859 protein-coding genes, 9 tRNA genes, 1 other RNA gene, 2 pseudogenes and 2 riboswitches (1 of these 873 only partly in view) are annotated in these 892057 nt (G+C 68.0%); of the genes and pseudogenes, 470 read left to right on the top strand and 401 right to left on the bottom strand.

From position 1 onward, the window contains the following. Window positions 1-94 precede the first annotated feature (94 nt). The 3 genes from OCH7691_RS04190 (at window position 95) to OCH7691_RS04200 (ending at window position 3891) form a co-directional block, all read left to right on the top strand. Window positions 95-2101, top strand: a complete 2007-nt coding sequence (locus tag OCH7691_RS04190) for an ethylmalonyl-CoA mutase (RefSeq protein ID WP_085882134.1) — start codon at window positions 95-97, stop codon at window positions 2099-2101. 184 nt (window positions 2102-2285) lie between these two features. Then, window positions 2286-3404: a 2'-deoxycytidine 5'-triphosphate deaminase gene (locus OCH7691_RS04195; RefSeq protein ID WP_085882135.1), complete on the top strand. Its 1119-nt coding sequence runs from the start codon at window positions 2286-2288 to the stop codon at window positions 3402-3404. A 163-nt stretch (window positions 3405-3567) separates the two neighbouring features. Then, entirely contained in the window at window positions 3568-3891 is a 324-nt protein-coding gene (locus OCH7691_RS04200; protein WP_085882136.1) for an ACT-like domain-containing protein, read from the top strand. Here OCH7691_RS04200 and gluQRS read toward each other — a convergent pair. Further along, on the bottom strand, window positions 3888-4745 hold the full coding sequence (gene gluQRS / locus OCH7691_RS04205) for a tRNA glutamyl-Q(34) synthetase GluQRS (protein WP_085882137.1): 858 nt from the start codon (window positions 4743-4745) through the stop codon (window positions 3888-3890). The two genes, OCH7691_RS04200 and gluQRS, sit on opposite strands and share 4 nt — an antisense overlap. Window positions 4746-4861: 116 nt before the next feature. Here gluQRS and OCH7691_RS04210 point away from each other — a divergent pair, with 116 nt between their 5' ends. From OCH7691_RS04210 to OCH7691_RS04225, 4 genes are all read left to right on the top strand, one after another. After that, on the top strand, window positions 4862-6163 hold the full coding sequence (locus tag OCH7691_RS04210) for a S41 family peptidase (protein ID WP_085882138.1): 1302 nt from the start codon (window positions 4862-4864) through the stop codon (window positions 6161-6163). Beyond that, window positions 6160-6774, top strand: a complete 615-nt coding sequence (locus OCH7691_RS04215) for a DNA-3-methyladenine glycosylase family protein (RefSeq protein WP_217807787.1) — start codon at window positions 6160-6162, stop codon at window positions 6772-6774. The genes OCH7691_RS04210 and OCH7691_RS04215 overlap by 4 nt, the downstream gene beginning before the upstream one ends. Before the next feature lie 163 nt (window positions 6775-6937). Next, complete coding sequence (locus OCH7691_RS04220) at window positions 6938-7483, top strand: HNH endonuclease (protein ID WP_085882139.1); 546 nt, start codon at window positions 6938-6940, stop codon at window positions 7481-7483. Window positions 7484-7646: 163 nt separating this feature from the next. After that, window positions 7647-8378 carry a hypothetical protein gene (locus OCH7691_RS04225; RefSeq protein ID WP_085882140.1) on the top strand — a complete coding sequence of 244 codons (732 nt, stop codon included), beginning with the start codon at window positions 7647-7649 and terminating at the stop codon, window positions 8376-8378. Between the two features lie 12 nt (window positions 8379-8390). On the opposite strand, the gene OCH7691_RS04230 is transcribed toward OCH7691_RS04225, so the two are convergent. The 4 genes from OCH7691_RS04230 to OCH7691_RS04245 all read right to left on the bottom strand — a co-directional run bounded on the left by OCH7691_RS04230 (window position 8391) and on the right by OCH7691_RS04245 (window position 10745). Continuing rightward, complete coding sequence (locus OCH7691_RS04230; RefSeq protein ID WP_085882141.1) at window positions 8391-8990, bottom strand: demethoxyubiquinone hydroxylase family protein; 600 nt, start codon at window positions 8988-8990, stop codon at window positions 8391-8393. Further along, window positions 8987-9496, bottom strand: a complete 510-nt coding sequence (locus OCH7691_RS04235) for a disulfide bond formation protein B (protein WP_085883492.1) — start codon at window positions 9494-9496, stop codon at window positions 8987-8989. Before OCH7691_RS04235 ends, OCH7691_RS04230 begins: the two co-directional genes overlap by 4 nt. 68 nt (window positions 9497-9564) lie before the next feature. Then, window positions 9565-10146, bottom strand: a complete 582-nt coding sequence (locus OCH7691_RS04240) for a YqaA family protein (RefSeq protein WP_085883493.1) — start codon at window positions 10144-10146, stop codon at window positions 9565-9567. A 137-nt stretch (window positions 10147-10283) separates the two neighbouring features. Beyond that, the gene (locus OCH7691_RS04245) at window positions 10284-10745 is read right to left on the bottom strand and encodes an Hsp20 family protein (RefSeq protein ID WP_085883494.1); all 462 of its coding nucleotides are present in this window, start codon (window positions 10743-10745) and stop codon (window positions 10284-10286) included. Window positions 10746-10957: 212 nt separating this feature from the next. On the opposite strand from OCH7691_RS04245, the gene OCH7691_RS04250 reads away from it, so the two are divergent. Then, a tRNA-Leu gene (locus OCH7691_RS04250) sits at window positions 10958-11044 on the top strand. Between the two features lie 48 nt (window positions 11045-11092). Here OCH7691_RS04250 and OCH7691_RS04255 read toward each other — a convergent pair. Further along, window positions 11093-12010 carry a LysR family transcriptional regulator gene (locus OCH7691_RS04255; protein ID WP_085882142.1) on the bottom strand — a complete coding sequence of 306 codons (918 nt, stop codon included), beginning with the start codon at window positions 12008-12010 and terminating at the stop codon, window positions 11093-11095. A 120-nt stretch (window positions 12011-12130) separates the two neighbouring features. Here OCH7691_RS04255 and OCH7691_RS04260 point away from each other — a divergent pair, with 120 nt between their 5' ends. Together OCH7691_RS04260 and OCH7691_RS04265 are read left to right on the top strand one after the other, a co-directional pair. Next, complete coding sequence (locus OCH7691_RS04260; protein ID WP_085882143.1) at window positions 12131-12673, top strand: carboxymuconolactone decarboxylase family protein; 543 nt, start codon at window positions 12131-12133, stop codon at window positions 12671-12673. Between the two features lie 106 nt (window positions 12674-12779). Continuing rightward, the gene (locus tag OCH7691_RS04265; protein ID WP_085882144.1) at window positions 12780-13250 is read left to right on the top strand and encodes a nuclear transport factor 2 family protein; all 471 of its coding nucleotides are present in this window, start codon (window positions 12780-12782) and stop codon (window positions 13248-13250) included. A gap of 27 nt (window positions 13251-13277) precedes the next feature. On the opposite strand, the gene purU is transcribed toward OCH7691_RS04265, so the two are convergent. The 3 genes from purU to OCH7691_RS04280 all read right to left on the bottom strand — a co-directional run bounded on the left by purU (window position 13278) and on the right by OCH7691_RS04280 (window position 15128). Then, on the bottom strand, window positions 13278-14162 hold the full coding sequence (gene purU / locus OCH7691_RS04270; protein ID WP_085882145.1) for a formyltetrahydrofolate deformylase: 885 nt from the start codon (window positions 14160-14162) through the stop codon (window positions 13278-13280). Window positions 14163-14328: 166 nt separating this feature from the next. Continuing rightward, entirely contained in the window at window positions 14329-14697 is a 369-nt protein-coding gene (locus OCH7691_RS04275; protein ID WP_085882146.1) for a DUF488 domain-containing protein, read from the bottom strand. After that, complete coding sequence (locus OCH7691_RS04280; protein ID WP_085882147.1) at window positions 14694-15128, bottom strand: RrF2 family transcriptional regulator; 435 nt, start codon at window positions 15126-15128, stop codon at window positions 14694-14696. Before OCH7691_RS04280 ends, OCH7691_RS04275 begins: the two co-directional genes overlap by 4 nt. Before the next feature lie 79 nt (window positions 15129-15207). Here OCH7691_RS04280 and OCH7691_RS04285 point away from each other — a divergent pair, with 79 nt between their 5' ends. From OCH7691_RS04285 to OCH7691_RS04300, 4 genes are all read left to right on the top strand, one after another. After that, on the top strand, window positions 15208-15705 hold the full coding sequence (locus tag OCH7691_RS04285; protein ID WP_085882148.1) for a group III truncated hemoglobin: 498 nt from the start codon (window positions 15208-15210) through the stop codon (window positions 15703-15705). Next, window positions 15702-16406, top strand: coding sequence for a 5-formyltetrahydrofolate cyclo-ligase (locus OCH7691_RS04290; RefSeq protein ID WP_085882149.1), 705 nt, complete (start codon window positions 15702-15704; stop codon window positions 16404-16406). The genes OCH7691_RS04285 and OCH7691_RS04290 overlap by 4 nt, the downstream gene beginning before the upstream one ends. Further along, complete coding sequence (locus tag OCH7691_RS04295; RefSeq protein ID WP_085882150.1) at window positions 16403-17110, top strand: MOSC domain-containing protein; 708 nt, start codon at window positions 16403-16405, stop codon at window positions 17108-17110. Before OCH7691_RS04290 ends, OCH7691_RS04295 begins: the two co-directional genes overlap by 4 nt. A 242-nt stretch (window positions 17111-17352) precedes the next feature. Next, complete coding sequence (locus OCH7691_RS04300) at window positions 17353-17808, top strand: MarR family winged helix-turn-helix transcriptional regulator (protein WP_085882151.1); 456 nt, start codon at window positions 17353-17355, stop codon at window positions 17806-17808. Window positions 17809-17875: 67 nt separating this feature from the next. Here the strand turns inward: OCH7691_RS04300 and OCH7691_RS04305 are convergent, their stop codons facing one another. The 10 genes from OCH7691_RS04305 to OCH7691_RS04350 all read right to left on the bottom strand — a co-directional run bounded on the left by OCH7691_RS04305 (window position 17876) and on the right by OCH7691_RS04350 (window position 26371). Continuing rightward, window positions 17876-19081, bottom strand: coding sequence for an amidohydrolase family protein (locus OCH7691_RS04305; protein WP_085882152.1), 1206 nt, complete (start codon window positions 19079-19081; stop codon window positions 17876-17878). Beyond that, on the bottom strand, window positions 19078-19662 hold the full coding sequence (locus OCH7691_RS04310; protein ID WP_085882153.1) for an amino acid synthesis family protein: 585 nt from the start codon (window positions 19660-19662) through the stop codon (window positions 19078-19080). Before OCH7691_RS04310 ends, OCH7691_RS04305 begins: the two co-directional genes overlap by 4 nt. A gap of 50 nt (window positions 19663-19712) precedes the next feature. After that, window positions 19713-20297 carry an amino acid synthesis family protein gene (locus OCH7691_RS04315; protein ID WP_085882154.1) on the bottom strand — a complete coding sequence of 195 codons (585 nt, stop codon included), beginning with the start codon at window positions 20295-20297 and terminating at the stop codon, window positions 19713-19715. Window positions 20298-20400: 103 nt separating this feature from the next. Beyond that, complete coding sequence (locus tag OCH7691_RS04320; RefSeq protein ID WP_085882155.1) at window positions 20401-21381, bottom strand: branched-chain amino acid ABC transporter permease; 981 nt, start codon at window positions 21379-21381, stop codon at window positions 20401-20403. Further along, window positions 21382-22239 carry an urea ABC transporter permease subunit UrtB gene (gene urtB, locus OCH7691_RS04325; RefSeq protein ID WP_085882156.1) on the bottom strand — a complete coding sequence of 286 codons (858 nt, stop codon included), beginning with the start codon at window positions 22237-22239 and terminating at the stop codon, window positions 21382-21384. A 5-nt stretch (window positions 22240-22244) separates the two neighbouring features. Beyond that, the gene (locus tag OCH7691_RS04330) at window positions 22245-22946 is read right to left on the bottom strand and encodes an ABC transporter ATP-binding protein (RefSeq protein WP_085882157.1); all 702 of its coding nucleotides are present in this window, start codon (window positions 22944-22946) and stop codon (window positions 22245-22247) included. After that, complete coding sequence (locus OCH7691_RS04335) at window positions 22940-23680, bottom strand: ABC transporter ATP-binding protein (RefSeq protein ID WP_217807788.1); 741 nt, start codon at window positions 23678-23680, stop codon at window positions 22940-22942. The genes OCH7691_RS04330 and OCH7691_RS04335 overlap by 7 nt, the downstream gene beginning before the upstream one ends. Before the next feature lie 47 nt (window positions 23681-23727). After that, the gene (locus OCH7691_RS04340; protein WP_217807789.1) at window positions 23728-24918 is read right to left on the bottom strand and encodes a substrate-binding protein; all 1191 of its coding nucleotides are present in this window, start codon (window positions 24916-24918) and stop codon (window positions 23728-23730) included. Between the two features lie 47 nt (window positions 24919-24965). Further along, a complete protein-coding gene (locus tag OCH7691_RS04345) occupies window positions 24966-25733 on the bottom strand; it encodes an SDR family NAD(P)-dependent oxidoreductase (RefSeq protein ID WP_085882159.1) in 768 nt (255 codons plus the stop codon). Further along, window positions 25730-26371, bottom strand: coding sequence for a cysteine hydrolase family protein (locus OCH7691_RS04350; protein ID WP_085882160.1), 642 nt, complete (start codon window positions 26369-26371; stop codon window positions 25730-25732). Before OCH7691_RS04350 ends, OCH7691_RS04345 begins: the two co-directional genes overlap by 4 nt. Before the next feature lie 389 nt (window positions 26372-26760). Here OCH7691_RS04350 and OCH7691_RS04355 point away from each other — a divergent pair, with 389 nt between their 5' ends. Beyond that, complete coding sequence (locus tag OCH7691_RS04355) at window positions 26761-29220, top strand: spermidine synthase family protein (RefSeq protein ID WP_139839507.1); 2460 nt, start codon at window positions 26761-26763, stop codon at window positions 29218-29220. Window positions 29221-29233: 13 nt separating this feature from the next. Here OCH7691_RS04355 and OCH7691_RS04360 read toward each other — a convergent pair whose 3' ends face one another. Next, complete coding sequence (locus tag OCH7691_RS04360) at window positions 29234-29947, bottom strand: HAD family hydrolase (protein WP_085882162.1); 714 nt, start codon at window positions 29945-29947, stop codon at window positions 29234-29236. Window positions 29948-30073: 126 nt separating this feature from the next. Between OCH7691_RS04360 and OCH7691_RS04365 the strand changes: the two genes are divergently transcribed. Then, window positions 30074-32326 (top strand): hypothetical protein, encoded by a 2253-nt coding sequence (locus OCH7691_RS04365; RefSeq protein ID WP_217807790.1) that lies wholly within the window; start codon window positions 30074-30076, stop codon window positions 32324-32326. Continuing rightward, window positions 32323-33342: a D-alanine--D-alanine ligase family protein gene (locus tag OCH7691_RS04370; RefSeq protein WP_085882163.1), complete on the top strand. Its 1020-nt coding sequence runs from the start codon at window positions 32323-32325 to the stop codon at window positions 33340-33342. Before OCH7691_RS04365 ends, OCH7691_RS04370 begins: the two co-directional genes overlap by 4 nt. A gap of 3 nt (window positions 33343-33345) precedes the next feature. Here OCH7691_RS04370 and OCH7691_RS04375 read toward each other — a convergent pair whose 3' ends face one another. Further along, a complete protein-coding gene (locus OCH7691_RS04375) occupies window positions 33346-35385 on the bottom strand; it encodes a CocE/NonD family hydrolase (RefSeq protein WP_085882164.1) in 2040 nt (679 codons plus the stop codon). Continuing rightward, window positions 35378-36343, bottom strand: a complete 966-nt coding sequence (locus tag OCH7691_RS04380) for an ATP-grasp domain-containing protein (protein WP_085882165.1) — start codon at window positions 36341-36343, stop codon at window positions 35378-35380. The genes OCH7691_RS04375 and OCH7691_RS04380 overlap by 8 nt, the downstream gene beginning before the upstream one ends. A 208-nt stretch (window positions 36344-36551) precedes the next feature. Here OCH7691_RS04380 and OCH7691_RS04385 point away from each other — a divergent pair, with 208 nt between their 5' ends. Further along, entirely contained in the window at window positions 36552-37574 is a 1023-nt protein-coding gene (locus tag OCH7691_RS04385) for a glycosyltransferase family 2 protein (RefSeq protein ID WP_085882166.1), read from the top strand. A 16-nt stretch (window positions 37575-37590) separates the two neighbouring features. After that, the gene (locus OCH7691_RS04390) at window positions 37591-39228 is read left to right on the top strand and encodes a glycosyltransferase family protein (protein ID WP_139839508.1); all 1638 of its coding nucleotides are present in this window, start codon (window positions 37591-37593) and stop codon (window positions 39226-39228) included. 137 nt (window positions 39229-39365) lie between these two features. On the opposite strand, the gene OCH7691_RS04395 is transcribed toward OCH7691_RS04390, so the two are convergent. The 8 genes from OCH7691_RS04395 to glpD all read right to left on the bottom strand — a co-directional run bounded on the left by OCH7691_RS04395 (window position 39366) and on the right by glpD (window position 48019). After that, on the bottom strand, window positions 39366-40229 hold the full coding sequence (locus tag OCH7691_RS04395) for a pirin family protein (RefSeq protein ID WP_370853105.1): 864 nt from the start codon (window positions 40227-40229) through the stop codon (window positions 39366-39368). 201 nt (window positions 40230-40430) lie between these two features. After that, entirely contained in the window at window positions 40431-42116 is a 1686-nt protein-coding gene (locus OCH7691_RS04400) for an ABC transporter substrate-binding protein (protein ID WP_139839509.1), read from the bottom strand. Between the two features lie 209 nt (window positions 42117-42325). Then, window positions 42326-42604, bottom strand: a complete 279-nt coding sequence (locus tag OCH7691_RS04405; protein ID WP_085882170.1) for a DUF2160 domain-containing protein — start codon at window positions 42602-42604, stop codon at window positions 42326-42328. A 13-nt stretch (window positions 42605-42617) separates the two neighbouring features. Next, window positions 42618-43421: a carbohydrate ABC transporter permease gene (locus tag OCH7691_RS04410; RefSeq protein ID WP_085882171.1), complete on the bottom strand. Its 804-nt coding sequence runs from the start codon at window positions 43419-43421 to the stop codon at window positions 42618-42620. Then, window positions 43418-44290: a carbohydrate ABC transporter permease gene (locus OCH7691_RS04415; RefSeq protein ID WP_085882172.1), complete on the bottom strand. Its 873-nt coding sequence runs from the start codon at window positions 44288-44290 to the stop codon at window positions 43418-43420. The genes OCH7691_RS04410 and OCH7691_RS04415 overlap by 4 nt, the downstream gene beginning before the upstream one ends. Continuing rightward, window positions 44287-45381, bottom strand: a complete 1095-nt coding sequence (locus OCH7691_RS04420) for an ABC transporter ATP-binding protein (protein ID WP_085882173.1) — start codon at window positions 45379-45381, stop codon at window positions 44287-44289. The genes OCH7691_RS04415 and OCH7691_RS04420 overlap by 4 nt, the downstream gene beginning before the upstream one ends. An 11-nt stretch (window positions 45382-45392) precedes the next feature. Next, window positions 45393-46472 (bottom strand): ABC transporter ATP-binding protein, encoded by a 1080-nt coding sequence (locus OCH7691_RS04425; protein WP_085882174.1) that lies wholly within the window; start codon window positions 46470-46472, stop codon window positions 45393-45395. After that, window positions 46469-48019 carry a glycerol-3-phosphate dehydrogenase gene (glpD, locus tag OCH7691_RS04430; RefSeq protein WP_217807792.1) on the bottom strand — a complete coding sequence of 517 codons (1551 nt, stop codon included), beginning with the start codon at window positions 48017-48019 and terminating at the stop codon, window positions 46469-46471. Before glpD ends, OCH7691_RS04425 begins: the two co-directional genes overlap by 4 nt. Window positions 48020-48404: 385 nt before the next feature. On the opposite strand from glpD, the gene OCH7691_RS04435 reads away from it, so the two are divergent. Further along, complete coding sequence (locus OCH7691_RS04435; protein WP_085882176.1) at window positions 48405-49169, top strand: N-formylglutamate amidohydrolase; 765 nt, start codon at window positions 48405-48407, stop codon at window positions 49167-49169. 166 nt (window positions 49170-49335) lie between these two features. Then, entirely contained in the window at window positions 49336-51102 is a 1767-nt protein-coding gene (locus tag OCH7691_RS04440; RefSeq protein ID WP_085882177.1) for an adenylate/guanylate cyclase domain-containing protein, read from the top strand. Window positions 51103-51114: 12 nt separating this feature from the next. On the opposite strand, the gene OCH7691_RS04445 is transcribed toward OCH7691_RS04440, so the two are convergent. Together OCH7691_RS04445 and OCH7691_RS04450 are read right to left on the bottom strand one after the other, a co-directional pair. Then, window positions 51115-51300 carry a hypothetical protein gene (locus OCH7691_RS04445; protein WP_085882178.1) on the bottom strand — a complete coding sequence of 62 codons (186 nt, stop codon included), beginning with the start codon at window positions 51298-51300 and terminating at the stop codon, window positions 51115-51117. A 93-nt stretch (window positions 51301-51393) separates the two neighbouring features. Next, on the bottom strand, window positions 51394-52257 hold the full coding sequence (locus OCH7691_RS04450; RefSeq protein WP_085883497.1) for an MBL fold metallo-hydrolase: 864 nt from the start codon (window positions 52255-52257) through the stop codon (window positions 51394-51396). Window positions 52258-52361: 104 nt separating this feature from the next. On the opposite strand from OCH7691_RS04450, the gene OCH7691_RS04455 reads away from it, so the two are divergent. From OCH7691_RS04455 to OCH7691_RS04470, 4 genes are all read left to right on the top strand, one after another. Continuing rightward, a complete protein-coding gene (locus tag OCH7691_RS04455) occupies window positions 52362-52664 on the top strand; it encodes an ArsR/SmtB family transcription factor (RefSeq protein WP_217807793.1) in 303 nt (100 codons plus the stop codon). Window positions 52665-52674: 10 nt separating this feature from the next. Then, on the top strand, window positions 52675-53247 hold the full coding sequence (locus OCH7691_RS04460) for a rhodanese-like domain-containing protein (protein ID WP_085882179.1): 573 nt from the start codon (window positions 52675-52677) through the stop codon (window positions 53245-53247). A gap of 22 nt (window positions 53248-53269) precedes the next feature. Further along, window positions 53270-55069: a SulP family inorganic anion transporter gene (locus OCH7691_RS04465; RefSeq protein WP_085882180.1), complete on the top strand. Its 1800-nt coding sequence runs from the start codon at window positions 53270-53272 to the stop codon at window positions 55067-55069. A gap of 109 nt (window positions 55070-55178) precedes the next feature. Then, window positions 55179-56393 carry an MFS transporter gene (locus tag OCH7691_RS04470; protein WP_085882181.1) on the top strand — a complete coding sequence of 405 codons (1215 nt, stop codon included), beginning with the start codon at window positions 55179-55181 and terminating at the stop codon, window positions 56391-56393. Between the two features lie 12 nt (window positions 56394-56405). Here OCH7691_RS04470 and OCH7691_RS04475 read toward each other — a convergent pair whose 3' ends face one another. Beyond that, window positions 56406-57446, bottom strand: a complete 1041-nt coding sequence (locus tag OCH7691_RS04475; RefSeq protein ID WP_176244909.1) for a S1C family serine protease — start codon at window positions 57444-57446, stop codon at window positions 56406-56408. A 91-nt stretch (window positions 57447-57537) separates the two neighbouring features. Next, complete coding sequence (locus OCH7691_RS04480; RefSeq protein ID WP_085882183.1) at window positions 57538-59349, bottom strand: B12-binding domain-containing radical SAM protein; 1812 nt, start codon at window positions 59347-59349, stop codon at window positions 57538-57540. Window positions 59350-59533: 184 nt separating this feature from the next. Between OCH7691_RS04480 and OCH7691_RS04485 the strand changes: the two genes are divergently transcribed. From OCH7691_RS04485 to OCH7691_RS04495, 3 genes are all read left to right on the top strand, one after another. Next, on the top strand, window positions 59534-60247 hold the full coding sequence (locus tag OCH7691_RS04485) for an amphi-Trp domain-containing protein (protein ID WP_139839510.1): 714 nt from the start codon (window positions 59534-59536) through the stop codon (window positions 60245-60247). 17 nt (window positions 60248-60264) lie between these two features. Then, window positions 60265-61194 (top strand): endonuclease/exonuclease/phosphatase family protein, encoded by a 930-nt coding sequence (locus tag OCH7691_RS04490; protein WP_085882185.1) that lies wholly within the window; start codon window positions 60265-60267, stop codon window positions 61192-61194. 96 nt (window positions 61195-61290) lie between these two features. After that, window positions 61291-61803, top strand: coding sequence for a GyrI-like domain-containing protein (locus OCH7691_RS04495; RefSeq protein WP_085882186.1), 513 nt, complete (start codon window positions 61291-61293; stop codon window positions 61801-61803). A 32-nt stretch (window positions 61804-61835) separates the two neighbouring features. On the opposite strand, the gene OCH7691_RS04500 is transcribed toward OCH7691_RS04495, so the two are convergent. Further along, window positions 61836-62243, bottom strand: a complete 408-nt coding sequence (locus OCH7691_RS04500; RefSeq protein ID WP_085882187.1) for a nuclear transport factor 2 family protein — start codon at window positions 62241-62243, stop codon at window positions 61836-61838. A 10-nt stretch (window positions 62244-62253) separates the two neighbouring features. Further along, complete coding sequence (locus OCH7691_RS04505; RefSeq protein ID WP_085882188.1) at window positions 62254-62673, bottom strand: VOC family protein; 420 nt, start codon at window positions 62671-62673, stop codon at window positions 62254-62256. A 110-nt stretch (window positions 62674-62783) separates the two neighbouring features. Between OCH7691_RS04505 and OCH7691_RS04510 the strand changes: the two genes are divergently transcribed. Then, complete coding sequence (locus tag OCH7691_RS04510; RefSeq protein WP_217807794.1) at window positions 62784-63209, top strand: VOC family protein; 426 nt, start codon at window positions 62784-62786, stop codon at window positions 63207-63209. Between the two features lies 1 nt (window position 63210). On the opposite strand, the gene chrA is transcribed toward OCH7691_RS04510, so the two are convergent. The 11 genes from chrA to OCH7691_RS04565 all read right to left on the bottom strand — a co-directional run bounded on the left by chrA (window position 63211) and on the right by OCH7691_RS04565 (window position 75958). Further along, a complete protein-coding gene (gene chrA, locus OCH7691_RS04515) occupies window positions 63211-64566 on the bottom strand; it encodes a chromate efflux transporter (RefSeq protein WP_085882189.1) in 1356 nt (451 codons plus the stop codon). Further along, window positions 64563-65378, bottom strand: coding sequence for a chromate resistance protein ChrB domain-containing protein (locus tag OCH7691_RS04520; RefSeq protein WP_085882190.1), 816 nt, complete (start codon window positions 65376-65378; stop codon window positions 64563-64565). The genes chrA and OCH7691_RS04520 overlap by 4 nt, the downstream gene beginning before the upstream one ends. A 124-nt stretch (window positions 65379-65502) precedes the next feature. After that, complete coding sequence (locus OCH7691_RS04525; protein WP_085882191.1) at window positions 65503-67212, bottom strand: SulP family inorganic anion transporter; 1710 nt, start codon at window positions 67210-67212, stop codon at window positions 65503-65505. A 147-nt stretch (window positions 67213-67359) separates the two neighbouring features. Further along, the gene (locus OCH7691_RS04530) at window positions 67360-68184 is read right to left on the bottom strand and encodes a sugar phosphate isomerase/epimerase family protein (RefSeq protein ID WP_085883500.1); all 825 of its coding nucleotides are present in this window, start codon (window positions 68182-68184) and stop codon (window positions 67360-67362) included. 2 nt (window positions 68185-68186) lie between these two features. Then, window positions 68187-69359 (bottom strand): dihydrodipicolinate synthase family protein, encoded by a 1173-nt coding sequence (locus OCH7691_RS04535; RefSeq protein ID WP_085883501.1) that lies wholly within the window; start codon window positions 69357-69359, stop codon window positions 68187-68189. 2 nt (window positions 69360-69361) lie between these two features. Beyond that, the gene (locus OCH7691_RS04540) at window positions 69362-70513 is read right to left on the bottom strand and encodes a Gfo/Idh/MocA family protein (protein WP_085882192.1); all 1152 of its coding nucleotides are present in this window, start codon (window positions 70511-70513) and stop codon (window positions 69362-69364) included. A 17-nt stretch (window positions 70514-70530) separates the two neighbouring features. Beyond that, entirely contained in the window at window positions 70531-71961 is a 1431-nt protein-coding gene (locus OCH7691_RS04545) for an enolase C-terminal domain-like protein (RefSeq protein WP_085882193.1), read from the bottom strand. Continuing rightward, on the bottom strand, window positions 71958-72788 hold the full coding sequence (locus OCH7691_RS04550; protein WP_085882194.1) for a sugar phosphate isomerase/epimerase family protein: 831 nt from the start codon (window positions 72786-72788) through the stop codon (window positions 71958-71960). Before OCH7691_RS04550 ends, OCH7691_RS04545 begins: the two co-directional genes overlap by 4 nt. A gap of 16 nt (window positions 72789-72804) precedes the next feature. Beyond that, on the bottom strand, window positions 72805-74328 hold the full coding sequence (locus tag OCH7691_RS04555) for a tripartite tricarboxylate transporter permease (RefSeq protein ID WP_085882195.1): 1524 nt from the start codon (window positions 74326-74328) through the stop codon (window positions 72805-72807). Window positions 74329-74340: 12 nt separating this feature from the next. Then, complete coding sequence (locus OCH7691_RS04560; protein ID WP_085882196.1) at window positions 74341-74850, bottom strand: tripartite tricarboxylate transporter TctB family protein; 510 nt, start codon at window positions 74848-74850, stop codon at window positions 74341-74343. 91 nt (window positions 74851-74941) lie between these two features. Further along, window positions 74942-75958 (bottom strand): Bug family tripartite tricarboxylate transporter substrate binding protein, encoded by a 1017-nt coding sequence (locus tag OCH7691_RS04565; RefSeq protein WP_085882197.1) that lies wholly within the window; start codon window positions 75956-75958, stop codon window positions 74942-74944. Between the two features lie 220 nt (window positions 75959-76178). Here OCH7691_RS04565 and OCH7691_RS04570 point away from each other — a divergent pair, with 220 nt between their 5' ends. The 4 genes from OCH7691_RS04570 to OCH7691_RS04585 all read left to right on the top strand — a co-directional run bounded on the left by OCH7691_RS04570 (window position 76179) and on the right by OCH7691_RS04585 (window position 79998). After that, entirely contained in the window at window positions 76179-76997 is an 819-nt protein-coding gene (locus OCH7691_RS04570; protein WP_085882198.1) for an ABC transporter permease, read from the top strand. Between the two features lie 44 nt (window positions 76998-77041). Then, window positions 77042-78040 carry an ABC transporter substrate-binding protein gene (locus OCH7691_RS04575; protein ID WP_085882199.1) on the top strand — a complete coding sequence of 333 codons (999 nt, stop codon included), beginning with the start codon at window positions 77042-77044 and terminating at the stop codon, window positions 78038-78040. Window positions 78041-78119: 79 nt separating this feature from the next. Beyond that, window positions 78120-79157, top strand: coding sequence for an NAD-dependent epimerase/dehydratase family protein (locus OCH7691_RS04580; protein WP_370853106.1), 1038 nt, complete (start codon window positions 78120-78122; stop codon window positions 79155-79157). Next, entirely contained in the window at window positions 79147-79998 is an 852-nt protein-coding gene (locus tag OCH7691_RS04585; RefSeq protein ID WP_139839512.1) for a GNAT family N-acetyltransferase, read from the top strand. Before OCH7691_RS04580 ends, OCH7691_RS04585 begins: the two co-directional genes overlap by 11 nt. A gap of 9 nt (window positions 79999-80007) precedes the next feature. Here the strand turns inward: OCH7691_RS04585 and OCH7691_RS04590 are convergent, their stop codons facing one another. Next, window positions 80008-80865, bottom strand: coding sequence for a hypothetical protein (locus tag OCH7691_RS04590; protein ID WP_085882202.1), 858 nt, complete (start codon window positions 80863-80865; stop codon window positions 80008-80010). A 200-nt stretch (window positions 80866-81065) separates the two neighbouring features. Next, window positions 81066-82061 (bottom strand): ABC transporter substrate-binding protein, encoded by a 996-nt coding sequence (locus OCH7691_RS04595; RefSeq protein ID WP_085882203.1) that lies wholly within the window; start codon window positions 82059-82061, stop codon window positions 81066-81068. 171 nt (window positions 82062-82232) lie between these two features. On the opposite strand from OCH7691_RS04595, the gene OCH7691_RS04600 reads away from it, so the two are divergent. From OCH7691_RS04600 to OCH7691_RS04620, 5 genes are all read left to right on the top strand, one after another. Further along, window positions 82233-82901 (top strand): TetR/AcrR family transcriptional regulator, encoded by a 669-nt coding sequence (locus OCH7691_RS04600; RefSeq protein ID WP_085882204.1) that lies wholly within the window; start codon window positions 82233-82235, stop codon window positions 82899-82901. A gap of 186 nt (window positions 82902-83087) precedes the next feature. Beyond that, window positions 83088-84107, top strand: coding sequence for a dihydrodipicolinate synthase family protein (locus tag OCH7691_RS04605; RefSeq protein ID WP_085883502.1), 1020 nt, complete (start codon window positions 83088-83090; stop codon window positions 84105-84107). Further along, entirely contained in the window at window positions 84104-84847 is a 744-nt protein-coding gene (locus tag OCH7691_RS04610) for a phytanoyl-CoA dioxygenase family protein (RefSeq protein WP_085882205.1), read from the top strand. Before OCH7691_RS04605 ends, OCH7691_RS04610 begins: the two co-directional genes overlap by 4 nt. A 25-nt stretch (window positions 84848-84872) precedes the next feature. Further along, window positions 84873-85646 carry an ABC transporter permease gene (locus OCH7691_RS04615; protein ID WP_085882206.1) on the top strand — a complete coding sequence of 258 codons (774 nt, stop codon included), beginning with the start codon at window positions 84873-84875 and terminating at the stop codon, window positions 85644-85646. Then, on the top strand, window positions 85643-86410 hold the full coding sequence (locus OCH7691_RS04620) for an ABC transporter ATP-binding protein (protein ID WP_085882207.1): 768 nt from the start codon (window positions 85643-85645) through the stop codon (window positions 86408-86410). The genes OCH7691_RS04615 and OCH7691_RS04620 overlap by 4 nt, the downstream gene beginning before the upstream one ends. Before the next feature lie 10 nt (window positions 86411-86420). Here the strand turns inward: OCH7691_RS04620 and OCH7691_RS04625 are convergent, their stop codons facing one another. Further along, window positions 86421-87290 carry a LysR family transcriptional regulator gene (locus tag OCH7691_RS04625; protein WP_085882208.1) on the bottom strand — a complete coding sequence of 290 codons (870 nt, stop codon included), beginning with the start codon at window positions 87288-87290 and terminating at the stop codon, window positions 86421-86423. A gap of 455 nt (window positions 87291-87745) precedes the next feature. After that, the gene (locus tag OCH7691_RS04630; RefSeq protein WP_085882209.1) at window positions 87746-88777 is read right to left on the bottom strand and encodes a cobalamin-independent methionine synthase II family protein; all 1032 of its coding nucleotides are present in this window, start codon (window positions 88775-88777) and stop codon (window positions 87746-87748) included. A gap of 159 nt (window positions 88778-88936) precedes the next feature. Between OCH7691_RS04630 and OCH7691_RS04635 the strand changes: the two genes are divergently transcribed. Both OCH7691_RS04635 and OCH7691_RS04640 read left to right on the top strand, forming a co-directional pair. After that, on the top strand, window positions 88937-90112 hold the full coding sequence (locus tag OCH7691_RS04635) for a pyridoxal phosphate-dependent aminotransferase (RefSeq protein WP_085882210.1): 1176 nt from the start codon (window positions 88937-88939) through the stop codon (window positions 90110-90112). Window positions 90113-90206: 94 nt separating this feature from the next. Beyond that, on the top strand, window positions 90207-91238 hold the full coding sequence (locus OCH7691_RS04640) for an NAD(P)/FAD-dependent oxidoreductase (RefSeq protein WP_085882211.1): 1032 nt from the start codon (window positions 90207-90209) through the stop codon (window positions 91236-91238). Between the two features lie 26 nt (window positions 91239-91264). Here OCH7691_RS04640 and OCH7691_RS04645 read toward each other — a convergent pair whose 3' ends face one another. Beyond that, window positions 91265-91831, bottom strand: coding sequence for a glutathione peroxidase (locus tag OCH7691_RS04645; protein ID WP_085883503.1), 567 nt, complete (start codon window positions 91829-91831; stop codon window positions 91265-91267). Between the two features lie 162 nt (window positions 91832-91993). On the opposite strand from OCH7691_RS04645, the gene OCH7691_RS04650 reads away from it, so the two are divergent. Beyond that, a complete protein-coding gene (locus tag OCH7691_RS04650; RefSeq protein ID WP_085882212.1) occupies window positions 91994-92899 on the top strand; it encodes a sigma-70 family RNA polymerase sigma factor in 906 nt (301 codons plus the stop codon). Here the strand turns inward: OCH7691_RS04650 and OCH7691_RS04655 are convergent. The 5 genes from OCH7691_RS04655 to OCH7691_RS04675 form a co-directional block, all read right to left on the bottom strand. Then, window positions 92859-93401 carry a hypothetical protein gene (locus tag OCH7691_RS04655; RefSeq protein WP_085882213.1) on the bottom strand — a complete coding sequence of 181 codons (543 nt, stop codon included), beginning with the start codon at window positions 93399-93401 and terminating at the stop codon, window positions 92859-92861. The genes OCH7691_RS04650 and OCH7691_RS04655 overlap by 41 nt on opposite strands. Before the next feature lie 89 nt (window positions 93402-93490). Beyond that, window positions 93491-95578 (bottom strand): HD-GYP domain-containing protein, encoded by a 2088-nt coding sequence (locus tag OCH7691_RS04660; RefSeq protein ID WP_176244910.1) that lies wholly within the window; start codon window positions 95576-95578, stop codon window positions 93491-93493. After that, a complete protein-coding gene (locus OCH7691_RS04665) occupies window positions 95575-96318 on the bottom strand; it encodes a transglutaminase-like cysteine peptidase (RefSeq protein ID WP_085882215.1) in 744 nt (247 codons plus the stop codon). Before OCH7691_RS04665 ends, OCH7691_RS04660 begins: the two co-directional genes overlap by 4 nt. After that, window positions 96315-97640 carry an HlyD family type I secretion periplasmic adaptor subunit gene (locus OCH7691_RS04670; RefSeq protein WP_085882216.1) on the bottom strand — a complete coding sequence of 442 codons (1326 nt, stop codon included), beginning with the start codon at window positions 97638-97640 and terminating at the stop codon, window positions 96315-96317. Before OCH7691_RS04670 ends, OCH7691_RS04665 begins: the two co-directional genes overlap by 4 nt. Further along, complete coding sequence (locus OCH7691_RS04675; protein WP_217807797.1) at window positions 97627-100077, bottom strand: type I secretion system permease/ATPase; 2451 nt, start codon at window positions 100075-100077, stop codon at window positions 97627-97629. Before OCH7691_RS04675 ends, OCH7691_RS04670 begins: the two co-directional genes overlap by 14 nt. 381 nt (window positions 100078-100458) lie before the next feature. Here OCH7691_RS04675 and OCH7691_RS04680 point away from each other — a divergent pair, with 381 nt between their 5' ends. Beyond that, window positions 100459-101814: a TolC family outer membrane protein gene (locus tag OCH7691_RS04680; protein WP_085882218.1), complete on the top strand. Its 1356-nt coding sequence runs from the start codon at window positions 100459-100461 to the stop codon at window positions 101812-101814. 28 nt (window positions 101815-101842) lie between these two features. Here OCH7691_RS04680 and OCH7691_RS04685 read toward each other — a convergent pair whose 3' ends face one another. Then, complete coding sequence (locus OCH7691_RS04685; protein WP_176244911.1) at window positions 101843-102529, bottom strand: transglutaminase-like cysteine peptidase; 687 nt, start codon at window positions 102527-102529, stop codon at window positions 101843-101845. 163 nt (window positions 102530-102692) lie between these two features. On the opposite strand from OCH7691_RS04685, the gene OCH7691_RS04690 reads away from it, so the two are divergent. After that, window positions 102693-104846, top strand: coding sequence for an HD domain-containing phosphohydrolase (locus OCH7691_RS04690; protein WP_085882220.1), 2154 nt, complete (start codon window positions 102693-102695; stop codon window positions 104844-104846). A 51-nt stretch (window positions 104847-104897) separates the two neighbouring features. Here OCH7691_RS04690 and OCH7691_RS04695 read toward each other — a convergent pair whose 3' ends face one another. Further along, the gene (locus OCH7691_RS04695; protein WP_085882221.1) at window positions 104898-105977 is read right to left on the bottom strand and encodes a helix-turn-helix transcriptional regulator; all 1080 of its coding nucleotides are present in this window, start codon (window positions 105975-105977) and stop codon (window positions 104898-104900) included. 191 nt (window positions 105978-106168) lie between these two features. On the opposite strand from OCH7691_RS04695, the gene OCH7691_RS04700 reads away from it, so the two are divergent. The 3 genes from OCH7691_RS04700 to OCH7691_RS04710 all read left to right on the top strand — a co-directional run bounded on the left by OCH7691_RS04700 (window position 106169) and on the right by OCH7691_RS04710 (window position 108316). Beyond that, window positions 106169-106810: a TetR/AcrR family transcriptional regulator gene (locus tag OCH7691_RS04700; protein WP_139839514.1), complete on the top strand. Its 642-nt coding sequence runs from the start codon at window positions 106169-106171 to the stop codon at window positions 106808-106810. Beyond that, entirely contained in the window at window positions 106807-107607 is an 801-nt protein-coding gene (locus tag OCH7691_RS04705; RefSeq protein ID WP_085882223.1) for a DUF427 domain-containing protein, read from the top strand. The genes OCH7691_RS04700 and OCH7691_RS04705 overlap by 4 nt, the downstream gene beginning before the upstream one ends. Window positions 107608-107698: 91 nt before the next feature. Next, window positions 107699-108316 carry a carbonic anhydrase gene (locus OCH7691_RS04710; RefSeq protein WP_370853107.1) on the top strand — a complete coding sequence of 206 codons (618 nt, stop codon included), beginning with the start codon at window positions 107699-107701 and terminating at the stop codon, window positions 108314-108316. A gap of 70 nt (window positions 108317-108386) precedes the next feature. Here the strand turns inward: OCH7691_RS04710 and pcaF are convergent, their stop codons facing one another. Further along, window positions 108387-109595 carry a 3-oxoadipyl-CoA thiolase gene (gene pcaF / locus OCH7691_RS04715; protein ID WP_085882225.1) on the bottom strand — a complete coding sequence of 403 codons (1209 nt, stop codon included), beginning with the start codon at window positions 109593-109595 and terminating at the stop codon, window positions 108387-108389. Window positions 109596-109756: 161 nt separating this feature from the next. Between pcaF and OCH7691_RS04720 the strand changes: the two genes are divergently transcribed. Then, window positions 109757-111397: a cation:proton antiporter gene (locus OCH7691_RS04720; protein ID WP_085882226.1), complete on the top strand. Its 1641-nt coding sequence runs from the start codon at window positions 109757-109759 to the stop codon at window positions 111395-111397. A 25-nt stretch (window positions 111398-111422) separates the two neighbouring features. On the opposite strand, the gene OCH7691_RS04725 is transcribed toward OCH7691_RS04720, so the two are convergent. Together OCH7691_RS04725 and argS are read right to left on the bottom strand one after the other, a co-directional pair. Further along, window positions 111423-111602 carry a hypothetical protein gene (locus OCH7691_RS04725; protein WP_085882227.1) on the bottom strand — a complete coding sequence of 60 codons (180 nt, stop codon included), beginning with the start codon at window positions 111600-111602 and terminating at the stop codon, window positions 111423-111425. A gap of 107 nt (window positions 111603-111709) precedes the next feature. Continuing rightward, on the bottom strand, window positions 111710-113485 hold the full coding sequence (gene argS / locus OCH7691_RS04730; RefSeq protein WP_085882228.1) for an arginine--tRNA ligase: 1776 nt from the start codon (window positions 113483-113485) through the stop codon (window positions 111710-111712). 300 nt (window positions 113486-113785) lie between these two features. On the opposite strand from argS, the gene groES reads away from it, so the two are divergent. Both groES and groL read left to right on the top strand, forming a co-directional pair. Next, a complete protein-coding gene (groES, locus tag OCH7691_RS04735) occupies window positions 113786-114073 on the top strand; it encodes a co-chaperone GroES (RefSeq protein ID WP_085882229.1) in 288 nt (95 codons plus the stop codon). Window positions 114074-114135: 62 nt separating this feature from the next. Further along, on the top strand, window positions 114136-115779 hold the full coding sequence (gene groL / locus OCH7691_RS04740) for a chaperonin GroEL (protein ID WP_085882230.1): 1644 nt from the start codon (window positions 114136-114138) through the stop codon (window positions 115777-115779). 108 nt (window positions 115780-115887) lie between these two features. On the opposite strand, the gene OCH7691_RS04745 is transcribed toward groL, so the two are convergent. Next, window positions 115888-116526, bottom strand: a complete 639-nt coding sequence (locus OCH7691_RS04745; RefSeq protein WP_085882231.1) for a bactofilin family protein — start codon at window positions 116524-116526, stop codon at window positions 115888-115890. 266 nt (window positions 116527-116792) lie between these two features. Between OCH7691_RS04745 and OCH7691_RS04750 the strand changes: the two genes are divergently transcribed. Continuing rightward, window positions 116793-116981 carry a DUF2842 domain-containing protein gene (locus OCH7691_RS04750; protein ID WP_085882232.1) on the top strand — a complete coding sequence of 63 codons (189 nt, stop codon included), beginning with the start codon at window positions 116793-116795 and terminating at the stop codon, window positions 116979-116981. A gap of 39 nt (window positions 116982-117020) precedes the next feature. Here the strand turns inward: OCH7691_RS04750 and OCH7691_RS04755 are convergent, their stop codons facing one another. From OCH7691_RS04755 to OCH7691_RS04785, 7 genes are all read right to left on the bottom strand, one after another. Then, window positions 117021-117530, bottom strand: a complete 510-nt coding sequence (locus OCH7691_RS04755) for an NUDIX hydrolase (protein WP_217807799.1) — start codon at window positions 117528-117530, stop codon at window positions 117021-117023. After that, complete coding sequence (locus OCH7691_RS04760; protein WP_085882233.1) at window positions 117494-119839, bottom strand: xanthine dehydrogenase family protein molybdopterin-binding subunit; 2346 nt, start codon at window positions 119837-119839, stop codon at window positions 117494-117496. The genes OCH7691_RS04755 and OCH7691_RS04760 overlap by 37 nt, the downstream gene beginning before the upstream one ends. 104 nt (window positions 119840-119943) lie before the next feature. Next, complete coding sequence (locus tag OCH7691_RS04765) at window positions 119944-121146, bottom strand: CaiB/BaiF CoA transferase family protein (RefSeq protein WP_085882234.1); 1203 nt, start codon at window positions 121144-121146, stop codon at window positions 119944-119946. A gap of 27 nt (window positions 121147-121173) precedes the next feature. Next, window positions 121174-121923: a CoA-transferase gene (locus OCH7691_RS04770; RefSeq protein WP_085882235.1), complete on the bottom strand. Its 750-nt coding sequence runs from the start codon at window positions 121921-121923 to the stop codon at window positions 121174-121176. Next, entirely contained in the window at window positions 121920-122747 is an 828-nt protein-coding gene (locus OCH7691_RS04775) for a CoA transferase subunit A (RefSeq protein WP_085882236.1), read from the bottom strand. The genes OCH7691_RS04770 and OCH7691_RS04775 overlap by 4 nt, the downstream gene beginning before the upstream one ends. Before the next feature lie 52 nt (window positions 122748-122799). Continuing rightward, the gene (locus OCH7691_RS04780) at window positions 122800-124035 is read right to left on the bottom strand and encodes an MFS transporter (protein ID WP_085882237.1); all 1236 of its coding nucleotides are present in this window, start codon (window positions 124033-124035) and stop codon (window positions 122800-122802) included. 78 nt (window positions 124036-124113) lie between these two features. Beyond that, window positions 124114-125211 (bottom strand): lipid A deacylase LpxR family protein, encoded by a 1098-nt coding sequence (locus OCH7691_RS04785; RefSeq protein ID WP_217807800.1) that lies wholly within the window; start codon window positions 125209-125211, stop codon window positions 124114-124116. Between the two features lie 199 nt (window positions 125212-125410). Here OCH7691_RS04785 and OCH7691_RS04790 point away from each other — a divergent pair, with 199 nt between their 5' ends. Beyond that, on the top strand, window positions 125411-126220 hold the full coding sequence (locus OCH7691_RS04790) for an enoyl-CoA hydratase/isomerase family protein (RefSeq protein ID WP_085883505.1): 810 nt from the start codon (window positions 125411-125413) through the stop codon (window positions 126218-126220). Window positions 126221-126233: 13 nt separating this feature from the next. Here the strand turns inward: OCH7691_RS04790 and OCH7691_RS04795 are convergent, their stop codons facing one another. The 6 genes from OCH7691_RS04795 to OCH7691_RS04820 form a co-directional block, all read right to left on the bottom strand. Then, window positions 126234-126995, bottom strand: a complete 762-nt coding sequence (locus OCH7691_RS04795; RefSeq protein WP_176244912.1) for a TIGR02186 family protein — start codon at window positions 126993-126995, stop codon at window positions 126234-126236. Between the two features lie 2 nt (window positions 126996-126997). Then, window positions 126998-127918, bottom strand: coding sequence for a sulfite exporter TauE/SafE family protein (locus tag OCH7691_RS04800; RefSeq protein ID WP_085882240.1), 921 nt, complete (start codon window positions 127916-127918; stop codon window positions 126998-127000). A 201-nt stretch (window positions 127919-128119) separates the two neighbouring features. Beyond that, window positions 128120-129439: a TRAP transporter large permease gene (locus OCH7691_RS04805; RefSeq protein ID WP_085882241.1), complete on the bottom strand. Its 1320-nt coding sequence runs from the start codon at window positions 129437-129439 to the stop codon at window positions 128120-128122. 13 nt (window positions 129440-129452) lie between these two features. Further along, a complete protein-coding gene (locus tag OCH7691_RS04810; RefSeq protein ID WP_085882242.1) occupies window positions 129453-129962 on the bottom strand; it encodes a TRAP transporter small permease in 510 nt (169 codons plus the stop codon). 31 nt (window positions 129963-129993) lie between these two features. Then, window positions 129994-131025 (bottom strand): TRAP transporter substrate-binding protein, encoded by a 1032-nt coding sequence (locus OCH7691_RS04815; RefSeq protein WP_217807801.1) that lies wholly within the window; start codon window positions 131023-131025, stop codon window positions 129994-129996. Between the two features lie 96 nt (window positions 131026-131121). Then, complete coding sequence (locus OCH7691_RS04820) at window positions 131122-131523, bottom strand: Mpo1-like protein (RefSeq protein WP_085882243.1); 402 nt, start codon at window positions 131521-131523, stop codon at window positions 131122-131124. Window positions 131524-131723: 200 nt separating this feature from the next. Between OCH7691_RS04820 and OCH7691_RS04825 the strand changes: the two genes are divergently transcribed. From OCH7691_RS04825 to OCH7691_RS04855, 7 genes are all read left to right on the top strand, one after another. Beyond that, window positions 131724-132170, top strand: a complete 447-nt coding sequence (locus OCH7691_RS04825; RefSeq protein WP_085882244.1) for a MerR family transcriptional regulator — start codon at window positions 131724-131726, stop codon at window positions 132168-132170. A 93-nt stretch (window positions 132171-132263) separates the two neighbouring features. Beyond that, entirely contained in the window at window positions 132264-133400 is a 1137-nt protein-coding gene (locus tag OCH7691_RS04830; protein WP_085882245.1) for a thiolase family protein, read from the top strand. Further along, the gene (locus OCH7691_RS04835; protein ID WP_176244913.1) at window positions 133400-135733 is read left to right on the top strand and encodes a 3-hydroxyacyl-CoA dehydrogenase/enoyl-CoA hydratase family protein; all 2334 of its coding nucleotides are present in this window, start codon (window positions 133400-133402) and stop codon (window positions 135731-135733) included. The genes OCH7691_RS04830 and OCH7691_RS04835 overlap by 1 nt, the downstream gene beginning before the upstream one ends. 16 nt (window positions 135734-135749) lie before the next feature. After that, window positions 135750-137540: an acyl-CoA dehydrogenase C-terminal domain-containing protein gene (locus OCH7691_RS04840; protein WP_085882246.1), complete on the top strand. Its 1791-nt coding sequence runs from the start codon at window positions 135750-135752 to the stop codon at window positions 137538-137540. Between the two features lie 58 nt (window positions 137541-137598). Next, the gene (locus OCH7691_RS04845; protein ID WP_085882247.1) at window positions 137599-138735 is read left to right on the top strand and encodes an acyl-CoA dehydrogenase family protein; all 1137 of its coding nucleotides are present in this window, start codon (window positions 137599-137601) and stop codon (window positions 138733-138735) included. A gap of 99 nt (window positions 138736-138834) precedes the next feature. Beyond that, window positions 138835-140043, top strand: a complete 1209-nt coding sequence (locus OCH7691_RS04850) for an acetyl-CoA C-acetyltransferase (protein ID WP_085882248.1) — start codon at window positions 138835-138837, stop codon at window positions 140041-140043. Window positions 140044-140122: 79 nt separating this feature from the next. Further along, window positions 140123-142252 (top strand): 3-hydroxyacyl-CoA dehydrogenase NAD-binding domain-containing protein, encoded by a 2130-nt coding sequence (locus OCH7691_RS04855; protein WP_085882249.1) that lies wholly within the window; start codon window positions 140123-140125, stop codon window positions 142250-142252. Window positions 142253-142340: 88 nt separating this feature from the next. On the opposite strand, the gene OCH7691_RS04860 is transcribed toward OCH7691_RS04855, so the two are convergent. Continuing rightward, window positions 142341-142553, bottom strand: a complete 213-nt coding sequence (locus OCH7691_RS04860; RefSeq protein WP_085883508.1) for a dodecin family protein — start codon at window positions 142551-142553, stop codon at window positions 142341-142343. 192 nt (window positions 142554-142745) lie between these two features. On the opposite strand from OCH7691_RS04860, the gene OCH7691_RS04865 reads away from it, so the two are divergent. Then, entirely contained in the window at window positions 142746-143330 is a 585-nt protein-coding gene (locus OCH7691_RS04865) for an NADPH-dependent FMN reductase (RefSeq protein ID WP_085882250.1), read from the top strand. A 343-nt stretch (window positions 143331-143673) separates the two neighbouring features. After that, window positions 143674-144501 carry a PEP-CTERM sorting domain-containing protein gene (locus OCH7691_RS04870; protein WP_085882251.1) on the top strand — a complete coding sequence of 276 codons (828 nt, stop codon included), beginning with the start codon at window positions 143674-143676 and terminating at the stop codon, window positions 144499-144501. Between the two features lie 49 nt (window positions 144502-144550). Here OCH7691_RS04870 and OCH7691_RS04875 read toward each other — a convergent pair whose 3' ends face one another. From OCH7691_RS04875 to OCH7691_RS04900, 6 genes are all read right to left on the bottom strand, one after another. Beyond that, on the bottom strand, window positions 144551-145741 hold the full coding sequence (locus OCH7691_RS04875) for a CaiB/BaiF CoA transferase family protein (RefSeq protein ID WP_085882252.1): 1191 nt from the start codon (window positions 145739-145741) through the stop codon (window positions 144551-144553). A gap of 154 nt (window positions 145742-145895) precedes the next feature. Further along, complete coding sequence (locus tag OCH7691_RS04880) at window positions 145896-146201, bottom strand: HigA family addiction module antitoxin (RefSeq protein ID WP_085882253.1); 306 nt, start codon at window positions 146199-146201, stop codon at window positions 145896-145898. A 102-nt stretch (window positions 146202-146303) separates the two neighbouring features. Beyond that, window positions 146304-148295 (bottom strand): acetyl/propionyl/methylcrotonyl-CoA carboxylase subunit alpha, encoded by a 1992-nt coding sequence (locus tag OCH7691_RS04885; RefSeq protein WP_085882254.1) that lies wholly within the window; start codon window positions 148293-148295, stop codon window positions 146304-146306. An 11-nt stretch (window positions 148296-148306) separates the two neighbouring features. Next, window positions 148307-149491, bottom strand: coding sequence for an acyl-CoA dehydrogenase family protein (locus tag OCH7691_RS04890; protein WP_085882255.1), 1185 nt, complete (start codon window positions 149489-149491; stop codon window positions 148307-148309). Window positions 149492-149507: 16 nt separating this feature from the next. Next, window positions 149508-151127, bottom strand: a complete 1620-nt coding sequence (locus tag OCH7691_RS04895; RefSeq protein ID WP_085882256.1) for an acyl-CoA carboxylase subunit beta — start codon at window positions 151125-151127, stop codon at window positions 149508-149510. Window positions 151128-151140: 13 nt separating this feature from the next. Continuing rightward, a complete protein-coding gene (locus tag OCH7691_RS04900) occupies window positions 151141-152007 on the bottom strand; it encodes an SDR family oxidoreductase (protein WP_085882257.1) in 867 nt (288 codons plus the stop codon). Window positions 152008-152189: 182 nt separating this feature from the next. On the opposite strand from OCH7691_RS04900, the gene OCH7691_RS04905 reads away from it, so the two are divergent. Beyond that, complete coding sequence (locus OCH7691_RS04905; protein ID WP_085882258.1) at window positions 152190-152492, top strand: SCP2 sterol-binding domain-containing protein; 303 nt, start codon at window positions 152190-152192, stop codon at window positions 152490-152492. 37 nt (window positions 152493-152529) lie between these two features. On the opposite strand, the gene OCH7691_RS04910 is transcribed toward OCH7691_RS04905, so the two are convergent. Then, on the bottom strand, window positions 152530-153924 hold the full coding sequence (locus OCH7691_RS04910) for a chloride channel protein (RefSeq protein WP_176244914.1): 1395 nt from the start codon (window positions 153922-153924) through the stop codon (window positions 152530-152532). A 646-nt stretch (window positions 153925-154570) separates the two neighbouring features. Between OCH7691_RS04910 and OCH7691_RS04915 the strand changes: the two genes are divergently transcribed. From OCH7691_RS04915 to OCH7691_RS04925, 3 genes are all read left to right on the top strand, one after another. Continuing rightward, window positions 154571-157351: a FecR family protein gene (locus tag OCH7691_RS04915; RefSeq protein ID WP_085882259.1), complete on the top strand. Its 2781-nt coding sequence runs from the start codon at window positions 154571-154573 to the stop codon at window positions 157349-157351. A gap of 99 nt (window positions 157352-157450) precedes the next feature. Next, the gene (locus OCH7691_RS04920) at window positions 157451-158818 is read left to right on the top strand and encodes a tetratricopeptide repeat protein (protein ID WP_085882260.1); all 1368 of its coding nucleotides are present in this window, start codon (window positions 157451-157453) and stop codon (window positions 158816-158818) included. A gap of 25 nt (window positions 158819-158843) precedes the next feature. Next, window positions 158844-161546, top strand: coding sequence for a FecR domain-containing protein (locus OCH7691_RS04925; protein WP_085882261.1), 2703 nt, complete (start codon window positions 158844-158846; stop codon window positions 161544-161546). Between the two features lie 48 nt (window positions 161547-161594). On the opposite strand, the gene OCH7691_RS04930 is transcribed toward OCH7691_RS04925, so the two are convergent. The 4 genes from OCH7691_RS04930 to OCH7691_RS04945 form a co-directional block, all read right to left on the bottom strand. After that, entirely contained in the window at window positions 161595-163310 is a 1716-nt protein-coding gene (locus OCH7691_RS04930) for a long-chain-fatty-acid--CoA ligase (RefSeq protein WP_085882262.1), read from the bottom strand. Window positions 163311-163438: 128 nt separating this feature from the next. Further along, on the bottom strand, window positions 163439-164389 hold the full coding sequence (locus tag OCH7691_RS04935; protein WP_085882263.1) for a threonine ammonia-lyase: 951 nt from the start codon (window positions 164387-164389) through the stop codon (window positions 163439-163441). Between the two features lie 45 nt (window positions 164390-164434). Further along, window positions 164435-165286, bottom strand: coding sequence for a MaoC/PaaZ C-terminal domain-containing protein (locus tag OCH7691_RS04940; protein ID WP_085882264.1), 852 nt, complete (start codon window positions 165284-165286; stop codon window positions 164435-164437). Between the two features lie 33 nt (window positions 165287-165319). Further along, window positions 165320-166459: a succinylglutamate desuccinylase/aspartoacylase family protein gene (locus OCH7691_RS04945; RefSeq protein WP_217807802.1), complete on the bottom strand. Its 1140-nt coding sequence runs from the start codon at window positions 166457-166459 to the stop codon at window positions 165320-165322. Window positions 166460-166591: 132 nt separating this feature from the next. On the opposite strand from OCH7691_RS04945, the gene OCH7691_RS04950 reads away from it, so the two are divergent. Then, window positions 166592-167440 carry a crotonase/enoyl-CoA hydratase family protein gene (locus OCH7691_RS04950; protein ID WP_176244915.1) on the top strand — a complete coding sequence of 283 codons (849 nt, stop codon included), beginning with the start codon at window positions 166592-166594 and terminating at the stop codon, window positions 167438-167440. 12 nt (window positions 167441-167452) lie between these two features. Here the strand turns inward: OCH7691_RS04950 and OCH7691_RS04955 are convergent, their stop codons facing one another. The 5 genes from OCH7691_RS04955 to OCH7691_RS23160 all read right to left on the bottom strand — a co-directional run bounded on the left by OCH7691_RS04955 (window position 167453) and on the right by OCH7691_RS23160 (window position 170950). Next, window positions 167453-167872: a PaaI family thioesterase gene (locus tag OCH7691_RS04955; RefSeq protein ID WP_085882266.1), complete on the bottom strand. Its 420-nt coding sequence runs from the start codon at window positions 167870-167872 to the stop codon at window positions 167453-167455. Window positions 167873-167929: 57 nt separating this feature from the next. Next, entirely contained in the window at window positions 167930-168823 is an 894-nt protein-coding gene (locus tag OCH7691_RS04960; RefSeq protein WP_085882267.1) for a haloalkane dehalogenase, read from the bottom strand. A gap of 104 nt (window positions 168824-168927) precedes the next feature. Next, window positions 168928-169098 (bottom strand): YegP family protein, encoded by a 171-nt coding sequence (locus OCH7691_RS04965; protein WP_085883511.1) that lies wholly within the window; start codon window positions 169096-169098, stop codon window positions 168928-168930. Window positions 169099-169220: 122 nt separating this feature from the next. Then, window positions 169221-170006: a delta-class carbonic anhydrase gene (locus OCH7691_RS04970; protein ID WP_085883512.1), complete on the bottom strand. Its 786-nt coding sequence runs from the start codon at window positions 170004-170006 to the stop codon at window positions 169221-169223. A 134-nt stretch (window positions 170007-170140) separates the two neighbouring features. After that, window positions 170141-170950, bottom strand: coding sequence for a phytanoyl-CoA dioxygenase family protein (locus OCH7691_RS23160; protein WP_176244917.1), 810 nt, complete (start codon window positions 170948-170950; stop codon window positions 170141-170143). Between the two features lie 150 nt (window positions 170951-171100). Here OCH7691_RS23160 and OCH7691_RS23165 point away from each other — a divergent pair, with 150 nt between their 5' ends. The 5 genes from OCH7691_RS23165 (at window position 171101) to OCH7691_RS04995 (ending at window position 176204) form a co-directional block, all read left to right on the top strand. Further along, a complete protein-coding gene (locus tag OCH7691_RS23165; RefSeq protein WP_176244918.1) occupies window positions 171101-171676 on the top strand; it encodes a cysteine dioxygenase family protein in 576 nt (191 codons plus the stop codon). Continuing rightward, a complete protein-coding gene (locus OCH7691_RS04980) occupies window positions 171673-173262 on the top strand; it encodes a rhodanese-like domain-containing protein (protein ID WP_085882269.1) in 1590 nt (529 codons plus the stop codon). The genes OCH7691_RS23165 and OCH7691_RS04980 overlap by 4 nt, the downstream gene beginning before the upstream one ends. Before the next feature lie 42 nt (window positions 173263-173304). After that, window positions 173305-173694: a Rid family detoxifying hydrolase gene (locus OCH7691_RS04985; protein ID WP_217807804.1), complete on the top strand. Its 390-nt coding sequence runs from the start codon at window positions 173305-173307 to the stop codon at window positions 173692-173694. Between the two features lie 143 nt (window positions 173695-173837). After that, the gene (locus OCH7691_RS04990; protein ID WP_085882270.1) at window positions 173838-175037 is read left to right on the top strand and encodes an acyl-CoA dehydrogenase family protein; all 1200 of its coding nucleotides are present in this window, start codon (window positions 173838-173840) and stop codon (window positions 175035-175037) included. A 33-nt stretch (window positions 175038-175070) separates the two neighbouring features. Beyond that, window positions 175071-176204, top strand: coding sequence for an acyl-CoA dehydrogenase family protein (locus tag OCH7691_RS04995; protein WP_085882271.1), 1134 nt, complete (start codon window positions 175071-175073; stop codon window positions 176202-176204). A 13-nt stretch (window positions 176205-176217) separates the two neighbouring features. On the opposite strand, the gene OCH7691_RS05000 is transcribed toward OCH7691_RS04995, so the two are convergent. Together OCH7691_RS05000 and OCH7691_RS05005 are read right to left on the bottom strand one after the other, a co-directional pair. After that, window positions 176218-177639 (bottom strand): phosphatase PAP2 family protein, encoded by a 1422-nt coding sequence (locus OCH7691_RS05000; RefSeq protein WP_085882272.1) that lies wholly within the window; start codon window positions 177637-177639, stop codon window positions 176218-176220. A 126-nt stretch (window positions 177640-177765) separates the two neighbouring features. Then, a complete protein-coding gene (locus tag OCH7691_RS05005) occupies window positions 177766-178119 on the bottom strand; it encodes a flagellar basal body rod C-terminal domain-containing protein (RefSeq protein WP_085882273.1) in 354 nt (117 codons plus the stop codon). Between the two features lie 253 nt (window positions 178120-178372). Here OCH7691_RS05005 and OCH7691_RS05010 point away from each other — a divergent pair, with 253 nt between their 5' ends. Both OCH7691_RS05010 and OCH7691_RS05015 read left to right on the top strand, forming a co-directional pair. Beyond that, window positions 178373-179293 carry an alpha/beta fold hydrolase gene (locus OCH7691_RS05010; protein ID WP_085882274.1) on the top strand — a complete coding sequence of 307 codons (921 nt, stop codon included), beginning with the start codon at window positions 178373-178375 and terminating at the stop codon, window positions 179291-179293. Window positions 179294-179355: 62 nt separating this feature from the next. After that, on the top strand, window positions 179356-179874 hold the full coding sequence (locus OCH7691_RS05015; RefSeq protein WP_085882275.1) for an EF-hand domain-containing protein: 519 nt from the start codon (window positions 179356-179358) through the stop codon (window positions 179872-179874). A 30-nt stretch (window positions 179875-179904) separates the two neighbouring features. Here OCH7691_RS05015 and OCH7691_RS05020 read toward each other — a convergent pair whose 3' ends face one another. Then, window positions 179905-180741, bottom strand: coding sequence for a phytanoyl-CoA dioxygenase family protein (locus OCH7691_RS05020; RefSeq protein ID WP_176244919.1), 837 nt, complete (start codon window positions 180739-180741; stop codon window positions 179905-179907). Between the two features lie 117 nt (window positions 180742-180858). Between OCH7691_RS05020 and OCH7691_RS05025 the strand changes: the two genes are divergently transcribed. The 3 genes from OCH7691_RS05025 (at window position 180859) to OCH7691_RS05035 (ending at window position 184071) form a co-directional block, all read left to right on the top strand. Next, window positions 180859-181860 carry a ligase-associated DNA damage response exonuclease gene (locus OCH7691_RS05025; protein ID WP_085882277.1) on the top strand — a complete coding sequence of 334 codons (1002 nt, stop codon included), beginning with the start codon at window positions 180859-180861 and terminating at the stop codon, window positions 181858-181860. Further along, window positions 181857-183455: a cisplatin damage response ATP-dependent DNA ligase gene (locus OCH7691_RS05030; protein ID WP_176244920.1), complete on the top strand. Its 1599-nt coding sequence runs from the start codon at window positions 181857-181859 to the stop codon at window positions 183453-183455. Before OCH7691_RS05025 ends, OCH7691_RS05030 begins: the two co-directional genes overlap by 4 nt. 67 nt (window positions 183456-183522) lie before the next feature. Next, the gene (locus tag OCH7691_RS05035; protein WP_176244921.1) at window positions 183523-184071 is read left to right on the top strand and encodes a CC0125/CC1285 family lipoprotein; all 549 of its coding nucleotides are present in this window, start codon (window positions 183523-183525) and stop codon (window positions 184069-184071) included. A 13-nt stretch (window positions 184072-184084) separates the two neighbouring features. On the opposite strand, the gene msrA is transcribed toward OCH7691_RS05035, so the two are convergent. After that, a complete protein-coding gene (gene msrA / locus OCH7691_RS05040; RefSeq protein ID WP_085882280.1) occupies window positions 184085-184558 on the bottom strand; it encodes a peptide-methionine (S)-S-oxide reductase MsrA in 474 nt (157 codons plus the stop codon). A 275-nt stretch (window positions 184559-184833) separates the two neighbouring features. Here msrA and OCH7691_RS05045 point away from each other — a divergent pair, with 275 nt between their 5' ends. Then, window positions 184834-185421: a TetR/AcrR family transcriptional regulator gene (locus tag OCH7691_RS05045; RefSeq protein WP_085882281.1), complete on the top strand. Its 588-nt coding sequence runs from the start codon at window positions 184834-184836 to the stop codon at window positions 185419-185421. A gap of 58 nt (window positions 185422-185479) precedes the next feature. Here the strand turns inward: OCH7691_RS05045 and OCH7691_RS05050 are convergent, their stop codons facing one another. Next, the gene (locus OCH7691_RS05050; RefSeq protein ID WP_085882282.1) at window positions 185480-186196 is read right to left on the bottom strand and encodes a hypothetical protein; all 717 of its coding nucleotides are present in this window, start codon (window positions 186194-186196) and stop codon (window positions 185480-185482) included. A 511-nt stretch (window positions 186197-186707) separates the two neighbouring features. After that, window positions 186708-188042: an aspartate aminotransferase family protein gene (locus tag OCH7691_RS05055; protein ID WP_085882283.1), complete on the bottom strand. Its 1335-nt coding sequence runs from the start codon at window positions 188040-188042 to the stop codon at window positions 186708-186710. Window positions 188043-188198: 156 nt separating this feature from the next. Here OCH7691_RS05055 and OCH7691_RS05060 point away from each other — a divergent pair, with 156 nt between their 5' ends. Beyond that, on the top strand, window positions 188199-189620 hold the full coding sequence (locus OCH7691_RS05060) for a dicarboxylate/amino acid:cation symporter (RefSeq protein ID WP_139839515.1): 1422 nt from the start codon (window positions 188199-188201) through the stop codon (window positions 189618-189620). Window positions 189621-189640: 20 nt separating this feature from the next. Here the strand turns inward: OCH7691_RS05060 and OCH7691_RS05065 are convergent, their stop codons facing one another. Further along, entirely contained in the window at window positions 189641-190528 is an 888-nt protein-coding gene (locus OCH7691_RS05065) for a dienelactone hydrolase family protein (RefSeq protein WP_085882285.1), read from the bottom strand. A gap of 67 nt (window positions 190529-190595) precedes the next feature. Here OCH7691_RS05065 and OCH7691_RS05070 point away from each other — a divergent pair, with 67 nt between their 5' ends. The 5 genes from OCH7691_RS05070 (at window position 190596) to OCH7691_RS05090 (ending at window position 198450) form a co-directional block, all read left to right on the top strand. After that, entirely contained in the window at window positions 190596-191954 is a 1359-nt protein-coding gene (locus OCH7691_RS05070; protein ID WP_176244923.1) for an SH3 domain-containing protein, read from the top strand. Between the two features lie 357 nt (window positions 191955-192311). Then, on the top strand, window positions 192312-193700 hold the full coding sequence (locus OCH7691_RS05075) for a polysaccharide deacetylase family protein (protein WP_139839516.1): 1389 nt from the start codon (window positions 192312-192314) through the stop codon (window positions 193698-193700). Continuing rightward, window positions 193697-195301, top strand: a complete 1605-nt coding sequence (locus OCH7691_RS05080; protein WP_085882288.1) for a hypothetical protein — start codon at window positions 193697-193699, stop codon at window positions 195299-195301. Before OCH7691_RS05075 ends, OCH7691_RS05080 begins: the two co-directional genes overlap by 4 nt. An 88-nt stretch (window positions 195302-195389) precedes the next feature. Further along, window positions 195390-197459 (top strand): hypothetical protein, encoded by a 2070-nt coding sequence (locus OCH7691_RS05085; protein ID WP_085882289.1) that lies wholly within the window; start codon window positions 195390-195392, stop codon window positions 197457-197459. A 28-nt stretch (window positions 197460-197487) separates the two neighbouring features. After that, the gene (locus tag OCH7691_RS05090) at window positions 197488-198450 is read left to right on the top strand and encodes a lysylphosphatidylglycerol synthase transmembrane domain-containing protein (protein WP_085882290.1); all 963 of its coding nucleotides are present in this window, start codon (window positions 197488-197490) and stop codon (window positions 198448-198450) included. Here the strand turns inward: OCH7691_RS05090 and OCH7691_RS05095 are convergent. Continuing rightward, window positions 198416-199195: a class I SAM-dependent methyltransferase gene (locus OCH7691_RS05095; protein ID WP_085882291.1), complete on the bottom strand. Its 780-nt coding sequence runs from the start codon at window positions 199193-199195 to the stop codon at window positions 198416-198418. The genes OCH7691_RS05090 and OCH7691_RS05095 overlap by 35 nt on opposite strands. Next, the gene (locus tag OCH7691_RS05100; protein ID WP_085882292.1) at window positions 199192-199803 is read right to left on the bottom strand and encodes a GNAT family N-acetyltransferase; all 612 of its coding nucleotides are present in this window, start codon (window positions 199801-199803) and stop codon (window positions 199192-199194) included. Before OCH7691_RS05100 ends, OCH7691_RS05095 begins: the two co-directional genes overlap by 4 nt. Before the next feature lie 236 nt (window positions 199804-200039). Here OCH7691_RS05100 and OCH7691_RS05105 point away from each other — a divergent pair, with 236 nt between their 5' ends. Beyond that, window positions 200040-200900 (top strand): class I SAM-dependent methyltransferase, encoded by an 861-nt coding sequence (locus OCH7691_RS05105; protein WP_176244924.1) that lies wholly within the window; start codon window positions 200040-200042, stop codon window positions 200898-200900. A gap of 16 nt (window positions 200901-200916) precedes the next feature. Here OCH7691_RS05105 and OCH7691_RS05110 read toward each other — a convergent pair whose 3' ends face one another. The 5 genes from OCH7691_RS05110 to OCH7691_RS05135 all read right to left on the bottom strand — a co-directional run bounded on the left by OCH7691_RS05110 (window position 200917) and on the right by OCH7691_RS05135 (window position 205780). Next, window positions 200917-203451, bottom strand: coding sequence for a caspase family protein (locus OCH7691_RS05110; protein WP_085882294.1), 2535 nt, complete (start codon window positions 203449-203451; stop codon window positions 200917-200919). Window positions 203452-203564: 113 nt separating this feature from the next. Beyond that, window positions 203565-203897, bottom strand: coding sequence for a hypothetical protein (locus OCH7691_RS23170; RefSeq protein WP_176244864.1), 333 nt, complete (start codon window positions 203895-203897; stop codon window positions 203565-203567). A 197-nt stretch (window positions 203898-204094) separates the two neighbouring features. Beyond that, window positions 204095-204523, bottom strand: coding sequence for a c-type cytochrome (locus tag OCH7691_RS05125; RefSeq protein WP_176244925.1), 429 nt, complete (start codon window positions 204521-204523; stop codon window positions 204095-204097). Window positions 204524-204674: 151 nt separating this feature from the next. Next, the gene (locus tag OCH7691_RS05130; RefSeq protein ID WP_085882298.1) at window positions 204675-205232 is read right to left on the bottom strand and encodes an RT0821/Lpp0805 family surface protein; all 558 of its coding nucleotides are present in this window, start codon (window positions 205230-205232) and stop codon (window positions 204675-204677) included. Then, on the bottom strand, window positions 205229-205780 hold the full coding sequence (locus OCH7691_RS05135; protein WP_176244926.1) for an RNA polymerase sigma factor: 552 nt from the start codon (window positions 205778-205780) through the stop codon (window positions 205229-205231). The genes OCH7691_RS05130 and OCH7691_RS05135 overlap by 4 nt, the downstream gene beginning before the upstream one ends. Window positions 205781-206015: 235 nt before the next feature. Between OCH7691_RS05135 and OCH7691_RS23175 the strand changes: the two genes are divergently transcribed. The 3 genes from OCH7691_RS23175 to OCH7691_RS05150 are packed head-to-tail and all read left to right on the top strand — an operon-like array spanning window position 206016 to window position 208242. Continuing rightward, window positions 206016-207170 (top strand): Hint domain-containing protein, encoded by a 1155-nt coding sequence (locus OCH7691_RS23175; protein WP_085882300.1) that lies wholly within the window; start codon window positions 206016-206018, stop codon window positions 207168-207170. A gap of 3 nt (window positions 207171-207173) precedes the next feature. After that, window positions 207174-207569 (top strand): RT0821/Lpp0805 family surface protein, encoded by a 396-nt coding sequence (locus OCH7691_RS05145; protein ID WP_085882301.1) that lies wholly within the window; start codon window positions 207174-207176, stop codon window positions 207567-207569. Window position 207570: 1 nt separating this feature from the next. Next, the gene (locus OCH7691_RS05150) at window positions 207571-208242 is read left to right on the top strand and encodes a Fe2+-dependent dioxygenase (protein ID WP_085882302.1); all 672 of its coding nucleotides are present in this window, start codon (window positions 207571-207573) and stop codon (window positions 208240-208242) included. Between the two features lie 9 nt (window positions 208243-208251). Here OCH7691_RS05150 and OCH7691_RS05155 read toward each other — a convergent pair whose 3' ends face one another. The 6 genes from OCH7691_RS05155 to OCH7691_RS05180 form a co-directional block, all read right to left on the bottom strand. Further along, the gene (locus OCH7691_RS05155; protein ID WP_085882303.1) at window positions 208252-208533 is read right to left on the bottom strand and encodes a TMEM165/GDT1 family protein; all 282 of its coding nucleotides are present in this window, start codon (window positions 208531-208533) and stop codon (window positions 208252-208254) included. Between the two features lie 81 nt (window positions 208534-208614). After that, window positions 208615-209124 carry a PAS domain-containing protein gene (locus tag OCH7691_RS05160; protein ID WP_176244927.1) on the bottom strand — a complete coding sequence of 170 codons (510 nt, stop codon included), beginning with the start codon at window positions 209122-209124 and terminating at the stop codon, window positions 208615-208617. 99 nt (window positions 209125-209223) lie between these two features. After that, on the bottom strand, window positions 209224-210441 hold the full coding sequence (locus OCH7691_RS05165) for a CaiB/BaiF CoA transferase family protein (protein ID WP_085882305.1): 1218 nt from the start codon (window positions 210439-210441) through the stop codon (window positions 209224-209226). A 16-nt stretch (window positions 210442-210457) separates the two neighbouring features. Continuing rightward, on the bottom strand, window positions 210458-211531 hold the full coding sequence (locus OCH7691_RS05170; protein WP_176244928.1) for an acyl-CoA dehydrogenase family protein: 1074 nt from the start codon (window positions 211529-211531) through the stop codon (window positions 210458-210460). After that, a complete protein-coding gene (locus OCH7691_RS05175) occupies window positions 211528-212676 on the bottom strand; it encodes an acyl-CoA dehydrogenase family protein (protein ID WP_217807806.1) in 1149 nt (382 codons plus the stop codon). Before OCH7691_RS05175 ends, OCH7691_RS05170 begins: the two co-directional genes overlap by 4 nt. 159 nt (window positions 212677-212835) lie before the next feature. Further along, window positions 212836-214206: a sensor histidine kinase gene (locus OCH7691_RS05180; protein WP_085882308.1), complete on the bottom strand. Its 1371-nt coding sequence runs from the start codon at window positions 214204-214206 to the stop codon at window positions 212836-212838. A gap of 498 nt (window positions 214207-214704) precedes the next feature. Here OCH7691_RS05180 and cqsA point away from each other — a divergent pair, with 498 nt between their 5' ends. Beyond that, window positions 214705-215967, top strand: a complete 1263-nt coding sequence (gene cqsA, locus OCH7691_RS05185) for an alpha-hydroxyketone-type quorum-sensing autoinducer synthase (protein ID WP_139839517.1) — start codon at window positions 214705-214707, stop codon at window positions 215965-215967. Between the two features lie 62 nt (window positions 215968-216029). On the opposite strand, the gene OCH7691_RS05190 is transcribed toward cqsA, so the two are convergent. Next, window positions 216030-216644: a 2-hydroxychromene-2-carboxylate isomerase gene (locus OCH7691_RS05190; RefSeq protein WP_217807807.1), complete on the bottom strand. Its 615-nt coding sequence runs from the start codon at window positions 216642-216644 to the stop codon at window positions 216030-216032. A 182-nt stretch (window positions 216645-216826) separates the two neighbouring features. Between OCH7691_RS05190 and kynA the strand changes: the two genes are divergently transcribed. From kynA to bfr, 6 genes are all read left to right on the top strand, one after another. Then, entirely contained in the window at window positions 216827-217672 is an 846-nt protein-coding gene (gene kynA / locus OCH7691_RS05195; RefSeq protein ID WP_085882311.1) for a tryptophan 2,3-dioxygenase, read from the top strand. Window positions 217673-217740: 68 nt separating this feature from the next. After that, window positions 217741-218346, top strand: coding sequence for a TetR/AcrR family transcriptional regulator (locus OCH7691_RS05200; RefSeq protein WP_085882312.1), 606 nt, complete (start codon window positions 217741-217743; stop codon window positions 218344-218346). Window positions 218347-218476: 130 nt separating this feature from the next. Further along, a complete protein-coding gene (locus OCH7691_RS05205) occupies window positions 218477-219298 on the top strand; it encodes an alpha/beta fold hydrolase (protein WP_085882313.1) in 822 nt (273 codons plus the stop codon). A gap of 90 nt (window positions 219299-219388) precedes the next feature. After that, entirely contained in the window at window positions 219389-219814 is a 426-nt protein-coding gene (locus OCH7691_RS05210) for an HIT family protein (protein WP_245826477.1), read from the top strand. 104 nt (window positions 219815-219918) lie between these two features. Next, the gene (locus tag OCH7691_RS05215; protein ID WP_085882314.1) at window positions 219919-221517 is read left to right on the top strand and encodes an FAD-binding oxidoreductase; all 1599 of its coding nucleotides are present in this window, start codon (window positions 219919-219921) and stop codon (window positions 221515-221517) included. 106 nt (window positions 221518-221623) lie between these two features. Further along, window positions 221624-222103 carry a bacterioferritin gene (gene bfr, locus OCH7691_RS05220; RefSeq protein ID WP_085882315.1) on the top strand — a complete coding sequence of 160 codons (480 nt, stop codon included), beginning with the start codon at window positions 221624-221626 and terminating at the stop codon, window positions 222101-222103. A gap of 28 nt (window positions 222104-222131) precedes the next feature. Here the strand turns inward: bfr and OCH7691_RS23180 are convergent, their stop codons facing one another. Next, entirely contained in the window at window positions 222132-222305 is a 174-nt protein-coding gene (locus OCH7691_RS23180; RefSeq protein ID WP_176244929.1) for a hypothetical protein, read from the bottom strand. Between the two features lie 11 nt (window positions 222306-222316). Next, a complete protein-coding gene (locus tag OCH7691_RS05225) occupies window positions 222317-222556 on the bottom strand; it encodes a (2Fe-2S)-binding protein (RefSeq protein WP_176244930.1) in 240 nt (79 codons plus the stop codon). A 246-nt stretch (window positions 222557-222802) separates the two neighbouring features. On the opposite strand from OCH7691_RS05225, the gene OCH7691_RS05230 reads away from it, so the two are divergent. Continuing rightward, complete coding sequence (locus tag OCH7691_RS05230; protein ID WP_085882317.1) at window positions 222803-223393, top strand: hypothetical protein; 591 nt, start codon at window positions 222803-222805, stop codon at window positions 223391-223393. A gap of 22 nt (window positions 223394-223415) precedes the next feature. Here the strand turns inward: OCH7691_RS05230 and OCH7691_RS05235 are convergent, their stop codons facing one another. Together OCH7691_RS05235 and OCH7691_RS05240 are read right to left on the bottom strand one after the other, a co-directional pair. Next, entirely contained in the window at window positions 223416-225041 is a 1626-nt protein-coding gene (locus tag OCH7691_RS05235; protein ID WP_085882318.1) for an SMP-30/gluconolactonase/LRE family protein, read from the bottom strand. A gap of 164 nt (window positions 225042-225205) precedes the next feature. After that, the gene (locus OCH7691_RS05240) at window positions 225206-226189 is read right to left on the bottom strand and encodes an MBL fold metallo-hydrolase (protein ID WP_085882319.1); all 984 of its coding nucleotides are present in this window, start codon (window positions 226187-226189) and stop codon (window positions 225206-225208) included. A gap of 255 nt (window positions 226190-226444) precedes the next feature. Between OCH7691_RS05240 and OCH7691_RS05245 the strand changes: the two genes are divergently transcribed. From OCH7691_RS05245 to OCH7691_RS22845, 4 genes are all read left to right on the top strand, one after another. Then, entirely contained in the window at window positions 226445-227596 is a 1152-nt protein-coding gene (locus OCH7691_RS05245) for a cobalamin-independent methionine synthase II family protein (RefSeq protein ID WP_085882320.1), read from the top strand. 379 nt (window positions 227597-227975) lie between these two features. Further along, window positions 227976-228425, top strand: coding sequence for a hypothetical protein (locus tag OCH7691_RS22835; protein WP_139839519.1), 450 nt, complete (start codon window positions 227976-227978; stop codon window positions 228423-228425). A 146-nt stretch (window positions 228426-228571) separates the two neighbouring features. Further along, complete coding sequence (locus OCH7691_RS22840) at window positions 228572-229384, top strand: hypothetical protein (RefSeq protein WP_139839520.1); 813 nt, start codon at window positions 228572-228574, stop codon at window positions 229382-229384. Window positions 229385-229386: 2 nt separating this feature from the next. After that, entirely contained in the window at window positions 229387-229968 is a 582-nt protein-coding gene (locus OCH7691_RS22845) for a hypothetical protein (RefSeq protein ID WP_139839521.1), read from the top strand. A 99-nt stretch (window positions 229969-230067) separates the two neighbouring features. On the opposite strand, the gene OCH7691_RS05250 is transcribed toward OCH7691_RS22845, so the two are convergent. Continuing rightward, window positions 230068-230952 (bottom strand): IS1595 family transposase, encoded by an 885-nt coding sequence (locus OCH7691_RS05250; protein ID WP_085882321.1) that lies wholly within the window; start codon window positions 230950-230952, stop codon window positions 230068-230070. 278 nt (window positions 230953-231230) lie between these two features. Continuing rightward, window positions 231231-231713, bottom strand: a complete 483-nt coding sequence (locus OCH7691_RS05255; protein WP_085882322.1) for an Lrp/AsnC family transcriptional regulator — start codon at window positions 231711-231713, stop codon at window positions 231231-231233. Window positions 231714-231883: 170 nt separating this feature from the next. Between OCH7691_RS05255 and OCH7691_RS05260 the strand changes: the two genes are divergently transcribed. Beyond that, the gene (locus tag OCH7691_RS05260; protein ID WP_085882323.1) at window positions 231884-235357 is read left to right on the top strand and encodes an indolepyruvate ferredoxin oxidoreductase family protein; all 3474 of its coding nucleotides are present in this window, start codon (window positions 231884-231886) and stop codon (window positions 235355-235357) included. A gap of 21 nt (window positions 235358-235378) precedes the next feature. Here the strand turns inward: OCH7691_RS05260 and OCH7691_RS05265 are convergent, their stop codons facing one another. From OCH7691_RS05265 to OCH7691_RS05275, 3 genes are all read right to left on the bottom strand, one after another. Further along, window positions 235379-236284 (bottom strand): LOG family protein, encoded by a 906-nt coding sequence (locus OCH7691_RS05265; protein WP_085882324.1) that lies wholly within the window; start codon window positions 236282-236284, stop codon window positions 235379-235381. A 96-nt stretch (window positions 236285-236380) separates the two neighbouring features. Beyond that, window positions 236381-237244, bottom strand: a complete 864-nt coding sequence (locus OCH7691_RS05270) for a MaoC/PaaZ C-terminal domain-containing protein (RefSeq protein ID WP_085882325.1) — start codon at window positions 237242-237244, stop codon at window positions 236381-236383. A gap of 10 nt (window positions 237245-237254) precedes the next feature. Then, the gene (locus tag OCH7691_RS05275; protein ID WP_085883515.1) at window positions 237255-238154 is read right to left on the bottom strand and encodes an SDR family oxidoreductase; all 900 of its coding nucleotides are present in this window, start codon (window positions 238152-238154) and stop codon (window positions 237255-237257) included. 269 nt (window positions 238155-238423) lie between these two features. Here OCH7691_RS05275 and OCH7691_RS05280 point away from each other — a divergent pair, with 269 nt between their 5' ends. After that, the gene (locus OCH7691_RS05280; RefSeq protein ID WP_085882326.1) at window positions 238424-238876 is read left to right on the top strand and encodes an STAS/SEC14 domain-containing protein; all 453 of its coding nucleotides are present in this window, start codon (window positions 238424-238426) and stop codon (window positions 238874-238876) included. Here the strand turns inward: OCH7691_RS05280 and OCH7691_RS05285 are convergent. The 4 genes from OCH7691_RS05285 to OCH7691_RS05300 are packed head-to-tail and all read right to left on the bottom strand — an operon-like array spanning window position 238873 to window position 242927. Further along, a complete protein-coding gene (locus OCH7691_RS05285; RefSeq protein WP_085882327.1) occupies window positions 238873-239340 on the bottom strand; it encodes a YaiI/YqxD family protein in 468 nt (155 codons plus the stop codon). The two genes, OCH7691_RS05280 and OCH7691_RS05285, sit on opposite strands and share 4 nt — an antisense overlap. Window positions 239341-239350: 10 nt before the next feature. After that, window positions 239351-240112, bottom strand: coding sequence for an SDR family oxidoreductase (locus OCH7691_RS05290; protein ID WP_085882328.1), 762 nt, complete (start codon window positions 240110-240112; stop codon window positions 239351-239353). A gap of 38 nt (window positions 240113-240150) precedes the next feature. Beyond that, complete coding sequence (locus OCH7691_RS05295; RefSeq protein WP_085882329.1) at window positions 240151-241833, bottom strand: glycosyltransferase family 39 protein; 1683 nt, start codon at window positions 241831-241833, stop codon at window positions 240151-240153. Further along, complete coding sequence (locus OCH7691_RS05300; RefSeq protein ID WP_085883516.1) at window positions 241785-242927, bottom strand: glycosyltransferase family 2 protein; 1143 nt, start codon at window positions 242925-242927, stop codon at window positions 241785-241787. Before OCH7691_RS05300 ends, OCH7691_RS05295 begins: the two co-directional genes overlap by 49 nt. Window positions 242928-243076: 149 nt before the next feature. On the opposite strand from OCH7691_RS05300, the gene OCH7691_RS05305 reads away from it, so the two are divergent. Beyond that, window positions 243077-244030 (top strand): alpha/beta hydrolase, encoded by a 954-nt coding sequence (locus tag OCH7691_RS05305; RefSeq protein ID WP_085882330.1) that lies wholly within the window; start codon window positions 243077-243079, stop codon window positions 244028-244030. On the opposite strand, the gene OCH7691_RS05310 is transcribed toward OCH7691_RS05305, so the two are convergent. Continuing rightward, complete coding sequence (locus tag OCH7691_RS05310) at window positions 244027-244368, bottom strand: antibiotic biosynthesis monooxygenase family protein (protein WP_085882331.1); 342 nt, start codon at window positions 244366-244368, stop codon at window positions 244027-244029. The genes OCH7691_RS05305 and OCH7691_RS05310 overlap by 4 nt on opposite strands. 221 nt (window positions 244369-244589) lie before the next feature. Between OCH7691_RS05310 and OCH7691_RS05315 the strand changes: the two genes are divergently transcribed. Next, window positions 244590-245936, top strand: coding sequence for a mechanosensitive ion channel family protein (locus OCH7691_RS05315; protein WP_085882332.1), 1347 nt, complete (start codon window positions 244590-244592; stop codon window positions 245934-245936). Window positions 245937-245997: 61 nt separating this feature from the next. On the opposite strand, the gene OCH7691_RS05320 is transcribed toward OCH7691_RS05315, so the two are convergent. From OCH7691_RS05320 to OCH7691_RS05345, 6 genes are all read right to left on the bottom strand, one after another. Continuing rightward, on the bottom strand, window positions 245998-246630 hold the full coding sequence (locus OCH7691_RS05320; RefSeq protein WP_085882333.1) for a PEP-CTERM sorting domain-containing protein: 633 nt from the start codon (window positions 246628-246630) through the stop codon (window positions 245998-246000). Between the two features lie 191 nt (window positions 246631-246821). Next, window positions 246822-247808, bottom strand: a complete 987-nt coding sequence (locus OCH7691_RS05325) for a 2OG-Fe(II) oxygenase family protein (RefSeq protein ID WP_085882334.1) — start codon at window positions 247806-247808, stop codon at window positions 246822-246824. 167 nt (window positions 247809-247975) lie between these two features. Beyond that, entirely contained in the window at window positions 247976-248668 is a 693-nt protein-coding gene (locus OCH7691_RS05330) for a PepSY domain-containing protein (RefSeq protein WP_139839523.1), read from the bottom strand. A gap of 168 nt (window positions 248669-248836) precedes the next feature. Beyond that, entirely contained in the window at window positions 248837-249358 is a 522-nt protein-coding gene (locus OCH7691_RS05335) for a copper chaperone PCu(A)C (protein WP_085882336.1), read from the bottom strand. A 128-nt stretch (window positions 249359-249486) separates the two neighbouring features. Continuing rightward, window positions 249487-249981: a hypothetical protein gene (locus OCH7691_RS05340; protein ID WP_085882337.1), complete on the bottom strand. Its 495-nt coding sequence runs from the start codon at window positions 249979-249981 to the stop codon at window positions 249487-249489. Then, a complete protein-coding gene (locus tag OCH7691_RS05345) occupies window positions 249981-250484 on the bottom strand; it encodes a MarR family winged helix-turn-helix transcriptional regulator (RefSeq protein WP_217807810.1) in 504 nt (167 codons plus the stop codon). Before OCH7691_RS05345 ends, OCH7691_RS05340 begins: the two co-directional genes overlap by 1 nt. Before the next feature lie 44 nt (window positions 250485-250528). Between OCH7691_RS05345 and OCH7691_RS05350 the strand changes: the two genes are divergently transcribed. Further along, window positions 250529-251020 carry a PaaI family thioesterase gene (locus OCH7691_RS05350; RefSeq protein ID WP_139839525.1) on the top strand — a complete coding sequence of 164 codons (492 nt, stop codon included), beginning with the start codon at window positions 250529-250531 and terminating at the stop codon, window positions 251018-251020. Window positions 251021-251081: 61 nt separating this feature from the next. Here OCH7691_RS05350 and OCH7691_RS05355 read toward each other — a convergent pair whose 3' ends face one another. Genes OCH7691_RS05355 through OCH7691_RS05365 form a run of 3 tightly spaced genes read right to left on the bottom strand, consistent with a single transcriptional unit; the run spans window position 251082 to window position 253674 of the window. Continuing rightward, entirely contained in the window at window positions 251082-251825 is a 744-nt protein-coding gene (locus tag OCH7691_RS05355) for an acetoacetate decarboxylase (RefSeq protein WP_085882339.1), read from the bottom strand. 15 nt (window positions 251826-251840) lie between these two features. Then, window positions 251841-252881, bottom strand: a complete 1041-nt coding sequence (locus OCH7691_RS05360) for a patatin-like phospholipase family protein (protein ID WP_085882340.1) — start codon at window positions 252879-252881, stop codon at window positions 251841-251843. A 10-nt stretch (window positions 252882-252891) separates the two neighbouring features. Then, window positions 252892-253674, bottom strand: coding sequence for a 3-hydroxybutyrate dehydrogenase (locus OCH7691_RS05365; protein ID WP_085882341.1), 783 nt, complete (start codon window positions 253672-253674; stop codon window positions 252892-252894). A gap of 442 nt (window positions 253675-254116) precedes the next feature. Here OCH7691_RS05365 and OCH7691_RS05370 point away from each other — a divergent pair, with 442 nt between their 5' ends. Beyond that, window positions 254117-254905 carry an SDR family NAD(P)-dependent oxidoreductase gene (locus OCH7691_RS05370; RefSeq protein ID WP_217807811.1) on the top strand — a complete coding sequence of 263 codons (789 nt, stop codon included), beginning with the start codon at window positions 254117-254119 and terminating at the stop codon, window positions 254903-254905. Window positions 254906-254924: 19 nt separating this feature from the next. Here OCH7691_RS05370 and OCH7691_RS05375 read toward each other — a convergent pair whose 3' ends face one another. The 3 genes from OCH7691_RS05375 to OCH7691_RS05385 all read right to left on the bottom strand — a co-directional run bounded on the left by OCH7691_RS05375 (window position 254925) and on the right by OCH7691_RS05385 (window position 258589). Continuing rightward, window positions 254925-255779 (bottom strand): universal stress protein, encoded by an 855-nt coding sequence (locus tag OCH7691_RS05375; RefSeq protein ID WP_085882342.1) that lies wholly within the window; start codon window positions 255777-255779, stop codon window positions 254925-254927. A 10-nt stretch (window positions 255780-255789) separates the two neighbouring features. Next, a complete protein-coding gene (locus tag OCH7691_RS05380) occupies window positions 255790-257274 on the bottom strand; it encodes a SulP family inorganic anion transporter (protein WP_085882343.1) in 1485 nt (494 codons plus the stop codon). A 220-nt stretch (window positions 257275-257494) separates the two neighbouring features. Further along, window positions 257495-258589, bottom strand: coding sequence for a hypothetical protein (locus OCH7691_RS05385; protein WP_085882344.1), 1095 nt, complete (start codon window positions 258587-258589; stop codon window positions 257495-257497). Window positions 258590-258941: 352 nt separating this feature from the next. On the opposite strand from OCH7691_RS05385, the gene OCH7691_RS05390 reads away from it, so the two are divergent. Together OCH7691_RS05390 and OCH7691_RS05395 are read left to right on the top strand one after the other, a co-directional pair. Next, on the top strand, window positions 258942-259409 hold the full coding sequence (locus tag OCH7691_RS05390; protein WP_217807812.1) for an excalibur calcium-binding domain-containing protein: 468 nt from the start codon (window positions 258942-258944) through the stop codon (window positions 259407-259409). Between the two features lie 105 nt (window positions 259410-259514). Then, window positions 259515-259967 carry a host attachment family protein gene (locus tag OCH7691_RS05395; RefSeq protein ID WP_085882346.1) on the top strand — a complete coding sequence of 151 codons (453 nt, stop codon included), beginning with the start codon at window positions 259515-259517 and terminating at the stop codon, window positions 259965-259967. A 27-nt stretch (window positions 259968-259994) separates the two neighbouring features. Here OCH7691_RS05395 and OCH7691_RS05400 read toward each other — a convergent pair whose 3' ends face one another. Then, window positions 259995-261173: an alpha/beta hydrolase family protein gene (locus OCH7691_RS05400; protein ID WP_085882347.1), complete on the bottom strand. Its 1179-nt coding sequence runs from the start codon at window positions 261171-261173 to the stop codon at window positions 259995-259997. A 187-nt stretch (window positions 261174-261360) separates the two neighbouring features. On the opposite strand from OCH7691_RS05400, the gene OCH7691_RS05405 reads away from it, so the two are divergent. Together OCH7691_RS05405 and OCH7691_RS05410 are read left to right on the top strand one after the other, a co-directional pair. Continuing rightward, the gene (locus OCH7691_RS05405; protein WP_176244931.1) at window positions 261361-262854 is read left to right on the top strand and encodes a glycosyltransferase family protein; all 1494 of its coding nucleotides are present in this window, start codon (window positions 261361-261363) and stop codon (window positions 262852-262854) included. A 277-nt stretch (window positions 262855-263131) separates the two neighbouring features. Then, window positions 263132-263689 (top strand): hypothetical protein, encoded by a 558-nt coding sequence (locus OCH7691_RS05410; RefSeq protein WP_085882349.1) that lies wholly within the window; start codon window positions 263132-263134, stop codon window positions 263687-263689. A gap of 62 nt (window positions 263690-263751) precedes the next feature. On the opposite strand, the gene OCH7691_RS05415 is transcribed toward OCH7691_RS05410, so the two are convergent. From OCH7691_RS05415 to OCH7691_RS05440, 6 genes are all read right to left on the bottom strand, one after another. Beyond that, a complete protein-coding gene (locus tag OCH7691_RS05415) occupies window positions 263752-265080 on the bottom strand; it encodes an NAD(P)H-dependent oxidoreductase (protein WP_085882350.1) in 1329 nt (442 codons plus the stop codon). Window positions 265081-265093: 13 nt separating this feature from the next. After that, window positions 265094-265894, bottom strand: coding sequence for a phytanoyl-CoA dioxygenase family protein (locus tag OCH7691_RS05420; protein ID WP_085882351.1), 801 nt, complete (start codon window positions 265892-265894; stop codon window positions 265094-265096). A gap of 61 nt (window positions 265895-265955) precedes the next feature. After that, window positions 265956-266612 (bottom strand): GntR family transcriptional regulator, encoded by a 657-nt coding sequence (locus OCH7691_RS05425; protein WP_176244932.1) that lies wholly within the window; start codon window positions 266610-266612, stop codon window positions 265956-265958. 164 nt (window positions 266613-266776) lie between these two features. Beyond that, window positions 266777-268378: an HAL/PAL/TAL family ammonia-lyase gene (locus tag OCH7691_RS05430; RefSeq protein WP_085882353.1), complete on the bottom strand. Its 1602-nt coding sequence runs from the start codon at window positions 268376-268378 to the stop codon at window positions 266777-266779. After that, window positions 268375-269379 carry an ornithine cyclodeaminase family protein gene (locus OCH7691_RS05435; RefSeq protein ID WP_085882354.1) on the bottom strand — a complete coding sequence of 335 codons (1005 nt, stop codon included), beginning with the start codon at window positions 269377-269379 and terminating at the stop codon, window positions 268375-268377. Before OCH7691_RS05435 ends, OCH7691_RS05430 begins: the two co-directional genes overlap by 4 nt. Window positions 269380-269455: 76 nt before the next feature. Next, on the bottom strand, window positions 269456-271189 hold the full coding sequence (locus OCH7691_RS05440) for an adenylate/guanylate cyclase domain-containing protein (RefSeq protein WP_085882355.1): 1734 nt from the start codon (window positions 271187-271189) through the stop codon (window positions 269456-269458). A 296-nt stretch (window positions 271190-271485) separates the two neighbouring features. Here OCH7691_RS05440 and katG point away from each other — a divergent pair, with 296 nt between their 5' ends. Next, window positions 271486-273654, top strand: a complete 2169-nt coding sequence (katG, locus tag OCH7691_RS05445; RefSeq protein ID WP_085882356.1) for a catalase/peroxidase HPI — start codon at window positions 271486-271488, stop codon at window positions 273652-273654. A 320-nt stretch (window positions 273655-273974) separates the two neighbouring features. Here katG and OCH7691_RS05450 read toward each other — a convergent pair whose 3' ends face one another. The 3 genes from OCH7691_RS05450 to OCH7691_RS05460 all read right to left on the bottom strand — a co-directional run bounded on the left by OCH7691_RS05450 (window position 273975) and on the right by OCH7691_RS05460 (window position 277294). Then, the gene (locus tag OCH7691_RS05450) at window positions 273975-275495 is read right to left on the bottom strand and encodes an AlbA family DNA-binding domain-containing protein (RefSeq protein ID WP_085882357.1); all 1521 of its coding nucleotides are present in this window, start codon (window positions 275493-275495) and stop codon (window positions 273975-273977) included. A 683-nt stretch (window positions 275496-276178) separates the two neighbouring features. Beyond that, a tRNA-Phe gene (locus tag OCH7691_RS05455) sits at window positions 276179-276254 on the bottom strand. A 188-nt stretch (window positions 276255-276442) separates the two neighbouring features. Further along, window positions 276443-277294, bottom strand: a complete 852-nt coding sequence (locus OCH7691_RS05460) for an HAD family acid phosphatase (RefSeq protein ID WP_085882358.1) — start codon at window positions 277292-277294, stop codon at window positions 276443-276445. A 182-nt stretch (window positions 277295-277476) separates the two neighbouring features. On the opposite strand from OCH7691_RS05460, the gene OCH7691_RS05465 reads away from it, so the two are divergent. From OCH7691_RS05465 to OCH7691_RS05485, 5 genes are all read left to right on the top strand, one after another. After that, window positions 277477-278877, top strand: a complete 1401-nt coding sequence (locus tag OCH7691_RS05465; RefSeq protein WP_085882359.1) for an FAD-binding oxidoreductase — start codon at window positions 277477-277479, stop codon at window positions 278875-278877. Window positions 278878-278924: 47 nt separating this feature from the next. Further along, window positions 278925-279647 carry an HAD family hydrolase gene (locus OCH7691_RS05470; RefSeq protein WP_085882360.1) on the top strand — a complete coding sequence of 241 codons (723 nt, stop codon included), beginning with the start codon at window positions 278925-278927 and terminating at the stop codon, window positions 279645-279647. A 53-nt stretch (window positions 279648-279700) separates the two neighbouring features. Further along, on the top strand, window positions 279701-280465 hold the full coding sequence (locus tag OCH7691_RS05475; RefSeq protein WP_085882361.1) for an SDR family oxidoreductase: 765 nt from the start codon (window positions 279701-279703) through the stop codon (window positions 280463-280465). A gap of 321 nt (window positions 280466-280786) precedes the next feature. Next, the gene (locus OCH7691_RS05480; RefSeq protein ID WP_085882362.1) at window positions 280787-281218 is read left to right on the top strand and encodes an FKBP-type peptidyl-prolyl cis-trans isomerase; all 432 of its coding nucleotides are present in this window, start codon (window positions 280787-280789) and stop codon (window positions 281216-281218) included. Between the two features lie 174 nt (window positions 281219-281392). Next, window positions 281393-282175 (top strand): adenylate/guanylate cyclase domain-containing protein, encoded by a 783-nt coding sequence (locus OCH7691_RS05485; protein ID WP_176244933.1) that lies wholly within the window; start codon window positions 281393-281395, stop codon window positions 282173-282175. A 9-nt stretch (window positions 282176-282184) separates the two neighbouring features. Here the strand turns inward: OCH7691_RS05485 and OCH7691_RS05490 are convergent, their stop codons facing one another. Continuing rightward, a complete protein-coding gene (locus OCH7691_RS05490; RefSeq protein ID WP_085882364.1) occupies window positions 282185-283258 on the bottom strand; it encodes a fatty acid desaturase in 1074 nt (357 codons plus the stop codon). A gap of 108 nt (window positions 283259-283366) precedes the next feature. Continuing rightward, a complete protein-coding gene (locus OCH7691_RS05495) occupies window positions 283367-283579 on the bottom strand; it encodes a cold-shock protein (RefSeq protein WP_085882365.1) in 213 nt (70 codons plus the stop codon). Between the two features lie 383 nt (window positions 283580-283962). Here OCH7691_RS05495 and OCH7691_RS23815 point away from each other — a divergent pair. Further along, a pseudogene (locus OCH7691_RS23815) lies at window positions 283963-284103 on the top strand (winged helix-turn-helix transcriptional regulator); the annotation flags it as partial. A gap of 18 nt (window positions 284104-284121) precedes the next feature. On the opposite strand, the gene OCH7691_RS05500 reads toward OCH7691_RS23815, so the two are convergent. The 13 genes from OCH7691_RS05500 to OCH7691_RS05555 all read right to left on the bottom strand — a co-directional run bounded on the left by OCH7691_RS05500 (window position 284122) and on the right by OCH7691_RS05555 (window position 294120). Then, window positions 284122-284532 (bottom strand): VOC family protein, encoded by a 411-nt coding sequence (locus tag OCH7691_RS05500; RefSeq protein ID WP_085882366.1) that lies wholly within the window; start codon window positions 284530-284532, stop codon window positions 284122-284124. A 25-nt stretch (window positions 284533-284557) separates the two neighbouring features. Further along, window positions 284558-284758, bottom strand: a complete 201-nt coding sequence (locus tag OCH7691_RS05505; RefSeq protein ID WP_085883519.1) for a DNA gyrase inhibitor YacG — start codon at window positions 284756-284758, stop codon at window positions 284558-284560. Window positions 284759-284773: 15 nt separating this feature from the next. Beyond that, window positions 284774-286192: a ribonuclease E/G gene (locus tag OCH7691_RS05510; RefSeq protein WP_085882367.1), complete on the bottom strand. Its 1419-nt coding sequence runs from the start codon at window positions 286190-286192 to the stop codon at window positions 284774-284776. Next, window positions 286182-286814, bottom strand: coding sequence for a Maf family protein (locus OCH7691_RS05515; protein ID WP_085882368.1), 633 nt, complete (start codon window positions 286812-286814; stop codon window positions 286182-286184). Before OCH7691_RS05515 ends, OCH7691_RS05510 begins: the two co-directional genes overlap by 11 nt. Window positions 286815-286829: 15 nt before the next feature. After that, complete coding sequence (infA, locus tag OCH7691_RS05520; RefSeq protein WP_085882369.1) at window positions 286830-287048, bottom strand: translation initiation factor IF-1; 219 nt, start codon at window positions 287046-287048, stop codon at window positions 286830-286832. Between the two features lie 82 nt (window positions 287049-287130). Next, window positions 287131-287571 (bottom strand): arsenate-mycothiol transferase ArsC, encoded by a 441-nt coding sequence (locus tag OCH7691_RS05525; RefSeq protein ID WP_085882370.1) that lies wholly within the window; start codon window positions 287569-287571, stop codon window positions 287131-287133. A gap of 2 nt (window positions 287572-287573) precedes the next feature. Further along, window positions 287574-288059: a UPF0262 family protein gene (locus tag OCH7691_RS05530; RefSeq protein WP_085882371.1), complete on the bottom strand. Its 486-nt coding sequence runs from the start codon at window positions 288057-288059 to the stop codon at window positions 287574-287576. Then, on the bottom strand, window positions 288056-289366 hold the full coding sequence (gene hisD, locus OCH7691_RS05535; protein ID WP_085882372.1) for a histidinol dehydrogenase: 1311 nt from the start codon (window positions 289364-289366) through the stop codon (window positions 288056-288058). Before hisD ends, OCH7691_RS05530 begins: the two co-directional genes overlap by 4 nt. Then, window positions 289359-290021 (bottom strand): ATP phosphoribosyltransferase, encoded by a 663-nt coding sequence (hisG, locus tag OCH7691_RS05540; RefSeq protein ID WP_085883520.1) that lies wholly within the window; start codon window positions 290019-290021, stop codon window positions 289359-289361. Before hisG ends, hisD begins: the two co-directional genes overlap by 8 nt. 56 nt (window positions 290022-290077) lie before the next feature. Then, entirely contained in the window at window positions 290078-290548 is a 471-nt protein-coding gene (locus OCH7691_RS05545) for a DUF2948 family protein (RefSeq protein ID WP_085882373.1), read from the bottom strand. A 37-nt stretch (window positions 290549-290585) separates the two neighbouring features. Then, window positions 290586-291863, bottom strand: coding sequence for a UDP-N-acetylglucosamine 1-carboxyvinyltransferase (gene murA / locus OCH7691_RS05550; RefSeq protein WP_085882374.1), 1278 nt, complete (start codon window positions 291861-291863; stop codon window positions 290586-290588). 132 nt (window positions 291864-291995) lie between these two features. Then, on the bottom strand, window positions 291996-292184 hold the full coding sequence (locus tag OCH7691_RS22855; RefSeq protein ID WP_139839529.1) for a hypothetical protein: 189 nt from the start codon (window positions 292182-292184) through the stop codon (window positions 291996-291998). 76 nt (window positions 292185-292260) lie between these two features. Continuing rightward, the gene (locus tag OCH7691_RS05555) at window positions 292261-294120 is read right to left on the bottom strand and encodes a PQQ-dependent sugar dehydrogenase (RefSeq protein WP_139839531.1); all 1860 of its coding nucleotides are present in this window, start codon (window positions 294118-294120) and stop codon (window positions 292261-292263) included. 179 nt (window positions 294121-294299) lie between these two features. On the opposite strand from OCH7691_RS05555, the gene OCH7691_RS05560 reads away from it, so the two are divergent. The 3 genes from OCH7691_RS05560 (at window position 294300) to OCH7691_RS05570 (ending at window position 295940) form a co-directional block, all read left to right on the top strand. Continuing rightward, window positions 294300-294374 (top strand) — tRNA-Thr (locus OCH7691_RS05560). Window positions 294375-294672: 298 nt separating this feature from the next. Continuing rightward, window positions 294673-295467, top strand: coding sequence for a class I SAM-dependent methyltransferase (locus OCH7691_RS05565; RefSeq protein WP_176244934.1), 795 nt, complete (start codon window positions 294673-294675; stop codon window positions 295465-295467). Between the two features lie 263 nt (window positions 295468-295730). After that, the gene (locus OCH7691_RS05570) at window positions 295731-295940 is read left to right on the top strand and encodes a cold-shock protein (RefSeq protein ID WP_085882377.1); all 210 of its coding nucleotides are present in this window, start codon (window positions 295731-295733) and stop codon (window positions 295938-295940) included. Between the two features lie 102 nt (window positions 295941-296042). On the opposite strand, the gene OCH7691_RS23485 is transcribed toward OCH7691_RS05570, so the two are convergent. After that, the gene (locus tag OCH7691_RS23485) at window positions 296043-296537 is read right to left on the bottom strand and encodes a peptidoglycan-binding domain-containing protein (protein WP_085882378.1); all 495 of its coding nucleotides are present in this window, start codon (window positions 296535-296537) and stop codon (window positions 296043-296045) included. Window positions 296538-296744: 207 nt separating this feature from the next. Here OCH7691_RS23485 and OCH7691_RS05580 point away from each other — a divergent pair, with 207 nt between their 5' ends. Next, entirely contained in the window at window positions 296745-297959 is a 1215-nt protein-coding gene (locus OCH7691_RS05580; protein WP_085882379.1) for a serine hydrolase domain-containing protein, read from the top strand. Between the two features lie 14 nt (window positions 297960-297973). Here OCH7691_RS05580 and OCH7691_RS05585 read toward each other — a convergent pair whose 3' ends face one another. From OCH7691_RS05585 to OCH7691_RS05595, 3 genes are all read right to left on the bottom strand, one after another. Further along, complete coding sequence (locus OCH7691_RS05585; protein WP_139839533.1) at window positions 297974-298795, bottom strand: hypothetical protein; 822 nt, start codon at window positions 298793-298795, stop codon at window positions 297974-297976. Between the two features lie 104 nt (window positions 298796-298899). Beyond that, window positions 298900-299631: a hypothetical protein gene (locus OCH7691_RS05590; protein WP_085882381.1), complete on the bottom strand. Its 732-nt coding sequence runs from the start codon at window positions 299629-299631 to the stop codon at window positions 298900-298902. A 111-nt stretch (window positions 299632-299742) separates the two neighbouring features. Next, the gene (locus tag OCH7691_RS05595; RefSeq protein ID WP_085882382.1) at window positions 299743-300876 is read right to left on the bottom strand and encodes a hypothetical protein; all 1134 of its coding nucleotides are present in this window, start codon (window positions 300874-300876) and stop codon (window positions 299743-299745) included. 287 nt (window positions 300877-301163) lie between these two features. Between OCH7691_RS05595 and speD the strand changes: the two genes are divergently transcribed. The 7 genes from speD (at window position 301164) to OCH7691_RS05630 (ending at window position 306196) form a co-directional block, all read left to right on the top strand. Next, window positions 301164-301658, top strand: a complete 495-nt coding sequence (gene speD / locus OCH7691_RS23625; protein ID WP_085882383.1) for an adenosylmethionine decarboxylase — start codon at window positions 301164-301166, stop codon at window positions 301656-301658. Further along, window positions 301655-302500 carry a polyamine aminopropyltransferase gene (speE, locus tag OCH7691_RS05605; RefSeq protein ID WP_085882384.1) on the top strand — a complete coding sequence of 282 codons (846 nt, stop codon included), beginning with the start codon at window positions 301655-301657 and terminating at the stop codon, window positions 302498-302500. The genes speD and speE overlap by 4 nt, the downstream gene beginning before the upstream one ends. 64 nt (window positions 302501-302564) lie before the next feature. Then, window positions 302565-303530 carry an adenylate/guanylate cyclase domain-containing protein gene (locus tag OCH7691_RS05610; RefSeq protein ID WP_085882385.1) on the top strand — a complete coding sequence of 322 codons (966 nt, stop codon included), beginning with the start codon at window positions 302565-302567 and terminating at the stop codon, window positions 303528-303530. A 106-nt stretch (window positions 303531-303636) separates the two neighbouring features. Beyond that, on the top strand, window positions 303637-304044 hold the full coding sequence (locus OCH7691_RS05615) for a GFA family protein (protein WP_085882386.1): 408 nt from the start codon (window positions 303637-303639) through the stop codon (window positions 304042-304044). 106 nt (window positions 304045-304150) lie between these two features. Then, window positions 304151-304984 (top strand): PGN_0703 family putative restriction endonuclease, encoded by an 834-nt coding sequence (locus OCH7691_RS05620; RefSeq protein WP_085882387.1) that lies wholly within the window; start codon window positions 304151-304153, stop codon window positions 304982-304984. Window positions 304985-305012: 28 nt separating this feature from the next. Continuing rightward, window positions 305013-305261: a DUF6868 family protein gene (locus tag OCH7691_RS05625; protein WP_085882388.1), complete on the top strand. Its 249-nt coding sequence runs from the start codon at window positions 305013-305015 to the stop codon at window positions 305259-305261. 44 nt (window positions 305262-305305) lie between these two features. Continuing rightward, window positions 305306-306196, top strand: a complete 891-nt coding sequence (locus OCH7691_RS05630; RefSeq protein WP_085882389.1) for an alpha/beta fold hydrolase — start codon at window positions 305306-305308, stop codon at window positions 306194-306196. Between the two features lie 108 nt (window positions 306197-306304). Here the strand turns inward: OCH7691_RS05630 and OCH7691_RS05635 are convergent, their stop codons facing one another. From OCH7691_RS05635 to OCH7691_RS05680, 10 genes are read right to left on the bottom strand one after another with little or no spacing between them, the layout of a single operon-like run. Continuing rightward, on the bottom strand, window positions 306305-306604 hold the full coding sequence (locus OCH7691_RS05635; RefSeq protein ID WP_085882390.1) for a hypothetical protein: 300 nt from the start codon (window positions 306602-306604) through the stop codon (window positions 306305-306307). Next, window positions 306604-306801: a hypothetical protein gene (locus tag OCH7691_RS05640; RefSeq protein ID WP_085882391.1), complete on the bottom strand. Its 198-nt coding sequence runs from the start codon at window positions 306799-306801 to the stop codon at window positions 306604-306606. Before OCH7691_RS05640 ends, OCH7691_RS05635 begins: the two co-directional genes overlap by 1 nt. A 30-nt stretch (window positions 306802-306831) precedes the next feature. After that, on the bottom strand, window positions 306832-307131 hold the full coding sequence (locus OCH7691_RS05645) for a hypothetical protein (protein WP_085882392.1): 300 nt from the start codon (window positions 307129-307131) through the stop codon (window positions 306832-306834). Then, window positions 307115-307396 carry a hypothetical protein gene (locus OCH7691_RS05650; protein ID WP_085882393.1) on the bottom strand — a complete coding sequence of 94 codons (282 nt, stop codon included), beginning with the start codon at window positions 307394-307396 and terminating at the stop codon, window positions 307115-307117. Before OCH7691_RS05650 ends, OCH7691_RS05645 begins: the two co-directional genes overlap by 17 nt. Next, window positions 307393-307701, bottom strand: coding sequence for a hypothetical protein (locus tag OCH7691_RS05655; protein WP_085882394.1), 309 nt, complete (start codon window positions 307699-307701; stop codon window positions 307393-307395). Before OCH7691_RS05655 ends, OCH7691_RS05650 begins: the two co-directional genes overlap by 4 nt. Window positions 307702-307759: 58 nt before the next feature. Continuing rightward, on the bottom strand, window positions 307760-308524 hold the full coding sequence (locus OCH7691_RS05660; RefSeq protein WP_085882395.1) for a hypothetical protein: 765 nt from the start codon (window positions 308522-308524) through the stop codon (window positions 307760-307762). Continuing rightward, window positions 308521-310098 (bottom strand): hypothetical protein, encoded by a 1578-nt coding sequence (locus tag OCH7691_RS05665; protein ID WP_085882396.1) that lies wholly within the window; start codon window positions 310096-310098, stop codon window positions 308521-308523. Before OCH7691_RS05665 ends, OCH7691_RS05660 begins: the two co-directional genes overlap by 4 nt. A gap of 4 nt (window positions 310099-310102) precedes the next feature. Then, window positions 310103-310768, bottom strand: a complete 666-nt coding sequence (locus OCH7691_RS05670) for a hypothetical protein (protein ID WP_085882397.1) — start codon at window positions 310766-310768, stop codon at window positions 310103-310105. A gap of 1 nt (window position 310769) precedes the next feature. Further along, window positions 310770-311807, bottom strand: a complete 1038-nt coding sequence (locus OCH7691_RS05675) for a hypothetical protein (protein WP_085882398.1) — start codon at window positions 311805-311807, stop codon at window positions 310770-310772. Continuing rightward, window positions 311807-314680 (bottom strand): hypothetical protein, encoded by a 2874-nt coding sequence (locus OCH7691_RS05680; protein ID WP_085882399.1) that lies wholly within the window; start codon window positions 314678-314680, stop codon window positions 311807-311809. Before OCH7691_RS05680 ends, OCH7691_RS05675 begins: the two co-directional genes overlap by 1 nt. Before the next feature lie 129 nt (window positions 314681-314809). Between OCH7691_RS05680 and OCH7691_RS05685 the strand changes: the two genes are divergently transcribed. After that, a complete protein-coding gene (locus tag OCH7691_RS05685) occupies window positions 314810-315352 on the top strand; it encodes a hypothetical protein (protein ID WP_085882400.1) in 543 nt (180 codons plus the stop codon). 17 nt (window positions 315353-315369) lie between these two features. On the opposite strand, the gene OCH7691_RS23860 is transcribed toward OCH7691_RS05685, so the two are convergent. From OCH7691_RS23860 to OCH7691_RS05770, 18 genes are all read right to left on the bottom strand, one after another. Further along, window positions 315370-315810, bottom strand: coding sequence for a phage tail assembly chaperone (locus tag OCH7691_RS23860; RefSeq protein WP_442417839.1), 441 nt, complete (start codon window positions 315808-315810; stop codon window positions 315370-315372). Continuing rightward, window positions 315705-316142 carry a hypothetical protein gene (locus tag OCH7691_RS05690; RefSeq protein WP_085882401.1) on the bottom strand — a complete coding sequence of 146 codons (438 nt, stop codon included), beginning with the start codon at window positions 316140-316142 and terminating at the stop codon, window positions 315705-315707. The genes OCH7691_RS23860 and OCH7691_RS05690 overlap by 106 nt, the downstream gene beginning before the upstream one ends. Next, window positions 316142-317047, bottom strand: a complete 906-nt coding sequence (locus tag OCH7691_RS05695; RefSeq protein ID WP_139839534.1) for a phage tail tube protein — start codon at window positions 317045-317047, stop codon at window positions 316142-316144. Before OCH7691_RS05695 ends, OCH7691_RS05690 begins: the two co-directional genes overlap by 1 nt. 41 nt (window positions 317048-317088) lie before the next feature. Next, window positions 317089-317499: a phage tail terminator-like protein gene (locus OCH7691_RS23205; protein WP_085882403.1), complete on the bottom strand. Its 411-nt coding sequence runs from the start codon at window positions 317497-317499 to the stop codon at window positions 317089-317091. Continuing rightward, the gene (locus OCH7691_RS23210) at window positions 317496-317891 is read right to left on the bottom strand and encodes a hypothetical protein (protein ID WP_085882404.1); all 396 of its coding nucleotides are present in this window, start codon (window positions 317889-317891) and stop codon (window positions 317496-317498) included. Before OCH7691_RS23210 ends, OCH7691_RS23205 begins: the two co-directional genes overlap by 4 nt. Beyond that, window positions 317891-318268: a head-tail joining protein gene (locus OCH7691_RS05710; RefSeq protein ID WP_085882405.1), complete on the bottom strand. Its 378-nt coding sequence runs from the start codon at window positions 318266-318268 to the stop codon at window positions 317891-317893. Before OCH7691_RS05710 ends, OCH7691_RS23210 begins: the two co-directional genes overlap by 1 nt. Window positions 318269-318272: 4 nt before the next feature. Then, window positions 318273-318755: a DnaT-like ssDNA-binding protein gene (locus tag OCH7691_RS05715; protein ID WP_085882406.1), complete on the bottom strand. Its 483-nt coding sequence runs from the start codon at window positions 318753-318755 to the stop codon at window positions 318273-318275. Window positions 318756-318758: 3 nt separating this feature from the next. Beyond that, entirely contained in the window at window positions 318759-319031 is a 273-nt protein-coding gene (locus OCH7691_RS05720; protein WP_085882407.1) for a hypothetical protein, read from the bottom strand. Beyond that, window positions 319028-319384, bottom strand: coding sequence for a hypothetical protein (locus OCH7691_RS05725; protein ID WP_085882408.1), 357 nt, complete (start codon window positions 319382-319384; stop codon window positions 319028-319030). Before OCH7691_RS05725 ends, OCH7691_RS05720 begins: the two co-directional genes overlap by 4 nt. Then, window positions 319384-319794 carry a hypothetical protein gene (locus OCH7691_RS05730; RefSeq protein ID WP_085882409.1) on the bottom strand — a complete coding sequence of 137 codons (411 nt, stop codon included), beginning with the start codon at window positions 319792-319794 and terminating at the stop codon, window positions 319384-319386. The genes OCH7691_RS05725 and OCH7691_RS05730 overlap by 1 nt, the downstream gene beginning before the upstream one ends. Before the next feature lie 12 nt (window positions 319795-319806). Further along, window positions 319807-321477, bottom strand: a complete 1671-nt coding sequence (locus OCH7691_RS05735) for a hypothetical protein (RefSeq protein WP_085882410.1) — start codon at window positions 321475-321477, stop codon at window positions 319807-319809. After that, window positions 321458-321928 carry a hypothetical protein gene (locus OCH7691_RS05740; RefSeq protein WP_085882411.1) on the bottom strand — a complete coding sequence of 157 codons (471 nt, stop codon included), beginning with the start codon at window positions 321926-321928 and terminating at the stop codon, window positions 321458-321460. Before OCH7691_RS05740 ends, OCH7691_RS05735 begins: the two co-directional genes overlap by 20 nt. Window positions 321929-321936: 8 nt before the next feature. Then, window positions 321937-323055, bottom strand: coding sequence for a P22 phage major capsid protein family protein (locus OCH7691_RS05745; protein ID WP_085882412.1), 1119 nt, complete (start codon window positions 323053-323055; stop codon window positions 321937-321939). A gap of 75 nt (window positions 323056-323130) precedes the next feature. Beyond that, the gene (locus tag OCH7691_RS22865; protein ID WP_139839536.1) at window positions 323131-323712 is read right to left on the bottom strand and encodes a hypothetical protein; all 582 of its coding nucleotides are present in this window, start codon (window positions 323710-323712) and stop codon (window positions 323131-323133) included. A 34-nt stretch (window positions 323713-323746) separates the two neighbouring features. After that, window positions 323747-324796 (bottom strand): DUF4055 domain-containing protein, encoded by a 1050-nt coding sequence (locus OCH7691_RS05755; protein ID WP_085882414.1) that lies wholly within the window; start codon window positions 324794-324796, stop codon window positions 323747-323749. 21 nt (window positions 324797-324817) lie between these two features. After that, a complete protein-coding gene (gene terL / locus OCH7691_RS05760; RefSeq protein ID WP_085882415.1) occupies window positions 324818-326167 on the bottom strand; it encodes a phage terminase large subunit in 1350 nt (449 codons plus the stop codon). Then, window positions 326154-326612: a terminase small subunit-like protein gene (locus OCH7691_RS05765; RefSeq protein WP_085882416.1), complete on the bottom strand. Its 459-nt coding sequence runs from the start codon at window positions 326610-326612 to the stop codon at window positions 326154-326156. Before OCH7691_RS05765 ends, terL begins: the two co-directional genes overlap by 14 nt. A gap of 155 nt (window positions 326613-326767) precedes the next feature. Beyond that, on the bottom strand, window positions 326768-327337 hold the full coding sequence (locus tag OCH7691_RS05770) for a hypothetical protein (protein WP_139839537.1): 570 nt from the start codon (window positions 327335-327337) through the stop codon (window positions 326768-326770). Between the two features lie 560 nt (window positions 327338-327897). On the opposite strand from OCH7691_RS05770, the gene OCH7691_RS05775 reads away from it, so the two are divergent. Together OCH7691_RS05775 and OCH7691_RS05780 are read left to right on the top strand one after the other, a co-directional pair. Then, on the top strand, window positions 327898-328596 hold the full coding sequence (locus OCH7691_RS05775) for a LexA family transcriptional regulator (RefSeq protein ID WP_085882418.1): 699 nt from the start codon (window positions 327898-327900) through the stop codon (window positions 328594-328596). A gap of 97 nt (window positions 328597-328693) precedes the next feature. Beyond that, window positions 328694-328909, top strand: coding sequence for a hypothetical protein (locus tag OCH7691_RS05780; protein ID WP_085882419.1), 216 nt, complete (start codon window positions 328694-328696; stop codon window positions 328907-328909). A gap of 18 nt (window positions 328910-328927) precedes the next feature. Here OCH7691_RS05780 and OCH7691_RS05785 read toward each other — a convergent pair. Continuing rightward, window positions 328928-329994: pseudogene (locus OCH7691_RS05785) on the bottom strand (alcohol dehydrogenase family protein). 310 nt (window positions 329995-330304) lie between these two features. On the opposite strand from OCH7691_RS05785, the gene OCH7691_RS05790 reads away from it, so the two are divergent. The 6 genes from OCH7691_RS05790 to OCH7691_RS05815 all read left to right on the top strand — a co-directional run bounded on the left by OCH7691_RS05790 (window position 330305) and on the right by OCH7691_RS05815 (window position 334823). Next, window positions 330305-330571, top strand: coding sequence for a hypothetical protein (locus tag OCH7691_RS05790; protein ID WP_085882420.1), 267 nt, complete (start codon window positions 330305-330307; stop codon window positions 330569-330571). Window positions 330572-330682: 111 nt separating this feature from the next. Then, on the top strand, window positions 330683-331162 hold the full coding sequence (locus tag OCH7691_RS05795; protein WP_085882421.1) for a J domain-containing protein: 480 nt from the start codon (window positions 330683-330685) through the stop codon (window positions 331160-331162). Between the two features lie 167 nt (window positions 331163-331329). Beyond that, window positions 331330-332523: a multidrug effflux MFS transporter gene (locus tag OCH7691_RS05800; protein WP_176244936.1), complete on the top strand. Its 1194-nt coding sequence runs from the start codon at window positions 331330-331332 to the stop codon at window positions 332521-332523. Then, window positions 332523-333950, top strand: a complete 1428-nt coding sequence (locus OCH7691_RS05805; RefSeq protein WP_085882423.1) for an amidase — start codon at window positions 332523-332525, stop codon at window positions 333948-333950. The genes OCH7691_RS05800 and OCH7691_RS05805 overlap by 1 nt, the downstream gene beginning before the upstream one ends. A gap of 7 nt (window positions 333951-333957) precedes the next feature. Continuing rightward, the gene (locus OCH7691_RS05810; RefSeq protein ID WP_217807819.1) at window positions 333958-334518 is read left to right on the top strand and encodes a DinB family protein; all 561 of its coding nucleotides are present in this window, start codon (window positions 333958-333960) and stop codon (window positions 334516-334518) included. A 74-nt stretch (window positions 334519-334592) separates the two neighbouring features. Further along, on the top strand, window positions 334593-334823 hold the full coding sequence (locus tag OCH7691_RS05815) for a hypothetical protein (protein ID WP_139839538.1): 231 nt from the start codon (window positions 334593-334595) through the stop codon (window positions 334821-334823). Between the two features lie 3 nt (window positions 334824-334826). Here the strand turns inward: OCH7691_RS05815 and OCH7691_RS05820 are convergent, their stop codons facing one another. After that, window positions 334827-335507 (bottom strand): hypothetical protein, encoded by a 681-nt coding sequence (locus tag OCH7691_RS05820; RefSeq protein WP_085882425.1) that lies wholly within the window; start codon window positions 335505-335507, stop codon window positions 334827-334829. A 111-nt stretch (window positions 335508-335618) separates the two neighbouring features. Between OCH7691_RS05820 and OCH7691_RS05825 the strand changes: the two genes are divergently transcribed. Continuing rightward, entirely contained in the window at window positions 335619-337295 is a 1677-nt protein-coding gene (locus OCH7691_RS05825) for a thiamine pyrophosphate-binding protein (protein ID WP_085883522.1), read from the top strand. On the opposite strand, the gene OCH7691_RS05830 is transcribed toward OCH7691_RS05825, so the two are convergent. Both OCH7691_RS05830 and OCH7691_RS05835 read right to left on the bottom strand, forming a co-directional pair. Further along, window positions 337255-338313, bottom strand: coding sequence for a glycosyltransferase family 4 protein (locus OCH7691_RS05830; RefSeq protein WP_085882426.1), 1059 nt, complete (start codon window positions 338311-338313; stop codon window positions 337255-337257). The genes OCH7691_RS05825 and OCH7691_RS05830 overlap by 41 nt on opposite strands. Next, the gene (locus tag OCH7691_RS05835; protein WP_085882427.1) at window positions 338295-339137 is read right to left on the bottom strand and encodes a UDP-2,3-diacylglucosamine diphosphatase; all 843 of its coding nucleotides are present in this window, start codon (window positions 339135-339137) and stop codon (window positions 338295-338297) included. The genes OCH7691_RS05830 and OCH7691_RS05835 overlap by 19 nt, the downstream gene beginning before the upstream one ends. 149 nt (window positions 339138-339286) lie before the next feature. Here OCH7691_RS05835 and OCH7691_RS05840 point away from each other — a divergent pair, with 149 nt between their 5' ends. Next, window positions 339287-340207 carry a diacylglycerol/lipid kinase family protein gene (locus tag OCH7691_RS05840; protein WP_139839539.1) on the top strand — a complete coding sequence of 307 codons (921 nt, stop codon included), beginning with the start codon at window positions 339287-339289 and terminating at the stop codon, window positions 340205-340207. A gap of 53 nt (window positions 340208-340260) precedes the next feature. On the opposite strand, the gene OCH7691_RS05845 is transcribed toward OCH7691_RS05840, so the two are convergent. From OCH7691_RS05845 to OCH7691_RS05860, 4 genes are all read right to left on the bottom strand, one after another. Further along, window positions 340261-340608 (bottom strand): hypothetical protein, encoded by a 348-nt coding sequence (locus OCH7691_RS05845; RefSeq protein ID WP_085882429.1) that lies wholly within the window; start codon window positions 340606-340608, stop codon window positions 340261-340263. A gap of 463 nt (window positions 340609-341071) precedes the next feature. Next, entirely contained in the window at window positions 341072-342088 is a 1017-nt protein-coding gene (locus OCH7691_RS05850; RefSeq protein WP_085882430.1) for a 2-oxoacid:ferredoxin oxidoreductase subunit beta, read from the bottom strand. A gap of 21 nt (window positions 342089-342109) precedes the next feature. Further along, window positions 342110-343981: a 2-oxoacid:acceptor oxidoreductase subunit alpha gene (locus tag OCH7691_RS05855; protein WP_085882431.1), complete on the bottom strand. Its 1872-nt coding sequence runs from the start codon at window positions 343979-343981 to the stop codon at window positions 342110-342112. A 293-nt stretch (window positions 343982-344274) separates the two neighbouring features. Then, window positions 344275-344886: a TetR/AcrR family transcriptional regulator gene (locus OCH7691_RS05860; RefSeq protein ID WP_217807821.1), complete on the bottom strand. Its 612-nt coding sequence runs from the start codon at window positions 344884-344886 to the stop codon at window positions 344275-344277. Window positions 344887-344960: 74 nt separating this feature from the next. Here OCH7691_RS05860 and OCH7691_RS05865 point away from each other — a divergent pair, with 74 nt between their 5' ends. Next, window positions 344961-346196: a cytochrome P450 gene (locus OCH7691_RS05865; RefSeq protein ID WP_085882432.1), complete on the top strand. Its 1236-nt coding sequence runs from the start codon at window positions 344961-344963 to the stop codon at window positions 346194-346196. Between the two features lie 18 nt (window positions 346197-346214). Here OCH7691_RS05865 and OCH7691_RS05870 read toward each other — a convergent pair whose 3' ends face one another. Further along, the gene (locus OCH7691_RS05870) at window positions 346215-347114 is read right to left on the bottom strand and encodes a LysR family transcriptional regulator (protein ID WP_085882433.1); all 900 of its coding nucleotides are present in this window, start codon (window positions 347112-347114) and stop codon (window positions 346215-346217) included. A 183-nt stretch (window positions 347115-347297) separates the two neighbouring features. On the opposite strand from OCH7691_RS05870, the gene OCH7691_RS05875 reads away from it, so the two are divergent. The 3 genes from OCH7691_RS05875 (at window position 347298) to OCH7691_RS05885 (ending at window position 350094) form a co-directional block, all read left to right on the top strand. Then, window positions 347298-347798 carry a hypothetical protein gene (locus tag OCH7691_RS05875; RefSeq protein WP_217807822.1) on the top strand — a complete coding sequence of 167 codons (501 nt, stop codon included), beginning with the start codon at window positions 347298-347300 and terminating at the stop codon, window positions 347796-347798. Between the two features lie 86 nt (window positions 347799-347884). Further along, on the top strand, window positions 347885-349312 hold the full coding sequence (locus OCH7691_RS05880) for a dihydrolipoyl dehydrogenase family protein (RefSeq protein WP_085882434.1): 1428 nt from the start codon (window positions 347885-347887) through the stop codon (window positions 349310-349312). A 29-nt stretch (window positions 349313-349341) separates the two neighbouring features. Continuing rightward, window positions 349342-350094, top strand: a complete 753-nt coding sequence (locus OCH7691_RS05885; RefSeq protein ID WP_085882435.1) for a TVP38/TMEM64 family protein — start codon at window positions 349342-349344, stop codon at window positions 350092-350094. Between the two features lie 60 nt (window positions 350095-350154). On the opposite strand, the gene OCH7691_RS05890 is transcribed toward OCH7691_RS05885, so the two are convergent. Beyond that, the gene (locus OCH7691_RS05890) at window positions 350155-350637 is read right to left on the bottom strand and encodes a YHS domain-containing (seleno)protein (protein WP_085882436.1); all 483 of its coding nucleotides are present in this window, start codon (window positions 350635-350637) and stop codon (window positions 350155-350157) included. A 106-nt stretch (window positions 350638-350743) separates the two neighbouring features. Beyond that, window positions 350744-352447, bottom strand: coding sequence for a caspase family protein (locus tag OCH7691_RS05895; RefSeq protein ID WP_085882437.1), 1704 nt, complete (start codon window positions 352445-352447; stop codon window positions 350744-350746). 233 nt (window positions 352448-352680) lie between these two features. On the opposite strand from OCH7691_RS05895, the gene OCH7691_RS05900 reads away from it, so the two are divergent. Next, window positions 352681-353832: an acyl-CoA dehydrogenase family protein gene (locus OCH7691_RS05900; protein ID WP_085882438.1), complete on the top strand. Its 1152-nt coding sequence runs from the start codon at window positions 352681-352683 to the stop codon at window positions 353830-353832. Between the two features lie 110 nt (window positions 353833-353942). Beyond that, entirely contained in the window at window positions 353943-354713 is a 771-nt protein-coding gene (locus OCH7691_RS05905) for a class II aldolase/adducin family protein (protein ID WP_085882439.1), read from the top strand. Window positions 354714-354730: 17 nt separating this feature from the next. Here the strand turns inward: OCH7691_RS05905 and OCH7691_RS05910 are convergent, their stop codons facing one another. Then, window positions 354731-355966, bottom strand: a complete 1236-nt coding sequence (locus OCH7691_RS05910) for an MFS transporter (protein WP_176244937.1) — start codon at window positions 355964-355966, stop codon at window positions 354731-354733. Between the two features lie 224 nt (window positions 355967-356190). Here OCH7691_RS05910 and OCH7691_RS05915 point away from each other — a divergent pair, with 224 nt between their 5' ends. Both OCH7691_RS05915 and OCH7691_RS05920 read left to right on the top strand, forming a co-directional pair. Next, the gene (locus tag OCH7691_RS05915; RefSeq protein WP_085882441.1) at window positions 356191-357198 is read left to right on the top strand and encodes a cyclase family protein; all 1008 of its coding nucleotides are present in this window, start codon (window positions 356191-356193) and stop codon (window positions 357196-357198) included. Window positions 357199-357290: 92 nt separating this feature from the next. Then, on the top strand, window positions 357291-358148 hold the full coding sequence (locus OCH7691_RS05920; protein ID WP_085882442.1) for a NifU family protein: 858 nt from the start codon (window positions 357291-357293) through the stop codon (window positions 358146-358148). Between the two features lie 25 nt (window positions 358149-358173). Here the strand turns inward: OCH7691_RS05920 and OCH7691_RS05925 are convergent, their stop codons facing one another. Continuing rightward, window positions 358174-358398 carry a hypothetical protein gene (locus tag OCH7691_RS05925; RefSeq protein ID WP_085882443.1) on the bottom strand — a complete coding sequence of 75 codons (225 nt, stop codon included), beginning with the start codon at window positions 358396-358398 and terminating at the stop codon, window positions 358174-358176. 213 nt (window positions 358399-358611) lie between these two features. Here OCH7691_RS05925 and OCH7691_RS05930 point away from each other — a divergent pair, with 213 nt between their 5' ends. Further along, the gene (locus OCH7691_RS05930; RefSeq protein WP_176244938.1) at window positions 358612-359268 is read left to right on the top strand and encodes an MlaC/ttg2D family ABC transporter substrate-binding protein; all 657 of its coding nucleotides are present in this window, start codon (window positions 358612-358614) and stop codon (window positions 359266-359268) included. Between the two features lie 16 nt (window positions 359269-359284). On the opposite strand, the gene OCH7691_RS05935 is transcribed toward OCH7691_RS05930, so the two are convergent. After that, a complete protein-coding gene (locus OCH7691_RS05935) occupies window positions 359285-359758 on the bottom strand; it encodes an OsmC family protein (RefSeq protein WP_085883525.1) in 474 nt (157 codons plus the stop codon). A 189-nt stretch (window positions 359759-359947) separates the two neighbouring features. Between OCH7691_RS05935 and OCH7691_RS05940 the strand changes: the two genes are divergently transcribed. Further along, on the top strand, window positions 359948-360586 hold the full coding sequence (locus OCH7691_RS05940) for a CDP-alcohol phosphatidyltransferase family protein (protein WP_085882445.1): 639 nt from the start codon (window positions 359948-359950) through the stop codon (window positions 360584-360586). On the opposite strand, the gene OCH7691_RS05945 is transcribed toward OCH7691_RS05940, so the two are convergent. From OCH7691_RS05945 to OCH7691_RS05965, 5 genes are all read right to left on the bottom strand, one after another. Further along, complete coding sequence (locus tag OCH7691_RS05945; protein WP_085882446.1) at window positions 360587-361873, bottom strand: TRAP transporter large permease; 1287 nt, start codon at window positions 361871-361873, stop codon at window positions 360587-360589. Beyond that, complete coding sequence (locus OCH7691_RS05950) at window positions 361870-362403, bottom strand: TRAP transporter small permease (protein ID WP_085882447.1); 534 nt, start codon at window positions 362401-362403, stop codon at window positions 361870-361872. The genes OCH7691_RS05945 and OCH7691_RS05950 overlap by 4 nt, the downstream gene beginning before the upstream one ends. Then, complete coding sequence (gene dctP / locus OCH7691_RS05955; RefSeq protein WP_085882448.1) at window positions 362404-363390, bottom strand: TRAP transporter substrate-binding protein DctP; 987 nt, start codon at window positions 363388-363390, stop codon at window positions 362404-362406. A gap of 61 nt (window positions 363391-363451) precedes the next feature. Next, on the bottom strand, window positions 363452-364396 hold the full coding sequence (locus OCH7691_RS05960) for a hydroxymethylglutaryl-CoA lyase (RefSeq protein WP_085882449.1): 945 nt from the start codon (window positions 364394-364396) through the stop codon (window positions 363452-363454). After that, window positions 364393-365577 carry a CaiB/BaiF CoA transferase family protein gene (locus OCH7691_RS05965; protein WP_085882450.1) on the bottom strand — a complete coding sequence of 395 codons (1185 nt, stop codon included), beginning with the start codon at window positions 365575-365577 and terminating at the stop codon, window positions 364393-364395. Before OCH7691_RS05965 ends, OCH7691_RS05960 begins: the two co-directional genes overlap by 4 nt. 99 nt (window positions 365578-365676) lie before the next feature. Here OCH7691_RS05965 and OCH7691_RS05970 point away from each other — a divergent pair, with 99 nt between their 5' ends. Next, complete coding sequence (locus OCH7691_RS05970; protein WP_176244939.1) at window positions 365677-366606, top strand: LysR family transcriptional regulator; 930 nt, start codon at window positions 365677-365679, stop codon at window positions 366604-366606. Window positions 366607-366624: 18 nt separating this feature from the next. Here OCH7691_RS05970 and OCH7691_RS05975 read toward each other — a convergent pair whose 3' ends face one another. From OCH7691_RS05975 to OCH7691_RS05990, 4 genes are read right to left on the bottom strand one after another with little or no spacing between them, the layout of a single operon-like run. Next, window positions 366625-367179: a hypothetical protein gene (locus OCH7691_RS05975; protein WP_085882452.1), complete on the bottom strand. Its 555-nt coding sequence runs from the start codon at window positions 367177-367179 to the stop codon at window positions 366625-366627. After that, window positions 367176-367565: an RNA-binding S4 domain-containing protein gene (locus OCH7691_RS05980; RefSeq protein ID WP_085882453.1), complete on the bottom strand. Its 390-nt coding sequence runs from the start codon at window positions 367563-367565 to the stop codon at window positions 367176-367178. Before OCH7691_RS05980 ends, OCH7691_RS05975 begins: the two co-directional genes overlap by 4 nt. After that, window positions 367562-370120: a helicase-related protein gene (locus tag OCH7691_RS05985; protein ID WP_085882454.1), complete on the bottom strand. Its 2559-nt coding sequence runs from the start codon at window positions 370118-370120 to the stop codon at window positions 367562-367564. Before OCH7691_RS05985 ends, OCH7691_RS05980 begins: the two co-directional genes overlap by 4 nt. 48 nt (window positions 370121-370168) lie before the next feature. Beyond that, entirely contained in the window at window positions 370169-371167 is a 999-nt protein-coding gene (locus OCH7691_RS05990; protein ID WP_217807823.1) for a proline racemase family protein, read from the bottom strand. Window positions 371168-371401: 234 nt separating this feature from the next. Between OCH7691_RS05990 and rpmB the strand changes: the two genes are divergently transcribed. Then, window positions 371402-371698 carry a 50S ribosomal protein L28 gene (gene rpmB / locus OCH7691_RS05995; protein WP_085883527.1) on the top strand — a complete coding sequence of 99 codons (297 nt, stop codon included), beginning with the start codon at window positions 371402-371404 and terminating at the stop codon, window positions 371696-371698. An 84-nt stretch (window positions 371699-371782) separates the two neighbouring features. Here rpmB and OCH7691_RS06000 read toward each other — a convergent pair whose 3' ends face one another. Next, window positions 371783-372757: an esterase-like activity of phytase family protein gene (locus OCH7691_RS06000; RefSeq protein ID WP_085882455.1), complete on the bottom strand. Its 975-nt coding sequence runs from the start codon at window positions 372755-372757 to the stop codon at window positions 371783-371785. Window positions 372758-372905: 148 nt separating this feature from the next. On the opposite strand from OCH7691_RS06000, the gene OCH7691_RS06005 reads away from it, so the two are divergent. Further along, complete coding sequence (locus OCH7691_RS06005; protein WP_217807824.1) at window positions 372906-373664, top strand: dienelactone hydrolase family protein; 759 nt, start codon at window positions 372906-372908, stop codon at window positions 373662-373664. Window positions 373665-374174: 510 nt separating this feature from the next. Continuing rightward, window positions 374175-374837 carry a cell wall hydrolase gene (locus OCH7691_RS06010; RefSeq protein ID WP_176244940.1) on the top strand — a complete coding sequence of 221 codons (663 nt, stop codon included), beginning with the start codon at window positions 374175-374177 and terminating at the stop codon, window positions 374835-374837. Between the two features lie 81 nt (window positions 374838-374918). Here OCH7691_RS06010 and cobT read toward each other — a convergent pair whose 3' ends face one another. The 4 genes from cobT to OCH7691_RS06030 all read right to left on the bottom strand — a co-directional run bounded on the left by cobT (window position 374919) and on the right by OCH7691_RS06030 (window position 378977). Beyond that, window positions 374919-376853 (bottom strand): cobaltochelatase subunit CobT, encoded by a 1935-nt coding sequence (gene cobT, locus OCH7691_RS06015; RefSeq protein ID WP_442417840.1) that lies wholly within the window; start codon window positions 376851-376853, stop codon window positions 374919-374921. Next, window positions 376850-377848, bottom strand: a complete 999-nt coding sequence (gene cobS / locus OCH7691_RS06020) for a cobaltochelatase subunit CobS (RefSeq protein WP_085882458.1) — start codon at window positions 377846-377848, stop codon at window positions 376850-376852. The genes cobT and cobS overlap by 4 nt, the downstream gene beginning before the upstream one ends. 49 nt (window positions 377849-377897) lie before the next feature. After that, complete coding sequence (locus OCH7691_RS23750; protein ID WP_139839541.1) at window positions 377898-378386, bottom strand: J domain-containing protein; 489 nt, start codon at window positions 378384-378386, stop codon at window positions 377898-377900. A 162-nt stretch (window positions 378387-378548) separates the two neighbouring features. Continuing rightward, complete coding sequence (locus tag OCH7691_RS06030; protein WP_085882460.1) at window positions 378549-378977, bottom strand: helix-turn-helix domain-containing protein; 429 nt, start codon at window positions 378975-378977, stop codon at window positions 378549-378551. Between the two features lie 210 nt (window positions 378978-379187). Here OCH7691_RS06030 and OCH7691_RS06035 point away from each other — a divergent pair, with 210 nt between their 5' ends. Together OCH7691_RS06035 and OCH7691_RS06040 are read left to right on the top strand one after the other, a co-directional pair. Then, window positions 379188-379463, top strand: coding sequence for a BolA family protein (locus tag OCH7691_RS06035; protein WP_085883529.1), 276 nt, complete (start codon window positions 379188-379190; stop codon window positions 379461-379463). Window positions 379464-379728: 265 nt separating this feature from the next. Continuing rightward, window positions 379729-380073, top strand: coding sequence for a ribbon-helix-helix domain-containing protein (locus OCH7691_RS06040; RefSeq protein ID WP_176244942.1), 345 nt, complete (start codon window positions 379729-379731; stop codon window positions 380071-380073). A gap of 3 nt (window positions 380074-380076) precedes the next feature. Here OCH7691_RS06040 and OCH7691_RS06045 read toward each other — a convergent pair whose 3' ends face one another. From OCH7691_RS06045 to OCH7691_RS06060, 4 genes are read right to left on the bottom strand one after another with little or no spacing between them, the layout of a single operon-like run. Beyond that, the gene (locus OCH7691_RS06045) at window positions 380077-380952 is read right to left on the bottom strand and encodes an AEC family transporter (RefSeq protein WP_085882462.1); all 876 of its coding nucleotides are present in this window, start codon (window positions 380950-380952) and stop codon (window positions 380077-380079) included. Further along, window positions 380952-382217, bottom strand: a complete 1266-nt coding sequence (locus tag OCH7691_RS06050) for an HlyC/CorC family transporter (protein ID WP_217807826.1) — start codon at window positions 382215-382217, stop codon at window positions 380952-380954. The genes OCH7691_RS06045 and OCH7691_RS06050 overlap by 1 nt, the downstream gene beginning before the upstream one ends. Window positions 382218-382230: 13 nt before the next feature. Further along, entirely contained in the window at window positions 382231-383388 is a 1158-nt protein-coding gene (aroB, locus tag OCH7691_RS06055) for a 3-dehydroquinate synthase (RefSeq protein WP_085883530.1), read from the bottom strand. Between the two features lie 26 nt (window positions 383389-383414). Next, a complete protein-coding gene (locus OCH7691_RS06060; protein ID WP_085882464.1) occupies window positions 383415-383984 on the bottom strand; it encodes a shikimate kinase in 570 nt (189 codons plus the stop codon). A 362-nt stretch (window positions 383985-384346) separates the two neighbouring features. Here OCH7691_RS06060 and OCH7691_RS23490 point away from each other — a divergent pair, with 362 nt between their 5' ends. From OCH7691_RS23490 to OCH7691_RS06080, 5 genes are all read left to right on the top strand, one after another. Continuing rightward, window positions 384347-386173 (top strand): hypothetical protein, encoded by a 1827-nt coding sequence (locus OCH7691_RS23490; RefSeq protein ID WP_217807828.1) that lies wholly within the window; start codon window positions 384347-384349, stop codon window positions 386171-386173. A 5-nt stretch (window positions 386174-386178) separates the two neighbouring features. Then, window positions 386179-387081, top strand: coding sequence for a site-specific tyrosine recombinase XerD (gene xerD, locus OCH7691_RS06065; RefSeq protein WP_217807829.1), 903 nt, complete (start codon window positions 386179-386181; stop codon window positions 387079-387081). 86 nt (window positions 387082-387167) lie between these two features. Beyond that, window positions 387168-388148, top strand: coding sequence for an HpcH/HpaI aldolase/citrate lyase family protein (locus OCH7691_RS06070; protein ID WP_085882465.1), 981 nt, complete (start codon window positions 387168-387170; stop codon window positions 388146-388148). Window positions 388149-388176: 28 nt separating this feature from the next. Continuing rightward, complete coding sequence (locus OCH7691_RS06075; protein WP_085882466.1) at window positions 388177-389130, top strand: acetyl-CoA carboxylase carboxyltransferase subunit alpha; 954 nt, start codon at window positions 388177-388179, stop codon at window positions 389128-389130. A gap of 227 nt (window positions 389131-389357) precedes the next feature. Further along, on the top strand, window positions 389358-391178 hold the full coding sequence (locus OCH7691_RS06080; RefSeq protein ID WP_085883532.1) for a PEP-CTERM sorting domain-containing protein: 1821 nt from the start codon (window positions 389358-389360) through the stop codon (window positions 391176-391178). A gap of 84 nt (window positions 391179-391262) precedes the next feature. On the opposite strand, the gene OCH7691_RS06085 is transcribed toward OCH7691_RS06080, so the two are convergent. Together OCH7691_RS06085 and OCH7691_RS06090 are read right to left on the bottom strand one after the other, a co-directional pair. Next, complete coding sequence (locus OCH7691_RS06085; RefSeq protein WP_085882467.1) at window positions 391263-391739, bottom strand: MAPEG family protein; 477 nt, start codon at window positions 391737-391739, stop codon at window positions 391263-391265. After that, on the bottom strand, window positions 391727-392491 hold the full coding sequence (locus tag OCH7691_RS06090; RefSeq protein ID WP_217807830.1) for an HAD family hydrolase: 765 nt from the start codon (window positions 392489-392491) through the stop codon (window positions 391727-391729). The genes OCH7691_RS06085 and OCH7691_RS06090 overlap by 13 nt, the downstream gene beginning before the upstream one ends. Before the next feature lie 106 nt (window positions 392492-392597). Here OCH7691_RS06090 and betB point away from each other — a divergent pair, with 106 nt between their 5' ends. From betB to OCH7691_RS06105, 3 genes are all read left to right on the top strand, one after another. Continuing rightward, entirely contained in the window at window positions 392598-394061 is a 1464-nt protein-coding gene (gene betB / locus OCH7691_RS06095; protein ID WP_085882469.1) for a betaine-aldehyde dehydrogenase, read from the top strand. A gap of 130 nt (window positions 394062-394191) precedes the next feature. Next, window positions 394192-395460 carry an EAL domain-containing protein gene (locus tag OCH7691_RS06100; RefSeq protein ID WP_176244943.1) on the top strand — a complete coding sequence of 423 codons (1269 nt, stop codon included), beginning with the start codon at window positions 394192-394194 and terminating at the stop codon, window positions 395458-395460. A gap of 57 nt (window positions 395461-395517) precedes the next feature. Then, window positions 395518-396408, top strand: coding sequence for a TIGR01459 family HAD-type hydrolase (locus tag OCH7691_RS06105; RefSeq protein ID WP_085882471.1), 891 nt, complete (start codon window positions 395518-395520; stop codon window positions 396406-396408). Here the strand turns inward: OCH7691_RS06105 and OCH7691_RS06110 are convergent. Together OCH7691_RS06110 and kynU are read right to left on the bottom strand one after the other, a co-directional pair. Further along, a complete protein-coding gene (locus OCH7691_RS06110) occupies window positions 396386-397204 on the bottom strand; it encodes an HAD-IIB family hydrolase (protein ID WP_085882472.1) in 819 nt (272 codons plus the stop codon). The two genes, OCH7691_RS06105 and OCH7691_RS06110, sit on opposite strands and share 23 nt — an antisense overlap. Then, entirely contained in the window at window positions 397201-398439 is a 1239-nt protein-coding gene (gene kynU, locus OCH7691_RS06115) for a kynureninase (protein WP_085882473.1), read from the bottom strand. Before kynU ends, OCH7691_RS06110 begins: the two co-directional genes overlap by 4 nt. A 229-nt stretch (window positions 398440-398668) precedes the next feature. Here kynU and OCH7691_RS06120 point away from each other — a divergent pair, with 229 nt between their 5' ends. The 11 genes from OCH7691_RS06120 to OCH7691_RS06170 all read left to right on the top strand — a co-directional run bounded on the left by OCH7691_RS06120 (window position 398669) and on the right by OCH7691_RS06170 (window position 412966). Next, a complete protein-coding gene (locus OCH7691_RS06120) occupies window positions 398669-399112 on the top strand; it encodes a MaoC family dehydratase (protein ID WP_085882474.1) in 444 nt (147 codons plus the stop codon). 39 nt (window positions 399113-399151) lie between these two features. Further along, a complete protein-coding gene (locus OCH7691_RS06125; protein ID WP_085882475.1) occupies window positions 399152-400150 on the top strand; it encodes a bifunctional riboflavin kinase/FAD synthetase in 999 nt (332 codons plus the stop codon). A gap of 222 nt (window positions 400151-400372) precedes the next feature. Beyond that, window positions 400373-403189 carry an isoleucine--tRNA ligase gene (gene ileS / locus OCH7691_RS06130; protein ID WP_085883533.1) on the top strand — a complete coding sequence of 939 codons (2817 nt, stop codon included), beginning with the start codon at window positions 400373-400375 and terminating at the stop codon, window positions 403187-403189. Between the two features lie 6 nt (window positions 403190-403195). After that, on the top strand, window positions 403196-403687 hold the full coding sequence (gene lspA, locus OCH7691_RS06135; RefSeq protein ID WP_085882476.1) for a signal peptidase II: 492 nt from the start codon (window positions 403196-403198) through the stop codon (window positions 403685-403687). Window position 403688: 1 nt separating this feature from the next. Next, a complete protein-coding gene (gene lspA, locus OCH7691_RS06140; RefSeq protein WP_085882477.1) occupies window positions 403689-404198 on the top strand; it encodes a signal peptidase II in 510 nt (169 codons plus the stop codon). Window positions 404199-404201: 3 nt separating this feature from the next. Beyond that, window positions 404202-404792 (top strand): DUF3035 domain-containing protein, encoded by a 591-nt coding sequence (locus tag OCH7691_RS06145; protein WP_085882478.1) that lies wholly within the window; start codon window positions 404202-404204, stop codon window positions 404790-404792. Window positions 404793-404917: 125 nt separating this feature from the next. Beyond that, the gene (locus OCH7691_RS06150; protein ID WP_085882479.1) at window positions 404918-406279 is read left to right on the top strand and encodes a M16 family metallopeptidase; all 1362 of its coding nucleotides are present in this window, start codon (window positions 404918-404920) and stop codon (window positions 406277-406279) included. Beyond that, entirely contained in the window at window positions 406276-407655 is a 1380-nt protein-coding gene (locus tag OCH7691_RS06155; RefSeq protein ID WP_217807831.1) for a M16 family metallopeptidase, read from the top strand. The genes OCH7691_RS06150 and OCH7691_RS06155 overlap by 4 nt, the downstream gene beginning before the upstream one ends. A gap of 67 nt (window positions 407656-407722) precedes the next feature. After that, entirely contained in the window at window positions 407723-409012 is a 1290-nt protein-coding gene (locus OCH7691_RS06160) for a phosphoglucose isomerase-related protein (protein WP_085882481.1), read from the top strand. Beyond that, entirely contained in the window at window positions 409009-410844 is a 1836-nt protein-coding gene (gene mutL, locus OCH7691_RS06165) for a DNA mismatch repair endonuclease MutL (protein WP_085882482.1), read from the top strand. Before OCH7691_RS06160 ends, mutL begins: the two co-directional genes overlap by 4 nt. A 286-nt stretch (window positions 410845-411130) precedes the next feature. After that, complete coding sequence (locus OCH7691_RS06170) at window positions 411131-412966, top strand: potassium/proton antiporter (protein ID WP_085882483.1); 1836 nt, start codon at window positions 411131-411133, stop codon at window positions 412964-412966. A gap of 181 nt (window positions 412967-413147) precedes the next feature. On the opposite strand, the gene OCH7691_RS06175 is transcribed toward OCH7691_RS06170, so the two are convergent. The 4 genes from OCH7691_RS06175 to OCH7691_RS06190 all read right to left on the bottom strand — a co-directional run bounded on the left by OCH7691_RS06175 (window position 413148) and on the right by OCH7691_RS06190 (window position 416453). Further along, window positions 413148-413879 carry a PhoH family protein gene (locus tag OCH7691_RS06175; protein WP_085882484.1) on the bottom strand — a complete coding sequence of 244 codons (732 nt, stop codon included), beginning with the start codon at window positions 413877-413879 and terminating at the stop codon, window positions 413148-413150. Between the two features lie 274 nt (window positions 413880-414153). Continuing rightward, entirely contained in the window at window positions 414154-414732 is a 579-nt protein-coding gene (gene rsmD / locus OCH7691_RS06180) for a 16S rRNA (guanine(966)-N(2))-methyltransferase RsmD (RefSeq protein WP_085882485.1), read from the bottom strand. A 10-nt stretch (window positions 414733-414742) separates the two neighbouring features. Continuing rightward, window positions 414743-415735, bottom strand: a complete 993-nt coding sequence (locus OCH7691_RS06185) for a pseudouridine synthase (RefSeq protein ID WP_085882486.1) — start codon at window positions 415733-415735, stop codon at window positions 414743-414745. A 4-nt stretch (window positions 415736-415739) separates the two neighbouring features. Beyond that, window positions 415740-416453: a gamma-glutamyl-gamma-aminobutyrate hydrolase family protein gene (locus tag OCH7691_RS06190; protein WP_085882487.1), complete on the bottom strand. Its 714-nt coding sequence runs from the start codon at window positions 416451-416453 to the stop codon at window positions 415740-415742. Window positions 416454-416562: 109 nt separating this feature from the next. On the opposite strand from OCH7691_RS06190, the gene OCH7691_RS06195 reads away from it, so the two are divergent. From OCH7691_RS06195 to OCH7691_RS06205, 3 genes are all read left to right on the top strand, one after another. Then, window positions 416563-417021 carry a nucleoside deaminase gene (locus OCH7691_RS06195; protein ID WP_217807832.1) on the top strand — a complete coding sequence of 153 codons (459 nt, stop codon included), beginning with the start codon at window positions 416563-416565 and terminating at the stop codon, window positions 417019-417021. Window positions 417022-417075: 54 nt separating this feature from the next. Continuing rightward, window positions 417076-418278: an acyl-CoA dehydrogenase family protein gene (locus OCH7691_RS06200; RefSeq protein ID WP_085882488.1), complete on the top strand. Its 1203-nt coding sequence runs from the start codon at window positions 417076-417078 to the stop codon at window positions 418276-418278. Between the two features lie 86 nt (window positions 418279-418364). Continuing rightward, on the top strand, window positions 418365-419453 hold the full coding sequence (locus tag OCH7691_RS06205) for a M14 family metallopeptidase (protein WP_085882489.1): 1089 nt from the start codon (window positions 418365-418367) through the stop codon (window positions 419451-419453). A 45-nt stretch (window positions 419454-419498) separates the two neighbouring features. On the opposite strand, the gene OCH7691_RS06210 is transcribed toward OCH7691_RS06205, so the two are convergent. From OCH7691_RS06210 to purD, 3 genes are read right to left on the bottom strand one after another with little or no spacing between them, the layout of a single operon-like run. Beyond that, window positions 419499-420554: a phosphotransferase gene (locus tag OCH7691_RS06210; protein WP_139839543.1), complete on the bottom strand. Its 1056-nt coding sequence runs from the start codon at window positions 420552-420554 to the stop codon at window positions 419499-419501. Then, a complete protein-coding gene (locus tag OCH7691_RS06215; protein ID WP_085882491.1) occupies window positions 420551-421624 on the bottom strand; it encodes a phosphotransferase in 1074 nt (357 codons plus the stop codon). Before OCH7691_RS06215 ends, OCH7691_RS06210 begins: the two co-directional genes overlap by 4 nt. Window positions 421625-421678: 54 nt before the next feature. Then, window positions 421679-422959, bottom strand: coding sequence for a phosphoribosylamine--glycine ligase (gene purD / locus OCH7691_RS06220; protein ID WP_085882492.1), 1281 nt, complete (start codon window positions 422957-422959; stop codon window positions 421679-421681). A 98-nt stretch (window positions 422960-423057) separates the two neighbouring features. On the opposite strand from purD, the gene xseA reads away from it, so the two are divergent. The 3 genes from xseA to OCH7691_RS06235 are packed head-to-tail and all read left to right on the top strand — an operon-like array spanning window position 423058 to window position 425552. Beyond that, the gene (gene xseA, locus OCH7691_RS06225) at window positions 423058-424530 is read left to right on the top strand and encodes an exodeoxyribonuclease VII large subunit (protein ID WP_139839545.1); all 1473 of its coding nucleotides are present in this window, start codon (window positions 423058-423060) and stop codon (window positions 424528-424530) included. Continuing rightward, on the top strand, window positions 424531-424722 hold the full coding sequence (locus tag OCH7691_RS06230) for a DUF2093 domain-containing protein (RefSeq protein ID WP_085882493.1): 192 nt from the start codon (window positions 424531-424533) through the stop codon (window positions 424720-424722). A gap of 2 nt (window positions 424723-424724) precedes the next feature. Continuing rightward, window positions 424725-425552 (top strand): M23 family metallopeptidase, encoded by an 828-nt coding sequence (locus tag OCH7691_RS06235; protein ID WP_085882494.1) that lies wholly within the window; start codon window positions 424725-424727, stop codon window positions 425550-425552. Here the strand turns inward: OCH7691_RS06235 and OCH7691_RS06240 are convergent. From OCH7691_RS06240 to OCH7691_RS06250, 3 genes are all read right to left on the bottom strand, one after another. Then, window positions 425536-426336, bottom strand: coding sequence for a 3'(2'),5'-bisphosphate nucleotidase CysQ (locus OCH7691_RS06240; RefSeq protein ID WP_085882495.1), 801 nt, complete (start codon window positions 426334-426336; stop codon window positions 425536-425538). The two genes, OCH7691_RS06235 and OCH7691_RS06240, sit on opposite strands and share 17 nt — an antisense overlap. Then, window positions 426333-427688, bottom strand: coding sequence for a TldD/PmbA family protein (locus OCH7691_RS06245; protein WP_176244944.1), 1356 nt, complete (start codon window positions 427686-427688; stop codon window positions 426333-426335). The genes OCH7691_RS06240 and OCH7691_RS06245 overlap by 4 nt, the downstream gene beginning before the upstream one ends. Before the next feature lie 119 nt (window positions 427689-427807). Next, window positions 427808-428107, bottom strand: coding sequence for a hypothetical protein (locus OCH7691_RS06250; RefSeq protein ID WP_085882497.1), 300 nt, complete (start codon window positions 428105-428107; stop codon window positions 427808-427810). A 240-nt stretch (window positions 428108-428347) separates the two neighbouring features. Here OCH7691_RS06250 and OCH7691_RS06255 point away from each other — a divergent pair, with 240 nt between their 5' ends. Next, window positions 428348-428587, top strand: a complete 240-nt coding sequence (locus tag OCH7691_RS06255; protein WP_139839550.1) for a hypothetical protein — start codon at window positions 428348-428350, stop codon at window positions 428585-428587. Here the strand turns inward: OCH7691_RS06255 and OCH7691_RS06260 are convergent. The 5 genes from OCH7691_RS06260 to ubiA all read right to left on the bottom strand — a co-directional run bounded on the left by OCH7691_RS06260 (window position 428584) and on the right by ubiA (window position 434401). Beyond that, window positions 428584-429432, bottom strand: a complete 849-nt coding sequence (locus OCH7691_RS06260) for a formate/nitrite transporter family protein (protein WP_085882499.1) — start codon at window positions 429430-429432, stop codon at window positions 428584-428586. The genes OCH7691_RS06255 and OCH7691_RS06260 overlap by 4 nt on opposite strands. Before the next feature lie 85 nt (window positions 429433-429517). After that, on the bottom strand, window positions 429518-430504 hold the full coding sequence (locus OCH7691_RS06265; protein ID WP_085882500.1) for an NAD-dependent epimerase/dehydratase family protein: 987 nt from the start codon (window positions 430502-430504) through the stop codon (window positions 429518-429520). Between the two features lie 17 nt (window positions 430505-430521). Next, on the bottom strand, window positions 430522-431877 hold the full coding sequence (locus OCH7691_RS06270) for an adenylate/guanylate cyclase domain-containing protein (RefSeq protein ID WP_085882501.1): 1356 nt from the start codon (window positions 431875-431877) through the stop codon (window positions 430522-430524). A 72-nt stretch (window positions 431878-431949) separates the two neighbouring features. Then, complete coding sequence (locus OCH7691_RS06275) at window positions 431950-433458, bottom strand: UbiD family decarboxylase (protein ID WP_085882502.1); 1509 nt, start codon at window positions 433456-433458, stop codon at window positions 431950-431952. A 16-nt stretch (window positions 433459-433474) separates the two neighbouring features. Then, window positions 433475-434401, bottom strand: a complete 927-nt coding sequence (gene ubiA / locus OCH7691_RS06280) for a 4-hydroxybenzoate octaprenyltransferase (protein ID WP_085882503.1) — start codon at window positions 434399-434401, stop codon at window positions 433475-433477. A 49-nt stretch (window positions 434402-434450) separates the two neighbouring features. Between ubiA and OCH7691_RS06285 the strand changes: the two genes are divergently transcribed. After that, a complete protein-coding gene (locus tag OCH7691_RS06285) occupies window positions 434451-435194 on the top strand; it encodes a 16S rRNA (uracil(1498)-N(3))-methyltransferase (protein ID WP_085882504.1) in 744 nt (247 codons plus the stop codon). Between the two features lie 191 nt (window positions 435195-435385). Beyond that, window positions 435386-436753, top strand: a complete 1368-nt coding sequence (locus OCH7691_RS06290; protein WP_085882505.1) for a glutamate--cysteine ligase — start codon at window positions 435386-435388, stop codon at window positions 436751-436753. Window positions 436754-436763: 10 nt separating this feature from the next. On the opposite strand, the gene OCH7691_RS06295 is transcribed toward OCH7691_RS06290, so the two are convergent. Together OCH7691_RS06295 and tldD are read right to left on the bottom strand one after the other, a co-directional pair. Next, entirely contained in the window at window positions 436764-438083 is a 1320-nt protein-coding gene (locus OCH7691_RS06295; protein WP_085882506.1) for a hypothetical protein, read from the bottom strand. Between the two features lie 11 nt (window positions 438084-438094). Next, entirely contained in the window at window positions 438095-439528 is a 1434-nt protein-coding gene (gene tldD, locus OCH7691_RS06300; RefSeq protein ID WP_085883536.1) for a metalloprotease TldD, read from the bottom strand. A 398-nt stretch (window positions 439529-439926) separates the two neighbouring features. Between tldD and coxB the strand changes: the two genes are divergently transcribed. The 12 genes from coxB (at window position 439927) to OCH7691_RS06355 (ending at window position 451011) form a co-directional block, all read left to right on the top strand. Next, window positions 439927-440781, top strand: a complete 855-nt coding sequence (gene coxB / locus OCH7691_RS06305) for a cytochrome c oxidase subunit II (RefSeq protein WP_085882507.1) — start codon at window positions 439927-439929, stop codon at window positions 440779-440781. A gap of 20 nt (window positions 440782-440801) precedes the next feature. After that, window positions 440802-442412: a cytochrome c oxidase subunit I gene (gene ctaD / locus OCH7691_RS06310; RefSeq protein WP_085882508.1), complete on the top strand. Its 1611-nt coding sequence runs from the start codon at window positions 440802-440804 to the stop codon at window positions 442410-442412. A gap of 26 nt (window positions 442413-442438) precedes the next feature. Next, on the top strand, window positions 442439-443362 hold the full coding sequence (cyoE, locus tag OCH7691_RS06315) for a heme o synthase (RefSeq protein WP_176244945.1): 924 nt from the start codon (window positions 442439-442441) through the stop codon (window positions 443360-443362). 1 nt (window position 443363) lies between these two features. After that, window positions 443364-443486, top strand: coding sequence for a cytochrome c oxidase system small membrane protein (locus OCH7691_RS23755; RefSeq protein ID WP_281251891.1), 123 nt, complete (start codon window positions 443364-443366; stop codon window positions 443484-443486). After that, a complete protein-coding gene (locus OCH7691_RS06320; protein ID WP_085882510.1) occupies window positions 443483-444085 on the top strand; it encodes a cytochrome c oxidase assembly protein in 603 nt (200 codons plus the stop codon). Before OCH7691_RS23755 ends, OCH7691_RS06320 begins: the two co-directional genes overlap by 4 nt. A 74-nt stretch (window positions 444086-444159) precedes the next feature. Beyond that, complete coding sequence (locus tag OCH7691_RS06325) at window positions 444160-444972, top strand: cytochrome c oxidase subunit 3 (protein ID WP_085882511.1); 813 nt, start codon at window positions 444160-444162, stop codon at window positions 444970-444972. Further along, window positions 444972-445343: a DUF983 domain-containing protein gene (locus OCH7691_RS06330; RefSeq protein WP_085883537.1), complete on the top strand. Its 372-nt coding sequence runs from the start codon at window positions 444972-444974 to the stop codon at window positions 445341-445343. Before OCH7691_RS06325 ends, OCH7691_RS06330 begins: the two co-directional genes overlap by 1 nt. Before the next feature lie 4 nt (window positions 445344-445347). After that, complete coding sequence (locus OCH7691_RS06335; protein WP_085882512.1) at window positions 445348-446061, top strand: SURF1 family protein; 714 nt, start codon at window positions 445348-445350, stop codon at window positions 446059-446061. Continuing rightward, window positions 446058-447548, top strand: coding sequence for a carboxypeptidase M32 (locus OCH7691_RS06340; protein WP_176245008.1), 1491 nt, complete (start codon window positions 446058-446060; stop codon window positions 447546-447548). The genes OCH7691_RS06335 and OCH7691_RS06340 overlap by 4 nt, the downstream gene beginning before the upstream one ends. 141 nt (window positions 447549-447689) lie before the next feature. Then, window positions 447690-449096: a threonine synthase gene (gene thrC / locus OCH7691_RS06345; protein ID WP_085882514.1), complete on the top strand. Its 1407-nt coding sequence runs from the start codon at window positions 447690-447692 to the stop codon at window positions 449094-449096. 11 nt (window positions 449097-449107) lie between these two features. Continuing rightward, a complete protein-coding gene (locus OCH7691_RS06350) occupies window positions 449108-450382 on the top strand; it encodes a M16 family metallopeptidase (RefSeq protein ID WP_085882515.1) in 1275 nt (424 codons plus the stop codon). A 38-nt stretch (window positions 450383-450420) separates the two neighbouring features. Continuing rightward, window positions 450421-451011, top strand: a complete 591-nt coding sequence (locus OCH7691_RS06355; RefSeq protein ID WP_281251892.1) for a GNAT family N-acetyltransferase — start codon at window positions 450421-450423, stop codon at window positions 451009-451011. A gap of 17 nt (window positions 451012-451028) precedes the next feature. Here OCH7691_RS06355 and OCH7691_RS06360 read toward each other — a convergent pair whose 3' ends face one another. Further along, entirely contained in the window at window positions 451029-451592 is a 564-nt protein-coding gene (locus OCH7691_RS06360; RefSeq protein WP_085882516.1) for a YqgE/AlgH family protein, read from the bottom strand. Window positions 451593-451762: 170 nt separating this feature from the next. On the opposite strand from OCH7691_RS06360, the gene OCH7691_RS06365 reads away from it, so the two are divergent. From OCH7691_RS06365 to OCH7691_RS06375, 3 genes are all read left to right on the top strand, one after another. After that, on the top strand, window positions 451763-452617 hold the full coding sequence (locus tag OCH7691_RS06365; RefSeq protein ID WP_139839551.1) for a protein-disulfide reductase DsbD domain-containing protein: 855 nt from the start codon (window positions 451763-451765) through the stop codon (window positions 452615-452617). Between the two features lie 141 nt (window positions 452618-452758). Next, window positions 452759-453244 (top strand): peroxiredoxin, encoded by a 486-nt coding sequence (locus OCH7691_RS06370; RefSeq protein WP_085882518.1) that lies wholly within the window; start codon window positions 452759-452761, stop codon window positions 453242-453244. Between the two features lie 137 nt (window positions 453245-453381). Next, window positions 453382-454218: an isocitrate lyase/PEP mutase family protein gene (locus tag OCH7691_RS06375; RefSeq protein ID WP_085882519.1), complete on the top strand. Its 837-nt coding sequence runs from the start codon at window positions 453382-453384 to the stop codon at window positions 454216-454218. Between the two features lie 16 nt (window positions 454219-454234). Here OCH7691_RS06375 and rnhA read toward each other — a convergent pair whose 3' ends face one another. Genes rnhA through ispH form a run of 3 tightly spaced genes read right to left on the bottom strand, consistent with a single transcriptional unit; the run spans window position 454235 to window position 456635 of the window. Beyond that, on the bottom strand, window positions 454235-454678 hold the full coding sequence (gene rnhA, locus OCH7691_RS06380; RefSeq protein ID WP_085882520.1) for a ribonuclease HI: 444 nt from the start codon (window positions 454676-454678) through the stop codon (window positions 454235-454237). Continuing rightward, window positions 454675-455640 carry a homoserine kinase gene (locus OCH7691_RS06385; protein WP_085882521.1) on the bottom strand — a complete coding sequence of 322 codons (966 nt, stop codon included), beginning with the start codon at window positions 455638-455640 and terminating at the stop codon, window positions 454675-454677. Before OCH7691_RS06385 ends, rnhA begins: the two co-directional genes overlap by 4 nt. Window positions 455641-455678: 38 nt before the next feature. Continuing rightward, window positions 455679-456635 carry a 4-hydroxy-3-methylbut-2-enyl diphosphate reductase gene (gene ispH / locus OCH7691_RS06390; protein WP_217807833.1) on the bottom strand — a complete coding sequence of 319 codons (957 nt, stop codon included), beginning with the start codon at window positions 456633-456635 and terminating at the stop codon, window positions 455679-455681. 171 nt (window positions 456636-456806) lie between these two features. Between ispH and OCH7691_RS06395 the strand changes: the two genes are divergently transcribed. Together OCH7691_RS06395 and OCH7691_RS06400 are read left to right on the top strand one after the other, a co-directional pair. Continuing rightward, entirely contained in the window at window positions 456807-457046 is a 240-nt protein-coding gene (locus OCH7691_RS06395; RefSeq protein ID WP_085882522.1) for a CDGSH iron-sulfur domain-containing protein, read from the top strand. Between the two features lie 10 nt (window positions 457047-457056). Beyond that, window positions 457057-457599, top strand: coding sequence for a hypothetical protein (locus OCH7691_RS06400; RefSeq protein ID WP_085882523.1), 543 nt, complete (start codon window positions 457057-457059; stop codon window positions 457597-457599). 26 nt (window positions 457600-457625) lie between these two features. On the opposite strand, the gene OCH7691_RS06405 is transcribed toward OCH7691_RS06400, so the two are convergent. Continuing rightward, window positions 457626-458171, bottom strand: a complete 546-nt coding sequence (locus OCH7691_RS06405) for an Mpo1 family 2-hydroxy fatty acid dioxygenase (RefSeq protein WP_176244946.1) — start codon at window positions 458169-458171, stop codon at window positions 457626-457628. Window positions 458172-458335: 164 nt separating this feature from the next. Next, window positions 458336-458425: riboswitch (glycine riboswitch) on the top strand. Further along, window positions 458426-458536: riboswitch (glycine riboswitch) on the top strand. Between the two features lie 58 nt (window positions 458537-458594). Here OCH7691_RS06405 and gcvT point away from each other — a divergent pair. From gcvT to OCH7691_RS06440, 7 genes are all read left to right on the top strand, one after another. Then, entirely contained in the window at window positions 458595-459710 is a 1116-nt protein-coding gene (gene gcvT / locus OCH7691_RS06410) for a glycine cleavage system aminomethyltransferase GcvT (protein ID WP_085882525.1), read from the top strand. A gap of 46 nt (window positions 459711-459756) precedes the next feature. After that, a complete protein-coding gene (gcvH, locus tag OCH7691_RS06415; RefSeq protein ID WP_085882526.1) occupies window positions 459757-460134 on the top strand; it encodes a glycine cleavage system protein GcvH in 378 nt (125 codons plus the stop codon). Next, window positions 460134-461480, top strand: coding sequence for an aminomethyl-transferring glycine dehydrogenase subunit GcvPA (gene gcvPA / locus OCH7691_RS06420; protein WP_085882527.1), 1347 nt, complete (start codon window positions 460134-460136; stop codon window positions 461478-461480). Before gcvH ends, gcvPA begins: the two co-directional genes overlap by 1 nt. Next, the gene (gcvPB, locus tag OCH7691_RS06425; RefSeq protein WP_085882528.1) at window positions 461480-463036 is read left to right on the top strand and encodes an aminomethyl-transferring glycine dehydrogenase subunit GcvPB; all 1557 of its coding nucleotides are present in this window, start codon (window positions 461480-461482) and stop codon (window positions 463034-463036) included. Before gcvPA ends, gcvPB begins: the two co-directional genes overlap by 1 nt. A gap of 99 nt (window positions 463037-463135) precedes the next feature. Beyond that, a complete protein-coding gene (locus OCH7691_RS22870) occupies window positions 463136-463483 on the top strand; it encodes a hypothetical protein (RefSeq protein ID WP_139839553.1) in 348 nt (115 codons plus the stop codon). Between the two features lie 5 nt (window positions 463484-463488). Continuing rightward, window positions 463489-464034, top strand: coding sequence for a helix-turn-helix domain-containing protein (locus tag OCH7691_RS06435; protein ID WP_085882530.1), 546 nt, complete (start codon window positions 463489-463491; stop codon window positions 464032-464034). After that, the gene (locus OCH7691_RS06440; protein WP_085882531.1) at window positions 464035-464319 is read left to right on the top strand and encodes a hypothetical protein; all 285 of its coding nucleotides are present in this window, start codon (window positions 464035-464037) and stop codon (window positions 464317-464319) included. Window positions 464320-464386: 67 nt separating this feature from the next. On the opposite strand, the gene OCH7691_RS06445 is transcribed toward OCH7691_RS06440, so the two are convergent. From OCH7691_RS06445 to OCH7691_RS06465, 5 genes are all read right to left on the bottom strand, one after another. Then, window positions 464387-464872 (bottom strand): F0F1 ATP synthase subunit B family protein, encoded by a 486-nt coding sequence (locus OCH7691_RS06445; protein WP_085882532.1) that lies wholly within the window; start codon window positions 464870-464872, stop codon window positions 464387-464389. After that, window positions 464872-465363, bottom strand: a complete 492-nt coding sequence (locus OCH7691_RS06450; RefSeq protein ID WP_085882533.1) for a F0F1 ATP synthase subunit B family protein — start codon at window positions 465361-465363, stop codon at window positions 464872-464874. Before OCH7691_RS06450 ends, OCH7691_RS06445 begins: the two co-directional genes overlap by 1 nt. Window positions 465364-465529: 166 nt before the next feature. Next, window positions 465530-465757: a F0F1 ATP synthase subunit C gene (locus OCH7691_RS06455; protein WP_085882534.1), complete on the bottom strand. Its 228-nt coding sequence runs from the start codon at window positions 465755-465757 to the stop codon at window positions 465530-465532. Between the two features lie 72 nt (window positions 465758-465829). Continuing rightward, the gene (locus OCH7691_RS06460; RefSeq protein WP_085882535.1) at window positions 465830-466567 is read right to left on the bottom strand and encodes a F0F1 ATP synthase subunit A; all 738 of its coding nucleotides are present in this window, start codon (window positions 466565-466567) and stop codon (window positions 465830-465832) included. 62 nt (window positions 466568-466629) lie between these two features. Further along, window positions 466630-466956, bottom strand: a complete 327-nt coding sequence (locus tag OCH7691_RS06465; RefSeq protein ID WP_085882536.1) for an AtpZ/AtpI family protein — start codon at window positions 466954-466956, stop codon at window positions 466630-466632. A 391-nt stretch (window positions 466957-467347) separates the two neighbouring features. Between OCH7691_RS06465 and OCH7691_RS06470 the strand changes: the two genes are divergently transcribed. Beyond that, on the top strand, window positions 467348-470077 hold the full coding sequence (locus tag OCH7691_RS06470; protein WP_085882537.1) for a DUF2339 domain-containing protein: 2730 nt from the start codon (window positions 467348-467350) through the stop codon (window positions 470075-470077). A 13-nt stretch (window positions 470078-470090) separates the two neighbouring features. Here OCH7691_RS06470 and smc read toward each other — a convergent pair whose 3' ends face one another. The 3 genes from smc to OCH7691_RS06485 all read right to left on the bottom strand — a co-directional run bounded on the left by smc (window position 470091) and on the right by OCH7691_RS06485 (window position 474945). Beyond that, a complete protein-coding gene (gene smc, locus OCH7691_RS06475) occupies window positions 470091-473552 on the bottom strand; it encodes a chromosome segregation protein SMC (protein WP_085882538.1) in 3462 nt (1153 codons plus the stop codon). Between the two features lie 16 nt (window positions 473553-473568). Continuing rightward, a complete protein-coding gene (locus tag OCH7691_RS06480) occupies window positions 473569-474162 on the bottom strand; it encodes a DsbA family protein (protein WP_176244947.1) in 594 nt (197 codons plus the stop codon). A gap of 156 nt (window positions 474163-474318) precedes the next feature. Beyond that, window positions 474319-474945, bottom strand: a complete 627-nt coding sequence (locus tag OCH7691_RS06485; RefSeq protein ID WP_085882540.1) for a DUF721 domain-containing protein — start codon at window positions 474943-474945, stop codon at window positions 474319-474321. On the opposite strand from OCH7691_RS06485, the gene mutY reads away from it, so the two are divergent. Further along, a complete protein-coding gene (gene mutY / locus OCH7691_RS06490; protein WP_085882541.1) occupies window positions 474944-476044 on the top strand; it encodes an A/G-specific adenine glycosylase in 1101 nt (366 codons plus the stop codon). The two genes, OCH7691_RS06485 and mutY, sit on opposite strands and share 2 nt — an antisense overlap. On the opposite strand, the gene OCH7691_RS06495 is transcribed toward mutY, so the two are convergent. The 3 genes from OCH7691_RS06495 to rnhB all read right to left on the bottom strand — a co-directional run bounded on the left by OCH7691_RS06495 (window position 476041) and on the right by rnhB (window position 478308). Then, window positions 476041-476466, bottom strand: coding sequence for an EF-hand domain-containing protein (locus OCH7691_RS06495; RefSeq protein ID WP_085882542.1), 426 nt, complete (start codon window positions 476464-476466; stop codon window positions 476041-476043). The genes mutY and OCH7691_RS06495 overlap by 4 nt on opposite strands. A gap of 17 nt (window positions 476467-476483) precedes the next feature. Further along, window positions 476484-477569 carry a site-specific DNA-methyltransferase gene (locus OCH7691_RS06500; protein WP_085882543.1) on the bottom strand — a complete coding sequence of 362 codons (1086 nt, stop codon included), beginning with the start codon at window positions 477567-477569 and terminating at the stop codon, window positions 476484-476486. An 85-nt stretch (window positions 477570-477654) separates the two neighbouring features. Beyond that, the gene (gene rnhB, locus OCH7691_RS06505) at window positions 477655-478308 is read right to left on the bottom strand and encodes a ribonuclease HII (protein WP_085883540.1); all 654 of its coding nucleotides are present in this window, start codon (window positions 478306-478308) and stop codon (window positions 477655-477657) included. Between the two features lie 88 nt (window positions 478309-478396). Between rnhB and OCH7691_RS06510 the strand changes: the two genes are divergently transcribed. Continuing rightward, the gene (locus tag OCH7691_RS06510) at window positions 478397-479200 is read left to right on the top strand and encodes a crotonase/enoyl-CoA hydratase family protein (protein WP_085882544.1); all 804 of its coding nucleotides are present in this window, start codon (window positions 478397-478399) and stop codon (window positions 479198-479200) included. A 12-nt stretch (window positions 479201-479212) separates the two neighbouring features. On the opposite strand, the gene OCH7691_RS06515 is transcribed toward OCH7691_RS06510, so the two are convergent. From OCH7691_RS06515 to OCH7691_RS06535, 5 genes are all read right to left on the bottom strand, one after another. Continuing rightward, window positions 479213-479926 carry a DUF6338 family protein gene (locus tag OCH7691_RS06515; protein WP_085882545.1) on the bottom strand — a complete coding sequence of 238 codons (714 nt, stop codon included), beginning with the start codon at window positions 479924-479926 and terminating at the stop codon, window positions 479213-479215. Between the two features lie 4 nt (window positions 479927-479930). Continuing rightward, window positions 479931-480296: a hypothetical protein gene (locus OCH7691_RS06520; protein WP_139839554.1), complete on the bottom strand. Its 366-nt coding sequence runs from the start codon at window positions 480294-480296 to the stop codon at window positions 479931-479933. Window positions 480297-480384: 88 nt separating this feature from the next. Beyond that, window positions 480385-481479, bottom strand: coding sequence for a PA0069 family radical SAM protein (locus OCH7691_RS06525; protein WP_085882547.1), 1095 nt, complete (start codon window positions 481477-481479; stop codon window positions 480385-480387). An 87-nt stretch (window positions 481480-481566) separates the two neighbouring features. Continuing rightward, window positions 481567-482121, bottom strand: a complete 555-nt coding sequence (locus OCH7691_RS06530) for a hypothetical protein (protein ID WP_085882548.1) — start codon at window positions 482119-482121, stop codon at window positions 481567-481569. 26 nt (window positions 482122-482147) lie between these two features. Then, window positions 482148-482918: a hypothetical protein gene (locus OCH7691_RS06535; RefSeq protein WP_139839555.1), complete on the bottom strand. Its 771-nt coding sequence runs from the start codon at window positions 482916-482918 to the stop codon at window positions 482148-482150. A 232-nt stretch (window positions 482919-483150) separates the two neighbouring features. Between OCH7691_RS06535 and OCH7691_RS06545 the strand changes: the two genes are divergently transcribed. After that, window positions 483151-484437 carry an MFS transporter gene (locus OCH7691_RS06545; protein WP_217807834.1) on the top strand — a complete coding sequence of 429 codons (1287 nt, stop codon included), beginning with the start codon at window positions 483151-483153 and terminating at the stop codon, window positions 484435-484437. A 13-nt stretch (window positions 484438-484450) separates the two neighbouring features. Here OCH7691_RS06545 and moaB read toward each other — a convergent pair whose 3' ends face one another. Genes moaB through OCH7691_RS06560 form a run of 3 tightly spaced genes read right to left on the bottom strand, consistent with a single transcriptional unit; the run spans window position 484451 to window position 487726 of the window. Beyond that, the gene (gene moaB / locus OCH7691_RS06550; RefSeq protein WP_085882552.1) at window positions 484451-484993 is read right to left on the bottom strand and encodes a molybdenum cofactor biosynthesis protein B; all 543 of its coding nucleotides are present in this window, start codon (window positions 484991-484993) and stop codon (window positions 484451-484453) included. After that, window positions 484980-486809, bottom strand: coding sequence for a lytic transglycosylase domain-containing protein (locus OCH7691_RS06555; protein ID WP_085882553.1), 1830 nt, complete (start codon window positions 486807-486809; stop codon window positions 484980-484982). Before OCH7691_RS06555 ends, moaB begins: the two co-directional genes overlap by 14 nt. 56 nt (window positions 486810-486865) lie before the next feature. Next, window positions 486866-487726 carry a uracil-DNA glycosylase gene (locus tag OCH7691_RS06560; RefSeq protein WP_085882554.1) on the bottom strand — a complete coding sequence of 287 codons (861 nt, stop codon included), beginning with the start codon at window positions 487724-487726 and terminating at the stop codon, window positions 486866-486868. Window positions 487727-487963: 237 nt separating this feature from the next. On the opposite strand from OCH7691_RS06560, the gene OCH7691_RS06565 reads away from it, so the two are divergent. The 7 genes from OCH7691_RS06565 to OCH7691_RS06605 all read left to right on the top strand — a co-directional run bounded on the left by OCH7691_RS06565 (window position 487964) and on the right by OCH7691_RS06605 (window position 498649). Continuing rightward, window positions 487964-489613 (top strand): electron transfer flavoprotein-ubiquinone oxidoreductase, encoded by a 1650-nt coding sequence (locus OCH7691_RS06565; protein ID WP_085883541.1) that lies wholly within the window; start codon window positions 487964-487966, stop codon window positions 489611-489613. A 134-nt stretch (window positions 489614-489747) separates the two neighbouring features. Next, a complete protein-coding gene (locus OCH7691_RS06570; protein ID WP_085882555.1) occupies window positions 489748-491532 on the top strand; it encodes a tetratricopeptide repeat protein in 1785 nt (594 codons plus the stop codon). Then, the gene (locus tag OCH7691_RS06575) at window positions 491504-492412 is read left to right on the top strand and encodes a 4-(cytidine 5'-diphospho)-2-C-methyl-D-erythritol kinase (protein ID WP_085882556.1); all 909 of its coding nucleotides are present in this window, start codon (window positions 491504-491506) and stop codon (window positions 492410-492412) included. Before OCH7691_RS06570 ends, OCH7691_RS06575 begins: the two co-directional genes overlap by 29 nt. Continuing rightward, window positions 492409-493242, top strand: a complete 834-nt coding sequence (locus tag OCH7691_RS06580; protein WP_085882557.1) for a dienelactone hydrolase family protein — start codon at window positions 492409-492411, stop codon at window positions 493240-493242. Before OCH7691_RS06575 ends, OCH7691_RS06580 begins: the two co-directional genes overlap by 4 nt. 69 nt (window positions 493243-493311) lie before the next feature. Then, complete coding sequence (locus OCH7691_RS06585) at window positions 493312-494520, top strand: COG1361 family protein (RefSeq protein ID WP_085882558.1); 1209 nt, start codon at window positions 493312-493314, stop codon at window positions 494518-494520. Window positions 494521-494702: 182 nt separating this feature from the next. Then, window positions 494703-496988, top strand: a complete 2286-nt coding sequence (locus tag OCH7691_RS22875) for a M10 family metallopeptidase (protein ID WP_139839558.1) — start codon at window positions 494703-494705, stop codon at window positions 496986-496988. A 179-nt stretch (window positions 496989-497167) separates the two neighbouring features. After that, window positions 497168-498649, top strand: coding sequence for a hypothetical protein (locus OCH7691_RS06605; RefSeq protein ID WP_085882559.1), 1482 nt, complete (start codon window positions 497168-497170; stop codon window positions 498647-498649). Window positions 498650-498727: 78 nt separating this feature from the next. On the opposite strand, the gene cysC is transcribed toward OCH7691_RS06605, so the two are convergent. Both cysC and cysD read right to left on the bottom strand, forming a co-directional pair. Further along, the gene (cysC, locus tag OCH7691_RS06610; protein WP_085882560.1) at window positions 498728-500635 is read right to left on the bottom strand and encodes an adenylyl-sulfate kinase; all 1908 of its coding nucleotides are present in this window, start codon (window positions 500633-500635) and stop codon (window positions 498728-498730) included. Beyond that, entirely contained in the window at window positions 500635-501429 is a 795-nt protein-coding gene (gene cysD, locus OCH7691_RS06615) for a sulfate adenylyltransferase subunit CysD (protein WP_085882561.1), read from the bottom strand. Before cysD ends, cysC begins: the two co-directional genes overlap by 1 nt. 209 nt (window positions 501430-501638) lie before the next feature. Between cysD and OCH7691_RS06620 the strand changes: the two genes are divergently transcribed. From OCH7691_RS06620 to OCH7691_RS06640, 5 genes are all read left to right on the top strand, one after another. After that, window positions 501639-501713 (top strand) — tRNA-Gln (locus OCH7691_RS06620). A gap of 201 nt (window positions 501714-501914) precedes the next feature. Continuing rightward, on the top strand, window positions 501915-502577 hold the full coding sequence (locus tag OCH7691_RS06625) for a hypothetical protein (RefSeq protein WP_139839559.1): 663 nt from the start codon (window positions 501915-501917) through the stop codon (window positions 502575-502577). A gap of 349 nt (window positions 502578-502926) precedes the next feature. Then, window positions 502927-503190 carry a hypothetical protein gene (locus OCH7691_RS06630; protein WP_085882563.1) on the top strand — a complete coding sequence of 88 codons (264 nt, stop codon included), beginning with the start codon at window positions 502927-502929 and terminating at the stop codon, window positions 503188-503190. Between the two features lie 108 nt (window positions 503191-503298). Further along, window positions 503299-503526, top strand: coding sequence for a F0F1 ATP synthase subunit C (locus OCH7691_RS06635; RefSeq protein WP_085882564.1), 228 nt, complete (start codon window positions 503299-503301; stop codon window positions 503524-503526). 19 nt (window positions 503527-503545) lie between these two features. After that, entirely contained in the window at window positions 503546-503905 is a 360-nt protein-coding gene (locus OCH7691_RS06640; protein ID WP_085882565.1) for a hypothetical protein, read from the top strand. A gap of 22 nt (window positions 503906-503927) precedes the next feature. Here the strand turns inward: OCH7691_RS06640 and OCH7691_RS06645 are convergent, their stop codons facing one another. Both OCH7691_RS06645 and OCH7691_RS06650 read right to left on the bottom strand, forming a co-directional pair. After that, on the bottom strand, window positions 503928-504662 hold the full coding sequence (locus tag OCH7691_RS06645; RefSeq protein ID WP_085883544.1) for a TerC family protein: 735 nt from the start codon (window positions 504660-504662) through the stop codon (window positions 503928-503930). A gap of 118 nt (window positions 504663-504780) precedes the next feature. Then, window positions 504781-505440, bottom strand: coding sequence for a gamma-glutamylcyclotransferase (locus OCH7691_RS06650; RefSeq protein ID WP_085882566.1), 660 nt, complete (start codon window positions 505438-505440; stop codon window positions 504781-504783). Between the two features lie 189 nt (window positions 505441-505629). On the opposite strand from OCH7691_RS06650, the gene OCH7691_RS06655 reads away from it, so the two are divergent. From OCH7691_RS06655 to OCH7691_RS06670, 4 genes are all read left to right on the top strand, one after another. Then, window positions 505630-505986 (top strand): ArsR/SmtB family transcription factor, encoded by a 357-nt coding sequence (locus OCH7691_RS06655; RefSeq protein WP_085882567.1) that lies wholly within the window; start codon window positions 505630-505632, stop codon window positions 505984-505986. Next, window positions 505970-506467 (top strand): SRPBCC family protein, encoded by a 498-nt coding sequence (locus tag OCH7691_RS06660; protein ID WP_085882568.1) that lies wholly within the window; start codon window positions 505970-505972, stop codon window positions 506465-506467. Before OCH7691_RS06655 ends, OCH7691_RS06660 begins: the two co-directional genes overlap by 17 nt. Next, complete coding sequence (locus OCH7691_RS06665) at window positions 506464-506940, top strand: SRPBCC family protein (RefSeq protein WP_085882569.1); 477 nt, start codon at window positions 506464-506466, stop codon at window positions 506938-506940. Before OCH7691_RS06660 ends, OCH7691_RS06665 begins: the two co-directional genes overlap by 4 nt. 71 nt (window positions 506941-507011) lie before the next feature. Further along, the gene (locus OCH7691_RS06670; protein WP_085882570.1) at window positions 507012-507545 is read left to right on the top strand and encodes a DUF1499 domain-containing protein; all 534 of its coding nucleotides are present in this window, start codon (window positions 507012-507014) and stop codon (window positions 507543-507545) included. A 16-nt stretch (window positions 507546-507561) separates the two neighbouring features. Here OCH7691_RS06670 and OCH7691_RS06675 read toward each other — a convergent pair whose 3' ends face one another. Both OCH7691_RS06675 and OCH7691_RS06680 read right to left on the bottom strand, forming a co-directional pair. Beyond that, window positions 507562-508191 carry a hypothetical protein gene (locus OCH7691_RS06675; RefSeq protein ID WP_085882571.1) on the bottom strand — a complete coding sequence of 210 codons (630 nt, stop codon included), beginning with the start codon at window positions 508189-508191 and terminating at the stop codon, window positions 507562-507564. Between the two features lie 77 nt (window positions 508192-508268). After that, complete coding sequence (locus OCH7691_RS06680; RefSeq protein WP_085882572.1) at window positions 508269-509474, bottom strand: acyl-CoA dehydrogenase family protein; 1206 nt, start codon at window positions 509472-509474, stop codon at window positions 508269-508271. 121 nt (window positions 509475-509595) lie between these two features. Here OCH7691_RS06680 and OCH7691_RS06685 point away from each other — a divergent pair, with 121 nt between their 5' ends. Further along, entirely contained in the window at window positions 509596-510006 is a 411-nt protein-coding gene (locus OCH7691_RS06685) for a rhodanese-like domain-containing protein (protein WP_139839560.1), read from the top strand. Window positions 510007-510226: 220 nt separating this feature from the next. Beyond that, on the top strand, window positions 510227-511408 hold the full coding sequence (locus OCH7691_RS06690; protein WP_085882573.1) for a glycosyltransferase: 1182 nt from the start codon (window positions 510227-510229) through the stop codon (window positions 511406-511408). A 13-nt stretch (window positions 511409-511421) separates the two neighbouring features. Here the strand turns inward: OCH7691_RS06690 and OCH7691_RS06695 are convergent, their stop codons facing one another. After that, complete coding sequence (locus tag OCH7691_RS06695) at window positions 511422-512861, bottom strand: flippase (RefSeq protein ID WP_085882574.1); 1440 nt, start codon at window positions 512859-512861, stop codon at window positions 511422-511424. Window positions 512862-513024: 163 nt separating this feature from the next. After that, entirely contained in the window at window positions 513025-514014 is a 990-nt protein-coding gene (locus OCH7691_RS06700; RefSeq protein WP_085883546.1) for a glutathione S-transferase family protein, read from the bottom strand. 168 nt (window positions 514015-514182) lie between these two features. On the opposite strand from OCH7691_RS06700, the gene OCH7691_RS06705 reads away from it, so the two are divergent. Beyond that, window positions 514183-515100, top strand: a complete 918-nt coding sequence (locus OCH7691_RS06705) for a LysR family transcriptional regulator (RefSeq protein WP_085882575.1) — start codon at window positions 514183-514185, stop codon at window positions 515098-515100. A gap of 52 nt (window positions 515101-515152) precedes the next feature. After that, complete coding sequence (locus OCH7691_RS06710; RefSeq protein WP_085882576.1) at window positions 515153-515914, top strand: DUF1194 domain-containing protein; 762 nt, start codon at window positions 515153-515155, stop codon at window positions 515912-515914. Between the two features lie 15 nt (window positions 515915-515929). On the opposite strand, the gene OCH7691_RS06715 is transcribed toward OCH7691_RS06710, so the two are convergent. The 4 genes from OCH7691_RS06715 to OCH7691_RS06730 are packed head-to-tail and all read right to left on the bottom strand — an operon-like array spanning window position 515930 to window position 518625. Then, complete coding sequence (locus tag OCH7691_RS06715) at window positions 515930-517174, bottom strand: CCA tRNA nucleotidyltransferase (protein WP_085882577.1); 1245 nt, start codon at window positions 517172-517174, stop codon at window positions 515930-515932. Further along, window positions 517171-517437 carry a DUF6111 family protein gene (locus OCH7691_RS06720; protein WP_085882578.1) on the bottom strand — a complete coding sequence of 89 codons (267 nt, stop codon included), beginning with the start codon at window positions 517435-517437 and terminating at the stop codon, window positions 517171-517173. Before OCH7691_RS06720 ends, OCH7691_RS06715 begins: the two co-directional genes overlap by 4 nt. Continuing rightward, complete coding sequence (locus OCH7691_RS06725) at window positions 517437-518057, bottom strand: CoA pyrophosphatase (protein WP_085882579.1); 621 nt, start codon at window positions 518055-518057, stop codon at window positions 517437-517439. Before OCH7691_RS06725 ends, OCH7691_RS06720 begins: the two co-directional genes overlap by 1 nt. 7 nt (window positions 518058-518064) lie before the next feature. Beyond that, complete coding sequence (locus tag OCH7691_RS06730; RefSeq protein WP_085883547.1) at window positions 518065-518625, bottom strand: DUF1285 domain-containing protein; 561 nt, start codon at window positions 518623-518625, stop codon at window positions 518065-518067. A 91-nt stretch (window positions 518626-518716) separates the two neighbouring features. On the opposite strand from OCH7691_RS06730, the gene OCH7691_RS06735 reads away from it, so the two are divergent. From OCH7691_RS06735 to OCH7691_RS06750, 4 genes are read left to right on the top strand one after another with little or no spacing between them, the layout of a single operon-like run. Beyond that, entirely contained in the window at window positions 518717-519715 is a 999-nt protein-coding gene (locus tag OCH7691_RS06735; RefSeq protein ID WP_085882580.1) for an AAA family ATPase, read from the top strand. An 11-nt stretch (window positions 519716-519726) separates the two neighbouring features. Further along, on the top strand, window positions 519727-520632 hold the full coding sequence (locus OCH7691_RS06740; protein WP_085882581.1) for a DUF58 domain-containing protein: 906 nt from the start codon (window positions 519727-519729) through the stop codon (window positions 520630-520632). A 46-nt stretch (window positions 520633-520678) separates the two neighbouring features. Beyond that, window positions 520679-523399, top strand: coding sequence for a DUF4159 domain-containing protein (locus OCH7691_RS06745; protein WP_085882582.1), 2721 nt, complete (start codon window positions 520679-520681; stop codon window positions 523397-523399). Window positions 523400-523404: 5 nt separating this feature from the next. Continuing rightward, window positions 523405-525471 carry a hypothetical protein gene (locus OCH7691_RS06750; protein ID WP_085883548.1) on the top strand — a complete coding sequence of 689 codons (2067 nt, stop codon included), beginning with the start codon at window positions 523405-523407 and terminating at the stop codon, window positions 525469-525471. A gap of 6 nt (window positions 525472-525477) precedes the next feature. Here the strand turns inward: OCH7691_RS06750 and OCH7691_RS06755 are convergent, their stop codons facing one another. Further along, on the bottom strand, window positions 525478-526098 hold the full coding sequence (locus tag OCH7691_RS06755) for a GNAT family N-acetyltransferase (protein ID WP_085882583.1): 621 nt from the start codon (window positions 526096-526098) through the stop codon (window positions 525478-525480). 242 nt (window positions 526099-526340) lie between these two features. Next, the gene (locus tag OCH7691_RS06760; protein ID WP_085882584.1) at window positions 526341-527189 is read right to left on the bottom strand and encodes a hypothetical protein; all 849 of its coding nucleotides are present in this window, start codon (window positions 527187-527189) and stop codon (window positions 526341-526343) included. A 248-nt stretch (window positions 527190-527437) separates the two neighbouring features. Between OCH7691_RS06760 and OCH7691_RS06765 the strand changes: the two genes are divergently transcribed. Together OCH7691_RS06765 and OCH7691_RS06770 are read left to right on the top strand one after the other, a co-directional pair. Then, the gene (locus tag OCH7691_RS06765; RefSeq protein WP_085882585.1) at window positions 527438-528046 is read left to right on the top strand and encodes a flavin reductase family protein; all 609 of its coding nucleotides are present in this window, start codon (window positions 527438-527440) and stop codon (window positions 528044-528046) included. 145 nt (window positions 528047-528191) lie between these two features. After that, window positions 528192-528803 (top strand): flavin reductase family protein, encoded by a 612-nt coding sequence (locus OCH7691_RS06770; RefSeq protein ID WP_085882586.1) that lies wholly within the window; start codon window positions 528192-528194, stop codon window positions 528801-528803. A 14-nt stretch (window positions 528804-528817) separates the two neighbouring features. Here OCH7691_RS06770 and OCH7691_RS06775 read toward each other — a convergent pair whose 3' ends face one another. Then, window positions 528818-529714, bottom strand: a complete 897-nt coding sequence (locus OCH7691_RS06775; RefSeq protein ID WP_139839561.1) for a hypothetical protein — start codon at window positions 529712-529714, stop codon at window positions 528818-528820. Between the two features lie 4 nt (window positions 529715-529718). Then, the gene (locus tag OCH7691_RS06780) at window positions 529719-530615 is read right to left on the bottom strand and encodes an SDR family oxidoreductase (protein ID WP_085882588.1); all 897 of its coding nucleotides are present in this window, start codon (window positions 530613-530615) and stop codon (window positions 529719-529721) included. Between the two features lie 132 nt (window positions 530616-530747). On the opposite strand from OCH7691_RS06780, the gene OCH7691_RS06785 reads away from it, so the two are divergent. Next, complete coding sequence (locus OCH7691_RS06785; RefSeq protein ID WP_085882589.1) at window positions 530748-531575, top strand: transglutaminase domain-containing protein; 828 nt, start codon at window positions 530748-530750, stop codon at window positions 531573-531575. Here the strand turns inward: OCH7691_RS06785 and OCH7691_RS06790 are convergent. From OCH7691_RS06790 to OCH7691_RS06800, 3 genes are all read right to left on the bottom strand, one after another. After that, entirely contained in the window at window positions 531572-532069 is a 498-nt protein-coding gene (locus tag OCH7691_RS06790; protein ID WP_085882590.1) for a DUF6306 domain-containing protein, read from the bottom strand. The two genes, OCH7691_RS06785 and OCH7691_RS06790, sit on opposite strands and share 4 nt — an antisense overlap. 16 nt (window positions 532070-532085) lie before the next feature. Beyond that, entirely contained in the window at window positions 532086-533354 is a 1269-nt protein-coding gene (locus OCH7691_RS06795) for a thiolase family protein (protein ID WP_217807836.1), read from the bottom strand. An 83-nt stretch (window positions 533355-533437) separates the two neighbouring features. Further along, window positions 533438-534886, bottom strand: a complete 1449-nt coding sequence (locus OCH7691_RS06800; RefSeq protein ID WP_085882591.1) for an aromatic amino acid lyase — start codon at window positions 534884-534886, stop codon at window positions 533438-533440. A gap of 136 nt (window positions 534887-535022) precedes the next feature. Here OCH7691_RS06800 and OCH7691_RS06805 point away from each other — a divergent pair, with 136 nt between their 5' ends. The 4 genes from OCH7691_RS06805 to OCH7691_RS06820 all read left to right on the top strand — a co-directional run bounded on the left by OCH7691_RS06805 (window position 535023) and on the right by OCH7691_RS06820 (window position 537991). Further along, entirely contained in the window at window positions 535023-535319 is a 297-nt protein-coding gene (locus tag OCH7691_RS06805) for a hypothetical protein (RefSeq protein ID WP_085882592.1), read from the top strand. 24 nt (window positions 535320-535343) lie between these two features. Next, window positions 535344-535781 carry a YqaA family protein gene (locus OCH7691_RS06810; RefSeq protein WP_085882593.1) on the top strand — a complete coding sequence of 146 codons (438 nt, stop codon included), beginning with the start codon at window positions 535344-535346 and terminating at the stop codon, window positions 535779-535781. 65 nt (window positions 535782-535846) lie between these two features. Then, entirely contained in the window at window positions 535847-536806 is a 960-nt protein-coding gene (locus tag OCH7691_RS06815) for a D-2-hydroxyacid dehydrogenase (RefSeq protein WP_139839562.1), read from the top strand. Window positions 536807-536908: 102 nt separating this feature from the next. Continuing rightward, window positions 536909-537991, top strand: a complete 1083-nt coding sequence (locus OCH7691_RS06820) for a bifunctional transcriptional activator/DNA repair enzyme AdaA (protein WP_085882595.1) — start codon at window positions 536909-536911, stop codon at window positions 537989-537991. Here OCH7691_RS06820 and OCH7691_RS06825 read toward each other — a convergent pair. The 3 genes from OCH7691_RS06825 to OCH7691_RS06835 form a co-directional block, all read right to left on the bottom strand. Continuing rightward, window positions 537988-538563 (bottom strand): transglycosylase SLT domain-containing protein, encoded by a 576-nt coding sequence (locus OCH7691_RS06825; RefSeq protein WP_176244948.1) that lies wholly within the window; start codon window positions 538561-538563, stop codon window positions 537988-537990. The genes OCH7691_RS06820 and OCH7691_RS06825 overlap by 4 nt on opposite strands. Before the next feature lie 485 nt (window positions 538564-539048). Continuing rightward, window positions 539049-539603 carry a GNAT family N-acetyltransferase gene (locus OCH7691_RS06830; protein ID WP_085882597.1) on the bottom strand — a complete coding sequence of 185 codons (555 nt, stop codon included), beginning with the start codon at window positions 539601-539603 and terminating at the stop codon, window positions 539049-539051. A 14-nt stretch (window positions 539604-539617) separates the two neighbouring features. Beyond that, window positions 539618-540541, bottom strand: coding sequence for an N-formylglutamate amidohydrolase (locus tag OCH7691_RS06835; RefSeq protein WP_085882598.1), 924 nt, complete (start codon window positions 540539-540541; stop codon window positions 539618-539620). A gap of 221 nt (window positions 540542-540762) precedes the next feature. Here OCH7691_RS06835 and OCH7691_RS06840 point away from each other — a divergent pair, with 221 nt between their 5' ends. Further along, the gene (locus OCH7691_RS06840; RefSeq protein ID WP_085882599.1) at window positions 540763-541146 is read left to right on the top strand and encodes a response regulator; all 384 of its coding nucleotides are present in this window, start codon (window positions 540763-540765) and stop codon (window positions 541144-541146) included. 65 nt (window positions 541147-541211) lie between these two features. Continuing rightward, a tRNA-Val gene (locus tag OCH7691_RS06845) sits at window positions 541212-541288 on the top strand. A 44-nt stretch (window positions 541289-541332) separates the two neighbouring features. On the opposite strand, the gene OCH7691_RS06850 is transcribed toward OCH7691_RS06845, so the two are convergent. Together OCH7691_RS06850 and OCH7691_RS06855 are read right to left on the bottom strand one after the other, a co-directional pair. Continuing rightward, window positions 541333-542040 carry a B3/B4 domain-containing protein gene (locus OCH7691_RS06850; RefSeq protein WP_085882600.1) on the bottom strand — a complete coding sequence of 236 codons (708 nt, stop codon included), beginning with the start codon at window positions 542038-542040 and terminating at the stop codon, window positions 541333-541335. Window positions 542041-542114: 74 nt separating this feature from the next. After that, entirely contained in the window at window positions 542115-543005 is an 891-nt protein-coding gene (locus OCH7691_RS06855) for an EamA family transporter (RefSeq protein ID WP_085882601.1), read from the bottom strand. Window positions 543006-543087: 82 nt separating this feature from the next. Between OCH7691_RS06855 and OCH7691_RS06860 the strand changes: the two genes are divergently transcribed. Further along, on the top strand, window positions 543088-543579 hold the full coding sequence (locus OCH7691_RS06860; RefSeq protein ID WP_085882602.1) for a MarR family winged helix-turn-helix transcriptional regulator: 492 nt from the start codon (window positions 543088-543090) through the stop codon (window positions 543577-543579). A gap of 104 nt (window positions 543580-543683) precedes the next feature. Beyond that, complete coding sequence (locus tag OCH7691_RS06865; protein WP_085882603.1) at window positions 543684-545285, top strand: class I adenylate-forming enzyme family protein; 1602 nt, start codon at window positions 543684-543686, stop codon at window positions 545283-545285. Between the two features lie 11 nt (window positions 545286-545296). Here OCH7691_RS06865 and OCH7691_RS06870 read toward each other — a convergent pair whose 3' ends face one another. Then, window positions 545297-546271: a cation diffusion facilitator family transporter gene (locus OCH7691_RS06870; RefSeq protein ID WP_085882604.1), complete on the bottom strand. Its 975-nt coding sequence runs from the start codon at window positions 546269-546271 to the stop codon at window positions 545297-545299. Between the two features lie 51 nt (window positions 546272-546322). Further along, complete coding sequence (locus OCH7691_RS06875) at window positions 546323-547264, bottom strand: DMT family transporter (RefSeq protein WP_085882605.1); 942 nt, start codon at window positions 547262-547264, stop codon at window positions 546323-546325. A 238-nt stretch (window positions 547265-547502) separates the two neighbouring features. On the opposite strand from OCH7691_RS06875, the gene OCH7691_RS06880 reads away from it, so the two are divergent. The 6 genes from OCH7691_RS06880 to OCH7691_RS06905 all read left to right on the top strand — a co-directional run bounded on the left by OCH7691_RS06880 (window position 547503) and on the right by OCH7691_RS06905 (window position 553574). Then, a complete protein-coding gene (locus OCH7691_RS06880) occupies window positions 547503-548465 on the top strand; it encodes an SAM-dependent methyltransferase (protein WP_139839563.1) in 963 nt (320 codons plus the stop codon). Window positions 548466-548556: 91 nt separating this feature from the next. After that, on the top strand, window positions 548557-548682 hold the full coding sequence (ykgO, locus tag OCH7691_RS06885; RefSeq protein WP_085882607.1) for a type B 50S ribosomal protein L36: 126 nt from the start codon (window positions 548557-548559) through the stop codon (window positions 548680-548682). A gap of 243 nt (window positions 548683-548925) precedes the next feature. Continuing rightward, window positions 548926-550413 (top strand): FAD-linked oxidase C-terminal domain-containing protein, encoded by a 1488-nt coding sequence (locus OCH7691_RS06890; protein WP_085882608.1) that lies wholly within the window; start codon window positions 548926-548928, stop codon window positions 550411-550413. Next, complete coding sequence (glcE, locus tag OCH7691_RS06895) at window positions 550413-551639, top strand: glycolate oxidase subunit GlcE (protein WP_085882609.1); 1227 nt, start codon at window positions 550413-550415, stop codon at window positions 551637-551639. Before OCH7691_RS06890 ends, glcE begins: the two co-directional genes overlap by 1 nt. 1 nt (window position 551640) lies before the next feature. Beyond that, window positions 551641-552930: a glycolate oxidase subunit GlcF gene (gene glcF / locus OCH7691_RS06900; protein ID WP_085882610.1), complete on the top strand. Its 1290-nt coding sequence runs from the start codon at window positions 551641-551643 to the stop codon at window positions 552928-552930. Window positions 552931-553016: 86 nt separating this feature from the next. Further along, entirely contained in the window at window positions 553017-553574 is a 558-nt protein-coding gene (locus tag OCH7691_RS06905; RefSeq protein WP_085882611.1) for a tetratricopeptide repeat protein, read from the top strand. A gap of 18 nt (window positions 553575-553592) precedes the next feature. On the opposite strand, the gene pyk is transcribed toward OCH7691_RS06905, so the two are convergent. From pyk to OCH7691_RS06925, 4 genes are all read right to left on the bottom strand, one after another. Continuing rightward, a complete protein-coding gene (pyk, locus tag OCH7691_RS06910; RefSeq protein ID WP_085882612.1) occupies window positions 553593-555011 on the bottom strand; it encodes a pyruvate kinase in 1419 nt (472 codons plus the stop codon). Window positions 555012-555026: 15 nt separating this feature from the next. Further along, window positions 555027-556286: a glycerate kinase type-2 family protein gene (locus OCH7691_RS06915; protein ID WP_085882613.1), complete on the bottom strand. Its 1260-nt coding sequence runs from the start codon at window positions 556284-556286 to the stop codon at window positions 555027-555029. 90 nt (window positions 556287-556376) lie between these two features. Then, window positions 556377-558125 (bottom strand): monovalent cation:proton antiporter-2 (CPA2) family protein, encoded by a 1749-nt coding sequence (locus OCH7691_RS06920; RefSeq protein ID WP_085882614.1) that lies wholly within the window; start codon window positions 558123-558125, stop codon window positions 556377-556379. A gap of 31 nt (window positions 558126-558156) precedes the next feature. Further along, window positions 558157-559071: a DMT family transporter gene (locus OCH7691_RS06925; RefSeq protein WP_176244949.1), complete on the bottom strand. Its 915-nt coding sequence runs from the start codon at window positions 559069-559071 to the stop codon at window positions 558157-558159. Between the two features lie 91 nt (window positions 559072-559162). Between OCH7691_RS06925 and OCH7691_RS06930 the strand changes: the two genes are divergently transcribed. From OCH7691_RS06930 to OCH7691_RS06955, 6 genes are all read left to right on the top strand, one after another. Next, window positions 559163-559936: an N-formylglutamate amidohydrolase gene (locus tag OCH7691_RS06930; RefSeq protein WP_217807837.1), complete on the top strand. Its 774-nt coding sequence runs from the start codon at window positions 559163-559165 to the stop codon at window positions 559934-559936. After that, complete coding sequence (locus OCH7691_RS06935) at window positions 559920-561068, top strand: carboxylate-amine ligase (RefSeq protein ID WP_139839564.1); 1149 nt, start codon at window positions 559920-559922, stop codon at window positions 561066-561068. The genes OCH7691_RS06930 and OCH7691_RS06935 overlap by 17 nt, the downstream gene beginning before the upstream one ends. Before the next feature lie 154 nt (window positions 561069-561222). Then, entirely contained in the window at window positions 561223-561522 is a 300-nt protein-coding gene (locus OCH7691_RS06940) for a DUF1244 domain-containing protein (RefSeq protein ID WP_085882617.1), read from the top strand. A gap of 121 nt (window positions 561523-561643) precedes the next feature. Continuing rightward, window positions 561644-563056 (top strand): CsgG/HfaB family protein, encoded by a 1413-nt coding sequence (locus tag OCH7691_RS23215; protein ID WP_176244950.1) that lies wholly within the window; start codon window positions 561644-561646, stop codon window positions 563054-563056. 130 nt (window positions 563057-563186) lie between these two features. Continuing rightward, window positions 563187-563468: a DUF2312 domain-containing protein gene (locus OCH7691_RS06950; RefSeq protein ID WP_085882618.1), complete on the top strand. Its 282-nt coding sequence runs from the start codon at window positions 563187-563189 to the stop codon at window positions 563466-563468. Window positions 563469-563574: 106 nt separating this feature from the next. Next, a complete protein-coding gene (locus tag OCH7691_RS06955; RefSeq protein WP_085882619.1) occupies window positions 563575-563871 on the top strand; it encodes a hypothetical protein in 297 nt (98 codons plus the stop codon). A gap of 16 nt (window positions 563872-563887) precedes the next feature. On the opposite strand, the gene OCH7691_RS06960 is transcribed toward OCH7691_RS06955, so the two are convergent. The 3 genes from OCH7691_RS06960 to OCH7691_RS06970 form a co-directional block, all read right to left on the bottom strand. Then, entirely contained in the window at window positions 563888-565300 is a 1413-nt protein-coding gene (locus tag OCH7691_RS06960; RefSeq protein ID WP_085882620.1) for an MATE family efflux transporter, read from the bottom strand. A 397-nt stretch (window positions 565301-565697) separates the two neighbouring features. Further along, window positions 565698-566372: an SDR family NAD(P)-dependent oxidoreductase gene (locus tag OCH7691_RS06965; protein ID WP_085882621.1), complete on the bottom strand. Its 675-nt coding sequence runs from the start codon at window positions 566370-566372 to the stop codon at window positions 565698-565700. A 35-nt stretch (window positions 566373-566407) separates the two neighbouring features. Then, the gene (locus tag OCH7691_RS06970) at window positions 566408-569914 is read right to left on the bottom strand and encodes an indolepyruvate ferredoxin oxidoreductase family protein (RefSeq protein WP_085882622.1); all 3507 of its coding nucleotides are present in this window, start codon (window positions 569912-569914) and stop codon (window positions 566408-566410) included. A gap of 256 nt (window positions 569915-570170) precedes the next feature. Here OCH7691_RS06970 and OCH7691_RS06975 point away from each other — a divergent pair, with 256 nt between their 5' ends. The 6 genes from OCH7691_RS06975 (at window position 570171) to OCH7691_RS07000 (ending at window position 577717) form a co-directional block, all read left to right on the top strand. Next, complete coding sequence (locus OCH7691_RS06975; RefSeq protein ID WP_176244951.1) at window positions 570171-572468, top strand: PAS domain-containing protein; 2298 nt, start codon at window positions 570171-570173, stop codon at window positions 572466-572468. Between the two features lie 84 nt (window positions 572469-572552). Beyond that, window positions 572553-573530 (top strand): NAD-dependent epimerase/dehydratase family protein, encoded by a 978-nt coding sequence (locus OCH7691_RS06980; protein WP_085882624.1) that lies wholly within the window; start codon window positions 572553-572555, stop codon window positions 573528-573530. Between the two features lie 3 nt (window positions 573531-573533). Beyond that, window positions 573534-574037: a PaaI family thioesterase gene (locus OCH7691_RS06985; RefSeq protein ID WP_085882625.1), complete on the top strand. Its 504-nt coding sequence runs from the start codon at window positions 573534-573536 to the stop codon at window positions 574035-574037. Continuing rightward, complete coding sequence (locus tag OCH7691_RS06990) at window positions 574034-574486, top strand: PaaI family thioesterase (RefSeq protein ID WP_085882626.1); 453 nt, start codon at window positions 574034-574036, stop codon at window positions 574484-574486. Before OCH7691_RS06985 ends, OCH7691_RS06990 begins: the two co-directional genes overlap by 4 nt. Window positions 574487-574579: 93 nt before the next feature. Next, entirely contained in the window at window positions 574580-576358 is a 1779-nt protein-coding gene (locus tag OCH7691_RS06995) for a M3 family oligoendopeptidase (RefSeq protein WP_085882627.1), read from the top strand. A 6-nt stretch (window positions 576359-576364) separates the two neighbouring features. Then, complete coding sequence (locus tag OCH7691_RS07000; protein ID WP_085882628.1) at window positions 576365-577717, top strand: ABC1 kinase family protein; 1353 nt, start codon at window positions 576365-576367, stop codon at window positions 577715-577717. A gap of 7 nt (window positions 577718-577724) precedes the next feature. On the opposite strand, the gene OCH7691_RS07005 is transcribed toward OCH7691_RS07000, so the two are convergent. From OCH7691_RS07005 to gbd, 3 genes are all read right to left on the bottom strand, one after another. Next, window positions 577725-579131, bottom strand: a complete 1407-nt coding sequence (locus tag OCH7691_RS07005; protein ID WP_176244952.1) for an MFS transporter — start codon at window positions 579129-579131, stop codon at window positions 577725-577727. Window positions 579132-579335: 204 nt separating this feature from the next. Then, complete coding sequence (locus tag OCH7691_RS07010; RefSeq protein WP_085882630.1) at window positions 579336-579908, bottom strand: PEP-CTERM sorting domain-containing protein; 573 nt, start codon at window positions 579906-579908, stop codon at window positions 579336-579338. A gap of 203 nt (window positions 579909-580111) precedes the next feature. Next, window positions 580112-581245 (bottom strand): 4-hydroxybutyrate dehydrogenase, encoded by a 1134-nt coding sequence (gbd, locus tag OCH7691_RS07015; protein ID WP_085882631.1) that lies wholly within the window; start codon window positions 581243-581245, stop codon window positions 580112-580114. 184 nt (window positions 581246-581429) lie between these two features. On the opposite strand from gbd, the gene OCH7691_RS07020 reads away from it, so the two are divergent. The 6 genes from OCH7691_RS07020 to OCH7691_RS07045 all read left to right on the top strand — a co-directional run bounded on the left by OCH7691_RS07020 (window position 581430) and on the right by OCH7691_RS07045 (window position 587616). Then, on the top strand, window positions 581430-581558 hold the full coding sequence (locus tag OCH7691_RS07020) for an aa3-type cytochrome c oxidase subunit IV (RefSeq protein ID WP_085882632.1): 129 nt from the start codon (window positions 581430-581432) through the stop codon (window positions 581556-581558). A gap of 103 nt (window positions 581559-581661) precedes the next feature. After that, window positions 581662-582816, top strand: coding sequence for a Re/Si-specific NAD(P)(+) transhydrogenase subunit alpha (locus OCH7691_RS07025; protein ID WP_085882633.1), 1155 nt, complete (start codon window positions 581662-581664; stop codon window positions 582814-582816). Beyond that, window positions 582732-583109, top strand: a complete 378-nt coding sequence (locus OCH7691_RS23635; protein WP_370853109.1) for an NAD(P) transhydrogenase subunit alpha part 2 — start codon at window positions 582732-582734, stop codon at window positions 583107-583109. The genes OCH7691_RS07025 and OCH7691_RS23635 overlap by 85 nt, the downstream gene beginning before the upstream one ends. Window positions 583110-583122: 13 nt before the next feature. Then, a complete protein-coding gene (locus OCH7691_RS07035) occupies window positions 583123-584514 on the top strand; it encodes an NAD(P)(+) transhydrogenase (Re/Si-specific) subunit beta (RefSeq protein ID WP_085882635.1) in 1392 nt (463 codons plus the stop codon). Window positions 584515-584874: 360 nt separating this feature from the next. Continuing rightward, complete coding sequence (locus OCH7691_RS07040) at window positions 584875-585693, top strand: PEP-CTERM sorting domain-containing protein (RefSeq protein ID WP_085882636.1); 819 nt, start codon at window positions 584875-584877, stop codon at window positions 585691-585693. 141 nt (window positions 585694-585834) lie between these two features. After that, entirely contained in the window at window positions 585835-587616 is a 1782-nt protein-coding gene (locus OCH7691_RS07045) for a Na/Pi cotransporter family protein (RefSeq protein ID WP_139839566.1), read from the top strand. A gap of 118 nt (window positions 587617-587734) precedes the next feature. Here the strand turns inward: OCH7691_RS07045 and rpsU are convergent, their stop codons facing one another. Then, window positions 587735-587941, bottom strand: a complete 207-nt coding sequence (gene rpsU / locus OCH7691_RS07050) for a 30S ribosomal protein S21 (RefSeq protein ID WP_085882638.1) — start codon at window positions 587939-587941, stop codon at window positions 587735-587737. Between the two features lie 168 nt (window positions 587942-588109). Between rpsU and def the strand changes: the two genes are divergently transcribed. The 3 genes from def to OCH7691_RS07065 are packed head-to-tail and all read left to right on the top strand — an operon-like array spanning window position 588110 to window position 590103. After that, window positions 588110-588691, top strand: a complete 582-nt coding sequence (gene def, locus OCH7691_RS07055; RefSeq protein WP_085882639.1) for a peptide deformylase — start codon at window positions 588110-588112, stop codon at window positions 588689-588691. 3 nt (window positions 588692-588694) lie between these two features. Continuing rightward, window positions 588695-589366 carry a COQ9 family protein gene (locus OCH7691_RS07060; RefSeq protein ID WP_085882640.1) on the top strand — a complete coding sequence of 224 codons (672 nt, stop codon included), beginning with the start codon at window positions 588695-588697 and terminating at the stop codon, window positions 589364-589366. After that, a complete protein-coding gene (locus tag OCH7691_RS07065) occupies window positions 589363-590103 on the top strand; it encodes an SDR family oxidoreductase (RefSeq protein ID WP_085882641.1) in 741 nt (246 codons plus the stop codon). The genes OCH7691_RS07060 and OCH7691_RS07065 overlap by 4 nt, the downstream gene beginning before the upstream one ends. A 12-nt stretch (window positions 590104-590115) precedes the next feature. On the opposite strand, the gene OCH7691_RS07070 is transcribed toward OCH7691_RS07065, so the two are convergent. Further along, window positions 590116-591222, bottom strand: coding sequence for a 5-(carboxyamino)imidazole ribonucleotide synthase (locus OCH7691_RS07070; protein ID WP_085882642.1), 1107 nt, complete (start codon window positions 591220-591222; stop codon window positions 590116-590118). Further along, a complete protein-coding gene (gene purE / locus OCH7691_RS07075) occupies window positions 591219-591725 on the bottom strand; it encodes a 5-(carboxyamino)imidazole ribonucleotide mutase (protein WP_085882643.1) in 507 nt (168 codons plus the stop codon). Before purE ends, OCH7691_RS07070 begins: the two co-directional genes overlap by 4 nt. A 206-nt stretch (window positions 591726-591931) precedes the next feature. Here purE and OCH7691_RS07080 point away from each other — a divergent pair, with 206 nt between their 5' ends. Next, a complete protein-coding gene (locus OCH7691_RS07080; RefSeq protein WP_085882644.1) occupies window positions 591932-592678 on the top strand; it encodes a GGDEF domain-containing protein in 747 nt (248 codons plus the stop codon). Between the two features lie 78 nt (window positions 592679-592756). Here OCH7691_RS07080 and OCH7691_RS07085 read toward each other — a convergent pair whose 3' ends face one another. Next, complete coding sequence (locus OCH7691_RS07085) at window positions 592757-592966, bottom strand: YdcH family protein (RefSeq protein ID WP_085882645.1); 210 nt, start codon at window positions 592964-592966, stop codon at window positions 592757-592759. Window positions 592967-593232: 266 nt separating this feature from the next. Here OCH7691_RS07085 and OCH7691_RS07090 point away from each other — a divergent pair, with 266 nt between their 5' ends. Then, window positions 593233-593790, top strand: a complete 558-nt coding sequence (locus tag OCH7691_RS07090; protein ID WP_176244953.1) for a TIGR02444 family protein — start codon at window positions 593233-593235, stop codon at window positions 593788-593790. Here OCH7691_RS07090 and OCH7691_RS07095 read toward each other — a convergent pair. Next, window positions 593787-594371, bottom strand: a complete 585-nt coding sequence (locus tag OCH7691_RS07095; RefSeq protein WP_085882647.1) for a UbiX family flavin prenyltransferase — start codon at window positions 594369-594371, stop codon at window positions 593787-593789. The genes OCH7691_RS07090 and OCH7691_RS07095 overlap by 4 nt on opposite strands. Window positions 594372-594539: 168 nt before the next feature. On the opposite strand from OCH7691_RS07095, the gene OCH7691_RS07100 reads away from it, so the two are divergent. Beyond that, the gene (locus OCH7691_RS07100; protein ID WP_085882648.1) at window positions 594540-594713 is read left to right on the top strand and encodes a DUF465 domain-containing protein; all 174 of its coding nucleotides are present in this window, start codon (window positions 594540-594542) and stop codon (window positions 594711-594713) included. Window positions 594714-594756: 43 nt separating this feature from the next. On the opposite strand, the gene OCH7691_RS07105 is transcribed toward OCH7691_RS07100, so the two are convergent. From OCH7691_RS07105 to OCH7691_RS07115, 3 genes are all read right to left on the bottom strand, one after another. After that, window positions 594757-596184 (bottom strand): FAD-binding oxidoreductase, encoded by a 1428-nt coding sequence (locus OCH7691_RS07105; protein ID WP_217807839.1) that lies wholly within the window; start codon window positions 596182-596184, stop codon window positions 594757-594759. A 55-nt stretch (window positions 596185-596239) separates the two neighbouring features. Further along, the gene (locus OCH7691_RS07110) at window positions 596240-597193 is read right to left on the bottom strand and encodes an L-threonylcarbamoyladenylate synthase (protein ID WP_085882649.1); all 954 of its coding nucleotides are present in this window, start codon (window positions 597191-597193) and stop codon (window positions 596240-596242) included. Window positions 597194-597254: 61 nt separating this feature from the next. Beyond that, window positions 597255-598178, bottom strand: a complete 924-nt coding sequence (locus tag OCH7691_RS07115; protein ID WP_085882650.1) for a DUF3108 domain-containing protein — start codon at window positions 598176-598178, stop codon at window positions 597255-597257. A gap of 138 nt (window positions 598179-598316) precedes the next feature. On the opposite strand from OCH7691_RS07115, the gene OCH7691_RS07120 reads away from it, so the two are divergent. The 4 genes from OCH7691_RS07120 to OCH7691_RS07135 all read left to right on the top strand — a co-directional run bounded on the left by OCH7691_RS07120 (window position 598317) and on the right by OCH7691_RS07135 (window position 603036). Continuing rightward, window positions 598317-600116: an acyl-CoA dehydrogenase C-terminal domain-containing protein gene (locus OCH7691_RS07120; protein ID WP_085882651.1), complete on the top strand. Its 1800-nt coding sequence runs from the start codon at window positions 598317-598319 to the stop codon at window positions 600114-600116. A gap of 124 nt (window positions 600117-600240) precedes the next feature. Next, the gene (locus OCH7691_RS07125; protein ID WP_176244954.1) at window positions 600241-601311 is read left to right on the top strand and encodes an MBL fold metallo-hydrolase; all 1071 of its coding nucleotides are present in this window, start codon (window positions 600241-600243) and stop codon (window positions 601309-601311) included. A gap of 35 nt (window positions 601312-601346) precedes the next feature. Beyond that, on the top strand, window positions 601347-602144 hold the full coding sequence (locus OCH7691_RS07130; RefSeq protein WP_085882653.1) for an enoyl-CoA hydratase: 798 nt from the start codon (window positions 601347-601349) through the stop codon (window positions 602142-602144). Window positions 602145-602211: 67 nt separating this feature from the next. After that, entirely contained in the window at window positions 602212-603036 is an 825-nt protein-coding gene (locus OCH7691_RS07135; protein WP_085883552.1) for an SDR family oxidoreductase, read from the top strand. Window positions 603037-603042: 6 nt separating this feature from the next. Here the strand turns inward: OCH7691_RS07135 and OCH7691_RS07140 are convergent, their stop codons facing one another. The 6 genes from OCH7691_RS07140 to pdxH all read right to left on the bottom strand — a co-directional run bounded on the left by OCH7691_RS07140 (window position 603043) and on the right by pdxH (window position 609871). After that, window positions 603043-604314, bottom strand: a complete 1272-nt coding sequence (locus tag OCH7691_RS07140; RefSeq protein ID WP_085882654.1) for a PDC sensor domain-containing protein — start codon at window positions 604312-604314, stop codon at window positions 603043-603045. Window positions 604315-604447: 133 nt separating this feature from the next. Next, entirely contained in the window at window positions 604448-605659 is a 1212-nt protein-coding gene (gene hemA / locus OCH7691_RS07145) for a 5-aminolevulinate synthase (RefSeq protein WP_085882655.1), read from the bottom strand. Window positions 605660-605777: 118 nt separating this feature from the next. After that, window positions 605778-606620 (bottom strand): universal stress protein, encoded by an 843-nt coding sequence (locus OCH7691_RS07150; RefSeq protein WP_085882656.1) that lies wholly within the window; start codon window positions 606618-606620, stop codon window positions 605778-605780. Window positions 606621-606703: 83 nt separating this feature from the next. Continuing rightward, window positions 606704-608305: a bifunctional aminoglycoside phosphotransferase/ATP-binding protein gene (locus OCH7691_RS07155; protein ID WP_085882657.1), complete on the bottom strand. Its 1602-nt coding sequence runs from the start codon at window positions 608303-608305 to the stop codon at window positions 606704-606706. Between the two features lie 8 nt (window positions 608306-608313). Next, entirely contained in the window at window positions 608314-609246 is a 933-nt protein-coding gene (locus tag OCH7691_RS07160) for a cation diffusion facilitator family transporter (protein ID WP_139839568.1), read from the bottom strand. A 13-nt stretch (window positions 609247-609259) separates the two neighbouring features. Beyond that, a complete protein-coding gene (gene pdxH / locus OCH7691_RS07165) occupies window positions 609260-609871 on the bottom strand; it encodes a pyridoxamine 5'-phosphate oxidase (protein ID WP_085882658.1) in 612 nt (203 codons plus the stop codon). Window positions 609872-610108: 237 nt separating this feature from the next. Here pdxH and OCH7691_RS07170 point away from each other — a divergent pair, with 237 nt between their 5' ends. From OCH7691_RS07170 to ccoS, 15 genes are all read left to right on the top strand, one after another. Then, window positions 610109-610579: an RT0821/Lpp0805 family surface protein gene (locus OCH7691_RS07170; RefSeq protein ID WP_085882659.1), complete on the top strand. Its 471-nt coding sequence runs from the start codon at window positions 610109-610111 to the stop codon at window positions 610577-610579. Window positions 610580-610648: 69 nt separating this feature from the next. Beyond that, window positions 610649-612106: an SEL1-like repeat protein gene (locus OCH7691_RS07175; protein WP_085882660.1), complete on the top strand. Its 1458-nt coding sequence runs from the start codon at window positions 610649-610651 to the stop codon at window positions 612104-612106. Between the two features lie 40 nt (window positions 612107-612146). After that, on the top strand, window positions 612147-613067 hold the full coding sequence (locus OCH7691_RS07180) for a DnaJ C-terminal domain-containing protein (protein WP_085882661.1): 921 nt from the start codon (window positions 612147-612149) through the stop codon (window positions 613065-613067). A 148-nt stretch (window positions 613068-613215) separates the two neighbouring features. Next, the gene (gene fabI, locus OCH7691_RS07185) at window positions 613216-614028 is read left to right on the top strand and encodes an enoyl-ACP reductase FabI (protein WP_085882662.1); all 813 of its coding nucleotides are present in this window, start codon (window positions 613216-613218) and stop codon (window positions 614026-614028) included. Window positions 614029-614044: 16 nt separating this feature from the next. Then, window positions 614045-615121, top strand: coding sequence for a chorismate synthase (gene aroC, locus OCH7691_RS07190; RefSeq protein WP_085882663.1), 1077 nt, complete (start codon window positions 614045-614047; stop codon window positions 615119-615121). Between the two features lie 163 nt (window positions 615122-615284). Further along, on the top strand, window positions 615285-617681 hold the full coding sequence (locus OCH7691_RS07195) for a PAS domain-containing hybrid sensor histidine kinase/response regulator (protein ID WP_085882664.1): 2397 nt from the start codon (window positions 615285-615287) through the stop codon (window positions 617679-617681). A gap of 71 nt (window positions 617682-617752) precedes the next feature. After that, complete coding sequence (locus OCH7691_RS07200) at window positions 617753-618388, top strand: TIGR02466 family protein (RefSeq protein WP_085882665.1); 636 nt, start codon at window positions 617753-617755, stop codon at window positions 618386-618388. A gap of 223 nt (window positions 618389-618611) precedes the next feature. Beyond that, window positions 618612-620255, top strand: a complete 1644-nt coding sequence (gene ccoN / locus OCH7691_RS07205) for a cytochrome-c oxidase, cbb3-type subunit I (RefSeq protein ID WP_139839569.1) — start codon at window positions 618612-618614, stop codon at window positions 620253-620255. Window positions 620256-620260: 5 nt separating this feature from the next. Continuing rightward, window positions 620261-620998 carry a cytochrome-c oxidase, cbb3-type subunit II gene (gene ccoO, locus OCH7691_RS07210; protein ID WP_085882667.1) on the top strand — a complete coding sequence of 246 codons (738 nt, stop codon included), beginning with the start codon at window positions 620261-620263 and terminating at the stop codon, window positions 620996-620998. Continuing rightward, window positions 620995-621168, top strand: a complete 174-nt coding sequence (locus tag OCH7691_RS23220) for a cbb3-type cytochrome c oxidase subunit 3 (protein WP_217807841.1) — start codon at window positions 620995-620997, stop codon at window positions 621166-621168. Before ccoO ends, OCH7691_RS23220 begins: the two co-directional genes overlap by 4 nt. Continuing rightward, window positions 621159-622040 (top strand): cytochrome-c oxidase, cbb3-type subunit III, encoded by an 882-nt coding sequence (gene ccoP, locus OCH7691_RS07215; protein WP_176244955.1) that lies wholly within the window; start codon window positions 621159-621161, stop codon window positions 622038-622040. Before OCH7691_RS23220 ends, ccoP begins: the two co-directional genes overlap by 10 nt. Further along, window positions 622037-622246 carry a hypothetical protein gene (locus tag OCH7691_RS07220; RefSeq protein ID WP_085882669.1) on the top strand — a complete coding sequence of 70 codons (210 nt, stop codon included), beginning with the start codon at window positions 622037-622039 and terminating at the stop codon, window positions 622244-622246. The genes ccoP and OCH7691_RS07220 overlap by 4 nt, the downstream gene beginning before the upstream one ends. A gap of 37 nt (window positions 622247-622283) precedes the next feature. Further along, on the top strand, window positions 622284-623117 hold the full coding sequence (locus OCH7691_RS07225; protein ID WP_085882670.1) for a DUF2189 domain-containing protein: 834 nt from the start codon (window positions 622284-622286) through the stop codon (window positions 623115-623117). Then, entirely contained in the window at window positions 623114-625417 is a 2304-nt protein-coding gene (locus OCH7691_RS07230) for a heavy metal translocating P-type ATPase (protein WP_085882671.1), read from the top strand. Before OCH7691_RS07225 ends, OCH7691_RS07230 begins: the two co-directional genes overlap by 4 nt. Beyond that, a complete protein-coding gene (gene ccoS, locus OCH7691_RS07235) occupies window positions 625414-625569 on the top strand; it encodes a cbb3-type cytochrome oxidase assembly protein CcoS (protein WP_085882672.1) in 156 nt (51 codons plus the stop codon). Before OCH7691_RS07230 ends, ccoS begins: the two co-directional genes overlap by 4 nt. Window positions 625570-625596: 27 nt before the next feature. Here ccoS and dusA read toward each other — a convergent pair whose 3' ends face one another. Beyond that, window positions 625597-626589, bottom strand: a complete 993-nt coding sequence (gene dusA, locus OCH7691_RS07240) for a tRNA dihydrouridine(20/20a) synthase DusA (RefSeq protein WP_085882673.1) — start codon at window positions 626587-626589, stop codon at window positions 625597-625599. A 138-nt stretch (window positions 626590-626727) separates the two neighbouring features. Between dusA and OCH7691_RS07245 the strand changes: the two genes are divergently transcribed. After that, window positions 626728-627747: an SMP-30/gluconolactonase/LRE family protein gene (locus OCH7691_RS07245; RefSeq protein ID WP_085882674.1), complete on the top strand. Its 1020-nt coding sequence runs from the start codon at window positions 626728-626730 to the stop codon at window positions 627745-627747. A 168-nt stretch (window positions 627748-627915) separates the two neighbouring features. Continuing rightward, a complete protein-coding gene (locus OCH7691_RS07250; protein ID WP_085882675.1) occupies window positions 627916-628989 on the top strand; it encodes an NAD(P)H-dependent flavin oxidoreductase in 1074 nt (357 codons plus the stop codon). Between the two features lie 17 nt (window positions 628990-629006). Here OCH7691_RS07250 and OCH7691_RS07255 read toward each other — a convergent pair whose 3' ends face one another. From OCH7691_RS07255 to OCH7691_RS07280, 6 genes are all read right to left on the bottom strand, one after another. Next, window positions 629007-629750, bottom strand: a complete 744-nt coding sequence (locus OCH7691_RS07255; protein ID WP_085882676.1) for an ATP-binding cassette domain-containing protein — start codon at window positions 629748-629750, stop codon at window positions 629007-629009. Window positions 629751-629814: 64 nt separating this feature from the next. After that, a complete protein-coding gene (locus OCH7691_RS07260; protein WP_085882677.1) occupies window positions 629815-630759 on the bottom strand; it encodes a sugar ABC transporter substrate-binding protein in 945 nt (314 codons plus the stop codon). 48 nt (window positions 630760-630807) lie between these two features. After that, window positions 630808-631749 carry an ABC transporter permease gene (locus tag OCH7691_RS07265; protein WP_085882678.1) on the bottom strand — a complete coding sequence of 314 codons (942 nt, stop codon included), beginning with the start codon at window positions 631747-631749 and terminating at the stop codon, window positions 630808-630810. 61 nt (window positions 631750-631810) lie between these two features. Next, window positions 631811-633331 (bottom strand): xylulokinase, encoded by a 1521-nt coding sequence (locus OCH7691_RS07270; protein WP_085882679.1) that lies wholly within the window; start codon window positions 633329-633331, stop codon window positions 631811-631813. 181 nt (window positions 633332-633512) lie between these two features. Next, entirely contained in the window at window positions 633513-633899 is a 387-nt protein-coding gene (locus OCH7691_RS07275; RefSeq protein ID WP_085882680.1) for a VOC family protein, read from the bottom strand. Between the two features lie 251 nt (window positions 633900-634150). Then, window positions 634151-635725 carry an alkaline phosphatase family protein gene (locus OCH7691_RS07280; RefSeq protein ID WP_085882681.1) on the bottom strand — a complete coding sequence of 525 codons (1575 nt, stop codon included), beginning with the start codon at window positions 635723-635725 and terminating at the stop codon, window positions 634151-634153. Window positions 635726-635919: 194 nt separating this feature from the next. Between OCH7691_RS07280 and metG the strand changes: the two genes are divergently transcribed. From metG to OCH7691_RS07300, 4 genes are all read left to right on the top strand, one after another. Then, window positions 635920-637611 carry a methionine--tRNA ligase gene (metG, locus tag OCH7691_RS07285; protein ID WP_085882682.1) on the top strand — a complete coding sequence of 564 codons (1692 nt, stop codon included), beginning with the start codon at window positions 635920-635922 and terminating at the stop codon, window positions 637609-637611. Between the two features lie 279 nt (window positions 637612-637890). After that, complete coding sequence (locus OCH7691_RS07290) at window positions 637891-639702, top strand: hypothetical protein (RefSeq protein WP_085882683.1); 1812 nt, start codon at window positions 637891-637893, stop codon at window positions 639700-639702. A gap of 97 nt (window positions 639703-639799) precedes the next feature. Further along, on the top strand, window positions 639800-640369 hold the full coding sequence (locus OCH7691_RS07295) for a TadE/TadG family type IV pilus assembly protein (RefSeq protein ID WP_085882684.1): 570 nt from the start codon (window positions 639800-639802) through the stop codon (window positions 640367-640369). Continuing rightward, on the top strand, window positions 640366-640938 hold the full coding sequence (locus OCH7691_RS07300; RefSeq protein ID WP_085882685.1) for a TadE/TadG family type IV pilus assembly protein: 573 nt from the start codon (window positions 640366-640368) through the stop codon (window positions 640936-640938). The genes OCH7691_RS07295 and OCH7691_RS07300 overlap by 4 nt, the downstream gene beginning before the upstream one ends. Before the next feature lie 86 nt (window positions 640939-641024). On the opposite strand, the gene OCH7691_RS07305 is transcribed toward OCH7691_RS07300, so the two are convergent. After that, a complete protein-coding gene (locus OCH7691_RS07305) occupies window positions 641025-642641 on the bottom strand; it encodes a TadE/TadG family type IV pilus assembly protein (protein ID WP_085882686.1) in 1617 nt (538 codons plus the stop codon). Window positions 642642-642998: 357 nt separating this feature from the next. On the opposite strand from OCH7691_RS07305, the gene OCH7691_RS07310 reads away from it, so the two are divergent. The 9 genes from OCH7691_RS07310 to OCH7691_RS07350 all read left to right on the top strand — a co-directional run bounded on the left by OCH7691_RS07310 (window position 642999) and on the right by OCH7691_RS07350 (window position 651953). Further along, on the top strand, window positions 642999-643202 hold the full coding sequence (locus OCH7691_RS07310; protein ID WP_085882687.1) for a Flp family type IVb pilin: 204 nt from the start codon (window positions 642999-643001) through the stop codon (window positions 643200-643202). A gap of 112 nt (window positions 643203-643314) precedes the next feature. Beyond that, window positions 643315-643836 (top strand): A24 family peptidase, encoded by a 522-nt coding sequence (locus OCH7691_RS07315; RefSeq protein ID WP_085882688.1) that lies wholly within the window; start codon window positions 643315-643317, stop codon window positions 643834-643836. A gap of 14 nt (window positions 643837-643850) precedes the next feature. Continuing rightward, complete coding sequence (cpaB, locus tag OCH7691_RS07320) at window positions 643851-644804, top strand: Flp pilus assembly protein CpaB (RefSeq protein ID WP_085882689.1); 954 nt, start codon at window positions 643851-643853, stop codon at window positions 644802-644804. Then, window positions 644804-646204: a type II and III secretion system protein family protein gene (locus tag OCH7691_RS07325; RefSeq protein ID WP_085882690.1), complete on the top strand. Its 1401-nt coding sequence runs from the start codon at window positions 644804-644806 to the stop codon at window positions 646202-646204. Before cpaB ends, OCH7691_RS07325 begins: the two co-directional genes overlap by 1 nt. A gap of 4 nt (window positions 646205-646208) precedes the next feature. Further along, window positions 646209-646946, top strand: a complete 738-nt coding sequence (locus tag OCH7691_RS07330) for a CpaD family pilus assembly protein (RefSeq protein WP_085882691.1) — start codon at window positions 646209-646211, stop codon at window positions 646944-646946. A gap of 20 nt (window positions 646947-646966) precedes the next feature. Then, a complete protein-coding gene (locus OCH7691_RS07335; protein WP_085882692.1) occupies window positions 646967-648235 on the top strand; it encodes a CpaE/TadZ family protein in 1269 nt (422 codons plus the stop codon). After that, on the top strand, window positions 648235-649962 hold the full coding sequence (locus tag OCH7691_RS07340) for a TadA family conjugal transfer-associated ATPase (RefSeq protein ID WP_217807842.1): 1728 nt from the start codon (window positions 648235-648237) through the stop codon (window positions 649960-649962). The genes OCH7691_RS07335 and OCH7691_RS07340 overlap by 1 nt, the downstream gene beginning before the upstream one ends. Then, window positions 649962-650957 (top strand): type II secretion system F family protein, encoded by a 996-nt coding sequence (locus tag OCH7691_RS07345; RefSeq protein ID WP_085882693.1) that lies wholly within the window; start codon window positions 649962-649964, stop codon window positions 650955-650957. Before OCH7691_RS07340 ends, OCH7691_RS07345 begins: the two co-directional genes overlap by 1 nt. 15 nt (window positions 650958-650972) lie before the next feature. Continuing rightward, entirely contained in the window at window positions 650973-651953 is a 981-nt protein-coding gene (locus OCH7691_RS07350) for a type II secretion system F family protein (protein ID WP_085882694.1), read from the top strand. Between the two features lie 132 nt (window positions 651954-652085). Here OCH7691_RS07350 and OCH7691_RS07355 read toward each other — a convergent pair whose 3' ends face one another. The 3 genes from OCH7691_RS07355 to OCH7691_RS07365 all read right to left on the bottom strand — a co-directional run bounded on the left by OCH7691_RS07355 (window position 652086) and on the right by OCH7691_RS07365 (window position 655725). Continuing rightward, window positions 652086-653924, bottom strand: coding sequence for an SPOR domain-containing protein (locus OCH7691_RS07355; protein WP_176244956.1), 1839 nt, complete (start codon window positions 653922-653924; stop codon window positions 652086-652088). A 1-nt stretch (window position 653925) separates the two neighbouring features. Further along, window positions 653926-655221 carry an SPOR domain-containing protein gene (locus tag OCH7691_RS07360; RefSeq protein ID WP_176244957.1) on the bottom strand — a complete coding sequence of 432 codons (1296 nt, stop codon included), beginning with the start codon at window positions 655219-655221 and terminating at the stop codon, window positions 653926-653928. A 132-nt stretch (window positions 655222-655353) separates the two neighbouring features. Beyond that, the gene (locus OCH7691_RS07365) at window positions 655354-655725 is read right to left on the bottom strand and encodes a hypothetical protein (RefSeq protein ID WP_085882697.1); all 372 of its coding nucleotides are present in this window, start codon (window positions 655723-655725) and stop codon (window positions 655354-655356) included. A gap of 117 nt (window positions 655726-655842) precedes the next feature. Between OCH7691_RS07365 and OCH7691_RS07370 the strand changes: the two genes are divergently transcribed. The 12 genes from OCH7691_RS07370 to phoB all read left to right on the top strand — a co-directional run bounded on the left by OCH7691_RS07370 (window position 655843) and on the right by phoB (window position 670818). Further along, window positions 655843-658986, top strand: coding sequence for a PAS domain S-box protein (locus tag OCH7691_RS07370; RefSeq protein WP_085882698.1), 3144 nt, complete (start codon window positions 655843-655845; stop codon window positions 658984-658986). 133 nt (window positions 658987-659119) lie between these two features. After that, window positions 659120-660061, top strand: coding sequence for a choline ABC transporter substrate-binding protein (locus OCH7691_RS07375; protein WP_085883555.1), 942 nt, complete (start codon window positions 659120-659122; stop codon window positions 660059-660061). Window positions 660062-660178: 117 nt separating this feature from the next. Then, the gene (choW, locus tag OCH7691_RS07380; RefSeq protein WP_085882699.1) at window positions 660179-661027 is read left to right on the top strand and encodes a choline ABC transporter permease subunit; all 849 of its coding nucleotides are present in this window, start codon (window positions 660179-660181) and stop codon (window positions 661025-661027) included. 2 nt (window positions 661028-661029) lie between these two features. Continuing rightward, on the top strand, window positions 661030-662265 hold the full coding sequence (choV, locus tag OCH7691_RS07385; RefSeq protein ID WP_085882700.1) for a choline ABC transporter ATP-binding protein: 1236 nt from the start codon (window positions 661030-661032) through the stop codon (window positions 662263-662265). After that, a complete protein-coding gene (locus OCH7691_RS07390) occupies window positions 662255-663007 on the top strand; it encodes an SIR2 family NAD-dependent protein deacylase (protein WP_085882701.1) in 753 nt (250 codons plus the stop codon). The genes choV and OCH7691_RS07390 overlap by 11 nt, the downstream gene beginning before the upstream one ends. Window positions 663008-663134: 127 nt before the next feature. After that, window positions 663135-664499 carry a sensor histidine kinase gene (locus tag OCH7691_RS07395; protein WP_085882702.1) on the top strand — a complete coding sequence of 455 codons (1365 nt, stop codon included), beginning with the start codon at window positions 663135-663137 and terminating at the stop codon, window positions 664497-664499. A 190-nt stretch (window positions 664500-664689) separates the two neighbouring features. After that, window positions 664690-665715, top strand: coding sequence for a PstS family phosphate ABC transporter substrate-binding protein (locus OCH7691_RS07400; RefSeq protein WP_085882703.1), 1026 nt, complete (start codon window positions 664690-664692; stop codon window positions 665713-665715). 136 nt (window positions 665716-665851) lie between these two features. Then, window positions 665852-667234, top strand: a complete 1383-nt coding sequence (gene pstC / locus OCH7691_RS07405; RefSeq protein ID WP_085882704.1) for a phosphate ABC transporter permease subunit PstC — start codon at window positions 665852-665854, stop codon at window positions 667232-667234. Next, on the top strand, window positions 667227-668552 hold the full coding sequence (gene pstA / locus OCH7691_RS07410) for a phosphate ABC transporter permease PstA (RefSeq protein ID WP_085882705.1): 1326 nt from the start codon (window positions 667227-667229) through the stop codon (window positions 668550-668552). The genes pstC and pstA overlap by 8 nt, the downstream gene beginning before the upstream one ends. A 10-nt stretch (window positions 668553-668562) precedes the next feature. Continuing rightward, entirely contained in the window at window positions 668563-669369 is an 807-nt protein-coding gene (pstB, locus tag OCH7691_RS07415; RefSeq protein WP_085882706.1) for a phosphate ABC transporter ATP-binding protein PstB, read from the top strand. A 16-nt stretch (window positions 669370-669385) separates the two neighbouring features. Then, the gene (gene phoU / locus OCH7691_RS07420) at window positions 669386-670120 is read left to right on the top strand and encodes a phosphate signaling complex protein PhoU (RefSeq protein WP_085882707.1); all 735 of its coding nucleotides are present in this window, start codon (window positions 669386-669388) and stop codon (window positions 670118-670120) included. Then, window positions 670117-670818, top strand: a complete 702-nt coding sequence (gene phoB / locus OCH7691_RS07425) for a phosphate regulon transcriptional regulator PhoB (RefSeq protein ID WP_085882708.1) — start codon at window positions 670117-670119, stop codon at window positions 670816-670818. The genes phoU and phoB overlap by 4 nt, the downstream gene beginning before the upstream one ends. A 4-nt stretch (window positions 670819-670822) precedes the next feature. Here the strand turns inward: phoB and OCH7691_RS07430 are convergent, their stop codons facing one another. From OCH7691_RS07430 to OCH7691_RS07440, 3 genes are read right to left on the bottom strand one after another with little or no spacing between them, the layout of a single operon-like run. Further along, window positions 670823-671266, bottom strand: coding sequence for a GNAT family acetyltransferase (locus OCH7691_RS07430; RefSeq protein WP_217807843.1), 444 nt, complete (start codon window positions 671264-671266; stop codon window positions 670823-670825). A 23-nt stretch (window positions 671267-671289) separates the two neighbouring features. Next, complete coding sequence (locus OCH7691_RS07435) at window positions 671290-671901, bottom strand: MlaC/ttg2D family ABC transporter substrate-binding protein (RefSeq protein WP_085882709.1); 612 nt, start codon at window positions 671899-671901, stop codon at window positions 671290-671292. A gap of 8 nt (window positions 671902-671909) precedes the next feature. Then, on the bottom strand, window positions 671910-672743 hold the full coding sequence (locus tag OCH7691_RS07440) for an MlaA family lipoprotein (protein ID WP_085882710.1): 834 nt from the start codon (window positions 672741-672743) through the stop codon (window positions 671910-671912). 593 nt (window positions 672744-673336) lie between these two features. Here OCH7691_RS07440 and OCH7691_RS07445 point away from each other — a divergent pair. Together OCH7691_RS07445 and metF are read left to right on the top strand one after the other, a co-directional pair. After that, on the top strand, window positions 673337-674296 hold the full coding sequence (locus OCH7691_RS07445; protein WP_085882711.1) for an ArsR/SmtB family transcription factor: 960 nt from the start codon (window positions 673337-673339) through the stop codon (window positions 674294-674296). A gap of 6 nt (window positions 674297-674302) precedes the next feature. Further along, window positions 674303-675244: a methylenetetrahydrofolate reductase [NAD(P)H] gene (gene metF, locus OCH7691_RS07450; protein ID WP_085882712.1), complete on the top strand. Its 942-nt coding sequence runs from the start codon at window positions 674303-674305 to the stop codon at window positions 675242-675244. Window positions 675245-675273: 29 nt separating this feature from the next. Here metF and OCH7691_RS07455 read toward each other — a convergent pair whose 3' ends face one another. The 3 genes from OCH7691_RS07455 to OCH7691_RS07465 form a co-directional block, all read right to left on the bottom strand. Then, a complete protein-coding gene (locus tag OCH7691_RS07455) occupies window positions 675274-675771 on the bottom strand; it encodes a hypothetical protein (protein WP_139839572.1) in 498 nt (165 codons plus the stop codon). Window positions 675772-675901: 130 nt separating this feature from the next. Then, window positions 675902-676603: an SDR family oxidoreductase gene (locus OCH7691_RS07460; RefSeq protein ID WP_085882714.1), complete on the bottom strand. Its 702-nt coding sequence runs from the start codon at window positions 676601-676603 to the stop codon at window positions 675902-675904. A 45-nt stretch (window positions 676604-676648) separates the two neighbouring features. Continuing rightward, entirely contained in the window at window positions 676649-677614 is a 966-nt protein-coding gene (locus tag OCH7691_RS07465) for a hypothetical protein (protein ID WP_085882715.1), read from the bottom strand. 208 nt (window positions 677615-677822) lie between these two features. Between OCH7691_RS07465 and OCH7691_RS07470 the strand changes: the two genes are divergently transcribed. Continuing rightward, the gene (locus tag OCH7691_RS07470; RefSeq protein WP_085882716.1) at window positions 677823-678890 is read left to right on the top strand and encodes a fatty acid desaturase family protein; all 1068 of its coding nucleotides are present in this window, start codon (window positions 677823-677825) and stop codon (window positions 678888-678890) included. Here OCH7691_RS07470 and OCH7691_RS07475 read toward each other — a convergent pair. After that, complete coding sequence (locus OCH7691_RS07475; protein ID WP_085882717.1) at window positions 678887-679960, bottom strand: porin; 1074 nt, start codon at window positions 679958-679960, stop codon at window positions 678887-678889. The two genes, OCH7691_RS07470 and OCH7691_RS07475, sit on opposite strands and share 4 nt — an antisense overlap. Window positions 679961-680142: 182 nt before the next feature. Continuing rightward, on the bottom strand, window positions 680143-683772 hold the full coding sequence (locus OCH7691_RS07480) for a hydantoinase B/oxoprolinase family protein (protein ID WP_217807844.1): 3630 nt from the start codon (window positions 683770-683772) through the stop codon (window positions 680143-680145). 351 nt (window positions 683773-684123) lie between these two features. On the opposite strand from OCH7691_RS07480, the gene OCH7691_RS07485 reads away from it, so the two are divergent. The 4 genes from OCH7691_RS07485 (at window position 684124) to rnpB (ending at window position 686956) form a co-directional block, all read left to right on the top strand. Next, the gene (locus tag OCH7691_RS07485) at window positions 684124-684876 is read left to right on the top strand and encodes a TerB family tellurite resistance protein (RefSeq protein WP_085882719.1); all 753 of its coding nucleotides are present in this window, start codon (window positions 684124-684126) and stop codon (window positions 684874-684876) included. Window positions 684877-684901: 25 nt separating this feature from the next. Then, on the top strand, window positions 684902-685777 hold the full coding sequence (locus OCH7691_RS07490) for a DMT family transporter (protein ID WP_085882720.1): 876 nt from the start codon (window positions 684902-684904) through the stop codon (window positions 685775-685777). A 2-nt stretch (window positions 685778-685779) separates the two neighbouring features. Then, entirely contained in the window at window positions 685780-686529 is a 750-nt protein-coding gene (locus tag OCH7691_RS07495) for an N-acetylmuramoyl-L-alanine amidase (protein WP_085882721.1), read from the top strand. A gap of 34 nt (window positions 686530-686563) precedes the next feature. After that, window positions 686564-686956: RNase P RNA component class A (gene rnpB / locus OCH7691_RS07500), an RNA gene on the top strand. A 64-nt stretch (window positions 686957-687020) separates the two neighbouring features. Here the strand turns inward: rnpB and OCH7691_RS07505 are convergent. After that, window positions 687021-687815 (bottom strand): hypothetical protein, encoded by a 795-nt coding sequence (locus OCH7691_RS07505; protein WP_085882722.1) that lies wholly within the window; start codon window positions 687813-687815, stop codon window positions 687021-687023. Window positions 687816-688080: 265 nt separating this feature from the next. Between OCH7691_RS07505 and OCH7691_RS07510 the strand changes: the two genes are divergently transcribed. From OCH7691_RS07510 to lpxC, 17 genes are all read left to right on the top strand, one after another. Continuing rightward, window positions 688081-688545 carry a division/cell wall cluster transcriptional repressor MraZ gene (locus OCH7691_RS07510; protein ID WP_176244958.1) on the top strand — a complete coding sequence of 155 codons (465 nt, stop codon included), beginning with the start codon at window positions 688081-688083 and terminating at the stop codon, window positions 688543-688545. Further along, window positions 688542-689513: a 16S rRNA (cytosine(1402)-N(4))-methyltransferase RsmH gene (gene rsmH / locus OCH7691_RS07515; protein ID WP_085882724.1), complete on the top strand. Its 972-nt coding sequence runs from the start codon at window positions 688542-688544 to the stop codon at window positions 689511-689513. Before OCH7691_RS07510 ends, rsmH begins: the two co-directional genes overlap by 4 nt. Then, entirely contained in the window at window positions 689510-689932 is a 423-nt protein-coding gene (gene ftsL, locus OCH7691_RS07520; protein WP_085882725.1) for a cell division protein FtsL, read from the top strand. The genes rsmH and ftsL overlap by 4 nt, the downstream gene beginning before the upstream one ends. Beyond that, window positions 689932-691728, top strand: a complete 1797-nt coding sequence (locus OCH7691_RS07525; protein WP_217807845.1) for a peptidoglycan D,D-transpeptidase FtsI family protein — start codon at window positions 689932-689934, stop codon at window positions 691726-691728. The genes ftsL and OCH7691_RS07525 overlap by 1 nt, the downstream gene beginning before the upstream one ends. Continuing rightward, window positions 691715-693172, top strand: a complete 1458-nt coding sequence (locus tag OCH7691_RS07530; RefSeq protein ID WP_085882726.1) for a UDP-N-acetylmuramoyl-L-alanyl-D-glutamate--2,6-diaminopimelate ligase — start codon at window positions 691715-691717, stop codon at window positions 693170-693172. Before OCH7691_RS07525 ends, OCH7691_RS07530 begins: the two co-directional genes overlap by 14 nt. Continuing rightward, the gene (locus tag OCH7691_RS07535; protein ID WP_085882727.1) at window positions 693169-694593 is read left to right on the top strand and encodes a UDP-N-acetylmuramoylalanyl-D-glutamyl-2,6-diaminopimelate--D-alanyl-D-alanine ligase; all 1425 of its coding nucleotides are present in this window, start codon (window positions 693169-693171) and stop codon (window positions 694591-694593) included. Before OCH7691_RS07530 ends, OCH7691_RS07535 begins: the two co-directional genes overlap by 4 nt. A gap of 9 nt (window positions 694594-694602) precedes the next feature. Beyond that, window positions 694603-695691: a phospho-N-acetylmuramoyl-pentapeptide-transferase gene (mraY, locus tag OCH7691_RS07540; RefSeq protein ID WP_085882728.1), complete on the top strand. Its 1089-nt coding sequence runs from the start codon at window positions 694603-694605 to the stop codon at window positions 695689-695691. A 5-nt stretch (window positions 695692-695696) separates the two neighbouring features. Beyond that, window positions 695697-697097, top strand: a complete 1401-nt coding sequence (gene murD / locus OCH7691_RS07545) for a UDP-N-acetylmuramoyl-L-alanine--D-glutamate ligase (protein ID WP_085882729.1) — start codon at window positions 695697-695699, stop codon at window positions 697095-697097. Continuing rightward, on the top strand, window positions 697094-698218 hold the full coding sequence (gene ftsW / locus OCH7691_RS07550; protein WP_085882730.1) for a putative lipid II flippase FtsW: 1125 nt from the start codon (window positions 697094-697096) through the stop codon (window positions 698216-698218). The genes murD and ftsW overlap by 4 nt, the downstream gene beginning before the upstream one ends. Next, window positions 698215-699369: an undecaprenyldiphospho-muramoylpentapeptide beta-N-acetylglucosaminyltransferase gene (gene murG / locus OCH7691_RS07555; RefSeq protein ID WP_085882731.1), complete on the top strand. Its 1155-nt coding sequence runs from the start codon at window positions 698215-698217 to the stop codon at window positions 699367-699369. The genes ftsW and murG overlap by 4 nt, the downstream gene beginning before the upstream one ends. Beyond that, the gene (gene murC, locus OCH7691_RS07560; RefSeq protein WP_085882732.1) at window positions 699366-700790 is read left to right on the top strand and encodes a UDP-N-acetylmuramate--L-alanine ligase; all 1425 of its coding nucleotides are present in this window, start codon (window positions 699366-699368) and stop codon (window positions 700788-700790) included. The genes murG and murC overlap by 4 nt, the downstream gene beginning before the upstream one ends. Next, entirely contained in the window at window positions 700787-701728 is a 942-nt protein-coding gene (gene murB, locus OCH7691_RS07565) for a UDP-N-acetylmuramate dehydrogenase (protein WP_085882733.1), read from the top strand. Before murC ends, murB begins: the two co-directional genes overlap by 4 nt. Continuing rightward, on the top strand, window positions 701725-702636 hold the full coding sequence (locus OCH7691_RS07570) for a D-alanine--D-alanine ligase (protein WP_085882734.1): 912 nt from the start codon (window positions 701725-701727) through the stop codon (window positions 702634-702636). Before murB ends, OCH7691_RS07570 begins: the two co-directional genes overlap by 4 nt. Then, on the top strand, window positions 702624-703661 hold the full coding sequence (locus tag OCH7691_RS07575) for a cell division protein FtsQ/DivIB (RefSeq protein WP_139839575.1): 1038 nt from the start codon (window positions 702624-702626) through the stop codon (window positions 703659-703661). The genes OCH7691_RS07570 and OCH7691_RS07575 overlap by 13 nt, the downstream gene beginning before the upstream one ends. 47 nt (window positions 703662-703708) lie before the next feature. Next, window positions 703709-704953 carry a cell division protein FtsA gene (gene ftsA, locus OCH7691_RS07580; protein WP_085882736.1) on the top strand — a complete coding sequence of 415 codons (1245 nt, stop codon included), beginning with the start codon at window positions 703709-703711 and terminating at the stop codon, window positions 704951-704953. Between the two features lie 63 nt (window positions 704954-705016). Then, window positions 705017-706687 (top strand): cell division protein FtsZ, encoded by a 1671-nt coding sequence (gene ftsZ, locus OCH7691_RS07585; RefSeq protein ID WP_085882737.1) that lies wholly within the window; start codon window positions 705017-705019, stop codon window positions 706685-706687. Window positions 706688-707021: 334 nt separating this feature from the next. Further along, the gene (lpxC, locus tag OCH7691_RS07590; RefSeq protein ID WP_085882738.1) at window positions 707022-707963 is read left to right on the top strand and encodes a UDP-3-O-acyl-N-acetylglucosamine deacetylase; all 942 of its coding nucleotides are present in this window, start codon (window positions 707022-707024) and stop codon (window positions 707961-707963) included. Between the two features lie 54 nt (window positions 707964-708017). Here lpxC and OCH7691_RS07595 read toward each other — a convergent pair whose 3' ends face one another. Further along, window positions 708018-708404, bottom strand: a complete 387-nt coding sequence (locus OCH7691_RS07595) for a helix-turn-helix domain-containing protein (RefSeq protein WP_085882739.1) — start codon at window positions 708402-708404, stop codon at window positions 708018-708020. 293 nt (window positions 708405-708697) lie between these two features. On the opposite strand from OCH7691_RS07595, the gene OCH7691_RS07600 reads away from it, so the two are divergent. From OCH7691_RS07600 to ligA, 3 genes are read left to right on the top strand one after another with little or no spacing between them, the layout of a single operon-like run. Further along, complete coding sequence (locus OCH7691_RS07600; protein WP_085882740.1) at window positions 708698-709534, top strand: outer membrane protein assembly factor BamD; 837 nt, start codon at window positions 708698-708700, stop codon at window positions 709532-709534. A 13-nt stretch (window positions 709535-709547) separates the two neighbouring features. Continuing rightward, window positions 709548-711224, top strand: coding sequence for a DNA repair protein RecN (recN, locus tag OCH7691_RS07605; RefSeq protein ID WP_085882741.1), 1677 nt, complete (start codon window positions 709548-709550; stop codon window positions 711222-711224). Between the two features lie 31 nt (window positions 711225-711255). Continuing rightward, window positions 711256-713337, top strand: a complete 2082-nt coding sequence (gene ligA / locus OCH7691_RS07610) for an NAD-dependent DNA ligase LigA (RefSeq protein WP_085882742.1) — start codon at window positions 711256-711258, stop codon at window positions 713335-713337. Between the two features lie 7 nt (window positions 713338-713344). On the opposite strand, the gene OCH7691_RS07615 is transcribed toward ligA, so the two are convergent. Next, a complete protein-coding gene (locus OCH7691_RS07615; RefSeq protein ID WP_217807849.1) occupies window positions 713345-714091 on the bottom strand; it encodes a sulfite exporter TauE/SafE family protein in 747 nt (248 codons plus the stop codon). Window positions 714092-714095: 4 nt separating this feature from the next. Next, window positions 714096-716120, bottom strand: coding sequence for an aminopeptidase P family protein (locus tag OCH7691_RS07620; protein WP_085882743.1), 2025 nt, complete (start codon window positions 716118-716120; stop codon window positions 714096-714098). Window positions 716121-716425: 305 nt separating this feature from the next. Between OCH7691_RS07620 and OCH7691_RS22880 the strand changes: the two genes are divergently transcribed. Next, window positions 716426-716776, top strand: a complete 351-nt coding sequence (locus OCH7691_RS22880; protein ID WP_217807850.1) for a DUF1127 domain-containing protein — start codon at window positions 716426-716428, stop codon at window positions 716774-716776. 18 nt (window positions 716777-716794) lie between these two features. On the opposite strand, the gene OCH7691_RS07630 is transcribed toward OCH7691_RS22880, so the two are convergent. From OCH7691_RS07630 to otnI, 4 genes are all read right to left on the bottom strand, one after another. Then, window positions 716795-717661 (bottom strand): 50S ribosomal protein L11 methyltransferase, encoded by an 867-nt coding sequence (locus OCH7691_RS07630; protein WP_085882745.1) that lies wholly within the window; start codon window positions 717659-717661, stop codon window positions 716795-716797. Continuing rightward, on the bottom strand, window positions 717639-719942 hold the full coding sequence (locus OCH7691_RS07635; protein ID WP_085882746.1) for an ATP-dependent helicase: 2304 nt from the start codon (window positions 719940-719942) through the stop codon (window positions 717639-717641). The genes OCH7691_RS07630 and OCH7691_RS07635 overlap by 23 nt, the downstream gene beginning before the upstream one ends. A 79-nt stretch (window positions 719943-720021) precedes the next feature. Then, window positions 720022-721800 (bottom strand): chloride channel protein, encoded by a 1779-nt coding sequence (locus tag OCH7691_RS07640; protein WP_085882747.1) that lies wholly within the window; start codon window positions 721798-721800, stop codon window positions 720022-720024. A gap of 140 nt (window positions 721801-721940) precedes the next feature. Continuing rightward, window positions 721941-722726: a 2-oxo-tetronate isomerase gene (gene otnI / locus OCH7691_RS07645; protein WP_085882748.1), complete on the bottom strand. Its 786-nt coding sequence runs from the start codon at window positions 722724-722726 to the stop codon at window positions 721941-721943. A 159-nt stretch (window positions 722727-722885) separates the two neighbouring features. On the opposite strand from otnI, the gene OCH7691_RS07650 reads away from it, so the two are divergent. The 4 genes from OCH7691_RS07650 to OCH7691_RS07665 are packed head-to-tail and all read left to right on the top strand — an operon-like array spanning window position 722886 to window position 726494. Continuing rightward, window positions 722886-724031 (top strand): MlaE family lipid ABC transporter permease subunit, encoded by a 1146-nt coding sequence (locus OCH7691_RS07650; RefSeq protein WP_176244959.1) that lies wholly within the window; start codon window positions 722886-722888, stop codon window positions 724029-724031. A 4-nt stretch (window positions 724032-724035) separates the two neighbouring features. Then, on the top strand, window positions 724036-724824 hold the full coding sequence (locus tag OCH7691_RS07655) for an ABC transporter ATP-binding protein (protein ID WP_085882750.1): 789 nt from the start codon (window positions 724036-724038) through the stop codon (window positions 724822-724824). Window positions 724825-724827: 3 nt separating this feature from the next. Next, a complete protein-coding gene (locus tag OCH7691_RS07660; protein ID WP_085882751.1) occupies window positions 724828-725835 on the top strand; it encodes an MlaD family protein in 1008 nt (335 codons plus the stop codon). Between the two features lie 17 nt (window positions 725836-725852). Continuing rightward, window positions 725853-726494 carry an ABC-type transport auxiliary lipoprotein family protein gene (locus OCH7691_RS07665; protein WP_085883559.1) on the top strand — a complete coding sequence of 214 codons (642 nt, stop codon included), beginning with the start codon at window positions 725853-725855 and terminating at the stop codon, window positions 726492-726494. A gap of 19 nt (window positions 726495-726513) precedes the next feature. On the opposite strand, the gene OCH7691_RS07670 is transcribed toward OCH7691_RS07665, so the two are convergent. The 6 genes from OCH7691_RS07670 to OCH7691_RS07695 form a co-directional block, all read right to left on the bottom strand. After that, the gene (locus tag OCH7691_RS07670) at window positions 726514-727188 is read right to left on the bottom strand and encodes a glutathione S-transferase (RefSeq protein ID WP_085882752.1); all 675 of its coding nucleotides are present in this window, start codon (window positions 727186-727188) and stop codon (window positions 726514-726516) included. A 108-nt stretch (window positions 727189-727296) separates the two neighbouring features. Then, window positions 727297-727797, bottom strand: coding sequence for a xanthine phosphoribosyltransferase (gpt, locus tag OCH7691_RS07675; protein ID WP_085882753.1), 501 nt, complete (start codon window positions 727795-727797; stop codon window positions 727297-727299). Window positions 727798-727827: 30 nt separating this feature from the next. Then, window positions 727828-728295: an acyl-CoA thioesterase gene (locus OCH7691_RS07680; RefSeq protein WP_176244960.1), complete on the bottom strand. Its 468-nt coding sequence runs from the start codon at window positions 728293-728295 to the stop codon at window positions 727828-727830. A gap of 10 nt (window positions 728296-728305) precedes the next feature. Then, window positions 728306-729724 carry a benzoyl-CoA 2,3-epoxidase subunit BoxB gene (gene boxB, locus OCH7691_RS07685; RefSeq protein ID WP_085882755.1) on the bottom strand — a complete coding sequence of 473 codons (1419 nt, stop codon included), beginning with the start codon at window positions 729722-729724 and terminating at the stop codon, window positions 728306-728308. A 3-nt stretch (window positions 729725-729727) separates the two neighbouring features. After that, the gene (gene boxC / locus OCH7691_RS07690; RefSeq protein ID WP_217807851.1) at window positions 729728-731377 is read right to left on the bottom strand and encodes a 2,3-epoxybenzoyl-CoA dihydrolase; all 1650 of its coding nucleotides are present in this window, start codon (window positions 731375-731377) and stop codon (window positions 729728-729730) included. A gap of 140 nt (window positions 731378-731517) precedes the next feature. Further along, window positions 731518-732174: a hypothetical protein gene (locus OCH7691_RS07695; RefSeq protein WP_085882757.1), complete on the bottom strand. Its 657-nt coding sequence runs from the start codon at window positions 732172-732174 to the stop codon at window positions 731518-731520. Between the two features lie 153 nt (window positions 732175-732327). On the opposite strand from OCH7691_RS07695, the gene OCH7691_RS07700 reads away from it, so the two are divergent. Beyond that, the gene (locus OCH7691_RS07700; protein ID WP_085882758.1) at window positions 732328-732714 is read left to right on the top strand and encodes a PilZ domain-containing protein; all 387 of its coding nucleotides are present in this window, start codon (window positions 732328-732330) and stop codon (window positions 732712-732714) included. Window positions 732715-732738: 24 nt separating this feature from the next. On the opposite strand, the gene OCH7691_RS07705 is transcribed toward OCH7691_RS07700, so the two are convergent. Next, window positions 732739-733686, bottom strand: coding sequence for a helix-turn-helix transcriptional regulator (locus tag OCH7691_RS07705; protein WP_085882759.1), 948 nt, complete (start codon window positions 733684-733686; stop codon window positions 732739-732741). 87 nt (window positions 733687-733773) lie between these two features. On the opposite strand from OCH7691_RS07705, the gene OCH7691_RS07710 reads away from it, so the two are divergent. The 9 genes from OCH7691_RS07710 to OCH7691_RS07750 all read left to right on the top strand — a co-directional run bounded on the left by OCH7691_RS07710 (window position 733774) and on the right by OCH7691_RS07750 (window position 740576). Next, entirely contained in the window at window positions 733774-734256 is a 483-nt protein-coding gene (locus OCH7691_RS07710) for a flavodoxin domain-containing protein (RefSeq protein ID WP_176244961.1), read from the top strand. A gap of 71 nt (window positions 734257-734327) precedes the next feature. After that, window positions 734328-735920 (top strand): benzoate-CoA ligase family protein, encoded by a 1593-nt coding sequence (locus OCH7691_RS07715; RefSeq protein WP_085882761.1) that lies wholly within the window; start codon window positions 734328-734330, stop codon window positions 735918-735920. Window positions 735921-735931: 11 nt separating this feature from the next. After that, complete coding sequence (locus tag OCH7691_RS07720) at window positions 735932-736714, top strand: alpha/beta fold hydrolase (RefSeq protein ID WP_217807852.1); 783 nt, start codon at window positions 735932-735934, stop codon at window positions 736712-736714. Window positions 736715-736769: 55 nt separating this feature from the next. After that, complete coding sequence (locus OCH7691_RS07725) at window positions 736770-737090, top strand: hypothetical protein (protein WP_217807853.1); 321 nt, start codon at window positions 736770-736772, stop codon at window positions 737088-737090. A gap of 84 nt (window positions 737091-737174) precedes the next feature. After that, window positions 737175-737681, top strand: a complete 507-nt coding sequence (locus OCH7691_RS07730) for a GNAT family N-acetyltransferase (protein ID WP_085882764.1) — start codon at window positions 737175-737177, stop codon at window positions 737679-737681. Window positions 737682-737734: 53 nt separating this feature from the next. Further along, window positions 737735-738319: a TetR/AcrR family transcriptional regulator gene (locus OCH7691_RS07735; RefSeq protein ID WP_085882765.1), complete on the top strand. Its 585-nt coding sequence runs from the start codon at window positions 737735-737737 to the stop codon at window positions 738317-738319. Window positions 738320-738387: 68 nt separating this feature from the next. After that, window positions 738388-739122 (top strand): DUF4396 domain-containing protein, encoded by a 735-nt coding sequence (locus tag OCH7691_RS07740; protein ID WP_085882766.1) that lies wholly within the window; start codon window positions 738388-738390, stop codon window positions 739120-739122. A gap of 184 nt (window positions 739123-739306) precedes the next feature. Beyond that, window positions 739307-739744, top strand: a complete 438-nt coding sequence (locus OCH7691_RS07745; RefSeq protein ID WP_085882767.1) for an NUDIX hydrolase — start codon at window positions 739307-739309, stop codon at window positions 739742-739744. A 139-nt stretch (window positions 739745-739883) separates the two neighbouring features. After that, window positions 739884-740576 (top strand): NnrU family protein, encoded by a 693-nt coding sequence (locus OCH7691_RS07750; protein WP_085882768.1) that lies wholly within the window; start codon window positions 739884-739886, stop codon window positions 740574-740576. Between the two features lie 61 nt (window positions 740577-740637). Here OCH7691_RS07750 and OCH7691_RS07755 read toward each other — a convergent pair whose 3' ends face one another. Together OCH7691_RS07755 and OCH7691_RS07760 are read right to left on the bottom strand one after the other, a co-directional pair. After that, a complete protein-coding gene (locus tag OCH7691_RS07755) occupies window positions 740638-744042 on the bottom strand; it encodes a PAS domain S-box protein (RefSeq protein WP_176244962.1) in 3405 nt (1134 codons plus the stop codon). Window positions 744043-744202: 160 nt separating this feature from the next. After that, entirely contained in the window at window positions 744203-745957 is a 1755-nt protein-coding gene (locus tag OCH7691_RS07760; protein ID WP_176244963.1) for a PAS domain S-box protein, read from the bottom strand. A 457-nt stretch (window positions 745958-746414) separates the two neighbouring features. Here OCH7691_RS07760 and OCH7691_RS07765 point away from each other — a divergent pair, with 457 nt between their 5' ends. Both OCH7691_RS07765 and OCH7691_RS07770 read left to right on the top strand, forming a co-directional pair. Beyond that, window positions 746415-748094, top strand: a complete 1680-nt coding sequence (locus tag OCH7691_RS07765) for a hypothetical protein (RefSeq protein WP_139839578.1) — start codon at window positions 746415-746417, stop codon at window positions 748092-748094. A 25-nt stretch (window positions 748095-748119) separates the two neighbouring features. Next, window positions 748120-748965, top strand: coding sequence for a hypothetical protein (locus OCH7691_RS07770; RefSeq protein WP_085882772.1), 846 nt, complete (start codon window positions 748120-748122; stop codon window positions 748963-748965). A 13-nt stretch (window positions 748966-748978) separates the two neighbouring features. Here the strand turns inward: OCH7691_RS07770 and pseC are convergent, their stop codons facing one another. Genes pseC through OCH7691_RS07830 form a run of 12 tightly spaced genes read right to left on the bottom strand, consistent with a single transcriptional unit; the run spans window position 748979 to window position 761852 of the window. Further along, on the bottom strand, window positions 748979-750193 hold the full coding sequence (pseC, locus tag OCH7691_RS07775) for a UDP-4-amino-4,6-dideoxy-N-acetyl-beta-L-altrosamine transaminase (RefSeq protein ID WP_085882773.1): 1215 nt from the start codon (window positions 750191-750193) through the stop codon (window positions 748979-748981). A 4-nt stretch (window positions 750194-750197) separates the two neighbouring features. Next, entirely contained in the window at window positions 750198-751223 is a 1026-nt protein-coding gene (gene pseB / locus OCH7691_RS07780; protein ID WP_217807920.1) for a UDP-N-acetylglucosamine 4,6-dehydratase (inverting), read from the bottom strand. A 46-nt stretch (window positions 751224-751269) separates the two neighbouring features. Further along, the gene (locus OCH7691_RS07785; protein ID WP_139839579.1) at window positions 751270-753237 is read right to left on the bottom strand and encodes a polysaccharide deacetylase family protein; all 1968 of its coding nucleotides are present in this window, start codon (window positions 753235-753237) and stop codon (window positions 751270-751272) included. 2 nt (window positions 753238-753239) lie between these two features. Further along, the gene (locus tag OCH7691_RS07790) at window positions 753240-754184 is read right to left on the bottom strand and encodes a methionyl-tRNA formyltransferase (RefSeq protein WP_085882776.1); all 945 of its coding nucleotides are present in this window, start codon (window positions 754182-754184) and stop codon (window positions 753240-753242) included. Further along, window positions 754181-754858, bottom strand: coding sequence for a PIG-L deacetylase family protein (locus tag OCH7691_RS07795; protein ID WP_085882777.1), 678 nt, complete (start codon window positions 754856-754858; stop codon window positions 754181-754183). Before OCH7691_RS07795 ends, OCH7691_RS07790 begins: the two co-directional genes overlap by 4 nt. Continuing rightward, a complete protein-coding gene (locus tag OCH7691_RS07800; protein WP_085882778.1) occupies window positions 754855-756078 on the bottom strand; it encodes an ATP-grasp domain-containing protein in 1224 nt (407 codons plus the stop codon). The genes OCH7691_RS07795 and OCH7691_RS07800 overlap by 4 nt, the downstream gene beginning before the upstream one ends. Continuing rightward, window positions 756075-756827, bottom strand: a complete 753-nt coding sequence (locus tag OCH7691_RS07805) for a 3-oxoacyl-ACP reductase family protein (RefSeq protein WP_085882779.1) — start codon at window positions 756825-756827, stop codon at window positions 756075-756077. The genes OCH7691_RS07800 and OCH7691_RS07805 overlap by 4 nt, the downstream gene beginning before the upstream one ends. A gap of 3 nt (window positions 756828-756830) precedes the next feature. Further along, on the bottom strand, window positions 756831-757802 hold the full coding sequence (locus OCH7691_RS07810; RefSeq protein ID WP_085883560.1) for a transketolase family protein: 972 nt from the start codon (window positions 757800-757802) through the stop codon (window positions 756831-756833). 1 nt (window position 757803) lies between these two features. Further along, window positions 757804-758661 carry a transketolase gene (locus tag OCH7691_RS07815; RefSeq protein ID WP_085882780.1) on the bottom strand — a complete coding sequence of 286 codons (858 nt, stop codon included), beginning with the start codon at window positions 758659-758661 and terminating at the stop codon, window positions 757804-757806. Further along, window positions 758658-759809 (bottom strand): iron-containing alcohol dehydrogenase family protein, encoded by a 1152-nt coding sequence (locus tag OCH7691_RS07820; RefSeq protein WP_085882781.1) that lies wholly within the window; start codon window positions 759807-759809, stop codon window positions 758658-758660. Before OCH7691_RS07820 ends, OCH7691_RS07815 begins: the two co-directional genes overlap by 4 nt. Beyond that, complete coding sequence (locus OCH7691_RS07825) at window positions 759806-760930, bottom strand: FkbM family methyltransferase (RefSeq protein WP_217807855.1); 1125 nt, start codon at window positions 760928-760930, stop codon at window positions 759806-759808. The genes OCH7691_RS07820 and OCH7691_RS07825 overlap by 4 nt, the downstream gene beginning before the upstream one ends. A gap of 4 nt (window positions 760931-760934) precedes the next feature. Further along, the gene (locus tag OCH7691_RS07830) at window positions 760935-761852 is read right to left on the bottom strand and encodes a class I SAM-dependent methyltransferase (protein ID WP_085882783.1); all 918 of its coding nucleotides are present in this window, start codon (window positions 761850-761852) and stop codon (window positions 760935-760937) included. Between the two features lie 132 nt (window positions 761853-761984). Between OCH7691_RS07830 and OCH7691_RS07835 the strand changes: the two genes are divergently transcribed. Both OCH7691_RS07835 and OCH7691_RS07840 read left to right on the top strand, forming a co-directional pair. Beyond that, on the top strand, window positions 761985-762848 hold the full coding sequence (locus OCH7691_RS07835) for an N-acetylneuraminate synthase family protein (RefSeq protein ID WP_085882784.1): 864 nt from the start codon (window positions 761985-761987) through the stop codon (window positions 762846-762848). After that, complete coding sequence (locus OCH7691_RS07840) at window positions 762845-764614, top strand: cytidylyltransferase domain-containing protein (RefSeq protein WP_085882785.1); 1770 nt, start codon at window positions 762845-762847, stop codon at window positions 764612-764614. The genes OCH7691_RS07835 and OCH7691_RS07840 overlap by 4 nt, the downstream gene beginning before the upstream one ends. Here OCH7691_RS07840 and OCH7691_RS07845 read toward each other — a convergent pair. Then, window positions 764592-766190 (bottom strand): tetratricopeptide repeat protein, encoded by a 1599-nt coding sequence (locus OCH7691_RS07845; RefSeq protein ID WP_085882786.1) that lies wholly within the window; start codon window positions 766188-766190, stop codon window positions 764592-764594. The two genes, OCH7691_RS07840 and OCH7691_RS07845, sit on opposite strands and share 23 nt — an antisense overlap. 187 nt (window positions 766191-766377) lie before the next feature. Here OCH7691_RS07845 and OCH7691_RS07850 point away from each other — a divergent pair, with 187 nt between their 5' ends. The 5 genes from OCH7691_RS07850 to OCH7691_RS07870 all read left to right on the top strand — a co-directional run bounded on the left by OCH7691_RS07850 (window position 766378) and on the right by OCH7691_RS07870 (window position 771757). After that, window positions 766378-768867, top strand: a complete 2490-nt coding sequence (locus OCH7691_RS07850) for a PEP/pyruvate-binding domain-containing protein (RefSeq protein ID WP_176244964.1) — start codon at window positions 766378-766380, stop codon at window positions 768865-768867. Between the two features lie 4 nt (window positions 768868-768871). Continuing rightward, on the top strand, window positions 768872-769513 hold the full coding sequence (locus OCH7691_RS07855; RefSeq protein ID WP_085882788.1) for a gamma-glutamyl-gamma-aminobutyrate hydrolase family protein: 642 nt from the start codon (window positions 768872-768874) through the stop codon (window positions 769511-769513). Next, window positions 769510-770322 (top strand): phosphocholine cytidylyltransferase family protein, encoded by an 813-nt coding sequence (locus OCH7691_RS07860; protein ID WP_217807856.1) that lies wholly within the window; start codon window positions 769510-769512, stop codon window positions 770320-770322. The genes OCH7691_RS07855 and OCH7691_RS07860 overlap by 4 nt, the downstream gene beginning before the upstream one ends. Before the next feature lie 88 nt (window positions 770323-770410). Continuing rightward, entirely contained in the window at window positions 770411-771154 is a 744-nt protein-coding gene (locus OCH7691_RS07865) for a class I SAM-dependent methyltransferase (protein WP_217807857.1), read from the top strand. A gap of 51 nt (window positions 771155-771205) precedes the next feature. Beyond that, window positions 771206-771757 (top strand): adenylyl-sulfate kinase, encoded by a 552-nt coding sequence (locus OCH7691_RS07870; RefSeq protein ID WP_085882790.1) that lies wholly within the window; start codon window positions 771206-771208, stop codon window positions 771755-771757. Here OCH7691_RS07870 and OCH7691_RS07875 read toward each other — a convergent pair. Next, the gene (locus OCH7691_RS07875; RefSeq protein WP_085882791.1) at window positions 771754-772842 is read right to left on the bottom strand and encodes a hypothetical protein; all 1089 of its coding nucleotides are present in this window, start codon (window positions 772840-772842) and stop codon (window positions 771754-771756) included. The genes OCH7691_RS07870 and OCH7691_RS07875 overlap by 4 nt on opposite strands. Then, the gene (locus tag OCH7691_RS07880) at window positions 772839-773450 is read right to left on the bottom strand and encodes a DUF2937 family protein (RefSeq protein ID WP_085882792.1); all 612 of its coding nucleotides are present in this window, start codon (window positions 773448-773450) and stop codon (window positions 772839-772841) included. Before OCH7691_RS07880 ends, OCH7691_RS07875 begins: the two co-directional genes overlap by 4 nt. A gap of 163 nt (window positions 773451-773613) precedes the next feature. Here OCH7691_RS07880 and OCH7691_RS07885 point away from each other — a divergent pair, with 163 nt between their 5' ends. The 8 genes from OCH7691_RS07885 to OCH7691_RS07920 all read left to right on the top strand — a co-directional run bounded on the left by OCH7691_RS07885 (window position 773614) and on the right by OCH7691_RS07920 (window position 782374). Further along, complete coding sequence (locus OCH7691_RS07885; protein WP_139839581.1) at window positions 773614-774225, top strand: LysE family translocator; 612 nt, start codon at window positions 773614-773616, stop codon at window positions 774223-774225. A 165-nt stretch (window positions 774226-774390) separates the two neighbouring features. Then, window positions 774391-775968: an ABC transporter substrate-binding protein gene (locus OCH7691_RS07890; protein ID WP_085882794.1), complete on the top strand. Its 1578-nt coding sequence runs from the start codon at window positions 774391-774393 to the stop codon at window positions 775966-775968. Window positions 775969-776051: 83 nt separating this feature from the next. Continuing rightward, complete coding sequence (locus OCH7691_RS07895; protein ID WP_085882795.1) at window positions 776052-777035, top strand: ABC transporter permease; 984 nt, start codon at window positions 776052-776054, stop codon at window positions 777033-777035. 2 nt (window positions 777036-777037) lie between these two features. Further along, window positions 777038-777973 (top strand): ABC transporter permease, encoded by a 936-nt coding sequence (locus OCH7691_RS07900; RefSeq protein WP_085882796.1) that lies wholly within the window; start codon window positions 777038-777040, stop codon window positions 777971-777973. Between the two features lie 16 nt (window positions 777974-777989). After that, complete coding sequence (locus tag OCH7691_RS07905; RefSeq protein ID WP_085882797.1) at window positions 777990-779003, top strand: ABC transporter ATP-binding protein; 1014 nt, start codon at window positions 777990-777992, stop codon at window positions 779001-779003. 49 nt (window positions 779004-779052) lie between these two features. Next, complete coding sequence (locus OCH7691_RS07910; protein ID WP_085883562.1) at window positions 779053-780057, top strand: ABC transporter ATP-binding protein; 1005 nt, start codon at window positions 779053-779055, stop codon at window positions 780055-780057. Between the two features lie 180 nt (window positions 780058-780237). After that, entirely contained in the window at window positions 780238-781407 is a 1170-nt protein-coding gene (locus tag OCH7691_RS07915) for a M20 aminoacylase family protein (RefSeq protein ID WP_085882798.1), read from the top strand. 148 nt (window positions 781408-781555) lie between these two features. Beyond that, window positions 781556-782374: an MBL fold metallo-hydrolase gene (locus OCH7691_RS07920; RefSeq protein ID WP_217807858.1), complete on the top strand. Its 819-nt coding sequence runs from the start codon at window positions 781556-781558 to the stop codon at window positions 782372-782374. A gap of 27 nt (window positions 782375-782401) precedes the next feature. On the opposite strand, the gene OCH7691_RS07925 is transcribed toward OCH7691_RS07920, so the two are convergent. Further along, window positions 782402-782818, bottom strand: a complete 417-nt coding sequence (locus OCH7691_RS07925; protein ID WP_085882800.1) for a hypothetical protein — start codon at window positions 782816-782818, stop codon at window positions 782402-782404. A gap of 177 nt (window positions 782819-782995) precedes the next feature. Here OCH7691_RS07925 and OCH7691_RS07930 point away from each other — a divergent pair, with 177 nt between their 5' ends. Further along, window positions 782996-783589, top strand: a complete 594-nt coding sequence (locus OCH7691_RS07930) for a histidine phosphatase family protein (RefSeq protein ID WP_085882801.1) — start codon at window positions 782996-782998, stop codon at window positions 783587-783589. A gap of 12 nt (window positions 783590-783601) precedes the next feature. Here OCH7691_RS07930 and OCH7691_RS07935 read toward each other — a convergent pair whose 3' ends face one another. After that, window positions 783602-785119 (bottom strand): alkaline phosphatase family protein, encoded by a 1518-nt coding sequence (locus OCH7691_RS07935; RefSeq protein ID WP_217807859.1) that lies wholly within the window; start codon window positions 785117-785119, stop codon window positions 783602-783604. Window positions 785120-785226: 107 nt separating this feature from the next. Between OCH7691_RS07935 and OCH7691_RS07940 the strand changes: the two genes are divergently transcribed. The 14 genes from OCH7691_RS07940 (at window position 785227) to OCH7691_RS08010 (ending at window position 802878) form a co-directional block, all read left to right on the top strand. Further along, window positions 785227-785679, top strand: coding sequence for a MarR family winged helix-turn-helix transcriptional regulator (locus tag OCH7691_RS07940; RefSeq protein WP_085882803.1), 453 nt, complete (start codon window positions 785227-785229; stop codon window positions 785677-785679). A 63-nt stretch (window positions 785680-785742) separates the two neighbouring features. Next, complete coding sequence (locus OCH7691_RS07945) at window positions 785743-789144, top strand: FAD-dependent oxidoreductase (protein ID WP_085882804.1); 3402 nt, start codon at window positions 785743-785745, stop codon at window positions 789142-789144. A 97-nt stretch (window positions 789145-789241) separates the two neighbouring features. Further along, window positions 789242-790102 carry an FAD binding domain-containing protein gene (locus OCH7691_RS07950; protein WP_085882805.1) on the top strand — a complete coding sequence of 287 codons (861 nt, stop codon included), beginning with the start codon at window positions 789242-789244 and terminating at the stop codon, window positions 790100-790102. Further along, window positions 790099-792849, top strand: a complete 2751-nt coding sequence (locus tag OCH7691_RS07955; protein WP_139839582.1) for a molybdopterin-dependent oxidoreductase — start codon at window positions 790099-790101, stop codon at window positions 792847-792849. The genes OCH7691_RS07950 and OCH7691_RS07955 overlap by 4 nt, the downstream gene beginning before the upstream one ends. Further along, window positions 792842-794320, top strand: coding sequence for a 6-hydroxynicotinate reductase (locus OCH7691_RS07960; protein WP_085882806.1), 1479 nt, complete (start codon window positions 792842-792844; stop codon window positions 794318-794320). The genes OCH7691_RS07955 and OCH7691_RS07960 overlap by 8 nt, the downstream gene beginning before the upstream one ends. Then, on the top strand, window positions 794317-795192 hold the full coding sequence (locus OCH7691_RS07965) for a UPF0280 family protein (RefSeq protein ID WP_085882807.1): 876 nt from the start codon (window positions 794317-794319) through the stop codon (window positions 795190-795192). The genes OCH7691_RS07960 and OCH7691_RS07965 overlap by 4 nt, the downstream gene beginning before the upstream one ends. A 78-nt stretch (window positions 795193-795270) precedes the next feature. Continuing rightward, a complete protein-coding gene (locus OCH7691_RS07970) occupies window positions 795271-796485 on the top strand; it encodes an ABC transporter substrate-binding protein (protein WP_085882808.1) in 1215 nt (404 codons plus the stop codon). Between the two features lie 145 nt (window positions 796486-796630). Continuing rightward, the gene (locus OCH7691_RS07975) at window positions 796631-798472 is read left to right on the top strand and encodes an ABC transporter permease (protein ID WP_085882809.1); all 1842 of its coding nucleotides are present in this window, start codon (window positions 796631-796633) and stop codon (window positions 798470-798472) included. Continuing rightward, window positions 798469-799215, top strand: coding sequence for an ABC transporter ATP-binding protein (locus OCH7691_RS07980; protein ID WP_085882810.1), 747 nt, complete (start codon window positions 798469-798471; stop codon window positions 799213-799215). Before OCH7691_RS07975 ends, OCH7691_RS07980 begins: the two co-directional genes overlap by 4 nt. Beyond that, complete coding sequence (locus OCH7691_RS07985) at window positions 799193-799909, top strand: ABC transporter ATP-binding protein (protein WP_085882811.1); 717 nt, start codon at window positions 799193-799195, stop codon at window positions 799907-799909. Before OCH7691_RS07980 ends, OCH7691_RS07985 begins: the two co-directional genes overlap by 23 nt. Before the next feature lie 143 nt (window positions 799910-800052). Then, window positions 800053-800604: a response regulator gene (locus tag OCH7691_RS07990; protein ID WP_085882812.1), complete on the top strand. Its 552-nt coding sequence runs from the start codon at window positions 800053-800055 to the stop codon at window positions 800602-800604. Further along, window positions 800597-801145 (top strand): Hpt domain-containing protein, encoded by a 549-nt coding sequence (locus tag OCH7691_RS07995; protein WP_085882813.1) that lies wholly within the window; start codon window positions 800597-800599, stop codon window positions 801143-801145. The genes OCH7691_RS07990 and OCH7691_RS07995 overlap by 8 nt, the downstream gene beginning before the upstream one ends. A 98-nt stretch (window positions 801146-801243) precedes the next feature. Further along, complete coding sequence (locus OCH7691_RS08000) at window positions 801244-801978, top strand: isochorismatase family protein (RefSeq protein ID WP_085882814.1); 735 nt, start codon at window positions 801244-801246, stop codon at window positions 801976-801978. A gap of 303 nt (window positions 801979-802281) precedes the next feature. Continuing rightward, on the top strand, window positions 802282-802878 hold the full coding sequence (locus OCH7691_RS08010; RefSeq protein ID WP_176244965.1) for a helix-turn-helix transcriptional regulator: 597 nt from the start codon (window positions 802282-802284) through the stop codon (window positions 802876-802878). 142 nt (window positions 802879-803020) lie between these two features. Here OCH7691_RS08010 and OCH7691_RS08015 read toward each other — a convergent pair whose 3' ends face one another. Continuing rightward, window positions 803021-803668, bottom strand: coding sequence for a GntR family transcriptional regulator (locus OCH7691_RS08015; RefSeq protein WP_085882817.1), 648 nt, complete (start codon window positions 803666-803668; stop codon window positions 803021-803023). 108 nt (window positions 803669-803776) lie between these two features. On the opposite strand from OCH7691_RS08015, the gene OCH7691_RS08020 reads away from it, so the two are divergent. Together OCH7691_RS08020 and OCH7691_RS08025 are read left to right on the top strand one after the other, a co-directional pair. After that, on the top strand, window positions 803777-804937 hold the full coding sequence (locus tag OCH7691_RS08020) for a pyridoxal phosphate-dependent aminotransferase (protein WP_217807861.1): 1161 nt from the start codon (window positions 803777-803779) through the stop codon (window positions 804935-804937). Continuing rightward, complete coding sequence (locus OCH7691_RS08025) at window positions 804937-805965, top strand: dipeptidase (RefSeq protein ID WP_176244966.1); 1029 nt, start codon at window positions 804937-804939, stop codon at window positions 805963-805965. The genes OCH7691_RS08020 and OCH7691_RS08025 overlap by 1 nt, the downstream gene beginning before the upstream one ends. Window positions 805966-805989: 24 nt before the next feature. Here OCH7691_RS08025 and OCH7691_RS08030 read toward each other — a convergent pair whose 3' ends face one another. Then, the gene (locus tag OCH7691_RS08030) at window positions 805990-806295 is read right to left on the bottom strand and encodes a dehydroquinate synthase/iron-containing alcohol dehydrogenase family protein (protein WP_139839584.1); all 306 of its coding nucleotides are present in this window, start codon (window positions 806293-806295) and stop codon (window positions 805990-805992) included. A 179-nt stretch (window positions 806296-806474) separates the two neighbouring features. Between OCH7691_RS08030 and OCH7691_RS22885 the strand changes: the two genes are divergently transcribed. The 3 genes from OCH7691_RS22885 to OCH7691_RS08040 are packed head-to-tail and all read left to right on the top strand — an operon-like array spanning window position 806475 to window position 810089. Continuing rightward, a complete protein-coding gene (locus OCH7691_RS22885) occupies window positions 806475-807662 on the top strand; it encodes an ABC-three component system protein (RefSeq protein ID WP_139839585.1) in 1188 nt (395 codons plus the stop codon). Then, window positions 807655-808158: a three component ABC system middle component gene (locus OCH7691_RS22890; RefSeq protein ID WP_139839586.1), complete on the top strand. Its 504-nt coding sequence runs from the start codon at window positions 807655-807657 to the stop codon at window positions 808156-808158. Before OCH7691_RS22885 ends, OCH7691_RS22890 begins: the two co-directional genes overlap by 8 nt. Further along, window positions 808155-810089: a DUF3732 domain-containing protein gene (locus OCH7691_RS08040; RefSeq protein WP_085882821.1), complete on the top strand. Its 1935-nt coding sequence runs from the start codon at window positions 808155-808157 to the stop codon at window positions 810087-810089. Before OCH7691_RS22890 ends, OCH7691_RS08040 begins: the two co-directional genes overlap by 4 nt. A gap of 121 nt (window positions 810090-810210) precedes the next feature. Here the strand turns inward: OCH7691_RS08040 and OCH7691_RS08045 are convergent, their stop codons facing one another. After that, complete coding sequence (locus tag OCH7691_RS08045; protein WP_085882822.1) at window positions 810211-811389, bottom strand: iron-containing alcohol dehydrogenase; 1179 nt, start codon at window positions 811387-811389, stop codon at window positions 810211-810213. Window positions 811390-811511: 122 nt separating this feature from the next. Between OCH7691_RS08045 and OCH7691_RS08050 the strand changes: the two genes are divergently transcribed. From OCH7691_RS08050 to OCH7691_RS08080, 7 genes are all read left to right on the top strand, one after another. Beyond that, window positions 811512-812909, top strand: coding sequence for an adenylate/guanylate cyclase domain-containing protein (locus tag OCH7691_RS08050; protein WP_139839587.1), 1398 nt, complete (start codon window positions 811512-811514; stop codon window positions 812907-812909). Window positions 812910-812993: 84 nt separating this feature from the next. Then, window positions 812994-813743, top strand: a complete 750-nt coding sequence (locus tag OCH7691_RS08055) for an ImuA family protein (protein ID WP_085882824.1) — start codon at window positions 812994-812996, stop codon at window positions 813741-813743. Then, window positions 813652-815268 (top strand): Y-family DNA polymerase, encoded by a 1617-nt coding sequence (locus OCH7691_RS08060; protein WP_139839588.1) that lies wholly within the window; start codon window positions 813652-813654, stop codon window positions 815266-815268. The genes OCH7691_RS08055 and OCH7691_RS08060 overlap by 92 nt, the downstream gene beginning before the upstream one ends. Before the next feature lie 13 nt (window positions 815269-815281). Further along, window positions 815282-818443: an error-prone DNA polymerase gene (locus OCH7691_RS08065; protein WP_085882826.1), complete on the top strand. Its 3162-nt coding sequence runs from the start codon at window positions 815282-815284 to the stop codon at window positions 818441-818443. Between the two features lie 78 nt (window positions 818444-818521). Continuing rightward, the gene (locus OCH7691_RS08070; protein WP_085882827.1) at window positions 818522-819352 is read left to right on the top strand and encodes a class I SAM-dependent methyltransferase; all 831 of its coding nucleotides are present in this window, start codon (window positions 818522-818524) and stop codon (window positions 819350-819352) included. Next, complete coding sequence (locus tag OCH7691_RS08075) at window positions 819349-819894, top strand: paraquat-inducible protein A (RefSeq protein ID WP_085882828.1); 546 nt, start codon at window positions 819349-819351, stop codon at window positions 819892-819894. Before OCH7691_RS08070 ends, OCH7691_RS08075 begins: the two co-directional genes overlap by 4 nt. 2 nt (window positions 819895-819896) lie before the next feature. Then, window positions 819897-821192 (top strand): adenylate cyclase, encoded by a 1296-nt coding sequence (locus OCH7691_RS08080; RefSeq protein WP_085882829.1) that lies wholly within the window; start codon window positions 819897-819899, stop codon window positions 821190-821192. Window positions 821193-821200: 8 nt separating this feature from the next. On the opposite strand, the gene OCH7691_RS08085 is transcribed toward OCH7691_RS08080, so the two are convergent. The 5 genes from OCH7691_RS08085 to OCH7691_RS08105 all read right to left on the bottom strand — a co-directional run bounded on the left by OCH7691_RS08085 (window position 821201) and on the right by OCH7691_RS08105 (window position 826460). Beyond that, entirely contained in the window at window positions 821201-821893 is a 693-nt protein-coding gene (locus tag OCH7691_RS08085; protein ID WP_085882830.1) for a secretin GspD/PilQ domain-containing protein, read from the bottom strand. A gap of 74 nt (window positions 821894-821967) precedes the next feature. Next, window positions 821968-823098, bottom strand: a complete 1131-nt coding sequence (locus tag OCH7691_RS08090; protein ID WP_176244967.1) for a two-component system sensor histidine kinase NtrB — start codon at window positions 823096-823098, stop codon at window positions 821968-821970. Between the two features lie 76 nt (window positions 823099-823174). Next, window positions 823175-824353 carry a vWA domain-containing protein gene (locus OCH7691_RS08095; protein WP_085882832.1) on the bottom strand — a complete coding sequence of 393 codons (1179 nt, stop codon included), beginning with the start codon at window positions 824351-824353 and terminating at the stop codon, window positions 823175-823177. 37 nt (window positions 824354-824390) lie between these two features. Then, window positions 824391-825236, bottom strand: coding sequence for an AAA family ATPase (locus OCH7691_RS08100; RefSeq protein WP_085882833.1), 846 nt, complete (start codon window positions 825234-825236; stop codon window positions 824391-824393). A 138-nt stretch (window positions 825237-825374) separates the two neighbouring features. Continuing rightward, on the bottom strand, window positions 825375-826460 hold the full coding sequence (locus OCH7691_RS08105; protein WP_085882834.1) for a metal-dependent hydrolase: 1086 nt from the start codon (window positions 826458-826460) through the stop codon (window positions 825375-825377). A 130-nt stretch (window positions 826461-826590) separates the two neighbouring features. On the opposite strand from OCH7691_RS08105, the gene OCH7691_RS08110 reads away from it, so the two are divergent. After that, complete coding sequence (locus OCH7691_RS08110; protein WP_085882835.1) at window positions 826591-827127, top strand: ankyrin repeat domain-containing protein; 537 nt, start codon at window positions 826591-826593, stop codon at window positions 827125-827127. Here the strand turns inward: OCH7691_RS08110 and OCH7691_RS08115 are convergent. Then, window positions 827117-828130: an AraC family transcriptional regulator gene (locus tag OCH7691_RS08115; protein ID WP_085882836.1), complete on the bottom strand. Its 1014-nt coding sequence runs from the start codon at window positions 828128-828130 to the stop codon at window positions 827117-827119. The genes OCH7691_RS08110 and OCH7691_RS08115 overlap by 11 nt on opposite strands. A gap of 77 nt (window positions 828131-828207) precedes the next feature. Here OCH7691_RS08115 and OCH7691_RS08120 point away from each other — a divergent pair, with 77 nt between their 5' ends. After that, window positions 828208-828576, top strand: coding sequence for a DsrE family protein (locus OCH7691_RS08120; RefSeq protein WP_085882837.1), 369 nt, complete (start codon window positions 828208-828210; stop codon window positions 828574-828576). Here OCH7691_RS08120 and OCH7691_RS08125 read toward each other — a convergent pair. The 5 genes from OCH7691_RS08125 to OCH7691_RS08145 form a co-directional block, all read right to left on the bottom strand. Continuing rightward, on the bottom strand, window positions 828573-829499 hold the full coding sequence (locus OCH7691_RS08125; RefSeq protein WP_085882838.1) for a DMT family transporter: 927 nt from the start codon (window positions 829497-829499) through the stop codon (window positions 828573-828575). The two genes, OCH7691_RS08120 and OCH7691_RS08125, sit on opposite strands and share 4 nt — an antisense overlap. Then, a complete protein-coding gene (locus tag OCH7691_RS08130; RefSeq protein WP_085882839.1) occupies window positions 829496-829948 on the bottom strand; it encodes a GNAT family N-acetyltransferase in 453 nt (150 codons plus the stop codon). Before OCH7691_RS08130 ends, OCH7691_RS08125 begins: the two co-directional genes overlap by 4 nt. 97 nt (window positions 829949-830045) lie before the next feature. Next, the gene (locus tag OCH7691_RS08135; protein WP_085882840.1) at window positions 830046-830633 is read right to left on the bottom strand and encodes a LysM peptidoglycan-binding domain-containing protein; all 588 of its coding nucleotides are present in this window, start codon (window positions 830631-830633) and stop codon (window positions 830046-830048) included. Beyond that, entirely contained in the window at window positions 830617-830892 is a 276-nt protein-coding gene (locus tag OCH7691_RS08140) for a hypothetical protein (protein ID WP_139839589.1), read from the bottom strand. Before OCH7691_RS08140 ends, OCH7691_RS08135 begins: the two co-directional genes overlap by 17 nt. Before the next feature lie 89 nt (window positions 830893-830981). Beyond that, window positions 830982-832166 (bottom strand): DUF3095 family protein, encoded by a 1185-nt coding sequence (locus OCH7691_RS08145; protein WP_176244968.1) that lies wholly within the window; start codon window positions 832164-832166, stop codon window positions 830982-830984. A gap of 185 nt (window positions 832167-832351) precedes the next feature. Here OCH7691_RS08145 and OCH7691_RS08150 point away from each other — a divergent pair, with 185 nt between their 5' ends. The 6 genes from OCH7691_RS08150 (at window position 832352) to OCH7691_RS08175 (ending at window position 837046) form a co-directional block, all read left to right on the top strand. Beyond that, complete coding sequence (locus tag OCH7691_RS08150) at window positions 832352-833122, top strand: ABC transporter ATP-binding protein (RefSeq protein WP_085882843.1); 771 nt, start codon at window positions 832352-832354, stop codon at window positions 833120-833122. A gap of 69 nt (window positions 833123-833191) precedes the next feature. After that, complete coding sequence (locus OCH7691_RS08155) at window positions 833192-833989, top strand: ABC transporter substrate-binding protein (protein WP_085882844.1); 798 nt, start codon at window positions 833192-833194, stop codon at window positions 833987-833989. 100 nt (window positions 833990-834089) lie between these two features. Beyond that, a complete protein-coding gene (locus OCH7691_RS08160; RefSeq protein WP_085882845.1) occupies window positions 834090-834779 on the top strand; it encodes an ABC transporter permease in 690 nt (229 codons plus the stop codon). A gap of 3 nt (window positions 834780-834782) precedes the next feature. Continuing rightward, window positions 834783-835514: an ABC transporter permease gene (locus tag OCH7691_RS08165; RefSeq protein ID WP_085882846.1), complete on the top strand. Its 732-nt coding sequence runs from the start codon at window positions 834783-834785 to the stop codon at window positions 835512-835514. A gap of 43 nt (window positions 835515-835557) precedes the next feature. After that, window positions 835558-836217 (top strand): HupE/UreJ family protein, encoded by a 660-nt coding sequence (locus OCH7691_RS08170; RefSeq protein ID WP_085882847.1) that lies wholly within the window; start codon window positions 835558-835560, stop codon window positions 836215-836217. 31 nt (window positions 836218-836248) lie between these two features. Next, window positions 836249-837046, top strand: coding sequence for an enoyl-CoA hydratase/isomerase family protein (locus OCH7691_RS08175; protein WP_085882848.1), 798 nt, complete (start codon window positions 836249-836251; stop codon window positions 837044-837046). 18 nt (window positions 837047-837064) lie between these two features. Here the strand turns inward: OCH7691_RS08175 and lhpI are convergent, their stop codons facing one another. After that, window positions 837065-838738 (bottom strand): cis-3-hydroxy-L-proline dehydratase, encoded by a 1674-nt coding sequence (gene lhpI / locus OCH7691_RS08180; RefSeq protein WP_085882850.1) that lies wholly within the window; start codon window positions 838736-838738, stop codon window positions 837065-837067. Between the two features lie 268 nt (window positions 838739-839006). Between lhpI and OCH7691_RS08185 the strand changes: the two genes are divergently transcribed. Together OCH7691_RS08185 and OCH7691_RS08190 are read left to right on the top strand one after the other, a co-directional pair. Beyond that, the gene (locus OCH7691_RS08185; RefSeq protein WP_085882851.1) at window positions 839007-839855 is read left to right on the top strand and encodes a mechanosensitive ion channel family protein; all 849 of its coding nucleotides are present in this window, start codon (window positions 839007-839009) and stop codon (window positions 839853-839855) included. 117 nt (window positions 839856-839972) lie between these two features. Continuing rightward, complete coding sequence (locus OCH7691_RS08190; RefSeq protein WP_085882852.1) at window positions 839973-841145, top strand: ATP-binding protein; 1173 nt, start codon at window positions 839973-839975, stop codon at window positions 841143-841145. A gap of 21 nt (window positions 841146-841166) precedes the next feature. Here the strand turns inward: OCH7691_RS08190 and pdeM are convergent, their stop codons facing one another. Together pdeM and OCH7691_RS08200 are read right to left on the bottom strand one after the other, a co-directional pair. Beyond that, window positions 841167-841829, bottom strand: a complete 663-nt coding sequence (gene pdeM / locus OCH7691_RS08195; RefSeq protein ID WP_085882854.1) for a ligase-associated DNA damage response endonuclease PdeM — start codon at window positions 841827-841829, stop codon at window positions 841167-841169. A gap of 30 nt (window positions 841830-841859) precedes the next feature. Continuing rightward, entirely contained in the window at window positions 841860-844349 is a 2490-nt protein-coding gene (locus tag OCH7691_RS08200; RefSeq protein WP_085883565.1) for a ligase-associated DNA damage response DEXH box helicase, read from the bottom strand. Between the two features lie 99 nt (window positions 844350-844448). On the opposite strand from OCH7691_RS08200, the gene OCH7691_RS08205 reads away from it, so the two are divergent. Both OCH7691_RS08205 and OCH7691_RS08210 read left to right on the top strand, forming a co-directional pair. Then, entirely contained in the window at window positions 844449-845183 is a 735-nt protein-coding gene (locus tag OCH7691_RS08205; protein ID WP_085882855.1) for a 2OG-Fe(II) oxygenase, read from the top strand. A 150-nt stretch (window positions 845184-845333) separates the two neighbouring features. Beyond that, a complete protein-coding gene (locus OCH7691_RS08210; protein ID WP_085882856.1) occupies window positions 845334-846533 on the top strand; it encodes an MFS transporter in 1200 nt (399 codons plus the stop codon). 15 nt (window positions 846534-846548) lie between these two features. Here OCH7691_RS08210 and OCH7691_RS08215 read toward each other — a convergent pair whose 3' ends face one another. Together OCH7691_RS08215 and OCH7691_RS23225 are read right to left on the bottom strand one after the other, a co-directional pair. After that, window positions 846549-846992 carry a DMT family transporter gene (locus tag OCH7691_RS08215; protein WP_085882857.1) on the bottom strand — a complete coding sequence of 148 codons (444 nt, stop codon included), beginning with the start codon at window positions 846990-846992 and terminating at the stop codon, window positions 846549-846551. Between the two features lie 105 nt (window positions 846993-847097). Beyond that, on the bottom strand, window positions 847098-847679 hold the full coding sequence (locus OCH7691_RS23225) for a MarR family winged helix-turn-helix transcriptional regulator (RefSeq protein WP_085882859.1): 582 nt from the start codon (window positions 847677-847679) through the stop codon (window positions 847098-847100). A gap of 115 nt (window positions 847680-847794) precedes the next feature. Here OCH7691_RS23225 and OCH7691_RS08225 point away from each other — a divergent pair, with 115 nt between their 5' ends. Next, window positions 847795-848688 carry an RNA polymerase factor sigma-32 gene (locus tag OCH7691_RS08225; protein WP_085882861.1) on the top strand — a complete coding sequence of 298 codons (894 nt, stop codon included), beginning with the start codon at window positions 847795-847797 and terminating at the stop codon, window positions 848686-848688. Window positions 848689-848749: 61 nt separating this feature from the next. On the opposite strand, the gene OCH7691_RS08230 is transcribed toward OCH7691_RS08225, so the two are convergent. After that, window positions 848750-849421 carry an SOS response-associated peptidase gene (locus OCH7691_RS08230; protein ID WP_085882862.1) on the bottom strand — a complete coding sequence of 224 codons (672 nt, stop codon included), beginning with the start codon at window positions 849419-849421 and terminating at the stop codon, window positions 848750-848752. 309 nt (window positions 849422-849730) lie between these two features. Between OCH7691_RS08230 and OCH7691_RS08235 the strand changes: the two genes are divergently transcribed. Beyond that, the gene (locus tag OCH7691_RS08235; RefSeq protein WP_085882864.1) at window positions 849731-849979 is read left to right on the top strand and encodes a hypothetical protein; all 249 of its coding nucleotides are present in this window, start codon (window positions 849731-849733) and stop codon (window positions 849977-849979) included. Here OCH7691_RS08235 and OCH7691_RS08240 read toward each other — a convergent pair. Continuing rightward, complete coding sequence (locus OCH7691_RS08240) at window positions 849934-850674, bottom strand: cytochrome c biogenesis CcdA family protein (protein WP_085882865.1); 741 nt, start codon at window positions 850672-850674, stop codon at window positions 849934-849936. The genes OCH7691_RS08235 and OCH7691_RS08240 overlap by 46 nt on opposite strands. Before the next feature lie 146 nt (window positions 850675-850820). Here OCH7691_RS08240 and OCH7691_RS08245 point away from each other — a divergent pair, with 146 nt between their 5' ends. After that, on the top strand, window positions 850821-851795 hold the full coding sequence (locus tag OCH7691_RS08245) for an NADPH:quinone oxidoreductase family protein (RefSeq protein ID WP_085882867.1): 975 nt from the start codon (window positions 850821-850823) through the stop codon (window positions 851793-851795). 112 nt (window positions 851796-851907) lie between these two features. Here OCH7691_RS08245 and OCH7691_RS08250 read toward each other — a convergent pair whose 3' ends face one another. After that, window positions 851908-852234 (bottom strand): ArsR/SmtB family transcription factor, encoded by a 327-nt coding sequence (locus OCH7691_RS08250; protein WP_085882868.1) that lies wholly within the window; start codon window positions 852232-852234, stop codon window positions 851908-851910. A gap of 427 nt (window positions 852235-852661) precedes the next feature. Between OCH7691_RS08250 and OCH7691_RS08255 the strand changes: the two genes are divergently transcribed. Together OCH7691_RS08255 and OCH7691_RS08260 are read left to right on the top strand one after the other, a co-directional pair. After that, the gene (locus OCH7691_RS08255) at window positions 852662-853489 is read left to right on the top strand and encodes a phosphodiesterase (protein WP_217807863.1); all 828 of its coding nucleotides are present in this window, start codon (window positions 852662-852664) and stop codon (window positions 853487-853489) included. A gap of 297 nt (window positions 853490-853786) precedes the next feature. Next, complete coding sequence (locus tag OCH7691_RS08260) at window positions 853787-854404, top strand: PEP-CTERM sorting domain-containing protein (RefSeq protein ID WP_085882869.1); 618 nt, start codon at window positions 853787-853789, stop codon at window positions 854402-854404. 121 nt (window positions 854405-854525) lie between these two features. Here the strand turns inward: OCH7691_RS08260 and OCH7691_RS08265 are convergent. Together OCH7691_RS08265 and OCH7691_RS08270 are read right to left on the bottom strand one after the other, a co-directional pair. Continuing rightward, window positions 854526-854601: transfer RNA gene (locus OCH7691_RS08265), tRNA-Thr, on the bottom strand. A 75-nt stretch (window positions 854602-854676) separates the two neighbouring features. After that, window positions 854677-855648 carry a TrmH family RNA methyltransferase gene (locus tag OCH7691_RS08270; protein WP_085883567.1) on the bottom strand — a complete coding sequence of 324 codons (972 nt, stop codon included), beginning with the start codon at window positions 855646-855648 and terminating at the stop codon, window positions 854677-854679. Window positions 855649-855807: 159 nt separating this feature from the next. Between OCH7691_RS08270 and OCH7691_RS08275 the strand changes: the two genes are divergently transcribed. From OCH7691_RS08275 to OCH7691_RS08505, 47 genes are all read left to right on the top strand, one after another. Further along, a tRNA-Tyr gene (locus OCH7691_RS08275) sits at window positions 855808-855892 on the top strand. A gap of 97 nt (window positions 855893-855989) precedes the next feature. Then, a tRNA-Gly gene (locus OCH7691_RS08280) sits at window positions 855990-856063 on the top strand. Between the two features lie 146 nt (window positions 856064-856209). Next, window positions 856210-857400, top strand: a complete 1191-nt coding sequence (tuf, locus tag OCH7691_RS08285) for an elongation factor Tu (protein WP_085882870.1) — start codon at window positions 856210-856212, stop codon at window positions 857398-857400. Between the two features lie 145 nt (window positions 857401-857545). Then, window positions 857546-857621, top strand: a tRNA-Trp gene (locus OCH7691_RS08290). A 118-nt stretch (window positions 857622-857739) separates the two neighbouring features. Next, window positions 857740-857937, top strand: coding sequence for a preprotein translocase subunit SecE (secE, locus tag OCH7691_RS08295; RefSeq protein WP_085882871.1), 198 nt, complete (start codon window positions 857740-857742; stop codon window positions 857935-857937). A 4-nt stretch (window positions 857938-857941) separates the two neighbouring features. Beyond that, a complete protein-coding gene (gene nusG, locus OCH7691_RS08300; protein WP_085882872.1) occupies window positions 857942-858472 on the top strand; it encodes a transcription termination/antitermination protein NusG in 531 nt (176 codons plus the stop codon). Window positions 858473-858581: 109 nt separating this feature from the next. Then, on the top strand, window positions 858582-859010 hold the full coding sequence (rplK, locus tag OCH7691_RS08305) for a 50S ribosomal protein L11 (protein WP_085882873.1): 429 nt from the start codon (window positions 858582-858584) through the stop codon (window positions 859008-859010). A 4-nt stretch (window positions 859011-859014) separates the two neighbouring features. After that, window positions 859015-859713, top strand: a complete 699-nt coding sequence (gene rplA, locus OCH7691_RS08310; RefSeq protein ID WP_085882874.1) for a 50S ribosomal protein L1 — start codon at window positions 859015-859017, stop codon at window positions 859711-859713. A 287-nt stretch (window positions 859714-860000) separates the two neighbouring features. After that, on the top strand, window positions 860001-860519 hold the full coding sequence (gene rplJ, locus OCH7691_RS08315; protein WP_085882875.1) for a 50S ribosomal protein L10: 519 nt from the start codon (window positions 860001-860003) through the stop codon (window positions 860517-860519). Between the two features lie 43 nt (window positions 860520-860562). After that, on the top strand, window positions 860563-860946 hold the full coding sequence (rplL, locus tag OCH7691_RS08320) for a 50S ribosomal protein L7/L12 (RefSeq protein ID WP_085882877.1): 384 nt from the start codon (window positions 860563-860565) through the stop codon (window positions 860944-860946). 275 nt (window positions 860947-861221) lie between these two features. Further along, window positions 861222-865319, top strand: coding sequence for a DNA-directed RNA polymerase subunit beta (gene rpoB, locus OCH7691_RS08325; RefSeq protein WP_085883568.1), 4098 nt, complete (start codon window positions 861222-861224; stop codon window positions 865317-865319). Window positions 865320-865442: 123 nt separating this feature from the next. Beyond that, window positions 865443-869624: a DNA-directed RNA polymerase subunit beta' gene (gene rpoC, locus OCH7691_RS08330; protein ID WP_085882878.1), complete on the top strand. Its 4182-nt coding sequence runs from the start codon at window positions 865443-865445 to the stop codon at window positions 869622-869624. Window positions 869625-870096: 472 nt separating this feature from the next. After that, window positions 870097-870468 (top strand): 30S ribosomal protein S12, encoded by a 372-nt coding sequence (rpsL, locus tag OCH7691_RS08335; RefSeq protein ID WP_085882879.1) that lies wholly within the window; start codon window positions 870097-870099, stop codon window positions 870466-870468. A gap of 12 nt (window positions 870469-870480) precedes the next feature. Next, entirely contained in the window at window positions 870481-870951 is a 471-nt protein-coding gene (rpsG, locus tag OCH7691_RS08340; protein WP_085882880.1) for a 30S ribosomal protein S7, read from the top strand. A gap of 25 nt (window positions 870952-870976) precedes the next feature. Beyond that, entirely contained in the window at window positions 870977-873052 is a 2076-nt protein-coding gene (fusA, locus tag OCH7691_RS08345; protein ID WP_085882881.1) for an elongation factor G, read from the top strand. A 39-nt stretch (window positions 873053-873091) separates the two neighbouring features. Further along, window positions 873092-874282, top strand: a complete 1191-nt coding sequence (tuf, locus tag OCH7691_RS08350; RefSeq protein ID WP_085882870.1) for an elongation factor Tu — start codon at window positions 873092-873094, stop codon at window positions 874280-874282. A 51-nt stretch (window positions 874283-874333) separates the two neighbouring features. Then, on the top strand, window positions 874334-874651 hold the full coding sequence (gene rpsJ, locus OCH7691_RS08355; protein ID WP_085882882.1) for a 30S ribosomal protein S10: 318 nt from the start codon (window positions 874334-874336) through the stop codon (window positions 874649-874651). A 2-nt stretch (window positions 874652-874653) separates the two neighbouring features. Further along, on the top strand, window positions 874654-875412 hold the full coding sequence (rplC, locus tag OCH7691_RS08360) for a 50S ribosomal protein L3 (RefSeq protein WP_085882883.1): 759 nt from the start codon (window positions 874654-874656) through the stop codon (window positions 875410-875412). A 5-nt stretch (window positions 875413-875417) separates the two neighbouring features. Further along, entirely contained in the window at window positions 875418-876038 is a 621-nt protein-coding gene (gene rplD / locus OCH7691_RS08365) for a 50S ribosomal protein L4 (protein ID WP_085883569.1), read from the top strand. Continuing rightward, window positions 876035-876328, top strand: a complete 294-nt coding sequence (locus OCH7691_RS08370) for a 50S ribosomal protein L23 (protein WP_085882884.1) — start codon at window positions 876035-876037, stop codon at window positions 876326-876328. Before rplD ends, OCH7691_RS08370 begins: the two co-directional genes overlap by 4 nt. A gap of 2 nt (window positions 876329-876330) precedes the next feature. Beyond that, on the top strand, window positions 876331-877164 hold the full coding sequence (gene rplB, locus OCH7691_RS08375; RefSeq protein WP_085882885.1) for a 50S ribosomal protein L2: 834 nt from the start codon (window positions 876331-876333) through the stop codon (window positions 877162-877164). Between the two features lie 15 nt (window positions 877165-877179). Continuing rightward, window positions 877180-877458 carry a 30S ribosomal protein S19 gene (gene rpsS, locus OCH7691_RS08380; RefSeq protein WP_085882887.1) on the top strand — a complete coding sequence of 93 codons (279 nt, stop codon included), beginning with the start codon at window positions 877180-877182 and terminating at the stop codon, window positions 877456-877458. Window positions 877459-877460: 2 nt separating this feature from the next. After that, a complete protein-coding gene (rplV, locus tag OCH7691_RS08385; protein WP_085882888.1) occupies window positions 877461-877835 on the top strand; it encodes a 50S ribosomal protein L22 in 375 nt (124 codons plus the stop codon). A 3-nt stretch (window positions 877836-877838) separates the two neighbouring features. Beyond that, window positions 877839-878525 carry a 30S ribosomal protein S3 gene (gene rpsC, locus OCH7691_RS08390; RefSeq protein ID WP_085882889.1) on the top strand — a complete coding sequence of 229 codons (687 nt, stop codon included), beginning with the start codon at window positions 877839-877841 and terminating at the stop codon, window positions 878523-878525. 20 nt (window positions 878526-878545) lie between these two features. Then, window positions 878546-878956 (top strand): 50S ribosomal protein L16, encoded by a 411-nt coding sequence (rplP, locus tag OCH7691_RS08395; protein WP_085882891.1) that lies wholly within the window; start codon window positions 878546-878548, stop codon window positions 878954-878956. Between the two features lie 13 nt (window positions 878957-878969). Then, complete coding sequence (gene rpmC, locus OCH7691_RS08400; RefSeq protein WP_085882892.1) at window positions 878970-879161, top strand: 50S ribosomal protein L29; 192 nt, start codon at window positions 878970-878972, stop codon at window positions 879159-879161. A 9-nt stretch (window positions 879162-879170) separates the two neighbouring features. Next, window positions 879171-879407, top strand: coding sequence for a 30S ribosomal protein S17 (gene rpsQ, locus OCH7691_RS08405; RefSeq protein ID WP_085882894.1), 237 nt, complete (start codon window positions 879171-879173; stop codon window positions 879405-879407). Window positions 879408-879447: 40 nt separating this feature from the next. Continuing rightward, complete coding sequence (gene rplN / locus OCH7691_RS08410; protein ID WP_085882895.1) at window positions 879448-879816, top strand: 50S ribosomal protein L14; 369 nt, start codon at window positions 879448-879450, stop codon at window positions 879814-879816. Continuing rightward, window positions 879816-880139 (top strand): 50S ribosomal protein L24, encoded by a 324-nt coding sequence (rplX, locus tag OCH7691_RS08415; protein WP_085882896.1) that lies wholly within the window; start codon window positions 879816-879818, stop codon window positions 880137-880139. The genes rplN and rplX overlap by 1 nt, the downstream gene beginning before the upstream one ends. 10 nt (window positions 880140-880149) lie before the next feature. Next, the gene (gene rplE / locus OCH7691_RS08420; protein ID WP_085882897.1) at window positions 880150-880698 is read left to right on the top strand and encodes a 50S ribosomal protein L5; all 549 of its coding nucleotides are present in this window, start codon (window positions 880150-880152) and stop codon (window positions 880696-880698) included. A gap of 20 nt (window positions 880699-880718) precedes the next feature. Beyond that, window positions 880719-881024, top strand: coding sequence for a 30S ribosomal protein S14 (rpsN, locus tag OCH7691_RS08425; RefSeq protein ID WP_085882898.1), 306 nt, complete (start codon window positions 880719-880721; stop codon window positions 881022-881024). Between the two features lie 10 nt (window positions 881025-881034). Continuing rightward, the gene (gene rpsH, locus OCH7691_RS08430; protein WP_085882899.1) at window positions 881035-881433 is read left to right on the top strand and encodes a 30S ribosomal protein S8; all 399 of its coding nucleotides are present in this window, start codon (window positions 881035-881037) and stop codon (window positions 881431-881433) included. Window positions 881434-881441: 8 nt separating this feature from the next. Further along, window positions 881442-881975 carry a 50S ribosomal protein L6 gene (gene rplF / locus OCH7691_RS08435; protein ID WP_085882901.1) on the top strand — a complete coding sequence of 178 codons (534 nt, stop codon included), beginning with the start codon at window positions 881442-881444 and terminating at the stop codon, window positions 881973-881975. A gap of 10 nt (window positions 881976-881985) precedes the next feature. After that, window positions 881986-882348: a 50S ribosomal protein L18 gene (gene rplR, locus OCH7691_RS08440; protein ID WP_085882902.1), complete on the top strand. Its 363-nt coding sequence runs from the start codon at window positions 881986-881988 to the stop codon at window positions 882346-882348. An 18-nt stretch (window positions 882349-882366) separates the two neighbouring features. Beyond that, window positions 882367-882918 carry a 30S ribosomal protein S5 gene (gene rpsE, locus OCH7691_RS08445; protein ID WP_085882903.1) on the top strand — a complete coding sequence of 184 codons (552 nt, stop codon included), beginning with the start codon at window positions 882367-882369 and terminating at the stop codon, window positions 882916-882918. After that, window positions 882911-883117 carry a 50S ribosomal protein L30 gene (gene rpmD, locus OCH7691_RS08450; RefSeq protein WP_085882904.1) on the top strand — a complete coding sequence of 69 codons (207 nt, stop codon included), beginning with the start codon at window positions 882911-882913 and terminating at the stop codon, window positions 883115-883117. Before rpsE ends, rpmD begins: the two co-directional genes overlap by 8 nt. Window positions 883118-883152: 35 nt before the next feature. Further along, complete coding sequence (rplO, locus tag OCH7691_RS08455; RefSeq protein ID WP_085882905.1) at window positions 883153-883653, top strand: 50S ribosomal protein L15; 501 nt, start codon at window positions 883153-883155, stop codon at window positions 883651-883653. A gap of 41 nt (window positions 883654-883694) precedes the next feature. Then, window positions 883695-885041 (top strand): preprotein translocase subunit SecY, encoded by a 1347-nt coding sequence (gene secY / locus OCH7691_RS08460; protein ID WP_085882906.1) that lies wholly within the window; start codon window positions 883695-883697, stop codon window positions 885039-885041. Further along, the gene (locus tag OCH7691_RS08465; RefSeq protein WP_085882908.1) at window positions 885038-885688 is read left to right on the top strand and encodes an adenylate kinase; all 651 of its coding nucleotides are present in this window, start codon (window positions 885038-885040) and stop codon (window positions 885686-885688) included. Before secY ends, OCH7691_RS08465 begins: the two co-directional genes overlap by 4 nt. 98 nt (window positions 885689-885786) lie before the next feature. Then, on the top strand, window positions 885787-886155 hold the full coding sequence (rpsM, locus tag OCH7691_RS08470; protein ID WP_085882910.1) for a 30S ribosomal protein S13: 369 nt from the start codon (window positions 885787-885789) through the stop codon (window positions 886153-886155). Window positions 886156-886164: 9 nt separating this feature from the next. Then, the gene (gene rpsK, locus OCH7691_RS08475; RefSeq protein ID WP_085882911.1) at window positions 886165-886557 is read left to right on the top strand and encodes a 30S ribosomal protein S11; all 393 of its coding nucleotides are present in this window, start codon (window positions 886165-886167) and stop codon (window positions 886555-886557) included. 112 nt (window positions 886558-886669) lie between these two features. Continuing rightward, window positions 886670-887686: a DNA-directed RNA polymerase subunit alpha gene (locus tag OCH7691_RS08480; RefSeq protein ID WP_085883570.1), complete on the top strand. Its 1017-nt coding sequence runs from the start codon at window positions 886670-886672 to the stop codon at window positions 887684-887686. Window positions 887687-887726: 40 nt separating this feature from the next. Further along, a complete protein-coding gene (gene rplQ / locus OCH7691_RS08485; protein ID WP_085882912.1) occupies window positions 887727-888152 on the top strand; it encodes a 50S ribosomal protein L17 in 426 nt (141 codons plus the stop codon). Between the two features lie 138 nt (window positions 888153-888290). After that, complete coding sequence (locus tag OCH7691_RS08490) at window positions 888291-889700, top strand: DegQ family serine endoprotease (RefSeq protein WP_085882913.1); 1410 nt, start codon at window positions 888291-888293, stop codon at window positions 889698-889700. After that, on the top strand, window positions 889697-891001 hold the full coding sequence (locus OCH7691_RS08495; protein ID WP_085882914.1) for a replication-associated recombination protein A: 1305 nt from the start codon (window positions 889697-889699) through the stop codon (window positions 890999-891001). The genes OCH7691_RS08490 and OCH7691_RS08495 overlap by 4 nt, the downstream gene beginning before the upstream one ends. Beyond that, window positions 890998-891378, top strand: coding sequence for a fluoride efflux transporter CrcB (gene crcB / locus OCH7691_RS08500; RefSeq protein ID WP_085882915.1), 381 nt, complete (start codon window positions 890998-891000; stop codon window positions 891376-891378). Before OCH7691_RS08495 ends, crcB begins: the two co-directional genes overlap by 4 nt. Then, window positions 891378-892057, top strand: partial view of an RluA family pseudouridine synthase gene (locus tag OCH7691_RS08505; protein ID WP_085882916.1) — the 5' portion only. The gene runs 322 nt beyond the window's last position; 680 of the gene's 1002 nt are visible here — the first part of the coding sequence; its start codon is at window positions 891378-891380; its stop codon lies off the right edge, out of view. The genes crcB and OCH7691_RS08505 overlap by 1 nt, the downstream gene beginning before the upstream one ends.

The following is an 892057-nucleotide window of genomic DNA, read 5'->3' on the forward strand; positions in this document are numbered from 1 at the left end:
AGAGACATGATATTTCTTCCAGCGACCTTGCGCCGCAATATTGCGCCGTGACAGGGGTCAGTCGACGAAACGATGTTGTGCAGATGAGGTTCAGGTGAGCGGCAAGGCGGACAGGACGGAAACCCCGGTGAAGCGCGACAAACCGTGGCTGTTCCGGACATATTCGGGACATTCCTCGGCGCGCGCCTCGAACGAGCTGTACCGGACGAACCTGGCGCGCGGGCAGACCGGGCTGTCGGTGGCCTTCGACCTGCCGACCCAGACCGGTTACGATTCCGACCATCCGCTGGCGATCGGCGAGGTCGGCAAGGTCGGCGTGCCGATCGGCCACCTGGGCGACATGCGGGCGCTGCTCGACGGCATCCCGCTCGACCGCATGAACACCTCGATGACGATCAACGCGACGGCGCCCTGGCTGCTGGCGCTCTATATCGCGGTCGCCGACGAAACCGGCGCGGCGCGCGAATCGCTTACCGGCACGGTGCAGAACGACATCATCAAGGAGTATCTGAGCCGGGGCACCCACATCTTCCCGCCCGAGCCGTCGATGCGGCTGATCACCGACGTGATCTCGTTCACCGCCGGCGAGATGCCGAAATGGAACCCGACCAACATCTGCTCCTACCACCTGCAGGAGGCGGGCGCGACGCCAGTGCAGGAACTGGCCTATGCGCTGGCCAACGCGATCGCCGTGCTCGACGCGGTGCGGGCGACCGGGCGCTTCGACGATGACGCCTTCCCGCGTGTCGCCGGCCGGATTTCCTTCTTCGTCAATGCCGGCATCCGCTTCATCACCGAGATCTGCAAGATGCGCGCCTTCGGCGAGTTGTGGGACGAGATCCTCGAAACCCGCTACGGCGTCGAGGACCCGAAGTTCCGGCGCTTCCGTTACGGCGTGCAGGTCAACTCGCTCGGCCTGACCGAGCAGCAGCCGGAGAACAACGTCTATCGCATCCTGCTGGAGATGCTGGCGGTCACCCTGTCCAAGGACGCCCGGGCCCGCGCCGTGCAGCTGCCGGCGTGGAACGAGGCGCTCGGCCTGCCGCGCCCGTGGGACCAGCAATGGTCGCTGCGCCTGCAGCAGATCGTCGCCCACGAGACCGACCTGCTGGAATACGAGGACATTTTCCGCGGCTCCGAGGTGATCGCTGCCAAGGTCGAGAGCCTGAAGGCCGAGGCCAAGGCCGAACTCGACCGGATCCTCGGACTCGGCGGCGCCGTCGCGGCCGTCGAGACCGGCTACATGAAGGAAGCGCTCGTCCAGGCCAATGCCGAGCGGGTGCGCCGGGTGATGGACGGCTCGACCGTCGTGGTCGGCGTCAACCAGTTCACCGAAAGCGCACCGTCGCCGCTGCTGGATGCGGGCGACGGCGGCATCATGACCGTCGACCCGGCGGCGGAGAATGCCCAGATCGAGGGCCTCGCCGGCTGGCGGGCAGGCCGCGATCAGGGCGCCGTCGACGCGGCGCTGGCCGCGCTCGCCGAGGCGGCGAAGGGCGGCGCCAACATCATGCCGGTCTCGATCGAGGCGGCGAAGGCCGGCGTCACCACCGGCGAATGGGGCGAGACCCTGCGTCGGGTGTTCGGCGAGTATCGAGCGCCGACCGGCGTCGGCGCCACGGTCAGCCGGGTCGGCGGCGACCGCCTGACGGAAACCCGCAACCGGGTCGAGGCGGTCGCCCGGCGGCTTGGCCGGCCGCTCAAGATCCTGATCGGCAAGCCCGGCCTCGACGGTCATTCCAACGGCGCCGAGCAGATCGCCGTTGCCGCGCGCGACTGCGGCATGGAGGTGGTCTACGAGGGCATCCGCCTGACCCCGGACCAGATCGTCAACGCGGCGCTGGAGGAGGCGGTTCACCTGGTCGGCCTGTCGATCCTGTCGGGCAGTCACGTGAAGCTCGCCGAGGATGTCCTGAAGGGCCTGCGCGATCTCGGGCTCGGCGCAGTGCCGGTGATCGTCGGCGGCATCATCCCGCCCGAAGACGCGGCGCGCCTGAAGGCGGCGGGGATCGCCGCCGTATACACGCCGAAGGATTACGACCTGACCGCGATCATGGCCGATATCGCCGGGATCATCGACGCCCGGGGCGAGGCGGCCTGAGGATAACTTGCCCGCGGGCCGCCTGTGAGAATCGGGGAAAAGCCGGTGCGTGCTTATCCGCCAGCGGCTTGCCGGGCTCGCCACCGGGGATGGATCGGACGATGAATTGCCGCGCCGGGCAGGCTATGCTGGGGCCGCAGGACGCGGCCGCGCCGGCCGTGCCGCAACCCCCGACGATGCAGCCATGAACGACCAGACCACGCGTTATTCGACCGGCATCCTGCCGGCCCAGATGATCCGCCAGGCGATCGCCGCGGGCGAGCTTGCCAGCGACGACGCGGCCCTGCCGATCGACGAGGCGCAGGTTCAGCCGGCCAGCCTCGACCTGCGTCTCGGCCGGACCGCGCACCGGATCCGGGCGAGTTTCCTGCCGGGCCGCGAGACGACTGTTGAGAGCAAGATCGAGCGGCTGGAGATGCACCGCCTCGACCTCACCGGGGGCGCGGTGCTGGAACAGGGCTGCGTCTATGTCGTGCCGTTGCTCGAACGGCTGGCCCTGAAGAAGCGCATGTTCGCGACCGCCAATCCGAAGAGCTCGACCGGGCGGCTCGATGTCTTCGTCCGCATCCTTACCGACAACGGCGCCGAATTCGACCAGATCGCCGAGGGCTACCGGGGCCGGCTCTATGCCGAGATCACGCCGCGCACCTTCTCGATCCGGGTCCGCACCGGCTCGCGCCTGGCCCAGCTCAGGCTTCGCCGCGGCTCCCCGGTGTCGAGCGACGACGAACTGCGCCGCCTGCACCAGACGGTCGGCCTTGTCGATGCCGCCAGCGGCGAGCCGGTGATCAAGAACGGGCTCGCTTTTAGCGTCGATCTGGCCGGCGGTGAGGACGGCTTCGTCGGCTACAAGGCCCGCCATCATTGCCCGGTGATCGATGTCGACCGCCCGGCCCACTACGAGAAATGGGACTTCTGGGAGCCGGTGCGGGCCGACCGCAACCGCTCGATGATCCTGACCCCGGACGATTTCTACATCCTGGCCTCCCGCGAGGCCGTCTCGATCCCGGTCAATTACGCCGCCGAGATGCTCGCCTACGACACCCTGGTGGGTGAGTTCCGCGTCCATTACGCCGGCTTCTTCGATCCGGGATTCGGGCTCGCCTCGCTCGGCGCCTCGGGCACGCGCGCGGTGCTGGAGGTTCGCAGCCACGAGGTTCCGTTCCTGCTCGAGGACGGACAGATCGTCGGCCGGCTGGTCTTCGAACGCCTGATGGAGACCCCCGACAAGCTGTACGGCCAGGGCATCGGCTCCCACTACCAGCGCCAGGGCCTGCAACTCGGCAAGCAGTTCCGGCCCTGAGGGATCGCGCCCCACTTGACGTCCTGCCGCGCTTGGGCGTAGCTTTCCGCCATGACCGTGTTCGGACAAATGGAGCGAATTAGCGGCCCGGCCTCCTGAAGAGGCCGGGATAGGACACCCCTGTTCACCGCTCGCTCCACAATCCGTCACGGGATTCCCGCTCATGTCGCATACCGAACAGGCCCTCGAGGCCGACCGAACCGCGTTCGCGCCGCTTGAAACCGGCGCCGAGGCCGCTGCTTCACCCCGTCTCACCACCTTCCTGATCCGCGGCCAGTCCGAACCGGGCATGCTGCCGCGCCTGCTCGAGCTCTTCGCGCTGCGCAGCGTCGTGCCGACCCGGCTCGAGGCGAGCGCCGAGGTGGGTACGCTGGCGGTTCGCATCACCGTGCCCTGCCTCGGGCGGAACGAGATCGAGCATCTCCGGCTGCGCATGGCCGGCCAGGTCTCGGTCGAGACCGTCTGCATCGAGGGTGCCGGCGACTAGGCCTCGCCGGCCGCCATCCCGGCCATCGCGATCACCTCTTCCGGCGACCTGCCGGCCTCGCGCAGGGCGCGGATCGTCGGTGCGCCGTCGCGCTTGGCAAGCCGGCGGCCGGCCGCATCGGTGAGCAGCCGGTGATGGCAATAGTCGGGTGTCGGCAGACCGAGCAGCGCCTGCAGCAGGCGATGCACATGGGTCGCCTCGAACAGGTCCTCGCCCCGGATCACGCAGGTCACCCCCTGCAGCGCGTCGTCGACGGTGACCGCAAGGTGATAGCTTGTCGGGATCTCCTTGCGCGCCAGCACGACATCGCCGAACGGCGCAGGGTCAAGCGCCACGGGCCCGCGTCGCGCATCGGTCCAGCCGAGCGTGCGTCCGGCGATGGCGCGAAGCGCGCTGTCCATGTCGAGCCGTAGCGCGAAGGGTATGCCGGCGGCCTCGCGGGCCCGTCGTTCGCCGTCATCGAGACCGCGGCAGGTGCCGGGATAGCGCGGCCCGTCGGGCCCGTGCGGGGCGTTGCCGCTGGCGGCGATCTCGGCGGCGATTTCCTTGCGGGTGCAGAAGCAGGGATAGAGCAGGCCGGCGGCGTCGAGCCGGGCGAGGGCGGCAGCGTAGTCGTCCATATGCTTCGACTGGCGGCGCACCGGCTGCTCCCAGTCGAGGCCGAGCCAGGCGAGGTCTTCCTGGATGCCGGCGACGAACTCCGGGCGCGCCCGGCCGCCGTCGATATCCTCGATGCGGAGCAGGAAGCGGCCGCCCGCGCGCCGTGCCGCCTGCCAGGCGGCGAGCGCGGAATGGGCGTGACCGAGATGCAGGTAGCCGGTCGGGCTGGGGGCGAAGCGGGTGACGAAAGACATGATGAACTGATATAACGGCCCGGGAAACGTGGAGCCAGCGCGGCGCTCGACCGCGACGGGATCGTTGGCGACGCTGGCTTAAGGAATGTTTCATAGACCGGTTCTAGGCTCGCCTGATGCATCGACAATTCGGAACCCGGTGGCCCGCCCTGCTCTTCGCGGCCGTCCTGCTGGCCGCCTGCGCGTTGCCGTCGCTGCCGTTCCAGCTCGATCCGGTGGTCCATCTGGCGCTCGAGGATTACGATCGGGGCTACCGCCAGGCGATCGGGACGGCGCCGCCGGAGGATCATCTGGAGATGGTCGGCCAGGCGATGCAGAAGGTCGAGCGTCTCTATGTCGACGACGTCGATATCCCGGCGCTGTCCCAGGCCGCGCTGCGCGGCGTGATCGCCCTGCCGGAGGCCGACCGCGTCGATCCCGCGCTGACCACGGCCGCGATCAACGGCATGCTGGCGGAACTCGACCCCAATACGAGCTACCTGCCGCCGGAGGCCTATTCCGCCTACCTGGAGAGCATCGACGGCCACTACGAGGGCTTCGGCGTGCGCATCAGGATCGACGGCGACTATGTCACCATCGTCAATCCGATCGAGGGTTCGCCGGCCGCCGAAATCGGCCTCCTGGCGGACGACCGGATCACCCATATCGACGGCCGGGAGCTCATCGGCCTGACGTTGAGCGAGGCGGTGCGGCAGCTTCGCGGGCCCGTTGACAGCACCGCGGTGCTTGCCATCGAGCGGCCGAGCACAGCGGAGCGGTTCGAGGTCAGGCTGGCGCGACGCGCGATCGAAGTGGCCGCCGTCCATCATCGCATTGACGGCGACGTCGCCTATATCCAGCTCGCCCGCTTCAACCGCACCACGGTGCGCGGTCTCGACGCGGCCTTCGACGATATCGAACGGACGCTCGGCGCCCGTCTCTGCGGCATCGTCCTCGATATGCGCGACAATCCGGGCGGCCTGGTCAGTGCCGCCGTCGAGGTCGCCGACCGCTTCCTCGAACGCGGCGCGATCCTCGAGGTGCACGGCCGCGCCCAGTCCGGGCAGCGCCACCTGGCCGCCGCCGGCGACCGGGCCGATGGCAAGCCGGTTCTGGTGGTCATGAACCGCGAAAGCGCCTCGGCCGCGGAAATCGTTGCCGGTGCGCTCCGCTACCAGTCGCGCGCCCGGGTGGTTGGCGAGCGCAGCTTCGGCAAGGGCACGATGCAGGTTCTCCAGTCGCTCGACAACGGCGGCGGCATGCGGCTGACCACCGGTCGGTTTTCCGCCGGCGGCGGCCCGTCGTTCGACGGCAAGGGGATCGAGCCCGATATTCCCTTCATCGCCGATGCCCAGCAGGGCGACGATGCGTTCATCGGCCGGATCGAGGCAACGCTGCCCTGCCAGCCGCTGATCGCCGGCCGGCCGGCCGGGGAGTGAGCGACGACGCGCTGGCCGCGCTGGCGGCCGCGGACCCTGACCTTGCCCGCATCATGCCGGTCTCGACGCCGCTGCCCGACCGCAGCCGCCCGCCCGGGTTCGAGACGCTCGCCCGCATCATCGTGCAGCAGCAGGTCTCGCTCGCCAGCGCTGCGGCGATCTGGTCCCGCCTCGAGGCTGCGATCCGTCCGTTCGACGCGGAAACCCTGCTCGGCCATGACGAGACGGCCCTTCGCGCCCTCGGGCTGAGCCGCCAGAAGGCGCTTTACCTGAGTCATCTCTCGACCCTGGTGGCCGACGGCACGCTCGATCTCGACGCCCTGCACCGTCTCGACGACGAGGCGGCCCAGGCGGCCCTGGTCGCGGTCAAGGGAGTCGGCCGCTGGACCGCCGAGATCTACCTGATGTTCGCGCTCGGCCGCGAGGACATCTGGCCGGCAGGCGACATTGCCCTGCAGGAGGCGATCCGCATTGCCAAGGGTCTGGCAGAGCGACCGAAAGGCCGGGTGATGGACGATCTGGCGGAGCCCTGGCGGCCGCATCGGGCGGTCGCGGCGCGGCTGCTCTGGAGCTACTACCGCCACGTCAAGGGTCGGGCGGTCGCGCCGTAGACAAGCCGGAACCGGGACCGAGGTGCCGTCGCCTCAATATTCGGTATCGTCAAAAACTCTTCACACTCAATCTTGTAAATCGAATTGCGTTTTCATTGGCGCCGGTTAACAATCGTGGACGTTTTCGATCGCGACCCGCAGCACATGGGGAGATGACGCGAAAATGACACCGGAGAGTTGTCCGACCCTGGTGCTTAACGCGGACTACAGACCACTGAGCTACTTTCCGCTCTCGCTGTGGTCCTGGCAGGAAACCGTGAAGGCGACCTTTCAGGATCGCGTCGAGGTGATTTCGGAATATGACGCCGTCGTGCGCTCGCCGAGCTTCGAGATGCGGCTGCCAAGCGTCGTCTGCCTGAAACGCTATGTCCGGCCGGCGCCGCGCCCCGCCTTCACCCGGTTCAACCTGTTCCTCCGCGACATGTTCTCCTGCCAGTATTGCGGCGCCCGCGAGGAACTGACCTTCGACCATGTGTTGCCGCGGTCCAAGGGCGGCCGCACGTCCTGGGGTAATATCGTCACCGCCTGCGCGCCCTGCAACGTGCGGAAGGGCGGGCGGATGCCGCGCGAGGCCCGGATGATCCCGCGTCGGGAACCCTATATCCCGACCGTCGGCGAGCTGCAGAACAACGGCCGGGCATTTCCGCCGAACTACCTCCACGAAAGCTGGAACGATTATCTCTACTGGGATTCCGAGCTCGAGCCCTGAGCGGCCCGGCCCGCCCCCGCAAGTCTCTCCCGATATTTCTCCGTTCGTTGCCGCCGGTCCCGGGCCGGAAGCTCCCGGCCGGCGCAGAGCGGCCTTGATGGCGGCGCATTTCGCCACTATTCAGACGGGAGTCAGTCGGAAAAATCGCAAGCGATAGCTGGATATGGGTTACGAACTCGGCGTTTCGCGCCGCCGCAAACAGCAGGAACGCCGGCGCCGTGTGGTGTTGTTCATCGTCTATGTGGCGCTTCTGGGCGCCATCGGGGCCTACGGCTATTTCGAGGGTCAGGACGAGGCCGGTCGCCAGGTCGAGGCGATCTATGCCCAGGTTTCGGCGCTTGAGAAGGAAAACGAGGAGCTTCGGCAGCAGACCGAGGAGGCCGTAAGCCAGCATGGCGCGGCGCTGCTTGAGGCCCGCACTTGGCGGAGCCGCTACGAGAAGGACCTGCCCACCGGCGCCCGCCTCGAACTTCTTGAACTTTTGACCCAGCGGCTGGAGGACGGCGTCAGCCCGGCCCGTCTCACCGAAGTGCTCAAGCTGGCCGAGGAAAAGCGCAATTGCGATGCCGATCCGAGCGCCAAGCGCTTCGTCGTCTCGACCCCGATCTACGATGCCGGCCCGGCCGGCGCCGTCGCCTTCGATGACGGCGCGGTGGTGATCGCGGCGACCGGCGAACCGGCGAAGAACGAGGCCGGCCAGCCCGAGGGATGGTTCGATCCGCGGGAGGCGGTGACCGTCACCTTCACCTGGCGGGGCGGCGACGCGACGACGGTGAACGGGGTGTTGCCGCTGCACCATGCACAGGTGGTCGGCAATCGCGAATTCCGCTTCTCGATCACCTCGTCTCGGCGGGCCTTCGCCTCGGTCAGCCTGGAGACCTGCGCCTACCCCTGATCGCCGACGCGGTCAGATCCGTGTCGACAACCAGATCGCCAGCCGGGAGCCGGCCTTGATGGCGGTCGTCAGCGGCGCGTAGCCCGGCGCCTCGGCGGCGCCTTCGGCGCGCGCGATGTCGCGGTGCTCGATTTCCTCGGCGCGGAAACCGTCGATCGTTTCGCGGAGTTCCTTCTCGTCGTCGCCAAGGCTTTCCGCCTGTTTCCGGTAATGCTCGTCGATCACTTCCTCGACCGCCTCGGTGCAGGCCATCGCCGCTTCCTTGCCGAGCAGCGCGGTACCGGCGCCCAGCGCGAACCCGGCCAGATGCCAGAGCGGGCCAAGCGCCGTCGGGCGGACCCGGCGTTCGGCGATCAGGGTCTCGAAGGCGGCGAGGTGCACCGCTTCCTGGTCGCGCATGTGGCGGAGCGTCTCGCCGCACTCGCTCGCGCCCAGCACGGCGATCTGCCCGGCATAGATGCGCGCCGCGCCATATTCGCCGGCATGGTCGACCCGGATCATCCGGGCGACCTGTTCCTTCGGATCCGGGTCGCCGGGCTGCCGACCGGCGCCGGTGCGGGCGGCCGCGGGAATCTCGGCCGGTCGCCGGGTCCTGTCGTCCGTACCGGTCATAGCGTGCGCCGCCGTTCGACCTGCTTGCGGACGGCCTGGAAGGCCAATCCGGCAAGGGCCAGCGAGATCAGGCCATTCCAGGCGGCCATCGACAGGCCGAACAGGGACCAGGCGACCTCGTCGCAGCGCGCTATCGGCGTCGCCAGCAATTGCTGGCGCAGCGCGTCGAGCGACTGCGCCTCGCCCGGCGGCGCGGTGCAGCCTTCGAGGCCCTGCCACCATTGCTGCTCGACACCGACATGGAAGAGCGCGATCCCGGCGCCGACCAGCAGGATCAGTCCGGCGATCGCGGTCAGGGCCTGGCCGAGTTGCGGCCGCGAGGCCCAGAAGCCCCACGCGACGAGGCTGATGATGACCACCGCGACATGGGGCCAGCGCTGCCAGATGCAGAGCTTGCACGGAATGAGATCGAAAACCACTTGCGAGGCAAACGCGAAGAGGAGCATCGCCGCGCTGGCCGCCGCGAGGATCAGCGGCAGTCGGTCGAGCGGCGTTGTGCGATGCATGTTCATGCGACCTAGATAGGCCTAACCGGCGTGTTGGGCCAGCTTTTCGTGTGGTTTGCCGGGCGTCGTCACACCAGGTAGCGGACGGCGACGAAGCCGGCGAACAGCATCACGAAGAAGACGATGGTAAGCAACCCGAGGCGCTTCTCGATGAATTCCCGGATCGGTTCGCCGAAGCGCTTCAGCAGGGCCGCGACCAGGAAGAAACGCGCCGACCGGGTGAGCACGGAGGCGGTGAGGAAGATCACGAGATCGAGCTGGGTCACGCCGCTGGCGATCGTGATGACCTTGTAGGGGAAGGGCGTGAAGCCGAACAGGGCCACGATCCAGCCGCCATGATCGTTGTAGCCGGCCTGGAAGGCGGCGAACTTGTCGGCGAAACCGTAGAACTCGACGAGCGGCTGGCCGACCGTGCCCCAGAAGAAATAGCCGATCGCGTAACCGAAGAGGCCGCCGATCACCGAGGCGATCGAGCAGATCAGGGCGATCCGCCAGGCGCGGTCGGGCCGCGCGAGCACCATCGGGATCAGCATGACGTCGGGGGGCACCGGAAAGAACGAGCTTTCCGCGAAAGAGACTCCGGCCAGCGCCGTTTCGGCGTTCCGATGGCCCGCGAGGCTCATCGTCCAGTCATACAGCCGCCTCAGCATCATCCCTCCGGAACCCGGTCGCTACGCGCGGCGGACTATGCCGGAGGGCGGCGGCGCTGTCCACAGCGGCCGCCGGCACGACGAAAAAGGGAGCGCCGGTGAGGGCGCTCCCCGCTTCCGTTCGATACGACTGCCGGTCAGGCGGCCTTCTTCGAGGTAATCGCCTTGGGGCTGTCGCCGCGCTTGATCGCGATCGTCTTAGGCTTCATCGCCTCGGGGATCTCGCGCTTCAGCTCAACAACAAGCATGCCGTTGACGAGGCTCGCCTCGGTCACCTTGACATGATCCTCGAGCCGGAACCGGCGTTCGAAGCCGCGGCGGGCAATGCCCTTGTAGAGATAATTGCCCTCGGGCTCTTCCTGCTTGGTCTGGCCCTTGATGATCAGCAGGCCTTCCTGGACGGTGAGCTCGATATCGTCCTCGCCGAAGCCGGCGACGGCCATCGAGATCCGGTAATCGTCCTCGCCGAACTGCTCGATGTTGTAGGGCGGATAGCCATTGCCGCCATCGCTGTCGCGAAGCGCCATCTCGAGCAGGCGCGGCAGCCGGTCATAGCCGATCGTGGAACGGAAAAGGGGCGTGAAATCAAAGGTGCTCATGTCATCCTCCATTGAGCGATAACGTTGTTTCGGGACGGCCTCATTCGGCCCGTCCCCTCACACTTCTCCGAAGCGGACCCCGTACGGGCGTCCGCCTCGACCCCGATGTGGGAAATGCCGTTTCGCCCGTCAAGGGGGTGGCCGGGGCGGGCGAATCCGCACCGGCGGTCCTTGTTGACCGCCGGACCGGCTCGGTTATAGTGCGCGGCCGTGCCCCTGTGGCGGAATTGGTAGACGCGGCAGACTCAAAATCTGTTGCCGGCAACGGCGTGCTGGTTCGAGTCCGGCCAGGGGCACCATTCCCGACATCGCGATCCCGACAAGGCTTCCGGAGCGGCCCTCGGGCGCTAGCCGGTTGAATCGATCGCGGCGAGCGCCCGGCGCAGGCGCGGTGCGGCGAAATCGAGGAAATGGCGCATCTTGAGCGGCATCTGCCCGCGCGCGGCATGGACGAGATGGATCGGCGCGGGCGCGGGCTCGAAATCCTCCAGCACGATGCGGAGCAGGCCGGCCCGGACCGCCTCGGCCACCTGGTAATGGAGCAGCCGCGTCACGCCCGCGCCCCGTATCGCCGCCTCGGCGGCGGCTTCGGTTGTGGTGACCGACAGGCGCGGCGCGACCGGGATCTCCAGACGGCGGGGAGGCTCGGTCGAGCGGAAGCGCCAGACCGTGGAAAGCGACGCGACTTCCGCCGTCAGGCAGGGCAGTTCCGCGAGGTCGTCCGGGTGCCGCGGGTCGCCGTGGCCGGCAAGCAGGTCCGGGCTGGCGCAGATCACCGTGCGCACCGCGCCGACCCGTGTCGCGATTATCCCGCTGTCCGGCAGCTCGCCGATCCGGACCGCCATGTCGACGTTATCGTCGACAAGGTGGACGTTGCGGTCCGACAGCAGCAGACGGACGTTGATTTCGGGAAAAAGGGCCAGGAAGTCGGTGACCACCGGAAGAACATGCAGGCGGCCGAACTGGATAGGCGCGGTGAGTACGAGTTCGCCCTTCGGCGTAGTAAATTCACCCGCTGCCTCGCGTTCCGCGTCGTCGACCTGTTCGAGAATCCGGCGCGCGGCCGCGACGTAGCCGACCCCGGCGTCGGTCAGGCTGAGTTTCCGGGTCGTGCGGATCAGCAGACGCGTGCCGAGGCGGGCTTCGAGGTCGGAGATCTTCCGGCTGAGCGTCGGGACCGGGACCCGAAGCGCGCGGCCGGCGGCGGACAGGCTGCCTTTCTCGACAACCTCCAGCAGCATCGACATGGCTTCGAGCCGGTCCATTCAATCTTTCCAAAATCTGGTAAGATGACTTACGATATTGCCAGATTTTTCTGCCAGATGAAAATACCCATTCTTCTTCGTGACCGAGCCACACCGGCTCCCGCAGCGAAGGAGATTGCCATGTCACGCATCGACATCCCCACCCGCGACGATGCCCCCGAAGCGTCCCAGCCCATTCTCGACGCCGTTCACAAGCAACTCGGCGTCGTGCCGAACCTGTTCCGTCTGATCGCCCTCAGCCCGGCGGCGCTGGCCGGTTACACCGCCTTCCAGGGCGCTCTGGGCAAGGCGCTGGACGTCCGGACCCGTGAGCGGATCGCGCTCGCCGTCGCCCAGGCCAATGGCTGCGACTATTGCCTGTCGGCCCATACCTATCTCGGCCTCAACCTTGCGCGGCTGAGCCCGGTGGAAATCGCCCTCAACCGCAAGGGCGCGTCCGGGGACGCGAAGGCGAATGCCGCCGTGGCATTCGCCGTCAAGGTCGTCGCGCGCCGCGGCCACGTAAGCGAGGCGGACGTTGCCGCGGTCCGGGATGCCGGCTTCAGCGACGGACAGATCGTCGAGATCGTGGCGCTTGTCGCGGAGAACACCTTCACGAACTTCCTCAACGAAGTTGCCAAGACCGAGATCGATTTCCCGGCTGTTCGGGCCGAGGCGGCCTGACTCCGAGTGTGCCGAGGCACATCAGCCCCCTCCCGTGCCTCGGCTCATTCCGCCACATCAGCCGGCGCCGACAAGGTGCCGCTCAGCAATCAGAAGGAACCTGAAGATGAACCAGAGTCGCCCGCCCTTGCCGCCCTTCACCGTCCGGACCGCCGTCGAGAAGGTCCGGCAAGGCGAGGACGGCTGGAACGGCCGCGATCCCGAGAAGGTCGCGCTCGCCTACACGATCGACAGCACCTGGCGGAACCGCGCGGAGTTCGTGCAGGGCCGGGAGGCGATCATCGGCTTTCTCAGGCGCAAATGGGCGCGCGAGCTGGATTACCGGCTGATCAAGGAGATGTGGGCGTTTCACGAAAACCGGATCGCCGTCCGCTTTGCCTACGAATGGCACGACGACAGCGGCAACTGGTTCCGCTCCTACGGCAATGAGAACTGGGAGTTCGACGAGCACGGCCTGATGCGCAGGCGCCTCGCCTGCATCAACGACCTGCCGATCCGCGAAAGCGATCGCCTCTACCACTGGCCTCTCGGCCGGCGACCCGACGATCACCCGGGCCTCAGCGAACTGGGCCTGTAACCGTCGTGCCTGATCGGGCCTGTCGCCTCAGCCCATCCGTTTGGAGGCGTAGGCGCCCGGCCCGGCGGGGAAGACGACGGTCTTGTTGCCGTTCAGGAAGACCCGGCGGTGGATGTGGGCGTGGATCGCCCGCGCCAGCACCTGGCTTTCCACGTCGCGGCCGAGCGAGACATAGTCGGCGGCGGACTGGGCGTGGGTGACGCGCACGGTGTCCTGCTCGATGATCGGCCCCTCGTCGAGATCGGCGGTGACATAGTGCGCCGTCGCGCCGATCAGCTTCACGCCACGCTCGTAGGCCTGCTTGTAGGGATTGGCGCCCTTGAAGCTCGGCAGGAAGGAATGGTGGATGTTGATGATCCGCCCCGACATCCGCGTGCACATGTCGTCCGAGAGGACCTGCATGTAACGGGCGAGCACGATGAGTTCGGCCCCGATCTCCTCGACGACGGCCAGCTGACGGGCCTCGGCGGCGGCCTTGTTCTCCTTCGTCACGCGGATGTAGTGGAACGGGATGTCGTGGTTCACCACGACCTTCTGATAGTCCAGATGGTTCGAGATCACGGCAACGATGTCGATCGGGAGCGCGCCGATCCGCCAGCGATAGAGCAGGTCGTTCAGGCAGTGGCCGAAGCGCGAGACCATGAGCACGACCTTCATCCGCGCGGCCTCGTCGTGGAAGCTGTAGTCCATCGACAGCGGCGCCGCGACCGCGGCGAAGCCCGCATCGAGATCCTCGAGCGTCCGGCCTTGCTCGCTCAGAAAGCTGATGCGCATGAAGAAGCGGCCGGTCTCGCGGTCGTCGAACTGCGTGCTGTCCGAAATGTTGCAGCCCTCGCGGGCCAGGTAGCCCGATATCGCCGCGACCACGCCGCGTGTCGACAGACAGGTAACCGTCAGGGTGAAACTGTTCATTCCGCCACGCACATCCTCGTTCACCGTCGCCCGCGCCGAGCCAGGCAACGGGCCTCCCCTCCGGACGGTTGGCGCCGGCCGGTCGCGCTACGGAACTAGGCGATTGGCGCGGTTGCCGCAAGCAATGTGTGACGAAGGCTGGCGCGCGGCGGGTGACGGGGCGGGGCTAGAGCGCCTTCAGGACGTCCTTCAGCACAACGGCCTGGTTGTGCTCGGTATCCTTCGCGCCGAAGAGCAGGGTCATCCGCTTGCCGCCGCAGTCATCGAGCAGTTCCCGGAGCGTGTCGGTCTGCTCGTCCAGTTCCTCACGATAACGCTTCCGGAACTCGTCCCATCTCTCCGGATCGTGTCCGAACCATTTCCGAAGCTTCGAAGAGGGCGCGATTTCCTTCGCCCAGCGGTCGATATCGGCCTCTTCCTTCGAGACGCCGCGTGGCCAGACCCGGTCGACCAGGACACGGTAGCCGTCCCTCCGGGAGGCGCCGTCGTAAATCCGCTTGATCGCGATCTCGGGCTTCGATTTTCCACTGCTCATCCTGCCAGTTCCTCCAGCTTGTCGGTCCGTGCCGGATAGGCGCAATCGGCCAGCGTGCTGCGGTCGAGCTCGGCCAGGAAGATCTCGCGCGCGGCCGCGAGGCGGCCCTTCAGGCGGCAGTCAGGCGTCAGAACGCAGGCGCCGCCGTCGGCACGAAAACATTCGGCAAGCGCCTGGCGGTTCTCGAGCAGCCTGACGATCTCGCCGATCGAAATGCCTTCCGGCGCGCGGGCGAGCCGGAAACCACCGCCCGACCCGCGCTGGGTGACAACGATGCCGGCGGCGCCCAGTTCCCGGATGACCTTGGTCAGGTGATGCCGAGAGATGCCGAATTCCCGGGCAATCTCGTCGGTGGTGAACAGGCGCCCCGGCTCGCCGGCGAGGCGCATCAGCGCGCGCAGTCCGAAATCGGTGAAGGCGGTCAGGCGCATCCCGGTCCCCTGATTAGCTGTTGGCGCGGCCAGTATCGCATGATAAATACGCATATAGAATACTTATTCAGAGGCGGACATGACTCCTGCTGAGAAAAGGGCGGCGGTCGCGGCCGAGATCGTCGAACGGACGGGAATCGACGAGGTGATGATCGATCGTCTGGTGCGCGCCTTCTATGACAAGGTGCGCCAGGACCCGCTGATCGGGCCGGTCTTCGACGCGCGCATCGCCGAATGGGAGCCGCATCTGCAGACCATGTGCGAGTTCTGGTCGTCGGTGTCGCTGATGACCGGGCGCTATCATGGCCAGCCGATGGTCAAGCATATGCCGCTGCCGGTCGACGCCCGACATTTCGACCGCTGGCTCTCGCTGTTCGAGAAAACCGCCTTCGAGGTCTGTCCGCCGGAGGCGGCCGAGCATTTCCTGACAATTGCCCGTCGCATTGCGGCTAGTCTCGAACTCGGGATCGCGGGACATAACGGGGTGATGCTGATGATGGGCGAACGGCTGCACCGGGCGGACGCGGATGTCGTTCTGCCGGCCGTCCCCGGCGAAGCGACAGGAACGACGATATGAGTGTTGGCGACGACGACGAAGGTGCGGGGCAATTCGCGTCGCCGCCCTGTTTCATGCATGAGACCGATCCGGAATGGTCGGCACTCTCGGCTGCGGCCGGTTCCGGCCAGAGCGCCGACCTGAAACGCTGGCGGAAGGCGGAGCGGGAGCGGCTGATCGCCGAACGCATGGCGCTGACCGGCGATCTTCGCCGTCGTGCTGGCGATCGTCTCATGAACAATCTCGACAATGCCGTCGGCGAGGTCGAGGGCCTGACGGTGAGCACCTATTGGCCGTTTCGGGGCGAGCCGAACCTGCATCCGTTCATGAAGGATCTCGAGGATCGCGGCGCCCGCTGCGCGCTCCCGGTGGTTGTCGCAAAGGGCGAGCCGCTGATCTTCCGCCACTGGAAGACCGGAGACGCACTCGACCGCGGGGTGTGGAACATCCCGATCCCGAAGGAGACCGCCGAGGTCGTCATTCCGGATATCGTCATAGCGCCGGTCGTCGGCTATGACCGCGCCTGCTACCGATTGGGCTATGGCGGCGGATTCTACGACCGCACCCTCGCGGCGATGCGGAAACGGCCCCGCGTGATCGGGGTCGGCTTCCGGCTTTCCGCGATCCCCACGATCTATCCGCAATGGTATGACATACCGATGGACGCCGTGGTGACCGAGGTCGAGATCGTTTCGCCTGTGGTCCCGGACGAGGCGCCGTGACCCTCGCCGTTCGCGCCGTCCTTGTGGGCAAGGTCGCGCCGCTCGGCCGGCGCGGTGTGGCCAGCGGGATCTTCAAGCAGCCGGTCGGAGACAGCGTTCTCGTCACCCGCACGGGCCTTGCCGGCGACGCCCAGGGCGACACCGGCCGGCATGGCGGCCCGGAAAAGGCGGTGCATCACTATCCGTACGAGCATTACGCGCTCTGGCGGCGGGAGGCGCCCGGTCTTGCCGCGCTGCTCCCCCGCGAAGGCGCCTTCGGGGAGAATCTCTCGACCGAGGGACTGACCGAGGCGGATGTCTGCATCGGCGACGTCTACCGGCTCGGCACGGCGCTGGTCCAGCTTTCGCAGGGACGGCAGCCCTGCTGGCGGCTGAACGAGCGCTTCGGCGAACCGGCAATGGCGCGGCGTGTCCAGGAGACTGGCCGGACCGGCTGGTACTACCGGGTTCTGGAAGAAGGGCGGGTCAGGGCGGGCGACCGGATGACGCTCGTCGAACGTCCGGCAGAAGGCTGGACCCTGCAGCGGATCATGGACGTGCTCTATCGGGATACCCTGAACCGGGAGGTGCTGGCCCGGCTCGTTGATATGCCGTTGCTGGCCGAGTCCTGGCGAAACCTCGCCCGCCGCCGCCTGGAACAGCAGGCCGTCGAGGACTGGTCGCCCCGCCTCGAAACGCCCGCGGCCGCGCGCGCCGAGCCATGATCGTGAACCCAGTCCCGGCCGTCTCCATGGTCCGCCGCAGGGCCACTATGAAATTGACATCGGTTACGGGGTGACGCAAACAATGCGCGGGATGTCGCGCGCCCCGTGACGACGCCCGACAGGCGACCGGCTCACGTCATGGCCTTCGCCGGGATCCACCGGGCGATGCCGTTGCCTTCCGGCTTCGTCCCGCCGTCTGCACCGGCTGGTGCCGCCCTTCAACGACGCCAACGAGCTGCAGAATGCCCTATCGAGCCCGCCCCGTCCGTATCGAGCACCAGGACCCCGTCTATGTGCTGGAGGAACAGATCGGCCATCTGCTCCGCCGGGCCCATCAGCGCGCGACGGCGGTCTTCCAGAGCACGATCGGCGAGGACAACCTGACGCCGACGCAATATGCGGTGCTCAGCAAGCTCTATGCGCATGGCGAGTTGTCCCAGAATCATCTGGGGCGACTGACGGCGATGGATCCGGCGACGACGATGAACCTGATCCGCCGCTTGCGGGCGCGGGATCTCGTCGCCACCCGGCGCGATCCGGACGACGGCCGGCGGGTGCTGTTGCAGCTTACCGATAGCGGCGAAGACCTGTTCCTGCGTCACTACGGGAACGGCTTCGTGGTCAGCGAACGCATCCTCGAGCCGCTCGACGCGGCGGAACAGGCGACCCTGCTGGCGCTGCTCAAGAAACTCATCTGACCGCGACCCCTACGTACGACGTAACAGATGCCGTTCCGCCCCGATGTCCGGGATCGGCGACCGCCGGTCAGTGGCCGACGATTTCGGGGACCTTGTCGGCGGGCGGCGTGTGGCGAGAGCGCTGGCAGCGGACGATGCCGTCGATCATGACCATGCCGACGCCTGGCAGGTCGCCGATCGAGAGCGCCTCGAGAATATCCTTGCCGGCGGAATGCTGGGGCCGGTCGGCGAACACCAGGTCGGCGGGGCGGCCGGTTTCGATCAGCCCGACCTTGAGGTCCCGCATGCGCGCCGTGTTGCCGGTGGCGAAGCAGACGACCTGCTCGGCCGGGATCTCGCCCACGCTGGCGAGCAGGGCCATCGTGCGCAGGATGCCGAGCGGCTGCACGCCGGAGCCGGCCGGCGAGTCGGTGCCGAGGATGACGCGCTGCGGCTGGTCGAGTTCGTAGGCGGTGCGGACAGCGTAGAGGGCCGCTTTCTCGTTGCCGTTATGGACCACCTCGATACCGCGCGCGCAGCCCTCGCAGAGGCAGCGGATCTGGTCGAGCGGGAGAGCCGTGTGGCCGCCGTTGATATGGCCGATGACGTCCGGATCGGCTTCGAGGATGACATCCTTGTCGATATAGCCGGAACCTGGCACGGACGGGCCGCCGGTATGGATCGTCGACTGGATGCCGTGCTTGCGCGCCCAGGCGACCATCTGGCGGGCCTCGTCGCCGGCCTTGACGCTGCCGAGGCCGATTTCGCCAATCAGGCTTACGCCGGCGCCGGCGAGCTCGGCAAAGTCGGCTTCCTCCATCCCCTTTTCCAGGATTGGCGCCCCGGCGTGGACCTTCACGCCGCCGGGCCGGAAGGCCGAGAAGGCCCGCTGGGCGGTGATCGCCAGCGCCTTCAGGCCGACGATGTCCTTCGGTCGGCCCGGCAGGTGGACCTCGCCGGCCGAGATCATCGTGGTGACGCCGCCGTTCAGGAAGGACTCGATCCAGCCGAGCTGGTTCTGTCGCGGGGTCCAGTCGCCGAACACCGGATGGACGTGGCTGTCGATCAGCCCCGGCATGACCGCGCAGCCGTGGGCGTCGATCACCGACGTCGGGTTCGACTGGTCGACGTCCTTCGCGCGCCCGGCGGCGGCGATCAGCCCGTTCTCGACGACGATGGTGTCGGCGTCCATGACCGGGTTCTCGAAATCGCCCGAGAGCAGGATGCCGATGTTCCGGATGACGACTTTCTGGCCGTCCGCGGGGTTCTGGGCGTTGTCCGTTCCGTGGCTCATCTCAGACCGTCCTCTCCCTTGATCTCGTTCTTGGTCAGGCCGCCGACGCGCGGCAGCGGGCGGCCGCCGTCGGTCAGCACGATGGCGACGAGGATCTCGTCGCGGCGCGGCGCGTCGGAAACCGAGACGCACATCGCGTCGAAATGGGTCCGCACGTAAGCCGCGTCCTTGTGGCCGAGCGGTACGTCGATGGTCGCGCCGAGGCCGCCCATCTTCTTGGCCGAGGGAATGAGCGCCGGGCCGCCGCCGATCGCGGCGCGCAGCGGCTTGCCGATGCGCGGATGCAGGATCGCCGCCGCATGTTCCAGTTCGCCGTCGGCGCCGACGATCGCCGCCTTGCCGAAGCTCTCGATCACGCCATGGTCGCCGCCCAGCGCGGCAACCGCCTCCGCCGCCAGCAGCCCGCCCAGTTCCTCGCCGATCGCCATCAGCGGCTCGAGATCCTCGACATAGCGGCCGGCCAGCGGGTTCTCGACGATCGCGACCGCGGCCGCCCGGCGCACCGGCGGATCGACGGCCTTCCCGTTCTCGCGAAAAATCTTCTCGACTGAAACGACGATCTTCCGAATGACCGCTGACATGGCGTTCCTCGATTTCTGCTGTGGGGACCGATGGACGATACTAGCGAGGCTTATCGCAGCCCGTCATCGCCCTTGATTTCCGAAGTCTGCAGGCCACCGGCACGGGCATGGACGCGGGCCCCGATGGTCATCGCCAGGATGAAGACCGCCTCGTCCGGCCGCGGGCCGTCGGCAACGCCGACCTCGATCGCGTCGAAATGGCTGCGGACGTAGGCGGCGTTGACATGATGCACGGGAATGTCGATGCGCGTCCCGGCAACGCCGACCTTCTTGGTCGACGGCACGATGGCCTTGGTCCCGCCGAGCGCCTCGCGCATCGCGTAGCCGCCGGCCGGATGCCAGACCGCGCCATGCTCGACCTCGCCGGCGGTGCCGATGATCGCGCCCTTGCCATAGGCCTCGATCTCGTCCGGCCTGGCCTGCATCGCGGCGAGCAGCTTCTTCGCCATCGCCAGGCCATGCGGGTTCAATGCCTCGATCAGCGGCATGATGTCCTCGACATAGCGGCCGGCGTAGGGATTCTTGCAGACCATGGCGATCGCGCCGCGCCGGTGCGGCACCTTCCGGGGCTCTCCGCCCTCGTGGAAGATCTCGTCGAGCTGGATGGCGATACGTCGAATTTGAACCAGACTCATGTCCCGGCCCTCCCTTGGTTTTTTACGGTCCGACCCTCCCGGCCTGGCGGCGCCAGCCGGGGATTGCCGGGGAATTCAGGATGTCGCGGTGCCGGCCCGGCCGTCACCCGCCGCCCCGGAGGCCGCGCGGCAGACGCAGCCGGAATACCGGCGCCAGCAGCCCGCGCGGCAGCAGGACGACAGACAGGATAAAGAGTATTCCGAGCACGAGCAGCCAGTATTGCCCGAGGGCGTCGGAAAGGACATTCTCGACGGACTTCACGACCAGCGCCCCGAGGAAGGCGGCGAGCAGGACCTCCTTGCCGCCTAGCGCGACCCAGATCAGGACCTCGGTCGAGAGTGCGAAGCCGAGAATGGCCGGCGAGACGAAGGCGAACTGGATCGCGAAGAGCGCGCCGGCGAAGCCCGCGACGGCCGCCGCGACGGCGAAGCTCGCGGCCTTGTAGCGGGCGACGTCGTAGCCCATGAAGGCGGCCCGCATCTCGTTGTCGCGGATGCCGCGCAGCACGGTTCCGAACGGCGAGCGTTCGAGGCCGAGCAGCAGCAGGTAGACGACCAGCGCCGCGCCGAAGACGATGAGGAAGATCGGCAGCGGCTCGAAGATCTCGATCGCCCCGTCGCCGCTGCCGAACGTGAGCGGCGGGATGTCGAGCAGGCCGTTGAAGCCGCCGATGTAGTTCCAGTTGACCGCCAGCCGCTCGGCGATGACCGCCGCGGCCAGGGTGACAATGCCGAAATAGGGTCCGACCAGGCCGCGCCCCCGGAACAGCGCGAGCCCGAGCAGGAATGCCACCGTCCCGGGCAGCGCCAGCGCCAGCAGGAAGCCGACCAGGGCGCTTGCCGGGACACCCGGAAGCAGGCCCTTCGTGGTCAGCGCCATCGCGTAGGCGCCGAGGCCGAAGAACAGCGCCTGGCCGAAGCAGAGCAGGCCGCCCTGTCCCCAGATGAACGACAGGCTCATCGCGAAGATGCCGTAGATCATCAGTTGCGCGAGCAGGCCGAGGTTCCAGTCGTCGACGACGAGCGGGCAGAGGGCGAGGACGGCCCAGACGGCGACGGTCAGCGGGGAGGACGGACGGCGCATCTACTTCTTCTTCCATCCGGCAATGCCGTTCGGGAGGATCCGGATGACGACGATCGCGAGGCTGAACACGAGGATCTGGGCAATGACAGGCGTCCAGACGGCGGCGATCACGCTGTTCGAGGTGCCGATGACCGCGGCCCCCCAGATCGCCCCGACCGGGCTTGCCGCGCCGCCGACCAGGATCGACAGGAAGGCCGGGATCAGGAAGCCGACGCCCATTTGCGGATCGACGCTCATCAGCGGCGCCATGACGGCCCCCGCGAGGCCGGCGAGGCCCGAGCCGAAGGCGAAGGTGAGGCGGTCGATCCGCCGCGTGTTGACGCCAAGACAGCTCGCCATCTGGCGGTTGGCGATGACGCCGCGGGCGGTCAGGCCGAGCTTGGTCTTGTAGAGCACGAGGAAGGTCGCGGCCGTGACCGCGATCGCCATCGCCATCACGAACAGGCGGTAGGACGAGTAGGTGATGCCGAGAAACGCCACCGGTTCCGCGAACGGCGCGACGACCTGCTGCGAGGCCGGGCCGAAGATCACGATGATCGCCTGCTTCAGGGCCAGCGATATGCCCCACGTCGCGAGGATCGTGTCGAGGAAGCGGTGGTAGATATGGCGGATGATGAACTGTTCGATCAGCAGCCCGATGAAGGCGACGAGGCAGAAGGCGACGATCAGCACCAGCCAGAACGGCGCCCCGAGCGACTGCGTGTAGACGACGCTGTAGGCGCCGATCAGGAACAGTTCGCCATGGGCCAGGTTGATGACGTTCATCATGCCGAAGATGATGACCAGGCCGATGCAGACGAGCAGCAGGGCGAGGACATATCCGGTCGCGTCGAGGCCGATCAGGAATATCAGGCTCATGTCGGCTACACCGTCAGATAGCGGCTGACCAGGGTCGGGTCCGATCGAACCTCGTCGATCGACACGCCGGTCTTGATCAGCCCGTTTTCGATGAATCGCACGCTTGTCGCGAGGCGGAAGACGAGGTCGATATTCTGCTCGACCACGATCACGGTCAGCGCCTCCTCGGCGGCAATGCGCTTCAGGGTCATGGCGATATCCTGCACGATGGACGGCTGGATCCCTTCCGACGGCTCGTCGAGCAGTAGCAGTTGCGGCCGTCCGACGAGGGCGCGGGCAATCGCCAGCTGCTGCTGCTGCCCGCCGGACATGGTTCCGGCAAGCTGCGTCCGGCGCTCGGCGAGGATCGGGAAATAGTCGAATACGAAATCGACGCTATCCACCTTGAGCGGCTTGCCGATGACGCCCATCGCGAGATTCTCCGCGACCGTGAAATCGCCGAAGATCTCCCGCCCTTGCGGTACGTAGGCGATGCCAAGGTTGCTGATGCGGTAGGGCGGCAGGCCGCGGATCTCAGTGCCGTTGAAGGTGATCGAGCCGCGGACATGCGGCAGGCAGCCCATCAGGGCCTTGACGAAGGTCGTCTTGCCCATGCCGTTCCGCCCCATCAGGGCGACGGATTCGCCCTTTGCGACGTCGAAACGGAGCCCTTTCAGGACGTCGGCGCCGCGGCTGTAGCCGGCGCGAAGATCGCTGACGGTCAGCATGCGACCGGCTCCCCGAGATAGGCGCGGCGGATTTCCGGATCGTCCTTGATGTCGTCGTAGGCGCCTTCGGTCAGCACGGCGCCCTTCATCATGACGACGACCGGGCAATCGAGCTCGCGAACGAAGGCCATGTCGTGCTCGATGACGAGGATCGAGACCCCCAGGTTCGCCCGGATATCGCGGATCAGCGCGACGGTTGCCGCGGTCTCCGCCTCCGTCATGCCGGCGGTCGGCTCGTCGAGCAGCAGGAGCCGCGCGCTGGTCGTCACCAGCATCATGATCTCAAGCCGCTGCTTGATGCCGTGCGGCAGTTCGCTGGCCACGACGCCGGCATAGTCGCCGAGGCCGCTGTCGGCCAACAGCCGGTCATAATCCGAACGGTCGGGGCGTCGGCGCAGCATCGAGAGCGGCAGATAGGCACGTTTCGCGGCGGCGGCGGCGATCTCGATGTTCTCGGTCACCGTCATGTCGCCGAACACAGCCGGGACCTGGAATTTCCGGCCGACGCCGAGACGGCTGATGATCGGCGGGGTGAGCCCGGTAATATCCTCTCCGGCGAACTCCACGCGACCGGAAGTCGGCGGCAATGCGCCGGAGATGATATTGAACAGCGTGCTCTTGCCGCAGCCGTTCGGGCCGATGATGCATTTCACATCGCCGTCCGGAAGCTGCAGGTCGACTCCGTTCAGGGCCTGGATGCCGCCGAAATTCTTGGTGACGGCCTCAATCGACAAGATCGGCGACATCGCAGTCCTGAACCTTCGTTACGGTCGTGCGGGCGTCAGGCGCACTGGCTCGGCGCGGAGATCCGGCCGATATACTTCTGCTGGTTGAGCTTGCCGCCCTGGGCCTCGAAGATCAGCATGTTCAGATCCACATGCAGGTCTTCCGGACGCAGCGTGACCTCGCCGTTGCCGACGGTCAGGGTCTGACCGGGCAGCGCCGCCATGATCTTGTCCTTCTGGTCGGAATCGGCGCGCCTGATCGCCTCGATGAAGAACTTGGTGATGCCGTAATGTGAATCGACGTAGTAGCTCACCGTGACGTCGTCGCCGAACTTGGCCTTCTGGCGGGCGACGAAGTCGTGCGCTTCCGGCCGGTCCAGGGTCTGGATGAAATGCGAGCAGCCGATGATGCCGTTCGATTCCTCGTCGCTCAGGCCCGGCAGGTAATTCTCGTTGAAGCCCATGAAGGCGATCCGGCATTTCGACTTCATGCCGGCCGCCGTGAACTGCTTAACGAAGGTGATGCCGTCGGCGCCCGGAACCGTGAGCACGACGCACTTGGCCCCGGATTCCTCGATCTTGCGGATCGTGGTGGCGAAATCCTTCATGCCGAAGGGTGTGTATTCCTCACCGACGACGGTGCCGTTCGCCCCTTCGATCACCCGGCGAATCGCCTTGTTCATCTGCTGCGGCCAGACATAGTCGGCACCGAACAGGTAGAAGCTCTCGCCCACGGTCTCCTGCAGATAGGGCATCAGCGGATCGACGTAATGGGCGGGCAGGGCGCTGTAGCAGGAGATCGTCTTGCTGCACACGCCGCCTTCGTAATCGGTCGCGTAAAGCAGCGGCGTCTTGTAACGCTCGACCGTCGACTTGATCGCGTCGCGGGCGGCGCTGGTGACCGGGCCGATGATCGCGTGCACCTTGTCGCGCTGGATGAGCTGTGCGGCGCGTTCGACCGAGGTCTTGGGGTCGGTCCGGTTGTCGGCCTTGACGATCTCGATCTGCCGGCCGAGCACGCCGCCGGCGGCGTTCGCCTCGTCGACCGCCATGCCGATGCCCTGCGTGCCCTGCTGGCCGAAGAGCTCAAGGCCGCCCGAGAAGGGCAGCAGCACGCCGAGCTTGATGGTTTCCGCGGCGCGGGCCACGAACGGTGCGGCGACCGACATGACGGCGGCGCCACCGGCGACGCCGGCGGCGCTTGTCAGGACCCGGCGACGGGTGAACTTGCTGTTGAACGTTTTCAAGTGTGCCTCCTTGTTGTTGATTGCCGGCGATCCCCACGCCGGTTGGTTCAGACGATGGTGTAGCCACCGTCGGCGACGAGATTCTCTCCGGTTACGAAGCTGGCCTCGGGGCTCGCGAGAAAGAGCGCCGCCTGGGCGATCTCTTCGGCCGTTCCGAAGCGCTTCATGGGTTGCAGCGCAAGATAGCGGTCCAATGCCTCGGCCGGGTCGTCGGCCGTCGTCGCAACACCGCGGCGCAAGCCGGGCGTGTCGATCGTGCCGGGGCAGATCGCGTTGACCCGGATGCCGTGCTCCATCAGGCCGATCGCCGCTGCCCGGGTCAGCGAGGAGATCGCCCCCTTGGTCGCGTGATAAGCCGCGTAACCCGGCGAGCCGACGATGGCGAAGCTCGACGACGTGTTGACGATCGCCCCGCCGCGTCCCTGCGCGATCATCAGCCGGGCGGCCTCGCGGATGCCGACGAAGACGCTCTTAAGGTTGACCCGGATCGAGAGGTCGAAATCCTCGTCCGAGGTCTCGAGAATCGACCGGGTATTCTGTATCGCGGCATTGTTGAACAGGATGTCGAGGCCGCCGAAGGTGTCGACCGCCTGCTGCAAGGCGGACTTGATGTCGTCGGTGACGCCGACGTCGCAGGCCGCGAAGACGGCCTCGCCGCCGGCCGCTGCGATCTCCGCGACACGCGCCCGACCGGCGTCTGCGTCGATGTCGGCGACGACGACCTTCGCTCCTTCGCGGGCGAACAGGACGGCCGCCGCCGCGCCGATGCCGTTGCTGCCGCCGGTGATGACGGCGACCTTTGCGGCAAGTCTCATGTCTCGAGGTCCAGGATATCCAGCGGGCCTTTGCCGAGCAGATGCGCCGAGACGCTCTGCGCGGTCGAGACGACGCCGAAGTGGGTCGCGATGTCGTAGAGCGAGGATTCCTGCTCGCGCGGACCCGTCGCCGCGACGCAATCCTCCGGCACGACGCATTCGTAGCCCATGAAGAAGGCGTCATGGATGGTGGAGCGCACGCAGATATTGGTCACCACGCCCATGACGACCAGCGAACGGATCCGGAAATCGCGCAGCGTGACGTCGAGGTCGGTGTTGAAGAAGGCGGAGTAGCGCCGCTTGATGATCCTGATGTCGTCCGCCTGCGGCTCGAGATCGTCGATCACGCCCGAGCCCCATTCGCCCTCGATGCAATGCGGCGTGCGCTTGAGGAATTCGCGATCCTGGCGGGCATTGCCGCGATGCGCGTCTATGACGAAGACAATGGGCGCACCGGCCTCGCGTCCGGCCGCGATCACCTGGCGCTGCGGCCCGATCAGGCGCTCGTATCCGGGCAGCACCATGGCCCCGCCCGGCTTGCAGAAATCGTTGAGCATGTCGACCACGACGATCGCCGTCGTGGCCGGATCGAGCGTCACGGAAGCGGCGAGATTCTTGCTGGAAAAGACGTCGGACATGCGGACCCCCGGCTTCGAATTTTTATATGTGTACACATGATATTTTGGGGCGTCAATCGGTCCGGGAGTGCCTGCCCGGAGGTAATTCTCCTTATGTTTGTACAGCTTGCGACGAATAAGTTGTGAGCGGCCACGGGTCATCCCGTGCTGCCCGCCCCTGTTGTCCTCAGGGTCTGTTCCGCAAGGCCCCTCGTTCGCGCGGCGCCGCGCATCGAGATCGGAAGCGATAACACCGATTATTTACGATTTGAGGATCAGAGTTCCGGAAATATTTCGCGCAGGAAGTTGCATGCCACTATTCAGGCGGTGTGAGCGGTCTATATGCTTGCGAAGCGTTTTGGGAAACGCCCCGATTTCCGGGTGACGTCTTCAGGCGGAAAGTAAAGACAATGCGCCGTATCAGTTGTGGAATTTTTCTGATCGCGTTCGTCACGTTGGTGTCGGAACTGCTCCTGATCCGGGTGTTCGACGTCATCCTGACCGCGAATATCGGCTACATGATCATCACCTGCGCGATGTTCTCGCTGGGACTGGGCGGCATCTACCTCGTGCTGTTCCCGAATTTCCTGCAGGGCGAGCCGCGTAAGATCGCCGTGCAGGCCTCGATCGGCTATGCGCTCACGCTGGCGCTGTTTCTGCCGATCTGCAACGCCCTGCCGTTCGACTACGAGGATATCGCCGCCCATCCGGTGAAGCAGCTTCTGGCTTTTCTCGGGGTCTATCTGGCGCTGATGGCGCCGTTTTTCGCGGCTGGACTGATCTTCTCCAAGATCTTCAGCTTCCACGCGGACAAGATCGGCCGGCTCTATTTCTTCGACCTGGTCGGCGCCGGCGTCGGCTGTGTCGCCTTCGTGCCGTTCCTGCCGCTCATCGGCCCGGGCGGGCTGTTGATCGCGGCGGGCGGGATGGCGCTGCTCGCCGGCGCGATGTTCGCGACGACCCGGGTGACAACCGCAACCCTCGCGGTGGCCGGTCTCGCCCTCATGGCCGTGCCGGCGGTACATGCACCGGCGATCTACGACTTCGATTTCCATGTCGACAAGCGCGGCGTCCGCACGGCTGCAGACGAGGGTCGGATCGAGTTTTCCCGCTGGGACCCGATCTCGCGCATCGACGTCGTCAGGCCGAGCGAGGGCGACAGCGGCGATCTCGGACCGAACCGCTTCCATGTCGCCTATGACGGCGGCACCCAGAGCACGCATTTCTACAAGTTCGACGGGGACTATGATGCCCTGCGCCGCGGCCTCGAGGACGGCAGTGTCGATCCCGACCAGCAATTCTGGTTCCTCAGCGTCGCCGCCTCCCATTATCTCAAGCGGGACAGCGGCGCCGAGGTCCTGGTGATCGGCAGCGCGGGCGGGCAGGAAGCCAAGGCGGCGCTCACCTTCGGGGCCGCCTCGGTCGACGCCGTCGAGATGGTCGGCACGGTCACCGAACTGGCGAAGGGTCCCTATGCCGACTATATCGGCAACCTCTTCAACGACTCCCGTGTCCGGACCGTCCGCGGTGAGGGGAGGAGTTTCCTCCGGGCGCGCGAGAAGCGCTATGACATCATCCAGATCTTCTCGAACCACACCAGCTCCAGCATCGCCTCCGGGACGGGCGCGATGCAGACCACCTATCTGCAGACCGCCGGCGCCTATGTCGAATATTTCAGCCACCTGAAGCCGGACGGCGTGCTGCAGATCAACCACCACGTCTTCCCGCGCATGATCACGACCGCGGCGCTCGCCTGGAAGCGCATGGGACTGACCGATTTCCAGCGTCATGTCGCGATTTTCGAGCGCGAGGTCGAACTGGATGCCGTGCCGACGCTGCTGATCAAGATGACGCCCTGGACGGCGGAGGAGCTGGACGACCTGCAAGGCTTTCTCGCGAAGTCGCCGCAGCAGGTCCAGTTGATCGAGAACCCAACCCATCCGCAACGGAGCTTCCTGCCGGCTTCGTTCTACAGCGGCGACTATTCCGACGAGGGACTCGAGGATTCGCCGATCCGGCTCTATCCCTCCACCGACGACCGGCCGTTCTTCAACTATCTGCGGGCCAGCCTGGGTCATGTGGTCGAGGACAAGGCGCTGCATATCGACCGCAGCACGGCGGGCATCCAGAACAGCCAGCTCCGCCGCTTCGTGCCGACCGATATCATTCATCTGGTGGTGACGACGATCTCGGCCTTTGTCTTCGCCCTGATCTTCATTCTCCTGCCGATGCGTTTCGCCCCGGTGGCACAGGCGGTCGGCGAGGGACGGGCCAGCTTCATCGCCTATTTCGCCTGCCTCGGTTTCGGCTTCATCGTGCTCGAACTGACCCTCGTGCAGATCTTCATGGAACTGATCGGCCCGCCGCTGCACACCTTCTCGACGGTGCTGTTCTCGATGCTGCTGTTTTCCGGGATCGGCAGCCTTGCCGGCACCGGGCTCCGCGTCCAGATCGACGGGCGCTGGTGGCTTCCCTTCGCCGGCATCGCGGTTTGCGGCCTGCTGCTGGTACTGTTCTATGAACCGTTCATCCAGGCTGGCCTCGTCCTGCCGCTCACCGGCCGGATCCTGCTGACCGTGGCCGCAGTGGCGCCGCTTTCCTTCTTCCTCGGCATGCCGTTCCCGCTCGGCGTGTCGGCGCTCGCCGGCTTTCCGCGACGACTGGTCGCCTGGGCCTGGGCGATCAACGGCCTGTTCACGGTGATCGGCGGCATCGCGAGCGTGCTGCTGGCGCTTTATCTCGGCTTCGAGGTGACGATGACCATTGCCTTCTCGGCCTATCTCCTGGCCTGCTCGCAGGTCCTCCTGCTTCGCCGCGGCCATTTCCTCCGCCTGGCGCGCGGGCTGGGTGCGCAGGTCGCCGCGCAATAGGCGGGGCGGCCTGTCAGGCGGCGGTCAATCTGTCGAGAAGCGGCAGCAGTTCGTCGAGACGGTCGAGACGATGGAAGCGCGCCGCAGCGCGCGGCGGGTCGGCATGTTCGAGCGCCCAGGTCAGCTCGTGCGGGACATGGACCGCCCAGCTGCCGGCCTCGAGCGCCGGGATGACGTCGGACTTCAGTGAATTGCCGACCATCATCGCCCGTTCGGCGCCGTCGCCGTGGCGGGCGAAGATCCGCTCGTAGGTTTCGCGCCCCTTGTCGCTGACGATCTCGATCGCGTCGAACAGCTCGCCCAGTCCCGATTGCGCGAGTTTGCGTTCCTGGTCGAACAGGTCGCCCTTGGTGATCATCACCAGGCGAAAGCGGCCGGCGAGCGCCTGCAAGGTCGCCTCGACGCCCGGCAGGGTCTCGACCGGGTGGCGCAGCATGTCGCGCCCGGCATCGAGGATCTCGCCGATCACCCGTGTCGGCACCCGGCCTCCGGTGACCTCGAGCGCGGTCTCGATCATCGAGAGCGTGAAGCCCTTGATGCCGAATCCGTAGAGCGCCAGATTGCGCCGCTCGGCCGCGAGCAGCCGTTCCGCCAGATGCCCTGCCTCCGCATGATCGGCGAGCAGCAGGGTGAAGCGGTCCTCGGTCAGGCGGAAGAATTGCTCGTTGTGCCAGAGCGTGTCGTCGGCATCGAAGCCGATGGTCGAAAGCGGGGCGGCCGGGGCCATCGTGTCAGTCCTGCGGCATTGGATCGATCCGGACCCGGTCACGTCAGCAGAGACGACGCGCGGGAGCAACCGAAAATCGCGGCCGCGACCGTCAGTCCGCTTGCGCCGGACCGGATGCCGTGTCGTATGATCGCAGGCAAGTCGGCGTCGACCGATCCGGACGAGGGAGAGAGTGACTTGATCCTGCGCGCGGCATCCGAGAAGCGGCCCTACCATTTCGGCCCGTTCCCGCTCGAGGCGCTCGGCCGGGACCGCCGCATCATCGCTCGCGAGGAATCGGCCGCTCCGCCCGGCGCGGCTGCGGCTGCGGCGACGGCGAACGGCGATCCCGTTGCCGCGAAGGGGCCGTTCGGCCGGGCGCTAGCGCGCTACGCGAGCCTGTTCGCCGGTTTCGCCGACGGCCCGGTGGCGCCGGCGAAGGCCCCGGTTCCCGACGACATCGCGCGCCGCGCCGTCGACATCAAGGGCGGTGCCTATTTCCTCAACGCCTCCCAGGTCGGGATTTGCCGCATTCCGGATTCGGCCCGGTGCGCCGGCGGCGCGGCGGTAGCGGGCGACCACGCGGTCGTGATCCTGGTCGAACATGGCCGGCTGCCGGAGGCGGGCAATCCGGCGCGGGACTGGGTCGATGGCGAGGTCGCGGCGACGGCGGCGCTCCGCGCCTTCGAGATCGCCTGCTGCGTGGCCGGCCATATCCGTTACATGGGCTTTCCCGCCCGGGCGCACGGCGCGGCGGCCGCAACCGGCGACGACGAGGCGCTGGACTTCGAGCGTCTGGCAGTGCTTGCGGGGATCGCGATCCGCACGGGGCGCGGTATTGCCAACCCGTTTCTCGACGATCGCTTTTCGCTCGCCGTCGTCTCGACCGACTACGCGCTTGCCCTCGACGAGCCGCTCGACGAACAGGCTGACGGCGCCCGCGGCCTGCATTACTGGCTCGGCATCAACGGCGCGGAATCGGGCCGGGAGCGGAACCGCAGGGCGGGCCGGGCGAGCCATCTGAGCCGCTACCCGATGGAGCAGGTGAAGCGGGTCGATCGGCCGACGACGCTCATCCTCGACGACGAGGTGCCGCGCGTGCCTAAGCGGGCCGCCTTCTTCGAACGCGCGCTCAAGGGCGACCTGGGGCAGAAGGCGCAGGTGGAGCGCGCCCGTTTTGCGACCAAGCATCCCTTCGCCCAGGCGATGATCCCGCTGATCCGCAACATGGTGCCGCTGCAGGACGGTCCGGTCGCGGCGGAGGCCGGCGACCTCGACGACCCGGCGGCGAACAGCCGGGCGCTCAAGTCGCTCTCCTACTTCCTTGGCGCCGACCTGACCGGGATTTGCGAGATCCCCCGCTATGCCTGGTTTTCCCACAAGGAGGACGGCCGCCCGATCGAGCCCTACCACCGCTACGCGGTGGTCATGCTGATCGACCAGGAATACGACACCATGGAGGGGGCGAGCGGCGATGACTGGATATCCGGGGCCCAGTCGATGCGCGGCTACATGCGGGGCGCGGCGATCGCCGGCATCATGGCGGACACGCTGCGCGACCAGGGCATCCCGGCGCGCCCGCAGACCAACCTCGACAGCGACGTGCTGCATATCCCGCTGGTCCTCTGGGCCGGACTTGGCGAACTCAGCCGGATCGGCGAACTGGTGCTCAACCCCTTCGTCGGCCCGCGCTTCAAGTCGGTGGTGCTGACGACCGACCTGCCGCTCGAGGTCGACCGGCCGATCGATTTCGGGCTGCAGTATTTCTGCAATCACTGCATGAAATGCGCCCGCGAATGTCCCTGCGACGCGATCTTCTGGGGCGACAAGGTGATGTTCAACGGCTACGAGATGTGGAAGCCCGATGTCGAGCGCTGCACGCGCTACCGGGTCACCAACCCGAAAGGCTCGGCCTGCGGCCGCTGCATGAAGACCTGTCCGCTCAACAAGGTGATCTCGGCGGATGGCCCGCTGATCACCCAGGCCGCGAGCTGGCTCGGCGTCAACGCCATGTGGGCCAAGCCCGCCCTCGTGCCGCTTGCCGTGCGGGCCGACGACGCGCTCGGCCACGGCCGGCGCAATCCGCTGAAGCGCTGGTGGCTCGACCTGGAAATCGTCGACGGGGTCTGCGTCCGGCCGCGTGGCGTCAACGAACGCGACATCGAACCGGAACGGGAGGCCACGATGGACCCGGCGAAGCAGCGGATCGCCTATTACCATGCCGACGCCATGCCACCGCCGGATCATCCCGAACCCTGGCCGGTCGACCGCAAGGCGGCGTTGGCCGCAGGGGCGGAGCTCGAACGACCGGACGCGGCCGGACTGCGGCAGAGCCGGGGCGGCGCGACACCGGCGCATTACCGGCCGACGCCGCCCGTCGGCGCTGGCGGCGAACGATGATCCGCCGTCTCGCGGTCATCACCGGCGATCACGGCACGGCAGACCCGACCAAGCTCGGCGCCGCCTACGGGCTCGAGGATCTTGCCGCGCACGAGGCGATGGTCGCCGCGCTGGAGGGACTCGGGCGATTCGACGTGACCGTCTGCAACGACCATCGGGGCCTGTTCGAGCGGCTGGCCGCCGAACCGCCCGACCTGGTCGTCAATTTCTGCGACACGGGCGTCGGCAACTGGCCGACCCGCGAGCTCAACCTGCCGGCCTGGCTCGAACTGCACGACATCCCCTATACCGGCGCCACGCCGCAGGCGATGGTGCTCTGCTTCGACAAGCAGATCGTCCGCCTGGTTGCCGAAGCGCTTGGCGTCGAGGTCCCGCGCGAGACCTTCATCCTGGCCGGCGACCGGCTCGACAGCCTGCCGGATCTCTACCCGGCGCTGCTGAAGCCGAACGCCGCCGACGGCAGCGTCGGGATCACCAAGGACGCGGTGGTGCGTGACGAGGCCGCCGCGCGGCGCTATCTGGCCTTTCTCCGGAGCGAACTTCCCGGCCGCGACATCCTCTGGCAGGAATATCTGCCGGGACCGGAATACGGTCTCGGCCTGATCGGCAACCCGGACTACGGCTTGCGCGCGCTGCCGCCGCTCGAGGTCGATTTCTCGGGCTTGCCGGCGGGCCTGAACCCGATCCTGTCCTTCGAATCGAAGGTCGACCCGTCCTCGCCCTACTGGACCGAGATCCGGTTCCGCCGGGCCGCCCTCGACGGCGCCGCGACGGGCCGGCTCGAAGCCTCGGCGAAACGGCTGTTCCGGCGCTTCGGGCTGCAGGATTACGGCCGTTTCGATTTTCGCTGCGCCGCCGACGGCCGGCCGAAGCTGATGGAGATCAACCCCAATCCGGCCTGGGCCAACGACGGCAAGCTCGCCTTCATGGCGGGTTTCGCCGGGATCGACTATCCGCGCATGCTGGAAATGGTCATCGACGCGGCGATCCGCCGGGTCGGGCGCGCCCGCGCCTGACGCTCAGAGGCACTGGCGCGGGATCGCCACCGTCCAGTGGCGCGAGGCGAAGGGAACGTCGGCCTCGAAGGCCTCGAGATCGCCGGAAAACTGGAAGGCGTCGGCGGTCGCCGAGAGCCGGGTCCGGCATTCGACCCGGACCGACCAGCCGTTCCGCCGCAGGACCGCGGCCTGCGACAGCTCGGTCTGCGCCGACAACGGATCGTTCTCGATAATCCGGTAGCGCTTCATCATGGTGTAGCCGATATCGAGGTTGATTTCCTCGATCCGCGAAAGCGCCGCCCCGCCTAGCTCGCCGCCGTCGCCGCGGAGCGTATAGACCATTTCGCTGGTCGCGAGGTCGATCTCGATGGTCCGCCGCATCGGCAGGTGGCGGAGCTTCTTGTGCTGGCTGCCGGCAGCGGCGATCGGCGGCCCGAATTCGGGCAGCAGGGCGTCTTCCGCGCGCGGCGGTCGGACCGGCAGGTCGAGGAAGCCGGTCGCGACCCGGACATGCAGCGTGACGGCCTCCGGCGTCGGCCAGATCATCGGCCAGTAGTCGGTCGAGAGGCCGAGCCTGAGATGATGGCCGGCCGGCACCGTCTGGCCGAGCACGTCCAACGTCAGCCGCACCCGGTACCATTTGCCGGGGACCATAGGTTGCGGCGCGTCATGGCCGTCGCGATGGCAGAGATTGAGAATGCCGTAGGATATGCGCGAGGAGGCGCCATCCGGATGGACGTCGCAGAGCCGGGCGATGAGAAAGGCGACCGGCCGGTTCGCCATGATGTCGAGTTCGAGCACCGGCGCGCCGAGCAGTTCGATCGGATCGTCGAGGGCGTCGCTGTCGAAGACGAGCGAACCGCCGTCATCGGCGCGCTGGTCGCGGGCAGCCTCGCCGTCGGCGCCGAAACCGCACCATTCGCCGCCGCGCACGCCGAGGGTGTGCGGCGAGGAGAAGGCGATCTCGTCGACCGTGCCCGGCGTGTCGGCAAGGAAGCCCCAGTTGAGATAGAGCCGGCGTTGCTCGATCCGCGGGCTCGGCCATTCGCTTTCGGCGACCCAGTGCCCCGGCCAGGTTTCGTATTGCGGCTGCGGCGGGATGCTGTCCTGCATCCAGGCCCGGAAGACCGGCTCGTCCATGATCCCGGTGTCCCGGCCCTTCAGCCAGTGATCCCACCAGCGCACCGCTTCCTGCAGGTAGCCGATCGCCGGGCCTGGCACCGCGTCGTGCGGGAAGGCATGCGCCCAAGGGCCGATCAGGCCCTTGCGCGGACCGCTCAGGTTCTCCAGCAGGCGCGGTATCGCGTTGGTGTAGCCGTCGGCCCAGCCGCCGATCGCGTAAACCGGACAGCGGATCGCCGACCAGTCCTCGCAGACCGAGCCGTGGCGCCAGTATTCGTCGCGCGAGGAATGCCGCATCCAGACCATCGGCGAGGGCTCGACCGCCTCGATCCGGGCCTTCCACTGGTCGCGCCAGCCGGGCCCGGAGATGTCCGGGTCGGGCGGAAGCGCGTTGTAGAGCATGAGGATCGAGCCCCATTGCATGTTCTCGTTGAGCAGGCATCCACCCTTGTAATGGGCGTCGTCGCTGTAGCGGTCGTCGGCGGCGCAAAGCGTGATGATCGCCTTGAGCGCCGGCGGAGCGAGTGCGGCGACCTGCAGCGCGTTGAAGCCACCCCAGGAAATCCCGGTCATTCCGACGGCGCCCGAACACCAGGGCTGTTCCGCCAGCCACTCGATGATGGCGACCGCGTCGGCATGCTCGGCGGGCGAATATTCGTCGTGCAACACGCCCTCGGAATCGCCGCTGCCGCGCAGGTCGACCCGCAGGCTGGCATAGCCGGACATCGCGTAGTAGCGGTGCATCGGCTCGTCGCGAGAGCGCATGAAGTCGCGCTTGCGATAGGGCAGGAACTCGAGAATCGCCGGGACCGGCCTGCCCGCCGCGTCGCGCGGCCGCCACAGCCGCGCCGCGAGGCGGACACCGTCGGGCATCGGGATCCAGATATTCTCGATTTCCTCGATGCCCGACAGATCGGAAAGGTCGGCGATCTCAGTCATTGCCGACCGGCGCAGCGACGGCCTTCCGCCCGCGCCGCGGCCGCATATGCTGTGTCGACCAGAAGGAAAGTGCCAGCCGGTCGCGTGCCCGCATGCCGGTTTCCAGGTCCCAGCAATTGACGATCGCGAGGCGGAAGCCGCCCGGCGGCATGGCATGCCAGGCAGGCGGGCGGTCCTGATGGAAGGTCACCTGCACGCTGGTCACGCCGGGCATCGCGCGGATCTCGTCGAGGAGTTCGGCCGGCGGATGGCTGAATTCGACGTTATGGGCCCCGAACAGCACGACGCTGTAGCCGGTCCGCCGCTCGGAATCGTCGTAGATCCATTCGCCGGCTGCATAGAGATGGACCAGCGCCTCGACCCAGGGCCGTCCGCCATAGAGGTCGGGCCACTGGTCGGCGAAGCGAAGATGGGCCTCGATGATCCGGCTGCCGATGGTCTCGAAGTTGACCATGCCGGTATAGCCGCGAAGATTGCGGCCGAGCCACTCGCCGCAATAGGCCTCGATCTCGGGCCGGGGTTCGGCCAGCACGGTCCAGTAATCGAACATCCCGCCTTCGAGCGGCAGGCCGTAGGTATGGCGCCACCAGCGCGCTTCGCCGTCGACGACGGCGACGTCGGTCGAGACATGCTCGCCGTCGAGCAGTGGCATCCAGATATGGCCGGGCCGCTGGTTCGCCTTGTACTCGCGTTCGGTGCGGATCACCCGACTGCCGATTCCCATGCCGCGCATGTTGAAGACGGGTTTCGAGAAAACCGGGAAGGCGGGCGGCTCGATGCCGTGCGGCCCGCAGACGAAGCCCTGTGTCTCGGCGACCGAAAGCTTGTTGTAGACCCACTTGTAGGCGGGATACCAGGTCCAGGCGTCGCCATCCTCGGTCGGCACGCGGACATCGTCCGGACAGGGGACGCCCTCGAAATATTGCAGGCGCCAAGGATCGGCTTCGCAAATCGGCATGCCGTCGATCTTGCACCAATTCCGGTGCCGGGTGAAGCGTCTCGCGGCCGCCGGCCGGAAGCTGCAGTCGCCTGCTGCACCTGCCGCCGGCTTCTGCTAATATCGCCGAAACATAATCTGGTAAGCATTTGACGATACGGTCGCATTTGCCGATCAGCCAGTCCGCCATGCCGGCGCAGCAAGAGTCCAGACCAGAAGGCCTTTCCCGATGTCGAATACCGTCGCAACCGCATCCGTTGCCGCCGCTGCCGAGGGCGCGCCCGACTGGTCGGCCCTGCGCATTGCCGTGCTCGTCCCCTGCTACAACGAGGAGGCGGCGATCGAGGCCGTTGTGCGCGACTTCCGCAAGGCTCTGCCGACGGCGACGGTCTATGTCTACGACAACAATTCCAAGGATCGCACCGTCGAGATCGCCCGCGCCGCCGGCGCTGTGGTCCGCCAAGAAACCCGCCAGGGCAAGGGCTTCGTCGTCCGGCGCATGTTCGCCGACATCGAGGCCGACATCTACATCATGGTCGATGGCGACGACACCTATGAGGCCGCCGCGGCGCCGCGCCTGGTCGAGGCGCTGGCCAGTCGCGGGCTCGACATGGTCAACGGGGCCAGGCTCGAGACCGACGACGCGGCCTATCGCGCCGGCCACAAGTTCGGCAACTGGATGCTCTCGAAGATTGTCCGCACCGTATTCGGCGACGAGTTCCGCGACATGCTGTCGGGTTACCGGGTCTTCTCGCGCCGCTTCGTGAAATCCTTCCCGGTGATGTCGGCGGGCTTCGAGATCGAGACCGAGCTGACCATCCACGCGCTCGGCCTGGAAATGCCGTCGACCGAGGTGATGACGTCATTCTCCGACCGGCCGGCAGGTTCGGCGAGCAAGCTCAACACCTTCCGGGACGGGTTCCGCATCCTCTGGACGATCATGAAGCTGCTGAAGCAGGAGCGGCCGATGCAGCTGTTCAGCTGGAGCGCCTTCCTGCTCGCCCTGGTCTCGGTGATTCTGATCTACCCGATCGTCGTCACCTACCTGCAGACCGGCGTCGTGCCGCGATTCCCGACGGCCATCCTGTCGACGGGCCTGATGCTCGCCGCCTTCCTCTCGTTCGCCTGCGGGCTCATTCTCGATACCGTGACGCGCGGCCGGGAAGAGGCCAAGCGGATGCGCTACCTGGCGGAGCCGAGCGTGCTGACAACGCTCGAACGGCTGCGCGAGCGGCAGGCCGGCAATTCCTGAAGCGGGCCTGCAGAACGTGACCGAGACCGAACCCGGGGCTTCCGGAGAGATGCTGGCGACGCTGCTCCGGCCGTTGTCATGGATCGTGCCCGTCCTGACTTACCTGGCGATGATGGTGGTCCGCGACCTCTATGTCGTGGAGGGCATCAACCCGGATTTCATCAGCTATTACCAGAACGCGACCCACTGGCTGGCCGGCAACACCGGGCTCGCCGTGAGCGGCTACTGGGGCGTGATGTACAGCTGGATCATGGCGGTCGCGCTGCTCGTCACGCGGGATCCGATGACCGTCGGCTGGGGCGTGCTCGGCTTCACCGGCCTCTGTTTGATCCTCGCCGGCGAGATCTATCTCCGGATCGTCGGGGTCCGGCCGCGCTACCGCCTGCTGGCCGGCATCGCGCTTGCGCTGTTCTCCGCCTACTGGGCCTCGAACCAGCTGACGCCGGATCTCCTGCTCGGCAGTTTCGTGGTCTTCGGCGGCGGCCTCTACATCCTCGCCCTGCGGCGGCATTCGATCGCGATGGCGATCCTTGCCGGGCTGGTGCTGGGCGTCGCCTATCTCTGCAAGACCCCGGGACTGCTGTTCGCCTTCGGCATCATCGTCGGCTTCGCGATCATGGTGCTGGTGACCCGCGAGCGCGGCCTCGGCGCGGTGCTGAAGATCGCCCTGCCGGCGCTGCTCGCCATGGCCGTGGTCGCCGGTCCTTGGATCCTCGTGCTGTCAAACCATTACGGGCATTTCACCTGGACGACCGCGATCGAACGCAACCAGGGCCAGGCGATCGGGATCGAGCATCCGAACTTCACCGAGTTTCACAAGCCCAGGGACGGCCGGATCACGAGCTGGGAGGACCCGAGCGAGTTCGGCGGCACCGGCGGCATGATCGCGCCGGAGAAGAAGCCGGGCCTGGTGTCGGTGCTGGCCGAGAACGTCCTCTATGCCCATGGCGTGCTGACTTCTGGCGGCTGGTTCCTGCTCACCGTGGGGGCCCTGTTCGCGCTCTTGTTCCACGGGCCCGGGGGGCCACGGCTGCTGGCCGAGCCATGGCGTTTCGGAATCTTCGGGGCGGCGATCGTGCTGCTGCCCTACATGGTCTCCTACGCGGCGCAGGAACGCTATTACATGGCGGCCTATCCGTTCCTGCTCGGTGCCACCTTCGGCGCCGTGCAATGGGGCGAGAAGGCCGGCCTCCTGTCATGGCGCCTGTTCGGGTTCCTGCCGGCCTGGCTGCCGCGACTGCTGCTGACGCTGGTTGTCGCGGTGTTCCTCTGGGCGCCCGAACTGATCCGGGCCCGCGAGATCGGCACCCGGCCGGACGGCGCGCCGGCGCACGGCGCCTACCGGCAATCGGCTTCGCTCGCTCGCGCGCTCGACGGAATCGGTGCGGAGGGACCCTATGCGGAGATCGGCAACGTCAATCGGCTCAGCCTGAATGCCGCCTTCGCCACCGGCCGGCAATTCTACGGTGCGGAACTCGACGCCGACCATCTCGACCGGGCCCGGGCGCTGGGCGTCGGCGTGCTGATCGTCGATCCGGCCTTTGCCGGCCGGGTCGCCGCGGACCCCGCCTGGCGGGAGGTTTCCGGGCAACTGCCGGAACCCCTGCTTGCGATTCCGGCGGGCCATGCACGGATCTTCGTCCCGGCCGGCTGAGCCGTATCGCTGTTGCCCGGGATATGGAAAAAGTATTATGTATTTCGCATATTAATGCGAACAAAAAGGGTTGATAGCGGGAACATCCTGATTCGTTCCGCGAAACAGAGCCATATCCGGCCGGATCGGATATCGCCCTAGAAGCGGCCGGACTGGTAGTCGCGGATCGCTTGGTGGATCTCCGCCTCGGTGTTCATGACGAAGGGGCCGTACTTGACCACCGGCTCGCCGAGCGGCCGGCCGGCGACCAGGATCAGCCGCGCCGCCGTCGACCCGGCTGCCGCCACGGCGAACTCGGTGCCGTCGCCGAGCACCGCGAGCCGGCCTGCCGGAACCGTTTCCGCCCGCGCGCCATCGCCGATCCGGGCTGCCCCCTCGAAGACATAGGCGAAGGCCGAGTAACCGGCCGGGAGCGCGGTACGGAAGGCGGTGCCTGCCGGCAACGCGATGTCGAGGAACTGCGGATCGGTCGCCACAGAGCGCACCGCGCCCTCGACGCCGACATGGCGTCCGGCGACGACCTTCACGCGAACCCCGTCCGCCTGCTCGATCACGGGTATCGCCCTGGGGTCGATATCCTGGTAGCGCGGCGCCGTCATCTTGTCGCTCGCGGGCAGGTTGACCCAGAGCTGGAAGCCCCACATCAGGCCGTCGATCTGTTCGGGCATCTCCGAATGCACGATGCCGCGCCCGGCGGTCATCCATTGCACGCTGCCCGGGCCGAGCAGGCCGGTATTGCCCTGGTTGTCGCCGTGCCGCATGCGGCCGGCTAGCATGTAGGTGACGGTCTCGAAGCCGCGATGGGGATGGTCCGGGAAGCCGGCGATATAATCGGCGGCATCGTCGGAGCGGAACTCGTCGAGCATCAGGAAGGGGTCGAGGCCGGGCAGCTTCGACGTGCCGAGCAGCCGTTTCAGCTTCACGCCGGCGCCATCGCTGGTCGGGGTGCCGTCGACGGTCCCGATGACCTCGCGGGTTGCCGCTGCCGGTCGTTCGCTCACCCGTTGTCCGCTCATTGCCGCGCTCCGTCTCCAGGAATGTCGCCAGACTAGCATGTTGGGCGGGGCATCGCGCGGGGGAAGCCGGGGCCGGCGCGACGGTCTGTTGGCCATCGCGAAACAATGACCGGGACGGGCGGGAAAAGAGCGGGCGGCGATTGCTCGCCGCCCGAGTTGCTCAGGTCCGGTTGGTCGGTCCGGGCGCTATTTCACGCGCCCTTCCCGCCAGGCCTGCAGGAGCTTGTCGTAGTCCAGCGTCTCGCCCTGCGGCTTCTCGTTGGCGAGCTTCGCCTTGGGTGCGCCGGGCCGGGCCAGCCAGACGCTTTCGTCCTCTTCCTTGTTGAGCTTCGGACCGCATTCGCCCTGAACGCCGGAGCGCTCGATGCGGGCCATCACCTTGTCCATCTCGGCCGCGAGATTGTCCATGGCGGTATCCACGGTCACCTCGCCGGCCACCGCCTCGCCGATATTCTGCCACCAGAGCTGGGCCAGTTTCGGATAGTCGGGGACGTTGGTGCCGCTCGGCGTCCAGGCGACGCGGGCGGGGCTGCGATAGAACTCGACCAGCCCGCCGAGCCTGGGCGCCCGGTCGGTGAACGACTGGTCGTTGATGTCGCTGTCACGGATGATGGTGAGCCCGACATGGCTCTTCTTCAGCGAAACCGTCTTGGCGACCGTGAACTGGGCGTAGAGCCAGGCGGCCTTGCGCCGGTCCTCGGGCGTCGATTTCAGCAATGTCCAGGAGCCGGCGTCCTGATAGCCGAGCTTCTGGCCTTCCTCCCAGTAGGGGCCGTGCGGCGACGGCGCCATCCGCCACAGCAGGTTGCCGTCGGCGTCGACGGTATTGTTGCCCTCGCTCTGCGGCGCCACCATGCTGGCCGTGAACGCGGTGTACCAGAAGATCTGCTGGGCGACGTTGCCCTTCGAAAGACTCGGCAGCGACTGGTAGAAATCCATGCCGAGCGCGCCCGGAGGAGCATAGAGCCGGAGCCATTCCATGTATTTGCGAAGTGAATACTTGGCGGCAGGACCGTTGGTCGCGCCGCCGCGGCTGACGCTGGCGCCGACCGGGCGGCAGCCGTCAACGCGGATGCCCCATTCGTCCACCGGCTTGCCATTCGGCAGGCCCTTGTCGCCCGCACCGGCCATCGACAGCCAGGCATCGGTAAAGCGCCAGCCGAGATCCGGCGCCTTCTTGCCGTAGTCCATGTGGCCGTAGATCGCCTTGCCGTCGACCTCGCGAATATCCTTGGTGAAGAACTCCGCGATGTCCTCGTAGGCCGACCAGTTCACCGGCACGCCGAGCTCGTAGCCGTACTTGGCCTTGAACTTCGCCTTGATGTCGGGATTGGTGAACCAGTCGTAGCGGAACCAGTAGAGATTGGCGAACTGCTGGTCGGGAAGCTGGTACAGCTTGCCGTCCGGGCCGGTCGTGAACTCCTTGCCGATGAAATCGTCGATATCGAGTGTCGGCAGGGTGACGTCCTTGCCGGGACCGGCCATCCAGTCGGTGAGATTGACCACCGCGCCGTAGCGGAAATGCGTTCCGATCAGGTCGGAATCGTTGATATACGCGTCGTAGATATTGTCGCCGGATTGCAGCTGCGTCTGCAGCTTCTCGATCACGTCGCCTTCCTGGATCAGGTCATGTGTGACCTTGATCCCGGTGATCTCCTCGAACGCCTTGGTCAGCGTCTTGGATTCGTAGTCGTGGGTCGGGATCGTCTCCGAAACGACCTTGATCTCCATGCCCTTGAAGGGTTCTGCGGCCTTGATGAACCATTCCATTTCCTTCATCTGAGCATCCTTGCCCAGGGTCGAAGGCTGGAACTCGTTGTCAACCCAGCGTTTCGCGGCATCCATGTCCGCGAAGGCCGGCCCGGAACTCATACCGATCAATACGCAAAGCGAAAACGCGGTCGTTGTACATCCCGGCCAGAACCGCCCGGGCGTTCCTCTCGTTTCCCTTGTCATGATCCGTTCCTTTCTGTTGCGGCGGCGTCTTCGGCCGCCGTCTCGCGCCCCGGGGGGACGGTCCCTCCGGCGCGTTCGGGCACAGTCGCTATCGGTCCGTTTCGGTCTTTCTCCTCCTTTTCCCGTCAACCCCAGCGCATGACGATCGCCATCCAGGCGATCGAGACGGCAAGTGCTCCCCACAGGCTCCAGTCGGTCAGGCCGAGCCAGGCGAGGTGGATATAGGCGCTGCCCAGCAGGCCGATGAACAGCCGGTCGCCGCGCGTCGTCCGCAGGCGGAGGAAGCCGCGCCGCTCGATGCTCGGCCGGACGGCCTGCCAGACGGTCATGCCCGCGAGCAGCATCGCGATGGTGACGAAGAACAGCGCCGTCGGCAGCGTCCAGGCCATCCACTCGAGGCTCATGGCGCGACCCTCCTCAGACCCGGCCCAGGGCGAAGCCCTTGGCCATGTAGTTGCGGACGAACCAGATCACGAGCGCGCCCGGCACGATGGTCAGGATTCCGGCCGCCGCCAGCAGTCCCCAGTCGAGGCCGGTGGCGCTCACCGTGCGTGTCATGGTCGCGGCGATCGGCTTGGCGTCGGTCGTCGTCAGCGTCCGGGCGAGCAGCAGTTCGACCCAGGAGAACATGAAGCAGAAGAATGCCGTGACGCCGATCCCGGTGCGGATCATCGGCACGAACACGGTGACGAAGAAGCGCGGGAAGGAATAGCCGTCGACATAGGCGGTCTCGTCGATCTCGCGCGGGACACCGGACATGAACCCCTCGAGGATCCAGACCGCCAGCGGCACATTGAACAGGCAATGCGAGATCGCGACCGCGATGTGCGTGTCGATCAGGCCGAAGGTCGAGTAGAGCTGGAAGAAGGGCAGCAGGAACACTGCCGGCGGTGCCATCCGGTTGGTCAGCAGCCAGAAGAACATGTGCTTGTCGCCGAGAAAGCGGAAGCGCGAGAAGGCATAGGCGGCCGGCAGCGCGGTCGCCAGCGAGATCGCGGTATTGATACTGACATAGATGATCGAGTTGAGATATCCGGAGTACCAGGCCTCGTCGGTGAATATCTTGATGTAGTTGTCGAACGTGATGTTGAGCGGGATGAGGGCAAAGTTCTCCAGGATGTCGGCGTTGGTCCGCAACGACATGTTGAGCATCCAGTAGATCGGCAACAGGGTCAGCGTCAGGTAGATCAGCAACCCGATCGTGCTCTTCCGAATCCTCATGCCCGGTCTCCTGTGCCGACGCTCTGCAGTGCCTGGTAGAACAGCCAGCAGAACAGCAGGACGATCAGGAAATAGATCAGCGAGAAGGCGGCCGCCGGACCGAGGTCAAACTGCCCGACGGCGATCTTCACCAGGTGGATCGAGAGGAACGTGGTCGAATTGCCGGGTCCGCCGCCCGTCAGCACAAATGGTTCGGCGTAGATCAGGAACGAATCCATGAAGCGCAGCAGAACGGCGATCGTCAGCACGCCACGCATCTTCGGCAGCTGGATATAGCGGAAGATCGCCCAGGCGGAGGCGCCGTCGATCCGCGCCGCCTGGTAGTAGGCGTCGGGAATCGCGCGCAGACCGGCATAGGCGAGCAGGGCGACCAGCGGAGTCCAGTGCCAGACCTCCATCAGCATGACCGTGACCCAGGCATCCAGCGGCGATGCGGTATGGTCGAAGCCGAGGCCGAGCGCGTTCACGATCACCCCGAACAGGCCGATATCGGGTCGCGTGAAAATGATCCAGATCGTCCCGATGACGTTCCACGGGATGAGCAGGGGCAGGGCGATCAGGACCAGCGTCGCGGAGACGCCCCAGCCGCGCTTCGGCATGGTGAGCGCGATCATCACGCCGAGCGGGATCTCGATCAGCAGGACGAGGCCGGAAAACAGGAACTGGCGCCACAGTGCCTCCTGCAGGCGGCGGTCACCGAGCACGTCGATGAACCATTCCGCGCCGACGAAGACCCGGTTGCCGGGCCCGAAGATGTCCTGCACCGAATAGTTGACGACGGTCATCAATGGGATGATTGCCGACATCGCCACGATGACGAATACCGGCATCACCAGGAACCAGGCGCGATTGTCTTGGATCTTGTTCATGGGCTGGCCTCGATCAGCCGATCGTCGTGGTAGAGCAGCGTGCGCCCCGGCGGAAAGGCGAGCCAGGCGCGGTCTGCGGGAATCGGCGCCTCCTCGTCGAGCTTGATCTTGAGCGCCGTGTCGCCGAGCAGGGCGGTGACGATCCGGTAGTTTCCGAGATCCTCGACCGTGCGGATCGCGACCTCCACGCGCCCAGGCCCTTGCGCATCGTGCAGGGTCAGGAATTCCGGTCGGATGCCGAGCCGGAGCGCGCCGGACGGCGCCGTTCCGGCGGCTCCCTTGAGCGCGCCGGCTAGCGGAATCGCCGCCTCGCCGATTCGCGCCGTCTCGCCATCCAGCCGGCAGTCGATCAGGTTCATGCCCGGGCTGCCGATAAAATAGCCCACGAAGGTATGCTGCGGACGCTCGAACAGCGCCTGCGGGCTGCCGACCTGGAGGATCCGCCCCTCGTGCATGACGACGATGGTGTCGGCGAAGGTCAGGGCCTCGTTCTGGTCGTGCGTGACATAGACCAGGGTCAGCCTGTACTGCTCGTGGATCTCCTTCAGCTTGCGCCGCAGCTTCCACTTCATGTGCGGATCGATGACGGTCAGCGGCTCGTCGAACAGGATCGCCGCGACATCCGGGCGGACCAGCCCGCGGCCGAGCGAGATCTTCTGCTTGGCGTCGGCGGAGAGGTTGCGCGCTCGCCTGCCGATATCGTCGGCAAGATCCAGCATCCCGGCGACCTGACGCACCAGGCGGTCGATCTCCGGGCCCGGGAAGCCCCGGTTGCGCAGCGGGAAGGCCAGGTTGTCGTAAACCGTCATGGTGTCGTAGATGACCGGGAACTGGAAAACCTGGGCGATGTTGCGGGCCTCGGTCGGCAGCGCGGTCACGTCCTTGCCATCGAACAGGATGCGTCCCCGGGTCGGTATGATCAGCCCCGAGATCACGTTAAGGAGTGTCGTCTTGCCACAGCCTGATGGCCCGAGCAGGGCATAGGCGCCGCCGTCCCGCCAGTCGTGATCGAGGGTCTTCAGCGCCCAGTCCGCCTCGGCCGCTCCGCCCGAGTAGCTGTGCGCGATTCCGTCAAGTCGGACGTGGGCCATGCCGGTCTCCCTCAGCCGCCGCTCGGCGCTGCGGCGAGCCGGCCGGCGTCGTCGAAGGCATAAAGATGGCGCGGGTTGATGTAGAGCGTCACGGGCTGGCCGAGGGCCAGGCCGTGCACGCCTTCCTCCTGGGCGACCCAGGAGGTTTCCTCGTGTCGGGCATGGATGAAGGTCTCCGAGCCGTTGATCTCGGCAAGTTCCAGGACGCCGGGGATGGCCAGGTCGTCGTCGGCCCGGCGATCGATGAAAAGATGGCCGCAGCGGGCGCCGAAGATGTAGGGGCCGTCGGCAAGGGCAGCGAGATGGCGGCCGAGCGGCAGTTCGAGACTGGAGCCGAGGCGGGCCCGCCCGGCCGCCACCCGCCCGGCGATCATGTTCATCGGTGGGTCCGAGAAGACCTCGCCGACGCGCACCGTCGCCGGTCGCTTGTAGACCTCCGCCGTCGCGCCGCTCTGCAGGATCCGGCCGGCGTCCATGATCACCGTGCGGCCGCCGATCAGCAGCGCCTCGGTCGGTTCGGTGGTGGCATAGACGACGATCGAGGGCCTGCGGGCGAAGATCTCGCGAAGCTCGGCCCGCAGTTCCTCGCGCAGCTTGTAGTCGAGATTGACCAGCGGCTCGTCGAGCAGGAGCAAGTCGGCGTCCTTGACGAGGGCGCGGGCGAGCGCGGTGCGCTGCTGCTGGCCGCCGGAGAGTTCGGCAGGCAGCCTATCGAGCAGGGCGTCGATATGGAGCAGCGCCGCGACTTCGCGGATCCGCGAGTCGATTTCCTTCCGAGGCAGCCCGCCCCGGCGGAGCGGCGCGGCGATATTCTCGTAAACCGTGAAGGAGGGATAGTTGATGAACTGCTGGTAGACGATGGCAACGTTGCGCTTGCGGACCGACTTGCCGGTGACATCCGCGCCGTTCGCGAGAATGCGCCCGGTGCTTGGCCGGTCGAGGCCGGCGAGGATCCGTATCAGCGAGGTCTTGCCGGCGGTCGTGGGCCCGAGCAGAACATGCGGGGCGCCGGGGCCGAGGTCGAGGCTGATGTCCGACAGCCAGGTTTCGGCGCCGACGACCAGCGAGACATCGCTGAGCGAGATGGTCATCCGGGAGGCGCCTCCGCCCGCATCCGCGCCGCCGCTTGCGGTCGTCGGCTGGCCGCCATCCAGCGGTCGAGTTCGTTGGCGGTGGTCTCGGGACAATGCAACTTCATCTTCGACCGGCGCCACAGCACGTCTTCCGCCGTCCGGGCCCATTCATGGCGCATGAGGTACTCGACTTCCGCCTCGGTCAGGCCGCCACCGAAGTCCCGGCCGAGGTCGCGCGGCGAACCGGCATCGCCGATGATCTCGCGAATACGGGTGCCGTAGTTGCGCGCCAGTCGCCAGGACCGCGCTTCGCCGAGCCAGGGGAACTCGCGCCGGATCTCGCCCAGAAAGCCGTCGAAATCGGCGTCCGCGATGTCGCCGCCCGGCAGCGCCGCGGTATCGGTCCAGCCGGCCTTCGGGAAGGCGAGCAGGGGTGCCAGGTGTTCCATCGCCGATTCGGCGAGCCGGCGATAGGTGGTAAGCTTGCCGCCGAAGACGTTGAGGAGCGGCGCATCGGTCGTCGACGCGTCGTCGAGTTCGATCTTGTAGTCGCGGCTGACGGCCGCGGCGTCCGCGTCCTCCTCGCCGAACAGCGGCCTCACGCCGGCATAGCTCGCAACCACGTCGGCCGGGGTGATGGGCTTGCGGAAATACTCGTTCACCGCGTCGCAGAGATAGGCGATCTCGGCGGGCGAGGCGTCGACGGCGTCGAGTTCGCCCTGGTAATCCTCGTCGGTCGTGCCGATCAGCGTGAAGTCGCCCTCGTAGGGGACCGCGAAGATCACGCGGCCGTCCGGGTTCTGAAAGATGTAGGCGTTCTCGTGCTCGAACATGCGGGGTACGATCACGTGGCTGCCCTTGACCAGCCGGATGTGGACCGGCCGGTTCGATCCGATCTGCGCCTTCAGGACCCGAGCGACCCAGGGGCCGGCGGCGTTGACCAGGCCGCGGGCCCGGACATGGCTGACCTCGCCGGTTTCCCGGTCGCGGATCGTCAGGACCCAGAGCCCGGCCTCCCGCTGCGCGGTCACGCATTCGGTGCGCGTCAGGATGGTGGCGCCGCGTTCCTTCGCGTCGAGCGCGTTCAGCACCACCAGCCGGGAATCCTGGACCCAGCAATCGGAGTAGACGAAACCCCGGGTGAAGCCGTCCTTCAGGGGGGCGCCGGCGGGATGCGCGCGGAAGCGGATCGAGCGCGAGGCCGGCAGCAGCTTGCGGCCGCCCAGGTGATCGTAGAGAAAAAGCCCGAGGCGGATCATCCACGCCGGGCGGAGTCCCTTGTTGTGCGGCAGCACGAAGCGAAGCGGCCAGATGATGTGCGGCGCCGCCCGCAGCAGCACCTCGCGTTCCTCGAGCGCCTCGCGCACCAGCCGGAACTCGTAGTATTCCAGGTAGCGCAGTCCGCCGTGAATGAGCTTGGTGCTGGCCGATGAGGTCGCCGAGGCCAGGTCGTTCATCTCGCAGAGCATGACCGACAGGCCACGGCCGGCCGCGTCGCGGGCGATACCGGCGCCATTGATGCCGCCGCCGATGATGAAGAGATCGTAAGGTGCGGAATGTTCCACGCTGCCTCGTTCCCCGGCAGATCCGGGTGTCGGAATAAGCAAACGGTACGACGCCTCACCGACGCGGAGTCTCCATCCGCGGGCCGGAAAGACGCAAGAGAAAATTTTCATATGCGAACAAAAGCGCGGACACAAGGCGCAAAAAATATTCGTTTTGGTTCGTAATGGTTTCGTGTGCCTTGCCGAGAGGAAAACGAAAATCACCGGACTCCCAGCCAAAGAGGCGCGCCACGCGGGCGATTCGGTCGTTTCGCGCGGGTCCGGCCGGCCCACCGGACTGCGTGGTCCCGCAGACAGCGTCGCTTGACCGTCTCGGCCCGGCGCATGAGAATGCCGCCGCCGCGCTGATCGAACGTGGCCCGTCCGTCGGAAATGGAGAGTGCGAATGGCTGACGACCCGTTCCTGGCGGCCGACGAGAGCGCTGCGGTCAGCCTGATTGACGGTGCCCCCGGCTCGCCGTTCGTGCTGGCCTGCGACCATGCGGGGCGCAAGGTGCCGCGACGGCTGGCAGGCCTCGGCCTCGATCCCGACGTGCTGGCCGGGCATATCGGCTGGGATATCGGCGCCGAACCAGTCGCGCGCCTGATGGCGGAACGGCTCGGCGCGGCGCTCGTGATGCCGGCCTATTCCCGCCTGGTCATCGACTGCAACCGGCCGGTCGGCAATCCGGGCTCGATCGTCGAGGTCGCGGACGGCATGCCGGTGCCGGGCAATCGCGACCTCGAAGACCGCGCCCGCGCGGCGCGCGCGGAGGCGCTCTACCGCCCCTTTCACGCGGCGATTGAAACAGCGCTGGACCGGGCCGCCGGGCATGCCGAACGGGCGATTTTCGTCACGGTGCACAGCTTCACGCCGGCCCTGGCCCGCGACGGCAAGGCGCGGCCCTGGCATGTCGGCATCATCCACGGCGAGGACCGCCGACTTGCCGACCACCTGATCGCCGGCCTCGCGACCGACAGCGCGCTAGTTGTCGGCGACAACGAACCCTATTCACCGGCGGACAATGTCGACCACACGCTCGCCCGTCACGGCGCGGCAAGGGGCATTCCGCACGCGATGATCGAGATCCGGAACGACCAGCTCGGCGACCGGGACGGTCAGGCAGAATGGGCGGCCCGGCTGGCAGGCATCCTCGAAACGTGGCGGTAGCCGCATGCCTGCCCCGGCGTAGCGGGCCGCGACGACAGGTCGCCTTGCCGCGGACCGGCGGCTCGTCCAGACTTCGCCGGTCCGTTCGAGGCGCACTCTGAACAGGAGTCCTGTCGCCATTTCGAGAATCATTCCGCGCCGCGGCCTGCCGATCACTATCGTCCTCGTGGCGGCGATCGGCGGTCTCGTGGCCGCCGCCGCGGCTCTCGTCTTCCTGATGACCTACCATGTCGCCACGCTCAACACGACGGAGCTGGTGCGCGACAAGGCGGAACTGGTCATCGACCGGATCGAGCAACGGATCCGCGGCCATCTCGAACCGGCGACTGCCGGGCTCGGGTGGCTGAAGGCGGCGATCGAGGCGCGTGACATGGCGCCGCTCGACGATCCCGAGCTGCCGTTGATGCTGAGCGCCTCCCTTGCCGCGGCGCCGCAGATTTCCACGGTTGCGTTCATCTCCGACGACCTGCAGGTCATGCGGGCCTTTTCCGCGCGTTCGGGAAGGTCGGTTCGCCGTGACGACTGGAGCGACGATCCGGGTATTCGTCGTCAGGTCGAGGCCGCGCGCGATGGCCTGGCGGCCCGCTGGGGCCAGTTTTTCGTGGCCGAGCCGGTCGGCGAGACCTTTCTGAACCTGGTCGTACCCGTGCGGCGAGACGGCCGGTTCCAGGGCGCGCTGATCGCCGCGCTCTCGATCGCATCCTTTTCCGATTTTCTGGCAGCGCCCGAGGCGGGCCGGCGGGGCACGCCGTTCGTGCTGCGCGGCCGCGACTATGTGCTGGCCCATCCGGCACTCGTCCGCGGTCTCGCGGGCTTGAGCGACGCGCATCCTCTGCCGGGTGTGGCCGAGATCGGCGACCGGGCGCTCGCCGCGCTCTGGGACGATGACCGGCTCACCGGCGACGAGAACCGCCTCGCCAACGGCGTGACGGCCCGCGTCGTCGAGATCGACGGCCGGCCCGTCGTCTTCCTCTACAAGGCGATCGCCGATTTCGACGTGGAACCCTGGCTGATCGGAACCTATCTGCCGCTCGACGAGGCGGCGCCGCAGCTCGCGCGGCTGCGCTTCCTGCCATGGCTCGGCCTCGCCATCGTGTTGGCCGGCCTTGTCGTCGCGCTGCTCGTCGGCGGTGCGATCAGCCGCCCGATCGGACGGATCGCCGGCGCCGCCCGGCGCATCCGGGAACTCGACCTGGACGCGGTTCCATCGATCCCGCGAACCGCGTTCCGGGAACTGAACGAGGCCGGACGGGCGCTCGAGGAGATGGTCCGCGGTCTCCGCTCCTTCGCGATCTATGTCCCGAGGCAGCTCGTGCGCCGCTTGATGCGGCAGGGCGGGGCAATCGAATCCGAGCCCCGCGAGGTCACCGTGATCTTCACCGACATCGTCGGCTTCACCAACCTCGCCGAGGACATGCCGGCGGCCGATGTCGCCGCGCTCCTCAACCGGCATTTCGCGCTCATCGCCGATTGCGTCGAGGCCGAGGAGGGGACCATCGACAAGTATATCGGTGATGCGGTGATGGCCTTCTGGGGCGCGCCGGAACCGGTGCCGGACCACGCCGCCCGGGCCTGTCGCGCGGTGCGCCGAATCGCCGTCGCGCTTCGTGCCGACAATCTCGAACGGACTGCCGCCGGGCTGCCGCCGATCCATGTCCGGATCGGGATCCACAGCGGCATGGTCGTTGTCGGCAATATCGGCGCGCCGACGCGGATGAACTATACCGTGATCGGCGACGTGGTGAACGCGGCGGAACGGCTGGAAATGCTCTGCCGCGAATGCTGTGGGCCGGATGCCGACATCTTCGCCCTGACCAGTGCGGTGACCGCCGGTGCCGCCGCGGGCGCGGGCATTGCGAGCCGCTCGCTCGGCCGGCGCGCGCTGCGCGGCCGGCATGGCGACATGGAGATCTTCGCGCTCGATACCGACTGACGCGCGGTCGGGTCAGGCGGCGGCGTTCAGCGGCGGCAGTTCCGCCCCGTGGCAGACATTCCCGGGAACGCGCACGCAACTGCCGCGGCGGCACTCGGCGTGGGTCGCGTCCTTGCCCTCGCAATCGTCGGTGGTGGTCTGGCAACCGGCCGCGATCAGCAGGAACAGCAGGGCGGCAAGGCGGGCTGGGCTGGGCACGCTGACCCTCCGGGCGACGGGGATGACGATGCCATCATCGCGCCGGCAGGGGGCGGGCGGAAATCAATCCTTCTTGAAGGCCCGCTTTCGCCTTCAGAGCTGGTTCAGGGGGATCTTCAGATAGCTGACGCCGTTGTCTTCCGGCGGCGGAAATTCGCCGGCGCGCATGTTCACCTGGATCGACGGCAACAGCAGCATCGGGCAAGCCAGCGTCCTGTCGCGCTCGGTCCGCATGGCGACGAACGCATCTTCCGTGATGCCGTCGCGGATATGGATGTTGCGCGCCCGCTGCTCGCCGACCGTGGTCTCCCAGGCGAAGACATCGCGGCCCGGCGCCTTGTAGTCGTGACAGAGAAATAGGCGGGTTTCGGGGGGCAGCGCCAGGATACGCCGGATCGAGCGGTAAAGCGTGCGCGCATCGCCGCCGGGAAAGTCGCAACGCGCGCTGCCATAGTCCGGCATGAACATGGTGTCGCCAACGAAGGCGGCGTCGCCGGCCAGATAGGTGACGCAGGCGGGGGTATGGCCGGGCGTGTGCAGGACCCGCGCCTCGAGCGCGCCGATCCGGAAGGTCTCGTCATCCTCGAACAGGCGATCGAATTGCCGGCCATCGGCGGTGAAGCCGCTGTCGGTGTTGAATACGTCCTTGAAGACCGACTGAACCTCTGCAATGCGGCCGCCGATCGCCGTCCGGCCGCCCAGCGCCTTCTTGAGATAGGGCGCCGCGGTCAGATGATCGGCATGCACGTGAGTTTCCAGGATCCAGTCGACCGTGAGATCGTTCTCGCGCACGTGGGAAATGACCCGATCGGCCGCCTCGGTGCCCGTGCGGCCGGATTTCGGGTCGAAGTCGAGCGTCGAATCGATGATCGCCGCATGCCGAGCACCCGGCTCCTTCACGACATAGGTTACCGTGAATGTCGGCTCATGAAAGAAGGCCTGGACGTCAGGTTTCATGATCGCTTCCCCCTTCTGGGCGGGATGATAACCGAAGTGCATGTCGGGCAGGCAAGGCCGTTCGTCTCTTGACAAGTTATGCATATCTGCATAGATACGCAAGTATGCAGGTCGAGAAAATGTACGAGACCGCCGAAACGGTCAGCGAGTTGATGAAGGCGCTTTCCAGCCGGAACCGCCTGCTGATCCTGTGCCAGCTCGTGCAGGAGGAACTGTCGGTAGGCGAGCTTGCGTCCCGTCTCGACATGCGTGAGCCGGCGATGTCGCAACAGCTCGCCGTGCTCCGGCGGGACGGGCTGGTGAGCCGCCGCCGCGACGGACAGGTCGTCTACTACACGCTTGCCCGGCCGGACATCCGGCAACTGATGGAATTCCTCTACGAGACCTTCTGCGCCCCCAACGAGTGAAGAGGCCGATATGACCAGTGCCGCCATCCTCAAAGCCATCGACGCGCAAGCGCTCGACAACTTGCTCAAGAACGGAAAAGCCGTCCTGATCGATATCCGCGAGTCGGACGAATACATCCGCGAGCATATTCCGGGTTCGCGGCTGGTGCCGCTGTCCGCTTTCAACCCGGCGGATTTCCCGCGCGAGCATGAGAAGATCGGGGTCTTCCACTGCCACAGCGGCAATCGCACGCAACAGGCGGCGACCCAGATCCTGGCGACCGGATTCCGCGAAGTCTACTATCTTGACGGCGGCATCGAGGCCTGGAAGCGCGCCGGGCTGAGCCTCAACACCAATGCCAGGGCGCCGATCAGCATCATGCGCCAGGTGCAGATCTCGGCCGGCTCGCTGGTCGTCCTCGGCTGCCTGCTCGCCGTGCTGGTATCGCCCTGGTTCATGGCGCTGTCGGCCTTTGTCGGCGCCGGTCTCGTCTTCGCCGGTGCCACCGGCTTCTGCGGCATGGCGCAAGTACTCTCCGCCATGCCCTGGAACAGGGAGTTCCGCCGTTCGGCGACGATCAGCGAACGTCCCGCGAGCGCCTGAGCCGAAGCGGGAACCTGCCGGCATGTCCGGGCCGTCGCGACAATCGGCCGACCGGTCCGGACTCTCCCGGATCACCCGCCATGTTCCCGTACTGGCCTGGCTCGGCACGTATCGACGCGCCGACCTGCCGGGCGACCTGATCGCCGGCACCGTGGTCGCTATCATGCTGGTGCCGCAGGGCATGGCTTACGCCCTGCTGGCCGGCATGCCGCCCGAGGTCGGGCTCTACGCCAGCATCGCGCCGCCCCTGATTTACGCGCTGTTCGGTTCGAGCCGGACGTTGGCGGTCGGCCCGGTCGCCATTGCCTCGCTCATGACGGCGACGGCGATCGCCGGGCTCGGCGGCGCGGCGGCGGCCCTGCCGGGGCCGGTCCTGGCGTTGCTGCTTGCCGCGATGAGCGGGACGATCCTGCTCGCGATGGGCCTTTTCAGGCTCGGCTTCCTGACCAATTTCCTCTCCCATCCGGTGATTTCCGGATTCACCAGCGCGGCGGCGATCATCATCATCGTCAGCCAACTCAAGCAACTGCTGGGCCTCGATGTGCCGAAAAGCCACGGCTTCGTCGATGGCCTGCTCGGGACCGCCGCACATCTCGACAGCGTGAACGCGACGACGGCGGCGATCGGCGTCGGCGCGATCCTGATCCTCCTGTTCGCCCGGCGTCGGCTGGTGTCCCTTCTTGCCGGCCTGGGCCTGCCGCATGCTGTCGCCGCCGCCATCGGCAAGGGCGGTCCGATCATCGCAGCACTCGCCGGCCTCGGCGCCGTGGTTGCCTTCGATCTCGACAGGAATGCGGGGGTCCGGGTGGTCGGCGCGATTCCGGCCGGTCTGCCGGATTTCACCATGCCGGCGCTCGATCCGGTCCTGATCCGGGAGCTGTTGCCCGCGGCGCTGCTGATCGCCCTGATCGGCTTTCTGGAAAGCGTCTCGGTGGCACGCGCGCTCGCCGCCAAGCGCCGCCAGAAGATCGACCCGGACCAGGAACTGCTCGGCCTCGGCATGGCCAACCTCGGCGCCGCCTTTTCCGGCGGCTATCCCGTCGCCGGCGGCTTCGGGCGGTCGGTGGTGAATTTCTCCGCCGGCGCGAACACCCCGCTTGCCTCCATCGTCACGGCCGTGCTGGTCGCCCTGGTCGTCGGCTTCTTCACACCGGTCCTGCATCGCCTGCCGATCGCCGTGCTGGCCGCCATCATCGTGGTCGCCGTCGCCTCGCTGATCGACGTCCGAAGCCTGCTCCGCGCCTGGCGTTACAACCGCGCCGATGCGGCGGGGCTCGCGGTCACCTTCGCGGCCGTGCTCGCGGCCGGTATCGAGATCGGCATCGCCGCCGGTATCGCGCTGTCGCTGGCGCTCTATCTCTGGCGGACCAGCCGGCCGCACATGGCGGTCGTCGGGCGGCTCGGCGACAGCGAGCATTTCCGGAATGTCCTGCGTCACCCGGTACGGCTCTATCCGGGCGTCCAGTTCGTCCGGGTGGACGAAAGCCTGTACTTTGCCAATACCGCCTATCTGGAGGACCGCCTGCTCGCCGCCGCGGTCGAGGATCCGGAGATCGAGCATCTCGTGCTGATATGCAGTGCCGTCAACTTCATCGACGGCAGCGCGCTGGAGAGCCTGGAGCAACTCGTGCACCAGCTCCGCGAAATGGGGGTGACGCTGCATCTGGCCGAGGTGAAAGGTCCGGTCATGGACCGCCTCGAACGTGGCCGTTTCGTCGCCGACATGGCGCCCGGGCGGATTTTCCTCTCGACCCACGATGCGGCCGTCGCGCTCGCCGGCGGCGAGCGGCGCCCGGACGCCAGGGGTCTGACGGGGAAGTGATTTTCGGCTGAAGCTGTTTCGTCCTACTTGCAGGTAGACGCCGGATCGGCGAGTCTTCGCCTCCGGCGCCGAGAGCGGGCGGCGGAACTTTCCAGCGGGGACGGTACATATGCGCGCCGGGCGCGGCTTTTCGATCGGTTTCATCGCGCTCGCCGAGGTGGCGGCGCTCGGTCTCTGGTTCTCCGCCTCGGCGGTCGTTCCGGCACTGAAGGCGGAGGCCGGCATCGACAGCCACACGGCGTCGCTGTTCACCAGCGCCGTGCAGTTCGGCTTCGTCCTCGGCACGCTGGCCAGCGCCGCGCTCGGCCTTGCCGACCGTCTCGATCCGCGCCGCTTCTTCATGGCCGCGACACTGCTTGCCAGTGCCGCCAACGCGCTGATCCTGGTCCTCGACCCTTCTTCCCCCTGGGTGATCTTCCTCCGCCTGGTCACCGGTATCGCAATGGCCGGGATCTACCCGGTCGGCATGAAGCTCGCGACCACATGGGCCAGGGCAGGTGACATGGGGCTGATGGTCGGGCTGATCGTCGGCGCGCTGACGCTCGGTTCGGCCGTGCCGCATTTCCTGAACGGGCTCGGCGGGCTCGACTGGCGGCTGACGATCGCCGGCGCCTCGATCGTCGCGCTCGGCGGCGCGCTGGCGATTTCCGTCACCCGCATCGGCCCCAATTATGCCCGCTCGCCGAAGTTCAGGATGCGCTTCGCCCTGCATGGCTGGACCCGGCCTTCGCTGCGTCTCGCCAACCTCGGCTACCTCGGCCACATGTGGGAACTCTACGCCATGTGGGCGTGGATCGGCGTCTTTCTCGACGCGAGCTTCCGTCTCGGCTCGGGCGATCCGGAAACCGCCGGCGTCCGGGCCGCCTTCGCAACCTTCGCCACGATTGCCGCGGGCGGCGTCGGCTGCGTCATCGGCGGCGTCTTCGCCGATCGCTGGGGGCGGACCACCCTGACCATCGCCGCGATGGCGACGAGCGGCGCCTGCGCCATTGCCGCCGGCTTCCTGTTCGGCGGCAATCCCATTCTGCTGGTCGCGCTATGCCTTGTCTGGGGCGTTGCGATCGTTGCCGACTCGCCGCAATTCTCGGCCGCCGTCGCCGAGCTGTCGGAGAAGGAACTGGTCGGCACGATGCTGACCATGCAGACATCGCTCGGCTTCCTGCTGACGCTGGTCACGATCCAGCTCGTCCCGGTGCTGGTCGACCTGGTCGGCTGGCATTACGCCTTCGTCTTCCTGGCGCCGGGGCCGTTCCTCGGCGTGCTGGCGATGTGGCGGCTGCGCCGTCACCCGGATTCGGCGCGACTGGCCAACGGCCGGCGCTAGCCGACCCCAGGATCAGTTGCCGCGCCCGAACCGCAGCCAGTCGTAGCGGTCGCCGGTCGTCACGGGCAGGCTGAGCGGCGCGCCATCGCGTTCGAGGCCGAGTTCGATCACGGTGCCCGGCGGGCCCATCGCCCAGGCGGTGCGGAACAGTTCGGCCATGGCGCCGACCGGCATGCCGCCGACCGCGACCACCTTGTCGCCCGGGCGGATGCCTGCGCCCGCGGCCGGGCCGTCCGGCGTGACCGCGCTGACGACGACGCCGTCGTCGGTGTCGCGGGTGAACATGCCGAACCACGGGTGCGGTGGGGCCTCGACCCGCCCGCCGGCAAGCAGGTCGCCGAGGATCGGCTTCAGCAGGTCGATCGGCACGAACATGTTGCCCGGTTCGGGCGGCGGGCCCGGCCGGGCGTCGCCGACGATCAGCGAGCCGATTCCGACCAGCCGCCCCTGCGGGTCGACCAGGGCGGCGCCGCCCCAGTCTGCGTGGGGCGGGCTGGTGTAGATCGCGCTGTCGAGGAGATACTCCCAATAACCGGCGAACTCCCGTCGCGAGACGACCGTGCCGCCATGCGAGTTGCCCGGCCCGCCCGCGCCGATCACGGCGACCCGGCTGTCCTCGACGAGGTCGGCGGAGGAGCCCAGACGAAGCGGCTTGTTCCGGAGCGCGCCGAGGGCGCGGACGAGGCCGAAGCCGGTGTCGTAATCATAGGCGACGATTTCCGCCGGCAGGTGGCGCCCGCCGGCCTCGCTGATCAGCACCGTATCGGCCTCGAGGATCAGGTAACCGATCGTGAGGACGAGGCCGCTATCGTCGATAATGACGCCGTTGCCGCTGCGGAGCCTGCCGAGCGATGATGCGGTGCGGGCTTCCGCCGGGACCTCGGCGGTGACACGGACCACGGCGCCGAAGACCTGCGCGGCCGAGGTCTGTGCCGAATCCGTCACGGTCTCCTGCGCGCGGGCGGGGCTTTCTGCGCCCGGGGCGACGAGAAAGGCCAGGCCGGCCAGGGCGGCGGCAAGCAGGTTGAGGGGGAAGGACCGGTACGTGCCCATGGCGCCACCTCCTGCGATGACCGGGCGCGGCGGGACCGGGCCCGACCTGTTCAATCTAGCGAAATCGGATGCCTGGCGCCAGTGCGGACGGCTATTCCGCCGCGGTGGCGGTGGCGGCGTTGGCGCGCGCCTCTCCGGCCCGGGCCGAGGCTGCCCGGTTCGATCGCGCCTTGGCGACGGCGGCCTTGGCGGCATCGGTATGGTCGAACATCTCGAGCGATTCCTCGTCCGCCTCCTCGACCGGGCTCAGTGCCAGGTCGGTATAGCTCTGGCCGCGCTGTTCCCGCTTGATGCGCTGGCACAGCAGCCAGAGATCGGCGGCATAGAGCGCGAAGGGAACATAGGTGGTGAGTATCTCAACCAGCCGCCGTGGATAGAAGACGAGCGGGCTCTCGATCGGCAGCGTGCTGCGGCGCTCGGTGCGGATCTTGCGGCGGAAATAGCCGCCCTGCAGCGGATGCACCTTCTCGAACTTGATCGAGCCGTGGAATTGCAGCGCATGGGCCCAGATCCGCTCCGGCTTGTTGCCGGAGGCGATCATCCGCCGCATTAGGGTGACGATGTGATCGCGGGAATAGTAGATGTCCCAGGCGTTGTTGTAGATGCCCTGCCACTCGTCCTTGCTCATCAGCGAATGGCCGGTCGTGACATGCTCAAGATCGTAGATGTTCATGTCCGGATCCATCGGCACCGAGCGGAGCGTCAGGTTCTTGTGATCCTCCGAGCCCGGCAGCGGCGTCAGGCAGAAGAATTCCAGCACGTCGATCGGCAGCTCGCGCTTGATCACCTCGATGTCGTGGGCGATCCGCTCCGGCGTGTCGGCCGGGAACCCCAGGATATAGCCGGCATAGGTGATGATCTGGTGGTTCCGCCATTCCTGCAGCATCAGCCGGTACTCGGTGATCCGGTTCTGCCGCTTGTTCGCCGCCATCAGGTTGTCGGGATTGATGTTCTCCAGCCCGATGAAGACCCGGGCGACCCCGGCCCGCTTCGCCTTGGCGATGAAGTTGGGGATCTTGTGGCAGAGCGTGTCGACCTGGATGATAATCGAGAAGGGCTTGCCGAGCGCCTCGCGCAGGTCGCCGATGCGGTCGAAGATCGCTTCCCAGTTCCGGTTGCGGGCGAAATTGTCGTCGGTGATGAAGAAGCGGTTGATGCCCTGATCGACATTGGCGCGGATCAGCCGCTCGATGTCGTCGGCATCGCGGAAGCGGGACTTCCGGCCCTGCACGTTGATGATCGTGCAGAACGAGCACTGGAACGGGCAGCCCCGCCCGGCATCGAAGCTGGCGATCGAGCCGCCGTAGCGGCGCACCATCTGCTCCGGCAGGAAGGGGACCGGCTCCTCCTCGATGCCCGGAAGGTCGTTCATGTGGTTGTAGATCGGCTCCAGCCGGCCGGCCAGGGCGTCCTTGTAGAAGGCGGCGAGCCGGCCGCCCTCGCCTTCGCCGGCGAACAGCGTGATGCCGAGTTCCAGCGCCTCCTTCAGGTCGTCGGGCAGTTCCGGGAGCATGGCGAGGCAGCCGCTCGCATGGAAGCCGCCGATCGCGACCTGAAGGCCCTCGGCCCGGAACCGTCGGGCGAGATCGAGGGCGCGGGGAAACTGGTTCGACTGCACGCCCACCATGCAGACGATGCCGCCCCGCCCAGCGGCCTTGTGGCGCCGCACGATCTCGTCGACCGGGATGACCGTGTTGGTCTCGTCATAGGCGTTCAGCGCGACCTCGACATCCTCGCCGAGGGCGCCGCGCTCCATGATGTCGAGGGTGATGCCGTACAGGCAGGACAGCGAGTTGGACGGGATCCAGGCGCGCCGCCACTGGATGACGTAGCCGTCGTCGTCGTAGTGCGACGGCTTGATCATGTCGATGCAGAAGCTGTTGTCGCTGGCGCGCGGGCTCATGGGCAGTCCTTGGGCTCGGGGCTGAGACCGCCACCATACAATCGATCAGGAATATTGGAAATGCCCCGCGAGGGGCCGGGCCGTCGACAGGTGGCAAGACGGGTGACAGGATGCGTCGGGTCCGCGTATTCTCCGCCGCGAATCGACAGGCCGTATCGCCGGCCACCGCCATGAGACGATGACGATGACCGACAGGAAATCCAGGGGCGACAGCGGCCGCAAGGACGCGGAGCCGAAGGCCGAGGGGACGGAGGCGGAGAAACCCGCCAGCAAGTCCGGGCCCGCGGCGAAGAAACCGACGCGCAAGACCGCCCCGGCAAAGACCCCGCCGGCGACCGGCAAGACCGGGAAAACCGCTGGCGAATCGAAGCCGCCGGAGAAGCCCGCCGGGCCAGCGAGGAAAGCCCCGCCGTCGAAGAAGCCCGCCGTGCCGGCCCGCCCGGTCCCGGTCAAGGCCGCCGCGCCGCGCCGGCGTCTCGCCGCCGCAGCCGTGCCGTCGGCACGCACGACCGCGCCGCGCCGCCGCGCCGATCCCCGGCGGGTCACGGGAAAACCGACCGAGGTGGTGACGGTCACCGTTGCCCCGAAGAAGTCCGCGGACAAGCCCAAGAGCGCCAAGGCGGCGATGCCGATCGCGTTGCCGGCGCTCAAGGTCAAGCGCAAGGAGCGGATATCCCGCAGCGAGGCGGTCGGGCTGCTCGACGATATCCTGCAGGGACTCAAGGACGGGCGCATCTCGATCGAGATCGACGGCCGCCGGATCACCCTGGCGCCGCGTCAGGAGATCAAGCTCAAGCTGCGCGCCGAACGGAACGACAAGAAACAGGAAATCCGCCTCACGCTCGGCTGGTCGGCGCCGACCGACGACGACAACGATTTCGAAGGCGAATCGGAATAGCCGCGAAGGATCAGGCGATGGGCGGCGACGGCGGCGGATTCCTGTTCGCGAGCTACAATATCCATTTCGGAGTCGGCACGGACGGCCGTCACGATCTCGACCGTATCGCCGCGACTGTCGGCGATGCCGACATCATCGCCCTGCAGGAGGTGACCCGTTACTGGCCGGGGGCGGCGCCCGTCGACCAGTCGCAGATCCTCGCCGAGCGTCTCGGGCGCTATCATGCCTACGGTGCCGGTGTCGATGTCGATCTCGGCGAAACGGCCGAGGACGACCCGGCGGGCGGGGCGGCTCCCGACCCGGCCCATTGTCGCCGGCGGACCTTCGGCAACATGGTCCTCAGTCGCTGGCCGATCCGCACGACCCGCAACATCCTGTTGCCCAAGCGCCCGATCACCGGGATGTTCGATCTGCAGCGTTCGGCCCTGGAAACCGTGATCGACACGCCGTCCGGGCTGCTTCGGGTCTACAGCGTCCATCTCTCCCATGTCGCGCCGTCGCAGCGCATCGGCCAGGCGGAGGCACTGATGGCACTGGTCCGCCAGGCGCCGGAGGAGGGCGCGCCCTGGGACGGCATCAGCCCGGCCGAGTTCCGCAAGGCCGAGCCGTCGGTTCCGGTGCCGCCGCGCCGCGCCATCGTCATGGGCGACATGAACATGACGACCGATGAGCCGGCCTACGAACTGATCTGCGGCGGACTCTACCGGGGCCGCCGTCATGCCCATTACGACCAGTTGCACGATGCCTGGAGCCTCGCCGGCGGTGACGAGAAGGATCCGGCCGCCGGAGCGACCTTCACCGGCGGGACGGCCGGGCCGCGGCGCATCGACTACGCCTTCGTGACGCCGGAACTCCGGCGCGCGGTCACGGATGCCTGGGTCGATGGCCGGGCCGACGGATCGGATCACCAGCCGCTGTTCGTCCGCCTGGACCTCGACAGGACCTGACGGCGTCGTCGGTGCCAGTGGGCGTTCCGGCCGGATCCGGTCCGCGCTATCCTGACCGTGCCCGGCCCGTTGGCAGGCCGGAAAGGGGATCAGATCATGCTGACATTACCGACGGTCATCGAACGCGCCGCCCGCCCCTATGTGGCGATCCGCTCAACGGTGACGATGGACGACCTGGGGACGGTCGGGGCGGAGGCCCATGACGAGCTGTTCCGCTGGCTCGCCGAGCGCGGGATCGCCGGCGACGGACTGCCGTTCTTCAAGTACGACGTCGTCGACATGGCGCGCAGCCTGCAGATGGAATTCGGCATCGTCACGGCGGCGCCGGTCGAGGGCGACGGGCGGGTCGTCGCCGGGACCTTGCCGGCCGGGCAGTTTGCCAGTGTCGTCTATACCGGCTCTTATGCCGATCTCTACGACGTCAACGCGGCGCTGATCGGCTGGGCGCGGGAACGGGGCTTCACCTGGGATTCGCAGGCGACACCCGAGGGCGAGCGCTTCGCCTGCCGGCTCGAGATCTATCTCACCGACCCGGCCCTCGAGCCCGACCCGAACCTGTGGGAGACCGAGGTCGCGATCAAGATCGCCGAGGCGGACGGGGCGGGCTGACTGCAGGAGCCGCCCGTACCCGCCGGGTCCGTTCAGCCGGCGCCGGCGCGCGCCGCCATCGCCGCCTGGATGCGCGCCGCCATCGCTTCCTGCAACGCCTGGTGCGCGTTGGTCGGACGGATCATTACCTCGAAATCGACGATCCGCCCGTCGGCGCCCCAGCGGATCAGGTCGACGCCCTTCAACTGACGGTCGCCGATCCGGGCCGAGAATTCGAGGATGCAGTCGTCGCCCTGCACCATTTCCCGGTGGTAGACAAAATCCTCGAATATCTCGATGACGTTGGAAAGCAGGAGATGAACCATCTCCCGCCCTTCGCGGGGCTGCCAGTAGACCGGCGCGTGGAAGCGCACGTCTGGCGCCAGGATGTCGGCAAGCGCGGGCATGTCGCGTTCCTCGACGATCCTGTGCCAACGGGCGACGCGCGGGTCAGTCGTCATCGGGCGCGTCCTACCAGGCGCCTGTATTGGGCATCGACGACCAGGGTTCGGCCGGCGCCAGGGCCTTGCCCTTCTGCAACAGCTCGACCGAGATATTGTCCGGCGAACGGACGAAGGCCATGTGGCCGTCGCGCGGCGGCCGGTTGATCGTCACGCCGCCATCCATCAGCTTCTGGCAGGCAGCGTAGATATCGTCGACCTCGAAGGCGAGATGGCCGAAGTTTCGGCCGCCGTCATAGTCTTCCGTATCCCAGTTGTAGGTCAGTTCGACCTCGGCGTCCGGCGTCTCCGGGGCGGCGACGAAGACCAGCGTATAGCGGCCTTCCGGTCGTTCGAAGCGTCGGGTTTCGATCATCCCGAGCTTGTTGACGTAAAAATCGAGCGAGGCGTCGAGATCCTTGACGCGAACCATCGTGTGGAGGTAGCGCACGAAGCAGTCCCCTTTTCCGAGCAAGCGTTGTTGACTATCTCCTAAATAGCCGTTCGGCGGCCCCGGGCCAAGCAGCACCGGGTCGAATCGACAGTGCAGGAGCCGATGCCTTGACGATCGAATGCCCGTTCAAGCCTTCCCATATCGATCATATCGTCCTCCGGAGCGGCGACGTGCCCCGTCTTCTCGGATTCTATTGCGATCTGCTCGGATGCCATGTCGACCGGAGCGAGGAAAAGATCGGCCTGTTCCAGCTGCGTGCCGGCACCTCGCTGATCGACATCGTCGACGTCAACGGCGTGCTCGGCCGGGAGGGCGGCGCGGCGCCGGGCCGCGCGGGCCGCAACCTCGATCACTTCTGTCTCCGGGTCGAGCCCTTCGATGCCGACGTCATCCATCGCTTCCTCCGCGCCAACGGTGTCGAAACGGGCGAAACCAAGATCCGCTACGGCGCGGAAGGCGAGGGGCAGTCGATCTATATCGAGGATCCCGACGGCAACGTGGTCGAGCTGAAGGGGCCGCCCGGGCCGGCCTGACTCACCGAACGATATAGAAATAGGCGGCGCCGAGCAGCGCCGAGACCGCCAGCGTCGGCAGCATGCCGGCCTTGAAGCGCAGCATCGCGACCAGGGCGCCGATCGCGAGCACGAGCGCGCCCGGCTCGACCGTTTCCCAGACCGGCAGGAAGAGGCGGATTCCGGCCAGACGGATCTCGGACACCTCCGCGAACACCACATGCAGCGCGAACCAGACGGCGAGGTTGAGGATCACGCCGACGACGGCGGCGGTCAGCGTCGAGAGCGCGGCGGCGAGCCGGCGGTTGCGACCGAGACGCTCGATATAAGGCGCCCCGAGGAAGATCCAGAGGAAGCAGGGCATGAAGGTCACCCAGCTCGTCAGCAGCGCGCCGAGCGTACCGGCGACGAAGGGATCGAGCGCGCCGGGGGTGCGATAGGCCCCCATGAAGCCGACGAACTGCGTCACCAGGATGAGCGGCCCCGGGGTGGTTTCGGCCAGCCCGAGCCCGTCCAGCATCTCGCCGGGCATCAGCCAGCCGTGGATCTCGACCGCCTGCTGCGCGACGTAGGCGAGTACCGCATAGGCGCCGCCGAAGGTCACGACCGCCATCTTGGCGAAGAAGAATCCCTCCTGCGCGAAGACGTTCGAGGGGCCGAGCGTTCCGGCCAGCAATGCGACCGGGGCCAGCCAGAGCAGGCCGAATACCAGCGTGACGAGGATCGCGCGCCGAAGGTTCGGGCGGGTATGCGGTGGTGCCGCCGCCTCGTCCGCCGCGGCGTCCGCCGCCGTGCCGCCGTCCGCGGCGTCGAAATAGCCGGGCCGGAAGGTCGCCGCCAGGTAGCCGGCGACCGCCGCGCCGATCACGATCATCGGGAAGGGCAGGGCAAGGAAGAAGATCCCGACGAAGGCGAGACAGGCGACGACCAGCGCGAATCCGCTCCTGATCGCCCGGCGGCCGATCCTGACCACCGCCTCGATGACGACGGCAAGCACCGCCGCCTTGATGCCGAAGAACAGCGCCGCCACGATCGAGAACTGCCCGAACCCGGCATAGAGAATGGAAAGCGTCAGGATGACCGCCGCGCCGGGCAGCACGAACAGGGTTCCGGCGACCAACCCGCCGGCCGTGCGGTGCAGCAGCCAGCCGACATAGGTCGCGAGCTGCTGCGCCTCCGGTCCGGGCAGCAGCATGCAGTAGTTCAGCGCATGCAGGAAACGACGCTCGTCGATCCAGCGCCGCTCCTCGACCAGGATGCGATGCATGAGCGCGATCTGCCCCGCCGGGCCGCCGAAACTGAGCAACCCGATGCGGAGCCAGACCCGGAATGCCGCGCCGAAGCTGGGCGGTCCGTCGGCCGGGGGGCGGGGGGTCATCGGGCGATCTCCTTCGGCGGCCAGCCATGGCTTTCGGCCGGCACGTCGCGGCACCGGGCATAGAGCGCGTCATACAGCGTCAATCCGCGCTCCAGCATGACAAGATCGTCGCTTGTGAGCGCCGACAGGCCGACCGAGAGCGTGAGCAGACCGCTCGCCTCCGGCGCCAGGTCGAGCCGGCCGGTATCCGCCGCGCGGATGATCAGCGCGAGCTTCTCCAGAGCCGGTTCGCGGACCCGGTAGGCGGCGAGGAAGGCGTCGAAACTGCAGTTTTCGCCGTCATGGCTGAAGCGGCAATCGGGGATGTCGAAGGGGATGGCGTCGAGCTCGGTGGCGCATTCGCCGACCCAGTCCGGGGCGACGAAATGGAAGCGGGCATCGGGATCGACGAAGCGGCGGATGAACCAGGGGCAGGCGATACGGTCGATCTTCGGCCGTGCCCGCGTCACCCAGCGGGTCGCCGCGCAGTCGCCGCCCGGCAGGTCCGCCTTCGCCACCAGCGGCAATCCGGCCGCCCGCCAGCCCTCGATGCCGCCGTCCAGGGCGCGTGCGTCGAGACCGGCCGCGCGCAGCCGGCCGGCGGCGCTCTCGCTCACCTCGTGGCCATGCACGCAGTAAACCACGATTTCGCTGCCGGCGGCGAACGCGTCCGCCCAGCGATCGGCTTCCCGGTGATCGCGCCAGCGCGCGGCGGGCAGGCGGTCGGCGGCTCGCTCGTAGGCCTCGCGACGGCGCACGTCGATGATCGCCGGACAATCGGGGCGACCGATCCGGCTGCGTAAATCGGCTATGGGAAGCTGGCCCTGTACCATGGCTTAATCCTCCGTTCCGGAGCATTAAGCGGTGCTTGGGCACTGAGGCCTTGGGTGGCCGGGAGACCGCGACGTCCCGACCGGAGGATCATAGCCTCCTTCCGGTCCGGCCTCAAGCGGCCCGTCAGCCGACCAGGCCGACGGCGATCTCGCGCGCCTCGGCGAAAGAATCGGCGAAGCGCAGGTTCGGGTGACGGTCGTCGAAGCCCATCTTGCGCAGGATTTCCTTCGGCTGCGGGCGTACGCCGGCGACCAGCACGACCGTGCCGTCCGCCTTGCAGCGGCGCACGAACTCCGTCAGCACGCCGACCCCGGTGGCGTCGATCAGGGGCACGTCCCGGACGCGCAGGATGATCACCTTCGGCGCCGACGGCATCGCATCCTGCATGTCCAGCAGGCCTTTCGCGGCGCCGAAGAACAGCGGGCCGCGGAGCGACAGCATCTCCACCCCCTTCGGCAGCGTCTGGTGATCGAAGGTGACGCGCGGCTGCGCCGCGTCGTCGATGTCCTCCTGCAGGTAGTCGACGCCCTGCTGGATCGAGACGACCTTGCTCATCCGGTGCATGAACAGGATCGCCGCCAGCACCACGCCGACCTCGATCGCGACCGTGAGGTCGACCAGCACCGTCAGCGCGAAGGTGATGATCAGCACTAGCCGGTCGCCCGGCGGGGCCGACATCAGGTGCCGGAACTTGTCGATCTCGCTCATGTTCCAGGCGACGATCACGAGGACGGCGGCGAGGCTGGCAAGCGGGACATAGGCCGCGAGCGGGGCGAGCGCCAGCATGAACAGCAGCAGCGTGAGCGCGTGGATGATGCCGGCGAGCGGCGAGCGCGCGCCGGAGCGGATACTGGTCGCCGTGCGGGCGATCGCGCCGGTCGCCGGCAACCCGGCGAACAGCGCCGAGGCCACGTTCGCGACCCCCTGGGCGACCAGTTCGCAGTTCGAGCGGTGTCGCGCGCCAGTCATGCCGTCGGCGACCACGGCCGACAGCAGGCTCTCGACGCCGGCCAGGAAGGCGATCGTGAAGGCCGCCGGAATGACGTCGCGGATCTTGCCCAGGTCGAGTGCCGGCATCTCCGGAAACGGAATGGACGAGGGAATGCCGCCGAACCGCGAACCGATCGTCTCGACCGGCAGGCCGAGCAGCCCGACCGCGACCGAGGCGCCGACCACGGCGATCAGGAAGCCGGGCAGCTTCGGCGCCCGGCGGCGCAGCAGCACGATGACCAGCAGCGCGCTGCCGGCGACCGCCATGGCCGCCATGTCGGCGCTCGCCCGTGCCGCCCATAGGACCTCGATCTTGTCGATGAAATCGCCCGGGACCTGGCCGACGGTGAGCCCGAACAGGTCCTTGATCTGGCTGGAGAAGATGATCACGGCGATGCCGGCGGTGAAACCGGTGACGACCGGTTCGGGGATATACTTGATCCACGTACCGAGGCGGGCGAAGCCGGCGACGACCAGCATCAGCCCGGCCATCAGCGTGGCGAGCAGCAGTCCGTCGTAGCCATGCTGGGCGATGACATTGAAGACGACGACGACGAAGGCGCCGGTCGGGCCGCCGATCTGGAAGCGGCTGCCACCGAGCGCCGAAATCAGGAAACCGGCGACGATGGCGGTGACCAGACCCTTGTCGGGGGTCGTGCCGGAGGCAATGGCAAGCGCCATGGCGAGCGGCAGGGCGACGATGGCGACTGTCAGGCCCGCGATCAGGTCGCCACGAAAATGGGCGGGCGTGTAACCGCTGCCAAGTACGGTCACCAACTTCGGTATAAAAAGTCTGAAATAGGCCTTCGCCGAGTGGTTCGACGTACTACTCTTGTTGTTCATTCTATTTCGCAATTCCGGCCGCGGCGGGGAACAGGTGATGGACGATAGCCGAGTATCGCCGACCCGCTGCTATTGCCGCCAGTGTCGATTGGCCGGAATCCGTTCACCTGTCCGCGACGAACGGTCGCGGTGCCGGGCTTCGTCGCCTCAGACGGCGCTCAGGTAGCGGGTCTTCACCACCTCCATCACCTCGTCGGCATCGCGTTTCCACCAGTTTGCCTCGGAGAAGATCTCGACCTCGATCATGCCGTCGAAGCCGGTGTCCTCGACCCAGCGGCGGATCTGCGGGATCTCGATCACCCCGTCGCCCATCATGCCCCGGTCGAGCAGCAGGTCGCGGGTCGGCACCAGCCAGTCGCAGACATGGAAGGCGGCGATCCGCCCGGCAGAGCCGGCGGCGGCGATCTCGGTCCGGAGGTCCGGGTCCCACCAGACGTGATAGACATCGACAGCGACGGTCACGCCCTCGCCCAGCCGTTCCCAGATGCCGCGCGCCTGCGCCATCGTGTTCACGCAGGCCCGGTCGGCGGCATACATCGGGTGCAGCGGTTCGATGGCGAGCGGCATGCCGGCCGGGCGGGCGGCTTCCAGCAATGCCGCGATCCCGTCCTCGACCTGGGCCCGCGCGTCGGCGAGGTTCCGGGATCCCGCCGGCAGACCGCCAACCACCAGTACCAGGCATTCGGCGCCGATCGCGACGGCCTCGTCCAGGGCACGCAGGTTGTCCTCCGCGGCGGCCTTGCGGCCGGCGGCGTCGGCGGCGGGGAACATCCCGCCCCGGCAGAGCCCGCTGACCCTGAGACCCGCGTCGCGGATCTGCCTGGCCGCGACCTCGGTGCCGAGTTCGGCAAGCTTGTCGCGCCACGGCGCGATGCCGCCGAAGCCATGCCGGGCACAACCCTCGATGCACTGGGCGAGGTTCCACTGGGCGCGGACCGTCGCGGTATTGAGCGACAGCCGGGAGAGCGGCAGCGTCATTGCGCCGTCCCGACGCCGCGAACGGCCATGACGCGGGCCATGCGGGCGGCCGCCTCGTCCGGGTCACGGAACAGCCCGGCGCGGTCGGCGAGGCGGAAGATCTCCGCCAGATGCAGCGTCGAGCGCGTGCTTTCCTGGCCGCCGATCATGGTGAAGTGGTCCTGCAGCCCGTTCAGATAGGCCATGAAGACGACGCCGGTCTTGTAGAACCGGGTCGGTGCCTTGAAGATCAGCCGCGAGAGCGGCACCGTGGGCGCGAAGATCGCGTGATAGTCGTCCATGTCGCCGGCCGCAAGCGCGCCGAGCGCGGCGCTGGCCGCCGGGGCGATCGCGTCGAAGATGCCGAGCAGCGCTTCCGAATGGCCCTGCTCGTCGCCGGCGATCAGGTCGGCATAGTTGAAATCGTCGCCGGTATACATGCGGACGCCCTCGGGCAGGCGGCGGCGCATGGCGATCTCCTTCCTGTCGTCGAGCAGGGAGATCTTGATGCCGTCGATCTTCGCGGCATTCGTGGCGAGCATGGAGAGGCAGGTGTCCATCGCCGCGTCGTGGTCGTCGTGGCCCCAGTAGCCGGCAAGCGCCGGGTCGAACATCTCGCCGAGCCAGTGGATCACCACCGGTTCCGAGACCTGGCCGAGAATGCGGTCATAAACCCGGGCATAGTCGTCGGGGCCGCTGGCGCAGGCGGCGAGCGCCCGGCTCGCCATCAGGATGATGCGGCCGCCGGCCGCCTCGACCGCCTCGCACTGCATCTCGTAGGCGGCGATCACGTCGTCCACGGTCAGGCCGGGGGCTGGAACCAGGTGATCGGTACCGGCGCCCGACGCGATCAGCGCCCCGCCGCGCGCCCTGGCCTCGGCATTGGCGCGCCGGATCAGTTCCAGAGAGGTCGGCCAGTCGAGACCCATGCCGCGCTGGGCGGTGTCCATCGCCTCGGCGACACCGAAGCCCAGATCCCAGAGATGGTGCCGGAACTGCAGCGTCTTTTCCCAGTCGACGGCTGTGTCGAGCCAGGGATCGTTGTCGGCGAACGGGTCGGCGACGACATGGGCGGCGGCATAGGCGATGCGCGTGAAGGGCCGGGCCGGGCGGGCCGGGAAGCCCTTCGGCGCCTGCGTCCGGTAGCGTTCGACGCCGCCCGACGCGGTCGGCAGCTGAACCTCGGCCATGCTCATCCCTCCAGCGCGGGAATGTCGAGCCAGCGGCGTTCCTGCCAGCTCTTCAGGCCGAGCTCGGCGAGCTGCACGCCCTTGGCGCCCTCGAGCAGCGTGTATTTCCACTCCGCCTCGCCGAACAGGTGACGGATGAAAAGCTCCCACTGGGCGCGGAAGCCGTTCGGATAATCGAGATTGTCCGGGACCACCTGCCAGTCCTCGAAGAAGTCGTGGCCCTGCTTCTGGTCCGGGTTCCAGACCGGGCGCGGCGTGTTGACCCGGGCCTGGCTGCGGCAGTCGGTCAGGCCGGCGACCGCCGAGCCGTGCGTGCCGTCGACATGGAAGGTGACCAGGTCGTCGCGGCGCACCCGGGTGCACCAGCTCGAGTTGATTTGGGCGATGATGCCGCCTTCCAGCTCGAAGGTGGCATAGGCCGCGTCGTCCGCGGTCGCCTGGTAGGCCTGGCCGCGCTCGTCGACCCGCTCCGGGATATGGGTGGCGCCGAGGCAACTCACCGCCTTGACGTTGGCGAAGGTGTTGTCGAGCACGTAGCGCCAGTGGCAGAGCATGTCGAGGATGATGCCGCCGCCGTCTTCCAGGCGGTAGTTCCAGGACGGCCGCTGGGCCTCCTGCCAGTCACCCTCGAAGACCCAGTAGCCGAACTCGCCGCGAACCGACAGGATGCGCCCGAAGAAGCCGGAATCGCGCAGCATGCGGAGCTTCATCAGGCCGGGCAGGAACAGCTTGTCCTGCACGACGCCGTGCCGGATCCCGGCCTTCTCGGCGTAATGGTGGAGCGCCAGTGCCTCCTCGACCGTGGTCGCGGTCGGCTTCTCGCAATAGATGTCCTTGCCGGCGTCGATCGCCTGGCGGACCACCGTCGGGCGGAGCTGCGTCGAGGCGGAATCGAAGAACAGCGTGTCGTCCTTGTTGGCGAGCGCGGCCGCGAGGTCGGTCGACCAGCGGGTTACGCCATTCGCCCTGGCCAGGCGGGCCAGCTTGTCCTCGTCGCGGCCGACCAGGATCGGGTCGGGGACGATCCGCCGCCCGTCGCGCAGCAGTACGCCGCCGGCATCGCGGATCGCCGCGATCGAGCGGATCAGGTGCTGGTTGGTTCCCATGCGGCCGGTGACGCCGTGCATGATGACGCCAAGTCGTTGCTCTGCCATGTGACTGACTTTCCTTGCTACTGGTCGAGGGATACCGGCCGCATGGCCGAGAAATCGGGGGCGACGCCGGTCGCGAAGCCCGTGCAGTCGAGCGAACCGATGGCGATCGCGCCATCGCGGATGCGCAGCCTGACGGCGCCGTGGCTCCGCTCGTAGAGATCGCCGTGGGCGGCGAGGAAGCGGTCCTGCTCGGCGGCCGGCGCGATCGCCATGCCGTTCACGTAATGGTGGCCGTTGCGCTCGATATGGCCGACGCCGATCAGGGTGGCGAGCGCGAGATCCTGCTGCAGCGAGATGCCGGCCTGGATGGTCAGGTCCTCGGCCGACATGAAAAAGCGATCCCGGCCTTCCTCGGCATTCCACATCCGGCAGCGGGCGGCGTTCATCATCGCCTTGTAGAAGCCCTTGCAGCTTTTCGCCGAGATTCCCGAATAGCCGATCCGGCGCGCCTGGGCGAAGGCGTCCAGCGTGCCATCGGACTCGTCGATGATGACAGGCCGCTCGCGGTCGAGCAGGGCGACATCGCCCTCGAGCGCCCGGGCCCGGGCGATCGGCTGCTCGATGAACAGGATCGAGCGGCAGAGCCGTTCCAGCGCCGGACGCGCCTGCATCTCGCGCCACAGCGCGAGGATGCCCTCCGCATCGCCATATTGCTCGTTGCCGTCGAGGCTCGCCTTGTAGTCGTGCGGCAGCCGGTCGAGGACACCGGCGATCGCCTCCAGCCGGGCGATGTCGGCGGTGATGTCGCCGCCGACCTTGAGCTTGAAGTAGCGATGGCCATAAGCGGCGACGACTTCCTCGAGCGTCTCCGGCAGGCCGTCGTCGAGGCGGCTCTCCGGGTTCTGGTCGGCGGCGGTGATCGGATCGACCATGCCGACCGTGTGGCGGGCCTGGATCGTGGCCGCGGGGCGGACGTCGCGCAGGAAGGCGTCGAAGTCGAAGCCGGCGAATTCCGGCAGCAGGCGGGTCGGGACGATGCCGGGCAGGTTCGCCTGCATCGCCTTGTAGATCGATACGCCTTCCAGCCGGCAGACCGCGTCCAGCACGGCGCGGTCGACCTGGGCCGGTCCGAAGCCGGCGACGAGCGGATTGAGCCCGGCCGCGGCGCCTCGCGCGATCTGCTCCGGATAGACGGCGGCGAAATGGCCGAACGCGGTTTCCGGCCCCTCGACCGCCTGGTAGAGGCGGGCGGCGATCCGGATGGCGTCCTCGAGCTGGCGGAAATTGTCCTCGTTGCTGAGCTCGGGGTTCTTGTCGAACCATTTCGGCGCCAGCAGTTCGGCCGTCATGCCGGTGGCGCTGCGCCCGCGCTCGTCCTCGATGCGGACCCGGAGATGGGCGAGCGGTGCCGAACGCAGGGTGACGATGCCGAAGCGGAACGGCATGCGGAAGGTCGTGTCGCGTTCGGCGAGGGCGATCTCGCGGATGCGGAAGCGGGGGGAACTCATGACAGGGCCTCCAGGATGCCGCGCATGTAGCCGGCGCTGAACGCCGCCGTGGTCGCGCCATCGGGTTCGTAGACGAAGGGTTCGGCGGCGATCCAGCCGTCGTAGCGGTGCCGCTTCAGGGCCTCGACGACCGGGGCGAAAAGGTCGCCGCCCTGGCCGGGGCCGCGCCGGTTGCGGTCGTTGACCTGGACATGGGCGATCATGCCCGACGGCAGCCAGCGGTCGATCAGCTCGGCCGGGGTCTCCTCCTCGCCGAGCGAGGCGGCCGAGGTGTCGATCATCGTCCGCACGGCCGGGCTGTCGATCTCGTCGGCCATCCGGGCCGCCTCGGCGATCCGGTTGATGAAATTGGTCTCGCGCGGGGCCAGCGCCTCGATGCAGTAGGTGACGCCGCAGCGCTCGGCCTCGCCGGCGATCGCGGCGAAACTCTCTCGCGCCCGTTTCCAGGCCTCGACCGGGTCGTCGCCGTCGGCCAGCGAGCGCTGTGCCGGCGAGCCATGCACGAGAACGTCGCCGCCGAGCTCGGCGCAAAGCCGGACGAGGCCGGTCATGACCTCGACCGTGCGCGCCCGGACATCGGCGTCGACGCCGTTCAGCGACAGCCCGCGCGGGGTCACCAGCAGCCAGTGCAGGCCCGAGATCGCGACGCCGGCATCGGCGGCTTCGCGCTTGAGCGCCTTGGCCCTGCCCGCCTCCATCCTGTGCGGTTCGTCGTCGATGGTGAAGGGTGCGAGTTCGAGGCCGACATAGCCGAGCGATGCGGCGAGGTCGCATTGCGCCTTCCAGGGCAGGTCGCGCAGGACCTCGTTGCAGAGCGAAAGCTTCATCTCGGGCGGACTCCGGTCAGGAACTGAAGAAGCGTGGGGCGAGGCGGTGCGCGGCGCTGCGCGTCAGGCGGCGGACCGTCGCGCTGGAATAGAGAATGGTGATGAGGGCGGCAAGCCAGAGCACGAGGCTGATCGGCCGGGTCAGGAAGGGTTCCAGGCTGCCGTCGGACAGCACCAGACCGCGGCGCAGGCTCTTGTCGAGGATCGGCCCGAGGACGATGCCGAGGACCAGCGGCGCCATCGGGTATTTCATCTCGCGCAGCACGAAGCCAACGACGCCGAAGCCGATCATCACCCAGATGTCGAAATGCCGGCTCGCGATGGCGAAGGCGCCGACCGTGCAGAGCACGAAGATGATCGGCATCAGGCGCTGGCGCGCGACCTGAAGTATCAGCAGCATCGGCCTGGTGAGGACCAGTCCGAAGAACAGGATCGCGAGGCTCGCCATCAGGACCATCGCCACCACTTCGAAGACGAAGCTCGGGAACTCGATCATGATCAGCGGGCCGGGCCGGATGCCGTGGATGAAGAGCGCGGCCAGCAGCACGGCGGCCGGTGCCGAGCCCGGCACGGCGAGGGTGAGGACCGGGATGATCGCGCCCGGCACGGCGGCGCTGTTGCCGGTCTCGGCGGCGATCAGGCCCTCGACCGAGCCCTTGCCGAATTCCTGCTTCTCCTTGCTGCCCCGGCGCGCCGCGGCATAGGACACCCAGGCGCCCATGTCCTCGCCGACGCCGGGGACCAGTCCCATGACGGTGCCGATCAGGCCGGAGCGGACGATGGTGCGCTTGTAGCGGAACAGTTCGGAGAGCTTCGGGATGACCGAATCCTTGGCCGACTTGATGGCCTCGTAGGCCGGGTCCTTCATCACCCCGATGATCTCGGCGAAACCGAAGGTGCCGACCAGCGCCGGCAGCAGGGCGAAGCCGCCCGACAGCTCGAAGATGCCGAAGGTGAAGCGCTGGTAGGCGTGGATGCCCTCCTGCCCGACCATCGAGAGCAGGAGGCCGATGAAGCCGGCGATCCAGCCCTTCAGCGGGTCGTCGAGGGCAGTGAGCTGGCCGGAGATGATGACCCCGAAGATCGCCAGCCAGAAGAATTCGAAGGCCCCGAACTTGAGCGCGAACTCGGCCAGCAGCGGGGCGAAGATGGCGAGGCAGAACATCCCGATCATGGTGCCGATGACCGACCCCGTGGTGGCGATGCCCATCGCCTTGCCGGCGCGGCCGGAGCGGGCCAGCGGGAAGCCGTCGAGCGTCGTCGCGGCGTTGGCCGGCGTGCCGGGGATGTTGAGCAGGATGGCGCTGCGGCTGCCGCCGTAGATCGCGCCGACATACATGCAGATCAGGATCAGGATGGCGTCGCCGGCGGCCATCGAGAAGGTCAGCGTGGTCATCAGCGCCACGCCGAGCGTCGCGGTCAGCCCGGGCAGCATGCCCACGGTGATCCCGAGCAGGGTCGCCCAGAGCACGTGGAACAGCGTCCCGAAGGTCGCGAAGCCGGCGAGCGCCGCCCCGAAATAGACCAGTCCCTCAGGCATGTGCTGGGTCACTCACGGGATATTCACCAGGAAGACATTCTCGAAGACATAGGCGATCGCGAAGGCGGCGATCGCGGCAACGAGGGCGGCGCTTGTCACCCGCCACAGGCGTCGGCTCGCGAGGGCCGGATCCGTCCATTCGAAGATCTGGATGAAGACGAAGATGAACAGGAAGGTCGCGAGCCAGAAGGGCATCCGCCCGATCAGGCCGCCGGCATAGCCGATGGTGAGAAACAGGGTCAGCGCCGCCCGCCTGGAGCCCGCGCTGCCGAGCCCGCGGAGCGCCTCGCCCGGGGCCAGCCGCCAGCCGCCCTGCCGGCAGGAACGGACGAGCATGAGGGCGCCGAGCACGGCGATGATCGCCCCCAGAACGCCCGGCACGATCCCCGGTGCCGACCAGGGGTTGATGTTCATTTCCTCGAGCCGCGGCATGCGCCAGCTCTCGACCAGCGTGGCGACGCCAAGGGCGACGAAGACGATCGCCGATACGAAATCGGCCCTGACCATGCGGCTGTCTGTCATCTGGCTTCGTGTCGTTATCGCGGAACGCCGGGCGGCGCCTTCCCGTCACCGGGATGACGCCGCCCGCATGGCCCTTACTGGGCGGCCATTCTTATTCCGGCTTGGCGATGCCGAGTTCCTCGGGCGACATCTTGGTCCGCCCGGCGGCATGGAAGGACCAGGCGTCGGCCTGGATCTCCGGCATCACCCGCTTCTGCGCGGCGTCGCCGTAGACCGGCGTGAAGACGGCGCCCTTCTCGGCGGCATACTTCTTGAGCGCCGGGGAATTGGCGATCTCCTGCTCCCAGACCATGTCGAAGGTCTTGAGAACCTCCGCCGGGGCGTCCTTCGGGATGAAGATGCCGAACGAGGTCGCCACCGCCGGGACCTTCTTCAGCCACTCGGTGATCGGCGGAACCTCGCCGTAACCGTCGATGAGCACGGCCTGGTCGCCGACCACGGCGAGCGGGCGCAGGCGCTTGCCACGGACCATTTCGGCCTGCTCGGAGGCGAGCTGCGTGGTGACCTGGGTCTCGCCCGAGACCGTCGCGATCACCGCCGGGTTGCCGCCGTCGTAGCTCACGTGCTTGTAGGACAGGCCGAGCGGCTGGACGATCGCCTCGATCGCGACATGGCCGGACGAGCCGGCGCCGGCCGTGGCGACGCTGATTTCACCGGGATTGGCCTTCATCGCCTCGATCAGTTCGCCCATCGTCTGATAGGGGCTGTCGGGATTGACGCTGACCATCGGGACGTTGGTGACGTTGAGATAGAGCCGCCAGTCCTCGACCCAGGTGTCGAACATGCCGAGCAGCTTGTAGGTGCCGAGCTGCTTCGGCGCGCCGGCCGCCCAGGTGTAGCCGTCATGCGGGCCGTCCTGCACACCCTTCTTGCCGATCGAGCCGGACGCACCGGGCTGGTTGACGATGACGACCTTCTGGCCGAGCGCCTTTTCCAGCTCGCCGGCGGTCACGCGCGTCACCTGGTCGGTGGCGCCGCCGGCGCTCCAGGGAACGACGATCGTGATCGTCTTTTCGGGCTTCCAGGGATAGTCCCCGGCGACTGCCGAGGTGGCAAACGACGCGGCCATGGCCGTTGCGCCGAGCGCCAGTGCGAGAATGCGCTTCATTCCGATTCCTCCCGGTTCTGATTACCGCCTTGTTGGGTGCGGACTAGGATGCCTCGCCGCTTTTCGCCGAGTCAACGAGATTTGTAACCAACTGGTGACTTCCGCGCTTCGTGCATGCGATTTTGCTACTTGAGGTCGATTGACTCGGCGCGGAAGGTGGATCTATTGTCGAGTAAATAAACAGTTACTTAGAACGAGTTCACGGGAACGGAACGGCGCGATGGGGGAGCAAGCCGGAAGCGGCGGACGAACGACCGGATTCGCGGCGAAGCTGTGGTCGAGCGTGAGCTATTACGTGCCGAGCACGCTCGCGATCGTGGCCCTGATCCTGATCTGGCATTTCTCGGTCACGCTGTTCGAGATCAAGGAATATATCCTGCCGTCCCCGGGCGCGGCGGTCGCGACCTTCTTCGATCCGAAGTACCGCTGGGGCTACAACTTCCTCGTCACCTTCTACGAGATTGCCGGCGCCTTCGCGATCTCGACGGTGCTCGGGATCGCGCTGGCGGTGCTGATCGTCTGGAACTCGTTCCTGGAGCGGACGATCCTGCCGCTGCTGGTGCTCTTCAACACGCTGCCGAAGATCGCCCTGGCGCCGCTCTTCGTGATCTGGCTGGGCTACGGCATCTGGCCGAACATCGTGATCGCGGTGACGGTGAGCTTCTTCCCGGTCGTCGTGAACACCGCCGCCGGCCTCTCGAACGTGGACGAGGACCTGCTCGACCTGGTCCGGTCGCTGAAGGCCCGGAAATGGCAGATCTTCCTGAAGATCCGTTTCCCGAACGCGATGCCCTACATCTTCACGGCGCTGGAGCTCAACGCCACCCTGTCGGTGGTCGGCGCGGTGGTCGGTGAATTCGTGGCCTCCGAGGCCGGTCTCGGCGCGCTCATCATCGTCGGCGGCGTGACACTGTCGACACCCTCGATCTTCGCCGCGCTGATCCTGATCTCGGCGCTTGGCCTGCTGCTTTACTGGGCAGTGGTCGCGGTCGGCCGCTTCCTGATGCCGTGGGAACGGCGCGGCAACGCGAAGTCGTGAAAACCTGCCGGCATCGGCCGGCGCAACAAGAAGGGGAGACTCGAATGGGTGCGAAACGTATCGGTATTCTGGCGGCGGCGCTGACTGCGGCGGCGATGCTTGCCAGCCCCACGCAGGCCGCCGAGAAGGCGACGCTGCTGCTGAACTGGTTCCAGCTTCCGGATCATTCGCCGTTCTACCTGGCGCGCAAGCGCGGCTATTTCGAGGAAGAGGGGATCGATCTCGAGATCATCCGCGGTCACGGTTCCGGCGATACCGCGAAGAAGATCGATCTCGGCGAGGCCGAGTTCGGCATCTCCGACGCGCCGACCGTGCTGACCGCGATCTCCAAGGGCGCCGACCTGATGATCATCGGCATTCACTACGACAAGGCGGCCAACAACATCTTCTTCTTCAAGGATTCCGGGATCACCAAGGTCTCCGACCTGGCGGGCCGTAAGATCGCCGCGCCTCCGGGCGATTCCCATCGCTTCCTCTGGCCCTCGCTCGCCAAGGTCAACAATGTCGATCCCGATTCGGTGACCATGGTCAACATCAAGCCGGAGGGCAAGCAGGCGATCGTCGCCGGCGGCCAGGTGGACGGCGCCTTCGATCTCTACACCTCCTTCCCGATCTGGGAGAAAGTGCTCGGCGAGGGCAAGGTCGGCAACCTGCTGTTCGCCGACCACGGCGTCGCGCTCTACGGCCACGCCTATCTGGTCAACAAGAAACTGGTCGCCGAGAAGCCCGAACTGATCCGGGGATTCATGAAGGCGATGGCCAGGGGCTGGAGCGACGCGCTCAACGAACGTGAGGCGGCGATCGACGCCCTCATGGATTCGGTGCCCGGCGTCGATCGCGATGCCTACCTGGCGACCCTCGACCTGGTGCTTGATCTCTCGGTAACCGAACGCTCGCGGGAATACGGCCAGGCCTGGATTCTTCCGGAACTGATGCAGAACACCATCGACATCACGAAGGAAGGCGGCAACATGGAGAAGGATCTGACGGCCGCCGAGGTCTTCACCAACGACTTCAACGCCCAGATCAAGCCCGGCTCCTGACCGGACATCCATCCAGGACGACCCGGCGCCTCGGCGCCGGGTCACGGTTTGCAGTTTTCAAGACGAGAGTGCGATGAGCATGAGTGATTCCTGGCCGCTTCCCGACCGCTTCGCCGACGAGGAGGCGCTCGAGGAATTCATGACCCGCCCCGACCCGGCGACGATCGCCGATCTCGCGGACCTGACCGGCGACATCATGGTCCTGGGTGCCGGCGGCAAGATGGGCCCGACGCTCTGCCGCCTGGCCAAGCGGGCGGCGCCGGACAAGCGGGTGATCGCGGTCGCCCGCTTCTCGGATCCGAAGTCGAAGGCCGCGCTCGAGGCCGCCGGCGTCGAATGCTTTCCGTGCGACCTGCTCGACGCGGCCGCCGTCAAGGCGCTGCCGGACGCGGCCAACATCGTCTTCATGGCGGGCCGCAAGTTCGGCAGCCAGGGCGCCGAGGACCTGACCTGGGCGATGAACGTGCTGGTCCCGGCGATGGTTGCCGAGCGCTTCCGCAACAGCCGCATCGTCGCCTTCTCGACTGGCTGCGTCTATCCGTTCGTGCCGACCGACGGGTCCGGCGCCAGCGAAAGCGTGGCCCCCAATCCACCGTCCGGCGAATATGCCAATTCCTGCGTCGGGCGGGAGCGGATGTTCCAGTATTTCTCGGGCCTGCACGGCACCCCGGGGCGGCTGTTCCGGCTCAATTACGCGATCGACATGCGCTACGGCGTGCTGTTCGACATCGCCGTGAAAGTCCGCGACGAGGTGCCGATCGACGTCACGATGGGCCATGCGAACGTCATTTGGCAGGGCGATGCGAACGCCCGGGCGCTGCGCTCGCTGGTCCATTGCACGACGCCGACCAGTCCGATCAACGTCAGCGGTCCGGAGAACATGGTGATCCGCGATCTGGCGCTCGCCTTCGGCGAGAGGCTCGGCAAGCGGCCGACGATCACCGGGACCGAGGCAGGGACGGCGTGGCTGGTCGATACCGCGGCGTCCGAGGCCCTGTTCGGCGCGCCGCTGGTGCCGCTCGAACGGATGATCGACTGGACCGCCGACTGGGTCGGGCGCGGCATGGCCAATCTCGGGAAGCCGACCCATTTCGAAGTCCGTGACGGTGTCTACTGAGGATCTGACCCGGGTCGCCCTCGGCCAGGGTCATATCGGCGCGGCCCTGACGCTGTCCTGCGCGGCGCACTGGAACCAGAGCGCCTCCGACTGGCGGCTGATGATCGGCCAGGGCGGCGGCATCGGGCTGGAAGATGGCAACGGCACGCTTGTCGCCTCGGCCATAACGCTGCCCTATGCGCGCGACGTCGCCTGGATCAGCATGGTGCTCGTGCGTCAGGACTGGCAGCGCCGCGGTCTCGCGAGCGACCTGCTTGTCCAGTGTATCGAGGCGGTCGAAAGCCGCGGGCTGATCCCGGCGCTGGACGCCACGCCGGCCGGCGAGAAGGTCTACCTGCCGCTCGGCTTCGTGCCGATCTTCCGTTTCCAGCGCTACGAACTGGACCTCGGGAAGCCGGCAATGCCGCAGGGCAAGGGGGACCCGTCGCCCGACCCGGAGACGTTCGAAGCCCTCGCCGCGCTCGATGCCGAGGCAGCGGGCGCCGGACGGCCGGCGATCCTCGCCGACCTGGTCGCCCGGGCCCCGGGCGCGGTCTGTCGCCTCGATGCGCCGGAGCAGGGCTTCGTTCTGGCCCGTCCCGGCCGGAACGCCTGGCAGATCGGGCCGCTGGTCGCGGACAGCGTGGACGGCGCCCGGCGGCTGTTCGACAGGGCGCTGGCGCGGGCCGCGCAGCGGCGGGTCTTCATCGACGTGCCGGACGGCCAGGACGCCTTCCGCCGACATGTCGAGGCGGCGGGCTTCAGTCCCCAAAGACCCTTCACCCGCATGTACAAGGGCCGCGACCGGGCCTTCGGCCGGCCGGAACTGACCTTCGCCGTCGCCGGCCCGGAACTCGGCTAGCCGGGGCGCTTACGCGTTCGCTTCCTCGACCAGCCGGCGATAGGCGAAGGAGAGAAAGCCGATCGAGACCGCGTAATAGAGCAGCGAGAGCAGCGCGTTGGCGACGAAGTTGGTGGCCATGAAGCGGCCGCCGGTCATCGCTTCCTCCATGCAGGCCGTATTGCCGAAGCCGCAATCGCCGCCGACCGTCGAGAACAACGCCGTCGACCAGGCCCAGAGCCAGATCAGGTTGACGACGATCAGCGGCAGCAGGCCGAGGAACCACATGAAGAAGATCCGCCAGCTGTTGCCGCGGGCGTGTTGCCAGGCGTCGCGGAGGCCGAAATCCCGTCGGCCGATGGCGATCGCCGGGAAGATCAGCGAGAAGCGGAGATAGAGGAGGCACGCAGTCACCGCCAGGACCGATACGATGAGCATGGCGAGCGCGCCGCCTGCCGGCGAACCGCCTTGCGTCATCATGGCGATTGCGCCCGCTGGCAACATTGCGAGGAACAGGACGACGTAGAAGCCGATGAAATAGAGGACCGAAGCGACGAAGAAGCGGACGACGGTACCGTTCAGCGGCGCGCCGATCGGGCCGGCCGGCTGTTCGCCGAGCAGGATATGGCGGTGCCATGCGACGGCGATCGCCGACCACAGGAACCCCATGAGAATATAAAGCGGCAGGATGAAGAGGAACGTGCCGACCCCCGGCATCTGCGGGATTTCCGACCCGGACGGTTCGGGTCCGGTCAGTTCCGGCACGATCCAGGACAGTGTCGCCATCACCAGCAGCCAGAGCCAGCCGATCCGCACGAAGGTCCCGACATGGCGGAAAAAATGGCCGTAGCTGTCGACGACGGTCGCGATGACCGGCAATGGCTTCATGGTCCCCTCCACCTGTCACCCGATTGTTCGATGCCGAGGTCTGGTTGGCAAGCCACAATCCATAAAGGGTTGCGAAGGGTAGTGATGTTCGCGCCGCTGGGCGGGCACGAAAAAAGCCGGCCGCGGGACGCGCGGCCGGCTCGATTTCCAGGTGACTGCCGCGACGCCGCGCCCCTCAGGGCCGGCGCCGGGCAATCGCCTTACTGCGGCATCTTCACCGACATGTCGATGAATTCGTTGGTGTAGACGTCGTTGATGTCGAACGGCTTCTCGAGATTGAAATAAGCCTCGACCAGTTCGTAGTCGGCGTCCATCCGTTCCGGCTTGAAATAGCCGAGCGCGACGTTGCGCGAGGTCTCGTCGCTCATCAGTTCGGCGACCAGCAGCCAGTTCTGCTTCTCGTTCTCCGCCGTCAGGCCGGTATTGGCCTCGACCAGGGCCTCGACGCAGGGATCGGGATTGACCGCGCATTCGTGGAAGGCGTTCTGGGTCACCTTGACGAAGGCGGCGACCGCGTCCTTGTGTTCCTTCAGGAACTTGCCATTGACGATGATCGAGTTGCCGTACGGGTTGATGCCGTATTCCTTCCAGGGGAAGAAGCCCATGTCTTCGCCGAGCTCGCGCTGGAAGATGTGGTGGATGTTGTAGAACGAGGTGGTGGCGTCGATCGAGCCGGATTTCAGCGCCGACAGCTTGGCATTCGGCTGGACGTTCACCCAGGTCACCGAGTCCGGGTCCATGCCGACCGACTTGGCGAGCGCCGGCCACATCGTCCGGGCCGCGTCCCAGGCCGGGGTGCCGATCTTGCGGCCGGCGAGGTCCTTGACGTCCTTGATGCCCGAGCTTTTCAGCCAGTACATGCCGTAGGGCGAGTTGGCATAGACGTTGTAGACCGCGACAAGATCCGCGTCCTTGCCCTTGGCGACCAGCGCGGTGCCGAGGTCGGCGAGGCCGATCTCGTTCTTGCCGACGCCGACGAACTGGCTCGACTTCGATGAGCCCTTGCCCTGCTCGATATTGAGATCGATGCCGGCCTTCTCGTAGAGGCCGTTCTTCTGTGCCCAGTAATAGGGGGCGTGGTCGCCGCCGGCGATCCAGTTCAGGATGAAGTTGATCTCGGTGCCTGCCTGGGCGGGCGCCGCCATCATGCCACCTGCCGCGCATGCGGCGGCCAGCCATTTCACTACTTTCAACATCGGATGATCTCTCCCCGTTTGAGGGCTAACCGGTCGCGCAAGCTTGCCGCTTGGCCTATATTCCCGCAGCCGTGCCGCCATTTTGTTGTAACTTCCTAGTTACTAAACGATAATTGGACGCAAATCGGCTGTCAACGGCAGAGCCCCTCGTAGAACAAGACAGAGACGCCCATGTCAGAGCAGATCGGCGATGCGACCCGGACCGTCGTCCGGCGGGATCCGGAGCGGACGCGGGAGCTCATTCTGAACGCCGCGATCGGCGAGTTCTCCGCCAAGGGACTGGGCGGCGCCCGGGTCGACGAGATCGCCGAGCGATCCGGCGTCAACAAGCGGATGATCTACCATTATTTCGGCAACAAGGATGGCCTTTTCCTTGCCGTGCTGGAGACCGTCTACAAGCAGATTCGCGCCAGCGAGGCCGAACTCAACCTGAAGGGCCTGAGCCCGGAAGAGGGCATGCGCAAGCTGGCCGCCTTCACCTGGCAGCATTACCTGGAGAACCCCGAGTTCATCAGCCTGCTGAACTCCGAGAATCTCCACAAGGCGGTGCATCTCCGCCAGTCGACGCGTATCCGGGAGCTGCATTCGCCGCTGGTCGACACGATCAGCGACCTGCTCCGACGGGGCGAGGCGTCCGGGGCTTTCCGCAAGGGGGTGGATCCGGTCCAACTCTACATCTCGATCGCCAGCCTCGGCTATTTCTACCTTTCCAACATCCATACGCTGACCACCATCTTCGGCCGCAACCTGCGTGCGCGATCCGAGATGTCCGCCCGGCAGGAACATGTCGTCGAGGTTATCATGAGCTATCTCCGCCCCGGTTCGGCGACCGGCGACTGAGCCGGCGGGCCCGGCCGACAGGCGTCGTTCGGGATCCTCCAGCATCGATTGCAAGTCGCTCCGACGATGCTGCGCGTTGCCGCTTGACATCTCCCGTCCACAACTCATAAGTATCTGTCTGGTTACTTGACGAGGGAGGTGCGAGTGACGCGCGACCGGACACAGATCCCGGCGGACGTCAGGACGATGCTGCGGAACGGAACCGTGATTCCGGCTCACCCGCTGGCGTTGACCGCCGATCGCAAGCTGGACGAACGTCGGCAACGGGCACTCACCCGCTACTACATCGATTCCGGGGTGGGCGGGGTCGCCGTCGGCGTCCATACCACCCAGTTCGAGATCCGCGATATCGGGCTCTACGAGCCGGTGCTCCGGCTCGCCGCCGAGACCGCGTCCGCCTGGACCGACCGTCCGCTGGCGATGATCGCCGGGCTGGTCGGGCGCACGGAGCAGGCGATTCGGGAGGCCGAGACCGCGCGGGCGCTCGGCTATCATGCCGGCCTGCTCAGCCTCGCCATCTTCAAGACGGCCGACGAAGCCGAGATCATCGCCCATTGCAAGGCCGTCGCCGAGGTAATCCCGCTGGTCGGCTTCTACCTGCAGCCGGCGGTCGGCGGCCGGCAGCTGTCCTTCGAATTCTGGCGCGACTTTGCCGCTATCGAGAATGTCATCGCGATCAAGATCGCGCCGTTCAACCGTTATGCGACGCTCGACGTGGTGCGCGGCGTGGTCGCCGCCCGGGCCGAGGATCGGGTCACGCTCTATACCGGGAACGACGATCATATCGTCGGCGACCTGCTGACCCCGTTCCGGATCCGGCGCGACGGCGCGGAAGTCGAAATGCGCATCGTCGGCGGGCTGCTCGGCCACTGGTCGGTCTGGACCGGCGGCGCGGTGCGCCTGCATGCCCGCTGCCGGGCCGCGGTCGAGGCCGGCACGATCGATCCCGACCTGATGGCGCTCGACGCCGCGGTCACCGACATGAACAGCGCCGTCTTCGACGCCGCGAACGGTTTCAAGGGCGTGATCGCCGGCTGCCACGAGGTCCTGCGCCGGCAGGGCCTGATGGCCGGCATCTGGTGTCTCGATCCGGAGGAGGGGCTGAGCCCCGGCCAGGCGGAGGAGCTCACCCGTGTCGCGCGCGATTACCCTGACCTGACGGACGACGCGTTCGTCGCTGACAATTTGGGGAGGTGGCTCGAATGACGATGACTGAGCAACAGCTCGAAACCTACTGGCTCGATGGCCACGTGACGGTTCCGGACGTGTTCACGGCTGCCGAGATGGACGCCCTCGTCGCCGACATGATCGATTGGGGGAACGAGTTCCTCTCCGGTCTCGGCGAGCAGGAGAAGCGCTGGTACCTGGAAGATTCGCCGGCCGGACAGGCGGTTCTCCGCAAGCTCGACAACCCGGTTTTCTTCCGTCCCTCCTTCCGCGCGATCGCCGGCGACCCGCGCCTGACCTCGCTGGTCCGGCAGATCATCGGCGACGGGCTCTCGGTCCGCTTCAGCCAGATCTTCTGCAAGCCGCCCAGCATCGGCGGGCCGAAGCCCATGCACCAGGACAACTATTACTTCGGCTGCGACGATCGCGACGGCATGGTGACGGCCTGGCTCGCGCTCGACGACGCGACCATCGAGAACGGCTGCCTGCATTTCGCCGACGGCAGCAACAAGGGGCCGATCTATCCCCATGTCGCGCCCGAGGGGCGGGCTTTCGATCTCCAGCTCACGCCCGAGGACATCGCCAAGCAGACCATGACCCCGGCCCCGGTGCCGAAGGGCGGCATCTCCTTCCATCATGGCAATACCCTGCACCAGTCGGCCGACAACCGGTCGAACCGGTGGCGCCGTGCGGTGGCGATGCATTTCGTGAACGATTCCACTGTCTTCGCAACGCCGGCTTTGCCGTATGATGATAGTCTGATCGTCGCGATCGCCTGACGCCGGACAAGGGAGCGTAGTGTTGATGGAAAAGTTCGCCAACTGGCTGCGTCGCTACAGCCTCGCCATATTCATCCACGTCCTGGTGATTGCCCTCTGGCAATTCTGGGTGGTTCTCGGCGATGTGCCGTCCTATGTCGCGCCGACCCCGGTCGACACGGCCATGGCGATCTTTTCCAACTATGACTGGACGCGGAATACCCTGGTCACGGCGGCCGAGATCTTCGGCGGCTATTTCCTGGCGGTGATCTTCGGGGTCGGGCTGGCCCTGATCTTTTCCTGGTCGCGCATCCTGTCGTCGACCTTCATGCCGCTGATCGTCTCGGCCAACATGATCCCGAAGGTGGCGCTCGGCCCGATCATCATCGTCTGGTTCTCCTACGGCCTGTGGCCGAACATCATGATCGCCTTCTCGATCTGCTTCCTGCCGATCCTGCTGACCACGGAACGGGGCCTGAGCGAGGTCGAACCGGACCTGCTCGACCTCGTGCGCTCGCTCAAGGGATCGCGCTGGCAGATCTTCACCAAGATCCAGCTGCCCGGCTCGCTGCCCTACATCTTCTCCGGCATGAAGGTGGCGGTGGTCCTCGCGGTCGCCGGCGCCATCGTCGGCGAGTTCATCGCCTCCGAGGAGGGGCTCGGCTATCTCATGCTGCAGGTGCAGGTGACGCTCGATACGGCCGCGTCGTTCCTCGCCGTCTTTCTGATCACACTGGTTGGCGTGGCGCTTTATGCCATCGTGCTGATCCTCGAACGGTTGTTCGTGGTCGGCGACCGTCGCCTGGAGGGGAGCTATTGACGACTGACGCATTCATCCGGCTGGACGGGGTTCGCAAGTTCTATCGCAGCCGTGGACAGGAGTTCCTGGCCGTCTCCGACGTCAGCCTCGAGATCGAGGAGGGCGAACTGGTCTCGCTGGTCGGCCCGTCGGGCTGCGGCAAGACGACCGTGCTCAAGATCCTCGCCGGGCTGCATCCCCATGATGGCGGCACGGTCACGATCGGCGGCGGTTCGACGCCGTTCGACGCGACCCGGGACATCGGCATGGTGTTCCAGCAGTCGCTGCTGCTGAAATGGCGGCGGATCATCGATAATGTGCTCCTGCCGGCCGAGATCCTCGGCCTGCCGATGAGGCCGGCGCGCGACCGGGCGCGCGACCTGCTGGCCATGGTCGGCCTCGCGGGATTCGAGGAATCCTATCCTTACGAGCTTTCCGGTGGCATGCAGCAGCGCGCGGCGATCGCCCGTTCGCTGGTGCACGACCCGAAGCTGATCCTCATGGACGAGCCGTTCGGCGCGCTCGACGCGCTGACCCGCGAGAAGATGAACCTGGAGCTGCTGCGGATCTGGTCGGAAAGCCGCAAGACCATCATCTTCGTGACGCACGGCATCCAGGAGGCGGTCTTCCTCGCCTCGACCTGCGCCGTGCTGACCGCCGGCCCGGCCCGGATGGCCGATCATTTCGAGATCGACCTGCCCTATCCGCGAACGCTCAGCATGAAGACGAGCGAGAAATTCGGCGAATATACCCGGCGCATCTACGCCCTGCTGGGCATGGAATAGACGCCGCCTCTCACGCCTGCCCTTCGGAATCGGGCGCCGCGTCCTGCGCGACCCGGCGCAGTTCGTCGAGCGCGATATCGAGAAACTCGTTCGGCGCCGCGACCGGATAGACCATGTAGGCGGGATAGCTGAAGACCGGCGCCCGCTCGTTGACATGCAGGATCCCGGCGGCGATGCCCGGCGCGACCACCCGGCGCGGGAAATAGCCCGAACCGCCGAATGCGGTGAGGAACTGCAGGCTGAGTGCGCCGAGCCGGGAATTCAGCGTCGGCAGTTCCAGGTCCGGGAAGTTGAGCCGGTGGTCCCGCTGGAATTCCGGGCCCCAGTCGACGAAGACATAGCCGTCCCCCGGGCGGGGCGGCGCCGGGCTCTCGGTCGATGCCAGCACCAGTTCCTCCTCCAGCAGCGGCTCGACCACGAAGCCCGGACGGGCTTCCGGCGCGTAGATCACCGCGACATCGACCGTGCCGTCGATCAGCGCCTGCATCAGGTCCTTGGAGAACCCGTACTCGGCGCGCAGCGCCAGGGTCGGCTGGGCTTCGCGCAAGGCCGCGATCCAGGGGAAAAGCAGTCCTTGCCAGAGCGAGAAATGGCCGCCTATGGCGAGCGTCGCCTGCATCCCTTCGGGTAGGCCGACATCGTGGCGCGCCTGCTCCCAGAGCCGGACCATGGCCGCCGCGTGGCGGTAGAACTGGTTGCCCGCGGCGGTCATCTGCACGCCGGCCCGGCCGCGGTCGAGCAGGCTGCGGCCGAGCTGGCCCTCGAGCGCCCGGATCCGCGCGCTGACGGTCGACTGGGTGATGTGCAGACGCTCCGCTGCGGCAACGAAACTGCCGCTTGCGATGACCTCGAGGAAGGTTCTTGCCTGGGCGATGTCCATGGGCGGGCGCCTTTGTTTTCAATCGATATTTTCGATACAAGACCGTTAAAATATTAACTTGTCAAATTTATGGACGCGCACGACATTGATCTCCGTACAGCGAATTTCCGCTGTCAACCGGAGTAGACAAGATGAAACCGAGCAAGCCGTCTGCCCCCGCGAAGCCGCAGGGCAAACCGTCCGCCGCCAAGCCCGCCGCCGCGACCGGTAGCAAGCCCGCTTCCCCGAAGAAGTAGGTCGCCGGAACCGTCGCCGACCGTGTATCGACACGCGCTTCCCCGAAGAAGCACGGATCAAGCACCCCCCAGGGTTCGATGTCGATGCGAGCCTCGCACCCATGGTCGGCGACGAGGTTCCGTTCGGAGTGCCACTTCGGTGGCCACCGGCCTGTGCTACGGCCACGCCTCACCGGCGTGGCCGTATTCGTTCGGGGCGCCGTGGCCCGGCGTCGGGGTCTATTCGGCGGCGGCGCGCCGGGACCGACCCTCGTAGAGATCCCGTCCGGCGGACAGCGCCCGGATCTTGGCGTCGGCGATCGGCCGCTTCAGCATCCAGAAGCCGCAATCGGGATGGATGTAACGGACCCGGCCGGCCCCGAGGATGCTTTCGGCATGCTCGATGGCGCGGGCGATCTCGTCGGCGCTCTCGATGTCGTTCGCCTTGATGTCGACGACACCGAGGCCCATCCCGATTTTCGGCGACAGCTCGCGAAAGATCGCCAGTTCCTCGATCGGCCGGTGGGCGTTCTCCATCACGATATGGTCGGCATGCAGGCTGTTCAGATAGTCGATCAGCTTTGCCCAGGTGCCGTCCTGGATCGTCTGGCCGCCGTAATTGCCGAAGCAGAGATGCACCGCCGGCGTCGTCGGCACCGCGTCCAGCACCCGGTTGATCGCTTCCGCCGCCCATTCCCATTCTTCCGGATGACCGGGCAGGTTGGCCTCGTCGAGCTGGATGATGTCGGCCTCGACATGACGGACCTGCTCGGCCAGGACATCGGCAATCGCCAGGCAGAGTTCGGCGGTCGTCCCGTAGTGGCGGTCCATCAGCGTCTTGGCCAGCATGTGCGGGCCGGTCACGGTGAACTTGAGCGGCTTGCTGGCGATCGCGCGAGCTCGTGCCGCGGCACTCTGCAGGTCGAGCGAGCCGGCGCCGACCGGGCCGTCGACGATTCCCGGCGGTCGGGTGCGGAAGCGCATGCCGGCCTCGCCGCGGTAATCCTGCAGTTCGGCGAAGCTGAGCTCGGAGCGGATCCCGCTCATCGGCTTCACGAAATACTCGATCATCCCGTTGGTCTCGGGATGGTTGACGTCGAAGCGGTAAAGCTCCCCGTCGCAGACGACATCGATGCCGGCCTGTTCCTGGGTCATGATGACCACCCGGGTCGCGTCGACGAGCGCCTGCTCGGACGGCAATGACACCAGCCAGTCGGGCACCGGATAGGAGCCGACCACCGTGGTCTTGATGCGGGGTTCCGTGTCGCTCATCGCCGTCTCTCTTTTCCGGTTCGCGTATCTGTTTGGTTACAAAGCCTATCAACGCCGCGACGGGGCGGCAAGACGGCGCGTCGCTGGCGATTGCCCGTTTCCGCGTTGCATCCGCCCGGCTATTCTCCCGGCGATCGGATCGTATCAACGAGGCGCCTCATGCGCGGCATTCGCGACGTCATCGCCGGGATGGAAATCCAGAAGATCGGCGAAGTTTCCAAGCTCGCCCTGGACTATCCCGACACCATGCCGCTCTGGTTCGGCGAGTCCGACATGGCGACGCCCGAGTTCGTCCAGGCGGCGGCGATCGCGGCGATGCGGGCCGGCCACACGCGCTATGTCAACAAGCGCGGGCTGCCGGCGCTGAGGCACGCCATCGCCGCCTATAACGAGGCGCTGTTCGGCCGACCGGTCGCGCTCGAGCGGGTGACCGCGACCGCCTCGGCGATGACCGCGATCATGATTGCCATGCAGTGCCTGGTCGGCAACGGCGACAATGTGGTCATGGTCTCGCCGGTCTGGCCGAACGCGGTCCAGTGCGTCACCGCGATGGGCGGCGAGAGCCGCCATGTCCGGCTTCGCGACGGCGAGGGCGGCTGGCAGCTCGACCTCGACGAGCTGTTCGCGGCCTGCGATGAGCGGACCCGGGCCTTCTTCATCGCCTCGCCCGGCAATCCAACCGGCTGGGTGATGTCGCCGGAGGAGCAGCGCGCGATCCTCGATTTCTGCCGGGCGCGCGGCATCTGGCTGATCGCCGACGAGGTCTATAACCGGATCGTCTACGACGCGCCCCGAAACGGTTTCGCGCATGCCCCCTCGATGATGGAGATGATCGAGCCGGACGACCCGGTCTTCGTCGTCTACGGCTTCTCGAAGGCCTACGCGATGACCGGCTGGCGGCTCGGCTGGCTGGTTCACCCGCCGGCACTGGGGGCCGCGATCGGCGACCTGTCCGGGATCAACAACACCGGGGCCACCAGCTTCGTGCAGCATGCCGGCGTCGCCGCCCTCGGGACCGAGGGCGAGGCCTTCCTGGCGACGATGATCGAACGCTGCCGGGTCGGCCGCGAGATCGTCTTCCAGCGCCTCGCCGCCCTGCCGGGGGTCCGGATCAGCCGGCCGGAAGCGGCCTTCTACGCCTTCTTCGCCGTGGACGGCATCGACGACAGCCTCGCCTTCGCCCAGGACCTGGTGCGTCGCCACGGCGTCGGGCTCTCGCCGGGCTCGGCCTTCGGGCCGGGCAACGAAAGCTGCCTCCGGCTCTGCTTCGCCAATTCGGAGGCTGTCCTTTCCGACGCGCTGGATCGGCTGACAGCGGCGCTCGGGCGGGCCTGATCCGGCCGCATCGGGCGGACTCGCGCTTGTCATGTGCTGGTGCTAGGCTTCCCGGCGGAGGGGTGGAACGGCAGGTGCGTATCGAGTGTCGGATATGGCGGAAACACGGGTTGCGGTAATCGGCGCCGGGATGGCGGGGCTGGCCTGTGCGCGCCGGCTCTCCGAAAGCGGCGTCGCGGTCACGGTCTTCGAAGCCGAGGCGTTGCCCGGCGGGCGCATGCGCTGCCATGCCTGCGAGGCGTTGCTGGTCGATCACGGCGCGCAATATTTCACTGCCAGCGATCCGCGCTTCCGAAGCTGGCTCACCGAACAGCTTGGCGCCGGCCGCGTCACCCAGTGGCACGGGCGGATCGTCGTGCTGCGCGAGGGCGCGGCCGAGACCGCCGATTTCCGGATGCGCTATGTCGGCGTGCCGAACATGGAAAGTGCCATTTCCAGCCTTGCCGGGGGTATCGACCTGCGGCTGGGCAGCCCGGTCGCGTCGCTCCGCCGGGAGGCAGGCGAAACCGAACTGATCGACGCCGACGGTCGCTCCCTCGGACGCTTTCGCTCGGTCGCCGTCGCGGTGCCGGCACAACAGGCCGCGACGCTTCTCGCCGATATCGCCCCGGCGCTGGCAGGCGATGCCCGGCAGGCGCCGCTCTCACCCTGCTGGGCGGTGATGCTCGGCTTCCGCGATCGCCTGCGCGTCGGTTTCGAGGGCGCCTTCATCGAGGACGGCGTGCTGTCCTGGATCGCCCGCAACGACGCCAAGCCGGGACGGGACGGGACCGAGACCTGGCTGCTTCACGCCGCCGCCGGCTGGTCTGAGGAGCATCGCGACAAGCCCGAGGCCGAGGTCGCGGCGATCATGACCGACGCCTTCCTGCGTGCGATCGGGCGGCAAGACATCACGCCGGACGTCAGCCTGATCCATTTCTGGCCGTACGCCCAGCCGCTTGCGCCGCTCGGCAAGCCCTGTCTCTACGACCCCGTGCTCGGCATCGGCGCCTGCGGCGACTGGTGCCTCGGTTCCCGCGTGGAAAGCGCCTATATCTCCGGCCTGGAACTCGGCGACCGCCTGGTCGCGCTGAGCGAGCAGGACGCCGCCACGACCCGGCGCGCCGGGGCCGGCCAGAACGGTTGACCGCCGGCGGCTGACAAGAGGCCCGCTCAGCCCGGCAGCAACGCCTCGATCGCGCGGACCAGCGACGGGTCGTCCGGCTCGACGGCGGTCGCGAAGGCGCGCACCAGGCTCCCGTCGGGAGCGACCAGATACTTGTGGAAGTTCCAGCGCGGCGCCGCCTCGCCACCCAGTTCCGCCGCCGCCCAGCGATAGAACGGATGGGCCTCGCCGCCCCGAACGCGGCTTTTCCCGGCGAGCGGGAAATCGATCCCGTAGGTGGTTTCGCAGAAGGTCTTGATCGTGCCGGCGTCGCCCGGCTCCTGGCCGCCGAAGTCGTTCGACGGCACGCCGATGACGACCAGGCCGCGGTCGCGGAAGCGATCGTAGAGCGCCTGCAGGGCGCGGTACTGCGGGGTATAGCCGCAGAACGAGGCCGTGTTGACGATCAGCATGACCTTGCCCGCGAATTGCCCAAGTGGCAGCTCGCCGCCGTCAATCGCGGAAAAGTGATAGGCGTGGGCACCGTTCATGGTTTCGCCCCGCGCGCCCGGCCATGGCGCGAACAGGATCGCCAGAAACACGGCGGAAAGCGCGGCCTTGTGCCAATCCCTCATTTCTTCCTCCAACATCCTGCGGCCCTCGCCGGCCCCGTTTCGCGCGCCTGGCCGGCGGGCCGATACGTCCTATACGCGAATAATTCCTGCGTCGGGCGATCCAAGTGGTGATTTGCGATGTAATACTAAAGTGTAAAATACTGCGAGCGACAGGAGGCAACGATGGCAGCACGGGAAAGTCGGGAAACGGTCGCCGCGAACCAGCGCCTGATCCGCGAATCGATGAAAGTGCCACTGCTGAGCAGGGAACGCGAGGTCGAACTTGCCACCCGCTGGGTGGAACATCGCGACGAGATCGCCATGCGCGAGTTGATCCGCGCCCACATGCGCTTGGCAATATCGATTGCCCTTACCGGGCAGCGGTCGGGCCTGCCGCTCAGCGACCTGATCCAGCAGGGTCATCTCGGGCTGCTCCAGGCGGTCGAGAAGTTCGACCCCACGCTCGGCGTCCGCTTCTCGACCTACGCGACCTGGTGGATCCGGTCGGCCGTGCAGGATTTCGTGATGCGCAATACCTCGATCGTGCGCATCGGCACCAATTCTGCCCAGAAGGCGATGTTCTACCGGCTGCGCCGGCTGACCGCCCTCCATGCCGCCTCCAGCGAACCCGGCGACATGTCGGCCGCGGTCGACCTGATCGTCGAGGAGACGGGCGTCAGCCGAGCCGAGGTCGAACGCCTGCTAGTCCAGGTCACCTCGTCCAACCTGTCGCTCGATGCGCCGCGCGGCGAGGACGGCGAATTCGTGCTGTCGGACCTGATCGTCGACGAGCGACCGACCCCGGAAATGGCGGTTGGCGACAGCGTCGATCGCGGCGTCGGCAGTGCCTGGATCGCCGATGCGCTCGGTACTCTTCCGGCGCGCGAGCGATATATCGTGCGGCGCCGTCATCTCGACGACGAGCCGGCGACGCTTGCCAACCTGGGCAGCGATCTGGGGGTCAGCAAGGAACGGGTCCGGCAGTTGGAAAAGCGCGCCCTCGACCGGATCAAGGAGCAGCTCCGGAAGCGGCTTTCGGACTACGGGATCACCGACATCCACGACGCTTTCGGTCACCTGCACGCCTGACCGTCGGGTCTTCCGCCGCTGTCCCGGCGGCCGGCGCGGATTCGCGGAGCGGCACGATCCGGGCGGCCCGGGCGCCGTCGTCCGGCGGCTCGGGCCGGTCGCCCGGCATGCCCTGTATCAGGAAGGCGTCCTGGATCGCCAGCAGGCGGAACAGCAACCGCGGATCTGCCACTACGTCCCCCAGTCGGCCGGCCCCGCAGCGCGCCAGCAGCAGGCGATAGGCGACGCGCGCGGTCGGCGGCTGTTCGCCCTGGCCCAGGAACAGGCGAAAGGCCGGGTCGTCGATCAGGGCGGTGACGATCGCCCGGACCGTCGCGTCGAGGAAACTGGCGCGCAGAAGCGCATGGGGAAGGCGGCCGGCGCCGGCCCGCCGCGCCCGCTCGAGCAGGAGGAGTGTAAGGTCGAACGCCTCGTCGCCCTCGCGGCATGACGCTATGGCGTCACGGAGCATGGCATCGAGACGCGCCAGACGCGAGATCTCGGCTTCGGGATCTGCGAGCATGCGAAATCAGTAGCACAATTACAGGAAGAATGCACGTATATCGTGTATCGTCACTCGGATTGTCGCCGGGGTGGTGACGCCCCGCTGGCCTAGTGCGCGGTGTGGGAAACCGCCGACGATGCCTTGAGCGCGGCCTCGCGTCGCCATTCCGTGGAGAGCGCGATTCCCTCCGGACTGTCGAGGAAGTTCCGGAGCGCGGAAACAACGTCCGGATCGTACTTCTCGGGATGCATCTCGAAGATACGCAGCGCCTCTTCCGCGCTGATCGTTTCGCGGTAGGACCGCGGCGAGATCCGGGCGACGAAGACATCGACGGTACCGAGGATCCGCGCCGCCATGCAGATCCGCTCGCGCTTCATCCCCGCCGGATAGCCGGACCCGTCGAGTCGCTCGTTCATCTGGCCGACCGCGTCGACGATGTTCCGGTCGAAGTTCATTTTCTGCAGGGTCTGGGCGGCGCCGGAGACATGGGCACGGAGCTGGATGAGCTGACTCGGGCTCAGCCGGCTTTCGCTGAGCCGCAGGCTGGGCGGGACCGACAGCTTGCCGATCTGCGACAGGCTGGCGGCGAACTGCAGCATGGACACCGCCTCCGGCGTGAAGCCGAGCATGCGCGCGACGCCGCTGGCGAGATGGGTGACCCGTCCGCTGTGGCCGGCGAGATAGTGGTCGTTCTGCTCCATCGCGTGGGCGAGCACGGCGATGGTCTGGTACATCGCCTTTTCCTTGATCTGCTGGCGTTCCATTGTCGCGGTGACGTCACGGGCGACCGTGACGACGCCGATCGCCTTGTCGGCGCTGTCGCGCAGCGGCGTCTTCGAGATATGCAGATAGATGAAGCCGTCGCCGTCGGCGAGCTTGTGGTGCTGCTCCACCATGCCGTTTGTGGCCAGCGCGTTGCGGTCCGCCTGGTTCAGCCGGCGGGCGAACTCGGCGTCAAAGATGTCGCTGTCGGTGCGGCCGATGATGTCGGCGGCATTCCGGTCGAGCGCCTTGGCGAAGGCCGGATTGACGTAGAGATAGCGGCCGTCGATGTCCTTGACGCCGATGTGTTCGCTGATCGCGCTGTTGATCGCGTCGAGCAGGCGGCGCTGGTCCTGGATGCGGCCGGCGAGGCGACGGAACTGCTCGGCCAGCGCCCGGTTGGAGTCGCTCCGCTGCTTGTACCAGAAGCCGGCGATGGCGGCGGCCGCGGCAAGCAGCGCGAGGACGGTCAGGCTGCCGGCGAAATTCCGGAACTCGGCCAGCGGGGCGAGTGCCTTGCGGACCTCGTACTCGTGGCTCACGACCCAGTCGGTGTCGGCCAGGTGATAGCCGGCGGCGAAGACCGCGACGTCGTGGCCCGGGCCGCGACGGGCGGCGAACCGGGTGGCGAAGGCGGCATCCTCGTCGGTCGCGCGGAAATGCGGCTTGGACCAGGGCCGCACCTCGACCGCGCCTTCCGGCATGCGCTGGAAAAGGCGGGTCCGTTCACCGGCACGGGTTTGCGCGGTCGGCGACAGGAGTCGGCCAAGCGCCTGCGAGGCCGGCAGGGTGACGATCAGCGTCGCCGCGAAGCGTTCGGCGCCGTCGTTTGCGATCTGCGGCTCGTTCACCGGCATGACGAGATCGAGTTCGAGGCCGCTTTGTCCTTCGCGGAAGCGGGAGAAACTCGTCTTGCGCCGGGCCGCCACGGCGATCGCCGCGAGGCGCTGTTCGTCGCTGAGGCGCGGCGCATCGGCGCTGGCCAGCAAGGCGCGGCCGCTCGGGTCGGCGAGATAGGCGGCGGCGAGTCCGCTGTCACGGGCGAAGGCCGTGATGCTGGCCTGCATGTAGGGAAGCTGGCGGGCCAGCGCGTCTGGAAGCCCGTCGCGGTGCAGATCGGCCTCGGTGGCGAACAGCTGCACCGTCGGCGCATTGGCGAAGCGCCGCGCCAGTCCCTCCTGCGCTTCGAGCCAGGTCTTCAGCACCTCGGCGCGGGCGCCGACCACGAGTTCCGTATGCTGCTTGGTGGTCGCGACGATCATGTTCTTGCGGCTGTTCACCGCGTACCAGAGAACGGCGAAGGCGAAGACCGTGATCAGCAGGAAGCAGGTGATGGCGAGCGCCATGCTCCGGCGGGCGCCGACCGGGCGAAGACTGCCCGCCGGAGCATCCAGCATGACGCGGAGCGGACTGATGCTCTCGTTGCTGTTCATTGCGGCATACCTCCGCGATGTTCCGGTTCCGCCGCCGTCCCGGCACCGTCCCGAAGCGCGAGCCAGGGGGCCATGTGGGCCCAGCGGGTCTCCCCATTGAGCGAGATATGGGGCAGGTAGAAGCGCATGTCCGCGGCCTTCTGCAGATGATCGCTGCGCGAATCGAGAACCCATGTGCCCCGGGTCCTGACGATCAGGACGGCATGCGGGCGGTCGCGCAGCGTGTCCGTGACGATGACGATCCGGAGCTGGTGGTCGGCGAAGCCCAGTTCGCGCAACAGGACGTATTTGAGGACCGCCAGGTCGAGCGGGTCGCCGCCCTCGCGCAGGGTTTCCTTCGGCCCGGCCCAGCGCCCGTCGGGTTTGGCGAGGGGCGCGTCCGGGGCAGTGGCGAGGCTGTTCACGAACTGGTTGACGCCGGCCAGCTGCCGGCTGTTCGGCTGTCCTTCGAGCAGCATTTTCCTGGCCACCCAGCGCGCGACCGAGAAATTGCTGCAGTTCGTCTCGTCCCGGGCGCAGGCGTTCACCGCCATCCGGAAGGCCGGCAGTCCGGCCAGGATATGACGCCATTGCGGGAAGGCGCCGAGGTCGTGCGAGGGAAATTCCAGCGAACCGAACAATCCGGTCTCGACGGCCAGCGGCGCCTCGGCGGCACGGGTGACAGTGCCGGCCAGGCCACATGCCAGCAGCAGAGCCATGAGCGCCGCCAGTCCGTGGCGCTGTCGCCGATACCCGCTCATCGCTCCCTCAACGCATTGTCGCGCGCCTTCAGGATCGGCTTCAGCAGATAGTCCAGTATCGATTTCTTGCCGGTCAGGATGTCGACCGAGGCGACCATGCCCGGGATGATCGGCAGGCGCTGCTCGCCCCGCTGCAGGTAGGTCTTCTCGGTACGGACGGCGATCTTGTAGAAACTGTTGCCCTCGTCGTCGACGATTGTGTCGGCGCCGATCCTGTCGACCGTCCCTTCGAGACCGCCGTAAATCGAGTAATCGTAGGCGGTCAGCTTGACCGTCGCCTTCTGGCCGGGACGGATGAAGGCGATGTCGGCGGGCCGGACCTGCGCCTCGACCAGCAGGCCGTCCTCGATCGGCACGATCTCGACGATATCCTGGCCGGGCTGCACGACGCCACCGACCGTGCGGATCTTGAGCTGCTTGACGATGCCCTTGACCGGGGAGCGAACCTCGGTCCGGGTGACCCGGTCCTGGGACGCCGAGATGGTCGTGCCAAGTGCGGTGAACTCCGAGGTCCGGGCGTTGAGATCGCCGGTCGCCTGGCTCCGGAAACTCAGGATCTTTTCCTCGATCCGCTGGTTGGCCTCGCGGATCGCCGCCTGGGCGCGCGGAATGCCGAGCCGGGTTTCCGCCTCCTCGCCCTTCAGGTCGTTGTACTGGCGGCGCAGCTTCAGCATCTGCACCTTCGGCACGATCCCCTTGTCGGCGAGCGGCTGGTTGAGCTCGAGCTCTTCCTTCGCCAGCGCCATGCTTTCGCCGATCCGGTTGAGCCGGCTGTTCAGTTCGGTCACCTCCTGGCGACGCTGGTCGGCCTGGCGGCGGAGAATGGAAATCTGGCTCTGCAGTTCGGCCTGGCGGGCATCGTAGAGGGCGCGTTCGCGCACCGCGACCTCGCGGGCCTCGGCGAGCAGCTCCGGTGCGAACTCCAGCGGCCGGTCGTTGGCCTCGGCGGAAAGTCGGGCGATCTCGCCCATCAGCGTGTAGTAACGCGACTGCTTCTCGTCGAAATCGGCGGCTGCCGACTTGTCGTCGATGCGAACCAGCACCTGCCCTGCCTCGACCGCGTCGCCCTCGGCGACGAGGATGGCGTCGAGGATGCCGCCCTCGAGATTCTGCACGACCTGGACCTGGCTCGTCGGGATGACCCGCCCCGCGCCGCGCGTGAATTCGTCGATGATCGAGTTCGCGGCCCAGAAATAGGCGGCGACCATGAAGGCGGTGATGGCGAGCAGAAGCAACACCGAGGCCGGCCGCGGTCCCTGCAACCGGGCTGCCAGCACATCGGAGGCGTAATCGGCGTCTTCCCAGCGGTCAGCGGTCGCCATCGGGGCCTCCCTTCGGCGCCGGCGCGGCAGGTTTCGCGGCGGCCGGCCGGGCGACCTGGCCGCTCTGTTTCGTGGCGCCGATTCGCCGGGCATTGGCGAGGCCGAGGACCTCGTCGCGCGGCCCGTCGGCGACGATCTCGCCGTTGCCGATGACGATGACCCGGTCGACGAGTTGCAGCAGCGAGCTGCGGTGCGTGATCATCAGCAGGGTGCGGCTGCCGAGCGACTCGCGCATGCGCTGGATGAAGGCCTGTTCCGTCCGGTTGTCCATCATGCTGGTCGGCTCGTCGAGGATCAGGACCTTCGGATCGTTGAGCAGCGCGCGGGCAAGCGCCACCGCCTGGCGCTGGCCGCCCGAAAGCGTCACGCCGCGCTCGCCGATCACCATGTCGTAGCCCATCGGCTCGTGCCGGACGAAATCGTCGACGCCGGCAAGGCGGGCGGCGCGGAGGATCATCCGGTCGTCGGCCAGCGGATTGCCGAGCGCGATATTCTCGCGCATCGTGCCCTGGAACAGCACGACGTCCTGCATTAACGTGCCGATCGCCTGGCGCAGGTCGGCCGGGTCGATCTGGCGGATGTCGGTGCCGTCCAGCAGGATCGAGCCGTCGTCAGGGTCGTAGAGCCCGATCAGAAGCCGCGACAGCGTCGTCTTGCCCGAGCCGACCGGGCCGATGATGCCGACGCGTTCGCCGGGCCGGATCTCGAAGCTCATGTTCTTCAGCGACGCGATCTGGCTTTCCGGATAGCGGAACGAGACGTCCTCGAAGCGGACGCTGCCCCGGATGTCGGGGCGGTTCAGATGGTTCTTGCCCTGCGGGCGCTCGACCGGCAGCGCCATGATGTCGTTCAGGCCCTTGAGCGCGACCATCGACTGGTTGAGGCGGGCGAGCAGGCCGGCGACCTGGCCGAGCGGCGCCATCGCGCGCCCGGTCAGGATGGTACAGGCGATCAGCGCGCCGACCGTCATGTCGCCGGACATGATCCGGTAGACGCCGAAGACCACGACGGCGACCGTCACCGCCTGCATCACGGTCGAGGCGAAATTGACGCCGAAGCCGGCGACCGTGCGGGTTCGCACGGCTGTGCGCGCGGTGGCGCCGACGAAGCGTTCCCATTCGCGCTGCATGTGGCCTTCGACGCCGAGGCTCTTGACGGTGTCGAGGGCGTTGATCGTTTCGACCAGGATGCCGTGCTTGCGGCTCGCTTCCCTGTTCTGCTGACGCATCGCCCGGCGCATCGGCCATTGCAGGATCAGCCCGGCGCCGATGACCACCGGCACCGCGATCGCCGGGATTGCCGCGATCGGCCCGCCGAGCAGCCAGACAATGGCGAGGAACAGCCCGATGAATGGCAGATCGACGAGCGCCACCAGGGTCGCCGAGGTGAAGAAGTCGCGCAGCGACTCGTACTCTTTCAGGTAATGGGCGAACTCGCCGGCCGATTTCGGCCGCGCCTTGACCTTAAGGGCCAGTACCTGCTCGAAGAGCCGGCTGGAAAGCAGCACGTCGGCCCGCTTCCCGGCATTGTCGACGAAATAGGCGCGCAACGATTTCAGCAGGATGTCGAAGCCCAGGATCGTCGCCATCCCGGCGGCGAGGACCCAGAGCGTCTCGACCGCCTGGTTCGGTACGACCCGGTCGTACACGTTCATGACGAAGATCGGGCTGGCGAGCGCGAACAGGTTGATCAGCACCGCCGCCAGCGCGACCTGCATGTAGGATGGCCAGAACCGGCGCAGCGTGCCCCAGAACCAGGAACGCGGGTTCTGGCTCGCGGCCTCGGCTTCCGCGGCGCGGCGGAAGCGGTGTTCCGGCCGGACGAAAATCGCATAGCCCGCGTAGAGCGCCTTGACTGCCTTGAGCGGCAGGATCTCGCTGCCGTCGCCGGTCTCGGGCAGGATGATCTCCGCGCGGTCGCCGTCGAGACGGCGCAGCAGCACGCAGGCGGACCGGTTCTTGAGCAGCAGCACCGCCGGCAGCACCATGTCGGGTACCTGGTCGAGGCCGCGGCGGGAAATCCGCGCGCTCAGATCGAGGCGGCCGGCGGCGCGCAGGAAGGTGGCGGGCGTAAGCTTGCCGCCTTCGAGCGGCAGGCCGTTGGTCAGCGACGCGGCGCTGGGCGCCCCACCGAACAGGCGCGCAACGACGCGCAGGCAGCCGAGCAGCGGATCGGCGGGTTCCGCGGCGATCTCGGCGGCGCTGACGACCCAGTCGCTTTCGGCCTGCGCCGCGCTGCCCGCATCGTTGTGGTCGGCGGCTGCCGTGTCCTGCGCCGGCGCCGTGCCGTTGCGGCCACCCATGCCGAACAGTTCACGCACGCCGCGCGACCGGGCAGCCTCCGGTGTCGCCAGCGTGCCGAGACGCTGCCGATCGTTGTCGGCGGCCGCATCGCGTCTCGCCGCGGCTCCCTTCCCGTCTGGTGCCGTAAGCGTCACCCTGTGCAACCCCTCATGCCGTCGCCGCCATAACCGGTGTCCGGAAATGTTACCATCCGGGAACGTTTATGGCGCCCCGCCTCCTTATGAACGGTTAATTCCGGGGGGCCGATCATTGCGAACAAGTCGCGGCGGGGAACGCCGGTCGCGGGCCGCGCCGCGAAATCCATACTTTACGAGTAACCATATAAGGTTTTGAAAGTGAAAGCATTTCTTAAACCTTTCGAAATCATCCTCAGTTGTCTCGCGTGGGCAAAAATGTGATATGTTCCAGCGGCTCGCAATGATGCCTGTGCGGACGGGGGACCGTTGCTGTCCGCATTGTGTCTAATCAAGTTCGTAGCGCCCCGCTAACGCAGGATAGCGGGGCTGGAGATCCGGATGCATTCGCTGAAATCGTTGTCGACATCCATTGCCGTCGTCGCATTGGCCGGGCCTCTGGCCGTCGGGCTGTTCACCGGCGCCGCCGGCGCTGCGTCCCTGAAGGAGACCGTGCAGGCGGCGATCGGTACCTACCCGGAAATTTCCGAGGCGGCCTACAATCGCTACGCCACCGAACGCGAGCTCGATCAGGCGCGCGGCCTTTACCTGCCGAGTGTCGATCTCCAGGCCGGATACGGACCGGAATGGACGGACGACCAGAGCTTCGACAACAAGTGGCTGACGCGCAAGGAATCGCGCATCACGATCCGCGAAACCATCTTCGACGGCTATGGCCGCGAGGCCGAGGTCGAGCGCCAGCAGGCGCGCACCGACGCCGCCGCCCATCGTGTCCGGGAGCGGACCGAGGCGATCGGCCTCGACGTCGTCCAGGTCTATCTGAACGTGCTCCGCAACCGCGAGATCATCCGCCTGGCCGAGGAGAATGTGGAGGCCCACAACGCGACGCTCGGAACCGTTCGCGACCGCTTCGATGGCGGGCAGGGCGGCATCGGCGACGTGCAGCAGGCCGAAAGCCGGCTTTCGGCAGCCAATGCGGCACTGATCCAGGCGCAACGCGACCTCGACGAGGCGGAGATCATTTTCCGCCGGCTCGTGCAGCAGGTCCCGGCCGATCTCGAGGAGCCCGCAGCGCCGGTCGCGGCGCTGCCCCCCGATCCGGACGCGGCGGTCGAGCGGGCACAGACCGAGAGCCCCGACATCCAGCTCGCCGTTGCCGATGTCGATACCTCCCGCGCCGAGCTGCGGGCCTCGAAGGCAGGCTTCTATCCGAGCCTGAACGTCGAGGTCAGCGGTTCGATGAACGAGGACATCGACGGCGTCGAGGGGCATGACGCCGATTTCCAGGCGCTCCTCGTGATGCGCTACAACCTGTTCCGCGGTTTCATCGACCGCAACCGGCAGCGCGAGGCGGCGGCCCGCCTGTCGCAGACCCAGGCGCGGCTCAACCGGCTCCGTCTCGAGGTCGCCGAAGAGACCCGGCAGTCGTGGAGCGCATACCAGCGCGCCCTGGCGCGGGTCGAGGTGCTGGACGGCCAGACGCTTTCCAACAGCCAGGTTCTCTCGACCTATCGGCAGGAGTTCGATATCGGCCAGCGCGACCTGCTGGACCTGCTGGATTCCGAGAACGAACTGTTCCAGTCGCGGACCCGCCACGTCACCAGCCGCTACGCCGCGCTGTTCGCCCAGTTCCGTCTGCTTGCCAGCATGGGCGTGCTGATGGACGCGCTCGGCGTCGAGGTGCCGCAATCGACGGTGGCCAACGCGCGGAGCTCGACCTGGTCGCTGCCGGACTAGGCAGCGGCGCAGCCGCCAGCCGGCGGTCTCAGCCGGCCGGGCGGTAGCGCCACCAGCCGTTTTCGTTGACCGAGTAGATCGGCCGGTAGTGGCGGATCCGTCCGGCTTCCACGACCATCGAGATCTGGTTGTCGAGGACGTAGATCTTGTCGCCCTCCCGCACCGTCAGCACGGCATGCGGAATCCCGAGGTTGAGGTCCTGCAGGACGACGATCCGGAGGTCGTCCGCCGGCACGCCGATGGCGCGCAGCGAGAAATACTTGGCAATCGCATAATCCTCGCAATCGCCGAAGCGTCGGAAGAACTCGTCGGGCGAGGCCCAGTAATCCTTCACGCCCCAGTTGATCGGGTCGAGGATGTAGCGATAGCGGTTCATGAAATCGTTGACCGCCTCGAGCTGGCGCAGCCGCGGCTTCCCGGCGACGTCGCGGATCAGCGCCTGCCAGCGTTCGTAGTGGCAGCGGTTGAAGGTCGGGTCGTCGCAGCTTCCGGCCCTGTCCTTGCGGGCCTCGAAATAGCGCTCGATGGCGCCGGTCCAGCGCGGGAACGGCTTCAGCCCCTGATGCGCGGTGGCGCGGCTGCCGAACAGGATCGTCGTGTCGCCGGTGCCGGTCGCACCGGCGGCCGCGCCGACGGTTCCGACCGCCGTGCCGGCGGCGAGCAGGCCGGCGAATGCCAGCGCCCGGAGGCGGGCGGCTCCCCGCCCTCTCGCCATGTTGATCCCCTGTCGCCGCATTAAGTCACTCTTAACCCTGACAATGGCACCTTCCGGTCGATATGACCGATCGAAATCCCGCCCCGATGACCATGCGCCGCAACCGGTTAACGCAAGTTTATCGCCGCCTCGCCGGCTGCCCCATGCCTGTGCCGGGGCGCCGATGATCGGCGATCTCGCCGGCGCCGCCGGCCACACGCCGGCCCGCCTCGAGGGCCGCCTGCCGCTGATCGGCGGGCTGATCCTGATCGCGGCCGTCCTGGTCGGGGCCTTCTTCTCCTGGCGTTTCGTCGAATCCGAACGGGCCCGCGAGCTGCAGCAATGGCAGGTCCGCCTCGGCCTCGTTGCCGACAGTCGCGCCGCCGCGGTCGAGCAATGGCTCGACGACCGCCGCGGCACGCTCCGCGACCTGGTCGAGAATGCCTCCGTCCAGCTCTACCTGACCGAGCTCTCGCTCGCCCGCGACGGCGGCGGTCGGGCAGGTGGCGCGGGCGCCGAATCCGAGTATCTCGCCAACCTTCTCGAGGTCGTGGCCGAACGCGACGGCTATACCGCGCCGGTCGTCGGCCCGCGCGTCAACGCCAATGTCGCCCGCGTCGGCCAGGCCGGCCTCGGGCTCACCGACGCCGACGGCAACCTGCTGGTCGCGACCCGCGACATGCCGCCGATGACCACGGCGCTGCGCGAGGCGATGGCGCGGGCTGCGGGCGGCGAGGCGGCCTTCGTCGATATTCACGAGAATGCCGCCGGCAATCTTTCGCTGGGCTTCGTGCTGCCGGTCTTCGCCGTGCAGGAATCAGCGGCGGGCAGCCGCGTCGTCGGCTTTGCCGTCGGCCTTCGGCTGCTCGGCGACGGCTTCTTCCGGCTGCTCGACCAGCCCGGCGAGACCGCGGAAAGCGCCGAGACCTTCCTGGTCCGGAAGGACGGCGCGATGATCGTCTACCTGACGCCGCTGCGCGACGGGACGCCGGCGATGAAGCGACGGCTCGCCGCCGACAGCGCCGATCTCGCGGCCGCGCGGCTGGTCGCCGACAGGGGCGGCTTCACCCTGACCCGCCGCTACGACGGCACGCCGGTCCTGGCGACCGGCCGGGCGCTGGCCGGGGCGCCCTGGTATCTCGTCCGCATGATCGCCCGTGACGAGGCGCTGGCCGCGGTCGAGCAGCGTCTCGACACGATCCTGATCGTGCTGTTCGCCAGCATCATCGGCGTCGCCATCGCGATCTTCGCGGTCTGGCGCCATGGCAGTTCGGTGCGCGCCCACGCCATGGCCGGCGATTACCGGGCGATGGCCGAACGGCTCGAGGAATACAGCGACTTCCTGCGCATCGTCACCGACCGCCAGCCGACCGCCATTGCCGTGGTCGATGGCGAGGACCGCTTCACCTTCGCCAATGCCGGGGCCGCCGCCGGGGCCGGAATCGGCCAGGAAGACATGATCGGCATGCGGCTGCGCCAGGTCATCGGCCCGGTCATGGCCAGGGACATCGAGGAAACCAACGCTGCCGTGCGCGGCGACGGGCACGCACGCACGGTGACCCGACGGATCGCCGCCGAGGAGAACGACGACGGTTCCGGCGAGCGCATCGTCCTGCGCGAACACCGGCCGCTCGGCGAGAGCGCTCAGAAGCGCGGCCGGATCCTGATCGTCGAGCACGACATCACCGAACTGGTTGTCGAGCGCGAGCGGCGCGAGCAGGTCATGCGCGATCTTGTCTCGACACTGGTCACGCTGGTCGATCGCCGCGATCCCTTCTCGGCGGACCAGTCGCGCCGGGTGGTCGAGGTCGCCGCCGCGATCGCCACCGAACTCGAGGTCGACGAAACAACCGCGCAGACGATCGACATCGCGGCCCGCCTGATGAATCTCGGCAAGCTGCTGGTGCCGAGCAACCTGCTGACCAAGCTCGGTGCCCTGGACGACGACGAGAAGCAGCTGATCCGGGACAGCATCCTGCAGACCGGAGACCTGCTGGCCGGTCTCGACTTCCGTCTGCCGGTGGTGGAAACGCTTCGCGAAGTGCAGGAACACTGGGACGGGACCGGGTACCCGAACGGCCGGGAGGGCGAGCGGATCCTGATCGCCGCGCGAATCATCGCAGTCGCCAATGCCTTCGTCGGCATGGTAAGCCCGCGGGCCTATCGCTCGGGCATGGATTTCTCGACCGCTTGCGACGTGCTGTCGGCCAATGGCGGCCGACGCTTCGACCGCCGGGTCGTCAGTGCGCTTGTCTACGTGCTGGAAAACCGCGGCGGGCGCGAGCGCTGGGCCTATTTCTCCGAGCCGCCGAAGCTGATCGCCCACCTTCCGGAATAGGACTTGCCGGTTTGACGGCGCAGTTCCGCGTCGCTTCCGGGCGAGGTCCGCTCAGGTGGCGCCGGGCAGGGCAGCCGGGCCGGTCAGCACAAGCTTGATCAGCTCCGCCTGGCGGTTCGTATCGGTCTTGCGGAAGATCTGCCGGAGCTGGGAGCGTACGGTGTGCTGGCTCAGGCCGAGGTCGCCGGCGATCGTCTCCAGCGTCGCGCCGTTGGCCAACAGGGCGGTCAGCCGGGCTTCGGCCGGTGTCAGCCCATGGAGCCGGGCGAGCGCGTCGGTCGAGAGCGAAGGCGGTGCCGAGGGATCGGCAAGGAAGATCACGGCGCCGCCCTCGGCGCGCTCGTGCAGCGGGGCGACGAGGGCCGAGATCGCTCCCTCCGTCCGATGGCGCTGCAGCCCGATGGTGCAACCGAGTTCGGCATCGGCGACCCCGTCGAGGGTGGCGCGCACAAGCTGGTCGAAGGCATGGCGGTCGGCCGCGTGGCTGGCCCGGCAGATCCCGTCCCGGTCGATGGTCAGGCCGGTCGAGGCGTCGAGCAGCGCCCGCGCCCTTTCATTGGCAAGGCGAACCCGGCGCATCCGGTCGATGATGACGATCCCGAGCGGCAGGCGGTCGAGCAGCGCGGCGACCGGTGATTCCGGTGCGAGCGGCGGCAGGCCGGTGCGGGACAGCCGGCTGCGGTTGCGAACCACGGCGCTGATCAGCGTACGGGCCAGCAGTGCCTCGTCGATCCGGGGCGTGTCGAACACGTCCTCGAAGCCGTGCTCCAGCAGAGAATAGCGGACCGTCTCGTCGAGCCGCCGCGGGACATAGGCAATGACCGGCCGGGTGTCGCCCGCGCCGGCGGCGGCGACCATCGTGGCGAGATGCGACGCCTCGTAGCCGTCGATGTCGATGATCACGACGTCGGCCGGCGCCTCCGCCTGCAGTCGGCGGACCGAAACCGGATCGATTGCGGAGCCGGTGCGGAAGCTCGGCCGGCGGATCCGGCCGATGGCGCGCCGGAGCATGGCCAGGCGATCCCCATGGGCGCTGACCACGAGAATCGCGGCCTTGTCGATTTCAAGAATTCTCGGCTGCATCGCGAAGGCGGTCGGGATTGCGCCCGCCAATTGCCTGTCCAGCAGCATCCATACACTCCCCACGCCGTCCGCGACAAGCGCGTGACTCCGCCCCCGAAGCGGGGGCTCCTCCGTTCCTAACGGAATAACGCCGCAGATTTTAAGGAAATGTGAAGGCCGGTCACCGGGCGGCGATCTTTGCGCGCAGCGCCGACCGGGGGTATCGTGGCGAACCGGAAGTCGACAAGGAGCGGAGCCGAATGGCACGGCCTCGGAAATACGACGACGCGGATGTTCTGGACAGGGCGGTGGAGGTCTTCTGGCTGAAGGGCTTTGCCGCGACCTCGATCCAGGACCTGGTCGAAGCCACGGGGCTCAACCGCGGCAGCCTCTACAATGCCTATGGCGACAAGGCCGGCCTGTTCGCCGCGGCCATCGAACGCTATGGCAGCCTGTCGCCGCTGCGGGCGATGGTGAAGCACCAGAACGACGCACCGCCCCGGCAGTCGATCGAACGCCTGTTTCGCGATCTGGTGGCGATTGCCGGCGCCGATCGGGCCCATCGTGGCTGTCTGCTGACCAATACCGCGACCGAGCTCTGCGCCCTGGATCGTGACATGCAACAGCGCATCGCCGAGAATTTCGGTGACGCCGAGGATGCGCTTTGCCGGCTTGTCGAGCGGGGCCAGGCGGCCGGCGTCATCGCGGCCGGGAGGCCGCCGCGGGCGCTCGCCCGAGGCCTTCTGGCCACCATGCAGGGGCTCTGGGTGATGTCCAAGGTCGATCCCGAGCCGGAGCGGCTTCGCGACATCGCCGATGCCGGCCTGGCGATGCTCGACGCGCCGCCCTGCCGCAGGGTGGCCGCACCGGACGAACGAATGGAAGAGGAGCGTATATCATGAACGAGATGTCGAGCGGCACGGCGCCGGGCTTCGCGAAGCACCCGGGCTATGTGCTGGAGGTGCTGTCGACGCCGAAGCGCGTCCGCGTCGTTTTCGGCGGCGAGACGCTCGCCGACACGACCGCCGCGCTGATCGTTCGCGAGAGTGGTCACATGCCGGTCTACTATCTGCCGCGTGCCGATATCCGGCTCGACCTGCTGACCGCGACCGATCATTCCAGCTACTGCCCGTTCAAGGGCACCGCCGCCTACTGGTCGATCGCCGCCGGCGACAAGGTGGCGGAAAACGCGGTCTGGTCCTACCCGTCGCCCTACCGGGAAGCGGGGGCGCTGAAGGACCATATGGCGTTCTACTGGAACCGGGTCGATCACTGGTACGAGGAGGACGAGGAGGTCCTCAAGCATCCGCGCGATCCGAAGGTTCGCGTCGACGTCCTGTCGAGCCGCCGAGAGGTCTCGGTCCGGCTGGAGGGCGAGCTTGTCGCGAAGAGCAGTAATGCGCTTTTCGTGTTCGAAACCGGCATGCCCGTGCGCTATTATCTGCCCGCGGAAGACGTCCGGATGGACCTGCTGCGCCCGGTCGAGACCAGTTCGATCTGCCCGTACAAGGGCAAGGCGCGCTATTGGCAGGCGGAACTGGGCGGGAAGGTCTTCGACGATATCGCCTGGGCTTATCCCGACCCGTTCGACGAGGTTCGACGGATCCGCGACCGTATCGCCTTTTTCGACGAGCGGGTCGACGAGGTGTTCGTCGATGGAATCGCGCAGGCACGACCGAAAACGCAGTGGTCGGCCTGATCGATGCCGTTCACGCACGCACCGTCGGTGAAGGCGGGATGACAACCGATGAAGTGGGGAGTGAACTGAGTTGCGGAATGTTGCCGAACTTATGGATGGCTACCGGTCTTTCCTGAAAGAGCGCTATCCGGCCGACGCGGAACTGTACCGATCGCTCGCCGACAACGGACAGTCGCCTCAGACGATGGTCATTGCCTGTTGTGACAGCCGGTCCGACCCGGCGACAGTGTTCAACGCGGGCCCCGGCCAGATCTTCGTGGTCCGGAACGTCGCCAACCTGGTGCCCCCGTGGGAGCCCGGCGGCGAATTCCACGGCACCAGCGCGGCGATCGAATTCGCCGTCACGGTTCTCAAGGTCCGCAATATCGTGGTCATGGGCCATGCGCGCTGCGGCGGCATCTCGGCCTTCCTTGAAGGCCTGCTCAAGGATCAGCCGCCCGAGACCTTCGTCAGCAAGTGGATTTCTCTGCTCGAGCCGGCGCAGGCCGAACTTGACCGCCTCGGTTCCGACGCGAGCGCCGATGAGCGGCAGGAGGCGATGGAATATGCCGGCATCCGCCGTTCGCTCGACAACCTGCTGTCCTTTCCCTTCGTGAAGGAGCGCGTCGACACCGGCAAGCTCGAGCTGCACGGCGCCTATTTCGCCATCGCCACCGGCGTCCTGAAGTATCTCGACAAGAGCGACGGCAGGTTCTACCCGGCCGTCTGATGATCGCCGCCGCCGTGCGACAGGCGGGTCCGGTCGGACCCGCCCGCCGTTCGGCGGCGCGCGCCGGCGCCTACTTCACCCGTTCGATGATCATCGCGATGCCCTGGCCGACACCGATGCACATGGTGCAGAGCGCGTAGCGGCCGTCGATCGTCTCGAGCTGGTTCAACGCCGTGGCGACGAGGCGGGCGCCGGACATGCCGAGCGGATGGCCAAGCGCGATCGCCCCGCCGTTCGGGTTGACCGCCTCCTCGGTGTCGGAGAGGCCGAGATCGCGGGTCACCGCGAGGGCCTGCGCGGCGAAGGCCTCGTTGAGTTCGATCACGTCCATGTCGGTGATCGAAAGGCCGGCGAGTTCCAGCACCTTGCGGCTCGCCGGGGCAGGGCCCATGCCCATGATCCGGGGCGGCACGCCGGCGGTCGCCGTGGCGACGACGCGACCCCGCGGCGTCAGGCCATGGCGCTCGAGCGCCGCCTTCGAGGCGACGATCAACGCCGCGGCGCCGTCGTTGACGCCGGAGGCGTTGCCTGCCGTCACCGTGCCTTCGGCGCGGAACGGGGTGCGCAGGCGGGCGAGGCCCTCGAGCGTGGTGTCGGCGCGCGGATGCTCGTCCTGGCGCACGACGATCGGGTCGCCCTTGCGCTGCGGGATCGACACCTCGACGATCTCGCGATCGAAGAAGCCGTTCTTCTGGGCAGCGACGGCGCGCTGCTGGCTGCGCAGCGCGAAAGCGTCCTGGTCCTCGCGGCGAACCTGGAACTCGGCGGCGACATTCTCGGCCGTTTCCGGCATCGAGTCGGTACCGTATGCCTTGTCCATCAGCTTGTTGACGAAGCGCCAGCCGATCGTGGTGTCGTAGATCTCGGTGCTGCGGGAATAGGCGCTGTTCGACTTGGCCATGACGAAGGGCGCACGGGTCATGCTCTCGACCCCGCCGGCGATGACCAGCTGCTGCTCGCCCGTCTTGATGGCGCGTGCCGCGACGTTCACCGCATCGAGGCCGGAGCCGCAGAGCCGGTTGATGGTCGCGCCGGGGACCGAGTCGGGCAGCCCGGCCAGCAGCAGGGCCATGCGCGCGACATTGCGGTTGTCTTCGCCCGCCTGGTTGGCGCAGCCGTAGATCACGTCATCGACCGCCGCCCAGTCGACATCCTTGTTCCGCTCGATCAGCGCCTGGATCGGCCGGGCGCCCAGATCGTCGGTCCGGACCTCTGCCAGGGCACCGCCGTAGCGGCCGATCGGCGTGCGCACGGCATCGCAGATAAAGGCGTCGCTCATCTCGTTCTCATCTCCTCAGGAATATCTGTCGCGGCGGGCGCCGCTGACGCAACATTCCGTCTCCATAACATGCTGCAGACGCGTTGTCGCCTGTGTCCCCTGTTGCGCATGGCGCCCCGAAGCCCGACAATCGCAATCGACGCCGCCCCTCCGGAGCCGCCATGCATTTCCTGTCCGAGATCGCGCTCATCGCCCTGGTCGCATTGCTGCTCGGCCTGGTCATGACGCGAATGCGGCAGCCATCGCTGGTCGGCTATATCCTCGCCGGCGTCGTCCTCGGCATTTTCATGCCGCGGATATCAGAAAATCGGGAAGTGATCTCGCTGCTCGCCGAGCTCGGCGTGCTGATGCTGCTGTTCCTGATCGGCATGGAGCTTTCGCTGCGCTCCTTCATGCGGGTCTGGCGGGTCTCCGTGATCACCATGGTGCTCCAGGTTGCGCTCTCGCTTGCCGTGATGTGGCTGCTTTCCTATGCCCTCGGCTGGCCGGGCGAGCTGGCGATACTGCTCGGCTTTGCCATCGCGCTTTCCTCGACCGCGGTCGCGATCAAGATTCTCGAGGATGTCGGCGAGTTGCGGAGCGATGTCGGCCAGGTTGCCGTCGGCGTCCTCGTCGCCCAGGATCTGGCCGTCGTGCCGATGCTTCTGATCGTCAGCAGCCTCGGCGGGGGCGGTTCGGGAATCGTCGGATCGGCCGCGATGATCCTGCTCGCGGTCGGCCTGCTCGTTGCCTTGGTCGTCCTGCTGAGCCGGCGCCAGAGCGTCCGGCTGCCGTTCGGCGAATGGCTGGGCGACCACCACGACCTGACGCCGATGACCGGGCTCGCGCTCTGCTTCGGCGCGGCCGCGCTTTCTGGTGTCCTCGGCCTCACGCCCTCCTACGGTGCTTTCCTTGCCGGACTCGTGCTCGGCAACACGCGGGAGCGGAAGGGCATGATGGAGGCGATGATGCCGATCCAGGCGGTCCTGATGATGGTCTTCTTCCTGTCCGTCGGGCTGCTCGTCGACATTCCCTTCGTTATCGAGAATATCGGCACCGTGCTGCTCCTGCTGGCGATCGTGACGGTGGTCAAGACGGTCGCCAACGTCTGCATCCTGCGGCTGACCGGGGAGCCGTGGCCGCGCTCCTTCAAGGCTGGCACGGTGCTCGGCCAGATCGGCGAATTTTCCTTCGTGCTGATGGCGGCCGGAGCGACCGCCGGCATCGTCGACGATTACGCCCGCCGCCTGATGGTGTCGCTGATCGTCTTCTCGCTCGCGGTCTCGCCGCTATGGCTGCTGACCTCGCGCCGGCTGGAGGAGGTGCGCTGGCGGAGGATCGCCAATTTCCGGCATCTCTGGGCGCAACTCTATGGCCGGGAAACCCAGGCCGTGGTCTCGGTGTCAAGCCGGGCCGTCGCCTCCACGGCCCGCATCACGCTTGCCTTCCGGGGCCAGACCGGCCCGGCTGCGGACGACGATGACCGGGATCCGGCGGCGGACGAGGCCGTCATCATCGATGTCGACGCGGAAGCGGGCGCGGGCCGACCGGACGTCGCCGACGACGGCCCGGACGCGGCGATGCCGGTGGCGAAACCGGCGCCGAAGAAACGCAAACTGGTCCGGAAGCGGAAGCCCGCCGCCGCCGAGGCAGCTGTGCCCGCCCCGGTGCGGAAGCAGGTGAAGCGCAGCAAGCCGGCCCCGTCGGCGCAGGCGAAGAAGCCGGCGGCGGCCCTGCCGGCGGCAAGGACGACCTCCGAGCCGGAGAAGAAATCGGCGACGCCGGACAAGCCTGCGAGCGGCGAATTCGACGCCGACGACTAGTCAGTCGTCCGGTCACGAACCCGCGTTAACGACCGTCGTGGTCGTCGCCGTGATGGTTGCCGGCGATATCGTGATGGACGTTGCCCGGCCGTGTATCGCCGGGCGTCGACCGCTCGCGCCCCAGCGGGTCGCGGCCGGTCTGGCGCACCACGTCGCTGTAGGATCGAACCGGTCGATCCAGGTAGGGGCTGCCGGCGAGGGTCATCGGATTTTCCCGTTCATCATCACGAGACAACAACTGGGGCCCCAAACCGTTCCTCGCAAGGCGCATTCGCGGCCGCGGTGATACTGATCACAGGCTTTCCCGGGCGGCTACATCCGGTCCGGAATCTCGAGTCCGAGGATCGTCAGGGCGAGCGCGATCTGGGCCAGCGTCACCTCCGCGAGTCGGAGCCGGGCGCCGCGGCGGACGAGGTCCTGTTCGCTCAGGATATGGCAATCGTGATAGAAGCGATTGAAGGCCTGCGCGACATTGTAGACATGCTCGCAGAGGATATGCGGCTGGTAGCGTTCGTAGGCACCGCGAACGGCTTCCGGGAGGGCCGCGAGCGTCAGCATCAGGTCGCGTTCGGCATCGGTTTCCGGGGCCAGCCCACCGGCGGCGAAACCCTGGTCGGCCGCCTTGCGGAGCAGCGAACGCAGGCGCACGGCGGCATAGAGCAGGTACGGGCCGGTCCGGCCCTCGAAGCGGGTGAAGCGCTCCAGGTCGAAGACGTAGTTGGAATGACGCTGGTTCTGCAGGTCGGCGAACTTGATCGCGGCGATGCCGACGTTGCGCGCGATCGCGGCCCGCTCGGCTTCCGAGAGTTCCTGCGCCAGGCCGGCTTCCGAGAGCCGCTTGCCGGCCTCCTCGGTCGCCATGGCAATCAGTTCGGACAGCCGGACGACGCCGCCCGCGCGGGTCCGGAAGGGCTTGCCGTCGGTCCCGTTCACGGTGCCGAAGCCGACATGTTCGAGGGCGACGTCGTCGCGGACCAGGCCGGCGAGGCGGGCGGTGCGGAAGACCTGCTCGAAATGCAGGCTCTGGCGGCCGTCGACGACATAGACGATGGCATCCGGATCCTGGCGCTCGACGCGGTTGACGATGGTCGCGAGATCGGTGGTCGAATACATCACGCCGCCGTCGGACTTGAGCAGCACGAGCGGCGGCATCTCGGCCTTGTCGTCGGGGCGGGCGACACGGACGATCAGCGCCCCCTCGCTCGGCTCCGCGATCCCGGCATCGGTCATCCGCTGGATCATCGGATCGATCAGGTCGTGGACGCAGGCCTCTCCATCCCACAGGTCGAAGCGAACGCCAAGGGCCTCGAAATCGGCGCGCATCGCCTCGACCGAAACCGCCACCATGCGCTCCCACAGGGCGCGGTAGCCCGGCCGGCCGCGCTGCAGCTCGAAGGTCGCCTGGCGGGCCGCGGCAAGTGCCTCGTCATCCTCCTTGGTGCGCGCGGAAGCACGCGGGTAGAGCTCCTGGAGATCGTCGATCGAGACCGGCGAGGCATCCGGATAGGGGCCGTCATAGGCGGCGTCGAAATAGGGCAGCTCCGGCGCGTCGCGGGCGATTTCCGCGATCAGCATGCCCATCGGCAGACCCCAGTCGCCGAGATGGACATCGCTGGTCACGCGGTCGCCGACCTGGCGACAGAGCCGCTGCAGGCAGTCGCCGATGATCGAGGCGCGCAGATGGCCGACATGCATCGCCTTGGCGACATTCGGGCCGCCGAAATCGAGCACGACCGTGCGCGGCGCATGGCCGATGCGACAGCCGGTTGCCGGGTCGTCGAACAGGGCCGTCACGCGGTCCACCAGGAAATCGTCGGCGAGCGAGAAGTTCACGAAGCCCGGCCCGGCGATCGAGAGGTCGCGGAAGCGGCCGTCGCGGGCCAGCCGCTCGACCACCGCGTCGGCGATCTGGCGCGGCGGGCGCTTGGCGGACTTGGCGGCGGCGAGTGCCCCGTTGCATTGGAATTGCCCGAGCTCGGGTCGCTGCGACGGCGCCACCTGGCCGAAGGCGGGATCGAGGTCGAGAGCGCCGAAATGGGCGCCAACGAGGGCGGACAATTCGTCTCGGAGCGATTGATCGAGTGACATGGGGCGATTCGGGGTTGTTACCGGGGCACGGGCGACCGATATGCTGTCGGGCCGCGCCCTTACTTAGTCGATCCGGTCGCGGCGGCACAAGGGGCGCGAGGATTCGCGGCGCTCCCGCGCCAGCCGCGCGTCGACAACGGCGCACGCCGTGCCACCACGCGGTCGATTTCAGCCCTCGAATCCTTGACTCACACGCCGGGTGTGACTAAATGCGGCCCATTCTGGTTGTTAGCACTCGACCGTGTTGAGTGCTAACAGAGGGTCCATCCACCCGTAACCATCGAATTGGAGAGGGAAAGAATGAAATTCCGTCCGTTGCATGACCGTGTACTGGTCAAGCGCACCGATGCCGAGGAAAAGACCTCCGGCGGCATCATTATCCCCGATAGCGCGCAGGAAAAGCCGATGCAGGGCGAGGTCATCGCTGCTGGTTCCGGCGTCCGCAACGAAACCGGGAAGCTCACCCCGCTCGATGTGAAGAAGGGCGACCGCGTGCTCTTCGGCAAGTGGTCGGGGACCGAGGTCAAGATCGACGGCACCGAGCTGCTGATCATGAAGGAATCCGACATCATGGGTATCGTCGAGTAACGCTGCCGCACGGCAAGACGTAACTCCCCCCATCAAACAATTGTCATTGGAGAAGCAAGCAAATGGCTGCCAAAGACGTTAAATTCGGCCAGGACGCCCGCGCGCGCATGCTGAAAGGTGTCGACATTCTTGCCGACGCCGTGAAGGTGACGCTGGGTCCGAAGGGCCGCAACGTGGTGCTCGACAAGTCGTTCGGCGCGCCGCGCATCACCAAGGATGGCGTGACCGTCGCCAAGGAAATCGAACTCAAGGACAAGTTCGAGAACATGGGCGCGCAGATGGTGCGCGAGGTCGCCTCGAAGACCAACGACATCGCCGGCGACGGCACCACGACCGCGACCGTTCTCGCCCAGGCGATCGTCCGCGAGGGTCTGAAGGCGGTTGCCGCCGGCATGAACCCGATGGATCTCCGTCGCGGTGTCGACCAAGCGACCATCAAGGTCGTCGAGCAGCTCCGCAAGATCTCCAAGAAGGTTTCCGGCCCGGCCGAGATTGCCCAGGTCGGCACCATCTCGGCGAACGGCGAGAAGGAAATCGGCGAGATCATCTCGCGGGCCATGCAGAAGGTCGGCAACGAGGGCGTGATCACGGTCGAGGAGGCCAAGGGCCTCGAGACCGAGCTCGAAGTCGTCGAGGGCATGCAGTTCGACCGCGGCTACCTGTCGCCGTACTTCATCACCAACGGCGACAAGATGATCGCCGAGCTGGATAACCCCTACATCCTGCTGCACGAGAAGAAGCTGTCCGGCCTGCAGTCGATGCTGCCGCTTCTCGAGGCCGTGGTGCAGACCGGCAAGCCGCTGCTCATCATCGCCGAGGACGTCGAGGGCGAGGCCCTGGCCACGCTCGTCGTCAACCGTCTCCGTGGCGGCCTCAAGGTCGCGGCCGTCAAGGCCCCCGGCTTCGGCGATCGCCGCAAGGCCATGCTCGAGGACATCGCGATCCTGACCGGCGGTCAGGTGATTTCCGAAGACCTCGGCATCAAGCTCGAGAATGTCACGATCGACATGCTCGGCCGCGCCAAGGCGGTGACGATCACCAAGGAAGAGACCACGATCGTCGACGGTTCCGGCAAGAAGGCCGACATCAAGGGCCGTTGCCAGCAGATCCGTCGCCAGGCGGAAGAGACCACGTCCGACTATGACCGCGAGAAGCTGCAGGAGCGGCTGGCGAAGCTCGCCGGCGGCGTTGCGGTGATCAAGGTCGGCGGCGCCACCGAGGTCGAGGTGAAGGAGCGCAAGGACCGCGTCGATGACGCGCTTCACGCGACCCGCGCCGCGGTCGAGGAAGGCATCGTCCCGGGTGGCGGTGTCGCCCTGCTCTACGCGACCCGTGCGCTCAAGGATCTCAAGGGCGATAATGCCGACCAGCAGACGGGCATCGACATCGTTCGTCGCGCCCTGCAGGTCCCGGTTCGCCAGATCGCCGAGAACGCCGGCGTCGACGGCGCCGTGGTTGCCGGCAAGCTGCTTGAGCAGAAGGACGTCAATCGCGGCTTCAACGCCCAGACCGAAGAGTATGTGGACATGCTGAAGGCCGGGATCATCGATCCGGCCAAGGTCGTCCGCGCCGCGCTCGAGGATGCCTCCTCGGTCGCCGGTCTGCTGATCACCACCGAAGCGATGGTCGCCGAGCGTCCGGAGCCCAAGGAATCCGGCCCGGCCATGCCCGACATGGGCGGCATGGGCGGTGGCATGGGCTTCTAAGGAAGCCGATACCGCGTCGCAAGACAGGGAAAGGGCCGCGGATCACTCCGCGGCCCTTTTTCGTTGCCCGCCCGGCGCGACGTCCGCCCGGCGCCGGATCGGGTCGGCTCAGATCAGGTTGGCACCGGCCTGTTCGTCGCTGCCGTTCTCGGTCTTGCCCGAACCGCCACCCGACTGCTCGGCACGCTTCGAGGGACGGAGCGAGGCCTGCTCGTCCTTCGCGGTACTGCCATTGTCATCGGCCGCCTTCGAATCCTTCGCCGCCGTTTTCGACGCCGCCGCGCCGACCACCTCGACCTCGCCGGCGATCTGGCCGCCCGGCTCGATGGTGATCTCGCCGTAGCGGATCGTTCCGCGCACCCGGCCGGTGGAGCGGATCACGAGTTTCTGGCGCGCCGTCAGGCTGCCCTCGAACAGGCCGGAAATATCGGCAGTGTCGATCTCGACGGTGCCGTTGAAGATGCCGCTCTCGGCGATCTCGATGATCCGGCTGTCCATCGAGGCCTCGACGCGGCCCTCGACGATCAGCCTGTCGCAGGACGTGATCTCGCCTTTCAGATGGATGTCCGGCCCGACGATCAGCTTGCTGCCGGCAGCATCCGAGGCCTGCGGGGTGCTTTCCCCGGAAGCCGCCGAAGACCCGACGGGGGTCGGCGCCGCCACGCCGGGGCGACTGGGCACGCTTTCCCGCGGCCGCGCGGCCGGCACGTCGGGGTGATAGGGAGTGTTGCGTTGCGGCGTGACCATGCTATTTCCTTCCTTCTCGAGCCCTTGGGCTGACTCGGCATTGCGATGCGGCGGACGAGGTGTCAATGCAGCCGGTTTGGCCGTCGCCTTCTCGCCCTCGGGGGTTTTGCGTCGAAACATTGCGGACTCCGTGCTGCGGATGGCGATCAAAGAATCACATCCGACGAGAATATCCAAATGGTGGTGACTGAAATGGGCCAAATCTACGGCGATCATGTGGCGGTCCGGAAAAATTCCGCACTCGGGACAAGGGCTTGGTGGGCGCGATGACGGGCTTGAGAAAATTCGGCGCAGTCGTCCTGCTGGTCGTCGGCCTGACCGTCTATGCGCTTTTGGTGATGCGATTCGCGATCGACTGGCTGCCCGAGCACTGGGCGCTCCAGGGGCTCTTCTACGCGGTTGCCGGAATCGTCTGGATCTTCCCTGCCCGCCGGGTCATGCGCTGGATGATGTAGCCGCCCGCGCGTCTCGCTTTCGTTTCGCGTCGCCGACCCTCAGGGTCGGCTGGCCGTCGGCCGCATCGTCACAGATTGATCGATGATCCGGAGTGTTTCCGACCATTCGAGATAATGTGCCGCCTCGTCGCGGCGGATCCAGGCGACCGCGTCGGCGTCGCTGTCGGCCCGCGCCTCGCCGGAGACCCATTCGGCCACGAAATCGAGCAGCGTGTAGTGGTAGCGGACCCGGCCGTTCGCGTCCGGGACGATCGCATCGACGATATCGACGAGGCCGAGGATCCGGCATTCGACGCCGGTTTCCTCCCGGACCTCGCGAAGCGCCGCCTCGACGGTCGTCTCGCCGAGTTCCTGCAGCCCGCCCGGCAGGCTCCACTGGCCGGCCCTGGGCGGCTTGCCGCGCCGGACCAGAAGCAGCCGGTCGCCCTGCCAGAGCACGACGCCGACACCGATCATCGGCCGTGCCGGGTATTCGCGGCTTGCTTCCATGGCGAGCCTCGTCCGCCGCGCCCTCAGGCTGCGGCGCGTGCCGCCTGCATGGCCTGCCATACGACCTCCGCCGTCGCCGGCATGTCGATCCGCTCCACGCCAAGCTCGGCCAGCGCATCGAAGACGGCGTTCATCACCGCCGGCGGCCCGGCGATGGTGCCGGCCTCGCCGACCCCCTTCACGCCGAGCGGATTGGTCTTGCAGGGCACCTCGATCGTCGAGAAGTCGAACGGCGGCAGGTTGTCGGCCCGGGCGAGGCAATAGTCCATCAGCGAGCCGCTGAGCAACTGGCCGTTCTCGTCGTAGACGGTGTGTTCGAGCAGCGCCTGCCCGATGCCCTGGGCAACCCCGCCGATCACCTGTCCCTCGACGATCTGCGGGTTCAGGATGGTGCCGAAATCGTCGACCATGGCGTAGGAGACGACGGCGACGGTCCCGGTCGCCTCGTCGATCTCGACTTCGCAGACATGGCAGCCGTTCGGGAAGGTGAAGACCGGCACCGTATGGCTGCCCCTGGTATCGAGACCGTTGTCGCCGGTCTCCTCGTGGCCGTCGACCGCGCCGATCTCGCGCGCCCGGGCGGCCAGTTCGAGGATGCCGATGCGGCGGTCGGTGCCGACGATGCTGAATTCCCCGCTCTGATTGTCGAACTCGATGTCGTCGAGCGCGGTTTCGAGGACCTGCCCGGCGTAGAGCCGACCCTTCTCGATGATCCGGTCGCCGGCATTCAGGATCGCCGCGCCCTGGGTCGTCAGCGACCGCGAACCGCCGGTGCCGCCGCCGCTCGGGATGCGGTCGGTATCGCCCTCGATCACGCGGATCCGGTCGTGCGGCAGGCCGAGCTTCTCGGCCATGATCTGGGTATAGGCGGTGGCGTGGCCCTGGCCGCCGGACTGGGTGCCGACGAGCAGCGATACCGTGCCGTCGGTCTCGAAGCGGACATCGGCGCCTTCTGTCGGGTTGCCGCCGGTCGCCTCGATGAAATAGGAGATGCCGAAGCCGCGGCGCTTGCCCTGCTTCGCCGAGGCCGCCTTGCGGGCCGGGAAGCCGGCATAGTCCGCCTTCTCCAGGCAGGCATCGAAGAGCCGGCGGAACTCGCCGCTGTCATAGACCTCGCCGGCGCCGTTGGTGTAGGGCATCTCTTCCGGGCTCACGAAATTCCGCCGCCGGATCTCGACCGGGCCGATGCCGGTCTCGCGACCCGCCTTGTCGATCAGCCGCTCCATCATGTAGATCGCTTCCGGCCGGCCGGCCCCGCGATAAGCGTCGACCGGGACGGTGTTGGTGAAGACCCCCTTGACGTTGAAATGCAGGGCCGGGATCCGGTAGGCGCCGGTCAGCACCTTGGCAGTGGCCATCGACGGGATCAGCGGCCCGAAACTCGAATGATAGGCGCCGAGATCGGCCAGCGTGCGGACGCGCAGGCCGAGCGCCCGGTGGTCGCCATCAAGTGCGAGTTCGGCGACGGTCACGTGATCGCGGCCCTGGCTGTCCGAAAGGAAGCTCTCGGTCCGCTCGTTGACCCACTTGACCGGCCGGGCGAGCTTGCGGGCGGCGAAGGCTGTGCAAGCGGCCTCGCTGTAGTAGAACAGCTTCATGCCGAAGGCGCCGCCGACGTCCGGGGTGATGACGCGAACCCGGGACGGATCGATCTTCAGCAGCGAACCGGCAAGGAAGTTCTTCAGACCCCATCCGCCCTGGGTCGGCGCATAGACTGTCATCTTCTCCGCCGCCGCGTCCCAGTCGGCGTTGAGGCAGCGGGGCTCCATGCTGTTGACCACGAGGCGGTTGTTGACCAGTTCGATCCGCGTCACGTGCGCGGCCCGGGCGAAGGCCGCCTCCAGGGCGGCCTCGTCGCCGGCCGACCAGTCGAAACTGACGTTGCCCGGCGCCTCCGGGTGGAGCTGGACGGCGCCCGGCTCGATCGACCGGGCGGCTCCGACGGTGGCGTCGAGCTCGTCGTAATCGACCATGACCAGTTCCGCCGCGTCGCGGGCGGCATGGCGGTTCTCGGCGACCACGAAGGCGACCGCCTCGCCGACATGGCGGACAATGTCGCGGGCGAGTACCGGCCGCTTCGGATCGGCGCGGTTGCTGCCGTCCCGGTTCTTCAGCGGGATCATGCAGGGCAGCAGGTTGGCGTCGGATTTATCGAGATCGGCGGCGGTCAGGATGTCGACCACGCCCGGCAGGGCGCGGGCCTCCCCGATGTCGATCGAGGTGATCCGGGCGTGTGCGTAGGGCGAGCGCACGACGACGCCGTGGAGCTGGTTCGGCAGGTCGATATCGTCGGTATAGCGGCCGCCGCCCGACACGAGACGGTGATCCTCGACGCGGCGGATGGGCTGACTGGCGCCAAACTGTGTCATGCGGTCCGATCCTTGTGTTCGGGAGTGACGGCGCTGCCGCGCCGGTCACGGATTGTAGAAACTTTTGGTCGCTTCGCTCAAGCCGTTGCTAAGGCACGAACCGGTCAGAGCTTGCGCGGCTTCGCGACCACGATTCCATCCGCGATCAGCGCGTCGATCTCGCTCTCGGAATAACCCGCCTCCTTCAGGACATCCCGGTTGGAAGCGCCGAATTCGGGTGGCGTCAGGCGCACCGAGCCGGGTGTCCGGCCGAGCTTGACCGGTATCCCCGTGCCCCGATAGCCATCCTTCTCGACGACCATCTCGCGATGCAGGGTGTGAGGATGCTCGGCCATGTCGGGCACGCTGAGCGCCGCCCCGGCCGGCACCCCGGCCGCGAGCAGGGCCGCCGCGATCTCCTCGCCGTCGTGCCCGGCCATCAGGGTCTCGATCTCGGCGGTCAGGGCATCGCGGTTGCCGACCCGGTCGCTGTTCGAGAGGAAGCGCGGGTCGTTCGCCAGTTCGGGCTTGCCGAGCACCGCGCAAAGGCGCTGGAACTGGCGGTCGTTGCCGATGCCGAGAAAGACCGGACGGCCTTTCGTCCGGTAGAGGTCGTAGGGTGAGATGTTCGGATGCGCGTTGCCGGTCAGGCGCGGCGCCCGGCCCGACATGAAATAGTTCGGCGCATGCGGATGCTGGAGCGCGATCCCGGTATCGAACAGCGAGATGTCGATATGCTGGCCCTTGCCCGAGCGGGCCCGCTCCGTCACCGCCAGCAGGATGCCGATCGCCGCGTTCATGCCGGTGCCGAGATCGACCAGGGGAATGCCGAGACGGACCGGGCCGCTCTCCTCGGAGCCGTTCACCGAGATCAGCCCGGTCCAGGCCTGGACGACCGCATCGTAACCCGGAAGACCGCCGAACGGACCGTCCGTGCCGAAGCCGGTCACCGAGCAGTGGATCAGCTTCGGAAAGCGTTCCTTCAGGACCGTCTCGTAGCCGAGGCCCCAGCGTTCCATCGAGCCGGCCTTGAAATTCTCGAGCAGGATGTCGGCGTCCTCGAGCAGCTTCAGCAGGATATCGCGGCCGCGTTCGGTGCCGATGTCGAGGGCGAGCGATCGCTTGTTGCGGTTGACGCCGGAGAAATAGGCGCTGAGCCCGCTGTCGCTGAACGGCGGCCCCCATTGCCGGGTCTCGTCGCCCTGCGGCGGCTCGATCTTGATCACGTCGGCACCGTGGTCGGCGAGCATCTGCGAGCAGTAGGGACCGCCCAGCACGCGCGACAGGTCGATCACCTTGAAGCCCGCGAGGGCGCCTTGGCTGGTCATGTCGTGAACCTCGATTTCGGTAAGTCGCTATTCCGCCGCGCTGGCCGCCGGTGATCCGAAGACCCGTTCGGCGAAGCGCGGATAGGTTTCTGCCAGTTGCGCCGCGATCGGCCCGCGGATCAGCGCGAGAGTTGCCGGGTCGGGCGGTTCGGTCGTTTCCGGATCTGCCTCGTGCTCGAAGGCGAAGCCGGTATTCTCCTCGATGTCGCGGAGCGTGTAGCCCGGATGAACGCTGCGCAGCCGGAAGCCGGGCCGCGCGCGGTCGAAATCGAACAGTGCCATTCCGGTCAGCAGCGCCTTCGGCCCGCCGGGGCGGTTGACCTCCGGCCCGGAAATGCCGGGTGCCGAGACGAAATCGACCTTCGGCACGAAGACCCGCCGGCTGTGCTCCTCGCGGAACAGGATGACGTTCGGCACAAGATGATAGAGATAGGCCGAGCCGAACGAGCCGGGCCAGCGCACCTTGTTGTCGGGATAGTCGCCGATCCCGACGAGATTGATGTTGCCCTGCCCGTCGATCTGGCCGCCGCCGAGGAAGAAGGCGTCGATGCGTCCCTGGGCGGCGCAGTCGAACAGCTCGACCCCGCCCGAGGTAAAGCGGTTCTGCGCCTCCGAGCCCAGCAGGTTGACGGTCATCCGGCCGTCGCCCTGGGCGCGGCGGAGCATCGCGCCTGCCGCCGGGATCGGCGACGAGGCGCCGACCGCCACGTGCCGGCAGGGGCCGAGCAGGCGGGCGATCACCGCGATCAGCAGTTCCTCGGTCCGGATCTCGCTCATTCGGCGGCCATCGGCACGGCGCTGCCCTCATTGTCGAGCCAGACCCTGAACCCTTCCGCGCTGCGTGCCGCGGCGGCATAGGCGGAAAGCGCTGCCTCGTCCTCTTCGTAGGTCGACCAGAGGCGGAGCGGCCAGGCCCCGCGCGGTGCCTCGGCGATACCGTCGACGTAGAAACTCGGCAGCACGCCGGCGGTCCGCATCTCGTCGGCGAAGAAATCCTCGTCGACGATCCGTTCGACGGTGACCAGCGTGCGGACGGCCGCATGCGCCATGGTGATCAGCTCGCGCCGCCGGCCGATCCAGACATTGCCGGCGCGGTCGGCGAGCGGGGCGTGGAAGAGCGCGACGTCCGGGCGGATCGCCGGGACCAGAACGATCGGCGCCGGGGCCTCGGCGAAGGGGTCGTCAATGACCCGCCAGTCGGGCCGGATCGTCAGCAGGTCGCTGCCGAGGATGCCGCGGATCGGCATGAAGGGAAGGCCCTTCTCTGCCGCTTGCAACCCGGCATGAACGGCCGGGCAGGTCGCGTCCATCATGCGGATCGACCGTGTCTTGAGCGCCTCGGTGAAGCGGGGCGCCGGGCCGTATTCGCCGAGGGTGATGGCGGAGGTTTCCAGCGTGGCGACCGCGCCGGTGCCGATCAGGATGTCCGCCTGGATGCCGGAGGTGGGCACGCAGACGAGATGCAGATCGCGGACGCCGCGCCGGACGAGGGCACGGGTCGCGGCCATGGCGACACCGGAATAGTCGGTCGGGATCGCGAGCTTGGCGCCGTCCGGAATCGCCGCCGCGAGGGCATCAAGATCGATGAAGGGTTCGTTCATGAGCAGTCTCCGCCAGCCTTGCCGACACTATAACGTCTGTTTCCCGCCGCCGTCATCCGCCTCGCTTGAGTTCCGGAACCAGCCAGAACGGCATGCTGCCGAAGATGATCATGACGAAGGCGAAAACGAAGCCCGCCTCGTAGGCGTCGGTCCAGTCGTGCAGCAGGCCGCTGATCGTCGAGCCGATGGCGCCGCCGATGCCGCCGCCCATGCTGACGGCGCCGAAGATCGCGCCGATCGAGCGGCCACGGAACAGCCCGGCACAGATCGCCCCGACCACCGGGCCGCGCGAGCCGAGACTGAGCCCGAACAGCATGACGAACAATCCGAACAGGACATGAGACGGGACAAGGGCAAGCAGCCAGAGCAACGGGATCGCCGTCAGGGTCAGGCTGTAGGAGAGCGCGATCGCGCCGCGATTGCCGAGCTGCGAGGCGAGCCAGCCGAAGGACAGCATGCCGACCGGCATGAACAGGCCGTTGAAGCCGTAGATTGTCGCCGCCTCCTGGGCGCCGAAGCCGACCGAAACCAGATAGGCGATGATCTGGACGACGACCGCCGAGATCCCGGTCGAGGTGAACAGGAAGACCGAGAACAGCGCCCAGAATGGAAGCGTTCCCATCGCCCGGCGCAGCGTCCAGTTCACGGTGACCTTCACATCCGTTTCGACCGTGCTGACCGGCAGTTCGACGCCGCGGCCCAGCCGCCGCCAGGGCAGGATCAGCAGGATCGGGGCCAGCACCAGCATGAAGATGCCGATGCAGCGGTAGGCGAAGGACCAGCCGCCGTGATCGATGAGATACTGGGCGAGCGGCAGCATGATCAGCGCGCCGACGCCGAGCGACGAGAAGGCGACGCCGAGCGCCATCGGCAGCCGGTCGCGGAACCAGCGCGCCAGCAGGGCCGAATTGGGAACGTTGCCGAGCGAGATCGCGCCGACGCCGACCATCAGGCCCGAGCCGAGGTAGAAGACGGCGAGGCTCGACGCACTGCTCGACACCAGCATGCCGGCCCCGAGCGTCGCCAGCCCGCCGCAATAGAGCAGGCGCGGGCCGAGCCGGTCGAAAAGGTAGCCGGCGACCGGCGAGGCGAGCCCGGAAACCAGCAGCGACGAGGAATAGATCGAGGCGACCTCGGCGCGCTCCCAGCCGAACTCGAGGCTGAGCGGCAGCACGAAGACGGGGAAAGTCTCGATCGAACCGCGCCCGAGCATGCCGAGCAGGAAGCAGATCGCGAGAACGGTGAAGGCGGCGACGGGATCGCCACCGGACTTGGCGCGAGGGGCCATGATTCCCCGAGGAAGATGTCGATAGACCCTGATCGCTTACGCGATCCCCGTTACCGTGGCAAGCGCACGACGCCTGTATCAGAACTGGAAGGAGAGGCTGATGGCGCCGAACTCGTCGGCCGAATCCTGGCCTTCGAATTCGTGGCTTCGAAGGACGTAGGTATAGGCGAGCCGGGTCGAGCGCCAGGTAAAGGCGACGCCCAGCTGCAGGTCGGCGACCAGCGGGATCCGGTCGACGCTGCGGCTGTCCGTGAAGGTATTGCCGTCCAGGAAGATGTTGTGGGCGACCGCCCGGCCGTCGAAGCCGGCGAAGAAGTAGCCGCCGGGCCGGTCGCGGGCGATGAAATAGCCGGACCCGGGCAGCGACGGCTGGACCCGGGGCGGGCCGTAATCGTCGGGCAGGTTGTAGCCGACGCGGAAGGTGGCTCCCGCATTGCCATAGGTGAAGACATTGCCCAGCGCGCCGCCGAGATGCGGCGTGACGTCGAAGGCGAAGCCGAACAGTTCGCCGGAAACGAAGGCGCGCAGGCTGCGCTGGTAGGTGAGCTGAATGCCCGGTTCGGCGCGCAGCTGCTTGTCCCAGCCCTTCGGTTCGGGGGAACCGATTACCTCGTGGACGATTTTCTGGGCCTGCTCGGCAAGCGACGGGGAGCCGACGACGCCGACCTGCAGGCGAAGCTGGTCGAGTTGACTGCCGTTCTCGGAGATCAGCCCCACCGAACCATAGAGCCAGCCGGCGTAGGGCCGATCCTCGGCCGGCGGGTCGGCAAGGCTGATGTCGGCCGGGGTATACATGCTCTGGCCGAGCGAGAAACTGGCGCGGACCCGGCCGTCGCCCGGGAACAGCGGAAACAGGTTCGCCGCCTTGACGACCCAGTACGGGACATGCTGCGGGTTCGACGTCCAGCCGACCTGGATGCCGTTGGTATAGTCGCGATCGCGACCGTAGAAGAGGTCGTTTTCCAGCACGAAGGAAAAGGTGCCGCGTTCGCCCTCGGGCGCGGAATCGGCAGGCAGCGGCGCCCCGGCCGCGGTTTCCGCCGGCCCCGGTGCCGGCGGTCCGGCTGCCTCGCCGGCCGTCGCCCTAGGCGAACCGAGGGCGGTCAGGCCGGTCAGGGTGAGGAACAGCAGCGCCGTGGCGACGGCGCGCGTGGTGCAGGGCATGGTCGTGTTCACCGAGGTGGATAGTGTCCGGACGCTAGCTAGGCTAGTCCGTCGCCCCCGGCAAGTCATGTCACAGCATTGCCCCAGCCAAGGCGCGTTCGGATGGCCGGGGCAGCCCGCCGGACCGCGTTGACAGGTTCCGGGTGACGCGCAACAGTGCCCGCGCAACGAGAACGAACAACAGCACGATCCGATGGAGGAGAGCCGCCCGATGTCCGACCGTTATGCCGCCTATACCCGTCTCAAGTTCGATTATCCGGCGGACCGGGTCCTGCGGATCACCATGAACCGCCCCGAGCGCCTGAATGCGGCCGACGAGACCATGCATCGCGAACTGACCGAGGTCTGGCGCGACATCGACGGCGATCCGGACATCAACGCGGTCATCCTGACCGGCGCCGGTAAGGCCTTCTCCGCTGGCGGCGATTTCGAGATGGTGCAGAACATCGCCGACAATTTCGAGACCCGGGCACGGGTCTGGAAGGAGGCCCGGGATCTCGTCTACAACGTCATCAATTGCGGCAAGCCGATCGTCTCGGCGATGCGCGGGCCGGCGGTCGGCGCCGGGCTGGTGGCGGGTCTCCTGTCGGATATCTCGATCGTCGCGAAGAAGGCCCGGATCATCGACGGCCATACCCGCCTCGGTGTCGCCGCCGGCGACCATGCGGCGATCGTCTGGCCGCTGCTCTGCGGCATGGCAAAGGCGAAATACTACCTGCTGCTCTGCGACCCGGTGACGGGCGAGGAGGCGGAACGGATCGGCCTTGTCTCGCTTGCCGTCGAGGACGAGGAACTCGACGCCAAGGCGGTCGAGGTCGCGACCCGCCTGGCCGGCGGCGCGCAGAGCGCCATCCGCTGGACGAAATATGCGCTGAACAACTGGTACCGCATGGCGGGGCCGACCTTCGATACATCACTCGCGCTGGAATTCCTGGGCTTTACCGGCCCGGAGGTCCAGGAGGGGCTCGCCTCGCACCGGGAAAAGCGGAAGCCGAATTTCCCGCCGTCGACGCCGATCTGAAGCGGCGCGCGCCCTAGTCGCGGCGGAAGAACAGCGCCGCGGCCCAGCCGGAAAGCAGCGCCAGCAGGACCGCGATGAGGGCATAGAAGAACGGCTGATCGTGCGCGAAATCGAAGATCGTGCGGCCGACGCCGAATTTCTGGATGAGCAGCGAGGTCGTCTGCCCCTCGATGATGTCGCCGTCCCGGAACAGGTAGATCGAGGCGGTATAACTGCCGACCGGGACATTCGCCGGGATATGGATATTGGCCCGGAACAGGGTGCCGCCGAGGAAGCTCACGGTCGCCGTCTCGCGGCTGAACAGGCCGTCGCGCAGCCGGTTCCGGATCAGCGCCGTCTTGAACAGCGGCGCTTCCGGATCGCCCAGCCCTTTCTCCGGCGTGAAGCGGAGGTTCTCGCTGCCGACCTCGAGCCGTCGCGCCTGGCTGGCGCTCAGGATCTCGGCCAGCGGCGCGCTGGCGGCGACGGCATAGAATCCGGGCAGCGACTTGAAGGTGAAGGCGGTGCTGTTGACCCAGATCCCGGCGACCCGCTCCTTGCGCCGGACCACGACATCCTGGGCCGGGCCGCGCACGACGATCACGATATCCCCGCGCGGGGCGTCGGGCACCGTGTCGATGGCGCCGAATATCAGCAGGTCGGTGCCGGTGAAGCTGGAGGTCACCGACACGAGATGGGAGGAAATGTCGGTCAGCAGCGGCGCCGCGGCGCGGGCCGACGCCGCCGGCAGCGCCATCGCCAGCGTGAGCAGGAAGCAGGGGATCCAGTGCCGCATCGTCATTCGTCCCCGATGACGCTGATCGAATAGGCGTCCAGCGGCGTCGCGACCAGGTCGTAGGCCATCTTCCCGCAGACGATGACGACCATCAGCGCCAGCAGGCCGCGAACATATTCGCCGCGCAGCCGGCTGCTGAAGCGGGTCCCGAACTGGGCCCCGATGACCGCCCCGGCGAGCAGCAGGAGGGCCAGCATCGCATCGACCGTCTGGGTTGCCACCGCATGCAGGAAGGTCACGTTCGCCGAGACGAAGATGATCTGGAACAGCGACGTGCCGACGACGACGTTGGTCGGGACGCCGAGCAGGTAGATCATCGCCGGCACCATGATGAAGCCGCCGCCGACGCCCATGATCGCCGAGAGGATGCCGACGAGGAAGCCGATGCCGAGCGGCAGCATGGCGCTGATATAGAGCTTCGAGCGGCGAAACCGCATCTTGAATGGCAGGCCGTGCAGGAAGGTATGCTGGTGCAGCTTGCGCCGCTTCATCGTGCCGCGCTTCTGCTTGACCAGGGCGCCGACGCTCTCGAACAGCATCATGAAGCCGATGATGCCGAGGAAGAACACGTAGGAGAGCGAGATCAGCAGCTCGACCTGGCCGATCTTCTCCAGCAGGGTGAAGATGCCGGCGCCGACGAAGGAGCCGGCGATGCCGCCCGCGAGCAGCACAAGGCCCATCTTGAAGTCGACGTTGCCGCGCCGCCAGTGGGCGAACACGCCGGAAACGCTAGACGCGACGATCTGGTTGGCCTGGCTCGCCACCGCGACGGCCGGCGGCACGCCGATGAAGATCAGCAGCGGGGTCATCAGGAAACCGCCGCCGACCCCGAACATGCCGGACAGGAAACCGATTACCGCGCCCATGCCGAGCAGTAGAAAGACGTCGACCGTCATTTCGGCGATGGGGAGGTAAATAGGCATACGCGCACCCGGCTCTTTCGCTGAATGCCAAGAAACGGCACCGGCATGGCCGGGGTTCCGGCCGGCGGGCCGCCCTCACATGGCCGCCCGACCCGGATGTGCCGCGGTTCCGGATCCCGGATCCGCCGCTACCTCTGCCAAGTCGATAGAGACCCGGTATAGTCCATCCGTATGAGCCTTACAACCGCTGCCGTTCGCCGTTCAGCGACCCATCAGACCGGGCAGGTAAAGCGAGATCGCGGGCACGCCGACGAGCAGCGACAGGCGCACGATATCGGCGCACCAGAAGGGCATCACGCCGCGGAAGATGGTCCGCGTCGAAAGCTCCGGCAGGACGCCCTTGAGGACGAAAACGTTGAGCCCGACCGGCGGCGTGATGAGGCTGATCTCGGTGACCACGACGACGACGATGCCGAACCAGATGAGCACCGATTGCGGATCGAACGCGGTGCCGAAATCGAGACTGAGGACGAGCGGGTAGAAGACCGGCACGGTCAGCAGGATCATCGACAGGCTTTCCAGCACGCAGCCGAGCAGCAGGTAGACGATCACGATCATCGCGATCACCGCGTAGGCGGGCAGTTCCATCTCGTTGATCCAGCCGGTCAGATCGCTCGGCATGCCGGTCACGTTGATGAAATTGGCGAACATCAGCGCCCCGATCAGGATCGAGAAGATCATCGCGGTGGTCTCCGCGCTCTCCCTGAGGATCGTACGCAGCGATGCCCAGGTGAGCGTGCCGCGGAACAGCGCGAATAGGAAGGCGCCGCTCGCGCCGACCCCGGCCGCCTCGGTCGGGGTGAAAACGCCGCCGTAGATTCCCCCCATGACCAGCACGAACAGGACGAGCACGCCCCAGACCCCGCGCAGTGCCCGGAGACGGTCGCGCCAGCCGAGCCGGTCGCCCGGCGGTCCTGATTCCGGGTTGCGGAAGACCGTGTAGCGCACCGCGCCCATGTAACAGATCACGCCGACGATCCCGGGCAGGATGCCGGCCATGAACAGCTTGCCGATATCGCTTTCGGTCATCAGGCCGTAGAGCACCAGGATGACGCTCGGCGGGATCAGGATGCCGAGCGTGCCGCCGGCGGCGATCGAACCGGCGGCGAGGCTGTCGGAATAGCCGTACCGCCGCATCGACGGCATCGCCACCTTGGACATCGTCGCCGCAGTCGCCAGCGACGAACCGCAGATCGCGCTGAAGCCGCCGCAGGCGACGACCGTGGCCATCGCCAGCCCGCCGCGCCGATGGCCGAGAAAGGCATTCGAGGCGGTGTAGAGTTCGTCCGACAGCCCCGCGCGGGTGACGAAGTTGCCCATCAGGATGAATAGCGGCACGATCGACAGCGTGTAATGCAGGCCGGTCTCGTAGGTCACGTTGCGGACCATCGCCAGCGAGGCGTCCCAGCCGATCAGCACACCGAAACCGACGAACCCGGCCAGCCCCATCGCGAAGGCAATCGGCAGACGCAGGGCGATGAGCGCCAGCAGCGCGGCAAAGGCGATCAACGCATCGAACACGGCGGAACCCTGTCTAGCGGTTGCGGGGGAATAGGACGACGCCGGCGCGGATGACCAGGATCAGGGCGGTGGCGACAAGCGTGGCGGTCATGAAGGCGACGACCGGCCAGATCGGGATGTGCAGGATCGCTGTGACATCGCCATAGCCGACCGTTTCCCCGGTCTTGATGGCGAGCTGCCAGGCCAGCACGCCGGTCATCGCCGCGCAGGCCAGGTTGATCAGGGCCTCCTTGATCCGCGAGACCGCGTTCGGAATCAGGATCTCGAAGATATCGACGGCAATGTGACCGTCGGTGGCGCTGACCAGCGGAAGACCCGCGAAGATCAGCGTCGCCAGCATCAGCTCGGTGATCTCGAAGCCGCCTTCGACCGGGGTGTTGAAGAAATACCGGCCGATCACGTCGACGAAGGTCAGTACCATCATCGCGAACAGGATGACGGCCGCCAGTCCGCCGAGGATCCGGTTGAGCCAGATCTTCGCGGCGGGCCGGACGGCCGGTTGGACGGACCGGTCGGTCGTCATCCCATACTGCCCCTCTCGGACCGTCTGCGGCCTAGTTCGACGCCTCGAGCTTGGCGATCTCGGCGCGGAAGTCCTTCAGCACCATGTCGCCGTCGATGCCCTTCTCCTTGGCCGCCGCGATCCATGCGGCCTCCATCGGCGCGGCCTTCTCGGCGATGCCTTGGACCAGGGCTTCCGGCGCGTCGATGATCTCGACGCCGGCCGCCTCCATGTCGGCCTGGCCGGCCTTGTCGGCGCGATCCCAGGCCTGGCCGGCCATCTTGGCGAAATGCTCGCCCGAGACGCTCATGATCGCGTCCTGCTCGGCCTTCGTCAGGGCCTCGAACTTGGCCGGGTTCATGGCCAGGAAGAAGCTCACGTTGTAGAGCCCGCCCGGAACGACCGTGCCGTACTTGATGAAGCTCGCGAGCTTGAAGGACTTGATCGATTCCTTCGGGAAGAAGACGCCGTCGGCGACGCCGGTCGAGATCAGCTCGTAGGAGGCCGGCGCAGGCTTGAGCAGGGCGGTCGCGCCGAGCGCCGTCGTCAGGTCGTTGATCAGGCCGCCGCCGACGCGAATCTTCATGCCCGCCAGGTCGGCGAGGCTGGTGATCGGGCGCTGGGTATTGAACATCTGGCCCGGGCCGTGGGTCATCAGGGCAAGCAGTTTGACGCCCTCATGCTCGTTCGCCTTGGCGAGATGTTTCTCGAAGATCCGCCAGTAGGCGACCGAGATCGCCTCCGAGCTGTTGCCGAGGAATGGCACTTCGGCGGCCTGGGTCAGCAGGAATCGGCCGGGCTGGTAGCCGTGCACGCCGAACGTGACGTCGGCGATGCCGTCCTTGGCAAGGTCGAAATGGGCCGGCGCGGCGCCGAGCGCCTTCGGCAGGATGATGATGTTGACGCTGCCGTTGGTCGCCTTCTTCACCTCTTCGATCCAGGGCACCATCATGTCGGCCACGATCGGGTGTTTCGGCGGCAACCAGGACGACATCCTGAGCGTCGTCTCGGCGCTCGCGGCGCCGGCCGAGAATCCGAGGCCGATGGCGAGGGCCACGGCTACAGGTTTGATGTACTTCAACATTCGACGATACCTCCCCAGGTCGCTGCTGTTTTGCTTGCCACGCTTTGCGTGTATTGCCGGCAATATAACGTCTTCGCGCGATCGTTACCAAAGAAACTATTTGCCGGCACCCGCCGGCGCCCCGCCACGGGTATCTCCGGTCGAATCGTTGCCCGCGCCGTTGCCGCCCGGGCCGACGCCGGCCCGCCGGAGTTCCGGGCCGAGCCTGCCGACGAGGAAGAGCACGAACATCCGGAAGTCGCTGAACAGCGACCAGAACGGGTATCTGAAGGTCGCCGGACGGTTCTTCTCGATCAGGAAATGGGCGGCCCAGGCCGGGCCGTAGCCGGCAACCAGCGCCACCGCGATGAAGACCGGTTCGCGGCTCACGATCAGGGCGGCAAGCGCCAGCAATGCCAGCGACGATCCGACATAATGCAGCGCCCGCCCTTGCGGCCGTGAATGCTCCCGAAGATAGTAGGGCCAGAACTCGCTGTAAGTGGTGATCCGCTCCGTCATGGACGGCCCTCCCTCGAAATCGCGAAGTCCGCGCGTATCTTCATTTCTCTTGTTCGTTATCCGTATCGTGCGCGAGCTTTGGAGACAGATCAAGCGTCCGCCGGAGCCGGCGCCCGGCCCGCTGGCCGGGAGGCCGCAAGGTTGACGTTTACGTTAACGTCAACTATAGTCCCGGCAGCCGAATTGCGTGGGTGGAGACGATGGGACGGCGAATCAAGAAAGTCGACGCGGAAGCGCGCGAAACGTTCACGATCACCGAGCTGGCGGATGAATTCTCCATTACCGCCCGGGCCATCCGATTCTACGAGGACAAGGGCCTGCTGGAGCCGATGCGCTGCGGTCTCAACCGGGTTTACCGGCGCCGCGACCGGGCCCGGCTGCGGCTGATCCTGCGCGGCCGGCGGCTCGGCTTCACGCTCCGCGACATCAAGGAAATGCTCGATCTCTACGATCCTGCCGGCACGCCGACCCGGCAGGTGCAGGTGACGCTCGACAAAAGCCGGGAACAGCTCGTCAAGCTCGAGAAGCAGCGCCACGACATCGACGAGGCGATATCGGAGCTGCGGCAGGGAATCGCCGAATGCGAGGCCTATCTGGAGGGGCGGAAGCCCCGTGCCGCCGACGCGGCGCGTGCCCGCATCGCCTGATCGACCGCGCCGCGTAACCAGTTCTGGAACTGAACAGGCCGGCCGGACCGATGTCCGGCAGCGTGCCAACCGACAACAAGGGATGGTGGACCGATGAAAAACGTCGTCATTGCGGGATTTGCACGTTCTCCTTTCACGCTGGCCCGCAAGGGTGCGCTTGCCCGGGTGCGTCCTGACGAGATCGCCGGCCAGGTGGTCAAGGGGCTGCTCGAGCGGACCGGCGTCGACGCCGCCGACATCGAGGATGTCATCGTCGGTTGCGCCTTTCCGGAAGGCGAGCAGGGCCTGAACGTGGCGCGCATCATCGGCTTCCTCGCCGGTGTCCCGATCGGCGCGGCGGCGACCACGGTCAACCGCTTCTGCGGCTCCTCCATGCAGGCGATCCATCAGGCGGCCGGCGCCATCCAGATGAATGCCGGCGAGGTTTTCATCTGCGCCGGGGTCGAGAACATGACACGGGTGCCGATGGGTGGCTTCAACCCGATGCCCCATCCGGGCCTCTACAAGGAATATCCGGAAGCCTATGTCTCGATGGGCATCACGGCGGAGAATGTCGCGAAGAAGCACGGCATCTCGCGCAAGGAACAGGAAGAGATGGCGCTCGAGAGCCACCGTCGGGCAGCAAAGGCCCAGGCCGACGGCAAGTTCGACGACGAGATCGTCGCCATCGTCGACGGCAACCAGCGCATCGACCGGGACGGCTGCATCCGTGCCGACAGCACGCTGGAAGGCATGGCCGGCCTCGACCCGGCCTTCGACAAGGCCGGCACGGTGACTGCCGCGACCTCCTCGCCGCTCACCGACGGCGCCTCGGCGACTCTGGTCTGTTCCGAGGAATATGCCGATGCGCATGGCCTGAAGAAAATCGCCCGCATCCGCTCGATCGCGGTTGCCGGCTGCAAGCCGGACTTCATGGGCCTCGGTCCGGTCCCGGCGACCGAGAAGGCGCTGAAGCGGGCCGGCGTCAAGCTGGCCGACATCGACGTGATCGAGCTCAACGAGGCGTTCGCCGCGCAGGCGCTCGGCGTGCTGCGCGAGAGCGGCATGGACTTCGCGAAGACCAACATCGACGGCGGCGCCATCGCGCTCGGCCATCCGATGGGTGCGACCGGCGCCCGGATCACCGGCAAGGCCGCGCAGATCATGGTCCGGGAGGGCAAGGGCCTGTCGCTCGCCACCCAGTGCATCGGCGGCGGGCAGGGCATCGCCACCGTCATGGAGGCCTGCTGATGGCCATCGAGAAGGTCGCCGTCATCGGCTCCGGCGTGATGGGTGCGGCGATCGCCGCCCATTGCGCCAACGCGGGTTGCCAGGTGGTGCTGCTCGACATCGTGCCGAAGGGCGCGGAAAACCGGAACGCGCTCGCCGAGGGCGCTGTCCAGAAACTGCTGAAGACGAAGCCGGCGCCGCTCACCCACAGCCGCAACGCGCGCCGCATCGCGACCGGCAACCTCGATGACAATCTCGACCTGCTGGCCGACGTGGACTGGATCTGCGAGGCGATCATCGAGAACCCCGACATCAAGCAGAGCCTCTACGGCAAGCTCGAAGCGGTCCGCAAGGACGGCTCGATCATCACCTCGAACACCTCGACGATCCCGCTCGGCCGCCTCGCCAAGGGCATGCCGGACCGCTTCCAGGCGGATTTCGCGATCACCCATTTCTTCAATCCGCCACGCTACATGCGGCTGTTCGAACTGGTCGCCGGGCCGAAGACCCGTCCGGATGCGATTGCCGACCTGCGCGCCTTCGCCGATGTCAGGCTCGGCAAGGAAGTCGTCGACTGCAAGGACACGCCGGGCTTCATCGCCAACCGGATCGGCATCTACTGGTCCTGGATCGCGCTCTCCAAGGCGATCGACCTCGGCCTCAGCGTCGAGGAGGCGGACGCCATCGTCGGCAAGCCCATGGGCATTCCGAAGACCGGCATTTTCGGCCTCGCCGACCTGACGGGCATCGACCTCGCCCCGCATGTCAACGCCTCGATGCTGGCGCTGCTGCCGGCCGACGACGCCTTCTGCCAGGCCTATGACGCGAAACATCCGCTGGCCACGACGGTCGAGCGGATGATTGCCGAGGGCTATACCGGGCGGAAGGGCAAGGGCGGCTTTTACCGCCGGGTCGTCAAGGACGGCGCCAAGCGCACGGAAGTGCTCGACATCGCCAGCGGCGAATACCGGGCCGAACGGAAGCCCGACCTGGCGAGCGTCAAGGCGGCGCGGAAGGGTCTGCGCGCCCTCGTCGAGCATGATGACAAGGGCGGCGCCTATGCCTGGGCGGTGCTCTCGCACGTACTCTCCTATGCCGCCTCGCTGGTTGGCGAGATCGCCGACGATATCGTCTCGATCGATCTCGCGATGAAGACCGGCTACGCCTGGAAATACGGCCCGTTCGAGCAGATCGACCAGCTCGGCGCCAAATGGTTCGCGAACCGGCTCGCGGCCGAGGGCCGGCCGGTGCCGGCGATCCTGAAGAAGCTCGGCGGTGGCCGCTTCTACAAGGAGGAGGGTACCCGCGCGCTCTACTACGCGCTGGACGGCAGCTACCAGGACGTGCCGCGCCCCGAGGGCGCCTTCCTGCTCGCCGACTACAAGCGCGGCCGGAGCCCGGTCGCGGGCAATCGCAGCGCCTCGATCTGGGATATCGGCGACGGTGTCGCCTGTCTCGAGATCCACACCAAGATGAACAGTATCGACCCGGACGTGGTGGCGATGCTGAAGACCGCCTCGAAGATCGACAAGCAGGGCTTCAAGGCGCTGGTGATCCACACCGATGCCGACAACTTCTCCGTCGGCGCCAATGTCGGGATCGCGATCTTCGCCGCCAACGCCGCCATGTGGCCGCTGATCGAGGGTTCGATCTCGGAAGGCCAGAGCACCATGCTGGCGCTGAAATACGCCAAGTTCCCGGTGGTCGCGGCACCGGCCGGGATGGCGCTCGGCGGCGGCTGCGAGATCTGCCTCCATGCCGACGCGGTGCAGGCCCATGTGGAAAGCTACATGGGGCTGGTCGAGGTCGGCGTCGGGCTGCTGCCCGGCTGGGGCGGCTGCAAGGAACTGATCAGCCGGGCGCTCGCCAATCCGAAGCGTCCGGGCGGGACGATGCCGGCGATCTCGACGGTGTTCGAGGCGATCGCCACCGCCAAGGTCGCGACCAGCGCCGAGGAAGCCCGCGATCTGCTGATCCTGCGCCCGTCCGACCGCGTCACCATGAACCGCAAGCGGGTGCTTGCCGACGCCAAGGCCCGGGCGCTGGAACTGGCCGCCAACTACGCGCCGCCGGAACCGGTCGACATCGCGCTGCCCGGCCCGACCGGGCAGGCCGCCCTGTCGATGGCGGTCGAGGGCCTCGTCCACCAGGGCAAGGCGACCGCCTATGACGGCGTGGTCTCGGGCGAGGTCGCCCGGGTGATCACCGGCGGCGACACCGACATCACCGAAACGATAAGCGAAAAGGCGCTGATGAAGCTCGAACGCGACAGCTTCATGACGCTGATCCGCAACACGCAGACGCTGGACCGGATCGAGCACATGCTCACCACCGGCAAGCCGCTGCGCAACTAGTCAGGGAGCCAGCCAGATGCCGATCTACGAAGCCCCGGTCAAGGATATCCGGTTCGTCCTGAACGATCTCATCGGCGTGCAGAAATACGCCAATCTGCCGCATTTCTCCGAGGCCACGCCGGATGTCATCGACGCCATCCTGGAGGAGGGCGGCAAGTTCCTGAGCGAGGTCATCCAGCCGCTCAACCAGGTCGGCGACCACGAGGGTTGCACCTGGAAGGACGGCGAGGTGACCACGCCGACCGGGTTCAAGGACGCCTACAAGGCCTATTGCGAGGCCGGCTGGGGCACGTTGTCGTCCGATCCGGACTATGGCGGCCAGGGCCTGCCGCATTATCTCGGCATCGTCTTCGCCGAGATGATGTCCTCGGCCAACCTCGCCTTCGGCATGTATCCCGGGCTATCGCACGGCGCCTACGAGGCGCTTCGCCAGCACGGCACCGACGAGCAGAAGGCGATGTTCCTGCCGAAGCTGGTGTCCGGCGAATGGACCGGCACGATGAACCTGACGGAGCCCCATTGCGGTACCGACCTCGGGCTCATGCGGACCAAGGCCGAGCCGAACGACGACGGGACCTACCGGGTCAGCGGCACAAAGATCTTCATTTCCGCCGGCGAGCACGACCTGGCGGAAAACATCATCCACCTGGTGCTGGCGAAGATCCCGGGCGGCCCTGAGGGCATCAAGGGCGTCTCGCTGTTCCTGGTGCCGAAGTTCCGCATCGAGGCGGACGGCAGCCTCGGCGACCGGAACGGCGTCTCCTGCGGCTCCATCGAGGAGAAGATGGGGATCCACGGCAACTCGACCTGCGTGCTCAACTACGACAACGCCATCGGCTACCTGATCGGCGAACCCCACCGCGGCATGCGGGCGATGTTCACGATGATGAACGCGGCCCGCATCGGCGTCGGCATGCAGGGCCTCGGGATCGCCGAGGTCGCCTACCAGAACGCCGTCGTCTATGCGCGCGAGCGCATCCAGGGTCGTTCGATCTCGGGCGTCAAGGCGCCGGAACAGGCGGCCGACCCGATCATCGTGCATCCGGACGTGCGCCGCATGCTCCTGCAGATCCGGGCTTTCACCGAGGGCTCGCGGGCCTTCGCGCTGTGGGCCGGGGTCTCGCTCGACCTGGCGGAATCGGCGAGCGACGCGAGCGAACGCCGCGACGCCGAGGATTTCCTGGCGCTGGTGACGCCGGTGCTCAAGAGCTTCCTCACCGACGGCGGCTTCGAGGCCGCCAATCTCGCCATGCAATGCTACGGCGGGCACGGCTATATCCGCGAATGGGGGATGGAGCAGTTCGTCCGCGACGCCCGCATCACGCAGATCTACGAGGGCGCCAACGGCGTCCAGGCGCTCGACCTGGTGGGCCGCAAGCTGTCCGCCAACATGGGCCGCTCGCTGCGCCAGTTCTTCCATCCGGTCGACCGCTTCCTGCAGGAGAACATGGGCGACCCGGAGATGAAGGACGTGGTCATGCCGCTGGCCAAGGCCTTCGCCCATCTGCAGCAGGGCACGCTCTGGATCGCCGAGAACGGCCTGAAGAATCCGGACAACGCGGGGGCCGCCTCGAGCGACTATCTGAAACTGTTCGGCCTCGTCGCGCTCGGCTTCATGTGGGGCCGCACCGTCAAGGTCGCCCGCGAGAAGCTCGCCAACGGCGCCGACGATCCGCCCTTCCTCGAGACCAAGCTGGCGACGGCGCGCTTCTTCTTCGCCCGCATGCTGCCGGAAACCTCGTCGCTGGTCGCAAAGATCAATGCTGGCGCGGACAGCCTCATGGCGCTCGACGCGGAGGCATTCTGAGGCTATCGAAAATGCGCGCCGGTCGCGCCGGCGCCGAGTTCAGGGGGTAACGACACCGATGATCGAACGCACGATCTTCGCCGAGGAGCACAATCTTTTCCGTGAATCGGTCCACCGGTTCATGGAGGAGGAAATCGCGCCGCACCGGGAACGCTGGGAAGAGCAGGGCCAGATCGATCGCGAGGCCTGGCTGAAGGCGGGCGAGCAGGGCTTTCTCTGCCCGACCATGCCGGAACAGTACGGCGGTGCCGACGCGGACAAGCTCTACAGCGTGATCCTGATGGAGGAGCAGGCGCTGACCGGCGCCTCCGGCCCGGGCTTCGGGCTGCATTCGGAGATCGTCGCCCCCTACATCCTGCATTACGGCTCGGACGAGCAGAAGGAAACCTGGCTGCCGCGCATGGCCAAGGGCGAGGTGATCGGCGCCATCGCCATGACCGAGCCCGGCACCGGCTCGGACCTGCAGTCGGTCAAGACGACGGCGGTGAAGGACGGCAACGAGTTGGTCATCAACGGCGCCAAGACCTTCATCACCAACGGCTACATGTCGGATCTGGTGATCGTCGTCGCCAAGACCGACCCGAAGGCCGGCGCCAAGGGCGTCAGCCTGATCCTGGTCGAGGCCGACCGCGATGGCTTCACCAAGGGCCGCAAGCTGAAGAAGCTCGGCCTGAAGGCGCAGGATACCTCGGAGCTCTTCTTCGACAATGTCCGGGTGCCGATGACCAACATGCTCGGCGGCGAAGGGCAGGGCTTCTATTACTTGATGCAGGAACTGCCGTGGGAGCGCCTGCAGATCGCCATCACCGCGATCGCCACCTGCGAGCGCATCGTCGAGCAGACGATCGCCTATACCAAGGAGCGCAAGGCCTTCGGCCGCGAGATCGCGAGCTTCCAGAACACCCGTTTCAAGCTCGCCGAATGCAAGACCGAGACGCAGGTCGCCCGCGTCTTCGTCGATCGCTGCATCGACCTGCTTCTGCAGAAGAAGCTCGATGTCGAGACCGCGGCGATGGCGAAATACTGGTGCTCCGACCTGCAGTGCAAGGTCATCGACGAATGCCTGCAACTCCATGGCGGTTACGGCTTCATGTGGGAATACCCGGTTGCCCGGGCCTATGCGGACGCCCGCGTCCAGCGGATCTACGGCGGAACCAACGAGATCATGAAGGAACTGATCGGCCGCGGCCTCTGACGGCTCTTGCAGCGCCGGCGGGGCGCGCTACCTCGAGACTTGCGGGGCGGGCGCACGGCACGGGATCGGACCGGGCGGTCCGGACAAGGAGAAACGACGATGACCGACGCATTCATTTTCGACGCGGTACGGACCCCGCGCGGCAAGGGCAAGAAGGACGGCTCCCTGCACGAGGTGGCGCCGATCGAGCTGGCCGCGACCGCGCTCCGGGCGCTCCGCGACCGCAACAACCTGGACACCGCGGAAGTCGACGATGTCGTGCTCGGCTGCGTCGAGCCGGTCGGCGACCAGGGCTCCGACATCGCCCGCGTCGCGGTCCTCTTCGCGGACTATGACGAGAGCGTCTCCGGCGTCCAGATCAACCGCTTCTGCGCCTCCGGGCTGGAGGCCGTCAACATGGCCGCCGCCCAGGTCATGTCGGGGCAGTCGGACCTCTCGATCGGTGGCGGCGTGGAAAGCATGTCGCGGGTTCCGATGATGTCGTCGGGCGGTGCCTGGGCGTCGGATCCGGCGGTCGCCTTCCACACCTACTTCGCCCCGCAGGGCATCGGCGCCGACATGATCGCCACCAAGTGGGGCTACAGCCGCGACGACGTCGACGCCTACGCGGTGGAAAGCCAGAAGCGCGCCAAGGCGGCCTGGGACGCGAACCGTTTCTCCGCCTCGGTCGTCCCGGTGAAGGACCAGAACGGCCTGACCATCCTCGACCATGACGAGTTCCTGCGCCCCGAGACCACGATGCAGACGCTGGCCTCGCTCAATCCGTCCTTCATCATGCAGGGCGAGCAGCTCGGCTTTGACAGCGTCATCATGCAGCGCTACCCCGAGGTCGAGCGGCTGAACCATGTCCATCATGCCGGCAATTCCTCGGGCATCGTCGATGGCGCCGCCGCGGTGCTCGTCGGCAGCGAGGCGATCGGCAGGAAGCTCGACCTGAAGCCGCGCGCCCGCATCCGCTCCTTCGCCTCGATCGGCTCGGAGCCGTCGATCATGCTGACCGGCCCGTCCTACGCGGCCGAGAAGGCGCTCAAGCGGGCCGGCATGACCGCCGCCGACATCGATGTCTGGGAGCTCAACGAGGCCTTCGCCGCCGTCGTGCTCCGCTTCATGGAGGCGATGGGCGTCGATCATTCCGACATCAACGTGAACGGCGGCGCGATCGCCATGGGCCATCCGCTCGGCGCGACCGGGGCAATGATCCTCGGCACGGTTCTCGACGAACTGGAACGTTCCGGCAAGTCGACCGCGCTGGTCACGCTCTGCGTCGGCGCCGGCATGGGCACCGCGACCATCATCGAGCGCGTCTAGACAGGGACCGGACGGGGGGCGGGGCGGCGCGCGGGATTTCGCGCGGACACCCCCTCTCGCGGAGACAGGGGATATCAGGATGATCAACTATTCCGTCGATTCCGACGGCATCGCCACCATCAGCTGGGACATGCCGGGCCGTTCGATGAACGTGCTCAACGACCAGTCGCTTCCGGCCTTCATCGATGCCGTCGACAAGGCGATCGCCGACGATGCGGTCAAGGGTGTCGTCATCACCTCGGGCAAGGCCGACTTCATCGCCGGCGCCGACCTGGAGATGCTGCAGGGCTGGTCCGGCGCGGCCGACGCCTTCGCCTCGGTCATGAACACCAACCGCGCCTTCCGCCGCATGGAGACCTCGGGCAAGCCGTTCGCGGCCGCGATCAACGGCACCGCGCTCGGCGGCGGCTTCGAGATCTGCCTCGCCTGCCATTACCGGGTCGCGGCCGACAAGCCGAAGGCGCAGATCGGCCTGCCGGAATCCCAGGTCGGCCTGCTGCCGGGCGGCGGCGGCACCCAGCGCCTGCCGCGCCTGATCGGCATCCAGGCGGCGCTGCCGCTGATCCTCGAGGGCAAGCGGCTGAACCCGGCGGCCGCCGCCCAGGCCGGCCTCGTCCACAAGGTCGTCCCGGCGGAGGAGCTGATGGCCGAGGCCAGGCGCTGGATCCGGGAAGAGGGCGCGAAGGGCGCCGCCCAGCCGTGGGACAGCAAGAGCTTCAAGCTGCCCGGCGGGCCGGTGCAGAGCCCGAAGGGGATGCAGACCTTCGTCGCCGGCAATGCCATGCTGCGCCAGCGCACGATGGGCAACTACCCGGCGCTGAACAACATCATGAGCGCCGTCTATCACGGCTGCCAGGTCGACATCGACACCGGCCTCAAGATCGAGGCCCGGCAGTTCGTCGCCACCGTGCAGACGCCGGAAGCGAAGAACATGATCCGCTCGCTGTTCTTCGGCATGGGCGAGGCCAACAAGCTGGCCGACCGCCCGGCCGGGGTGCCGAAGCAGGCCTATTCCAGGGTCGGCATCCTCGGCGCCGGCATGATGGGCGCCGGCATTGCCTTTGTCACCGCGCTGGCCGGCATCGAGGTCGTGCTGATCGACACCGAACAGGCCGCGGCCGAACGCGGCAAGGCCTATTCGGAGGGACTTCTGAAGAAGCGCGTCGCCCAGGGCCGGATGGCGCAGGCGGAAGCCGACGCGGTGCTCGCCCGGATCACGCCGACCACCGACTATGCGCCGTTGAAAGGCGCCGAGATGGTGATCGAGGCGGTCTTCGAACGCCGCGACATCAAGGCCGAAGTGACGAGGAAGGCCGAGGCCGTGCTGGCCGCGGACGCGGTCTTCGCCTCCAACACCTCGACCTTGCCGATCACCGGCCTCGCCGAGGCGAGTGAGCGGCCGGCCAACTTCATCGGTCTGCATTTCTTCTCGCCGGTCGACAAGATGATGCTGGTCGAGATCATCATGGGCGAGAAGACCAGCGACGAGACGCTGGCGCGCGCCATGGATTACGTGAAGGCGATCCGCAAGACGCCGATCACCGTCAACGACAGCCGCGGCTTCTATACCTCGCGGGTCTTCGCGACCTATGTGGCAGAGGGCCTCGCCATGCTGGCCGAGGGCGTCGAGCCGGCGCTGATCGACAATGCCGGCCGGCTCGCCGGTATGCCGGTCGGGCCGCTGGCGCTTGCCGACGAGGTCTCGATCGAGCTGATCCACAAGATCGCCACCCAGTCGAAGGCTGACCTGGGCGACGCCTACCGCCCCTCGCCGGCCGATCCGGTGACCGCGCTGATGGTGGAAAAGCTCGGCCGCCTCGGCAAGAAGGCCGGCAAGGGTTTCTACGACTATCCGGAGGGCGCGAAGAAGCGGCTCTGGCCCGGCCTCGCCGATCACTTCCCGGTCGCCGACGCGCAGCCCGAGGTCGGCGAGGTGATCAAGCGGCTGATGTATGTGCAGTCGGTCGAGACCGCCCGCTGCATGGAGGAAAAGGTGGTCACCACCGCCCGCGATGCCGATGTCGGCTCGATCCTCGGCTGGGGCTTCGCGCCGTTCAAGGGCGGCACCGTCAGCCAGATCCATTCGCTCGGCCTCGATGCCTTCATCGCCGAATGCGACCGCCTCGCCCAGGCCCACGGCGCCCGCTTCGCGCCGCCGGCCCTGCTGCGCGACATGGCGGCGAAGGGCGAGACCTTCTACGCCGCCTGACCGTTCGTCACGACACGTGTTGCCCGCGCCCCGGCCCGACAAGCCGGGACGTTCTGCTTCGCTGCGCCGGTGGCGACTTTGCCGGCGTTCAGTCCTCGTTGTAGCGGAAGGAGAGCTTGAGCCGGGTCCGGAAGGCGCGGATCTTGCCGTTCTCGATCTGCAGGTCCTGCTCGACCACCTCGGCGATCCGCAGGTCGCGGAGCGAGGCGCCCGCCCGGGCGACCGCCAGTTCCGCCGCCTTCTCCCAGGATTCGCTGCTGCTGCCCACGAGTTCGATCACCTTGTAGACGCTGTCCGGCATGGTGGCCTCCGTTGCTTCCGGGGCGTGCTCGCCGCCGCCCGGTCGGACGGGGCCGGCGCACCGGAACATTAGAATAACATAAAGTGTCGGCGGCGGGGCTGCATCCTGCGTCCCGGTCGGCTATGACCAATAGAGGCATTCCCTTTCGCGAACGGGGCTTGGCCGCTGGACAACTGATCGGGGAAATGAGCGATGGCGACGACGGCGAAGATCCTGGCCTTTGCAGGCAGCGCGCGGGACGGCTCCTGGAACCGGAAACTGATCCGGATTGCCGTCGAGGGCGCGTCCGAGGCCGGCGCCGAGGTGACCCTGATCGAACTTCGCGACTTCCCGATGCCGCTCTATAACGGCGACCTGGAGGCGGCCGAGGGTCTGCCGGAGCATGCGACGCGGCTGCAGGCGCTCTTCGCCGCCCATGACGGCCTGCTGATCTCGGCGCCGGAATACAACAGCTCGGTCACGCCGCTGCTGAAGAACACGATCGACTGGGTATCGCGCCCGAACGGCGATGCCCCGAGCCTGAAATTCATTCGCGGCAAGACGGCGGGGCTGGTCTCGACGTCGACCGGGGCGCTCGGCGGTCTGCGCGGCTTGCGCCACCTGCGCGAGATCTTCGGCAATATCGGCGTCACGGTGATCCCGGACCAGACGGCGGTGCCCAGCGCGGCCAGCGCCTTCGACGAGAACGGCCGGCTCACGGACGCCCGAAAGGAAGCGACCGTGAAGGCAGTCGGCGCAAGGCTCGTGTCGGTGACGAAGGCGCTTGCCGGAGTCTGACCGACGGCCGCGCCCCGCTACCACTCGTCGGGCCGGGTCGTACTATGGATTGAAAAAATTTCACACTTGATCACGCATTGCGAGAGTATTCTGCCGTAAGATCGCCTGATCGACATCTTGTGTCGAATTGCCTCGCGGCGTTCACGGGAGCGACGGTGCCCGCGGAACGTCGGCATGGAACAACGCTTTTTTGTCAAGGAATCCGACAAATCCGGCGCCGGTGGTGGAGCGCGTCCAGCTATCTTTCTGAAAATGAATATATTTCATACTCGGCATATAACTTGCATTAACCCTCGCCGGTTTCGTTGCTTGTCGCAAAAAAGTGCGCACGGGAGGTGCAATCATGGCGAGAGTGAGTGGCGTTCTTGGCGGAGTGGCCGCCTTTATGCTGGCCGGTTTCATGGCGTCACCGGCGGGCGCGGTGCTGGTATCGGCGTCATCGGAAGTCTATGAGTCCGGCGCGTTGGTAGCCCAGCAGGGTATCCTGGCCGGGGCAATTGCATCCAGCTCCGCGGGGATAACCGGGATCGGACAGGCCAACGCGTATTCGCGGGCGGATGGACTGCTGAATACCAGCGCTGTCGCCGGCGAGGAGGAGGACGATGGCGGTATCGTTATCGCGTTCTTCGCTTTCCCGGTGCCGACGGAGGAGGCGGCCGCCGCAGGATTCGCGGCCTGGGGGAACAGCGTCACCAACAACACGACCACGCTAGTGAATTACAAGTATCTCTTCCATGTCCAGAATCCGTCGCTCGGCACTGGCGGCGGCGCCGGTGACTTTGCCGGCCTGTCGATCGATATCACCCTCAACGGCGGCTCGATCTGGACCGGCTACGCCCAGATGGACGAATGCACGCTTTCCTCGAGCAACTTCGGCGCGCCGGTCGGAACTTCCGGTTGCGAGGCCGACTTTGCCTCCTTCACGATCGGGCTCGATCTCGGGACCTATGCGCCCGGCGGAAGCTTCGATCTCGGCTACACGATGACCGCCTACGCGGAGACCGCCGACAAGACGCGGCCGGCCTTCGCGCGGATCGGCGATCCGATCAACCCGACCGGCGACCCGATACAGATCACCGAGACGGCGATCACGGTCCCGGAACCGGCGATGCTCGGGATTTTCGGCCTCGGTCTCGCCGGCCTCGGCCTGATGCGTCGCCGACGGCGCTGACCGGAAACCGGACGCGACCCCTCCGGATCGCGGAGGGGTCGTAACGGTTCTATTCTCCGCCCAGCACGCCGGCCTCGCGCAAGGCGGCGATCTCGTCCGCTGACAGCCCTGCTTCGCACAATATCTCGGGCCCGTGCTGGCCGAGCGCCGCACCGCCGAAGCGGATGCTCGCCGGGGTCTCCGAGAAGCGGGCCGGCGGGCGCGCCTGGCGGAGGGTCCCGGCCTGATCGTGCGGCGTTTCGACCAGCGTCTCCATCGCCACCACCTGCGGGTGGCCGACCATCTCGCCACGGGTCAGTACCGGCACGGCGGGCACATCCTCGGCTTCCAGCCGCGCGAGCCATTCGGCCGCGGTGCCTGTCCGGAGTGCTTCCTGGGTCAGGGCCAGGCGGGCGTCGATATTCTCCTGGCGGAGCGAGACCGTGCGGAAGCGCGGATCGTCGAGCCATTCCGGATGGCCTAGGGCGCGGCTGAGCCCCGCCCATTGCCGGTCAGACTGCACGGCAACGCTGATATAGCCGTCCTTCGTCTCGTAAATCAGGTCGATGAAGCTCTGGGCCTTCGCCTGGGCGAACTCCCGGCCGACGAAGGTCTGGCTGCCCATGTCCGACGACCACATGAAGGCGATCACCGAATCCAGCATCGAAAGCCGGACATGCTGGCCCTTGCCGGTCCGCGTGCGGGCGAAGAGTGCCGCCGTGATCGCCTGCGCCCCGGTGACCCCGGTCAGCTTGTCGGGCAGGATGGTGCGGACCAGCCGCGGCCGCTCGCCGTCCGAACCGGCCTGCACCGTGGTCAGCCCGGAGAGCGCCTGGACCAGCGGGTCGTAGACCGGCTTCGCCGCGTAGGGCCCGGCCTCGCCGAAGCCCGAGATCGAGACATAGACGATGTCGGGGGCGACCGCGCGCACCGCGTCCTCGCCGAGGCCCATGCGTTCGACCACGCCGGGGCGGAAATTCTGCACGAAGACGTCGGCGCCGCGGACGAGCCGGAGCAGCGCCTCGCGGCCGCGCGGGTCCTTCAGGTCGAGCGCGATCGACCGCTTGTTCCGGTTGTTGTTGAGGAAGGAGGCGGAGAAGCCGCCCGCGCGGTTGGAGACGGCGCGGGTATGGTCGCCGCCCCTCGGCGGCTCGACCTTGATGACGTCGGCGCCCTGGTCGGCCAGCATCATGGTGGCGAGCGGACCGGCGATCATCTGGGTCAGGTCGACGATGCGAACCCCTTCGAGCGGACCTGTCATGGCAGCGGTTTCTCCCCTGGGCGTTGGCGTGGCCGGACACAGATGCGCGCCCGGGCGGGAGGAGACAACCGCGGCTCGGCCGAAAGCGCTTTTGCGTGGAAAGGCCCCGGGCGATCGCCCGGGCGCAACCCTGCCGACGGCGCCGCCCGGTCTGTCAGGCCTTCTTGTTGCCCGGCGTGATCGAGGCGGCGATCTTCAGCCAGCTTTCCCGGCGCTCGACATCGAGGTCGTAGTCGGCCTGCAGATGCATCCAGTTCTTGGCCGCGATGCCGAAGAAGCGTTCGAGGCGGAGCGCGGTGTCGGCGGTGATCGCCCGCTTGCCGTTGACGATGGCGCTGATCCGGTTCGGCGGCACGTGGATGAGACGGGCCAGCCGATTGATGGAGATGCCGAGCGGGTCCATGAAGCTCGCCTTCAGGATCAATCCCGGATGGCTGACGCGGGTGTCCGTTTCGCTCATGACTTCAACTGTACGAGGGTCCGTGCCGCGATCAAGCGGAAAACGCGGCCCGGCCACGGAATCATGACGTGTTGCGTATCCTGTTGCGGGGTCGGCAGCCGTTCAGCGGTCGCCTTCGGCCGTGCCGGCCGGCTCGCTCGCGATCTCGACCAGCAGTTTCCGCGCCGCCACCTGGTCGCCGTCCGCGACATGGATTGCCGCGATCCGCCCGGCGGCGGGCGCCACGATCTCGTGCTCCATCTTCATCGCCTCGATGACCAGCAGGCACTGGCCGCGCCCGACCCGGTCGTCCGCTGCCGCGCGGACGGCGACGACGCGGCCGGTCATCGGCGCGAGAATGCGCCCGTCGGCGGCACTGTCGTGCTTGCGCGGCGGGGCGAGCAGGCGATTCTCGATGCTGAACTCGCGGCCGTCGCACGCGAGCAGCAGCGTCTTCCCGGCAAAGGCGTAGGCCGCGCGCCGGCGATGACCGTCGGCGTCGAAGCGGAGCTGTCCGTCGGCGTTCTCGAGAATCCGGATCGAGAGCGTCTGCTCGCCGATCGTCGCGACAGCGACGCCGTCGCGCGCCACCGTCATCGTGAAGGCATGCTCGGTCTCGCCCGCGCGGAGCCTGCAGGGCAGGGCGCGCGGCCCGGTCGAACCGAAGCCGGCGAAGCCGTCGCTGTCGGCGCCCCGGTTGCGGAACAGCAGCGCGGCAAGCGCCAGCGCCGCAGGCCCGGGCGGTGCCGCGCCAGCGGCCGGATCGGGCGCCGTCCAGTCGGTTCCGACGAAGGCGGTCGTCGCCTCGCCGGCGACGAACACGTCATGTTCCAGGCAGTCGAGGAGAAAGCCCCGGTTGGTCGTGAGGCCGAGGATCGCGCAGTCGCCGAGGGCGCGGACGAGACGCCGCCGCGCCTCGTCCCGGTCGCGGCCACGGGCGACGATCTTGGCGAGCATCGGGTCATACCAGGAGGACACCTCGAGGTCCCGGGCAAGGCCGTGATCGACCCGGATGCCGGGCCCCTCCGGCGGCGACCACAGGGCGACCCGCCCGGTCCCGGGGAGAAAATCGCGGGCCGGATCCTCGGCATAGAGCCGTGCCTCGATGGCATGGCCATCGAGCACAACCTCTTCCTGGGTGAGCGGCAGTTCCTCGCCGGCGGCGATGCGGCACTGCCAGTCGACGAGATCGAGGCCGGTGATCGCCTCGGTCACCGGATGCTCGACCTGCAGGCGGGTGTTCATCTCCATGAAGTAGAATGCGCCATCGCCGTCGAGTAGGAACTCGACCGTGCCGGCGCCCCGATAGGCGATGCTTTTCGCCGCCTTCACCGCCGCCTCGCCCATCGCCGCCCGGATCGCGGGCGTCACGGCGGGCGAGGGCGCCTCCTCGATCACCTTCTGGTGGCGGCGCTGCACCGAACAGTCCCGCTCGCCCAGGTGGATGACGTTGCCGTGCGCATCGCCGAAGACCTGCACCTCCACGTGGCGCGGCCGGGGAAGCGCCTTCTCGACGATCAGGGTGCCGTCGCCGAAGCCGTTCAGGGCCTCGGAGCGGGCGGCGCGGAGCGCCTGTTCGAACCCGCCGGGGCCGGCGACCAGCCGCATGCCACGGCCGCCGCCGCCGGCCGACGCCTTGATCATCACCGGGAAGCCGATCTCGCGCGCGGCGCGGACCAGGCGCGCGTCCGACTGGTCCTCGCCTTCGTAGCCGGGGATGCAGGGCACGCCCGCCGCGATCATCCGCCGCTTCGCCTCGGCCTTGTCGCCCATCGCGCGGATCGCCGCCGGGTCGGGGCCGATGAAGGTCAGGCCGGCGGCCTCGCAGGCTTCCGCGAAGGCGGCGTTCTCGGACAGGAAGCCGTAACCCGGATGGACCGCGTCGGCGCCGCTCCGGGCGGCTGCGGCGAGGATCGCCTCGGTCGAGAGATAGGAGGCGGCGACCTCCGGCGGGCCGATCCGGATCGCCTCGTCGGCCTGCGCGACATGGGGGGCGTCGGCGTCGGCGTCGGAATAGACGGCGACGGTGCGGTAACCCGCGGCGCGCGCCGAGCGCAGCACGCGGACCGCGATCTCGCCGCGATTGGCGACCAGGACCTTGCCGAAGCGGGCCATCCGGGGCCGGCCTATTCGGCCGCCTCGCGCCCACTGGCGGCCCGCCGGCCGGGCAACGTTCCCATATGTTTGGCGATGATGCCGAGCATGATCTCGTCGGCGCCGCCGCCGATCGAGGCGAGCCGCCCGTCGCGATAGAGCCGCGAGATCGGCGTCTCGTTCATGAAGCCCATGCCGCCGTAATATTGCAGGCAGCTGTCGGCGACCTCGCGGATCAGCCGGCCGGCCTTGAGCTTCACCATCGAGGCCCACTGGGTGACGTCCCCGCCGCCGACATAGGTCTCGACCGCCCGGTACAGCAGCGAACGCAGGAGCTCGATCTCGGTCTTGAGCTCGGCGAGACGGAAATGCACGACCTGGTTGTCGAGCACCGGCTGGCCGAAGACCTTGCGCTGGCGGGTATAGTCGATGGTCTCCTCGATCGCGCGTTCGAGGCTGAGCAGCAGCGAGGCGCCGGCCCACAGGCGCTCTTCCTGGAACTGCAGCATCTGGTAGACGAAGCCCTGGCCCTCGGCGCCGATCCGATAGCGCTGCGGGATGCGGACGTCCTCGATGAAGATCTGCGCCGTGTCCGACGACCACATGCCCATCTTGTCGAGCTTGCGGGCGACGGTGACGCCCCGGGCCGCCATCGGCATGATCATCAGCGATTTCGACTGGTGTACCGGGCCGTCCCCGGTATTGGCGAGCAGGCACATGAAGTCGGCCTGGGTGCCGTTGGTGGTCCACATCTTGCCGCCGTTGATGACGTAATCGTCGCCGTCCTTGCGCGCCGTGGTGCGGATCATCGCGACGTCCGAACCGGCGCCGACTTCCGACACGCCGAGGCAGGCGACCATCTCGCCGGCGATCGCCGGGGCGAGGAATTCGCGCTTCAGTTCGTCCGAGCCGAAGCGGGCGAGCGCCGGCGTCGCCATGTCGGTCTGCACGCCGACCGCCATCGGCACCCCGCCACAGGCAATATGGCCGAGCGCCTCGGCGACCGCCGTCGCGTAGGAATAGTCGAGCCCGAGGCCGCCATACTCGACCGGCTTGTTGACCCCTAGGAAGCCGAGCTTGCCCATCTTCCGGAATAGTTCGCGGGCGGGGAAGATGCCGGCCTTCTCCCATTCCTCGACATGCGGATTGACCTCGTCGTCGATGAACCGCTTCATCGAGCGCATGATCTCGTGGTGCTGTTCGCTGTAGATCGTCATCGGGATTCCTCCGGCCTCACATCCTGGCCACGCCGAACGTGTTGGCATTGAGTTGGCGCCGTTCCGCGTCGCGGCAAACGGCGAGGCAGTATCCGAGCACGGTGCGGCTGTTGCGCGGGTCGATGATGCCGTCGTCCCAGAGCCGGGCGGTGGCGTAGAGGGCGGTCGATTCGCCGTCCATGCGCTCGACGATCTTCGCCTCCATCGCCTCCAGAAAAGCCGGGTCCGCCTGCTGGCCGGCGCGCGCCATCTTCTCCTCGGTCACGATCGACATCACGCGGGCCGCCTGCTGGCCGCCCATCACCGCGATCCGGTTGTTGGGCCAGGCAAAGACGAAGCGCGGATCGTAGGCCCGTCCGCACATCCCGTAATGGCCGGCGCCGAAGGAGGCGCCGATATGCAGGGTGATCTGCGGCACGGTCGCGTTGGCGACCGCCTGGATCATCTTCGAGCCATGCTTGACGATCCCGCTCTGCTCGGCCTCGGTCCCGACCATGTAGCCGGTGGTGTTCTGCAGATAAACGATCGGCGTGCCGCTCTGGCACATCAGCTGGATGAACTGCGCCGCCTTGGCCGCGCCCCGGGCGTCGATCGGCCCGTTGTTGCCGATGATGGCGCAGGGTAGGCCATGGATCGCCGCCTGCAGGCAGACCGTCCCGGGCCCGTAGCCGGCCTTGAAATCGAGGAAGTCGGAGCCGTCGACGACCCGGGCAACGACCTCCCGGACGTCGTAGGGCTTGCGGTAATCGACCGGGACGAAGCCGAGCAGTTCCTCCGGATCGTAGCGCGGCTCGGCGAAGTCCGGGGCGTCTGCCGCCGCTTTTCCCGCGTCCCAGCCGAGCCGGCCGACGATCTCGCGGGCAAGGCGGATGCCGTCGGCGTCGTCCTCGGCGATGAAGTCGGCGACGCCGGAAACGGTGGCATGCATCTCCGCCCCGCCGAGTTCCTCGTCGCTCGCGATCTCGCCGGTCGCGGCCTTGAGCAGCGGCGGGCCGGCGAGGAAGACCTTGGCCTTGCCGCGCACCATGACGGTGTAGTCGGACAGCCCCGGCTGGTAGGCGCCGCCAGCGGTCGACGAGCCATGCACGACCGTGACCTGCGGGATGCCGGCCGCCGACAGCCGCGCCTGGCTGCAGAAGCCGCGGCCGCCGTCGACGAAGATCTCCGCCTGGTAGAGCAGGTTGGCGCCGCCCGATTCCACCAGGTTGACCACCGGCAGCTTGTTCAGACGCGCGATCTCCTGCGCGCGCAGGCTCTTGCGGAGGCCCATCGGCGCCACCGTCCCGCCCTTGATCGCGCTGTCGGAGGCAACGATCAGGCAGCGCGTGCCGGCGACCCGGCCGATCCCGGCGATCAGGCCGCCGCCGAAGACATTCTCCTTGCCGTCGTCGTCATGCATGGCGAGGCCGGCCAGCGTGGAGAATTCCAGGAACGGCGAATCCGGGTCGAGCAACAGGGCCAGCCGCTCGCGCGGCAGCAGTTTGCCGCGCTTCTCAAAGGTCGCCTTCTTGCCGTTCGAGATGTCGCGGACCTTCTGTTCGAGAGCGCGGAACCGGGCGATCCAGTCGAGCATCTCGGCGCGGTTCGCCCGAAAGGCCTCGCTGCCTGTATCGATCGTGCTCTCGAATTCCGCCATGCCGGGTTCCCGCCTAGTCTTCGCTCAATACCTGCGGCGTCGACGCCAGGTGGAAGCCGTCGAAGGCCGGCGCCGGCTCGCCTTTCGGCAGCGGGTAGTTGCCGCGCGCGTTCGGCGCCGCGCCGTCGACGCGCAGACAACTGCCGGAGATGAACGCCGCGCCGTCGGACAGCAGGAAGACGATGGCCGCGGCCACCTCTGATTCCGTACCGACCCGGCTGAGCGGGACAAGCGTCTTCAGGCGGCGGATCATCGGCCGGACTTCTGGCGGGTAGTTGTCGAGCCCGGAGGAGGCGATGTAACCGGGCGCGACGGCATTGACCCGGACCCCGGCATGCCCCCATTCGACCGCCGCCGTCTCGGTGAAATTGAGCATGCCCGCGCGCGCCGCGCCGGAATGTCCCATCGCCGGCATCGACCGCCACATGTCGGCGATGATGTTGACGATCGCGCCGCCATGGTCGGCCATCCAGCGGTTGTAGCATTCGCGGGCCATCAGGAAGCCGCCGGTGAGATTGGTCCGGACCACGGTTTCCCAGCCTTTCTGGCTGATCTTGGCGAGCGGGGCGGAGAACTGGCCGCCGGCATTGTTGACCAGCCCGTCGATGCGGCTGTGGCGCGCGAGGATCGCCGCCACCGTATCGCCGACCGGGCCTTCCTCGCGGATGTCGCAGGGATGGGCGGTGGCCCGCCCGCCGGCCTCGGCGATCTCGGCGACGACCGCGTCCAGTTTCGCCGGCTTGCGACCGACCAGGGCGACATGAGCGCCGAGCGCGGCAAGCTCGTGCGCGGTGCAGCGGCCGATACCGCTGCCGCCGCCGGTCACGATGATGCTGCGGCCCTCGAAAAGCCCGGGCCGAAAAATGCTGTCGTAGCGCATCGCCCCCTCGGTTCCGCCGCCCTTCTCACGGGGCGGCGATTGACAGAAAAGTACTTGACGTTTACGTTAACGTCAAGCTGACGCCGGATTGTGAGACGGTGTCCGGCGACCGACATTCTGCAGCGTATTACGGGTCGGCGGGTGCGCCATTCCCGAAAACACCAAGACAAGAAGGACAGGTCATGGCCACGCTCGAAGAAATTACCGCCGGCATGGCGGAACGCCTCGGCGACGAATCCGGTCTCGATGCGACGATCAAGTTCGATTTCGGCGATGACGGCATTGTCTTCGTCGACGGCGCCTCTTCGCCGAACAAGGTCAGCAACGAGGACCTCGATGCCGATTGCACGATCCGCATGAGCAAGGACGATTTCGAGAGCATGGTGGCCGGGGACCTCGACGCGACCACGGCCTTCATGATGGGCAAGCTGAAGATCGAAGGCAACATGGGCCTGGCGATGAAGCTGCAGGGCATCCTCGGCTGATACGGCCCCCGTACCTGGCGGCGCACCGGGTGCCGCGTCAGGCCCGGTCATCGGGCCGATTGCGGCGCGGTGGCCGTCCAGGACGGCCAGGCCCGGGCTGGTGGCGGCTCAGCCATTTGAGCAGGCCATAGGACAGGCGGAACTTTTCCTCGCCGAGCGTCAGGTCCGGCCTGCCCAGCATCCAGGACGATTTCGGATAGGCGACCGGCTGATCCGGATAGACGCTTCGGTGTCCGATGATCAGATAGGCGGCGATCGCCGCGCCGGCGCCATAGATCGTGCCGGCCATCCCGCCGAACAGCTCGATGCCCATCAGGATCGCTGCGATCGGGGTGTTCGAGGCGGCCGCGATCACCGACACCAGCCCGACCGCCGCGCCGAGCGCGGGGTCGACATCGAGCAGGTCGGCGACGGCGCTTCCGGCGATCGCGCCGATCACGAACTGCGGCGTCGCGATCCCGCCGTAGAAGCCCGAGCCAAGCGTGATCGCGACCAGCAGCGTCTTCCAGACGACGCCCAGGAACGGCATCGCCTCGCCGTCGAGCGCGCGGCTGACAAGCGGCAGGCTGAGCCCCAGATAGTCGGTCGGGATGACGATGATCAGCGCCGACAGCAGGACGCCGCCGAGAAACGGCATGAGCGGCGGCCAGATCGCGAAGCGCGTCCGAAGTCGCTCGAACATCTTGCGCGACAAGGTGAGCATGTCGACGAAGAACCAGGCCACGAGGCCGCAGACGATGCCGATGACGATCGTCTTGATGAACAGGATCTCGGAGAATTCCGGCAGTACGGGAATGAGGTAATAGGTGTAGGGGACACCCCACATCTTGCTGACCTCGAACGAGGTGACACCGGCGATGATCGCCGGAAACAGGAAGTCATGGCGGATACGGCCGATCGCCAGCACCTCGACGCCGTAGATCGCGCCGGCGATCGGCGTGCCGAACACGCTGGCGAAGCCGGCGCTGACCCCGCAGGCCACGATCCGCTTCTGCAGTTCGACATTCAGCCGCAGCATCCGCCCGATCGCCGAGGCCAGGCTGCCCCCGATATGCGAGCACGGCCCTTCCTTGCCGGCCGAACCACCGGAGGCGAGCGTTATGAGGGCGGCGAGCGGCTTTATCGCGACCGTCTTGAACGGCATTCGGCCGGATTGCTTGTGCACCGAGGTGATGACCGAGTCGGTCAGGCCGGCGGTATTCCACCGATAGCCGTAATAGAGCAGAAGCCCGTTCAGAATGCCGCCCAGCGGCAGCAGGAGCATCTGCACCCAAAGCGGAACGGATGCCGTCCGTTCGGTGAGGAAGAACAGGCCGTGCAGGAAAAGACTGGTCCCGCTTCCGACGAACGCGCCGGCGACGGTGGCCAGGAACAGCCATTGCAGGATGGTCGCCAGCATGACTGCCGGCTCGACGTAATTGATACGCGGCATTGCAGGAGAGTCTTTCTTCGAGCGTCCCTTTTTCGCGATCCGGACCAGGGCATGCCCGCCAGGGCGACGGCCTGCCGGTCCGGGCTCGATCTGGATCGACGTCCAGGTTCCTGTGAGGGTCGGCTTCGGGCGCCGGGGAACGGCGCCGGGGCCGTGCCGGGGCGCGGGAACGTCCGGCGCTGCTTCGGTGTATCACCACCTGCGCGGACTGCGAAACCCTCTCTTCAATCACTGCGTTGATGCCGGGCCATCGCATGGCGCGATCGGCGCGTTGCCGGCGCCGATCGCTATCCTGCCGAACGACACACGAACCGCGGAATCTTAACGATTTTTTAATCAGTAACGATTCGCCTCGCCCGACCGCCTGCGATAGTATGAGTACAAATAGATGTGTCATTTGAGGGGCAAGTGACACGCGACCGGGCGGTCCGTGGCTGGATTGCATGCTTGGTGAGGAACGTGTCGCGGGCCATCGGCTGGCAATGCCAGCGGCATGGGCTTCTTACCGGCATGTCCGATTTGGCCATGCGTGCAATTGCGCCTGACGTGTGTATGGCAGCAGCAGCTTTCCCCTCGAAGGTAATTGAAGACCGGTTTCAGGCCGTTCGGTTTCAGGCCGTTGTGGTCAGAGTGTAGGGAGCGTGCGATGTCTGTAAGGCTGGGTGACTTTTTGCGGGGCGTGTGCGCTCTCTTCGCGCTGTCGCTGACCTTCGCCGGCCCCCCTGCGCATGCCGAGGATGTCGGTGTCACGACCGCCGTCAACCCGAACGCCATGGGGCGGCCGCCGTCGCTGCCCGAACGCCTGCTCAACGCCGGCGTCACGATGGTCCGCAACGAGGCGGTCAATACCACCGAGGGCGGCCGGGCACAGCTTGTCTTCCTTGATGGCTCGGCGCTCACCGTCGGCCCCTCGTCCAATCTCGTCCTCGACGAATTCGTCTATGACTCGAAGGCCGATTCCGGCCGGATCCTGCTGAGCGCCACCAAGGGCGTGTTCCGGCTGGTCGGCGGGAAGATCAGCAAGAACACACCGATGCAGCTTCGCACCGGTACCGCGACGATCGGCATCCGCGGCGGCATCATCGTCGCCCGCATCGTCGAGGAAGGCCCGCTGTTCGCCAAGTTCTTCTTCGGCAACGCCATGACCGTCACCTCGGGTGGCGTCACCAAGACCGCGACCCGACCCGGCTCGACGATCGTCGTTCCCTATCCCGGCGCGGAACCGAACGACCCGGAAATACTCGACGACGATGTCGACCTGGTCATCGCGCTCGACGATCTCGAGGCGGATCGCGGCAGCAAGGGCCTGTCCCGGAATCTCGGGATCGATGCCGCCCTGATGACCAGCGGCCTGGTCGATACGAGCAAACTTCCGACCATCGTCGAGGCCTCCACCGGCGTGCCGACGGAGCCGTCGAGCCCGGTCGACGAAAGCAAGTTCCCCTCCGGCCCGGCCAATCTCGTTCCGGTGCCGATCGGCCCCACGCCGAACCTCGGCGAGGAGGTACAGCAGCCGCCGATCATCATCGTAAGCCCGCCGCCGCCGCCACCTCCGCCGCCTCCGCCGCCACCGCCTCCTCCGCCGCCACCGCCGCCGCCGCCGCCGGCCGGGCTGACGCTGCCCGGGACCTTCGCGGGTTCGTTCCGCGTCGTCACCAGCGTGGCGTTCAACAACGCGGTCGTGACCAACGGTGTGCTGCGGGGCGAGCTCGACGGCAACCCGGCGAACGGCCCGGAACTGCTGCCGATCGCCGACGGGCCGTTCATCATCCAGAACTTCGACCCGGCGCTTGGTACCGGCACGGTCAGCGGGAACGGGTTCCTGTCAGGCGGGCGTGACTTCTATTACTACAGCCTGACGTCCGATCTGGACGAATCGTCGATCCTCGCCTTCGGCGGCCGCCAGACCCCGGCGGCCAGTTTCCCGGTTGGCGGCGCGAGCCTCTACCAGACCCCGCTGAACGGGTTGTTCGGCGGCTTGTCCGCCGGTGGCGGCGCGAATCCCTTCCAGGCCCAGCAGAACGGTCCCGTCGGAGCGTTTCTGGGGGGCGCCGGCGACAGCGGCTATATCAACTGGAATGTCGGCGGCAATGCCGGCCAGCGCGCGGTCTCCTTCACCGGGGTGCAGATCTCCGGCCAGGGCGCGGGGCAGACGTCGTCGCTGACCGGGGTCGTCGGCCGGGTCCTGCTCGACAATGACGGTATCCCCTTCATTTCCGCTCGCCGTCATGCCTCGACCCGCTATGGCACGGACCGGCCGGTCACGACGATCACCGGCGGCGCGTCGAGCGTCGACGACGCCGACGGATTCGATTTCTTCGGCACCGGTGCGCCGAAGCTGTTCGCCTTCGACACGTCACGCACGGACGGCAGCGACAGCACGCTGTCCAGCGGCATGGTCGAGCGCACGCCGGGCCAGCCCGACACGGTCAGCGATCCGCTGACCATTCTCACCGCCAGCGGGACCAGGGCGGCGCAGCCGATCGCCGACCAGTCGCTCGCCGGTTTCTCGGTCGGCTTCGTCGACCGCAGCGACGGCAACGGCGCGGTATTCGACCGCCGGGCCTTCTCCAGCAATTCCGACAACCCGCTCTCGGATCCGGAACCGGGCAATTTCACCATTTCGATCAACGGCGCGGAAAACCGCGTTGAGGTCGATGTCTTCGGCAGTGACCGGCTGGCCAACGGCGGGCCGGAGCAGGTCCGCATGGAACTCCAGTTCGGCGACGAAACCACGACCGTTCCCGGCCAGCCCGGCGGTAACAGCGCCATCTTGGACGCGCGCAACTTCCAGGCGCTCGACGACACGAACGGCCAGCAGAGAATCAACTACCAGAACGCGACCGATGTCTCGGCCCTGCTGACCACCGTCGATGCCAGCAATGGCGCCGGCGGCCTGGCGGGGTCGCTCCCGGCCGGCGTGACGCTCTGCACCTGCGAGTATCTCCGTTGGGGCTACTGGTCGGCGACCTTCAAGCGGCCGGACGGTACCGAGCACAATATCCATCTCGCCAACTGGGTGGCCGGCGATCTCGCCAGCCATGTGCAGATCTCCGGGCTCTCGGGTGCCACGGCGACGATCTTCGACGGCCATGTCAGCGCGACGATCAAGGCGGGCAGCGGTGCCGGCCAGAAGGTCTACAACGCGATCGGCAACATGAACCTGAGCTACACCTTCGGCGCCACCCAGGCCGGCAACTGGACGATCAGCAATCTCGACGGCGCCAATTACACCGGTTCCGTCGCCGGTGTCTCCGGCAAGGCGCATCTGTTCGCCGGTACCGGCGCGGGCGCCGGCCGCAGCGCGATCATCAACGGCGCCTTCTATCGCGGCGGCGGCGATCCGGCCGCCGCGGCCGGTGGCACGGCGCATGTCACCGGCCCGGCCTATGAAGGAATCGGCACGTTTGCCGTTCAGAAGCAGTAGGTGCAGACTCTCGGCGCGGAGATTCTGCCGTTCCTGGCGACGGCAGGATTTTGTTAAACATATCGTTCTATCAATGACCTGTAGTTGCGAGCGGAAACGATGAACCTTAAAAACGTCGGCCGCACGGCCGCTCTCTCGGTCCTCCTGCTCGCAACGGCGATAGTGGCAAGTTCGGAACATGCCGTGGCGCAACAGGTCGAGACAGCACCCAGCGAGGAATTGAAGCGCGCGTTCGATCGCGCCTTCCAGGAGGTGATTGCCGACCCGACCGATCTCGACAAGGCCTTCGAGTTCGCCGCGATCGCGGTGCAGGTCGGCGACCTGGAAGCGGCCATCGCCACCCTCGAACGGATGCTGCTGCTCAATCCCGATCTGCCGCGCGTCCGCCTCGAACTCGGCGTTCTCTATTTCCGGCTCGGCTCCTACATCCTTGCCCGCCACTATTTCGAGCGCGCCCTCGAAGGCGACGACGTGCCGTCCGACGTCACGGAGCGGGTGAACAGCTATCTTGCCGAGATCGACCGCCGGACCGAACGCTCGCAGTTCGCCGGCACCGCCTTCTTCGGCTTCCGCTACCAGACGAACGCCAATGCCGGGCCTTCGGACCGCAACGTGAAGGCGGCCGGTTTCGACGCCACGCTCGACGACCAGTTTACCGAGCAAGCGGACGTGAATGCCTTCGCCGTCGGCAACTTCCGCCATACCTACGATTTCCGTACCCAGGACGGCTCCTTCATGGAGACCCTGGCGCTTGCCTATTTCTCGCGCCAGCGTGACGAGGACGCGGTCAACGTGTTCCTTCTCGAGGGTTCGACCGGGCCGCGCTTCCCGATCTTCGAGGAAGCCTTCGAGGGCAGCTCCTGGCGTCCGTTCGTGCAGGGCTCCTACGTCGACCTGGGCAACGAGAATTACTTCTACAGCTACGGCGCGGGGGTCGACGGTGTCCTGCAGCCGACCCCGGACCTGCAGTTCGACGGCACGCTCTCGGGCCTTGTGCGGCGTTACTGGGACCGCTCGCCCCGGCCGACGGCGCGCGACGAGAATGCCCAGGAAGTCACGGCGACGCTCGGCGTCCGGTATCGCCCGCTGCCCGACCTGGAAGTCGGCGGCTACAGCAGTTTCACCGTCGAGGACGCCGACGAGGACGAGCATTCGAACTGGGAAGGCGAAGTCGGGGCCAGCGCGACGCTGACCTACGATTCACCGCTCACGATGCTGTCCGGACGCTGGTCGTCCTCGCTCAGCGCCGCCTTCGCCGCCAGCAACTATTTCCGGCCGGATCCGGACGTCGATCCGACGACCCGGCGCCGGGACCGAGAGTATCGCCTGAACGTGACGACCGCCGTTCCGCTCAATGACGCGCTGTCGCTGGTCGTCACCGCCGGTGTGAGCCGGGTTAACTCGACCCTTCCGAATTTCGAGTACGACAACGAGTTTGTCACAATGGGGGCCGCCTGGCGGTTCTGACCGTGCGGGCGGCGTAGTAGGTGTAATGAAACTGAACCCTCTGCCGCTTGCCGTCTGTACCGCGCTTCTCTGCACCCTTGCCGTTCCGGCCCACGCCAACAGGGTCGGGGTCGCCGCCGCCGTCAATCCACAGGCGACCGGCACGCCGCCGACGCTCGAAACGCGCATCCTCGTACCGCGCGACGACATGACCCAGAACGAGCGGGTCCAGACCCAGGAGAACGGCCGCACGCAGCTGCTGTTCCTCGACGGCTCGGCGCTTACCGTCGGTCCGAACTCCGATATCGTGCTGGACGAGTTCGTCTACGATCCGGACGCGGGCAGCGGCAGGATCGTGCTCAGCGCCACCAAGGGGCTGTTTCGCCTGGTCGGCGGCAAGATCAGCAAGAAGACGCCGATGCTGATCAAGACACCGAGCGCGACCATCGGCATCCGCGGCGGGATCATGGTCGTTCGGGTCCGCGAAGACGGGACGATCACCTCGAAGTTCTTCTTCGGCGAAGAGATGTTTGTCGAATCGGGCGGCACGCGCCAGGTCGCCGTGCGCCCCAATTCGACCATCGATGTGACCGAGTTGGGGGGTATCCCGCAGGAGCCCCAGGTGGTGCCCGACGACATGCAGCTCCGGCTGTCGCTGGATGAGCTCGAGGCCGATCGCAACCGCGACGGAGAGGAGCCGGCCCCGCTGGTCGAAGTCGCGCTGGCCGGCAGCGGCATGCCGGCCCAGGGCTCCGAGTTGCCGCCTGAGGATCTTGCCGGCAACGCGCCGCCGGCCGAGGACAAGGCCGCCAACGGCGACGACGGATCGGCGACCGCGCCGCCGCCGGACCCGGCCCAGAGCGCCCAGCCGCAGGAAGGCCAGCAACAGATCGCGACCGGTTCGGTGAGCGGCGGGATCAGCGTGCCGGGGCCGTTTTCCGGCCGCGTCCGCACCGACCGTTCCGTCGATTTCTCCAATCCTCCGGCGGACCCGACCGGCGACGACCAGCCGTTCCAGAACGCCTTCGTCAAGAATGGCTTCCTGATCGGCGAGTTGGACGGCGAACTGGCCAACGGGCCCGAGCGTCTGCCGTTCAAGGCCGGCGAGTTCCCGATCGACAGTTTCGACGCGGCGGCCGATGGCGGGCTGATTTCCGGCAAGGGTTTCGTGTCCGCCGATTTCGACTTCTTCGTCTATGCGCTGATCGATCAGGACATCGAGCAGGACCATATCGCCGTGGTCGGCGGTGTTCCGACGCCGACAGCGAAGTTCCCGACGTCGGGCACGACCTACTACGAGGCCCGCCAGGATTTCCTGACCGGCTCGAACGTGCTCTTCCTGAACGACCAGAACGGCGGCGCGCTGATCACCAATCCGCCGGAGACGCGCGGCTTCATCGACTGGAAGATCGCCGGCAACAATGGCCAGCGGGCGCTCGGCCTCTCGACCTTCTTCATTTCCGGGCAGGGCGCCGGCCAGACCTCCGCGCTTTCGGGCATCGTCGGAGAGGTCCTTGCCGACGGCTCCGGCCGGCCGCATATCGCCGGCCGCCAGAAAGCCTCGGCGCGGCTGAACTCGACCGGCGATCCGATCTTCACCTTCGGGTCTGTTTCGTCGGCCGACGACGCGCTCGGCAACGACTTCTTCGGCAAGAACGGCCCGTCGCTGTTCGCGCTCGATTCCGCCGAAGTCAGCGTCACCGATGTCGAACTCGGACGCGGTATCGACACGCTGGTGTCGAACCAGTTTCCCGACCCGCCCTACGATCCGTTCACGGTCGTGCAGAAGACCACGGGACCGGCCCTCGGGCCGACCACCAACGCCTCATTGTCGGGCTTCAGCGCCGGCTTCTTCGAAAGCATCGATCCGAGTGGCAACCCGTTCCAGCGGCTTGCCTTCCTCTCCTCCGACCAGACCGCGACGGTGCCGGACCCGACCAATTTCACGATCGATGTCGGGGCGGCGGAGAACCGCGTCGAGGTGCATATCAATGCCAGCGACGGCTTCGTCATCGGCAGTGCCGGCTCGGTCTCGGTAAATCTCGTTCTCGGCGACACGGTCGGGGCATCGCCGGGCGCGCCGGGCGGCAACAGCGCGATCCTCGACGACCGGACCTTCCAGGCCCTCGACGATCCGACAAGCCCGCAGGCCGTGAACGGCAGCGGGATCATCGACGCCGGGCTCCGGACCGTCGATGCCGGCCGCGACGCGGGCAATTTCCGCAACGTGCTGCCGGGCGGCGTCGCCCTCTGCAGTTGCGAGTACCTGCGCTGGGGCTACTGGTCGGGCGCGCTGTCGGAATCGAGCAACACCCTGCACGGCGTCCACCTGGCGAACTGGGTCGCCGGAAAGCTCGCCACGAACGCCCAGATCCAGGGGCTCGCCGGTGGCGTCGCGACGATCTACGGCGGCCATGTCAGCGCGACGATCCGCAACGGCGCACCGGGCAACCAGAACGTCTATACGGCGGTCGGTTCAATGAACATGAACTACACCTTCGGCGGGACCCAGGCCGGGACCTGGACGATCGGCAATCTGGACGGCGCCAGCTATTCCGGCGCCGTGTCGAGCATCGGCGGCAGCCGCCAGGTCTTCCGGGGCACAGGCACCGGCGCCGGGCGAAGCGTGACCGTTCAGGGCGCGTTCTTCCAGGGCGGCGGGGTTCCGAACGCCGCCGCCGGCGGCACCGCGCACATCGCCGGCGCCAACTACGAAGGCGCCGGCGCCTTCGCGATGCAGAAGAACTGACCTTGCCGCCGGGGCGGCCGGGTGTCCGGCCGTCCCCCGGCGCGCGGTTCAGGCGCCGGCGGTCTTCTTTCCGGCCCGTTTCGCGCGCTCTTCCTCGACCAGCTCCTTCTTGGTCAGCTTGCCGACGATGGTCTTCGGCAGGGAATCGCGATACTCGACCTCGGCCGGCAGCTCGTGCTTGCCGAGCCGGTCCTTCAGCTTGCCGCGTAGCGTCTCGATGTCGAGTTCGCTGGCGCCGGCGGAAAGCTTGATGAAGGCCTTCGCCGCCTCGCCGCGATACTCGTCCGGGATGCCGATCACGGTCACCTCGTCGGCGATGCCGAGTTCGTAGATCGCCTCCTCGATCAGGCGCGGATACACGTTGAAGCCGCCCGAGGTGATCATGTCCTTGGTGCGGTCGACGATGTGCAGATAGCCGTCCTCGTCGAAGAAGCCGGTGTCGCCGGTCAGGAAGAAGCCGTCGGAGGTGAAGGCGGCGGCGGTTGCCTCAGGCTTGTTCCAGTAGCCCTTCATGACGTTCGGGCCGCGGATCGTGATCTCGCCGATCTCGCCCGTGGCCATGTCCTTCGTGTTGTCGGCGACATCGACGATCTTCATCTCGATGCCGGGCAGCGGCACGCCGCAGGCGCCCTTGACGATCTTCCCGGTATTCGGCGTCGAGGTGCCGGCCGGCGAGGTCTCGGTCATGCCCCAGCCCTCGAGCAGGCGGCAGCCGGTGACCTGCTGGAATCTCTCCTGCACCTCGACCGGCAACGGGGCCCCGCCGGAGGCGCAGAATTTCAGGCTGGACAAATCGAACTCGGCGATCTTCGGATGGCCGAGAATCGCCGAATACATGGTCGGCACGCCCGGGAACATGGTCGGCTTCTTCTTCACCAGGTCGGTCATGACCGCTTCGAGTTCGAAGCGCGGATGCAGGATCAGCCGAGCACCGCCGGCGATGCCGAGCGTCATGATGACGGTGAGCGCGTAGATGTGGAACAGCGGCAGGACGGCGAGCACCGTTTCCCGGCCTTCCTCGAGCAGCGGATTGGTGCCCTGGTTCATCGCCCGCAGCATCGTCTGCGCCGCCATCAGGTTGTAATGGGTCAGCATGGCGCCTTTCGGCAGCCCGGTCGTGCCGCCGGTATATTGCAGGACCGCGACCGCCTCCTTCGTGTCGGCGATCGGGTGCGGCGTGTAGCGGCCGTCATTGTCGAGCAGCTGCTTGAAGGTGAGATGCCGGTCGTCCGCCGGCACCTTGGCGATGTCCTTCGACTTGACCAGCGGATAAAGCAGGCTCTTCGGGAAGGGCAGCACCTCCGGCAGGTTGCCGACGATCAGCTTCTTCACCCGGGTCTTGCCCAGCATCCCGGCCATCTGCGGATAGAGCGCGTTCAGGTTGAGGGTCACGATGAAATCGGTGTGACTGTCCTCGATCTTGTGTTCGAGCGTCTTCGCGGCGTCGAGCGGCGAATAGTTCACGATCGTGCCGCCGGCCTTGAGGACGCCGAAGAAGGCGACGATGTAATGCGGCGAGTTGGGCAGGAAAAGCCCGACATGGACGCCCGGGCCTACGCCGAGTTTCTGGAAGCCCGCCGCCGCCTTGTCGATCATCGCGCCCATCTCGCGATAGCTGATCGTCTTGCCCATGAAGTCGGTGACGATGTTGTCCGGCCACTGGCGAACCGCGTCGTCGATCAGTGACTGCACCGGCTCGGTCGGCAGGTCGATCGCCCAGGTTACTCCCGGGACGTAAGCCTTCTCCCAGATCGGCGCTGTCATCCCTCGTTCTCCCTTGTTGCCGGGCTCGCGCGACGGATGCGCGGCCGAGTCTTTAAGTTCGTTCCCTCCGCCGATTTAGCCTCGCTTCAGGCATCCGGTCAATGGCACCGGCCGCACGATGGACTTGCCTAGCCGATGCCGTCGGTGCCGGCGCCGCAGACGATGGCGCAGGGAACCTCGCCGGCGGCAAGCGGGACGCGGCCGGTCATGAGCGCGGCGATCGGCGCGGCCGCGGACAGCTCGACGGCGATCCCGAGTTCGAACCAGAGCAGCCGGGCGGCGGCGCGCATCTCCTCGTCGCCGACCAGCACGATATCGTCGACCAGGTCCTCGACGATGCCGAAATTGAGCGGCTCGGACCGCCGTGGAGCCAGCGTGCCTGCGGCGGTATTGATCTCGGCCAGCGTGACGAGTTCACCGGCGGCGCGGCTCGCGTGCAGGGTCGGCGCGCCTTCCGCCTCGATCCCGATGACCCGGATGCCGGGTTTCAGCGCCTTGGCGGCAAGCGCCGAGCCCGAGATCAGCCCGCCACCGCCGACGGCGACCAGCAGCACGTCGATGTCGGGCCGCGCGGTCAAGGCCTCCAGCGCGACCGTGCCCTGGCCGGCGATCACCGCCGGGTCGGCGAAGGGATGGACGTAGGTCATGCCGCTGCGTTCCGCCTCGGCCAGCGCGGCCTCGTTGGCCTCGTCCCAGACCGCGCCCTCGACCACCACGTCGGCGCCCCAGTCGCGCAATTTCGCCGCCTTCGCCTCGGGCGTCGAGGTCGGCAGATAGATGCGCGCAGGCGTCCCCGCCGACGCCGCCGCATAGGCGACGCCGAGACCGTGGTTGCCGCCCGAGGCGGTGATCAGTCCGCGCGCGACCGCGGCAGGATCGAGCGAGCGGGCGACATTCATCGCCCCGCGTGCCTTGAAGGAACCGGTTGCCTGCAGGTTCTCGAGCTTGAGCAGCAGCCGTTCGGCGCCGCCGAAACGGGCACGGAGCGGCGCCGCGCCGAGCAGCGGGGTGGCGCGGACATGGCCGGCGATGCGATCCGCCGCTGCCCGGATTGTCGCGATATCGGGCCGTTCGACCATGGTTCGTCCTTGTCCGTTTCGAAGGGGGGCGGTCGGGCAGTGCGCTCAGCGAAGCGTCGCCCGGCCGTTGTTCAGGACCACGACGTCGCGCTCGACCACCCGGCTCCGGAACGAGACGGTCTTGCCGTCCCGCCACATCTCGGTGCGGATCGTCTCGCCGGGGAAGACCGGCGACGAGAAGCGCACATCGAATCCGTCGACCGCCGTCGGATCGTTGTCGCAATAGCGCCGGACAACCGCCCGGCAAGCCACGCCATAGGTACAGAGGCCATGCAGGATCGGCCGCGGGAAGCCGGCCCCGGCCGAGAAATCCGGGTCGCAATGCAGCGGGTTCCGGTCGCCCGACAGGCGATAGATCACTGCCTGGTCGGGGCGGGTCGGGATCGTCTCGGTCGTTTCCGGTTCGCCCTCGGGAACCTTGTGCGGCGCCGGCCCGGGCTCGTTCGGGCCGCCGAAGCCGCCGTCGCCACGCGCGAACACGGTCGAGGTGAGGGTGACCAGCGCCTCGCCCGAGGCGGCGTCGCGCAACAGGTTCTCGACCAGGATTACCGCCCCCCGGCCTTCGCCCTTGTCCTGGATCGCCTTGACCCGCGGGCTGGACAGAACCTCGCCGGCGGGCGGCAGGGCGCGATGCAGGCGGATCCGCTGTTCGCCGTGGACGGTCATCATCTTCTGGATGCCGGAATCGTGGAACCAGCGGTCGTCCCAGGCGAGCACGGTCGCCATGGTCGGCATCACGCGCAGCGCCTTCTCGTAGACGAAGGGCAGTTCGTCACGGTCCATCGGGTCGGTGCCGAAGCCGATCCCGATATTGTAGAGCATGACCTCGCGGTCGCCCCAGGCGAAGCGCCGGTCCGGCAGCTCGCGCGACATCATCAGCTCGTAATCGAGCGCCATGGCGATTCTCTCTCCCGTTCTTATGAAATTGTTTCAATCTTCCAGCAAGGTGCCGCGCCGGCTGGGCAGCGGCCGCTCGCCGCAGACCTTGCCGACGACGGCGCCCCGCCGGGCGAATTTCTGGACCAGCCGCGACAGGAGGAAGCCGTCGGTCTCGCTGACCACCGGCACGCGGGCCGCGTTCGGCCGGTCGGCCATCGGATCGACGATTTCGGCAATCAGCTCGCCGGCGGAAACCGCATCCCCGAGACGCTTGCGGTATACCACGATTCCCGGCACGGGGGCGTGCAGCAGCGCCGTCGCCTCCAGCGGTCGCGCCTCGGTCGCCAGTTCGGGCAGCGGCCCCGCCTCGTCGTCGATCAGCCCGCGGCGGGCGAGAAAGCGATAGAGATTGTCGGCGTCGCCCGCGGCGACCGCGTCGTCGACGTCGGCCTGGCCGCGATACTCGATCGTCGCCGAGAGCGCGCCCGGCGGGATCGGCCGCTCGCTGCCGAAATGCGCCGCCAGCCGATGCCAGGTGGCGCTGAAGATCTCGTCGAACGGATTGTCGCCGGCCTCGATCGCCAGCAGTGTCGCCGCCGAGCCGATCTGGGCGGCGAGATCGCGGCCGTCCGGCCAGAGATCGCTGCCGAGATAGAGATGCATGAGCGCCTCGAGATCGCAGTGGCAGTCGAGCACGATGTCGGCATCGATCGCCTGCCCCATCAGGATCTTCCGGAGCGCGGCGAGTTCGCCGGTCGCCGGAACCTCGTCCAGCGCCTGCGCCAGCGCCGCCCGCACGGCCTGCTTGTTGGCCTCCGGATCGGCGCCGAGCCGGCCCTCCAGGAGTTCGATCGCGCGGGGCGCGAGGCTGAAGAAGCCGCGGTTGAAATTGCCGCCGGACGCCGCCTCGTAGCGACCCAGGTGATTGCCGAGCAGAGCCTGCGACATGCCGATCGGATTGGCCGCCGGAACGACCACGATCTCGCCGCGGATCCGGCCGGCGGCGGCCCCGTCGAGCCGGTCCACGAGATGGCAGAGGGTCAGCATGCCGGGTGTCTCGTCGGCATGCAGCGAACCCTGCAGGTAGGCCTTGGGCCGGGCGCCGGCCTCGCCATAGCGGTGCAGGGTGAGTTCGCGCCGGGTGCCCGGCGTCGGCGAGGGAAGCGGGATGCGTTCGATGATCTTGCTCATGGCGGCTCAGTGTCCAGCCGGCGCCGCGTCTGTCAAGCGGCCCCGTCACGGTCGATGCTGTTCCCCCTGTTCGCGGCGCCGGGGATCGCTAGGATGGTGGGATCGCAGGACACAACACGGGGATGCGCGGCCATGGCCTATGAAACGATGACGCTGGACGTCGAGAACCATGTCGCCCGTGTCACGCTGTCGCGACCCGGGAAATTCAACACCATGATCATGGCCTTCTGGCAGGAGATGGTCGACGTCTTTGCCGAGATCGAACGCATGCCCGAGGTCCGGGCCGTGGTGATCGCCTCCACCGGCAAGCATTTCACCGCCGGCCTCGACCTCGGCGATTTCGCCGGCTTCATCGGCGCCGCGCAAGCCGGCGATCCGGGCCGGGTCCGCGAACAGCTCCGACTCTCGGTGCTGGAAATGCAGGAAAGCTTCAGCGTCATCGAGAAATGCCGGGTGCCGGTCCTGGTCGCCAGCCAGGGCGGCTGCATCGGTGGCGGTGTCGACCTGATCTCGGCCGCGGACATGCGCTATTGCACCGAGGATGCCTGGTTCTGCATCCAGGAGATCAATATCGGCATGACCGCTGATGTCGGCACCCTGCAGCGGCTGCCGCACCTGATTCCCTCCGGCCTGGTACGCGAGCTCGCCTACACCGGGCGTCGCATGCCGGCGGCCGAGGCCCATGCCGCCGGCCTCGTCAACGCCGTCTTCCCCGACCAGGAGACGATGCTGGCCGCGGTTCTCGAGATCGCCGGCGAGATCGCCAGCAAGGCGCCGCTGGCGGTTGTCGGCACCAAGGAAATGCTCAACTACACCCGCGATCATCCGGTCGCCGACGCGCTCAACTACATGGCCGTCTGGCAGAGCGGGATGCTGCTCTCCGGCGACCTGATGGAGGCGGCCTCGGCCAACATGCAGAAGCGCCCGCCCGTGTTCGACGATATCCTGCCGCCGCGCAAGGTCGTCCGCCGCGCCCCCTGACGGGAGTGCCGGTCAGCCTTTTTCGAGCAGCTTCCAGATCCCGTTCACGCTGAGGATCGTCCGCCCGTCGCAATGCAGGCGACCGCGCATGAAGATCATGCTGCGGCCCTGGCGCGTCGTTTCGACATCCGCCTCGATCCAGTCGCCGACCCGGCCGGACGATACGAAATCGGTCGACAGGCTCACCGTCGTGCAGCGCCGTTTGCCGACCGCGTGCCAGACCGCGGCGCCGATCGCCTCGTCGGCGAAGCTCATCAGCATGCCGCCATGGACCACGCCGTAGGTGTTGGCATGATGCGCCAGGGCGCGGAATCCGAAGACCACCCCGGTATCGCGCCGCCTGGCATAGAGCGGCCCGATCCGTTCGACAAAGGGGGATACTCGGGTCAGCGGTTCGTAGCCGGGCGGAACGTCCGGGGTCTCGTCACTCATGCGTCTTTTCTGCCTTCGGGTCTCGGAAAGGGATAGGGAAGAGGAAATCGGCCGCGTTCAGGACCAGGCCGCGAGCGCCGCCTTCGCCACCGGTTCGCCCCATTCCTGAAGGAAATGGCCGCCCTCGGCAACCTCCAGCGGCGGCGGGCAGCCGCGAATGCAGCGTCGCAGGTAGGCCATGCCCTTCGGTCCGAGCACCGGGTCCTGCATGCCGACCGCCAAGAAGGTCGATCCGGCCCATTCGTTCGTGAACCAGTCGCGCGCCGCCCGCGACAGGGCCGCCCCCTCGGCGTCCGGATTGTCGGGGACCATGTTCGGGAAGCGACGGACGCCAGCCTTGAAGGTGACGTCCGGATAGGGCGCGTCATAGGCGGCCCGTTCCGCCTCGTTCAGGTGCGGGCAGGAGCGGCCGAGCAGCTTGCCGACCGCCATGTCGGGATTGGCGTTGTTCCAGGCGCGCCAGGCGAGAAAGCCTTCGCCGAGCGGGACGTCGCCGGTTGCGAAGGCGGTGTTCATGACCAGCAGGCGGGTGAAGCGGTCGCTCATCGACGGCGGCAGGGTAAGGCCGATCAGTCCGCCCCAGTCCTGGCAGACCAGCGTGATGTTCCGGAGGTCGAGCCGCTCGATCAGCGCCACGATGGCGCCGCGATGGAAATCGAAGCCGTAGACCTCGTCCGCCACCGGCTTGTCGGAGCGGCCGAAGCCGAAGAAGTCCGGCGCGATGCTGCGATGGCCGGCGGCGCCGAAGACCGGGATCATCCTGCGGTAGAGATAGCTCCAGGTCGGCTGTCCGTGCAGGCAGAGGAACGTCTCGGCCGCGTCCGCCGGACCCTCGTCCAGGTAATGCAGCCGAAGCCCCTCGTAGCCGGGCAGGTCATCCACGTAATGCGGCCGGAAATCGTAGCCCGGCAGGCCCTCGAACCGCTCGTCCGGTGTCCTCTTCGCGCGCATTCCCTGTTCCCCCGGTCCCGGTTCTTGAACTCCCGGTCATAATGGAGCAGGGAACCGGCGGATGAAAGCCCGCCTGAACGCGCGGGGAGGGGCGGCGACCGCTTTCAGTCGCCCTGGTATCCGTTCCGTCGGGCGTTGGCGATGCAGTCGCCGCGATGCTCGTAGCCCTCGGTGGCGGCGCCGACGATGCGGCCGTTGCTTGCCGTCCGGCGCCAGCGCCAGCGTCCGGTCGCGTCCTTGTAGATTTCCCACTTGTCGTTGTCGCCCGCGGCCATTGTCGCCTCCTTCGCCGGTTGATAAGTGGCGATGGTGGCAACGGCGGGAACGGTCGTCAAAAACTCATGCGATGGTAGGGTCGCCGCCCGATCCGGGGCGATATGGCCGATCGGACTCCGTCCTAGCGAATGGGCGCGAGCAAGGCCGGCGAGGTCACGAGCTGGCGCACGCCGTGGGCATGGTTCTCGTTGAAGTCGTTGCCTTCGCACCACTTGTCGAGCGAGGCGATGTCGATCCTGGCGCAGGTCGGGCGGACGCTCCAGGTGACCTGCAGGGGCGAACATGTCTGCTCGGTGTACTTCGGCCCCGTGGTCGAGCCGAGGAAGGAGACCGGATCGCCGGTGCCGGCGGGCAGGGCGCGGGCCTGGTGCCGGCCGGCCGTGACGTTGCCGCCATAGGTGAAGTCGGCGAAGTTCAGGGCTTGCGGATCGTTGACCACCAGGAAGACCTGGGTTTCCACGCGAAGCTGCGGATTGGCGCATTTCTCGGAGAGGCAGGAACCGAGACCTTCGCCGGGCGTCACGTCGCAGGACGAGTGCACCCAATGGACCTCGACCGTATCGCCAGGCTTCACGCCGTGGCAGGCGCCCTCACCATTGAACGGATCCTCAAGCTCGGCGGCTGTGAGATCGGCCGTGCCGTTGCACCTGAAGCCGCCATGCTCGCCGTCGCCGGCGGAGATCGAGAAGCCCGGCCCCTTGTGCTCGGCATTGGTGTGGAAATGAATGTTGCAGAGATTCATCTCCGAGGCCGGCGGCGCGAAGGTGAAGGTGCGCGGGTTGGTGCCGGCCTTGGACGAGATGTCGCGCGGGGCCTGCGGGCCGTAGCCCTGACAGATCTCGGCCCCCGATGCGCCGGCCGCGAAGCCGACACTGGCGGCGAACGCGGCGATGATGACCTGGCGGATTCTCAACCGGGGGATCTCCTGCGCCAACTGGCTGCTCCGGGCATGACGCCGTACTGAAACCGGCATTTCGCGGCGTTTCCGACGATAGTCGGTCCGTTAGCATTCGGCAATGTTCGAGGGGTTCACGGGGGGCGTCAATCGCCCCGTCGCCAGACCAACGGCAAATCGGCGCAGTCCATGACGTCGCCGTGCGCCAGTCCCGGATCGCGGGTCGGGATCGCCACTTCGCCGGGCCGCAGGCAGTAACGGACGTCGTCGCCGGTCCAGCGGGTCGAGAGCACCCGCCGGCGCAGGCCCGAGCGGTTTCCCGGCGCGCCGTGCACGACCATCGCCTGGAAGACCAGGCAGTCGCCCGGTTCCATGGCGAAACTGACGATCCGGTGGCGTTCCCTCCCGGCCTCGATGTCGGGCAGTGGCGGCAGCCCCGTACCGGCATAGGGCGTGCCGTCGGCGAAATGGTAGGGGCTGAATTCCGGCCAGTCGTGCGAGCCCGCGACATATTCCAACGCGCTTTCCGGCGGCACCGGATCGAAGGGCAGCCAGATCGAGCAGACCTGCTGTCCGGCCACCGCCCAGTAGGGCTGGTCCTGGTGCCAGGGCGTACGCTCTGTCGTGCCGGGTTCCTTCACCAGCAACTGGTCGTAGAAGAAATTGACCCTGGCCGTGCCCATCAGCCGGCCGGCGATTTCCGCCGCGGGCGAGTCGTGGACGAAGGCGCGGAAGCCGGCGTGCCGCCGGGCCATGTCGAGGTCGCCGAAGAAGCGGCCGCCGCCCTTCGCGTAATCCTCCGCATGCGGGCCGGGCCGGGCGATCGCCTGATCGACCCAGCCGCGCATGAAATCGATCCAGTCGTCGTCGAACATGGCGCGCAAACAGACCACGCCGTCGCGCGCGTAGGCCGCACGGTCATCCGCGGTGATCGGGTTTCCCGGATGTCGGTTCATCGGTCGCCGCCTCCTTCCAGCACCGCAGAATGGCGGACAGGACCGCCCCCGGGCAATGGCCTTGGGATCTGTTGCCTCCCTGCCTCCGCGCCGGCTTGCCCGGGAGTGCGGGGCGAGGCTACTCTCTCCGCCAGAATGGAGGAGGGAACCATGGAACGGAAAGCTCAGCGCGACGCCGCGATCGCCGAGACCGTCGGCGTCATCAGGCGACTGCTGGAGACCGAGGGCGTGAACCGGGAAACCCTCGATGCGGTCAAGTCGGAGCTGCTCGTGCTGGCGGCCCGCCGGGCCCTGTTCCCGAAATCCGACTTCCCGCTGCCGGAGGATGGATCGGAGCGCGGTTCGCGGCTCTACCGCCTGCACGAGGATCCCGACCGCCGCTACGCGCTCTATGCCCAGGTGGCGACCATTGGCACCCGCTCGCCGGTGCATAACCACACGACATGGGCGGTCATCGTCGGGATCGAGGGGCAGGAACTCAACCGGTTCTATGAACGCACCGCCGACGGTGCCGAGCAGACCGGCAGCGGCATGGTCAAAGCCGGCGCGGGGGTGGCGTTGCTGCCCGACGATCTGCATTCGATCCATATCGACGGCGACGAAGGCGCCTTCAATTTTCACATGTATGGCCGGGCGATCGAGGAACTGCGCGAACGCGAATACTGGAGCGGCAAGGACAACGCATGGAAGATCTTCCCGGCGCATACGGATATCCGTCCGGCATGAGGACGATCGAGCCTGCCGCGCTGAAAGCGGCAATCGGAACGGGCGACGAGCTTGCCTTCCTCGATGTCCGGGAACATGGCCAGCACGCCGCCGGCCATCCCTTCTTCGCCCGGTCGCTGCCGCTCAGCCGGCTGGAATGGCGCGCGCCGGTGCTGCTGCCGCGGCGCTCGGTGCCGATCGTGCTGTTCGACAGCGGTGCCGCGGATGACGACATCGCCGCTCGCGCCGCGGTCGCGCTCGACCGGCTGGGCTACAGCGACATCCGGATTCTCGCCGGCGGCGCGGCCGGCTGGCAGGCGGCCGGCTACGAGCTGTTCTCCGGGGTCAACGTGCCGAGCAAGGCGTTCGGCGAGTTCGTCGAGAGCCGCGCGGAGACGCCCCGGATCAGTGCCCGCGAGCTGAACGAGGCGATCGCGGCGGGCGAGGATATCGTGATCCTCGACAGCCGCCCGTGGGAGGAATATCACCGCATGGCGATCCCCGGCGGGATCGACTGTCCGGGCGCCGAACTGGTGCTTCGCGGGGCCGCGTTGGCCCCCTCCGACACGACCCGGATCGTGGTCAATTGCGCCGGCCGGACGCGCAGCATCATCGGCGCCCAGTCGCTGATCGACGCCGGCCTGCCGAACCCCGTCATGGCGCTGGAGAACGGCACCATGGGCTGGCACCTGGCCGGCCTGGAGGTGGTGCGCGGCGCCGACCGCGTGGCGCCGCTGCCGGACGCGGCCGACCGCGCCGCCGCCCAGGCTCGTGCCGCGCGGGTCCGCGCCCGCTTCGGCGTGCCCCTGGTCGGACCCGAAATGCTGGCGGCCTGGCAGGCACAGGCGGAGGTCCGCAGCTTCTGTCTGCTCGATGTCCGCAGTCCCGATGAATTTCTCGCCGGCCACCTGGCGGGCTCGCGGAACGCACCTGGCGGCCAGCTGGTCCAGGCGACCGACGAATATGTCGGCACGCTGAACGGCCGGATCATGCTGGTCGACGACGACGGCGTGCGCGCCTCGATGACCGCCTCATGGCTGATCCGCCTGGGCTGGCCTGAGGTCGCGGTGCTCAAGGGCGGGCTCGACGGCGACCTGGTGCAGGGCCCGGTCCCGCCCGACATCGCGCCGCCGGAGGTCCCGGCGATCATGCCGGCGGCGCTTGCCGAGTGCATCGACGCCGGATCGCCGCTGACGGTCCTCGACGTCGGAACCTCGCTCGCCTACCGCAGGGGCCATGTCCCGGGCGCGCTCTGGACACCGCGTTCCCGCCTGGCCGGGGCGCTGGCCCATCTCGCGGCCGACGGCCCGGTCGTCGTGACGGCGGACGATCCGACGCTCGTCGCCTTTGCCGCCGCCGACCTGGCCGCCCTCGTCCCCGGTCGCGACATCCGCCGCCTGGACGGCGGAACGGCCGCCTTCGCCGCCATCCGGCCGCTCGAGACCGGCCTCGTGGCGCCGCTTTCGGAAACCGATGACGAATGGCGGAAACCGTACGACCAGCCCGGCGGGATCGAGGAGCGGATGCGGGAATATCTTGAATGGGAGGTCGGCCTGGTCGCCCAGATCGCCCGCGACGGCGATGCCCGGTTTCGCCATTTTGACTGACCGGCGCCGACCCGCCACTTCAGCGCAAGGAAAACGACGAGAATGACCGCCATGAAGATCCATCGCGTGCCGGACCTGCCGGACAGCCTGCCCTTCTGTTCCGCCGTCGAGGTCGACGGGCTGCTGCATTGCTCGGGCAATATCGGCAACCGCCCCGGCAGCCTGGAGGTCGTGCCGGGCGGCATCGCGGCCGAGACCCGGCAATGCATGGAGAATATCCGGAGCGTGCTGGAATATTGCGGCAGCTCGCTCGACAAGGTCATCAAGGTCACCGTCTTCATCGACGACATGGACGGCTTCTGGGCCATGAACGAGGTCTACCGGGAGTTCTTCACCACCCATCTGCCGGCCCGGTCCTGCGTTGCCGTCAAGGCGCTCGCGATCGGCGCCAAGGTCGAGATCGAGTGCATCGCGCTCGCCGCCGGACGCTGATCGGCGGGCGGTCGGGACAGGGCGCGGTGCCCGGACGACGGCGTCTTGCCAGCCATCCGTCCGCGGCCTAACCTTTCGCCACGATCCGCGAGGGCGCGGCCGTGCGTGGCGGCAAACGATGCCTGACGGACAAGGGAGTGACCATGGATCTTGCCTTCAGCAGCGAGGATCGCGCCTTCCGGGAAGAGGTTCTGGCCTTTGTCGAGGCCAACCTGCCGGGCGAGATCCGCGACCGTGTGGCGCGCGGGCTCGGTGTCGGCAAGGAAGCCCTGACCGCCTGGCAACGGACACTGCACGAGAAGGGCTGGGTGGCGCCCGCCTGGCCGAGGAACTACGGCGGCGCGGAATGGCCGCTCGTCCGACGCTACCTGTTCCAGCAGGTCATGGGCGAGGCCGCGGCCCCGGACATCCCGCCGTTCGGCGTCAACATGGTCGGACCGGTGATCTACACCTTCGGCAACGAGGCGCAGAAGGCCCGCTTCCTGCCGCGCGTCCTCTCGGGTGAGGACTGGTGGTGCCAGGGCTATTCCGAGCCGGGCTCCGGCTCCGACCTCGCCTCGCTCAGGACCCGGGCCGAGGACCAGGGCGATCACTACCTGGTCAACGGCCAGAAGATCTGGACCACCTACGCCCATCTCGCCGACTGGATCTTCTGCCTCGTCCGGACCGACGACAGCGGCAGGCCGCAGGAGGGCATTTCCTTCCTGCTGATCGACATGAAGACGCCGGGCATCACGGTGCGCCCGATCATCACCATCGATCACGGGCACTCGGTCAACGAGGTCTTTTTCGAGGATGTCCGGGTGCCCAAGGAGAACCTGGTGGGCGAGCCCGGCAAGGGCTGGACCTATGCCAAGTTCCTGCTGTCGAACGAGCGTACCGGGATCGCCCATGTCGCCAGCGCCAAACGCCAGGTGGCTCGCATCAAGTCGATCGCCGGGGCGGAGGAAATCGACGGCCGCCCGCTGATCGAGGATCGCGCGTTCCGCGCCCGGCTGGCCGCCGTCGAGGTCGATCTGATGGCGCTGGAATTCACCGAGCTCCGCCTGCTCTCGAAGGTCCAGGGCGGCGGCACGCTGGGCGCGGAATCCTCGCTGCTGAAGATCCGCGCGACCGAGATCCAGCAGTCGCTGACCGGCCTCCTGCTCGAGGCGCTCGGCAACTACGCCGCCCCCTTCGAGGCGGAATCGGAAGACGACGCCCGGCGCAACGAGCCGCCGATCGGCCCCGACTATCGCGACGGCGCACTGCAGCAGCACATTTACGGGCGCGCCGCGACGATCTATGGGGGAAGCAACGAAATTCAGCGCAACATCATCGCCAAGATGGTGCTGGGCCTCTAGAGGCATTTCTCAGCCGGAAGGGACGAGGGGAGTATGGACTTCGAATACTCCGAGGAGCAGACGCTCCTCAAGGACAGCCTGCGACGCTTCATCGACGGCCGTTACGACTTCGAGAGCCGGCGCAAGCTGCTGGCGAGCTCCGACGGCTTCAGCCGCGACAACTGGCGGCAGTTCGCGGAACTCGGCTGGCTCGGCGTCGCCTTTCCGGAAGACTCGGGCGGCTTCGCGGGGAGCCCGGTCGAGACCATGATCATCATGGAGGAGTTCGGCCGCGGCCTCGTCGTCGAACCCTATCTGGCGACCGTGGTGCTCGGCGGCGGCCTGGTGGAAATTGCCGGCAGCGCCGCCCAGAAATCCGAGATCCTCGAACCGATGATCGCCGGCGAGCTGATGCTTGCCTTCGGTCACAGCGAGCCGCAGGGGCGCTTCAACCTCGCCGACGTGCGGACGACCGCGGAGAAGGACGGCGACGGCTACCGGCTCTCGGGCAAGAAGATCGTCGTCTATCATGCCGGGGTGGCCGATCGGCTGATCGTCTCGGCGCGGACCTCGGGCGATGTCCGCGACAGTGACGGCATCACGCTGTTCCTGGTCGATCCCAGGGCCGACGGGGTCTCGATCCGGGATTATCGCACCGTGGACGGTTTCCGGGCCGGCGACATCACGCTGGAAGGCGTGAAGGTCGGCGCCGATGCAGTGCTCGGAACGGTCGGCGGCGCCCATCCGGCGATCGAGGCGGTCGTCGACCGGGCGATCTCGGCGCTCGCCGCCGAGGCGGTCGGGGCGATGGAGCGGGCCAACGAGATCACCAACGACTACCTCAAGAGCCGCAAGCAGTTCGGCGTCGCGATCGGCAAGTTCCAGGTCCTGCAGCATCGCATGGTCGACATGTACATGCATGCCGAGCAGGCCAAGTCGCTGTCCTGCATGCTGGCGATGAAGCTCGACGGACCGGATCGCGAACGCGCGCTGGCCGCGGCCGCGACCAAGGCCCGGGTCGGGCAGGCCGCGCGCTTCGTCGGTGAACAGGCCGTGCAACTGCACGGCGGCATGGGCATGACCGAGGAATATACCGTCGGCCATTACATGAAGCGGCTGACGATGATCGAGACCCTGTTCGGCAATGTCGATCATCACCTGAGGCGTTACGCGGCGCTCGCCGACTGAGCGCGGCCTCCGCTCAGAAGCGCAGGCTGACCGTGACGCCCCGGGCGTCGTCCCGGTAGAGCGGGGCTAGGCCGATGCCGTTGCGCTCGAGGAACGGGTTGTAGCGGGTCACCACCTTGGCGACGGCGTATCCCAGGGCGGCGCCGAAGGCGACGTCGGTCAGCCAGTGGCGGTCGTCGTTGATCCGGCTGAGCGCGGTGCCGGTCGCGGCGCTATAGGCGAGATAGGGCAGCCAGGGATTGTCCGGCCCGTAGATTTCCGAGAGCACGGTCGCGAACGAGAAGGCAAAGGCCGCGTGGCCGGAAATGAAGGAGGCGTTGAAATCGCCCTTCGACGGCCCCTCGAAATCGAAGGCGTCCTCGGCATCCGGCGGCCGGTTGCGGCCGACCGCGTATTTCACGCCATTGACCAGCAGGCCGGTCAGCACGGTGCTCTGCAGGGCCAGGAGCGCCGCCGACTTCTCGCGCCGGGCGTCGATCGCGCCGCTCGTATCGGCGACTTCGGCCAGCGCATAGGCGGCGAGCGAGCCGTAGAGGAAATAGTCGAACTCGCCGAGTTCGCGAAGATAGTCCGCAGCCTTGTCGGTATCGTCGTTCCGGACGTCGTCCTGCCAGAAATCCCGGATCGGCTCGTCGAGGAACAGCATCGCGCCGCCGGCAGCCACGACCAGCCCGGCGGTCAGCCAGTCCTCGCCGTCGAAATGCACCGGCGCCGACAGCACCCGGAACAGGTTCTTCGGATAGCCGAGCAGGTAGTCGGTATTGACCGCGTATATCCCGTCGATGTAGCGGGGCGCCGGCATTGCCGGCCCCTCGACGTCGCTCTCGACCGGGGCCGGCCCGGCGACCTCGGCCATGACCGTCGGCGCGCCGTAATATGACGGCGGCGATCCGACCGACCGGCGATAGGCATAGGGATCGCTGATCACGTAGGGGTCGTGCAGCAGCGCGGTTCGCGCGGGCTGGACCGTCTGGACGACAGGGGCGGCCGGCGCCGGCGGCCTGACCGGCTGGGTCTCGTTCCGTGTCTGCGGCTGATCGATCGCGCGGCGATAGGCATAGGGATCGCTGACCACATAGGGATCGTGCAGCGGAACCGCGACCGGATAGGCCGGCGCCTGCTGCGAGACGGCGTCCGGCGGGTAGCTGGCGGTTGGCGGGTAGGAGACGGGCGGGGCATAGGATACCGCGGGCGGCGCGCCGAGGTCGTTCGGATCGAAGACGATGACCGAGCTCCCCGCGTCCGACCAGCCTTGCGTGGTATAGGCCTTGCCACGCGCATCGAAGGCCGTGATCGGCACCTGTTCGGGAATGGCGTTCGCCGCGGGGCCCTGATTCTGCGCAAGGGCCGACGCCGACAGTCCGGCCGTCGCAACGGCGAGCACCGCGAGAATGCCGGCACCGCTCCAGCCTCCGCGACCGTATGACCCCACCATTGTTGTTACTCTTGCCCGGTTGCCGTCACTGTCTCGCGTGCGACGACACTTTATGGGCACGGGGCGGCACTGTCAGCCACTAAAGTCCGGGGAGGGAAAGGAGAGTCGTGGCGCCGGCCACGCCGCTCAGCTTTTCAGGTCGAGCAGGGTTTCGTCGATCTTCGACTGCGCGGCAAGCACGCTGGCATTCGCCTTGTAGGACGAGACGGCAACCATCTGGTCAACCGCTTCACGCACCGGATCGACATTCGGATAGGCCCGGAGGCCGGCGGCGGAAGTGCCATCCGGACCATAGATTAAGGGAGGATCCTGGAGACGGACTGAAGTCTGCACGCCGCCCCCGGCCGCCGGAGCCTGCTCGACGCGCCGCGGTCGGTAGACGTCGTCGGGCTCGTCGCCGACGCGCTCGACCGGTGCGCTGGTGTTGATGTTCGCGACATTGCCGGCCGAAACGGTCAGCCGCTGGGTTGCTGCCGCCATTCCGCTACGCGCTATGTCATAGACATTGTTCATGCCGCTACATTCACCGGATCGCCGGCAAATGTCAAGAAAATAATACAATAAAATCAACAGGTTAATACAATTTGACGCAAATTTTACGAATCCCTTCCGGACCTTGCGCGGGGCACGGCGCCGGCGGATCCGGCCGCCGCGGATCGACCCGCGCCGCCTTGCCAGTGCAACGGGCAGGGGCTAAGACGGGTCGCCTGACATTTTCGTGAACGGAGAGACGATGCGCCATAGCCCCTCCATGCTGCCGAAATGGCTGTCCATCGCGCCGGACTGGTTCCGCGCCGCCGTGTCGACGCCGCATGAGCAGCACTGGGTCACGGTCGATGGCCATCGGACGCACTATCTGACCTGGGGCGATCCGGACAAGCCGGGCCTGCTCCTGGTTCACGGCGGCCGTGCCCATGCCCGCTGGTGGAGCTTCATCGCGCCATATTTCGCTGCCGACTACCATGTCAGCGCGATCGACCTGGGCGGCATGGGCGACAGCGACTACCGGGAAAACTACACGCCCGACGGCTTCGCCGCCGAGATCCGCGCCGTCGCGGCTCGGACCGGCGCCGGCGGCCGCCCCGTCGTTGCCGGCCATTCCTTCGGCGGGTTCCTCTCGCTGGTCGCCGCGCACGCCGCGCCGGCCGAGTTCTCCGGCCTGGTGATCGTCGATTCGCCGATCCGGCCGCCGCATGCGCAGCGCAAGCGGGGCACCCAACGGGGTACCCGAAAAGTCGTCTACGAGAGCTTCGACGCGGCGCTGGCGCGCTTCCGGCTGATGCCGGAACAGCCCTGCGCGAACGATTATATCCTCGACTACATCGGGCGCCATTCGCTGAAGCGGGTCGAGGGAGGCTGGAGCTGGAAGTTCGACGGTACGCCGTTCAACGGCGAGGCCTTCACCAGGGAATTCTGGGTCAGCCTGACCGGGCGGATCGAGGCGCTCGAGATCCCGCTGGCCGTCCTGCATGGCGAGAAGAGCGCGCTCTTCACCGAGGAAGTACGCGCCCACATGAAGCCGCTGATGGCCGGACGCGGGCCGTTCGTCGAGCTTCCCGACGCCCATCACCATGTCATGCTCGACCAGCCGCTCGCGGTCGTCGCGGCGCTGCGAACCCAGCTTGCCAACTGGCGGACACCGCCGCGCGCCTGAGCGCCGGGTGCCGTGAGCCGCGCTCGCTTGAAGCGCGGGCCGGGCGAGCCTATCTTCCAGCCATGAAACGACACCTCGCGCGCCTCCTGCTGGCCGCCACCGCCTTTCCCGCCATCGCCGCCGCCGCGGCGACCGCCAACGATCCCGGCACCGCGGAAATCGACCGCTTCCTCGCCGCCAATCGCGAGTTCTGCCGCACCGCGCCCTCCGGCGACTGCGTCGATCGCGGCCTGGCCTTCGCCGATACCGACGGCGACGGAGCGATCTCGCTCGCCGAGACGCGCCGGCTCCGGGCCTTCGTCGGCAACTGGTATGCGGCGCGCAGCGAAAGCCTGCATCGCAAGGATCAGGCGACGATCGGGCTCAGTATCTGGGTCGCCGACTCGCTCGGCCTCGAACGGGTCATGCAGCTCTTCGACAGCGATGGTGACGGCCTCGTGACGCGAGCGGAACTGACCGCGGACGTCAAGCTCGACGAGCGACCGCTGCCGGAAGTGCTCGCCGATAGCGAGGCATTCGACCGGAAGGCGATGGAACGGCGGCTCGGCCCCTATGCGGCCTTGTTCAAGACGATCCGCTGAAGCGCCCGCCCAGGCGGCTGGCCCTTACGCCTACTCGAAGGCTTCGTAGAAGGGACCCGGGCGGCTCCCGAGTTCCTCGTAGTGGACAAGTTGCGGGGCGCCGAGCGGGCAGGGCTCGCCGTGCCGGAAGGCCCATTCGCCACGGTCGCAGTCGGTCGCCCGGACATAGCCGTTCAGGTAGAATCGCCGGTCGGTCGGGCTCCGGTTCGGGCCGGAGCCGTGCAGCATGTAGAGCCCCCAGAGCGCCAGGTCGCCGGGGGCGAGTTCCAGCGTCTCCAGCCGGGCCGGATCGAGGCCGGCGGGGGTCAGCTCCTCGGGCGCGAGCGTCCGCCGCATCACCGGCCCGTCGCCGGGGAGCGCGATCTCGCCCATCCGGTGGCTGCCCGGATAGACCTGCATCGCGCCGTTCTCCGGCCCGTGCGGATCGATGGCGAGGCCGCTCTGCACGTAGCTCGTCGCCGGGTTGCGGTAAGCCTCGCGCGGGCGCCGGAAGCCGATGTCCTGGTGCAGGCCGAACTCGGCCGCGGCGCCCGGCGGTTTCCAGTGCATCTGGTTGATGATCTGCTTGATGTCGCGGCCGAGCAGCGGCGCCATGATCTCGCCGATCCGCCGGTCGATGCGGAATCCGGCGAGCACGTCGTCGAAATAGGACGGCCATTGCACGAGACGGGGAATGACGCCGTTCACCGGGTCGCGGCCGAGCCGGAAATAGACATTGCCGTCGCGGTAGTTGGCGCCGTGCGCGAGGGCCTGCGCATGGACCCGGTCGAAGGCCTCCGCCAGGGCGGCGATCTCGGCCGCGGAGACGACGTTGCGGATCACGGCGAAGCCGCGTTCGCGATAGTCCCTCACATAATCGTCGGCCATGCGCGGATCGCTCCCTTTTCCGGGATGGTCGCCGCCAGACATTAAGACTTCGTGATATGCGCCGCCGTTGGCGGGCGGACAAGGCCGCCCTATCCTTGGGCGGACGAGGATCAAGCCATGCCAGCCGAACCGTTGCTAACCGTGACCCGGGCCGGGCTCTATGTGCCGGACGGCGATTTCCATATCGACCCGACGCGCATCGTGCCGCGGGCGGTGATCACGCATGGCCATGCCGACCACGCCCGCGCCGGCCACGGCGCCGTGCTGGCGACGGCCGAGACGCTGGCGATCATGGAGGCGCGGATGGGCCCGCGTTTCGCGGCCAGCCGGCAGGCGCTCCGCTACGGCGAAAGGGCGGCGCTGGGCGGCGTGTCGCTTCGCCTGCTCTCTGCCGGGCATGTCCTCGGCAGCGCCCAGGCGGTGATCGAGAAGGGGGGCGTCCGGGCGATCGTCACCGGCGATTTCAAGCGCCGGGCCGATCCGGCGGCAGCGCCCTTCGAGCTTGTCGAGGCGGATCACCTGGTGACCGAGGCGACCTTCGGCCTGCCGGTCTTCCGCCACCCGCCGGCCGAGGGCGAGGTGGCAAAGCTGCTGCAATCGCTCCGGCTGTTCCCCGCGCGCCCGCACCTGGTCGGGGCCTACTCGCTCGGCAAGGCGCAGCGCCTGATCCTGCTGTTGCGCGCGGCCGGTTACGACCTGCCGATCTATTGCCATGACGCGGTGCTGAAGATCGTCGATGTCTATCGCCGCTTCGGGTACGACTTCGGTTCCTTGCGGTCGCTCGCCGGGGCGACGCCGGAGGCTTTCGCCGGGGCTGTCGCGATCGGCCCGCCTGAACGCCTCGCGCCTGCGCTCGACGGCCGCACGGCGCCGCCGGTGACCGTCTTCGCCTCGGGCTGGCTCGGCCTCCGGGCCCGTGCCCGGCGGAGCAACGTGATGCTGCCGCTGGTGATTTCCGATCACGCCGACTGGGACGAACTGACCCGGACGATCGACGAGGTCGCGCCGGCCCGCCTATGGGTCATGCACGGTGCGGAGGCGGCGCTCGTCCATCATGCCCGGCTGCGCGGGATCGAGGCCGGGCCGCTGCCGCCGGCGATCGACGCGGCGGTCCCGTGAACGCCTTCGCGGAACTGGCCGAACGGCTCGCCGACGGGCCCGAACGGGAGGCGACGATCCGCCGCCTGCGGGATTACCTGGCGACGACACCGGACCCGGAGCGGGGCTTCGCGCTGGCATTGCTCGCCGGCGCCGTGCGTCCGCCCGCGCTGGCCCCCGCCCGCCTCCGGGATCTGCTCACGGCGCGGGTCGACCCGGTGCTGCTCGGCCTGTCGGAGGATTATGTCGGCGATCTCGCGGAAACCGTCGCCCTGCTTTGGCCCGGGCCGTCAACCGCGGAAGCTGCGACAGGCGGGCCGCCGGGGCCGGCCGAGATCGTCGCGGGGCTCGCCGAATGCGGGGCCGGCGACCTGCCGGAGCTGCTGGCAGGCTGGCTCGATCGCGCCGACCCGGTGACCCGGCGGGTCTTGCTGCGGCTGGCCGGTGGACGGACGCGCCGGCGCGCACTCGTGCCGGCACGCCTTGTGCGCGCGGCGCTGGCCCGCTTCGGCGGCGTCAGCGAAACCCGGATCGAGGAACTGTGGCATGGCCTCTCGCCGCCCTATGCGGGGCTGTTCGCCTGGCTCGAGGGCGAGGCCGGGCCGCCGCGCAGCAACTTCGCCGCCCCCTATCGTCCGGTGATGGAGCCGCTGCCGCTCGAGGCGGCTCCGTCGGCCGCACTGGACCCGGCGCTGTTTGCCGCCGAATGGCAGTGGGACGGGCTCGGCGTGCAGCTCGTCGTCCATGGCGGCGACGCCCGGCTTTACGACCGTGCGGGCGACGACATTTCCGCCGCCTTTCCGGACCTGCTGGCGGCTGCGGACGGCGCAGGCACCCTGGACGGCGAATTGACGATCCGGACGGACGGTGTGATCGGGCCCCGCGACGCGCTGCGGCGGCGGCTCGGGCGGAAGACCGTCACCGCCAGGACGGTCGCCGAGCTCCCGGCGACGATCCGCGCCTATGATCTGCTGTTCGACGGCGACGAGGATCTCCGCCCGCTGCCCTTCCGGGACCGGCGCGCCCGCCTGGAAGACTGGCTCGCCCGGCACGGCGGCGCCGACGGCCGCCTCACGCTCTCGCCGCTGCTCGCCTTCGCGGACCGGGGCGCGCTCGACCGCCTTCGACAGGCCCCGCCGGCCGGTACCCGGGGGCTGGTCTGCAAGCGGCTCGACAGCACCTACGAACCCGGACACTCCCCGGCCTGGCTTTGCTGGCGACGGGCGCGCCGTCGCATCGATGCGGTGCTGATGTATGCCCGGCGGGGGCAGGGGGCGCTGTCGACGGTCCATGCGGACCTGACCGTCGGCGTCTGGCGGGACGGTGCGCTGGTCCCGATCGGCGCCGTCCCGGTCGCCCCGGACGCGGCGGATCTCGACGCGATCGACGGCTTCGTGCGGGAGAATGTCATCGCCCGCTTTGGCCCGGTCCGGGAAGTCGTGCATGAGGGGGACAGGGGGCTCGTTCTCGAACTCGCCTTCGACGGTGTCGAGCGGGCCGCCCGTCGCCGCGCCGGGCTGCAGCTCCGCGGCGCCAGCGTGGTCGGCATTCGGCCCGGGCGCCGACCGGACGAGGCGGCACGGCTCGCCGCGCTCGAGGACCTGCTGACCTCGTGACCGGGGTCACGTTGAAAGCCGGGCCGCCGATGCGCATCTCTGTTCCATGACAGATGCCGATCGAACCTTGCGGGGGAGCGTCCCGCGTGCCTGGCGCGCCGCGATGGCCGGCGGCCTGTTGCTGCTGCTCGCCGCCTGCGGCCATCCGACCGCCTACCAGCCGGAAGCCGACGGCTATGGCTATGGCGAGCAACAGATCGCCGAGGACCGCTTCCGGGTCAGCTTCTCCGGCAACAGCCTGACCGATCGCGTTACGGTGGAGAACTACCTGCTCTACCGGGCGGCCGAGGTGACGCTCAATTCCGGCAACGAGTATTTCGTCATCGTCACCAAGGAAACCGAGAAGGAAACGCGCGAATACAACACCTTCGGCGGTTATCCCCGGTTCGGTTACTACGGCTATGGCTGCTGCCCGTCACGGTCGGGCATCGGCGTCGGCTTCTCGACCGGCTTTCCGTACGGCGGCTCGACCCAGCGGACGAGCAAGTACACCGTCTATGCCGACATCCGGGTCATTCCGGGACCGATCCCGCCGAGCGACGAGAACGCGCTGCGCGCCATCGACGTGATCGGCCGCCTCGGCAATTCGATCGTTCGCGAGTATCCCGAGAGCTGACGCCGGCGAGATCCTAGAAGGAGCGTCGCCCGGCCGCGATCCCGTGCTTCTCGAAATATTGCTGATGCGTCGTGTCGGCGACCCAGAAGGCGCTTGCCATCTCGATCGAGGTGGCGATCTCGCCGTGTCGACCGGACGCCTGCAGTCGGGCCCGCGACGCCTCCGCCGCCTTGCGCTGATCCTGGTCCTTGCAGAAGATCACCGAGCGGTATTGCGGTCCAATATCGGGGCCCTGCCGGTTCTTCTGGCTGGGATCGTGACAATTCCAGAAGATGTCGAGCAGCGCGTCATAGCTGATTTCGTCCGGATCATAGTCGATCCGCACGACTTCCGCATGGCCGGTTCGTCCGCTACAGACATCGGAATAGCTCGGATGCGAGGTCGAGCCGCCGCAGAAGCCGACCGTAGTCCCCTGCACGCCCTCGATGCTCCGAAAAGCCGCTTCGACACCCCAGAAGCAACCACCACCAAAAATCGCTATCGTCATATCGCACCTCGACACGCCACGCTTCGCACGCAGGGCAACCGGACAGACATCACTGATTCGACACTAGGCGAGGGGATTCTGCTCCGCAATGGCGAAATTGCCATTTCGTGATATCTATATTGCAGATTTTTGGCGATCACCATCTGGTTACTTAATGACGTCGATCGCCATCCGTGGAATATTATTCGACAATTGCGTCGCGATCCCGTGGACACACGGAGCCGGTCGTAACCGGTGTGACGCGTTTGTCGCCACGTCGACAGGGCGGACGAGCAATGACAGGGAAAAGCGGCAAGAAAGCCGAGACGCGCGGCGCGCTCCTCGACGCGGCGGAAGCCGCGCTGATCGACGGAAAAGGTGACTGCGAGATCAGCGATGTGGCCCGTCGGGCCGGTGTCTCGATCGGCCTGAGCTATCACTACTACGATTCCAAGGACGCGCTGGTCGCGGCGGTGGTCGAGCGTTTCTACCGGCGGCTGGACGAAGCGGCGATGGCGATCAATCCCCTGCCGGCAGGGGAATGGGCGAGCCGAGAAGCCCGCCGCGTCAGACTTGTCGTGGAATTCCTCTTCGGCGCGCCGCTCGCCCCCTTCGTTCTCGGCGGCCTTGCCGGCGGCCCGCTTGTACAGGCGGCCGAGATCGAGGCCCGCGGTCGCTATGCCGCGCTCGCATCGGAGAATTTCAGCCGCGCCCGCCGGGTCGGGCTGATCGGCGCGGAAACGCCCGACCGGCTGCTCGCCGTGCAGGCGATGGGCGGGCTCTGGGCGGTCATCGAGGCCGCATTGCGGGAGCGCAAGAGACCATCGACGCAAACCGTGGCCGAGGCGATCTGGGCCAACATGGCGGCGATGCTGCGGCTCTGAACGGCGCGGCGGGTGCCGCCGGCGCGGCCACCGTGCAGGGAGCCGAAGCGGCGCCGCGTCAGATGTCGTCGACGGTCTGCGCGGCCGGCAGCACGATGCCGGCACAGTCGACGACCTCTTCCATGTCGCGGGCAAAGGCGAGCATGCGGAAGCGGACCGAATTGATCATGACCGCTGCGTCGCGGCGGCGGCGCGTGTCATCGCTCCGCTCGTACTCCGGCATGTTGTCGAAGATCGCCTGGCCGGCGTGGCGCGCGATGGCGTCGGTGCTGTCGGGCGGCATATCGGCGGCCGCGGCAAGGCGGTCGACGAAGGCCCTGTGCCGGGCTGCCCGGTCGGCGCGCTCGACGGGCAGGGGATAACTGTCGAGACCGTTCCGATGCACGGTCCGGAGCCAGTCGAGCAGGCCCCGCCTGGGTCGTCCCTGGGCGACCCGCAATTCCCGCTCGGCAATCAGAAGGATATCGGCGAGGCAAACCGCGTAGGCCTCCCACCGGGTCGACTCGAGCCGCGCGCGGAACTCCGCGTCGCCGAGCGAAGGCGGCGCCCTGAAGCCGGCGCGGGCGCGGAAATAACTGCGCACCGAACTCTGCGCCACCCGGGCCGCGGTAGCGATCAGGTAGTCGGCCAGTTCGTCGGCGCTGGCGATCCGAGGGCGCGGCAGCAGAATCCGTTTCAGGCCACCGGTGACCCCGCCGAAACCGGCGAGGTAGCCGTAATTCTCCCACAATGCGCCCTGCATTGCCTCGAGCGCCCTTTTCGGTGCGGCAGGCATGGCTCTCGTTTCCTTGTGACGCAGGCGGTTCCAGCTGCGTTCTGACGCTGGTGACCCGTCGCCCTCATGGCCGGACGGGCGCTGAGCTTCCCTTGCAGTCTAATATGCCGCCGGGCGGAGGGCACAGCAATATTGTGCCTTCCGCAAGGGAATCGGCGGTCGCGGGCGCGGCGACAGCACCGAACAGGAATGTCGCGCGGCTTCACAATTTCTTCACAATCGTCCGATATAACTGCTCACTGAATAGTGAATGGCGCTTCGGCGTACCGAGGCACGGGACTTGACCTCCCCCCCCGCCTGGCCCTGCTTCGGATCTGCCGCAAATCGATCCTTGCGATCCGCCGATCCCGCTGTTCATGCGCCGCGTAGCTTTAGGGCGCATTGGTCCGGTCGTCCCGTCAGCGCGTTGCGTATGGGCCGGCGGGCGGCCGGACCGCCTTTCTCTTCTCCGGATCTCTACAACTTTCCGCGGGCGCCGCAAGGCGCTCGCGGGTCTTTTTCGCGGAACCACTCAGGCCGCGGCATCCGCGAGCGCGCCGTCGACGGCGCGGCCGAGCTTGTCGACCAGTTCCGCGACCTCGGTCTCGCGGATGATGAAGGGCGGCGCGATCAGGACATGATCGCCGTTGCGCCCGTCGATCGTGCCGCTGCCGGGATAGCAGACCAGTCCCTCGTCCATCGCCCGGGCGCGGATCCGCGTCGCCAGCCGGGCCGACGGATCGAATGTCGCCTTGCTCGCCCGGTCCGCAACCAGCTCGATCGCCCGGAACAGACCGCGCCCGCGGATATCGCCGACATGCTGATGATTGCCGAAACGCTCGTGCAGGGCCGCGTCCAGTGTGTCACCCTGGCGGCGGACATTCTCGATCAGTCCGTCCCCCTCGATCACCTTCTGCACCGCGAGCGCACCGGCGCAGGCGGCGGCGTGCGCCATGTAGGTGTGGCCGTGCTGGAAGAAACCGGAGCCGTCGCGGATCGCGCCATAGATCTTTTCCGACGCGAACATCGCCCCGATAGGCTGGTAGCCGGCGCCGAGCCCCTTGGCGGTATAGAGGATGTCCGGGATGACGTCGTCCTGTTCGCAGGCGAAGAGCGTGCCGGTCCGGCCCATGCCGCACATCACCTCGTCGAGGATCAGCAGCACCCCGTGACGGTCGCAGACCTCGCGGATCGCCTTGAAATAGCCGAGCACCGGGGCGACCGCGCCGGCCGTCGCGCCGACCACCGGTTCGGCGACGAAGGCGAGCACGGTTTCGGGGCCGAGTCGCTCGATTTCCGCGTCGAGTTCGGCGGCAAGGCGCGCGACATAATCGGCGTCGCTCTCGCCCGGGCCCTGGTCGCGATAGGGATAGCAGGGCGAGACGTGGGCGACGTCGATCAGCATCTCCGCGTAGGGAACGCGGCGCGCCATGTTGCCGCCGACCGAGAGCGCGCCCACCGTGTTGCCGTGATAGGACTGGCGCCGGGCAATGAAGCGGCAGCGCTTCGGCTGGCCGATCTCCAGCATGTATTGCCGGGCGAGCTTGAGCGAGGCTTCCGCCGCCTCCGAGCCGCCGGAAATGAAATAGACATGATTGAGCGTGCCGGGCGAGCGGTCGGCGAGGAAGGTCGCCAGTTCCTCTGCCGGCTCGTTGGTGAAGAAGCCGGTGTGGGCGAAGGCGAGCGAGCCGACCTGCTTCTGGATCGCCTCGATCACCGCCGGATGGCCATGTCCGAGGCAGGACACGGCGGCGCCGCCGGAGCCGTCGAGATAGCGCTTGCCCGTTGAATCGATCAGGTAGACGCCCTCGCCACCGACGGCGACGGGCAGGCTGCCGTGGCAGCTCCGGTGGAAGACGTTGCTCATCTGGATTCCTCCTGAACGACGCCAGCCGGATCCAACTCCCTGCGGGCGTTTGTCTCAGATCAAGGTAGGTCGCCTTCGAAACCCCGACAATACGGGAGTTGTGAAGGGACGGTGCATCATTCCGCATGGCCGCCCCGGATTCAGACGGACAGTTTGGTGGGCAGAAATATCCTGCCGCGACCAATGCCGAACGAGGGACACTGGATGGTCAACGTTGCCCCCGAACTGGTGCAGGGCGGTGCGCGCCTGCAGTTGTTGCGTGGCCGGCTGTGGATCTGGGTGCGCGGACGGCTCTGGCTGCAGGTCGTCGCCGGGCTCGTTCTTGGCGTTGCCGTGGGTGTCCTGCTGGGTCCCGGCCTCGCGTTGGTGCCGCGCGATCTGGCGGCGATCATCGGCGAATGGCTGGCGGTGCCCGGTGCGATCTTCCTCGGGCTGATCGCGATGGTCCTGGTGCCGCTGGTACTGGTCTCGATCATCCAGGGGCTGACGGGCACACCCGACTCGGCGGCGCTGCGCCAGACCGGGTTCCGGTTTGCAATCTTCGTCGTCGCCACCACGGCGCTCGCCGCCATCGTCGGCATCTGGCTCGCTGTCGAGTTGCGGCCCGGTAGTTATGTGGACCTGGGCGCGATCGCGACTGACGGAACGGTTTCGCCGGGGAGTGCCGGCACGGTCCCGAGACGAGCCCCGGAACTGATCGCCAACCTGATCCCGAGCAACCCAGCAAAAGCGATCACCGAGCACGACATGCTGGCGATCGTCGTCCTCGCGGTGCTCACCGGCATCGCCTGCCGCCAGGCAAACCCGGCCCGCGTTGGCAGCTTCCTGCGATTTCTCGATGGCCTGCTCGAGGTCGCGATGACGATCGTCCGCTGGGCGATGTTCCTCGCCCCCTGGGCAGTCTTCGGGCTCATGGCCAGGCTGGTCTCGCAGGTCGGCATCGCGACCGTCGCCGGAATGGCGGTCTATGTCCTGGCGGTGCTGGCCGGGCTGATCCTGCTGCTGGCCCTCTATCTGGTCCTCGTCGCGATCATGGCCCGGCAGTCTCCCTGGACTTTTCTCAAGGCCATCGGTTCGGTGCAACTGCTTGCCTTCTCGACCTCGTCCTCGGCGGCGGTGATGCCGGTCTCGATGCAGACCGCGGTCGCCGGTCTCGGCGTGCCGCAGAACCTTGCCGGTGTCGTCATCCCGCTAGGCGCCACCGTCAACATGGCGGGCACCGCGCTCTATCAGGCGGTCGCCGTTGTTTTTCTCGCACAGATGTCGGGGGTCGCGCTCAGCCCCGCCGAATACGGGGTGATCGTCGCGACGCTGGTGGTCTCGTCGATCGGGGCGCCGGGGACCCCTGGTGTCAGTATCGTGATACTCGCCAATATTGTCGGCGACTTCGGAATTCCGAGCGCCGGGCTGGTGCTAATACTGGGCGTCGACCGGATCCTCGACATGGCGCGGACGGTCGTGAATGTCACCGGCGACCTTGCAGCCTGTGTCGTGCTGAGCGCGCTCCAGTCACCGGCCGCCGATGAAGACCGGGCGGACAGGCAACCGGAGGCGGGCGAAGAATCGCCGGGGTCCTGAGCCCGGCATCTTCGCGACCGTCAGTGGCCGTCGAGAAAGGTGCGGATCGCCTTGCGTGCCCGTTCCGCGTTGGCCAGGTCGGGCGAGTTCAGGATCGCGTGCCCGTTGCCCGGCAGGATGATCGATTCCGCGTCGGCCCGGCCATCGAAGACCTGCCCGCAATGTTCGCCGGGTTTGGCGGCATACCAGGGATCGCGGTCGCCGAGAATGGCCAGCAGCGGCGTATCGCGCGGCGCGCCGATGCCGTCATAGGGGCCGATGCCGCGGCAGTGCCAGCCGGTGATGACGCGACCGGACAGGCCGTTGCCCTCGTAGCGGGCGACCGCCATGCCGCCCTCGCTGAATCCATAGGCGAAGATCCGGTCATGATCGATCCAGGAGAGGCTGTGCAGCGCCTGGATCCCATAGGCCAGTTCCTGCAGCCGGTAGTCGTGCGATTCCGGTGCGCGCGAGGTCGCGAAGTCGGCGGTCGCACAGTTCGAACGCCGGCCCGCGCGGGCGAAGCTGTCGGGAATGAAGGTCGCGTAGCCCCATTCCATGAACAGGATGCGCGCGGCCTCTTCTTCGCCGCCGATCCCGTCGCAGCCGTGCATGAACAGTACCGCCGGCAGCCTCACCGTTTCGGGCATTTCCTGAACGGCGCGCTGGACGAAGGAATCGCGCCAGCGCCCGAAGATCGGCAGACGTCGTCCGCCAACCGGGGGAACGGCGATCAGCGCCGCCGTCCAGGCCGTCGACGGACCGTTGTCGGTCGCGCCCGCCGGTGCCGCCGGAGCGATCAGGACGAACCCGAGAAGCAGCAGGACAGCGCACCGCCATCGCCGGGAAAACGGGGCCCGCGAAAGGTCTCCATCAGGTCTCCGGGCTGTGATCGCAGTTACAGGCGGGTGGATCATGACTGGGCGCATCCGACATTAGTGATATACTTACTATACGTTGGCTGTAGGCATAATGAGCAAGGGACGGGCATCACAAATGAGTGCGACATTTCTGAGGGCAAGCTTCGGCGGCGCGACTGTCCTGATCGGGACCGCGATGCTGGTTCAGCCTGCCATGGCCCAGATGACCGCACCGATGGTCGGTGACCAATGGTCGTTCGAATGTCGGTCGAATGACGGGTCCAGTTTCCAGGAGACGTACCGCGTCGAGCGCAAGGACGGCGACAATATCCGTGTTGCCGTGGATTCGGCCGGGGCCAGCAACTGGTACGAGAAGCCCTTCTATCTGTTGCCGACCACGCTCGCCAGCGAAGAGAGCGCGTCCCGGCACAAGGGCACGATCAGCAGTCTCCCGTCCGAGTTCGAGGGGCTGAAGTCGCTCGACGTCGGCAGCCAGTTCAACGAATGGGTGGTCGAGCGGCGACCGAACGACCGGCTCAACTGGAGCTACAAGATCTCCGTCGTCGGCAAGGAGCTTTACTACAATCCCGGGCAAGGCGATCTGGAAGTCTACGCGATCGACGAGCAGCGCTATACCGGCCTCTATACCTCGAAGCTGCTGAGCTACTATTCGCCGAAGCTGCGCTTCCCGGTTTACTGGGAATATTCCGACAGCAACAACGCCGGAATCGAATGCAACCTGGTGACCGCGAGCCTGAGCGGACCGACCCCGATGGCGAGCACGCCGGCCACGCAATCGGTGCCGAATCCCTCGGAAACGCTGTACGCGACCGCGCTGGCGCTGGTTGCGTCGACGACCAGCAACATCCGCTCGGCGCCCAGCACCGCGTCGACGCGTCTCGGCTCGGTGACCGCCGGCGAGAATGTCGATGCACTGGCGGTGACCGAGGCGAACGGCGAACGCTGGTATCGCATCCGCACGCCTGACGGTCAGAGCGGTTATGTCTTCGCGCCGTTGCTCGCCCTTCGCGGCCAGACCGCGAGCGCGGCGCCGGTGATCGCGCCGGCCCCGGTCGCGCCGGCACCGGCAGCCGCGCCGACCCAGAGTGCCTCGGCGTCGCCCGCTCCGGCGGCGATGCCGGCGCCGACGGTGAGCGCGCTGCCCGACAGCGATCGCAGCGCGCGCCTCCTTGAACTCTACAAGTCCGGCCTGCTGACGCAGGAGGAATATACCGCCAAGCAGCGTGAGCTGCAGGGCGAGGTCGCGGTTGGCAGGCAGGCCGATGAGCTCAACGATATCAACCTGCGCTTCCGCCGGGGCGAACTCACGCCGGACAAGTTCATGCAGGCCCGGGCGAACGTCCTCGACACCATCAATCCCCGCGACATGAAGCCGAAGGAAGCCCTGACCCTGCTCGAACAGCTGCTCGAGGCGAAGCTGATCTCGCGGACCGAGTATGGCCGCAAGCGCCAGGCGATCATCGACGCGATCTGAGGTCGAACCCGCCTCCGGTCCGCGATCGTTCGCGATCGGCGGCGGACACCGGCGTGCCGCCGGCGCGGCTCCTGTCGCTCCGGCGCCGCGCCCGCGCGGAACCCGCCTCGCCGCATCCGCAAGCCACCCGGACCAGTCCCGTTTCCAGCCCGACTTCAGGTTCGCTGCCGGGCCGACACCGGGCGCGTGCCGATGCCTCGCGACGTCGGCGCAGTCAAGAAATCGTTAGTCCGGCAGTAAAGGTTTCCGTTATATCCTGATCGCACAAGGGGCGCCGGGGGACGCCCCGGGAGATGAGCGGCCCTGGTATGCCGCCCGGATTGCGGGCGGATACCGCAGGGATCGCGCAGGGTCTGGATGAACGAGCTTAGTGGCGTGATCGACATATTGCCGGCGGCAAAGCTGCACTATGCCGGGCAGATGCTCGGCTATTACGGTGTCGAGCTGTCGGCGCTGCCGCAATCGTTGCGCGCCGCCGATGTCGGTGAGCGCTGGCTGGTGCCGGACAATGGGCCGCCCGTCCTGCAGAACGTCATGCTGCCGGACTTCGCCGCCGACATCGCCATCGACGGCGCCCTGTTGATCCCGGCAAGCTGCATCGCCGATCCGACCGGCGGCTGGCACGGCGTCGACTGGTTCGCCGTCATCGCCTGGTACCTGCACGCGGTGCCCGAACGCGCGCACGAGGCGCGGCGCGGCCCGATCCATTCCTATGCCGCGAGGCTCGGCAACTGGGACAGCCGGCTCTGGGAGCATGCCTGGGCGAACCGGGCGGCGATGTTCCTGCGCCGCGCCGCCGCCCATCTCGCCGACCGCGACGAAACGGACCTGTTCGGTGCCTTTCCCGAGGCCCGGCTGGAACTCACCCACGATGTCGATGCGATCGCCAAGACCGGGGCGATCCGCCTGAAGCAGGCGGTCTTCTCGCTGGTCAATGTCGGACGTCATGTCGGGCGCCGGCGGCCCGGCGCCGCTCTGGTCTCGCTGTGGCGGGCCTTCCGCTTCCTGTGCTGGCCGTCCCGTGACTACTGGAATTTCGACCGCATCATGGCGGTCGAGAAGGCGGCCGGCCTGCGCAGCACGTTCCTCTTCTATGTCCGGGGCCGCCGCGCCCGCGGACGGGCGGCCCTGCGGCGGCGGCTGTTCGACCCCGGCTATGACGCCGGCGAGGTCGAGCTTGCCGGCGTCTACGAGGCGATCCGGAAGGGCGGCTGGTCGGTCGGTCTGCACCCGTCCTTCGATTCGTGGAACGCGCCGGTCGATATTCGCAGCCAGCGCCACATGCTGCAACGCGCCAGCGGCGTCCAGGTGCGCAGCTGCCGCCAGCACTGGTTGCGCTTCTCGTGGGAGCGAACCTGGCGGGCCCAGGTCGATGCCGGCCTCGAACTCGACTACACGCTCTGTTTCAACGAACGGCCGGGTTTCCGGATCAGCGCGGCGGTGACCTTCGACCCGCTGGACGAGGAAAGCGGATACCCCGTGGGCCTGCGCGCGACGCCGACGATCCTGATGGATTCCCATCTCTACGATTACGGCCTGATGGATGCGCGCGAGCGGCGGCGAACGATCGTCCGCCTGCTCGACGAGGTCCACGCGGTCGGCGGCGAGGCGGCGATCCTCTGGCATCCGCATGTGCTCAGCCGCGACTATGGCTGGGCCGACGGCTTCACCCAGCTGCTCGAGGAGATGGTCCGGATCGCGCGCCGCCCCCATCCGGTCAATGCCGCAAGGTTGCCGGCGCGGTGAGGGCGACGGCCGACGATCCCGCCGGCATCTATGCCCGCCGGATCGAGGAGCGGCTGCCGGGATTGCTCGCGGGCTTTGACGGCAATCCGGCGAGCGGCGCATCCGGGCTCGGCGACCGGCGCTACTGGGCGTGGAAGCTTTCCGATTTTGCCAACGCGACGCCGCAGGCGGCGGTCGGCGGCCTTGCCCGACTGCTCGCCGCCGGATTGCTGCCGGACGGGTTCGCCGAGGCGGCGATGCTTGCCCGGATCCGCGCGGCGATCGCCGCGACCAGGCGTATCGTCCGCCCGGACGGCTCGCTGGAGGAGGCCTTTCCGTACGAATCCTCCTACTGCGTCACCGCCCTTGTCGCGCACGAGTTCCTGGTCGCCCTCGACCTGCTCGGCGAGCGGCTGGCCGTGCGCGAGGCGGTGCTTGACATCGTCGCGCCGATGATCGGCCTGCTCCGGCGGGCGGACGAGGATCACGCGATGATCTCGAACCATCTGGCGACGGCGGCCGCGGCGCTCTACCGCTGGGAGGCGGCGACCGGCGACGGCAATACGGCGAAGGGCGAACAACTGCTCGGCCGGATCCTCGAGCGCCAGTCGCGGGAGGGCTGGTTCTCCGAATATGGCGGCGCCGATCCGGGCTACCAGACCCTCTGTACCGACTACCTGGCTGGTCTGCACCGCCTGCGGCCCGATCTTGGCCTGGCCGAACCGCTTGCCCGTTCGCTCCGGTTTCTCTGGCATTTCGCCCATCCGGACGGCTCGTTCGGCGGACTGTACGGCGCGCGCGCCACGCGCTTCCTCTATCCGGGCGGGATCGAGCTGATGGCCGGTGAGATCCCCGAGGCCGCCGCGCTCGCCGGTTTCGCCCGCGCCGGGATCGCCAGCCACCGCCATGTCGGGCTCGCGGCGATCGACGACGGCAACCTGGCGCCGATGTTCAACAGCTACGCACTTGCCGCCGTCACGGCCGCTGCGGCCCCGCTGCCGGGCGAGATCCCGACGCTCCCGGCCGAGACGGCGACCCCGTTCCGTGCGCGCTTCGACGAGGCCGGCCTGCTCGTCGACCGGGGGCCGGCCCATTACACGATCGTCTCCTGGAAGAAGGGCGGCGTCTGCCATCATCACAAGGGCATGGCGCCGGCCCACGTCAACGGCGGCGTGCTGGCCCGCGACCGGCGGGGGCGGCTGGTCTCGACGCAGGCCTATCGCGCCGACGGCACGATCGAGATCGACGGCGACGAGGCGGTCGTGCGGGCGCCCTTCACGCGGGTGCCGAACCGCCTGCCGACGCCGCTCGACTTCATCCTGCTCCGGCTCGCGGCGCTGACCGTGATGCGCGTGGCGCCGGTGCGTCGCTGGATCAAGCGGCGCCTCGTCCGGATGCTGATTTCCGGCGCGCGCGGGATCGGTGCCGTGAACGAGCGACGGCTCCGGCTCGGCCCAGATCTGACCGGCAGCGACCGCTGGCCGGACGGCGCCGGGTTGACGCCCGCGCCCGGTTCAGGCGGCCCGTTCAGCGCGATCCACATGGCCTCGCAGGGTTACTGGCAGGCCCAGGACGACGCCGGCGACGCGGCCCCGACCGACCCCGCCGTCACCGACCCTTGATGGGCCGGCGGGGTTCTGGTCTGTTGCTCGACCGGAATGGGCCTCCACGGGAGGTCCATCGCGATTCCGACCCGAGGCCAGGACACTGATGCGCGCCCACGAAACGGTCTTCCTTCCGGCGGTCGACGCGAACCGCGCGGGTGTCATCCGCGGCGCCTGGCTGAACGGGTTCGCCGAGCTTGCCCTGCCGCTCGCGTTCGCCGTCGCGATGATCCTTCAACGCCTCGGGATGCTGGATATCCTGCGCATCCGCGCGGGCTACAGCCCGGTCGATTACGTGACCTTCCGGCTTTGTCCGGAATGCTATGCCCGGGACTGGCCGCACCCGGCGATGCTCTACGACAAGTCGCTGCCGATGAACCTGCATGTGTGGCTGGAGCAGGCGGGATTGGTCAGCGCGGAGCAATTCCTGCCGTTCTATGTCGTATTGCAGGCGCTGGTGCTTGTCGGCGGCACGTGGATCCTGGCGCGCTCGCTCTTTCCGTCCCGCCTGCATGCGGTTGCCGGGCTTGCCGTCGTCACCTTCGGCCATGTCGCCGGGGCCAACCTGGCCGGGTTCGGCGACGGCCTGGCGCATTTCTCGCCGTATCTCTATTACAATTTCGCCCATGGCTTCGCGCTGGCGGGGCTCGGGTTCGTCCTGCGGCGGATGCCGCTCGCCGCCGCCCTGGCGCTTGCCGTGGCGATCCTCTCGCATGTGATGATCGGGCTCTACGCGGCCCTGTTCGCCGCGACCTTCCTGGCTGTCGCGCCTGTCCGGACGTGGCTCACGGCGCGCCACGCTGCAGGCGCGCTGATCGTCGCCGCGGCCGCGCTCTGGATGATCGTGCCGGAACTCGGCGCGCCGGCCGGCGACCCGATCGGGTCCGGGGAATGGTATCGGCGGATGCTGCTCTACACCGCGCATCTGTCGCCGGTCGAGACCGGGCTGTTCACCACGCGGCTCGGCCCGGTCGTGCTGCCCGTGCTGCTGCCGGTGATGCTCGCCGTCCTGATCGCGCTCGGCCGCTGGTCCGGCAGCGTGACGGAACGTTTCGTGCTCGCGGGCTGCCTCGCGCTCTCGGCGCTGACGGTGATCGGGCTCGCCTTGCCTTCCTTCACGCACGAGCCTTTCCTGCTGCGCCTGACATTGGCCCGAGCGAGCTATCTGGTCACCGTCATCGCCGTGCTGCTGGTCGCGGCCTGGCTTGCCGACCGGCTCTGCCGCGGCTCGGTTCTGCTGGCGGTCCCGGCAGCCTTCGCCTTGCTGGTCCTGCCGCTCACCCAGCCGGGTATCGCGGTGGTGCCCTGCCTCGCGGTTCTCTTGCTCGACAGCCTGCTCGACCCGGACTCCCCGAGGGCGGCCCGGCGATGGTTCGTGGCGGCGGTCGCCCTGCTGTTGCTTGTGGCGGCGCTGGTCGCCTGGTATTCAGGGATCCGGCCGGCCGGACTGGACCTGATGACCGGCGCGCTCAAGGGCACGATCGGCGGGATCGTTCCCCTGCTGCTGCTGAAGATCGCCGTGGTCGTGGCGGTGATCGCCCAGGGCCTTCGCCTCTTGGCCCGTTACTGGCCGGTGGCCGGGAATGTTGCCCCGGGGGCGGTGGTCCTGACCCTGCTCGTTGTCCTGATCGGGGTCGGCTGGTGGTCGGCCGACCTCCGCGCATCGCGACAGATCGCCCGGCACGGGGCAAGCGTCGCCGACAGTATGGCGGCGCAGCGCTGGCTCGCGGACCATACGCCGCGCGACAGCCTGTTCATCGCCCCGCCGGACGGGATGAATGGCTGGCGGGAGCTCTCGGCCCGGAGTTTCTTCGGCATGCCCCGCCACCTGATGCAGGGCTACAGCATCTACCGGTCGGACAAGGCGGTCCTGGCCGAGGGCGACCGGCGTCTCGCGGTCTTCGGCTTCGACGTGCGCGAAATCCCGTTGGCGGAGATTGCGGCGCGCGTGAGGGTCGATCCGACCTATTATCTCCGCGCGGTGAACGACGCGGCGCGGCGCGCCTACGACGGGATGACAGCCGAAGGATTTGCCCGGCTGCGGCGCGAGTACGGCGTCGACTATGCGGTCGTCCATGCCGGTCGCTGTCCGGATTGCGCGGGGCGCCTTCCGCGCTGCCATGCGGGACCGGTTTACGAAGTCTATGGCCTTGGCGGCCGTTGCGGCGACGATTGAGCGGAAACGCAAAGGGGCAATCGACTAGATGCGGGCAAGCTTCTGGAAGCTGCTGATCGGGTTCGCCGTCCTGGCCCTGCTCGTGGCCCTGCTGTCACGCGCCGAACTGGACGGTCTCGACTGGCGCCGCGTGGCGATCGGGGCCTTGCTTGCCCAGCCCTGCATCCTGTTCGGCAACCTCGTCCAGGCCTGGCGCCATCGCCTGCTCGTCGGGTCCGCGCAACTGCCGTTCCCGGTGGCGCTTAGGGCCGTCATCCTGGCCGCCGGGCTCAACCTCGTGCTGCCGGCGCGGATGTCGGAGCTGTTGAAAGTGACCTACGTGACCCGTCATACCGGGCTCGACGGGACGCTCGTCTTTTCCGCGCTGGTTGCCGAACGCATGTCGGACATCGTCTTCGTCCTGCTGCTCGTCGCCGCCCTGCCGGCGTCGCTGCTCCCGTCCGGTGACTGGCTCGTGCCGGCGCTCGTGGTGGCCGGGGCCTTCCTGCTGGTCGTCTTTCACCGGCGGATCGCAGGGGTCCTGACGCGACTGCCGGACGGGCGGATCCGGAACGCGTTGCTTTCCTTCGCCGGGCATTACGCCGCGCGGATGCGGTCGCCCCGCTTTCCGGTCGCCGTCCTGCTCGGGATCGTCGCGCTCGGCGGCGGTCTTGCCGCCTTCCACCTGTTTCTCGATCACGCGCTCGACGGGGCGCTGCCGCTGACCGGGTCGCTGGCCGTCTTTCTCGGCGGCATCCTGGGCGGGACGGTCGCGGTGCTGCCCGGCGCGGTCGGCAGCTATCACGCGGCAACGGCGCTGGTTCTCGCCGCCTACGGCGTCCCGGCGGGTGAGGCGCTCGCCCTCAGCGTCGTCCTGCATCTGCTGCAGTACATGCTGTTCCTCCCCCTTGCGCTGGCCATCGCCGCGTTCCAGCCGACCGGCCTCAAGGAGGCCCTGGCGGCCGCACGCGGCATGCTCAGGCGGCCGGCGGATCCCGCTTCTCGACAATGAAGCGGATGATCAGGTTGACGTCGGGCACTGGAACGGCGAGCGGCCAGAAGGACAGGTGGCGGGGCCGGAAGCGCCGATGCAGGCTGTTCATCACCTGGTCGGCGAAATTGGGATGCTCCCAGCAGATCACCTTGTCGTAGTCGAGGCCGACGCTTCGCCGGAATTCCCGCCGGGTGGTGAGGAACCGCCCGAGGCCCCAGGCGAGGCCGCCCTCGGCCGGAATCGCGCCGGCCAGCCGGCCGCCCGGCTTCAGGATCCGCTGCAGTTCCGCCAGGTAGCTGTCGAGCGGATGCAGGTGCTCCAGCGAGTAGAAGGACAGCACGATGTCCGCGCAGGCGTCGGGGAGCGGCAGGAGCGGGCTGTCGCCGGCGAGCAGGATGGATTTCGACGGAACGCCCTCTCGGGCGAGCGTCGCGGCCGACGCCGACAGCATTTCCTCGCGCCGGTCGAGCAGGACGAACCGGTCCGGCCGACCCTTCCAGTGCCGCATGTGATCGAGCTGGCCCGGGCCGATTTCAACGACGGTGGCGCCGGCAAGGTCGATTTCCCGCATGATCCGGTAGCCGGAATCGTTCACGAGACCGCCCCGGCGGTCGCGCTGGGTGCTTTCGTAGAGTTCGACGCTGTGACGTTCCCAGGTGAGCCAGTCCGGATCGTCGGCGATCGGGGTTCTGCCCCAGCGCTCGCGGTCTCCGAACAGCGGACGGGCGAGGACACCGGGCAGGTGGCGGGCAAGACATTTCACGTCAGCGATCCGGCGTTTTGAAGCGCAAGGATCGTGATCGAGATCGAACCGCGTGCTTCAATACCGATTCCACGGAACCCCAACTTCTTGTAGAAGCGGATCGCGTCCGGGCGTGCCGCGCGAACGATGACCGGGTATCGTGCGAGACGTTTGAGCCCGGCACGCGCGAGTTCCGCCCCGAGCCCGGCACCCTGCCGCTCCGGTGTGACCGCGATCGAGAAGAGCTCTGCCGTCATGTCGACGTTGATCGTTGTTCCGGGCGCCAGTTCCCGCCTCTCGCCCCGCAGGATGGCCAGGATGTCGAACAGATAGGATGGATGCCTTGCGAGGACTGCCGGCAGGTAGGGCAGCGTCGCGAGAGGCGATCCGGTGGCAAGGCGTTTTATTGCCGCCGATACGGGCGCGCAGACGATGAAGCCGGCAATAGCCCTATTGTCGTCTTCGGCGACGGTGACTTCGGCGATGTCGGGGCGGGAAAACACCCGCGGCCAGAAGTGTCGCTTGAGATACCTGACCCCGAGCATTGGAAGCAGGAAGTCCGGCATCGCTGCCCGATGAACGGATGCCAGTGCCGGAATATCGGCTGCTGAAGCCGCTCTGAAGTTCATTCGTCATTCCCGTTTCGCTTCGGAGACAGCTACTCTGCCTGCGGGCTTTTCCTACGCTCCGACCCGAAGTTAGGCAATCGATGCGTTCTGAAGAAGGGAAATGATGGTTCCCTTCACACCGCTTGCCGACTGCTATCTCGTTGTCGGCAGTAGCGCTTTGTGCGTTAACCTGCCTACCGGCGTTTGACGGTTCATGGCAACGGATGGCGGACTCGGAATTGACGACTGTTGACGAAATGAAACGGGCTCGCCCGAATTCCGCGAATTCCGGGCCGGGCATCGAGGATGTCCGGAACTTCTGGAACCGGAACCCGTTGTGGACCGGCGAAAGCGCGTTCGAGCCGGGCACGAGGGAATTCTTCGAGGAGCATCGGCAGGTCTATCGGGAGGATTGCTTCGCCGGCCGGATGGACGAGACGATCTTTCCGCCGGAGCCGGGAAAGCAGCGGGTGCTCGATCTTGGCTGCGGTGTCGGTTTCTGGCTGATCGAGTATTGGGAGCGCGGCTTCCGCTCGCTCTGCGGCGCCGACCTGTCGGCCCGGAGTCTCGAGGTCGCAACCCGCCGCTGCGCGCTGTATGGCGTCGAGGCCGAACTCGTGGAGCAGAACGCGGAGGCGCTCGACTTTGCCGATGGCGCCTTCACACACGTCAATTGCCAAGGCGTGATCCACCACACGCCGCATCCCGAACGGGCGATCGCCGAGATCCATCGGGTGCTCGCGCCGGGCGGAACGGCCTCGATCTCGGTCTATTACCGGAATGTCATCCTGAGGCACTACCGGCTCTTCCTGCCGCTGATCCGGCTGGTGCACCGGCTCGGCGGCGCGCTCAAGGGCCGGGGGCGAGAGACGATCTTCGCGCTCGATGACGCCGACAAGGTGGTCCGCTACTACGATGGCGCCGAGAACCCGATCGGTTACGCCTACACGGTCGGGATGCTGCGGACGCTGGTCCACCCGTTCGAGATCGAACGGGTCTATTTCCACTTCTTTCCGGCCCGCGCGCTGCCCTTCGCGCTGCCGAAATTCCTGCATCGGCTGCTCGACCGACGCCTGCCCTTCATGATCTACGCATCGCTCCGCAAGCCGACCGGGTGAGCGCGCCCACGCCGCCCTACTTGCGGACGAAGATGAAGTCGCCGCCGTCATGGCCGGCGAAGCGGATGTCGGAATATTCCGGCGTCTGCGGCGCGGCCAGCATCACCGGCCGGCGGATCGAGGTGAACAGGCTGGTGCCGTCGATGGCGCCGGTGTTTTCCTCCAGCGTGTCGAGCAGGGCCTTGGCGAAGACCGAATGGTTGCCGCCGCCGCCGCTGTCGAGGACCGGCTCGAGGCCGCCCGAGGTCATCACCAGGCGGGCCCGCTTGGACGCCATCTTCTTCAGGTAGCCGGGGCTCTGCAGGGTCGTCGTGACGGCCCGCGTCAGGGTGCCGGAATAGCAGCTGTCGACGATCAGCAGCGCGTGCTTGGCGCTCATCGCCTTCAGCGTGTCGGTGATCGTGATGTTGGAGATCCAGTTCACCTGGGTGTCCGGCGAGGCGTCGACCGGCAGCCAGTAGCCGCGCTCGGCCGAATAGTCGAGCACGCCATGCCCGGCATAGTAGAGCAGCAGGTTGTCGTCCTCGGTCAGCTTCTTCCGCAGGCCGTCGAGGGCGATGATGATGTCGGTCCGGGTCGCGTCGGTGAGCAGGATGATCTCGAAGCCGTATTCCTCCTCCAGCAGCTTGGCGATCGCCCTGGCGTCGCTGACCGCGGCCTTGAGTTTGGGGAAGCCGGTATAGGCATTGTTGCCGATGATCAGGGCGTAATACTTGCCGAAGGCGATGTCGGCGAATTCCGGCGGCAGGCCGACAGCCGGCTTGCCGACCGTGGTATCGGTGGCCTCGACGGCCGGGGCGGGCGTCGGCACCGAGGCCGGCTGGACCGCCGCCTGCTGGGCCGGGGCCGGTTGGGCGGGCGCCGGGGCCGGGGTCGCGACCGGCGCGGGCGCCGGCGGGGTGACCGTGCTGGCGGCTGCATTTCCATCGGCGGCGGCAGGGGCGTCGGCCTCGCGGGCGGCGACCTGGGTCGGTTCCGCCGGGATCAGGTAGGGCGCCGCGACATAGCCGATCTCGCTGCCGCCGAGGGTGATCATCAGCCAGTCCTCGCCGATCACCTTGCCGAGCACCATGACCTCCTCGCCTTCAGCGAGGCTGCCGATCCTGGCGCCGCCCGTGCCCGGGCGCTTGCGGATATTGACCGCGGTCCTGGCGATATAGCTGCCGATGCGCGGCTCGAAGGCAGGCATCGGGGCCTCGGCGGCGCTTTCGCTGGCCGCAGGCGCCGCAGGCGGCGCGGCGGGTTCGGCCGGTTTCGCCGCCGCCGGCTTGTCGGGCTCCGGCGGGCGGTAGCTGGAATCGACCGCGGCCGTCGTGGTCGGCGCGGCCGTCGCTGCCGGGGCGGCGGCGACGGCGGTCGCCGGCGCCGGAAGCGGCCCGGCCGGGCGGTAGTTCGGATCGATGATGCCGAGGCCGCTCGCGGCGACGCGGACGATCGATTCCTCCTGGGACAGGGATTTCCAGTTGCCGATCCGGGCATCGACCGCGGCGATCTCGGAGGCGGAAACCCGGTGGCGGACGCGGGCCACGCCGTTCAGTCCGGTTTCGCGCAGATCCTTGACCCGGGCGTTGCTTGCAAGCCGGTACCAGTAGAGCGCCTCGCGGAAATCGCGGTCGACGCCGGCACCGTTCTCGTACAGCCGGGCGAGGTTGATCTGGGCCAGCGCCCACCCCTGCTCGGCGCCGCGCTCGTACCAGCTCGCCGCCTTCTCCATGTCCTGGCGCACGCCGTCGCCCTGCTCGTAGGCCCAGCCGAGGTCGTTCTGGGCGCGCGCGGAACCGTGGCTGGCGGCGCGCAGCAGCCATTTCTGCGCTTCCTCGGGGTCGCGGCGAATGGTGTTGTCGCCGCGCTGGTAGATCAGCGCGGTCTTGTATTCGGCGAGCACGTTGGAGTTCTCGGCCAGCGGCTTCAGCCAGCGCAAGGCCTCCGACAGGTCGCGCTGCACGCCCCAGCCCTCGAGATACATGTCGGCGAGATGGATCTGCGATGACGCGTCGTTGATCTCGGCGCCGCGGCGATACCACTTGATCGCCTCGCCGTAATTGCCGAGGTCGAACTGGTAGGTCCCGCCGATATTGGCGAAGGCGGCGCCATAGCCCTTGTCGGCGGCCGCGAACAGATAGGGCAGCCCCTCGTCGCGGCGCTGGGCGCGCAGCAGCGAGCGGCCGAGCTGGAACTGGAAGCGGAGCACGTCTGGATACTCGGAAACCGCCTGTTCGCAGGCGCGAACGGCGGCCCGGGCGTCCATCAGGTCCCACTGAACGCCTGGCGCGACGCGCGATTCATCAGCAGGATGGGCGGCCAGGATATCGCATTGCAGGATCGGCGCGTCGGTCGCGGCGCCGGACTCGGCCGCGTCGAAGGCAAGGCCGGCAAAGGCGATGACGGTACATGCGAGCAGGGAGCGAAGCGTCCCCGGGCCTTGCCGCGCGCAAGCCGGCCGGTCGAGACCGGTCGTCATCCGGGCCGTTTCCCGTCCGGCGATATCGCCGGACGGATCCGGCGTGGCCGGGGCGCGGAAAGGCATCCGGCACCCGTGAAGCTGGGTCATCGCATGTCTCCGTCGTGAAAGCTCGCGTTCGTGCGGTCGCCTGTCAGCTGGCAACCGGCCGCGTCCGGGGAGCCCGGACGCGGGCAGTCGGGCCGGGGTCGGTCGGGAAGATCCTACCAGGATCCGCCGCCACCGCCGCCGCCGCCGCCACCGCCACCGCCACCGCCACCGCCACCGCCGCCACCGCCACCACCGCCACCTTCAAGACCGCTGCCGACACCGACACTGGTGCGCGAGCGCGGATTGGGCGAATAGGGCTGGGGTTTGACGACGCCCGTGGTGATGTTGATCTGCATGGCCAGCTGCGTCGGCGTGGCCGTTGTCGTCGCCGTGCGGGTCGCGTCGTCGCGTTCGGCCGGGGCACTCGCGAGGGCAGGTGACGTCACAATGGCTCCCGCCATCAGGCCGGCGGCCGCGAGTGTCGTCCAGCAGGTCGTTCGAGACATTTGCATTCTCCCTCAATAAGGATATGCGAATAAAATAACACTCCGATGCCCCGATTACACCTCGCTTCTCGATAATCGGTGATTGCCGTCACCCGTGGTCGCGTCGGCCGCCCGCATCCGGAAATGGCGCGGGCGCGAAGCGTTGCCGCTCCGCGCCCGTTTCCGCCGCTTCCGGTCACCCGGCCGCGAGGCCCGGTTCAGTCCTTCGGCGTCCGGTAGGTCTCGTGGCAACCGCCGCAGGTCTTGCCGACCGCGCCGAGCGCCGCGCCGATCTGGGCCTGATCGCCGCTCTTCACCGCGGCAACCAGCGCCGGGGTCGCCTCATTGAAGGCCTTGGCCTTCATTTCGAAGCCGGCCCAGTCGGACCAGATCTCGTCCTTGGCACGGCCGAATTTCGAGCCCTGCGGGAACAAGGCTGTGACGACCTTGCTCAGGCTGTGAATCTCGAGCGCATTCTCGATCAGGGCCGGGCTGTACTCGGCCTCGCCCTTCGCGACCTTGCCGATGGCGCCCATGTTCCCGGCGATGACCTTCATCACGTGCTGGCGGGGCGTGTCGTCTTCCGCAAGCGCCGAGCCGGCCGTCAGGGCCAGGGCGGCAACGGTTATCAACAGTCGGAACTTCATCGATAGCTCTCCTTCGCTTGCGTCCCCTGTTAGAGGATCATTGGTCCGATGCGGCAGTCGCGCGGCGTTGCGCGGTACCGGAGCATAATTCATCGACTTAAGCTAATGCGGCTGCTCGCGAATATTTGATCGACGGGCGGGCGCACCCGGATCAGCCCTCCCGGTCGCTCAACGTGAGGCGTTGAAGCCAGCGGCCGTCGTCCTGCCGGCAGGCGATGCCGCGCAGCTGGTCGGTGCCGCCGGGCCGGACCCAGTTCCGGGTGAATTCCCGGCACCACTGGCCGTTGCGGGCGCGATAGGTGCGCACCGGCGTGATCGTGCCGGAGGCGCCGGTCGCCGGGTTCTGCCATCGGACCGTCTGGCCGCTCAGGCGGGATTCGAGGGCCTCGTTCACCGCCCGTTCCATGGCGGCGGTATCGATCCGGCGACCCTCCTCCAGGGCAGCGATCCGCGCCTCCAGGTTCCTTTCGGCAAGCAGGTAGCCGGCCAGCGCGCCGCAGGCCAGCAACAGCACGGCCGCCGCGGCCCGGTAGACATGCGGCATGACGGCGGCGGTCCGGGGCGGACGCCGGCGTTCGGCGAACTGCGCCTCGATCCGTGCCCTGAGCGCCCGCTCGCCGGATTCGTCGAGGCCATCGTCGAGGGCCTGGTCAAGTTCCCCGTCGAGCGCCGCCCATTCGGCTTCCGTGCGGTTCGTCGGCGTTGTCATGGTCGTGCCTCCGCGTCTTGCGGCGAATTCGGTTCGGGGCGCTCGTCCAGCATGCCGCGAAGGGCCCGCCGGGCGCGCGAGATCCGGCTCATCACCGTGCCGATCGGCAACTCGAGGATGCCGGCGGTCTCGGCATAGCTGTGATTCCCGATCGCGACCAGCAGGAGGGCCACGCGCTGCTCGTCAGGCAGGCGCCCGAGCGCGGCGCGGAGCGACGCGAAGCGCGCACGGTCGTCGACGATCGTGCGGCCGTCGACCGCGCTCACCTGGTGCGGTTCGACCGCCTGCAGGTAGGCGGCATGCCGGCCGCGCGACCGCAGCTCGTTGCGAAAGGCGTTCTGGGCGATGCGGAACAGCCAGCTGTCGAGCCGGCTGCCCGGCTGCCACTGGGACCGCGCCCTCATCGCCTTCTCGAAGGTGATTTGCACCAGATCGTCTCCCTCGCTCGCCGAGCCGGTCAGCCCGTAGGCGAAGCGGCGCAGCCGCGGCAGCATCGCCAGCATGTCGTCGAGCAGCTTCCGTTCGGCGCTGTCATCAGTGTCGGTCACGTCCCTGGCAACCTTTCCCCGGATGGACATGTTGCCGCGCGCCGTGACAATGGACCACGCTGCATGAGGAGAACACCGGCCGGCCGGCATTATTCCCGGGGTCATCGGCGCGGCGATTAGTTTTCCCGGGCGGGAATAGCGCGCGTCCTCGGTTGTTGTCGAAGCGAGGGACCATTCCAGGCGGGTTCGGACGCATCAGCGACCGGCCGCGCGGCATCGACAGCAGAGGGTCAACATGGAACGAGCGAACAAACTGCGCATCCTGCGACTGATCGGCACGACGAGCGTGCTCGCGATGGCGTTCGCGACCAGCCCGATATCGATCGATTATCATCATGACGGCGGCATCGTGAAAGTCGCCCATGCCGACAGCAGCTGCTTCGTCGCGGGCACCCGCGTGCGCATGGCCGACGGCCGAAGCCTGCCGATCGAGAAGATCGCCATCGGCGAACTGGTGCTCGGCGCGGCCGGCCGCGTCAACCGGATCCGGGCGATCGAGCGGCCGAGGCTCGGCGATCGCAGGCTGTATGGCTTCAACGGCGGCGCGCCATTCGTGACCGCCGAACATCCCTTCCGGGGCGCGGACGGCTGGCGGGCAATCGACCCGGCCGCAACCGTGCGCGAGAACGCGCAACTTGCCGTGGACACGCTGGCGCCCGGCGACCGGCTGACGATGCTGGCGCTTCGCCAGGTCAGCGGGGCGGCCGGGAACCTGGCGCTGGCCCCGGAATTCCGCCTCCTCGAGGCGTTCGTCGCCGTGACCTCGATCGAGGCGCATGCGGCACCGCCCGAAACCCCGCTGTTCAACCTGCTGCTCGACGGTGACCACAGCTATTTCGCCAACGACTATCTCGTTCACAACAAGGGTGATGGCGACGGCGATGGTGATGGCGACGGTGACGGCGATGGTGATGGCGACGGTGACGGAGATGGGGATGGCGACGGCGGCTCCGGCGAAGGCGGCTCCGGGTCAGGCGGATCAGGCGAAGGCGGTTCTGGCTCGGGCGGCTCCGGCGAAGGCGGTTCTGGCTCGGGCGGCTCCGGCGAGGGTGGCTCTGGCTCGGGGGATTCCGGTGAAGGCGGCGAAGGCGGTGATGACGGCGGTTCCGGCGAATCGGGCGAATCCGGCGAATCCGGTGACGACGGCAGTTCCGGCAGTTCGGGAGAATCCGGCGAGAGCGGCGACGACAATTCCGGTGAATCCGGTGAAAGTGGCGACGACAGCGGCGACGATTCCGGCGAATCGGGCGAGAGCGGCGAAGACAGCGCCGATGATTCCGGCGAGAACGGACAGAATTCCGACGATGTCGCCGAGGGCCTCGGGCAGTCGGGCCCGGATCTCTCGTCGGAGGCCGAGGCAGCGGCGATCGGCAGCGGCTGGAGCAACTAGGAGATGAAAAACCTTGCCTTGCGGCCGGTTCGCCCGGGTCTTTTCTGGTTCGTTCTTCTCCTCGGTGGCTGCGCGGCCGGGGAGGAGACGCGAACCGCCCCGTCGCCGGCGCCGCCGGCCGGGTTCTACGTCGCTCTCGACCAGACGGATCGCGTGCTCGCCCGGGACAATCTCCAGACGGCGCTGGAAACCCGGTTGAGCGGCGTTTCGATGCCCTGGGTCAATCCGGCGAGCGGCAATGCCGGCGTCGTGACCCCGGTCCGCACCTTCAGGGTCGGCAACAAGTATTATTGCCGGGAGTTCCGTGAACAGGTCATCGTGGGGGGCGAGCCGAGCGAACGCAGGCGGACCGCCTGCCGGAACGAGGCCGGGAAATGGAGGCTCAGGGCGGAGCGCTGATGTGCTGATCGAGATTGCGGACCTGCTGGACCGGACCGCGTTGCGCGAGATCCGCGAGATCGCCGAGCGGGGCGATTTCGTCGACGGGGCGGTGACAGCGGGCTATCGCGCCAGGCGGGTCAAGAACAACAACCAGCTGAGCAAGAAGAGCGCGGCTGAAAGCGGGCTCGGCGCGCGCCTTGCCGGGGCACTGAACGGCAATGCGCAATTTCGCCGCTCAGTGCTGCCGAAACGCATCCTGCCACCGCTGATCAGCCGCTATGCCGAGGGCATGGCCTATGGCCCCCATGTCGACGACGCCCTGATGCAGAAGCCGAACGCGGTGCGGAGCGATGTCGCGGTCACCATCTTCCTGAACGATGCGCGCGACTACGACGGCGGCGAGCTGGTCATCGGCAGCCCGTTCGGCGAGCAATGGGTGAAACTGCCGGCCGGGGCGGCGGTCGCCTACCCGGCATCGACGTTGCACCGGGTGGCGCCGGTCGAGCGCGGCACCCGCCTGGTCGCCGTGACCTGGGTGCAGAGCTATGTCCGCGATCCCCAGCAGCGGGAGATCCTCCACGATCTCGACCGGGTCTGCCGGAAACTCGCCGACAGCCAGGGCGAGGCGGCCGAGACCGATCTTGCCTTCAAGAGCTACAGCAACCTGCTCAGGATGTGGTCGGAACCCTGAGGGCCGTCGTCAGGCGCCCTGAAAGTGACCGTAGATAGTCCAGCATCCGATCGCCACGAAACCGATCCCGGCGATGAGCTTGAGCGGGACGAATGCCATGTAGCGCGACAGCAACGTGCCGGCGGCGACCGCGAGTGCCGTCGAGGCGACGAGCGCAAGTGCCGCGGCGGTGAAGACGAGCAGGGGGTGAACCTGCCGGTCGGCGGCGAACAGCACCGTCGCCAACTGCGTCTTGTCGCCAAGCTCGGCGAGGAAGACGGTGAGGAAGATGGCGAGAAGATTGGCAAACATGGCGGGGTCCGGTCGTTGATTCCGCCGCTTGATAGCATCGCCCCGGTCCGGGCGACCAGTCCGGAAATACCGGGCCGCCGGTCAGCGCGAGGCGCGCGGCCGATGCAGGAAGTCGAGCGAAAGATTGTCGACCGCGGCACAGGTCACGATATGGCTGACCGTCGTTCCGTCCCTCGAAAGCGGGCAGGAGAGCGCGCGGACGATCATCGGCCGGTCCGGGTTTACTTCCATGGAATAGCGGTCAAAGACCGGCTGGCCGGCCTCCAGGACCCGGGCGAAGCGTGCCGTGGATGCGTCCCGGCCCTCCTGGCTGGCCACGTCATCGATATAGTCGCCGGCGGTTACCGCCTGCACCATCTCGATGCGGGAGCCGACGACACGGAAGCGGAACCGCCGGCAGCCATTCTCCGTGACGATCTCGACCAGCGTCAGGCTCGGTAAAGCTTCGGCGATCTTCTCGGGGCGGAAGTCCTGTCGGCGTGGAATCGCCTGATCGTCCCGAAGCGAGACCCAATAGCCCAGGAAGCGGACCAGTCGCTCGTCGGTCTCGCCGACGTCGTCAAGCCGATAGGGCGGTAACAATACGTCCATCGCAGTACGCTCTGACATCTACAGAAACACTGTTCTTCGTTCGGACGCGAAACAAGTCGCCCGATCTATCTGGTGCCGGAAGCGGGCCGGTGCGAGGTCTCAGGCACCTGTCGTGACGATTCCGCTCGCCGCCAGCCTGTCGATCTCGTCTTCGGCGAGGCCCGCCCCCGCCAGAACCTCGCGGGTGTGCTGACCGAGCCGCGGCGCCAGCCGGCGCACGGTGACGGGGCTGTCGGAAAACCGCAGCGGCGTCGGCGCGATCCGCATCGGCCCTTCGCTCGGGTGACGATGGTCCTCGAAGAAGCCGACGGCGGCGAGATGGTCGTCCTGCCAGAGCTCGTCGAGCGCGATCACCTTCATCGCCGGCACGTTGCTGCGGTCGCCGAAGGCTATCCATTCGGCGGTCGTCTTCGTCACCGCGATCGCCTCGACGAGACCGTAGAGCGCATCGACATGCTCGACCCGCGCCGACATCGACAGGAAGCGGGGGTCGCGGGCCAGTTCCGGGCGCCCGGCGAACTCGAAGAAGGCGCGCCAGTTGGCGTCGGAATAGGGGATCAGCGAGACATGGCCGTCCTTCGAGCGGAAGGGCTTGCGAAACGGGCTCATGATCCGCGCCCAGCCGAGCTTGCCGACCGGCGGGTCGTAGCAATGGCCGTTCATGTGTTCGAGCAGGTTGAAGGCGGCCATGGTCTCGAACATCGGCACCTCGATCGTCTGGCCGTGGCCGCTGCGTTCCCGGTGAAAGAGCGCGGCGACGACCGCGTTGACGATCGACAGCGCGGTCACCTTGTCGCACAGGATGCTCGGCATGTAGGCCGGTTCCGGGCCGAGCCGGCCGCCGAGCGCCGCCATGCCGGAGGCCGCCTGGATCAGGTCGTCATAGGCCGGCTTGTCACGGTAGGGGCCGCCCTCACCGAAGCCGCGGGCGCCGCAGCAGATGATCCGCGGATTGGCCTCGCGAAGCCGCTCGTAGGACAGCCCCATGCGGGCAAGCGGGCCGGGGCGCAGGTTGTGGATCAGCACGTCGGCCTGCGCGGCCAGGCGGAACAGGATCCCGCGACCGGCCGGCTGCTTGAGGTCGAGGGCGACGCTTCGCTTGTTGCGATTGGTGTTGAGGAACAGCGCCGCCATGCCGGGGCTCTTGGTCGGCTGCATATGCCGCATCGGGTCGCCGGCCGGGCTTTCGATCTTGATTACGTCGGCGCCCATGTCGCCCAGCATCTGGGTTGCGTAGGGGCCCATGATGACGGTCGTGAGGTCGAGGATCGTGACCCCGTCGAGTGCTCCGCCTGGAACCGCCGCCGCCTCGATCATGATCGCCTGTCTCCGTCTAGCCGAGATCGGTCAGCAGCGGCCACAGCCGGTCGGCGCCAGTCGTGGCCACGACCCGACCGATTTCCCGCTGCCACAGGCGTTCGTTGCCGAATTCCTCGCGCCACGACCAGAGCCGACGGGTGAGGAAATGCAGGCTGTGCTCGTGCGTGAAGCCCATCGCCCCGTGGACCTGGTGCGCGGCATCGGTGACCGGACGGACCGCCTCGCCGGCGCGTGCCTTGGCGATCGCCACGTCGAGGGCGAAATGCGGATCGTCGACGTCACGGGCGGCGGCGGCCTCCGCGGCCATGCTCGCGGCCGCGACGTGACCGGCGGCGACCGCCAGCATGTGCTGGACGGCCTGGAACTTCGCGATCGGCCGGCCGAACTGGACGCGGTCGTTGGCATATTCGATCGACATCTCCAGCACGCGCTGCAGGGCGCCGGCGATCTGCTGGGCGCGCATCAGGGCACCGATCTGCATCAGGGTTGGCCCGCGGTCGCTTTCCGGCCAGGGCCGGACCCGGTCTGCGGCGAGCGGCAGGTCGTCGAAGACCAGGCTGTCACGCGGCTCGTTGGCGAGGTTGCCGCCTCCGGTGATTGCCGTCTCGACCGGTTCGGCGACCGCCAGCATCGCCTCTCCCTCCAGCGTCCGCGCCGACAGCACCAGGCGGTCGGCAACCCCGCCCCACGGCACCCGCGCGGCCTCACCGCTCAGCCGCCAGCCCTGGCCGTCCGGCGTCAGCGTGAAGCAGTCGGCCGGGCGGACCGGGCCGAAGCCGAGCACGCCGGCAAGCGCGTCGCCGTCGACCCGCCGCCAGAGCCAGCCCGCCAGCATGGTTTCGGGAAGCGGGCCAGGGACCGCGTGGCGGCCGGCCAGCCGGGTCAGGGCGAGGATGTCGGCGAGTCCGAGATCGCTGCCGCCGTCGGCCTCGTCGAGGGCCGCGCGTGTCAGGCCGGCTTCCTCGAAGCGGGCCCACAGCGAGCGGTCGAGGCTGCCGCTGTCGGCTGCCGTCCAGGCGTCCGCATCGACCGTGTCGCCGAACAGCCGGTCGGTCTGTTCGAGAAGGATGTCGCGCATGTCGTTCATCGCAGGCCGAGCTCCCGGGCAATGATGCCGCGCAGGATCTCGCGGGTACCGCCACGGATCGTCCATGACGGCGCGTTCAGGGTGACCTGGGCGAGTGCTGCCGTATAGGGCTCGGCCGCATTCTGTTCCGGCTCGCGCGGGGCCAGCAGCCTGGCCTGCTCCGGCAGTTCGCGTTCGAACGTGGTGCCGAGATCCTTGACCAGCGCGGCCTGGGCGTTGGGCGCCTTGCCGTCGGCCAGCATGCCGGCGACCGAGACCGACATCCGCCGCAGGGTCACGACATTGGCGATCCAGCGGCCGATCTCCTCGGCGCCGGCGTCGTCCGGCTCCTCGCCGACCGCGCGGACCGCCTCGCGCAGCAGGTTGAACGGGCTCAGGATCCGGTCCGGCCCGCTGCGTTCGTAGGCCAGTTCGCCGGTGACCATCGACCAGCCCTCGCCGACCTTCCCGAGCACCATCTCGTCGGGCACGAAATAATCGTCGAAGACCTCCTCGCAGAATTCAGCCCGGCCGGTCAGGTCCCGGATCGGGCGGATCTCGACGCCGGGCTTCGAAAGGTCGACGATGAACTGGGTCAGCCCGCCATGGCGGTTCGGGCCGGCATCGCCGGTCCGGGCCAGCAGGTTGAGGTAGTTGACCTGCCCGGCATTGGTCGTCCAGATCTTGCGACCGTTGATCTTCCAGCCGCCGTCCACCTGCGTCGCGCGCGTCCGGACCGATGCGAGGTCGGAGCCCGAATCGGGTTCGCTCATGCCGATCCCGAAAAAGCAGCGGCCGGCAGCGATCTCGGGCAGGATCCGCGCCTTCACGGCCGGATGCGCGTGCGTGAGGATCTGCGGCCCGCTCTGGCGTTCGGCGATCCAGTGGGCCCCGACCGGGGCGCCGGCCGCGAGCATCTCCTCCATGATCACGTAGCGCTCCAGGTAGCTGCGTTCCTCGCCGCCATAGCTGCGCGGCCAGGTGACGCCGATCAGCCCCGCCTCGCCGCAGCGACGGCTGAAGCCGGCGTCGAAGCTGTTCCAGGACGCTTCTCCGGGCCGGTAGTGTCCGGCAGCCGCGGCGCGGGCGAGAAAATCGCGGACCCGCCGCCGCATGTCCTCCGCCGCCCCAGGCAGGGCGCGGGGTGTGAATTGCAGCCCGTTCAAACCGTTTACTCCGTTGCAATGCGTTTCTTGTTGTTGGCCGGAGGCACATTCGATCAGTCGGGACAGCCTTGGGCAAGCCCGTTGATGCGGATGGTCGTGACGGACAAGCTTCGCCGCGGCGCCGGAAAATCCGAGGTGAGGCCGGCCGGCGTCTCGGCGTCAGCTCAGGTGATGCGGGTCCGACGATGGGTCGCGCGGGGTGCGCGGAAAGGTCAGCGTGACCTTGGTGCCGCCGGCGACACGGCTCTCGATGGTCATGCTGCCGCCATGCAGTTCGGCCATCCGCTTGGTCAGCGGCAGGCCAAGGCCGATGCCGCCATGGCGGCGGCTTTCGGTCGAACCGACCTGTTCGAAAGGCTCGAGAATGCGGGCGAGATCCTGCGGCGGAACGCCGATACCGGTATCACTGACGAATACCTCGACGTCGCCATCGACCGATTCGCCGTAGGAGATCTGGATGGAGCCGCCCGCCGGTGTGAACTTGACCGAATTGGAAACCAGGTTGAGCAGCATCTGTTCCAGCATCTGCCGGTCGGCATGCAGGGAGACCGGCGAGGAGCGGGGGTCGAGATGGATCGTGCAGCCCTCGCTCGCCGCCACCGGCGCCATCATCCGCATGGTTTCCTCGCAGGCCTCGGCGAGGTCGAACTGGGTGACGTTCAGTTCCATCTTCCCCGCCTCGATCTTCGAGATATCGAGAATATCGCTGATGATTCGCAGGAGATGGCTGCCGCTGCTCTCGATGTCGGCGACATAGGTCTTGTAGCGGTCCTGACCGAGCGGGCCGAACATCTCGCGGCTCATGATCTGCGAGAAACCGATGATCGCATTCAGCGGGGTGCGGAGCTCGTGGCTCATGTTGGCGAGGAACTCGGTCTTCGCCAGGTTGGAACGCTCGGCATCGTCCTTGGCGCGCTTCAGGCGGCGCACGTTCGAATCGTAAAGGTCCACATAGAAGAGCGACATCACGGTGACGTAGATCGCGGCGGTCAGGATCGAGACCAGCCGCAGCCCCGGCGGCTCGCTCGGCATCAGGCCCGAGGGCGGCAGCACGCTTGGTCCCGTTGCCAGCGCGGCGATAACGACGAAGGCGATGTAGAGCGCTGCCAGTCCGTAATACTTTCGCGGGCCGTCGATGAAGAAGACGCAGACGATCGGCACCGTGACCGCCCACGGCAGGGCCGGCGAGGCAATCCCGCCATAATGATGGGTGACGAAGAAAATCACGACGATGAAATGCAGGATCGACGCCGTCGAGAGCAGCGAGATTCGCCCGGTGAGCCGGAGCAGCATCGGGTAGGCGGCGAGAAGAACGATCAGGATCGTGGCAAACCAGGCGACCACCGAGCCGTCGTAATAGATGAGGAACCCGCCGACCACGATACCGAGCGGTGGCCCGATCACATGGCTGATCAGGAACGTCCTGATTTTCGCGCGCGATTCGATGTCGACGGCCAGCGATGGCGGAATGAACCAGTCGAGAAAGTTGAATAACGCCTGCAGGGCCTTGTGGCGGAATCTGTCCGTCAACCGACTACTCCGGATCTTCCAATTGTCATGCGCCGAATCTTGGGCGCCGACACGGGAATACGCTTAGTCCATCGAATGTGTTCGCGGTTCTCCGGACTGTAAATACAGGCAATTAGATAACGAATCGTAGCAAATATGGTTAATAGATGGTAAAACTTTATAGTTAACGGATAGATTCGCCCTCGATTTTCCTCATCTGGTTGATAAGAATAGATAGAGTAAAACATGGTTAATTATTTATTAATGTGACGCCAAGCGGCGGTAATATTTTCGAATATTAAAGTCTTCGATGATTTTTATTTCAAACTCGCGCAGATTTATATTTAGATTTACAGATCACTGATTTCATGTATGTAATAAACGGCGTGGATCTTTATTGTCGGATGCTGTCCGATTGTGCTCTGGATAGCGTATGTCGGCGAGGATCCAGTGGGTTTCACTCGCTTCGGTCTATGCCGAACGGCTTAACTAGAGTCTCGTCGACAGGAGTAGTTTTTGATGTCCGTTATCCGTTTGTCCGCGTCCCGTCCCAGTACCGCCGCCGCTTCCTCCCCGGTTCTCGCCTCCCTCGAGAAGCGCATTGACGGATATTTCCACAACTATCCGGACGGTCACGTCACCTGCGGCCGGGCGCCGCGGGCAGGCGATATTGAACTCGCGAGCAACGACTATCTCGTGCTTGCCGGCGACCGCCGGATCGTCGAGGCGCAGTCGAAGGCGCTCCAGGCGAGTGAGGCCGGCCCCTACATGTCGGGCGTGTTCATCCAGTACCTGTCGACCCAGCGCACGCTGGAGCGTCGATTCGCGACGTTCTTCGGTTACGAGGACGCGGTCCTCTGTCAGTCCGGTTTCGTTGCCAACGAGGGGCTGATGCAGGCGATCGCCGGCCCCGATATCCCGGTTTACCTGGACATGTATGTCCATGCCTCGATGGAGCAGGGGGTGCGCGCCGCCGGTGCGCCGCTGCATCGCTTCCGCCACAACCGGCCGGAGCATCTGCGGCTGATGATCGGCCGGCATGGTCCGGGCGTCGTCGCCGTCGATTCGCTCTACAGCACGGGCGGCGATTTCTGCGACCTGGAAGGCCTGATCGCGGTCTGCGAGGAGACCGGCTCGATTCTCGTCGTCGACGAATCGCACGCGGTCGCCACCACCGGGGCCCGCGGCGAGGGCCTGGTTGCCTCGCGCGGTCTGCAGGACAAGGTGCCATTCATCACCTTCAGCCTGTCGAAGGGCTTCGTCGGCCGGGCCGGGCTGATCGCGGCAAGCTCGCGGTTCGTGGAATATTTCCGCTACGAATCGCGTCCGGCGATCTTCTCCTCGGCAATCCTGCCGTGGGAAGTGACGCGCTTTGCGAAGACCCTCGACATCATCGAGCGGGCGGGCCCGGTTCGCGAACGGCTGCACGCCAACGCGGCCTATCTGCGCGCGGGACTGGTCGCCGCCGGTTATGACATCGGCGAGAGCGTCAGCCAGATCATTCCGCTGGTCGCCGGCACGGAAGCGAATACCGCGCGGCTTGCCAAGGCGCTTGAGGATGAGGGCATCATCGGCTCGGTCTTCTGCGCGCCGGCAACGCCGAAGAACCGCGCGATGGTCCGGTTCTGCGTCAACCAGGCGCTCAACCAGGCGGCGCTCGACCGGGTGATCGAGGCCTGCGCGCGCGTTCGCGAGAATCTGTTCGATCCGAGCTGGCCCTGCTTCCGCGGCACCGAGGACCGGGTTGCGCCGCCGTCACAGGTGACGGCCGCCGCCGGCTGAGAGCGTCGGGAATTCACGGAACGGCCGGCAGCCTTGCCGGCCGTTCTTCGTTGAGGCGCCGGTCAGCGTGTCGCGAAGGGCTGCTTCAGGGCGCGCTCGACCATTTCCAGGCGGTCCTGGCCGTAGAACATGTCGCCGTCGACGAAGTAGGTCGGCGAGCCGAACACCGAGCGGCGCAGCGCCTCGTCGGTATTTGCCTGGTAGACCTGCTGAACGTCGGGCGCGAGCGCCCGGGCGAGCAGCGGTTCCGGGTCGAGCCCGGCGGCCCGGCCGATCTCGGCCAGGGTGTCGCGGTCGGCGAGATCACCGTCGTGGCGCCAGTGCCGTTCCAGCATGACATGGGCCAAGCGGTCGATATCCAGGCCCTGCTGCAGGCCGGCGATCAGCATGCCGTTCGCCATCGCCGGATCGTGATGGTGATGGGTCGGAAGGTCGCTGCAGGTCGGCGCGTTGCGGTATTCGCTCCAGCGCATGATCTCGCGGCCGAAGTAATAGTCGACATGCGCCTTGCTGCGCCTGGCGAGCGGCACCACGTCGATTTCCGAAACCAGCCGTCGCAGGTCGAACGGCCGATGGGCGATGCGGCGGCCGGACGCCTTCGCGATTTCCATCAGCCGCGCCGAGCCGAGATAGGCGAAGGCGGAATGTCCGGAATAGAAATACTCGATCTCGGCCATGCGGTTTTTCCCCGTCTTCGATGTCCCATGCCAGCGCATCTCGCGTGTTCCGGCATCACTTGTCAAACCCCGGCGCAGCGCCCCGCGTCGTCTCCGCCGTTGCCTGAAATCGCTTTCCAAGCGGCGGCCCTGTTGATACCACGCAGACAGGCCGGGCGCGGTCCCGGCGGCAGGAGCAGGCAATGACGACAGGCGACAGGGACGAGCGCGAACTGCCGGCAGGCACCCACACGGATTTCACCGAGGCGATGAGCTACGGAGACTATCTGGGATTGGGCGCGATCCTCAATGCCCAGAGGCCGTGCTCCGACGAGCACGACGAGCTGCTCTTCATCATCATCCACCAGGCGACCGAACTCTGGCTCAAGCTCGTCCTGCACGAACTCTACGGCGCGCGCCGCGAGATCGCCGGCGGCGGGCTCGGCCATGCCTTCAAGATGCTCGCCCGGGTCGCCCGCATCCAGAACCAGCTCATCCAGTCCTGGAGCGTGCTTTCGACGCTGACGCCCGCCGATTACCTTCGCTTCCGCGACAGCCTCGGGCATTCCTCCGGCCTGCAGTCCTTCCAGTACCGGGAGATCGAGTTCGTCCTCGGCAACAAGCGCGCCGCCTATCTGAAGCCGTTCGCGCACGATCCGGCGATCCACGCCCGGCTGTCCCGTGCGCTGGCCGAGCCGAGCCTTTACGACGCGGCAATCGAGTTGCTCGCGCGCCGTGGCTTCGCGATCTCCGACGCCCATCTGGCGCGCGACCGCTCCGCGCCCTACGAGCCCGACGCCAGCGTCGCCGCGGCCTGGGCCGAGGTCTATCGCAACACCGAGAAGCACTGGGATCTCTACGAGCTTGCCGAGAAGCTTGTCGATCTCGAGGATTCCTTCCAGCAATGGCGCTTCCGGCACCTGAAGACCGTGCTCCGCATCATCGGCAACAAGCGCGGCACCGGCGGCACGGCCGGCGTCGGTTACCTGGAAGGCGCGCTCCGCTTCAGTTTCTTTCCCGAGCTTTGGAACGTCCGCACCGACCTGTGAGTCGGACAACGCGCCCTCACGATACATTTTTCTTGAAAAAAGAACGATCGTTCGTTAAATGATTGGTCATGAGCAAGGGCGAGAAAACCAGGGCGCGGATTCTCGAGGCGGGCTTGAAGGTCGCCTGCCGGGACGGATTGGGCGGGCTCTCCATCGGGACGCTGGCGAACGATCTGGCGTTGTCCAAGAGCGGCCTGTTCGCCCATGTGGGCTCGAAGGAGGCGCTCGAGGAAGCGGTGCTGAAGGCCGCCTTCGATCGCTTCGTCGAACGGGTGATCGCGCCCGCGCTGGCCCGGCCGGGCGGCGTCGCCCGGTTGCGCGCGATCTTCGACAACTGGCTCGAGTGGACCGCGGCGCCGCCATTTCCCGGTGGCTGTCCGATCTTCGCCGCCCTGCATGAACTCGACGACCGGCCGGGTCCGGCCCGCGACCGGCTGATCGCCGCCCAGCGTGACTGGTACGGGACGCTGATCCGGCTCGCCAAGCGGGCGGTCGACGACGGCGATTTCCGGGCCGATCTCGATACCCGGCAGTTCACCTTCGACTTCCAGGCCATCGTCTTCGCCTTTGCCCACGCCCGGATCGTGCTGGCCGACCCGGCCGCGCCGGAACGCCTGGCGCGCGGTGGATTCGAGTCCCTGATGGCGGCCGCCCGGAACGCCCGGGGTATCTAGAACGCGGCAGGACTTTCCCCTTTCCCGGCGCCGGCAATGCCGCCCGGGCCGATCGAGGAGACAGACAGTGAACGCCATGACACCTCGCGTTGACAGTATTAAAAGCACGAACGTTCGACCGAAGCTGCCGATGGCGCTTCGGGCCGTTCGCGGCACGCTCCGGCTCGCCGGCTATCTCGCGCCGGCGGCGGCAGACGGTTGGGCGGCACGCGCCTTCATCACGCCCCGGCAGGCGCGGCGGTCCACGGGCGGGCGCGCTCTGGCGCGTCCGCCCCATTTCATCGAGGGCCCGGCCGGCCCGCTCGCGGTTTGGTCGGAAGGCGAGGGGCCGACGGTCCTGTTCGTCCATGGCTGGGAGCGCGATCACCACGACATGGCGGGCCTCGCCGGGGCCTTCGCCGCCGCGGGCTATCGCGCCGTCAGCTTCGACCTCACCGCGCACGGCCGCTCGGCAGGGAAACGCGCGCCGCTGCCGGTGCTCGCGAAGGGGATCGCCGCCGTCGCGTCGGCCGAGGGGCCGGTCGCCGGCATCGTCGCCCACTCGATCGGCGGCGCGGCGAGCGCCATCGCCATGAGCGAGGGCCTCGAGGTGCCGCGCATCGTGCTCGTCGGCGGCCCGAACTCGGCCGAGCATTTCGCCCGCGGCGCGGCCGCCCTGCTGGGACTCCGCCCGGCCCGCACCGAAGGCATGCTGCGGGCGCTGACGCCGATCGTCGGCCAGCCGATCGAGCGCTTCAAGGTCGACAGCGATGCCGCCCATATGCGCGCTGCCGCGCTCTTCCTGCACAGTGCCGATGACAGGGTCGTGCCGCTCGCCCATGCCCAGAAGAACGCCGCCGCCTGGCCCGGATCGGAGATACGCGTGTTCGACGGCCTGGGTCACAACCGGATCCTGCAGGATCCCGCGGTGATCGCCGCCGCGCTCGATTTCTTCCCGGCTCCGGGCGAATAGGCGGCGACCGGCGCGCATATCCTTTCCGGTTGCACGACGCCGCGCTTTCGCCGACCGTCGGATGGCATGACGGAACAGGGGAGGCGGCCGATGGCGCTGATCGACGGGTGTATTTTCTGCAGGATTATCCGGGGCGAGATCCCGGCCTTCAAGCTGATCGACGACGAGCAGGTCGTCGCCTTCATGGACATCAACCCGGCCAATCCGGGACATGCCCTGGTGATCCCGAAGTTCCACGCCCGCGACCTCTACGAGATGCCGGACGAATGGCTGGCCCCGGTGATTGCCGCGGCACGCCGTGTGGCCCGCGCGGTGACGGCGACGCTCGACCCGGACGGGCTCAACCTGCTGCAGGCGAACGGGCCGGGCGCGGCGCAGTCGGTGGAGCATTTCCACCTTCACGTCCTGCCGCGCAATCTCGGCGACGATCTCTCGCTCAACTGGGCCATCGTGCCGGGTGACATGGACGCCATCGCCTCCCTCGCCGAGAAGATCCGCGGGCACCTGTCGCCGTGAACGGCGTATCGGGTGGCTGTCGTGCGCGCGGCGGTTGACGGGCCGCCCCGGCGCCGGTCACCCTGTCGGTCGGGTTCCGGATCAACGGATGGCGGGGGAGAGCGATGAGCGCGCGCCAGGTCAAGTTCTGTGGTTGGGGCTACGAGGGCGAAGGGCTCGACGCGACCGAGGAAAAGCTGGTCCTCGGCACCGTCGCCGCCCGCTTCGGGGTCGACGGCTTCGAACGGAAGGCGGCACCGAAGCCTGACGACATCACGCTGCCGGCGCCGCGTGTCGCCGCGCCCGGGGATCTTGCCGGATTGGTTTCGGCGGATCATCGGGACCGGCTGTTGCATACCTACGGCCAGTCCTATCCGGACTACGTGCGGATGTTCGCCCGCGACTTCGCCCATGCGCCCGACCTCGTCGGTCATCCGGAAAGCGAGGAGGATGTCGCCGCGCTGATCGACTGGGCCGGCGGCGCCAACGTGGCGGTCATTCCGTTCGGTGGCGGTACCTCGGTGGTCGGCGGTGTCGAGCCGGCGGTCGGCGACGGATTCGCGGCCGTCATGAGCCTCGACCTGACCGGGCTCGACAGGGTGCTGGAGATCGACCGCGCGTCGCGCGCCGTTCGCGTCCAGGGCGGCATGCGGACGCCGGCGCTCGAGGCGGCGCTGAAGCCGCACGGGCTGACCCTCCGGCATTTTCCGCAGAGCTTCGAGATGGCGACCGTCGGCGGCATGATCGCGACCCGGTCGGGCGGCCATTTCGCCACGCTCTACACCCATATCGACGATTTCGTCGAGGCGACGCGAAGCGTCACCGGGGCCGGCATCATGGAGACCCGCCGGCTGCCGGGCTCCGGCGCCGGGCCCTCGCCCGACCGGCTGATGATCGGCTCGGAAGGCTCGCTCGGCGTGATCACCGAGGCCTGGCTCAGGCTCCAGGACCGGCCGACCCACCGGGCCTCCACGGCGATCCTGTTCGACGATTTCTTCGCCGCCGCCGAATGCGTCCGCCAGATCGCCCAGTCCGGCCTCTACCCGGCCAATACCCGGCTGCTCGACCAGAACGAGGCGCTGGTCAACGGCTTCGGCGACGGCCGGCGCAGCGTCGTCGTGCTCGGCTTCGAAAGCCACGATCACCCGGTCGACGCCTGGATGAACCGCGGACTGGAAATCTGCCGCGCCAACGGCGGCCATTACGATGCCGAGGCGGCCCGCGATCCGGAGGGGCACAAGCAGGGCGCGGCCGGCGCCTGGCGCAGCGCCTTCATCAAGATGCCGCACTTCCGCACCGCCCAGGTCGCCAACGCGATCATCTCGGACACCTTCGAGACGGCGATAACCTGGGACCGCTTCCGCGAGTTCCACGAGAATGTCATGGCCGCGACGACGCGGGCGCTGCACGACGCGACCGGGCGGGCCGGCATCGTCACCTGCCGCTTCACCCATGCCTACCCGGACGGCGCTGCGCCGTATTATTCCTTCCATGCGCTCGGCCGGCACGGGGCGCTGATGGAGCAATGGACCGAGATCAAGAAGCGCGCATCCGACGCGGTGATCGAGCATGGCGGCACCATCACCCATCACCATGCGGTCGGCCGCGATCACATGCCCTGGTATGCGCGCCAGCGGCCCGCCCTGTTCGGCGCCGCGCTGAAGGCGGTGAAGGGCACGCTCGACCCGCACGGGATCTTCAACCCCGGTGTCGTCGTTACCTGACCGGCGGGCCGGAACGCGGTTCATCGCCGCGGCCGGGTGGCCTATGGTGTTGCATGGCTGACATCGAGGTGGCCGGCGCGGCCGGCCGTCGGAAAGCGAGGAAGAGATGAAGGGCGACAGGAAGGTCGTTGCACTGCTGAACCGGGTGCTGAAGAACGAACTGACCGCCATCAACCAGTATTTCCTGCATTCGCGGATGCTGAAAAACTGGGGGATCGCGCGGCTCGCCGACTACGAGTACGGCGAATCGATCGACGAGATGAAACATGCCGACGCGCTCATCGAGCGGATCCTGTTCCTTGACGGCCTGCCGAACCTGCAGGATCTCGGAAAGATCATGATCGGCGAGAATGTCCGGGAGATCCTCGACTGCGACCTCAAGCTCGAGGTCGACGCGATCCCGGCGCTGCGCGAGGGCATCCAGCTTTGCGAGGCCGCCGGCGATTATGTCTCCCGCCACCTGCTCCGCGAGATCCTCTCCTCGGAAGAGGAGCATGTCGACTTCATCGAGACCCAGTTCGAGCTGATCGAGCGCATGGGGATGGAGAATTACATCCAGCTTCAGAGCCGGCCGGCGGACGGCTGAACCGATCGTCCCGGCCCGGCCCCGGTCCCTATCGGGCCGGGTGTGCGTCGTCGGCGGGCGCCGAGGCGTTGTCGCCTGTCATCGGCGCGCCGGTCCCGTTGGCGGGCGCGGCCGTCTTCGCGGGCGCCGGCCGGATCATCGATTGCGCGACCCGGGCCGCGGCCAGGATATCGGTGGGTTTGAGCGTCCGCCAGCTGTGCATGGCGACTTCCCTCAGTCCGCGCCCTGGGTGGCGAGCGCCGCTGTCAGGACCGGCTCGGTCGTCCCGGACTGCGCCTCGGCCTGTTCCCCGGCATGCATGCTGTCGACCAGGGCCTGCGCCATGGTCAGGCACTGACCGCAGCGCGGCCCGCCGCCGAGCGCGTGATAGACGCGCCGGGCGCAACGCAGGCCACCCGCCGCCGCGTCGCGGATCTCGCTGTCCCGATAACCGTTGCAGATACAGACATACATCGCAGTCTCCCGGCGCATTCCTTGGCGCATCGCAGGTCACGCAATGCAAAGGTGAGTGACATGCGAATGATTGTCAATAGCAGACATGCGCCGCCTCGCGCCCGCCGACCGGGCAGACAGGTAGCGGCATCAAGCAGGAGCGCCTCAAGATATGATTGCAAATGATAATCACTCGCAATAACCTTTCCCGACCAGCCGGCCGCCGGGGTGTTGCCCGGACGGCGCCAAGTGGGGAGGAATTGCCGAATGTCACGCACTACCGGCCGCGAGGACCGCGCCGATCCGGCCGAGATGGCCGACCTGGAACCGGTCGAACGCTTCATCGTCTGGTGTTTCCGCCGCTGGGTAATCGGCGCCCATGACCGCTCGACCGATCACTGGGGCATGGTCTGGAACGAACTGGCCGGCGGTCTCGGCGCGGCGGACGGGCGCGAGGCGCTGACGCAATTCTCCGGCATGATCCGGGCCCTGCAGGAGCATGCCCGCAAGACGATCCACCATCACGGACCCTGCTGTCCCTGCCTCGGCCCGGACGAGTTGCGCTTCATCCGCCTGATCGCCGCCTGCCAGCATCGCCGGCCGGGCGAGGCCCGGGCGCTTGCCGAATGGATGATCCTGCCGGATGGCGCGACGGCCCTGTTGCAGGCCGCGACCCGGCTCGGCCAGATACTCCGCGCCCACGACGTGATGCTGCCCGACCGCTACGTGCCAGGCCGGCATGTGGTCGGGGTCGTCCCGGGCGGTGGTTTGCGCGCGGTCGGGGATCCGCGCCGGGCCCGCGCCGTGGCCGAGTTCGCCGCACAGCCCGCGCCCGGCGCCCGGATCGTCCTGCACTGAGCCGCCGCCGGGGCGACGACCGCTACATCGACTTTTTCAGCCGGTAGATGGCGTTCTCGATGTCGGAGGCGAAATAGACGTCGCCGTTGGCGCCGACCGCGACACCGGTCGGGACCCCGCTCGGCGGCGTGCCCTCGGTCGCGGCAAGCCCGATCGGCAGGTTCTCGGCGATCACGGTGAGCGCGCCGCTCGCCGGATCGATGCGGACGATCCGCCTCAGTCCGACCTCGGCGACGACGATCGCGCCGTCCGGGGCAAGCGCGATCCCCTCCGGCAGCTTCAGGTCCTTCGCGATCACGGTCCTGGCGCCATCGGCAAGGCTCACCTTCGTGACCAGCCCGGCATAGGCCTCGGTGACATAGACCGAGCCCGCATCGGCCTGGACCAGCCCGACCGGGCCGACCAGGTCCTTGGCGATCACCGTCCGCGTGTCGCCATGGTCGCCCGAGACCCGGAGCAGGCTGCCGGTGCCGAGCTCGGCGACGACGAGGCTGCCGTCGTCCTGCAGCAAGGCATCGTGCGGCGCGGCGAACTTGTGCATCATCGCGAGGCTCTTGCCGCTGTTGCCGTCGAATTCCTGCACCGTGCCGGTGAACCAGCTGCCGAGCAGCACCTTGTCGCCGCTCGCCGAGACGCTGAACGGGTATTCCAGCGTGTCGCCGTGCATGCGCGCGATATCGCTGACCTTGCCGTCTGAGAGGTCGACCTTGCGATAGGCGAACAGGTCGGCGACATAGAGCACCTCGCGGTCGCCCTGCTTCACCAGCGCGATGTCGCCCGGCATGGCGAGCCGGCCCTCGACGACGGTCCGGGCCTTGCCCGATACCGTGTCGATCTCGTAGATGCCGTTGTTGGCCATGTTGGAGATGTACAGCCGGTCGCGGCTGTCGATCGCCAGGTTGTCGATCGAGGTCGCTACCTTCGCGACGACCGTCTTCGCGCCATCGACGGTATCGACGCGGACCACCTCGCCGGCCTTCGTGTCGACCACGTAGAGCTTTCCCTGGCTGTCGAAGTTCGCCGCCGCCGGGGTCTGGAAACCGTCCGCGACGACCTCCAGCGTGGCCGCGTCGACATCGACCCGCACCACCTGGCCCTTGAACCACAGCGGCCCGTAGAGCTTGCCGTCCGGGCCGAAGTCGAAGCCGTTGAGGCCGCCCATGCCCTCCATGATCTTGCGCGCCGGCGTCTCGCCCGTGCGGTCGATCTCGTAGAGCGCGTCGCCGAGGAAGACCTGGGTCGCGAACAGCCGGCCGTCAGGCGCGAAGGCGGTCGAGTTGATCCCGGGCAGCCCCTCGGCGAGCACGCGGATCTGGCCGTCCGGGCCCAGCGCGCGGATCTTGCCCTGCAGGAAGGAGGTCCAGACCAGGGTTCCGTCCGGGCCGAACTCCAGGTCGTCCGCCTGGCCTTCCGGGGCCGGGACATGGGTGGTGACGGCGCCGCTTCCGGTATCGACCGCATAGACCGACTCGCCGACGACGCTGCCGGCGAACAGGTGATCGGCCTTGTCGAAGGTGAGCCCGTGGACGCCGTGGAAGCTCGATCCCGGCACGACGATCTCGAGCGTGTAGCTGTCGGCCGCCGCCGCCTGGGCCGCGCCGAACAGAAGGGCCGCGGCCAGCGCCGCCGCCAGGTCATGCTGTCTCACGCCGTCTCTCCCCTGTGTTGTCGGTTCCCGCGTGCCGGTTGATCCGGCATCGCACATGACAAATATGGAATGAAGAGACTAGCCCGCGCACAACCCGGCGGCAATCGTCTGAACGGCGGCCGCTCCCGGCGGATCTGTTCCGCGATGCGTATTGTTGCCGGCGGTCAGCAGCCGGCGACGCAGGCCCCCCCGGCATCGAATTCCATCACCCGTCCGCTGAGCGGCAGGTGAACCGGCATCGTCGCCGCCTGCATGAAGGCCTCCGTCCGGCTGCCGGCACGGGCCTTGCCGCCCGATGTCGCCTCCTCGTTGGCGTGCGACGGGATGACCGCGGCCGGCTGCACCAGCTGGTTCACGACATAGGCCGCCTCGGTCGGGCCGGTGGTGAAGACGTCGCCGATGTTGATGACGGCGAGCTTCGCCTTGTAATGGCCGCGGACCACGAGATCCTGTTCCGCGGTGATCCCGGTGTCGCCCGAGAGATAGACCGCGAGCCCGTTGGAGAAGGTCAGGACGTAGCCGGTCGCCGGGCCGACATAGCCGTTCATGCCCGCCTCCTTCAGCGCCTCGCCCAGGCTACCGCCGATCATGTCGGGGGCGACCCCGTTCGAATGCACCGCCGGCACCGTGGTGATGGCGACCCCGCCGATCGTCCGGCTGGCGCCGAAGCGGACCAGCAGCGAATCCTTCGCGTCGCCGCCGGCCGCGGCGAGCTTGCCGGCCAGGAAGGACGGCATCTCGCTGCCGGTCACGATCTTCGCCCCCTTGGCGGCGGCGATCGCAACGCTGTTCGAATGCGGCAGGGCCGAGACCGAGATGTCCGGCTTGCCGCAGGCGCCCGCGTTGACCATCGGGATATGGCGGTCGCCCAGGTGGTCGCCGTGCATGTGGCTGATCAGCACCGCGTCGATCCGGCCGAGCCGGGGATCGCCGGGGCCGGCGACCGTGCGGCCGGCGTCATAGAGAATGCGAGTGCCGTCCGGATCCTCGAACACCATCGCCCGGTCGAGCACGCAGAATTCCCCGTCGATGGCGCCGAGCGGCGTCACCTTCACGTTCGCCGCATGTGTTGCGCCGGCCGTCATGGCCAGTCCGATGGCCGCCGCGGTCGCGGTGAAAAGGCCTGCCCTGCTTCTCTTTCCGATCATGTTACCGTCCCTGTCCTGCGGTTTCAGTCGTTCGTTGCGGCGCGCGGCCGGTTGCTGCCGCGCAAAAATGCTGCGCCCATGCTGCGCAGCATTCACCCGCGACGGCGCGATGTCCGGCCGCGCCGCATCTCCATTATCATTCACACATATGGCGCGTTTGTCCGGTAACAAGGTCGTGTGATCGGGGTCGAATTCCGCTTGCGGTAGCAGCCGCGCAGGATACCCTCGGATCCTGACAGGGGGGAGGGGCGGATTGTGCGCATTCTCACGACCCATGCCGGCAGCCTGCCGCGCCCGAAGGCGCTCGTGGCGCTTCACGTCGCGCGCAGCCGGGGCGAGGCGATCGACGAGGCCGCGTTCGATGCCGCGGGCGAGGCGGCGACCCTCGACATCGTCCGCCGCCAGCGCGAGGCCGGCGTCGACATCCCCTCCGACGGGGAGCAGCTCCGCGAGGCCTTTTTCCTCTATGTCCGGCGCCGGATGTCGGGCTTCGGCTCGGGCTGGATCCGGCCGGCCCAGCGCGAGCTTGCCGATTACCCGGAATTCGCCGCCGCCCGGGCCGCGGCGCTGAAGGGCAGGGAGGCGGTCGGCCTGTTCCAGCCGCCGATGGCGGTCGGTCCCGTGCGCCACATCGCGCCGGAGGAGAACCTGGCCGAGATCGCCGGCTTCCGCGCGGCGCTCGACGCGGCCGGGCCGGACGCCTTCGCCGACGCCTTCATCACCGCGCCGTCGCCCGGCATCGTCGCGAGCGCGATGAAGAACGCCTTCTACGCCAGCGACGCCGATTACCTGGAGGCGCTGGGCGAGGCGCTCCGTGTCGAATACGAGGCGGCCATCGCGCACGGCTTCATGTTGCAGATCGACGCGCCGGACCTGGCGCTGGAACGCCATGTGGGCTATGCCGACCGGCCGCTCGGCGAATTCGTCGCCTTCGTCCGCCAGGTGGTGGCGGTGATCAACCGGGCGCTCCGGAACGTGCCGCGCGACCGCGTGCGCCTGCATGCCTGCTGGGGCAACTACGAGAGCCCACACGACCGCGACGTGGCGTTGAAGGAGATCCTGCCGGCGATCCTCGAGGCCGATGTCGGCGCGATCATGCTGCCCTTCGGCAACCCGCGCCACCAGCACGAGATCAGGGTCTTCCGCGACCTGCCGCTGCATCCCGACCAGACGCTGATCGCCGGCGTCATCGACACCTGCAGCGCCTTCGTCGAGCATCCGGAAGTGGTCGCGGAACGGCTGGAACGCGCGGCGGAAGCGGTCGGCGACCCGGCCCGCATCCAGGCCGGCACCGATTGCGGCTTCGACACCTCGGCGGGGATGGGCCGGCTCACCGGCGACATCGTCTGGGCGAAGTTGCGGACACTCAGGGACGGCGCGGAGATCGCGAGTCGGCGGGTCGGATGAGGGGGCTGATCCCGGCCCTTGCATCTCGGGTCATTAACGGCGGTCATTGGTTTGCGACTTGATGAGTACGATGGCAGTGAACGCTAGTGTTGCTTCGGGCACCACCTGATTTGGATGTATTGCCCAACCATCAGGGTACCGGGCAACCTCACTGTTCGGTCTCCAACAACAATATGACTTTTATTGCGGTGACTGAATGAAACTCGCCATTCATTCGCACAAATGCACAAACTTCAATTTGATCCAATAGAAAGAGTTTTGATTTATTTAGTAGAGAGTCGCTGGTGCATGGGATCGGGCGGCTGCGGAGACCTCAGCTAAGGCGCCCCCTTGGATTTTATCGGCTACTAGTTAGGCATTCTCTATCGGAGATTTTAACATGATAGATCCAAATAACGACGAGCCAAAAAGGAAACTGAATTTATCCTTTAAGGAAGGTCTTGCAACATTCCATGGTGTGTGGGCGGCGGTCGATTTAATAACCGACTTCGCTATCTATCGTTTCCTAAGTGTTACTCCGGAGCAGGCCCACCTCATCACATCAGGAATGATGTATGGCCGTAAGGCCCAGTTACTCGCTGATCTCGTTGGTCGGAGCGATCACCCCAAACGGGACAAGATATTAGGTGCACTCAATTGGATTCGAGGTGGTGCCAAGCGAGATATTGTCACTCACGGATATCATAAACAAGATGAGAACAATATTACATTTGTTCAGAGATCATATAGTGGGGAATTCAAAGCAGTAGAGCATTCATTTACAAATCGAGAATTCCGCGCTCATGTATTGAAGTTAATCGAAAGGGGTGTATCCCCTCAGCATACGTAAGTCGGCATTGACCTGACGCGAGAATCCCGGATACCCTTCCCGTAAAACGGGAGGGGAAAATGGCGCGGTCAATACCATATATATTCTGTCGGTATCGCATGGCGGTTCAAGAACAGGCCCTAGACGTACATGGCCAGAGACAGTTTTTGAACGAAGAACAGGGCAATGGGCTGCCGCATGGGCGGCTTCGTGCGGACAGGCCGCAAGCAAATGCCCTGATCATGGAGCCGAATGAATTCGAGTCTGACGGCGAGATTTGTTTGACGTGGTCTGTTGGCATTCGAGCTGGTGTTCGTATTCAAACAGAGTACGACAGCCAAACCCGAACACGGACCCTTCAACTCGTAGCCGATCCACATATCAGGTTTGCACCGGTCTTGGCGTTACCGGAACGAGGCATCATGGCGATAGAAGATCGATCAGGCGATGAACAGATTTCCGCCCGGCAGGCTATAGGAGCCTTTCGGACTATCATGCAAACGGTCCACGACGGCGACGGTAGTTTCGAGGTTCACCACGGCGATCCGGAAGATATTGAGCGTTGGCTCGATGAGTGGGAACTCAAAGAATATTCGTATACGATCGCGCCACTTAACCCGATTTCGGCTTCGGCATTTGCGGAGAGGCGGTCTGAGGCCATGAAGCGCGAAAATGTATGGAAAGATGCCGGGAAAGTGTTGCCGCCAGAGGGGCAATCGATGCAACCGAATGGCGGCATAATTCAAGAAGCAAATGAACTTTCAGAGGTTGGCTATGGCCAGCGTGGTTTCAGGGGGCGCACTCCAGATGGTCATATTGCGCATGTTCCAAAACCACGGTTTCATGATGACAGGCACAAGAACCTTGCCGAGCAACAGAAGCCTCATTTCGTACGCGTAATGTTCGAGCCAGATAACGGACAGGACACCTTTTTAGGCGGTCAAGTGGCTAGCGCTCTGCGGCGTTTCTACGGGGGCTAGGTATGGACAGCCGCCCTAAATTTCTCACGGCATTCTTTAAGAACGTGAGTGAATCATACGATCGAAATGGCGTGCGCGCGATTGTCCCGTGGTGGCTTTTCCTGGGACTTGCCGTCGGCACCGTCGTGGCATGGTACATGCCAGAATCTTATTGGTGGGAGAAAAAGTGGGATATCGCAACAACGGTTTTCACGGGATTTCTTGCGTTTGATGGCCTGCTGCTTGCGTTGGGCTGGGGCGCATTCTCCAAAATATATGAAATTCTGAGTACCGGATGGTTCGCCGCATTTTTGCGGCGTCACGATCTTCTCGGTGATCATCTGTTTTTTGTTGACGCGGTTCATGCGATCTTGGTTTTGTCAGCCGTTTCGAGCGGCGCGGCTCTTGTGTCCGTACTCCTCCCGCTGCCGCTTTGGTCTGATCGCATCATTCTTGCAGTAGTTGTCGGTTTATCTCTGTGGTCGCTGACGAAGGCGCTATCTGCAATGAGCATGATGAATGACTTGATATGGGAACTTGCACATTCAGAACCAGATGACCGGGGTCATCTTCGCCCGGTGGATTCTGGCGAGCGTAGCCGATGATAACGCTTCGAAAAGCCCTGAAAGAAGGCAAGCTCAAGCAGTTCATCCGGGAACACGAGAAGGACGCTCCCGGTGACCTAGAGAAGCTTGAGAAGGTGATCAAGCGTCCCGCGTCGGATAGGTCGAAAGAAGCTCGGACAGCATCGTCTCGGAACGCTTCCGACGATTGAAGCGGTACTCGAATTCCTTGGCGTAGCGCTCAAGGTACTTCGCCGAAACGCTGGTGTGCGTGCCCTTGATCGAGCACTTGAGGTGCCGCCAGAAGTTCTCAATCGAATTGACGGTCACGCCCTCGTCTGAGACGTAGCGGCCTTCGCTGTGGTTCACGGTGTCGTGGTCGTAGCCGAGCGCTGACAGATTGTCGTAGGAGGCCAGTTCGTCGGTATCGACGTAGGAGCCCTTGCGGACGTTGGCTTCGATGATTGGCTGCAAGGTCGAGCGGCGGACGTTCGGGACCACCTTGACCATAACCGCGCCGTCACGCTGCAGCATGCCGAGGACAACGGTCTTGCCGGCTGCGCCGCGACCGCGCTTGCCCTTGCGGACGCCACCAACCATCGTCTCGTCAATCTCGACGGTATGGCCGACACCGCCAAGCGGGTCTTCTCCGTCGATCTCAGCCATGTGCTCGCGGATCTTGTGGCCCATGCGATGGGCCGTCTTGTACGTCACGCCGGTCTGGCGCTGGATTTCCTTGGCAGACACGCCATGCCGGGTCGTCGTGAACAGGAAGACGACATAGAACCAGAGCTGCAACGGGGTGCGAGACTTCTCAAAGATGGTCCCGACAGTCGGGTGCAGGTGATTGCCGCACCACTGGCAGGAGAACGCCCGTTCGGCCTCTATCGGATACCACTTGGCTTCACGTTCGCAACGGGGGCAGACATGGCCCTGGCCGAAGCGTACGTCGAACAGATGCTGAAGGCAGGCCGCATCATCGGGGAAGAGTTTGAAGAATTCACGGACTGTCGTCGGCTTGGGCATTGGATGTTCTCCTTATGCCCTATAGGTGGGAATTCATTCACCGTATGTCAAGGGGATACACCCCAATCGAAATGGCGCATCAGCTAGAAGATGGCCTCGATCTCGATTGGGATGATGTGCGCGAGTTTGGAAACGCTGCATTCAATCTCAATCGTAAGTCGAAGAACTCTCCTCGTAAATCAAGGCGCGGAAGATGATTGAGTTCCGCCGACTAATCATGATGGGCTTGCCAAATGGGCATTACCCCATAGAAAGCGATGCGATTAATCTTGTTATCGTCACCTTTCCCGGATCGCCTCCTCCCCCACCGGCAGGGCGCTGTCCCATTTGACCTCGCGCAGCGCGAAGTTGGAATGCACCCGGGCGACGCAGGGAAGCTGGAAGACAAAGTCGCGCAGGAAGCGGTCGTAGGCGGCGATTTCCGGCACGACGACGCGGAGCAGGTAATCGGCCTCGCCGGTGGTCGCGTAGCATTCGAGGATCTCCGGGTGGCGCCGGACCGCCGCGACGAAGGCCTCGGTCGTTTCCATCGTATGTCGCTCCAGGCTGATATGGGCGAAGACGCATTCGCCCTGGCCGACCTTCTTCGGGTCGAGCAGCGCGGTATAGCGGCGGATCACGCCCGTCTCCTCCAGCGCCTTGACCCGCCGCCAGCAGGCCGCCGCCGACAGCCCGGCGCGCTCGGCCAGCTGCTGGTTGGTGAGCCGGGAATTCTCCTGCAGGGCGGCGAGGATGCGCCGATCCGATTTCTCCAGAATCATGATTGCCGAATAATCCTTTCAGTATGCGGCGCATACTCGCGAAAAATATCCGAAATCCTATGTCCGGACGGATTGGATAGAAAGCCTTTTTCGCCGAGACCGGCCTAGACTCGTGTCCGTGACTGCCAACAGCGCCCGTGCGGGTCGCGGGCGGGAAGGACGGGACGGACATGGATATCGCCGAGCCGGAAGACCGCTGGGGCACCCTGCTGGACCGGGCCTACGGTCTCGACGACCGCTACCGGCGGGAGCACGGCCGGGTGTTCCTGACCGGCACCCAGGCGCTGGTCCGGCTGATGCTCATGCAGCGCGCGCTCGACCGCCGCGACGGGTTGGCCACGGCGGGTTTCGTCGCCGGCTATCGCGGCTCGCCGCTCGGCGGTGTCGACCAGGCGCTGTGGCAGGCGGCCGGGCATCTGAAGGATCATGACATCCGCTTCCTGCCAGCGCTGAACGAGGATCTCGCGGCGACCGCGGTGCTCGGCTCCCAGCAGGTCGAGGGCGCGCGGGGCGCGACGGCGGACGGCGTCTTCGCGCTCTGGTACGGCAAGGGACCGGGCGTCGACCGGGCCGGTGACGCGCTGAAGCACGGCAACGCCTTCGGTTCCTCGGCCCGTGGCGGCGTGCTCGCGGTCGCCGGCGACGACCATGGCTGCGTCTCCTCCTCGATGCCGCACCAGTCGGACGAGGCGATGATTGCCTTCGGCATGCCGGTGATCCACCCGGCCGATGTCGCCGACTATCTCGATTTCGGCCTCTGGGGCTTCGCCGCCTCGCGCTTCTCAGGCGCCTGGGTGGGCTTCAAGGCGATCTCCGAGACGGTTGAAAGCGCCGCGAGCGTGCCGCTGAAGCCGCTGCCCCGCTTCGCCCTGCCGGACGGTTACATGCCGCCCGCGGGCGGGCTCAACATCCGCTGGCCGGACCTGCCCGGCCCGCAGATCGAGGAACGGCTGTTTGCCAAGCGGGAGGCGCTGCTCGCCTTCGCCCGCGCCAATCCGCTCGACCGCGCGGTCTGGCGGCCGAAGCGGGCGCGCATCGGCATCGTCACCGTTGGCAAGGCGCACCAGGACGCGCTGGAGGCGCTCCGCCGGCTCGGCCTCGACCGGGCGGGCGCCGAGGCGGCCGGGATCGGGCTCTACAAGGTCGGGCTGGTCTGGCCGCTGGAAGGCCGCGGGCTGGCCGAGTTCGCCCGGGGCCTCGACACGCTGGTCGTGGTCGAGGAGAAGCGCGGGCTGGTCGAACGACAGGTGAAGGAGCTGTTCTACGGCCTGCCGGATGGCGAACGCCCGGCGGTGCTCGGCAAGCGGGACCGGGCCGGCAAGGCGCTGGTGCCCGAGGGTGGCGAGCTTCGCCCGCGGATGCTGGCGCGCCTGCTCGCGCCCGTGCTGGAGACCGCGCTGCCGGGCATCGCGCTCGATCGCTCCGCGCTTGCCGACGTCGCGCATGCCCGCCCGACCGGCGACGGGGCGAAGCGGCTGCCCTATTTCTGCCCGGGCTGCCCGCATTCGACCTCGACCAGGGTGCCGGAGGGTTCGGAGGCCTTTGCCGGCATCGGCTGCCATTTCATGGCGTCGTGGATGGACCGCTCGACCACCTCGCTGATCCAGATGGGCGGCGAGGGGGTCAACTGGGTCGGCAAGGCGCCGTTCACCGGCGACGGCCATGTCTTCCAGAATCTCGGCGACGGGACCTATTTCCATTCCGGCCTGCTGGCGATCCGCCAGGCGATCGCCGCCGGCGTCAACATCACCTACAAGATCCTCTACAACGACGCGGTCGCGATGACCGGCGGCCAGCCGGTCGACGGCACGCTCTCGGTGCCGGCGATCGCCGCCCAGGTCCGGGCCGAGGGCGTGACGCGGATCGCCCTGGTCGCGGCCGAGCCGGACAAGTACCGCGCCCGTGCCGGCCTGCCGGACGGCGTGACGATCCACCATCGCGACGACCTGGACGCCGTGCAGCGCGAACTGCGCGAGGTTCGGGGCACCTCCGTGCTGATCTACGACCAGGCCTGCGCGACCGAGCTCCGCCGCAAGCGGAAGCGCGGAACCGTGCCCGAGGCGCCGAAGCGGGCCTTCATCAACGAGGCGGTCTGCGAGGGCTGCGGCGACTGCACTGTGCAGTCCAACTGCCTCGCCGTGCAGCCGGTCGAGACCCCGCTCGGGCGCAAGCGGCAGATCGACCAGGCAGCCTGCAACGTCGATCTCTCCTGCCTCAAGGGCTTCTGCCCGAGCTTCGTCACCGTCGAGGGTGCGCGCCTGCGGAAACCCGCCGCAGCCGAGATCGACCCGGCGCTGTTCGCGGCGCTGCCCGTACCGGCGGCGCGCGGGCTCGACCGGCCGTGGGAAATCCTCGTTGCCGGGGTCGGCGGCACCGGCATCGTCACCATCGGGGCGCTGATCGCCATGGCCGCGCACCTGGAGGGCAAGGGCGCCCGCGTGCTCGACTTCACCGGCTTCGCCCAGAAGGGCGGCGCGGTGCTGAGCCACGTCCGCCTCGGCGCCGATCCGGCGGCGCTCCACCAGGCGCGGATCGACGAGGGCGCGGCCGACCTCGTCATCGCCGCCGACCTCGTGGTCGCCTCCGACCGGGCGGCGCTCGCCACCTGCCGGCCCGGCGCGACCCGGATCGTCGCGCATTCGGCCGAGATCCCGACCGCCGAGATGCTGCGCAACCCGACCGCCCGCGTCGACGTGGACGGCCGGCTGGCGGCGCTGGAGGCGGCGACCGGCAAGGGCCGCGTCAGCGCGGTCGCGGCCGGGCGCCTCGCCCACCGGCTGATGGGCGATCCGGTCTTCGCCAATGTCATGCTGCTCGGCCATGCCTTCCAGCAGGGGCTGGTGCCGGTTTCCGAGGCCGCGCTCGACCGCGCCATCGAACTGAACGGCGTCGCCACGGCCGACAATGCCCGGGCCTTCGCCTGGGGCCGGCTGATGGCGCACGACCCGGATGCCGTGCTTCGCGCCGCCGGGATCGAGGCGGCACCGGTCGCGGAGGACGCGGCGGCGATGATCGCCCGCCGGGCCGCGAGCCTCGCCGATTACCAGGATGCCGCCTATGCCGACCGCTATCGCGCCTTCATGGCCCGCGTCGCGGCGGCCGAGAAGGCCGAGCAGCCGGGCGGGGAGGCGCTGACGCGGGCCGTCGCGCAGGGTCTCTACCGGCTGATGGCCTACAAGGACGAGTACGAGGTCGCCCGCCTGATGACCGACGGCCGGCTCGAGGCGAGCCTGAGGGACCGCTTCGAGGACGATTACCGGCTCGCCTTCCACATGGCCCCGCCGCTGCTCTCGCGAAGGAGGGACGCCCTCGGCCGCCCGGCGAAGATGGCTTTCGGGCGCTGGTTGCTGCCGGCGATGACGCTGCTGGCGAAGGGCAGGCGCCTGCGCGGGACGGCGTTCGACCCCTTCGGGCGAAGCGCGGAACGGCGCATGGAGCGGGCGCTGATCGGCGAATACCGGGCGATCGTGGAAGGCCTGCTCGCCGACCTTTCGCCCGACAGCCATGCCCGGGCCGTCGAGATCGCCGGCCTCGCCGACGAGATCCGCGGCTACGGCCCGGTCAAGGAGGCGAATGTCGCCCGCGTCCGCGCCCGCTGGGCCGAACTGCTGACCGTCAACGCGGCACCGCGCCGGGCGGCCTGAGCCTTCGCCCGCGCTGGCCGGCTATTCCGTCGCGTGCTCGCGCCGGGCGCGGACGAAGGCGGCCTTGATCATCGCCCAGGCCTCCTCGGCGCTCTCGACGAAGCGGAACAGGTCGAGGTCCTTCGCGCCGATCACCTCGGCCTCGACCATGGCCTCGAAGTTGATCACCTTGCGCCAGTATTCCTCGCCGAACAGCAGCACCGGCATGGGGCGGATCTTGCCGGTCTGGATCAGGGTCAGGGTCTCGAACAGCTCGTCCATCGTGCCGAAGCCGCCGGGGAAGATCACCAGCGCCCGCGAACGCATCAGAAGATGCATCTTGCGGAGCGCGAAATAGTGGAACTGGAAGCAGAGGTCCGGGGTGATGTAGGGGTTCGGCGCCTGCTCGTGCGGCAGCACGATGTTGAGGCCGATGCTGTCGGCCCCGGCCTCGCTGGCGCCGCGGTTGGCCGCCTCCATGATGCCCGGGCCGCCGCCGGTGACGATGACGTGGTTGTGCGGGCCGGCTTCCGCCCCGGGCTCCGAGACCAGGCGGGCGAAGCGCCGCGCCTCCTCGTAGTAGCGGCTGAAGTCGAGCTGGCGGCGGGCGCTCGCCAGCGCCTCGTCGGCATCGGCGTCGCCGCTCTCGACGGCCTTCTCGGCCGCCGCCAGCGCCGCCTCGGCGGTTTCCCGGTCGGGCGTCCGGGCGCTGCCGAAGACGACGATGGTCGAGCGGATGTTGTGTTCCTGCAGGACCAGTTCGGGCTTCAGCAGCTCGAGCTGCAGGCGGACCGGTCGCAGCTCGTCGCGCATCATGAAGTCCATGTCGGCATAGGCGAGTTCGTAGCTCTTCGCCTCGGTCTGCCGGCTGCCCGCCCGGTGGCGGGCCCGCTTCATGTCCTCCGACGCGCTCGGGAAGGGTGCGTCGCGTTTCTCGTTGTCCGCCATCTCGGTCCGGTTCCTCGCCTTCTGCTGGTCCTGGGACCGGAGTGTAACGGCAAAGCCGCCGGAGGAGTATCCGGGTCGGGGCTGGATCGCGGCACGCTACCCGGCGATCTCGGCCCGGCCGTTGTTCAGCACCACGACGTCGCGCTCGACGACCCGGGCGCGGAAGGCGACGGCGCCGTCGCCCTCGTTCCAGATCTCGGTCCGGATCGTCTCGCCCGGATAGACCGGCGCGGAGAAGCGCAGTTCGAGGCTGCGGAATCGGCTCGCGTCATAGCCGCAGGCCTGCTTCAGGATCGCGTGCCCGGCGACGCCGAGGGTGCAGAGGCCGTGCAGGATCGGCCGCGCGAAGCCGGCGGCGCGGGCCACCGCCGGATCGGCATGCAGCGGGTTGAAATCGCCCGACAGCCGGTAGATCAGCGCCGCCTGCGGCAACGTCGGCAGTTCGACCGTCGCGTCCGGCGCCCGGTCGGGCAACGGATGGGGCTTCTTCGTCGGGCCGTCGGGGCCGCCGAAGCCGCCGTCGCCGCGCGCGAAGGTGGTCGAGGTGAGCGTCGCCAGCAGGTCGCCGGATGCCTTCTCGTAGACCTTGCGTTCGGAATAGAGCAGCGCGCCCTTGTCCGCGCCCCGGTCGACGATGCCGGTGAAGCGGGTCTCGCCGATCACCGTCGCCTCGGCCGGGATCGGCTTGTGGATCGCGATCCCCTGTTCGCCGTGCAGGATCTTCACCCAGTCGACGCCGAATTCCGGCCGTTTCAGGAAGAAGCCCGGATAGGCGAGCACGACCGCCATGGTCGGCAGCGCGGCCAGGCCGTCCTCGTAGGTGAAGCGGAGCTGGTCGGTGTCGAGCGGGTCCGAACCCAGCCCGACGCCGAGCGCGTAGAGAATGCTGTCACGGGCGCTGTAACGGTGTTCGAGCGGCTCGAACGGCCAGTTCATCAGCTTGTCGTAGTCGATCGCCATGGCTGCTTCCTCAGACCGGATCCCAGGAGAAGACGTCGGCCGAGCGCTCCAGCGGCGTCAGCGAACTGCGCACCGCCGGCGCGAAGCGGTCGGCGACGCTTTCCGGCGTCCAGCCCTCGGAGGTCTGCAGGTTGCGGACCGGGCGCGGTTGGCTCATCAGGCAGATCTCGTTGTTGCGGACGGCGAAGATCTGGCCGGTGATCTCCTTCGCCTCGTCGCTCAGGAGATAGATGCAGAGCGGCGCGATCTTCTCCGGCGTCATCGCCTGGATCTTGGCGACCCGCTCGCGCTCGGCCTCGGTGCCCATCGGGATGGTGCCGATCAGCCGGCTCCAGGCGAACGGCGAGACGCAGTTCGAGCGGACGTTGTAGCGCGACATGTCCAGCGCGATCGAGCGTGACAGGCCGGCGATGCCGAGCTTGGCGGCGGCGTAGTTGGCCTGGCCGTAATTGCCGATCAGGCCCGAGGTCGAGGTCATGTGCACCATCGCGCCGGAGCCCTGCTCGCGGAAATGGGTCGCCGCCGCCCGCGCGGTGTTGAAGCTGCCCTTCAGATGGACGGCGATGACGCTGTCGAACTCCTCCTCCGACATCTTGTGGAAGATGCGGTCGCGCAGGATCCCGGCATTGTTGACGAGGCCGTCGATGCGGCCGAACTCGCGGATCGCCGTCTCGACGATCGCGGCGCCGTCGGTCGCGACATTGCCGAAGTCGGCGACCGCCTCGCCGCCGTTGTCGCGGATTTCCCTAACCACCTCCAGGGCCGGGATCCGGTCGGCCCCGTCGCCGCCTTCCGAGCCGCCCAGGTCGTTGACCACGACCTTCGCGCCATAGGCCGCGGCCATCGTCGCGATGCCCTTGCCGATGCCCCGGCCGGCGCCGGTCACGACGACCACCTTGTCCTTCAGCATGGCGCGTTCGACCATCCGTTCCTCCCTCGTTGTGGCTTCTTTCCCGAGCCGACCAACCGTTTGTTTATCGACGCCCGGCGGCGCTGGCAACGATCCCGGCGATCGTGCGGGCCATTGTCACGATATCGCGAGGCCCCTGTACAGGGCGCCTGGAATCCCATATTGAGCCCGGCGCGGCAAAATCTGACCAGGTGGTCAGCAAACCGTGCCGCTCACCACCGGGCCATCGCCGGCCCGGTCCGTCAGTCCCGAAACACCGCCGGACCGCCATGCCATTTCGCTACCTGAGTGATGAATCCGAGGCTGCCTTCGTCTGCATCGGCGAAGGCCAGGTCAGCCAGGACGATATCCGCGCCTGCCGCGAGACGATCGACGCCGAACGGCGCGAGACCCCGGTTCATCTCGTGCTCGATCTGCGTGCCGTCGATCATCTGGCCGCCGATGCCGATACCGTGCGCGCCGTTGCCGAACGCACGTCGCTCGACGGCCTCCGCTCGGTTTCGGTGGTGGCCGGGGGGCTCGCCGTTTTCGGGCTTGGCCGCATGCTCATGACGCTCTGCGAAATGCGCCCGGACGCGAACGGCGACGAGGCCCCGGTGCCGGTGTCGGTGTTCCGCGACATGGCCGCCGCGAAGGACTGGATCGCGACCGTCGCGGGCCGGGTCGCTGGTTGCGGCGAGGGCCTGTCCCGGCCGGAAGGGGCCGGGTGGATCGAGCGTTAACGTCCGCGCTTCAGCTTCTGCAGCGCGTTCTCCAGCGCATTCAGGAAGCGGCTCCGGTCCGCCCTGGTGAAGCCCGCGCCGCCCGGCGTCAGCATGCCGGTTTCGCGCAGGTGGGCGTTCAGGTCGCGCATCGCCAGCGCCATGCCGATATTGCCCTCGGCAAAGGGTTTGCCGGTCGGCGAGATCACCGTCGCGCCGGCACTGACGCAGCGGGCGGCGAGCGGGATATCGGCGGTGACGACGAGCGCGCCCGGGCCCGCGCGCTCGGCGATCCAGTCGTCGGCGGCGTCCGGGTCGATCGGCACCGAATGCAGCTGGAACAGCGGGTTGTCCGGCACCCGGAGCCAGCTGTTCGAGACCACGTGTACCGGCAGCCGGTGCCGCTCGGCGATCCGGTAGATCTCGTTCTTCACCGGGCAGGCGTCGCCGTCGACATAGATCGCGATCTCGCCGTCGGCACTCACGGGCGCATCCTCAGCCGCGGCCGATCAGCGGCATCTTGGTCGCCATCACGGTCATGAACTGGACATTGGCGTCGAGCGGCAGCGAGGCCATGTAGAGCACCGCGCTCGCCACGTGGGCGACGTCCATCACCGGTTCCGCCTTGATCGAGAGGTCGGCCTGGGGCACGCCCTGCGGCATGCGCTCGGTCATCGGCGTGGCGGCATTGCCGATATCGATCTGGCCGCAGGCGATGTCGAACGGCCGGCCGTCCAGCGAGGTCGACTTGGTGAGCCCGGTCATCGCGTGCTTGGTCGCGGTATAGGGCGCCGAATAGGGCCGGGGCGAGGTCGCCGAGATCGAGCCGTTGTTGATGATCCGCCCGCCCATCGGGGTCTGCGCCTTCATCAGCCGGAAGGCAGCCTGGGTGCAGTAGAAGGCGCCCGACAGGTTGACGTCGACGACGCGGCGCCAGTCCTCCGGCTTGAGATCTTCCAGCGGCATCGGCGGCGTGCCGGAACCGGCGTTGTTGAACAGCAGGTCGAGCCGGCCGAACACCGCCCTGGTCTTCTCGAAAAGCGCCTGGACCGCCTCAGGATCGGTGACGTCCGTGGCGACGGCGAGCGCCCGTTCGCGCCCCTCGCCAGCCTCGGCCAGGGTCTCATCGAGCGCCGCCATGCGCCGCCCGGCAATGGCCACCCGGTAGCCCGCGCCGAGCAATGCCAGCGCCACGGCGCGGCCGACGCCGCTGCCGGCGCCGGTGACGATGGCGACCTTGTTGTCCTGCCTGTTCATGTCCTCTCCGCGATCAGGATGGCGAATCTGGCGCCACGTTACGGCGAGCGGACCGCCCCGTGAAGGTCAAAGCGCCTCACCTCGACGGTTTCCATGCGCCCGGCATGGCGTTCGACCGCTTCGAGCGCATAGCGCTTGCCCAGCGCGTCGCGGAGCTCGAGGCTGTGCTCGTAGTGCATCTGGCCGCTTGGCCCGTCGACGCGCATGTCGAGGACGAAAAGGAGCGTCCGGAAACGCGGCGCGAGCGCCTCGATCCGGGCCATCGCCTCGCTCACGGTGTCGGTCTCGTCCCAGATCTCCGCATAATCGATCGGGGTGAAGATCTCCGGGTGCGTCCAGCGGGTGAAGCCGCGATAGCTGGCCGGGCGGTTGCGCATGTAATAGCCGAAGGTCGGGCCGAGATAGTCCGGCGCCAGCACGATCAGGCTCTGCCGGAGCGTGACGTCGTCGAGCGAGGCGGCGAAGCTCCGGATGCCCGACTGGGCCATGCCGCGGGTCTGCTTCACATATTGCAGCCCGGGCCAGGCCAGCGCGAGCGCGCCGACGGCGGCGAGCGCCAGCAGACCCGGTGCCCGGACCGATACCGGCAGGGGCAGGCCGGCCAGCGCGCGCGTTCCCCGAACCGCGAAATAGGCGACGAGGATCGGCGCGAAGGGAAGCGTGTAGGCCCCCGAATGGCCGATCGTCGCGTCGGCGACCAGCGTGCCGAGGCCGCCCAGGTGAAGGGCCGCGAGCGCGACCTCGGCGGGCGCCGTCTCGGCGGGTGTCCGCCGCCGGAGTCGAAGCAGCAGGCGGAACGCCTCGCCGGCGAGCACGAGCAGCAGCAGTGCCGCCGCGACCCGCACCCAGTCCCCGGCCCAGGGCAGCATGTAGGCGAGATTGTCGAGCAGGAGCCGCGGCCGCGCGGCGAGATCGAGCGACTCGCTCCAGGGCAGGCCGGTCCGGTAATGGTCGAGAAAGATCGGGAACCAGGGCGCGAAGAGGAGGCAGATCGCGGCGCCGGCGATCGCCATGCGGCCGAGGTCGGGCGCGCCGATCCGGGCGAGCCGCAGCCCGACGGCGACGCCCGCCAGCACGGCAAGCAGGATCACGCCGGTATATTGCACGTACAGCAGCGCCGTGGCGGCGAGCGTGAACAGTGCCCAGCGGCCGGCGCTTCCGACGGTCGCGGCGCGGATGAAGGCGGCGACCGTGGCGATCACCAGCAGAGCCGAAAGACTGTAGGGCCGCGCCTCATGGGAATAGATGATCATTTCCGGCGCCGTTGCCGCCCAGAAGGCGGCGAGCAGTCCGCCCGCCGTCGCGACCCGGCCGGAGGCGCCCGCCCGGGCCAGGCAATAGAGCGCCGGCAGCAGCAAGAGGCCGAAGAGCGTCGCCGGTATCTTCATGGCGATCTCGCCCGCGCCGGCCAGTTCGATCCAGCCGCGCATCAGCAGGTAGAAGCCCGGCGGGTTGAGCTCGCTCCAGGCAACGGTCGCGAGCAGGTCGGAGAAGCCGCCGGCCATGGCGTCGAAATAGGTCGAGCCTTCGTCCCGCCAGAGGCCGATCCCGATCATGACCGCACGCGCGGCAAGCCCGCCGGCCAGGATCATCGCGAACAGGATGAACGGGCGGTCGAGCAGCAGGCGGCCGACCCTGGCGGCCGGTCGCGCCGTCCCGGTCGTCTCCGCGCTCAGCGTCTTGCCTTCCAGGTGTAGACGGAGGTCACCGCGTAGTTCCACACGGCACCGACCAGCACGCCCGCCAGGCCGGACCAGATCCACAGCGTGTCGAAATCCTCGAACAGGTAGACCGCGACGCCGATGTTGGCGATCGCACCGACGCTGCAGGCGAGGCAGAACGACAGCCAGCCGGTCAGCAGGCGCCAGCCCCTGAGCTGCCGGTCGCGATAGGTGAGCAGGTTGTTGAGCGCGAAATTGAAGGTCATCGCGACCAGCGTCGCGACCGTCTGGGCCAGCCCGAAGTTCTGCTCGAGGACCCGGAACAGGCCGTACAGCACCGCCATGTGAACGAACACGCCGAGCCCGCCGACGACGGAGAACATCACGAAGCGGGCCGGGATATAGGCGCCGAAGGTCTTCTCCACCAGCATCGCCAGATATTCGAAGGCGACCGCCGAGGACAGCTTGCTTTCCCCGGCATGCCGGGTGCGGAACTGGAAGCCCAGTTCGCGAACCCGGAGCGGCGTCTTCGCGGTCGACAGGATATCGAGCAGGATCTTGAAACCGATTCCCGAAAGCCCGGGGGCGAGAGCGAGCAGGATCGGGCGGCGCAGCATGAAGAAGCCGCTCATCGGGTCGCTGAGCGAAACCTTGGTCAGGCGCCGGGCAAGCCAGGTGGCGGCCCGCGAGATGAAGACCCGCTGGGAATCCCAGTCGCCGACGCCGCCGCCGTCGACATAGCGGGAGCCGACGACGATATCGACTGCCGGGTCGGCGAACTTGGCCATCATCCGCGGCAGCAGCGCCTCGTCATGCTGCAGGTCGCCGTCCATCACAGCGACCAGAGGCGCCGCCGTCGCCAGCATGCCCTCGATGCAGGCGGACGAAAGCCCGCGACGGCCGATTCGCTGCAGGCAGCGCACCCGCGAATCGGTCAGTCCGATCGCCCGGACCGCGTCGGCGGTGCCGTCGGTGCTGTCGTCATCGACGAAGATGACTTCCCAGCGCCGCCCGTCGAGACAGGCATCGAGGCGGCGGACCAGTTCTTCCACATTGCCCGCCTCGTTGAAGGTCGGAACGATGACCGCGAGTTCCAGCGCGGAATCAGGCGACAGCTCGCGGGCGCCGGGACGCGGATCGTTCCCGTCCGACATCCGCGAGGTCTTGGCCTCCATAGACAGCGCCTTTGTTGATTATTGGCTCGGCCGGTTGCATATCGGTCGGAACCCGTCATGCGGATGCATTTCGAGCGCTGATAATGCTAAGAATGCGATCGTTACGCAATCCGGAGGTAAATTGAGGAATGAGCGGCCTGGAAACCTGGGATCATTTCGTCGAGAGCAGCGTGCCGGGCTGCAACGTGCTGCTCAGGAATACCCGACGGACCGATGGTTCGAAGGGCACCGTTCTCTGCATTCATGGCGCGACCTATCCGTCGATCGTGACGTTCGACTATTCGATCGACGGCCGATCGTGGCTCGAGGTGCTGGCCGAGCAGGGCTACGATGCCTGGTGCATCGACCTGCCGGGCTATGGCGGCTCCGACCGCCCGCCAGCGATGCAGGCTCCGCCGGAAGCCAATCCGCCGATCGTCGATACGGCCGAGGCGGAGGCGACGGTGCTGCTCGCCATCGACTACATTCTCGCCGAACGCTTCATCTCGAAACTGTCGCTGATCGGCTATTCGTGGGGCAGCGCGATCGCCGGCGGCATCGCCACGAAGATTCCGCGGAGGATCTCGCGGCTGGTCATGCTCGGGGCGCTCTGGATCGGTGTCGAGGGGCGCGGCATCGCGGTCGGCGCGACGGGCGGCGCCTACCGGCTGACCAACGCCGAAGCCGCCGCCGCGCGCTGGCGCCTCGGGCTGACCAAGGCGCAGCAGGCGACCATCGCCCCGCCCGGCCATATCGAGGCCTGGGCCGATCGGGCCGTGGCCAGCGACCCGGCCTCGGTCGAAACCGATCCGCCGATCCTGCGTGCGCCCACCGGCGTGATCAAGGATGTCGCGGAATTCTGGCAGCAGGGCAAGCCGACCTACGACCCCGGGCTCATCGAGGCGCCGACCCTGATCGTCGTCGGCGAATGGGACCACGAGACAACGCCGGACCAGGGGCTGGCGGTCTTCGGGCGGCTCGAACGGGCGGCCGAACGCCGCTATCTGCTGATCGGCCGGGCGACCCATTCGCTGCCGATGGAGAACCAGCGCCATGCGCTCCATGCGAGCGTCGGCGCCTTTCTCGGCGAGGACACGGACTAGCCTTTCCCCGTCTCGCGCTGTTCCGGGACTTCCCGGGCGCGCCGCTCGTGGTGGCGGGAGCGGTCGTCGAACCGTTTCAGGATCCGGCGGGCCGCCACCGGTACGTAGGCGGCCTCGTAATCATGGCCGGCGAACGCCTTTACCGCATCGAGATCGCGGAACCACATGAGCGTGGTGAACTCGACCTCGTCGCCGTCGTCGCGGCGCAGGAGTTCGATTGCCTCGAAGCCGTCGACCCGTTTCGCGAAGATGCCCGGAAAGACCTCGCCCTTCAGTAGCGCCTCGTAGGCGTCGGCGTTCGCGGGCGTCGTCCAGCCCCGCCAGATGCGCACGATCATCGTGACCCTCCGTCGCGTTTCCAATGCCCCCCCCGGCCGCCGATGATAGGCGCGCCGGGGGGCGATGTCCCGGCTGAAGCGGCGTCGGGCCAGGCGCTTCCTGGGTCGGGCCGCCGGCGACGCGGGGCTGACCGGCGCGTGACTCCCCGTGCCGGTCGGCACGTCGCCCGAATTGCCTTCCGCCGCGATCGCATGCCTAATGGCGGCAGAGGAGGGCGCGCATGGACCGGGAGACCGATTTCCTGGCCGGCTTCGAGACCCTGCGGGCGCTGGTCTCGGAGTTTCTCGCCGCGGTGCTGCAACCCTGGACCGGCATCCAGTTCGCGGTGATCGCGGCAATCCTCGTACTCGGGCTGTTCGTCGGCGCTCGAATCGAACGGCGGCTGGAACCGCGGTTGCGCGAGATCCGCGGAAAGCCACGGCTGCTCCGCGTGCTGGCGATCCTGTTGCGCCGGATGCCCTGGTTCGCGACCACGATCCTGCTCTGGCTCACGGTCGCCGCGATGCGCGAGGTCACCTGGCCGAGCCGGAGTTATTTCATCACCGTCGCGGCGATGCTGGCGACCGCCTGGCTGGTCATCACCGTCGCCTCGCGGGTGATCCGCAACCGCCTTCTCGCCCGCGTCGTCGCCGCCATCGTCTGGGCGATCGTCGCGCTCGAGATCACCGGCTCGCTCGACGCCACGCTCCGCCTGCTCGACGCCGTCGGCTTCGATCTCGGCGAGGGCCGGATCAGCCTGCTGGCGGCGCTCAAGGCGACGGTGCTGTTCGGGCTCCTGTTCTGGGGCGCGGTCGCGCTCGGTCACCTGGTCGAGACCCTGCTCAACCGCAGTGCCGACCTGACGCCCCGCATCCAGGTCCTGCTGTCGAAAACGGTGAAGTCGCTGCTGCTGGTGCTTGCCGGGCTGACCGCGCTGACCACGCTCGGCATCGACCTGACCGCGCTCACCGTGTTCTCGGGCGCGGTCGGCGTCGGCGTCGGCTTCGGCCTGCAGAAGGTGGTCTCGAACTACATTTCCGGCATCATCATCCTGCTCGACAAGTCGATCAAGCCGGGCGACACCATCTCGCTCGGCGAGACCTTCGGCTGGATCCGCTCGCTGCAGGCGCGCTTCGTCTCGGTCGTGACCCGCGACGGCAAGGAATACCTGATCCCGAACGAGGACCTGATCACCGGCCAGGTGGTGAACTGGTCCTTCTCCGACACCCTGATCCGCCTCGACGTGGAATTCGGCGTGTCCTACGACAGCGATCCGCATGAGGTCACCCGCCTCGCCATCGAGGCGGCGAAGACGGTCGACCGGGTGCAGTCGAGCACCACGCCGGTCTGCTGGATGACCGGCTTCGGGGAATCGTCGCTCGACTTCGTGCTGCGCTTCTGGATCGCCGATCCGCAGCGCGGCCTGACCAATATCCGCGGCCAGGTACTGCTCGCCTGCTGGGATGCCTTCAAGGCGGCCGGCATTGCCATCCCCTTCCCGCACCGGGAAATCATCATGCGGACCCCGGTGGAGATCCGGCGGGCGCGGGACAATGGCGAAGACGGCGGCGTACCGCCGAAGGACTGAAGGCAGAAACGAAAACGGCGACCCCAAGGGTCGCCGTTCGCCGTTCGTGAGGCTCGTGCGATCAGCCGCGCTTGCGGCGGACCAGCCCGAGGCCGATGAGGCCGAGCCCGAACAGGCCGAGCGCGGCCGGCGCCGGGGTCTCGACCACGTCCGTCTCGTAGATGATGCTGTGGATGCCGACGGCGAATTCGTTATTCAATTCCCAGTCGAAGACCACGGCGTCGATGCCGCCGGTATCCTCGAAGCCGTAGAAGATCCAGTTGTTGATGCCGTCCGGCGGACCGAACTGGCTGGTGACGATGAAGCTGCCGTTGGTCGTGCCGCCAAGCTTGATGTTGACCGGCGAACTGTTGGACTGGTTGCCGCCGTAGTAGAAGCCGACCCGGGTCACCGGTGCGGCGAAGTTCAGGGTCAGGCGCAGGTCGAAGATGATGTTGCTGACACCCGGATTGGATGCCGGGCCCCAAACGGTTCCGTCGTTGACGACATTGTGGCCGACGATTGTCAGGTTGCCCGGGCTGAGCGGCGGCCCGCCCTGAACCGTGTCGGGACCGAAGGCGTCGATGCCGACCTGGCTGACGACAGCGCCCGCCTGGCCTGCGGCGAACAGCGGCGCGATCGCGATGGCGAGCGCCGCGAACAGCCGCCGCGGCGACCAGGTCGTGGAACCGGTGGAGAGCGTTGTCGTGATCATGCCGTGTCCCTATCTGTTTATTGATTATTGATTTCGCATCGGTCTTCTTATCTGCGAGGGAATGGTTACGCAGGAACCATGCCAAGGCATGATCTGTTGTTTTTCAATCACTTGGGCGGCGGCGGGAATTTTAAAAGTGATTCAAATGTAAAATATTCCGCGATTATGTAGCCATTTAATCGCGTCACCGGTTAGGCGTTGCGGCTTCGCGGTTCCGTTGCGTGGGTGCCGAACAGCCGCATCTTTTCGATCAGGTGATCGGCGTAGCGGATCGCCGGCGCAGGGCGGGCGCCCGGCATGGGGGCAATCAGTGCATCGAAGCGGGGTTCGAAGAAGAACGGCACCGATTGCCGGGGCAGCGCCTGGGCGCGAACCCGGTGCGGCGTCGCCCGCAACCGGCCGCCGCTCCAGAACTCCAGGCAGTCGCCGAAATTGACGTTGAGCGCGCCGTCGATATCCGGGGCGGCAAGCCGGCGCCCGTCGGGGGCCTGGGCCTCGAGCCCCCCGGGCTGCCAGAGCAGCGTCAGCACGCCGGAGTCACGATGCGCCGGCGTCGCCAGCAGGCCGCCGTCGGCTGCCCGGTAGCGGTCGTCGATAGCCGCCTCGGGCAGATCGGGCGGGAGCCCTTGCAGGAATCGGAGGGTCGACGAGCCGCCGCCGAAGAACGGTTCGAAATAGTCGCCGCCGAGGCCGAGGTGGCGGGCCAGCGAGGCCATCAGCAGATGACCGAAGGCTTCCATGTCGCGGTAATGGGCCTCGGCCTCCGCCCGCCAGCCGGGCAGCAGGGCGTCGGCCGGCCAGACGTTGTGCTCCATCAGCAGTGCCTCGATATCGTCGGCCGCCGCCGCCGGGCCGTCACCGCCGCCCATATCGAGGCCTTCCAGCAAGCAGGGCGCGCCGGGCCGGCGATAGGCGTAATAGCCGCGGTAGCGGTTGTCGTTTTCCGGCGCATGTTTCGAATTGGTCAGGCGGCGCTTCTCGGGCGCCGGCAAATCGAAGAGGCGCAGCAGCCGGGCCCGTCTGCCGGCCTCGGTCAGCGTCGCGACCGGTGCGCCGGTGATGACAAGGAAGCCGAGCGCCTCGGCCGCCCTGCCGAGTGCGGTGTCGGTGGCATCGCGCAGCGGCCCCGGCGGACCGGCGAGCGCGTCGACCCGGATGGTCTCGATCTGCTGTGGCACCGGTTCTCTCCCGGCAACGGCTCCAGACAGGAGCAGCCAATCATGCCCTGCCGCGTCCGTCAAATCCCGGGAAGGACATGCAAGAGCCCAAAAAGAAACGGCCGCGGGCGAACCCGCGGCCGTTCCGTCTGCCGGGCGCCCGAGGGGGCGCCGCGCGTGTTTGCGGATCAGTTGACCTTGGTCACGGCGCCGGTGCTGCCGTCGACCTTGATGTCCTGCCACTGGCCACCCATGCGGGCCTGCATCTCGTAGACGCCGCCCTTCTTCTCGACGTTCCGCACGTCGCTGTAGCCGAGCTTCGACAGCTCGCTCTTGAAGTAGGTCTCGCCCATCGCGCCCTGGCTCGGGGTAATCGCGCCTTCCGCCTTGATCGCGCTGGCGCCCGCGACCCGCATGACCTCGCCGTTGCGGGCGTCGATCTTCAGGGTATAGGGCTCGCCGCCCTTGCTGGCCTTGGCGTGGATGACGTCGCCGCTCTGCTCGATGCCGCTGACCTTCTCGTAGCCGAGGCGCTGCAGCTCGTCGCGGACCTTCTCGGCGCTCATCACGCCGCCGGTGGCAATCGCCTCGCCAGCTCCCACACGGGTGATCGAGGCATCCCGTTCATCGACCGAGAGCTTGACCCACTCGCCTTCCCACATGGCGTCGAAGCGGTAGATGTTACCGCTATGCTCGATGGTGCCGACATCCTTGAAGCCGAGTTCCTGGAGCCGTTCCGCGACCTCGCTGGCCCCGGTCGGCTTGTCGAGCGGATGGACGCTCTTCGGCATGTCCGCGGCGATTGCCGAGCCGGCCATGCCGACCCCGATCGCGATCGCGCTGGCCATGCCGAAGGTGCGGAGCTTGTGACTACCAAACATGTAATTCTCCCTTTCTGCTGGAGACTGTCCGGCGCCGCGGCACCCGTGACGGGGCCGCTGGCGGCGCGGCATTCCCCAACAGAACGCGCCGGCCGGTCGAGGGTTCCCTTTTCATTTTCCTGAATGACGGATTCCTCAGGCGCGGCCGGCGCCGGTCGGGCGGACGCGTCAGTCGGTCGTCTTCATGTTGCCGTGGTCGTGCTTCATCGACTTCATGTCGTGGCCCGTATCGCCGCCCGACGTGGTCGTCGGCTTCTCGAACCTGACCATGACCTCGACCTCGCCCGCCTTCTCGAAGCGCAACATGACGGGCAGCATCTCGCCGTCGGCCGGCAGCGCCTTGAGGCCGAACAGCATCAGGTGCAGGCCGCCCGGCTGCAGCGCCACTGTCTGGTGCATGTCGATGTCGACGACCTCGATCCGGCGCATGCGCATGACGCCGTTGTCGTTGATATGGGTGTGGATCTCGACCTTCTCGGCGGCCGGCGAGCGGGCGCCGACCAGGCGGTCGGCCGCGCCGTGATTGACGATCGTGAGGAAGGCGCCGGCCGGGCGGCTGGCGATGATGGCGCGGCCCCACGGATGCTCGATCATCAGGTCGCCGAGCTTGTAATCGTGCGCCGATGCGGCGCCGGCGAAGCTGGCGAGAAAGAGGGCGAGGAAAAGGGCGATGGAGAGCGGACGGATCATGGTCGGGTTTCCTTGACGGATTGCGGTTTCCGGCGGCAACGCGCGGCGCCTTCCGGAATGCCGCAGTGGCGGGCCGGGCGCGATTGGCGCCGGTCGGTCGGAATGGCTGGCCCCGGGGGGCGAAGGCGTCAGCCGCGGCCGGGGGGCGCCCGGGGCGGCGCCGGCAACGCCGTGTCGGCGGCCGGGCCGAGGCGGGGTGCCATGTCGGGGTGCGGCAGGGCGAGGGCCGGATAGCGGATCGCCTGCGCGGTCAGCGCGGCCGGGGACCCGGGCGCCGCAACGCCGGGCGCGAGGCAGAGGATGCAATGCCCGGGGGCCGGGCCCAGGTCGACGCCCAGATCGGCGCCGCCCGCCGGCTCGACGGGTTCACCGGTCGCGAGATCGATACGGACGAGCCCCTGGCCGGTGCAGATCAGTGCTGTCGTCGCGCCCTCGGTCGCGGACAGCGCGAAGGCAAGCGTCGGCAGCAGGCTTCCGAGCAGCAGGGCGAAGAGGGCGATCAGGGCGGTGATGGCGCGCGCATTGTCGGGTCGGCGGATCGACCGCCGGTCTCCATGCCGATATGCCCCCGGAGTTGCCATGCGCGGACCGTAGCGGAGCCCGTTCGACGGCGCCAGCCGCATTATGCCGCAGGGCCGTCCCCGTCCTCGGGATTCGGAATGTCCAGCGCAGGCCGGCCGGCGGCGCGGGCGAGCTGGCGGGCGAGGTCGACGTCGAGCACCTGTTCGAGTGCCGCGTGCGCGGCCTCCCAGACCGGGAGCGCCGCGCGCAGGCGGTCGGCGCCGGCGTCGGTCAGCCGGATAGCCCGCATGCGCCGGTCCACCTCGCTTCGCGCGTTCTCGACCAGCCCCTCGCGGGTCAGCACGGCGAGGTTGCGCGACAGGGTCGACTGGTCCAGCCGGCCGCGCCGGGCGAGCGAGCCGAGGCTGTCGTCGTCGCCGGTGGCGATCAGGATCAGCAGGCTGAACTGGCTGATCGAGAGGCCGGCCTCAGCCATCCGCGCATCGAGGAAGGCCGAGATCCGCCGGGCCGCGAAGCGGCTGTTCCAGCCGGCGCAGACGCCGCCGACCCGGGCCGCCGCCTTGCGCAGCGAACTTCGTTGTTGCCTTGTCTCGTCCATATTCATATGTATATACAAACATCGTCGATGGAGCAACAATGATGGACGCGATGATCAACGAAACGGCCGCGCAGGCCGTCAGCTACGGCACCCTTCAACTGAACGAGATCCGGGACCTGCCCGGACTGGAGGTGATGCGGCGGGTCGCCGACGGCCGCTTCCCCTCGGCGCCGATCTCGAAACTGATGAACTTCCACCTGGTCGAGGCCGATGACGGTATCGCGATATTCGAGGGGACGCCCGGGCCGGAGATGCTGAACCCGCTGGGCAGCGTGCATGGCGGCTGGGCCCTGACCCTGGTCGACAGCGCCACGGGATGCGCCGCCCATACCACGCTGGAGGCCGGTATCGGCTACACGACGGTCGAGACCAAGATGAACTTCGCCCGCCCGATCAGCCCGGAGACCGGGCTCGTGCGCTGCGAGGGCCGGGTCATCTCGCGCGGCCGCAAGATCATCACCGCCGACGCGATGCTGCGTGACCGGAACGGCAAGCTGCTCGCCCACGGCACCTCGACCCTGATCGTGCTCGGCCCGGTCTGACGGTCGGAACGGCAACGGGCGGAGCCGATGGCCCCGCCCGCGCAGGCGTTTCGAAGGGTGTCTATTTCAGGTAGTCGAGCAGCACCTCGCCGTAGGGCAGGGTCAGGTCGGCGACGAAATGGCGGCCGGTGACGATCCTGCGCACCGGCAGGTCGGCGACCGGGGCATTGACGTGCGGGATCAGGTGGAGCCGCGCCGGCCCCGACCAGGAGCCCTTCACCGTCACCTCGGTCAGGTTGTACTTCACCAGCTGGGCGATCGCCGGCTTGCCGTCGACGTCGGGGATCAGCTTCAGGTTGACCTGCATCTTGGTCATCGCCGCCGCCGTCTTGGCGAGATCGCGGGCATGGCTTTCCCACTTGTAGGCCATCGTGCCCATCGCGACCTGGACGCCGCTGTAGTCGAGCGTGCCGGTCAGCGTGTCGACTTGCACGGCCATCTTCGGATGGGCGTATTTCTTCGGGAAGCCCCAGATCTCGCGGCCCGCGGCGATCGGCGGATCGTCGTCCAGGTACATCTGGGCGACGAAGTTGCAGGGCGTGCCCTCATAGTGGCAGGGGATGACGACGCCGCTTTCGGTATAATCGCCGAAGCCGGATGAGTCCGGCATCTTGATCCACTCGTAGAAGACCTGGTTCGAGGCGTCCGGGACCAGCGGTTCCGGCACCGCCGCGCGGATCGCGTCAGGGTCGCTCTCGTAGATGATGATCATGTATTCGCGGTCGACGAAGCGGTAGGGGCCGAACGGGTAGCTCGGTCCGGCGGCCGGCATCGAGGGCAGGCCGAGGATCTGTTCGCGGTTCATTGCATGTCCTTCGGATCAGAGGAACTTGGCGGCAATGTCGGTGGAGGAGGCGACCCCCACCTTGTCGTAATGGTCGTTCAGGAAGGCTTCGCCCCGTTGCCGGCCGGTCTCCTTCAGAGACATCAGGAAATCCCAGTCGGCATTGAGCTTCGACGAGGCGCCGAGCTTGCCGAGCACATCCTCGGCATCGACGGTGTGGATCAGGACCTTGCGCAGCCGGCCGCCGCCGTCATAGCCGTCGTCGATCAGCTTGGTGACGAAGTCGATCACGCGGAGCTCGCGCATCAGGCTGGAATTGAAGCTCAGCGTATTGACCCGGTCGAGGATCGCCTGCGCCGTCTTCGGCACCTCCGGGATGGCGATCGGGTTGAGCTGGATGATCAGCACGTCGCGGCAGTCGGTATGGTAGAACAGCGGGTAGAGGGGTGGATTGCCCATGTAGCCGCCGTCCCAGTAGGCCTCGCCGTCGATCTCGACGGCCTGGAACATGAAGGGCAGGCAGGCCGAGGCCAGCACCGCGTCGATCGTCACGTCATGTTCGTCGAAGACCCGGATCTTGCCGGTCTTCACGTTCGAGGCGCAGATGAAGAGCTTCAGGTTCCGGCAGACATGCAACGCGTCGCAGTCGATGACCTCGTCCAGTACGTCGCGCAGAGGGTTGTAGTTGGTCGGGTTGAGCTGATACGGCGAGAGAATCCGGGACATTGCCTCGAAGGCCATGAACATCGGCGAGGAATCGAGATTGCCCGGCGTGCCGAACATCTTCTCCCAGGGCGAGGCCTGGAGCGGCGAATAGCGGGCCGCGTCCGAGATCTTCTTCCAGAAATCGTGCAGCGCCCGGCGTCCGCCCTCGGCGCCGCCGGTGGCGAGGCCGGAGGCCGTGACGGTGGCGTTCATCGCGCCCGCCGAGGTCCCGACGATGCCCTTGATGTCGAAGCAATTCTCCTCGAGCAGCCGGTCGATGACGCCCCAGGCGAAGGCGCCATGCGCGCCGCCGCCCTGGAGCGCCAGGTTGAGGGGCTTGAGCGTGCGCTTTGCCTTGTCGCTCTTGGCCATTCCCGCCGGCCTAGTGCGCGACCCAGCCGCCGTCGACCGGTATCGAGGTGCCGGTGATCGAGGCGGCTGCGTCGGACGAAAGGAATACGGCAAGCGCGCCCATTTCCGCGGTGGTGGCGAACTTCTTGTTCGGCTGGTTGGCCAGCAGCACGTTCCGGATCACGTCCTGTTCGGACATCTTGTGCGCCTTCATCTGGTCGGGCAGCTGCTTCTCGACCAGCGGCGTCCAGACGTAGCCCGGGCAGATCGCGTTGGCCGTGATGCCCATCTCGGCAACCTCCAGCGCGGTGACCTTGGTCAGGCCGACGATGCCGTGCTTGGCCGCGACATAGGCCGACTTGTAGGCCGAGGCGACGAGGCCGTGCGCCGAGGCGATGTTGATGATCCGGCCCCAGCCCTTCTTCTTCATGCCGGGCAGGGCCGCCTTCGTCGTATGGAAGGCAGAGGTCAGGTTGATCGCCAGCACCTGGTCCCATTTCTCTTCCGGGAACTCGTCGATCGGCGAGACATGCTGGATGCCGGCGTTGTTGATCAGGATGTCGACGCCGCCCCACTTCTTGACGACGTCGCCGATCATGCTGCGGATCTCGCCCGCCTCGGCCATGTCGGCGGCGCCGAACATGACCTCCGACCCGGTTTCGGCCGGGATGGTCTTCAGAAGCTCTTCCGCCTCGTCGTTCATCTTGCGGCCGTTCAGCACGACCTTGCAGCCGGCTTCCGCCAGCGCCCGCGCGCAACCGAGCCCGATCCCGCTCGTCGATCCGGTGACGACCGCGACTTTTCCCTTCAGCATGATGCCCCCTGCAAGCATTTTGCCGCCCACGCGGCGTGTCCCCGGTCATCTGCCGGGCGCGCAATCGACATCGGCGCACAGTGAAGGCCGTCGATTGTGCGTTGCAAAAATCTGCGCCTAATTCTGGGGAAATGCAAGATCAGTAATGCATCATGAAACAAGAGTATGACTGACACATAGGCGTCATGAAGGACGGCGCAGATTTCTATCGCAGCGCACAATCACGCTGTTCCGGGGAGACCGCCGATTGCAATTCGCAGCCGCCCCGGCGAGCGTCGACCGGCGAGGTCGCCGGTTCCGCCGACGGTCCAGCATTGAACGGGCGTTCCCGGCGTCATCTGTGCTATCTGACGATCCGGGGATCGCCGTTGCCGCCCGGGGTCGTCTGGATCGTCTGGTCGGGTGGCGAAGCCGCCTTGCAACCTGTTCAGGGGAAAGAGCCGTGTCCGAGCGTGCATTGTCGAACAAGATCGCCGTCGTTACCGGGGCCGGAAAGGGAATCGGCCGGGCCATCGCCGAGCGGCTGGCGGCCGACGGCGCCGACTGTTTCCTGCTTGCCCGTTCCGACGCGGCGCTGGCCGAGGTCGCGGGCGCGATCGAGGGGAAGGGCCGGGCCGCCGGATGGGCAGCCATCGACCTGGCGACGCTGGCCGGCTGCGAAGCGGCGGCGAAGGCGGCGCTCGACCGTTTCGGGCGGATCGACATCCTCGTCAACTGCGCCGGCGCGACGAGGGCCGGCGCCTTTCCCGAGCAGCCGGACGCGGACTGGATGGCCGGCTTCGATCTGAAGTTCCACGGCGCGGTGCGGCTCACCCGGCTGTTCTGGCCGGCCCTGAAAGAGGCCAGGGGAACGGTCGTCAACATCGGCGGCGGCGCCGCCTATACCCCCGGGCCGGGCTTCATGGTCGGCGGCGCGGTCAACGCGGCGCTCGCCCATTTCAGCAAGGCGCTGGCGACGCAGGGGATCAAGGACGACGTCAACGTCAATATCGTCCATCCGGGCATGACGGTCACCGATCGCATGCAGAAAATGATCGAGCAGCGGGCCGCCGCTTCAGGCACCACGGTGGAGGAGGAGCGGGCGCGCACCCTCGCGTCGTCGGGGATGCGCCGTCTCGGCCAGGCGGACGACGTGGCCAATGTCGTCGCCTTCCTCTGCGATCCCGCTGCCCGGCACATCCAAGGCGTGCAGATCGCCGTCGATGGCGGCGCGACAACCGGCCTCCACTGATCGCCGGCAGGCGGACGCCTCAGCGGAACAGCAGGACCGGGATCCGGCAGAGCTGGATCATCTGGGTCGTGGTCGAGCCGAGGATCAGGCTGCGGATCCGGGAATGGCCGTAGGCTCCCATGACCAGCAGGTCGATGCCGGAGGCCTCGACCGCCTCGGAGATCACTGTCTCGGGCTGCCCCGGGACCATTGCGGTCTCGGCCGCGTGGCCGCCGGCCTCGAGCATGGCGCGGGCATTGGCCAGACCGCGCGCGGTTTCCGGATTGTCCGGGCCGGCGCTCAGCAATGTACAGGCGAGCCCCGCGAACAGCGGGCTGCGGGCGACATGGTCGACCGCCTTCATGCTGCTGGTCCCGCCGTCATAGGCGATCAGCACGCGCGCGATCGGGCGGAAGGCGCGGGCGGCGACCAGCACCGGCCTGTGGCTGGCGCGGGCGACCCGTTCCAGGTTCGACCCGAGATGGCCCCTGGCGAAATCGGCCGCCTCGCCGCGCTTGCCGATCACCACCATGTCGGCGTCGGCTTCCAGCTCGGCGACCGTCTCGACGACGTCGCCGAAACGGAGCCGGGTCGTCACCGCGCAGCCGCCGGCCGACTCGATGCGGGCCTTGGCGTCCTCGAGGATCGCCCGGCCGCGGCGCTGGGAGAGCTTGGCGCGCTCCGCGTCCAGCGCCGTCAGTTCCTGCAGCAGCGCGGTTCGCGCGCCGAGCGCGATGCTGCCGCTCAGATCGGCGTCGGCGGCCGGTGCCTCGCGGCGTCCGAGGACATGGAGCAGTTCGACCGAGGCGCCGGTGCGGCCGGCGATCCAGGCGGCATGGTCGCAGACGCTGTGGGCGTAAAGCGAACCGTCGACGAGGGCGATCACGTGCGACATCGGCCTCTCCTCAATGCCCGATCAGCGCGTCTAGGGCGCCCGGCTTGTCGTGGACGGCGAGCTTGTCGACGATCGTCTCGCTGGCCCGGTTCAGGCCGATGATCTCGACTTCTGCGCCTTCGCGACGGAACTTGAGCACCACCATGTCGAGGGCGGCGACGCTGGAAATGTCCCAGATATGGGCGCGGCTGACATCGATGGTCACGGTCTCGAGCGCTTCCTTCCAGTCAAAGGCGGCGGTGAAGGCATCGGCCGAGGCGAAGAAGACCTGGCCCTCCACCACGTAGGTCCGCGCCGTGCCGTCGGCCGACAGCGTCGAGGTGACGCGGAAGATCTGGGCGATCTTCCAGGCGAAGAAGATGCCCGACAGCAGCACCCCGACGAGCACGCCGATCGCCAGATTGTGGGTGATGACGACGCAGGCGACGGTCGCCAGCATGACGATAGACGAACTGCGCGGATGATGCCGGAGATTCTTGATCGACGACCAGGAGAAGGTGCCGATCGAGACCATGATCATGATCGCGACCAGCGCCGCCATCGGGATCTGCTTGACCCAGTCGCCGACGACGACGATCAGGAACAGCAGGAAGACGCCGGCGCAGAAGCAGGACAGCCGGCCGCGGCCGCCCGACTTCACGTTGATGATCGACTGGCCGATCATGGCGCAGCCGGCCATGCCGCCGATAAAGCCGGTCAGCGTGTTGGCGAGACCCTGGCCGATACATTCCTGGTTCTTGTCGCTCGGCCGGTCGGTCAGTTCGTCGACGATGGTCGCCGTCATCAGCGATTCCAGTAGCCCGACCGCCGCCACCGCCGCCGAGTAGGGCAGGATGATCATGAACGTGTCGAGGGTCAGCGGGATCTGCGGCAGCAGGAAGACCGGCAAGGTCGAGGGCAGTTCGCCCATGTCGCCGACGGTCCGCACGTCGAGCCCGAAGGTGATCGCGACGGCGGTCAGCAGGACGATGCAGACCAGCGGCGAGGGTATCGTTCTGGTCAGCAGCGGGAAGAGATAGATGACGGCGAGCCCGGCGGCGACCATCACGTAGGTCAGCCAGGGGACGCCGATCAACTCGGGCAGCTGCGCCATCAGGATCAGGATCGCCAGCGCGTTGACGAAGCCGGTGATCACCGAACGCGAGACGAACCGCATCACGTAGCCGAGCCGGAGCAGCCCGGCGGCGATCTGCAGCAGCCCGGCGAGGACGGTCGCCGCCAGTAGGTATTGCAGCCCGTGGTCGCGCACCAGGGTGACCATCAGCACGGCGGTCGCCGCGGTCGCGGCCGAGATCATGCCCGGCCGGCCGCCGGTGATGGCGACGACGACGGCGATCGAGAAGGAGGCGTAGAGGCCGATCTTCGGATCGACGCCGGCGATGATCGAGAAGGCGATCGCCTCCGGGATCAGCGCGAGCGCGACCACGAGGCCGGCGAGGACGTCGCCGCGGATGTTGCCGAACCACTGGTCGCGGTAGGCGCGAAGGGAATGCATGGGCTTTCCTGGCTGCTGGTCGGGACCGCCCGAAGCCGCCGGAACGCGCGCTCGGGAGCATGTCGGGGGAGGCGCGGCCCGCGCGGCGGGACCGCCATCCGCGCGACCCTGAAGCCTGCCGGGCCGGCACGAAGGTCCCGTTCTTAGACGGTCGATTGCTGCATTGCAACATTGGCGGTGCGCCGGCAGGCGAATGACCCTCCCCCTGTCGCCGGGGCGCTCAGTCCAGCGGCGGCGGGGTGTCGAGATACCAGGCGGTGCCGTCGCCGTCCGGCGTCACCGCCCGGCACCAGGCGAGCATGTCGCCGGTCGCACCGGCGTCGCACCGGACCGCCGGGTCGGGCGGCGGATTGGCGATCACGAACCGGTAGACGCGGTCCCGGCTGTCGCTCAGGCTGATCGTGCAGGGATAGGCGACGGTCGCCACCTGGAAGCTCGGGAAGGCGGGATTGATTGCCCGGTCCGGGCGGTCGGTGCAGATCCCGTAGTCGGACCAGGCGGGTCTGCCGCTGCCGGGCTGGCCTAGGTTGACATGGATGAGGGCCTTCCTGTCGTAGGGCCTCGGGTTGACCAGGCCCTGCGGCCCGCCGACGACGACGATCAGCCCGTCGCCACTCTCGTTCATGTTGCCGACCGCGTCGTCGATCGAGAAGGCATAGGCGCTCATGCCGAGATAGCCGGCGTCGTGGATCAGCCCGACATAGGGGTTGAATGCCCCCGACGGCAGATATTGCAGGGCGAGATAGTGCCCGACCGCTGCCGGATAATCGACCCCGGGGGTCTCCTGCAGCGGATTGGCGGCGGCGCCGCCCGTGCAGTTCCGGTTGAACGGAACCCAGCCATGGACATGGCGGAGCAGGCTGTCCGCGGTCAGCGTGGCATGCGGCGCGCAGTCGAGCGTCAGATAGTGCGCGTAGTTCCGCCGGAACAGGTCGTCGACCGCGCGGATTGCGGGGCAGGGCTCGTCGTCGCCGGCCGCCGTCGTGCAGTGCGCGTAGAGGGCCCGCATGGCGTCGACGGTCGCGCCGGCCGCCGTCAGGTCCGGGCCGCCGACCAGGACATTGTAGGCGCCCGGGATGCGCGGTCCGGGATAGGGCGGGTCGCCACGGTAGGTCGGCCAACCCGGCCGGTCCGCGAGGAAGCGGGTCAGCACTGCGCGGAAACCGGTCAAGCCCTGCACGGTGCCGATGCGGCCCACGTCCGGATTGCCGAGCGGCGCCATCGCGACCGGCAGGTAGACCTGATCGACATAGGAAATGTCGTAATCGACGCGGCTCATGTCGACCCGGTAGGGCGGCCCGTCAGCGGTGACCACGTCGGCGAAGGTGAACTCGGCAAGCTGGCTCGGGTCGCTGACCGGGAGCCCGGCGGTCCCGGCATAGATGGCAAGGGGCGCGCAGGGTGATTCCGCCGGACAGGCGACCCCCGGATCAACCGGGCTGACCGGGTGGGCCCGGTCGGCGGCGAGCGCGCGGCCGGCCGACGGCGCGCTCTCAGGTGACGCTACCCAGCAGGGAAATGAATATCAAAAATACATTCCACGGTATGTCCGGCGTGACGGTCGCGTTAACGATTGCTTGAGATCCGCCTGCTCAAACTCTGCGTGTATGCATTGCGTTTCATGCAATCGAAAAAGGAGGCGCGGTCCGGTCATGGCGCACGGCGGAATGCGCAGACGGCCCGGCCGCCCCGGTGGCCGGGCGAAGTTTCTCTACCTGCCCGGGCGCCGTCGCCGGCTCGGGGACGAGGCGGTAGGGGAGCGCCGGGCGGCGGCTCTGAAGCGCCGCTTCGCCAGGACGAGCGCGCCCTGTTTCCGGGCGAGTAACGGGCGGCGCGAGCTGCGCGAATGGGGCCTCGCCCTGCTGATCGTTTCCCTCGCCGCCGCCGCTGCCCATGGCCTGTTCGTGGCCAGTCCCTGGCCGCCCGTGCTGACCCTCCGGCATGTCGCGGCCGCGCCGAATTGCGGCGCTGCGCGGCTTGCCGGCCTTGCCCCGGCACGACGCGGGGCGCCGGGTTACTACGCACGCCACGACGCCGACCATGATGGCATCGCCTGCGAACCCTGGGCCGGGGCGCGGTCGGATCGCTATCGGCCGAGGCGCCTGCACCATCGCATTCCCATGCCGTCGCACTAGCCCGCCAGGAAAACCGGCCGGCGCCCGGTGTCACCATGCAACCCGGGGCGGGTCTGGCGCGTTACGCTGGTCAGACCCAACACGAACCGAAGACGAGGTGACAGCATGACCGCGCTCAACATTCCCCACGACGCCTGGATCCTGATCGGCGATGGCGAGAAGGCGCTGGTCCTCCGGAACGAGGGCGACGAGGTCTATCCGAACCTGGAGATGATGCGGCTGTTCGAGCAGGACAATCCGCCGAGCCGGGAACAGGGCACCGACCGGCCCGGCCGGATGCCCGACCAGGGTGGCGTGGGCAGCCAGCACCGGAGCGGCATGGACGAGGTCGACTGGCACCGGCTCGCCAAGGACCGTTTCGCGAAGGAAATCGCCGAGCGGTTCTACCGCCTTGCCCATGCCGGCAAGTTCGCGCAGCTGATCGTCGTCGCGCCGCCCCATGTGCTCGGCGAGCTCCGCAAGAACTGGCACCAGGAAGTCTCCGACCGGATCGTCGCCGAGGTCGACAAGACGCTCACCAACCACCCGGTGGGCGAGATCGAGAAGGTGCTGACGTAAGGGCCCGGCCGTCCGCGCGGCCGTCGCTCAGTCGAAGAGCTGGCGCGCCCTCATCCAGTCGATCACCGTTCTCACCGCCTCGGCGCAATGCTCCGGCTGGTCCTGGTAATAGTGATTGGCGCCCCGGATGACGTGGAAGGTCTTGTCCGTGGCGCCGGTCGCGGCGTCGAAGAATTCCCGCGGATGGGGCTGCGGCACCGCGTCGTCGCCGGAATTCTCGAGCACCAGCAGCGGCACCCTGATATTCGGCGCATGCGCGATCGCGTCCGCGTTGGTGTCGTCGAACGACCATTGTGACAGCCAGGCGCGGAGCGTCGAGAAGCGGGCGAGGCCGGCCGGGCTCGAGTTCGACAGCTCCGGCGGGCCAAGGTAGGACTGGCCGGGGACCCGGTCGTTGGGCTCGATCGTCGGGTCGATGAAGCGCGGATCGGCGAGCGTGCGGTGGGTGACGATGGCGCGCTCGGCCTCCGATGCGCCCTTCTTCCGCAGGCTGTGCAGCAGTTCCTTCACATAGGCCGTGCGGCGGCGGATGCGGCGGATCTGCGCGGCCCGGAAATGTGCGATGTAATCGGCCGAATAGGGCGGCTGGTTGGGGTTCCGGGGATCGTAGATGTCGAGCTCCGGATCGCGGATCGACGGATCATTCTCGTCCAGCACCGAGGGGTCGATCATCGTCTTCAGCACCGTCGCGCGTGACAGGTGCGCGGCCTGGCAGACGAAACCGTCACCCGGCACGAAGCCGGAGAGATCGACCGGGTCGCCGGCCGGGGTTTCCGTCACCGTCGGGTTGACCGCCATCGACTGGTAGAAGGTGGTCAGCGAGCCGCCGCCGGACCAGCCGACCATGACGACCTTCTCGTAGCCCCAGACCTCCTTCGCGTGCCGCACGTAGGCGCCGAAGTCCCGGACCGCGTTTTCCATGATCAGCGGCGCGTCGTTCCGGTTGTAGCGGCTGCCGGCGAGCAGGACATGGGCGCCGGCCCGCACCATCGCCGCCGGCACCGGCAGGTTGTGCATGGTCGCGGCCGGATGCATGTACATCAGCAGCGTCTTCGAGGGCCGGCCGCGCGGCCGCCAGCGATAGCCGTCCAGCATGACGCGGCCAATCCCGCCGGAGAACCCGTAAACCTCCCGCAGGACCGTCTTCTCGCTGTAGCTCACGTGGACCGGCTCGCGGTCGATCTCGAATGTTTCCGGCTCGGGCACGACGCTTCCCCCTCGTTTCTTAGATTTCTAATTTCATGATTGTGCGCGATTCTGAGCCTTGCTGGCAAGCCTTCGCCGGCCTGCTATTATAACACGTGAACATGCACATAATTACAATTAGGGATTGATTGTCGGGATGCGACGTTGAATACTTTCATGTTCGATGGGGGGACTGACCGGACCGAAGATGAGGGGGGAATCCGAGCGTCGGGGATTCGTGTGGAGGGCGGAATGGATCGTCCTGCTCCTCCTGTCCGCGCTCGTCCTGCTGTTTCTTGCCTACCAGGTCTATGGCCTTCAGGCCGGCTATTCCTACTGGTTCGACGAGCTTTTCAGCGTCGTCGCCGGCAAGCTCCCGGTCGGCGAGGCCGTCGGGGTCTACATCAACGACCCCCACCCGCCCTTCTACCCGCTGCTTCTCACCGGTTGGATCGCGCTTTTCGGCGATTCGGAGGCGGCGACCCGGAGCCTCTCCGTCATCTTCGCCCTGGGCACGCTCTGGGTCCTTTCAATGACCGTGGCGCGTGTCGGCAGGCGGGTCGTCGCGATGATGCTGGTGATCGTGCTTTCGAACTGGCTCATCTGTCATTACGCGCAGGAGGCCCGGCCTTATGCCGCCCTCCTTTTCGTCTCGGCGATGGTGTTCGCTTTCGCGGTGAACGACCGGCGCGGCCCGCTGCTGCTCACGCTCGTACTACTCGGGCTGACCCACTATTTCGGCGCGCTGCAGGCATTCGCCTATCTCGCCTGGCTCGCCGCCTTCGAAAGTCGCACGCTGCGGAGCTGGCTCGGCCTGGCCGCGGCGGGCACGGCGATCCTCGTCTGGCCGGCGATCTTCCTCGTCGTCGGACGCGGCATGTCGCTTGTCGGCGGCAATTTCTGGATCGAGGCGACGCCGGCCGATGCGCTCCGGCAATCGGCGATGGCGTCGGCGCCGTGGCTCTGGGACGCCGTGGACCGCTTCGCGGGGCTCGTCGGGCTCGATGCCGGTGCCGGCGGCCTGCTGCTCAGGCTCGCCGCGGTGGCGGGAATCGGCATCCTCCTTCTGGTGCGGTTGAGGGGCGCCGGGGCGGGTGAGGGAATGCGGCGGAACGTGCTCCGCGCGGCCTTCGTCGCCCTCCTCACGACCCTTGGCGCCGCGGCGATCAACCTGCACACGCCCGTGAGCACGGACCGGAACTTCATCGTGATGGTCCCGTTGGCGTCCTACCTCCTCGCCGAAGCCATCGCCGCCGTCTGGCGGTCGCGCGCCGGCGCCGGGTTCGCCGTTGCCGGGCTTGCGGTCATCGCGCTGGTTGGCCAGCTGCAGATACGCGACGTGATGGCAGGACGGTTCCTGCCGCACCAGGATTGGCACTGGGTGGCGGACGCGGTGGTGGCCGAGGCCGGCCGCACCGGCGGCGGCACCTATTTCTATTCCAGGTGGGGAAGTGGATTCTATCACCGGCTTTCGGCCTATTACATGCCGGAAGGCCAGGAAGTCGGGATCGTCGAGATGGAGAAGCTCGGGCAGCTGGAGCCGGGCGCGATCGTCTTCTTCGGCAATCTCGTCGGCCATCTGGACGGCGCACGCTGCGTCACGGAACTGCAGCAGGCGCTGGATGCCCGCGGCATGCTCTACCGGGCCGAGTTCGCGAACCAGGCGGCGCGATGCAGCAACGGCTACGTCGTGCTCGAGTGATCGCGTTTACGCGCCCTATTCCGCTGCCGCCGCCTTCTCGCCGCCGAAACGGGCCTCCATCGCCCGGCGGATCTTCACCGCGTCGAGGCTCTCGTCGATCGTGACATCCTGCCAGCGGACCGGGTCGCCCTCGGCGATGTCGGCCCTGAGCCGGACGCCGTGGGCAAGCGTGACGCGCCGCGCTAGCCGCCCTGCCGAGCGTGCCTGCCATCCGGATAGAAAAGACCCAACCTATGCGGTAAAAATACTGCCAGTATATACATCACTGGGGCGTATCATGGACGACATCGGCGATTTCATCGACGCAATCAGGCGCGCGCTTGAAGGCGTTGCCAGAGACGCGCAACAGTCTGGTTCTGGTTTCGAGTGGACAAGCGAGGTGAAGCGCGCCGTCAGGGAAATTGTCGATCCGGCAGCACCATGTGACGGCGAGAATACCAGCGGATCACGCTACAGCGTCTATGGACACAAGCGTGAAAAGGCCGATTGCACCGGCGAGTGGCTGTTCGATCTTTGCTGGCTCGACTACGTCGCGGTTCCCGACGACGAAAAGTCGTGCAAAAAATATCTCCGCGCGATGCCGCTGGCCATGGAAAGCGAGTTCGGGGGGCCGGAAGAGGTATGCGACGACTTCGGGAAACTTCTTGTTGCCCGTGCCGCGCTGAAAGTCATGGTGTTTTCCGACAAGAACCAGGCCAATACCGGCAGCCGCTTTGGCGCGATGCGCCGACAGATAAAGGCGTTCGAAGGAATCGGCCCCGACGGCGAATATCTGCTCTGTTGCTGGTGCAACGACACGGAGGATTTTACTTTCGACCACGTTCCGGCCGCCTGATAGTGTGATCGAGCGCTCGGGGGAATCTTTCCGCCGGCTTATGCTCGAACGGTGATTGGCTCCTATTCCGCTGCCGCCGCCTTCTCACCGCCGAAACGGGCCTCCATCGCCCGGCGGATCTTCACCGCGTCGAGGCTCTCGTCGATCGTGACATCCTGCCAGCGGACCGGGTCGCCCCGGGCGATGTCGGCCCTGAGCCGGACGCCGTGGGCAAGTCCGATCGGCAGCCCGCCGAGCGCCAGCGAAGTCTTCGCCGGCATCAGCTTGCCCCAGACCGTGTGGCCGCCTTCGCCGTCCAGCATTTCGCCGGAACTCAGGGCACGCTTGGCGGTCGCCACCACGTCGCCCCGGAAGCCTTGCGTGGAGCCGGTCGGCTTGCCGAGCAGGGCGGCGGAGAGGATCGAGATGTTGAGTTCGAGCCCGATCAGGTGGAAGGGCTTGAACATCGCCGAATAGCGTCCCGACGCGTCGGTGTTCATGCCGTACTGGCGGAAGCAGCCGGCGGCATAGTCGTTCGGCGCCTCGATCACGACATAGACCCCCCAGCGGAGATCCTTGAAGACCGGCCGGCCGTCGCGCTCGAGCGAGGAGACGACCTCGACCTGGCCCCTGGCGGCGAGCTGGCCACCCTCCGACGCGGGACGTAACACGTGCGCCAGGTCGTCCGTCCCGGCCGGCGGGAAGGCGAGCCCGTCCGGCGGCGCGTCGAGCCCGGTGGCGTTGGCGATCGCCGCCATTTCCAGCGCCGACTTGGTGCCGTCGAGGAAGGAGTTGAACATCTGGCTGTTCATGCCGGCCGCCGCCGCCTGCTCGGCGGTCAGCCCGTAATGGTCCCAGACCGTGTCGGGCGTCGAGGCGTGGTAGGCGGGCAGGTACTTGGTGCCCTTGCCGGCGGCGACCACGTCGAAGCCGCAGGATCGCGCCCAGTCGACCAGTTCGGCGGTCAGTGCCGGCTGATCGCCGTAGGCCATGGAATAGACGACGCCGGCGCGGCGCGCCTCCTCCGCCAGCAGCGGCCCGGCGAGCACGTCGGCCTCGACATTGACCATGACGATATGGATGCCGTTCCGGATCGCCGCGCGGGCATGGCCGAGCCCGGCCACCGGGTTGCCGGTCGCCTCGACCGCAACGTCGATCGCACCGGAGGCGAGCATCGTCATCGCGTCGTCGGTGAAGCGGGTGCGGCCGATCTGCTCGTCGGACCAGCCGACCGTGCGGCAGGCGGCCTTCGCCCGGTCCGGCGCCAGATCGGCGATAATGGCGACCTCGAGCCCCGGCGTGCTCGGCACCTGGGCGAGGAACATGGAGCCGAACTTGCCGGCGCCGATCAGGCCGACGCGTACCGGTTTGCCGGCCGCCGCGCGGGCGAGGAGATCGGAATGGAGATACATGCGTCCGTCCTTGCTATTCCGCCGCCACCGCCTGCCCGGCGACGAGTTCGTCGAGGCAGTCGTCGGCGAGCGGCGTGATCGGCGTGAAGTCGCGGTGCGCGATCCACGGCTCGCGCCTGAAGGCGCGGATGTGGTTCTCCACCTCGCAGAGCGAGAGATAGACGATGGTGCGGCCGAACGGCGAGATGTTCGGCGGGCTCGCATGCACCAGCAGCGAGGAGAACATCAGCATCGAGCCGGCCGGGCCGGTCGGCGCGACGCAGCCGCCGCGCTCCGCGAGTTCGGTCACCGTCGCCCGGTCGAGCGTCCAGAGCGGGTAGGAGGTGGTCGCCAGGTCGTGCCCGGCGGCGACCACGCCCGCCTTGTGGCTGCCCGGGATAAAAAGCAGCGGGCCGTTCGCCGCGGTCACGTCGTCGAGGAAGACGGCGATGTTCATCGCGCGCGGCTCCGGCATCTCGTCGTCGCGTTTCCAGGTGCCGTAGTCCTGGTGCCACTGCCAGACGTCGCCGTCGAAGGCGGCCTTGGCGTTGACCTTGTACTGGTGCATGTAGACCTCGCCGCCGAGCAGCTGGCGAACCGGCTCGATCAGCCGCGGGTGGGCGCCGAGCCGGCGGAAGCCCTCGTTGTAGGTATGCGCCGCGAAGGCGGTCCGGGCGACGCCGGAGCTTTCCCGCCAGACCTCCTTCCGGTCGGTGGCGTAGACCGTCTCCGCTTCGCGCTTCAGCATTGCCGCCTCCGCCGGCGTGAACTTGCCCGGGAAGAAGAGATAGCCGTCCTCGTCGAAGCGCTTCAGTTCCGTCTCGTTCAGCCGCATCGGTCGTTCCTCCCGCGTCCGCGCCCGGTCGTCCCGCCGGGGCGATGGTCTTCGTCTGCCGTCAGTCCGACGTCAGCCGGCGATGGGTGGTCTCGCCCGCATGCTCGGCATGGCGGGTGGCCAGCGTGGCGGCCCCTGCCGCATCGCCCGCGATCACCGCGCCGGCGATCGCCGCATGTTCGTCCCAGATCGCTGCCCAGCCGTCCGCATCCTCCAGCACGACCCGCATGGAACGCGCCATGTGCGGCCAGAATCCCTCGGCCGTACCCGCGATCTCGGCATTGCCCGACAGGGCCTGCAGCGCCTGGTGAAAGGCGACGTCGGCCGCGACCAGCGCGCCGATGTCGCGTTTCGCAGCGGCCGCCCGGCCGTCGGCTATGAGCGTATCGAGTTGCCGCGCGCACCCGTCGCCGGCGTGACCGGCCGCGAGCCGGGCCGCGAGGCCGTCGAGCGCGCCGCGCACCTGGTAGAGCGCGAGCAGGCGGTCGGCGTCGATCGGCGCGACCATCTGGCCCTTGCGGCCACGATCGACGACCAGGCCCTCGCGCTTCAGCAGGATCAGGGCGTGACTGATCGGCTGGCGGCTGACGCCGAGCCGGCCGGCGAGATCTTCCTGGGTGAGCGGGGCGGAGGGGGCGAGATCGCCCGACATGATCGCCGCGCGGATCGCCGCGTGGGTCTGCATCGTCAGGTCGGGCTTCGCGTCGAGCGGGCGCATGGTGGCTCCGGCGGGCGATTGCGTGGAGTTCTGAATTCCGAATTCAGAATATCGGGACATGGCGCGACCGTCAATCGGTACGCCGGCCTACTCCATTGCCGGGCCCGCCGCAGCCTCGTCCGGACCGGAAAAGGGCACGATGGCCTTGAACGACTGCGCCTTGGTCATGTTTCCTCCCAGCCGCGCCCGGATATCGGCGAGGGGGTGTCGGCGAACAGGTCGTGGATCGCGGCGACGGTGTCCGCCCGCCAGAGCGCCGCATGGACGGCATCGGCGTCCGGGCCGGTTTCCCGGTCCCCGGTGAGCGTCGGGCAGGCGGCACGGACGATCCGGTGCAGCATCCCACCGGCCGCGCCCGCGCGTGCCGCCGCATCCTCCGCCCCGAACCGCAGGTCGGCGGCCTGGGCGGCGACGAGCGCCTCGATCGCGATCAGCCAGCGGGCCAGCGCCGTCTGTTCGTCGAGCTTGCGGATGGTGAGCGGCGATTGCGGCGCCACGTCCTCGACCGTGTCGGAGACGGCGAGCGCGTCGAGGCTCGCCGGCTCAGCCTTCAGCCTGATCTCCGCATGCAGCGCGGCGACGGTCTTCTGCATCGGCACGAGGCCGGCCGAGGCGCCGCCGACCGGGCTCAGATAATTCGGCAACCCGGTGAGACGCCCGGTCATCAGCTTGATCGTGCGCTGGGCCGAGGCGGTCGCCAGATGGGTCATGGCGATGGCGAGCGTGTCGAAGGCAAGCGCGATCGCCGGCGTGTGGAAGTTGGCCGTCGAATGGATCTCGCCCGCCCCCGCGCCGCCGCTGTCGTCGGGCAGCACCAGCGGATTGTCGGCGGTGGCGTTGAGCTCGACCTCGACCGCCGCCCGCGCCGCGTCGAAGGCGGCGAGCATCGTGCCGGTCACCGGCGCCAGCGTGCGAAACGACAGCGCGTCCTGCACCCGCGCCGTCGCGCTCTCCCGGGTGCCGCCTTTCAGCGCACGGCGGAACAGCGCCGCCGCCTCCCGCTGGCCGGCCGCCGGGCGGGCATCGGCGAAGCGTTCGTCGAAGATCCGCGGGTTGGCGCCGTAGCCCGCGCAGGCGAACGCGGCCGTGCTGACATGAAGGGCCAGCGTGTCGCGGAGCCGATCGAGCGCCAGCGCCGCCATGGCGACCGTCACCGCCGAGCCGTTGCCGATGGCGAGCCCGTCCTTCGGGCCGAGTCGCGCCGGTTCGAGGCCGGCCGCGGCGAGCGCCTCGGCGCCCGGCATCGCGCGTCCGCCATGCACCGCCAGGCCGCGGCCGATCATCACGTCAGCGATGGCCATCAGCAGGGCCAGGTCGCCGGCGCCGATCGAGCCCCGGCCCGGTACGACCGGCGTCACGTCGCGGGCCAGCATCTCGATCATCAGGTCATGGACATGCGGCGAGATCCCGGCGCCGCCCCTGGCCAGCGCCACGGTCCGGCAGAAAAGCGCGGCCCGCGCGGTCTCGACCGGCAGCGGCTCGCCGATGCCGACGACCCGGCCCCGGATCATCTGCTCCTGGAAGGCGGCCATTTCGCCCGGCGTGATACGGTGGCCGAGATTGCCGCCGAGCCCGGTGTTGAGGCCGTAAACCGGCGTCTCGCCGGCCGCATGGGCATCGACCACGGCGCGCGTGGCGGCCATGCGCGCGCGGATGTCGTCGGACAGCGTCAGGCGGAGCGGGGCGCGGGCGGCGCGAACCACGTCGGCGATGGTGAGCGGCGGCCCGTCGAGTGCGAGGCCCTGTTCGCGGACCGGAGCGCTCATGCGTAGCGCAGCCGGTGGCCGATGCCGGCGGCCGCGGCCTTGGCGAGAATGGCGTGGCCGAGCGCGATGTCGGAGAGCGACAACCCGCGATGCCAGAGCAGGATGGTCTCGTCGTCGCTTTCCCGCCCGGGCCTGAGCCCGGCGACGATCTGGCCGAGCTCGGCATGCAGCGTCGCCTCGGAGAGCTTGCCCGCCTCGACATGGGCGCGGAGCGCGCCGAACTTGCCGCCCTTGCACTGGCCCCAGTCGTCGACCACCAGCTTCGCCATGATGTCAGTCAGCGAAAGCTCGACCGCGCTCATCGTCCCGTAGGGGACGACCAGCGCCCCGGGCTTTATCCATTCGGTCTTCAGCATTGGCTCCGGCGCCGGCAGGCGGGAGGCCTCGACGACGATGTCGGCGCCCGCCACGCATGTCTCCCAGTCGTCGGTCGCCACGACCGTCTTGCCGAGGTCGCGGGAAAGCCGTTCGGCGAAGGGCACCCGGCTTTCCGGGCGGCGGGAATGGACGCGGATCTCGTCGAAATCGAACAGCGAATTCAGGAGCCGCACGTTCCAGTAGGCGGTGCCGCGCGCGCCGATATGGCCGAGCACCTTCGCGCCCTTCCGCGCCAGGTGTTTCGCGCCGACCGCGGTCACCGCGCCGGTCCGCATGTCGGTGATGCCGCTCGCATCCAGGATCGCCGTGGGCACGCCGGTGCGTGGATCGAACAGGTTGAGGATGCCGAACTCGGACGGGAAGCCGTGCTTGTAATTGTCGACGAAGTCGCCGACCACCTTGACGCCGGCGGCATCGATCCCGCCGCCGATCCAGCCGCGCAGCACGTTGAAATGGCCCTCGACCCCGGCGCGCGGCTCCAGGTGCATGCGCGGTTCTATGACCGTCTCGCCACGCCCCTGCATGGCGAGGCTGGCCTCGATCGCGGCGATGATCTCGCCATCGGTCAGCGCCGCCGCCTCGACATCGAAACGGTTCAGGTAGGTGAGATAGATCGGCTGCATGGAACCTCCTCGGGACGCGGCGGGCATGGTGGCGAGCGGACCGGGACGGCCCGGCGCGCCGCCCGGCCGTCGCCGGTCATTCCGCCGGCAACCCGAGCAGGGCGCACTGCGACACGTAATAGCCCATCAGGGTGTCGCTTATTCCCGGATACCACGTCTCGCGGAACCGTTTCACGGTGAAACTGGGGCACAGTTGCAGGACGCGCCGGGCGGCGTCCCGGGCTTCGTCGGCGAGGCCGGCGTCGCTGCAGACCGAGGCGAAGAGGAACCAGGTCCGGTAATCCGCGTTCTGCAGGCGCACCGCGCGGCGGCCGTTTTCGAGCGCCGCCTCCCGGTCGCCGCCCGAGCGCATGATCATCTGCCCCCGGATCGCCAGCACCAGCGGCATGAAGGGGTCGTTCGGGCTGAGCCGGATCGCCTGGTGCGAGGCCTCGATGCTCTCTGCGCATCGGTCGGCCCAGAAGCAGATCGCCGCCAGGGCATGATGGGCCATGCTGAAGTTGGGGTTGAGCGCGATGGCGTGCCGGGCCGCCGAGATCGCGTCCTCGTAGCGGCGCTCGTTACCGTACAGCCGGGCGAGGACGGCGTGGGACAGCGCGTCGGTGTCGTCCAGCCCGATCGCCGTGACCGCGTGGTCCCGCGCCTCGCGCAGCAGGTCGGCCCGGTCGGATGCGGAATCCGTGTGGCTCAGTTGTTCGAGCGCGAAGGAAAGGTAACTGTGCGCCTGCGCCAGGTTCGGATCCTGCGTCAGGGTCTGGCGAAAGAGGTCGATGCCGGCCGCGAGGCCGGCGGCGTCCAGCCTCCACATCTCCTGAAGGCCGCGCTGCATCAGGCCCCATGCGTCGAGACTGCCGGGCCGTTGCCGGGCCGCCAGCTTGCGCTCGAAACTGCCGATCTCGGGTCCGATCTTGCCGACGATCGTCTCGGTGATCTCGTCCTGGACGTCGAAAATGTCGCGCAGCTGCCGGTCGAATCGATCGGCCCAGATGTGGTTGCCGCTTTCGCCTTCGATCAGCTGCGCGGTGATCCGCACCCGTTCACCGGACTTGCGGACGCTGCCTTCCAGGATGTAGCGGACGCCGAGTTGCGCCGCCGCGGCCTTCACGTCGGTCGACTGTCCCTTGAAGGTGAAGCTGGTGTTCCTGGCGATGACGAAGAACGAGCGGTACTTCGACAGGCTGGTGATGATGTCCTCGGTGATGCCGTCGGAGAAATATTCCTGCTCCGGATCGCCGGACATGTTGTCGAAGGGCAGCACGGCGATCGACGGCTTGGCGGGGAGCGCGAGGCCGTTCGCGGCTTCGACAGCTTCGACGACATCGGCGACATCGGCGGCCGCCGGCCCGGCGGGCCAGCGCCACACGCCGACCGGGCGGGCGATGTTCTTCAGCGCGTGCATGTCGCCGCCGCCGAACTGCCCGGCGGCCTTCTTGTCCAGGCTGTGATGCACCATGTCCGAGATGAGCACCTGTCCGGGCTCCGCCAGGGCCTCCAGCCGGGCCGCGACGTTGATCCCGTCGCCGTAGATGTCGTCCTCCTGGATGGTGACATCGCCGATATGCACGCCGACGCGGAGCCGGATGATCCCGTGGCCCGCGAGTCCGGCCTGCAGATCGACCGCGCAGGCGACCGCGTTCGAAACGTCGGCGAACTCGACGATCCAGCCGTCGCCCATGCGCTTGATGATCCGGCCGTTGGCGCCGGCGATCCGGGGCTGGAGAATGTCCTGTCGCAAGGCGTTGAGCGCGGCAAGGGTATGCGTCTCGTCCTCGCCCATGAGGCGCGAGTAGTCGACCACATCGGCGGCCATGATGACGGCTAGGCGGCGTTCCAGGGCGTGCCACTCCTCTCGCGCGGGGGAGTATCGGTCGAATGCCGCGCAAAGGCCAGATATCCGTGAGGACGGGGCGGACCAATCCCGGTGCGTTGATCGCCATCAACGCGCCATGCTGCTTCTCGGGCATATTTGCTATATCTTAAGTATGATCCGCGAGAGCCGCCCGGCAGCGGGCGTCTTTCTTCATTGGAATGATTCCAGACTATTGACGCCCGACTCGCGGCGTTCTAGTTTGGAATTATTCCAAAACAGCGCGATGGAGCTTCGCCATGTCGAATGCAGATGGGACGAGCGCCGGCAAATGCCCGGTGATGCATGGCGGGAATACCGCCCGCAGCAGGAATGTCATGGCGTGGTGGCCGAACGCCCTCAACCTCGACATCCTGCACCAGCACGACGCCAAGACCGATCCGCTGGGCAGGGGCTACGACTATCGCGAGGAACTGAAGAAGCTCGATGTCGCGGCGCTCAAGAAGGACCTGCACGCGCTGATGACCGACAGCCAGGACTGGTGGCCGGCCGACTGGGGCCACTATGGCGGGCTCATGATCCGCATGGCCTGGCATGCCGCCGGATCCTACCGTCTCGCCGACGGCCGGGGCGGCGGCGGCACCGGCAACCAGCGCTTCGCCCCGCTCGATTCCTGGCCCGACAACGTCAGCCTCGACAAGGCCCGCCGCCTGCTCTGGCCGATCAAGAAGAAATACGGCCGGCGGATCAGCTGGGCCGACCTCATCATCCTCGCCGGCAACGTCGCCTATGAATCGATGGGCCTGAAGACCTACGGCTTCGGCTTCGGCCGCACCGACATATGGCATCCGGAAACCGACACCTACTGGGGCTCGGAGACGGAATGGCTCGCCAAGGACCGCTATGCGACCGCCGGCGACGAGGACTCGCTCGACAACCCGCTGGCCGCCGTGCAGATGGGCCTGATCTACGTCAATCCGGAAGGCGTCGACGGCAAGCCCGACCCGCTGAAGACGGCCCAGGCCGTGCGCGTGACCTTCGCCCGCATGGCGATGAACGACGAGGAGACGGCGGCGCTGACCGCCGGCGGCCACACCGTCGGCAAGTGCCACGGCAATGGCGACGCGGGCCGGCTCGGCCCGGAGCCGCAGGCGGCCGAGGTCGAGGACCAGGGCCTCGGCTGGAAGAACCCGGGCGGCAGGGGCGTCGGCCGCGACGCGATCACCAGCGGCCTCGAGGGCGCCTGGACGAGCCATCCGACGGTGTTCGACATGGGCTATTTCGACATGCTGCTCGACCATGAGTGGGAAATCCGCACGAGCCCCGCCGGCGCCCGGCAGTGGGAGCCGGTCGACATCCGCGAGGAAGACAAGCCCGTCGACGTCGAGGATCCCTCGATCCGCCGCATGCCGCTCATGACCGACGCCGACATGGCGATGAAGATGGACCCGACCTATCGCGCGATCATGGAGCGGTTCCGCGCCGACCCCGCCTATTTCCGGGACACCTTCGCGCGGGTCTGGTTCAAGCTCACCCACCGCGACATGGGGCCGAAGGCGCGCTACATCGGCCCCGAGGTCCCGGCCGAGGACCTGATCTGGCAGGACCCGGTGCCGGCCGGCCCAACCGGTTACGACGTCGGGGCGGTCAAGGCGAGGATCGCGGCCAGCGGCCTCTCGGTCGGCGACATGGTCGCGACCGCCTGGGACAGCGCGCGGACCTATCGCGGCTCGGACATGCGGGGCGGCGCCAACGGCGCGCGCATCCGCCTCGCGCCGCAGAAGGACTGGGCCGGCAACGAGCCCGCGCGCCTGGCCCGGGTGCTGGCCGTCCTCGAACCGATCGCGGCGGCGGGCGGTGCCAGCCTCGCCGACGTCATCGTGCTCGCCGGCAATGTCGGGATCGAGCAGGCGGCGCGGGCCGCCGGCGTCGAGATCGCCGTGCCCTTCGCGCCGGGCCGGGGCGACGCCACCGACGCGATGACCGACGCGGAGTCCTTCGAGCCGCTGGAACCGATCGCCGACGGCTATCGCAACTGGCTCAAGAAGGACTACGCCGTCAGCGCGGAGGAACTGATGCTCGACCGCACCCAGCTCATGGGCCTGACCGCGCCCGAGATGACCGTGCTGGTCGGCGGCATGCGCGTGCTCGGCACCAACCACGGCGGCACCGGGCACGGCGTGTTCACGGACCGGGAAGGGGCGCTGACCAACGACTTCTTCGTCAACCTGACGGACATGCGCTACGCCTGGACGCCGGCCGGCAACAACCTCTACGAGATCCGCGACCGCAAGACCGGCGCGGCCAGGTGGACGGCGACCCACATCGACCTCGTGTTCGGCTCGAACTCGATCCTCCGCGCCTATGCGGAGGTCTATGCCCAGGACGACAGCCGGGAGAAGTTCGTGCAGGACTTCGTCGCCGCATGGACCAAGGTCATGAATGCGGACCGCTTCGACCTCGCCTAGGCGCTGGACAGGTCACCGGGGCGGTGCGCCGGCCGAGGCGGCGTGCCGTCTTGGCGGGCCGCGACAGCGGACGCCGAGGTTATGTAGTCGTATTACAGGTGGGTCGCCGGCTCGCTGCCGGAAACGTTGCCTGCGACGCCCCGAGTACAACCACTCCGACGGGCCAAGGTCGAGGGCAAGCTAACAAATGCCATGTCAACTGTGTCAATGAGGCCAGAACCATTCACGCCGAAGATTCTCAGATCGGACAAGTAAATTGGCACTCCATACGCGGCGCACTGCTTGTTCTTGTTATCCTTAAGCGGGGCGGAGCTTAAACGTCAGTTATCTACTTGGGATAGTTCAATGAACTCAATCTCGTCAAGGCGACTGGCTGCGCGGTAAATCGCACCGCGCACAGCGCTATTACTACGATATGTGTTGAGTAATCCGTCTAGGATCTCTAGAAGCGGTTCGACATTTTCAAAGTCATTGGGAAGCCCTTGAATGGCTCTTGCGATCAACGTCGGCTGATATCGATCGGCCAGACCATCGATCTCACCGGCTTGGATTTCCTCGCCAACAGGTACGGCATTGCCACTCAATGCCGTGTAGGCGCGAAGTTCACCACGAAGCCGCTCAAGCGCTCGTTGTTTAGGGAGCAGGTAGACCGCTTCGGTAGCGTCAAGTATTTGAACCGCCTGTTCAACATTCTGACCACTTAGGTTGATGAAATAGAACAACGGTAGCCACTGACGTTGAACTTGAGCGGCAAGGCGTACGTACTCCATCGGAGTTCGTTCACGTTCATGGCGCAGGTAGGCCTTCACTGACATGTCAGCAGTCAGGGCGCGCTCTTCAATCCGCTCGCGAATCTGCCCATTTTGGTCAATGGCCCTTACGTCGCCGACAAGACGAAGCGTCGGCGAGCCTTCCCGTTCTAGAAACTCGCCTTCACGAATAAATTCAAGCTGGTCTGCCAATTCGCGATCAATGGTGATCTGAACATTGCCTGTATCGAGAGTTCCATCTTGAGTATCCACAATTAGTGCCTTGTCAGTTCCGATCGCTGATAGTCTCGCAGCACTTGACAAGAGCATTGTCTGGCTCGAGTGGTCGCGCTCCCTCAGCATGGCGAGTAGATCGCCGAATTTGATACGCGCAGATTGACCGGGATACCGAAACAAGATGCTACCATCCGAAAGTCCGTCGCCATCGCGACAAACGATCACCGGGGGAAGTGAGTACTTCTCGACGTGGATGACACCAATTCTCAGACCGCCCAAATTAATGGAGCATTTCGAAAATATGGGCGTTGGCGTGAGGAAGGATTTTACCTTATCGGCTATTGTCGAAACATCGGTGTTTTCAAAGGTATCGTCGGGAAGTCCCACAACCCGGCATTCATCATCTGTAACCCCAATGAAGACAAATCCCCCCCGATTATTGGCTAGACCTGCCACTGCTCTGACAATTGGAGTTAATCGCCTAGGATCGAAGGATTCCTTACATTCTTGCTCGGATGTCTCGCCATCGGCGAGATACCATTGGCCATCGGATCGGCGCTCGAACCGCCCGTGCGCACGATCGGCCAGAGTCCTCCGTTGTGTTGCAGTATTGTCCTCAACAACAACACCGACCTCTCTAGGCGTGAAAGTTATCAAGAAAGCATCTAATGCCGCGTCATTTGCCGTTGGGACATCGCGCCCGTAAGTGCCGCCTCTTATCTGGCTGATCCGGCCCGAATTCACCGGACGTTCCTGACGGTTGAAATAGAACTGAATGTCGCGATTGCGCTGCCCACGCGCCAGCATTGCCTTTATCAGTCCGATCTCCTCATCGGTGATGCTGCGTTGTGGCACTTGTTATGACCCAAGCATCTCTGGTGTTTAGATTGTTCTACGAGATATGAACAAACGCGTAGTCAATCGATGTCATCGTAGATCAATGTTCGAATATGTACAAAAACATTAGCGATGAATCTATTTATGAGTCGTTATCTTGTGTTTACTAAAATTCGTATCCTTATCATATTCATTTCAGCTAATTCGAATCTTTCCGAAGACGGAAATTGAAATTGACAGTTTTCTGATAAATATGACGTTTTCAGAAATATTACTTTCCATTATGGTTGAATGTTATCAAATGTGATAATAATATTGTGCGCCGTATTAGATATTTAAGTTTTTTCGAATTGGAATTTCGTATTTCTGATCTATTATTTTATAAACACTGAGCGTTATTCTCTACTGTGCGCTATTGCAGTTAATTTAGTTTCCTCGACAAATCTTAGAAAATTGGACGGCCGCTATTTCGGTGAGGGAAGATTATCATCTGATCAAGGCGGGGCGTGCCCCGTATTTCCGCTAAGGCCTTGACACACCGCTTCTTGCAATTGCCTCGCATGAGGCAGTCGATCACTGAGAGTCGATGCTTTTCTTAGAAACGCGACAGATTCATGCCAAAGTTTTAAGAGTGCGATCATTTTTGCCGAGCGGCATTGCGCTATATCGCGACCGGTCGGCAGGGTATGAATGGGAAAAAATGGTGCCCAGGGGCGGATTCGAACCACCGACACGCGGATTTTCAATCCGCTGCTCTACCAACTGAGCTACCTGGGCATCCGGGCGGCAACCGGCCCGAAATCGCGGGCCTCGGCGTTGGCGACGCCGCGTTATAGGCGAAAGCGCCGGCCCTGTCCATAGCCCGGCGCGGGCGAATTTCGCCGCCGCCGAGAGCGCGTCTCTCCGCAGGTCGCGCGCCCCCGGCTGGCCGTTATCACTGTCGCCGGCCGGTCGCCGGCCCGCCCTCACTGCGGCGGCGCGAAGGGCTCCAGCGCGTCCCGCTTCATGCGCCGCTTGTCGGTGTCGGGCAGCTTGTAGTCGAAGCCGAAGGGCGCCGCCTCCCAGCTCCCGTAGGAGGGGTTGGCGAGCATGATCCATTTCGTGCCCCACTTGTCGGCGTTCGCCTCGAACACCTTCTGGCGCTCGGCGATGGTGCCCTTGTATGCGTCGACGAAGTCGCCGAAATTGTCGCCGACCACGACCAGCACCCGATGGGTCGCGGCGACCACCGCGCGGCGCGAGCCCTTGGCCGAGCCCCAGCCCTCCTTCTCGCCCTTCATCAGCACCGTGTCGGTCTCGGTCGCGACCGGGTAGCCGAGCGCGGCGAGGTTCTTCCGCGTCGCCTCCTCCTGGTCGGCCGAGCGGTTGGTGACATAGAAGGCCGTCACCCCCTTCGAGGCCGCGTAGGCGATGAAATCGAGCGAGCCCGGCACCGGCTTCGAGGTCGCCGACTGCACGAAGGCGTCCCAGTTCTTCGGGAAGCCCTCGCCGCTGGTCACGGTGAGCGCCTGGTAGGCGAGGTTGTCGAGCACGGTCTCGTCGACGTCGAGGATGACCGCTGGCGGCAGCGCCTGGTAGCCGGCCTGCTGCTCGTCCACGGCGGTCCAGTCCCTGTCGGCGAGCGCCATGTCGAGGGCCGCCCGCGCCGCCATGTAGGCGGCGATCGCGTTGGCCTTGTATTCCACCGCGCTCTGCGCCCAGAGCGTGGCGTTCAGGTTGTCGTCGGCTTCCGGCTGGCTGAGCGCCGTGGCCGGAGCGGGCCCGAGCAGCGTCGCCGCGAGGGCGCCCGCCGCGAGGATGCTGGCGAAGTTCCGCATGGTGCCTTCCTGTCCTGGTTTCTGTTTTATGACCGCTTCATGACGGCGCGCGGCGCGGGTGCTGTCAAGCGGCTTTGCGCGTGGCGGGCAGCATCCTGCGGCCGGGCGGGCCGCCGGCCGGCGTGACGGGGCCGGGCGCTTGCACTAGTCTCGACGGATCGAAACGAGACGAAGCGGGAGGGATGGGCTTGTCGGGCAGCGATGCGGATTTCGCGGCCGCGCTTACGGCGGCGCTGGGCGCGGGACAGGTGCTGGAAGGCAGCGCCGTGGCCGAGCGCAATCCGGGCTTCGGCGCCAGCAACCTGCGGGCCGGCATCCTGGTCCGGCCGCGCGACACGGCCGGCGTCGCCGCCACGCTCCGCCTCTGTCACGAGGCCGGCCGCGCGGTCGTCGCCCAGGGCGGGCTGACCGGGCTCGCCGGCGGCGCCACGACCGGGCCCGGCGACGTGATCCTCTCGCTCGAACGGCTCGACCGGATCGAGGCGATCGACCCGGTCAACCGGACCATGACGGTCGGCGCCGGCTGTCACCTGCAGGTCGTGCAGGAGGCGGCCGAGGCGGCCGGCCTGATGTTCCCGCTCGACCTGCCGTCGCGCGGCTCCTGCACGGTCGGCGGCAATATCGCGACCAATGCCGGCGGCTGCCGGGTCTTCCGCTACGGCATGACGCGCGGGCTGGTGCTCGGGCTCGAGGCGGTGCTGGCCGACGGCACCGTGCTCTCCTCGCTCAACCGGGTGATCAAGAACAACGCGGGTTACGACCTGAAGCAGCTCTTCATCGGCACGGAAGGCACCCTCGGCATCGTCACCCGCGCCGTGCTGCGGCTGTTCGAGCTGCCGCGCGGCCAGGCGACGGCGCTCGCCGCGGTCGAGAGCTTCGAGCAGGTGGCGAGCCTGCTGAAGGCGGTCGATGGCGGGCTCGGCGGCGCGCTCTCGACCTTCGAGGTGATGTGGCGGAACTATTACGCGGTGACCGCCGAGGCGACCTGCGGCGCGAGCATGCCGTTACCGGCGAAGGCGCCCTTCGTGGTCCTGATCGAGGCCCTCGACCGCAGCGACGAGGCCGCGCGCGGCGCGCTCGAGGGCGCCCTCGGCCAGGCTTTCGAGGCCGGCCTGCTCGCGGATGCGGTGGTCGCCAAGTCGGCCGCCGAAAGCGAGGTCTTCTGGCGCATCCGGGACGACAGCCTGGTGCTGTTCGACCGCCACGAAACCGTGCTGCCCTTCGACATCAGCCTGCCGATCCCGGAGATGGCGGATTACGTGACGACGGTCGAGGCGACGCTTGCCCGCACGCTGCCCGACTACGCGACCTATACCTTCGGCCATATCGCCGACGGCAACCTGCATTTCGCGGTCTGCGGCAGGGCGATGGACCCGGCGACCCGGGAGACGGCCGAGCGGGCGGTCTACGCGCCGCTCGACGGGCGCGGCTCGGTCTCGGCCGAGCATGGCATCGGGCTCGACAAGAAGGGCTGGCTGCCGCTCTCGCGCAACCCGGAGGAGCTTGCGCTGATGCGCCGGCTGAAGGTGGCGCTCGACCCGAAGAACATTCTCAATCCGGGCAAGGTCGTCGACGCCGCCTGAGGCGCGGCCCGGCCCGGTTCACGACCGCACAGAAACGAGAGGACAGCATGACGACCGATGGCATCAGGGCGCTCACCTTCGATACAGGGGGCACCATCCTCGACTGGCACAGCGGCTATGTCGCGGCGCTGCGGAAGGCCGGCCAGGCGCACGGCCAGGACGCCGACTGGCACGCGGTCGCCAACGAGATCCGCGGCAATGTCCTCCGCCGCATGGTCAACCTGGGCGAGGCCGCGCCGCCGCCCTACAACTTCGACGGCGGCCACGAACTTGCCGTAGACGACGCGCTGGCGAAGCACGGCCTCGACGACTGGACGGCGGACGAGCGCGCCAGCCTCGGCGCGCCGACGACCCATCACCTGCGCTGCTGGCCGGACTTCCCGCCGGTCCTGCCGAAGCTCCGCCAGTCCTTCATCTGCGCCTCCTTCACGATCCTGAGTTACCGGCTGATCATCGATACCGCGCGCGCCAACGGACTGTCATGGGACGCGGTGCTCTCCTGCGAGGGGATCGGCAAGTACAAGCTGCTCCGCGAATCCTACCTGACGGCGGCCCGCTGGCTGCAGCTCGAACCGTCCGAATGCCTGATGGTCGCCTGCCACAATTTCGATCTGGACGCGGCGCGCGCCGCCGGTTTCCGCACCGCCTTCGTCCGCCGCCCGGACGAATGGGGGCCGTCCGGCCCGCCGGACCCGGAACCCAACCCGGCCTGCGACGTCATCGCCGACGATTTTCCGGGCCTGGCCCGGGCGCTGGGCGTGGCGCTCTGAGGCCGCATCGGCTACATCTTCGCCAGATAAGAAAAACCTGAGGCAGGACAGTAATGAAGATCGCCAACAAGAATGTCGTCATCACCGGGGCCGCGTCAGGCATCGGCCTGGAACTCGCCCACCGCTTCAAGCGCGAGGGCGCGCGCAGCATCACCGTCGCCGACCTCCAGGAAGGCCCGTTGCAGAAGGTCGCCCAGGATATCGGCGGCACCGCCGTGCCCTGCGACGTCTCGAAGGAAAGCGACATCCAGGCGGTCGTGAAGGCGGCCGAGGCGGCTTACGGGCCGATCGACATCTTCTGCTCGAACGCCGGCATCGCCCGCTACGGCTGGGAGGAATCGCCCGACGCCATCTGGGACATGAACTGGAAGATCCATGTCATGGCCCATGTCTATGCCGCCCGCGCCGTGGTCGGCGGCATGGTCGAGCGCGGCGAGGGTTACCTGGTCAATACCGCGTCGGCGGCCGGGCTGCTCTCCCAGGTCGACAGCGCCACCTACGCGGTGACCAAGCATGCGGCCGTCGCCTTCGCCGAGACGCTGGCGATCCGCTACGGCGACAAGGGCGTCCGGGTCTCGGTGCTCTGCCCGCAATCGGTCCGCACGGCGATGACCGCGGGGCACGAGAATCACGTCGCCGCCGTCGACGGCATGATCGAACCGGAGGTGCTGGCCGATTGCGTCGTCGAGACCATGGACCGTGAGGAATTCCTGATCCTGCCCCATCCGCAGGTGATCGAATACATGCGCCGCAAGACCGCCGACTACGACCGCTGGCTCAGCGGCATGCGCCGGCTGCGCGACCGCTTCCTCGGCTGACGGCGGCGGGGCGGGCCCGGTACCGGGTCCGCCACCCCTTCCCGAGGGCCGATCCGAGGCCGGCTTCGGCGGCCGGCGCGGTTGACTTGACCGGCCGCTCCTGTAGCCTTGGAGCCGACCTTCGCACAACCTCTCCTTGCAAGTGACGCACGGCCCGTCCGTATCGTGTCTCACCTTCCATTGATGTTTTGCCGGAGCTCTCGCCACGGCCCGGAGGATCTCCGGGCATCCAGATGGAGTCCGGGGACGGCCGGGGCTGAGCGCCCGTGATGGCCGTCCGGTCCGGACAACCGCGAACGACGAGAAGACGGAGCAGACGAGATGAAACAGGTTGAGACCGGCGACAAGGTTCGCGTCCACTATACTGGCACCCTCGACGACGGCACCCAGTTCGACAGCTCGGCGGGCCGCGACCCGCTGGAAGTCGAGATCGGTGTCGGCATGGTCATTCCCGGCTTCGAGCAGGCGATCCTCGGCATGAAGCCCGGCGAGACCAAGAGCGTCACGCTGGCGCCCGAGGAAGCCTATGGCCCGCACGTCCCGCAGCTCGTCCAGAAGGTCGAGCGCGAGCGCATCCCGCCGGAGATCGATCTCGAGATCGGCACCGCGCTCAGCACCGCCGACCAGCAGGGCAACCCGATCAACCTGGTCGTCGTCGAACTCGACGAGGCGACGGTGACGCTCGACGCCAATCACCCGCTCGCCGGCCGGGCGCTGACCTTCGAGCTGGAACTGGTCGAACTGGTCGCCTGATACCGTCGCGGGTCCGGTCGCACATGGCCGGGCCCGCGTCCGGGCCTTCCCGTTCGTCGCCGGCTATGGCAAAATGAAGCGTCGCGTACCGCGGCGTCCAGGGTTCCGGGTGTGCGACTTGCGGCCGCCAGGATGTCACCGACTCCGGTGGCGGCGGCCTCCTGGAGGCGGGCCATGGTTGAACCGGGTCCCGGCGATCGGGTCATCAACGTCGAATGGCAACAGGTCGTGATCAAGGGGCATCCGCCGCTCAAATGGATGCACCGCATCTTCTCGCGGCTGCCCGGCCCGCCACGCTGCAAGCTTTGCCATAATCCCTTCGGCGGCATCGGCGGCAAGCTCTGCGCCCTCATCAACATGCGCCCGTCGCGCAAGAATCCCGCGCTCTGCGTGCTTTGTTGCGAAGGACTTCCGCCGGGCGGCGCCGAGGTCGAGATCGCCGTGCTGTTCGCCGACATCCGCGATTCCACCGGGCTCGCCCACCGGCTCGGGCCGACCGCCTACGCGGAGACGCTCAACCGCTTCTACACCATCGCGACCGAGGTTCTGATCCCTCATGACGCGACGATCGACAAGCTGATCGGCGACGAGGTGATGGCGTTCTTCGTGCCCGGATTCGCCGGTCCCGACTTCAAGCGGGTGGCGGTCACCGCGGCGCGGGAGCTCCGGGAGGCGCTTGCCGGCGCGGGGCCGGAGGACGGCCGCCTGGCGGTCGGGATCGGGCTTGAGGCGGGGCCGGCCTATGTCGGCAATGTCGGCGCCGGCGGCTATGTCGATTTCACCGCGGTCGGCGATCCGGTCAACGCGGCGGCGCATATCCAGGCACTGGCGAGGTCGGGCGAGATCCTGCTCGGCGACGGAATCTACGCCGCCGTCGCCGATCGCTATCCGGACAGCCCGGCATTGACCGTGACCCTGAAGGGCCACGGACCGCTCACCGTCCACGCGCTCGGCTAGGACCCGTTCTCAGCCCTTGCGCAGGGTCCGGAAGGAGATCAGCCGCTGCCTGTTCTCGTCCCACAGCGCCAGCCGCATGCAATGCAGGCTGTCGCGGAGCGTGAGGCGGTTCAGCGATTTCAGCGCCGGGATGTCCTCCAGGCAGTCGCGCAAGCGGTAGTTCGGAATCCGGCAGGACAGGTGATGGATATGGTGCAGGCCGATATTGCCGGTGAACCAGCGAAGCAGGCGCGGCAGGTCGTAGTGACTGCTCGCCATCACGGCCGCCTCGTGGAAATCCCAGTTCTCGCGGTCCTGCCAGTAGGTCTGCTCGAACTGGTGCTGGACATAGAACAGCCAGACGCCGATCGCCGACGACAGCAGGATGATCGGTGCCTGCACCATCAGCACCTCGGTGAAACCGAAGGCGAGGCCCAGCGCCAGCAGCAGGCCGACGATCCCCAGGTTGGCGATCATCACGCCGCGAATGAGCTTCGGCTCGCGCCGGATCAGGTCGAGCGGCAGCCGGTACTTCACCACGAAGACATAGATCGGCCCGATGCCGAGAATGACCAGCGGATGCCGGTAGATCCGGTAGGCAAGGCGCCGCCAGGGCGACAACGCGCGATATTCCGCGACGGTCAGCAGTTCAAGGTCGCCGATGCCGCGGCCTTCCAGGTTGCCGCAGGTCGCATGATGGATGTTGTGCGCCCGGCGCCAGTATTCGTGCGGGGTGAGGGTGACGAAGCCGATCAGCGTGCCGGTCAGGTCGTTGAGCCATTTCGACTGGAAGAACGAGCGATGGCCGCAGTCGTGCTGGATGATGAACAGGCGGACGACCAGGCCGGCGGCAACCACGGACATCAGCAGGGTCAGCCAGTAATGGTCATGCACCGTCAGGATCATCGCCGTCCAGATCGCGGCCAGCGGAATGATCGTGCTGAGCAGTTGCAGGATACCCTGCGCCCGATCCGACTGGGCATGCCGCCGGGCAATTCGTGCCCAATCGCGGGTCCGCGCAACCGACCCTGACGTGCCGCGGTCCGCCGGACCCTCGCCGGCCGCCGCGGGGCTGAAAATCGTTTCGCTGGTTATGCTCGTCATCCTGTCTTGCCGATCATGCCGGCCTGCCGAATCTCCGGCGGCACGTTCATGGTGTTGCGGATCGCGCCGCCGGAACCGGAGTCCGGCGACGCGCCCGGTGGAGAAGTCTCAGGCGAGCTGCAGATTGGTCGCCTGCTTGCCGCGGCCGCGACGATCATCCTCGATCTCGAAGCTGACCTTGCTGCCCTCGTCGACCGAGGCAACGCCGGAGCGTTCGAGCGCGGAGATGTGGACGAAAACGTCGCCATCGCCGGTATCCGGGGTGATGAAGCCGAAGCCACGGGCCTGGTTGAAGAATTTAACGGTTCCATTGACTCGCATGTCTGGGTCCTTTCCCGATGTCATGTGCAAGCGCGTAGACCGCCGCGCCGGATGGCGTGACCGATCTGTGTCTCAGATTGTCGGGAAAAGGTCCTTTGGCCCGGGAACCATCGGATGCGATGGGTAGTTTCAATTCCACGGGCGTCTATGCTTTAGCCTGTTTTCTGAGGCTGAATCCGGCCCGAAGGCGGGATCCAGTAGCGCCGCTAACATAGGTGACACGGGGGCAAATGCAAGGATATTGCGCCCCCGTCAGGTTGCGCCGGGGCGGTCGAATCGGGAAAAATACAACGCCGTCAATCGCTTGCGAAAAAGCGCCGGGATCCGGGGCGACGGTGCCCGGCATCGGACACCGTCGCCCCGGCGATCGCCGCCGGCGTGCTATGCGCAGGCTGCGCCAGTTCGAAACCGAAGGGGTGATCGAGCGCCGCCGGACAAGCGGCCGCGGATTTGCCCATTACCTGACGGAAGCTGGGCAGGAATTCGTGCCGCTGGTGGAGGCGCTGGAAGTCTGGCGCCAGCGCTGGACCCGGCCCGCGCGGTCAGCCGCCCGGCGCGATGAACTCGAGGCGGATGCCGCCCGGAATGGCGCACATCATGTGCCGGGTGGCGCCGCCGCCGAGCGGCTCGGGCGCGAACTCGATGACCACGCCGGCGCTGTCCGCCAGCCTGCCGTGCAGGGTGTCGAGCGCCGCCGCGTCCTCGACTTTCAGCGCCAGGTGGTGGAGGCCGACATTGTTCCGGCGATCGAAGGGCACGGCGCTGGCCGGATCGGCGGCCTGCCAGAGCGTGATCATGGTTGAGCCGTCGGTGACGAAGACGGCCGGGTAGTCCGGCTTCTCGCCGACCTGGCGAAAGCCGAGCAAGTCGATGAAGAAGGCGCGCGCACCGGCGAGGTCCGGGACCGTCAGGCCGATATGGTGGGCGCCACGGGTCAGGGCGGCGTTGGTCATTCTGCGTTGGCTCCTCGTGCCGGGGTCATTCCTGTTCGTCCCGGTCGGTCACGGGCGGCGGCTCGCCGGGCGCTTCCTCGGTCGGGATCGCGTAGCGTCCGTCAAGCCAGCGGCCGAGGTCGAGATCCTTGCACCGGGGTGAACAGAAGGGCCGGTTGCCGGCCTCCGCCGGCTTTCCGCAGATCGGGCAGCGCGCCGGCTTTCTCGGTCCGCCGCCTTCAGGCATCGCGTTCATCGATCCTCATGTTTCCCAGTCGAGCCGTTCCTCGCCGCGGGCTAGCGTCGCGTCGGCGACGATTGCCAGCGGGCGGGCGATGGCGCGGGCGAGCGCCTCCGCATGTTTCTCCATATAGTGGGCCAGGGCCGGCGCGGCGACAAGACGGAGCTTTCCGCCAACCCGGTGACGGGCGTCGCGCAGAGCCTCCCGGGCCAGCTTCGAGGCGGCCGCCTCGAGCGACAGGCGCAGCCCGTCGGCCGCCGGTTCGAGCAACCGCTCGGCGAGGCTCGGCCCCTTACGGGCGCGGCTGAGCGCGACCAGCCCGAAGCGGTCCGGCTGTTCCAGCACGACTTCCGCCGGGTCGGCGCGGAAACCGGCCTCGAGCTTCGCCATGACCTGTTGCCAGTGGCGGCGGTCGCGCATGCCGACGAAATCGACGACAACGAGGCCGGCGATATTGCGAAGCCTTAGCGCACCGGGGATCGCCGCCGCGGCGCGCAGGTTGATCTCCAGCGCGGTGAGCTCGGCGTCGCTATTGCGGCCGCCCGGTCCGTTGACGTCGATCGCCGTCAGCGCCGTGGTCGTCTCGATCACCAGGTCGCCGCCGCCGGGCAGTGCCAGGCGGGGTTCCAGCGCCTCCTCGATCGCCGCGTCGACACCGTGTGCGAGGAACAGCGGCTCGCCGTCGCGATGCACCTGGAGGAGCGACAGGAGCGCCGGCCATTCGCGGGCGGCGAGCGCCCGGGCCTCGGCGAAGGCGGCATCGCCCTCGATGCGGATCGCTGCCAGCGTCGCCGGATCGGCGGCCCGCAGCGTCTGCAGGATCGGGTGCGGCGCGGCCGCCAGCAGGGTCGGGCCGCGGGCCGCGCGGACCTTCGCGGTGATCGCCTGCCAGCGCGCCAGGAGGCGGTCGAGGGCGGCGTCCAGTTCCGCCTCGTCGGCCTGGGCCGCGGCCGTCCGGATCGTCAGGCCGAGCCCGTCGCGGCGCGATGTCGTCGTTGCCGCCCAGGTCCGAAGGCGCGCCTTGGCGGCATCGTCGAGCCGCGCCGAGAGCGCCAGTTCGCGGGCCGCCGGGCGCAATACCAGGAGACGTTCGGTCAGTTCCGGGCGGGCGCTGACACGCGGCCCCTTGCCGCCATAGGCGGCGCGCTCGATCTCGACGACGAGCATCTCGCCTTCATGCAGCGGCGGCCCGGCATCGCCGTTCGCGCCCTTGCGGCGCGGCGCGTCGCGGAGCCGCATCAGCCCTTCGGCATCGTCGCCGAGGGCAAGAAAGGCGGCCTGCAGGGAGGGCTCGATCCGGGTCACGCGGGCGAGATGCAGCGCCCCCACGGCAAGTTCGCCGCCGCCGGGCATGATCTCGAACGAGACCGCGCGGCCCTTGACTAGGCTTGCGACCCGGGTCTCGAACGGACCCGCCTCGATCAGCAGTTCAGCGAGCATCGGCGGGAGCTGCCGCCTGCGCCTGCCAGAGCGGGTAGCCGAGCCCCGTGAGCAGACAGGCGGTTTCGTGAAGCGGCAATCCGACGACCGCGGAATAGGAGCCCTGGAGCGCCGAGACGAAGGCCGCCGCGAGACCCTGGATGGCATAGCCGCCGGCCTTGCCGTGCCATTCGCCGGAGGCGAGATAGCCGTCGATCTCGGCCCGGTCGAGGCGCTTGAAGGTGACCCGGCTGGCGACCACGCGGGTTGCCTCGCGGCCGTCCGGGGCGATCAGCGCGAGACCGGTGTAGACCCGGTGGGCGCGGCCCGACAGCAGGTTCAGGCAGTGCCGCGCCGAGGCCTCGTCCTCGGCCTTCGGCAGGATCCGCCGGCCGAGCGCCACAACGGTATCGGCGGCGAGCACGAAATGCCCCGCATGACGGGGGGCGACGGCCGCTGCCTTGCCGGATGCCAGCCGACCGGCGAGCAGGCGCGCGCTTTCGCCGGCGCGCGGCGTCTCGTCGATCTCGGCCGGATCGACGGCGGCGGGTTCCAGTCTGAGCTGTCTGAGAAGCTGGACGCGGCGCGGCGAGGCCGATGCAAGCGTCAGCGGCGGCGGCTCGAAGGGTTGGGAGATCCCCATGCCCGTGGCCACGGCCTACTTGTGGCGGAAGGTGATCCGCCCCTTGGTCAGGTCATAGGGAGTCATTTCCACGGTGACCTTGTCGCCGGCCAGCACGCGGATCCGGTTCTTGCGCATCTTGCCGGACGTATGTGCCAGCACCTCATGCTCGTTTTCGAGTATCACGCGAAACATCGCGTTCGGCAGGACCTCAGTCACTGTGCCGGGAAATTCGAGAAGTTCTTCCTTCGCCATAAACTCTTCCGTTCGGTTCGTTCGCGGAGGGAAAGATGCGCGAATAGCGGCAAAAATCAAGCTATTTGCGGGATTGAGCCGTTCAGACGACCGGATTCGGGCCGCTGTCGAAGCGTTCGGTGATCCGTTTCATGAGCTGGTCGCGGACCTCGCGATAGGCCTGGAGACGGGTTTCCCGGCTGCCCTCGATGATCGACGGATCGAGGGTCGGCCAGTATTCGACGTCGCAGGCCATGGTGCGCGTCAGTTCGACCGCGGAATGTTGCGCCTCCGGCGACAGCGAGATGATCAGGTCGTAGGAAGTGTCCTCCAGGTCGTCGAAGGATTTCGACCTGTGGCGGCTGACATCGATGCCGATCTCGTCCATCACCTGGATCACGAAGCCGTCGGTCGGGACCGGCCGAACGCCGGCCGAATCGACATAGACCTGCCGGCCGAACAGCATCTTCATGATTCCCTCGGCCATCGGCGAACGAACCGCATTCTGAGTGCAGGCGAACAGGACGCTGGCCGGCAGGGGCATATTCAGGCCCGGATATGCAATACGCAGACGAGGGTGAAGAGGCGGCGCGCGGTGTCGAAGTCGAGCTCGACCTTTTCCGCCAGCAGCTCGCGAAGCATCTCCGAACCCTCGTTGTGCAGTCCGCGCCGGCCCATGTCGATGGCCTCGATCTTCGACGGCGTCGCCGACTTGATGGCCTGGAAATAGCTTTCGCAGATCTTGAAGTAATCCTTCACGAGGCGCCGCATTGGCGTGATCGGCAGGCCGACCCGGGCCAGTTCCGCATCGGCCTCGTCGCGGATGTCAAAGACCAGCCGGTTGTCCTCGATCGCGAGGCGGAGCCGGAACGGCCCGCCGTCGACGCCGATCGGGGCGAAATGGTTCTCCTCCAGCAGGTCGAACATCGCGACCTTGCGCTCATGCTCGACATCGGGGCTGCGGCGAATGACCCCGGCCTCGTCGAGCTTGACGTCGACGATGCGCGAGCGGGATTCGCCCGGCCCGCTCACGCCGTCTTCTCCGCCGGCCGGTCGTTGAGCCGGATCGCGACCGAGCGGGCATGGGCGCCGAGGCCCTCGGCCTCGGCCAGCGCCACCGCCGCCGGGCCAATCGCCGCCAGGCTGGCCGGATCGCAACGCACGATCGAGGTCCGCTTCATGAAGTCGAGCACGGACAGGCCCGACGAGAAGCGGGCGCTGCGCGCGGTCGGCAGGACATGGTTCGAGCCGGCGACGTAATCGCCGATCGCCTCCGGCGTATGGCGGCCGAGGAAGATCGCGCCGGCGTGACGGATCCGCTCCGCCAGCGCCTCGCAATCGTCGACGGCGAGTTCCAGATGCTCGGGCGCGATACGGTCGACCAGGGCCGGTGCGTCCGCCAGGTCGTCGACCAGGATGATGGCGCCGTGCCGGGCGATGCTGTCGGCCGCGATCTCCCGCCGGGGCAGCATGGCCAGTTCGCGGGCGAGCGCCGCTTCGACCCGGTCGGCGAAGCCCGCGTCGTCGGTGATCAGGATCGATTGCGCGGCGCTGTCATGCTCGGCCTGCGACAGCAGGTCGACGGCGATCCAGGCCGGGTCGTTCTGCCCGTCGGCGACCACCAGGATCTCGCTCGGCCCGGCGATCATGTCGATGCCGACGGTGCCGAAGACCTGGCGCTTGGCGGCTGCCACCCAGGCATTGCCCGGGCCGACGATCTTGTCGACCGGGGCGATCGTCGCCGTGCCGTAGGCCAGCGCGGCCACCGCCTGGGCGCCGCCGATCCGGTAGATCTCGGTCGCACCGGCAAGCTGGGCTGCGGCGAGCACGAGCGGGTTGAGCCGGCCGTCCGGCGTCGGCACCACCATGACGACGCGCTCGACGCCGGCAATCCGCGCCGGGATCGCGTTCATCAGCACCGAGGAGGGATAGGCCGCCGTGCCGCCCGGCACGTAGATGCCGGCCGCCGCGACCGCCGACCAGCGCTGGCCGAGGGAGACCCCGTCCGCGTCGACGAAGCGGAAATCCTGCGGCAGCTGGCGGCTGTGATAGGCCTCGATCCGTTCCGCCGCGCGGGCCAGCGCGTCGCGCTGCGCGGCCGGCACGCGGGCCGCCGCCTCGGCGATCTCGTCGGCGCCGATGGCCAGCGTCCCGGCCGTCACGTCAAGCCGGTCGAAGCGTTTTGTGTAGTCGATCAGCGCCGCGTCGCCGCGCTCCCTGACGGCGGCGAGAATGCCCCGCACCGTCTGGTCGACATCCTCCGCGCTTTCCCGCTTCTCGCCGAGAAGCGCGGCGAAATCGGCCTCGAAACCGGGACGGCCGGCATGCAGCCTACGCATCGCCGATGACCTCCCGGAAACGTTCCAGCCAGCCGCCGAGCTGCTCCGGCCGGGTCTTCAGGGCCGCCCGGTTGACGATCAGCCGCGAGGTCACGTCGGCGATCTCCTCGACCTCGACCAGGCCGTTCGCCTTCAGCGTCGCGCCGCTCGACACCAGGTCGACGATGCGCCGGCAGAGCCCGAGGCTCGGCGCCAGCTCCATCGCGCCGTTCAGCTTGATGCATTCGGCCTGCACGCCGCGCGCCTCGAAATGGCGGCGCGTGATCGCCGGATACTTGGTGGCAACGCGGATATGGCTCCAGCGCCGGGGATCGTCGGAGCGGCTGAGCGAGGCCGGCTCCGCCACCACCAGCCGGCAATGGCCGATCCCGAGATCGAGCGGCGCGTAGAGTTCCGGATAGTCGAATTCCATCAGCACGTCGTTCCCGGCGACGCCGAGCTGGGCGGCGCCGAAAGCGACGAAGGTCGCGACATCGAACGAGCGGACGCGGATGATCGAAATGCCCGGATGGTTGGTGTCGAACTTGAGCTTGCGGGATTCCGGGTCGTCGAAGGCCGGCTCGGGCTCGATCCCGACGGCCCGGACGATCGGCATCACCTCCTTCAGGATGCGGCCCTTGGGGAGCGCGATGACGATCCGGTCGTCGCGATCCATGCCGGCCTCGGCGCCGCTGGCCGGCGCCCCGGCGTCGCGTGGTCGATCCATCTTCGTTACTCCGCCTTCAGGCCGTGATCGGGTTTGCGCGGCGTCGTCCAGGGCTTGCCCCGGTCGCTCAGTACCGCCTCGATACATTCCACGTCGAGCCGGACCAGCGCCCCGCCGGCGAAGACCAGCGTCACCTGCGCCGCCGGCGCGGTGGTCTGCTCGACGGCGATGGTCAGTAATTCCAGCACCGGTTCGGCCCCGCCGGGGGCGAAACCCTGGCGGCTGACCGAAAGCACGCCGTCGATGACAAGGCCGGACTGGATTCGTTCGAACATCGTCTTTGGCCGCCGGGCGCCGCGAACGGTCTCCCAGCGGAAACGGTTGAACAGGACCGCGAAGCGCCGTTCGCCCCGTCGCCAGGTCATGGCGTCGGGACGCGTCACCGCGCTTTCAAGCGCGGAGGCGACGATCGTGAGGTCGTCGGCGTCCTGCGCCATCAGCCGGAGCGGCGTGCCCTGGTCTTTCTCGTTCGCCATGCCTCGTCCCCGATCGGCCGGACCCGCGGTCCGGCGCCTATTCCCGCAGCCGCTCGATCTGCGCGCCGCATCTGGCCAGCTTCTCTTCCAGCCGTTCGTATCCGCGGTCAAGATGATAGACGCGATTGACGATCGTTTCGCCCTTCGCGGCGAGTGCCGCCAGAACAAGGCAGACGGAGGCGCGCAGATCGGTCGCCATGACCGGCGCGCCGGTCAGGCACGGCACGCCGCGCACCAGCGCCGAGGCGCCGTGCACGGTGATATTGGCGCCCATCCGCGTCAGTTCCGGTACATGCATGAAACGATTCTCGAAAATCGTCTCGGTGATCATCGCCGCCCCTTCCGCAGTGCACATCAGCGCCATCGTCTGCGCCTGCATATCGGTCGGGAAGCCCGGAAAGGGAAGGGTCATCACGTCGACGCCCCGGACCGGACCGTTCTGGCGCGCCACCGTCAGGTCGCCGCCGTCGCCGGTCATCTCGACGCGAGCCTCGTGCAGGATATCGGCGAGCGCGCCGACCAGTTCCAGGTCGGTCCCCTCGAGAACCAGCCGGCCGCCGGTGATCGCCGCCGCGATCGCGTAGGTGCCGGTCTCGATGCGGTCGGGCAGGACGCGGTGATTTGCGCCGTGCAGGCTGTCCCGGCCCTCGATCACCAGCCGTTCGGTGCCGGCCCCGTCGATCGACGCGCCCATGGCATTCAGGCAGCGCGCCAGGTCGGCGATCTCCGGCTCGCGGGCGGCGTTGTCGATCACCGTCGTGCCCCGCGCCAGGGCGGCGGCCATCATGAGGTTCTCGGTGGCGCCGACCGAGACCATCGGCATCAGGATCTTCGCGCCCCGTAGACCGTCGGGGGCGGTGCCGTTGACATAGCCGCCGGCGATCTCGAAGGCCGCGCCCATCTGCTCCAGCCCCTCCAGATGGAGGTTGATCGGCCGCGTGCCGATCGCACAGCCGCCGGGCAGCGAGACCCGGGCCCGGCCCTCGCGGGCAAGCAGCGGGCCGAGGACGAGCGCCGAAGCACGCATCTTGCGGACCAGGTCGTAGGGCGCCTCGGTCGAGGTGATGGTCGCCGCGCGCAGCGTGAGAACGCGCCCGCCCGCCCCGTCGCCCTCGTCCATCGCGGTCTCGACGCCGAGCCCGTTCAGCAGGCTCGCCAGTGTCCGGATGTCGGCGACGCCCGGCATGTTGCCGAGTGTCAGGGTGTCTTCCGTGAGCAGGGCCGCGCACATCAGCGGCAGCGCCGCGTTCTTAGCGCCGCCGATCCTGATCCGGCCTTCCAGCGGCGTGCCGCCGACGATTCTGATTCGGTCCATGAGTTCCGTTCCGTGACTGGCGCGGGCGTGAACCTGACGGGATTCCCGCCCGGCCGCGCCCGCTTTTATCGCAATCCGGTGGCCTTGAAAACCGCTGCCCGGTCCGGATCGCCGGACGGGACGGCGGTTGCCTCAGCCCCGGTCCTCGGGCTCGGGTGGACGATTCTTGATGACGGGGGCCGGCGCCGTGCCGCGTGCGCGGGCCTGTGCCTTGCGGCGATGCAGGTTGTCGCGCAGCTTCTCAGCCAGCCGGGACTCCCGGTCTGGGTCGCGACCATGGCCCTGGCCCCGGCCCGGATTGTTGCGGTCTTTAGCCGTCATCGTGGAGGCGGAGCCCCTTTCGGTTTCGTCACCCGCCGCCAGTCAAGCGCGGGTCCTGGGCGTCCAGGCGGCGGGATTATGGCCGATCGGGGGCAATCGCGGAAGCCCGGGCGCCGATCCGGGCCGGGCGCGACGCGGCCGGCATCTCGAGGTCCGAGGCGAGCCCTTCCAGAATGTCGACCAGCGCCTCGATCACCGCCGGGTCGGCGATTTCCGGGGCCGGCATCCGGGTGCCGGGTATCGTGCCCGCCGGGTCGGCGATATAGCGGGTGAGCGCCTCGCGCGTCCAGCGCCGGCCGTCGCCGGCGAGTGCCGGCGAATAGTCCGCGTAGCCGCCGCTTCCGGCCCGGGCCCCGGCGATCCGCGCCAGCGACGGCGCGTCCCGGTCGTCGCCGGGGGTCAGCGAATGGCATTCGACACAGCCTTCGATGGCCTGTCGGAGGGCCGCCGCCGGGCCGCCCTCGGCGGCGAGCCGTTCGAGCCGGGCCTCGACATAGGCCATGCCGGTGCCGCCGGCGGTCGGCGTGATCACGATGACCTGCTGATGGTCGGTCCAGAGCAGCAGGCGGCCGTCCGGATGCTGCAGCACGTGCCGGATGTGCTCGCCGATGCGAATTTCCTCGGCGAAGATCACCCGGTCTTCGGCGACGCGGATCCGGAACAGGCTCTCGGCGCGCAGGCTGGCGACCAGCAGATCGCCGTCCCATGCCGGATGAAAGCCTTCGATCCGGGCCAGCCCCGAGGGTGCGATCGCCGGCAGCCAGGCCAGCATCGGCCGTCGATGGCGGTCGTGGCGTCCCGGGCTGAGGGCCGTCGGCAGCGGCTGGGCGCTGTAAAGCGTGCTGTAGCTTTCCGTCGGCCAGCCGTAGTTGCCGCCCTCGACTTCGAGATTGAGCTCGTCGCCGGCCCGCATGCCATGTTCGACCGTCCAGACCCGCCCGGCCCGGTCGAGCGCGATCCCCTGCATGTTGCGATGGCCGCGGCTGATCTGCCGTCCGCGCCCGGTCGCGAGGTCGATGGCGATGACCTTGCCGTAATCGGCGTCCGGGTCCTGGGCGACCGGCGGCCGGCCCGCCGGGTCGGCGCCCGGGATCGTCAGCGGTCCGTAGCTGCCGTCCCAGCCATAATCGCCGCTCGCCAGATAGAGCGTGCCGGCGCCCGGGCCCGGCTCGGCATGGACCATCCGGCCGCCGGCAAGATGGCCCTCGATCGGCCGCCATGTCGATTTGAGCGGCAGGCAGGGCCGGGTGCTGAAGACCTCGGTCCAGTCGCCGGGCCCGGCCCGGACCGCGCGGATGTCGTCATCGGGCACGGCGAGCCGGGCGATCGTCGTCGTGTAGCAGGCGGCGGAGGCGTCGTAGCGCGTGAAGGAAACGAACAGGGCGCGCGCGCCGGGCGGCCCAACGGCGAGCAGGTCGTTGTAGCGGAAATAGCCGAGCGTCCGGGGCGGCAGGCGCACCGCCGGCCCGGTAACCGCGGCGGCGAAGGCCGCGTAGCCGTTCGGCGGCGCGGCGATATCGAGCGCGGCAACATCAAGCGTCGGGTCGACGGCGTAGAACCGGCCCTCGTGCGTCATCGCCAGGATATCGGCGCCCCAGGCGGCGAGCGCGCCGCCGGCGCCCGGCCGGTCGGGGCGCGGGATCGTCACCACCCGCCCGGCAAGCGGCGTGAAGATCGTCTCGTAGCTGCGCTCGCCCGCGATTCGCTCGTCGCGACCGAAGCCCGCGGCCGCGCCGGAAACATGGCTCGTGGTCGGATCGGTCGGCAGGGTGGCGACGAACATGCGGTGCCAGCCCTGGGCAACGGTCTTGCCGGCATTGTCGGCGAGGGTGAGCAGCGGCGCGTCGTAGAGCGCGATGACATAGGCGCCGACGAAGCCGGCGAGGGCGGCAAAGCCGATTGCAACCGCGATCGCTGCGATCCTGCCAATCCTCACGCGCGCCACGACATCCCCCGCCTGCGGTGGCCGTCAGTCGATCATCCTACGCCGCGACCCGGTTCCGGAACAGGGTCTTGCGCCGGCGGCGGCAGCGGTCGTTCGCGGGGGCGCCGCCATGGCGCTTGACAGGCGGTGCGGTTCAAGGGTATTCGCCGGGCACCCATGGAAGCCGGCAAGCCGCAGTAGCTCAGGGGTAGAGCACACCCTTGGTAAGGGTGGGGCCGGGAGTTCGAATCTCCCCTGCGGCACCAGCCTGGCCTTCGCCGGCTATCGCCCCCCGGCCGGCGACCAGCTCCAGCGACTCTCCGTTTCCAGAGACTTCCGATCTTTCGCGAGCGTGACATCCGGCTCGAACGCGCCTTTGCGTGAAGCGTGGCGCCCGCGTGGGTTGTTTTCTTCGGTCGCGCCTTTCCACGGCGAAGGGTTGCGGGGGACTGATACACGCTGTGCCCGCGAAGAATCCGCATCATAAACTGCGTATTGTTCAACGGAGAATTGTGTGTACTATTTTCTTACAACCAAGAGAAAAAAAGGATGATGGAGGGGGTTGTGAGCAAATACACGAATGCGCGAAGCGTACTGGGCCCTCTCTCGCTGCGGGAGAGGCTTCTGCTGGTCTTCTCGGTCGAACCGGCAGGCGCGAGCGGGAGCTATGTCGAGCCGGGCACCGACTGGGACGTCGAGGGGGCGCTGGACGAGCTCCGCCGGACCTTCCCCGACCTGGACGGCCTGGTGGCGGGAAAGCGGGTCCTCGATTACGGCTGCGGCGACGGCTACCAGTCGGTCGCCCTGCGGCTCGCGGGGGCCGAGGTCATGGGCGTCGATATCGAGCGGAAGCGGATCCGCCACGCCCGCGAGCTTGCCGGGAAGCACGGTCTCGACATCGAATTCGCCACGGTGACCAGGGGCGATTTCGATGTCGCGGTCTCGCAGAACGCCTTCGAGCACATGCCCGATCCGGAAGCCTCACTGGCCGAGATCTTCGAGATCCTGAAGCCCGGCGGCAAGCTGCTGCTCTGCTTCGGACCGCCCTGGTACGCGCCCTACGGTTCGCACATGTATTTCTTCACCCGCCTGCCCTGGGTGAACCTGCTGTTCCCCGAACGGGTCGTGATGCGCATCCGCTCGCTCTACCGGGCGGACGGGTTGCAGAGCTATGCACCGGAACTCAACCGCATGAGCATCCGTCGCTTCGAGCAGGTCGTGCGGCGCTCCCCGTTCGAGCTGAGCTGGCGCCGCTATCGCTGTTCCTGGGGGCTGCACTGGCTGGCCCGGGTCCCGATACTGCGTGAACTGCTGATCAACCGGGTCGAGGCGGTTCTGCAGAAACCGTGGCTGCTCTGACGAGCCGCCAAGGACCGCCGACGGCCGGTCGGGGCAGGGGTGGGGGCACTCCGTTGCCCGGATGCAACTATCGCGTAACTGCGCGCATCGGAAATACGTCCCCCCTTGCACTCGACCGTATTTTAACGCATTTTATGCAACGATATTCTGCTTCGGACTGCCGGCCTGCTAACACCTTCACTAGGTCAAACTGCTGCCGTTCCCAACGAAGTCAGAAGCGTCGCGCATGGTGTGCGGCGTGAATAAGCGATTGGAGGACTGGCATGGCGACCGGTACTGTCAAATGGTTCAATAGCACCAAGGGTTATGGCTTCATTCAGCCGGATGGCGGCGGCGCCGATGTGTTCGTGCACATCTCGGCCGTGGAGCGTGCGGGCCTTGGCACCCTCAATGAGGGCCAGAAGGTTTCCTACGACGTGAAGCTCGACCCGAAGCGGGGCAAGTCCTCCGCCGAGGAGCTGAAGGCGCTCTGAGCGACCTTCGACCGAGTTGAAGAAGGGGCGCGGGCCTGAGGCCGGCGCCCCTTTTTTCATGCCTGTTGCCCGATCGGTCGCGGCCTTCGGGAGGCCGCTCGATCAGCCGGCGCGATCGCGGATATGGCCGGCCAGTTCGGCGCTCGGCCGGCCGTCGACCAGCAGGCCGTTGTCGCGCTGATAGGCGCGGATCGATTCCGCCGTTGCCGGCCCCATCACCCCGTCGGCGCTGCCGACCGGATAGCCGAGGCGGAGCAGGCCGCCCTGGATCTCGCGCACCGTCGAGTCACCGCTCGCGCTCTGCGTTCCCCCGCCGCCCCGCTTCCAGGCCGGCTCGCCGAGATTGACGTCCTCCTTCGACGTGAAGGCCCCGGTCAGGCCGCCGGCGGCGGCGCCGATCGCGGCGCCCTGTAGCAGGCTGAGCCCGGTGACCGCCCCGACCACCGTGCCGGCCGCGGCGCCGATGCCGGCGCCGGAGATCGCCCGGTCATGTTGCGTGCTGCCGCAACCGGCAAGCACCAGCGCGAGGCCGGCGGCAAGCCCGGCAAGGCCGAGCCGTCGCGGACTTGCGACCGTCGCGATCGATTGATGGATCATGGCAACACTCCCTCGAACTGGCGGAACACGGTCATTCGACCATCCGTCGATATGGTGATTCTTTTGCCGGATGTCCCGTGTCAAAGGTGAGTCAAATTGTCGGCCCCCGGAACCGGGCGAAAGGCGGGCGCCTGGCTTGCGGGCGCGCGCCGCGCCCCCTAACGTGCGCTTTCTGGTTTGGCGTGGACAGATTGAAGAGAGGGCAATATGCCGGTCACGGCGGAAGCGGAAGAACTGGGGCTCGACGGCCGGCGGCTGGAGCGGATCGGCGACTGGATGGCGCGCTACGTGGAGGCGGGCAAGCTCGCTGGCGCGCTCACGCTTGTCGCCCGGCACGGCGAGATCGCCTACCTGGACGGGCGCGGCTTGCGCGACCGGGAGGCCGGCGCGGCGGTGACCGAGGATACCGTCTTCCGGATCTACTCGATGACCAAGCCGATCACCTCGGTCGCGGCGATGATGCTGTTCGAGGAGGGCTGCTTCCAGCTCGGCGATCCGCTGGCGCGCTACCTGCCGGAATTCGCCGACATGCGGGTCTGGACCGGCGGCAAGGGGGCGGCGATGAAGACCGAGCCCGCGCACCGACCGATCTGCATCCACGACCTGTTCGTCCACATGTCGGGGCTGACCTACGACTTCTTCGACGACACGCCGATCGATGCGCTCTATCGCGAGCAGGGAATCTCGCTGCCCGGTTCGACCGAGCCGCTGGCGACCGTGATCGAGCGCCTTGCCGGGCTGCCGCTGCTCTCGCAGCCGGGCGCGGAATGGAACTACAGCGTCGCCACCGACGTGCTCGGCCGCCTGGTCGAGGTCTGGTCCGGCCAGACGCTCGACCGCTTCTTCGCCGAACGGATCTTCGCGCCGCTCGGGATGACGGAAACCGGGTTCGTGGTGCCGGCCGGGCGGCTCGACCGCTTCGCCGCGCTCTATGGCCTGAAGGACGGCGCGCTCGACCTGCTGGAGGCGCCGGCGCGGAGCCGGTTCGCCCTCGAGGGGCGGGCGCTCTCGGGCGGCGGCGGGCTCTGCGGCACCATCGGCGACTATTTCCGCTTCGCCGAGATGCTGCGCGGCAAGGGCGCCTTTGACGGCGGGCGGCTGCTCTCGCCCAAGACCGTCGAATACATGACGCGCAACCATCTGGACGGCGATCTGGCGGCGAACGGCCAGTCGGTGTTCAGCGAGACCTCCTACGACGGGATCGGCTTCGGGCTCGGCTTCTCGGTCGTGCTCGATCCGGCGAAGGCGAAGGTCATGGCCTCGGTCGGCGAATATGCCTGGGGCGGGGCGGCGAGCACGGTCTTCTGGAACGACCCGGAGGAGGACGTGACGGTGATCTTCATGACCCAGCTGCTGCCGTCGTCGACCTGGCCGCTCCGGCCCGAACTGCGCGCGCTGGTCTACCAGGCACTCGACGACTAGGGCCGCACCGCGCGCTAGTCCTTCGCGGCGGTTTCCTCGACCACCTCGACCCGCTCGGCGACGCCCATGGTGCAGACATGGACGGTCACCGGGTTGACGATCTTCACGCCGCGTTCCTCGGTCTTGCAGTCGATCTCGGCCAGCTCGGGGATCGCGGCGGCGAAGGTTTCTTCGCCCGTCCCCATCCCCCGGGCGGTGAGCGCGGCCCGGGCCGCGGCCGCGTCGAAGGCGATCGGACTGAAGGCCTCGCCGTCCTTCTGCTCGAAATGGCCGACATAGGTGGTCTTGCCGGGGGCGAGGGTGAAGACCGGCTGGGCGCCTTCGAGCACGTGTTCCCGGCGGTGGGTGAATGCGCGGGCGGCGAAATAGCGCCCCGGCGCGAGCGCCACCGAGTGATAGACGAAATCGGTATCCTCGCCGCCGTCGATCAGCGTTTCGCGGGCCTCGTTCAGCGGCAGGCCGATGGCGCGGCCGAATTCGCCCTTGCTGGTGAAGACGACGCCGTTGCCGTCGGCACAGGCCGCCTGACTGACCACGTAGGCCTGCAACTCGTAAGCCGCCTCGGCGGCCGGTACGGTGCAGAGCACGACACCGCCGTTCCAGTTGCGGTCGAGGGCGATGAGCATCCGGGTGTCGCCAGCGTCGTCGGCCATTGCGGGTGGCGCCGACGCAGGTCCGGCCGCTGGCGGGGCATCGGCCGGGGCCGTCGCCTCGGCCTGGGCCTCGGGCTCCGACGGCGTGACGACGCCTTCCAGCCAGGCGCCGACGCCGTCGAGTTCTCCGGCGCAGCCGCCGAGCATGAGACATACCGCGAGGGCGGGCACGGGCAGACGCATCGGCGGAGCCTCCTCTATCCGGTCGGTTGAGCGACGGGCGGCGCTGCCCGATGCCTGCGTGCAGTCTGGCACCGATGCCGGATCGCGACAAGCGCCGCCGGCGCTCAGAAGCGGCCGGCGATCCTCTCCTGCATGTCCGGGATCGGCCGGGGCACGCCGATATCGCAGACGATGATGTTCTCGTTGAAGAACGGCGCCAGTCCCTGCGTTTCCTCCTTGCAGGTGACGTCCGAGATGTCCGGGCGGGATGCATGCATCGGCAGCGAACCGTCTTTCGGTGTCCGGGTCGCGAGCCCGGCCCTCGCCGCTTCAGGCATGAAGGCGAGCGGCCGCAGGCTGCCTTTCGGGCTTTGCGCGAAGTGACCGACATAGTTGATCCGGCCGGGCTTCAGGGTGAAGACCGGCGCGCTGCCGCTCATGATGACGACAGACCGGCGGCGGAATGTCCGCGCCGGGTAAAACCGGCCCGGATCGGTCTCGATGACGTAGTAGGTGAAGCCATATCTGCCTTCATGGACCTCGAACGATTCGCCCGGACGTATGGAGAAGCTCGAATGGTCCAATGCCACCGAACGGGGACTGAGGGTGAAGATCGCGCCGCCGCCGCACAGTTCGTCACCGGTCGCATTGACGCCGACCTCGAAATGCCGCCCTCCCTGTCCCGCTTCGCAGAAGGTGAGCGCCCCATGCCAGCGGTGGAGAACGGCGATCAGCATGTAGGTCTTGTCGGCCGCGAGGCTGAGCGGCTGGTCGGGCGGCAGTTCCGTGTTCGGCGTCGTGCAACCGGCGAGCGCCAGCAGCAGGGCCATGACGGCGAGGGCGGGAGGGAAACGCATCGCGGGGGCCTCCGGAACGGAACGCGGATCTGACGTCGGCGACCGCGGCCGGAGGCCCCATCGCCTGCATTCAGTCTGCCATCCGCAACCGCAGGCGGCAAGTCGCCCCGGTCAGCGTGTCGGGCGGCGGCGCAGCACGACGAGCGCGACGAGCGCCAGGATGAACAGGACGCCGAGCACGATCCGGTGCATCTCGAGCGTCGAGCGGTCGGCTTCGGCGGCGGCCAGCGAGGCTTCCATGACGCTGAGCCGGCCGAGCGCGTTCTTCAGCTCGGTATCGGCCTTGGCGGCGGCGGTCTGCGCCGTCTTAAGCTCCTTCGCCGCGGCGGTGCGGGCCTTCTCGAGCTCGGCCTGCCTGACCTCCAGCGCGGCGATCCGGCTCTCGGCCTCGGCAAGCTTGGCCTGCGTCTGCTCGGCCGACGTCGTGCGCTGGTCGAGCGAGGCGCGCAGCGAGCCGATCAGTTCGTCCTTGTTGGCGATCGCGCTTTTCAGCGTGTCGAGGCTCGCCGTGGCGGCCGTGAGCCGCTCCTGCAGGCCGTCGAGCAGGCCACCCTTCTCCTTCATCTGCGCCTGGAGCGAGCCGAGCAGGCTGTCCTTCTTCTCCAGTTCGCCGCGCATCCGGCCGAGCAGGCCGTCCTTCTCGGAAAGCTGCGATTGCAGGGTGCCGAGCAGGCCATCCTTCTGGCCAAGCTGTTCCTGCAGGTTGCCGATCAGCCCGTCCTTCTGGCCGAGCTGATCCTGCAGCCCGCCGATCAGGCTGTCCTTCTGGCCGAGCTGCTCCTGCAGTCCGCCGATCATGCTGTCCTTCTGGCCGAGCTGATCCTTCAGGCCGCCGATCAGGTCGTCCTTCTGGCCGAGCTGGTCCTGCAGCGCCGAGGCGTCGAGCGGCGATTTCCCGTCCGTGCCCGGCAGGGCGCCGGCGGGCAGGGCGGGTTTGTCCGGAAGGGCGGACGCGGCGGGCGTATCGGATGCCGTGGGCAGCGCGGGTTTTTCCGGCAGCGCGGGCGTGGCCGGGGCGGCGGGTGCGGCCGGTGCGGCAGGTGCCTTTTCCGGCGCGGCCGTATCGGATTTCTTCGTCGCCTCGTCGGTCAGCGACTTCAGCAGGTTGCCTTGCGCCTCCGCGCCCGCCGGCAAGGCGAGCCAGAACCCAGCGGCGACGGTTAGGGTCAGGATCCGGGCGACCGCCATTCGTATCATCTCCAGTTCAGGTTCCGCCGCGCGCATCGCCGGCCATGGCTCCGGCATCGATTATCCGGAAAAGCCCATGCTTGCACAATGACATGCTTGCCGACGACATCCGTGGCCCGTCCGAGCCGTCGCACGGCACGCGGAATCGTCGCCAACCCCTCGTCTCGCGAACGTCCGGTCTGCCGGTCCGGTTCCCGGCGCAGGAAGCGGAACGGTCGCGCCGACGGCCGGCGGTGCGTCGCGATCCCGGCCATGCGCAAAATTCACTTGCGTTCGCTTCACAAAACGACGATATGCGGCCCTCGTTTTATTTGGCGTGAGCCGTCTACTGGAAGGAGGAGACGATGGCGAAAGACATCTCTCTCTTCCGACTGGGGACAGACTCGGATTGCGTACCGAGCGAGACCCGAGCGGGAGAGTCCGTAGCAGCGGAAAATGTGATCCGCTTTCCGTTATCCGCGGACCGGCTGGATCATTTCATCCAGCGCGACGGGCAGACATATGCGGGTTCGCATCTGATCGTCGACCTGTGGGGCGCCTCGCGCCTCGACGAACTCGACCATATCGAGGAAACGCTGCGGGCCGCCGCCGATGCGGCGGGCGCGACGGTGCTGCATGTCCATCTGCATCACTTCACGCCGAACGGCGGCGTGTCCGGCGTCGTGGTGCTGGCGGAAAGCCACATCAGCATCCACACCTGGCCCGAATGCGACTATGCCGCGCTCGACGTCTTCATGTGCGGCGATGCCGAGCCGAAGCGGACGCTGCCGGTGCTGGAAGAGGCCTTCCGGCCGGAACGGGTCGAACTCGGCGATCACAAGCGCGGCGTCATCAAGTGACTGCCTGGTTCGAGGAGCGGCTCTATCCGGGGACCGTGCATCGGCTCCGGATGGATCGCATCCTGCACAGCGAGCAGACCGACGAGCAGGACCTGGTGATCTTCGAGAACGACCGCTACGGCCGCGTTCTCGCGCTCGACGGGATCGTCCAGACGACCGAGGCGGACGAGCCCTTCTATCACGAGATGCTGGTCCATGTGCCGCTGGTCGCCCATCCCCGCGCCCGCCGGGTGCTGGTGATCGGCGGCGGCGACGGCGGGGCGATTCGCCGCGCCCTGATGCACGACATCGAGGCGGTCACCCTGGTCGAGATCGACCCGGCCGTGATCGAGATGTCGAAGCGCTACCTGCCGAAGCTCTCGGGCGACGCCTTCGACGATCCGCGCCTCGAACTGGTGATCGCCGACGGCTGCCGCTATGTCGCCGAGACCGAGGCCCGCTTCGACGTGGTGATCATCGATTCGACCGATCCCGTCGGGCCGGGCCGGGTGCTCTTCACGGCCGAATTCTACCGGGACTGCAAGCGGGTGCTGAACCCGGGCGGCATCCTGGTGACCCAGAACGGCGTGCCCTTCATGCAGGCCGACGAGGTCCGCGACGGCTATCCGAAGCTGAAGGCGAGTTTCGCCGACGTCGCCTTCTACCTGACCGAGGTGCCGAGCTACCAGGGCGGTCACATGGCGCTCGGCTTCGCCACCGACGATCCGTCGCTGCGGCGCCAGACGGCCGAACAGCTCGCCGACCGGGCCGCGCCGCTCGCCGGGAAATGCGAATACTACGGACCCGCGGTGCACGCCGCCGCCTTCGCGCTCCCGCCCTTCATCGAACGATTGTTCGCCTGACGCGTTGTCGTTTACCCACCGGCGCGGGGCCGGCGCGGATTTGACCCCAGGGAAGGTCCAGGCATTGGAGCGACGGCTCGCCGCGATCCTGTTCGCCGACATTGTCGGCTACACCCGGCAGATGCAGGCCGACGAGGCGGCGACGCTCGCCCGCGTCCAGGCCTGCTGGGACAGGCTGGCCATCCCCCTGGTTCAGGCCCACAAGGGGCGCATCGTGAAGCGCCTCGGCGACGGCCTGCTGGTCGAGTTCGCCAGCGCCGTCAATGCGGTCGAATGCGCCGCCGCCTGGCAGGCGGCGATGGCCGCGCCGGAATGGACGGACGGCGGCGCGGGCGGTGAACCGCTCCGCTTCCGCATCGGCGTCAATGTCGGCGATATCGTGGTCGACGGCGACGACATCCTGGGCGACGGCGTCAATGTCGCCTCCCGGCTGGAGGGGCTGGCGGAGCCCGGCGGCATCGTCGTTTCGGGCAGCGCGCACGACCAGGTCGACGGCAAGATCGCCGCCCGCTTCGTGGCCCTCGGGCCGACGGAACTGAGGAATGTCGAGCACCCGGTCCGGGTCTTCCGGATGCTGCTGCCGGGCGAGGGCACGGCCGATCTGCCCCTCCGGGCTCCGGCCGACGCCGCATCGGCCGCCGCGGTCACGGCGAGCCGCGCCGCGCCGCGCTGGCGGATCGCCCTGCCGCTCGCGCTCGCCGGGATCATCGTGGTGCTGGCGCTGATGCTCTGGAAACCCTGGTCGGATGGCGATGCGGCCGCGCCTGCGGTCGTACGGAGCGGTCCCGCGACCGCCGAAGGCGCCGACCGCGCCGACCGTGCCCCTGTGGCGACGGAACCGGGCAGGACGGCGGAAGGCACCGGGGACAGCGCGAAGGACGGCGGGGCCGGGAAGGGCCTCGTCGGCTCGACCCTCGATAGCCTGAAAAAGATCGCGCCCGTGGGCGACGGTTCCTCGGCGCCGACCACCGACTGCGCCCCGAACGACGCGGGCCAGGGCGCCGCCGTCCAGCTCGACTGCAACCGCTAGGGCGGCCCCTCCGCCATATCGCCCGGTGACAGGTATGGCCACGGGGCGGTAAAAGAGCGAAGCCGTGCCCGAATTCACGGGCCGGTCGACCGGGCGGGAGGACGTAATGGATCACGTGGCCGAAGGCTCATGCCTCTGCGGCAGGGTTGCCTTCCGGATATCCGGGGCGTTCGAGCGTTTCTTCCTCTGCCATTGCAAGCGCTGCCGCAAGGGCACCGGGTCGGCCCATGCGGCGAACCTGTTCGCCCCGGCGGGGCGACTCGACTGGCTGTCGGGGGCGGATCTCGTGTCGACCTACCGGGTCGCGGACACGCGGCACCAGCGGAGCTTCTGTTCCGCCTGCGGCTCGGCCGTTCCCAACAAGCGGGCGAACGGCGCCGGGCTGGTCGTGCCCGCCGGCTGCCTCGACAGCGCGGTCGCGCTCCGACCGGATGCGCATATCTTCGACGCCGATCGTGCCGAGTGGGACGCGCATCTCGAGGACGTGCCGAGACTGCCCGGCCGGCCGGGCTGACGCGAACGCGCCGTCACGCCGATCATCCCTTGCCGCCGGCGCGGCGGTTTCCCTTCCCCATCAAGGGATCGGCGCATAAGCTGGTCCTGATGAACGGGAGGGTAGCATGTCCGAAAGAAACGCCGTGCGCGCTTGCAGGGTCGCGCTCGGCAACGGCCTAAGGGAATCTTCGCCGGATGCGGCGCTCGACGCCAGGGGCTATGTCGCCGACGCGGCGGAGAACCTGGTCGCCGGCTTCCGGCTCGACGACGTCCGGAAGGACCTGGAGAGCGGCAGCGGCAACGAACTCGAGAACAAGTTCCGCGCCGCCCATTCCTCCTCGGCGCTCGGGGTCAATGTCTTCGCGCCCTTCAAGGCGAGGCGGGTCGCTCCCCTTCTGCCGGGCGGCGACGGCGGCTTCTCCGGCTTGCGGTTCGAACGGAAATGCAGCGCCGGCGTGCGCGGCACCGCGCCCAATCTCGATGTCGTCGTGGAGGGCGCGCGTGCGGTCGTCGCCATTGAATCCAAGTGTCTCGAACCGCTCTCGCGGCACGATGCGAAGTTCGCCGATGCCTATCGCGACCGTATTCTGGACGCCCGCCGGGACGGCGCCTGGTTCCGCGAAATGATGGCGCTCCGCGCCGCGCCGCAGGCCTATCGCTGGCTCGATGCCGCGCAACTCGTCAAGCATGCCTTCGGCCTCGCGCACAGTTTTCCGGACCGGCCGGTGACGCTGCTCTACCTGTTCTGGGAGCCGGCGAACCCGGAAGCCTTCCGTGTCTTCGCCGAGCATCGCGCCGAGATCGGGCGTTTCGCCAGGGCGGTCGAAGGCGACGGGCAGGTGGCCTTCGCCGCGATGTCCTACCCGGAGCTCTGGCGCTCCTGGGTGGCCGCGGCCGCGCCCGACTGGCTGCCGGCGCATATCGGGCGCCTTCGGGCGCGTTACCTGCGCGCGGCCTGAGCGTCGCGCGGACAAGGAGTGGTAGCTCATGGATATCCGCCAGTGGCTCGCGTTCCTGAAATGGTGCACGATCCTCAACGGGGGGCTGCTCGCGGTCTCGGCAGTCGTGGCGATCGTCATCCCCGACTGGGCCGTGGCCATGCATTCCCGGCTGTTCGGGATCCCGCCGGAGGTGGTCGGCGGCGCCTTCTATGGCTTCGTCGCGTTGCTGAAGATCCTCTGGCTGTTCTTCAATCTGCTGCCCTGGCTGGCGCTCAGGATCGTCGTCCGCGGCTAGGGCGCGGCCAGCCCGTGGCGAAGTCGGAGGGGGGGTGCGTCGCGATGGACGTGAGGAGTGTGGGCGCCGGCGTGCTGTCGGTCGCCTACCGGGAATACGGCCCGGCCGGCGGCTGGCCCTGCATTCTCGGGCATGGCTTTCCCTATGACGTGGAGGCCTACGCCGAGGCGGCGCCGCTGCTGGCGGAGGCCGGGGCGCGGGTCATCGTGCCCTGGTTGCGCGGCTACGGCCCGACCCGGTTTCTCAAGCCAGACACGCCGCGTTCGGGCGAGCAGGCGGCCCTCGGCGCCGACCTCAGGGCGTTGATGGACGCGCTCGGGATCGAACGCGCGGTGCTCGGCGGCTATGACTGGGGCGGGCGGGCCGCCTGCGTCGTCGCGGCGCTCTGGCCGGAACGGGTGACGGCGCTGGTCTCCGGCAATTCCTACAACATCCAGGACATCGCCCGCGCCATGGAGCCGGCGGCGCCGGCGGCCGAGGCCGCCTACTGGTACCAGTATTACTTCCATTCGGAGCGCGGCCGCCGCGGGCTGGCGCAGGACCGGCGGGGCATTGCCCGGCTGCTCTGGCGGATGTGGTCGCCGACCTGGGCCTTCGACGAGGCGACTTTCGTGCGCAGCGCGGCGGCCTTCGACAACCCGGATTTCGTCGACGTCGTGATCCATTCCTACCGGCACCGCTACGGCCTCGTGCCGGGCGACCCGGCGGTCGCGGATATCGAGGCCGCGCTTAGCAGGCAGCCGCCGATCGCGGTGCCCGCGATCACCATCGACGGCGACGCGGACGGGGTGGGCGGCCTGACCACGCATCACGCGGCGATGTTCACCGGGCCGCACGAGCATCGCGTCTTCGCCGGCGCCGGCCACAACCTGCCCCAGGAACGCCCCGCCGATTGGGCGCGGGCGGTGCTGAACGCGCGAAAGCTGGCCGGCTAGTCGCCCGCTCCGTCGGCACGCTCCGGACATGCGAAAGCCCGCCCCGCCTTGCGGCGGGACGGGGCTGTCGGTCGGCATGCGGGGGACGTGCGGGGTGCGCGGGCGGGGCTATTCCCGCTGGATGACGATCCGCCGGCTGTTCAGCTCGCCGCATTTCTCGGCGAGGAATGCGCCGTCGAGCGGCGCGCGGGCGGCGTGCCGGACCAGCGCCGAATGGGGATAGAAGCAGAGCGCGTCGATATGGCGCGGGATGACCGCGTCGTTGACCTGGCGGATCTCCGCCACCCCCTCGTCCATGAGGGCGCCGGCGCCGGCGCAGCCGGAAAGCGCGAGCATCAGGGCCAGCGTGGGGAGGCCGGCGAGGCGGGCGAGACGCGCCGCCGCCCGTCCCGGATCATGGCGCGGCATCAATAATCGTCCGCGTTCCGGTTGTGGCCGACGTTGCCGGCCAGCAGGTTCAGGAAGCGGAGCGTGATGTCGAGCACCGCGTCGTCGCTCCGGCTCGGCGTCAGCGCGGTGATCGCCGTCGCCGCGGTCACGGTCGCGGTCAGCGCCGCGATCCAGGCGGGAAAGGCATCGATCAGCGAGACCAGCATGGCATGCATGGCGGGACTCCTCGTTTGATTGAATGGAATTCAGGAAAGCCTGCCGCTGCCGGCCCGCGCGTAGGCGTTGAGGCATTGCAGCGCGAGGATCAGCAGCCGCTCGCGGCCGAGCGGGATCTCGCCGTGGGCGTTCAGGACCAGGATGCCGGGCTGCTCGGCGATGCCGCTCTGGCGGACATAGGGATAGAGAACGTCGACGTCCTGCCGCGCCCGCATGCGGATTGCCGACTTGCGCGGTAGGCCGCGGCGCCGGGGCGCGTCGGCCGGAAGGGCATCGTCGTCGCCCTCGTCGAAGGCGGCGATGTCGCCGGGCTCACGTATCGCGGTCATGGCGTTCCTCCTCTGTCGGTTGCGGGATGGGGGTCGGGAAGTCGAGCCGGCCGAGCCGTTCCATCCGGGTCGCGGCGCGGATCTCCTGCTTCAGGTCGCGGACCGTCTCGGCGAGATAGCTGACCCGTTCCTCGACCCGGGCGACCGCCTCGCGGCCATCGGCGACCGAGACGCCGACCCAGCCGATCAGGCCGCAGAGCACGAAGCCGACGAGGGTCTGCAGGTGGCGCTCGAACGGGCCGTGGGCGCGCGCCGGTTCGCTCATGACGGTCCGTCCTGCGGCGCCCCGCCGGGCGCGGCGGGCGCGAGGCGGAGCCGGTTGCCGGCGGCAAGCCCGCAGAACGTGCCGTCCGGGCCTTCCATCACCAGGGTCCAGCTCCCGGTCCGGACATTGCCATAGAGCGCGACCACCCGGCCCTGCCCGCCGATGCCGGCGAACAGCGGCGTCTCACGCCAGCGGCTCTCGCGGATCGCCCGGTCCATGTCGCCCGGCGGCAGGCAGAAGCCCTCGGCGAGCGCCGGCAGCGGGGTCAGCGCCAGGCAGGCGAGCAGCAAAAGGAGACGGGTCATCGCGCCCTCCCGGTATGTCGAGTGAAATAATTTCAGCATTGTCCGGAGCGGTTGCGCCCTAGCGGCGTTCGGTGATCCGGTAGCGTTTCATCACGAGGTCGTGGCCGGCATGGACGAGCGGCGTCGCCTGCTCGATCTGCCCCCAGACGGCGCGGCGGGCGAGCAGGCTCGCATCCTCGTCGGCGATGGCGAGCACGTCGCCGGAGAGCCCGGCCACACGGTCGATCTCGAAGGCTGGGCCGAAGGCTTCCGCCTCGGAGAGCACGCCAAGCTCGAACTCGACGACGCGATAGCGGGCGCCGATGTCGGTATAGCTCTGGCCGCCCCGGCTCCGGGTCCGCCGGCTTTCGTCGGCCCATGTCCATTGCGCGCCGTAGGACGGGTTCCGCGCCGGCTTCCACGCCGGGCCAAGGACGATCCGCCCGATGTCGAAATAGCCGGCCAGCGGGGCGGCATCGGCGACCGCGATCTTCCAGTAGCGGTAGGTCTGGTCGGCCGCGAAGACCTGGTAGAGCGCGCCGTAGCCCGCCTCCATGCCGGTCAGTTCGTCGGCCGTGAAGTCCGGCGCGGCGACCGCCGGATCGGAAGCGTCCGCCGTCACCTGCACGGTCGCCGACGGCGAGAGGTTGGCGCCGAGGATGGCGAAGGCGCGGATCGCCGTCGCCGCGCCGAAATCCACGAGAACGTGGAAGGCATCCGTCCCGCTCGCCCGCCAGACCCGCGACAGGTGCGGATCGGCGCTGTTCGACCCGGGCAGGGTCGCGACCTCCCGGCTGTAGGTCTTCGCCGCGCTGTCGAAGGCGTTGTCGTGGAGCAGGATCATGCCAGGCACTCCAGGATGGTCTCGTTCCGCGCGCCGTCGAGCGTCAGCCCGATCACCCGCATGGTCCTGCCGCCGTCGAGCCCGTAGCGGCCATAGGTGACGCGCACGGTGTCGTTCAGCCGGAGCCGGTAGCCGAGCGCCTTGACGCGGACCTCGTAGATGAAGCGCGGCACGCCGAACAGGGCCAGCAGGCGGGCCGCCTCGGCCGCCGCGTCGGCCGCCCCGTCGTAGAGCGCCGGCACCAGCGGCGGTTCCGCCGCCAGCGGGCTTGCGGTGCGCACGCTCGCATCCTCCGCCGTCTGCACGCGGGTCTCTTCCGCCAGGAAGGCGCGGCGCTCGTCGGTCACCGCGCCGGCAAGGCCGGAGGTCTGCACTGTCCAGTTCCGCCGGTAGCCGACCCGCCAGCGCCAGACGATGGGGGCGAGTTCGTCCGGCAGGTCGCGGCGCGAGAGGGTGACGATCTCGGTCTCGCCGAAGGCCGCCACGTAGGAGCCGATGTTCGGCGCCTTGAGCACGCCGAGCGAGAAGCGCCGCTGCCGGTCGAAGGTGTAGAAGCCGCCGATCGTGCGGATGATGTCGTCAAGGATCGCCGGGATGGTCCGCGAATCCGGGATGTAGAGGCCGATGGCTGCGTCGTTGTCCGCCTCGACCGCGGTGAAGTCGTCGGGCACGAAATCGTCCGGATCGGTGAGCCCGCCATATTCGACCAGCAGGGCCCGGATGATCGCGCCGGCCGTCACCGGGGCCGATGCCGCGCCGAAGGTCTGGCCGGTGACGTCGCAGGTGATCTCCTGCGCCGGCGAGGCGGCGAGCGTGAATTCCCCGTTCGCGAGATCGAGCGTCGGGACCGATCCGCCGGTGAGCGCGACACCGCCGTCATAGACCGCCGGGATCGCCTCGACCGCGCCGTCGGCGACCTTGTAGACCAGCCCGGCGGCGTCGACCAGGCGGGGCGTCACGTTCCGGCAGATGCCGAGCGCCACCGGCAGCGGCTGGCCCTCGAGGTCGCCGGCCGTGTCGTCGAACAGCGTCTCCTGCAGTGGCCTGTCGAGCGCGATCACCTGGTCCTGGATGGCGAGCTCGACCTCGGTCTCGGTGAAGCGCCAGCCCTCGGCCCGGGCCGACAGGATGGTGCGGAAATCGTCGTAGGCGAAGCCGACGCCGCCGGCCCTGACCGTCACCTCGCGGCCGTCGACCGCCATGTCGGCAAGCCCGTCGAGGCCGCCGTCGAGGTTGATCAGCCGGATCGTGCCGAAGGAGGGCTCCGAGCGGCCGCCGAGCGCGCCGGCCTGGAACATCGATTGCGAGAAGCGGAACGGCGAGGCGAGCCGGCCCTCGTAATGGGTGTTCGCGACCGAGTCCGAAGGCCCGGAGGTGAAGCCCCGCATGGAGTAACGCAACGTCGTCGTCGCGCCGGCCGCGCGGTCCCAGGCGACGATCTCGACCAGGAATTCCAGCGCCGGGGCCGGGTCGGCGATCAGCTGCTCGAACAGCCCCGGCACGTAGAGATAGGCGAACTCCGCGTAGCCGCCCGAGGCGAGCGGCTGGGAGCCGGTCGGATGAAGGCCCAGCATCGGCTCAGGCCCCGAGCGCCCGGCCGGCCGCCGCGAGCTTCGCCTCGAGCGCCGCGAGACGGCGTTCGAGCGCGTCCTGCCGGGCGCCGTCCGTTCGTGCGGAGGCCACCGGTGGCGCGGGCGGCGCGGCGGGCTCGACCCGGCGCGAGCGCGTCACCCTGATGTCGCTGCTGTCCGGGTCGATCTTCAGCGTCTCGCCGGTCTGCGCGACGCTGGAGACGGCGCGGAGTGCCAGCACGATCCGCTTGTACGTCCCGCCTGCCGGGTAGACGAAGGAGCCGATCTCGGTCAGCACCTCGTGGTGGCGGTTGCCGAGGAACAGCGGGTCGGTCGCGGCGTTGGCCGAGCCGCTGACATTCGGCCCGCCGCCCTCGGAGATGTCGATGTATGCCCCGTCGCTGATGTCGCGGTTTTGCGCCAACACGAACTTCGCCGACACATTACAGGGGTGCCCGAGATCGTTGGTCACGCCGATTTGGCCCTCGATGTCGTAATGGTCGCCGGGCTGCGCCCCGGTGATCTTGACCGAGACGACGCCGACCCATTGCCCGGGCCCGACCGTCACCGGGATCGCCCCGACCAGCTCCGGCCGCTTCGTCGTCCGGAACTTGAAGGTCTCGTTGAACGGGCCGAAGCTCGCCTGCAGGTCCTCGTCCTTCGGGAAATCCATCTCAGGCCTCCCAGGTGATGCTGACGCGGCCGCCGGTGAAGGTGATGCCGGAGCCGCGCAAGGTGATGCGTTCGAGGATCCCCGAGGCGATCGCCTTCCGCCCGCCGGCCGAGAAGGCATGCGCCGTGCCCGCCATGCCGTGCGCCGCGCAGATCCAGCGCGCCTCGCCGGCGACCGGGGCGAGCAGGGTGACGACGCCGTTCAGGGTCTCCGCCGTGCCGCCGATCAGGAAGCCGTCGGTCGCGGTGTTGGAGAAGATCTCCGGGCCCGAGCCGTCGTGGCGCATCTTCGCCGCCGCCGAGACATAGCCGGTCGTGTCGACGCCGGCGGACGGGCCGATCTGCACGATCAGCCCGCCCCCGGTATAGGAGACGTCATAGAGGCCGATGGTGATCCGCCGGGCCCAGGACGGGATACTGGTGAACTGGATCGTCGAGGGGCTGCCCGAGATGACATTGGTCGTGCCGCCCGCCATCGGGGTGCGGGGCACGTGGTAGTCGAGCGCCTGCTTCGTGCCGAGCGGCGTCACCCAGCGCGCCGAACTGGCGCCCGCCTCCATCGTCGCCTGGTCGGCGATCGCCGCGCTGGTCTGGACGATCTTCGAGAAGCCGATGGTGCCGTCGGCGATCTTGGCGTTGGTGACCGCGCCCGCGGCGAGGTTGCCGGTGCCGATCTCGCCGGTCAGCGTGCCGCCCGTGATGTCGAGGCTGCCGGTCAGCGCGTTGGCGCCGCCGAGGTCGAACAGGAGCTGCCCGGGCGCGGTCGCGATCACGTCGCGGGTGCCGGCCGGCCAGTCGACCTTCGAGCCGCCGTTCGAGCTTTCAAGCACGGTGTCGCGGCCCAGCTGGTCCGGCGCGGTGAAAGTGCCGACGCCGATCTCGTAGTCCGGCCAGGCGATGATCATGTAGGCGACCGCCGCGCCGTCGGGCACCGCGGCCGCGAAGGTCAGGTAGTCGGTCGGCGCGCCGCCGAGCGTCAGCGTCCCGGTCCCGGTCGTCGTCGAGGTCTCCCGGACCCGGTTGTAAAAGCGGGTAGCCATCAGCCGGCACTCCTCTGCCTCGGGGCCTTGCGTTCGGCGGAATCGGCGATCCGGCCGAGGCCGTCATCGACCACCGCCGTGCCGCGCCGCATCTCGTCGATCTGGCTCGCGCCGACCCGGGCGACGGTCTCAGCGAGGCGGGCATTGTCGGCGCGGAGCGCCGCGATCTCTTCCCGCAAGGCCCGGATTTCCGAAGCCATCTCGTTGAAGGCACCGCCGCGATTGATTGCCGTGAGCGTGCCGACGCCGATATCGTTCACAGCCTCCGGCGTCATCACGAACTCGCCCGGTGTCACCCGCGCGATCACGCTGTCGGTCCCGCCGAAGCCCGGCACGAGCCCGCCGGTGGCAAAGCCGCGAAGGCTGTTCGGGTCGGTCCCGGCACTGGAGAACGCACCGCCCTGCGCGTTGAACAGGGTCGTGCCGCCGCTGGAGCCGTCGCGGATGATCGCCTGAAGGTCGCGGTGGCTCTGCACCAGTTCGTCGGTCGTCGGGATGTCGTCGGGGATGATGTCCTCGCGGGCTTTGGCGTCCCGCTTGGCCGCTGCCTCCGCCGCCTTCTCGTTCGCCGTCTGGTTCCGCGCGTTGATCTGGTCGAGGATGGCCGCGACCTGCTCCTGCACCTTCAGCGTCGCCTCGATCCCGGCGGAAAGGCTTTCGATGCCGACACCCATGCCGGAGAGTTCGGCCAGCTGGTCGCGGAGCAGCCCGGCGTTCGGGCCTTCCGGTTCACTGAGCGCCGCCGCCATGTCGACCAGCAACTGGTTCTGCGCGGCGATCTCATCAAGGAACGCCTGCTGGCTGTCCTTCGACGTGACCGACGAGGTCTGCAGTTCCTCCAGCACCGATTGAACGAGGTCGAAGTCGGACTGGAACGGGGCCGAGGAAGCATTGAAGGCCCGGCTGGCTTCAAGGAAGCTCTGGGCGATATCGGTGAAGCCCGCGAGCGCGTCCACGTCGCCGCCGCGTGCGAGCGCAAGCTGCGTGTCGAACTGGCTGCGCGCCTCCGCCAGCTTCTCGGCAGGGGTGAGCGGCGAGAGGTCGGAGAGCTTGAGCGAATCGGCGAATTCCGCCAGCCCCTCCCGGATGCCGTCAAGCGAGTTCCGGGCGCGCTCCACCTCCTGCGCCAGTGCCTGGTTGGCGAGGATCTCCTCGTTGATCAGGTCGATGGCCTCGCGGCGGGCCAGCTCGACCTCGGCCTCCAGCGGGGCCAGCCGGTCGCGGGCCGGGGCATCGGCGACGAAGCGGATCGGCGAAGCGGCCAGTTCCTCCAGCTGCTCCTTCGTGGCCTGCCGGAGAATGTTCAGGCGGTCGCGGGTCAGCGCCGCCTCGACCTTGACGAGGTCGATCCCGGCCTTCTTCGCGTCCGCGACCAGCTGCTCGAAGGCGGGCTCCAGCGCGTCGATCATGTCCATCAGGGTCGATTCCACCGGGTCGGCCACCTCGTCCTTGAACAGCGACTTGATCTGGAGGAGGCGAAGCCCCTCCTCGATCCCCTCGCGCAACAGCACCGCGATATCCGCGTCATCGACGCCGGAGATCAGCCCGTTCTCGACCGAGTCCACGATGATCCGCTTGAGCGCGTCGTCCAGTTCCCGGAACATCGGGGTTTTCTGGATCGCGTCGCCATTCTCGGAAACGAGGAAGCCGTCAGCCGGGTCAACGCCCTTGATCTGCGTGTCGAATGCCTTCTTGACCGCGTTGAAGCCGATCCGCGCGTCGAAGTCCGGGGCGAACGTCCCGCCGGTCGCATCGGCGAAGCCCTGCAGCACCGCGATCAGCTGCTGGCCGAACTGGTCGGCGACCTCCTGCGGGGCCTTGTCGCGGGTCTGCGCGTCGGTGACCAGAAGCCGCCCGTCCGGGCCGACACCGACCGAGGCGGCGGCGCGGGGGATGGGCTTGTTGCCGGCGACCGAGGAATAACCGAGGAAGGCGAGCGAGGCGATACCGGCCAAGGCTCCGGCACCGGCAAGGAGCGGTGCCGCACCGGCAAGGGGACCGGCCGCGCCGGTCACATAGCCGACATTCGACACGCCGCCGGGAACGGCCGCAACGCCGAGACCGCCAGCCGTAGACGACGCGAAGCCGCCGGCAAGAGAAGTCGCGGTCGCGGGCGCGAACAACCCGCCTGCACCGATTGCGCCGCTGATGTCGAAGGGCTTCGGCAGTATCCCGCCGATGGTTTTGGCGATGTCGAGCGCCCCCGCGTTGCCCGTGGTCCCGCCGCCGAACAGGCTGCCGAGCAAGCCGCCACCGCCGGCGATCTGGCCACCGATCCCGAGTGCGCTCCCGATCCCGCCGAGTACCGGCTGAATGACCATCGCCGCCGCGATCTGGGCAGCGGCCTTCTTCGCGAGATCGACCAGATTGTCGAAGAATTCGTCGAAGCCCTCATCGGCGTCGTCGAGCACGTTGTAAAAGGCGTCGGCCAGCGAGTCCTGGATGTTCCGGGCCAACTGGTCGTAGGCACGGGCAAGGGCTTCGGCGTCGCGCTGCTGGGCTCGGACCTCGGCGGTCAGGCGCTGCTGTTCGGCGGTGAGCGCGCGGATCGCGCGCGCCTCCTCCGGCAGAAGCTCGCGGCCGAGACGCCGGCGCAGGGCCGCCTCATGTTCCAGCATCGGCAGCAGGTCGCCCTGGCCCGCAAGCGTCAGGCGGAGCGCTGCGTTCTGCCGCTCCATCGCCGCCAGGTGACCGTCGAGCGCCTGCCTGGCGGCGGCGGTCTGTCGCGCCAGCGCCGCCTGCGCCGCCTCGGCCCGCGACATCACCGCCGCGGCGTGTTCGCCTTCCCGGCTCGCCGCGGCCATGGCGCGCGCGGTCTCGTCGATGCCGATCGCGCGGTACTCGATGCCGAGGGTCGCGATGTCCGTGATCATGCGGGCCTCGCAGAAAGTTGAATTGGGGGTTGCGGATGGTGGCCGCCTTACGATTTAAGAAGGCGGGCGGAGCGATTGCGGATGCCGGGCGGGGGCGCCGGCCGACCGCGGAACGAACCTGGTGGTGACATGACTTTCTGGACGCTTTCCCTGCGCCTCCTTGCGAGCCTGCTGGTGGTGCCTCTTTTCGTGCTGGCGGGCGCCTTCGCGTTTTCCGCCGTTCCGAACGTCGAACTGGCACCTGGCCTGACCGCCGTGCATGTGCTCTGGCTCTCGGCGCTGCCGGTTCTGGTGACCGGCGTCGCGCTGTTCGCGCTGGCCCGCGGCGTCGAGGCGATGGTCCGCATCGAACGGATCGCGCGCCGCTTCGAGGCCGGCGGACTGGCCCTTCCGGCAACCGCGCCCCGTGCCCCGGCGCCGGCGGAACCTGCGGTCGCACGGAAACCGGTGACGGCGGACAACGACGCCGAGCCCGGACGCGCCGGCCCGACACTCCGGCCGGCCCGCCTGCAGCGCGACGCGCCGGACGACCGGGATGCACGCGACCTTTCCGACGACCGGGATGACCGCGACGACCGGGTCGGACGGCCCCTGCGCACCGAGCGGCCGGAACGCAGCGCGCGGGTCGAGCGCGCCGAACCCCGGCTGATCATCGGCCGCGACGGCGGCTGAGACGCGCCTGGCGCGGCCTATTCCCGCGCCGCCAGCGAAAGCCAGAGCCGGTCGAGGGCGCGGATCGCCCTGACCTCGTGATCGCGGAGCGTGATGCCGGAAAGCGCCGCCCAGGCGGCGATTTCGCCGGCCGAAAGCGGTGCCGGTCCGAAGCCGGTTCCGCCGCGCCCGGCCGACAGATCGAGAAACCAGTCATAGACATGCGCGAGCGCGGCCGGCGGCGGCGCCTGGCCGAGTTCGTCCGGAAGCTGTCCGGTCTGCCGGGCGACCTGCTCCAGGTGGGCGCGCCGGCTCGCCCCGTTCTCCGCCCGTTGCAGCGCGAACTCGCCCTCGGCGAAGGCGAGCAGCGCCGCTAGTGCTCCCCCAGGAAATTGGCCCGCTCGCCGGCGAATTGGAGCGCCTGTTCGCGGATCCAGCTCTGCTCCCGGTAGAGCCGGCGGGCGTTCGCTTCCGTGCAGGCGAGCGCCTCGCCGCCATAGACGATACCCTGCCAGTCGCGTGTGCAATGGGCCAGCAGCTCGATATTCTCCTCCTCGATCTGGGCCGACTTGAGAACCGCGCGGCCGCGCCGCAGCCGGCGGTCCAGGTTGGCCCGCTGCATCGCCTTCCAGCGGCGGGAATCGGCGCCGCAGAGGGTGATCGTGATCGCCCGGCCGTCCTGCACGAGCGGTTCGTCGGTGACCGGATGGCGGAGCGTGAAGGAGGCGCCTTCCCCGGCCGCCGCCTCGATGTCGAGGCTCTGCAGGTCGAGCGGCGCCGGCAAGTCCGGACGGTCTGTTTCGCCGGTCATCAGGCGGCCGTCCGGGTGATCGTGACCTGCGACTGCTCGGCGGCGTCGTAGAGCGCGATGAAGGGCAGCGAGAGCGCCAGCGGACCGGCATTGTCGGCCGGGACCGAGCCGCCGGTATATTTCACGTTCTCGAAGGCGATCGCGTAGGAGCCGCCGGCGCCGGAGAGCGTCAGCGCGATCGCGCTCGGAGTCTCGTCGACGAATTTCGCGAGCAGGGTCTCGTCCTCGAAATAGGCGCTGAGCGTGCCGGTCAGGCGCGAGCGCCCGGGCGTGATCCGGGGCGTCGACGCGGAGCCGATGACGAAGGCCGGGTCGAGGCCGTTCTCCAGCGTGAAGTCGAGCCCGGTGACGATGGCGATGGCGCCGCCGCCCTCGGTCAGCGTGCCCTGGAAGCTGTCGAACGGCTCGTTCGCCGGCGCCGCCGTCACCGAGGCGTCGAGCGGGCTCGCGGCGAGGCTCATCTCCTTGCCGAGGATGCCGAAGGAGCCGGTGACGATCTGGTTCGGCCGGACCGAGAGCGAGAAGCTGCTGACCATCGAGCCGCTGTGCACCGCATATTGCCCGATGTCGGAGAAGCCGCGCTCGATGGTCAGGCTGCGCTCGGTCATGCCGGCCTTCAGCACGTCCGACGACCAGCTGCCGAAGAGTGCCGCCTCGAGCAGCGTGTCGAAGGCGCCGTAGGCGAATTCCACGCCGATCTCGCCGGTCACCCGGCGATTGCCGTGGCGCTGGAAGGCGATCTGGCGGTCGGCGCGGATCTCGTTCGATTCAAGACTGTCCTTGGCCAGCCCGAGCGAGCAGGCGGTGTGGCGCAGCTCCTGCATCGCCGGCGTCTCCGGCGTGACGCCGAAAGTCGCTTCGGCGACATAGGCAAGGGCGTGGCGTGAACCGGCAGCGAAAGCCATCGGCATTCTCCTTCACGGATGTTGCAACGGGAGCGGGCTGTTCAGGGCAGCGGGATGTCGGCCCGCCAGGCGATGTCCACGGGGATCTCGACCCAGTCCGGTTCGGCGATCGCCGGGCCGACCGAGACCTGTTCGACGGTGACGGACAGGCTCTCGAAGGCAAGTCGGTCGCCGCGCCGGAAATGGCCCTTCACGGCGTCGGCAAGGGCCAGCGCCGCGGGCCGCCCGGCATGGGCCGGGGCGAAGACGGAAACCCGGTAGAGACCGCGTTCGCGGTCGGCCGCCGCCGATCCGAGTCCGGCCTGCCGGGCGCCGGCGGGCAGATAATGCGGGCGCACCCAGTCGGTGCCGGGAAGCGGCGCGAAGGCCGCGCCGGGAAAGGCGATCCGCGAGGCCGGGTAGAGCGCGAGCAGCCGGGTCTCCAGCGCTGCCTCGATCCTGCGATGACTCATGTCCGATCCTCCGTCCCGGCGACGATGTCGGCGAATTCGATCACCGTCAGCCGGACCATCGCGGCCGGCGCGCGCGTGCCGCTGCCATGTTCCAGCGCGGCGATATAGGGCGTGCGATTGACGAGATGCAGGGTCTCCCCGGGTCCGGCGCGGTCGATGACATTCTGCCCGGCGGCCAGCGTCGCGGCGCCGTCCCGGTCCGGGCGGCCGCTCTCGCCGACCGGAACGCGGCCCCGGCCCACCAGCCAGTTGCCTCGGGCGCGGCCGCTCGCGACCGGCGTCCGGTCGACCAGGCGGGCAAGCAGGCCGCCCGCGACTTCTCCGTGGCGTCGGGCGATCCCGCCCAGGACCGTATTCTGAAATTGTTTCAGAGTCTGCGCGAAACCGGGCATCAGCCGCGCACCACAAGGCGGTAGAGCGCGCCGGCGCCCGCATCGGCCGGATCGACGAGGCGGATCGCGTAGGTGACGCCGCCGACGATCAGGCGGTCGCCGTTCCGCGGCGCCGTCACGGTCGATTCCAGCCAGGCGATGCGGTCGCCCGGCTCCAGCGTGAGATCGTGGTAGTAGCGGGCGCTCGCGGCGGCGGCGGAATCGAGGAGCACGCGCACCGGGCTGTCGCTCTCGCTCGCCGGCGCGCCCTCGCCCGGGACATGGCCGCCTTGTATGACGCGTCGCAGAATGGCAGCCGGCGCCAGGTCGTCGGCGCTGTCGAAGGCGCGCGCGATCGCCCGCCGCAGGCTCGCGGCGAGGCGTCCCGATCCGGTCATCGCGTCAGGCCCGGTCGAGGCCGCGCGGCACGGTCAGTCCGGCCAGCAGGCGCGAGACGAAGGGGAATTCGCGGCCGCGCTCGATCTCCGCATACTCGGTCTCGATCGGCCCGACCCGCTGGCGGCGGATCGCGCCTTCCGCCGCGGTTGCCGCCTCGACGCTGCCGCCTTCGGCCAGATGCAGCGCCAGTTCGAGGCAGGCCTCGCGAACCTGCACCGGCACGCCGGATAGCAGCCGTCCCTCGGTGTCGAAGGCGCCGGTGCGCGGCCATTTGAGCGCCTGGGTCGGCACCGCGACACAGCCGACGAAGGCGTAGCGGCCGTCGATATAGCGGGTCGCGCGGCGAAGCGCCAGCTCGCGCAGCTCCTCGGCGGCGGCCGCCCAGGCGCTGTTGCCGAGCTCGTCGTGATACTGGCTCGCCTCGGCGGTGGCGACATAGCTGTTGGCGGTCGCGAGGCCGGTGCCGTCTTCGGCGACGAAACTCATGTCTCAGGTCCTCCGGACGATCAGGCGACTGAAATGGCGGCCTTCCGGCGACGGTCGCACGGCGACGACACGCCAGTCGCGGCCCTGGAAGTTGCAGATCATGCCCGCCTCGAAATCGGCGGCGACACGCCGCACGGCAAGGAAATGGCTCGCCCCGTGCGCCCGTTTCTCGGCCTCGGGCAGTTCCCGCATGCTGGCCCAGTCGTCGCCCACGACCGCGCCGTCCTTGATGAAGGCGGTGCGGCTCCGGCGAGGATTGGCGATCGTGACGCTCATCGTTGTCTCACCGTCAGTTGCCAGGTGCGCTGCAGGGTGCGGCCGTCGGAATCGTCGATCGTGATCTCGACCCCGAAGGTCGCCCCTTCGCCGTCGAAGGCGGCGTCGAGCCGGTTCTCGGGCTCGACGCGGAGCCAGATCGTCACGTCGTCGTCGTTGCTGGCGGGCGGATGGGCCGCATCGTCGATCACCACGCCGGCGGTGACCGCCTCGGCCGACAGCGCGACCGTCGCCGAGGCGATGGTGGCGCCGCCGTTGGCGGCGTTCACCGTGCCCCACTGGGCGACATACTCCTTGAACTCGTGCGGATCGAGCGCGTCCGCCCAGGCGACGGCGTCGAGGGGAAGCGCCATCAGGTCGGATCCTTGTCACGGATCGCGAAGGCGGCGATGTCGACCGTGCCCGAGGTGGTGATCGCCTGGCTCGTCTTGGTCGTCACCGGGCCGAGCCTGGAATTGACGCTGTCGACCAGCGCGACATGGTCCCAGTCGCCGTTGACGTCGACGGTCAGGCCGGTCTGCGCGCCGACGGTCAGCATCCGGCCACCGCCGCCGCCGTCGTTGTCGGCGATCGTGTAGTCGCCGCCACCGGCGCCGGTGGCGAGATCGACGGTGCCGAGTCGCTTGCCGTCCGACACGCCCTTGTTGTTCGAGACGTGGCTGTAGGTCGAGGGCTCGCCCTCGCAAAGGACGAGCTTGTCGCAATTGTCGGCGATCGCCTCGAGCTTCGCGTCCTTGACCCAGTCGGGGGAAGATTTCGCCATGATGGTCTCCTCTCAGGCGGCCTGAGCGCCGCGTGATTGCTGGCCGGCGGCGGCCGTGCGGGCTTGCTGCGGGGCCTCCGCCTTGCGGCCGGGCGGTGTCGTGGCGGGCGCGGCGGGCCCGGCCCCGTCGATGGCGACGGCAATCGCCAGACCCGCCGGAAGTCCCTCGACCCGGACGCCGCCCGACGGGTCGTCGAACATGCAGGCGACTTGCGGGTCGTGCGGCGCGCCGCCGACGGTAACGGTGCCCGCGACGATGTCGGCATCCGTGCCGGGGCTGAGGTCGGTGGGCAGGCCGTCGAAGCCGACCGCGCCCTCGGCGGCCCCGATGGCGGCATCGGCGGCCAGATCGCCCGGAAGGCCGGCCGGGACGCGGAAAGCGCCGGACGGCTCGCCTATCGTCGGATCGACCGCGATGGCCTCGGGCGCTCCCGTTCCGCCCAGCGTGCCGCTGGTTGCGTCGATCGTCGGCGCCTCGGACACATCCTCGGGAATCCCGGGAAACGGCAGAAGCGCGCCTGCCGCCATGTCGAAGGCGACGACGCAGGGGGAATCGTCCGCGCTGCCGGAAACGGAGAATCCGGTCATGGCGACATCAACGTCGCCGGCGACCGCGAGTTCCCCGGGCGTGCCGGCGACCCGAAGGCTGGCGGAGACCGGATCGACGGCACAGTCGATGGCATGTCCGTCGGCGGCGCCGGATACGGCGATGCTCGCGCCGGGTTGATCCGCCTCGACAGGGACGGCGAGGTCCGCCGGTTCGCCTTCGACGCCGTCGCCGCCGGGCACATGGGCGCCGATCCAGGCGGGGGTCGTCTGCGCCGTCCCGAAGATGTCGGTCGCGGGCATGCCGATCGTCGTGCCGGCCTGCAGGTCGCCGGTGGCGGTTGCCCGGACGTCGTTTGCCGCGTTCTCGAACTGGTCCGCGAAGACGAGCGAGGTGAGCGAACTGGCGCCGGGCGCCGTCGCGTCGCCGGAGGCGTTGTAGTCGGTGCCCGCCGCCCAGGTGCCGGCGAAGTCCTGCTCGAAACCGAAGGCGACGCAGTTCTTCGCGACCGGCGTCCCGAACTGGCGGCGGATGCCGAGCCCGGCCGGGGCCAGGCCCGAGGGCCGCACGGCGGTGACGTTCGAGATCGAGCCGCCGGAGAAATAGACCGCCGAGCCGTTGCCGTCGTTGTCCAGGATGACGACCGAGCGCTGCATCACCCCGGCGCTGCCGCCGATATCGATCAGGGTCAGGTTGCCCTGGGTGCCGTAGACGATGCACTGGTCGATGCTGGTATGATTCAGCAGGTCCTTGATCACCCGGCCGTTGAAGCCGCCGGAATGGCCGATCATCAGCCGCGAGAGCGTGACGTAGTAGACGTCGATGTCGATGGTGTTCTGGTAGTTGGAAGACTTGTCGACATGGGCGAAGGCGGTATCCCAGTAAAGCGGCGTCGCGGGCCCGGCATCGACGAAGCTCTCGCCGGTTGCCGCCGTGATCCGGATCCGGTTGACCGCGCTTTCGTTGGTCCAGCCGTCGCCGTGGTAGATCCCGACTTCCTCGTCCAGCCCGCCGGGAAACGTCCAGATCTCGAAGTCGATCGGCCCGATGGAGGACAGGTCGCCCGCCTCGGTCGCGAGCGCGGTGTCGAGCGAGGTGTAATCCCCGCCGGACGGCTTAACGCTGACGGAGGGCACGGCCCGTCTCCATCCTGCGGCCCTGCCGGTCGAGTCCGTCCGAGACGGTGACCGCCCGGTCGAGCACCGCCCCGGTCATCAACCGGACGCCGTCGCCGGCATCCTCGGTTCGGGCGAGGTCGAGCCTCGCCTTTCTCCGGCTGTGCGTTTTCAGCTCGTCACCCGGGCCGGGCTCGACGTTCGGGATTTCCCGGCCGTTCCGCACCACGACATAGGCGGGTTCGGCGAGGCTACGGGCGTCCTCGAGGCTGAGATCGATGTCGGGCACGATGACGATCACGGTCTTGCCGTGCCAGTCCCCCGGCCGCCCGCCGCCGGCCCGCCAGGCGGCGAAGCTCTCCCGCCGGCCCCACTGGAAGCCCGTGGGCTCCGCCCGGAGGATCGATCCCCGGCGCAGCAGGGTCGGGTCCCGGTCGTCCGGGCCGGCGGCATAGACCAGCAGTTCAGGCATCGCCCGTGTTACCCGAGCACGCGGACGGCGAGGCGCGGATCCTGGCAACGGGCGCCGGCCAGCAGGTCGAGCGAGACGACGTCCGACTTGGCGTCCTTGTCGTAGTCGTAGACGACGCGGATACCGAGGCCGCGGAAGTTGACGTATTCCGCCATGCCGGCGCCCTTCGGCAGCGACAGGGGGACCACCGCCAGCATGAAGGCGTTCCGGTGGAAGGCGAGATTGGCGACATGGCTGGCGACCAGGCTGACCGAGGTGCCATGGTCGAGCGCCGGCAGCGCCGGGCTCATCGCGACACTGCTCCAGGCGCCGCTGCTGGCGGTCTTGTCGGCGGTGACCACGAAGCTGCCCTCGATGCCGTCGAAGCTCAGCAGGTCGCCCGCCTTGAGCGTCTGGCTGCCCGAACCGCCGTCGATATCGAGACTGGTCGCGCCGGCGGTGACCGCGCCGTTCACGGCGAGCGAGCCGGCGGCGGTGCCGCTCGCGTGGCTCTTCACGTTCTGGCTCATGAAATGGTCGAAGCCCATGAAGCGGCCCATCGAGGCGTCGCGGAGCGCCGAACCCTGGTCGCCACGCTTGTCCGCCTCGGCGAAGCTCGGGATCTGGAACATCGCTTCCTTGCCAGCCGGGTCGAGGACCAGCGCCCGGTTGGACAGCGGCACCCGGGCCTCGTTCAGGCGGCGGTCGATGGCGGCGAGGTCGGCGAGCGAGGCCGGCGGGCTGCCGGCGCTGCCGATGACCGCATGGGTCTCGACATACTTGGAGGCGACATAGGCGTCGACCGCCTCGGCGATGGCGAGGATCGCCGGCTGCAGGAGCTGGCCGGAGAAATCGGCGATGGAAAGCGACATTTCCCGGTCGGAGACCTTGAAGGAGACGTCGAAATGCTTCTCCAGGGTCACCGGGACGGAACTTTCGGTGGCGTCCTGGATGGTCAGCGTGGCGCCGTCATACTCATCGGCGACGAAGGTCGCGGGGCCGCGCACGGTGATCGTGTCGCCGACCCGGGCGCCGGTGAAATCGTCCTGGTGGCCGCGGAACACGAGGTTGCCGAAGACCATGTTGGATTCCAGCAGCATCAGCGCCTCGCGGGCGATGATCGAGGGGGAAAGGATCGAATTGGGCATCAGGCTGGCTCCTGCTCGGATGCGGGTGGGGTTCGTCGGTTCTGGCGGCGTGGAGAAGGGGGCGGCGGGCCCGGGCTATTGCAGACTGCCGTCGCGGCGGCGGCGGACATATTCCTCGGGCGCCAGGTCGCCGGCGGCGGCATAGCTGGTTGCCCGGCCGCCGGTACCGGCGGTGGCATCGGCACCGGCGGCGCCGGATCCGGCGCTCGCCGGCCACCAGTGCGGCGCCGTCTCCTTCTGCTGCTCGATCCACTGCGGAAGCGTCTGGCCGCGGCGCTGGGCCTCGGCATCGCGCGGGCGGACACCGCCGTCGCCGTCGGCCTCGAAGGCCTCGCGGGCGGCGCGCAGCACATCGGCGCGGGCCTCCGGGCGGATCCGGGCAACGCCGACCGCATCGCCGACGGCGCGCTCCAGCGCGTGGCCCGCGAGGGCCGCCTCGCGTTCGCGGAGCGCCTGGTCCATCGTCTCGGCGCGGGCCTGCAACTCGGCCAGGCGCTCGGTCAGAACGGGTTTCTCGGCCGCATCGGCGAGGCGGGCGCGAAGGGTCGCGAGCAGCGACGCGCCGCCTTCTTCCGTTGGCTCGTAAAGCGCGCGAAAGGGTTCGGGCACCGACGCGAGGTCGTCGACCTCGGCCGGAAAATCGAATTCCGGGGCCAAATTCTCTCTCCTTGATGGGACGGGCGGAGGGGCGTCAGCGGCGCGCGGCAGGGGCCGCGTCCGGGTCGGGCCGCCCGATGAGGGCGCTTTCCTCGTCGTGGCCGCGTTCGACCGGGACCAGTTCGTAGCGCTGGAAAAGTTCATGCCGGGTGCGGGAGGATATCGCTCCGGCGCTCCAGGCGTCGACGATCGCCCGGATCACGTCGGCCGAGGCGGCGCTGTCGACGAAGTCGAGGTTGGGGCGATAGCTGACCGCTTCCGGATCGGCGCCGATCCAGCGCGCGGCGTGGCGCAGCGCCTGTTCGATCCCGGCGGCAACGGTGCGGGCAATCGAGATCAGGGTCGCCGACTGGGCGGCATGGCGGAGCCGGAGCGCCTCGCCGGATTCCGCCGCCGCGTGATCGAGCAGCTGGGCGCCTGCCTGCATGGCGCGGGCGAAATCGTCCTCCTGTGCCTGGCGCTGGGCGGCGAGGCCGCTGCCCGAGACCTCGAGGAACTTGGCGTCGGCGCCCTGCGGCAGGTGCCAGATGGTCGAGGCGCCGATCGCCCGCGGCGCGTTCGGGTCGTCGCCGGCGACACCGACGACCACCGGGGTTGCCTGGCTGGTCATGAACAGCGACTGCTCGTAGTCGGCCGAACGGCGATAGAGCGAGAGCGCGGTCTGGGCGAGGCCGAGCAGCGGCACCTCGTCCGGGTCGGCGGTCAGGTCGCGGGCGCCGACAAAGACGAACGGCGCCTCGGTGAGCGCCCTGCCGCCACCGCTCAGCGGCAGTGGCGGCCCGGCCGGGACCGGCGGCGCATCCGGGCTCGGCCGGGTCCAGGTCTCGACGGCGACGCCGTCCGCCTGCCAGATCACCCGCCAGCGTTCGCTGCGCCGGGTCTCGAAGGGGTCGGCCGGATCGCGCCGGGTCTCGCCCTCGTCGAGGACCAGCATGTCGAGCGCGGTCGTGCCGTTCTCGCGTCGCTCGTGCCAGTTGATGATCGCCTCCGCCTTGACGACGTCCTCGCCGGCCATGCAGTCGCGCATCAGCCGCCATTTCGGGGCCGTGGCGAGATAGCGGTCGGCCTTGCTGTCTACGGGCATCGTTCCATCCCCATCGATCCGTTAATAGAGGCCCACGATCGGACCCTGGGCGGCCTGGGTCGCATCCACGAGCGTGGCGAAGGCGCCGGCCGCGGCGTCGACCTGGTCGTCATGGCCGAGCGGAAAGCTTTCCAGCTCGGTCAGCAGCGCCTCGTTCCAGGTGCCGCGGACGAGGGCGACGTTGCCGGCCTCGCACTGGGCCGAGAAGGGCGCGGCGCGGGCGAGCTTGGTGCCCTGTTCCGGCGCGATCCGAAGGACGTGGCCGGCGAGCAGCCGGGCGAAGGCGCGGGCCTGGGCCTTGCCCGCCTGGCCCGGGTCCTGGGGCAGCGACACGGTGACGGCGGGGCCGTCGGCCTGCGCGGTATTGCGGATCGCCTGCTCGACCTGGCCGGGGGTGCCGCGGAAGCGCTCGATATGCTCGACGAAGAAGCGGCCGTCGGCGCTCCGCGCCATGCGGCAGCCGACCGTCCAGTCCGGGTCCCGGCCTTCGCTGGCCAGCGTCGCGGCAAGATCCCAGTGGCGACAGCGCCGGGCCTCCGCCGGGGCGGCGTCGACGATCGGGAAATAGCCGCGCCGGAAATAATGTCCGCCGGCCGGCCGGACCTTCCAGTTGCCGCCGAGCAGGCGCTCGCGCTCCACAAGGTCGAGCGCGTTCAGGTTGGCGAGATAGCCCGGATCGGCGGCGAGCAGCACCGGATTGTCATGCACTGAGGCGGGGATGAAGGTGAGCGACTTCGGCTGACTGTCCGCATGCGCTGCCTTCAACCGTTCCCGGTCGTCGTCGAAGATCAGGTCGCGGCCAGAGCGGATCAGCCAGCGCAACCGGCCGGCCCGCTCGGCGATCGGCCGCCCGCTCCGCTGGTCGATCCACCAGTCGATCAGGCGCGCCACCCAGCTGTCGGCGTCCGGATTGCAGGTCGCCCGCACATAGGGGCGGACGCCGCAGGTCGAGCGGTTGCGCGAAAGCATGTAGAAGAACTGACTCTCGCTGAAATGGGTCAGCTCGTCGAAGCCGATCAGCGGCACCTGGGCGCCCTGCCAGTCGTACTTGCTGCGCTCGTGCTCGAGATGGGCGAAGCCGATCCTCGTGCCGGCCGGGAAGATCCATTCGAGCTGGCTTTCGCGCGGCCGTCCGCCGAGCGCGGCATAGAGCGTCGCCGCCTCGTCCCAGAGCCCGCCCTCGTTCCGGACCTGCTTGGCGTTGCGCCGGAAGATCACCGCGCCGAAACCCTTGCGCGCGATATGGCGGAGCGGCTCGAGGAGCAGGGCGAAGCTCTTGCCGCCGCCCGCGGCGCCGCCGTAGATCGCGATATCCGCCGGCGAGGAGAGGAAGGCTTCCTGCGGTCCGGGCAGGGCCCTAATCGCGCTCATTGTCGGGCAGGTAGAGGGTCACGCCGGCATCGCCGGCGCCGCCCCTGTCGTCGTCATTGGCATCCCCCTGCGCCTGGGTCGCATCGGCGCTGCGCCGGGCGATCAGCCATTTCCGCGTGTCGATGCGCAGTTTGGAGCGTTGCAGGTGCTCGGTGTTCGGCAGCGCGCCGCCCTTGGCGCCCAGGACATAGTCGTCGCCGCCGTCGTCGGCGATTTCGAGGATCTCGTCGGCGAGCCGTTCGGCGTCTGCCGCCCGTGCGCGGCGATAGGCGGCGGCGAACTCCGGCTTCTCGGCCAGCCAGCGCCAGATCGTCGAGCGCGCCGGCATCGCCGGATCGGCGGCAATCCGGCGGAGCGAGATCCCGTCGGCCAGGCGGGCGCAGATCTCGAGCGCGAGCCGACCGTTATAGCGGCCGGACGGGCGGCGCGTCGGTCTGTCGGTCATGGGTGCGGATCACGATTGCCGGTTGCGGGCCGGGTGGTGGGGGCAGGGCTGGAAGCCGTGCGCCGGGCATGAAAAAGCCCCGTCTCGACAGCCTGTCGCGGGGCGGAAGTTTGCATCATAAATTTCAACCATAATGATATACTCTGGCGAAAAAGTCAAGCATTGAATGTGACTTTCGTGCGAAAATGGCGCCCCAGCGTGTCCAGCCCGAGCAACAGGGCACGGGCCTCGGTCACGTCCGTATTGGTGGGGATCTTGGGAAAGAGCCAGCGGGGGCAATGCTGATAGATCACGGTCTCGTCGATGAGGGCCTTGACTTGTCTGCCGGTCGAGACGAGCTCCGCAGCGGCTTCGCGGAATTCGCGCTCGCGCGCTGCCCGCCAGTCGTCCGAGCTTGTCGGTTCCATGGCCTCGAGCGCGCCTGTCGGGATGCGCCGCGTGCCGCGCTCCAGGCGGTCGAAGGATTGCGCGGCGGTGCTGGCGCGGCCGATGGCGATGGAGAACAGCCAGGCATAGCGGCACCCGGCCTGATGCTGGGCATCGCTGATCGCGTCGTTGGCCAGCAGGATCCCCAGCGGATAACTGGTCAGGGCCGGATCGGCGCCCTGCGCAAGCCAGGCGCGCCGGCGCTGGTTCTCTACGGTTCCGCGATCTTCGGCCACAAGTGCGAGCCGGCCGTTGGGTTCGCGCAGACCGCTCTTTCGCGGTCGACCTCGTCGTGCCATCTCTTCCCCTCCGTTGTAGCGTTCCCCTTCGCCTCTCCCGCTTCCCGATTTTCTTGTTCCCGCCCCATTGCCTTCCCGGCCGCCCGGACCGTCCGTTCGACCCCGGCGCCGTTTCGACGAACGGCGCGCCGGGCAGCCGAAAAGACGGTGGGGCGGCGCGCCCGCTCCATGGCGGACGTCCGCCCCACCAGTTCGACGGGGAGGCTCGCCCTTCAGCTGCCGGGAGTTCCGGCAGGCTGCGCCGGCGAGGGGCGCAATGCTGTCGTCGCGATTGACGCTGCCGTTCGGTTCATCCCCCGAGTCCTTGATTCCCGACCAGGCCCGCGGCAGGCGCCGCGGAGCCGTCAGCGACGCCATGCGCTGCCGCCTCCGGTACCTGGCAGCCGGACGCGCTCGTCCGCGATGGCGGCTCGTTCGGGAAGGGCGTTGATTGTTCGGGGGTGCAGTTTGACAGCGTGAATATTAGACAGCATTATGCGGACAATACACCTAATTGTCAACGGTGAATTGACCGCAAACTGAAAGCGGCATGCACAGCCGCGAGAACAGGCAAGATCGCGATGGATTTCGACAAGCTGCAGCGATTGATCGAGCAGAAACTCCGTGCCAGCGGCAAGTCGCAGCGCCGGCTGTCCCAGGAGGCGGGGCTGCACCCGGACGCCGTCCGCAACGTCCTCCGCGGTCGCAAGCCGAGCTATGACCGGCTGGCCCGTATCCTGCGCGCGCTCGATATCGCGGTCGACACGATCGGCGAACCGATCGACCGGCCGCGCGCCGGGGAGTCAATCCAAAAAACCGAACGAAACCACGATAATACAACCTTAATAAATAATTCCTACCGTGCATTCTCGGCCAGAGGGGATGAATCCAGTGGTGTACCCGTCAGGGGCATCCAGGACGCGAAGGGCGGCGGACGTTTCATGTCGGAGAGGCAGTCATTCGAGATCGTCAATCGACCATCGCTGCTGCGCGGCGTCGAGCATTCCTACGCGGTCTATGTCTGTGACGACACCATGGTGCACCGCTTTCTCCCCGGGGAGATCGTTTTCGTCAATCCCTACAAGCCGTTGACCGATGGCTGCTTCGTGGTCATCCAGATGGCCGGGGAGGGGGCCGCCCGCTACCTGATCAAGCAGTATCTCGGCCGCAGCGGGGATGCCCTTCGCCTGCGCCAGCTGAGCCCGCTCGAAGACCTCGTCCTGTCGCGCGAGGCGATCGTCGCTGCGCATCGTATCGTGGCGTCCCAGGAGCACTCCTGACCTCACCCGTCAATTATGTGCGGTGGAAAAACCGCAAACCAGGCCCATATTGCCGGCAGCGCCGATGCTGGCCCGGGAGCAATGACAGGAGAGGTCCGTGCACAACCCCGATTCCGATGATCCGTCCGATCTGAACGCGCTGCAGGCACTGCGGGCGGAACTGCGGCAGGCGGCGATGGCCGTGCTGGAGCTGGGTCTGCGGCGTCCGGCCCTGCGGTCTGCCTGCCGCGAGATCGCGGCCGGACTTGCCGACCTGGACGGTGACTGCGTGGCGCCCGGGATCGCCGCGCGCGAGGCCAGTTGCCGCCGCTGAGCGAGCGTCCGGGGGTTCTCAGTCGGCGACCAGGATGCCGATCTTGCCGACATGCGATTTCGACAGGAAGACTTCCTGCGCCGCGCGCAGCTCGCGCAGCGGATAGGTTCCGGCCAGAACCGGCCGGATCTCGCCCGCCTCGATATAGCCGATCAGGTCGGTGAACACGCCCGACGGCTGGTAGGTACAACCGAACAGTGACAGGTCGCGCAGATAGAGCGTGCGCAGGTCGAGTTCGACGATGGGCCCGGCGATGGCGCCGGCGGTGACGTAGCGCCCGCCGTTGCGGAGCGCGCCGATCAGGTCATTCCAGCGGCGCCCGCCCACGAGGTCGAGCACCACGTCGAAGGTCCGTTCGGGAAAGTCGCCGTCGCGGACCAGGGTCTCGTCCGCGCCGAGCGCGCCGAGTGCGGCGGCCTTCGCGGGCGTGCTCAGGGCCGTGACCCGGGCGCCGCGCCGCTTCGCGAGCTGGATCGCCGCCGAGCCGACGCCGCCCGAGGCGCCGGTGACCAGTACCCGTTCGGCGCCGAGGCCGGCCCGCTGGGTCATGCCCTCGGCGGTGGAAAAGGCGCAGGGAAACGAGGCGAGTTCCACGTCGCTGAGCTCCGAGCGCACCGCGATCGCGTGTTCCGCCGCGACCGTGGTGTATTGCGCGAAGGCCCCGTCCCGTTCCGATCCGAAGGTGATCAGGCGCGGCCCGGAGCCGTCAGAGGCGACAGGCTGCATCGGCCGGACCAGCACGCGCTCGCCGATCCGCGCCGCGGCGACCCCTTCGCCGACCGCGACGACCTCGCCACAGCAATCCGCCCCCTGGACACGCGGGAAGGACAGCGGGGTGCCGGACCAGCCGCCGTCCCCATCGGCGTTCGTTCCGAAGCCGTCGGTCGCGCCGGAGGCCGTGTCGCCGCGCACGCTCTTGGAATACCAGCCGGTGCGGGTGTTCACGTCGGTGTTGTTCAGGGCCGCGGCGCCGACCCGGATCAGCAGTTCGCGCGGCACACCGGCAGGTTGTCGCGCCACGCCAGCTTGTCGAGCCCGCCATGCCCGGTGAGGACAATCCCGTTCATCGTTTCGGGAAGCGTCATCGCGGTCTCCTCCTCGGCAAGACGTCGTTCTGCACATGAATCCCGTCGGGACGGCATGGTTAGCGCGGGAGCCTGCTGCCGCCACATCGCCGGCGCCGGTTCGCCCTTCGGCCGGTTCGCGCGGAGCCCGCAAAGAGGCAAACTGCAGAAAAATCGAGCGTCGCTGTAGCCATTCCGTGTCAAGTTAATATACTTAATGAAGTTTGACGGTGCGTTGCCGACGGCGGAAATGGCGGGAACCCGCCGAATTCGATCTGGCACGGCTGTTGCTTGGACAACAGGCAGACTGTTCTGCCGGCCGGATTCGGGAATGATGCGTATTCGTCAGTCACAGGGATCTTTCAGCGCCGCGCGAGGCGAGATCGGCTCGCGTCCGGGACGCGGTCATCGCCTGCCGGCCGCCCGGCGGCGCCATCGGTCGGTCGGCCGCCGGCCGCGCCCCTGGCAATTCCCGGTCGGCCACAACTGGGCGGTGTGGGAGGATTTCCTCTCCCGTCATGCCGGCGACCTCTGGATGGAGCAGCTCTCGGGCGTCGTCATGCTGGGTCCGATGGACGGCGATCCGCAGCTCAACTGAGCGTCATCCCGCGGGTGGCCCATACCGCTCCGCCGTCCCCGCGGACCCGTTAACCGCGACTTAACGCCCGATCGTCGATGATAGGCCCCTGTCAGGGGCAAGGATCGAGCAGTGTACGGCGCGGAGAAACCGTTCAAGAAGACGATGGCGAAAGTCGAGTGCCAGGTGGTGCTCGCCGACGGTCGGAGCTTCGACGGCCATTTCTTCGCCGGCGCCCAGCAGCGCCTGAGCGACGTGCTGAACGACCAGCGGCCGTTCCTGCCGTTTGCAACCAGCGCGGGCGAGACCCTGCTGATCGCCAAGGCAGCGATCGCCACCGTCACGCCGCAGGAATCGGCGGCCGACGACAAGCCGGCCGCCTATCGCGGCGAGAATCCCTATCTGCTGCTGGCCGTCGACCCGAAGGCCGACCTGGCGACGATCAAGCGGGCCTACCACGACCGTATCCGGGAGCATCACCCCGACCGCCTGAACGGCTTCGGATTGCCGCAGGAATATGTCGACCTCGCCAACCAGAAGCTCTCGGCGATCAACAAGGCCTACAAGGCGATCGTCGCGGAGCGCCAGCACGAGCCCGAGACGGCGTACTGATCCGGTCCTGCCTTCATCACGCCTCTCCCGTCCTGGCCCTCATCCCGTCTCGCGACGGGCTGGGTTGCGAAGCCGACGGGTCGCAAGGCCGCTGCCGCCTGCTATAATGTCCGCGGATGACGCTCGTCCGATGCGTCGCCGGCACCCGTCTCCGCAGGACTGCTCCGATGTCGACCCGACGCATCCCGCCGCTCTACGTGCTCGTCCTCGCGACGATGACCGGGCCGCTGGCACTCAACATCATTGTCCCGTCGATGCCCGGCATGGCGCGCGAGTTCGATGTCGATTTCGAGACGATCCAGTTCACGCTGACCTTCTACCTGATCGGCGTCGCCTTCGGGCAGCTGATCTACGGCCCGCTGTCCGACCGCTTTGGCCGGCGGCCGCTGATCCTGATCGGCGCGGCGCTGTTCACGGCGGCGAGCCTGGTCACCGCCTTCGCCGACAGCGCCAACTGGGTGATCGTCGGGCGCATCGTGCAGGCGCTCGGCGCCTGTTCCGGCATGGTGCTGACGCGCGCCATCGTCCGCGACATCTACAGCCGCGAACGCTCGGCCAGCATGCTCGGCTACATCATGATGGCAATGGCGGTCGCGCCGGCGACGGCGCCCGCGATCGGCGGCTATATCGACGCCTGGGTCGGCTGGCGGGCAAGTTTCGTGCTGGTCGGCGGGCTCGGCCTGGTGGTCTTCGTCGCCTGCCTGACGCAGCTTTCCGAAACCAACCTGAAGCGTAACGAGACCCTCGACCTGCTCGGCCAGTTCCGGAGCTTCGGCAAGCTGCTGCGCTCGCCGGCCTATGTCGGCTATACCGGCTGCGCCGCCTTTACCGTGGGCGCCTTCTTCGCCTTCCTGTCGACCGGGCCCTATTACATCATCGAGGTGCTGGGCGCGGGGTCCGAGCAGTACGGCATCTGGTTCATCATCATCTCGGTCGGCTATATCGCCGGCAACCTGGTGGTCGGGCGCTTCTCGGTCCGCTACGGCGGCGACCGGGTGGTCTTCCTCGGCAGCGCCGCCTCGGTCGTGGGCGGGCTGGCGCTGATCTACGGCGCGGTCGTCGAGACGACGTCGCTGGCGGCGATCTTCCTGCCGATGTGCCTGGTGACCTTCGGCAACGGCTCCAGCCAGCCGATCGCCATCGCCGCGGCGATCAGCGAGGCGCCGCACATGGCGGGTGCCGCCTCGGGCCTCATCGGCTTCTCGCAGATGGTCGTCAGCCTGCTCGTCACCGTGACCATCGGGCAACTTCTCACCGACAGCGCCTGGCCGCTGGTGATCAGCGTTTCCGGCGCCGGCCTGCTTTCCTTCGGCTGCTATTTCTGGGCATATTCGGTGAACAGGAGAAACCGGGGGACGTGATGGGCGAGGGGTCGAATCCATTCCGTACGGCGGGCGCGCTGATCCGCGCCTACGCGGCCGGGGAGACGACGCCAGCGGCTGAACTGGAGATGGCGCTCGATCGCCTCGACCGCTTCGAGCCGACGCTGAACGCCTTCATGGTTGTCGCCCGCGACAGTGCCCGGATGGCCGCCGATTCCGCCACCGCGCGCTGGCGGGCGGGCACGCCGATGGGGCCGCTCGACGGCGTCCCGCTGACCATCAAGGACATCACCGACGTCGCCGGCTGGCCGACCCGCAAGGGCTCGGCGCTGACGCCCGAGACCCCGGCCGAGGCGGACAGCCCGGCAGTGGCCCGGCTGCGCGCCGCCGGCGCCGTCCTGTTCGGCAAGACCACGACGCCGGAATTCGGCTGGAAGGGCATGACCGACGGGCCGCTGTTCGGCACGACCTGCAATCCCTGGGACACGACGCGCACGCCGGGCGGCTCGTCGGGCGGCGCGGCGGCCGCGCTCGCCGCCGGGATTGGCGCCGCCGCCCATGGCACCGACGCGGGCGGCTCGCTCCGCATTCCGGGCAGCTATTGCGGCCTCGTCGGTTTCAAGCCGAGCTTCGGGCGGGTTCCCGACCTGCCCCATGACAGCCCCTTCGACAGCCTCGCGACGGCTGGCGCGATCACCCGCGACGTCGCCGACGCGGCGCTGCTGCTGGATATCCTCGCCGGCACCGACCGGCGCGACTGGCGCACGCTGCCGCGCGAGGCCGCGGATTTCAAAGCCTTCCCGGGGCCGGATGGTCTGAAGGGGATGAAGATCGCCTACGCGCCCGGTCTGGGCGGCGCCGAGCCGGTCGAGGCGGTCACCCAGCTCACCGACGCGGCGGTCGAACGGCTGGCCGACCTCGGCGCCGAGGTGAGCCATGTCGGGCCGGTCTTCGCGCCGCTGGAGCCGCGCTTCCGCGACCTCTGGCTGGCCGGCTTCGGCAGGATCATCGACGCGATCCCGTCCGAACGCCGCGACGAGCTCGACCCGCGCTTCCGCGCGGTCGCCGAGGCGGGCCTCGACATCGATCTCCGCGCCTTCTATCGCGGCTACGCGGAACAGGCCGCGCTCGCCGCCGAGCTTGCCGCCCTCCACGAGCGTTACGCGCTGCTGGTCACCCCGACCATGCCGACCCTGCCGCCGACCGCGGACACGCCCTATGCCAGCCCGGTCTTCGACCGCTGGCGCCATGCCACGCCCTACACGGTGCCGTTCAACCTGACCGGCCAGCCGGCGCTCTCGATGCCCTGCGGGGTCAGCCACGAGGGCCTGCCGGTCGGCCTGCAGATCGCCGGTCCGCGCTTCGCCGAGACCACGATCCTCGCCGCCGCCTCGGCGCTGGAGGCGGCGCTGGCGCTGCCCAGCCCCCACCCGGTGCTGCGGGCCGCTCTCGACCGGATCGGCTGAGAAGGTCATGCGGCCGGCCATGACGCTGGAAGGCATGTTCGCGGCGATGGCGCGGAACAACGCTTGGGCAAACCGGCGCCTGCACGAGGCCTGCCGTGGCCTTCCCGACGGCGCTTTCGGGGCCCCGCGCGGCGGTTTCTTCGGCTCGATCTCGCGGACCCTCAACCATATCCTGATCGTCGACTGGTATTATCTCGACCAGATGAGTGGCGAAGGCCTCGGCTACTGGCTGCGCCAGGACGAGGAGCCGTATCCCCTGCTCGACGACCTGATCGAGGCGCAGCGCGCAGCCGACCGCCGGCTGATCGCCTTCTGCGACGGCCTCGGCCTGGCCGACCTCGCCCGCACGGTGCCGATGGAACGGCCCGGCCGCAAGGCGCCGGACGAACGCATCGGCGACCTGCTCGCCCATCTCTTCCAGCACCAGGTCCATCATCGCGGTCAGGCGCACGGCCTGCTCTCCGATGCCGGGATCACGCCGCCGCAGCTCGACGAATTCTTCCTCGTCGACGACGGCCGGTTCCGTGGCGACGACATGGCCGCACTACGCGATCTCGGCCTCGACTGAATGGCGAACCTTGCCTCGACCGCCCGGCCGCGCGACAATCGGCGCGGGATCCGGCAGCGATGGAGGCCGGAGAGATGATTGCCAATCCGACGGGAACCCGGGCCGTGACGGTGCTGCTCGCACTGCTCGCGCTCACCCTTGGCGGCTGCGCCGAGCGGGACCGTTTCGTCGTCGGCGGGCCGGACGATCCGGTCGTCGGTTTCTGCTACCAGCGGCTCGCCCGCGTCGACTGCGCGACGACGCCGGAGCCCGGGCGCGTTCCCGTCGCGCTCATGTACCGCAGCATGCTGGCGCCGATCTACTGAGCCTCAGGCCGGTGGGTCGGCGAACCAGCGCATGTGATGGGCGGCTTCGGCCGGATCGTAGGCATGGGCAGGCCCGACCGGGCAGGCGAGGCGGGCGAGACAGCCCTGTTCCCGGCAGGCCGCGCCGTCGGCGCTCCGCACATGGGCGAGGCAGAGCCGGGTGTCGTAGCCCGCGTCCGAGATCGCGCCGGCCGGGCAGCTGGTCATGCAGGGCTTCTCCGCGCAACTCGCGCAGGGATGGGCCGCCGGGGGCGATTTCGGCAGCGCGACCGGCCCGGCGAACAGCAAGGCCGCCCGCCAGGCGTGCCAGAGGCCGTATTCGGGATGGATCAGGATCATCAGCGGCGAGGGCTTCAGCCCCTCGGCCAGTGCCGCCCAGCGCTGGAACGGCGCATGCGGCGGGCCGCCGAACGGATAGCGCGCCTCGGCCCCGTGCGCCGCGGCGATCGCGCCGACCACCCTCCGGGTCCAGCGGTCGAGCGGATGGTCGGCCAGTGCAGCTTCCGGCGCGGCCTCGAAATGCCGCCACATCGCGCGGCCGGCATTACCGACCAGCAGCAGCGTCCCGACCAGCCGCCCGTCGCCGAGCGTGAGGCCGTCGAGAGCGTCGGCGTCGAGCGCGCCGCGCAGGATGAGGCCATGTCCCGCCAGCCTGCGGGCGATATCGGTCGCTGTCGTTTCCATGGTGGGGAGGATAGTCCGGCCCGCAGCCCCTCGCCACATCCGCCGTCTCGCGCTATAGAGGGGGCCGGCAAGAACGGACCCTGACGGAGTGGCGTAATGGCGGCGGACGGCATGAAGACCGGTGGTGAACTGCTGGTCGATAATCTTCAACTGCACGGCGTCCAGCGCGCCTTCGGCGTGCCCGGTGAGAGCTATCTTGCGGTCCTCGACGCGCTTCACGACGCGCCCGCGATCGATTTCGTGATCTGCCGCCAGGAAGGCGGCGCGGCGATGATGGCCGAGGCCGACGGCAAGCTGACCGGCGAGCCCGGCATCTGCTTCGTCACGCGCGGCCCCGGCGCCACCAACGCCTCGTCCGGCGTCCATGTGGCGTTCCAGGACTCGACACCGATGATCCTGTTCATCGGCCAGGTGGCGCGCGAGACCCGCGACCGCGAAGCGTTCCAGGAAATCGACTATCGCCGCATGTTCGGCCAGATGGCGAAATGGGTGGCGGAGATCGACGATGCCGCCCGCATTCCCGAGTATCTCGCCCGCGCCTTCCGGACAGCGACGTCTGGCCGCCCCGGCCCGGTCGTGCTGGCCCTGCCGGAGGACATGCTGACCAACCGGGTTCCGGTGCCGTCCGGGCCGGCGATGCAGCCCTACCGGCGGGCGGAAACGGCGCCCGGCGGCGCGGCGATGGAGGCGCTGGCGGAGCGGCTGAAGACCGCGAAGCGGCCGTTCCTGATGCTCGGCGGCGGCACCTGGGACGCCGGGGCGGTGGCCGATATCCGGGCCTTCGCCGAGGCGCAGGCGCTGCCGGTCGGTACCAGCTTCCGCTGCCAGGACCTGTTCGACAACGAGCATCCGAACTATGCCGGCGATATCGGCATCGGCCCCAACCCGGCGCTCGCCGCGCGCGTTCGTGACGCCGACCTGCTGATCGTCGCCGGCGCAAGGCTCGGCGAGATGACGACCGGCGGCTACACCCTCCTAACCCCGCCGGTACCGAAGCAGACGCTGGTCCATATCCATCCGGGGGCGGAGGAACTCGGCCACGTCTACCAGCCGGCGCTCGCGATCCATGCCGACATGCGCGCCTTCGCCGCCGCCGCGCGCGCGCTGCCGGCCGCGAGTGGCGCCAATTCGCGGGCCGAGGCGGTGGCCGAGGCGCATCGCGACTATCTCGACTGGTCCAGCCCGGTGACCTCGGTCGGCCCGGTGCAGATGGCCGAGATCATCGCCGCGCTGGGCGCGGACCTGCCGAAGGACGCGATCTATACCAACGGCGCCGGCAATTACGCGAGCTGGCTGCACCGGTTCCATCGCTATCGCGAGTTCCGCACCGAGCTCGCGCCGACCAGCGGCTCAATGGGTTACGGTCTGCCGGCGGCGGTCGCCGCCAAGCGGCGTTATCCGGACCGCACCGTGGTCGCCTTCGCCGGTGACGGCTGCTTCATGATGACCGGGCAGGAATTCGCGACCGCCGCGCAATATGGCGTCGCCGTCATCGTCATCGTCGTCAACAACGGCATGTACGGTACGATCCGCATGCATCAGGAGCGGGAATACCCGGCGCGGGTCTTCGGCACCGAACTCCGCAATCCGGACTTCGCGGCGCTGGCCCGGGCTTACGGCGGCCATGGCGAGCGGGTCGAGCGGACCGGGGCTTTCGCCGATGCCTTCGCCCGCGCCAGGGCTTCGGGCCGGCCGGCGCTGATCGAGATCGCGCTCGATCCGGAGGCACTGACGCCGAAGGCGACGCTCAGCGAGATCCGCGCCGCCGCCCTTTCCAGCGCGTCCTGAAGGCGTCGCAGCGGATCTGTCCGCAGGCCGGCGCGAGGATGTCGAGGAAACTCTCTGCGACCGCGCGCCAGGAGAAGCCCAGCGCGAAGCGGCGACAGTCCTCCCGCGGGATTTGCAGCGCGCGGCGCGTGGCTTGCGCCAGGTCATCGTCCAGGCAGCCGATCGCGGCCTTGCCGATGACGTCCTTCGGGCCGGAGACCGGATAGGCGGCAACCGGCGTTCCCGCGGCCAGCGCCTCGAGCAGCACGAGGCCGAAGGTGTCGGTCCGGCTCGGGAACACGAACACGTCGGCCGAGGCATAGTGACGGGCGAGTTCGGCGCCGAATTTCGCGCCGGTGAAGATGACGTCCGGATAGCGCCGGCGGAAATGCCCGAGCATCGGCCCGTCGCCGACGACCACCTTCGAGCCCGCGAACGGCATGTCGAGGAACGCCTGGATATTCTTCTCCACCGCGACCCGCCCGACATTGATCGCGATCGGCCGGGGCAGGTCGAAGGCATCCGCCGGCGCCAGCCGGTAGAGTTCCGTATCGACGCCGCGGGAGACGATCCGGAGGTTGTCGAAACCCTGCGCGACGAGCACCTGGCGGACCGATTCCGTCGGCACCATGACATTGCTGGACGGCCCGTGGAACCAGCGCAGGAAGGCGTAGGACCAGGCCAGCGGGATCGGCGCGCGGGCGCGCAGATATTCCGGGAAGCGGGTATGGAAACCGGTCGTGAAATGCAGCCCCTCGCCAACGCAGTAGCGCCGCGCCGCGATGCCGAGCGGCCCCTCGGTGGCAATATGGATGAAGTCGGGATCGGCCGCGGCGATGCGGCGCCCGACGCCGCGCCTGCCGGTCAGGCTGAGCCTGATTTCCGGATAGGTCGGGCAGGGGAGGGTGCGGAAATCGGACGGGGTGATCCGGACGACGTCATGGCCCATCGCCACGAGTTCGTCGCCGATCGCCTGGAGGGTGCGAACGACGCCGTTGACCTGCGGATGCCAGGCATCCGTCACGAGGACGAGGCGCATACGGTCTCGATTGCACGGGTGGCGGGGGCGGCGGCATGCCGCGGCGGGATCGCCCGGATCGACTTCGGATGGCCGTCGGGCATCCATTGCAGGATCTCCAGCCGGCCGTCCAGATGCTCGACCATGGCCGTGCAGCTCTCGACCCAGTCGCCGTCGTTGCAATAGAGGATGCCGTCGATGTCGCGGATTTCGGCATGGTGGATATGGCCGCAGACGACACCGTCGACCTCGCGTTCGCGGGCGACCGCCGCCAGTGCCTCCTCGAACTCGGCGATATACTTGACCGCGTTCTTGACCTTGAGCTTCAGGTAGGCTGACAGCGACCAGTAGGGATAGCCCATGGCCCGCCGGATGCGATTGACCCAGCGATTGAGCACGAGCGCGAGGTTGTAGGCCCAGTCGCCGACAAAGGCGAGCCAGCGCGCATAGAGCACGACGACGTCGAACTGGTCGCCATGCAGGACCAGGAGCTTCCGGCCGTCGGCGGTCTCGTGGACGATATCGCGGGCGATCTCGATGCCGCCGAAGCTGACGCCGCGATAGCCGCGCGCGAACTCGTCGTGGTTGCCGGGAATGAAGATCACCCGGGTACCCTTGCGCGCCTTGCGCAGCAGCTTCTGCACGACGTCGTTGTGGGTTTGCGGCCAGTACCAGGAACGGCGCAGGCGCCAGCCGTCGATGATGTCGCCGACCAGGTAAAGCCGGCTGCTCTCGGTGATGCGGAGGAAGTCGAGCAGCCGCTCGGCCTGGCAGCCGCGGGTGCCGAGATGGATATCCGATATCCAGATCGAACGGTAACGGAACGGCGGAATCTGCGCGGTCATGAAATCGGGTTCTTGCCGTGGATCCGATGAAATTACTTGTTGTCTTGTACGTTCGACCACAAGATCAAGCAAATGAACTTATTGTTGCAATAAAGTATTTAACAGAACCGACATAATACTGTATCGCAAGTGTCATCGACGGATTGAATGTGAAGGAAACGCTTTTCTTTCATTGCGGGTTCCCGATGCCGACCCTGATCATCCACAATCCGACCGCCGGCCGGTCCCGTCGCCGGCGTCTCGATGCCTTCATCGACCGGCTCGGCCGGCTGGGGATGGCGACCAGCCTGCGGCAGACCGGCAAGGCCGGTGACGCGACGATCTTCGCCGCCGGGTCAACGGCGGGGACGGTGGTTGCCGCCGGCGGCGACGGCACCATGAACGAGGTCGCGAACGGCCTGGCGGGATCGGACGCCCGGCTCGCCTTCATGCCGCTCGGCACCGCCAACGTGCTGGCCTGGGAAATCGGCCTCGGGAGCAGTCCCGAACGGGCCGCCGCAGTGGTTGCCGGGGATGTGGAGATCAGCGTCCATGCGGGCCTCGCGAACGGCCGGCGCTTCCTGCTGATGGCCGGCATCGGCTTCGATGCCTGGACGGTGCGGGCGGTCGATCTCCGGCAAAAGCGGCTGCTCGGGCCGCTCGCCTACGTCATCGCCATGGTGCGGGTGCTCCGCCGCTTTCCCTTCCCGGATTACCGGGTCACGGTCGACGGCGTCGCGCATGCCGCCTGCTCGGTGATTGTCTGCCGGGGCCGCTGCTATGGCGGACCGTTCGTGCTGGCGCCGGCGGCCGGACTAGAAGCCGGGCTGCTGCAGGTCCTGCTGTTCGAACGCGGCGGGGTCGGTGCGGTGATCCGCTTCGGGCTGGCGCTGCTGACCGGCCGCATGGCGACGGCGAGCGGGGTCAGGATCATTGCCGGACGCGAGATCCGGATCGAGGGGCCGGCTGGCGATCCGGTGCAGCTCGACGGCGATCTGGCCGGCACCCTGCCGCTCGATATCGCTATCGACGAGCGCCCGCTCCGCCTCGCCGTGCCGGCGCAACGTCCCGCCGGTAACCGGCGCGGTTGACGGCCGTTCGCGGTGAGGGCGGGCGAGGCGAGGGCGCCGACGCGCCTTCTGTATCAGTCTGACTTCATGCCATTCACGGCGGCCGTCGCGCACGCATCGGCGACTTCCTGGCGATATTGTTCGGTCACGTTGTTGACCCAGCCCGCCTTGACGACGAAGTCGTCGCGGGACCAGGTGCTTTCCGCCTTCAGGAGTACGAGCTGGTCCGGCTGCTGTTCGGCGCTGGCGACGCAAAGCGGCATGAAGGCGGCGACGACTGCTGACGCCGCGCTGGCCTCCTGCATCTTCCCGGCCGTTGCACCCGTGACCCAGCCACCCCAGGCGAAGCCGATGGCGATCGCGGCAACCGCGCCACCAGCGGCGCCCCACGCGAGAGGTTTGATCGACTCTTTGATGTTCATCACGAAAATTCCTTCAAGTCCGGTTTCTGAATGAATGGTACGGGCGGTTGTTCGGGAGCGGCGCCGACCCTGGCTTGTCCTGTCGGATCGGCGGTCCGGAGCGGCAATATTGCCCGCATTGAGCCGGTCGCAGATATGCGACGGGCGTCGAAAGTAATGATTGAGATCCTATAAATTAATCTCGATCTACCGGATGACTATAATATAAATATTTACTCAATTCAACAGAAAGTAACAAATGACGATATCATGCAAAATATTTTGCGCTTCTCTGCGTGATTTTTCGAAACCATGCAGAGTCGATCTCCGAATACTATGTTGATATCCTGACCGTCGCCCGACCACGCCCGACGACGCGCGCGCCCCGTCTCGCCCATGGGGTTGACCCAGGGGCGATGGCGGAGAGGGCGCGGCCGGGCGGCAGCGAAAGTTCGGTAACGGATGGACGGCAGGCGGCGGGCGGTCAGACCTGCCAGGTATGGCCGCGCCGGAGCAGCTTGTTGATCGACAGCGGATCGGCCGCCGGGCCGGGCTTGAGCGATTCCTGCACGGCGCCGTCATAGGTCGCCGCCGGATTGCAGTAGATCACGCCCATGGCGACCGGGAACGGCGCCTCCATGACCGCAAGCAGGCCGGCCAGGGTGGCGTTGGTCTCGTCATGGACCTGCAGGTCGGCTTCGGTGATGCCGTCCTCGCCGAGCGTCACCATTTCGAGCGCGAAGGTCCGGGTGTTGAACCGCAGGCCCCGGTCGGCTTTCTCGCCGAAGATGAGCGGTTCGCCGTGACGCAGGTGGATCTGCGCGTTCGTGGCAACCTCCCGGTCGGTGATCGCGCCGAAGACGCCGTCGTTGTAGACGATGCAGTTCTGCAGTATCTCGACGAACGAGGTGCCCTTGTGGGCATGGGCGCGCTTGAACAGGTCTGGCAGGCGCTTCTGGTCCGTATCGACACCGCGGGCGACGAAGCGGGCGCCGGCGCCGAGCGCGAAGCGGGCCGGGGCGACCGGCATGTCGACCGAGCCGCCGGGGGTCGAGGGCGAGCGCGTGCCGACGCGCGAGGTCGGCGAATACTGCCCCTTGGTGAGGCCGTAGATCTCGTTGTTGAACAGCAGGAACTGCACGTCGACATTGCGGCGCAGGAGATGCAGCAGGTGGTTGCCGCCGATCGACAGCGCGTCGCCGTCACCGGAGATCACCCAGACGTCGAGCTCGGGATTGGCCAGCTTGATCCCGGTCGCGAAGGCCGGCGCCCGGCCGTGGATCGTGTGGAAGCCGTAAGTCGACATGTAGTAGGGGAAGCGCGCCGCGCAGCCGATGCCGGAAACGAAGACGAACTTCTCCTTCGGCACGCCGAGGTCGGGCAGCGTGCGCTGCACCGCCTTGAGGATCGCGTAATCGCCGCAACCCGGGCACCAGCGGACTTCCTGATCCGAGGCGAAATCCTTCGCCGTAAGCTGTTCGGTGGAGATGGGCACGTTCATGATGTGCTCCCGAAGACCGCGTTAAACGAGTGCCGAGATCGCGGATTCAAGCTCCGCGATCCGGAAGGGCTGGCCGGTGACCTTGTTGAGCGGCCGGGCCGGCAGGAGATACTCGCTGCGCAGCAGCGTGACCAGCTGGCCGTGGTTCATCTCGGGCACCAGCACGTTGTCGAAGCCGGCGAGCAGCGTGCCGAGATTGCGCGGCAGCGGCCAGATATGGCGCAGATGGATATGGCTGACCTCGACGCCCCGGTTCCGCATGTTGGAGACGGCGCGGCTGATCGGCCCGTAGGTCGAACCCCAGCCGACCACGGCGAGCTTGCCGGACTGCGGTCCGGCATCGACGGTCTGCTCGGGGATGTCGTTGGCGATGCCGGCGATCTTCGCGGCGCGCAGGTCGGTCATCCGCTGGTGATTGGCCGGATCGTAGGAGATATGGCCCGATTCCGATGCCTTTTCGATGCCGCCGATGCGGTGCTCGAGACCCGGCGTGCCGGGAACGGCCCAGTTGCGGGCGAGCGTCGTCTCGTTGCGGTGGAACGGCTGGAAGCCCTCCGGGTCGGTGCGAAACTCGACCGGGAACGGCGCGTAGTCGGCCATGTCGGGGACGGCCCAGGGCTCGGCCGCGTTGGCGATATAACCGTCGGTGAGCAGGATCACCGGGGTCATGTACTTGACCGCCAGGCGGGCCGCCTCGATCGCCGTCTCGAAGCAGTCGCTCGGCGAGCGCGAGGCGATCACGACCAGCGGGGAATCGGCGTTGCGGCCGAACACCGACTGGTAGAGGTCCGACTGCTCGGTCTTCGTCGGCATGCCGGTGGAGGGACCGGCGCGCTGCGAATTGACGATGACGAGCGGCAGCTCGGTGGAGATCGCCAGCCCGATCGCCTCGGTCTTGAGCGCGACGCCCGGACCGGAGGAGGAGGTGACGCCAAGTTCGCCGGCATAGGAGGCGCCGATCGCGGCGCAGACCGCGGCGATCTCGTCCTCGGCCTGGAAGGTGCCGACGCCGTAGTCCTTGAGACCGGCCAGGATATGCAGGATCGACGAGGCCGGGGTGATCGGATAGGAGCCGAAGAACAGCCGGAGCCCGGCCAGCGAGGAGCCGGCGACAAGACCCCAGGCAAGCGACTCCGCACCGGTGACCGTGCGGTAGAGGCCCGGATCCATCTTCGCGGGCGCGATCGAATAGGCGATGTCCTCGCCCAACTCGGCGGTCTCCGCATAGGCGTGGCCGGCATTGAGCGCGGCGGCATTGGCCTCGGCGATGTCCGGACGGCCGGCGAATTTCCGCGCCGCCCAGTCCAGGGTCGGGCCGCGATCGCGGTCGAACAGCCAGTAGACGAAACCGAGAACCCAGAAGTTCTTGCAGCGAAGCGCTTCCTTCTGGCTCAGCCCGAGCGGCTTCACCGCCTCGAGCGTCTGCTTGGAAACGTCGACCTCGATCACCCGGTAGGGCTTCAGCGTGCCGTCCTCGCGCGGATCGCCGTCATAACCCGCCTTCTTCAGGTTGCGGGCATTGAAGGTGCCGATATCGATGATGACCAGCCCGCCCTTCGGCAGGAAGCCGAGATTGACGTAGAGGGCCGCAGGGTTGAGCGCGACCAGGACGTCCGGCTGGTCGCCGGCGGTCTTGATGCCGCGGCTGCCGAAATTGATCTGGAAGGCCGAGACGCCGAAAGTCGTGCCCGTTGGCGCGCGGATTTCGGCCGGGAAATCCGGGAAGGTGGCGAGATCGTTGCCAGCCAGCGCCGTCGTGTCGGCGAAGCGCCCGCCGGTAAGCTGGATACCATCGCCCGAGTCGCCGGCGAAACGGACCACCACGGATTCGACGGCGTGGCGGTGGGGCTCGTTGGCACGGGGCTTGACCGGGGCAAGAACGGTTTCGTTCACGGCTTTTCTCTCACTTCATGGCCCAGACGGGCCGCACGAATGCCCGGGAATCTAGCCGATCCGGGCGCTGCTTCACAACAGGCAGCCGATGCCGTCGTCCAATTCACATACCAGATACGTTATTCAAAACATTCGGCTCTGTTGCGCTGTGTTATGTAGCGGCGGTTGGGCGTTGGTCAACTGCTAGATTGCGATTGCTGCACGGTCCGGAAAAAATCATTCGTACACGAACAATTTATCGCCATTCCGCAAAAGTCAATCGCCCGTCGCTGGCGATCACGTGATTGCCCGTTTCACGGGCGCAACTGGCGGACGAACGCACGCGCGATTCCGGCCGGGCTCAGGCCGCCCGGGCGGTACCATTTCGGCACCCAGTTGAGCGAGCCCAGAAGACCGAGCCGGAGCAGCCGGCGATCCTGTTCCGTGGGCAGGTCGAGATCGTCGATGAGGGCCTCGAACAGCGCCTCGTAGGCGTCGCGCTGGCGCACCAGTTCGCGGCGCAGCTTTTCGGGAAAGGTGCTGAAGTCGATGATCACGATGCGCGCCTCCGCCGCCTGCTGCAGCAACGCCTCGAGATGAGCCGCCGACGCCGCCTCGAGCCGCGCCCACGGTTCCTCGACCTCCGCCACCGCCTGTTCGGCGCGTTCGCGAATGGCCGCGACGCTGGCGCCATGGGCGGCGGCGAACAGGGCTTCCTTGGAGGGGAAGTGGTAGTAGAGCGAGCCGGGCAGCATGCCGACCTCGCGCGCGATGTCGCGCATCGAGGCGTCGCTGTATCCCTTGCTGCTGAACAGCCGCGCCGCCACCGCCATGATTTCCTCGCGCCGCCCGCCGCCGCGCCGCGCGGCTGAAGCCTCGGCGGTTCCGGTCGCCTGCTTCATGTCGGCCAAACGATTGTTTGGCATATTGCGTCCGCCATTGCTTTCTCCGTATTCTGGGCGCCAATACTGCCCTGTCACAGGATGCGAGGGAAGTCCGGATGCCGCTGCAGTTCATACCCGACGACCCGGCGACGCTCGCCGATCCGTTCCCGCTTTTCGCCCGGCTCCGTGACGAGGACCCGGCGCACTGGAGCGAGCGGCTCGACGGCTGGCTGCTCACCCGCTACGACGATTGCCGCCGCGCGACCCTCTCGCCGGACATGTCGGCCGACCGGCTGACGCCTTTCTTCGAGAACCAGCGCCGCGCCGATCCGGGCTCGATCACTGCGCTGATGCAGTATCTCAATCGCTGGATGGTGTTCCGCGACCCGCCGGACCACACCCGGCTGCGTCGCCTGTCGCACCGCGTCTTCACGCCGAGCGCGATCGCGACCGTCATGCCGAACATCGAGGCGATCGTCGCCGAGCTGATCGACGGCATCGTCGAGAAAGGCGAGGCCGACATCATCCGCGACCTCGCCTATCCGCTGCCGGCGACCGTGATCATGGACATGCTGGGGGTCCCGCGCGGCGATCTGGAACAGGTCAAGGTCTGGTCCGACGACATGGCGCTGTTCATCGGCAGCGCCAAGGCGGCCGCGAACAAGTATGCCCGCGCCGAGGACGGCGCCCGGCAGATGGCCGATTATTTCCGCGAGATCATCGCGCTGCGCCGCAAGGCACCCGAGGACGACGTGATCACCCTGCTGGTCGAGGCCAGCGACGGCCGCGACGTGCTGACCGAGGACGAGGTGATCGGGACCGCCATCCTGATGCTGTTCGCGGGCCACGAGACGACCACCAACCTGATCGGCAACGGTATCCTGCGCGGCCTCCAGCATCCGGACGAGTGGGCCCGCTTCAAGGCCGATCCAGGGCTGGACGAGAGCGCGATCGAGGAATTCCTGCGCTATGACGGGCCGAGCGGCGCCGTCGCCCGGGTCGTCGCCCGCGATCACGAGCTGCACGGCAAGACGCTGCGCAAGGGCGACCGGGTTTTCGCGATGGTCAACGCGGCGAACCGCGACCCGCGCCAGTTCGAAGATGCCGACCGGCTCGATGTCGGACGCGCCAACAACCGGCACCTGACCTTCGGGCACGGCATCCACTTCTGTCTCGGTGCGCCGCTGGCGCGTCTCGAGAGCCGGCTGGCGATCCGTGCCGCCGTCGACCGCCTGGCCGACATGGAACTGGTCGAGACCGACTATGAGTGGGTCGACTCGCTGATCCTGCGCGGCGTCAGGTCGCTGCCGGTCCGCTTCCGCCCCGGACAGCCGTCGCGCAAGGCCGCCTGACCGCCACCGGGTTGATCGTCACGCCGCCTGTCCGGGGGCGGTCATGCCCGGCCAGGGAAAGCGGCGGACCACGCGGACGGCGGCGGCGACCGTCGGCGAGTGGCGCCGGCCGGAGACGGTGACCAGCTTGATCGTGCGGCTGACCTCGGGTTCGACCAGCACCCGGGTGGCCAGGCCCGGCAGCATCGGCGTGAATTCCGGCATCAGCGAGCAGCCGGCCCCGGCGGCGATCATCGCCTGGATCCATTCCTCGCGTTCGCTCCGGTAAATGGTATCCACCTTGAAGGCGCGCTCGATGCCGTGCTCGTCGAAATGGTCGGAGAATTCGCAATTGCTCCGTTGCAGGTATGCCTCGCCGTCGAGGTCGCGGGACGCGACTGTCGTCTGGCCCTCGAAGCGGTGGCCGGGCGGGAAGGCGACCACGTAGCGTTCGTCGTAGAGTGGGATCGCCGCCAGCCGTTCGGGAATATGCGGCAGGCCGATCAGTGCGATTTCCAGCTCGCCCGCCATCATCTCGTCGACCAGGGCATGGCCCGGCGCCTCCTTGAGGGTCAGCGCCAGACCCGGGATCGTGCGGCGCAATTCCTCGAAGAAGGGGACAAGGCGAACCGGGCCGATCGTGCACATCACGCCGAGGCGGAGGCTCGGCGAGGCGGCGCTGCGGAAACTCTCGGCTTCGGTCTGTGCCGTCTCGATCGCTTCCATCACCTGCTCGATATGGGGTCGCACGCGCCGGCCGAGCTGGGTCAGGTGGGTATTCTTCCGCTCGCGGCTGAACAGGCGGCCGCCGAATTCCTCCTCCAGCTTCTTGATGGCCCGGGTGAGCGACGGCTGCGCGACATGGCAGCGCTCGGCGGCACGGGTGAAATTGAGCGTCTCGCAGACCATCAGGAAGTAGCGGGCCTGGTGGATTTCCATCGGATATTCATCTCTTCGAATATAGCGAGTGACTATCTCATGCGACGATATTAGCTGAAATTTCGCGCCTCGTGCAGTGAATGATGCACAGGAGCTATCGATTCAGGAGCCAATCGGTATTTCAGGTAAATCGCGGGAAAGCCTAGATCCGGAGCATCAGACAATGCCAACCGGAGAACGGACATGTTCAGGAAAGCCACCAGCACACAGCTTCTTCTTCTCGCCGGAATTGCCACCGTCGCCGCTTTCGCCGGCCCTCTCGCGCCGGCCGCCGCTGCCGAACCGACGATCGTCACCCTGACCCAGGTCGCATGCCAGTTCATCGAAAGCGAAGGGGGTCAGGATCGCGACTTCATGAGTGCCAGCAAGGCCGACTGCGAGACCATCAACGCGGCCTCCGGCGCCGAGCGGCTCGCCGCGGCCCGGCCGCTCACGCTGAAGGCCGGCCGCTATGTCTTCCGCGTCACGAACAGGGACGTGCCCTATGAACTCGGCTTCTGGCTGCGCTCCGAGGGATACAGCGCGGCCAACCCGCTGCATCGGCTGACCAAGGTTTCGGTCTCCGGCGGCGGTCTCCTCGAGGGCAGGACCGGTGACTACGAGGTCGAGCTCGAGCCGGGCGAATATGTCTATTCCTGTCCCCTCAACTCGACCCCGGACTATCGCCTGATCGTCGAGGGCTGAACGCCGCAAGCACCCCCGGGGCGTCCGGATCGCGGGGCCGGGATACCCGCGCCGCCTGATCCCTCGCCCCGGCGAAGGAGGATGTCATGAGCAGAACCACCAATGTCGATCTCTGCGTGATCGGTGCCGGCTCGGGCGGTCTGTCCGTCGCCGCCGGCGCCGCCCAGATGGGCGCCCGCGTCGTGCTGATCGAGAAGCACAAGATGGGCGGCGATTGCCTGAATTACGGCTGTGTGCCGTCGAAGGCGCTGCTGGCCGCGGCGCATGCCGCGGAAACGATCCGCCGGTCCGGGCGGTTCGGTGTCAACGGGCATGAGCCGGCAGTCGACTTCGCGGCCGTCAACCGTCACGTTCACGGTGTCATCGCCGGGATCGCCCCGCACGATTCGGTCGAACGTTTCGAGGGACTTGGCGTCGATGTGCGCCAGGGCGCCGGTCGCTTCGTCGGGCCGCGCGAGGTGATGGTCAACGACGAGACGATCCGAGCGAAGTTCACTGTCGTCGCCACCGGGTCGCGGGCCGCGATCCCCGAGATCGCCGGATTGCACGGCGTTCCCTACCTGACCAACGAAACGATCTTCGATCTCGCCACCGCGCCGGAACGGTTGATCGTCCTGGGCGGTGGCCCGATCGGCTGCGAACTGGCCCAGGCGCACCGTCGTCTCGGTGTTGCCGTCACCCTCGTCACCCGCCGTGGCGTATTGCCGAAGGACGACCCGGAATGCGGGAACGTGGTCGCCCGGACACTCGCGGCCGACGGTATCGAACTGGTCCAGCATGCCGAAACGATCTCGGTCGCGCGCTCGGGCAACGGCATCGCCGTCAAGGTCTGCCAGGGTGAGCAGATGCGCCGCCTGGAAGGCTCGCATCTGCTGGTCGCGACCGGTCGGCGGGCCAATGTCGAGGGCCTCGATCTCGACAAGGCAGGGATCGCGACATACCCGGCCGGGATCTCCGTCGATGAGCGCCTGCGCACGTCGAACCGGCGGGTCTTCGCCATCGGCGACGTCACCGGCGGGCCGCAGTTCACCCACATGGCCGGTCACCAGGCCGGCGTCGTGATCCGCAACACGCTGTTCCGGATGCCGGCGAAGGCCGAGAAGACGGCCGTGCCGTGGGTCACCTTCACCGACCCGGAACTGGCCCATGTCGGCCTCGGCGAGGCAGCGGCGCGGGAACGCCACGGCGATCGGGTGACGGTCGTCCGGGTGCCGTTCTCGGAAATCGACCGGGCCCGCGCCGAACGTCGGGACGAGGGCTTCGCCAAGGTCGTCATCGGCAAGGGCGGGCGCATTCTCGGCTGCACCATCGTCGGGGCGCATGCGGGCGAACTGCTTCTCCCCTGGGTCCTGGCGATCGGAAACAAGCTGAAGATCGGCGCGATGGCCGGTGTGATCGCGCCCTATCCGACCCTTGGCGACATCTCCAAGCGCGCCGCCGGCGCCTATTTCACCCCGACCCTGTTTTCGCCCCGCGTCAAGCGGGTCGTCCGCACCCTTCTCGCCTTCGCCTGAAGGCCGGATCCGAACAAAGGAGAGAGACCATGACCGTCACGATCCGGGAAACCGCACCCGCCGCGCCGTCGCGCGGCCGCGCCACACAGTTGAAACGCTGGGCCCCGGTCGCCGGGCTCGCCGCCGTCGGCGGACTCGTCGTCGCCTTCGACCTGCACCAGTATCTGAGTTTCTCCGCCTTGCAGGATCATAACGAGACCCTCCGCGCGCTGGTCGCCGGACACCGCGCCGCGGCCGTTCTTGGCTATATCGCGATCTATGCCGTGGCGACGGCGCTCTCGCTGCCCGGCGGGCTCGTGCTGACGGTCGCCGGGGGCTTCCTGTTCGGACCGGTCCAGGGCACCGCGATCACCGTGGTCGCGGCGACGATCGGCGCCAGCGCGATCTTCCTCGTTGCCCGTTCCGCGCTCGGCGATGCGCTTCGCCGCCGGGCCGGCGGGGCGATCGGACGGATGGCCGAAGGCTTTCGCGACAATGCGCTGAGCTACCTGCTGGTGCTTCGGCTTGTCCCGCTGTTCCCGTTCTTTCTGGTCAACCTGGTGCCGGCCTTCCTCGGCGTGCGCCTCGGCACCTACGTGCTCGGGACCTTCGTCGGGATCATCCCGGGGACCTTCGTCTACACCTCGGTCGGCACCGGCCTCGGCAGCGTCTTCGCCAGCGGCGCCGAGGTGAGCGTCGCCGGCGTCCTGACGCCGGAGGTCATCGTTGCGCTCGCCGGGCTGGCGCTGCTTTCGCTGCTGCCGGTCGTCTACAAGCGTCTGGCCCAGCGCAAGGCCACCTGATCACCGTCTGCCGGTGGTCGCGGTGCGTGAAGGCGGGGGCGGCCGGTTGGCCGCCCCCGTTCATTGCGTCAGCGTGGCGGAAATCGCCGGCCATTTGTCGTCGGCGTCGGCGATGTACCTGCTCCGCTGTTGTTCCCACCGGGCACGGATATTCTGCGAGTAGTTGAGGTAGAGCTTGCCGTCGACGACAGACCAGGCCTCGGGATCGATCTTCGCGGTATAGCCCTGGCTCACCGCGTAGGCGCAATAGCCGCCATATTGCGGGGCGTACTTCTCCGGTTCGGCGATGAACCTGTCGCGGTTGGCGGCGCTCGCGAAACGCCAGGTGGCCCCGCGCCATTCGGCGGTGAAGTCGCGGAGGCCCGCGACCGGCTTGCCCTCAGTGAAATAGGCAACCGGATCGGTCCCGTCGATCGCGGTGCCGAGCAGGGTCCGGTTGATCTGGCTCTCGGCCCGCGCCGGCGAAGCAAGGAGCGTGACGGCGACCAACAGCAGCGTCAGCAGGCTGCATGCCAGGCGTACCGGATCCAAGGCTCGGTTCATCGGGCATGTCCTCCGGTCAGGCGTGTCCTGGATCAAATGTCGTCCGCCCGGGCGTCGAGGCAATACCCGGGCTGATCAGGCCTTCGCGAAACGGTCCCGTGCGCGTTCAGTCGCCGAGCGGGCTGCGGATTTCCTCGAGCCGCCAGCGGGCGAGACCGCTGTAGGGGCCGTTCGGATATTTCTGCAGGTAGCGCTCGATCGCCGAACGGTCCTTGGTGTACTGGATTTCCTGCCACTCGGCCGCTTCGCTCGCGCCGCTCTCGTTGCGGATCGGCGTGCGGGAAAGGGCGTTCGCCGCGACCCACCCGGTATTGCCGTCGGGCAGCCTGACATGCAGCCAGCTGCCGTCCGACGTCCGCCCGATCACCGGCGCCAGCGAGCCGATATCCTGCAGGGTGCCGACGCGGCTGGAGAACAGCTCGGGCCGGGTCCACACGGTCGTGACCGATTTGACATAGAAGGTCTCGGACGGGCTGGCCACGGCCGGAACCGAGGGCGTGTAGGTCGGCGGTGGGGCGACCGAGGGGGCCGGCGGATAGATGGCCGCCATCTGCAGCGCGTCCCGGGCGGCGATCGAGGCGACCAGATCGGGGCGGCGGCTGTCGCCGGGCCGCACCAGATCCTCGATCCGCGGGCCGATCCCGCTCGACCCCTCCAGTTCGGCGGCCGGCTGGCTGGCTGGCTGGGCGGCCGGCTCGGTCGCCTCGGGGCGTGATGCGACGACCTGCAGCGCGTCAGCAACCGGTGCGGCGGCGGGTGCCTCGGCGGGCGCCGGCGCCGGGGTTTCGACTATGGCTGCCGGCGCGGCGGGCGCGGCCGTCTGCAGCGAGGCGATCTTGATGCGTGCCAGTTCGGCGAAAACGCCAGCGGGGAAGCGCGCCAGATAGGCGTTCAGCATGGCCTCGTTGCGGCTGTCCTTGACCGAGTTCCAGAAGGCCATGTCGAGAGCGAGCGACTGGTCGGGCGAGCTCGCGGCTGCGGCAGGCGCCGGCGGCGGCGGTGCGCCGTAGACGGCGACGCGCGGCACGAACAGGAAGTCGCCGCCCTGGTCGTTGGCGAAACGGATGTCGGCATAAAGCGGTGTCTGCGCGGAATTGGTGATCACCGGGCGGCGCAGGCGGCTGTAGAGCTGGTGGCCGTCGAGCACGTCGTCGTTCTTCTCGAGGGTTTCGAGGAGCGCGCGGGCGAATACCGAATGGCCGTCGCCGCCGCCGTCCGCCACCGGCTCGAGTCCGCCGGAGGTGAGCGCCTTGCGGGCCCGCTTGGTGGAAATGCGCCGGAGTTCCGCCTCGCGCTCGGCGCCGGTCGGAATGACGATCGGGGCGTCGCGGGTGAGCGTGCCGGAATAGCAGGAATCCGATACCACGAGGACATGCTTCGCGGACACCGCGCGCAGGGTCGCGGTCACTGTCGCGATGGAAACCCAGTTCGCCTGGCTGTCCTTCTCGGCGTCGATGGGCAGCCAGAAGCCCTGGTCGGCTGCTTCGTCGAGGACCCCATGGCCGGCGTAATAGACGAGCAGGTTGTCCTGCTCGGTCAGCCGTCCGCGCATCTCGTCGAGCGCGCGCACCAGTTCGTAGCGGCTGGGATTGAGCAGCAGGGTCGAGTTGAAGCCGTAACGACGCATCAGCAGGTCATGCACGGCGCTCGCGTCGTTGACCGCCGTTTTCAGGCGCGGCAGATCGCGATAATCGTTGATGCCGATGACGAGCGCCTCGTAGCGTCCGAACTCGATTTCGGCATAGGCCTTGTGCGCCGGGCCGCTCGCCAGAACGGCCACCAGCAGGGCTATGATGGCAATGAACCGCATGACTAACCCCCGTGATCTCAGACTAAACTATGCCGACTCATCGGGGAATCAAAGTGATACTGCGCACAGTCGGGCTGTGGGACCGGCATGACGGGGCATGTCCGTGATGCCGCGGGCGCGCCAACGGCGCGTTGCAGGCCGTTGCCGCTGTCCCTAGGATGGCTGCGCCGCCGGATCTGTTGAGGAGCCGGGTCTTCCGGCGACATGCCATCAGCTTTGGGAGTAAGTGAACAATGGCCCTGGATCAGGAAACCTTCGGGCAGCTTTGCGATACGGTGCGGCGGTTCGTGCGCGAGCGGCTGGTGCCCCTGGAGGAGCGCGTCGAGGAGGAAGACGACGTCCCGCCCGAGGTCATCCGGGAGATGGCCGACCTCGGCCTGTTCGGCATCTCGGTGCCGGAGAGCTACGGCGGCCTCGGGCTCAGCCTGAGCGAGGAGATCGAGGTCATCCGGGAGCTTTGCCAGACCTCGCTCGCCTTCCGTTCGGCGATCGGCACGAATGTCGGGATCGGCTCGCAGGGTCTCGTCATGGACGGGACCGAGGAGCAGCGGGCTCGCTACCTGCCGAAGATCGCGAGCGGCGAGATGGTGATTTCGTTCGCGCTGACCGAGCCGGAGGCGGGTTCGGACGCCGCCTCGCTGCGGACCAGCGCGCGCCGCGACGGCCACGAATATGTCCTGAACGGCAGCAAGCGCTACATCACCAACGCGACGCGCGCCGGGGCCTTCACCGTGATGGCGCGGACCGATCCGGATTCGAAGGGCGCGGGCGGCATTTCGGCGTTCATCGTCGAGGCCGGGACGCCCAGCCTCAGCGTCGGCAAGCCCGACCGCAAGATGGGCCAGCGCGGCACCAAGACCGCCGACGTGATCTTCGAGGATTGCCGGGTGCCGGCGGAGAACCTGATCGGTGGCCGCGAGGGCCAGGGGTTCTACATGGCGATGCGGGTTCTCGACCGCGGCCGGCTGCATCTCTCCTCGGTGGCGATCGGCCAGGCCGAGCGGATGTTGCGCGATACCGTGCGCTACGCGTCCGAGCGGCGCCAGTTCGGCCAGGCGATCGCGGATTTCCAGCTGATCCAGGGCCTGCTCGCCGATTGCCGGACCGAGTTGTTTGCCGCCAGCGCCATGGTTCGCGAGACCGCGCGCCGCTTCGATGGACAGCAGTCGATCACGCTTGACGCGGCCTGCTGCAAGTATTTCGCGACCGAGATGGTCGGACGCGTCGCCGATCGTTGCGTGCAGATTCACGGTGGTGCGGGATACATGGCCGAATATGCGATCGAACGGTTCTATCGCGACGTGCGCCTGCTTCGACTCTACGAGGGAACGTCGCAGGTGCAGCAACTCGTCATCGCGCGAAACCTGATGAAATCGATGGATTAGACTGCCCGTAACATGGCATTGATGACGAACGATCTGGCGGAATTCTGACAACCTGGCTCGGTGTCGGAAGCGGCAACGACAAGGCGCCAGCGCGGAAGGACGGAGCAAAGATGGAAGACGTTGTCTATCTGGAGGACGAGGGATTGCGGGCACAGGTGAGCGAGGACGAGTGGCGCGTCCGGGTCGACCTGGCCGCCTGCTATCGGCTCGTTGCCCATTTCGGCATGGGCGATTTGATCTTCACCCATATCTCGGCCCGCGTGCCCGGCGAGACCGACAGGTTCCTGATCAACCCCTATGGACTGATGTTCGACGAGATCACCGCGTCGAGCCTGGTCAAGGTCGATATGGACGGCGTGCCGCAGCACGAGACCGGCTACGGCGCCAATCCGGCCGGTGTCACGATACACGGCGCCATCGTCGGGGCCCGGCCGGATGTCGGCTGTGTCATCCACACCCATACCCGGGCCGGGATGGCGGTATCCGCCCAGGCGGACGGACTGCTGCCGATCACCCAGCATTCGCTGCGTTTCTACAACCGGATCGCCTATCACGACTACGAGGGGATCGCCGACGATCACGAGGAGCGCCAGCGCCTGGTCGCCGATCTCGGCGACCGCCATTCGATGATCCTCCGCAATCACGGCCTGCTGGTCGCAGGCCGCACGGTGCAGGAGGCGTTCAGCCTGATCTTCTACCTGGAGAAGTCCTGCCAGGCGCAGATCGACGCCCAGTCCGGCGGCGCGAAACTGACCCTGCCGTCTCCCGAGATGGCCGAACATACCGCCCGGCAGTACGATTCCTTCAACAATCCGGGCATGCGCGAATGGCCGGCGCTGATCCGGATGCTGCACCGGAACGGCCACCAGTTCGACACCTAGACTAGGGCGGCTGCCGGTTACGGGTCGCCGTCGTGCGGCCGGCGGTCGCCGACCGGCAGATAGGCGACGAGCCCGCAGGCGACAACGGCGGCCAGCATCCAGAAGACCAGCCGGTAGGCGTCTTCCGGGATCCGTCCGTCGCTCCCGGTATAAGGTCCCAGCACGAAGCCCGCCGCGACCTGCAGGGCCGCGACGCCGACCATCACCGCGATGTTGAGCGTGGTGATCCCGCGCCCGATCAGATACTCGGGATAGAGCGACCGGCCGTGCGCCATGATGACCACGCCGTACGAGCCGACGGCGCCGAGCACCGAGAAGGCGACCGCGATCTGCCAGACCGGAGCATGCGGCAATACCGCCAGCACGACGAACATCAGCAGCGTCGCCACCGCGCCGAAGACGATGATCCATTTTCGCGTGTTGAAGATCCGGTCGAGCCGGCCGTAGATCAGGTTGCCGACGATCATCGCGACGCCCATGGCGAGCAGCACGTTGCCGCGCGCCACCCCGTCGAGGTCGTGCACGTCGGCGAGATAGGGGCCGCCCCAGAGGCCGATGATGGTCAGCAGGCTGCCGTAGCAGACCAGGTTGATGGCGAAGACATGGCGGGTGTCGCGAAAGGCCCAGACATCGCGCAGGCCACGCAGGATCTCGCGCGCATTCTCGCGACGGCGGCTGTGGAAGGGATGTTCCGGCGGCGCGTCCCGGATGCTGGCATAGGCGAAGCCGGAAAAGACCAGCGTCGTCGCGCCGACGGCGAGGAAGACGCCGCGCCAGCCGAGCCAGTCGGCCGCGAAGGCGAGCGGCGTGGTCGCCATCAGGCCGCCGGCGCTGCCGCCCGCGATCACCAGCGAGGCCATGCCGGCATAGCGGTCGCTGGCGAACCAGCGGGCGATGACGAACAGCGACCCGGCCAGCAATCCGGCCGTGCCGACCCCCATCAGCACGCGGCCCACGGTCAGCCCGACCATGCCGTCGGCGCGCGCGAAGACCAGGCAGCCGGCGACGGCGAACAGCATCAGGCCCGACATCGTCCGCCGCGCGCCATAACGGTCCAGCAGGATGCCGGTCGGGATCTGGGTCAGGGCGAAGGTGATGAAGAAGGCGCCGGTCAGGATGCCGAGTGCCTCGGCGTCGAGCGAGAGTTCGCGGATGAAGTCGGGCGCGATCACCGCCACCGACGAGCGGAGAAACTGGCTGATGACATAGACGACGCAGAGGCTGACGATGATCATCGCCGCGCGCTTGTTCATGACTCCCGCCGCATGTGCATCCCCGTGCCTTGTGCAACTCTTCCGCCCTTCTAGCGCATCGATGCCGGCTTCGCCACGCGTCGCGTCCGCGATTCCGCCGGCCGCGCGGCGGGAAAGCGTTTTGCGGCCCGGGCACGACTGTCCGGATCTCACGGTGATTGTCGCCATGGCGCTCCTGCCCTAGCCTCGCCCTGGTACCGGCAGGAAAAAACGGGGAGCAGGGCATGGCACGGTGGAAGAGGCGGCCCGACGGGTCGAACTGGGGCGATTTCGGACCGGACGATCAGCGCGGGCGGCTCAACCTGATCGGCCCGGAACAGGTCCTGAAGGGGGTTCGGGAGGTTCGCGACGGGCGCTCCTTCTGTCTCAGCCTGCCGCTCGACTATCCGGGCGGCAACCTGCTGAACCCCAGGCGCCATCCGCCGGTGCTGAGACCGACCTCGCGCGGCAAGGCGGCGAACTTCAACTACGCGCTGTCGAGCGACGACGGCGAACTGGTCGACGTGATCAGCGACGACCTGGTGATCCTGCACACGCAATATTCGACGCAATGGGACGCGCTTTCCCATGTCGGGCAGGAATTCGACGCGGACGGCGACGGGGTGGCCGAGCGGGTCTATTACAACGGCTTCCGCGCCGGCGAACATGTCGTCGACGATGGCGAGGCGGGCTCGTCCGCCCGCCGGCTCGGGATCGAGAACATGGCGGTGACCGGGGTCCAGGGCCGGGCCGTCATGATCGACCTGTTCGCCGCCTTCGGCCGCGAGCGCAAGCTTGTCGGTTACAAGGACCTGATGGCGGTGATGACGGCCGACGGCGTCACCGTCGAGAAGGGCGACATGGTCTGCCTGCATACTGGCTACGCGGAACTGGTGCTCGAGATGGAACGGCGCCCGGAGCCGGACAAGCTGCATGGCGCCTGTCCGGTGCTGGACGGCCGCGACCCGGGAATCCTCGACTGGGTGAGCGAAAGCGGCCTCGCCGTGCTGATCGCCGACAATTACGCGGTCGAGGCCTATCCGGCGCGCGCCGCCGAGGGCCGGCACGCCTCGCTGCCGCTGCACGAACATTGCCTGTTCAAGCTCGGCATTCACTTGGGCGAGCTCTGGTATCTGAGCGCGCTGGCGCGCTATCTGCGCGACCGCAGCCGCTTCCGCTTCCTGCTGACGGCGCCGCCGCTGCGCCTGCCGGGCGCGGTCGGCTCGCCGGTCACGCCGGTCGCCACGGTATGACGTGCGGCGACGCAGTTGACGTGGCCGCCGTTATCGCCACTTTATGCAGCGCGATGCGCTTGACGCGATTTTTCTGATTTGGCGGGGCCCCCTTGTTCATCCAGGTAGAACAGACGACGACGGCGGACATGCTGCGTTTCCTCCCGGGCCGCAGCGTCCTCGGCTCGGGCCGGGTCCGCTTCGACGACGCGGCGCGCGCCGCGGCCGCCTCGCCGCTCGCCGCGCGCATCTTCGAACTGCCGGACGTCACCGCCGTGGTGCTGGAAAGCGACTCGCTGCTTGTCGGCAAGGCCGAGGGCGAGGGCACCGTCGAATGGCGCCAGCTCAAGCCGATGGTGCTGGCCGCGATCATGGACCATTACCTGACCGGGCTGCCGGTGGTGAACGGTTCGGCGCATTCCGCCGCGCCGGAGGCCGAGGCCGCGGAGCGTCCCGAGGTCGAGCAGGACATCATCGATCTGCTCGAGGCGCGGATCCGCCCCGGCATGGTGCGCAGCGGCGGGGATGTCTCGTTCGTCGCCTTCGAGCCGATGACCGGCACGGTACGCCTGCGGATCACCGCGAGCCGCTTCAGCGAGCCGCTGTTCGCCCTGCAGGTGCGCATCGAGAATACCCTGGTTCATCACATTCCCGAGGTCAGCCGCGTCGCCTGCGAACTGGCCGGCGACGACGCGGACGTCGCGGGCCCTGTCGCGGAGCGCATCCGGGCCCTGCTCGACCAGGAGATCAATCCGGCGATCGCCGCCCATGGCGGCTATATCAGCCTGGTCTCACTGGAGGAGGATGTCGCCTACCTGCGCATGGATGGCGGTTGCCAGGGCTGTGGCATGGCCGACGTGACCCTGCGGGAAGGCGTGGCCGCGCGCATCCGCGAGGCGGTGCCGGAAATCGCCGATGTTCGCGATGTCACCGATCACGGCCAGGGCGCCAATCCCTACTACCAGCCCTGATGCGGCCGATCCGGGCGAGCGGATCTCAGTCGCTGACGGGGATGACCGTGTTGATGACGTAGCCGCGGTCGCCCGGAAACATGCTTTCCGCCTTGCGCGACGCATGATCGAGATCCCGCGCCAGGATCTGGATGAAATGGCTTTTCGCCCAGTCGTCGATCAACTCCCGGTGATGACGTCCGCTCGCAACCAAACGGGCGACCTCGGCGTTGAATACTTGAGCTTCGAACTTTTTCAGTGTCTGTCTCATTGGATTCCTGCCTTTTTTCGCGGCAAGATTGATCCCAAAATGGTTACCACAACGTTTCGACCATGATCAAAATTCGATCGACAATGAATCTGCGGTCACAGACAGTGCCGCCGAGTTGACGCATTCTGTAACTTGAATATACCGGAGTGCATGACCGGTGCCGCGCGGAGGCGGCTACGGCGCCTGTCCGGCAGGCAACTTCAAGAGGTCAATATGAGCGAAGTATCCATGTCCGCCAGCAGCCGTTCCGTGGCCGGCGTCGGGGGCATCGCCCGGGCGGCGCGGATGCTGGGCGCGGCGCTGTTCATTCTGGTCGCCGGCCATGCGGCGGAAGCGCGTTCGGCGGACGACCAGGCCGCCGAGTTCGTCGCCGACCTTGGCCGCGAGGCGATCACGCTGCTGACCGAGCAGGAGCGCTCGACCGACGAGCGCCGCGCCGATTTCGATCGCATCCTGACCAGCTATTTCGATCTCGATTCGATCAGCCGCTTCGTGCTCGGCCGCCATTGGCGGGTCGCCACGGAGGCCCAGCGGGACGAGTTCCGGACGCTGTTCCGGCAGTTCGTCATCAAGGCCTACGCTGAACGGCTCAGCGCCTATTCGGGCGAGGAGTTCACCGTGAAGGGCGCCCGTGACGACAACGGGAAGGGCTATATCGTCGAAAGCCGGATCGAGCGCCAGAACGGCCCGCCGGTGCGCGTCGACTGGCGCCTGCGCGAGCGCGACGAGGGCCTCAGGATCGTCGACGTCGTCGTCGAGGGCGTCTCGATGGCGATTACCCAACGGGCCGATTTCAACGCCGCGATCGCGGCCGAGGGGGGCAAGGTCGACGGCCTGCTCAAGCGCCTGCGGGCGCAGACGTCCGGCTGAGGCCGGCCGGGCGCCCCTATCCCTCGACGATCTCCGGGTCGTTCCGAACCGGGAAATTGACCGAATTGGCGATGAAGCAGAGGTGGTGGGCGTCGCCGTGCAGCGCCTTCGCCTTGTCGTGGTCGGTGCCGGGGGCGACCGTCACGCGCGGGCGGAGGAGCACGTCGGCGAAGCGCAGCGCCCCGTCGAGCATCCGCATCGTGCCTTCGGCCTCGTCGCGATAACCCCGGACCTCGACATTCGCCCGGGCGCAGAGCGCCAGGTAGCTCAGCATGTGGCAGGCCGAAAGCGAGATCAGCAGCATGTCTTCCGGATTGTAGAGCGCCGGGTCGCCGCGGAAATGCGGATCGGCCGAGGCGCGGAAGTCCGGCTTGCCGTCCATCGCGACGCGATACTCCCGCGAATAGCTCCGGTAGTCGCGCACCGGGCCGGCCGCGCCGCCGCTCCAGTCGATCGTCGCGCGATATTCATGCACGTGGTCCCGAACCATCGTCGTCTCCTTCACGGAATGCGCCCCGCTTTCCTTTGCCCAGAAATGCGGAACAGGGCGATCCCGTCAAGGGCGACAGGCGCACAGATGCTTGTCGGCGTTGACGCACATGTCACGGCCCTTTGATCGCGGCACGCCGGATCATGCCGTATGCTGGTGCGGAAAGTCGGACTAGAGTCGGATTGCTTCATGCTGGATGCCACGCTGCGGCGGTTCGTCGATCCGCCGCTCAACCGTATCGGCGCCGGAATTGCCCGCGCCGGCGTTTCCGCGAACGCGGTCACGATCGCCGGATTCCTGATCGGCATGGCGGCGCTGCCGCTGCTCGCCGGGGGGCATTACCTGGCGGCCCTGCTGCTGATTCTGGTGAACCGGATCTTCGACGGACTCGACGGGGCGGTTGCCCGGCAGACCCGGCTCAGCGATTTCGGCGGTTACCTGGATATCGTCTTCGACTTCATCTTCTATTCGGCGGTCGCCTTCGGATTCGCCCTCGGCGACCCGGCGCATGCGCTTCCCGCCCTGTTCCTGGTGTGGAGCTTCGTAGGGACCGGCACGACCTTTCTCGCCTATGCGATCCTGGCCGAGCGCTACAGGATCACCACCGAGATCCGCGGCGCCAAGTCGCTCTACTACCTGGGCGGCCTGACCGAGGGCACCGAGACCATCGTCGCGATGGCGCTGTTCTGCCTGCTGCCGGAGCATTTCCCGCTGCTCGCGCTGATCTTCGGCGCCATGTGCTGGATCACCACCGCGACCCGGGTCGCAGCCGCCTGGATGACATTCGGCCGCAATCCGCCCCGGTTGCCGCGCGACGACGGCCGCTGATCAGCGGCCGAAGCCGGCGAGGTCGGGCAGCCAGGTGGCGATCTGGGGGAAGACCAGGACGATCCCGAGGCCGGCCAGCATCAGCACCGCGTAGGGCAGCGAGCCCTGGATCACCTGGCCCAGCGGGGCCTTGGCGATGCCCTTGATGACGAACAGGTTCATCCCGACCGGCGGGGTGATCAGCGCGAGTTCCAGGTTGATCATCAGCAGGATGCCGTACCAGATCGGGTCGATGCCAAGCTCCAGCATCACCGGGAAGACGATCGGCGTGGTGATCAGGATGATCGAAATCGTCTCCAGGAACATGCCGAGCACGAAGATCAGCGCCATCACGGCGAGCACGAAACCGAGCGGCGTCATGCCGGCGGCGGCGACCTGCTCGACCAGTTCGAGCGGCAGGCGGATGATCGTGACGGCGTGGCCGAAGACCGCGGCGCTGGCCAGGATCATGAACAGCATCGTCGTCGTCCGCACGGTTTCGTAGGCGGTCTCCCAGAGATCGCGCAGGCCGAAGTTGCGATAGATCACCGCGCCGACGAACAGCGCGTAGATCGAGCCGATCGCGGCCGCCTCGGAGGCGGTGAAGACGCCGAGATAGATCCCGCCGAGAACGAGCGGTGGCATGATCAGGGCCCAGATCGCCCGGCGCAGCGAGGACACCAGCGCCCTGGCGCCGGCGAAGGGCTGGCGCTCGATCTCCTTCCGGCGGGCAGCGTTGACCATTGACCAGACGGCGAACAGCAGCGCCATCATGATGCCGGGCAGCATGCCGGCGAGGAACAGCGCGCCAATCGAGGCCTCGGTGACGACGGCATAGAGAATGAGCGGCCCGGACGGGGGGATGAGGATGCCGAGCGTGCCGCCGGCGGCGAGCACGCCGTAGGCGTCCGGTGGCCGGTAGCGAAAGCGCAGCATCTGCGGGATGGCGCTGGAGCCGATGGTCAGCGCGGTGGCGACCGAGGAACCGGAAATCGCCGCGAAGATCGAGCACGACAGGATGGTCGCCACGCCGAGCCCGCCGCGCAGATGGCCGACCATGGCGTTCGCCGCGTCGTAGAGATCGTCGACCACCTTGGAGCGGATCATCACGTGCGCCATGAAGGCGAACATCGGGATCGCCGTCAGCAGCCCGTTGTTGAGCTTGGCGAAGACGGTGTCGGCGACCGAGTTGATATTGCCCTCGGTGAGCAGCATCACGACCATCGAGGCGAGGCCGAGGGCGGCGAAGATCGGCGCGCCGGTGAGCAGCAGCAGGATCAGCCCGCACAGGATCAGTGCCGTCATCATCGCCGGAACGTGTCCATGAACAGCGAGGCGAGGCGGCCGAGCGTGGCGGCGGCGAGCAGCACGGCGCCGGCCAGCAGCACCGATTGCGGGATCCACATCGGCATTTCCAGGTAGCCGGCCGAATACATCTCGAAGCCGTAGGAGAAGCGCACCATCAGCACGGCGCTGTAGATGATCGCGGCGGCGAACAGCAGGACGGCGATCATGCCCCAGATCGTCGCCAGCCGGCGGCCGCCGCCCTTCAGCCGGGCGGTCAGCAGGTCGACGCCGAAATGGTCACCCTTGAGCAGCGCGTCCCCCGCGCCCAGCATCACGATCGCGATCACCGCATAGCCGGCGAACTCGTCCGTCCCGGTGATCGGCGTGCCGAGCAGGTAGCGCATGATCACGCTGTAGCCGACGACGACCAGCGTCACGATGACGAGCAGGGTGGCCAGCGCCGCGCCGCCGAGTGCAAGCAGGCCCACAAGACGCTCGACCGGCGAGGGGGAGACCTCGTCCCCCTCGCCGGCACCAGGCAGTCCGGCCATTCAGTTGCCGATTTTCGCGACCAGCTCGAGCAGCTTGACGCCGTCCTCGCCGGTGGCATCGCCGAAGGACTTGTCGAAGGCCGGCACCATGACCGCCTTCCACGCCGCCATCTCGGCCTCGGTCTGCATGTGCACCTTCATGCCATGCTCGGCGAGCTGGGCCGGTGCGTCTGCGGCCGCTTCCTCGGAGGCGGCGACGGCCCATTCGGCGGCTTTCGCGCCGGCCTCGGCCAGCGCCTTCTTGGCCTTGTCGTCGAGCTTGTCATACCAGGCCGGGTTGACGTAGCCGTGGAAGAACACGCTGAACAGCGGCGTCACCGTCACGTGGTCCTGGACCTCGTAGTATTTCCGCGAATAGGCGGCCGAGACGTCGGTCATGCCGGCGTCGATCACTCCGGTCGAGAGCGCCTGGTAGACCTTCGAGCCGGACATCGCCGACGGGGCCGCGCCCATGGCCACGAGGCCGGCGTCGGCGACCGGGTTCAGGCCGCGGATCTTGACGCCCTTGAAGTCGTCCGGATTGATCAGGCCATGGCCCTTCGAGGTCATCGCCGACATCCGCGTGGTGAACAGCCAGACGACGTTGCGGACGCCCTTGCCGAGCAGCTTCTCCTCGAGGAAGTCCGCCGCCTCGGAGCCCGGCCAGGCGGCCAGCGTCTTCAGGTCCGTGACCGCGAAGGGCTTCAGCGTCACGTTCATCAGCGGCAGCGTCTTGCCCCATTGCGGGTTGATCGAGAAGGCGCATTCGATGTTGCCCTTGGCGACCGAGGCGATGTTCTCCTTCGCCTCCACGAGGCTGCTCGCGCCGAACACCTGGACGTCGATCTCGCCGCCCGACAGGCTTTCGACCTCGGCCGCCCACTGATCGATCACCTTGGCGATATGGTGCTGCGGCGGCAACTGATGGCTGCAGCGCATCTCCTCGGCGGCATTCGCCACCCCGGTGCCCAGCACCAGCGTCGCGGCAAGTACGGCTAGCTTCTTCATGATGTCTCTCCCTTGTGATTGAGCGTCTTCTTGGTTCGTCCGTTGGTCCGATAAGTTTCGGTCAGGCACCCGCCAGTTCCGCCGTCGGCAGTCCGGCGCGGGCCATCGCGCCATGGAGGGTTTCGCCCGGCATCGCGGCGGCGACGATCTCGCGCACCGCGATAAGCCGCTCGATATCAATTCCGGTCTCCAGCCCCTTCGTCTGGCAGAGGAAGGCAAGATCCTCCATGACGATGTTGCCGGTCGCCCGCGGCGCGAAGGGGCAGCCGCCGAGCCCGCCGATCGAGGCGTCGACGATGCGCGCGCCGGCGTCGATCGCGGCCGAGGCGTTGACGAGCCCGAGCCCGCGGGTGTCGTGCAGGTGGATGCCGAGCGGGATGTCGCCGACCAGCGACAGGCTGGCGGCGGTCAGCCGGGAGACCTGGTCCGGTCCGGCGAAGCCGACGGTGTCGGCCAGCGCGATCACGTCGGCGCCGGCCTCGGCGATCATCTCGACCAGGCGCAACACCGCGCCCGGCGCGACCTCGCCGGCGATCGAGCAGCCGAAGGCCATGGCGATGCCGACCGAAACCAGCGGCCGGTGGGCGGCGGCGTCGCGAAGGGCGCCGATCTCGCGCACCGTCGCCAGCGCCTCGGCCATCGTGCGGCGGGCGTTCCGGGTACTGTGCGCCTCGGTCGCGGAGACGACGCAGGCGATCTCCGGCACGCCGCTCGCGATCGCCGCCTCGGCGCCACGGACATTCATGGCGAGCGCGACGCCATGGGCGCCGGGCAGGGCGGCGGTCGCGGCGATCACCTGGCGGACGTCGGCGAATTGCGGGAACTTGGCCTCCGGCAGGAACGAGCCGACCTCGAAATGGCGGATGCCGGCGGCGTATTCGGCCTCGATCCAGGCGCTTTTCGCCGCCGTGTCGGGCCAGTTCTTCGCGAGTTGCAGGCCGTCGCGAAGACCGGCCTCGCGGAGCGTCACCCGGTCGGGCGGATAAATCGTCTCGACAGCGTTCATGGCCGGTTTCCCTGTGCGGCGACGGGCGCCGGGGTCGCGACGAGGGCCTCCTCGCAGCCGATCTCGCGCAGGATCGCCAGGCTGTCGGCGCCGGCGGCGCGAACCTCGGCTGCGGCGGCGAGCGGTTCGCCGTCGATGTCGAGCGGCAGGCCGGGGGCGCGGAACCGGCGGCCGTCCGGCATGGCCGAGGAGATCAGGCCGCCCGGCCGGTTCACGTGCGGGTCCGCATACATGTCGGCGGGGCGGGCGATCGGCGAGTGGGGCAGCCCGGCAGCCTCGAGCGCGGCCGAGAAGGCGCCCGCGTCGAGGGCGCGGATCGCCTCGGCGAACAGCGGCAGGGTGCGTTTTCGCGCATTGATCCGATCCATCGCCGTCTGCAGGCCGGGATCCTCCAGCAGCGCCTCTTGCCCGAGGATCCGGCAGAGTGCCGTCCAGTGCCCGGCGGTCACCGCGCCGACGAAGATCTGCGTGCCGTCGCGGGTCTCGAAGATATCATAGACCGGCCACGAGAAGTCACGCTCCGGCATCGGCGGCGCGATCGTTCCCTCGAGTTCGTATTGCAGCATGTGCTGGGCGACCAGCAACAGGCAGTTCTCGAACAGGCCGACGCGGATCTGGCGGCCCGCGCCGCTCTTCTGCCGGTCCATCAGCGCGGCGACGATGCCGAGCGCGCCGAACAGCCCGCCCATGATGTCGTTGGCCGACGAACCGACGCGCAGCGGCCGCCCGGTCGGCCCGGTCATGTAGGCGAGGCCGGTCATCATCTGCACGACCTCGTCCATCGCCGTGCGGTCCTTGTAGGGCCCGTTCAGGAAGCCCTTGTGCGAGACCGTGATGAGCGACGGATAGCGGGCGCGCAGCGCCTCGGGCGCGATCCCCATGCGTTCGAGCGAGGCATCGCGGAAATTCTCGATGAAGACGTCGGCGGTGGCGAGCAGGGCATGCAGCGCCTTCTGCCCGGTCTCGCTCTTGAGGTCGAGCTGCAGCGAGCGCTTGCCCCGGTTGAACAGCGGATAGAACCCGACGCCCATGCCCGTCAGTTCGCGCGTGCGGTCGCCTTCCGGCGGTTCGACCTTGATCACCTCGGCGCCCATCTGCGCCAGGATCATGCCGCAGGACGGGCCCATGATCATGTGGCTCATTTCGACGACGCGAATGCCGGACAGCGAGGAGAAGGTCATGACACCTCGAAAAGCTTCGGAGAGACCGATGTTAGTCCCGTCTCGTCGTTCGGAAAAATGCATATTTTTGATCGCTTCGTTCTGGTTTATGTATGGCAAATGGACATTCGCCAGCTCCGCTATTTCACCGCGATCTTCGAGCAGCGGAATCTCTCGCACGCCGCGAGCCTGTGCGGCGTGGCGCAGTCGGCCCTCAGCCATCACCTGGGGCAGCTCGAAAGCGAGCTCGGCGTCGCCCTGTTCCGCCGCCAGGCCCGGGGAATGGAGCCGACGGCCGCGGGCGTTCGCCTGCATGACCACGCCAAGCGCCTGCTCCGCGACCTGGCGCTGGCCGAGCAGGACCTGAAGTCCCATCGCGACGAGGTCGCCGGCGAGGTCGTCCTCGGCCTCAGCTTCTCGGCCATCGAGGGCGTCGCGGTGCCGCTGATGCGGGCGATGATCGCCGAATATCCGAAGGTCCGGCTGTCGCTCTTCGAGAGCCTGTCGATGACCGCCTTCGAGAATCTGCTGGGCGGCGCGGTCGACCTAGCGCTCGCCTACAACCCGCCGGTCGACCAGCGGGTGACGGCCTTGCCGCTGCTCGAGGAGGAGCTGTTCTGCATCGGCCATGCCGACCTGATCGGCGACAGCGGGGCGCCGATCAGCTTCGAGGATTTCGCCGCCCTGCCGCAGATCCTGCTCCATCTCGGTCTCGCCGCGCGGGCCCAGATCGACCGCCCGGCGCTGCTCCAGCAGCTGCGCGGCAGCGCCATCATGGAACTCAACTCGGTCAACGCGCTGCGCAAGGCGCTGGTCGAGGGGATCGGCTGCGTGATCGCGCCGCGCATCACGGTGCGCGACCTGCTGCGGACCGGCGTGCTGCAGGAACGTCCGATCGGCGGGCCGACCCTGACCCGGCGGCTGATGCTGCTGCGGCTGGCCGGCCGGCCGCCGACGATCCTGATCGAGGCGACCCAGGCCCTGCTGCGGCGGCTGATCCGGGCCGAGGTCGAGAGCGGCGCCTGGCATGCCCGCCTGATCGACGCCTGAGCGTCGCCGGGCCGGCGGCTACCTGCCGCCCCGATCCGGCGCGGTATTGGCCGCTCGCCGGTACCAGCTCGCCAGGTCGCGCTCGAGGATATGCCGGATCTCGGGCGAGAGCGCGTTGACCCAGTCGCGGAATCCGCGCTTCAGGTCGGCGGCGGAAAGCTCGGTATCGTGCGCGGCGACCAGCAGGTCGAGATATTCCTCGACGCTGTCGCAACCGACATCGTTGTCCTTCGGATCGAAGGCGGCGAGTTTCTCGCGAACGGGTTTCAGGCCGCGCACCGCATGCGCGACGATCTCCTCCTCCAGGTCGAAGCCGCCCCAGCCGAACCACCAGGCAGTGCTGCTCTCGGCCCCGAGGTCCCAGGCATAGTAGGCCTCCGCCTCGACGTCCCGGCCGGCAGCCCGGGCGGCGCGCTCCAGCGCCGCGGCGCTGCTCGTCACCGGCAGGCTGACCTCCGCGACCTTGAAATAGGCGATGCCGTCCTGTTCCCAGGTGCGGATCGCCCGGTCCGGATCGAACCGTCCGCCGTCGCGGACCTTGTCGCGCGGCGCGCCGCGCAATGGCTTCTTCATGTCGTCTCTCGTCCCTGCAGCCTGTCGATCGCCCGCCGTTCGGCCTTGGTCGGCCGGCCGGCGCCCGCATCCCGGCTCGGCACCTCCGGCATGGCATCGCTCGACGCCGCCTTCGGCGCGGGCGGCGCCAGATCCTCGTACAATGTCTGCGCCTCGGTGGCCGGCCCGCGCCGGCTGCCGAGCGCAACGATCTTCACGGTGCGAATATGCGGCCCTTGCGGGAAGGTCAAGACATCACCGGGGCGGACGCCGGTCGCCGACTTGGTCACCACCACGCGGTTGAGGCGGAGCTTGCGCCCCTCGACCATCTTCGCGGCGAGGCTCCGGCTCTTGAAGAAGCGGGCGAACCAGAGCCAGCGGTCGATGCGGAGCGCCTGCTCGCTCAATCGTCGCCTCCGCGCTGCAGCACGGCGAGCTCGGCGAAAGGCGAATCGGCGCGTGGCCTGGCCGGGCGCGTCGATGGCCGCCTCGCCGGGCGCTTGCCGTTACCGGAGGCGCCGCCGCTTCGCTTCTTCGCGGACGGCTGCCGCTTGCCGCGCTCGCGGGGGGGCTCGAAGCGTCCGTCATCGAGCACGCGGTAGCGGAGCGCCTTCAGGATGGCGGTGAAATCCTCCGCATCCGTGCCGGTGAGCGCCAGCATCTCCGGGCTCGGCGCGAAGGCGCCGTCGTGTCCGGCCCGGGCGAGCAGGCCGAGCAGGCGTTCGTGAATGTCGATGCGGAGCGCCATGCGTCCAAGCCGGTGAAAGCCCACGGCGCCGGCGAAGCCGTCCGGCCAGTCGCCGACTGCGCTCGCGGAGACCCGCCCGGGCAGGGGCGGGGCGGGGATCTCGGTGCGCTCGCCGGCGATCCGCCAGAGCGTGAGGCGGAGCGCCGTCGCCTCCGGCCGGAGCAGGGCCGGCATGAAGACATAGTCGCGGCCGAGCCGGATGCCGGCGCCGCGCAGCCGGCCGTAGTCGCTGTCGGCAAAGGCGCGGATCTGGGCGATCACGTCGCTTCGCGGCACGATCCCGAGACCTTCGCGCAGCTGGAAGGCAAGGCCGCGGGCCGCCCCGGTCAGCGTCGACCCGGCGAGCCGGGCGAGCGGGCGGAGGACCGTCTCGACGCGGTGCCCGAGCCAGCTCTGCAGACGCTCGCGAAGCTGGCGCCGGGCGGGTTCGCCGAGCAGTTCGTCGTCGGCAAGCCGGAGTTCCGGCCGCAACGCCTCGGCGCCCGCGTGAAGGCGGGCGATCGTCGCCTCCTGCCAGACGATCCGCCCCCGGAGGTCGAGGCTGAAGGCGTCGTCCGCTTCGCCCGTGAGCAGGGTCGCGCGGGCATCGAGCGCCTCGCGGGCGGCGGCGATCGCGGCGCGCCGGACACCGCGCGCCGAGGGGTCGCCGAGCGTTCCGTCGGGGCGGAAGGCCAGGCCCTCGATCTCGCCCACGTAATGGCCGCCGACCAGTATGCTGCCCGCGTCGTTGACCACGGCCGGCGGTTCGCTCTTGTCGCGAAGCTGGCGGGCGAGCACGGTGGTGCGCCGGTCGACGAACTGGTGCGTCAGGCGCTGGTGCAGGGCGTCGGAGAGCGTGTCCTCGATCTCGCGCGCCTTCTCCTGCCAGTGCCGCGGGTCGGCGGTCCATTCGCGGACATGGGAGATATAGGTCCAGGTACGGGTGTGCGCGATCCGCGTCGCCAGCGTGTCGATATCGCCGTCGGTGCGGCGCAGCGCGTCGAGTTGCGCCGCCACCCAGTCGCCGGGCAGGACGGCCGGCCCGCTCGTCAGGTGGCCGTAGATCCGGCGCAGGAGCGTGACATGCGCCTCGTGCATCGACTTCCGGAAGTCGGGGATCTGGCAGACCTGCCAGAGCAGGCGGATCTCGTTCTGCCGGCGGGCGATGTCGCGCACCGCCGGGTCATTGAGCAGGCTCTTCAGGCTGGCATGGTCCTCGGCCCAGCGCGGGCGGATGAGGAAGCGCTGTGGCGGCGCAACCTCGAGACTGCGCACGAGATCGCGGGTGGTCGCGAAGGAGAGCGCCGTGTTGCGCCAGTAAAGCTGCTTCAGCGGCTCGAACTGGTGATTGACGAGGATGTCGACGAGTTCCTCGTCGAGGTCTCCGACGTCGGTCGTGGTGCCGAAACTGCCGTCGTTCAGGTGCCGTCCGGCGCGGCCGGCGATCTGGCCGATCTCGGCCGGCGACAGGGGCCGGCGGCGCTGGCCGTCGAACTTGCTCAGATGGGCGAAGGCGACATGGTCGATATCCATGTTGAGGCCCATGCCGATGGCGTCGGTGGCGACGATGTAGTCGACCTCGCCGGACTGGAACAGCTCGACCTGGGCGTTCCGGGTGCGCGGCGACAGCGCCCCCATGACGACCGCGGCGCCGCCCTTCTGACGGCGCAGCAATTCGGCGATGGCATAGACATCGGCCGCCGAGAAGGCGACCGCGGCCGAGCGGCGCGGCAGGCGGGACAGCTTCTTCGGCCCCACGTAGGTCAGCTTCGAGAGTCTCGGCCGGCCCTGGATCTCCGCGTCCGGGACCAGACGTCTGAGCAGCGGCGCGATGGTGTCGGCGCCGAGCAGCATGGTTTCCTGGCGTCCGCGGGCATGCAGGATGCGGTCGGTGAAGACATGGCCCCGTTCCGGGTCGGCGGCGAGTTGGACCTCGTCGATGGCGACGAAATCGAAATCCCGGTCGAGCGGCATCGCCTCGACCGTGCAGACGAAATAGGCGGGCCGGGGCGGCACGATCTTCTCTTCCCCGGTGATCAGCGCCACCTGGGTCGGGCCGCGCCGGGCGACGATGCGGTCATAGACCTCGCGTGCGAGCAGGCGGAGCGGCAGCCCGATCACGCCTTCCGCATGGCCGAGCATGCGCTCGATCGCGTGATGCGTCTTGCCGGTATTGGTCGGCCCGAGCAGGGCGACGATCCGGCCGGGCCCGGCTACTCTCTGCGAACTGTCCATTCCGCCTCTGAAGATCGTCGCGGCGGGCCCGGAAGGCAAGATCCGAGGTCAGTCGAGGAGAAATCCGTCGCCGAGCGGATCGTCCGGTTCGACCACGAAGCGGGCTGTTCCCGAATGATGGGCCCGCCCGGCGACCCGGACGACGACGGCCCGGTGCGGCCCGGCCCGGGTCTCGCGCACCGCCTCGCCCTCGAAGATCGCGCCGGTGACGCTCCGGAAGCGGCGGACCTCGCCGAGCCCGATCTCGCGGCGGGCGAAGGCGAGGGCGATCCGTGCCGTGACCCCGGACCCGGTCGGCGAGCGGTCGACCTGGCGGCCGGCGAAGACGCAGATGTTGCAGCTCGGATCCGGCCCGGCGCCGTCGGTCCCGTCGGTCAGGATGGTGCCGTAGAGAAAGCCGAGATCCTCCTCGTCCGGATGGCGGAGCGGCAGCGCGGTGGCGGCCCGCGAAATCGTCTCGCCCGCATCGGTCAGCCGGGCAACCGGACTCGTTCCGATATCGAGACCGATCTCGCCAGCGGCGAGCACCGCGTAGAAGGCGCCGCCATAGCCGATGTCGAGCGTGACCGGGCCCCAGTCACGGGTCTCGACGAGCTTGCCGAGATGGGACGCGAAGGCCGGCACGCTCTCGAAGGAAACCGCGCCGGGGCGGCCGTTCTCCATCGCCACCTCGGTTCGGACCAGGCCGCAGGGGCACTGGATGGCGACCGCCGTTCGCTCGGTTCCGGCCTTCACCAGGCCGCGCTCGATGGCCCAGCGGGCGAGCGCGATGACCGCGTGCCCGCACATCGTCGAGTAACCCTCGTTATGGATGAAGAGCACAGCGAGATCGGCTTTCGGATGGTCCGGCGTCACCGGGATCGCGCCGTACATGTCGCGATGGCCGCGCGGCTCGTGCATCAGGAGCCGCCGGTAGCGGTCCAGATGGTCGCGGGTGTAGCGCCGCTTGTCGAGAATCGTCCGGCCCTCGATCGGCGGCAGCCCGCCGGTGACGATGCGGACCGGCTCGCCGCCCGTGTGCATCTCGTCGGTGGTGATCTCGATCATCGCGCCGCCCTCCGCATGGCGTTTCGCCCTCCCTTGCGCAATAATCGAGGGCCGGGACCGTGGCAAGGCCCGGCAGGGTTCGCCAGCCCGCCGCACGTCTCCTCTGGTGACCCCCGCGATGCGGCGGCATCGGGCCGGATAGGGCTTGACGGGCGGGGCCGAAGCGCCTAGAAGCACCTCTCGCATCGGGGCCTTCGGGTCCCGCGTCCCGTTTTTCTGCCTGTGATGGACATCATGGCCCGTAGCTGCGATCTGACCGGTAAAGGCGTTATGACTGGCAACAATGTCAGCCACGCCAACAATCGTTCCCGCCGTCGCTTCCTGCCGAACGTGCGCCGGATGAAGCTCAATTCCGATATTCTCGGGCGGATGATCTCGCTCAAGGTTTCGGCCCGTGCGCTTCGTTCCGTCGAGCACAACGGCGGTCTCGACCAGTTCCTCCTGAAAGCCAAGAACGAGCAGCTTTCGGACGGCGCCCTGAAGGTGAAGCGGGCGATCAAGAAGATTGTCGAGGCACGCGACGCGGCCTGACGCGCGCCGCTGCCAGCGACCGATACCAGACGCCGCCGGAACTTCCGGCGGCGTTTTCTTTTGTCCGCTCGCCGTTCGGAAAGCCTACAGACGATACAGGAACTTGATCAGCAGGGTGCGCTGCAGGATCGGTTTGAAGTTGTTGTCGCTCTGCACGTAGATCGCCACGACGCCCTTCTCGGCGGTCGCGGCGGCGGCGATCCCCTCGCAATTGTCGACCAGGGTCGGCGGCGCGAGGACGGCCAGTTCGCGACTGATCAGCCGTGCGTCCGGCTGCAGCGTGTCGGCGGTTATCAGCGAGATCCGGCAGCTCAGCCCGGCGGTGACGGAGAACTGCCGCTCCAGCAGGATCACGTCGCCGTTCGGCAGCGTCGTCAGGTCGGTCGGACGAAACTCGCCGGTTTCCGCCAGCGTGATCGGTGTCAGCGCCGCGCCGCCGCTGACCACCCAGCCGCGCAGGTCGTTGTACTGGTCGCGGGAATCCTCGGTGATGATCAGGAAGCGCCCGTCGGCAAGCGTGGTGAGCGCCTCCAGGCTGCCGTTGTTCGGCAACTCGCCAAAATCGCCCTCGTCCAGGTAGGGCCGGGGCAGGGCCCGGGTAAGATCGCCGGTCAGGTTGTAGGACCAGATGCGATGGTCGCGTTCGAAACCGACCATGAGCCGCCCGCCGCCGGCGACGGTGACCGACTCGGCGTCGCGGTAGCGGCCGCCGAGCGGTCGTCCCCGATCGTCCAGCATCGGCGCAAACTCCGCCTGCTCGAGGCCGACCAGCCGGCCGTCCCCTGTCTCCCGGAGCCGGGCGGTGAACCAGTAGCCGTGATCGGAGACCGCGACGATGCGCTCGCCGCCCTGCAGCATGGCGAGGCTGGAAAGCCCGCCGAAGCGATCGTCCGGTGAACGCAGCCAGAGCGCGCCCTTGAATTCGAGGGCGCCGACGCTCTGGCGCAGCGGGTTGCCTTCGTCGAGCGGCACCGAGGTCGTCGAGATCTCGATCGGGTCGGCGCTGGCGGAAGCGGCGGCGAGGAGAAGGGCCGCAAGCGCGGCGGAGACGATTCGCATGCAGGGGATTTACGATGGAACCGGTCCTGTCGCAAGATCTTCGCGGCCGTCCGATCACCGAGCCGTGATTTTGCCGGCTGCCGCCCCGCCGGTACCGTTCGGATCGCAGGGGCGATCGCATTTTCCGCATGGAATGATGGAGGGCACTATGTTCGAGCGTCGCAGTTTGCTGAAAGGCGCGGCAGGCCTGTCGTTGGCTGCCATTCTTGCCGACCCGTTGCTGGCCCGGGCCGCCGCCGGCGCCCTTGATGACGTCTCGCTGACGCTGCCCGACGGGCGGACCGTGACAGGCGCGCTGGCGCTGCCCGAGACGACGCCGGCCTCGGCCGTCATGCTGGTCCATGAATGGTGGGGCCTGAACGACCAGATCAAGTCGGTCGCGGCCGACCTTGCGCGCGAGGGATACGTGGCGCTCGCCATCGATCTGTACGGTGGCCAGGTCGCGACGACGCCCGACGCGGCCAAGACCTACATGACCGGGGTCAAGCCGGACGAGGCGACGGCGACCGTCGCCGGCTGGCTGCGCTGGCTCAAGGCGCACGAAAAGGCCGGCGGCAAGGTCGCCACCGTCGGCTGGTGTTTCGGCGGTGGCTGGGCGCTCAATGCCGCGCTCGCCGAACCGGTCGATGCGACGGTCGTCTATTACGGCAACGTCGCCAAGTCGGCCGAGGCGCTGGCGCCGCTCCAGGGGCCGGTGCTCGGCCATTTCGCGACCCGCGACGGCTGGATCAACAAGGAGATGGTCGATGGCTTCGAATCGGCCATGACGAAGGCGGGGAAAAGCTTCGAGACCCACTGGTACGAGGCGGATCACGCCTTCGCCAACCCGAGCGGCGGGCGTTACGATCAGGCGGACGCCGAACTTTCGTGGAAGCGCACGCTCGACTTCTACCGCAGCCATCTCTGAGCGGGACGGGGGCGCGGCCCGCACCCCGGCCGCGTCCCGCCCGCATTTCCCGGTGTGCCCGGGCCGCTTCCGAGCGACCTGACGACATCCCGCCGCGACCCCTTGTCGCGACGGAAAACTGCGTTGCGTCCGATGCGCCGACCGCTGCCGGAAAGTTGCCGCCGGCGATTGGCCGGTCGCCGCCATGTTGAATCCCGGAGGAGTGAACGAGTCTTGCCGATTCCCGGCAAATGTTAACTTTCCGGGCGCCCATGATCGAACGCGAATATTTAGGGATGTTGGGTCGATATTTATGACTAAGAAAGGATTAACCTTAAAGAACGATGGGATATGAGCCGTGTAATGGCTAACGTTTATGGTTAATAAAGTCTTCGGGCGCTTTGTACTGGCAGGTATGCGGGCGGTAATTCTTGACAATTGGTCGCCCGCCGTTAATTTCCGTTAAAGACGAATTAACTCTGTCAGGCGGATTCGAGCCGTTCCTTGAGGATTACAACAGGAATGACGAAGATGATACGGACAGTGGCGTTCGTGGCTTCCCGGTTCTGGCGAGGCTTCGTCGTCCGGCCGGCACAGCGGACGCTGTTCGGCGGCATGCTAGGCTGTGCACTGGTCGCGCTGGCATCGCCGGCGGCGCTCGCCGACGAGCGCGTGGCACCGAACGATCACGAGCTCGAATGCCTGGCCAAGAACATCTATTTCGAGGCCCGCGGCGAGGACGCGACGGGCAAGCTCGCCGTTGCCTACGTGGTGATGAACCGGGTCGCCGATTCGCGCTTCCCCGGCGAAGTCTGTGCGGTCGTCAAGCAGGGCGGCGAGCAGCGCCGGCATCGCTGCCAGTTCTCCTGGTGGTGCGACGGGCGCAGCGACGAGCCGAGCGACTGGATCGCCTGGGAAGAGGCGAAGGACATCGCGCTGACGGTACGCAAGCAGCGGGCGATCGACCCGACCGACGGCGCCCTCTGGTATCACGCGGAATATGTCCAGCCGAGCTGGCGCGACGGATTCGCCCGTGGCCGCAAGATCGGCCGGCACATATTCTACGTCCGCAAGGACGAGCCGCTGACGCACGCGCTCAAGGCCGGCTACCGCACCGCCTATTCGCTGCGCCGGCGCGCCGCGAAGGAGATCGAACGGGTCGAGCTGGCCCGCTATTTCCCGCGCTTCGACTGATCCTCTGGTCTGCCCGTCGAACGGCCGCCCAATGTGACCGCCGCCGGCAAGCGTGGCGCGGGCCGGTGACGGCCTGGCCGCTCAGCCCTGGCGGCGGGCGTCGCCTCGACGCGATGGCGCGGCGCCGAAACCGGGCACGCCCTCGCCACGTCGCACCGACGCCCTGGTTTCCTCGTCGAACAGGCCGGCGAGCTGTTCCATCATCACCCCGCCAAGCTGCTCGGCATCGATGATCGTCACCGCGCGGCGGTAATAGCGCGTCACGTCATGGCCGATGCCGATTGCGACCAGTTCGACCGGCGAGGCCTTCTCGATCCACTGGATGACCTTGCGCAGATGGGCATCCAGGTAGTTCCCCGGGTTGACCGACAGCGTCGAATCGTCGACCGGCGCGCCGTCCGAGATCACCATCAGGATGCGCCGCTGCTCGGGCCGGCCGATGATCCGCTGATGTGCCCAGAGCAACGCCTCGCCGTCGATGTTCTCCTTCAGCAGGCCCTCGCGCAGCATCAGGCCGAGCGAGCGCCGGGCGCGCCGCCAGGGAATGTCGGCCGGCTTGTAGATCACGTGGCGCAGGTCGTTCAGGCGGCCCGGATTGGCCGGCTTGCCGCTCGCCAGCCAGCGCTCGCGGGACTGTCCGCCCTTCCAGGCCCGTGTCGTGAAGCCGAGGATCTCGACCTTGACGGCGCAGCGTTCCAGGGTCCGGGCGAGGATATCGGCGCACATCGCGGCGACGCTGATCGGCCGACCGCGCATCGAGCCGGAATTGTCGATCAGCAGGGTCACCACGGTGTCGCGGAAGTCGGTGTCGCGTTCCTGCTTGAAGGAAAGCGGCAGCACCGGATTGGCGATCACACGCGCGAGCTTGCCGGCATCGAGGATGCCTTCCTCGAGATCGAAGTCCCAGCTCCGGTTCTGCTGCGCCATCAGCTTGCGCTGCAGCCGGTTGGCGAGCCGCGAGATGATCGCCTGCAGATGACTGAGCTGCTGGTCCAGGTGCATGCGCAAGCGGGCCAGTTCCTCGGCGTCGCAGAGATCGTCGGCGTTGACGACCTCGTCGAACTCGGTGGTGAAGGCGCGGTAGGCGGCCGGGTCCGGATAGTTCCGGAAATCGTCGGGATAGCGGCTCTCGCGGTCCTCGGCGGGCTGTTCGCTCGAGCCCTGCATCTCCTCGTCGCCCTCGGCCCCGGCCTCGCTGTCCTCGACCTGGCCCTCGCTGTCCTCGGCGCTGCTGTCCTCCTCGCCCTGGGCGGACTGCTGGCCGTCGTCGCCGTCGCCGCCGTCGCTCTGGCTCTCCTGCTGCTCGGCCTGGTCGTCGTCGCCGTCCTCCTCGTCCTCGGACAGTTCGTTGCTGTCCTCGTCGGAGAGTTCGAGATCGAAGAGCAGCCGGCGGGCGGCCCGGGCGAAGCGCTCCTGGTCGCCGACCCGTTCCGACAGGTCGTCGAGGTCCTGGCCGCCCTTGGACTCGATTTCCTCGCGCCAGAGATCGACCATCCTGACGGCGCTTTCGGGCACCGCCTCGCCGGACAGCTTCTCGCGCACCAGCAAGCCGATCACCTCGGCGAGCGGCGCCTCGGAGCGATCCTGCACCCGTTCGAAGCCGCGGGCCCGGCATTTCTCCTCGAGCGCGGCCCGCAGGTTGTTGCTGACGCCCTCCATGTTGCGGCAGCCGATCGCCTCGACACGGGCCTGTTCGATCGCCTCGAAGACGGCCCGGGCCGTCGAGCCCTTGGGCAGCAGCCGGTTGTGCACGCCGCTGTCATGATGGCGCTTGCGCAGCGACATGCTGTCGGCGAGGCCGCGGATCTGGTCGATCTCGTGGCTGGAGAGGTCCCGTCCGGGCGAGGGCAGGCGCGCCCGATCGCCCCGCAGGCCGGGGGTTTCCGGCCCGAAGGTGACCTGCAGTTCCTTGTCCCTGGACAGCGCCCGCATGGTCGCGGAAACGGCGCGACGGAACGGTTCGTTCGGGCTCTCGGATTTGCTGAACTTTGACAACGACGTGCTCGATCCGGTCAGTGGGTGCGGCCGGCGACGCTCGATTCCGGCAATTCCTTGCCGAAGCTGCGCTGGTAGTATTCGGCCACGATCGAACGCTCCATCTCGTCGCACTTGTTGAGGAAGGTGACCCGGAAGGAGAAGCCGATGTCGTGGAAGATCTTCGCGTTCTCGGCCCAGGTGAGCACCGTGCGCGGGCTCATGACGGTCGAGATGTCGCCGGCCATGAAGCCGGCGCGCGTCAGGTCGGCGCAGGCGATCATCGAGGCGATCGTCTTGCGGCCGGCATCGTCGTCATATTGCGGCAGCTTGGAGAGCATGATCTCCGCCTCGACCTCAGGCTCGAGGTAGTTGAGGGTCGCGACGATGTTCCAGCGGTCCATCTGGCCCTGGTTGAGCTGCTGGGTGCCGTGATAGAGACCGGTCGTGTCGCCGAGGCCGACGGTGTTGGAGGTCGCGAAGACCCGGAACGCCGGATGCGGGCGAAGCACGCGGTTCTGGTCGAGCAGGGTCAGCTTGCCCTCGACTTCGAGCACGCGCTGGATCACGAACATCACGTCCGGCCGGCCGGCGTCGTATTCGTCGAAGACGATGGCCATCGGCGACTGCAGCGCCCAGGGCAGCAGACCCTCGCGGAACTCGGTCACCTGGTAGCCGTCGCGCAGCACGATCGCGTCCTTGCCGACCAGGTCGATGCGGCTGATATGGCTGTCCAGGTTGACGCGGATGCAGGGCCAGTTGAGGCGCGCGGCGACCTGCTCGATATGCGTCGACTTGCCGGTGCCGTGATAGCCCTGGATCATGACCCGGCGGTTGTAGGCAAAGCCGGCGAGGATCGCGAGCGTGGTCTCGGGGTCGAAGACATAGGCCTCGTCGAGATCGGGCACATGCTCGGTTCGCTCGCTGAAGCCGGGAACCTTGAGGTCGCTATCGAGGCCGAAGGTCTGGCTGACTGAGACTTCGATATCCGGCAGGTTGATCGCGGAAACGGGAGCCTCGAGATTCGTCGTGGTCATGAATAGATGCCTGTCTGAGTGTCCAATATGCGTACGCGGCCCGTCGAGATCAGGAATAGCCTGCCGCACGCAGTACGCGATAGGCCTGAGTGATCGCCTTGAGCTGTTCTTCGGCCTCTTTGTCGCCGCCATTGGTGTCGGGATGGTAGCGCTTGGCAAGTTCCTTGTAGCGACGCTTGATCGTCGCGGCGGTCGTCGTTCCCGGGTCGAGCCCGAACAGTTCCAGCGCCCGCCGTTCCTCGGGGCCGACGAAGCGGCCGCCCGGTGTGGCGCGGGATGGATCGCGAAGACCGAGTTCCTCGGCGAAGCCGAACGGGTCGCCCCGGGTCGAGCCGTCGAGGCCGTTCTGGAGACCGAAGCGCCAGGTCGGCCGATGGCCGGTCAGATCGGCCCGGCGAAAGCGCTCGATCTCGTCCGGGCTCATGCCCGCGAAGAAATCCCAGCGTGCGTTGAAGGCCCGGGCATGTTCGCGACAGAACCAGTGATAGCCGGTCTCGCCGCTGCGGGTGCGGGGCGCGCGATGGGGGGCCGCAGCCATGCAGTCCGGATGCTCGCACATCCGCTCCGCGGTGCCTGTGTCGCGCTCAGGCCCGAAGCTGTTTCCGCCAACGCCGTTTCGCATCGGGGGAGTATGGTGCGTCGGTTGCCCGGAAACAAGATTGAGAGTGTCCGGATCGCGGCGCGATACCGCTGACCGGGGTCAGGACTCCTGCTGGTCCTCGCCGGCGAGCGCACGGGCCAGGTGGCTCAGCGCTTCCTGGTGACGTTGATTGGTGATGTGGGTGAAGTTGCGGGCCAGTTCGAGGCACATCCGCTGGCGCTGCGAGAAATTGCTGCGAACGGGATTGTCGATGCCTTCGAAGAAATAGGCGACCTGCACCTCGAGTGCGGCGGCGATGTTGTAGAGGCGACCGGCCGAAATGCGGTTGATCCCGCGCTCGTACTTGTGTGCCTGCTGGTAGGTCACGCCGATGCGCTCGGCGAGTTCCTGCTGTGTCAGCCCGAGCGTGATCCGGCGTTCCCGGATGCGGGTCCCGACGAAACGATCGATTTCGCCGGCGGAGGGCTTCTTCGACGAGTTCGGCTTGCGCGGCACGGGCGTGGCTCCGACAGCGGTGGGTAAGGCCATTGAATCCTCCGTTAACCATGGAGTCACTGATTCACGCTTGGCCCCCTCCCAATACGCAAACAACTCAGTGAGTATTCCCGCAGTCTATGTCGATGTATACGAAATGTATAGGCCTTTACGCGTGACGAGAGAAAAATGCTTGCCTCCCCGGCCTCGCGATGCAGAAAAGAGGCTCCGGCGATGGGTCCGGACAACAGGAGGATCGGCGACATGCGCGTGGCCAGTGCGATCGAAGAGAAGCTGAGCGCGGCTCTGGCGCCGGAGCGTCTTGTCATCGTCGACGATTCCGCCCGCCATGCGGGTCACGCCGGTGCCCGGCCCCAGGGCGAGAGCCATTTCACGGTGGAGATCGTCTCGGCGCGCTTCGAGGGGCTGAGCCGCGTCGCCCGGCAGCGGCTGGTCTACGAGGCGCTGGCCGAGGAGATGGCGAGCGACATCCATGCGCTCGCGATTCGCGCCCTGACGCCGGCCGAATCCACGGCCTGAGCGCCGTTCAGCCGATCCCGGCCGCGCGGCCCCGCAGTCCGGCCGGGCGATAGCCCCTCGATCACCCGTCCCTGTCGCCGATTTGCGACGGTTCTCCCCGCGGATTCCCGGCGGAAGGGTAATACGTGCATAAAATCTCTTTTCAGTGGTATTTTTATCTAGTTAAAATAGCGAATAACTAACAAAAGTAACGAACGGCTGCGCTTATGGTTGAATCGTGCGGCTTGGGCAGGCGTGAAGAATGTCACAGCCAAGGAGGCTCATCGTGCATCGGGACTACACACAGGGATCGCTCATAAACCGCAACATAACCGTTTACGAACCGCGCTCGCGGCGCAAGTTCCGCACCAGCATCCGGCTCGAGGAGAAGGAATGGTGCGCGCTGGAATACATCTGCCAGCGCCGGGACATCAGCATCAGCGAGTTCTGCCGCGAGGCCGACCAGGATCCGCTCCGGACGGAAAGCAGCCGCACCTCCCGGATCCGCATGGCGATCCTCGACTATTATGTCGGCGTCGCCTGGGAGGCGAGTACCGAGATCCACTATGCGGCCTCGGCGATGAAGCCGTCGGTCGGTACCCATGCGCTGGTCGCCGGACCGTCGGTCTGAGCGTCAGAGAACGAAGAGGAGGAGGAGCGGGAGCGTCGCGAAGGATATCGCCGTCGACATCAGGACGAGCGATGCCACCGCCTCGTGCTGGCGGCCGTAGCGGAGTGCGAACAGGTAGTTGAAGACCGCGACCGGCATCGAGCTCTGGACGATCACGACGCCCCGCGCCGCCCCCTCCAGCCCGAACAGGGCGCTGATCCCCCAGCCGACCAGGAAACCCATCACGAGCCTCAGGCAGGACAGGAGGAAGGTCGCGCGGAGGCTGTTCAGCCGCAGCTTGGCGAGGCTCACGCCGAGCGCCATCAGCATCAGCGGTATGGTCAGCTGGCCCAGCAGCGCGACGCAATTCTGCAGCCATTGCGGGACGTCGATCCGGAAATACATGGCTGCCGCGCCGAGCAGGACGGCATAGATCATCGGTGTCTTGAGGATCTGTCGCGGCGACATCGAGCCGGAGGCGAGGCCGATGCCCACGGTGAACTGCAGGATGGCGCTGGTCGCGAAATAGCCGATCGCCAGCGCCAGTCCCTCCTCGCCGAAGGCGAACAGGCAGAGCGGCAGGCCGACGTTACCGCAATTGGAGAACATCAGCGACGGCAGGAAGCTCGGCAGGTTCTGGCCGGTCAGCCTGAGCACGACCGTGCCGATGGTGATGAAGACCGCCATCGCGAGGACCGCCGCCAGGGCGATCTCGAACACCAGGCCTGGATTGAGCTCGAGCCCGGTCAGGGTCGAAAAGACCAGGCACGGCGTGCCGATCGTGGTCACCAGCGAGGTGATGGTCTCGGCATGGAACGGGCGCTCCTGGCGGGCCCAGACATAACCGATGCCCGCGGTGACGAAGACCGGGGCGATGATGGCGAAAAGCGTGCCCAGCATCAGGCGGGGCCGGCTTCGGTTCCGGCGGGCGTGACGCGTAGCGAGGTGATCTGGTTCCGCTGGCGCTTCAGGATTTCGAAGCGGAAGCCATAGAAGCTGAAGATCTGGCCGACGACCGGGATGATCTGTGCCTCGTGGATGACCAGGCCGGCCACGGTCGTCGCCTCGTCGTCCGGAAGTTTCCAGTCTAGCGCCCGGTTCAGGTCGCGGATGGCGGTGGTCCCGACGACGATGTAGCTGCCGTCCGGCTGGCGCTGGTACTCGGTCGCGGCGATGTCGTGCTCGTCCGATATCTCGCCGACGATCTCTTCCAGGATATCCTCGAGCGTGACCAGCCCCATCAGCGCGCCGTATTCGTCGACCACGAAGGCAAAGTGGCTGTGCCGTTCGAGGAAGGCATTGAGCTGCTCGCGCAAGGTCGTCGTCTCGGGCACGAACCAGGGCGCCGCGGCGATCGCCACGACATCCAGCGAATCGATCTCGACATCCGGATCGGAGAGCGCCCGCAGCAGGTTCTTCGCATGCAGGATGCCGACGATGTTCTCCGGCTCATCGCGCCACAGCGGGATCCGCGTGAACGGGCTGTCGAGCACCTGTCGGACGATCTCGCGCGTCGGCAGGGAAGCATCGACCATCATGATGTGCTTGCGATGGACCATGATCTCGGACAGGTCGATCTCGTCGAGCCCGAGGATCGAGTTGAGCATGTAGCGCTCTTCCTTGGCGACCCCGCCCTCGTGACTCTGCAGCGCGATGACGCCGCGCAGCTCGTCGGCGCCACCCTGGGCGACACTTGCCGCCCGGGCGCCGAGCATCTGCAGCGTCCCGGAAACCACCACATCGACGCCGTGAACGAGCGGCGAAAGTACCGTGATCACCGGGCGAATGACCGGCGCCACGGTGCGGGCGGTGCGGATCGGATGGCGCAGCGCGTAGGTTTTCGGCAGAACCTCGGCGAAGACCAGCACCAGCAGCGTCATGGCGACCGTCGCATAGGCGACGCCGGCCGCGCCGAACAGCGTTACCAGCAGGTTCGTGGCGATCGCCGAGGCCAGGATGTTGACCAGGTTGTTGCCGAGCAGGATGCCGCCGATCAGCCGCTCCTTCCGCTCGCGCAGTTGGTTGACGATCTGGGCGCGCCCGTCGCCTTGCTGTTCGAGCATGTGGAGCCGGGCGCGGGAGGCGGCGGTCAGCGCTGTCTCGCTGCCCGAGAAAAAGGCGGACAGCAGCAACAGGATGACGATAGCCAGGAACGACAGAATCACGGTTGGCGCTCCGTCAGCCGTCGAGCAGGTCGTCGAGGAAGGCGCGGACCGTTTCCGCCGCGACATCGTCGGTCTGGAACGCGTGGCCGATCCCGTTGGCGAGAATGAAGCCGATGCGCCCGTCGCGGGCTTTCTTGTCCTGGGTCATGTGACCGTAGAGCCGGGCGCCGTCGCAATCCGGGCCGAGCAGCCCGGCCGGCGAGGCCGGCAGGCCGACGGCGCGCAGATGGGCGGCGATCCGGTCGGCGTCGGCGGCCGGCGCCAGCCCGAGCCGGGCCGAGAGCGCGAAGGCGAGATGCAGGCCGACCGCGACCCCCTCGCCATGCAGCAGCCGGCCGTCGTAGCCGAGTTCGGCCTCGAGCGCGTGGCCGAATGTATGCCCGAGATTGAGCAGCGCCCGGCGGCCCGTCTCGCGTTCGTCGGCGGCGACGATCTCGGCCTTCATCTCGCAGCTTCGCGCGACCGCCCGGGCGAGCGCGTCCTGGTCGCCGTCCAGCATGTCGCGGCCCTGCTGCTCCAGCCAGCCGAAGAAGGCGGCGTCCCCGAGCAGGCCGTATTTCACGACCTCGGCATAGCCGGCCAGCAACTCGCGGCGCGGCAGGGTGGCGAGGACGGCGGTATCGGCGATCACCAGGTCCGGCTGGTGGAAGGCGCCGACCAGGTTCTTGCCGTGGCGGGTGTTGATGCCGGTCTTGCCGCCGACCGAACTGTCGACCTGGGCGAGCAGGGTAGTCGGGATCTGCGCGAAACGGATGCCGCGCTTGAGCGTCGCCGCGGCGAAACCGGCGAGATCGCCCACCACGCCGCCGCCGAAGGCGACGATCATGTCGTGGCGGTCGAGACGGTGATCGAGCAGATCCTCGCAGAGGCGGGCATAGCCGGCGAAACTCTTCGAGGCCTCGCCGGGCTCGAGCACGATCGCCTCGGCGGCGATCCCGGCCGCCGCCAGGCTCGCACGCAGGCTGTCCAGATGCGCGTCGGCGACGTTCCGGTCGGTCACGATCACGGTGCTCGGCCGGCCGAGCAGCGGGGCGAGCAGCCCGCCCGCCCGTGCGAGCAGGCCGGCGCCGATATGGATCCGGTAGGCGCGTGCGCCCAGGCCGACCTCGATCGCGGTCGCAGTCGCTTCCGGCGAACGGTCCGGTACGGCGGCGGGCCTGGCGTCCAGCATCTTGTTCATGACCTCTTCAGCGATCCTTATGCGGGGTCGAGGGCGGCGAGACGGGTGACGATATCCTCGATCACGATGTCGTGGGGATTGTCGCCGCTGTCGACGACCAGCCGTGCCTCTGCGTAGACCGGGTATCGTTTGTCCATCAGTTCGCCGAGAATTGTCGCCGGATCGCCGCGTTGCAGCAATGGTCGATTGTTGCGGCGCAGGCAACGTCCGACAAGGACCTCGAGACTGGCGCGCAGCCAGATCGAGATTCCCCTCTCCTCGATCCGCTGGCGGCTCTCCGGGTCCATGTAGGCGCCGCCGCCGGTCGCCAGCACCTTGCGCTCGCCATCGAGCAGGCGGGCGATGACGCGGCGTTCGCCATCCCGGAAATGCTCCTCGCCATAAGTCTCGAAGATGTCGGGAATGCTCAGGCCGGCGGCCCGCTCGATCTCGACGTCGGCGTCGGCGAACGGCAGGTGCAGGCGGTTCGCGAGGCGGCGGCCGATCGAGCTCTTGCCGGCGCCCATCAGCCCGACCAGCACGATCGTCCGGTCGGCAAGGGCGGGGCTCACGGCGGTGGCGGTATCAGATTTTTCCTGCGCGCTCATCCCGGGTCAGCGTCCGACCGCTCCGGTGTCGCAGGCGAATCCCGTGCAGGCAGGACGACGCGTTGCCGCGCCGCAGCATGGTTGAGACAGGATTTTCCTGCCAATATAGTGCCTTGGAGATGCCATATTCACAGATTAGCACGTCGCGGCGGGATCGGGATGCGCATATTCTGATCACCGCCGTCGCGGCGCGGTGCCGGCCGGCACCGTGAAACGCCCGGGACCTGACAAGTAGGGGCCAATGTCGAAATTTTCCCTCTTCCTGATCTTTCTCATCGCCGCAGCGATCGCGGGCGGCGGCGTCTTCCTGTCGCAATGGGACATACCGGCGCCGACGACACATGTCGAGAAAGTCATATCGAATGACCGGTTCAAAAATTAGCGCGCTTGGCCGCGGCACGGCAATCCTGGCGGTCGTGCTCGCCGTCTCGGGCCTCTCGACAGCGTCCGCACAGACGACCGGCCCGAGGCTGCTGCTGCCCCCGGCACGGGCGCCGGAAGCCCCGGCGGCTGGTGCCACGGCGCCGGCGCCAAGCGTGGTGCCCTACGGGACGGTGAGCGCCCCGGCCTCGGGCCCGGGCCTCCAGGTCGGCACGCTCGAGGCGGTCGCGCCGACCTCGGTCGGCCTGCTCGGCCCCGACGCCGGCGGCTTCGGCCTCGACATGTGGCAGGGCAGCGACCCCCGCCTCGTCCAGGCGCTGGTGCCGCGCCTGCCGGTCAACAGCCGCCTGCCGGCGGTACGCGCCCTCGCCGAACGCCTGTTGCTGTCGTCGGCCCGGGCACCCGCCGGGATGACGGATCCGCAGGCCCTGCTCGGCGCCCGCTACGAACGGATCGCGGCGGCCGGCGACTGGCGGGCGATCGGCGAACTGCTGAACCGGACGCCGCTGGAGGCGCGCGACGGGACGGTGGAACGGGCCGGTATCGCCGGGGTCTGGCTTGACGGCAACCTCGACGCCGCCTGCGCCCGCACCGGCGACGTGCTCCGGCGCGGCGCCGACAATTACTGGCTCCGGGCCCAGGCCTTCTGCCAGGCGGTCGAGGGCGAGCCCCTGAAGGCGTCGCTCTCGCTCGATCTGCTGCGCGAGGAGGGACTCGAGAACCCGGCCTATTTCCAGGCCATGAACGTGCTGCTGAACGGCCAGGGCGAGGCGCCGCAAAGCGCTGCCGGGCTCGATGCGATGGATGTCGCGATCCTGCGCGCCGCCGATCTGGGCTTCCCCGCCGATGCGCCCGAGACGGCGCCCGCGCCGATCCTGCCGGCGGTCGCGGCGAATGCCGCCGCATCGACCGAGGTCCGCATCGTCGCCGCCGAGCGCGCGGTCGCGCTCGGTACGCTGACGCCGGACGGCCTGGCGCGGATCTATCGCGGGATCGAGTTCTCGCCGGCCCAGCGCGACGCCGCCTTCCAGGCAAGCGACGAGGAACGCGGCCGGACCGCGGCGGCGCTGCTCTACCAGATCGCCGCCGACGACGGCGTGGCGGCGGCCCGGGCCGAAGCGCTGGCGCTGGCCTGGGATCTCGGCGCCCGGAACGGTATCCGCGACGTCGCCGTGCTGGTCAACCGGAAGGCCCTGATCGATCTTCCGGTCGCGCCCGAGTTCGTCTGGATGGCGCCAGCGGCGACCCGCGCGGCCCTGATCCTCGGCGATCCGCTGCTCGCCCGCGACTGGTTCGACCTGATCCGCCAGCAGGCGGCGGCCGATCCGGTCATGGCCGCGGCCGCCGAGCGGCTGATGCCCTTGATCGTGCTCGCCGGCGCGATGGAAGGCGGCGGCAGCTTCGACGTCCAGACCTACCGCGCCTGGCGGGAAGCCGGCGGTGCCCCGGGCGAGGACGGCCCCGGCGCGGACAGCGCGGTGCTGCTGCTCAGTCTCGTCGAGGCGGTCGGCCTAGCGCCGGCGCCGGAACTGTGGCGCGACGTGCTGGTCGAGGACGACGCGCCGGGCGACGTGGTCGACAGCGGCGTCGCCGCGCCGGCCCCGCATCTGCGCGCCCTCGACGATGCGGCGGCATCGGGGCGGATTGCCGAAACCGTGCTGCTGGCACTGACCGTTGCCGGCCCGGCCGGCCCCGAAACCGCCGATGCCGCGACGATCGGCCGGGCGGTCGCGGCGCTGGAACGGGTCGGGCTGGACGACGAGGCGCGCCGTATCGCCGTCGAGGCGGCACTGCTGCGCGGACTGTAGGGCCGGTGGCGGCGGCGCTCGACGGCTTCCTCGAGATGCTGGCCGCCGAACGGGGGCACGCGGGCAACACGCTGCTCGCCTATCGCCGCGATCTCGAGGATTTCGCCGCCTGGCAGGCGGGCCGCGGCGGGCCCGATATCGGCGCGGCGCCGGCCGACGCGCTGCGCGGCTACCTGGCCGGCATGGGCGCCGCCGGGATGGCGTCGGCGACGATCGCCCGGCGGCTTTCGGCGCTCCGGCAATATTACCGCTTCCTCTATGCCGAAGGCATTCGCGGTGACGATCCGAGCGCCGAGATCGACAGCCCGAAGCGCGGCCGGCGGCTGCCGAAGGCGATCGGCGAGGCCGAGGTCGACGCCCTGCTGGAAGCGGCCCGGGCGATCGAGGGCGCCGAGGGCGCGCGGCTCCGCTGCCTCCTGGAACTGCTCTACGCCACCGGGCTCCGGGTCAGCGAGCTTGTGACCCTGCCGTTCCCCCTGCTCCGCCGCGGCTCCCGCGTGCTGCTGGTCCGCGGCAAGGGCAACAAGGAGCGGATGGTCCCGCTTTCCGAGCCGGCGCTGGCCGCGCTCGAGGATTATCTGCCCCATCGCGAGCGCTTCCTCGCCGGGGCCGGGTCGCTGCGTTACCTGTTCCCGTCGCGCGGCGCGGACGGCCACCTGACCCGACAGCGGGTGCAGCAGCGCCTGAAGGCGCTGGCCGTGGCGGCGGGGATTCCGCCGGCGCGGATTTCCCCGCATGTGCTCCGGCATGCCTTTGCCACGCATCTGCTGAGCCACGGCGCCGATCTCCGCGCGGTGCAGAAGATGCTCGGCCATGCCGACATCTCGACCACCGAGATCTACACCCACGTCCTGGCCGAACGTCTGCAACGGCTGGTCCAGGATCATCACCCGCTGTCCGGGGGCTGAACGCCGCGCGATGTCCCCGGGTTGACAGCGAAGGCGGGCTCGCGCAACTTCGCGCGCGAAAACGCCTCAAGCGAAGGAAGATACCGATGAGCTTCAAGACCGTCGAGCCGGCGACGACACGCCTGAACCGTTGTGAACTGGCGGTTCCCGGCTCGAGCCCGCGGATGTTCGCGAAGGCGGCCGCCTCCGACGCCGACGTGGTCTTTCTCGATCTCGAGGATTCGGTATCGCCCGACGACAAGGCCGAGGCGCGCAAGAATGTCATCGGCGCGCTCCGGGATGTCGACTGGGGCGACAAGACGGTATCGGTCCGCATCAACGGCCTCGACACCCACTACATGTATCGCGACATCGTCGACGTGGTGGAGCAGGGCGGCGAGCGCCTCGACCTGATCATGATCCCGAAGGTCGGCACCGCCTCGGACGTATACGCGGTCGACATGCTGATCACCCAGATCGAGACAGCGATCGGGCGGAAGAAGCGCATCGGCCTCGAGATGATCATCGAGACCGCGCTCGGCATGCAGAATATCGGCGAGATCGCCGCCGCCAGCCCGCGCAACGAGAGCCTGCATTTCGGCGTCGCCGACTATTCCGCCTCGACCCGGGCGAGGACCACCGGCATCGGCGGCCCGAACCCGCTGTACGGCGTCCTGACCGACCCGGACGACGCGGGCCGGCGCGAGTATCACTGGGGCGACATGTGGCATTACGCGATCTCGCGGATGGTCGTCGCGGCGCGGGCCAACGGGCTCCGGCCGATCGACGGACCGTTCGGCGATTTCAGCGACGAGGCCGGTTTCCGGGCGCATGCCAACCGGGCCGCGATCCTCGGTTGCGAGGGCAAGTGGGCGATCCATCCGAAGCAGATCGGACCGACCAACGAGGTGATGACCCCGGCAGTGGCCGAAGTCGAGAAGGCGCGCCGGATCCTGGCGGCGATGGAGCAGGCGAAGCGGGATGGCCAGGGCGCGGTGGCGCTCGACGGCAAGCTCATCGACCTCGCCTCGATCCGCCAGGCGGAAGCGATGGTGGCGCAGGCGGAGGCGATCGCCGCCCGTGGCTGAGGGCGACGACAGGCAAGAACGGGCTGCTATGGATCATTTCCTGGAATTCGAGAAGCCGATCGCCGAGCTCGAGGGCAAGATCGGCGAATTGAGCCGCCTGATCGAGGCCGGCGACGACAATCTCGAACGTGAGCTCGAGCGGCTGCGCGCGCGCGCCGACCAGCTCATCCGGCAAACCTATGCCAAGCTCGATCCCTGGCAGAAGACCCAGGTTGCACGCCATACCGGGCGGCCGAAATTCGCCGAGTACGCCGATCGCCTGATCACCGACTTCACGCCGCTCGCCGGCGATCGCGGGTTCGCCGACGACAAGGCGATCATCGGCGGGCCCGGCCGTTTTCGCGGCCGCGCCGTCATGGTGATCGGAACGGAAAAGGGTTCGGGCACGGACGGCCGGCTCGAGCATAATTTCGGCATGGCCCGGCCGGAAGGCTATCGCAAGGCCCAGCGCCTGATGGACATGGCCGACAGGTTCAACCTGCCGGTGCTGACCTTCATCGACACGATGGGCGCCTATCCCGGCATCGGCGCCGAGGAACGCGGCCAGGCCCAGGCCATTGCCCGGACCATCGAGGTCAGCCTCGGCCTCGGCGTGCCGGTGATCGCGGCGGTCGTGGGCGAGGGCGGTTCGGGCGGCGCGGTGGCGCTGGCGACCGCCAACCGGGTGCTGATCTTCGAGCACGCGATCTATTCGGTGATCTCGCCGGAAGGCTGCGCCTCGATCCTCTGGCAGACCAACGACAAGGCCCGCGACGCGGCGATCGCGCTGAAACTGACGGCGCAGGACCTGGAGAAGCTCAAGGTCGTCGATGCGGTGGTGAAGGAACCCGTGGGCGGCGCCCATCGCGATCCGGAGACTGCCATCGACGCGCTCGGTGACGCCATCGACGCGGCGTTGAAGCCGCTGCTCGCCATGGATGCGGCCGCGCTGCGCCAGGATCGCCGCCAGAAGTTCCTCGAACTCGGCCGCAAGGGTCTCTGAGTTCCGGTCCGCTGTTCCGTACCGTGCCGAAATGGCGAACTGTCGGGAAAATTTCCAATCCGGCGTTGCCTTGCCGGCGATCCCGCTATGCGACAAATTCCAGATAGTTGTCTAATTAATTGATTTCAAATGGACTCGCGCGAAGGGTGAGTTCGGGCGCACTTTGGCGCGAATATTGCTGCATTCTCCGCATGACCGACTGGAAGGCATCATGCGAGGAACTGGAAATGAATTCAAAGCATCTCCCTTACAGCAAGCGGCGCAAGGCTCGCGCGCGTACCGCGACGGGCATTGTATCGGCGACGCTGGCCGCCGGTGTGTCGCTGCTGGCGATCAATGCGCATGCGACCGTGGTCACCGATGGCCTGGTGTTTCCGAACCTGGAGGTGACCCCGACCGGCACGAGCCAGATCAACGTCGGGTTTGCCAATAATCCGGGTGAGCTGGAGGTCAATGCCAGCACGGCCGGAAACGGCTTCACCGAGGTTACCGGCTCGGCCCTTCTGGTCGGAAACGGCAGTTCGGGCCCCGGCGCAACCGGCGAGGTCAGGATCATCGGCGACGGGACGTCCGGCTCCGCGAAGATCTCGATCAGTTCCGGTGTCGGCGCCCGCATAGGGTTCGGTGAGGCGGGCACCCTCGCGATCAGCCAGGGCGGCGTCCTGGAAGGCGTCGGCAGCGTTCATCTGGGCGAGAACGGGCTTTCCGGAACGAACGGCTCATCGATGACGACCGTCGACGGCGCCGGGTCGATCCTCCGCGTCACCAACGAGATCAACAGTGGCGCCCGCCTCTATGTCCCCTTCGAATCCGTCGACAGCGAACTGAATGTCACCAATGGCGGACGGGTCGAGGCGGTCGGCGGCGACATCGACAATTTCGAGCAGGGCGCCGTCTTCGTCGGCAATTTCGACGACCGCTCTGCCAATGTGGAGGTCAATGTCACCGGTCAGGGTTCGGTGATGGAGGCGACGCACGGCATCTTCGTGCAGCAGGGTTATGGCAGTGCGACCGTCAACATCACCGACGGCGGCGCGGTCAGCCAGCTTCAGGAGGGCTTCTTCTTCAACGGCATGGTCCAGCCCGGGATCGCGATCGATTCCTTCGAGGCCAATGGCGCGCAGGTCAACGTCAGCGGCGTTTCGGGCGGCGGTACCGCGTCGAGCCTGAACGCGGTCACCGATATCCAGCTCGGCGCCGATCGGGCGGTCTACGGATTCACCGCGAGCGGCGAGCCGCGCATTCTCTACGACGACAATACCATCCAGGAGGGGCAGCAGGTCAGGGACGTGAACGGCGAGCTGCTGTTCAACCAGAACGGCGATCCGGTGCTTGCCGTCAATACCGAACTGTTTCCCGGGTTCTTCCTCCTCCTGCCCGATACCTTCGGCAGCGACTTCCGGGTCAGGACCACGGGTCACCTGCTGGCCGAGAATGGCGGCGAGATCAATACGCTGGGTGACATCAACGTCTCGACCGACAGCGACGCGATGTCGGTCAGCGGCCAGCCCTCGACGCTGACCGTCCGCGATGGCGGCGTCGTCAACGCGCAGAACATCAACGTCAACAAGGACGGCCTGCTGAACGGCGGCAACGGCATCATCAACGCGAACGTGAATGTCAACGGCGGCACCGTCGCGCCGGGCAACTCGCCGGGCACGATGTTCATAAACGGCGACGTCAACCTGAATGACGGCTTCCTCGACCTCGAGATCGAGGCCGGCTTGCAGGACCTGATCGACATCGCCGGCGACCTGTTCATCGGCGAGGATTTCGTCATCAACCTGATCTTCGGCTTCGATCCGGTCGACGAGGTCTTCAACCTCGCGGATTTCTTCAGCGCCGATAACATCTTCAGCGACTTCAGCCTGAACAACCTGACGGTGGCCGGCCTCGGCAATGCCGCGAAGCTGACCATCATCGGCTTCGCCGGCGGCCAGGTCAGCATCGACAATACCGCCCAGGTGCCGGAGCCGGCCGCCCTGCTCATCTTCGGCGCCGGCCTTGCCGGTCTGATGGTGGTTCGGCGGCGTCGCAAGACGGCCTGAGCCGGACGGTTGCGATAACGCGCGATGCGGCGGTCCCGGTCCCGGTCCCGGGGCCGCCGTTTTCGTGTGTCCGGGCGCGCTCGCTCAGCCGGCGAGCGCAAGGATCGCGGCGACCAGCGCCCAGACGGTCATGACGATCAGGATGACCGAGCCGATGGTCCAGAGATTGGCGCGCAGGTCGTGGGTGCGGGCGGTGAGATAGGCGGCGAAATGGGCGAGCCGCGCGACGACGTAGCCGTACAGGAGGATCTGCGCGAGCAGCAGCGGCGGCGCGGCCAGCACGAAGAGGAACCCGGCGACCAGGAAGAAGGGGATGTTCTCCAGGTCGTTCATGTGGATGCGGCGGATCCGCTCGACCCGTTCGTTCGGCGCCAGCTGCGCCGGGTCCGGGTTCGGGTTGAGCTTGGTCTGCCGGAGATCCTCGGGCGCGCGGTAACCGCCTTTCTCCTGGATCATCCGCAGGACGGTAAGCCACGACATGCCGACCGCCTTCAGGATCATCAGGCAGGCGGCGATCACGTAGGTCGCGAACAGGGGATTCTGCAGGCTCAGCATGTCCATGGTGATGTCCGTCCTGTCGATGTTGCGGGCTCGATATCCGGCGCCGGCATGAGAAGTTGCTCCAGCCCGCCGATGTCGTCGAGCACGACGTCGGCGATCCGGGCGAGCGCCGCCGCCGTCATGGTCCCGGTCAGGACGCCGACGCAGAGACCGGCGCCGGCCGCCCGGCCCATCTCGTGGTCGTGCGCATTGTCGCCGATCATCGCCACCTCGCGCGGCTCGAGACCGACCGTGGCGCAGAAGGCGTGCACCATGCCCGGGCCGGGCTTGGTGCCGTGGCCGCTGTCGAAGCCGCAGATGAAATCGAACGCCGCGGGCGCGACATCGACCGCGGCGAGTGTCGCGATCGCCCCCTCGTGGCTGTCCGAGGTGGCGAGACCGAGCCGGTAGCCGCGGGCGCGGAAGCGGCCAAGCAGCCGGTTGAGGTCGGTGACCGCGCGGGCATGATCGATGCAGGCCTGCGCGAACAGACTGTCCAGCCGGGCGGCGAAATCGCCGAGCCGTGCCGCGTCCGAAATGCCGAGCGCCGGGGCCCAGCTGGCGGCGATTTCCGGGCTCGTGCCGCAGGCCAGGGTCGACGCCGGGTCGAGCCGGTCGCCGACGAGCCCGGAGCCGGCGAGCAGCCGTTCGGCAAGCGCGGCGTCGCCGTCCGCCACCGCCAGCGCCGCCGACCGGTATCCCGGGACCCAGGTGCTCATGTAGTCGATCAGCGTCCCGTCCTTGTCGAACAGGAGGCCGCGAATGGCGTCCACGATAAGCCGGTCCTCCGGAATTCCAGGGTCCGATCGGCCGGCGCGTTCGCGCTCGCCCCACCGGACGGCTATAGTCTCCGCCTGCCAGAATAGCCGAGGCCCGATCATGACCCAACTGCCGACGCAAAAGCTTTTCATCGGCGGCGCCTTCGTCGAGGCGCTCTCCGGCAAACGGTTCCGCTCGCTCAACCCGGCGACCAACGAACTCCTCTGCGAGGTCGAATCGGCCGGCGAGGCCGATGTCGAGCGTGCCGTCGCGGCGGCGGCCGAGGGCTTCCGTGTCTGGTCGACGACGGCGCCGGTCGAGCGCGGCCGGGTGCTGCGGCGCGCGGCCGACATCCTGCGCGAACGGAACGACGAGATCGCCCGGCTCGAGGTCATGGACTGCGGCAAGCCGATCAGCGAAAGCCTGACCGACGACGCGCTCTCGGCGGCCGATGCGATCGAGTTCTTTGCCGGCCTGGCGCCGGCGATCGCGGGCGAGCATTTCGACCTGCCCGGCGCGGTCGGCTTCACCCGGAGGGAGCCGCTCGGCGTCTGCCTCGGGATCGGCGCCTGGAACTATCCGATCCAGATCGCCGGCTGGAAATCGGCGCCGGCCCTGGCCGCCGGCAACGCCATGATCTTCAAGCCCTCCGAGATGACGCCGGTGAGCGCCGGTCTGCTGGCCGAGGTCTATCGCGACGCCGGGTTGCCGGCCGGGGTCTTCAACGTCGTTCATGGCGAGCGCGAGGCCGGCGCGCTGCTGGTTGCCCATCCGGGCATCGCCAAGGTCTCGCTGACCGGCTCCGACGTGACCGGGCGGCGGGTCATGGCGGATGCCGCGGCGACGCTCAAGCAGGTGACGATGGAACTCGGCGGCAAGTCGCCGCTGATCGTCTTCGATGACGCCGATCTGGATGCCGCGGTCGGCGGCGCGATGCTGGGGAACTTCTATACGCAGGGGGAGATCTGCACCAACGGCACCCGGGTCTTCGTGCAGCGCGGCGTCCATGACGCCTTCCTCGATAGGCTGGTGGAGCGGACCCGGAAGATCCGCATCGGCGATCCGCTCGACCCGGAAACGCAGATGGGGGCACTGATCAGCACCGAACACCTGGAACGGGTCGAGGGGCATGTGGCCCGGGGCATCGCCGAGGGGGCGCGGCTGGTGCTGGGCGGCCGGCGGCCTCAGGGACCGGGGCTGGAGCAGGGCAATTTCTACGAGCCGACGATCTTCGCCGACTGCCGCGACGACATGCGGATCGTCCGCGAGGAGATCTTCGGGCCGGTCATGTCGGTGCTGGTCTTCGACGACGAGGACGAGGCGGTGGCGCGCGCCAACGACACGAAGTTCGGCCTCGCCGCCGGCCTCTATACCCGCGACCTGGCACGCGCCCACCGGGTCGTCGCCCGGCTCGCCGCCGGGGTCTGCTGGGTCAATGCCTATAACCTGACCCCGGTCAACATGCCGTTCGGCGGCTACAAGCAGTCCGGCCTCGGCCGCGAGAACGGCATGGCCGCGCTCGCCCATTTCACCCAGATCAAGAGCGTCTACGTGGCGCTCGCCGATCCGGGTGCCCCGTTCTGAGCGGCGTCGTCCGGCGTTCGAACCGCAGGCGGTTGCGGCGCCGGTTACCATCCATTAACGCTATCGCAAGGTCTGGGCGTCCAGAATCGGGACGGCTCGCATGGCGATTTGGCGGAACGAACTGACCCGAATGTTCGCGCATCTACTCTGTATCCTGGCTTACGGCGTCGTTGCCGTCGCGCTGGCGGTTGGCCTGCCGGACTATGTCCCGGCGCTCGAGCCAGTGATGGCCTATGGCGCCGGCGCGCTCGCCTTCCTGCTGTTCGCGCTGCTGCACGGGGCGCTTGCCCGGCGTGCGGAACGGAACGCGCTCTACGGCGAACTCGACGAACTGCGCGTCAACCTGAGCGAGGCGGAATTCCGCCTCGAACGGCAGTCCGAACTGCTCGACAGCCTGGCCGGCGACATCGCCTCGCAGGAAGCCCTCGGCAAGGAACTGGTACTGATCCGGAACCTGCTCGGGCAACTCGGCCGCAACACGGCACAGACCGCCCCGCAAGCCGACCCGACCCCTGCCGGACCCGCCGCCCGTGGCCAGCACCCCGAGAACGACGAGACGGACGACGACGAGGCGGAGGTCGCCGGGCCGCCGGCCCCGAAGGTCGATCCGGAACTCTCGGAAAGCGACGTCCTCAACATCGTTCGCTGGGCGCTGAAGGAGAACCGCGTCGATCTCTACCTCCAGCCAGTGGTCAGCCTGCCGCAGCGGAAGATCCACTATTACGAGGCCTTTTCGCGGATCCGCGGGCCGCGCGGCCAGATCATCGAGCCGGGGCAGTATCTGAAGCTGGCGGCGGACGCCGGCCTGCTGCCGACGATCGACAACCTGCTGCTGTTCCGTTGCGTCCAGCTTGTCCGCCGCATCCGCCGCGGCCGCAATCGCGAACAGGGGCCGTCCTTCTTCGTCAACATCTCCTCCCATGCGCTGGCCGACGAGCAGTTCTTCCCGCAGTTCACGGAGTTCCTGGAACTGCACCGGGATCTCGCCCACAGCATGATCTTCGAACTCTCCCAGGCCGACCTGATCGCCAACCAGGAGACGGTCGGGCCGCATCTCCGGCGGCTCTTCGAACTCGGCTTCGCCTTCTCGATCGACCACGTGACGCGGCTCGACTTCGACTACAAGGCGCTCGCCGAACGTGGCTTCCAGTACATGAAGATCGACGCCGGCGCCCTGCTCGGCGAGGCGGACGGGGTGCGCAGCGATATCCAGATGGCCGATGTCCAGCAGGCGCTGGCGCGGGCCGGCATCCAGCTCATCGCCGGCAAGGTCGAGCACGAGGACACGGTGATCGGCCTGCTCGACGTCGATATCGCCTTCGGCCAGGGCTACCTGTTCGGCCGGCCGAAGCGGTCCCAGGACGACATCGACGAGGGACGGGCGGCGGCTGCCGGTTGACCGCGCGCGCGGCGGCAATTAAGCCGGGCCGTCCGCATCGTTCCGAAGGTTCCCGACATGACACTCCGCATCCTCGACGGTCTCTCGGCCATCGCCGGCGACTATGACGGTTTCGTGGTCGATCTCTGGGGGGTCGTCCACAACGGGGTCGAGGCGTACCGGGAAGCGGTCGATTGCATGCACCGCATGCGGGCCGGGGGCAAGCCGGTGCTGCTGCTCTCGAACGCGCCGCGACGCTCCGACCGGGTGACCCCGCGGCTCCGCGGGCTCGGCGTGCCGGACGATGCCTATGACGATATCCTGACCTCGGGCGATGCCACGCGTGACGCGCTGGCCAGCCGTGACGACGCCTGGCACGCGGCGCTCGGACGGCGTTTCTACCAGGTCGGGCCGGAGCGCGATTTCGGCCTGCTCGACGGTCTCGACTATGTCCGCGTCCACGATCTCGCCGACGCCGATTTCGTGCTGATGAGCGGCCTCGTGGACGACGACCGGGAAGGGCCCGAGGATTACCGCGGGCTGCTCGGCCAGGCGCTCGAGCGCGGCCTGCCGATGATCTGCGTCAATCCGGACGTCCTCGTCATGCGCGGCCCGAAATGGATCTATTGCGGCGGCGCCCTGGCCGAGCTCTATCGGGAGATGGGCGGCGACGTGACCTTCCACGGCAAGCCCTATTCGCGGGTCTATGCCGAGTGCGCCCGGCGCATGGAGCGGCTTCTCGGGCGTTCGGTCGCGCCGGCCCGTCTGCTTGCCATCGGTGACAACCTGAACACCGACATCAGGGGTGCCAATGCCTTCGGCCTCGCCTCGGTGCTGGTCGCCGACGGCTTCCACGGTTCGGAGTGGGGCGAGGCGCTGGTCAGGGCGCCGGATCCGGCGGCCCTGGAACAGCACATGGTCAGCGCCGGCGCCCGACCGGACGCGGTTATCGTCCGCCTGCGCTGGTAGCGCCGCGCGCAGACAACAGGGTCGCCACCAGCTCGGCGAAGCCGGCGCCGCCCGCGGACGGCGTAACATAGGCCGGCAGGGCGGCGATCCGGTCGGCGAAGGCGGCCACGTTGGCGACCCCGACCGCATGCGGGAAGGCGGCGAACATCGGCGCGTCGTTCGGTGAATCGCCGACGAAGACGATCTGCTCGGCGGCCGTCCGGATGTCGATGCCGAAGCATTCGCGGAGCATCCGGCCGCTCATGCCGAGCTTGTCATAGGCGCCGAACCAGCCGTTGACGTGGATCGAGCTGACCTTGGCCTCCGCGCCTTCGGCCTCGAAGGCGGCGACGATGGCGGCGATCGCCGCGTCGTCGAGCGGCCCGGTATCCTCGGCGAAATCGATCGCCAGGTCGGCGACCCGGAAGGGCTGGTCGGCGGCCACCCCGGCGCCCGGCACGGCGGCCGGGATCGTCTTCGCCAGCGCCTCCAGCTTCACCCTGTCCGCCGCCCGTTCGGCGTCGGACTTCCAGTAACGCCGGATCATCCGCCGGCCGGCAGGGTCGTAGCGGTAGAAGAAGGCGCCGTTCTCGCCGACAACCCCGTCGACCGGCCATATCCGGGCGATCAGGTCGCACCAGCCGGCCGGGCGGCCGGTCACCGGCACGACGATCAGCCCGGCGGCCTGTGCCGCCTCGAGCGCCGCGTAGGCGGTCGCCGGCAGCCGGCCACGCAGGGTCAGCGTGTCGTCGATGTCGCACAGCAGGCAGCGGATACCGGCCCGGGCGGCGGCCGGGAAGGCGGCGAGCGGCTTCATGTCACCGCCCCGCGCACGGCGAAGCGCGGCGCCCGGTAGCGGCCCTCCCGCAGGATCCGCTCAAGCGCGGCGACCGCGTCATGGATGTCGACATGGCGGGTATAGAGCGGCGTGAAGCCGAAGCGCATCAGGTCCGGTTCGCGGAAATCGCCGATGACGCCGGCCTCGATCAGCGCCTGGACGATCGCGTAGCCGTCGGGATGGCGGACCGAGACATGGCTGCCGCGCTCGGCATCGACGCGCGGCGTGACGATCTCCAGCCCGTAGGCGCGGTCGAGGCCGTCGACGAGGGCCATGAACTGCCGCGCCAGCGCCAGGCTTTTCTCGCGGACCCGGGCCGGATCGACATCCCGCCAGATGTCGAGCGCGTGGTCGAGGGCGGCGAGGCTCAGGATCGGCGGCGTGCCGCAGAGGAAGCGGGCGACCCCGGGCGCCGGCCGATAGGCGCGGTCGAAGGCGAACGGCGCGGCATGGCCCATCCAGCCGGTCAGCGGCGAGACGACGGCGTCCTGCAGGCGGCGATTGACATAGAGGAAGGCGGTCGCGCCGGGTCCGCCGTTCAGATACTTGTAGCTGCAGCCGACGGCGAAATCGGCGTCGGCGTCATCGAGCGCCACCGGCAGGGCGCCGGCGCTGTGCGCCAGGTCCCAGACGATCAGCGCGCCGGCGGCGTGCGCCGCCCGGGTGATCGCCGCCATGTCGTGCAGCCGGCCGCTTTTGAAATCGACATGGCTGAGCGCGACGACGGCGACGTTCCTGTCGAGTGCGGCGGGAATCTCGGCGACCGGGCAGAGGCGGAACTCGGCGCCGATCCCGGCCGCCGCGAGGCCCTGGGCCATGTAGAGATCGGTCGGGAAATTCTCCGGGTCCGACAGGATCACCGTGCGGCCCGGGCGGGCGGCAAGGGCCGCGGCCATCACCTTGAACAGGTTGATCGAGGTCGAATCCGCGGCGACCACCTGGCCCGGCGCGGCGCCGATCAGGGGCGCGATCTTCTCGCCGACGCGGACCGGCAGGTCGATCCAGCCGGCCCCGTTCCAACTCGTGATCAGGCCCCGGCCCCATTCCCCGGTGACGACCTCGGCAAGCCGTTCGGCGAGGCCCTCGGGCAGCGGCCCGAGACTGTTGCCGTCGAGATAGATCAGCCCGTCGGGGATCGCGAAGCGTTCGCGCGCGCCGGCCAGCGGATCCTCGCGGTCCAGGGCGAGAAAGCTCTCGCGGTCGGGAAGGGTCATTTCCGGCGCTCCGAACGGAAGGATTGCCGGAACCCTCGCCAATGCTCCGCCGTTTGACAAGGGGGAGTATCCCTCGCGCCGGCCGGTTAATCGGCGGTTAGCAGGTTGCGGCGACAATCGAGGTTGCTTGCAGGAGCGCGACTTTTCGCTATATTGCACTGCACAACGGCGGCCGGGCCTTGCTTTTCCCGTATCTGCCGCACCGTCGAAGGGAAGTGAGGCAAGGTAGATGTCGTTTCATGCGGAACTGCACGGTCACTATATCGAGGATCTCAACGTCGGGATGACGGAGATCTATTCGAAGACGGTCACCGATTCCGATATCGTCCTCTATTCCGGGGTCTCGGGCGACACCAATCCGCTTCACCTCGACGACGACTTCGCCAAGGAGACGATCTTCAAGGGGCGGATCGCGCACGGCATGCTGTCGGCCGGCCTGATCTCGGCGATCTTCGGCACCAAGCTGCCCGGCCCGGGGGCGATCTACGTCAGCCAGTCGCTGCGCTTCAAGGCGCCGGTCCGTTCCGGCGACACGGTCGTCGCGCGGGTCACGGTGACCGATGTCGCGGCCGAAAAGAAGCGCGTCACGTTCGAATGCAGTTGTCATGTCGGCACGCGGCTTGTACTTGAAGGCGATGCCGTCCTTATGGTGCCGAGCCGCGACGGGGCTTGAGCGTCCGATTTTCCCGGCCCGGGGGCTTGAACCGGAACAATGCGCATCCTGCGCCATCCGACCGACACACCTGACGAGCTGAAGCGTGGCGTCGCCGCGCTCGGCAATTTCGACGGCGTGCATCTCGGCCATCGCTACCTGATCGGTCGTGCGCGTGCCATCGCCACCGGGCGTGGCATGCCGCTCTCGGTGGTCACCTTCGAACCGCATCCCCGCGAATTCTTCCTCGGCGACCAGCCCAACTTCCGGCTGACGCCGCTGCGCGCCAAGGCCAGGCAGCTCGAGACGCTCGGCGTCGACCTGCTGGCAGCCCTGCATTTCGATCGCGGCTTCTCGGAACAAAGCCCGGAAACCTTCGTCCGCACGGTCCTTGTCGAGGGCCTGGACGTCCGGCATGTCGTGGTCGGCTACGATTTCGTCTTCGGGCACAAGCGGGCCGGCACCACCCAGGTCCTTACCGAGCTTGGCCATCGCTTCGGCTTCGGCGTCACCATCGTCGAGGCGGCCGGCCTCGACGGCGAGATCTATTCCTCGACCCGGGTCCGCAACCTGCTGGGCGAGGGCAGGCCCGACCGGGCGGCGGCGGTGCTCGGCCACTGGTGGGAGGTTTCCGGCCGGGTCGGGCACGGCGACGCGCGTGGCCGGACGATCGGCTTCCCGACCGCCAACCTGTCGCTCGACGGTTTCCTGCAGCCGGCGCTCGGCGTCTATGCCGTTCGCGTCGCGATCGAGGAGGAGGGCGCGCGCGCGCCGCTCAACTGGCATGACGGGGTCGCCAACCTCGGGCGGCGACCGACGGTCGACGGCGAGGATGTCCGTCTCGAGGCGCATCTGTTCGATTTCGACGGCGATCTCTACGACCGCCACCTGCGGGTTGCCTTCGTCGCCCGCCTGCGGCCGGAGCAGAAATTCTCCGGCCTTGAAGAGCTGACCGGGCAGATTGCCCGCGACTGCCTGGCGGCGCGCGAAATCCTCGCCGATCCGGCCTATGCCGCGAACCGGTTCGACAACGCGGAAGCGGACGCGGTCAACCGCTGAAACAGCCCGCGCTGGCCGCTCGACAGCCGCCCGGCGCCTTGTTACAAGACGGATGCTATGTGCATGGAAACGGCAGACGCGGCCCTTGTCGCCCTTCGAATTATCGGCCCGGCTCTCGACTGAGGGGGCCGGGACGGCGCCTGACGACGCGCCGCAGCCCGAATGCATGATCCGGGCATCGCACAGACCGACAATCCGATAGCCAACGACGGGCACATCCCGATGACCAAAGACTACAAGGCAACGCTGTTCCTGCCGCAGACCGATTTCCCGATGAAGGCGGGTCTGCCGCAACGGGAGCCGGAATTCCTCGCCCGCTGGTACGAGATGGATCTCTACCGCCGGCTGCGCGAGCAGGCGAAGGGGCGCGAGCAGTTCATCCTTCATGACGGCCCGCCCTACGCCAACGGCAACATCCACATGGGCACCGCGATGAACAAGGTCCTCAAGGACGTTGTCGTGCGGACCCAGCAGATGCTCGGCAAGGACAGCAACTATGTCCCCGGCTGGGACTGCCACGGCCTGCCGATCGAATGGAAGATCGAGGAGCAGTATCGCGCCGCCGGCAAGAACAAGGACGACGTGCCGGTCGTCGAGTTCCGCCAGGAATGCCGCCAGTTCGCGCTCCATTGGCTCGATGTCCAGCGCGAGGAGTTCAAGCGCCTCGGCGTGATCGGCGACTGGGACAATCCCTACATGCCGATCAGGCCAGACTCGGAAAAGGTGATCGTCGGCGAGCTGCTGAAGTTCCTGATGAACGGCGGCCTCTACCGGGGCGCCAAGCCGGTGATGTGGTCGGTGGTCGAGAAGACGGCGCTCGCCGAGGCAGAGATCGAGTATCACGACCATACCTCGACGACGATCCATGTCCGCTTCCCGGTGGTGAAGGGGCCGGCCCCGTTCGCCGGCAACTCGATCGTGATCTGGACGACGACGCCCTGGACCATGCCCGGCAACCGGGCGATCGCCTTCGGCCCGGAGCTCGACTATGTCGGCATCGAGGTCGCGGCAGTGAAGGAGGGCGCGCTTGCCCGGGTCGGCGAGACCCTGTTCGTCGCCGCCGCGCTGCGCGAAGCGGTCGAGGCCGAGGTCGGGATCATGGCCTCGAAGATCGTCTGGGAAGGTCCCGGCAGCGCCTTCGAGGGTGTCGTCTGCCATCATCCTTTCCACGGACACGGCTACGATTTCGACGTGCCGCTGCTGCCGGGCGAGCATGTCACGGTCGAGCAGGGCACCGGCTTCGTCCATACCGCGCCCGGCCATGGCGAGGAGGATTACGTCGTCGGCATGCAGTTCGGCCTGGAAGTGCCGGAAACGGTCGACGAGGGCGGCCTGTTCATGCCCCATGTGCCGCTCTTCGCCGGCCAGCATGTCTTCAAGGCGAACGGCCCGGTGGCCGACAAGCTGCAGGAATTCGGCGCGCTGCTGCATCGCGGCAAGCTGGTCCATTCCTATCCCCATTCCTGGCGCTCCAAGGCGCCGCTGATCTTCCGCAACACGCCGCAATGGTTCGTCTCGATGGAGACCAACGACCTGCGCAAGACGGCGCTGGCCGAGATCGACCGGGTCAAGTGGTATCCGCCGCAGGGCCGGAACCGAATCCATTCGATGATCGAGAACCGCCCGGACTGGGTGCTGAGCCGGCAACGCAGCTGGGGCGTGCCGCTGACACTGTTCCTTGGCCGCGAGAGCCGCGAGCCCTTGCGCGATCCAGCGGTCAACGAGCGGATCCTCGAGATCATCGGCGCCGAGGGCGCCGATGCCTGGTTCTCGTCGCCGCCGGAACGCTTCCTTGGACCGGACCACGATCCGGCGGACTGGGAGATGCTCACCGACACGGTCGATGTCTGGTTCGATTCGGGCACCTCGCACGCCTATGTGCTGGAGACCCGCGAGGACCTGAAGACGCCGGCCTCGCTTTACCTGGAAGGCTCGGACCAGCATCGCGGCTGGTTCCATTCCTCGCTGCTGGAATCCTGCGGGACGCGCGGCCGGGCGCCCTACGAGGCGGTGCTGACGCACGGCTTCGTGCTCGACGGCGACGGCCGCAAGATGTCGAAGTCGCTCGGCAACACCGTTCTCCCGCAGGAGGTGATCGGCCAGTTCGGCGCCGATATCCTGCGCCTCTGGGTGGTCGCCTCGGACTTCACCGAGGATCTCCGGATCAGCCCCGAAATCCTGAAGTCGCAGGTCGACAGCTATCGCCGGCTGCGCAACACGCTGCGCTTCATCCTCGGCAACCTGGCCCGGTTCGACGAGCGCGAACGGCTGCCGGCGGCGGAGATGCCCGAGCTCGAACGCTGGGTGCTGAGCCGCCTTGCCGCGCTCGACGCCCAGGTGCGCGAGGCCTGCGAACGCTTCGATTTCCACCAGATCTTCGTCTCGGTCTACACCTTCTGCACGATCGAGCTGTCGTCCTTCTATCTCGATATCCGGAAAGACGCGCTCTATTGCGACGCGGCGGACTCGGTCCGCCGACGGGCCGCGCGAACAGTGCTCGACACGCTGTTCGACAGCCTGACCGCATGGCTTGCGCCGATCCTCTGCTTCACCGCCGAGGAGGCCTGGCAGACGCGCGGTACCGGGCCCGAGGAAAGCGTCCATCTGCGGCTCTTCCCGGAACTGCCGGCGGAATGGCGGGACCCGGCCCTCGACGCCCGCTGGGAGCGGATCCGGCGGATGCGCCGGGTGGTCACCGGCGCGCTCGAGATCGAGCGCCGCGAGAAGCGGATCGGCGCCAGCCTGCAGGCCCACCCGGTCGTGCATCTCTCGGCCGGGGACGCGGCGATCGCGCGCAGCGTCGATTTCGCCGAGCTCTGCATCACCTCGGGCGTCAGCGTCAGCGAGGCGGCGGCGCCGGACGACGCCTTCCGCATCGAGGATGTGGACGATGTCGCGGTGGTGCCGGGGCTTGCCGAGGGCAGCAAATGCCAGCGCTGCTGGATGGTGCTGCCGGACGTCGGCACGATCGCCGGGCATGACGATCTCTGTGGCCGCTGCGCCAGCGCGGTCGAGGCGGCCGACACGGTCGCCGCCTGAGCCCGGATGCTCGGGCCGGCACTGACGCTGGCGAGCCTGGTCGCCGGGATCGACCAGGTGGTGAAGTACCTGGTGCTCAGGGCGCTGATCGGGACTCCGTCGGGCTTCACCCTGATCCCGGGGGTCGACATCGCGCTGGTCTGGAACCGGGGGCTGGTCTTCGCCTTCCTGGCTAGCCCCTCGGCGCTTGCGCGCTGGGCCTTCGTGCTGCTCGCGCTGGTGCTCGTCAGCGCACTCGTTGCCTGGCTCGTCTGGGTTCGGCGCCCGGGCCTCGGCCTGGCGCTCGGCCTGATCGTCGGCGGCGCGCTCGGGAACGTCGTCGACCGGGTTATATACGGCGCGGTCGTTGACTATATCGACCTGTACAGTGGCGAGAGCCACTGGCCGGCCTTCAACCTTGCCGACGTCGCAATCCTCTCCGGTGTCGGCTTCCTGATCATCGACAGCCTGCTGCTGCGGCCCCTCGGCCGCGCCGGCCGGGCCCAGCCGAGCGGATAGCATGCTGAGAAACGGGCTGAGAACCGGACTGCCGATCGCCCTTGTGACGCTGATTGCCGATCAGGTGACGAAATTCGAGATGCTGGCGATGCTCTCCGGCCCGGCCGGCCCGCGGGTCATGGTCGGCGGCCAGACGATCCGGGTGCTCGACAATTTCAACCTCGTGCTGGTCTGGAATTCCGGCGTTAGCTTCGGGCTCTTCGGTGGCGGACCGGAGACCACGCGTTGGATCCTGATCGCGCTTGCGCTGGCCCTCTGCCTCGGCCTCGGGGTCTGGCTCCGGCGGGCGGCGAGCCTGGCGGAGACCGTCGGCCTGGGGCTCGTGATCGGCGGTGCGCTCGGCAATGTCATCGACCGGGTCTACTGGGGCGCGGTCGTCGACTTCCTCGATTTCCACGCCTTCGGCTACCACTGGCCGGCATTCAATCTCGCCGATACGGTGATCTTCATCGGCGTCTTCTGCCTCATCGCGGACGGCTTGTTTAATCGCCCCGCTTCTTCTAAAAGGTAGGCCATGATGTTGCGGAAAAACCACATCGCGACGGTCGTCCTGAGCGGCCTTCTGGGTCTCGCGCTTTCGGGCTGCGACAGCACCAAGAGCTTGCTCGGACTTGAAAAATCCGCGCCGGACGAGTTCACGGTCGTCTCGAAGGCGCCGCTGACCCTGCCGCCGGACTACACCCTTCGTCCGCCGGCCCCCGGGTCGGCCCGGCCGAACGAGGTCAGCCCCCGCGACAAGGCCCGCCAGACCCTGACCGGTCGGCCGGCGATCGGCAACGCCACGGCGAGCAGCGATCGCGGCGCGAACCCGGCAGGCAATACCGGCGGCGAGCAGGCGTTGCTCGCCAATGCGCGCGCCGAGGAGGCGAATCCGCGCATCCGCGAGATCGTCAATGCCGAGACCGAGCAGCTGGCGATCAAGGACAGTTCGTTCGTCGACCGGCTGCTGTTCTGGCAGGAGAAGCAGGAGCCGGGCATGGTCATCAACGCCCGGGCCGAGCAGCAGCGCCTGCAGCAGAACGCCGCCGAGGGCAAGGCGGTGACCGAAGGCGAGACGATTTCGATCGAGCGTCGCGAGCGCGGTATCCTGGAAGGCATTTTCTAGGCCGCTCCGCGCCGCAGTCGCCCTGATCCCTGTTTGTCCGGGCGAGGCCGCACAGATGCGTGCGGCTACTTGTGCCGGCCCGGCAGGGGGCCATATTAGGGGTCATTCCACGCCCCGGAGGATCGATGCCTTCCTTGCAAGCCTACCGTCTGCGCGGCCCCGTCGCCGCCTTGCTCGCGCTCCTCGTCCTCGCCGCTTCCGTCTCCGCCGCCCGCGCCGCATTCCTGAAGCCGGAAAGCTTCTTCCTGGAGAACGGCATGCAGGTCGTTGTGGTGACCGACAGCCGGGCGCCGATCGTCACCCACATGGTCTGGTACCGGACCGGTTCGGCGGACGAGCCCAAGGCAAAGTCGGGGATCGCGCATTTCCTCGAACATCTCATGTTCAAGGGGACCGAGAAGCTGGCACCGGGCGAGTTCTCCAAGATCGTCGCCCAGAACGGCGGCCAGGACAACGCCTTCACCTCCTACGACTACACCGCCTATTTCCAGAATGTCGCGGCCGACAAGCTTGACCTGGTGATGGGGCTCGAGGCCGACCGGATGCGCAATCTCCGGCTCACCGAGGCGATCGTCGCGCCGGAGCTCAAGGTCGTGCTGGAGGAGCGCTCGCAGCGGACCGACAACAATCCGGCGGCGCTGCTCGGCGAGCAGATGAACGCCGCGCAGTATCTGAACCACCCCTACGGCATTCCGGTCATCGGCTGGCGCCACGAGGTCGAGAAGCTGACGACGGCGGACGCCATCGCCTTCTACAATCGCTATTACCAGCCGGCCAACGCCATCCTGGTGGTTGTCGGCGACGTCAGCGCCGACAAGGTGCGCGAGCTCGCCGAGAAGCATTACGGCGTCATCCCGGGCGGCGAGGTGCCGCCGCGCCTGCGCCCGCAGGAGCCGCCGCAGATCGCCGCCCGCCGGCTCGAATATGCCGATGCCCGGGTGCGCGAGCCGAGCTGGCAGCGGAGCTACCTGGCGCCGAGCTATACCGCCGGCGAAAGCCAGCACGCGCATGCCCTCGACGTGCTCGCCGAAATCCTCGGCGGCGGCACCAGCGGCCGGCTCTACAAGGAACTGGTGGTCAAGCAGGGGATCGCCGCCGGTGCCGGCGCCTGGTACAGCGGTGACAGCCGCGACCTCGGCCGCTTCGTCGTCTATGCCTCGCCGAACCGCGGCGGCAACCTGCCCGGGATCGAGGCGGCGGTCGATGTCGTGCTGCGTGACATCGTCGCCAACGGCGTCAACGAGGGCGAGCTGTCGCTGGCCAAGAACCAGCTCCGCTCCGACGCGATCTATGCCCGTGACAGCCTGTCGAGCACGGCGCGCCTGCTTGGTGCATCGCTCGCGGTCGGCCAGGATATCGACATGATCGTCAACTGGCCGGACGAGGTCGCCAAGGTCAGCGCCGAGCAGGTGCGGGCGGCGGCGCAATATGTACTCGATCCAAGGCAATCGGTGACGGCGCTGCTGCTGCCGAAGGAGGCATCGTGAGAAAGGCTCCCGCGATCATGTCCGCCTTGTCCCGCCTGACCCTGCTGGCCGGCCTTCTCGCCGTGTTCGTCGCGCTCTCCGTCGGGGTCCGCCCGGCGGACGCCGCGCCGGCGATCGAGGAGGTGACGAGCCCCGGCGGCATCAGGGCCTGGCTGGTCAACGAACCGTCGATCCCGGTCATCGCCGTCCGCGTTGCCTGGCGCGGCGGGAGCCGGCTCGATCCGGCCGACAAGCCCGGCGTCGCCAACCTGCTGTCCGGGCTGCTTGACGAGGGCGCCGGCGAGCTCGATTCGGAAGCCTTCCAGCACCGCCTGGCCGAGCTGGCGATCAAGCTCTCCTTCGATGCCGGCCGCGATGCCTTCGCCGCCGACCTGACGACCCTGTCGGAGAACCGCGACGAGGCCTTCCGGCTGCTCGCGCTCGCGCTCGAGAGCCCGCGGTTCGACGAGGAGCCGGTCGCCCGCATCCGTCGCCAGATCCTCTCCTCGCTGTCGCGCGCCGAAGCCGATCCGGGCACGCTCGCCGGCCGCGCTTGGATGGCGGCCGCCTTCCCGGGCCATCCCTACAGCCGGCCGAGCGACGGCACGCTCGCCTCGGTGCCGACCATCACGGTCGAGGATCTGCAGACCTGGCGACAGCGCTACCTCGCACTCGACAACATCGTCATCAGCGTCGTCGGCGATATCGACGCGAAGACGCTCGGCCCGCTGCTCGACAAGACCTTCGGCTCGCTGCCGGCGAAAACCTGGCCGACCGACGTGCCCGAGGTGGAGCCGGCCGGCGGCGGTCGTCTCGAGGTGATCCCGTTCGACAATCCGCAGAGCCAGGTGATCTTCGGACGCGAGGGCGTGAAACGCGACGATCCGGATTATTACGCTGCCTACGTGATGAACTACGTGCTCGGCGGCGGCGGTTTCGAATCGCGCCTCAACGAGGAAATCCGCGAGAAGCGCGGCCTCGTCTACTCGGTCTATTCCTACGTCAACCCGCTCGACTTCTCCTCGCTGCTGATGGGCGGCCTCGGCACCAGCAACGACCAGGTGGCGGAAGCGATCGAGCTGGTCCGCAAGGAGGTCGGGCGGCTGCGCGAGGACGGCGTCACCGAAGCCGAGCTGGCCGACGCGAAGACCTATATCAACGGCTCCTTCCCGCTCCGCCTGTCGTCGAATGCCTCGATCGCCCGCATCCTGGTCGCGATGCAGCTCGATCATCTTGGCATCGACTACCTTGAGAAGCGGGACGCGCTGATCGAGAAGGTCACGCTGGACGATGTCCGGCGGGTCGCCCGCCGGCTGCTCGATCCGAAGGACATGCTGATCGTCGTGGTCGGCAGCCCGCACGGCCTCGACGGCGCCGTCACCCGCAAGGACGGGTGATCGCCGTCTGGCCCGGGGCCGGCGCTTCTGCTACCGTCGCATCAGCGAATCCTCAATCGACAAGCCCATGCCCTACAGACAAGACCTGACACGTTGCTTCGCCGGCGCGATCGGCGGCAGCGGCCTCGATGAAGCGGCCTTCCGCAAGACCCTGGGCGAGGCGGAAGCCGCCGTCGGCTGGGTCGCGGACACGATGCGCGGCCACGCGCTGCCGCTCTTCGACCTGCCGTTCCAGCGCGACGACCTCAAGCTGCTCAACGACATCGCCGCCTACTGGCGGGAGGACTTCACCGATATCCTGATCCTCGGCACCGGGGGCTCGGCGCTTGGCGCCAAGACCCTTCAGGCGATCGCCGACGGCGACGGGCCGCAGATCCATTTCGGCGACAATCTCGACGGCCGCAGTTTCGCCTGGATCGTCGACGCGCTCGATCTCGAGACCACCGGCATCCTGACCGTCTCGAAGTCCGGCTCGACGCCCGAAACGCTCTCGCAGACCCTCGTCGTGCTCGGCGCGCTGGTCGAGGCGCTCGGCGAGGACGCGCCGGCCAAGCATGTGCTGGCGATCGCCGAGCCGGGCGACAGCCCGCTCCGGCGGCTCGCGGCGCGCTGGCAATTGCAGATCCTCGATCACGATCCGAACCTGGGCGGGCGCTACTCGGTGCTCTCGCTGGTCGGCCTGCTGCCGGCGCTGATTGCCGGCCTCGACGCGGCGCAGGTCCGCGAAGGGGCGGCCTTCGTGCTCGACGGGGTGATGGAGAACGGCATTTCCGCGGCACCTGTGGAAGGCGCCGCGCTTTCGGTGGCGCTCGCCCGCCGCGGCGATATCGCCCAGAGCGTCCTGCTGCCCTACGACGACCGGCTGTTCGAATTCACCTACTGGTATCGCCAGCTCTGGGCCGAGAGCATCGGCAAGCAGGGCTTCGGCACGACGCCGGTCAACGCGCTCGGCCCCGTTGACCAGCACAGCCAGCTTCAGCTCTGGCTCGACGGCCCGGCGGACAAGCTGTTCACCGTCGTCACCTGCGGTGACTGGGGCAGCGGTCCGATGATCGATCTCGGCCTCGCCGGCAACGACCCGGCGCTTGCCTACCTGGAAGGGCGCGGGATCGGCGACCTCGCCCGGGCCGAGGCGCGGGCGACCGTGCGGACCCTGGCGCGGCACGGCCGACCGGTGCGCGAGATCACCGTCGACGTCCTGGACGAACAGGCCTTCGGCGCGCTGTTCATGCATTACATGCTCGAGACGATCGTCGCCGCGCGGCTCTGGGGCGTCGATGCCTTCGACCAGCCGGCGGTCGAGGAAGGCAAGATCCTGGCGAAGAAATTCCTGACCGGGGAGGAGGCCGGGGCGTGACCATCCGGCGCCTGCCGGAAGGGCTGGTCAACCGGATCGCCGCCGGCGAAGTGATCGAGAGACCGGCCTCGGCGGTCAAGGAACTGGTCGAGAACGCGATCGACGCCGGCGCCCGGCGGATCGGCGTGACCCTTCGCGACGGCGGCCGCAGCCTGATCGCGGTCGCCGACGACGGTACCGGCATGACCGCCGATGAAATGGAACTTGCGGTCGAACGCCACGCCACCTCCAAGCTGCCCGACGACGACCTCGTGCGCATCGCCCATCTCGGCTTCCGTGGCGAGGCGCTGCCCTCGATCGGTTCGGTCAGCCGGCTCTCCATCACGTCCCGCACCGCCGACGCCGACAGCGGCTTCCGCCTCGACATCGCCGGCGGGGTCAAGCAGCCGGTCGCCCCCGCGGCGATGACCCGGGGCACAAGGGTCGAGGTGCGCGACCTGTTCTTCGCCACTCCGGCGCGGCTCAAGTTCCTCAAGAGCGAACGCGCCGAGCAGGCCCAGGCGCTCGCCGTGGTTCGCCGCCTGGCGCTCGCCTGCCCGGAGATCGGCTTCACCTTCGACGACGACCGGCGCACGGTGCTCCGCCTCGAGCCGGAGAACGGCGAACTGTTCGAGGCCCGGCTCGGCCGCGTCTCGGCAATCCTCGGCCGGGATTTCCGCGACAACGCGGTGCCGATCGACGCCGAACGCGAGGGCATCCGGCTGGCCGGCCATGCCGGGCTGCCGACGATGAACCGCGGCAACGCGGAAATGCAGTTCCTCTTCGTCAACGGCCGCCCGGTGCAGGACCGGCTGTTCACCGGCGCGATCCGCGCCGCCTACATGGACGTGCTGGCGCGCGACCGGCATCCGCTGCTGGCGCTCTTTCTCGAGATCCCGCCGGACATGGTCGACGTCAATGTTCATCCCGCCAAGTCCGAGGTCCGGTTCCGGGATTCCGGCATCGTGCGCGGGCTGATCATCGGCGCCGTCCGCCATGCTCTCGCGGAGGCCGGACACCGCGCCTCCTCGACGCTCACCGGTGCGGCGCTCGGCGCCTTCCAGGGCGGCGGCCGGCCGGCGCTGCCGCTCCGCGCCGCCTGGGGCGGCTATCGCCCGGGACCGGGTGCGTCGCCCGGCATGATGGAGGCGGCGGCCGATTACCAGGCGCCGCTCGCGGCCGGCGAGGGGCGCCTCGAAGGTACGCTCCGGCCCGAGGCCCCGGCAGCCCTCGCCGGGGGCGCGGCAATCGTACCCGAGACCGCCCCCGGAGATCATCCGCTCGGCGCCGCGCGGGCGCAGCTTCACGGGACCTACGTGATCGCCGAGACCGCCGACGGGATCGTCATCGTCGACCAGCATGCCGCCCACGAGCGGCTGGTGATGGAGAAGATGAAGGCGGCGCTCGGCGAGCGCGATGTGCCGCGCCAGATGCTGCTGCTGCCGGAGGTCGTGGAACTGGACGAGGCCTCGGTGCTGCGCCTTGCCGACAGGGCCGATGAGTTCGCCGAGCTCGGCCTCGTGCTGGAGCCCTTCGGGCCGGGCGCCATCGTCGTTCGCGAGACCCCGGCGCCGCTCGGCCAGTGCGACGTCAAGGGCCTGGCCCGCGATCTTGCCGATGAGCTGGCCGAGCTCGACCAGTCGGTGAGCCTGAAGGAACGGCTCGACGATGTCTGCGCGACCATGGCCTGCCACGGCTCGGTGCGCGCGGGGCGGCGCCTCAACCAGGCGGAGATGGATGCGCTCCTGCGCCAGATGGAGGTGACACCGCGCGCCGGCCAGTGCAACCACGGCCGGCCGACGTACGTCGCGCTCAGCCTTGCCGATATCGAGAGGCTGTTCGGCCGACGCTGAACGGGTCCGCTTCAAATTCCGGGCTCGGCCCCGTAGGATCGTGAACGATGTGTGTACCTGAATCCATGATCGCTTCTCCACATGTCCCGCCCGCCGGTCAGGATCGCAAGCATGTTCAGGATGTCAGCCCCGGGTTGTCGATGACGTTGCAGGCGTCGGCCGACGCCTCGCGCCCGTCGCATGCCCACAATGGAGAGGCGCCGCCAACGCCCCCTTCACGGCACGCCGACAGCGTCTTGCCGCCGTTCTCCCGCTGGCCCAGGCAGTCTTCCTCCGGGCCGCTCTGATGACCGAGGGAATCGCGCTTGTCGTGCTTATCGGGGCGGGCCTGGTCGTCATATCCGCCTTCACCAGCCTCATCGCCTTCCGGGTCGGCACGCCACTGCTTCTGATCTTTCTCGGGGTGGGCCTGCTTGCCGGCGAGGACGGGCCCGGCGGCATCCGGTTCGAGGACGCCGGCAGTGCGTATTTCATCGGCAGCGTGGCACTGGCGGTCATCCTGTTCGACAGCGGGATCACCACGCCCCGGCGGATGCTCCGCGTCGCCGCGGGGCCGGCGACCGTCCTTGCCACGGTCGGCGTGCTACTGACGGCCGTGGTCCTCGCGGTCCCCATCCATTTCCTTCTGGACCTTCCGTGGCTCGAGGCGCTTCTCCTCGGGGCGATCGTGGGATCGACGGACGCAGCGGCCGTCTTTTTCCTCCTGCGCGTCGGCGGCATCCAGATCCGCGAGCGCGTGCGCGCGACGCTCGAAGTGGAATCCGCGTCGAACGATCCGATGGCGATCTTTCTGACCGTGCTGCTGGTCGAGACGATCGCCGCCGGCACGACGACGGCACAGGACATCTCCTGGAACTTCCTGAGCACGTTGTCGGTCCAGTTCGGGCTTGGCGCTCTGTGCGGCGTCGTGTTCGGCTACCTGATAGTGCAGGGCCTGAACCGCGTCCGGCTGGAAACCGGGCTCTTCCCCATCGTCATCGTCGGGCTGGCGCTCTGCGTCTTCTCGATCACGTCACTTCTCGGCGGGAGCGGGTTTCTCGCCGCCTATATCGCCGGGCTGGTGATGGGCAACATGGAACTCAAGGGCGGCCTGGCGTTTCGCCGTTTTCAGGAAGGCCTGACCTGGCTTGCCCAGATCACCATGTTCCTCGTGCTCGGCCTGCTGGCGGCACCGTCCGAGTTCCCGGCGATCGCCTGGCAGTCGGTGGTGATCGGTCTCGCGCTGATGCTGGTGGCGCGGCCGATCGCGATATGGCTCTGCCTCATGCCGTTCGGCTTTCACCGCAACGAGGCCACCTTCATCGCCTGGGTCGGGCTCCGCGGAGCCGTCTCGATACTCCTCGCGATCCTCCCGCTCGTCGCCGGCTTCGGGTCGGGTCACACCCTCTTCAATGCCGCGTTCATCATCGTCCTGACATCGTTGCTGGTGCAGGGCTGGACACTCCGGCCGGTGGCCAAATGGCTGGGCGTCGTCGTTCCGCCCAAGACCGGGGCGGTCGACAAGATCGAGCTGGAACTGCCCGGCACCGCACGGCACGAACTGGTTGTCTACCGGATCGTTGCCGACAGTCCCGTCGTCCTCGGTGAACGGATCCCGCGATGGGCGCGCCCGTCGCTGATCGTCCGCGACGGACGGTCGATGCGCGTGCACGAGGCCGGCCGGCTGCAGCCCGGTGACAGTGTCTATATCTTCGCTCCGCCAAGGCTGACCGGTCTCCTTGACCGGCTGTTTGCCAGCAAGATCGAGCTGTCCGAAAGCGACCTGGATTACTTCGGCGAGTTCGAGATCGACGCCACGCAGTCTATCGGCAACCTGGCCGACGCATACGGCTTCGAGATCGTGCCGGACGAACGCGAGGTTTCGGTCGGGGATTTCCTCAGGAAACGCCTCGGAAACCCCATGGGGCGCGGCGACCGGCTGGTGGTCGGTCCCGTGGAACTGATCGTCCGCGATATCGATATCGACAATGATCGCATGTCGATCGGTCTTGCCGTCGAGCCGACCACGGCCTCCACGCCTCGCCTTCCGCTCTTCCAGAGTTTCCAGGAAATCTCCGTCGCGCTGCGGGCGTGGCTGAAACGTCGGTCATTCGGATCGACGGACAAGGAAACGAACGACTGAGCGACGGTCTATCGGCTGCCGGGAATGGCGTCTTGGCGTCGGTGGTCACGACCCGCCCGAGGCCGGTCAGCCCGCACCGAAGCCGCCGATCCTGCCCCTGGCCATCATGGTCCCGCGCATCGGCGCGACAGGTGGCGTGGCCGCCACCTGCCGCGCGATCTCCGGCGCCGGCCGGCGTCGTTCAGAGAACGCCGAGCATCTCGCCGACCAGCGGGTGGCGGACAACGTCGACATCCTTCAGCCGGACCACCGAGACATTGTCGAGCGGCTCGAGCCGGTTGGCGATGTCGGACAGGCCGGACAGCCCGTCGAGCAGGTCGGACTGGTCCGGATCGCCGGTCACCACCATGGTCGAGTTCCAGCCGAGCCGGGTCAGCAGCATCTTGAGCTGGCCGTAGGTGCAGTTCTGCGCCTCGTCGATGACGATATAGGCATTGTTGAGGGTGCGGCCGCGCATGAAGGCGACCGGGGCCAGTTCGATCGACCCGTCGGTCAGCATGGCCTTGAGCTGCTTGCCGCCGATCCGGTCGCTGAGCGCGTCATAGAGCGGCCGCAGGTAGGGCATCAGCTTCTCTTCCATGTCACCGGGAAGAAAGCCCAGGTTCTCGCCGGCCTCGACCGCCGGGCGTGACAGGATCAGGCGGTCGATCCGGCCCGCCTGCAGGGCCTCGACCGCCTTGGCGACGGCGAGGTAGGTCTTGCCGGTGCCGGCCGGGCCGAGCGCCAGCACGAGATTGCTGCGGTCGAGCGCTTCCAGCAGGGTTGCCTGACCGGCGCTGCGCGGTTTGAGCGTCCGGAGATAACGCTGGTCGCGGCGCTCGTCATCGAGCGGCGACCAGGAATGGCCCTCCGGGTAAAGAGAATGGACATTGCCTTCGACACCGTCCCTACGGCGCGGTGAACGCTTGGCCATGCGCGGCTCCTGTCATTGTGGATACAGACAAAAAAAGCCGCGCGCGGATGCGGCGGCTTTCGAGGGGGAGGGGCAGGTCGAACCTGCGGCAGCGAGCGACCCGACGAACGGGGTCTTTCGGGAAGGCCTGCAACTGCACTGCTGCCATTACACTCCGCCTCTCGTCGTCTCGCGCCGCAGTGCGGCAGAGACGAACCAAGGCTAGCGCGATGGCGATTCCGCGCCTAGCACTATTTTGTGCCGTCGCGAAAGTTTCACACTAGAACTTGTGAGGCTAGGCCGTCGCGGCGCCGCGATATCGCAACAGGTGCAGGCGTCCGCGGCCATAGGCGCGGCTCTCGATCGGCGAGAAATCCGCGATCTCGTCGAGCGCTTCGTCCTTCGCCGTCTCGACGACGGCAAGCGCGCCGGCAGCGAGCCAGTTGCCGGCGGCGAGCGCCGCCAGCGCCGGGCTGCTCAGGCCCTGTCCGTAGGGCGCGTCCATCAGCACGAGGTCGTGGGCGCGGCTCGCCGCACCGGGCTTTCGGGCGTCGCGCTGCAGGATCGCCGTCTCGCAACCCTCAAGGCCGGCCAGGTTGCGCCGGATCAGGGCGAGCGCGGTGCGGTCGTTCTCGATGAAAGTGACGCTCGCGGCGCCGCGCGACAGCGCCTCGATGCCAAGCGCGCCCGAGCCGGCGAAGACGTCGAGCACGGCGGCATCGGCGGGCAGCGGGCCGGACGGCCCCCGGAGCGCCCGGTTGTGGGCGAGAATGTTGAACAGCGCCTCGCGGGTCCGTTCGCCGGTCGGGCGGATGTCTAGGCCTTCCGGCGTGTCGAGCTTTCGGCCGCGATAACGGCCACCGACTATGCGCATGGGTGCGGCCTCACCGTCCCGGCCGCTTCGGCTTGGCCGGGCCACCCCTAGCGCCGCCCGTCGCGCCGCCGGCCGACCCCGTGGGGCGGACCGACAGGCGGCCGGTCGGCCGGGCCGCGGGCTTGCCGCGCTTGGCCGCCCAGGGCTTGTCGTCCATCGGGATGTCGTCGGCGGCCGCTTCCGGTTTGCGCCGCGGCCCCTTGTGCGGCGGCTTGCCCTTGTGCGGACGCCTCGCTTTCGGTTCTTCCCGGTGTTTCGCCTCGTTCGGCGAGCCGAGCCCGAGCTGGTCGCGAACGATCCGCCGCGGCACTTCCTCGACCAGGCCGGTCTCGAGGTCGCCGAGCTGGAAGGGTCCGTAGGAAATCCGGATCAGGCGCGCCACATGCAGGCCGAGATGCTGCATCACCTTGCGGATCTCGCGGTTCTTGCCCTCTCGGATCGTCACGCTCAGCCAGGCGTTGCTGCCCTGCTGGCGTTCCAGTGTCGCCTGGATGCCGCCGTAGCGGACGCCGTCGACGGTGACCCCCTTCTCGAGCGCCTTGAGCGCCGCCTCGTCCGGCATGCCATGCACCCGGACCCGATAGCGCCGGGCCCAGCCGGTCGCCGGCAGTTCCATCCGGCGGGCGAGCTCGCCATCGTTGGTGAGCAGCAGCAGGCCCTCCGACGTCAGGTCGAGGCGGCCGACGCTGATCACCCGCGGCATGTTGTCCGGCAGCTTCTCGAAGACCGTCGGCCGGCCCTGCGGGTCGCGGTTCGAGGTCACGAGTCCGTCCGGCTTGTGATAGCGCCAGATGCGCGGCGGTTCCGGCTCGGCGAGAGCCTGGCCGTCGATCGTAACCTTTGCCGACGGCCCGACATTGAGTGCCGGGCTGGCGATCACCTTGCCGTCGACCGAGACCCGGCCGTCGGCGATGAGCAGCTCGGCCTCGCGCCGCGAACAATGGCCGGCGCGGGCGATGCGCTTGGCGATGCGCTCGCCCTCCGGCGACGTTTCCTTGGTCATGGGATCAGGTCCTGGCGGCGGCGATCAGCGCGTCGAAGATCCGGCGATCGCCGTCGGATATGTGATACTCGGGATGCCACTGGACGCCGAGGCAGAAGCGGTAGCGGCGATCCTCGATGCCCTCGATCACGCCGTCGTCGGCGCGGGCATTGATGGTGACGTCGGGTCCGGCGGCTTTCGCCGCCTGGTGGTGGGCGCTGTTGACCGGCAGCCGGTCGGCGCCGACGATCTCGTGCAGCAGGGTGCCCGGCACCACCGAGACGTCGTGGCCCGGCTCGGTGCGCGGATTGGGCTGTTCGTGGGCGAGGCCGTCGGCGATCTCGTCGGGAATATGCTGGATCAGGGTGCCGCCGAGAATCACGTTGAGAAGCTGCTGGCCGCCACAGATTCCGAGCACCGGCTTGTCGGCGGCGAGGCAGGCCTCGGCGACCGCCCATTCGAAGCGCGTGCGGCGGTCCTTGGTCACGACCGTCGAATGACGCTCGTTGTCGCCGAACAATGCCGGGTCGACGTCGAAGGCGCCGCCGGTGATGATCAGGCCATCGATCAGCTCGCCATAGGCGGCGGCCGCGTCCGGCTCGTGCGGCAGTGCCAGCGGCAGGCCGCCGGCGCTGCTGACGACGTCGCAATAATTCTGGCGGACCGCGTACCAGGGCAGATTCGAATATCCCCCGGCGCTTTCCGAATCGAGCGTGATGCCGATGACTGGGCGTTTCATGGGCGCAATCTAGGGCCAGCCCGTGTCGAGAGCAACCGGCCGCCGCACGGCGAGCAGCTTTCCGTCGCCCGCGCTTGACGACCGACCGCCCGCGCCGCACTGTCTGGCCATGGATTTCACTGTGCCGGACTACATGCAGGAGGCCTTCGCGGCCGCCGAGATGGCCGGGCGCCGCGGCGAGGTGCCGATCGGCGCCGTCGTCGTGCACAGCGGCCTCCAGCGCATCGTCGGCCGCGCCGGCAATGAGGTCGAGGATCGTGGCGACGCCACCGCGCATGCGGAAATGCTGGCGATTCGCGGCGCCTCGCGGATGCTGGGCCAGAAATTCCTCAGCGAATGCGACCTCTACGTGACGCTCGAGCCCTGCCCGATGTGCGCCCAGGCGATCGCCTTCGCGCGCATCCGCCGGCTCTATTTCGCGGCCTTCGATCCGAAGGGCGGCGGCGTCGAGAACGGCCCCCGCATCTTCGAGCAGCCGACCTGCCACCACCGGCTGGAATGTTATGGCGGCATCCAGGAAATGCGCAGCGCTGAACTGCTGCGCGACTTTTTCGCGGCCAGGCGTTAGAAACGCCCGTGTCAACAATGTGAATAAGAGCCAGGGAACGAGGAACGAAAGAACATGGATTTCGACTTTTCGCCGAAGGTCAAGGAGCTCCAGGAGCGGGTATCCGCGTTCATGGACGAACATATCTATCCGAACGAGGAACGCTTCGACCGCGAGGTCGCCCAGGGCGACCGCTGGCAGCCGACCAAGCTCATTGAGGAACTGAAGCCGAAGGCCAAGGAAGCCGGGCTGTGGAACCTGTTCCTGCCGGAGAGCGAGCGCGGCGCCGGTCTGACCAACCTCGAATATGCGCCGCTCTGCGAGATCATGGGCCGGGTCAGCTGGGCGCCGGAGGTCTTCAACTGCTCCGCCCCCGACACCGGCAACATGGAAGTGCTGGAACGCTACGGCAAGCCGGAGCACAAGGAGAAGTGGCTGAAGCCGCTGCTCAATGGCGAGATCCGCTCCGCTTTCGCGATGACCGAGCCGGCCGTCGCCTCGTCGGACGCGACCAACATCGAGGCCTCGATCAAGCGCGACGGTGACGAATATGTCATCAACGGCCGCAAGTGGTGGACGTCCGGCATCGGCGATCCGCGCTGCAAGATCCTCATCTTCATGGGCAAGACCGACCCGAGCGCCCCGCGTCACGAGCAGCAGTCGATGATCCTGGTGCCGACCGATACCAAGGGCATCACCATCGAGCGCATGCTCCCGGTCTTCGGCTATGACGATGCGCCGCATGGCCATGGCGAGGTCAATTTCGAGAATGTCCGTGTCCCGGCCTCGAATCTCCTGCTCGGCGAAGGGCGCGGTTTCGAGATCGCCCAGGGGCGGCTTGGCCCGGGCCGCATTCACCACTGCATGCGGGTGATCGGCGTCGCCGAGCGCGCGCTGGAGCGGATGTGCAAGCGGGTGAAATCGCGTGTCGCCTTCGGCAAGCCGGTCGCCGAGCAGACCGTGACGCTGGAGCGGATCGCCGAGGCCCGCGCCTCGATCGACCAGGCCCGCCTGCTGACGCTCAAGGCGGCCTACATGATGGATACCGTGGGCAACAAGGAAGCGCGCATGGAAATCGCCATGATCAAGGTCGTGGCGCCGAACATGGCGCTGAAGGTCATCGACTGGGCCATCCAGGCGCATGGCGCCGGCGGCGTGACCACCGATTTCGGTCTTGCCCAGGCCTATGCCCACGCCCGGACGCTCCGGCTTGCCGACGGTCCGGACGAGGTGCACCGGAACCAGATCGGTCGTCTGGAACTCCGCAAGTACAACTGACCGATCGCGGCCGGGTGGGTCTCCCGCCCGGCCGCGACCCTTTCCGCAGTCCGATCCGCCGCGATCTCAGCCAAGGTCGAGAAGTCATGTCCGAATCCGCGTATTTCTCAGCAAGCTATTCCGAGGCCCGGGGCAAGTTTCTCGCTGCCGCCGAAGCGGCGGGCGCGAGGATCGAATCGGTCCAGCATCCGCTGAAGGGCCCGTCCGGCGAGGCGCTCTACAACGACGTCGCCGTGCTCCGCGAGCCGGGCGACAAGGCGGTCTTCTTCACCAATTCGGCGACACACGGGATCGAGGGCTATTGCGGCTCCGGCGCGCAGACGGCGTTCTTCTCCACTTCGCTGGTCAGGGACCGGCCGAAGGGCGTCGCCGTCGTCGTCAGCCACGCGATCAATCCGCACGGCTTCGCCCATGGCCAGCGGGTCAACGAGGACAATGTCGACCTCAACCGCAACTTCATCGACCATTCGGCCGGTCATCCCGACAATCCGCCCTACGCGGAAGTGCAGGGCCTGCTGGTGCCGGCCGACTGGGACGGCCCGTCGCGCGAGGCGGCGGACGGCGCCATCGCCCGGTTCATCGCCGACAGGGGCGAATGGGCCTTCCAGGCGGCGGTCACCCTCGGCCAGTACCAGCATCCGGAGGGGCTGTTCTATGGCGGCCTGAAGCCGGTCTGGTCGAACGCTCGCTTCCGCGACCTGGTGCGCCGGCACGTCGTCGGCTTCGAGCGTGTCGGGTTCATCGATTTCCATACCGGCCTCGGCCCGTCCGGCCATGGCGAGATCATCTCGGTCGGCTCGTCCGCCAGCGATCTCTACCGTCGCGCCCATGACTGGTACGGCGACCAGGTGCGGTCGAGCGACTCCGGCGGCGGCTCGGTCTCGGCGCCCGTCCAGGGGTCGATCATCGACGGCCTGGTGGAGGAGGGCGGCGATGCCGAGATCACGCCGGTCGCGCTCGAATACGGCACGGTGCCAGTGATGGAGGTGCTGAACTCGCTGCGCGGCGATGCCTGGCTGCATCTGTCCGACAGCAACCCCGATCGCCGGCTTGCCGACGCCATCCGGGCCGAGGTCAGGCGCGCCTTCTATACCGAAACAGACGCCTGGAAGACGGCGATCTGCGCCCGTGCCGACGAACTGACCCGCAAGGCCTATGCGGGGCTCGCCGGCTGAACCATCGCGGCCGCCCGGCTCCTGCCGGGCGGCGCTCTTACTGTCCTAGCGGCAGCGCGTCTCGACGATTGACCAGGCGGTCTCGGCGAGCGTCCGGGCGAGCGGGCCATAGCTGAGCGCGCGCTCGGAACTGGCATTGCCGTCGAGGCCGCGCTTGTAGACGCCCTGGGTGATCGAGGCGAGGCGGAACAGCGAGAAGGCAAGGCAGAAGCCGAAGTTCGCCTCGATATTGTCGCGCCCTGTGCGTTCCGCATAGGCCGCCAGGTAGTCGGCCTCGGAGGGGATGCCGCTGGTCGCGAAGTCGATCTTCGTCAGCCCGCCCTGGCGCGGATGCTCGTAGTGATAGAGCAGGCAGTTGTAGGCGACGTCGGCGAGCGGATGGCCGAGCGTCGAGAGCTCCCAGTCGAGCACCGCGACAACCTTCGCCTCGTCGGCATCGAAAATCATGTTCTCCAGCCGGAAGTCGCCGTGCACGATGCGCGTCTCGTCGTCGCCCGGGATATTCTCCGGCAGCCAGGCGAGCAGGCTTTCCATCGCCTCGATCCGTTCCGTCTCGGCACCGCGATACTGCTTGCCCCATCGGCCGATCTGGCGGGCGAAATAGTTGCCCGGCTTGCCGAAATCGCCGAGCCCGACAGCGGCGTAATCGACGCCGTGCAGGCGCGCCATCACCTCGTTCATGGCATCGTAGATCGCCGCCCGTTCGGCCGGGCTGTGGTCCGGCAGGCGGGGGTCGCGGAAGACCCGGCCCTCGACCAGCGACATGACGTAGAAGGCGGTGCCGACGACGCTCTCGTCCTGGCAGAGCAGCAGCGCCTCGGGCACCGGGACACCGGTGCCGGCCAGCGCCCGGATCACCTTGTATTCGCGTTCGACCGCGTGCGCCGACGGCAGCAGCTTGCCCGGCGGTTTCTTACGCAGCACGTAGCGCCGCGCCGGCGTCTCCAGCACGTAGGTCGGGTTCGACTGTCCGCCCTTGAACTGGCGCACGGTGAGCCGTCCGGCATAGCCCGGGAGATGGCTTTCGAGATAGCTGGCCAGAGCCGTCTCGTCGAGGCGATGGGCCTCGCGGACCGCCGAGGTCTCGTCGGCCGCGCTCACGGCTTGCCGCCGGTGAGCTTGAGCACTTCCTGCCAGGCGAGTTCGGCCAGCGGCCGGGCGCGGCGGCCCGATTCGAGCGCCTGCGCGCTTGCCGCCGTACCGGCGACGACGCGGCCCATGATGCCCTGCAGGATGCCGGCGAGGCGGAACATGTTGTAGGCCATGTAGAAGTCGAAATGCTCGATCCGCTCGCGCCCCGTGCGGCGGCAGTAGGCGGCGACATATTCCGCTTCGGTCGGGATGCCGAGCGCCTTGACGTCGACCCCGCCGAGGCCGCGGAAGACGTCCGGCCCGAGCCGCCAGATCATGCAGTGATAGGTGAAATCGGCGAGCGGATGGCCGAGCGTCGAGAGCTCCCAGTCGAGCACCGCGAGAACCTTCGGTTCGGTCGGATGCAGCACCATGTTGTCGAGCCGGTAGTCGCCATGCACGAGCGTCGTCTCGTCGCCCGGCGGGATGTTCTCGGGCAGCCAGGCGATGAGATTGTCCATCGCCTCGATGGTTTCCGTCTCGGAGGCCTTGTACTGCTTGCTCCAGCGGTTGATCTGGCGGGCTAGGTAATTGCCGGTCTTGCCGAAGTCGCCGAGCCCGACCGCCTGGTAGTCGACCTGGTGCAGCGCCGCCATGACGGCGTTCTCGGCGTCGAAGATCGCCGCCCGCTCGGCCGGGTCGATGCCCGGCAGCTGCGGGTCCCAGAGGATCCGGCCGGCGACGAAATCCATGACGTAGAAGGCGGTGCCGATGACGTCGCTGTCCTCCCAGAGCAGGTGCGCCTTCGGCACCGGGACGTCGGTGTCGGCCAGCGCCGAGATCACCCGGTATTCCCGGTCGACCGCATGCGCCGAGGGCAGCAGCTCGCCCGGCGGCTTTCGGCGCAGCACGTAGGCCCGCTTCGGGGTCACCAGCTTGTAGCTGGGATTGGACTGCCCGCCCTTGAACTGCTGGACCGTGAGCGGCCCCTCGAAGCCCGGAAGGCGCTTCGCGAGATAGGCTTCGAGGGCTTTCTCGTCGAAAGCGTGCTGGTCGCGCACCGCCATGGTGCCGCTGAATTCCTGCTGCGCGTCGGTCATCTCGTCCCTTCGATCCTCTCGCTCATTCTTCTTCGTTATGGTTGTTCCGGCCCCTCACGAGGCCGTTTCGCGTTCGATGGCCCGCCAGCCGATGTCGCGCCGGCAGAAGCCCTCCGGCCAGTCGACCCGGTCGACGGCGGCATAGGCGCGGTCGCGGGCGGCGCCGACCGTCGGTCCCGTCGCGGTGATGCCGAGCACCCGGCCGCCGGTGGCGACCAGCGCATCCCCGCGCCGCGCCGTGCCGGCGTGGAAGACCAGCACGCCGTCAAGCGCCGCGGCCCGGTCCAGCCTGCCGATCCGGGTGCCCTTCCGATAGTCGCCCGGATAGCCCTCGGCGGCGAGCACGACGACGAGCGCGGCCTCGTCCGACCAGTCGAGCGCGACCTGGCCGAGCCGGCCGTCGCAGGCCGCGATCAGGACGTCCAGCAGGTCGCTCTTCAGGCGCGGCAGCAGGACCTGGCATTCCGGATCGCCGAAACGGATGTTGTACTCGACCAGGCGTGGCCCGGTCGCGGTGATCATCAGCCCGGCATAGAGGATGCCGCGATAGGGCATGCCCTCGGCCTGCATCCCGGCGACGGTCGGGCGGACGATCTCGGCCATGACCTGTTCGACCAGCGCGTCCGTCATCACCGGGGCCGGCGAATAGGCGCCCATGCCGCCGGTATTCGGCCCCGTGTCGCCATCGCCGACCGCCTTGTGATCCTGCGCGGTGGCAAGCGGCAGCACCGCGTCGTCGCCGACGATGGCGAAGAAGCTGGCCTCTTCGCCGACCATGAATTCCTCGACCACCACTTCTTCGCCGGCGGCCCCGAAGCGGCCGCCGAGCATGGCGTCGATCGCCGCGTCGGCCTCGGCCAGGGTGGCGGCGACGGTGACCCCCTTGCCGGCGGCGAGGCCGTCCGTCTTGACCACGACCGGGGCGCCGAGCTCGGCGGCGAAGGCCTTGGCGGCGGCGGCCTCTCGGAACCGGCCATAGGCCGCCGTCGGGATGCCGTGGCGGGCGCACAGATCCTTCATGAAGCCCTTGGAGCCCTCGAGCGCGGCGGCGGCCCGCTCCGGGCCGAAAGCGCGGATCCCGGCGCCGCGCAGATGGTCGACGATGCCGGCGACCAGCGGCGCCTCCGGTCCGACCACGACCAGCCCGATATCGGCCTCGCGGCAGAAGGATTCGACGGCGGCGAAATCGAGGGGGTCGAGATCGCGGCATTCGGCGACCCCGGCGATGCCGCCGTTACCCGGCGCGCAAAAAAGTCGTTCGAGCCGCGGCGAGCGCGCCAGCGCCCAGCAGAGCGCGTGTTCCCTGCCGCCCGAACCGATGACAAGGACGTTCATGTGACCCCTTAACGCCGGCGGAATGCGAAACTGCCCTTACAGGGCAACCGGTTCCTTGTATCATAGGGTCCCCGTAACACAAGCAGCCCGCCAGACACGTGGTCCAGCCTCCAGACATCGGAACCGATGCCGGCGCCAACCCCGGCAACGTCCATGAATACAGCGTCTCCGAGATCAGCTCCCGGCTGAAACGGACGGTCGAGGACGCCTATGATCATGTCCGTGTGCGCGGCGAGCTGTCGGGATTCAAGCGGGCCGCCTCGGGCCATCTCTACATGGCGCTGAAGGACGACCAGGCGGTTCTCGACGCGGTCTGCTGGCGCGGCAACGCCGGCCGGCTCACCTTCCGTCCCGAGGACGGGCTCGAGGTCGTCTGCACCGGCAAGCTGACGACCTATCCCGGGCGCTCCAAGTACCAGCTCGTGGTCGAGCGGATGGAGCCCGCCGGCGTCGGCGCACTGATGGCGCTGCTCGAGCAACGCCGACAGAAGCTCGCCGCCGAGGGCCTGTTCGAGGAGGGGCGGAAGCGGCCGCTGCCTTACCTGCCGGCCGTCATCGGCGTCGTCACCTCGCCGACCGGGGCGGTCATCCGCGACATCCTGCATCGTCTTGCCGACCGCTTCCCGCGCCACGTCCTGGTCTGGCCGGTACAGGTCCAGGGCGATGCCGCCGCCGGCCAGGTCGCGACCGCGATCCGGGGCTTCAATCGTCTGGAGACAGGCGGCCGGGTGCCGCGCCCGGACGTGCTGATCGTCGCCCGCGGCGGCGGCTCGATCGAGGATCTCTGGGCCTTCAACGAGGAGGTCGTGGTCCGCGCCATCGCCGGAAGCGCGATCCCGGTGATTTCCGCCGTCGGCCACGAGACCGACACCACGCTTGCCGATCACGCCGCCGATCGCAGGGCCCCGACGCCGACCGCCGCGGCCGAGATGGCGGTCCCGGTGCGCTCCGAACTGCGCCTCCAGATCCAGTCCCTCGACGGCCGCATGCTCGGCGCGATGAGCCGGCGGATCGCCGCCGAGCGCCAGCGTCTCGACGGCTTCGGGCGCGGCCTGCGCGACCCGGAATCGACGATCGCAACCGCCCGCCAGCGTCTCGACGAACTCGATTCGCGGCTCCGCGTCGCGTTGCGCGGCCGCACCGAACGCGGCCGCCGCGATCTCGCCGCGATCGCCGGGCGACTCAGCCGGCCGCTGCTGCTGCAGCGCCTCGAACAGCGCCGCGAGAAACTGGCGCGCCTCGCCGCCGATCTGGACCGCGACATGCAACGGCGGCGCGACGACCGGAAGCGGGCGCTCGACCAGGTATCGCGCCTGCTCGAAAGCTTTTCCTACCGCAAGACGCTGGAGCGCGGCTTCGCGCTGGTTCGCGACGGCGGCGGGGCGCCGCTCAAGCGCCGCGCCGCGGCGCGTGCCGGCGAGCAGGTGACGATCGAGTTCCTGGACGGTACGGTGCCGGCCGCACTGCTCGACGGCGACGCGGGCGAGCCGGCGCGCAAGGCGAAGCCCGCCCGGCCACGAAAGACGGCCGTCGGCGGCGACTCGACACCGGAACAGGGGAGTTTGCTCTAGATGCTGCACGAAGGCGAAGCGAAGGTGCTGTTCGGCGACGGCGAGGCCGAGGTGATCGCGCGCGGCCGCTACGTCCGCTGCGCGGTGACCGGCAGGCATATCCCGATCGAGGAACTGCGCTACTGGAGCGTGCCGCGGCAGGAGGCCTATATCGACGCCGAGGCGGCGCTGAAGGCGACGCGGGGCCGCTGATCGTGCGCTTTCGCGACTGCCTGCTGGCGATCTGCCTCGTCGTCGCCGTGATCGCTCCGGCCCGGGCCGTGTCGGTCCTCGAACTCGACGGCGCGCTGACCCAGGGCGGGTTCGTCCTCGGGCAGACCGCGCCGGGCGCCTCGGTGACGCTCGGCGGCAAGGCGGTGCGGGTTGCCCCGGACGGTCGTTTCGTGATCGGCTTCGGCCGCGACCACGGTCCGTCTGCCGAACTTCGCGTGGCCCTGCCGGACGGCGGGGAGGAGGCGCGGACCCTGGCGATCGCGAAGCGTGACTACGAGATCCAGCGGATCGACGGCCTGCCGCCGTCCAAGGTGACGCCCTCCGAGGCGGCGCTGGAGCGGATCCGCCGGGAGAATGCCGAGATCGCCCGGGTGCGCACGCTCGACACGCCGGAGACCTGGTTCCTGGAGGGCTGGCAATGGCCGGTCGAGGGGCCGATCAGCGGTGTCTTCGGCAGCCAGCGAATCCTGAACGGCGAGCCGCGCCGGCCCCATTTCGGCGTCGATGTCGCCGTTCCGACCGGCACGCCGGTGGTCGCGCCGGCACCGGGACGGGTGGCGCTGGCCGAGCCGGACCTGTATTTCACCGGCGGCACGGTGATGATCGATCACGGTTATGGCATCACCACCGTCTATTCGCATCTGAGCGCGGTCGACGTCGCGGTCGGCGACATGCTCCGGCGCGGCGATCCGATCGGCAAGGTCGGCGCGACCGGACGGGCGACCGGCGCCCACCTGGACTGGCGGATCAACTGGTTCGGCGAGCGGCTGGACCCGGAACTGCTGCCCGGGCTCAAGCCCCTGCGTTGAAGCTCCGTTCGCGGAACAGTTCGAGCAGACGCTCGTGCAGGGCGCCGGCGCAGACCACGTCGGCATGGCGCGGTTCGGACTGGTTGTAGCGATAGGGCAGGCCGTCCGAGGTAGTCGAGGATCCGCCCGCCTCGGCGACGATGATGTCGGCGGCGGCGAGATCCCAGTCGCTCTTCGCGGTCATCGAGATCGTCGCGTCGTAGCGCCCGGAGGCGACCAGCGCCATCCGGTAGGCGATCGAGTTCACGTGATCGAATTTCGCGCCCGGGCTTTGGCCGAGCCAGTCGTTGTGCTCGAAGCTCCGGCGGCTCGCGAGCAGTTCGGCGCCCTTCAGCCGGCGCCGCCGGGTGACGCCGATCTTCTGGCCGTTGAGCCGGGCGCCGCCACCCTTCCAGGCCTCGAAGAATTCCTCGGTCACCGGGTTGAAGACCGCGCCGGCCAGCGGCGTGCCGTCGATGACCAACGCCGCGCAGATGGTGAATTCCGGCTTGCGCGCGACGAAGGAGCGGGTGCCGTCGATCGGATCGACGATCCAGACCCGCGACTTGCCGAGCCGGTCCGGGGTATCGGCGGTTTCCTCGGACATCCAGCCATAATCCGGCCGGGCGGCGGTAAGCCGGGCGTTGAGCAGCTTGTCGACGGCGATGTCGGCCTCCGAGACCGGGTCGCCCTCGCCCTTGGTCCAGGACTTGAAGCCCTTGTGGAAATAGTCGAGCGCCAGCGCGCCGGCCTCGCGGACCGATTCGACGATGAGCGCGTGATCGCGAAGCAGGTCGTCCGTCATGTGCCGGCGATCGTCATGCCGTCGATGCGGAGCGTCGGCGCATTGGTGCCGTAGCGGAATTCCAGGTCGTCGGCCGGCTCCATATGGCGGAACATGTCCTTCAGGTTGCCGGCGATGGTCAGTTCCGAGACGGGAAAGGCGATCTCGCCCTTCTCGATCCAGAACCCCGCGGCGCCGCGACTGTAGTCGCCGGTGATGCCGTTGACGCCGAAGCCGATCAGGCTGGTAACGTAGAAGCCGTCGTCGATCTCGGCGATCAGTTCGGCCGGCGGGCGGCTGCCGGCCGCCATGTAGAGGTTGGTCGCGCTCGGCCCGGGCGGCGAGGCGGTGCCGCGCGCCGCGCGGCCGTTGCTGACGAGGTCGAGCTGCCGGCCGGATGTCGAATCGAGCAGCCAGGTGGTGAGCCGGCCATCGACGATCAGGTCGAGCGCTTCCGCCGCAACGCCCTCGCCGTCGAACGGCTTGGAACGGAGCCCGCGCGGCCGGCGCGGATCGTCGCGCACGGTGATGCCGTCGGCGAAGACCTGCTCGCCCATCCGGTCGCGCAGGAAGCTGGTGCCGCGGGCGATTGCGCTGCCGGAAATCGCCCCGGCGAAATGGCCGAGCATGCTGCCCGAGACGCGCGGGTCGAAAACCACCGGGCGGGGGCCGCTTTTCACCTTGCGCGGGTTGAGGCGGCGGACGGCGCGCTCGCCGGCGCTGCGGCCGATGGCCGTCGGGCTGCCGAGGTCGGCGCGATGGCGCACCGAAGCATAGTCATAGTCGGTTTCCATCGCCGTGCCGCTGCCGGCGATCGCCGAGGCGCCGATCGAATGGCTGGTGCTGCCGTAGGCGCCGCGAAAGCCGGTCGAGGTGGCGAGCGCGATCAGTCCTTCGCCGTAGCTGGCACTGGCGCCTTCGGAGTTGCTGACGCCGTCGACGGCGAGCATCGCCTCCTCGGTCTCGCGGGCGGTCTCGACCAGGGCCTCGGTGCTCGGCCAGTCGTCGTCGGCAAGGTCGAGATCCGGCCATTCCCGGGCCAGCAGGGCCGGATCGGCAAGACCGCAGAAACGGTCCTCGGGCGCGCTCCGCGCCATCGCGACGGCACGCTCGACAAGTTCGTCAAGCGCCTCGCGGCGCGGGTCGTTCGAGGAGACGAAGGCCTGCTTGTGGCCGATGATGACGCGGAGGCCGATGTCGTGGTCCTCGGAGCGGGCGACATCCTCGGGCTTGCCGAGACGCCACGAAACGCCGAGCGAGGTGCTCTCGATGCGAACCGCGTCGGCGGCATCGCCGCCGCTCGCGCATGCCTTCTCGACCAGATAGCCGACAAGATCCACAGACGCCGCCTGTCGGGCGCGTTGTTCCTTCATAATCATCGTCTCGCGATTGCCCTGCCAGCGAAGCGCCGGTCACTGGGCCCGTTGGCCGAACTGTCATAGATATAGGGGACGATGACGCCGAAGGGCACCCCTTTTGGCCGGCCGTTGCCCTAGCCGTCGACGACGAAGCGCTTTTCCTTCGCCTGGTCGAGGAATTCGAGCGCCAGTCCGGTATCGGTCAGCCGCACGACGCGCGCCCTGTTGCCGAACACCGTGGCGATCGCGCCGACCGGCGGACGGGCCTCGGTGGTGACCAGGACGCCGCTTGTCGACATGTTGGCAAGTGTCGCGGCGTGAATCTCGCCGTTCTCGAGCACGAGCTTCGATTTCAGATGGCCACCCGATTTCAGCGCCGGGGTGACGCGCCGGCAGCGCCGCTGATCGAGTTCCTGTTTCTGGCTACTTGCCATGATGCATCCCGTACAAGGCGACTACCAAGGGCAGCACGCTATCTGCAAATGCCACTAAAGACAATTGCGTGAAACGCCCGTTGTGCCGCGGCTACATTGCGTTCTTACATTTGTTGACAGGGATTCGTTTAAGAATTCTAATTCCTTGCCGAGGGGCAAGGCATGGCGATCCGGAATCCCGTTTGGCGGATCGTCTGCAACGCACGGGGTGCGGCCATGGCACCGATGCACGGAGTCCTTTTGGCAGTCACAATTCTGGTCGCGTCGCTGTTCGCTCCGCCGGCGGCGGTCTCGACGCAGGATGGCGTCGAGACCGCCGCCGGTACCGCCGACGCGGTGCCGAGCCGCGTCTGGCACCGCTGCCTGCGCCACGGTCATTGCCGGAGCGATGGCAGCTGGCTGCAGCTGCCGGCACCGGCCGGTATCGCCATCGTTCTGCTCGCGGTAGCCGGTGTGGCCCGGCGCAAGGGCTGGTTCTAGCGCGTCGTCCGGGTGGACCCGCCCCGGCCGCGCAGATAGACGACCCAGTAGACCAGCGCGACCAGCAACGCGCCGCCGGCGATATTGCCGGCCGTCACGATCGCCAGGTTGGCCGTCGCGGCGCCGATCCCGACATTTGCGCCGGCCAGCATGCCGATCGGCAGCAGGTACATGTTCGCCACGGAATGTTCGAAGCCGAGCGCCACGAAGGCGCTGATCGGAAAGATGATCGCGGCGATCCTGCCGGCCACGTCGCGCGCCGCGAAGCAGAGCCAGACCGCGAGGCAGACCAGAGCGTTGCAGAGCAGGCCGCGGAAGAAAGCCTCGACCGGCCCGAGTGCCGCCTTGCCCTCGGCGATTCGGATTGCCGTTTCCGCGACGGCCCCGTCGCCCGCTGCCAGCCCGCCGGCGAGGTGGAGAAAGAGCGCCGCGCCGAGCGCGCCGGCGAAGTTTCCGGCATAGACGATGCCCCAGTTGCGCAGCATCTCCGCCGTCGTCACCCGGCGGTCGGCCCAGGCCATGGCGATCAGGTTGTTGCCGGTGAAAAGCTCGGCCCCGCCGACGATCACCAGCACGAGGCCGAGTGAGAAGGCGAGCCCGCCGAGCAGCCGGGTCGGGCCGAAGCCGATCGTCGAGCCGGTGATGACGACCGTGTAGAACATCGCCCCGAAGGCGATGAAGGCGCCGGCGAGGAGCGCCAGGGTGAACAGGGTCAGGGCCGGAAGCCTGGCCTTGACGATCCCCGATTCCGTCACCAGACGGGCCATCTCGGCCGGCTTGTGGGCATCGAGGCCCAGGGTCCCGTCGGCCGTCGCCGGTTGTCGCGCGCCGCTGTTATCCGCCATCCCGTCCGCTCCCGCCAGTTCCAACCTCATACTGGCGAAGCCCGGGGGCGGCGGCCTTGCGCTCGATCAAGCGGCGTCGCGGCTGTTACTCGGGCGCGATCAGCCCCTCGGCGCGCAGCCAGCGGATGCTGTCGTCGAGCATGACGTTGATCGACACCTTGCGGTAGCCGAGTTCGTTCGCTGCCTTGCTGGAGACGATGCGGGGATGGCCGAGGACCATCTCGGCCGCCTCCGGGGTGAAATCCGGCTCCTTGCCAGTGACCGACGCGCCGAGTGCCTTGGCACGGGCGACCAGCCGGACCATGACGCCGGAGAAGGTGCGCTTAGGCGTCTTCTTCCCGAGCATCCGGCCGATCGTCGTGACCACCTCGAGGAAGCTCGCGTCGGTCCCGCCGAGCAGGTAGTTGGCGCCGGCCCGGCCGCGCTGCGCGGCGGAAATGTGGGCGCGGGCTACCTCCTCGGCGTGGGCGAAGGACCCGGCGCCCGGCGGTACGCCCGGGAGCTTGCCGCTGTCGACCATGCGGATCATCCGGGCCCAGTTGTCCCGGTCGTAGCGGCCGATCACGTGGGCCGGGTTGAGCACCACGACCTCGAAGCCCGGCGCGTTGGCGGCCAGCGCCGCTTCCTCGGCCAGTGCTTTCGAGCGGCTGTAGTTGATCCAGGAATCCGCGCCGGTCTTGGTCGTCGTCTCGCTGATCGCGTCATGCTCGAGCCCGTAGACGTTCCAGGTCGAGGTATGGATGAAGCGCTTCGCCCCGGCGGCCCTGGCCGCGGCCAGCATGTTCTTCGTGCCGTCGACGTTCTCCGCCGTCTGGCGCTCGTTGTTGCGCGACCAGACCGAGGTGTTGGCCGCGACGTGGAAGACCGCGTCGACACCCTCCGGGATCGCCCGGGCAAGGCTGTCCGGCTCCAGCAGCGCGCCGCTGGCGAGCGTGACCGGATAGCCGTCCAGGGCCGAGATATCGGATTCCGGGCGGTGCAGCGCGGTCACCGACCAGCCCGCCTGGCAGAGCTGCTCGATCAGGTTCCGGCCGAGAAAACCGGTGCCGCCGGTGACGAATGCCTGTTTCATTCCGCTGTCACTGCCTTCTATCCTGACTGACGTCCCGCCCGGCGGATGCCCCAGAGCATTACCGGGTCTTCGCGACCTCTTATGGCATGCTTGCCGCCCGGCGTCAGATCGTCGTTGCCGCCGCCTTCCGTTTTGACCCGCCTGACCAGCGCGTCGCTGGCCAGCACGTCGTGGTCGAGTTCCCGGGTCATCCGCTCGATGCGGTTCGCGACATTGACCGTATCGCCGAGCACGGCGAGCTCCAGCCGGTTTTCGTCGCCGATGTCGCCGACCACGACCGGTCCGTAATGGATTCCGATGCCCGCCTCTACCGGCTGCGTACCGCGTGCCGCCCGCTCCTCGTTCCAGCGCCCGAGTTCCTCGCGCATCGCGATGGCCGTGCGAAGCGCGTTCGTGGCGTCATTGGGGCCAGGTTGCGGTGTGCCGAAAGTCGCCATCAATCCGTCGCCGGTGAATTTCTCCAAGGTCCCGTCGTGCGCGAACAGGATCGCCGAGAGCCGGGCATAGAACTCGCGGAGCAGCGCGATCAGCGCCGCCGAATCGAGGGTCTCGCTCAGGCGGGTGAAGTTGCGGATGTCGACGAACATGACCGCGACTTCCTGGGTCCGGGCTGTGGTCAGCGGCTGGTCGGAGTTCGCGAGTTCATCGACCAGGTTGGCGGAGAAGTAGCGGGCGAGATTGGTGCGTTCCCGTTCAGTCGCGGCGTGACGGTAGACCAGCCCGCGCGTGCGATGAACGAATAGTGCCAGGATCGCCGAGGTTAGAAGGTAGAGAATGATCGTCGTCACGGCGACGCTCAGGTTGATCCGGTAGGGATCGCCGACGAGCGCGATCTTCTCGCCGACCGTGTAGCTCGCCCACTGTTCGCTCGTGATCAGAGGCGGGCTGCTCGGCAGCATCTGGACGAAGACCACCGTCGCACTCCACAGGATCGCCGATACCGCACCCGTCCAGAGCACGACCCGCGGCGTGAAATAGAAGATCGAGCCGCAAATCAGCAGGAAGAAGTAGAGATTGACGCCGAAACTGAAATGGAGCTGGGCGGGCCAGTTCTCGACGCGGAAGGGATTGTCCGCGAAGGCGACGGCGAGCATCGCCAGTCCGTCGACGAGGGGCACCAGGCCAAGAACCCATTCCCGGTCGTAGCCGCGACTGAAGAGAAAGCGGACGACGTAGCCGATGATTCCGAAGACGGCCAGGAAGGGAAGGTAGAACAGTCCGGCAGGCAGGCCGTTGTCGAACATCACCCAGATGCCGATGACCAGGATGCCGGCGAGCCGGATATGTGCGGCCCGGCGGACGCTGTTGCGCTGTTCCCGACGAAAGGCGGCGTCGAGCCGCCGGTTGCCGTCGTCCTGTTCGAAAGCCGTCATGGCTCCCCGCGCCTGTGTCGTCCGCCGCCCCTACGCAGGCCGCCCGACGGCCGGGCACCATTGCCCAGGCGGCTATTTCCAGATCGGCCGACCGCTGCCCGGCAGGCCGAGGCGGGCCCATTTTTCCGTCACCGCCTCGATCACCCCGGCCTCCATGCGGATCTCGCGACCCCATTCCCGGTGCGTCTCGGGCGCCATCTTGTTGGTCGCGTCGAGGCCCATCTTGCCGCCGAGACCGGATTCCGGCGAGGCGAAGTCGAGATAGTCGATCGGCGTGTTCTCGATCAGCAGCGTATCACGGACCGGGTCCATGCGGGTCGAGATTGCCCACATGACGTCCTTCCAGTCGCGGGCATCGATATCGTCGTCCACGACGATCACGAACTTGGTGTAGATGAACTGCCGGAGATAGGACCAGACCGCCATCATGATGCGCCGGGCGTGCCCCGGATAGGCCTTGCGGATCGAGACGACGGCGATCCGGTAGCTGCAGCCCTCGGGCGGCAGCCAGAAATCGACGATCTCCGGGAACTGCTGCTGCAGCAGCGGGATGAAGACCTCGTTCAGCGCCTCGCCGAGCACGCTCGGCTCGTCCGGCGGGCGACCGGTGAAGGTCGAGAGGTAAATCGGATCTCGCCGCATGGTCACCGCGCTCACCGTGAAGACCGGGAACGGCTCGACCGCGTTGTAATAGCCGGTATGGTCGCCGTAGGGCCCCTCGTCACCGTAGTCCTCCAGGCTGACATGGCCTTCCAGCACGATCTCGGCCTCGGCCGGGACCTTGAGCGGCACCGTCTTGCAGTCGACCAGCTCGACCTTGCGGCCGCGCAGCAGGCCGGCGAACTGGTATTCCGAGAGCGTGTCCGGGACCGGCGTCACGGCAGCCAGGATGGTGCCGGGATCGGCGCCGATGACCACCGCCGCCGGCAGCGGCTCCCGCTTCTCGGCGCCCCAGCGGCGATGGTGCTGGGCGCCGCCTCGGTGGCGCAGCCAGCGCATCAGGGTGGTGTTCCGCCCGGTCACCTGCATCCGGTAGATGCCGAGGTTGAAATCGTCGCCGCGTCCCTTGCCCGGTCCCCTGGTCACGACCAGCGGCCAGGTGATCAGCGGCGCCGGCTCGCCCGGCCAGCAGCCCTGCACCGGCAGCGTCGACAGGTCGATCTCGTCGCCGGTCATGACGATCTGCTGGCAGGGCCCGTGGCCGACCGTCTTCGGCCGCATCGCCATCACCGTCTTCACCAGCGGCAGCATCTCCATCGCGGCGCGGAAGCCCTCGGGTGGTTCCGGCTGGCGCAGGAAGGCGAGCGTCTCGCCGATCTCGCGAAGCTGGTCGGGCCGGCGGTCCATGCCGAGCGCGACCCGCCCGACCGTGCCGAACAGGTTGACCAGCACCGGCATCGCCGATTTCGTGCCGTCGGCGCGGACGACATTCTCGAACAGCACCGCCGGGCCGCCCTCGGCGAGCAGCCGGGTCTGGATCTCGGTCATTTCCAGGTGGGTCGAGACCGGCTCGGAAACGCGGACCAGTTCGCCCTTCTCCTCGAGCGTGGTCAGGAAATCCCGGAGCGACGAATAGGGCATGGCGGGCGGGTCCAGGTCAGGCGGCGAGCTTGCCGGCGAGGAAGGCGGCGCAGAGCAGGGCGCCATAGAGATGGTTGGAGCGGAACTTGGCAAGGCAGTCGTCGCTCGAATGGATATCGACGCGGGCCCACTGCCAGGCGAGTTGCGCCGTGGCGAGGCCAAGGCCGATCCAGAACGGCCAGGCGAGTCCGGCCAGCGCGCCGGCGGCTCCGGCTCCGGCGGTCTGCAGGCCGTAGAAGAGGACCAGCCATGACCGTGTTGCCTCGCCGAGCCTGAGCGCGGTGGACTTGACGCCGATCAGCGCGTCGTCGTCCTTGTCCTGGTGCGCATAGATGGTGTCGTAGCCGAGCGTCCAGGCGATGCCGCCGAGGTAGAGCACGACCGGGGCCCAGCCGATCTCGCCCCGAACCGCCGCCCAGCCGAGCAGCGCCCCCCAGTTGAAGGCGAGCCCGAGAAAGGCCTGCGGCCAGTAGGTGAAGCGCTTGGCGAAGGGATAGATCGCGATCAGCGCCAGGCTGGCGACGCCGAGCAGGATGGCGAGCGGGTTGAAGCTGACGAGGATCGCGAAGCCGACGAGCGCCTGGGCGATCAGCCAGGCGACGGCGGCCCGCGCGCTCGTCTGGCCGCTCGGGATCGGGCGCAGCCGGGTCCGCGCGACCTGGCGGTCGATATCGCGGTCGACGATGTCGTTGAAGGTGCAGCCGGCCCCCCGCATCACCAGCGCGCCGATCCCGAACAGCAGGACCAGCATGAGGTCCGGGCCCTGTCCGGCCGGCGCGGCCAGGGTGATCGACCACCAGCAGGGCCAGAGCAGCAGCCAGGTGCCGATCGGCCGGTCGGCGCGCGAGAGCTTGAGGAATGGTCGCCAGCCTTGCGGCGCGAAACGGTCGACCCAGTTGTCGGGCCGGGCGTCGGCAATCGTTCGTGAAGCGGGCTCGTTCATGGGGTAGGGTCTATCGCCTCCGCCGAGACAGGACAAGCACGGGTACGACATGGCCAGATCGAACAGCGTTCGGCTCTACGTGGGCGACGAACTGACGCCGGGCAGGGCGCTCGCCCTCGACCGCGAGGCGGCGCATTATCTCGGCAACGTGATGCGCCGGACGGCCGGCGATCCGGTGCTGCTGTTCAACGGCCGGGACGGCGAATGGCGGGCCGAGATCGGCGAGGTGGGACGCAAGGCGGTGACGCTCCAGGTCCGCGAGCAGACCCGGCCGCAGAGCGTGCCGGCCGACCTCTGGCTGCTGTTCGCGGCGGTCAAGCGCGGGCCGACCGACCTGATCGTGCAGAAGGCGACCGAACTCGGCGTCTCGGAAATCCACATCGTCACGACCGAACGGAGCCAGAGCGAGCGGCTCCGGCCGGAGCGGCTGCACGTCATCGCCCGCGAGGCGGCCGAACAGAGTCGCCGGCTCGACCTGCCTGGGATCACGCCGCCGGAGAAGCTCGCCGACCTGCTCGATCGCTGGCCGGCGGAGCGGGCGCTGATCTTCTGTGACGAGGGCGGGACCGCGCCGGCCGCGCTCGACGGGATGGCGGCCGCCGCGCGGAAGGATTCCCCGGCGGCGGTGCTGATCGGTCCGGAAGGCGGTTTCTCCGAGGCCGAACGGGCGCGCATCGCTGCCCATCCCGCAGCGCTGTCGGTCTCTCTCGGGCCGCTGATCCTCAGGGCGGAAACGGCGGCGATCGCCGCGCTGGTCCTCTGGCAGGCGGCACGCGGCGACTGGCGCGCCTAGCCGGTCGGCGGCTTCGCCGGTCGACGGAATTCCGTTGCAAGTGTCGCTTCGCGCAACAATCCTTCCACCGGTCGAAGTGGAATGAGCGGTCAATTTGCCCTTGCGGCGAATTTGCCCATCTATTACCTCGGGATGCAGCCGGCGGCATCGACGCCAGAACCGCCAACTTGGACGGGAGTGATTGTAGCAGAATGTCCGGACCGGCAAGCGGGGCGAAGACCCCCATCGAAAGCGAGGCGCAACTCGTCGCGTTCCTCGAATCAGGGTGCAAGCCGGTCACGGCCTGGCGAATCGGCACCGAGCACGAGAAATTCGCCTTCGACGTCAAGACCCTGCGCGCGCTGCCCTACGACGGCCCGAACGGCATCCGGGCGATCCTGAACGGCATGACCCGGTTCGGCTGGGAACCCGTCTTCGAAGGCGAGAACGTGATCGCCCTGACCATGGACGGCGCCTCCGTTTCGCTGGAGCCGGGCGGCCAGTTCGAGCTGTCGGGCGCGCCGCTGGAAACCGTGCATCAGACCTGCAGCGAGGTGAACACCCATCTCGCCCAGGTGCGCGAGGTCGGCGACGAACTCGGCATCGGCTTCCTCGGCGTCGGCTTCCAGCCGAAATGGTCGCGCGACGAAACGCCGATCATGCCCAAGGGGCGCTACAACATCATGCGCGCCTACATGCCGAAGCGCGGCAATCTCGGCCTCGACATGATGCTCAGGTCCTGCACCGTGCAGGTCAACCTGGACTACGGGTCGGAAGCGGACATGGTGAAGAAGTTCCGCACCTCGCTGGCGCTCCAGCCGGTGGCGACGGCGATCTTCGCCAATTCGCCGTTCGTCGACGGCAAGCCGAGCGGCTACATGAGCTATCGCAGCCATATCTGGACCGATACCGACCCGGACCGCACCGGCATGCTGCCGTTCGTCTTCGAGGACGGCTTCGATTTCGAGCGCTACGTCCAGTACGCCCTCGACGTGCCGATGTATTTCGTCTACCGCGACGGCACCTATCTCGATGCTTCCGGCCAGTCGTTCCGCGACTTCCTGGCCGGGCGCCTGCCGGCCTTGCCCGGCGAGAAGCCGACGCTGGTCGACTGGGACAATCACCTGACAACGATCTTCCCCGAGGTCCGCCTCAAGCGCTTCCTGGAAATGCGCGGCGCCGACGGCGGACCGTGGCGCCGGCTCTGCGCGCTTCCGGCGTTGTGGACCGGGATCTTCTATGACCAGACCGCGCTCGACGCGGCCTGGGACCTGGTCAGGGACTGGAGCGCGGAGGAACGCCAGCGGGTCCGCGACGAGGTCCCGCGCCATGCCCTGATGACCCCGCTCGCCGACGGCCGCAAGCTGCTCGACGTCGCCAAGCAGATGCTCGAGATCTCGCGCGACGGCCTGAAGCGACGGGCGCGAATGAACTTCACCGGCGAGGACGAGGGGGTCTTCCTCGACGCGCTGTTCCAGATCGTCTGGGAGGGCCGCTGTCCGGCCCGCGAGATGCTCGCCCGCTACGAGGGGCCGTGGCAGAAGAGCGTCGACCCGATCTTCCGCGAATACGCCTTCTGAGGCCCGCCGCTCAACGGCTGAACGCGGCGGCGAGCGCTTCCGGATCGTAAAGCGAACCGGGCAGGGCTGTGGCGTGGGCCTCCGCGAAGGCCGCGATGTCGACGGACAATGCGTCCCGCAGGCGGCGCGCCGCCGGGAAATCGCGGGCCGTCGCCCGTTCCTCCAGCCGCCGGAGCCGCTCGGCCAGTTCGCCGAGCGCGGATTCGGCGGTCTTCTGGGCCTCGTTCGCGGCCGGCGCGCGGAAGCGTTCGGCGACGCGCCCCAGTTCGCCGCGGACCATGTCGGCGATCAGCCCGGTGAGATCGGCATCCTCGACCCGCATCGTCTCGTGCAACAGGCCGACGAAGCCCTCGATATCGGCCATGTCGGCGGCGAGCGTGATCGCCTGGCGTGGCCGGTCGACGGCGCCGATCGCCGCCAGGTAGGCGAGGATCGCGGCCTTCTCGGCTTGCCCGAGCGCGAGGTCCAGGGCGTCGGCGTGACGGTCGAGCAGGGTGGCGAGATCGGCGGCCGAGCCGTCCGCGAGATAGGGCGCCGTCCCGGCGAGCCCGCGCAGGCCCGGGGTGTCGCGGTAACCGCCGGTGCCGACATCGTGCGCCAGGCCGTCGCGAAAGCCGGCATCCGGAACATGGCAGGCGGCGCAGGCGCGCTCGAACGGTGCCGCGCCCGCCCGTGCCGCCGCGGGCGCCGCCCCGGTCAGCCGGCCGCGCGGGCCGAGCAGGGCATTCTCGGCCGGGGCCAGGGCCTGCAGATAGGCGGTCAGCGCGTCGAGCAGGGCGGGGCGCGGCTCGCGGCCCGAGAACTCGACGACGATGACATTGCGGACGAAGGCCCTGAGCGAGCCGAAGCGGCCGTCATGGCCGAAGGGGCCGCTCGCGGCGACGCCGCGCAGGCTCGGGATGTTGACCGGGTCGAAGCGGCCATTGTCGGCCCGGCCGTTCCAGAAGCGGTGGCTGACATCGACATTGCCCGGTCGGTCGTTGGTCGTCGCGAAGAAGAAGGCGGTGCCCGCGTCGCCGTTCGGATGGCAGGTCTGGCAGGACAGGTCGAGTTGCCGGGCCCGGCCGCCGAGCGTCGTGGGCGCGCGAAAGGCGAGCCGGCCGAACTCGGCGAGGAAGGAGAGGGGGGCGTCCTCGCCATGCAGCATCTCGCGCGGCGCCTCGGCCAGCGTGGCCTGGCCCAGATCGGCCGGCCCGAGCCAGCGCGACAGGGTCGGCAGCGTCCCGTCCGCGGCGATGGCGGCCCCGGCGGTCGATCCGCCGAGTGCCATGACCGCCGCCGCGAGGACCGGAATCCAGCGCGCCCGGCGCGTCGTCGGCCCCGACCGCATCGGCGGCCTGCTCAAGCCGCGGTGCCGCCGACCGTCAGGCCCTCGACCTTGAGGGTCGGCTGGCCGACGCCGACGGGAACGCTCTGGCCGCCCTTGCCGCAGGTTCCGACGCCGGGGTCGAGCGCCATGTCGTTGCCGACCGCGGTGACCTTCTTCAGTACCTCGTTGCCGGTGCCGATCAGCGTCGCGCCCTTGACCGGCTCGCGGATCTGGCCGTTCTCGATGCGGTAGGCCTCGGTGCAGGAGAAGACGAACTTGCCAGAGGTGATGTCGACCTGGCCGCCACCGAAATTGACCGCGTAGAGGCCGTTCTTCACCGAGGCGATGATCTCGCCCGGATCGCGGTCGCCGGCCATCATGTAGGTGTTGGTCATGCGCGGCATCGGCATGTGGCCGAAGCTTTCGCGGCGGCCGTTGCCGGTCGCCGCCATGCCCATCAGCCGGGCATTCATGCGGTCCTGCATGTAGCCCTTGAGGATACCGTCCTCGATCAGCACGGTGCGCCCGCTCGGCGTGCCCTCGTCGTCGACGGTCAGCGAGCCGCGGCGGTCCGGGATCGTGCCGTCGTCGACCACGGTGATGCCGCGGGCCGCGACCTGTTCGCCGAGCAAGCCGGAGAAGACCGATGTCTTCTTGCGGTTGAAGTCACCCTCGAGGCCGTGGCCGATCGCCTCGTGCAGCAGGATGCCGGGCCAGCCGGAGGCCAGCACCACGGTCTGCTCGCCGGCCGGCGCCGCCACCGACTCCAGGTTGACCAGCGCCTGGCGCAGCGCCTCGTCGACGGCGCGCTGCCAGTTCTGGGGCTGCATGTAGAAGCCGTAGCCGACCCGGCCGCCCTCGCCGTGGCTGCCGCTTTCCCGCCGATCGCCCTTGGCAACGACGACCGAGACGTTGAAGCGGACGAGCGGGCGGATGTCGCCGGCCCGCGCCCCGTCGGCACGAATGATCTCGACGGCCTGCCAGCTTCCGGCGAGCGAGGCGGAAACCTGGACGACGCGCGGATCCTTCGCCCGGCCGTAGGCGTCGACCGCTTCCAGCAGGGCGACCTTGTCGGCGAACGGGATCTCGTTCAGCGGATTGACGTCGGTGTAGAGCGTCCGGTTGGTTCCGACCGGCGCGATCGACATGGTCCCGCCGCTGCCCTGGCGGACCGCGCGCACGGTCTCGGCGGCCCGCCGCATCGCCGGGGCCGAGATGTCGGAGGCATGGGCATAGCCGGTCTGTTCGCCGGACACGGCGCGCAGGCCGAAGCCGCGCGCGGTGTCGAAGCTGGCGCTCTTCATCCGGCCGTCGTCGAAGGCGAAGCTCTCCGAAAGCCGGTGCTCCAGATAGAGCTCGCCATCGTCGGCGCCGGCCAGCGCCTCCGCGGCGATCCGCTCGGCGGTCGCCCGGTCGAGTTCCGAATCGCCGAAGAAGATTTCATCGCCGGTCGCAATATCGCTCATCTGCTCGCTCCGTCGGTCGCCGCTGGCCAACCGCGTCTGTCGTCAAAGGGGGTCGAGCCTTCAATATGGTCGCCCCTGTCCGGCAAGTCGAGCATTGCCGGCGATCGCCATGGGGACGGCGGCTTTCAGGCAATCGCGCAGCCGGCCGGCGCGACAATCCGCCGCAAGTCCGGTCCGAGTGTCCGCCCTATCATCTCGGGTATCGCAGGACGATCCGCAACCCCGGCGCAAAACGCGGACGATACGGACTTGTGAACGGCGTTTGGCCTGTTGTAGTTTCGCGCCGGCCGCGCCCCCCGGGCTGCGGCGGAGAGGTTCGGTTGGCATGGGCCGCTGACCGCGTGATACGATCGCATCGGCGCGGAATGGATGCCCTGGTCTGGGAGTGAGCAGATAGGATGCTTGTAACAAAGAAACTGGCGGCCCTGGTGGCGCCCCTCGTGGCGGTTCTGCTGTCCACGGCGTTGATGGCCATACCGTCGCTGGCGAACGCCGCTCCCCAGCCCTGGGAATTGAATTTCCAGCCGGCAAAGTCGCCGGTGATGCATGAAGTGGCGGCCTTCCACAACCTGCTGCTCGTGGTCATCACCCTGATCACCATCTTCGTGGTAGGCCTGCTGATCTACGCGTTGATCCGCTTCAATCGGAAAGCGAACCCGGTCCCCTCGAAGACCGCGCACAACACGCTGATCGAGATTCTCTGGACGGTGCTCCCGATCATGATCCTGGTGATCATCGCGGTGCCGTCCTTCAAGCTGCTGTATTTCGCCGATCGGGTCGAGAATCCCGAGATGACACTGAAGATCACCGGTTACCAGTGGTACTGGGGCTACGAGTATCCGGACGCGGACGGCCTGTCGTTCGACGCCATCATCGTCGCCGACGAGGATCTGAAGGAAGGCCAGCCGCGCCTGCTGACCACCGACAACGCGATCGTCCTGCCTGTCGATACCACTGTCCAGATCCTGGTGACCTCCGCCGACGTGCTTCATTCCTGGGCGATGCCGCCGCTCGGCGTGAAGCTCGACGCCGTGCCCGGCCGCCTGAACGAGACCTGGCTGAAGATCGATGAGCCGGGGATGTACTACGGTCAGTGCTCCGAGCTTTGTGGAACGGATCACGGCTTCATGCCGATCATGATCCGCGCGGTCAGCAAGGAAGAGTTCCAGGCTTGGCTGGTGAAGGCCAAGGAAGAATTTGCGATGCGTGACGATGGCAGGCCGCTCCGGCTCGCCGCCGTCGCCGCCGAGTAACGGTAGAGAGGACGACCGTCATGGCATACGGACAGGCTGGCGCGCACGACACCCACGATCATACGCCGACCGGCTGGAAGCGGTGGGTCTATTCCACCAACCACAAGGACATCGGTTCGATGTACCTGATCTTCGCGATCCTCGCGGGATTGCTGGGCGGGACCTTTTCGATCCTGATGCGGATGGAGCTGCATTCGCCGGGCAACGATTTCCTCGGCGGTGACCATCACCTGTTCAACGTTCTCGTCACCGGGCACGGCCTGATCATGATCTTCTTCGTGGTCATGCCGGCGCTGATCGGCGGCTTCGGCAACTGGTTCGTGCCGCTGATGATCGGCGCGCCCGACATGGCCTTCCCGCGGATGAACAACATCTCGTTCTGGCTGCTGCCGCCGGCGCTCGGGCTGCTGATCATCTCGATTTTCGTCGAGGGTCCTCCGGGCAACACCGGCTTCGGCGGCGGCTGGACGATGTATCCGCCGCTCTCGGGCGCGCTCGGCCATCCCGGCCCGGCGGTCGACTTCACCATCCTCAGCATGCATCTGGCCGGCGCCTCGTCGATCCTCGGTGCCATCAACTTCATCACCACGATCTTCAACATGCGCGCGCCCGGCATGACGCTGCACCGCATGCCACTGTTCGTCTGGTCGATCCTGGTGACGGTGTTCATGTTGCTGCTCGCGCTCCCGGTGCTTGCCGGCGCGATCACGATGCTGCTGACCGACCGTAACTTCGGCACGTCGTTCTTCGCGCCTTCCGGCGGCGGCGACCCGATCCTGTACCAGCATCTGTTCTGGTTCTTCGGCCACCCCGAGGTGTACATCCTGATCCTGCCGGGCTTCGGCATCATCAGCCAGGTCATCTCGACCTTCAGCCGCAAGCCGGTCTTCGGATATCTCGGCATGGCCTATGCCATGGTCGCGATCGGCGCCATCGGCTTCGTCGTCTGGGCCCATCACATGTTCACCGTCGGCATGGACGTCGATACCCGCGCCTACTTCGTCGCCGCGACGATGGTCATCGCGGTGCCGACCGGGGTGAAGATCTTCTCCTGGATCGCCACGATGTGGGGCGGCTCGATCGACTTCCGCACCCCCATGCTGTGGGCGATCGGCTTCATCTTCTTCTTCACCGTCGGCGGCGTGACCGGCGTGGTGCTGGCCAATGCCGGTGTCGACACGGTGATGCACGACACCTACTACGTGGTCGCGCATTTCCATTACGTGCTGTCGCTCGGCGCGGTCTTCGCGATCTTCTCGGGCTTCTATTTCTGGTTCCCGAAGATCACCGGCCGCCAGTATTCGGAGGGGCTCGGCAAGCTGCACTTCTGGCTGATGTTCATCGGGACCAACCTGACCTTCTTCCCGATGCACTTCCTCGGCCTGTCGGGCATGCCGCGTCGTATTCCGGACTATCCGGATGCCTTCGCCGGCTGGAACCATGTCGCGTCGATCGGTTCCTATCTCGGCGCGGCGGCGACGGTGCTGTTCCTGTACATCGTCATCCACGCCATGGTGCGCGGCGCCAAGGCGGCCGACAATCCGTGGGGCGAGGGCGCAACGACGCTCGAGTGGACGCTTTCCTCGCCGCCTCCGTTCCATCAGTACAGCGAGCTCCCGGTCATCCGCTAAGGCGGGGCCGGGGCCCCTCGCGGGGTTTGCAATCAGTGACCGATACGACTGCCATAGCCGCCGACAAGACGGATCCTGCCGATCTCGCGCGCGTCGGCGACTATTTCGCGCTCCTGAAGCCACGGGTGATGTCGCTCGTGATCTTCACCGCCGGGGTCGGCCTGGCCATCGCGCCGGGTGACATTCACCCGTTGCTCGCCTTCACGGCGCTGCTGGCGATTGCCGTCGGCGCCGGGGCGTCGGGCGCGATCAACATGTGGTACGACGCCGACATCGACCGGGTGATGGCGCGGACCCGCAACCGGCCGATCCCGGCCGGTCGCATCGATGCCGGCACCGCGCTCGCCTTCGGGTCGGTGCTGGCGGTCGGCTCGGTCATCGTCATGGGCCTCGCTGTGAACCATGTCGCGGCGCTGCTGCTGGCGGTGACGATCGCCTTCTACGTGTTCATCTACACGATGTGGCTAAAGCGCCGCACGCCGCAGAATATCGTGATCGGCGGCGCCTCGGGCGCGCTTCCGCCGGTGATCGGCTGGGCCGCCGTGACCGGCACGGTCGATGCCGGAGCTGTCGCGCTGTTCGCCATCATCTTCATGTGGACTCCGCCGCATTTCTGGGCGCTCTCGCTCTGGCGCTCGGGCGATTACGAGAAGGTCGGCGTGCCGATGCTGCCGGTCGTCGCCGGCCTCCGGGCGACGCGCAACCAGATCCTCGTCTATTCGCTGCTGCTGTTCCCGATCACGCTGACCCCGCCCTTCTTCGGTGCCGGCGGCTGGTTCTACGAGGCTGTCGCCGCGGTGCTCGGCCTGGTCTTCGTGTTTGCCGCCTTCCGGGTCTGGCGGAGCGAGGAGGAGAAGCCGGCAAAGCAGCTCTTCGCCTATTCGATCCTCTATCTGTTCCTGCTTTTCGCCGCGTTGCTCGGCGAATGGGCGTTCGGACGGGTGGCCTGAGATGCCGCTGTCCGATGAGCATCGCAAGAAACGCGGCCGCAATTTCGCGCTCGCCGGCGTGCTGGTGGCACTCGTCGTGCTCTTCTACCTGATCACCATCGTCAAGATGCAGGGGGCGGCATGAGCAACCGTCGCAATCGCGTGGTCGTCACAGGCGCGGTAGCGGCCGTCGTCGGCATGGTGTGTCTGGCCTATGCCTCGGTCCCTCTCTATGACCTGTTCTGCCGGGTCACCGGTTTCGGCGGCACGACCCAGCGCGCCGACGCGGCGCCGGAGCAGGTCATCGACCGGGCCTTCACCGTCCACTTCGACGCCAGCCTCGCGCGCGGCATGCCGTGGTCGTTCCGGCCATTGCAGCGCTCGGTCGATGTCGAGGCGGGGGAACAGAAGCTGGCCTTCTTCCAGGCGCACAACCCGACCCCGCATCGGGTCTCGGGGAACGCGACGTTCAACGTGACGCCACAGAAGATCGGCAAGTATTTCAACAAGATCGAATGCTTCTGCTTCACCGAGCAGACCCTCGAACCGGGCGAGACGGTGGACATGCCGATACTCTTCTTCATCGATCCGGCGATCGCCGACGATCCGAACGCGGCGGAAGTGAAAACCATTACGCTGTCCTACACCTTCTTCGTCGACGAGGACGCGGAGAGTGAGTTGAAGGACGGCAAACGGACGGTGTCGCAGGTGCAGACGGCACCGGCATCACGTGATATCAACTAGGCGCAGTGCCTGGGCTTGGCGTAGCGAGCGGACCGGGCGGGAACAGCCCGGTCGACAATGAGGAGCGGAACCACATGGCGGACGCGCACGAAGTGAACCACGACTACCATCTGGTGGACCCGAGTCCCTGGCCGGTGGTCGGGTCGATCACGGCATTCATGACCGCGATCGGGCTGGTCATGTACATGCACGATATGGGCTCCTGGCTGCTCATCGTCGGCACCATCGGCATCCTCTACACGATGTTCGTCTGGTGGCGCGACGTGGTGCGAGAGGGTGAGTTCCAGGGCTTCCACACGCCGGTGGTCCAGCTTGGCCTGCGCTACGGCATGGTCCTGTTCATCGCCTCCGAGGTGATGTTCTTCGCCGCCTGGTTCTGGGCCTACTTCAACGCCAGCCTGTTCCCGACCGAGGCGATGGGCGGCGTCTGGCCGCCGGAGGGGATCGAGACCTTCGATCCCTGGCATCTGCCCTTCCTCAACACGCTGATCCTGCTCACCTCGGGCACGACGGTCACCTGGGCGCACCACGCGCTGCAGCATGGCGACCGCAAGGGCCTGGTCAACGGCCTGATCCTGACGGTCATTCTGGGCGCGTTGTTCACCTGCGTGCAGGCCTACGAATATTCCCATGCAGCCTTCGGCTTCACCGACGGGATCTATGCCTCGACCTTCTACATGGCGACCGGGTTCCACGGCTTCCACGTGCTGGTCGGCACGATCTTCCTGCTGGTCTGCCTGGTCCGCGCCATGAAGGGCCAGTTCAAGCCGGACCATCATTTCGGTTTCGAGGCGGCGGCGTGGTACTGGCACTTCGTCGACGTCGTCTGGCTGTTCCTGTTCTGCTGCATCTACTGGTGGGGCGCCGGTACCGTGGCCCATGGGTGATGCCGAGACAGGGCTCTGACGTATCCCCTCTCCGCGCCGGGCTGACCTGCAAGTGCCCGCGTTGCGGAGAGGGATCCCTGTTCAAGGGTTTCCTGACCGTCGCGCCGGCCTGTGCGGCCTGCGGACTGGATTACGGCAAGATCGATACCGGTGACGGGCCGGCGGTCTTCATCATCATGATCCTCGGCTTCGTCGTCGTCGGCCTGGCGCTTTGGGTCGAGGTCACCTTCCAGCCGCCCTACTGGCTCCATTTCGTTCTCTGGCTGCCGCTGACGCTCATCGGCGCCCTGCTTCTCCTGCGTCCCTTCAAGGCGACGCTCGCGGCCTTGCAATATCGAAACAAGGCGACCCAGGAAATCGAGCTCGACTGACGCCATGCAATTCCGCCCCCTGCTCTGGCCGACGGTCATTGCCCTGCCGCTGTTCATCGTCACGCTCTGGCTCGGCACCTGGCAGGTGCAGCGGTTGTTCTGGAAGACCGACCTGATCCAGCGGATCGAGAGCGGCCTCGCGGCCGACCCGGCGCCGCTGCCGGCCGGCGCGATCGATCCCGACGACTGGTTCTACCGGCGGGTTTCGGTCGACGGTGTCTTCGATCATGCGGCCGAGATCCATCTGCTCGCCCATGCGGAACGCGGCCGGCTCGGCTATCACGTCATCACCCCGCTCGAGCGCAGCGATGGCGGCGGCTGGGTGCTGGTCAACAGGGGCTGGGTCCCGGAAGAGAGGAAGGATCCGGCGACCCGTGCCGAAGGCCAGGTCGCGGGCGTCCAGCATGTCGACGGCGTCGCCCGCAAGAGCTGGAAGGTGCCGTGGCTGCAGGGCCTGATCCTGCCGGACAACGACATCGCCGAGAATCTCTGGTTCTTCGGCGATATCGACCAGATGGCAGAGCATCTCGGCCGCGAGGTGGCGCCGGTCTTCGTCGAGGCGGACGGGACAGCCAATCCGGGCGACTGGCCGCGCGGCGGGCAGACCGTGGTCTCGGTGCCGAACCGCCATCTCGAATATGCCATCACCTGGTACGGTATGGCGATCGCGCTGCTGGTCATCTACCTGCTCTACCATCGCAAGGAGGAGCGGCTCTGACGACCGCCGCCTACCGGGCGCTGGAGGCCCGTTTTCGCCGTATCGGCACGCTCGACAACATCGCCGGCATGCTGCACTGGGACGCCTCGGTGATGATGCCGGCCGGCGCCGGCGACTCGCGCGCCGAGGAACTGGCAACGCTCGCCATGCTCGGTCATCGCGAGCTGACCGACCCGGCGCTCGCCCGGCTGCTCGAAGCGGGCCTTGCCGAGCAGGAAGGGCTCGATCCCTGGCGGCGTGCCAACCTGCGCGAGATGGCCGAACGGCGCCGGCATGCCGTGGCCCTTCCGGACGACCTGGTCGAGGCCCGCTCGCGGGCGGCGTCGGCCGCCGAAATGGCCTGGCGCCAGGCCCGCGCCGACGATGATTTCGCGCTTCTGGCGCCGCATCTCGACCGTGTCCTGGGGCTCACCCGCGAGGCGGCGGCGGCGAAGGCAGCGGTGCTCGGCCTCGCCCCCTACGACGCGCTGGTCGCCGAATACGAACCCGATGTCGACAGTGCCGCGATCGACCGGCTGTTCGACCAGCTTGCCGCGCGCCTGCCGGCACTGCTCGAACGGGTCGAGGAACGCCAGTCCCGCGAGGGCGAGGTGGCGGCGCTCGCCGCGGTCCCGGTGGAGGCGCAACGGGTGCTCGGCCGCCGCCTGATCGCGGCGCTCGGTTTCGACAGCGAACGCGGCCGCCTGGACGACAGCCTGCATCCCTTCACCGGCGGCCATGCGGGCGATGTCAGGCTGACCGCCCGCTACGCGGAGGGCGATTTCACCGACGGCATCATGGCGGTGCTGCACGAATGCGGCCACGCGCTCTACGAACAGGGGCTGCCGGCGGACTGGCGCGGCCAGCCGGTCGGCCAGGCGCGCGGCATGATGCTGCATGAAAGCCAGTCGCTGTTCGTGGAAATGCAGCTCGCCCGCGGCCGGCCCTTCCTCGGCTACCTGGCCGGTCTGCTGCCGGACGTCTTCCCGACCGGTTCCGCGCCGCGGCCCAAGGATCTTGTCCGCCATGTCCAGCGGGTCAGCCGCGGCTTCATCCGGGTCGAGGCGGACGAACTGACCTATCCCTTCCATGTCATGCTGCGGACTCGGCTGGAGCGCGCCATGCTGGCCGGCGACCTGGTCGTCGGCGATCTGCCGGGGGTCTGGCGCGACGGCATGAGGGACCTGCTCGGCGTCGTCCCGCCGGACGACCGGCAGGGCGTGCTGCAGGATATTCACTGGCCGGACGGGGCCTTCGGCTACTTCCCGACCTACACGCTGGGCGCCCTTGCCGCGGCCCAGCTCTACCGGGCGGCCGACGCGGCGCTTCCCGACCTGGACCGCCAGATCGCCGACGGCGACTTCGCCGCGCTGATCGGCTGGTGCCGGGCCAACGTGCATGCCCACGGCAGCCGCCTGACCGGGCCGGAGCTGCTTCAGGCGGCGACCGGGGCGCCGCTTTCGGCCGACGCCTTCCTCGACCATGTCGAGCGCCGCTATCTTGGCTGAGCGAACACCGCAGATTGTATTCCGGGCGGCCCGCCGCTAGTCTGTGCCGCCCCGGACAAGGGCATCCCGCCGGCCGTTGCCGGCGCTCCACCGCCCGACCAGCGGCCCCCGGGGACGCGCCACCGAACCGAAGGCAGTCACGTGCGTTACGTCAGCACCCGATCCCAGGCACCGGAACTCGATTTCGAGGCCGCCGTACTCGCCGGTCTGGCCCGCGATGGCGGGCTCTACGTGCCGAAATCCTGGCCGCGCATGACGACGGCCGAGATCGCCGCCCTGGCCGGGCTCACCTACGCCGAGGCGGCGGTCCGGGTGATCCGTCCCTTCGTCGGCGATACCCTCGACGAGGCGACGTTGCGGAGCCTCGCCGAGGCCTCCTACGCCGGGTTCGGTCATCCGGCGGTGGCGCCGCTGCGTCAGCTCGACCGCGGCCACTGGCAGCTCGAGCTGTTCCACGGCCCGACGCTTGCCTTCAAGGATTTCGCGCTGCAGTTCCTCGGCCGGTTGTTCGACCATGTCCTGAAGCGCCGCGGCGCCCGCGTCACCATCGTTGGCGCGACCTCGGGCGATACCGGCTCGGCGGCGATCGAGGCCTGCCGGGGCCGCGACGCCATCGACGTCTTCATCCTGCATCCGAAGGGCCGGGTCTCCGAGGTCCAGCGCCGGCAGATGACCACGGTCGCCGACGCCAATGTCCACAACATCGCCGTGGACGGCACCTTCGACGATTGCCAGGCGCTGGTGAAGGCGCTGTTCAACGACCTCGAGTTCCGCGACCGGCTGGCGCTCTCGGCGGTCAACTCGATCAACTGGGCCCGGGTGATGGCCCAGGTCGTCTATTACCTGACCAGCGCCGTCGCCCTCGGCGCGCCGGAACGCCAGGTCGCCTTCTCGGTGCCGACCGGCAATTTCGGCGATGTCTTCGCCGGCTACGTGGCGGCGCAGATGGGGCTGCCGATCGCGCGCCTGATGGTTGCGACCAATCGGAACGACATCCTGGTGCGGGCGCTCACCGGCGGGTCCTACGAGGTCCGCGAGGTGATGCCGACGATCAGCCCGAGCATGGACATCCAGGTCTCGAGCAACTTCGAGCGCCTGCTGTTCGATCTCGCCGACCGCGACGGCGCCGAGGTGACGGCGATGATGGGCCGGCTCCGGGATACCGGACGGTTCGACATCGCGGCCGGGCGGCTGCAGGCCGCCGCCGGCCTCTTCACTGCTGCCCGCATCGACGAGGACGAGACGAAGGCGACCATGGCCCGGGTCTGGCGCGAGTCCGGCATCCTGATCGACCCGCATACCGCCGTCGCCTACGCGGCGGCGCGTGGCATGGATCTCGATTCCGCGATCCCGGTCGTGACGCTGTCGACGGCGCACCCGGCCAAGTTCCCCGACGCCGTCGCCGAGGCGACCGGGCAGCATCCGGCCTTGCCTGCGCGGCTGGCAGACCTATTTAAGCGCGATGAACGCTGCGACGCCCTGCCAGCCGACGCCGAGATCCTGAAGGATTTTGTCGCCGCCCGGGCGCGAATCCTCGAGAACGCCTGAAACGGAACTGAATGAGCAACGAAGAGCATCTTCGCGTCACCACCCTCGACAACGGCGTGCGCGTCATCAGCGAGACCATGCCGCATCTGCGGAGCGCCACCGTCGGCGTCTGGGTCGACGCCGGTTCCCGCCACGAGACGCCGGAGCTCAACGGCATCAGCCATGTTCTCGAACATATGGCATTCAAGGGCACGACCCGGCGCAGCGCCCGCCAGATCGCCGAGGAGATCGAGGCGGTGGGCGGCCATCTGAACGCCTATACCAGCCGTGAGCAGACCGCCTATTACGCCCGCGTGCTCGAGGATGACGTCCCGCTCGGCTTCGATATCCTGTCCGACATCCTGCTGAATTCGACCTTCGATCCGGCCGAGCTCGCCCGCGAGCAGGACGTGATCGTGCAGGAGATCGCGCAGACCAACGACACGCCCGACGACGTGATCTTCGATCATCTGCAGGCGGTCGCCTATCCGGAGCAGGCGCTCGGCCGCTCGATCCTCGGTACCGAGTGGCATGTGCGGAATTTCCGCAGCGAAACGGTGCGCGACTACATGGCGGCGCATTACCACGCCCCGCGGCTGGTCGTCGCGGCGGCCGGCGCGGTCGATCACGAGGCCCTTGTCGGGCTTGCCGGGGAGGCCTTCACCGGGCTGCCGACCGGGGCCGGGCCGGAACTCGAACCGGCGCGCTACGGCGGCGGCGACTATCGCGAGGATCGCCGCTCGCTGGAACAGCTCCACCTGGCGCTTGCCTTCCCGGGCGCGGCCTTCGAGGACCCGGATTTCTACGATCTCCAGGTGCTCTCCGCGCTGCTTGGCGGCGGCATGTCGTCCCGTCTTTTCCAGGAACTCCGGGAACAGCGCGGGCTCTGCTACTCGGTCTTTTCCTTTGCCACCGGCCATGCCGATACCGGGCTGTTCTCGATCTACGCGGCGACCGACCCGGAGGATATCGAGGAACTGGTGCCGTCGATGGCCGACGAGATCGCCGCGGTCGCCCGCAGCATCGACGGGGCCGAGGTCGACCGGGCCCGGGCGCAGATCAAGGCCGGGCTGCTGATGAGCCTGGAAAGCCCGTCCGGCCGCTGCGAGCAGCTCGCCCGTCAGCTGCTGATCTACGGCCGGCCGCTCTCGCTCGACGAGGTCGTCAGCGCGGTCGACCAGGTGACCCCGGAGGGCATTGCCGCGGCGGCCTCGCGCGTGCTGTTCGGCAACAAGCCCAGCATCGCGGCGCTCGGTCCTCTCGACCGGCTTGAATCTTTCGACCGGATCGCGTCAAGATTTGCCTGATCTCCGGTCGGCTGGGCCGATCGTTTTCGGGGACCGATGTGCTCGACAGGTTTTCGCGTTCAACGACCGAACCCTTCCTGACCGGCAGCCGGGTTTATCTTCGGGCGCCGACGATGGGCGATTGGGCGCCATGGGCGGAACTGCGGACACGCAGCCGGACCTTTCTCTCGCCGTGGGAGCCGTCCTGGCCGCAGGATGTGCTGAGCCGCGGCTCGTTCCGGCGCCGGCTGCGCCGCCACGCCCGCGACCATCGCGAGGACACCGGATACGCCTTCTTCATCTTCAGGCAGTCGGATGCGGCGCTGATCGGCGGTCTGACGCTCAGCAACGTCCGGCGCGGCGTCACCCAGTCGGCCTCGCTCGGCTACTGGGTCGGAGAGCCCCACGCGCGCCAGGGCCACATGCATGACGCGATCACGGCGCTGGTGCCCTGGGCGTTCGATGTGCGCGGCCTGCACCGGCTCGAGGCGGCGTGCCTGGTTCACAACGTCGCCAGCGCCGGGTTGCTCAGGAAATGCGGCTTCTCGGAAGAGGGCATCGCCCGGGAATATCACCGGATCAACGGCCGCTGGCAGGACCATCGCCTGTACGCGATGCTGGAAACCGACGCGCGCCCCGAGCCGCCCTGACGGGCCGCCCGGATTCGTCAGGCATGGCCGGCCTCGCTTTGCAGGAAACTCGGATCGAAGCCGAGCTTCTTCACCGCCGAGTCCCAGCGGGCGTCGAGTGCGATCTCGAAAACCAGATGCGGATCGGCCTCGACATGCAGCCAGCCGTTCGCCTGGATCTCGCTTTCGAGCTGGCCCGGCGCCCAGCCGGCATAGCCCAGGACCAGCAGCGATTGCCGCGGTCCGGTACCGGACGCCATCGCGCGCAGGACATCGACGGTCGCGGTCAGCGCGACCTCCTCGCCGACCTTGACGGTGCTGTCCTGGGAATAGTCGGGACTGTGCAGCACGAAGCCCCGGCCGCTTTCGACCGGGCCGCCATACTGGACGGGAACCTGATCGCTGTCGCCTTCGCACGCGATGTCGAGTTGGTCGAGCAATTCCGAGAAGCTCAGCCGGTCGAGCGGCCGGTTGATGACCAGTCCCATCGCGCCGGCGGCGGAATGGGAGCAGATGAAAATGACCGAGCGCTTGAACCGCGGATCTTCCATGGTTGGCATCGCGATCAGCAGTTGGCCGTCCAGGTAGCTTTCGTTCGTCATCGCCTCGCCGGGAGTTTCGGAAGTCGGATCCCTTGGCCCCTTCGCAGGGAAATGATCGTCTCGACGGGCCTGCACATCGCCGCACCCCGCACGGCAATGTGAGCCGCTGTGTCCTCTGACTGTATTATATAGGACAGAGAAGTGTCTGAGCGATACCGGAGCGTCGGAAGTTGAAACGGACGATCGAAACCAGGAGGCTGGCACCGGCCGCATGGCTGGCGGCGATGCTGGCCGTCGGCATGGCCGCACCGGCCCTGGGCGATGCCGGCACCTCGGAATGGGTCGGGACCGACGAGGCGCGCATCCGCATCGTTTCGGCCGAGGACCGCACCGGCGAGGGCGATACCGTCGAACTCGGCGTCGAGGTCCGGCTCGCGCCCGGCTGGAAGATCTACTGGCGCAATCCCGGCGATACCGGCGTGCCGCCGGAGTTCGACTGGTCCCGGTCGGCGAACTTGGCCGGTGCAACGGTCCACTGGCCGGCGCCGGAGCGGAGCGAGAGCTACGGCTTCGATTCGCTCGGCTACCACGACGAGGTGATCTATCCGGTGACCGTCCGGCTCAGGGAGCCGGGTGCGCCGCTCGATCTCCGCCTCGACCTCTCCTACGGGATCTGCAAGGAAGTCTGCGTGCCGCTCCGCCAGGAGGTCAGCCTCAGCCTGCCGGGCGGTCTCGCCATGGAGACGCCCGAGGCCCGCCGCATCGCCCGCTATCGCGAGCGGGTCCCGGAAGCCGCGCCGGCCCAGGGACTGGTCGTCGAATCGGCCGATTTCGACGCCGACGGCCGCCTGGTCGTCGCCATTCGATCCGACATCCCGCTGGCCGACCCGCAACTGATCGCCGAGGCGCCATCCGGGGCCAGCCTCGGCGCGCCCGAGCGCGACCTCGACGAGGACGGCAGGCACGTCCGCTTCCGCTTCGCCGGCGAGGGTGTCGCCGGCCGCGATGAACTTGCCGGCCGCACGGTCCGGCTGACCTTCGTCGATCGCGACCGCGCGGTTGAAACCGCCCGCCTGCTTCCCTGAGGCGCGGCGGCGCCGTTTCGCCGCCGGTATCCGCATTTTCTCCTTGTCAGCGGGCGCCGCTGCACCATCATTGGAGCGTGCGCGATTCAGGCGCCCGTTCCGGGCGCGTGACCGAATTCAGAAGAGCAAAGCGAGGATAGAATGTCGATTGCCGTTGGGGAAAAGCTGCCGGCCGGTACGTTGATGGAAATGACGGCCAGCGGGCCGGGAAAGGTCGCGGTCGACGACGTCTTCTCGGGCAAGAAGGTGGCGCTTTTCGCCGTCCCGGGTGCCTTCACGCCGACCTGTTCGGCCAAGCATCTGCCGGGCTATGTCGAGCAGGCCGCTGACATCAAGGCCAAGGGCGTCGACGAGATCGTCTGCCTGTCGGTCAATGATCCCTTCGTCATGGCCGCCTGGGGCAAGAACGGCGGCGCGGACGGCAAGGTCCGCATGATGGCCGACCCGGACGGCGCCTTCACCAAGTCGCTCGGCTTCGATTTCGACGCTTCCGGCGCCGGTCTCGGAACCCGCTCGCGGCGTTACTCGATGGTCGTCGAGAACGGCGTCGTGAAGCATCTCAACCTGGAGGAAGCGCCGGGCGCATTCGCCGTTTCCGACGCCGGCACGCTGATCTCCCAGCTCTGAGAGCGATCCGAAACGGGGCGAACGGGAAGGGGCCGGAAGGTCGCTTCCCGTCGTTCCCGGACGACAATTACACTTTTCTCCGTTCGCTGTTTCGCACAAAGATGTGCCAGCGGTTCAGATCCTGAAGGAACGGACGAATGCCCGGTGACATTGCTGAGAAGGGGGCGCGGTTCCGCGCCCTGCACGAGCGCGGCGGCGCCTTCGTGATGCCCAACCCGTGGGATCTCGGGACCACGCGTATTCTCGACGGGCTGGGTTTCGATGCGCTGGCGACGACCAGCGCCGGTCTTGCCTATTCCCTCGGCCGTCGCGACGGCGAAGGCGCGGTCAGCCGTGACGAGGCGCTGGCCCATGCCGCGCTGATCGCCGCCGCCACGGAACTGCCGGTCAACGCCGATCTGGAGAACGGCTTCGCCGACGATCCCGCGGGCGTCGCGGAGACGATCCGCCGGGCCGGGGAGACCGGTATTGTCGGCTGCTCGATCGAGGACGCGACCGGTGACCGCCAGCGGCCGATCTACGATTTCGGCCTGGCGGTGGAACGGATCGCCGCGGCGGCGGAGGCGGCCCGGGCGCTGCCCTTCGCCTTCACGCTGACGGCGCGGTCGGAGAATTTCCTGCATGGCCGGCGCGATCTCGAGGACACGATCGCGCGGCTCAAGGCTTTCGAGGAGGCGGGCGCCGATGTCCTCTATGCCCCGGCGCTGCCCGATATCGACGCGCTGGCGGAACTCTGCCAGGCGGTCGGCAAACCGGTGAATTTCCTCATGGGCTCGGCCCGCACGCCGCTGTCCGCCGCCGATGTCTCGGCGGTCGGCGTGCGCCGGATCTCGATCGGCTCGGGCCTGTTCAACGTCGCCTTCGGCAGCTTCCTGAAGGCGGCGAAGGGGCTGCACGAGGACGGTCTGCTGGCCCGCGACAAGTCGCTGCCGACAGGGCGGGATATCGCCGCCTTCATGGCCGACGGCGGCTGAGCCGCCCCGGCCCGGGCTAGCCCAGTTCGGCGATCCCTTCGCGGGCGAGGCGGTCGGCGCGGTCGTTTTCCGGGTGGCCGGAATGGCCCTTGACCCAGTGCCACGAGACCTCGTGGCGGGCCATCTCGCGCTCCAGCGCCTCCCAGAGATCCTTGTTCTTGACCGGCTTCTTCGCCGCCGTCTTCCAGCCGTTCCGCTTCCAGCCGGGCAGCCAGCGGGTGATCCCGTCGCGCACGTAGGTGCTGTCGGTGAAGAGCTCGACCCGGCAATGGCGCTTCAGGGCCCGGAGCGCTTCGATCGCCGCCATCAGTTCCATGCGGTTGTTGGTGGTGTCGGGCTCGCCGCCCTTGATCTCGCGCTCGCGGTCGCCGTGGATGAGCACCGCGCCCCAGCCGCCCGGACCCGGATTGCCCGAACAGGCGCCATCGGTATAGATCGTGACCGGTTTCGTTTCGGTCATGCGTCCAGCCCGTAGGCGCCGGGGCCGCCGGCGTCACGGTGGAAGCGCAGCTTGGCGAGATATTCGAGCGGGTTCTTGGGCTTCACGAGCGCCCCTTCGATCTGGTTGAGCCAATCATAGAGCCGGGTCAGCAGGAAACGGATCGCCGCCCCCCGGGCGAGCAGCGGCAGGGCCGCCATTTCCGCCGCCTCGAGCGGGCGGACCCCCTGGTAGCCGGCCATCAGCTTGCGTGCCTTGGTGGCGTTGAAGCTGCCGTCCTTCTCGAAGCACCAGGCGTTCAGGCAGATCGCGAGGTCGTAGGCGAAGGCGTCGTTGCAGGCGAAGTAGAAATCGATGAAGGCGTTGATCCGGCCGTCGAGGAACAGGACGTTGTCGGGGAACAGGTCGGCATGGATGACGCCTTCCGGCAGGCCGCCCGGCCAGCCCGCCTCGAGCGCCGCCAACTCGCCCTCGAGTTCCGCCGCGAGGCCCGGCGCGACCTCGTCGGCCCGCGCCCGGCTCGCCTCGAAAAGCGGCCGCCAGCCGCCGACCGAGAGCGCGTTCGGGCGCTCGCGGGTGAAATCCGATCCGGCCAGGTGCAGTTCGGCCAGGGCGGCGCCGAGGCGCTGGCAATGATCCGGGCCGGGCTTGGTCAGGGCGCGACCCTCGGCAAACGCGATGATCGCCGCCGGGCGCCCGGCAACCGCGCGCAGCGCCGCCCCGTCGCGGCCGTGAATCGGCGTCGGGCAGGGCACTTGCCGGCCGGCCAGATGGTCCATCAGGCCGAGGAAGAACGGCAGGTCGGCCGGGTTCACCCGCTTCTCGTAGAGCGTCAGGATGAAATAGCCGCCCGTCGTGTGCAGCAGGTAGTTGGAATTCTCGACGCCCTCGGCGATTCCCTTGCAGGAAAGCGCGCGGCCGATGTCGTACTGGTGGAGCAGATCGTCCAGTTCGTCGTCGCCGATTTCGGTATAGACGGCCATTGTCGGCTCTTGTCAGGCGGGGAAACGGGGAGGCGGGGTCAGCTCGCGAGCAGCCGGGGCAGCTTGAAGGCGACATTCTCGGTGGTCGTCGTGACCTCCTCGATGCGGATCCGGAAGCGAGCGCTGAAGGCGGCGATGACCTCCTCCACCAGCTTCTCGGGCGCCGAGGCGCCGGCGGTGATGCCGATGGTGCGGATGCCGGCCAGCGCCGCCCAGTCGATATCGCGGGCGCGCTGCAGCAGCATCGACTGCGGGCAGCCGGAGTTGCGCGCCACCTCGACCAGCCGGAGCGAGTTCGACGAGTTCGGCGCGCCGATCACCAGCAGCGCGTCGCAGCGCCCGGCCAGCGACTTGACCGCCTGCTGCCGGTTGGTGGTGGCGTAGCAGATGTCCTCCTTCTTCGGCACCTCGATATTGGGGAAGCGGCGGCGAAGGACGGCAACGATATCGGCGGTCTCGTCGACCGACAGCGTCGTCTGGGTGATATAGGCAAGCGGCGCCTCGGCCGGCAGGTCGAGGGCCTCGGCCTGGGCGACATTCTCGACCAGCCGGACGCGACCGTCGGGGAGCTGGCCCATGGTGCCGATCACTTCCGGGTGGCCGGCATGGCCGATCAGGACGATCACCCGGCCGTCGCGGTCGTGCCGTTCCGCCTCGCGGTGGACCTTGCTGACCAGCGGGCAGGTGGCGTCGATATAGAGCATCTCGCGGCGCTCGGCCTCGGCCGGCACGGCCTTCGGCACGCCGTGCGCGGAGAACACCACCGGGGCGTCGGCGGGGACCTCGTCAAGCTCGTCCACGAAGACCGCGCCGCGGGCCTCCAGGTTCTCGACCACGAAGCGGTTGTGGACGATCTCGTGGCGGACGAAGACCGGCGGGCCGTATTTCTCGAGCGCCAGTTCGACGATCCGGATCGCCCGGTCGACGCCGGCGCAGAAGCCGCGCGGCGCGGCCAGCAGGATGTCGAGCGGCGGTTTTTCGATCGCGGTCGGCAAGGTTGCAGCGCTCCCGTCAGGGCCGTGGGACTGGCGAGCCTCCGGGGCGGCGATCGCCTTGCAGAAGCCCTCGGCCTCTCCTAGACTCAGGCCCGATCCGGCGCCCTTGCGGGGCCGCCCGGCGGGCCGGGGCCAACCTAGTACATCGCCAAGCCACAGGAAAGCAGAGAGATGACCGAGCCGAAGATCGCCCAGAAGGGCCCCTTCGAGGTCGCCGTCAAGGCCGGCCGCACCTATTTCTGGTGCGCCTGCGGACGCAGCGCCCGGCAGCCCTTCTGCGACGGCTCGCACAAGGATACCGGCTTCGAGCCGGTGTCCTGGAAGGCCGAGGCGGCCGACACGCTCTATTTCTGCGGCTGCAAGCGGACCGGCAGCAAGCCGTTCTGCGACGGCACCCACGAAACCCTCTGAGGATCGATCCATGTCCGTGGTTGCCACGCGTCTCGTACCCGCGATCGCCCTGCTCGGGCTTCTCGCCGCCTGTTCGGGCGGCCTGTTCGGGAAGGAACGGAACCTGCCCTGCCCGACGGCGAACGTCGTCTCCGGGGCGGAGCGGATCACCCAGTACCGCCCCGGTCCGGGCCGCGACATCACCGACGTCGCCTATGAGGCCGAGATCGTGCCGGTCGCCGGAAGCTGCGAATATGTCGACGACGACAAGGCGGTCGAGGTCCTGCTGAAGGTCGAGATCCGCGGCACCCGGGGACCGGGCGCCGAGGGCCGGACGGGCGACTTCGCCTTCTTCTCGGCGGTCACCGACGGCGAGCAGGACATCCTTGCCCGCCAGCGCTTCTCCAGCCCGGTTGAGTTCCCGGCCGGCCGCTCTCGGGCCGGCGTGTCCGAGGAGATCCGCTTTCGCATCCCGCTGAAGCCGGACCAGTTCGCCGATGCCTTCGAGATCCTCGTCGGCTTCGAACTGACCCGCGAGCAGCTCGAGGAAAACCGCAACCGGCTCAGCCGCTGAGCGGTGCCGGCTGACGACTCACGCCCCTAGTGCGCGGGGGCGTGGTGGCGGCCTTCGCCCTTCGGCAGGTAGTTGCGCCAGCGTTTCTCGACCGCGTCGTGCAGGTCCTTGCGCCAGCCGAACGCGAAGGCGCTTTCGGCGACCAGGAACATCGGCGCGACCAGCACCTGCAGCAGGTTGTCGGTGAGCGCCGGCTTGCGGCCTTCGAAGGCATGGCCGATCAGCTGCACGATCCAGCCGCCGATGAAGAAGCCGGCGAAGGCGATCCAGGCGATCACCGCGCCTTCCTCGGCGATCCCGTCGGCGATCAGCAGCAGCACGACATTGAATGCGAGCAGCACCACCCCGAGTCCGAGGTCGCAGAGCAGGTAGAACACCGACATGACGACGAGGAACAGGGTCGCCAGCGTGATCGTGTAGCCGCCAAGCGTGAACAGCTCGAGCAGCGACATCGGAATCAGCAGCGAGAATGCGATCACCGGCACGCCGACGAAATGCGTCGCCCGGTTCCGCAGGTCGCGATGATAGGACGAATACATCGACATCTGCTCGATGAAGAAATGTCGCAACATCGTTGGAATCCTCCCGCTGCGGTGCCTTTCGCCAGTGTCTTCCCGGAGTGGCGCGCTTGTCAAATGCCGTCGCGAAAGCACCGCGCCCGGCATCGTGCCGATTGACAGCCCGAACCGCGCCCTTAATATCCCCGCCATCGTCGCGCGCGCCGGACAAGGGCGTGTTACCGCTTGCGGGAGAGTCCGGCCGGAAGGCCGGCGCCGAAGGAGCAACCGCCCCGGAAACTCTCAGGCACCCGGACCGCAAGGGGTCGACGGCTCTGGAAAGGGGCCGCCGAAAGGCAGGTCACACCGACGGGGTAAGTCCGCGGGTCCGGTTCGGGCCGGCGGATCATTCTCTCAGGTAGAACGACAGAGGGGGCGTTGATCCGGTCTATTGCCGGTCATCGTTCCTTTGCTTCGTGTACTGCCGGGAGATGGGTCGTGAGCGACGAGACTGCGGACAATACCAGGGAAACCCCGCTCACGGACGAGCATCGCGGGCTCGGCGCGCGCATGGTGCCCTTTGCCGGCTACGCCATGCCGGTGCAATATCCGGCCGGGATCCTGGCCGAGCACCGCCAGACCCGCGAGGCGGCCGGGATCTTCGATGTTTCCCACATGGGCCAGGTGATCGTTCGCGCCGACGATCCGGCGGCGCTGATCGAGCGCCTCGTCCCGGGCGACATCCGGAGCCTCGGGACCGGCGAGATGCGTTACAGCCTGCTGATGAACGATGCGGGCGGCATTCGCGACGACCTGATCGTCACCCGCCGCGACGACCATCTCTTCATCGTCGTCAATGCCGGCTGCAAGGACGCCGATCTCGCCTACATGGTCGAGCAACTGGGCGCCGAGGCCGACATCGAGATGCTCGAGGATCGCGCCCTGATCGCCCTGCAGGGGCCGCAGGCCGCGGCCGTGATGGCGCGCCAGGCGGAAGCGGCGACCGCGCTCACCTTCATGACATCGGGGATCTTCGATCTCGACGGCGTCGAATGCTGGATCAGTCGGTCGGGCTATACCGGCGAGGACGGCTTCGAGATCTCCGTCCCGGCCGCTGCGGCGGTCGCCCTCTGGCGGCGCCTGCTGGATCAGCCGGAGGTCGGCGCGATCGGCCTGGGCGCGCGCGATTCGCTGCGCCTCGAGGCCGGCCTCTGCCTCTATGGCCACGACATCGATGAGACGACGAGCCCGGTCGAGGCCGGCCTGATGTGGTCGATCGGCAAGCGTCGGCGGGAAGAGGGCGGCTATCCCGGCGCCGACCGGGTCGCCCGCGAACTGGCCGAGGGCGCGAGCCGGCGCCGCGTGGGCCTGAAGCCCGAGGGCCGGGCGCCGGTCCGCGAGGGCACCGTGATCCGCGACGCCGAGGGGGCCGAGACCGGGACCGTCACCTCCGGCGGCTTCGGGCCGACGGTCGGCGGCCCGGTGGCGATGGGCTACGTCGCCCGCGACCGGGCGGCGGCGGGCACCGGGCTGACGCTCGATCTGAGGGGCAGGGCCGTCCCGGCGACGGTCGCGAAAATGCCATTCGTGCCGCAGCGTTACCACCGCGGCTGACAGCAACAACCGCGTTCGCGCGAACAGGAAAGAGGATATCGGGGACATGGCGGACATCCGTTACACGGAAGACCACGAATGGATCAGCGTCGAGGGCAAGGTCGGCACGATCGGGATCACCGATTACGCGCAGAACCAGCTCGGCGACGTCGTCTATGTGGAGCTTCCCGAGGTCGGGCGTGAGGTCGCCAAGGGCGACGAGACGGCGGTCGTCGAATCGGTCAAGGCCGCGTCCGAGATCTATGCCCCGGTCGGCGGCAAGGTGACCGCGGTCAACCAGGCACTCGAGGAGAACTATGGTCTCGTCAACGAGGATGCGGCCGGCGCCGGCTGGTTCATGAAGCTGGAGCTCTCGGACCCGGCCGAACTGGACGGCCTGATGGACGAAGCGGCCTATGCCGAATTCGTGAAGAGCCTCGGCTGATGCGCTACCTGCCGCTCACGCCGGAGGACCGGCGCCAGATGCTTGCCCGCGTCGGCGTTTCCTCGATCGACGACCTGTTCGAGGACGTGCCCGCCGCGGCTCGGCTTGACGGTCTTGTCGACCTGCCGCTGCACCAGGGCGAGCTCGCCGTCGAGCGCGAGCTCGGTGCGCTCGCCGCGCGCAATGTCGCGGCCGGCTCGGTGCCGAGCTTCCTCGGCGCCGGGGCTTATCGCCACCATGTCCCGGCGACCGTCGATCACCTGATCCAGCGTTCGGAGTTCCTGACCGCCTACACGCCGTACCAGCCGGAGGTGAGCCAGGGCACGCTGCAGATGCTGTTCGAGTTCCAGACCCAGGTGGCGCTGATCACCGGCATGGAGGTCGCGAACGCCTCGATGTATGACGGCGCGACCGCCTGCGCGGAGGCCGCGCTGATGGCCTGCCGCCTGACCCGGCGCGAGAAGGTGGTGCTGTCCGGCGGGCTGCATCCGCACTACCGCGACGTGACGAAAACCTCGGTCAAGTTCGGCTCGGTGCATCTCGACATCGCCGAACCGGACCCGGACGGCGCCGAGGACCTGGCCGCCCGGATCGACGGCGAGACGGCCTGCGTCATCGTCCAGAACCCGAGCTTCTTCGGCCGCCTGAAGGATCTCCGCGCGCTCGCCGACGCCTGCCATGCCGCCGGCGCGCTGCTGGTCGTCGTCGTCACCGAGGTGGTCTCGCTCGGCCTCGTCGCCTCGCCGGGCGAGATGGGCGCGGATATCGTCGTCGCCGAGGGCCAGTCGCTCGGCGTGCCGCTCGGTTTCGGCGGCCCCTATGTCGGGCTGTTCGCCTGCCGCCAGAAGCATGTCCGGCAGATGCCGGGCCGGCTCTGTGGCGAGACGGTGGACCAGGACGGCCGCCGGGGCTACGTGCTGACGCTGTCGACGCGGGAACAGCATATCCGCCGCGAGAAGGCGACCAGCAACATCTGCACCAATGCCGGGCTCTGCGCGCTCGCCTTCTCGATCCACATGACCCTGCTCGGCGAAGCCGGGCTGACCGAGCTCGCCTCGCTCAATCACCGGACGGCGGTGGCGCTCGCCGATCGCCTCGCCCGGGTGCCGGGCGTCGAGGTCATGGCCGACGCCTTCTTCAACGAGTTCACGCTCAGGCTCGCGAAGCCGGCGGCCCAGGTGGTCGAGACCCTTGCGGGCAAGGGCATCCTTGCCGGCGTCCCGGTCTCGCGCCTCTATGCCAATCGCCCGGCGCTGGAAAACCTGCTGCTCGTCGCCGCCACCGAATGCAACACCGAAGCCGATGGCGACCGCCTCGCAAGCGCGCTCGAGGAGGCGCTCCGCTGATGCTGAACGAAGGACGACAGACCCGCGGCACCGGCACGGCCGCCGAGGGCCCGGACACCTGGACCGGCGCGCGCGCGCTCGACCAGGACACGCCGCTGATCTTCGAGCAGGATTCGCCCGGCGCCTGCGGCGTCGACCTGCCCGATGGCCCGGACGTCGCGAACCGTCTGGGCGGGCTGGAGCGGAAGGGGGCGATCGGCCTGCCCGGCCTCGCCGAGCCCGAGGTGATGCGTCACTATGTCCGCCTCTCGCGGCAGAACTACGCCATCGACATCGGCGTCTATCCGCTCGGCTCCTGCACGATGAAGCACAATCCGCGCCTGAACGAGAAGGTCGCGCGGATGCCGGGCTTCTCCGACATTCACCCGCTGCAGCCGGAATCGACGGTGCAGGGCGCGCTCGAACTGATGGACCGGCTCGGTCACTGGCTGAAGACGCTGACCGGCATGCCGGCGGTGGCGCTCTCGCCCGCGGCCGGCGCCCATGGCGAGCTGTGCGGCCTGATGGCGATCCGCGCCGCGCACGAGGCCCGGGGCGATGCCCGGAAGGTCGTGCTGGTGCCGGAATCGGCGCATGGCACCAACCCGGCGACGGCGGCGATGTGCGGCTACGCGGTGAAGTCGATCCCGGCAGACGAGACCGGCCGCGTCGATCTCGCGGCGCTGGAAGCCATGGTCGACGAGGATGTTGCCGCGATCATGCTGACCAACCCCAACACCTGCGGCCTGTTCGAGCGCGACATCATTCGCGTCGCCGAGGCCGTGCACGGCGTCGGCGCCTATTTCTACTGCGACGGGGCCAACTTCAACGCCATCGTCGGCCGCGTCCGGCCGGGCGACCTCGGCATCGACGCGATGCATATCAACCTCCACAAGACCTTCTCGACGCCGCATGGCGGCGGCGGCCCGGGTTCCGGCCCGGTGGTCTTCTCCGATGCGCTCGCGCCCTTCGCGCCGATCCCCTACGTGATCGAACGGAAGGACGGCGACGGCTTCCATCTGGTCGAGCATGTGCCCGACAGCGAGGTCCAGCCGTTCGGCCGCATGAAGGGCTTCCACGGCCAGATGGGCATGTTCACCCGGGCGCTCGCCTACATGATGAGCCACGGGTCGGACGGCCTTCGCCAGGTCGCCGAGGACGCGGTGCTCAACGCCAACTATGTCCGCGCCTCGCTCGCCGACGTCATGAGCCAGGCATTCGACGGGCCCTGCATGCACGAGGCGCTGTTCGACGACAGCTTCCTCAAGGGCACCGGCGTCTCGACCCTCGACATCGCCAAGGCGATGATCGACGAGGGCTTCCACCCGATGACCATGTATTTCCCGCTGGTCGTTCACGGCGCCCTGCTGATCGAACCGACCGAGACCGAATCGAAGGATGGCCTCGACCGCTTCATCGGCGCGATGCGCCATATCGTCGAACGGGCGAAATCCGGCGATGCCGAGCATTTCGCCGGCGCGCCTTACTACGCGCCGCGCCGGCGCCTCGACGAGACGCTCGCCGCGCGAAAGCCGATCCTGCGCTTCGAACCGGCAATGCAGGACGCGGCGGAGTAGGGGGCGATAGCCCGTCCCGCTGTTGCTTGATTAACTCCGGAGTTAACTGAAAAGTTGACTCCGGAGTTAATCGAGCCGATATTGCGATGGAGAGCGCCGATGGCAATCCGGCTGCCCGCCGACGATGCGCTGGCAGAGCGAATCGTAGCGGCGCTACGAGCGCTGCCGGCGACGGTGCGGTCCAGCCTGTTCCATGCGATGGCGCAGATCGATCGGTATCCGGTCCTTCCGAGGGAGCGCGTCGCGGTACTGAATGATCGCTATGACGTCCATGTCGTGAGATTGGCGCGGGGCGGATGCCATGCGGTTCTTGTCTGCGAACCCGATGGCCGTGACATCGTACTGGCCGGGATAACAGGAAGCCGTCCATCGGCCCGTCGGGCCGCCACGCTCGCTGCCGTCGCATTGGACGTGCCGGTGCTCGACATTCATCTCGATGCAGGGTGATTGCGATGACGACCAGGAAAGTCGCGACAATTCTGAAGATCAGGCCGGACAAGTCCACGACCGGACGGAAGCAAGGCTCCCGCCCGCTGGCGGAGATCCGCGACGAGATGCTGGCGACCGATCCCGAGCTTCGCACCGCTTGGAACGAACAGGCGCTGAAGGCGCAGATCGTCGGTTGTCTGGTGGGTCTCCGTCGCTCGGCGAACCTGTCCCAGAAGGAACTGGCGGAGCGGGCCGGATGGAGTCCGGCCTATGTCAGTCGCCTGGAATCGATTCCGGTCGAGGCCAACAAGCAGGCAGTCCCGACCCTCGCGACCCTGCTTAGCTACGCGGCCGCCTGCGGCTGCGAACTCGGCCTGCTGTTCGGCACCGCCGAGGGTGGCAAGCTCCAGGTCGCGACTGCCGCCGGGCTGGGCGAGAACGAGGGCTTCGCAGAGGCGCTCGCGGCGCTGGAAGGCGGACGCCCGGTGAAGGGAAAGGCGGTTCGTCCGCGTAAGGCGCCGGTCGGAAGGAAGCCGGCCCGCGGTGCGACGGACGTCACTGTCCGCTGAATGACCGACCCGGCACTCTGGTCCGATATCGCCGGCATCGTCGGGGTACTGCTGCTGGCGGTGCCGGCCTGGCATGTCGGGCGCTATGCACTGAAGGCGGCGCGGTTCGCCGGCATCCGGCGCAATTTCGATGCGGCCTTGCAGGCTGAACTGGATGCCACGGCGGCCGAGCTGGAAGCGATCGGTGATCGCTGGAGCTATTGGAAGTTCGCGCTGTTCGTTGCCGGCACGTTCGCGGCGGCGCTGTCCTACGCGATTCCGTTGCTGGCCCGCTTCCTTGCCTGACGAAAAAGCCCCGCCGGCGGTGCCGGCGGGGCCTGATCACTGATTCTCGGGTCGGAGGCGTGCTCGCCTAGTGGAGCTGGCTCCCGATGTCGCCGATGGCCTTGTCGACCATCTCGCTGCCCTTCTTGCCCTTGAGCTCCTCGCCGATGATCCGGCCGGCGGCCGCGACCGCGATCTCGACCGCGGCGGCGCGGATTTCCGCGACCGCGTTCTCCTCGGCCTGGCGGATGCGCTGCTCGGCCTGCTCGGTGCGGCGGGCCAGCGAGGCGGTGATCGCCGCTTCGCTTTCCTGCCGGTGCCGCTTGGCGTCGGCCTTCGCCTTGGCGACGATTTCCTCGGCCGTGGCGAGCGCGTCACGCTGCTTTCGCTGATACTCGGCATAGAGCGCCTGGGCATCCTCGCGCAGCTTCTGCGCCGTCTCGAGCTCGGTCTTGATGCGCGCCGCGCGGCTGTCGAGCTGCCCGGCGATCATGCCCGGCACCTTGTAATAGAGCACCACGGCGATGAAGAGCAGGAAGGATATCGCAACCCAGAAGGCGGGATCGTGCAGCATCAGCGGCTCTCCTGCAATTCGGCCTGGAGGGCGGCGGCAACCCGGTCCTCGCCGGCCTCGACGCCGATGATCTTGCGCACCACCTCGCGGGCGCCGTCACCGGCGATCTCCCCGATATTGCCGAGCGCGTCAGCCTTTGCAGCGGCGATCCGCTTCTCGGCCTTCTGCATGTCGGCGGCGATCTGCTCGTCGATACTGGCGGTCCGTTCGGCGTCCTGGGCGGCAAGCTCGGCCCTGAGGTCGGCACCGATGGTGCTGGCCTTGGAGCGGGCCTCGGCCAGCGCGGCCTCGTATTCCGCGATCGCCTTGTCGGTATCCTTCTTGAGCCGTTCCGCCTCGCTCACATCGTGGGCGACGCGGTTCTGGCGCTCTTCCAGAACCTGGGTGATGCGCGGAATGGCGACCCGCGCCATCACCAGGTACAGCAGGATGAAGGTGATCGCGAGCCAGACAAGCTGCGGCGGGTAGTCGGCGAAATTTAGCTGGGGCATGGCCCGTCTCTCGTCCTGGTCGGCGGGGGCGGCGAGGCCGTCCGGCGGGGAATTCGCCCCGTCATCCGGTTGTCGCGCCGCCCTGCGTCAGCCGGTCGGCCGGAGCGCCGGATCGTTTCGGCGCCCGACCCACCGGGCCGAAAGGTTTCCGGTCGAAACCGGCGTCTTAGAAGACGAAGAGCAGCAGCATCGCGATGACGAGGGCGAACAGCGCGATCGCTTCCGTCAGCGCGAAGCCGAGGAGCACGTTGGCGAAGACCTTCGGGGCCGCGGCCGGGTTGCGAAGCGCACCCTGCACGAAGGAGCCGAAGATGTTGCCGATGCCGACGCCCACGCCGGCGAGGGCGATGGTGGCAAGACCGGCGCCAATAAGCTTTGCGGCTTCTGCTTCCATGGTTCTAGTCCTTAAGTTTGCTGCAAGTTTGCGGGATTCGGGTTGGAAAGTCGGGTCCGGAGCGACGCCGCCCTAGTGGTGCATGTGGATGGCGTCGTTCAGATAGAGGCAGGTCAGGATCGTGAAGACATAGGCCTGCAGGAAGGCGATCAGGATCTCGAGCCCGGTGAGCGCGGTGATGAAGAGCAGCGGCAACCAGCCGCCGATGATCCCGAGGCTGATCACGAAGGTGCCGAACACCTTCAGCATCGTGTGGCCGGCCAGCATGTTGGCGAACAGACGCACCGACAGGCTGATCGGACGGACGAAGTAGGAGATGACCTCAATCGGCACCAGGATCGCCAGCAGCGGCGCCGGCACGCCGGCCGGCACGAAGAACTTCAGGAACGCCGCGCCGTGGCGCGCGAAACCGATGATCGTCACGCCGATGAACACCACCATGGCCAGCGCGAAGGTCACGATGATGTGGCTGGTGACCGTGAAGCTGTAGGGGATCATGCCCAGCAGGTTCGCGAACAGGATGAACATGAACAGCGAGAAGATGAACGGGAAATAGCGCCGTCCCTCGTTCCCGACATTGTCCCGCAGCATGTTCGCGATGAATTCGTACGACAGTTCGGCGAGCGACTGCATGCGGCCCGGCACCATGGCGCGGCCACGCATGCTGGTGACCAGCATGAGCGACACCAAGCCAAGCGCGATCACCATGAACAGCGCCGAATTCGTGAACGAGACGTCGATCCCGCCGATTTCCATCGGGATGAGTCGCTTGATCTCGAACTGGGCGAGGGGGCTATGGTTTTCAGCCACGTCTCTTGTTCCGTTCCTGGGTCGGCCCCGCCCCATCGGGATGATGGACGGGGGTCCGGCCGCTACGCCTTGGGGTCGGGCCCGTTGGCCTCGGTATTGATCTCGCGGGACGCCTTGTAGACGTTCCAGATCCCCACCGCGGCCCCGACAAACAAGAACACGACCAGAAACAGCGGTCGTGTTCCGAACCAGTAATCGAGAAGCCAGCCGAAGCCGCCGCAGACAACGAGCGCGACGACCATCTCGACCGAGAGCCGCCAGGCGATGCCCATGGCACCGCTTCGTTCGATTCCGAGCGTCTTCGGGCTACTCCGCTCGTCCCGGTCCTGCCGGGCCTTGCGCAGTCGCTTTTCGACGTCTTCCAGCGATGGCTTTCCAGGTTCGTCCATGACACACGCAACAGATGTCGGCCGGGACGCCAGATTACCCCGCGGGAAGCGCCGGAACCATAAGGTTCGGTACCTACCCTGTCAAGGCCGGGAGGCGGCCTTGACGCGACGCCGATTTTGCGCCGCAACAGGCCCGGAAAGTGGCCCGTTTCCGTCATTTTCCGGGACCCCGCGTCGGCCGGGTGGATCACCGGCCGCGAGCGGCGATCCGGGCCTTGCCGCCGGGACCCCGCGGGAATCGTGAGCCGGTTGTTGAGCGGATGCGGATTTCGCCATATCGTGCAGCTTGTCGATGCGCTGTTGCCGCCGCGCTGCAGGCGGGCAATCGGGAGTGGCCTGAATAGAACTGCTGTACCTTCTGGCGAGTCTCGCGATCCTCGCGCTGCCGGTGATGGCGGTCGTCGGATTCGTCAGCGGACGTCGCAATGCGGGCGCGATCCGTACCCTCGAAAGCCGGCTTGCCGCGCTCGAGCGCCGGCTGGCGGAAACGGGCAGCGTGGACACGACGACGGCTGCGGCCGCGACGGCGGACCGCCCGTTGCCGGCTGCCGCCACGACCGCCACTGAAACTACGGACGCCGAGGCGAAAGCCGATTCCGGGCCGGAACCGGCCGAGGAGGGATGGGCTGCCGCCCAGCCGGGCTTGCACGCCGAATCCGCCGCGACGGAACAGGCCGAACCCGCCGATGCGATCGAGATGCCCGAGTCCGTCGAGGAATCGGCGGCGCCGCGCGAGAGCTTCGAGAAGCAGCTGGCGTCGCGCTGGCTCGTCTGGCTCGGCGCGGTCGCGCTGGCGCTCGCCGGCACCTTCCTTGTCAAGTACGCGATGGACGAGGGGCTTCTCGGCCCGGCGGTGCGGGTCTCGCTCGGCCTGCTGCTCGGCCTTTCCCTTGCCGGGGCCGGCGAATGGCTCCGTCGCCGCCCGCTCTCGCGGGCGATTGCCGCCGTCCGGCCCGACTATGTCCCGCAGGCGCTGGCAGCGGGCGGCATCTTCACCGGTTTCGCCAGCATCTACGCGGCATACGCGCTTTACGGCCTGCTGTCGCCGCTTGCCGCCTTCATCGGCCTCGCGATCGTCGCGCTCGGCGCCGTCGGGCTGTCGCTGTTGCAGGGCTGGTTCGTCGCCCTGCTTGGCCTGGTCGGCGCCTACCTGACGCCTGCGCTTGTCGCGACCACGGAGCCGTCGGCATGGGCGCTGTTCGTCTACCTGCTGTTCGTCCAGGCGGCCTGCCTGACCGTATTCCGCTACATGAAATGGCGCTGGCTGGCCCGCTCGACGCTGGCCGGCGGCGCGCTGTGGCCGCTCTTCTGGTTCATCGGCCCGTTCACGCCACCGGACGTCTGGCCGGCCGGCATCTACCTGCTTCTCATCGCCGGGCTCTATGTCTGGCATCCGGCGCGCCAGCCGGTGACGGCGGGCAACTGGCTCCAGACGATGCGCGAGCTCGATCCGTCGGCCCGGCTCGGCTGGTCGGCGGCCTGCGTGATCGCCCTCCTGGCGGTCCCGATGCTGATCGTGGCGGAGGCCGCGCCGCCGGCCGCGTTCATGGCCGGGCTGCTCGCGGTCTTCTACCTGGTGGTCGCCCGGCGCGACCCGGCCTTCGACGGCCTCGCGGTGGTCGCCGCATTGATGACCGTGGCGCTCATCGCGGTCTGGACCTTGCCGGATGTCGATTACTACGTCCGCTCGCTTGCCGCCTCGGGCGAGTTTGGCCGCTACACCCGGCTCGACGACCTGCTTGCCGAGGCCGGCCTGCGCGCCTACACGCTCGGCGGCCTGCTCTTTGCCGTGCTTTTCGCGGGGGTCGGATTCGCCGCCCTGTGGGGCGCCGCGCGACCGCCGGTCTGGGCTGGGGTCGCGGCCTTCACCCCGGTTGCCATCCTGATCGTCTGCTACTGGCGCATCGCGGGATTCGCGGTCGATTACGGCTGGGCGACGGTCGCCGTCATCCTGGCCGGGCTCAACCTGTTCGCCGCGACCCGGATCGCCCGTTACCGCGCCGCCGACGCCCTCGCCGTCTCGCTCGGCTTCCATGCGGCCGGCGTCGTCGCCGCGCTCTCGCTGGCCATGGCGATGTCGCTGGAACAGGCCTGGCTGACTGTCGCGCTGTCCCTGCAACTGCCAGCGCTCGCCTGGATCGCTGGCCGGGTGCCGGCGCGGCCGTTCCGCGTCATTGCCGCCATAGTCGCGGCGATCGTTCTCGTCCGCCTGGTCTTCAATGTCGAGGTCCTCGACTACGAGACCGTAGAGGGCGCCTGGATCACCTGGATCACCTACGGTTACGGCATTCCGGCCGCGATGTTCTTCATCGCCGCGCGGGGCTTCCGCAAGACCGGGGAGGGACCGGTCGTCACCCTGCTTGAAGCCGGCGCGCTGACCTTCCTCGTGCTCTTCGTATCGATGCAGCTCCGCCATTTCGCGGGTGGCTCGCTGACCGCCTATTATGACGACCTCACGGAATTCGGGCTGCAGGCGATCTGCTGGCTCACCATCGCCGCGACGCTGGCCGAGCTCGAACGGCGGCACGGCAACCCGGTCGCCCGCTACGGCGCACGCATCCTGACCGGCCTGGCCATCGGCCAGATCGTGCTGCTCCATCTCGTCCTTTTCAATCCGATGTTCACCGGCGATCCGGTCGGCGAATATCCCGTCCTGAACACGCTGACGCTCGGCTACGGGCTCCCCGCGGCGCTGCTGCTGCTGATCGCCGCGCGCAACCGGGCGACCATGGCGAACCTGTCGCGCGCCGCGGCCGTGCTCGGTTTCGTGCTGGTCTTCGCCGATCTCACATTCGAGGTCCGGCGCGCCTTCCACGGCTCCGATCTCAACATCGCGAGCGGGCAGACGGTCGCGGAATCATACTGCTATTCGCTGGCCTGGCTGGTTTATGCGCTGGCCCTGCTCGGGCTCGGCATCCGGCTCCGCCTGCAGCCGCTCCGCTTCGCCTCGCTGGCGGTGCTGCTGGTCGCGGTGGCGAAGGTCTTCCTGTTCGACATGGCCGGGCTCGACGGGCTCTATCGGGTCGCCTCGTTCCTCGGGCTCGGGCTGGCGCTGGTCGGGATCGGCTATCTGTACCAGCGCTTCGTATTCGCCCGGCCGCCGGTGCCGCCCGCCGCCTGAACGCGACTTCTGCTCAGGCGATCTCGCGCATCGCCTCGGCCGCCGCGAGGTCGACCGAGACCAGTTGCGAAACGCCGCGCTCGGCCATCGTGACGCCGTAGAGCCGGTCCATCCGGGCCATCGTGATCGGATGGTGGGTGACCACCAGGAAGCGCGTGTTGCCGACCCCGACGAGGCGGTCGAGCAGGTCGCAGAGCCGCTCCACGTTACTGTCGTCGAGAGGTGCGTCGACCTCGTCGAGCACGCAGATCGGCGCCGGGTTGGTCAGGAACACCGCGAACAGCAGCGACAGCGCGGTCAGTGCCTGCTCGCCACCCGACAGCAGCGACATGATCTGCAGCCGCTTGCCCGGCGGGCTCGCCATGATCTCCAGCCCGGCTTGCAGCGGATCGTCGGATTCGGTCAGTTTCAGATGCGCCTGGCCGCCGCCGAAGACATGGTGGAACAGGGTCTGGAAATGGGCGTCGACCTGTTCGAAGGCGGCCAGCAGGCGTTGCCGGCCTTCCTTGTTGAGGCTTGAAATGCCCTGGCGCAGGCGGGCGATCGCCGCCTCCAGGTCCTCGCGCTCGGTGGTCAGCAGGTCGAGCTGTTCCTGCACCTCGCCGGCCTCGATGTCGGCGCGCAGGTTGACCGGTCCCATGCCCTCGCGCTCACGCTTCAGCCGCTCCAGCCGGCTCTCGACCTCGCCGAGTTCCGGCAGCGCCTCGTCCGCCTCGACGCCGCCGGCGTCCAGGACCTCCTCCGGCGTCGTCTCCAGCGTCTCCTGCATGCGTTCTGCGATCGCCTGCAACTGTTCGCCGCCATGCTCGACATCGGCCTGCAGCCGGACCCGGCCCTCGCGGACGTCGGCAAGCGCGGCCTGCACCTCCTTGGTCAGGCGAGCGATCTCGGCGACCTTCGCCTCCTGCGCGGCCAGCGCATCGGCGGCGTTGGAGCGCGCGCCCTCGGCGAGCACGATCTGCTCCATCAGCAGCGAGCGCTTGGTGACGATTTCCTCCGGCTTCTGCGCCAGCCCGTCGCGTTCCGCCCGGGCCGCGTCGCGCCGGGCGTTCAGGCGCTCGATCTGGGCGGAGGCGTCGTTCTGGCGGCGCCGCCAGCTGTCCTGCTCGCGGGCGATCGCGTCAAGACGGGCGGCGCGGTCCGCCGCCTCGCGGGCCAGCCGGTCGCGGGTCCGCTCGGCTTCGGCCAGCGCCGTCCGCGCTTCGGCGAGGGCCTGGCGCGCCGTCTCCAGCGCGCGCTCGCCTTCCTCCGCCGGCGGCAGCGCCGCCCGACGCGCGGCGAGGTCGGCATGCAGGGCATCGAGTTCGGCGATCTCGCCCTGGATTTCCCGGCGCTGACCGGCGAGCGTTTCGATCCGGCTCGCCCGTGCCGCCGCCTCGCGCGCGTAGTCGGCGATCAGCTCGCGAAGCTCGTTCAGGCGCGCCTCGGCGCTGTTCAGCTCGCGGCGGAGCCCGTCCTGGCGTTCGCGCGCCTCCTTCGTCTCGTCCGCCGTGTCCCGGTGCGCGGCCTGCCGTTTGGCGAGTGCGGCCTCCGCTGCCTTGCGCGCGGTACGGATCTCGGCCAGCCGGTTGCGCTGTTCCAGCCGGATCGCGGCGGCGGTCTTGGCCCCGGCGCCCCGCTTCAGGCCGTCCCAGCGCCACAGGTCGCCGTCGCGGGTGATCAGTCGCTGGCCGGGCCGGAGGGCGCTCTGCAGGCGGTCGCCGTCGGCGCGCCCGGCGACCAGTCCGGTCTGGCCGAGCCGGCGGGCGAACAGGGCCGGCGCCTTGACATGTGCGGCCAGCGGCTCGGTGCCGGGCGGCAGCGCCGGCGCGTCCTTGTAGGCGTCGAGCGCGGCCCAGTGGGTCGGCGCGGCAATGTCGGTGGCGACATCCAGGTCCTCGCCGAGCGCGGCGCCGAGCGCGGTCTCGTAGCCGGCCGCGACGGTCAGCGCGTCGATCAGCGGCGGCCACATTTCCTGTTCGTCGATGGCGAGCAGGCGGGCGAGCCCGCTTTCCTCGGCGGTGAGCTTGTCGAGCGCGGCCTGGGCGGCACGCGACGCCTCGTGCGCCGCGCGCTCGGCCGCCTCGCCGCCGGTCCGTTCCTGCTCGGCATGGCCGAGCCGCATGCGGACGATCTCGACCTCGGCCCGGGCCTCCTCCAGGTCGTTCTCGCCGACATCCGCGCCGGCGGCGGCATCGGACGCCGCATCGAGCTTCCCGATCTCGCCGTCGATCGACGCCAGGCGCTCCCGGAAACGGGCGAGCCGGCGGCCGGCGTCGGCGATCTTGTCGTCGAGGCTGCGCCGCTCGGCGCGCTCGGCGGCGAAGCGCTCGGTAAGCTTGTCCAGTTCCCCCTGGCGCTCGGCCTGGGTCCGGGCGGCCGCCGTGGCAAGGCTCCCGGCCGCTTCCTGTTCGGCCTCCTCGCCGGCGCGCCGGCCGGCGATATCGGCTGCCTCCGTCTCCAGCCGGGCGAGCGCCTCGACCCCTTCGGTGGCGAGCTTGTCCTCGCGGACGCGATCGGCCTCGACCTGTTCGAGGCGGCGGTCGAGATCGCGCATCGCGGCCTCGATCCGCGCCTCCTCCTGGTCGAGCGCGTCGCGGGCCACGGCCAGCCGGTGCAGGGCCGCCGCGGTTTCCGCCTCGCGCTGGCGAAGTGCCGGCAGCGCCTCGGCGGCCTCGGCTTCCTGGCGGGCGAGGGACGCCGACTGCCGGCTTGCCTCGCCGACCGCGCGTTCGCATTCCTCGAGCTTGCGGCGAACCGCTTCGAGCGCCTCGGCCGCGGCCCGGTAGCGGAGATGAAGGACGATCGCCTCGGCCTTGCGGATATGACCTGACAGGTTGCGATAGCGGCTAGCCTGCCGGGCCTGCCGTTTCAGCGCGCCGAGCTGCGCCTCGAGCTGGCCGGTGACATCGTCGAGCCGCTCCAGGTTGGTCTCGGCCCCGCGCAGCCGCAGTTCCGCCTCGTGGCGGCGGGAATGCAGCCCGGAAATCCCGGCCGCCTCCTCGAGCAGGTGGCGGCGGTCGGTCGGCTTGGCGTTGATGATCGCGCCGACCCGGCCCTGGCTGACCAGTGCCGCGGCATGGGCGCCGCTGGCGAGGTCGGCGAACAGCAGCTGCACGTCGCGGGCCCGGACCTCGCGCCCGTTGATCCGGTAGTTGCTGCCGATGTCGCGGCGGATGCGCCGGCTGATCTCCAGTTCCGACTGGTCATTGAAGGCCGCCGGCGCGAGCCGTTCCGAATTGTCGAGATGGAGCGCCACCTCGGCGACACCGCGCGCGGGGCGCGTCGCGGTGCCGGCGAAGATGACGTCGTCCATGGCGCCACCGCGCATGCTCTTGGCGGAGGTCTCGCCCATCACCCAGCGCAGCGCTTCGACCAGGTTCGACTTGCCGCAGCCGTTCGGGCCGATCACGCCGGTCAATCCCGGCTCGATGACCAGTTCCGTCGGCTCGACGAAGGATTTGAAGCCGGTCAGGCGCAGTCGGTTGAAATGCACCGTGGGGGCGATCCTCTCAGGAGCCGTCGAGAAGCTTGTTGACGGCTTCAGCGAACGGTTCGTATTCGTGCTCGCCGGTGTACTTGTCGCCGTTGATGATGATCGTCGGGGTCGACGAGACCTTGAACTTGTTGTGGCCGTCGAGGCGGCTCTGCAGGACCGCATTCTCGAGATCGGCATTCTGCATGCAGGCATCGAACTGGGCATTGCCGATACCGGCGAGGCGGCCGATCTTGGCCAGTTCCTTCATCGGGTTGGCGGCCGAGGTCCAGGCGCCCTGACGCTCGAACAGCACGCCGAGCAGGCTAAAATAGGTGCGCTCGCCACCACAGCGGGCGAGCATCGAGGCGCGAAGCGCCGCCTGGTCGAGCGGGAAGTCGCGATAGATGAAGCGCACCTTGCCCGTATCGATGAAATTCTCTTTCAGGCCGGGCAGGATCGCCTCGTGGAAATGCTGGCAATGCGGGCAGGTCAGCGAGGCATACTCGATGATCTCGACCGGCGCGTCGGCGCTGCCCATGACCATTTCCGGGCCGGTGATCGGGTCGGCCGCGAGCGCCAGTTTCGGCCAGGCCGTGGCCGCGACCGGAAGGGCCGCCGCCAGTGCCACAATATCTCGCCTTGTCAGCATTAATTTACCAATCTTGCCACTAGATGTTGTGGAACTATACCCGCTCATATCATGCTCCTCAAGACGTCGTATATGGTTCACCGAGGTATTAGGTGGCGAATGGGTTTGCCGCTCGCCAGTCCTGTGTGGGGGGCTTCAGTCACCATTTCGTGACCGCGTGCCGATCACCGAGCGGCCGAGCCTGTCAAGCGCGCGCCGCAGGCCGTCGTCGGCGATGCCGGCAAGCAGCGCAGCGAGGCGCTTCTCCTCGGCCGGATCGAGCGGCGTCGGCCGGCGGCCGGGTTTCGTCGGCGCCTGCGGCGGCAGCGGCGCCTGGACGATGGCAAGCCGGGCGACCGCGCCGTAGCCGTAGAAGGCATTGATGCGTTCGACGATCAGCGGCGCCAGATGCTGGACCTCCGGCGCCCGGCCGATCGCGACCCTGAGATGCAGCGTCGCGCCGGTCCCCTTGCCCGGCGGGTAGCTCATCCGCTCCGGGCGGGCGAAGCCGGCGATCGTCGGGCCGGCGATCTCGGGCCAGCGCAGCAGCACCGCCGATTCGCTGAATCCGCGACGCCGGAAGGCGCCCCGCGCCGCCTCGGGCACCAGCCGGCCGAGGGTGCGCGCGCCGCCGCGCCGGGGCTTCTCGGCCGCCTTCGCGGCCTCGCTGTCGCCCGCGGCGGATTTTTTCGCAGTCCCGCCCGCGCCGGCGCCGCCCGCGCGCGCTTTTCGCCGGGCCGGGCGTTTCCCGCCCGCCTCGTCGGGGTTATTGTCCCTGGCCATGAACCCTACCGCGTCTCCCGACGATTTCGCCGCCCGCCTGCTGCGCTGGTACGCCCGCCACCGCCGCGTCCTGCCGTGGCGGGCGCTTGCCGGCGAGCGCGCCGATCCCTACCGCGTGTGGCTGAGCGAGATCATGCTGCAGCAGACAACGGTGGCGACGGTCGGCCCCTACTTCAAGCGTTTCCTCGAACGCTGGCCGGATGTGGCTGCCCTCGCCGCCGCGCCGCTCGATGACGTGCTCACCGAATGGGCCGGGCTCGGCTATTACGCGCGGGCCCGCAACCTGCACAAATGCGCCATCGCCGTGGTCGAGAGCCATGGCGGGCGCTTCCCGGACGACGAGGCGGCGCTGCGGACGCTGCCCGGCATCGGCGCCTATACCGCGGGCGCGATCGCGGCCATCGCCTTCGACCGGCCGGCGCCAGCGGTCGACGGCAATGTCGAACGGGTGATCGCCCGGCATGCCCGGGTCGAGACGGCGTTGCCCAAGGCCAAGGCGGAAATCGCCGCGCTGGTCCGGCCGCTGGTTCCCAGCCCCGGAGCCGGCGATTTCGCGCAGGCGATGATGGACCTGGGGGCGATGATATGCCTGCCGCGCGGGCCGCTCTGCGACCGCTGCCCGGTCGCGGCCGATTGCCGGGCGCGTGCCGCCGGCGACCCGGAGGCCTTTCCCCGGAAGGCGCCAAAGAAGGCCCGTCCCGAACGCCACGGCATCGCCTTCTGGCTGCGCCGGCCGGACGGCGCAGTGCTGGTCCGCCGCCGGCCGGAGCAGGGCCTGCTCGGCGGCATGACCGAGATCCCGACGACGCCCTGGCTGGAGACCTTGTGGGATGCCGAGGACGCGCTCGGCCATCTGCCGGTGGCGGCCACGGCGCTCGGCCCGGTCGCCGGGCGGATCGAGCATGTTTTCACCCATTTCCGACTGACCCTGACGGTGCTGGCCGGGACCAGCGACCGGCCGGCGCCGGCCGACGCGCGCTGGTGCCCGGCAGACGAACTGCACGCCCAGGCGCTGCCGACGCTGATGCGGAAGGTGGTGCGTCACATGGAGAAGCGCGGCACGGCCGGGCCGCTGTTCGCGGAAGACGGTTCGCCCTAGAAGCCGGGCAGCTTGTATTCGTCCGGGCCGACCTTGCCGTCGTGGTTCTTGTCGAGCTTGCCGAAACGCTTCTCGGCGAGCGCCTGGGCCTCTTCCAGCGTCACGATCTCGTCGTTGTCGGCATCCATGGCCTTGAAGTCGGCGGAGGTGTCGGTCTTTTCCGGATTGACCTTGTCGAGGCCGCCCGAGGATTCGATCGCCTCCGCGCGGGTGACCTGGCCGTTGCCGTCGAGGTCCATGGTACGGACGACCCGGGCACGGAAATCCTTCGCCTCCAGCAGGTCGACGACGCCGTCGCCGTTCCGGTCGATGCCGAAGGGCAGGGCGTCGGCGGCGGCAGGGCCGGCGAGCAGCGCGGTCAGGGTGAGCGCGGCAAGGGCCGTGCCGGTGGCGCGGAGAGCGGTGGGAACGGGCCGGGACATGGAGGAAACCTCCCTCGTCAGTTGAGCTCGGCGCGCAGCTTCTGCCGAAGGACGTCGATCGGCACGCTGCGCCCTTCCACATCAAAATGCCAGAAGGTCCAGCCGTTACAAGAGGGGGCGCCCTGCAATTCGGCGCCGACCTTGTGAATGGAGCCCTTGACGTCGGCGGCGATCAGGCTGCCGTCGGCGCGGATCTTGGCCATGAAGCGGCGGCGCGCGTCGAACACCATCTGGCCGGGCGAGAGCAGGCCGGCCTCGACCACGGCGCCGAAGGGCACGCGCGGCTCCTGCCGGCGGGGCGTGACGATCTGGCGATCCTCGGGCGCCAGCGGGGTGACCCGGGCGATCCGTTCGCGGGCGGCGTCGATATAGCGGCTTTCGCGCTCGAGCCCGAGATAGTCGCGGCCGAGCCGGCGGGCGACCGCGCCGGTGGTGCCGGAACCGAAGAACGGGTCGAGGACGAGATCGCCGGGCGCCGAGGTCGCGATCAGGATGCGATGGAGCAGCGCCTCGGGCTTCTGCGTCGGATGGGCCTTGTGGCCGTCCTCGCCCTTCAGCCGCTCGCCGCCCGAGCAGATCGGGATGACCCAGTCGGAGCGCATCTGCAGGTCGTCGTTGGCGACCTTGAGGGCGTCGTAGTTGAAGCTGTAGCGCGCCTCCGGCCCCTTCGAGCACCAGAGCAGGGTCTCGTGCGCGTTGGTGAAGCGGCGGCCGCGGAAATTCGGCATCGGGTTGGTCTTGCGCCAGACGATGTCGTTGAGGATCCAGAAACCGACATCCTGCAGCACGGCGCCGACCCGGTAGATGTTGTGATAGCTGCCGATGACCCAGAGCCCGCCGTCCGGCTTCAGTACCCGGTGCGCCTCGGTCAGCCAGGCGCGCGAGAAGTCGTCATAGGCGCGGAAGCTGGAAAACTGGTCCCAGGCGTCGTCGACCGCGTCGACGAGGCTGTTGTTGGGCCGCCGGAGATCGCCCTTGAGCTGGAGATTGTAGGGCGGGTCGGCGAAGACCAGATCGACCGAACAATCGGGGAGCGAGCGCATCAGTTCGATGCTGTCGCCTTGCAGAACGGTGTTCCGTTCTATGTTCTTGTGCGCTGCCATGACCGCATCCTGCGTTCAGCCGCGAATCGCGTCAAGAATTAATTGAATCAGTAGGTTATAAGCGAATCATCGAGTCATTTCTTAGTTATTCCGGGGACGTCGGACACAAGATCTGGTGTTCCGTGTCGAGTGCCGTTCCGGCTAGCAGGCGGGCGACCGGGGCGAAGCTCCGCCGGTGATGCGCGCTCGGGCCGAGTTCGGCGAGGGCCGCCAGATGCTCGGCCGTGCCGTAACCCTGGTTGCGGCACCAGCCGTAGCCGGGGCATTCGCCGTCGAGTGCCGCCATGATCCGGTCGCGCGTCACCTTGGCGACGATCGAGGCCGCGGCGATCGAGAGCGAGCGCCCGTCGCCCTTCACCACGGCCTCGGCCGGGCAGGGCAGGACCGGGCAGCGGTTGCCGTCGATCAGCGCCCGCGCGGGCCGTGCCGGCAGCGCCGCGAGGGCCCGCTGCATGGCCAGCATGGTCGCCCACAGGATGTTGAGTTCATCGATCTCGGCCCGGCTCGCCTGGCCGACGCCGACCAGGGCGACGGCACGGATCTCGTCGTGCAGATGCGCCCGCACCTTCGCCGACAGGATCTTTGAATCGGCGATCCCGGCCGGCAGTCGGGCCGGGTCGAGGATCACCGCGGCCGCCACCACGGGGCCGGCGAGCGGCCCGCGCCCGGCCTCGTCGATGCCGGCAACCGGACCGACGCCGAGCCGTTCGAGGGTGAAGTCCGGAAGCGTCCGGGGCATCGGCAGGGTCCTCTCGCGGGCGTGCATGTCGCATCGGTACTGCGCTAGGCTATAGGTCGATGCGGCGAGGCGTTCAAGGGAGTGAACCATGACAGAAGCGGCCTGGGATCCGAAGGAGGGGCGGGTATTGCAGCGGCCGCGCGGCCATGTGCTGATGATCGGCCTCGACCGGCCGGCCAAGCTCAACGGCTTCAATCCGACCATGTTGCGGGAGCTTGCCGAGGCCTACAGCGAACTCGAGAACAATGCCGCCTACCGGGTCGGCGTGCTCTATGCGGAAGGCGAGAATTTCACCGCCGGGCTCGAGCTCGACAAGGTCGCCGCCCATATGAAGGGCGGCAAGCCGATCGTGCCGGACGGCGAGATCGATCCGCTCGACCTCGTTCGGCCCCGGCGCACGAAGCCGGTCGTCTGCGCCGTGCAGGGCTATTGCTACACGATCGGGATCGAGCTGATGCTGGCCGCCGATATCGTCGTCGCCGCGGCCGGCACCCGCTTTTCCCAGCTCGAGGTCAAGCGCGGCATCATGGCGACCGGCGGTGCGACCCTGAGGATGGCCGAGCGCGCCGGTCTCGGCAACGCCATGCTGCATCTCCTGACCGGCGACGAATTCGACGCGGAGGAGGCGCTGCGTTGCAATTTCGTGCAGCGGGTCGTGCCCGACGGTGACCAGCTCGCGCACGCGCTCGAGATCGCCGAGGCGATCGCCGAGCAGGCGCCGCTCGCCGTGCAGGCGACCATGGCGAACGCGCGGAAGGCGGTCGAACAGGGCGTCGAGGCGGCGAAGGCGGAGTTCCGCCCGGTCCAGGCGCGGCTGCTGGAAAGCGAGGACGCGGCCGAGGGCGTGCGTTCCTTCAGCGAGCGGCGGCAGGCGAAGTTCACCGGCAGGTAGGCGGAGCGGCGTTCAGGGCCGCCAGTTCTCGGTCGTCCGGTAGAACTCGACCGACTGGCCAGTCCCGACACGGATGTAATAGGCGACCAGGTCGTTGCCGGTCGTGCCCGCGAGGGTGATCGGCCGGGCGCCCGCCGCGCTCCATTCGTAGGCGAGGTCGAAATAGACCTCGAACGGCTTGTCGCGCTCGATCATGACGTTGGTATAGGCGAGCCGGCCGAGGATCGTCCGGGTCTCGCTCTCCTTCACGCGCAGCCAGGCACGGGTCGCGTTCGGCGGCGGCGGGTCGCCCTTGCCGTCCCGGTACTCGTCGTTGATGAGCGTGTTGAACACGTCGGTCTCGGCCCGGATCGGTGTCAGCCGCGCGAGGAAGGCGATCTCCTGGAAGGATCTCGTCCGCGCCAGCACCGTCGCGATGCCCCAGAGCACGGCAATCGCGTAAAGCAGCAGCAACAGGGTGATCAGGTCGGCGAGGGTGATGGCCCCGGCCTGTTCGCCGAGCTTCGAGAGCGGCAGTCCGAAATCGATCTCGACGGAGGAGATGAAGGGCAGGAGGGCGGCCCCGATCGCCGCGTAGACAAGGCTCCGGACGACGCTGGTGGCGAGCCATGTCCCGGTTGTCTGCGGTGCGCTTCCCTTCAGCACCGACTGGATGCTCGCGGTCAGGAAACCGGGCAGGAACAGGAACAGGCTGAGCAGAAGGGTATCGATGCTGCCGATGTCCATGGCGTCACGGCACCCGTTGCGAGCCGCCGACGCTCAGGAGCCGGCCGACCAGCCGGGTGGTCCGGTCGTAGAGCCGGTCGAGCTGCCGGGCGATGTCCTCGACCCGGCCGCCGGCGCCGCCCTCGCGGAGCTTCATCGTCTCCGCCGCCAGCGTGCCGATCGCCTCCGCGAGGCTCGAGCGGTCGACCTGGCGTTCCTCGACATCCTGCAGCGCGCTCGCCGCCTTGTTGAGGCTGCGGACCGTCTCGTCGACCAGTTGGCGCTGGCCCGGCGTCAGGGTCTCCCGGGTCTGGCGCGCGATGACCCGCACGTCGTCGGCGAGACTGTCGAGCTGCCTGACGCCCTCGTTACGCGATAGCTCCTCGTTCATCGCCGGCCCTCCCGTCAGCATCCCGGATCATATCAGCAAATCCGGATCGGTCTAAGAGGCGGCGAAGCGGCGGCGTCCCGGTTCAGGCTCAGAGCAGCGACATCTGGCGATCTTCGCGGGCCGGTCGAGGCGGGCGGAACAGGCCGCAGTCGAGTTCGCTCCGGCGCTTGTCGAGACCGTAGCGGCGGAGCGCCGCGCGAAAGCGCTGGCCGGTCAGTTCCGCATATGGCCCCTGACCGGTCATGCGGCGGCCGAAGGCGGCCTGGTAGTCTCGCCCGCCGCGGGTGTCGCGAACGAGCTGGATGACCCGCTCGGCCCGGTTCGGAAAATGCTCGCGCAGCCAGTCGTGGAACAGTTCGCGGATCTCGAGCGGCAGGCGGAGCAGGATGTAGCCGGCCTCGCCGGCGCCGGCCTGGGCGGCGAGTTCGAGAACCTTCTCCATCTCGTGGTCGTTGAGGCCCGGGATCGTCGGCGCGAACAGCACCGACGTCGGGATCCCGGCGTCCGAGAGGCTTTTCACCGCTTCCAGCCGCCGGGCGGGGGTTGTCGCCCGGGGTTCCATGACGCGCGCCAGATGACGGTCCAGCGTGGTGATCGAAAGCGCGACCTTGACCAGTCCCTTCCTCGCCATGGGTTCCAGGATGTCGAGATCGCGGAGCACCAGGTTCGACTTGGTGACGATGGTCAGCGGATGGTCGCATTCGGCAAGCACCTCGATCAGCCGACGGGTCACCCGGCGCTCGCGCTCGATCGGCTGGTAGGGGTCGGTATTGGTGCCGAAGGCGATCGGCCGGCAGCGATAGCCGGGCTTGGCGAGTTCCTCGACCAGTCGTTCCGGCGCCTCGGGCTTGACGAACAGCCGGGTCTCGAAATCGAGCCCGGGGGAGAGCCCGAGCCAGGCATGGGTCGGGCGCGCGAAGCAGTAGATGCAGCCATGCTCGCAGCCCCGGTAGGGGTTGATCGAGCGGTCGAAGGGAACGTCCGGGGATTCGTTCCGGGTGATCACCCGGCGGCTCTTGTCCGGCTGCACGCTGGTGCGGATCGGCGGCAGTTCCTCGTGCCGTTCCCAGCCGTCGTCGATGCGGAAGCGGCGCTCCGTCTCGTAGCGGCCGCTGGCATTGTCGAGCGCGCCCCGACCGCGCCTCTCGCTCGCCTCGGCATCCGTGCGGAAGTCCTCGATCATCCGCCCAGCCTAGGCGGCGAAAGAGAACAAATCAAGAACAAATAGATGGCCTGGTTCGGCCTCGCGGGGCCCCGTCGCCGCCGAAGTTCAGGCGTTACCCCGCACCGCCTCCAGATAGCGCTGGAAATAAGCGATGAACGCCCGTTGCTGCGAGAGGTGGACCGAGAGCACGATCACGGTCATCAGCGCCAGGACCTGGGCGGTCGGTTCCGCGGCGATGAACTCGGCGACCGTCTGAAACTCGGCCATCAGCGCCGGATCGACCGGTATCCCGCGCATCCAGTAATGCATGGTGAGCATGAGTACGGCCCGGAAACGGGTGACCTGATAAGCGAGCGGGTCGACGAGGCCGGTTGCGAGAAGAATGTCGTAGGGGGTGATCGCGTAGGGATTGCTGCCCGTCAGCAGGGAGCGTGTCAGGCTCATCCAGTAGGCTGTGGCGACCACTTGGTCCGCGCGACCCGGCATGTCGGCGAACAACTCGTCGAGTTGATAGAGCTGCAGGACAACGACCGGCGCAACACCGCCCATGGTGTCCAGTCCGCCGCCACCGCCGCCGTCGCCACCGGCGCGCGGTTGCTGGGGCGCGATGACGACCAGTGCGAAGGCGAGCAGCGCGGCGATCGTGACTTTGCGGAACATGGCCTTTCCTCCCCTTTGATCGGGTCTCAGGATTGCGGCAGCGGCTCGGGCGGCGCGCCCTTGTCCATGTCGTCGAGCTTCATGCGCGGCGCCGCCTCGCCCGGCTTCCGGTAGGCGCCGAGATCGCAGCGCTCCTCGAGCCCGAGATTGTCCACGTAGTTGAAGGCGATCGGGGCGCCGATGGCGGGCGCGTAGATGATCCGGCTCGCCGACTTGTAGGGTCCGCGCTCGCGCTGCTCGAGGATGACATAGACCTCGACCTCGCCGACCGGGGCGTGGTCGACGCGGCCGGCCTTCTCGACCTGGAAGCTGTATTTCCAGTCGAGCACGGGCAGGCCGTTCGCCCGCTCGGGCACCGGCGCCGCGAACTTCTGGCCGACGGTAAGCGTCCGCAAACCCCCGAAATCGCCGGACGAGAAGAAGCCGCCGAGCTCGAACGTCATCTCGCGCCGGCCTTGCGCCGCCGTGCGCCGAAGTGCCACGGTCGAGCCGATCAGGTAGTAGGGCAGTTCGCGCCAGAAGGACTGGTCGCGGGTCCGTTCGCCGATGGTGATGATGTCGCCGTCCTCGGCCAGCACGTCCCATTGCAGGCTGCGCGTTTCGCCGCCGGAGGCCGTGCACTGGAAGTCATACTGGCTGCCGATCGCGGGCTTGTTCATGTTCGTCGAGGCCGCGGCCGGCGTCATAGACGGCCCGAGGCCGCAGGCAAGGCCCAGCGCGATGCCGAGCACAAGGACAGATCGGCGCCCGTTGCCGACCGATCCGCCGAAACCCGAACTGTCTCGTTTCCTCGACATCGTCAGCCCCCCGATCGATTACGGCCTCAACATATTAGGGAATTATGAAGTTCCGGGCCGCTGTCGTCAACACGGGCCCGGGCGCGCCGGCATTACCATCGACGTCATTGTCGCGGGACCGCCGCTCCGCTATTTCTGGGCGTGAACTGTCGCCGGCCGGCACGTGGCACGCGAGCGACGGACGACAGGCGGCGACGGCTCGACCGCGCCGCGGGGGAAGGGACGGACGAGGATGGCTGAGAGCATGGTCGCGGGCCGGGGCGGTTTCTTCTATGGCTGGATCGTTGTCGGCGCCGCTTTCATGGTGATGTTCGTCGGCTTCGGCGCGGCCTATTCCTTCGCCTCCTTCTTCGCCTCGCTCGAGGCGGAGTTCGGCGCGACGCGGGGCGACATCTCGCTGGTCTTCTCGATCGCCGGGTTCCTCTATTTCGGGCTCGGCGCGGTCTCCGGCCTGCTCGCCGACCGCTTCGGGCCGCGCATCGTCTGCCTGGCCGGCATGCTGATCACCGGCGCCGGACTGCTGCTCGCGGCTGTCGCGGTCGAACTGTGGCAGGTCTACCTGGGTTACGGTCTCGGCGTCGGCGTCGGTGTCGGTTTCGCCTATGTGCCGGCAATCGGCGCGGTGCAGCACTGGTTCACCGCGAAACGCGGCCTGGCCAGCGGCATCGCCGTCTCGGGCATCGGCGTCGGCACGCTGGTCGTGCCGAGCGTTGCGGCCGAACTGATCTCCTGGGCAGGCTGGCGCGACGCCTACATGCTGCTCGCCTTCGGTCCGCTGGTCATCGGCACGATCGCGGCCTGGCTCATTCACGGCCGCCCGGCCGATCGCGGCCTGGCCCCGGACGGCGGCCCGTCCCTGACGGCAGCGAAGGCGGCCGCCCCGGTTTACGGCCTGACGCTCGCCGAGGCGTCCCGGACCCGGCCCTTCTGGATCTTCTTCTTCGCCTTCGTGATCCTCTCGGTCGGGATCTTCATCCCCTTCGTCCACATGGTGCCCTACGCCATCGACCACGGTCTCTCGGTCGAGGACGGCGCGGCGCTGATCGGCCTGATCGGGGTCGGTTCGACGCTCGGCCGCTTCCTGCTCGGCGGTTTCGCGGATCGTTTCGGCCGCCGTCTCACGATGGCGGCGCTGTTCGCGGGCATGGGCGCCTGCTTCTTCATCTGGCTGGGCTCGGAGGGTTTCCTCGGGCTCGGGATCTTCGCGGCGCTGTTCGGCGCCTGCTACGGCGGCTTCGTCGCCCTCGCGCCGGCCGTCGCCGCCGACTATTTCGGCGCCCGGGCGGTTTCCTCGATCCTCGGCGTGCTCTATGCCGGGGTCGCCTTCGGCACGCTGATCGGGCCGCCCTTCGCCGGCTATGTCTTTGACTGGATGGCGAGCTATACCCTGCCGATCCTGCTCTCGGTCGCGGTCTCGGCGATTGCCACGGCGATGATCGCGCTGATGCCGGATGCGGCGCGCTGGCGGGCCGAACGGGAAGCCGCGGCGATCGAGGCGGCGGGCAGGGCCGGACGCTGAGGCGACGCCGCCGCTACTTGCGCCGCTTGTGCTCTTCCAGGCGGGGCAGCAGTTCGACGAAATTGCAGGGCCGGAAGCGATAATCGAGCTGATGCACGAGGATGTCGTCCCAGGCGTCCTTGCAGGCCCCGGGCGAGCCGGGCAGGGCGAACAGGAAGGTGCCGCCGGCGACCCCGGCGGTGGCCCGCGACTGGATCGTCGAGGTGCCGATCTTCTGGAAGCTCAGCATCCGGAACAGCTCGCCGAAGCCCGGAATCTCCTTCTCGTAAAGCGACTGGAAGACCTCCGGTGTGATGTCGCGGCCGGTGACCCCGGTGCCGCCGGTCGCCAGCACCACGTCGATGGCCGGATCGGCGATCCAGGCGGCGAGCGCCTCGCCGATTTCCTCGGCCTCGTCGTGCACGATCCGGCGGTCGGCGAGGACATGCCCCGCCGCCTCGATCCGGCCGACGAGGACGTCGCCGGAGCGGTCCTCGGCAAGGCTCCGGCTGTCGGAGACCGTCAGCACGGCGATGCGGACGGCAATGAAATCGCGGTTCTCGTCAATTCCCGGCATGGCTTGCAACCTCGGCGTCTTTGTCCAAGGCTACATAGCGCGGCCAGTCCCCTGCGGCCAGTGCGTCGAGCGACGGCACCGGTTGCCCGAACCGGAGCCGGTAGATCCAGAAGTTGGTGAGCACGCGTTCGACATAGTTGCGCGTCTCCCGGCCTGGGATCGATTCGATGAACAGCATCGGATCGTCGATCGATGGCGCGCGGCGGAGCCATTTCGCCAGGTTGCCGGGCCCGCCGTTATAGGCGACGACGAGCCGGATCAGGTCGCTGTCGACGATGTCCAGCGCCAGCAGATGATCGATGTAGCGTTCGCCGAGCGCCTGATTGTATTCCGGGTTCTCCAGTTTCCGGCGGTTGCCCCGGTGCTTCAGCGTCGGGTCGGCGGCCATCGCGCTCGCCGTCGCCGGCATGAGCTGCATCAGGCCGCGGGCGCCGGCATAGCTGCGGGCGGCCGGATCGAAGCCGGATTCCTGGCGCATGAAGGCATAGGTGAGCGCGCGGTCGACCAGGTGACCCTCGGACGGGGTCCAGCGCGGGATCGGGTAGAGCGCGGAGGCGTCGATCTCGCTGGTCCGTTGCCACAGGTCGAGGCCGATCCGCAGCGCCGCACCCGGCGCGTTGAGCTGTTCGGCGAGGCGGGCGAGCGAGAGCCGGACATCGGGCGGCGCGCCCGGGTACAGCCGGCGGATCTCCTGGCCGGCGAGCCGGTGTTCGCTGATCTCGGCAAGCGCGATGGCGCGTCGCGCACCGGCCATGCCGAGGATCTGCTCGGCCAGCGGAACGGGTTCCCCGTCGGCCCAGCGATAGGGCCAGTCGCGGCCCAGTTGGCGCATCGCGAGGATGCCGTAAAAGGTGTAGCGATAGGCCGCCGCGCGCTGGAGCAGGCCGGTGACCGAGGCCATGTCGCCGGTCCTGAGCGCGACTCGGGCCGCCCACCAGTAGCCGGCCGCGCGGTTCCAGTCGGTCGCCCGCGGGTTGTCGCCGAGGGTGCGGAAATGCTGCCCGGCACGTTCGATGCGGCCAAGCCGCCAGGCGGCGAGCCCGGCGGTCAGGCTGTTGGACGGCAGGTGGCGCGCCGCGCGTTCGGCCTGCAGGGCGAGCGCGAGGGCCTGCCGGTCGTCGCCCTTCAGGAAGTAGCCGAGGGCCACGCGCGCCGCCGCGCGATCCTGCTCGACCGTGTCGAACAAGGCCCGGAAATCTTTCCGTGCCAGGACCGCCTTCGCCCGCTCGGGTCGCCCGGCGCGGATTTCCGAGCGAATGCGGTCGCTCAGCTGCTGGCGCGTGCGACGGTCCGCCTTGCCGTGCCGCCTGGCCGACCGGTAGGTGAACGGCTCGTCCTGCAGATAGCCCGAGCCGCTGCCGGCCAGGTAACCGCCCTTGGGCGAAGGCAACGGTTTCCAGCCGTCGATCCGCCGCTCTCTTGCCAGCCGGTGGATCCGCTCGGCCCCGGGCAGGTCGCCATAGTCCCTCATCCACAGATGGAGCTCGGAATAGGGCGTCCGGTAACGCGGATGCATGTAGCGGATGAACAGCGCGTGGCCGAGCAGGATGCGGTCGTCGAGCTTCTCGATCAACGCGTCGGCGCGGCGCCAGTTTCCGGCCCGGGAGGCGGCGAAGATATCGCGATAGAGCGCCCGGTCGGCGTCGCCGAGAATCGGCGCGATCGCGGGCTCCTGCGTTTCGGATTCCGGAACGGCTGGCGTCGAGGCGAGTGCCGATGCGGGCTCGGCGAGCGAGAAGGCGAGGCAGAGCGCGAGCGCCGCCACGGCCGGTACGGCGCGCGCCAGGCGCCGGAACACCCCCTCGATCCGGTTCATGGGCAACGTTCTTAGCGGATAGGGGAGGGGCTGCCAAGCGCGCGGGCGGCGGCCACTCAGGCGGTGTCGGCGTCGAGGGCGTCGAGCCTTGCGCGGAGTTCCTGCAGATCGCGCCAGGCCTCGCGCTTTGAGGCCGGCTGGCGCAGCAGGAAGGCGGGATGGAACATCGGCAGGGCCGGGATGACCCGGTCGTCGCAGGGATAGTCGAACCAGCGGCCGCGCAGCCGGGTGATGCCGTCGGTGCGGCCGAGCAGGTTGCCGGCCGAGGTCGCCCCGGCAAGCACCAGGATCGCCGGGCGGACGATGGCGATGTGGCGGCGGATGAACGGCAGGCAAAGCTCGGTTTCCTGGGCCGACGGCTTGCGGTTTCCGGGCGGCCGCCACGGCAGGATATTGCTGATGTAGACGCTGGTCCGGTCGAGCCCGATGGCCGCCAGCATGCGGTCGAGAAGCTGTCCGGATTCGCCGACGAAGGGCACGCCCCGGCGATCCTCCTCGCGTCCGGGCGCCTCGCCGACCAGCATGACGCGGGCTTCCGGGTTACCGTCCGAGAAGACCAGGTTGGTCGCGGTATCGCGAAGTGCGCAACCGTCGAAGGCGGCGATCGCGGCGCGCAGCTCCTCCAGGGTCGTGCACTCGGCGACCTCGCGGGCGGCCCGGGCCTGGGCGGCGCTCTCGCTTTCCGGCATGCGCGGCGCGGGCCGGCTCTCGCGCAGCGGCGGCGCCGGCGCCCGACGCGGGGCGCGGTCTTCCGCCGGCCGCTGGGGCGATGACGGCTCAGGGACGGCGCCGGGATGCGTGCTCGGTTCCGGCTCTGCGAGCAGCCGATTCCGCGGCGTCTCGGCGATGGCCTCGTCGGCGCCGGCTTCGACCTGGAAACGGAGCAGGGCAAGCGGATCTGGTTGCGGTGTGGCCATGGCGGCAATCTAGTGCAATATCCGATCGACAGGAACCGTCGGCAGCGCCGGACCGATGCACCCGCGCAACGGGCCGGCGCGTGCCGGTATGCGGTGATGCAACATATTGTGCCGGTTGACGTTACGACGATGGTTGAAATTGCCGGCGCGGTGGCTAGGCTCCGGAACTGACGCTTGGCGCACTCCGCCGGGCAAGCTATTCGCCGCCGGGGCATGTATTCAGGGGAGATGCGCGAGATGGAACGAGACTCGATGCAATATGACGTGGTCATCGTTGGCGGTGGGCCGTCCGGCCTGTCGACGGCGATCAGACTGCGGCAACTGGCGATCGAGGCCGATCTCGACATCTCCGTCTGCGTGCTGGAGAAGGGTTCGGAAATCGGCGCCCATATCCTTTCCGGCGCGGTGCTCGAGCCGCGCGCGCTCAACGAGCTGTTCCCCGACTGGAAGGAGCGCGGCGCGCCGCTCAACACGCCGGTCGTCGAGGATCGCTTCTACTTCCTGACCAGGCCGAACAAGATCCGCTTCCCGAATTTCCTGTTGCCGAAACAGCTTCACAATCACGGCAACTACATCATCAGTCTCGGCAACCTGTGCCGCTGGCTCGGCCAGCAGGCCGAGGAACTCGGTGTCGAGATCTTCCCGGGCTTCGCGGCCGCCGAGGTGCTCTACAACGAGGATGGCAGCGTCAAGGGCGTCGCCACCGGGGACATGGGGATATCGCGGAGCGGCGAGCAGAAATCGACCTTCGAGCCCGGCGTCGAGCTGCATGCCAAGTACACGATCTTCGCGGAAGGCTGCCGGGGGTCGCTGACCAAGGGCCTGTTCGAGAAGTTCGGCCTCCGCGAGAATGCCGATCCGCAGACCTACGGGATCGGCATCAAGGAACTCTGGGAAATCGATCCGGCGAAGCACAAGCAGGGCCTGGTCGTGCATTCCTTCGGCTATCCGATGGACACGTCGACATACGGCGGCGCCTTCATGTATCACTTGGAGGACAACCAGGTGTCGATCGGCCTGGTGGTCGCGCTCGACTACCAGAACCCGCACCTGTCGCCGTTCGACGAGTTCCAGCGGCTCAAGAATCACCCGGCCTTCCGCGAGTTCCTGGAAGGCGGCAAGCGTATCGCCTACGGCGCCCGGGCGCTGAACGAGGGCGGCTACCAGTCGATCCCGGAACTGGTCTTCCCTGGCGGCGCGCTGGTCGGCTGCACCGCCGGCTTCCTGAACGTGCCGAAGATCAAGGGCAACCACACGGCGATGAAGTCCGGCATGCTGGCGGCCGAGAGCCTGTTCGAGGCGCTTCGGGAGAACCACGAGGCGCCGGTGCCGGTACTTGCCGACTATCCCGAGCGGCTGAAGAACTCCTGGGTCTACGAGGAACTCTACAAGGTCCGCAACGTGCGCCCGGCCTATCGCTGGGGCCTGCTCGCCGGGACCCTCTATTCCGGCCTCGACCTGAAGATCTTCCGCGGCGCGGCGCCCTGGACGCTGCACCATCACGCCGATCACGAGACGCTGCGCAAGGCGTCGGAATGCCCGAAGATCGATTATCCGAAGCCGGACGGCGTGGTGACCTTCGACAAGCCGTCGTCGGTGTTCCTCTCCAATACCAATCACGAGGAAGACCAGCCGGTCCATCTGACCCTGAAGGACCCGTCGGTGCCGATCGCGATCAACCTGGCGGAATACGACGCGCCGGAGCAGCGTTACTGCCCGGCCGGGGTCTACGAGATCGTGCGCGACGACAACGGGGACAATCCGCGCCTGCAGATCAACGCGCAGAACTGCGTGCACTGCAAGACCTGCGACATCAAGGATCCGACACAGAATATCAACTGGGTCGTGCCGGAGGGCGGGGGCGGGCCGAACTACCCGAACATGTAACGGGTGTCACCTTTTCTTGACCGTCTTGCGGGCCTACTTCTTATACCGGGCCGGGCGATGTAAGCTCGAGATCCCGAGCGCCGCGGGATTCTTCCGCGACCGTTGATCTTTCAAGGAGCGCACGCGACGTGACGATGGGCTGGGCGAAGAGCATTCTGGCGCGGAAGGTCTGTCTCGCCGCGGCCGGGCTGCTGATCCTGAGCGGCTGCGCGGCAACCGAGCAGACCACCACCCGCGCGTCGGCCGGTGGCGCCGACGCCTCCGGCGCGCGCGCGGTCCTGCTCGCGAACGCGACGGCAACGCTGTCGGGTGACTATCTGGCCGGCAACCTGGCCCGTTCGGAGCGGGATACCGACGCGGCGGCGCAATTCTATCTGCGCGCGCTCGACCGCGATCCGGACGATCTCATCCTGCTGCAGAGCGCCTTCGTGGCGCTGCTCGCCGACGGTCGCATCGGCGACGCGCTGCCGCTTGCCGACCGGGTCCGCTCGATCGGCCGGCTGTCGCAACTGGCCGGCGTCGTGATGGCCACGAACGCGATTCATGACGGCCGCTTCGATGCCGCCGTCGCGGCCCTCGCCGGTGCCCCCGATACCGGCTTCAATGGCCTTCTGTCGCCGCTGATCCGGGCGTGGGCCGAGGCCGGCCGCGGCGATTTCGATGCCGCGCTCGACAATCTCGGAGCGCTGGACAAGCAGAGCGCCTTCGCGCCCTTCCGCGACTACCACGCGGCGCTGATCAACCAGCTTGCCGGCCGGAACGATGCTGCTGCAATTGCCTACGAGGCGACGATGGCGAGCCGGGCCGGCCGCTCGGTCCGGGTGGTCGAGAGCTACGGGGCGTTCCTGCGCCTGCAGGGCCAGGCCGACGCGGCGCGCGAGGTCTACCAGGAATATCTCGACAGCGTGCCGGACAACCCGGCGATCAACCAGGCGCTGGCGCGGCTCGACGCGGGCCAGCCGCCGACCGGGCAGATCACCGCCGCCGCCGCCGGTGCCGCCGAGGCGCTTTATGGCAGCGCCAGCGTTCTCGCCCAGGACAGCGCCTCCGATGCGGCCGCGATGTATCTGCAGCTGGCGCTCTACCTGCGTCCGGACTTCCCGATCGGCCAGACCCTGCTCGGCGACATCATGGAGGCGAACGAGCGCTGGCAGGCGGCGATTGATGCCTACCAGGGCATCGCCGCGAGCTCGCCCTACAGCCGCAACGCGCGCATCCGGACCGCCTGGGCGCTTGCCAAGCTGGACCGTTCGGAGGAGGCGGCCGCGGCGCTCAGCCAGTTGGCCGCGGACGATCCGAAGGAGACCGACGCGCTCGTCACGCTGGCCGACATCTATCGCTCGGACGAGCGTTTCGCCGATGCCGCCGCCGCCTACGGGGCGGCGATCGCGCGCCTGCCGTCCGTCGAGGAGCGCCACTGGACGCTGTTCTATGCCCGCGGCATCGCCCTCGAGCGCTCGGGCGAGTGGGACGCGGCCGAGCTCGATTTCCTCAAGGCGCTGGAACTCAAGCACGACCATCCGCTGGTGCTCAACTATCTCGGCTATTCCTGGATTGACAAGGGCGTCAACATCGAGCGGGCGCGGGCGATGATCGAGCGCGCGGTCGAGCAGCGGCCGAACGACGGCTACATCGTCGACAGCCTGGGCTGGGCGCTGTTCCGGCTCGGCAAGTACGAAGAGGCGGTGGTCCATCTGGAGCGCGCGGTCGAACTCCGGCCGGAGGATCCGGTGATCAACGATCATCTTGGCGATGCGCTCTGGCGGGTCGGCCGCCATCTCGAGGCGCGCTTCCAGTGGCGGCGGGCGCTCTGGCTCGGACCGGAAAAGGCCGACATCCCCGCGATTGAAAAGAAGCTGGAAAATGGACTTCAGCCGGACTCGCCCCGCAATGCCGCGACCGCCAACTCGGCCGGGTGAGACGGAACCCGTTCCGGCGCGACGCGTCCGCCACGCCCCTGCCAAGATCAATCTCTACCTGCAGGTGACCGGCCGCCGTCCTGACGGCTACCACCTGCTCGACAGCCTCGTCGTGTTCGCCGGTGCCGGCGCCGCCGACCGGATCCGCGTCGAGGCGGCCCCCGACCTCGCCTTCGCCGTCGAGGGGCCGTTCGCGGCCGCCGTACCGGCCGGCCCCGACAATCTCGTCATGCGTGCGGCCGCGCGCCTCCGGCAACGTTTCGGCATCGCGGCGGGCGCCCGGATCACGCTCGACAAGGCATTGCCGGTCGCCGCCGGGATCGGTGGCGGCTCCGCCGACGCGGCGGCCGCGCTGTCGCTTCTTTCCGAACTCTGGGCTATCCCGACGGATGATCCGGCCTTCGCCGCGCTCGCCCTCGAACTCGGCGCCGACGTCCCGGTCTGCCTTGCCGGGCGGCCGACCCTGATGCGCGGTATCGGCGACCATCTCCGCGATGCCCCGCCGCTGCCGGCCTTCGACATCCTGCTCGCCAATGACGGCGGGGCGCTGCTCACCGCCGACGTCTTCCGCGCCCTCGACGGCCGCTTCGCGGCCGCGCCGCCGGCCTTGCCCGCGATCCCCGACTTCATGGGGCTGGTCACCGTGCTCGCCGCCCGGCGAAACGACCTGGAAGCACCGGCGCTGGCCCTCCGCCCGGCCCTCGGTGCGGTGCTGGAGGCGCTTCGCGGGCTGGACGGAGCGGCGCTCGCTCGCATGTCCGGCAGCGGCGGCACCTGCTACGCGATCCTGCCGCCGGGTGCCGGACCCGGGGCTGCCGCGACCCTTGCCGCTCGTCGGCCCGGCTGGTGGATCGCCACCGACCGGGTGGGCGGGCAATGAGCGCGCGTCCGGCGAGGGCGCTCCTCGCCGTCATCGTCGCCCTGCTGATCCTGCCGCTCGGCGGCTGTGCCGGGAACGATTGGCTCGACGGCGGCTGGTTCGACGACACCCCGGACCTGGAGCGGACCTGGCGCGGCGCGGTCGTCGCCCTGCCGGTGGCCGCGAACGGTGAAACCGAACTGCGCCGGAACGACGAGGCGGCGATTGCCCGGGACCTCGCCCGTCTCGACCCGGCGGCCCGCTGGCCGGTCATCGTCTTCCTGCATGGCTGCACCGGGATCGGCAATTACCCGTTCCTGCTCTCGCTTGCCGAACTCGGCTACGTGGTGGTCGCGCCCGACAGCATGGCGCGCCGGTTCCGGCCGCTGCAATGCGATCCGCGGACCGAAACCGGCGGGTTCAATCTCTATGTCTATGAATTCCGCCTCGCCGAGGTGGCGCTCGCGGTGCAGGAACTGAAGCGGCAGAAATGGGTCGATCCGGCCAATCTCTATCTCGTCGGGGTCAGCGAGGGCGGGGTCGCGGCGGCGCTCTACCGCGGCGACGAGTTCCGCGCCCGGGTGATCGCGCAATGGACCTGCCAGGGGGCGCCGCACGTGCGCGGCATCGCCGCGCCGCCGGAAAGCGCCATTCTCGCCGTCGTGTCGAGCGACGATCCCTGGTACGACCGGCAGCGCGGCGACTGCGGGAGCTACATGGGCGCGCGGCCGGGCTCCCAGTCGCTGGTGGTGCAGAACAGCCGCAATCACGACGTCCTGATCGAACCGGCGGTGCAACGCCGCGTGGTCGAGTTCCTGGAAAGCCAGCGCCGCGCCGTGGTCCGCTACTAGGGCGCATCGGGCGGTTTGAATCAGGCCGGATTTGCACTAGTCTGGCGGCGAATTTCGGGGACAGGACCGATGCGGCAGGCAGGGCGGAACGGCACGACATGGCGGCGGCGGGGACTCGCGCTGGCGCTTGCAGCGTCGGTCGCGGTCATTGCCCTGCGGGGCGGCGATGCGGCCGCCTCCGATGTCGCGCTGTCGGACAATCGCGGGGTGCGGAATTACCTCGCCACCGTCGAGCGCCTTGCCGGCGACGCCCGGCGCTACGATGCGCCGCTTGGCGACGGTCGGGCCGAACTGGCCATCGACGGGCGCGATTCCGCCTTTTCCTTCGCCAATGACGGCGACCGCGACGACGGCCTCGCCGGGGCGGGGCTCGGGCTTTACGGGCTCTACCAGATGCTGGGCGGCGAGCCGGTCGACGCGACGCTCTATTTCCGCCGGGAGGGGGAGCGTTACTACGTCGGCCTCGACCGCGTCGGCGGGCGCTGGTTCGACAGTTTCGAGGACGCCCAGGGCTACATGCTGAAGCTCCTGATCGGACGCTCCGGCCAGGTTCCGCCGGCGGTCCGCGACGCGGTCGCGGCGACCGCCTCGAACAGTTTCGCCGCCTTGCTCGGCGCCGCCAGCACCGCGATCGTCGCCAGCCGCCGGTTCCTGGCCCGTGGCGCGACGACGACGATGCTGCTGTCCGGTGCCGAGATCGGCGCCGACGGCCGGACGCCCACGGTGCTCGCCCCGCCCGGCGTCGAGGTGCTGTCCGTCCGCCTGCTCGGCGAGGGCCGCATCGCGGTCGACGTGCGGATCGGCGACGGCGCGCCCGAAGGGCCGATCACGCTGCGCGTCTTTCCCGCCGATCACAGCTTCACCGCGGCGGCCGAGTACGAAGTCCACGTCGTCGGTTCGGGCCGGCCGCCGGTCGAGAAGGCCGCCGATCCGGAGACCGAGACACCGGCCAGTGCCCGGTCGATCGCCATCGGCGAGCCGGTCCGGGGCGAGATCGCCGGGGCCGGACAGAGCGGGCTCTATGCGGTCGTTGTCGAGCAGACCGGCCGCCTGAGCCTGACCACCGAGGGGGCGACCGACGTCACGCTCAGCCTGGTCAGCGAAGGCGGCGAGGTGCTGGCACGGGACGACGACGGCGGGGCATGGTACAACGCCGCCCTGACCAGCGAACCGTTGCAGCCCGGCATCTATTATGTCCGGGTCGAGCATTGCTGTGCCGGAACCGGCGCTTTCGAACTGAAGTCCTCGTTCCGCCTCGAGGAGGCCGCGACGAACTAGCCGGGCGGGCGCGGCGGCCCATATCATTCGACGCCGGCGCGATTTTTCCGGTTCTGACGGCGCGGCCGGTGACGGCGATCACGACATTAACCCGGGTTAACGGTAATCGTTCGTGCAATATTATGGATGTCGATTGATCCTTCCGCGAATGTTAGTTGGTTGTCCTTGAAGGACCGGGTTCGATGTATCTGACCGGCAGCGCCTATATCGATTCGCTTCTGGCCTCGTTCCAGCCGCACTGGAATGGTGAGGGGCATTTCGGCGAAAGCGTCGCGCTGAGCTACAGCTTCGCGCGCTTCGATGTGCCCGATGCGGTCGGCGGCGAGGTCAATACGCAGATGACCGGCGCGCAGAAGACCGCGGTCCGCGACGTCCTGCAGCTCTGGGCCGATGTCGCCGAGGTGACCTTCGGGGAGGTTGTCGACACCGGCAGCTTCAGCGGCGACAGCGTCGGCCGCGGCGACATCAATTTCACCAACGGTTCCGGCGGCCTGTTGAGCGGCAGCGTCCTGGCCTACGCCTTCTTTCCCTTCGGCAGCACGCCGAAGGCGAACGAACTGGCCGGCGACGTCCATGTGAACGTCAATTTCAGCGAGAACCTGGACGACCTGGCGCGCAACGAGCAGGGCCATTTCACGCTGATTCACGAAGTCGGCCATGCGCTCGGCCTGACCCATCCGGGGGAGGGTGAACTGCCGCCGCCGCCGGGCGAGGCCAACGACCATTACACCGTGATGGTCGCCTCGACCGGCGACGTGAGCTTCGGCAGCGAGGGCTTCTTCCCGGCCACGCCGATGATCAACGATATCGCGGCGATCCAGCATCTCTACGGCGCCAACATGGCCCATGCCACGGGCGACGATGTCTACGCCTATGGCAGCGCGGCGGTGTTCGAGACGATCTGGGACGCCGGGGGCTACGATTTCATCGATTGCAGCACGGCGACGGTCGACTGCTATGTCAGCCTGGTGCCGGGCACGACCAGTTTCGTCGGCGGCCCGATCGGTTCGGCGGCCGATTCCACCCGCCACAATCTCGGGCTCGCCTATGGAACGCTGATCGAGGCGGCGAGCGGCGGCAAGGGCGACGACACCCTGCAGGGCGGTGACGCTGCCGAGGACGTCCGCGGCCTGGGCGGTGCCGACCGGCTGCTGGGCGGCGATGGCGACGACTTCCTGCGCGGTGACGGCGGTGCCGACAGCCTGGTCGGCGGGGCCGGCGACGACACGCTCTCGGGCGGGTCGGGTAACGACACCATGAACGGCGGCGCCGGCAGCGACCGCTACGCGATTTCCCGTTTCGACGCGATCGACCTGATCATCGACGAGGGCAGCGGCGGAGACACGGATGTCATCGCCTTCTCGAGCCAGATCACCGAGGCTTCCGCCGTGCTCAGCCGGACCGGCAACAACCTGGTGATCGACGTGCCGAGCACCGGCCAGCAGGTCGTCGTCCGCGACCAGTTCGACGGCAACGACCGGGGCGTCGAGGAACTCCGCTTCGGCGATGGCGCGGTGATGACGCGGGCCGCGATCGACGACCTGTTCGGCGGCATGCCCGGGCTGCTTCTCAACGGCGGCGACGGCGACGACAGCCTGACCGGCGGCGCCGGCAACGACAGCCTGATCGGGCGACGGGGCGACGACACCCTGACCGGCAACGGCGGCGACGATGTTCTCGACGGCTATCGCGGCGCCGATGTCCTCGACGGCGGGGCAGGCGACGACTTTCTCGATGCCAGTGCCGACGACGATGTGCTGATCGGCGGCACCGGCAACGACACCATGAACGGCGGCAGCGGCAACGACACCATGACCGGCGGCGATGGCGCCGACTCGATGAATGGCGGCGACGGCGACGACACCATGTCAGGCGGCGCCGGGGCCGACACCCTGAAGGCCAGCAGCGGCGACGATACCGTCGACGGCGGCAGCGGAAACGACCGGATCGACGGCCACAACGGTTACGACCTGCTGTTCGGCGGCAACGACGACGACTTCATCGAGGGCGGGCGCCAGTATGACACGCTGAACGGCGGTTCCGGCGACGACACGCTCTACGGCCAGCGCGGCCAGGACACCCTGAATGGCGACGACGGCAACGATTACCTGCATGGCGGCTCGTCCAGCGACGTCCTCGACGGCGGTGCGGGCAACGATACGCTCGACGGTTCGTCCGGCTGGGACACGCTCGTGGGCGGGGCGGGCGACGACACGATGACCGGTGGCACGCGCGACGACCTGTTCATCCTGGCGCCCGGCTCCGGCGACGACGTGATCACCGATTTCACCGCCGGGGCGGACACCGACGACGTGCTCGACTATACCGCCTTCGAGATCGGCTTCGCCGACCTCGCGATCGCCCAGGTCGGCGCCGACACGGTGATCACCGCGACCGACGGCGGCACCGTGACCCTGCTCGGCGTCGCCGCCGCCGCGCTCGACCAGGACGACGACTTCCTGTTCTAGCGCGACGGGGCCGCCCGGCCCCGTCGCGGCCTGCCCTGTCCGGCAGGGCGGCGTGATTGACAGCCCCTTTTCCGCCCCCCTACAACCCTTGCAGATCGTCCGGGCAGGTCCGGACACGCCATCGCCGGCGCCGGTCCTTGCCGTGCGTCGGGTGGTGACAATTGGCGGATGGGGGACGTATGCAGCGCAAGCTGGGGCTGGGTCTGGCAATTCTCGTGGTCGCCGGCCTGGCGCTGTTCGCCGGCCTTCGCCTGTTCCCGACCGGGCCCGCCGAACGGGATCTGTTCACATACGAAGTGATGCTCGATCTTGGCCGGGATGTCGGCCAGCCGCTCGGCAGCGTCTTCGAACTGCGGCAAGACGGCAGGACGATTGCCGGGGCCGGGTTCGGGGACGGTTTCTCGACCTTCATGCGCGAGAACAACCGGGTGCTCAGCCTGTTCGTCAGTCCGGAACCGGGCGCGGCGTCGGGACCGGCGGAACTGGAGGACCTGGGCAAGCCGTTCGAACCCGCCATGGCGCGGACGATGCATATCGACAACCGGATCCTGACCATCATGAAGCCGTGGCGGGATTCCGAACTGCTCGCCTATGACGAGAGCGCGGGAGCGTGGCAACCGGAAGGGCAATCGGATCGCCAGCAGTATGTCGGCGTCGTGGATAACAAGCATATTGAATTCTTTTCAAATTCTATCGAATACGACGGCGAAACGATTTTCCGGGCCAATTGCGAGAAGTGCCGGATGACCTCGATCTATCACGACGGGGTCCTCTATTCGGCGATCTATCAGAAGGACGAGGAGACCCGGATCCTGACCTGCCCGTGGACGCCGGGTGAGACGGCGGGCGAATGCCGGGAGAGCCGGCTCGCGGCGGAGGAGCGCTTCGTCTACTCGATCTTTCCCTATCGCGACCATGTCCTGCTGGCGACCACGCGTGGCAACGTCTTCCGCCTCGACGGCGACGGGCTCGAGCAGATCCTCGACGGCCGGGTCTTCGCCCGCTCCTGGCAGCCCTACACGATGATGCAATGGCACGACCGGCTGCTGATCGGCGCCTATCCGACCGGCACGCTTTATGTCTATGACGGCGAGCGGATCACCCCGTTCGAGCCCCCGGTGCCGAAGCAGGAAGGGGCGTCGGAACGCAAGCGCGAGGCCCAGACCCTGACCCTCTACGAGGGCGCGATCCTGGTCGGCGTCTGGCCCTGGGGCGAGGTCTGGCGCCATGACGGCGAGGAAGCGGAGGGCGGCTGGTCGCTCGTCGCGCGGGCATTTTCCGAGCCGGAGATCAGTGACGAAGAGACCCCCTATTACAAGGTCGCCAAGCGCAATGGCTGGGGCCAGCGGATCGTCAGCCTGACTCCCGCCGACGATTCCCTCTATATCGCGACATCGAACAAGACCAGCGAGCTCAACCGATCACCGGGCGACGAGATCGCGGCGCAATACGGCCGCATCTGGCGCATGCGCGGGTCGCAGGTCTCCTGCCAGATCGAATGGCGGGAGCGGACGACGCTCAGGTTCGAGATTTCCGACAGCCTCAGGATCTTCCAGGACGGCCGGCTGCTTTGCGAGGGCAGGGCGGCGCGGCGCGTGCCGGTCGATGCCGAGCTCGGCGTCGGCGACGGCGTCTACGGGCCGCTGTTCCGGGGTCGCTGAGCCCCAGAATCGCGATCGGCCGGGCCCCTTGTGGGGAACCCGGCCGGTCGGAAGTCGTGCTGATGCGGTGGCGGCCGCTCAGTCGTTCTGGGCGAATTCCCGCTGCACGTAATCGACGATCTGCTGCACGCATTCCTCGATCGAATGGGCCGAGGTATCGACCACCAGCTCGGCCGATTCCGGTGCCTCGTAAGGCGCGGAGATACCTGTGAACTCCTTGATCTCGCCGGTCCGGGCGCGCTTGTAGAGGCCCTTCGGGTCGCGGCTCTCGCAGGTTTCCAGGTCGGCCTTGATGTAGATTTCCCGGAAGCTGCCCGATGCCGCGCTCCGTGCCCGGTCGCGGTCGGCGCGATAGGGCGAGATGAAGGCGGAAATGGCGATCATGCCGGCCCGCGCGAACAGCGCCGCGACCTCGCCGACCCGGCGGATGTTTTCCGCCCGGTCCTCCGGCGAGAAGCCGAGATTGGCGTTCAGCCCGCCGCGGATATTGTCGCCGTCGAGCACGTAGGCCTGGTAGCCGCGCGCGAACAGCCGGCTCTCGACCTCGAGCGCTAGCGTCGACTTGCCGGCGCCGGACAGGCCGGTGAACCAGAGCACCGCGCCGGCATGGCCGTTCCGCGCCAGCCGTTCCTCGGGCGAGATCCGGTGTTCGACCCGCGTGATATTGGCCGAGCGCACGGTCGCCATGTTGCGCTGGTCGGGATAGCCCTCCATCGAGATGATGCCGCCGCCGGCGATGTCGTAGCCGTCGACCAGCACGAAACGGCCGGTCCGCGAGTTGTCGCTGAAGGCGTCGAGGGCAAGCAGGCGGCCGGCCCGGAGAGTTACCTCGGCGACCTCGTTCCGCCGGACCTGGAGGGCGTCGCGGCGGGCCAGGTCGCCGGTCTCGACGACCCCCTGGATCGACTGCACGGTGACCGGCGCCTCTGCCGTCAGGTGCTTGAGCTTGTAGCGGCTGCCGACCTTCATCGGCTCGTGCCCGAGCCAGAAGACGCGGGCCCGGAAGACGTCAGTCTCGACCGGCGGGCGGGAGACATGGCTGGCGATCGAGCCGCGCTCGAGGAACAGCTGGTCGTCGAGCGTGATGCCGATCGACTGGCCGGCCTGGGCGCCGGTGGGCGCCTCGGGCACCGACCAGGCCTCGACCGTGCGGACCCGCGCGGTCTTGTTGGACGGCGAGAACAGGAGCTCGTCGCCGACCCGGATCCGGCCGCTTTCGATGCGGCCGGCGACGATGCGCCGCTGGTCGAACTTGTAGACGTCCTGGACCGGCATGCGCAGCGGCAGTTCGACCGGCGCGGCGCCGACGCGGAAGGCGTCGAGCGCCTCGACCACCGTCGGGCCCCCGTACCAGGACATCTTCTCGGATCGGGTGGCGATGTTGTCGCCCCCGCGGGCCGAGACCGGGATGAGCGCCGAGGCCTCGACGCCGAGATCCTTCAGGTAGCGGCGGAACTCGTCCTCGATGGCGTGGAAGCGGTCGCCGTCGAAATCGACAAGGTCCATCTTGTTGACCGCGATCGCGACCTGCTGGACACCGAGCAGGTGGAGCAGGTAGCCGTGCCGGCGGGACTGTTCCTGGACCCCCTCGGCGGCGTCGATCACCAGCAGCGCGGCCTCGGCCGCGGCCGCACCGGTGATCATGTTCTTGAGGAATTCCTTGTGCCCCGGCGCGTCGATCAGTACGTAGTCGCGCTGCTTCGTGCGGAACTGGATCTGCGTCGTGTCGATGGTGATGCCCTGGTCCCGCTCGGCCTGGAGGGCGTCAAGCAGGAAGGCCCATTCGAACGGCATGCCGCGCCGTTCGCTCATCGCCTTGATCGATTCGACCTTGCCGTCCGGCAGCGAGCCGGTGTCGTGCATCAGCCGTCCGACCAGCGTCGACTTGCCATGGTCGACATGGCCGACGATAACGATATTCATGCTTTCGCGACGTGCGCGATTGGACTGTTTCGCACCCGTGGTCACCGGCGTGAGCTCCGTCATCACATGTATCCTTCGGCGCGCAGCCGTTCGAAGGCGTCTTCGCTTTCATGGTCCATCGCCCGGCCCGACCGTTCGGCGACCTTGGTGGTCTCCAGCTCGACGATGATCTCCTCGATCGTCGAGGCCTCGGAATCGACCGGATGGGTGATGTCCTCGTCGCCGAGCGAGCGGTAGCGCTTGCCGTTCTTGGAGTAATAGAGCGGGATCGTCGGGATGCCCTCGGCCAGCGTGTAGCGCCAGATGTCGGTTTCCGTCCAGTGCAGCAGGGGATGGATGCGGATATGCGTGCCCGGCGGGAAGTCGGTCTTGTACTGGTCCCAGAATTCCGGCGGCTGGTCGCGGAAGTCCCATTTGCCGCCCTCGCCGCGCGGGCTGAAGACCCGTTCCTTGGCCCGGGTCGCCTCCTCGTCACGGCGGATTCCGGCGAACAGGCCGTCGAACTTGTGCTCGTCCAGGATCTTCTTCAGGCCGGCGGTCTTGCGCGCGGCGGAACGTGCCGAGCCGGGCAGCGTCGGGTCCATCTCCTCGATCGGCGGGCAGGTGCCACGGATCAGCTTGAGGCCCCATTCCTTCTCGTAGCGGTCGCGGAAGGCGTACATCTCGGCGAACTTCTTGCCGGTGTCGACATGAACCATCGGGAAGGGAACATGGCCAAAGAAGGCTTTCCGGGCGAGCCAGACCATGACGTTCGAATCCTTGCCGAGCGACCACAACATCGCCAGCTTCTCGAACCGGTGGAAGGCTTCCCGAAAGATGTAGATGCTCTGGCTTTCGAGGCTTGCTAGATCGCTCATGGCGTTAATCCTGCGGCGGCAGTGTAAATATGAAATTAATACGAGGATGCGGGGATAAATAGCAATCACCGCCCCCCTGTCAAGGCTTGTCGGGCCTGCGGCTTCGGCCCGGTCGTCAGCGTGTTTCTTGTCCCTTGCCCGTATCGCCCCCGTTGGCTAGAAAGAGGCCCTTCCGGGGCGCTGCCGCTGCGTCCCGAAGTCGCACCTGCTGGGGCGTGGCCAAGCGGTTAAGGCATCGGGTTTTGATCCCGTGATCGCAGGTTCGAATCCTGCCGCCCCAGCCATTCCCCCTGTATGCATGAGAAATCCGACGATTTCGTAAACGCGCCGGCGACAGGCCGGTTCCCGCTACTTTCCCGTATGACGGGAATGCAGACGATTGTGTTCTTCTTGATGGTTTCCCCGGGAAAGTCCGGCCGATATCCTGACCAGGCGAAGTGAGAGAAAGATGCTCGCGTGCTGGTGTAATCGGAGGGGGAAATTTCATGCTCAAACGTATGCTGATGCTGTTGTCGGTTCTCGCGGTCGGCGCCTGCGCCAATGTGCCGAAAAATCCGCTGACCAGGGATCAGATTGCCGATCTGGCGATCGACCGGATCGAACTCGAAATGCCCGATGCGTCACAAATCCGCTGGGAAGGGGGACGCACCGCCTACGCGAAGTCAATCGGTTGCGAGCCGGCGGAGAAGGAGAAGTTCGAACTTGAGCGTTACATCCGTCGTGCTCCGGGCGAGTGCGATTACGACGAGGTGATCGAACGCCCAGAAGCGTGGGCTTATGTGACAGACACCGTCAGGATGGAGTTCCAGAATGCTCTTAATGAAACAATCGTGCCAGCGTTCAACGGCGACCGGAGCGTTGTTGCGAGGGTAACACTTCGGCGTTTGGCGGTCATTGGCGGCGGCACTGCCCTGCTGTTCGGTGGCAATGACTTCGTCGTTGCCGACCTTGAGATCCTTGATCCGGAGAGCGAGGTTCCCGTGGCGGAATATCCGGAGATTGTCGTTTCTGGACCTCCTGCCGGAGGGATAGGGGGAGCGATTGTCAGCGAACTCACCAGAGATGTGAAGTTGCACCGGTTAGCATCATATCTTGCGTACCGGATCAGGGGATGGCTGAAGGAACCGGGCGACGATCAACCCGCCTGACGATTGCGCTCTATCGATATCTGTCTCCGGCTCGACGATCTCGTTCGGCCGTCACGGCTGTACGAGAGCCCTGCCTCTGAATACGGCGGCGGCGTCGAGACGATGTACGCGGAACGAGTTCCGGCGATGCGCCCACTTTGCGGAATCTGTCATACTTTCTTACAGATCGGAGCCGACTGCATCTTCCTGTATGTGGTTAATCAATTGATTTCTCCCGTTGATCGGGATTGGCGGGTTTCTTGCTAGGTCCATATGGAGAGGTAGGGGGGAATGAACCGGGCTTGCCAGGCGGTGCGTGGCGATGATCCGGACTGGAAGAGGGGCGCCGGCGAAAAGCCGGGCATGTGCGATGGCGATCCGATTTCCGTTTTCGGGCCGCAAGCGGTCCGACTCGATCGAACGCGTGGCGGGCGACCTGATGCCGCGCGAGCAGGGCTGGCTGCCGCCGCGGCTGCGCCGGGCGATCTCGGCGATCGACCGCTATGTCGACCGGGTCGGCCGGTCCGATGAATTCCGCGGCAACGACTATTACGAATATGGCCGGCTCGGCGATCCGGTCGGCCCGGAGCGGCGCGAGGCCGACAAGAAGGACGCGGCCGACAAGGCCGAATGATCCCCGGCGCCTTACCTGGCGGGTAATTCTTTTTCCTTCGCGTCCCTGCGAGACTTCTCTCGTCGGACAGTCCTGTCCGGCGATGCGAGAGGCGAAGGAGACCCCGTCATGGAAGCGGAAGGGGCCAAACTGATCGGTGCCGGACTGGCAACGATCGCGCTCGCCGGTGTCGGCATCGGGATCGGCAACATCTTCGGCAGCTTCGTCGCCGCCGCGGTGCGAAATCCCGGCGCGGCGCCGACGGTATTCCCCAATGTCCTGCTCGGCTTCGCGCTGACCGAGGCGATCGCGCTGTTCGCGCTGGTGATCGCGATGCTGCTGCTCTTCGTCTTCTAGACTCCGGGAGGGACCGGTCATGGCCATGTTGCGCTATCTCTTCGCCGTCCACCTCCGCCCGGCCTACAGGCTCGGGGCCTACGCGGTCCCGGTGCTGACGCTGGCCGGCGCCGCGGCCTTCGCGCTCGGCTTCGGGGAGGCTTTCCTGACTGTCGCCGCGATCGTCGGCTTCGCCGTCGGCGCGGTCATGCTGTGGCTCGCGACGGCCATCCTCAACGCCCGGATCGCCGCGGCGATGGGGCGGATCTTGGTTGCCTTCGAGGCTGCCTATGACGGCTGGCGGCGGGCGAACGGGATCGACGACCCGTTCTACCACGAACTCGACCGGGAGGAGGCCGCGGCCGCGGCAGCCGCGAAGGCCGGCCCGGCAGCGGGCTGAACCGCGTGCCTGTTCGTCGCCGTCAGTCGCCGATCGCCGGTTTCTTCGGCCGGCGGCGGGCGGCGAGCAGGTTCAGCACCTCGACCAGCATCGAGAAGAAGATCGCGAAATAGAGATAGCCGCGCGGGATGTGGAAATGCAGCCCGTCGGCGATCAGCGCGACGCCGACCAGCAGCAGGAAGGAGAGCGCCAGCATCTTGGTGGTCGGATGGCGGCGGATGAACTCGCCGACCGGGGCGGCGGCGAACAGCATCACCAGGACGGCGATGATCACCGCCGCCATCATGACGGGCAGGTTGTCGGTCATGCCGACCGCGGTAATCACCGAATCGAGCGAGAAGACGAGATCGAGCAGCATGATCTGCGCTATCGCGGCGGCAAAGCCGGCATGGCCGTTCTTCTTCTCGTCGTGCGATTCCTCGCCCTCGACCGTGTTGTGGATTTCGCTGGTCGCCTTGGCGAGCAGGAACAGGCCGCCGCCGCCGAGGATGACGTCGCGCCAGGAGACCGGGAAATCGCCGATCGTGATCAGGGTGGTCGTCAGTCCGGCAATCCAGCTTATCGCCCCGAGCAGGGCGAGCCGCATGAACAGCGCACCCATGAGACCGATCCGCTGGGCGCGAGCGCGCGAGGCGGCCGGCAGGCGCTGGGTGATGATGCTGAGAAAGACCAGGTTGTCGATGCCGAGGACGATCTCGAGCACGGTCAGTGTCGCCAGGCTGGCCCAGATCGCCGGGTCGGATAACCATTCCATGATCGGCTGCGGTCCTGATTCGAATAGCGAAGATGTCCGGTTCACGCGGCGCCGGTGCCTTACGCAAGTGACATCCCCGAAGCGTCCTGTCCAGACCCCCGTCGGCAAAATAGCGACAGGCTCAGTCGCGGCTCTCGACCTGGCGGAGCAGGCGGTGCAGATGCGGATCGTGGACGCCAACCTCTTCCAGGTGGCGGACGGTCTTGGCGAGATAGTCCCGGCAGCTGCCAAGCTCGCCGCAACCGGTGGCGAGCCGCTCGACCGTCTCGGCCTCCTCCAGGCCGCCGCAATAGCGATCGAGCCGCCGGTTCGCGACGAAGGTGACAGCGCGGAAGATCTCGCCGGCCGCGCGCAGGCGTACCCAGGTCGGGCGATAGGCGCCGCTCAGCATTTCCCGGTTCCAGAGCAGCCGGGTCTCGGCCTCGATATTCCGGGCGGCGATGCGGAAGGCGATGCCCTGGCAGGAGCCGCCCCGATCGAGCGCCAGCATCAGGCCGGGCCGTTCCGGGCTGCCCCGCCCGAGCTGGATCTGCAGGCAGAACCGCCGGTGGTAGCCGTAGAGCCGCGCGAGCCGCTGCTCCTCGAACTCCAGCGCCGGGTTCCACATCAGCGATCCGTAGCCGAAAACCCAGAGATCCTCGCCCGGGGCGAGTTGGGCGAGGGCGAGCCGGCGTGTCTCCTGGCGTTCCTCGTCGCTGAGCAGGCGGTAGAGCCCCTTTGCCTCCGCTTCCAGGAAGATTGCCTTGAGCCGCTCGGACGTGAGGTCGTTGCGTGTGAGCATCGTTGCCTGCCGCTCCCTCGTCGGTCGGATCGCCAATCATGTCGGTGTTCGCCTGTGGTTGTCGAGCCCGGCGACCCGCGGAGCACCTGTGCCCCGGGCTGCAGGAAACCGCGCGGGCCTCCACAAAAAACTAAGGCGACCGACTAAGTATGACTTGAACGCCCCGGGGCGGGCATGATACTTAGCCATATGACTAACCAACAGCCGGCCCTTGACCGGGTCTTTCACGCACTGGCCGATCCGACGCGCCGCGCCATCGTCGAACGGCTGAACCGGGGCCCGGCCTCGGTCAGCGAGATCGCGGAGCCGTTCCCGATGGCCCTGCCGACGGTGGTTCAGCATCTCCGCGTGCTGGAAAGCAGCGGGCTTGTGCGCTCCGAGAAGGTCGGGCGGGTCCGGACCTGCCGGCTGGAGGCGGCGCCGCTGACCCGGGCCGAGGGCTGGATCGCAGAGCAGCGCGCCTATTGGGAGGCGCGTCTCGACCGGCTCGAGGATTATCTGAAAATTCTCCAGGCGAAGGAGAAAGGGAATGACGAACAAAGCTGAGAACATGGCGGAAGGCCGCCTCGACCTCGTGCTGAGCCGCGAGATCGACGTGCCGCGGGCGCTGGTCTGGAAGGCCTGGACCGAGCCCGAACATCTGGTGCGCTGGTTCGCGCCGAAGCCGTTCACGACCGCGGAATGCGAGGTCGACCTGCGGCCCGGCGGCCGCTTCCGGACCGTGATGAAGGCGCCGGACGGCGCCGAGTTCGGCGGCGACGGCTGTATCCTCGAGGTCGTGCCGGAGCGGCGCCTGGTCTTCACCGACACGCTCCTGCCCGGGTTCCGGCCGTCACCGGAGCCGTTCTTCACCGCGATCGTCGAGATGGAGGATTCCGCGGGCGGCACGCGCTACACGGCGACCGCCCTGCACAAGGACGATGCCGATCGCGAACGCCACGAGGCGATGGGCTTCCATGACGGCTGGTCGACCTGCCTGGACCAGCTGGTCGCCCTCGTCCGGGACATGCAGGAGGGGCCGAAATGACCGCCGCGACACTGACCCGGGCCCGGACGGCAGCCGGCGAACTGACGCTCACCCGGCTGATCGATGCGCCGCGCGCGCTGGTCTGGGAGGTCTGGACCGACCCGGCCCATGCGGCCCATTGGGGACCCGACGGCTACCGCGTCGAATTCCTGACCGGCACGGCCGAGGTCGGCCAGCCCTGGCGGGCGCGGCTGGTGTCGCTCGACGGCGGCAACGACCTGATGCAGGGCGGTGTGTTCCGCGAGATCGTCGTCGGGGAACGCGTCGTCTACAGCTTCGGCTGGGAGAACGATGACGGCAAGGTCGACGAGGAAATGCTGACGACCGTGACTTTCGCCGATGCCGGCGACGGCCAGACCCTGCTGACCCTCCACCAGACCGGCTTCACCAGCATTGATGAACGTGACGGCCATGTCGGTGGCTGGAGCCAGGCAATCGAGCGACTGGCGACCTACGCGGCCGGGCTCGCCTGACCCCATCCCGTTCGGCCCGGCTTGTCGCTCGCCGCGGCACCGGCTAGCCTTGGCGGATCAGGGGGAAGACAATGGCACGAGGGCGCGGGCGACGGTTCGGCCGATGGTGGGGCCGGCTTCTTGTCGGCGTGCCCGCGCTCGGGCTCGTCGTCTCGCTTCTGCTGGTCAGCGGCTGCGCGGCCCCGGCGCTCGAGCGGCTGTGGAGCGACTACGACCGTGAGGCCGCCGACTTCGCGACGCTCGCCCTGCCGGACAGCCCGAACCGCTATCTCGTCGCCCCGCCCGGGTTCACCGCCGCGACACCCGATCGCGCGGCGCCGGAATTCGCGATGCCGGCCGAGGCCCTGCGCGACGCCTTCGTCGCCATGCTGGCGGACGAGCCGGACGTCATCGAGCTGGCCCGGGGCGACGACGGCCTGCTGCGGCATTACCTGCAGCGCACGCCGATCATACGCTGGCCCGATACGGTGACGGTGCGCTTCATCGCCCTGGGCGAGGCACGCTCGACCCTCGCGATCTACAGCCGCTCGTCCTATGGCTATGGCGATTTCGGCACCAACCGGGCGCGTGTCGAGGACTGGCTCGGTCGCCTGTCCGACCTTTGAGGGCGGGATATCCGCCTCAGTCCGAGGACAGGTTCCGCCTGAACCAGTCGCCGATCCGCTGGGTGAAGGAACTGTCCTCCGTGCCGGCGCTCGACGGCTGCGCCCGCGCCGCCGGTTCGGGCAGCGCGCCGCTCCTCTCGAACTGGGTCATCGCCGAAGTCAGGCCGACAACAGCGGGACGCAGCCCGCGAACCGGGAAGCGGATGTAGCGGGTCGCGCCCAGGTCGTCGCGGAAACTGAGATGCAGGGTCGCGTCGGCCGGGGCCTCGGCGATGAAGCTGTCGACCTCGGGGCCGGCGACATAGGCGACGCGCGGCTGCTGGGGCAGGGTGAACAGCCGCACGCCCTCGTTGATGCGGAAGCTGACGTCGAGCGAGCGGTCGAAGCGGATGCCGGGTTCCGCCTGCGCGACCAGGTAGCTCGTCCCGGCGCGTTGCACGACGAAGACCGCGACACCGTCCTGCGGCGCCGTCTGCGCGGCACAGGAATAGTTGCCGGGTTCGGACAGCTTGCTCCGGCATTCGAGCCACCAGTCGTCGTAATCCTCGCGATAGTCGGCGAGCGCCGCGGTGGCTGAAATGGCCAGGCAGAAGCCGGCCAGCGCGATCCGCCCGGCCGCCCTCGAGGTCCGTTCGCCGCTGCTCATCGCATTTCCCCTTCGGTTTGATGCCCGGCGGCGCGACAAGGCCCCGGAACCGCTATCCAGTCGAATGAAGGCCGGACTCAAAGGCCCAGTATCAGCTTGGCCATGATGTTGCGTTGTATCTCGTTCGAGCCCGCGTAGATCGAGACCTTGCGGAGATTGAAGAAGGACGGCGCCGCCTTGGCCGCGTAGTCGGGTCCGATCGGCGGTTCGTTGCTGGCCGGATCGCCCGGGTCGAAGGCGTTGGCATGCAGGCCGCTCGCCTCCAGCGCCAGGCTCGAGACATCCTGCTGCAACTCGCTGCCGCGGCATTTCATCAGCGACGATTCCGGTCCCATGCGCTGGCCCGACGATAGGCGGCTGAGAATCCGGAGCTCGGTCATCTCGAGCGCCTGGACGGCGATCTCGGTTTCCGCGAGCTTCATGCGGAAGCTCATGTCGTCGATCACCCGCCGGCCATCGCCTTCCTCTGCCGCGGCGATCTTGCGGACCGAGTTGAGGGCCCGCTTGAGGCGTCCGGAATAGGCGTTGCCGCGCTCGAACTCGAGCAGGTACTTGGCGTAGGTCCAACCCTTGTTGACCTCGCCGATCAGGTTCTCCTTCGGCACCTTCACGTCGTCGAAGAAGACCTGGTTGACCTCCTGCATGCCGGCGCGCGGCATGTCGATCGTGTAGATCGGGTCGACCTTGATGCCCGGGCTCTTCATGTCGATCAGGATGAAGGAGATGCCTTCCTGCGGCTTCGCGGTCTTCTCGGTCCGCACCAGGCAGAAGATCCAGTCGGCCACCTGGGCGTAGGAGGTCCAGATCTTCGAGCCGTTGCAGAGGTAATGGTCGCCCTTGTCCTCGGCCTTCATCTGCAGCGAGGCGAGGTCGGAGCCCGAGCCCGGCTCGGAATAGCCCTGGCACCACCAGACGTTGGTGGCGAGGATATCGGGGAGGAAGCGCTTCTTCTGCGCCTCGCTGCCGAAGGCCATGATCACCGGCGCGACCATCTTCAGGCCGAACGGGATGACGTTCGGCGTATTGGCCGCGGCCATCTCGGTTTCGAAGATGTATTTCTGCGACGCGCTCCAGCCGCAGCCGCCGTGCTCGACCGGCCAGTTCGGCGCCGCCCAGCCGCGTTCGTGGAGTTTCTTCTGCCAGCGAACGTGGTCGTCCTTGCTCAGATAGCCGTTGCGGCTGGCCGCGACCTTGGCGCGCAGATCGTCGTCGAACGCTTCGTCGATGAAGGCGCGGACTTCGTCCCGGAAGGCAATGTCCTCTGGCGTGAAACTGAGGTCCATCGTAGGTTCGTCTCCAACTCGTCCGGCGCGGGCATGTCGATGCCGCGCCGATAGTATAGCGGTGCGGTCAGCAATCGGCCAAGCGGTTGCGGACACAGACTGTCGCACAGGGGGGGCGCAGGTGGCAAAAGGATACAAGGAACTGGTCGCGGACGCCGAGGCCGTCATCGAGACCTGGACGGTCGAGCGCGCGCTCGCCGAATACGGCAAGCCGGGCGTGACCTTCGTCGATCTGCGGGATGTCCGGGAGCTGCAGCGCGAGGGGCGGATCCCCGGCGCCCTGCATGCGCCGCGCGGCATGCTGGAATTCTGGATCGACCGCGACAGTCCCTATCATCGCGAACAGTTCGCCAGCGGCGACCGCTTCGTGTTCTTCTGCGCCGCCGGATGGCGTTCCGCGCTGGCCACCCGGACCGCCCTGGAAATGGGGCTCGAACCGGTCTGCCACATCGCCGGCGGATTCGGCGCTTGGCGTGAGGCCGGCGGCGCGGTCGCGCCGCTGCCGGAACGCTCGCCGCCGAAACAGGGGTAGCGACACGCAATTCGCGGGGGCGGAGAGCCGGCGAGGCGACGGCTTCGCCCGGGCGCGCCATCCGATTGCAATTCCGTTCCCTGCGGCATCGTTGCACGCTATGATATGCATTAAGTTGTAACTGTGCTGGGGGCGCATATTCGGGGGTCGTGTCTGCCCTTGAGCGGAGGAAAGGGTGAGAGACGTTCGACGGGGAGGCGGCGCGGATCGGAAGATCCGCGTGCTCCATATTCTCGACAAGCTCGGAGTAGACGGCTCTTCCGTGCATGGCGTGTCGCGGGCGGTCGCATGGTGGATCGGCCGCATGGACGCAGACTTCGAAACCCATGTGGTGAGCCTGCGGGCGGTCGACGCGGCCGCCAAGTTCTTCGACGCCGAGGGAATCGAGGTCGAGTTCGTTTCCGTCGGCCGCTTCGATCCGCTGACTGTCTTCGCGCTGCTCAAGTTGATCCGCCGCTGGCGGCCGGACGTTCTGCACCTGCACGGTTACGGCGCGACGACCTTCGGGCGACTGGCCGGCTTCCTCGCCGGGGTGCCGCGGATCGTGCATGAGCATTTCGCGCCGGACCGGCAGGCATTCTTCATCACCGTCGCCGACTGGCTGCTGGCGCCGCTGACCAGTTATGCCATCGCGGTCTCGGACAATGTCCGGGACTACATGGTCCGATGCCGGAAGATCCCGCCGTCACGGCTGGAGACATTCTTCGTCGGCTTGCCGCTCGACCGCTTCCGGGCGCCCGACGCCGAGGCCCTGGACAGGCTTCGGGGCGAACTCGGGCTTGCCCCCGGCGACCGGATCCTGGCCAATATCGGACGGCTGACCGATGCGAAGCGCCAGCATCTCGTGATCGAGGCGCTGCCGGCGATCCTTGAGGGTCACCCGGACGTCCATCTGCTGATCGTCGGCGACGGGCCGGCGATGCCTGACCTGGCGGCGCTAGCCGAAAGACTCGGAGTCGCAGGCCATGTTCACCTGCTCGGCTACCGGAGCGACATTCCGGCACTGACCACGCTCGCCGACATCGTCGTCATGCCGTCCTATTCGGAAGGCAAGTCGATCGCCCTGCTGGAGGCGATGAGTGTCGGCAAACCGATCGTCGGCACGCCGCCGGTGATGAGCGACGATCTTCTCCAGGCGGGCGATTTCGGCCGGGTGATCCCGATCGACGACGTACCGGCGATCGTTCGCGAGGTTTCGCTGCTGCTCGACGATCCCGAACTTGCCCGCCGTTATGGCGAGACCGCCCGCGAGATCGCCGGCGACTACGATCTCGACCGCAGCGTCGCCCGCCTGCAATCGATCTATCGGGCGCTCGTCGCCGGGGAACTGCCGCGGCCGGCCAGCCGGCCGCAACGGCGCAGAGCCCCCCAGCCTCTGCCGGACAGCAGCCCGGGCGGCTGAAGCCGGCGCCGGGTCAGGCGATCGACTTCCGCCGGATCCAGAGCGAGGCGGCGCGCAGTTCGTCGACCCGGACGGCGCCTGTTGCCAGGCAGATCAGCAGGTAGGTGGCGGTGCCGCCGGCGGTCGCCGGAATCAGGCCGATTTCCGGTCGCAGCAGGTACCAGACGCCGATCGCGGCGCCGCTGGCGACCAGTACCCGGGCCGCCGAGACGACGATCCCGGACCGGAAGTCGTCCCTGTGGATGCGCCAGTAGAGCATGAACATCAGCGCGCCCTCGGAAATGAAGGTCGCGATGATGGCGCCGTAATAGCCGTAGCGCGGGATCAGGTTCAGGTTCAGCGCGATATTCAGCAGGATCGTCCAGAACAGGCCGTAGGTGCGGGTCCGCTGGCGGTTCACGGCGCCCAGGAAATGCTCGGCCATGACATTCAGGCTGGTGAGCACCAGGTAGATCGCGAACAGCCGCATGACCAGGATGCTGTCGGTGAACTCGCCGCCATAGAGGATCTGGATCACCGGTTTCGCCAGCATGATCAGGCCGATCCCGGCGAGCCCGCAGAACACCGAAACGTAATTGACCAGCCGGCTGAAGACGAGGCTCAGGCTCTCCCGCGATTCCACGAAGAGCTGCGAGAAGACCGGGTAGGCGGCGCTGAACGAAACGGCGATGATCAGGGCGACGCCGTAGATCGGCCGGTAGGCGGCGGCATAGGTGCCGACCTCGGCCTCCGGTCGGAACAGGCCGAGCATCAGCATGTCGATCTTGACGTAGCCCGCATGCAGGATCATCGCCAGCCCGAAGGGCCAGAGTTCCGGCCAGGTCTTGCGGATGAAGGCCGGCTCGAAGCGCCAGGGAATGGGCCCCAGCGCGCGGTCGAGGTAGAGCCAGAGGATGATCAGGTAGATGGCGGTCGCGATCGGGAAGCTGACCACCACGACATCGAGCGGCAGGCCGGCGAAGGCGATGACGATGGTGCCGGCCAGGATCGCGAAGCGAAGCCCGACCTCGAGGATGCCGACCTCGCGCATCATGTTGCGGGCGCGCAGCCGGCCGACCATGATCAGCGAGAAGAAATAGAGGATCTGGTAGGCACCGATCGACAGGCAGATCCACGCCTGTTCGTCGGAGAAGTCGAGCGCCCAGATGAGCAGCGCGGTGACTGCGAGAAGGACCGGCGTCAGCGCCAGGCCGGCGATGATGTAAGTCGAGAAAAAGCGTGCCTCAAGCGACGGATCGCGCGCCACTTCACGCACCGCCACCGATTCAAGCCCGAAGTTCGCGAACATCGCGACGAAGCTCGTGAAGGCCATCGCGAAGGCGTAATGGCCGAGCCCCTCCTGACCGAAATGGCGGGCCAGGAAGACGAACATGAGGATGGTCAGGACGTCGGCGACGACCTTAAATGCGCCGAGACTCAGCACATTCCCGAAGGCGCGCTTGCTCGCGGTCAACCGGCGTCACTCCCCGAATAAATCCAGCCCCTGGGCAGGATGCCAGTCGTACTTAACCCGAAAGTCGAAGGCATGCAATGCGGCGAAAGGGCGGCTCCGTGCCGTTGCCGGGAGTATGGCCGCCGGGCCGTTACGGAAATGTTAGTGCGCGGAAGGTGCCGCCTCAGCCGGCGCGCCGGAGGGTTGCCGGGGCGATCCGGTCGCGATCATGCGGGGCGTCGAGATCGAGTTCGGGGCCCTTCGGCACGATCCGGGTCGGGTTGATGCTTTCATGGCTGCCGTAGTAATGGCGCTTGATCTCGTCGATATGCACGGTCTCGGCGACGCCGGGAACCTGGTAGAGCTCGCGCAGGTAGCCGGACAGATTGGGATAGTCGGCGATGCGCCGCCGGTTGCACTTGAAATGGCCGAAATAGACCGCGTCGAAGCGGATCAGCGTGGTGAACAGCCGCCAGTCGGCCTCGGTCAGCTGCCCGCCGACGAGGTAACGGTTGTCGGCCAGCCGCTCGTCCAGCCAGTCGAGGGTGTCGAACAGCCTGTCGAAGGCTTCCTCATAGGCCGCCTGGCTGGTCGCGAAGCCGGCCTTGTAGACCCCGTTGTTGACGTCGTGATAGACGCGTTCGTTCACCGCGTCGATTTCCGCCCTGAGCGCCGCTGGCCGGTAATCCGTGTCGTTGCGGGCGAAGCTGCCGAAGCCCGCGTTCAGCATGCGGATGATTTCCGAGGATTCGTTGCTGACGATGGTCTTGCCGACTGTGTCGTAGAGGACCGGCACGGTGACCTTGCCGCTGTAGCGCGGGTCGGCCTGCAGATAGACCTCGTAGAGATGGCGGAAGCCGTTGATCGGGTCCTTGCGCTCGCCGAATTCCCAGCCGTTCTCCAGCATCAACGGATCGACGGCCGAGATGCTGATCGTCTGTTCCAGCCCCTTCAGCTTGCGGAAGATCGCCGTCCGGTGCGCCCACGGGCAGGCATGGCTGATATAGAGGTGATAGCGCGCCGTCGCCGCCTTGAACGAGCGGCCGTCGGGGCTGGCGCTGCCGTCCGGGGTGATCCACGAGCGGAAGCTGGAGTCGGGGCGCTTGAAGCGTCCGTCCGCGGACGGCTTCGCTACCGGTTCGTTGCTCCAGACGCCGTCGATCAGCCGCCCCATCGTGCGCTCCATTCCGTCCGTTGCCCTCGGCCATGCGCCGCGCGTTATCGTGGCCCTTCCTTTCGAAATGGCGGTAAAGTCCGCGTGATCAAACTATCGATTCGGCACAATACTGTTCGCCGTGTGTGCACAATCGGACGAAAGACGGGGCGTCAACCGGGGGGCAAGATGGATAAACTGGCGAATATGGCGGTATTCGCCGCGGTCGTGGAGGAGAAGGGGTTCTCGGCCGCGGCGCGCCGGCTCGGCATGTCGAAATCGGCGGTGAGCAAGCAGGTTTCCCGGCTCGAGGATTCGCTCGGCGCGCGGCTGCTCAACCGCACCACGCGCTCGCTCTCGCTGACCGAGATCGGCGAGGTGTTCTATGGCCATTGCGCGCGGATGCTGGAAGCGGCATCCGATGCCGAGGCTGCGGTCTCCGCCCTGCATGGCGAGCCGCGCGGTCATCTGCGGGTCGCCCTTCCGATGACCTTCGGGATCCGCGAGGTAGCCCCGGCGGTCGCGGAATTCCTGAAGCGGCATCCCGCCGTGACCATCGAGATGGAGCTCAACGACCGCTTCGTCGACGTCGTGGCCGATGGCTTCGATCTCGCGGTCCGGGTCGCCGCCCTGCCGGATTCCAGCCTGATCGCGCGGCGGCTGGCGCCGATGCGGTCGGTGATCTGCGCCAGTCCCGGCTACCTGGCCGAGCATGGCACGCCGGCCACCATCGACGACCTGGCGGGCCTCAACTGCCTGCATTACAGCAATGCCCCGGCACGCCAGTGGGCCGTTGTCGAGAACGGCAGGGAACGCAAGGTCGAGATCCGCGGCAACCTGATCGCCAACAACGGCGAGGCGCTGATGGAGGCGGCGACGGCCGGCCTCGGGATCACCATCGCGCCGACCTTCATCGTCGCCGAGGCGCTCCGGCGCGGCGACCTGGTCACCATCCTCGACCAGTGTCACCGCAGCGACGAGGCCTCCGTCTTCGCGCTCTATCCCCATCGTCGCCACCTGTCGCCGAAAGTCCGGGCCTTCATCGACTTTCTCGCCGACCGTTTCGCGCCCACCCCGCCCTGGGAGGTCGGGCTGACGCTCCCCTGAGCGGACCGCCGCCGCCATCGCTTCGCCGCAATTTTCCCATAACGACAGCGCCATGCGGATTGGGAACAAGGTCTGGCACGTTCTCGCGGCGGCGCTCGGGTTGCTTGGCCCCGCCGTGTCCGGTGCCGCCGCGCGCGCGGAACCGGTCGACGTGGAACTGGTGCTGGCGGTCGACGTGTCCTCCAGCGTCGACTGGACCGAGTTCGGCCTGCAGATGCGCGGCATCGCCGCCGCCTTCCGCGAACCCGACCTGCATGCCACCCTGCGCGAGGGCCGCCATGGCGCGATCGCCGTGGTGCTCGTGCAATGGGCCGGGCCGGCGATGCAGCAGGTCGTCGTCGACTGGCAGCGGATCGGGGACGCCGCCGCCGCCGAACGCTTCGCCAACGCGATCGACGCGACGTCGCGCAGCTTCCCGACCGGCGGCACCGCGATCGCCGAGGCGCTCGATTTCGTCGCCCCCCTGTTCGACGGCAACGGCTTCGAGGGCGACCGCCGCGTCGTCGATATCTCCGGCGACGGCCGGGCGACCGCCGGGACCGCGCCCGGCGCCGCGCGCGACCGGATCGTTGCTCGGGGCGTGACGGTCAACGGGCTGGCGATCCTGAACGACGAGCCCGACCTCGTCGATTACTACGAAGGCGAACTGATCGGCGGCCAGGCCGCCTTCGTCCAGCCGGCTTCCGACTACGCCGACTTCGCCGATGCATTGCGCGCGAAACTGCTGCGCGAGGTGCGGGGCGGCTGGTACGGCGCCGGGCGGCTCGACGCCGGCGATATCCACGTCGCCGGCCGCGCGACGGCGGTTCGATGAGCGCCTGAGGCGGCCTCAGCCGGTCCCGTTGCCGCCTGTCATTTCCGTGAGATGGGCAAGCAGGGCCGCCCGGTCCGGCCGGCAATCGTCTTCCAGCCAGAGGCTTTCGAGGCGCGCCAGCACCCGTCCGACGGCCGGGCCGGGCGACATCCCGGCGGCCAGGAGATCGGCCCCCTGCAGCGGGAAGGCCGGGACCGGCAACGACGCGATCCGTTCCGGCAGCCCGGCGAAGCCGGCTTCCCGCGGGCTCGCGGCCCAGGCGAGCAGGGCGCGGTCCCGCATCGTCTCCGGGTCGGTCCGATAGAGACCGCGCAGGATCGCGCCGTCGTCCATATCCGCCGCGAGCCGCGGTTCGCCGGCAAGCAGCCGGCAGAGCCGCGCGGCCCCGGCATTCGACAGCCGAAGCCGTTTCGCCGCGCTCCGCGCCCGTTCCATGTTGCGTTCGACGTTGTTGTCGGCGAGCAGGGCGGCAAGCCGGACCAGGCTGTCGCTCTCCTCGGGCAGGGCAAGCAGCGCCTCGATCCGGCCGAGCCCGCCGGCTTCGGGAAGGACCGCGGCGAGCACGCCGCAATCGCGCATCGGGCCGAGCCCGGCCAGCGGATCGGGCAGGGCCAGCAGGCGGAACAGTTCGCCCCGCACCCGCTCGGCGGACAGCCGCTCAAGCGCGCCGGCGGCCTCGGCGCAGGCGGCGATCGCCGCCTCGTCGGGCGCCCCCCTGGCGAAGCGCGCATGGAAACGGAAGAAGCGCAGCACCCGCAGGTAATCCTCGGCGATCCGCGTCGCCGCCTCGCCGATGAAGCGGACCCGGCCGGCCTTCAGGTCGTCGAGCCCGCCGGTCAGGTCGTGAATCGTTCCGTCCGGCTCGGCGAACAGCGCGTTGATCGTGAAATCGCGGCGTTCCGCGTCCGCCTGCCAGTCGTCGACGAAGGCGACCCGGGCATGGCGACCGAAATGCTCCACATCGCGCCTGAGGGTGGTGATCTCGAAGCGCCGCTCGCCGATCACCCCGGTGATCGTGCCGTGCTCGATGCCGATCGGGAGGGCGCGGATGGCGGCCGCGGCAAGCCGCGCCATCACCGTCTCCGGCGGCTCGGGCGTGGCGATGTCGACATCCTCGGGCGTGACTCCGATCAGCGCGTCGCGCACGCAGCCGCCGACGAAGCGGACCGGGGCACCGCCGGCGCCGAGCGCCGACAGGACCGCCGCCGTTTCCGGCCAGCCCATCCAGTCCGGGGGATCGATCCGCGTCGTCGCGGTCATTGCGGCTTTGGCGGGATGACATGGCCCGGCACGATACGGCCGTCCTCGACGCGCGGCGGGACATACTCGCCCTCGATCGAATCCTCGCCGACGAGTCGCAAGGCGATCAGGCTCAGGATCGACAGGACGAGGCCGATCGCGGTCAGCCAGAACCAGGCCGTTCGCGTCCATTCGCCGCCCCGGCGCGAGAACTTCAGATAAAGCAGGTACGCCGCGAAGGGCAGCAGGAAAGGCAGACCGTGAATCAGGATTTTCTGAAGCATCAGTCGTCGAGCCGGCGATAGAGGTCCATCAGCATCCCCGCGGTTGCTCCCCAGATGTAATATTCATTGTACGGCATGGCGTGCCAGTAACGCCGGAGTCCGTTGTAGAAGCCGCTGTGGCGGCGGTGGTTGGCCGGGTCCATCAGGAAGGCGAGCGGGACCTCGAAGATCTCCGCCACCTCGTTCGGGTCGGCGGTCAGCGCGAACGGCGGCGTGACCCGGCCGACGACCGGCGTGACCGAGAAGCCGGTCACCGTGAGATAGGTCTGCAGCACACCGATCACGTCGATTCGCCCGCGATCGAGTCCGACCTCCTCCTCGGTCTCGCGCAGCGCCGTTTCGACCGGGTTGGCGTCGGACGCTTCCATCCGGCCGCCGGGAAAGCTGATCTGGCCGGCATGCTTGGTGAGATGCGGCGTGCGCCGGGTCAGCAGCACGCTCTGTCCCTCCGGGCGGTCGACGATCGGCACAAGCACCGCCGCCGGGCGCATTTTCTTGCCGCTCGGCGGCGCGCTCGCCGGGTTGAGTTCGTGGTCGCCGCGAACGCGATCGGCGGCGATCACCTCGTCTAGCGGGTCGCCGGGCAGCGGCGCGAGCCGCACTCTCAGGGTTTCGATCATCCTGCTCTCAAGCTTCCGCGCGGCCGAGTTCGAAGAAGCGGCCGGCGCTCCAGACGCCAAGGCGGTCGTCATCGCCGTCCGCCCCGGTGGCCAGGTCGACAAGGTCGTAGAAGACGGCGCGGGCGATCAGTGCCTCGAGACCGTCACGGACCATGATATAGGGTGCCGGCTCGCCGCTGTCCGGGTCGGTCGCGATACGGATCGGATGATCGGCGTCGGCGACGACGTAATCGTCGACCTGGGTGCGGAAGGCGATCCGCTGTTCCACGCCCTCGCCGTCGACGAACATCTCGACCGCGACGAAGGGGGCGTCCTCGACCGTGATCTCGAATCGCTCGACCGGCGTGACCAGGTAATAGCGGCCATCCGCATCGCGCCGCAGGATCGAAGCGAACAGCTTCACCATCCGCCTGCGCGCGATGGGCGAGCCCATGTAGTGCCAGCTGCCGTCGCGCGCGATGGTCATGTCGAGCTTGCCGAGGCAGTCCGGATTCCACTTGTGAACCGGCGGCTTGCGGTCGTCGCGGACGGCCTTCGCGATGTGATCGAGCATATCGGGGCTGGTCATCACCATCGTTTGGCCACACCTATCTGAAAAACGATCATCGGCTCTCCTATTCGTTACCCACAAACCGGCCACGGACCATATACTTAGTATCATGCAGCACGCGAGCGACACCGCCGACACGCTTTTGCAGGAGATCGAAGCGCTCGGCGACAAGATCAGAGATCTCCGGGAAGCGATCGGCGAGGTGATCTTCGGCCAGGACGAGGTCATCACCGAAGCACTTATTACCCTTCTCGCCGGCGGCCATGCGCTGCTGATCGGGGTGCCGGGACTGGCCAAGACGCGCCTGGTCGAGACGCTGGGCACGGTGCTCGGCCTCGACGACAAGCGCATCCAGTTCACCCCGGACCTGATGCCGGCCGATATTGTCGGCTCCGAGGTGATGGACGAGGGAGAGGGCGGCCGCCGCGCCTTCCGCTTCATTCCCGGCCCGGTCTTCTGTCAGGTGCTGATGGCCGACGAGATCAACCGCGCCAGCCCGCGCACGCAATCGGCGCTGCTGCAGGCGATGCAGGAGAAGCAGGTCTCGATCGCCGGCGTCGCGCATGACCTGCCGCGCCCGTTCCATGTGCTGGCGACGCAGAATCCGCTGGAGCAGGAAGGCACCTACCCGCTGCCCGAGGCCCAACTCGACCGGTTCCTGATGCAGATCGACGTCGCCTATCCGGATCTCGAGGCCGAGCGCCGGATGCTGATCGCCACGACCGGCACCGAGGAGGCGCGTCCCCGCCAGGTGATGACCGCCGAGGAACTGCTCGCCGCCCAGCGGCTGGTCCGCCGCGTGCCGGTCGGCGATTCGGTGGTCGACGCGATCCTCGGCATCGTCCGCCAGGGCCGGCCGTCGGAAACCACCGACGACGACGTGGCCCGCCATGTCGCCTGGGGCCCCGGGCCGCGGGCCAGCCAGTCACTGATGCTCGTGGTCACCGCCCGCGCCCTGCTCGATGGCAGGCTGTCGCCGTCGGTCGACGATGTCGTGGCGCTCGCGCCGCCCGTGCTCCGTCACCGGATGGCACTCAATTTCGCCGCCCGTGCCGATGGCGTGACGCTGGACGACATGATCGAGAAGCTGATCGCCCCCTATCGCTAGGCCGGCCGCCGATGTCCCCGCCCCGTTCGCCAGCCACAACCGGGAAGACGCTGCAGCACCGGGCCGATCAGGTCGCCGCGGCCTTTCCGCCGCTGCTGATCGCCGCCGAGCGGGTCGCGGCGACGGTCGCCCAGGGCGTCCATGGCCGCCGTCGCGTCGGCCCGGGCGAAACCTTCTGGCAGTTCCGGCGCTTCCAGAGCGGCGACCAGATCCGCGCCATCGACTGGCGCCGCTCGGCGCGCAGCACGCACTATTTCATCCGCGATACCGAGTGGGAGGCGGCCGAAAGCGTCTGGCTCTGGCGCGACGGGTCGCCGTCCATGGACTATCGCTCCGACGGCGCCGAGCAGACCAAGGGCGAACGCGCGACGCTGATCCTGCTCGCGGTCGCGGCGCTGCTGGTGCGGGCTTCCGAGCAGTTCGCCATGCTCGGCGACGACAGTCGGCCGCGGACCGGGCCGGCGGCGCTCAGCCGCCTCGCGGTGCAGCTGCTGCGCCCGCAGGCGGGGTCGCCCGCGGCGCTCGGCCTGCCCCGGGTCGAACCGCTGCCGCGATTCTCGCAGGCACTGCTGGTCGGCGACTTCCTCTCGCCGCTCGCCGAACTCGACGCGATCGTGCGCGGCTATTCGGCACGCGCCGTCAAGGGCCATATCGTGCAGATTCTCGACCCCGCCGAGGCGGCGATGCCGTTTCTCGGACGCACCCGGTTCGAGGGGATGGAAGGGGAGGGCGATTTCCTGACCGGCCGGGCCGAGGCGCTGGCCGGCGACTATCGCGATCGCCTGGCCCGCCACGAGGAGGGCCTGCGGACTATCGCCCGGAACTACGGCTGGTCCTATGTCCGCCATGTCACCGACCGGCCGCCGGAGTCGCTTCTCCTCGCGCTTTACTGCGCAATGGCCGAGCAATGGGATTGAACCCGGCGCCCGTGCCTGATCCGCGCCGCCCGGCCGGCGCCGCCCCATGCTGACGCTCGGACCCGTCGCCTTTGCCGCTCCCTGGCTGCTGATCGCGCTGGCGGCGCTGCCGCTGCTCTGGTGGCTGCTGCGGGTCACCCCGCCCGCGCCGCGGGTCGTCGCCTTTCCGCCGATCCGCTTTCTCTTCGATCTCCGGAACCGGGAGGAAACCCCGGTTCACACGCCCTGGTGGCTGCTGCTGCTCAGGCTGCTGATCGCGGCCTTCGTGATCCTCGCGGTCGCCCGGCCGCTGCTCAATCCCGGCGCGGTCACCGACGGTTCGGGACCGCTGCTGATCGTCCTCGACGACGGCTGGGCGGGCGCCGGCAACTGGCAGTCGCGGCGCGAGGTGATGGCCGATCTGCTGACCGCCGCCGAACGTGGCCGCCGCCCGGTCGCGATCCTGAAGACCGCGCCGACCGCCCCTGACGGCGAGATCGCGGAGGTCCGGCTGATGTCGGCCGGCGAGGCGCGCGCCGTGGCCGGCGCCGCGGAACCGCGTCCCTGGCCGGTCGACCGGGGCCGCGCGATCGAGGCGCTGGATGCCTTCGAGGCCGGCGGCGGGGCGGAGGTGGTCTGGCTGGCCGACGGGGTCGCCGGCGATGCAGCCGGAGACGTCGCCTTTGCCCGGGCGCTGGCCGATCGCGGCCGTCTGACCGTCTATGGCGACCCGGATCATCCGGTGATGATGCTCGACCGCCCGGAAATCGTCGGCACCGAGTTGCGCATCGAGGCGCAGCGGAGCGAAGGCGCGGCGCCGGCCGCCGACTGGCTGAAGGCGAGCGCCGAAGGCGGTCTGGTACTGGCCCGGGTGCCGCTTTCCTTCGCCGCCGGGGAGCGCACGGCGGGCGCTGTCGTGGCGCTGCCGACCGAACTTCGCAATCGCCTGCTCCGGCTCGAGATCGAGGGCGCCGGCAATGCCGCTGCGGTCATGCTGTTCGACGAACGCTGGCGCCGCCGGCCGGTCGGGCTGGTCTCCGGCGGCGGGCTCGAGACCGCGCAGCCGCTGCTTTCCGACATCTATTACCTGGAGCGCGCGCTGGAACCGTTCGCCGAGGTGCGCAAGGGCAGCATCGCCGAACTGATCGACCAGGGCATCGCCGTGCTGGTGCTCGCCGATGTCGGCAATGTCGTGGGCAGCGAGCGCGAGGCGCTTGACGGCTGGCTTAACGCGGGCGGCGTGCTGATCCGCTTCGCCGGCGACAAGATGGCGGCACAATCCGACGACCTGGTGCCGGTTCGCCTGCGCGTCGGCGGCCGCGACCTGGGCGGCGCGATGTCCTGGTCGGAGCCCGCCAGGCTGGCCCCGTTCGCCGACGAGAGCCCGTTCTTCGGCCTCGAGATGGCGCCCGACGTCCGGGTTCGCCGCCAGGTGCTGGCCGAGCCCGAGATCGAGCTCAAGCGCAAGACCTGGGCGGCGCTGCTCGACGGCACGCCGCTGGTCACCGCCGACCGCCACGGCGACGGACGGATCGTGCTGTTCCACACCACCGCCAATACCGACTGGTCGAACCTGCCGCTGTCCGGGCTCTTCGTGACCATGCTGCAACGTCTCGTGGCGCTGAGCCGCGGCGTCGCGGCGGACGAGGGGCGCGAGCCGCTGCCGCCCTTCGCGATGCTGGACGGTTATGGCCGGCTGGTGCCGCCACAGAGCAACGTGGCGCGCGCGGCACCGGCCGGTTTCGACGAGATCGTGCCCGGCCCGACCCACCCGCCGGGCTTCTACGGCACCGCCGAAAGCAAGCGCGCGCTCAACCTGAGCGGCAAGCTCGGCACGCTAGAGCCGCTCGGTCCGCCGCCGGCAGGCACGGCCGAGCGGGTTTACGCGGCCGAGCAGGAGCGCGACCTGATGCCCTGGCTGCTGACCCTGGCGGTGCTGCTGCTGTTCGTCGACTTCCTGGTCTCGATGCAGCTTCGCGGCCTGTTGCGCCTGGCGGGCAGGGGCGCGGCGCCGCTCGCGCTGGCGTTCGCCCTGGCCGCAGGGCTTTCGGCCGACCCGGCACGGGCGCAGACGACCAATGACGCGGACGCGCTCGCCGCGACGCTCGAGACCCGGCTCGCCTATGTCTTGAGCGGCGAACGGGCGGTCGACGAGATGAGCCATGCCGGCCTCTACGGTCTCGGCCGGGTGCTCTCGGAGCGGACCTCGGTCGAGCCGGCGGCGCCGGCCGGGATCGATATCGAACGCGACGAGATCGTCTTCTATCCCTTGCTCTACTGGCCCGTGGTGCAGGACCAGCCGCTGCTCTCGGCGGCGGCGCTCGCCCGCGTCGATGCCTACATGAAGCACGGCGGGACGATCCTCTTCGATACCCGCGAGGGCGGCGGCTTCGAAACCGGGGCGAACGGCGCGCGGCTGCGCCAGCTGCTCCGTCTGCTCGACATTCCGCCGCTGGCACCGGTGCCCGAGAACCATGTGCTCACCAAGGCCTTCTACCTGATGCACGAGTTTCCCGGCCGCTTCCCCGGCGGCACGCTGTGGGTCGAGGCGGACGCCAGCGGCACCCATGACGGCGTCTCGGCGATCGTCATCGGCGCCAACGACTGGGCCGCGGCCTGGGCGACCGACGAGGACGGGCGGCCGCTCGCGGCGCTCGTGCCGAACAATCCGCGCCAGCGCGAGATGGCCTATCGCTTCGGCGTCAATCTCGTGATGTACACCCTGACCGGCAACTACAAGGCCGACCAGGTGCATGTCCCGGCAATCCTCGAACGCCTGGGCCAGTGAACGCGATGGAATTCGCCGACATCCGCTTCGCCCCCCTGATCCCGCTCTGGGCCGTGCTCGCGATGGCCGGCGTGGCCTTTCTCCTCACCCTGCTCGGGCTCTGGCGCCGCGCCGCCGGAACGCTGATCCGGGCCGGCGCGCTTGCCGTCGCCATCCTGGCGCTCGCCAATCCATCCTGGGTGCTGGAGGAACGCGAACCGCTGCCCGACGTCGCGGTGGTCGCGATCGACGAAAGCGCCAGCCAGAAGATCGGCGTCCGCGAGAACCGCGCCGAGGCCGCCGCCGCCGAGCTCGAGCGCGAACTTGCCCGCTTCCGCGACCTGGAGGTCCGCACGATCCGCGTGCCCGACGATGGCGGCGAAGCCGGCACGCTGCTCTTCGAGGCGATCCAGAAGGCGCTTTCCGATGTCCCGGCGCGCCGCCACGCCGGGGCGATCCTGGTCACCGACGGCCAGGTCCACGATGCCCCGGACGGGCTGGCCGGCTCGCCGACCGAGGCGCCCGTCCATGTCCTGCTGACCGGCGAGCGGGGCGAGGGCGATCGTCGCCTCACGGTGACCTCGGCGCCGAGTTACGGCATCGTCGGGCGCCAGCTCTCGCTGGAACTGAAGGTCGAGGACCTCGGCCGCGAGGGCTCGGTGCCGGTCACCGTCTCGATCCGCAAGGACGACAATCCCGATCCGCTGCTCGTCCGCCTGCCGACCGGCGGCGATCACACGGTGCCCTTCACGCTCGACCATGGCGGGCCGACCGTGCTGGAAATCGCCGTCGAGGCCGGCCCGGCCGAGCTCACGCTGAAAAACAACCGGGCCGTCGTCGTCGTCAACGGCGTGCGCGACCGGCTCCGCGTGCTGCTGGTCTCGGGCGAGCCGCATATCGGCGAACGCAGCTGGCGCAACCTGCTGAAGGCCGACCCCTCGGTCGACCTGGTGCATTTCACCATCCTGCGTCCGCCGGAGAAGCAGGACGGCACGCCGATCCGCGAGCTGTCGCTGATCGCCTTCCCGATCCGCGAGCTGTTCGAGCTCAAGCTCGACGAGTTCGACCTGATCATCTTCGACCGCTACCGCCGGCGGGGCGTGCTGCCGCGTGCCTATCTGTCCAACATCGTCGACTACGTGACCTCGGGCGGGGCGATCCTCGAGGCCGCCGGGCCGGCCTTCGCGACGCAGCTCTCGCTCTACCGGACGCCGCTCGCCGAGGTCCTGCCGGGGCGTCCGACCGGACGCGTCCTCGAACAGCCGTTCCGCCCGGAACTGACGGCGCTCGGCCATCGCCACCCGGTGACCGGAGACCTGCCCGGCGCGGGGGTCGAGGGCGAGCCGAGCTGGGGCCGCTGGTTCCGCCAGATCGATGCCGAGGCGACCAGCGGCCGGACCCTGATGTCCGGGCCGGACGGGCGGCCGCTGCTGATCGTCGACCGGGTCGGCGAGGGACGGGTCGCCCAGCTCCTGTCGGACCATGCCTGGCTCTGGTCGCGCGGCTACGAGGGCGGCGGCCCGCAGGCGGAGATCCTGCGCCGGGTCTCGCACTGGCTGATGAAGGAGCCGGACCTGGAGGAGGAAGTGCTGCGCGCCACCGTCGAGGGCCGCCGGCTGACCGTGCAGCGCCGCTCGCTGGAACCCGACCCGAGCCCGGTGACGGTAACCGGGCCGTCCGGCGCGGTGAGCACGTTGACGCTCGAGGAGACCGGCGGCGGCCGCGCCGAGGGCGTGATCACCGTCGACGAGCCCGGCCTCTACCGCCTCGACGACGGGACCCGGCGGGCGATCGCCGCCGTGGGCTCGGTCAACCCGAAGGAATATGGCGATCTCCGCACCAGCGCCGCGCCGCTCGACCCGATCCGCGAGGCGACCGGCGGCGGCAGCTACTGGCTCGGCGAGGAGGGGGTGCCAAGCGTGCGGCGGATCTCGGCCGGGCGCTCCAGCGCCGGCGGCAGCTGGATGGGACTGCGCGCCAACGGCGACTACATCGTCACCGGCCTCAGCCAGTATCCGCTCCTGCCGCCGCTGGCCCTGCTGCTGCTCGTCCTCTGCACCCAGTTCCTCGCCTGGCGGCGGGAAGGGAAGTAGCGCCGCTCAGTTCACCGGCCGGCGCGCCTTGCGGGCCTTGCGGGCGGTGGTCAGGCTCTCGACCGCCTCGGCGGCGATCGGGGCCGGGATCGCCGGTGCGTCGGCATCGTCGAACGGTCGGCCGATCATCCCCGTCACCCCTTCCATGGCGCCGGCGAACAGCGGCTGCACGAGGAAGCGCCGGTCCTCGACCGGGCCGGGCAGTTCCAGGCCGTAGGGCCGGGCCGGGACGAAGCCGAAGCGGTTGTAATATTCCGGGTCGCCGACCAGCATGACGATGCGGTGGCCGAACCAGCGGGCGAGCGTCAGCGAACGCTGGATCAGGGCGACGCCGATCCCCTCGCCGCGCCGTTCCGGCTCGATCGCGATGGGACCAAGCATCGCCGCCGCGACCGGGGCCGGGCCGTCGACGCCGATCCGGATCGGCCAGTAGCGGATGGTACCGAGCAACGGCCCCAGTTCGGGCGCCATGCCGGACCTCGCGACGAGGCTGAGGCCGCCCAGCGGCGCGACGCCCTCGCGCAGGCGATAGACCGTCTTGCTGTACCGGTTGGGCCCGAAGGCCCGGTCGAGAAGCGTTTCGATCTGCGCGGAATCGTCCGGCCGTTCGTGGAGAAGGGTGTACATGTCTCTGCCTCGGGCGCTGGCCTGGCCGTCGCGATCCCTGAAGGATCTCCGGACGGCCGCTCGGGGGAATTGCAGGTGGAGGACACGGCGGGCGCGAGCCGCCGCGCAGTGCGCAGGCGCCTTATCGTCGTCGAGAGATGTGACGCGGAAGTCGAGACATGAAAACCGTCTAACACACGTCGTGGGCGAAATAAAGCGCCGCTTTCACGGTTCGCCCCGCGTACGCCGGCCGGGCCGGCGGTTCAGAGCGTCGGCTTCTTCTTCTTTCCCGCCCCGGCGGCGACCGCCGCCTTGAGGTCGGCGTCGAACTGCCTGAGGGCGACCAGCAGCGCTTGCTGGTCGAGCACGGTGACATTCAGTTCCTGGGCGAGCAGGTTGTTGCCCTTGACGGGCAGGATTTCCGCCCGGATCGTCAGGCCGCACCCGCCGTTCCACGAATGCCCGCCGGTAAACCACGGCTGCGGGCCGTTGACGCAGGTCGCTTTGAGGCGGTCGGGCTCGGTGATGCGGTTGCCGTCGGGGCCGTAGATCCAGCTCAGGAGTGTCGCGCCGAAGCGATGCTTGGTGCTGTAATAGCCGGATTCGGTCTGGCGGACATGCGGCGCGCCGTATTTCTCGACCAGCGCCTCCTCGAGACCCGAGATGGACGGATTCTCACCCTCGGCGAAGACGACGCGGCGCCAGATCTGCCCGGCGACCTCCTTCCCGGGCATGCCGAGGAAGGCGACGACAATCTCCTGGCCGATCGCCTTGCGCGGCGTCAAGCGGCCCTTGAGGGTTTCGCATTCGCTGCCCCAGCCGACCTTGCGGAATTTCTCGCCCGTGTCGCAATCGACCCCGTCCACGGCGCGGACCAGCTGTCGCGTCGGCACGCCGTTCGACTGGCGAACCCATTGTTCGGCGGTTTCCACGAGCCCGAGATCCTCGCGCGCCTCGAGCGCGGCGACGATCTCCGCATAGGTCATGCCGGGCGTCAGCCCGGTGATGTCGCCGGCCGGCGCGCTCTGGGCATCCGCCCCCGGCGCGGCCGCGACAACGGCGAACGCGACCAGAATGCCGCGGGCGATCCGTGAAAAGCCGATCGAATGCATGTTTCCCCCCTTGGATTTCACCTGTCCCGTTCGTTTCGCGATGCCCCCAATGGTGTAGTTTAGGAAAATTGCAAGTTCTATCCAGTCAATTTTGCAACCATGTCGTGTTAAATAGGCGGGGCCGCGGCTTGTCCCGGGTCGTCATCCCCCTGATCCGCATACCACTTTACCTTGTGTGATATCAGGTTAAAGTGATGCGCCGCGGCGCACTGCGCCCGTTCAGGTCATTCCTTCCGGGGCCGAGATCCATGTTCTACACGACCGACGGCCCGCACGGCCTGCCGCACAACCCGTTCATGGCGGTCATGGTACCGCGCCCGATCGGCTGGATTTCCTCGGTGGACGCCGCCGGCAACCGCAACCTGGCGCCGTTCTCGGTGTTCAACGGCATGCCCTGCGATCCGCCGGTCGTCTTCTTCGGTCCGTCCGGACAGCACAAGGAAGGCGGCCCGAAGGACAGCCTCCGGAATATCGAGGAAACCGGGGAGTTCGTCTGCAACATCGCCACCTGGGAGACCCGCGAGGCGATGAACGCAAGCTCGGCGCTGGTGGCCCGCGATGTCGACGAGTTCGAGCTGTCCGGCCTGACGCCGCTGCCGTCGACGCTGGTGAAGCCGGCCCGGGTCGCGGAAAGCCCGGTGCATTTCGAATGCGTCCACCTGCAGACGGTTCACCTGCCATCGAAACTGGCAGGCGTCAGCGCCCTCGTCATCGGCCAGGTCGTCGGCATCCATATCGACGAGGGCATCCTGACCGACGGCATCGTCGACATGAAGAAGTTCCGCCCGATCGCCCGGCTCGGCTCGAGCGACTATACCGTCGTCGACACTATCTTCTCGATGATCCGGCCGGGCTGAACGCCGGCCCCGCATCTGACCGGCCGGCGGGCGCGGGTCGTCAAGGCTGTGTTTCCGGAACGGCGTCTTTACCCGCGGCCCGCCGCGTTCACAGTATGCGGGCGCCGCCGGGCGCCGTTCGCGATCCTTCATCCGGGGCAGAGACATGTTCTACAAGACCGACGGCCCGCACGGCCTGCCGCACAATCCCTTCAAGGCCGTCATGGTGCCGCGTCCGATCGGCTGGTTCTCGTCGCTCGACGCCGAGGGGAACTGCAACCTGGCGCCCTATTCCTTCTTCAACGCGATGGCTTCCGACCCGCCTGTCGTCGTTTTCGGCCACAGCGGCCGGAGCCGGCACGGCACGCCCAAGGACAGCATGCGCAATATCGAGGAGACGAAGGAATTCGTCTGCAACATCGCCACCTGGGAGACCCGCGAGGCGATGAACGCGAGCGCGGCGATGGTCGAGCGCGACGTCGACGAGTTCGCGCTCGCCGGCCTGACGCCGGTCCCCTCGACCCTGGTCCGGCCGCCGCGCGTCGCCGAGAGCCCGGTGCATTTCGAATGCGTCTACCTGCAGACCGTGCATCTGCCCTCCGACGATCCGGCGAATTTCAACGCCGCCGTGTTCGGCCAGGTCGTCGGCGTGCATATCGACGAGAGCATCCTGACCGACGGCGTTGTCGACATGAAGAAGTTCCGCCCGATCGCCCGCCTCGGCGCGAGCGACTACGCGGTCGTCGATCATGTCTTCGCGATGCGCCGCCCGGCCTGATCGCGCGGACCCGGTCAGCCGGGCCGGGCGACCTCCGTGATCCCGAAGATCCAGCCTTCGCCGGCCATGACGCGCGCCGTATCACGCGCGTCGAGCCAATCCGGGCGGGCGAGGGCGGCGACGAGTTCCGCGGCCGTCATGCCAAGGATCGCATCGCGCTGGGCGGTCACCTGGGCGGCATCGCGGATCTGCAGGTCGAGCGCCCGCCAGGACGAGAGACTCGGCCATATCTCGGTCAGCACCACGCCGTCGAGGCGCGCCGCCCAATCGGTCTCGAACGGCCAGTAGCGGACGCGCGGGCCGAAATCCGGGTGGCGGGCGAGGCGGTCGAGCGCCGGCAGGCCCATCAGCACCTGGCCGCCGACCGAGCCGCGGCCGAGCAGCTGCCATGTCGTCATGACGGGGTGGCCGCGGTCGCGCAGCCGGGCCTCGGCGATCCGCTTCTCGGCGAAGGGGGAGGCGGCGAAGTCGGGTCGTGTCGGCGCCAGCGCATCCTCGGCGCGGGCCGGCGGCACGCCCCAGAAGGGGCCGGGCGCCGGCGAAGGACCGATCTCGCGGTTCAGGCGGGCGGCGACGGCGAAGCGGTTGTTGGCGCCTGATCCCGGATCGTCCGCGATGAGTGCGGCGAGCCGCGCGGCGGCCGCCCGTCCGCCGCCGAGGCCGGAGCCGTCCGGGTAACCGAAGGGAAAATCGAAGCCGGCCAGCACCGGCCCGTCGCAGCCGGCGATCAGTTCCGCGATGCGCGCCTCACACGCCGCGCGGGTACGGAAATACTCGGCCGCCGGCCGGGCGCCCGCACCCGCTCCCGCGTCGGCCCAGGCGAGCCAGCAGCGGTCGGGCGACGGCCGGGGCGGGCCGGGGCTCGCCGCCGCCGACCAGTCGACGACGATCACCCGGGCGAAAAGGGTCACCGTCTCAGCCGGCAAAAAGTTTCTGCAGGGCGTCATGGGCGGTGGCGAAGGGGCGCGCGCCGGTCATGTCGCTGATGGCGGCATAATGCTCGGCGATCGCCTCCGGGCTCGCCGAGGCGACGTCGGGAAAGCGGTGCCCGGTCGCCTCGATCACCTGAACCTTCGCGTAGAAGCCGGCGCCGCATTCGACGATATCGCCGCTCGCCTCGCAGGCCTCCGAGGCGAAATAGGAAACCAGAGCCGCCACGTAGGCCGGATCAAGACGCTTCAGGATCGCCTCGGGGAAGATCGTCTCGCCCATCCGGGTCGCCGCGACCGGGGCGATCGTGTTGACCTTGATGCCGTATTTCGCGCCCTCGATCTTCAGCGCGTTCATCAGGCCGATCAGGCCCATCTTGGCGGCGGCGTAATTCGCCTGGCCGAAATTGCCGTAGAGCCCGGCCGCCGACGTGGTCATGACGATGCGGCCGTATCCCTGTTCCCTCATCAGCGGGAAGGCGGCATGGCTCACGAAGGCCGAGCCGAGCAGGTGGACACGCAGCACCGCCTCGAAATCGGCCGGGTCCATCTTCTGGAAGCTCTTGTCACGCAGGATGCCGGCATTGTTGACGAGGATGTCGAGCCGGCCGAAGGTCTCGACCGCTTTCGCCACGATGGCCGCCGCCTCGGTCGCCTCGGCGACGCTTTCGTAGGCCGCGACCGCCTCGCCGCCGGCCGCCCTGATCTCTTCCACCACGCTGTCGGCGGCCCGGTGGGTCGCGCCGGAACCGTCCAGAGCGCCGCCCGGATCGTTGACGACGACACGGGCGCCGCGTTCGGCCAGCGCCAGTGCATGGGCCCGGCCGAGGCCCTGGCCGGACCCGGTGACGATGGCGACGCGGCCGTCGAGGCGGATGGTCATATGCGCGGCTCCCCTGCTGTCGAACGCTTTCCAACCGTTATGCCCGAGCCCCGGCCCGGGGCCAAGAGGGGCGCTTGACCGCAAGGTGGGCGCGGGCGGAAGATCCGACCGGGGCAAGTAGGCGAGGGAGCCGTGGCGGAAGGAGCGCCGGCAGGGCGGTTCAGCGATCCGGGCCGGCACGCGGCGGCGCTTTGCCGGATCGTTCAGGGTCTCGTCCTTCACGAGCAGCTCGGGCCTCTCCACGGTGTCGCGATCCCGGCGGAGCGCCGGGCCGAGGTCCATATCCGGGCGCTCGACGAGATGCTCGACCGGATGCTGGAACTCGATCCCGCTTCTCTGGACGTCGCCCGCCCGCCGCTGCGGCGACTGGTCGGCAGTTGCCGAGATTACGCGCTCCTGCTGATCGCGATGCTGCGGGCGCAAGGCTGCGAGGCCCGCGCACGTTGCGGCTTCGCGGGCTACTTCGAACCCGGGCGCCATGTCGATCACTGGGTGGCCGAATGGCGGCGGCCCGGCGGGCATCGCTGGACCCGACTCGATGCGGAACTGGACCCGGGCGCGATCGCCGCCTTCGCGATCGATCTCGATCCGCTGGACGTGCCCGTCGACCGTTTCCTCGACGCCGGTACCGCCTGGACGCTGGCGCGCGCCGGGGCCCTCGATCCGGACGGCTTCGGGATTGCCGGGATGTCCGGATACTGGTTCATGACCGGCAATCTGCTTCGCGATCTCGCGGCCCTGAACGGGGTCGAGACGCTGCCCTGGGACTGCTGGGGCGCGATGGCGGCCGATTTCGAGACCCTGGACGCCGCACGGTTGGCCCGGTTCGACCGCCTCGCCGCAATCGTCAGGGGCACGGCGCCGGACCTCGCGGCCTGCCGGGCGGCCTATGCCGAACCGGGGATGCTGGTGCCGGCGACGGTGCGGAACGCCGTGCGTGGCCGGGACGAGGCGATCTAGCCGATCAGCGCCTCGGCGGCGGCGATATTGTTGACATGGCGGTCGCGCATCTCGCGAAGGCCGGCATGGATCGCGTCGTCGGCGATCCGGGGCAGCAGTTCGCCGAGCCGCTTCGCGACCCAGTCCTGGCCGCGGTTGAGGAAGGCGAGGCGTTCGTCCGGGGTCTCGCGGCGGAGCGCCTTCTCGAGGAAACTGCCGGTCGCCTTGCTGGGCTCCGCGCCGAGGCGGCCGACGAAGTCGGTGAGCAGGGCGCAATAGCGCGCCTCGTCGTCGCGCGCCGCCTCGAGCGTCGCCCGCGCCGTCGCCGGCCAGGTGTCGTCCCTGAGCCAGGCGGCGAGCGTGCGTGCCCCGGCGCGCTCGGCCTCCAGCAACTCGTTGAGGGCCACGGCCAGCTCGGCCGGCGGCAGATAGCCCATATAGTCGGGCGGAGCCTCGGCCATCGCGCAGGGCGGCGAGGCGCCCTCGTTCCTGTTGCCGGCTTCCTCGTTGGCCATCGTGTCCTCTCCCGCCTCAGTGCGTCCGTTCGAGGATGACGACCGAGCAGGCCGCTTCCTCGACACCCATGACCCCGCCGCCGTTCTCCTGGATCGCGAAGGTCGGGTCCTTCACCTGGCGGTCGCCGGCCTCGCCGCGAAGCTGGCGAACCATCTCCTCGATCATCGAGAGCCCGGTGGCGCCGACCGGGTGGCCCTTCGAGACCAGCCCGCCCGAGGTGTTGATCGGGATCCGCCCGTCGAGCGCCGTCTCGCCGTCCGCGGCCAGCTTGCCGCCGTCGCCAAAGTCGCAGAAGCCGAGCATCTCCGACTGGTAGACCTCGCAGAACGAGGTCGCGTCATGTACCTCGGCGAGCGACATGTCGGCCGGGGAGAGCCCGGCGAAGTCGTAAGCCTTCCGGGCCGCGACATGGCTGAGCGAGGGCTCGTCAAGGGCCCGGTACTTGCCGCCGGTGAGCACGCTCGCCCGTACCTTCACCGCGCGCGCCTGCGCCTCCTTCGGCAGGTTGGCCAGGAAATCGCCGGAGCAGAGGATGGCGGCGGCCGCCCCGTCGCCGATCGGCGCGCACATCGAGCGCGTCAGCGGCGGGCTGACCGGGCGGTCGCCCAGGACCTGCTCGGCGGTCATCTCGAAGCGGTATTGCGCCTTCGGGTTATTCGCGCCGTTGTTATGGCTCTTGGCCGCGGCGGCGGCGATCTGCGCCTGGGTCGTGCCGTAGGTCTGCATGTGCCAGGCGGCCTGCATGGCGTAGGTGTCCATGAAGATCGTGCGGTCGCCGCCGGGCGCGAAGGGGCGACCGATGGCCTCGCCGACCTCGCGGTAATGGTCCTGCCATTCCTCCGGGTCGAGATTGTCGATGCCGGCCTGGAAACCGGCCTGGATCCTCTCCCAGTCGCCGGCGAAGAAGGTCTTCTCGACGCCGATGGCGAGCGAGCACTGGACCATCCCGGACATGATATCCTTGACCGCGCCGTGGAAGGCCATGGAGGCGGTGGCGCAGGCGCCCTCGACATTGACGATCGGCACGCGCTCGGGGAACAGGCCCTCGCGGACCAGCGGCGTGAAGCAGACCTGGCCGCGGATGCAGGCCTGGTCGGCATTCCACATGCCGCAATTGCCGAACCAGCCGAACTCGATGGCGCTGCCGTCCTCGAGCCCGGAATCCTCGAGCACGCCCAGGTAGGCCTCCCGCGTCAGGTCCTTGAAGCTGCGGCCCGGGTACTTGCCGAACGCGCTGGTGTAGGCGCCGATGACATAGACATCTCGCAGCGTGGCATCGGGCATCGGGGGCATCTCCTCAATCAGTCGGTCGTTTGTTCATTTGCGCCCGAGTCTCGACCTCCGGCGCGCCGAGATCAAGAGGCGGATCAGGGATAAATCGCGGCCCGGAAATCGGCGGCGATCTGCGCCGCCGCCGGCCCCGGCGCGGTTGGCCCTTCGAGCGGCGGTACCGCCGCGCGGATTTGCCCGAGCCTTGCGGCGAGCGCCGGCGGCACCGCCCGTCCGGTCGCGTGGAAGGCCTGGCTGGCGACCAGCGCCAGGGTGGCCAGCGCCGATTCCAGCATCCGCCCGGCCTCGGCCTGGCCGATCCAGGCGAAGCTCGAATTGGTGGCGACGTCGTTCTGGCCGAAGCCGCCGCTTTCCGCGCCCGGCAGGAAGGTCCGCGCCGCCGCCCGCCGGGCCTGCTCGCCATAGCCGACCAGCGCCATCGGCGTGCAGCCGAGATAGGGCAGCGCGCCGTCCCCGGTGCCGAGCTGGTCGGGCAGCAGCGAGATCGCGCCGTCGAGCGTCTTGGCGGCGATCCGGTCGGCCAGCGTGCAGAGATCGGCGTAGGCGGCGGCCAGTTCGTCCATCGCCGGCGCCGCCATCGCGTTGTGATAGCCGCCAGTCGAGGCGATCCGGCCGTTCGGATGCGCCGGATCGGCCTCGTCGCCGGGCGGCAGGTAGACCGGGTTGTCGGTAACGGCCGCAAGCGAGACCCCGGCCGCGCGCCGCGCCTCGGCCTCCGCCCGCCGGGCGCGCGCCAGCAGGCGCGGCAGGATGCGGAACGAGACCGGTGCCTGGTAGGGCCGCCGCCTGTCGGTGCCGCCGGCGATGAGCGCGCGCATCCGGGCGAGCGTCGCCGTCTCGTGCGGATCGCCCCAGAGCGTCCCGAGGGCCTCGTCGAGATGCTCCCGCGGCGCCTGGAAGGCCTCGTAGGCGAGCGCGAAGATTTCCTCGGCGACGGCGAGGCGGCGTTCGGCCAGAAGCACGGAATCGGCGATCAGCGCGCTTGCCATCGGACTGCCGTTGATCAGCGCCAGCGCCTCCTTCTCGGCCAGCGTCACGCGTTCGGCGAGCGGCACGAACAGGTGCGAAAGCGCGAGGATCTCGCCGGCCCCGCCCAGGCCGTCCATGGGCACGAGCGGCAGCGACGGGTCGTCGAGCAGGGCCGCCACGGCCTCGGCGAGCGGCAGGCTGACCGCGGCATGGCCGCCCAGGAAATTGGCGAGCCGGGCGAAGACGATGCCCCGGGTCACCCGCTCCGGCATCGGCGGGCCGAAACTCGCCATGTCCGGATAGGGCGGGCGCTTCGCCTGGGCCTTCCGGCCGGCCTCGTCGAGCCGTATCTTCGCCTGCTGGCCATAGCCCGAGGTGACGCCGTAGACGGTGATGCCGGGCTGCTCGATCAGGCGCAGGAAGGCGGCCCGGGCGGCCGCGATGCGCGCCCCGGCCTCGGCCCCGATCCGCACCGTCGCGCCCTCCCAGGCGACCCGGCGGTAGCGGTCGAGCGTCAGGTCGGCACGGCTTTCGAGCGTGATCACGCGGTCGGTCATCGGGTTCCCCTTTCGGCGCGGTCTTGATACAGCCGCATTTCGACGCGATGTTAGGCGCTCCGGCCCATGACGTCAGCCTCGCGTCAGGCAGCGGTCGGGGACCGAGCGAATATCCGCGCGAAACGGGAGACGATCCATGGCCAGGCTGCTCATTCCGACGCTGCTGACGGCGTCCCTGCTGTGCGGCGGCGCGCTGGCCCAGGAGCCGAACAAGGAGGATCCTTCCGAGCTTGCGCGCGAGGGCATCGAGCGCTTCATGCGTGCGCTCGAGCTGTTCGTCGACCAGATCCCGCTTTACGGCGTACCCTACGTGGACGGCGACGGCAATGTCGTCATCCCGCGCATCGATCGCGACAAGGCCGACGAGGGCGATGACAGGCCGATGCCGGAAGAGAAGAAGAACGAGGGCAAGGTCGAGGAAACCCGTCTCTGACCGGCCGCCTGCCGATCCCGTTCCATGACTGATTTCGGCGTCTATGCCGGCCTGTTCGCGATCGCCTTCCTGGCCGCCACGATCCTTCCGGCGCAGTCGGAGGCCGGCCTCTCGGCGCTGCTGCTCGCGGGCGACCGGCCGGTGCTGCTGCTCGTCGCCGTGGCGAGCGCCGGCAACACGCTGGGCGCCGTGGTCAACTGGCTGCTCGGCCGCTTCATCGAACGCTTTCGTGGCCGTCGCTGGTTCCCGGCCAGTCCCGCGCAGGTCGAGCGCGCGTCCGGCTGGTACCGCCGCTACGGCTACTGGAGCCTGCTGCTGAGCTGGGTGCCGTTCATCGGCGATCCGCTGACCCTGGTCGCCGGCCTGTTGCGGGAGCCGCTCTGGCGCTTCTTGGCACTCGTCACGCTGGCCAAGACCGGCCGCTATGTCGTCGTCGCGATGATCGTCCTGCAGTGGGTCTGAGCCGGCAATTGCATCCGGCCGACATTGCCGTCAACATCCGGAAAAAACACGGCAACGGACCTGACATGACCAAGCGTACCCGCGTTCTTCTCTGGACCGACACGCCCGCCCCCTACCTCGACGCCATCAGCGCGGCCGGGCTGGCGGAGCGGGTAACGGTCGACACCCTTCCCCGAAACGAGACGCCCTCGGCCCAGCGGCACGCGGGCACCGAGGTGCTGGTCGCCTGGCGCTCGCCGCCCGGAATCCTGGCGGAACTGGCCGGGCTGCGATGGGTGCAGGCGATGACCGCCGGGGTCGACAGCTGGCTGCGGCTGCCGGACCTGCGGCCGGGCGTGACGCTGACCTGCGCCCGCGGCACGCATCGCGAATCGATGCCCGAGAACATCCTGGGCGCGCTGTTTCACCTGACCAAGCCCTTCGCCGCGATCGTCGAGGACCAGAAGACCCGCACCTGGACCTCCCGTATCGCGGAATCGCTGAACGGCAGGACCCTCGGTATTCTCGGTCTCGGCGCGATCGGGCAGGACCTCGCCCGGCTCGCGGCCATGCTCGGGATGCGGGTGATCGGCACGAAGCGGGTGCCGGCCGATCTGCCGGGCGTTGCCGAGGTCTATCCGCCGGAGCGAACGGACGCAGTGCTCGCGGACTCGGATTTCGTCCTGCTGCTGCTGCCGGCCACGCCGGCGACCGAGAATTTCATCGACGCCGGCCGGCTCGCGCTGATGAAGCCGACCGCCTGGCTGCTCAATTTCGGGCGCGGCCATCTCGTCGTCGATGACGACCTGATCGCGGCGGTCGAGGGCAGGCGGATCGCCGGGGCGATGCTCGATGTCTTCCGCCAGGAGCCGCTGCCCCGCGAGCATCCGTTCTGGGGCACGCCGGGGATCATCGTGCTGCCCCATGTCGGCGGCATGCATCCGGAGCGGGACAGGACCGTGGCGCGGCTGTTCGTCGACAACCTGCGGCGTTTCCTCGACGGCGAACCGTTGACCGAGATCGTCGATCGCGCGGTCGGCTACTGAGCGTTCCGCCGTTGCCTCGGCCCGACATTGCCGCCAACATTCGGATAGAGCGATCCGTCCCGTCCGGTCATGCTTCGGCCCAGACATCGCGGGAGATGACAGATGGACCAGACAGACAAGCGTTTCGACGCCTTCATGAACCGGGACAAGTCCGCCGACGGCAGTTTCGTCGTGGCGGTCACCTCGACGCATATCTATTGCCGGCCGTCCTGCCCGGCCCGGCGGCCGAAGCCCGAGAATATCCGCTTCTACGATTTGCCCGAGGCGGCCGAGCAGGCCGGCTTCCGGGCCTGCAAGCGCTGTCACCCGCGGGATGCCGCGGCCCAGGATCCGGATGTTCGCCGGGTCCGCCGGGCCTGCGAGGTGATCGCCGCCCGGCTGGCCGGGGGCGAGGGCGGTCCGCCGACGCTCGACGAACTGGCCGAGGCGGTCGGCACCAGTGCCTCGCACCTGCAGCGCCGCTTCCGGAAACTCGTGGGCGTGAGCCCGCGCGACTATGCCGACCAGCTTCGCCTCACGGGCTTCAAGGGCCGGCTGCGCGACGGCGACGATATCGCGGGCGCGCTGTACGAATCCGGCTACGGCTCGCCGAGCCGGGTCTATGAACGGGCCGGCGCGACCATGGGGATGACCCCGGCGACCTATGCCAAGGGCGGCAAGGGCGCCCGCATGGGCTACGCGATCGCCGCCTCGCCGCTCGGCCGAGTGCTGGTCGCCGGCACCGTGACCGGCGTCTCGGCGATCTACCTGGGCGACGACGAGGCCTTCCTGGCGGCCGAACTCAGGGCCGAGTATCCGCTCGCCGAGATCGTCCGGGACGAGGCCGCGCTGGGGCCGCTGGTCGCCGTCGTATTGCGCTACCTGGAGGGCGATCTGCCCCACCCCGAGTTGCCGCTCGACGTCCAGGGCACCGCCTTCCAGCGCCGGGTCTGGCAGGAGCTGATGGCGATTCCGGCCGGCGAGACGGCGACCTACAAGGATCTCGCCGTCCGCATGGGCCAGCCGAAGGCGGCGCGCGCCGTCGGCCGGGCCTGCGCCACCAACCCGGTGTCGCTTGCCATTCCCTGTCACCGGGCGATCGGCACCGACGGCGCCCTGCACGGCTATCGCTGGGGTCTCGACCGCAAGCAGGCGATCCTCGCCCGCGAGCGCGCCCGTCGCGGCAAGGCGGTGGCGGCGGCCTAACTCGCGTCGGCGAGCGCGGCCCGGCGCTCTTCCATCCGGGCCGCCCGCTCGGCCTGCCGCGCCAGGTATTGGGCGCGGCGTTCGGCCATCCGCGCGAGATTGGCCTGGCGCCGTTCCTCGGCCGCCCGGCGGCGTTCGTCCTGCCACAGCGCGAAGACCCGCTTGCGATAGGGTACCGCATGTTCGCGGGTCGTCGAATGGTAATGCGCGACCGCCATCCCCCAGGACCGCCGGCTCTTGTAGAGCTCGTGCAGGAAGCGGGCGGCATAGTCGGCGTTGGCCGACGGATCGAAGGCGGTTTCGAGGTCGTCGAACGCGTCCGGGTGATATTTCAGGTTCACCTGCATGCAGCCGACGTCGATATTCCGGACCCCCTTGGCGGCGAGTGCCTCGACCTCGGCGATCGCCTCCGCCTTGCTATCGTAGTAACGGCCTCGGCCCTCGGCATAGACGGTCCAGGGCCAGGCAATTCTTGCCTGCCGGTCGGCATCCCAGCGTCCCGATTCGGCGAGCGCGACGGCGGCCAGGAGCTGTGGCGGCAGGCGATGGGTCTTCTCGGCGTTTTCCGCCATCGCGGCGCAGACTCCGGGGGCTGGCGGCGCTTCTGCGGGCAGGCCGGACGCCGCCGCGGCGGCCCCCGACAGGGCAAGCGGGAGGACGAAAAGGCGAATCAGGCGGGCGATGCGTACAATCATGCGAATATTGAAAGCAAGCGGCGTGCCATTCGCGGGCGGCCCGATTGCCGCCATAAGAGGCAGAGTGATTGCCTATTGTGCAATGCAACAGAAATCGATTGCCAAAAACTTTCAGAGACGGGGGCCAATGCATCTATCGGCTGTCCCGTGCGGCGAAAAAACGTCTGAATCCAACGTTCTCTCAAAAAAATTCCGATTTGGTATTGGCAATCGGTGGCGTGGATGTCAGATTGTGCATCGCGGCATTGGCGCGCCCGCGTTGGTGCCGCAGCCCTTAATCGGGCGTTTCCTCCCTTGACTTGGGCTGCTTCCCGAAACGGAAGCAGCCCCTTTTTTTTGCCTGCCCGGAAGGGTGTGCCGGGTCACACGGGGTCGGGCGGCCGGTCGGCGCCGGCGCCGAGGGCGCGCTGCATCAGCACCACGTCCAGCCAGCGGCCGAACTTGAAGCCGACGGACTCGAGGGTGCCCAGGTGGCGGAACCCGGCGCGACGGTGCAATTCGATCGAGCCGGTGTTGCCGGCATCGCCGATCACCGCGATCATCTGCCGGCGGCCGCCCGCCGTCGCCTCGGCGATCAGGCGGTCAAGCAGCAGCCGGCCGACACCCCGGCCGCGATGGCCGGCCTCGATATAGATGCTGTCCTCGACCGTGTGGCGATAGGCCGGGCGCGGACGGTAGAGCCCGGCATAGGCATAGCCGGCGATCGCCCCGCCGGAACGGGCTTCGGCGACGATCCAGGGCAGGCCCTCGGCCTGCACCGTCCGGAGGCGCCTTTCCATCTCCGCCGCGTCGGGCGGGACGAGCTCGAAGGAGGACGATCCGTGGAGCACCGCGTCGGCATAGATCCGGGTGATCGCCGGGAGGTCGGCGACGGTCGCGGCGCGCAGTCCGTACGCGGTCGGGTTTGCGGCGGTCATCGTGGGCGCAGGGCTCAGGGCAGCAGCAGGGAATGGGACATGGCGCCCAGCCGCTCGATCAGCCGGGTCATGTCGGCGGCCAGGCGCCCGAGCGCCGGGAGCCGCTCGATCCGCTCCTCATCCATGTAGAGGGCGCGGTTGATCTCGATCTGCAGCGCGTGATAGCCGCGCTCCGGCTGGCCGTAGCGAACCGTCGTATGGCCGCCGGCATAGGGCGCGTTGCGGGCGACCCGGTAGCCGAGATCGGTGAGCGCACGCGCCGCGTGGTCGGTCAGCGCCGGCGCGCAGGCGGTGCCGTATCGGTCGCCGAGCACGATGTCGGCGCGGCGGTCGCCGTCGTCCTGGTCCATCGGCCCGCCGATCGACGGCATCGAATGGCAATCGACCACGACGGCGAAACCGAAGCGGGCGCGGGTATCGGAAAGCAGACGGGCCAGCGCCCGGTGATAGGGGTTGTAGCAGTCGCGGACCCGTCGCTCGGCCTCGGCGAAAGACAGCTTACGGGCATAGATCTCGCAACCGTTGGCGACGACCCGGGCAAGCGTGCCGAGGCCGCCGGCGACGCGCACGCTGGTCGTGTTGACGAAATCCGGCAGGGGCTCGGCGAACATCGCCGGGTCGAGCTCGTAGGGTTCCCGGTTCGGGTCGCAATAGGCGCGCGGGAACAGCGCCTTCAGGAGCGGCGCGCCGCATTCGGGCGCGGCGGCGAAGACCTCGTCGATGAAGCTGTCTTCGGAACGCCGGATGGTCACCGGATCGAGCCGGGAGGCGGCGAGGAAGGTCTCGGAATAATCGCGCCCGCTATGCGGCGAGGCATAGACGAAGGGCAGGTTCTGAACCGCCGGCGCCTCGATCGCGATGCGCGACGGGGCAGCCTCGCTGTCCGCAATTCGCCGGGTCGCGTCGTCCGGAACGCGATCGATAAGGGGGACGGGCATCGGCGCGGAGTTCCTCAAACTGGCAAGACTGGTCGTTGGCGATCTGTCCGGATCGTGCGGCCGAACGGACAGCGCGGCCCGCCCGATCGCCGGACATCATAACATGGCCCCGGTCCCCTGACAGTGACAAGGGGGAACGAAAGTGCTATCCGCGTTGGCGTCTTCGGGCATCTTCACGGGCGTATGCGGCGGACCGGCCCGGCGTTGAGGGATTGCGGGTGATGAGCAGGATTCTGCTGGCGGAAGACGACGACAGCATGCGGCTGTTCCTGGCACGCGAGCTCGAACGCGCCGGCCACGAGGTGACCGCCGTCGCCGATGGCGTCGATGCCCTGCCGATGCTCGGCCCGGGCCGCTTCGACGTCCTGGTCAGCGACCTGGTGATGCCGGAGGTGGACGGCCTGGCACTTGCCCAGCGGGCAACCGCGGCCGACCCGCTGCTCAAGGTGATTTTCATCACCGGCTTCTCCGGCGTCGCGCTGAAGGCGAGCGAGAGCATGCGCGGCATTCCGGTGCTTTCCAAGCCGTTCCACCTGAAGACCCTGGTCGAGGCGGTCGGCGAGGCGCTCGCCAGCGAGCAGCCGCCGCTCCGCCCGACCCGCTGACGGAATGCCGATTGGGCGCTTGCCAAGCCGGAACGGGATGGATATATACCGGTTTCGATTTCGATGGGCGCATAGCTCAGCTGGTTAGAGCGCCGTCTTGACATGGCGGAGGTCCGTGGTTCGAGTCCACGTGCGCCCACCATCGAAACGCCCCCCGAACATTCCGCGACATTCCGCATTCTCCGTTCAGCGGTCGAGGCTGACCGTGACCGTCGGGCTGTCCGCGTCGGCGATCGCGTGCGCGGTGCGGGCGCCGCAATGGCGGGAGAGCGATTCGGCGAGATCGGCGACCGCGTCCTCAAGCGGGGCCGGGGCCATCGCCTGCACGGTCAGGACCACGAGCCGGCTGTCCGGCGAAACCGCGCTGCGCGCGTCCTGGTACCAGTTCCAGCGCCGGCACAGGATCTTCGCCGCGTCCGCATAGACCACTTCGCCGTCCTTCGGCGGATCTTCCGTTTCGCCGTCGCCGCCGAGCGGGCGGAAACTGTCGCCTGGCCGGGCGTAGCGGAAGGCGAGTTGGCCATCCAGCCGGTCGGCATCGTCGGCGCCGAGCGGCATCAGGTGGCGGAGCGAGACCGCGTTGTAGCAATCGACGAGGGAATTGATGCGCGGCAGGCCGCGCCCCGCCTGCACCGAGCGCAGCAGCCGCTCGACCGAGCAGCGATAGCTGGTCTTGCGGATGCCGAAGCCCTTGTAGGCCTCGCGCCAGGCGGCGATGCGGGGCTCCGCCGAGACCGGGCCGGTTGGCGCCGCCGCCTCGGCTTCGGCGATCTCCGCGGCCAGCGCGGCGCTCCGTTCCGGGGCGATGGCAAGCCCGCCGGCCAGCACCAGGGCGATCCGGGTTTCCGGGAAACGCGGCACTATGTCCGCGATGGTCAGGGTCTGTTCGGTCATTCTCGCTTCCCCGGAATGTGGTGTCGGGGCCGGTATAGAAAGCCCGTCCCGAAAAAGCGAGGGCCGGTCGCCGGTTACACGGATGCGGCGGACGCCGGACGGGTTCGCGCTGCGGTCGGCGGGGGCGGCGCCTGCTGGCTCAGCCAGACGCTGGCGAACACGACCGCCATGCCGGCGAGCTGCGCCGGACCGAGCGACTGGCCGAGTATGGACCAGCCGAGCAGAACCGCGGTGAGCGGGCTCAGGAAGCCGAGCGGGGCGACGGTCGCGGGCTCGAGCCGGGAGATCCCGCGGAACCAGAGGATATAGGTGAGCGCGGCGCCGACCAGGCAGAGCCAGGCCATGCCGGCGGCATTGGCCAGCGTCGGCGCCGGCAGCGGCGGTTCCAGCCAGAGCGCGATCGGTAGCAGCATGATGCCGCCCGCGGTCAGTTGCCAGGCGGTGACGGTGAGCGGCGAGACCGGTGGCTGCCAGCGCCGGCTCAGCACCGTGCCGCCGGCCATCGAGAGCGCGCCGGCCAGCCCGGCGGCGATGCCGACCGGGTCGAGCGCCGCCGCTGGCGTGAGGATCAGCAGCGCCACGCCGCCGATCCCGGCGAGTGCCGCCGCGACCGCCCGGGCACGGACCGGCGAGCCGAGCAGGACGCGGGCGAGCAGGACCACGACAAGCGGCTGGATCGCGCCGACCGTGGCCGCGACGCCGCCCGGCAGCCGGTAGGCCGCCTCGAACAGCATCCACCAGAAGAAGGTGAAATTGAGCAGCCCGAGGACGACGACCCGGGCCCACCAGATCCCGCCGGGCAACTGCCGGACGAGGAGCAGCAGCAGGAGCCCGGCCGGCAGCGCGCGCAGCAGCGAGACGGTAAGCGGGTAACCGGCCGGCAGCAGTTCGGTGGTCACCAGGTAGCTGCTGCCCCAGATCGCCGGGGCGATCGCCGTCAGCATGAGGTCGGTCTTGCGGGTCATGGGCGGCCTCTCGATATTATCTTGATGTCAAGATAAGTGAAATTATCTTGACGTCAAGATATCATCCCGCGATTCTCGCCGGATGGATCGCGTCGACGACATCATCGCCCAGTGGAACCGGGAACGGCCCGACCTCGACGTCGCGCCGATGGCCCTGATCGGCCGCATCCGGCGGCTTTCCGCCCACCTCGGCCGGGAGATGGCGGACACCCAGGCGAAATTCGGCCTGACGCCGGCGAGCTTCGACGTGCTGGCGACGCTCAGGCGCTCAGGCCCGCCCTACAGCCTCTCGCCGGGCGAACTGCTGGCGACGATGATGATCACCTCGGGAACGATGACCCACCGGATCGACCAGCTGGCGAAGGCCGGGCTGGTCGCCCGCGCGGTCAACCCGGACGACCGGCGGAGCGTCCGCATCACCCTGACCGAGCAGGGGTTCGCGACCATCGAGGCGGCGGTCACCGAGCATGTGGCGACCCAGGCCCGCCTGACCGCCGCGCTCGGCGCCGACGAAGCCGCCGCGCTCAACGCCCTCCTGAGCCGCTACCTCACGACCTTCGAGGGTCCGCGCTAGGCAGTCTTGCGACCGCCGCCCGATTGTCGCGCTCCGGCGATCCGCGCTATAGAGAGGCCAAGGCCGAACGGCTTCGGGAAACGGGCAGGGAACGGGCACAGGCGATGACGGCGACGAGGACGACGACGGCGGACCGGCAGTTCATTTCTCCGCCCGGCGAGACGCTGGAGCACAATGTGCCGCGCATGATGGCCGAGGCGGCGCGACGCCTGGGACCGGCCCCGGCGATCGTCTTCGAGGGCGCGGAGACGAGCTGGCGCGATTTCGACGAGCGCGTGAGCCGGGTCGCCAACGGCCTGATCGCCCTCGGTCTCGAACGGAACGACAAGGTCGCGATCCTCGCCGGCAGCACGCCGGAGGCGGTGACGACCTATTTCGGCGCGGTTCGCGCAGGCGCCTGCGCGGTGCCGCTGTCGGCCATGGCGACGCCGGAACAGCTCGCCCGCATGATCGACGATTGCGACGCCCGGGTGCTCTTCCTGTCGGCCGGGATGCGGCCGCTGGTAGAGGCGGCGCTGGCCGGCTTCGGCAAGATCCGTCCCGGCGGACTGATCGCCTACGATTTCGAGGCCGCCGGCTGGACCGGCTTCGAGGCCTGGCTGGCTGCCCAGGAGACCGGCGACCCCGATCTCGATCATCGCCCGGGCGACGACTTCAACCTGATCTATTCATCGGGGACGACCGGCGTGCCGAAGGGCATCGTGCAGAACCACGGCATGCGAAACTTTCACGTCCAGCGGATGACCAAGGCCGGGATCGCCGCCGGCAACGTCACCCTGGTCTCGACGCCGCTCTATTCCAACACGACCCTGGTGGCGATGATCCCGGCGCTGGCGCAGGGCGGAACCGTGGTGCTGATGCGCAAGTTCAACGCCCACGAGTTTCTCGTGCTCGCCGAGAAGCACCGGGTCAGCCACGCGATGCTGGTGCCGGTACAGTATCAGCGGATCCTCGCCGAGCCGTATTTCGACCGCTACGACCTGTCCGCCTTCCAGCTCAAGCTGTCGACCAGCGCGCCGCTCCGCGCCGCGGTCAAGCGCGATATCCTCGATCGCTGGCCGGGCCGCCTGGTCGAGGTCTATGGCCTGACCGAGGGCGGCGGCTCGACGGTCCTCGATGCGAGCGCCTTTCCCGACAAGCTCGCCTCGGTCGGCCGCCCGGCGGAAGGCGCCGAGATCCACGTCATCGACGAGGCCGGCAACATTCTCCCGGCCGGCGAGATCGGCGAGGTGGTCGGCCGTTCGTTCGGCTTCATGACCGGCTATTACAAGCGCCCGGACCTGACCGACGCGATCGTCTGGCGCGACGCGGCGGGCCGGCCGTTCCTGCGCACCGGCGACATGGGCCGCTTCGACGAGGACGGCTTCCTGTTCCTGCTCGACCGCATCAAGGACATGATCATTTCCGGCGGCTTCAATGTCTACGCGGCCGACCTGGAAAGCGTCCTCGAACAGCACGACGCCGTTGCCGACGTGGCGGTGATCGGCATTCCCGACGAGCGCTGGGGCGAGACCCCGCTGGCGCTGGTGGTGCGGAAGCCGGGATCGACGATCGGCGCCGAGGAACTGCGCGCCTGGGCCAACGAACGGCTCGGCAAGGCACAGCGCGTCGGCCGCCTCGAGTTCCGTGACGACCTGCCGCGCTCGACCATCGGCAAGATCCTGAAGCGCGAGCTGCGCCAGCAATACCTAGCCGCGGCGGGCTAGGCTTTCCGCCTTCAGTCCTCGGGCGCGTCCGGCCCGGTCCCCAGCCGTGCTTCCGAGCTGGCCTTGGCGGCGAGGTGGGCGGCCCAGCCCTGGGCCTCGATGAAGACGCGGGAGACCTGCGGGAACTCCGCATGTATACGGGCTTCGAGCCGGCTGACTGCCGCTTCCACCTGCTCGGCGCTGAGATCCGGGGAGAAGCCGATGCTGATATTGAGCAGCACGTCCTGGGGTCCGAGATGCATGGTCAGCAACTCGTTGGCTTTCAGGATCTCCGGTTCGGCAAGGACGACGCGGCGTATCTCCTCGAGGACCTCCGGGTGGGTCGCCTCGCCGATCAGCAGCCCCTTGCTTTCATAGGCGAGCAGGATCGCGGTCATCGCGAGGATCGCCGCGATGACGAGCGAGGCGATGGCGTCGGCCTCGACGATGCCGAGATACTCGCCGGCCGCGACGCCCGCGAAGGCGACCATCAGGCCCAGCATCGCGGCGGTATCCTCGAACAGCACGGTGAAGATGGTCGGATCCTTCGACCGGCGCACCGCTTCGAGCAGGCCGCGGTCGCCCTGTTCCTTGCGGAAGGCGACGAAGGCGACATACCAGGCCGCGCCCTCGAACAGCATCGCCGCGCCGAGCACGAGGTAGTTGACGTAGGCATTGGCAATCGGATGGGGGTTGAGCAGCTTGTTGACGCCCTCGTAGGCGGCAACGCCGGCGCCGACGGCGAAGACCAGGATCGCCACCACGAAGGTCCAGAAATAGAGCTCCATGCCGTAGCCGAACGGATGCCGGCTGTCGGCCGGCTTGCTGGCCCGTTTCATGCCGTGGAGCAGGAGCATCTGGTTGCCGGTATCGACGACCGAATGGATCCCTTCCGACATCATCGCGGCGCTGCCGGTGAAGGCGGCGGCGGCGAACTTCATGATCGCGATCAGTCCGTTCCCGATGAGGGCCGCGTAGATCACTTTCTTCGAGGAATGGCCTGCCATGGAATCTCCTGCACTGTCCGTGCGTTTCCGTTGCGTCGTCCGGCGTCTCGCTCAGCCCGTGCGGCCGGTGATGAACCGCCGGAGCTGGATCTGCAGCACCCCGACCAGCACCAGGATCCCGCCGACGAGCTGCAGCCAGCTCGGCTGGAAGCCGAGCGCGGTCGCGATCAGCACGGCGATGATCGGCACCAGGTTGAGATAGAGGGCGGCCACCGCGACCGTGAACTGGCGGGCGCCGATATGCCATAGGACGATGGCGATGCCGCCGCCGCCGATGCCGATCCACAGCAGGAGCGCGATGTCGGGGAGTGTCACCGGTTCGGCCGGCAGATGGGCGAGGCCGAGCAGCCAGGCGATGCCGAACACGAAGGCGAGGCAGAAACTCGCCGTTGCCGAGGTGAGCGTGGTGACACTGAGCTGGCTCCAGCCCGGCAGCCAGATCTGGCACCTGATCGTGTACCAGGTCCAGCAGGTCATCGCCAGGATCAGCAGGATCTCGCCGCCCTGCAGGTCCGGCAGGCGGCCGGCGTTGTTCGGATTGCCGATGGCGACGACGATGCCGCCGCCGACGGCGAGCAGAAGGCCGAGCTTGAAGCCCGGCTCGAACGGCGTCCGGAACGAGAGGCGGGCCATGATCGCGGCGATGACCGGACCGCCGGTCAGGATGATCGCCGCCGTTACCGGGTCGGAGAACAGGATGCCGAAGGTGAAGAAGGTCGAGAAGGCGGCCATCGCGGCGCCGAGCGCCATCAGCCGCCCCCAGGGGGCGCCCCGAACGGTCAGGCCGCGCTCGATCGTCGCCTGCAGGATGACGAGGGCGAGCAGGGCGGCGCAGTAACGCAGGATCGACAGCAGGAACGGGTTGAAGACGTCGAGCAGAAGCGCTGTCACCGGCACCATCGATCCCCACATGACCGTGGTGACCAGAAGGCCGCCGAAGGCGCCCCAATGTCCGCTGCGCGAGGTGCCGCCGAGCGCGGTTTCCTGGCTCATGTCGTTCCCGTACTCGCTTTCTCGTCTCTTGCCGCGGGCAAACCCGGCATCCTGTCCGCCTCTTGATCCTGTCGTGATGGTGGGTCTCGCGTCCGCCAACTGTCGTCAAGGTCGCACAGAACCGGAACGCTTAGGAATAGATTAACGGTATCGCCCGATAATGACGCTCGTATCAATCGGTGACCGGACGGTCGTCCGCGCGTCATCCATCAGTCCAGTCGAGGTCTTGTCCGGTCCAATGCTTTCAGTACTGTCGAAATCGGGAAAAACGGCCGACGGCGTCCCGCGCAAGCGCGCGCGTCCACCGCTCGGCAAGCGTCTGCGCGCCTGGTGGGAAGGTTACGATCTCGACGAGGATGACGCTGGCGGGGATGACGATGCCGGCCCGTTCGACGCCGAGGGCGGCGACGATGCCGAGGAACGCCGGGCCGCCGGCTGGGCGCCGTCGCGGCTCGAGGCATTGCAGACGCTGTTCGGCGAGGGCATGGCCCAGTGCTGCGACGAGGAGGCGATGGAGCGGCTGACCACCCCGCTCGGCCTCGACGAGACCTCGCGGGTCTGCGAGATCGGCGCCGGTCTCGGCGGTTACGCCCGCTATATCGTCAAGGAAACCCAGGCCTGGGTCACCGGCTACGAGGAAACCCCGGAGCTGGCCGCCGCCGGGCATCAGCTTTCGGTCGATGCCGGCCTCGGCACCCGGGCGGCGATCGAGCCGGTCGATTTCTCGGCGTTCGAGCCGAAGCAAAAGTCGGTCGACGCGGTCGTTTCCCAGGACGCGATCTTCACGATGGCCGACAAGAAGGCCGTTTTCTCAGCGATCAGCGGGATCCTGAAGCCCGGCGGGCAGGTCATGATCACCGACTACCTGCTTTCCGAGAACGTCGTCGGCGACAGCGCGGTGGCCGAATGGGCGGCGCGCGAGCCGAAGCCGGTTCACCTGATCACCCTGAAGCAGTATCGCGAGCTCCTGTTCGGCATCGATCTCAATGTCCGCGTCTGCGAGGAGATCACCGACGACTACAAGGAATGGATCACCGCGGCCTTCGCCGATTTCGCCGCCCGCCTGACCGGCACGGAGATTTCAAGCGAACTGCGGAACTGGGTGCTCGAGGAAACCGAGCACTGGCTGACGCGGCTCCGGCTGATGGACGAGGGCAAGCTCCGGGTCTATCGCTTCTACGGCGCGATGCCGGCGGAATGATCGGCGCGCTAGACGGTTGACAGGACCGTCCCGTCCGCATAATTTCCGCGCTCCGAATTCACTATTGGTCACCTGAGGAAGGTACCCGGTCATGAAGGTCGTCAGTTCGCTCAAGTCGCTGAAGAAGCGCCATCGCGATTGCCGCGTTGTCCGTCGCAAGGGCCGCGTCTACGTCATCTGCAAGTCCAATCCCCGCTTCAAGGCCCGCCAGGGCTGAACGGGGACGGGCGCCGCGGGTTTCGCGGCGCTGGACGGCAAAACCGCGCCGGGTGATCGGGCGCGGTTTTTTGTCGTCCGGAATCCGACCCGGAGAGGCCCGGATTCTCCCGCGATGCGGTACGGGCGCGTCGGCGAGACCGGTCGTTCGCCTTTCCGCCATGGCAGCCTCGTCCTATAGTCACCGCAACGATCGACCGTAGTGGCCGGGCCCGGGCATTCCGGGTCCGCGGAGGACCTGACAATGCTGATGCCGGCGCCGGAAGAGGGCACGCTTGCGAAACGGGGCGCGCTGGTCGACGCGCTTCGCGCGATCGTGCCGGGCGAAGGCGTGATCGATGACCCGGCCGCGCTGCGCGCCTTCGAAAGCGACGGCCTCACCGCCTACCGCCAGCCGCCGATGATCGCCGTGCTGCCGAGCACGGTCGAGCAGGTCTCGGCGGTGCTGGCGCTCTGTCACCGGGAAGGCGTCAAGGTGGTTCCGCGCGGTGCCGGCACCTCGCTCTCCGGTGGCGCCCTTCCGCTCGCCGACGGGGTCCTGCTCGGGCTCGGAAAATTCAATCGCGTGCTCGAGATCGACTACGGGAACCGTGCCGTCGTGGTCCAGCCGGGCGTCACCAACCTTGCCGTGACCGGCGCGGTGGCCGCCGAGGGCTTCTACTACGCGCCGGATCCGTCGAGCCAGATCGCCTGCACGATCGGCGGCAACGTGGCGGAGAATTCCGGCGGCGTGCACTGCCTGAAATACGGGCTGACGACGAACAACATCCTCGGCCTGCAGATGGTGCTGATGGACGGCACCGTGCTGCGCCTTGGCGGCCGTCACCTCGATCCCGGCGGCTACGACCTGGTCGGGCTGATGACCGGGTCGGAGGGACTGCTCGGCGTCATCACCGAGGTCACGGTCCGCATCCTGCGCCGCCCGGAGAGCCAGCGGGCGCTGCTCGTCGGCTTCCCGGATTCCGAATCGGCCGGCGATTGCGTCGCCCGCATCATCGGCGCCGGGATCATCCCGGCCGGCATGGAGATGATGGACCGCTATGCGATCCAAGCGGCGGAGGCCTTCGTCGAGGCCGGCTACCCGCTCGATGTCGAGGCCCTGCTGATCATCGAGCTCGACGGCCCGACGGTCGAGGTCGATTACCTGGTCGACCGGATCGGCGCGCTCTGCCGCGAGGCCGGCGCGGTCTCGCTCCGGGCCAGCGAGAACGAGGCCGAGCGTGAACGGTTCTGGGCCGGACGCAAGGCGGCCTTCCCGGCGGTCGGGCGGATCTCGCCGGACTATTACTGCATGGACGGGACCATTCCGCGCCACAAGCTGCCGGTCGTGCTGACCCGGATGGCGGCGATGTCGCAGCGCTACGGGCTTCGTGTCGCCAATGTCTTCCATGCCGGCGACGGCAACCTGCATCCGTTGATCCTCTACGACGCCAACCAACCGGGCGAACTCGAGCGGGCCGAGGAATTCGGCGCCGAGATCCTCAAGCTCTGCGTCGAGGTCGGCGGGGTGCTGACCGGCGAACATGGCGTCGGCGTCGAGAAACGCGACCTGATGGGCGAGATGTTCACCGAGATCGACCTGAACCAGCAGCAGCGCGTCAAATGCGCCTTCGACCCCGAGGGCCGGCTCAACCCGGGCAAGGTCTTCCCGGTGCTGCACCGCTGCGCCGAACTCGGCCGCGTTCATGTCCGCAAGGGCGAGACGCGCTTCCCCGACATCCCGCGCTTCTGATGACCGCGACCTTCCAGCCCGACAGCCCCGAACAGGTGGTGGAGGCGGTCACCTGGGCGCTGTCCTCCGGCACGCCGCTTTCGGTCGCGGGTCGGGGCAGCAAGGCTGCCTTCGGCCGTCCGGTCGCGGCGGCGCAGGGCCTGTCGCTGGCCGGGCTCACCGGGATCACGCTCTACGAACCCGAGGAGCTAGTCATGCAGGCGGGGCCCGGCACCGGGCTCGCGGAAATCGAGGCGGCGCTGGCCGAGAAGGGCCAGGAGCTGGCCTTCGAGCCGGCCGATCTCGGCCCGCTGCTCGGCGGTCCGGCGGCGGCCGGGTCGATCGGCGGCGCCGTGGCCTGCAACCTCGCCGGCCCGCGCCGGGTCAAGGCGGGCGCGGCGCGCGACCACCTGCTCGGCTTCGCGGCGGTGTCCGGACGCGGCGAGCTGTTCCATTCCGGCGGCCGGGTCGTGAAGAACGTCACCGGCTACGATCTCTGCAAGCTTCTCGCCGGCAGCTTCGGAACCCTGGGCGTGATGACGACGCTGACCTTCAAGGTGCTGCCGCGGGCCGAGAAGACCCGCACGCTGCTCGCCTACGGGCTCGAGGCGGAAGCGGCGACGGCGCTGCTCTGTGCCGCCGCCGGCTCGCCGCACGAGGTCTCCGGGCTGGCCCATCTGCCGGCCGCTGTCGCCGCCCGCTCGGCGGTCGGCCGGGTCGCCGATGCCGGGCGGCCGGTCACCGCCATCCGGATCGAGGGGCCGGGCGCGTCGGTCGAGTACCGGCTTCGGGCGCTGGCCGCGCTGGCCGGCGCGACGGCGGCCGAGACCGAGGAACTGCACAGCCACAACAGTCGCACGCTGTGGCGCGAGATCCGCGACGTCGGCCTGTTCGGCGCGCTCGGCGACCGAGTCGTCTGGCGGCTTTCGGTGGCGCCGACCGCCGGTCCGGCGACGGCCGCCGCGGTTCTCGCGCAGCTTCCCGGCGAGGCTTTCCTCGACTGGAGCGGCGGGCTGGTCTGGCTCGCCCTCGACGGCGGCGACGATGCCGGCGCGGCGGTCGTGCGGGCGGCACTTCCGGGGTCGGGCGGCCACGCGACGCTGGTCCGCGCGCCCGAGGCAGTTCGCGGCCGCGTCCCCGTGTTCCAGCCGCTGGCGCCGGCGCTGGCGGCGCTCAGCGCCCGGGTCAAGGCGAGCTTCGATCCGGAAGGCCTGCTCAACCCAGGCCGCATGTACGAGGGGATCTGAGGTGCAGACCGCGTTCACGCCCGAGCAGTTGCAGGATCCCGAGGTCGCGCGCTCGAACGAGGTGCTGCGGAGCTGCGTCCATTGCGGCTTCTGCACCGCGACCTGCCCGACCTATGTCGAACTCGGCGACGAACGCGACAGCCCGCGCGGGCGGATCTACCTGATCAAGGAAATGCTCGAAAAGGGCGGCGCCCCCGACCCGGCGGTGGTCACCCATGTCGACCGCTGCCTGTCCTGCCTGTCCTGCATGACGACCTGTCCGTCGGGCGTGCATTACATGCATCTGGTCGATCATGCGCGGAACCATATCGCCGCCCATCACGAGCGGCCGGCACCGGACCGTCTCGTCCGTCGCCTGCTCGGCTTCGTCCTGCCGCGCCCCGGCCTGTTCCGGCTGGCGCTGATCGGCGGCCTGCTGGCGCGGCCGTTCCGGGCCATCCTGCCGGGCCGGCTCGGCGCCATGCTGAAGCTTGCGCCTGCACGCCTGCCCGGGCGCTCGCCGCTCGAGGGCGCGCGCGTCCATCGGGCGGAAGGGACCCGGCGGAAACGGGTCGCGCTCCTGCAGGGCTGCGCCCAGGTGGCGCTGGCGCCGGAGATCAACGAGGCGACGATCCGCCTCTTGACCCGCCACGGCGTCGAGGTCGTGGTCGCCGAGGGGGCCAGCTGCTGCGGCGCGCTCAACCATCACATGGGCCAGCATGATGCGGCGCTCGCCCTGGTGAAGGGCAATGTCGCGGCCTGGACCCGGGAACTCGACGGCGAGGGGCTCGACGCCATCGTCATCAATGCCTCGGGCTGCGGCACCACGGTCAAGGACTATGGCCACATGCTGCGGAACGACCGCGACTGGGCGGCGCGGGCGGCGGCGGTGAGCGCGCTCACCCGCGATATCAGCGAACTGCTGGAAGCGATCGACCTGCCGGCCGGCGCCCCGCCCGAGCCGCTGGCGGTCGCCTATCATGCCGCCTGCTCGCTGCAGCACGGCCAGCGCGTTCGCCATGCCCCGAAGCTCCTGCTCGCGCGCGCCGGCTTCGAGGTGCGCGAGATCGGCGAGGCCCATCTCTGCTGCGGCTCGGCTGGGACCTACAACCTGCTGCAGCCGGCGATGGCCGAGCGCCTGGCGGCCCGCAAGGTCGGCCATATCGAGGCGGTCCGCCCGGACGTCGTGGCGACCGGCAATATCGGCTGCCTGATGCAGATCGGCGGCCGCACCGCCGTTCCGGTCGTTCACACGGTCGAACTGCTCGACTGGGCGACCGGCGGGCCGAAACCCCGGGCGCTCATGCGCTGATGCCGATGCGCGGATCCGGCCGCCGCTCGCGCATCCGTGTTGGCCCGGCTCTTGGCGGCGCGGCGATCGCGCCCTATCCTTGAATCATGGGACGGGTCCTGATTGCCTTCCTCGTCTCGCTCGGCCTCGCCACGGTCTCGACGGCGGCGCTGGCCCGGCAGGACGACAGCCGGCTCGATATACTCTTCGGGCAGCTTCAGCACGCGCCAAGCCCGCAGCTTGCCCATCTCCTGGAACTGCAGATCTGGTCGATCTGGACCGAGAGCCGGAGCGACACCATCGACCTGCTGATGCAGAGCGGCTCGCTGGCGCTCCAGCGCCAGCAGTTCGACAAGGCGCTCGACGCCTTCAACCACGTGATCGAGATCGACCCGGAGTTTGCCGAGGCCTGGAACAAGCGGGCGACGCTGCATTACATGACCGGCGCCTACCCGGAATCGATCGCCGACATCAAGCGCACGCTGGCCCTGGAGCCGCGTCATTTCGGGGCGCTGTCCGGGCTCGGGCTGATCTACGACGCGATGGAGGAGCGCGAGCAGGCGCTCGATGCCTATCGCCGTGCACTCGAGGTCAATCCCCATCTCGGCCATGCCAAATCCCGGGTCGAGGAACTCATCGACGAGGTCGAGGGCCGGGGAATCTAGGGCGCGCCGTCCGGCGGGTCAGCCGGTGACCTGGGCAATGCGCAGGATGTTCGTCGCGCCGGGGGTGCCGAAGGGGACGCCGGCCATGATGACGATGCGGTCGCCGGCCTTGGCGAAGCCCTCCTTGATGGCGGTCCGGCTGGCGCGCTGCACCATGTCGCCGAAATTCTTGGCGTCGTCCGAATGGACGCAATGCAGGCTCCAGACGATGGCGAGCCGCCTGGCGGTGGCAAGGCGGGGCGTCAGCACCATGATCGGCGCCTCGGACCGTTCCCGGCTGGCCCGGATCGCGGTCGAGCCGGAGGTCGTGTAGGTGACGATCGCCGCGGCGCCGATGGTATTGGCGACCTGGCGGGCGGCGGCGCTGATGGCGTCCGCCGTCGTCGCCTCGGGCGCCGCGTGCTTGGCGTCCATCAGGGCGCGGTATTGCGGCTCGCGCTCGACCTGCTGGGCGATCCGGTTCATCATCGCGACCGCCTCGACCGGGTAGGTGCCGGCGGCCGATTCCGCCGACAGCATCACCGCGTCGGCGCCGTCGAAGATCGCCGAGGCGACATCGGTGACCTCTGCCCGGGTCGGGATCGGCGCGGAGACCATGCTTTCCAGCATCTGGGTCGCGACCACGACCGGCTTGCCGGCATCGCGGGCCATCTGGATGATCCGCTTCTGCTGGCCCGGCACTTCCTCGACCGGCAGTTCGACCCCGAGATCGCCGCGCGCCACCATGATGCCTTCCGACAGGTCGATGATCTCGTCGAGCCGGCGGAGCGCCAGCGGCTTCTCGATCTTCGCCATCAGGGCCGCCCGGCCGGCGATCAGCTTCTTCGCCTCGGCCACGTCCTCGGGCTGTTGCACGAAACTCAGCGCGACCCAGTCGACACCGAGGTCGAGGGCGAACTGCAGGTCGCTCTCGTCCTTCCGGGTGAGCGCGGTGACCGGCAGCAGCACTTCCGGCACGTTGATGCCCTTGCGGCTTTTCAGCACCCCGCCGACGATCACCTCGGTCTCGACGTAGCCCTTGCCGGATTTCTCCACGCGCAGCCGGAGCCGGCCGTCATCGAGCAGCAGGGGTGTGCCCTTCTCGAGCGCCTCGATCAGTTCCGGATGCGGCAGGGGCGCGCGGCGCTCGTCGCCCGGCGCCTTGTCGAGGTCGAAGCGGTAGCGCGTGCCGGGAATGAGCAGCGTCTCGCCGCCACCGATCTCGCCGACCCGGAGCTTCGGGCCCTGAAGGTCGGCGAGGATCCCGATCGGTCGCCCGGTCGCCTTTTCCAGCGCCCGGATCTTGGCGAATCGCGCCTTGTGCTCGTCATGGCTGCCGTGGCTGAAATTCAGCCGGAAGACATCGGCGCCGGCCAGGAATAGCGCCTCGATCTGCGCATTCGTGGAACTCGCCGGGCCGAGCGTCGCCAGGATCTTCGTGCTGCGCATCCGTCGCATGGGACGATCTTCCCTTCAGTCGATGAGTATGGCGCGGAAATCGTTGACATTGGTTCGTGTCGGTCCCGTGACGATCAGGTCGCCGAGCGCCTCGAAGAAGCGGTAGGCGTCGTTGTCGGCGAGCAGGCTCCTGGCGTTGAGGCCCAGCGCGGCGGCGCGCGCCAGGCTGTCCGGCCGGGTCACGGCGCCCGCATTGTCCTCCGATCCGTCGATGCCGTCGGTGTCGCAGGCAACCGCGTGGATCCCGGCCGCCCCGTCGAGCGCGATGGTCAGCGACAGCAGGTATTCCGCGTTCCGCCCGCCTCGCCCGTGGCCGGTCACGGTCACCGTCGTCTCGCCGCCGGACAGGATCGCGACCCGGCCGCCCTCGCGCCTGGCCGCCAGCGCCAGCCGGGCATGCTCGACGGCAAGCTCCCGGGCCTCGCCTTCCAGGTCGTCGCCGATCAGGCGAACGCTGTAGCCGGCCGCTTCCGCTGCCGTCGCCGCCGCCGCCAACGAGGCCGCGGGCGTGGCGACGATCGCAGTGGTCGCGCCGGCGATGCGCGGGTCGCCGGGCTTCGGGCTTTCCTCGTTCGCCGCCTCCAAGTGCGCGGCGACCGACGCCGGCGCCTCGATCCGGTATTTCGCCAGCACGGCGCGGGCCTCGGCGAAGCTGGTCGGGTCGGCGACGGTCGGGCCCGAGGCGATGGTCGCGGGATCGTCGCCGGGGACGTCGGAAATCAGCAGCGAGACGACCTGCGCCGGCCAGGCGGCGGCGGCGAGGCGGCCGCCCTTGATGGCGGAGAGATGCTTGCGGACGCAATTGATCTCGTGGATCGTCGCGCCGCATTCGAGCAGCGCCTTGGTGACGCTGCGCTTGTCGTCGAGCGTCAGGCCGTCGGCTGGCAGCGCCAGCAGGGCCGAGCCGCCGCCGGAAATCAGGCAGAGCACGAGATCGTCGGGGCCGAGGTCGCGAACCATGGCGAGGATCCGCCGGGCGGCTTTCAGCCCGGCCTCGTCGGGCCGCGGGTGCGAGGCCTCGACGACCTCGATCCGCGTGGTCGGCAGGCCGTGCCCGTAGCGGGTGATGACCAGACCGGAAAGCGGCCCGGGCCAGTGATCCTCGACCGACTTCGCCATCGACGCGGCGGCCTTGCCGGCGCCGATCACGATGGTCCGCCCTTTCGGCGGCGGTGGCAGGTAGCCGGGCAGGCAGCGCGCCGGATCGGCCGCGGCGACGGCCGTCTCGAAGAGCGCGCGGGCGAGCGTTTCCGGGTTCGAACTCTCAGATGACATGAAAGGCGGTCTGCAATTGGCGGGATCGGGCAGGAGAGTCTAGCCCGGATGGCGTCGTCTCACCAGTAGCCGGAACGGCGCAACCCGCGCTCAGCGCCTGACGCCGTCCATGGCCGCCTGGCGTTCGATGTCGATCCGCTTCAGCGAGACCTCTTCGGGCACGCCGAGGCCGTTCAGGATCTGGAAGCCGAGTTGCAGGCTCGCCTCGGTCGTTTCCGGCACCACGTCGGTCGCACCGAGCGCCAGCAGCCGCTTCGCATGCTGGCGGTCGCGCGCGCGCGCGTACACCGGCACGGCCGGCCAATGCCGGCGAACCGCGCGCACCACATGTTCCGAGGCCTCCGGATCGTCGATGGTGACGACGATCGCCGAGGCGGTCTCGACATGGGCCTGGCGCAGCAGCGCGGTCCGCGAGGCATCGCCGTAGAAGACCGGCAGCCCGTCCGCCCGCAGCCGGCCGATGGAAGGGCCGTTCAGGTCGAACCCGAGATAGGGGATCTCCTCGCGATCGAGGATGCGGCCGAGCATCTGCCCGACACGGCCGAAGCCGGCGATCACCACATGCCCCTCGATGTCGCCGATGGCGGCCAGCCCCTCCGGCTCGCGCCGCGCCTCCTGGTCGCGTTCGAGCCGGATCGCCAGCCGGCGGCCGATGGCGGCGACCGGCGGCGTGAGCACCATCGAGAGGGCGGCGACGATCAGCATGAAATGTCCGGCGTCCAGGGTGACGAGGCCGAGGCTGAGGGCCAGCCCGATGACCACGAAGGCGAACTCGCCGCCCTGTCCGAGCAGCAGCCCGGCCTCGATGGCGACGTGCCGGGGGAAGCCGAAGGCGCGCGTCAGGCCGCCGGCGATCAATCCCTTGATCGCGAACAGGCCGGCCAGAGAGAGGCCGATCCAGAGCGCCTGGCCGATGATCGCGCGGTAGTCGATGCCCATGCCGACGGTCATGAAGAACAGGCCGAGCAGGAGCCCCCTGAACGGCTCGATATCGACCTCGATCTCGTGGCGGAACTCGCTGCCGGCGAGCAGCAGGCCGGCGAGGAAGGCGCCGAGCGCCATCGACAGGCCGAAATAGCCGGTGATCGCCGAGGCGCCGATCGCGACCAGCAGGATCGCCGCCATGAACATGCCGCGCGCGCCTGCCCGGGCGACGAACTGGAAGAACGGGCGAAAGGCGATCCGGCCGACCAGGTAGATCGCGGCGATCACCGCGGCGGCCTGCAGCAGGGCCAGCGCGAAGCCGAGCGCCGCGGCTGCCATCCCGCCCTCGGTCTGGGTGCCGAATACCCCGAGCATGAAGAGGATCGGCACGACCGCGAGATCCTGGAACAGCAGGACCGAGAAACTGGCGCGGCCGAGCGGCGTGCCGAGGCGGCGCCGCTCGATCAGCAGCTGCATGACGATCGCGGTCGAGGAGAGTGCCAGGCAGGCGCCGATGATCACCGCCGCGCGCGGGCTGTTGCCCCAGGCCCAGGCGACCGCGCCGATGACGATCGCGCTCAGCAGCACCTGCAGCGATCCGAGGCCGAAGACCAGCCGCCGCATCGCCCAGAGCCGCTCGAAGGAGAGTTCGAGGCCGATCACGAAGAGCAGGAAGATGACGCCGAGTTCGGCCAGCGGGCGGATGCCCTCGATGTCGGCAATCACCGCGTAGGAGATCCAGGGCGCCGTCTCGACCAGCAGCCCGAGGCCATAGGGTCCGATCAGCGCGCCGATCGCGAGGTAGCCGAGCACCGGGCTGATCCGGAGCCGGTGGAAGGCGGGCACGATGATCGCCGCGGCGATGAGGAAGACCACGATCTCGCGGAGAAACGGTATGCCGACATGTTCTTCCAAGGGATCCCCCTGCGCGCCTCGAGCTCCGAGTCTAGACGCGCTCGCGCCGCGCGACCAGAATTCCCGCGAGCACCAGCGCCGCGCCGACGGATTCGTAGGGTCCGAGGAATTCGCCCAGCAGGAGCGCGCCCAGGATCGCGGCGGTCAGCGGTTCGATCAGGATGATCAGCGACGACAGCCCGACCGGCAGATGGCCGAAGCCCCAGGCGATCAGCCCCTGGCCGATGGCCTGGGCGAGCCAGGCAAGGGTGATCAGGGTGATCCAGCCGTCGGTGCCGGCGGGCAGCAGGGCCTCGCCGCTCAGCAGCGCCACGGGAATGAGCGCGAGCCCGGTCACGAAACTCGACCAGAACATCAGCGTCGTTGCCGAGAACACGCCGCGCAGCGCCTTGACCGCCAGCAGGTAGGCGCCGAACCAGAGCGCGGTGAGAAGCCCCAGCAGATCGCCGAGCAGGCGCTCCCCGCCGAGCCCGAAGCCGTCGCCGAGCAGCAGCAGGGTGCCGCCGACGGCGAGCGCCAGGCCGAGGTAATAGCCCGGCCCCGGCCGCTCCCGGAACAGCAGCCAGGCGCCGATGGCGACGACCACCGGCGCCATGTTGGCGAACAGCGTGGCGTTGGCGACCGTGGTCAGGCGGATCGACCAGTGCCAGGTCGCGAGGTCGCCGGCGAACAGCAGCCCGGCGAAGATCAGCAGCGCCCATGCCTTGCGGCCCGCCGGACGCCGTTTCTCGACGCGGCCGCGGAACAGGAAGCCGAGCGCCAGCAGCGGGACCGCGAGCAGCGCCCGGTGAACCGCGGTCGCGGTCGGCTCGAGCGGGCTGTAGCGCACCAGGATTGGCGAGAAGCCCACCGCGATCGCCCCCAGTATCACCGCCAGCGTGGCGAGACGGGCGTCGGCCGCCGTCGTCCGCCCGTCGTCAAGCGGTTCGTTCTGCAATGATGCCACGTGTGCGCCTCTACCAAGCCAAGGCAAATCGTCTATGATGCCGGCCCCGATGCAGCAACCGATTTCCGCACGAACAAGAGCCGGCAAGCCAGTGTCAGATGCAGCCTTCGAATCCGTCAACGAGGACGGCGCTTCCGATATCATCCTCATTTGCGACCACGCCTCCCGCGCGGTGCCGGCGGACCTGGCCGATCTCGGCCTCGAGACCGACCTGCTGTGGCGACATATCGCCTGGGATATCGGTGCGGCCGACGTGGCGCGCCGGCTCGCCGGTTATCTGGACGCGCCGGCCATGCTCTCCTGCTTCTCGCGACTGGTGATCGATCCCAACCGTTTCCTCGATGACCCGAGCTCGATCCCCGAGGTCAGCGACGGGATCGAGGTTCCCGGCAATGCCGGGCTCGACCGGGCCGCCCGGGAGGATCGGGCGGCGCGCTTCTTCCGTCCCTATCACGAGGCGGTTTCCGCGATGCGCAGCCGGGTGATGGCGCGAACGAAGCTGCCGGCGCTGGTCTCGGTGCACAGTTTCACGCCGGTGATGGACGGGTTCGAGCGCCCCTGGCACGTCGGCGTGCTCTGGGACCAGGATGACCGCATCGCCGCCCCGCTGCTCCGCCACCTGCGTGCCGAGAGCGGCCTCGTGATCGGCGACAACCAGCCCTACAGCGCGCGCCAGCCGTTCGGCTATTCGACCGAGACACACGCGGTCGCCCACGGGCTGCCCCATGTCGTGCTCGAGATCCGCCAGGACCTGATCGATACCCGCCATGGCGCCGAGACATATGCCCGGCTGCTCGCGGAGGCGTTCCGCGCTATCCTGCCCGGGGCGATCAGAAACGGGGATGACAATGGGGCGAGGCGTTAGCGAACCGGCCTGGACTGTCGGGATCGAGGAAGAATATCTGATCGTCGATCCGGACAGCCGCAACCTCGCGGCCGATCCGCCTGAATCGATCTGGGGCGAATGCGAGCGCCGCCTCGCCGGCCAGCAGGTTTCGCCGGAGTTCCTGCGCAGCCAGATCGAGATCGGCACGCCGGTCTGCGCCAACATCGGCGAGGCCCGCGAAAGCCTGGTTCATCTTCGCCGCACGGTTGCCGAGGTGGTCGGCGAGCACGGCCTGGCGCTGATCGCGGCCTCGACCCACCCGTTCGCCGAATGGGACCATCAGAAACATACCGGCAAGGCGCGATACGACGAGATCGCCCGCGACCTGCAGGCGGTGGTCCGGCGCCTGCTGATCTGCGGCATGCATGTCCATGTCGGGATCGACAACAAGGACCTGCGCATCGACCTGATGAACCAGGTCGTCTATTTCCTCCCGCACCTGCTGGCGCTCTCGACCTCCTCGCCGTTCTGGCGCGGCCAGGAAACCGGGCTCCGCTCCTACCGGCTCACCGTCTTCGACGCCCTGCCGCGGACCGGGTTCCCGGACCAGTTCGGATCGTTCAGCGAGTATCAGCGGCTGGTCGACACCCTGGTCGAGGCGGGCTGCATCGAGGACGGCACCAAGCTCTGGTGGGACGTCCGCCCCTCGGCCCGCTATCCGACGATCGAGATGCGCATCGCCGATGTCTGCACCCGGGTCGAGGATGCGCTGACCGTCGCCGCCCTGTTCGTCTGCCTGCTGCGCATGCTCTACCGGCTGCGCCGCCGCAACCAGCGCTGGCGGGTCTATCCGCCGTCGCTGATCGCCGAGAACCGCTGGCTCGCCCAGCGTCACGGCGAGACCGCCGGGCTGATCGATTTCGGTTTGCCGTCGAAGGTGCCGTTCGCCGACCTGCTCGAGGAGATCATCGATCTCGTGGCCGAGGATGCCGAGCATCTGGGCTGCACCAAGGAAGTCCTTCATGCTCGGGAGATCGTCCGCCGCGGCACCTCGGCCGGCCGCCAGCTCGTCGTCTACCAGGAGGCGAAGGCCGCCGGCGCCGACCAGGCCGAGGCGCTCCGCGCAGTCGTCGACATGCTGATCCGCGAAACCCTGGCGGTCGGGGACTGAACCTGCCCGAACGTCCGTTTCGCCCGCTTGCCGGGCAGCCTCGCGACATCGCGCGCGGTGTGGTTGCCGCGTGGCACGGGGCGGGTTATGTAGTCAGGCAATCATCAGCGGGGTGGCATATGCGTGCCATCCGCGACGATCGGAGGACGAAAAGATGGACGACAGGACCCAGATGGAGCTCGAGGCAGCCGCCTTCCGCCGGCTCCGGGATCACCTTCGCGGCCGCACCGACGTGCAGAATATCGACCTCATGAATCTGGCCGGTTTCTGCCGGAACTGCCTGTCGAACTGGTATCGGGAAGCAGCCGAGGAGAAGGGCATCGCGCTCGACAAGGCCGAGGCCCGGGAGATCGTCTACGGCATGCCGTATGACGAATGGCGTAGCCGCTATCAGACCGAGGCGAATGCGGATAAACTGACGGCATTCGAGAAGAGCCGGCCGCAGGAGCGGTAACGCGATCCGAGCTTTCACGGGGGGAGCTTCGACGCCGGGCGCGCCATCGGCGCGCGTCGGCCGATTGAAACAGCGTTCGGCCAGCGGACCCGGCCGGACGGTGCGTAGCGAGGGGTGAACGATGATCGAGCAAGTGCTGCGGCCGCTGACGGCCGGGCTTTTCATGGCGACCATGCTGGCTGCCGTGCCTGTCATGGCGCAGGAGAAGGAACCGATTACCACGTCGGGCGACAGCGACGGTTCGCTTGGCGGGACGTTCTCGGGGATCTTCGGCTCGAAGGCGGGTACCGAGACCAGGAACACGTCGGGCGATACCAACAGCCCCGATATCAACGCCGCGATACAGGAGGCCTATAACGGGCCGAAGGCGCGGATCGCGGTGGCCCGCTTCACCGACAAGACCGGTTCGGGCTGGTACAACGGCGCGATCGGCGACGGCATGGCCGACCAGCTGACCACTGCGCTGTTCCATTCCAACCGCTTCATCGTGCTGGAGCGGCAGACCCTCGGCGATGTCCTCCAGGAACAGGACCTCGGTGCTTCGGGGCGGGTGCGTGAAAGCACCGCCGCCCGGATCGGCGAGATCGAGGGTGCCGAGATTCTCATCACCGCGGCCGTCACCGAATTCGAGGGCAAGGCGTCCGGCGGCGGCGGTGGCGCCGGCGGCGGCCTGCTCGGCAGCTTCGGCACCATTCTCGGCGCCGTCGCCAGCAGCTACAGCCGCGCCCACATCGCCATCGACCTCCGGCTGATCGATACCCGGACCTCGCGCATCGTCGCCGCGACCTCGATCGAGGGCGAGGCGACCGACGTCAGCATGGGCGCGGCGCTCGGCGGTGCCGCCGGTGGTGGTGCCCTCGGCGGCGCGCTCGGCGGCTGGAAGAACACACCGGTGGAAAAGGCACTGCGCATCGTCATCCGCGATGCGGTCGCCTATATCTCGACCAAGATGCCGGCCCAGTATTACCGCGTCGGTCCGGACGGCCGGCAGATGCAGCCGCAGACCGCGGCGATCGCCCCGGCGCCGGCCGCCGTCTCTGCGCCCGCCGCCTCGAACGACCGGGCGAACGCCCCGAACTACGATGCCGGCACGGTGGTCCGCGTCAGCTCGGATTCGCTCAACGCCCGCAGCGGACCGGGGACCCAGTTCGACAAGGTCTTCTCGAACCCGCAGGGCACGCCGCTTCTCGTGCTCGCGCAGAGCGGCACCTGGGTCCAGGTCAAGCGCCAGGACGGCCAGGTCGGCTGGGTGGCGAGCTGGCTGACCTATCCGGACGGAACCCTGAACGAGGCGAGCTTCATGCAGGCCGCCGCGCCGGCCCAGGCGCCCGAGACGCGGGAAGCCGCGCCGCAGGCCGTGACCGCCCCGGCCCCTGCCGCGGTGACCGCGCCGGCGCCCGCTCCGGCGGCGGCCGCGGTCGATCCGGAGAGCCCGGCGGCCCGGCTCACCAAGCTGAAGAACCTCTTCGACCAGGGCCTGATCGACCAGCAGCTCTACGACGAGAAGCGCCGCAAGATCCTCGAGGAGCTTTAATCCGGGCGACGCCCGCCGGGCGGGGCGACGATTGCCCTTTGCACCGGCGGGCGGGCGCGGCTAAGGTGCCGGCCGCGCGGCCAGCCGGTCGCGTCCAATCCTGTGACCGTGTCTGAAGGAGCATCCCGCCATGACGGATGTGGGCGGCGTCGCCGCGGAACGCCTGCGCTCGTTCATCGAGCGCATCGAACGGCTCGAGGAAGAGAAGAAGGTCCTCGCCGACGACATCAAGGAAGTCTTCGCCGAAGCCAAGGGCGAGGGCTTCGATACCAAGATCATGCGCCAGGTGATCCGGCTCCGGAAGATGGACAAGGCGTCCTACCAGGAAATGGAAACCCTGCTCGACGTCTACAAGCATGCCCTCGGCATGGTCGACGGCGGCGTGATCGACGAGGAGATCGACGCGGCCTGAACGCCGATCTCGATCCACGCGCCGGCGCCGGCCGCCGCCTCCGCGTGTGCTCGGCCCTTAACCTCGCGCATCGGTTGGACTATCCTGTCGCCGACAGGGAGACGCCATGCGCAAGGTCGGGCCCGACGCGGCCGGTTTCGCCGCCTTCACGATTTGCGAGCTGCTGATCCAGCGGCTGATCCTCGACGGCCGGCTGAGCGGCGCCGAGGCGCGTGACCTGCTGGAGGTCGCGGCGCTCCGCCACGAGGACAGTGCCGTCGGCGACGAGGCCGCCCTGAACGGCGACGCGGCCTACCTGATCCGTCGCCTGGTGCGCGGCCTGAAGCCACTGCTCGACCGCGACGGCGCGGGCCCGGCCGAGGCGCCTGCACCCGCGCCGGACCGGGCCGGGATCGACGGCTGAGGAAGTCGCCTTGGGGTCAGGCGGTCGCGGGGTCCGGCAGGCGGCGCGCCTGCCTCATGAAGCGGCCGATATAGAGCAGGCAGACGAGCAGGAGTGCCGCCGCGAGGCTGGTCCAGATCGCCTGGCTGCCATGACCCGCCGCGATCCCGAAATACCAGGCAGAGCAGAGCCCGAGGCCGAGATAGCAGACGATCGCGATCAGCATCGGCACGCGCGTATCCTTGTAACCCCTGAGCACGCCGAGCGTGGTCACCTGCAGCGCGTCGACCAGGTGGAAGAGGGCGGCGAAGGCGAGCAGCGAGACGGCGAGCGTCGCGGTCGGCTCGGTCGCCGGGCTCGGCGCGCCGAGGAACAGGCCGACGATCGGCCGGCCGAGGAACAGGAAGCCCGCGATCGGCAGGAGCGCGAACGAGGCCGAGAGCGCCAGCGCCGTCCAGCCGGCCCGGCGCGCCGCCGGCCGGTCGCCGGCGCCGACCGCGTAGCCGACCCGGACCGTCGCCGCCTGGCCGATCCCGAGCGGGATCATGTAGATCACGGCGACGCATTGCACGGCGATGGCGTGGGCGGCGAGCGCGGTGGTGCCGAGCAGGCCCATGAGCAGCGCCGCGGCCAGGAAGGCGCCGATCTCCGAAAGCTGGGTGATGCCGATTGGCAGGCCGAGCCGGAAGATGCGCGCCAGTTCCGGCCAGTCGGCGCGCCAGAACCGGGCGAGCAGCCGGTAGCGGCGGAAGCGCCGGTCGGCAAGCACGACGCCGGCGAGCGCCAGGAACATCGCCACGTTGACGAAGGCGCTGGCCAGCCCGGCGCCGACCAGGCCGAGGGCCGGGCTGCCGAAATGGCCGAACATCAGGGCATAGTCGAGCAGGGCGTTCAGCAGGATGCCGCCGAGCGCGACGATCAGCGTGGCGCGCGGCCGGGAATGGGCGGCGAGAAACTCCGCCAGCACCATGAACCAGTAGCCGGGCAGCAGCCCGACCGTCATCACCTGGAGGTAGGGCGCGCCGGCGGCGACGATGTCCGGCTGCTGGCCGAGCAGCAGGAACAGCGGCTCGATCTGCCAGATGACGAGGGTCGCCGGGGCGGCCAGGATGATCGCCGCCCAGAAGCCCTGGCGCACCGTGCGGCGAACCTGCCGGTAGCGCCGCGCGCCCAGGTGATGGGCGATCATCGGTGCGACCGCGGCGAGCAGGCCGAGCGAGAAGAATTCGACGAAGCCGTAGAAATGCCCGGCCAGCGAACCGGCGGCCAGCGCATCCGGCCCGAGCCGGCCCATCATGATGCCGTCGGTCAGGACCAGCGCCATGAAGGAGAGCTGGGTCAGCGCCAGCGGCGTGGCCAGCCGCACCATGCCGCCCGCCTCGGCAAGCCAGCCGGTGGCGTGCGCGGCCGTCTGCCGTTTCGGATCGCTGATCTGCTCGCTCGTGGTCACGACGAATAATCCGCTTCGATCGGTTCGGGAATGCGCAAGGCCGGTACGGGGCCGAAGGCTGGAGAAACCCGGTCGGAACGGTTGCTGGTCGGAAGAGGGTCGGTCGCGCGCGTCAGGGCCGGCATTGTGCCGGCGTCGGGTCTGGCCTGCCCTGGGGCCGTGTCAGGCGGTGCGCGTGTCCATGCCGCTCCTATTAGCCGAGGCGGATATGCCGGTCAAGATCGGCAATGGCCGAAGTGGGAGGGGCAGGGGAGGGTTCGACCCTCCCTTCCTGCGTCTGCCGGCAATCTGGAATGTTGCTCGATAAGCGGCCGGCTCGTCACCTGGATGGATCAGCGCCGCCAAGCCCCCCGTTCCGCGTGCCTCGCCTTGCGCCTTCATCCCGATGTCGGCTCGTTCAGAACTTCTCGACCCAGGGGCGGAGCTCGATCTCCTGGCTCCAGGCCGAGCGGTCCTGGCAGTGAAGCTGCCAGTAGGCCTCGGCGATCGCGTCCGGCTCGAGCCGGGCACCGCCCTCGTCGACACCGATGCCGCCGTCGATCACCACGTGGGCGACGTGGATGCCCTGCGGGTGCAGTTCGCGGGCCATCGACTGGGCAAGCGCGCGGAGCGCGAACTTGCCGCCGGCGAAGGCGGCCGACTGGGCGAACGACTTGACGCTGGCGGTCGCCCCGGTGAACAGGATCGTGCCCTGCTTGCGCGGCAGCATGACGCGCGCCGCCTCGCGCCCGAGCAGGAAGCCGCCGAGCGCGGAGGCTTCCCACGCCTTGCGGTATTCCTCGGCCGGAAGTTCCGCGATCGGTGAGCGGTAGCGGCCGCTGGCATTATGCACGGCGACCCGGATCGGTCCGATCTCGCCCTCGACCCGCCCGACGAGCGCGGTGACGGCCTCTTCGTCGGTGCCGTCGCAGGCGAAGGCCCGCGCGCCGTCGATCCCGGCGGCGATGTCCTTCACCTTCGCCTCGGTGCGCGAGGCAATGACCGGGATCAGCCCGCCGGCGGCGAAGCGACGGGCCAGCGCCGCGCCCAGTCCGGGTCCGGCGCCGACGATGAGGGCGGTTTCCTTGGCCATGGTCGTTCAGGTCCCCTTCTGCCGGTCCGGTGGGCCTATTCCGCCGCCTTGACCGCGGATGCCGGATCGCGGAAGGCGCCGAGCAGCTCGGCCTCCTTCTTCCGGGCCGCGGCCAGGTGCCGGTCCTTGACATGGCCGTAGCCGCGGATCTCTTCCGGGATGCGGGCGACGGCGACGGCAAGACCGTGATTGGCCGGCGTCAGGCCGCCGATCAGCCGCTCGACGGTCGCCTCGTAGTCGCGGATCAGCTTGCGCTCGGTCTTCCGCTCCTCGGTCCGGCCGAACGGGTCGAGCGGGGTCGCGCGCAGGAACTTCAGGCGGGCGAGCACGCGGAAGGCCTTGAACATCCAGGGACCGTAGGTCCGCTTCTCCGGCGCCCCGGTGGCGGGATCGCGCTTGGCGAGGATCGGCGGGGCGAGATGGAACTCGATCCGGTAGTCGCCGGCGAACTGGGCGGCGAGCTTCTCCTCGAAGCGGCCGTCGGTATAGAGCCGGGCGACCTCGTACTCGTCCTTGTAGGCCATCAGCTTGAAGGCATAGCGGGCGACCGCCTCGGCGAGGCCGTGCCGGCCCGGGGTCTTCTCGGCCTCGGCAGCGGCGACCTTGTCGACCAGGGCGCGGTAGCGCCGGGCGTAGCGGGCATTCTGGTAGGCGGTCAGGTAATCGCTGCGGAAGGCGACGATCTCCTCCAGCGTCTTCGCCGCCGGCCGCGGCCTGAGCGGGGTCACGACCGGGTCGATGATCCGGTTGACCCGCTCGATGTCGTGGGCCGCGGCACGGCCCCAGCCGAAGGTCTTGAGGTTGGCCTCGACGGCGACGCCGTTCAGGCGGATGGCATCCTCGATCGAGCTTCGCCGGAGCGGCAGCAGGCCCTTCTGCCAGGCATAGCCGAGCAGGAACAGGTTGGTCGCGATGGCGTCGCCGGCCAGCGCCGTGGCGATCTCGGTGGCCTCGATGAAGGTCGTCGCGTCCTCGCCGGCGGCAAGCTCGATGGCGCGACGGATCTCGTCCTCGTGCCAGTCGGCGTCGGGGTTGAGGGTGAAGTCCATGGTCGGCGTCTTGTGGGTGTTGATCAGCGCCCGGGTCACGCCGTCGCGGCAGCGGGTCACCGAATCGGCCGAGGCGGCGACCACCGAATCGAAGCCGAGCAGCAGGTCGCTCTCGCCGGCGGCGATGCGGACGGCGGCGATATCCTCGCGCGCGTTCGCGATCTGGACATGGCTGAGCACGGCGCCGCCCTTCTGGGCGAGACCGGCCTGGTCGAGCACCGAGACACCCTTGCCCTCGATATGGCCGGCCATCCCGATCAGCGCGCTGACCGTGACGACGCCGGTGCCGCCGATGCCGGCGAGCAGGATCCGGTAGGGTTCCTCGCGGGCCGGCGGCAGTTCCGGTTCCGGCACGCCGTCCAGCGGGTCGGTATCGGCGGCGGCCCGGGTCTTGGCGAGCGTGCCGCCATGCACGGTGACGAAGCTCGGGCAGAAGCCCTCGACGCAGGAATAGTCCTTGTTGCAGGTCGACTGGTTGATCCGCCGCTTGCGCCCGAGCTCGGTCTCGACCGGCTCGACCGACAGGCAGTTCGACTTGACCGAGCAGTCGCCGCAGCCTTCGCAGACCTGTTCGTTGATGAAGACCCGCTTGGCCGGATCGGGGAAGGTGCCGCGCTTGCGCCGGCGCCGTTTCTCGGCGGCGCAGGTCTGGTCGTAGATCAGCACCGTGCAGCCCTCGGTCTCGCGCAACTCGCGCTGGACATGGTCGAGGGCGCGCCGGTGATGCACGGCGATCCCCGCCGGCAGGCCGGCGACCGCGCCGCCGGATTCGTATTTCTCGGGCTCGTCGGTGACGACGACGATGCGCTTCACGCCTTCCGCCGCGACCTGGCGCGCGATGGTCGGGACCGACAGGCCGCCCTCGACCGGCTGCCCGCCGGTCATGGCGACGGCGTCGTTGTAGAGGAGCTTGTAGGTGATGTTGACGCCGGCCGCGACCGAGGCGCGGATCGCCAGCAGGCCGGAATGGTTGTAGGTGCCGTCGCCCAGGTTCGCGAACAGATGCTTCTCGGCCGTGAACGGCGCCTGGCCGATCCACGGCACGCCCTCGCCGCCCATCTGGGTGAAGGTCGAGGTCTCCCGGTCCATCCAGATCGTCATGTAGTGGCAGCCGATGCCGGCCATGGCGCGGCTGCCCTCGGGCACCCGGGTCGAGGTATTGTGCGGGCAGCCCGAGCAGAAATAGGGCGTGCGCGAGATTTCCGCCGGATCGTTCCTGAGCTGCAGGGCCTTGGCCTCGAGGAACGCAAGCCGGTCCTTGATCCGCGACGAGGTGTAGAAGCGGCCGATCCGCTCGGCCACGACCCGGGCGATCAGCGCCGGGTTGAGGTCGCCGTCCGCCGGCAGCAGGATGTTGCGGTTCTCGTCATACTTGCCGACGATCGACGGCCGGACGCCCGGATCCCAGTTGTAGAGCTGTTCCTTGAGCTGGTTCTCGATCAGCGCCCTCTTCTCCTCGACCACGATGACCTGGTCGAGGCCCTCGGCGAAGCGCCGCGCGCCGGTCGGCTCGAGCGGCCAGGGCATGCCGACCTTGTAGACCCGGAGGCCGATTTCGCGGGCATGGTCGGCGTCGATGCCGAGATCGGCGAGCGCCTGCATGACGTCCAGGTAGGCCTTGCCGGTGGTGATGATGCCGAGCCGCGGTTTCGGGCTGTCGATGACCGTGCGGTCGAGGCCGTTCACCCGGGCGAATTCGCGGGCCGCCAGCACCTTGTAGGTATGCAGCCGGCGTTCCTGCTCGAAGCGGTCGTCCGGCCAGCGGATGTTGAGCCCGTCGGCCGGCATGTCGAAATCCGGGGTGACGAGCTTGTAGTTCTCCGGATCGATCACGACCGAGGCCGATCCCTCGACCGTCTCGGAAATCGCCTTGAAGCCGACCCAGCAGCCGGAGAAGCGCGACATCGCGAAGCCGAGCACGCCGTAGTCGAGGAATTCCTGCACCGTCGCCGGATGCAGCACGGGCATCATCCAGCTGGCGAAATTGTGATCGCTCTGGTGCGCCAGCGTCGAGGAGACCGCCGCGTGGTCGTCGCCGGCGATGACCAGGACGCCGCCATGCTTCGAGGAGCCGGCGGCATTGCCGTGACGGAAGACGTCGCCGGACCGGTCGACGCCCGGCCCCTTGCCGTACCAGATGCCGAAGACGCCGTCATAGGTCGCGTCCTTGTACAGGTTGACCTGCTGGCTGCCCCAGACCGCCGTGGCCGCCAGGTCCTCGTTGAGGCCGGGCTGGAAAACGACGTGGTTCTCCTTGAGATGCGGCCGCGCGCGCCATAGCTCCTGGTCGTAGCCGCCAAGCGGCGATCCCCGGTAGCCCGAGATGAAACCGGCCGTGTTCAGGCCGTTTGCCAGATCGATCTGGCGCTGCAGCAGGGGCAGGCGGACGAGCGCCTGGGTGCCGGTCAGATAGACGACGCCCCTGGGCAGGAGATACTTGTCGTCGAGCGAGACGGTTTGGGGCGCTACCAAGGCTTCAGCGGACGCGGACATCGATTCTCCTCCAGCCTCATGGTTTAGAATCTAGGGTCGGATGACCGGAAAAATAGGTAAACAATATTGACCTAAATGACAAGCCTCTCCGTCGTCTCGCGCCGGCGGCCCGGCGAACGCCGCCGAACCGCGCGGGCAGCGCGTTACACACTGTTACCCGAAAGCGAATGACTGTCCGGTATTTTCCATCACCCTCATGATTTCGCATAATGTTTCCGTCAGCCGCTTGCGGCCTGGCACCGGAGGTGCCGCAACCATGGGACCACGATACCGCACGATCTCGCTCCCGGACGTCCTGGACAGCCTGGACCAGGGTATCGGCGTGTTCGATCCCGATCTGAGGCTCGCTGCCTGGAACGACCGGCTGATCGCGCTCATGGAGCTGCCGGACGGTCTCGCCGAAGTCGGCCGGCCGATCGGGGACCTGATCCGTTTCGGTGCAGAGCGGGGCGATTACGGCGCCGGCGAGCCGGAAGCGCTTCTTGCGTTCCAGCTGGGCGCCATCCGGCGTGGCGATACGTTCCGACACGAGCGCCTCCTGCCGGATGGGACCCGCCTCGAGGTTGTCCGCAAACCGCTGCCGGGCGGCGGCGCGTGCGTCACCTGCACCGACATCACGGCGGTCCGTGCGCGCGAGCATGAGCTGGAGGAGCGTAGCGGCCAGTTCGAGTTCGTGCTCGACCAGGCGCCGAGCGGCATCTGCCTGAAGGACCTCGAGGGCCGGTATCTCTACGTCAACCGGGCATTCGCCGACCTCTACGGCTATGCGGCGCAGCGCCTTCTTGGCCGCACCGCGCAGGATCTCTTTCCGGCGCCGGTGGCCGAAATCCACACGCGCCTCGAATCGAAAGTGGTCGAGAGCGGCGAGGCCCAGGAACAGATTGTCGATGCGGTGTTCGCCGACGGTATCGTTCGTCCGATCCTCGCGCACAAGTTCCCGATCTACGGCGAGGGCGGCAGGATCGTCGGCGTGGGCACGATCTTCACCGACATCTCGGGTACCAAACGGGCCGACGAGCGGATCCGCGCCCGCGACGCCTGGCTCGGCGCCATTCTCGACAATGCCCCGATCGAGATCATCCTGAAGGACAAGGAAGGCCGCATCCAGGCGGTCAGCCGCAATGTCGCCGAGGAGATCGGCCGTCCGCCCGACGCGCTGATCGGACTGCGGACACGCGACTACCTGCCGCCGGAGATCGCGACGATCTACGAGGAGGCGGACCGCCGGGTGATCGAAACCGGCGAACCCTATCAGCAGGAGGTCGAGGAAAGCGCCGATGGCAAGGTGCGGACCTTCCTGAACGCCAAGTTTCCGCTCCGCGACGAGAATGGCGAGATCATCGGCGTCTGTTCGATAGTCAGCGACGTGACCGACCAGAAGGAGGCCGAGGAACGTTTCCGCCAGGCCCAGAAGATGGAGGCGGTGGGCCAGCTCACCGGCGGCGTGGCCCATGACTTCAACAATCTGCTCGCGGTCATCCAGGGCAATGCCGAACTGATCAGCGAACGCTCGTCCGATCTCGCCGATGCGGCCCGGCCCATTCTTCGCGCCGCCGAGCGGGGCGCCGAACTGACCCAGCGGCTGCTCGCCTTCTCTCGCCGCCAGCCGCTCCGCCCGCGGCCGGTCGATCTCCGCTCGCTGGTCGCCGGCGTCGAGGAGATGCTCGTCCGCACGCTCGGCGAGACGATCGAGATCGAGAGCCGGGCGACCGGCGGTCTCTGGATGGCGCTTGCCGATCCCGGGCAGATCGAGAACGCGATCATCAACCTCGCGATCAATGCCCGCGACGCGATGCCGAACGGCGGGCGGCTCTGCATCGCCAGCGAGAACCGGCGCATCGGTGCCGACGAGGTCGGTCCCGACGGCCTGCCGGCGCCGGGCGATTATGTCATGCTGTCGGTCATCGACGATGGCCTCGGCATGAGCGCCGATGTCGCGAGCCATGTCTTCGAACCCTTCTTCACCACCAAGGAGGTCGGCAAGGGCTCGGGCCTCGGGCTCTCGATGGTATACGGATTCGCGCAGCAGTCCGGCGGCCATGTGGAGATCGAGAGCGCGCCGGGCAAGGGCACGACGGTGCGCCTTCTCCTGCCGCGCTTCGGCGCCGCCGCGATCCACCGGGTCGACGGCCTCTACGAGGATATCCCGCTCGGCAGCGGCGAGAACATCCTGCTGATCGAATCCGACAGTGACCTGCGCGCCTTCACGCGGCGGATGCTCGAGGGGCTGGGCTACCGGGTGTTCGCCGTCGGCGAGGCCGAGGCCGCGACCGAGGCGCTTGAGGCCGGCACGCCGGTCGACCTGATCCTGGCCGACGCGATCCCGGGCGGTGGCGGCGCGGGTACCGACATCGCCGCCGCGGCGCGAATGGCCCGGCCCGGCCTGCCGGTGCTCTACATGTCCGGTCCGGGTCCGGCCGATGCCGTCGCGCCGGCCCGCCATGCCGAACGCGAATCCTTCCCGCACCGGATCGACAAGCCGTTCCGCCGACCGGCGCTGGCGCGCGCCCTGCGCCGGGTTCTCGACGGCGAGGCGGATGCCCTGCTCCGCTAATCATGCGGACGCAAAACGGATGATTAATGCCCTCCCCGTCATTATGGTGGCGACGCGAAACAAGGGGCAGGGGACCAGGCGAACATGACCGTCCTAATTACCGGCGTGGCCGGCTTCATCGGCTTTCACGTGGCCGAGGCTCTGATCGCCCGCGGCGAACGGGTCGTCGGCATCGATTCACTGAACGACTATTATCCCGTGAGCCTGAAGCAGGCGCGCCTTGAACGGCTGGGCCGGCACAACGCCTTCTCCTTTGCCCGCGTCGACATATCCGACCTGGAAGGGCTCAAGGCCGCGCTCGTGCCGTTCGGACCGATCCGCCGGATCGTCCATCTGGCGGCCCAGGCCGGGGTCCGCTACTCGATCGACAATCCCTTCGCCTATGCCCAGGCAAACCTCGTCGGCCACCTGGCGATCCTCGAGCATTGCCGCCACCAGGACGGCTTCGAGCATCTCGTCTATGCGAGTTCCAGCTCGGTCTACGGCGGCAACAAGAAGGTCCCGTTCGCGGTCGGCGATCCGGTCGATCACCCGGTCTCGCTCTATGCCGCGACCAAGAAGGCGGACGAGCTGATGAGCCACGCCTATTCCCATCTCTACCGCTTCCCGCAGACCGGGCTCCGCTTCTTCACCGTTTACGGGCCCTGGGGCCGGCCGGACATGGCCTACTGGCTGTTCACCGAGGCGATCCTCAAGGGCAAGCCGATCCGGATCTTCAATCACGGCGACATGAAGCGCGATTTCACCTATATCGACGACATCGTCGCCGGGATCGTCGCGGCGCTCGACAATCCGCCGACCGGCGGCGACGGCGCCCCGCAGCGGGTCTACAATATCGGCAACCACAGGGCCGAACCGCTGATGAAGTTCGTTTCGGTTCTGGAAGATGCGCTCGGCCGCAAGGCGGAGAAGCAGCTGGAACCGATGCAGCCGGGCGATGTTTACGAAACCTACGCGGATATCGGCGATATCGAGCGCGATCTCGGCTATCGCCCGACGACGACGATCGAGGAGGGATTGCCGAAATTCGTCCGCTGGTACCGCGACTATCACGGAGTCTGAACGATGGCGGACAACGCCGGAACGGGGGGCGTGGCCGGGTTCGACCCGGCCCGGATCGAGGAGATCATCAACCGCGGCATCCCCCATTGCGGCGAACTCGGCATTCATGTCGAGCGGATCGGCGACGGGACCTGCTGCCTGCGCCTCGATTACCAGGAGCGGCTGGTCGGTGACCCGGCCAGCGGCGTGCTGCATGGCGGCGTGATCACCACGCTCACCGATTCGGTGAGCGGCATGTCGGTTTACATGGCGCTGAAGAAATTCGTGCCGATCGCGACCCTCGATCTCCGCATCGACTACCTGCGTCCGTCGACGCCGCACGAGCCGCTGTTCGCCGAGGCCCATTGTTTCAAGACGACGCGGCAGATCGCCTTCGTCCGCGGCCTTGCCTACAACAACGACCGCGACGACCCGGTGGCGAGCTGCGCCGGCACCTTCATGATCAATTCCTCCGACACGCCGCCGCTTTCCGGCCGCTCGAAGCAGGGCAGGGAGGCCGGGCAATGAGCGAACGCTTCAGCGAACTGGAGCGGACCGTCGCCCGCGCCCGGGCAGACGGCGACTGGCGGCCGTTGTTCCGGGCGATCCCCTATCTGAGCTTCATGGGACTGGAGATGATCGAGGACGCGGCCGACGGCCGGCTCGTCTGCGTGCTTCCGGAAGATCCGAAATTCATCGGCAACCCGTTGCTGCCGGCGCTTCACGGCGGGGTCGTCGGCGCCCTGCTGGAAGCGGCCGCGGTGATCGAGCTGATGGCCGTGCAGGAAACCGCGCGGGTGCCGAAGATCATCAACCTGACGGTCGACTACCTGCGCTCGGCGAAGCCGGTGCGGACCTTCGCGCAGGGCTCGGTCACCAAGCCCGGCCGGCGCGTGGCCAGCGTTCATGTCGAGGCCTGGCAGGGCGACCGGGCGAAGCCGGTGGCGACCGCCAACGCGCATTTCCTGCTCGCCTGAGCGGCACGCGGCGGCGGCAACGAAGGCGCTGCCCCTTTTCCCGCCTCGGCGCAGGGCCTATATCGGGTGGGCACCCGACGAACGAGAGGTTACATGCGTAAAGAGGCGGCGCTCGGCGAGCTCCCCGAATGGGACCTCGCCGATCTCTATCCCGGCACCGAATCCGACGAGCTGAAGGGGGACATCGCCGCCATGAAGGCGGCGACCACGACCTTCCAGGACAGCTACAAGGACAGGGTCGCGACGCTCGACGGCGCGGCGCTGGCCGAGGCGGTCGCGGAGTACGAACGCATCCAGGAAGTGCTCGGCCGGATCGGTTCCTACTCCTACCTCGTCTATGCCGGAAACATGGCGGATCCGGTCGTCGGCCGCTTCTTCCAGTCGATGCAGGAAGTGCTGAACGAGATCTCGACCCGGCTGATCTTCTTCAGCCTCGAGATCAACCGCATCGAGGATGACGCGCTGGGCGCGAAATACGCCGAGAGCGCCGCGCTCCGCCATTACGAGCCGTGGCTTCGCGACGTCCGCCTGTTCCGCGATCACGACCTGTCGGACGAGATCGAACGGATCCTGCATGCCAAGTCGGTCTCGGGGCGGAATGCCTGGGTCCGGCTGTTCGACGAGACCCTTGCCAGCCTCGTCTTCGAGGTCGACGGCGAGCGGCTCGGGCTGGAGGAGACCCTGCATCTGCTCTCCGACAGCGACGGGGCGGCGCGCAAGAAGGCGGCCAAGGCGCTCGGCACGGTGTTCGCCGCCAACAACCGGCTGTTCGCGCTGATCACCAACACGCTCGCCCGGGACAAGCAGACCGAGGACGAGTGGCGCCACTACCCGGCTCCGGAAAGCGCCCGCCATCTCGCCAACCAGGTCGAGCCGGAAGTGGTCGACGCCCTCACCAAGGCGGTGACCGACGCCTATCCGAAGCTCTCGCACCGCTATTACACGTGGAAGGCGAAGCAGTTCGGGGTCGAGCAGATAGACTACTGGGACCGCAACGCGCCGCTGCCCGGCGGGGAGGACAAGCTGATCGGCTGGCCGGAGGCGCGCGACATCGTGCTCGACGCCTACGGCCGTTTCTCACCCGATCTTGCGGCCATCGGCAAGCGCTTCTTCGACAATGCCTGGATCGACGCGCCGGCCCGCAAGGGCAAGGCGCCCGGCGCCTTCGCCCATCCGACGGTGCCGGCGGCCCACCCCTACCTGCTGCTTAACTACCAGGGCCGGACGCGCGACGTGATGACGCTGGCGCACGAACTCGGCCACGGCGTGCACCAGGTGCTGGCCGGGCCGCAGGGCGCGCTGATGTCGTCAACGCCGCTGACGCTCGCCGAGACCGCGAGCGTGTTCGGCGAGCAGCTCACCTTCCGCGCCCTGCTCGAGCGCGAGACCGACCCGGCCCGGCGCCGGCTGATGCTGGCCGGCAAGGTCGAGGACATGCTGAACACGGTGGTCCGGCAGATCGCCTTCTACCGCTTCGAGCAGCGTGTCCACGGCGAGCGGCGCGAGGGCGAACTGCTGCCCGACCGCATCGGCGATATCTGGATGGAGGTGCAGACCGAGAGCCTCGGTCCGGGCATCCGCTTCCACGAGGAGTACCGGAACTTCTGGTGCTACGTGCCGCACTTCATCCATTCGCCGTTCTACGTCTATGCCTATGCTTTCGGTGATTGCCTGGTGAACGCGCTCTACGCCGTCTACCAGCAGAGCGAGAGCGGCTTCCAGGAGAAGTATTTCGAGATGCTGAAGGCCGGCGGCACCCGCCGCCACAAGGAGCTGCTGGCGCCGTTCGGCCTCGACGCCTCCGATCCGGCCTTCTGGTCGCTCGGCCTCGACGTGATCGAAAGCTTCATCGACGAACTGACGGCGGCCTGAGCCGCGATGGCCGGCGAGCGGGACAATCTGGGCGGCCGGATCCGTCGCTACGGGCAGGTATCGACGGCGGTCGGCGGCCTTGCCGCCCGGCTCGCGGGCGAGCGGCTGTTCGGCGTCAAGATCAACCGCCAGGAGCATGCCTCGGAGCTTCGCCGGGCGCTCGGCGGCCTGAAGGGGCCGCTGATGAAGGTCGCCCAGATCATGGCGACGATCCCCGAGGCAATGCCCCAGGAATATGTCCAGGAACTGGTGCAGCTGCAGTCGAACGCGCCGGCGATGGGGCCGGCCTTCGTGCGCCGCCGCATGCAGAGCGAGCTCGGCCCCGACTGGCGCGACCGCTTCAAGGCGTTCGAGATCGAGGCCGCGGCAGCCGCCTCGCTCGGCCAGGTGCATCGCGCGGTCGGCCTCGACGGCAGCGACCTCGCGGTCAAGCTGCAATATCCCGACATGCAGTCGGCTGTCGAGGCCGACCTGCAGCAGCTCAGGCTGATCTTCGCGATCTACCATCGCTACGACCGCACCATCGATACCCGCCATATCCATGCCGAGATCGCCGCCCGGCTCCGCGAGGAGCTCGACTATGCGCTCGAGGCCCGGCACACGACGCTCTACGGGACGATCCTGAAGGACGAAAGCGGCGTCCATGTCCCCGACATCGTGCCGGAGCTGTCGACCGGCCGGCTGCTGACCATGAGCTGGATGGAGGGGCGCAAGCTGCTGGAATTCCGCGACGCCCCGCAGGAGGCGCGCGACGCCATCGCCGGCAACCTGTTCCGCGCCTGGTACGTGCCGTTCTACTATTACGGGATCATTCACGGCGACCCGCACCTCGGCAACTACTCGGTGCGCGAGGATCACGGCATCAATCTGCTCGATTTCGGCTGCATCCGGACCTTCCAGCCGAAATTCGTCCAGGGCGTGATCGATCTCTACCGCTCGCTGGAAACCGGCGACCGGGACCTCGCCGTGCATGCCTACGAGACCTGGGGCTTCACCGGCCTCTCGGCCGAGGTCATCGACACCCTCAACCTGTGGGCGGAGTTCGTTTACGCACCGCTGCTGGAGGATCGTCCCCGGCGCATCCAGGAATTCGAGGCCGGCGGCGTCTACGGGCGCGAGATCGCCGAGAAGGTGCATGCCGAACTACGCAAGTCCGGCGGTGTCACGCCGCCGCGCGAGTTCGTCTTCATGGACCGGGCGGCGATCGGCCTCGGCGGCGTGTTCCTGCATCTCAAGGCCGAGATCAACTGGCACCGGCTGTTTCACGAGCTGATCAGCGATTTCTCAAGCGAGGCCCTGGCCGAGCGTCAGCAGCGCCTGTTCGACGACGTCGGCGTGCCGGTGCCGGAGCGGACCTGAGACCGGGTCAGCGCCGCGTGCGGGTCAGCCGCACGAAGCCGAGCGCGGCGCCGAGCGAGAGCAGGGCGATCACCGCGCCGGCATAGAAGACCGCCTGGGCGGCGCGCGCCGCGACCACCGGCTCGAGCTGTTCCTCGAGCCCGGCGAGGCTCGCGATCATCCCCGAAACCGCCGCGCCGAGCGCCCAGCCGGCATTCTCCAGCGTCGGAATGGCCCCGGCCGTGAGATCCCGTTCGGCGGCCGGTGTCGCGTCGAGCAGGCGCTGGCTGAGAAAGGCCCAGGAGATCCCGAATCCGGTGCCGGCGACGATGAGCGCCAGGGCCGGCAGGACGACCGAACTGCCGACGATGGTCGGCGCGAGAATGAACATCCCGACCGCGATCAGAGCCGGTCCGGCGATCAGCAGCGGATCCGCGCGCTCGCTCCTGAGGCTGGCGACGAGAAAGGCCGCTCCCGACCAGGCGAGCGAGAGCAGGACCACCACGTAGCCTGCCTCGAGCGGGGTGAGGCCCTGGAACTCCTGCATGAACAGGGGCACGTAGACGGTGATCCCGCCGGTCGCCAACGCCATGAGGAGCGCCGCCCAGAAACCGAGACCGACCGCGCCGGAAAGCCCGAAGGCGGCAAGCGGGAACAGCCGGGAGTTCTGCCGCCGGTCGACGATGACCGAGCCGGCAAGGGCAGCGACGGCGATGGCGAGCCAACCGGCGGTGAGCAGCGCGTCGCCGGCCCGGCCGGCCATGGAGATCGCCATCACGCCGCCGGCGATTGCCGTGAGCCTGCCGAGCGGGGGAATCCGGCGCCCGCCCGCCCGCGGCGTCGAGGCCGGCCCGGCGAGGACGAGAAGAACGAAGATCAGCCCGAGCGGCAGGTTGGCGAGAAAGGCGATCCGCCAGCTCGCATGCTCGGCCAGCAGCCCGGCGCCGGCGGGACCGATCAGGGCCGCGGCCGCATAGACGATCGACAGCAGGCCGAAGGCGCGCGGCATGGCGCGGCTCGGATAGACCTCGCCCACCAGCGCGTAACAGAGCGCGAGCACCGCCCCCTCGCCGATCCCCTGCAGCGCCCGGCCGATGAGCAGCACCGGCATCGAGGGCGCCAGCGCCGCGATCAGCGAGCCCGCGATCAGCAGCAGGGTCGAGACGAGAAAGACCCGGCGCCCGCCGAACGCGCCCTTCAGCCAGCCGCCCGACGCGCCAGTCACGATCGAGGCCACGAGAAAGACCGACGAGGCCCAGCTGATCAGCGCCAGGCCGCCGATGTCGCGGACCGCGGAGGGCATGATTGTCGCCACCATGAAGGCGTTGAGCGCATGCAGCCCGACGCCGAGGCCGAGCGTCCAGGTGGGAACGGCGTACGCGCCCCGGAACAGCGTCAGCCAGCCGATCGGCGCCTCGTCGTCCGCGTTGGTCATTGCTGGCTCGGGCATTGGATAAGGCCTGTCCCCGGGAACGGTCGATTGTCGACCGGGTGCTGCATGCCCTGAAAGGGGCGTGAGCGCAAGACGCCGGAACGTGCCCGATGGATCGGCAGGGGTTCTTGCGCGACACCGGCAAAAGAAAATCCGGCGCCGTTGCCGGCGCCGGATCGTTCGTCAGGCCGCGAAGGCGGTCGTCGTTCAGACGGCGTGGCCGTCCCGTGCCGCGAGGCGCCCGCGCCGAAGTTGCCAGCCGAGGCCGAGCACAGCGGCGGCGAAGAGCAGCAGCGCCGCCGGTTCGGGGATGTCGGTCGAACCGCCGTTGTCCGGCGTGTCGACGCGCAGCGTGGCGCTCAGGATGCCCTGCGCGAAGGGGAAGGGATAGGGTGCCGCGAAGTTCGAATAGGTGAAGGAGAGGGCGCCGACCGTCAGCGAGACGAGAATGTTGTTGTCGGTGCCGAGGAAGGTGAGACCCGCCAGGTTGCCGTTCTGGAAGAAGATCTGCGACCCGGTGTTGCTGGCGTCCGCGAGGTCGAAATTGTGGCCGTCGATGTCGAACGAGAGCGCCAGCAGCTTCCCGTTCAGCACGGAGAAGAACTCGTTGCCGATGCCGAGGACCGAGCCGTCGATGGTGAGGGAACCCGTGCCGCCGGCAACGTTGCCGATCGGATTGGTGTTGGTCAGCGTCAGGTCGTAGGTGGTGGGCACGGCCGATGCCGTGCCGCAGAAGGTCACCAGGGCCAACGAAAGCGCCGCAAGCGTACGAAGAAACATGGAGCAATTCCTGTCTTGAGCCGATGCCGGCCGTCCGGTTATTCCCAACCCCGGCCTCGCGCAATCAGGTTCGCAGGAAGCGTGCCAAGCGCCTGATGCGGGATTTCCGCCATTCCGCCGGCCGGGCCCCGGGCGGTTCCGGCAGGATTGTCAGAAAAGATGACGATTCACCTAACGAGGCGCCGGCGCGGGGCCGGCGCCGCTCAGCCCATCGCCTCGGCGAACAGCGTCTCGTAATCCTCCGCCTTTGCCGGGCGCGGGTTGGTCTGGTTGGTGTGATCCTGCTCGGCCAGCACCGCCATCGCCGGGATCACCTGGCGCGGCACGCCCATTTCGGCGAGATTGGCCGGCAGGCCGAGTCGGGCATTGAGCGCCGCGATCGCGTCAGCCAGGTCGACGCCGGGCGCCAGCCCCATGACCGCATGCAGATGTTCGTACTTCCGCCCGACATGGCCGGCGTTGAAGCGCAGCACCGCCGGCATGACGACGGCGTTGAGCGTGCCGTGATGCAGTTTCAGGTCGGGCAGGCCGCCGAGCGGGTGGCTCATCGCGTGCACCGCGCCGAGACCCTTCTGGAAGGCCATCGCGCCTTCCATCGAGGCCATCATCATGTTCCAGCGCGCCTCCCGGTCGTGGCCGTCGGCAACGGCCCGCTCGATATGGGCGATGGCCCGGCCGAGCCCGTCGCAGGCGATCGCCTCGGCCGGCGGATTGACCAGCGGGGAGAGATAGGTCTCGATGCAGTGGGCAACGGCGTCCATGCCGGTCGCCGCGGTGATCGGGGCCGGCAGGTCGAGCGTCAGCTCGGGATCGCAGAGCGCCACCTTGGGCAGCAAGTGCGGGCTGAGCAGGCCGAGCTTGCGGCCGTCGTCGAAGACGATGACGGCGCCGCGGCCGACCTCGCTCCCGGTCCCGGCGGTGGTCGGGATCGCGATCAGCGGGGCGACGGCGGCGGTGATCCGCGGCATGCCGCCCTCGACCGCCGCGTAGGAGCGGAGCGGCCCGTCATGGGTCGCGATGATGGCGACCGCCTTGGCGAGGTCCATCGACGAGCCGCCGCCGATCGCCACCAGCCCGTCGCAGCGGGCCTCGCGGTATAGCGCGGTGGCCTGCTTGACGGCCGCCTCGGTCGGGTTGGCCGGGGTGTCCTGGTAGACCGTCGCCTCGATCCCGGCGCCCATCGCCTGCAACGCCCGCTCGGCCAGGCCGGCGGCGACGACGCCGCGGTCGGTGACCAGCAGGGGCTTGCGGATGCCGAGCGTCGCGAGCTCGGTGCGGAGCTCGGCGAGGACGCCGAAGTCGAACAGGATTCGGGTCAGATAGGATATGACGGCCACGGTATATTTCCTTCTCTCGCTGTCCGGCGTCTGTCAATCTAGCCGAGGGCGGATCGCGCGCCCAGCGCCGCGGTTGCCGCCCGCCGCGGAGCCGGCCAAGCGTCTTGTTATGCATTGACGCTCTGGTATAGTTCGCGACCGCTGAGGCGGCAATTCTGGGCTGCGACTACTCGACAGGAAGAACATGAGCGATACGGGAAAAATGGATATCTCCGCGCAGAAGGCGATGTGGCGGGATTTCACGCGATTCACGGTCTGGAGCACTGGCTTCGTCATCGTGCTGTTGGTTCTGATGGCGCTCTTCCTGCTCTAGGCGGCGCTTTAGACGACCATTTCGATGCGCCTCCGGGGGGCCGGGGGCATCCATAAGCGGTGCGCCGCACAGGCGGTGCGACAGGCCGACAGGGGGGTAGCCGATGAAACTGGCCGTTCCGCGCGAACGACGACCGGACGAGAGCCGCGTCGCGATTTCGCCAGACATGGTCAAGAAGCTCACGGGGCTGGGCTTCGACGTGATCATCGAGGCCGGCGCCGGTACCGGCGCCAACATGACCGATGCTGCCTATGAAGCCGCGGGCGCGACGATCGTCGCCGACGAGGCGGCCGCGCTCGGCGATGCCGACGTGGTCTTCAAGGTCCAGCGCCCGCTGAGCGGCGATGACGACGGCCCGGACGAGATCGCGATGATGAAGAAGGGCGCGGTGCTGATCGGCTCGCTTGCCCCGCTGCAGAATCGCGAACAGGTCAAGGCCTATGCCGCCGCCGGGATCGACACCTTCGCGATGGAAATGGTGCCGCGCATCACCCGCGCGCAGTCGATGGACGTCCTCTCCTCGCAGGCCAACCTCGCCGGCTACAAGGCGGTGCTCGACGCCTGCGCCCATTACGGCCGCGCCATGCCGATGATGATGACCGCCGCCGGCACGATCGCGCCGGCCCGGGTCTTCGTCATGGGCGCCGGCGTCGCCGGTCTGCAGGCGATCGCCACCGCCCGCCGGCTCGGCGCCATCGTCTCGGCGACCGACGTGCGGCCCGAGGTGGCCGAACAGATCCAGTCGCTCGGCGCCAAGTATATCGGCGTCGAATCCGAGGAAAGCGGCGCCGGCGCGGGCGGCTATGCCAAGGAGATGAGCGACGATTACAAGCAGCGCCAGGCGGCGCTGATCGCCGAGACCATCAAGAAGCAGGACATCGTCATCACGACGGCGGCGATTCCGGGCCGGGCGGCGCCGAGGCTGGTGTCGGAGGAGATGCTGGCGTCGATGAAGCCGGGTTCGGTGATCGTCGATCTCGCGGTCGAGACCGGCGGCAACTGCGCGCTGTCGAAGCCGGGCGAGGTGGTGCGGACCGACAACGGGGTCCTGATCGTCGGCTACCGCAATGTTCCGGGCCGGCTCGCCGAGGATGCCTCGGCGCTCTATGCCCGCAATCTCGTGAATTTCATCACGCCGCTGGTCGATAGCGAGACGAAGGCGCTCAAGATCGACTGGGAGGACGAGATCGTCAAGGGTGCCGGCATCACCCGCGACGGCGCGGTCGTTCATCCGATGCTGCAGGAAGAGGGCAAATGACCATGGTCGTCGATCCCTTCATTTTCCGTCTCGCCATCTTCATCCTGGCGATCTTCGTCGGCTATTACGTGGTCTGGAGCGTGACGCCCGCGCTGCATACGCCGCTGATGTCGGTGACCAACGCGATCTCCTCGGTGATCATCGTCGGTGCACTGATCGCGGCCGGCCCCGAAGGCGCCGACCTGGCGAAGATCTTCGGCTTCGTCGCGATCACGCTGGCGGCGATCAACATCTTCGGCGGCTTCGTTGTCACCCAGCGAATGCTGTCGATGTACAAGAAGAAAAAGAAATGACGGGGGGCCTGACGTGTCCGCAAATCTGACGGCCTTCGCCTATCTGGTCTCGGCGGTCCTGTTCATCCTGGCGCTGCGCGGCCTGTCCTCGCCGGAGACCTCCCGGCGCGGCAACATCATGGGGATGATCGGCATGCTGATCGCGGTGGTCGTCACCGTGATCCGCCCCGACGTCGTGTCCTACGAATGGATCATCGCCGGCCTGGTCATCGGCGGCGGCATCGGCACCGCGACGGCGCTCCGCATCCAGATGACGGCGATGCCGCAGCTGGTTGCCGCCTTCCACAGCCTGGTCGGCCTTGCCGCGGTGCTGGTCGCTGCGGCCGCCTACTACAACCCGGAGGCCTACGGCATCGTCGATGCCGGCGGCGACCTGCTGGTCGCCAGCCGGATCGAGATGGGCATCGGTGTCGTCATCGGCGCGATCACCTTCACCGGCTCGATCGTCGCCTTCACCAAGCTGCAGGGCCTGGTGTCCGGCAACCCGGTGACCTTTCCGGGCCAGCACCTGGTCAACCTGGCGATCGGCGTTGCCATCGTCGCGCTGATCGTCTGGTTCTGCTTCGATCTCGACCCGCGCATCTTCTGGGCGATGACCGTGCTCTCGCTGGTCATCGGCGTGCTCATCATCATCCCGATCGGCGGCGCCGACATGCCGGTCGTGGTCTCGATGCTGAACTCCTATTCCGGCTGGGCGGCGGCCGGCATCGGCTTCACGCTGGAGAATACCGCGCTGATCATCACCGGCGCGCTGGTCGGCTCGTCGGGCGCGATCCTCTCCTACATCATGTGCAAGGCGATGAACCGGTCGTTCTTCTCGGTCATCCTCGGCGGCTTCGGCGGCGAGGATACCTCGGCCGCCCGGGGCGCCCGTTCGGATCGTCCGGTCAAGGCGGGCTCGGCCGAGGACGCCGCCTTCATCATGAAGAATGCCGGCAAGGTCATTATTGTCCCCGGCTACGGCATGGCGGTCGCCCAGGCCCAGCATACCCTGCGCGAGATGTGCGACGAATTGAAGGCGCAGGGCGTCGAGATCCGGCACGCCATCCATCCGGTCGCCGGCCGGATGCCGGGCCACATGAACGTGCTGCTGGCCGAGGCCAACGTGCCCTATGACGAGGTCTTCGAACTCGAGGAGATCAACTCCGAGTTCCAGACCGCCGACGTCGCCTTCGTCATCGGTGCCAACGACGTGACCAACCCGGCGGCGCGCGACGATCCGCAAAGCCCGATCTTCGGCATGCCGATCCTCGATGTCGACAAGGCCAAGACGGTGCTGTTCGTGAAGCGCTCGCTGTCGCCGGGCTATGCCGGCATCGATAACGAGCTGTTCTACAAGGACAACACGATGATGCTCTTCGGCGACGCCAAGAAGATGGTCGAGGATATCGTCAAGGCACTCTGAGGGCGACCGGGCCGCAACGGCCCGGCGCACCGGAAACGACGGGAACGGCGGCGCTTCGGCGCCGCCGTTTTTTTTGTCGCGCGGCCAACGACGGCGAAAGACGGGAAGCGGCGCATGCCGAGCCCTCTTCACGGCACACGCGCATCTATTCGAAAAGTCGAATAAATAAACAATTTGTTAATTAATGGTTGAGAACGGCGCGCTGTGGATGCAGAATCGCGTCTCCGGGATTTGATCTGTTGAGCTTGTTCCTGTCGGGTGGGCCGGTTTCCGGTCCCTCCGCAGCGGTTGGGGAACCGTCGCCCGGGTCGGGCGGCGCGCGTGCACTGACGGGACGACTCCGAATGGAAGGAATTTGACATGACGATTCGTCATCTGGTCCGTCTCGGCATTGCAAGCAGTCTGCTCAGCATTGCCTACGGATTCTCGGCCCACGCGGCCATTGTGACCCCGGCCGACACGTCGCCGACAGCGGTCGATCCGTTCGTCTGGGGCGATGCCAACGTTCGCCCGGGTGGATCGGTCGCGATCACCAACAGCCAGCCGCGCAGCGGCAACGGCTCGCTCGAGTTCGCCACCTCGGGGAGCGGCGCCAAGGCCGATTTCGAGATCTTCTGGAATGACCCGACGCGCACGCTCGGCAACCTGAGCGCGGCATCCTTCGACTGGTACCGCGATTCGTCGAGCACCGCGCCCCAGCACCTGACGCCGACCTTCCGGCTCTATTTCCAGACCGCGTCGGGCGAAACCGGACTGCTGATCTGGGAGGACGTCTACAACGGTGGCAGCACCGCCGTTCCAGCGCCGACCGACACCTGGGTTTCGGAAGACATCACCGACGACAACTTCTGGATGCGGGCCTTCGGTCCCGGCCGGACGATCGAGCAGTTCGGCGTGACGCTGGCCGACTGGGAAGGCGGCGCGACCTTCCCGAACCCGTCCGGCCAGTCGCCGGTTCTCGGCGCCGATACGCTGATCACCGGCATGAATGTCGGCGTCGGTTCCGGATGGGCAGGCGATTTCCTGGGTTACGTCGACAATGTCTCGCTGACCTTCGGCCAGGACGACACCATCCTGGCGAATTTCGAGACCGCCGCGGTGCCTGAGCCGGCCAGCCTGGCGCTGTTCGTCGTCGGCCTGCTCGGCCTCGGCGCGACGGCCCGCCGCCGCAGGGCCTGATCCCTCCGACATACTGGCCGAAATCCGGCCACGGACGGCGGCGCCTCGCGCCGCCGTTTGCATGTTTGCCGCAACTGTCTTCTACCATGGGCCGCTTGCGCGATAATGCGCCCCCGGGCGACGACATGATGAGGCGGCAGCGTGTTGACGAATGCCCTCAGCGGTGCAGGCGGATTGGCGCTGTTCCTGCTCGCCATGGCCATGATGACCGACGGTCTGAAGGTCTTCGGCGGGCGGAACCTGAAGGCGCTCCTGAAGAACTGGACCGGTACCACGATCCGCGGTGTGCTTTCCGGCGCGCTGGTCACGGCGACGGTTCAATCGTCGAGCGCTGTCACGGTGGCCACCATCGGTTTCGTCAATGCCGGCGTGCTGTCGCTTCGCCAGGCCCTGACCGTGATCTTCGGCGCCAACGTGGGGACGACGATTACCGGCTGGCTCGTTGCGGTCGTGGGTTTCGGCTTTCGAATTGAGGCATTTGCGCTGCCCATCATCGCCATCGGCGTCGGGCTGCGTTTGCTCATGCCGACTGCCCGGCAACGGGGGCTTGGTGATGCCATCACCGGTTTCGGCCTGTTCTTCCTCGGCCTCGCCTTCCTGAAGGAGGGGTTCGCCGGTGTCGCCGCGAACTTCGGGATCGATGCGTTCGGGAGTCCCGGTGGGCCGCTCGGGACACTGGCCTATGTGGCGGTCGGCTTCGTCGCGACCGTATTGACGCAATCGTCGAGCGCGGCCATCGCACTGATCCTGACAGCGGTCTCGGAAGGGGTAATCGGGCCCGAGATCGGTGCGGCGGCGATCATTGGCGCCAATGTCGGAACGACCTCGACTGCGGTGATCGCCGTGATCGCCGCGACGCCGAACGCCAAGCGTGTTGCCGCCGGCCATCTCGCTTTCAATCTGGCCACCGGAATAATCGCGCTCGCACTGTTACCGGGATTGCTCGCGGTGATCACATGGATCGGCGGGTTCGCCGGCATGACGGGCCATCCGGTGCCGCTGCTTGCCCTCTTCCACACGGTTTTCAATTTTCTGGGCGTCGTCCTGTTGTCGCCTTTCGCCGGCCGGATGTCCCGCCTCCTGGACCGTTTCTTCCGTTCCGCGGAAGAGGATATGAGCCGGCCGCAGCATCTCGACCAGACGGTGCTGGCGGCGCCCGAACTTGCGATCGGCGCCCTGCACCAGGAACTCGGCCGGCTGCAGTCGATTGTCCGGGCACTGGCGCGGGCTTCGCTCGGACGGAGCGGACCGAAGCCGGCGGCTGTCGCCCGACGCTCCGAGGCGATCACTTCGCTCGGCGAGGCGATTACCGAGTTCGCGGCCTCAATCCGGACAGAAAACCTGTCTCGCGCCGTCGCCGAGGAACTGCCGCGCGCGCTTCGCGTTGCCCGCTACTTGGAGGAAGCGGCGCGGCTGGCGCCGCTCGTCGAGGATCTGGCGCGCCAGACCGAATCGCTGGACTATCTGCCGGCGCGTCTGCCGGTCCGGAACGCACTGGACGCCGCGCTCCGGGTGATCGGGCGTCCGGACGAAGACCCCGCCGACGGATCGGCCGATGTTGCTGTCAGGGAAGAGGCGACCGAGGCGGCGCGAGATGTCGACAAGGATCTTGCCGATTTCGAGACTCGCTACCAGGAGGCCAAGGCGGCGGCGCTGGCCGCGGTCGCGGGGCATGGGCTCGGCATCAGCAAGGTCGGCGTCCTGCTCGACGGCCTCAGCCACCTGCGCCGGCTGGTCGAACAGATCGCCAAGGCCGGTGCCTCGTTCCGGCTTGGACTTGGCGACGGGTCGCCCGCCGATGTCGGGGGCAATGGTAACGGGAATGGTGAAACGGAGGCCGACCCGCCGAGGACTGTGCCCGACGAGCGGGGGGCGTCGGCCGGAACGCCGCCGACCGCAGGACGAACCGGTGGGGAGGGCTGACGGTCGAGCAGAACCCGATCAGCACCCAAACGACGAAAGCCGCGTCGGGTGACCGGCGCGGCAACATCGTACCTGTTCGGAAAGGACCCGCCGGCAAGCGGGACGGGAGGGGTGCGGCTTATGCCGCTCCCTCGCGCTGCAGACGCTTGCGCGCCAGCTTGCGTGCCCGGCGGACAGCCTCGGCCCGCTCGCGAGCCCGCTTTTCCGACGGCTTCTCGTAATAGTTCCGGAGCTTCATCTCACGGAAGATACCCTCGCGCTGCATCTTCTTCTTGAGTGCACGCAAGGCCTGATCGACGTTGTTGTCGCGAACTTGAACCAGCAAAGCTTTCAAATCTCCTTTCCGGTCGCATACGGCAAAAAGCCCCACGCGGAGCCGCGGTCATATCACAGCGACCGGCCCCCGTGAAGGTCTTTGAATTGAACTTTCGCACTTATCCTAGTGCTTTTTGCCGGCCTTTACCACCGTTTCTACCGTCGCCATAGTAAGGCCATGGCCATATTGAAGATTGCCCGCATGGGGCACCCTGTCCTGGCGCGGCCGGCACCGCCCGTCGCCGACCCCGGCGACCCGGAAATCGCCCGGCTTATCGTCGACATGATCGAGACGCTGGAGGATGCCGGCGGGGTCGGGCTTGCCGCCACCCAGGTTCATGTCCCGACACGGCTGGTGATGTTCTTCGTGCCGGCTGCCCGCGCCGCCGCCGAGGACGGCGCGGCCGAAGGCGAGGGCGGCGTGCCGTTCACGGTGCTCATCAACCCGGAGATCGAGCCGCTTGGCGAGACCATGGTCGCGGGATGGGAGGGCTGTCTCTCGGTTCCGGGACTGCGCGGCCTGGTGCCGCGCCACGACCATATCCGCTATCGCGGGCTTGCCCCGGACGGCAGCCTGATCGAGCGCGAGGCGCGCGGCTTCCATGCCCGGGTCGTGCAGCATGAATGCGACCATCTTGACGGCGTGCTCTATCCGCAGCGCATGACGGATCTGTCGAGGCTGGTCTTCGAGAGCGAATTCAGGCATCAGACGGCAGCCGCCCCGGACGGGGACGGCGCGGACGACGAGGAGGTGGCTTAGGCGATGGCCCATCATCTGGAGGAGGAGCGCCGGCGGATTCTCGCAGCGGCGCTGCCGAACGTGGCCTTCGACGGCTGGACGGCGAAGACCCTGACGGCGGCGGTCGAGGCGGCCGGATTCGAGCCGGCGATGGCGGTCCGGGCCTTTCCCGGCGGCGTCCGCGAGATGATCGGCTTCTTCATCGCCGAGGCCGACCGGGAAATGGTCGAGGCGCTGGAGGCACGCGACCTGCCGTCGATGAAGATCCGCGACCGCATCCGCACCGCCGTGCAGGTTCGGCTCGAGCAGAACGCGCCCTGGCGCGAGGCGATCCGGCGGGCGCTGGCGCACGAGATGGCGCCGCAGAACGCCCCGGCGGCGCTTCGGCGGCTGCACCGCACGGTCGATGCCATGTGGTACGCGGCCGGGGACCGTGCTGCCGACTTCAATTACTACACCAAGCGGATGCTGCTCGCCGGGGTCTATTCCTCGACCCTGCTCTACTGGCTGAACGACCGCTCGGAAGGATCCGCCGCGACCTGGCGGTTCCTCGACCGGCGCATCGACGACGTGATGAAGATCCAGACCGTGAAAGGACGGCTCGGCGGCCGGCTCGACAGGATTGGCGGGCTGGTCCGGCGGCCGCGACGGCCGGGCGCGGTGATCGGCGCCTGGGCGCGGCGGGGCGACGCATGAGCCGGCCGCTGGATGGGCGCACGATCCTCGTCACCAATGTCACTCATTTCGTTGGCCCGCCGTCCGTTCCGGCCTTCCTCGCCGCCGGGGCGAGGCTGGTCTGTCACGACGAGGGCTTTGCCGACGCCGAGCGGGCGGCGGCGTTCGGCGCCGCCCATCCGGACGCCATCGTCGCGCCGGAACCGCTGGCCGAGGATTGCGTCGCCTGGGCGGAAGCCGAGGTCGGCCCGCTCGACGTCGTCGTCAGCAACGACCATTTCCCGGCCCACCGGATTCTCGTCGACGCGGCCGGTCGGGACGATTTCCGGGCCGCGCTCGAGGCCCTTGCCGTTACCCCCTTCGCGGTTGCCGGAGCGGCGGCCAAGGCGATGAAGCCGCGCCGGGCGGGCAAGATCATCCTTGTCACCTCGGCGGCGCCATTGCAGGGCCTGGCCAATTACTCGATTTACGCGGCCGCGCGCGAGGCCGCCAACGGGCTGGTGAAATCGCTCGCCCGCGAACTCGGCAAGGCGAATATCCAGGTCAACGCGCTGGCGCCCAATTTCGTCGAGAGTCCGAGCTATTTCCCCGAGGCGCTGCTCGCCGACGAGGCGGCGATGGCGAAGATTACCCGGCAGATCCCGCTCGGCCGGCTCGGCAAGCCGGAAGAGGCGGCGGCCTATCTGGTCTTCCTCGCCTCCGGCCAGTCGGATTTCATCACCGGACAGGTGCTCGCCTTCGCCGGCGGCTGGGCCTGATCGGGCGGGCGCTCAGCGGCGGCCGCAGGCTGCCGGATCGGGCGTCTCGCCGAGCGGGAAAAGCCAGGTGACATGGCCCATCTTGCGGCCGGGGCGGGCCTCGCCCTTGCCATAGATATGCAGCGCCGCCTTCGGATCGGCGAGGATCGCCGCCCAGTCGTCCGCCTCGTCGCCGAGCAGGTTCCGCATCACCGCGTTCGCATGGCGGTCGGGCGAGCCGAGCGGCAGGCCGGCGACGGCGCGGATCGCCTGCCGGAACTGGCTGGTGACGCAGCCCTCGATCGTCCAGTGCCCGGAATTGTGCGGCCGGGGCGCCAGTTCGTTGACCAGCAGGCGGCCGTCGCCGGTGACGAACATCTCGACCGCGAGCAGGCCGACCAGGTCGAGCGCGGTGACGATCCGGCCGGCCATCGCCACGGCCTCCGCCGCGGTCGCCTCGTCGAGCGGGGCCGGCGCGATCGTGACGTCGAGGATATGATCGCGGTGCCGGTTCTCGACCGCGACGAAGCAGGCGACCTCGCCGCCGAGCCCCCGGGCCGCGACCACGGAAACCTCCATGCGGAAATCGACGAAGCCCTCGAGGATCGCGGGCGCGCCCGCGATCGCCTCCCAGGCGGCGGCCGCATCGCCCGGGGTCCTGATCGCGGCCTGGCCCTTGCCGTCGTAGCCGAGCCGGCGGGTCTTCAGGATCGCCGGGGTGCCGATGGCCGCGATGGCGGTGTCGAGCGCGGCCGCGTCGTCGACCTGGCGGTAGGGTGCGGTGCCGAGGCCGAGGCCGGTCAGGAAATCCTTCTCCGCCAGCCGGTCCTGGGTGACCGCCAGTACCGACGGGCCGGGGCGCACAGGCGTTGCCCGGCCGAGGCGGGCGAGGGCCGCGACCGGGATATTCTCGAACTCCAGGGTGACCGCATCGACCGCGGCCGCGAACCGGTCGAGCGCGGCCTCGTCGTCATAACCGGCGCGCGTCGTCTCGTTCGCTACCTGGGCGGCCGGCGGATCGGCCTCGGGCGCGAAGATGTGGGTGCGGTAGCCCATTTCGGCGGCGGCAATCGCCATCATGCGGCCGAGCTGGCCGCCCCCCAGGATGCCGATCGTCGAACCCGGCGGCAGCGCGGTCATGCCCGGCTGTCTTCGGGAGCTTCATCGACCGGGGCGTCGGCGACGGCCGCCGTCTGGCGCGCCCGCCAGGCGTCGAGCGCGGCGGCGACGGTCGCATCGGTGCGGGCGACCATGGCGGCGGCGAACAAGGCCGCGTTGACCGCTCCGGCGCGGCCGATGGCGAATGTGGCGACCGGTATTCCGGCCGGCATCTGGACGATCGAGAGCAGCGAATCCATGCCCTTGAGCGCCTTGCTCTCGACCGGCACGCCGAGGACCGGGACAGGCGTCATCGCGGCCGCCATGCCGGGCAGGTGGGCGGCGCCGCCGGCGCCGGCGATGATTGCCGTGAGGCCGCGTTCGACGGCGCTGCCGGCATAGTCGTAGAGCCGGTCCGGCGTGCGGTGGGCGGAGACGATCCGCGTTTCGTGGGCGATGCCGAGCTCGTCCAGTATCCCGGCGGCGTGCCGCATCGTCTGCCAGTCGGACTGGCTGCCCATGATAATGCCGACCAGCGCCGCCATACCTTTCGCTCTCCCTGTCGTCGCGGACCCCTCCGGGTCCGGGAAAGCGGTGAAGTATACGGAGCCGGTTCCGTCAGGCAATGGCCACGCGGGCATATTAACCTTTCGTTGACCCAGAACCGGCTTAATGGCATCACTGACGGCGGCGAGTTCGGCTAGAACCGATCGGATCGACGGGAACCAGTGGTAGCAGATGGCATGCTCGAATGAAGATCGGTGATCGCAATCGCGCTTCGGGCGCGACGGCGGTAAGTGGACCCCGGCCGACCGGCTATTCCAGTGAAGGGCGGGCCGCCGGGGCAGCGGCGCCCTCGCGCGATATCAACGACGTCACCACGATCCTGGGAATCCCGGAGAACGAGCTGACGCCGAAAGTCCGCGATGCGATCATGACGCTGATGCGCGAGGTCGACACGCTGCGCAGCGAACTCGACCGAAGCAACAAGCGTCTCGGCGAGATGGAGAAACTGGCCGATCTCGACTCGCTGGCGGCGATCTACAATCGCCGGGCCTTCGTGCGCGAACTGACCCGTCTGATCGCCTTCGCCGACCGCTATGGCGAGGCCGGGACCGCCAGCCTGGTCTATTTCGACGTGAACAATTTCAAGGCTATCAACGACACCTATGGCCACGCGGTCGGTGACGAGGTGTTGAAATCGGTCGCGGGGACCATCGTCGACAACGTCCGCCGCTCGGATGTCGTCGGCCGGCTCGGCGGCGACGAATTCGGTGTCATCCTGGTCCAGGCCGAGGGCGCGCGGGCACAGGAGAAAGCCACCTTCCTGGTCGATTCGGTGCGCCAGAACAAATACCTGCACGACGGCACGGAAATCGAAATCGAACTGTCCTTCGGCGTCTATACCTTCCGCCCGGGGGACGAGCCCGCGGCGGCGCTGGCGGCGGCGGACGAGGCGATGTACGCGCACAAGGCATCCGCCCGGAAAGCCAGCTAAGCGGCCGCCACCGGGGCCACCCGTTCGATCTGTCGCAGTCCCCCGCGAGCCGCCCCGGCGGGACGGCTCCATCGCCGTTCAGGCGATGATGTCGGGCAGGAGACTGCTTTCCAGCTTGGCGATCTGATCCTTCAGGACGAGCTTGCGTTTCTTCAGACGCTGAATCTGCAGCCTGTCGAAACTCGTCCCGGTTGCCATCGCGTCGATGGCGGCGTCCAGATCCCCATGCTCCATCCGCAGCTTCATCAGCGCGGACTGCAATTCCTCCGGGTCGGATATGTCTGTCATGGATTCCGTCGAGATATGCGTTGTTGCCTCCCACGTTCCAGAAGGGTCCAGATCGCACGGCAGGTCGCATCCGGCGACCGGAACCGGATCCTATCCACAGTTCGCTGCGGATGTCCAATTCAACCCCGATAGACTACCATCCATGTCGGCCCAAGCCTAGGCGAAGATTGCCTTTTGCGACTTCGGCGACCGGCTGGCGGGGGGCATGGAACGGGCGGCACAGATCCGCTTTTGACAGGAACCGGGAGAAGCGGGACGGGCGTGCGATGTCGCCGACGAGTTTTCCACCCAATGAGTTCTGGGATTTTTCCTCGCGGCTCTATGCCCGCGACGGGGTCGCCGAGGCCTCGCTCGCGCTGCAGGATCGCCATGGCATCGACGTCAATCTGCTGCTCTTCTGCTGCTGGGTCGCGGCGAGTGGGCGCGGCACCTTCGAGGACGGCGAACTCGAATCGGCGATCGACAGGGTGGCGGCCTGGCGGGACAACGTGATCCTCCCGCTGCGGGACCTGCGCCGCTACCTCAAGGGCGGCGCCGCGCCGGCGCCCTACCAGCTTGCCGACGAACTGCGGCGGGTGATCGCCGACATCGAGCTGCATGGGGAGCATGTCGAGCAGCTCATCCTGAGTGCCGGCATGACGCGACTCGGAACAGGCAGTTTCGAGGCGCATCGCCAGGCCCGCGACGCTGCGGTCAACCTGTCGCGCTATTTCGCCATTCTCGCGATCGGGCTGGACGAGGAGACCGACCGGGCGGCACTCCGCATCCTCGTCAGCGCCGCCTTCCCGAGCGTCGAGGACTGGCTGGTCGCCGACTGGATCTAGGCGCGGCCTTCCGGCCGGCCCTGCCAGCGTCGCGCCAGGTCGTTGTCGATCTCCAGCAGGTCGAGCAGGCGTCCGACGCTGTGATCGACCATCGCCTCGAGGCTGTCCGGGCGGGCATAGAAGGCCGGCATCGGGGGCGCGATGATGGCGCCGATCTCCGACAATTGCGTGAGCATTCTCAGGTGCCCGGTGTGAAGCGGCGTCTCGCGCGGCATCACGATCAGCCGGCGGCGCTCCTTGAGCGTCACGTCGGCGGCGCGGGTCAGCAGGGTGGTCGTCATGCCGGTGGCGATCTCGGCGGCGCTGCGGATCGAGCAGGGCGCGATGACCATGCCGCGGGTCCGGAAGGAGCCGGAAGCGATCGCCGCGCCGATGTCGCCGACCGGATGGACATGATCGGCGAGCGCCTTGATCTCGGCCGGCTTCCGGTCGGTTTCGTAGGCGATCGTCAGCTCGGCCGCCTTGGAGACCACGAGGTGGCTCTCGATTCGCAATTCGCGGCAGGCTTCGAGCAGGCGGATGCCGTAGACCGAGCCCGACGCGCCGCTTATTCCGATCACGAGGGGACCCGCGTTCGCCATCCCGAATATCCTTTCCGCTTCGTCCGGCAGTTCCCGGCGGGATGGTCCGCCCGTCGGTTGAAATCACAGGATGGCAGAGTCTTGAAGGCTGACAAGTCCTGACCCACCTGTTCTAGTAGGGATGTGTCGCAAGGCACAACCATGGCTCTGTACGGAGGACGTTTGCCAATGTCGCTCGTTGACCATCTCAGGCAGCTGAACGAAAAGCACCGCAGCCTCGACGAACGGATCGAACAGGAAGTCCACCGCCCCAGTCCCGACAACATCAAGCTCACGGATCTCAAGCGAAAGAAGCTCAAGCTCAAGGAACGGATCGCCGAGCTCGAGCACGAGATACACTAGCCGGACCGGCGCGCCGACGGGCCGCCACGGCGGTCCGTCCGCGTCAGATCGTCTTGCCCGGGTTGAGAATGCCGTTGGGGTCGAGGGTTGCCTTCAACGACCGCATCATGGCCATCTCGACATCGGACTTGTAGCGCAGGATTTCCTCGCGCTTCATGCGCCCGAGTCCGTGCTCGGCGCTGATGCTGCCGCCGAGGTCGTGCGCGATGCCGTGCACGAGGTCGTTGACCTCTTGCCAGCGGGCAAGGAAGGCCGCCTTGTCGGCGCCCGCCGGCTGTAGCGGGTTGTAGTGCACGTTGCCGTCGCCGACATGGCCGAAGGCGACGCTGCGGACCCCCGGGATGAGCGCCGCGACCGCCGCGTCGGCGCGCTCGATGAACTCGGCCATCTTCGAGACCGGCACCGAGATGTCGTGCTTGATGCTGCCGCCTTCCGGCTTCTGGGCGCCGGAAATCTCCTCCCGGATATGCCACAGCGCCTTCGACTGGCGCTCGCTCGCGGCGATCGTCGCGTCGACCACGAGGCCCTTCTCCATCGCCTCGGCCAGCAGGTCCTCGGCCATCGTGCCCATGTCGCTCTCGCGCGCCGCGGAAAGCTCCAGCAGCACGTACCAGGGATGGCGGCCCTGCAGCGGGTCGGTGACACCCGGGACGTTCTTCCGCACCATGTCGAGGGCGATCCGCGGCATGAGTTCGAAGGCCGTCAGCCGGTCGCCGGCGATGCCCCGGGCGAGCGAGAAGAGGTCGAGCGCCGGCCGCACGCCGGGCACCGCGACGAAGGCGGTGCGCTGCGCCTTCGGCTTCGGATAGAGCTTCAGGACCGCCCTGGTGATCACCCCGAGCGTGCCCTCGGCGCCGACGAAGAGCTGTTTCAGGTCGTAGCCGGTATTGTCCTTGCGGAGGCCCCGGAGGCCGTTCCAGACGCGGCCGTCGGCGAGCACGACTTCCAGCCCGAGCACCAGGTCGCGTGCGTTGCCGTAGCGGAGCACGGCGACGCCGCCCGCGTTGGTCGACAGGTTGCCGCCGATCTGGCAACTGCCTTCCGAGCCGATACGCAGAGGAAACAGCCGGTCGGCATCGTCGGCGGCCTGCTGGATGTTGGCGAGCACGGTGCCCGCCTCGACCAGCATCGTGTCGTTCAGCGGATCGATCTCCAGCACCCGGTTCATGCGCGAGAGCGAGAGCACCACCTCGTCGTTGCCGTCGAAGGGGATCGAGCCGCCGACCAGCGAGGTGTTGCCGCCCTGGGGGACGACCGGGGTGCGCGTCTCGTTGCAGAGCGCGAGGATGCGCGAGACTTCCTCGGTGCTGCCGGGGCGCAGGACGAGCGGCGTCCGGCCGCGATAGAGATCGCGCCATTCGACGACATGGGGCTCGACATCCGCCGGTTCGGTGAGCGCCCCGCCAGGTCCGACGATATCGCTCAGGCGCTGGATGAGCGCTGCGTTGACTTCTGCCATGCCGTTCGACATAGCCCAGCCTTCCGGGCCCTGCAAGCATCGGCGCAGGTCCCGGGCCAACGGCCGTTCAGGGGCGCGGCGCCGCCGCCCGGCGAAGCCGGTCGTTGATCGCCACCCCGAGCCCCACGTCGGGTACCGGGCTCACGGCGATCGTGCTCGCGCCGGCCTCGTCGAGGGCATGCAGCATGGCGAACAGGTTTGCCGCCGCCTCGACGGGATCCCCGCTCGGACTGAGATTGAGATCGGCGCCGGCCGCCTCCGGTCCGAAGCCGAGCCAGTGCTCGCCCGCCCGTCGCGCCGTCGCCCCGAGGCGGACCGCCCCGGCCGGAGCGTAATGGCTTTCCATCATGCCGGGACTGGGGCCCTGGCCGTTCGTCGCCGGCCTGCCGAGCGGGCCGATCACGGCCTCGATCGCCTCGCGGGCGATGGCGCCGGGGCGAAGTAGCAGCGGTTCCGGGCCGGCCAGTCCGACCACGGTGGATTCGAGGCCGAAGGCGCAGGCGCCGCCATCGAGGATCATCGCCGGCGCCTGTCCGAGACTGCGCAGGACATGCGCGGCCCGGGTCGGGCTCAACTGGCCGGAGCGGTTGGCGCTCGGCGCCACCACCGGGCGGCCGGTCGCCGCGAGCAGGGCCTGGGCGACCGGGTGCGCCGGCAGCCGGATCGCGATGCTGGCAAGGCCGGCCGAGGCCAGCCGCGAGACCGGGCAATCTTCGGTGCGCGGCAAGACCATGGTCAGCGGGCCGGGCCAGAAGGCGGCGGCCAGCGCCTCGGCGGCGTCGCCGAAGCGGCCGAGGCGGCGCGCCATGGCTAGTTCCGCGACGTGCGAGATCAGCGGATTGAAGCTCGGCCGTTCCTTGGCGGCATAAATCCCCGCGACCGCGCGGTCGCTGGTGGCGTCGGCGCCGAGCCCGTAGACGGTCTCGGTCGGAAAGGCGACAAGCCGCCCGTCGCGGAGAAGCGCCGCCGCCGCCCCGATCGCATCGGGGGTCGCGTCGTACAGATTGTCGGATCGTGACATGACGGCGCAGTCTAGCGTCGGCGAGGCCGCCGTCCAGTGACGAATCGCCGCGTCCGGGGGGCTAGTCCGCCGACGCTGAGCCCGGCATGCCGTCGACCAGCTTGCCGGTGTCCACAAGGTCGTCCACGGGGTTGTCCGCCTGCTTCTCCGCCGTCAGATCGGTCGTCTCGAACCGGGTCAGGTGGGCGATGAAACTGCCGACCGGGGCGTTGGCCTGGAAACGAACCGGCAGAGAAAGACCGCTTTGCGGGAAGCGGGCGATCCAGATCGCGGTGCGGTCCCGGTCGGCGTCGGTTGAACGCCAGTCGTCGGCGTCGCTGAATCCGGCGATCGGTTCGACCCTCACCTGGCATCGCACGGCTTCGCCGGCGAAGCGCGACTGGCCGGAGGTCTTCAGGCTGTCGGTTCGGGGCGCCGAGAATTTCAGGTCGAAGCGGCGGCGGCCGTCGAAGATCGGCATGGTGCTGGAACAGATCGCCTCCGGGTCGCGCTCGACGGCCGAGGCGAGCACCGCGGTCAGCGGGTCGAGGGCGCTGCGGCGAAGCTCGTCCGGTACTTCCTCGCCGGGTTCGGGTTTCTTCGAATCCGGCTCGATGGTGACATCCCGCTTGCCGTCCGGGCGGTACACGATCGCCGTCCGCCGGCCGTCCTCGCGGCTGGCGTCCCGGGTATTGAAACGCCTCGGCGTCAACTCTGCGTCGCCGACCGATTCCGATTCGAGCCTTATCTTGCGGAAGAAATCGACCAGTCCGCGTCCGTTGACGACACTTTCGATCCGGTAGCCCTCGGCGGTCAGCGCCGCGGTGATGTCGATGTCGAGAAAATGGAAACCGCCCGCATAGACCTCGTAGCCGAGCGAGATCCGCTCGGGCGGGGTTGCGGCGGCGGGTGCCGCGGCGCCGAGCGTCAGGACCAGGGCGGCGATCGACAAGGCTGAGACGGACCGGGCTTCGGGCAAGGGCGCACCCTCCTTGTGACGGATCATGTCTAGCAGTTTTCGTCCACCCGGAGATATAGGCTGCCTCGGCGGAATGTGTATTCGCCGTTGTCGTGCGCCGCGGCTTGCGCCTATATCTGGTGCGACAAATTCATCTCCGATCAGAATCGTCAGGGAGAAACTGGCATGGCCGACTATCGCGCGCCGCTCGGCGACATGCGCTTCGTGCTCAACAACATCGTCGACCTGAAGGCGCTCGCCGCCCTGCCGGGCCTCGACGCTGCCGAACCGGAGCTTGTCGACGCCGTGCTCGAAGAGGCGGGCAAGATGGCGAGCCAGATTCTCGACCCGATCAACTATTCCGGCGATCGCACCGGCAGCCGCCTCGCCGACGGCGTCGTGACCACCCCGCCCGGTTACAAGGAGGCCTATCGCGCCTATGTCGAGGGCGGCTGGAACGGCATGCCCTTCGATCCGGAATATGGTGGCGGCGGCCTGCCCTGGGCGGTCACGCTGGCGGCGATGGAAATGTGGAATTCCGCCAATCTCGCCTTCTCGCTCTGCCCGCTGCTGAACCAGGGCGCCATCGAGGCGCTGGAGGCGCACGGCTCGGACGAGCTGAAGGCGACCTACCTGGCGAAGATGGTGAGCGGCGAATGGTCCGCCACCATGAACCTGACCGAGCCCTCGGCCGGCTCCGACGTCGGCGCACTCCGCTCCAAGGCGGAACCGCGCGGCGACGGCACCTACCGGATCAGCGGCCAGAAGATCTTCATCACCTATGGCGAACACGACATGGCCGAGAATATCGTCCACCTCGTGCTCGCCCGGCTGCCCGACGCACCGCCGGGCACGCGCGGCATCTCGCTGTTCGTCGTGCCGAAATTCCTCGTCGAGGCGGATGGCAGCCTCGGCCGGCGAAACGATGTCCGCTGCGTCTCGCTGGAAGAGAAACTCGGCATTCACGGCAGCCCGACCTGCGTCATGTCCTACGGCGACGAGGGCGACTGCGTCGGCTACCTGCTCGGCGCCGAGAACAAGGGCATGCGCTGCATGTTCACGATGATGAACGCGGCCCGGATCTCGGTCGGCCTGCAGGGGCTGGCAATCGCCGAGCGGGCCTATCAACGGGCGCTCGCCTTCGCCGCCGAGCGTCGCCAGGGCCGTACGCCCGGCATGCCCGCGACCGAGAGCGCGGCGATCATCGAACATGCCGACGTGCGCCGGAACCTGATGCTGATGAAGTCGCAGGTCGAGGCGATGCGCTGCCTGCTCTATGTGAACGGCGCGGCGCTCGACGCCGCCCGGCACCATCCGGATCCGGCCGTGCGCGAGGCCAGGCAGGCGCTGACCGAACTGCTGACGCCGATTTCCAAGGCCTGGTCAACCGACCTCGGCTGCGAGATCGCCTCGATCGGCGTGCAGATTCACGGCGGCATGGGCTTCGTCGAGGAAACCGGCGCCGCGCAATATTACCGCGACGCCCGGATCCTGCCGATCTACGAGGGCACCAACGGCATCCAGGCGATCGACCTGGTCGGTCGCAAGCTGCCGATGCTGGGCGGCGAGACGGTGCGCGAACTGATCGCCGAGATGCGGGCGACCGCCGAGGCGCTGTCGGGTGCCGGCGGCGATCTCGGCGCGATCGCCGATCCGCTGTCGCGGGCCGCCGACGTGGTGGCCGAGACCAGCGACTGGCTGCTCGCCAACATGGCCAACGATCCGAATGCCGGGCTGGCCGGCGCGACGCCGTTCCTGAAGCTGTTCGGCTACGCCCTTGGCGGTCATTTCCTCGGCCGTTCGGCCCTGGCCGCGAATGCCGCGCTGAACGGCGGGGCCGGGAACCGCGAACAGCTCGAGGCGAAGATCGTCACTGCGCGCTTCTATGCAACCCAGGTCCTGCCCCAGGTCGACGCCAACCGGGCGGCGGCGATGGCTGGCCCGGAGCTATTGTTCGCCATCGGTGCCGACGCGCTTGCTTCCTGAGCGGCGCGGCGGGCGCCGCCTCGCCGTTTGACGTTGACGTAAACGTCAACTAGCGTTGAAGACATTCTGCGCTGCACAGTCGATGCTGCAGTGCGAAGTTCATCCGGTTGACGAGGTTCGCGTATTGTCCAGTAAGAAAATCGACCGCATGGTCTACCCGCTCGACGGGCGGCCCGAATCCGGCCAGGTCATGGCGGTGACCGACGGCGTCTTCTGGCTCCGTCTGCCGATCCCCTTCAAGGGCCTGGACTACATCAACTGCTGGCTGCTCGAGGATGGCGACGGCTGGACGATCGTCGATACCGGCTATCCGAGCGACGAGGCAAAGGCGATCTGGCGCCGCGTCATGGCCGACGAGATGGGCGGCCGCCCGGTCCGACGTATCATTTGCACCCATTTCCACCCGGACCATCTGGGCCTTGCCGGCTGGCTCCAGCAGGAAACCGGGGCGACGCTTTCGATGAGCCACGGCGAATGGACCTTCGGCCGCATGCTGTCGCTCGACCGCACCGAGGCAATGCCGGACGAGGTGGTCGACTACCATTTGCGGCTCGGCTTCTCGCAGGAGGCGATCGGCCAGTTGCGTGCCCGTGGCGTCAACAATTACGCCAATTCCGTTTCGCCGATCCCGCGCGCCTTCCGCCGGCTTTCCGATGGCGAGAGCGTGCGCATCGGCGCCCATGACTGGCGCATCGTCGTCGGCCGCGGCCATAGCCCGGAGCATGCCTGTCTTCACTGCGAGGATCTGGGACTGCTGATCTCCGGCGATCAGGTCCTGCCCCGCATCACCCCGCATATCGGCGTCTACTCGGCCGAGCCGGAGGCCAACCCGCTCAGCCTGTTCCTGGCGTCGCTGTCGCGGCTGCGCGCCCTGCCCGGCGAGACGACGGTGCTGCCCGCCCACGGCGACGTCTTCCAGGGCCTGCACGAACGGCTCGACTACTATCGCGAGCACCACCAGCTCCGCCTCGACCGGCTGCTTCGCGCCTGTGCCGAGAGCCTGCGGGCGACCGACGTGGTGCCGCTGCTGTTCCGCCCGAACCTGAACGAGTTCGAGACCTATCTCGGCGTGGCCGAGGGGCTCGCCCATCTCCATTGCCTGCTCGGCGACGGGCTGATCGAACGAACCGTCGATGCCGACGCGGTGTACCGTTTCCAGGTACCGAAGACGGTCGGCAAGGAAGCCGCCGCCTGACCGGCCAACCAGAAGAGTCTCCGGGAGTGAACGGGATGAGTGACGATATTCTGATGAACAAGGCGGATGGCGTCGCGACCATCACGCTCAACCGGCCGGAAGTCCTGAACGCGCTGTCCGAGGCGATGGTCCAGGGGCTCGGCGAATTCCTGACCGATATCGAGGGCGATCCGTCCGTCCGCTGCGTCGTGCTGAAGGGCGCGGGCGAGCATTTCATGGCCGGTGGCGACGTCAAGGGCTTCGGGCCGCTGGCCAAGTTGCCGCCGGAGGAGCGGCGTCGCCGCTTCGAGGCGCGGATCCACAAGCTGCATCCGGTGATCTTCACCATGCGCCGGCTGAGGCAGCCGGTGATCGCCAGTGTCCAGGGCGCCGCGGCCGGTTTCGGCCTGTCGCTGGCGATGGCCTGCGACATGGTGATCGCCGCCGACAAGGCCTTCTTCACGCTCGCCTATGTCCGCATCGGCACCAGCCCGGACGGTTCCGGCTCCTATTTCCTGCCGCGCATTGTCGGCATGAAGAAGGCGATGGAGATCGCCCTGCTCGGCGACCGCTTCGACGCGGCGACGGCCAGGGATCTCGGGCTGGTCAACTATGTCGTGCCGGCCGAGACGCTCGAGGCCGAAACGGCGAAGCTCGCCGCCCGCTTCGTTGCCGGACCGGCGCGGGCGATCGCCAACACCAAGGCGCTGCTCAATGCCTCGCTCGGCAACTCGCTGGAAAGCCAGCTCGCCCGCGAGGCCTGGTCCTTCGCCGACAGCGCCGCGTCCGAGGACTGGGCCGAGGGCGTCACGGCCTTCGCCGAGAAACGGGAGCCGCGTTTCACCGGGAAATAGTGCTAGCCTTGGCGCAACCGGCGAAACCGGCCGGGAACGACAACAGCAAACGATGAGGGAGGCGGTCATGGCCGATCTGGCCGGAAAGACCCTGTTCATCACCGGCGCGAGCCGTGGCATCGGGCTTGCCATCGCGCTGCGCGCGGCCCGGGACGGCGCCAATATCGCGATCGCGGCCAAGACCGCCGAGCCCCATCCGAAGCTGCCGGGGACGATCTACACGGCGGCCGAGGAGATCGAGGCGGCCGGCGGGCGGGCGCTGCCCTGCATCGTCGATGTCCGGGAAGAGGAAACCGTCGAGGCCGCCGTCGAGAAGACCGCCGAGACCTTCGGCGGCATCGACATCCTGATCAACAATGCCTCGGCGATCAGCCTGACCGGCACCCTGCAGACGCCGATGAAGCGCTACGACCTGATGCACCAGATCAACACGCGCGGCACCTATCTCTGCTCGCAGAAATGCATCCCGTACCTGAAGAAGGCAGACAACCCGCATGTCCTGAACCTGTCGCCGCCACTCAACATGGTGCCGCACTGGTTCGGTTCGCATGTCGCCTACACGATGGCGAAATACGGGATGAGCATGTGCGTGCTCGGCATGGCGGAGGAATTCCGGCGCGACAGGATCGCCTTCAACGCGCTCTGGCCGCGAACCGCGATCGACACGGCGGCAATGGCCATGCTGGGCGGCAAGGGCGTCTCGATCCGCTGTCGCACGCCGGAGATCATGGCCGACGCCGCCCATGCGATCCTGACCAAGCCGTCGGCGGAATTCACCGGCAACTTCGTCATCGACGACGACCTGCTGCGCGCCGAGGGCGTGACCGATTTCTCGGTTTACCTGCACGAGGGCGGCAAGGAAAAGGATCTGCTGCCGGACTTCTTCCTCTAGGCAGGCTCAGAGGCCCGTCGGTGGCATCCGGCGGCGCAGCGAGTCGGCCAGATGCTTCATCGCGTCGCCGACCTCGCGGAACTGGGCGTAGTGGCTCTGGACCTCCTCGACGCCGCCGAAATCGTCGCGCTGGATGCGCCGTGCATTCCGTTGCAGCTGGGCGATCGGGCGGCCGAGGCTGCGCGCGAGCACCAGCGCGAAAGCCAGCGTGATCAGCATGGAAATCACCGCGACGCCGATGAGCATCAACTCGCTGCCGCGCGCCGCGTCGACCACGCTCCCCTCCGGCACCAGCACGGCGAGCAGCCAGGGACGCTCGTTCCGCGACATCCGGGCGACGCCCAGCTGGTAGGTCTTGTCCTCGAAGCTGAAGGTCGTGAGCACCGGCTGTTCGGGGATGACGCCCTGCTTCATGCGGCTGAGGATCTCGGCCGAGACGGCGCCTCCGACCCCGGCGAGTTCCTCGCTGCGGCGGAACCGCACGGGACGGGCCCGGTCGTCGGTCACCTGGACAACCGTTTCCGGCTGAGTATGGGCGATGATGCCGCCGTCCGGGCCGACGATGAAGGCGGTGCCGGCGAAGCCGATGCTGAGCTGCCGGAGATATTGCGAGAGCTTGCTGATCTCGATGTCGACTCCGACCACGCCGGCGAGTTTCCGGTCGGCGCCCTCGAGCGGCGCGGCGGCGGTAATGCCCGGCTTGCGTGACGAGTAGAAGACATAGGGGTCGGTCCAGATCGGGCCCTGGGCGCTCTTCGCCTTGCGGTACCAGTCACGGGTCCTGGGGTCGAAATCGTCGTTGTCGTCGCGCGCCGCCTCGACCTGCTGGAAATCCGCGCGGCGCCAGACCAGCTCGGTCCGCCGATGCGTGTCGTCGATGACGATCGACTTGGTGCGGAAGCCGCCGGGGCCCTTGCTGTCGTCCCGCATGACATAGTGGAAACTGCCGTCGGCGAGGCCGAGGTAGAGACCGGCGAGTTGCGGATGGTTCTTCAGCTGCTCGAAGAACAGCAGTTCCAGCGCCGCGCTGTTGTCGGATGCCGGCACGCCGCGATCGATCAGGTTCTGCGACAGCGCGGCCGCGGCTTCCGCCGGCTGCAGGTAGCTGTCGGTCAGCGCCACCGCGCGGGCGATGACCGTCTCGACATTGCGCCGGGCCAGGGACCGCAGTTCGCCACGGCTCGAATGAACGAACCAGAGGCCGACCAGCACCAGGGTCACCAGCTGGCAACCGACGAGGACGGCGACGATCGTCCGGACGATGGAGCGCGAGAGCATGGCGCCTTCCCGTAGACGTGGCGGATGGGCGCATTGTGACGCGACCGTTTGGGCATCACAAGCGGCGAACTGCGCCCACCGGCGTGGCGCGATCGGGCGGGTCGTCGTCTCCAGCCGGCAAAGGCAGGCAGTCTCAGGCGGCGGCGCGAAGGCCCAGCCGTCCCCAGACTTCCTGCAGGGAGGCAACGAGATGCTGCATCATCGCATCGCTGTGCAGCGGCGATGGCGTGATTCTCAGCCGCTCCCCGCCGCGCGGCACGGTCGGGAAGTTGATCGGCTGGATATAGATCCGGTAATCGTCGAGCAGCATGTCGCTCGCCTGCTTGCAGAGCGCCGCGTCGCCGACCATCACCGGCACGATATGGGTCGGCGTGTGCATCACCGGCAGGCCGGCATCGGCCAGCATCCGTTTCAGCGTCGCCGCCCGTTCCTGGTGACGTTCGCGCTCGGCATTGCTTTGCTTCAGATGGCGGACGCTGGTCAGCGCGCCAGCCGCGATGGCCGGCGGCAGGGCGGTGGTGAAGATGAAGCCCGGCGCGTAGGAGCGCACGGCGTCGCAGATGTCCTGGTTGGCGGCGATATAGCCGCCCATGATCCCGAATGCCTTGGCGAGCGTTCCCTCGATGACGTCGATCCGGTCCATCAGGCCCTCACGATCGGCGATGCCGCCGCCGCGCGGACCGTAGAGGCCGACCGCGTGCACCTCGTCGAGATAGGTCATGGCGCCGAACTCGTCGGCCAGGTCGCAGAAATCGGCGATCGGCGCGATATCGCCGTCCATCGAGTAGACCGATTCGAAGACGATCAGCTTGGCCCGCTCGCGCGGCTGCGCCTTCAGGAGACTGCGCAGGTGATCGACGTCGTTGTGGCGGAAGATCTGCTTTTCGCAGGCCGAGTGCTTGATCCCGGCGATCATCGAGGCATGGTTGAGGGCGTCCGACAGGATCAGGCAGTCGGGCAGCAGCTGGGCGATGGTCGAGATCGCCGCCTCGTTCGAGACGAAGCCGGAGGTGAAGACCAGCCCGGCCTCCTTGCCGTGCAGATCGGCCAGTTCGGCCTCGAGCCGGCAGAGCGGATGGTTGTTGCCGGAAATGTTCCGCGTGCCGCCGGCCCCGGCGCCGTAGCGTGCGACCGCCTCGCGCATCGCCGCCATGACGTCGGCATTCTGGCCCATGCCGAGGTAATCGTTCGAGCACCAGACGGTGACGTGCGGCTCACCGGTGCGGGAAAAGTTGGTCGCCTTCGGGAAGGCGCCTGCATGGCGTCCGAGTTCGGTGAAGACGCGGTAACGCGCCTCGTCTTTCAGCGAGGCGATGGCGCCGGCGAAAATCCGCTGATAGTCCATGAGCGTTCCCAGTCCGTTGGCCCGACCCGTGAGCCTTGTCAAATTCGAAGCAGGACAGCGCCAGGTCGCTCCGCGACAGCGCCATCCAGGGTCAGAATTACGGGAAAGCGCTTTTGGGTCAATGGATCATGAGCGCGGCGATCGGACTGCCCTCTATGACGGCCCCTGTCACGGCGCCGAAAATCAGCCGGCGCAGGCGACTGTGGGTGAAGGCGCCCATGACCAGCAATTCCGCCCCGCATTGCTGGGCTTTGTCGATCAGAGCGTCGCCGGTGGCCCTGCCGCCTTCGTCGATTTCCTTGTGGGTCGCGGTGATCCCGTGTGCGGCAAGATATCGCACCGCGTCGGCCGCCGTGAGACCGTTGTCGGCGCTCACGTTGACCGAGAACAGCACGACACCGGACGCCACGCGAAGGAAGGGGAGCGCGGCGGTGATCGCCTTGCAGGATTCCACCGAGCCGTTCCAGAAGATGGCGATCCGGGCGTCGGCGATCTTCGGCTTGCTGGCACCGACGATCAGCACCGGGCGGCCGGTTTCCTGCAGGGCCGCCTCGAGGGTGAGCTGCTTGGAGGCGCTCGTCTCGCCGCTCGGACGGGCGGCGACGATCAGATCGAACATGCGGCCGTGGGCGCCGACCAGTTCGTCCTCGCGGCCGACATGCTCGACGAACTCAAGCCGTCCCTGCAGCTCGGGCGCGGCACTGCTGCGGGCTTCGTCGAAATACTTGCGGGCCCGCACCCGCCGCTCCGCCGCGTCTTTCTCGGCCATCGCGATGACACCTTCGATCATCGCGCTGGTCATGCCCTCGCCGACGAAGGCGACCGCGTCGCGGCTGTCGGTGATGGCATGGAATACCTCGACCTCGGCCTCGAACTGGCGGGCCAGTTCCAGGGCTGTGGCAAGGCCGACCTGTTGGTCTTCCAAGCCGCCGTGAGCCAGCAGGATACGCTTGATGGTCATACACTATTCTCCCATTTCGCCACCCGTCCGGATTCTCTGGCCCGGATCGGAAGCCCTACTATGACGCTCAGTATATGCCGAGTTCATCGCCCCTTTAAGGCGTTTCTCACGGCCTCGGAAACGGCCTCGATGGAACCGCCCGCGTCGACGGTCCGCCATTCCCCGGCGTGGCCGCCCCGGGCGAGCTGGCTTTCGAGGACCGCGACGTCGGCGTCCGAAGCATCGTCGCGGCGTTGCGCGATGCGGCGCGCGAGCGCCGCCTTCGAGGCCTCGAGCCAAAACCCGTCGAACGGCACGCCGGCCCGGGCGGCGACGTCGGCGATCCGCGCCCGGTCCGGTTCGCGATCGAAAACCGCGTCTGCGATCACCGCCGAACCGGCCGCAAGCGCTTCCGCCGCGCGCGCGCCGAGCATCGCGTAGACTCGTTCCGAGACCTCCGGGCGATAGGCGTCCTGCGGCAGTGGCTCGGTCTCGGCGCGGCCGAACAGGCGTTTCCGGATGACGTCGCTGCGCAGGACGAGCGCTCCGGGGGCAGCGCCGATGTCCGGCGCCAGCGCGCGCGCGATCGTGCTCTTGCCGCTGCCGGAAAAGCCGCCGATGGCGATCAGCCGCGGCGGCGGCGGGGTGATGAAACGGTGCGCGCTGCGCAAGTAGTCGCGTGCCTCGGCGGCAAGCGCCCGGCCGCGCTCGCTGGTCGGGTCGTCGTCGGCCATCGTTGCTGTCGCGTGGGCGCGAATGCTGGCCCGCATCGCCAGGAAGAGCGGCATCAGCGCCAGCCCGCCGATCTCGTCGCTCTCGCCGGCCCCGGTGAGCGCGCCCATGCCGGCCAGGTAGCGGCCGAGGGCCCGGTTGGCGAGCGGGCGCAGGTCGCGGTGCAGCAGGTCCATCAGCAGGAAGGCGAGATCGTAGAGCGTGTCGGTGACGGCGAAGGCGTCGTTGAACTCGATGCAGTCGAACAGCGTCGGCTGACCGTCGACGAGGCAGATATTGCGGAGATGGAGATCGCCGTGACAGTGACGGACATGGCCGTCGGCGCGGCGGGCCTCGATCAGCGGTGCGAGCCGGCGGCAGGCTTCGCGCATCCCGGTCCGCAACGCCGCCACCTCGCTGGCGTCGAACAACCCGGGCACATAACGCTCAGACTGGTCGACCGAGACGTCGAGGACAAGTTCGGTCTCGCCGGCCCCGCCATGGTCGCGGCGCGGCTCGAGCCCGCGATGGAAGTCGGCGACCGCATCGGCGGCGGCCTCGATCAGGGCCGGCGTCAGCTCTCCGTCGCGGGCCAGCCGGTCGAACAGGCCGGCCTGGTCGAAGCGCCGCATCTCGACCAGCCAGTCGACGGTTTCGCCGTCGCCATCGAAGGCAAGGCTGCCGTCGCCGGCGCGGCTGATCCGCCGCACGCCGAGGTAGATCCCGGGCGCGGTGCGGCGATTGAGCTCGATTTCCAGCCTGCAGAAGCGCTCGCGCTGCTCGACGGTCGAGAAATCCATGTAGTCGAAGCGCACCGCGCGCTTGAGCTTGAGGGCACGATCGCCGTTCAGGAAGACATGGGCGCCATGGGTGGAAATCCGCTCGACTGTCTCCGCGTCCGCGCCACCGCCGGCCGGCCCGCCCGCACCGAGCAGCTTCCACGACGCCGGGCTGTCCAGCCAGGCGACGACATCGCGTTGATCGTCGACAATCACCTGCGGGGCTACTCTTTCGCGAAGTCGGGCATCGGCTCGTCGATCTCGACCGGGTCCTGGTGAATGATCACCTCCGCCTCCGGGAATTCGGCGAGGATTTCCGCCTCGACCTGCTCGGCGATATTGTGGGCGCGCAGCAGGTTGATCTTGCCGTCGAGCTCGAGATGGAACTGGATGAAGGTCTGCATGCCGGCGGCCCGCGTCCGCAGGTCGTGCATGGCGCGAACCTCTTCATGGGCGAGGGCGATGGCCTGGATCCGCTCGCGAAGCTCGTCGGGCAGTTCGCGGTCCATCAGGTGGTCGAAGGCGCTGCGCAGGATCTGCCAGGCGGTCCAGCCGATATAGAGCGCGATGGCGATGCCGAACAGGGGATCGGCGTAGATCAGCCCGAAGCGTCCGGCCAGGATCAGGGCGACGATCGCCGCGGCATTGGTCAGGAGATCGCCGAAATAATGCAGCGAGTCGGCCGAGATCGCCACCGAGGCGGTCTGCCGGATGACATGGCGCTGGAACAGCACGAGGCCGCTCGTCAGGGCGATCGAGAGCACCATGACGGCGATGCCGATGGTGTCGTTCTGGATCGGCTGCGGATGCAGCGCCCGATTGGCGGATTCGAACAGCAGGAAGACCGCCGAACCGGCAATGAAGGCCGACTGGAAGAGCCCGGCGAGCGGCTCCGCCTTGCCGTGGCCGAAGCGGTGCTCGGTATCGGCCGGGGTCAGCGCATGGCGGACGGCAAGCAGGTTGATCAGCGAGGCGGCGGCGTCGAGCATCGAATCGACCAGCATGCTCAGCATCACCACCGAGCCCGACAGCCAGTAGGCGACGAGCTTGGCGGCGATGAGAATCGCGGCCACGGTGACCGAGGCATAGGTCGCCCGGCGCATCAGCCGCTCGGTGTCGACAGCCGAGGCGCTCACAGGGGTCGCCTGTTCGCTCATGAATGCGCCGGCGTCACGGGTAGAGCCGCTGGCATCGGTAGCCGCCTCCCTCGCGCAGATAGAGCGCCCGGTCGTGCAGGCGGAAGGGCCGGTCGTGCCAGAACTCGATCCGTTCGGGCGCGACCCGAAAACCGGACCAGAAGGGCGGGCGCGGCACCTCGCCGCCGGCGAATTTCGCGGTATTGGCGTCGATCGCCCGGCGCAGCGCATCCGCCGTTTCCATCGGGTGCGATTGGGCGCTCGACCAGGCGCCGATGCGGCTCTCGCGCGGCCGGCTCGCGAAATAGTCGTCCGCTTCCGCGCTGCTCACCGGCATCACCTGGCCTTCGATGCGGATCTGCCGGCGCAGGCTCTTCCAGTGGAAGCAGAGCGCCGCCCAGCCATTCCCGGCGATCTGGCTGCCCTTCCGGCTCTCCAGGTTGGTGAAGAACACGAAGCCCCGTGCGTCGTAACCCTTGAGCAGCACCATGCGCACCGACGGCCGGCCTTCCGGATCGGCGGTCGCCAGCGCCATGGCGTTCGGGTCGTTCGGCTCGGCGGAATCCGCCGCCGCCATCCATTCGCCGAAAAGGGCGAGCGGGTCGCGGTCGAACATGGACAAATCGGCGGTACTGGCCTCGGTCATCGGGGGCGAACTCCAGGGATCGAACAGTCTTCGGTCGGGCCGTGCGGAGACGGCGGCTCATCCTATCAGTGGCGCCCGAAGCTTGTCGAACGCTTGCCGTCCCTGCGCGCCCCCTGGCTGCCCCGCGATCGCCGACCGGGCCGCCGTCACTTTAATCGCCCGGACGACGGTTTTATATTATGTACGGCGTGACGGCGTGCCTGGCATGGGCGCCACAACACCGACTGGAGATGGCGAATGCGTATTGGCAGGATGATCGTTGCTGGCCTCGTGGCATTGTCGCTTGCCGGCTGCACCTCCACTGCCGGTGAGAAGGAAACCGCCGGCACCGTGCTCGGTGGCGTCGGTGGCGCGCTGCTCGGCTCGCAGGTGGGACACGGCACGGGACGGCTGATCGGGGTCGCGGTCGGCACCTTCCTCGGCGCCGCGCTTGGCGGCGAGATCGGCCGTTCGCTCGACCGTGCCGACAAAGCGGCGCTGGAGCGCGCCCAGAACAAGGCCTACAACGCGCCGATCGGCGAGCCGATCACCTGGAACAACCCGGACAGCGGAAATCACGGCACGGTAACGCCGTTGCGCGACGGAACCTCGTCGTCCGGCAAGTATTGCCGTGAGTTCCAGCAGGAGATTATTGTCGGCGGCGAGCGTCAAAATGCCTATGGTGTGGCTTGCCGGCAGCCCGACGGAAGCTGGCGTATCGTCCAGTAGCGCCCGGAACGAGGCGGTCAGCATGACTGGCAGGGCAGGGCTCCTGAAACCTTGAGCGAATTCTCGACAATGCATCGGCGCCGCCATGCGGCGCGCGCCGCCCTTTTCGGTCTGACCGTCGCCGGGGCGGCACTGCTCGGCGCTACGGGTCCGGCGCGGGCCGATTTCGCCGACGGCGTTGCCGCCTACGATGCCGGCGACTACCGAAAGGCCTACGAGGAATGGCTGCCGCTTGCCCGCGACGGCGATCCCGCGGCGCAGCGCAATATCGGCCACCTCTTCCGGCTCGGCCAGGGCGTCGAGAAGGATCTCGCCGCCGCCGCCTCCTGGTATCGCCAGGCCGCCGATCTCGGCTTCGCGCGTGCCCAGAGCAACCTCGCCTATCTCTACCTGAAGGGCGAGGGCGTCGAGAAGGACGAGGCCGAGGCGCTCGACTGGTTCGTCCGCGCGGCCCAGCAGGGCGACGTCGCCGCCGCCTACAATCTCGGCCGCATGCACGAGCTTGGCATCGGGACCTCGAAGAGCCAGCCGAAGGCGCTTGCCTGGTACAATCTCGCGGCCCGCGCCGGCGACCGCCGGGCAATCGACGCGATGTCGCGGCTGGTGGTGCGCAATCCGGATGTCGAGACGGCGGCGATCGAGGCGCCGCAACCCGGGCCATCCGCGCAGGCTGCCCGGCCCGTGCCCGCGCCGGAACCGGAAACCGCATCGGCAGCGGAATCCGAATCCGAACCGGAAGCCACTGCCGGGGCAACGCCCGAGCCGGCTGCGCCGCGCGTTGCCGCCCGCGCGCCGGCCACCGCGACCGTCGCGCCGTCGACCGCCGCTGCCGCTGCGGCCGTCGGTGCCCGCCCGGCGACAGCGTCGCCGCCGGCCGGCCGGCCGACCGACCAGGGACCGGTCGTGGTGATCGCGCCGATGCCGGTGGTCGCGCCCCAGGCCATGCCGCCGCGTGTGTCGGACGATACCGCCAACGTGCCTGCCGCGCCTGCCGCATTGGCAGCGAAGCCGCGGCCGAAAGCGCCGGAGCCCGTCTACGAGGCGCAGGTCGACGTGATCGGCGGCATCGCCTCGCTGTTCGGCGACGACGACGAAGACGACGACGCGCAGGCCGCGCCCGGGCCGGCGGTCACGGGGCCGGACGGCTTCGCCACGAATGTCGCGGTCGAGACGCTGAGCGATCCCGAGGACGGCGCGGCGCGTGGGGCCGGCCCGCAACCGCTCGGCGATGCCATGCTTGCCTATGAAAAGGGCTATTATGGTCGCGCCCAGGTGTTGCTGCTGCCGTTCGCGCTGTCCGGCACCGCCGAGGCGCAGTATTGGCTCGGCGTGCTCTATCGCGACGGTCTCGGGGTTCCGGTCGATCGCGCCCGCGCCCATCTCTGGCTGAGGCGGGCGGCGGCGGGCGGAGTCGCGATCGCCGACCGCGCGTTGCGCCTGCTTGACGCCGAAATGTCCGCTGGCGAGCATGCGGAAGCGGCGCGCCTGGCCATCGCCGCCGGCGAAGCGCCCGCGTCCGCGAATTGATTGAGACTGCGGTAATAGTTGCCGTCATAGGCTTGGAATCATGGCTGATCTCTACAACAGACTAGGCATCACGCGTGACGCCAGCCCGGCGCAGGTGAAGGCGGCCTATCGCCGCCTTGCGAAGGAGCTCCATCCCGACCGGAACCCGGGCGACCAGATCGTCGGCGAGCGCTTCAAGGAAGTTTCGGCCGCCTACCATATTCTCGCCGACGAGACCCTCAGGGCCCGCTACGACCGGGGCGAGATCGACGAGAACGGCCAGCAGCGGGTGGTGCGGCCGGGACCCGGCCCGGGTGCCGCGGGCGGGCAAGGCGGGGCACGACGGGGGCGCGGCTTCTTCGATTTCGAACCGGACGAGAGCGGCGACATTTTTGCCGACCTGTTCGGCGGTTTTCGCCGGCCCGGCGCCCGCCAGGCGCCGCCGACCCGCGGTGGCGACAAGAAATATGCCCTGAAGGTCGACTTCCTCGACGCCGCGCGCGGGGCGAAGAAGCGGCTGCGCCTCGCCGACGGGCGGCAGATCGACGTCTCCATCCCGGCCGGGATCACGGAAGGCCAGCAGATCCGCCTGAAGGGCCAGGGCGAGCAGGGCGCGGGCGGCGCCGGCGATGCCCTGATCGAGGTCTCGATCCGCGAGCATCCGCTGTTCCGCCGCGATGGCAACGACCTCCGCATCGAGGTCCCGGTGACCCTGCCCGAAGCGGTGCTCGGCGCCCGCATCAAGGTTCCGACGACGACCGGTCAGGTGACGCTGACTGTCCCGGAAGGATCGAACTCCGGCACGACGCTGCGGCTGAAGGGTAAGGGAATTGCCAACGCCAAGACCGGGCAGACCGGCGATCAGTATGTCACGCTCAAGATCGTGCTGCCCGAGAAGCCCGACCCGGAACTGAAGAAATGGGTCTCCCGCTGGGCGGCGGGGAAGGGCTACAGCGTCCGCGACGACATCGACAAGTTATAGACTGCCTGCGCCCGCTCCCGGCCGTCTGGATGCCAGCGCACGATTGGCCGCGTTCGCCGCGCCGCGCGGTTTGCCGTCCCGGCGCTTTGGTGTAGGATCGCGCGACTGTCAATCTGTTCATTAAACTGTTTGTGTGGAAGGGGTTTTGATGACCGAGCCAACGGCGCTGATGGCGGGCAAGAAGGGGCTGATCATGGGGCTCGCCAACGAGCGGTCCCTGGCCTGGGGGATCGCGAAACTGGCCGCCCGTCATGGCGCCGAACTTGCCTTCACCTATCAGGGAGAAGCGCTGGGCAAGCGCGTTCAGCCGCTCGCCGAAAGCCTGGGGTCGTCGATCGTGCTGCCCTGCGACGTCACCGACGATGCCTCGATGGACGGGGTCTTCGAGAAACTCGAGGCGGAGTGGGGCCAGCTCGATTTCCTTGTTCACGCCATCGGCTTTTCCGACAAGAACGAGCTGCGCGGCCGGTATGTCGATACCTCGGCCGAGAACTTCCGCATGACCATGGATATCTCCTGCTACTCCTTCACCGCGTTGTCGCGCCGCGCCGCGCCGCTGATGAAGGACGGCGGCAGCCTCGTCACGCTGACCTATTACGGGGCCGAGCGGGTGATGCCGCACTACAACGTGATGGGCGTCGCCAAGGCCGCGCTGGAGGCCAGCGTGCGCTATCTCGCCGCCGATCTCGGCAAGGACGGGATCCGCGTCAACGCGATCTCGGCCGGGCCGATCAAGACGCTCGCCGCCTCGGGGATCGGCGACTTCCGCTATATCCTGAAGTGGAACGAGTACAACTCGCCGCTCCGGCGCAACTCGACGATCGAGGATGTGGGCGGGGCCGCGCTCTACCTGATGAGCGAACTCGGCGCCGGCGTCACCGGCGAAGTGCTGCATGTCGATTGCGGCTATCACGTGGTCGGCATGAAGGCCGTCGACGCGCCCGACATTTCCGTCGTCTGACGGCACGGCGGGAGACATGTCGGACAACAGTTTCGGGCGGCTCTTCCGGGTCACCACCTGGGGCGAGAGCCACGGCCCCGCGATCGGCTGCGTCGTCGATGGCGCGCCGCCGCGCCTGCCGATCACCGAGGCCGAGATCCAGCACTGGCTGGACCGGCGGCGTCCCGGCCAGTCGCGTTTCACGACCCAGCGGCGCGAGCCCGACCAGGTAAGGATCCTCTCCGGCACGTTCGAGGGGCTGACCACCGGCACGCCGATCAGCCTGATGATCGAGAATGTCGACCAGCGCTCGAAGGACTATTCCGAGATCGCGGCCAAATACCGCCCCGGCCACGCCGATTACACCTACCAGCAGAAATACGGCATCCGCGACTATCGCGGCGGCGGCCGGTCCAGCGCCCGCGAAACCGCGAGCCGGGTCGCCGCCGGGGCGATCGCGCGCAAGGTGCTGGGCGAGGAGGTCTCGATACGCGGCTCGCTCGTCCAGGTCGGGCCGCACCGGATCGACCGCGAACGCTTCGACTGGGACGAGGTCGAGTGCAATCCGTTCTGGTGCGCCGACGCCGAGGAAGCTGCCCGCTGGGTCGATTACCTGGACGGGATCCGCAAGGAGGGCTCGTCCGTCGGGGCCGTGGTCGAAGTCGTCGCGAGCGGCGTGCCGGTCGGCCTCGGCGCGCCGATCTACGGCAAGCTCGACGGCGATCTCGCTGCCGCGATGATGAGCATCAACGCGGTCAAGGGGGTCGAGATCGGCGCCGGGTTCGGTGCCGCGGCGCTGCGCGGCGAGGACAATGCCGACGAGATGCGCCACGGCAATGACGGGGTGCGATTCCTTGCCAACAATGCCGGCGGCATCCTCGGCGGCATCTCGTCGGGACAGGACATCGTCGTCCGCTTCGCCGTCAAGCCGACCTCGTCGATCCTGACCCCGCGCAAGACGATCGACCGGGAGGGCCAGGACACGGAGATCCTGACCAAGGGTCGCCACGACCCCTGCGTCGGCATTCGCGCGGTGCCGGTCGGCGAGGCGATGATGGCCTGCGTGCTCGCCGATCATCTGCTGCGCCACCGGGCGCAGTGCGGCGGGCTCTAGATTATCCCGGTGACGCGGCGCTCCCGTCACGGTTGTTTATGTCGGAAAGTATTGTCAAACTTTGATCCCGATGTGTCAGGAAGGCACAGAAGAATAGTTCGATTTCGTTGCCCGGCATCCGGTTGCGCCGGACCCTACGCCGACCCCTGAACAAGGACTGACCGTGCCGGACGACGACACGAAGCCCGACCAGCCCGAAGACATGAGGGCGGAAAACGCCCGGCTGCGACAGGCCCTCGATGACGTCAGCCGATCCCGTGACCGTCTCGCGGCCCAGTTCGAGACGGTGGAGCGACTGCTTCAGGTGACCGGGCACGGCATCAATTCGCAGCGGGCGGATGGGCGTGTCGCCTATATTTCGCGGGGTCTTGCCCGGCTTGTCGGAGAGCAACCCGATCGTCTTGCCGGCCGCGTTTGCGACGAACTGCCCGATCACGTCCGGCTCGACGGGGGGCGGCGCCGGGAGATCCGCGCGGCGGTCGAGCGGGACGGGAACTGGAAAGGCGAGATCGAGTGGCGCAACCGCGACGGCGGCACCGTCATCTTCGACTGCCAGGCGATCGGGGATGGTACCGGCGGATACCTGATGTTCTTCGCCGATGCGACCGAGAAGCGCCGGATCGAGGAGGATCTGCGCTTCGGCGAGGCACGCCTGGCCATGATCGCCCGCGCGGCGAGCGATGGCCTGTGGGAATGGGATCTGGCCAGCGGTGTCGTGCATTATTCCGAACGGCTCCGCGAGATCAGCGGCGTCGAGGAGCCGAATGTCCCCGCCTCCGAGGTCTTTCGGACCGTTCACCCGGATGATCGCGCCGCCTATCTTGCCGCCGTCCGTGCCCATCTGAAGGGCGAGACCGAGATCCTCAGTTGCGAGTTCCGCATCGTGCCACCGGACGGCCGGACGCGATGGCTCATCAACCGGGGTGTCGCGCTGCGCCATGCCGACGGCGTCGTCTATCACATGATCGGCACCATCGCCGACGTGACCGATGCCCGGCGGGCGGAAGAGGCGCTGCGAAAGAGCGAGGAGCGCCACGCGCTGGTCGCCCGAGGCGCCCGTGAAGGAATCTGGGATTGGGACGTGAACGCCGGGACGGTTTACCGCTCGGCCCGGTTCCTCGAGATTCTGGGACTGACCGAAGCCAACGGACCCGACGAAAGCGACTGGGATTTCCAGCGCTTCGTTCATCCGGACGACCGGCCCAAGCTGCGTGACGACGTGATCCGTTCCTTCCGCAGCGGCGAGGATTACTTCGAGCACCGCTACCGGATCCTCCGGGCCGACGGCGAGGTTCGCCATGTTCGTGCCGCCGGTCTGTTCATCCGCGACGGGAACGGGCGGGTGCTGCGCCAGGTCGGTTCCTTCGCCGACGTGACGGACCGGATCCTGCTCGAGCAGCGTTTGCGCCAGGCCCAGAAGATGGAGGCCATCGGCCAGCTCTCCGGCGGCATCGCGCATGACTTCAACAACCTGCTCGCCGTCATCATCGGCAATCTCGACATGATGCGGGAGGGCATCGGGACGGACGAAACCGACGCGATGCTGGACCGGGTCATCGCCGCCGCCGACCGCGGCGCGGCGCTGACGCACCAGCTGCTGACCTATTCGCGCCGCCAGACGCTCAATCCGCGGGCGACCGACGTGAATGGCGTCGTCACCGGGATGCTGAAGCTGCTGCGGCGCACCATCAGTGCCGATATCACCATCGAATGGACGCCGCCGGACGGCCTCTGGCTCTCTCACGTCGATACCGGTCAGCTCGAGAACGCGCTCCTCAACCTGGTGATCAATGCCCGCGACGCGCTGCGCGACGGCGGTCGAATCCGGATCGAGGCCGCGAACGTGACGATTTCGGGCGGACGCCTGCCCGGCAATCTCGACTTGCGGCCGGGCGACTACGTGAGGATCTCCGTCGCCGACGACGGCATCGGCATGGCGGCGCCGATCCGCGACCGTGCGCTGGAGCCGTTCTTCACGACCAAGGATGTCGGCCAGGGCTCCGGCCTCGGCCTGCCGATGGTCTTCGGCTTCGTCAAGCAGTCGGGAGGCGAGGCCAGGCTCGACAGCGCCGAGGCGGTCGGCACCACGGTGACGCTCTGGCTGCCGCGCGCGATCCCGGTAAGCGACGAAACGAACCGTCCTTCCGCCGGCCCGCGCGCACACACCGCGGCCGCGGCAAAGATCCTGCTGATCGAGGATGACGAGGCGGTCGCCGATCTGTGCCGGCGGATCCTCGAGAGCGCCGGCTACCGGGTGCTCGCCGCGCAATCGGCGCCGGCTGCCTTCGAAGCGCTCGACGGGCACCCGGAGATCGCCCTCGTGCTCTCCGACGTGGCGCTGCCCGGACGGATAAACGGCGCCGACATTGCCGTCGAGATCCTGCGCCGCCGACCCGGGCTGCCCTATATCTTCATGTCGGGCTATGCCGAGCAGCATCTGGTGCGGCGTGAACGCCTGAAGGCGGGCACGCCGGTGCTCGCCAAGCCGTTCCACAAGGACAGCCTGCTCGACACCGTGGCCCGGATGCTGGCGTCCGGCGGCCCCGGGGGCTCGCCTTAGGCGGCGTCCCGTGGCAGGATCGTCCGGTCACCGCCACATGCCGTAACCATCCCAGCCGGAAACGATTCCCGATGAGTGCCGACCAGACCAAGGTCCAGTTGCAACCGCTGTTCGCGACCCCGCTGGCGATCGCCGAGATCGCCGGCCACGTCGCCCTGAACCGGGCGCTGTCGAAGATCGTGATGGCGCGGATGGCCAGTCACCCGAGTACCCAGCATTCCAATATCGGCGGCTGGCAATCGACCTGGGACCTGCTTGACTGGGGCGGTGAGCCGGCGGCGCAACTCATCGGCGAGGCGCGAAAGCTGGTCGACCGGTTGACCGTGAACCGCGAGGGTCGGCCGGCCCAGGTCGACTGGACGGTCAACGCCTGGGCCAATGTGAACGAGAGCGGCCACGGGAACGAGCCCCATACCCATCCGGGCAGCATGTGGTCCGGCGCCTATTATGTCGACGACGGCGGTATCGGATCGGACCCGTCGCTCGGCGGCGAATTCGAGGTTCACGATCCGCGCGGCGTCGCGCCGGCAATGTATGCGCCGCTGCTCACCTACAACGCTCCGGGCGGCGCCTCGGCCGGCGCGGTCGAACAGGTGCGGCCCAGGGCCGGGCTGATGTTCCTGTTCCCGGCCTGGCTGTCGCATGGCGTCCGCCCCTATCGCGGCCGCGCCCGGCGGATCTCCATCGCCTTCAATTTCAGCCTCTGAACCGCTCCCCGCCCGTCGGGCGGCGCGATTGAGACGATTTCAACGTTCCCGGCCGGCCGAGCCGGCAGCGACATTATGACCTATGGGGCAGGCTTCGACGATGCGGTAGCTAATGTCGGAGGGGACAACGGGGCGTGAATCGGCTTATGCTAATGCAGATCAGCGCCATCGTAGTATCTCAGGACAGGTCAGTGTCTTAACTGCAGAGCGAGATGACGGTCGAATGGTTGGCGGACTGACGATAGCGGAGCGCAGGATGGCGCTCGTGATCTGCGCGCTTGTCGCGATCACCGGGCTGGCCATGGCGGTGGCCGGGCATCAGGATCCACTGGCGGCGCAGGGTTATGTCGTGCTGCTGTTCGCGCTCGCGGTCGGCCTCGTCGTGATCAACGGCTATTTCGCGCCCGCGCCGGACGAGGAGCGGCTCCGCCACTATTACGACGACCCGATCAAGGTCGGCATCATCCTGTCGATGATCTGGGCCGTCTTCGGGATGTTCATCGGCGACTGGGTCGCCTGGCTCCTGGCCTATCCGGAACTCACCTTCGACGCCGCCTGGGCCAGCTTCGGCCGACTCCGCCCAGTGCATACCACCGGCGTGATCTTCGGCTTCGGCGGCAATGCGCTGATTGCCACCTCCTATCACGTCATGCAGCGCACCTGCCGGGCCCGCATGCCCGGACAGCTCAGCGCCTGGTTCGTGCTGCTCGGCTACAACCTGTTCTGCCTGGTGGCGGTCAGCGGCTATTTCATCGGCATCACCCAGTCGAAGGAATATGCCGAGCCGGAATGGTACGCCGACATCTGGCTGGTCATCGTGTGGGTGACCTATCTGGTGCTCTACATGCGCACCCTGGCGCGCCGGCAGGAGCCGCATATCTACGTCGCCAACTGGTATTTCCTGGCCTTCATCCTGGTCGTCGCGATGCTGCATATCGTGAACAACCTGGCCGTCCCGGTCTCGCTGGGCAGCGCCAAGAGCTACTCGGCCTTCTCCGGCGTCCAGGACGCGATGACCCAGTGGTGGTACGGCCACAACGCGGTCGCCTTCTTCCTGACCGCCGGCTTCCTCGGCATGATGTACTACTACCTGCCGAAGCGGGCAGGGCGGCCGATCTTCTCCTACCGGCTGTCGATCATCAGCTTCTGGGGCATCACCTTCTTCTACATGTGGGCGGGCTCGCACCACCTGCATTACACCGCGCTGCCCTACTGGGTGCAGACGCTCGGCATGGGCTTCTCGATCATGCTGCTGGTGCCGTCCTGGGCCTCCGCCGGCAATGCCCTGCTGACCCTGAACGGCGCCTGGCACAAGGTGCGCGACGATGCCACGCTGCGTTTCATGATGGTCGCGGCGGTGTTCTACGGCCTGTCGACCTTCGAGGGCTCGTTCCTCGCGATCCGCCCGGTCAACGCGCTCTCGCACTATACCGACTGGACCATCGGCCATGTCCACGCGGGCGCGCTCGGCTGGGTCGCGCTGATCACCTTCGGCTCGATCTACGCGCTTGTCCCGATCCTCTGGAAGCGCGAGCGGATGTATTCGCCGGTGCTCGTCGAGGTCCATTTCTGGCTCGCCCTCGCCGGCAGCTTGATCTACGTCTTCGCGATGTGGAACTCGGGCATCATCCAGGGCCTGATGTGGCGGACCTATAACGACAGCGGCACGCTTGCCTATTCCTTCGTCGACTCGGTGGTGGCGATGCATCCCTATTACATCGCCCGGGCCTTCGGCGGGCTGCTGTTCCTGCTCGGCGCGATCGTCGGCTGCTACAATATCTGGAAAACCATCCGGCAACCGTCCGACGAGGCGGTGGTGCTGGCCGGCGACCACCCGGCCGATGCGGTCGCAGAACCGGCGGAGTGACGGGGATGTTCGGAACGCACTACAGGCTCGAGCGGCGCAGCATCCGCTTCGTTCTGGCCATCGTCTTCGTCGCCAGCATTGGCGGCCTGTTCGAGATCGCGCCGCTGTTCACGATCGACGAGACGGTCGAGGTCGACCCGGACATGCGGGTCTACACACCGCTCGAGATTGCCGGTCGGAACATCTATATCCGCGAGGGCTGCTACGCCTGCCACACGCAGATGATCCGGACCCTGCGCGACGAGGTCGAACGCTACGGCCACTACTCGCTGGCGGTCGAATCGCAATACGATCACCCGATGCTCTGGGGCTCGAAGCGGACCGGCCCGGACATCGCCCGCCTCGGCGGCAAGTATTCCGACGACTGGCATGTCGCCCATCTCGACAACCCGCGCGACGTGGTCCCCGAATCGGTCATGCCGGCCTATCGCTGGCTGCTCCGCAACGAACTGCGGACCGACGATCTCGGCGGGCAGCTGCTGGCGCTCCGGCGGGTCGGCGTGCCCTACAGCGACGAGATGATCGCCAACGCGCCGGCCGACGCCCGGGCCCAGGCGAACGCGGACGATCCCGGTGCCGAGGACGTCGCCGCCCGTTACGGCGAGGCGACCAATATCCGCGCCTTCGACGGTGATGCCGGGCGGTTGACCGAGATGGACGCGCTGGTCGCCTATCTGCAGATTCTCGGCCGCCTGAGCGATGCCGCGGGCAAGCAGGCGGCCGCCGGGGAGGTCGCGCAATGATCGATCTCAGCCACGACCTGCTGGTCGGCATCTCCAAGTCGTTCGGCTTGTTCTACCTGATCGCGCTGTCGATCGGCGCGACCGTCTATGCCTGCTGGCCGTCGAACGGCAAGAAGTTCGACCGGGCCGCGAAAAGCGTTCTGAAAGACGAGGACGGACCGTGGCAGTAGAGGAACGGGACCACCACAGCGGCTATCTGACAACCGGCCACGACTGGAACGGAATCACCGAACTGAACCGACCGGTTCCGAAGGTGATCTGGCTGTTCCTGCTGGTTACCTTCCTGTCGGCGCTCATCCTCTGGATCCTGCTGCCCGCATGGCCGCTCGGCACGACCTTCACGCGTGGCCTGCTCGGCATCGACGAGCGCGCCGCGATCGCGGAGAACCTCGCCGACGCGGCGGCGGCCCGGGCCGACTGGGCGGATCGGGTCGCGGCGCTGTCTTTCGAGGAAATCGACGCCGATCCGGCGCTCAGTCGGGCCGCGGTGGAGACCGGGCGGACCCTGTTCGGCGACAATTGCGCCATGTGCCACGGCAGCGCCGGGCTGGGCGGGCCGGGCTTCCCCAGTCTCGCCGACAGGGCATGGCTGTGGGGCGGCGATCGCGACGCGATCCTGGAGACCCTGCGCGTCGGCATCAATTCCGGGCATCCGGACAGCCGCAGCAGCCAGATGCTGGCCTTCGGCCGTGACGGCATCCTTGATCGCCGGTCGCTGCTGGATGTCGCCGCGTTCGTGCAGTCGCTGTCCGATCCGGCGGTCGCCCAGGGCGCGGAGGCCGATGCGGTCACCGCCGGGGCGGCGGTCTTCGCCGAGAATTGCGCGAGCTGTCACGGAGATGCGGGCAAGGGCGGCCTGGAATTCGGGGCGCCCGACCTGACCGATGGCTTCTGGATCTATGGCGGCGATCGCCAGTCGATCGTCACCACCCTGCAGCAAGGCCGAATGGGCGTGATGCCGGCGTGGGAGGGGCGGCTGTCCGAGACCGACCGCGGCATCCTCGCCTATTACGTCCATCACCTGGGGTCGGGGGCAAAATGACCGCGACCACCGAGCTCCGGACCGCGACGCCGTCCAGGCGGCGGCTGCTCGTCATCGCGCTCGTCGCCGCCGGGCTCGCGGTCGTCGTTCTCGCCAATATCCACCTCGTCTATACAGCCGTCACCTCCCAGCCCGACTGCGTCGAGCATCTCAAGGCCACGGACGGAACGGCCGGTAGCTTCAGAGCCGCCAAGCCGGCGTGCTGAACGAACCGACCGGAGACATCGCAAAGGCAGGCCCACCATGGTCACCATTCCGGAAATCTCTCCCCCGCTTCCCCGCGACTTCGGCTGGCGGCGCAATCTGCCGAACCTGGCGGGCCTCGACTGGCTCAGGGCGGGCTGGGCGGATTTCAAGGATCAGCCGGTCCTCAGCCTGATTTACGGCTTCGGTGTCTTCGGCGTCTCGCTGGCGACCGTCTACGGCTTTTTCCGGCTCGACATGGACTATGTCCTGCTGCCGGCGCTCGCCGGTTTCCTCGTGGTCGGGCCGATCCTCGGGCTCGGGCTCTACGAGAAGAGCCGCCGGCTGGCGCTCGGCCAGCCGGTCGGGCTGTTCTCGATGATCTTCGCGCGGCCGCGCGCGGGCGGCCAGGTGATCTTCGCCGGTCTCCTGCTCTGCCTGGTGATGCTGCTCTGGATGCGCGCCGCGGTCATCCTCTACGCCCTGTTCTTCGGGCTGCAGCCCTTTCCCGGCCTCGATGCGGTGACCGCGACCCTGTTCACCACGGCGAGCGGCTGGGGCCTGATCATCGTCGGTACCGTGGTCGGCGGCCTGTTCGCGGCCTTCTCTTTCGCGATCAGCGTGTTCGCGATCCCGATGCTGCTGAACGAGCGGATCGATGCGCTGACCGCCATGGGGACCAGCATGGCGCTGGTCTGGAACAACATGTCGGTGATGATCGTCTGGGGCGCCGTCGTCGTCGCCCTCATGACCGTCGGCGTGGTCACGGCCCTGCTCGGGCTGATCGTCATCTTCCCGATCCTCGGCCATGCCACCTGGCATGCTTACAAGACGATGCGCGGCGACCCGACCGCCGCCCGGACGATCCAGGCCCTGGATGGCGCCGAGGCATGACCGGAACCGCGTCTTCGCCGGGGACGCAGACGACCGATGACCATGTCTCCGTCGGCGGCGGAGCCAACAGCGCGGACGAGATCCGACTCGCCAGCCGCGATATCGGAGCCGGCCTGCGGCAGAACGACCTCTCGGTCCCCGACATGCATTGCGGCGGCTGCATCCGCAAGGTCGAGCAGGCGCTGAACGCCCTTGACGGGGTCGAACGCGCGCGCGTCAACCTGACCGAGAAGCGGGTCTCGGTGGCGTGGCGCGACACGGCGGGGCCGCCGCCGCTGTTCGACGCCCTCGGTCGGATCGGCTTCCGCGCCCACCTCGCCGACGACGGCGCCAGGCGGGCCGACCCGGAACTGACCAAACTGCTGCGCGCGCTTGCCGTCGCCGGTTTCGCCGCCGGCAACATCATGCTGCTCTCGGTCTCGGTCTGGTCCGGCGCCGATGCCGCGCTCCGTGACCTGTTCCACTGGATCTCGGCGGCGATCGCGCTCCCGGTGCTGCTCTATTCCGGGCGGGTCTTCTTCCGGCCGGCCTGGCAGGCGGTGCGCCGCGGCCATGCCAACATGGACGTGCCGATTTCCATCGGCGTGATCCTGGCGTACCTGATGAGCCTCTACGACACCGTCGGCCAGCAGCAGCATGTCTATTTCGACGCGGCGGTGACGCTGCTCTTCGTGCTGCTGATCGGCCGCACGCTCGATCACCTGATGCGGCAGCGGGCGCGCTCGGCGATCACCGGGCTCGCCCGGCTGGGCGCGCGCGGCGCGATGGTCGTCCAGGACGACGGCAGCCGCGCCTACCGCCCGGTCGCCGAGATCCGGCCGGGCATGACCATCCTGCTCGCCATGGGCGAACGCGTGCCGGTCGACGCGGTGGTGGTCTCCGGGACTTCCGACATCGACCGTTCGCTGGTCAGCGGGGAAAGCGCCCCGGCGGCGGTCGCCGGCGGCGATGTGCTCGAGGCAGGGACGCTCAACCTGACCGCGCCGCTCACCATCCGGGCGACGGCGGAGGCGGGGCAATCGTTCCTCGCCGAGATGGTCCGGCTGATCGACGTCGCCGAGGCCGGCCGCGCTGGCTATCGCCGGATCGCCGACCGGGCCGCCGCGCTCTATGCCCCGGTCGTCCATTCGGCCGCCTTCGCGACCTTCCTCGCCTGGCTCTATATCGCCGGCGACATCCACCGGGCGCTCACCGTCGCCATCGCCGTGCTGATCATCACCTGTCCCTGCGCCCTCGGCCTCGCCGTGCCGATCGTCCAGGTGGTCGCCGCCCGCCGGCTGTTCGAACGCGGCATCCTGGTCAAGGACAGCGCCGCCATGGAGCGCCTCGCGGGGATCGACACCGTGATCTTCGACAAGACCGGCACGCTCACCCTCGGCGCCCCGCGACTGGACGACCGGGCCGGCCGCGACCCGGCCCATGTGGCGCTCGCCGTGGCCCTGGCGGCGCAGTCGCGCCATCCCTATTCGCGGGCACTGGTCGCCCGCTTCGGCGCGGATCCGGCCTCGGCCTCGGCGTTCGAGGCGGTCGCCGAGCATCCGGGCTGCGGGATCGAGGCCCGGCAGGGCGCCGATGTGATCCGTCTCGGCCGTCCTGACTGGGCGGCGCCGGGCGCGGCGCTGGCGGACGAAGGCGACGGGCGGTCGCGGACCGTGCTCGCGCGGAACGGCCGGCTGCTGGAAAGCTTCGCCTTCGGCGATCCGCTGCGACCGGGTGTGGCCCAGGCGATCGCCCGGCTCAGGGCGCGCGGCATCGAGATCGAGATAATGTCGGGGGATCGGCGGGAAGCCGTTGCGCGGCTCGCCGAAGGGCTCGGCGTGACCGCCTTCAGCGCCGACGTCCGGCCGGCCGACAAGGCGGCCCGGGTTGCCGAACTCTCCGCCGCCGGCCGCAAGGTCCTGATGGTCGGCGACGGGCTGAACGACGTGCCGGCGCTGGCCGCCGCCGATGTCTCGATGTCGCCGTCGAGCGGCGCCGACATCGGCCGCAACGCCGCCGATTTCGTCTTCCTGCACGACAGCCTGGAGACGGTCGCGACGGCGATCGAGGTATCCCGCCGCGCCGCCGCGCTGGTGCGGCAGAATCTCGGGCTCGCGGTGCTCTACAACGCGTTGACCCTGCCGCTCGCGGCGCTGGGTTTCGTCACGCCCCTCCTTGCCGCGCTGGCGATGTCGTCGTCGTCGATCCTGGTCGTGGCGAACGCGCTCCGTCTGAACGGCGGGGCCGGGAAGCGGCAATCGTCGGCCGGTGGCAGGACGGCGGCCAAGGCGGGCCTGCGGCCGGCCGAGGCGGCGCGATGAACGTGCTCGTCTTCCTCATCCCGATATCGCTCGGCCTCGGTCTGGTCGGTCTCTGCGCCTTCCTCTGGAGCCTGCGGAGCGGCCAGTACGAGGATCTGGAAGGAGCCGCCGAACGCATTCTCTATGACGAGGAAGACCGCCCGTTGCGCTGACGGCGCTTGGCGGGCGGCGTGGCCGGCTCAGCCCGCCCGGACCCGCGCGGCCGCCTCGGCGAGCAGGCTGGCGTCGGCCTCCGGCCGATGGGCATTCTCCGACAGGTGGCGGCGCCAGGCGCGCGCGCCCGGCAGGCCCTGGAACAGCCCGAGGACATGTCGGGTGATGCTGTTGAGCGGCACGCCCTCGTCCTGGCGGGCGCGGATATAGGGGATCAGTTCCTCGACCACCTGCTTGCGCGCCGGCGCCTCGTCCGGCTCGCCGTAGTAGCGCCCGTCGATCTCGGCCAGCAGATAGGGGTTCTGATAGGCCTCGCGGCCGATCATCACGCCGTCGACATGACGCAGATGTTCGTCGATCTCGTCCAGCTTGCGGATGCCGCCGTTGATGACGATGACGAGGTCGGGACAGTCGGCCTTGAGCCGGTAGACGACATCGTAGCGCAGTGGCGGTATCTCGCGGTTCTGCTTGGGCGAGAGGCCGTTCAGCCAGGCCTTGCGGGCATGCACGATCAGCCGTTCCGTGCCGGCCTTGACGAGGCCGGCGACGAAGCCGTGCAGTTCCTCGTAGCTGTCCCGGTCGTCGATGCCGATCCGCGTCTTCACGGTGACCGGGATGTCGACCGCGGCGCGCATCGCCGCGACGCCTTCGGCGACCAGTTCTGGTTCCGCCATCAGGCAGGCGCCGAAGCGGCCCGACTGGACCCGGTCGGAGGGACAGCCGACATTCAGGTTGATCTCGTCATAGCCGTAATCGGCGCCGATCCGGGCGGCGCGGGCAAGCTCGGCCGGATCGCTGCCGCCGAGCTGCAGGGCGAGCGGATGCTCCGCCGGCTCGTGGCCGAGCAGGCGCTGGCGGTCGCCATGCAGGATCGCCGCCGTCGTCACCATCTCGGTATAGAGAAGCGCCCGGCGGCTGATCAGGCGCAGGAAGAAGCGGTCATGCCGGTCCGTCCAGTCCATCATCGGCGCGACCGAGACGGGATGGGCGAAGGGCATGTCTGTGGCGGTCGTGTTCATCGCGGCTTTAGATAGGCCGCCGGCCCGCCTCTGTCAAAAGCCGGCGCGCAACAGGGCTGTCCGGAAGGCGTTCCGACGCTAGAATGGCTTCGGCCGCTGGCACGTAACAAATGGCGGCAAAACGGGGAGAGGGGACAGATGAGCGGCAATCCGATCGACGGCTTCACCGTGTCCGGGGCCGATATCGGCTATGTCGGCCATGACCTGCAGCGGCCGGAATGCATCCTGGCCGAACGCGACGGCAGCCTGTGGTCGGCGGATGCGCGCGGCGGGGTGATGCATATCCGCCCGGACGGCACCCAGGAACTGATCGCCCAGGCCCATGTCGATGTCTTCGCGACCGCCGACGACGATGCCAGGCGCTTCACCGAGGGGACCCTGCCGAACGGGCTCGCCTTCGCCCGCAACGGGTCGATCTACATTTCCAATTTCGGCACCGACTGCCTCGAGTTGATGAGCCGCGACGGCGCGACAGAAGTGCTGCTCGACCGGATCGACGGCCGGCCGATCGGCAAGGTCAATTTCGTCCTCCGCGACAGCCGGGACCGGCTCTGGATCACCGTCTCCACGCAGATCAAGAACTGGATGGAGGCGGCGGCGTCGCGGGTCGAGGACGGCTCGATCATCCTCTACGACGGTGGCGAGGCGCGCACGGTCGCGACCGGTCTCGCCTTCACCAACGAGGTCCGGCTCGATGCCCGGGAGGAATGGCTCTACGCGGTCGAGACGACGGCGCGCAGGGTCACCCGCTTCCGCGTCGGCGGCGACGGCACGCTCTCGGGCCGCGAGACCTTCGGACCGGAAGACCACGGCGCCTTCATCGACGGGATTGCCTTCGACGCCCATGGCAATCTCTGGGGCACGCACGTGATGAGCGACCGGGTCTTCGCGATAACGCCGGAGGGCGAGCTCCGCATCATCCTCGACGACGACAATCCGGAGCCGAGCCGGGCGCTGTTCGAGGCCTTCGAGCGCGGTGCCGCGACGCCAGCCCACATGCTCGCCTGCGGCGGCACCATCGCGCCGTGGTTCGCCAGCGTTACCTTCGGCGGCCCCGATCTCGACATCGTCCATGTCGGCTCGCTCCGCGGCACCCGGATCCCGTATTTCCGGAGCCCGGTTCCCGGTCTGCCGCCGGTCCACTGGAACGAGCGCTGACCGGCCGACCCGGCCCCTTCGCCTTTCGGCCAGCTTGGCCGCACCGGCGCGCCTGTTTTAAACTTCCCTCGGGTCGTCATCGCCCGAACGCCCGCCCGGCGCGGCCGGCGCGTCGTTGTCGGGCGGTCACGGACAGCCCTGGATCTCGCAATCACGGGGGATAACGCGATGTGGTCGGATCAGCGTCTCTGCCAGCTTCTGGGGATCGAGCATCCCATCGTGCTGGCCCCGATGGCCGGCACCGGCACGCCGGAACTGGCGATCGCCGTCAGCAATGCCGGGGGTCTCGGCTCGCTCGGCTGCGGCATGATGTCGGAACCGGCGCTGCGCGAGGCCACGGGCGCGATGCGGGCGGGTACCAACCTGCCGTTCAATCTGAATTTCTTCGCGACACCCGCCCCGGCGAAGGATCCGGCGATCCTGGCCCGCGCCCGTGAGCGGCTGCGCCCCTGGTACCGCGATCTCGGGCTCGGCGAGCCGCCCGGGGAGCTGCCCGAATTCGGCCCCGGTTTCGACGACGCGATGCTCGCCGTGGTTCTCGAACTGCGGCCGCGCGTGGTCAGCTTTCACTTCGGCGTGCCGGGAGCGGAGGCGCTCGCGGCGCTGAAGGAGGCGGGCATCGTCCTGATCTCGACCGCGACCAATGTCGCCGAGGCCCGGGCGCTTGAGGCGGCCGGGATGGACGCGGTGATCGCCCAGGGCTGGGAGGCGGGCGGCCACCGGGGCTCGCATCGCCCGACCGAGCCCTGGGACGGGGTCGGCACCTTCGCCCTGGTGCCGCAGATCGCCGACGCGGTGTCGCTCCCGGTGATTGCCGCCGGCGGCGTCGGCGACGGCCGAGGAATCGCGGCGGCGATGGCCCTCGGCGCGAGCGGCGTGCAGATCGGCACCGGTTTCCTCGCCTGTCCCGAGGCCGGCACCGATCCGGCCCGGCGGGCGCTGCTGCGGAAAGCAGGCGACATGGACACGATCGCGACCGATGCCTTCTCGGGCGGCGTGGCCCGCGCCGTGCGGAGCCGCTACGCGGTCGAGATGGAGCGCCGGCGGGAGCCCTGGCCCGCCTTCCCCGCGATGGCGGCGCTCAGCGGCCCGATCGGCAAGGCGGCCGACGACGCCGAGGCATCGTTCCACCTGTACGGGCAGGCGGCGGCGCTCAGCCGTGACCTGCCGGCCGCCGAACTGGTCGAGAAGCTGGTCGCCGATGCCGGCGCGGTGATGGCCCGGCTGGCCGCCGCCAAATAGCGGCCAGCCTGTCCGCCTCAGGCGGCGCGTTCGTCCATGATGAGGCGGGCGAGGGCGTCGGCGCTCAGGCCGTCGGTGGCGCGCGCCTGCACGCTCCGGCCGCCCTGCAGGATGGTGACCCGGTCGGCGACGGCGACGACGTCGTTCATGTTGTGGCTGACCAGGATCACGGTGACGCCGTTCGCCTTCAGCATGCGGATCAGCTTCAGCACCTGCTGGGTCTCGCGCACGCCGAGCGCCGCCGTCGGCTCGTCCATGATGATGATCTCGGCCTTCCAGCGGAGCGCGCGGCAGATCGCCACCGCCTGGCGCTGGCCGCCGGACAGGTTCTCGACCGGCGCCGTCATGTCGTCGAGGGTCGAGCCGAGCTGCTTCAGGAAGCCCTGTGCGCCGGCGATCATCGCCGCCCGGTCGAGCACCGGGATGCCGAGCAGGCGCTTCTCCAGCTCCGATCCCATGTAGATGTTCTGGTAGATCGTCATGCGGGGGGCCAGGCCAAGGTCCTGGTGGATGGTCGCGATGCCGGCCGCCAGCGCCTCGTGCGGGCCGGCGAAGCGCGCCTCCCGGCCGGCGACCGAGAGCGTTCCGTCGTCGGGGCTCTCGACGCCCGATACCAGCTTGATCAGGGTCGACTTGCCGGCCCCGTTGTCGCCGCAGAGGGCATGCACCTCGCCCCGCGCGACGGTGAGGTCGGCGCCCCGGAGGGCCTGCACCGCGCCGTAGGATTTCACGGCCCCGCGGACCACGAGGATGTCGGTCATCGCAATTCTTTCCGGATCGGGCGGGCAGGCGAAGGGCGACGGCGAAGGCCGCCGCCCGCCACCGTTACTCGAGGAACTGGTCGACGTTGGAGGCGTCCACCAGGTCGGCATTCAGGAACAGGTAGGGGCCGGAGGTGATGGCCTCCTTCTTCTCGCCGCCGGCGGTCAGGCGTTCCATCGATTCGACCGCGACCTGGCCCATCGCCTCGAAGGGGATCGAAACGGTCGCCGTCATCATCGATTCCGGATCCTTGATCCGCCGGAAGGTCTCGGCGCCGCCGTCGATCGAGACCAGCGCCACGTCGCCCTTCTTCATGCCCTGCTCCTTCAGCAGGTCGTCGATGATGAAGGCCTGGCCGTCGAACGAGGCCCAGACGCCCTGGAATCCGCCGGCGTTCTGCAGGATCAGCGCGCTCATCCCGTTGCGCACGTCATCGCGCCAGCTCTTGGTGCGGGCCATGGAATGCGTGCCGATCTCCTTGACGGCGGTATTCTCGCTCAGCACCGCGTCGAGGATCTTGCCGCGAATGCGCGTGCCGACATTGGATTCGAAGCGCTGGGTCAGGATCGCGCCCTCGAAGCCGAGCTGGCCGAGCAGGTAGAGCGCGGCATCGGCGCCGACGGCATACTCGTTGACCTGGATGTCGAAGAGCGCGTGCGGGCTCGCCCCGCTCATCACCGTGATCAGCGGGATGCCGGCGTCCTTGACCGCCTTCATCTGGGCATCGAACTCGACCGGCTTGGACATGGCCAGCACGATCCCGTCGACGCCGCGCTGGATCAGGTTCTCGATCTGCTCGGCGTGCGTGGGCAGCGTGCCGTTCGAGTTCAGCACGATGACGTCCCAGCCGCGCTCCTTCGCCGCCGCCTCGGCCGCGTTGGCGACCCGGGCGTGGGTTTCGGACGACATCTGGAAGGCGACGACGCCGAGCTCGAAGGCCTGCGCGGGCAGGGCCGCGACGCCGAGCGCCAGCGCGGCGGCCAGCGGCAACAGTCGTTTCAGTTTCATGGATAGCACTCCCCGTGGTTCCATTTTTCCGGTTCGGTATTCGCCGCCTCAGACGGCGAACGCGGCTTTCTTCAGGACACTGGCCGAGACGCTGACCGAACCGATCACGATCACGCCGAGCATGATGTCCTGAAGGTAATAGGGTGCGCCGAGCAGCACGAGCCCGTTGGCGAGCACGGCGATGGTGAGCGCGCCGACGAAGCTGCCGGCGATGTTGGGGCGGCCGGGCTGGAACATGGTCATGCCGAGCAGCACCGCGGCGATCCCGTTCATCAGGAAGTCGCCGGCCATCTGCGGCGCCGCCGACGACAGGTTCGAGACCAGCAGCACGGCGGCGATGCCGGCGGCGAGGCCGGACAGGGTGAGGCCGATCAGCTTCATCCGGCGGGTCGCGATGCCGGCCCGGTGGGCGGCCTCCTGCGCCTCGCCGGTCGCCAGCATGTGGACGCCGAGCTTCGTCCGGTTGGCGACGAACCAGGCGATCAGCACGACCGCCGCCATGAAGAAGATCAGGGTCGGGATGCCGAACAGCTTGCCGCGCGCGAGCGACAGGAAGGTCGCGTCCCAGCGTCCGACGAAGGCGACGCCGCCGGTGATCATGAAGGCGACGCCGCCGGCGATCGAGGCGGTGCCGAGCGTCGCGATCAGCGATGGCACCTTGATCGCGGTGACGAGGAAGCCGTTCAGCGCGCCGCCCGCCAGCGCCACGCCGAGCCCCGCGAGCGCCGCCAGTGGCCAGGCGATCTCGGCATGGACGAGGCCGCCGGTGACGACCGCGGCAAGGCTGCACAGGCTGGCGAAGGACAGGTCGAGTTCCGACGTGATCAGCGCGAAGGTGAAACCGACCGAGAGAATGGTGAGGAAGCTGGTCTGCTTCAGCACGTTCAGGAGGTTCGCCTGGCTGGCGAAATTCCGCGCGAAGATCACCAGGAAGATCAGGACCGCGAGCCCGGCGAGTGCCGTTCCGTATTTCGCGACGAAGGACTTCAACGGATCACCCCCGCATACATACGCACCGGCACCCGGTCGCGGTGCCGTCCCACCGGCTGGCTTATACGATGGTCCGAGGCCCGGGTGAAGGGGGCAGGTCCCCGTCGTCGATCGCGGCGAGCGCGCGCGAGGTCCGGGCGACGAAGTCGTGGCTCTCGCGGAAGACCCCGAACAGCCGGTCGTAGCGGGCATGGCGGGCGGCGTCCGGCATGTAGCGGGTGAAGCCGGACGGCAGGGCGGCGGCCGCGGCGGCGATGTCTGCTTCGAGCCCGAGGCCGAGGCGGGCGAGCGCCAGGCAGCCGGCGATCCCCATGTCGGCGGCGGCCGAGGCGAGCAGCGGACGGCCCAGGATGTCGGCGCGGATCCGGTTCCAGGCCGCGTTCCGCGCCCCGCCGCCGGCGATCCGGATTTCCCCGGCGCGGGTCCCGGCGGCTTCCTCGGCGCGTTCCAGCACCGTCCGATTGACGAAGCCGACGCCTTCCATCACCGCCCGCACCAGGTCGCCCGGGCCGTGCCCGGCGCCGAGGCCGATGAAGGCGGCGCGCAGGTCCGCGTCCCAGAACGGCGTGCGCTCGCCAAGCAGGTAGGGATGGCAGAGGATCGGCGGGCCGTCCGTCACCTGGCCCTGCAGGGCCGCGAGCCGGTCGGCGCGCGGCGCCTCGCCCGGATTCAGCCGGTCGGTGATCCAGTCGAGCGTGTTGGCGCCGTTCTGGCCGGGCCCGCCGATCTGCCAGAGATCGTCGCCCCAGGAAATCGTGATCAGGCCGTCGGCCGTTGCCTCCCGCGCGCTCATCAGGCCGAAGACCTCGGACGAGCCCGAGATGCAGTAGGCGATGCCGGGCCTGAGCGCGCCGAGCCCGGCGACGGCGGTCCAGGTATCGTTCGAACCGCAGAAGACCGGCACGCCGGCGAGCCCCGAGAGCGCGCCGGGCAGTCCCTCGCGGACGCGGCCGACGACATCCTGCGGCCGCACGATGTCGGGGAGCATGTTTCGCCCGATCCCGGCGGCCGCCGCGAGCGAGCCCGGGCCGCCCGCCATCGCCGCGATCAGCCGGTGCTGCGAGATCCGGTCGGTCGCGGCCCGCCCGGTGAGCCGGAGAGCGAGGTAGTCCTTGGGCTCGAGCACCTGCCGCGTGCGCGCCCAGGCGGCCGGTTCGCGGGCCTTCAGCCAGAGCAGCCGGGCGAGCGGGTGAAAGCCGTTCAGGTGGCGGGCTTCCGGATGCGCCGCCAGCGCCGGATCGGCAAGCGCCTCGGCGGCGAGCGGCTGGCTCCGGGAATCGCGGAAGCCGATCGCCGGGCGGACGACGCCATTCTCCCCGTCGAGAAAGATCTGCGTCCTGGTGAAGCCGCAGAGCGCGATCCCGGCGACCGGCCCGAGCCCGCCCGGGGTGGCGCCGGCCAGCGCCTCCGCTGCCTGCCCGAGCGCCCGCCACCAGAGTTCCGGGTCCTGCTCGGCCCGGCCGCCCGCATCCTCCTCGAAGGCGAGTGGCAGGCTGGTCACGGCGAGCGGCGCGCTGTCGAGCGTCGCGAGACCCGCCTTCAGCGCCGAGCCGCCGAGATCGATCGCCAGCAGCCGCTTCATCGCCCGCCGGCCCGCCGGTTAAAGGTCACGCACAATTCCCCCGTCCGGCCGAAGCGCCGGAGGGCACAGACTATTGGTCCTGCGCCGCCGGATCGAACGATTTTCCGCTCGATTCCCGGTGGTCCGGGCGGGCGGCCTTTCGGCTGTGTCTCCCTGACAGCGCAAGGCATCGCGCAACGCGTCAGCTTTCCGTCGCGGGGAAGTCGACATGGATGTGGTTGCCGTCCGGATCGCGGAGGTTGACCACAACGGTACCCATCGCCTCGAACGGCGCGCGCCGATAGGCGATGCCGTGTTCCTCGAGGCGGGCAATGAAGGCCGCGAGCCCTTGCGCCCGGAAGGCCATATGCTCCATCCGGAGGCTCTCGCCCTCCGAGTAGGCGCTCGGGGCGGGGTCGCCCTCGATCAGGTGGAGGATGGCGGCGTCACCGAGGTAGAGCCACGCGCCGGGCGCCTTGATCGGGGGACGCGGACCGCGCGTGAGCCCCAGGACCTCTTCGTACCATGCGACCATCTCCGCGAGGTTTGCGGTGCGGATGTTGACGTGATCGAAGGCGAGTAGCGGCATGGCAAAGGACTCCTGTTGCGCGCTCTGTCGGCGTCGCGCCTATGGGCGGCGATCGCGCGGCGCGGCCGGTGCGGCCGAGCACGCCCCGAACCACCGACCCCGACCGACGGACGCCGGCTCATCGTCGGCCGGCCCCCCGGCGACCCGTCACGCTCGATTTCCCGTCCAGCCGAATGCCGGGAGGCTCAGACTATTGGTCATGCGCGGGCAGATCGAGAGATTTTCCGCTCGATTCCCGGTGGGTTGAAGTTTCACCACACCCCGAAAAGATAGCCGCGTTCCTTCGCGTTGCCGGTCTTCCGGGCGATCAGCGCGTCGCCGATGGTTGTGCGGAGCCGGCGGCGGCGAAGCCAGTCGAAGAGCAGCCCGCGCATCTCGGCGCGGACCGCCTCGTGGCCCGGGTCGCGGCCGAGATCGTGCTGTTCGGCCGGGTCGTTCCCGAGATCGTGGAGAAGCGGCGGGTGCTTCTCGAAATGGACGTATTTCCAGCGTTCGGTGCGGACCATGAAGGCGCGCGCGTCGGCGACGTCGAGGCCGAGGGTGATCCGCGCAGGGCGCTGGGCGAAGCAGGAATCGGAGAAGACCGCGTCGCGCCAGTCTGACGGTGCCTGGCCGGCGAGGAGCGGGGCGAGCGAGCGGCCCTCCAGCCGTTCCGGGCGGGCCTCGCCGCCGGCCCAGTCGAGGAAGGAGGGGGCGAGGTCGATGGCCTCGGCGAAGGCGTCTGCCGCCCTGCCGCGGCCGCCGTCGGCCCGGGGCCGGGGGTCGCGGACGATCAGCGGGATGCGTACCGATTCCTCGTGAAAGAGATCCTTCTCGCCGAGCCAGTGGTCGCCCAGGTAATCGCCGTGATCGCTGGTGAAGACGATGATCGTGTTGTCGTCGATGCCGCGCTCTTGGAGGAAGGCGAAGAGCCGCCCCAGGTGATCGTCGAGCTGCGTCGTCAGGCCCATGTAGGCCGGGATGACGCGTTCGCGGACCTCGTCGCGGGCGAAGTTCAGGCTTTCCTCGTGCGCCATGAAGGCGCGGACGACCGGGTTGGCGGCCTCGGCCTCGGCCGCCGTGCGGTTGGCCGGCTGGATCGCGTTGTGGCCATACATGGCGTGATAGGGGGCCGGCGCGACATAGGGCCAGTGCGGCTTGATGTAGGAGAGATGCAGGCACCACGGCGTCTCGCCCGCTTCCGTGATGAACTCCATCGCCCGGTCGGTCATGTAGGCGGTCTCGGAATGCGCTTCCGCGACCCGGGCCGGCAGGTGGGAATTCCGCATGTACCAGCCCGACAGCACCTCGCCGTCCGGTCCCTCGACCGAATTGGCGTAATCGTGCCAGGGGTTGGCGCCCGGATAACCCTTCCCGTTGAGCCAGCGGTTGTAGGCGAGGTTCGGGTCGACCACCTGGTCCGGATGCAGGCCGTCGTCGCGCTCGAACGGCTCGAACCCGCATTCCCGGGCGAGCAGGCCGGGGCCCGAGCCTGGATCGATGCCGAGGCGCCGGAAGCCCGCCAGGTCCGCCTCCATGTGGGTCTTGCCGACCAGCGCCACGCGGTACCCCTGCGGGCGCAGGTAATCGCCGATGGTCCATTCGTCGAGGCGCAGCGGGTAATTGTTGTAGGCGGCGCCGTGGCTGTAGGCGTAGCGCCCGGTATAGAAGCTCATCCGCGAGCCGCCGCAGACCGGGGCCTGGGCATAGGCCCGGGTGAAGCGGGTGCCGTCCGCCGCCAGCCGGTCCAGGTTCGGGGTGCGGATCGTCGGATGGCCGTAACAGCCGAGATAGTCGGCGCGGAGCTGGTCGGCCATGATGAACAGGATGTTGGGTTGACGCGCCATCGGGCCTCCGGCTGCCTGGATCGCTGGCAAATATCGCTTCGGTTGGCGAGTGTGACCCAACCGGAACGATTTTCCAGCCCCCTATCGCGCAAGACGGCCGTGAGCGCGGGCTGGCCATTATCCGCTTTCGGAGCGGCAGGCGTCCTTTTATACAGGAGGCTTCGGCGACACCCCCTACAAGGCGACAAGCAGGCATGACCCGCCATCTGATCACTTCGGCCCTTCCCTACATCAACGGCGTCAAGCATCTCGGCAATCTGGTCGGCTCGATGCTGCCGGGCGATGTCTACGCGCGCTATCTCCGCCAGCGGGGCGACGAGGTGCTCTATATCTGCGCCACCGACGAGCATGGCACGCCGGCCGAGCTTGCCGCCCGCGAGGCCGGCCAGTCGGTCGCCGAATACTGCGCCGAGCAGCACGAGGTGCAGGCCGAGCTGGGCCGCCGTTTCGGGCTTTCCTTCGATCATTTCGGCCGCTCGTCGTCGCCCCAGAACAGGGAGCTGACGCAGCATTTCGGCAAGGTGCTGTCGGATGCCGGGCTGATCGAGGAGCGTGTCACCCGGCAGATCTACTCGGTCGCCGACGGCCGCTTCCTGCCCGACCGCTACGTCGTCGGGACCTGTCCGAAATGCGCCTACGACCGGGCCCGGGGCGACCAGTGCGAGAATTGCACCTCGCTGCTCGACCCGACCGACCTGGTCGAGCCGCGCTCGGCGATCTCGGGCTCGACCGAGCTCGAGGTCCGCGAGACCCGGCACCTGTTTCTGCTGCAGTCGAAACTGGCGGAGAAGATCCGCGCCTGGGTCGACAGCCACGAGGACTGGCCTGTCCTGGTTTCCTCGATCGCCCGCAAGTGGCTGGACGAGGGCCTGCAGGACCGCTGCATCACCCGCGATCTCTCGTGGGGCGTGCCGGTCGAGCGCGAGGGGATGGACGGCAAGGTCTACTACGTCTGGTTCGACGCGCCGATCGAATATATCGCCGCGACCAAGGAATGGGCCGATGCCGAACCGGCAACCCGCGACTGGAAATCCTGGTGGTTCGAGGCCGACGACGTGCGCTACGTGCAGGTGATGGCCAAGGACAACATCCCGTTCCACACGCTGAGCTTCCCCGGCACCATCATCGGCTCGGGCGAGCCCTGGAAGCTGGTCGATTTCATCAAGGGCTTCAACTGGCTGACCTATTACGGCGGCAAGTTCTCGACCAGCCAGAAGCGCGGCGTCTTCATGTCGGATGCGATCGCGCTCTTGCCGGCCGACTACTGGCGCTATTACCTGCTTGCCAACGCGCCCGAGGGTTCGGATGCAAGCTTCACTTGGGAAAGCTTCGCCGGCACCGTCAACAAGGATCTCGCCGACACCTTCGGCAACCTGGTCAACCGGACGCTCCGCTTCACCTCGGCCCGCTTCGGCGATGCCGTCCCGGAAGGCGGCGAGCCCGGCGAGATGGAGGCCGAACTGGCGGAAGCGCTGGACAAGCGTCTCGCCGCCTATGACGGCTTCCTCGCCCAGATGGAATTCCGCAAGGCGATGCAGGAACTGCGCGCGATCTGGGTGCTCGGCAACGAGTATCTGACCCGCGCCGCGCCCTGGGTGGCGATCAAGGAAGATCGGGCGCGGGCCGCCGTCGCGCTCCGCTACACGATCAACCTGATCCGGATCGCCGGCGTGCTGGCCGCGCCGGTCATCCCCGAGACCACGGCGAAGCTCGCCCTGGCGCTGAAGCTCGGCGAGGCCGAGCAGGGCTGGATCGCCGGCGGCGCGGCCGATGCGCTGACCGCGCTTCCCGCCGGGCACGCCTTCACCGTGCCGGAGGTGCTGTTCGCCAAGATCGCCGACGAGGACGTCAAGGCCTGGGAAGAGCGCTTCGGCGGCGGCGAATAGCCGGACAGACCTGTCGGCCCGGGGCGGTCGGGCATCCCGGCCGCCTGTCCGCTTGCGGAATCCGCGCCGGCCGTCATAATGGCAAAATACGATGATATGCGGCCGCTGCCGCCGGCATCGGGCCGTTCACGGCCGCGGGACAGGTCCCGGATGACCTGTCCCCGATCCGCTTTCCCCGGACAATTCCGTCGACATCCATGAGTTCCTTCCGGGGCGATTGTTCCGACCTCTCCGGGACTGTCTGCGGCGGCGCCATGCCGCCGACGAAAGGAGGCGCGAATGGCGACGATCACCGAAGCCGAATTCAGGGAATGGTTCCCGGCCGAGCGCCCGCCGCCGCCGCCGGGCAGTTTCGAGTTCGGTCTCGTGCTGGCCGGCGCCGCCTCCGCCGGGGCCTATACCGCAGGCGTGCTGGACTTCCTGTTCGAGGCGCTCGACCGCTGGCACGCGGCGAAGCGCGCGGAGACCGCCGCCGGGATCACCGGCGAGGCCCGCCGGGTGCCACATCATTCGGTCCGCCTGCAGGCGCTGACCGGTGCGTCGGCCGGCGGCATCAACGGCGCCATCGCGGCGGTCGCGCTGCGCGACGACTTTCCCCCTATATGGCCGCTCGGCAAGAGGGGCGTCGATCCGGGCGGAATCCGCCTGCCGGAAATTGACGGGGAAGGCGATGCCTCGCGCAATCCCTTCTACGCGGCCTGGGTGGAGCAGATCGACATCGAGAAGCTGCTCGGCACCGGCGATCTCGACGGTCCGCTCCGGGCGCTGCTCGATTGCACCATCCTCGCGCGGATCGTCACCGGCATCCTGGGCTACCACGGCCCGCCGCTGGCCGACCGGGCCATCCGGGGCTGGCTGCCCGATCCGCTGCCGCTGACGCTGACGGTGACCAACCTGCGCGGCGTGCCCTACCAGGTCCTGTTCCGCGCCGAGACGCCGCTGGCGCACCAGATGAGCCTGCACCGGGACCGGATGTGCTTCGCGGTCGCCGGCCTCGGACCGGACAAGGGCGGGTCGCTTCCGCCCGACTTCCATCCGCTGATGGCAGGCAGCCCGCTCAACTGGGACCGGCTCGGCAACGCGGCGCTCGCCACAGGCGCCTTTCCGGTGGCGCTCCGGGCGCGCCGGCTCAAGCGCCCGGGCGGCGACTACGACTATCGCCATCCGCTTTCCCTCGGGCTGGGCGAGGCGTTCGACCCGGACGCCCTGCTCGACCGGCCGGCCTGGGGCGCGGGCGGGCCGCCCGAAGCCTTCGACTTCATCGCCGTCGATGGCGGCGTGATGGACAACGAGCCGTTCGAGATCGCCCGGCGGTCGCTCGCCGGCGTCGAGGGGCGCAATCCGCGCGAGGGCAACCGCGCCAACCGGGCGGTGGTGATGATCGATCCGGTCACCGGGCCGGGCCAGACCGGGCCGATGGCGGACGACAGCCTGACGAGCGTCGCGCCGGCGCTGCTCGGCGCGCTCCTCAACCAGACCCGCTTCACGTCGCGCGACCGCATGCTGATCGGCGCCGAGGACGTCTACAGCCGCTTCCTGATCGCCCCGTCGCGGGGCACGGTCGAGGGGGCGGAGGCGATTGCCTCGGGCGGCCTCGGCGCCTTTCTCGGATTCTTCAGCGCGCATTACCGGCGCCACGACTACATGCTCGGGCGGCGCAACTGCCAGCGCTTCCTGCAGGCCTCCTTCACCCTGCCGGCGGACAACCCGCTGTTCGACGGCGCCTTCTGGTCGGCCTCGGCGAAGGAGACCTATCGGGACCGGAGCGGCGCCGGCGACCCGTCGCATCTGCAGATCATTCCCTGCGTCGGGGCCTGCGCCGTGCCGGAGCCGGCGCCGGCCTGGCCGGCCGGGCGGTTCCGCTACGGCGACGGCCTGCATGCACTGCTTTCGACGCGGACCGATCGGCTCGTCGCGCTGGCCCGGGACAGCGCGCTCGGCCGGGACGAGGGCCTCTGGAACGCGCTCAGGCGTACCGTCGCGCGGGGCTATCTGTGGCCGGGCATGGTCGCGCTTCGAGGCACCCTGAAGAAGACGGCGCGCGCGCATGTCGAGGCGGCGGTCCGGGCCCTCGACGAGCGGCGCTTCTGAAACCGGGGCAGGGCCCACGACGGGGCGTCCGTTAGCGATCCGTTAATGCGCCGGCGCTACCCTGATCCGGGATTGTACCAGGAGCCCCGATCGAGCGATGCGCCGCCTTTCCGACATGCGCCGGCTGATGACCGTTCTGCGCCGCGACCAGCGCGGCACGACGGCGGTCGAGTTCGCCTTCGTCGCGCCGATCCTGATCGCGATGGTGCTGTTCGTCGTGGAACTCAGCCTGATGATGTTCGTCAACACGGTCGTCGAGGGCGGCCTTCGCGAAGCCTCGCGGATCGGCCTGACCGGCTACTCGTCCGAAGGCGTCAGCCGCGATCAGCTGATCGTCAACGTCGTCAACGAGCACAGCCTCGGCATGGTCACCGTCAATCTGGGCGACATCCATACCTACGTCTATCCGAGCTTCGCCGACATCGGCCAGCCGGAACCCTTCGAGGATGGCAACGGCAACGAGGCCTATGACGAGGGCGAGGATTTCACCGACATCAACGGCAACGGCGTCTGGGATCCGGACATGGGCAAGGCGGGTCTCGGCGGCGCCAGCGACATCGTGATCTACACGCTGGACTATGACTGGTCGTTCCTCACCAAGCTGCTGACCATCCCGATGCAGGCCAGCATCGTGGTCCGCAACGAACCTTACGGGACCTCGCCATGATGACCGTGACCGCACGTTGGCTGAGGCGGCTTCGTCGGAGCGAGAAGGGGACCGCGGCGGTCGAGTTCGCGCTCGTCGCGCCGGTCCTGGCGGGCCTCATGCTCTCCGGCTACGAAGCCTCGCGCTATATCTTCCTGACCCAGAAGCTCGACCGGGTCTCGTCGACGATCGCCGACATCGCAGCGCGTGGCGAAACGCTTTCCAATACCGAGGTCGATTCGATCTTCGATGCGGCCAATCACCTGGCCTCGCCGTATGATTTCGCGAACTCCGGGCGGGTGATCCTGACCGCGGTCCGGCTCGACGACGAGGACGATCCGCCGGTCGTCACCTATCAGCGGACCAGCGCCGGCAGCCTTTCGGTCAGCAGCCGTATCGGCACGCAGGGTGGCGATGCGGTGTTGCCGAACGGTCTCGTCCTGGATGAGGGGGCGTCGGCGATCTTCGCCGAGGTCTTCTTCGCCTACGAGCCGTTCTTCGGTGGCGACTTCGTCAACGCCTACACGATCTACAAGGTCTCGATGTACCGGCCGCGCTCGTCGAACCAGATGGTTCAGACCGGCGGCTGACCCGGCCGGTCGCCTCACCGGCGCCCGCGCCATTCCTCCCGAGCAATATCCGAGAGATGGACCGGCCCGCCGCAGTGCCCGGAGCCTTACTCCGCGATCCGCAGGTTGGCGAGTTCGTTGGCGATGGTCTTGAACGCCGTCGAAAGCTCGAGGCCGCTGTTGGCGTCGAAATAGTGCGAGCTGGAACTCGCGCAGTAGCGCATGAGGTCCTCGGCGTTGGCCGGCACCGACGATCCGAAGGCAATCGTGTAGATGATGATCGGGTTGTCCGGATCGGCCGCCTTCATGTTGTCGCAGATCTCCTCGGTACGGTCGTCGAGTTCGCCTTCGGCGGTATATTCGTTCGAGGTGCCGAGATGCCGGTCGCTCAGGAAGCCGTAGGCGTTGAGGGAGCTGCTGGAGATGTCGTTCTTGCCGTCGGTCAGCAGGATGACGGCCTTGTCCATCAGCGGCTCGTCATAGGGCAGCGGCGAATCCGCGGTGCCCCAGAGGCCCGACCAGCGCGGGCTGACGACCCGGAAACCCCAGGCCATGCCGGTCGCGATGTTGGTCCCGCCCTCGGCAACGAGATCGTCGATGGCCGCTTCGATCGTGCTGCGCGACTGGGTCAGCGGCGTGATCTGCTGCTTCGGACAATACTTGTTCGGACTGTCGCCGTTGTTGACGTTGTCGCGGAAGCTCGGGAAATCGTTCGAACTGTATGTCCAGGGATAGTAATAGGGCTCGAACGGTTCCACCGACGGCGGGTCGTCGGTCACGTCGCGGCCGTTGTCCCAGCGGGCGAAGACGCAGCCCTGCCACGCCATGCCCTCGATGCAGCGATTGTTCGACGAATCCCAGGAACGGTTGAGCCCGGTGCAGGAGCCTTGGCTGACGCCGCTGAGGATCGTCGCGCCGTAGATGCATTCGTCGCGCGACGAGTTGTAGATCGCCGTGCTGTTGAACAGCGACGAAGCGAGGCCGCTGTTGCAATTGCTCGAACTGACCCTGCTGCCGCGGGTACGACCCCAGATATAAGCGGAAGTATCGGAGTCGTTGTAGACATAGTCGAGACTGGCAAGCGAACCCGGCGCCAGCCAGTCGGTATGGGAGGCGCCGACATTCACCGCCGAGATGTAGGGGACGACGGCGATCCAGAGATTGTCGATCGAGGTCTTCTCGCCGTAGAGGATGCCGAGCAGCTCGTGTGCGGCCGCCTGCATGTCCTCGAGCTTGTCGTCGCTGTCCATCGAGCCGGTGGTGTCCATCACCAGGACCAGTTCGAGGCCGCGGTCGGCGCGCTCGACCACCGTTCGGGACTGCACGGTCATGTTGTCGATGCCGAGCACCCGCAGGAAGGTGGTCGAAATGCTCGCGGTCGCCGAGACCGTGACGGTGCCGGTCGCCTCGTTGGCGGTGATCGTCGGCGTCGAGAGGGTCGCGCCCATGTAGTTGGCGGGGAAATTGGCGTTCAGATACATCGTGATCTGGGCATCGCGGTCGTCATTGAAGAAGACCCGCCCGCCGGCAAGCGCCGCCGAATCGACCGCCTGATGAAGCCGCGCCTGAACGATATAGCCGCGTCCGGCGTCGATCGCGAGACCGGCCAGTCCGAACATCGGAACGATGGCGGCGGCGACGAAAATCGTGCTGACGCCACGCTCGTCGCGCGCGAGATTGCGGAACAGGCCGGGAATGAGTCCGATAAGCCGCGCCACCGGCATTGTGATCTCTCCATGAAAAGACCACCGGATTGTCCGCCGGAACACTTAACAAGTCATAAATCGGCAGGGGCCGGTGACTTGGTTTCGCGCCGGGTCGTCCCGTGAAGCCTGTCCCGGGTACATCGACGGTGGAGCGTTCAGATCGTCTGGACTAAGGAAGGGTCGAGTCGGGATCAATTCGTATCAATAAAATTTTAGGGAATTTCGGGTCAGTTTTGTCGATCTGTTTGACAGTGCTGTTTCGATTACTTGATCCGTCCTGTTCGACTGAACGGGGGTCGGTTTCCATTAACGCTTTGTTAGTAGGATGGGGGGTAAACCGATCTGGTCTTCGGAGTGAACCCTTAGGAGGTTGTAATGTTGAAAATTGTCCGTCGTTTCGTGAAGAACGAAGCCGGTGCTACCGCGATCGAATATGGCCTGATCGCCGCGCTGGTTTCCGTGGCTGCCATCGGTGCGTTGACCGCCATGGGCACGTCTGTCGAAGGCGCCTTCGACAGTGTCGCCAGCGCGCTCTGCACCGACGGCACCTACGACAGCGCCACCGACACTTGCTCCTGAGCAGCGTCGGTTCGTGCAGTTAGCTGGGCTAGGGGCGGTCCGAGGGGCCGCCCCTTCCCATTTCTAGCGGGCGTCGCCGTATTGCCGGCGCGCCGGATCGAGCGGCGCCATCATGGAATTGGCAGTATATTATCTTTCCCTGGCAGGCTTTTGTTTTCTCAATATCGTTGCCGCCATCGGTGACGTCCGCCGGTTCATCATTCCGAACTGGATCTCGATCGCGCTGGTCGCGCTTTACCCGTTTTATGCACTGACCACGCCGATTCCCTTCTCCATCACCCCAGCCTTTCTCGCCGCCGGGATTGCCTTCGGCGTCGGCTTCGCCCTGTTCGCGCTCGGCCTGTTCGGCGGCGGCGACGTGAAGATGCTGACCGCCGTCGCGCTCTGGGCCGGTTCCAGCCACCTGATGGATCTGCTGCTGGTGACGGTGCTCGCCGGCGGGCTGGTCGCCCTCGTCGTCGTTGCCTGCCATGCCGGGCGACGGATGCGCCGCTCGGCGACCGCCGGCAGCGCGCCTGGGTTAAGCGGTCGTCAACTATTTAACCATAAGATCGCTGTGCCTTACGGGGTAGGGATTGCCATCGGTGGCATTGCCCTTCTTGCCGAGATGCCGCTTCCCGGCCTCCTCGACTGAGAAAGAAAACGGTCATGGTACGTAAGCTGATATTGCTCGTCTTTGCCCTGATCATCGTTGGCGGTGGCGTCCAGGTCGCCCGGCTCACGCTGTTCAAGAAGGCGCCTGCGCCAAGCGGACCGGTCGCCGCGCCGGTCAAGGAGATCAACACCCAGGTTCTCGTCGCCGCAAAGCAGTTGCCGATCGGCGTCCTGCTGCGCGACGAGCACATGCGCTGGCAGGACTGGCCCGAGGATGCCGAGATTCCCGACATCTACGTGGTCAACAAGCGCCGCAAGATGGACGAATTCCTCGGCACGGTCGTGCGCCGGAACGTCGTCGCGGGCGAGCCGATCACCGATCAGCATGTCGTGAAACCGGGCCAGAGCGGCTTCCTCGCCGCCGCGCTCGAGCCGGGCATGCGCGCCGTTTCGGTGCCGATCAACGCGACCACGGGCATCGCCGGCTTCGTCTTCCCGGGCGACCGTGTCGACCTGATCCTGACCCAGGGTTTCGAGACCCCCGATGATCCCGACCGCGTGTCGCGGCTCGCCAGCGAGACGATCCTGAGCGATCTCCGCGTTCTCGCCATGGACCAGAAGACCGACGAGAATGTCGAGGAACCCGAAGTGGCGCGCGTCGTCACGCTCGAGGTATCGCCCGAGGGAGCGGAGGTCATTGCCGTCGCCGCCGATCTCGGCCGGCTGTCACTCAGCCTCCGCTCGCTGCGCCGCGAGGAGATCGAGGGGCCGACGCTTGCCAGCGCCGCGGATGGCACGGCCGTCGCACCGGTTGCGGGCGACGACGCGCTGCGCCAGATCGCGCCCGGCCTGCGCCCGCAGAAGGAGCGGAAACGCACCTTCACGCGTGACAGCGACGCGAGCCAGGTGCTCAACCCGCCGACCACGAAGGACGCCCAGATCCGCAAGGTCCAGGTCGTCCGCGCCAATGAGCTGAAGGAAGAAGAATTCAAACGGGGTGCCCGCTGATGAACAGGCTCCAGGCCATGGCGCGGCATTTCCTGCCGCTGGTGGCCGCGCTCACCTTCTCGCTGGCCTTGCCGGCGAGCGGCGCCGAAACGCGGAAGGCCGAGATTACCGGGACCGATCAGGAAGTCGCGATCGAGCTCGGCTCCGGCTCGCTGCTGCAGTTGCCGCGGCCGGCGGCCTCGGTCTTCGTCTCCAACCCGGAGATCGCCGACGTCCAGGTCCAGTCGCCGAAGATGATCTATGTCTATGGCAAGACCGCGGGCCGCACCGGTCTCTACGCGATCGACGAGCGCGGCAACGTCATGACCAGCGCCAACGTCACGGTCACGCACAATCTCAGCCGGCTCGAGGGCGAGCTTCGGCAACTGCTGCCGGCGACGCGGGTCCGCGTCGCCTCGGTCGGCAACTCGATCGTCCTCGAAGGCGACGTGTCGAACGTGGCCGAGGCCGAGGATGCCCGCCGGCTTGCCCAGCATTTCGTCGGCGAGGGCGAGATCATCAACCGCCTCGCGGTCCAGGGGGCGAGCCAGGTCAACCTGCGGGTCCGCTTCGCCGAGGTTTCGCGCACGATCAGCAAGAATTTCGGCTTCAACTGGGAAGCGCTCGGCAATGTCGGCAATTTCACCTTCGGCTTCGCCCAGGGCAGCGACATCAACGTCACGAACGGCGCCGTCACGCGGACCGGCAACGGCAGCAACATCGTCGGCTTCGCCAACGTCGGCAATTTCAGCATCAACTCGATCGTCGACGCACTCGAACAAGACGGCCTGATCACCATTCTGGCCGAACCGAACCTGACGGCCCTCTCCGGCGAGACGGCGAGCTTCCTCGCCGGCGGCGAATTCCCGATCCCGGTCAGCCAGGACGACAACACGACCGTCATCGTCTTCAAGGAATTCGGCGTTTCGCTGGAATTCACCCCGACCCTGATCGGCGACAGCCGGATCAGCCTGGTGGTCGCGCCGGAAGTGAGCCAGCTTTCCGCCGCCGGCTCGGTGCAGGCCAACGGCTTCTCGATCCCGGCGCTGACCACGCGGCGGGCCCGGACCACCGTCGAGCTGTCCAGCGGGCAGAGCTTCGCGATCGCCGGCCTGTTGCAGAACGGCTCGAACCACGACCTGTCGAAGACCCCCTGGGTCGCCGACATCCCGGTGCTCGGCACGCTGTTCCGGTCCGACAGCTTCATTCGCAACGAGACCGAGCTGATCATCATCGTGACGCCCTATCTGGTGCGCCCGGTCAATCAGCGGCTGGCGCTGCCGACCGACGGTTTCGTACCGCCGACCGACGTCGACCGCGTGCTCTTGGGCAGCCAGCGCCGGCTCGAGGGCGAGGGCGCGACCAGGGCGGTTCCGACCCCGCCGCGGCGCGCCGACACCACCGGTTTCATCCTGGAGTAATGCCATGACGGTGAACGGAATGCTCAGCAACGGCATCGGCGCACCGCTCCGCGCGGCCACGATCGCCCTGGCGCTCTTCGCCCTGGCAGGCTGCGAGACGGAAGCGGAGCGCAAGGCGCCTCCGGTCAGCGCCGAGAAGCCGATCGAGGTGCTGGAGATCGAGGCGGTCCATCAGGTCGCCTTTGCCGCCGGCACGAACGCCATCGGGCCGGAAGAAAGCGCCCGCCTGGACGATTTCCTCGCCCGCATGCGCGTGCGCTTCGGCGACCGCGTCGATGTCGAGGCCCCGCCCGCCGGGGCGCCGGCCGATCTCGCGCACCAGCGCTTCGCGGCCCTGATGGCGGCGCTGGAAGATCGCGGTGCGCGGCCGGTGGCGCGACGGACCGTGCAGCAGAGCGCAGCCGGGCTGCGGCTCTTCTATTCGCGCCACGTCGCGACGACGATCGACTGCCCGGGCTGGAGCGGCGATTCCGAAACCAACTTCAAGAACCAGATCACCCCGCGGGTCGGCTGCACCACGGCAGCCAACCTGGCGGCGATGGTCGACGATCCGCGCGACCTCGTGCAGGGCCGTCCGGGCAACGCCACGGAAGCCGAAAGGCTGGCGCGCGCGGTTCGTATCTATCGCGCCGGCGGCAGCAACCACAGGGTCGTCTCGAGCGGTTCCTCGAGCGGCTCCGGCGGCAGCTCGGACAGCGGCTCAAGCTCCGGCGGCAGTTCTTCTTCGTCTTCGTCCGAATGATCGGAAAGAGGTAGGCACACATGGCAAGCGCAACGGCTTCGAAGCGCAAGGGTTTCTTCTCTCCCGACGTCTGCGACGACTTCATGGCGTTTCTCGGCGACGAGAACGAGCTCGACATGGCGCGCCAGATCGCCGCCAAGCGGGCCTGGCCCGCGGAAGCGGTTCGCGATGGCGGCATGCACGAGGCGCTCGGGGTCATGAAGGGCGGCGCGACCGCCCGCGTCGTGCTCGTGGACGTCACCGGCTCGGAGGATCCGATCGCCGACGTCGAGCGGCTCTCCGCGTCGGTCGGGCAGGGCGCCTCGGTCATCGTGATCGGCAAGACCAACGACGTGAGCTTCTTCCACGACCTGATCGAGGTCGGCGCGGCCGACTACCTGGTCAAGCCGATCAACGCCCAGAAGCTCGAGAAGGCGATCGATCTCGCCTCCCAGACCGGCCGCGCGACGGGCCGGGGGCGCCAGCGGACCGGCCGGCTCACCGTTGTGCTCGGGGTTCGCGGCGGCGTCGGCGCGACGACGATCGCGACCAATATCGCCTGGATCATGGCGCACCAGTTCTCGCAGAAGACGGCGCTGCTCGATCTGGATCTGCATTTCGGGACGACCACGCTGTCCCTCGATCTCGAGCCGGGCAACGGTCTTCGCGAGGCGCTGGCCAGTCCGCATCGCCTCGACGAGCTGTTCGTCGCCAGCGCGATCGTCAAGGAAAATGACAATCTGAGCGTGCTCGGCACCGAGGAACCGGTCGAGGAAGCGGTCAATTTCAGCGGCGACGCGTCCCTCGAACTGGTCAAGCAGTTGCGCGGCAACCACAGCCAGGTCGTCGTCGATCTGCCGCGCGCCCTGATGGCGCTGCAGAAGCCGTTGCTCGCCGCCGCGGACTCGATCGTCCTGGTCAGCGACCAGACGCTCGCCGGCATCCGCGACATCAACCGGGCCCTGCACGCGATCGCCGATCTTGCCGGCGAAACGGCGGTGATCAAGGTCGCCGCCCGTGTCGGCGCCGATCGCAAGGCGCAGGTCGCGAAGAAGGATTTCGAGCGCGGCATCGGCTGCGAGATCGACTATGTGGTGCCGGAAGACGCCAAGACACTGACCATCTGCGCCAACGCCGGCAAGGCGATTCCGGCGGTTTCCGCCAAGTGCCAGGCGGCCGTCGTCTGTGGCGAACTGGCGCACCGGGTGTCGGGCTATCGCGAGGCGACGCCGAAGCGCAAGGGCCTGTTCGGCCTGGGCGGGGGTAGCGCCAAGCCGGTCAAGAGCAAGGCGGCGAAGGGCAAGAAGTAATGTTCTCCTGGCTGTCCTCCAAGGAGGGCGAAGACGTTCCGGCCGTCTCCAACGGCTCCCGCGGCGGGACGCAGCCGGAGATACAGGAACTCGCTGTCTCCATGCTGCCGCGTGTCGCCAAGGCGATCCTGCCGCAGTTGAAGGGCGGGGAGACGCGCGGGCGGCTGGCCCAGCTCATCAAGGGCGTGATCGCGGACATCGCCATCGAGGACCGCGTCGAGCTCAACCTGCTCGACCAGCGCAACCTGGTGACCGCGCTGCTCAACCGTTTCATCGATAGCATCGGTGGCGTCGATGCCCTGGCCAGGGGCGATTCCGCCGCGGCGGCACGCGAGCCCGAGGACTGGGCTGATCCGGGCCTCGAGCCGGACGAGACGCCGGTCCGCCAGATCTCGCCGGAAGCGGCCGCCCAGGCCAACGCCCTTGTGCTCTACGAAGAGAGCGACGGGGACGACGAGAAGGCCCGGCCGAAAACCAAGATCGAGGTCGCCAAGGAACATCTGCAGCCGTTGCTGCTCGAACGGATCGACGCGGGGCTGGCCGCCAAGATGGACCGGGTCGACCTGCAGCGCGACGTGTCCAGCATCGTCGGCGAGCTGATGCAGGAAGAGCAGATCCATCTGAACCAGCGCGAGAAGCGCGAGCTCGTCGACGACATGATCAACGACATGCTCGGCCTCGGCCCGCTGGAGGAGCTGCTCGCCGACGACCGGGTCACCGACATCATGGTGAACGGCCCGAAACAGGTCTATGTCGAACGCGGCGGCAAGCTCGACCTCACCAAGGTCGAGTTCCGCGACAATGCCCATGTCATGAGCATCGCGTCGCGGATCGTCAGTCGCATCGGCCGCCGCATCGACGAATCGGTGCCGCTGGTCGATGCCCGCCTGCTCGACGGCAGCCGGGTCAACATCATCATTCCGCCGCTGGCGATCGACGGACCGTCGATCTCGATCCGGAAATTCGCCAAGAAGAAGATCACGCTCGACGTCATGGAGCGGCAGGCGAACCTGTCAGCGCAGATGGCGACGGTACTCCGCATCGCCTCGCGCTCGCGCCTCAACATCCTGATTTCCGGCGGCACCGGTTCGGGCAAGACGACGCTGCTGAACGCGCTCAGCCGGCTGATCGACTCGCGCGAGCGGATCGTCACCATCGAGGACGCGGCCGAGCTGCAGCTCCAGCAGCCCCATGTTGTCCGTCTCGAGACCCGGGCGCCGAACCTGGAAGGCACCGGCGAGATCACCATGCGGCATCTTCTGAAGAACACGCTCCGCATGCGGCCCGACCGGATCATCCTCGGCGAGATCCGCGGCGAGGAGGCCATCGACATGCTTCAGGCCATGAACACCGGCCATGACGGCTCGCTGTCGACGATCCATGCCAACCGCCCGCGCGAGGCGCTGACCCGGCTCGAGAACATGGTCGGGATGTCGGGCATCAACCTGCCGCCGCGCGCCGTCCGCACGCAGATCGCTGCCGCCGTCCACATGATCGTGCAGATCAGCCGCATGCGCGACGGCATCCGCCGGATCACGCATATCAGCGAGATCGTCGGCATGGAGGAGGACATCATCTCCATGCAGGACCTGTTCTGGTTCGAATACAAGGGCGAAGACCGCAACGGCCGGCTGGTCGGCGACTTCGTCTCGGGCGGCGTGCGCCCCCATTTCACCTCCCGGGCCGCCTATTACGGGCTCGAACAGCTGCTGGTCGAGAATGTCTGATGCAGATTGACCTGAACGACGCGACGACGATGCTGGTGGTCCTCGGCGGCGGCTTCGCCGTCCTGGTCATGTTCCTGCTGTTACTGACCGGTGGCGACGACAATGCAAAGCGGTCGCGGCGCCGGCTCGACAAGATGCGTGACGACAATGTCTCGGTGGTCGCCGTCGGCCACGGCTCGGCCCGCCGTCACGAACAGCACAGCGGTATTCCGGCCCTCGACAGGGTGCTGCGCGAGATTCTGCCGAAGCCCGACATGCTGCGCGCGAAGCTGGAAAAGACCGGCCGCGAGATCAGCATCGCCGAATTCGTGCTGGCCGAGATCCTGTTGGTCGCGCTGATCAACTTCCTCGCGATCTGGTTCTTCGGACTGCCGCCGCTGCTTGTCGTTCCCGCGGCCACGGCGGCCGGGATCTACCTGCCCTTCTTCGTCATCAACATGATCGGCGCCCGGCGGATCGGCCGCTTCGTGCAGAACTTTCCCGAGGCGATCGACCTGATCGTCCGCAGCGTGCGCGCCGGCCTGCCGATCAGCGAGGCGATCAACGTGGTCGGCCAGGAATCCCCTGACCCGGTCGGGGTCGAGTTCCGCAAGGCGTCCGCGTCGATGCGTATCGGTACGGGTCTTGAAGAGGCGCTCTGGGAGATCGCCAAGCGCGTCGACGTGCCCGATTTCAAGTTCTTCATCATCGCCATTGCCATTCAGCGGGAAACCGGCGGCAACCTCGCCGAAACCCTCGCCGGCCTGAGCGCGACGCTGCGCAAGCGCCGGCAGATGAAGCTCAAGGTGCGGGCACTGTCGTCGGAGGCCCGGGCGAGCGCCTGGATCATCGGCTCGCTGCCGTTCGTGATGTTCGGCATCCTGCTCCTGGTGAATTCCGAATATGTGCTGCAGCTCTTCCAGGACCCGCGCGGCCTGGTGATGAGCGGGGTGACGCTCGGCCTGATCGGGATCGGCGTCATCGTGATGGCCAAAATGGTCCGGTTCGAGATCTAGGGCAGGAGAGCGGGTATGGATCTTGCGGCAATGCTGCCTGACGGCATGACTGGCGAACAGGGCATCTTCCTGTTCGGCCTGCTGGCGCTGATCGGCGTGGTCACGATGGTCTGGATCGGCCTGACCGAACGGGATCCGCTGCCGGCCCGCATCAAGGCCCTCGAACAGCGCCGCGATGTCCTGCGCGACGGGCTGAAGAAGCCGGCCACGCGGCGCCGGGCGCGCGACGAGCAGATCGGCATGATGCGGAAGGTGGTGACCCAGCTCCGGCTGATGCGCGGCAAGCAGGCCGAGGCGATGTCGCGCAAGCTCGCCCGCGCCGGCTATCGCTCGAAGGATGCGCTGGTCGTCTTCCTGTTCGCCAAGCTCGCCATGCCGTTCATCGCCGGCGTCGCCGGCCTGCTGTGTTTCTATTACCTCAATCCGTTCGACCTGAAGGCGCCCCTGCCGCTGCTCTGCGCCATCGTCTCGGTGGTCGTCGGCGCCTATGTGCCGGAAGTCTTTGTGAAGAACGCGACCCAGAAGCGTCACGACAACATCCGCAAGGCGCTTCCCGATGCCCTCGACCTGCTGGTGATCTGCGCCGAGGCGGGACTCAATCTCGATACCGCGCTGGACCGGGTGTGCCGCGAGATGGCGCGCTCCGCCCCGGAACTGTCGGACGAATTCGGCCTGGCGGGGGTCGAGCTCACCTTCCTGCCCGAGCGTCGGAAGGCGCTCGACAACCTTGTCGCGCGCTGCGACCTGCCGGGCATCAAGGGACTGGTGGGAACGCTGGTGCAGACCGAGAAATACGGCACGCCGCTGGCCCGTTCGCTGCGTGTCCTGTCGAGCGAACTTCGCGACGAGCGGCTGATGCGGGCCGAGGAGAAGGCGGCGCGTCTGCCGGCGGTCCTGACCGTGCCGATGATTGTCTTCATCATGCCGGCGCTGTTTGTCGTGCTGATTGGCCCTGCCACGCTGCGCGCGATCGACGCCCTCAGCAAGGGCTTCTGACGATCGTCACCTGACCGCTTGCCGGCCGGAAGGCAACGACAGAGGCGACGCCGCGCGCGGCGCGGGCGTCGGATTTGATTTCATTTCAATCTACGGAGAATGGCGCGACCTGTCGCGCGCCGCCGCCGGGCCTCAGCCTTCGAGCGGCCAGCACTCGACAGTGCGTGCCCGGAAGCTGTCGCAAAGCGCGACGGCATCGGCCGGCTCGGCGAAATCGCCGACCCGGAGCCTGTACAGCATCCCCTTGCCGGCGCCCAGGTCGACGCTCTGGTATTTCGGCGCCAGGTCGGTGAGCAGGTCGGCGTGGATGTCGTGCAGCGATTTCCAGGCGACGCGGGCGCGGTTCTCGGTCTTGTAGGCGCCGAACTGGACGCTGGCCGCCGATACCGTGGTCACCGGCATCTGTCTGGCGGCGGCCTCGGCGAAAACGCTGCGGTAGGTCGCGGGGGCGGGTGCCGCGTCTTGCGATGCGGCGAAGGGCGGTTTCGCGGCTGCCGGGGTCGCCGGAGCGGTCGGGGTCGCCTGCGCAGCCGCTTTCGGGGCGGGCGCCGACGCCGGCTCGGCCGGTTCGGCCGTAACGGTCGGGCTTGCCGGGGCGGGGCCCGGTGCTGCTGCTTCCCGCCTGCGATCGAAGATCGCGACACAATCCGCGCCGGCGGCGCGAAGCGCCTCGCACAGGTCGTTGGCCTCGGCGCGGCGGGCATATCCGCCGACGCGCAGCCGGTAGACCGTTCCGGACTTGTCGGTGCCGACCTCGGCGAACTGGATGAAATGCGGCTGGCCGGCGAGCAGGTTGCCATATTCGGCGCTCAGCTGGGTCCAGCCCTTTTCCGCGTCGTGCTCGCTCAGGTAGGCGCCGAGCTGGACGGCATGGCCGCCCGCGGCGGCGGATGTCGTGCCGCCTGTCGTGGCGGGCTCTGTCGGCGCGGCGGGCTCTGTCGGCGCGGCGGCCTGAACGGTCGGGGCCGGCGCGATCGGTGCAGGGGCAACCGGCGCGGGGGCAACCGGTGCCGGGGCGACAGCGGCCGGGGCGAGCGCCGGAGGCGAGGCAAGCTCGGCGCTGGGAGCCGCGGCCACCGGTACCGCCGGCATCCGCATCCGGCCTTCGCCGTGGATCGCCCGGCGCGCCGCGTCATCGTCGTTTTCGCGGCGAGCGCCGAGCCGGTCGTCGTTGATCAGCGAGGCATCGCCGGTCCGCTCGGCGAGCCCGTAGGCAAGCGCCAGGGTTTCCCGGTGGCGGTCGGTGGCGGCCGGATCGCGGGCCACGCTTTCGAGCAGCGCGATGGCTTCCTCGTGCTGGCCGGACAAGGCCAGAGACATCCCCAGATTGTTCTTCAGCGTCAGGCTGTCGGGACGAATTTCCAGTCCGCGCCGATAGGCCTCCTGCGCGGCGAGATTGTCGCCGACGCTGTCGTAGGCGACGCCGAGGCCGTTCAGCGCCTGGTGATCGGCCGGTTGCCGCGTCAGCAGAACGCGGAATACCTCGGCCGCGTCATAGTAGCGCCCGCCCTCGAGCAGGCTGTAGCCGAGGCCGCGACGGGCAGGCGCATTCTCGGGCGCGCGGGCCAGCGCCTCGCGGAAGGCGGTTCCGGCGTCCTTGTGTGCGCCGAGTTCGCGGAACAGGCTGCCCAGCTCGATCAGCGGTTCGGGCAGGTTCGGCTTGACCGCATGGGCCTTCTGGAAGAACAGTACGGCCGCGCCCGGGTCGCCGTTCTCGCGGCTTGTCGTGCCGAGGCGCATGAAGTTCTCGTACTCGAGGCGGGCCGCCGCTTCCGGACTGGTCGGTTTCGCCGGTGCGGCGGTCGCGGCGGGCTGGGCCGGCGCCGGTTCGGACTTCGCGAAATCGAAGAAATTCTCGATGCTGGTGCATCCGGACAGCATCACGGTCACCAGCACGCTGGCGAGAATGGCCCGGCCGGGACCGGTGGCGGCGTCCTGTGCGGTCGGGCGCGAGAACGTTTGGCTGGTCATGTCAGGCCTCCCAGACCCGGTAGCAATCAAGGCCGCGGGCCTTGAGTTCCTCGACCATTTCGCGGGTTTGCGTGGCATCGCCGAAGCTGCCGATACGCAGGCGGAAGCGGATCCCGCGGGAATCGCCGAGATAGACCGGCTTGATTGTCGGCTGGTAACGCAGCAGTTCGTCGTGGCGTTCGATGATGGCCTGCCACGCCGTCTCGGCATCGGCTTCGCTGTCGAAGGCGCCGAACTGGACGAAATAGCGCCGATGTTCGTCGGCGATCCCGATCTCGGGGTCGCCCGCGGGCTGTCTTGCGATCGTTTCCGGCAGGCTCTTCAGCGGTGCCTCGTGGACCGGCAGGAGTGCGGCCGCAGCGCCCGCAGGGGCCGGCTCGTCAGGCGCCGCTTCGGCGGACATGCTGGCGGCCGGGTCGGCGCTCTTCCCGGCGGTCGTCGGGGCCGGTCGGGAAACCGGTCCCGATTCGGGCGGGGTTTCGCTGGCGGCGACAGGCGCCGAGAGGCTGAGGGCGGCCTCGACCGGGCGGGCGGGCGCGGCCGGTTGGGCCGCGACATGGCCGTCGTTCCGGCCGGCGAGGTCGCGGGCGATAGCCAGCGTGCGACGATGCTGGGCGGTGGCCGCTGGATCGGCGGCGACGGCCTCGAGCAGCGCGATCGACTGGTCGAACTCACCGCCAAGCGCCAGCGAGAGGCCGAGATTGTTGCGTACCGCGAGATTGTCCGGCTCCAGCGCCAGGGCCTGGCGATAGAGCGCGATCGCGGTGCCGTTGTCGCCGATCCGGTCGTAGGAAACCGCGAGCCCGTTCAGCGCCAGCACGTCGCCCGGCGCGCTTTCAAGCGCGCGACGGAACTCTTCGCCGGCCTGGAATGGCTTGTCCTGGGCGAGCAGGTTGTAGCCGACCTCGCGATGCGCCGCGGCATTGCCGGGCGCAAGTTCAAGGATCCGCATCTGGACCTGGATGGCATCGCCATTGCGCCCGCTTCGGCGCAGCAGCGTTCCCATGGCGGCGAGCGGCTCGGTGCGTGCCGGTTCGATCTGGTGTGCCCGGGCATAGAGATGGAGCGCGGTCGCGAGGTCGCCGTTCGCGTGGGTGGTCTCGGCGACCCGCATCATCACCGCGTAGTCGCTCTCGGCCGCGACCGCCGTGCCCTTCGGGCTTTGGGCAGGGATTGCCGGGACGTTGAGGCCGGGCAGTTCGATGCCCGCCTCGCGCAGGACCTCGCAGCCGCCGAGCGGCACCGAGGCCGCCAGCATCGTCACCGCCAGTAAACGCTTTCGCCACGTGTCGTGCATGTTTGGCATCACCAGTCCAACCGGATCGCGGAACGCGGTTGCCGGTCGATCGTGACCGGTCCCCTACGGGCGCACAGGATGCCAATGCAGCGTAAAGAAAGCTTTAAATGCGCCGGAAACGGGCGAACCGGCTCAGCGGCGGGGATGGCTCTGGGCGGGTTGGGTGATCGGCTTTACCCGGATGGGCGACGCCGTCGGCGCCTGGGCCTGGGGTACGGGCCGCCCGGCGCCGGCGACGAACGAGCGGAACAGGCCGCCGCGGATCTGCGGCGGCAGCGATTCCACGAACATGGCGGTCTTTTCCTCGCCCATCGCGGTGACGAAGGTCGCGATGGCGATGGTCATGATGGCGCTGCGGAAGCCGTCCTCGTCGACACCCATCTGGGTGCAGCGATCGACGATGGCGAAGATCTCGGCGGCGACGATGCGGTTCTGCTCGTCCGGTCCGAGCGCCTGCCGAGGCTGCTGGGGCTGATGCATGCCGGCGCCCTGCGGAGCGTTCATGGCGGTCTCCGATGGTTGTTCCTGTCTCCCCGTCAGACGGTCCGCTGCGCTTGCCTGTGACGGCGGCTATGGCCGCGCCGCCCTATTTGCTAGAGTGGCCTCCAAGAGGAACCAGAGATGGACGACAACGTTACCGCCTTCGCCGCCGCCACCGAGCAACCGGACGGGTCGGCGCATGGCCCCATTCCGCTCGGCGGGCTGCTCGACCATCTGGCGATCGGGGTATTCCGCTGTTCGGCCGACTGGCGGCTGCTTGCCGCCTCGGACAGCTTCGCCCGCCTGCTCGGCTATCCGTCCGCCGCCGAGCTCACGCGCGACGTCGTCGATCTCGAGGCCGATCTCCCGGTCTTGCTGCGCCGCGCCGATCCGTTCGCCGATGCGCCCGACCGCGATGACGGGGTGCGGAATTTCAACCTGCTGGTCCGACGCCACGACGACGGCGAGAAACGCTGGATCGCCGTCTTCCTGCGGCCGGTGCGCGACCGGACCGGCGCGCTGCTTTACAGCGAGGGTGTCGTCAAGGATGTCACCGAGCGCCGCAACGCGGAGGCGGCGGTGGCGCGCAGCGAACGGCGGCTGCGCGACTTCGCCGACGTCTCGGCCGACTGGTTCTGGGAACTCGACCGCGATCTCCGCGTCACCCATGTCTCGCCCGGCGCCCGCAAGGAGAGCGACGACGTCCGCTACCGCTTCGTCGGCAGGACACCGCGCGAGATCGTCGGCGGCACCCGCGGCTTCGAGGACTGGGAGCCCTGTCTGCGGGCGATCGAGGAGCACGAGCCGGTTGCCGCCTACGGCCTGCGGGTCGCCATGCCGAGCGGCGGCACTGTCTGGGTGGAGGCCAGGGGCAAGCCCTGTTTCGACGACGACGGCACGTTCTCGGGCTACCGGGGAAGCTTCCGCGACATTTCCCCGATCGTCGAATCGCAGCATGAATTGCGCGACAGCGAGGAACGTTTCCGCCGCCTCGCGGCGGTCACGCAGGAGGCGGTCTGCATCTTCGAGAACGAGCGCATCGTCGACGCCAACCTTGCGTTCGCGACCTTGTTCGGCTATCGCCCGGCCGAACTGCCCGGGCGCCATCTCGGCGAATTCCTCGCCCCGCAGGTCGGCGGCGCGCTGCCGCTCGTCCTGAGCGAGATCCTGAACGGCGACAGCACCGAGACGATCGGCATCCGGCGCGACGGGCAGAACATCCCGATCGAGCTGCGCGGCCGTTCCATGCCGTTCGGCGGACGGGTTGTCCGGGCGCTCTCGGTGCGCGATCTGACCCGGCTTCGCCATGTGGAGGAATCGCTGCGCGAGCGCGAGGAACTGCTTCGCAAGGTGCTGTCGCTCGTCCCCTATTCGATCTTCTGGAAGAACCGCGATCTCGTCTATCTCGGCTGCAACGACGTCTGTGCCCGTGAACTCGGTCTCGACGATCCGGCCGCGGTGGTCGGGCGCTCGGACGATGAGCTCGAGACCGACCCGGTGCTCCGGGCGGAATGGCGGGAACTCGCCCGGATCTGCCTCGAGGGCCGCCCGGTTTACGAGCACGAGTTCGAACGCCGCGACCCGGACGGCAGCGTGCGCACCTTCCTGCTTTCGAAGGCGCCGATCCATGATCGCCAGGGCCGGGTGGTCGGGCTGGTCGGCGTGATCGCCGATGTCACCGAACGGACGCTGGCCGAGGACGCGCTCCGCGAAAGCGAGGAGCGCTACCGGAAGATCTCCGAGATCGCCTCCGATCTCATGTACAGCTATCGCTACGATGCCGACGGCTCGGTTCAGTTCGAATGGCTGGCCGGCTCGATCTCCGACCTGGACGGGGAGAGCGAACAGGACCACTTCCGGGCCGGCGACTGGCTCAGTCTCGTCCACCCTGACGATCATGAGATTGCCTTGCGGCGCCGGGAGAAACTGCAGGCCGGGATCCCCTCGGTCGACGAGTTCCGCGTCGTCCTGCCACGGGGCGGCGTGCGCTGGCTTCGCGCCCGCGGTGATCCGCAGCGGGATGACGAAGGCAGGATCCAGCGTGTCATCGGCGCGGCGGAGGACATTACCGCGGAGAAGAACGCGGAGGCCGCGCTCCGCAAGGCCAAGGACCTGGCCGAGGCCGCCAACAACGCGAAAACCCGCTTCCTCGCGGCGGCCAGCCACGATCTCCGCCAACCGGTGCAGGCGGCGCTGCTGTTCGCCGACGCCCTCGGCGGCATGCTCGAACGCCCCGGAGACCGGTCCGCGCTGGCGCGCCTGCGCAGCGCGCTCGGCGATGTCGAGGGGCTGCTCGAGGCCCTGCTCGATATTTCGCGTTTCGAGGCCGACCTGATCCGGGCCGACATGCGGGTCGTCGATCTCGGTGCGATCATCTACCGGCTGGCGCTCGAGTTCCGGCCGCAGTTCCAGCGCCGGGGGATCACGCTCGACGTCGTTCGAAGCTCGGTCTCGGTGATCGCCGATCCCAACCTGCTCGCCAACATCCTGCGCAATCTGCTGGCCAACGCGCTTCGCTATACCGAGCGCGGCCGGGTCCTGTTCGGCGTCCGGCGACGGGCGGATGCCTGTGTCGACATCGAGGTCTGGGATACCGGGCCGGGCATTCCCGAAGACCAGCGCGAGGCGATTTTCGAGGAGTTCCGGCAACTCGGGAACGAGGGCCGGGACAAGTCCCAGGGTCTCGGTCTCGGCCTCTCGATCGCCCGCCGGACGGCGCTCCTGATGGGGCACGGCATCGGCCTCAGAACCTGGCCGGGGACGGGCTCGGTCTTCGCCCTGACCCATGTCGCGCTGGCGCCATCGCAGTCGAGGTCGCGGGCGTCTGCCCCCGCCGCGCCCGATGTGCCGCCGGCCCGGTTGCCGAAACAGGCGCTGGCCGGACGCCGGATCATGATCATCGACGACAATCGCCCGGTGCTCGAGGCGACCGGCGTGACGCTCGGCAATCTCGGGGCGGAGCCGATCCTCTGCGAGAGTCTCGACGAGGCGGTCGTGGCGCTCGCCGGCCCGGGCGGCCCGCCGGAAGCGATCATCGCCGATTACCGTCTCGGCGACGAGCTGACCGGGGCCGAGGCAGTCGACGTCCTGGAGGCGATGAGCGGTCGTGATTTCCCGAGCCTGCTGGTCACCGGCGACATTGCCCCGGCCCGCCTGGTCGCGGCCAGCGCCAGCGGACGGCGCATGTTGAACAAGCCGGTCTCGGCGGAGACCCTCGGCAAGGCCGTCATCGACCTCCTGGCGGCGCGGCGCCGCGTACCGGCGAGCGGTGCCGCCGGACGCTAGCGGGCGCGGGAGCCGACGGCGGCGTCTCAAAGTGTTAGTCTGTCGACGCGGGTGCCGTCCGAAAGCGGCGCTCCGGCGAACCCGCTTCTGCGGGCGCAGACAAGAACAGACCAGACAGGGAGCAGATGGAATGATGAAGAGACTTGCGTACGGGCTATCGATCGCGCTCGCGCTCGGCACCGCCGGCGCCGCGGCCGCGGACGTTTCCGAGGCCTGCAGGACGGTCCGCTTCTCCGACGTCGGCTGGACAGACATCACGGCCACGACGGCAACGACCTCGGTCGTGCTGGAGGCGCTCGGCTACGACCCGAAGATCCAGATCCTCTCGGTTCCGGTGACCTATGTGGGCCTGAAGAACAAGGATATCGACGTCTTCCTCGGCAACTGGATGCCGACCATGGAGGGCGACATCAAGGCCTACCGGGAGGACGGCTCTGTGGAGACCGTCGGCGCCAACCTGAAGGGCGCGAAATATACCCTCGCCGTGCCGGCCTACGTCGCCGAGGGCGGCGTCAGGAGCTTCGCCGACCTGGCCGCCCATGCCGACAAGTTCGACGGCAAGATTTACGGCATCGAGCCCGGCAACGACGGCAACCGCCTGATCCAGGAGATGATCGACAAGGATGCCTTCGGCCTGAAGGACTTCAAGCTTGTCGAGAGTTCCGAGCAGGGCATGCTGGCGCAAGTCAAGCGGGCCGCCCGGAAGAACGAATGGGTGGTCTTCCTCGGCTGGGAACCGCACCCGATGAACGCCAATTTCGAACTCGCCTACCTGGCGGGCGGCGACGACTGGTTCGGTCCCGATTTCGGCGGCGCCACGGTCTATACCAACGTTCGCGCCGGCTATCTCGGCGAATGCCCGAATGTCGGCAAGCTGCTCACCAACCTGCAGTTCACGCTGGCCATGGAAAACGAGATCATGGGCGCCATCCTCGACGACAAGAAGGAACCGGAGGATGCCGCCCGGGCCTGGCTGAAAGCCCACCCCGAGACCCTCGACGGCTGGCTCGACGGGGTTACCACGACCGCCGGCGAGCCCGGGCTGCCCGCCGTGAGGTCGGCCCTCGGCCTCTGAGCCACACCGCGATGAGCGCCCGCTCGCCCGACCGGCCCTTCCGGCCGGGCGAGCGGGCGGGCTGCGTGTCGCGCCACAGGTCATGCGACCTGTCGCGCTACCGGGAAGGGGACCGCCATGGAATGGCTGACCAGCCACAAGATTCCGCTCGGCCGCTGGATCGAGGACGGCGTCGATGTCGTCTACGAGCATAGCTTCTGGTTCTTCGATGCGATTTCCACGGGACTGGGCTTCGTCATCGAGGGGCTGATCGCGATCCTGCTCTGGCTGCCGGCACTGCTGCTGATCGCGATGATCGCCGGGCTCGCCTTCGCGCTGCACCGGAACTGGCGGCTGCCGCTGCTGATCGTGCCGGCCCTGCTGCTGGTCGCCAACATGGGCTACTGGGAAGAGATGGTCGAGACGATCGCCCTGGTTCTCACCTCGACCGCGGTCTGCGTGCTGATCGGCGTGCCGCTCGGGATCGCCGCCGCGCACAGGCCGTGGTTCCAGGCAGGCCTGCGTCCGGTCCTCGACCTGATGCAGACGATCCCGACCTTTGTCTACCTGATCCCGACCATGGTGTTCTTCGGCCTTGGCGTCGTGCCCGGCCTGATCTCGACCGTGGTCTTCGCCATGCCGGCGCCGATCCGGCTCACCTATCTCGGTGTCTCGGGCGTTCCCCGGGAACTGATCGAGGCGGGCGAGGCGTTCGGGGCGACGCCGGGCCAGCTGCTCCGCAAGGTCGAGCTGCCCTACGCCATGCCGGCGATCATGACCGGCATCACGCAATGCATCATGTTGTCGCTGTCGATGGTGGTGATCGCGGCGCTGGTCGGCGCCGACGGGCTCGGCAAGGAAGTGGTGCGGGCGCTCAACAGCGCCGATATCGCGCGCGGCTTCGAATCCGGCCTCGCCATCGTCATCGTCGCGATCCTGCTCGACCGGATCTGCAAGCGCGCCGATCCGGGCGCCGGCGGGCGCTGACCATGGCCGTACTCGAGTTCAAGTCCGTCGACCTGATCTTCGGCCGCGCCTGGCAGGAGGCGCTGTGCTTGGTCGACGAGGGCGCCGGCCGCGAGGCGGTGCTGGAGAAGACCGGGGCGGTGGTCGGCGTTCACGACGCCAACCTGGCGATCGAGGAGGGCGAGATCTGCGTCCTGATGGGACTGTCCGGGTCGGGCAAGTCGTCGCTGCTTCGCTGCATCAACGGCCTGAACCCGATCACCCGGGGCGAACTGCTGATCGACGACGGCGGCCACCGGATCGACATCGCCAGTTGCGACGCGGCGACACTCCGCCGGCTCAGGACCGACCGGATCGCGATGGTGTTCCAGCAGTTCGCCCTGATGCCGTGGCGCACGGTGGCCGAGAATGTCGGCTTCGGTCTCGAGCTGAAGGGCGTGTCGAAGGTCGAGCGCACCGCCCGGGTCGCCGAGAAGCTCGACCTCGTCGGGCTGTCGCAATGGCGCGACAAGTACGCCCATGAACTGTCCGGCGGCATGCAGCAGCGGGTCGGCCTGGCCCGCGCCTTTGCCACCGACGGCGACATCCTCCTGATGGACGAACCCTTCTCGGCGCTGGATCCGCTGATCCGCCAGCATCTTCAGGACGAGCTGATGGAACTGCAGCAGCGTCTGAAGAAAACGATCGTCTTCGTCAGCCACGATCTCGACGAGGCGATGAAGATAGGCAGTCATATCGCGATCATGGAATCGGGGCGGATCGTGCAATATGGCCGGCCCGAGGAAATCGCGCTCAACCCGGCGAACGACTATGTCGCCCGTTTCGTGGCCCACATGAACCCGATGAATGTCCTGCGCGGCGGCTCGCTGATGACGCCGCTCGCGGCTCTTGCGGAGACCGGCGGCGCGCTTCGCCTCGGCGCCGGCGGCCGCGTTGCCTTGCGGCTCTCCGCCGATCGCCGGCCGGAACGGCTGACCCTTGCCGGCGAGACGGTCACACTGCGGCACTGGGACGGCAGCGGCGAGGGCGGGGCGGCGGCCTGGCGGGACAGCGTCGTCGCCGCCTCGGCCGATATCACCATGGGCGAGGCGATCCTGATCCGTCACATGAGCGGCAATCCGGTGCTGCTGGTCGAGGACGGGCAGATGATCGGCGTGGTCGGCGACGAGGAAATCTACCGGGGCCTGCTGCGCCAGACCGGCAAGTCGGAAGGCGGGCGTCGGGACGCGAACCGGATGGGGGACAACCGTGACGGATGACGATGTCGGCCGTTTGCGGGCGGCGATCGAGGCGGCGGAGCGGGTCGTCGTCTTCACCGGCGCCGGGATCAGCACGGAATCGGGCATTCCGGACTTCCGCAGCCCGGGCGGCATCTGGGACCGCATGAAGCCGATCCAGTTCCAGGACTTCATGGCCTCCGACGAGATGCGCCGCGAAGCCTGGCGCCGGAAGTTCGCCATCGACCCGACGCTGGCCGCGGCCCGACCCAACCGCGGCCACCGGGCGGTCGCCGAACTGGTTCGCCGCGGCAAGGCAGGCGCCGTCATCACCCAGAATATCGACGGCCTGCACCAGGCCTCCGGCATCCCCGAGGAACGGGTCATCGAGATCCACGGCAACACGACCTATGCGAAATGCCTCGATTGCGGGCTTCGCGTCGAGCTCGATGACATTCGTCCGGCCTTCGAGCGGTCCGGGGAGCCGCCCGACTGCCGCGCCTGCGGCGGGATCGTCAAGACCGCGACGATCTCGTTCGGCCAGCCGATGCCGCCCGACGAGATGCGCGCGGCGGAGCGCGAGAGCCAGTTCTGCGACCTGTTCATCGCACTCGGCTCGTCGCTCGTCGTCTTTCCGGCGGCCGGTCTGCCGGTGCTCGCCAAGCGGAGCGGGGCGGGCCTGGTGATCGTCAACCGGGAGCCGACCGACCTCGACCAGATCGCCGACCTCGTCCTGCACCGGGAGATCGGCGCCCTGCTGGGCGAGGCGGTCGGCATCGACTGATCGTCCGGCGGTGCCGGAAACCGGTCGACCGCCGGACTGTCACCATCCTGGCGCATGATGGCTGCCAGGCGGATCGATCCTGCCCTTGCCTTTCCCGATATTTTGGTGCATCCGGCACCGTCGAGCCATGAACGAGAACCGCCCCACACCGACCCGTCTTGCCCTCTTGCTGGCCAGCATCGCGCTGCCCGTGGCGCTCGTGCTCGCGGCGCTCGTCGCCGCCGGCGAACTGAGCGTGCATGCGGCGCTCCTGGGAGGCGCGGCGATCGTTCTCGTCCTCGGCCTGTTCGGCGTGAAGTTGCTGCAGGATCTCTGGTCGATCATCGCCTATGCCGGCACGCTCAGCCAGCTGCCGCCCTCTGCGGAATCGCCGCCGCCGCCGTCCCTGCGGCTGGCGCCGGAGGAATTGCGGGCGGTGGTGCGCCGGCTCGAACGCGGCCGGGCGATCGCCCGCGAACGCCTGCAGGCACAGGCGGCGGCCGAACAGGCATTGCTCGACGAATTGCCCGACGCGATCCTGATCGTCGGCGGCGACCGCCGGCTGCTCCGCGCCAATCGGCGCGCCCGGGCATTGTTCGGCAACACGATCGACGGGCGCGACATCGCGATGGCCATTCGCCATCCGGCCATCCTCGAGGCGGTCGACGCGACTGCCGCCGGCCACAAGGACAGCCTGAGCTTCGAGCTGTCGCTGCCGGGCAGCGTGAAGCGGGAGTTCATGGCCTATGTCCGGCGCCTTCCGGACGCCGATGCCGGCGGAGCGGCCGCGGTGATCGCCCTGCACGACCTGACCTCGGTCAAACGGGCCGAACAGATGCGCGCCGATTTCGTGGCCAATGTCAGTCACGAATTGCGCACGCCGCTGTCGACCATCATCGGTTTCGTGGAGACCCTGCGCGGTCCGGCCCGCGACGATGCGACGGCGCGCGAACGGTTTCTTTCCATCATGGACGAGCAGTCCGCCCGCATGGCGCGGCTGATCGAGGATCTGCTCTCGCTCTCGCAGATCGAGCTGGTCGAGCACGAGACGCCCTCGACGCCGGTCGACATCTGCGACACGATCCGGACCGTGATCAAGATGCTGGAGGTGACCGCCGCGGAAAAGGCAATGCCGCTCGAAACGGATTTCGAGACCGGCTTGCCGCCGGTCAGGGGCGACAACGACCAGCTTGTCGAGGTCTTCCAGAACCTGATCGAGAACGCGATCAAGTATGGCGAGAAGGAAACCCCGGTGACGATCACCGTCCGGCGCGAGGGCAGCCGCATCGCCGCGGCCGTCACGAATCGGGGCGAGCCGATCGCGCGCGAGCATCTGCCGCGCCTGACCGAACGCTTCTACCGGGTCGACAATGCCCGCTCGCGGCGGCTCGGCGGTACCGGGCTCGGGCTTGCCATCGTGAAGCATATCGTCAACCGGCATCGCGGCTCTCTGGCCATCGATTCGGGCGCGGAACAGGGCACGGTCTTCACTGTTTACTTCCCGGCCCGCTGACCGCCAGGCGGCGGACCGGGAACCCGGCGGAGCGCCCGGATTTCCGCGCCGCGACGGCCGTCATCAAAGTGTCATGTCCCTGTAATAGACCCGACACCGGGCACCGGTAGCACGGTCTCACCAGGCGGCATCACCGGCCCGTACCGTTCAAGACGGCGGGCGCTGCTCCGCGAATATGGAGAGATAAGTCATGAAGAAGATTCTGAGCCTTGCGTTGCTCGCCACGGTCGCCGTTGTCGGGGCCGCCGAGGCCCGCGACCAGATCCGCGTCGTCGGTTCCTCGACCGTGTTCCCGTTCTCGACCGCGGTGGCCGAGACTTTCGGCAAGACCTCGGGCTTCAAGACCCCGGTCGTCGAGAGCACCGGCTCGGGCGGCGGTCTGAAGCTGTTCTGCGCCGGCGTGGGCCCGGAGCATCCGGACATCACCAACGCCTCGCGTCGGATCAAGGAATCCGAGGTCGAGCTGTGCGCCAAGAACGGCGTCAAGGAGATCACCGAGGTCAAGATCGGCTTCGACGGCATCGTTTTCGCCAATTCCAAGGCGACCGCGGAAGTCGATCTCAGCCTGAAGGACATCTTCCTCGCGCTGGCCAAGGAAGTGCCGGTCGACGGCAAGCTGGTCGCCAACCCGTACAAGACCTGGAAGGACGTCAACCCGGCCCTTCCGGCGACCAAGATCGAGGTTCTCGGCCCGCCGCCGACCTCCGGCACCCGCGATGCCTTCGTCGAGCTCGCCATGGAGGGCGGTGCCAAGCAGATCGAGATGCTGGCCGATCTCCGCGAGTCGGACAAGAAGGCCTTCAGGGCGGTCGCCCATTCGATCCGCGAGGACGGCCACTACATCGAGGCCGGCGAAAACGACAACCTGATCGTCCAGAAGCTCGAGGCCAATCCGGACGCTTTCGGCGTCTTCGGCTACAGCTTCCTCGACCAGAACTCCGACAAGATCCAGGGCAGCGCCATCGGCGGCGTCACCCCGACCTTCGAGAATATCGCCGGCGGTGACTACAAGATCTCCCGCTCGATGTTCTTCTACGTGAAGAAGGCGCATGTCGGCACCATCCCCGGCATCAAGGAGTTCGTCGGCGAGTTCACCAGCGAGGATGCCTTCGGCGAATTCGGCTACCTGACGGACAAGGGGCTGATCCCGCTGCCGGAAGAGGAGCGCGCCAAGGTTCGTGACGAGGCCGTCAGCATGCAGTCGCTGACGATGTAAGACCAGGCCGGTGGCGGGCGCTTCCGGATCGCCGGAAGCGTGCCGCGCCGGTTCTTGCCTGTCGCGCGCAGGGAACGTTACAACGGGCCGTCGCGCGCGGCCGCAAGTTTCCGGAACGAGAAGCGGATCCAGTAACATGCCAGTGTCCACACTCGCGATCGTCCTCGTCCTGATGGCGCTTTCGGCCTTCTACATGGGTCGGCGCCGGGCCACTGCCGCCCAGGCGAACGGCGGCTACCGGACGAGTTCGCGGCCGCATCATCACGGCCTCTACCTGGCGATCTGGGTGGCGATCCCCGCGGCGCTCGTGGCCGCGTTCTGGCTGTTGATCCAGGGCTACGTGATCGACAGCATCGTCCTTGCCGATCTCCCTCCCGCCTACGCCGACATATCTCCCGACCGGCTCAACCTGCTGCTGCAGGAGATCCACTCGGTGGCCGGCGGCGGCATCGTCGGCCGCGAGGTCGACGACGGGCTGCGCCTGCTCGCCGAACGCTACCATGACCTCAGCATGATCGGCGACGCGGCCCGGCTGGTGCTGGTGCTCGGCCTCGCGATCGGCGCCTTCGTCTTCGCCCTGCGCCGGATCTCGCCGCGCCTGCAGGCCCGCGAACGGGTCGAGAAGGTCATCATGATCTTCCTGATCGTCGCTTCGACGATCTCGATCCTGACGACGGTCGGCATCGTGCTGTCGCTGCTTTTCGAGACGATGCGTTTCTTCGACAAGGTGCCGATCACCGAATTCCTGTTCGGCCTCAACTGGAGCCCGCAGACGGCGCTCCGTTCCGACCAGGTCGGCTCGTCCGGCGCCTTCGGCGCGGTCCCGCTGTTCGCCGGCACGTTGCTGATCACGCTGATCGCGATGCTTGTCGCGGTGCCGATCGGGCTGATGAGCGCGGTCTACATGACGGAATTCGCCAGCCCCCGCTTCCGCGCCACGGTCAAGCCGCTGCTGGAGATCCTGGCCGGCGTGCCGACCGTGGTCTACGGCTTCTTCGCGGCACTGACCGTCGGCGTCTTCTTCCGCGACCTGGGCGACGCGATCGGCCTCGACATCGTCTCGGAAAGCGCGCTCGCGGCCGGCGTAGTCATGGGCGTGATGATCATTCCCTTCGTTTCCTCGCTCAGCGACGACGTCATCAACGCGGTGCCGCAATCGCTGCGCGACGGCTCCTACGGGCTCGGCGCGACCAGGGCCGAGACGATCCGCCTGGTCATCCTGCCGGCCGCGCTGCCCGGCATCGTCGGCGCCGTGATGCTGGCGATCAGCCGGGCCATCGGCGAGACGATGATCGTCGTGATGGCCGCCGGCTTCGCCGCCAACCTGACCGCGAACCCGCTCGAGGCCGTCACCACCGTCACCGTGCAGATCGTCGGCCTGCTGGTCGGCGACCAGGAATTCGACAGCGCCAAGACACTGGCGGCCTTCGCGCTCGCGCTGGTGCTCTTCCTGGTGACCCTGGGGCTCAACGTCATGGCCCTCATGTTCGTCCGAAAGTATCGAGAGAAATATGACTGATCAGGCGATAAACGAGAGTGGTTCGGAGAGCGTCAGGTCGTCGACCGTCTCAGACGATGCCTTCCGGGGTCGCCTGAAGCGCCGCCACGCCGCCGACCGGCGTTTCCGGCTGATCGGTCTTGGCGCCATCCTGGTCGCACTGACCATGCTCGGCATCATCCTCGTCAGCATCGTCGGCAAGGGCTACACCGCCTTCGTTGCGACCGAGATCATGCTGACCGTCGATCTCGACCGGTCGGTGATCGATCCGAAGGGCACCGGCGACCCGGCGGTCATCGGCGCGGCAAGCTACGGCAAGCTCATCCGCGATGCGATGATGGCGGCCTTTCCCGAGGTCAAGGAGCGGCGCAAGCTGCGCTCGCTGTTCGGTCTGGTATCCGGCGAAGCCTCGCACGAAATCCGCCAGTACGTGCTCGACAACCCGGACGCGATCGGAACACGTCAGGCGTTCTGGTTCCCGGCCGACGACAACATCGACATGCTCGTGAAGGGACATATCGATCGCAAGTCGGCGGAAGGCGACCGCAAGGTCAGCAACGACGAGATCGCCTGGGTCGAGCAGCTCGAAGCGAGCGGCGCCGTGCGGACCGTGTTCAACAGCCGTTTCTTCAGTTCGGGCGACAGCCGGGAACCGGAGATCGCCGGGGTCTGGGGCGCGGTCGTGGGATCCTTCTTCATGCTGGTGGTGACGCTGCTGCTGTCCTTCCCGATCGCCGTCATGACGGCAGTCTATCTGGAGGAATTCGCGCCGAAGAACCGCTGGACCGACCTGATCGAGGTCAATATCAACAACCTCGCCGCGGTGCCGTCGATCGTCTTCGGCCTGCTCGGTCTCGCGGTCTTCCTGAACGTCATGCACCTGCCCCGTTCGGCGCCGATCGTCGGCGGCCTGACGCTGGCGCTGATGACGCTGCCGACGATCGTCATCGCCGCGCGGGCGGCGCTCGGCGCGGTGCCGCCGTCGATCCGCCAGGCGGCGCTCGGGATGGGCGCCTCGCCGATGCAGACGGTGTTGCACCACGTGCTGCCGCTGGCCATGCCAGGCATCCTGACGGGCACCATCCTCGGCATGGCGCGGGCGCTTGGCGAGACCGCGCCGTTGCTGATGATCGGCATGGTCGCCTTCATTGTCGATATTCCGAGCGGGGTGATGGATCCGGCGACGGCGCTTCCGGTGCAGATCTACCTCTGGGCCGACAGCCCGGAACGGGCGTTTGTCGAGAAGACGTCGGGCGCCATCATGGTGCTCCTCGGCTTCCTCATCTTCATGAATGCAATCGCGGTGCTGCTGCGCAAGCGATTTGAACGACGCTGGTAAGGGAAAAAGCATGTCACAAGCATTGGCCGATCGCACTGCCCGCACCGGCGTTCCGGACGACGATATCGCTGTCAGCGGCCGCGACATCTCGGTCTTCTACGGCGAGAAACAGGCCCTGTTCGACGTCGATATCGATATTCCGCGCCAGCAGGTGACCTCGCTGATCGGTCCCTCCGGCTGTGGCAAGTCGACCTTTCTGCGCTGCATCAACCGGATGAACGACACCATCCCGGGCTGTCGCGTGACGGGCGAACTGTTCCTCGACGGGGAGGATATCAACAGCCCGAGGATCGACGTGGTGCAGCTTCGCGCGCGGGTCGGCATGGTGTTCCAGAAGCCGAACCCGTTCCCGAAATCGATTTACGACAACGTGGCCTACGGGCCGCGCATCCACGGCCTGGTGAAGAATCGCGGCGAGGCCGACGAGATCGTCGAGCGGAGCCTCGAGAAGGCCGGCCTGCTGAAAGAGGTGAAGGATCGCCTGCAGGAGCCGGGGACCGGGCTGTCGGGCGGCCAGCAGCAGCGTCTCTGCATCGCCCGGGCGCTGGCCGTCGGGCCGGAAGTGCTGCTGATGGACGAGCCCTGCTCGGCGCTCGACCCGATCGCGACGGCCAGGATCGAGGAGCTCATCGAGGAGCTCAAGGCGAACTACACGATCATCATCGTCACCCATTCGATGCAGCAGGCCGCCCGCGTCTCGCAGAAAACGGCCTTCTTCCATCTCGGGCAACTGGTGGAGGCGGGCCTGACCGAGAGGATCTTCACCAGTCCGGAGGACGAGCGCACTCAGGGTTACATTACCGGCCGCTTCGGCTGAGGGGGAGGATTACCCGATGAATGAGAAGGGTCATATCGTCAAGTCGTTCGACACCGATCTGACGGAGATATCGAACCTGGTGATGCGCATGGGCGGTCTCGCCGAGGCGCAGCTCGCCATGGCCATCGACAGCCTGGTCAAGCGCGACAGCGAGCTTGCCCAGCAAACGGTCCAGGGCGACGGCAAGGTCGACGAGCTGGAGCGCGAGATCGACAACATGGCGGTGCGGATGCTGGCGCTGCGCCAGCCGATGGCCGCCGATCTGCGCGTCGTCATCGCCGCGCTGAAGATCTCCACGATGCTGGAGCGGATCGCCGACTACGCAGCCAACGTGGCCAAGCGGGTCATCGCCATCAACAAGCTGCCGCCGATCCGCCCGTCGCACGCGGTGCCGCGCATGGCACAGCAGGTGCAGGCGATGATCAAGGACGTGCTCGACGCCTACCAGAACAACGATTCGGACCTCGCGATGCAGGTCTGGCGGCGCGACGCGGAGGTCGACGAATCCTACAACAGCCTGTTCCGCGAATTGCTGACCTACATGATGGAGGACCCCCGCAACATCGGCGGTTGCGCCCATCTGCTGTTCATGGCGAAGAATATCGAGCGGGTCGGCGACCTGACGACCAACGTCGCCGAGATCATCCACTACCAGGTGCACGGGCACGAGCCCGAGAAGGCCCGGCCAAAGGGCGACGAAACGAGCTTCGCCACCGTGACGATCGACGACAAGGCCGAGGGAAGCGAATGACCGCGCGCATCCTGATCGTCGAGGACGAGCCGTCGCTGGTCGCGTTGCTGCGCTACAATCTCGAATCCGAAGGCTATCAGGTCGACGAGGCGTCGGACGGCGAGACCGCCCTGCAACTCGTCCAGGAGGGGCCGCCGGACCTGCTGCTGCTCGACTGGATGCTGCCCGAGGTCTCGGGCATCGAGATCTGCCGGCGGCTGCGCGCCTCCAGCGAGACCAGGAACCTGCCGATCATCATGGTGACCGCGCGCGCCGAGGAGAACGACCGCATCCGCGGGCTCGACGTCGGGGCGGACGACTATATCGCGAAGCCGTTCTCGCCGGCCGAACTGCTGGCACGGATCCGTGCCGTGTTCCGCCGGATCCGGCCGGCGCTCGACAGCGAGGTGCTGACCTACCAGGACATCGTGATGGATCTCGCCGCCCACAAGGTGCGGCGCAGCGAGCGCGAGGTCCATCTCGGACCGACCGAATTCCGGCTGATGCGCTACTTCCTCGAACGTCCGGGCCGGGTGCTCACACGCGAACAGCTGCTCGACGGGGTCTGGGGTCGCGACGTCTATGTCGAGGAACGCACCGTCGACGTTCATATCCGGCGGCTGCGCAAGGCGATGAACGGGGAGGACGAGATCGACCTGATCCGCACCGTCCGGGCCGTCGGCTATGCGCTCGACGTTCCGGCGATGGCCGAACGCTAGGCGCTCAGGCCTCCCTCGCTCCCCGGGGCGTGAGCCAGCGGCTCATCACGAACACCGTTTCGACCGCGTAGCCGATCCGCTCGTAGAAGGCCCGGGCCGCATCGTTTCCGTCGCGCACCATCAGTTCGACCTTGGGCGCGCCGAGCCCGGCCAGCCATTGCTCGGCATGCGCCACCATCCGCCGGCCGAGGCCGGTGCCGCGATGGCGCGGCGCGACCGCGAGATAGTAGATCCAGCCACGATGCCCGTCGAAGCCGCACATCACCGTGGCGACGATCTCCCCGGCCGGTTCCGCGGCGACGAAGAGCGCCGAAGAGGGGTTGCGCGCGCAAAGCGCGATGTCGGCCTGCGGATCGTTCCAGGGCCGGGTCAGGGCCGCGGCATCCCAGAGCGCCACGATGGCGGAAATGTCGTCGTCCCGGAAGGGGCGTGGCGCGGGGCTCTGCACAATCCCGGCGGCCCGCCGCGGCCTCAATCGACCTTGACGCTCTGCTTCCGCAGGCGGTCAAGCAGGGCATCGACGCCCTGCGGCGAATTCTGGATCACCGAGCCGAATTCGGAGCGGTGCGTCAGGGCCATCGATACGCCTTCCACGGCGACATCGACGATCAGCGGCTTGCTGCCGTCCTCTCGGACCCGCCAGTCGACCCGGAGCGGCGGACGCTGGCCGCGCTTGATCACGGTATTGACCGAGGTTTCCTTCTCGTTCAGCTCGGTCGCGCCGGTGATCTCGAAGGTCTCGCCGGAATACTCGCCGAGCCGCGCCGCATAGACGCTGAGGACGTAGGATTCGAACAGGCGGCTGAACTCCTCCTGCTGTTCCTCGCTGGCCTGGCGCCAGTAGCGGGCCAGCACGAAGCGACCGATCCTCGGCAAATCGAAATCCCGCTTCAGCAGGGTTTCAAGGCCGGCGATCCGCTCGGACGCATCGAGCTTGTCGTTGCTGAGCAGGGCGATCGCCTCGTCGCCGAGGTTGCGGACGAATTCCCGCGCCTGGTCGGCTCCGGCATGGGCGAGGCCGGCGCCCATCAGCCCGGTCACAAACAGGAGCGTGGCGACGGCGCGAAGCATGCGGTGGAACATCGGTCGATCTACTCCGCCGCCGCCTCGGAAATCGTCTCGGCGTCAAGATCCTCCTGGAATTCGAAGGATATCGTCGCCGTCTCATCGAGCGGCGCCGGCGCGCCGTTACGAATCTCGTCGCCGCGACGCTGGCGGTAGAGCGAGCGGAGCGTGGCATAGAAGTCGATGGCGTTGCGTTCGATATCGTCGAGCGTCTCGAGGTTCCGCGCCCGGTAGTCGACCGCGTCGACGGCGCTGCGAACCATGATGAACTCTGCCGCCTCGTTCCGCCGCAGCCAGTTGTTCCACGGGTCGACGTAATATTCGAGGGCCGTGCCCGCGAGCTTGCGCGGTGAACTCGGCCCGAGGACCGGAACGACAAGATAGGGGCCCTCGGGAATGCCCCAGACCGCGAAGGTCTGGCCGAAGTCCTCGTTGTGTTTCTCCAGGCCGAACCAGCTGTCGGCAACGTCGAACAGGCCGAACACGCCGATGGTCGAATTGACCGCGAAACGCCCCACGGTGGTCCCGGCGCGGTTCACCTCGCCCTGCAGCAGGTCGTTGGCGAAGATCACCGGGCCGCGCAGGTTGTCGAGGGCGTTGCGCACCGAATCCTGGACCGGATCGGGCAGGGTGCCGCGATAGATCTCCGCGACCGGGCGCAGCAGGATCTGGTCGAGGAAGCGGTTGACCTCGAAGAAATAGCGGTTCATCGGCTCGAGCGGGTCGTTCGCCTCGTTGTAGGCGGCGACTGCCTCCTGGTCGTCGCGATCGGGCATGCTGGCGCAGGCCGACAGCGTCAGCGCCATCATGGCGGCGAGCCAGATGCCAGGTCGGAAAAGGATTTTCGCAGCAGAGAGCATATACCGGCTCAACTCTTGTTGTGCTTACGCGATCATTCTCGGACGCCGTTGCGACGCCATCTCTCCGGTGCTTTCATCCACCCCGCAGACTCAGACCCGTTGGCCGGATTACGGGCGTACGAAGCCATGCGGAGATTATCCTACGACTAATCTCACGACTCGATCGGTAGCATATAGCCACCCTGTCGACCAGTAAATGGCAGGCTGGGGCGGTATATTCGATAGGTCTGTTGCGGAAATGCCGCGGCGATTAACGAATTCGAATCCTTCATTAATTTCAGCAATCAAAGGCGAAATGATACATTTTTGCATCATATCGCAGGGAAACGCTGGCGATCGGGCGGCGGCCGTCGCGCGGGTTGCGGCGCCATGGCGTCCGGATCCGCGGCCGGGGATTAACCATGTGGGAAAACCGCGATCCGGCTGGCGTGCGCCGGATCGTCGCCGCGGGTTGCCGCCGGTGCGGGGAATCGCCGCGAATCTCCGTCTGGCGACACCGTCCCGGGCTATACAAAGACATAAAGATATGTTTATATGTAATTCGGAGATGCCCCGCGTCGCGGGCAAACGGCGAATGCGAGAAGAGGTCGGCAATGGAAGCACTGCTACAGGCGCTGAAGGCGGCGGGCGAACCGACGCGGCTTCGCCTGCTGGCGTTGTGCGCGCGGGGTGAACTCACGGTCACCGAGCTTACCCAGATTCTCGGGCAGAGCCAGCCACGCATTTCCCGCCATCTTAAACTGCTGTGCGATGCCGGCCTGCTGAACCGCTTCCGCGAGGGCAGCTGGGCTTTCTATCGGCTGGCCCATGCCGGGCCTGGCGGGGAGATCGCCGAGCGGCTGATCGGGCTGATCGATGACGACGATCCGGCCCGCCGCCGCGACCTGGCACGGCTGGACGACGTCAAGGGCGAACGCGCCAGGGCGGCGGCGGCCTACTTCCGTGCCAACGCGGCCCGCTGGGACGAGATCCGCACGCTCTATATCGCCGAAGCCGCGGTCGAGGAGGCCCTGCTCGAATTCTTCGCCGACCGCGAGATCGGCAATTTCCTCGATATCGGCACCGGCACGGGGCGGATCCTGCAGGTTTTCGGGCCGCGTGTCGGCCAGGGAATCGGCATCGACATGAGCCACGAGATGCTGGCCATCGCGCGTGAAAGCCTGGAACGGGCCGAGCTTCGCAATTGCCAGGTGCGCCATGGCGACATGTACCATCTGCCGCTGGAGGACCGGTCGGTCGACGCCGTGGCGATCCATCAGGTGATGCATTTCGCCGACGATCCGCAGGCGGTGATCCGCGAGGCGGGGCGGGTGCTGCGTCCGGAAGGCCGGCTCGCGATCGTCGATTTCGCGCCCCACGATCTCGAATTCCTGCGCACCGAACACGAACATCGCCGGCTCGGCTTCGAGGACGGCGAGGTCGCCGAATGGTGCAGCCTGGCCGGGCTTCGGCCGATTCCACCCCGGCGGCTCGACGGCGAGCCGCTGACCGTTTCGCTCTGGGCGGCGGAGAATCCCGCCCGGGATGTCCCCGCGACTGCAGTTCAAGGATAACCGCGAATGATCAACCTTGCCGGAAGGCCGCTGCGCGACATGGAGGACCGCCTGTCGCTGGCGCGCGCCAATGCTCGGCTCCGCGTGTCGTTCGAGTTCTTCCCGCCGGCGACCACGACGATGCGTGACAGCCTCTGGCGCGCGATCACCCGGCTGGCGCCGATGCGGCCGACCTTCGTTTCGGTCACCTACGGGGCCGGCGGTTCGACCCGGGAACGCACGCACGAGACGGTTCACCGGATCCGTCGCGAGACCGACTTGGAACCGGCCGCCCACCTGACCTGCGTCGACACCTCGGCCGGCGAGATCCGCGACATCGCGGCCCGCTACTGGGACGAGGGCATCCGTCACATCGTCGCCTTGCGCGGCGACCCGCCGGAGGGCGGCGCGTCCTTCCGGCGCCACCCGGACGGCTATGGTTCGGCGGTCGAACTGGTTGCCGGGCTGAAGAAGGTCGCGGACTTCGAAATCAGCGTCGCCGCCTATCCGGAAATCCACCCGGAGGCGCGCTCCAGTCTTGCCGATATCGACTTCCTGAAGGCAAAGATCGACGTCGGGGCGAGCCGCGCGATCACCCAGTTCTTCTTCGATCCGGACTGCTATTTCCGCTTTCTCGACCGGGCGCTGGCGCGCGGAATCGAGGTGCCGATCGTGCCGGGAATCCTGCCGGTCAGCAATTTCCAGAAGGTCGCCGAGTTCGCCGGCCGCTGCGGCGCCAGCGTGCCGGCCTGGCTCGCCCATCTGTTCGAGGGGCTGGACGGCGATCCGGCAACCCGGCAGCTGGTCGCGGCAATGGTCGCCGCCGAGCAGATCCGTCGTCTGCAGGCCGGGGGCATCAGCGATTTCCATTTCTACACGCTGAACCGGGCCGACCTGGTCTATGCCATCTGCCATGCCCTGGGCCTGAGGACCGCGACGCAGGAGGACGATGTCCGCGAAGCCTGCTGAACCGGGAGATCGGGGGGCGCCGATACGCCTCAGGCGTCGAGCGGTTCGGCGAGGTTGAGCAGGCTCGGCGCGGTCTCGATGATTCTCTCGAGGATCGTCTGCGCCTGGGCCAGGCTGGCCCGGATATCGTCCGAAATCCGGTCGGCGAAGCGCGGGTCTTCCAGCGCTTCCTTCGATTGTTCGAGCCGGCGCAGCTCGGTCATCAGCATTTCCTTGGCACCGATCGGCAGCAGCGTCGAGCCGGACAGGACCATGAAGAACCGCACGCTGGCGTTGATCAGCCCGTGCAGGGTGACGATCCGGAGATTGTCGAACTGGATCTCGAGATCCGACAGGGTCGCGGCGTCGAGTTCGACATTGGCGAGGCGGTCGGGAATGAGCGAGGCGAGGGTCTCGAACTGCGAGACCTTGCGGCGGAAGTCGTCATACATCTCGAAGCTGTGCTTGGTCGCCTCTTTCTCGGCACGATCGGCAAGCCGGAGAATCTCGTTGGCCTGACGTTCGAGCGCGCCGATCAGATCGGTCACCTCCGATTTCGTGTATTTCTTCCTGTCTACGCCGACGATCGCCATCCGCTGCCCGATAGTTCAGAACTCACTGGTAAGCGCAGACTAGGGGCCAATGGCGAATATTTCCTTACTGGAAAGCAATCGGCGCCTACCAGGGCAGCGCCTTTCCCTGATAGTCGAAGAAACCGCCGTGCCGGGCCGGTTCGAAACCGTCGATCAGCCGGCGGAGTCCGGCGACGCTCTCCTCCGCCTCGATCGTGGCGCCGGGGCCGCCCATGTCGGTGCGGACATAGCCGGGATGGACGATCAGCACGCCGAAGCGGTCCCTGAACTCGATCGACAGCGAGCGCGCGGCCATGTTCAGCGCCACCTTCGAGGTCCGGTAGGGAACCGCGTTGGTCGCCGCCAGATTGCCGATCGACCCCATCGTCGAGGACAGGAAGACGACCAGGCCGTTCTCGGCCCGGCCCAGCGCATCGGCAAGCAGCCGGGTCAGGCGATAGGGCGCCTGGCAGTTGACGCGGAAGGCCTCGCTCCACGCCGCTTCGTCCGGGATCTCCCCGCCCGGTCGTGCCGGGCCGATGATGCCCGCGTTGTTGATCAGCAGGTCGAGACTGCTCTCCCCGAGCGCCCCGGCGAGCGCCGCGCCGTCGCGCGCGCTGGTCACGTCAAGGCGGTGCAGGTGAAGCTCGCCGGGACTCCCGGCGGCCAGCGCCATCAGGGTCGTCGCTTTCTCCGGCGTCCGGCAGGCGGCGTGCACGCGCCAGCCGTCGGCCAGGTAGCGGCGGCAGAATTCGAGGCCGAGGCCGCGGGCGGCGCCGGTGACGAGAACGGATTTCATGTCGGGCATTGCGAACGGTATCCCTGGGCTGGCGTCGGATCGGTCCGCGCCGCCTCAGACTTGTGGCGGTTTCGCGGGCGGCGCGGGCGGCCGGCCCGAGAAGCGCCGGTAGATCGGCGACAGCACGGCCGGCAACATGTACATCGGCAACTGGCCCATGGCGAAGAAAACGATGACCTCGAAGCTCGCCTTGTCGGCCAGCACCGCCAGCACCAGGCCCATGTTGCAGTTGCCCGACAACAACCCGATCGTCATCGCGTCGCGCCCCCCGAATTTCAGGAAGAGCAGCGAGCTGACCCCTTGCAGGACGAGGTTGGCGAGGAAGGCGGCGACGATGCAGGCGACCACGTAGATCGGGCGCTGGAAGGTGAATTCCGTGACCCCGTCCATGATCGCGAGCGCGAAGACCAGCATGGCGAGGACGGCGCCGGCGTCGAGGCTGGGCGCCTGCCGGCGCAGCCAGGCCGGCCCGGCGATCTTGCGGGCGATTGCCGCGACGATGAACGCGCTGCCGATCAGCCCGCCGAGGCGCAGCATGAACTCGAGGAGAGAGATCTGCAGTTCGAGGCCGAGCAGGGCGAGCGCGATCAGCGGCAGCGTGAACGGCGCCAGCACCATGCAGACGATGACGGCGACCACGACGAGTTCGCCGTTCAGGCCGACGAACAGCGCGATCGCCGCCGCCGAGACGATCGGCGGGGCCGCTGTCATGAGGACGAGCGCGGTCTGCAATCCGCCGCCGATGCCGAGCGCTTCCGTGACCAGATAGGCCGCGACCGGCGAGACGATCAGCGCCCAGAAGGTGATCAGCCCGATCATCACCGGGCGACCGACGTAGCTGCCCATGATCTGCCAGTCGAGCCGCATCAGCGCGATGATCAGCGGCAGCAACAGCATCGGCACGAGCATCGGTCGCGCCAGCTGGGCGAGCGGCGGGATCGCGAATCCGACGAGCACGCCGATGGCGAGGATCTTCGTGCCGTTCCGGCCGGTCCAGTGCAGCAGTTGAAGCGGCGACATCGGGTTCCGTGCAGCAGGGCGCGACTGCGCGTATGAGGAGACAAGGTGCGAAAGAACGCGCGTGAGAGGATCTGGGCGTTCAATCGTGATTAGCGGGTTTCTCGTCGCTCTGCCAGTCCCTGCAACGGCAAGCTGTTGATCGGGGACAGGGCGCCGCTCGGTCGCCCGGCGGTTGCAAATCGCGGGATTCGGCATAGGCTGATGCGCCATGGACAAGGCGGGCAGGCATGATGCCGGCGATCCGGCGCTGGGCAGCCTGGCGGGCGAGGAATTCCGCGCCGGCCGGGGCGGCGCGCTCGCCGGCGCCGAACTCAAGGCGTTGAACCGGCTGGACGACCGGCAGGCGCTGCTTTCGGTCGCCGTCGACGTCGCGATGATCGCCGTCACCGCCTGGGTCGCGCTCCGCTGGTGGAGCGCCTGGACGGTCCTGCCGGCGATGCTGGTCATGGCCTCGCGCCAGCATGCCCTGGTCATCATCGCGCACGAGGCGGTCCATTACCGGCTGTTCTCGGGCCGTCTCGCCAACGAGATCGTGGGCCGGCTGGCCGGTTACGCGGTCGGCATCTCGATGTGCACCTACCGGGTCGTGCACCGGCTGCATCACAACCATCTCTACGGGCCGTCGGACCCGGACATGCCGCTGATGGCCGGCTACCCGCGTGGCCGGCTCTATCTCGTCCGGAAGCTGGCCAAGGACCTCTGCGGTCTCGGCGCCTGGCGCAACTTCGCCTATTTCTTCGGCGCGCCGGGCCTCAACCGGGAAACCGGCGCCGCGGCGCGGCCGCTCATCGATACCTCGGAGCGGCTGGGACGGCAGGCGCTGGCCGATCGATGGGCGATGCTCGCCGTTCAGGCGGGGCTGCTCGGGCTTGCGCTCTCAGGCGGCTGGTGGCGTGAGTACCTGCTGCTCTGGGTCGTCCCGCTGCTGACGATCTTCCAGGTGCTGCTCAGGCTCAGGGCGGTGCTGGAACATGGCGCGCCGGCCAATCCGGCGGAGGTCCGCCAGGCGGCCCGCACAAACCATTGCCCGGGCCCGCTCCGCTGGCTGCTCTTCCCGCACGCGGTGAACTACCACCTGGAGCATCACCTCTATCCGGCGATCCCGCACTACAACCTGCCGAAGGCGCACGCGCTGCTCGCGGCGCGCGGTTTCCTGGACGATGCCGAGGTCAGGCCGGTCGGGGCGACGCTGCGCCGGATCTTTGCTGATCCGGTGCCCGATCCGAATCCGGACCCGGAATCGCCTCCGGGCCCGGCTTCGGGACAGACTGCCTAGAAGACGAGGCGGGTACCGACGATCCCGAACAGGTTGTCGCCATCGGTGCTGACGCCGCCGGCGGTCGCGCCGTTGACGTCGTCGTAATATTGCACGCCGCCAAACACGGTGACCCCGAGGCCGAGGGCGTAGCTGGCGCCGACCTCGACGCCGTCGGCGCTGTCGAGGCCGTCGGTATCGCGATGGACAAAGGCGACGCCGGTCGTCCAGGGGCCGCGTTCGTAGCTGACGCCGACGGTATACTCGGTGATGTCCGCGCCCGAGACGCCGCCCCGGTTGTCAAGCTGGCGATAGCCGGCACCCAGCTTGAACTGCTTCCAGCCGAGGTTGCCGCCCACCGTCCATTCCCGCGGATCCTGGCGGGTCGGGCCGCCGGATTCGGCGTCGCCCCAGCCGTAGCTGCCGGACACCGCGACCTTGAAGTCGCCGTAGGTGCGGACGTAATTGGCGCCGAGTTCGACCACGTCGCCGATCGTGCCGTCGGAGAAATCGTCGAACTCGCTGCCGCTGTAGGTGCCGCCGCAGCCGCCTTCCTCGCAACGGTCCGGGGTGTAGGAGGCGCCGAGCTGCAGGCCGGCGAAACGCGGCGAGAAATAGGTGACCTTCTCGGAATCCGTGGTCAGGTCGACGCCGCGCGTGGTGAAGTTGATGCCGACCGGCGAGAAGACCGGGTCGTCGAAGCCGTAGCCGGGGATCGGCATCGGCGCGGTGACATGCATCAGGTAGGCGGCGGAATTCTCCGACCCGATGTTCAGCCGGCCCCAGTTGCCGGCCAGGTAGATATAGCTCTCGTCGATCTGGTCGCCGCAGGTCTCGGCTTCGAGCTGGACGTTGACGCCGACCGTGAGGCCGTTGTCGAGCGTCGTCTCGCCGGTGAAATGGATCTCGCCCTCGCGCGCCAGATGCCGGGACCGGCGCCCCGCGTCATTGTCGTAGTCGGATACGACGAAGGTCCCGTAGAAGTAGCCGCCGACGCCGATCCGGATCGGCTCATCCGCGCCCGCCGTACCGGCGAGGGCGGAAGAGGCGAGCAGCGCGGTGGTTCCGAGAAGCACGGAGCGGGTAGACATCGGCGAATTCCTGTTGCTGTGTACCGGCCGAACGGCCGAGATGACTTTCGAGGTTCCACTTAGGGCAACAAAGCGGCGGAGGAAAGACAACCTGACCCGTGGAAAGGTGTTTTCACAAATTCGTGTGATAATGGTGAAAACCTTCCGATTTCGTTGCTCCTGCCCGGCGCGGCCGCCCGGCGTTATTCCGCCGCTTCCCGGCGTTCGTCCGCAACCCCGTAACCGCCGCCGGTCGGGGTCTGGATGACGAAGATGTCGCCGACCGCCATGTCGGTGCGGTCGCGGCCCTCCAGCGTCTCGATGCTGCCGTCGGTGCGCTCGACCCATTGCGCGCCGACCGCGCCGTTCTCGCCCCCGGCCAGGCCGAAGGGCGGGACCTTGCGGTGGCTGGACAGGAGGGCCGCGGTCATCGGTTCCAGGAAGCGGATCCGGCGGAGCGTCCCGTCGCCACCGTTATGCCGGCCACGGCCACCCGAGCCGCGCCGGATCTCGAAGCTTTCGAGCCGGACGGGGAAGCGCCATTCGAGGATTTCCGGGTCGGTCAGCCGGGCGTTCGTCATGTGGGTATGGACGGCGCTGGTGCCGTCGAAATCCGGCCCGGCCCCCGAGCCGCCGCAGATCGTCTCGTAATACTGATACTGCTCGTTGCCGAAGGTGAAGTTGTTCATCGTGCCCTGGGCGGCCGCCATGACACCGAGCGCACCGAACAGGCAGTCGGTGATGCATTGCGAGGTCTCGACATTACCGGCGACGACGGCGGCCGGGTAGTGCGGGCGCAGCATCGACGGTTCCGGGATGATCACGTCCAGCGGCTTCAGGCAGCCGGCATTGAGCGGGATGTCGCCCTCGACCAGGCAGCGGAAGACGTAGAGCACGGCCGCCATGCAGACCGCCGTCGGCGCGTTGTAGTTGGTCGGGTGCTGCGGGCTGGTGCCGGTGAAGTCGATCCGCGCGCTGCGCGCCTCCTGGTCGATCGAGATCGCCACCTTGATGACCGTGCCGTCGTCGAGCGGATAGCTGAAGCTGCCATCCTTGAGCACGCCCAGCACGCGCCGGACCTCGGCCTCGGCGTTGTCGCGGACATGGCGCATGTAGGCATGCACGACGTCGAGGCCGAAATGGCCGACCATCTTGCGGATTTCCTGGATGCCCTTCTCGCAGGCGGCGATCTGGGCCTTCAGGTCGGCGATGTTCTGGGCCGGGTTGCGCGACGGATATTCACCGGACGACAGGATCGCGACCATCTCCTCCTCGAGGAAGCGGCCGCCGTCGACGAGCAGCAGGTTGTCGAGCAGCACGCCTTCCTCTTCCACCGTGCGGCTGTCGGGCGGCATCGAGCCCGGCGTCTTGCCGCCGATATCGGCGTGATGGCCGCGGCTCGCGACATAGAAGATGACCTGCCGGCCGTCGTCGTCGAAGACCGGCGTGATGACCGTGACGTCGGGCAGGTGGGTGCCGCCGTTGTAGGGCGCGTTGAGCACGTAGACGTCGCCGGGTTTCATGGTCTCGGCGCGTTCCCGGATCACCGTCTTGATGCTTTCCGACATCGAGCCCAGGTGGACCGGCATGTGCGGCGCGTTGGCGACCAGTTCGCCGTCGAGGTCGAAGATCGCGCAGGAGAAATCGAGCCGTTCCTTGATGTTCACCGAATAGGCGGTCTTCTCCAGCACCGTGCCCATCTGCTCGGCCGCGTTCATGAACAGGTTGTTGAAGATCTCCAGCATCACCGGGTCGACCTCGGTGCCGATGGCGACCCGCTTCGGCAGCGCCTGGACCCGGGTGAGGACAAGGTGGCGGCGGACGGTCAGCTCGGCCTCCCAGCCCGGTTCGACGACGGTCGTGCCGGTCGCCTCGACGATCACCGCCGGGCCCGAGATCCGGTCGCCGGGTTTCAGCGCCTCGCGATCGATGAAGGCGCTGTCGTGCATTTCGCCGGCCATGAAGACCGGGCGGGCCGCCAGCCGTTCGACCGTGTCGAGGCCGCCGTCGCCGGCCGCCTCGACCGGATCCTCGACCGCCTCGCCGGCACCGACCACCTCGACCGCGGCGGCCTCGACGACCATCGCCTTGTCCGGGGTGGTGAAGCCGTAGCGCTGCCGGTGGGCATCCTCGAAGCGGGCGACGATCTCGTCGTGGCTGCCCCATTCGACGACGATGGAATTGTCCGAACCGCCGTATTTGACATGCAACTGGCGGTGCACCGCGATCCGGCTCTCGGCGATTCCCTGGGCCCGCATCTCGGCGAGCGCGTCGGTGGCAAGCGTGTCGAGGGTCGTCGCGATGCCGTCGAGCTGGTCGGGGGCAAGGCGCGCCTCGACCGCCTGCTCGCGCATCACCCGGATGTCGGCGAGACCCATGCCGTAGGCCGACAGTACGCCGGCGTGCGGATGCAGCATGACCTTGCGGATGGCCAGCGAATCGGCAACCAGGCAGGCATGCTGCCCGCCGGCCCCGCCGAAGCAGTTCAGCACGTATTCCGAGACGTCGTAGCCGCGCTGCACGGAGATCTTCTTGATCGCATTCGCCATGTTCTGCACGGCGATTCGCAGGAAGCCGGCGGCGACCTCCTCGGGGCTCCGGGCATCGCCGGTCTCGGCGCGGATCCGTTCGGCCAGTTCGGCGAATTTCGCCTTCACCACATCGGCGTCCAGCGCCTCGTTGCCGTTCGGCCCGAAGACCTTGGGGAAGAAGGCCGGGTCGAGCTTGCCCAGCATGACGTTGCAGTCGGTGACGGTCAGCGGCCCGCCGTTGCGATAACAGGCCGGGCCCGGATAGGCGCCGGCGGAATCCGGGCCGACCCGGTAGCGGGCGCCGTCGAAATGCAGGATCGAGCCGCCGCCGGCGGCGACCGTGTTGATCAGCATCATGGGCGCGCGCATGCGGACACCGGCGACTTCCGTCTCGAAGGTCCGCTCGTATTCGCCGGCATAGTGCGAGACGTCGGTCGAGGTGCCGCCCATGTCGAAACCGATGACCTTGCCGAAGCCGGCCATCTCGGAGGTCCGCACCATGCCGACGACGCCGCCGGCCGGGCCGGACAGGATCGAATCCTTGCCCTGGAAGAAATGCGCGTCGGTGAGCCCGCCGTTCGACTGCATGAACATCAGCCGGGTGTCGCCGAGCTCGCGCGCGACCCGGTCGACATAGCGCCGCAGGATCGGCGAGAGATAGGCGTCGACGACGGTGGTGTCGCCGCGCGAGACGAGCTTCATCAGCGGGCTGGTCTCGTGGCTGGTGGAGACCTGGGTGAAGCCGATCTCGCGGGCCAGCGCCGCCACCTTCCGCTCGTGCTCGGTGAAGCGGTAGCCATGCATGAAGACCACGGCGCAGGCGCGGATGCCGCGCTCGTAGGCTGCCCGCAGGCCGGCGCGGGCCGCGTCGATGTCGAGTTCGCGCACGACCTCGCCGCGGGCGCCGATCCGTTCGTCGATCTCGACGACGTCGCTGTAGAGCATTTCCGGCAGGCGGATATCGAGGTCGAACAGCCGCGGGCGGGTCTGGTAGCCGATCCGGAGCGCGTCGCGGAAGCCCCGCGTGATGACCAGCAGGGTACGCTCACCCTTCCGTTCGAGCAGCGCGTTGGTGGCAACCGTGGTGCCCATCTTCACGGCGCCAACGCGGGCCGCCGGGATCGGCTCGCCGGCACCGACGCCGAGCAGGTCGCGAATGCCTTGCAGGGCGGCATCCTCGTAGCGTTCGGGATTCTCGCTCAGGAGCTTGTGGGTGACGATACGGCCTTCCGGGTCGCGCGCCACCAGGTCGGTGAAGGTGCCGCCGCGATCGATCCAGAATTGCCATTCGCCCACGCTCATGCCGCTCTCCGCCATTCTCGCTCGCTCCAAGCTCGTCGCCGTCAATCGCCGTCGGGACATCGACTGGATGGCCGCCCCGGGTGATCCATCGTTCGTTGCAACTGCAATTATGATCCGGACCGGGCACCGAAAACGACTCCTAATCGGCCGCTGGCCCGCGTCCGGCTGCGCGGCGCATTCTAGGCGTCGGGCGAGGGGCGTCAATGCAACTGAAAGTCAGGGCCCGCATCCGTGGCGCCTGCCGCCGGGGCGAGGCGGGGCGCGGGGATTAGGGCATTTTCGGGGCATGCTGGAACGGCTCGCCGCCACCTGCTAGGCTCGCCGTTCGAAACCAGCGACGACGGACTCGGGATGAGTATTTGGGGCAAGATACTGGGCGGGGCGGCGGGCTTCGCCCTCGGCGGGCCGCTCGGCGCCCTGATCGGCGGACTGGCCGGGCATGCGGTCGACCGCATTCGAGGCGACGAGACCGAGCTCGACACGAAGCCGCGCACCGAGGACCTGGCCGGAACCCGGCAGATTGCCTTCACCATCGCGGTGATCGCGCTCGGCGCGAAGATGGCGAAGGCCGACGGTGTCGTCACCCGCGACGAGGTCAAGGCCTTCGAGGAAGTCTTCCGCATTCCCGCGCACGAGCGCAAGAACGTCGCGCGGGTCTTCAACATGGCCCGGGAATCGACCGCCGGCTTCGAGGTCTATGCCCGCCAGGTGGCGACCCTGTTCCGCGGCAACCCGGCGGTGCTCGAGGATCTGCTGCACGGCCTCTTCCACATCGCCAAGGCGGACAATGTCCTGCACGAGCGGGAGGAGGAATATCTCCGCGCCGTGGCCTCGATCTTCGGTTTCGACGAGGCCGCCTACCATCGCATCCGGGCGATCCATTTCGGCGACATCCGCGAGAATGCCTACGAGATTCTCGGCGTCGAGCCGACGATATCGACCGACGAACTGAAGCGGGCCTACCGCAAGCTGGTCCGCGAGAACCATCCCGACAAGCTGATCGCCCAGGGCGTGCCGCAGGAATTCGTCGACCTCGCGAACGAGAAGCTGGCCCGGATCAACGACGCCTACGACCAGGTGATGCGCAGCCGCGCCGCCGCCTGAACCCCCTGCCGAAACGGTCGCGCCCATGCCGGTCAGTCACGTGCTCCTCGCGATGGTCGCGAACCTCGCCTGGGGCTTCAACTTCATTGCCGGCAAGTTCGGCGTCGAGCATTTCCCGGCGATCCTCTTCACCTCGATGCGGTTCGGCCTGATGGCGGTGCTCCTGGTCCCGTTCATGAAACGGGTGCGGACGCGCGAGCAGTTCGGCAAGATCGTGCAGATCGCGCTGCTGATGGGGGTGCTGCATTTCGCCTGCATGTTTTCCGGCCTCGGTCGCGCGGCGGACATCAGTTCGGTGGCGATCCTGAGCCAGCTTTACGTGCCCTTCGCGACCATCCTGGCGATCGTCCTGCTGAAGGAAACGGTCGGCTGGCGGCGAGCCTCGGCAATCGGCGCCGCCTTTCTCGGCGTGCTCGTCATCGGTTTCGACCCGACCGCCTTCCGGCATCCCGACGCGGTCGTGCTGGTCGCCGCCGGGGCGTTGTTCATGGCGATCAACAACATCGTCGCGCGCACGCTCAGCGGTGTCGACGTCTTCACCCTGCAGGCCTGGATGGGGCTGATCGCCGCCCCGACGCTGTTCGCCGGCTCGATGATCCTGGAAGACGGGCAATGGGAAGCGCTGGCCTCCGCCGGTGCCCTCGAATGGAGCTCGGTCGCCTATTCCGCGATCGTCACCTCGATCATCGGCCATGGCTGCATCTATTTCCTGCTGCAGCGCCACCCGGTCTCGGTCGTCGCGCCCTACATGCTGCTGACGCCGATTCTCGCGGTGATCTTCGGCGTGCTGATCTGGGGCGACGTGCTGACCTGGAAGCTCGTTCTGGGCGGCATCCTGACCCTCGCCGGGGTCGCGGTGATCACCCTGCGTTCCGCGCGTTCCGCGCGGCCGGCGTCCTGACAATGACGGACATCACCCGCCGGGCCTCGCCCAACCACGACGCGCGCCCGCCGGGCGGTCCGGTCGATATCCTGCTGGTGCATTACACGGGCATGGAGAGCGCCGAAGCCGCCCTCGACCGGCTCTGCGACCCGGCCGCCAAGGTCAGCGCGCATTATCTGATCGACGAGGCGGGCAGGATCTTCGCCCTGGTCGACGAGGCGCGGCGGGCCTGGCACGCGGGGGTTGCCTCGTGGGCCGGGGCTGCCGACATCAACGCCCGCTCGGTCGGCATCGAACTGGTCAACCCGGGCCACGAATTCGGCTACCGGCCGTTCCCGGAGGCGCAGATGCGGGCGCTCGACGGACTGGCGATCGCGATCGTCGCGCGCCATGGGATCCCGCCCCACCGGGTGATCGGTCATTCCGACGTGGCGCCCGAGCGGAAGCAGGATCCCGGCGAGCTGTTCGACTGGGCGAGGCTCGCGCGCCTTGGTCTCGGGCTCTGGCCGGCGCCGGATTTCGCGCCGTCGCCGCATGCCGAAGCGCTCGGCCCCGGGGCATCGGGGGCGGCGGTCGTCGACCTGCAACTGGCCCTCGGCGGCCTCGGCTATCGCGTCGAGGGGACCGGGCTCTACGACACCCCGACCGGGGCGGTCGTTACCGCCTTCCAGCGCCACTGGCGACAGTCCGGGGTGGACGGGATCGCCGATGGCGAGACCCGCTCGCTCATCCATCACCTCCTCGACAGGTTGCCTGACGGGCCGGCTTGACCGGGGGACGGGCGCGGCGTAAGTCAGTTCCGGGCCAGACGGCCGGATGGCCGCTGTCGGCGCGTGAGCGTCGGCAGAGGAAAGTCCGGGCTCCACGGAAATACGGTGCCGGGTAACGCCCGGCGGGGGCGACCCCAGGGAAAGTGCCACAGAAAGCAAACCGCCCGGCCGTCTTCGGATCGCCGGGCAAGGGTGAAAGGGTGCGGTAAGAGCGCACCGCGCGCCTGGCAACAGGGGCGGCATGGCAAACCCCACCGGGAGCAAAACCGAATAGGGGCGGCCGGCGGCGGGAGCGATCCCGGCCGCGGGTGCATTTCCGCACCGTCGCCCGGGTTGGTTGCAGGAGGCGGTCGGCGACGATCGTCCCAGATGAATGGCCATCCCCTGCTTGCAGGGACAGAACCCGGCTTACAGGCCGTCTGGTCCGCCCGCTCTTCCGTCCGCTTCGCTGGGCTGCTCCCCTCAATCGGGCAGGGTCTTGCCTCGCGCCCCTACGGTGCGACGCAGGGCTCCCTCGGCGCGAGCGCGATGTCGTCGGCCGCGTGATAGCGGACGATCACCCGGCGCGGCAGCGCCTGCCGGTTGTTGCGTCGGGTCTTGTAGAAGGGCACCAGCGGGTCGCGGTCGATATTGGGATCCTCCTCCAATATCGACGAGGTGACGAAATCGAGAAAGGTGGCATGCAGGGTCGTGCCGGCCGGCAGGGCGCGGGCGGCGGCGGATTCCCCGGCTGATTCCCACGTCATCCAGGCGGCAAGCGGATCGCCCTCGGCCTTGGTCTCGCCGCAGATCCGCGTCGGTTTGCCATAGGCCGCCTCGAGCGCGGCGACGATCTCCAGGTAGTCGCGAAGCGCCATGGCGCCCCGGCGCCGCTGCATCATCACCTGGCGCAGGCCGCCGCTCGCCTCGTCGATCTGCAGGATGACGTCGAAGCGCTGACCGGCAAGCGGCTGGTCGAGCAGGGCGAACGGCGCCCGCATCGGGCCATAGCGCCAGGGTGGGGAAAGTTCGCGCAGACGCTCGCCGAAGGCGGCCCGGACCGCGCCAGCCGGCATCCCCCAGTGGAGACGGTCGAGGGCGAGCCCCTCCAGGCCCGAGTCCGGGGGTGTCCCGGCCGCGATCGCCCGCGACGATGGGGGCGCAACCGATCCGAGGAGTGCCAGGACGACCGCAAGCAGGATGGCCGGGATCCCGAGGCGGGGGCGGCGACGGTTCGCGAACGGCGTCGCCGCGACGGCGCCCGACTTCGCCCCGGCGCCGAAATCGGCCGCCGCGAAAAAGAACATAATACGAACACACTGTTGTCCAAGTAATACCATGGCGACTGATTATGGCTGTTCTGCAAGGGGGATGGCGAGCTGCTTTCGGATGTTGGATTTACCTTCAATTTTAGCCATTTGGTGCCGCGGAAACCCAAGGATTTAGGGGTGGTTCCCATTGACTCCCCATGTCGTACCATGCTATCCCAAATGATCCCATCCGCAGCCCATGTCATGTCGGGCCGGACCGGAGGGTGGGGGCGTTCGTAGGGCTCAAGTCGGGACGGAAACGGTGTTTGTTTCCAATTTCACCAACAGGATCGACAAGAAGTGGCGGGTTTCCGTGCCCGCGCGCTATCGCGCGATTCTGTCCGAAGCCCAGGATTCGGTGATCTACGCCTATCCCCATCCGACCTCGCCCTCGATCGTCTGCTCAGGCATCGGCCCGATCCGCGAACTGCAGGCCTCGATCGGGAAGTTCAACCCGCTGTCGCAGGATTTCGACGACTTCGCCGACGCGCTGCTGTCGCAGATCGAGGAGATGTCCTGGGACAACGAGGGCCGCGTCGTGCTGCCGGAGAACCTGCGGATCCACGCCGGGCTTTCGGATTCATGCGTCTTTGCCGGCCGTGGCGATACCTTCCACATCTGGGAGCCGGCCGCCTTCCAGCGTCGCCTCGAGGAGGCCCGGCGCAACGCCCAGAGCCGCCGCGATCAGCTGTCGCGCATCACGCCGCCCGGCGGGAGCGGCGCATGACCGCCGGCGCTCGTCAGGCGCCTGGGCACGAGCCCGTCATGCTCGGGGAAGTGGTGACGGCGCTCGCGCCCCGCGATGGGGCCGTCTACGTCGACGCCACCTTCGGCGGCGGCGGCTACAGCCGCGCCATCCTGGAGGCGGCACGCTGTCGCGTGGTCGGTATCGATCGCGATCCGGCCGCCCGGCCGCGGGCCGAGGCGCTGGCAGCCGAGTTCGGCGACCGTCTCGAATTCGTCGAGGGCTGCTTCGGCGACATGGAGCGCTTGCTCGGCGCCCTCGGCATCGAGGCGATCGACGGGGTTGCCTTCGACTTCGGTGTCTCGTCCTTCCAGATCGACCAGGCGGAGCGGGGCTTCTCCTTCAGCAAGGATGGCCCGCTCGACATGCGCATGGGCGCCGACGGGCCGACCGCGGCCGACATCGTCAACGAGCTGTCCGAGGGCGAACTCGCCGACATCATCTACCGCTATGGCGAGGAACGCCGGTCGCGCGCCGTCGCGCGTGCCATCGTCGCGAGCCGGGCCGAGGCGCCGATCCGGACCACCAGGGCGCTCGCCGCGCTGGTCGCCCGCGTGGTCCGCAAGAGCGGCGACATCCACCCGGCGACGCGGACCTTCCAGTCGCTCCGCATCCACGTCAATGACGAGCTCGGCGAGATCGAGCGTGGCCTCGCCGCGGCCGAGCGGCTGCTCCGTCCGGGCGGCCGGCTTGTCGTCGTCGGCTTCCACAGCCTTGAGGACCGGATCGTCAAGCGGTTCCTGATCGCCCGCGCCGGGCTTGCGGGGCGGCCGTCCCGCCACCAGCCGGACTTGCCGCCGGCACAGGCGCCGAGCTTCGAGCTGCTGCATGGCGGCGTGACGAAGCCGGGGGCCGGCGAAACGGCGCGCAATCCGCGGGCCCGCTCGGCGCGCCTGCGCGCGGCGGTGCGGACAAGCGCCCCGTCATGGCCGCTGGAGGACGCGGCATGAGGGGGCTGGTTGTCTTCGCCACCGTCGTCGTCGTCGGCGCGGCCTATGGGCTTTACGAGCTGAAGTACGAGGTCGAGCATCTCGAGGACCGGCTTCGCAGCCTGAACGGCGGCATCGCCGACAGCCGCGACGCGATCGAGGTGCTGCGGGTCGAATGGAGCTATCTGAACCGCCCGGAATACCTGCAGGAACTGGCGACGCAATATCTCGACTACCAGCCGATCGCGGCGACCCAGGTGGCCGAGATCGATCGTTTGCCGTTCCGCCCGTTCGATCGTGACGAGAACGAGCTCGATTCCATCGACGGCGTCCCGGTGCCGCGCGACAAGCCGAGCCGGGCGCCGCTGATCGGCGGCGACCAGCCGGGCGCGGCGGCCCGCATGGTCGCCTACCATCTCGCGACGGGGGAGAGGCGCTGATGGTGTCGCTCGGCCGTTCTCCCGATCTGCAGGCCGGGTCCGCGATGGCCCTGCCGCCGCGCGGACGCAAGCGCCGGGGCTTCGGCTTCGGGCTCGATCCGAACCTGACGCTGCGCCTCGAAGGCGGCGCCAAGGCAACCCTGGAGCAGGGCCGCAACCGGGTTGTGGTGGCCGGCGTGCTGTTCGCCGTCTGCTTCTCGGTGATCGCGATCCGTCTGGTCGGCCTGACTCTGATGCAGGGCGAGGACGTCCGCAATTACGCGGCGATGCGCTCGGTCGCCGCCGAGCCGACCCGGAGCCGGGCGGCGATCTACGACCGCAACGGCAAGCTGCTGGCGGCCAATATCGCGAGCTGGTCGCTCTACGCGAACCCGCGCAAGATCGACGCCCCGAAGACGCTCGCCCGCTCGCTCAACCGGATCATGCCCGAACTCAGCCTCGCCGGGCTCGAGGCGGATCTGTCGAGCGACCGCAAGTTCATCTGGATCAAGCGCCACCTGACGCCGCGCCAGCGTTTCGAGGTCAACCGCCTGGGCGAGCCGGGACTGGAGTTCGAGCCGGAGGAGCGTCGCGTCTATCCGCAAGGGCGGCTGGTCTCGCATGTCGTCGGCTTCACCGACGTCGACAATCACGGCATCGCCGGGATCGAGCGGACCTTCGACGGCTCGCTGACTGGCGAGCGCGGCGGCGAACCGGTGACGCTCTCGCTCGATCTCCGCGTCCAGCACGCGCTCCGCGACGAGCTGCTGCGCGCGGTTTCCGACTTCCAGGCGGTCGGCGCCACCGGCGTCGTCATGGACGTGTTGAGCGGCGAAGTGCTGGCCATGGTCTCGCTGCCCGATTTCGACCCGAACAAGCCGCAGGACGATCCGAAGGACGCGCTGTTCAACCGCGCCACCGCCGGCGTCTACGAGATGGGCTCGACCTTCAAGACCTTCACCATCGCGATGGCCCTCGATCTCGGCGTCGTCGGGATGGAGAACGGCTACGACGCCTCGAAGCCGATCCGCGTCGGGCGCTTCCGGATCCGCGATTTCCACGCCAAGAACCGCTGGCTGTCGGTGCCCGAGATCTACATGTATTCCTCGAACATCGGCGCCGCGAAGATGGCCATCGATGTCGGCATCGATCGCCAGCAGGCCTTCATGGGCGCGATCGGGCTGCTCGACCGGCCGGCCCTCGAACTGCCCGAGGTGGCCGCGCCGATCCTGCCGCCGCGCTGGAAGACGACCGAGGCGATGACGATCTCCTTCGGGCACGGCCTCTCGGTCAGCCCGTTGCAGACCGCCTCGGCGGTCGCCGCGATGGTCAATGGCGGGGTCATGCTGCCGGCGACCCTGATCCGGCGCGACCCGGCCTCGCCGCTCAGCGGTCGCCGGGTGATCAGCCAGCGCACCTCCGAGAAGGTCCGCCGCCTGATGCGTCTCGTGGTCGACGAGGGCACCGGCGGCAAGGCGGCCGCGGTCGGCTACGTGGTCGGCGGCAAGACCGGCAGCGCCGAGAAGGCGGTCAACGGCCGCTACAAGCGCGACGCGCTGCTGACCTCGTTCATCGCCGCCTTCCCGATGAACAGCCCGCGCTACCTCGTTTTCGCCATGCTCGACGAACCGCAGGGCAACAAGTCGACGCACAATTACCGCACCGCCGGCTGGACCGCGGCACCGATCGTCGGGCGCACGGTGGCGCGCATCGCGCCGATCCTCGGCGTCGAACCGGCGGACGAGGAATCGCCGGAAATCCGCAACGCGCTGCTCGTGAAGATCAAGACCAGGGAGGGCCGGGATGCGGCTTTCTGACTTGGTCAACGGTGACGCCCTCGGACCTGTCGCCGACCGCGAGATCGCCGGGCTTTCCGCCGACAGCCGCGAGATCCGGCCGGGCTACCTGTTCGCCGCGCTTGCCGGCTCGCGCGCCGACGGCGCCAGCTATATCGCCGACGCGGTGCGCCACGGCGCCGTCGCCGTGCTGACCGCGCCGCAGGTGTCGGCCGAGTTCGACGCGGTCGCCCGCCTGACCGACGAGAATCCGCGCCGTCGCTTCGCGCTGATGGCGGCCCGTTTCTATCGCGAGCAGCCCGGCACCATCGCCGCCGTGACCGGCACCAACGGCAAGACCTCGGTGGCCAATTTCACCCGCCAGATCTGGGACCGGCTGGGCTGGCGCGCGGCCAGCCTCGGCACCCTCGGCGTGCTTGGCCCGGACGGCGAGCGGCCGCTCCGCCACACCACGCCCGACCCGGTCGAGGTGCACCAGATTCTCGCCGGACTGGCGCGCGACAAGGTCAGCCATCTGGCCCTCGAGGCGTCGAGCCACGGTCTCGACCAGTGCCGGCTCGACGGGGTCAGGGTGTCGGCCGCCGCCTTCACCAACCTGACGCGCGACCATTTCGACTATCACCCGACCGCGCAGGATTACCTGAACGCCAAGCTCCGCCTCGTCAACGCGGTCATGGCGCCGGGCGGCGCGGTCGTGCTGAACGCCGACAGCGACGCCTTCGAGGCATTTCGCGACGCCGCTCTGGCGCGTCGCCACCGCATTCTCACCTACGGCCGCCGGGGCAAGGATATCCGCCTCGTCTCGGTCGAGGCAGAGAGCAATGGACAGGCTCTCCGGTTCGAGTTGATGGGTCGTGTCCATGACGTGTTCCTCCCGCTCGTCGGTGCATTTCAGGCCCAGAATGTGTTGTGTTCCCTTGGCTTGGTAGTGGCCTGCAATGCCGACGAGTTTTCCGCGGTAGCGGCACTTTCGGGGCTCCGGGGCGTACCGGGGCGTGTTGCGTTGGTTGCCCGGCATGGCAACGGAGCCCCGGTCTTTGTCGACTACGCGCATACGCCAGACGCGCTCGCCAACGTGCTCCAGGCGCTCCGGCCCCATTGCCGGGGTCGGCTGGTCGCGATCTTCGGCTGCGGCGGCGACCGCGACCCGGGCAAGCGCCCGGAAATGGGACGCGCCGTGGCCGAGCATGCCGATATCGCGATTCTCACCGACGACAATCCGCGCGGCGAGGACCCGGCAGCGATCCGCAAGGCGGCCATGGCCGGCTGTCCGCAGGCGATCGAGATCGGCGACCGTGCCGAGGCGATCAGGGCCGGCATCGGGATGCTGGAGGCGGACGACCTGCTGGTGATCGCCGGCAAGGGCCACGAGCAGGGCCAGGTCGTCGGCGACAAGGTTCTGCCCTTCGACGATTCGAGTGTCGCGCGCCAGGTCGCGCAGGCCCTCGGCGGGAGCGCGAAATGACCGCCCCGGCACTCTGGCGGGCCGGCGACGCCGTGGTCGCGTCCTCCGGCACGGCGACCGCCGACTGGGCGGCGACCGGCGTCTCGATCGATAGCCGCACGCTGGCGCCCGGCGACCTGTTCGTCGCCCTCGACGGGCCGAGCCGTGACGGCCACCAGTTCGTCGCCGACGCGTTGCGCCGTGGCGCTGCCGCCGCGATGGTGACCCGTCGCCCGGAAGGTGTCGCGGATGACGCGCCGCTGCTGATCGTCGAGGATACGCTGGCCGCGCTTGAGGCGCTCGGGACCGCGCGCCGCCGCGCGGTCGACGCCCGCGTCGCCGCCGTGACCGGCAGCGTCGGCAAGACCGGCAGCAAGGAGGCGCTGCGCAAGATCTTCGCCGACCAGGGCCGCTGCCATGCCAGCGAGGCGAGCTACAACAACCAGTGGGGCGTGCCGCTCAGCCTTGCGCGGATGCCGCAGGACAGCGAGTTCGCGATCTTCGAGCTCGGCATGAACCACGCGGGCGAGCTTGGCCCGCTGTCCCGGATGGTCCGGCCCCATGTCGCCCTGATCACCACGATCGCGCCGGTGCACCTGGAATTCTTCGCCAGCGAGCGGGCCATCGCCGCCGCCAAGGCGGAGATCTTCGAGGGCATCGAGCCCGGCGGCACGGTCGTGCTCAACCACGACAACTCGCACTTCCACTTCCTCGCCGACGCGGCCAGGGCCGCCGGCATCGGCCATGTCGTCTCGTTCGGCAGCCATCCGGAATCCGATGTCCTGCTCAAGGCGAGCAACCTGTTCGCCGGCTTCAGCTGCGTGCATGCCAGCGTCAACGGCCAGGCGGTGGCCTATCGCGTCGGCCTGCCGGGCCAGCACTGGGTCGAGAACTCGCTCGGTGTGCTCGGTGTCGTCGCGGCCATGGGCGGCGATCTCGCCCGCGCCGCGCTCAGCCTCGGCCAGCTCGCCCCGATCAAGGGCCGCGGCCGCCGTCACCGGGTGATCATCGCGGGCGGCGGTTTCGAGGTCATCGACGAGAGCTACAACGCCAATCCCGCCTCGATGCGGGCGGCGATCGCGGTGCTCGGCCAATCGGAGGTGAAGTCCGGCGGCCGCCGTGTCGCGGTGCTGGGCGACATGCTGGAACTCGGCGCCAATGCCGGACGGCTCCACGCCGAGCTCGCGCCGGCGCTGCTCGAGGCCGGCGTCGACCAGGTCTTTCTCTGCGGCGCCAACATGGCCGCGCTCGCCAGCGCGCTGCCGCCGGAGAGGCTGGCCGCCCATGAAGGCGACGCCGCGAAGCTTCGCGACCGCGTGCTGCACGGCGTTCATTCCGGCGACGTGGTGCTGATCAAGGGATCGCTCGGCAGCCGCATGGCGCCGATCGTCGAAGCGCTGCTGCACCTCGGGCATGCCCCCGAGATGCGGGCGAACGGGTAGGGGCGGCCGATGCTGTACAATTTCGTCACCCCCTTCGCGGACGATTTCGGGGTCCTCAACCTGTTCCGCTACATCACCTTCCGGACCGGCGGCGCGACCATCACCTCGCTCCTTGTCTGCTTCCTGTTCGGCCAGCGGATCATCGACTGGCTGCGCAGCAAGCAGCATGCCGGCCAGCCGATCCGCGACGACGGGCCAAGCTCGCACCTGATCGCCAAGCAGGGCACGCCGACCATGGGCGGCTTCCTGATCCTGCTCGGCGTCGGCTCCGGCAGCCTGCTCTGGTGCGACCTCTCCAATCCCTACGTCTGGGCCGTGCTGATGGTCACCGCCGGGTTCGGCGCGATCGGTTTCGCCGACGACTACCTGAAGGTGAGCCGCCACAATGTCCGCGGCGTGCCGGGCCGGATCAAGCTCATCGCCGAGGCCGCCATCGCCCTCGCGGCGACCGCCTGGATCATGTATTTCATGCCCGCGCCGCTCTCGTCTGGGCTCGCCATCCCGTTCCTGAAGACGGTGCTGATCAACTTCGGCTGGTTCTTCCTGATCGTCGGCGTCTTCGTGCTGGTCGGCGCCTCGAACGCGGTCAACCTGACCGACGGGCTGGACGGCCTGGCGATCGTGCCGGTGATGATCGCGGCCGCCTCGTTCGCGCTGATCGCCTACCTGGTCGGCAACGCGGTCTTCTCGAACTACCTGCAGATCCACTATGTTCCCGGCGCCGGCGAGCTTGCCGTGCTGTGCGGCGCGCTGGTCGGCGCCGGGCTCGGCTTCCTCTGGTTCAACGCCCCGCCGGCGATGGTCTTCATGGGCGACACCGGCTCGCTGTCGCTCGGCGGCACGCTCGGCGCCATCAGCATCGTCACCAAGCACGAGCTGGTGCTGGCGATCATCGGCGGCCTGTTCGTGCTGGAGACGGTCTCGGTGATCGTCCAGGTCGCCTCGTTCAAGATGACCGGCCGCCGGGTCTTCCGGATGGCGCCGCTGCATCATCATTTCGAGCAGAAGGGATGGGCGGAATCGACCGTCGTCATCCGCTTCTGGATCATCGCGGTAATCCTGGCGCTGGCCGGGCTTGCCACCCTGAAGCTGCGGTAGCGCCGATGATCGTGATCGACAGCTATCGCAACAGGGACGTTGCCGTGTTCGGGCTCGGCAAGAGCGGTCTTTCGACCGCCGCCGCGCTTGCCGCGGGCGGGGCCCGGCCCGTGCTCTGGGACGACGACGAGGGTCGCTGCGCCGCCGCCGCCGCCGCCGGATACCGGCTCGCCGACCCGGCCGGCGCCGACTGGCCGACCGACGGACCGCTGGTCCTGAGCCCCGGCGTGCCGCTGCACGGTCCGACGCCGCACCCGGTGGTCGACCGGGCCCGGGCCGCGGGCCAGGAGATCATCGGCGACGTCGAGCTCTTCCTGCGCCAGGACCTGCCGGCCCGGCGCGTCGGCATCACCGGCACCAACGGCAAGTCGACGACGACCGCGCTGCTCGGCCATATCCTGGCGGAGGCCGGTTACAGCGTCGCGGTCGGTGGCAATCTCGGCGATCCGGTGCTCTCGCTCGATCCGCTCGACGGTGCCGGCATCCATGTGCTCGAACTGTCGAGCTACCAGCTCGACCTGGCGCCGTCCTGGTCGGGCGACGTCTCGGTGCTGCTCAACATCAGCCCCGACCATCTCGACCGCCATGGCGGGATGGCCGGCTACCTCGCGGCCAAGCGCAAGATCTTCGCCCGCCAGTCCGGAAACCAGGTCGCCGTGGTCGGTGTCGATGACCGGACCACGGACGGGATCCGCCGCGATCTCGAACGCCGGGCCAGCGGGCCGGTGGTGCCGATCGGCGTCGGCCGGCGGCTCGACGGCGGCGTCTACGTGGTCGACGGGATGCTGTTCGACGGACGCGGCCAGAGCGCCGAATGGATGGCCGAGCTGAAGGACGCCCGTGCCCTGCCGGGACGCCACAACTGGCAGAACGCCGCCGCCGCGGCCGCCGCGGCGCTCTCGCTCGGGCTCGAGCATGGCGCCGTCGCCGACGGCATCCTGAGCTATCCCGGCCTTGCCCATCGGCAGGAAATCGTCGGGCGCTGCGAGGGCATCCGTTTCGTCAACGATTCCAAGGCGACCAATGTCGACGCCGCGACCCGGGCGCTGGCCAGCTACGGGACGATCTACTGGATCGCCGGCGGCCGCGCCAAGGGCGAGAGCCTGGATCCGCTGTCGCCCTATTTCGACCGCATCCGCGGCGCCTGGCTGATCGGCGAGGCGGCGGAGGATTTCGCCGGCTTCCTCGGCCGCCGGGTCCGGACCGAGATTTCCGGCACGCTGGCCCGCGCGGTCGAGGCTGCGTGGCGCGCGGCGCGGGCGGATGGCGAGCCGGATGCGGTCGTGCTGCTGTCGCCGGCCTGTGCCTCGTTCGACCAGTTCGCCAATTTCGAGGCCCGCGGCGAGGCCTTCCGGGCAGCCGTCGCGGCGCTGCCGGAAGCCTGTGAGACGGAGGCCGGCCGATGAGCGCGATCAGCCGCGTCGACCGTTCGATCGTCGGCCACTGGTGGTGGACCGTCGACCGCTGGACCCTGCTCTGCATTCTCGCGCTGGTGCTGTTCGGCGCCCTGATGACGCTTGCCGCGAGCCCCGGCGTGGCCGACCGGATCGGCCTCGACAGCTTCCATTTCGTGCGCCGCCAGCTCGCCTATCTGCCGTTCGCGGTGGCGCTGATGATCGCCGTCTCGCTGCTCTCGCCGCTCTGGGTCCGCCGGGTTGCCTGCCTCGTGTTCCTGGGCGCGCTGACGCTGACCGCGCTCACCCTGGTGATCGGCGCCGAGGTCAAGGGCGCCCAGCGCTGGATCTGGCTCGGCGGCTTCACCCTGCAGCCGAGCGAGTTCCTGAAGCCCGCCTTCGCGGTCGTCGCCGCCTGGATGTTCGCCGAACAGCGCCGCGACGGCGGCCTGCCCGGCAACGCGATCTGCATGGCCCTGTTCGCGGTCGTGCTGTCGCTGCTGCTGTTGCAGCCGGACGTCGGCATGGCGCTGGTCATCTCGGTGGTCTGGTTCGGCCAGTTCTTCATCGCCGGCCTGCCGCTGATCTGGGTCGTCGGCCTCGCGATCATGGGGATCGGGCTCGCGGTCGGCGCCTATGCCTTCTATCCCCACGTGACCAGCCGGGTCGACCGGTTCCTCGATCCGACCGGCGGCGACAACTACCAGATCGACCGCGCGATGGAGGCCTTCCATGCCGGCGGCCTGTTCGGGCGCGGGCCCGGCGAGGGTGCCGTGAAGGCGGTCCTGCCGGACGCCCACACGGACTTCATCTTTGCCGTCGTCGCCGAGGAATACGGTCTCTTCATCTGCCTGCTGGTGGTCGCGATCTTCGCCTTCATCGTGCTGCGCGGTTTCCTCCGTCTGCTCGAGTGCAAGAACTTCTTCGTGATGCTCGCGAGCGTCGGACTGCTCACCCAGTTCGGCCTGCAGGCGATCATCAACATCGGCGTCAACCTGCGGCTCATGCCCGCCAAGGGCATGACCTTGCCGTTCATTTCCTACGGCGGCTCCTCGCTGCTGGCGCTTGCCTTCTGCATGGGCATGGTGCTGGCGTTCGGCCGCCGCCGTCCGGGCCTGGGAGCGGAATTATGAGCGAAATCGGGCGGACCATCCTGCTCGCCGCCGGTGGCACCGGCGGCCACGTCCTGCCGGCACAGTCGCTTGCCGTCGAACTGCAGTCGCGCGGCTGGCAGGTGGCGCTTGCCACCGATGCGCGCGGCGAACGCTACGAGGCGCTGTTCCCGGGCGTCACCGTCCACCGTCTGCCGGCCGGCACCTTCTCGTCCCCCGGGCTCGGGGCGAAGCTGCGGGCGGGCCTCGCGATCGTGAACGGCTACCGGCTCGCCCGCCGCCTGATCCGCCGCCTCGATCCGGTCGCGGTGGTCGGTTTCGGCGGTTACCCGTCGCTGCCGACGATGCTGGCGGCGACGCGCGGCAGCCGGCCGACGGTGCTGCACGAACAGAATGCCGTGCTCGGCCGCGTCAACCGCCTGCTGGCGCCGCGCGCGACCCGGATCGCGACGGGCTTCGAGACCATCGAGGGCGTGCGCCCGGACGATCTGGCCAAGGTCGTGCTGGTCGGCAACCCGGTGCGCCAGGCGATCGCCGCGGTTCGCGCGCTGCCCTATACCGCGCCGGGCGACGGCGGCGCGCTCCGCCTGCTCGTGCTCGGCGGCAGCCAGGGCGCGACGGTCTTCTCGGAAATCGTGCCGGAGGCGCTCGGCCGCCTGCCACAGGCGATGCGGCGGCGTATCCGGATCACCCAGCAATGCCGGGCCGAGGACCTCGAGGCGGTCCGCCAGCGCTATCGCGATCTCGGGATCACGGCGGACCTGGCGAGCTTCGTCAGCGACGTGCCGGCGCTGCTCGGCTCCTGCCACCTCGCGATCACCCGGGCCGGCGCCTCGACGGTTTCGGAACTGGCGGTCGCCGGCCGGCCGTCGATCCTGGTGCCCTATCCGCATGCCACCGACGACCACCAGAGCGCCAATGCCCGCGCGCTCGTCGCGGCCGGCGGCGCCTGGGTGATGCCACAGGACAAGTTCACCATCGATTCCTGCCGCCAGACCCTCGAGGCCCTGCTCAGCGACCCGGAATCGCTGCAGGAGATGGCCGATGGCGCCCGCTCCGCCGGCCGCCCGGAGGCCGCCCGCGATCTGGCCGACCTGGTCGAGAAACTGCTGCCGGAGCAATCCCGGCTCGGCCGCCAGAGCACCGTGACCCGGACGATGGTGGCCGCATGAGAGCGCTTCCCCTCGATATCGGGCTCATCCACTTCGTCGGCATCGGCGGCATCGGCATGTCGGGCATCGCCGAGGTCATGCACAATCTGGGCTACCAGGTGCAGGGTTCGGACATGGCCGCGAATGCCAACGTACAGCGGCTCCGGACGCTCGGCGTCAGGGTCTTCGAGGGGCATGCCGCGGAGCAGGTCGGCGAGGCCAAGGTGGTGGTCGTCTCGACCGCGGTGAAGCGCGACAATCCGGAAGTTCGCGCCGCCCGCGAGCGCCATGTCCCGGTCGTCCGCCGGGCCGAGATGCTGGCCGAACTGATGCGCCTGAAATGGTCGATCGCCGTCGGCGGCACGCATGGCAAGACGACCACGACCTCGCTGATGGCGGCCCTGCTCGACCGCGCCGAATTCGATCCGACCGTGATCAACGGCGGCATCATCAATGCCTATGGCACCAATGCCCGGCTCGGCGAGGGCGAATGGATGGTGGTCGAGGCCGACGAATCCGACGGCAGCTTCACCAAGCTGCCGGCGACGATCGCGGTCGTCACCAACATCGACCCGGAGCATCTCGACTTCTACGGCGACTTCGACAAGGTGCGCGACGCCTTCCGCGCCTTCGTCGAGAATATTCCCTTCTACGGCTTCGCCGCGCTCTGCCTCGATCATCCGGAAGTGCAGGCGCTGATGGGCCGGATTTCCGACCGCCGCCTGCTCGCCTACGGCTTCTCGCCGCAGGCCGACGTGCGCGGCGTCGATGTCGACTTCGCCGAGGGCCGTTCGCGCTTCGCCGCCGAGATCGGCGACCGCCTGCCCGGCGGGCCGCGCCGGATCGAAGGCCTCGGCCTGCCGATGCCCGGCCGGCACAATGTCCTGAACGCGCTCGCCGTGGTCGCCGTCGGCGTCGAGATGGGCTTCACCGACGAGGTGATCCGGGGCGCGCTGGCCGGCTTCGAGGGCGTGAAGCGCCGCTTCACCCGGACCGGGATCGTCAACGGCGTCACCATCATCGACGACTACGGCCACCATCCGGTCGAGATCGCGGCCGTGCTGAAGGCCGCGCGCCAGGCCTACGAGGGGCGGGTGATCGCCGTCGTCCAGCCGCACCGCTACAGCCGGTTGCGCGACCTGTTCGAGGATTTCTGCAGCTGCTTCAATGACGCCGACTCGGTCGTCGTCACCGATGTCTACGCCGCCGGCGAGGCGCCGCTCGAAGGGGTCGACCGGCAGGCGCTGATTGACGGCCTTCGCGCCCATGGCCATCGCCGGGTCCGCGGCCTCGACGGTCCGGCCGCGCTGGCCGGGGTCGTCGCCGAGGAAGCCGAAGCGGGCGATGTCGTGGTCTGCCTCGGCGCCGGCTCGATCTCGGCATGGGCCAATGCGCTGCCCGAGGACCTCACCCGGCTGACCGCGAAAGAGGCGTCCGCATGATGGCCCTCGAACGGAACAGCGGACTGATCGACCGGCTGCCGGCGGTGCGCGGCAGCTACCGGGCCGATGTGCCGCTTGCAAAATTCACCTGGTTCCGCGTCGGCGGCCCGGCCGAGGTCCAGTTCAAGCCGGCCGATGCCGACGATCTCGCCGCCTTCCTCGCCGGACGCCCGGCCGACGTGCCGGTGACCGTGATCGGCGTCGGCACCAACATGCTGATCCGCGACGGTGGCATTCGGGGTGTCGTCGTCCGCCTCGGGCCGGCCTTCGCCGAGATCGCGATCGCCGACGGCGAGATCGTCGCCGGCGCCGCGGCCCAGGATCTGACCGTCGCCCGCAGCGCCGCCCGGGCAGGCGTGGCAGGGCTCGAATTCCTGAGCGGCATTCCGGGCGTGATCGGCGGCGCGCTGCGCATGAACGCTGGCGCCTACGGCCGCGAGATCAGCGACGTGCTGGTCTCCGCCAGCGCCCTCGACGGGCAGGGCGGGCGGCACGAACTCGCCGCCGACGAGCTCGGCCTTACTTACCGCCACAGCAGTGTGCCGGGCGACTGGATCTTCATCTCGGCCCGGTTGCGCGGCGGGAGCGACAGCCCGGCCGCGATCGAGGCCCGCATGGCCGAGATCCAGGCGAAGCGCGAGGCCAGCCAACCGATCCGCGCGCGTACCGGCGGCTCGACCTTCGCCAATCCGCCGGGTCGCAAGGCCTGGGAGCTGATCGACGGGGCCGGCTGTCGCGGCTTGCGCCGTGGCGGCGCGATGGTGTCGGAGCAGCACACCAATTTCCTGATCAACACCGGCACGGCGACCGCCGCCGACCTCGAGGGGCTGGGCGAGGAAGTTCGCCGCCGGGTCTTCGAGAAATACGCGGTCGAGCTTCGCTGGGAGATCGAGCGGGTCGGCGAATTCGCCGACAAGCCGGGGAGGACGGTCGCATGAAGCATGTCGCGGTGCTCATGGGCGGCTGGTCGACCGAACGCGAGGTCTCGCTGGTGAGCGGGCACGCCTGTGTCGCGGCGCTGACGGAAGCCGGCTACCGGGTCACCCCGGTCGACGTCGACCGCAACGTAAGCAGCCATCTGCAGGCACTTGCCCCGGATGTCTGCTTCAACGCGCTGCATGGACGGTTCGGCGAGGACGGGACGATCCAGGGCCTGCTGGAGATCATGGGCATCCCCTACACCCATTCCGGTGTGATGGCCTCGGCGCTGGCGATGAACAAGCCGGTCGCGAAGACGCTGTTCGCCGCGGCGGGGCTCCGCTGCGCCGAGGGCGAGGTCACCACGCGCAAGGCGCTGGCCGCCGGCCGGACGCCCGACGTGCCCTATGTCATCAAGCCGCTCAACGAGGGATCGAGCGTCGGCGTCAGCCTCGTCTTCGAGGGCGACAACCAGAGTTTCTCCGATGCCGACTGGCCCTTCGGCGAGGAGGTGCTGGTCGAGCGCTACATTCCCGGCCGGGAAATCCAGGTCGCGGTGATGGGCGACGAGGCGCTCGGCGCCGTCGAGATCCGCCCGCTCGGCCGCTTCTACGACTACGAGGCGAAATATACCGGCGGCAAGGCCGAGCATCTGATGCCGGCGCCGCTCGACGAGACGGACTATGCCGAGGCGCTCGACATCGCGCTCCGCGCGCACAGGGCGCTGCACTGCCGGGGCGTGAGCCGCGCCGACCTGCGCTTCGACGATACCGGCGGGGCGGGCGAGCGCGGCTTCTACCTGCTGGAAATCAACACCCAGCCCGGCATGACGCCGCTCAGCCTGGTGCCGGAAATCGCCGCCGCGCGCGGCATCGACTTCAAGACGCTGGTCGCATGGATGGTGGAGGACGCGGGATGCGATCGCTGATGGCGATGATCACCGGCCGGTCGGCAACCGGTCGCGGAACCCGGGGCAAGACGTCGGCCGGGAGCGGAACCCGGGCCGGGCGCAAGCCCAAGACCCGGGCCGTGCCGGTGCGCGCCGAACCGAAACTCCGGGTCGCGAAGCCGGCCGCGCCGAACGCGCCGCGCAAGGTGCCGACGGCGACGAAGCGCGACAACCGGCGCACGCCGACCCGGCGCGGCAGCGGCAAGCGCCCGGCGCCGCGCTGGCTGGCGCCGACGCTCGTCGCGGCCTCCGTGCTGGTCGTCGCGGGCGGGGTGGCCGGTGGCGGCTACCTGCTCTACCAGGGCGGCTATGTCGACCGCATGGGCGCGGCCGCCAACGACACGCTGCGGGCCGGCATGATGCGGGCCGGGCTGGTGCTGCGCGACGTCACGGTGGAAGGCCGGCGGCGGACCGATGCCGACGACATCCTGCGCGCCGTCGGCGTCGCCCGGGGCGATCCGATCTTCGACATCGACCCGTACGAGATCCGCCAGCGCATCGAGCGGCTCGGCTGGGTCCGCTCGGCGAGCGTCGAGCGCCGGCTGCCCGACAGCGTGCATATCCGCCTGGAGGAACGGCGGCCGTTCGCCCGCTGGCAGCACGAGGGCCAGACGGTGCTGATCAGCCGCGACGGCAGCGTGATCGTGAAGTCCGATCCGGCCGAGTTCCGTTTCCTGCCACGGGTCGTCGGCGGCGGCGCCGAGGCGGTCGCGGCGAAGCTGTTCGACCAGCTTGCCGAGAAGCCGGAGCTGTTCGCCCGGGTCCGCAACGCGATCCGTGTCCGCGACCGGCGCTGGGACCTGCAACTCGACAACGGGATCATCGTCAAGCTGCCCGAGGACGGCATGAAGGAGGCCTGGTTGCGCCTCGCGCTTCTCGAGGCCGACGACGCGATTCTCGCCCGCGACCTGCTCGCCATCGATCTCAGGGTGCCCGGGCGGGTCTTCGTCCGGCTGACGCCCGATGCGGCGGCGGTGCGGCGCCAACCGGGGAAAGACACGTAGTGAGCAGTGCAGATGCAACACGAACAGCCAGGGGGAAAGGCCGTAACATGGTCGCTGTAGGTCGAAACGGGCCGCTTGCGGCGCTTGATATCGGAACGACGAAGGTATGCTGCTTCGTCGCGCGCCAGGATGCCGGCGCGTTGCGCGTTACCGGGATCGGGCATCAGGTGTCGCATGGCCTCAGGGCCGGTGCGATCACCGACATGGAGGCGGCCGAGGAATCGATCCGTGCGGCCGTCGATGCCGCCGAGCGCATGGCCGGGGAAACGATCCGCGAGGTCGTCGTCAGCCTGTCCGGCGGCCAGCCGGTCTCGCACACCGTCGGTGTCGAGGTCGCGATCGCCGGGCACGAGGTCGGCGACAGCGACCTGCGCCGGGTCATGGACCAGGCCCGCGCGCGGCAGGAGCCGGGCGACCGCGAGGTCATCCACGCCCTTCCGGTCGGCTATACCATCGACGGCAGCCGCGGCATCCGCGATCCGCGCGGCATGTACGGCGAGCGTCTCGGCGTGAACATGCACGTTGTGACGGCGCAGACCGGCGCCCTCCGGAACCTGGCGATCTGCATCGAGCGCTGCCACCTGCAGGTCGCCGACATCGCTGTCGCGCCGTACGTCTCGGGCCTCGCCTGCCTGGTCGAGGACGAGATGGATCTCGGCGTCACGGTGATCGAGATGGGCGGCGGCACGACCTCGCTCGCGATCTTCTACGACGGCGCCGTGGTCCATACCGACGTGATCCCGATCGGCGGCACGCATGTCACCAGCGACATCGCCCGGGGCCTCGCGACCACGACCGCCCATGCCGAGCGGCTGAAGACGCTCTACGGCAGCGCCATTCCGAGCCCGTCGGACGAGAAGGAACTGGTCGACGTGCCGCTGATCGGCGAGCAGGACGACGACGTCGCCAATCATGTGCCGCGCTCGATGCTGGTCGGGATCGTCAAGCCGAGGATCGAGGAGACGCTGGAACTCGTTCGCGACCGGCTGATCACCTCGGGCCTGGAGAAGGCGGCCGGGCGCCGGGTCGTGCTGACCGGCGGCGCCAGCCAGCTTGCCGGCGTGCGCGAGCTCGCCGCCCGCATGCTCGACAAGCAGGTCCGGCTCGGCAAGCCGATCCGCATCAAGGGCCTGGCCGACGCCACCGGCGGCCCGGCCTTCGCGGCCTGTGCCGGGCTGCTGTCCTACGCAACCATGGAACAGCGTGACGCGACGCCACGCCGTCTTCGCGACGAAAGCGCCGCAACGGGAACCTTCGGCCGGCTGGGACGCTGGCTGAAGCAGAACTTCTGAGACGATGACCACTAGACGCAACCGCATTGACCCTTGTGACCTGAGCGACCGGGAGGTTTGGAAATGGGACTGAACTTGAGCGCACCGACTGATACCGAGCTGAAGCCGAAGATCGTTGTCTTCGGGGTTGGCGGAGCCGGCGGAAACGCCATCAACAACATGATCGAGTCCGAGCTTCAGGGGGTCGAGTTCGTCGCCGCGAACACCGACGCCCAGGCACTCGCCCAGTCCCGTGCGGCCCGCCGCATCCAGCTCGGCGCGGCACTGACCCAGGGTCTCGGCGCCGGTTCCAAGCCCGAGGTCGGCTGCAAGGCGGCCGAGGAGACGATCGAGGAGATCGTCCAGGAGCTCGAAGGCTGTCACATGTGCTTCATCACCGCCGGCATGGGCGGCGGGACCGGCACGGGCGCGGCCCCCGTGGTCGCCGAGGCGGCCCGCCAGCTCGGCATCCTTACCGTCGGCGTGGTCACCAAGCCGTTCCAGTTCGAGGGATCGCACCGCTCGCGCCTCGCCGAGGAGGGGATCCGCGAACTGCAGCATTATGTCGACACGCTCATTGTCATTCCGAACCAGAACCTGTTCCGTCTCGCCAACGAGAAGACGACCTTCGCCGATGCCTTCCGCATGGCGGACAACGTGCTCCACTCGGGCGTTCGCGGGGTCACCGACCTGATGGTCATGCCGGGCCTGATCAATCTCGACTTCGCCGACGTCAACACGGTGATGAGCGAGATGGGCAAGGCGATGATGGGGACGGGCGAGGCCGAGGGCGAGACCCGGGCGATCGACGCGGCCGAGGCGGCGATCTCCAACCCGCTGCTCGACGATGTCTCGATGAAGGGCGCCCGCGGCGTGCTCATCAACATCACCGGCGGTCTCGACCTCACCCTCTACGAGGTCGACGAGGCGGCGAACCGGATCCGTTCGGAAGTCGACCCAGAAGCCAACATCATCGTCGGTTCGACCTTCGACGAGAGCATGGAAGGCAAGATGCGGGTTTCGGTCGTCGCCACCGGCATCGAGAGCGAGGCCAACTGCCAGCCGCGGCCGGTCAACGTGACGCCGCTCCGTCGTCCGGGCGAACGCCCGGCGATCGAACGGCCGACCGGCGAAGCCTCCTCCGCGCCGCGCACCCCCGAAGCCCAGCCGGTGACGGCCCAGGCGTCGGTCGAGGCAGCCGAGCTCCCGTTCGGCCAGGCCCAGCCGGCAATGGCCTCGGCCGGCGAAGCCGCCGCCGCGCCGCGCGCCTCGCTGGCCCGCGATTCCGGCCAGATGTCCGACCCGGCGCCTCAGATCGGCAACCTCGCCCTGTCGCGGGATGTCGAGCCGAATGCCCGTCGCGAGGACAGCTTCATCGCGCCGCGCCCGAGCCAGCCGAAGCAGGGCCCGACGCTGCGCAGCGGCGAGCGGCCGACCGAGGTCGGACCGACCGAGAAGCCGAAAAGGAAGTCGAGCTTCTTCGAGCGGATGACCAGCGTCGCCCGTGGCCACAAGGAGGACCAGGGGGAAGCGGCGTCGAAGCCGAACCCGATGTCGCGCCTGGCCCAGCCGGTCGAACGCGCCGCGCCCGCCGCGCCGGAACATGACCCGGCCGACGATCTGCTCGACCAGGCGCCGGTCGCCCGCGAGCCGCGCAAGGCGGCCGTCCAGCCCGGCCGGGACAAGATCGTCCAGAAGCAGTTCGAGGAAGACCTGCTCGACATCCCGGCCTTCCTCCGTCGGCAGGCGAATTGACAGTGGTGGAAGCCGGGGCGCGAGCCCCGGCTTCCGAATTCGCGCCCCGGGCTAGCGCGCGCGGTTGACCGCCGGCCCGGCAGTCCGCCATCCGATCCCGGCCGGAAATTGCGTTTTCCAAATTGGTAATATGGCGTTACAAAAGGTGAGTTGATCAGGGGGGCAGGCTTCGTTAGTGAATGGCGATGGAATGGCCGTGGATTCTTGGGCGACGGCCGAATTCCTGAAGTCGACGTCGTCGGCGAAGCGCCGGGCGAGAAATCGAGATCCCGATCCGGGCTGCATCCGGCAACGCCCGTCGCACCTTTGATACAAGTCTGTGGGGCAAGAACTGTTGTTCAAGCAAAAGACCATCAAGAACGAAGTCGCTTGCTCCGGAATCGGCCTGCATTGTGGCCGTGAAGTCTCTGTTCTTTTCCGCCCGGCACCGGAGAATTCCGGGATCCGCTTCGTCCGTTCCGACCTGCGCCGGAATGGCGCGGCGACGGATGACTGCATGATCGAGGCGCGCTATACCGCCGTCGCCGATACCATGCTCTGCACCACCCTCGGCAATCCGGGCGGTGCGAAGGTGGCGACCGTCGAGCATCTGCTGGCCGCCCTGTCCGGCCTCGGAATCGACAATCTCGTGATCGAGCTTGACGGCCCGGAAGTGCCGGCCGTGGACGGCTCATCGGCGCCGTTCGTCGCGCTTCTCGAAGGCATCGGGCTCGTCCGCCAGGACGCGGTGCGGCGCTACATCCGGATCGAGCGCGCCCTCCGCGTCGAGGATGGCGAACGCTTCGTCGCCGTCGAGCCGGCGGACGGGTTCGAGATCGGCTTCCGCATCCGCTTCCGCAATCCGCACATCGGCGAGCAGTCCTGCCGCTTCGAACTGAGCGACGGGGTCTTCCAGCGCGAACTCGCGGGTGCCCGCACCTTCGGCCTGTTCGAGGATGTCTCGCGCATGAAGGCGATGGGACTGGCCCAGGGCGGTTCGCTCGACAACGCCGTTGTCGTCGGCGACGACGGCGTGATGAACGAGGACGGGCTCCGCTTCGGCAACGAGTTCGTCCGCCACAAGGCGCTCGACGCGATCGGCGACCTCTACCTCGCCGGCGCGCCGATCCTCGGCCGCTTCCATGGCGACCTTGCCGGGCACAGCCTCAATGTCGCCCTGCTGCAGGCGCTGTTCGCGGACGAAACGGCCTGGTCCTACGTCGACGGGGAGGGCAACCGGCTGGCCGCCGGCGCCCCCTGGCCGAGTTCGCGCGCGGCGGCTCCGGCGCACGCCTGAGCCCTTCCGGCCCGATATTTCCAGACGCTCGTCAGCCGCCCCAGCGCGGACTGCCTATTCGACGGACTTCTGCGGGCCGTTCTCGGCAAGACTGCGGATCAGGCTGCTGACCGCGGTGCGCAGTCCCGGCTCGCTGATCTGGCCGTAGTTCCGCACCAGGTCGATCGTGCTGCGCCTGGTCCCGCCATGTTCGAGATCGGCGATCGGATGATTCGGCTCAAGGTCGTCGAAGAAATAGTGGATGTCGACGTCGAGTTCGTGGGCGATTTCATACAGCCGCCCGGCGCTCACCCGGTTGGCGCCGGTCTCGTATTTCTGTACCTGCTGATAGGAAATGCCGAGCGCGACGGCGACATGCTCCTGTGTCAGGCCGAGCTCGATTCGGCGTTTCCGGATTCGCTCCCCGACGTGGCGGTCCACGTTGTGTGCGAGCTTGTTCATCAAATTCCCCCGAGGATACGGAAAGGCGCGTGCCGGGGTCATGCATCCGGCGACGTCCGTTGGTCGGGACGCCGGACGTTCGACCCCGCCGCTTTTCCTTGATCAGTGTTTCGTCGGATCGCTCCGATATTGCATTGAAGTGTAGGATGGTTGGATTCGCCATGACATTCGTCGAAAGTATAGGTTGGAAAATCAACCATACGGATGCATGGCGAGCCGTCTCCGGGCGCGTTCGAGGCAGTTGCCCGACGGCCATTATCCTCTATAGTCCGCGCGTGGAGAACGTGGTGACTATGATCCGAACGAACCGTTACGGCCGCGCCGTGCGCCGCATCCGGCGCCTCGCTCCGGCGCTCGCGCTTGCCCTGCTGCTTGGAGCCTGCGCCGGCTCCGAGGAGGAATATGTCGAGCGCCCGGTCGACGAGCTTTACAACTCGGCCATGAACCAGCTCGAGAACGGCGAGTATGTCATCGCCGCCCAGCAGTTCGACGAGGTCGAGCGCCAGCATCCCTATTCGGTCTGGGCGACCAAGGCCCAGGTCATGGCGGCCTTCGCCAACTATCAGAGCAACCGCTACGACGACGCGATCCTTGCCGCCGAGCGCTTCATCCAGCTCCATCCCGGCCACAAGGACACGCCCTACGCCTATTACCTGATCGCGATCAGCTACTACGAGCAGATCGCCGATGTCGGGCGCGACCAGAAGCTCACCCAGCTCGCGCTGAACGCGCTCGACGAGGTCGTGCGCCGCTATCCCAACAGCGAGTACGCCCGCGACGCGCGCCTCAAGATCGACCTGACCCAGGATCATCTGGCGGGCAAGGAAATGCGCATCGGCCGCTACTACCTGCGCCAGGGCCATTATGTCGCGGCGATCAACCGCTTCCGTACGGTGGTCGAGAACTACCAGACGACATCGCATGTGCCCGAGGCGCTGCACCGCCTCACCGAGGCCTATCTGGAACTCGGTGTCGTCGACGAGGCGCAGGCGGCGGCAGCGGTGCTCGGATTCAATTTCCCGGGCAGCGAATGGTATCTCGATTCGTACGCTCTCCTGACCGGCAAGAATCTCCGGCCCGAGGCGAACGAGAGTTCCTGGATCGTTCGTGCCTGGGATAACGTCTTTTGACGGCTGACGGGCGATGCTCGTCAATCTGACCATCCGTGACATTGTCCTGATCGAACGGCTCGACCTGGAATTCCGGGTCGGCCTGACCGCGCTGACCGGCGAAACCGGCGCCGGCAAGTCGATCCTGCTCGAAAGCCTCGGGCTCGCGACCGGTGCCCGCGCCGACAGCGGTCTCGTCCGCCAGGGCGCGAAGCAGGGCAGCGTGACGGCCGAGTTCCGGCTCGATCCGGCGCATCCGGCCTTCGCCGTGCTCGCGGCCCAGGATTTCGACCGTGACGGCGATCCCGACCGGCTGCTGCTGCGCCGCGTGGTCGGTGCCGACGGCCGCAGCCGCGCCTTCATCGACGACCAGCCGGCGAGCATCGGTCTCCTGCGCGCGGTCGGCGAAGCCCTGGTCGAGGTCCATGGCCAGAATTCCGAGCAGGGCCTGCTGTCTCCCGCGCTGCATCCGGAACTGCTCGATGCCTTCGCCGGGCTCACGGTCGAGGCGGCGGCACTTCGCGAGTTGCACGGGGCCTGGCGCAAGGCGGAACGACGCCTCGCCGAGGCTGTCGCGGCGGCCGAGCGGGCCCGCGAGGACGAGGATTACCTGCGCCACGTGACCGGCGAGCTCGACGCCCTGGAGCCGGTCGAGGGCGAGGCGGAAACGCTGGCCGAGAGCCGCGCCTTCCTGATGCAGGCGGAGAAGGTCGGCGAGGCGCTCAGCGAGGCCGAGGCGATGACCGCCGGCCACGACGGGGCCGAGGCGGCGCTGCGCCGGGCGGCGCGGGCACTGGAACGGGTCGCCGACCGTGCCGGCGGACGGCTTGACGCCGCGCTGGCCGCGCTGGAGCGCGCCGAGGTGGAGCTGAACGAGGCCGGGCTCGCCATCCAGGCCGCGGCCGAAGCCCTCAACGCCGAACCCGGTCGTCTGCAGGAGATCGACGACCGGCTGTTCGCGCTGCGCGCCGCCGCCCGCAAGCACCGCTGCGAGGTCGACGACCTGCCGGCGCTGGCCGAACGGCTGCGGGAGCGGCTGGCCAGCCTCGACAGCGCCGGCGACGCGATCGGCCGACTGAAGACGGAACAGGATCGCGCGTTCGAGCGTTTCGCGGCGAGCGCCCGGACGCTCGGCGAGAAGCGCACCGCCGCCGCGGTCGCGCTGGAAGCCGCCGTCAACCGGGAACTGGCGCCGCTCCGGCTCGGCAATGCCCGCTTCGTCTGCAAGGTGACGCCGCTGGAGAGCGCGGACTGGACCGCCAAGGGAGCCGAGCGGATCGAGTTCCTGATCGCCACCAACCCCGGCGCGGAGCCGGGCGCGCTGAACAAGATCGCTTCCGGCGGCGAACTCTCGCGGCTGATGCTGGCGCTCAAGGTCGTGCTGGCCGAGGCCGGTTCGGCACCGACCCTGATCTTCGACGAGGTCGATCGGGGTGTCGGCGGGGCGACGGCGGATGCGGTCGGCGAGCGGCTTGCGCGGCTGGCGCGCGAGTTGCAGATTCTCGTCGTCACCCATTCCCCGCAGGTCGCCGCCCGCGGCGCCTCGCACTGGGTCGTGCGGAAAAGCGACAGCGGCACGGTGAGCGTGGCCGTCGAGCCGCTCGATCTGCCGGGCCGGCGCGAGGAGATCGCCCGCATGCTGGCCGGCGCCGAGGTCACGGCGGAGGCGCGGGCGGCGGCGGCGAAGCTCATCGAAGGTTCGGTCGAGTAGGAGAAGAACTGCGGTGTCGAGACTGTCGGGTATGACCATCATGCTGGCGCGCGACCGCCATGCGGCGCTTGCCGCCGAGATCGCCGCCCATGACCGGCGCTATTACCAGGAGGACGCGCCGACGGTCTCCGACGCCGAGTATGACCGGCTGCGCCAGGAACTGCTCAAGCTGGAGGCGCGCTTTCCGGAGCTCGCCTCGCCGGACAGTCCGAGCCAGCGGGTCGGGATCGAGCCGGCGGCGGGCTTCGCCAAGGTCGAGCACAGCGTGCCGATGCTCTCGCTCGACAATGCCTTTGCCGACGACGATGTCCGCGAATTCGTGGCCCGGATTCGGCGGTTCCTCGGGCTCGACGAGGGCGAGCCCGTTGCGCTCGTCGCCGAGCCGAAGATCGACGGGCTGTCGGCCTCGCTGCGCTACGAGAAGGGCCGCTTCGTGCGCGGCGCGACGCGTGGCGACGGCCGGGTCGGCGAGGATATCACGCGCAACCTGCGTGAGGTCGGCGACGTGCCCGAGACGCTCGCCGGCGACAACCCGCCCGAGGTGATGGAGATCCGCGGCGAGGTCTACATGCTGCACAGCGACTTTGCCCGCCTGAACGAGGATCAGGCGGCGAAGGGCGGCAAGGTCTTCGCCAACCCGCGCAACGCCGCGGCCGGCTCGCTGCGCCAGCTCGACCCGTCGATCACCGCGGCCCGGCGGATCCATTTCTTCGCCTATTCATGGGGCGAGGCCTCGGAGGCGCCCGGGGAAACCCAGTGGGAGGCACTCAGGCGGCTCGAGGGCTGGGGCTTCAACGTCAATCCGCTGGCCCGCCTGTGCGACGGCGCCGACGCGGTGCTCGATTACTATCGCGAACTCGCCGCCGGCCGTGCCGATCTGGACTATGACATCGACGGGATCGTCTACAAGGTGAACCGGCTGGACTGGCAGCAGCGCCTCGGCTTCGTCAGCCGCAGCCCGCGCTGGGCGATCGCCCACAAGTTCCCGGCCGAGCAGGCGGAAACCGTGCTCGAGGATATCGAGATCCAGGTCGGGCGGACCGGCGCGCTGACCCCGGTCGCCCGGCTCCGGCCGATCACCGTCGGCGGCGTGGTGGTCGCCAACGCGACGCTCCACAACGAGGACGAGATCGCGCGGAAGGATATCCGGATCGGCGATACGGTCGTGATCCAGCGGGCTGGCGACGTGATCCCGCAGGTCGTCCGGGTCGTGACCGAGAAGCGCCCGGCCGACGCGAAGCCGTTCGAGTCGCTGAAAACCTGCCCGATCTGTCAGTCCCGCGCGGTCCGCGAGATCAATCCGAATACCGGCAAGGAAGGGGTCGTCCGCCGCTGCACCGGCGGGCTGACCTGTCCGGCCCAGCTGGTCGAGCGGCTGAAGCATTTCGTCTCGCGCAACGCCTTCGACATCGACGGCCTCGGCGCCAGGCAGGTCGAGGCGTTCCACGAGGCCGGGCTGATCGCCTCGCCGGCCGACATCTTCCGGCTCGAGGCGGAAGACAGGGAACAGCCGGTTCGCTTGCGCGAGCGGGACGGCTGGGGTCCACAATCCTCAACCAACCTGTTCAAGGCGATCCGCGCCGCCGCCAGCGTCGATCTCGACCGGCTGATCTTCGCGCTCGGCATCCGTCATGTCGGCGAGGGCAATGCCCGGCTGCTGGCCCGCAACTACCAGACCTGGGACGCCTTCGCGACGGCGATGACGGCGGCCGCCGATGGCGACGAGGAGGCCTTTGCCAACCTGCTGGCGATCGACGGGATCGGCGAGGTCCTGGCCCGCGCGGTGGTCGACTTCTTCCGCGAGGAACATAACCGGGCGGCCGTTGCCGACCTGGTCGGCCTGCTCGAGATCGGGGAATTCGCCGCACCGGCGGCGGGCTCTCCCGTATCCGGCAAGACCGTCGTCTTCACCGGCAAGCTCGAAGCCATGAGCCGCGACGAGGCCAAGGCCGGCGCCGAGCGCCTTGGCGCCAAGGTTGCCGGTTCGGTCTCGGCCAAGACCGACATCCTGGTCGCCGGTCCGGGTGCCGGATCGAAGCTGAAGAAGGCGACAGAACTCGGCGTCACGACGATGACGGAAGAGGAATGGCTGGCGCTGATCGACGGCGCCTGAACTCCGCTCAGCCGAACCCGGCGCGGACGAGGATATTGAGGCCGAGCGCCAGGATCGCGACGAAGAAGACGCGTCGGAAGGCCGTTTCCGAGAGCCATTGCCGCAGCCGCTGTCCGAGGATCATGCCGAGGATCGCCGGCAGCAGCGCCAGCGTCGAGGTCAGCGCCAGCGGCCCGTCGAGGAGCCGGTTGCCGCCGAGCGCCAGGCCGAGCGCCGCGGTCGAGGCGGCGAACAACATGCCCATCGCCTGGACCAGCATGTCGCGCGGCAGGCCGATCGCCTGCAGGTACATCACGCCGGGCACCACGAAGGAGCCGGTCAGGCCGGTCAGCAGGCCGTTCGCCGCGCCGAAGCCGGGCCCGGCCCAGCGCTCCCGTGGGGGGCGTATCGTGATCCGGACGCCGGCCAGGCCGAGCGCCGCGTAGGCGACCAGCAGAACGCCGAGCAGGGCGGTGAGCAAGCCCACGTCGAGCCGGGTGAGCATTGCCGCGCCGATCCAGATCGTTGCCGTGGCGGCGAGCAGGAACGGCCAGAGCCTGCGGATCAGGGCCCGCGCGTTGCCGCCGGTCGCGGCCTGCCAGAGGTTGGTGGCGAGCGACGGCACAATCATCAGCGCCATCGCCGTCGTCAGGTCGAAGACCGTCGCGAGCAGTGCCAGGCTGACCGTCGGCAGGCCGAGCCCCACCACGCCCTTGACGCCGCCCGCAAGCAGGAAGGTGAGGGCGATCGCGACCATCGCCGCCGGTTCGAACACGGGCCTAGCCGAGCGGTGCCGTCGCCGCCTCGAGCCAGGCGAGCGCCTCGCCGGACAGGGCCGGCGCCGCGTTCTCCCTGACCCGGGCGTGATAGGCGTCGAGCCAGCGCCGTTCGCCGTCGTCGAGCAGGGCGGTGTCGACGAGGTTGCGGTCGATCGGCGCGAGCGTCAGTGTCTCGAAGCCGAGCAGCGGGCGTTCGCCGCCCTCCGGGACGCCGCATTCGATCACCGCCACCAGGTTCTCGATCCGGATGCCGTAGGCGCCGGTCTTGTAGTAGCCGGGCTCGTTGGAGACGATCATGCCGGGGCGGAGCGCCACCGTGTTGCCGATCTTGGAGATCCGCTGCGGCCCCTCGTGAACGCCGAGATAGCTGCCGACGCCGTGCCCGGTGCCGTGATCGTAGTCGAGGCCCGCCTGCCAGAGCGGCTGGCGCGCCAGGGCGTCGAGCTGGCTGCCCGTGGTGCCGGCCGGGAAGCGCGCGGTGGCGAGCGCGATATGGCCCTTCAGCACGCGCGTGAAGCGGTCCTTCATCTCGGCGCTGGGGGTGCCGATGGCGACCGTCCGGGTGATGTCGGTGGTGCCGTCGAGATATTGCCCGCCGGAATCGACCAGGTAGAGCGAGCCCGGTTCGAGCGTGCGATTGCTCGCCCTTGTCGCGTGGTAATGCACGATCGCGCCGTTCGGCCCGGCACCGGAGATCGTCCCGAAGGAGAGGTCGCGGATCAGCTCGCCCTCGGCCCGGAAGGCGCGGAGCCGCTCCTGCGCGCTCATCTCGTCGATCGTGCCGTCGGCCCCGTTCGCCGCCAGCCAGGCGAGGAAGCGGCTGACCGCGATGCCGTCGCGGCGATGGGCGGCGCGGGCGCCGTCGAGCTCGGTCGGGTTCTTGCAGGCCTTGGGCAACTGGCAGGGATCGTCGGCAAGGACCGGCTGGGCGCCGGCCCGGCGGAGCCGCTCGAGAACCCAGACGCCGGTCGACGCGGGATCGACCCGGACCTTCCTGCCGGCCAGCGCGTCGAGGGCCGGGCCGAAGCGATCGGGCTGACTGATGGTCACCGCGTTGCCGCAATGGCGGCGCAACTCGTCGTCGACCTTGCGCGGATCGATGAACAGCTCGGCCGTCGCATCGGCGTGGAGAATGGCGAAGGAAAGCGGCAGCGGCGTATGCGGCACGTCGGCGCCGCGGATATTGAGCAGCCAGGCGATCGAATCCGGCAGCGTCAGCACGACCGCATCGGCACCGTCGAGCGCGCCTGCGACCTCGGTCCGCTTGTCCGCCGATTCGCGTCCGCTGTAGGCTAGCGGCAGCGGCCGGGCCGGCGACAGCGGCGCCGGCGGCCGGTCGGTCCAGACGGCGTCGATCGGGTTGCCGTCGGTCGCCTTGAGCGTCGCCCCCCGCTTCTCGATCGCGGCCCTGATCCGGGCCAGACCGGATTCGGTATGCAGCCACGGGTCGAAGCCGATGACCTCGCCGGCCTGGACGGTCTCGGCGATCCACGCCTCGGGCGGTTCGTCGCTGACATGGCGCGGGGTGAAGAGCGCCGCGTCGACCTGCTGGCGCACCTGCAGTGTGTAGCGGCCGTCGACGAAAATCGCCGCCGTGTCGCGATGCACGATGGCGAGCCCGGCCGAACCGGTGAACCCGGTCAGCCAAGTCAGCCGCATGGCGCCGGGCGGCACCCATTCGCCGTGATACTCGTCGGAGAGCGGCACCAGGAAACCGTCGAGCTCGCGGTCGGCGAGTTCGACGCGGAGCCGGGCGAGGCGGTCGGCGCTTGCCGCCGGATCCTCGACGATCGCCTCGAAGCGTTGCGCGCGTTCGCGCAACAGCGATGCAAGCCGTGCGCTCATGGCCGCATCGTCGGCCGGCAGCAACGCGAGCCCGTCGTGGCCGCCCAGCCGTTCGGGCGCGGCGGCGATGCCGTCGATCAGGGCGGACAGGGCCTCGACGTCGGTGGCGCCGTCGCCGGCATCCTCGGCCTCGAGAAGGCGGGCAACCAGTTCCCGGGTCGCCTGGGGGGCGTCGCGCATGATTTCTCCTGCGATTACATCGTTTACGCGGTAATGAACCCGCCTGACGCGGATCGAATTCCTGAGCTATGCAGAAAACGCAGATCTAAGTTGCCAACTGCGCCTGCGAAATCAGCCTGTAAGCGGTTGTTTTTTAATAGATGCGGTGCAACATCTGGCTCGTGACAAGCGAACGCGAATTGTACCGCGTGAAACCTGGAAAGGGGATTGTGGGGCCGGATGAGGTTTCCGGCAACTCCGGTCTTCCAACCAGGGACATCGTATCGGACCAAATGAGCCAAGACGGCAAGTCAAGGAGTGAGATCATGAACAGCTACACGATGCAGGATATGCAGGAACGAGCCCAGGTCAGCGAACATGTCGCGCCGTCCCAGGTTGAATTCCTGGACATTCTCGACCGCGCCCGCCAGCTTCGCGCCGAAGCGATGCGGGGCCTGTTCGAGAAGGCCTTCGGCGGCATCGGCACGCGCATGCGTACCTACCTCCAGAAGCGTTCGGCTTACAACGAGCTGATGAATCTCGACGAACATTCGCTCCGCGATATCGGCCTGACCCGCGGCGACATCCGCGCGGCGGTTGACGGTCGCTTCTACCGCGGCGCCAACGACAACGTCGAGAGCGGCGAAGTCGTCGCCTTCGGTCGCGAAGCTTCCTGAGCTTCGACTACCGCTCCGTCACTTGCCGAGCACCAGGGTCGGCCACTGGCCGACCCGGTGCCTTCGGACGAGGCGGAGCCCCTGAAGGCGATAGGCGCTGCGTACCTGGGCTTCCTGCCAGTCGAGCAGACCGGCAAGCACCAGCCGCCCGCCCGGCGCCATCAGGCCGGCGACAGCCGGTGCCAGCCGGATCAGCGGCCGGGCAAGTATGTTCGCGGTGATCAGATCGTAAGGCCCACCCGCCCGGATTGACGGATGGGCGGGGCCGTCGGCGACGAACAGCGACAGATAGCGCTGCAGGTGGTTCAGCCGGGCATTGCCGGCCGCCACGGCCACCGAGCGGGCGTCGATATCGCTCGCCATGACCGGACGGCGCAGGACATGCGCGGCCGCCATGGCCAGCACGCCGGAACCGCAGCCGAGGTCATAGGGCCGCGAGAATTCCCGTTCCTTGAACAGGCGATCGAGCGCCTGGAGACAGCCCCGGGTGGTCTGGTGATGACCGGTCCCGAAGGCCTGCCCGGCGTCAATCAGCAGATCGACCGCGCCCGGATTGGACGAGACCGGATCGTGACTGCCATGCAGGTAGTAGCGTCCGGCCTGGACCGGGATCAGGCCGGCACGCGACATCGATACCCAGTCCTGCGGCGTCAGCGGCCCGATCCGGTATTCGAGGCCGTCGAGCAGGCGCTCCAGCGCGGCCGCGTCGGGTGGCGTCTCGAAATAGGCGCGCAGTTCCCATTCGCTGTCCTCGCCGGCCCGCTCCCGGGTGACCACGGCATCGGCGAAGGCGTCGAAGAAGTCGCCGAGCCGGTCGATGACCAGCCGGGCGCCGTTCACGATCAGCTCGTGCGTGGTGTTCTCAGGCCGGGTCGACAAAGGCATCCATCACTTTTTTCCGGCCCGCCTTCTCGAATTCGATCTCGAGCTTGTTGCCGTCCATCGCCCTGATCCGGCCATAGCCGAATTTCTGGTGAAAGATCCGCTGGCCGAGCGCATAGCCGCCTTCGGGTCCCGACGTCTCGACCACCGTCGCCTCGCCCTCGATGAGCCCGCCGCGCCGTTCGTAGCGGGCGCCATAGCCTTTCTGGCGGCCGCGCCAGTCGGATTTCTCCCACGGCGCCTCGTAGGCGCCGCCGGCGCCGCCGGCGCCGCCGACCCGGCCCCAGCCGGCGCCGCCGCTGCCGTAGATGCCGGGGTCGGAAAGCTTCTCCACGTGATCGGCCGGCAGCTCCTCGACGAAGCGGCTCGGGATCGAGGATTGCCACTGGCCGTGCACGCGACGGTTCGCGGCGAAGGAAATCGTGCATTGGCGCCGCGCCCGGGTGATCCCGACATAGGCGAGGCGGCGTTCCTCCTCCAGCCCCTTCTGGCCGCTTTCGCCGAGCGCGCGCTGGTGCGGGAACAGGCCTTCCTCCCAGCCGGGCAGGAAGACATGCTCGAACTCCAGGCCCTTGGCCGAATGCAGCGTCATCAGCGAGACCATGTCCTCGTCGCGCTGCTCGGCATTCTCCATGACCAGCGCGACATGCTCGAGGAAGGCGGCGAGCGTCGGGAACTCCTCCATCGCGCGGATCAGTTCCTTCAGGTTCTCCAGCCGGCCCGGCGCGTCGGGGCTGCGGTCGTGCTGCCACATGGCGGTATAGCCGCTTTCGTCCAGCACGGTCTCGGCGAGCTCGTGATGCGGCATCACGTCGATCAGTGCCCGCCAGCGCCGGAAATCGTCGAGCAGCCGGGCCAGCGCGGTGCGCGCCTGCGGGCGCAGCTCGTCGGTCTCGACGATCGCCGTGCCGGCCCCGAGCAGTGTCGTGCCGGCGGCCCGCGCGGTCTCGTGCAGCTTCTTCACCGTTGCCGCGCCGAGCGCCCGCTTCGGCACGTTGATGATGCGCTCCAGCGCCAGGTCGTCATCGGGCTGGGCGACCATGCGCAGATAGGCCATGGCGTCGCGGATCTCGGCGCGCTCGTAGAAGCGCGGGCCGCCGATCACCCGGTAGGGCAGGCCGAGGGTGAGGAAGCGTTCCTCGAAATCGCGGGTCTGGAAGCCGGCCCGGACGAGGATCGCGATATCGTCGAGGCGGGCGCCGTCGCGCTGCAGCGCCTCGATATCCTCGCCGATGATGCGCGCCTCCTCGATCCCGTCCCAGACGCCGCGCAGGCCGACCATTCGGCCGGGATCGTCGTCGGTCCAGAGGGTCTTGCCGAGGCGGGCCTCGTTATGGGCGATCAGCGCCGAGGCGGTGGCGAGGATATGCCCGGTCGAGCGGTAGTTGCGCTCGAGGCGGACCACCTTGGCGCCGGGGAAGTCGCTCTCGAAACGCAGGATGTTGTCGACCTCCGCGCCGCGCCAGCCGTAGATCGACTGGTCGTCGTCACCGACGCAGCAGATGTTGTGATGCGACTGGGCGAGCAGGCGGAGCCAGAGATACTGCGCGACGTTTGTGTCCTGGTACTCGTCGACCAGGATGTAGCGGAACTGTTCCTGGTAGCGGGCGAGAATGTCCGGATTGCTCGAGAACAGGGTCAGCGTGTGCACGAGAAGGTCGCCGAAATCGCAGGCGTTGAGCGTCAGCAGCCGGGCCTGGTAGGCGCGGTAGAGTTCCAGCGCCTTGCCGTCGGCAAAACCGTTGCCGTCGCCGCCGCCGACCTTGTCGGGCGTCAGGCCCTTGTCCTTCCAGCGGTCGATGACGGCGGCGAGCGCCCGCGCCGGCCAGCGCTTCACGTCGACCTCGTGGGCTTCCAGCACCTGCTTCAGCAGGCGGAGCTGGTCGTCGGTGTCGAGGATCGTGAAATTGCTCTTCAGGCCGACCAGCTCGGCGTGGCGGCGCAACAGCCAGACGCCGATGGCATGAAAGGTGCCGAGGCGCACATCGCCGGCGATCGGGCCGACGAGGGCGGCCAGCCGGTCCTGCATCTCGCGCGACGCCTTGTTGGTGAAGGTCACCGCGAGGACCTGCCAGGGCTGGCAGCGCCCGGTCGCCAGCAGATGGGCAAGCCGGGTCGTTAGCACCCGGGTCTTGCCGGTACCGGCGCCGGCAAGCACCAGGACCGGGCCGTCGAGGGCCTCGACAGCCTCGCGCTGGGCCTCGTTGAGCTTGGCGAGATAGGGCGCGGCGGCGGGCTGGCGGGCTGGCGGCGCCGCGGCAAGATCGAAGGGATCGTCGTTCATGCCGGGAGATATAACCGATGCCGGTGGCGCGGAACAGGGGCGAAGGGCGGGAAGTGACGGGCGCCCGGCCGAACCGCCGTCACTGCGATTCCTTGTGTTTCTGCTCGCTGCGGATCAGGGCCGCGTTGTAGGCCATCAGCAGGTCGCGGTAATGCAGCACGCCGACGACGTGATTGTCGTCCAGCGGGTCGATGACGGCGACGCTGTCCTCACCGCCGCCGGTCATGGCGTCGAGCGCCTCCTTCAGGCTGCTCTGGGCCTCGACGATGGTCTGCGCGCGATGAGCGATGACCCCGGCAGTCGCCGCCGCGTCCGCCTCGCCGGCGAAGATCACCTGCTTGACGTCGCTGAAATCGAGATGGCCGACCAGGTGCCCCTCGCGGTCGATGACGACGAAATCGGTGCTCGGGCTCTGTTCCAGCAGGGTTCGGACCTCTTCCGCCGAGGCGTCCTCGTGGACATACTGCACCTTCCGGCGCATCACCTCGCGAACGCTTCGGCGCTCCAGTTCCTCGCTGGCGCTGTCATGGCCGAGGGTGACACCGCGCCGGGTCAGTTGCCATTGGAAGAAGCTGCCGCCGACGATGCGCCGTGCGACCACCGAGGCGATGACGGCGGCGACCATAACGGCGATCGACATCTTGTAGTCGCCGGTCAGCTCGAAGACGATCAGGATCGTCGAGATCGGCGCGCCGAGCACGCCGGCGGCGACCGCGCCCATGCCGATGATCGCGTAGGCGCCGTGGCTCGCGGCCAGTTCCGGGAAGACGCCGGCGGCAATGATGCCGTAGGCGCCGCCGGTCATCGCGCCGACGAAGAGCGAGGGCGAGAAGACCCCGCCGCCGAAACGGGCGCCGTAGCAGATCGCCGCTGCTGCCGTTTTGAGGACGATCAGGGCGAGCAGCAGGTAAAGTGGAAGCTGTTCGCGAAGCGCCATGTCGGTGGCCTCGTAGCCGACGCCCACGACATGCGGGAAGACGATGGCGATGGCGCCGATCAGCAGCCCGCCCGAGGCCGGCATCAGCAGGAGCGGGATCTTGATCCGCTCCGCCACGTCCTCGGCGAAGGTCAGGCTCCACATGAAGATCACCGCGACGATTCCGCTGACCAGCCCGAGCAGGGCGAAGGCCGGGAATTCCCAGAACGAGGTGATCGCGTAGTCGGGGATCGAGAAGGCCGGGAAGTCGCCGATATGGGCGCGGCTGACCAGGGTTCCGGCGACCGAGGCGATGACGATCGGCGCGAACGAACGCAGCGCGTAGGAGCCGAGCACCACTTCCAGAGAAAAGAAGACCCCGGCGATCGGCGCGTTGAAGGAGGCGGCGACGGCGGCCGCGACGCCGCAGCCGAGCAGCGTGACGGCGAGCGTGCGCGGCAGCCGGAGATAGCGACTGGCGACGCTGCCGAGCGCCGCGCCGAGGTGGACGACCGGCCCCTCGCGGCCGAGCGAGGCGCCGACGCCGAGCGAGGTGGCGTTGATCATCGCCGCCATCAGGCCCTCGCGCAGGCTGACCCGGCTCGCCCGGATCTGCGACGCCTCGATCGCGTCGGACACGGCGAGCGAGCGGTGCTCGGGCATCAGGTAGCGCAGCACCGCGCCGATCACCAGGCCGCCGACCGCCGGGGCCAGCAGCAGGTGCCACCAGGGCAGTTCCGCCAGCAGGGTGACCGTCTGCTCGGTGCGGAAGCCGTAGAAGAGATTCTGCACCTCGCCGATCGCGAGCCGGAAGCCGAGCGCCCCATAGCCGACGATCGCGCCGAGCAGCGGCGCCCAGGCAAGCAGGATGATCTGCTCGTTATGGGTGATGCGCAGCCAGTGGCGCGCGATCGTTCGCCTTGATCCTCTGTTGAACGGCATCGACCGGCCCGGAACGTGATGGTCCGGCTATTAAAGAATGCCGCTCCGACAGAAGCAAACATGGAGAATCAACAGCTTCCGCCTTGAGATGCCGAGCCTGTCCCGATCCCGGTCGCGCCCCGCCGGTCCGGTGGCAGGCCTCAGCGGCCGATCCCGTATTCCCGCGCCCAGGCGAGTCCCTCGGCCGTGCCGGCGAGCGGGCGGTATTCGCAGCCGATCCAGCCGTCATAGCCGATCTCGTCGAGCAGGCCGAACAGGTAGGAATAGTTGATCTCGCCGGCCGACGGCTCGTTTCGGCCGGGCGGATTGGCGACCTGCACATGGCCGATGGCGTCGATATGGCGGCGCAAGGTGGTCGCCAGGTCGCCCTCGGTGACCTGGGCGTGATAGATGTCGAACTGCAGTTTCAGGTTCGCGGCGCCGACTTCCGCGATGACCCGGAGCGCCTGGGCGGTGTCGCGCAGGAAGAAACCCGGGATGTCGCGCTGGTTGATCGGCTCGATCAGCAGCATGATGCCCTCGGCGGCGAACGCCTTCGCCGCGTGGGCGAGGTTGTCGACGTAGGTCGCGTGCGCGCGGTCCGGGTCGACGCCTTCCGGCGCGACACCGGCTAGCGCATGGACGCGACGGCAGCCGAGCGCGCCGGCATATTCGATGATCTGCCCGACGTCGGCGTGGAATTCCGCCTCGCGCCCGGGCAGGCAGGCGATGCCGCGCTCGCCCTTGCCCCAGTCGCCGGCCGGCATGTTGATCAGCGCCTGTTCGAGCCCGGCGGCCTTGAGCGGCCCGGCAACCTCGGCCGGCGAGAGGCCGTCCGGGAACATGTATTCGACGGCCTTGAAGCCGGCCGCCGCGGCGGCGGCGAAACGGTCGGCAAAGTCGCGTTCGGTGAACAGGAAGCTGAGATTGGCGGCGAAGCGGGGCATGTCGGGTTTTCCGTGCGGACGATCCTGCGGGTCTGGCCGATATCCTCGGGCGCGCCTCCCCTCCGGTCAAGGCGCTCGCTTGCCGGGGCGGCCGGGCCGTGACATGCTACGTCATTGGTATGAATGCTGGATCGAGGGAACATTGCGGCGGATGAGGGCGTGAGCCGCGAGAACGTCAGTCCGGCGGGCTGGATCGAATGGCGCGACGGTGCCGCGGGCGGTTCCGTCGTTCTCGGCGGGCCGTGGACGATCCGCCAGGCCGGCGCGATCGAGCGTCTGCTCGACCGCTTCACGCCGCCCGTCGCCGAGCGCGTCGAGGTCGACCTGACGGCGCTCGAGGCACTCGATACCGCCGGCGCGTGGCTGGTCTACCGGACCTGCAAACGGCTCGGTGCGGACGGCCGTGAGGTCGTCGTCACCGGCGCGCGCGAGGAGCATGACATCCTGCTCCGCGAGGTTGCCGGCAACGACAATCCCTGCGAGATCGAGCCGCCCACGGAGAATGTCGTCGTCCGCCTGCTGGCCGAGGTCGGCCGGGAGACCGTGCGCCTCGGCCACGAGACCCGCAATCTGCTGGGCTTCTTTGGGATCGTGATGAGCACGGTCGGGCGCGCGCTCGTCAACCCGCGCCGGCTCCGCTTCACCTCGCTGGTCTACCACATGGAGCAGAGCGGCCTGAACGCGCTGCCGATCATCGGGCTGATCTCCTTCCTGATCGGCGTCGTGCTGGCCTACCAGGGGGCGACCCAGCTCCGGCGTTTCGGCGCCGATGTCTTCGTCGTCGATCTGATCGGCGTCTCGATCCTGCGCGAGATCGGCATCCTGCTCACCGCCATCGTCATTGCCGGCCGCTCCGGCAGCGCCTTCACCGCGCAGATCGGCGCCATGAAGGTGAACGAGGAGGTCGACGCCATGCGCACCCTCGGCCTCGACCCGGTCGAGGTGCTGGTCGTGCCGCGCGTGCTGGCGCTGATGATCACCCTGCCGCTGCTCGGCTTCTTCGCCGACATCATGGGGCTGATGGGCGGGGCGCTGATGGCCTGGGCCTCGCTCGACATCCAGCCGAGCCTCTACCTGGAGCGGCTGCAGCAGTCGGTCACCTTCTGGACCTTCTGGACCGGCATGATCAAGGCGCCGTTCTTCGCCGCGACGATCGCCATGATCGGCTGTTTCGAGGGCTTCCAGGTGTCGGGCAGCGCCGAGAGCGTCGGCCGGCTGACGACCCGGGCGGTGGTCGAGGCGATCTTCCTGGTCATCATCATCGACGCCGGCTTCTCGATCTTCTTCGCCGTGGTCGGGGTCTAGGGCGGTGTCGGAGGAACCGATCATCGCCATCAGGGGGCTGCGCACCCAGTTCGGTAGCCAGGTCATCCACGACAACCTGGACCTGGAAGTCCGGCGCGGCGAGGTGATCGGCATCGTCGGCGGCTCGGGCACCGGCAAGTCGGTGCTGTTGCGCACGATCATCGGCCTGATCCGCCCGAAAGCGGGCGAGATCCGGGTCTTCGGCGAGAATCTCGCGGCCATGGAAGCGACGGAGCGGCGCCGCTTCGAGCAGCGCTGGGGCGTGCTGTTCCAGGACGGGGCGCTGTTCTCCTCGTTGACCGTGGCGCAGAATATCGAGGTCCCGCTGAAGGAGCATCTGAAGCTGCCGCCGGCGCTGTCCGACCAGCTTGCCGCGCTCAAGATATCGATGGTCGGCCTGGCCGCGAACGCGGGCCCGAAATACCCGTCCGAGCTGTCCGGCGGGATGCGCAAGCGGGCCGGCCTGGCGCGCGCGCTCGCGATGGATCCGGAGATCGTCTTCCTCGACGAGCCGACCGCCGGCCTCGACCCGATCGGCGCCGCCGCCTTCGACGAACTGATCCGCCGCCTTCAGCAGACACTCGGGCTCACGGTCTTCATGGTGACCCACGACCTCGACAGCCTGCACGCGATTTGCGACCGTATCGCCGTGCTCGCGGAAAAGAAGGTACTGGTCGTCGGCGACATGGCGGAGATGCTGCGGCAGGATCATCCTTGGATCCGGGAATATTTCCATGGGCCCAGGGCCCGTGCCGCGCTCGGCGAAGCCGGGCGGGCGGAAGGAGACGACTGAGACATGGAAACCAAGGCCAGTCACGTCCTGATCGGCGGCTTCGTGCTGTTGTTCGTCGCCGGTATCTTCGGCTTCACGCTGTGGGCGGCGAAGATCGAGATCGACCAGGAATTCGTCTATTACGACATTCCCCTGACCGGCTCGGTGAACGGCCTCAAGATCGGTTCCGACGTTCGCTACCGGGGCATCACCATCGGTTCGGTCCAGGACATCCAGATCGACCCGGACGACCCGTCCCGTGTCCTCGTGCTGGCCGAACTGCGCTCCGATTTCCCGATCCGCGAGGGCGACGCGGCGACCTTGCAGATGCAGGGCATCACCGGGGTCGCGGTCATCAACATCGACGGCGCAAGGGCCGGAAATCCGCCGATCGAGCCGCCCTCCGGGAAGAAGCGGGCGGTCATTCCGTCGAAGCCGTCGCAGCTCGAACGCCTGTTCCAGTCGGCGCCCGACCTGATCTCCGGCGGCGTCGAGCTGGTCGACCGGGTCTCGCAACTGGTCGACGAGAACAACCGCCAGGCGATCACCGAGATCATCGTCAATATCCGCGATCTGACCGGCGCCGTCTCCGAGCGGCGCGAGCAGATCGGCAATATCCTCGACCAGTTCGAGGCGAGCGGCGCCGACGTCTCCGAGACCCTCGCCAACCTGCGCGAGGCATCCGGCAAGGTGAGCACCATCATCGATCAGCTCGACGAGACCCTGGTGCTTGCCCGCGGCGCGATCACCGGTGTCGACGGGGTGGTCCGGAACGATGCCGCCAAGGCGCTGGGCGAGTTCCGCGCGACCATGGTCGGCGCGCAGAAGACGCTCGCCACCTTCGATGCGATGCTCGCCGAGAACCGCGAACCGATCCACGACTTCACCAGCGACGGGCTCAGCGAATTCACCCGCTTCGTCGAGGAAGCGCGCCAGCTTGTCGCCTCGCTCGAACGGGTCAGCGAACGGATCGAGAGCGATCCGGCGCGCTTCCTGTTCGGCACCCAGGAATCCGAATTCCGGGCGGAATGAGAATGATGATGGGACGCATGACCGCACAAATCGCCACGATCGCCGGCAGGTCCGCCCTGGTGGGCCTGCTTCTGCTGCTCGGCGGCTGCGCCGGCAGCCTGCTGCCGGGCTCCGGGCCGGCGCCGAACCTCTACACCCTGACGCCGAAATCGACCTTCCGCGACGATCTGCCGAAGGTCGACTGGCAGCTCGTGGTCGAGGAGCCGCTGGCCGCCGGCGGCCTCGACAACGTGAAGATCGCGCTGCGCCCGAACCAGACCGAGTTCAAGTATTTCGCCGACGCCCGCTGGACCGACCGGGCGCCGCGCATGATCCAGATGCTGATAGTCGAGAGCTTCGAGAATTCCGGGCGCATCGTCGCCGTCGGCCGGCAGTCGGTCGGGCTCCGCTCCGACTACAATCTCCGCTCGGACCTGCGCGAGTTCCAGGCGGAATATTTCGACGACGACAATCCGGTCATCCGGGTCCGGCTGAACGTCAAGATGATCCGCCAGCCGCGCCAGGAGATCATTGCCTCCGAAACCTTCGAAGGCTCCGTCCGCTCCGAGGGCCGCGACATGCAGTCGATCGTGCTCGCGTTCGACGACGCGCTCGGCACGGTGTTGCGCCGGGTCGTGGAATGGGGCCTGCTGACGCCGGGCAAAGTCGCCCCGCGCTGACTGACCGCGCCGCGGGCGCTCAGCCGCCGAGCAGTGCGTAATGGCCGCCGCGCTCGATCGCGCGCCGGTAGCATTCCCGGGCATGGATGGACTCGAGAAAGGCCATGAGATGTGGGCGGTCCGTATCGAGCCCGCCCCGTGCCCGGGCCGCCTCGATCGGGAAGCTCATCATGATGTCGGCAGCGGTGAAATCGCCGCCGGCGAACCACCGGCGCTCGGCCAGTTCCGCCTCCATGAAGTCGAGATGGAGGGCGATCTGCGGCGCGACATAGCCGGAAATCGCCTTGCCGGCGATCATCCGGGCGACCGGCCGCAGGAAGAAGGGCATCGCGGATCCGGACATCCGGTCGAACACGAGCTTCATCAGGAGCGGCGGCATCGCCGAGCCCTCGGCGTAATGCAGCCAGTAGCGGTAGCGGAGATGCTCGTCGGTACCCGGCGCCGGGGCCAGCCGGCCGTTGTCGTAACTCTCGATCAGGTAATCGATGACGGCACCCGTCTCGGCGACCACGGTGGCGCCGTCGACGATCACCGGCGACTTGCCGAGCGGATGAATGGCGCGCAGCGCGGAGGGTGCCTGCATGGTCGCCGGGTCCCGGTCGTAGCGCTTGATCTCGTAGTCGAGGCCGAGCTCTTCCAGCAGCCAGAGAATGCGCTGGGAGCGGGAGTTGTTCAGGTGGTGGACGACGATCATCGGGCTCGCTCCGGTTCCGGCGGGGCGGAGAACTCGGATGCCCCTTGTCCTTCATTCGCAACGAGGATGCGACCGGATCAGTTTCGCCGCAACCGGCGATCGCCCGGCTCAGGCGAAATGGCCCCCGTCGACGATCGGCTTCACGAACTGCGGCGCCTGGTCCCAGGGGAACAGGATCCAGGTATCCTGGCTGACCTCGGTGACGAAGGTGTCGACATTGGGCCGCCCGGCGGGTTTCGCGAACACGGTGGCGAAATGCGCCTTGGGCAGCATCCCGCGCACCACCTGCGCGGTCGTCCCGGTATCGACCAAGTCGTCGACGATCAGCCAGCCGGTGCCGTCGCCGGCGAGCGCCGTGGCGTCCTTCAGCACGGTCGGGTCGGCGGTCGTGCGGTCGTTCTTGTAGGTCAGCACGCAGGCGGTATCGATCATCCGGATGTCGAGTTCGCGGGCGACGATCGCCGCCGGCACCAGGCCGCCGCGGGTGATCGCGACCAGACCCTCGAACGGGCCGGCGGCGTTGAGACGCCAGGCCAGTGCCCTGGCGCTACGGTGCAGTTCGTCCCAGGATACCGGGAATAGCTTGTCGTATGGCGCTGCCTCGGCCATGGCTGATCCGTCCTTGCCTGTCTTCTGGTGTCACGTCTCGTCGCAGGTCTTTTTATAGGCTTCCATCGCCTGGCGGAAGTCATCGGGAATGCGCGCCGCGCCGAACGGCTCGACATGCACCATGCAGGGCGTGAGCTCGGCCCGGAAGGCGAGTTCGCCGGCGGCGTTCAGGCCGCTGATGTCGAGCGTGTAGGAGGCGCCGCCGATCCGCGCCAGCAGGACCCGCAGGTCGAACAGGTCGCCGGCGGCGAGCGGGCGCTTGAACTCGAGGGTCGTGCCGACCATCGGCGAGCCCATGTTGCGCTTCCGGCGGATGCCGTCCCAGTGCTCGCCGGTGACCGCGTGGAACCAGGCTTCCGCCGTCTCGACCGCGAAATCGAGGAAGCGCGGCGTGTAGACGATCCCGGCCGGGTCGCAATCGCCCCAGTGCACGGTGCGGCGGATCGTGAAAGGCACCCGCGAGATGACCTCGCGGGTGCCGTGCATGGCTGTCGTCACGAATGCGCTCTCAGTGATGCTTGACGTACTGGAATTCGACGGGCTGGGCATTGATACCGCGCCGGGGCGGCGCGATCCAGTTGGCAAACTTGCCCGGCTCCATGACCGGATGCATCAGCGAGGCGACATAGGCCCGGTCGGTATCGGTCGGCAGCCACTTCGCCTCGTTCGCGGCCCATTCGGCATCGTCGACGATGCGGCCGTCCGGGCTCACCTTCAGACCGGCGAAGGCGCCGATCTGGCGGTGGAAGGCACGGTGCGGCAGCTTCAGCTCGAAATCGATGCCGGCATTGCGGATGACCCGGTTCCAGCGGTCGATGCCACGCTGGCAGTCGGTCACGTAATCGTCGCGAAGGCGCTCGTTCAGCGCCGTCAGGGCGGGCTCCTCCGACATGCCGAAGCGCTTGCCGTCGCGCAGCCCGGTAACCCCGTAATGGGCGTCCTTCAGGCGATGGTCGTCGTCGATCTTCTCTTCCGCGAACCGGCCCTTGAGGCCCATCGTGTAGTAGTTCGCGGCATTGGTCGAGATTTCCGAGCCGAACAGGTCGATCGAGACCGAGAAATGGAAGTTCAGCCATTTCTGCAGCAGTGCCAGGCTGATCCCGCCATGCGGCGCCAGATCGTCCGTGTCGTGTTCCTTCATCAGCTCGCAGGCGCGCTCGATGACCCGGCCGACACCGGTCTCGCCGACGAACATGTGATGGGCTTCCTCGGTCAGCATGAAGCGGCAGGTCCGCGACAGCGGGTCGAAGCCCGATTCGCCGAGCGTGGCGAGCTGGTACTTGCCGTCCCGGTCGGTGAAGAAGGTGAACATGAAGAAGGACAGCCAGTCCGGCGTATCCTCGTTGAAGGCGCCGAGGATACGCGGGTGGTCGGCGTCGCCGGAGCGCCGCTCGAGCAGCGATTCGGCTTCCTCGCGGCCGTCTCGGCCGAAATAGGCGTGCAGCAGGTAGACCATCGCCCAGAGATGGCGACCTTCCTCGACGTTGACCTGGAACAGGTTGCGGAGGTCGTAGAGCGACGGGCAGGTCATGCCGAGCAGGCGCTGCTGTTCGACGCTGGCCGGCTCGGTGTCGCCCTGGGTGACGATCAGGCGGCGGAGCACGCTGCGGTACTCGCCCGGCACCTCTTGCCAGGCGGCTTCGCCCTTGTGGTCGCCGAAGGAGATCTTGCGATCCTCGACCGGTTCGGCCAGGAAGATCCCCCAGCGATATTCCGGCATGCGGACATAGCCGAAATTGGCCCAGCCGTTGGAATCGACGGAAATCGCCGTGCGCAGATAGACGTCATCGCCCTGGAAGCCTTCCGGCCCCATGTCCTTCCACCAGTCGAGGAAGCGTGGCTGCCAGGCCTCGAGCGCGCGCTGCAGCCGCCGGTCGCCGGAGATGTCGACGTTGTTCGGGATGCTCTCCAGATAGTCGATCGCCATGGCTCAGACCCTCCTCTTGTCGTAGTCGCTGCGCCGCCCGGTGCCGTAGAGGCGGAGCGCGCCGTTCTCGCCGACCGCGTTCGGGCGCTGGAAGATCCAGTTCTGCCACGCGGTCAGGCGACCGAATATCTTGGTTTCCATGGTTTCCGGGCCGCCGAAGCGCAAGCTGGCCTCCATCCCGGTCAGGGCGTCCGGCGAGAAGGCGCTCCGTTCCTCGACGGCAAGGCGGATCTCGTCGTCCCAGTCGATGTCGTCGGGCGCGAAGGTGACGAGGCCGAGTTCCTCCGCCTCCGCCGCCTCGATGTCGCGGCCGATCTTGTCCTTCAGGCCCTCGACCGCGGCAGTGTCGTGCAGGCTGCGGGCGGCGAGGCGGGTCAGCCCGTTCGACATCGGGTAGGGGCCGAAATTGGCGGCGGTGAGACGGATCGTCGCCGGCGGCCGGTTGTCGCCCTCGAACTGTCCGTCGAGCATGTAGGAGCGGTCGGCGGCGAGCGCGAGTTCGAGCAGCGTGCCGACGAAGCAGCTGCCCGGCTCGATCATCGCGAACAGCGAGCGCGACGAGAGGTCCAGCCGCTTCAGCGTGCGTTTCAGGAAAAGCGAGATCTCGCGGACCAGCCAGTCGCCGGCGTTGCCGGCAAGCGCCGCGTCGGCCGCCTCGACCCGGGCCGGATCGCCCTCGGCGCGGAGCAGCCAAGTGCCGATCTCGTCCTCGTTCAGGCGAAGATGCAGCATCAGGTCGTCGAACTCGCGGGCGAACTGCAGCGGCCAGAAGGCCGCCCCGGCGGCATGGATCGCGGGCGCCGTCGCCGGGACATCGGCGGTCGGGCCGTGGATCGTGATTGCCGCGGACCGCGTCGCCCGGTCGATGGCGCAGGTGACCGTCTCGTAGCGGATCTCGTCGCCGTCGATGGTCCGCGTCAGTGGCGTGAGCGCGATCCCCTTCGCGTCGGCCGGCCGGTCCGAGCGCTCGGCGATCTCGCGGGCGCGGGCGGTGACCGTCTCCTCCCAGCGCGAGCGTGGCACGGTCTCGTCGACAAGCCGCCATTCGATCGCCCGCTTGCCGCGAACGCCCTCCTCCAGCGTGCAGAACACGTCGGCGCGGTCGCGGCGGACATGGCGCTTGTCGGTGAGCCGGGTCAGGCCGCCGGTGCCGGGCAGCACGGCGAGCAGCGGCAGTTCGGGCAGCGAGACCGTCGACGAGCCGTCGTCGATCAGGACCAGGTGATCGGCGGTCAGCGCCAGTTCGTAGCCGCCGCCGGCGCAGGCGCCGTTGATCGCGGCCATGTAATGCTGGCCGGAATTCTCGCAGGCATCCTCGATCGACAGTCGGGTCTCGTTGGTGAACTTGCAGAAATTGACCTTGTGACCGTGGCTGGAGCCGGCCAGCATGCGGATGTTGGCGCCGGCGCAGAAGACCTTCTCCTTGCCCGAGGTGATGACCACGGTGCGTACTTCCGGATGCTCGAAGCGGAGCCGCTGGACGGCGTCGTAAAGTTCGATATCGACCCCGAGATCGTAGGAATTGAGCTTCAGCTCGTAATCGTCGCGGAGCCCGCCATCCTCGGAAACGTCCATCGTCAGGGTCGCGACGGGGCCGTCGAAGGCCAGTTTCCAGTGGCGGTAGCGGTCGGGCGCGGTCTGGAAGTCGATCATCGTTCGTTCGTTCCGTTCCTGCGAAGGGCCAGAGTCATAGGAACTATAATGCATATTTCCGTTCCGACAAGCAATATTCTGCTGGATTGACGGGGCAGGCAAGCGTTCAGGCGATCATTCTGACCAGGGAGCGAGACCGATCAGCGTCGGGCGGCGATCGGCCAGGCGGGCCGCTGCAACAGGTAGAATCGGTCGAGCGGCGAGGCGTCGGTAATCACGTAACGGAAGGTCGCCGCCTCGCCGACGGCGACCCGGCCGCTGTCGAAGCGAACCAGGTCGGCCGGTTCGGTCACCTCGTGGGAGCGTTGGAATCGGTCCGATTCGAAGGGTCTCGGCCCGGTCTTCGGCTGGTCGAAGGACAGCCCGTCGCCGTAGCTCGACGGTTCCGCCAGGTCCTCGCGCAGTTCATGTTCGTAGCTTGCCCATTCGCGGCCCGAGCGGTTGATGACGACCTTGACAAGGTGAAAGCCGGCGAAGGTGATCGAGGAAAAGCGGTTGGGACGCAGCTGCGAGCGGCTGGCGAGGCCGCGGATCACGAGGGCGATCTCGCCAAGGGTGGTCATCTCCTCGACCAGGACGAAGGGATCCTCCAGGCTGCCGATGCCCGAGAGCGAGAGAATGCGGAAGCCGCCGAGTTCGTCGGAGAACGTCAGGCCGTCCCTGGTGACCGGCTCGGCGCTGGCCGGGGCCGCCGGAAGCGGCAGCGCGCAAGACACGGCGAGGGCGGCGGCCAGCGTGATGGCGCGCCGTTTTCTGCGTGATATCGGCCTGTTCGCGGGCGCCGGGTCGGGGGCCATGGTCCAACCTTTCCGCCTGTCAGGATAGGCGTCGGGCCGACCGCCAACAAGCGTTCGCGAGCGGGGTCCGGCCGGTGCGTCCGGCGCGACCCCGTTAAGGAATTGTCAACCTTTCGGCGTCAGACTCCGGCCGGGAAGCTGAAGGGGGCCTCGATGAACGATGAGGTGACGGTTCGTGGGGCGGAATTGTCGGACGTCGACGCCGCCGCGGCTGCGCGTGCCGAGGCCGAAGAGCGCGAATGGCGTGATCGCCGGGCCTATGCGCGCAGCAGCGTGCTGTGGCCTGCGACACTGGTTTACGGCGGCCAGTCGCGGGATTGCGTTGTCCATAACCTGTCCGCCAACGGCGCCAAGATCCAGACGGACGACAGCGACGAACTGCCCAAGAACATGACCCTGCGGCTGCCGCGATTCGGCGACTTCGCCGCCCGCCTTGCCTGGCGTCGCGGCGTCTCGGCCGGCCTCCAGTTCCTTGACGATCCGAAGATGATTGCCGACCTGCTGGCGCCGACGCTGCCGCTCCGCCGGCTCGACAAGTAGGCGGGCTGCCGTCCGACCGCCGCTTCAGGCGGCCCGCGGCGCGGCGATGAGCGCGACGATCGCCCGCTGCAGCGCGTCCAGCGTATCCTCGAGGCCGCGGCCGGAGGTGTCGAAGGTCAGGCTGGCCTTCCCGTAAAGCTCTTCCCGGCTCGCCAGGATCTGCCGCAGGTCTTCCATCGCCTCGCTGCTGCCGGCCATCGGCCGGTAGTCGCCCTGGGCGATCACCCGCTCCATGTGGTCTTCCGGGCGCGCCTTCAGCCAGACCGTCAGGCAGCTTGCCAGCAGGCGTTCGTAGGTTGCCGGCTCGGCGACGATGCCGCCGCCCGTGGCGATCACCGCTTCCGGGTGGTCGTCGAGCACGCGGTCGAGGCTGCGCCGCTCGGCCCGGCGGTAGCCGGACTGTCCGGACAGCGAAAAGATCTCGCCGACCGCCATTCCGGCATCGGCCTCGATGGCCTGGGCAAGCTCGATGAAGGGCACGTCGAGGCGCTCGGCGAGGCGCGCGCCGAGTGTCGACTTGCCGGCGCCGCGCAGGCCGATCAGCGCGATTCGCCGGCCGCGCAACTCGCGGCTGCCGAACCGGCTGCCGAGCAGGGCCTGGGCCTCGGTCAGCTCCTCCGGGCTCAGGCGCCCGAGGATCTGCTGGATCAGGGCGAGCTCGGCCGGCGGTTCCGGCGCCTCCCGCACCAGGGTCTCCAGCGCGAGGTTCATCGCCTGCGCGACCTGCCGCAGCAGTCCGATCGAGATATTGCCCTGGCCGCCCTCGAGCTGCGCCAGGTAGCGTTCCGAGACGCCGGATTCATGGGCCAGGATCTTGCGCGTCATGCCGCGCCGCGCGCGCGCCGTCCGCACCCGCTCGCCAAGCTGGGCGAGAAAGGCCGCATGCTGCTCGGCAGGCGGGCAGGGGCGGCAGCCCCGGGCCCGCGCCGGGCGCGCGTCGGGATTGCAGGGGCGATCGGGGCTATCACTCATGAAAATGCATTATAATGCTTGATTTCATAAATGAGAAGGCTTTATGCAATATATTGCTATTCAGAATATTCCCCGACGGCGGAGGCGATGGTGGCGAAGCATGTGACGATCCTGGTGGGCACGATGACTGGCACCGCGGAAATCGTGGCCGAGGAAATCAAGGCGATGCTCGACGCGGAAACCGCGATCGGCTCCGAGATTCACCCGATGGATTCGCTCGATGCCGGGATCCTTGCGGCGGGCGGGGATTTCCTGATCGTCACCTCCACCTACGGCCAGGGCGACGTGCCGGACAACGCGCGCGGCTTCTTCGAGGACGTGGCGCGCACGCGGCCCGATCTTGAACAAGTCCGCTTCGCCGTGGCCGGGCTTGGCGACAGCACCTACCAGGATACCTTCAATCACGCCGGGGAGAAATTCGAGGTGCTGCTTACCGGGCTCGGCGCGACCCGGGTTGCCGGGCGCCTGAAGCATGACGCGAGCGGCGACACGCTGGCCGAGGATGCGGCGGTCGAATGGGCCCGGGACGCGGTCGCCAGTTTCGAGGAGGCCCGCGCCGAGGCTGCCTGATGCGAGCATCGGCGCGACCGAAGGAAGACGAACAACGGTAAACGAGAAACGGTCCGAGGGAGGAACCATCCATGCCGAGCCCGTCCAGTGTCGAACCGGGCGCATCGCCGCCGCGACCGGTCCTGCCGCGCGACTATAACGCGGCGAGCGATTTCATCGACCGGCACCTGGCCGAGGGGCGCGGCGACAAGCTCGCCGTCATCGACGACCACGGCCGCTACAGCTATGCCGACATCGCCGAGCGGGTGAACCGCGCCGGCAACGCCTTCCTCGCCCTCGGGATCCTGCCGGAGCAGCGGATCGCGCTGGCGCTTCTCGACACCGTCGATTTCTACGCCGCCTTCTGGGGCGCGCTCAAGATCGGCGCCGTGCCGGTGCCGCTCAACACGCTGCTGACCGCCGAGGATTACGCCTACATGCTGCGTGACAGCCGGGCCGTCGCGCTGCTCGTCTCCGACGCGCTGTCGCCGACGCTGGCGAAGGCGGCCGGCGACCTGCCGCGCCTGTCCCACGTGATCGCGAGCGGTGACGGGCCGAGCGCGTTCGCCGACGCGCCCCGCTTCGCCGAACTCTGCGCCGCCGCCGGCGCCGACCTCGCCGCCGCCGAGACCACGCCCGACGACATCGCCTTCTGGCTCTATTCCTCCGGTTCGACCGGCAAGCCCAAGGGCGTCGTCCACCTGCACGGCCACCTGGTGCAGACCGCCGTGCTCTATGGCGGCGGGGTGCTCGAGGCGGGACCGGACGACGTGTTCTTTTCGGCCGCCAAGCTGTTCTTCGCCTACGGGCTCGGCAACGCCATGACCTTCCCGCTCCATGTCGGCGGCACGGCGGTCCTGATGGCCGAACGGCCGACCCCGGCGGCGGTGATGAAGCGGCTCAAGGACTTCCGGCCGACGATCTTCTTCGGCGTGCCGACCCTCTACGCGGCGATCCTCGGCGACCGCACGATCGACCGGGGCGCATCGTCGGACGCGCTCAGGCTCTGTGTCTCCGCCGGCGAGGCCCTGCCCGAGGATGTCGCGCGGCGCTGGACCGACCGCTTCGGCGTGCCAATCCTCGACGGCATCGGCTCGACCGAGATGCTGCATATCTTCCTGTCCAACCGGGTCGACGCGACCAAGCTCGGCTCGACCGGCAAGGCGGTGCCGGGCTACGAGCTCAAGGTGGTCGGCGACGACGGGGCCGAGCTGCCGCCGGGCGAACTCGGCGAATTGATGGTGCGCGGGCCGTCGACGGCGGCCTTCTACTGGAACAACCGGGCCAAGACCGTCGCAACCTTCCAGGGCGACTGGTGCCGCACCGGCGACAAGTACATCGCCGACGAGGCGGGCTTCCACACCTATGCCGGCCGCGCCGACGACATGCTGAAGGTGAGCGGCATCTGGGTCTCGCCCTTCGAGGTCGAATCCGCCCTCGTCGGTCATGACGACGTGCTGGAGGCGGCCGTGGTCGGCCACATGGATGCGGACGAACTGGTCAAGCCGAAGGCCTATGTCGTGCTGCGCGACGGTCTCGCCGGCGATGCCGCGAAAACCCGGGAATTGCAGGATTTCGTGAAGAGCCGGCTCGCGCCCTACAAGTATCCGCGCTGGATCGAGTTCCGCGACGAACTGCCGAAGACCGCGACCGGCAAGATCCAGCGGTTCAAGCTGCGCGGTTGACGGCGCCGGCCGTGACGCAACGCGTAATGCTCTCCGGCGGCGCGGTCGAGACGCGCTGGATCGGGCCGCCGCCCGACCGGGCGTCGACACTGGTCTTCCTGCACGAGGGGCTCGGCGCGATCGGGATGTGGCGGGATTTTCCCGACCGCCTCGCCGCGCGGACCGGGATGGGGGCGCTGGTCTACAGCCGGTTCGGCTATGGCGGCTCGGACGCCTGCGCCCTGCCGCGTCCGCTCGGCTACATGCATGACGAGGCGGCCGGCCCGCTGCCCGAACTGCTCGACGCCTTCGCGGTCGAACGCGCGGTCCTGTTCGGCCATTCCGACGGCGGCTCGATCGCCCTGATCCATGCCGGCGATCGGCCCCATCCGTCGCTTCGCGCGCTGGCGCTGGAGGCCGCCCATGTCTTCGTCGAGGATGTCTCGGTTGCCAGCATCGCGGCGGCGAAGGAGGCTTACGAGTCGGCCGACCTGCGCGCCCGGCTGGCCCGCCATCACGGCGACAACGTCGATTGCGCCTTTCGCGGCTGGAACGACGCCTGGCTCGACCCGGCCTTCCGCGCCTGGAACCTGGAAGCGTTCCTGCCGGCGATCCGCGTGCCGGCGCTGGTCATCCAGGGCCGTGACGACGAATACGGCACCGCCCGTCAGGTCGACGCCATCGCCGCCGGCATGGGCGGGCGGGCCGAGACGTTGATGCTCGACGCGTGCGGTCATTCTCCCCATCGCGACCAGCCGGACCGGGTGATCGCCGCCGTCGCCGGTTTCCTCGAGCGGCACGCAATCGGCGGATAAGGCGGCGTGCCGCGCCCCGTTCCCCGGCGCGCCCGCATCCGCTAGGATGCCTTTCATGACAGCAGATCATCCGACCGCCGTGCAGCGGCGCTACCTTCGACTCGGGCTCGGCCAGCCCGGCGGCAAGCTCCCGCTGCACGACCGCAACGGTCAGCGGATCAAGCCGGCGACGATCCGCGCCTGCCTGGATCACGGCTGGGCGGTGCCCTGGACGCGCAACCCGATCAAGCCCGACTGGCTGGTCTGCCGCCTGACGCCGGCCGGGGAGGCGGTGGCGACCGCCGGGGGCGTCGAGGACGACGATGAAGAGGGCGACGATCCCTGGCCCGGGACCGGCGCGGAGAGCCGCGGCGAGATGGTCGGCGATACGGACTAGCGCCGGCGCCCGCCAGTCAGTAGCATCCGCGCTTCGATTTGTAACAATCCGGACTTCACGGAACCGCGCCGGAGACGCCGCGTCATGACGATCCCCGATTCCGCCCGGCCCGCCGCCGAGGCGCCGATTCATGTCCGCGACAGCGGTCCGGACGACCTCGACGCGGTGTTGGCGATCCTGCCGCGGCTCGCCGCCTTCGAGCTGCCGCCGAAACGGGTCGCCGAGGATCTCTGGCGCCACGATGCCGCGCTGCTCCGCGCCAAGGTCGCGGGCGAACGTCCGGACTGCCACGTGCGGGTCGCCGAGGGGGAGGATGGCGCGCTGCTCGGGGTCGCCATCCTGACGCTTCGCCCGGAACCGATGAGCGGCGCGCCGTCGGCGCACCTGGAGGTTCTGGCGGTGGCCGAGGGCGCCGAGGGACGCGGCGTCGGCAGGGCGCTCATGGAAGCGACCGAGGCGGTTGCCGCCGGTCACGGCGCGCGCTCGGTCACGCTGCATGTCTTCGCCAACAACGACCGCGCCCGGCGGCTCTACGAGCGGGTCGGCTATGCCAGCGAGATCCACCGCTACATCAAGCATCTGGACGATTGACGCCGGCTGCACTGCCGACAGGCCAACAAGAAACGAGAAAGCCGGACAACGCCATGGGCCGCCCCGCCAAGTTTCCCGAGGACCGTATCCTGGACATGGCCGCCGAGCTCTGCGCGGCGGAAGGCGTCGAGGCGGTGACCGCGTCCGGCGTCGCCCGCGCGCTCGGCGCGCCGTCGGGTTCGATCTATCACCGCTTCTCCGGCCGGGCGGAGCTTCGCGCGACGCTCTGGTGCCGCACGCAGGAGCGTTTCCAGGCGAGCTATCTCGGCATCCTGGAAGGTGTCGACGACCCGGCCGCGGCGATCGCCGCCGGCGCCGTGCACGCGGTCCGCTGGTGCCGCGCCAACCCGGCCGAGGCGCGCATCCTGATCCTGCACCGGCGCGAGGAATTCGTGGCGCCCGAGTTGCCGGAGGCCCTTCTTGCCCGCGCCGCGGCGCTGGAGGCCGGCGCGACCCGCATCCTCGACCACCTCGCCCGGGCGCTGCACGACGGGCCGACCGACTACGAGCGGCTGCATTTCATCGCCATCGGCGTGCCGCTCGCCGCCATGCGTCCCTACCTCGAACGCGACGGCGCGATCCCGCCCTCGGTCGACAGCCTCGTCGACGACGCGATCATGACCCTGCTGGGGGGATAGGCCCGGCGCACGCGGCGGAACTCCCGGCACGCGGGAACAAGGGTGCGTCTTGTGGCGTTCTGCCCGGCATGGTTCCCGAATGGCTCCATATCCTGTCGATCGTCTCGCTCGTCCTCGGCCTGGGTTCGGCGCTCTGGCTCGCCGTCGATCTCTCGCGCCATCCGCAGCATATGTGGATCATGAACGTCGTCTGGCCGGCGACGGCGCTGTTCGGGCACGTGCTCGCCCTGTGGGGTTACTACGCCTACGGCCGGCTCGCGGCAGAGGAGCGGGTCGAGGCGGCCGGGGCGCGGGACGAAACCCAGCCGCACCGGCGCCGGACGCCGTTTCCGGCGAGCGTCGGCAAGGGTGTCGCCCATTGCGGCGCGGGCTGCACGCTCGGTGACATCGTGGCCGAAAGCCTGGTCTTCCTGGTGCCCGCGGTCGCGGTCTGGGCGGGCTGGAAATCGCTGTTCGCGGACAAGATCTTCGCGATCTGGGTGGTCGACTATGTCTTCGCCTTCTCCTTCGGGATCGCCTTCCAGTATTTCACCATCAAGCCGATGCGCGGCCTCACCGTCGGCGAGGGCCTCGTCGAGGCGATCAAGGCCGACGCCGCCTCGCTGACCGCGTGGCAGGTCGGCATGTACGGCTTCATGGCGCTCGCCCATTTCGTGATCTTCGCCGGCCTGCTGGGCGTCGAACTCCGGAGCGACAGCGTTGAATTCTGGTTCATGATGCAGATCGCCATGCTGTTCGGTTTCGCGACCGCCTATCCGGTGAACTGGTGGCTGATCCGGCGCGGCGTGAAGGAGGCGATGTAGGGATGGCGGACCGGCCCGCGACCGGCCGCGAGAAGCGGCGATGCCGCGCGACCGCGCCGGATCGTTCGGCGGTTGATGTCTGCCGGTCATCGTCTATTCTCAGACGAATACGCACCGAAACGATCACAAACGAAAAAAGCAGGGGAGCCGGCCCGGCACCCCGGTGAGGAGTGAAACAACCGACATGCCGAAACCGGTCGACCCCGTCGAGCAGTCCGCCGCCCTTGCCTGGCGCCGGAAGAAGAAACGGGGTCTCGAATATCTTCTCGTGACCTCGCGCGACACCGGCCGCTGGGTCTTGCCGAAGGGCTATGTCGCGGATGGCCATACGCCGCCATCCTCGGCCGCGAAGGAGGCATGGGAAGAGGCCGGAATCAGGGGCGAGATCGCCGATCGCGAGATCGGCCGCTATTGCTATCGCAAGCTTGAGATCAAGGGCGGCGGCACGCTGAACGTCGCCGTTTTCCCGCTGAAAGTCGCGGAACTGGCCGATTCATGGCCCGAAAAGAGCCAGCGGACGCGAAAGTGGATGGATCCGGAGGCGGCGGCGAAGGCGGTCGCCGAACCGGAGCTCAAGACATTGCTCGCGGCCTTCGCCAGGCAGTTCGCCGAGACGGACTGATACGCTCGCCGGATCGGCGGGTGCCCGGCGGGCGGCTGGCGGGCCCCGAGCAAGCCGATCTTTCGGCGCTTCCACGGCCGCCCCGAATCCCGCTAGACTTCCGGCGCCGTCCAGCGGCATTTCTTTCGAGGAAACCATCATGACCGGTTCGCTCGCCGCACTCGTCCTCGCCTCCGCCTGCTTCCTGGTCATTCATGTCCTGCCGTCGACCGCGGCGCGGGGACGCCTTGTCGCCCGCCTTGGCGAGGGCGCCTACAGGGGGCTCTATTCGGCCATCTCGCTGGTGCTGATCGTCTGGATGTCGGTTGCCTACGGGGCGGTCGTGCCTGAGACGGTGCTGTGGGACCTGGGCGCGGCCGGCCGCTGGTGCGGCCTGGTGCTGATGGCGATCGCCTTCGTCCTGCTGATCGCCGGCGTCGGGACGCCGAACCCGACCGCCGCGGGCAGCGAGCGGTTGCTGCAGAAGGGCGTGGCGGCGCGCGGCATCGTCACCATCACGCGCAACCCGATCATGTGGGCGATTGCCATCTGGTCGGCGGCGCATCTGCTCAACAACGGCGACCTGCCGTCGCTGGTCTTCTTCGGCAGTCTCGGCCTGCTCGCGATTGCCGGCACGATGCTGATCGAGGCCCGCAAGGCGCGGGCATTTCCCGGCCCGTGGAAGGAACTGACGGCGGTCACCTCCAACGTGCCCTTCGCCGCGCTGCTTTCCGGGCGCGGCCGGTTCTCGCTCGGCGGACTGTGGTGGCAGGCGCCGCTCGGCCTGGTATTCTATGCCGCCTTCCTGCACGGACACGCGTGGCTGTTCGGCGTTTCGCCGCTGCCGCTCTAGGACGCGGTGCGATGAACCCGGAACCCCACCCGAATTCCCTGCCGGCGACGTCCAGCCCCGGCTAGCGGCGCCTCGTGCCGGATTTCTGGCGATCGCCGCCGGTCTCGGCAGCGGTTGCGCGCGGCTTCCCGGACGATTGCGCCCCGTGGTCGGCGGCGAGCCGCGCGGCCGCCTGTTCGCGTGGGGCGCCGGAAGCCTCGACGCCGGCGTCGAGGAGCGCCGAGAAGACCTCGACGCGGTTGCGGCCGCCGTTCTTGGCCGCGTAGAGCGCGCGGTCGGCAAGGCCCAACGGGGTCTGGATGTTGCTGTGGGTCCGCGTTGCCTCGGCGATGCCGATGCTGACCGTCATGTCGAAACGATGGGCACCGTGGACGATCGGCGTGGCGGCAATCCGTTCCCGGATACGCTCGGCCAGGACCCGGGCGCCGTCCAGCCGGGTGTTCGGCAACAGGATCGCGAATTCCTCGCCGCCGAGCCGGCTCAGCATGTCGCACTGGCGCAGCATCGGCGAAATCGTCCGGGCGAAGCTTCGCAGCGCCTCGTCGCCGGCGTCGTGGCCGAAGCGGTCGTTGATCCGCTTGAAATGGTCGATATCCAGCATCACCAGGCTGAGGCCGGTGCGATAGCGATGATGGCGGATCAGTTCGGCCTCGCCGGTGTCCATGAAATGCCGGCGGTTCGCGAGATCGGTCAGCGAGTCGGTGGTGGCGAGGCGGGTCAGTTCCCGGTTGGTATGTTCGAGCTTCTGTTCGTATTCGACCTGGGGCGTGACGTCGAACATGGTGACCTGGACGGCCGGCTCGCCATGCCAGTTCGTCATCCGCCGGAGCACGTCGGCGTATTTGACCTGGCCGCTCTGGGCGCGATAGCGGAGCCGGGTCCGGTTGGTCGTTTCCGTGCCGGCGAGAAGGCGGGCCGTTGCCTCGGCGACCCCGGCGCGATCGCTCGGCTCGATCAGGATGCTGGCGGACGGCAGGGCCTCGATCTCGCTGCCGTCGCGATAGCCGAAGAAGCGGGCGAAGGAGTCGTTGGCGAACAGCGGCTTCATGTCGCGGTGGATCAGGATGCCCTGGATCGAGCCCTCGATGAGGTCCCGGAAACGCGATTCGCTGTCGCGCAGGGCGTTCTGGGCGCGGCGTTCCTCGGTGATGTCCCGTGCCGTGCCGCGATAGCCGACGAAGGCGCCGTCTTCGTCGAAGACCGGCTTGCCGGAGATGCTGCACCAGCGCTCGCCGGTCGCCGACCGGTTCGTGCGATAGGCGAAGTCCTTGAACGGGCGGCGGTTGCTCAGGTCGTCCTGGTGGGCGATCAGGGCGGCCGCGTCGGTGGTCGCGTCGATGATCTCGAACCGGCTCCGGCCGAGCAGCTCCGTCGGGTCGATGCCCCAGCGCTCGTGAATGCTCGACGAGAGGTAGGTGAAGCGAAGGTCGCTGTCCATTTCCCAGAACCAGTCGACGGATGCGTCGGCGAAATCGCGGAAGCGCTGTTCACTCCGCCGCGCGGCCTCCTCGGCCCTGCGCTGCTCCGTGACATCCTGCAGGATCCCGAAAATCGCGATGGCCTTGCCCTGCCAGTCCAGTTCCAGCATGCCGATCGTGTGGACATGCCGGATCTCGCCGTTCGGACGAACGAGGCGGGCATCGAACTCGTAGCCCTCGCTTTCCTCGATTGCCTTTTCGACCACGGCCCGCAGCCGCATCCAGTCCTCGGGGAGGTAACGTTCCCGGGCGTTTTCCCGGTCGGGCACGAAGGTTGCCGGGTCGCGGTCATGGATGCGGTACATCTCGGCCGACCAGTGCATCGCCCCGGATTCCAGGTCGAGCCGCCAATGGCCGAGCTTCGCGGCGCGCTCTGCGCCCTCCAGCAGGATATTGGTTTCGCGGAGCTGCGCCGAGGCCTCGCCGAGCTGCCGGGCGCGTTCCTCGACCAGTTCCTTCGAGCGCAGCAGCTCGCGCTCGTGGGTCACCTGGGCGGTCACGTCGATGAGCGTCACCTGCACCGCCGGTTCGCCCTGCCAGATGATCCGTTTGCGGAGCGCGTCGAGGCAGATCGGCGTGCCGTCGAGGCGGGTGTTCCAGATCCGCACCGAGGGCACGAAGTCCCGGCCCTCGACGACGGCGCTGGAATCGGCGAGCACCGCCTCGCGCATCTCGGGATCGATGTAGTCGAGGAGCGTGGGCAACGCGGTCACGTCGCCGGTCGATTCGAACCCGTACATGGTCGCGAAGGCGTCGTTGGCGAACAGTGGCACCAGATTGCGGTGGACCAGGATGCCCTGCAGCGAGCCGTCGATCAGGGCCCGGTAGCGGGCGTCGCTCTCCTGCAGCGAGTGCCGGACCTGGAGGATGTCGGTGACGTCGGAGAAGGCGAAGATGACCGCCGGTTGGCCCTCGTAGTCGAACTTCAGGGCCGAGGAAAAGATCGTGATCTCGCGGCCGTCCAGCCGACGCAGGTGAAGCTCGCGGTTGTGGTAGCTGCCATCGCGCTCGAAGATCACCTTGTTCTCGGCGAGCTCCGCGTCGTCGATATAGAAGTCGGCCGTCCGCATGCCGATTGCCGAACGGCCGTCCGTGCCGAGGGCGGCCGGCAGGCGGGCATTCTCGGCAATGATCTCGCCGTCCGGATAGCTGCTGATCCCGGCCGGGATCGGCAGCATCTCGAGAAATAGGCGGGAACGCTTCTCGCTTCGATCGCGTGCGAGTTCGGCGTCGCGCTGCTCGGTGATGTCCTGCAGCACGCCGAACAGGGCGGTCGCCTTGCCGTCGCTGTCGGCCTCGACGTGGCCGATGGCCCGGACATGGCGCAGTTCGCCGTCGGGTCTGACCAGCCGGACCGTCAGGTCCCAGCCCGGACCGCCATCGATGGCATGCTGGACGGCGGCCGTGACGATTCCCCTGTCTTCCTCGTGATAGACGGCGAGGGCCGGTTCCAGCGAGGGCTCGAAGGAGTCCCGGTCGAAGCCGTAGATCCGGAATATCTCGTCGGACCAGAACAGCTCGCCGGTTTCCAGAACCAGCCGCCAGTGGCCGATCCGGGCGAGCCTTTCGGCATCGGCGAGCATGGCGCTCTTCTGGAGGATCACCGCCTCGGATCCGGGATCGTCGCCCTCAGGCGCGCCTCCGTCCGTCGCGGCATCGAAGTCGAGCAGGACGGTGCCGTCGGCCAGTGGCGTGAACGAGAGTTGCCGGATCCCGCCGCCCGGGCCGAATTCGCCTGTGACGGTCGCCGGGATGCCCGGATCGCGTGCCGCGTCGAGCGCCTCCGCGGCAGCAGGATGCTCCAGCATGCCGGCCAGGCCCTCGCTTGTCAGGGCGGTGTCGAACAGGCTGTTCCGGAGGGCGGCCCGGCCGTCGCGATCCAGGATCGCGGCCGGAAATGCGCGAGTTTCCAGCAACGCGCCGGCGAGGCTCATGTCGCCGTTGGCGGTGGTGCGGCCGCTTTTCGCGGTCGCGGGAACGCCTGGCATGTCGGAATCCGCTCGCGTCATATCGAACGCAGCCTATCGGCAACTCGTTAATGAGGACTGAATTTATATAATCACTGAATATATAGATCGCGCGGCGCGCAATGCTGTCGGCCGGGTCCCGCCGGGCGCGGAGAGTTCCCGGGGCGGAGGCGGGGTCGGGCTAGGGGCGGGCGTCCAGCGCGGCCCGGACGCGGGCAGCCAGTTCCCAGTGCCGGAAGGGCTTGCGCAGCAGTTGCTCCGGCGCGATGCCGATGACGCCCGGGTCGTGGCCGCTCATGAACAGGACGACGAGCCTGTTGTCCCGGTGGCGGAAATGCCGTGCGAGTGCGTCGCCGGAAAGCTCGCCCGGCACCACGACGTCGGTCAGGAGAAGATCGAACCGCCCCTGTTCCCCGATCAGCGAGGAGGCTTCCCGCGCGCTCCCCGCGCTGATCACCTCGTAGCCGAGTCCGGACAGCTGGGCGGCGACATAGTCGCGGACATCGTCCTCGTCGTCGATCAGCAGGATGCGTTCGCCGGTGCCGCGGGGAATCCGGTCGGCCACTCCGGCGTCGTCGCCCTGCCGGTCGGCGCGCGGCAGGTAGAGCGAGATGTCGCTGCCTTTCCCGGGGGCGCTGTCGATCGTCAGGTAACCGCCGGACTGCTTCATGAAGCCGTAGGCCATGCTGAGCCCGAGGCCGGAGCCCTGGCCGATCTCCTTGGTCGTGAAGAAGGGTTCGATCGCCTGCTCGCGGACCTGCTTCTCCATGCCGAGCCCGTCGTCCCGCATGGTCAGGCGCACGAAGCTTGCCGGGGCGATGACCGCCTGCTCGCCCTCGACTTCCTGGCCGTCGACGACATTGGCCGTTTCGACGATCACCGTGCCGCCGTCCGGCATCGCGTCGCGGGCGTTGATGGCGAGGTTCAGCAGCGTGTTTTCCAGTTGCGACAGGTCGACCAGTGTCGGCCAGAGGGTCTCGGGCGAGCGGATCTCCAGCCGGATCCGGGCGCCGAGCGTGCGCCGCAGCAGGGTCGACATGCCGACCAGCGCCAGGTTGACGTCGGCCGGCGCCGGGTCGAGCGGTTGCCGGCGGGCGAAGGCGAGAAGGCTGTGGGTCAGCGTCGAACCGCGTTCGGTCGCCCGGATGGCGGTTTCCAGGCGCTTGATCAGGATGTCGCTGTCGCCGACCTCGTCGAGGACGATTTCGAGGTTGCCGAGGACGATCGCCAGCAGGTTGTTGAAATCGTGGGCGACGCCGCCAGTGAGCCGCCCGACCGCTTCCATCCGCTGGGCGTGACGCAGGTTCCGGGCCGCCCGGCGCTGGGTCGTGACATCGCGGGCCACGACCTGGATCGCCGGAACGCCGTCCCACTGGACGAGGCCGGCGGTTGCCTCGATATCGCGGCGCAGGCCGGACCGGGTGAGCGCCCGGAAACTGTATTGCTGCGGCGGGTTCTCGCCGCCGAGCCGTCGCGCCCGGAGGGCGAGGATATGCGCCCGGTCCTCCGGCACGATGAGGTCGGTGACCACCATCCCGATCAGTTCGCCCTGGGGATAGCCGACCAGGTCCGCCATCGCCCTGTTGCAATGGGCAATGACCTCGCCGCGCACGACAACGATGGCGTCGGGGGCGGCCTCGACCAGGTGATAGTAGCGGTCCTCGACCTCTCCCAGGCGGGTCTGCAGGGCGATTTCCAGCGGGCCAGGTATCGCCGTGATGCGGCAGATGCGATCGCCCTGCGGGGAATCGCGGAGCGGCCGGAAGGTGAAGCTCAGCTCCCCTTCCGGCAGATCGTGACTGCTCACGAAATTGTCGCCGCCCTGGCCGCGGGCGATATCGCGGCCGAGCGGCGAGGCGGGGTCGACGTGCTCGAAGATCGAGGTGCCGATGGCGTATTCCGCGGAGCGGACCGAGTCGCCGCCCGATATCTCCATGAACGTGATGGTTCCGTCATTCAGGACATCAATAACGGTTGTCCCGATCAGAGACAAAAATCTCCCGCTATGTTGGTCGATAGCCCTCATCGGCGTTTCGATCTGTGGAAAATCCGAAGAATATCCTGAATTGACCACGTTGGAACCTCGAACAGCCACGTCCTTGTCTGGTATTCCCACCAAGAATGCCTGCTCATGTCGTTGGTTCCACGGCCATCGATTTTTGTTTCCATTTTTCAATAATTAGCGGGTTTGAATACAGACGGATTATCAAAAGTCAAGCAGCGCAGGCGCGTCGCTGCCCCAGGGCACCAGGTGACGGTCGCAGCGCGACAAACGCCCGATCCTATTATATGATGTCTTCCGAATGGAAGGCGTTCCGATGTTACTTGCGACGGAAGCGGCTGGAAATCGATCGCGGTGCCGGGGGCTCCTCCGGTCGATCGCGGTCGCGTTGGTGAGCCTGGCGGCCTTCTCGCCCGCCTGGGCCGACGGCGGCGGCGACGGCGGCGGTTTCTACCAGATCGATCCGATGAAGCAGGGGTTCGAACGGAGCGGCCGCGAGCATCCGGAAGAGAGAACCTGGCGCTACCGTCATCGCGACGGCGACACCTACCGGAACGAGACCCTGAAGGAAGCGGAGAATTACCGCGCGCTGAACGAGGCGGCCTTCCTCCTTATGTTCGACGAAACCGTGCCGGTCGGAGGCATCGGGCGCGACAATCCGCACGCCGTCACGTTCCTGAACGCGGTTGCCAATCCGGACTATTTCGCTTCCTCCCCGCGCGACGATCGGGGCCGGGAGATCAGGCCGACCTCGCGTTCATTCGAATGGGCCTTCAGCCGTTTCCAGGCGCACTGGCAACCGATCTGGGCGGCGCGCGACCGGGAAGCGGCGGCCGATCGGGCGGCGGCCAACGTGGCGAAGGCGGCGGAAGCGACCGCCGCTTCGGTGGCGCGCAATGCCGCGGCGGCAGCCGAAGAAGTCTATTCGCCGACCGACGGTGGCGGAACGAAATCCGCCTGGACGCTCCGTTTCAGGCAATTCGACGGTGCCCGGGGCCTCGATGCCTTCAGCAGCTGGACGACGAAGTGGGATCTCGGCCTCGGCGCCACCTATGCCGAGCCGCCGCTCGGCAACGGATATGCAGCCGGGGCCGCCGGCGAGCCGGCGAAGGACCGGCCGGCGTCCTCTGCCGGCGCGACCACGGCGGCGCAGGGCGGCTCGACCGCCGGCTCGCGGAACCAGGCGGACCGGGACCTCGGCAGCGGCAATACCCGCTTCACCTTGTCGCTCAACTTCGGGCTCTTCGGCGGCGGCGAGAAAGGCGAGGGCGGCGACCGGGATGACGGTGCGGCGCAGGACGCGGATGGCCCGTACGGAGACTGGGCCGGCTATTACGACGACGACTACGACGACTATTGCTGCGATTGCTGCGACGATTTCGACGACGAATTCTACGGACCGCCGCCCGGTGCCGTCATCATTCCCCTGCGCGGCCCCGGCCAGCGCTTCCTGATCCTCCGTCGCCCGATCATCGATCCCTTCCGGCGGATCGACGGCAATGTTCCTTTCCGTCGCTACGACATTCCGGTAAGCGAGGCGCCGAGCACGGATCGTCCCGGCAGTCTTGCCTCCGACCAGGCGTCCGGAGACGTCGTCCGCTACGATTCGCCGACAATCGCCGGCTTCAAGCTCAGCCAGTCCTGGGGGACGGCCGGGAATGGCGGCGGGCAGACGGTCGCGGAAACCGATGATCCGGCGCCGGCGTTCCGCGGTTATGCCCTCGAGCCCCGCTTCGCCGGGTTGCAACTGGGCGTGACCTACAGCGGGACCGACAACGGCATCAAGCCGCCCGGACCGAACGAGACGATCCGGTACAGCCTCGGCTGGCAGGGCTTCGACCTCGGGATCCGCTATGCCCGTGACGAACCGTCTGGCGCCGCGTCCGGCGGCAGTACGGGCCTGACCGGGAACAAGGCGGACGGCCTCGATTTCCGTCCAACCTTCCGGCTGACAGACAAGATCCGCATCACCGGGGCGACCTTGCGCGGCTATTTCGCGGTCGAGGCGCCGCACGAGCTGGAGGAAGATGACCTTGACCTTGCCACGATCCGCTCGACCTTCCGGTTCTAGGCCGACGATCCGGGCCGCCGTCGGGTTGTTGCTCGCGCTGGCGTTCGGCTGGCTGCTGGCCGGCCCGGCGCTGGCCGCCGAACCGGCGCGAGAAAGCGGTATCGCGCCGCCCGACCTGTTGCCCGTTCACGGGCAGGTTGTTCTCGACGCGGTCGCCGCCCGGCTGGCCGGCGCCGAGCCGGCCCTGGTTGCCGCGGACCTCGGCGTGGCGGGAATCGAGGCGATCCGCCCCGAGACCGAATTTCATTACGAGGGCTTCGACCTCGCGGAGATCGTCATCGACCGCTTTGCCGCCGACCGCAAGACGTCGGGGCGCTTCAGCGTCGCCGGCGAGTTGCGCTGGAAGGACGTGATCGGCCGCCGCGCTGCGACCCGCTTCGCCGCCAACTACCGTGTCGAGGGGAAGCGCCTGGCGATCGAATGGGCGCAGGCACGGCCGCTATTCGCCGAGCAGCCGGCGATCCGCGCCTTCCTCTATCCGGCCGAGGCGATCCGGGCGATCGAGAGCGATGCCAACGATCTTTTCGCCGGCCTGTTCCTGAAAGCCTACCAGCCCGAGGTTCCGGTCATCGTCGGGCCGGAGCGCGACTATGCGCTGCTGGTGTTCGTCATGGATCGCATGGATCCGGCCGGAACCTACGAATTCCGCCTGGCCGAGCAGGCGGAGGGCAGTGATGGGGAGGCCGGTCATTTCCGCTATCGGGGTTACGAACCCGGCTGGTTCGTCGGCGCGGCGCTGATCCATGGGCAGGGCGTCACCCGCCCGCCGTCGCTCTGGATCAAGGCGGTCCGGACGGAGAAGGCCTCGGGCCTCTTCTCGACCGACAAGAACCATCTGCTGGCCCGCGTGCCGGTCGGCTTCGCCGACTAGGCTGGGCGGCGGATCAGAGCCGCTGGAAGGCGGCGATCACGCGGCCGATGTCGCGGGCACTCAGCGACGGATAGAGCGGCAGCGACAGGCAGCGCGCATAGAAGGCATCGGCGCCGCGCAGGACCGTCCTGTCGTAGCGGGCGCGATAGTAGGGCTGGCGGTGGACCGGGATGTAATGTACCTGGCTGCCGATCCCCTGGGCGCGCAGGATATGCATCAGTGCGGCCCGGTCGAGGCCGAGACGGGGAAAATCGATCAGCACGACGGAAAGATGCCAGGCCGGTCGGCTGTCGGCGCGGCGCTCGAGCGGCCGGATCAGCGGCCGCAGGGTTTTCGGCAGTTCGTCGAGGGCCCGGTCGTAGAGCGCGATCAGCTGCCGGCGCTTGCGGACGAAGCCGTCCAGCTTGGCGAGTTGCGAGGCGCCGAGCGCGCAGGCGATGTCGCTCGCCCGGTAATTGTAGCCCGGCTCCGGCATCGCGTAGATCCACGGATTGGCATTGCCGGCGGCGTCCAGCGCGATCTCGTCGTCGCCGAAATCGTCCGGGTTGCGGCTCATGCCGTGGTTGCGGAAGCGCATCACGGCGGCCGCGACGGTCGGGTCGTTGGTTGTGACCGCGCCGCCTTCGCCCATCGCCACGGTCTTGACCGGATGGAAGGAGAAACAGGCCATGTCGGCATGGGCGCAGGCGCCGGCCGCGTGGTCGCCGCCGTAGCGGGTGCCGAGCGCGTGCGCGGCATCCTCGACGATGCGCAGGCCGTTGGCCCGGGCGACCGCGGCAATGCCCCAGACATCGCCGGTCTGTCCGGCATAATGGACGTTGAAGACGGCGCGCGCCCTGAGCCCGTCGGGGACCCGGGCAAGCGCCGCCTCGAGATCGGAGGGCTCCATCAGCCCGGTCGACGGGTCGACGTCGGCGAAGACCACCTCGGCGCCGGTATAGCGGACCGCGTTGGCGGTCGCGAGGAAGGTGATGGCTGGCACGATCACCGCATCGCCCGGCCCGAGGCCGAGCGCCATGGCGGCCAGGTGCAGCGCCGCGGTGCCGCTCGAACAGGCGAGCGCGTAGCGGGCGCCGGTCGCCCGGGCGAGCGCGCTCTCGAAGTTCTGGACCGCCGGTCCGGTGGTCAGCCAGTCGCTTTTCAGGACGCGCGCGACGGCGGCGATATCGTCGTCGTCGATCTCCTGCCGGCCGTAGGGCAGGAAGGGCGGGTTCGGGCCGGCATCCATGGCGTCAGGCCGGGATGCGTTCGAGCATCTCGTGCAGCCCGTCGCTGTCGAGCTGTTCCGGATTGCGGTCGCTGGTGTAGCTGAAACTCTCCCGGACCGTGCGGGCGCCGGAGGCGAGGAAGCCGTCGCGCTCCCAGGCGGCGAAGCTCGGCATGATCAGGTAGCGGTCGTCGAGTTCCAGGGTGGCGCGGCCGTCGTCCTCGGAAATCATCACCTCGTGCAGCTTCTCGCCCGGCCGGATGCCGATTTCGCGAAGCGGATGCCCGGGCGCGATCGAATGCGCGAAGTCGGTCATCTTCATCGCCGGGATCTTCGGCACGAAGATCTCGCCACCCTTCATCAGGGCGAAGTTCGAGAGCACGAAATTGACCCCCTGTTCGAGGGTGATCCAGAACCGGGACATGCGCAGGTCGGTGATCGGCAGGGCGTCGGCGCCCTCCGCGATCAGCTTCCGGAAATGCTGCACGACGCTGCCGCGCGAGCCGATGACATTGCCGTAGCGGACCACCGAGAAGCGCGTGCCGCCGCGCCCGGCCAGGTGGTTGGCGGCGACGAAGATCTTGTCGGATGCGAGCTTGGAGGCGCCGTAGAGATTGATCGGGTTGGCCGCCTTGTCGGTCGACAGCGCGATCACCTTCTTGACCTTGTTGTGGATCGCGGCGTGCAGGACATTCTCGGCGCCCAGCACATTGGTATGAATGCATTCGAGCGGGTTGTACTCGGCGATCGGGACATGCTTCAGGGCCGCCGCATGCACCAGGTAATCGACGTCGCGCATCGCCATTTCCAGGCGGTCGCGGTTGCGCACGTCGCCGATGAAGAAGCGCATGAAGGGATAGCGCTCGCCCGGGAATTCCTGCGCCATCTCGTATTGCTTCATCTCGTCGCGCGAGAAGACGATCAGCTTGCGCGGCGTCCAGCGCTCGATCACCGAACGCACGAAGGCCCGGCCGAACGAGCCGGTGCCGCCGGTGATCATCACCACCTTGTCCTCGAAATCGATGCAAGGCTTGAGGAAGTCCCGGATCATGCTGTTGCGCGGGGCGTGGCCGTTCATCCGGCCACGGGCGAGCGGCTCATGCATGCAGGGCGTAATGGAACCTGTATCCGCCATTCGACTGCTCTGGTACCTGGTCAGCAGGCCGCCTTGTTTCGTCGAGCTCCATGGTCGAAAGCGAGAGCCGGCAGAACAGACGGTCCTTGATACGTTTGTGCGTGAGGAGGCCGATCGGGGCCGCGTTCGCGCGTGAAACCGAAAGTCCGAGGCTGTGCCGCCCGTCGCCGATCTCGACCCGGCCCTCGGTCATGCCGAAGCCCGATGTCGCGGAGACCAGCATCGACACGGCCGCGCCGTGGTCGACTTCCTGACCGGCGAGGGCGAAGCGTTCCGCCGTCTCGCCGCCATTGTGGGTGGTCACTGCCAAGGTTTCTTCCTCGAAGGCCGCCGGGTTGAGCGTGATATTGCCGATCCGGAGGCTGCCGAGCGGCCATTCTCGCCAGTGCAAAGTATAGAAACTGTTAACCACGGCGGCGGAGGCGCCGATTATCAGGCGTTTCTCGATGATCCCGAGCGGTGTCGCCATGCGGGCGTCGATCACGATGTCGTCGTTCCCGGCAACGCGGGCGAACTCCGGGCTCACCCGGGTCAGGTCGGTGACCTTGGCCCGGGCTGGCGATTCGAGAACCAGCGTCCCCGAATACCAGTCGTAGCCGTAGCCGATGTCGTCGAAATAGCCGTGCGGCAGCGTCCCGCACAGCGGCTCGCCCTGCTTGTCGCCGAGCCAGAGGCCGTCGATGGCGAGTCCGCGCCGGGTGTTCAGCCGGATGCGGACCGCATCGGTCTCGATCTCCAGGATATCGCCGTTGGCGGTCGGCCGGGCGCCGTTGATCGGGGCCAGCGCCGGCGCCGGCAGGTCCGGCGCGGATACCCCGAGCCGGGCTTCCAGTGCCCGCAGGCGCTCGCCATAGGCGGACCAGCGGCGCTCGGTGATGTGCGTGCGGAAATCGCTCGACCAGAGCAGGCAGAGCTCGCGCCAGGCGTCGTCGCCGGCATTGCCGCTCACGCGCAGCCGTTCGGCCAGCGCGTGGCAGCGGCCGTTGATCGCCGAATCGTCGCGCCCGGTGACGGCCCAGCGGGTGACGTTGTATTTCGTCTGCTTCTTGACCGGGATCGGGCAGGCCGGGCTTTCCAGCCGGATCGCCCGGTTGCCGTGCTCCGGATGCTCCAGGGTCAGCATCTCGTGGAGATGCACCAGGGAATAGCCGGGGACCGCGCGAAAGGCCCGGAAGGCGGCGCGGAGGCGCGCCCACTCGCTGGTCTCGTCGGGGACGCCCTCGGTCTCGAAGCGGCCCGGGCGGAAGTCGAAGATCTCCGCATCGTTGCCGTAGAGCGGGAAGCCGCGCTCAGCATCGCCCTGCTGGCGGGCGAGGTAGTCGAGCCAGTCGTCGGGCCCGAGATCGCCATGCGCGAGCCGCTGCAGCTTCTGGAAGGCGATGGTGTTGGAGAAGATCAGCGGCATGCTTGCGCCGTCGGCGCCGATCGCCGCCTGCGGATAGTAGCGCATCGCCGCCGGCCAGTCGGGATGGGCGGCCGCGACCCCGTCCCAGTCCATCACCAGGGCGCGGTAGCCGGCCGCGCGATAGAGCGGCACGAGACCGGCGGAATAGGCCTGTTCGTTGACCAGGGCGATGTCGGGCCGGCAGCCGAGCAGGCGCTGGTAGACCGCGTGCCCGAGCCGCAGGTTGGCGCGGTTGACGTCGGCCGGGACGAGCGGGCCGATGAGCTGGGCATAGCCGGAGCCGACCACCTCGATCCGGCCGGCGGCGATGCCGGCCCGCAGCGCCTCGAGCCAGCCCGGATCGCGGCGGGCGATTTCCTCCAGCGTGAAGCCGGTCGCCTCGATCGAGATCTTCAGGTCGTCGCGGCGGGCGAGATCGAGCAGCGGCCAGTAGCAGCGGCGGATGATCTCGCCGCGCGCCTCCTCCTCGACCGCCGAGAAGGCGAGATTGAGATGGAAGAGCGCGTAGCCCCTGAGCCCGGCCATGGTCAGGCGAACCGGTCGCCGGGGCAGAGCCCGGCGTTGGCCGGCGCGGTCTCGGGCTGCCCGTCCCATTGCACCGAGGTCATGATCAGCGCCCCGGTTTCGCAGGCGACCGTGGCGCCGGCGTCGGACAATGCCAGGACGGTGCCCGGCGCGGCCGCGCTGCGCCCGCCGAACGCCTTGGCGGACCAGATATAGAGGCGCCGGCCGGACAGTTCCGTGAAGGCACCGGGATAGGGATGGGTGAGCGCCCGGACCCAGTCGTAGAGCCGCTCGGCCGGCTGGTGCCAGTCGATCAGCCCGTCCTCAGGCCGCCGCCTGGGCCACTGGCTGGCCGCCGCCTCGTCCTGTCGGGTGCGCGGCGCCTTGCCCTCGGCGATGCCGTTCAGTGCCTTGACGAGCAGGCTCGCGGCGACCTTGTCGGTACGCGCGCCGAGCGTCGAGGCGGTATCGCTGGCGCGGATCGGCACCGGCTGCTGGGCCAGCAGGTCGCCGGTATCGGCGCCGCCGTCGCACCAGAACAGCGAGACCCCGGTCTGCCGCAGGCCCTTGATGATCGCCCACGGGATCGGGGCGCGGCCGCGGCCTTCCGGCAACAGCGTCGGGTGCATGCCGATGAAGCCCTGCTTCGGGACCGCCAGCAGGCTGTCGGGGATCAGGTTGGAGACGCCGACGACGATCCCGAGATCGGCGTCGAGGGCGCGCGCCCAGTCGAGCAGCGCCGGGTCCTTCAGGTCGGTGAAGCGCCGGCTCTGGAGGCCGTGCTCGGCGATCAGGTCGTCGAACGGCTGGAAGGCGACGGTCTCCCCCGCCTTTGCCCCGTCGAGGGTGAGCAGGCCGCTGACGTTGCCGCCGTTGGCGAGGATAGCGTCGAGGCAGCGATGACCGACGACGCGGGCGGCGATGACAAGGAGCTTCAGCGACTTCAGCGGCAGGGGTGCATGCATCATGGCGCGATCTCCCGGATCAACTGGAACGGTTCGGCGGCGGTGAGGCCGGATTGCGATCCCCAGGCCGCCGCCTTGGCGCGCAGCGCCTCGGCCGAGCGCGGATGGGGGAAGGGGCGAAGCTCGCCGTCATAGGCGGCAAGTGCCGCGACCTTGCGTTCCAGCGTGCCAGAGACATCGGCGAAGACGGTCGGCTGGAAGGGGTGCTGGGGCAGGCCCCAGCCGGTGGCGGAGGGAACCTCGAAGGCGAGGATGCGGCGCACGGCGGCGCCCGGCAGCGGCCGGCAGGCGGTCAGCACCGCGCGGCTCGTGATCTCGTGGTCGATGTTCAGGTCGCCGGCGAAGTGGGTATAGACGACCTCCGGCTGCCAGTCGGCGATCTCCGCCTCGACCACCTTCACGATGTCGAGCAGCGCGACGCTGTCGAAACGGTTGTCGGGGAAATCGTGCAGCCGGAGCCGGCCGGCGCCGAGGATCGCGGCGGCCTTTTCCGAGGCTTCCCGAAGGGCTGTCCGTTCCGCGGCCGGCACCGCGTCGCGGCTGGCGTGGCGGGCCGAGAGACCCTCGCCCAGGATCGCGATCGCGACCTCGTCGCCGCGGTCGGCATGGCGGGCGGCAACGGCGCCGGCGCCGAGCACCTCGTCGTCCGGGTGGGCGGCGACGATGAGGATTCTCATTGCGGCACCGTCTCGATGCGGATCGTCTCGATGGCGGCGGCGGCGCGCGCGATCGCCTCCTCCCGCGAGTCGCCGAGCGCGATCGCCATCGCCGCGGCGGCGTTGGAATCGGTCGGCCGCTCGATCAGGTCGCCGGGCCGCTTGCTGACCACGATCTCGGCGATGCCGGGCAGGGCGCGGGCCGCCTCGACCCCGTCGATGGAGACGATCCGGCCCGGTGCCGGGAACTTGTAGCGCTGGACCACGGGACGGGAATATCTCGGTGCGATCGCCGGCTGCTCGAGCGGCTCGCCGAGGGCCAGCCGGATCGCCTGGGCGACGAAGTCGACGCCGGTATTGAGCGGGATCTCGAGGCTGCAGAAATAGCCGCCGCTCAGCCGCGCCGCGAGCTCGATGACATGCGGCACGCCGTCCGCGACGACGATGTCGCCCTTCACCGTGCCGGTGCGGATGCCGAGCGCCGCCGACGCCGCCTCGACCAGGTCGGCGATTGCCGCGCGCGTCGGCTCGTCGTGCCGGCTCGGCAGTTCGCCGCCATTCTCGATGAAGTGGGGGGCGAAGCGTTCCAGCAGTTCGTAGTTGCGGTCGGAATAGCCGATGGTATAGCCGCGTCCGTTCTCGACCAGCGTTTCGGTCGAGACCTGCGGCCCGGCGAGATAGCGTTCGACCATCACCCGGCCGGTCGGCGAATGGCCACGTGCGGTCTCGAAGGCCCAGTCGAGATCGATCTCGGGTCCGAGCCGAAGCACGCCCCGGCTGCCCCGGCTGTCGACCGGCTTGAGCACCAGCGGCAGGCCCTCCACGGCGACGATGTGGCGGAGCGAGGCGGCGTCGGCGACGGCCGAGAACCACGGCACCGCGACGCCACGGGCGCGGAAACGCTCCTTCATCGCCAGCTTGTCCATGGCGAGCGCGGCCGCCTCGCCGCCGATCCCCGGCAGGCCGAGCGCGTCCTGGATCGCCGCGACGGTGCGGGGCACATCGGTGCCGAGCGCGATCACGCCGTCGATCGGGCGCACGGTCCGGTGATAGTCGCGGGCCGCGGCGACGCTCGCCTCTATGTCGTAGGTCGACGCGATCAGCCGGTCGTCGGCGGCGGCGAAGCCGGTGGCCTCCGGGTTCATGTCGCTCGCGACCACATGCAGGCCCATCTCGCGCGCCCGCTTGAGCCCGTGCAGCGCCTCGATGCCGGCGCCCACGAAAAGGATCGTCCGGCTCAAAAGTAGAGCCCCCCGTTGACGTTGACGGTCTGGGCGGTGATGTAGCTCGCCTCGTCGCTGGCCAGGAAGGCGACCGCGTCGGCAACCTCTCGGGCCTCGCCGAGGCGCCCGGCGACGATGCCCGCCGCTGCCTGCTGGACGGCCGCCGACTGCATCCCGGCCGCCGCCATCTCCGAGCCGATCAGCCCGGCGGCCACCGTGTTGCATCGGACGCCCGACGCCGCGCCGAAGCGGGCGATCACCTGGCCGAGCGAGATCAGCCCGGCCTTGCTGGCGGCGTAATGCGCGGTGCGCGGCCCGCCGTACTGGCCGCTGACCGAGCCGATATTGACGATCGCGCCGCCGCCGGCCTTCGCCATCCGGGGCAGCGCCGCCTGGGAGCAGAGGAACGGCCCCTTCAGGTTGACGGCCATGATGCTGTCCCAGTCCGCCTCCTCGATCCGGTCGAAGTCGGTCGGCTTGTTGATGCCGGCATTGTTGACGAGGATCGAGAGCGGCCCGAAGGTGGCCTCGGCGCCGTCGAGTGCCGCCTCGATCGAGGTGCGGTCGGTCACCTCCATCGGGAAAGCCGTGGCGCGGCCACCGGCCGACACTATCTCCGCGACGACCGCCGCGGCCGCGTCCCCCTCGACGCGATAGGTCAGCGCGACGGCCGCGCCGGCTCCCCCCAACCGGATTGCGATGGCCCTGCCGATGCCCCGGCTGCCGCCGGTGACGAAGGCGACCCGGCCCTGAAGATCGATTGCCATGGTTCAGCCCTTCCGCTTGCGGGCGATGGCGCGCCGGGCGGCGGCGGCGATATGCGGGCCGGTCAGGCCGTAGGCCTCGGCCAGTTCCTCGGGTTCGCCGGACTCGCCGAAGCGGTCGCTGACGCCGACGAATTCGACAGGGCAGGGCGTGCCTTCGGCGAGCGCCTCGGCGACCGCGCCGCCGAGCCCGCCGATGACATTGTGGTCCTCTGCCGTGACGATGGCGCCGGTGTCGCGCGCCGCGCGTTCGACGATCGCGCGGTCGAGCGGCTTGATGGTCGCCATGTTGACGACGCGGGCGGCAATGCCCTCGGCGGCGAGGATCCCGGCGGCGTCGAGGGCACGGGCGACCTCGACCCCGCAGGCGATCAGGGTGACGTCGGTACCGGGGCGGAGTTCCCGGCCCCTGCCGATCCGGAATTCATGGTTGTCGTCGAACAGCACGCGGGCATTGCTGCGGCCGCTGCGCATGTAGACCGGTCCATCATGGGCGAGTACCGCGCGGGTGGCGAGGCGCATCTCGACCGGGTCGGCCGGCGAGATCACGGTCATGCCGGGCAGCGCCCGGTAGGCGGCCAGGTCCTCGAGCGCCTGGGCCGAGGCGCCGTCCGGCCCGACATCGAGGCCGGGATGGCTGGCGACGATCTTCACGTTGCGGCGCGGATAGGCGATCTGCAGGCGGGCCTGTTCGAGCGCCCTGAGGGCGAAGACGGCGAAGGTGGTGACGAAGGGAATCAGCCCGGTCGCCGCCATGCCGCCGGCCGCCGCCATCATGTTCTGCTCGGCGATGCCGAACTGGTAGAAGCGATCCGGCCAGGCCTTGCGGAAATGGTGCGTGCCGGTGCCGCCGGCGATATCGGCGTCGCAGACCACGAAATCGCTGCGTTCGGCGCCGAGCTCGGCCAGCGCCCGGCCGAAGGCCTCGCGCAGGCTGTCGCCGCTGGTGCCGATCAGCGCCGGGGCCGCCTCCTTCATCTCAAGCGCGGCCGACATGGCGCCACTCCTCCGTTTCGGTGTCTTGCGGGCCGAGGTCGGCGAAGGCGTCCGCCATGTTCCGGTCGCTCAGCTTGACGCTGCCGTGCCAGGGCGGGTTGGCCTCCATGTAGGAGACCCCCTTGCCCTTCACGGTGTGGGCGATGATGACGCTCGGCCGTGCCGTCTCGGCGCGGGCCGCGTCGAGGGCGGCGAGAATCGCGGGGATGTCGTGGCCGTCGATCTCGGCGACCGCCCAGTTGAAGGCGCGCCAGCGCGCGGCGAGCGGTACCAGGCCGATGATGTTCTCGTTCAGGTCGTCCGACTGCAGCTTGTTGTAGTCGACAATGGCGCAGAGATTGCCGAGCCGATAATGGGCGGCGCACATCGCGCCCTCCCAGACCTCGCCTTCCTGCAGTTCGCCGTCGCCAAGCAGGGTATAGACCCGCGCCGGGTTGCCCTGGTGGCGGAGCCCGATCGCCATGCCGATGGCGGCCGAGAAGCCCTGGCCGAGCGAGCCGGTCGAGGTTTCCACCCAGGGCAGGTCGAGGACGTGGGGATGGCCCTGGAAGGGGCTGCCGAGCTTGCGCAGGCCGTTCGCCGCGTCGGCGGCGGCAAGGCCGACCGAGGCCGCCGTGGCATAGAGCGCCGGGCAGGCATGGCCCTTCGAGAGCACGAAGCGGGCGCGGCTGTCGCGGTTCTCGGCGATGGCGTCGAGGTCGAATTCCCGGCCATAGAGGCAGGCGAGGATGTCGGCCGCCGAGAGCGATCCGCCCGGGTGGCCCGAGCCGGCGTGGTAGATCGCGTCGAGGCTGCGCCGCCGGATCGAGCGGGCGAGCCCCTGGAGAGCCTCGATACTCATGCCGGCACCGCCTCGCCCACCCGGTAGGGGGCGAGCGCGCGGTCGATCAGGCCGTCGAGGTCCTCGGGCTTCAAAGGCATCGGGTTTTCCTTGAGCAGTACGGTGTCGCGGGCCGCGGCACGGGCCACGGCGGCGGGGTCGATCGGGGTATTTCGCATGACGTCACAGGTGCGGCGGGCAAGCCCGGTGACCGTGAAGGCGTCGTGCCAGAAGGCGGTTAGCCGGTCGTGGTCCCAGCCCGGCCCGAGATGGCGGGCGAGCAGGGTCATCCGCTCGTCCACCGCGTCGCGGTAGGAGGCGAGGACGACGGGGAAGAAGACATACAGGGTTTCCGGATGGCCGAGGGCGACCTGCCCGGCGAGCGATTCCGCAAGCGTGTGCGCGAGCCCGGTCCTGACGTTCGATATCGCCACGCCGCCGGCCCAGGCGGCCTGCTGCAGATCACCGAGCGCCGCGTTCGAGGGTTCCTCGTCGCCGAGCAGGGCGCCGATCGCCTGGACGATCTTCGGAATCCCGTCGAGCGCCAGCATGTCGGTCGCCGGCGAGCGCTCGCCCCGGCAGACGAAGGTCTCCCAGAGATGCAGGAAGGAATCGAAGGCGGCGCCGACGAGCAGCGCTTTCGGGGCCTGTTGCAGGAAATGCGGGTCGAGCACCGCCAGGTGCGGTGTCACGCCCCAGGCGCGGAAGGATTTCTTGGCCCCGTCGTCGCCCTTCAGGACATAGAAGCGGCTGGCCTCAGAGCCGGTGCCGGCGGTCGTCGGGATGGCCACCAGCAGCGGCTGTTCCGGGCGCTCTGCCGGGTCGTGGATCGCGTGGCTGCCCCAGACGATGGTGGCGTGCAGCGCCTTGGCGGTGTCGATGGCGCTGCCGCCGCCAAGCGCGACGATCGCGCCGCAATCCGCGGGCAGGGATGCCGCCGCCTTCTCCACCGCCGCGTCGGTCGGTTCGCCGTCGACGAGGACAAGGCGGTCAAAGGCAAGTTCGGCGATGAGCGGATCGGCAGCGAAGAAGCGGTCGGCGACGACCAGCGTTCGCAACCCGACGAGCAGCCCGGGGACCTCGTTCCGGGTGCCGGGGCCGCTCAGCATCCGCCCCGGATAGTGAAAGCCGGTCCGACCGGGCCGGTTGTAGAAACGGTCGAGGATCATGCCGCCGCCTCGATCCCGGCGCGCGCGGTGCAGAACAGCTCGCACTCGTAGGCCGCCGCCGGGTGGTGGCCAAGGAACAGGCGGTAGCGCGGGTCGAAGGCGCGAACCGCCCGGGCGACCTGCCAGAGATGGGCCGGCGCATGGTAGGAGGCGAGCGCCAGGTCCGGGCGGTGGCGGCGGATCGTCGCCGCGGCACCGGCCAGCACGTCGAGTTCGAAACCCTCGACGTCGACCTTGATATAGTCCGCGCCGTCGTCGATCAGGCCGTCCAGCGGCCGCATGGTGACGGTCTCGCCCGAACCGCAGCGGCGGGCCGTGGCGCGCGGATCGGCGGAGCCGTCCTCGCCGTCGCTGACGATGATCGCCTCGCCGTCCTCGGCGCCGACCGCGCAATGCACGGCCGCGACCCGGTCGGTGACGCCGGCGCTGGCGATCCAGTTCTCGAGGGCGCGGAAATTCCGCCCGGTCGCCTCGAGCGCGGTGATCCGGCAGTTGCCGTCGAGGCGTTCCAGGAACAGCCGCGCGGTATCGCCGTCGAAGGCGCCGCAATCGACGATCCGGTCGCCGGGGCGCGGCCCGAGCTCGGCGACGGCGTAACTGTAGGGGCCGTCGATCATCGGGTTGCGGGCGAGCGCGCGGGCGTCCATCCGCCAGCGAAAGGCGACGAGGCGGGCGAGATAGTCGCGCGATTCCCGGTCGGCGACCGTGTTCATCAGCCAGTCGAGATCGCCGCGGGCGGGGAGCAGCGCGGCGGCCCCGAAATGACCCTGGAACATCGCCGAGACATAGGGGAAGACGACGCCTTCCGGAACGCCGAGGTCATCGACGAGCTGGTGAGCGATCTCGCTCTGCCAGGCGGCGGCGATGACGATCGCGGTCTCGCCGTCGAGCAGTCGACCGAGATCGGCGGGCGCATGGACCGGCAGGCCGGCGAACGTACCGCCCTGCTTTTCCGGTGAATTGTCGAGGAAGCCGGCGACCGGGACGTCATGCGCAGCAAGAAAGCGCATCGGCTCGGCCGCGGCCGGCGTCGCGCCGAACAGGAGGACCCGGCGATGGGCCAGCAGGCAGCGGATGTCGCGCGGCGCGCCGAAGCTCTCGAAGGCGGGAAGGGCGCTCATCATCTCAGGCGGCCCTCCCGATCACGACCGCCTCGCGGCCGAAGCCGGCGGCGGCGAGCGCCTTGTAGAGGCGGCTCCGGACATTGCCGAGTCCGGCCTCCTCGAAGGCCATGTCGAAGGCCTTGCGGCGGGCGTGGCAGCGCCGGCCGGCCTCGTCGTCGCCGACGTAATTCTCGCCCATCAGCAGGAACAGCTCCATCGGGAAGCCGGTCGAGCGTTCGGCGATCTCGAAGCCCTGGCGGGCGAGGAACCCGGTCAGGCTCTCGAAATCGAAATAGTTCAGGTGATGCGGCGGCACCAGCCACCAGGGCTTGTAGCCGCGCCCGCGCTGCAGCGCGTCCTGCAGGTCGTTGTAGTCGTTCGGCACGGTGACCAGGATCAGGCCGCCCGGCGCCAGGACGCGGCGCGCGCGGCCGATCAGGGCCGCCGGGTCCGGGATATGCTCGAGCACGAAGCTCAGGTGCACGAGGTCGAACTGGCCGAGCCCGTCGGCCATCGCATCGTCGAAGAATCCTTCGCGGACATCGAGGCCGAGACCGCGGCTGTAGCCGACCGCCTGGGCGCCCGGCTCGACGCCGATCGCGGCCCAGCCGAGTTCGCCGGCGGTCTTCAGGAAATGGCCGGGTCCGGAACCGATATCGAGCAGCCGCCGCCGGCCGGGCCCGAGGATCGCCGCGCAACTGGCCAGCCGGTCGCGGCAGGCGACGGCGATCCACTCGGCGTCGGCCTCGGCATGGGCCAGGTAGTTGGGTTTTTCCTCGGCGTAGAACTGCTGCCGGTAGAAGCTGTCCAGCGCGTCGGCATCGGGCAACGGCACGACATGGCGAAAGCCGCAGGCGCGGCAATCGATGATGTCATATTCGGCGACGGAATCGACGACGCGCCCCGCATGGTCGCACCAGCTTACAGTATGCTCTGACATCCGTTACTCGACGCCCTCGTTGGTAATCTGTTAACCAAGATGGGGGATCACTGGTTACGAATTGGTTTACGAAAAGCCGTCCGGTCGCCACGGAATCCGCCGGTCCGCGCCGCACAGGGGAAGCCGCCACAGATGCCCGCCACCTTCATCGCCGAAGTCTCCAGCAACCACGCGCGCGACCTCGACCGCTGCTTCGAATTCGTCGACGTCTCGGCGGCGATCGGCTGCGACGCGGTCAAGTTCCAGCTCTTCCGGCTGGACGAGATGTTCGCGCCCGAGATCCTCGAGCGGAGCGCGAAGCATCGCGCGCGCCGGGACTGGGAACTGCCGGAGGATTACCTGGCGCCGCTCGCCGCCCGCTGCCGGGAGAAGGGCATCGCCTTTTCCTGCACGCCCTTTCATCTTGCCGCCGTGCGGGCGCTGGAACCCCATGTCGCCTTCTACAAGATCGCGTCCTACGAACTGCCGTGGGACGGGCTGCTCGCCGCCGTCGCGGCGACCGGAAAGCCGGTGGTGCTGTCCACCGGGATGGCGACGATGGCCGAAATCCATCACGCGGTCGACGTGCTGCGGACTGGTGGCGCGACCGAGGTGACGCTGCTGCACACCGTCTCCGCCTATCCGACACCGCCGGAGGAGGCCAACCTGGCCGCCATCGACACGATCCGTGCGGCGACCGGCTGTGCCGTCGGCTGGTCCGACCACACGGTGCGGCCGGGCGTCGTCCATCGCGCCATCGGCCGTCACGGGGCGACGATGATCGAGTTCCATCTCGACCTCGACGGCAAGGGTGCCGAATTCGCCGCCGGCCATTGCTGGCTGCCCGACCAGATCGCCGCGGTGATCGCCGAGGTGCGCGCCGGCGAGGCGGCCGAGGGCAACGGCGAGAAGGTGCCGACGGCGGCGGAACTGCCCGACCGCGACTGGCGCGCCGACCCGGAGGACGGGCTGCGCCCGTTCCGCAAGATCCGGGCCCGCTGGACTCCCGATCCGTGACCGTCGCGGCGATCGTCCAGGCACGCATGGGGTCGAGCCGGTTTCCCGGCAAGAGCCTCGCGCGCCTCGCCGGCCAACCCCTGATCTGGCACCTGGTGCATCGTCTCGGACAGGCGCGGTCGGTCGGTCGGATCGCCGTCGCGACCAGCGACCGGCCGGCCGACGATCCGCTGGCGGCCTATTGCGAAAGTCTCGGCGTCACGGTCGTTCGCGGCCCCGAGGACAACGTGCTCGAACGCTACCTGCTGGCCGCCGGGAAACTGGAGGCAAGGATCGTGATCCGGGTCACCGGCGACGCCCCGCTGATCGACCCCCTGCTGATCGACCGGCTGGTCGCGCGCCTCGACGAAGCGGGGACGGAGACCGTCGGCCTGATCCCGGGCACGCCCTGCATCCATGAAGGCGTCGATATCCTGACCCGTGGCGCGCTTGACCGGCTGCGCGACGAGGCCGGTGACGACCCGGTCGCGCGCGAGCATGTGACCGGCTATTTCGGCCGCCACCCGGACTTCGCGAGCCGCGCCGAGATCGATCTGGAGGAATTCCTCCAGTATGACGGCGCCCGGGTGTCGGTAGATACCCCGGACGACCTCGAATTCCTCGAAACGCTTTACCGGCGGAGCGGCGCCGCGGCCGGCGAACTGGACCTCCGCGCCGTCGTGCGGCTGCTCCGGGCGGACCCGGCGCTTACCCGCATCAACGGCCATGTCCGCCAGAAGCCGCTCGTCGAAAGCAGCCGCCATGTCATCGTCCGTTGCGACGGCGGCGGCGAACTCGGCCTCGGCCATGTCCGCCGGGGGCTTGCGGTCGCCGGGCCGCTGCGCGACATCCACGGCTTCGGCGTCCGCTTCGCGGTCGCCCGCGACGACGCGGTCCGTTCGATGATCGGGGCGGCCGGGTTCCCGGTCGACCGCCTGCCTGACGGCGATGGCGCGGATGAGGCGCTCTCCCGCCTTGCCGGGGCGCCGGGCGCGGTCGCGATCCTCTTCGACCTGCGCGGCGCGATGTCGGCGGCTGCGGTCTCGGGACTGCGCGCGGGCGGGCTGCTCACCGCCGCGATCGACGATGGCAGCGAACGGCGGCTCGCCGTCGATCTCGCCTTCTATCCGCCGGTGCCCCAGGTCGCGGCGCTCGACTGGGCCGCTGCGGCCGGTGACATTCGCGTCGGCTGGGAATGGGCGGTGCTGGGCGGTGGCGGGGCGGCGGCACCGTCGGCCCGAAGCGGCGGGCGGCCGCATGTCCTGGTCTCGATGGGCGGCACGGATCCGATGGCGCTGACCGAGCCGGCGACGCGCGCACTCGTCGGCATAGAGGCCGACGTCACCGTGGTGATCGGGCCGGGATTCGCCGACGGCGAACGGCTGGCCGGGCGTCTTGCCGCGCTGTCGCCGTCGATCCGGGTCGCGGCCGCGCCGAAGAACCTGGCCGGCCTTGCCGCCGGTGCCGACCTGGCGCTGATTTCCTACGGGGTCACGGCCTTCGAACTCGCCCGGGCCGGGGTGCCGGCGCTTTACCTCTGCCTGACCGGGGATCACCGGGCCTCGGCCAGCGCCTTCGAGGCGGCCGGCATGGGCCGGGTGCTGGGGCTGGCGGAAGATGTCGGCGGAGATGCAATCCGCGCCGCGGTGACGGCGTTGCTGGCCGATCCGGACGGGCGACGGGCGATGGCCGCGACCGGGCCCAAGCTGATCGACGGGCGGGGCGCGGAACGGATCGCGGAGGCGATTGCCCGGCGGCTGTCGGTCAGCGCGCCGGCAGCGTCTTGAGAATGCCCTCGACCACCTGGAAGGCCTCACGCCAGTTCGCCCCGCGCGGCCGGGCGATGATCCGGCAGGACGGGTAGAACGGCTCGTAATCCCTGCCGAGATTGGTCCAGCCGCAATCGTTCAGCAGCTTGTAGGTCGGCGTGCCGAGCGCGGCCGACATGCTGGCGACGGCGTTCGGCGCGCTGATCACCGCGTCGAGCCCGGCCATGAGGGCCAGCGTGCGGTCGATATCCTGCTTCTGGTCGAGCTTCGGCGGGACATGGACATTGGCCCCGGTGCGCGCCTTGAAGGCGGCGATTTCCTCGGCGCAGTCGTCGTATTGCAGGTTCACGAAGACCGTACCGGGCCGCGAGACGAGCTTTTCCCAGTGGCTCGTCGGCGCATATTGCCGGTCGCGCTCGGCGCCCTTGCGGCCGCTGCGCCAGCTGATCCCGATCTTGCGGCCGGGGCCGAGCGTCGACAGCCAGGCGCGCCAGTCACGCGTCGCCTCCGGATCGGCTTTCAGATAGGCATGCGGTTTCGGGAAATCCTCGATCCTGTTGCGATAGAATCGGGGCAGGCTGCCGAGTTCGATATAGCGGTCGGCGCCGCCCGCGTCGGGTAGCCAGGGGTACCGGAACAGATACTCGTTCGGCGTCTCGGTCTGCACCGCGCCGGCGAACGGGATGCCCGGGAAGGAGCGTTCCAGCGCCGGGCGGAGCCGGACGTCGCATTCGACGACCAGGCTGCCGGCATCGGCCACGACCTCTGGGAGGATGCCGTAGAACGCGATCTGGTCGCCGATGCCCTGCTCGACGCAGACCAGCAGGCGCTTGCCGGGGATCTTCCGTCCGTCCCAGCGTTTCAGCCCGTCCAGCGTCCGCCGCACCGGCTTGCCCGCCTGCAGGCGCCATTCATACTCCCGCCAGCCACGCTTCGTGTCGCCGGTCAGCAGCATCAGCAACGCCCGGTTGAGACGCAGCTGGCCGTTCTTCGGCGCCGCCTTGACCGCCTTGTCGTATAGCTGCAGCGCGGCCGGGAAATCGCGGCGCTGGGCGGTCAGCGAGGCGAAGTTGGCGAGTGCGGCAAAGTGGTTCGGACGGAGCCGCAGGGCTTCCTGGAAGAAGGTTCCGGCGCTCTCCTCGTCGCCTTGCAGCAGCACCGTCGAGCCGAGCGCATCCCACAGGTCGGGTGACGAGGCGTCGCGCAGGAGTTCGGCCTGGAGCAGGTCGACGGCGGCCCCGAAACGGCTCAACTGGCGGAGATGCTTGGCCAGGGTGCCGATCACATAGACCCGGTTCCAGCCGGTCTGGAGACAGCGGTTGTAAAGCTCGATCGCATTGTCGGCCATGCCCATGTCGCGGGCCGCGTTGGCAAGCGCGAACAGCGCGGCCGGGTCGTTCGGGCGGGTCTTGAGGGCCTCTTCGAAACAGACGATCGCCTCGTGATACTTGCCGCGCTCGGCGAACACCATTCCTAGGCGATAGGGGTCGTCGACCGGCAGGCCGGTGACCGTCGCGCCGCCCTCCGCCTTGCGCCCGGTGGACGCGACGGAGACGAGCGGACTGGCAGCAATTTTTCGCCGAACCCTGACCATGAAACCTGCTTCGCTTGTTGAAACCTGACCAAGGGCTCTAACGGGATCGCGGTAAAGAAAGCGTTTCCACCGCGCATTGGCGGAGCGGAGCGCAGGCAGGGAATCGGATCGTTCACCGTCTCCGAAAGTTCTTTGTTAACCAATAATGCCTAGGGTCGTCGTCCGGTGCATTCCAACCGGGCGTACGATGTTTCCCCTGCGATCGATCATTTCGGAACCGCATGTCGACCAACCGCTGAAAGAGCGGTTGCCCGCCAACGTTCCGTGGGGTGTCGCGGCCCGCGCACGCCGGGATTTCCGCTTCGGCAGTAAGGCCGAGACCCTGCTGGCGCTTGCGCCCACGTTGCATCGCGCCCGGATCCTCGATCTCCGCCATTTCACCGTCCAGCGCTGGCAGGCCGAGCGCGAACTGGTCGTGCGCGAAGTGCAGGCGGCCTTTCCCCGGCAGCGTCTCGTGGTCCGTTCCAGCGCCATCGGCGAGGACGGAGACGCCGCCTCGATGGCCGGCGCCTATCGTTCCTGCCTCGGCGTCGAATCCGCCAACCGGGTGGTGCTCGCCACCGCGATCGACGCGGTCGTGCAATCCTATGGGGGCGATCCGCGCGACCAGGTGCTGGTGCAGCCGATGCTGGACGACATCGCACTGTCCGGCGTCGCCATGACCCGCAACCTCGACGACGGCGCGCCCTATTACGTCATCAATTACGACGACGAATCCGGCAAGACCGACACCATTACCGGCGGCACCGGGGTCAACAAGACCGTGCTCGTGCATCGCCGGAGCCGGCCCGACCATATCGAATCGCCCCGCATCGCGCAGATCGTCGAGGGCCTGCGCGAGATCGAGCGGGTCGTCGGCACGCTGCCGCTCGATGTCGAGTTCGGCCTCGACCGGAGCGGCCTGCTGCATGTCTTCCAGGTCCGCCCGATCGCGGCGCGCACGCGCTGGCGGCCCGAGACGGCGGCCGAAATCGACGGTCAGCTCGCCGCGGCCGAACGCTTCATCGCCGAACGCTCCGCGCCGCGCGACGGTCTGCTCGGCCGGCGCACCGTGCTCGGCATCATGCCGGACTGGAATCCGGCCGAGATGATCGGCACGACGCCGCGTCCGCTTGCCGCCTCGCTCTATCGCCGGCTGATCACCGCGCGGGTCTGGGCCGAGGCCCGGGAAAGCATGGGCTATCGCGGCGTTCCGGGCGAGGAGCTGATGGTGATGATCGGCGGCCGCCCCTATATCGACGTCCGCTGCTCGTTCAATTCGCTGCTGCCGGCGGCGCTGGCGCCCGAGACCGGCGCCCGGCTCGTCGACGCCTGGGTCGACCGGCTTGCCGCCCATCCGGAGTTTCACGACAAGGTCGAGTTCGAGGTCGCCCAGACCTGCCTGGACTTCGGCTTCTCCGGAACCTTCGAGGCGCGCTATGCGGGACTGCTCGGCGCGGCCGAGCGGGACAGTTTCGTCGAGGCGCTCGGCTGCCTGACCGAGCGGGCCCTGGAACCGGGCGCGGGCGGAAGCCTGGCGCGTGCCGAGAATGCCGTCGCCACGCTCCATGCGGCGCAGCACCGGCGCGGTCCGCTGCCGACCGGGAATGCCGGCAGTCACGCGACGATCGCCGCCATCGTGCGGCTGATCGCGGAAGCCCGGGAGTTCGGAACCCGGCCCTTCGCCGTCCTCGCCCGTCACGGCTTCATCGCCGAAAGCCTGCTCCGGAGCGCCGTCGCCCGCGAGGCGCTGACGCCCGCGCGGCTGAATCTCTTCAAGGCCGGCATCCGCACCGTCGGCGGCGCGCTCGCCAGCGATCTCGCCGAGGTGCTAAACGGGTCCGGCGCGCGGGCGGACTTCGTCGAACGCTACGGTCATCTCCGGCCTGGCACCTACGACATCACCTCGGCGCGCTACGCCGATCGCAGCGACCTGTTCGAGACCGGCCGGGTGCCGCCACTGGCCCCCGCGCCCGAGGCGTTCGAGCCGACGGCGGCCGAGATCCGCGCCATCGACCTGCTGCTTGCCGAGACCGGTGTCGGCTCGGTCGACGCGGCCGGTCTGTTCGCCTATGCGCGGCGCGCCATCGTCGGCCGGGAGTTCGGCAAGTTCATCTTCACCCGCAATCTCTCGGACCTGCTGGAACTGGTCGCGGCCTGGGGCGCGGCGCACGATCTGGACCGGGAGGCGCTCTCCCATCTCGTCATCGACGACCTGCTCGAGCTTGCCGTCGCGCCGCCGCTCGGCGAACTCGGCCACTGGCTCGCTGAGCGGGTCGCCGCCGGACGCCGTCGCACCGCCGAGGCGCGGGCGCTCAAGCTCAGCTACCTGATCCGCGATGCGCACGATCTCTACGTCGTGCCGCTGCATCGCAGCGCGCCGAACTTCATCGGCGCCGGCCGCGTCGAGGCGCCGGTGGTGGCGCTCGACGCCCATGGCGACGGCCGCGCGCTGGCCGGCCGGGTGGTCTGCATCGAGAACGCCGATCCGGGGTTCGACTGGATCTTCTCCCGCGGGATCGCCGGCCTGGTCACCAAGTTCGGCGGCCCGAACTCGCACATGGCGATCCGCTGCGCCGAATTCGGCCTGCCGGCCGCGATCGGCTGCGGCGAGCAGGTCGTCGACCGCATCGTCCGGCACGGCCTGGTCGAGCTCAATTGCGCGGAAAAGTTGCTCCGCCCGCTGACCGGGGGCTGAAGAGATGTTGCGTCTCGGTCTCACCATGCGCTGCGCCCGGGCCGAGGGTTACGACGAGCCGCGCGACGCGCTGGCCCGCGATTGGCAGGACTTCATGGCCTTCGCGCTGCCCGAGGCGCGCTGGCTGCCGATTCCCAACATCGGTGCCGAGGCGGCCGCCTATGCCGACGATCTCGGGCTCGAGGGGGTGATCTTCACCGGCGGCGACGATCTCGGCGCCGAGCCCCGGCGCGATGCCACCGAGCAGGCGCTGGCCGGCTACCTGGAGGCGCACGGCCTGCCGGCCTTCGGCGTCTGCCGGGGCCTGCAGTTCCTGCAGGTCGCGGCCGGGGGGACGCTCGCCGCGGAACCGCTGGACGGTCACGTGGCGACCCGGCATCGGCTCCGCCTGGTCGATGGCGCGGGCCGCCCGGGTGCGTCCATCGAGGTCAATTCCTATCACCGGAACGGGGTCCGGCTGGAGGCGCTCGCCCGCCCCTACCAGGCGCTGGCGGTGACCGACGACGGCCTGGTGGAGGCGTTTCGCGACGAGGCGCGGCGGTGTCTCGCGGTGATGTGGCATCCGGAGCGGGAGAGGCCGTTCAGCGCCTTCGACCGGCGCCTGGTGCGCGACTTGTTCCTGACGCGATTGGGGGTGGTGGCATGAGCATGCCGAAGGGTTTGATTCTGGCGGCCGGTCGCGGTTCGCGCATGGGCACGCTGACCGAGGAGATGCCCAAGGGGCTGGCGCCGCTGGCCGGGCGCAGCCTGATCGCCTGGCAGGAGGCGGCGCTCGCCCGGGCCGGCATCGAGCCGGTCGCGCTGGTCACGGGATACCAGGCGGAGCGGCTCGCGAAGAAGGGCCGCACCTGTTTCCACAACCCGCGCTGGGCCTCGACCAACATGGTGATGTCGCTGGCGGCGGCCGACGAATGGATGGCCGAGGGCGATACCATCGTTTCCTATTCCGACATCGTCTATCACCCGGATATCCCGGCGGCGCTGGCCGCCGCCGAGGGCGACATCGCGATCACCTACGACCGGGACTGGGCGGCGCTCTGGGATCTTCGCTTCGACCGCCCGCTGCTGGACGCGGAAAGCTTCGAATGCCGGGACGGCCGGCTGGTCGATATCGGCCGGCGGGTCCGCTGCAAGGGTGCGGTCGGCGGCCAGTACATGGGACTGGTGAAATTCTCGGCCGCCGGCTGGGGCCTCGTCTCCTACCTGCTCGGCGGCATGATGCCGGAGGTGCGCGACCGCCTCGACATGACCGCACTGCTCCGCGAACTGCTGGCGCTGGGCCAGCCGATCGTCACCGTTCCGGTCGACGGCCGCTGGCTCGAGGTCGACAGCGGCGAGGATCTCGCCGCCTACGAGGCGCGCCTGAAGCAGAAGGCGGCCTGGAGCCATGACTGGCGCTGGAAGACGCAGGGCGTCGGGGCGGCCGCGTCGCTTGAAGCCACGACCGCCGGTTAAGCCGCCGGTAACCATACTAGCGCTATCACCGGATGAAGACGAGACGGAAGCGGCGCCAGCACGCGCCCGGTCACCAGAAGGAACAGGCATGATCCGCGTCGAGTGGGACTATACCGATCTGGCCGCAGCCTACGACAAGCGGGCCGACTACAGCGATCAGGCGCTCGACCGGATGCTCCGGGCGATGGCGCTTGCGCCCGGCCGCCCGGTCGCCGATCTCGGCGCCGGCACCGGCAAGCTCACCGTCCCGCTCGCCCGCCGAGGCTACCGGGTCTTCGCGGTCGAACCGAACGACGCGATGCGGGGGTTCGGCATCCGCAACAGCGAGGGCTTCGGCGTGCAATGGTCGCAGGGCACCGGCGAGGCGACCGGCCTCGGCGACGCCGGCGTGCAGGCGGTCTTCTTCGGCTCCTCGTTCAATGTCGTCGACCAGCAGGCGGCGCTCGACGAGACCCTGCGCATCCTCACCCCCGGCGGCTGGTTCGCCTGCATGTGGAACCACCGCGATCTCGACGAGCCGCTGCAGGTCGCGGTCGAAGAGGTTATCCGGCGCTTTGCCCACTCCTATGATTACGGCGAACGGCGGCGCGATCCCTCGGGCCATGTCGAGAGCCATGGCGGCTTCCATCCGGTTCAGCATGTCGAGGGCCGCTTCGATGTCACCATGCCGGCGGCGGAATGGGTCGAGGCATGGCGCAGTCACGCCACGCTGGCCCGCCAGACCGGCGGCCGCTTCGACGAAGCGATTTCGGCGATCGGCGGAATCGTCGCCGGGCGCGAGTTGGTGACCGTGCCCTATGCGACGCGGATCTGGTTCGCCCGCGCCCGCTGACAACGGAACGCGCAACGGAGCCCGGCCGCTTGCGGCCGGGAACGCCAGCCGATGACACAACATCCCGAAAGCGCCGCGCTGACCGGTAACGGGCGCGTGCTCTGGCTGACCGGCCTGTCCGGGACCGGCAAGTCGACGCTCGCCCGAATTCTCGATGCGCGGCTCCGCGACGACGGCGCCCTGCCTGTCCTGCTCGACGGCGACGAACTGCGCGCCGCGATCGGCGACGGCACGGCGGGCTATGACCGGGACGGCCGGCGTCGCAATGCCTGGCGGATTGCCCGCCTGGCCGCCCTGTTCGGCAACCAGGGCCACCTCGTCATCGTCGCGACGATGTCGCTGTTCCACGAGATCCACGCCTGGAACCGGTTCCATCAGCCGGGTTACCTGGAAATCCTGCTGGAGGCCGATCTCGCGACCCTCGCCGGGCGCGATCCGAAGGGGCTTTACCGTCGCCACGCGGCTGGCGACGAGCGCCATGTCGGCGGCCTCGACCTCGCCGTCGAACTGCCGGAAAAGCCTGATCTCCGCCTTGTCACCGACAGCGGCGCGAGCCCGGCCGATCTCGCCGAACGGGTGCTCGCCGCGCTCGGCCGCGGCTAGACGGCCCGCCAGCTCCGGCAGGCGTCCGGCCAGGCGCGGGCGAAGGCGGCGGCGTCATCCACGACCTCGCGGCGGACCGGTTCCCGCGTCGCCGCATCCCCCGGCGAACGGCGCAGGGGCTGCGCGGCCGCGCGGACCTGTTCGACGAAGGCCAGGTAGCGATCGAAGGACCGCATGACCAGGCGGTCGGGATCCCGCGCCCCGGCGATGGCCTCGCGATAGGCGGGGGGCATCGCGTACCAGCTCCGCGCGCTGACGAAGACACCGAGCTCGGGCGGCAGGCAATGGAAGGCATCGCCCGGCAGCGGGATTTCCAGCGAGCCACGGCAAAGCGGGTCGCTCGCCCTCGGGAAGAAACCGAGCTCCAGTGGAAAGCCGTCGAGCAGCGGACGTTCGCGAAAGCCGAAGGCCCGCTGCAGCAGCAGGTCCGTGCCCGGGTTGCCGGGGCCGTCGGCGGCGGCCGGGGAAAGCCCGTCGAGACCGAGGAGGGCGGCGATCGCGGTGAGTGTCCGGGGCAGCCTTTCCGGGTCGAGGTCGGTGAAATCGCCGATCAGGCGCTCGCCGCCCAGTTCCGCGTGGGCGGCGAGCTGTTCGCCGTAGCGGCCGAGATAGCGGTAGGCGCGGGCGGCCTCGGCGAGCGTCATCGGCTCGTCCCGGGCATAGAGGTCGGATGGCGCCGCGCCGGCCAGCAGTCGCCCGGCGAAGAACATCTCCAGGTAGGTGTTGTAGACCGAGACGATGTTCTCGACCGGATCGCGGGCAAACAGGATCAGCGGCGCGTCCGTCCGCAGGATCGACGCGAGGGTCGCCGCGGTGTGCCCGGGAAGCTGTTCGGCGCGGGCGCAATTGTGGTGGATCAGCCCCGGCACCCGGCCGTCCAGCGCCAGTGGCGGATGGGCCTGCCAGGCGAACGGGCCGCGCGGCCTGAACAGCGCCTCGGCATCGCCGTTGGCGAGCGCAAGATCGGAATGCTCGAACGGCGGCACGTGAATCGGGCCGGCGCGGTTGAGCGCCAGGTAGAGCGAGAAGGTGCCCTGCCGGCCGTGCGAGAGCACCAGGAAACGGAAGGCCGGGTCCGTGCTCAAGGGCGGCTTCCCGGCGTTGGCGCGCGACCGTGAGCGGAGGTGTCTGCGGCGGGTCGGGCCAGCGTCGGTGGCCTGCGGTAACGGGGCGACGCGGCCGGCGGCGGGTTCTTGGCGGATCGGCGCTGCGAGGCCGCCGGGGGATCGCGGCGCGGCCGCCCGAGCAGACGGATCGGTGCGGTCACCAGGCTGTAGACGAGCCAGCCGAGGACAATCCCGGCGGCGCCGTAGACCAGGCTTTCAAGGTCGAGCGGCAGGGCCGGCTGGAAATGGTTGGCGGCGGCCAGCGCGATGTCGCGATCCATGTGACGGGCGAGGTAGAGCGGCTGAATCAGGGGCGGCGCGTCCTCGATTCGGGCAAGCGCCTCGGCGAGACCGGCGATCCGCGCCTCGGCCGCTTCGGCGAGCCGGGTCTGCGCCGCGAGTTCGAGCTTCGCCTCGACCCAGATCAGCTTGTCGCGGGCGTAGGCCAGGCGGGCCTCGTCGAGATGGCCGCCGAGACGCTGCAGATAGGCATCGACGAAGGCCTGGGCCTGCGAGGTGGCGATGCCGAACAGGGCGGCGACGAAGGTGCCGAGCAGGGCGTCGAACTTGCGAAGCAGCCAGCGCATGGTCCCGTGATCGCCAGGATGAATACTGGCCGCACGATAGGGGGCCAGCCGGTCGCGCGCAATTGCCGCTGCCGGAAAAAGCCGGATCCGCCATTGCGATTTGCCGCGCAACGGGGACAATGGCGCCGGGAGTCGGAACGGAGGGGCAGGGCGCGTGTTCGAGATGCCGGTGTTGTTTCTGAAGGCGATCGGGGCCGGCCTCGCGCTCGCCGCGCCGGTCGGCCCGGTCGGCGTGCTCTGCGTGCGGCGGACGATCGTCTCCGGGCGCCTGTCGGGACTGACCTCGGGGTTCGGCGCGGCCATCGCGGACGCGATGTTCGGCGCCGTCGCCGCCTTCGGCCTGACGCTGGTATCCGGCTTCCTGCTGGAGAATCAGGTCGCCATCCGCGTCATCGGCGGCGTGCTGATGCTGGCGCTGGCGGTCCGGATCTGGACCACCACGGTGCTCGAGAGCAACGGCGGCCGGGCGCGGGAAAGCCTGCTGCGCGGGTTCCTCACGACCTTCATGCTGACCCTGACGAACCCGATCACCATCCTTGCCTTTGCCGGGGTCTTCGCCGTGCTCGGCCTTGCCAGCGAACTCGACGACCCGCTGCTCGCGGCGATCCTGGTTGCCGGCGTTTTCGTCGGTTCCGCGCTCTGGTGGATCGGGATCGCGCTCGGCGCCTCCCGGCTCAAGGATTTCCTCGACCACGGCGGGTTGCGCTGGGTGAACCGGTTCTCGGCCCTGCTACTTGTCGGCTTCGGAATATATGCCCTCCTTTCGGTTGTCTGATCCGCCAACGGATTGTTCGGCGACAAGGACATTGACGCCTTACCGGATTCCTTGGAACATGGCGCGCAACTCGACGACGTGCCTCGGCGCGTCGTCGTGGAAAAAATATCAGATGCGTGGTCAACCCGCCGGGTGACGCGTGTCGGCATACATGGAGGGGCTTCAATGCGCTTCAAATCACTTCTAATCGGGGCGGCGATCGCCGTGGCCGTTGCCCTTCCCGGGCAGGCGAAGGAGTTGCGCTTCGCGTTTCAGGGCGATCTCAAGTCGCTCGATCCCTACAATCTGAACGAGACCTTCACGCTCGGCTTCCTTGGCAATATCTACGAGGGCCTGACGCGGCGCAGCCCGGATCTCTCGATCGAGCCGGCGCTCGCCGAAAGCTGGTCCATCGAGGAGCCGACCCGCTGGCGCTTCAATCTCCGCAAGGGGGTCAAGTTCCAGGACGGGACCGAGCTCACCGCCGACGACGTGCTGTTCTCGGCCGATCGCGTGCGCGCCGACGGTTCGGACCTCAAGACCCGTCTCGCCGGTGTCGTCGACGTGATCAAGGTCGATGACCACACGGTCGACTTCGTGACCGATGCACCGAACCCGATCCTTCATGCGGAATGGTCGACCTGGTACATCATGTCCAAGGCCTGGGCCGAGAAGAACGGCGCGACCAAGCCGCAGGCGGCGACCGGCAACGAAGAGAATTACGCGACACGGCATGCCAACGGCACCGGCCCGTTCATGATCGAGACCCATGAGGTCGGCGTCCGCACGGTCGCGGTTCCGAACCCGAACTGGTGGGACAAGGCGACCCACAACCTGACCAAGGTCACCTTCACCCAGATCGCCGCCGATCCGACCCGTGTCGCGGCGCTGCTCTCGGGCGAGGTCGACATGGCCTATCCGATCCCGCTGCAGGATCAGGCCCGCGTGGACGCCAATCCGGGCACGCGCGTGCTTGCCGGGCCGGAGCTCCGGACGATCTTCCTCGGCATGGACCAGTTCCGCGACGAGTTGCTCTATTCCAACATCAAGGGCAAGAACCCGTTCAAGGATCACCGTGTCCGCGAGGCCTTCTTCCGGGCCATCGACATCGAGGCGATCAAGGCCAAGGTCATGCGCGGCAATTCCCAGCCGTCGGCGATGATGGTCGCCCCGGGCGTGCAGGGTGGCGGCGATCCGCGCTTCACCCGGCTCGGCTACGATCCGGACAAGTCGAAGGCGCTGCTGGCCGAGGCCGGCTACGCGGACGGCTTCGAGGTCGGCATGGACTGCCCGAACGACCGCTACGTGAATGACGAGCAGATCTGCCTGGCGGTCGTCTCGATGCTTGCCAAGGTCGGCATCAAGGTGAACCTGAACGCCCAGCCGAAGGCGCTCTACTTCAAGAAGATCCTCGCGCCGAGCCTCGACACCAGCTTCTATCTGTTGGGCTGGACGCCGGGCTCCTTCGACAGCTGGAACGTGCTCTACAACATCCACGGCTGCCCGGACGAATCCGGCAAGGGCAAGTTCAATCTCGGCGGCTATTGCAACCCGAAGGTCGACGAGCTGACCGCCAAGGTGCTGAGCGAGACCGACGCCGACAAGCGGGCCAAGATGGTCTCGGACGCGTGGGCGATGACGATCGAGGACATCTCCCACATTCCGCTGCACCAGCAGGCCCTGTCCTGGGGTGTCTCGAACAAGGTTGAGCTCGCGCAGCGGGCCGATAACGAGTTCCACTGGCGGCACGTCACCATCAAGTGACCGTCGTGTCTCGATAGGGCAATCCTGCCCGGGGTCCGCCGTTCGGCGGTGCCCCGGGCGCCCCCTTGCAGTCGAGTAGGTATATGCTGGCGCTCATTATCCGGCGGCTCTTGCAGTCCGTCATGGTCATGCTGACGGTGGCCCTGATCGCCTTCATCATGTTCCGCTTCGTCGGCGATCCGATCGCCCAGATGGTCGGCCAGGACACGCCGATCGCCGACCGCGAGGCGATGCGGGAGCAACTCGGGCTCAACGATCCGGCGCCGATCCAGTTCGCCCGTTTCGTCTTCAACGTGGTACAGGGCAATTTCGGGATCTCCTACCAGAAGGGCGTGCCGGTCGACGAACTGATCCTGAGCCGGCTTCCGGCGACGCTGGAGCTCTCGTTCGTCGCCGCCCTGTTCGCCCTCGTCGTCGCCATCCCGATGGGCATCTATACCGGGCTCTATCCGCGACGATGGCTGAGCAACGTGTTCCTCACCGTCTCGCTGCTCGGCATTTCGCTGCCGACCTTCCTGATCGGCATCCTGCTGATCCTGTTCTTCGGCGTCATGCTGGGCTGGCTGCCGACCTACGGCCGCGGCGAGATCGTCGATCTCGGCGCCTGGACGACAGGCCTCCTGACCGAGAGCGGGATCCGCTCGCTGCTGATGCCGGCCTTCACCCTCGGCCTGTTCCAGCTCACCCTGATCATGCGGCTGGTACGCTCCGAGATGCTCGAGGTGATGCGCACCGACTACATCAAGTTCGCCCGCGCCCGCGGCCTGTCCAACCGGGCCGTCCATTTCGGCCATGCGCTGAAGAACACGCTGGTCCCGGTGATCACCATCACCGGCCTGCAACTCGGTTCGATCATCGCCTTCTCGATCATCACCGAGACCGTGTTCCAGTGGCCCGGCATGGGGCTGCTGATCGTCCAGGCGATCCAGTTCGTCGACATCCCGGTGATGTCCACCTACCTGATCGTGATCGCCTTCTTCTTCGTGATCATCAACATGATCGTCGACATCCTCTATCACGTCGTCGATCCCCGCCTGCGGGCCGAAACCGGCGGAAAGGGGCATTGACGATGTCCGACACCACGAGCCGGATTTCCGACAATATCGACCGCTTCTTCGACAGCGACGTCTGGTGGAGCTTCAAGTCGTCAAAGGTGACCATCGGGGCGGCGATCGTGACCGTCCTGATCATCATCACGGCGATCTTCGCGCACTGGGTGGCACCGCAGAATCCGTTCGATCCCGCCCAGCTCGACCTTCTCGATTCCTCGCTGCCGCCGGTCTGGTATGCCGACGGCACCTGGAAGTACATGCTCGGCACCGACGACCAGGGCCGCGATATCCTCTCGGCGCTGCTTTACGGCTCGCGGATCTCGCTGATGGTCGGCGGGGCGAGCGTGGTCGCCGCCGCCCTGATCGGGGTCACGCTCGGGCTGCTCGCCGGCTATCTCGGCGGTTCGGTCGACAGCCTGATCATGCGCGTCGCCGACGTGCAGATGTCGTTCCCGGCGATCCTGGTGGCGCTGCTGATCGACGGCGTCGCCCGCGGCCTGCTGCCGAACGAACGCCATGACGAACTGGCGATATGGGTGCTGATCATCGCCATCTCGCTGTCGACCTGGGTGCCGTTCGCGCGAACCGTTCGCGGCTCGACGATGGTCGAGAAGAACCGCGAATATGTCCAGGCGGCGCGCGTCATCGGCCGCCGGCCGGTCGCCATCATGCTGCATCACGTGCTGCCGAACGTGATGGGGCCGGTGCTGGTGATCGCCACCATCGGCCTTGCCACCGCGATCCTGACCGAGGCGGCGCTGTCGTTCCTCGGCGTCGGCGTGCCGCCGACCTCGCCGTCGCTCGGCACGCTGATCCAGATCGGCAACAACTTCCTGTTCTCCGGCGAATGGTGGATGGTGGTGTTTCCCGGCATCCAGCTCGCGGTCCTGGTGCTGGCGGTCAACCTGCTCGGCGACTGGCTGCGCGACGCCCTCAATCCGAAGCTCCGCTGACTTTTTCGAGGTTCATGTGACCGCAAGCGACGAGCCATCCGACCGACCGCTTCTCGAGGTCCGCAACCTGCGGATCGAGTTCCCGACGCGTCGCGGCACGCTGGTCGCGGTCGATGACATCTCCTTCGCGATCGCGCCCGGCGAGGTGCTGGGCGTGGTCGGCGAGTCCGGTGCCGGCAAGTCGCTGACCGGGGCGGCGATCATCGGCCTGCTGGAGCCGCCGGGGCGGATTGGCGCGGGCGAGATCCTGCTCGAGGGCGAGCGCATCGACAAGCTGCCCTATGAGGAACTGCGGAAGATCCGGGGCAAGCGGATCGGCACCATCTTCCAGGACCCGCTGACCAGCCTGAATCCGCTCTACACGGTCGGCGAGCAGCTCATCGAGACGATCCGCACGCACCTGCCGCTTGGCGAGACGGAGGCCCGGGCGCGGGCCGTGAATCTGCTGGAGGAGGTCGGAATCCCGGCCGCGGACGAGCGTATCGATCATTACCCGCACCAGTTCTCCGGCGGCATGCGACAGCGCGTGGTGATCGCGCTGGCGCTCTGCGCCGAACCCCGGATGGTCGTCGCCGACGAACCGACGACGGCGCTCGACGTGTCGATCCAGGCGCAGATCATCAGCCTGATCAAGCGGCTCTGCCGCGAGAACGGGACGGCAGTCATGCTGGTCACCCACGACATGGGGGTGATCGCCGAGACCGCGGACCGGGTCGCCGTGATGTATGCCGGGCGGATCGCCGAGATCGGGCCGGTCACCGAGGTCGTGAAGCACGCCAAGCATCCCTACACGCACGGGCTGATGGGATCGATCCCGGCGATCGGCCACGATGTCGACGCGCTGACCCAGATCGACGGCTCGATGCCCCGGCTGAACGAGATCCCGACCGGCTGTGCGTTCAACCCGCGCTGCCCGAAGGCGTTCGACCGCTGCCGGGTCGAGCGGCCGAGCCTGATGCCGGCCGGGCGGAGCTCGGTCGCCTGCTGGCTCTACGAGGACGAGGCGAAGGAGGCCGCTCACGGTGGCTGAAGCAACGATCGCGGCGGAAAAGCCCGCGGAGGCCGGCAACGGGAACGACATGTTGCTCGAGGTCGACGGCCTGGTGCGGCATTTCGACGTCTCGCCGCCCTTCCTGAACCGGGTCCTGGAACGCACCGGGCGACGCATCGTCCGCGCTGTCGAGGGCGTCAGCTTCTCGATCCGGCGCGGCGAGACCTTCTCGCTGGTCGGTGAATCGGGCTGCGGCAAGTCGACCGTGGCGCGCCTCGTCGTCGGGCTGTATCCACCGTCGGCCGGGACGCTCCAGTTCGAGGGCGTGGACATCTCGAGCCCGCGGGCGCGGCGCGAGAATCCGACCATCCAGTCGCGCATGCAGATGATCTTCCAGGATCCCTATGCATCGCTCAACCCGCGCTGGCGGGTCGCCGACATTGTCGCCGAACCGATCCGGGTGCACCGGAAAGGCGTGTCGCGGACCGACGTGCTGGCCCGCGTCGGCGAGCTGCTGCGCCAGGTCGGCCTGTCGGCGTCGGACGGCGAGAAGTTTCCGCACGAATTCTCCGGCGGCCAGCGCCAGCGGATCTCGATCGCCCGGGCGCTCGCCGGCGAGCCGGAATTCCTGGTCTGCGACGAACCGACCTCCGCTCTCGATGTCTCGGTCCAGGCGCAGATCCTGAACCTGATGAAGCGGCTGCAGAAGCGGCTCGGGCTGACCTACCTGTTCATCAGCCACGACCTGGCCGTGGTCTATCATGTCTCCACGATCGTCGGCGTGATGTATCTCGGCCGGCTCGTCGAGTGGGGCCCGACGAAGGAGCTTTTCGGGGCGCCGCGCCACCCCTATACGCGCATGCTGCTCGACGCGATCCCGGACCTCGAGATGAGCGGCCGGGCCCGCATTCCGGTCGCCGGCGAGGTGCCGAGCCCGATCGATCCGCCGCCCGGCTGCGCCTTCCATCCGCGCTGCCCGTTGGCCAGCGACCGCTGCCGCCAGGAAGTCCCGAAAGCGGTAGGCAGCGCCACCGCCGCGGTCGCCTGCCACGCCGTCGAGGAAGGCCGCCTGCCGCCTTGGCACGGCGCATAGAACGTTTCCCGTCATAGTTCGGGCGACCACGCGCGGGCCCCTGTCCCGGGGGCGCCGCCGCCGAGGCGTTTGCACCGGCGGAGCGGCAGTTTTGCGCTTACGCGATGGACAGCGCGAAGGAACCACCGGTATGCTTCCCGCATCCGCACGTTGCGTCGCAGGTCAGAAGGAATCCCCCACATGTCGGTCATCGAGAAGGTCGAGCATCTCGTTCCCGAGATCACGGAATGGCGCCACCGCATTCATCAGCATCCTGAAACCGCGTTCGAGGAGCACAACACCGCCGACCTGGTGGCGGAGAAGCTCGAGAGTTTCGGCCTGGAGGTCCATCGCGGCCTCGGCCGGACCGGTGTGGTCGGCACGCTGCGCGCCGGCGGCGGCAACCGGGCGATCGGTCTCCGCGCCGATCTCGACGCGCTCGACCTGCAGGAGATGAACGATTTCGCCCACAAGTCGCGGATCGACGGCAAGATGCATGCCTGCGGCCATGACGGCCATACCGCGATGCTGCTGGGCGCGGCGAAGCATCTCTCGGAGACGAAGAATTTCGACGGCATCGTCCATTTCATCTTCCAGCCGGCCGAGGAGAATGTCGCCGGCGGCCGGGAGATGATCAAGGACGGCCTGTTCGAGAAGTTCCCGGTCGAATCGGTCTTCGGGCTGCACAACATGCCGGGTCTCGAGGTCGGCAAGATCGCCATGCGCACCGGGCCGTTCATGGCGGCGGCGGATTTCTTCCATGCCCGCATCGTCGGCAACGGCGGCCACGGCGCCTTTCCCCATCTCGCCACCGATCCGGTGGTGATCGCCGCCGCGATCGTGCAGGCTTGGCAGTCGCTGGTCAGCCGCAACACCGATCCGATGAAGTCGGCGGTGATCAGCGTCACCCAGATCCATGGTGGCCACACCACCAACGTGATCCCGAACGAGGTCGAGCTGTCCGGCACGACCCGGTCCTTCGAGCCGGCCGTGCAGGACATGATCGAGAGCGGCATGAAGCGGATCGCCGAGGGCATCGCGGCGGCGCACGGGGCGCGCGCCGAATTCACCTACGACCGGCGCTATGCCTCGCTGATCAATTCCCCGGACGAGACCGTTATGGCGGCCGAGGCGGCGGCCCATGTCGTCGGCGCGGACAATGTCGACACCAATGCCACCGCGGTCATGGGGGCGGAGGATTTCGCCTGGATGCTGCGCGAACGGCCGGGCTGCTACGTCTTCCTCGGCAACGGCGCCGGGGAAGGTTCCTGCCACGTCCACAATCCGGGCTACGACTTCAATGACAAGGCGATCGCGACCGGGGTCAGCTACTGGACCCGTCTGGTCGAACAGATCCTCCCGGCCGCCTGAGGACGGGCATCTCGGAAAAGGGGGCTGGAATCGCGAAGGGTGATCCCGGTCACGGCGGTCGGGGACAATCGTCCCTATATTCGATCGGCTATGGAAAACTGGCCGAGTGCGGCCTCGCGGCGGAGGAGGTCGCAAACCGGATATGAGCATGACGATACGATTCTGGGGGGTGCGCGGTTCGATCGCGACGCCGTCTCCGCGCCATGTCCGCTATGGCGGCAACACCTCCTGCGTCGAGGTGTCGATCGGCGACGAGACGATCATCTTCGATTCCGGAACCGGGATCCGGCCGCTCGGGCACTCGATCCGCAAGCGGGGCATCAACCGGGCCCATCTGCTGCTCTCGCATTGTCACTGGGATCATATCAACGGCTTCCCCTTCTTCTCGCCGGCCTTCCATCCGGGCTTCGACTTCCATGTCATGGCCGGCCACCTGTCGGAACAGGGCGGCATCCGCTCGGTGCTGTCGCAGCAGATGTCGCACCCGGTCTTCCCGGTGCCGATCGAGATCATGAAGGCGCAGATGGCGTTCGAGGATTTCCGCGCCGCGGACAGCTTCACCCTGGCGCCGGGCATCAGGATCCGCACCGCGCCGCTCAACCACCCGGACCGCGCGACCGGGTACCGCATCGAGCATGGCGGCAAGTCGTTCTGCTACGTCACCGATACCGAGCACCGGCCGGAGGGGCCGGACCAGGCGATCCTCGGCCTGATCGAGGGCGCCGATCTCGTGGTCTACGATTCCACCTATACCGATGACGAGTACCCGAAATTCGTCGGCTGGGGTCATTCCACCTGGCAGGAGGGGGTGCGGCTCTGCCGGGCCGCCAACGTCAAGCGGCTCGCCATCTTCCACCACGACCCGGAACATACCGACGACGTCATGGACAGGATCGCCGCCGACGCGGCGGTGGAATGGCAGAACGCCTTCGTCTCGCGCGAGGACATGATCGTCACCCTGGACTGAGCGGTCCGGCCGAAGCCGGCCTTGCGCTCAGGCGGCGCGGCGCCGGCGGGACCTGCCGCCGCCCGGGACGTTCCGGTTCGAGGGCGTGCCGGGACCGGACGGCGAGCCGAGGTTGGCCGCGCCGGCGCTGTGGGCCGGGCTGGGTTGCGGCGCCTGCCGGGCCGGCGCCATCAGGCGGGGCACCAGCAGCCAGCAGAGCACCAGGGCAACGCCCGCGGTCACCAGGTCGGCCGTCCAGCCGGTTTCGGCGGAGAGGTCGAGGGCGAAGCTGCCGAGGAAGGCGAGGCCGAAGCAGATCATGCTGACGATCGCCAGCACGACGGCAATCGACAGGCTCTCGATACGGGTCCAGGGGGCGGGCGCCGGACGGCGATACTGGCCATAGGCCCAGGCGAACAGGATGGCGGTGGCGGCAAGCAGGCCAATACCGATGGCGGCGTTCATCGGGTCTCTCCCGAAGCAGGACGCAGCGACACGGCGGCGCGGCCCCCGCGCCTGCCGGTCATGCGCGGATAACCGGATATGTGGGTGCGCCGGAACGGGGAAGAAGTGGACGGCGAGAATAATTTCCGCCATCGGTGATACGGGCATCAGGCTGGGCGGCAAGGCAGGGGGACAGGCATGAATTCGACACTGGAGAATGGCGGCGCGGCCGGCGAAAACGGCTGGCGCCGGCTTTACCTGGTGCGTCACGGTGCGGCGGCGGCGAAGTTCGACAAGGACCCCGATCCGGGCCTGTCGTCGCTCGGCCACGATCAGGCGGCGGCGATGGCGGCGGATTTCCGGGATCACGCACCGCTGCCGCTGTTCGTCTCGCCGCTGCGCCGGGCCGCTGAAACCGCGGCGGCGCTTGCCCGGGTCTGGCAGGTCGAGGCGGTGACCGAACCGGCACTGGCCGAGGTTCCGGCCCCGGTTGCCGGCGTCCGCGAACGGGGCCCCTGGCTCGAGGCCTTTCTCGGCCAGAACTGGGCCGGACAGCCGGCCGCCCTGCACGCCTGGCGCGAGGCGCTGCGCACGCGCCTGCTGCGGGCGCCCGCCGACTGCGTCATGGTCAGCCATTTCGTGCCGATCAACGCCGCGGTCGGCATGGCGACGGCTGACGACCGGGTGACCTGTTTCCGCCCGGATACCGCCTCGGTCACGGTGCTGGAAACCGACGGCCGAAGCCTCCGCCTCGTCGCCCTCGGCCGCGAGCTCGCCGGCAAGGTGCTCTGAACCGCCGGCGGGTCAGTCGCCGCTGCGCTCGCCGGGATCGGACACCGGGCCGTCATGGGCGAGCTTGATGTGCGTGAGGGTGCGTTCGTCGTTGCCCATCCGCCAGGTCAGCATGGCCTGCGCATAGTCCAGCACACGCTGCGCCATCGCCGGGTCGCCGGCCCGGTCGGTGAGTTCGCCCGGGTCGCTCTCCAGGTCGAAGAAGAGCGGCGGCAGGGCGCGGAAATGCACGTATTTGCCGCGCTCGTCCCGGATCACGTTGAACAGGCAATCGTCGCCCTGGAGGCCGAGCGCGCGCTCGGCGAGGTGGAGCTCCGGATCGCGGAAATCGCATTCGAAATGGACGTAGCGGCGCCAGTCTTCGGGCGTCCGGTTCTCGAGGAAGGGACGGAGCGAGCGTCCGTCGCATTGCCGCGGGATCCCGCGGCCGAGCAGGTCGAGGATCGTCGGCATGATGTCGACAGACTCGGTGAAGCGGTCGACGACGCGGCCGCGTGCCGGGTCGGCCTCGCGCCGCGGATCGCGGACGATCAGCGGGATGTGATAGGTGGCGTCGAACCAGCCGACCTTGCCGAGCAGCCAGTGGTCGCCGGCGAGCTCGCCATGGTCCGAGGTAAAGACGATCAGCGTCTCGGCGTCCTGGCCGCTTGCCTCCAGCGCGGCGAAGATCCGGGCGAGCTGGTCGTCGACCTGGCTCATCAGGCCGTAGTAGGTGGCGCGGATCTGAGCGGTATGGCCGAGGTCGGCGCCGTAGCCGTGATAGCCCTGCTTCAGGCACCAGGCGAGCCAGGGATGGATCGCTGCCTCCGCCTCGGCGCTTTCCCGACGCACCGGCGGCGGCGCGTCGGCGGGATCGTACATCGCGTGATAGGGCGCGGGCGCGCGGTAGGGCGGATGCGGGCGGAGAAAGCTCAGGTGCAGGAACCACGGCTTCTCGTCGCGGTCGCGAAGCCAGTCGAGCGCCCGCTCGGCGACGAAGGTCGTCTCGCTATGCTCGACCGGGAAACGCGTCGGCGGCCAGGTCGGGCCGCGCGTGACGACGTCCGCGTCGTCGGCCGGGCGATAGATCTGCAGGTGATTGTCGGGGAGCGCATAGCCCAGTTCGGCCAGGTGGTCGAACCAGTCGCCGCCATAGTCGGCCGTGTCGAGCAGATGGTCGAAGCCCGGCAGCGGGTTCTCGTAGGTCCTGAGACGGGGATCGCCGGGCGCGAGCCCGCGCGGGTCCGGGCTGGTATCGGTATAGCCGAACAGGGCCGGGCGATAGCCGGCGGCGCGGGCCTCCAGCGCGAGGTTGGTGAAGCGGGCGTCGAGCGGCGTGCCGTTGATGCCGGAACGGTGGTTCTGCAGATACATCCCGGTCAACAGGCTGGCCCGGCTTGGCCCGCAGGGGACACACTGGGCGTAATGGTTTCGGAACAGCACGCCTCCGGCGGCGAGGCGATCGAGGGCCGGCGTCCGCAGGCAGGGATGACCGAGTGCCGACAGGCAGTCGCCGCGCCATTGATCGGCCGTGATCAGCAGAATGTTCATGTCGCCTTCCATCGTTCCCCGGCCGCGGCCACTGCCCGGCCGGCCGATCGCGGGTGCCTTTCCGAGAGCGGTTCATTGCCCGCCGCACATGTGCTAAATCTTGGCCCATGCTTGCACCAGGCGAAACCGTCGACGACGACGCAGTCAGCGATTACCGGCTCGAGAAGCAGGTCGGCCATCTCCTCAGGCGCGCCCATCAGCGCGCGACGTCGATCTTTCTGGACGGTCTCGGTGACGGGCAGGTGACACCGACGCAATATGCCGCGCTGGTCCGCCTGGCCGAGCAGGACGATCTGTCGCAGAATCATCTCGGCCGCCTCACGGCGATGGACCCGGCGACGGCGCAGGGTGTGATCCGTCGTCTGGGCGATCGTGGCCTGATCGAGACGCGGCGCGATCCGGACGACCGGCGCCGCACCCGGATCCGGCTGACCGATGCCGGGCGCCGACTGGTCGCCGAACTGATCCCGCGTGGCGCCGAGGTCAGCGCACGTACGCTGGAACCGCTCGACGCGGCCGAGCAGCGGCTTTTTCTCAAGTTCCTGGAGCGGCTGTGCTGAGACCGGGTTTCGTAACGACGGGAGAGAGGAGGCGGCGATACCTGCCGTCTTCCCTTGGGGATCATGACTGAGCCGCGGCTCGGCTACGCTGTCGGTTTCCGCGATCTCTACGCCCGCGACGGGCTTGTCCGAATTGATGAGGCCTTCCTCGCCGAACTGGCCGGGGCCGCGCCCGATCTGCATGCCCGGCTGCTGGCCGCGCGCGCCGCGCCCGATGCCCTGGATGCCCGCGCGACCTCCGACCTCCTGGTCGCGCTCGCCCCGCCGCTCGAGGACTTTCTCGGCACCCTGTTCGGGATCGGCGCGGCGATCGCCGAGCTTGCCGGCGAACACAAGGCGCTGGAGCCGGTTTTCCGCTGCCGTCGGCTGTTCGTGCAGCGCCGGGCGCCGAAACTGGCCCAGGGTGCCGCCGTACCCGACGAGGACGCCCTCGCGGCGCTGCTCGGCGGCCCGTTCGACGAGCGCCGTTTCGCTGCCCGGGTCCTCGAATGGATGGACGACGAGCCGGCCCACGGGGCGGCGCTTGCCGCCGCCGCGGCCTACTCGGAATGGGCTACCGGAAGCGAAGAGGGCAGGGCCCGCCATCACGGCAGCGTGCTGTTCCACAAACCCCGGAAGACCGACCCGGAACACCTGGTGGACCTGGTCGCCGACGGCAGCGAGGGCTTCACCTGCTTCCGCGCCCCCTCCGACCATCTGCGGCGCCGGGAAGGCTTCGATTTCGATCCGCACGACACCGATCTCGCCGGCGCCCTCGGCGAGGCGCACTACTGCATCTGGTGTCACAACCAGGAGAAGGATTCCTGCTCGAAGGGGTTGCGGCTCAAGGCGGCCGAAGGGGACGAGGGACCGCGCTTCCGGCAGAGCCATTTCGGGGTGCCGCTGACCGGCTGCCCGCTGGAAGAGAAGATCTCCGAGATGAACTGGCTGAAGGCCGAGGGCGTGCCGGTCGGCGCCCTGGCCGTGGTCTGCGTCGACAATCCGCTCTGCGCCGCGACCGGCCACAGGATCTGCAACGACTGCGCCAAGGCCTGCGTCTACCAGAAGCAGGATCCGGTCGATATCCCGCGCATCGAGACCCGGGTCCTCAACGACGTGCTGGCGCTGCCCTACGGCTTCGAGATCTATTCGCTGCTGACCCGCTGGAACCCGCTGAATTTCGCGCGCCCGCTGCCGCGCCCGGAAAGCGGCCGCCGGGTGCTCGTCGTCGGCCTCGGGCCGGCCGGCATGAATCTCGCCCATCACCTGCTGAACGACGGCCACCAGGTGGTCGCCGTCGACGCCCTGAAGATCGAGCCGCTCGAGCCGCGCCTGTCGGGGCGGAACCCGGACGGTAGCCGCACCGCGTTCGAGGCCGTGCGGGAGATCGCCGGGCTGCGCGAGCCGCTCGGCAAGCGTGTCGCCGCGGGTTTCGGCGGGCTCTCGGAATATGGAATCACGATCCGCTGGGACAAGAACTTCCTGACCGTGCTGCGCCTTCTGCTGGAGCGCCGCACGCGTTTCTCGATGTTCGGTTCGGTGCGCTTCGGCGGCGTGCTCGATGCCGACGGCGCCTTCGGCCTCGGCTTCGACCATATCGCGCTCTCGGTCGGCGCCGGCCATCCGAAGGTGCTCGACATTCCGAACGGCCTGGCGCCGGGCGTCTCGACCTCGACGGACTTCCTGATGTCGCTGCAGCTTGCCGGCGCGATGCGGGCCGATTCGCTGGAGAATGTGCCGGTGCGCCTGCCGGTCCTGGTGATCGGCGGCGGGCTGACCGCGATCGATGCGGCGACCGAGGCGCTCGCCTTCTACCCGCTGCAGGTCGAACGCTTCTATGCCCGCTACGAGGCGCTGACCGAGGAACTCGGCGAAGCCCGGGTCCGGGGCGCCTGGTCGCATGGCGATGCCGCCCTGGCCGACGAGATGATCGCCCATGCCCGCGCCATCGCCGCCGAGCGGGCCTGGGCCGCGAAGGAGGGGCGGGCACCCGATATTCTCTCGCTGCTGCAATCCTGGGGCGGATCGAAGATCGTCTATCGCAAGCGGCTGATCGACGCGCCTGCCTACACGCTCAATCACGAAGAGGTCGAGAACGCGCTCGGCGAGGGCATAGGCTTCGCCGAATGCCTGTCGCCGGTTGCCTTTGAAACGGATTCGAGTGGTCGGATCGCGGCGGCCATGTTCGAGCGCCAGCGCCGGGACGAGGCCGGGGAGTGGCACGGCGACGGACAGGCGACGCTGGCCGCCGGAACCGTCGTGGTTGCCACCGGCACACGGGCCAACGTCAAGCTCGGCGAGGAGGATCCGGAGCATTTCCCGATCGACGGCCGTTATTTCCAGACCATCGACGAGTCCGGCCGAACGGTTCATCCGGAGCCGCTGCCGAAGCCCAGGGACGCGGCGGTGCTGCTCAACCGCTACGCCGACGGCCGCTGCGTCAGCTTCTTCGGCGATGCCCATCCCTCGTTCGCCGGAAATGTCGTGCGCGCGATGGCGAGCGCCAAGAAGGGGGCTCCGGTCATCTCGCGGGCGCTCGACGAGGTCGCGCCGGCAAGCGATCTGCCGATCGAGGCCTTCGTCGCCGCGCTCCGGTCGCGTCTCGCGGCCCGGCTGCACGCGATCGCGCGGGCGGACGGCGTCGTCCTGCTGACCGTCCATGCGCCGGAGCTTGCGCGCCGCCATCGGCCAGGCTTCCGTTACAAGCTGCAGCGGCTGGCCCGCTTCGCCCCGGTCGAGAACGATACCCGTCTGGTGCGCGACATGACCGCGGCCGTCGGCGCCGGGGCCGATGCCGAGGCCGGCCGTCTCTACCTGGCGGTCGCCGATGACGTTGCCGGCTCGCTGCTCGCCCGGACGCTGTCGCCCGGCGACATGCTCGCGGTCATGGGGCCGAGCGGCGAGGCACTGGACCCGGGGGCGGGCGAGCGGGTGCTGATGATCGGCCAGGGCTTCGTCCAGGCGGCGCTGATCGGGTACGCCGGGCGTGTCGCGGCGACCGGCGGGCGGGCCGATTACCTGGCTTTCCACGGGACCGAATCCTCGCCCGTCGAGACCGCGTTGCGGGCCGAGGCGGCGAACGCCGAGGCCGTGGCCGACATGGCGGAATTGGGGCGGATCGATTTCGCTGCCTACGACCGGGTGATCGTGGCCGCGCCGGTGCCCACGCTGGTCGCGCTGCAGGCGCGGCTCGCCGGAGAGGGACTGCCGGGCTTGCGTCCCGGTACGCCGGTCGTCGCCGCGCTCGACGCGCCGATGCAATGCATGATCAAGGAGGTCTGCGGGCGCTGCCTGCAGAGCCGGGTCGATCCGGAAAGCGGCCGTCGGGAAAATTTCTTCGCCTGCGCCGAGCCGAACCAGGCGCTCGCCGCCGTCGATTTCGCCCTGCTGGCTGCCCGTCGGGACGCCGATTCCGTGTCCGGGCGGATCAACGCGCTGTGGCTCGACCATTGCCTGAACCGCGAAGAGGCGGCGACGGTGGCCTGACTCCGGCGGCCGTCCAGAGCCTCTTGACGAGGCCCCCGCCATGGGTTCAATATTTGTATGTATACAAACAAAAATATCCGACAGGGCTGGTTGAATCATGGGTGCCTATTATCGCCCGACTGGGCTCAGCGAAGCGCTTGATATTCTCAAGGGCGAAGCGGTCGCCATCCTCGCCGGCGGCACGGATTTCTTTCCCGCGCGCGTCGCGTGTCCGGTGGACGAGAACATACTCGACATCAGCGCGCTGGCCGGTCTCGACGCCCTCGACGAGGACGGCGCGCAGTGGCGGATCGGCGCCGGCGTGACCTGGAGCCGGCTGCTCGGCAGCGCGCTGCCGCCGGCCTTCGACGGGCTCAAGCGCGCGGCGCGGGAAGTCGGCGGCATCCAGATCCAGAATGTCGCGACGATCGCCGGCAATCTCTGCAACGCCTCGCCGGCGGCGGACGGGGTGCCGCCGCTGCTTGCCCTCGACGCCCGTGTCGTGCTGGCCTCGGCGACCGGCGAACGCGAAGTGGCGCTGGCCGACTTCATCACCGGCAACCGGGCGACGCTCCGGCGCGCCGACGAACTGCTGACCGCGATCCTGGTGCCGAAGCAGGGGCTTGAGCGGGCCAGCGGTGATTTCCTCAAGCTCGGCGCGCGGAAATACCTGGTCATCTCGATCGTCATGGCGGCGGCGGTATTGCCGCTCGACCCGACCGGCCGGATCGCCGGCGCGCGAGTCGCGGTCGGCGCCTGCTCGGCGGTCGCCCGGCGCCTCCCGGCGCTCGAGGCGGCGCTGGAGGGGCAGAAACCGGCTGGCGGCCTCGGCGGGCTGGTCAGCGGCGAACAACTGGCGGCGCTGACGCCGATCGACGACATCCGGGCGAGCGCCGGTTACCGGCAGGACGCGGCGCTGACCCTGGTCGCCCGCCTGCTCGATCGGATGGCGGACAGGGCAGGGGATCAGGCGGCATGAACGAGATTCGCACGATCGATGGCATTCGCTTCACCGTCAACGGCCGCGCCGTTGTCGCCTCCGTGCCGCCGGGCAAGCGTCTCGCCGACGTCCTCAGGGACGATCTCGGCCTGACCGGCACCAAGGTCGGCTGCAATGCCGGCGATTGCGGCGCCTGCACCGTCCTGCTCGACGGCGAGGCGGTCTGCGCCTGCATGGTTCCGGCGGCGCAGGCTGCCGGACGCGGCGTGGTCACCGTCGAGGGCCTCGCGGCCGGGGACGAACCGAACCGGCTGCAGCGCGCCTTCGCGCGCCACGGCGCGGCCCAGTGCGGGATCTGCACGCCCGGCATGCTGATGGCGGCGACGGCGCTGCTGGCGCACGACCCGGCCCCGGACCGGCAGGCGGTCGAGGACGCCCTGGGCGGCGTGCTCTGCCGCTGCACTGGCTACCAGAAGATCGTCGAGGCGGTGCTCGACGCCGCCGGCGGCGCGGCTGAGGGATCGGTTGCGGACGGCGCGGTCGGCGCCCGCCTGGCCCGCGTCGACGGCCTGGCCAAGGTCACCGGCCGCGACGTTTTCGGCGCCGACGGGGTGCCTGCCGATGCGCTCTGGCTGCGCGCCGTGCGCTCGCCGCATGCCTCGGCCCGCTTCACGCTCGGCAATCTGGAGGGATTCCTCCGGAACCGGCCGGGGCTGGAGGCGGTGCTGACCGCCGCCGACGTGCCGTTCAACGGGTTCGGCATCTATCCCGACCTGAAGGACCAGCCGGTGCTGGCCGACCGTCTTGTCCGCTATCGCGGCGAGGCGGTCGTCGCCGTGGTCGGCAAGCGCGCCGCGGTCGAGGGCTTCCGCGACGACGACCTGCCGATTTCCTATACGCCGCTCACGGCCCTGACGAGCCTTGCCGAGGCGATGGTGCCGGGCGCGCCGCTGGTCCAGGCCGACCGCCCGGGCAACAAGCTGATCGACGGCGTGGTGCGCAAGGGCGACGTAGCGGCCGCGGTCGCCGGCGCCGCCCATGTGGCGAGCGGCGACTTCACCACTTCCTTCGTCGAGCATGCCTATGTCGAGCCCGAGGCGGGCTGGGCGGTGCGCGACGGCGAGGGCGTGGCGGTGCATGCCACGACCCAGGCGCCCTACATGGACCGGACCGAGGTGGCGAGCGTGCTCCGCCTCGCGCCGGAACAGGTGCGGATCGTGCCGACCGCCTGCGGCGGCGGTTTCGGCGGCAAGCTCGACGTCTCGGTGCAGCCGTTGATCGCGGTCGCCGCGATGCGCTTCGACCGTCCGGTCGCCTGCGTTTACAGCCGGCCGGAAAGCATGGCGTCGTCGACCAAGCGACATCCGGCCGAGGTCCGCGCCCGCTTCGCCTGCGACAGCGACGGGCGGCTCGTCTCGGCCGAGCTCGCGGCCAATTTCAACACCGGCGCCTATGCCTCGTGGGGGCCGACCGTGGCCGGCCGCGTGCCGGTCCACGGCAGCGGTCCCTACCGGGTCGCCAATGCCGAGATCGCGGGCGCGGCCTTCTTCACCAACGGCCCGCCGGCCGGCGCCTTCCGCGGTTTCGGCGTCCCGCAGGCGGCGATCGCCCACGAAACCCTGATGGACGACCTGGCGGCGGCAGCCGGCATCGACCGGCTGGAATTCCGCCATCGCAACGCGATCGCCGTTGGCGACGAGACGGCGACCGGCCAGCGGCTGGAGGCGAGCGCCGGGCTCGCCGCCTGCATCGACGCGCTGCGCGGGCGCTGGGCCGAGTACGGCGCCTCGGCCGAACGCCACAACCGGGCCGGCTCGGGCCGGCGGCGCGGCATCGGCATCGGCTGCATGTGGTACGGCATCGGCAACACGGCGATGACCAATCCTTCGACGATCCGGGTCGGGCTGGGCGCGAACGGCCGCTTCACGCTGTTCAACGGGGCCGTCGATATCGGCCAGGGGTCGAGCACCGTGCTGGCGCAGATCGCCGCCGAGGCGCTCGGCGTCCCGGTCGACAGCTTCGACCTCGTGGTCGGCGACACCGCGCGCACGGCCGACGCCGGCAAGACCTCGGCATCGCGCCAGACCTTCGTGTCCGGCAAGGCCGCCGAGCTCGCCGCGCTCGATCTCAGGGCGAAGATTCTCAGGCTTGCCAATGCGGGCGACGGGGCGGCGATCGTGCCGGGCCCGGACGGCCCGGCGATCCGCGACCAGGGTATCGAACACAAGCTGCCGCTCGCCGGGATGGACGCGGATGGCGAGGGCATGGTGCTGCTCGGCGAGGGCACCTTCGATCCGCCGACCCAGCCGCTCGACGCGAACGGCCAGGGCGTGCCCTACGCGACCTACGGCTTCGCCGCGCAGATCGCCGAGGTCGAGGTCGACCCGGCCTTCGGCACGGTCCGGGTGCTCCGAATGGCGGCGGCCCACGATGTCGGCCGGGCGATCAACCCGATGCTGGTCGAGGGCCAGATCCATGGCGGCATCGCGCAGGGCCTCGGGCTCGCGCTGATGGAGGAATACCTGCCGGGGCGGACCGAGAACCTGCACGACTACCTGATCCCGACCTTCGGCGACATGCCCGAGATCGAGGTCATGCTGATCGAGGATCCGGAACCGCTCGGCCCCTACGGCGCCAAGGGCGTCGGCGAACCCGGCCTGGTGCCGACGGCGCCGGCGATCCTGGGCGCGATCCGCGACGCGGTCGGCGTCCGGGTGACCCATGTTCCCTGCCTGCCGCACCGGCTTCGCGCCGCGATCCTGGCGAAGGAGAGTTCCGATGTCTGATGCCACCGAGATGGAACCGGCCGCGGACGGCGGCGAGATCGTCCGCTGCGACGCCTGTCCGGTGCTCTGCCGGATCCGCAAGGGCAAGGCCGGGGCCTGCGACCGCTATGCCAACGTCGAGGGCGTGCTGACCCGGGTCGATCCGCTGATCGTCTCGGAGCGGGCGGAAAAGATGGTGCCCTTCCTCGAGGCGGCGGAAGGCTGGGACGGGGCGCTGGTCACCGGCCGGAGGAGCTTCGTCACCGGGATCGGTTCCGGCACCACCTATCCCGACTACAAGCCGGCGCCCTTCATCGTCTCCAGCCAGGCCGACGGGGCCGACATGGTGACCGTGGTGTCGGAAGGGATCTTTTCCTATTGCGGCGTCAAGGTGAAGATCGACACCGACCGCTACCTGGGGCCGGAAACGGCGGCGGTCCGGGTCAGGGGCGAACAGGTCGGCCATGTGACGACGGCGGAGTACGGCTCGCAGATGCTCTCGCTCGGCGGCGTCCGCCATCTGACCGGCGGCAGCAAGAAGGAAGGCACGGTCACCTGCGCCGCGCTGCTCGACCTCTGCAACGGGAAACCGGTCGAGGTGACCGTCGACGATGGCGCCACCGTCATCCTCGAGGCCGGCAAGCCGCCGGTCGTGGACGGCGAGACGGAGGCGCTGATGCGGGTCGGCTGCGGCTCCGCGACGATCGGCATGTTTGCCAAGCAATGGCACGGCCATGCCGACGAGGTGATCGTCGTCGACGACCACATCACCGGCGTGCTGACCGAGCACCAGGCCGGCCGCTTCCTCGACATGAAGCCGGGCGGCATACGCGTGCGCGGCCGCCGCTCGACGCCCGGGCGCTATTTCCAGGTCGCCGACCACGGCGCCGGGTGGGGCGGGACCAATGTCACCGACCCGCTCGACATCATCGACCGGATCGATCCGAAGACCGCCTGGCCGGGCCTGCGCCTGCTGATGGTCTCGACCACCGGCCGCGATGCCGAATGGTTCGTCCTCGACGATGACCTGAAGCCGCGACCGGCCGAGATGCCGGCGCCGATCGGCGCCGTGGTCGAGCGGATCGCGGAGAATTGCGAGCCGGCGCTGACGACGGTGCTGTTCATGGCCGGGGCCGGCGGCTCGCTGCGCGCCGGGGTGACCGAGAACCCGGTCCGCCTGACGCTGTCGGTCAAGGACGCGCTGACCCGGGTCACTTGCGGCGGCGCGCCGGTCTATGTCTGGCCGGGCGGCGGGATCACCCTGATGGTCGACGTCACGCGGATGCCCGAGAATTCGTTCGGCTACGTGCCGACGCCGGCGCTGGTTGCGCCGATCGAATTCACCATGGCGCGCGAGGATTACGCCGCGCTGGGCGGGCATGTCGGCAGCATCACGACGCTCGATGCGGTGCTCAAGTCGACGCGCCACGATTCGCGCGCCTGGGACGAGGGCAATCCCTGGCCGGTCACCGGGCGGGTGCCGCGGGGATGAGCGGCGCGCGGGCGGTGCTGATGGCGGACGGACGCCGGCTGCATCTGCAGCACGGCCCGATCGACATCGTTGCCGAGGCCTTCGGCCCGTCCGCCGAGATCGAGGCCGCCTACGCGCAGGCCGCGGCCGTCTTCGGCGGGCTCCTGGGCGAACTGGTCGGCGAACTCGACATCCTGCGAAGCGATGTGAACGGCCTCGACCGCCTGCCGGCGGGCGCGGTCGCGCGCCGCATGGTGGCCGCGACCCTGGCGCACCGGCCGCTGTACGTGACGCCGATGGCGGCGGTCGCCGGCGCGGTGGCCGAGCGCGTGCTGGCGGCGCTGGTCGCCGGACGCCGGCTCGAACGCGCCTATGTCAACAATGGCGGCGACATCGCGCTGCATCTGACGCCGGGCACCAGCCTCGACGCGGCAATCGTCGCCAACCAGGATGCCCCGGCCATCGACGGCCGGATCGCGATCCCGTTCGACAGCGCGATTCGCGGAATTGCCACCTCGGGCTGGCGCGGCCGTTCGCTTTCCTTCGGCATCGCCGACGCGGTGACGGTGCTGGCCCGCGACGCGCCGGCCGCCGACGTCGCCGCGACACTGATCGCCAATGCCGTCAATATCGATCATCCGGCGGTCCGCCGGGCGCCAGCGGAGGCCGTGCGCGACGAGAGCGAGCTTGGCGCGCGGCTGGTCACGGTCGCGGTCGGGCCGCTGCCGGACGAGGCGGTGGCGCGCGCGCTCGCAAGCGGCGCCGCCCGGGCCGAGGCGATGCGCCGGCAGGGGCTGATCGAAGCCGCGTCGCTGGTCTTGCAGGGAAAAACGCGTATCGTCGGCGATCCGGCAGGTGCGGCAGTTGCGGCCGGAGGCGATCAGGGGCTATGACGTAAAGCGTAGGGCCCATGCAAGCGGGCCGCGTATGATTGGCTGGTCAGAGAAAACCGAGCAGAGGAGGCTCAAGTCATGGTGACGAGAAGGCGGGTGCTATGGGCGACGGCGGCGGCGACGATGCTGGCCAGCCTCGTTCCGGGTTCGGCGGCGCTGGCCGCGGACACGATCAGGATCGGTGAGATCAACAGCTATTCGGGGCTGCCGGCATTCACCCTGCCCTACCGGAACGGCTGGGAGCTGGCGGTCGAGGAAATCAACGCGGCGGGCGGCGTGCTCGGCAAGCAGCTCGAGGTCATCAGCCGCGACGACGCCGGCAAGCCGGCCAACGCGGTCAAGATTGCCGAGGAGCTGATCGCGAACGAGAACGTGGCGCTGCTTTCCGGCACCTTCTTCTCCCATATCGGTCTTGCCGTCTCCGACCTCGCCAAGCAGCGCAAGGTGCTGTTCGTCGCGGCCGAGCCGCTGACCGATGCCATCGTCTGGGAGAAGGGCCACAAGTATACCTTTCGCCTCCGTCCGAGCACCTACATGCAGGCGGCGATGCTGGCCGACGAGGCCGCCAAGCTGCCGGCCAAGCGCTGGGCGACGATCGCGCCGAACTACAAGTACGGCCAGGATGCGGTGACCGCGTTCAAGGAACTGCTGCTGGCCAAGCGCCCGGACGTCGAGTTCGTCGACGAGCAATGGCCGGCGCTCTTCAAGATCGACGCCGGCGCGACCGCGCAGGCGCTGCTCGCCGCCAAGCCCGAGGCGATCTACAACGTCACCTTCGGTTCCGACCTCGCCAAGTTCGCCCGCGAGGGCAAGCTTCGCGGTCTGTTCGAGAATGTCTCGGTGGTCAGCCTGCTGACCGGCGAGCCGGAATATCTCGACCCGCTCGGCGCCGACGCGCCGGAGGGCTGGATCGTCACCGGCTATCCGTCGACCGAGATCAACACGCCCGAGCACACTGCCTTCCGCGATGCCTACAAGGCTCGCTACGATGCCCTGCCGATGCTCGGCTCGATCGTCGGCTACAACACCATGAAGGCGGTCGCCGCGATCATCACCGCGGCCGGCTCGACCGACACGGATGCCATGATCAAGGCGGCCGAAGGCCTGACGGTGCAGAGCCCGACCGGCCCCTTCACCTTCCGCGCCATCGATCACCAGGCAACGATGGGCGCCTATGTCGGCAAGACCGCGGTCAAGAACGGCATGGGCACCATGGTCGACTGGACCTACGCGGACGGCGCCGACTACCTGCCGAGCGACGAGGAAGTCCGGAAGATGCGGCCGGCTGACTGATCCGGGCCGGGCCGGGCAGCGATCCGCCGGCTCGCGGTAACGCGATCCGGCGGGCCGTCGCGCCCGGCCGGCACGGGCCGGGTTTTCCCGGCGGACGGCCGCGGGCCGCCGCCTTCCATGCCATCAGGACGGGAGAGGCCTCGAGGTGAGCTTTTTCGTCGTTCAGTTCCTCACCGGGCTGGCCAGCGCGGCGTCGCTGTTTCTCGTCGCCTGCGGCCTGTCGATCATCTTCGGCGTCACCCGGATCGTGAATTTCGCGCATGGCTCCTTCTACATGCTGGGCGCCTATCTGGCGGCGACCATCGTCGCCACCCTGCCGGTCGGGATCTTCAGCTACTGGGGGTCGGTGCTGGTCGCGGCACTCGTCGTCGGCCTGATCGGCATCGTCGTCGAGATCGTCGTCCTGCGGCGGATCTACCACGCGCCGGAACTGTTCCAGCTCGTCGCCACTTTCGGCGTGGTCCTCGTCGTGCAGGACCTCACGCTGGCGATCTGGGGTCCGGCCGACAAGCTTGGCCCGCTGGCGCCCGGGCTCGACAGCGCGGTCAATATCGGTGGCCAGCTCCTGCCCGAATACGACGTCGCGCTGATCATCCTCGGCCCCGCCGTGCTCGGCCTGCTGTGGCTGCTGTTCCACCGCACCCGCTGGGGCACGCTGGTCCGCGCGGCGACCCAGGACCGCGAGATGGTCGGCGCGCTCGGCGTCAACCAGCGCCGCATCTTCACCTCGGTCTTCTTCCTCGGCGCCTGCCTTGCCGGGCTCGGCGGCGCGGTGCAGATCCCGCGTGAGCCGATCAGCCTGATGATGGACCTGAACGTCATCGCCGAGGTCTTCGTGGTCGTCGTCATCGGCGGCATGGGCAGCATCCTCGGCGCCTTCCTGGCGGCGGTGATCATCGGCGAACTGAATGCCTTCGGCATCCTGATCTTCCCCGAGATCACGCTGGTACTGCTGTTCCTGGTGATGGCGGTGGTACTGGTGATCCGCCCGCGCGGCCTGCTCGGCAAGCCCGAGCTGACGGTCGGCGCGCAGCCGGCGCAGATCGCCGCGATCCATCTGCCCGGCCCGGCGACCAAGCTCGCGATGGGCGTATTGTTCGCCGTGCTGGCACTGGTGCCGCTGTTCGCCGGCGACTTCCTGCTGGTCCTGCTGATCGAGGTCATGCTGCTCGCGCTGTTCGCCGCCAGCCTGCATTTCATCATGGGCAACGGCGGCATGGTGTCGTTCGGCCACGCCGCCTATTTCGGGATCGGCGCCTATGGCGCGGCACTCGCCGTCGTCCATTCGGACAGCCCGATGGAGCTTGCGCTGGTGCTGGCGCCGACCGCGGCGGGGCTTGCCGGCCTGGTCTTCGGCTGGTTCTGCGTGCGCCTGTCCGGCGTCTATTTCGCGATGTTGAGCCTCGCCTTCGCGCAGATCGCCTGGTCGGTCGTGTTCCAGTGGTACGAGGTGACCGGCGGCGACGACGGCCTGCTCGGGATCTGGCCGTCCGAATGGGCGAGCGACCGCTTCGCCTTCTACTACCTGTCGCTGATCATCGTCGCTGGCGGCGTGCTGATGCTGCGGCGGATGATCTTCTCGCCGTTCGGCTACGCGCTGCGCGCGGGCCGGGATTCGCCGCTCCGCAGCGACGCCATCGGCATCAACCTGCGCCACCAGCAATGGGCCTCGATCGTCATCGCCGGTGCCTTCGCGGGCCTCGCGGGCGGGCTCTACGCCTTTTCCAAGGGAAGCGTCTTCCCCGACGCGATGTCGATCCCGCGCTCGGTCGACGCGCTGGTCATGGTGCTGCTCGGCGGCGTCGACACGCTGGCCGGGCCGCTGGTCGGCGCGGCCGCCCTGATCGGCCTGGAGGACGCCATCTCGCGCTTCGACTACTGGCGCCTGATCCTCGGGCTGGTGATCATCCTGATCTGCGTGACCGCGCCGAACGGCATCGTCGGCTCGCTCAAGCTCGCCTTCGCCGGCCGGAGGGAACGCGAATGAGTGTCCTGGAGGTCGAACGACTGGTGAAGAAGTTCGGCGGCGTCGCCGCCGTTCGCGAAGTCAGCTTCTCGCTCGGCGAGGGCGAGATCCTCGCCCTGATCGGTCCGAACGGGGCCGGCAAGTCGACCTGCTTCAACATGCTGAACGGGCAGCTGCGGCCGGATTCCGGCCGTATCCGCCTGCTCGGCCGGGATACGGTCGGCCTGAGCCCGCGCCAGGTCTGGCGTCGCGGCGTCGGGCGGACCTTCCAGATCACCGCCACCTTCACCTCGATGAGCGTGCGCGAGAATGTCCAGATGGCGCTGCTGTCGCACCACCGACGGCTGTACGCGCTGGTCCCGCTGGCGGCCCGGCAATACCGGGAAGAGGCGGAGCGGATCCTCGATCTCGTCGGCATCGCCGACCAGGCCGAACGGTCCTGCGGCGTGCTCGCCTACGGCGATCTCAAGAAGGTCGAGCTCGCGGTCGCGCTCGCCAACGAACCGCGCCTGCTGCTGATGGACGAGCCGACTGCCGGGATGGCGCCGCGCGAGCGGATCGAGCTGATGGCGCTGACCGCCGATATCGTCCGCAAGCAGGGCATCAGCGTGCTTTTCACCGAGCACGACATGGACGTGGTCTTCACCCATGCCGACCGGATCATGGTGCTGAACCGGGGCGAACTGGTCGCCGAGGGGGCGCCGCAGGCGGTGCGCGAGGACCCGCTGGTCAAACAGATCTATCTCGGAGCCGGTCATGCTTGAGGCGAGCGGTATCGACGCCTTCTACGGTCAGGCGCATATCCTGCACGGCGTCGGCCTGTCGGTCGGCCGCGGCGAGGTGCTGGCGCTGCTCGGGCGCAACGGCGCCGGCAAGTCGACGACGATGAAGAGCATCATCGGGCTGGTCAGGCCGGCGGCCGGCAGCGTCCGGCTCGACGGGGCCGAGCTGGCCGGCCTGCCGCCGCACGAGATCGCCCGCGCCGGCATCGGCTACGTGCCGGAGGAGCGCCGGGTGTTCACCGAGCTGACGGTGATGGAGAACCTGTCCGTCGGGCTCCAGCCGGCCCGCGACAGCACGCCGACCTGGACGCCGGAGCGGCTTTTCGAGCTCTTCCCGAACCTTGCCGAGATGCGCGACCGGCAGGGCGGCCGGATGTCGGGTGGCGAGCAGCAGATGCTCACCATCGCGCGGACGCTAATGGGCAATCCGCGGGTCATCCTGCTCGACGAGCCGTCCGAGGGCCTTGCACCCGTCATTGTCGACCAGATGGCGCGGACGGTGCAGGAGCTGAAGCGCGACGGTTTGACCGTCCTGCTTTCCGAGCAGAACCTGCATTTCGCCTCCGCCGTCGCCGACCGGGCGACGATCATCGAGAAGGGCATCATCCGCTACAGCGGGACGATGGCGGCGCTGGCCGCGGACGAGGAGGCGCGCGCCGCCTATCTCACGGTCTAGCGCCGGCGCGACGGTCGCTGCATCCGGCGGCTGGCGAAATCCGCGGGTGGCCGTATGATGGTGCTCGACTTTCCGGCATGACATCGTTATCCACTGACGGAATGGTTGTCTGGCGCTCGCCATTGTAAACCGGCTTTCGATTCATGCAGAGTTACGATCTTTCGCGGTTCTCGGTCCTCGTGGTCGAGGACAATAAGTACATCACCTCGTTACTTGTGATGTGTATGCGGGTCCTTGGCGTCGGAACGGTCAAGATGGCCACCGACGGCGGCCAGGCGATCGAACTGCTCAAGCTTATGAAGACCGATCCGGTTCGCGCCGGCATGCAGAACGTCGATCTGGTCCTCTCGAACTGGCAGATGGCGCCGGTTGACGGGTTGATGTTCCTGCGCTGGATCCGCCGCCACAAGGAAAGCCCCAATCGGTTCGTTCCCTTCGTGATGATCACCGGTTATGCCGATCCGGAGCATGTCGCGGCGGCCCGCGATCTCGGCGTGACCGACATGCTGGCCAAGCCGTTCTCGATCAATTCAGTGGCAGACAAACTGGTCACGCTCATCGAGCGCCCCCGCCAGTTCATCCATACGGCGGACTATTTCGGCCCCGATCGCAGGCGGCGCGCGCTACCCCATGCCGGCGAGGATCGGCGCAAGCTCGACGACAAGTCGCCGACCGTGGAGGTCGTCTATGAATAAGCGCCGTGACCCGAATGCGCCGCCGGTCAAGGTCCGCATCTACCGGTTCCGCAACCGCCTGAGGGAAAAGGCCGGCGGCCTCGCCGGAAGCGGGGGGGGCAACGGCGGCGCGGCCGAGGGTGGCCGGATCCCCGCCGAACTGATCGCCAAGGCGCAGGCCGAGTTCGAGAAACTGTCGGAGGATTATCCCGACTGGGTGCAGAAGAATCTCGAGGACCTCCACGGGATCGTCGAGGAGGCCGAGGCCGACGAGAGCCGGCGGGCGGCACTCTTCAAGCGCATCCAGGAAGTGGCGCACGAACTGAAGGGCCAGGGCGGTACCTTCGGCTATCCGCTGATCAGCCGGTTCGGCGCCTCGCTCGACGCCTTCACGGGGCCCACCGCCGGCCGCAGCGACAACCACGTCAAGATCGTGAAGGCCCATGTCGACGCCATGATCGCGACGATCAGGGCGCGGGTGTCCGGCGATGGCGGGGCGATCGGCGACGAACTCACCAGGACGCTGGACGCGGCCATCGCGAAATACGCCAAGCGGACCTGACGACAGCCGGTCCTGGACCACGGGGTCCCGGCGGCTCTTCCGGCCGAGCGCGCCCCGGGCTATGCTTCCGCGCGGATAATGCGGAACGGGAGCGGCGGATGGATCGCAAGGAACTCGGGCGCGCGCTGGCGCGGGAAATGCCGGTCGTACCGGCCGATCTCGATCTCGCCGGCGGCGCGGGCAGCGGCTTCGGCCTGGTCATCGTCGACGAGGTGAACGGCTTCGCGACCGTCGGCGCCGGCAACCTGGCGCCGCCCGTGCCGAACGCGCAGGTCGCGGCCATGGTCGCCGAGACCGATCGCCTGGCGCGCGCCTTTGCCGGCCAGGGCTGGCCGGTCCTCGCCTTCCTCGACACCCATGTGCCCGGCAAGCCCGAGCCGCCCTATCCGCCGCACTGCGAGGCGGGGACGGGCGAGGAGGAACTGGTGCCCGAACTGCAATGGCTGCATGACGAGCGGCACGCGACGCTGGTCCGCAAGGACTGCATCAACGGCTTCGTCGGCGCGACCCGCCCGGACGGGTCGAACGCGGTCGCCGACTGGGTCGCGGCGAACGGGCTCCGCCACTTGCTGGTGGTCGGCATCTGCACCGATATCTGCGTCATGGACTTCGTCCTCACCGCGCTCTCCGCGCGGAATCACGGAATGCTGGCACCGCTCGAGGAAATCCATGTCTACGACGCCGGCTGCTCGACCTACGACCTGCCGCGCGAGGTCGCGGAGAGCCTTGACCTGCCGGCGACGGCGGCTCACCCGCAGGACCTGACCCACCATCTCGGGCTCTATTTCATGGCGTCGCGCGGGGCCAGGCTGGTCGGTGAGGTTAGCGTTTGAGGCGGTAATTTTCTCAAGGCTCAATGAGCGAACTCTCGCGAAAATTGAGATTGCGAAACGCCAATAGATTGATCTTGTTGTGATTGCTCCTGCAAATTTACAATTGCAGGTGTGTGGATTTTATCGCCCAAATTTATAGAGCATTGCAATGTTGACATTTGTTAACATAAATGGCATATGGTTTTTAGCAGATGGCTAGGCCACGTCAACCGAGTAAGGAGGTGGAAGATGCGGTCTCCTATGCTGAAGAACTTAACTGGAAAGTTCGCATGCTAGGGCATTGGGGGAGATTGTTTTGCCCTCATGCGGATCGAGACGGTTGCCAAGTGGGTGTATTCAGTACGCCGAAAAGCCCTAGTGATCATGCCAGACAAATTCGCAGAGCTATTGATCGATGCCCTCATGGAAAGGAGGCTGACGATGACTTGCTATGAATTTAGCCTGATCGCTTCCGGCCTCAATCCGGCAGCGGATGATTTTGAGCAACGGTTTTTCGACGCTGGTTGCGATGACGCGACTATCTCTTTCCAAAAGGGTCACATTATCCTTGACTTCGCTAGGGCGGCGGCGACTTTCGACGATGCAATAGAAACTGCGATTGCCAATGTCGTGGCTGCTGGTGCAACGGTCGATCGGATTGAGCCCGATCCGCTGGTCAGCCTCTCGGACATGGCGACCCGCACAGGAATGTCGCGAGCGGCGATGACGCAATATGCCAAGGGCCAGCGTGGTCGCGGCTTCCCGCCACCGATCGCACGGGTGACAACGGACAGTCCTCTCTGGGACTGGGCCACGGTCGCCAACTGGTTTTGCAGGAAGCACAAGCTGCCGCCGGACGCCGTTGCCGCCGCGGAGACGGTGAAGCGGGTGAACGCGCGATTCTTCGGCGGTGGGCGCTGATCCGTTCATTGCGGGAACGCTGAATTCGCGACTTGATCGGTATGGGCGACTATAGGACGAGCCGATTATTGGAAGTCAAAGGCGCGGATCCGCTGCTATGAATCGGGCGGCATATTGACATTCTGAGTGAGCCGTGCGGGCGCTAGGAACATGCGGTTTCGAGCCAATCCTGCAGGGCCTGCCCGGCGACCGTGATATGTTGTTCCAGGAGGTTCAGGGCCGCCGGCTTGTCGCGTCGCCGGCAGGCGTCGAGTAGCGCCCGGTGCTCGTCGTTCGACCGCTTGTCGTAGTCGAGGGCCCGGATCGCCAGCCGCAGGTAACGATCGGAGAGATCGTTCAGCCCGGCCACATGGGCAAGCAGGCGGGGCCGCCCGCAGGCCTCGTAAAGCGTCATGTGGAAAGCCTTGTTGAGACGGCCGAACGCGGCCAGGTCGCCGGCCTCGACGGACTCCTGGAGGCGCGCCGCGCGATCGATCCGGGCGTTCGAAAGCTCGGGTATGGCGAGGCGGAGCGCCAGTGTCTCGGCGGCGACCCGCATCTCGTAGATCTCGCCGACCTCGCGCGGGTCGAGCGGCGCGACCGACGCGCCCTTGTTCGGAACCAGCAGGACAAGCCCCTCGGTCTCCAGCACGCGCAGCGCCTCGCGCACCGGCATGCGGCTGGTGCCGAGCTGCTCGGCGATGACGTCCTGGCGCAGCGGTTCGCCGGGCGCATAGCGGCCCGCGATGATCATCTCGCGCAGTTTCCGGGCGACCTGCCGCGCCTGGTCGCCTGACCCGGATCGATCCATATCTGCTCCCGTCCCGTCCTTCGCCGACCTTCATGCCGGCGGATTGACACAACTGCTAGCCTGATTTACCACTACATTCAATATTGGATCCAAAAAAGGATATTGGATATGATATCACGACTGGCGGAGATCCCGGGAATCGGCGTCGACCGGATGGGAAACGCGGCCGACGCGCTCGGCAGCGCCGAAATGCTGAGGCTGGAGAATCTCGACACCGACATCCCGCCGCCGGCCGAGGCGGTCGAGGCGACGCGGGCCGCCATCACCCGTGACGAGGCCAACAGCTACCTGCCGTTCCTCGGCATCCATTCGCTGCGCCGGGCGGCGGCCGAGCGGGTCTCGAAGGCTGCCGGGCATGCCTACGATCCGGACGCGGAATGCATCGTCTCCGCCGGCGGCCTTTCGGGCATCCTCAATGTTCTTCTCGCGCTCATCGAGCCAGGTGACGAGGTCATCATCACCGATCCCGCCTATGCGGGCCTGATCAACCGCATCCGCCTGGTCGGCGGTAAGCCGGTCTTCGTGCCTCTGGTGGTCCGCGACGGCGGCTGGCGGCTCGATCTCGACGCACTGGCGGCGGCCCGTTCGCCGCGCATCCGAGCCGTGCTCACCATGAGCCCCTCGATGCCGAGCGGGGTCGTCCATGACCGGGCCGAGTGGGAGGCGATCGCCGAGCTCGTCCGGGCAGCGGATGCGTGGCTCATCCATGACGCGGCCATGGAACGGATCCTCTTCACCGGCGCGCCGGTGCTGCATCCGGCCTCGTTCGACGGGATGGCCGAACGCACGATCACCATCGGCAGCGTTTCCAAGGAGTACCGCATGATCGGCTGGCGTGTCGGCTGGATCGTCGGGCCGCGCAAGGTGATGAACGACGTCGGTCTCGTCAGCCTGTCGAACGTGGTCTGCCAGGTCGGCATCGGCATGCCCGGCGCGGCGGCGGCGATCACCGCGCCCGACGACGGCATTGCCGCCGCCACGGCGGTGTGGAAGGGGCGGCGCGACCGGATCCTCCGGGAGATGGACGGCCTGCCGGTCGTCCGTCCCGATGGCGGCTGGTCCCTGCTGATCGACACCGTCGCGCTCGGCATGGCCCCGGCGGAGGCCTCGAAACGGTTGTTCGACAAGGGCCTGATCGCGGCGACGCCGATGACCGGATGGGGCGCGGAGGAGCGCGCCGGCCGCTATCTCCGCTTCGTCTTCGCCAACGAGCCGGTCGAGCGGCTGGCGGGATTGCGCGAGCGTATCCGCCGCGCCTGGGCGGTCTGATGGGCGCCCCGGTCATCCCGCCTGCCGGGGCCGACGCGGCCGACTGGCGGGCGCAACGCCCCTGGCTCGCCACGCTCCCGGTCTGTGACGGCCTGCTTTCCTGGACCGACTATTTCCTGCCGCCCGGCGCCTCGCTCGTCGAACAACTGAAACGTTTTCAGAATTCCGGTATCGACCATGTCTCGGTGACCGTCGGCGGCAAGGGCGACACGGCGGAGATGGCGATGCGCACCATCGGCCGGCTGACCGCTTCGCTCCGCGAGGCCGGGATCGCGATCACCGGCAGCCGGGCGGCGATCGAACAGGCGCGCGCCGAGGGCCGGCTCACCGCCGCCTTCCATTTCCAGTGCGCGACGCCGATGGCCGGCAGCCTCGATCTTGTCGACGCCTTCTTCGCCGCCGGCGTGCACCGCGCCATCCTCGCCTACAACGAGGCCAACATCTTCGCCGACGGCTGCCACGAATCCCGCAACGCCGGGCTCACCGGCGCGGGCCGGCGGCTGGTCGAGCGCATGGACCGGGCCGGGATGCGGATCGACCTCACCCATTGCGGCGAGCGCACGACCTTCGAGGTGGCGGAAATGGCGCTGTCGCGGCCGCCGCTCTATTCGCATTCGAACGCGCGGGCGCTCTACGATCACGAACGCAACCTGAGCGACGCGCAGATCTGCGCCGCGGCCGAACGAGACATGTTCATCGGCGTGAACGGGGTCGGCTTCTTCCTCGGCGCCGAAGGCCCGGAGATTCCGCGCGAGATGGCGCGGCACCTGGCCCATATGGCCGGGATCGCCGGGGCCGAGCGGCTCGGCCTCGGTCTCGACTTCATGTATCTGGAAGGCAGCGACTATGCCTTCTATCACCGGTCGAGATCGACCTGGCCACGCGGCTACCCGTCGCCTCCCTGGAGCTTCCTGCAGCCGGAACAGGTCGGCGACCTCGTGGAGGCGCTCGAGGCAGAGGGCTTCAGCCGGGACGAGATCGCCGGCATTCTCGGCGCCAACTATCTCGCCCGGGTGACGATGCCCTGATCTGCCGGTCGGCCCGAAGCGGCCTCAGGCGGCGTTGAGCAACGTTCCGGCGATCCGTTCCGCGTCCGCCTCGTCGAGGGCGCGGGCGTTCGCCTGGCACATCGGCTGGTTCTCGGGCGCCAGCGTCAGCGCCGCCAGCCGCCCGGCATCGGCACCGGTCAGGCCGCTGTCGTCGAGCGCGATCTTGAGCTCGACCTTGCGCAGGAAGGCGTCGTAATGGGCGGCGAGGCTGGCCGCCAGTTCGGCGTCCGACTTGCCGTCCGAGGGCGCCCCCATGGCGCGCGCGACAACGACCGGAGTTAACGCGCCCCCGTCTTGCCGCCATCTCACCGAGCAGAGATGCCTCGCACCCCTTGCGTTCCCGACAAGGAGGGAGGTTTCATCTTCCCCATACAGGGCCCGACTTACAAACCGCATGCTACACTTGCTGGTGAAAACTTGGGTCGCAAGAATCATTTTTGACTCGTCTTTCCAACATGTTATTTTTGTAAAAAAATGAGAAAAACTATATGAACCAAGATACAAAATATAGTGCTGGTAGCTCCCTGGCCGGATATCTGTTTCAGTGCAGGCTTGCGTTACTCCGCGGGCTTGAACTGGCCCGCAAGAGTCCTGCCAGTGATATATCGATCGAGAAGTTTGACGACATATCCTTTGAAACTGATGATTTGGCAAAGTGCCTCATTCAGGCAAAACATCACATCACTACAAAATCGGTAGACAACAAAAGCGTTGACGTCTGGAAGACAATTGGCATCTGGACCGACGGCTTCGTCAGAGGAGTGTTTCAAGGAGAAAAGACGACGTGCTTTCTTATCACAACGGCAACCGCCGCCGATGGATCAGCGCTCGCAAAGCTTCGTGATGGAGCTTCTGAGCAAGACCGTGCAGATGCTCTTGCTATCCTTCGCAAGGCTGCGGAGGAGTCCAATAACAAGGCCACAGAATCGGCGCGAAAAAAATTTATGAAACTCAGCGATTACGAAGCAAAGCGACTGATTGCAAAGATTACTGTGTACGATAATCACTCGAATCTGACTGATGTAATGAGTGATATTGAAGCCGAGCTTGTGCTTATAGCTCCTGGAAAAACCGGATTGGCAGCTCAGTATCTTGAAGGCTGGTGGTTGAGAGTTGTAGGTGAGCAGTTGATAGCAAGGAAGAGCTCCACGATACCGATTCAGCATATCATCATCAAAGCCAGTGAGATCGGTCGCAGCCTTCAGAAAGAGTCCTTGCCACTGGACGACCCAGATGTACTTGAGGTCAAGGAATACTCTGAAGACGATGAAAGGCGAATTTTTGTTCGCCAGTTGCGGGCGATACAAATTTCCGACAGATATATCGAAGGCGCAGTTTATGATTATTATCGCGCCTACGCTCAAAGGTCGAAATGGGCGCGTGAAAACCTGATACTTGAAAACGAACTTGGAGATTATGACCGGAAACTTGAAGATTCCTGGCGGCGAAAGTTTGATGGCGAGTGCATTTCTTCGGAACCCCTGACCGAAACTGATAGGATAAAGCTTGGCAGATTACTTTACATTTGGGCATCACAGGAGTCTGTCGCTCTCAGAAACATTGTTGAGAAATGGATTACCGCCGGATCGTTTCATGGGCTTTCTGATGAGCTCCGCATTAGGTGGCATCCCGAATTTCCGCAACTCCTGAAAGACGCGGAGATGGAGGATGCGTGAACACTGGCAAGCACATGCTCGCGAGGAAAGTGTTCTCTTCAACCCAGCCTTTTTGGGCTCGCTACTATGTGACTTCAGCCATGAATTCTACAAAGCGAAGAGCGCTCCGTGCCCTGTGACGCTGACATTTCTCGCGGCTGGGATTAGCCTTCATCGCCAGACCCGTCAGATGCTTCCAGGAACAACGGCCACAGCGCTTTATGAGTGGCTACAGGACCATCAGGATGTCCTGGTGGATCTTCCTCGCCGTGTGCGCGGCCTGTCCCCGTTCTTGCGTGAAGCCTTGATGTTTTCTCTGCATCAGAACACCCTTAAGTTTGAGGCTGGTCATGGGTTGGTCGCCGGAACGAAGAAGGGCCACTTCACCCCCGCAATTCTTAAATCAAGCACACCGGATATGATTGGTGTCGTCCAGAGGATGCGGTTTCTCGCCAGATGGTTCGCAAAATCCGGTTCTGAGGCATCGATTCTTGCTGCCTGGGGGGTGCGCCCATGAGCTTTATTATACGCGCTATAGTGCTCTACAGCCATGACGGGCGGAAGCGTATCCTTTCGTTCTCCGCCTCCGGCCTCAATATCATCACAGGGAAATCCAAAACGGGAAAATCGGCGATCATTGATATCGTGGATTACTGCCTGGGGCGGGGCGGCTACAACATTGCTGAAGGTGAGATCAGGCGCCGCGTATCCTGGTATGGGCTTCATCTAGAAAATGCTGGCGATGAGGTATTTGTTGCTCGCGACAATCCCGGACCGGGAACCTCCACTGGATCGAAAGTCTACTACCGGCGCGGCCGAGTTGAAGGCTATCCCGACGTAGAGGAGATCGAGAAAAACATCACAGGTTCCAGCCTGAAGACTCTCATGACGCAGTTTGCTGGAATTGTCGAAAACGAGCATCGCCCGACCACCGGAACGCGCGATCCTTTGAGTGCGAACATTTCTCATTCGCTTTTCATGTGTTTCCAGCCCCAAGGAATCATTGCCAGCAAGGATCAACTGTTTAACCGGATGAACGATGCGTTCAGGGTTCTAGCTCTGCGTGATACCCTGCCTTATTTCCTTGGAGCAGTAGACGAGGACCATTTTCGGCATTTGGCCGAACTGGATGAGTTGCGCAAGAAACTGCGGTTGCTTGAGGCTCAGGAAGCCAAGAAACTTCAAGCGGTTGAGATCAGTAGAGAGCGCGTGGTTCGCCTAGTCAACGAAGGCAAACGACTAGCGCTCATCCCGCAGGAGTTTCAGGTCATCGATGACACGGTTTTTGATTTTCTGATCCAGGTTGCAGGCTCCGATATCGATGAAGTCGCCATCTATACCGATTTTGGAGAAACTGTTGCGCAACTTGAACTTCAGCGCGCAGCGCTTTGGAGGCGGATTTCCGAGTTGAACCAGGACCGCAAAGCCGCTCAAAGTTACGTGTTGGCGCAGAGCGAGTATGGGAGAGAGGTTTCGGAGCAGCGGGCGCGGTTGAGTAGCATCGGCCTTTACAAGGCCGACTGTGGCGATAAATCCCGGTGTCCCGTTTGCAGTGCTGAGCATGACCAGCCCGTCGCGGCTGTTGATGACATTAACAAGGCACTTGCAGGTATCGATGAACAGCTCACCTCGGTTCGCAAAGAAAGTCCGCATCTCCAGCGCCACATCAATGCTCTGGATGCGGAGATCGAGCGGTTGTCCGGTGACTTGCGAGAAACATCCCGTGAATTGCGCGCCGCCATTGCTTCGGATGAAGAGGCCAAGGGCGAGCAGGAGCAGCTTGTTGCCAGAGCCCGTTACATCGGGCGGTTGACCAACTTTCTGGAAACTATATTGCCAAACGAGGAAAACGGACCGGGAGAGAGCGAAATTGATCAGGTCAAGGCTATGATCGAGGCTGTTCTGTCGAAGATCCGCTCTGAAGAAGTCGAATCCAAAATGGATACGTTTTTGGACCTGATTGGTCAAAAGATGACAATGTATTCAAACCGACTTGAATTGGAACACAAGGGCAGCTCTCTTCGCTTGGATGTCAAGAAGCTGACTGTGGTGGCAAACACCGAGAATGGTCCGATCCCGCTCAATCGGATGGGCAGCGGCGAGAATTGGGTTGGATATCACGTGCTCGCGCATCTAGCTCTGCACTGGTGGTTTCGACGTAAATCACGTCCGGTCCCGGCGTTCTTGATCCTCGACCAGCCGACACAGGCGTATTATCCTCCCGACGCACAAGATGGTAGCTTGGATGAGATCGAGATCGATGATGATCGCTCGGCAGTCCTGTCATTGTTCCGCCTGATGCAATCGGCTTGCGAAGAAATTGAGGCGCCGTTTCAGCTTGTTGTCCTCGACCACGCGCATTTGCGCGAAAAGTGGTTTGAAGATGCAATCGTTGAGGAATGGCGCGGCGACAACGCACTCGTGCCGTACGATTGGCCTGTAAACTAGGCGACCTCGTGGAGGCGCTCGAGGCAGAGGGCTTCAGCCGGGACGAGATCGCCGGCATTCTCGGCGCCAACTATCTCGCCCGGGTGACGATGCCCTGATCTGCCGGTCGCCCGAAGCGGCCTCAGGCGGCGTTGAGCAACGTTCCGGCGATCCGTTCCGCGTCCGCCTCGTCGAGGGCGCGGGCGTTCGCCTGGCACATCGGCTGGTTCTCGGGCGCCAGCGTCAGGGCCGCCAGCCGCCCGGCATCGGCACCGGTCAGGCCGCTGTCGTCGAGCGCGATCTTGAGCTCGACCTTGCGCAGGAAGGCGTCGTAATGGGCGGCGAGGCTGGCCGCCAGTTCGGCGTCCGACTTGCCGTCCGAGGGCGCCCCCATGGCGCGCGCGACCGCCGCGTGGCGGGCCGGCGCGGCCTCGGCGTTGAAGTCGAGCGCGGCGCGCAGGCAGAGCCCGACGGCGCGGCCGTGGTGGACGCCGGCGAGCGCGCCGAGCGCGTGCCCCATGGCATGGGCGACGCCGGTGCCCGTCGAATCGAAGCCGAGCCCGGCCAGCGCCGCGGCGATCAGCATCATGCCGCGGGCTTCCAGGTCGTCCGGCGTCGAGACCGCGCGCGGCAGATGCTCGGTGATCAGGCGGATCGCATGCAGGCAGTTGGCGTCGGCGACCGGCTGGCTGCGCTTCACCGTGCAGCCCTCGATCGCATGGACCATGGCGTCGACCCCGGTCGCCGCCGTCAGGTGCTTCGGCAGCGTCACCGTCAGCGTCGGGTCGAGCAGCGCCAGGTCGGCGCGCAGTTCCTCGCCCCAGGCCCAGAGCTTGCGGTGGTCGGCCGAGGTGATGACCGAGGTCCGCGTCACCTCCGAGCCGGTCCCGGCGGTGGTCGGGATCATGATTTTCGGGAGCGGATTCCTCGGCAGCCGGTTCTGGCCGAGTGCGTAGTGTTCCGCCGGCTCCGACGCCGGCGCGATCGCCGCGGCGAGCTTGGCGACGTCAAGCGCCGAGCCGCCGCCGAGCCCGATGACGACACTGCCGGGGTTGGCGCGGGCGATGTCGGCGGCCTGGTCGACCGAGGCGGCGGTCGGATCGCTCTTGACCTCGTGGAACAGGGTCACCTTCAGGCCCCCGCCCCCGACGATGTCGGTGATGCGCCTGGCCACGCCGCTCGCGACGATGCCGGGATCGCTCACCACCAGCACGTGGCGGGCGTCGCGGGCGAGCCGGCCGATATCCTTCGGCAGGCCGTCGACGCGATTCTCGGCGAAGGCGATGGAGCTGGCGCTCTGCTGGGTAAAGGCTGCGGGCATGGTCTTCTGTCCTCCGGTTCTGCGCGAAGGGTAGTCGATGGTGCGCCCGGCGCAAGCCGCTTTTCGACACGGTGTTGCACGCCGGAGCCGGCCGCGCGATTGCAGTTGTGCGGGGACATGGCGTGAGGCAGATTCATCAGCGTTGGCTGATGGGTGTGGCGATGTCGGACTTCCCTGAAATCCGGTATGCGAACAGCGACGGCCTCAGCATTGCCTATCAGGTCTGGGGCGAGGGATCGCGCAATCTGGTGCTGGTTCCCGGGATCTTTTCCCATCTCGAGGCTTTTCTCGAGATGTCGGAATATGCCGACTGGATGCGGGCGCTCAGTTCGTTCTGCAGGGTCATCACCTTCGACAAGCGCGGCAACGGCATGTCCGACCGGATCGTCGGCGCGCCGACCGTCGACGAGCGGGTGATGGACATCCAGGCGGTGATGGATGCGGCGGGGGTGAGCAGTGCAGTGCTCGCCGGTTTCTCCGAGGGATCGGCGCTGGCGCTGGTCTTCGCGGCGCGCGAGCCGGTTCGGATCACCAAGCTGATCATCTGCGGCGGCTTCCCGGCCGGGGAACTGGTGCTCGGGACGCTGACCGAGGAGGACCGGGTCAAGATCCGCCGGCGCCTGCTGGAGAACTGGGGCAAGCCGGGAGGGCGGCATGCGATCGCCCGGTTCGGTCCGGGGCCGGAGGATCCGGCGGGGCAGGAGATCTTCGCCCATGTCTGCCGGCTGGCCGCGACGCCGACGACGATCGCCGCCCTTTACGACCTGCAGATGCGCTTCGATGTCCGCAAGGTCCTGCCCTTTATCCGCCAGCCGACGCTGGTGCTGCGCCGCGCGGAGGAGCCGATCACGCGCGCGATGTCGAAGTCGATCGCCGACGCCGTGCCGAACGGGATCTACCGGGAGCTTCCCGGTTCCGCCCATGTTCCCTTCTTCGGCGACCAGGAGGATTACATCGACGCGATCCGCGACTTCGTGCTCGGCGAGGACGCGGGAGAGACGCCGGTGCCGGGCCGGCGGGTGCTCGCCTCGGTGCTGTTCACCGACCTGGTGAATTCGACCGGGCAGCAGGCCCGCCTCGGCGACAACGTCTTTCGTGAGCTGATAAGCCGTCACGATGCGCTTGCCCGGCGCCTGGTCGAGCGTCACAAGGGACGCTTCATCCACAGCACCGGCGACGGCCTGCTGGCGACCTTCGATACGCCGAGCAACGCGATCGCCTGCGCGGTGGCGCTTCGTGACCGGCTGGCCGGCGGCGAACTCCGCATGCGGGCGGGCGTCCATACCGGCGAGATCGAACTGCGCGGCGACGACATCAGCGGGCTCAGCGTGAACATCGCGTCGCGGATCGCCGACCTGGCGGGGGAAGGCGAGATCGTCACCTCGGACCTGACCCGGCAGCTGATGATCGGCTCGCGGGTGATTTTCGAGGCGCGCGGCGTGGTCAGCCTCAAGGGGGTGCCGGGTGAATGGCCGCTTTATACCGCGTTGTCGACCCAGGCCCCGCCGTCGCGATCTTGACTCCCGGGCGGCCGCGAAATAGAACAAAAAGGGAACATTTATCGAGGCGGCCACCCATGCGCCCCATGCGGCAAGGATGTTGTCGTGACATCGCAGAACAAGGAAAGCCTGCTCGCCGGCCTGCGCGACCGCATCCGCCGGCTGGAGGGGGGCGCCGGCGTGGCGCGCCCGACGATGCGCTTCGGGCTTGCCGCGATCGACGGTCACCTGCCGGGCGGCGGTCTCGCCGCGGGCGGCCTGCACGAGATCGCCGGCGCGCCGGGGGCGGCGGCGGCGGACGGCTTCACGGCGGTGCTGGCGGCCCGGTTCGCCGCCCTGGCCGGGATCGTGCTCTGGGTCCAGCCGCGCCGCGAGGCGGGCGAGGCGGGGCTGCTCTACGGCCCGGCGATGGCCGCTTTCGGGCTGTCGCCCGGGCGCCTGCTGATGGTCGCCGCCGGGACCCGGCAGGAAACCCTCTGGGCGCTCGAGGAAGGCTTGCGGAACCCGGCCGTGACGGTGGTCGTGGGCGAACTCGACCAGTTGCCGCTGGCGCCCAGCCGGCGCCTGCATCTGGCGGCCGAGGCGACCGGCGCGACGGCGCTGATCCTGCGCCGCTCGCCCGCCCCGGAGGACTTCGCCCCGAATGCCGCGCTCAGCCGCTGGGCGGTCTCGGCCGGGCCGGCGATGGACGGCGCCCCGGTCTGGCGGCTCCGGCTCTGGCGCCTGCGCGGCGGCCGGCCGGGGGAATGGCGGGTGCGCTTCGATGAGGAAACGCTTCGTTTCGATCTGGCTGCCCCGCTGGCCGACGGAACGGTTGCAGCGCCGGCGCGCGCGGGCCGGGCGGGCGGCGCCTGAGCGGTCGGCCGGGCAATCGGCGGATCTGGAACCGCTCGCCCTCGTCCGTCACGAGCGCGGCACCGTGCGGCTTGCCGCCGTCGATGCCGTCGCGGCCGGCGAAGGCGTCGGCCCGGGCATGACGCTCGCCGATGCCCGCGCCGTGCTGCCGTCGCTGCGGGTCGCCATGGCCGACCCGGTCGGCGACCGCGCCGCGCTGGAGGCGCTGGCCGACTGGTGCGGCCGCTGGAGCCCGTGGACGGCGACCGACGGCGCCGACGGCCTGGTCCTGGAGATCACCGGCGTCGCCCACCTGTTCGGCGGCGAGGAGGCCTTTGCGGCGCTCATCGCCGGAACCCTCGACGGCCTGGGTTTGAGCGCCCGGATCGCCGTCGCCGACAGCCCCGCCGCCGGCTGGGCGCTGGCCCGCTTCGCCGATGCCGGCGGGCGGCCGCTGATCGTCCCGGCGGGCGAGGGGGCGGCCGCGCTGGACCCTCTTCCGGTCGCCGCCCTCCGTCTCGAGGCCGACACCGTCGCCGCGCTCGACGGGCTCGGGCTGCGCACCATCGGCGCCCTCGCCGGGCTGGCCCGCGGCCCGCTGGTCCATCGTTTCGGACCGGGCGTGATGCGCCGCCTCGACCGGGCGCTGGCCCGCGAGGACGAGCCGGTGACGCCGCGCCGGCCGCCGGCCGCCTGCCGGAGCCGCCTCGCCTGGCCCGAGCCGATCGGCCATCTGGCCGACATCGAGGCGGCGACCGGGCAATTGCTGGACACCCTCGTGGACATGCTTGACCGTCGCGGCGAGGGCGCGCGGCGACTCGAACTGGCGCTTTACCGGGTCGATGGCGAGGTCCGCCGGGTCACCGTCGGGACCAGCCTGCCGAGCCGGACGAGCGGCCATCTGATGCGGCTCTTCCGGGAACGCATCGGCGATCTCGATCTCGGCTTCGGGGTCGAGACGATGATCCTCTCCTGCCTTGTCGCGGCGCCGCTGCCGCCCCGCCAGGCGGCCCTGCCCGCCGACCGCGCGGCCGGCGCCGATCCCGCTGCCCGGCCGGGCCTGACGGCCTCGGCGGCGATGGAGAGCCTGGGCGAACTGGTCGACCGGCTGGAGAATCGTCTCGGCCCGCGCCGGGTGGTCCGTGCCCGGCCATTCGGCAGCCACCTGCCGGAACGCGCCGTCGAACGGGTGCCGGCGCTCGGCGAACCGTTTTCCGGGGGCGTCACCTGGCCCGGCGGGATCGTCCGCCCGCTCCGCCTGCTGCCGGTGCCGGAGCCGGTCGAGGTCGAGGCCGCCGGGCCCGGCGCGGTACCGGATTTCTTCCGCTGGCGGCGGATCGGCTACCGGGTCGCCCGGGCCGAGGGGCCGGAACGGCTTGGCCCCGAATGGTGGCACGAGGTCGCGGCGCAGAGCCGCGATTACTACCGGATCGAGGATCTCGAGGGACGGCGCTTCTGGCTGTTCCGGCAGGGCCTCCTCCGGGAGCGCGGGCCGGCCGCGGAACGGGCCGGGCTCGACTGGTTCCTGCATGGCCTGTTCGCCTGACCGGAGGGCCCCGATGTCCGCCTATGCCGAACTGGAGATCGCCAGCAATTTCAGCTTCCTGCACGGCGCCAGCCATGCCTGGGAATATGCCGGGAGGGCGAAGATGCTGGGCCTCACCGCCTTCGCCGTCACCGACCGCAACAGCCTGGCCGGCGTGGTCCGCGCCCATGTCGCGGCGAAGGAGGCGGGCATCCGCTTCGTGGTCGGCGCCCGGCTCGATTTCCGCGACGGGCGGAGCCTGCTCTGCTATCCGACCGACCGTGCCGCCTATGGCCGGCTGTCCCGGCTGATCACGCTCGGCCGGCGCCGCGCGCCGAAGGGCGAATGCCATCTCGATGTCGCCGACTTCCTCGACCATGGCGAGGGCCAGATCGCGATCGCGCTGGCCGAGCGCGCCGACGAGCCCGGCCTCGCCGACTGGCTGGTCCGGCTCCGCGACGGCCTTGGTCCCGGCGCGCTTCACCTGGCGCTCCATCATCTCTGCCGGGGCGACGACGAGCGCCGCATCGCCGGTCTTGTCGCGCTCGCCGGGCGGCTCGAGATCCCGGTTGTCGCCTGCAACGCGGTCCATGCCCACGCGCCGGAACGGAAGCGGTTGCAGGACGTGCTGGTCTGCATCCGCGAGGGGGTGACGATCGACGCCGCGGGGCACCGCCTGTTCGCCAACGGCGAGCGCCACCTGAAGGGCCCGGCCGAGATGGCGGCCCTGTTCGCCCGCTGGCCCGAGGCGTTGGCGGCCGGCCTGCGGATCGTCGAAGCCTGCCGTTTCAGCCTCGACGAACTGGCCTACGAATATCCGAAGGAACTCAGTTCCTCGGGCCGGAGCCCGCAGGAGGAACTGGAGCACCTGACCCGGGCCGGGGCGGCGAAGCGCTATCCGGACGGGGTGCCGGAGAAGGTGCGGACGGCGCTCGGGCACGAACTCGACCTGATCGGTTCGCTCGGCTACGCGCCCTATTTCCTGACGGTCGAGGATATCGTCCGCTTCGCCCGTGGTCGCGGCATCCTCTGCCAGGGACGGGGCTCGGCGGCCAATTCGGCGGTCTGCTACTGCCTCGGCATCACCGCCGTCGACCCGGCCCGGGCCGACCTGCTGTTCGAGCGCTTCGTCTCGGCCGCGCGCCGGGAACCGCCCGACATCGACGTCGATTTCGAGCATGAGCGGCGCGAGGAGGTGATCCAGTATATCTACGCCAAGTACGGCCGCGAGCGGGCCGGGCTGGCGGCGACGGTGATCTCCTATCGCCCGAAGATGGCGATCCGCGAGGTCGGCAAGGCGCTCGGGCTTTCCGAGGATGTCGTCGCCGTGCTCGCCCGCACCGTCTGGGGCCGCCACCGCGATGGCCTGCAGCGCGATCAGATCCGCGAGGCCGGCCTCGATCCGGAGGAGCCGCGCCTCGCCCTGGTGCTGGAACTGGCCGAAACCCTGCTCGGCTTCCCCCGCCATCTTTCCCAGCATGTCGGCGGCTTCGTCATCACCGAGGGGCCGCTCTGCGAACTGGTGCCGATCGAGAACGCGGCGATGGCCGACCGCACCGTGGTCGAATGGGACAAGGACGACCTCGACGCCCTCGGCATCCTCAAGATCGACGTGCTGGCGCTCGGCATGCTGACCTGCATCCGCAAGGCCTTCGCCCTGCTCGCCAGCCATTACGGAAAACGTTATACCCTGGCCGGCGTGCCGCCCGAGGTGCCGGCGGTCTACGACATGCTGTGCCGGGCCGATTCGGTCGGCGTCTTCCAGGTCGAGAGCCGGGCCCAGATGTCGATGCTGCCGCGGCTCAAGCCGCGCACCTTCTACGACCTGGTGATCGAGGTCGCGATCGTCCGCCCGGGGCCGATCCAGGGCGACATGGTGCATCCCTACCTGCGCCGCCGTTCGGGCGAGGAGGCGGTCGAGTTCCCGTCGGAGGATCTTCGCCAGGTGCTCGGCAAGACGCTCGGCGTGCCGCTCTTCCAGGAACAGGCGATGCGCATCGCCATCGTCGCCGCCGGCTTCACACCGGCCGAGGCCGACCAGTTGCGCCGCGCCATGGCGACCTTCCGGCGGAACGGCACGATCCACAGCTTCCGGGAGAAGATGATCGACGGCATGACGGCGCGCGGCTACGAGGCCGAGTTCGCCGAGCGCTGTTTCAGCCAGATCGAGGGCTTCGGCGAGTACGGTTTCCCGGAAAGCCACGCGGCGAGCTTCGCCCTGCTGGTCTATGTCTCGGCCTGGCTCAAGCATGTCTATCCGGCGGTCTTCGCCTGCGCGCTGCTGAACAGCCAGCCGATGGGTTTCTACGCCCCGGCCCAGATCGTTCGCGATGCCCGCGAACATGGCGTCGTCGTGCGCCCGGTCGACGTCAACCGGAGCGACTGGGACGCCACCCTGGAAAGGACCGTCGGCGCCCCCGACGGCATCGCCCTTCGGCTCGGCTTCCGCGAGGTCAAGGGCTTCCGCGCGGCGGCGGCCGAGGCGCTGGTCGCCGCCCGGGGCGACGGTTACGACACCGTACATGCGCTGTGGCGGCGAAGCGGGCTCGGCCCGGCCGAACTCGAACGGCTCGCCGAGGCGGATGCCTTCGGTTCGCTCGGCCTCGGCCGGCGCGAGGCGCGCTGGGCGATCCGGGGCCTGGGCGAGACACCGCTGCCGCTCTTCGCCGCGGCCGAGGCGCGGGAACGCGCCGGCCATAACGGGGCGCCCGTGGCGCTCCTGCCGGAGCCTGTCGTGCGCCTGCCCGACATGCCGGTCGGCGAGGCGGTGATCGAGGATTACGCGAGCCTCAGGATGTCGCTCCGCGCCCATCCGATGGAACTTCTGCGATCCCAGATGCGGGCCGTCGACGTGGTTCCGGCGGCGACGCTCAAGGACATGAAGGACGGCATGCCGGTCCGCGTCGCCGGACTGGTGCTGGTCCGCCAGCGTCCCGGCACGGCGCAGGGCGTGATCTTCGCGACCCTCGAGGACGAGACCGGGATCGCCAACATCATCGTCTGGCCGACGATCTTCGAGCGCTTCCGCCGGACCGTGCTGACCAGCCGGCTGCTCTGCGTCCAGGGCATCGTGCAGAAGGAGGGGCTGGTGATCCATGTGATCGCCCGCCGGCTTGTCGATTACGGCGAATATCTCGCCACGTTGCGCCATCGCGAGGCTGCGGCGACAATGCCGAAAGGCCGCAACTTTCACTGAAAAAGACGCTACGCTGGCGGCCCCGGGATATCCATATAGGCGGACAGGGCGGCACCCCGGGCGGTCGAGGAGGAAGGGATGAGCGGACAGGACGCAACCGTGACCGCGCATTACACGCGCGGCGACCTGAAAACGCGTTTGCTGGATCTGCTGCGCGAGGCGGGCAAGGATCCCGACCGGCTGACCACGGCCGACCTGGCACCGGTGGACGAGTTCCACATCCGCGGCCGCGAGGCGACGGAAGAACTGATCCAGGCGACCGGCTTCGTCGCCGACGATCATATCCTCGATGTCGGCAGCGGCATCGGCGGCCCGGCCCGGCATCTGGCCGAGGCGGTCGGCTGCCGGGTCACCGGCGTCGACCTCACGCCCGCCTTCTGCGAGGCGGCGACCATGCTCGCGGCCCGCGTCGGGCTCGCCGACCGGGTCACCTACCGGGCCGCGAACGCCCTCGACATGCCATTTGCCGACGGCGCCTTCGACGGCGCCTGGACCCAGCATGTCGCCATGAACATCGCCGACAAGGCGGCACTCTACCGCGAGATCCGGCGCGTCCTGAAGGCCGGCGCGGTGTTCGCCCTCTATGATGTCATGCTCGGCCCGGCCGGCGATCCGCACTACCCGGTGCCCTGGGCGGCCGAACCCGGAATCAGTTTCCTCGAGACCCCGGACCGCGTGCGCAGCCTCGTCACCGAGGCCGGCTTCGAGATCGTCGACAGCTGGGACCGCTCGCCCGAGGGGCTGGCCTGGTTCGAGGCCGCTGCCGCCCAGGCTGGAAAGGCCGGTCCGCCGCCGCTCAGCCTGGCCGCCCTGCTCGGCGCCGAGTTCCGGGACATGGCCCGCAACATGCGGCGCAACCTGGCGGAACAGCGGATCGCGCTGGTCGCGTTGACGGCCCGCGCCGCGTGACCTCGCCGCCCGCACCTGCCACCGCGCCGAGTCTCGCCGGCCGCGCCGCCGGCCTCGACCGGGCGCTCGGCCCGGCACTCGTGCTCGCCGCGGGTCTGCTCGTCGCCGGCGTCGCGCTGCCCTTCGTCCAGGTCGAGCGCTTCTTCATCTTCACCGACCAGTACTCGCTGCTCTCGGCTATCGGCAGGCTCGCGGCCGAGCGGCATTTCCTGCTGGCGTTCGTGGTCGGGCTGTTCTCGCTGGTCTTCCCGCTCGTCAAGCTGGCCGCCGCAGGCTGGCTGTGGTTCATCAGGAACCCGGCCGATCCGGGCTTCGCGCGCCTCGTCCACCGGCTCGAGGCCATCGGCAAATGGTCGATGCTCGACGTCTTCGTCGCCGCCCTGCTGGTCTTCTCGCTGAAGGCATCGGCGGTCGCCGACGCCCGGCTGGCGCCCGGTCTCTACCTGTTCGTCGCGGCGATCCTGCTGTCGATGCTGGCGGTGACGCGGATCGGCGTCCTGGCGCGCCGCCATGCCGGCGACAAACGCGGAAACGGAGGGTAGGAATGTTCGACACGCTGGTTCGCCTGTTCGGTGGCGACCCGTCGCGCGAGACGCCGATATCGCGGGGCGTGCTGAAGCCCTTCACGCTGCGTTTCCTCGACAAGACACTCGAGGCCCGCTACTGGGAGGATCAGCGCGACGGCGACCTGTTCTGGTCGCGCGTCGTCTTCGCCTTTCTCTTCGGCATCAATTGCCTGTTCGCGATCGTCGACGTCCTGACGGTGAGCGAGGGCCTCGGCACGGTGCTCTGGCTCCGTCTCGGACTGCTGAACGCGCTGGCGATATTCTGCTTCTTGCTCACTTACCGGCCGTTCTTCCGCCGGCGGCACGAATGGCTGCTCCATCTCACGGCGATCAGCCACACGCTGGTCTATCTCGCGATGAACCGGGTCGCGGACGTCGGCGAGGGCACGTCCTTCGGCTTCTCGCTCGCGGTGCTCGGGATTTACGTGCTGCTGCCGATGGACCTGATCTACAGCGTCTCGATCGGCCTGCAATGCACCGCGATCTTCCTCGGAGTGTCCTGGTTCGGCGAAACGCTGCCGCCGGAAGTTCTCATCGGCCTGACCAGCCAGGTGGCGATCGCCAACGTCATCGGCCTGTTCGCCCGTTACCGGGCGGAACGCTTCCGCCGGCTCGACTATATCAACATGCGCGGCATCGAGGCGGAGCGGGGCCGCTACCGGGCCCTGCTGGAACGTATCCTGCCGGTCCCGATCGCCGCGCGGCTGCAGGCCGGGGAACGGCAGATCGGCGACCGCTTCGAGGCGGTGACGATCCTGTTCGCCGACCTGGTCGGCTTCACCCGCCAGATGGCGGCGACGCCCGATGCCGTGATCGACATGCTGAACCGGGTCTTCGACGCCTTCGACGCGGCGGTCGAGCAATGCGGGCTGGAGAAGATCAAGACCATCGGCGACGCCTACATGGTCGGGTCGGGCATCCCGGTGCCGCGCGCCGACCACCTGGAAGCGGCGGCAGGGCTGGCGCTGGAGCTGAGGCGGATCGCCGAGGGATTCACCTGGCCGTCGGGCGAACCCGTGGTGCTCCGGATCGGCATCCACACCGGGCCGCTGATGGCCGGGGTGATCGGCGACAAGCGCTTCCTCTACGACGTCTGGGGCGACACGGTGAATGTCGCGAGCCGCCTGGAGCGGATGGCCGAGCCGGGCCGGATCCAGGTCTCCGACGCGGTGCATGACGGTCTGAACGGCGACTTCCGCCTGGAATCGCGCGGCGAGATCGAGGTCAAGGGGCGCGGCATGATGCCCGCCTGGTACCTGGAAGCGGCGGGCTAGGGGCCGCCTCACTCCTCGTTGTTGAGGATGATCGTCGGCTTGATGAGGAGGATGAGCTCGTTCCGCCTGGTGCGGTGCGCCTCGCCCCGGAACAGGGCCGCCAGTCCCGGGACATCCGACAGCATCGGCACCCCGGAGGCGCTTTTCGTCGTGCCGTCGGCGACCAGGCCGCCGAGGATGGTAGCGCCGTTCTCGGGCATCAGCCGGGTGACGACTTCGCGCGTCGCCACTCTCGGCGGGGCGGCGAAACGATAGCTGTAGTCGGCGTTCAGGATCACCAGGTCGAGGTCGGCCGTGGCAACCTGTGGCGTGACGGAGACCAGAATCGTCGGCGGCTCGATCAGCACGTCGCCGACCCGCGTCTCGTCCGTGAAATCGTCCGCCGACCAGCCCGCACGGGTCAAGCCGGCGAGAAAGCCGAGATTGATACGGTTCTCGTTTTCCCGGACGATCCCGAAATCGACGCCGAATTCCCGGATCTCGTCCCGGGAAGAGGTGAGCAGCACCGTCTCGATCCGCACCTGGGTCTGCCCCGGCAGGCGGAGGAGCAATTCCCGGAGCCGCGCGGTATCGCCACCGCTGCCGGCATCGCCGCCGCGATCGCCGTCGTTGCCGGCCTCCTGCGCACGGCCGCCATGGGGGGCGGCGAGCATCAGGGCCGCGAGGATCGCGACACAGGAAAGGAGGGAGGTTAGCCGCATCGCTCTGCCCCCGCGTGAATATTACGAACGACTGTTATGATAGCCGCACCCGGCCGCCGGGCCAATGGCCGTGATCAGGCGGCCGGGCCGGCCCCGTCGTTCGGGCCGGGGACGAGGCGCGGAAGATAGAGTTCGACGGTCGTGCCCTTGCCCGGGGCGGAGTGGAGCGTGATATGGCCGCCCGACTGCCTTGCGAAGCCGTAGGCCATCGCCAGGCCGAGGCCCGACACGTGACCGACACCCTTCGTCGTGAAGAAGGGCTCGAACGCCTGGTCGACGACAGCAGCCGTCATGCCCGCGCCGGTATCGGTCACCGAGAAGCGGACATAATCGCCGGCCGTGACGGCGGCATGACGTGTCGCGTATCGGGCATCGAGCCGGACATTGTCGGCCGCGATGGTGAGTGTGCCGCCGGCGGTCATGGCCTCGTGCCCGTTGATCGCCAGGTTGACGAGTGCGGTTTCCAGGTCGCGGTCGTCGGCGAAGCAGGTCCAGAGCCCGTCCTCGATGGCGATGCGAAGCGAGATCTCCGCCCCGAGGACGTCCTCGATCAGGGCCTTGCGGCCGCGCAGGAAGGCCGCCCCGTCGATCGGCCCCGGGGTCAGCAATTGCCGCCGGGAATAGGCGAGCAGGCGCCGGGTCAGACCGGCCCCGCGATCGGCGGCGTCGAGCGCGCGTGTCAGCGCCTCGTGGAGCGGCGCCGGCAGATCGCCGGCGAGCGCGATATCCAGATTGCCGAGGACGATCGCGAGGAGGTTGTTGAAATCGTGGGCGACCCCGCCGGCGAGCGCGCCGATGGCGGTCATCGTCTGGTCCTGGCGGAGCCGCTCCTCGAGCAGGCGGGCCTCGGTCACATCCTCGACGATACCGGCGTGATAGAGCGGCTTGCCCTCCGGGTCGCGGACAAGAAAGGCACGGTCGTGCAGCCATTTCAGGGTGCCGTCGGGATGGACGACCCGGAAGGTCATGTCGAAGCTGCCGGCCGCCTGCAGGGGCAGCCTGGCCTCCACCGCCTCACGATCGTCCGGGTGGACGGCGTTCAGCCAGTCAAGGGGATCGCTCTCGAGCGGCGCGGCGGAGCGGCCGTAGAGTTCTTCGTAATTGCCGACAAGGAAGAGGTTTTTCGTCTGTTCAGGATTATCCGCCCAGAACACCTGGTTCATGCGCTTGGCGATCTCCTGATAGGCGTATAATTCGCCCGGCAAGGTCGACATCATCTTGTCTGTACCTCATACGCTACTGTTACTGATTACTCTCAACGTCCGGTGCCCCCTGGCGGGATCACCGGGTCAGTTCCTTCATCGCTCCTTCGAGGCCGGCAATGGTCAGCGGGAACATGCGGTTTTCCATCAGTTCCCGCATCATCTGCACCGAGGGGGTGTAGTCCCAGTATTTCTCCTGCACCGGGTTCAGCCAGACCGCCTTCGAATAGACGTCCAGCATCCGCCGCATCCAGACCTGTCCGGCCTCCTCGTTCCAGTGTTCCACGCTGCCGCCCGGGTAGGCGATCTCGTAGGGACTCATCGTGGCGTCGCCGACAAACACCAGCTTGTAGTCGGCCGGGTAGGTATGCATCACCTCGAAGGTCGGCTTGAACTCGGAATGGCGCCGACGGTTGTCCTTCCACAACTTTTCATAGAGACAGTTATGGAAGTAATAATACTCGAGATGCTTGAACTCGCCGCGCGCCGCCGAGAACAGTTCCTCGCAGGCCCGGATATGGTCGTCCATCGAGCCGCCGACATCGAACAGGATCAGGACCTTGACCGCGTTGTGGCGCTCCGGCCGCATCTTGATGTCGAGCAGCCCGGCGTTGCGCGCGGTCGAGCGGATCGTGTCGTCGAGGTCGAGCTCCTCGGCCGCGCCCTCGCGGGCGAAGCGGCGTAGCCGTTTCAGGGCGACCTTGATGTTGCGCGTGCCGAGTTCGATCGAATCGTCGAGGTTCTGGTACTCGCGCTTGTCCCAGACCTTGACGGCCCGCCGGTTGCGGGAGCCCTCCTGGCCGATCCGGACGCCTTCCGGATTGTAGCCGTAGGCGCCGAACGGCGAGGTGCCGGCGGTGCCGATCCATTTCGATCCGCCCTGGTGGCGCTTCTTCTGTTCCTCGAGCCGCTTCTGGAGTTCCTCCATCAGCTTCTCGAAGCCGCCCATGGCCTCGATCGCCTTCTTCTCCTCCTCGCTGAGCGCGAGTTCGGCGAGCTTGCGCAGCCATTCCTCCGGAATCTCGGCTTCCGACGCCTCGGAAATGAACTCGATCCCGTTGAAGCACTGGCCGAAGACGCGGTCGAACTTGTCGATATTCTTCTCGTCCTTCACCAGCGTGGCGCGGGCGAGATAGTAGAACTGCTCGACCGAGTAGTCGGCGACGCCGGCCTTCAGTGCCTCCGTGAGCGTCAGGTATTCGCGCAGGCTGCAGGGAAGCTTGGCGTCGCGAAGCTGCAGGAAGAAGTTGATGAACATTGGCGTCGACCTCCGGTCCGGGCGTCAGTGCGGTCCGTCAGTTGCGCTCGCGGCGGGCGAGGAAGGCGAGGCGCTCGAACAGATGCACGTCCTGCTCGTTCTTCAGCAGCGCACCATGCAGCGGCGGGATCAGCTTCGCCGGGTCGCGCGAACGCAGCACCTCGACCGGCAGTTCCTCGGCCATCAGCAGTTTCAGCCAGTCGAGCAGTTCGCTGGTCGACGGCTTCTTCTTCAGCCCCGGCGTCTCGCGAACCTCGAAGAACACCGACAGCGCCTCGCGCAGCAGGTCCTTCTGCACGTTCGGGAAATGGACCTCGACGATTTCCTTCATCGTCTCGGTGTCGGGGAAGCGGATGTAGTGGAAGAAACAGCGGCGCAGGAAGGCGTCGGGCAGTTCCTTCTCGTTGTTCGAGGTGATGACGACGATCGGCCGGCGCTCGGCGACGACGGTTTCGCCGGTCTCGTAGACGAAGAACTGCATGCGGTCGAGTTCGAGTAGCAGGTCGTTCGGGAACTCGATGTCGGCCTTGTCGATCTCGTCGATCAGCAGCACCGGGCGCTCGGGCGCGGTGAAGGATTCCCAGAGCTTGCCCTTCTTGATGTAGTTGCGGATGTCGTGGACCTTCTCGTCTCCGAGCTGGGAATCGCGCAGCCGAGAGACTGCGTCGTATTCGTAGAGGCCCTGCTGCGCCTTGGTCGTCGACTTGATGTGCCATTCCATCAGCGGCGCGCCGATCGCCTTGGCGATCTCGTGCGCCAGCACGGTCTTGCCGGTGCCGGGTTCGCCCTTGATCAGCAGCGGTCGCTCCAACGTGATGGCGGCGTTGACGGCGACCATCAGGTCTTCCGTGGCAACGTAGCGATCGGTCCCTTTAAACTTCATACGATCCTCGAGGAATTCAGACATGCGCCAACGCCGGATGCAGCGCCAGCGCGCCCGCGACCGGATTTCGGTACGATCAGTCCAGAACAATAGGCGGGGCCACGGGAGCGATCAAGCTGCCGCGCGCGATCCACCGGCTCAGCAGCCCTGCGGGGCCGTTTCGGGCGCCTGTGCGATCCGGGTCGCGGCGCCGACCGCGCCGTCCTCGCCCGGCCGGGGCCGGATGTCGCCGGCGATGCCGGCGGCGAGCCATTCCCAGTCGCCGGCGGCGGCGCGTTCGGTCTGCGGCATGCGCACCGGCGGGATCTCGACCGCCGCGCCGCTCCCGCCGACCTCGGCTACCGCGAAGCGGAAGACATAGGCCGGCGTCAGGCCCATGCGGAGATCGGAGAGCACCAGGTAGCGGCCTTCCAGGTCGACCCGGTAGAAGCCGTGCGCAAAGGCGGCGAGGGTCGCGGCGGCCGGCAGCCGTTCGATGCAGGTGCCGCCCGGCGGCAGGCGGCGGTGGGCATGCAGCGCCGGCGGCGCGTTGCCGAAGACCGGGAGGTAGAGGTTGTAATAGCGGTCGCCGTCGATGGCGATTGCCCGCCACAGCAGGGTGTTGAACGGCATCGCGGTCGCCATCAGCCGCTCCGGCGTGACCCCGTGCGCATCGAGCGCCGTCCGCGCCCGCTCGGTGACCAGGCGCTGCTCGACGATCGCCCAGCCCTGGTAGGCGGTCGAGAGCACGAGCGCGGCGGTCACGGCGCGGGCCAGCCGGGGCGTCCAGCCGCCCACGAACAGGGCCCATACGGTCACGACCAGCAGCGGCAGGGTGTAGAGCGGATCGATGATGAAGACCGAGCCGAGCCCGAAGGGTGTCTCGACCAGCGGCCAGAGCAGGCGGGTGCCGTAGATCGTCAGCCCGTCGAGCAGGGCGTGTGTCGCGAAGACCAGATAGACGGCGATCCAGGTGCGGGAACGCTCGCCCTTCAGGCCGTCGAATAGGCGGACCAGCGGTTCGGCGACGACCGGCGTGGCGAGCGCCTGGACGAGCAGCGAATGGGTGGCGCTCCGGTGCAGGGTGAAGCTCGCGACCGGGTCGGCGAAGGGATAGAGCACGTCGAGGTCGGGCAGGGTTCCGAGCACGCCGCCGATCAGTGCCGCCTTGCGCGCGCCCGTCTTCGGACCGAGGCAGGCGACCGCGACGCCGGCGCCGAGGACGAACTGGGTCAGTGAATCCATCTGCGCGGGTCGCTCCGTCCTGCGGGTTGGTCATCGTCGGGAACCGACCGGGAACAGGTAGAGCCTCGCGCGCCCGCCGCCAAGGCTTCGGGGAAGCATTTCCTTAAGAAAGTTCCGGAATAGTCCTCCGATGGGCACAAGCGGACGACAGGACTGGCCGGACTTCCGGGCCGTCGACAAGGCTTTCGCCGAGGGCGACATGACGGCTCTCCTGCAGGCGCTGGGCGAGCCTGGCGACTTTCCGCGCGCCCCCGTGGCGCTCGGCCCGGGGCTTGGCGAGAATCCGCTGGAGTACGCGATCTACTGGAGCCCGGTCGCCTTCGTGGCCGAACTGCTCGAACGTGGCGCCGATCCGTCGCGGCCGGATCCGGCCGGCTTCCCGCCGGTGATCGCGGCGCTGTCGAGCGAGCGCCCGGAGCGGCTGAAGATCATCGCCCTGCTGCTCGAGCACGGCGCCGATGTCGCCCAGCGCGGCATCAACGACTGGACGCCGCTGCATTACGCGGTCGCCCAGGGCGATCTCGCCGGGGCGGCCCTGCTGCTCGAACACGGCGCCGATCCGGGCTTGCGCACGCGCATCGACCATTGCACCAGCGCGCTCGAGGATGCCGAGGCGGCCGGCTTCGAGGAAGCCGCGGCGTTGCTGCGGGGTGCGCTCAGTCGCTGAGCGCGGCCGCGCCGGAACGTGACCGCCTCGCGCCCCGGCGCCATTCCGCGGGCGGCATGCCGAAATGCCGCGAGAAGGCCCGGCTGAAGGCGGCCTCGGTGCCGTATCCCGCATCCAGCCCGATGGCGACCGTCGGCCGCTCCGTCGTTCGCAGGTCGACGCTGGCCAGATAGAGCCGCCAGTCGCGCAGGTAGCGGATCGGCGAGGTGCCGAGGACCGCCTCGAAGCGCTCGGCCAGCGTGCTCCGAGACAGGCCGGACTCGCGGGCCAGCGAGGCCAGCGTCCAGTCGCGGACCGGTTCGCCGTGGAGCAGGGTCAGGCAGCGCCCGAGCGCCGGATCGGCGATCGCGGCGAGCCAGCCGGTTTCCGCCGGCGTGGCCTGCAGGAACTGCCGGCGCAGCAGCTCCAGGAAGGCGACCTCGGTCAGCCGCTCGAGGACCGACGTGCCGCCCTGTTGCGGACAGTCGACCTCCTCGATGATCTGCGCGATCGTCGCGGCCAGCCAGTCGGCCCGGTCGGCGCCCGCCGTCCGCACATGGATGAAGCGGGGCAGAAGGCTCTTGAAGGGCCGGAAGTTCATCGCCTCGCACTGGACGTAGCCACACAGGATCCTGGTCTGCTCCGGCTCGTCGCCGTAGCGGAGGATCGGGATCTCGCGCCAGGGCGCCGGCGGCAGGTCGTTGCCGGGGTCGATCAGGCGCCCGCCGGTTCCGGCGCCGATCATGTGCGGCGAACCGAAGGGGAAGGCGGCGATATCGCCCTTGCCCAGGTCGGTCTGCTCGCCATCGAGATTCACCCAGCATGTCCCCGCCGCGACGATGTGAAAACCCATCGCGTCGCGCGGCTTGTACGGCGCCGGCGTGGCGTCCGTGGTCCAGTTGCCGCTGGGCATGAAGCAATATTGCATGGAGCCGGAGATGCGGATTCGCCGCAGCGCCCCCGAGAGGAGATCGCCTGTCGCGACGCCGTTCGGCGGCGGATTCCTGGTCAATTTTTCCGGCATTCCGGCCAAAGACGCTCTGCTGCCCGCGGAGTGAGAATGCGCCTGCGAATTCACGACAAGTGAGCAGGGAGATTATCATGAACGCCGGTACCGACAAACTCGTGATCCTGGTGACCAGGGGGATCGATTCCGAGCTCTCCTCGGTCGCCTTCACCATCGCCAACGGCGGGCTGACGGCCGGTCTCAAGGTCAGCATGTTCCTGACCAGCACCGCCATCGACCTTGTCCGGAAACGCGGTCACGACCTGACCCAGGTGGCGCCCCTCGACCCGCTGCGGGACCTGATTACCGACTTTCTCAAGCGCGGCGGCGTGATCTGGGCCTGCCCGCCCTGCGTCAAGTCGCGGGGCTACGAGCAGTCGGACCTGATCGACGGGGTCGAGGTCATCGGCGCCAGCGCGCTCCACGGCGAGATCAAGAAGGGCGCGGCGACGCTGTCGTTCTAGGATCTGGGTGGCGGGACGGCGCGGGACGCCGCCCCGGCTCTCGACCGGCCGGGGTCGATCAGGGCCAGCGCGACCGAGCCGATGACAAGGGCGAGCGCGCCCAGCTTGGTCGCGGTCAGCGGGTCGCCGAGCAGGAGCGCCGACGACAGCACGCCCACGACCGGGATCAGCAGCGTGCCGATGGCGGCGACCGAGGCCGGCAGGCGGCCGAGCAGGATCACCCATGCGGCGTAACAGATCACCATCGGCAGCGCCAGGTGGTAGAGCAACACGAGCAGCACCGTCGGTGACGGCGAGGCGAGCGCCCAGGGCGTTTCCAGCAGCAGCGCTGCGAACAGGGCCGGCGGCGCCGAGACGCCGACGATCCAGGTCGTGAGGGCAAGCGGCCCGAGGCTCCAGCGCCGCGACTTGAGCGCGACCGTGCCGGCCGCCCAGGAGAGCGCGGCGCCGAGCATGATGAGCGGGCCGGCCGGGTTATGGAGGAAATTCTCCATATCGCCGCCGACAAGCAGCGCAAGCCCGCCGAGGCCGAGCGGGATCGCCACCATGCGAGCCGGTGTGATCCGTTCGGACAGGACGGCGGCCGACAGCAGGGCCGCCCAGAGCGGCATGGTGAAGGCGATGATCGCCGCCTTGGAGGTCTCGGTGACGAGCTGGCCGAAGGCGGTCAGCACGTTGAAGCCGAACACCGACAGCAGGCCGGCGAGGATCAGCCGCGGCGCCTCGGCCCGGTTCGGCAGCAATCGCTCGCCGCGGGCGAGCGCCAGCGCGGCGAGGACCGGCGCGGCAACGGTGAAGGCGATGGCCCGCAGCGTGAAGGGCGGGATCTCGCCCAGGATGACCTTCACCGCCGGCCAGTTGAGGCCCCAGAACACCCCCAGCAGGACGATCAGCGCCAGGTCGCGCCCGGCGACCCCCCTCAAACCGTCATCTCGTAGACATTCCAGATCGCCTTCTTCGCGACCCTGTCATAGAGGCTGCGGGCGCGGTAATTGTCGTCGGCGGTGAGCCAGCGGACGACGCCCCAGCCGCGCGCCTTCGCCGTCGCCCGCAGGTGATCGAACAGCGCGTCGGCGGCGCCGCTGCCGCGTGCTTCCGGCGTGACGAACAGGTCGTCGAGGAATCCGACGTCGGTGCCGCGAAGCGGGCTCGGCATGCGCCGGTAGTGCGCGAGCCCGACCGGCCGGCCGTCGCGCAGGGCAACGACGCCTTCGACCTCGTGCGCCGGATCGTGGATCCAGCCCCAGACGGCCTCGGCGATCGCGTCCGTCATCTCGCGCTTGTAGAAGGTCGCGTAGCCGTCATAGAGCGTCCGCCAGCCTACCTTCAGCGCCGCGTCCGGCTGTACGATCTCGATTCCCGACGATGCCATGGCCCCCTCCCTCGCTTGCCGTGCTTGTCTGGAGGGGAGCATTGCCCGCCCGCCCGCCCGGGTAAAGGGGCGAATGCGCGGTCATCCTGCCCGCAGGTCAGGGCAGCAGTACGGGAGTCCGCGCCGCGAGTTGCGCGGGCAGGGCCGGGTTGAGCGCCATCAACTGGTCGAGCGACGCACCCGAACGGGCGGCGACGTCGGCAAGACTGCCGCCGTTCTGCACGACATAGACATGGTCGCCCTCGGCGAAGGCGGGCGCCAGCACCGGCATCGGACCTGCATTGCGGACATAGAACCAGCCGTCACCCCAGCAGGCGATATCCTTCACCGTCGCCGTCGCGCCGGCCGAGGCGAAACGATCCTCGAAACTGCGGCACATCGTGCCCTCGATCCTGGCGGTGCCGAGTATGGTGATCGTCCCTGCCACATCGGCGGCGGACCATTGCCGGGCCCCGCCATTCGGGCCCTCGAGAGACAGGTGTAGGGCGCGGGCATGGGCGGCGCGCACCGGCGCCGCGGCCGTCGTCCAGGCAATCCGGTCGGGCGGGAAGGGGGCATGTGCGGCTTGCCCGGCCTGCCGGGCGCCATTGCCGGCAGCGCATGCGGCCAGCGCCAGGATCGACAGGGCCGTGGCTGCTTTCGCAAGGCGGTCCGGCAGCGCGGGGCTTTCAGAGGCCGAGCGCATCTTGCGCCATCATTTCCGCGATCGCATGTGGGGTGCGCGTGCGATCCCGGGTCCACTCCTCGAATTCCTTCTTGGTCGGAATTTCGGATCTGGGCTCTTTGTCGGCCTGGTTGGGCTCCGGGGCGAACGGCCCCGGGTACGGGATCGCTTCCTCTGGATCCCTGCCGCCGCCGTCGCCGCCGGCTTGTGCCGCACCACCTAGCGCGAGGACGGTGATCAAGGCGAGCATGCTCGGAAAAGCAGAAATACGGAAACGCATGGCAAGTGCCTCCGCTCGGTCTGCATATGCTTTAATATTAGTATGAAAGAATATACATGATCAAGCGGATTGCGATCGTTCGCGGCGGCTCAGCCGTTCCGCATGCCGGCCTTCAGCATGCCGGCGGCCGAGGCGTAGCCGCCGCCGGCGCCGTCGACGAAATGCATGTGGTCGGGGGCGAGCGCCGACGGCACGATGCAGGTCATCAGGGCCTCGTCCTGGGTATGCATGCCGTAACGGACGAGACCTTCGCCGGCGGCTTCGTCGAGCAAGGTGCGGAGCCGTTCGACCGCTTCCGCCGGGCAGTCCACGGTCATCATCAGGCCGTCGTCGAACTTCCGGAAGTCGGTATTTGCCGCGACCTCGCGCCGGTAGCGCATGGCGTCGAATGAACCGAGACGCATGCCGAACTTCAGGATCATCCAGATCGGCACGGTGGCGAAAAAGACATAGATCTGCCGCCACCAGAGCGGCCAGCCACTCCGCGCGATCCGGGCCTGGAAGCCGTTGGCGAGCAGCGGCCAGCGTACCGGCGGCCCGCCCGGCGGCACCGGGCTGACCGACCCGGTTTCCTCGAGGATCGTCACCGCGGCCGAGGCCACCTCGGCGAAACGCGCGTCGTCGGCCCCTGGCAGCTTCTTGACGATCAGCGACAGGATGGTGCCGCGCCGGGGCAGGATCGCACCCCATTGGCAGGACAGTCCGGTCAGGTCGGGGTCCCGGTCCGCCGAGGCGGCGGCGATCACGTTCTCGCCGGCCCGCATCCGCGCTTCCGCCCATTCGATGCCGCCGCCGGCGAACATCGCGTAGCGGATGTTCGGCGAGGCCTGCCAGTAGGCGGCGCGGACATCGTGTCCGGCGGCGCGGACCTCGGCGACGGTCGTCATGCCGGCTCGCAATTCGAGCCCGAGATCGCGCTGTGCCCAGCCCGCGGCGCGGGAAAGCGCGTCGCGGGCCGCCGCGGCTTTCGCCGGCGGGACAACGAAATGGGCGCCGTCGCCCTCGAACACGAACAGCGGCAGTACCCCGCCCAGGGCGTTCGACACGGCGCTGATCGTGCCCGCGCCGGCCAGGTTGACCGCCTTGTAGCGTCCATCGGCGATCGCGCCGGTGGAATTGACCACATCCGACAGCCCGATTTCCCAGTCGTCGGGCAACGGCATGTAATGCGACGCGTCGGCGACGTCGGCGAAGCGGTTCAGCACCGGCACGCCATCCGACCAGTCGCCGGCGCCCAGCGGGCGGTCACTCTCCACGTGCGGTTCGGCCGTCATTCTCGATCTCTCCAGCGTTCGCCCTTTCCGTGATACGGGGCGACGATCATTTTGGACGACCAGCATATGTCATTCCCGGTCCGCCGGACATGCGCGAGTTGGCCCCGGCGGCCGACTTGCCAGCCCTCGGAAACGTCGCTAACGTCGATGCGGGGAGACAACAAAGAACAACCGACGGGAGAGGCATGGGCGCGGAAACGGTAGCCCTCGAGGTACGTGACCTGCACAAGAGCTTCGGTTCGATGGAGGTGCTGAAGGGCGTCTCGCTGACCGCCCGGGAAGGCGACGTCATCTCGATGCTCGGCTCTTCCGGCTCGGGAAAATCGACCTTCCTCCGCTGCATCAATCTCCTGGAGATTCCCAACGCCGGCGAAGTCCGGGTCGGTGGCGAGCTCATCAGGATGCGCCCGAAGAACGGCCGGCAGGAGCCCGCCGACCGCCGGCAGGTCGATCGCATCCGGGCCTCGCTCGGCATGGTGTTCCAGCAGTTCAATCTCTGGTCGCACATGACCGTCCTCGGCAACGTGATGGAGGCGCCGGTCCACGTGTTGAAGCACCCGAGGGCGGAAGCCGAGGCCCGGGCGCGCGAGATTCTCGAGAAGGTCGGGCTCGGCGATCGGATGGACTATTACCCGTCGCACCTGTCCGGCGGCCAGCAGCAGCGGGCGGCGATCGCCCGCGCGCTTGCCATGGAGCCGAAGGTCATGCTCTTCGACGAGCCGACCTCGGCGCTCGATCCGGAACTGGTCGGCGAGGTCCTGCGGGTGATCCGCGAACTGGCCGACGAGGGCCGAACGATGATCGTCGTCACCCACGAGGTCGGCTTTGCCCGCGAGGTGTCGTCGAACGTGATCTTCCTCCACGAGGGGATGATCGAGGAGGAGGGGCCGCCGGCGGAAGTCTTCACCCGCCAGAAATCGGAGCGGTTCCGCCAGTTTCTTGCCAGCAACCTCTGAGACTGGCGAGGGGAGGCGGAGCATGTCCCGAGCGGCCAACGAAGATGTGACAACAGGGAGAAGGTAGCAATGCGGAAACTTTCCTTAGCCGTCGCCGCTGTGGCCGCGATCGGCGTTCTGGCGACGTCCGCCCTGGCGGCCGACATGCAGAAGGTGCGGATCGGCACGGAGGGTGCCTATCCGCCTTTCAACTACATCGATTCCGACGGCAAACTGGTCGGCTTCGATATCGATATCGCGAAGGCGCTCTGCGTCGCCGCGAAATTCGACTGCGAGTTCGTCGTGCAGGACTGGGACGGCATCATTCCCGGCCTGATCGCCAAGAAGTACGACGCCATCATCGCCTCGATGTCGATCACCGAGGAGCGCAAGGAGAAGGTCGACTTCACCGGCAAGTATTATTCGACGCCGGCCAAGTTCGTCGGCGCCAAGTCGATGAAGGTGGACATTCCGGAGGGCACCGACGCCGGCAACAAGGCGCTCGCCGGCAAGGCGATCGGCGTGCAGCGGGCGACCATCCACGAGAATTTCCTGCGCGACAATTTCCCCGACGCGGACATCAAGGTCTATGCGACCCAGGACGAGGCCAACCTCGATCTGGCGAACGGCCGGCTCGATCTCGTGATGGCGGATTCCATGGCGCTCAAGGAAGGCCTGCTGAACACCGAGGACGGCAAGGACTTCGAGTTCAAGGGCCCTGACTACAACGAGCCGAAATGGCACGGACTGGGGGCCGGCATCGCCATCCGCAAGGGCGAGGACGCGCTTCGCGAGAGCCTCGACAAGGCGATCGCCACGATCCGCGCGGACGGTACCTACCAGAAGATCAACGACAAGTACTTCGACTTCGACGTTTACGGCAAGTAGGCCGGCGACCGGCTGATCGGGACGCCCCCGGCCGGCAATGGCGCCGGCCGGGGGTTCCTTGTCGATAGTCACCGGCCGGCGGCGACAGGCGGATACGGGTATGTTCGATCTTCAGGGCTACGGCTGGATGCTGTGGGACGGGTTGCAGATGACCCTGCTCGTCGGCCTCTGCTCGCTCGTTCTGGCGATCCTGATGGGGCTGATCGGGGCCTGGGGAAAGTTGTCCGAGAACCGCGTCGCCCGCGCCGCCGCCGCCACCTACACGACGGTCATCCGGGGCATTCCGGAACTGCTGCTGCTGCTGATCATCTTCTACGGCACGCCGACCCTGATCCAGGGCATCGCCGAGGATCTCGGCTACGACATCATCGTCGATTTCAATCCCTTCATCGCCGGCGTGCTGACCATCGGCTTCATCTACGGCGCCTTTGCCACGGAGGTCTTCCGCGGCGCCTTCATCGCCGTGCCGCCGGGCCAGATGGAGGCCGCGCGCGCCATCGGCATGAGTTCCGTGCTGGCCTTCCGCCGGGTCATGCTGCCGCAGATCTGGCGTTTCGCGCTGCCCGGGCTCGGCAATATCTGGATGGTGCTGATCAAGGCGACGGCGCTGATCTCGGTGATCCAGCTCGAGGAGCTGATGCGCAAGTCGTTCATCGCCATGGGGGCGACCAAGCTGCCCTTCACCTTCTTCTTCACCGCCGCGCTCATGTATCTCGCGATTACCGTCATCTCGATGCTCGGCCAGCAGCGTATCGAGCGCTGGGCCAATCGCGGCATCCGGAGGGCCTGAGCGATGGACTTCCAGATCATCGTCGACAGCTTCCCGAAACTCCTTGAGGGGATGGCGTTGACGATCGAGATCACCGGGCTCGCGCTGATCATGGGTTTCGCGCTGGCGGTGCCGCTGGCCCTCCTCAGGCTCTCGCCCAACCCGCTCGTCTGGCCGCCGGTCTATGCCTTCGTCCTGTTCTTCCGCGGCACGCCGCTGCTCGTCCAGATCTTCCTGGTCTATTACGGCGCCGGCCAGTTCCGCCCGCTGCTGCAGGAGTACGGTCTCTGGGCCTATTTCCGGGAAGCCTATTTCTGCGCCGTTCTCACGCTCACGCTGAACACCGCCGCCTACACGACCGAGATCTTCCGCGGCGCCATCCAGGCGGTGCCGCACGGCGAGGTCGAGGCGGCGCGGGCCTGCGGCATGTCGGGCTGGCTGCTCAACCGCCGGATCGTGCTGCCGAAGGCGCTTCGCCTGGCGCTGCCGGCCTATTCGAACGAGGTCGTCTTCCTGTTCCAGTCGACCTCGCTGGTCTCGATCATCACCCTGATGGACCTGACCGGCGTGGCCCGGGTGATCGTCGCCCGGAGCTTCGACGTCTACGAGATCTACATCACCGCCGGGCTGATGTACCTGGCCGTCACCTACGGCATCCTCGGGATCTTCAGGCAGGTCGAGTTCCGCCTGTCCGGCCATACCCGGGAACGGCCGGACGGGGACGCCACGGCCGACCCGCTGAAGCCGTTCGGCTGAACTGACACCATGACCGCCCCGTTCGCGGACCAGGAGACATGACATGAAGAAATACCTCGCCGGGCTTGTCGCGCTGGGCGTTCTCGTATCAGCACCCGCCCTGGCCCACCATCCGCTCGGCGGCATGCCGATGACCACCTTCGGCCATGGCCTGCTGTCCGGCGTCGGCCATCCGCTGCTCGGCTTCGATCACCTGTTCTTCGTCGTCGCCGTCGGCATCGCCGCGCTTTTCACCGGGCGCCGGCTACTCGCCCCGCTTGCCTTCGTGGCCGGCATGCTGGGCGGCGTCCTGCTGATCGTCGGCGGCGTCGCGCTGCCGGCCGTCGAGGCGGTGATCGCCCTCTCGCTGCTGCTGATCGGCGGCCTGCTGGCGCGCGGCAAGGCGCTCGGCCTACCGCTCGCCGCCGTGCTTTTCGCCGGCCTCGGCCTGTTCCACGGCTGGGCCTTCGGCGAGACCATCGCGGGCCAGGAGGGCGGCGCGCCGCTCGCCGTCACGATCGGCTATCTGGTCGGCCTTGCGGCGATCCAGTGGGTCATCGCGGTTGCCGCCGGCTTCGCGGTCGGGACGCTCGGCCGGGCGACCAGCGCCGCGGCGCTGCCGGCCCGCCTGTCCGGCGCGATGGTCGCCGGGGCGGGCGCCTTCCTGCTGCTCGAGACCTTCGAGGGCGTGCTGTTCGCTACCATGGGCGTGGTCGCCGGCTGATCCGGACGGGCGGAAAGCGGAGGCGGGGTCGATGACACAGCTTGAAATCGCGGTCGACGGCGGCATCGCCCTTGTCACCTTCGCCAGCCTGCCCGGCGGCTTCATGAACGACGACACGGCCGCCGAACTAAACGGCTATCTCGACCGGGCCGAGGGCGACGGCGCGATCCGCGCGACGATCTTCACCGGCGGCGAGCCCGGCGTCTTCATCCGCCATTTCGACGTCGCTACGCTGGAAGCGCGCGGTCGCGCCATGGCCGCCCGGGGGCTCCGCTTCGATCCCGCCCGGCCGGTCCCGGAATCGCCCTATCTCGCCGCCCTCCGGCGCATCGAGGAATCGCCCAGGCCCTTCGTCGCGGCGATCAATGGCGTGGCGATGGGCGGCGGTTTCGAACTGGCGCTCGCCTGCGACATCCGGCTCGCAAGGACCGGCGACTATCCGCTCGGCCTGCCGGAAATCAATATCGGCCTGCTGCCCGGCGCCGGCGGCACCCAGCGCCTGACCCGGCTGATCGGCGAGGCGAAGGCGCTGGAACTTCTGCTCCAGGGTCGCACCTTCGGGCCGGAGGAGGCACGGGGCCTCGGACTGGTCTCGGAATGCGTCGCCGGCGACGTCGTCGGCCGGGCCCGCGAAATCGCCGGCAGGCTCGCCGGCCAGCATCCGAAGGCGCTGGCGCATATCAAGCGGCTGGTGCGCGGTGTCCAGGGCCGCCCGGCGGCGGACGGCCTCGCCGATGAGCGCACGCTGTTCTGCGACCTGATGGTGGATGCGGATTCCATCGCGCTGATGGCCGACTTCAACGCCGGAAAGCGCGGCATCCGGGACTGACGGCGTTCGCCGGGTGCCCTACCCGAGCCATGCTGGCGGATGCGCCGGCGCGCGCCCGGAGAGCGCGGTTCCGACGCAGTCCGAAAGGCTGCCGAAGCGCACCTCGCGGCCGCAGAGCCCCGGCGCGTAGTGGGCGTATTTGCCGGAGTTGGTCATCAGCACCCGCGTCGCCGGCGGGAACACCGGCTCGGTGATCGAGCACCAGCAGAGGTCGGAGACGACCCGCACCCCCGCCGCCTCGAGCCGTGCGAGCACGCCGTCCGCGCGGATGGCCGCGAGCGTGCCCGGCCCCACGGTCGCGAGAACCGCCGTTTCCGGGTGTCGTTTCCGCCCCTCCAGCAAGTCCGCCAGGCGGCTGCATTCGGCGGCCGAGAAATGCGGGCTCCCGAAGGCCACGAGGTCGACCGTCGCGTCGCCCGCATTGAACTGCCACCAGACATCCGCGAGTTCTTCCCGCCCGACGCGAATCCTGTCGGCGTCCGGGGCGACCCGGCCCGCTTCCGGGGTGTGTCCCGCCACGTGCAGCATCGGCGCGGCCGAGCTCGTGCCGAAGGCCGCGCACAGGGCCTTCAGGTCGTCCTCGCCCGGCGCCGTCGCCTCCAGTCCGACCAGCAGCGGGATGCGGTCGGGCGACAGCCTGCCCGCGAGATAACCCAGCAGGGGCCAGAGAGCGTCGTCATATCGGGCCGGCAGCGCCACCTCGATCACGCGGCGCGCGGCTCGTTCGGCGTCGAGATAGACGCCCGACAGGGGCGCCCGCCCGGTCATCGCGATGCACAGGTCGAGAAAATCGGGATGCTTGACGCTGCGGGCGCCGATCACGCTGTTGGCATAGATTACCGCGTTCGATTCCGCCCAGGCGATGTATTCGCCCCGCTTGGGCCGGTCATCGAGCTGGTACGGCGCGCAGGTGAAGATCGGTTGCGCGCCCATCGCGACATAGGCGTCGGCAAGCCGGGCCGCCGGCCCGCCGAAGCCGGGCGGCACGCCCTGTGTCTCCCAGTTGGCGCGATCGACCGAGATCGCGTTCATCGTCGTCGGGACCCGCACCCTGGCCCCCATGTCGCGCATCGCCTCGGCGAAGCGCAGGTTGGCGGGGCCGGCGTAGATGCAGCCGTCGATATGGGCGCGCGTCACGTCCACGAGCCCTGTCGCGCCTTGCCCGAGGGCCATGGTGCAGATGGTCTCCATGGCAAAGCGCAACGCCTTGCCCTTCCCGCCGTCGAGCATTGCGCGGTCGGCGGCGTCGAGTTCCAGCCCCTCGAGCGCGGCTGGCGCGAGCGGAAGCGACCACGTCCCGGCCACCAGTCTGGTATCCTCGATCCGTGCCGTCGTGGTCCGGCAGAGCGTATCGTATGCGGGCCCCTCCAGCCGCAGCACCGGCAGGGGGCAGTCGAACATCCGCCCCGCGAGCAGCGCGCCCAGGGTCAGGACGTCCTCGGCCTCGCGGAAGACCAAAGCGGCGGGAGCGTGACCGTTGAGCGCCAGTTCCAGAAGCACGCCGCTGCCGCTGCAGGAGCCGCGGCTTGTCGGCATCGCGACGATCTGTCCGGCGAGACTCTCGCCATGCTGGGGATGATGCGCGTCGACGATCCGCCCCGAGGCCGGATCGACCCCGCCCCAGAAACTGAGCCCCTCCGTAAGCGCGAGGACCGGCGCTTCGGCGCGGCCGGCGATGATGATCCTTGCCATGCCCCTCCTTTCCGATCCTGTGACGGTCCTGGCAGCCGGCTTTGCTCGTCCGGGGTTTCGACCTGCTGCGATTTCAGCACGTTCGCCTTGCTCTTCCAATTGTCTTCCAGTGGCCGCCTTGACGAGACATGCCCGACGGATCACCCCGCTGGAGAGGATCGAAGGGATGCCGGGCGCAAGGCTGGACCCCGGCCGCTGCATCGGGCACTAGTTGACGGGGCGGGGCGACGGCTTGCGGTCGGACCCCGGAAGCACGAGGCGGCAGGCGATGTTCGATTTCCTCTACCTTCACCTCGATACCCTCGAGCGGCTGGCATTGGTCGCGATCGTCGTCGCCGGCGCCCATCTCGCCGTCCGCATGGTGCGCGGGGCCAGCGAGCGGCTCATGGCGCGCAGCCTCGACCGCTCCTACTCCAAGGCCCGGACGGTCAACAGCCTGGCGACCAGCATCCTCGTTTTCTGTCTCTATTTCGGCGCGCTTGGCTGGGGGCTGAGCGAGCTCGGCGTTCCGCTGACCGCCTATTTCGCCAGCGCCTCGATCATCGGGCTCGCGGTCGCCTTCGGCTCGCAGGGCATCGTGCAGGACGTGATGACCGGCCTCACGGTGCTGCTCTCCGGCCAGTTCGACGTCGGCGACATGGTGCAGATCGGCGACCAGGCGGGCATCGTTCAGAAGATCGGCATGCGTTTCACCGTGCTGCAGAACGCCATGGGCGCCCAGGTCATCATCCCGAACCGCTCGATCGGCAACGTCACCAACTACCCGCGCGGCTATGTGCGTATCGCCGCCGATGTCACCCTGCCGGCGGCGCCGGAGCGCGCGGCCGAGGCCGAGGCCGTGACGCGTGCCGTGACCGCCTCGGTGAGCGAGCAGTTCGCCGGCATCTTCCGGGCGCCGTCGGAATTCGTCGGCCGGTTCACGACCTCCTCGGGCCGGACCTATTTCCGCGTCAAGTTCCGCATCTGGCCTGGCAGGGGCGGACCGGTCGAGACCGCCTTCAAGCAGGAACTCATGCAGGCGCTGAAGAAGATCGACCCGGATTACGCCGACTGGATGGTGAGCGTGACCTACGAGGTCGAGAAGCCGTTGCCACCGACGCGGAAGGGAAGAAGGTAGGGCCAGGCGCAAGCGCTTCCGGAACGCGATGGCGGACGGGTAGACGCTCGCGCGTGTGGCGCCGGCTTCCGACGTATAATCCTTGCAAAATTAAAACATTTCTTTGAATATGCATGGATGATACGTCGCCGTCAAACCTCGCTCGTCCGCGAAGCCCTCCGCCGCCAGGCGGCCGTCGCGCTCATCGGGCCGCGCCAGGTCGGCAAGACGACCCTGGCCCATGAGATCGCCGAGGGCCAAGGGTCGCTCTATCTCGACCTGGAAGCCGCGGCGGATCGCGACAAGCTGGCCGACCCGGCGCTGTTCCTCGGCGCATACGAGGATCGGCTCGTGATCCTCGACGAGATTCACCGGGTGCCTGAGCTGTTCCAGGAATTGCGCGGGTTGATCGACCGGGGACGCCGCCACGGCAGAAGGACCGGGCGTTTCCTTCTCCTCGGTTCCGCCTCGATGGAGTTGCTCCGGCAGTCCGGCGAGAGCCTGGCGGGCCGCATCGAATATGTCGAGATGAACCCGCTCGATGTCATGGAGGCCGCGCCGGATTCCGCGAGCCTCAGGACCTTGTGGATCCGAGGCGGCTTCCCGGACAGCGCCCTGGCGGCAACCGATGTCGACAGCCTGACGTTTCGCCAGAACTTCATCCGTACCTATCTGGAGCGTGATGTCCCGCAATTCGGTCGCCGCATCCCGGCCGAAACGCTCAGGCGTCTCTGGACCATGCTGGCGCACGGGCAGGGATCGCTCCTCAACGCATCCCGGCTTGCCAGCGGGCTGTCGGTCACTTCGCCGACCGTGACTGCCTACATCGACTTGCTGGTCGACCTGCTCCTGGTCCGCCGGCTGCGGCCGTTTCACGCGAACGTGGGCAAGCGCCTGGTCAAGTCGCCGAAGATATACGTGCGGGACAGCGGGCTGGTGCATGCCCTGCTGGGCATTGCGGACTACAACGCGCTGGCCGGGCATCCGGTGGTCGGGCCGAGCTGGGAGGGCTTCGTGATCGAGAACCTGCTGGCCGTCGCTCCGCCCCGGACGGAGGCGAGCTTCTACAGGACGTCCGCCGGCGCGGAAATCGACCTGCTGCTTGAGCTCCCGGGCGATAGCGGCCTCTGGGCCGTCGAGATCAAGCGCGGCCTGTCGGCGAAACCGGGAAAGGGCTTCCACAACGCTCGCCAGGATCTCGCGCCGGCCCGCTGCTTCGTCGTCCACGGGGGCGAGGAGCGCTATCCGCTTGCCCCGGACGTCGAGGCTATCGGACTGCGGGAGATGATGCGGCTGGTCGCCGACCTCTGACCGGCCACTTCCGCTGCGTGCTCAGCCCGAGAGCCTCGTCGAGGCGACAGCGCGGAGGCGGTCGCCGAGCATCCAGGCGTGGAACGGCCCGGGAAACAGTCCGGCGAAGGCCCGGTCGAGCACGTTGAGGCCGCCGGTATAGGCGCCGAAGGCGGGCATCACGAGGCGCCGGCCGTCGGTCGCGAAACAGGCCCGCGTCACCCGGCGCCCGCGCACGCTGACCGCGGCCTTCGGATGCAGGTGACCGGCGACCTCGCCGGCTTCCGCGTCAGCGCGGGGTTCGTGGCGGAAATGCAGGCCGCCGAAATGGACTTCCGGCGCCGCCCGGCCGCCGAGATCGCGGGGCGGCTCCGGGTCGTGGTTGCCGGTGATCCAGACCCAGTCGGTCACCGCGGTGAGGGCCCGGATGCGGGCGCGTTCCTCGCCGTCCAGGGTCGCCGGACCCTGTTCGTCGTGAAAACTGTCGCCGAGCGCGATCAGCGTGGTCGGGCCGAGGGCCGCCACCAGCGCCTCGATCCGGGCCAGCGTCTCCCGCGTGTCGAAGGGCGGCAGCGGGCCGTGGCCGCGCCGGGCGAGCGCCGTCCCCTTCTCGAAATGCAGGTCCGAGACGACGAGCAGGCGGGCGGCGGGCCACCAGAGCGCGCCGTTCGGCTGACCCTCCAGCCTCTCCCCGTTGACGATCATGCTGTCATCCCGTTCACCTTTCCCGGATCCTTAGAGAAGCCGTGTCGCCTCGGCAATCAGATCGTCGGCGACCTCGTCGATCAGCGCGTCCTGGGCGGCGCCATGAACCGGTTCGCGGCCGATCTCCAGCATCACCGGCACGGCCAGCGGCGAGACCCGGTCGAGGCGGCGGGTGACGATATGGCCGCGGATGCGGCGCAGCATCTCGGCCAGCCGGGCGATGTCCAGCAGCCCGCGCGCGGCGTCGGCCCGGGTCGCCTCGAGCAGCACGTGGTCGGGCTCGTGGCTCCTGAGCACGTCGTAGATCAGGTCCGACGACACGGTGAGCTGGCGGCCCGACTTCTCGGCGCCCGGGTGGCGCCGCTCGATCAGGCCGGCGATCAGCGCGACATTGCGGAAGGTGCGCTTCATCAGGCTCGATTCGGCGAGCCAGGCCTCGAGGTCGTCGCCCAGCATGTCCTCGTCGAACAGCGCCGGGATGTCGTGGGGCTCGCGCAGGGACCAGACGGCAAGCGCATATTCGCTGGCGACGAAGCCGAGCGGCTGGAAGCCGGCCCGCTCCATGCGCCGGGTCAGCAGCATGCCGAGGGTCTGGTGCGCCAGCCGGCCCTCGAACGGATAGGCGACCATGTAATGCTTCCTGCCGCGCGGGAAGGTCTCGACCAGCAGCTCGCCGGCGCGCGGCAGGATCGAGCGCCATGCCTGGATGCGAAGCCATTCGGCGACCTGCTTCGGGAGACCGCGATGCTGTCCGGGCTCGGCGATCATCCGCCGCACGCGCTCGGCCAGGAAGGTCGAGAGCGGGAACTTGCCGCCCATGTAGGAGGGGATCTTCGGATCCTCCGAACGGCTCCGCGAGACGATCGCCGACAGTTCGCGCAGACCCTCGAAGCGCAGCACCTCGCCGGCGAACAGGAAGGTGTCGCCGATGGCCAGCTGCTCGATGAAGCCTTCCTCGATCTCGCCCAGCACCCGGCCGCGGCCGAGCCGGACCTTCAGCATCGGCGCCTCGATGATGGTGCCGACATTCATCCGGTACTGGCGCGCGGCGGTCGGCGTGGCGATCCGGTAGAGTCCGTCCCTGTTGCGGCGCAGCCGGTGATACTGCGGGTAGGCCTTGAGCGCGTAGCCGCCGGTGGTGACGAAATCGAGCACCCGGTCGAAGGTCTCGCGCGGCAGATCGCGGTAGGGCGCGGCGCTCCGCACTTCGGCGAACGCGGCGTCGGCGGTGAAGGGCTCGGCGCAACCTAGCCCCTGGAGATGCTGGGCCAGCACGTCGAGGCCGCCCGGCGGCGGTTCCTCGCCGTCGAGCGCGCGTTCGGCGACCGCCTCGACCGCAGCCTCGCACTCCAGCACCTCGAAGCGGTTCGAGGGCACGAGGATCGCCCGGCTCGGCTCGTCGAGCCGATGGTTGGCGCGGCCGATCCGCTGCAGGGTGCGGGCGATCCCCTTCGGCGCGCCGAGCTGCACGACCAGGTCGACGTCGCCCCAGTCGATGCCCAGATCGAGCGTCGAGGTGCAGACCACGGCGCGCAACTTGCCGGCGACCATCGCCGCCTCGACCTTGCGGCGTTGCTCCGGCGCCAGCGAGCCGTGATGCAGCGCGATCGGCAGGTTGTCGTCGTTGAGCCGCCAGAGGGTCTGGAATACGAACTCGGCCTGGCTGCGGGTATTGACGAAGACCAGTGCCGTTCGGGCTTTCGCGATCGCCGCTAGGACCTCGGCCAGCGCGTGCCGCGTCGAATGCCCGGCCCAGGGAATGCGCGCGCCGGAATCGTGCACCGTGACCTCGGGCAGCACGCCGTCGGCGCCGCGCACCAGCACCGCCTCGCCACCCGGGACCAGCGCCTGGCGCGCGGCGTCCGGGTCGGCGACGGTCGCCGACAGGCCGATGATCCTGAGCCCGGGCGCCAGCCTGACCAGCCGGGCGAGGCCCAGCATCATCAGGTCGCCGCGCTTGCTGCCCCGTAGCGCGTGGAACTCGTCGATGATCACCGTGTCGAGGGCGGCGAAGAAACGCCGCGAATCGCGGTAGGCGACCATCAGCGCGAGCTGCTCCGGCGTGGTCAACAGGATGTCCGGCGGGTTGACGAACTGGCGCTGTCGCTTGGACGCCTTGGTGTCGCCGCTCCGCGTCTCGATGGTGATGTCGAGCGCCATCTCTCGAACCGGATCCTCGAGGTTCCGGGCGACATCGACGGCGAGCGCCTTGAGCGGCGAGAGATAGAGGGTATGGAGCCGGCGCGGCGCCGTCCCGGCCTTCGCCCGCCCGTCGCGCCGGCTGAGCGCGACCAGCGACGGCAGGAAGCCGGCCAGCGTCTTGCCACCGCCGGTCGGTGCGATCAGCAGGGCCGAGCGCCCGGCGGCCATGACATCCAGCAGCGCCGCCTGGTGGTCGCGGATGCGCCAGCCGCGCCCGGCGAACCAGTCGGCGAAGCGGGGCGGCAGGATGGCGGGCGGGCGACCGCGATCCTGCGGGACCGGTTGCGTTGGCGTAAAGGGTGCGGGATCTTCCATCATGAAGGGTGCGACGGGTTCGACGACAGGGAACGGATAGCGGACACCGGCATGTTCGATTAACAAAAACGCACGGCACCTGTTCGAAAAGCATAGGCCAACGTGAACAAACAGCAAACAGATAGCGTCCCGGACAGTTCGGCCCTTGCGGCCGGCGACCTGGCCGCGCGCGTCGAGACCGCGATCGGCGAACGCGGCGCGGCGCTCGTCCCGGCCATGCTGGATTCCACGACCTGCCGGGATATCGTCGGCCTCTACGGGGACGATGCCCGCTTCCGCAGTCGCATCGAGATGGCCCGGCATGCCTACGGGCTCGGCGACTACGCCTATTTCGACTATCCGTTGCCGCCGGTCGTGGCGGCGCTGCGGACCCGGCTCTACGCCGCGCTCGTCCCGGTCGCCAACCGCATGATGGCCGCCCTCGGGCGGGAGACCCGCTATCCCGACCGGCTCGAGGACTTCCTCGAACGCTGTCACGCGGCCGGGCAGGCGCGGCCGACGCCGCTGGTCCTGCATTACCGGACAGGTGGCCACAACCGGCTGCATCGCGATCTCTACGGTCCGACCGTCTTTCCGCTTCAGGCGGTCATCATGCTGTCGGCGCCGGAGACGGATTTCACCGGCGGCGAATTCGTGCTGGTCGAGAACCGGCCGCGCCAGCAGGCGCTCTGCAGCGTCTGGCAGCCGGGCCAGGGCGACATGATCGTCTTCCCGGTCGCCGACCGGCCGGTGCCGGGCAAGCGCGGGATGATGACCGCGTCCATGCGGCACGGGGTCAGCCCCCTGAAATCCGGCGAGCGCTGGACGCTCGGGATCATCCTGCACGACGCCGCCTGAGGCCGCCGGAAGCCGGCGACAACGCCGTGGCTTGCCCCGTCCGGGGCGGCGGGGCAAGATCGACCTCCCTGCACGCAATATCGTCTGGCCAGCTTGTCCTCTTTTCCGTCCGACCCCGATCCGGGCGCCCCGCGCGGGTTGCTTCTCCGGATGTTCGCCATCTTCGCCATGCTCTATGCCTTCGGCCAGTTCCAGCGCTATTCGGGCGGTGTGCTGATGCCCGAGCTGGTGCGCGATTTCGCGCTCACGCCGGGCCAGGTCGGGGCGATCGGCGCGGCGCTGTTCTTCTCCGCCGCCTGCGTCCAGCTCCCGGTCGGCGTGTTGCTCGACCGCTACGGCGCGCGCCGCACGATGCCCGCCGTGACGCTGTTCGGCGTTGCCGGGATCGTCGTCTTCTCTTTCGCCGGCAGTTTCACGACGCTCCTGCTCGGCCGCCTGATGATGGGGCTCGGCTTCTCCGCCGTGATGATGTCGGCGCTGGTCATCCTCGCCCGCTGGACGCCGCGCGCCCGCTTCGCCACCGTCTGGTCGCGGCTGCTCGCCATCGGCAATATCGGCGGCATCATGGCGACCGCGCCGCTTGCCGCCGCGATCGCCGGGATCGGCTGGCCGACCGCGATGCTCGGGACCGGCGTCGCGGCGCTGGCGATCATCGCCTATGGCAGCTGGGTGATCCGCGACGCGCCGCCCGGCTATGTCCCGGCGGCGGCCGGCCCGGCCAGCCTCGGCGAGGCGGTGCAGGGCCTCGTGCAGATCCTGAAATCCCGACCGTTCCAGCGCATCCTGGCGATGGGGCTGGTCGCCTATGCGCCCTCGATGACCCTGATCGGCCTGTGGGCCGGACCCTACCTGGCCGACGTGCACGGTCTCGACCGGGTCGAACGTGGCCATGTCCTGTTCCTGATGGCGGTCGCCTCGCCCTTCGGCATTCTCGCCTTCGGGCCGCTCGACCGGCTGTTCGGCAGCCGCAAGCGTGTCGTGATCGGTGGTGCGCTGGCCTCGGCCGGTTGCTTCGCGCTGCTCGCATTGCTCGACGCGCCGCCGCTCGCCGTCGCCGTCGGGCTGTTCGTCGCGGCGACCTTCCTGCAGGGCTACCAGGTGCCGCTCGCGGCCCATTGCCGGGCGAGCTTCGCCGACCACCAGGTGGGCCGGGCCTCGACCGCGCTCAACCTGACGGCGATCATGGGCGTTGCCCTGATGCAGGTGATCGCGAGCCTCGTGATCGACGGGATGGCCGGGCCGGGCGGCCCGGAGGAGGGTGCCTACCAGGCGGCCTTCGCCGTCGTCGCGTCGCTGATCCTGGCCGCCATGCTGGTCTATCGGCGGGCCGACGACATTCCGCCGGAATAGGCCGGGACGCCGGTCTCAGCCGAGGCGGACCAGCAGGACGCCGCCCAGCAGCATCATCGCGCCGAGCAGGCGGAGCGGCGTGATCGCCTGTTCCGCGTAACCGACAAGGCCGAAATGATCGAGCAGTAGCGAGATCGTGAGCTGTCCGGCGATGATGCAGCCGATCATGGTGGCGGCGCCGAGCTTCGGCGCGGTCGCGGTGAACGAGACCACGAAGAAGGCGCCGAGGGCCCCGCCGACCCAGGCCCAGAGCGGCACGCTCGCCATCTCCGGCAGGCGGGGCCAGCGCGTGCCGGTCGCCAGGTTGTAGGCAAGCAGGACGAGGGTGCCGACGAGGAACGAGACGAAGGCGGCAACCAGCGGCCCGCCGACCGAGCGCGACAGCACGGCGTTGAGGCCGGCCTGAACCGGGATCGCGGCGCCGGCGGCGAACGCCCAGGCCATGAAAGCGACATCCATCGGGGAGACTCCGGGAGCGATTTGCTGACCGACCGGTCAGGTTCCACCGCAGCATAGCCGCATCGGCCGGGCTTCGGCCAGTCCGGGCTTGCCGGCGGTCAGCGTTCAGTCAGCGCGGAAATTGGCGCACAGGCCGCGCTGGTCCTCGGCGTCGACGATCTCGCCGGTCGCCTCGCAGAAGCCGCCGAGGGTGCGGTCGTCGGTGACCGCGCAGGCGCCGAACTTGGCGCAGTCGTCGCAGAGCCCGAAGCGGCGGTCCTCGCCGATCCGGAGCAGGCCGTCGAGCAGGCGGTCGAGGCCGTCGGCGAGCAGCGCCGCGGTCAGCGGGTCGAGCGATTCGGCGGCGCGGAGAATCTCGCCGAGCGGATCGCGGTCGAGCAGGGCGCGGCCCTGGTCGGTCAGTTCGAGTTCGATCACGCGGCGGTCGCGGGCGCACTGGACCCGGTGCAAAAGTCCTTTGCCTTCGAGCGCGATCACCGTCTGCGAGGCCGTTCCCTTGGTCGTCCCGAGATAGGCGGCGAGCGCCCCGGGGCTGCGCGAAAAGCGGTTGGCCCGGCCCAGATACCGCAAGGCTTCCCATTGCGCCGGGTTCAGGCCGGCACCGAATTGGCGTTCCCGCGCGAGACGGCTCAGGCGCCCGATCCGGGCGACAATATTCTCGGCGTGGCCAGACGCTGCATCTGTCATAGGGATAAAATAGCGACTCGATAATACTGTTGCAACGTCCATCCGCTCCCATATAGTATCGACCCAATACCAACGGGTCGCCCGACGCGGCCCGACAGGTTCAGGAGCTTGCAAGATGGCCACGCAGGATTTCAGGACAGAGCGCAACCACGACCGGGAATTCGTCGCCAAGGCGATGGGAATCCCGCTGCTCAGCGAGGAAGAGGAAATCGACCTCGCGGTGCGCTGGCGCGATCAGCATGACGAGAAGGCGCTGCATCGCATGGTTTCCGCCTATATGCGCCTGGTGATCTCGACCGCTTCCAAATTCCGCAATTACGGCTTGCCGCTCGGCGACCTGGTGCAGGAAGGCAATGTCGGCCTGATGCTCGCCGCCGCCCGCTTCGATCCGACCCGCGAGGTCCGTTTCTCGACCTATGCGAGCTGGTGGATCCGCTCGGCGATGCAGGAGTTCGTCCTGCGCAACTGGTCGATCGTCCGCACCGGCACGAGCGCGGCGCAGAAGTCGCTGTTCTTCAATCTGCGCTGGCTGCGGGCCAAGATCGAGGGCCGCCCCGGCGAACTCAGCGTCGAGGAGGCGAAGGCGGAACTGGCGCGCCAACTCAACGTCAATGTCGACCAGGTCTCGGCGATGGACGAACGGCTCTCGCGCCGCGACCAGTCGCTCAACCAGCCGGTCGGTGAATCGGGCGGCGAGGAATGGGGTTCCTTCATCGCCGACGACGCCGACGGGCCGGAAACGCAGGCGATCCGCAACCGCGACAACGAGATCCAGTCGCGCTGGCTGAAGGCGGCGCTGGCCGAACTCAGCGACCGCGAGCAGCTGATCATCAATCGCCGGCGTCTGCAGGAGGACCGCTCGACGCTCGAGGAGCTCGGCGGCCAGCTCGGCATCACCAAGGAGCGGGTCCGCCAGATCGAGCACAAGGCGTTCGAGAAGCTTCGCAGCTCGGTGCTGCGGATCTCCCGCCAGGCGGTCGACGGCGGGCCGATGGCCTACGTGAACTGAACCCGGACCGGCGCGGCCGGAACGGCTTCCCGGGACCTCCCGGCGCCGTCCGGCCGCTGCCTCAGAACAGCGTCCCGGCAGGCTTGATCGGCTCGATCAGGCCGGGATGGTCGTTCCGCACGTTGCCGATTGCCCGGTCGATCCGGTGGCACTCGGTCTCCGTTGCCGGCCAGGGCTGCAGGGCTTCCGCATCGGCGATCCCGCGCAGCCAGGTCCTGTAAAGCCCCGGGGCGAGGATCACCGGCATGCGCGGATGGATGTCCCGGATCCGCTCGTTCGCCGTGGTGGTGATGATCGTGTAGGTCAGGATCGTTTCGCCGTCCGGCGCGCGCCAGCTCTCCCAGAGCCCGGCGAAGGCGAACAGCTTGAAATCGCGAATCCCGATCCGCCACGGCTGCTTGCCGTCAGGGGTCTTTTCCCATTCGTAGAAGGCGTCGGCCGGCACCAGGCATCGCCGCTGGCGGTAGGCGCTGCGGAAGGACGGCTTCTCGGCGACCGTCTCGGCCCGGGCGTTGATGGTATGGGCCGCGATCCCATCGTCCCGCGCCCAGGACGGGATCAGTCCCCAGCGCATGGTGACCAGTTCCGGCGTGCCGTTCTCGCCGCTCCGGATGACCGGTGCGGTCTGGGTCGGCGCGATGTTGTAGCGCGGGCCGACATTCGGCATTCCGGAAAAGCCGAAGAGCTGGCGCATGGCCTCGGTCGGGCTGGTCAGGCTGTAGCGTCCGCACATGGTCGGACGATAGCACGGATGCGTGGCCGCTGACGACGGCGCCGCGTGGCGTCCCGCAGCCCGGCCCGGCCGGCGCCGGGCGCTGTCCGGGCGCCGTTCGCGTCAGCGGCGGACTGCCGCGACGGTGAACGCGTTCACATGTATCGGAACGATATATATTGTTTTGGTCGCCAAGCTGGTTATCTCCAGGACATCAGGATTAACGAGCGTTAGCGCTTCCACTTTGAACCGTCCGTCGTTCGATTTGTCGCGTCGAAGCGAACGCTCCCGTGGGCCGAAGCGGCCCTCGCAAGATAAGGAATGTGAACGATGTTTCGCGAAGTGGCTTCGGCCTGGCTTCTGGCGCTGTTCTTTGTCGCCATTCTTGGAATCAGTTCGCTCGGCGTGCTGACGGAAGAGAACAAGAGCCGCCTGACGATGCAGGACCCTGCCCGCGACGACGGCCGGGTCGTGATGCAGATCGATCCCGTGGTGCCGTCGCTGGTCGTCCCGTCCGGCAGCGAATGGCGCGGTCAGCCGATCTCGGCGAGCCCGGGGAAAAGCTCGATCATCCAGTAGGCGAGCACCTGGAACTGGTTGAAGAAGATCAGGAGGCCGGTGGCGACGAGCATGCCGCCGGCCGCCAGTTCGACCTTGTGCATGTGGCGGCGGAAGCGGGCCGCGAAACGCATGAAGGGGTTGATCGCCAGCGCGGCGAGCAGGAACGGGATGCCGAGGCCGAGCGAGTAGACGGTCAGCAGCGAGACCCCGTAGCCGAGCCGGTCGCTTGACGCGGCGATCGTCAGGATGGTCGCCAGGATCGGGCCGATGCAGGGCGTCCAGCCGAAGCCGAAGGCGAGCCCGGCGACATAGGCGCCGACCGGGCCGGCCGGCCGCTTGCCGCCCTGGAAGCGCGCTTCCCTGTTGAGCAGCGGGATCCGGAAGAGGCCCATGAAATGCAGGCCGAAGATCACGATCAGCGCACCGGCGATCTTCGAGATCACGTCGAGATGCTGGTAGAGCAGCCGGCTGACCGCCGAGGCGGAGGCGCCGAGCAGGACGAACACGGTCGAGAAGCCGATCACGAAGACCAGCGACATCGCCACCACCCGCCAGTCGATCCGCGGCCGGTCCTCTCTCTCGCCGACCATTTCCTCCAGCGAGGTCCCGGCGACGAAGCAGAGATAGGCCGGCACCAGCGGCAGAACGCAGGGGCTGAGAAAACTGACCAGCCCGCCAACGGCGGCGACGGTGTAGGTAATTTCGACGGCCATGGAACCCTGAACCCGTGCTTGGCGGAAACTGTCGCCTGATGACCTATCCCCTGACACAACCGGCGACCAGTAACAACTGCGTCAATTCCGCGCTATACCCGTCATCAATATAGTGTGTTCGGACAGTACGGGGATGCGGCAGCGACATGAAGGGGATGATCTGCGAACGCCTGGACGGGCCCCGGGCGCTTCGCCTCGCGGACTGGCCGGCGGTGCCGCCCGGGCCGGGCGAGGTCCGGGTCGCACTGCAGGCCGCCGGCGTCAATTATCCGGACCTCCTGATGACCCGTGGCGGCTACCAGCACAAGCCGGCCCTGCCCTTCGCGCCGGGCATGGAAGGGGCGGGCGTCGTGGCCGAGATCGGTCCCGGCGTCGAGGGTTTCGCGGTCGGCCAGCCGGTCGCGGTGACGGCGCGCAGCGGCACCTTTGCCGATACCATCACCGTGCCGGCCGACGCATTGCTGGCACTCGCGCCCGGGACCGACCCGGCTGTCGCCGCGGCGCTGCCGGTGGCGATCAAGACGGCGCATGTCTCGCTCGTCCGGCGCGCGCGGCTGCGCGCGGGCGAATGGCTGCTGGTACACGGCGCGGCGGGCGGGGTCGGCGCCGCGACCGTGGTTCTCGGCAAGCGCCTGGGGGCCCGGGTCATCGCCGCCGGCTCGACCGCCGCGAAACGCGACTTCCTGCGCGAACTCGGCGCCGACCGGGTGATCGATGCCGAGCCCGGCTTCGCCGCCCGGGTCAACGAAATTACCGACGGGCAGGGTGCGGACGTGGTGTTCGACCCGGTCGGCGGCGCGGTGTTCGAGGAAAGCGTGCAGTGCCTGGCGCAGCGCGGCCGGCTGCTGATCGTCGGTTTCGCGGGCGGCACCTTCGGCGTGCCGGACCTGCAGAGGCTGCAACGCGGGGAGGGGCAATTGATCGGTGTGAGGGCCGGCGAGATCGGCCGCCGCGACCCGGCGGTCGGTGCCGCGAGCCGGGCGGCGATGCGCGAACTGCTGGTCGCGCCGGAGTTTGCCCCGATCGTCCGGGAAAGCCTGCCGCTCGACGACGCTGCGATGGCGCTGGAACGGCTCGACGGACGCCGGGCGATCGGCAAGATCGTGCTCCGGACCGCTTGAGCGGATCGCTCGACATTGCCGGCCGCCGCGTGCGTTGACGGGCAGCCTGGGCATAGAAAAAGCGCCGGGGGCGAACCGCGGCGCTTCTTCCGTTCGGCGGTGGCCAGTTCGGTCAGGCGACCTGGGCCAGTCCGTCCTTCTCTTCCTTTCCGAGGTAGATGTCGGAAAGCAGTTCGAGAACCTCGACGACCGACTCGCTGTTCAGCGAATAATAGATCGTCTGGGCTTCGCGCCGGGTCTTCACCAGGTCCTCGCGGCGAAGCCGGGCGAGATGCTGGGACAGGGCCGACTGGCTGAGCCCGACAATGCGTTCCAGCTCCCCGACGGAGCGCTCGCAATCGACGAGATTGCAGAGCACCATGAGCCGGTGCTTGTTGCTCATTGCCTTGAGGAAGCGGCTCGCGTCCTGAGCCTTGTCTTGCAACGATTGAATGGACATTGGCGCCTCATACGAGAAATCTACGACTGATAACGACGCATTTTGATAAGCTGATATAGCCTTTCGTGAACAACATGCAAGCGAAAATCCTCGATATTATTGCAACAAAGTGTAACCGGCGGAAAGAAACAGGGTTAGAGATCAAAGCCCTGACAGGGAGTGATGAAAAACACGAAAGATCATGCCTCGTCGTCTCTGAGTTATTGAAATAATCGTTCGGGACACTGCGTCATTTTGCCTCGGTCTGTTCACGAACCGGTGAATGACGACTTTCACCTTTCGGAATAGGCCGCGCGGCGTCTCTGTGCCGGGAAGCCTCGGTTCCGCTACGTCAGGTGGCGCGGCACATGTCCCGGGAGGCACTCTGGCTATTCGTCGGGCGGCCCGTCTATAGTGCGCGCGCTCAATCTTGACGTCCGACGCAAGAATGGATCGCCATATGCTCATCGCCCAGATTTCCGACCTGCATGTCCTCGAGCCCGGCGAACTGCAGTTCGGCCAGTTCGATACGAACGCGGCCCTGGGCCGCGCGGTCGACACGATCCGCGCCCTTAACCCGCGCCCGGACATCGTGCTGGCGACCGGCGACCTGACCGACCACGGGACGATTTCCGAATACGAGATGCTGGCCGAGATCCTGACGCCGCTGACGATGCCGTTCTATCTGCTGCCGGGCAATCACGACCTGGCGCCGTTCATCAAGTCGGCCTTCCCCGACCATGACTATCTGCCCGACCGGGGGCGACTGAATTACGTGATCGACGACCACCCGGTCCGGCTGGTCGGCCTCGACACCGCGGTGCCGGGCGAGATCGGCGGCAGCCTGGGCGAGGAGGGGCTCGCCTTTCTCGACGGGACGCTGGCCGCCGCGCCCGACCGGCCGACCGTCGTCTTCATGCATCACCCGCCCTTCCTGACCGGCATCGCTGGCATGGACCGCTACAACTGCGCCGACGGCGATGCGATGGCGGCCATCGTCGCCCGCAACCCGCAGGTCGAGCGCGTGCTCTGCGGCCATTGCCACCGTCCGATCCAGACCCGCTGGGCGGGAACCCTGGCCTCGGTCTGCCCGAGCGTCGCGCCGCCGATCGAATTCAACCTGGTTCCCGACAGCGGCGTGCGCCTGACCTTCGAGCCGGCGGCGATCCAGCTTCATCTTTGGCGGCCGGAAATCGGCGTCGTCAGCCACATGGTCTATGCCGAGGATTTCGGTGAGCCGCTGATGGTCCTGCCGCCGTCGAACGGCGAAGCTTGACCGCACGCCGTGCTGCGCAAGAGTGTCAGGATACTTGACAAATCGCGCATTTTCGGGAATTTCCTCGTTGAATCAAGAGATTGGTGGGATTCGCGGAGGCATTCCGGCCGGATGATTACCGGAAATTCTGACAACACTCCGGCGTCTGATCTATCGGGAATTCTGTAAGCGATTGAAATTATTCAGAAAATGAAAAATGGCACGCGGTTTGCGTGTGTGACTACCGAAATTAGCTTTATTGGTGTAAACCGGCCGAATGAACGTGCCGGAACCCAGTGAGTGACAGGAGAATAAATAATGTTTCGTCTCTCGTTCCTTTCGCTTTCCGCCGCCGTCGTGATGGTTGCCTCGGCCGCGGGATTCAGCGCTGCCGAGGCATCGCCGGTGCTGTTCTGCAAGGACGGCCCGGGCATCGATCTGGCGGCGACCGGGTGCATTTCCGGCACCTCCCGGCATTACCCGAACGGCGGCGACGGCATCTACAGCAATGCCGGCGGCGGCGATGACGAGGCTGCGGTCGAGGCGGCGATCCTCGCGGCGACCGGCAGCGCGGTCGATCTCAGCCTCTATGGCAAGAGCGACTCGAATGCGGCCCTGTTCTCGTTCACGCCGCTTGGCGGCGGTTTGCTGACCGGGTCACAGTCGGGCGGCTGGTCGGTGCTCGACGGGACGCTGATCGCCTACATCACGATCAAGGCGGCGAATTCCTTCGCGCTGTACGAGATCGACCCGATGTCCGCGACCGGCTCCTACACGACCGCCGGCATCCTGAACAACGGCGGCCAGCAGCCGTCGGTCTCGCATATCAGCTTCTGGCTTGCCAGCGGCGGCGATACGCAGATCCCGGAGCCCGCGGCCCTGCTGATCTTCGGCGCGGCGCTGGCCGGTCTCGGCCTGGCGCGTCGCAAGGCCTGATGCGGCGAGGAGCGCCGGAACCCGGCGCTCCAACCCGACGATCGACGGAACAATGAGGATAAGGCGGCCCGCCGGGGCCGCCTTTTCTTTTTGCGTCATCGCAGAGTGGGGTGGGGGATGATGGTGCCGGCAGCAGGACTTGAACCCGCAACCTACCGCTTACAAGGCGGTTGCTCTACCAGTTGAGCTATGCCGGCACCGGGCGCCGCGGGCGACGCGCCGCCAAACTAGTCGCGCCGGCCGCCGCGGACAAGTCTCAAGCGTCGCGTCGTTCAGTCCCGCCGGACCCGGGTCAGCTCGTAGAGCGCGACCGCGGCGGCGTTGGAAACGTTCAGGCTTTCCATGCCCGCCTCGATCGGCAGGCGGGCGAGGATGTCGCAATTCTCCCGGGTCAGCCGGCGCAGGCCCTTTTCCTCGGCGCCGAGCACCAGCGCCACCGGCTGGCGGTCGCGCGGCCGGGCCGCCGAAAGATCGTGGCTGGCCTCGCCGTCCAGGCCGATCCGCCAGTATCCGCAGTCGGCCAGCTTGTCGAGCGCGCGCGCGAGGTTGACCTCGCGCAGCAGTGGCACGATCTCGAGCGCGCCGGAGGCGGCCTTGGCGAGGCTGCCGAGCGGCGGAGGCGCGTTGCGGTCGGTCATGATCACGGCGAGCGCGCCGAAGGCGGCGGCGGAGCGCAGGATCGCGCCGACATTCTGCGGGTCGAGCACCTGGTCGAGGACGAGCGCGACGGCGCCGTCGCGGCGGGCGCAGACCTGTTCCAGCGATGGCCAGTCGAGCGGCTCGGCATCGAGCGCGATGCCCTGGTGCACGGCGCCGGGGCCGAGTTCGCGGTCGAGCCGTTCGCGTTCGACGATCGTCGGTGCCTCGAGCCCGGCGGGGAGCGCCGCGCCGTCGGCCTCGAGCCGCCGCCAGGCCTCGCGCGTGACCAGCAGGCGCCGGCAGCGCCGGGCCGGGTTCGCGAGCGCCGCGGCGACCGCGTGCGGCCCGTAGAGCCAGGGACGATCGGCGAACTTCCTGTGTTTTCCGCGGCGCTCGTCCGGTTTCGCCTTGCGGCCCCCTTCGCTGCCCGGATTACCGTCGTCGACGCGACCTTCGCCGGCCTTGCCGCGCCGGGAATCGCCGTGGCCGCCGGGGCGGGGCGACGGGCGCGGGGCGCCGGACCTGTCGCCGGCGCTGCCGCCCGACCTGTTGCCACCGGTGGTGGCGCCGCGACCGGAGCCGGCCTGCCTGTTGCGTGATGTCATGCCGCGGCTTATATTGATATGGTTCAAGGAGAACAAGCTTGTTCGGGCGGCCCTTTCGAAAGGGCCGAACGGGCGGCCTCGTTCGCCCTTTTTGCGGTTGACAATCGACGTTAAACGTCGATATTGCCGCACACCTTCGGGCCGTGGCGAAAACCGTCAGGAGGGGTGCCAGAGCGGTTAAATGGGACGGGCTGTAAACCCGTTGGCTTAGCCTACGTTGGTTCGAATCCAACCCCCTCCACCATCGCCACCGGTTTCGGGTCGGCGGTGACTGGCCGGATCGCCAGGGTCCGGAATGCCGGGGGGCGGTTCGCATCGGCGACAGTGAAGCCTGATACAGGGCGGGCGTAGCTCAATGGTAGAGCAACAGCCTTCCAAGCTGATGACGGGGGTTCGATTCCCCTCGCCCGCTCCACGATCCCCGCGCGGACGGGGCGGTCGGGGAGTTTCCTTCGGAGCCCTAATTCCGCAGGATTTGGACTATTCGCCGACGGCCGATCGTTACGGTCGTCATTCGGTTGGATTGGAAGTTGGTTCGGACGGTTCAGGAACGCTGATAACATGGCAAAAGCGAAGTTTGCGCGCACGAAGCCGCACTGCAACATCGGGACGATCGGTCACGTTGACCATGGCAAGACGTCGCTGACGGCCGCGATCACGAAGGTGATGGCGGAGACCGGCGGCGCGACGTTCACGGCCTATGATCAGATCGACAAGGCGCCGGAAGAGAAGGCGCGCGGGATCACGATCTCGACCTCTCACGTTGAGTATGAGACGGCGAATCGTCATTACGCCCATGTCGATTGCCCGGGCCACGCCGACTATGTGAAGAACATGATCACCGGCGCGGCGCAGATGGACGGCGCGATCCTTGTGGTGTCGGCGGCGGACGGCCCGATGCCGCAGACCCGCGAGCATATCCTCCTGGCCCGCCAGGTCGGCGTTCCGGCGATCGTGGTGTACCTGAACAAGGTCGACCAGGTCGATGACGAGGAGCTGCTGGAACTGGTCGAGCTCGAGGTTCGCGAGCTTCTGTCGTCCTATGACTTCCCGGGCGACGACATCCCGGTGATCAAGGGTTCGGCGCTGGTGGCGCTGGAGGACGGCGACCCGAAGATGGGCGCGCAGTCGGTCATCGAGCTGATGAAGGCGGTCGACGAGTTCATCCCGCAGCCGGAGCGTCCGAAGGACCAGCCGTTCCTGATGCCGATCGAGGACGTGTTCTCGATCTCGGGTCGCGGCACGGTGGTGACCGGTCGTGTCGAGCGCGGCATCGTGAAGGTCGGCGACGAGGTCGAGATCATCGGCATCCGTCCGACGACGAAGACGATCTGCACCGGCGTGGAGATGTTCCGCAAGCTGCTCGACCAGGGCGAGGCGGGCGACAACGTGGGCGTCCTTCTGCGCGGCACGAAGCGCGACGACGTGGAGCGCGGCCAGGTCCTGGCCAAGCCGGGTTCGATCACGCCGCACACGAAGTTCAAGGCCGAGGCCTACATCCTGAACAAGGACGAGGGTGGCCGTCACACGCCGTTCTTCACCAACTACCGTCCGCAGTTCTACTTCCGCACGACCGACGTGACGGGCGTGGTGTCGCTGCCGGAGGGGATCGAGATGGTGATGCCGGGTGACAACGTGTCGATGGATGTCGAGCTGATCGCGCCGATCGCCATGGACGAGGGCCTGCGCTTCGCGATCCGCGAAGGCGGCCGCACCGTCGGCGCCGGCGTCGTCGCCAAGATCATCGAGTAAACGGTTTGCGGGGCGGGCCGGCGGCTTGCCGTCGGCCCCTCGCGACGAGGAAGGACAAGGCGAATACGGTCGCGTCGGCCGGTTGGCCGGAAGCGGCAAAGGCCAGAAGCGGGAACCGGGCATTCCGGGACCGTTCGGTGCCCCTAGGAGTGTAGCTCAACTGGTAGAGCACCGGTCTCCAAAACCGGGGGTTGGGGGTTCGAGCCCCTCCACTCCTGCCAGGGCGGCGGGGCCGACAAGAGAACGTGGTGACAGGACGCCAGGGCCGAACGTTTGGTGCGAACCGGACGACGCGGACTGGCGTGATGGCCGTTTCGGACTAAGGACAGATTGACAGCGATGGCTAAGGTTTCCCCAGGCGAGTTCATCAGGCAGGTCCGTCAGGAAACCTCCAAGGTGACATGGCCGACCCGCAAGGAGACGCTCGTGACCACCGGGATGGTGTTCGCGATGGTTTTCGCATCGGCGATCTTCTTCTTCCTGGTTGACCTGGTTCTCAGCGAGGCAATCAAGCTTATTCTTCAGGTCGGGGGCTGAGACGATGGCCGCACGCTGGTATATCGTTCACGTCTACTCCGGCTTCGAGAAGAAGGTGGCGCAGTCGATCCGCGAACAGTCGGTGTCGAAGGGCATGGCGTCGCTGTTCGAGGAGGTCCTGGTCCCGGTCGAGGAAGTCGTCGAGATGCGCCGCGGCCAGAAGGTCAATGCCGAGCGCAAGTTCTTCCCGGGCTACGTGATGGTCAAGATGGACCTGACCGACGAGAGCTATCACCTGGTCAAGAACACGGCGAAGGTGACCGGCTTCCTTGGAACCGGCAACAAGCCGATGGCGATTTCCGAGAAGGAAGCCGCCCAGGTCGTGCGCCAGGTGCAGGAGGGCATCGAGCGCCCGAAGCCGTCCGTCACCTTCGAGGTCGGCGAGCAGGTCCGGGTCAGCGACGGTCCCTTCACCTCCTTCAACGGTTACGTCGAGGAGGTCGACGAGGAACGGGCGCGGCTCAAGGTCTCGGTGTCGATCTTCGGCCGGGCGACCCCGGTCGAACTGGAATATTCGCAGGTCGAGAAGACCTGAGAGACTGAATACGCCGCCGGTGGCGGTGTCGCGCGTGGGAGGCTCGCCATGGCCGCACCACGCATTCTTCGACAGGGCCGGATGATCCGGCGGGCAAGAGGAAGCAGGAATGGCAAAGAAGATTTCCGGCTATATCAAGCTGCAAGTGCCGGCAGGCAAGGCGAACCCGTCGCCGCCGATCGGCCCGGCGCTCGGCCAGAACGGCGTCAACATCATGGAGTTCTGCAAGGCGTTCAACGCCCAGACGCAGAACATGGAGCCCGGCATCCCGCTGCCGACGGTGATCACCGTCTACGGCGACCGCTCGTTCTCGTTCGTCACCAAGACCCCGCCGGCGACCTACTTCCTGAAGAAGGCGGCGAACCTGCCCAAGGGCGGGGCGACGCCGGGTCGCGCGGAAGCCGGTTCGGTCACGATCGACCAGGTGCGCGAGATCGCCGAGGCGAAGATGGCCGATCTGAACGCGTTCGACATCGACGCGGCGATCGAGATCATCAAGGGCTCGGCCCGTTCCATGGGCCTGAAGGTGGTGGGTTAAGATCATGGCAAAGCTAGCGAAGCGCATTAAGGCCAACCGCGACCTGGTCGACCCCGACAAGCATTACGGGCTCGACGAGGCGATCAAGCTGGTCAAGCAGGCAGCCCCCGCCCGGTTCGACGAGACCGTCGAGCTGGCGCTGAATCTCGGTGTCGATCCGCGCCACGCCGACCAGATGGTGCGCGGTGTGATCCGCCTGCCGAAGGGCACGGGCAAGTCGGTTCGCGTCGCCGTGTTTGCCCGTGGCGACAAGGCGGCCGAGGCCGAGGCGGCCGGTGCCGACCTGGTCGGCGCCGAGGATCTGGCGGAGAAGGTGCAGAACGGCGAGATCGATTTCGACCGCTGCATCGCGACCCCGGACATGATGGCCGTCGTCGGCCGGCTCGGCAAGGTGCTCGGCCCGCGCGGCCTGATGCCGAACCCGAAGCTCGGCACGGTGACCCCGAACGTCAAGCAGGCGATCGAGGATGCCAAGGGCGGCCAGATCGAGTTCCGCGTCGAGAAGGCCGGCATCATCCATGCCGGCGTCGGCAAGGTCAGCTTCAGCGAGGCCGACCTGACGGAGAACGTCCGCGCCTTCGTGGACGCGGTCGTCCGGGCCCGCCCGAGCGGCGCCAAGGGTACCTATCTGAACAAGGTCGCCATCTCCTCGACGATGGGACCGGGAATCAGGATCGCGGTCGCCAGCCTTTCGGCCGGCTGATCGTCAAGAGTTGCCGGTGCCGTTCGCGGCGCCGGTTGGAGGACCGGTTTCGGCCGGTCGTCCGTCCTGTCCGAGACTGCAGGTGCCGCCGGTGCAGGCCGGTGGCTTAATGGGGGCTTCGGCCGCTGCCTGGATAGACGGGGTCACAAGGATATTCTGTCGGGTCCGCCGACAGGGTTCCGCATTGGGCCCGTGGACAGGTTTCGCCGGTCCGGATTCGTCCGGGCCATTGTCAACGGGCTGCAAGGGGCTTCCCGCCCCGAGCGGACCAAGTGTGGAGACGAGCAGTGAACCGAGATCAGAAAGCGGATTGGGTCCGTTCGCTGAACGCGGTCTTCGAGCAGACTGCCGCCGTCGTGGTTACCCACTACAGCGGCATGACCGTGGCGGAGGTCAATGACCTCCGGCGCGAAATGCGGAAGGCCGGCGCCCAGTTCAAAGTTACCAAGAATCGGCTCACCCGGCTCGCTCTCGACGGCACGCCCTATCAAGGCATGGAAGATCTCTTCAAGGGTCCGACCGCGATCGCCTATTCGGACGATCCCGTGTCGGCCTCCAAGGTGGCGGTCGCCTATGCCAAGAAGAACGAAAGGCTCGTCATTCTCGGCGGTGCCATGGGGGCAACGAAGCTCGACGCCGAAGGCGTCAAGCAGCTTGCCACCATGCCCTCGCTGGACGAGCTCCGCGGCAAGATTGTCGGCCTCCTGCAGGCGCCGGCGACCAAGCTCGCCGGTGTCATCCAGGCGCCGGCCAGCCAGCTTGCCCGGGTTATCGACGCGCGTGCCAAACAGAGCGAGGCGGCCTGAAGCCGTCCTCGTCAACGACCTACCGATTTAGGAGACCTGAAAAATGGCGGATCTGGAAAAAATTGCAGAGGATCTTTCCTCTCTGACGGTTCTCGAGGCGGCCGAGCTGGCCAAGATCCTCGAGGAGAAGTGGGGCGTTTCCGCAGCGGCGCCGGTCGCCGTGGCGGCGGCGCCGGGCGCGGCCGCCGGTGGCGAAGCCGCGGCTGCCGAGGAGCAGACGGAATTCAACGTCATCCTCGCCTCCGTTGGTGACAAGAAGATCAACGTGATCAAGGAAGTCCGGGCGATCACCGGGCTTGGCCTCAAGGAGGCCAAGGATCTCGTCGAGGCCGCGCCGAAGGAAGTCAAGGAAGGCGTGAGCAAGGACGAGGCCGCCAAGATCAAGGCGCAACTGGAAGAAGCTGGCGCGACCGTCGAAGTGAAGTAGTGACGGCCTGTGCGGGACTTCAATCCAGTCTCGAATGGTATCCGGGGAGAGCGGTTTCGGCCGCTTTCCCCGATGCTGCCTTGCGATGGGGCTCCATCGCGACGTTCGCCGGGACGCAATCCGGGGTCGCGCCACGACCTTAAGCGCGGGCAAGAGATTTTCGGGCGCCGGGGCTTGTTCCCGGGCGCTCGCGACGGCGTTAACTTGTCGGGGGTTCCGCTGCGCATCGGCGCGCGGGACCACGCCGTACCGACTGTAGGACGGGGATGATCAAGATGCCGCTTTCCTTTACGGGACGTAAGCGCGTTCGCAGGGACTTTGGTCGCATTCCGGAAGTGGCCTCGATGCCCAATCTCATCGAGGTGCAGAAGAATTCTTACGACGCCTTCCTGGAAATGGACATACCGCCGGAACAGCGTTCCGACGACGGCCTGCAGGGCGTGTTCAAGTCGGTCTTCCCGATCGGCGACTTTGCCGGCACGGCGAGTCTCGAGTATGTGAAGTACGATTTCGACCCGCCGAAATACGACGTCGAGGAATGCCAGCAGCGCGGCATGACCTTCGCCGCCGCGCTGAAGGTCACGCTGCGTCTGATCGTCTTCGAGGTCGACCCCGACACCCAGGCGAAGTCCGTTCTCGATATCAAGGAACAGAGCGTCTACATGGGCGACATGCCGCTCATGACGGACAAGGGCACGTTCATCGTCAACGGCACCGAGCGCGTCATCGTCTCGCAGATGCATCGCAGCCCGGGCGTCTTCTTCGACCACGACAAGGGCAAGACCCATTCGAGCGGCAAGCTTCTCTATGCCGCGCGGATCATTCCCTATCGCGGCTCCTGGCTCGATTTCGAGTTCGACGCCAAGGACATCGTGCATGTCCGCATCGACCGGCGCCGCAAGTTGCCGGTGACGGCGCTGCTCTACGCGCTCGGCATGACCCAGGAAGAGATTCTTTCCTACTTCTACAACCGGGTGCTCTATCGCCGCGACAAGCGCGGCTGGCGGACCGAGTTCAACGCCGAGCGGATGCGCGGCGTCCGGGTCGCCCGCGACCTGGTCGACGCCGACGCGATGACCGTCGTCGCCGAGGCCGGCACCAAGCTGAGCCCGCGCAAGGCCAAGAAGATGGTCGAGGACGGGCTCAAGGAACTGCTGGTCACGCCGGAGGATCTGGTCGGTCGCTATTCCGCCGAGGATCTCATCGACGAGAGCACCGGCGAGGTGCATATCGAGGCCGGCGAGGAACTGACGCTCGAATCGATCGAGCGGCTGGAGAAGCTCGGCGTCACCGAACTGGCGACGCTCGATATCGACCACATCAACATCGGCCCGTATATCCGCAACACGATGGCGGTCGACAAGGCGCAGAACCGTGACATGGCGCTGGTCGACATCTACCGCGTGATGCGTCCGGGCGAGCCGCCGACCGAGGAGACGGCGGAGGCGCTGTTCCGGGGCCTGTTCTTCGATTCCGAGCGCTACGACCTGTCCGCGGTCGGCCGGGTCAAGCTCAACATGCGGCTGGAACTGGAGGTCGAGGACACCGTACGCACGCTGCGCAAGGAGGACATCCTCGAGGTCATCCGGACCCTCGTGCAGCTCAAGGACGGCAAGGGCGAGATCGACGACATCGACCATCTCGGCAACCGCCGGGTACGTTCGGTCGGCGAGCTGATGGAGAACCAGTATCGCGTCGGGCTGCTGCGCATGGAGCGGGCGATCCGCGAGCGCATGAGCTCGGTCGAGATCGATACCGTGATGCCGCACGACCTGATCAACGCCAAGCCGGCGGCGGCGGCGGTACGCGAATTCTTCGGGTCCTCGCAGCTCAGCCAGTTCATGGACCAGACCAACCCGCTGTCCGAGATCACCCACAAGCGCCGCCTTTCGGCGCTTGGCCCGGGCGGCCTGACGCGGGAACGGGCCGGGTTCGAGGTTCGCGACGTGCATCCGACCCATTACGGCCGGATCTGCCCGATCGAGACCCCGGAAGGCCCGAACATCGGCCTGATCAACTCGCTGGCGACCTATGCCCGGGTCAACAAGTACGGCTTCATCGAGAGCCCGTACCGGCGCATCAAGGACGGCCAGGTGTCCGGCGACATCGTCTATCTGTCGGCGATGGAGGAGGGGCGCTACACGATCGCCCAGGCCAATGCCGATCTCGACGAGGACGGACGCTTCGTCAACGATCTGGTCAGCTGCCGTCGCGGCGGCGAGTTCGTGATGGCGCAGAAGGAGACGATCAACTTCATCGACGTCTCGCCGAAGCAGCTCGTTTCGGTCGGCGCGGCGCTGATCCCGTTCCTCGAGAACGATGACGCCAACCGCGCGCTGATGGGCTCGAACATGCAGCGCCAGGCGGTGCCGCTGATCAAGGCCGAGGCGCCGTTCGTCGGCACCGGCATGGAATCGGTGGTGGCCCGCGATTCCGGCGTCACTACGGTGGCCCGGCGGGGCGGCATCGTCGACCAGGTCGACGCGACCCGCATCGTCATCCGGGCGACCGAGGAGAAGGACCTGTCGCGCTCCGGCGTCGACATCTACAACCTCCTCAAGTTCCAGCGCTCGAACCAGAACACCTGCATCAACCAGCGCCCGCTGGTGAAGGTGGGCGACATCGTGCAGGCCGGCGACATCGTCGCCGACGGCCCGTCGACGGAACTCGGCGAACTCGCCCTCGGCCGCAACGTGCTGGTCGCGTTCATGCCGTGGAACGGGTACAACTTCGAGGATTCGATCCTGATCTCCGAGCGCATCGTGCGCGATGACGTCTTCACCTCGATCCATATCGAGGAATTCGAGGTCATGGCCCGCGACACCAAGCTCGGGCCGGAGGAAATCACCCGCGACATCCCCAATGTCGGCGAGGAAGGTCTCAAGAATCTCGACGAGGCCGGCATCGTCTATATCGGGGCCGAGGTCCGTCCGAGCGACATCCTGGTCGGCAAGATCACGCCGAAGGGCGAAAGCCCGATGACGCCGGAGGAGAAGCTGCTCCGCGCGATCTTCGGCGAGAAGGCGTCCGACGTCCGCGATACCTCGCTGCGGCTGCCGCCGGGCGTCACCGGCACGGTCGTCGAGGTCAAGGTCTTCAACCGCCATGGCGTCGAGAAGGACGAGCGCGCGCTCGCCATCGAGCGCGACGAGATCCATCGTCTCGGCAAGGACCGCCAGGACGAGCAGATCATCCTCGAGCGCAACATCTACAGCCGGCTTCGCGACCTGCTGATCGGCTCCGACGCGGTTTCCGGTCCGAAGGGCTTCAAGACCAAGGTCAAGATCGAGGCCGAGGCGCTCGACGCGCTGAGCCGCGGCCAGTGGTGGCAGGTGGCGATCGCGGACGAGGCCAAGATGGCCGACATCGAGGCGCTTAAGAAGCAGTATGACGAGGCCATCGGCGCGCTCAATGCCCGCTTCGAGAACAAGGTCGAGAAGCTGCAGCGCGGTGACGAGCTGCCGCCGGGCGTGATGAAGATGGTCAAGGTCTTCGTCGCGGTGAAGCGCAAGCTGCAGCCGGGCGACAAGATGGCCGGCCGGCACGGCAACAAGGGCGTCATCTCCAAGATCGTGAAGATCGAGGACATGCCGTATCTCGACGACGGCACCCAGGTCGACATCGTGCTGAACCCGCTCGGCGTGCCCTCGCGCATGAATGTCGGGCAGATCCTGGAAACCCACCTGGGCTGGGCCAGTCACGGTCTCGGCCTGCAGATCGGCCAGGCGCTCGACGCCATGCGCTACGGCAACGCGACGCTCTCGGATCTTCGCGGCAAGCTTCGCGATGTCTACGGGGACGAGGAATACGACGGCAAGATCGCCGATCTGGACGATCGCGAGATCGTCGAGCTGGGCGAGAACCTGCGGCCCGGCATTCCCTTCGCGACCCCGGTCTTCGACGGGGCGAGCGAGGCCGACATCAACGCCATGCTGGAGCGCGCGGGGCTGCATACTTCGGGGCAGGTGACGCTGACCGACGGCCGCACGGGCGAGACCTTCGCCCGCCCGGTCACCGTCGGCTACATCTACATGCTGAAGCTGCACCATCTTGTCGACGACAAGATCCATGCCCGTTCGATCGGCCCGTACAGCCTGGTCACGCAGCAGCCGCTGGGTGGCAAGGCGCAGTTCGGCGGACAGCGCTTCGGCGAGATGGAGGTCTGGGCCTTGCAGGCCTATGGTGCCGCCTATACCTTGCAGGAAATGCTCACCGTCAAGTCGGACGACGTCGCCGGCCGTACCAAGGTCTACGAATCGATCGTCCGCGGGGACGATACATTCGAGGCAGGTATTCCCGAGAGCTTCAACGTTCTGGTCAAGGAAATGCGATCCTTGGGCCTCAATGTCGATCTGTCGTCGATTGAATATTGAGCGATCCGGCGCGGGCAGCGACTGCCCGCGCCGTCGTCGCGACGTTTCTTTTCTCGTGCTCCCGGCGGCAACTGACGCCGGGGGTGCCCGTATCGCGGGCAAGAACCTAAGGAGAGTCGGTGCATGAACGAGCTGATGAATCTGTTCGGCCAGCCGCCGGGCACGCAGGCGTTCGATCAGATCCGCATTTCTATCGCCTCGCCGGAGAAGATCCTTTCCTGGTCTTACGGTGAGATCAAGAAGCCGGAGACGATCAACTACCGCACCTTCAAGCCGGAGCGCGACGGCCTGTTCTGCGCCCGCATCTTCGGTCCGATCAAGGACTACGAATGCTTGTGCGGCAAGTACAAGCGGATGAAGTACCGCGGCATCACCTGCGAGAAGTGCGGCGTCGAGGTGACGCTGTCGAAGGTCCGGCGCGAGCGCATGGCGCATATCGAGCTGGCCTCGCCGGTCGCCCATATCTGGTTCCTGAAGTCGCTGCCGTCGCGCATCGGCCTGCTGCTCGACATGACGCTCAAGGATCTCGAGCGGATTCTCTATTTCGAGAATTACGTGGTGATCGAGCCGGGTCTGTCGCCGCTCAAGCAGTTCGAGCTGCTGAGCGAGGAGCAGTATGTCGCCGCCCAGGAGGAATACGGCGTCGACGCCTTCACCGCCGGTATCGGGGCGGAGGCGATCCGCGACATCCTGACGGCGCTCGACCTCGAGGAAGAGAAGAAGAAGATCCGCGAGGAGCTTCTCGTCACGACTTCCGAAGCGAAGCCGAAGAAACTCGTCAAACGGCTCAAGCTGATCGAGTCCTTCGTCGAGTCCGGCAATCGCCCGGAATGGATGATCCTGACGGTCATCCCGGTGATTCCGCCGGAACTGCGGCCGCTGGTGCCGCTCGACGGCGGCCGCTTCGCGACCTCGGACCTGAACGATCTCTATCGCCGGGTGATCAACCGGAACAACCGCCTGAAGCGGCTGATCGAGCTCCGCGCGCCCGACATCATCGTGCGCAACGAGAAGCGGATGCTGCAGGAGGCCGTTGACGCGCTGTTCGACAATGGCCGTCGCGGCCGGGTCATCACCGGCGCCAACAAGCGGCCGCTCAAGTCGCTGTCCGACATGCTCAAGGGCAAGCAGGGCCGCTTCCGCCAGAACCTGCTCGGCAAGCGCGTCGACTATTCCGGCCGTTCGGTGATCGTCGTCGGTCCGGAACTCAAGCTGCACCAGTGCGGGCTGCCGAAGAAGATGGCGCTGGAACTGTTCAAGCCGTTCATCTATTCCAAGCTCGAACTGAAGGGCATGGCCGCCACCGTCAAGATGGCGAAGAAGATGGTCGAGAAGGAGCGGCCCGAGGTCTGGGACATCCTCGAGGAGGTGATCCGCGAGCATCCGGTACTGCTCAACCGGGCGCCGACGCTCCATCGTCTCGGCATCCAGGCGTTCGAGCCGGTGCTGATCGAGGGCAAGGCGATCCAGCTTCACCCGCTGGTCTGCACGGCCTTCAACGCCGACTTCGACGGTGACCAGATGGCGGTCCACGTGCCGCTCTCGCTGGAAGCCCAGCTCGAGGCCCGCGTGCTCATGATGTCGACCAACAACATCCTGAGCCCGGCGCACGGCAAGCCGATCATCGTGCCGAGCCAGGACATCGTCCTCGGTCTCTATTACGTCACCATGCTGCGCGAGAACGAGCCGGGCGAGGGCATGACCTTCGCCAACATCGCCGAGATCGAGCAGGCGCTCGACGCCGGCGCGGTCACGCTGCATGCCAAGGTCACGTCGCGCATGACGCGGATCCGGCCGGACGGCGAGTCCGAGATCGTCCGCGTCGAATCGACCCCGGGCCGCCTGCTGCTCGGCGAGATCCTGCCGAAGCATCCGAAGATCGACTTCTCGCTGGTCAACCGGCTGCTGACCAAGAAGGAGATCACGACGGCGATCGACGAGGTCTACCGCTACTGCGGGCAGAAGGAGACGGTCATCTTCGCTGACCGGATCATGGCGCTCGGCTTCGGCCAGGCCTGCCGGGCAGGCATCTCGTTCGGCAAGGACGACATGATCATCCCGGATACCAAGGAAGGGCTGGTCAACGAGACCCGCGAGCTGGTCGCCGAATACGAGCAGCAGTGGATGCAGGGCCTCATCACCCAGGGCGAAAAGTACAACAAGGTCGTCGACGCCTGGTCGCAGTGCACCGACAAGGTCGCCGACGAGATGATGGGGCGGATTTCCGCGACCCAGTACGACCCGGAGACCAATCGCCAGCTCGAGATCAACTCGATCTACATGATGGCCCACTCCGGTGCCCGTGGCTCGCCAGCCCAGATGAAGCAGCTTGCCGGCATGCGCGGCCTGATGGCCAAGCCGTCCGGTGAGATCATCGAGACGCCGATCATCTCGAACTTCAAGGAAGGCCTCTCGGTGCTCGAGTACTTCAACTCGACGCACGGCGCCCGGAAGGGCCTGGCCGACACCGCGCTCAAGACGGCGAACTCGGGTTACCTGACCCGCCGCCTCGTCGACGTCGCCCAGGATTGCGTCGTCATCGAGGAGGATTGCGGGACCGAGAACGGGCTCACCGTGCGTGAGGTCGTCGAGGGCAGCGAGGTCATCGCCTCGCTCGGCGAGCGTGTGCTCGGCCGCTATTCGGCGGTCGACGTCAAGCACCCGCTGACCAGCGAGGTCATCGTCCCCGGCGGGACCATGATCCAGGAGCTCGAGGTCGCGGCCATCGAGACGGCCGGCGTCGAGGCCGTGCTGGTGCGGTCGGCGCTGACCTGCGACAGCGTTCGCGGGATCTGCGGCAAGTGCTACGGCCGCGACCTGGCCCGCGGCACCAAGGTCAACATGGGCGAGGCGGTCGGCGTCATCGCGGCGCAGTCGATCGGCGAGCCGGGCACCCAGCTCACCATGCGGACCTTCCATATCGGCGGAACCGCCCAGGTCGGCGAGCAGTCGTCGATCGAGGCCACCCATGACGGCACGGTCAAGATCGAGAACCGCAACGTGGTGACCGATTCCAAGGGCCGCCTCGTGGTGATGGGGCGCAATACCGAGATCCTCATCGTTGACGACAACAAGCGTGAACGCGGGCGCCACCGGGTGACCTACGGCACGCGCCTCGTGGTCGACGATGGCGACAAGGTCACGCGCGGCCAGAAGCTCGCCGAATGGGATCCGTTCACGACCCCGGTGATCACCGAGCGGGAAGGTTACGTCACCTACCGCGACCTGGTGGAAGGCGTGTCGATGCGCGAGCAGACCGACGAGGCGACCGGTATCGCCCGGAAGGTGGTCGTCGACTGGAAGCAGCAGCCGAAGGGCAGCGATCTCCGGCCGCGAATCACGCTCCGCGACGAATCCGGCGAGGTCATCACGCTGACCAGCGGCAACGAGGCCCGCTACCTGCTGGCCATCGATTCGATCCTTTCGGTCGAGGACAACCAGAAGGTCCATGCCGGCGACGTGCTCGCCCGCGTGCCGCGTGAAGGCTCGAAGACCCGCGACATCACCGGCGGTCTGCCGCGGGTGGCGGAACTCTTCGAAGCGCGTCGTCCGAAGGACCACGCGATCATCGCCGAGGCCGACGGCCGCGTCGAGTTCGGGCGCGACTACAAGGCCAAGCGCCGGATCATCATCCGTCCGGAGAACGAGGATCTCGAGCCGGTCGAGTATCTCATCGCCAAGGGCAAGCATCTCTCGGTCAACGAGGGCGACTTCGTCCGTCGGGGCGATTACCTGATCGACGGCAACCCGGCCCCGCACGACATCCTCAAGGTGATGGGCGTCGAGGCACTGGCCGCCTTCCTGGTCAACGAGATCCAGGAGGTCTACCGGCTCCAGGGCGTAAAAATCAACGACAAGCACATCGAGGTGATCTGTCGCCAGATGCTGCAGAAGGTCGAGGTCCTGGACGGCGGTCAGACCACGTTGCTGGCCGGCGAGCAGGTCGATCGGGAAGAGTTCGACGAGGTCAACGCCAAGGCCGCCGCCGAAGGCTATGCGGTGGCGACCGGGGCGCCTGTCCTGCTCGGCATCACCAAGGCCAGCCTGCAGACCGGCTCGTTCATCTCCGCCGCCTCCTTCCAGGAGACGACGCGGGTGCTGACCGAGGCGGCCGTGGCCGGCAAGGCGGATCGCCTGCAGGGTCTGAAGGAGAACGTGATCGTCGGGCGCCTGATCCCGGCCGGAACGGGCTCGCAGATCATGCGTCTGAAGGGCGAGGCGGCCGATCGCGATCGGATCATCGACGATGCGAACGAGGCGGAAGCGGCGAAGAGCGCGCCCGACCCGTTGCCCGTCGCCGAATAATACCCGGTCGGCCCGTCGTATCGGCGGGCCGGGCGGAGGAATCGGGGAAGGCGGCTGCGCGCGAGCGTGGCCGCCTTTTTCCGTTTCCGGGCGGAAAGGGGCACGGAAACCCTCCATCGTTGCCTGGCGACGGCTCCAGGGCCTCGTGTGCAGCGCAACATCCGCTCTCCGGCTGGCCCTTCGGGTTGCCGGAAATTGCTTGGAAACCGGGCCCTGGGGCGGCCTGGAGGGGCGCGGAAAAAGGCCCCCTTTTCCTCTTGACGGTCCCGGGGTGCGGTCATAGTATGCGCGCCTCGTAACGGCGCTGGCGGTAGACGTTCGTTCTAGACGCGGTGCCCTGAGACGTAAGGACAAATTGACACCTTAGGCCTTTCGAGTGGGCGCAAAGCACTCGACAGCGAGCAGGTTCGCCCATGCTCGCTGTCGTCGTATTTGTAGCTCCGACGGTCTTTGGATTGGACAGGACGCACGAATGCCGACGATCAACCAGCTGATCCGCAAGCCGCGTAAGAAGCCCGTGGCGCGTAACAAGGTGCCGGCCATGGAGGCCTGCCCGCAGAAGCGCGGTGTTTGCACGCGCGTCTACACGACCACCCCGAAGAAGCCGAACTCGGCGCTGCGTAAGGTTGCGCGTATCCGCCTGACCAACGGTTTCGAGGTGACGAGCTACATTCCCGGCGAAGGCCACAATCTGCAGGAGCACTCGGTGGTCCTGATCCGCGGCGGTCGCGTCAAGGATCTTCCCGGCGTGCGTTATCACATTATCCGCGGCGTTCTCGACACCCAGGGTGTCGGCGATCGTCGCCAGCGTCGTTCGAAATACGGCGCCAAGCGGCCGAAGTAAGGAGATAACGGTATGTCCCGCCGACACGCAGCTGAGAAGCGCGACGTCCTGCCCGACGCCAAGTTTCACGACATCATCGTGACCAAGTTCATGAACTCGCTGATGTACGCCGGCCGCAAGGCGACGGCGGAGACGATCGTCTATGGCGCGTTCGACCGCATCCAGGAGAAGACCGGGCAGACCCCGCTCGACGTCTTCCACGAGGCGCTGACCAATGTCACGCCCGACATCGAGGTGCGGTCCCGCCGGGTCGGCGGCGCCACCTACCAGGTGCCGGTCGAGGTGCGCACGGTGCGCGGTCAGGCCCTGGCGATTCGCTGGCTGATTTCCTGCGCCCGTTCGCGGTCCGAGCGGACCATGGTCGATCGTCTGAGCGGTGAGTTGCTCGATGCCGCAAACAAGCGCGGCGCGGCGGTCAAGAAGCGGGAAGACACGCACCGGATGGCTGAAGCCAACCGCGCCTTCTCGCATTACCGCTGGTAGGACGCAGGGCGGAAGGATTCAGGCAATGGCGCGCACGCACAACACCGATCATTATCGCAATATCGGCATCATGGCTCACATCGATGCCGGTAAGACGACGACGACCGAGCGCATCCTTTATTACACCGGCCGGTCCCACAAGATCGGCGAGGTCCATGACGGCGCCGCCACCATGGACTGGATGGAGCAGGAGCAGGAGCGGGGGATCACGATCACCTCGGCCGCGACGACCTGTTTCTGGAAGGACCACCGGATCAACATCATCGACACGCCCGGTCACGTGGACTTCACCATCGAGGTCGAGCGCAGCCTGCGCGTCCTTGACGGCGCGGTCGCCGTGTTCGACGCCGTTGCCGGTGTCGAGCCGCAGTCCGAGACCGTCTGGCGCCAGGCCGACAAGTATCGCGTCCCGCGGATGTGCTTCGTCAACAAGATGGACCGCGTTGGCGCCAACTTCTTCCGCTGCGTCGACATGTTCAGGACGCGTCTCGGCGCGAAGCCGCTCGTGCTGCAGCTGCCGATCGGCTCGGAAGCCGATCTCGAGGGTGTTGTCGACCTGGTGAAGAATCAGGAAATCGTCTGGAAGGGCGACGATCTGGGCGCCAGCTTCGTCTACCAGGACATCCGTCCGGAGCTTGCCGACCAGGCCGCCGAGTATCGCCTGCAGATGATCGAGACGGCGATCGAGCTCGACGACGCGGTGATGGAGGCCTACTTCGAGGGCGAGGAGCCCACCGAGGAGACGCTGAAGCGCTGCATTCGGCTCGGCACCATCAAGGGCAAGTTCGTTCCGGTCCTCTGCGGTTCGTCCTTCAAGAACAAGGGCGTTCAGCCGCTGCTCGACGCGGTCGTCGACTTCATGCCGGCGCCGCCCGATGTCGGCGGGACGCGCGGCATCGACGTCAAGACGGATGAGGAGATCGTCCGCCAGCCGACGGATGACGAGCCGCTCTCCGCGCTTGCCTTCAAGATCATGAACGACCCGTTCGTGGGTTCGCTGACCTTCGTGCGAATCTATTCCGGCGTGATGGAGGCCGGCACCCAGGTGCTCAATTCCGTCAAGGATCGTCGTGAGCGTGTCGGCCGCATGCTGCTCATGCACGCGAACAGCCGCGAGGACGTCAAGGAGGCCCGTGCGGGCGACATCGTCGCGCTGGCCGGCCTGAAGTCGACGACCACGGGCGATACGCTCTGCGCGCCGGACAAGCCGGTCATTCTCGAGCGCATGGAATTCCCCGAGCCGGTCATCGAGATCGCCGTCGAGCCGAAGACCAAGGCCGACCAGGAAAAGATGGGCATGGCGCTCGCGCGTCTGGCGCAGGAGGATCCGTCCTTCCGCGTGACCTCGGACGTCGAGAGCGGCCAGACCGTGATCAAGGGGATGGGTGAGCTTCACCTCGACATCATCGTCGATCGCATGCGCCGCGAGTTCAAGGTCGAGGCCAATGTCGGCGCGCCGCAGGTGGCCTATCGCGAGACGCTGACCCGCAAGGCCGACATCGATTACACGCACAAGAAGCAGACCGGCGGTTCGGGCCAGTTCGCCCGGGTCAAGCTGACGGTCGAGCCGGGCGAGCCGGGCATGGGCATCCTGTTCGAGAGCGCGATCGTCGGTGGCGCCGTGCCGAAGGAATACATTCCGGGCGTCGAGAAGGGCGTTCGCGATGTTGCCGAGAGCGGCGTGCTCGCGGGCTTCCCGCTGATCGATGCGAAGATCACCCTGACCGACGGCGCCTATCATGACGTCGACAGTTCGGTCATGGCCTTCGAGATCGCCGGCCGGGCGGCCTTCCGGGAACTGTGCCAGAAGGCCGGGCCCCGTCTGCTCGAGCCGATGATGCGGGTCGAGGTGGTGACGCCCGACGATTATATCGGCGACGTGATGGGCGACCTGAACAGCCGGCGCGGCCAGGTGCAGGGCACCGAGCAGCGCGGTGTCGCGCAGGTCGTCAATGCGATGGTGCCGCTCGCGAACATGTTCGGCTACGTCAACAACCTGCGGTCGATGACCCAGGGACGCGCCACATACACGATGTTCTTCGATCACTACGAGCAAGTGCCGCAGCACGTCTCTGAGGAAGTCTTGGCGAAGCTCGCTTAAGGCGGCTGGCGCTCAATAGAGAAATACGGAGCAGGACAAATGGCAAAAGCGAAGTTTGCGCGCACGAAGCCGCACTGCAACATCGGGACGATCGGTCACGTTGACCATGGCAAGACGTCGCTGACGGCCGCGATCACGAAGGTGATGGCGGAGACCGGCGGCGCGACGTTCACGGCCTATGACCAGATCGACAAGGCGCCGGAAGAGAAGGCGCGCGGGATCACGATCTCGACCTCTCACGTTGAGTATGAGACGGCGAATCGTCATTACGCCCATGTCGATTGCCCGGGCCACGCCGACTATGTGAAGAACATGATCACCGGCGCGGCGCAGATGGACGGCGCGATCCTTGTGGTGTCGGCGGCGGACGGCCCGATGCCGCAGACCCGCGAGCATATCCTCCTGGCCCGCCAGGTCGGCGTTCCGGCGATCGTGGTGTACCTGAACAAGGTCGACCAGGTCGATGACGAGGAACTGCTGGAACTGGTCGAGCTCGAGGTTCGCGAGCTTCTGTCGTCCTATGACTTCCCGGGCGACGACATCCCGGTGATCAAGGGTTCGGCGCTGGTGGCGCTGGAGGACGGCGACCCGAAGATGGGCGCGCAGTCGGTCATCGAGCTGATGAAGGCGGTCGACGAGTTCATCCCGCAGCCGGAGCGACCGAAGGACCAGCCGTTCCTGATGCCGATCGAGGACGTGTTCTCGATCTCGGGTCGCGGCACGGTGGTGACCGGTCGTGTCGAGCGCGGCATCGTGAAGGTCGGCGACGAGGTCGAGATCATCGGCATCCGTCCGACGACGAAGACGATCTGCACCGGCGTGGAGATGTTCCGCAAGCTGCTCGACCAGGGCGAGGCGGGCGACAACGTGGGCGTACTGCTGCGCGGCACGAAGCGCGACGACGTTGAGCGCGGCCAGGTGCTGGCGAAGCCGGGTTCGATCACGCCGCACACGAAGTTCAAGGCCGAGGCCTACATCCTGAACAAGGACGAGGGTGGCCGTCACACGCCGTTCTTCACCAACTACCGTCCGCAGTTCTACTTCCGCACGACCGACGTGACGGGCGTGGTGTCGCTGCCGGAAGGGATCGAGATGGTGATGCCGGGTGACAACGTGTCGATGGATGTCGAGCTGATCGCGCCGATCGCCATGGACGAGGGCCTGCGCTTCGCGATCCGCGAAGGCGGCCGCACCGTCGGCGCCGGCGTCGTCGCCAAGATCATCGAGTAGGGAAGCAAACGGGGTCCGCCCTTCGGCGGGCCCGTTCCGGAGTTACAGGTTATGGACAACCAAAACATCCGCATCCGGCTCAAGGCATACGATCATCGTGTCCTTGACCAGTCTGCGCGGGAGATCCTGAACACCGCGAAGCGCACGGGCGCTCAGGTGCGTGGGCCGATTCCGCTGCCGACGCGCATCGAGAAGTTCACTGTGCTCCGCGGCCCGCACATCGACAAGAAGTCACGTGAGCAGTTTGAAATCCGCACCCACAAGCGTCTGCTCGACATCGTCGAGCCGACCCCGCAGACGGTAGACGCGCTGATGAAGCTCGATCTTGCCGCCGGTGTGGATGTGGCGATCAAACTCCTGGGAGATTGATCATGCGTTGCGGTCTCATTGCACAGAAACGGGGCATGACGCGCGTCTTCGGTGAAGACGGGCAGCATATCCCGGTTACGGTCCTGCAGGTCGAGAACTGCCAGGTCGTCGCGCATCGCGTCGCCGACCGGCACGGCTACAATGCCATGCAGATCGGCGTCGGCACGGTCAAGGTGAAGAATCTGACCGCCGCGCAGCGCGGGCATTTCGCCGCGGCCAAGGTCGAGCCGAAGCGTCGGCTTGCCGAGTTCCGCGTCGCCGATGACGGTTTCGTCGATGTCGGCAGCGAGATCACGGTCGAGCATTTCGTGCCGGGACAACGGATCGACGTCGTCGGCACGAGCATCGGCAAGGGCTTCGCCGGTGCCATGAAGCGGCACAACTTCGGCGGTCTCCGTGCCTCGCACGGCGTTTCGATCTCGCACCGCAGCCACGGTTCGACCGGTCAGTGCCAGGACCCGGGCCGTGTCTTCAAGGGCAAGAAGATGGCGGGTCATCTCGGCGCGCGCCGGGTGACGATCCAGAATCTGGAAGTGGTCGGTACGGATCTTTCCCGCGGCCTGATCCTCGTCCGCGGCGCCGTTCCGGGCGCCGACGAGGGCTGGGTGCTGGTCTCCGATGCCGTCAAGCGTCCGGCGAAGATGGAGCTTCCCTATCCGGCCGCCATTCGCGCCGCCGCGAACGAGGCTCCGGCCGCCGCCGAGGCGACCGAGGCAGAAGCTGGCGCGGCCGGCGACGCCACCACCGGTGAGTCGGAGTAAGCATGATGCAGACAAACGTCATCACCCTTGAGAACAAGGCGGCGGGCACGCTCGACCTGGCGGACGAGATCTTCGGTCTCGATCCCCGGGCCGACATCCTGCACCGCATGGTGCAGTATCAGCTCGCCAAGCGACGCGCCGGCACGCACAAGGTCAAGAACGTCTCGGAGGTCGCCGGTTCCGGTGCCAAGCCTTTCCGCCAGAAGGGCACCGGCCGCGCCCGCCAGGGTCAGCGCCGCGCCCATATCCGCTACGGCGGCGCGACCATGCACGGCCCGACGCCGCGCTCGCACGCCATTGGTCTCAACAAGAAGGTCCGCAAGCTGGCGCTCAAGAACGCGCTGTCGGCCCGCCAGAAGGAAGGCAAGCTGATCGTTCTCGACAGCACCGACCTCGGCGATGCCAAGACGCGGAACCTTGCCGGCCGGTTCGCCGAACTCGGCTGGACCTCGGTGCTGATCATTGACGGCCAGGCGGTGAACGAGAATTTCGCCCAGGCCGCCCGCAACCTGCCGAGGGTCGACGTGCTGCCGCAGCAGGGTGCCAACGTGTACGACATCCTGCGCCATGAGACGCTGGTCCTCACCAAGGCCGCCGTCGAGGGACTGGAGGCCCGACTGAAATGAAGCCGGAATCGATTTACGACGTCATTCTGGGCCCGGTGATCACCGAAAAGGCGACACTCGGTTCCGAGCATAGCCAGGTTACCTTCCGGGTCGCTCTCGACGCCAGCAAGCCGCAGATCAAGAACGCCGTCGAGAAGCTCTTCGACGTCAAGGTCACCGGTGTCAACACGCTGCGCGTGAAGGGCAAGACCAAGCGCTTCCGCGGCCATCCGGGCCGTCGTTCCGACTGGAAGAAGGCCATGGTCACGCTCGCCGACGGGCAGAACATCGACGTTGCGACGGGGATCTGATCATGGCACTCAAGACATTCCGCCCGACGACGCCGTCCCAGCGCAACCTGGTGCTGGTCGACCGCTCGGGCCTCTTCAAGGGCAAGCCCGTCAAGTCGCTGACGGAAGGGCTGAGCAAGAACGGCGGCCGCAACAACACCGGGCGGATCACCGCGCGGCGTCTTGGCGGCGGCCACAAGCGGGCCTATCGCCTGGTCGACTTCCGGCGTCGGAAATGGGACGTCGTTGGCACCGTCGAGCGGCTTGAATACGATCCGAACCGGTCCGCCTTCATCGCGCTGGTGCGCTATGAGGACGACGAGCTCGCCTACATCCTGGCGCCGCAGCGCCTGAATGTCGGCGATACCGTGATCGCCGGCGACAAGGTCGACATCAAGCCGGGCAACGCGATGCCGCTGAAGAACATCCCGGTCGGCACCGTGATCCACAATGTCGAGCTCAAGGCCGGCAAGGGCGGCCAGATGGCCCGCGCCGCCGGCACCTATGTGCAGCTGATCGGCAAGGACTCCGGTTATGCCCAGCTTCGCCTCTCCTCGGGCGAGCAGCGGATGGTGCGTGGCGAGTGCATGGCGACGATTGGCGCCGTGTCGAACCCGGACCAGCAGAACGTGAAGATCGGCAAGGCGGGCCGCAATCGCTGGCTCGGCAAGCGGCCGTCGGTTCGCGGCGTGGCGATGAACCCGGTCGATCACCCGCATGGCGGCGGCGAGGGCCGCACCTCGGGCGGTCGTCATCCGGTGACGCCGTGGGGCAAGCCGACGAAGGGTGCCCGGACGCGTGGCAAGAAGCCCTCGGACAAGCTCATCATGCGTCGCCGGACGCAGAAGCGGAAATAGGTAAGGAGCGCGATCGTGGCTCGGTCAGTCTGGAAAGGCCCGTTCGTCGACGGGTACCTCTTGAAGAAGGCGGATACGGCGCGTTCGAGCGGCCGGAAGGAGGTCATCAAGACCTGGTCCCGGCGCTCGACGATCCTGCCGCAGTTCGTTGGCCTGACATTCGGTGTCTACAACGGCCAGAAGTTCATCCCGGTTCTCGTCAGCGAGGACATGGTGGGTCACAAGTTCGGTGAGTTCTCGCCGTCGCGGACCTATTACGGCCATGCCGCGGACAAGAAAGCGAGGAGGAAGTAATCATGGGCAAGACTTCCGCCGAACGCAGGCTCGCCGACAACGAGGCGATGGCCAGCGGCCAGAACATCCGCGTCAGCCCGCGCAAGCTCAATCTCGTCGCGTCCCTGATCCGGGGCATGCCGGCAGAGAAGGCGCTGGCCGAACTGACCTTCTCGAAGCGTCGGATTTCGGACGACGTCAAGCAGATCCTGCAGTCGGCGATCGCCAATGCGGAGAACAACCACCAGCTCGACGTCGACCAGCTCTATGTCGCCGAGGCCTGGGTTGGCAAATCGCTGGTCATGAAGCGCATGCAGCCGCGGGCGCGCGGCCGGGTCGGCCGGCGGGTGAAACCGTTCGCCAAGCTGACCCTGATCGTCCGCGAGCGGCAGGAGTAGAAGATGGGACATAAAGTCAATCCGATCGGCCTTCGGGTCGGGATCAACCGGACCTGGGATTCGCGCTGGTACGCCAACAAGCGCGAGTTCTCCCGGCTGCTGCACGAGGATCTCCAGATCCGCTCCTTCCTCGAGAAGAAGCTGCAGCAGGCCGGCGTCAGCCGCATCGTCATCGAGCGGCCGGCGAAGAAGGCCCGGATCACGATCCATTCCGCCCGCCCGGGCGTGGTGATCGGCAAGAAGGGTGCGGATATCGAGCGGTTGCGCCAGGAGATCGGCAAGCTGACCGATTCGGAGACCCACCTGAACATCGTCGAGATCCGCAAGCCCGAGATCGACGCGCGCCTGGTGGCCGAGAATATCGCCCAGCAGCTCAGCCGTCGTGTCGCCTTCCGGCGCGCGATGAAGCGGGCCGTGCAGTCGGCGATGCGGCTTGGCGCCCAGGGGATCCGGATCAATTGCGGCGGTCGTCTCGGCGGCGCCGAGATCGCCCGGACCGAATGGTATCGCGAGGGCCGGGTGCCGCTGCACACGCTGCGCGCCGATATCGACTACGGCACCGCGACGGCCAAGACCGCCTATGGCGCCTGCGGCGTCAAGGTGTGGATCTTCAAGGGCGAGATTTTGGCGCATGACCCGATGGCGCACGAGAATCGCCTGACGGATCAGCAGAGCGGCCAGCGGAACTGACGGGGCCAGGGGAGTAGACGATGCTACAGCCGAAGCGCACCAAATTCCGCAAGGCGCACAAGGGGCGGATCAAGGGGGTTGCGACCACCGGTGCAACGCTCAATTTCGGTTCCTGCGGCCTGAAGGCGATGGAACCGGGGCGGATCACCGCCCGGCAGATCGAGGCGACGCGGCGTGCCGTGACGCGTCATATCAAGCGCCAGGGCCGCGTGTTCATTCGCGTGTTCCCGGACGTGCCGGTGTCGAAGAAGCCGACTGAAGTGCGGATGGGCAAGGGTAAGGGCTCTCCGGAGTTCTGGATGGTCCGGATCAAGCCGGGTCGCATCATGTTCGAGATCGACGGCGTGCCGCTCGATCTGGCCAAGGAGGCATTCGAGCGCGGTGCGGCGAAGCTGCCGATCAAGACCCGGTTCGTCAGCCGCGCAGCGTGAGGATGGTAAGGCCATGAAGGCAGAGAATATTCGCGGCAAGACCGCCGATGAACTGGCGGATGACTTGCAGAAGCTGAAGAAGGAGCAGTTCAACCTGCGCTTTCAGAAGGCGAGCGGCCAGCTGGAAAATACCGCCCGTGTCCGGCAGGTGCGGCGCGATATCGCCCGTATCAAGACCGTGATGCGGCAACAGCCGGCATCGTAGGAGAGAAAGATGCCGAAACGAGTTTTGCAAGGAACCGTGGTGAGTGACAAGGCGCAGAAGACCGTCGTCGTGCGGGTCGAGCGCCGGGTCAATCATCCCGTCTATTCGAAGACCATTCGTCTCAGCAAGAAGTATCACGCTCATGACGAGCGTGATGCTGCCAAGCTCGGCGACCAGGTGCGCATTCGTGAATGCCGCCCGATGTCGAAGCTGAAGCGCTGGGAAGTGGTTTACGACAACGCCTGAGCGGCGGTCCGGCTCGCCGGGCAGACTTTAGGGTGCGGCTATGATTCAGATGCAAACCAACCTAGAGGTGGCGGATAACTCCGGCGCCCGTCGGGTGCAGTGCATCAAGGTGCTTGGCGGGTCCAAGCGGAAGACCGCCTCGGTCGGCGACATCATTGTCGTTTCGGTCAAGGAGGCCATTCCGCGCGGTCGCGTGAAGAAGGGTGACGTCTACCGGGCGGTCATCGTGCGGACCAAGAAGGAAATCCGTCGTGATGACGGCAGTGCCATTCGTTTCGACACGAATGCCGCCGTCCTCATCAACAAGCAGAACGAGCCGATCGGCACCCGAATTTTCGGCCCGGTCACTCGCGAGCTGAGAAGTCGCGCGCACATGAAGATCGTGTCGCTGGCGCCGGAGGTCCTCTGATGGCCGAGAAGTTCAAGATCAAGAAGGGCGACAAGGTCGTCGTTCTCACGGGCAAGGACAAGGGTCGGAGCGGTGAAGTGCTGCGCATGCTGCGCGCCGAGCACCGCGCGCTCGTCCAGGGTGTCAACATGGTCAAGCGCCATACCCGTCCGAGTTCCGGTAACCAGGGCGGCATCATCGAGAAAGAGGCGCCGATCCACATCTCCAATCTCGCCCTTGCCGATCCGAAGGACGGCAAGCCGAGCCGGGTCGGCTTCCGGACGCTGGAGGATGGCCGCAAGGTCCGCTTCGCCAAGCGTTCGGGCGAAGTGATCGACCTGTGAGGAAGCAGTCATGAGCAAGGCACGTTTGCAGGACGAATACGAGAGCCGGATCCGCGGCGTTCTGAAGGAAAAGTTCGGGTATTCGAACGACCTGCAGATCCCGCGTCTGGAGAAGATCGTCATCAACATGGGTGTCGGCGAAGCCGTCGCCGATTCCAAGAAGGTCACCAAGGCGGCTTCCGAGCTCGCCCTGATCGCCGGCCAGAAGCCGGTGGTCACCCGCGCCAAGAAGTCGATCGCCGGCTTCAAGCTGCGCGAGGGCATGCCGGTCGGCTGCAAGGTGACGCTTCGGCGGAAGCAGATGTACGAATTCCTTGATCGCCTGGTCAATGTCGCGCTGCCGCGCGTCCGCGACTTCCGCGGGGTTTCGGCGAAGAGCTTCGACGGTCGCGGCAATTACGCCCTCGGCCTGAAGGAGCAGATCGTGTTCCCCGAGATCAACTACGATCAGATCGAGGATGTCCGCGGCATGGACATCATCATTTGCACGACGGCCGAGACGAACGACGAGGCGCGCGCGCTGCTCGCCGAGTTCGCCATGCCGTTTCAGAAGAATTGAGCAGGTAGGAGGACGGAACATTGGCTAAGAAGAGTGCCGTCGAACGGGATCTCAAGCGCCGTCGTCTCGCCGCTCGCTACGCGGGAAAGCGCGCTGCGCTGAAGGCGATCGCGAAAGACGACAGCTTGTCCCAGGAAGAACGTTTTCAGGCGCGGCTGAAGCTTGCCGCCGTGCCGCGCAACGCGGCCCCGTCGCGGATCCGCAATCGCTGCGGCGTGACCGGTCGGCCGCGCGGGACGTACCGCAAATTCAAGCTGTCCCGTATCGCGCTGCGCGATCTGGCCTCGAATGGCCAGATCCCGGGCGTGGTCAAGTCGAGCTGGTAGGAGGAACGGGATGTCTCTGAGCGATCCTCTTGGCGATATGCTGACCCGCATTCGCAATGGACAACGGGCGCGGAAGGATGCGGTCAATTCCCCCGCATCGCGTCTGCGTCGCAATGTGCTGGAAGTGCTGAAGCGGGAAGGCTATATCCGTGGCTACGAGGAGACCGTGGGTGATCGCGGTTTCCCGGAGCTCAATATCCAGCTCAAGTATTATCAGGGCGATCCGGTGATCTCGACGATCAGCCGGATATCCACCCCGGGTCGGCGAATCTATTCGTCGGTCAAGGATTTGCCGCGGGTGCGCAACGGTCTCGGGATCTCGATCCTCTCGACTCCGCGTGGTGTGCTCTCCGACAGCGAGGCGCGAGACGCCAATGTCGGCGGCGAAATCCTCTGCAAGGTGTTCTGAGGTCAGCTATGTCGCGAATTGGCAAACATCCGGTGACTGTTCCTTCGGGGGTCGATGTCCGGCTTTCCGGCCAGGATCTCACCGTCAAGGGCAGCAAGGGTCAGCTCTCGCTGCGCCTGGTCGACGACATCGTGGTCCGTCACGAGGACGGCAAGATCGATGTCAAGCCGCGTGACACCTCGATCCGCGGGCGGATGATGTGGGGCATGCAGCGTACCCTGGTCAGCAACATGGTCGTCGGCGTCTCGGAGGGCTTCTCGAAGGCCCTCGAGATCAACGGCGTCGGCTATCGCGCGGCGGTCCAGGGCAACGTGCTCAACCTGCAGCTCGGCTTCAGTCACGACGTCAAGTATCCGATTCCGGAGGGCATCTCGATTGCCGCGGAATCCCCGACCCGCCTGGTTGTCAGCGGTATCGACAAGCAGAAGGTGGGTCAGGTTGCGGCCGAGATCCGCGGCTATCGACCGCCCGAGCCCTATAAGGGCAAGGGTGTGAAGTATGCCGACGAGACGATCGTCCGCAAGGAAGGCAAGAAGAAGTAGGAGGGCGGCCATGAACACGTCAAAGCAGCTTCACGATCGCCGCGCACAGCGCAGCCGGACCCGCCTCCGCAAGGTCGGAAACGGGCGTCCGCGTCTCTCTGTCTATCGTTCGCTCAAGAACATCTATGTTCAGGTGATCGACGATGTGAGCGGCCGGACCCTGGTCTCTGCGTCGACCATGGAGAAGGATCTCCGTGCTTCGCTTCGCACCGGCGGCGACATCGGCGCGGCGACCGAGATCGGCAAGCTGATCGCCGAGCGGGCGATCGCGGCCGGCGTCAAGGAAGTCGCCTTCGATCGCGGTGGCTATCGATATCACGGCCGCGTCAAGGCGCTGGCCGACGCGGCCCGCGAAGCCGGGCTGGCGTTCTAAGGGAAGGGCTAGAGCAACATGCGTTCCGACCAATACGATCGCGGCGACGGCGAGTTCGTCGACAAGCTGGTCCACATCAACCGCGTTGCCAAGGTGGTGAAGGGCGGCCGGCGCTTCGGCTTCGCTGCCCTCGTGGTTGCGGGTGACCAGAAAGGCCGCGTCGGTTACGGCCACGGCAAGGCACGCGAGGTGCCGGAGGCGATTCGCAAGGCCACCGAGCAGGCCAAGCGCAATCTGATCCGGGTTCCGCTGCGCGAGGGCCGGACGCTGCATCACGATATCGAGGGCCGCCATGGTGCGGGCCGCGTCGTGCTGCGCTTCGCCCCTGCCGGTACCGGCATCATCGCCGGCGGTCCGATGCGCTCGGTGTTCGAGGCGCTCGGGGTGCAGGACGTGGTGACCAAGTCGACCGGGACCTCCAACCCCTACAACATGGTCAAGGCGACGTTCGACGCGCTGGCCAACATCAACTCGCCGCGGTCGATTGCCGCCAAGCGGGGCAAGAAGGTCAGCGAGATCGTCGGGCGCCGCGGCGGCGAGGTTTCGGCGAAGGAGCAGGCTGATGGCTGACGCCGGCAAGAAGAGCAAGGCGACGGTACGGCTGACCCAGACCGGCAGCCCGATCGGCCGTCCCCAGGATCAGCGCCAGACCCTGATCGGTCTCGGCCTGAACAAGATGCACCGCAGCGTCGAGCTGGAAGACAGCCCGGCCGTTCGCGGCATGATCCGCAAGGTCCGGCATCTCGTCCGGGTCGACAACGCGGGCTGAGCGCGCGCCAGGCACGCAAGCTAAGGACGAATGTTATGCGTCTCAATGAACTGAACGACAATCCCGGTGCCCGCAAGGGTCGGATCCGCGTCGGTCGCGGCATCGGCTCCGGCAAGGGCAAGACCGCCGGCAAGGGTCACAAGGGCCAGAAGGCGCGCTCCGGCGTCGCCATCAAGGGCTTCGAGGGTGGCCAGATGCCGCTGCATCGGCGTCTGCCGAAGCGCGGCTTCAACAACATCTTCGCGAAGCAGTTCGCGCTGCTGAACCTCGGCAAGCTGCAGGCGGCGATCGAGTCCGGCAAGCTGGATTCGAAAAAGCCGATCACCGTCACCATGTTGCAGGAAGCCGGCGTCGTTCGGCGGACCCGCGACGGTGTGCGGCTGCTTGCCAAGGGCGAGCTGAGTGCCAAGGTCACCGTCGCCGTCAACGGCGCCTCCAAGGCCGCGGTCGCGGCGGTGGAGAAGGCCGGCGGCTCGGTCGAGATCGTGGCTGCCCGTCCGGCTGCCGCCGAGGAAGCAACCGGCGGCGAGGCCTGAGGCCGGGATTGTTCCCGGCTCCTGAACGGGAGACCTGAGGTATGGCATCCGCCGCCGAACAGATGGCCGGCAGTATCAATTTCGGAGCCTTCTCCAAGGCGACGGAACTGAAGAAGCGTCTGTGGTTCACCCTCGGCGCGCTCATTATCTACCGACTTGGCACGTATATTCCGATTCCGGGCATCGACCCGCGAATCCTGAACGATATCTTCCAGCAGAATGCCGGTGGCATCCTGGGGATGTTCGACGTGTTCGCCGGCGGCGCGCTCGGGCGCATGACCATCTTCGCGCTCAACATCATGCCGTACATTTCGGCCTCGATTATCATGCAGCTGATGACGTCGGTTTCGCCGACGATCGCCCAGCTGAAGAAAGAGGGCGAGGCGGGCCGCAAGAAGATCAACCAGTACACGCGCTACGGCACGGTGCTGCTGGCGGCGGCGCAGGCTTACGGCATGGCCGTTGGGCTCGAGAGCCTGAGCGGTTCGACCGCCGCGAGCGCGGTCATCGATCCGGGCATGTTCTTCCGCATCACCACGGTCATCACGCTGGTTGGCGGGACGATCTTCCTGATGTGGCTCGGCGAGCAGATCACCGCGCGCGGCGTCGGCAACGGCATCTCGCTGATCATCATGGCCGGCATCGTCGCCAACCTGCCGCAGGCCCTGGCCTCGACGCTCGAACTTGGTCGCACCGGCGCGCTGTCGACCTTCGCGATCCTGCTGCTGCTGATCATGGCCGTTGGCGTGATCACCTTCGTGGTCTTCATCGAGCGGGCCCAGCGGCGGATCCTGGTCCAGTATCCGAAGCGCCAGGTCGGTCAGCGGATGACCGGCGGTGAGAGCTCGCATCTGCCGCTCAAGCTCAATACCTCGGGCGTCATTCCGCCGATCTTCGCTTCGTCGCTGCTGCTGATGCCGATCACGGTCGCCAACATGTCGGCCGGCACCGGGCCGGAATGGCTTTCTACGGTGACGGCGCTGCTCGGCCATGGTCAGCCGCTCTACCTGACCTTCTACATGCTCGGCATTGCCTTCTTCGCCTTCTTCTACACCGCCGTCGTCTTCAATCCGGAGGACACCGCGGACAACCTGAAGAAGTATGGCGGCTTCATTCCGGGCATCCGGCCGGGCAAGCGGACGGCCGAGTATCTCGATTATGTCCTGACCCGACTGACCGTTGTTGGCGCTGCCTATCTCTGCCTGGTTTGCCTGCTGCCCGAATTGCTGCTGTCGCAATTCTCTGTGCCGTTCTATTTCGGCGGTACCTCGCTGCTGATCGTCGTGAGTGTCACCATGGACACGACCGCGCAGATCCAGAGTCACCTGCTCGCCCACCAGTATGAAGGTCTGATCAAGAAGGCCAAGCTGAAGGGGAAACGTCGTTGATTCTGATTTTGCTCGGTCCGCCGGGTGCCGGAAAAGGGACCCAGGCGAAGCGTTTGATGGACAGTCACGGCCTGGTCCAGCTGTCGACCGGTGACATGCTGCGGGCCGCGGTCGCCGCCGACAGCGAGGTCGGCAAGAAGGCGAAGGCGGTGATGGAACGGGGCGAGCTTGTCTCCGACGACATCATGGTCGGGATCATTTCCGACCGCATCGACGAGCCGGACGTGGCCGGTGGCTTTCTTCTCGACGGCTTTCCGCGTACCGCGCAGCAGGCCGTCGCGCTGGACAGCCTGCTCGCGGAAAAGGGGCGCAAGCTCGATGCGGTGATCGAGATGCGCGTCGACGACGCGGTCCTGACCGAACGGATCACCGGCCGCTATACTTGCGCCAAATGTGGCGCGGGTTATCACGACCGGTTCCAGAAGCCCGCGAAGGCGGGTGTCTGCGACAAGTGCGGCGGGACCGAGTTCACCCGGCGCGCCGACGACAACGCGGAAACGGTCGGGGCCCGGCTCCAGGCCTATCACGCGCAGACGGCCCCGTTGCTGCCCTACTATCGGGACAAGGGGCTGCTTCGGTCGGTGGACGGGATGGCCGGGATCGACGAAGTGACGCGGCAGATAGAGAAAGTCTTGACGGCCGCCTGAGCGTTTGACTTAGCAAGTCAAGTTTCTATAATCGCGCGCTTGCCAAAGCGCGTGAATGAGTGCAACACAGCCCGTCCGGGCATGAAGGAGTTGGAAGCGTGGCACGTATTGCAGGTGTCAATATCCCGACCAACAAGCGAGTCGAGATTGCATTGACCTACATTCACGGCATTGGACGCACCAAGGCCAAGGAAATTTGCGAGAAGGTCGGTTTGACGTCGGATCGCCGGGTGAACCAGCTGTCCGACGGCGAGGTCATCCAGATTCGCGAGATGATCGACGCGGACTACATGGTCGAAGGCGACCTGCGTCGCGAGACGGCGATGAACATCAAGCGGCTGATGGATCTCGGCTGCTACCGTGGTCTGCGCCATCGGCGCGGCCTGCCGGTGCGCGGCCAGCGTACGCACACAAACGCGCGGACCCGCAAGGGCCCGGCGCGGCCGATTGCCGGCAAGAAAAAGTAAGAGGCAGCTATGGCTCGGGACAAGACCACTCGCGTTCGCAAACGCGAACGGAAGAACATCACGGCCGGCATCGCCCATGTGAGCGCCAGCTTCAACAACACCATGATCACGATCGCGGATGCCCAGGGCAACGCGATTTCCTGGTCGTCGGCCGGCGCGCAGGGCTTCAAGGGCTCGCGCAAGTCGACGCCCTACGCGGCCCAGATGGCTGCCGAGGACGCCGGTCGCAAGGCCCAGGAACATGGCATGAAGACCCTCGAGGTCGAGGTGAAAGGGCCCGGCTCGGGCCGGGAATCGGCACTGCGGGCGCTGCAGTCGATCGGTTTCACCATCACCTCGATTCGCGACGTCACGCCGATCCCGCACAACGGGTGCCGGCCGCCGAAGCGCCGGCGCGTCTGAGACGCGGATCGGACGGGCGCCGGCGGTCCTCTGGACCGCCTTCGTCGTTGTCGTAGTTGGGGTTCGGACCAAGCGGCGGTATGCCCGCCGCTGAAGGACAGAGGTTATGGCTGTGATTCAAAAGAACTGGACCGAGCTGATAAAGCCGAACAAGCTGGTTGTCGAAGCGGGTGACGATACCGCCCGGCAGGCGACGATCGTCGCCGAGCCGCTCGAGGCGGGGTTCGGCCTGACGCTCGGCAACGCGCTGCGGCGCGTGCTGCTGTCGAGCCTGCAGGGCGCGGCGGTCACGTCGATTCAGATCGACGGTGTGCTGCATGAATTCTCGTCCGTTCCGGGCGCCCGTGAAGACGTCACCGACATCGTCTTGAACATCAAGTCGATGTCCGTTCGTCTCCATGCCGAGGGCCCGAAGCGGATGACGCTGAAGGCGAAGGGGCCGTGCGAAGTGACGGCCGGCATGATCACGACCGGTGCGGATATCGAGATCCTGAACCCGGAACTCGTGCTCATGACGCTCGACGACGGCGCCGAGATCCACATGGAAATGACCGTCCAGAGCGGCAAGGGCTATGTTCCGGCCTCGGCCAACCAGCCGGAAGACGCGCCGATCGGGATGATCCCGGTGGACGCGCTCTACAGCCCGGTTCGCAAGGTCGCCTACAAGGTCGAGAATTCCCGTTCCGGCCAGGTGCTCGATTACGACAAGCTCACCATGGCGATCGAGACCGACGGCACGCTGACGCCGGATGACGCGGTCGCCTACGCGGCGCGGGTCCTGCAGGACCAGCTCCAGCTCTTCATCAATTTCGAGGAGCCGCGCGAGGAGAAGCTGACCGAATCGACCAGCGAGCCGGAGTTCAATCGCAATCTGCTCCGCAAGGTCGACGAGCTTGAGCTCTCGGTGCGGTCGGCGAATTGCCTGAAGAACGACAATATCGTCTATATCGGCGACCTGATTCAGAAGACGGAGGCGGAGATGCTCCGCACTCCGAACTTCGGTCGCAAGAGCCTCAACGAGATCAAGGAGGTTCTGACGCAGATGGGCCTGCATCTCGGGATGGAGGTTGCCAACTGGCCGCCGGAGAATATCGAGGATTTGGCCAAGCGACTCGAGGAACCGTACTGAACAGTCGGATCCCGTCGAGAAGGTTTCAGGAGTAGGCACTATGCGGCATCGCAATTCCGGGCGGAAGCTCGGGCGGACCAGCACCCATCGCAAGGCCATGCTGGCCAATATGGCGGCGGCGCTGATCAAGCACGAACAGATCAAGACCACCTTGCCGAAGGCGAAGGAGCTCAAGCCGGTGATCGACAAGATGATCACCCTCGGCAAGCGGGGCGACCTGCATGCCCGGCGGCAGGCACTGGCCTATCTGCCGGAGAAGGCGGCGGTGGACAAGCTGTTCGCCGTTCTCGGTGATCGCTACAAGGAGCGTCCGGGCGGCTATTCGCGCGTCATGAAGGCGGGCTTCCGCTATGGCGACGCGGCGCCGATGGCCGTGATCGAACTGGTCGACCGGGATCCGGAGGCCAAGGGCCTCGATTCGGGTCCGCTGCCGTCCGCCGATGACGACGAGGCCGAGGCCGCCTGAACCGGCGTTCGCCACGGTCCGTATCACGACATGCGGGGCAGCCGGTTGGCTGCCCCGCTTGCGTTTTCGGGCCTCGGTTTCCGGGGCGACCGTCCCTACATTATGCTTGCCGCCGTCTTGAGTTGAGGGAACCGAACAATGCCGCGTCACGCTCTCATGCTTGCGCTCCTGGCCATGCTGGCCAGCGGCAATGTCCTCGCCGCCTCGGAGGACCGGGCGGTGCCGGAGACGCGTGAGCAGATCCAGCTTTCCTTCGCGCCGCTGGTTGCCGAGGTCGCGCCCGCGGTGGTCAATATCTACACCCGCCGGGTGCAGACGCGGAAGGTTTCGCCGCTGTTCGAGGATCCGTTCTTCCGGCGCTTCTTCGGCAACATGGTGCCGGGCGGGCGCGAGCGGAAGGAAACCCAGAACGCGCTTGGCTCGGGCGTCGTCGTGCGTCCCGAGGGCATCATCGTCACCAACAACCATGTCATCGATGGCGCCGACCAGATCAATGTCGTGCTGTCCGACAGGCGCGAGTTCCCGGCGACGGTGCTGGTTGCCGACGAGAAGACCGACCTCGCGGTGCTCCGGATCGACACCGGCGGCGAGGAGCTGCCGGCGCTCACCCTCGGCGAATCGGATGACTTGGAAGTGGGCGACCTGGTTCTGGCGATCGGCAATCCGTTCGGGGTCGGGCAGACCGTGACGAGCGGCATCATTTCCGCGCTCGACCGCTCGAGCATCGGGCCGTCGGACTATCGCAATTTCATCCAGACCGACGCCGCCATCAATCCGGGCAATTCCGGCGGCGCGCTGGTCACCATGGACGGCAAGCTTGCCGGTATCAACACGGCGATCTTCTCGCGTTCGGGGGGCAGCGTCGGCATCGGTTTCGCGATCCCATCCGACCTGGTGCAGTCGATCGTCATCAGTGCGTTGCAGGGCGGCAAGATCATCCGGCCCTGGCTTGGCGCCGCCGGGCAGCCGGTGACCGCCGACCTGGCCGCGGGCCTCGGCCTCGACCGGCCGGGCGGGGTGCTCGTCAACGCGATCCATCCGAAGGGGCCGGCGGCCAAGGCAGGCCTGAGGGTCGGCGACGTGATCGTCGGCATCGACGGCCATCCGGTCGGCGACCAGAATGCGCTCCGCTTCCGGATCGCGACCCACCAGGTCGGCGAGACCTCGACGCTCGAGGTGCTGCGTCAGGGGCGCCGGATCACGCTCACTATGCCGCTCGAGGCGGCGCCCGAGCTGCCGCCCCGCGACCTGACCGAACTGACCGGGCGGCATCCGCTGCAGGGCGCCAGCGTCGCCAACCTGTCACCGGCCTTCGCGGCCGAGATCAATGTCTCGCCGATGCTGTCGGGCGTGATCGTCGTCGCCGTCGAGCCGCAGAGCATCGCCCGTCGGGTGCGGATCCGTCCCGGCGACATCCTGCTCCGGGTCAACGACGTCACCATCGACAGCGTCGAGACGCTCGGCAAGGCGCTCGCCGAGGCCACCGACGGCTGGACGATCGAGCTCGCCCGGCGCGGCAAGACGCTGAAGCTGGTGATACCGGCGTGAGCGACCTGTTCGCCGCCAGCGAAGCCCCGGACGAGCGGCGGCCGCTCGCCGATCGGCTGCGCCCGGGCCGGCTCGAGGCGGTGGTCGGCCAGGATCACCTGCTCGGGCCCGACGGGCCGCTCGGGCGGATGCTCGCGGCCGGGCGGCTATCGTCGCTGATCCTCTGGGGGCCGCCGGGCACAGGCAAGACGACCACGGCGCGCCTGCTGGCCAACGCGGTCGGACTGCATTTCGAGCAGATCTCGGCGGTCTTCTCCGGTGTCGCCGACCTGCGCAAGGTTTTCGAGGCGGCCCGCAAGCGCCGCGCCGACGGGCTCCGCACGCTCCTGTTCGTCGACGAGATACACCGCTTCAACCGTGCCCAGCAGGACGGTTTCCTGCCCTATGTCGAGGACGGCACGGTCACGCTGGTCGGCGCGACGACCGAGAACCCGTCCTTCGAGCTCAATGCCGCGCTGCTGTCGCGCGCCCAGGTGCTGGTCCTCAACCGCCTGTCGGACGAGGCGATCGAGGAACTGCTGACCCGGGCGGAGGAAGTGACCGGGCGGTCCCTGCCGCTCGACCCGGGCGCGCGGATCACCCTGCGCGCGATGGCGGACGGTGACGGACGCTACGCGCTCAACCTGGCCGAGGATGTCTTCGCCTCCGGCGACGCCCCGCTCGACAACGCCGGCCTGTCGCGGCTGCTGCAGAAGCGGGCACCGCTCTACGACAAGTCGCAGGAAGGCCACTACAACCTGATCAGCGCCCTGCACAAGTCGCTCCGGGGCTCGGACGTCGACGCGGCGCTCTACTGGTTCGGCCGGATGCTCGATGGCGGCGAGGGGCCGCGCTACATCGTCCGCCGCCTGGTCCGTTTCGCCGTCGAGGATATCGGGCTCGCCGATCCGCAGGCGCTGACGCAGGCGATCGCGGCGCGCGATGCCTATGAATTCCTGGGCTCGCCGGAAGGCGAACTGGCGATCGCGCAATGCGTCGTCTACCTGGCCACGGCGCCGAAATCGAATGCCGTCTACGGCGCCTACAAGCGGGCCATGAAAAGCGCGCGCGAGCATGGCTCGCTGATGCCGCCCAAGCATATCCTGAACGCGCCGACGAAGCTGATGAGCGAACTCGGCTACGGCAAGGACTACGCCTACGACCACGATCAGCCGGACGGCTTCTCGGGGCAGAACTATTTCCCGGAAGACATGGCGCGCGAGGCCTACTATCAACCGGTCGAGCGCGGCTTCGAGCGCGAGGTCCGCAAGCGGCTGGATTACTGGGCGAAGCTCAGGGAACGGCGGGGCGACGAAGAATGAAGATGCTGCTGTTCGTGGCGCTCGGCGGGGCGCTGGGCGCCTCTGCCCGTTACCTGCTGGCCGGCCAGATCCTGCGCCTGGCCGGGCCGGCCTTTCCGCTCGGCACGCTGGTGGTCAATATCGCCGGCTCCTTCGTCATGGGCGTGCTGGTCGAGGCGATGGCGCTTCGCTGGTCGCCGTCTCCGGAACTGCGGCTTTTTCTCACCGTTGGCCTGCTCGGCGCCTTCACCACCTTCTCGACCTTCTCGCTCGACGTCGCGGTGATGATCGAGCGCGGTGACCATCTGCCGGCGGCCGGCTATATCCTGCTTTCCCTGATCGGCTGCGTCGGCGGTCTCTTCGCCGCCCTCTGGCTGATGCGACAGGTGCTTTCCTGATGCGTGTACAAACCCTTCTCGTGCAGCCCGACGAGGCCGAACTGCGCCTCGACCGCTGGTTCAGCGTCCGCTTTCCCGGGCTGACCCACAGCCGGCTGGCCAAGCTCATCCGCAAGGGCGAGGTCCGGATTGACGGACGGAGGGCCAAGCCGGGCGACAGGCTCGCTGCCGGACAGACGGTGCGGGTGCCGCCGCTTCCCGACGAGGTGCTGGAAAAGACCGTCCGCAGCGAGGCCGGCGCGCGCGCGCCGATGCGGACCTCGCCCGAGGACGCGGCTATGCTGCGCGACGCGATCCTGCATTTCGACGACCGGGTGATCGTCCTCAACAAGCCGCCCGGGCTGCCGGTCCAGGGCGGCAGCGGCCTCGACCGCCATCTCGACGGGATGCTCGATGCGCTCATGTTCGAGGCGCACGAGCGGCCGCGCCTTGTCCACCGGCTCGACAAGGACACCTCCGGCGTCCTGCTGCTCGCCCGCGACCGCAAGGCGGCGCAGGTCCTGGCCGCCGCCTTCAAGTCGAAGGACGCGATCAAGACCTACTGGGCGCTGGTCGTCGGCGTGCCGAAGCCGCGCCAGGGGCGGATCGACCTGCCGCTCTCGAAGCATCTCGCCGGCCGGTCGGAGAAGGTCGAGGTCGACCGCGAGGAGGGCCAGCGGGCGATCACCGATTTCGCCGT

Source organism: Oceanibacterium hippocampi, from assembly GCF_900172325.1.
GTDB lineage: Bacteria > Pseudomonadota > Alphaproteobacteria > Sneathiellales > Sneathiellaceae > Oceanibacterium > Oceanibacterium hippocampi.

What these genes read in the sequence shown, in the direction of transcription:
- OCH7691_RS04195 (WP_085882135.1), top strand. Translation starts at nt 2,286, where the DNA reads ATGAACGACCAGACCACGCGTTATTCGACCGGCATCCTGCCGGCCCAG.
- OCH7691_RS04200 (WP_085882136.1), top strand. Translation starts at nt 3,568, where the DNA reads ATGTCGCATACCGAACAGGCCCTCGAGGCCGACCGAACCGCGTTCGCG.
- gluQRS (WP_085882137.1), bottom strand. Translation starts at nt 4,745, where the DNA reads ATGTCTTTCGTCACCCGCTTCGCCCCCAGCCCGACCGGCTACCTGCAT.
- OCH7691_RS04210 (WP_085882138.1), top strand. Translation starts at nt 4,862, where the DNA reads ATGCATCGACAATTCGGAACCCGGTGGCCCGCCCTGCTCTTCGCGGCC.
- OCH7691_RS04220 (WP_085882139.1), top strand. Translation starts at nt 6,938, where the DNA reads ATGACACCGGAGAGTTGTCCGACCCTGGTGCTTAACGCGGACTACAGA.
- OCH7691_RS04225 (WP_085882140.1), top strand. Translation starts at nt 7,647, where the DNA reads ATGGGTTACGAACTCGGCGTTTCGCGCCGCCGCAAACAGCAGGAACGC.
- OCH7691_RS04230 (WP_085882141.1), bottom strand. Translation starts at nt 8,990, where the DNA reads ATGACCGGTACGGACGACAGGACCCGGCGACCGGCCGAGATTCCCGCG.
- OCH7691_RS04235 (WP_085883492.1), bottom strand. Translation starts at nt 9,496, where the DNA reads ATGCATCGCACAACGCCGCTCGACCGACTGCCGCTGATCCTCGCGGCG.
- OCH7691_RS04240 (WP_085883493.1), bottom strand. Translation starts at nt 10,146, where the DNA reads ATGCTGAGGCGGCTGTATGACTGGACGATGAGCCTCGCGGGCCATCGG.
- OCH7691_RS04245 (WP_085883494.1), bottom strand. Translation starts at nt 10,745, where the DNA reads ATGAGCACCTTTGATTTCACGCCCCTTTTCCGTTCCACGATCGGCTAT.
- OCH7691_RS04255 (WP_085882142.1), bottom strand. Translation starts at nt 12,010, where the DNA reads ATGGACCGGCTCGAAGCCATGTCGATGCTGCTGGAGGTTGTCGAGAAA.
- OCH7691_RS04260 (WP_085882143.1), top strand. Translation starts at nt 12,131, where the DNA reads ATGTCACGCATCGACATCCCCACCCGCGACGATGCCCCCGAAGCGTCC.
- OCH7691_RS04265 (WP_085882144.1), top strand. Translation starts at nt 12,780, where the DNA reads ATGAACCAGAGTCGCCCGCCCTTGCCGCCCTTCACCGTCCGGACCGCC.
- purU (WP_085882145.1), bottom strand. Translation starts at nt 14,162, where the DNA reads ATGAACAGTTTCACCCTGACGGTTACCTGTCTGTCGACACGCGGCGTG.
- OCH7691_RS04275 (WP_085882146.1), bottom strand. Translation starts at nt 14,697, where the DNA reads ATGAGCAGTGGAAAATCGAAGCCCGAGATCGCGATCAAGCGGATTTAC.
- OCH7691_RS04280 (WP_085882147.1), bottom strand. Translation starts at nt 15,128, where the DNA reads ATGCGCCTGACCGCCTTCACCGATTTCGGACTGCGCGCGCTGATGCGC.
- OCH7691_RS04285 (WP_085882148.1), top strand. Translation starts at nt 15,208, where the DNA reads ATGACTCCTGCTGAGAAAAGGGCGGCGGTCGCGGCCGAGATCGTCGAA.
- OCH7691_RS04290 (WP_085882149.1), top strand. Translation starts at nt 15,702, where the DNA reads ATGAGTGTTGGCGACGACGACGAAGGTGCGGGGCAATTCGCGTCGCCG.
- OCH7691_RS04300 (WP_085882151.1), top strand. Translation starts at nt 17,353, where the DNA reads ATGCCCTATCGAGCCCGCCCCGTCCGTATCGAGCACCAGGACCCCGTC.
- OCH7691_RS04305 (WP_085882152.1), bottom strand. Translation starts at nt 19,081, where the DNA reads ATGAGCCACGGAACGGACAACGCCCAGAACCCCGCGGACGGCCAGAAA.
- OCH7691_RS04310 (WP_085882153.1), bottom strand. Translation starts at nt 19,662, where the DNA reads ATGTCAGCGGTCATTCGGAAGATCGTCGTTTCAGTCGAGAAGATTTTT.
- OCH7691_RS04315 (WP_085882154.1), bottom strand. Translation starts at nt 20,297, where the DNA reads ATGAGTCTGGTTCAAATTCGACGTATCGCCATCCAGCTCGACGAGATC.
- OCH7691_RS04320 (WP_085882155.1), bottom strand. Translation starts at nt 21,381, where the DNA reads ATGCGCCGTCCGTCCTCCCCGCTGACCGTCGCCGTCTGGGCCGTCCTC.
- urtB (WP_085882156.1), bottom strand. Translation starts at nt 22,239, where the DNA reads ATGAGCCTGATATTCCTGATCGGCCTCGACGCGACCGGATATGTCCTC.
- OCH7691_RS04330 (WP_085882157.1), bottom strand. Translation starts at nt 22,946, where the DNA reads ATGCTGACCGTCAGCGATCTTCGCGCCGGCTACAGCCGCGGCGCCGAC.
- OCH7691_RS04345 (WP_085882159.1), bottom strand. Translation starts at nt 25,733, where the DNA reads ATGAGACTTGCCGCAAAGGTCGCCGTCATCACCGGCGGCAGCAACGGC.
- OCH7691_RS04350 (WP_085882160.1), bottom strand. Translation starts at nt 26,371, where the DNA reads ATGTCCGACGTCTTTTCCAGCAAGAATCTCGCCGCTTCCGTGACGCTC.
- OCH7691_RS04355 (WP_139839507.1), top strand. Translation starts at nt 26,761, where the DNA reads ATGCGCCGTATCAGTTGTGGAATTTTTCTGATCGCGTTCGTCACGTTG.
- OCH7691_RS04360 (WP_085882162.1), bottom strand. Translation starts at nt 29,947, where the DNA reads ATGGCCCCGGCCGCCCCGCTTTCGACCATCGGCTTCGATGCCGACGAC.
- OCH7691_RS04365 (WP_217807790.1), top strand. Translation starts at nt 30,074, where the DNA reads ATGATCGCAGGCAAGTCGGCGTCGACCGATCCGGACGAGGGAGAGAGT.
- OCH7691_RS04370 (WP_085882163.1), top strand. Translation starts at nt 32,323, where the DNA reads ATGATCCGCCGTCTCGCGGTCATCACCGGCGATCACGGCACGGCAGAC.
- OCH7691_RS04375 (WP_085882164.1), bottom strand. Translation starts at nt 35,385, where the DNA reads ATGACTGAGATCGCCGACCTTTCCGATCTGTCGGGCATCGAGGAAATC.
- OCH7691_RS04380 (WP_085882165.1), bottom strand. Translation starts at nt 36,343, where the DNA reads ATGCCGATTTGCGAAGCCGATCCTTGGCGCCTGCAATATTTCGAGGGC.
- OCH7691_RS04385 (WP_085882166.1), top strand. Translation starts at nt 36,552, where the DNA reads ATGTCGAATACCGTCGCAACCGCATCCGTTGCCGCCGCTGCCGAGGGC.
- OCH7691_RS04400 (WP_139839509.1), bottom strand. Translation starts at nt 42,116, where the DNA reads ATGAGTTCCGGGCCGGCCTTCGCGGACATGGATGCCGCGAAACGCTGG.
- OCH7691_RS04405 (WP_085882170.1), bottom strand. Translation starts at nt 42,604, where the DNA reads ATGAGCCTCGAGTGGATGGCCTGGACGCTGCCGACGGCGCTGTTCTTC.
- OCH7691_RS04410 (WP_085882171.1), bottom strand. Translation starts at nt 43,421, where the DNA reads ATGAGGATTCGGAAGAGCACGATCGGGTTGCTGATCTACCTGACGCTG.
- OCH7691_RS04415 (WP_085882172.1), bottom strand. Translation starts at nt 44,290, where the DNA reads ATGAACAAGATCCAAGACAATCGCGCCTGGTTCCTGGTGATGCCGGTA.
- OCH7691_RS04420 (WP_085882173.1), bottom strand. Translation starts at nt 45,381, where the DNA reads ATGGCCCACGTCCGACTTGACGGAATCGCGCACAGCTACTCGGGCGGA.
- OCH7691_RS04425 (WP_085882174.1), bottom strand. Translation starts at nt 46,472, where the DNA reads ATGACCATCTCGCTCAGCGATGTCTCGCTGGTCGTCGGCGCCGAAACC.
- OCH7691_RS04435 (WP_085882176.1), top strand. Translation starts at nt 48,405, where the DNA reads ATGGCTGACGACCCGTTCCTGGCGGCCGACGAGAGCGCTGCGGTCAGC.
- OCH7691_RS04450 (WP_085883497.1), bottom strand. Translation starts at nt 52,257, where the DNA reads ATGAAACCTGACGTCCAGGCCTTCTTTCATGAGCCGACATTCACGGTA.
- OCH7691_RS04455 (WP_217807793.1), top strand. Translation starts at nt 52,362, where the DNA reads ATGCAGGTCGAGAAAATGTACGAGACCGCCGAAACGGTCAGCGAGTTG.
- OCH7691_RS04460 (WP_085882179.1), top strand. Translation starts at nt 52,675, where the DNA reads ATGACCAGTGCCGCCATCCTCAAAGCCATCGACGCGCAAGCGCTCGAC.
- OCH7691_RS04465 (WP_085882180.1), top strand. Translation starts at nt 53,270, where the DNA reads ATGTCCGGGCCGTCGCGACAATCGGCCGACCGGTCCGGACTCTCCCGG.
- OCH7691_RS04470 (WP_085882181.1), top strand. Translation starts at nt 55,179, where the DNA reads ATGCGCGCCGGGCGCGGCTTTTCGATCGGTTTCATCGCGCTCGCCGAG.
- OCH7691_RS04475 (WP_176244909.1), bottom strand. Translation starts at nt 57,446, where the DNA reads ATGGGCACGTACCGGTCCTTCCCCCTCAACCTGCTTGCCGCCGCCCTG.
- OCH7691_RS04480 (WP_085882183.1), bottom strand. Translation starts at nt 59,349, where the DNA reads ATGAGCCCGCGCGCCAGCGACAACAGCTTCTGCATCGACATGATCAAG.
- OCH7691_RS04485 (WP_139839510.1), top strand. Translation starts at nt 59,534, where the DNA reads ATGACCGACAGGAAATCCAGGGGCGACAGCGGCCGCAAGGACGCGGAG.
- OCH7691_RS04490 (WP_085882185.1), top strand. Translation starts at nt 60,265, where the DNA reads ATGGGCGGCGACGGCGGCGGATTCCTGTTCGCGAGCTACAATATCCAT.
- OCH7691_RS04495 (WP_085882186.1), top strand. Translation starts at nt 61,291, where the DNA reads ATGCTGACATTACCGACGGTCATCGAACGCGCCGCCCGCCCCTATGTG.
- OCH7691_RS04500 (WP_085882187.1), bottom strand. Translation starts at nt 62,243, where the DNA reads ATGACGACTGACCCGCGCGTCGCCCGTTGGCACAGGATCGTCGAGGAA.
- chrA (WP_085882189.1), bottom strand. Translation starts at nt 64,566, where the DNA reads ATGACCCCCCGCCCCCCGGCCGACGGACCGCCCAGCTTCGGCGCGGCA.
- OCH7691_RS04520 (WP_085882190.1), bottom strand. Translation starts at nt 65,378, where the DNA reads ATGGTACAGGGCCAGCTTCCCATAGCCGATTTACGCAGCCGGATCGGT.
- OCH7691_RS04525 (WP_085882191.1), bottom strand. Translation starts at nt 67,212, where the DNA reads ATGAACAACAAGAGTAGTACGTCGAACCACTCGGCGAAGGCCTATTTC.
- OCH7691_RS04535 (WP_085883501.1), bottom strand. Translation starts at nt 69,359, where the DNA reads ATGGCCGAGGTTCAGCTGCCGACCGCGTCGGGCGGCGTCGAACGCTAC.
- OCH7691_RS04540 (WP_085882192.1), bottom strand. Translation starts at nt 70,513, where the DNA reads ATGGCAGAGCAACGACTTGGCGTCATCATGCACGGCGTCACCGGCCGC.
- OCH7691_RS04545 (WP_085882193.1), bottom strand. Translation starts at nt 71,961, where the DNA reads ATGAGTTCCCCCCGCTTCCGCATCCGCGAGATCGCCCTCGCCGAACGC.
- OCH7691_RS04550 (WP_085882194.1), bottom strand. Translation starts at nt 72,788, where the DNA reads ATGAAGCTTTCGCTCTGCAACGAGGTCCTGCGCGACCTGCCCTGGAAG.
- OCH7691_RS04555 (WP_085882195.1), bottom strand. Translation starts at nt 74,328, where the DNA reads ATGCCTGAGGGACTGGTCTATTTCGGGGCGGCGCTCGCCGGCTTCGCG.
- OCH7691_RS04560 (WP_085882196.1), bottom strand. Translation starts at nt 74,850, where the DNA reads ATGACAGACAGCCGCATGGTCAGGGCCGATTTCGTATCGGCGATCGTC.
- OCH7691_RS04565 (WP_085882197.1), bottom strand. Translation starts at nt 75,958, where the DNA reads ATGAAGCGCATTCTCGCACTGGCGCTCGGCGCAACGGCCATGGCCGCG.
- OCH7691_RS04570 (WP_085882198.1), top strand. Translation starts at nt 76,179, where the DNA reads ATGGGGGAGCAAGCCGGAAGCGGCGGACGAACGACCGGATTCGCGGCG.
- OCH7691_RS04575 (WP_085882199.1), top strand. Translation starts at nt 77,042, where the DNA reads ATGGGTGCGAAACGTATCGGTATTCTGGCGGCGGCGCTGACTGCGGCG.
- OCH7691_RS04580 (WP_370853106.1), top strand. Translation starts at nt 78,120, where the DNA reads ATGAGTGATTCCTGGCCGCTTCCCGACCGCTTCGCCGACGAGGAGGCG.
- OCH7691_RS04590 (WP_085882202.1), bottom strand. Translation starts at nt 80,865, where the DNA reads ATGAAGCCATTGCCGGTCATCGCGACCGTCGTCGACAGCTACGGCCAT.
- OCH7691_RS04595 (WP_085882203.1), bottom strand. Translation starts at nt 82,061, where the DNA reads ATGTTGAAAGTAGTGAAATGGCTGGCCGCCGCATGCGCGGCAGGTGGC.
- OCH7691_RS04600 (WP_085882204.1), top strand. Translation starts at nt 82,233, where the DNA reads ATGTCAGAGCAGATCGGCGATGCGACCCGGACCGTCGTCCGGCGGGAT.
- OCH7691_RS04605 (WP_085883502.1), top strand. Translation starts at nt 83,088, where the DNA reads ATGCTGCGGAACGGAACCGTGATTCCGGCTCACCCGCTGGCGTTGACC.
- OCH7691_RS04610 (WP_085882205.1), top strand. Translation starts at nt 84,104, where the DNA reads ATGACGATGACTGAGCAACAGCTCGAAACCTACTGGCTCGATGGCCAC.
- OCH7691_RS04615 (WP_085882206.1), top strand. Translation starts at nt 84,873, where the DNA reads ATGGAAAAGTTCGCCAACTGGCTGCGTCGCTACAGCCTCGCCATATTC.
- OCH7691_RS04625 (WP_085882208.1), bottom strand. Translation starts at nt 87,290, where the DNA reads ATGGACATCGCCCAGGCAAGAACCTTCCTCGAGGTCATCGCAAGCGGC.
- OCH7691_RS04630 (WP_085882209.1), bottom strand. Translation starts at nt 88,777, where the DNA reads ATGAGCGACACGGAACCCCGCATCAAGACCACGGTGGTCGGCTCCTAT.
- OCH7691_RS04635 (WP_085882210.1), top strand. Translation starts at nt 88,937, where the DNA reads ATGCGCGGCATTCGCGACGTCATCGCCGGGATGGAAATCCAGAAGATC.
- OCH7691_RS04640 (WP_085882211.1), top strand. Translation starts at nt 90,207, where the DNA reads ATGGCGGAAACACGGGTTGCGGTAATCGGCGCCGGGATGGCGGGGCTG.
- OCH7691_RS04645 (WP_085883503.1), bottom strand. Translation starts at nt 91,831, where the DNA reads ATGAGGGATTGGCACAAGGCCGCGCTTTCCGCCGTGTTTCTGGCGATC.
- OCH7691_RS04650 (WP_085882212.1), top strand. Translation starts at nt 91,994, where the DNA reads ATGGCAGCACGGGAAAGTCGGGAAACGGTCGCCGCGAACCAGCGCCTG.
- OCH7691_RS04655 (WP_085882213.1), bottom strand. Translation starts at nt 93,401, where the DNA reads ATGCTCGCAGATCCCGAAGCCGAGATCTCGCGTCTGGCGCGTCTCGAT.
- OCH7691_RS04660 (WP_176244910.1), bottom strand. Translation starts at nt 95,578, where the DNA reads ATGAACAGCAACGAGAGCATCAGTCCGCTCCGCGTCATGCTGGATGCT.
- OCH7691_RS04665 (WP_085882215.1), bottom strand. Translation starts at nt 96,318, where the DNA reads ATGAGCGGGTATCGGCGACAGCGCCACGGACTGGCGGCGCTCATGGCT.
- OCH7691_RS04670 (WP_085882216.1), bottom strand. Translation starts at nt 97,640, where the DNA reads ATGGCGACCGCTGACCGCTGGGAAGACGCCGATTACGCCTCCGATGTG.
- OCH7691_RS04680 (WP_085882218.1), top strand. Translation starts at nt 100,459, where the DNA reads ATGCATTCGCTGAAATCGTTGTCGACATCCATTGCCGTCGTCGCATTG.
- OCH7691_RS04685 (WP_176244911.1), bottom strand. Translation starts at nt 102,529, where the DNA reads ATGGCGAGAGGGCGGGGAGCCGCCCGCCTCCGGGCGCTGGCATTCGCC.
- OCH7691_RS04690 (WP_085882220.1), top strand. Translation starts at nt 102,693, where the DNA reads ATGATCGGCGATCTCGCCGGCGCCGCCGGCCACACGCCGGCCCGCCTC.
- OCH7691_RS04695 (WP_085882221.1), bottom strand. Translation starts at nt 105,977, where the DNA reads ATGCTGCTGGACAGGCAATTGGCGGGCGCAATCCCGACCGCCTTCGCG.
- OCH7691_RS04700 (WP_139839514.1), top strand. Translation starts at nt 106,169, where the DNA reads ATGGCACGGCCTCGGAAATACGACGACGCGGATGTTCTGGACAGGGCG.
- OCH7691_RS04705 (WP_085882223.1), top strand. Translation starts at nt 106,807, where the DNA reads ATGAACGAGATGTCGAGCGGCACGGCGCCGGGCTTCGCGAAGCACCCG.
- OCH7691_RS04710 (WP_370853107.1), top strand. Translation starts at nt 107,699, where the DNA reads ATGGATGGCTACCGGTCTTTCCTGAAAGAGCGCTATCCGGCCGACGCG.
- pcaF (WP_085882225.1), bottom strand. Translation starts at nt 109,595, where the DNA reads ATGAGCGACGCCTTTATCTGCGATGCCGTGCGCACGCCGATCGGCCGC.
- OCH7691_RS04720 (WP_085882226.1), top strand. Translation starts at nt 109,757, where the DNA reads ATGCATTTCCTGTCCGAGATCGCGCTCATCGCCCTGGTCGCATTGCTG.
- OCH7691_RS04725 (WP_085882227.1), bottom strand. Translation starts at nt 111,602, where the DNA reads ATGACCCTCGCCGGCAGCCCCTACCTGGATCGACCGGTTCGATCCTAC.
- argS (WP_085882228.1), bottom strand. Translation starts at nt 113,485, where the DNA reads ATGTCACTCGATCAATCGCTCCGAGACGAATTGTCCGCCCTCGTTGGC.
- groES (WP_085882229.1), top strand. Translation starts at nt 113,786, where the DNA reads ATGAAATTCCGTCCGTTGCATGACCGTGTACTGGTCAAGCGCACCGAT.
- groL (WP_085882230.1), top strand. Translation starts at nt 114,136, where the DNA reads ATGGCTGCCAAAGACGTTAAATTCGGCCAGGACGCCCGCGCGCGCATG.
- OCH7691_RS04745 (WP_085882231.1), bottom strand. Translation starts at nt 116,526, where the DNA reads ATGGTCACGCCGCAACGCAACACTCCCTATCACCCCGACGTGCCGGCC.
- OCH7691_RS04750 (WP_085882232.1), top strand. Translation starts at nt 116,793, where the DNA reads ATGACGGGCTTGAGAAAATTCGGCGCAGTCGTCCTGCTGGTCGTCGGC.
- OCH7691_RS04755 (WP_217807799.1), bottom strand. Translation starts at nt 117,530, where the DNA reads ATGGCAGGCCATGCAGGCGGCACGCGCCGCAGCCTGAGGGCGCGGCGG.
- OCH7691_RS04760 (WP_085882233.1), bottom strand. Translation starts at nt 119,839, where the DNA reads ATGACACAGTTTGGCGCCAGTCAGCCCATCCGCCGCGTCGAGGATCAC.
- OCH7691_RS04765 (WP_085882234.1), bottom strand. Translation starts at nt 121,146, where the DNA reads ATGACCAGCCAAGGCGCCCTCGCGGGCTTCAAGGTGATCGACCTGTCG.
- OCH7691_RS04770 (WP_085882235.1), bottom strand. Translation starts at nt 121,923, where the DNA reads ATGAGCGAGATCCGGACCGAGGAACTGCTGATCGCGGTGATCGCCCGC.
- OCH7691_RS04775 (WP_085882236.1), bottom strand. Translation starts at nt 122,747, where the DNA reads ATGAACGAACCCTTCATCGATCTTGATGCCCTCGCGGCGGCGATTCCG.
- OCH7691_RS04780 (WP_085882237.1), bottom strand. Translation starts at nt 124,035, where the DNA reads ATGGCCCCTCGCGCCAAGTCCGGTGGCGATCCCGTCGCCGCCTTCACC.
- OCH7691_RS04790 (WP_085883505.1), top strand. Translation starts at nt 125,411, where the DNA reads ATGTCCGACCGTTATGCCGCCTATACCCGTCTCAAGTTCGATTATCCG.
- OCH7691_RS04795 (WP_176244912.1), bottom strand. Translation starts at nt 126,995, where the DNA reads ATGCGGCACTGGATCCCCTGCTTCCTGCTCACGCTGGCGATGGCGCTG.
- OCH7691_RS04800 (WP_085882240.1), bottom strand. Translation starts at nt 127,918, where the DNA reads ATGCCTATTTACCTCCCCATCGCCGAAATGACGGTCGACGTCTTTCTA.
- OCH7691_RS04810 (WP_085882242.1), bottom strand. Translation starts at nt 129,962, where the DNA reads ATGACGACCGACCGGTCCGTCCAACCGGCCGTCCGGCCCGCCGCGAAG.
- OCH7691_RS04815 (WP_217807801.1), bottom strand. Translation starts at nt 131,025, where the DNA reads ATGTTGAAGTACATCAAACCTGTAGCCGTGGCCCTCGCCATCGGCCTC.
- OCH7691_RS04820 (WP_085882243.1), bottom strand. Translation starts at nt 131,523, where the DNA reads ATGACGGAGCGGATCACCACTTACAGCGAGTTCTGGCCCTACTATCTT.
- OCH7691_RS04825 (WP_085882244.1), top strand. Translation starts at nt 131,724, where the DNA reads ATGGGACGGCGAATCAAGAAAGTCGACGCGGAAGCGCGCGAAACGTTC.
- OCH7691_RS04830 (WP_085882245.1), top strand. Translation starts at nt 132,264, where the DNA reads ATGAAAAACGTCGTCATTGCGGGATTTGCACGTTCTCCTTTCACGCTG.
- OCH7691_RS04835 (WP_176244913.1), top strand. Translation starts at nt 133,400, where the DNA reads ATGGCCATCGAGAAGGTCGCCGTCATCGGCTCCGGCGTGATGGGTGCG.
- OCH7691_RS04840 (WP_085882246.1), top strand. Translation starts at nt 135,750, where the DNA reads ATGCCGATCTACGAAGCCCCGGTCAAGGATATCCGGTTCGTCCTGAAC.
- OCH7691_RS04845 (WP_085882247.1), top strand. Translation starts at nt 137,599, where the DNA reads ATGATCGAACGCACGATCTTCGCCGAGGAGCACAATCTTTTCCGTGAA.
- OCH7691_RS04850 (WP_085882248.1), top strand. Translation starts at nt 138,835, where the DNA reads ATGACCGACGCATTCATTTTCGACGCGGTACGGACCCCGCGCGGCAAG.
- OCH7691_RS04855 (WP_085882249.1), top strand. Translation starts at nt 140,123, where the DNA reads ATGATCAACTATTCCGTCGATTCCGACGGCATCGCCACCATCAGCTGG.
- OCH7691_RS04860 (WP_085883508.1), bottom strand. Translation starts at nt 142,553, where the DNA reads ATGCCGGACAGCGTCTACAAGGTGATCGAACTCGTGGGCAGCAGCAGC.
- OCH7691_RS04865 (WP_085882250.1), top strand. Translation starts at nt 142,746, where the DNA reads ATGGCGACGACGGCGAAGATCCTGGCCTTTGCAGGCAGCGCGCGGGAC.
- OCH7691_RS04870 (WP_085882251.1), top strand. Translation starts at nt 143,674, where the DNA reads ATGGCGAGAGTGAGTGGCGTTCTTGGCGGAGTGGCCGCCTTTATGCTG.
- OCH7691_RS04875 (WP_085882252.1), bottom strand. Translation starts at nt 145,741, where the DNA reads ATGACAGGTCCGCTCGAAGGGGTTCGCATCGTCGACCTGACCCAGATG.
- OCH7691_RS04880 (WP_085882253.1), bottom strand. Translation starts at nt 146,201, where the DNA reads ATGAGCGAAACGGACACCCGCGTCAGCCATCCGGGATTGATCCTGAAG.
- OCH7691_RS04885 (WP_085882254.1), bottom strand. Translation starts at nt 148,295, where the DNA reads ATGGCCCGCTTCGGCAAGGTCCTGGTCGCCAATCGCGGCGAGATCGCG.
- OCH7691_RS04890 (WP_085882255.1), bottom strand. Translation starts at nt 149,491, where the DNA reads ATGACGATCTACAGCGAACAGCACCACGAGATCATGCGCTCGATGAAG.
- OCH7691_RS04895 (WP_085882256.1), bottom strand. Translation starts at nt 151,127, where the DNA reads ATGGCGGAATTCGAGAGCACGATCGATACAGGCAGCGAGGCCTTTCGG.
- OCH7691_RS04900 (WP_085882257.1), bottom strand. Translation starts at nt 152,007, where the DNA reads ATGCGCTACGACAGCATTTTTCGGCCCGGGCTTTTCGAGGGCCGCAGC.
- OCH7691_RS04905 (WP_085882258.1), top strand. Translation starts at nt 152,190, where the DNA reads ATGGCCACGCTCGAAGAAATTACCGCCGGCATGGCGGAACGCCTCGGC.
- OCH7691_RS04910 (WP_176244914.1), bottom strand. Translation starts at nt 153,924, where the DNA reads ATGCCGCGTATCAATTACGTCGAGCCGGCAGTCATGCTGGCGACCATC.
- OCH7691_RS04915 (WP_085882259.1), top strand. Translation starts at nt 154,571, where the DNA reads ATGTCTGTAAGGCTGGGTGACTTTTTGCGGGGCGTGTGCGCTCTCTTC.
- OCH7691_RS04920 (WP_085882260.1), top strand. Translation starts at nt 157,451, where the DNA reads ATGAACCTTAAAAACGTCGGCCGCACGGCCGCTCTCTCGGTCCTCCTG.
- OCH7691_RS04925 (WP_085882261.1), top strand. Translation starts at nt 158,844, where the DNA reads ATGAAACTGAACCCTCTGCCGCTTGCCGTCTGTACCGCGCTTCTCTGC.
- OCH7691_RS04930 (WP_085882262.1), bottom strand. Translation starts at nt 163,310, where the DNA reads ATGACAGCGCCGATCTGGGAGAAGGCTTACGTCCCGGGAGTAACCTGG.
- OCH7691_RS04935 (WP_085882263.1), bottom strand. Translation starts at nt 164,389, where the DNA reads ATGGTCGAACGGCCCGATATCGCGACAATCCGGGCAGCGGCGGATCGC.
- OCH7691_RS04940 (WP_085882264.1), bottom strand. Translation starts at nt 165,286, where the DNA reads ATGGCGCTCGATTACGAGCTGATGATGTCGCGCGAGCTGCCGGACCGG.
- OCH7691_RS04945 (WP_217807802.1), bottom strand. Translation starts at nt 166,459, where the DNA reads ATGAGCAAGATCATCGAACGCATCCCGCTTCCCTCGCCGACGCCGGGC.
- OCH7691_RS04950 (WP_176244915.1), top strand. Translation starts at nt 166,592, where the DNA reads ATGGCCTATGAAACGATGACGCTGGACGTCGAGAACCATGTCGCCCGT.
- OCH7691_RS04955 (WP_085882266.1), bottom strand. Translation starts at nt 167,872, where the DNA reads ATGAGTGACGAGACCCCGGACGTTCCGCCCGGCTACGAACCGCTGACC.
- OCH7691_RS04960 (WP_085882267.1), bottom strand. Translation starts at nt 168,823, where the DNA reads ATGCGCGCGAAGAGGACACCGGACGAGCGGTTCGAGGGCCTGCCGGGC.
- OCH7691_RS04965 (WP_085883511.1), bottom strand. Translation starts at nt 169,098, where the DNA reads ATGGCCGCGGGCGACAACGACAAGTGGGAAATCTACAAGGACGCGACC.
- OCH7691_RS23160 (WP_176244917.1), bottom strand. Translation starts at nt 170,950, where the DNA reads ATGAACCGACATCCGGGAAACCCGATCACCGCGGATGACCGTGCGGCC.
- OCH7691_RS23165 (WP_176244918.1), top strand. Translation starts at nt 171,101, where the DNA reads ATGGAACGGAAAGCTCAGCGCGACGCCGCGATCGCCGAGACCGTCGGC.
- OCH7691_RS04980 (WP_085882269.1), top strand. Translation starts at nt 171,673, where the DNA reads ATGAGGACGATCGAGCCTGCCGCGCTGAAAGCGGCAATCGGAACGGGC.
- OCH7691_RS04985 (WP_217807804.1), top strand. Translation starts at nt 173,305, where the DNA reads ATGACCGCCATGAAGATCCATCGCGTGCCGGACCTGCCGGACAGCCTG.
- OCH7691_RS04990 (WP_085882270.1), top strand. Translation starts at nt 173,838, where the DNA reads ATGGATCTTGCCTTCAGCAGCGAGGATCGCGCCTTCCGGGAAGAGGTT.
- OCH7691_RS04995 (WP_085882271.1), top strand. Translation starts at nt 175,071, where the DNA reads ATGGACTTCGAATACTCCGAGGAGCAGACGCTCCTCAAGGACAGCCTG.
- OCH7691_RS05000 (WP_085882272.1), bottom strand. Translation starts at nt 177,639, where the DNA reads ATGGTGGGGTCATACGGTCGCGGAGGCTGGAGCGGTGCCGGCATTCTC.
- OCH7691_RS05005 (WP_085882273.1), bottom strand. Translation starts at nt 178,119, where the DNA reads ATGGCGGCAGCAACCCAGCGGCTGACCGTTTCGGCCGGCAATGTCGCG.
- OCH7691_RS05010 (WP_085882274.1), top strand. Translation starts at nt 178,373, where the DNA reads ATGCGCCATAGCCCCTCCATGCTGCCGAAATGGCTGTCCATCGCGCCG.
- OCH7691_RS05015 (WP_085882275.1), top strand. Translation starts at nt 179,356, where the DNA reads ATGAAACGACACCTCGCGCGCCTCCTGCTGGCCGCCACCGCCTTTCCC.
- OCH7691_RS05020 (WP_176244919.1), bottom strand. Translation starts at nt 180,741, where the DNA reads ATGGCCGACGATTATGTGAGGGACTATCGCGAACGCGGCTTCGCCGTG.
- OCH7691_RS05025 (WP_085882277.1), top strand. Translation starts at nt 180,859, where the DNA reads ATGCCAGCCGAACCGTTGCTAACCGTGACCCGGGCCGGGCTCTATGTG.
- msrA (WP_085882280.1), bottom strand. Translation starts at nt 184,558, where the DNA reads ATGACGATAGCGATTTTTGGTGGTGGTTGCTTCTGGGGTGTCGAAGCG.
- OCH7691_RS05045 (WP_085882281.1), top strand. Translation starts at nt 184,834, where the DNA reads ATGACAGGGAAAAGCGGCAAGAAAGCCGAGACGCGCGGCGCGCTCCTC.
- OCH7691_RS05050 (WP_085882282.1), bottom strand. Translation starts at nt 186,196, where the DNA reads ATGCCTGCCGCACCGAAAAGGGCGCTCGAGGCAATGCAGGGCGCATTG.
- OCH7691_RS05055 (WP_085882283.1), bottom strand. Translation starts at nt 188,042, where the DNA reads ATGAGCAACGTCTTCCACCGGAGCTGCCACGGCAGCCTGCCCGTCGCC.
- OCH7691_RS05065 (WP_085882285.1), bottom strand. Translation starts at nt 190,528, where the DNA reads ATGCGCCCAGTCATGATCCACCCGCCTGTAACTGCGATCACAGCCCGG.
- OCH7691_RS05070 (WP_176244923.1), top strand. Translation starts at nt 190,596, where the DNA reads ATGAGTGCGACATTTCTGAGGGCAAGCTTCGGCGGCGCGACTGTCCTG.
- OCH7691_RS05075 (WP_139839516.1), top strand. Translation starts at nt 192,312, where the DNA reads ATGAACGAGCTTAGTGGCGTGATCGACATATTGCCGGCGGCAAAGCTG.
- OCH7691_RS05085 (WP_085882289.1), top strand. Translation starts at nt 195,390, where the DNA reads ATGCGCGCCCACGAAACGGTCTTCCTTCCGGCGGTCGACGCGAACCGC.
- OCH7691_RS05090 (WP_085882290.1), top strand. Translation starts at nt 197,488, where the DNA reads ATGCGGGCAAGCTTCTGGAAGCTGCTGATCGGGTTCGCCGTCCTGGCC.
- OCH7691_RS05100 (WP_085882292.1), bottom strand. Translation starts at nt 199,803, where the DNA reads ATGAACTTCAGAGCGGCTTCAGCAGCCGATATTCCGGCACTGGCATCC.
- OCH7691_RS05105 (WP_176244924.1), top strand. Translation starts at nt 200,040, where the DNA reads ATGAAACGGGCTCGCCCGAATTCCGCGAATTCCGGGCCGGGCATCGAG.
- OCH7691_RS05110 (WP_085882294.1), bottom strand. Translation starts at nt 203,451, where the DNA reads ATGACCCAGCTTCACGGGTGCCGGATGCCTTTCCGCGCCCCGGCCACG.
- OCH7691_RS23170 (WP_176244864.1), bottom strand. Translation starts at nt 203,897, where the DNA reads ATGTCTCGAACGACCTGCTGGACGACACTCGCGGCCGCCGGCCTGATG.
- OCH7691_RS05125 (WP_176244925.1), bottom strand. Translation starts at nt 204,523, where the DNA reads ATGAAGTTCCGACTGTTGATAACCGTTGCCGCCCTGGCCCTGACGGCC.
- OCH7691_RS05130 (WP_085882298.1), bottom strand. Translation starts at nt 205,232, where the DNA reads ATGACAACGCCGACGAACCGCACGGAAGCCGAATGGGCGGCGCTCGAC.
- OCH7691_RS23175 (WP_085882300.1), top strand. Translation starts at nt 206,016, where the DNA reads ATGGAACGAGCGAACAAACTGCGCATCCTGCGACTGATCGGCACGACG.
- OCH7691_RS05145 (WP_085882301.1), top strand. Translation starts at nt 207,174, where the DNA reads ATGAAAAACCTTGCCTTGCGGCCGGTTCGCCCGGGTCTTTTCTGGTTC.
- OCH7691_RS05155 (WP_085882303.1), bottom strand. Translation starts at nt 208,533, where the DNA reads ATGTTTGCCAATCTTCTCGCCATCTTCCTCACCGTCTTCCTCGCCGAG.
- OCH7691_RS05160 (WP_176244927.1), bottom strand. Translation starts at nt 209,124, where the DNA reads ATGGACGTATTGTTACCGCCCTATCGGCTTGACGACGTCGGCGAGACC.
- OCH7691_RS05165 (WP_085882305.1), bottom strand. Translation starts at nt 210,441, where the DNA reads ATGATCGAGGCGGCGGCGGTTCCAGGCGGAGCACTCGACGGGGTCACG.
- OCH7691_RS05170 (WP_176244928.1), bottom strand. Translation starts at nt 211,531, where the DNA reads ATGAACGACATGCGCGACATCCTTCTCGAACAGACCGACCGGCTGTTC.
- cqsA (WP_139839517.1), top strand. Translation starts at nt 214,705, where the DNA reads ATGTCCGTTATCCGTTTGTCCGCGTCCCGTCCCAGTACCGCCGCCGCT.
- OCH7691_RS05190 (WP_217807807.1), bottom strand. Translation starts at nt 216,644, where the DNA reads ATGGCCGAGATCGAGTATTTCTATTCCGGACATTCCGCCTTCGCCTAT.
- kynA (WP_085882311.1), top strand. Translation starts at nt 216,827, where the DNA reads ATGACGACAGGCGACAGGGACGAGCGCGAACTGCCGGCAGGCACCCAC.
- OCH7691_RS05200 (WP_085882312.1), top strand. Translation starts at nt 217,741, where the DNA reads ATGAGCAAGGGCGAGAAAACCAGGGCGCGGATTCTCGAGGCGGGCTTG.
- OCH7691_RS05205 (WP_085882313.1), top strand. Translation starts at nt 218,477, where the DNA reads ATGGCGCTTCGGGCCGTTCGCGGCACGCTCCGGCTCGCCGGCTATCTC.
- OCH7691_RS05210 (WP_245826477.1), top strand. Translation starts at nt 219,389, where the DNA reads ATGGCGCTGATCGACGGGTGTATTTTCTGCAGGATTATCCGGGGCGAG.
- OCH7691_RS05215 (WP_085882314.1), top strand. Translation starts at nt 219,919, where the DNA reads ATGAGCGCGCGCCAGGTCAAGTTCTGTGGTTGGGGCTACGAGGGCGAA.
- bfr (WP_085882315.1), top strand. Translation starts at nt 221,624, where the DNA reads ATGAAGGGCGACAGGAAGGTCGTTGCACTGCTGAACCGGGTGCTGAAG.
- OCH7691_RS23180 (WP_176244929.1), bottom strand. Translation starts at nt 222,305, where the DNA reads ATGCACAGCTGGCGGACGCTCAAACCCACCGATATCCTGGCCGCGGCC.
- OCH7691_RS05225 (WP_176244930.1), bottom strand. Translation starts at nt 222,556, where the DNA reads ATGTATGTCTGTATCTGCAACGGTTATCGGGACAGCGAGATCCGCGAC.
- OCH7691_RS05230 (WP_085882317.1), top strand. Translation starts at nt 222,803, where the DNA reads ATGTCACGCACTACCGGCCGCGAGGACCGCGCCGATCCGGCCGAGATG.
- OCH7691_RS05240 (WP_085882319.1), bottom strand. Translation starts at nt 226,189, where the DNA reads ATGATCGGAAAGAGAAGCAGGGCAGGCCTTTTCACCGCGACCGCGGCG.
- OCH7691_RS22835 (WP_139839519.1), top strand. Translation starts at nt 227,976, where the DNA reads ATGATAGATCCAAATAACGACGAGCCAAAAAGGAAACTGAATTTATCC.
- OCH7691_RS22845 (WP_139839521.1), top strand. Translation starts at nt 229,387, where the DNA reads ATGGACAGCCGCCCTAAATTTCTCACGGCATTCTTTAAGAACGTGAGT.
- OCH7691_RS05250 (WP_085882321.1), bottom strand. Translation starts at nt 230,952, where the DNA reads ATGCCCAAGCCGACGACAGTCCGTGAATTCTTCAAACTCTTCCCCGAT.
- OCH7691_RS05255 (WP_085882322.1), bottom strand. Translation starts at nt 231,713, where the DNA reads ATGATTCTGGAGAAATCGGATCGGCGCATCCTCGCCGCCCTGCAGGAG.
- OCH7691_RS05260 (WP_085882323.1), top strand. Translation starts at nt 231,884, where the DNA reads ATGGATATCGCCGAGCCGGAAGACCGCTGGGGCACCCTGCTGGACCGG.
- OCH7691_RS05265 (WP_085882324.1), bottom strand. Translation starts at nt 236,284, where the DNA reads ATGGCGGACAACGAGAAACGCGACGCACCCTTCCCGAGCGCGTCGGAG.
- OCH7691_RS05270 (WP_085882325.1), bottom strand. Translation starts at nt 237,244, where the DNA reads ATGGCGATCGACTACGACAAGCTGATGAACTGGCCGTTCGAGCCGCTC.
- OCH7691_RS05275 (WP_085883515.1), bottom strand. Translation starts at nt 238,154, where the DNA reads ATGCTGAAGGACAAGGTGGTCGTCGTGACCGGCGCCGGCCGGGGCATC.
- OCH7691_RS05280 (WP_085882326.1), top strand. Translation starts at nt 238,424, where the DNA reads ATGCCATTTCGCTACCTGAGTGATGAATCCGAGGCTGCCTTCGTCTGC.
- OCH7691_RS05290 (WP_085882328.1), bottom strand. Translation starts at nt 240,112, where the DNA reads ATGAACAGGCAGGACAACAAGGTCGCCATCGTCACCGGCGCCGGCAGC.
- OCH7691_RS05300 (WP_085883516.1), bottom strand. Translation starts at nt 242,927, where the DNA reads ATGTCGGACGGGAACGATCCGCGTCCCGGCGCCCGCGAGCTGTCGCCT.
- OCH7691_RS05305 (WP_085882330.1), top strand. Translation starts at nt 243,077, where the DNA reads ATGAGCGGCCTGGAAACCTGGGATCATTTCGTCGAGAGCAGCGTGCCG.
- OCH7691_RS05310 (WP_085882331.1), bottom strand. Translation starts at nt 244,368, where the DNA reads ATGATCGTGCGCATCTGGCGGGGCTGGACGACGCCCGCGAACGCCGAC.
- OCH7691_RS05315 (WP_085882332.1), top strand. Translation starts at nt 244,590, where the DNA reads ATGGACCGGGAGACCGATTTCCTGGCCGGCTTCGAGACCCTGCGGGCG.
- OCH7691_RS05320 (WP_085882333.1), bottom strand. Translation starts at nt 246,630, where the DNA reads ATGATCACGACAACGCTCTCCACCGGTTCCACGACCTGGTCGCCGCGG.
- OCH7691_RS05330 (WP_139839523.1), bottom strand. Translation starts at nt 248,668, where the DNA reads ATGTTTGGTAGTCACAAGCTCCGCACCTTCGGCATGGCCAGCGCGATC.
- OCH7691_RS05335 (WP_085882336.1), bottom strand. Translation starts at nt 249,358, where the DNA reads ATGATCCGTCCGCTCTCCATCGCCCTTTTCCTCGCCCTCTTTCTCGCC.
- OCH7691_RS05340 (WP_085882337.1), bottom strand. Translation starts at nt 249,981, where the DNA reads ATGCGGCTGGCGCCGTCGAACGGGCTCCGCTACGGTCCGCGCATGGCA.
- OCH7691_RS05345 (WP_217807810.1), bottom strand. Translation starts at nt 250,484, where the DNA reads ATGAATATGGACGAGACAAGGCAACAACGAAGTTCGCTGCGCAAGGCG.
- OCH7691_RS05350 (WP_139839525.1), top strand. Translation starts at nt 250,529, where the DNA reads ATGATCAACGAAACGGCCGCGCAGGCCGTCAGCTACGGCACCCTTCAA.
- OCH7691_RS05355 (WP_085882339.1), bottom strand. Translation starts at nt 251,825, where the DNA reads ATGAACCGCGAACAGATCCTCGGCCTGCCCTCGATGCCGGCCGCCGGA.
- OCH7691_RS05360 (WP_085882340.1), bottom strand. Translation starts at nt 252,881, where the DNA reads ATGGCCAAGAGCGACAAGGCAAAGCGCACGCTCAAGCCCCTCAACCTG.
- OCH7691_RS05365 (WP_085882341.1), bottom strand. Translation starts at nt 253,674, where the DNA reads ATGCTGAAGGGAAAAGTCGCGGTCGTCACCGGATCGACGAGCGGGATC.
- OCH7691_RS05375 (WP_085882342.1), bottom strand. Translation starts at nt 255,779, where the DNA reads ATGTCGCACGTGATCGCCCTCGTCGACGGTTCGCTTTACGCCCACAGC.
- OCH7691_RS05380 (WP_085882343.1), bottom strand. Translation starts at nt 257,274, where the DNA reads ATGCATTCCCTTCGCGCCTACCGCGACCAGTGGTTCGGCAACATCCGC.
- OCH7691_RS05390 (WP_217807812.1), top strand. Translation starts at nt 258,942, where the DNA reads ATGCGCAGACGGCCCGGCCGCCCCGGTGGCCGGGCGAAGTTTCTCTAC.
- OCH7691_RS05395 (WP_085882346.1), top strand. Translation starts at nt 259,515, where the DNA reads ATGACCGCGCTCAACATTCCCCACGACGCCTGGATCCTGATCGGCGAT.
- OCH7691_RS05405 (WP_176244931.1), top strand. Translation starts at nt 261,361, where the DNA reads ATGAGGGGGGAATCCGAGCGTCGGGGATTCGTGTGGAGGGCGGAATGG.
- OCH7691_RS05410 (WP_085882349.1), top strand. Translation starts at nt 263,132, where the DNA reads ATGGACGACATCGGCGATTTCATCGACGCAATCAGGCGCGCGCTTGAA.
- OCH7691_RS05415 (WP_085882350.1), bottom strand. Translation starts at nt 265,080, where the DNA reads ATGTATCTCCATTCCGATCTCCTCGCCCGCGCGGCGGCCGGCAAACCG.
- OCH7691_RS05420 (WP_085882351.1), bottom strand. Translation starts at nt 265,894, where the DNA reads ATGCGGCTGAACGAGACGGAACTGAAGCGCTTCGACGAGGACGGCTAT.
- OCH7691_RS05425 (WP_176244932.1), bottom strand. Translation starts at nt 266,612, where the DNA reads ATGCGCCCGCTCGACGCGAAGCCCGACCTGACGATGCAGACCCACGCG.
- OCH7691_RS05430 (WP_085882353.1), bottom strand. Translation starts at nt 268,378, where the DNA reads ATGAGCGCTCCGGTCCGCGAACAGGGCCTCGCACTCGACGGGCCGCCG.
- OCH7691_RS05435 (WP_085882354.1), bottom strand. Translation starts at nt 269,379, where the DNA reads ATGCAGCCGATCTATCTCACCTACCTGAACCGTTTCGATGTCGAGGCG.
- OCH7691_RS05440 (WP_085882355.1), bottom strand. Translation starts at nt 271,189, where the DNA reads ATGGCCGCCGATGTGGTCGACTACTCGCGCCTCATGGGCGAGGACGAG.
- katG (WP_085882356.1), top strand. Translation starts at nt 271,486, where the DNA reads ATGTCGAATGCAGATGGGACGAGCGCCGGCAAATGCCCGGTGATGCAT.
- OCH7691_RS05460 (WP_085882358.1), bottom strand. Translation starts at nt 277,294, where the DNA reads ATGCGGAACTTCGCCAGCATCCTCGCGGCGGGCGCCCTCGCGGCGACG.
- OCH7691_RS05465 (WP_085882359.1), top strand. Translation starts at nt 277,477, where the DNA reads ATGGGCTTGTCGGGCAGCGATGCGGATTTCGCGGCCGCGCTTACGGCG.
- OCH7691_RS05470 (WP_085882360.1), top strand. Translation starts at nt 278,925, where the DNA reads ATGACGACCGATGGCATCAGGGCGCTCACCTTCGATACAGGGGGCACC.
- OCH7691_RS05475 (WP_085882361.1), top strand. Translation starts at nt 279,701, where the DNA reads ATGAAGATCGCCAACAAGAATGTCGTCATCACCGGGGCCGCGTCAGGC.
- OCH7691_RS05480 (WP_085882362.1), top strand. Translation starts at nt 280,787, where the DNA reads ATGAAACAGGTTGAGACCGGCGACAAGGTTCGCGTCCACTATACTGGC.
- OCH7691_RS05485 (WP_176244933.1), top strand. Translation starts at nt 281,393, where the DNA reads ATGGTTGAACCGGGTCCCGGCGATCGGGTCATCAACGTCGAATGGCAA.
- OCH7691_RS05490 (WP_085882364.1), bottom strand. Translation starts at nt 283,258, where the DNA reads ATGACGAGCATAACCAGCGAAACGATTTTCAGCCCCGCGGCGGCCGGC.
- OCH7691_RS05495 (WP_085882365.1), bottom strand. Translation starts at nt 283,579, where the DNA reads ATGCGAGTCAATGGAACCGTTAAATTCTTCAACCAGGCCCGTGGCTTC.
- OCH7691_RS05500 (WP_085882366.1), bottom strand. Translation starts at nt 284,532, where the DNA reads ATGACCAACGCCGCCCTGACCCGTGGCGCCCACCATATCGGCCTGACG.
- OCH7691_RS05505 (WP_085883519.1), bottom strand. Translation starts at nt 284,758, where the DNA reads ATGCCTGAAGGCGGCGGACCGAGAAAGCCGGCGCGCTGCCCGATCTGC.
- OCH7691_RS05510 (WP_085882367.1), bottom strand. Translation starts at nt 286,192, where the DNA reads ATGCTCGCTGAACTGCTGATCGAGGCGGGTCCGTTCGAGACCCGGGTC.
- OCH7691_RS05515 (WP_085882368.1), bottom strand. Translation starts at nt 286,814, where the DNA reads ATGGGGATCTCCCAACCCTTCGAGCCGCCGCCGCTGACGCTTGCATCG.
- infA (WP_085882369.1), bottom strand. Translation starts at nt 287,048, where the DNA reads ATGGCGAAGGAAGAACTTCTCGAATTTCCCGGCACAGTGACTGAGGTC.
- OCH7691_RS05525 (WP_085882370.1), bottom strand. Translation starts at nt 287,571, where the DNA reads ATGCCCCTGCCGGCCAGCGTCCTGTTCGCCTGCACTCAGAATGCGGTT.
- hisD (WP_085882372.1), bottom strand. Translation starts at nt 289,366, where the DNA reads ATGCGTAGGCTGCATGCCGGCCGTCCCGGTTTCGAGGCCGATTTCGCC.
- hisG (WP_085883520.1), bottom strand. Translation starts at nt 290,021, where the DNA reads ATGGATCGCGACGACCGGATCGTCATCGCGCTCCCCAAGGGCCGCATC.
- OCH7691_RS05545 (WP_085882373.1), bottom strand. Translation starts at nt 290,548, where the DNA reads ATGGCGAACGAGAAAGACCAGGGCACGCCGCTCCGGCTGATGGCGCAG.
- murA (WP_085882374.1), bottom strand. Translation starts at nt 291,863, where the DNA reads ATGGACCGAATCAGAATCGTCGGCGGCACGCCGCTGGAAGGCCGGATC.
- OCH7691_RS22855 (WP_139839529.1), bottom strand. Translation starts at nt 292,184, where the DNA reads ATGACGGCTAAAGACCGCAACAATCCGGGCCGGGGCCAGGGCCATGGT.
- OCH7691_RS05570 (WP_085882377.1), top strand. Translation starts at nt 295,731, where the DNA reads ATGGCGACCGGTACTGTCAAATGGTTCAATAGCACCAAGGGTTATGGC.
- OCH7691_RS23485 (WP_085882378.1), bottom strand. Translation starts at nt 296,537, where the DNA reads ATGATCCATCAATCGATCGCGACGGTCGCAAGTCCGCGACGGCTCGGC.
- OCH7691_RS05580 (WP_085882379.1), top strand. Translation starts at nt 296,745, where the DNA reads ATGCCGGTCACGGCGGAAGCGGAAGAACTGGGGCTCGACGGCCGGCGG.
- OCH7691_RS05585 (WP_139839533.1), bottom strand. Translation starts at nt 298,795, where the DNA reads ATGCGTCTGCCCGTGCCCGCCCTCGCGGTATGTCTCATGCTCGGCGGC.
- OCH7691_RS05590 (WP_085882381.1), bottom strand. Translation starts at nt 299,631, where the DNA reads ATGCGTTTCCCTCCCGCCCTCGCCGTCATGGCCCTGCTGCTGGCGCTC.
- OCH7691_RS05595 (WP_085882382.1), bottom strand. Translation starts at nt 300,876, where the DNA reads ATGCCGGAGCCATGGCCGGCGATGCGCGCGGCGGAACCTGAACTGGAG.
- speD (WP_085882383.1), top strand. Translation starts at nt 301,164, where the DNA reads ATGGCGAAAGACATCTCTCTCTTCCGACTGGGGACAGACTCGGATTGC.
- OCH7691_RS05615 (WP_085882386.1), top strand. Translation starts at nt 303,637, where the DNA reads ATGGATCACGTGGCCGAAGGCTCATGCCTCTGCGGCAGGGTTGCCTTC.
- OCH7691_RS05620 (WP_085882387.1), top strand. Translation starts at nt 304,151, where the DNA reads ATGTCCGAAAGAAACGCCGTGCGCGCTTGCAGGGTCGCGCTCGGCAAC.
- OCH7691_RS05625 (WP_085882388.1), top strand. Translation starts at nt 305,013, where the DNA reads ATGGATATCCGCCAGTGGCTCGCGTTCCTGAAATGGTGCACGATCCTC.
- OCH7691_RS05630 (WP_085882389.1), top strand. Translation starts at nt 305,306, where the DNA reads ATGGACGTGAGGAGTGTGGGCGCCGGCGTGCTGTCGGTCGCCTACCGG.
- OCH7691_RS05635 (WP_085882390.1), bottom strand. Translation starts at nt 306,604, where the DNA reads ATGCCGCGCCATGATCCGGGACGGGCGGCGGCGCGTCTCGCCCGCCTC.
- OCH7691_RS05640 (WP_085882391.1), bottom strand. Translation starts at nt 306,801, where the DNA reads ATGCATGCCATGCTGGTCTCGCTGATCGATGCCTTTCCCGCCTGGATC.
- OCH7691_RS05645 (WP_085882392.1), bottom strand. Translation starts at nt 307,131, where the DNA reads ATGACCGCGATACGTGAGCCCGGCGACATCGCCGCCTTCGACGAGGGC.
- OCH7691_RS05650 (WP_085882393.1), bottom strand. Translation starts at nt 307,396, where the DNA reads ATGAGCGAACCGGCGCGCGCCCACGGCCCGTTCGAGCGCCACCTGCAG.
- OCH7691_RS05655 (WP_085882394.1), bottom strand. Translation starts at nt 307,701, where the DNA reads ATGACCCGTCTCCTTTTGCTGCTCGCCTGCCTGGCGCTGACCCCGCTG.
- OCH7691_RS05660 (WP_085882395.1), bottom strand. Translation starts at nt 308,524, where the DNA reads ATGATCCTGCTCCACGACAACGCCTTCGACAGCGCGGCGAAGACCTAC.
- OCH7691_RS05665 (WP_085882396.1), bottom strand. Translation starts at nt 310,098, where the DNA reads ATGCTGGGCCTTCATCCGACCGGCTCCCAGCCGCTCGCCTCGGGCGGC.
- OCH7691_RS05670 (WP_085882397.1), bottom strand. Translation starts at nt 310,768, where the DNA reads ATGGATTTCCCGAAGGACGAGGACCTGCAGGCGAGCTTCGGCCCGTTC.
- OCH7691_RS05675 (WP_085882398.1), bottom strand. Translation starts at nt 311,807, where the DNA reads ATGGCTACCCGCTTTTACAACCGGGTCCGGGAGACCTCGACGACGACC.
- OCH7691_RS05680 (WP_085882399.1), bottom strand. Translation starts at nt 314,680, where the DNA reads ATGATCACGGACATCGCGACCCTCGGCATCGAGTACCGCGCGATCGGC.
- OCH7691_RS05685 (WP_085882400.1), top strand. Translation starts at nt 314,810, where the DNA reads ATGACTTTCTGGACGCTTTCCCTGCGCCTCCTTGCGAGCCTGCTGGTG.
- OCH7691_RS05690 (WP_085882401.1), bottom strand. Translation starts at nt 316,142, where the DNA reads ATGACCGGCGAAACAGACCGTCCGGACTTGCCGGCGCCGCTCGACCTG.
- OCH7691_RS05695 (WP_139839534.1), bottom strand. Translation starts at nt 317,047, where the DNA reads ATGGCTTTCGCTGCCGGTTCACGCCACGCCCTTGCCTATGTCGCCGAA.
- OCH7691_RS23205 (WP_085882403.1), bottom strand. Translation starts at nt 317,499, where the DNA reads ATGAGTCATCGCAGGATCGAGGCAGCGCTGGAGACCCGGCTGCTCGCG.
- OCH7691_RS23210 (WP_085882404.1), bottom strand. Translation starts at nt 317,891, where the DNA reads ATGCCCGGTTTCGCGCAGACTCTGAAACAATTTCAGAATACGGTCCTG.
- OCH7691_RS05710 (WP_085882405.1), bottom strand. Translation starts at nt 318,268, where the DNA reads ATGACCGGATCGGGACGCCTCGCCGCGAGCCTGCGGCGGGCGATCGCG.
- OCH7691_RS05715 (WP_085882406.1), bottom strand. Translation starts at nt 318,755, where the DNA reads ATGAGTTTCGTCGCCGAAGACGGCACCGGCCTCGCGACCGCCAACAGC.
- OCH7691_RS05720 (WP_085882407.1), bottom strand. Translation starts at nt 319,031, where the DNA reads ATGAGCGTCACGATCGCCAATCCTCGCCGGAGCCGCACCGCCTTCATC.
- OCH7691_RS05725 (WP_085882408.1), bottom strand. Translation starts at nt 319,384, where the DNA reads ATGGCGCTTCCCCTCGACGCCGTCGCCTGGGCGGACGCGCTCGATCCG.
- OCH7691_RS05730 (WP_085882409.1), bottom strand. Translation starts at nt 319,794, where the DNA reads ATGGCGAAATCTTCCCCCGACTGGGTCAAGGACGCGAAGCTCGAGGCG.
- OCH7691_RS05740 (WP_085882411.1), bottom strand. Translation starts at nt 321,928, where the DNA reads ATGCCTGAACTGCTGGTCTATGCCGCCGGCCCGGACGACCGGGACCCG.
- OCH7691_RS05745 (WP_085882412.1), bottom strand. Translation starts at nt 323,055, where the DNA reads ATGCCCAATTCGATCCTTTCCCCCTCGATCATCGCCCGCGAGGCGCTG.
- OCH7691_RS05755 (WP_085882414.1), bottom strand. Translation starts at nt 324,796, where the DNA reads ATGCCCGTAGACAGCAAGGCCGACCGCTATCTCGCCACGGCCCCGAAA.
- terL (WP_085882415.1), bottom strand. Translation starts at nt 326,167, where the DNA reads ATGAGCGCGATTAGGGCCCTGCCCGGACCGCAGGAAGCCTTCCTCTCC.
- OCH7691_RS05765 (WP_085882416.1), bottom strand. Translation starts at nt 326,612, where the DNA reads ATGACCGACAGACCGACGCGCCGCCCGTCCGGCCGCTATAACGGTCGG.
- OCH7691_RS05770 (WP_139839537.1), bottom strand. Translation starts at nt 327,337, where the DNA reads ATGGCACGACGAGGTCGACCGCGAAAGAGCGGTCTGCGCGAACCCAAC.
- OCH7691_RS05775 (WP_085882418.1), top strand. Translation starts at nt 327,898, where the DNA reads ATGGATTTCGACAAGCTGCAGCGATTGATCGAGCAGAAACTCCGTGCC.
- OCH7691_RS05790 (WP_085882420.1), top strand. Translation starts at nt 330,305, where the DNA reads ATGATGCGTATTCGTCAGTCACAGGGATCTTTCAGCGCCGCGCGAGGC.
- OCH7691_RS05800 (WP_176244936.1), top strand. Translation starts at nt 331,330, where the DNA reads ATGTCGACCCGACGCATCCCGCCGCTCTACGTGCTCGTCCTCGCGACG.
- OCH7691_RS05805 (WP_085882423.1), top strand. Translation starts at nt 332,523, where the DNA reads ATGGGCGAGGGGTCGAATCCATTCCGTACGGCGGGCGCGCTGATCCGC.
- OCH7691_RS05810 (WP_217807819.1), top strand. Translation starts at nt 333,958, where the DNA reads ATGCGGCCGGCCATGACGCTGGAAGGCATGTTCGCGGCGATGGCGCGG.
- OCH7691_RS05815 (WP_139839538.1), top strand. Translation starts at nt 334,593, where the DNA reads ATGATTGCCAATCCGACGGGAACCCGGGCCGTGACGGTGCTGCTCGCA.
- OCH7691_RS05820 (WP_085882425.1), bottom strand. Translation starts at nt 335,507, where the DNA reads ATGGAAACGACAGCGACCGATATCGCCCGCAGGCTGGCGGGACATGGC.
- OCH7691_RS05825 (WP_085883522.1), top strand. Translation starts at nt 335,619, where the DNA reads ATGAAGACCGGTGGTGAACTGCTGGTCGATAATCTTCAACTGCACGGC.
- OCH7691_RS05830 (WP_085882426.1), bottom strand. Translation starts at nt 338,313, where the DNA reads ATGCGCCTCGTCCTCGTGACGGATGCCTGGCATCCGCAGGTCAACGGC.
- OCH7691_RS05835 (WP_085882427.1), bottom strand. Translation starts at nt 339,137, where the DNA reads ATGACCGCGCAGATTCCGCCGTTCCGTTACCGTTCGATCTGGATATCG.
- OCH7691_RS05845 (WP_085882429.1), bottom strand. Translation starts at nt 340,608, where the DNA reads ATGAACATCAAAGAGTCGATCAAACCTCTCGCGTGGGGCGCCGCTGGT.
- OCH7691_RS05850 (WP_085882430.1), bottom strand. Translation starts at nt 342,088, where the DNA reads ATGAACGTGCCCATCTCCACCGAACAGCTTACGGCGAAGGATTTCGCC.
- OCH7691_RS05860 (WP_217807821.1), bottom strand. Translation starts at nt 344,886, where the DNA reads ATGCCAAACAATCGTTTGGCCGACATGAAGCAGGCGACCGGAACCGCC.
- OCH7691_RS05865 (WP_085882432.1), top strand. Translation starts at nt 344,961, where the DNA reads ATGCCGCTGCAGTTCATACCCGACGACCCGGCGACGCTCGCCGATCCG.
- OCH7691_RS05870 (WP_085882433.1), bottom strand. Translation starts at nt 347,114, where the DNA reads ATGGAAATCCACCAGGCCCGCTACTTCCTGATGGTCTGCGAGACGCTC.
- OCH7691_RS05875 (WP_217807822.1), top strand. Translation starts at nt 347,298, where the DNA reads ATGTTCAGGAAAGCCACCAGCACACAGCTTCTTCTTCTCGCCGGAATT.
- OCH7691_RS05880 (WP_085882434.1), top strand. Translation starts at nt 347,885, where the DNA reads ATGAGCAGAACCACCAATGTCGATCTCTGCGTGATCGGTGCCGGCTCG.
- OCH7691_RS05885 (WP_085882435.1), top strand. Translation starts at nt 349,342, where the DNA reads ATGACCGTCACGATCCGGGAAACCGCACCCGCCGCGCCGTCGCGCGGC.
- OCH7691_RS05890 (WP_085882436.1), bottom strand. Translation starts at nt 350,637, where the DNA reads ATGAACCGAGCCTTGGATCCGGTACGCCTGGCATGCAGCCTGCTGACG.
- OCH7691_RS05895 (WP_085882437.1), bottom strand. Translation starts at nt 352,447, where the DNA reads ATGCGGTTCATTGCCATCATAGCCCTGCTGGTGGCCGTTCTGGCGAGC.
- OCH7691_RS05900 (WP_085882438.1), top strand. Translation starts at nt 352,681, where the DNA reads ATGGCCCTGGATCAGGAAACCTTCGGGCAGCTTTGCGATACGGTGCGG.
- OCH7691_RS05905 (WP_085882439.1), top strand. Translation starts at nt 353,943, where the DNA reads ATGGAAGACGTTGTCTATCTGGAGGACGAGGGATTGCGGGCACAGGTG.
- OCH7691_RS05910 (WP_176244937.1), bottom strand. Translation starts at nt 355,966, where the DNA reads ATGAACAAGCGCGCGGCGATGATCATCGTCAGCCTCTGCGTCGTCTAT.
- OCH7691_RS05915 (WP_085882441.1), top strand. Translation starts at nt 356,191, where the DNA reads ATGGCACGGTGGAAGAGGCGGCCCGACGGGTCGAACTGGGGCGATTTC.
- OCH7691_RS05925 (WP_085882443.1), bottom strand. Translation starts at nt 358,398, where the DNA reads ATGAGACAGACACTGAAAAAGTTCGAAGCTCAAGTATTCAACGCCGAG.
- OCH7691_RS05930 (WP_176244938.1), top strand. Translation starts at nt 358,612, where the DNA reads ATGAGCGAAGTATCCATGTCCGCCAGCAGCCGTTCCGTGGCCGGCGTC.
- OCH7691_RS05935 (WP_085883525.1), bottom strand. Translation starts at nt 359,758, where the DNA reads ATGGTTCGGGACCACGTGCATGAATATCGCGCGACGATCGACTGGAGC.
- OCH7691_RS05940 (WP_085882445.1), top strand. Translation starts at nt 359,948, where the DNA reads ATGCTGGATGCCACGCTGCGGCGGTTCGTCGATCCGCCGCTCAACCGT.
- OCH7691_RS05945 (WP_085882446.1), bottom strand. Translation starts at nt 361,873, where the DNA reads ATGATGACGGCACTGATCCTGTGCGGGCTGATCCTGCTGCTGCTCACC.
- OCH7691_RS05950 (WP_085882447.1), bottom strand. Translation starts at nt 362,403, where the DNA reads ATGGCCGGACTGCCTGGTGCCGGCGAGGGGGACGAGGTCTCCCCCTCG.
- dctP (WP_085882448.1), bottom strand. Translation starts at nt 363,390, where the DNA reads ATGAAGAAGCTAGCCGTACTTGCCGCGACGCTGGTGCTGGGCACCGGG.
- OCH7691_RS05960 (WP_085882449.1), bottom strand. Translation starts at nt 364,396, where the DNA reads ATGAACGCTGTCGAGACGATTTATCCGCCCGACCGGGTGACGCTCCGC.
- OCH7691_RS05965 (WP_085882450.1), bottom strand. Translation starts at nt 365,577, where the DNA reads ATGACCTTCTCCTCGCTGTCCGGCATTCGCGTCGTCGAAATGAGCCAC.
- OCH7691_RS05970 (WP_176244939.1), top strand. Translation starts at nt 365,677, where the DNA reads ATGGACATTCGCCAGCTCCGCTATTTCACCGCGATCTTCGAGCAGCGG.
- OCH7691_RS05975 (WP_085882452.1), bottom strand. Translation starts at nt 367,179, where the DNA reads ATGAAGAAGCCATTGCGCGGCGCGCCGCGCGACAAGGTCCGCGACGGC.
- OCH7691_RS05985 (WP_085882454.1), bottom strand. Translation starts at nt 370,120, where the DNA reads ATGGACAGTTCGCAGAGAGTAGCCGGGCCCGGCCGGATCGTCGCCCTG.
- OCH7691_RS05990 (WP_217807823.1), bottom strand. Translation starts at nt 371,167, where the DNA reads ATGATCGAGATCACCACCGACGAGATGCACACGGGCGGCGAGCCGGTC.
- rpmB (WP_085883527.1), top strand. Translation starts at nt 371,402, where the DNA reads ATGGCCCGTAGCTGCGATCTGACCGGTAAAGGCGTTATGACTGGCAAC.
- OCH7691_RS06000 (WP_085882455.1), bottom strand. Translation starts at nt 372,757, where the DNA reads ATGCGAATCGTCTCCGCCGCGCTTGCGGCCCTTCTCCTCGCCGCCGCT.
- OCH7691_RS06005 (WP_217807824.1), top strand. Translation starts at nt 372,906, where the DNA reads ATGTTCGAGCGTCGCAGTTTGCTGAAAGGCGCGGCAGGCCTGTCGTTG.
- OCH7691_RS06010 (WP_176244940.1), top strand. Translation starts at nt 374,175, where the DNA reads ATGATACGGACAGTGGCGTTCGTGGCTTCCCGGTTCTGGCGAGGCTTC.
- cobS (WP_085882458.1), bottom strand. Translation starts at nt 377,848, where the DNA reads ATGACCACGACGAATCTCGAGGCTCCCGTTTCCGCGATCAACCTGCCG.
- OCH7691_RS23750 (WP_139839541.1), bottom strand. Translation starts at nt 378,386, where the DNA reads ATGGCTGCGGCCCCCCATCGCGCGCCCCGCACCCGCAGCGGCGAGACC.
- OCH7691_RS06030 (WP_085882460.1), bottom strand. Translation starts at nt 378,977, where the DNA reads ATGGCCTTACCCACCGCTGTCGGAGCCACGCCCGTGCCGCGCAAGCCG.
- OCH7691_RS06035 (WP_085883529.1), top strand. Translation starts at nt 379,188, where the DNA reads ATGCGCGTGGCCAGTGCGATCGAAGAGAAGCTGAGCGCGGCTCTGGCG.
- OCH7691_RS06045 (WP_085882462.1), bottom strand. Translation starts at nt 380,952, where the DNA reads ATGCTGGGCACGCTTTTCGCCATCATCGCCCCGGTCTTCGTCACCGCG.
- aroB (WP_085883530.1), bottom strand. Translation starts at nt 383,388, where the DNA reads ATGCTGGACGCCAGGCCCGCCGCCGTACCGGACCGTTCGCCGGAAGCG.
- OCH7691_RS06060 (WP_085882464.1), bottom strand. Translation starts at nt 383,984, where the DNA reads ATGAGCGCGCAGGAAAAATCTGATACCGCCACCGCCGTGAGCCCCGCC.
- OCH7691_RS23490 (WP_217807828.1), top strand. Translation starts at nt 384,347, where the DNA reads ATGACCGGTTCAAAAATTAGCGCGCTTGGCCGCGGCACGGCAATCCTG.
- OCH7691_RS06070 (WP_085882465.1), top strand. Translation starts at nt 387,168, where the DNA reads ATGAGCTTCAAGACCGTCGAGCCGGCGACGACACGCCTGAACCGTTGT.
- OCH7691_RS06075 (WP_085882466.1), top strand. Translation starts at nt 388,177, where the DNA reads ATGGATCATTTCCTGGAATTCGAGAAGCCGATCGCCGAGCTCGAGGGC.
- OCH7691_RS06080 (WP_085883532.1), top strand. Translation starts at nt 389,358, where the DNA reads ATGAATTCAAAGCATCTCCCTTACAGCAAGCGGCGCAAGGCTCGCGCG.
- OCH7691_RS06085 (WP_085882467.1), bottom strand. Translation starts at nt 391,739, where the DNA reads ATGGACATGCTGAGCCTGCAGAATCCCCTGTTCGCGACCTACGTGATC.
- betB (WP_085882469.1), top strand. Translation starts at nt 392,598, where the DNA reads ATGACCCAACTGCCGACGCAAAAGCTTTTCATCGGCGGCGCCTTCGTC.
- OCH7691_RS06100 (WP_176244943.1), top strand. Translation starts at nt 394,192, where the DNA reads ATGTTCGCGCATCTACTCTGTATCCTGGCTTACGGCGTCGTTGCCGTC.
- OCH7691_RS06105 (WP_085882471.1), top strand. Translation starts at nt 395,518, where the DNA reads ATGACACTCCGCATCCTCGACGGTCTCTCGGCCATCGCCGGCGACTAT.
- OCH7691_RS06110 (WP_085882472.1), bottom strand. Translation starts at nt 397,204, where the DNA reads ATGAAGCCGCTCGCCGCCTTCCCGGCCGCCGCCCGGGCCGGTATCCGC.
- kynU (WP_085882473.1), bottom strand. Translation starts at nt 398,439, where the DNA reads ATGACCCTTCCCGACCGCGAGAGCTTTCTCGCCCTGGACCGCGAGGAT.
- OCH7691_RS06120 (WP_085882474.1), top strand. Translation starts at nt 398,669, where the DNA reads ATGTCGTTTCATGCGGAACTGCACGGTCACTATATCGAGGATCTCAAC.
- OCH7691_RS06125 (WP_085882475.1), top strand. Translation starts at nt 399,152, where the DNA reads ATGCGCATCCTGCGCCATCCGACCGACACACCTGACGAGCTGAAGCGT.
- ileS (WP_085883533.1), top strand. Translation starts at nt 400,373, where the DNA reads ATGACCAAAGACTACAAGGCAACGCTGTTCCTGCCGCAGACCGATTTC.
- lspA (WP_085882476.1), top strand. Translation starts at nt 403,196, where the DNA reads ATGCTCGGGCCGGCACTGACGCTGGCGAGCCTGGTCGCCGGGATCGAC.
- lspA (WP_085882477.1), top strand. Translation starts at nt 403,689, where the DNA reads ATGCTGAGAAACGGGCTGAGAACCGGACTGCCGATCGCCCTTGTGACG.
- OCH7691_RS06145 (WP_085882478.1), top strand. Translation starts at nt 404,202, where the DNA reads ATGATGTTGCGGAAAAACCACATCGCGACGGTCGTCCTGAGCGGCCTT.
- OCH7691_RS06150 (WP_085882479.1), top strand. Translation starts at nt 404,918, where the DNA reads ATGCCTTCCTTGCAAGCCTACCGTCTGCGCGGCCCCGTCGCCGCCTTG.
- OCH7691_RS06160 (WP_085882481.1), top strand. Translation starts at nt 407,723, where the DNA reads ATGCCCTACAGACAAGACCTGACACGTTGCTTCGCCGGCGCGATCGGC.
- OCH7691_RS06170 (WP_085882483.1), top strand. Translation starts at nt 411,131, where the DNA reads ATGACCGAGGGAATCGCGCTTGTCGTGCTTATCGGGGCGGGCCTGGTC.
- OCH7691_RS06175 (WP_085882484.1), bottom strand. Translation starts at nt 413,879, where the DNA reads ATGGCCAAGCGTTCACCGCGCCGTAGGGACGGTGTCGAAGGCAATGTC.
- rsmD (WP_085882485.1), bottom strand. Translation starts at nt 414,732, where the DNA reads ATGCGCATAGTCGGTGGCCGTTATCGCGGCCGAAAGCTCGACACGCCG.
- OCH7691_RS06185 (WP_085882486.1), bottom strand. Translation starts at nt 415,735, where the DNA reads ATGACCAAGGAAACGTCGCCGGAGGGCGAGCGCATCGCCAAGCGCATC.
- OCH7691_RS06190 (WP_085882487.1), bottom strand. Translation starts at nt 416,453, where the DNA reads ATGAAACGCCCAGTCATCGGCATCACGCTCGATTCGGAAAGCGCCGGG.
- OCH7691_RS06195 (WP_217807832.1), top strand. Translation starts at nt 416,563, where the DNA reads ATGGATTTCACTGTGCCGGACTACATGCAGGAGGCCTTCGCGGCCGCC.
- OCH7691_RS06200 (WP_085882488.1), top strand. Translation starts at nt 417,076, where the DNA reads ATGGATTTCGACTTTTCGCCGAAGGTCAAGGAGCTCCAGGAGCGGGTA.
- OCH7691_RS06205 (WP_085882489.1), top strand. Translation starts at nt 418,365, where the DNA reads ATGTCCGAATCCGCGTATTTCTCAGCAAGCTATTCCGAGGCCCGGGGC.
- OCH7691_RS06215 (WP_085882491.1), bottom strand. Translation starts at nt 421,624, where the DNA reads ATGACCGACGCGCAGCAGGAATTCAGCGGCACCATGGCGGTGCGCGAC.
- purD (WP_085882492.1), bottom strand. Translation starts at nt 422,959, where the DNA reads ATGAACGTCCTTGTCATCGGTTCGGGCGGCAGGGAACACGCGCTCTGC.
- OCH7691_RS06230 (WP_085882493.1), top strand. Translation starts at nt 424,531, where the DNA reads ATGCTGCACGAAGGCGAAGCGAAGGTGCTGTTCGGCGACGGCGAGGCC.
- OCH7691_RS06240 (WP_085882495.1), bottom strand. Translation starts at nt 426,336, where the DNA reads ATGACGGACGACCTGCTTCGCGATCACGCGCTCATCGTCGAATCGGTC.
- OCH7691_RS06245 (WP_176244944.1), bottom strand. Translation starts at nt 427,688, where the DNA reads ATGAAGGAACAACGCGCCCGACAGGCGGCGTCTGTGGATCTTGTCGGC.
- OCH7691_RS06250 (WP_085882497.1), bottom strand. Translation starts at nt 428,107, where the DNA reads ATGGCAAGTAGCCAGAAACAGGAACTCGATCAGCGGCGCTGCCGGCGC.
- OCH7691_RS06260 (WP_085882499.1), bottom strand. Translation starts at nt 429,432, where the DNA reads ATGGCGGATAACAGCGGCGCGCGACAACCGGCGACGGCCGACGGGACC.
- OCH7691_RS06265 (WP_085882500.1), bottom strand. Translation starts at nt 430,504, where the DNA reads ATGAAACAGGCATTCGTCACCGGCGGCACCGGTTTTCTCGGCCGGAAC.
- OCH7691_RS06270 (WP_085882501.1), bottom strand. Translation starts at nt 431,877, where the DNA reads ATGACGGCTTTCGAACAGGACGACGGCAACCGGCGGCTCGACGCCGCC.
- OCH7691_RS06275 (WP_085882502.1), bottom strand. Translation starts at nt 433,458, where the DNA reads ATGCCCTATTCGTCGCTCCGGGATTTCCTGACCACGCTCGAGGAGAAG.
- ubiA (WP_085882503.1), bottom strand. Translation starts at nt 434,401, where the DNA reads ATGAACGAGCCCGCTTCACGAACGATTGCCGACGCCCGGCCCGACAAC.
- OCH7691_RS06285 (WP_085882504.1), top strand. Translation starts at nt 434,451, where the DNA reads ATGGCCAGATCGAACAGCGTTCGGCTCTACGTGGGCGACGAACTGACG.
- OCH7691_RS06290 (WP_085882505.1), top strand. Translation starts at nt 435,386, where the DNA reads ATGTCCGGACCGGCAAGCGGGGCGAAGACCCCCATCGAAAGCGAGGCG.
- OCH7691_RS06295 (WP_085882506.1), bottom strand. Translation starts at nt 438,083, where the DNA reads ATGCGGTCGGGGCCGACGACGCGCCGGGCGCGCTGGATTCCGGTCCTC.
- tldD (WP_085883536.1), bottom strand. Translation starts at nt 439,528, where the DNA reads ATGAGCGATATTGCGACCGGCGATGAAATCTTCTTCGGCGATTCGGAA.
- coxB (WP_085882507.1), top strand. Translation starts at nt 439,927, where the DNA reads ATGCTTGTAACAAAGAAACTGGCGGCCCTGGTGGCGCCCCTCGTGGCG.
- ctaD (WP_085882508.1), top strand. Translation starts at nt 440,802, where the DNA reads ATGGCATACGGACAGGCTGGCGCGCACGACACCCACGATCATACGCCG.
- OCH7691_RS23755 (WP_281251891.1), top strand. Translation starts at nt 443,364, where the DNA reads ATGCCGCTGTCCGATGAGCATCGCAAGAAACGCGGCCGCAATTTCGCG.
- OCH7691_RS06320 (WP_085882510.1), top strand. Translation starts at nt 443,483, where the DNA reads ATGAGCAACCGTCGCAATCGCGTGGTCGTCACAGGCGCGGTAGCGGCC.
- OCH7691_RS06325 (WP_085882511.1), top strand. Translation starts at nt 444,160, where the DNA reads ATGGCGGACGCGCACGAAGTGAACCACGACTACCATCTGGTGGACCCG.
- OCH7691_RS06330 (WP_085883537.1), top strand. Translation starts at nt 444,972, where the DNA reads ATGCCGAGACAGGGCTCTGACGTATCCCCTCTCCGCGCCGGGCTGACC.
- OCH7691_RS06335 (WP_085882512.1), top strand. Translation starts at nt 445,348, where the DNA reads ATGCAATTCCGCCCCCTGCTCTGGCCGACGGTCATTGCCCTGCCGCTG.
- OCH7691_RS06350 (WP_085882515.1), top strand. Translation starts at nt 449,108, where the DNA reads ATGAGCAACGAAGAGCATCTTCGCGTCACCACCCTCGACAACGGCGTG.
- OCH7691_RS06360 (WP_085882516.1), bottom strand. Translation starts at nt 451,592, where the DNA reads ATGACGAACGAAAGCTACCTGGACGGCCAACTGCTGATCGCGATGCCA.
- OCH7691_RS06370 (WP_085882518.1), top strand. Translation starts at nt 452,759, where the DNA reads ATGTCGATTGCCGTTGGGGAAAAGCTGCCGGCCGGTACGTTGATGGAA.
- OCH7691_RS06375 (WP_085882519.1), top strand. Translation starts at nt 453,382, where the DNA reads ATGCCCGGTGACATTGCTGAGAAGGGGGCGCGGTTCCGCGCCCTGCAC.
- rnhA (WP_085882520.1), bottom strand. Translation starts at nt 454,678, where the DNA reads ATGACCGAAACGAAACCGGTCACGATCTATACCGATGGCGCCTGTTCG.
- OCH7691_RS06385 (WP_085882521.1), bottom strand. Translation starts at nt 455,640, where the DNA reads ATGGCCGTCTATACCGAAATCGGCGACGACGAACTGGACGATCTGCTC.
- OCH7691_RS06395 (WP_085882522.1), top strand. Translation starts at nt 456,807, where the DNA reads ATGACCGAGCCGAAGATCGCCCAGAAGGGCCCCTTCGAGGTCGCCGTC.
- OCH7691_RS06400 (WP_085882523.1), top strand. Translation starts at nt 457,057, where the DNA reads ATGTCCGTGGTTGCCACGCGTCTCGTACCCGCGATCGCCCTGCTCGGG.
- OCH7691_RS06405 (WP_176244946.1), bottom strand. Translation starts at nt 458,171, where the DNA reads ATGTTGCGACATTTCTTCATCGAGCAGATGTCGATGTATTCGTCCTAT.
- gcvH (WP_085882526.1), top strand. Translation starts at nt 459,757, where the DNA reads ATGGCGGACATCCGTTACACGGAAGACCACGAATGGATCAGCGTCGAG.
- gcvPA (WP_085882527.1), top strand. Translation starts at nt 460,134, where the DNA reads ATGCGCTACCTGCCGCTCACGCCGGAGGACCGGCGCCAGATGCTTGCC.
- gcvPB (WP_085882528.1), top strand. Translation starts at nt 461,480, where the DNA reads ATGCTGAACGAAGGACGACAGACCCGCGGCACCGGCACGGCCGCCGAG.
- OCH7691_RS22870 (WP_139839553.1), top strand. Translation starts at nt 463,136, where the DNA reads ATGGCAATCCGGCTGCCCGCCGACGATGCGCTGGCAGAGCGAATCGTA.
- OCH7691_RS06435 (WP_085882530.1), top strand. Translation starts at nt 463,489, where the DNA reads ATGACGACCAGGAAAGTCGCGACAATTCTGAAGATCAGGCCGGACAAG.
- OCH7691_RS06440 (WP_085882531.1), top strand. Translation starts at nt 464,035, where the DNA reads ATGACCGACCCGGCACTCTGGTCCGATATCGCCGGCATCGTCGGGGTA.
- OCH7691_RS06445 (WP_085882532.1), bottom strand. Translation starts at nt 464,872, where the DNA reads ATGCTGCACGATCCCGCCTTCTGGGTTGCGATATCCTTCCTGCTCTTC.
- OCH7691_RS06450 (WP_085882533.1), bottom strand. Translation starts at nt 465,363, where the DNA reads ATGCCCCAGCTAAATTTCGCCGACTACCCGCCGCAGCTTGTCTGGCTC.
- OCH7691_RS06455 (WP_085882534.1), bottom strand. Translation starts at nt 465,757, where the DNA reads ATGGAAGCAGAAGCCGCAAAGCTTATTGGCGCCGGTCTTGCCACCATC.
- OCH7691_RS06465 (WP_085882536.1), bottom strand. Translation starts at nt 466,956, where the DNA reads ATGGACGAACCTGGAAAGCCATCGCTGGAAGACGTCGAAAAGCGACTG.
- OCH7691_RS06470 (WP_085882537.1), top strand. Translation starts at nt 467,348, where the DNA reads ATGGCGGTCGTCGGATTCGTCAGCGGACGTCGCAATGCGGGCGCGATC.
- mutY (WP_085882541.1), top strand. Translation starts at nt 474,944, where the DNA reads ATGAACCCTACCGCGTCTCCCGACGATTTCGCCGCCCGCCTGCTGCGC.
- OCH7691_RS06485 (WP_085882540.1), bottom strand. Translation starts at nt 474,945, where the DNA reads ATGGCCAGGGACAATAACCCCGACGAGGCGGGCGGGAAACGCCCGGCC.
- OCH7691_RS06495 (WP_085882542.1), bottom strand. Translation starts at nt 476,466, where the DNA reads ATGTCCCGGCCCGTTCCCACCGCTCTCCGCGCCACCGGCACGGCCCTT.
- OCH7691_RS06500 (WP_085882543.1), bottom strand. Translation starts at nt 477,569, where the DNA reads ATGGCAGCGCACAAGAACATAGAACGGAACACCGTTCTGCAAGGCGAC.
- rnhB (WP_085883540.1), bottom strand. Translation starts at nt 478,308, where the DNA reads ATGCCCCGGACGCTTCCGGACTTCACCCTCGAACGGCTCGGCGTCGGT.
- OCH7691_RS06510 (WP_085882544.1), top strand. Translation starts at nt 478,397, where the DNA reads ATGACAGAAGCGGCCTGGGATCCGAAGGAGGGGCGGGTATTGCAGCGG.
- OCH7691_RS06515 (WP_085882545.1), bottom strand. Translation starts at nt 479,926, where the DNA reads ATGGACATCGGCAGCATCGATACCCTTCTGCTCAGCCTGTTCCTGTTC.
- OCH7691_RS06520 (WP_139839554.1), bottom strand. Translation starts at nt 480,296, where the DNA reads ATGAACGAGGAGCTATCGCGTAACGAGGGCGTCAGGCAGCTCGACAGT.
- OCH7691_RS06525 (WP_085882547.1), bottom strand. Translation starts at nt 481,479, where the DNA reads ATGATCGAGGACTTCCGCACGGATGCCGAGGCGAGCGAGAGGCGCGGT.
- OCH7691_RS06530 (WP_085882548.1), bottom strand. Translation starts at nt 482,121, where the DNA reads ATGTTCCGCAAAGTCACGATCGCCGCGCTGCTCGCCTTCGCACTGGTC.
- OCH7691_RS06535 (WP_139839555.1), bottom strand. Translation starts at nt 482,918, where the DNA reads ATGTCGAGGAAACGAGACAGTTCGGGTTTCGGCGGATCGGTCGGCAAC.
- OCH7691_RS06545 (WP_217807834.1), top strand. Translation starts at nt 483,151, where the DNA reads ATGGCTGAGAGCATGGTCGCGGGCCGGGGCGGTTTCTTCTATGGCTGG.
- moaB (WP_085882552.1), bottom strand. Translation starts at nt 484,993, where the DNA reads ATGCCGGGAATTGACGAGAACCGCGATTTCATTGCCGTCCGCATCGCC.
- OCH7691_RS06555 (WP_085882553.1), bottom strand. Translation starts at nt 486,809, where the DNA reads ATGAACCGGATCGAGGGGGTGTTCCGGCGCCTGGCGCGCGCCGTACCG.
- OCH7691_RS06560 (WP_085882554.1), bottom strand. Translation starts at nt 487,726, where the DNA reads ATGGCCACACCGCAACCAGATCCGCTTGCCCTGCTCCGTTTCCAGGTC.
- OCH7691_RS06565 (WP_085883541.1), top strand. Translation starts at nt 487,964, where the DNA reads ATGGAACGAGACTCGATGCAATATGACGTGGTCATCGTTGGCGGTGGG.
- OCH7691_RS06570 (WP_085882555.1), top strand. Translation starts at nt 489,748, where the DNA reads ATGGGCTGGGCGAAGAGCATTCTGGCGCGGAAGGTCTGTCTCGCCGCG.
- OCH7691_RS06575 (WP_085882556.1), top strand. Translation starts at nt 491,504, where the DNA reads ATGCCGCGACCGCCAACTCGGCCGGGTGAGACGGAACCCGTTCCGGCG.
- OCH7691_RS06580 (WP_085882557.1), top strand. Translation starts at nt 492,409, where the DNA reads ATGAGCGCGCGTCCGGCGAGGGCGCTCCTCGCCGTCATCGTCGCCCTG.
- OCH7691_RS06585 (WP_085882558.1), top strand. Translation starts at nt 493,312, where the DNA reads ATGCGGCAGGCAGGGCGGAACGGCACGACATGGCGGCGGCGGGGACTC.
- OCH7691_RS22875 (WP_139839558.1), top strand. Translation starts at nt 494,703, where the DNA reads ATGTATCTGACCGGCAGCGCCTATATCGATTCGCTTCTGGCCTCGTTC.
- OCH7691_RS06605 (WP_085882559.1), top strand. Translation starts at nt 497,168, where the DNA reads ATGCAGCGCAAGCTGGGGCTGGGTCTGGCAATTCTCGTGGTCGCCGGC.
- cysC (WP_085882560.1), bottom strand. Translation starts at nt 500,635, where the DNA reads ATGACGGAGCTCACGCCGGTGACCACGGGTGCGAAACAGTCCAATCGC.
- cysD (WP_085882561.1), bottom strand. Translation starts at nt 501,429, where the DNA reads ATGAGCGATCTAGCAAGCCTCGAAAGCCAGAGCATCTACATCTTTCGG.
- OCH7691_RS06625 (WP_139839559.1), top strand. Translation starts at nt 501,915, where the DNA reads ATGCTCAAACGTATGCTGATGCTGTTGTCGGTTCTCGCGGTCGGCGCC.
- OCH7691_RS06630 (WP_085882563.1), top strand. Translation starts at nt 502,927, where the DNA reads ATGGCGATCCGATTTCCGTTTTCGGGCCGCAAGCGGTCCGACTCGATC.
- OCH7691_RS06635 (WP_085882564.1), top strand. Translation starts at nt 503,299, where the DNA reads ATGGAAGCGGAAGGGGCCAAACTGATCGGTGCCGGACTGGCAACGATC.
- OCH7691_RS06640 (WP_085882565.1), top strand. Translation starts at nt 503,546, where the DNA reads ATGGCCATGTTGCGCTATCTCTTCGCCGTCCACCTCCGCCCGGCCTAC.
- OCH7691_RS06650 (WP_085882566.1), bottom strand. Translation starts at nt 505,440, where the DNA reads ATGCTCACACGCAACGACCTCACGTCCGAGCGGCTCAAGGCAATCTTC.
- OCH7691_RS06655 (WP_085882567.1), top strand. Translation starts at nt 505,630, where the DNA reads ATGACTAACCAACAGCCGGCCCTTGACCGGGTCTTTCACGCACTGGCC.
- OCH7691_RS06660 (WP_085882568.1), top strand. Translation starts at nt 505,970, where the DNA reads ATGACGAACAAAGCTGAGAACATGGCGGAAGGCCGCCTCGACCTCGTG.
- OCH7691_RS06665 (WP_085882569.1), top strand. Translation starts at nt 506,464, where the DNA reads ATGACCGCCGCGACACTGACCCGGGCCCGGACGGCAGCCGGCGAACTG.
- OCH7691_RS06670 (WP_085882570.1), top strand. Translation starts at nt 507,012, where the DNA reads ATGGCACGAGGGCGCGGGCGACGGTTCGGCCGATGGTGGGGCCGGCTT.
- OCH7691_RS06675 (WP_085882571.1), bottom strand. Translation starts at nt 508,191, where the DNA reads ATGAGCAGCGGCGAACGGACCTCGAGGGCGGCCGGGCGGATCGCGCTG.
- OCH7691_RS06680 (WP_085882572.1), bottom strand. Translation starts at nt 509,474, where the DNA reads ATGGACCTCAGTTTCACGCCAGAGGACATTGCCTTCCGGGACGAAGTC.
- OCH7691_RS06700 (WP_085883546.1), bottom strand. Translation starts at nt 514,014, where the DNA reads ATGGGGCGGCTGATCGACGGCGTCTGGAGCAACGAACCGGTAGCGAAG.
- OCH7691_RS06705 (WP_085882575.1), top strand. Translation starts at nt 514,183, where the DNA reads ATGGATAAACTGGCGAATATGGCGGTATTCGCCGCGGTCGTGGAGGAG.
- OCH7691_RS06710 (WP_085882576.1), top strand. Translation starts at nt 515,153, where the DNA reads ATGCGGATTGGGAACAAGGTCTGGCACGTTCTCGCGGCGGCGCTCGGG.
- OCH7691_RS06715 (WP_085882577.1), bottom strand. Translation starts at nt 517,174, where the DNA reads ATGACCGCGACGACGCGGATCGATCCCCCGGACTGGATGGGCTGGCCG.
- OCH7691_RS06720 (WP_085882578.1), bottom strand. Translation starts at nt 517,437, where the DNA reads ATGCTTCAGAAAATCCTGATTCACGGTCTGCCTTTCCTGCTGCCCTTC.
- OCH7691_RS06725 (WP_085882579.1), bottom strand. Translation starts at nt 518,057, where the DNA reads ATGATCGAAACCCTGAGAGTGCGGCTCGCGCCGCTGCCCGGCGACCCG.
- OCH7691_RS06730 (WP_085883547.1), bottom strand. Translation starts at nt 518,625, where the DNA reads ATGACCAGCCCCGATATGCTCGATCACATCGCGAAGGCCGTCCGCGAC.
- OCH7691_RS06735 (WP_085882580.1), top strand. Translation starts at nt 518,717, where the DNA reads ATGCAGCACGCGAGCGACACCGCCGACACGCTTTTGCAGGAGATCGAA.
- OCH7691_RS06740 (WP_085882581.1), top strand. Translation starts at nt 519,727, where the DNA reads ATGTCCCCGCCCCGTTCGCCAGCCACAACCGGGAAGACGCTGCAGCAC.
- OCH7691_RS06745 (WP_085882582.1), top strand. Translation starts at nt 520,679, where the DNA reads ATGCTGACGCTCGGACCCGTCGCCTTTGCCGCTCCCTGGCTGCTGATC.
- OCH7691_RS06750 (WP_085883548.1), top strand. Translation starts at nt 523,405, where the DNA reads ATGGAATTCGCCGACATCCGCTTCGCCCCCCTGATCCCGCTCTGGGCC.
- OCH7691_RS06755 (WP_085882583.1), bottom strand. Translation starts at nt 526,098, where the DNA reads ATGTACACCCTTCTCCACGAACGGCCGGACGATTCCGCGCAGATCGAA.
- OCH7691_RS06760 (WP_085882584.1), bottom strand. Translation starts at nt 527,189, where the DNA reads ATGCATTCGATCGGCTTTTCACGGATCGCCCGCGGCATTCTGGTCGCG.
- OCH7691_RS06765 (WP_085882585.1), top strand. Translation starts at nt 527,438, where the DNA reads ATGTTCTACACGACCGACGGCCCGCACGGCCTGCCGCACAACCCGTTC.
- OCH7691_RS06770 (WP_085882586.1), top strand. Translation starts at nt 528,192, where the DNA reads ATGTTCTACAAGACCGACGGCCCGCACGGCCTGCCGCACAATCCCTTC.
- OCH7691_RS06780 (WP_085882588.1), bottom strand. Translation starts at nt 530,615, where the DNA reads ATGACCATCCGCCTCGACGGCCGCGTCGCCATCGTCACCGGGTCCGGC.
- OCH7691_RS06790 (WP_085882590.1), bottom strand. Translation starts at nt 532,069, where the DNA reads ATGGCCAACGAGGAAGCCGGCAACAGGAACGAGGGCGCCTCGCCGCCC.
- OCH7691_RS06795 (WP_217807836.1), bottom strand. Translation starts at nt 533,354, where the DNA reads ATGCCCGATGCCACGCTGCGAGATGTCTATGTCATCGGCGCCTACACC.
- OCH7691_RS06800 (WP_085882591.1), bottom strand. Translation starts at nt 534,886, where the DNA reads ATGACCGACCGCGTGATCACGCTCGAAAGCCGTGCCGACCTGACGCTC.
- OCH7691_RS06805 (WP_085882592.1), top strand. Translation starts at nt 535,023, where the DNA reads ATGGCCAGGCTGCTCATTCCGACGCTGCTGACGGCGTCCCTGCTGTGC.
- OCH7691_RS06810 (WP_085882593.1), top strand. Translation starts at nt 535,344, where the DNA reads ATGACTGATTTCGGCGTCTATGCCGGCCTGTTCGCGATCGCCTTCCTG.
- OCH7691_RS06815 (WP_139839562.1), top strand. Translation starts at nt 535,847, where the DNA reads ATGACCAAGCGTACCCGCGTTCTTCTCTGGACCGACACGCCCGCCCCC.
- OCH7691_RS06820 (WP_085882595.1), top strand. Translation starts at nt 536,909, where the DNA reads ATGGACCAGACAGACAAGCGTTTCGACGCCTTCATGAACCGGGACAAG.
- OCH7691_RS06825 (WP_176244948.1), bottom strand. Translation starts at nt 538,563, where the DNA reads ATGGCGGAAAACGCCGAGAAGACCCATCGCCTGCCGCCACAGCTCCTG.
- OCH7691_RS06830 (WP_085882597.1), bottom strand. Translation starts at nt 539,603, where the DNA reads ATGACCGCCGCAAACCCGACCGCGTACGGACTGCGCGCCGCGACCGTC.
- OCH7691_RS06835 (WP_085882598.1), bottom strand. Translation starts at nt 540,541, where the DNA reads ATGCCCGTCCCCCTTATCGATCGCGTTCCGGACGACGCGACCCGGCGA.
- OCH7691_RS06840 (WP_085882599.1), top strand. Translation starts at nt 540,763, where the DNA reads ATGAGCAGGATTCTGCTGGCGGAAGACGACGACAGCATGCGGCTGTTC.
- OCH7691_RS06850 (WP_085882600.1), bottom strand. Translation starts at nt 542,040, where the DNA reads ATGACCGAACAGACCCTGACCATCGCGGACATAGTGCCGCGTTTCCCG.
- OCH7691_RS06855 (WP_085882601.1), bottom strand. Translation starts at nt 543,005, where the DNA reads ATGACCCGCAAGACCGACCTCATGCTGACGGCGATCGCCCCGGCGATC.
- OCH7691_RS06860 (WP_085882602.1), top strand. Translation starts at nt 543,088, where the DNA reads ATGGATCGCGTCGACGACATCATCGCCCAGTGGAACCGGGAACGGCCC.
- OCH7691_RS06865 (WP_085882603.1), top strand. Translation starts at nt 543,684, where the DNA reads ATGACGGCGACGAGGACGACGACGGCGGACCGGCAGTTCATTTCTCCG.
- OCH7691_RS06870 (WP_085882604.1), bottom strand. Translation starts at nt 546,271, where the DNA reads ATGGCAGGCCATTCCTCGAAGAAAGTGATCTACGCGGCCCTCATCGGG.
- OCH7691_RS06875 (WP_085882605.1), bottom strand. Translation starts at nt 547,264, where the DNA reads ATGAGCCAGGAAACCGCGCTCGGCGGCACCTCGCGCAGCGGACATTGG.
- OCH7691_RS06880 (WP_139839563.1), top strand. Translation starts at nt 547,503, where the DNA reads ATGCTTTCAGTACTGTCGAAATCGGGAAAAACGGCCGACGGCGTCCCG.
- ykgO (WP_085882607.1), top strand. Translation starts at nt 548,557, where the DNA reads ATGAAGGTCGTCAGTTCGCTCAAGTCGCTGAAGAAGCGCCATCGCGAT.
- OCH7691_RS06890 (WP_085882608.1), top strand. Translation starts at nt 548,926, where the DNA reads ATGCTGATGCCGGCGCCGGAAGAGGGCACGCTTGCGAAACGGGGCGCG.
- glcE (WP_085882609.1), top strand. Translation starts at nt 550,413, where the DNA reads ATGACCGCGACCTTCCAGCCCGACAGCCCCGAACAGGTGGTGGAGGCG.
- OCH7691_RS06905 (WP_085882611.1), top strand. Translation starts at nt 553,017, where the DNA reads ATGGGACGGGTCCTGATTGCCTTCCTCGTCTCGCTCGGCCTCGCCACG.
- pyk (WP_085882612.1), bottom strand. Translation starts at nt 555,011, where the DNA reads ATGCGACGGATGCGCAGCACGAAGATCCTGGCGACGCTCGGCCCGGCG.
- OCH7691_RS06915 (WP_085882613.1), bottom strand. Translation starts at nt 556,286, where the DNA reads ATGTCATCTGAGAGTTCGAACCCGGAAACGCTCGCCCGCGCGCTCTTC.
- OCH7691_RS06935 (WP_139839564.1), top strand. Translation starts at nt 559,920, where the DNA reads ATGGGGCGAGGCGTTAGCGAACCGGCCTGGACTGTCGGGATCGAGGAA.
- OCH7691_RS06940 (WP_085882617.1), top strand. Translation starts at nt 561,223, where the DNA reads ATGGACGACAGGACCCAGATGGAGCTCGAGGCAGCCGCCTTCCGCCGG.
- OCH7691_RS23215 (WP_176244950.1), top strand. Translation starts at nt 561,644, where the DNA reads ATGATCGAGCAAGTGCTGCGGCCGCTGACGGCCGGGCTTTTCATGGCG.
- OCH7691_RS06950 (WP_085882618.1), top strand. Translation starts at nt 563,187, where the DNA reads ATGACGGATGTGGGCGGCGTCGCCGCGGAACGCCTGCGCTCGTTCATC.
- OCH7691_RS06955 (WP_085882619.1), top strand. Translation starts at nt 563,575, where the DNA reads ATGCGCAAGGTCGGGCCCGACGCGGCCGGTTTCGCCGCCTTCACGATT.
- OCH7691_RS06965 (WP_085882621.1), bottom strand. Translation starts at nt 566,372, where the DNA reads ATGGCCAAGGAAACCGCCCTCATCGTCGGCGCCGGACCCGGACTGGGC.
- OCH7691_RS06970 (WP_085882622.1), bottom strand. Translation starts at nt 569,914, where the DNA reads ATGTCCGCGTCCGCTGAAGCCTTGGTAGCGCCCCAAACCGTCTCGCTC.
- OCH7691_RS06975 (WP_176244951.1), top strand. Translation starts at nt 570,171, where the DNA reads ATGGGACCACGATACCGCACGATCTCGCTCCCGGACGTCCTGGACAGC.
- OCH7691_RS06980 (WP_085882624.1), top strand. Translation starts at nt 572,553, where the DNA reads ATGACCGTCCTAATTACCGGCGTGGCCGGCTTCATCGGCTTTCACGTG.
- OCH7691_RS06985 (WP_085882625.1), top strand. Translation starts at nt 573,534, where the DNA reads ATGGCGGACAACGCCGGAACGGGGGGCGTGGCCGGGTTCGACCCGGCC.
- OCH7691_RS06990 (WP_085882626.1), top strand. Translation starts at nt 574,034, where the DNA reads ATGAGCGAACGCTTCAGCGAACTGGAGCGGACCGTCGCCCGCGCCCGG.
- OCH7691_RS06995 (WP_085882627.1), top strand. Translation starts at nt 574,580, where the DNA reads ATGCGTAAAGAGGCGGCGCTCGGCGAGCTCCCCGAATGGGACCTCGCC.
- OCH7691_RS07000 (WP_085882628.1), top strand. Translation starts at nt 576,365, where the DNA reads ATGGCCGGCGAGCGGGACAATCTGGGCGGCCGGATCCGTCGCTACGGG.
- OCH7691_RS07005 (WP_176244952.1), bottom strand. Translation starts at nt 579,131, where the DNA reads ATGACCAACGCGGACGACGAGGCGCCGATCGGCTGGCTGACGCTGTTC.
- OCH7691_RS07010 (WP_085882630.1), bottom strand. Translation starts at nt 579,908, where the DNA reads ATGTTTCTTCGTACGCTTGCGGCGCTTTCGTTGGCCCTGGTGACCTTC.
- OCH7691_RS07020 (WP_085882632.1), top strand. Translation starts at nt 581,430, where the DNA reads ATGAGCGATACGGGAAAAATGGATATCTCCGCGCAGAAGGCGATGTGG.
- OCH7691_RS07025 (WP_085882633.1), top strand. Translation starts at nt 581,662, where the DNA reads ATGAAACTGGCCGTTCCGCGCGAACGACGACCGGACGAGAGCCGCGTC.
- OCH7691_RS07040 (WP_085882636.1), top strand. Translation starts at nt 584,875, where the DNA reads ATGACGATTCGTCATCTGGTCCGTCTCGGCATTGCAAGCAGTCTGCTC.
- def (WP_085882639.1), top strand. Translation starts at nt 588,110, where the DNA reads ATGGCCATATTGAAGATTGCCCGCATGGGGCACCCTGTCCTGGCGCGG.
- OCH7691_RS07060 (WP_085882640.1), top strand. Translation starts at nt 588,695, where the DNA reads ATGGCCCATCATCTGGAGGAGGAGCGCCGGCGGATTCTCGCAGCGGCG.
- OCH7691_RS07065 (WP_085882641.1), top strand. Translation starts at nt 589,363, where the DNA reads ATGAGCCGGCCGCTGGATGGGCGCACGATCCTCGTCACCAATGTCACT.
- OCH7691_RS07070 (WP_085882642.1), bottom strand. Translation starts at nt 591,222, where the DNA reads ATGACCGCGCTGCCGCCGGGTTCGACGATCGGCATCCTGGGGGGCGGC.
- purE (WP_085882643.1), bottom strand. Translation starts at nt 591,725, where the DNA reads ATGGCGGCGCTGGTCGGCATTATCATGGGCAGCCAGTCCGACTGGCAG.
- OCH7691_RS07080 (WP_085882644.1), top strand. Translation starts at nt 591,932, where the DNA reads ATGAAGATCGGTGATCGCAATCGCGCTTCGGGCGCGACGGCGGTAAGT.
- OCH7691_RS07085 (WP_085882645.1), bottom strand. Translation starts at nt 592,966, where the DNA reads ATGACAGACATATCCGACCCGGAGGAATTGCAGTCCGCGCTGATGAAG.
- OCH7691_RS07090 (WP_176244953.1), top strand. Translation starts at nt 593,233, where the DNA reads ATGTCGCCGACGAGTTTTCCACCCAATGAGTTCTGGGATTTTTCCTCG.
- OCH7691_RS07095 (WP_085882647.1), bottom strand. Translation starts at nt 594,371, where the DNA reads ATGGCGAACGCGGGTCCCCTCGTGATCGGAATAAGCGGCGCGTCGGGC.
- OCH7691_RS07100 (WP_085882648.1), top strand. Translation starts at nt 594,540, where the DNA reads ATGTCGCTCGTTGACCATCTCAGGCAGCTGAACGAAAAGCACCGCAGC.
- OCH7691_RS07105 (WP_217807839.1), bottom strand. Translation starts at nt 596,184, where the DNA reads ATGTCGAACGGCATGGCAGAAGTCAACGCAGCGCTCATCCAGCGCCTG.
- OCH7691_RS07110 (WP_085882649.1), bottom strand. Translation starts at nt 597,193, where the DNA reads ATGTCACGATCCGACAATCTGTACGACGCGACCCCCGATGCGATCGGG.
- OCH7691_RS07115 (WP_085882650.1), bottom strand. Translation starts at nt 598,178, where the DNA reads ATGATCCGTCACAAGGAGGGTGCGCCCTTGCCCGAAGCCCGGTCCGTC.
- OCH7691_RS07120 (WP_085882651.1), top strand. Translation starts at nt 598,317, where the DNA reads ATGGCCGACTATCGCGCGCCGCTCGGCGACATGCGCTTCGTGCTCAAC.
- OCH7691_RS07130 (WP_085882653.1), top strand. Translation starts at nt 601,347, where the DNA reads ATGAGTGACGATATTCTGATGAACAAGGCGGATGGCGTCGCGACCATC.
- OCH7691_RS07135 (WP_085883552.1), top strand. Translation starts at nt 602,212, where the DNA reads ATGGCCGATCTGGCCGGAAAGACCCTGTTCATCACCGGCGCGAGCCGT.
- OCH7691_RS07140 (WP_085882654.1), bottom strand. Translation starts at nt 604,314, where the DNA reads ATGCTCTCGCGCTCCATCGTCCGGACGATCGTCGCCGTCCTCGTCGGT.
- hemA (WP_085882655.1), bottom strand. Translation starts at nt 605,659, where the DNA reads ATGGACTATCAGCGGATTTTCGCCGGCGCCATCGCCTCGCTGAAAGAC.
- OCH7691_RS07150 (WP_085882656.1), bottom strand. Translation starts at nt 606,620, where the DNA reads ATGACCATCAAGCGTATCCTGCTGGCTCACGGCGGCTTGGAAGACCAA.
- OCH7691_RS07160 (WP_139839568.1), bottom strand. Translation starts at nt 609,246, where the DNA reads ATGAGCGAACAGGCGACCCCTGTGAGCGCCTCGGCTGTCGACACCGAG.
- pdxH (WP_085882658.1), bottom strand. Translation starts at nt 609,871, where the DNA reads ATGACCGAGGCCAGTACCGCCGATTTGTCCATGTTCGACCGCGACCCG.
- OCH7691_RS07170 (WP_085882659.1), top strand. Translation starts at nt 610,109, where the DNA reads ATGCGTATTGGCAGGATGATCGTTGCTGGCCTCGTGGCATTGTCGCTT.
- OCH7691_RS07175 (WP_085882660.1), top strand. Translation starts at nt 610,649, where the DNA reads ATGCATCGGCGCCGCCATGCGGCGCGCGCCGCCCTTTTCGGTCTGACC.
- OCH7691_RS07180 (WP_085882661.1), top strand. Translation starts at nt 612,147, where the DNA reads ATGGCTGATCTCTACAACAGACTAGGCATCACGCGTGACGCCAGCCCG.
- fabI (WP_085882662.1), top strand. Translation starts at nt 613,216, where the DNA reads ATGACCGAGCCAACGGCGCTGATGGCGGGCAAGAAGGGGCTGATCATG.
- aroC (WP_085882663.1), top strand. Translation starts at nt 614,045, where the DNA reads ATGTCGGACAACAGTTTCGGGCGGCTCTTCCGGGTCACCACCTGGGGC.
- OCH7691_RS07200 (WP_085882665.1), top strand. Translation starts at nt 617,753, where the DNA reads ATGAGTGCCGACCAGACCAAGGTCCAGTTGCAACCGCTGTTCGCGACC.
- ccoN (WP_139839569.1), top strand. Translation starts at nt 618,612, where the DNA reads ATGGTTGGCGGACTGACGATAGCGGAGCGCAGGATGGCGCTCGTGATC.
- ccoO (WP_085882667.1), top strand. Translation starts at nt 620,261, where the DNA reads ATGTTCGGAACGCACTACAGGCTCGAGCGGCGCAGCATCCGCTTCGTT.
- OCH7691_RS23220 (WP_217807841.1), top strand. Translation starts at nt 620,995, where the DNA reads ATGATCGATCTCAGCCACGACCTGCTGGTCGGCATCTCCAAGTCGTTC.
- OCH7691_RS07220 (WP_085882669.1), top strand. Translation starts at nt 622,037, where the DNA reads ATGACCGCGACCACCGAGCTCCGGACCGCGACGCCGTCCAGGCGGCGG.
- OCH7691_RS07225 (WP_085882670.1), top strand. Translation starts at nt 622,284, where the DNA reads ATGGTCACCATTCCGGAAATCTCTCCCCCGCTTCCCCGCGACTTCGGC.
- OCH7691_RS07230 (WP_085882671.1), top strand. Translation starts at nt 623,114, where the DNA reads ATGACCGGAACCGCGTCTTCGCCGGGGACGCAGACGACCGATGACCAT.
- ccoS (WP_085882672.1), top strand. Translation starts at nt 625,414, where the DNA reads ATGAACGTGCTCGTCTTCCTCATCCCGATATCGCTCGGCCTCGGTCTG.
- dusA (WP_085882673.1), bottom strand. Translation starts at nt 626,589, where the DNA reads ATGAACACGACCGCCACAGACATGCCCTTCGCCCATCCCGTCTCGGTC.
- OCH7691_RS07245 (WP_085882674.1), top strand. Translation starts at nt 626,728, where the DNA reads ATGAGCGGCAATCCGATCGACGGCTTCACCGTGTCCGGGGCCGATATC.
- OCH7691_RS07250 (WP_085882675.1), top strand. Translation starts at nt 627,916, where the DNA reads ATGTGGTCGGATCAGCGTCTCTGCCAGCTTCTGGGGATCGAGCATCCC.
- OCH7691_RS07255 (WP_085882676.1), bottom strand. Translation starts at nt 629,750, where the DNA reads ATGACCGACATCCTCGTGGTCCGCGGGGCCGTGAAATCCTACGGCGCG.
- OCH7691_RS07260 (WP_085882677.1), bottom strand. Translation starts at nt 630,759, where the DNA reads ATGAAACTGAAACGACTGTTGCCGCTGGCCGCCGCGCTGGCGCTCGGC.
- OCH7691_RS07270 (WP_085882679.1), bottom strand. Translation starts at nt 633,331, where the DNA reads ATGAAGCGGCTGCTGGCGATCGATCTCGGCGGCTCGGCGCTGAAGGCG.
- OCH7691_RS07275 (WP_085882680.1), bottom strand. Translation starts at nt 633,899, where the DNA reads ATGCCGCTACTCGCCTTCGATCACGTCAACATCCGCACCGCAAACCTC.
- OCH7691_RS07280 (WP_085882681.1), bottom strand. Translation starts at nt 635,725, where the DNA reads ATGGCGCGTCAACCCAACATCCTGTTCATCATGGCCGACCAGCTCCGC.
- metG (WP_085882682.1), top strand. Translation starts at nt 635,920, where the DNA reads ATGACCCGCCATCTGATCACTTCGGCCCTTCCCTACATCAACGGCGTC.
- OCH7691_RS07290 (WP_085882683.1), top strand. Translation starts at nt 637,891, where the DNA reads ATGGCGACGATCACCGAAGCCGAATTCAGGGAATGGTTCCCGGCCGAG.
- OCH7691_RS07295 (WP_085882684.1), top strand. Translation starts at nt 639,800, where the DNA reads ATGCGCCGCCTTTCCGACATGCGCCGGCTGATGACCGTTCTGCGCCGC.
- OCH7691_RS07300 (WP_085882685.1), top strand. Translation starts at nt 640,366, where the DNA reads ATGATGACCGTGACCGCACGTTGGCTGAGGCGGCTTCGTCGGAGCGAG.
- OCH7691_RS07305 (WP_085882686.1), bottom strand. Translation starts at nt 642,641, where the DNA reads ATGCCGGTGGCGCGGCTTATCGGACTCATTCCCGGCCTGTTCCGCAAT.
- OCH7691_RS07310 (WP_085882687.1), top strand. Translation starts at nt 642,999, where the DNA reads ATGTTGAAAATTGTCCGTCGTTTCGTGAAGAACGAAGCCGGTGCTACC.
- OCH7691_RS07315 (WP_085882688.1), top strand. Translation starts at nt 643,315, where the DNA reads ATGGAATTGGCAGTATATTATCTTTCCCTGGCAGGCTTTTGTTTTCTC.
- cpaB (WP_085882689.1), top strand. Translation starts at nt 643,851, where the DNA reads ATGGTACGTAAGCTGATATTGCTCGTCTTTGCCCTGATCATCGTTGGC.
- OCH7691_RS07325 (WP_085882690.1), top strand. Translation starts at nt 644,804, where the DNA reads ATGAACAGGCTCCAGGCCATGGCGCGGCATTTCCTGCCGCTGGTGGCC.
- OCH7691_RS07330 (WP_085882691.1), top strand. Translation starts at nt 646,209, where the DNA reads ATGACGGTGAACGGAATGCTCAGCAACGGCATCGGCGCACCGCTCCGC.
- OCH7691_RS07335 (WP_085882692.1), top strand. Translation starts at nt 646,967, where the DNA reads ATGGCAAGCGCAACGGCTTCGAAGCGCAAGGGTTTCTTCTCTCCCGAC.
- OCH7691_RS07340 (WP_217807842.1), top strand. Translation starts at nt 648,235, where the DNA reads ATGTTCTCCTGGCTGTCCTCCAAGGAGGGCGAAGACGTTCCGGCCGTC.
- OCH7691_RS07345 (WP_085882693.1), top strand. Translation starts at nt 649,962, where the DNA reads ATGCAGATTGACCTGAACGACGCGACGACGATGCTGGTGGTCCTCGGC.
- OCH7691_RS07350 (WP_085882694.1), top strand. Translation starts at nt 650,973, where the DNA reads ATGGATCTTGCGGCAATGCTGCCTGACGGCATGACTGGCGAACAGGGC.
- OCH7691_RS07355 (WP_176244956.1), bottom strand. Translation starts at nt 653,924, where the DNA reads ATGACCAGCCAAACGTTCTCGCGCCCGACCGCACAGGACGCCGCCACC.
- OCH7691_RS07360 (WP_176244957.1), bottom strand. Translation starts at nt 655,221, where the DNA reads ATGCACGACACGTGGCGAAAGCGTTTACTGGCGGTGACGATGCTGGCG.
- OCH7691_RS07365 (WP_085882697.1), bottom strand. Translation starts at nt 655,725, where the DNA reads ATGAACGCTCCGCAGGGCGCCGGCATGCATCAGCCCCAGCAGCCTCGG.
- OCH7691_RS07370 (WP_085882698.1), top strand. Translation starts at nt 655,843, where the DNA reads ATGGACGACAACGTTACCGCCTTCGCCGCCGCCACCGAGCAACCGGAC.
- OCH7691_RS07375 (WP_085883555.1), top strand. Translation starts at nt 659,120, where the DNA reads ATGAAGAGACTTGCGTACGGGCTATCGATCGCGCTCGCGCTCGGCACC.
- choW (WP_085882699.1), top strand. Translation starts at nt 660,179, where the DNA reads ATGGAATGGCTGACCAGCCACAAGATTCCGCTCGGCCGCTGGATCGAG.
- choV (WP_085882700.1), top strand. Translation starts at nt 661,030, where the DNA reads ATGGCCGTACTCGAGTTCAAGTCCGTCGACCTGATCTTCGGCCGCGCC.
- OCH7691_RS07395 (WP_085882702.1), top strand. Translation starts at nt 663,135, where the DNA reads ATGAACGAGAACCGCCCCACACCGACCCGTCTTGCCCTCTTGCTGGCC.
- OCH7691_RS07400 (WP_085882703.1), top strand. Translation starts at nt 664,690, where the DNA reads ATGAAGAAGATTCTGAGCCTTGCGTTGCTCGCCACGGTCGCCGTTGTC.
- pstC (WP_085882704.1), top strand. Translation starts at nt 665,852, where the DNA reads ATGCCAGTGTCCACACTCGCGATCGTCCTCGTCCTGATGGCGCTTTCG.
- pstA (WP_085882705.1), top strand. Translation starts at nt 667,227, where the DNA reads ATGACTGATCAGGCGATAAACGAGAGTGGTTCGGAGAGCGTCAGGTCG.
- pstB (WP_085882706.1), top strand. Translation starts at nt 668,563, where the DNA reads ATGTCACAAGCATTGGCCGATCGCACTGCCCGCACCGGCGTTCCGGAC.
- phoU (WP_085882707.1), top strand. Translation starts at nt 669,386, where the DNA reads ATGAATGAGAAGGGTCATATCGTCAAGTCGTTCGACACCGATCTGACG.
- phoB (WP_085882708.1), top strand. Translation starts at nt 670,117, where the DNA reads ATGACCGCGCGCATCCTGATCGTCGAGGACGAGCCGTCGCTGGTCGCG.
- OCH7691_RS07435 (WP_085882709.1), bottom strand. Translation starts at nt 671,901, where the DNA reads ATGTTCCACCGCATGCTTCGCGCCGTCGCCACGCTCCTGTTTGTGACC.
- OCH7691_RS07440 (WP_085882710.1), bottom strand. Translation starts at nt 672,743, where the DNA reads ATGCTCTCTGCTGCGAAAATCCTTTTCCGACCTGGCATCTGGCTCGCC.
- OCH7691_RS07445 (WP_085882711.1), top strand. Translation starts at nt 673,337, where the DNA reads ATGGAAGCACTGCTACAGGCGCTGAAGGCGGCGGGCGAACCGACGCGG.
- metF (WP_085882712.1), top strand. Translation starts at nt 674,303, where the DNA reads ATGATCAACCTTGCCGGAAGGCCGCTGCGCGACATGGAGGACCGCCTG.
- OCH7691_RS07460 (WP_085882714.1), bottom strand. Translation starts at nt 676,603, where the DNA reads ATGCCCGACATGAAATCCGTTCTCGTCACCGGCGCCGCCCGCGGCCTC.
- OCH7691_RS07465 (WP_085882715.1), bottom strand. Translation starts at nt 677,614, where the DNA reads ATGTCGCCGCTTCAACTGCTGCACTGGACCGGCCGGAACGGCACGAAG.
- OCH7691_RS07470 (WP_085882716.1), top strand. Translation starts at nt 677,823, where the DNA reads ATGGACAAGGCGGGCAGGCATGATGCCGGCGATCCGGCGCTGGGCAGC.
- OCH7691_RS07475 (WP_085882717.1), bottom strand. Translation starts at nt 679,960, where the DNA reads ATGTCTACCCGCTCCGTGCTTCTCGGAACCACCGCGCTGCTCGCCTCT.
- OCH7691_RS07480 (WP_217807844.1), bottom strand. Translation starts at nt 683,772, where the DNA reads ATGAGCGTGGGCGAATGGCAATTCTGGATCGATCGCGGCGGCACCTTC.
- OCH7691_RS07485 (WP_085882719.1), top strand. Translation starts at nt 684,124, where the DNA reads ATGAGTATTTGGGGCAAGATACTGGGCGGGGCGGCGGGCTTCGCCCTC.
- OCH7691_RS07490 (WP_085882720.1), top strand. Translation starts at nt 684,902, where the DNA reads ATGCCGGTCAGTCACGTGCTCCTCGCGATGGTCGCGAACCTCGCCTGG.
- OCH7691_RS07495 (WP_085882721.1), top strand. Translation starts at nt 685,780, where the DNA reads ATGACGGACATCACCCGCCGGGCCTCGCCCAACCACGACGCGCGCCCG.
- OCH7691_RS07505 (WP_085882722.1), bottom strand. Translation starts at nt 687,815, where the DNA reads ATGTTCTTTTTCGCGGCGGCCGATTTCGGCGCCGGGGCGAAGTCGGGC.
- rsmH (WP_085882724.1), top strand. Translation starts at nt 688,542, where the DNA reads ATGACCGCCGGCGCTCGTCAGGCGCCTGGGCACGAGCCCGTCATGCTC.
- ftsL (WP_085882725.1), top strand. Translation starts at nt 689,510, where the DNA reads ATGAGGGGGCTGGTTGTCTTCGCCACCGTCGTCGTCGTCGGCGCGGCC.
- OCH7691_RS07525 (WP_217807845.1), top strand. Translation starts at nt 689,932, where the DNA reads ATGGTGTCGCTCGGCCGTTCTCCCGATCTGCAGGCCGGGTCCGCGATG.
- OCH7691_RS07530 (WP_085882726.1), top strand. Translation starts at nt 691,715, where the DNA reads ATGCGGCTTTCTGACTTGGTCAACGGTGACGCCCTCGGACCTGTCGCC.
- OCH7691_RS07535 (WP_085882727.1), top strand. Translation starts at nt 693,169, where the DNA reads ATGACCGCCCCGGCACTCTGGCGGGCCGGCGACGCCGTGGTCGCGTCC.
- mraY (WP_085882728.1), top strand. Translation starts at nt 694,603, where the DNA reads ATGCTGTACAATTTCGTCACCCCCTTCGCGGACGATTTCGGGGTCCTC.
- murD (WP_085882729.1), top strand. Translation starts at nt 695,697, where the DNA reads ATGATCGTGATCGACAGCTATCGCAACAGGGACGTTGCCGTGTTCGGG.
- ftsW (WP_085882730.1), top strand. Translation starts at nt 697,094, where the DNA reads ATGAGCGCGATCAGCCGCGTCGACCGTTCGATCGTCGGCCACTGGTGG.
- murG (WP_085882731.1), top strand. Translation starts at nt 698,215, where the DNA reads ATGAGCGAAATCGGGCGGACCATCCTGCTCGCCGCCGGTGGCACCGGC.
- murC (WP_085882732.1), top strand. Translation starts at nt 699,366, where the DNA reads ATGAGAGCGCTTCCCCTCGATATCGGGCTCATCCACTTCGTCGGCATC.
- murB (WP_085882733.1), top strand. Translation starts at nt 700,787, where the DNA reads ATGATGGCCCTCGAACGGAACAGCGGACTGATCGACCGGCTGCCGGCG.
- OCH7691_RS07570 (WP_085882734.1), top strand. Translation starts at nt 701,725, where the DNA reads ATGAAGCATGTCGCGGTGCTCATGGGCGGCTGGTCGACCGAACGCGAG.
- OCH7691_RS07575 (WP_139839575.1), top strand. Translation starts at nt 702,624, where the DNA reads ATGCGATCGCTGATGGCGATGATCACCGGCCGGTCGGCAACCGGTCGC.
- ftsA (WP_085882736.1), top strand. Translation starts at nt 703,709, where the DNA reads ATGGTCGCTGTAGGTCGAAACGGGCCGCTTGCGGCGCTTGATATCGGA.
- ftsZ (WP_085882737.1), top strand. Translation starts at nt 705,017, where the DNA reads ATGGGACTGAACTTGAGCGCACCGACTGATACCGAGCTGAAGCCGAAG.
- OCH7691_RS07595 (WP_085882739.1), bottom strand. Translation starts at nt 708,404, where the DNA reads ATGAACAAGCTCGCACACAACGTGGACCGCCACGTCGGGGAGCGAATC.
- OCH7691_RS07600 (WP_085882740.1), top strand. Translation starts at nt 708,698, where the DNA reads ATGATCCGAACGAACCGTTACGGCCGCGCCGTGCGCCGCATCCGGCGC.
- recN (WP_085882741.1), top strand. Translation starts at nt 709,548, where the DNA reads ATGCTCGTCAATCTGACCATCCGTGACATTGTCCTGATCGAACGGCTC.
- ligA (WP_085882742.1), top strand. Translation starts at nt 711,256, where the DNA reads ATGACCATCATGCTGGCGCGCGACCGCCATGCGGCGCTTGCCGCCGAG.
- OCH7691_RS07620 (WP_085882743.1), bottom strand. Translation starts at nt 716,120, where the DNA reads ATGCGCGACGCCCCCCAGGCGACCCGGGAACTGGTTGCCCGCCTTCTC.
- OCH7691_RS22880 (WP_217807850.1), top strand. Translation starts at nt 716,426, where the DNA reads ATGAACAGCTACACGATGCAGGATATGCAGGAACGAGCCCAGGTCAGC.
- OCH7691_RS07630 (WP_085882745.1), bottom strand. Translation starts at nt 717,661, where the DNA reads ATGCCTTTGTCGACCCGGCCTGAGAACACCACGCACGAGCTGATCGTG.
- OCH7691_RS07635 (WP_085882746.1), bottom strand. Translation starts at nt 719,942, where the DNA reads ATGAACGACGATCCCTTCGATCTTGCCGCGGCGCCGCCAGCCCGCCAG.
- OCH7691_RS07640 (WP_085882747.1), bottom strand. Translation starts at nt 721,800, where the DNA reads ATGCCGTTCAACAGAGGATCAAGGCGAACGATCGCGCGCCACTGGCTG.
- otnI (WP_085882748.1), bottom strand. Translation starts at nt 722,726, where the DNA reads ATGCCCCGCTTCGCCGCCAATCTCAGCTTCCTGTTCACCGAACGCGAC.
- OCH7691_RS07660 (WP_085882751.1), top strand. Translation starts at nt 724,828, where the DNA reads ATGGAAACCAAGGCCAGTCACGTCCTGATCGGCGGCTTCGTGCTGTTG.
- OCH7691_RS07665 (WP_085883559.1), top strand. Translation starts at nt 725,853, where the DNA reads ATGACCGCACAAATCGCCACGATCGCCGGCAGGTCCGCCCTGGTGGGC.
- OCH7691_RS07670 (WP_085882752.1), bottom strand. Translation starts at nt 727,188, where the DNA reads ATGATCGTCGTCCACCACCTGAACAACTCCCGCTCCCAGCGCATTCTC.
- gpt (WP_085882753.1), bottom strand. Translation starts at nt 727,797, where the DNA reads ATGGCCGAGGCAGCGCCATACGACAAGCTATTCCCGGTATCCTGGGAC.
- boxB (WP_085882755.1), bottom strand. Translation starts at nt 729,724, where the DNA reads ATGGCGATCGACTATCTGGAGAGCATCCCGAACAACGTCGACATCTCC.
- boxC (WP_217807851.1), bottom strand. Translation starts at nt 731,377, where the DNA reads ATGATCGACTTCCAGACCGCGCCCGACCGCTACCGCCACTGGAAACTG.
- OCH7691_RS07695 (WP_085882757.1), bottom strand. Translation starts at nt 732,174, where the DNA reads ATGGCCCCCGACCCGGCGCCCGCGAACAGGCCGATATCACGCAGAAAA.
- OCH7691_RS07700 (WP_085882758.1), top strand. Translation starts at nt 732,328, where the DNA reads ATGAACGATGAGGTGACGGTTCGTGGGGCGGAATTGTCGGACGTCGAC.
- OCH7691_RS07705 (WP_085882759.1), bottom strand. Translation starts at nt 733,686, where the DNA reads ATGAGTGATAGCCCCGATCGCCCCTGCAATCCCGACGCGCGCCCGGCG.
- OCH7691_RS07710 (WP_176244961.1), top strand. Translation starts at nt 733,774, where the DNA reads ATGGTGGCGAAGCATGTGACGATCCTGGTGGGCACGATGACTGGCACC.
- OCH7691_RS07715 (WP_085882761.1), top strand. Translation starts at nt 734,328, where the DNA reads ATGCCGAGCCCGTCCAGTGTCGAACCGGGCGCATCGCCGCCGCGACCG.
- OCH7691_RS07725 (WP_217807853.1), top strand. Translation starts at nt 736,770, where the DNA reads ATGACAGCAGATCATCCGACCGCCGTGCAGCGGCGCTACCTTCGACTC.
- OCH7691_RS07730 (WP_085882764.1), top strand. Translation starts at nt 737,175, where the DNA reads ATGACGATCCCCGATTCCGCCCGGCCCGCCGCCGAGGCGCCGATTCAT.
- OCH7691_RS07735 (WP_085882765.1), top strand. Translation starts at nt 737,735, where the DNA reads ATGGGCCGCCCCGCCAAGTTTCCCGAGGACCGTATCCTGGACATGGCC.
- OCH7691_RS07740 (WP_085882766.1), top strand. Translation starts at nt 738,388, where the DNA reads ATGGTTCCCGAATGGCTCCATATCCTGTCGATCGTCTCGCTCGTCCTC.
- OCH7691_RS07745 (WP_085882767.1), top strand. Translation starts at nt 739,307, where the DNA reads ATGCCGAAACCGGTCGACCCCGTCGAGCAGTCCGCCGCCCTTGCCTGG.
- OCH7691_RS07750 (WP_085882768.1), top strand. Translation starts at nt 739,884, where the DNA reads ATGACCGGTTCGCTCGCCGCACTCGTCCTCGCCTCCGCCTGCTTCCTG.
- OCH7691_RS07755 (WP_176244962.1), bottom strand. Translation starts at nt 744,042, where the DNA reads ATGCCAGGCGTTCCCGCGACCGCGAAAAGCGGCCGCACCACCGCCAAC.
- OCH7691_RS07760 (WP_176244963.1), bottom strand. Translation starts at nt 745,957, where the DNA reads ATGGAGATATCGGGCGGCGACTCGGTCCGCTCCGCGGAATACGCCATC.
- pseC (WP_085882773.1), bottom strand. Translation starts at nt 750,193, where the DNA reads ATGGATGCCGGCCCGAACCCGCCCTTCCTGCCCTACGGCCGGCAGGAG.
- pseB (WP_217807920.1), bottom strand. Translation starts at nt 751,223, where the DNA reads ATGATCCGGGACTTCCTCAAGCCTTGCATCGATTTCGAGGACAAGGTG.
- OCH7691_RS07785 (WP_139839579.1), bottom strand. Translation starts at nt 753,237, where the DNA reads ATGGCCGGGCTCAGGGGCTACGCGCTCTTCCATCTCAATCTCGCCTTC.
- OCH7691_RS07790 (WP_085882776.1), bottom strand. Translation starts at nt 754,184, where the DNA reads ATGATGCATGCACCCCTGCCGCTGAAGTCGCTGAAGCTCCTTGTCATC.
- OCH7691_RS07795 (WP_085882777.1), bottom strand. Translation starts at nt 754,858, where the DNA reads ATGAGAATCCTCATCGTCGCCGCCCACCCGGACGACGAGGTGCTCGGC.
- OCH7691_RS07805 (WP_085882779.1), bottom strand. Translation starts at nt 756,827, where the DNA reads ATGGCAATCGATCTTCAGGGCCGGGTCGCCTTCGTCACCGGCGGCAGC.
- OCH7691_RS07810 (WP_085883560.1), bottom strand. Translation starts at nt 757,802, where the DNA reads ATGAAGGAGGCGGCCCCGGCGCTGATCGGCACCAGCGGCGACAGCCTG.
- OCH7691_RS07815 (WP_085882780.1), bottom strand. Translation starts at nt 758,661, where the DNA reads ATGAGTATCGAGGCTCTCCAGGGGCTCGCCCGCTCGATCCGGCGGCGC.
- OCH7691_RS07820 (WP_085882781.1), bottom strand. Translation starts at nt 759,809, where the DNA reads ATGATCCTCGACCGTTTCTACAACCGGCCCGGTCGGACCGGCTTTCAC.
- OCH7691_RS07825 (WP_217807855.1), bottom strand. Translation starts at nt 760,930, where the DNA reads ATGAGCGCCCTTCCCGCCTTCGAGAGCTTCGGCGCGCCGCGCGACATC.
- OCH7691_RS07830 (WP_085882783.1), bottom strand. Translation starts at nt 761,852, where the DNA reads ATGTCAGAGCATACTGTAAGCTGGTGCGACCATGCGGGGCGCGTCGTC.
- OCH7691_RS07835 (WP_085882784.1), top strand. Translation starts at nt 761,985, where the DNA reads ATGCCCGCCACCTTCATCGCCGAAGTCTCCAGCAACCACGCGCGCGAC.
- OCH7691_RS07845 (WP_085882786.1), bottom strand. Translation starts at nt 766,190, where the DNA reads ATGGTCAGGGTTCGGCGAAAAATTGCTGCCAGTCCGCTCGTCTCCGTC.
- OCH7691_RS07850 (WP_176244964.1), top strand. Translation starts at nt 766,378, where the DNA reads ATGTTTCCCCTGCGATCGATCATTTCGGAACCGCATGTCGACCAACCG.
- OCH7691_RS07855 (WP_085882788.1), top strand. Translation starts at nt 768,872, where the DNA reads ATGTTGCGTCTCGGTCTCACCATGCGCTGCGCCCGGGCCGAGGGTTAC.
- OCH7691_RS07860 (WP_217807856.1), top strand. Translation starts at nt 769,510, where the DNA reads ATGAGCATGCCGAAGGGTTTGATTCTGGCGGCCGGTCGCGGTTCGCGC.
- OCH7691_RS07865 (WP_217807857.1), top strand. Translation starts at nt 770,411, where the DNA reads ATGATCCGCGTCGAGTGGGACTATACCGATCTGGCCGCAGCCTACGAC.
- OCH7691_RS07870 (WP_085882790.1), top strand. Translation starts at nt 771,206, where the DNA reads ATGACACAACATCCCGAAAGCGCCGCGCTGACCGGTAACGGGCGCGTG.
- OCH7691_RS07880 (WP_085882792.1), bottom strand. Translation starts at nt 773,450, where the DNA reads ATGCGCTGGCTGCTTCGCAAGTTCGACGCCCTGCTCGGCACCTTCGTC.
- OCH7691_RS07885 (WP_139839581.1), top strand. Translation starts at nt 773,614, where the DNA reads ATGCCGGTGTTGTTTCTGAAGGCGATCGGGGCCGGCCTCGCGCTCGCC.
- OCH7691_RS07890 (WP_085882794.1), top strand. Translation starts at nt 774,391, where the DNA reads ATGCGCTTCAAATCACTTCTAATCGGGGCGGCGATCGCCGTGGCCGTT.
- OCH7691_RS07895 (WP_085882795.1), top strand. Translation starts at nt 776,052, where the DNA reads ATGCTGGCGCTCATTATCCGGCGGCTCTTGCAGTCCGTCATGGTCATG.
- OCH7691_RS07900 (WP_085882796.1), top strand. Translation starts at nt 777,038, where the DNA reads ATGTCCGACACCACGAGCCGGATTTCCGACAATATCGACCGCTTCTTC.
- OCH7691_RS07910 (WP_085883562.1), top strand. Translation starts at nt 779,053, where the DNA reads ATGTTGCTCGAGGTCGACGGCCTGGTGCGGCATTTCGACGTCTCGCCG.
- OCH7691_RS07915 (WP_085882798.1), top strand. Translation starts at nt 780,238, where the DNA reads ATGTCGGTCATCGAGAAGGTCGAGCATCTCGTTCCCGAGATCACGGAA.
- OCH7691_RS07920 (WP_217807858.1), top strand. Translation starts at nt 781,556, where the DNA reads ATGACGATACGATTCTGGGGGGTGCGCGGTTCGATCGCGACGCCGTCT.
- OCH7691_RS07925 (WP_085882800.1), bottom strand. Translation starts at nt 782,818, where the DNA reads ATGAACGCCGCCATCGGTATTGGCCTGCTTGCCGCCACCGCCATCCTG.
- OCH7691_RS07930 (WP_085882801.1), top strand. Translation starts at nt 782,996, where the DNA reads ATGAATTCGACACTGGAGAATGGCGGCGCGGCCGGCGAAAACGGCTGG.
- OCH7691_RS07935 (WP_217807859.1), bottom strand. Translation starts at nt 785,119, where the DNA reads ATGAACATTCTGCTGATCACGGCCGATCAATGGCGCGGCGACTGCCTG.
- OCH7691_RS07940 (WP_085882803.1), top strand. Translation starts at nt 785,227, where the DNA reads ATGCTTGCACCAGGCGAAACCGTCGACGACGACGCAGTCAGCGATTAC.
- OCH7691_RS07945 (WP_085882804.1), top strand. Translation starts at nt 785,743, where the DNA reads ATGACTGAGCCGCGGCTCGGCTACGCTGTCGGTTTCCGCGATCTCTAC.
- OCH7691_RS07950 (WP_085882805.1), top strand. Translation starts at nt 789,242, where the DNA reads ATGGGTGCCTATTATCGCCCGACTGGGCTCAGCGAAGCGCTTGATATT.
- OCH7691_RS07955 (WP_139839582.1), top strand. Translation starts at nt 790,099, where the DNA reads ATGAACGAGATTCGCACGATCGATGGCATTCGCTTCACCGTCAACGGC.
- OCH7691_RS07960 (WP_085882806.1), top strand. Translation starts at nt 792,842, where the DNA reads ATGTCTGATGCCACCGAGATGGAACCGGCCGCGGACGGCGGCGAGATC.
- OCH7691_RS07965 (WP_085882807.1), top strand. Translation starts at nt 794,317, where the DNA reads ATGAGCGGCGCGCGGGCGGTGCTGATGGCGGACGGACGCCGGCTGCAT.
- OCH7691_RS07970 (WP_085882808.1), top strand. Translation starts at nt 795,271, where the DNA reads ATGGTGACGAGAAGGCGGGTGCTATGGGCGACGGCGGCGGCGACGATG.
- OCH7691_RS07980 (WP_085882810.1), top strand. Translation starts at nt 798,469, where the DNA reads ATGAGTGTCCTGGAGGTCGAACGACTGGTGAAGAAGTTCGGCGGCGTC.
- OCH7691_RS07990 (WP_085882812.1), top strand. Translation starts at nt 800,053, where the DNA reads ATGCAGAGTTACGATCTTTCGCGGTTCTCGGTCCTCGTGGTCGAGGAC.
- OCH7691_RS07995 (WP_085882813.1), top strand. Translation starts at nt 800,597, where the DNA reads ATGAATAAGCGCCGTGACCCGAATGCGCCGCCGGTCAAGGTCCGCATC.
- OCH7691_RS08000 (WP_085882814.1), top strand. Translation starts at nt 801,244, where the DNA reads ATGGATCGCAAGGAACTCGGGCGCGCGCTGGCGCGGGAAATGCCGGTC.
- OCH7691_RS08010 (WP_176244965.1), top strand. Translation starts at nt 802,282, where the DNA reads ATGCGGATCGAGACGGTTGCCAAGTGGGTGTATTCAGTACGCCGAAAA.
- OCH7691_RS08015 (WP_085882817.1), bottom strand. Translation starts at nt 803,668, where the DNA reads ATGGATCGATCCGGGTCAGGCGACCAGGCGCGGCAGGTCGCCCGGAAA.
- OCH7691_RS08020 (WP_217807861.1), top strand. Translation starts at nt 803,777, where the DNA reads ATGATATCACGACTGGCGGAGATCCCGGGAATCGGCGTCGACCGGATG.
- OCH7691_RS08025 (WP_176244966.1), top strand. Translation starts at nt 804,937, where the DNA reads ATGGGCGCCCCGGTCATCCCGCCTGCCGGGGCCGACGCGGCCGACTGG.
- OCH7691_RS22885 (WP_139839585.1), top strand. Translation starts at nt 806,475, where the DNA reads ATGAACCAAGATACAAAATATAGTGCTGGTAGCTCCCTGGCCGGATAT.
- OCH7691_RS22890 (WP_139839586.1), top strand. Translation starts at nt 807,655, where the DNA reads ATGCGTGAACACTGGCAAGCACATGCTCGCGAGGAAAGTGTTCTCTTC.
- OCH7691_RS08040 (WP_085882821.1), top strand. Translation starts at nt 808,155, where the DNA reads ATGAGCTTTATTATACGCGCTATAGTGCTCTACAGCCATGACGGGCGG.
- OCH7691_RS08045 (WP_085882822.1), bottom strand. Translation starts at nt 811,389, where the DNA reads ATGCCCGCAGCCTTTACCCAGCAGAGCGCCAGCTCCATCGCCTTCGCC.
- OCH7691_RS08060 (WP_139839588.1), top strand. Translation starts at nt 813,652, where the DNA reads ATGAGGAAACGCTTCGTTTCGATCTGGCTGCCCCGCTGGCCGACGGAA.
- OCH7691_RS08065 (WP_085882826.1), top strand. Translation starts at nt 815,282, where the DNA reads ATGTCCGCCTATGCCGAACTGGAGATCGCCAGCAATTTCAGCTTCCTG.
- OCH7691_RS08070 (WP_085882827.1), top strand. Translation starts at nt 818,522, where the DNA reads ATGAGCGGACAGGACGCAACCGTGACCGCGCATTACACGCGCGGCGAC.
- OCH7691_RS08080 (WP_085882829.1), top strand. Translation starts at nt 819,897, where the DNA reads ATGTTCGACACGCTGGTTCGCCTGTTCGGTGGCGACCCGTCGCGCGAG.
- OCH7691_RS08085 (WP_085882830.1), bottom strand. Translation starts at nt 821,893, where the DNA reads ATGCGGCTAACCTCCCTCCTTTCCTGTGTCGCGATCCTCGCGGCCCTG.
- OCH7691_RS08095 (WP_085882832.1), bottom strand. Translation starts at nt 824,353, where the DNA reads ATGTTCATCAACTTCTTCCTGCAGCTTCGCGACGCCAAGCTTCCCTGC.
- OCH7691_RS08100 (WP_085882833.1), bottom strand. Translation starts at nt 825,236, where the DNA reads ATGAAGTTTAAAGGGACCGATCGCTACGTTGCCACGGAAGACCTGATG.
- OCH7691_RS08105 (WP_085882834.1), bottom strand. Translation starts at nt 826,460, where the DNA reads ATGGATTCACTGACCCAGTTCGTCCTCGGCGCCGGCGTCGCGGTCGCC.
- OCH7691_RS08110 (WP_085882835.1), top strand. Translation starts at nt 826,591, where the DNA reads ATGGGCACAAGCGGACGACAGGACTGGCCGGACTTCCGGGCCGTCGAC.
- OCH7691_RS08115 (WP_085882836.1), bottom strand. Translation starts at nt 828,130, where the DNA reads ATGCCGGAAAAATTGACCAGGAATCCGCCGCCGAACGGCGTCGCGACA.
- OCH7691_RS08120 (WP_085882837.1), top strand. Translation starts at nt 828,208, where the DNA reads ATGAACGCCGGTACCGACAAACTCGTGATCCTGGTGACCAGGGGGATC.
- OCH7691_RS08130 (WP_085882839.1), bottom strand. Translation starts at nt 829,948, where the DNA reads ATGGCATCGTCGGGAATCGAGATCGTACAGCCGGACGCGGCGCTGAAG.
- OCH7691_RS08135 (WP_085882840.1), bottom strand. Translation starts at nt 830,633, where the DNA reads ATGCGCTCGGCCTCTGAAAGCCCCGCGCTGCCGGACCGCCTTGCGAAA.
- OCH7691_RS08140 (WP_139839589.1), bottom strand. Translation starts at nt 830,892, where the DNA reads ATGCGTTTCCGTATTTCTGCTTTTCCGAGCATGCTCGCCTTGATCACC.
- OCH7691_RS08145 (WP_176244968.1), bottom strand. Translation starts at nt 832,166, where the DNA reads ATGACGGCCGAACCGCACGTGGAGAGTGACCGCCCGCTGGGCGCCGGC.
- OCH7691_RS08150 (WP_085882843.1), top strand. Translation starts at nt 832,352, where the DNA reads ATGGGCGCGGAAACGGTAGCCCTCGAGGTACGTGACCTGCACAAGAGC.
- OCH7691_RS08155 (WP_085882844.1), top strand. Translation starts at nt 833,192, where the DNA reads ATGCGGAAACTTTCCTTAGCCGTCGCCGCTGTGGCCGCGATCGGCGTT.
- OCH7691_RS08160 (WP_085882845.1), top strand. Translation starts at nt 834,090, where the DNA reads ATGTTCGATCTTCAGGGCTACGGCTGGATGCTGTGGGACGGGTTGCAG.
- OCH7691_RS08165 (WP_085882846.1), top strand. Translation starts at nt 834,783, where the DNA reads ATGGACTTCCAGATCATCGTCGACAGCTTCCCGAAACTCCTTGAGGGG.
- OCH7691_RS08170 (WP_085882847.1), top strand. Translation starts at nt 835,558, where the DNA reads ATGAAGAAATACCTCGCCGGGCTTGTCGCGCTGGGCGTTCTCGTATCA.
- OCH7691_RS08175 (WP_085882848.1), top strand. Translation starts at nt 836,249, where the DNA reads ATGACACAGCTTGAAATCGCGGTCGACGGCGGCATCGCCCTTGTCACC.
- lhpI (WP_085882850.1), bottom strand. Translation starts at nt 838,738, where the DNA reads ATGGCAAGGATCATCATCGCCGGCCGCGCCGAAGCGCCGGTCCTCGCG.
- OCH7691_RS08185 (WP_085882851.1), top strand. Translation starts at nt 839,007, where the DNA reads ATGTTCGATTTCCTCTACCTTCACCTCGATACCCTCGAGCGGCTGGCA.
- OCH7691_RS08190 (WP_085882852.1), top strand. Translation starts at nt 839,973, where the DNA reads ATGATACGTCGCCGTCAAACCTCGCTCGTCCGCGAAGCCCTCCGCCGC.
- pdeM (WP_085882854.1), bottom strand. Translation starts at nt 841,829, where the DNA reads ATGATCGTCAACGGGGAGAGGCTGGAGGGTCAGCCGAACGGCGCGCTC.
- OCH7691_RS08200 (WP_085883565.1), bottom strand. Translation starts at nt 844,349, where the DNA reads ATGATGGAAGATCCCGCACCCTTTACGCCAACGCAACCGGTCCCGCAG.
- OCH7691_RS08210 (WP_085882856.1), top strand. Translation starts at nt 845,334, where the DNA reads ATGTTCGCCATCTTCGCCATGCTCTATGCCTTCGGCCAGTTCCAGCGC.
- OCH7691_RS08215 (WP_085882857.1), bottom strand. Translation starts at nt 846,992, where the DNA reads ATGGATGTCGCTTTCATGGCCTGGGCGTTCGCCGCCGGCGCCGCGATC.
- OCH7691_RS23225 (WP_085882859.1), bottom strand. Translation starts at nt 847,679, where the DNA reads ATGACAGATGCAGCGTCTGGCCACGCCGAGAATATTGTCGCCCGGATC.
- OCH7691_RS08225 (WP_085882861.1), top strand. Translation starts at nt 847,795, where the DNA reads ATGGCCACGCAGGATTTCAGGACAGAGCGCAACCACGACCGGGAATTC.
- OCH7691_RS08230 (WP_085882862.1), bottom strand. Translation starts at nt 849,421, where the DNA reads ATGTGCGGACGCTACAGCCTGACCAGCCCGACCGAGGCCATGCGCCAG.
- OCH7691_RS08235 (WP_085882864.1), top strand. Translation starts at nt 849,731, where the DNA reads ATGTTTCGCGAAGTGGCTTCGGCCTGGCTTCTGGCGCTGTTCTTTGTC.
- OCH7691_RS08240 (WP_085882865.1), bottom strand. Translation starts at nt 850,674, where the DNA reads ATGGCCGTCGAAATTACCTACACCGTCGCCGCCGTTGGCGGGCTGGTC.
- OCH7691_RS08245 (WP_085882867.1), top strand. Translation starts at nt 850,821, where the DNA reads ATGAAGGGGATGATCTGCGAACGCCTGGACGGGCCCCGGGCGCTTCGC.
- OCH7691_RS08250 (WP_085882868.1), bottom strand. Translation starts at nt 852,234, where the DNA reads ATGTCCATTCAATCGTTGCAAGACAAGGCTCAGGACGCGAGCCGCTTC.
- OCH7691_RS08255 (WP_217807863.1), top strand. Translation starts at nt 852,662, where the DNA reads ATGGATCGCCATATGCTCATCGCCCAGATTTCCGACCTGCATGTCCTC.
- OCH7691_RS08260 (WP_085882869.1), top strand. Translation starts at nt 853,787, where the DNA reads ATGTTTCGTCTCTCGTTCCTTTCGCTTTCCGCCGCCGTCGTGATGGTT.
- OCH7691_RS08270 (WP_085883567.1), bottom strand. Translation starts at nt 855,648, where the DNA reads ATGACATCACGCAACAGGCAGGCCGGCTCCGGTCGCGGCGCCACCACC.
- tuf (WP_085882870.1), top strand. Translation starts at nt 856,210, where the DNA reads ATGGCAAAAGCGAAGTTTGCGCGCACGAAGCCGCACTGCAACATCGGG.
- secE (WP_085882871.1), top strand. Translation starts at nt 857,740, where the DNA reads ATGGCTAAGGTTTCCCCAGGCGAGTTCATCAGGCAGGTCCGTCAGGAA.
- nusG (WP_085882872.1), top strand. Translation starts at nt 857,942, where the DNA reads ATGGCCGCACGCTGGTATATCGTTCACGTCTACTCCGGCTTCGAGAAG.
- rplK (WP_085882873.1), top strand. Translation starts at nt 858,582, where the DNA reads ATGGCAAAGAAGATTTCCGGCTATATCAAGCTGCAAGTGCCGGCAGGC.
- rplA (WP_085882874.1), top strand. Translation starts at nt 859,015, where the DNA reads ATGGCAAAGCTAGCGAAGCGCATTAAGGCCAACCGCGACCTGGTCGAC.
- rplL (WP_085882877.1), top strand. Translation starts at nt 860,563, where the DNA reads ATGGCGGATCTGGAAAAAATTGCAGAGGATCTTTCCTCTCTGACGGTT.
- rpoB (WP_085883568.1), top strand. Translation starts at nt 861,222, where the DNA reads ATGCCGCTTTCCTTTACGGGACGTAAGCGCGTTCGCAGGGACTTTGGT.
- rpoC (WP_085882878.1), top strand. Translation starts at nt 865,443, where the DNA reads ATGAACGAGCTGATGAATCTGTTCGGCCAGCCGCCGGGCACGCAGGCG.
- rpsL (WP_085882879.1), top strand. Translation starts at nt 870,097, where the DNA reads ATGCCGACGATCAACCAGCTGATCCGCAAGCCGCGTAAGAAGCCCGTG.
- rpsG (WP_085882880.1), top strand. Translation starts at nt 870,481, where the DNA reads ATGTCCCGCCGACACGCAGCTGAGAAGCGCGACGTCCTGCCCGACGCC.
- fusA (WP_085882881.1), top strand. Translation starts at nt 870,977, where the DNA reads ATGGCGCGCACGCACAACACCGATCATTATCGCAATATCGGCATCATG.
- tuf (WP_085882870.1), top strand. Translation starts at nt 873,092, where the DNA reads ATGGCAAAAGCGAAGTTTGCGCGCACGAAGCCGCACTGCAACATCGGG.
- rpsJ (WP_085882882.1), top strand. Translation starts at nt 874,334, where the DNA reads ATGGACAACCAAAACATCCGCATCCGGCTCAAGGCATACGATCATCGT.
- rplC (WP_085882883.1), top strand. Translation starts at nt 874,654, where the DNA reads ATGCGTTGCGGTCTCATTGCACAGAAACGGGGCATGACGCGCGTCTTC.
- rplD (WP_085883569.1), top strand. Translation starts at nt 875,418, where the DNA reads ATGCAGACAAACGTCATCACCCTTGAGAACAAGGCGGCGGGCACGCTC.
- OCH7691_RS08370 (WP_085882884.1), top strand. Translation starts at nt 876,035, where the DNA reads ATGAAGCCGGAATCGATTTACGACGTCATTCTGGGCCCGGTGATCACC.
- rplB (WP_085882885.1), top strand. Translation starts at nt 876,331, where the DNA reads ATGGCACTCAAGACATTCCGCCCGACGACGCCGTCCCAGCGCAACCTG.
- rplV (WP_085882888.1), top strand. Translation starts at nt 877,461, where the DNA reads ATGGGCAAGACTTCCGCCGAACGCAGGCTCGCCGACAACGAGGCGATG.
- rpsC (WP_085882889.1), top strand. Translation starts at nt 877,839, where the DNA reads ATGGGACATAAAGTCAATCCGATCGGCCTTCGGGTCGGGATCAACCGG.
- rplP (WP_085882891.1), top strand. Translation starts at nt 878,546, where the DNA reads ATGCTACAGCCGAAGCGCACCAAATTCCGCAAGGCGCACAAGGGGCGG.
- rpmC (WP_085882892.1), top strand. Translation starts at nt 878,970, where the DNA reads ATGAAGGCAGAGAATATTCGCGGCAAGACCGCCGATGAACTGGCGGAT.
- rpsQ (WP_085882894.1), top strand. Translation starts at nt 879,171, where the DNA reads ATGCCGAAACGAGTTTTGCAAGGAACCGTGGTGAGTGACAAGGCGCAG.
- rplN (WP_085882895.1), top strand. Translation starts at nt 879,448, where the DNA reads ATGATTCAGATGCAAACCAACCTAGAGGTGGCGGATAACTCCGGCGCC.
- rplX (WP_085882896.1), top strand. Translation starts at nt 879,816, where the DNA reads ATGGCCGAGAAGTTCAAGATCAAGAAGGGCGACAAGGTCGTCGTTCTC.
- rplE (WP_085882897.1), top strand. Translation starts at nt 880,150, where the DNA reads ATGAGCAAGGCACGTTTGCAGGACGAATACGAGAGCCGGATCCGCGGC.
- rpsH (WP_085882899.1), top strand. Translation starts at nt 881,035, where the DNA reads ATGTCTCTGAGCGATCCTCTTGGCGATATGCTGACCCGCATTCGCAAT.
- rplF (WP_085882901.1), top strand. Translation starts at nt 881,442, where the DNA reads ATGTCGCGAATTGGCAAACATCCGGTGACTGTTCCTTCGGGGGTCGAT.
- rplR (WP_085882902.1), top strand. Translation starts at nt 881,986, where the DNA reads ATGAACACGTCAAAGCAGCTTCACGATCGCCGCGCACAGCGCAGCCGG.
- rpsE (WP_085882903.1), top strand. Translation starts at nt 882,367, where the DNA reads ATGCGTTCCGACCAATACGATCGCGGCGACGGCGAGTTCGTCGACAAG.
- rpmD (WP_085882904.1), top strand. Translation starts at nt 882,911, where the DNA reads ATGGCTGACGCCGGCAAGAAGAGCAAGGCGACGGTACGGCTGACCCAG.
- rplO (WP_085882905.1), top strand. Translation starts at nt 883,153, where the DNA reads ATGCGTCTCAATGAACTGAACGACAATCCCGGTGCCCGCAAGGGTCGG.
- secY (WP_085882906.1), top strand. Translation starts at nt 883,695, where the DNA reads ATGGCATCCGCCGCCGAACAGATGGCCGGCAGTATCAATTTCGGAGCC.
- rpsK (WP_085882911.1), top strand. Translation starts at nt 886,165, where the DNA reads ATGGCTCGGGACAAGACCACTCGCGTTCGCAAACGCGAACGGAAGAAC.
- rplQ (WP_085882912.1), top strand. Translation starts at nt 887,727, where the DNA reads ATGCGGCATCGCAATTCCGGGCGGAAGCTCGGGCGGACCAGCACCCAT.
- OCH7691_RS08490 (WP_085882913.1), top strand. Translation starts at nt 888,291, where the DNA reads ATGCCGCGTCACGCTCTCATGCTTGCGCTCCTGGCCATGCTGGCCAGC.
- crcB (WP_085882915.1), top strand. Translation starts at nt 890,998, where the DNA reads ATGAAGATGCTGCTGTTCGTGGCGCTCGGCGGGGCGCTGGGCGCCTCT.